This is a genomic window from Thermofilum adornatum, assembly GCF_000446015.1.
In the GTDB taxonomy this organism is placed as follows: domain Archaea; phylum Thermoproteota; class Thermoprotei; order Thermofilales; family Thermofilaceae; genus Thermofilum; species Thermofilum adornatum.
In genome coordinates this window covers 563,664-1,476,539 of the sequence record NC_022093.1, presented here as the reverse complement: position 1 = coordinate 1,476,539, position 912,876 = coordinate 563,664, and the positions used below count along the sequence as shown (strand labels likewise).

Genomic DNA, 912,876 nt, shown 5'->3' with positions numbered 1-912,876 from the left:
GACAACAATTAGCTTAGCTAGCCCGTTAGCGTTCTATATATTCGTGGGCGTCAATAAGTTGCCTTATATTGTGGGAGAAGCAGGCCTGAAGAGCTCAGTTGCTGTAAGGGCCTGTTCTCCCAGGCGCTGTTGTATCTGAGGAGAACTTGTCCATTTTCCAAAAGTTTAACTTGGACTATTTCTTTCTGTAGGCCAGCGTGTGCTATCATTGTCCTCTTCTTGACGGCAGAGAAATGCTGGTTTGGCTCAATGTATATTAGGTATAGGGGCGTCCAGTCTGCTTCTTTCAGGATTCTTTGTATTCGGAAGGTTTTCTTCTCTATTCTGGCGAGCTCGTCCTCTATAATGTATCTATATGCCTCGTTTACAGCCTCATATAGCGGTAGAACTTGAGCTAGTTGTCTTGTGTCGCTTGGGTAGCTTAGACCTTTCTCTTTGAGGCGCCTTGCCACTGCCACAGTTAGCATAAGCAAGTAAAGGGCGTCTGGGTTGATGGCTAGCCTCCTCTGGACAGTGTTGCCCGAGATCTCTACGCTGGTTTCCCATTCTCCATGTGCTTTCTCGAGCGCTTCCCAGGCTTTGGCTGCTGTTTCTTGGGAGACAGCGTGTACTAGCAACAGTGGGAGTGGATAGTAGAGGGAGCTCGCCACGAGGCCTGCATATTCGAAGTAAGTCTTGTTCAATTCTATGTAGGGCTGTGTTCCAGGCTCCATTGTCTCCAAAAGGTTTTCAGGTATAACTGGGGGTATCTGTATCGAGGAATGTGTCTCTTCGGCTATGAGGTTTAGGCTCATCTCTGGCTGTCCGGGGCTCGCTAGGGGCACCGGGTCAGCGTTGTAGATGTATATCTTGACTCCCCTTTGTTCTGCAAGCACGAGGTGTTCGTGTCTAGCTAATAAGAGGCTGGCAAGCCTATTGGCAAGCCTCGTGGTTAGGCTCGGCATAAAGTTTACGCCGTGCGTCGTGTCGACAACGATACTGCTAAAGGGCTTCTCCATTATCGTTTTTCCGAGATCGTAGAGTGCTATTGACTCGAAGTCTCTTGGGTTTCCCCTGAAAATCCACTTGCCGCCAGGCCGTCCCACGGCTGGACATATTACCGGGTGTATGACTGGCTTATATTGGTCTCCCAGCAAGCATTTGACATAGCTGGACAAGAAACCTGCAAGTTGATCCCTAAGTTCTTTGTAGCTCTTTGCTTGAGAAGCATATCGAAGATGCTCGATATTCTCTTCATAGCATTGCCAGCATTTGCTGGGAGACTGTGGCTTAGGGGCTTCCTCTACAAGGCTATCGAGGACTAAGACGAATACTTCTGACCTGGGGAACATTTTTAAGAGTAAAGGGAGAGTAGTGCAATGATCAAGTGATATCCCCTTAGTAGTATACCTTACCTGGCGCCAGCCCGCCGGGTGGCCCCACGGTACCACTATAAGTGTGTCGATCCCGCTTTGACCCATTGTTTTCCTGCCAAAATACGTCTAACACCCCTATATCTTTTCTCATACATAGAGAAAACTTTTTTCTCTACGAGCCTTTTACTCGCAAGCTAGTTCTGCATGCTTTTTATGTTTTCGCCTTGGACTTGAAAATATGGACATTCAAAGAAAAATATCTACTTTGTTTTAATCCAGCGATACAGTAGCCAAAGCGTAAAGATAGCGAAACCTGCAAACGAGGCAGCAAGGCCAACCTCCATTACTGGTAGAATTGCCTTTTTAAGGCTGAGAGAAGCCCCAGCTATATCAGTGGATCCCATTACAAACATTGGAGACAACTCATATACAAACGTTCCTGCCAAGGCGAGCGTCCCTCCGAATGCTAGGAGCCACCCAGAGACATCCTTCACTATGTTGGTGAACTCGTCGAGATAGAGGAAGAACATTGCAGAGGCAATCACAAAACTCAACATGTGCCAATGCGCCACGTTATATGCTATTTCGTCCCTCAAAGGCCAAACGGCTCTTATAGTCTTCAGGTTTGAAGCAACGATTGGACCCGTGGATGTAACGAACAGCGTCATCCAGATAGGGACAAGAAACAGCCCCACCTTTGCCGGGTCACGCCAGTCACCATTCCTAAGCATATCGGCGAGCCGTAACCATAAAATCAGGAGTGTAATGTTCAGAGGTGCTATACCTACAAAAATAATCTCGTGGGCTATAGATCTCCAAATGGGCACCACCGTTGTCCCAAAGAACATAACGGCTACCCCGAATATTTGGAAAATCAACGCCCACCTGTAGAGCCTGGGCTTCCACTCCGATAGCCGGGACCATTTAAGCCCTATAAACATTATAGCCGTCGACCATATTGCAACAGCCGCATGTGCGTGGGCTGTGACAAGCAACTGCAGAGAAGTCTGCGGAGACACAAGGCCACGGTACTCCCTGGTCGAATATTCTTCAATGATGTATATGTGCGCCTCCTTGGAAAAGCCTAGATGAGAAGCATACATGGCCCCCATAAGTACTCCCCCAAGCAAAGCAACTGCGGTTGTAAACGCGGCCACCTTCTCTAGAGTTTTTTCCTTCCAGCTTATCCTCACAGGTGACATTGCATAAGTAAAAAGCACAGCCCCCGTGAACATCAATGATAGCCCTAAGAGATAAACGCCGTGGACAAGCGGGCTTCTCCAGAAATATGCAAAGACAAGCGCAGAAAGAACCGTTATTATCCAGCCAGCGGTTACGAGGTTGAGAAGAGGCTTCCTCAGTTTCTCGTCGTGATCAACATATTTGACTGCAAGGTATAGTGTGCCAGCCATTACAATTGCGGCCGCAACATGGTAGACCATTATTACTCTTGCCGCGAAGTCCTCCTCGGTAGCCTTTACGGAAAAAATTTTAAAGAGAAAATCTTTGAAGCCCAACTCTGCAATAGGTCCTGAAAGGAGGCTTAGAAAAACTATTACAGGCAAGGACGCTATTAAGAGAAAATCCACGTACATTGGCCGTTTCATCTCGGTGTCGACCCCTCGAATATAGACCTAATGACAATGTCAATAAAAATTTTTGGTAAAGAAATCTCACACACGATTAGAATCACCCCTACGTAACAACATTAACATCTACACAGTCCACGGGGGTAAATTTAAAAAGCTTCTCTGCCTTGCTATCTGTTTGTGTGGAGCCTCGTTGTTGCAGGCATATCACTGGCCGTTATTGTATGGGGACTGCTGGCTAGGTCAAGGTTTCGGAGTTTGCCCTTCTGGGCAGTGATGGCGTTTGCCTCCTTCATTGTTGTTGCCGGCGGCCTCGTGCCAGTCGATGGTCTCGGGCAAGCTGTCGACATAGACGTCATTCTCTTCTTGATCGGCATGTTTAGCATTGTGAGCCTCGCAGAGTCTTCTGGACTCCTAGACGCAGTCGCATATTGGTTTCTAGCGAGGGTTGGGAGTGTATGGAGGTTATTTATAGTTCTCTCCATTGTATTTGGGCTACTTGCGGCCGTCACTGTTAACGACGCTGTCGCAGTCTTGGGCACAGTCATGGTTGGCAGTATTGCCCGTGTAGCGGGGCTCGGCCTGGAGCCCTTCCTGTTCATGCTCGCCTTCAGCGTGACGATCGGCTCTGTAGCTACGCCTATAGGCAACCCCCAGAATGTCTTAATTGCTGTTCAGAGCGGGATGAAGGCTCCTCTTTTAAGCTTTCTGAGGGTTCTGCTACTTCCGTCCCTGATTAACCTCCTCGTGGTCCCACTGGTTCTACTAAAGTGGTTCAAGATAAGCGACAAAAAGCTGGAGCTATTAGTTATTCCGGGCGAGGCGATAAGGAACAGGAGAGACGCTATGATTGCAGCAATAGGGCTGACCAGCGTCGTCGCGCTCCTATTGGCTAACGATGCCCTTTCAATAGCTGGCCTCCCACACGTAGAGAACATAGGCTTCATCCCATTCATTGTTGCCGCGGCAACTTACATCTTTGTGTCCGACCCCAGAGGTATACTCGAGAAGGTAAACTGGGGAACAATAGTCTTCTTCATCGCAATGTTCATAACGATGAAGGGCGTCTGGTCCAGTGGCCTTCTCCAGCCCCTAGTAGCCGTCCTAATGGACAAGAAGCTCTATGGCCTAGAAGGAATAGCCGCAATAAGCGTCGAGAGCCTGGCTCTAAGCCAGCTCCTTTCAAACGTCCCATTTACACAGTTCTTTATCCAGTACATGAAGACTATCGGCTATACCCCTAGCGACGTGTGGGCGTGGCTAGTGCTTGCCTGTAGCTCAACCATCGCTGGAAACCTCACACTCCTAGGCGCGGCTTCAAACATCATAATCATGGAGGTCGCAGAGGAAAGATACTCAAAGTCCCTTGGCTTCATAGAGTTTGCAAAGCTAGGAACAATTGTCACAGCCATAAACATGGCAATATATCTCCCATTCCTATACCTCGCAGTCTATCTTTGAGGATAAGTGAGGTCTATTCCCACCAAGCGCGAGCTAATCCTTTCCTTCAAGTCTTCGATTTTTGGACCTAAATTGTTATCAATAGCAGAGAGAAATATCCAAGTATGCACAGAATTCTAGTTGATTTTTCCTCTTACATTTTGTCCAAGCTAAAAGTAGAAGTACCTGACACCTACAGGGAAATCATTAGAAAAGTACGAGAGGAAGGTATAATAGATGAAAATCTCGAAAAAAGTTGCAGGAAATTGTTGGGCTAAGAAACATCATTGTTCACATGTACGCCGATATAGATGCAGAAATCATCTATGACAACTTGGAAGACATAATCCAGACACTAAGAGAGGCCGCCGCGAAACTTCTTGAGTCCAGCAAAGCGAAGAATATAGACCCATAACAATACACTAGCCCCTCTCTTCGCTAATTCTCGTATAATTTTATGTTCTTCAAGAAGCCTTTTTCTCTTCCTTGTAGAGGTTTGGCTATAAGCGAGAACAGGTCTTTAGGGTTACTTGTCTCAGGCAGAATCTTTATCGTTGTCCCGATATCGTCGCCTTTAGCCAGTGAATATACATAGGTTATGGCCGCGAGATCCTCTATAGCTATTCCCACAGAGTCAAATATTGTTACCTCCTGTGGGCTTGTCCTGCCGGGCTTGATTCCAGCTACTACTTCCCACAGCTCCGCGTAGACATGTTCTCTACCAACGTTTTGGGCCTCTCCCTCTACTAACGCCTGGTCTAGAAGCTCCACTACGAGTTTTGAGGAGCGTACAAGCTCTGGGTCAAGCTCTGTCTTTCCAGGGGCGTCTCCGCCTACAGCATTGATGTGGGTTCCAGGCTCGACCCAGGACTTCTCGATGACTCTGTTTCTCCCGGGCGAAGCTGTGGCTGTTACTATGATGTCTGAGTTCAAGGCTAATTCTCGTGGGCTGTCAACGCTTTCGACCGTGTAGCCTAGGTGGGACATGTTTCTCGTGAACTTTTCGGTGGCCTTCCTGTCGATGTCGAAGGCGAGTATCCTGTCGAGCTTGTTGGCGACACGTGTAATCGCGTAGGCCAGGAACTCTGACTGCGCCCCGTTGCCGATGACTCCCAGGGTCTCAGAGTCTTCCCTTGCAAGGTACTTGGTGGCGAGTGCCGAGGCTGCACCTGTACGGAGAGACGTTAGCAGGGTTGCATCCATAAACATCAGGGGGTAGCCGGTTTCAACGTCTACTAGCACTGCTACGGCTACGACTGTCTGGAGGCCCCTGGAGGGGTTTAGGGGGTGACCGTTTACTATTTTGACTGTGTACCATTTGTCGTCTGAGGCTGGCATTGCTTCTACGACGCCTTGCCTATAGTGGAAGCTTACCCTTGGGGTCACCTTTAGCTGTTTCCATTTCTTAAATGTGGTTTCTAGGCTTTCAATTAGACCATCCATGAACTTGTCTATTCCTACTTGGCGTACAAGCTCTGCAATGTCCCGAGCTGTGAGCACCCTTATCGACATAAGCATCCAAGGAATACTATTCTTTAAGAGAATTTCCGTCTATTCGAAGAAAACTTTACATTTCTTACAAATACTTTTGTATGAATCCAGAAATATTTACAGCTAGAATTTTTCACTTTTCCTTGAGTAGGCCGTCCTTTTCGGCGAGAAAGCGAGCCTTCTCAGAGTACTCCCTCTTGAGCTCCTCCCTTCTCTGCTCTTTGTTGAGAAGCGGGCTCCTGACCTTCTGTAAGTCCCTTATCTCCTTCTCGTATTCTGTGTGGACATGCCTGTAGTGGGCCACTATGACCCTTTCCTGTGCCCCTTTAAGCGAGAGCCTACCATTTATGAAGTGCTCCAGAAGCGAGCCGCTCTTCTCGAAAGGCTCGATTTTCTTCTGACACCTTGGACAATAAAAGCTTAGGAGGTTACTCATCATGGTGACAAGATAGCTCATAGGGGCCTCCCTGTACCGCTTGACGAAGTAAAACGTGACCAGGAGCCACACTAGGAAAGCAAGATTGTAGCCCAGCTGGTCGAGGCTTGCTGGAATCACGAAGAGCAAGACCAAGTAAAGAGCCAAGCCCGTAAAACTTGTAAGCAGAAGCCCGGAATCCTTTATCTCTTTTTTCTCTTTTATCTGCTGGTAGCTTGCCCCAGTGGATTTCTGGGGCGGTAGAACAACGGGCTGGCTCCTTTGCGGCACTAATATTAGTGTTGTTACTAGTTTTCTCCGAGCCCTAATCGATAAAAGCAAAAATGCAAGCGATATAATCACCATGTAAAAGTTAAACGGAGAAACATCGTAGAAGGTCTTCCCCGAAGCCCCCTTGACTATGGTGGGCTTAAGATCTGAGACCAGGAGTATCGCCGCCCAGCTCAACGTGAATGAGACCAGCGTCAACGCGACAGACATCATGTCGCATGCAAAAATATCGACTCCGCCCGGGCGCCTGCCACCTCCAACTGGCCACTCTCACACATATAAGTGTTCCATAGACTCATAAGGAAAATAGAGAAAGTAATAAGCACGAAGCCAAACATGAAGAGAAGCGCAAGCATGGAAGTATCCCAGCCAAGCAACTGCACAACCATTAAAGGCAAGGAGTACAGTGTGAGTCCTCCGCCCAGCATTGCTACGGCGAGGGAAACCTTCAGCCACGGGTCTTGCGGGCCCTTCTGGTATGAGCCGGAGGCCCTATATATAGAATAGAGTATGACGGCAACAGGAAGCAACCATGAAATATTTGAGCCGTCCAAGTAGACCCCCTATAACGATATATTGGTATATGAAAAACTATTTATTTTTTCCCTGTGACATACAAAAATATTTCGGTTGAGTTGTAGCCTATCTGATCGAACACAAAACTACAAATTTCTGCTATAAAATTTTGACTAGGAGCACGTGTTTCTTAGCGCGCGCTCTGAAAATGCTGAAAAAAGGGAACCCACTTATTATAGCCGCCTTGAGCGAGGGTATTGAGCTGTATATCACACCTGAATTCGAGCTCCTCAAGAACACTTACATGGACCTAGTTAAGAGGGCCTCAAGAGAACCAAAATCTCTGTCATCGTTCCAAGTGAAGAGTAACAATAAAAGGAAGCAACCCAGCCAGCAAGCTTAAAATTAACCATGTAAACCTTAACCAATCTTAGACGTGCATCTAGGATCCGTAAGGTAGGTGGGCCTTGTGCATGAGTGGGCGCTTGCAGAGGCAGTAGTTAAGACTGTTGAAGAGCTTGTAACTAGCAACAAAGACGTCAGGCACATAGAGGTTGTCCTCGGAGAGCTACAGGCCGTAGACGAGGGGGTCTTCGAGACGGCGCTACGAGAGCTTTTGGAAGAGCTCAGGACAGAGAAAGGCATCAACGTCCAAGATTTCAAGATTACACGTGAAGAGGCAGTCTTCAAGTGCATGGTGTGCGGCTACGAATGGAGCCTAAAAGACTGGAGCATTGGGGAAGAGTTCAGGGAGGCGATACACTTTGTCCCAGAAGTTGTTCACTCTTACTATTCCTGCCCGAAATGTGGTAGCCGGGACTTTGAGATAGTTAGAGGCAGAGGGGTAAAGGTAAGGGTGGACTAGATGGAGACGGATTTCCGAGTACCCCTCATAAGGGAGAGACTCCGAGGCTTCAAGCTAGTTGTCCCAGTTACTAGTCCCAAGGGGGGAGTAGGTAAAACTACAATTTCTGTGGGGCTGGCACTCGCTCTAGCTAGGAGCGGTGTCCAGGCAAGCCTCCTAGACACAGACTTCACGAACCCAACGACCCACATCTCTCTCGGCGTGGACGTTGAGGAATTGATGCCAGAAGAAGAAAAAGGAGTACTGCCAGTAAAAGTAGAGGAAAACCTAGAATTCATGAGCATAGCTTTTTACAGCAAGGACAGGGCTCTTCCCCTACGTGGAAGAGAAAGCGTTGACGCGTTCAGAGAGCTCCTAGCAGTAACAAGGTGGACCGGCAAGGTATTCGTTGTCGACACACCTCCAGGACTCTCTGACACACTCCTAGAGCTTCTCCGCCTGCACAGGAAGGTGAGGGTCCTAGTGGCCTCCACCTGTGACAAGATGAGCATAGTATCTACGAAGAGGATCCTCGAATTCCTAGACAGCGAGAAAGTTGAGTCATTGGGAGTAGTTGCAAACATGTGTAGCCAGCCAGAGAGAATCCGAGAAGCCCTAGGCATAGAGCCTATAGCTAGCATCCCATACCATGAAGAGATGCCCAGCATAGAGGGCGACCGCGACAGATTAGCCGAGAAGCTTCGACCATACCTAGAAAAAGTGGTAAAGCAGATAACGAGCCAACTGTAGACGCAAAAATTCTCTCTGGTGATTCTGCAATAGAAAAATATTTCTGAAGGTAGGACTACCACACATCGACAAACATGAGGATAGCGGTTCCAGTTGTTAAGTCCGGGGACAAAATCCTCCTAGTGCCACACTTCGGCAGGGCTCCCAGCTTTGCGATTATCGACCTAGACGGAAACAGCTACAGAATCGTCGAAATATTCCAGAACCCCTTCCTAACCCACTCACACGGCAGGGGAGTAGGAGTAGTCAACGAGCTAGTAAAGAAGGGGGTAAACACCCTCCTATCGCTCGGAGCAGGCTACGGGGCCTACTACAGGCTAAGAGAGCTCGGCATAAAAATCTACTACGTGACGCCCCCACAGGGCAAAAAGACAATGACCCTGCAAGAAGCAATGGAAATGTTCCTAGCCGGAAAAGCCGAAGAGGCAACTGGACCTAGAGAAGAAGATGAATCGCACTAGACTGCTGTTTTAATGTATTCTTTAAACGCTCAGCAAGTTTAAGAAGTTCTTCCAAAATGCTAGCCTATACTTCAAGCCATAATATGTAAATTCCTTTTTCCTAAAAACCTTGGCTAAGCCATTTGCAAACTGCACGTGGGCAAGAGCCACCAGAAAAGGTGTTTGCCTAGAAGGAGTTGACCCATGATACAAGTGATACGAGCCAAAAGTCCAATAAACCTCTTTAATCCCCATGAGGTAGGCAATTATCCCTAGGGGTGTCTCGTCATTTATAAAGTTTCTAAGCCAAGGATCAACTTCCCTGATTGCCCTTTCTATGCCCCTCAGGATCTCTTCGCTTGGATATTTTCTGAAAACCACTACTTGTTTAGGACCTATAAAGAATGGAGAACCTCCGCGGAATAAACTTGGTCCGGGACCTTCGTAAACCTTATAAAGCAGTAAGGGTCTAGTTTCTCCTCGTATAGTTATTTCTCCAATCTTCCTGCTACGCCTCAAATATGTGGCTCTTGTCTGGTCATTGCTCCATGCCTCTATGTTCATAAGTGTATACAAGGGGGCGTCCTTTAAAGCTGAATAGATTTCCTTGAATGAATCCTCTAACAAATTATCGCTGTCAACAACCACACATTCGTCGTCTGTAGCAGAAGCATGTCTAATAATTTCTAGCCATGTCTCCGTTCTATTCCTCCAGTTTCCCGTAGACAACAGGTAACTGTCTGGGAAAATTTTTCTCAAAAGCTCTTTCTGTTTCTCATGATAAACATTGTCAACAAACACCCAGCATTCCCTCGGCGAAATTATTTCACAATTCTTGGTAAAGTAGAGTAAAACCTCGTGTATCCGATAAAATGGGACATAAGTGACAAGTATCATGGAGATCCACCGTTAACACCAGGCTACTTCATTTAAATTTTATGAAGAGGATTATTGACATGCGGGGTTTTTCATGCCCTCACATATTTTGCAAAGCTAAACAGATATTTCGACGCCTAGAGACCTGTAAATTTCCAATACCCTTTTTGCTACCGTATTGGGCTCATGATGCTTCATTAAATAAGCATATTGCTTCCTCCATAAATCCTCATCTGCGTTCATGACTGCTTCAATAATCTCTTCTTCGTCCCGAACGTCTTTCAATGGGAAATCCCTATATTCCTCAAATTCAGAAGAAACATAGCATAAAACCGGTCTGCCAGCAGCGATAGCCTCCAAAGAAACCATCCCAAGAGAGCCAAGCTTAAACCTATCAATAACAACATCATGTTCCCAGAAATACTCAACCAGTTTCTCATGGGAAACCTTTGGAAGAACATTTAACTTTAAACCCAACTTTTGTGCAAGTAGAACAGTATTTTCAAAGTCCCTACCATATCTAATGATACTCACCTCGACTTTATCCTTTATTCTGCTTAAAGCTCTAATTGCTATATCAGTTCCCTTTACGCTCCAGTTGGAGTCAGAGGCTATAAGAACCTTTTTCTTCTCACGTCCAATGAGAGGTTTAGGGTAAAAAATTTTCGTATCTACAGGGTTAGGCAGATATTCAGCGTCTTCTCTAAACTTCCTAGCTATCCCAAGGATATCAGGAGTACTCACAAGCACCCTATCAGAAACTTTTAGGTTATACCTTACAATTCTGCCCCACACAGGATGAAACAAAGTTCTCCTTAAGTCACTTCCATGTGCATGCCCAACAAGCGGCTTCTTCCCAAGCTTGCCTGCTATATAACAGTCCTGCAGAAGATAATGAACATGATATAACTCGGCCTTCGTTCTCAGGATCTTTAAAGCTATACCAAATGTTTTACTCCATAGACCTCTACTCCTTTTTATATGTATAACAGGTAGCTCCCTCGGAAAGTACTTAACAAGCGTCTCACCAACATAGGCACAATCATTAAACATTGCAATCATAACGCTCCCACCTACATACCGACATCTGCCTGTTTAAAAGAGTTTAGCTGGAAAATATTCACAGTAGTTTTGCTGGAAACATTGCCCAAGGGGAACAATCCAACATCAAATTAAAACAAACTTCATACAACCAAGTTTATACTATTTTTTGGTGTCTTTGAAGAATAGAGATAATTCCTCATCTATCTTATGTGTAACCCTACGCCTTAGTCCAAGAAACTTTATCAAGTTCCAGGGCTCTATTTTCATAATAGGGGCCTTGTAGATGTCAAGCCTATAACCAACTAAAAAGGGCTTAAAACGTTTATAGTCTTTTATTGCATAAGCTATAACTTCATAGAATTTGTCCTTCGACCTAAAAGCTCTGGGAAAAGCGTCTCGGAACGCAAAAATTGGAATAACTGACTTGTATCGACTATTGGTGATCTCGTTCAACAACAAGGTGTTTCTCAGAGATAGGTATGCTCTTAGGGAGCTTGCCCTGCCGAAAGATAGGCTTGCTTTATGGATGCCCACTTTTACTGGGTAAACTCTGCATTTCCATCCATGATTCCACATTTGTAAACCAAGCACATTGTCATCAAAGTACCCAAAGCCAAAGTCAAAGAAAATCTTTTCCATACCATGCCATACATCGAGAAGAGAACTTACCCTATAAATAGAATAAGCTCCACTTGTATACGTTACAGCAAGCGGCCTATTAATCATTCCAGGAGATTTGTACCTGTAAAGTGGATGGGAAGCCAAAACCTCATCCATAATTACGCCGGCTGAATCTACCGTGTTGTCTGAGCTTAAAATTATTCCCTGAGCAGCTCCCACAGCTCTCTCGTTTTCGATAAACTCTACCAACTCCCGTAAACTATCCTTGTAAACTATCGCATCGTTATTTATCAGAACAACATATTTAGCTTCTTTATCCCGAGCCCTGAAGCCTACATTGTTCCCACCAGTAAACCCCAGGTTTCGCGCTAAACCTATGAATTTGAACCTATACTTCTCGGCAATCTCACGTACGTACTCACGGCTCGCATCGTTGGAACCATTATCAACCACTATAACCTCGTAGCTCGGATAATCTAGCTCTGTAAGTGCCAGAAGAGACTCCTTTGCAATCTCTAAAAACCTTCCAGAATTATAGTTCACCCATATTAAGGATACCCGCGGATACCCCATACATTCCCTGAATTACTGGAACGATCCTAAATATTTAAGCTTGGTTGATTTATTTTTATTAAAGATAGAAACAAAACATTGAGAAATTATCTCCAATAAAGCGAGGGCTTTGCAGTACCTTAAGGCTGGTAGACGTATACTGCAATGTCATGGAATGTTTTTATAAGCTTGTACTGTGGAGGTGGCGAGGACATATTATACCACGTTGTATTTGTCCACCATATGGTATAGACAGTGGTGTTTTGTTTTTCTGCCAAGGCTACTAGTAGTTGCGAGATGTTCTGCCTTATTGGAGAAGAAAGCTTCTGCTCGTTAATCCTGACGAGCCTCGTGTTTTTTGCATATATTTGGGCCCAGTTATGGAAGGCCTCGTGGAGCACGAGGGTCTTATTCCCGGGGAGAGAGTCTACCCATTTAATGGCCTCAATGGTTGGGGGTATGTCTCTCAGGGGGATACAAGACTGGAGCATGGATGTCTGCATGAACTGTTTATACATGTTCCAGTCTCCAAAATACTTGTTAAACTGTCCCTCGGGAGGCAGGACAAGGTAAGTAGCCGTAAACACGACATTCAGCACGAGGGTTGCAACTGCTAGCCTCCTAGCAGTCTCACGGCTCAAGGGAGCCTCACCCTTCACGAGCCTCTCGAAGCCCCCAGCCGCCAAAAATGCTACTGGGTAGACGAGGAGGATAGTCCACCTAAACCACAGAATGTCGAGGATTCCTATGCTAAGGAGGGGCAAGTAGGTCAACAGGAGGCAGACAATGGCAAAGTCCCTGAGCTGTGGCTTGCCCAACTCACCTATCCCGAAGACTATTAGGGGTGCGAGCGGAAGATAGAGGTACAAGACAAAGCCAGTTATGTATAGAAAGAGGTGAAGAGGGGTTGGCGAAGCTACCTGCAAAACTGGGACCTGCAGTGCGCCCGTGGAGGGGCTGTATATTTGGTACAGGAAAAGCAGGCCTGCCGGCACGGCTGTTAGGGCTTCCTCTATAATTTTGTATGGGTGCCTTTTTCCCAACGACTGTATAGCCTTGTGTGATAGAAGTATCACAGTTATGAATTCGTGGCTCCACGCCGTGAGGAACGACAAGACCGCCTGGCCAAGCCTGTTCGTCTTCGTCTGGGGCCTTGTCTCGAGGTAAAATATCAGGAAGAGGAAGATCGTTCCGAGCATCTGCCTATACATCTCCCAGGAAATCCTGAGCCCAACAAAATATGTGGTGGCAAGCAGGGAGGCGAGAAGAGATGTTCCCGGCTTATAGCCGGCGGCCCTACCATACAAATAAATAGTAAAACCCACGAGGCCAGTTAGCAATGGTCCCAATAACTTTGCAGGGAGAAGGGGGTCTTCCAGAGCCTTATATAGCAACGTGTAGATGATATAGAGCAAGCTTGTTGTCTTAAACACTTGTAGAACAGGCATCCTGACAAATGTTCCTCTAACCGCGTAGCCAGCATAGACAATGGTATCGAACCCAATTGGATAAGGCCAGGACAATACTTCTGGAATCGCTCTCACAAACATGGGAACGAAAAACGCGAGCACCCTTGCCTTATCTTCACCGAGACGCATAATTGTCACCACATGGCATTATGCCTCTATTTTTCCTATCTCGGGAACAACTATCTCTGGGTCGACCACGTCAACGTCTCCCCGCACAGTTATGCTCCAGCTACCTAGTTCTATTTTCCCGTCACTCGAGTAAGCCTTTACTGTTATGTTTCCTGGCGGAATGTTTTTGAGAACCGCTAGCCCGCTACTATTGGTTTTTGCATAGGACAAGAATTGGTCGTCAACAAAAGCCCTAAGAATGATGCCCTCAGCGGGTGTCCCCTTGGTAGTCTTGGCATCTATGAGAACCTTGTATAGTTTGAGCTTAAGTGTGAGCTCCGTGTCTGAGGAGATTGTTATAGTTGTTGGGTCGGCCACCTGTACTCTCCCTAGAAACGCATACAACATATAGGTGCCGTTGAGATGTCGAAATGTCAGTGTCCCGTCTCGGGCCGTGAGTCCCTTGAAGTCTCCTAGAACTATGGTTACGTTCGACGCGGGCTCTCCACAGGCATTGAGAGCTTTTATCTTCAATGTATATCCTGGAGGTTTCACGATAACAGTCAAAGTCCTGTTTACGGGCTTGGCAAGTGGGGAAGTGGCAAGGATGATTACTTGATAAGAGCCTGGCCTAATCATGTTGTAAACTGTAATTGTAAGATTTGTTTTTAGAGGGGTTTTCCCAGAAGAGTTTTGTAAGGATAATGTGAGACCTTCTATCCCAGACGAGACGTTTAGATGCACGGGTAGCGAGAGCGAATGGTTAACAAGGACAGGTAGAGTCACAGATTCGCCTGGAAAAGTCTCTAAGGTCTCCTGTACAACGAGTGAAGGCGGCTTAGCCTTTTGTAGTGCGTACCTGGCGGCGTTAATAATTAGGCTATTCGTTTTATCAGTCATAATGTAGATTATGTTACCGTTCTCGTCAACACCCTCATAGAAGCCATTTGGTGTCTTTGCTTTCATGACATAGTTTAAAAGTAGTGACGTATACTCATTTTCCCATATTGCATGCATGCCTATGGCCGCCTTGGTAAATACAACAGGAGTCAAGCTGGTGTGCCCCATAGAAGGACTCCATAAAGTAAAGGTTTTCCCAGTGTAAATGTCGACTATCCACTCGTATATGTAGTAGGGTGGTACTGCAAGGTTTCCTTCAGTAAACGCTGTCAGCTTCCCCGTTGCCTTGTACCTGTTAAATTGTGCCTGGAGTGTCAGGTTCGCCCAGTAAAAGAAATCCTCAGGCAAGCTTAGCTCAAAGATCGAGTAGAGTATTGGCTCCATCGTTATCTCTACAAAGGGAAGCTTTACCCCGTAAGCGTCAACCACCTGTTTAGACCTAAGTGTTGAAAGCACGTTCAGAGCATCGTTGACTTGCCTGGTTCTCGCACCCCACAAGTAGTAGCCGTAAGCATAGTAATAAGAGTAAAAACCGTTATTAGGAACCCCACCAGCAAACTTTAACATACCATTCCTCTCCACGACATAGTCGATATAGTTTGAAAACTCCGGTCTGTGTTGCTTCAGCCGGTAAAGAGCTATAAGAAGACGTCCCGCGTCGCTGGGGTTCGATGGGCTAGTTGTCCCTGGCTCACCCGTGTCTGCATCATAAACACCGTAGGGGACCCCGCTTGGGTGTAGGGGGCGAGTAGCAAGGAAATTCAGCACTTTCCTTATTCTAGCATCACTACCCATTGTTCCTTCTTTATCCACTAAGCCGAGAGCCTCGGCATCAACAATCGCAGAAATATAGCATCCAAGATCCCAGTCAGTCAAATAGTGCCACGATATAGAGGCATAATTTAAGCCTAGACTGCTAAGACCAACCCCGGGCTGAAAGTAGTTCCAAGCAGACCTAGCAAGCTCAAGCCAGTCCACCAGTGGCTCAGCCTTAACTTCCACGGCTACATGATGCGTCACAGTCGACGTCTGTGTGTAAACAACTAGCAACAAGACCAGCATTGCCGCAATCATCTTCTCAGTAGGGCCGCGTGCCATACACCAAGCCACATTTTCCAAAAACTATAACATTTATAACTTTACTTGGGAGTCCTCTCCCACTTGGCAGGCCTCCTGAACAATACCCCGAGAAAAGCCCAAAGAGCAACACTCATCATTGTCAACCAATACGCATACACAATGGGTATCCATGCGATGTTTGTCAAGCGGCGAGGCTTCTCGCCAAACGACAAGGCCGATCCCACTGTGAGAACAGTGAAGAAATTCAAAGAGGTAACAATATACGCTGATATATCACCGTTAAGTTTCGGGAGGCCGAGCGTCGTTATGAGAAGCCACCACATGATTGTTAAAAAGCTTAGAACGAGAAGAAGTGGTCCAGCCATAACTACTTCTGCGTCCAAGCGCCTCCTATCTGGCCCAATTATCCTCCAGTTCCTAAAAAACGACTCAAGGTAGCCCCTATACCACCTCCTACGCTGCACGACAAGCGCCCCAAGCGTTTTAGGCGTCTCCCACTTGCCCCTCACATCCTCGGCGTATACAACCCTGTAGCCCTTTTTCAATAGGCTCAGGGACAGGTCAAGGTCTTCCGCTAGGGTATTAGGAAAACCGCCAATCTCTTGAAGAGCCCTGCGCGAGACAAAATAACAGCTTCCGCTAAGCGGCGTAAAGAGGCCAAGCCGGGCCCTGCCGAGGAGAAGAACCCTGTTCCAGAGCTTCTCTTCCTTTGAAGCTATCCTCGTCCAGATAGACTCTTTCTCATTCAAGGGGTCGATGACCCCCTGTACTGCCCCTACTGTTGGGTCAGAGAAGTACTTTACAGCGTTCCTAAAGGCGTCTGGTTCAAGCACGTTGTCTGCGTCCAGCACAGCCACCAGCTCTCCTGAAACATGCCTTAATCCACGGTTGAGCGCTGAGGGCTTCCCGTTTGGCGTATCCTCCCTTATGTATTTGACGTCCAAAGGGAAGCCTTGAATGCTGGCTTTTATTTTTTCAGAGACGTCATCGCTGGAGCCATCTACGACGACAACCTCGATCTTGTCGCGTGGATAATCTTGAACAGCCACGGACCTTAGAGAACGCTCAGCAATACTCACATCGTTCTTGACGGGTATAATCACGCTGACCCTAGGCAAATAATTGTCTCCGGGCGGGTCGTCTTTGTCCCTCCTAGAAAACACCGCGGCAAGGACAATAGGAGTATGGTAAACAGTCCATAGAAGTATAAGGAAGAGTGTAAAGGTGCTCAGAGAAGACAATAGCACATACAGTAACCTGGCAATCCCTAGCAGGCAAGCGGTGTCGAGCATAGTGTTACCACCAGAGAAAAAACATTGAACATGTCTGACGTGTCACTGCATCCCTGCATCCCTACACGCCTCGCCCTAAATTACGCGAATAAACCTACGTAAACAAATATTTACTTTTCGCAAAATATTTTCCCTTACATACACCCAGCACTGTTACTTTTAAGACTAAGAGATTCATTGCCTGAGCTTCTTCTTTAAGCGAATGTAATAGGTTTCCTTAAGAGATTCTTCCTCGTCGAGAACCCTTATATAGTTTTCAGAGACCCACCTCTTAAACCTTTCATTGTCAGAAACATATATAGGAACATAGTCCCTAATAACCTTGTAGAGCAACTCGTTAGGGGCAACCTGCAGGTCAACAATGTCAACCCTGTCGGCTGGAACTCCTAGCAAGTCAGCCATCTCTAGGGCCATTTCTTCCAGCTCTCTCAGTTCCAGCGGTTTTTCCGCTAGGACAGCAATATCATAGTCGCTGTCAGGCCTATAGTCGCCCCGAGCCCTACTGCCAAAAAGCAGAACAGCAATTATCCCCGGATACTGCTTAAAAACTGCTATCATATCACTCGACGCATTCTCATGAGGCGGATCAACCCCAAGCCTCTCAGCTAGCTTGATTATTGTCTCCAGCAGCGCTGGAGCTGTCCCAAAGACCCGGTTTCCAATCTCTACGAGTTCCTCCCTGGGAACCCTCCGATAGGCATGCGCAAGCAGATTCCCAGTCCTTGCCATCCTCGCCACCTCACAAGCAAACCATTCAGATACTAAGCCCTTTTCAGCCAAAGGCTTCGCCAGCTCCGCGTAGGAACCCGGCTTCCTCAGCCCAGCCTCAGAAATCAGAGAAGCTAAAGCGTCAAGAACATTCTGATGCAGAGAATAAAGATACCATCTTAAAGCGGCCACCTCCAGATCACTGGAAACTCCAGAACCAACTAGCTCTTTCACCTTGTTAAGGCTCTCCCAGGCCTGCGACACCAAGCTCCTAATCTCCACACATAGCTCTTTGCGAATACAAGAAATAAAATTTGCCCAAAGCAACATATCCTCAATTTGTCAACATAAGAAAACAATACCCAACTCCAATCTCATCCAGCAAACAAGGCTGTTTAAGCTAGACAAAACAGCGTTAGAAGAGCCTATCCGCACTCCCTTAGCCTGTCCGACACAGCACTTGGCAGTTTCTCTGGTAGAGACCCCACAATGATGAGAAAGGTCCACTCCTTAAGCCTGAACCTGTATTCCTCTGGAACCTTGCCCTCCACAGCCTTATCCATGTAGCCGTGGAAAGCCTTATCGCTTGGGAGCTTTATCATACCCTTAAGTAATGCGTTAAATATAGTCAAGTAAAAGCCAAGCCAGAAACTCTCACTAAGAGTAAGCTCTGGAAGGCAATAAACCACAAAGACTTGCCACTTCCTCGAGTATACAAGTGGCGTGTGAACCCCCAAGGCAAAAGTCATCAAAGGTTTGTCCCTAACAACTGGCTCGGTCCAGAGGACAAGCCCTTTCCAATGGTAACGGGAACACAGAAAGCCGTCAAGCAAGGTGACAGGCTCATAGTCGAAGGGCTTGTATAGGTCAAGTCTCCAGTAAAAATAGTGTATCTCCCTATCGCCCGTTTTCTCGATGAAAACCTTCTCGGGCTCCTTATCTATTAGGACTATTTCCCTGCCTAAACGAGTAGACCGGCTTCCCATCGATATACCCTACAACCACCAGATCCTTGGGACGTATAATTTCTACCCCCCTCTCAGCAAGCGCGCCTAGATCCCGCAAAGCATTTGCGACACTCAGAGCCTCGGCCAGAACACTCCCAGCGTCGTCGCCAGCCGAAAACCTATAGACAGCCTCCTTGACGTATTCCCTGATCAAAAGCAAGCCGTCACTCTCCAAGCTTCCTTTAGCAGGGCCGCCAGACCCCAAAGCCTGCTGAGACCCCGTTTCAAGCATTCTCTCCAACCTACCCACGAGACCCAGGATTTCCAAGAGCTTGTCAGCATTAAGGCTACCCATACTGCTACACGTGTCCTCCAGCAACTTTATGAGCTCTTCGAGGCCCTCCCTCCAACTACCCAAGCCCGAAGACAACTTCTCCCCACTTTCTGAACGACTACGCGATATTTTTTCTAATTTTTTTCTCAGCGGCTTCTAACCTCACCGTGTCTGTTTCAAGAAGCTTTAAAAGCAGGGATGCCGAGTTTTTGGTTCTCTGCATCACTATCACAGCTTAATTTATTTTTCTATTTGGTTTAACATAAACGAGTAAATATATTTAAATATTTACTCAACGTTCTTTCAATCCTATTCTGGCAAAAATTGTTTTATTTTAATAAAGAATTTGTAAACCAATTTTTATGTTATCGTTCAAATATCACTCTTTTTACCTTAATTCTTTCTCTTATACTAAGAATAGATACACCGGCCTCTACGTACCCTTCAATTTCGAAAAAGACTGAATTTCACGACGGAACTATCAACGGGAAACTTACACCAAAAATTCCCCACATATTACTATGAACCTTTTCCTGCCATGACAGATTTTTCAAGCGATTTCTTCACCTTCTCTATCAGTGGCTCCGCAAGCGCCTCTACAATGTTCTCGGAGGCGTTCCAAATCTCTATACCCACAATGTTCCCCTCCTCATCGAGATCCACAAAGATATCATCGTTCAATGGCTGTGTCTCGCGTGCCTTCTTGCCCGGGGCGACATCGATATAAAGTATATCGTGTCTTTTGTCGTACCTCACCCTCATTGAATCTTTACCCAGAATCCTTTGCTAAGCTTGCTCCTAATAAGTTTAACTAACTTGGATGATTTAAATGCTGTAACCACTCTGAATTTTTCATTTGTCACCTCATAAACAACAATAAGTGCTAGGTCGTCTTTCTTAATAGCCACCATGCAACCTGAACGCCTATCCCAGAAGAGTTCATCTGGAGCTAGAATAGCATTAAGTATTGACTCTGCATCAAGCTCCCTTTTAACGATAGCTTCCCTTGCGTGTTTAGTGAAGACAAGCTTTTTCTTAATCATGCCAATATGATCCCCTAGGTATTTTCTCTAATTCAAATTTTCTCAAGTATGTCCCTAAGGTTGTTTTCGGGTCTTTCCCCATAGTATCCTCTTTTCCTCCTTAAGAACTCTTTCCCTAAGAAGTGGGTGCAGGGAACCATACGTAACAATGTCCACTCTCCTGCCGAGAACATCCTCTAGCTCAACCTTTAAGCCAGCCAAGTCCAGCAAGCTCCTACCCTCCTCAAATTCAACAATAATATCCAAGTCGCTATCCTCCCTAGCCTCCCCACGAGCAAAAGACCCAAAAACAGCCGCTCTCCTCACACCATAGCGCCGCAATACTGGGACAATAATCTTCTTTATGTCCTCCATGTTTCCAAAGAAGTTACATTTGGAGATCCATATATGTTTTCTGCTAAACCGAGCAACCCGCATCCCACCACTCGCCAAAACTTTATCTGAGAACCCTAAAAATCTCATCCTCCCGACTAGCTCATCTCCAGACTCTATAGCCTTCCTTTCATCTTCGAGAGGCTCCTCCTTTCGAACAAGGCTACCAAGAAAGTTCAAAGCATGTGTGTTGCACTCGACTCAAATGTCTACGGAGGCACGAGAACACGTCAAAGAACTTACAAAAGCTTCCTCAACTTTTCCACAAACTCCTTGAGACTCTCTACTCCCTCCTCAACAATTTCCCCGGGAAGCCAATTCTCGTAAAAATTCTGGTGAAGAGACACAGCAGAGAGCCAGAGCCTCGATATCTCCCTATCATCCATCTCACTGCTAAGCTTCGAGACATACCGATGCAACTCCCCATGACTCCTAAGCTCTCTCCCTTCCTTAGCGGCTAGCGCCTTAACAATCTGAGCTGCTGCACCCCAAGCCCTCTCAGATGCCTGCATATAGTCACCCCTAGCCAGGAATTCCTCTGCCTCCCTCAAATATTTCTCAGAGAGCTTCAAATGCAACTCACAACTTGTATCGGGATCAAGACTCTCCCCAAGAGCCTCTGACAAGAGCTTCACAACAAGCTCATCCTCTGACACACCCCTCTTCTCAGACTCCTTCCTTATCCTTTCTTCAAGCCTCCTAGGCAAATCAATGAAAAAAACCCATAGTATATGTTCCTGCTGAGCCCAATATAAGTGTTAAGCATCAAGTTAGCGCGAGCGCGCGCTAATAATTCAAAAGCTGTCTCAGCTTCTCGATAAACCTTTTTACGTCCCTAATGTTCCCTTCAACCATTTCTTGTGGAAGCCAGTTCTCGTAGAAGTTCTGGTGAAGCATCCCGGCGGACTGCCAAAGCCTTCTCAGCTCCTCGTCTCCCGTCTCCTTGACGATCCTCGCAACCTCCCGTTGCAGTTCACCGTGGCTCCTGATCGTTCTCCCCTCCCTTGCCGCCACGGCTTTAACCATTTGGGCCGCGGCTCCCCATGCCTTTTCGGACGCCTGTAAATAGTCTCCTTTCCTCAGAAGCTCCTCCGCCTCCATGAGCTCCTTTTCTGACAACCTCAAATGCATCTCGACTTCTGATGCTGGGTCGATATGCTCACCAAACCTCTCCGACAAAACCTCAACTAAAAGCTCCTCCTCTGACGCTCCCACCCTCTCGGACTCCCTTTTTCAGCCTTTCAGCAATACGTTTAGGCAAAAACAGCTCCAACGAAACTACATTTTCCACAGTTATAGAAATATCACTCTAACTTATAAAGCTTCAAACAAATAAATCCCTAGGTACCACGACTACCTCCTGACGAAAAACTTAACCTAGGAAAAACCCAAAAAAAGGGACCACTAGAATCAACTTTGTAAAGAGAAGGGAAACCCGAAGGAGTCCTACTTTTCGTCCCCAACTGAGCCACTTAATTCTGATCTAAAAACAGCGCTTGAACCCATTCCAGTAACTCGCATATCCAACTTAGGGTTAAAGCTATAAGTCAGCCCCAGCAACGAGTTGATGTAATATGGAAAAGGCAATAATCAAGGTACATAAAAGGGGTATCATTGTTATACCGAAGAGAATAAGAGAAATGCTTAGCATCGATGAAGGAACCCTCCTAGAACTAAGGGTCGAAAACGGCAAAATCCTGCTGGAGCCATTTGACCTCTGGGGAAGAGTATGGAAGTGCTGTCAGGGCAGTGCCGAAGAAGCAGAGGAAGAACTGGATAGAGAAGAGGAAAAGTTTTGGGCCAAGAGAGAGTAAAGTCATTCTCAATGAATACATAGCAATCAAAAAAACGCTTCGGGACTGGGTAAAGTCTATCTTAAAGTCATGTGGGAAGGACTGCTCGAAGAATATCTTCCAGCGGGAATAAACAGCGCTAGAATCTTACCAGCTTCTTGAGCTCCCAAACTAACTGCTTCACGTCCTCCGCGTACTCTCTTACAACGTCCCCACTCAGCCAATTCTCATAGAAATTCTGGTGCAACGTGCTAGCCACAGAGAAGAGCCTCCTGAGCTCGGGGCTCCCCAGCTCTTCGCCCAGCCTCCTAACATAGCTAAATAGCTCGCCATGAGAAGAGACCGAGACACTCCTACTAGCCGCAAGAGCCTTAACCATAAGCGCCGCCGAGCCCCAAAGCTTCTCAGAAGCCTGAACACAGTCCCCCTTAGCTAACAGCTCCTCTCCGTCCTTGAGATACTTCTCAGAGAGCCTTAAATATAGTTCTGCCCTCTCGGCAGGATCCATCCCTTCATTCATTCCCTTGAATGCATCCAAGGCGAGCCCCTCAATACTGATCTCCATCTTCACAGACACTTCCCCAAGCTTTTTCTTAATCTCCCTGGACAAAACAAGCTCCAGCTCCAATACCACCACCCTTTCGTTATAAAGCTTGTCGACCTAGTATTATCCAAGAGTTTCACAGTACTTACATGCTAGTGTGTCAAACACGTACAAAACCGCGCGCTATAATGAGAACCGTTCTGTGAACTATGGTTTGTTTTTTGTTGTTTCTTGGAGCAACCACTTCCATAGAGGAACTATTGTTACCCTGCGGTTCCCAACCTTTTCTTCTCCCTCTGCATCCCATGTAATTATCGTGGCCTCGTTGACCCCCAGCTCCCTCGCGGCTTCAGCAACCTTTCCGACATGTTTCTCCCAGTCCTCTAGAGCAACCTCGACAATCATTTTTTCCTTTTTCGTTACGAAGTCAACCTCCTTGCCGCTCCTCGTTACATAGTAGTACGGCTCGTATCCCCTCCTCACGAGCTCCAGGAAGACAAGGTTCTCAGCCCTCCTACCCTTGTCCATTGGCTTCTCTAGGAGCGTGGCTATGCCCGGATCCACGAGGTATATCTTTTTAGGCGCCGCCAAGGCCTCCCTATCAGAATACGTGAACCTCTTGACGAGAAAAACCAGGTAGGCCTGCCTCATGTACTCCACATAGCTCATAACAGTCTTCACATCAATATTGACCCCGGAAGACTTCAAAGCCCTGCGAATCGAGTGCCACGTCACAGGACACGAATAGCTAGAGATAACGAGACGTGCAACCTCCAAGAAAACAGCGGTATCCCTTACCCTATGCCTCTCCATCACATCCCTATAGAACATCGTCTCCAGCAGGGAGACAAGCTTCTCCCTACTCCTATAAATCCAAACCTCAGGAAAGCCTCCCCACGTCATGTAATCGTTGAGCAGTGCCCTAATAGCACCCCTCTCCCTAAAAGTTACAACGTCAACTTTCTCCTGTCGAGAAACCTCCCGAAACGAAAAAGGGAGAAGAAGAACAGAAACATAACGCCCCCTAAGCCTGCTCGGAATCTCAGAAGACTGAAGAACAGACGAAGACCCAGTAACATACAAAAAGAAATCCTTCACGTCATGTAGCCAGCGAAGCTTGCTGTCCCAGCCCTCCCACTCCTGAACCTCGTCAAGAAACAAGTAGACCTCGCCACTAGGATACTCCTCTCTAGCCATCTCGGCAAGCTTCCTAGCATCAATCCCTCGAAACTGAAACTCGTCAAACGAAACGTAGAGGGCCTGCTTCCCAGAGTCCAGCAAGTCCTTAGCATGCCTCAACATCAAAAACGTCTTTCCAGCCCTCCTCGGCCCAACAAGCGCAACAATATCCCTACCAACGGGAAGCTCCACGTCCCTCGGAACCTCCTTCACATACCTAAGCGCCCCCAGGTACTCCTCAGTTATCTCTCTAAGGAAACCCATGTGGAATATAAATCCACAAGCCCTTATAAAACTTGTGGAATCACAGTCAACAGCCCTAAGATAAAGATTAACAAAAACAGGCTTAAATCACATAACGCCGTCACAGCTACATAGACCCGAACCCAAATACACTGTCTTATTGTCCAAGCAGGCCACGCTCTCTCTCATCCCTCGTCTCCCTAACAAACAGGCTCACTGGACCCTTAGGCTCCACAGGATCAAAGCCTAGCTCGTAGCTATCTGAGCCGGCCAGCGCGCCAAGAGCCTCGTCAACATAGTCCCCGAGCTCCTCCCGTATCAGCTCCTCCAAAAGCCTACTAGCCCCCGCATCTCTCTCCTCAGCGTACTTCTTAAACCTCTCCCAAAGCTCCACATCAACATACACACTAATCTTCCTCCGCACACGCATAATTACTTGGAGAAAGCAAATAAATATCTCGGTAAACTCTTTTAAAATCCGAAACTCGCACCATGTGAGCCTATGTGTTCATCATGCAACACTACTACAGACAACCCTCAGATTATAAAGGCTAATTTCTCTTTACTAACAAACTCCACAAGGACTTGGCCTAAAGGGTACTTCTTCCTAATCCTCTTCATCAGAGAGCCAATATCCTTCTCATGGTCTACAACCCTTTGCTGGTATATGGCAACAAATTCTCCATCAAACCTTTCGGCAAGCTCTTCATAGTGCTCCATAAACCATGACCAGTTCTTATCATACTCATCAAACAATACCAGTATTTCAGACAAATTTTACTCCCCTTATTTAAAAACTTCTCAGCCTTTTAAAAAGTCTTACTAGCCGTACCTAGTGTCTTACTTACAGGCGGCGCGCGACGCTAACACATGCATGCATTCATTGATTTCAACAAGCAGAGCAATATTCCTATTGCCAAAATATAACTCAAAGGTTTTTATTAGAGGAAACATCAAAATTTGTAGAGCGTAAAAATGGCTGTCAATGGTAGAACGATTAAAGAACAAGAGAGTTTTACTCATCCTAGAGAAGCTGGAGATAACGCTAAGAAAAACATGGCGAGCAAGGAGAACAATACAACATCTCCGAAAACTGGAACCAGAAAATATCTAGAGCTCTTCGAAAAGTATCTCGTCGAAGCCGAGGAACTCTACAAGAAGGGCTACCTCCCACAGTCAGGAGAAAAATACTGGGGAGCCACAGCAGCCCTCCTCAACGCCATCGCCGAGAAGAGAAAATGGCCGCATTACAGCCACAGGGACTACGCAGACATTGTGGAGAAGCTCTCCGAACAGCTAAAAGAGCCCCTCGGGCCACTCTTCGCAAACACAGAACGCCTACACGCAAACTACTACCGCAACTTCCTATCCCCACTCAACTTCGAAGCACACAGACAGCAAACCCTCAAACTCATAGGAAAACTGAGAACACTACTCACACAGGAACAAGAAGCCCCACAATAACAATAGCGGGTCCCCAGCTATCCAGCCCTATGGGCAAGTATATCTTTCCTTTTCTAAGCTTCCCCGTAACCGGATCCACTTCGAAACTCAGGATCTCGAGGACCGTCAAACCTATCAACACAACATCTAGCACGTCATAAACAAGCACATGGGTATGAAACTGCCTACCTATAACCTCCACAACCCCCACATATTCATCAAGCTCCGCAGAACACCCGCGGTCAAAAAACAGCCTCTTCCCAATCACGGGAAGCACAAGTTCCTCCGACAACGCGACAAGGCCGGCTCCCTAAGCGCTCTAGTGAAGAACCCAGAAACGCCGATGACCAAGATCCGTACCAAGATGACAAAAAGTTAAAAAAGTAGCACTAAGAGCTATTCCCGCGGATGAGACCCAAGACCCACGTGAAGGTCACACGTAAGGGCCAAGTCACCATCCCCCTGCCAATCCGCAAAGCCCTAGGAATAAAAGAGGGCGACATCCTGGCAGTCTGGGAAGAAGACGACAAAGTAATTCTTGAGAAAATCGATCTCCCAGAACCCGGCCAGCCGGTCGGCCGAGAAGCCTACGAGGAGCTCACAAGGGAGCTGGATAAGGTACGGGAAGCTTGGCGCTAAGCACGTGCCGTTTGTAATCTATGAATTGACAACACTCATCGAGTTGGAACAAAAAACCTAATCCCTTAAAAGCCTCAGGAACTCCTCCTTTGTTAGGCCAGCTTGATATATGATAGCGAGAAGGGTGCCCCTCTTTAAGGCATCATGCCTAGGAACAGTGAGTTTATGCTTACCATCTGTTAAGTATAAGTGACTGCCCTTCTGATAGACTATTCGAAAACCAACCTTCTTTAATGCCTTAACAACCTCTCGCCAAGACAGTATTGGGAGTTTACTAGACAACTATCTCGACCAGCTCCTTCTCTTCTTTTAGTTTCTCTGCCTCCTCCGGGAAAGCCTCAAGATAGCCCCTGATAGCTTCCTTTATGTTTTCAAGTGCCTCCTCCCTAGTCTCACCCTCACTAATACATCCAGGCAACTCCAAACACTGAGCAGAATACCCGCCCTCCTCCTCCCTCCTCAAAATAATAGTAAACCTCAACTTTCTAGCCATACTAAAAATCATGAATGCAAATTGATTTAATAATTTTGTGATGAAGCTAATCAATAAAAGAGACACTGACGCTCCCCAGGTAGAAATTTTTCGGTCCCCAAATACTTCTCAGAGAGCTTCAAGTGAGACTCGCAACTTATATCCGGCTTGTGCTTCCCGAACGCGTATAGAAATGTGAAGCATGCAACGTTTCTTGTCGCACTTCTGTTCCATCGAGTCTTTACAAGAGTAGTGTACCCAGTCTTTGAATTTCTACGAGAAAACTTAAGTAAGCTAATAAACCAAGTTTCAAATCGTGAAAGAAGTTATAGTGACAAGCGACTTCAAAGTCGAGATACCAGAGGAAGTGAGAGAGAAACTAGGTATCAAGCCTGGAGACCGCTTCATGGTAAGAATAGAAAAAGGAGCAATAATCCTCCAGCCCATCAAATACAGAGAAGCGTTGGAAAGGCTCGAAAGCATAGCCGACCGCTACCTCGCTGGGCCGAGGCGTATAAACGCGGTGAGACTAGTCGAAGAGTCCCTTGACAGGGAAGCAGGTATACATTGACACAAACATCTTCATTTATGTTGCAACAAGACTCCCAGACTATTACGCGAAGTGTCACGATGTACTCGAAGCTCTCGTCTCAGGAGATTTCGAAGCTTACGGATCAAAACTAGTACTCTTCGAGTTATTTGGAGCTCTCTCCAAATATAGCGTTGATGCAGCATACGAAACTTCACTCGCATATCTTTCACTCCCCATAAAGCTAATAGAACCCTCCCTAGAAGCACTAGAGTTAGCACGAGAAATAGCTCGCACTGCGCGCGTCACATATGATTCCCTACACGCTGCCCTAGCCATATCTTCTGGAGCCGACACCATAGTCACTGAAGACCTAAAAGACTGGAAGAAAATAAAGAACAAATGGAGACAAATATCTGCGAGATACAGCCTAAAAGAACTACACGTATACTCGCCTACCCACGGCTACCTCTAGCCACGAAGAAACAGCAATCCTAACGCGATAACACGTACTGGAAAATTAATTTTATGCCTCAAATCCGTTAAGAATAGGCGGCACTCCTTCTCGTTAACTAATCTAAAAATCAAACCTCTTATGAGACACAGGGTCTTTTTTAATTGTTAGCCGTATCTCTTTGATCTTCGCTTTAACCGAAGGATTAAGCATCTCAATTTATTCCAGTACCCTCCTCTCAGCCTATAGCCGAAACATTATCCAAAAACCCTTAAAACTTCATCCTCCCCTACCACTTCATCACTAGACTCAATAGTCTCTTTCTCGTCCTCAAGAGGCTCCTCCTCTGGTACAAGTTTATCAACAAGACTTTTATATAGGAGCCTCAGCTCTTTAAGCTCATCCCTTATTTCCTGCAACAATCCCACAACCTCGGACATTATACTCCTAAAACCGTCCACCCAAAACAAATATATAAGGAACGCGCCCTTCCCCAACATAAGAAACATTAGTCAGTTATAGCGCGCTATTTCAAAGCCAGAGACGACCAATCGCCAAAACACTAGATCTAGCTTATGCGTTCGACCACAAAGATGGATTTAAATTTAAATTTACATATATTTAGGTATAAACCATCCCTATAAACAAGTTTAGTGCTCGCTAAAAGTGCGCAACCTCCTGCCCTTTGAACCCACTTTTGGTAATGCCTAGGATTCAAACACGTGCCGACGACATGAACTCTTCTTTCTATCGGCTTATATTTATCTAGGCCATTAACATGGTAGGACATGGGGGTACTAAGCTTGCCTGGAGCTGAGCACCACCTCGCCCTCGCATTGAGATACCTGGAAGAGGGGAAGACACTAATCGAGAAAGACCCTGTTCAGGCTTCGGAGAAGCTCTACAAGGCCGCCGAGGAAGCCGTCAAGATGCTCGCTATAAGCTTCAACATGGAAGACATCCTCAAAACTGTTGATGAGAGGGGCAGGTGGACAGTTACAGAACTCGAGAAGGCAGTCTCAAGAATATCCAAGAAGCTAGGCGACTGGTTCAGCGCGACATGGGACAGGGCAAACTACCTACACGTCTGGGGTTTCCACGAGGCCAAGCTAGACTCAGAAGCCGTAAAGGAGAGAATGCCAGACATAGAAAGGATGATCTCTGAAACAAGGAAAATCATTTATGGCAACAACGACTAAACACATAGCGCCCCTAAAAGCTTGTCATGGGGCACACCCTGCAAAACATGTCCACTTCTCAGTCGAAGCACACCCTCATTCCACTCTACTATTTTCGCCACGCGTCTCAAACAGTGGTTCTTGTGGGAAACACTAAAACAACAATTCACCCAAAACAAATTGCCCCTAGTCCAAAAGAGGGAAGAAGCACCTTCTATAAGCACAAACTGACCAACCCACCTAAAACCGCCATTACCCCTACAGGCGCGCTATCGCCCTAAGCTTCTCAACAAACACTTTAACATCCCTCACCGCGAGCTCAACCTCCCTAGGCGGCATCCAGCCCTCATAAAAGTTCTGGTGAAGAGCATTCGCGGTCCTCCAAAGATACCTCAACATCACGTCCCCCGCCCTCTCGGCCAGCTCATCCATATAACCCCACAGCTCAGCATGACTCCTGAGCTCCCTCCCCTCCTTTGCCGCCACAGCTTTAACAATCTGGGCCGCGGCGCCCCAGGCCTTCTCAGATGCCTGCACATAGTCACCCCTAGCCAGCAACTCCTCTGCATCCCTCAGATACTTCTCCGACAGCTTCAAGTGCACCTCAAACCTAGCCTCCGGGTCGAGCGGCTCATTTAACATCCTCGACAAAGCCTCAACCACCAATTCCTCCTCGGAAACGCCAGCCTTCTCTGATTCCCTCCTCAATTTCTCCGCAATCCTCTTAGGCAGAACAATCAAAGAAAACCCCTATTATATTCCCAGTGACACCTGTGCTATAAACCTTGCGGAGCACTACAACAAATATACGCACAAAGTACTATCCACGCTACTCCTACCCATAATCATGTCAGGCTAGACGGCAAAAAGGAAAAATTCCGGTACAAGCTCCTATACGACTCTTCCCAAATGGAAAACACATCATATATATCCACATCCGCGCTACCCCCTCAATAAATGAATTTACAAATGAAGTGCTACTAGCGTAGCCCACTTGATACAGAATATACAACGAACCTCGGAAGCTTCAAAGAGCCTGAACCGAGTCTCAAACATTGCACAAACACACAGAGATAAAGTCAAAGCTCTCTTGTTACTTGCTAGCGTCACCATAAAGAAGCATTCAATTCAAAGCGGCCCCCAAAGAGCACACAAACTCTCAGACATACTACCTTTAAATCTGTTTTAGAGCAGAAACGCCACGCTTTCCTTAAGCTTACCCGTAGTAGGGTCTACTTCGAGACGCAGCAACTCAAGCGTTGTAACACCTAAAAGTGCAAAATCCATCTCATCCGACACCAACATAGGCACTGCCCTCCTCTTACCCATAACCTCTAGAACCCCTATACACTCATCAAGCTCCATAGAGCCCCTAGCTGTCAACACAACGCTCTTCCCAGTCACAGGAAGTTCAAGCTCTCCAGCAATCTTCCTAGAGATAACAGTGTCCATAGCCCCCGCATCCACAAGAGCCCTAACAGGCGCGCCCCTACCCGTAAACGGGTTCCGAACAACAGCCTCAACCCCTACGTGCCCACTCCCCGCCCACCTCACACGCCACCATAATCAAAGAGCTCTCACACTCCTAAAACCTCTACCCGTCACCAACATTCAAACCCCCATCGACACTAAACACTAATACGTTTTCCCCATCTCCAGGAGACGCCCGAGGGATCGCTGAAGACACTTTGAACAAGCGACACTTGCTTACTCTTTTTGTACTGCCTTGGCAGAGAGCCTGTAGACCACCTCCTTTGCCTCCTCTAGGAGCTTAACAGCCTTATTCCAGAAATTAATGAAGGTATCTCTGTCCAGGTCCCCTTCATAGAAGTATCTATGCAACTCCCTGCCCGTCATCAGAAGATGATAGAAGAGTTCCCTATGCTCCTCCTCGACATTATGGGTAACGTAGTTGTAGAGCTTGCCGTGGTCCCACCACGCAAAAAATACCCTCTTCAGGGACGCGTGGAGCTTCACCAGAGCCGTCACAGCGCCCCAAAGCTTTTCAGCCGCCTGCCGAGCATCTCTATCAACCAGCTCCAAGGCTTCCCTATAGTACCTCTCAAACATCTCCCTATACCTATCAACCCTACCCAAAGGATCCCCCCACCCATTCCTCAAATCATCTACAACATCATCAACACTCCAGCCCGTAGCCCAAGCCAACTCCCTCAAATTAGCCTCATCAGCCTCGTCCAGAGGCTTCTCTTCAACGAGCTTCCAAACCAAGACCTATCAGCATCAAACAGCAACCAAAAGCCGGTGCGCTGTAGCGCTCTAGATCGGCGAGCCCCTTGAGCAACATTCTTTCAATTGCTAGGAAGGGCTTCGAGTTGTAATTGACGATCACTGCCAGCACCTCGAAATCGTAGCTTTTTGTCGAGTAGCTATTAGGTCGAGACGTGCACTTCAATGGCTTGTGCTGTACTCGTCTAGCCTCTTGGCTTTTTGTTTAGTGAAGATGCTGTAGCAGGCTTTTTAGATTGTTTTGGGGCTCTAGTAGCTGTAGTTATTGGAAGCATGCGCTAAGGCCTCTGCCCCCTAAAGGGCGGCGTCCCTAGGCAACTCAGCTTCTCGTCCTATGCCCCCAGACACCGGGTACTCGGCGCAAGCTGAGCACTGAGGGGCAAACAGAGTTGGGGAACGTCCTGTACACACACGCATTCATCGTGCCAAGAGACGCACCAACCTAAAATCAGAACCCTTACAAGAGTTAAACAGTAAGAGCAACACGAGGATAGCGTGGCTAGCGCGCTAGAGATAATATAAAAGCCGCGCACCATCATTCTGTACAAGTTTTCTCAGCCAACTCTACCAGCCGCTTTATCAGGGGAATCCTCGCCTTCACATCCTCCACTTCTAGCTTCGCTTCGTGGAACCCCCACACATGCAGGTGACTCGCCGCATCCCAGCCGAGCTGAACATCTACGCCCAACTCGTCGGCCAGCCTCCTCACAGCTCTCTCAAGCAGAGCAACCGTCCACCTCCCCTTCACCTCGGCTTCCTTCACCTCGGGGAGACCCAATCGCTCAGACAGCGCTTTAACGCACTCCTCAGCAACCTTGTAAAGCTTCTCAGAAGACTGGACGGCATCCCCCTTAGCCAGGTACTCCTCAGCCTCGAAAAGCAAACGACTAACCAGCTCAAACCTCCCAGCAGCAACCACACACCTAGCATGACAATGCCTTTTAAAAAACCTTCCCCACAGCATGCCACCCGCCTAGACCATTGCAATCTTCCAGCTTTGGAACAAAAACCCTGAAGCTACAGGCGAGCGCGCACAACCCAAGCTTTTCCACGGAAAGAGTCCTGCTGGAAGGTCTACACTTATAATCCTAGCCTCAGGACCCGCAACATTCGTAAATAGTAATAGCCTGCCCTCCAGCCGTGCCGATTTCCAAAACAACCTTTGGTTTAAGCTCTGCCACGACCAAAAGAAGCTTAGCTATCTCACACCCAACCTGAATAGGCTTAATAGACGCTCCAAGAGCTTAAAAAGAGAATGCTAAGTCCAAAGCACCATACATATCAGCAATATTGCAAACAGCACTTCTAAACTTCTTTAGCATGAAAAGGCTAAAAATATATCCTAAAGCGAGCAAACTCGCAAGCGGAACTCTAGACCCCAGTTCGTGCGCTCGCACGTTAACTTTAAATAAACTATTTGAGAAAACTTCGTTGTGTGGACTTCTTCAAATAGTACTCAAGTCATAAGCAGAGCGATAAAATTAATTGTAATGATAATATTAATTATGCTGGGGACAGCAATCATTACCATGGGAAACGATGGTTCACTTCAAAATATCGTCAGTGATCATCTCGAGAATCATGTCGAATGGTTTGGCAACCAGCTAAAAGCGATAGGTTTGATCAATAACGTAACAAGCTTTAAAAAAACGATTATAAAATACATAACTAATGTAGTTTCTTTTTTGGGCTTTGTTATGCTAATAGTTGGATGTTGCTATATTATAATATCATGTCTTCTTCAGGACAATGAATAGAGAAAATTTATTTTTAAGGAATCAAGAAAAATAAAAAAATACAAATATAACTAAATCAAGAAGAACATTCATCAAAATAAACACAAAGAGACCCTACAGAAAAACGAATAAAATTGTTAACATACATTTTTCATAAACACATTAAGCTAATCTAAAAGAAGAAGAAAGACCGAGATCCTCTATCAAAGAAAAGCCTAGCCTGTCTCTTTCCCGAGCCTCCTCCTCACAATATACTCGATAGACTCCCTCGGGCTAATCAGCCTCCCTAGCCCAAGGAAGCCCAGCGTCCCCGAAACATCCAACCTAAACCTATACTTATCCCCCGGCCCAAACAGCGAAGGCAAGCCCTGGTCAACAACCTCGATCCTAGGCTCCAAAGCGCCCCCAGTAACCTCCCTAATAACGTCACGAACCATCTCCGCTATCTCCAGCACAGTATACGGCTCAGGATAGAAGAGATTCAAAACCCTCCTAAGGCTACCACCCTCCTTCTCGACCCTCCCGTCGAGAACCCTCACCGCGTAAGCCCTAAAAGCCCGCGCGACATCCCTAACATCCACATACAGCATAGGCCTATACATACTATGCCTAAAAAGCGTCAAAGACCCGCCCCTAAGCCCCCTCTCAATAGAAACTGCAGCCGAACCCCTCGCCTCCAAAAAGAAAAACACACACCAGACCCCCACGGGCAGAACACCGAGCAAGGATCCCGAAGAGCCCGAGCCAAAGCCACAAAAAGCCCAAAAAATGATACACCCACCCCACGAGTAAAAACCCAGCCAACAAAACAAAATAAACACAAAAACCAAACATCCAAGGCAAAAAATGTACAAGGTCACAGTCCAAGTAAAAGAAGTAAGGGGAAACTGCGCCCTAGGCTACAAGCCAGGAGACACCTTCACCATCGAAAAATTCTACATAAAAGACACAGGCAAAGGAATCTGCCTACACGCCCTAGCATCCATGCTCACACTCCTAGCCCCCCTGCTCAAAGGCGTACCAGCCACAGCCCTCGGAATCGGCAAACAAGAAGACACCGGCTACACTCAGTGCCCAGACCCAGGAAAACCCTACACCTGCGGGGGAACCGTAATATTCGAATTGAAACGTGAGAAAATAGAAGAAAAATAAAGAACTAAATCTGCTAGATCCCGAGCAGAGACAAAACAGAGTCAACTATCCTAACAGCCGCCCTCCCATCACCAAAAGGAAAAACTCCAGGCAACTCAACGCCACTACCCAGAGCCTTCTTAAGCTCAGCACAAACTCTTTAAAGACTCGTGAATTGTGAGGAGGGACCTAATTATTCAAAACCTAGTGCCAAATACGACGCCAGAATCTCCGTTACACGCACAGCCCACGGTTTTTAAAGCTTTCATAGCATGCGCTTTAAAAATAAACAAGAAATTATTCTAAAAATTTCCACTCTCTAGATATCCCTTTAAGATTTCAGCAATTTTCTCAGGAGCATGCTCGTCCCCCAATAGACCTTCCACATAGCCAGATGGGCGCCAATCCAGAATCCTCTCCGGATCCAGGCCAGACTCCACATCAACCAGCAACGCAAGCCCAGACTCCACCAGCTCGACCCACTCCGTGACCCCACGCAAAACAACTACGGGCTTCCTTAAGAGGTATGCCTCCCTCTGAACACCACCAGAATCAGTAACCACAAGCCGACTATTACTCAGCAACTTTAGAAAGTCCAAATAGCCCAAAGGCTCCGACAAAACAATACCGCTACCGCTAAGACCCTCCCAGAGACCCAAATCGACAAGCCTCTTCCTGATCCTCGGATGAACAGGAAAAACCACACGCTCCCGCCTAGCAAGACCAACCAGCAGACCAACAATCTTGGAAAGGCGTGCTGGGTCATCGGTATTCTCAGCCCGGTGAAGAGTTACAACCACATAGCCAGGATCCAGCCCAAGCCTCTCCAACACATGAGACCTCTCCTCCGCTATAGGAAGCCACCTCTTCAAAGCACGAACATGAACATCACCCGTAACAAAGACCCTGCCAGGAACCCGCTCAGCCAACAAATTCCTATACGCACTCCCAGTAGGCGCAAAAAGCAAATGCGACACATGATCCACAACCCTCCTATTCACCTCCTCCGGCATCGACATATCAAAACTCCTCAACCCAGCCTCCACATGCCCAACCCTAAACCCCGCCTTCACAGCCGCAAGCGCGCCACCCAGAGTCGAGTTCGTATCTCCATAAACAACCACAAAGTCAGGTCGCTCCCTCTGCAAAACCTCCTCCACCCGTTTAACAATTTCCCCCACCTGGTACCCGTGAGAGCCGCTCCCTACACCTAGGAAGTAGTCCGGCTCTGGAACCTCCAGCTGCTCGAAAAACACCCTATTCATCTCATAATCATAATGCTGGCCAGTATCCACTACAACGTGCTCGAAAAACCTTGAGAAGACATCGTGTACCGCTACCAACTTAACGTAATTGGGCCTAGCCCCGACCACGGAAAGAATCTTCATACAGCCCACTCCTCATTTTTAAATATTAAGAACCCTAGAGCGCGCTAGTCCTCAAAAACCCCTTAGACACTGAGTCACACAAAAGAACGTCCAGCCCAGGCTCCCTCAAATAACACCTACCATCATTCACAGCCTCAACCTTCTTAGCGTCAACATCCACACCAACAACTTCATACCCCTTGCCAGCAAAAACAACAGCAGTAGGCAAACCAACATACCCCAGCCCAATTACACAGATACGATTTGGAGTTAACATTATCTCACTCAATAATGGGTTTTTCTCTAATTTTACATTCATTTAAAAATTTCTTATATTTGACCAAGATCCAATATCCTTTTTTTATAATTCCAAGGAAATTATTAATAATAAACCATAATGGAAATGGTAATCTATGAAAAATACCTAACATCGATATTAATTCTAGATTTGGAAAATGCGCTTTGGCTACAAGCACGTAGCTCGGAGGTAAGAGTTTGTTAACCTTCTCCTCGTCCATAGAATGTAAGTGGCCCCACAATGGAGTCAGCTTTCCACAGTGGATACAGCGGGTATAAATAATCTTTTCCTTGTAAGGCACCGTGACGACGAGAATCCCACCTTTTTTCAAAACTCTATCGATTTCCTCAATAACCATTTGTTGAGAAGCTCGGGGCAAGTGCTCCAAAACTTCAAGTATAGCCACCTTATCTATTGAGTTGGCTCTCAAAGGAATAAAGCGCGCATCAGCGCAAATAAACTGGACATTACCCTTAGGTACCTTACGTTTGGCAATCTCGAGTGAGTGATACGAAGGCTCCAAACCCACCACGAAGCCGGCCTTTAAGAAGAAGCTAGTCACAAAACCATCACCACAGCCAACATCCATGATAACATCTCGCTCTCCAGGTTTTAGGAACCAAGCTGTTACTTGCGCCCTGCGTTCCTGCTTATGCCTCTCTCTTCCGCTCAAATCCCAGACACTCAGCTCGACAGGCTCTTCGGTTTCGCGTATTTCAGTCATGGCCTCCTCCTCTTCAACAAACGTTGCAATCTTTTTGCAATAAAAACACAGATAATAACTATAATCCAATACGAGTACTTCAGCACCAACGGCACAGATTCCCACTCTGAGTAAATGTTAAGGGAGGGGTCAAACATAATCTTAGAATTGCTAGCATCTACAAAGAAATATAAAAAGGAGTCATCACCACGAACAAATCTAAACGTTGCGTTTCCAATTACAATTAAGTCGCGAGCTAAGTAGGGATAAAGCAAGGATTGCCCAAACACCCCCCTAATAACCGAGCGCTGAGCCGTGAAAATAGGCCTCCTAGCCAGCACCAAGAATTTACCCTCAAATAATAAGTCTCCTTTCAGCTCACTAATAACGCCATCATCAAAATACACGCTAACGTTCCCATTTGGAACATACATCCTATCAGCTTCAAGCTTGGCGTAGAAACCTATGCCACCTTTAACGTTTGCCTGCACGTAAAAAGCATTGAGAACCTTTTCAGAGGGACTTTCGATTATTAAATATCTAACTGATGTTAAATTCTGAATTTTGTTATGCTGATAAACCCGTAAAGAGTCAAGTGGGATCACTAATAGATTAGACGCTGTCAGACTTAGATTATAAAAAGTAATATTGCTAGCAACCAAATTAGCATAATTAATTTCACTATAGTATCTCTCCGGTATAAAAGTAGAATTTATATGTGTTTTGTTATCTAGAATTTGTTCCCCATAAATTGTCAGGTTTTCCCCATATCTAATTTCCCCTGTTTCATTGGTGACAGGCTTTCGCTGAAAAACTATAAGCGTGCGGTTCTCAGCTTTTAGCCTCTCTAAGTTCAGGTAGTTACGAATGCGTGTAGTGATAAACATCTCTTTTACCTTTACCGCCCAAAAGCGATCCACACGCACCCCGATGGATCCCCCGCTAAAGCTTATGTTAAAACAAGTTCGATTTAATGCGTCTAAAGTCGTACAGAGTTCTCTCTTCGAAAAATTAAAGGAAAGATTCAATAAATGATCTCCAGTTACTCTATCAATATTCCCTAAAAAAATACCCGGCCAAGCTGGTATGCAATAAGCTTTACCGTTTGTAACCAAGCAGTTAAGCATGTATACCTTATTTTGCTCCGTAAACATTACTCCCACGTACCGATAGTTCCCCTCATCCTTGAAATCATAAATGAAGTAAAAATAGTTTAGAACCTTTGGGTTGTACTCCCTCACCTCAAACCTCACGGTAACATTTATCGCCTCAGGGAATAGATAGAATGGGTTCCTCCACACCACAATGTTGCCTAGTCTCTCCTGGCGACCACCAAGCTCGACTGACTCAGAGTCGAGATTCACGGAACCGCTGGTAAATGCAATGGGGGTGCTGAGTAAATCAATGGTAACTGTCCTGTTCTCCTCTGATGTGTCATAAGGCAGGACAATAACCCTGTAGCTGTAGAGAGAGGGGTCAATCCCCAGCACACTTGTGAAGTTCACTCCCGCCAGCGAGAGGAGGAGGTAGGCCTCGTCGACTGACTCGTCCCAGACGGGCGGGATCGCGAGCGCCACGCTTCCGTTGGGGACCGGCGGCGCCAGCAGGGGCGCGTCGTACACGTCGATCGAGCCCACGCTGAACAGCTTAGGCAGGCGGGGCAGGAGGATCCTGCCGATCCAGCCAGAGCGGGCGGGCTGCGAGTTCGTCGCCCAGTTGATGTAGACGTAGGGCGGGTCTAAGTTCCTAGCCCTAAAGATCGCGAGCGAGAGCTCGGGAACCTGCCACCGCCAGCTGTAGGAGGGATCCGCGAAGACATAGTAGATCGGCGCCGCGAAGGCAGAGGCGTCCCTGCTCCGGAGCGTGGGCGAAAAAACCCACCGGTTCGGGTTGGCCCATAGCAGCTCGCCCAGCTTATCGAAGGCCGCCTTCTCGGTATCGCTTATCCTCCCGCGCTCACTCGTGATGCCCCAGTACGAGGCGCTTACCGCCGCGTTGACGGCCAAAAGGGCCAGCAGAAGGCTGAGGATAGCGACTCTCAGGGATCTGCCACGGGCGAGTCGCTCTAACGCGTAGGCGGCGGGTGGCGCTAGCGCGATGTAAACGAAAAGGACGAACCTCTTTTCGCCCCAGTAGCCCGTGTCGATCCCAGAGGCGTTGAAAAAACCTAGGGTTCTGCCCACAGCGACAGCGAGAGCCGCGAGCAGACCCAGCACAGCGACTGGAGCTTTCGAGCCTTCGCGAGCTAGCAGCTCGTAACCGTATAACCCTAGCGGCAAAGCTGCGCCCAATAAGATCGCGTAGATGAACCAGGGCACCAGACCTACAACCCATCCCGGATCCGCCCTGCTCGTAGCGAAGGTGTTGGAGGGGTCTAAGGCGACGGAAACCCCTAAAATAAGCAGGAAAGTGCCCAACGCCGACGCTACAGGGGCTCGCACGCGCAAGCGCTTGGCCAGTCTCGCGAACAAGGGCTCCAACCCTATACCGAAAGAGCTGAGGGCGAGCGCGGCTGCCGCTGCTAGTGCTGGCGCGAAGAAAGCCGCAACGCGCAGCAGCATAAGGTTCTCTAAGCGGGGCGCACCCTGAAGAGCGAGGTAAACCGTTGCCATATTGAGCGCTCCTCCCGCGAGCGCGCCTGCATGCGCTCCCAGACAGATGGGCTTCAGGGCGCTGGAAAGGCTTTTGCCCCAAAGGAGCGCCAACAGCGTGAGGAGCGCTGCCGCCATAATACCCTGCGGGGGGTGCGTGGACAGCATCGAGAACATCAGCAAGCCGGCTGCGACAGCAGATCCAGGAAGCGTGCCCTGCAGCTTAACCATCTTAAGAAGGAGGGACAGGAAGAGAAGAAAGGCGGCGACCGAGAAGGGCTGAGGTACGGGCCACATAAGCGGAAACGGTATGTACATTAAATTTCTGTACACTTTTTCGCTACCGCTCGCCAGAGCTGCGAAGTACGCCGCAGGGCTCGCCGGCCTGTTGAGGAGGAGGTAGAGCCAGCCCAAACCCGAGAAGACGAACGGGAGTATCAGCGCAATGTTTCTGGATGCGGGGTTCCCGGCGACATTAGCGGTAAGCTGGGCTAGCGCCAGCGTGCTCAGGAGAGCTACGGGCAGGAGAACGCTGTTGAGAAGCGGAGCGTCGTAGCAGTTCGCCAAAAGCATGAGCCCCCCTTCGAACGAGTGGAAAACCAGGTAATTATCGGGGCTGAGGCTTAGGAATTTCCAGGGGTTTCTTACGAGATTTACCGACCACATGTAATGTCGCAGCATGTCCTCGCCCGGAAGATACACATCGTTTGGATAGTATATCAGGTAGAAATTATAGATGAGCGTTAACCAAGAGCTTATGAACAAAAGACTATCACCTTTCATTTCAATTAATTGGCTTTTAGATTTTTTCGAGTAGATACCAACAACATGGATTGTATGCAAAGCCACAAGCACCAACACAGCGTAGCGGTTTCCCGGAAAGCCTAAGAAAAGGGAAGCACCCAACGCTATAACTCCGAAGAACGTTGAACCAATGATGAAGGAAAATAACGCGAAGCCTACTGCATCGTCAAAAATCCCTCTGAGCTTTAATGCCTCTGCCAACGAAACTCCGACTACAGGGGCAGCGTACATTAGCGCAAGGAACAACGCCAGCCAGGGAATCGGTATTATGCTTGCAACAACCAACGCGACAAAGCCTGCTACGAGTAAAAGTGCGACGGTTCTTCGCGGCAACCGTAGCAGTATACGAAGCTGCTTACCAGGCCTCCAAACGGCGATGAAAAAGGAAAACGCAATCAGCGAGGAGTGTATCACCAGTTTTTCGGGCCACGGGTAATAAACATAGATGGCAACGATGAAGGATAGCAAGGATGCAAGAAAAATTACCAGTGTCACTAGCAAGATCTCGCTTCTCATAACAGCGCGCCTTACAGAGCCAGCTACTCCTCCCTTGCTCACGGGTTAAGCATCCCTCTTGGGCTCCAGCAGTTCGCGGAGCAAGCTGTACAGCTTCTCCGCAGCTCGGCGCCTATCGATAAGGAGTCTTACGCGAAGGACATTAGCCCTGATGCTTTCCATAGTGCTTTCGTCAAAGATTTTTTCCAAAGCTCTCGTAATGCAATCAAGGTCGTGCTGCTCGCACGCAAAACCCACCCCCCACTTCTCGATCAGCCTCCAGAGCTCCGAGCCGCGCCTACTCAAAGCTATAACGGGGAGGCCGCAAGCTAAGTACTCATAAAACTTCACTGGTATTGCCGGGTCGTACAGCTCCGAGGTCACATGCGTGACGACCCCCGCGTTCGCGGCTGAAAGGACCTCCGCCAGCGTACGCGCATCTAGTATCGGTTGCAGAACCTTTATGTTGCTGGATAAATGCAGCTCCTTCGCTATTCGCACAAACTTACTCGCATATGATGCGTCTCCAAAACCTCCGACGAGCAACAATACCACTTTCTTCTTTAGCGCATTCGACAACCTAGCTATTCCATGAAGGAGGGGGATAGCGTCGTAGTAGCCGCCTAAGCGACCGCTGAAGACAAGCACTATGGCATCATCGTTTAGGCCAAGTTTTCTTCTAACTTCGCTACGAGGATAAGGCCGAAAAATTTGCGTATCAGCGCCATTCATTACAAGATGTGCAACTATGCCTTGTTGTGCGAGGAGCCTAATTAAGCCAGGAGTAACCGCTAGAACAAGGTCAGATTTACGCATAAGTATGTAATCAAGCAAAGTAAGAAAACCAAAAAATTTTCGAGTAAAACCTTTTGTCCAGCTTGGCCAGTATTCCAATGGATCACGTACATCTATAACTATTTTTGCATCTATTAACCTAGCTACTAAATATGCGGTGGGCAATGTTTCAATATAAGGTATAGAAATATAAACTATCTTAGGTTTTAACACGGGTAAAATTATTAATAAGGGGAAAGTTCCTATGAAATTAAAGATTTCAATTATTAGAGCAAATATTCCAATACGCCATTGCAAATTAAATACTCTGAACTTGTCGTATTTTATTCCCCTAATAGCTTTAATCATTTTAGAAGTTTCTCTGCCTAATTCAATTGCTCCTATGACAGTTACATCCATTTTGTATCTAGAGAGAAAGTTTGAAAAATATTCAATTCTTCTCCAAGGTGCTCCTGCTAGAGGAAAGGTGTAGTTACATACTATTACAAGTTTTGTATCTTTACTCATTTTGTTTCTATCTATCACAATTTATTAATTTTTTACGCTTTATTTTCGAGTTAATTGCAGAAAAGTGAAGTACCATCTAAGGGCATCTGTAGTTTTTCTTTTCGTCTTCCATAAATTTTTAAGCTCTATTCCTCTTTGTTTAGCTAGTATATCTATATAATACCTCATTTGAATATTTTTCCTGAGTTTCCTTAGTAGAGCTCTAAAACAAATAAGCAATTTTAACGGTTGTTTAGAAATGAAAACGGATGAAAATGCAATCGTTCCAATTGTTCCAAGAATCATGAAAATTGGTGCACGAAACTGTACAAAGATATTAACAGCATTATATAAAGTATACGGATCACGATGTATTTGTTTTAAGGAATCGTGATATACTATACAACTGGGTATAAGTAAGAGTTTATAGCCCAATACTTTTGTGAATATTGACAGAAACCAATCCTCATAGTAGGGTGCTACAAGATAGGTGGGTAAGTATGTTCCAAAAATTTTCTTTGATAGTTCGAGCACCTCTCGTCTGATGATGAGTGCTGCACCTCTTGCTAAGACTATCTCTCTTCTTTCATTGATTTCTGCTAAAACTTTAGTAAATCTTTCTCCAAAACAACCGATTATACCTGTTCCTAAGCTACTGAACTCATCCCCACATGAGTCTAAAATGTGGGGATGCCGATACTGGAGTAGGAGACATTGCGTAGCTCCAATTTTAGGGTCGCTATTAAAAATTTGGAAAACATTTTCTAGTGCTTCATCATGCAAATATGTATCTTGATTTAACATAAATATTAGTTTGCCTCTGGCAAACATAATGCCTACATTATTACCTCCCATAAAACCGAGATTTTTATTAAGACATTTAACGGTAACTCGACTATTTAAATTTAATCTTTCTATAATAGTTTTAATTATGTCTTGAGTTCCATCTGTACTTCCGTTATCTACTATTATTATTTCAATGTTTGGATGTCTATTAAGTATTCTCGATAAGGAATTAAAGAGAGTTCCAATATAGTGTTTGCCATTCCATGTAACAATGACAATGCTAATATAATTATAATTGTTATTTACGTTTACCATATTGCTACTTTTAATTTGAAACATTTGTTATGAGATGCGCGCTTATAGATTTTTCTTAATATCATGACAAGAAGGACCTAAAGGTATCCACTATAATGGCTAAGGGTGATTTCCACATTTTTAAACTTTTTAGAATTTTTTTCGTTTCAAAATATTGATGTAAAGTTATCCTGAATTGTGCTCTTCGTGCAACTAAATTCTTATTGAAATAATCTGAAGTTATAAATCTGTATACTTCAATTATGCTTCTAGAAAGATTTTTATCTTTTTTTACTAAAGAGAATGCGAAAATAAAGATAGAGAAAGAAAAAAGTAATAAATATGCAAAGATACGATCAACCCCTTGAATTAAAGTGGAGACATAAATATAATTGCCAGGCAAATAGGCCTTTATTTTATTGGTATCATTAAGCCCTTTCCTCTTAAAGGTAAAACTTTCACGATGAAAAAGCACTGCTGTTGGAACAAAAATAATTCTAAAACCTAAAAGATTTAATAATAATCCTAAATCAAACTCTTCAACGCCTGCAAAATACAATTTATAAAATCCTCCAATTTTCATGAATATACTTCTATCAATAAGAAGTGCTGCACCAGTTCCAAAACCAGTTAAAGAAAAAATCTTCTTTTTTTTCTTATTCACAGCTTGTTTCATGAAATTTCTGAAATCTGATTGCCCAAGACAACGCCCATAATATCTATAATGACCACCCACAATGGATAATAGTCCTCCTGCTGAATTGATACAAGTTACCTCAGGATAATAGAAATGTAAACCAACTGCGGCTACAACGTTTTTCATTCTACTTCTTACATACTCTAAAGTATCTAGTAATACTTCCAGGTAAAAGGGATGAAAAATTATATCATTGTTAGTAGCCAAGATGTATTTATATTGAGCATATTTGGCGCCAATGTTAATCGCATTGCCATAACCTAAGTTTCGTGAAAATTTTATACACCTAATTCTAGGAGATTTATACAATTTAGAATATGTTTCACATATCTGTGTGCTTTTATCGGTAGAATTATTATCAATTACAATTATTTCATAATTACCTTTTGAAAGTGTTTGATTAATTAAACTTCTCAAACAAAAAGGTAAAACTTTTTCACCATTGAGATTGGGTATAATTATACTTATCCCACTTTTCATATTATGAACACCCTGGAAAATGTTTTTCATTTAAAAAAAGATATATCAGCAAAGCAAGCAATAAAACAGTAAAAGCATAATAGGCGTATCTGGCCAATTCATTAGAAATCTCATATTTTCTCAAATATACATTATTAATAGAAACACTTAGCAGAAGTAAAACAACAATAAGAAAACCTGTAACAAAAACATTCAAAAATAACTTTAGCAACTTTTCTACAATCGCGCCACGCGTGCACCCCATTTTTAGGAACATTAACAACGACGTCATGTTATGTTTGTAGTTTTAAGCCTTTTTTGGTTCTTGCTATAAGTAGTAAAAGACTTAATGTTATTGAAGGTAAAATACTAAAGTTTTTGATAAACTCTTTCTTATTCTTCTTTAAAATTTTTACAGTCCTGTAAGCAAATATAAAATTCTTAACATAATTTGAAAGAAATATAATAGACAAAAATGCAGAGGTCATTCCCCAAAGAATTATTAAAAGATACCTAGCTTTTATATCAGTAACATATGATGGCGCAAGCTCTGCCAGTAGTACACCCTCGAACCATTGTGGACTTTTAAGTTTGACCTGGGGGGCGTAGCTTGCGCTCCCGAGATGGTAGGCGACTACAAGGGGAACGTGGAGTAGGTTGTAGCCTGTGCTCCATAGCCTCAAGCCGAGGTACTTGTCGTCAAAGTAGGCTTCTACCGCGTTGTGGAAGGGTTGGCCTAGCTTTTCTATCGCGTCGGCTCTGTATACGGAGAAGGCCCCGCTGAGGAAGCTTGGGTGGCATGTCTTCGCGCACTTGATCGTGTAGCCCCTGCATATGGGGTAGGTTAGCCCGAATGTGTCTATGGCGAAGCCCGCGTTGTCTATGAGGCGTGGGTTGTCTGCTTGCATTAGCGTGCCTTGGACGCCTGCTACGTTGTCTATCTCGAGGTACTTGAGTAGCTTTGCGACGTTGTTCGGCACGATTACGAGGTCGTTGTTTAGGAGCATGAAGTACTTGAACTTCCATCGCTTGAACGCATAGTGCCAGGCGATGTTGACAGCTCTTGCGAACCCATAGTTTTTGCTCAGCCTTACAGCCTCCGTGTCGACGCCGAGGCGCTTTGAATGCTCTTTTAGCTCCTCGAAGCTACCGTCGGTGCTGTAATTGTCGACGAGGAGAAGCTTGATCTTCGTGTAGCGTCCTAGATCGGCGAGCCCCTTGAGCAACATTCTTTCAATTGCTAGGAAGGGCTTCGAGTCGTAATTGACGATCACTGCAAGCACCTCGAAATTGTAGCTTTTTGTCGAGTAGCTATTAGGTTGAGACATGCCTATCAATGGGTTGTGCTGTACTCGTCTAGCCTCTTAGCTTTTTTAGTGCGGATGCTGTAGCAGGCTTTTAGATTATTTTTGAGTTCTGGTAGCTGTAGTTATTGGAAGAATATGCGATCCATGTTGTAGGAGTAGTGGTAGCCAGTGTGGAGAACGAAGAAATTCTAGGTTTCGTTGTTCAAGTTCTTTGACTATTGTTGCAAGATTTAAGATTTCTGGGCAGGCTCCGAGAACTTTTGCTAGTTTCGTTGTTCTGCCCGGATGAGATGTGCTGTTAGTGCTGTTGCCGCTGTTTGGGCGCCTAGGACGATAAGTGTTAGGGCTAAAGCGTTTTCTCCTCGTAGCGGTAGATATCTGTATCCTGATTGTATCCATATGGCGAATAGGTAGAGTGTGTAAAGTAGTCCCAGCGTGATGAGGGTGGCGGCTATTGCTAGGGTTTTTTCGACTGTGAGTTTTACGAGTATGTTGGTGATTCTGCTTGTGGGTTTTCCGGTTGTTTTGGCTAGGTGGAGGTCTGCTATTAGTCCGAGTCCTGTGAGGGTGTTTCCTAGTATTGTTAGCATGCTTCCTAGTATGGCTGAGTGTATTCCTGGGGAGTATCCGAGGTTGGCACGTAGGACTGAGGCTAGCATTAGTGCGATGCCTGTAATGAGCATGGCTGCGCCGGGGATGTAGTAGAGGAACTTGGGGGCTAGTATGAGTAGGTATTTTAGGTGGCGCCAGCCGTCACGGAAGCTGTTTAGCTTTGATTGTGTTCCTTCTCTGCGTGGGTAGTAGGTTATTGGGACTTCTGTTATGCGGAGTTTTAGGTAGGCGGCTTTTGCTAGGAGTTCTGAGGCGAACTCCATTCCTGGGGTGTTTAGGTTTAGTTTTTGTATTGCCTGTCTCTTGGCGGCCCTGAAGCCTGTGTGGGCGTCGGAGACGTTTGTTCCGTAGAACTTGTTGAGGATGAATGTTAGGAGGGGGTTTCCTATGTACCTGTGGAGCCATGGCATTGCGCCCGGCATTATTTTGCCTTTTAGGCGTGTTCCTAGGACTATGTCTGCCTCGTTTTGGAGGAGTGGCTGTAGGAGTTTTGGTGCTTCTTCTAGGTCGTATGTGCCGTCTGCGTCTGCCATGACTATGTATTTGCCCCTTGCGTGCCTGAGGGCGTATATGTAGGCGTAGCCGTAGCCGTGCTTGTCTGGTGTGACTACTTTTGCTCCGAGGCTTGTGGCTATTTGTGGGGTGGCGTCTGTGGAGTTGTCTGGGACTATGATTTCGTATGTTAGGCCGAGTTGCTGGGCGGCTTTTTGGGCTTTTTGTATGACTTCTGCGATTGTTTTTTCCTCGTTTTTTGAGGGAAAAATGAATGTTACGTCTGGCTCCTCGCTACTCATATTTTACCTAATAGACCATTTCACAAGTATTTTGCTGGTTGCCTTGAGGCCCCATGCTGGTATTTTTTATGATTGTTGTGTGGTTAGGATTTCTACTTCTAGGTCGAGGTCTTTTTCTAGGGTCTGCTTGATTGGCTCAAAGTCGGTTTTGTCCGCTGTGATGATGCATTTGACTCCGTGGGTTTTTAGGAGGTTGGCTATTGCTATGTGGAGTAGGTCTTTTGTCCTTATATTTATCCATGAGAGCTTTATGGCCTCGTGGAAGAGTTTGGCTATTTTTGTATTGTTGGTTGTTTCTATTTCGTAGAGGTATTCCTGTTCGATTACTTCGATGTGGAAGCCGTTTTTAATGTAGGAAATGATATAGTTGAGAAGGGCCTCGCAGCGTTGGTTTGGGTTGAGGTTTTGGAGGAGCCGTATGTATTGGGGCAGGGGCTCGGCGAATATGTATTTGCCTTGCTCGAGTTGACTTAATGTGTGTAGAGTGTTTCTTGTTACCTCGACGAGGGCATAAGTTGATGTTACAAGTCTTGTTCCCTGCATGTTGAGATGGTATACTCTTTCTAATGAGTTTTTGTGGTGGGCGTCTGTAGGGAAAAGCAGCGCGATTATTATGTTGGCGTCTAGGTAGCAGGCGGAGCTCATTCCTCGCTGAGTTCTTTTGTGAGGTCGACGGGGTGGGTTAGTGTGAAGAGGGATGTGTTCATCTTGGCGAGTATTTCTGCCAGTCTTTTTCCAAAGTCAGACGGGCTTAGATCCATTTCGCCTTTCCAGACAACGAATACTGGCACCCTTGTTTGAGGGTATAGTGTGTCTGCAAGGTTTTCCCATATCTTGAATGCTTCGCTGGCATTTAGGTCAAGCTCGATGAGTATGTAGGGACCGATGTTGGGAGAGCTGGATATTGTTATGCCTTGGATTTTCTGGGGATGAATGAGCCGAGGTAGAACTTGTTGCATAAGAGTTGTGAGCAATTGGGTAAAGTTGAATTTAGTGAAAAGTGAAAGAGCCATTTGGCTCCAGTCTTTTACAATGGGGAGGCTTCGTATTGAGATTTCTATTCTATTACTACTCATTTTTATCTTTGATCTCTTGCAGTTTTTGAACGAATTTCTCCCAGCTTGCTGCTATTTCTTCCAACTCAACAGCAATTTGTTTCTTTTCCTCTGGACTTAGTGAGCCAAAGTTTACGAGCTTGCTATAAAGCACTGAAAATCTCACCATGGATGCCATAAAGCTACCAAATACTTCGATAGGAAGCTCTTTTGAAAGTTTAGCCAGATTTTCGGGTTTAAAAAGCTCGTTGAGTGCATTGTCGAGACTTTGTCCTTCTGATTCTTCATACTCGGCAATTTGTCGAATTATTTTGCCAAGAATTTTCAGTAACTCAATTAAAGGAGCGAGTCCTTTCGTAATTCTTTCAGGATCAGTATTCATAAGTATGCACGCGCTACCACTGCTGATATTACTTTGCTACTGTCAATCAGAAGTTCCATTTTTGTTTTAATTCTCCCCAAATTTTTTCCTTTAGCTCTTCATCTATTCTGGCTATTTCGTTTTCATTCACGGCTCCGGCGATCTCTTCTGCTACAAAGTACTTTAGTAGGAGTTTTTTGAATTCTTCGACAGCAATACGCTCCATGGCCTTTCTAAGTAGCTCGTCTTTTGATATGAGAATCCAGATGTCCTCGGGGACACTAATGGAAACAGTCTTGCTCATGGCTTCGATATTGAACTTTGACTACTCTTATATTTTTATCGCTGACCCTTGATTCGCTTAAGTCTTTCTTTATGATCCCCTGGCAATCACACGTGCAAGGATCCTTTCTTGACGACTTTGTCCCCAGACTTAGCGCTTGGAGCCGAGGACGTGGAGGTAGTAGCCCCTATACATGGCTTCATCTTGCTACGGCTTCTGTTGCTCTCTTCTTCTTGCTTCTCAAGAGGTATGAGTGGCGTGTCTGGCTCTCGCACGTTCATCTCCTAGCCTCTGTAGAATAGTGGTGTGTTTATGTACTGTATTCCTAGTATCTTGATTGTGTCCAGGCTGGCTTTTTTGAGTGCCTCTGCTATGTGTGTTGCGCCTATTACTAGGGCTAGCTGTATCTTTTTGGCTAACAGTCTAAGGCCCTCTTCATAGGCCTTTATCATTGTTGCCTTGGAGGGCCAGACTTTCTCGAGGATCCTGAGTATTGCCTCGCGTAGGGCTGGGCTTTTAATAGCTTTAAGCCTCCTGGCGAGGAAAAGGAGCGCCCTCTCCTCTGGTCTGAGCCTCCAGTAGGCTCCGTAGCGTAGTGCGCGCTTGTAGGCGGCGGAAACGAGCTGTGGAGATATTTGTATCGCTGGAGGCGTTGGAGGCACAGGCGCAGAGGAAGAGGGCGACATACGTGTGGGTAATTGAGAAAAAATATATAAATTTTATGCCTTTTTTGGCCGGTTATTTATCTTTTTGTAGGCGCGCGTCGATGCATTTTCATTGCTGGAGATGTTTACTGCTGGTTGTTTTTCCTGTTCTCTATGGTGGGTGCTTCGGGCTTGTGAAAAATATTTTTGTTATAGGAGGATTTGTGGCTCTTTGGGTGTTTTTTATTTGTGTGGTGGGTGGAACCAGTCCCATGGTTTGCCTGTTCGTGGGTCGTCTTTTTTGCCGTTGATTGTGTTGGGGACTATTTGTGGGTCGTTCCATGGGCGTCTTTCTTCGTCTGGGTTTTGGTAGTCGTATAGCTTGTTTACGAAGTATATTAGGTAGACTGGTTCTTGGCCTATTGCCTTGAAGCCGTGCCAGTAGTGTCCGGGTATGCGTAGTATTTGTGGCTTGTCTCCGCTTAGGACTACTTCTAGCAGGGCTTGTGTGGTGTCGTCGTATGCGCATATCTTTGCGTATCCCCTGGCTACGAAGAAGTAGTCTACTTGGCCTCTTAGGTGGCGGTGCCAGGCCCTTACTATTCCTGGGAATGTTACTGAGAGATTTGCCTGTAGGAGCTTGTCGTCGCCTAGCAGCTGATCCCAGTCGGCGCGGATTAGCTCGTGGAAGAGACCTCGCTCGTCTACGAAGCGTTCTAGTTCTGCGAGTTTTGCTCCTGGGAGGGCTAGCTCCCTAACGTTTTTTAGTGCCATCAGGGACGCCTCTTTTCGAGGTACTCTTTTACGAAGTCTTGGAGGGCTTTATTATTTTCGTGTGTATATCCTAGTAGCCTGTTTGCCTTTGAGGTGTCTAGGCTGGAGTCTCTTGGCCTCCTGGCCAGCCAGTGCTTCATGTCCTGGGTTTTTGCTGGTTTGACTAGGTTTTTTGGGGCGCCGAGTATGTCGGCTATTGTTAGGGCGAATTCGTACCTGTTTGTCCTTTGTCCCGCCACGTGGATTGTGCCGAGGGGACGCGTGTCGAGTATCTTGAGTATCGCAGAAGCTAGGTACCTGTTGTATGTTGGGGATACGTATTGGTCTACGAGTGCTGGGACTTCTTCTCCCCTTGTGAGCTTGTCTGCGGCGTATTCTGCGAAGCTTTTCTTGCTACCGCCTAGGCCGTATATGGCGCTGGGCCTTACGATTGTGTATAGGACGTCGCTTGTCCTGACTATTTCTTCTGCTACGAGCTTTGTGAGTCCGTAGTAGTTGACTGGGGCTGGGAGGTCTTCTTCCCCGTAGTTTCCCTTTTCTCCGTCAAAGACGTAGTCTGTTGATATGTATATTATGTGGGCGTTTACGGCCCTGGCGGCCCTCACGGCGCTCCTGGTTGCTTCTACGTTTGTTTTCCATGCCTTTTCTTTTTCTATCTCGCACTTGTCTACGTCTGTCATGGCGGCGCTGTGTATTATTGCGTGGGGCTTCTCTTTCCATGCGAGGTCCTCGAGCAAATAGCCCCTAGAGATGTCTATCTTGACCCATTTTACGCCCTGTATTTGTCTAGGCTCGTGGGCATTATACGTGGCAATAACGCTGTGGCCGTTCTGTGCAAGCATTTCTACTAGGACTGAGCCTAGTAGCCCGCTTCCACCAGTAACGAGTACCCTCATCTTGTCCCACCCCAGGGAGTGTCTTTTGAGAAGAACTCGTCTCCTAGGAGGGGCCTCCACCACCACTCGTTTGCCTTGTACCATTCGATTGTTTTTCTGAGCCCGTCTAGCCAGGGTGTCTGGGGCTTCCAGCCTAGGCTGAGTACCTTGTCTCCCCTCATCGCGTATCTCTTGTCGTGTCCGGGCCTGTCTGGGACGAATGTTATGAGACTGTGGGGCTTGCCGAGGAGCGTGAGTATGTCTTGTATGACTTGGATGTTTGTTTTGGGGTTTAGTCCTGGGAGGTTGTATGCCTCGCCGTCTCTGCCTCTGAGTATTATTGTTTCCAGGCCCCTGGAGAAGTCTTCGACGTAGAGCCAGTCCCTCTCCTGGGAGCCGTCGCCATAGACTGGTATCGGCAAACCGTTCAGTGCGCGTAGGATTGTTTTGGGTATTAGTTTTTCTGGGAACTGTCTGGGCCCATAGTTGTTGGAGGGCCGGACTATCCTTACGGGTAGGCTGTATGTTCTCCAGTATGCTTGGCAGAGGAGGTCTCCGGACGCCTTGCTGGCGCTGTATGGGCTACTGGGCTTGAAGGGGGCTTCCTCTGTTACTGGTTCGCCTGATATGTCTCCGTATACCTCGTCTGTGGATATGTGTATGAGCTTGGGGCCGTCGTGTCTGCGTAGAGCCTCGAGTATAATGTATACGCCCTTGACGTTTACGTCTATGAATATGGAAGGGTCCTTTATGCTCCTGTCTACGTGGGTTTCGGCGGCAAAGTGTACAACGTAGTCTGGCTGGAAAGCTTTAAGGGTCTCAGTGAATTTTTCTTGGTCTAGGATGTCTCCCTTAACTATCTTGACCCTCGAGGTGTCCAGCTCTTTTAGGTTCTCTATTCTGCCGGCGTAGGTGAACTTGTCGTATACGAGGATCTCTGCGTCTGGGCGCGAGGCATAGATGTAGTGTACAAAGTTTGAGCCCATGAAGCCTGCCCCGCCGGTAACGAGTAGCCTCATATCTCGATCACTGATTTTTCTCCGACTATTAGTTTTAGGCCTTTGGGCTTTGAAGAATTGCTTCTGATTATTGCCTCTGCGCCTATAATGCTGTCTGTGATCCTTTCTGGTATGTCTTCTAGCTGGACCCCGTCCATGAATACGCTGTTCTCTGCCTCTACCCGTGTGAACTTGCAGTTTCTGCCTATGCTCGTGTAGGGACCAATGTAGGAGTCCTCGATGACTGTGCCCGAGCCTATGAATGCGGGTCCCCTTACCGTGCTGTTCCTAATGGCCGCGCCCTCCTCTATGTAGACCCTGCCCTCTACGCTTGAAGCCTGAACCTGGCCTTTGACCACTTTTTCCCTGTACTTCGCGTCTAGGAGAAGCCTGTTGGCCTCCAATATGTCTTGTGGAGTCCCCGTGTCTTTCCACCAGCCCCTGATCACGCCGTACTCGACCTTGAGTCCCCTATCGATGAGCCCCTGGAGCGCGTCTGTTATCTCTAGCTCGCCCCTCCAGCTCGGCCTTAGGGACTCGATGACCCCGAAGACCTTTGGGGACCTAAAGAAGTATATGCCGACGAGTGCTAGGGTGCTTGGCGGTATCTTTGGCTTCTCGATGAAGCCTACAAGCCTCCCGTCCTGGAACTTGGCTACGCCGAAGCGCTGGGGGTTCTCTACCTCTGTCAGGAGGACCATTGCCTCTGCATCGGTTTCCTCGAACTTTTTGGCGAAGTGTGTTATGCCCTCGAGTATCACGTTGTCCCCGAGGTAGACGACGAAAGGCTCGTCACCCACGAAGTCCCTTGCAAGGTATACTGCGTGTGCAAGGCCGTAGGGGTATCCCTGGTAGATGTAGGTGAGGTTCAAGCCTAGCCAGGAGCCGTCCCCATAGTACTCTACGACCCTCTCGGGAGCTAGGTTTCCAAGTATGATTGCGACGTCCCGTACTCCTGCTTCCCGTAGGTCTTCTAGGACCCACTGTGAGACAGGCTTTCCAGCAATACGGAGAAGCTGTTTGGGCCCTGTGTGCGTTAGGGGTCGGAGACGTGTGCCTAGGCCCCCGTGGAGAACGACGCCCTTCATAGGGGAAAATATCTAAGCCATAATAATAAATGTTTTGAGTTTTTCTATGATGCGAAGTTTTAATTCTTCGAATAGCCATACGATTATTGAATAGAAACTTTTATTGCTCTCTATAGTGCACCTTGTTCTTGCTCTGGGCAGAGCGTTGCATGCCTAGAGTTTTTTGTTATTTGGGGCTATTCACTGTTGGGAGGTCTGGGAAGGTTGCCTGGTTTCGTTGTTAGGCTTTACTGATGTGATTTGCAGGGATAAGTGTTAGCGGTGGTTAGGAGTGGAAGAGGATTCTCAGTATGAGTGGTACAAGTATTGTTGAGATTAGTGTAGCTATGATGGCGACCCGGGATGCCTTGACGACGACGTAGAGGTCGCTTATCCTCCTATTTACATCGTTGATCCTCGCGTCTACGTAGGATTTCAGCTCTTCTATGTCCTCCTTTGTGGCCATCTCTCTAGATAATGCTAGGAGCATTGCCTTTCTGAGGTCTCTGTGTCTTAGGACCTCGGGCAGGAGCTCCTCAGCCAAATTCCTCCTAAGTTCCTCGTCTCTCCTAAGCTCCTCTAAGAGCTGCCTGCCTATAGACATGCCCAACAAGATGTTACAGTAAGTCAATATATAAGTATGACTGAGGTGGATGACTCTTCACATCCCATGCTTTTAGCACGCAACTCGATAGCCTAAGAGCTCACGAAAAGGAGAAAAAACCTGCTGGCAACTCCTCCTAGCACTAGCCACGGCACTGTCCCTGGGAATAGTGCGCGCCTAGGCTCTAGGCACTGTGTGCACGGTTTCAGGTTTTTTACTCAGCATTCTCTAGCGCCTTTTTGACCGCTTCTCTGTGTATTGTTGTTTGCTGGGCTATGTGCTTGCCGATGCCGAGGTCTAGGTTCCTTTCGGGTGGTGGCTCGTCGACCCAGAGGCACGTTCTGCCTGATTTGTTGCATGTGGCTGAGTTTTCTTGGAAGGGATGTTATCATGTAAGCCTCTTCTGATGGTAATTATGGTCCTCTGAGGTGTATGTGTATTCATGGAGGTGTGAGGGGTCTCCGATTTGTTGGGGCTTTTTCTTTGTTTTCAGTATTGGATGTTTGAGGCGGTGTGATAGGCGAGTGGAACTTTCGGAAGGGTTTAAGGTTGCTATCAGTGGTGTGTTTTTGTATCTCTCGATCCTATTTTTTCGTGTGAACCTGAGGGGGGAGTTTCTAAGGCTTCTAGACGAGGATAGGGAGTTCAGGCTGATGGTAGCCGGGAAGCTTGGGTACGGCGATGTCCTGAGGAGGCTGGAGAGGCATGACAGGAAATTCAACAAGGTAGTCAACGAAATAAAGAAGTTTAGGGAAGACTTCAACACCGAGATGAGTAAGCTGAGAGGAGACTTTAACGCTGAGATGAAGAAGCTTAGGGAGGACTTCAACAAGTTAAGTATGAGGGTTGAGGTTACCATTGGGAGCATGGGAAGGGGGTGGGGGGAGGATCTTGAGAGGATGGTGCTTGAGATATTCAGGGAGGAGCTAGAAAAAAGGGGGATCGAGCCTGGCAAGGTGGAAAAGCTGAGGTTTACGGATAGGGATGGGAGCATTACTGGGGTGAGGGGGAGGATTGTTGACATAGATGTCTCTGTTAGGGATGGGAAGCTCTACTTGGTGGAGGTGAAGTCTAGGGCTGAGCTGGACCATGTCGAGGCTCTTTACGAGAAGGTGAGGGCTGTCGAGAAATACTTGGCGAAGAGCGTGAGCGGGGTGTTTTTGGTCGCCGTGAACGTTGATAAGGAGGCTTATGATAGGGCTAGACAGCTGGGTATAGAGGTTATATGCGGAAGCATAATAGAGTAGGCGACGTGTTTGTGTTATCAGCGTATTTTCGCATGGGAGGACTATTCTTGAAGCGCTTTCACGTGTGTTTTACGTAAGAGCGTGCGCTAATAAGGAAGGCTTAAGCGTGTGTTGACTCGCTGTACTGGAGGGCCGTTTTGTTTGCGTGTAGCTCTACGTCTCCCCGGTGTTGGCTCGTGGTTGTGGAGAGTGAGCGCTGTGCTTTGGCTGTTGGTTTTTTCGCTGGGATGAGTCTGTTTGCCTCTAGCTCTTTAATGCTCCGTGCTTCTAGACCTTTTTGGCGCGCGCTACTTCTTTTCGGCGATCCTCTGGGCTTCTGTAACCATTCTATCGATGCTCGGCAACCTCCTCCTGACATCTTCGGCGTCGAATTTTGCCTCGTGGAAGCCCCAGACGTGGAGCGCCCACGCAGTGTCCCATGAGGATCTGAACCAGTCGCCCACCTTGTCGGATATGCTTAGAACGGCCTTCTCGAGCTTCCCGAGGCTCCAGGTTCCACTCTTCTCTACATCTTCAAGGATATCCTTTAAGTTGAAGTGTGTTGTGAGCGCCTTGACGGCCTCCTCCGCGACCTTGTAGAGTTTTTCACTGGCCTGGACGGGGTCCGTGTCGATGAGATTCTTTCCCTCTTCTAGGTATCTCACAGCTAGTTCTAGGTGGGACTCTGCGGCTGCGTGGGGGTCGGGTTCCAGCATACTGACTAGAAAATCGACTACAAGGGGCTCTGGGTCCAGGTTTCTCCTCTTGGGATCCTCAGCTAGTCTTCTAGGAATCGTCAGGCTCATAATCCTTTATCACTATCTAGTGAATCATATATTTTGAATTAAAGGCTACCGACAATGCTTGATTCTTCAGCTTTCAGTATATTTGTTTATAGATTTTTGGTAGAAAGTAGACAGGGGCCTTCCAATTTAAAGATATTGGCCCCTTCCCTTAACGCGATTCGTTGTTTTCGGCAAGGACCTTTCCTAGTTAAGATTGCGGGTCGTCTCATTTACGATACTTTTGCTAGGGTATGGCCAAAATTTGCCTACAGCTTTGCGGGCCTCCTGTGTGAAATCCTTATAAGCCTTGGAGCCATAATTTAAGGGGGCGTGGCGTGGACGATGTAATCAACATGGCTGTTATCCTACTCTCGATAGCTTCTTCGTCAGCCAGCCTAGGATACTGGCTTGCAAAACAGTTTGGAAAAATTGACGCTAGGTTCAAAGAGGTAGAAGCGAGGCTGGATGCCCATGATACTAGGCTGGCGGGCCTCGAGACAACTGTGAAGAGCATGGATTCCAGGCTTAAAGGCGTGGAGACAAGGCTGGAAGCCCACGAAGCTAGGTTGGAAAACATGGAGAAGAGGCTTACAGATGTTGAGAATACTGTAAGGGAGATAAATACTAGATTAGGGAGCGTGGAAAACAAGCTTACAGGAGTTGAGACAACGGTGAAAAATATGGACGCCAGGTTAAGGAACGTGGAAAGCAGGCTGGCAGGTATCGAGGAGGATGTAAAGGATATATACGCTAGACTGGGGATTCTCGAGACCACAACAAAGAGCCTGCAAGCCAAGCTTGGTGAAGTCGACAGTAAAATTGATGGCGTAAGTACCAGGCTGGACAAGCTCGAGAAGGGAATCTTCGGCTTCAACGAGCTCCTATTGAAGGTCCTGGAGGAAAAAGGCGTAGTAAGCAGGACTGAGGCGTTAACGCTTCTAGTCGCTCTCAGGGGAATGATCCCCGGCTCAAGGTCGAAGTACTACACTAAAGAGGTAGAGAACAGGCTCAGAGAGCTACTAAACAAGGACCCAGACACATTCACCATGGACGACATAAGGGAGCTCGAGGACATAGCCGAAATAATGGAAAAAGAATACACAGTGTCCGGCAGAAAAGAGCTCCTCGACTACGCCGCCAAGCTAAGAATCGGGGCCCTAGTCTTCAAGATAGTCTTCGTCGAGCCAAAAATGAGAAAACTCCAGGAATGGCCACTAAGCCCCTAGAGCGTTTTCTCCGGACATACTCGAAGAAGCATGTGAAGGAATAATTCGTTTCGCGGGTTAGAATAGAGGGGCGAAGGGGATACTCTAGAAAGTCTCGTCTTTTGTGGACCAGTTATCTTTGGCTCGAGGCGAGGTATAATATTAGCGATAGTGCGGCTATGACCTCCTTGTCATCAAGCGTCTATGGGGGCGCTGTGCTATCCATTCTTTAACGCTTCTGCGAAGGCAATTCAGCCAAATCTTTCACGGGGTTCTCCAAAGCCTACCTGCCTATAGACATGCCCCTGCAACTATTGCACAAGCTCCTATGTAATTCAGCCATTGTCTACTGCCTCGTAGTTGCTTCAAGAGATTTTCTAATCTTTGCGGAGAACACTTTCACGATTGGTTCTAGGAGATTTTTCTAGGCATTCCATATCTCTATTCCAGCCACGTTTCCGTCCTCTGCAATCTCAATTAACACGTCGTCGTCCGCCTCTACAGTGTCCTTTATTGGACCCTCCCTGATTATTATGTATAGTATGTCTGCTTCTGGGTCGTAGTTTACCCTCATCTTGCCTCCACCTACCTACCTCTTTCCACGCGTTTACTTATAATCGCGCGTGCGCGCGCTTAAAGCCGCGGTTATGTCCTCCTTTTTGAGCTGGGGGTAGTTATCGAGGATTTCCTCGGTTGTCCAGCCGTTTGCGAGTAGGTCTAGGATGAGCTCTACAGGTATTCTTGTGCCCTTGATTATTGGTTTTCTGACCAGTATTTCAGGGTCTACCGTTATTCTACTCTTTCAGTCCTCCACTTGACCCCTATACTGTAAAGTATTACAACATTTTAAAAAACCTGTTGCATCTGATGATGCTATATGTCTAGTGTCCAGAGAATGACTCAGCTTTCTATGCAATGGGGTTTCCCTCTTGCATCAACTTTCATTTTCCGACTTCATGTCTATTTCCCCATTTAATTAGGGGTCAGCATGGCTATTTGGAAACATATCCTGTTTTCACCGTGCAAATTCTTCTAGTGCTTTTTTGACTGCTTCCCTGTGTAGGGGCGTCTGCCAGGCAATGTGTCTGCCTATGCCTAGCTGTGGGTCTTTCTCTGGTGGGGGCTGGTCGACCCAGAGTTGTGGGTCTCTAGATGCCAGGGTGTCTACGATGAGGTTGAGGTCAACAAGTTTGTCGAGGAGTGGTAGCTTTTCTCTTGTGAAGAGTTTGTCTGGGTCCTCTGTTGCCTCGGCTAGCCATTCCCGCTCTTGCGGGTTTAGCGAGAGTATAAAGGCTGTTAGCCGCTTTTTTGAGGCGAGCTCGCCTACAGTTGTGTTGGAGTCCCATTTTTTCTCGTAGAGGATTGAGAGTATCCTGGGGTTGCCGCCTGTCAGGCTCCATGCTTTCTCGTAGTCTGGCTTGGGGTGGGGTAGTTTCTCGTAGATTTCTTGGAAGCCGTTTTTAGGCATGTTCCAGATAGGCATTAGATTTGCCCAGAGATGCTTGGCTATCTCTCTCCTGGAAACGCCTTCGCTTGTCGCCACAATTGCTACGATGTTTTCGTAGTCATAGAGTGGGTGCTCTATCATGTTTAGTAGCCCCTTGACGTATGCCGCGGCGTTTTGAACCCCAATGACCTGGAAGACGTCGTCCGCCAGGACAGCGATCTTTCTCTTTTTTCTCTTGAGGGCTTCACGTATAAAGTCGAACACTGCCCAGGCTACCCTACCAAGGGAGTCTTCTGAGAGAGCTCTCTGGGCTAGGTCTAGGAAGGCTTTCCTTATGTCTGGCTCCTCGATGTCTGCCTCGAATATTCGGTCAAGTGGGTAGAGGTGGAAGACTGTGTAGCCGGCATCTTTAAGTACGTGGGAGGCCTGGCGTAGGAGCGCTGTTTTGCCGCATCCCTCGGGGCCAAAAATGACTATAGGCTGGATTGTGCCTCTTTCAGCCCACTCTTGGACTTGGGCTAGCGCTTTTTCTCTGTCTGTGAACTCGACGAGTAGACCAGCGAGTCGGAGCTTGACTCTTCGCATATATGGGAACCCGTTGGCATGCGACTTTTATGTATGTCTTGAGATGGCCTTTCTTAGGCCTTTCGCTATGTGTTTGCTTGCTGGGACGCGTCAGGGCTCTTTGATTGTTTTGTTTTGGCTGGGTTGTTTATGTGGTTTCTGTGTATAGTAGTTCTAGTGCGCGGCAGATGTGTGTAAAAGATCTGCATATTGTTTGTGGATCTGTTTTGTCTATTTTGTCTAGACACAGTGCTATGTCGTTGACTATTTGTTTGGCGTTTGTTGCTCCTTTTGGGACGGATAGTTCCATGAGGTTAATGCAGTGGTCTTCAAGAGTGTGCTTGGTTAAGCGTAGTCCTGGGTCGCCGTTTACGGCGATTATGAGTCTTATTTTTCTCCCGTTTACATGTATGTTGGACATGAAGACTTGGCTAGACGTGTTGTCTCTTTTGGTGCCTGATAGCTGGAGCTGGAGGTCTCCTTTGCGCGAGAGTATGCTGTCGACTAGGCTTCTTGTTCTTTTTTCAGCTGTGTCCTCGTCCGCGTCAATTATTACAACGATTGCCTTGAGTTTTCTCGAGAGTTTTGAGAGCAAGAGCAGGGCACTGGCTAGGAGTGGGATGTTTTCTTTTCCCTCCGCGTCTGTGAAGGCGATAACTGGCTGCTTGTCGGTTTTCGGTAGTTTTTTCTCTATTTTTCGGAGGATCTTTTTTGCTACTTCTGTGTCGCTTGCGCCCTCGCATAGGACGATTGCGTCTAGGCCTTTAATCTTGTCATGTATCACTTTGTAGAAGGATTCCTGGTGGGGCTTTAGCTGGAGTATATGCATAGCTTATAGTATGTGGAGCATTCTTGGGTCTAGTCCTATTTTCTGGAGGGTTTCAAGGTCCGGCTCCTCTATGGCTCGTACGTCTACGTAGCCGTCTTTGCCTCTCTCCATGTAATAGATTCTCAGGCCTAGGCCCAGCTCTTTTGAGATTTCTTTTGCGATGTTTAAGAGCTCGATACTATGTGTCGTGATGAACAGCTGTAGGCGTTGCTTTTTCGCCGTTTTGAATGCGAACCTCGTGAATGTAGCTAGGCCTCCGGGGTGCTGGTGTGCCTCGGGGTCTTCTATTAGGACGGCTGTGTCGCTTGCTAGGAGTAGGGGGGACGCGTATAGTATCGCCATTCTTGCGCCGTCTCCCAGAGAGTCTATTTCTACTGTTGTTTGTGGCAGGGCGAACGCGAGTACAAAGCCTTCACCACTTGGCTTATAGAGGATACTTTCAGCTGTGGGCTCGTATTCCTCTCGTATAAATTCTAGTATTTCTTTGTCAAGCCTCTTGTCGAATATCTTTCCCCACACCTTTTGCTCGAGCTGGCTCACCGTGAACCTGTTATCGAGTAGAACTGCGTTTTCAAGGTACGTTATCTCTTCCGCGGCAAATGAAAGAACTTTTTCCTTGAGGCTGGTTTTGTAGCTAGTTTTTGTTTTAGGGTTCCATGCATCGCCGGTGCTAGAGAGATATAGCTTTCGGGCGTGGTGGTATTCAGCAATTTCAGGGATTCTCTGCCGTGAAACTTCAATTAATACAGGAGAGTCAACTTTTGAAGGATTATACATGTATGGAAGCTTAAATATCAACTCGTTTGGTTTGTTTTGGGATTTGAAGTTGAAGTTTATCTCGATCTCTTCATCGGTTTTTTTGTTGAACCAGAGTGTATGTTTGTAAGTTGTCCATTTTCCTCTGCCACCTCTCCTTGATATGACATATTCGTGTTTTGGCATGTCTCTTATTTGGTCTTCTGGCTCTGCCCAGGACGAGGCGAGGTAGATTGCTTCTAGTATTGTGGATTTGCCTGCGCCGTTTTTACCTATAAAGATATTTATGTCTGTTAGGTTGTTTACTGTGCATTGCTTGATTCCTCTTAGGTTTTTGATTGTGATTGACTCTATCAATTTGGACACTTTGTGTTTAGTTTGTTTGGCTGGTTTTTAAGAATTCTGCGTTTGGACGTGCCAAAGCTGATTCTACTGGTGTCGATCTTGATGAAGACAGCGCGTAGAAATTGGGAATCCAAAGGGCGTTATGGTTCTTCAGATGTGATGGTCTCGTTCTAAGTTATTTCTACAATTTCTCTTTTTGGGGCTTTGATGATTTCCTCGAGAATATCTTTGAGTACCCCGATTGCTAAGGACTTTTAGTATTTTCTCCTTTGTAACTCCTAGGTTCTTTAATCGTTTGAGCTTTTCTTCGGCATGTGCAGTGAACTTTATCTCTTTACCCCCATGCTTAACCTCTGTAGAATAGGGGTGTGTTTTGATAGGAGTAACCTAGCGCCAGGACTATGCCATGGGTCGCCCTCCTAAGGGCTTCAGCTACTTGTACAGCTCCAATAGCGAGCGCCAGCTGGATCTTTTTGGCTAATAGTTTTAGGCCCTCCTCATAGGCCTTTATCATTGTTGCCTTGGAGGGCCAGACTTTCTCGAGGATCCTGAGTATTGCCTCGCGTAGGGCTGGGCTTTTAATAGCTTTAAGCCTCCTAGCCAAAAGGAGGATTGCCCTCTCCTCCGGCCTGAGCCTCCAGAAGGCTCCGAACCTCAGCGAACGCTTGTAGGCGGCGGAAACGAGGCTAGGCGTGATTTGGATCTGAGAAAGCGTTGGAGGCACAGGCGCAGAGGTAGAGGACGGCATACAAGCTGAAACTATTTAGGAAATTATAAATTTTTTCTAGGTGGCTTCATTCATAGGTTTAGTCTTACCCTGTTTTTTGTCCTCTGAGACATATATGTATCGATGGAGCGCGCGCACCCTGGAAGCTTTTGGAGAAGTGGCTAAGGTGTAGCTTATCCTTGGGTAAGTTGTGAGAGGCGAAGTGTGAATTCTTTTGTGAAAAGCCAAGCTTTAGGAGGAAAAGTGGAGAAAAGAACTATTTTGTAACTAAGTTTTCGATAGTTTTCATGTCTTCTTCGAGGTCTAGTAGCTGGATCATGACCCTGTGCTTTAACTCGAATAGTTGGGCAGGGCTTTCCACGATTATTGGCTTCCCGTCTAGAGCCTCTAAGGCGTGTTCTGGGGACAGGGAATCGAGGCAGACGATGTCTACCTTTTCTTCGGGGACTCCGAGTGCCTCGGCTATGTCTACGGCTAGCTCTCCGAGCTTGTAGAGATCGCATCGTGGCTCCATGAGGACTGCTATGTCGTAGTCTCCTTTTAGTATGTAGCCCTTTGTCCTGCCGCCGTAGAGGAGGGCAATGGCAACTCTGCCCTTCAACACTTGCCTCAGCTTTTCCACTAGCGAGTCCGTGTCTTCGCTTAGGGGGTCTATGGGCTTGGTTTCGAGGCGTCTCATTATTATGGAAGCTATTCTTGGAGCATCTGTTTTGAGCCTCTCTGCAAAGGTAGATACCTTTTCCCTGCCAACGTCTGCATAGGCACGTACAAGGATGTTTCTTAGACCAGCCATAGACCTCAGCTTGGAGGCGTCCTCTTCATCTAGGATCCCGAGATCCCTCAAAATGTAGCCTATCTCGGAATATGCTCTAGGCCTCTGGCGTCCCAGAGCAGAAATTACCATTAGACCAAGATCGAGAGGGGCCTGTATGGTTAGCTGGATTAGCCTCTCTAGTCCCCTATAACTGTTTTCTGTTTCCATCTCTTCTACGAGTTCCTCCACTAGGCTGAACTGCTTCTTGATTCTCTCGAAAACATCCACGGAATGAAACCTATGGTTCAAGTGGTTCGCACAGTTATTAAAATCTACCTAAAAGAACAAAACCCAAATTTGTGTATTTAGATTTTGAAAGTGTCTTTGTGTGGTCTTTTCGTGTGGTGGCATGTTGGAGTGCGCTATCTATGTGATTTAGTTATTTTAGACTCTTTACTGGTTTCTGCGCATTGGTTTCGTAGTTTGCTTGTCACCCTCGATTATTTTTTGTGCCTCCAGAACTATGCTCTCGATGTCAAGGAGTCTCATTCTTACGTCTTCTGTGTCAAGTTTTGCCTCGTGGAAGCCCCAGACGTGTAATGCCCATGCGGTGTCCCACCATGACCTGAACTGGGATCCTAGTTTCTGTGAGATTTTTACTACGGCTTTTTCGAGTCTAGCAATGCTCCATCTTCCATTTTTCTCGACGTCTTCGAGGATTTCTTTGAGGTTAAGGTATGTTGCAAGGGCTTTGACGGACTCTTCTGCCGCTTTGTAGAGTTTTTCGCTTGACTGGGCGGGATCTTTCTCTATGAGCCTTTTTCCCTCTTCTAGATATCTTAATGCTAGTTCGAGGTGGGACTGGGCCGTTGCTTCGGGGTCTAGTTGTAGTAGCCTTGCAAGATAGTCAATTATGAGTGACTCTGCGTCGATGCCTCTCTTCTGGAGCTCCTCAGCGATCCTCCTGGGGACCACAACTGCCATATTCTAACATTATAAATTGCTTTCAGACTTAAAAAGCTGGCTAGGGATTAGGCTTTTTGATTTTCCAAATTAAGGCTTTCTCTAAATGCCTTTTAAAGGTGATTGCATCTATATAGACGCTGACTTTTCTCGGGATGTATTAAATGATTATAAACATCCACTAGTTATTTTTCTCAATTGAATTTCTCTAGGTCTTACTTAACCTTAATCAAGGGTCGCAGTGGTTTTTACGAAAATTAGTTGCAGAGAGGTGTGAGATGGGTTTATGGGGAGAATAGTAGGATTAGGAGTAGTGCCAGGGGGACTGTGAGCTCGTCTAGTACAGAGGTTCTGGTAGAGGCTTCAATGGCTGTAGCTGTCAGTGACGCTAGGAGTGAGGTTGGGAGCTGTAGGCCAACTATGAGGCAGGAAGATATGCTTGTAGCTAGCATTGCTAGGGATCCGGAAAGTGTCTTTCTCTTGTTGAATGGCCATCTTGGTCCATCTATTGCTTTTCCTGTTATCGCGGCGGCCGCGTCTCCGAGGCTTGATATCATTATTGCCGCTACTGCGCGACGGGGTTCTAGGAGGATTATTGTGATGAGGGTTAGGAGCCAGAAGTAGATTGTGCCTGTGAAGTATCTGCCTTGTCTTTCTTCTGGGCGGGCCATTATCTTGTAGGTGTCGTATGCTATTGGGACTTTAATGTTGAGGCCTTTCCTTAGGGATATCTCGTTGAGGGTGTAGAGTAGGAGGAAGAATGCAGAGATGATGACCCCCGCTAGCCTGCCTATCCAGATGATTACTGGGTATGCTAGGAAGCCTGGTATTACATGTATGCTTTTCCTCTTGAGCTCTGCTGAGACTTCGCTTTTCATGGTTTCACCCGAGGAGGAATGCGAGTAGACCCATAAATAGGGGGATTTTCAGTATCCTGGTGGCTCTCCATGCATTGGCTACTGGGTTCCTCCATAGCAGTCGTAGTGAGTAGAGTATCGGCAGGTCTACGCCTAGAAGGGCGAGGGCGAGGTATCTCGTGCTGTAGCCGAGGAAGAGTGCCGGGAGGGGGCTTATTGCTACAAGGGCTAGAAGGACAGCTCCGCTCGCCTGTATGGCCGTCCTGGGACCATGTTGGACGGCTATTGTCTTTATGCCGGCCTCGGCGTCGCCCTTTATGTCTTCTAGGCTTTTCGCGAGTTCTCGTCCAAGAATAATCGTGAATGCGTAGATGCTTGGGAGAATTGATAGCTGTGGTTTTGGAGATGCAACTCCTCCATAAATGATGTTTAGGGCAGAAAGGAGAGATACTAGGATATTTCCTGGGAGACCACTACTCTTGGCTCTCCACGAGTAAATGAAAAGTAAGAGGAAACTAGCTACTGCTAGGGCCCCGCACACCAGTGACACGGATATGCTTGAGGCGATCCCAAGGGAGGCGAGAAGAAGCCCTAATGTTAGACCTTGCCGTGGAGTGATTATGCCTCTGGCCAACGGTCTCCAAGGCTTATTTACCTTGTCGACCTCCAAGTCGAAAAAGTCGTTTATAATGTTCCCCCAGGCTCCAAGCATGGCGGCGCCCAGAAACAGTAGAGACGCTTTTAAGGGGTCGCTTCCTCCTCCAATCGTGTAGCCCACTAGGGCGGCGAAACCGATTATTAGGCAGTTTCCAGGACGAAGAAGGTCGATCGCCCCAAGTATGGTACGAGTTGATCTGTCCATGAATCCCTTTTATTACTTCAGCATATAGTCAAAAAGCTTTCTTTCCATTGGATTAAGGGTAAGAATACAGTGGTTCTGTCAGCGAAAGAAGTTCATTAGGGGACTTAAAAGATAAAAGTTTTAGAGATTTTCTCAGGGCTTTTTAGATTTTGATATGTCGTCGTGTTGAGGGAGCTTAGGGCTTTTGGGGCTAGTCTATTATTCTTCCTATTATTAGTTCTATGTTTTTCTCTTTTGCTTTTCTCTGTATTTCTTGGGCTACGTCTCTTTTGGCTGTGAGGATTACTAGTATTTTTTTGGGCTCCTTTGCGTACCTTGTTTTTGCTAGTTCTGCTTTTTTGAGGAGCTTGTCGGCTTCCTGGGGTGTATCTGCGTGTGCTGTTACTTCGCCAACTATGAGGGGGTCTTCTAGGAAGATGTCTATTTCTTCGCTGTCTATGACTTTTCTTGTGAGCTCTAATCCCTGGGGTATCTGGCCTGACTTTTGGAGGCTTGCTGTTAGGAATTTTCTTACGAATTCTTCAAAGGTTATGCCTGCGAACTTGCTTAGCTCGGCGAAGCCTGCTATCATCGCGCTTGCCAATGAATCGACGCGTTCCTCTAAGGAGCCTACACGTTTATCTAAAGAGTCGACTTTTTTCTCTAAGGAGTTTACACTTTTCTCCAAAGAGTCTATCCGTTTCTCTAGAGAATCCACACGTTTATCTAAGGAGTTTACGCCTTTTTCTAGAGAGTCTACACGGTTGTCTAAAGAGTTAACGCGGTTTTCTAGCCTGCTTTGGGATTCCCGGATTTCTTTGAGCTGTGCCAGTATTTCTTTGAATTTCTCTTCGTGTCTTGCAAGTATCTCCTCGTGCCTATTAAGTATAGAGACTATTTCTTCAAACTTCTCGTCGTGTTTCTGGAGTCTTTTTAGTATCTCGTCGTAGCCAATCATGCCTGCTACTGCGTAGCGGAATTCTTCGTCTGTTTTGAGCAGGGCTAGTATCTTTGTTTTGAGCTCGCTTAGCTCCATCATTTGACCACTCTCTATTTTCTATAATCATCACTCTGATATATATTTAAGGTGGTCAGTTCCAGATCTATTCCTTGGGAGCTTGCCACATTTTTTCCCGAGAAGTAAAACAACATCATCTTTTGTATATCTTCTACTATTTAATAGCGTGTGCTAATTGTTTCTTTAGAGACCAACCTAAAGTGCTCTTTATAAGGCCGAGCGGGTGCTTGTTAATATTTTTCTCTCTCGTTGTTTAGGGTTTCTAGTGCTATTTTGTGGAGTTTTTGTTGGTCTATTGTTGTGGCTTGGCTTGACTGTCTCTTGAATGATTTTGCGACGAGTATGTATTCTTCTTTCCTTGTGTCTTTTTTCCAGCCGAATAGTGTTGTCTTCTTTTTGAGCTTGTCTAGCTCGGTTTCTGGGTCTACGTCGGAGCTGTATTTGAATTCTATGAAGTAGGCTTTGGCTGTTTCCTCGTCTATTGCTATGAGGTCTATCTCTGTGTCTCCCTTCCACCACCGGCCTGCCCTCGTGTGTTTGATTTTTTGGAGGACTAGTTCTCCTGCGACTTGTTCGAAGACTTGGCCTAGGTACGTGTTGAAGTTTTTCCGGAAATATGTTTCGGCGTGTGTCTTTAGTCCCGACTCTATCTCCTCGTAGAACGGGTATATGAACCTGAGCCAGAAGGCGAAATAAGGCTCCTTGACCCTGTATGTGCCGCGTTTGCCCTCGAGCAGGGGCTTTTCGTAGTAGACGTAGCCGAGGTCCCTGAGGACGCCTAGGTAGTATGGTAGCTTGTGTGGCTCTATGCCTGTAACGTGTGAGATCTCGCTTAGCCTTGTCCTGCCGCCTGCAATGGCCTCGAGTATCTGGAAATAGCGGTGCGGCTCGGGCAGTTCCTCCTCTATTATGAGCTTCGCGTCGCGGAAGGGCAATATGTCGGGGTTAAGCATTACTTTTTCGACTTCGTCTCCTGTACACTTCGAGAAGAATTCAAGGTAGCGTGGAACCCCGCCCGTGGCCCCGTAGACAGCTATTGCCCCGTCAAAGGTTGCGCCGGGGAACCATTCGAACAAGTGGTGGAAGCGGAGTGGCTGGATCTTTTTTACGAGGTCTAGGCGTCCATAGAGTGGGCTCCTGTATCCCAGGAGTTTAGACTCAATAGCTGAGATTGTTGAGCCAGTCAATACTAGTTTCTTTGTGTCAAGGATGATGTCCACGATGCGTTGGAACTGTGGAAGAGCCCCCGCCTTTACTAGGTACCCGAACTCGTCTATGACTACTATGTCTACGTCGCTTCTGCCCTCGATGAAGCGGAAAAGCTCCTCGAAGTCTCTGAACCTCAAGCCTGGAACGCTGAATCTCTCTGACAATTCCTCGGAAAACTTTGCAAGGTTGTATTCGAGGGTCGAATCCGCGGCTAGGAGATAGACAGCTCTCTTATTCTTTATGAACTCTAGGACGAGCCTGGTTTTTCCGACTCGCCTCCTTCCAAATATAAGGGCTACTCTTCCCTTGTTATACCACTCATCAAGGGCCTTAAGCTCTTCCCTCCTGTCAATTAGATGTTTCATAATATAGTTAAAACTATTATAGTCTAGACTATAAATTTTTTCATTTCATTTTGGATGTCCCATAACATGAGACCGATGGTTTTTGAGGGAATATACCTGGGTTAAATGTGAGCTCCGGGGAAAAAGGAAATATGGCAGGGTAGGCACCCAAAAAGTAAGGTTTTAGGTTAGTATTTTGTAGTATCTTGAAAACCTCGTGTGCTGACTCTGAGGAGAAAAAAGCTATGCCATTGCTAGCTCTTCTAGTAGGTCGCTTAATCCTACTATTTCGAGGGCGGTTATTTCGCCTGTTTTCTCTTCGATAAATATCGTTGCTATGGTCCTTGTTGGGAGGGGTTCGCCGGCCTCTATTCCTTGGGGCTCTTTGAACCTTACAAATAGCAGGTCATGGGTGTCGTCTAGGTAGACCTCTATAACCTTCTTTGGCAATTTAATGTTGTACTTCCTCTCAATGAGGTCTAGTATTTTTTTCAAATCAAGCTCTAAGAGAGAAGCTATTCCCATTTTCTATTCACCTCTCCACCCATCTATTTTTCCTATATTTATCATATTTTTCTTGGCTTATAAGGTATGCTGTTACAGCAATTTTTCCAACAACAACTACGCAAAGAAAGTATGAATCTAGCCTTTTAAGAAGATATGTGACGTCGTCTCTGATTTTATCTTTATAAATTTTGTCAGGGTTCTTAAGGACTTGCCTTATAAAATTAGTAATTTCCTCCCCTGTCTCTAGCCCTAACATTTCTATCCAATCCTTGTGTCTTTTTATAACATGGCTTACAAATCTCCTAGAAACTCTTAGATCATGCATATTCTCTCCTGGTTATATCTTCCCAATATATAACGAAACTAACTATTTAATCCTGTTAAATCCAAGGATTCATACCTTTGAAGCTGGTTTTATGTCGAGCTATCCTTGTATATCGATTTCTAGCCCTGCTCCCCCGTCGCCGTATTTGTCCTTGTAGCTGTTTGCGAGGTAGTTCCTGATTGTGTCGCCGCTACAGTGTATAGGGTAGATCTTCTCGGCCCCAATTTCCACTAGTCGTGAAGCGACTTCTTTAATATCCTGGAGAGGTGCCCCGAACATGTGGAATCCCCCGAGCACGAGGTATGGCTTCATGCCTAGGTCTCTAACTGCCTGGTTAACGAGGTTCACAACCCCGGGGTGGCTGCAGCCGACCAGTATGGCTAGTCCCTTGCTGGTCTTGACGGCGAGCGCCTCCTCGACGGGTGGTCCATAAAGGGGCTCGACGACGAATACCCCCTTCGCCACCTCGACAGTGCTGTTTACCTGTATGGGCTCTAGGCCGAGGCTTTGGACATAGTTTTTGAGGCTTCGGTCTGGCGGTATATATACTCGGAGCCCGGGCTTAATAGAAGAAAGGAGCTTCAGGCCCCCTGTATGGTCCCCGTGCGGGTGGCTGATAACTATGAAGTCTATCTTGCTTAGGTCTATTCCTAGCTTCTCGGCGTTTCTCTCGAGTACGCCGGGGTCCGGCCCCGTGTCGAAGAGCAGCTTGGTCTGACCGGTCTCGAGATAGACTGCGAGGCCCCACGCCGTCTCTAGGCCTTCCTTGTAGGGATTGTTATCTACGAGGACAACTAGGCGCACATACCCGGCATACTCCCGAGACTCGTTGCCAGCATGTTTTTCGGGAACATTGGAGGCTCTTCCCAGCATGTAGAGTAGGGCTCCAAAGACACCTATGCATACAATAAGAATTGCAATGGGAAAAATCCATTTATACACATAGTAAAGTAACTTTGTCATGTATAAATAGTTTTGGACGATGTCTCAAGAGATGTTGGCATGTATATTTTTATAGGTTTAGGTTTCCTAAAATAATTTGAGCAACTCTTCCCTTGTTAGACCTGCTTCTTTAATAATCCGAGTGAGTAAGCCTCTACCGATCTCCTCGCCTTTATGGACAAGTATTACGGTTACTCTTCCGTCCTCATGTTTAAGAATAATGTGGCCCCCTTTTTGCCTTACTGGTTTAAAGCCTACTTTCATAAGAACCTTTATGACCTTATCGGCTGGAACGGGTCTTAAGCTCACTAACACCGACCTCAATGAACTGTATGCTGACGAGTTCTCTTCCCATTTCCACAGATGACCCCTCAACTTCAAGATAAAGTTCGATGGCTTCCTTGACCCTTTCCAGGAGCTCGTCTAGGGTTTTAGCCTGCGTGTGACAGCCGGGTAGCTCTGGGACGTAGGCGACATAGTAACCATCCTCGTCTTTTTCAATAACTACGCTGAACCTCAAACTTCTCAATTACTTTTAACAAAAAGTAGTATTTTAAACTTAGCAAGGCGAATGGGCTACCTTTTCTCTGAGACGTGGAAACATATCAAAATAAAGCTTCTGGGGGATTTGCTCTGGAGATTTAAGTTAATACCGTGCATCTTCAGAAGTTGTCTCGAAGGGCATTTTTGGTATGTAAAGGGGTCTGGTTTTATTTTTCTCTCTCTTGTAGCTTAAAGATGGCTGTGTAGCCGCTGTGGATCCTGTGCAGCGATTGTTTCCATTGGTTGTGGAGGGCTATTTCTCCTCTGAGCCCTGTGCAGTGGCCTGCGTGGACTTCGGTGGTATTGAGCGAGGCGAGTTCCCTTGTTATTGTCTCTAGTTCTTGGTCTGTGGCTTGGCCCGTGTGCAGTCCGCCTATTATGGCTATTTGCTGTGCTCCTGTTAGTTGTTTTGCTTGTCGGGCTATGTTCGCTATTCCTGAGTGGCTGCATCCAGCTATTACTATTGCCGTGTCTTGGAGCTTTATGGCTATGCCCGTGTCGTCCAGTAGCTTGTCTGGGACTACTTCCCCGGCTTCCTGTGTATAGAACCCCCTGGTTGCGTAGGAGTTGTCGCTGGTCCTGGGTATTTCTCCTAGGAACCATATGTCTGGAGCTAGCTCGAGGGGCTTCCTGGTTAGGACTGGCTCTAGGCTGGTGATTATTTTTTCCCACTGGGTGCTAGTGAGGGCCAGGTTGAAGCGCATGAAGCCTTCTCGCGAGGAGTAGCTGGGCTTTACGACGTCTGGGTGTGCGACTAGAGGCTTGGCTTTGATCTTGTCTAGTATTTGGGGCAAGCCGCCGGCGTGGTCGTAGTGCCTATGAGAGAGGACAACTGCATCGATGTCTTCGAGCAGTATTTTTAGCCCCTGTGCATTCCTGAGCAATACTTCTCCTGTCTGGCCAGTGTCAAAGAGGAGCCTATATGTTTCCCCATTGTCGTAGACTGCTTTGACATGGATGCTTAGGCCGTGCTCTGCAAGTAGCCTTGTCATGCCGGAATAATCGTCCACGAGAACCGTCAGGTGGAGCTCGAGCAATCGTGGTCTAGGCACATAAACTCACTCATAAAGGTTCTATATATTTGTTGCACAGCAAGACAATTACTTTTAAACACTTCTATAGGCTGTGGGAAAACCTTCCCGGGACCTACTCGATTACTGCACCAGCGACTACGTCTATGCCTAGGGCTTGGGCCCTCTCATATGCGTCCTTGTCTATGTTTACAGCGACGATGATGAGCTTGTCTGCTTTTCTGCCGATGATCTTCTCCACTATTCCTGCCTTGTCGAGGAACCATTCGACGTCTTCTAGCTCCGCCCTCGATTTGACCTCTATGAGTATGGTTGTGTCGTTGTGCATATAGATGTCTACCTCTATTTTTGCGCCTCTCCGGTAATATTTGCCCTCGACGTCTTCATAGGTAAATTTGGCTACGTTTTCAGGCTTGATTCCCTTTGTCTCGAGTGCTTGCCTATAGATCTCTAGCACTGTGCGTTCTAGGTCTGAACCCCACCTTCTCCCCATGGAGCCTATAACAACTTTGAGCTCTGCTAGTGATTTACCTTGCTCTTGGATTTGCCGAGAGTGCTCCTCCAGCATTTTGCTGTGTTGCTGTAGAATCTTTGTGTGTTCCTCCAGGACTTTCCTATGCTCTTCTAAGAGCTTTCTTTGCTCTTCAAGTATTTTGCTATGTTGCTCTAGGATTTCGCTGTGTTGCTCTAGTATCTTGCTGTGTTCTTCGAGTTTTTTGAAAACTTGCTCCCATTTCTTGTCGTTCTCTTCCCATCTTTTATTGTTCTCCTCCCATCGTTTTCTGTTTTCTTCCCATCTTTTTTCTTCTAGTTCTAAGTGGGCTTGGAAGTCTTGCCGGAGCTTTTTCAGCTCTTCGAGTATAGTGTTTAAGCCGAGGAGCCCAGCTACCGCTAGTCTAAATTCTTCGTCTTCTCGCAGTGTGTTGAGAAATCTGAGTTTTTCTTCTTTTGACAGCATCTCACTCCTAATTTTTGTGGGTGAACTATCCTTTTAAAGTTGATGTAAGCATGTGTGTCCTATGTGCCAAGTTTTGCGGCTTTTGAACTGTAGATTTTTTGTTATAACAATGTTATTATTGATAATAAGTTTGTTATTCTTATATTTTAAAAAGAGATTTCATGTAATAACTTTGTTTTTATTAATGATAACATTGTTATTATTCCTACCCATATGTCTAGCTTATCTCTATCTCTTCTATAAATTCAGTGATTGGTGGAGGATTTTTCTTCTTGTTTCTTTTCCTTTCTCTATACAAGATAAATCCCGTGGCAAGAGCAATTATGGCAACCAGTGCTAAGGTTGCTATTCCGGGGATTATTGTTTCTGGCTGGTCCTGGACAGCGTAGAAGGTTGTCTGGGAGCCGTCAAGCGTTATTTCTGTTGCTTGTATTGGTATTGGGGTCAGTATTGGCCAGAAGGCTTCTGGGAGTATTAGGGTGGCTTTTCCCATTGTGAGCCTTGTTTGTCTCGTTGTTTCTCCTATTATGAGTGTGAGGGTCCCGTTGATTGGTTCTGGCGTGGTTAGTGTGAGGATGTATGGTATAATGTAGGGTTTACGTATAGATAATATCTTGCCGGCCTCTGTTGTTGTTTGTTTCACTGTTATTGTTCTGTTTCCCACCTTTAGTTGCATGCTTATCGTAGCTATCGGTGAGTCTTGTTTCTGGACTTTTAGTTGGGCTTGGACATTGATTGTCTGTGGTAGCCTGCCTGCGCCAGTTATTTTGAGGCAGTTGCCGTCTTGTGTCAGGGAAAAGTCCTTGCTTGCAGGATTAGTGGCTACAAGTATGTCTGCTCCTGTTATGCAGAGGGCTAGGGGGTTTTCTGTTGTAGCTCTGAGTATGAGAGAATTGTTTCCGGTTAGCGTGACATTTGTATAGATGTTTATTTGTGTTCCCTGGCCTTTGGCCACCGTCTTTAGAGACGCGTTTGTCCACAGGTTAATGGTGTTTGTTAGCTTGTAGCCGTCGAGTAGGAGTGTACATGTCATGTTGGCTGTTTTGCTTGTGAGTACTGATGCATCGACTTCGGGGATGTATGCTATCTTTATTTCGATTTGTTTTCTGGCTGGAACCGTTAGGTTTATCCCGCTAGCCATCAGGATGATGGTGTGATTTCTCTCTGAGAAAACAGCTGGGAGCACCAGTCGGGTGCCATTAATTCCCAGAATAAGGGAGATGTTTTCCACTTTGATGCCCTGCGGAGAAGAGAGGAGGACTGTGACGTTTTGGAGGCTCATTGGTTCAGTAGCTGTGCTCTCGAAGGTGAAGCTGAAGCTTGACATGTTTGCCTGGGTTTGTCTAAGCTTTAGCCACTGGGGGTAAACCGTGATGTTTAGTGCCTCAAGCCTTGGGATCTGTGACTCGGGCTTCTTGGCTTCTGAGAGACCTGCAAGGATTGTTAGGGATATAACAAGGATTGTAGCGATGGCTATCTTGACTGGCTTCTTCATTTGGCTCTCTGGGCTTGGTATAGGGGCTGTTATTAAAACTTAACATATCCAGTTGAGTCCAACTGCTCCAGGCAAGAATCTATAATTTTAGACAGCTCAGGAACACGCTTGTGGGGACTGCAAGTGGCTCGTCTGAGAATTCTTCTTTTGTGAGGTAGACTATGTTTTTGATTTTTCCTATGCTCTTGGGGTATAATTTTGTTTTTTCGGCCCATTTAATCTCGAATCCCAGTGAAAGGTCGGGGAGGATCACATCAATCTCTGTTCTGTTTCTCCAGTAGCCTACCCTGAACCTTCTGGCTAGATGTGTTGCTACCACGCTTTCCACTATTTTTGACTCGTCGGGCTTTTGGACGTGGCACCACTCCGAGAAGACCTCGTAGAGGAATGGGTCCGTGAGATGTACTTTTCTCTCCTTGTAGAATACCTCAACAGCCTTGTCGGGGTCCACGAAGTAGAGGTTCTTGGCGATGAATAGTTTCTCGAAGAGGTCTAAGTATTGGAAAACTGTTTTGTGTGACCTTATTTCGAACTCTTTTGCTATGCTGTTGAGACTCACCGGAGAGGGTAGCTTCTCGATTATGGCTTTTATGACTCTTTTGGCTATTGCCTCGTTTCTCCTTAGTTTTGCCAGGTCGTAGAGAAATGCTGAAAGATAAGTCTCCTTCACCTCTCTGCTTATGCTTCTATTCTCTAGGTAGGTCTTCACTGCCAGTGGGAAGCCTCCAGTTACTAGGTATGTTTCAAACAGTTTGTTTAGTTCTTCCCTCCAAGGGATGAGCTTCAAGCACTTCTCGCGTATTTCTTTCGGGCTAAAGTCTCTGATTTCCTCGAGTTTTCCGTATAGGTCTGGCCTTGAAACCTTTATGTATTCCCTGAAGCTTAACGGGTATAAAACGTAGTCCCTGCCTCGACCCCTCCTACCTGGGAATGTTTCTACTTCTCTTTTCGCATACATGCTTAGAGAGCCCGTGAGAACCACTATATCGTTTTGAAGATAGCCCCTGTCAACCATGTATTTGATTGCTCTATACCACTCCCTCGGGAAGGTAACCTCGTCTAGAAAAATAAACGAGACCCGGAGAACCTCGTTCCTTTTTATTTTCAAGTATTCCATGAGCACACTATTGAGTTCCTTGTAGTCGGCGAGCAAGTCACATCTGTAGTAGAAAATTGCCCTGGGATTATCAACTACTTGAAGAAGTTTTCCAATAAGAAGCTTCAAAAGTGTCGTCTTGCCGACTTGTCGTGGACCAAAAAGGAAATGAAGAGCAGGAGCCTCTAGCTCAATTTCTTCTAATAGCTGGGGCACCCATCTTACACTGCTTTGCCTCCACTTTTTGTAGTCCTCGTCTTCTTCGAAAGCCTCTTTGCCCTTCCACCATGGATTCAGTGATTCCATCTTGGTATTTAGAATCCCAAGAAATATTTAAAGTCTTGGTATTGAAAATCCCAAGCTTCCTTTTTATTTCTTCCCTAACGTAGCAAGGTTCGTGACTATTAACCGAGCACAATAGCTTTTCAGGAAGTTCCCATTAGCTGTAGGGCATTTTTAAATAGTATTTTTTCTTTTTCCTCTTGGCTTAGGGGGAGTCTATTGATAAGCTCGATCTGCTTTTTAGGCCCTAAATCTTCGGGGGTTAGGCCTGGAACCAAGTCGCTTCCAAACAGGATCTTCTCTGCTCCAAGCAACTTGATGTAATGAGCTAGCCTTTCGAGACCCACCTCACGAGCAATAGTGATAATGCTGTACGACGTATCTAGGTATACGTTCCTGTGCGTAGCAATGTTGAAGACTTCTTTAAAGTGGAGGAGGCCTCCCATGTGTGCGTAGATCAATCTTGTCTCAGGTGCAATGTAAGGTAGGAGGGCGTAGTCTTCTAGGGGGTTTTCCCAAGGCTTGTATGGACTCTTGAAGTAAAGGCTTGATTCATCCATCCATAGGGCGTGCAAGATTACCGGTATTCCTAGCTCGCCCGCTCTCCTCAGAACCTTCCAGACGTGCGTGCTCCTTAGGCAGAAGCCCTGCATGCCTGGATGAAGCTTAAGCCCCCTCAAGCCCAAGTCCGAGACAGCCCTCTCTAGCTCCTTCACCGCCTTATCCGCGGGGTTGGGAACAACCGATGCAAAGCCTACTAGCCTTCTCGGCTCCACTTCGACTATCTTGTATATGTAGTTGTTGGAAATCTATGGGGCTATTGGCAGTATGACTGCCTTCGAGACCCCACTCTTGTCCATTAAGTCAAGTAGCTCCTCAGCGATGCTCTTTGCACTGACGCCCTTATCTTCAGCATCAAGAGGTGGGTGAACATGAAAATCAATTACTCTTGAAAATTCCTGCATAATACATTAATTCATACATGCTTTTATGGTTTACTTTACTTTTCTAGTTTGACTTTTCTGTTTAACTTTTAGCGGTAATTTATGACTAGTTTTTGTCCCGAGTAATGGATTAAGGTTAAGTATATATTCTGGGGCAGAAGTTATGTTCTGGGGTAGAAGTTGCTGTTTGATGAGAGGCCGAAGGAGAGAAGAGAAGACCTATACGATAGGGAAAAAGAGATAGAAGAATTAAAGAGAAGTATAGGGAGACCCTTAATCTTGCTTACAGGTATAAGGCGTATAGGAAAGACTTCTGTGCTCAGAGTTGCACTCAGCGAGCTGGATATTCCCTATGTACTCATAGATGCGAGGTCGCTGAGGAGGAACTACAGCAGGAGCGATTTGTTTCGGCTTATAGCTCAAGGGCTCAGCGGCTCCCTTGACAAAATCAAAGACTTGCTCATGGGTATCCGTGGGTTAAGAGTTATGGGGGTCGAGGTCGAGGTTTCTTGGAGGGGGAGCGACTCTCTGAGCCTAGTAGAGCTGTTTGACCGGCTAAACAAGAAAAAGATTGTCATTGCTATTGATGAGGCACAGAGGCTGAGGGGACCGAGGTCATCAGAGCTTAAGGATGCTATTGCACACGCCTATGACTATGACAAGAATATTTCCTTTATTCTTACTGGCTCAGAAGTGGGGTTGCTATACGATTTTATTGGTATAGAGGACTCAAGGTCTCCGCTTTATGGAAGATACTATGTCGAGGTAAAGCTTGAGAGGCTCAGCAGGGAGCAGTCTATAGACTTTCTGAGAAAAGGTTTTGCCCAGCTAAACCTAAGGGTAAGTGAGGAAGTCCTCGAAGTGGCCTATGAACACTTCGACGGGATACCAGGCTGGCTAACATTCTTCGGCAACGCCTACGCGAGGGGCGAAGCAGACATCGAAAAGATAAAGTCCATTGCCGTAAGAACTGCGCTAGAAGAGCTGAGAAACATGACCCGGGACAACCCCAGAAGATATGGGCTAGTCCTCAGGGCAATAGCAGAGGGCAGAAAGACATGGAGCCAGGTTAAAGAATACCTAGAAGAAAAAGAGGGCACAACGATTTCAAGCAGCGTTTTAAGCAACATATTGAGAAGCCTCGAAGACATGAGCATAATAAAGAACTATGAATTCCTAGACCCAATCTACCGTGAAGCATGCAAGCTCCTACAATGAGGACATAATTAAAGACCGCCTAGCTATAAGACCCAAGAAAAAATATTTTATGCTGGGAGAATGTTTATTCTGGTTTCTTCTTCACTAAATATATGTAGCTTTGTTTTATCTACATATAGAGTTACCTCCTCCTTTGCTGGTTTATTCTTTGACAAAACTCTTAGGACAACATCTCCGATAGCAACGTGTAGAATAAATTCGCTACCTAGATTTTCTGCAACAACTAGTTTTCCCTTCACAGGTATGCTTTGTTCAATGGGAGAGATCGAGATATCATTGGGTCTTATACCTATTGTTACCTTTTTTCCAACAAGCCCTGGGGGTATATTTTTGAATGGTATAACTAGGAAACCCGCATTGATATAGCCTTCCTCTACTGTTCCAGCAAAGAAGTTTATAGGAGGCGTGCCTATAAAGTGTGCCACAAATCTATTCACTGGTCTATTGTAGATTTCGTCAGGCGTTCCTATCTGCATTATTCTGCCTTTATTCATTACTGCAACACGGTCTGCTAATACCATGGCTTCAGTTTGGTCGTGGGTAACATAGATAGTTGTTATCTTGAGCTCTTTCTGTAGTTTAACTAGTTCAGCCCTAGCCTGGACTCTCAATAATGCATCGAGGTTGCTTAAAGGCTCATCCATTAACAAAATATTTGGCTCGAAGGCCAAAGCTCTAGCTACAGCGACTCTCTGCTTCTCACCTCCAGAGAGCTGGAAGGGATACCTATCAAGTAAATGCGCAATATTAACCATTTGTGCGGCAGCCTTTACTCTTTTTTCTATTTCTTCTCTTGACAGTTTCTTTATCTGAAGCGGGAGAGCAATATTATCGTAGACCTTCATATGAGGCCAAACTGCATAGCTTTGAAAGACCATTCCAATGTTCCTGTTTTTAGCTGGCACATTGGTGACGTCTCTCCCGTCAAATAAGACTCTGCCGCTATCAGGAGTTTCGAGACCAGCTATTATTCTCAGCGTAGTTGTCTTGCCGCATCCAGATGGACCTAACAGGACAAAAAATTCACCGTGATCTACTTTAAAGGATACATTGTCTACAGCTGTAACATTTCTATACTTTTTGACAATATTCTGTAGTTCGACACTTACCATGTCTATCTCACCCCTGCAGAACCCCACATAGCTGTCAAATATTTCCTAATATATGCCATGAATAAAAATGCAGGGATTATCATAATGGTTGCCGCAGCAAACCTGTAGGGGTCTGGCAACTGACCTGCAGCACCCATACCCATAACGTAGGGAGCTAAAACAGCTGCTGGAAGAGTTCTGTTTAGATATGTAAGGATCGTTGAAGCTACAACCTCGTTCCAGGAAATGAGGAACGCAAACATTCCGGCAGCTGCTAGTCCGGGAGCAACTAATGGAAGAGTTATCTTTGTGAATATTTGTAAAGAACTAAGACCAAACACTGTGCCTGCTTCTTCTAGATCCCTGGGAACACCTGCAAAGATGCTTGAGGTTATGAGAACGACAAATGGAAGTGCAATTGCTGTATGTGCGAGCGTTACCCCAAATATTGTATCATACAACCCGATTTTCAAGAAAACCACTGCCAGGGGGACTGCCATTACAACAATTGGTAAAACTCTAAAGAAGAGGATAGTTAGCTGAATAGAGTTCCTTCCTCTAAATTTTAGTCTTCCTATAGCGTAGCCAGCTGGTATTCCTATGAGGAAGCTTAACAGAACCGTTAAGACACCTATCTCTATGCTTCTGACAAGCGCGTCGCCAACGCCAAGTCTCCAGTACTCTTCATAATACTTTAGCGTGTATTTCTGGGGAATCAAATGCTGGTAATAGTCTAATATATCAGCGAATGATGCCAAGACTGTGTAGATTATTGGGGTTAAAATCCAGAGAGAAATGAGAAACGCGATAAGATATACCAAAACTTTCCTCATATTATGCCCCCTCACCTGCCCTAAACATCCTTATATAGAGAATGCTAAGTACAAAAGTTACAACGCCAACGAGAACAGCCCATGCACTAGCGATGTATGGATCCATTCTTTGAGAATACCAGTACACGACCTCTGTAGCCATCACTCTTATATACTCTCCTCCAAGGATGAGAATAGGCCCCACAATTTGAAATGCAAAGAGCGTCCTGATGATAAGTGCTGTTTGAATTGATGGTTTGAGCAAAGGCACCGTTATGTATCTAAGTTTCTGCCAAAAGTTAAAGCCGAATACATCTGCTGCCTCAAAGTATTCCCTATTAATCATTTGTATGCCAGCATATATAATAGTAAAGACAATTGCTGTTGCCCTCCACACCTCTTCTAAAACTATAACTAAGAGTGTCCTGTCCCTAAATTCGTATCCAAAGAAGTATACTGGATTATGCATCACACCTAGCCATATTAAGAGTTTGTTTAGTAAACCGCTAGAGGAAAACATTGTATACCAGAAAAGCGCCCCAGCTACTTCGCTGATAGCCACAGGAAGAATAAAAAAGTAAAGCACGAGTTCCCTGCCCCTAAAACGGTTCAAGAAAAATATCGATGCAAATATTGCGATTATGAGTTGTAAGGGAATAACAGTAACTATAATCAGAATAGTGTAAAAAATTACTTCCTTGAATCTCTCAAAGTCTTGGAATAATTGGACTAAAGCGGGAGGATTGCCTGAAAATGCCATTCCAATAGCATAAGCTATGGGATATGCGCTAATGAAGACTTCATAGATAAGTGTTGGTAAAATTAGGAAATAAGGAAAAAAAATACGTATTTTTTGTTCCATGCTTTCAACCCTAGAGAGATTATAGTCTAGGGAGCTTGAATGTTTAGATCGCGGAAGATTGCCTGAAGTTGAGGATCAAGTTGTGAAAGTACAGTCGACGCATCCTCCCCTTTCAGCACTATTCTTTCAAATGCTGTGCGGTACATTGCCACAAAATCACCTGCTTTAGCTCCAAGACTAGGTATGGCTACGGGTATGCCGTCGGCTACAGACATCTGAGTACTGACACCTTCTGCTACTTTTTTCACTCCGGGATCCACTATTGTGGGAGTAGCTTCTTTAACTACTGGGAAGAAGCCAACATTTTCGGCTATCCTTGCTTGATTCTCTGGTCTAGTCAAGAATTCTATAACCTCCCATGCCGCTTCTGGATTTGGTGCACCTTTTGGTATAGCTAGTCCAGCCAACACAAGGATATAGCCTCTACCAGCGGGTCCCCTTGGAACGGGGACAACAGTAAAATCATCTGGCTTTGTTTTAATGGCAGAGATTATTCTTGCTGTATGATCCCATGCAATCCACACGTCGCCCTTTAAAAGTGGGTCTGCCATGGCAGACCATGTTGTGCTTTCTGGGTGACAGTAGTTCCAAAGTTCCTTTAACTTGTTCCACATAGCTACAGCTTCAGGTGAGTTAAATTTTCTGGCTTGATAACCTGTGTATGATACGTAAAGATATCCATGGATAAGCCTGTGTAACAAGCCGCCAGAACCAGCGGGTAATCCTACCCTTTTTTCACCTGTTTTCTCGTATATGTTTTTTGCCCAAGCTACTAACGCGTCCCACGTCCATTTATCGGTTCCCTTAATTACGTCTTCCTTAGTAAGCCCTGCAGGCAAGTAGTCAAAGGTCTTGTTGTTGACTACAATAACAAAGGTTGCTGTCATCCATGGTACAAATGTTTGTATGCCATACTGTTTCTTCTGTTGCTCTACAACGTTCATGACAGAACTGGTAAAGGTTCTTCCAGGCAAGGTTCCATATCTAGAAAGATCTTCCAGCCAGCCTTGGCTTGCAAAATAATCTATTTCTGTTGACAATCCTCCTATAAGGCTTACTGAAACAGAGCCTGATGAGACTTCTGCCTTTAATTTGGAAACCATGTCTGAATAACCAAGGGGTACAAATACAGCCTGTATGTTTTTCTCGTTAAGTAGTGCTGAGAGAAGACCTATTGTAAAGGACTGTTCTTGTGGTTGTGAAAGCTGTGTTGATGCGAAGATAATTTTTGTAAATGGACGTTTTTCCGGAACCGGCTGAGAAGCTGGAGGTCTAAGAAGATAGTATGCGAGTGCTCCAATAATGACAGCAACGAGAAGTATCGCTACAACCATTATCGCCGAATTGTTTTTCATAATTTCGTTCATGTATTTTTCGCCAAGTTAATCATTGAAAAAAGATATTTATATTTTTTTCGGGTTGACTTATATTGTCGATTCATCTATTTTCTTTAAACTGCATTATTTTAGAAATATTTCATAAAAAAATTTATAAATAATTTCAGAGCTAAAATATTTGAGCGGTTGCCATGACTGAAAGCATAGGGGAAATAAAATGTGAAGAAGAGGTTGCCGAAGTATTTTCGTTGCTAGGCATAAGTAAATTCGGATGTGAAGTCTACCTTAAGCTCTTGCAAGAAGGACCTCTCACACTAAGCGAACTGACAGAAAAAATGGAGGCAAAAACTTCACAGCTTTACTATTATATCAAGGAACTTGTCTCTAAAGGGCTTATAGAGGCAAGTAGTAGTCGACCTGTCGTCTATAGGGCGGTTTCGCCCAGTGTACTTGAAAAACTTTACATAGAAAAAACGGAGTCACTTCGGGCTAGAATACTTGAAAGACTTAAGGCCACAGCGCCAAGAAAACAAAAACTTGCATCCGAGGAACCAAATGTATATACTTTGAAAAATTGGAGAACATTCCTTGCAAGAGCTGAAGAAGCAGCACACAATGCAACAGTTGATCTTATTGTATGTGGTGACTTTGAATTTGTAAAGTATTTAAATGAGACTATTGAATTAAAGGAAAAAGAGGGCGTAAATACATATGTTCTGTTGTACGAGGTTCCCGGGATCAACATAGACTATTCAAAACTGCCGAAACTTAGAAAAATTAGGAAATATGTGTCTGGAGATTTAGTAGTTATTTCTGATTCACGTGTAGCTGTGCTGTCCCAGAGACGAAGAAGTCTCTTAGAAAAGCCTAACTATGGGCTTATCATAGAGGACCCTGTTATAATCGATTATCTGGAACAAGACTTCTTTTTTAGATGGATCAGAAGCGAAATAATCCGTGATGAAAATATAAAGCTACCGACGAGTTTTACAATATTTAGGCTTGCGCTTTACGAGGCGCAAAAACTTTTACAGAAGAAGTGTAGGTTGCGTGTCCTTGTTTATGGGAGATATGTGCGAACAGGTGAGGACTGCATGGTTGAGGGTGAGCTTGTGAATACGTTGTTTGAGGATAGTAGAGGAATTGCACAGCTCACGATAAAGGTAAATGGCAATACCGTAACAATAGGCGCTCAAGACGCAATAATTGAGGATATTGCCGCTAGCAGGGTTGAGGTAAGAGGTGCATGTTAATGGCTCGTATCCTACAATTCAATTTTGAAGACAAAGATCTCATTTATCTTGATAAAATTACCGGTTCTGATGTAGTGAATTTAGCAAGAGAGCTACACAGTGACACTATTGTTCTCTTTGCGAGGGATGCTTGGGGGAGAGCATATTTTGACAGTGACGTCCTGAGAAAAACATCAAAACTGGAAAAAAGAGATTTCTTGAGGGAGGTTATACAAGAAGCAAAAAAAGATGGAATCAAAGTTATTGTAATGATTGGTCACACAACAAATCCCGAGTTGTATAGTCAGAACCCTGAGTGGGTTCAGAGAAACCTTAAAGGGGAAGTTATTCACATGGATACCAACCCTAGCTTAGAGAAAAATCCTCCTCTAAGATGGCCCCTAATGTGCCTAAATAGCCCATTTCTCGACTATGTTGTAAGAGAGGCAGTGGAAGTTTTAAAGTACGATGTTGATGGAGTTTTTCTTGATTCATTTAGGTATATGCCTGACCTAGAGAAAGCATGTTTCTGCAACTATTGTCAGACAAAGTTTAAAGAAGAGATGGGTAGAGAACTTCCACAGAGAGATGACTGGGATAGCCTGGCTTACCGTGAAAGTTTCCTGTGGAGATACAAAGTCAATGTGGACGCCCTCAAAAAAATATGGGAAAACGTAAAGACGCATTATCCCGGAACTCTTCTTGCCTATAATAGTCATCCCGCTGGTTGGAAAGGCAGGGCTAACACTATTGTTGAGATGGCAAGGAATTATTTGGACGTCGTCTTCGCGGAGGCCTCCGAGGCAGACTATCAGCCTGTAGGGTTTCTGGATGAAATCGTAAAGCTTACCAAGGCCCTTAGCGGTGGGAAAAGAGTCTGGTCTACGCGTAATAGTTTTCATATGGCTTTAACGACGACTTCTACATCACCTGTGGTTCTTAGACAGGGAATCAGGGAGATTTTTGCCGCAGGCGGCGAGCCAATGGTTTTAGTTTTCAGCTCTACGTATATCCAATCACCATCTTTTAAGGAGCCTGTTAAAGAAACTTTTGGAGAAGTAGAGAAGCTGGAAGAATTTATGAAAGATGTAACGAGAGTTAAGTATGCTGGAGTGGTTTATTCTAACAGGAGTAGGGACTGGTGGGGACGTAATGATCCAAGGTATGTAACGGATGATGCTAGAGGATTTTACTATGCTTTACTTTATAATGGCTACCCTGTTGACTTCATAGCTGACAATCAGCTGGACACAGGCTCTTTCTCTGAATATAAAGTTCTTTTACTTGGGAGCGTCGCCTCCCTTTCTAAGGCGGGTTCAAAAAACCTTGTGAGCTACGTTAGAGAGGGGAATGGTCTTGTAGCAACGTACTCAACATCACTCATGGATGAGAAGGGTAGCCTACTGGAAGAGTTCCAGCTCAAAGATATTCTGGGAGTGTCATTTAAGGGGTTGCTAAAGTATCCCTGGAGCTATGTAATTCTAGAGCGCGAACATGCGATTACTACCGGGATAAATGAGAAAAACATTTTGTGGGGCGACTATGATAGAGTTTTCCAGACTAGAAGAACATCGCCCTTTAGTGGCTGGCATATTCTAGTAGAGCCAATTGACGACATCGTTATAGGCTATGTTGCAGAGCCTCAGAGTGAGTTTGGATATGAGTATGAGAATGGTAGATCTCCGCCTTTAATTGGAAACTTCACTAGAGCCCCGGCTATCGTTGCCAATCCGAGTCGGCGTGTTGTATATTATTCGGGACAGCTGGGCAGGCTTTACTGGAGACTTGGACTCCCAAGCTATGAAAAAATGATATTAAACTCGACTTTATGGAGTGGCGGCATGCCACCAATCAAGCTAAATTCTAGGGGGATTGTCCTTATGGAGCCATATCAGAGGAGTGGACAACTAATTGTACACCTGGTTAACCTGACATTTGATAAAAGGGTCATTGTGCGGGGTAACATAGATGACCCATTGATGTGGCACTCAACAGCTGAAAGTGTTTGGCCTCCCTCTTCAATAGTACCCCAAGAAGTTTCTATAGAGCTTAGAGGTTATGAAGTAGCAAAGGTTTGGAGCCCCCTTAGCGGAAAGAGCTATGAGATAAGAAGAGAGAATGATGCCTCAAAGATTTTAGTTAGCTTAGACGAGTACGAATTGCTTGTTCTGGACTTAAAATAAAAAGCTATATAACTTCGAATGTGTATACCTGTAAGGTTTTTCTTGAGCCGTCCAATGTTGCACGATTTTTCAGGCATTACATTTGTGTTTTCCCTAGACCTTGCTACGCGAGAAGGATTTCACGTTAAGTGTCGATTTTTATGGCTTCTTGTTTTAGCTGGTTTATCCAGGTGTTTTCGGTGGATTCCCATTCTTCGGCGTCGTAGATCCTGAGGTCTATGGAGGGTTCAAGTGTATCAGTGAAGAGCTGGAGCCTTTCGAGAAAATTAAGATTCTTTAGACCTTTAACGACAAGGATTATGTCTATGTCGCTGTCTCTGAGGTAGTCTCCTCTAGCCCTACTACCGACAAGGTAGGCCCCTAGAAGGGTCAGCCCCAAACAGGAAGCTCTGGCCTTTGCTTTTTCGACAAAGCTTTTTGCTCTTTCTAGGGCTTCGTGCTGGGAGGCTAGTGCAGATTTTGCTTTACCCATTCTACCACCTTTTTTGCCCTCTCAACTAGGTCTCTCGCTTTTTCCTCGTCATATAGCTCATATGGCAGGGCATTCGCAGCGTCCGGATATCTTGCTACCGTATAGTGTATAGTCAGCTCTCTGAGATCTTTGTCGATAACAGATGTGTCTATACCGACCTCGCTTCTAATTACATGCGCTATTTCGAGGAGCTCGTGTCCCCGGTACACTATGCCCGAGTTCATTAATAATGCCTTGAGAGCCTTCCCGGCAGACTGCTGGGACCAAAAAGCCGCAGAATCCCAGTCCTGTGTTTGTAAATCATTTATGGCTTTTCTCAGGTCTCTTTCGGCCTGTCTAAGCCATGCTTCAGCCCCTCTTCTAACCACATATAATCCACTAAAAAGAGTGACTGAAATTGTTTTCTGCAAAGAAATGCAAACAAGAAATTTTCTATTTGGCTCTTTCAAGTATGTATATCTTCGAACCTATCAGCATGTTGTTCGGTATAAGGGCAAGGCTGTTGTCGTCCTTCCTGATAACAGTGAATAGGGTGGAGATGTCCTCTACGATGCCTGCCTCCCCTGCGACGTTAACCTTGTCGCCTATCCTTATTGGCCTCACGAGTAGAACGAAGAGACCGGCTATGGCCTGGCCGAGCACTTGTTGTGTAGCGAATCCAATGACCATTCCTATGAAGCCTCCTAGTGCAACGCCAGCCGCACCGCCAGCTGTGCCTCCAGCTATGCCGGCCGCTAGTGCGCCTATGCCCAATATGGTGAAGAGGCTCCTGACGGCTGCGGCTGTTGAGTGTGGGTGCTTTACGCGGAGCATCCAGTAGACGAGATCCGAGAAGGCCTTAATTATCATGTAGCCGAAGAACAATGAGAGACCGATAGAGATGTAGGTCGCATAGGCGTCTATTACAGGCTTGACTTGGGGTATAAGTGACGGGATGGTTGTCAATATGAGGGCAGTTATAACGATGTAAAGGAGTATCCATAGTACTAGTCTTTGTATTGTTTTCCTAATGTTTAGGGGTATGTTTTCGCTGCTCATAGTAAAATGCTCGTTTAAAGACATTTTTAAATTTTTTAGTTCAATTAAGCCTGTGTATCAACCATTTGCGAAAACCTGAAGGTGACCGTGTTTTATTGTAGTTTTGAGCGCTGCGCCCTTCGATCTATACTCCAAGTTCTGGGAGCAAAAGGCTCGTATCAATTAGCACCTTAAACATACTTATCCTGCTCCTCAATGCTTGTAGCTTCAAGATCCTCTAATGTAACCTTTGCAACCTTTTTCCCGTAGAGCGAGAGCCAAACAGCGTCCCGGATAGGCTGTAACACCAATTTGTCTCCAACGACCGTGATTTTTATTTTGTCCCCTTCCTTTATGCCAGGTTTTTCTGCTACATTCCTGGGTATAACAAGAGTCAGCCTTTTACCGATCCGAACCTCAGTACTTACACTACCTATTTATCTGATTATTTATGAGAATCTGAAATAAATAAACATTCTGATAGACGAAAAACTGTGAACGGTGCTAGGCTTGAGAGCGTAGATGCTGTCGCAGACCTTTTTAATCCCAGTGTTAAATAATGTTCATGATGAGATATAAAGAAGTGTATGTATCGATCTCTATATTACTCATTCTCCTGCCAATTGTTAGTGCATCGTGTGTAACCCTGGAGGATCTTGCGGCTATAGAAATAGTGTTTAACAAGCCGGGCGCCGTCCTGGACTATTCGAGGCTCGTAGAGGCTGGATACGCGGTGAGGCTTTCCGGTCAGGAGGTTGCATATAGGAGTGGCTACGACGCGAGGATCGTTGTTATCCTTGGTGATACGTATCTGGGGGGCAAGTATGGCTATATGAGGATTCAGGTGCCCTTTGTAAATGGAAAAGCTCTATACAACGTTACGGAAGCGGAGGTTAGACGTGTTCTACAGAAAGAGGCTGAGAGGCTCCTCGAAATGGGTGTTCTGAGGGGCGTTAGCCGTGAAGACATTGAGGCTATTGTCTCGTGTGCCCGGCTTGGATACGCGGGCTGGGACACGCGTATTGTCTACGAGGACGGGTACTGGAAGCCGTTCAACCAGACCAGGCTCTATAGGCCGCTTTCGGCGTGCACTGTGCCGCTCACATTTAACCTTGAGGATGTCCCAGTGTTTCCGGCAGAGGGAGAGTCTTTTCCCAGCACGGTCTTAGTGGTTGCTGTGGCATTGGCGGGCTTGCTTCTGGCTGGTTTTCTTCTCTATAGGCAGAGACGCGCCTCAAAGACAGCCTAAACATTATTTAATAGACTTGTTTGGGCATAGTACGCTGAAGGGGCAGTACTTGCATTCCCACGGATAGCGGGGTGAAACAGGCTCTAGGAGCCGTTTCACTATTTCTTCTTGGCTCGCCTTCTCGATTACCTCGTACTGTGTAACCCTGTCGGGCGAGACATAGACCAGCAAAGTTTTCTCGAGCCCGAACATGTAGTTGTAGAATTTGACCTGGTCCACGTGGTGCTCGAGAGGTGTAGGCATGTCTCCCCTCATCGACTTTATTTCTACCCCTATTCTTGCTCCCTGTGGAGAAGTGAGAACAATGTCTGCCCTACCCTTCAAAACCACTTTGCCAGAAGGTAGCTCCAGCTCCATGCTCGTCTCTGGCTCTATTTCAACCTTGAACTGTTTTGTCTCGAAAATGTTCTTGAGAAGCTCCTCTAGGCCCCTATGGATGAGTGTCCCCACAATAGTAGGCGGGTTGAAGACGTCTGAGGCAACCAAATCCGGATACAGGGACGTGTACTTTGACTTTAGGCTACAGGACACGAGGTCTGTAACCCATACGGTTCCAGGCTCTTTCTGGTGCTTCTCCCTCTCCTCCCTGAGAAAATTATACAGCTCGTAGACGACGTCTACTCCTTCCATGATTAACAAAGACACAAAAACTGTGTAAAAAAGTTTCTAGCTGAGTATCTCATGAGAATTACAACTATTATTGCCAGAATTATTGAGGTAAAAAAGAAGATCACGGCATACGCAACTGAAAATCCAGAAATCACTTGTCATGACTTTCACTACCACTTTTATCGTAAATAGCGCGCTGAGAATTCTGTGATGAAAAAAGATTTACCTCATGCTTTTTTGATATGTAGAAGTAAGCGATTAGAACGATAAGTGCAATTATTGCCGCTGAATCTATTAGGGTCGAGTATTGTAGGATTAGGTGCCAGTTTTGGCCTAGAACTATTCCTATGTATGTGAGGGCCATGTTCCACGGTATGCTTCCTAGAATGGTGTAGATTGTGAATGTTTTGAAGTCCATCTTGGCTATGCCGGCTGGGAGACTTATGACGGTTCTCACTGCTGGGAGCATTCTTCCCGTGAAGACCGCTAGTTTGCCGTTTTTCTGGAAAAATTTCTCGGCCTCTTCTATGTGTTTCTTGGAAATGAAGATGTACTTTCCATATCTGAGGAGCATTGGGGCGCCATATTTCTTGCCTAGGAAATATAGGATAGCCGAGCCTGCATAGTTTCCCATGGTGCCTGCTAGAACTGCGTCTAGGAAGTTTATCTCTCCTTTGGATACGAGGAAGCCCGCGAAGACCATGATGGCTTCACTTGGTATTGGTATGAGTGCGGACTCTAGCGTCATTAGGAAGAATATTCCGGGCAGTCCTAGTTTCGAAATTATTGTTGTTGCTAGCTCTGCCAAGTATATCGTTAGTGACATATAGGATGACACCCAACTTACTCCTTGCTTGTTAACATCGATATAATCCTGTTTTTAAGCTTGCTGAGTGTTCTTTCTTTTATGAGTACCTCGGCGAATGGTGTTGCTTGGAAAAGATCCTTCATGTGTGCTTCGACAATGTAGCCTTTCTGCTCCAAGAAGAGTTTGAGAGAGAGAATTATTGGAGAAAGCTCCGCGATTGAAAGCTTATGTCTCAGTTTTTTCCTGAAGCTTCCGTCTATCGACAATCCGAAGCCTGCTATTTTTGACCACTCTACTAGTTCTTTTTGGAGCTTCGTAGCGGGTCTAGGCAGAACGATGAGATACTGCCTGTAAGGGTCGAAAGTAAAAAGTATCTTTTGGGTTTTTCTTCGACTGCCAGCTAGAAGGTTTTCCTCTATCAGGGCAAAAATTTGGAAAACGAGATAGGCTACTGCCAAGAGGACAAAGAGTGAGGCTGTGCTTAGTTCTTGAAGCTTCATCCTGTATACGAAAGATTAGCTATGATAAATAAAGTTTTTGAAGTTTAACTTGTTTAATAGAGTGATGAGCTATCGGAGGGTTCTACAGATAGGTGGAAGCTACTACGTATCCTTGCCGAAGGAATGGGTAAAAATAAATGAGCTTGAAAACTCTTATGTTAAACTGGACTTCCTCGAAAACGGGGCGCTTATAATTGAGCTCCCTACGAGAAGCCAGACAGGGATAAGCCACGCAAAAATAATTTGTAGCAGTGATAGGGAAGTCTTTAGACAGGTTTTGTCAGCTTATCTAAGGGGCTACGAAGTTATAGAGGTGGAGCTCGACGCTAAATGTGACAGAAAAACTGCACTGGAGAGAATAGAAGATGCTCGAAGAATTCTTCTTGGACTTGAACTAGTAGAAGAAAGCGATAGAAAGCTCTTGCTCCAGTGTTTTGTTAAGCCAGACTACAATTTGCACTCCATTATTGCGAGAATGGACTCTGTGACAAGGGAAATGCTTTCCATGGCTGTAGACATACTGCTAGGTAAGAGAGGCAATGCAGAAGAATTGTCACAGCTGGACGACAGGGTGGACCGCCTGTATTTTCTAAGTGTGAGGCTTATAAGGGGCAAACTCAGGGAGCCGACACTTATGCCAGAAGAAAGACTCTCACTTCTAGACATGAGGCTTGTCGCTAAGAACCTCGAAAACCTGGGCGACACGTATGAATCTCTAGGCATGCTCAAGGAGATCATCAAAAATCAAGGACTAAGCGAAATTGCCGAAAGGCTGGGTAGGTTGCAGGCTGGGGCTGTCAGGCTCTTTTTAGAGGGTAAAGCAAATCGAGACGAACTCCTAGATGATTTTGCACACACCCAGAAATACATACAGGAAATGGCCGAGTTGCCTGGGTATCTAAGAGAAAAACTATCATTTGCATTGCTCCTCGTTAAGGACATCATTGACCTTTCATGAATTACAGACATAGCTGAGAAAGAAACCCCAAAGCTACACAAGATAGAAACAAACAATTTTATAAAATAGACCTTTAGTAGCCTCTTCTCGGTTCTCCCCTCCGTACAAGCTGAAGTGTTACAGCCGATAGGACTAGGAAAGTAATAGAGTATGGTAAGAGGACAGAGTATCCAGAAAGATCGATGAAGAGACCCGCCACTGGTGGAGCTATTATTGAGGCCAGCTGAGACGCAAAATAGTAGAGACCTGTATATGTGCCCAGTTTTTCTCGTGTTGTCATGTCAACTACTGTTGGCAGGCTGTTAACATTGACTAGTGCCCAAGCCATCCCTATAACGAAGAAGACTGCTTCAAAGGCCAAGATTAGCTGGTTTCCCACTAGCTTAGATGGAAAACTCATAGCCACAAAAAGTAGAGCTACGATTACTAGAAGCCCCAGTGTCATTGTTCTCTTCCTCCCAAGTCTTGCGCCGATAAAGCCTGCTGGGAGTGAGAATATCAGGAAGCCCAGTGCAACGAAGCCAAGTATAAAGGATCCAGTAGCTTCGCCGATTCCGAGGTAGTACTTTGCATAGCTAGTGAAAAAGGTTTCAATAGCGTTGTATCCTACAAACCATAGGAAGATAGAGGTAAGCATAAAGAGGAGGCTTTTCTCCCTAGAAGTAAAGGCCTCGCGGAGGTTGCTTGCTAGCTCGCTGAAGCTTTCCCGGAAAGATTTTCGCAACAGCTCGCTGAAGCTTATTGTCTCTGTTTTGACCTTGAATTGTTCAGGCTCGTCTACGAGCAGAACTACGAGGATGCATGCCGCAAGCATCACTACAGCGCTGGCGATGAACGGATAAGAGGGATCCATCTTGTAGAGAATAGACCCTACAAAGAAAGCCAATAAGGAGCCGATTCCACCCATAAAGTTGATGATCCCGTTCGCCTGGCTACGCTTCTCGCTTGGGGTTATGTCTGGCATGAATGCTATCACTGGGGACCTAAAGAGGGCCATTGAGAAGTTCATGATTATTATTGTTACCATCATTAATGGGAGGTCTCCCCTAAACAAGGGTATAAGTGCAAATGTAAGGGCAGCTGGAGGCACTCCTAGAAGAATATAGGGCTTGCGTCTGCCAATCCTGGTCCTAGTAACGTCGCTCAGGGCCCCAAGGTAGGGGAGGAGAACAACTGCGAAAATGTTATCGATTGTCATTATGAAGCCTACTAGCCACGCGGCGAGCCCGAGGTCCTTTAAGAATATCGGGACGTAAGAGTTGTATATGGACCATATAATACTTATTCCGAAGAAACCGAAGCCCAGGAGGAATACCTTGCCGTAGCTAAATCTTTCTGTTATATTTTCTTGTGCCACAAAAAATATATTTGTTTTATCTTTTTAAATATTGCTTCAAAAACTTCTAAGAAATTTTCTAGATAAAATGGAAAGAATCCCAAAAGTAAACCCCCTTTCTAAGACAATTTAAGCAATCATTACGCTATGCATTAATTTAATGAATCCTACGCAAAAATTAAATATTTTACATGTATTAGTATCACTGTGGAGAAAATTAGGCCTGAATGTTTATACTTTCTAGAAAAGATTGCTTCAGAGTTTTACTTAGCCCTAGCGACCAAAATAAACGATAAAAGGATCGCGAAAAGCCTTGAAATAGTTGGTCGGGAAAGCAAAAATCACGCTGAAATAATTGAGACTTTCTTTGGTAGACCCGAGAACATGGATCAATGTTTAAAAATGTTTGGTAGGGAAGGTTCCCAGATGTTATTACAAATGAAGAAGACCGTTGAGGAAGTTTCTCGCCGCGAATATTTGTCGCTCGAGGAAATAGCTAGGCTCCTGGAAAAGTTTAACTCTCTAGAACTCGTGGCTGGTGAAGAGATTTATAGCAAGATTTACTCCTCTCTTCTCGAAATAGAGGCTAAGGATCTCTTGAAGGTGTTGTTGAAGAGTATTTCTTCCCAGGAGGACTTCCACTACAAGATTGTGTCCGAGGTATTGAGGGAGCTGAAGAAATAAATCAGTGTTTTTTGCTTCTTTTTTTGGGAATGAGGTGTGGTTTGGAGCACTGAGCTGTGATGTGTTTGCTGAGCACTGACCCGTTTCTGGGAGTGCTTGTCGGGAGAATGGAAAGCTTTATTAGTAAGATATTTCTATAGAGCGGACGAGGTATATGAATAAGAAGCTGATGTTCAAGGGCTATTTGAAGCTACTAGTCCTCTCAGTCCTCGAGAAGGGGCCTCAACACGCCTATGGAATAATAAAGGAGCTAGAAAAGAGCTCTGGGTTTAAGCCTAGCCCAGGTGCTCTCTATCCAATACTAAAGAAGCTCCTAAAGGAGGGCCTGATAGAGATTGAGCATCGCGAGGGCGAGCCTTCAAGCACAAGGATATATAAGCTTACTAACAAGGGGAGAGAATTCCTAGAACTGAGGAAGCCAGAACTTGATGAAGCATTGAGGGTCGCTAGGAGCTGGAAGAAGTTCCAGGAGATAAAGGGGTACAGGCTATTCCACGTTGTTGACGAGCTACTTGACTCTATTGAAACCCTCGACGAAGAAAAGCTTTCAGAGCTAAAGAAGCTGATCGCGGAGTTTGAGATCAATGTCTTAAGGATTATTGAGGGGTGATAGATATGGGGGAGGCTATAGTTGTTGAAAACCTTGTTAAGAAGTTTAAGGACGTGACAGCTGTCAATGGCATAAGCTTCACGGTCAAGGAGGGAGAAATATATGGTCTCCTGGGCCCCAACGGGGCAGGCAAGACAACGACTATACATATCTTGACGACTCTTCTCAAGCCGACCTCGGGCAAAGTCCAGGTTGCTGGCTTCGATGCCGTTAGGCAGGCGGCAGAGGTAAGGAAAAGGATAGGTATAGTTTTCCAGGATCCAAGCCTTGACAACCAGCTTACTGCCTGGGACAACATGTACATCCATGGGATGCTGTACGGGCTCAGCGGCTCAGAGCTCAAGAAGAAGATAGACGATCTCCTAGAGTTCGTAGAGCTGAAACAATACGCCAACAAGCTTGTAAGGTACTTTTCGGGCGGCATGAGGCGCCGCCTAGAAATAGCTAGGTCGCTACTTCACGAGCCAGATATTCTTTTCCTGGACGAGCCCACAATTGGCCTCGACCCCCAGACAAGGGTAAAGATCTGGGACTACATTATGGCAATAAAGAAGGAAAAGGGTATGACTATTGTCCTCACAACGCACTACATGGACGAGGCTGAACAGCTATGCGACAGGATAGCGATCATGGATCATGGAAAGATTATAGCTGAGGGTACCGCAGACCAGCTAAAGTCCCTCGTAGGCAACGAGGTTATCTACCTGAAGCTGGACGGCGTGCCCCCGAAGTGTCTCCAGGCCGACTTTATCGAGAACTGTCGTGTAGTGGCAGATAGCACGCTCGAGCTCTCAGTAAGGAATGCGTCTGCCGCTTTGCCAAAGGTTTTCGAGCTTGCCGAGGCTAATGGGCTTAAGATACGGGAGGTCACCTATAGGCGTCCAACCCTCAACGAGGTCTTTATACACTTGACTGGTAGGGAGCTTAGGGACTCGTTAGAGGAGGGCTTTAGGCCCCCTCATAGGAGGTGGTAGGTATGAAGGGTTTAATAACAATGGTATATAGACAGGTAAAGAGGTTCGTCAACGCGAGGTCAAGGCTAGTGATGTCGATTGTCCAGCCAATAATCTGGTTTGTCTTCTTCGGCATGGGCTGGAGCAGGGCCTTCAGCTTCCCCGGCGCGAGGCAGATGTTCGGGGGGCTAGACTACTTGTCGTACCTCGCCTCGGGCATGGTGGCAATGACCATTCTTACAGGTTCCTTCATGAGCGGCTTGTCAGTTATATGGGACAAGCAGTTCGGCTTCCTAAAAGAAACCCTAGTAGCGCCTGCAAGTAGGAAGGAAGTTATCATTGGCAGGGCTCTCGGAGACTCTCTGGTCGTGGTTTTCCAGAGCCTAGTCATATTGACGTTAATGTTTTTCCTGGCGCCGGGCCTAAACCCGTACGGGGTGGTTCCCGCGGTGCTATACGGTCTAATGCTGGCTCTAGGCTTTGCATCCATAGGTATAGCGCTTTCAACAAAGCTTTCAAGCATGGAGGGCTTCCAGATGATAGTCAACCTGATAACAATGCCCCTACTGTTCCTCAGCGGAATCTTCTACCCAATAAACACTATGCCAGACTGGATGAAGATACTCGCCTACCTTGACCCAGCCACATACGCGGTGGACGGGATGAGGTACTGGCTTACGGGAGTCTCATCCATAGACCCAGCACTAGACATCGGGCTCTTAACAGTCCTAACAGTGATATTCCTGGTCTTCGCAGCCAAAGTATTCGAAGAGGCAACAATCGAGGACTGATCAACGTCCCGCTCGGTACAAAGGAAAAATCATTCCACTAGTAGATTTTTCTCCTATGAAAAGGCTCTAAACAGCGGGGCGGAGAGCGCTTCACTGTGAAAACCTCTCCTCACATACCTTACCCCTTCTATCCCATTTTTTTCCTAACTTCCTTGAGCATCGAGAGAGCCTTCTCCATGAATTCTAGTTCCGCATATATCACCTTTCCATCTTCAAGGATCTCCATTAAGAAAAGGCTACCCGATGATTGTTGAAAGCAGGTGGGCTCCACTCTTGGGCGCGCGCAAAGTTTCTTCTTATGTGCCTGTGTCCCGCTTCTCCCATATTTCTCCGCATAGCTTCGTCATCCGTCAAGAGCTTAATCTTCTTAACGATTTCTTCTTGGACGTGTGCACTTCTTGTGAATACATCACCTAGTTAGAGGTTAATTATTCCGGGCAGAAGCTCATAGGAGCAAAGAATATGTAGTTGAAGACCTAGACTTGACTCGTGAAAATACTGCTTTCAGGCTTCGGCCCCTTTGGGGAGGAAGACACTAATCCGTCTGAAATCGTAGCTACGCGGGTGGCCGAAAAGCTACGTGAGGCTGGGCACGAGGCGCGGCACGTTGTTTTGCCTGTTGCCTATAGGCGGGCAAAAGCCATACTTGAGCAAGTGGTAGGCGAGCTTAGACCAGACATAGCCATCGCGCTCGGCCTATACGGTGGGATTACACATGTCAGGGTGGAGAGGGTCGCATTGAACATGATGGACTTTTCTATCCCAGACGTTGACGGCGAAAAACCGCAGGATTTGCCAATAGACCCCGAGGGCCCCACAGCATATCTAGCCTCCATACCTACACGCCGGGTCGTCGAGAGGCTGAAGGAGGAAGGTATACCTGCAAGCCTGTCGTATAGTGCAGGTACTTATCTCTGTAACTATGTTATGTATACGCTGCTTAGGCTTTCAGACAGGACTGGGTATCCTAGGAGGGCTGGATTTATCCACATCCCATATACGATAGATATTGCATCGAGAAAGAAGGGGTTGCCTGCAAGCCTTCCCCTCGATGTCCTAGTAAAAGGGGTACTAATAGCGGTAGAGGAGACGATAAAAGAAATAGAAAAAGAGAAATAAATTTCTTTATTGTTTTTCTTTTAGCTCCCTTATCCTCTTGTCTAGTTCTCTTATCTGCTCGTCGAGCCTCGCTCTAGCATCCTCTAGCCAATTCTTGTAGGCCTCCAAATCTGATGCAGTCAAGCCAGGATACGTATAGTAGGATACCCCAGGCGGAGGCGGTGGAACCCTCGCGCCATAAAGCCACCAGCATGCTCCTGGGCCGTAGACCCAGCCGGGCCTCTCCCATGGAGGCAGGTATGAAAATGGCCCGTTTCCTGGCCATGGTCCTCTTGCCCATCTACCTTTTCCCCACCATCCCCATGCCATGTTTTTCATCAAAAGTGAAATAGGTTTCATATATTTAAGCTTTACTCTGTCTTTTCCATGGATGCTTTCTCTGAGAAAACTATCTTTATAGGTCTCAGTTGCAGGATAGCTGTAACCATCTTTTTTCTGCCCGAGTCGAGCATCCTCCAGAAGGTCGCCTTGGACAAGCCTAGCCTCGCCGCTGCTTCGTCGACCTCTAGGTCTTCTGCATAGACAAGCTTTAGCGCCAATAGCTCCTCGGGGTATAGCTCGACAACTTCCTCTGGTCTAAATATGCTTGCCGGCGCACTAGTCGGTATAAAGAATATTTCCTCCAAGTTTCCAGAACTAGTGGTGGCTTCTTTTCTCCACACCGAGCGTCTCCACCGTCGCCGCCTGGGACAGCTCTCCATAGATACCTTGCCGATAAAAACATAAGCTCATAGATAAGTAATTCGATTAGGGTAACTAGTTTTCAATTAAAATATTAAGTGCAAGAGACATTTGAAAAATTTCCTTGCTAGCCAGACCAAGACATGAGGCACACAAAAGTGAATAGATTTTTCCCTAAAGTCCCCGAAAGCATTACTATTTAGCTTATTTTAAATAAGGTGAGATGGAATGCAAATTGAAACTGCTCTTGAGGGCAAGTTGCCTCACGCTTTACTACTGTTAGTTTACTCTCTGGGAATTAGTGTTGAAAACTAGAAGAGGAAAATTCTAGGAAACATCAAATTTTTTGGAATTTCAGTCTCAGAAAATTTGATATATTTACTATAACAACTATAGTAGATATGACAACAACAATATCTGTAACGGAAGATGTCAAAGAAGCTTTGTTAAGAATAGCTTCTGAGCTGCAGCTTAAGCTGGGAAGGAGGGTTGATTTGAACGAGGCTATTAGGTATTTGTTGATAAAGAAAAGAAGGCCTGAGCTTCTCGAAGAGGCTTGTAAACCTGTTGCTGGCTTTGAGGAGGCTTACCGAGAACTATTAGAGGAGAGGAAAAAAGATGAAGATATTTCTTGAGGACTTTATTTAGAGCAAATAATCTTACCTTGCGACTGTTAATTTTTCGAGGATTCGAGGAAATGATGGTCTTAAAAATTCCGCCCTAGAGATTCCTCAGCTTGTTCTTTAGTTCGTGTCTGGTGGCGTACTGGATTTTGTCTGTGAAATTTATCTTTGCTGGGTCAGCGATGGGGGTAATGTATTCTCGGATCAGCTTCCTTACTTGCTCAGCTTCGGCCCTGCCCTCAACGATGACTACAGGGGCTTCGAATTTCTGGGGGTCCGGCTTGCCTGCAACAAGTGCCCTCTTTACGCCGGGCAATGTTTCTATGGCTTTCTCGATCGCCCCGGGGCTTATCCTGTAGCCGTTTATCTTCATGACTGTGTCTCTCCTGCCGAGCACCTGAATGTAGCCGTCGATCGTGTAGGTGGCTAGGTCGCCTGTGTCGTAAAAGCCTTCTGACCATTTTTCATAGTATTCTTGAGGCGCCTCGACTGGCATGGCTGGCCACGGGTTCTTGACGACTAACCTGCCGTCGCTGAGTATGTCCAGGTGGAAGCCGGGTATCGGCGGACCATTAGTTCCTGGAACTATGTGTGGGAACGTGTAGCTTGGGAGGTTGCCTGTCGCAAAGGTTGCTATCTCGCTCTGTATGTATAGGTTTACGACTGGTATTGCTCCTGAGAGGACAGTGGGATCCGAGTCTATTATTGGGCTTCGAAGTGTTCCCAGATTCCTGTAGGCCCAGCTCCACGTATCTGTGTCCAGCGGCTCGGCTGTGACGAGTATGGCTTTCAGGGTGTCGTAGTCATGCTTCCTGTAGGTCTCTGGGCTCTGCTTTGAGAGAGCCCTAAGCGCGCCAGAAGTCGTCAGGAATATTGTAACAGCGTATCTTTCGAGTATCGTGAACCACCTGTCCCAGCTTCTCCAGTCTGGGGCCCCGTCGTAAAGGACAATTGTCGTGCCCGTCATTAGGGGTCCGAATAAGAGGTAGGTTACCCCCGTGATCCAGCCGGGCCAGACAGTGTTAAATAGTACTTCTAGTGGCTTGAGCCCCAGCCAGTAGGACGTGGCATATGCCTGTGTCAAGTATCCGCCAGCTGGGAAGCTTACGGGCTTGAAGTCGTCTTCGTAGCCTGGGTGAAGACCAAAAATAGGGTCGCTGGAATCGACTACCCTGCTATCTGCTGTGTGGTTCTCGCGGAGAGCGTCGTCTAGTGGATATGTCTCATGGAGTCGTGGAAGCCTCAACCCCAGCCTGTTGGATACGAGGATCTTCGTCTCCACGCCAGAGGCCTCTATAGCTTTTTCTGTGGTCTCGACTAGGCTTATTTCTTTTCCTCTACGCTTGTAGCCGTCCACGACGAAGACCACCTTAGGGGACCTGTTCCTCACACGTTTTGCGAGCTCGTACCAGCCGAACCCAGTGAATACGGGCTCGAAGGGTGCCCCTAGGCGTAAAGATGCAAGCATAAACGCTATGGCTTCGGGTGTTGGTGGAGCATATAGCAGGGTCCAGTCTCCCTTCGAAACGCCCTGTGACTCTAGCCAGCCCGCTATTCTGCCAGCCATGTCGTCTAGCCGCCTGTACGTCAATATTTCTACGTCGCCTTCTTCCGACTCGTAGATCGTCGCGGCCCTGCTCCATACAGGCGTGTCCCTGTGCTTTCCCATTACGTTCTGGTAGGGGTTTAGTCTCCCGCCTTCAAACCACCTTGACCTGGGGGGCTCACCTGTAATGGCGCTGGTCCAGGGCTTTTCCCACAAGAGTTTCTTGGATTGCCTTGCCCAGAAGTCTACTGGGTCCCTTATGCTCTCTTGGTAGACCTTCTTGTACTCTGCTAGTGTCATCACCTTGAAACGTGCGGCAGGTGGAACTATGCGCTGGGAACTCATGCTATCCACCTAAATAGACAAGACGACCTGTGTATATGGAGATGCTAAGTCTCTAAATTTATGCCCATCCTCGGGTACATGACATAGAGGTACCGCTAGCGCTGGTTTAAGTGTTTTCACGAGCTCGGACGCCTCCTCTGGGGACATGTTTTCGGGACCAATTTTTAGGATAAGGATGTCGATCTTCTCGCCCTGGAGACCCTCAAGGTTGCAGGGCATGTGTCTGCACCCGTGAAAATAAATTGAAAAGCCTTGGCTTTTTACGAGGTAACTCTGGGTCGCCTCCCCGCCTGTCTCACCATTCCCAATGCATGGCTTACATGGGAAAGCCCTAACACGGGTACCCCGTGTCTCAGCTCTCTCCTCTGGAGATAGCTGCATAACTTGACTTGTGTTCTCGATCGGTCTAGTGTAAATGTGTTGTTTGCACTCCGTGGATTTGAAAACATCTATGCAGATTTCTGAGTTGATGTTTACGCCTTCTTCCTCGATTGTGAGAACTATGTCTCCATACCTCAATTTCATAGGAAAAAGATTTCGCCCCAAATTAAAATCTTTACCCCGGTGTCTGGCGGAGGATAGATGAAGTATACTCCATGAGATATAACATCATAGTCCTTGCCGAATCACTAGCTTCTATTTGCCTTCATCTAGTCTTGGAATTTTTTGGGATGAGACCCCGATCTAACACTGAGTGTGTTAGAGAGGTTTGTCAGAGAATTAATTTATATTGCTGTAAGGATCTTGAGGACATCATACGCTTAAGGAACATTATTACGCATAGGTACTGGATGGTAAAGGACGACCAGATATATCGAGACATAAAAAATGATTTCGAATGTATTATTGAGTTTATAAGGAAAGTGGAAGAGCTGTCCTCGGTATGAGTATAAACTACTACGAAGTTGAATTGGAAAAAGTAAAGGAGGCTGTCAAAGAAGTCCTAGAAAAATATGACTACATATTGATAGCCGTCATATTTGGCTCTGTGCTCCGGAGAAGGATCGTTCGAGACGTAGACATTGGAATAATCACGTCTAGCCCCCCGCCTTCAGAGAGTTGACCGAAATAGCTTCACAGCTAGAGAAAAAACTCTCAGTCGAAATAGACATTGTCCCACTAGACGAGGCGCCCCACTCCTCAGATACAAGGCTCTAAGCGAAGGACTAACCGTGATAAACCGGGACACCAAAAAATACCACTACCTGCTATCAGAGGCCTTCATGGAGCTAAACGACTTCGAAATCGCTCTAAAAATGGCCAGCAAGAAGCCCAGTCTGCAGTAAAAGGCAAGGCACACACAAGTACAACTATAGAGGCACACAACGCCCTCAATTCTTTCTAGGTTGCATAAAAATATGGAAGAAATATTAGACGCATTCAGGAAAATAAACATCTAACTATTCTTTCTGCGCGCGCATGTAGGGGCTTGGAGAGAATTTTATGTTCTAGCAGATGCGTGGGACTATTACTCCTCTTGGTGGCTCGAGTATCCTGTGTCCGCCTATGTCTGTTTTTAGGAGGACATAGCCCTTGTACTTGGGGTGCTCGCGTATTTCTCCGATGATTGTGGCGTTTGGGAAGCCGTTGCTCCTTAGGTCTTCTACGAATTGTTCTGCGGCGTCCTGGGAGACAGATAGCACTGCGACGCCTTCGCTGGCGAGGTATAGGGGGTCTACTCCGAGCATTTCTGCGAACCTTTTCACGGATGGCCTGACTGGGACTTTGCTGTCTTCTATGACCGCAAGCAACCCGTTCTCCTTTGTCCACTCGTTTAGGATGGCTGAGAGCCCTCCACGTGTGGGATCCCGTGCCGCGTTTATTTTTCCGGGATATTTCTCGAGTACCTTTAGGAGGGGTGTCAATGGCTTTGTGTCGCTTTTTAGTTGGCCAGAGGCTATTTCCTCGGCGTTCTCCATTCCCATCTGGGTTAGGAGGATGACTGCGCCGTGGTCGCCCACGAAGTCTGTGACCACTATTTTGTCTCCGGGCCTAGGCTTGTCGACTATGGGGGTCCTAGTGATCCCCAGGCCGACTGTTGTTATTGTTATCTTGTCTAGCTGTCCCTTCGGCATGACCTTGAAGTCTCCACCAATAAGGGGTATTCCCTCGGCTCTGAGCACAGAGAGGAAAGAGTCGACTATTTCTTCGAGGCTTTTTAGGGGGAAGCCCTCCTCTACCACTATTGTGTCGAGCATCGCTATTGGCTTTCCACCCATCATCACTACGTCGTTTATTGAGCCGTGTGCCGCGAGGCTCCCAATGTTTCCACCTGGAAAGAATGGTGGGTTAACTGTGTAGGCGTCCGCTGTGGCGACGAGGTATGAACCGTCGGGAAGCGGTATTAGGGCGCCGTCGTCTGGGAAATCTATGCCGACGCCCCCCTCGACCTTCTTGAGTTTTTCTTCCACACGCTTGAAGAAGAGCTTTTCGAGGAGCCTCATTGTCTCGACTCCGCCCTGTCCGTCGGCCAGCTCTATGACCTTAGAGGTGTCCTCCTGCATACTCCTCAGCTACCAACTGGTTATGATAGGATATTATTAATGTTTCACGTTTTGGATGTTGCCCTACACCTAGGTGGCGAGAATAGGAGGTTAAGCGTTTCCGCTCTTTATTTTTTCGGCCAGTTCTATAACGTTTTGTCTGAGCTGGGCAAGCAGGTTCTCGCTTTCCCCAGCTTCTTGGAGTATGCCATTTATGAATTCTATTTCCTCGCGGAGGCCTTCCGGCGTCAGCTTGGAAATTATTACTCCTGCGTGTACCATTACGATGTCTCCTCTTGATAGTTTCTCCTCTGTTATCCCTACAAAGACTTCTCTGACGACCCCGTCGCCATAGTCAACCTTGGCTGTGGAGCCGTCTTGGCTTAGCTCGAGAACAACTGCTGGCGTCCCCCAACACATAAGGTAGAATGGTTCGAGGCTTCTATTTATGTGTTTATGTATTTGGTTAGATTTGCTCTAGCTCTGCGGCTATTTCTTGTGCCAGGCCTCCCCCGCCGAACCTAGCCCAGACGGCGCAGGTTCCTTCTATTGAGACCATGCAGGGGCCGTAGGGCTTCTCGGGGGTGCACTTTTTCATGAACATTGGGCAGTCTGTGGGCTTTGCCTTTCCCAGGGTGACTTCTGCACACCTGCATCCTGGGGGTGTGTCTTTTTTCCATTCTGCGGGTGTTAGTTCCCTTATTCCATATGCTTCGCGTGCATCGTTCTTGGAGTATTTTTCCCTTATTCTGAGTCCACTTAGGGGTATAAAGCCTATCCCTCTCCATGCATCGTCGGCTACCTCGAAGGCTCTATGTATCATTGCCTGGGTTTTTAGGTCTCCCTGCCATGTCACTGCCCTCGTGTACTCTATTTTTACGCTTGCCTCCCGGTTTACGAGTTGCCTCATGATTTCAGCAATAGACGACAAGACATCTATCGGCTCGAACCCTGAAACAACTACTGGTATACCGAAGTGCTCCGCCACCGGGACCCAGGCCTTGGCACCCGTAACTGTTGAGACGTGACCCGGGGCAATCACCCCCATTACGGGCGCGTCAGTTGGCTTGTCTCGCAGTATGTCCAGGGAATAGAACATCGCGGGGGGCGTCAGCTTGACCAGGCTTAGGAGCTTGAGGTTTGGGGGCAACATGTCTGCTACCAATGCTCTGGCATAGCCAGGAGCAACTGTCTCGAAGCCTATTCCCAGGAAGAGGGAATCTTTACCTGTAGCTTTTGCGTCTCTTATGGCATCCATAAGGGAGAGAGCAAGCTTTACCCGGCCTCCCCTGGCCCTGGCTTCTTCCAGTGAACTGACCCCGTCTACCGGATTAATTGCTGGCAACTTGAACGTGTCTCCATACGTGTAGATTGTTATGCCTTCCAGGGAGAGTCTAATGGCTTGCTCAATGTAATAGGAGGGAGTCACACAGACTGGGCAACCGGGCCCCGCGACCAGCTCTATTCCCTTTGGCATGAGGCTCCTCAAGCCGAAATGTACAATGGTCCATTCATGTGTCCCGCAGAAATCCATAATTTTGAGGCTGAAGTCGCTTCCCTCACGCTTCCTGAGCTCCTCTAGTTTTCTCGATATATAGTTCCTCAGTGTATTAGCGAGCTGAAGGTTTGCCCTGAAAACTTTTTCTAAAGAGTCCAGCCTTTGAAGCAACGTGTAAGTTAAGATTTCACCCATGCCTGCTTTTTACCCATTGCATCTTAAAAAGGTAACCCTTGGGGCTATAATCCTTTAAGCGATAGAAAGAGTTGTACGAGGATTGGGAGACGTGTGACGTCGGCTAGGAATCCTGCCTTGAACATGTTCTTTATGTTTACTTTTCCAGAGCCGTAGATTATCGCCATTGGCGGTGTCGTGGAGGGGATGGCCGAGGAAATAGAACATGCTAGGGCAGTCGTGATTACTGGAGCGACTGGGTTGACTCCTGCGGCTTTTGCGATCTTTGCAATTAGTGGAGCAGCTACTATTGCTGATGCAGTGTTTGATGCTGGGAAAGTAATTAGGAATCCTAGAACTCCGCCGATAATACTAAGTGTGTAGGTGTTGAGCTGTATACTGCTATTTGTTACGATGAGACCTATCCAGCTGGAAAAACCGCTAGAGTCTAGTGCTTTCCCCATGGCCAGGCCGCCTCCAAATAGGAAGACGACGTTCCAGTCTATTCCTTCCGATATCTCTTTGAATGTTAGGAGCGGTCTCCCTTGCACTTTTATTAGCCCGAGGAGGAGAATCGCTAGGACGGCTGGTACAGCTTCAGGGAGCAGGCTCGAGGCAGTCTTGGCTAGTGTTTGCAGGTTTGGGTCTAGGTTTGCGGCTATGTTGAGGAGCCCGGGTATAAGCCACAAGAAGAGAGCAAAGAGGAAGACTCCTAGAACTATTTTTTCGCGGATAGACATTGGGGGCAACTTTGCCCTTTCTTGGACTACTATTTCCTGCAGTTTTTCGAGCGAGTGTTCCTTTTTAACTCCTAGAACCGCGAAGACTATTATCCATACGATGAGTAGACCGATTACTGCCTGGACTGTCCCCACGATGAACCAGTCGAAAAAGGTGAGGGTTAGCCCTGGGACATTTGACTCGATCACTTGTTTCGCTATTAGGTTTGGCGGTGTGCTTATCAGGAAGAGCATGGCCCCAGCTGTGGCCGCTTCTCCTAAGAGAAGCAGAGTGGCTTCTGAGTACCTGTCGGAGGCTCTTGTAAGCGCCAGGAAAGAGAGGACTATTGGATATACTACGGAAGTTGAAGCAGTAATTGAGCCAGTCATTGTTAGAAAGAATACGGGCAAGCCTGCGACAAAGAGCGCGGCAATCATTGGGTTTTGGCCCTTGTAAAGGTTTGCGATCCATAGTGCTATTCTCCTGTCTAGCCCTGAGACCTGGAAAGCCTTGGCCAGGACAAAGCCACCCATAAAGACCCATATAATAGGGTCAGTGAAGCTCTTTAGGGAGTCCCCCCACGAGACAAAGCCCAGAAAGCTGAAGAGTGCTGCCGCGAGGAGACCCGTCAAGCCGAGAGGTGCAACCTCGAATATCCACCACGTTGCCACCCAGATTAGTCCCCCGAGGGCGACTTGTGGAGCATTTGTAAATGGTGCTTTGACTTGCTGGGAGGCTTGTGTAACAAATGGTAGAGGCGGCAAAACAGCTAGGAGGAAAAACAAGATAGGCCCAATTATAGCTTGCACTATTTTTTTATTCATTAATAGGAGAACAATAAAACAAAGATTAATTTGTTTCGCATTACTAGAACAATCTCTTCAACCATGTGCCTAACGATTTATCTTTCGTTTCTTCGCACAATCCCTTTGAGAATTTGTTTTTAATTCAGATTAGTAATGTTTTAATAACTCATAGGTCTATTTTTAGCGGACATTATGAAGCTTTGGGACGCCGAGAGGAGGCTCTTTGACTTATTATCGGCCTCTGTCCAGCGATTTATTCCCCTACAGATCTGGAGGCTGAACGGTAGAGAGGTTTTCTTGCCGATACACATACAGGCAGAACCGGACAGAATCTACCTCTTAGAGACGAGGGCAAGGGTTCCTCCAACCGATTACAAGTGGTTTTTCAAAGTTGTCCTGGGTGGGAATGCAACCCTAGAGGTAGATGACAAGCTTTATGGAGGCATAGATGACGCCCACACCTATTTTCCCATGGAGCCTGGAACGAGGAACATTAGGATGAGGGTCTCGATTCGGAGGATGTTCGGCTACCATGACTGGAGCCTCTGCCTTAGGAGAGCCTTTCTGGTAGAGGTTTATCCAAGGGCGTTCTACCTCTCCTTGAACCTATTATCACTTTTGGATTATGTAAGGAGTTTGCCTTCTGGAGACCAGCTACGCATGAAGCTAGAGGAGACCTTATTCAATGCCTTAAGGGACATATCTGTCACGCCCAGCATCCAACAGTTGACTGCTGCTCTAAGCCTTCTCTATGAGACGGTGGAGGGGGTTCCTAGGGGGGATATACCACGTAAATATGGTGACTATTCGTGGCTTTCTGGAGTATATGGCGCCGGCGTCTTGGCTGGAAAACTCAGGGACATTAGCGCAGTAGATATAAACGAGCTACGAGAGGCCATTGACAGGATAGAGGAAAGAATACTGCCGGTGCTTGACTCTCTATCCAAGGAGAACACTCTCAGCGGAGAGATTCTAGCCCTCGGACACAGCCATATAGATGCGGCGTGGCTCTGGCCATTTAGGGAGACCCGTGAAAAAGTCGCGAGGACTTTTTCAAACATGATTCAGCTTTTGAAAAACTACAATGAGGCAGTCTATGCACAGAGCTCTGCGCTTTACTATGAGTGGATAGAGGAAGACTACCCAGACGTATTTGAAGAGATAAAGAGGCTTGTCAAGGAGGGCAAATGGATACCTGTGGGTGGCATGTGGATAGAGAGCGACACGCAACTTGTGGGAGGTGAAAGCCTTGCGAGACAGTTTCTCTATGGGCAGAGACATTTCTATTCTAGGTTTGGCAGGACTTGCAGTATAGGATGGATACCTGACAGCTTTGGCTTTGCTTTTTCTCTTCCCCAGCTCCTGTTGAAAAGCGGCTTAAAGGTCTTCGTTACGCATAAGCCTCTCTGGAACGATACGAATACTTTTCCCTACCACTCCTTCCTCTGGAAAGGTGTAGACGGGTCAACTATTCCTGTACAGATACTTCTAAACAGCTATAACGAGATGCTTACACCTAACAGCATAAGGGACTACTGGACAAAGTACAAGGAGAAGGACTCGGCACCATTCATACCCTATGCTTACGGCTACGGTGACGGCGGGGGAGGCCCTACCATCGAGATGCTTGAACGGTTCCCATTCTTGTCAAAGGTCCCAGGACTTCCAAGGATAAAGCCCTTCTCTGAGAAGGATTACCTTGAGAAGATCGAGAAAGTGCGAGACGGGTTGCCCGTGTGGAACAATGAGCTCTATGTAGAGTATCACAGGGGCACGTATACAACGAATCTCCCGGTAAAGGAGCTGATGTGGAGAGCCGAAAAGAACCTATACATTGCAGAATTGGTCGCAACTGCTTCGTATCTCAAGACCCGTGAAGACTATGCTAGAAGGCTTGAAAGAATCTGGAAAACTGTGCTCCTCAACCAGTTCCACGACGTCTTGCCAGGGTCATCCATAATGGAGGTATACGACGAAGCAACCAGGGAGCTTACGAGGGCGATCCAAGAACTGGCCGATATCACGAAGGAGGGGCTACAATCCTTAACTAATGGTGGCTCCGGCAATGTGGGCTTCTTTAACCCTCTGCCATGGGGGCGGAAAGCAATCGTTTCCGTGCCGAGGCACCTGCAACCCAAAGGTGCTCGTTGCCAGGACAACGGAAAGGAGTTGCTGGTAGAGGTCGAGTTGCCTCCTGCCGGGTATAGGAGCATGGAGATAGGCGAGTCTAAGTGTGAACCGAGGGGCTCAATCATCGTTGAAGAAAAAGATGACGGGGTACTTGTCAACAACGGGGTCCTCGAGCTTTTTGTTGCTAGCAACGGAGAAATCAAGTATCTAAAGCTCGTGCCAAGCGGCAGGGAAATATTATCCTATCCTTCGAACTCCCTCAGGATACACGTGGACAAGCCTGGGGTGTTTGATGCGTGGGAACTTACAGATGACTTTCTGACGCAGTGGGAAGACACAGTCACAGTCTCAAAGCCAAGAATCGTCTCGAATGGACCCCTACAGGCATGTATCGAGTATGAGAAGAGCTATAAGAAGTCGAGGATCAAGCAAACAATATGCGTTTACGATTCGAGCCCAGTAGTCGAGGTCAAGACGAGGCTGGAGTGGTACGACAAGGGCTACCTGCTCAAGGCCTGGTTCAAGCCGTCATTTAAGCCTTTAAGGGCAGTCTTCGAGACGCCATACGGCGTAGTGGAGAGAAGCCCCTCGTGGAAGACGAGCTGGGACAAGGCTAAATTCGAGTCTCCGGCTCTCCGATGGGTCGACATATCCAATGGAGAAGTTGGATTTGCAGTTATCTCTCCGAGCAGGCACGGCTACTCTGTAAGCGAGGAAGCTGTCAGCCTTAGCCTCATAAAGTCGCCTCTCTTCCCCAACCCGTGGAGTGACTTGGGCGAGTTCGAGTTCACCTACTATATCTACCCCCATCTAGGCGGCTACGAGGAGGCAAGGGTTCCCTTCGTGTCCAGCGAGGTTCTCTACGACCCAGTAATATTTGATACCGGGTCCCCTGCAGGCATGGCTGAAAGCTTCATCGAGATTGAGCCCCCAGAGGTCCTATTGGGAGCATTCAAGAAGTCAGAAGACGGAGACGGTGTTGTCATTAGGCTTTATAACCCTCAAAGCAGGAATGTGAAGACAAGGGTAAAGCTCAACGCTGTCTTTAGGGAAGCCGTAGAGGTAGACATTCCGGAGCTTAACTCGCTGGGCAAAATTGAGACAAGGGATGGCGAGATTCTTGTGGAGATGGCTCCATACGAGGTAAAAACAATAAAGCTTTTGAAGTGAAAAGGATTCTTTTTATACCAGTCTTCTCCCGAAACCCTTGGGGCTTGCACTGTTGTCGTAGACCTCTTCTACGTGTATAATGTATACTGGTCTATCGCTTCTAGCCTGGGGAGGCGTATAGTGGAAAGAGTCGTGGACAAGGGTGACAAATTCGTGTAGCTGGTCGTCTAGGTGTATAGAGGCGTGGCCCTTGATTTCATAGCTAAGTGCTGGGGGTTGATAGTAGACAAGGCTTACGCGGGGGTTCTTCTGGATCAGGCTCCAGGTATGCTTAGAAGAGTGGGGGCTTTGCTTTGCCAGCTCGACTGTAGCAAGAACTTCGAAGTCGATTTCTCGGTCGGCTCTCTCTTTTTCGAGGTATATATGCTCCAGGAGGAGCTTAACCCCTCTTAGGAGGTGTTCTTCTTCTATTTTGTCGTAGCCGACTCCACTGTTATATTTCTCGTCTGACTCCTTGATGTGTTCCCTGAAGACCTTTATTTTTTCACTAAGGTAGTCCTTGCTTGCAACGTAGCCTGAGCCCACCACCTTCCCATTTACCTCGATTCGGCCGTCGACCTCTGCCGCCGTTACGAGGACAGGTGTATGCCTCATGAATTCTAAAGCCATTTCGCGGGTCATGCCTCCCGACAAGAGCTTTTCGAGAAGCCTCTTACGGCCATAGTAGTTCCACTCTAGGAACTGTTCTGGAAGCCTAGCCATACAGAAAAGGAATTCGCCATGTATTTATTGTTTAGCTAGCAGATAGAAAGCCACGCCTGTTAAACCAATACCCGCTAGAAAAACTATGACAGCTATCCTCCAGTCCAAAGAGTCGAGGAAAAGGATGCCTGCGGCAGAAACGGAAAGCATTAGACCGCCGTACAGGGAGCGAACAGCGCTAGCAGGATACCTTGTCACGCCGCGTTTTCTCCTTGTAAGGAAAGCTGTCAAGACGAGCCACGACCCAGTAACAAGCAGGAATACAAAGATGGAGTAAGAAGCGTGGTAAAAGAATGTTGAGGCAATAGCTATGATGAGCGCCGCGACCACTACGAGAAAGTTTACTATGGGGCTGGTTATCTCCATTTGCCTCGAAACTGTATTGTTGAATCTGCCTAATATCTTCTTCGCTGTCCAACGGTTTAGCCAGTGGAATTAGGCTTCCTCAAATATACCATTACAGAATTGAAGACCGGGCCGCCTCCTATCTTCTGGGTTGTCGTCGGGACAAGAGTGTTCTGGGGCCTACCGTTCAAGTCTATAAGCTGCCTAGGAGACCACAGGACACCTCTGGGGACTTTGTCGACTACTTGTGCTTTGACTCTTACCTCCCCGTTTTCGTTGTAGAGCACAACTTCTTCTCCGTCCCTTATCCCAAGTTCCATGGCGTCCTCTGGATTTATCTGGACAATTGCTGGTATGGGCCCGTAGACATCGCGGAACTGTGTATGGGTATATTTCGGGGTAGCAGAGTTGAGGAGAACGAAACCCTTGCCTGTCAGGTATTCCATCTCTGGCAAGGGGCTATAGCCTAGTTTAATGGCAGTTGTTGAGTATAGCTCTATCTTCCCGCTGGGCGTCTGGTACGCGTCTAGTGGACGCGTCTTGAGCCTCAGAACTTTCCCGCTCAATAGGTCTTCGAATGTGCCTTCTATGGCCCCCTCTAGTGCCTCCCTTAATACCTGGATTGGATCCATGCAGACCCATTCTGGGGCTCCAAGCCTCTTCGCTAGCTCGCATGTGAGCCACGTCTCGTCTCTGCTTTCGCCCTGCGGCTCAATGGCCCTTTGCGAGAAAGCGACATAGTTGTGTCCATAGGGCAGGACTACGTCTGACTTCTCGAGGTAGGTTGTGGCAGGCAGAGCGATGTCTGCATACATGGAAGTCTCGTTCCAATGCGTGTCGAACTGGACGACAAACACGTCTCCCCTCGCTAATCCTCTGCGGAGCTTCTCTTGTCCTGGAAGGGTCAAGGCAGGGTTCATGTTGTAGACAAAGATGAACTTGAACTCGCCCCTCTCGATGTGCTCGGCCAGAGCCACCTGGCTAACGATTCGCTTTGGCTTCGAGATTTCTTCCCCTGTGACCTTTGCAATGTTGGCTAGCCATCTCCTGCTGTTTGTATAGTAGAAGCCCCTATGGATGCCTAGCAGAGCAGGTATGAGAGAGATAGCCCTAACGGCCTGCGCCCCGTTTAGGCTCTTCTGGATACCGAGACCAATAAAGGTGACGCTTGGCTTTTTCTCGGAGTATAGCTCTGCAAGCCTCCTAATGGAAGAAACATCGACGCCTGTGACTTCGGAGACCCGGCTAGGTGGCCACTTTGACACCTCATTTTTTAGCTCCTTGAAGCCAATGGTGTACTTTTCTACAAAGTCTTTATCGTAGAGCTCCTCAGAAATCAGGATATTCATTACTCCGTAGGCTAGGGCCACGTCTGTGCCGGGCCTGGGATTAATGGAGAAATCGCTCCGTTCCACTGTCTCAGATTTTCTTGGGTCTATTGCTATTATCAGTGCGCCCTTGTTTCTTTCCCTCAGGGCCAGGGCCCAGAAATGCGGAGAGCTTACGGCGGCGTTGAATCCCCAGAATACGAATAGCTTTGAGCCCTTCATCTCTTCGGGCAACCTGCCGTAGCTTAAGCCGTAGTGGAGCGAAAGCGCGGCGTGCCCGCTCTTGCTACATATACTATAATCCGTCATCGTTGCCTGTAGCCAGTTCCACAGCCTCTGGGGATAGTACCAGGCCAGGAGACCCATGTTACCCGCATACTCCACGTGGAGCAATGCTTCGGGGCCATAGTCCCTTATAGTCTCCGTGATTTTCTCGGCCACGATATTAAGGGCCTCGCTCCAGCCTATCCTTTTGAACCCTAGACTGGGTTTTCCCTTGTTCCTCAAGTGTGGGTAAAGGATCCTCTCTTTGGAAAAAGCCCTTTTAAGGTCAGCAACGCCTCTTGCACAGAGAAAACCACTGGTGAACTCGTTTGACGGATCCGGCAAAACCTGAGTCAAGCCAGCCTTCTCTACAACTTGCAGGTGACAGGTGTCGTAGCAGTCCCTTGGGCAAACAGTTCTAACAAGTGGCACAGGAAAATAAAATCGAAAAACAAATATTTTTTATACAAGTGGCTCGTATTTTTCTTTTCTGTATTCTAGTTGGCAGTATGGGTCTCCCCTGGCTATGCATTTTGTCTCTGCTGGCTTAATGTGGTATCCGTCTGTCTTCCAGTAGCCGGATAAGATTCCTGCTAGTAGGCCTCTGAGCAAAGCATTTTCTGCGCCCTCTATCCCCTTGAGGCTCATGCACTCTATGTTGTCGTATACCCTGAAGACCGCCTTGTCTTCTGTTAGCTCTACGACTTCTAGTACACCCCAGCCAAGTAGCCTCGCCCTGGCCTCTAGTAGCTTTATGAAGTCTTCGCGGGTCCTGACTAGCTTTTCGTATAGCTCGTCGTAAATCTTCCGGCCAGCCTCGAAAAAGACCCTATACATGAGGCCGGCGAAGCCTGGGCCGATGCCGCCCCAGCCGAAAGCCAAGATCTCCTTCAGGTAGATCTCTGAGAGTACTAGCGCCCTGTCGCTGTGAAGCATCTGTGGGTGGCTCCAGGCGTCTACGCCTACTCCAGGCATTATTGGCTTTGCGTATTCTACCCTTGAAACATAGCGGATGCGTCTAAGCTTCTGGGCTATTCTTTCTGCCTGCTTCTCGTCCTTCAAGTCAGCAGAGACAATTATCCTAACATCCCCATCGACGCCGCTAGGCGGAACACTAGCCTTAAACAAGAGAATCGGGACATTCTCCTCCCGGAAGACCCTGGCAACCTCCTCTATTATGCCTAAAGCCCTAACAGCCTCCCGCGACAAGACAACGTTAAAGAAAAACGGATTGCCACCCTCAACAACTACGAGGCGACCCATATAATATGGCTCAAAATTTTCAGTACCCATACAAAATATAGTGTGAAAAACAATATTATATTTTTATTGCCCCCTGCGGTATTAGTTGTAAAACGTAAAGTTGAAAACTAGTTATTGGATTTTTGAGCGAGAAGAAAAATATTTTAGCTTTAGGTGAACTTTGGCTTGATGAAGACTGCGGTATTTATTGATGTTGACTGGACTCTGACGGACTTTAACCGCAAGATTGGAAGCAGGGTTGTTGGTGTGCTAGAGAGGCTGGTCGAGAAGGGTTTTCTCGTATCATTTGCAAGCGCCACTGCATATCCGATAGTCTACGGCTTGGCCAGATATCTTCCAAGCTCAGGTGTAGTCGTTGCCGAGAACGGTGGAGTAGTAGGCTTCGAAAATGCCTTGCATGTTTTGAGCAGTATTGACAAGGAGAGGGTTATCCGCGTGGCAATGGAAGAGCTTGGGTGTTGCCTGGAGGACAGCTGGCAGAACATGTATCGGCATGTCGACGTAGCCTTTGTTGTAAAGAGGGGCGTAGACCCGAGTGTCGCTGTGTCGAGGGCTAGAAGTGTTTTCGTGGGGCTGGGCTACGAGGTGATGTATAGTGGGGTTGCTTTGCATGTGCATCCACCAGGTATAAACAAGGGGTTCGGCGTTAGAAAGGTTTTAGAACTCCTGGGCGAGTCCCCTGAGAGGATAATAGCTATAGGGGACAGCGAGGTAGACCTAGGAATGTTTGAAGTGGCCGACTTTTCTGCTTGCCCCTCTCATGCACCCGAAGAGGTAAAGAAGAGAGCCGACTACGTGGCAAGCAAGCCTTATAGCGAAGGCTTCATAGAGATAGCTGAGAATTTCCTGTTATCCTAGCTTTTCGAGTAAAGGTGGCATGCCACAATATGATCCCTTCCTAAAGTTATAATTTCAGGTTCTTTTTCCCTACAAGCAGGCATGGCGAAGGGGCACCTTGGATGAAGCCTGCAACCACTAGGCGGGTTTACTGGGCTCGGGATCTCTCCCCTTAGTTTTGTTTTCCTAGCCAGGGGGAAGCCATTCAGTGAGGGGACCGCCGAGATTAAGGCTTGAGTATACGGGTGTAGAGGATTACTGAAAATCTCTGAAGTAGGTGCCATTTCCACGATTTTGCCAAGGTACATTACTGCTACCTGGTCTGAGATGGCCCATGCAGAGGAGAGGTCGTGTGTAATATATAGAATAGACAGGTGAAGCCTGTCTCTTAGCTGTTGCAACAAGTTTAGGATCTGGGCTCTAGCGGAGACGTCTATGTTTGAGATTGGCTCGTCTGCTATTAGGATCTCTGGTTCTAGGACTAGTGCCCTTGCAATGGCTACTCTCTGCTTCTGTCCACCGCTCAACTGGTGTGGATACCTGTTGTAGAAGTCTTCTGGCGGGGATAAACCTACATCCTTTAGGACTTTCATTGTCTTTTCTACTCTCTCCTCTTTTGTTCCTATTTTGTTAACGTCTAGGGGGTATTTGACTTGATCCCCTATCTTCATTCTCGGGTTTAGGCTTACGGCTGGATCCTGGAAAATCATCTGTACTTTTCTTCTGTATACCTTGAATTCCTCCCCCTTTAGGCTAAAGATATCTCGGTCCCTGAAATAGACGTGACCATCTGTGGGTTTGACGAGGCCGACGACAGTTCTGGCTATGGTTGTTTTTCCCGAGCCGCTTTCGCCTACAAGGGCCATTATTGCTCCTTCAGGTATATTGAAAGACACATTGTCAACTGCCTTGAGGAATCTCTGTCTCCTTGCCACTATGTCTTCGATTGTTCTTTTCAGCGGGAAATATACCTTTAGGTTTTCTACCCTAAGGATTTCATGCATAGTGGCATGCGACATATCTGTCACCTATGTTTCTGAGAACTGGGATTTCCCTCACGCATAGGTCTGTAGCGAGGGGGCACCTTGGGTGAAAACGGCATCCAGAGGGTGGCTTCCTCATGTCGGGAGGCTCCCCCGGTATAGGCTGAAGAGCTTTGGAGCCGCCTATTCTCGGCACAGCCGAGAGCAGTGCTTTTGTGTAGGGATGCAGTGGTTTCTCTATGACCTCTCTTGCCTTACCAACTTCAACTAGTTTCCCTGCATACATTATAGCTATGCGGTCTGCCAGCTGGGCAACGAGGCCCATGTTATGTGTGATAAACATTATGGAGGTCTTGTATTCCTTCTTTATTTCTTTGAGGAGCTCTACTATCTGTGCCTCTACGAGTGCGTCAAGCGCCGTAGTTATCTCGTCAGCTATGAGGAGCTTTGGATTTAGAGCTAGACCAAGAGCAATTGCTACTCTTTGTCTTTGTCCCCCACTTAGCTGGTGGGGGTAGTCGTATAATTTCTCTGGTGGCACACCCATTTTTTCTAGAAGCTGGGACGCTATTTTCTCTATTTCCTCTTTTTCGTAGGTGTAGCCATGCTCTACAAATAATTCAATGAAGTGGTCCACTATTTTTCTTACAGGGTTGAGGGAAGAGTACGGATCCTGGAAAACAATGGATACCTCTTTTCCACGCATCTCTCTCAGTGCTTCATCATCAAGCTTTAGGATATCTCTGCCGTCGAAGAATATTTTCCCCTGTTCTATCTGTGAGTATCGGGGCAGGAGTCTCATGATTGCCAGCCCCAGTGTACTCTTTCCCGAGCCGCTTTCGCCAACGACTCCCAAGACTTCTCCTTGCTCGACATCGAGCGAAACGCCGCTGAGTGCTTCAACTTTCCCTCGCCTCGTGTTGTAGCTAACTTTTAAGTTTCTAATCTCTAGCAGGGTCACGCCTCCCACCTCTTAGGATTCAGAACCTCGTTTAGCCCCTCGCCTAGTAGGAGGAATCCCAGCACAGTGATGACTATTGCTAGTCCCGGGAAGATTCCTATCCACCAGTACCCAGCCAAGAAAAATTGTCTGCCCTTGTTTAGGTCGAAGCCCCAGTCTGGTGTAGGTGGCTCTATGCCTAGCCCGAGGAAGGACAGGCCTGCCTCTGTTATAATTGCGTCTGCAAAAGTTATGGGGAGAAGAGAAGCTATTGACGGGAAGGTATTTGGCAGTATCTGGCGAAGAGCTATGCTAAGCGGGCTGGCCCCAGCAATCTTGGATGCCTCTATAAATGGCATTCCTTTTAGAGAGAGCACGTTGCCCCTCACCATGCGGAAATACGAGGGTATATAGGCTACGGCAATTGCGAGGGACATGTTGACTAGCCCAGTCCCCAGGAAGGCTGCAAGTGCTATTGCAACAATCAGGCCGGGTAGAGAGTAGAGGCTGTCCATTACTAGGGAAAGTGTCCTGTCGAAAAGACCGCCGATATATCCAGATATTAAACCAAGAAAGACTCCTATGACTGTTGATACGATCGTGCTTAGAAAGGCCACTGCCAACACAAATCTGGCACCAGCCAATAATCTGCTGAAGACGTCTCTCCCAAGCTGGTCGGTTCCCAAAATGAATGTTACAGTTCTCCCGTCTATATGAAGTCTTGAGAGAGGAGGCAGTAGCGGCGGAACCTCTACAGATCTGCCATCAATAATTATGTAACTCGAGATTGTGTTTCCTGGAGCAATTAGGTCTCCAATTAGAGCCAACATTAGAACGATCAATGTTAGAATCCCACCAGCCAATAAGCACCATTCGCCAAAAGTCTTCGGCTTCCGCATTAGTAACGCACCCTTGGATCTACAAAAGCATAGAGTACATCGACTAGGAGGCTAACAATAGCGACGAGGACGGCATATATCGTGACTGCTCCTTGGACAATCGCGTAGTCACGTTTTAAGATACCCTCGTATACAAGTAGACCTATGCCATCCCAGTTGAAAGTCGTTTCTGTAAGGACAGCTCCACCAAGTAGGGCCGCGACTTGGAGCCCGGCCATTGTGAGGATGGGTATTAAAGCGTTTCTTAGCCCATAGTTCTTGACGATTGTCCATTCCCTTATGCCTCTCCCCCTAGCTGCTTGTGTATAGTCTTGTGACATGGCGTCTTCCACCGACAGATAAGTTACGCGTGAAAACACTCCTGAAAGGTATATTCCAAGGGTCAAAGATGGAAGACTCAAATGGAGAAGATAGTCGAAAAGTATATCGGGTCTACCTGAAAACAAGGCATCAATAAAGACGAAGCCTGTTTTCACAGGAAGATTATCCGCAAGAACCATGTTTACTGGGCTAAGCCTTCCAGTAGTGGGCAGGCCTAGAGGCCTCGCGAAGTATGCTTGTAGCATTAGCCCTATGTAGAATACTGGGATAGAGTATACAATAGAGGAATATATCCTCGCGAAATAGGGAACTTTTCCGTATTGGTACCTTGCCGATAGGAGCCCTATAACTATTCCAATGGCTCCAGCAATTATCGTAGAGGATATTGCAAGTTCGATTGTTGCCGGGAGCCGTGTCATGATTAAATAGGAGACAGGTATCCTTTCGAGAGCAGTATAACCGAGGTCAAGCTTTACAAATATGGAATAAAGATAATTGAGGTATTGAACATAGAGTGGCTTGTCTAGGCCTAGTTCAGCTCTTCTCCTCGCGAGGACATCTTCGGGGATATTCTTGCCCTCAAGCATAGTGATGGGGTCTCCAGGGAGGACTCGAAGAAGTATAAACACAAAGGTTAGCAGTATGAATAACATCAGGGGGGTGAGGATCAACCTTGAAATAACGTATTCTTTTAGGCCCATCTAAAAACACCAGAAAAAGAGAAATATTTTATCCGGTTTCCGCGTATATAAGATAGTATCTGAATATCTGAGAGTAGTCTAGGACTATGCCTTTGACATTGGGCTGGGCAACCGCGAACTGTCCCTCCTGCCAGAGTGGAATAATCGGCGCGTCGTCTGCGACTATGTCTTGTATCTGTGCAAGCGTCTGGATTCTCTGGTCAGTCGGCTGTAAGACCTGTTTGTCTATGAGGTCGTCTACCGTCGGGTTCTTGTAGTTGACGTGTAGCCATCCATTAGCTCCAGAGTGGTAGAATGGCCTCACGTAGTTGTCTGGGTCTAGGAAGTCTGGGAACCAGCCGAGGAGCCACATGGCGATCTTTTCTTGCTTGAAGAGTGACCTATATGTTGCCCAGTCTGCACTCTTTAGATCCACCTTTATCATACCGCTCGCCTCGAGGTTTTGCTTAATGATGGCTGCTATGTCTGGCTCTGCTGGCGTATACCTGACTGGCGTGTACCATAGCTCTATCTTGAGCGGGTTTGACTCGCTGTATCCTGCCTGCTTCAAGAGTTGTTTAGCCGCCTCTACGTTTGGTCTTTCTCCATATTTTTCCTTGAAGCTGTCCTTGTGTCCAAGGAATCCTATTGGTACCATGCTGTAGAGGGGCTGGGCAAACTTGCCCATATAAACGGTGTTAACGATCTGGTTTCTGTCGATTAGGTAAGCGATGGCTTGCCGAACAATTTTGTTGTTGAATGGTTCCTTGTTTACGTTGAACACGAGGTACCTGATTGGCGCGATTCCGGGACCGCTTACGACTTGTAGTGTTCCCTTGGACATTATGTCTTTTATGTCTGCTGGTGACAGTGTTCTAAATGCAACATCTACTTCTCCGTTTTCTACTGCCAACCTGAGGGACTGTGCGTCCTTGTAGAACCGTATAATTATCCTTTGTGTCTTGGGCTTTTCGCCATAATAGTTGGGGTTCGCAACAAGCTCGATGTACTCGCCGGGCTTCCAGCTTGCAAGCTTGTAGGGCCCAATCATGTCTACTGTGTTTGGAGGCTTGACTACATCCATTGGAGTCGTCTTCGGGTTAACAGGGAAAGCTACCCAGGTTGCAAGGAGGGATTTTACATATGTTTCCTCGAAGGGCTGCTTCAAGTAGACCCTAACAGTATCGTCTGAAACGGCTTCCGCTTTCTCGATAAGGTCCCCAATCAAGAAGGCGGCGTCCTGGTTTAACTTGATAGTCCTCTCCCATGACCAGACAACTGCCTGAGCTGTCAGTGGCGTCCCGTCTTGGAACTTTGCGTCTGTCCTTATCTTGATGTCCCAAACCTTCCTGTCAGCACTAATGGTGTAGCTTACCGCCAACTTGTTAACTATCTTTGCGGTGCCTGGCTCGTAGCCGAAAAGCCCTTCACCCATGTTCTGAATAATGTTCACGCCTAGATAGTCGTAGGCTTCGCATGGGTCAAGAGTTGTTTGGACACTGTCAGTAGTGCCAATGACAATGGTGTCCTTATATTTCGGCTGTTTTGGACCGAGCAGGAAAAATGCGGCTACGGCTAGGACGATGAGTGCAGCTGCTACGCCGGCTAGCATAATTGTTCGATTAGACTTGGGTTTCGACATGTCCTGTGGTTGTTACTCTTTACTTATATAAGATCTCTTGGAAAAAATATGTAAAAAATTCATTGATACTAAGTTAAACATTGAACAAGGTAATGTTGGAAAAAGAAAAATTGATAAGCATTTCTAGTAAAAAATATAAATGATTTACTTAAACTTGATACTTTTTTTTCTACCGAGAAAAATTCTTTATGATACAAGAACTAATTCGTCAGCTCGTCGCGAGGTAGTCATCTTTCCTTTGCTACTGGGACGGCGTCATCATTCAGATAATCAAAAAGGATAGTAGTATTTATTTTTGGTGCTATACTTATTCTGCCGGCTCCACGTGAATCGTGATGTCTATGTTTTCTCCTAGTTTCTCCTTTGCCTTTTTCTCGATTTCGTCACATATTTTGTGTGCTTCTTCTACTGAGAGTTCTTTGGGAACGACGAGGTGGAGGTCTGCATATATCTTTCTCCCGGATTTACGGGAACGTAAGGCGTGGTACTGGATCTCTTGTCGGCTGTTCTTTATGGCTTCTTCTATTATTTGTGACAGCTCTATGTCTGGGGAAGTGTCTACTATTTGTTCCCTTAGGTCTTTCAGTGTCTCTAAAACAAAGTAAGTAACTATTACTAGGATCACTATTGCTGCAAAGAGGTCGTAGAGGCTTGAAAGATACGAGCCTAGGGTTACACCAGCGAGGGTTGTAGCTCCTTCTGCCACGTCTAGGGATATGTGTCTGGACTCAGTTGAGGCTAGGAGGCTTTCGCTTGAGAATCTTTTAAGTAGGGTGGAGACTGTCAGGTTGAGCACGAGCGAGAACAAGGCAAACACTATGCTTACTGGGTCTATTTTTTCCGGCATACCTTCGAGTAGCCGATGTATAGCCAGGAACCCGATCGCCGAGAAGGTTAGCACCATGAGTAGTAGTATGAGGAGAGAGCCGAAAACCTCGAACTTTTCGTGGCCATATGGGTGCCTCTGGTCTGGTGGTTTTTGGGATTTCTTGTAGAAATAGTAGGCTATGCTACTGCTAAATACGTTTAGTGAAGAGTCTGCGCCGTCTGCTAGAAGCGCAAGGCTACCGGAGAGGATTCCACCCAGCATCTTTGCAATAAATACTGCTAGGTTTCCAAGTATGGATAGTAAGAGCACCCTGGTAGGGGATGTTTCACTCTGCATGAATAGTCAATGTCTAGGAGGCTTTCGCTGGTTTAAAGGTTGTGTACTAGAAATTCATATAATTTGGTTCTGCTGGACAGCGCGCGCTATGAAGATAAGCCTCTTTCTCACAGTTTCCAAGCTGGCCCCTTCCCTCAAATATTTCCTCGATATTTCTGCTAGGACCAATGGAAGGCTTATACCCTCCTTTATCCAATAGCTTTTTTACTTGTGCTCCTCTACTTGTGCCTATAAAGTATTCTATCCAGATACTACTATAAGCGATCCTCCATTCTATCCCCAGGTGTGTAGGGCTTTATCTTTCCCTTGTCTACGCCAAACATCTCGGGCTCCACTCCAAGTTCCTTGAGAACTAGATCACGAACTACTTCGTCAAATGTCTTTGCCTTTTTTATTTCCTTTATCATCTGCAACATTCTGTAAGTTTCTTTTTTTAATTGTATAGTTTTCACACCAAATTTTATAAGTAACAGAAATTAAAGTTTAGCACGACATTCTTTGTTCTTTGAAAATTTCACTTCAAAAATCTGTGCGTACACGGATACTGTGCTTGATCGTGAGAAAAAGTTTCATGCTGTAGAGAGTATAAATGAGGTGACCTATAAGAGCAATAAACGGGAAGACCAGCTATGTATCCAAAAACATGATTATTCAATGCTTGTCTCATATAGTTGTTTGATTTGTTCGGTGTTTTGAGGCGTTTTTAGCCTTGTTATCGAGAAGACAGCTGCTGAAAGATTAATGATGCCCAGGACCTTAAATGCATAGCCTATGGACTCAGCTAAGAGTCCTCTGCTTACCTCTGCGTCTCCAGTCATTGTTTCGGCGCCGATTAGTAGCTGTGTTACCAAGCTGTAGGGTATTTTCGAGGCTATGAGGAGGACAGAGATATTGAGGCTTATCGTCATTCCCACGTTGAAGATTACGCTACGTATCGCTGATGCTATTCCCCTCCTATTTGGCGGCACAGAAGCCATTATTGAGCTTGTGTTTGGCGACATGAAGAGACCGTTTCCCATTGCCAGAATCATGGAGTAGAATAACACCACGTTTAATGGTGTTTCTTTTGTTATGCCTGCCAGAAGGAACTGTGCGAAGCTTCCTACAATAAGCCCAGCTAGGGCGAATCTAGTGTAGCCGTATTTGTCTGAGAGCCTTCCACTAATAAGACCGAAGACGAGGAATGACAGCTCGAATGGTAAAAGGTGTATCCCGGCTGTGAGGGGGTCCATGCCCAAAACGATTTCCAGGTAGAGAGTTAGTAGCAACATTACTGCTCCGAAAGCAACAGCGTTGAGTAGTTGTGCGATTATACCGCCTGTAAAGCTCCAAATCTTGAAGAGTGACAAGTCTAGGAGGGGATACCTTGACTTAAGCTCCACGACTACAAAGCCTAGGAATGAAAGCAGAGATATAACTGCTAGAAGCTCTGTTAGACTCTTATAGGCGAGTCCATAAGCATAGATCGTCAAGGCAAGAAGGAGGGACAGCAAGGAAAGGGTTATTAGAGAGAAACCAAGCCAGTCTATTATCGGCTTCTCGCTTGGCTTATATACTTCTTTTAGCCTCTTGAGCGTTAAATAGAAGCCAACCAAGCCTACGGGGACATTTACGTAGAAGATGCTTCTCCACCCGAAGAAGTAAATAAGAAGCCCGCTGGCCGTTAGGCCTAGAATTGAGCCTATCCGGAAAGCTAATGCGTTTATGCTTAAGGCGAAGGCTAGAGGCCCACCTGCAGCAACGTCTGTTATTATGGCGGCGCTGAGGGTTGTCAGGATCCCTGAGCCTATGCCCTGGAAAAACCTTGAAAGAATTAGATGTGTGGGGGTGAGGGATAGCCCCGAGAGGGCTGAGCCAATCGTGAATAATACGAACCCATAGGCGTATAGTTTTACCCTCCCATATAGGTCTGCGAGTTTCCCCGCTAGCAATAGCATTAATGTGCTTCCAAGCATGTATGCCTGTGTGAACCATAGACCCTGCTCTAGGTCGGCCTTTAGAGATGATATTATTACGTCGAGTCCGACAACTACTATTCTGGCGTCTAGGCCAGCCATGAAGGCGCCTAGAGTTGTTATCGATAGAGCACTCCATAGATATTTCTTGTATTGAGGATCCACGAAGACTTTGGGAGAACATAAAAGCTAATAAAGTTTACCTAATAATCAAAATTATCGAGGTGCTTGCTAATGGTTACAGACCTGGCTAATTTTTTCATAAAAGGGTTTCTTGTCTCGATACAGCTCTATGCCGTTCTTAACCCCTTAAGTGTTATACCTACCTTTGCAAGTCTCACAGAGGCCTGGAGCCAAGACCAGAAGAGACACGCTGTGAGGAAGGCTTCGCTAATCGTCTTATTGCTGATGACTATTTTCTGTTTCCTGGGAGATCCACTGCTTAAACTGCTAAATGTTAGCATAGCTTCCCTCAGGTTTGGTGGAGGAATCCTGCTCATGGTTATAGCAGTTGATATGCTCTCGGGAATGAGCAGGACAAAGAGCCTAGAAAGCATGGACGAGGCACTCATTGTCCCGATAGCTACACCCCTCCTCGTCGGTCCAGGAACAATTACCACCCTGATAGTCCTCAGCGTATCGGAGGGCTTTGCAACGACGATGCTGGGAGTAGTAATCGCCACTGTGCTAGTTTTCGTGACGCTTAGCTCGGGAGAGTTGCTCCTAGAAAAGGCCGGGAAAAACTTTGTTAGAAGCTTGGGTAGATTCATGGCTATAATTATAGCTGGGATAAGCGGCGAAATGATACATAAGGCTCTTTTAGAGTGGGGTATAGCGTCCAAATGAGCCAAGTAGCGGCTAGCACGTCATAAATATGAGATAGATTTTTATTTGGGAAGGTTAATTATTTTAATAGTAGCAAATGTGAATAAGGGTATTTCACCAATTATAGCTACCTTGCTATTAATTTTTATTGCCACAGTAGCTGTCGTGCTAATCTGGTTCTGGCTCCCAAGTCTGCGTACAGAAAGTAGAGGTAGTGTAAGTGTACTCTTAAAGATAGAGGCAGTATCAGTTTCATCTAACAGATTGACACTATATATAAGGAATATCGGCAACGAGGAGATAAAGATAGACAAAGTATCTCTAGATGACCCTGCAACGGGATTATCCAAATATATAGTTGACGTGGGTCCTTTGACCCTGAAGCCAGGCCAGCTAGAGACGGTAAATGTGTCCCTGCCCACAGGGATCCAGGCTGGGAAATACGCTTTACGCGTCTTATCCACTAGCGGCATATCCATAGCAACTTATGTATTAGACATATCCTCGGTATCTCAGCAACCGCTACAGTTTCCTCTTTTTTCAATCGTTTCATACAATTCTACCATTCTCGGTGCTCCTTCCTCTAGCGAGAGGCTTGTTGTTGGCCTTGTTAATGATGGTGGTGCTAGTGGTGTGGCTGTTGTAAGGGTCTTGGATTCTAGTGGTAATGTTGCTAGTTCGGCGTCGGTTAGTCTTTCTCCTGGGCAGAGGACAGATGTATCTCTGAGTGTTGTTTTGCCACCTGCTTCTGGCAACTACCAGTGGAGAATAGTAGCTATAAACAGTGCCACTGGGAACCAAGACGACGAGAAAACGGTTCAGGTTAGTGTCGTCACGTATCTACCGGTTTTCAGTATCGTGTCTTATAATAGTAGTATTGCTGGACCAGTGGGGTCTAAGCAGAGGCTTGTTGTAACAGTGCAGAATACTGGGAATGCCCGCGGGAGCGCCGTCCTAACAGTGATCGACCAATACGGCAACACTGTGAACAGCAGGACCCTATCAATACCAGCCGGCCAGACAGCCACAGCAACACTCACAGTAACTCTGCCTGCAAGCACTGGTACCTACACGTGGAAGATACAGGCACTAAACCTGAATACTACGCGGGTGGACGACGAGAAAACGTTCATGGTCTCAGTTTATGGTGAGCTTATCAAGAATGGGGACTTCTCCCAGGGCAGTGCATACTGGACTCTTCAAAGCCCGTGGAGGATAGACACAAGCCTACAGCTAGCCCGCATAAACCTCACTAACCCACGGGATATAAGTGCAAGCATCAGCCAAACCTTCACCGTGTCCAGCACGACAACACTCACCCAGCTACAACTCTACTACTACATGGATGCACACCCACCGGGACAAGCTAACTCACTGCAACTCGTCGTATCCATTGAGAGCGGCTCCACAATTCTCTGGAGCCAAACTATAAGCTGGCAGAAACGTAACGAGCCAAGTGAAGACACCTTCACCGCCCAGCTATCTATAAGACTAGCTCCAGGAACGTACACACTAAGAATTAAGGCTCTACTCAATGCAGGGGGTAATCTGAACCAGGTAGACATCAGGGTTGACAATGTCAGCTTACTGTATGCGCCGTAGCTCCCAGCCCCAGCCACAGAGCGCGCCTATCCAAATGAATAAATTGCTTGGAATGAATAGAAAGATTTATAAAGCTACTTGCTAAGGATGTTTTGAACGGTGGGTTTGATAGAATGACTTGACTACAAAGCTCCATAAGTAAAGACATTGAAGAGAGTGGTTCTTCTATATTGATTCGTTCGGCCACTCTCCGTGACCTGGAAGACATATTTAGGATACACTTGCTCAGCTTGGAGGGGCTCGACGAGGAGGACTATGATTGGTTCAAGGCGCTTTTGTCTGTGCGGTCGAAGCGTAGGTTTGTTCTTGTAGCTGAGCAAGGCGACAGGATTGTGGGGTTTGTTATTGCATACAAGTACCGGGAAAATGTGTACGTTGACAGCCTGGCTGTCCATCCAGAGTATAGGAGTCTAGGTATTGGTGGAAGGCTCCTCACGGCATTAGAGGAAATTATGGCGAACAAGGGGGTTGAAAGGATTTTGTTGAGTGTGAAGGACAACAATTTGAGGGCGTTAGACTTCTACCTGAGGAAGGGATACAATATCCGTGGCTTGATACTCTTCATGTCTGTTAAAATTAGTTCTCTACCTGAGAAGGCTCCAGAGGGGTACAGGGTTGTCTGGAGGAAGACGCCGCTTAGGAGCAACCCACACAAGTATAAGCCTACGACTATGTGGAGCGAGCTGACAGAGCCTGTCGACAGAATGATTTACAAGAAGTACCGAATGGGCGAACACACCCTTACTGTATACAAGTCTGGCCGCGTGAGGGGCGTCTCAGAGTTCTCCGTCGAGGACAAGAGACTTTTTGCAGAGTATGTGGCACTCTCATCATACAACTCTCTCGAGGCTTTGAAGGCCTTGCTTAAGGGCTTCAGAGACGTTGGATTGGAGCTAGGAGCCGAGGAGCTTGAGGTGCCTATTGATTCTTCAAAGCAGGTGATAATAGAGGAGCTTGCTTCAGCAGGCTTCAAGACCCAGAAGACAGAGTTTTTACTCGAGAAGGAGCTGGACACTTCTCAGTAAATTTTAGACTTTCTTTTTGCCTTTTTCTGATCTCTTTACTAGCCACATCGTGAAGAAGTATAGGACAATAAAGGGTAGACCCAGCACAATGTCGCTGATAAGGGTGGGGTCAGGAGTTATCATTGCAAGTACTGCAAAAATCGCGAAAATTACGTATCTCCAGTTATTGTGTAGCGTCTCATAGCTTATGATTCCGGCCTTATTCAAGGCCAAAATTCCTAGGGGAAACATGAAGAATACGCCTGTAGCTAGTGACCCTATGAGAATATTCTGGTAGAAGTCTTGTATGGAGAAGAATAGGCTGGCGCCACCAAGAGTGGCAAGCCAAACGGCAACGACGAACACTATTGGCATTACTACTGTGTAGCCATATATGACGCCAGAGACGAACAGGGCGAGTGCAAAAACCATATAGCGCTTGACTATCCTCTTCTCGTGGCTATACAGGCCGGGCTCAACAAACCTATAAACCTCCCAAGCAATCACAGGGCTAAGAACAGTAACCGCCAAAAGAACAGCAAGCAAAATAGCAGCAGTAAGAGAATCAAACCACCCATGACTAATAAGAACAACCCTAGAACCATTAACACCAAACATTGTGGCGAAATTCCTACTGAAAATGTTCTCGTTAAAGTTCAACATGTAGTGGTTGGTTAGGTTCATGCAGTAGAAGAGAAATGGGTAATATGTTTTTGGAAGGAGCCATGGTGTAGGCAGGAAGAGAAGGAGGATTAGGAAGGAAACTATGTAGATTAGTATTCTCCGTAACATTTCTAGGAAATCCATCACGTGGTCAAGCAATGGCTTCTCTGGCAACTCCTCAGACATAAGTGTTAGACACCTTGACTAGCAGATATTGGTAAGAAAATGTTTTTATAATCTTCCATGATATTCTTGTTTGCAAGGATGAGGAGGTTGGCTACCTCCCGATAGGTGAGGCCTCCCGGTCTTGCCGACAGCGGGCTTTACTTAGTTGCTCTTATGGTTCTTGAGAATTCTCTCTATTTCTTCCTTTGAGTAGCTTCTAAGCCAATATATTGCCTGCTCGTAGAGCTTTTCAAGTATCTCCACGTCTCTTTGGGAGTATCCCTGAGCCTTTAATGTAACTTTTCTCGTGGCCTCGAGGAAGCTTATTGCTTCTTCGCGTGAAATATTCCCTAGAACATAGTGGCTAAGAACGTCTTCAAGCAACCGGACAGCCTTCATGGGGTCTAGGTATAGCTTTCTGCCCTTAAGGCTCCCTGGAAACTCGTTGAACCTAAGCTTTATTTCCAAAGGGAGTCCTGAGGGGTTCTCGAAGACAGGGGGAGCTGTTACTGTTTCTGCTACTAGTTGTTGCTTTATGGATCTTTTCAAGTAGCCTCCTATTCTTTTCACAGCTTCCTCAGCTAAGGTGTCAGCTTCTCCCTCTACAAATATGCGCCAGTCGCGGTTGTGTACCGGGTTGTCTGGGTTGGTCCACTCCGGCCTGAACGAATCTAGGTCTCCTGGCTTCAGTGCTATGCATGCAACGTCTAGGCTCCTGTGCAGGCTTAGCGGTGCAGTAAAGACTCTCTGTGGATCCATGAGATTCTCTACCTTTATCTTGGAGCCATACATGGTGTTGATCTGTGCGACTTTTTCTTTAATGTTTTCTAGGACGAATTGGGCGAGAGACCAAGTTACATCCATGACTCCATGTTTTTCAAGAATGCTTTGCGAGACGGCATTTTCATGTATATGTACATGCATACCCCTCCCGCTCCACTTTAGCCAGACACTCTTCGAGACACCCCATTTTTCCAGGAAGTCTACAATTGTCCTTGCTGCTTCGACTGTGGCTCTCCAGTGTTCCGGCGTAGAGTCAATGTCCCATGTAACCGTCCTCTTTGTCACGTTTTCCTCGTAGTTGAGCGCGTCCTCCCTTGTTTCAAGCCTGGAGTATATATTGGCTGTCCCGTAGAAGGCTCTGGGCTGTAGAGGCCTCAGCCTGTCAATTAGTGCTAATAGTTCTGCTGGGCTAGATGCCTTGAGCGGTACCGTTTTCCAGTACCTGACGAGCAATGGTCTTCCGTCCTTCATTTTTCTCTTGCAATGTACGGCAATCCATCTACCAGCCAGAAAACTAGACATTTCTCTTAAGACTTCTTGCCTCGTTAGATATGAAAACTCGTTTATCATTGTGGATCCACAGCCTTATTGAACTGTCGACTCATAGAATTTCCTAGGTTTAGTGTTTTTGTTTCTTCTCCGACCTTTTTACTAGCCACATTGAGAGAAAGTATAGTCCGACAAAGGGTATGCCTAAAGCAAGATCGCTGAATGGTGTTGGGTCGGGAGTTACTAGGGCCAGAAAAACATAGCCAATAAAGACAATGTACCTCCAATTCTTGTTGAGCGTCTCATAGCTTACTATACCCATTTTGTTGAGGATTAATATTACCAATGGAAACATGAAGAAGACCCCAGTAGATAGGGAGCCTAGAAGTATGTTTTCGTAAAATTCCTGGATAGAGAAGAACAGGCTTGCACCACCTAGGGTAGCGAGCCATACAGCTACACTGAAAATTATTGGCATTACTACTGTGTAGCCATATATGACCCCCGAGACAAACAGGGCGAGTGCAAAAACCATATAGCGCTTGACTATCCTCTTCTCGTGGCTATACAGGCCGGGCTCAACAAACCTATAAACCTCCCAAGCAATCACAGGGCTAAGAACAGTAACCGCCAAAAGAACAGCAAGCAAAATAGCAGCAGTAAGAGAATCAAACCACCCATGACTAATAAGAACAACCCTAGAACCATTAACACCAAACAGGATTGCGAATGGCCTGCTAAAGATATTGTGCTGAAAGTCGAGCATATAGTGGTTAGTAATATTCATGAATGCAAAAATTAATGGATCATAGGAGTTCGGCAACATCCAGGGGGCGGGCAGAAAAACCAGCAAAATAAGAAACGCCACTATGTAGATTAGTATTCTCCTAACCATTTCTAGGAAATCCATCACGTGGTCAAGCAATGGCTTCTCTGGCAACTCCTCAGACATAGTTTTATCCATATGTTTGGCCTGTATTTATGTGTTCTTTGAGCATAGATATGAAAGGGTGAAGTGGCTACACCAGAACAGGCAATGAATTCTCGTTGTATATTCTTTCAAAGTTTTCCCTTAGCTCCTTCATCGCTCTCGGCAGGAAATTCATAATTGAAACAGCAGTTAAGCCGTCCATTCCGATGCTTTCGGCAGCTAGATCACCTGCTAAGCCGTGGACGAAGACGCCCATTCTTACTGCTTCCTCGAAGCCGTAGCCGATACCGTACATGCCGGCTATTGCGCCTACGAGGACGTCGCCGCTTCCAGCGGTGGCCATTCCGGGGTTTCCTGTTAGATTAATGTATGCCTTGCCCTCAGGCGTGGCAATGACTGTGTGTGCGCCTTTAAGGACAACGTAGGAGCCGAGTTTCTGGGCTACCTCTAGTGCTGTTTTTAGCCTAGACTTTTTGATTTCCTCTATTGGTTTTCCCGTTAGCCGAGACATTTCTCCAGGATGCGGAGTAATAACGGTGGGGTATTTACGTGTGGAGAGGATTGTTGTGTCTCTGGCTAGGATTGTCAAGCCGTCTCCGTCAATGATTAGGGGCTTATTGATCCTCGGAATGAGTTCGAGGACGAGCCTGGCTGTTTCATCGTCTAGCCCTATGCCTGGGCCTATCGCAACTATGTCTGAGGCTTCTGTGAGCTTTAGGATTTTTTCCAGATTCCTGTAAGATATTGTCCCCGAACTGGTCTCTTCAAGCTCTTCGTAGACTACTTCTGGGGCTCTGATTGCCAGGAAAGGAACTATGCTACTTACTGTTGCTAGTCTAGAGTAGCCGCCGCCAGCCTTGAGGAATGATCTGGACGCCAGCATTGGGGCGCCGTAGTACCTTTTGGAGCCGGCGATGAAAAGTGCCTTGCCATAGTCTCCCTTATGAGTGTCTGGCTGTCTAGGTGGGGGGTACAGTGGGTCGTTTGTCTCTACCTTTATTCTGTCGTCTTCGATTAGGCTCCTTGGATAAGAAATGTGTGAAACTAGGATTTCGCCTGCATATTCTGCGCCCGGGTAGAGCAGGAGACCTATCTTTGGAAGACCAAAGGTGACAGTAAAGTCTGCTTTTACCGCTGTCCCCATTACTTCCCCTGTATCCGAATTTATACCTGAAGGGATATCCACGCTAACAACTAGCGAGCCAGAATCGTTTATCGCTTCTACTGCCTCCTTGTAGACTCCTTCAAGTGGCCGTGTAAGGCCTGTACCAAAAAGGGCGTCGACTATAACGTCGTAGAATGGGAGAACATCTTGTAGTTCTTCCACGTTTTTCTCCGTAACTTTTTCTACTGGGATATTAGCCAGGGCTACCCGATCCAAGTTTTTCTTGACTAGCTCTGAGAGCCTTTCAGGGTCTGCAACTAGATAGACATGTACGTCCATCCCATGGCTTGCCAGGTGCCTTGCACATACCAGCCCGTCTCCTCCGTTGTTTCCGGGGCCAGCAATGACCGCGACTGTGTCTTCTTCTGAGGCTGTGTGTAGTATGAGGCGGGCCACTGCGGCCCCAGCGTTTTCCATAAGGATTTCGTGGGATATGCCGTATTTTTCGACTGCCTCTTTGTCTAGAAGCCTTATTTCATTAGATGATGCGACCTTCACGTGTGTTTTAAGTGTGCTCGAGCTATTATTTTTTATTATTTATCTATTCCTACAAAATGATTACCAGACGTGATTACAAATACTATTTGTATGTCTCAAGATGTAAATAAAATTGAAATAGTATGGGTTATGGGTATATAGGGAAAAAGGTTAGGCTTCAACGAATATTGAGGGATGGCAAAGCCGTTATATTTGCTTTTGACCACGGCGTGGAGCACGGTCCCGCAGACTTTCCTGGAGAAACCATCGACCCTAGGAAGATCCTCTCGAAAGTAGTTGACGTTGTTGACGCAATTATGCTTTTGCCGGGCATGGCTAACCTGACCCACGAAGTTTGGGCAGGTAAGGTCCCGCTAATCGTTAAGGTAACAAGCAAGACCAGTCTTAGACCCGAACAGGAAAAGCTTCTCCAAAGCCCGTTCGGCTTCGTGGAGGACGTTGTGGCTTTAGGAGCCGAAGCTGTCGCCGCCACTGTGTATTGGGGAAGCAATTTTGAGGACCAGATGCTGAAGATGTGGTTTGAGGTTAAGAGGGAGGCAGAGAGATACGGTTTGCCGGCTCTCCAGTTGTCTTATCCGCGTGGTCCAGCGATAAAGAACATGTATGACGTCGAGGTTGTCAGGTATGGCGTCAGGGCAGCCATTGAGAGTGGGGCCGACCTAATCAAGACCTATTATACTGGAAGCACAGAGTCCTTCAGGCGCGTAGTGGAGGTTGCGGCAGGCGTTCCAGTGCTGATGAGTGGAGGGGCAAAGGCAAAAACTCTCCTAGACTTTCTCTATGTCGTCAAAAGCGTGATGGATGCCGGTGCACAGGGAGTGGTCGTGGGGCGCAACATATTCCAGCACGAGAACCCGAGGGGCGCTGCAAAAGCAATTATGGCAGTTGTCCACGAGGGTTATTCACCTGAAGAAGCACTAAAGATGGCTGAGCAATAATGCAGGCAGAAAAATCTAGATTCGACGTAGTGACGCTTGGACACATTCTGCTTGACCTCAGGTTCTGTGTAGACGCGTTTGCTACTCCGGACAAGGAGGGCGCAATCAAGAGCCAGAGCCACGGAGTCGGCGGTAGCGCGGCTAATGTGGCTATAGGTATCAGGAGGCTTGGTGGAAAAAGCGCAGTTATAGGCAAGGTTGGCTTCGACGACTTTGGGAAAAACGCTTTGGAAGACCTCGTCCGGGAGGGCGTAGACATTTCCAATGTAAGGATAGACGCACTAAACGGGAAGACAGGATTTACCCTGGTAATCATAGACTCAAGCGGACAAATAATCATGTATGGCGACAAGGGCGTTGCAGAAACCTTGACTCCTGAAGAAGTGAATACAAAGGTTCTACGAGAGACCGAGCATCTCCACATCGCTAGTCTACGTGTCGATACGGCTTCCTCTATAGCAAAGATAGCGAAGGAGCTTGGCGTAAGGATTTCCTGGGACCCCGGCAGGAGGCAGGCCCGTCTAGGGCTAGAAGCCCTAAGACCAGTTATCAGGTATGCAGACATCGTTCTCCCCAACGAGATAGAGGCAAAAGCCATGACGGGGACAGAGTCTATCGAGGAAGCAGCAGAGACCCTCTTGAAAGAAGGAGTAGGAATGGTAATTATCAAGAGAGGCGCCAGAGGCGTATATGTGGCAACAAAGAGAGAAGTGTTCGAGGTCCCAGGCTACAGGCCTGAGACAGTTGTTGACACGACTGGAGCAGGCGACGCATTCGCCGCAGGCCTAATAATGGGCCTCAAGAAGTTTGAGCTCAGGGAGGCCGTGAGGTTTGCAACCATTGTTGCGGGACTCAAAGTTACGAGACTGGGCTCACATGAGATTCCAACCTGGAACGAGGCAATAGCTGTTTTCGAGAAGCAGAGAAAAGGTTAAAGCTTCCAAGTTTTATTATTAATTTTAAGACCTATATGCCGGACTTTCGTGCTTATGCTCGTGACGAACTCTTTGATTCTCTTCTTTATGGCGAGCTTTCCAAGCATGAAAAGAATCAAAGAAACAGAGAGATTCTCGAGGAGCTCTCGAAACAGGAATACATGCACTACGAGTTTTGGTCTAAGTTTGCCGGAAGAATTGAGCTCACTGGCTATGAAAAGGCAAGGCTCCGAATCTACCTCTTTATGTCGAGGCTCCTGGGAAAAACATTCATCATTAAGTTTCTGGAGAGACACGAATCTGACGTAGTTGAGGAGTACAAGAAGATTCTAAAGGAGCCCTCACTTTCTGACAACGACAAGAAGATTCTGGAAAAAATTATAGAGGAAGAAAAGTACCATGAGGGCGCCCTCGCAAGCCAGATAGACGAATTCGCTGTTAGACACCTGGGCTCGATAGCCCTGGGAATGAGCGACGCAATTATCGAGCTGTCAGGCGTTCATGCAGGCTTCCTGGGATATACAGCTTCGCCCATCTATACGGGCATCTCTGGACTCATCGTGGGCATAAGCGCCTCGATGTCTATGGCTGCAGCGGCTTATCTCCAGGCTAAACAGGAGAGGGGAAAGAGCCCCGGTAAATCTGCTACGGTTACCGGCTTGATGTACATGGCTACCGTTGTGCTCCTTACCTCTCCCTTCTTCATGGGCCTCTCTGTGCCAACGGCCCTCGCCCTCTCGATTCTCTTTGCTCTCCTAGTCTTGGCTGGATTCACCTTCTTCAGTACAACTATTCTAGGAGGATCCTTCAAGAAGGACTTTCTCGAAAACACTGGAATAATATTTCTCGTAGTAATAGTAGGCTACCTCTTCGGGACAGCCGTGGAACAGCTACTCGGATTTAGACCCTGAAAACCATGGAAACATGTCTATGACTATAGAGAAGCCAGAACTCAGAGTCGATTGCAAGATAAATGGGAAGCTTTGTGGAGCATGTTGCTATAAAGCAGTTGTTCCTCTCACACGGGAAGACATTAAGAAGATAGAGAACCTAGGGTTCAAAGCTCAAGAATTCATAGAGTTTCGGCTAGGTGTCCCCATACTTCGAAACATAGATGGACACTGCATGTTTCTCGACACAGCTACGAACACATGTAAAATTTATGAGATGAGGCCAGAGGCCTGCAGGCTGTATCCTCTCATCTATAGCCCCAAGCTATGGGTGCATGTAGACCCACGGTGTCCAAAGGCAAAAGACGTTCCACAGGAAGAAGTAGTCAAGCTTGCTTCGCACGTGTTGAGGTTTTATGAAAAAATTAAAGCAGACTGGCTCTCGGAAAATGCTCGTGACTATTCTCAAGACGCCTAGAAGCTGTCAATTTTGACTATCTCGCTTAGCTGTTTTCTTGGACGCGGCGGCGGGGATTCTGCTGGAAAGCCTACGGGGAAAATAGCTACTGGCATGAGGTGTTCTGGGGCATTGACGATATTTCTAATTTGTTCTGCCTGTTCCAATGTGTATATCCAAACAGTGGAGAGGCCAACACAGTGTAGGGCGAGCCATAGATACGTTGCTACAATAGAGCCGTCGACAAGGTGGGACCTAGGAGAAATCTTTGAGTCCGAGAAAACAATTATCGCTACCTGCGAGCCTAGGATAGGTTTCGACCACCTGTGTATCTCGGCTAGTTTTCGGAGTTTTTCCTTATCCTTGACGACTACGAAAACCCAGGGCTGATTATTGTGTGCACTTGGCGCAAAACGGGCGATGTCCAAAGCCTTCTCTATGAGTTCGTCTGGAACAGGATCCTCCCTGAAACGCCTTATACTTCTCCTCGAAAGCAAGAACTCTCTACAGCGGGACTCTTGTGTACACATACATTTGGTTAGTCTAAACATGGATATATCAAAGTATCGCCTAGCCAAGTATTATCGTCTCTTGTGAAGAAACATGTCAGTTCATGAATGGTCTATCATATCTCAATACTCGGCAAATTCATCATTCGCTATCATTATGTGGATGGTCTTTATATTTATTTTCGAGGAGAATACAATGAAGAAGAACTGATTAAGGGGCATCTGCGTTTTTGCTGGAAGCTTCATCTCGAACAAATTAACATCTTTTTATGTTTGTTGGAAAGATTTATTTACTATTTCAAGTAGTATTTAGTGTATGCTGGGGTTTGTATGGGACTTCGACGGAGTCATCGTCGAAACACCACATGAAAAAGCATGGAGAATAGCATGTGAAAGACTAGGCATAACTGGTTTTACCAGCAACTTCTACCATGAATATGTATCTGGCAAGCCTCGTCTCGAGGGTGCATGGAATATTTTGAGCAAACTAGCAAATAGATCACCAAGTCAAACTGAAGTGGAGACCCTTGCTTCACTTAAAACTAACATATACTTGGAACTAATAGAGAGAGGCGAGTATCAATTAAGAACAGACGTTATAAGGTTTATACAGCGAGCAAGGCAAGAAGGAATAATACAGGTTCTAGCTTCGGCATCGAGAAATGTCCATCGGCTTATAGAGGTAGAGCGCAAAAAAAGTGGTCTTGAGTTGGCGGTGCTCTTCGATATCGATGTGAGTGGTTCTGGAGCGACAAAGAAAGAAGTATTTAAAAATGCAATTGAAAAACTGAAAGAAATATTTCATGAAGATATGGAGTGTATTTTGTTCTTTGATGATGCTCCCTCAGGAATTTTAGCAGCTAAATCACTCAATCAAAAGGCTATAGGTTGTTTTCACCGGGAACTTTTAAACTATGGAGCTGATGCCGTTATTGAGGATTTCTCCAATATACCTCTTCAAGAGTTTCTTAATAAGGTGGGGTGCAAGATATGATAACATACGAGTTTTCTAGTAAAGAAAGAAGCTTAAAAGAAATAGCTACACTTGCCACCCTTTCAAATGGTTTTATCAGTGTACGTGGAGACCCAGAAGTATCAAAGTCAGAATTTGGAACCTTTGTTTCAGGGGTTTATTGCTATACACCTATCTTTTATAGGGAGCTAGTGAACCTTCCAAGAATAACTCCCATATATTTAACCATTGATGGTGAGCCCTTCAGACCTATAAGTGGTGAGACGATTATAAAACTAGATACATTGAACGGTATCGTCTATTACGAATCAATTCTAGAGTCTAGCATTGGAAAACTAAAATATGAAAGTTCAAGAATTGTGCATAAAACTTTCAAGGGAATCTTTGCTGAAGAGTTCCGTTTTAGACCAATTAACTTTGCTGGAAGGGTATGCATAAGACTCCCTATCGAGCTCTCGGTAAGCAATAAGTCGGTTCCCCCCCAAGTGCATGTTAAGCTGTTTAAAATTGTAGAGAGCGACAGTTTTAATGATTCATACCTTCATGTGCGTACAGAGGACGAAATATATGATGTTTACTTCAAAATGTTTGCTGAATCTAATGATTTACAGCTACGGCCATATAGCGACGAGAATGAAATAGGTTTCCTGGGATGCATAGATGTGGATCCTAACCAGGCGATTAAAGTTGCCAAAAAGGTAATTGTAGCAAAAGAAAAAAGTACCCTGAATAAATATTCTGAGATCGCGAAGAAAAAAACGTACCAAGAACTACTAGAAACCCATACCACTGCTTGGCAAAAAGAATGGAAACAAATAGGCTTAGTCATCGAGGGAGACATAGACTTTGCACGTTACCTCTATTTTAACACATTTCATCTTTTACAGATGTATGACGATGAATCAGATGTTTTTCTTTTGCCTGCCAGAGGCCTGCATGGATATGGTTATAGGGGGCATGTATTTTGGGACGCAGACATTTATTCCCTTCCTTTTTACCTCTTCTTTAAGCCCTCGGCTGCAAAAGCCATGCTAAAATACAGATGTAAGTGTCTTCAGGCAGCAAAAGAGTATGCTACTAAGAGCAATTTTAAAGGTGCGAGATTTCCATGGGAGAGTGCAGATGACGGCTATGAGGCTACACCCCGCATTGTTCCCTTAGATCTTACTGGTTCAAAGACTGTGCTGATAGAGACTGGCGAATTAGAACAACACATAACAGCGGATGTGGCTTATGCTGTAGATTTGTATTATACGTTTACAGGGGACGAGCAATTCATGGAGGAATGTGGACTTAAGATTATTTTTGAAACTGCTAGGTTTTGGAGCTCTCGAGTCAAATATGACCAAGAAAAAAATGCCTATGTAATAGAGGATGTCATTGGTCCAGATGAATACCATGTGCATGTCAACAATAATTTCTATACTAATTTGCTGGCTAAGCACAACCTAGAACTTGGAGTAAAATATTTTGAATTGTCGAGGCAGAAAAATAACTGGAGAAAAATTGCTGAGGGTCTTACTAGCGAAGAAGAAGTTCAAAATTGGCGTAGAATTTCTCAAAAAATCTACCTGCCATGTCTGACAAATGGCATATGTGAAGAGTTCGAGGGTTATCTTCAGCTACCCGATTTTAAGGTCCCCGAAGGTTGTATTGGAGAGAAATGTCTTCCAGAGAAAATAAGAGAAAACATTCCAAAAACTAGACTCATAAAACAGGCCGATGTTCTGGCTGGCATGTTCCTTCTCAAAGAGAAATTCAATAAGGAAATTATTGCACAGAATTTTGATTATTATTTTCCCCGAACAACCCACGCATCTTCCCTTTCACTTCCAATGTATGCTGCTGTCCTTGCATATCTCGGGAGAACAGAAGAGTCATTTAAGCTATTAAAATTAGCTGCATCTGCGGATCTAGGAAATCTTTACGGAAATGTGGAAGATGGTTTCCATGTAGGATCTGCTGCAGGAGTCTGGACAGCCATACTTTTTGGTCTAGCGGGAATACACATTAAAAACGAAAGGCCAACCTTGGATCCTAAAAAAATCTCAAATGTAAAAATGGCCTTCAACGTAACCATAAAGGGACAAAACGTTAGGGTTGAATTATAGTTCTAAGCATCCAAACACTTTTATATTACGTTAATTAAAAATTAATTTGCTATGTTGGCAAAAAACCCTATCGAGATTCCTTCTGGAAAGAAGCTATCTCGCGAAGAGCTGGTTCAAGCAGTAAGGCTATCGATTATTGCTGAGCTAGATGCTATAAACCTCTATCTCCAGCTTTCAAGCGCGACGGATGACCCCCTCGCTAAAAAGGTTTTTGAGGACATAGCTCGGGAGGAAAAAACACATGTTGGAGAATTCTTGACTCTCCTCGAGAAACTAGATCCTGAACAAGTAAAAGAACTAGAGAAGGGAAAGAAAGAAGTCAAAGAGCTCGAAGAATAATTTTAGAAACAATGATTAATTATTTAAATAGAGAAAGCTTTGTTTTTCTGAGATAAAGGTGGCTATAGAGGAACTTGTAAGACTAGCTGAAAAAATTGGTTTAACAAACTACGAGGCACGCGCCTATATAGCTTTGCTTATTCATGGCTCCCTCACTGCAACAGAATTAGCAAAGAAAGGTGAAATCCCACAGCCTAGAATTTATGATGTTACCAAATCACTGGAAGCTAAGGGACTGATAGTTACTAGCGAGGGTAGACCTAGAAGATTTACAATTGTTGATCCAGGAATAGCTCTCAGAAAATTAGTTGAAAAGAGATACCAAGAAGAACTTCTTTCTATTCAGGAAATTGTCGAACAAAGTTCCATGATAGGACGCACTTCTGAGGAACCTGGTGTTTGGACGGCTACTGGACCAGATGCCGTAGAAAACTTAGTTATATCAAGTTTGAAGAGTGCAAGAAACGAGATTCTGGTTTCTGGTTTTTCGGAGTTTGTAAAAAGATACGTTTCTGAGGCAAAGTTAGAGAATATAGCTTCTTGCCTCGTCCTATACGACGAGAACTACAATGGGCTCGTTGAGTTGTTTGACGAAGTAAGAGTTAGACCCACACGTGCTCCACAATTTGTGATAACAGATTTCTCGATGGTTACGGCCGTTGTTAATTGGGGAACTCAGGATCCTGTCGCATATAGGGTAACTGATATGAATTTAATGAAGATTTTTGCTGTTTACTATTTAAGTTATTTAAGAGCTGGGGCAAAAATTGTTTCCAGCAAATTTGATAAAGTGAGAAAGAGAACGTATCATCATTTGACTCGAGCCCTTGATCATCTTAAATTGCTTGAAGAGATGAATAGAAAAGCAATTGTTACAGTTAAGGGTAGGTGGATAAAGAGTGGAGAAAGTGCATATATAAGAGGAGTTCCACAGCAGGTTTATGAGAATAGTTTTAAAGGCATTGGAACACTTATTATCGTTACTGAGGATGGAAAAAAGGTTACCGTTGGAGGAATAGATGCGTATCTAGAGGATATTGAAGGATTTGAAATAACAATTGAAACTACATAAGTGTGTACTCTTTAATAACAGTTATGAGTTGTTCGGTAGCTTTGTCGAATAGATATATTGGTCCTACTGGTTTGACGAAAGCTTTTGACTCTGAGTGTAAAAGCTCTGGTAGGTATTTTCCCATGTGAACTGTTATTTCGCCATCAGGGAATACTCCGTGAACAATGTATTCTGCGCCCAGCTTCTCTACACCAACAATTTTAACTTCTATGCCTCTATCCCTGTTTATTTCTAGATCCTGTGGTCTGATACCGATTATTACCTCTTGGGATTTTATATCGGGAAGATTGACTCTAATCTTTAGGTTTCCTATTTCCAATGTTTGCTCTCTTATTTTTCCCGAAAGTAAATTCATTGGAGGTGTCCCTATGAAGCCTGCTACAAAAGTATTTGCTGGGTATTCGTAGAGCCGACTAGGAGAGTCTACTTGAAGGATTTCTCCTTTATTTATTACTGCAATCCTGTCTGCCATCGTCATTGCTTCCGTTTGATCATGAGTAACGTAAATGGTTGTTGTTTGAAGCTGGTCATGCAGAAGCTTTCTGAGCTCAAATCTTAGCCTAACTCTTAGCTTTGCGTCAAGATTGCTCAATGGCTCATCTAGTAAAAATACCTTTGGACGGCGTACAATGGCACGTGCTAGAGCAACCCTCTGCTGTTCTCCGCCAGACATTTGATAGGGATATTTTGATAGTAGGTGTGTAATTCCAAGCATATTTGCGACCTCTAGGACTGACGCATGAATTTGTTCTTTTGGTACTTTACGCATTCTTAGTGGAAAAGCTATATTATCGTATGCTGTCATATGAGGATAGAGGGCATAATTTTGGAATACAAAGGCTATGTCTCTTTGACTTGGATCTAATTCGTTCACACGGATGCCGTCAATTAGCACTTCTCCCTCGTCAGGATCGTCAAGTCCAGCGATAATCCGCAGGAGTGTAGACTTGCCTGATCCAGAAGGGCCAAGGAATACAAAAAACTCGCCCCTATTTATCTTCAAATTGGCATTCTTCACAGCTACTACATCTCCAAATTTTTTAGTGATATTTCTTAGTTCTACACTCATATTATCACCCCTTCTTAGCTGAGACAACAACCCCACGGATCATATACTTGTTAAGAGCAACATAAAGAATAATTGTTGGCAAACTCGCTATCAGGCTTCCAGCTATAATTGGAGTATATTCTGTCCACACGTTACGGCTAAAGGCAAAATTTAGTCCGACGGGCAATGTATAGTTCTCAGGGCTTCTTAGAAAGACAAGCGGTCCGAGGAAAGAATTCCAGGCACCCAAGAACTGGTAAATTGCGAGGGCGCCTAACGCTGGCTTTGAAAGAGGCAATGCTACATAGATGAATGCCTTTATAGGCCCCGCACCATCTATCCTAGCAGCCTCGAAAAGTTCTTTTCCTAGAGATAAGTAATACTGCCGCATTAAATATATTCCTGAAACACTTGCCGAACCAAGTAAAACAAGTCCCAGGAGATTATCAATGAGACCAAGCTTTACTACTAATATATAGTTAGGTATGAGTGTGATGAATGGTGGTACCATTAACAATGTGAGTAAGGCGCTAAATAGTAGGTTCTTTTTAGGAAACTTCAGGCATGCGAAAGCATATCCAGCTGTAGCCGAGGTAATAATATTAGCGGCAACAATTAGACCGCTTACAAGCGCTGTGTTAATTATCCATCGGGGGAAAAGAGTTAGCCTGAACAGTTTAAGGTAGTTTTCAAGTGTGAATGGATTTGGTATCCATTCAGGCGGGAATGCTGAGGCTTGCTTCCACGTCATAAAAGAGGCAAATATGGATCGTATGAATGGCATCAAGTAGATTAATGCTAGTAAAGTCATGACCGTATAAATTAGACCTGTAAGGAGCAATCTTTTAATTTCACTCCTCAGCATCCCTAACTCACCCTATAGTATTTCAATTTCTCTTGGACAAAATAATTTAGGGTAAAAACAATTAAGAAGAGAATCACAGCCTTTGCAGCAGCATAACCATAGCGTAGCTGTATAAATGCTGTATTGTAGATGTCTAGCGCGACAGTGTAGCCAGCTCCTCCGGCTCCACCACTTTGGCCAGCCATAACCCATGCAAGGTCAAACATTTGAAGGGCACCTATTGTTCCCAAAACTACAACGTATGTTACCAGGGGTTTTAATAGAGGAATAGTTATATGGATGAAACGGTTAAACCAGTTTGCACCGTCAATCCTGGCAGCTTCATAAACTTCCTTCGGGAGGGCTTGTAGTCCAGCGAGAAAAGTCACTGAAAAGTGTGCACTTGTACCCCATATAGCTACAATAGCTATTGCTGGCAAAAGATATGCGGGGTCGTTAAGCCAGTCAGGCCTATAGCCACCTGTCAATGCCGATACAAAGTAATTGATAAAGCCGTCCCTCATAAATAGCCAGATAAATATTAGAGACACAATAACTGGGCAAGTAGTTGCTGGCAAAAAGTATGCCACCCTGTAGAAGTGTGATCCCCGGAGTTTTTGGTTGGCTAAGACTGCAAGGACTAATGCTAGAACAGTCTGTGTAGGGACTACCAGTAAGGTGTAGAGTAGTATATTTTTGAGGCCGTTTGTGAATGGGGCCTGAAGATATAAAAGGTTGGTATTTGTAAGGAGAAGATTAATACCTTTATAAACCTCTTGGGCTAGCTTATAGTAGTTGAATACACCTACGAAACGCATAGGTGTCAGAATATCCCATTCAAAGAAGCTTAAAGCAAAAGCAAAGATCATGGAAAAGTAGCCGAAAACAAAGTTTAAGGTTAAGGGGTAGAGGGTTAGTAAGAGAAATGCGAGGTATTCCAATGAAGACTTATTTTTAACAAAAAAATTCATTTATTTTTGCACCCATTAAGGGTTTTTGGACTTCCTAGGATTTAAATGATTCTGCTACTTTTGTCTTCATGAGGTTTATAGCGTCGTTGATTGATATTTCTCCTTTGACCGCCGCCAGTATTAGCTGGTTTATGTCGCCTTCGTTTTGCCCAGTCTTCGGACCATAGAAGAATAAAGCTACACGTGTATACTGGTTAACCATTTTAAGTTCTTTTGCGTGAGAAGGCCACAAGTCTGGGTCATTTGCTAGTGTCTTAATGGAGGGAAGCGTTTGTCCCATTTTAACTACCAAGAGTTTTTGTCCTACAGGTCCTTCAACATATTGAATGAATTTAAGGGCGGCATCCAGGTTCTCCGTTTTAGCGTTTACTCCTAATGCAACAGTATAGGCCATACTTGCTCTTCCTGCAGAACCCTTAGGTAGAAGTGATATGTCCCAGTCAGTTCCATATTTGAAGTCCGGGAACTGGTCAGCTATATAAGGAATAGTCCAGCTTCCCTCAATAGTCATAGCTGCTAGTTGCTTGCCAAATGCTTCACCGTTCCAGCCAGCGTTCACGTCAGATGGCAAAACTATGTATCCTTCCTTTCTGCCCTGTTGGATCTTTTGGATAAGGGTTGTCAAAGCGTTTCTTACTTCTGGTTTGTCAAAGTAAGCTGCGTCTGTTGCAGAATTAAAGCTGGGTGGAGGTGCTCCATTTGAGACAAGATAGGGAACCCACCTGTTAAGCTCTGCCTGAATTACTAGTCCCGGCTTGCCTGTTTTCTGGTATATTGTTTTCGCGGCGTTGAATAAGTCATCCCACGTCCAGGAGTCTGTAGGTTCTGGAACGCCTGCTTGTGCAAATAGCTTCTTGTTGTAAAATAGAGAAAGTACAGACCAGTCTTTGGGTAGACCATAGATCTTTCCATCGGGTCCTTTAAATGGTTCTAGTAAGAATGGATAAAATTGGTCTATAAAGTCTTTGGGAAGTTTGTCTCCTATAGGATAAAGTGCTCCCTTACTTATAAAAGTAGGTGCCCACGTCGAGTCAACGTAGAAGATGTCTGGCGCTGCGCCTGCCGCATAGCTTGCTAGGATATTCTCTGAAAACATCTGGGTGATTACTTCATATTTTACGACGATATTTGGATTGGCTGCTTGGAAGTCTTGAATGATTTTTTGGTAGTTCTTCATTTCTGTTTCTCCAGCACTCCAGCCGGCAAACCTGATAACAGCTACTTGGGCTTGTTGTTGTGGTTGTTTGGGAATCAATATGTAGAGCCCAGCACCGATGAGAAGGATGAGGACAAGGGCTATTGCTATTATTGTGTTTCTAGTTTTGCCCTTTTGGGGGGTTGTCATGTTCGGTCAAGTATTTACTATTCTTAGTAGTATTTAAATTTTTCTCAAAAAGATTTATCACAAACAATATAAATGATGAAGTGTGCATCTGAAAAAGCTTACATGGAAAGATAAAGCTACAGAGATATTGCTTGAAAAGATAAGAGAAAGTATTAAGGCTCGTTGCGAAAGGATTGGCAAGGAAAAAGAAGTTTTTGAGAGGATCGTCTACATTTTTCCAACTAACATTGTTGTGAGAAATTATCCACGAAAACCTCTTGCCGTTTTCAATCCGGGAGCTGTTTTAAAAGGAAATATTATTGAAGTTTTTCCAAGAATGGTTTTTGATTACTATTGGTATTCGTCATCTATTGGGAAATTTAGTTTAAAGATTGAAGACCTTATCCAAGGAACTGTTCCTAAGGAAATTGAGACAGATATAATTATCTATCCCACAGAGCCTTGGGATCTGAGAGGTTGTGAAGACCCTAGACTTTATACTTTGCCAAGCGGTAAAGACCTGGTCCTTTATACAGGTGTTTCACCTTCTCAGGAGGGGGTAATGGCACGACAAGCACTTGCGTTACTAAATGAGGGAAACTTTCGTAAATTAGGATATTTAACTCTTAAACTTGAAGACGAGAGATATGAGACTTTCTGGAAGGACAGCGCAGTTGTAGACTGGGGATACCGAGACGCGTCTCTTCTGACAAGGCCTCTTGTTCCTATGCAAAACTCTGGGCTGGAGGTAGGGTGGTTTGGCTTTGTCGACAAATCGGATTTAAGCATGGACGTCAAAGAGATGAAACCTATATTGTTTCCAATGTCTTATGAGCAAAAGGTGGGTTGGTCTACCAACGCGTTAAAGCTCTCGAGCAACGAATATCTTGTCGGTTGGCATGGGGTTGGTCAAGACATGATTTATAGAAATGGGCTAGCACTGGTTAGTAGCGATGGAGAATTGTTAGGAATTACGGAGTATATTCTTTCACCTAGAAGAGATTTGTTCGAATTCTATGGTGACCGTCCTGGTGTGGTATTTGGTGATGGGCTAATTAAATATGCTGAGAAGCTTATCTGGATAGGTGGCATATCTGATTTTGCTGTAGGGGTATTCGCAGTAGACTATGAAATAGCTCTAGAACATATGAAAAACTGCAAGTAATACTCTCCAGTTGAACAAATATAATCTTTTCTTAAAGTATAGGTACAGAAGAAAATTTTTCTCTGCTACAGTATTTGGAAAATAAATTCGACCTATTCAAGGGTTATCACGTTGATTAATGGTAGTCTTCGGCTTTCTAGTATTCTTTTGACTGAATAGACGACGTCTGGCATTTCTATTGCTTTTTGTATTGGGACCCATTGGGCCTCGGCCACGTCTCCTCCTGGCTTTGGGTCGCCATGTATCGTTTCTTCTTTGAAGGCGAATGTGAGAATCACGTAGTGGTAACTGGCATGGTTGTTTGTCTTTGTTATTACTTCTGTGACGGCTATTATTCCCGTCGGCTCGGCTTCTACTCCGGTTTCCTCGTATAGTTCTCTTTTTACTGCCTCAACAAGCCTCTCTCCTTTTCTGACCCTGCCGCCTGGGAATGCCCATAGGTTTTTTCCTGGTTCTTTTCCCCTTTTTACTAGTAGAACGCTGTTTTCTTTCTTTACGAAGGCGCTGACAGCTACAATAGCGTATTCGTATGTTTCTTCCACGCTGAGAAACAGTGTGGAAAACCTTTTAAGGTTTAAGGTTATAAGATTTCTTTACAGGAAGAAATGCCTACCGTTTTATTGTCTCCTAAGCTGAGACTTGCAAGACTAAATTTAGCTGAAAAGCTCCTCGATCTAAGTGAAGAGTTTAGAGGCGTCTATCTACCTTATCCAAAAGAACTCGAGAAGAGCCTAAATGCATATGCCAGGGGAATTATTGACTGGCGCAGCATTGTTGAAGAGGTTAAGACCCTTATGCCTGGGTTTGCCAGGGGCTGGCTGTGGGTCGAGGAACCATTAATTAGGTCTCTGAGGCTTCTAGGCAAGGATGTGAGGTGTTACGGTGATTCATCTCTCGACTTGGTTTCGAGGAGCGGCAAGTATCTGTCTTTGCTTTTTCGTGCCCGTGTGTCCAAGCGGATAGACCTTGAGGAGTGGAGGCAACTTTTCAGGGGGGAGAAAGTGCCTCTCGACGAGAACTATGTTACTGTTGCAAGTAGAAGCGTAGAGGGTGCCAGAAATATTGACACGTGGGGTCTACCCTATCCGCCAACCGAGGATATGGACCAACCTACAATAGAGAAAATTTCTGCACTAATAGAATACGTGTTCAACTATATCTTGCCAAGCAAGAACCTAGACGACGCATATTTGAGGTGGCTCGAGGAGAAGAAGGGGGTTCGTAAGACCGAGCTACGGCGCTTGCTAGAGTTAGTTGAAAAAGAGGATTTATAAGCTAGGTTCTAAGCTTTCTGCTTGGATATTATGGGTTTACCTCTTCCGGGAAATTTAGAGGAGCTACAGAGAGCAAAGGCACCTGTCACATTTTCCCTCGTAATTATCAACACGCTTGTATATCTTGCTACAAGCTACGAGAACATGTTCCTAGAGGTTTCCGATAAATGGGTTGGAATGTTTGCATTTGTCCCAGCATACTTTGCGAAGCCCGAGCACCTCTACCGATTGTTCACATCGATGTTTCTCCATGCCAACCTTGCACACATTTTCTTCAACATGTTGTTCCTCTACACGTTTGGCAAGGGAGTCGAAGCAGTGCTGGGTAGCCGAAGATACCTAGTGCTATACCTGCTAAGTGGCATTTTGGCGAGCTTCTTTCATACTGCTTTTCTGCCGCTTGAGGGCGCCTCGTCCGCTTTTGTCCCAGCCTTGGGAGCCAGTGGTGCTATAAGCGGAGTGCTTGGAGCCTACTTGTTGCTCTTTCCGGGCACGAGGCTTTCAATGTGCTTTTTCTTTTTCATTATCCCTATATGCTTCACGACTCGCGCCTCCGCGTATCTTATCTTCTGGTTTGCCACCCAGATCCTGCAGGGACTACTGCCGGGGGCAAGCCTTGGCGTAGCTGTTTTTGCCCATGCGGGCGGATTCATTGGAGGCATAGCGTTATTGCCTCTGCTGGTTTCTAGCGAAAGACTTGGACTGCTGAGGTTTTACTCGTCCATGTATTCGTTTTTCAGGAATATCTTTTTCCCCGAGAGGGGGATCTCTAGAACGGGAAAATATATTGTGGCTTTCCTTATAGGCCTAGTCGCTGTTATAGCTGTCTATTCTGCAATTGCCGCTGAAACAATGGGGGGCATCAGCAAGGTTTTGACCTTTAACGTGACCCACGACAATACCAGTGAGAGCGAGAGCATAATTATGCAACTATCCCCTAGCGGAAAGCTGGATGTTACCCCTATAGCTAGTTCAGGGGTAAGGGTTGTTGTCAACAGGCTGAAGGCATTAAATGTTCTCTACAGATTAGAAGAAGCGGGAAAAACCGTGTCTATTCAAAAGAATGCAAGGAGGCCAGTTAACGGGGTACCAGTAGATATTAGTCTAAGGGCTAGTTTCTCCTATGACCAGTATGGCCTGCTCGACTCTGGAACGGGTTTTCTAACTACAGATGTCCTGGCATGCGACCCTTACGGCTACTGCAGTATCTCGGGCACAAACTCGTATCAATTCTCCGTATCAACAGAGGAGACAATAGTTGGCTTCAAAGGTATACCAATAGTCGAGCTTTCCATTGTCTCATTTGTTGCCAGCGTTTTTGCTGTTCAAAATGTGCTTAGGGCTGAGAGATACGCCATCATTGAGTGAAAAGTTTTTGCGAGTAAAATCGAAAATGTTTTAAGTTTCTCCAGTTACTCATTGTGAGGTGCTGTCCTTGGATCCAGAGACCATAATATCTGCCGCTTTGAGGGAGCCAACAGAGGAGCTTCTTACGCCAGACAACCTGAGAAAGCTTATCGAGACAGGTGTCCCACTAAATCACTACATTGGGTTCGAGATTTCTGGCTTTGTCCACCTGGGGACAGGCCTCATCTCGATGCAGAAGGTTGCAGACCTGCAGAGCGTGGGCGTCAAGACTAGAATTTTCCTGGCGGATTACCACAGCTGGATAAACAAAAAGCTGGGTGGTGACCTAAGCGTTATTAGGCGTGTTGCGGGGGGATACTTCAAGGAAGCTCTTAGGGTGTCTTTGAAGATTGCAGGCGGAGACCCCGACAAGACTGAGTTTATTTTGGGCTCGGAGCTTTATGAGAAGCTTGGCGTAGACTACTTTACTAACGTGTTGAGGGTTTCAATGGAGACTACACTTTCGAGGATAAGGAGGTCTGTAACTATTCTCGGCAGGAGCGAGTCCGAGGCACTCAGCTTCGCCCAGCTACTCTACGTGCCTATGCAGGTTGCAGACATATTCAGCATGAACGTTAATATTCCTCAGGGAGGCATGGACCAAAGAAAAGCCCACGTAATCGCGATAGAGGTTGGAGAGAAAGTCTTCGGCTACAAGCCCGTAGCGCTCCACCACAAGCTTTTACCGGGTCTCCAGATGACAAAGGAGGACTGGGAGAAGCTTTCAGCGGCAAAGTCCAACGCAGAGGAATTTAGAGACTTGCTTGCCAATATCAAGATGTCGAAGTCTAAGCCCGAGACAGCCATATTTATTCACGATTCCGAGGAGGAGATAAAGAGAAAAATTAGGAGCGCTTTCTGCCCACCTGGAGAGACAGAGTTTAACCCTGTCTTAGAACTGGCCCGGCTAATTATATTCCGGGATAGACGCGAGCCCCTAGAAATAGTGAACAAGAAGACCGGGGAGAAAAAGACTTTTGAGAACTATTCACAGCTAGAAGAAGCCTACAAGCGAAAAGAAGTACATCCTCTCGACCTAAAGGAGACAGTCGCAGAAGAACTTGCCAAACTCCTGAAGCCTGCACGTAAAACTTTCCTTGAGGGCCCAGGCCGTTCATTTCTAGAAGAGCTACGGGAACTAAAAATCACAAGGTAACGGCAACATATAGGGAATGTAAAAAATTCTATGTTGCTGGAGAAAATGTTTAAATCCTTAGGGGAGACCGGAGAAGAAAAGATGGTTGCAATGCTTGGCGTCGAGGACTTAAAAAAGTATCTGGATTCAATTGGGATAAGATACATGATTGTAGAGGTTCCCGAGGCCGCTACCTCTGGCCAGGCCTCTAGAAGCCTGGGTATAGGACTTGAGAGGATTGCAAAGACCGTGGTCTTTAAGAGTGATTCGGGCGAAACATTGCTGGTAGTGGTACGGGCTGACAAGAAGGTTGACCAGGGCAGGCTTGCCAAGATGCTGGGTTACAAGAAGCTCAGGCTGGCAACCTTTGAAGAGGTCGTCGAGGATACTGGGTATCCTCCGGGAGGAGTTCCTCCCGTTGGGCATAAGAAAAAGCTGACTGTGTATGTTGATTCAAAGCTTCTTGGGGGAGATTTTTATTTTGTTGGAGGCGGAGACGATAAACACCTTCTCGAAGTTTCCCTGAGAGAAATTGCTGAAAGAGGTTTTGCCTTGCCTTTAGATGTACCAGTTAAAAGCGAAAACAATGCTTGATGTTCGCTAATAGAGAGTACCTCTTTAAAAAGCAGAACGAATATCCGGCTAACTTGTTTCTTCTACGTCCATTTCTGCAATTATGTCTGCACCTGTCCCAACTACGTTCCTTAGGATAACGTCTCCCCTTCGAACAGGTGCCTTGACTGTTAGGCCTTTAAGCTGATTTATTACTTCCTTTATCTTTTCTTTGGGAACCGGCTCTGATGTCCTAACTGGCAACCTTGGATACCTGCCCCCAATTATCCTTACAGTGGAACATACTGTCCGCTTAGGGTTGGTTATTTCTTCTTTTGCATATTCTAATCCTAGGCGGCAACCATAGCCTTCAATGCTTTTAATTGTATCTTCCTCAATGAGGACACTTATCACACAGCTTCTTGGGCACCGTACACAAATGACCTTATTCAACATCTAGAACCACCTCACCATCTTTTTCTCCAATTCTATCCCTTGGTAGTACAATTCTTTCTAAAAGTGATGGGCGAACATATGGGCGTCTAGTATAGTAGACCTCCAGGTCTCCTAGCTTTAATGAGATTTTAGCGTTGGCCTCTTCTACAGATGGTCGGAAAAATAAAGTCAAGTCTCGTCCTTGGAGCCACTCTATGCGGTGTGGGATGTATAGCCTTACTTTTCGGCCTGGACGTATAGGGAGGGGTTTTTCCCTTTTAGGCTCATTGTTTAGAAACTTTGAGACACCTTCTGCTGCGATGAATGCTGTCTCAACAGCGTCATCTACATAATCAAAGGGTGTTAATAGGTTGCCTACTGCGAAGACTCCTTTTAACGTTGTCTCGAAATACTCGTTCACCACGGGTCCTCTAGTTCTTGGATCTATATCGGCTCCAAGCTCCTCCAGCTTTGAGGCGTTCGGTACAAGGCCTACCGAAAAGACTACCGAGTCGCATGGATAGAACTCTTCTGTACCTTTTATCGGTCGCCAGTTTTCGTCTACCTTTACAAGTATCGCGCCTTTTACTTTTTCTTTGCCTACTATCTCTTTCACTATGGTTCTCGGTCTAAATTGTATGCCAAAGTCCAAGATGCATTGTTGTACGTTTCTGGGAAGCCCTACAAACCATGGCTCGGGAAAGACGACTAGAAGATCCTCGACTCCTTCCAGGTAGAGGTGGCGGGCTACAATCATTCCTACATCTCCTCCTCCGACTATAAGGACTCTTTTTCCAGGCAATACACCATAGAGATTGACAAGCCGCTGAACCATTCCGGCTGTATATACGCCTGCAGGCCTTGTCCCGCCTAAAAGTATCTCGAAGGGGGTTCGCTCTCTGCATCCAGTGGCATAAACAATTGCCTTGCTGATGAATTTGATTACTTCCTTTGGGCTTACCGCTTCTAGGATCCAGTGCCCATCTCTTCTCTCTACACTTGTGACGTGTGTCTGGAGGAAGGTGTCTGTGCCTAGTCCTCTGACCTTCTCGATGAAGTTGCCGGCAAATTCTGGGCCTGAGAGTGCTTTTCCAAAGAGTTTTGTGCCGAACCCGTCATGGATGCACTGGATAAGGATGCCGCCGAGCTCGTCTCCGGACTCTACTAGAGCTACATCGTAGCCGAGTTCTGCAAGTTTAGCTGTTGCCGCTAGACCAGACGGCCCTCCACCTACGACTACGACGTCTTTTCTAATCTCCTTCATTCACTCTCACCTCTAACGTAGCCATTAAACAGCGGGGCCTCCTCCTTTAGAACCTGTGAAAGCGGGACGCCAAGCTCGCGAGAAATTATCATTGCTATCTTAATTGTACATCTCCCGCCCTGGCATTCTCCCATCCCTGCACGTGTCCTTCTCTTGACTGCGTCTAGTGTCCGTGCACCTCTCTTGACCGCTTCAACAATTTCTGCCTCTGTAACTAGCTCACATTCGCATACAACATGCCCCCATCTTGGATCCTTCTTTATCAATTCCTCTATGTCGCTAGGCTTCATGTCCCTCAATGAGGGTATCGGCTCCCTGTACGGGTCAAATTCGGGCTTTTCCTGTAGTTCTAGACCCATCTCTGCGAGCTTCTCTATAGCATATTCGGCTATTGCCGGCGCGGAGGCTAGTCCTGGGGACTGTATACCAGCTACATGAAGAAGATTGGGAACCCACTTGGCTGGTCTAATGACAAAGTCTTCGGTGAAGGTTGCGGCTCTTACTCCCGCGAAATACCTAATCAATTTTTGTTTGGGAAACTCGCTCAGAATGGTTGAGTACTTGGTGAGTATCAGTTGTACTTCTTCCGGGTCTACGGAGACATCTTCCTTGTCTGGAACCTCGACAGCCGTTGGTCCCCATATAACGTTCCCATTCGGGGTGGGGTTGATGCCTCCTCCCTTTGTTCTCGGGTGCTGTGGCAAAACTATCTCTGCGAGGCAGTGCCTTACGTAGGAGCCTGTAGTCTTGTGGAATAGTACTATTACTCCTCTTCTAGGGTGAATAGTGTACTCAGGGCTCCCAGCCATTTCGGCTATTTCGTCTGCGTATAGACCAGCAGCATTCACAACGTATCGACACAAAAATGTTCCACGGTTTGTAACTACGCCTGTTACCCTCTCTCCATCTTTTAGGAAGCCCACAACCTCAGTATTCGTGAAGATTTCTACACCATTCTTTGCGGCGTTCTCTGCTAGGGCTACGGCAACCTCATACGGCTCAACTATGCCTGTCCATGGAACATATACAGCCGCCAATGTGTCGCGAGCCGCGTAAGGTTCAAGCTCGAATATTTTTGAGCCTCTGACAACCTTGACTCCTGGAACCCCATTTAGCCATGCCTTTAGGACTACAACGTATGGGAGGACGTATTTCAGTATAAGTGTATAGAGTGGGCCAGGAAAATACTTCCTGTATTTTTCTAGGGTTCTCGGGGTTATAAGCCAGACGCTACCAACCATTTTGTACTTGAAGTTTAGTTCTCGTGCCCATTGTTCATACATTCTACAGCCTTTGACATTCAGCCTCCTCTTCAAAGTGTTGCGGGGAGCCTCTATGCCTGAATGAATCATCCCGTTGTTTGCCTTTGTTGTTCCCGTGGCGATGTCTGTAGATTTTTCTATAATAGCCACTTTAAGCTTGTACCTAGAAAGCTCGCGGGCAATTGCCGTCCCAGTCACGCCGCCACCTATAATCAATACATCATAGCTTCCCACAGTCTTGTCCTTGTTTTCTTCAAAGATCTTTCTCCGCCTCTCCTCTTTTTCCCTTATCTTCTCTTCTGGAAAACCTTTCCAGACAACCTTGTTTACTACCCCCTCTACTCCCTTTATCTTCCCCACTTCAAGCCCTATCTCTATCCACTCATCATATGTATCCACTTGTCCATAGAGAAAAACTACTCCATCCTTTATGGTGAATGAAAGATCTCTGCCACGATACTTCTCTAGCACTTTTTTGACCTTGCCCTCGAGACCCATAACAACCACCTTTCAGTGTGTACCCATAGAACTCAGAAGTAAATCATAGACAACCTTTCCTCCTCTATTTTTAGCCTCTGGACACAAGTAGAGGACATCTTTCTTCATAGAGAGCTTTACACATTCCTCATTGATTGATGTGAGCGCTACCCCAAGTTTCTCGAGGGCATCTAACAATTCGTCTTTGTACTTCCTTAAGAGACAGGGTATATGGACGGGCCCCGCGTAGCTGACTTTGACTCCTAGAGCTGGGAGTTTAAGGATTAATGGATTTATGTTCAGAGTGTGCGCAGTCTCTGGAGATACTGCCAGAGCTAGTTCTGCTTTTGCGAGTCTCTTTTTTATCTTTTTTACGCTTTTTTCATCTATTGGGCCCCCATGGGTATAACGGTTCTTAATTCCTCTTATGACTAGTAGACCTGTGCCAAGTTTATCCGAAAGAATACTCGCTAGCTCTGCGTCTATATCTTGTTCCGCTACAAGGATTATTCCTCCAGGCTTATAGCTTACCTCTTCGAGTACAACGGGCTCTTTGTTGAATGTGTCTGGAAGTGGGAATTCGACGGGACACTCGTATACACAGAGCCAGCACTTGAGGCATTTTTCTCGGGCGAGGTTCGGGAATCTTGCATAGCCGAGGGGGCTGAGAACCATGTTTCCCGTATTGACAAATGTTGGGCAGGACGCTAGGCATATTCCGGGACAATAAATGCAGGGGTTTTTCACCTTGTGTATGGGGAGCACTAGGAAACGTGCAACGAGGCCCGGAGTGAGTTTAATAGCCTTTAGGGTGGTAAGACTTACCAAAAAACTTCACCCAAGCCACTTGCCTGGGTTGCAGAGCTTTTTCGGGTCCCAGGCCTCCTTTATTTTCTTGAGATATGTCAGGCTTTCGCCGATTTCTTCACCCACCCACTTTGACCTAAGCAGGCCCACGCCGTGGTGGTGGCTAATTGTTGCTCCGTTTTCCAGGAGGACTTGTACTGCTCTTTCCCACATTTTCCAGTATACTTCTTCTCTTGCATCGTAGGTGAGTGTAAAGTATATGCATGCACCAGTAGTGTAGAAGTGTGATGCATGAGCTAGAACAGCGTAGACACCTGGAACGGCTTTTACTTCTTTCTTAAACTTCTCGTAGACTCTTGGTAAATTGCTCCAGAGGGCAGATGTCTCTATCGTCTCAAACCACAGGTCTAGTGGAACAACTAGTTTCTTTAGCTCTGATATCACGTCAAACCTATTTTTCAGCCATTTTTCGACGTATTCTTCTCCGACATCTATCCCTCCATGTCTTTCGACAACCTTTTGTGCAACTGTAACCTTGGCTTTCAATAGTTCGTCTACATTCTCCTCAAAAATTAAGAGAAGAATATCTCTGGCATCATGGAACCTTGCTGCAGAGTCGTCCCGATCATATATACGTGCAACAGCGGGAACCACTCCTTTAAGCATAAGTTCACGCATGGCTTCGAGGGCATGGAGAAACGAGGGAAAAGCGTAAGCCCTCTTCCACTGATACTCTGGTAGAGGATAAACCTTCAATGCTACCTTTGTAATTATTCCTAGTTGCCCCTCGCTGCCTATAAAGAGCCTCTTTAAGTCGGGTCCCGTCGCGGCTCTCGGGACGAAGTTCCTCCGGAACGGGATTATTTTGCCTTCAGGCGTCACTGCTTCTAGATCTAGAACCATTTCCTCTATGCCGCCGTACTTCGTGCTAAACTGTCCTGTACTCATAGTGGCAACTAGTCCCCCTATAGCGGCTTCTGGATAGCTCTGGGGAACATGCCTTAACGTATATTCCCGCTCGTTCAGGTATTCTTCGAGCCTTCTAAGCAACACGCCGGACTCGACTATGACAACCGCGTCTTTCTCAGAGAATGAAAGAATCTTGTTCATTCTCTTGACGTCTATCACTACACAGCCTTCACAGATGGTTCCACCAATTACGCCTGAGCCACCGGCATATGGAACAAATGGGACCCCATACTCATTAAGCAACCTTACTATCTCTGTAACTTCCTCTGTCGACTCGGGCCAGACTACAGCTAGGGGTCTAGGTAGCTCTTCTCCCTTCGTCTCCTTTAACAAGGCAAGTGGCCAGTAGTCCCTACTGTAAAGCATCAATACTTCTTCATTGGTTGCCACTTTTTCTCCAAGCTTTTCTTTCAACTTCTCTAAAACTTCCCTCCTAACAGTGGATTTTTCTCCCATTTTACCAACACCTCTAAAACCTCTCTAAAGCTTTCAAATATTCTTTCTCGAGAAACATCATCTATTTCAGGTTTAAAAACTCGAGAGGGAGATGGGCTATTTTTGAGCTCTTTAAGAGAAATTTTCCCCTCAGAATACAGGAGAAGTTTCAGGGCACCCATAATCGTGGCCTCTATGCTAACAGGCCTTGCAACCTCCATTCCTGTTGCATTAGCTAGGGTCTGTAAAAACACGTTAGACTGGGAATAACCACCACTCGTCCATAATGGCTGAACAGGCTTTCCACAAGTCTCCATGATCGTCCTCAGGAGATAGGCAATATATAGCGATACGCCCCATGCCAGTCCAAGCAATACGTCCGCCCTCGACACGCTCGGGTCAAGCCCTAACATGACTCCCCTTAGCTCAGGCGCCTCCGGCACACGTAGCCCGCCAAAGAATGGTAAGAGAATAGATTTTAGCTTACCATTAGAGGCAAGTTGCTCCATTTCTTCGTATGTAGAATAGAAGCCTGCGTTTCTCAGCCAGTCAACAGCGATTCCACTCGTCCTCAAAAATCCCTCAACACCGTAGTACCTTTTGCCCTCTATCCCGGCAATTATCACTGGAACTAATCCTTGCTTCGGCATAGTAAAGCCACTTGCAGACTGCTCTACAAAGCTCCCAGTGCCATGTACACTCCCCACTCTTCCAGGATCTAAGAGTCCATGGAAGACAGATGCCGACTGCTGATCAGCTATTGAGACTTTTATCTCCAAGCCTTCAAATGCTCCGAAATCCTCAACAGAATCTACTATTTCTGGATATGACTTTGGGAGCCCGAGGATGGAGGAAACAATGTCTACCGCCTCGAGGTTTTTCGGGTGAACGAGCCCCGTAAGTGTCGAGTTTGTAACATCGGAGACGTATCTGCCGGTCAGAGAGTATAACAGAAAGGAATCTAGGGTCCAGACATATGCTTCCCCAGAAAGAACTTTTTCCCTGAGACCCTCAACATTGTCATAGAGCCAACGCATTAGGATGGCAGGTGTATCAGGCCTAATTATTCGGCTCATAGAAGAACTTAGAGCGGAAAATGCCTTTAGCCATGAGGGGAGCCTGTCAATTACTTCTTTTCCTCGCCCATCTATCCACGTCAAAATATTTGAAATGGGAGACCCGTTCCTATTCCAAGCGACCACTGAAGCCCTATACGTTGTTAGGGCAAGTTTCCTTGCGCCTAGAGATTTTGCTTTTCTTGCATAGCCTTTAACAACTTCCGCCATTAACTGGCTGTCTTGTTCTATTCTCCCAGTCTGTAGGGTCTTGTATCCAATGCTTGTTTTTTCGAAATGTATCTTGTTTAAGCTTGCGTCGAAGACCGCTAGCTTTACACCAGTTGTTCCCACATCTATAACACTATACATCTAAGGCGCCTCTTATACAAAACAATAGGCATTGTTTGCATGAGGTAGATAACTAGGGTTAGGGTAGGAGGAGCCGAGAACATTAGCCTTCATAGCCTTTAAACTGCGGGAGATCAACATACCTGTCAACTAAATGATATATAAAGAATACTTATATTTTATGCTCAATCTTTTTAGTAAGCAATTGATGGTACACAATCCCTAGACCAGTACGGAGGTATCCAATGCAAAACATACTGCAAGTTTGGGATAAACCTACATATAAACCACAAGAGTAATATACTTCCCATGCAAAATATTACCGTGGTACAAGATGCGTAGAATTAGCCTTACTCTTCCCGATGAGGTTTATAATGCATTGGAGGAGCTGGCCGAAAAGATGAGAATAGATAACAGGTCGCGTCTCATAGCAGACATAATAATGGCCCATTCGGTGTCCGTGTTAGAGGAGGAGAAAAAATATGCGGGCTCTATCGTAATTCTCTACGACCATTCTAGGGGTGAGACTGTCTACGCGGTTACGGATCTCCAACATGATTTTCCCGAAGTTCATGCTTCTCTTCATATGCATCTAGGTGAAGACCTCTGCGTTGAGATTTTAGCTGTAAAGGGAGAGGGTAAAAGGTTAAGGAGTCTCCTTGCTAAACTGAGAGAGGTAAGTGGCGTCATCACAGTACAGTATACAGTGGTGCCGATCCAATAACGCTGTCTCGAGGAAAACATCATGAAAAGAAAAGTGGGCTTCTAGATTAGGCAGTGGGCTAGCCCAGCACTATAGATGCATTCGTTGCATCCAACCTCGTTTCCGTAGCAGTCGTACTCGTTTACGCGGATGTACCAGCAGTCTCTCGTAGCGAATTGGCAATCCCCACACCAGGGAACATTTTTTGAAAGGTTCTTCCTTGTCTCACGAAACCACTTGAAACTTGATGAGCTCCACACATCGCTCAGAGACTGTTTTTCCACGTTGCCAAAAACGAGCTTCTTGATGGTTTTAGGGTGGAGGTTTGTGTATAGTGGATGTGTATAGGCTAAATCCATGCATGGAACCACGTCTCCGTTCCAGAGTATCATTGCATAGTTTAGGTCTATGTAGGGGCATGACCTTTTGTTTGCATCTGCATAGACGTTTGGAAGCTTTACCTCTAGTCCATACTCTTTTGCTATGCTTGCGGCTTTCTCAATATACATCTCCACCTCGCTGAGTAACTCTTTTCTTTGAACCGCGTCCCTTGAAATATCTACGTTGAGAGAGTAGCCAGAACTCCCAAGCTTGTCGACGAGCTGGAGGTATAGCTGTTTTTTCCCACTCGAAGTAAGGGTATAGTGTTGGAGCATACTGTCGTAAATCGCTTCCTTTGCAAGCTCTTCAAGGTCGCCAGCGTGTTTCTCATAGAACTCGACTGCCTGCCTGCTTGCAGTTGTATAAACGGTTTCTTTCATCATTGCCTCGGTGTAGGGGACAAGATGGGAGACGGCGAGGAAGTCTAGGCCGAGCTCTTCAGCCTTCCTGGCGATTTCTGGAAGCAACTTATAGTTCCACTTCATCAGTACAACTGTTATGCCCAGCCTTACATCATAGTCATCCTTTATTTTAGCCGCACTAGAAAGGTTTCCAAGAACATCGTAGGTAGCTGTTCCTACACGTATCTTGGAAAGTAGTCCCAGCTCTGGGGCGTCGATAGAAAAGGCGACCTCATCTATCCCGGCACCGAAGACTTTTTCTGCCATTTCGCGGGTCATGAGAGTTCCGTTCGTAACTGTAAGTATGTAGGTAGAGTCTGAAGCTTCTCTGGCGTAGCGAACCATGTCTGGGAATCTTGGATGTGTTAGTGGCTCGCCGAAGCCGTAGAGTGCTAGGCGCCTTAGGCTACCCTGTGTCTCATCTATTATTTTTTGGTAGAGACCAAAATCCATTTGTCCGAATTTTTCTCCTCTCCAGGTATTCCTGACACACATTACACATGCAAGGTTGCACTTGTTGGTCGGCTCGATTTGGAGCCCTTCGGGAAGACTCATAAAGGTCTAAGGGCTTAAGCGGATGCAATATTTATGTTTTGCCACCGGAATATAATAGGAAAAAGCTATAGAAATATTAATTTAGGGAGACATGGTTGTGGGATTTAATGCTCCTCAAGGATGTGCTCAAGGATCTCGTAACTAAACTTGGAGAAGAAGAATCCTTAGACAAAGTACTTGTGGTTGCTACTGGTTCCCCTGAAGTGATACATTTCTTATTGGAAGCCCTCCCAGAAGACACATATGTTATCATTACGAGAGGACAAGGTCTCTCGATGCTCGGATATTCCTCGAGGGCTGAAAGGCTAATATATGGCTACCTTTTTCCCTTCCGTAACGAGGCATTTAATGTCATTATCTGTTTTGCTTGGGATACAAGCATCTCTGGAGACAGTTTTCCATTCAGCGATGTATGCAAGTTGGCTAGAAGAAATGGCTACATAATCTGTGGAACCTGGACTCCGGGCTCATTTATAGGTTCAAAGAACAGTGAACTATATGCTAAGCAATTAGAGGATATTAGGAAAAATTTGCCCGAGAGGTTCTCATGCGTAGATGTGAGGATTACACGTGAGTATATCCTCGTAACCTGTAAATGTATCCCTCCTTCATATTTATGTGTTTAAAGTTAAGAGAGATGCATGCATTAAGCAGGTCTACATTCTAGAGGAAAAAACTACGTTCAGTAACTTTGTTGTCAGGCATATAACGGCCTAAGTTAAAGCAAATAGAAAAGGAAAATCAGAGACATTCAATAGATAGCCTCTATCCGGTAGGTATATAATGATGTAATTCAATAACAACATGGTGATGTAGTTGAGCAGGTATGCATCAATTTCCGTGCTGAGGGAGGTAAAAGAGTTACTCGAGAGGGAAAAAGGCAACAAGGATTGGAGCAACTTCCTACTGGAGTTGTACATGGAGGCTAAATCAAGCAAGTCGCGGTCGGCTTTTGAGAAGCTACGACGATTACTCACTGAGGAGGATCTCAACAACATAGAGAAGTCTAGCAAGGAGTTTAGAGAGGGGTTTGAGCTGAGATGAAAAGGCTGATCGACACCAGTGTGCTCGTGGACAACTTGAAGACAGGAGTATTCGAGGAGGGAATGCTCTCAGTTATCACGCTTATCGAGGTTCTACGCGGGGTTCCTGAGGAGAAGAGGGAAAGCGTGAAGTCGCTACTTGAAGAGAGCTACGGAATGTTGAACCTCGACAACCGCACGATTCTAGCCTACTGCAAGCTATACTCCAAGCTGAGGAGGAAGGGCGAACTTGTGCCTGATGCTGACCTGCTACTAGCGGCTACAGCTATAGCCCATGATCTCGTGCTCGTAACGAAGGATCGCCACTTTGAACATTTAGAGAAGTATGGTTTACGCGTGGAACTACGAGAATGAAGCTTACACAGTAAAAACTGCATGCCTTGTCTCCATACTGAATTATCTTACCTCCCGTCTCAAATACTCCTCAGCGTCTAATAGCTGTTGCTCCTAGATTAAAACAACACTATTGCATATAACACGCCCCTTTTCTCATATCAAGATATACCTTCTAGATTTACGTGTGTGAATACCATTATTATAGTAAGGAGAGAGCATGTTCTAACGCTCACTCTTATCAAGTGTGCTAGTCGGCATCCAGCTCTAGCTCAGCGTCGTCGGGGCTATAGATGCCTTTAGCACTATCGAATAGTTTCTCCCAGAAGCTCTCCTTGCTCAGAATAATCTTATCCTCCTCCAGGCTCACTCTAAGAATATCGCCTTCCTCTATACCCAATGCTTCTCTAATATTCTTAGGTATTACAATAACCCCTCTTTTTCTAACGATGACTATCTCCGGCTTATTTTTCATTGGTGTTAGCTTAGCCATTGAATATTTATGATTTCAGTCGAACCGCTTCACTATTAGGAGCCCTAGATGTGTCGGGACAACGTGGTAGCTAAGTTGTTCCTGTTGTTCTAGAAATTTTCTCGTGTCGCTGTCGAGTCCTGGTATTAGCGCGTTGTGGAATATTCCTATGCCTATTTTGCTTAGCTTTCTAGGTAGGAAACTGAGAACCTGTTTGTATTGGTTTTTCTCGATGTCTACAAAGACCAGGTCGAGGGAGGGCTCGATCTTATCTAGGAATTCTACAGCATCTCCGTTTACTGTCCTGACTTCGATGAATGATTTTTCTGAGAGGATATTCTTCCTTATCTTTTCTATGTTGTCTTCCAAGACCTTGTATCTCGCCGGGTTCTTTTCGACTGCATAAATGTAGACCTTGTCATTGTCCTCGAAGTTGAACACGCCGTGAATTATCCATAGGGTAGAATAGCCTATTCCGGCCCCGCGTCTACAAATATTTTGCCTCCCAGGGTTCTAACGTAGTATGCCAACGCAGATAAGACAGCTCCGTCTTCCCGATTAATTAAGGGGATCCCGTATCGTTTTGAAAGTTTTTCTAAGAGAAGTAATTCCTCTGAGAGACTGTCAAAAGAACTCGGAAGGTCTTTTCCCTGCATGAAACATCTACCCCTATGGTTTATTGCTGGCTATAGGGTTTAATAGTTCTGCGTCTGCCTGAAACAGTTCCTTCTTCACGGGAGAGAATATCTTTATTAGTTTGTACTAGAGGTAAAACACTGTGACACTTGTATCTTTTGACGTGTGGGGGACACTGCTCTACATAGACCCTTATTACAGGGCGGCGGCCGAGGCTCTAGGCCAGCTTAGAGGCTTAAGCTTTGAGGAGGCTTATGGCTTTATAAAGCGTGGCTACGAGGAGGTAAAGAGGGCAAGGAAGCTTGGGCTTATAGACGACGAGAGCATCGTTGACAGCTCGATAGGGATAGCTCTTTCAGTAGGCTCGCTACAAGTTTCCAGGTACGACATATTTTCTGCCTTTGCTATTGCAGTGAACAAGGTTAGAGGAGAAGAACTACTGATCCCAGGCAGCGTGGAGACCCTTGAGAAGCTGGAGAGTGACGGCTTTACACTTGCAGTGACAAGCAATGTTATCTACTGGCCTGGCTACGTTACCAGGATACTAGTGGACAAGGCGGGACTGTCAAAGTTCTTCAAGGTACAAGTTTACGCGGACGAGGTCCGTTGCCTAAAGCCCGGCCAACGCATATTTAGGGAAGTTTTAACACTTACTGGGAGCAGGCCCTCTGAGGCATACCATGTCGGCGACAGCCCAGCCGAGGACCTTGCGGGTGCAGTTGCCAGCGGACTTGGAGGAATACTCATAGACAGCAACCAGCAAGACCCATACGTAAACAGGCCTCTCAGGATAGCTATCGTTAAAAGTATAGCAGATGTCCCTAAAGCCATAAGCATGCTTTCATAAACTACCTCTGCAGAGCTACGCTAGAAGCTCCACCTAGTTTTTTAAATTCCATGCTTCACTGAAATTGCTTACATGGAAAATGAGCATCGTCAAAGTTGATAGGAGGGGTAGAATAACCTTGCCAAAAAAGCTAAGAGAATCTTTAGGCATTGGAGAAAAAGTCCTTATAATGAATATGGGAGACCATCTTCAAATAATTCCACTCCCCTCGGATCCATTTGAAGCGCTTGAGGATACCCTTAGCATTAACAAGACATTTAAAGAGCTGAGAAAACAGGCTGAATTGGTTGCCGAAAAGGACGCAACCGATGAGTTGAGTTAAATGCCACGAATAGAAAACGATGCATGCGCCCAGATTACAATTCAAGAATAATCATTTCAAAATCGTCTCAAATTTCACTTTCCCCGAACTTTCTATTTTCCTTCTTTGATCCACTCTCTATACAGGTCGAGTCTAAGAAGTTTATCAATGGGTATTTTTTCCCTAGCCTGGCTTACTTCTGTTGGGTCTATGTCTACTAGGAGGCTTCTCTCTGCTTCGCCGAGGTCGACCAAGATGTGTCCCATCGGTGTTGCGACTAGGCTGTGACCGGCAAAGTGGTCCCCGGTCTGGTCTACGGCTACGAGGAAGCTTACGTTTTCATGCGCCCTAGCGGATGTGAGCGACTTCCACTGGTCCACCTTGTGGGGGCCTTTGTACCACGCTGATGGGACTATGAAGAGGTTTGCTCCTCTTAGCATCATTGCCCTGAAGAGCTCTGGGAACCTTAAGTCGAAGCAGACTGCTAGACCTATCGTGAAGCCTTTAAAATGTGCAGTGGCAACCTCGTTTCCCCTCGCGAAGACGTCTGATTCCCTGTAGCCGTATGCATCGAAGAGGTGGATTTTCCTGTAGACTGCACTGACTTTTCCGTTTACCGCTAGGACTGCTGCGTTGCTAACTCCGTTGGTGTCCTTTAGGTACATGCTGAAGACGACTCCTACCCCGTATTCTTCGCTTTTTGAGATAATCTTTGAGGCGAATTCCCCTCCAAGTGGTTCACCGAAGCTGTAGACAAGCTCCCTAGTCACGTTACCGTCCCTTGTACCCATTAGGTATTCTGGGAAAACATGGAGGTCCGCGTCAAACGAGTCTATCTTTTCCAGTACTTTTCTCAAGTTTTCCTCCTTGTTTCCAGAAACGACTAGTTGATGGAGTGCTACACGCATCATGAATAGATAATTCATTGGTTTCTGGATAAATTTTGCGATAAAGCCGAGACTTGCACCGGATACCCAATCTTAAGTCTATGTTTAGAAGCCAGAAAGAAGAGAACAAAAATATATTGATGCAAAGGTCTATATCCTTGTGCTGAGGAAGAGACGAGCTGATAAGTGATGAGGACTACCTGCTACTGAGCCCGCTACAGATTTATATCTTTGCACAGGTATTTTTCCTATGGATATCCGTGCAGAGCTTCCCGGAAAAATCGTCGTTAAGCCGGGGGCAAAGGACTCGCTTCCCGAGATCATAGAGTCTCTGGGATGCACGAACATCGTCGTGGTTACTGATAGGAATCTGTGGTCAATGCTCGGAAGAGAGCTTGAGAACATTTTTGGCGGGAGAGGAATAGCTTTTTCCACTGTTTTCGCTGAGTCTGCCGACGGTAACAGTGTTGAAGCCGCTAAGAGGACAATTGAGAGTAGTAATGCCTGCCTCGTTCTTGGCGTTGGTGGCGGGAGACCAATAGACGTGGCTAAGTATGCAGCGTTTCTCAGCAAGAGGTTCTTTATCAGTTTTCCGACTGCTATTAGCCATGACGGGTTTGCAAGCCCAATTGTCGCCCTGAAGGACCCGCAGGGGAATCCCCTATCCATATTTACACGTCCCCCCACGGCTGTAGTCGTTGACACAGACATAGTTGCCCAGGCTCCTAGGCGCCTCTTGGCGAGCGGCGTGGGAGACATCATTGGAAAAGTGACAAGCGTCGCTGATGCAAGGCTAGCCATGAGGCTTGCAGGCGAGGAGATACCAGAGATCTCACTTGTGATGGCGGAGTCTGCGGCACGCATTGTGCTAAGCGAGATAGACGAGCTAGCAAGGTGGAGCACGAGGGGCATAGAGCTCCTTGTTCAGGCGGGCCTGCTTGCAGGAATGGCTATGTCCATCGCTGGGAGTAGTAGGCCGTGCAGTGGGAGTGAGCATCTCTTCAGCCATGCCCTTGACAAGTTTGTCCCAGAAAGAAAGAGTCTACACGGCGAGCAGGTCGGGGTTGGAACCATTATTATGGCGTATCTGCATGGGCTAGAATGGAGGGAGATACGGGAGGCTCTACTAAAGGTCGGCGCCCCGACAAGTGCCAGCGAGCTTGGGGTGCCCCGAGAAAAGCTAGTTGAATGTGTTTTGAGGGCTGGAGAGCTCAGGAAAAGATTTACGATTCTTGACGCTGTTCGGCTGAACGAGGAGCTTGTCTTGAAGATATTAAGAGAGACAAAGATTGTTGATTGATTTCAGCAGTTTTTCCTTTGAGGATCTAGCATTAAATATTTATATTTTTCTTTCATCACAGTAGTTGATTTCCAGAAAAATCGAAATCTGGCGAGCAAAATGAATCGTGCAACTCTGGTTTTGAAGGGTCTCCACAATGCAGACCCTAAGACGGTATACAAATCATTGATGCGGTTTATTGCAAGCAATCACCCTGCAGACCTAGTTATCTACCTGTGTGATGAGGGGGGAATCGAAATGTTGGGAAAACTGGCCGAGTTTATAAGCAACAATATATCGATAGGTCTCGAAATATATTTGAGTTGCCCGGAATCGCTGGAGACAGGCTACGAGTTGTTAGAGTTGGGTAAAACATCTAGTCTCGAGGGGTGAATAAGGAATGTTCGAGGTGGTTTTAACAACGGACAGAACAATGATGAGCGACCATCACGGCAAAGAATTTATCGGTTTCATGGCTACCGGTCCAGCTATAGGAGTACCAGAGCAGTTGTGGCTATGGGCTTGTTGCCCCAAGCCGAAGGTTGACAAGCTGGGTAGGCCCTTAATTGCGCCGTATGGCCTTCGAAAAATAGAGGCCAAGCTACAGGACGCGGGCTACAACGCGGCCATAGTTGACCCCGACCACCTAGGCAAGCATCTAGACACAATGAAAGTATTGCTGTTAAGTCATCACGACTACTTTGCCTACGGCCCGCCGAGTAGCGAGTGGTGGCTTATAACAGGCCAGGAGCCTGTTAACAGGAGGAGCTTCATAAGACTTATGGAATCTCCCGTTGTTAGAGAAGCCAAGAAAAGGGGCGTAAAAATTATTGCCGGGGGTCCAGCGGCTTGGCAGTGGCTGTGGGAGCTTGGTTTGTGGGAGAAGTGGGGAGTAGACACAGTTGTGGATGGTGAGGGTGAAAGGGTTGTAGTCGAGCTTGTTGAAAAGGCTCTTAGGGGCGAAGAGCTACCAAGATATGTATATGTATCTCCACGAGAAGCCCCAAGAATCGAGGAGATACCCACAATTAAAGGTGCAAGTGTTAATGGGCTTGTCGAGATAATGCGTGGCTGTCCAAGGGGATGCAGGTTCTGTAGCGTGACACTCAGGCCGCTTAGATTTATTCCCATAGAAAAGATTCTCCAGGAAATAGAAGTTAACCTGAAGGCTGGCATTAAAAATGTGGTGCTTCACAGCGAGGACGTTTTGCTGTATGGGGCTGACGGGGTGAAACCACGCCCAGAGCCCTTAATCAAGCTGCATCAAGAGGTTTTAAAAAAGATTCCTGGGACGATTGCTTGGGCGCATGCGAGTCTTTCGGCCATAAAGTATTCTGAGGAAAACTATAAGCTAATCTCGACGCTCATGGAAATGATTTCAGAAAGACAGAAAATGTTAGGCGTAGAAGTGGGAATAGAGACTGGAAGCGTCAACCTTGCTAAAAAGATTATGCCTGCAAAGGCTTCACCTTACAAGGCCGAGGAGTGGCCCGAAATAGTAAAAGATGCCTTTGCAATCATGCATGACAACCATGTGATCCCCGCAGCTACGGTTATTCTTGGACTGCCGGAAGAAACTCCCGACGACGTCTTAAAGACAGCCGAGCTCATCGACGAATTGAAGAGCTATAGGAGCCTTATTGTTCCAATGTTTTTCGTGCCAATGGGCGCCTTGAAGAACATCGATAAGTTTAGGCGCGAATCGATTACCCGTGAGCACATCGAAGTTATGAAGGCCTGCCTGCAACATGACTTGTACTGGGCAAGGGATATCATGTCAAAGTTCTATTTCGAGGGGCTACGCTACGCACCTCTGAGGTTTTTCTTGAATTCGTTTATCTCATATGTCGAGCGTAAAACCGCCAACATAGATACGGTCATCGAAGAGTTCCTCAAGGAAAAGACAGAAAAAGAAACTGCCGCAATACCACTCCAAAAGGCGACGGGTGGTTAGTCCCTAAAAGTTAAATGTTATTCTGTATAATCTCTCCGAGACTTAGCGTCCTGTTTTTACTTGGGTTAGTTGGATTCTTGGCTAGCCTCTTCTCTAAATATTTCCAGCAAGACCTTATAGACATCGATTACTTTTAGTGTTGCTCCGCAATAGGGACACTTTACTGTGTCTCCCTCCTTTGGTAGCTCGATGCTTGCGCCGCAATAGGGGCACCGTACCTCTGCTACAACGATTCCTTTCGAGGCGAGAAGCTCAGCCAGCTGGGCGAAATCTGATATGTTCTTTGACTGGGACTTTAGCTGGGCAGAAGCGTCTTCTACAGCGAGCCTAAACGCCATAATAATCTTTTCGTATACCTCGGCCGCTATGCTACCCCTCATCACTGGTGGCTTGCCATGGTATCTGATCTGTACAACCAAGTCGCCATTTTTGTCCTCAAAGAGTGCTTCAACCGTAAAGGGACCCAAGTTCACGCTTCTTGCATAGGAGCCATATTGAGAATGCTCAATTACACTTGTTTCTAAATTCAGATTGATGGTAAGCTTGTTACCGGAAATGTTCCATGCAATATTTTGCAGGGTATATCTTTGAAAAAGCCTTGGAACATCCTCGGCTATTTTCCTCCACTCTCTGCCAGCATTCTTCACAGTTATTGTCTCTTGGTAAATCCAAGGCGACCTCTCCTTTCCTATCAGGATAACAAGACCAATTATTATGAACACGTATAAAAGAGCACCAATAAAGCCTAGAAAAACCACAGGTAAAACTAGGATAACCAGCAGTATCAACAAGAGACTGTTTTCATTCTCTGCCTTTCGAAGCCTCTCGAGGTAGAACTCTAGATTATCTTCTTGTGGAGCCTTCTCCTTTTGAGCTCCGCCCATAACAATTTTTTGGATACGTAAAATAAAAAGACTTCTAAGAGTTATAGGCGTATTCTTTGTGCCAATACTTGTATAGGATATTTTTACGCCTTTGTTAAATTGAAATTTAGCCAAGGGGAGCTAAGCGTTTCAAATGTTATACTGGAGACACAACATAAAAGAATAGCTTAAGTCCCCCCCATGGCACCAAGTTAGACAACGAGGAGGAAACTAGCACGAGGGGTTAGACAGGGACAACTGTGCCCCACTTTTCTAGGGCCCTTGCAAGCTCCCTGTGGGTCTTAGCGTATTCCTGTAGGGTTACACCAGTCATGTATGCTTCTATTGCCTGTCTTACAGCTGCTGCACCTGCACGTGGCCCGTCGGGGTGGCCCAATGTTCCGCCCCCGACCTGTATGACTATGTCCATGCCCATAGCCTTTATCACTGCTGGAAGCGTTCCGGGGTGTAGTCCACCGCTGGCCACTGGGAATGCTGGCTTGAACATTGTCAGGGGCTGGGCTAGATGGATGCTGTCTTCGACGTCTGGCCTGTATACGGGGTCTCGCAGTACTCTTGCGTTCCTAATGACGTCTATTGCTTTAGCCTCTAGCTTTCCAACTTCCGGTGTGCCTACGTGTAGCTGGTCTATTCCTATTACGCGATAGAGCTTTGCAAGGGTGAACATGGATATGCCGTGGTACGGGTTTCTCGTGAATGCCGCGTGGAATGCTCGGTGCCCGTGTATGGCCAGTTTGTGTTCTTCTGCAAGGTCCCTTATATAGGTTAAGGCAGACCACCCAGCTATGACGACGTCTACCATTATGTGGGGGTTACCTAGGTCTGCGATTAGCTTTAGCCTTTTCTCCATTTCCCGCACGTCTGCAGTTATGTTTGCGAGCCACGTCTTCTTTTCGCCTGTTTCCTTTTCCGCCATGTCGATTGCCTTCATTATGGCGTTTGCCCTCGCCTCGAACCTGCAGAAGCTCGGGCTCGCAAGGTTCTCGTCGTCCTTTATGAAGTCCATGCCTCCTACAAGTATCTCGTAGGCCAGTTTCCCCACTTCTTCTGCTGTGTAGCCTTCCTTTGGTTTTGGAACTGTGCCGACTATGGGCCTATCATAAATTTTTAGTCTTTCCCTTACACCTTGGATACCCTGATTCGGACCCTTAAAGTGCTTTAGGAATTGTTCAGGCATGTATATGTCCTCGACCCTTAGGGATTTCACCCTTCTCATTCCAAAGATGTTTCCAGCGACAGATGCGAGAAAAGCGGGCATGTTACCTTCCTCGAAGAGCTCTACCGGGTAAGCTACCCTTACAATGTAGGAGCCGTCTCCGAGGCTTTCAAAGAAGTATGCCTTGCCCTTCAGCTTTTCAAGCCTGTTTCTGTCGTACCATTCGTATAGCGTTGTCCACGTGCCTACACTACTCTCTGCAGCTATGCCGCCCGCGGCATCCTCTATCGTGAAGCCCTCCGCTGGAGTAACTCTAAAAGTGACAACGACTTCCTGTTTTAGGTCAGGAGAATAATTCTTAGCCACATATGTGTGATAGGGCTCAAACTCTTCTGGCATGTTTATCGAGATAAGTACTTTTTACTGCTATTTCAAGTTTATCCATAAAATCTTTGGAAGTGAAAGGGAAGTCTATATCTAAGCACATGATACAACGCACACCTGTGCCTATTCCAGTCAGCTAAGATTCTAAGTAGGTTGGAAAGAAGAAAAAAGAATCCCTTTTTTATTGGGTTTTTAAATGGGGTTTGATTCCAAGTAGTAAAACGAGTATGAGATCTGTATTTTCCTGCTTGCTTCATCTATTTGTTGCCAGTCTTCGTGGCTTAGTCTCCAGCCAACGCTTCCAGCTAGCTCTTGGACTTGTTCTGGGGACTTTGCCCCAGGTATTGGGACGACGACGGGGCTACTTGAGACCAGCCAGTTGAGAGCTACCTGGACTGGGGACTTTGAGTACTTAGCGGCAATCCTGTTTATTAGTTGGACTAGACCCCATACGTCTTTGAAGTTGTCTGGGTGGAAGACGGCTTCCCTTGACCTTACATCCGTAAACTTTGGCAGATTTTCGGGGGTGTATTTCCCTGTAAGTGCGCCCTTAGCTATTGGGCTCCATGCCTGCATGGTTATCGAGTGTTTTTCCGCGTAGGGGACTATCTCGACGTCTGCCCATCTCTCAGCTAGATTGTACCTGTACTGGAAAATTTCTATGTCGCTTCTCGCTAGAGATGACCTGAAGCTCTCTACAAGCTCTACGGGGTAATTGCTTAGACCCAGGTATCTCACGAGACCAGCGTTTACAAGCTTTTCGAGCTCCCTTGCATAAACTCTGGTTGGATAGTTGTGCCAGGCTGGAGGCCAGTGGACTAGTAGACCGTCAACATAGCTTGTTCCTAGGAGCTTTAGGGAATGCTCGATAGCCTTATGGATGTCTATTGGGTTCAGAAACTCTGCAGGTATCTTGGTCGTTATTATTACCTCGTCTCTCTTTATGCCAAGCTCTTTCATTGCTCTGCCCAGGAAGCTCTCGCTCCTGCCGTTCCCGTAAACCATCGCCGTGTCAAAAAAATTAATGCCCTGTCTAGATGCTTCGCCGATAACCGTCTTTGCTTTCTCGTAGTCTGTCAAGCCCCAGGCTTCGCTGAATTGCCAGCCGCCGAGACCAATCCTAGAAATCTTTTCTTTTGTTTTGCCGAGATATGTATACTCCATACGCTATCTAAAAATATGTCTACATTAAAAACATTATCGAAAGCCGTGGCACAAGAAAATTCTTAGCCTAAATATGGAGTATAAAGTATTTTTGCTTAGCTTGTGGTTGCGCCTTGCTGGGGCTGTTGTTGCTGTTGCTGTGCTTCTTGTTCAAGCTTCTTTAGTTCTTCCTCTATCTCTTTTTCAATTTCCTCTATCGGCTTCGGAGGAGGCGTCGTGGCTAATGTATAGCCGATCCATGCAAGTATGCCGAAGACACCGGCAATAGCTATGAATCCTGTTAGCTGTAGGAGAAAGAGTGACCATTGTGTGAAGAAGACGAGCCATCCATACAGGACTATGACTATTATGGAGGCGATTGCTAGAACCCAACCTATAAGTTGGTCTTTATTCATGTGATCAGCCAAGAAATATCCTTTAGTGGTTATATATAAATTATTTGTCCAGATAGAGTTCTATTTCTTTTCGAGCCTTTCTATCCTCTCGCTTAGCCTTCTCTCTTCCTCCTTGAGCTTGTCTATTTCTTCTCTGAGCTTCCTGTACTCCTCCCCCTTCTCAACGTGCTTGCGGACTTGTTCGAGCGCGTCCCTTGCGTTCCTTGCTACCCTTCCAGAAACGTCTTGCTGGAGTTTCTCGAGTATGGGCATCACTTTTGGAGACAGTATCCTAGTACAAGCTGAGACAACTGCTAGCTTTACGTGTGGGTGCCTGCTCCTCGAGGCCTCTTCGAGCAAAGAGATGACCCTCTGAGTGGGCGTCATGTAGCCGAGCGAGGCGATTGCTGCCCGTCTGAGTGGCATGGGTGTGTCTGGCGATAGGTATTTCTCGACTGTTGCGAGGGCTTCGTCTCCTAAGAGCAGGGCTATGCTATCGAGAGAAGTGGCCGCAATTACGTGGTTGTGGGACTTCGTTTCTAGTGCTCTGGCTAGGATGTCCACATATTCCTTTAACCCTATTTTGCCTAGACTTGCGGCTGCTTCTGCCCTTACATAGTAGCTCTCGTTTTCGTCGAGGAGGATCTTTGATAGGGTATCAGCGACGGGTTTCTCCTTGAAGTTGGCTAGTGCCCTGACTATGGCTCTCCTGACCCGTGGATGCTTTACGTGGCTTAAAGCGTTCAGAAGCGCGTCTCTTGCTTTTTGCCCGCCTATTGAGCCAATGGTCTGGGCTACCTCGCTTCTGAGCCCCCAGAACTCTTCTTCTGCGAGAAGTATTTTTGCCAATTCATCGATGTGGACAGGTGAGGCTTTCTTGGATAGCTCCCTAGCCGCTATAACTCTCGGGTAAAGGTATGGGCAGGAGCCTATTATGGCGAGGAGCTCTTCTGGTGGGAGGTCTAGTGAGAGGGCTTTGAGGATTTTGAATTCTGGGTCTATGCATACCGCTTTGGGTTTTGAAGGCAATTGAAGGTTTAACGTGTACTGTTTTTCGTCTATCAAAAATTTTCTCTCTTCTTTGTAGTCTTGCCCTAGGATGACAAGTTCGAGTGGAAGCCTGTATTTTGGCAAGGAGTCCTCTCCCTGTGTCTGTGTAATCTTTAGTTCCAGCATTTTCTGTTTGTCGTCCCATTTGTAGGATACCTTTAAGGAGGGGTGCCCTGCGTTGTAAACGTATTGCTCGAAGAACCAGTCCAGCTTGAGGCCTGAAGCTTCCTCCATGAATCTCCGGAACTCTTCTGTTTCAGCGTTTTGTTCACGCTTTGCCTCTAGGTACCTCTTTATACCTTTACGGAAGTTTTCCTCACCAATTATGCTAGCTAGGGACCAAAGGACTAGGGCGGCCTTGGGGTAGCTGTGCGAGTCAAACATCTCGTCGGGATACTTGTATACACGTGTAACTATGGGCCTGGCGTATCTCCCGTACTCAGCAAGATAAGAGTCCATCATGCCTATGAGGTCGTAGACAAACTCGTCTTTTCCGAGCTCGTGTCTCCGCCATATGGCTTCCATCAAAGTAGCGAAGCCCTCGTTCAGCCACAGGTGGCTCCAGTCTTTACATGTTACAAGGTCCCCGAACCACTGGTGTGCCAGCTCGTGTGATACTAGTGGCTCGCTCCTAAAGTCTATGTGTGCTTTCTCGTCGTGTAGCGTTGCACTTGTCAGAATCGTTATGGACGCGTTTTCCATTCCCCCTGCCACAAAGTCGTCAACACATACTTGGCTATACTTGGGGTAGGGGTATTTTACGCCCGTGTATTCTTCAAAGAGCCTTATCATGTCTTTTGTCTGCGAGAAGCTTCTCTCGATGTCTGCTTCCCTTCCCTTGGGCACAGCGTATTGGAGAAGGACGCCGTTGTACTCGTCCTCTTTTACATAGAAGTCCCCCACAGCGAATGCTATGAGATAGGTAGGTATCTTCGAGTCAAGCCTATAGACCCACTTCTCCTTTTCTCCCCCAATTGCATGCTCGATTAGCTTTCCATTGCTTAGCGCCTTTAGCCCCTTGGGAGCCCTGATAACCAACTCTACGACTGTCTTTCTGTTGGGGAAATCATATGTGGGAAGCCAGAACCTCGTGTCTTCTGGCTGTCCTTGGGTATATGCTAGGTAGGGCTTACCCTTATCTGTGGGGATAAACCAGACCCCAGCCCTGGGCTCGACTGTTTTGTAACTTATTTGTACCTCCAGTATGTCTCCACTTGTAGCCTTTTCGGGGTATATTTCTAGTTCTTTACCGGTATACGTGTAGGAAGCCTGTTTACCGTTGATTCTGACTTCCTCTATCTTCATGTCTACTGCGTGGAAGACGATCTTTTCACAGGCACCTGTACACTTTAAGACGTTCAGAGCTTTGCCCTCAATTGACCTAGATGCTAAGTCAACGTCTATTTCAGCCTTTACTCTGAGTAGCTCGTAGGGAGGCTCGGGCGGATAGAATGGTTCATATTCAGGGTAGGCGAAACCCCTGCCTGTTTTTACTGAGACCACAGTTATCCTTTATTGTTACTATTGCTTCTTTATTTATGTATCGGATTATGCTACGCTGACCTATACCCCACAAAATGATAAAAAGCTTCGTTCATTATTCTCGTATAGATGAAAAAGGCTAGGCTGTGGTCCCTTCTAGAGGACGGCAGGGTTCAATGCCTCGTGTGTGAGCGAAGGTGCCTCATACGGCCTGGTGCAAAAGGGGCGTGCGGTAACTATGTAAATGTTGGGGGCGAGCTTTTCCACTTGGGATATGGGAGGCTTAGTGCCCTTGAAAGTAGACCAATAGAGCTGAAGCCGTTGTTCCACTATTGGCCTAACTCTACGGCCCTGACTTTCTCGAGCTATGATTGTAATTTTCACTGTCCCTGGTGCCAGAACTACCACCTTAGCTTTCGGATGCCAGACATATCACAGCCCGTTTTCTCGCCAGAGAAACTTGTCGAGCTGGCTGTCCGGGAAGGGGATGAGGGGCTCTCTGCAAGCTTCAATGAGCCGGCTGTGAACTTCGACTTTCTTGTAGACGTGGCAGAGCATGCTTCTAAAAGAGGATTGTACTTCATGCTTGTGACTAATGGTTATTTTACTGAGAAGGCCCTCGACGCGTTGCTTAGAGCCGGCATAGATGGCTGGAGCATAAGCATAAAAGGCTGCAAGGGAATGCAGAAACCTCTTGGAAATATTGATTTCTATGTTCCATTTAGGAATGCCAAGACAATAAAGGAGAGAGGTGGATACGTAGAAATAGTCTATCTGGTAGTCACTAACACAAACGACTATGAGGATTGTTATAGGTGGATAATCGAAAAGCATGTCACCCTGCTTGGCGTGGACACACCTCTACACATTAATAGGTATTTCCCTGCTTATGCTTGGAGAAAGCCCCCGACGCCCATTTCAAAGCTCCTTGAAATAGCCGAAGAGGCAAAAAAGAGCGGACTAAGATACGTATATATTGGAAACCTACATAACCCACGCTACGAGACAACGTATTGTCCAAAATGTGGCAGACCCGTCATAGTGAGGAACAACTATAGGGTTGTAGACTGGAAGCTTGAGAAAAGGGACAATGAATGGAAGTGTAAATACTGTGGTTACCCTGTCCCCATAAAGGGAGAATATATCCCCGAAAAGAAGTGGTTAGGGTTAATGTAGGGAAATTACATTTTCGTTAGATTCCGCATGTAGAGAAGGGAGGCCAATAGCAATGTTATTGTTGTCCATGCTGTGAGTAGTAGAGCCTCGAACTGTATGTCTATGGATGTGTAGTAGTGGAAAGCCCACCTGTATATGTCTGATGCCAGCGATACGGGTGAAACCTTTATGAAGGCTAACAGGAAGGATGGGAAGCGTTGCTTTAGAACTTCTTCTGGGTAGAACACGTTAGAGAAGAAAAATAGGATATAGTACGTCAGCGACCTGAAAGTGGCCTGGAGATTAAAGTCGCGTGTCGAAGTTGATATTGCTATCGCTAGGCTAGACATAGAGGCAGAAAGCAGGGTTGATGTTGCAAGGACAAGTAAGAAGCCTTCGAGTGTTGGCATGCCTACTACTAGCATTGCCAGGATAATGAATGATGCTTGATAAATAAGCCCGCGAAGGGTTCCACTCATTATGCGTCCAAATACTAGGGCTGTCCTCGACAGTGGGAGGCTCAGCAAGTAGTGGGTGAATTCTCTTCTTATCTCTATGCCTACCTCTCTGCCGATCGAGAAGGCAGACGCGAAGGTAGATAGGGCTAGGATGCCCGTGGCCAGGAACTTTACGTAGTCCGGGATGTACTGTCTGTTTACGAGGTTGTTGAATATCACGGCAAAAATGACTATGTCTGCTAGGTTCATCGCTATTTGTGCGCCTAGCCAGAACTTGTATTTCCAGAATCTGTTGAGGTCCCTTAATGTGATGAGGAGTGCCTCCCTAACTTCTAGACTCTTCATTTCCAGCCACCCCCCTCTACTCTCCTCTCAACAATGTATATTGCCAGGCTTGCTACCCCAGCGGCGAATCCAAATAGGTACGCCATCATGAGGTAGGGGTCGGCTACTGCTATTGTCTTGAATTCTTCGAAGAAAAAGAGTGTTCTAAGCAGGTCGACGAAGTGAGATACGGGGTTGACTAGTGAAGCATAGTAGTATGGCGCTATCTTTGCAATGATAACTGCAGGGTAAAAAACAGTGCTAAGCCTTATGATTAGTGCATCCAAAACGCCGAAGAATATATCGGTGGTGTCGCTTGATTTTAGCGATAAGACTACAGATATAACGAAGCCAGTCACGCCCACAGAGAACACGAGCGCGGCAAGAATAGATATCAGCATGGCTAGTGGTTCAAAGCTCCCGAGCAACACGAATATCACGAGGAGCATTGGTACAGTGAATAGGAAAGCAGCTAGCCCTCCCCCAACTGACCGACCAAGAGCTAGAACCTTTCTCTTGATTGGTAGGCTGAGAAGATACTCTATCATACCCTCTTCGAACTCCTCTGCAACGTCGTATGCCTTCGAGACACTAATGCTGAAGAGCATAGAGGCATACACGCCAAACAGGTAGAAGTGATAATAGTCTATTCCCTGGGCGACCATGCCCCTGAACCTTACCATCGCGTTCATTGCCAGACCAAATATTGTCACTTGGAGTACGAACCACGAGATACGCATGACTACGAAGACTGTTCTCCGCTTCATTTGTGAGAGATCCCACAGGACAAGCATATAGAACGAGTTCAGGTCTTCACGCAGCCCCATGCTCCTCCCTCAGCCTGGCCCCAGTGAAGTAGAAGAACACATCGTCCAGCGTAGGCTCCTGTATCATTATCTTTCTCACCTTTATTCCTGAACTTGCAAGTGCTTGAACGATGCTTACGGCTTTTTCCTCGCCTTTGTTTAGGAACATTCTTGCCTTGTGGTCGGCTATGGTAAAGTGGCCGATTTCGGGGAAGGTGGAAATTATCTTTTTGACCTGCTCTTCTGGGCCATCGAAGGCTATCTCTATCACGTCGCCTTGGGGAACCATGTCTTTGAGCTCGGAAATAGTTCCAAGAGCCCTGAGCTTCCCCTTGTAGATTATCCCTATCCTTTCACAGATCCTCTCCGCCTCGAACATATCGTTAGTTGCTACAATTATTGTTGTGCCTTCAGCCTTCAGACCCCTAATAACGTCCCATAACTTGTGCTTCGTCAAGACGTCTACCTGTGCTGTTGGCTCGTCGAAGATTGCTACCTTTGGTCTTTGGATAAGCACCTTGGCTATTTCTAGCTTCTTCCTGGTCCCCCCGCTAAGCTGGTAGAACTGTTTTTTCCTGTGCTCCCAGAGGTCCAGCTGCTCCATAACGTCTCTAACCACTTGTTTTGCCTCAGACGAAGAATATCCAACAACCCTCGCGTGCCAGATAAGGAGCTCGTAGGGGTTGTCTATCCAGAGTGCTTTCGGCTCCTGGAAGGCTATGCCGACATACCTCCTAACTATGTCTCCCTGCCTAGAGACAGAATATCCGTGGACATAGATATCGCCAGAAGTAGGCTTGTATATAGTTGCCGTCGTTAAAAGTGTGGTAGTTTTCCCGGACCCGTTTGGCCCTAGGAGGCCGAAAATTTCGCCCTCGTATATTTCTAGGTTTAAGCCATCGACTGCAACGGTTTGACCAAAAGTTTTCACGAAATCTTTTATCTTCACGGCTACGTTTCCCATAATGATTTCATACAACATAATGCTCTATCAAAATATTAGGTTTTTGTTAATAAGATGTCTTCAGAAATTTCTAAAGAGCTAAAAAGGCATTTCATTATTTTTGGGAAGATATGGACTCCAACAGCTTCCTGGCGTCTTCGCTGAGCTTGTATCCGATAGACGGCTTTCCCTCGAATGTCAAAAGTACTGGGCTGAGAAGCTTTCTTGAATAGAGAGATTTCAGTGCCTCAACTATTTGCTGTTTTTCCTCTTTGAGCTCGGAAACCAAAACTAGGTGCGCCACTTCGCCGCCATGGCTAGCTATTAGGCTTAATATGCGTCGCTGTATAGGAGACAATTCCTCACGGGCCACCTGAAGTAGCCTTGGAGACCCACACACTCTGCACTTGTATGTGTTGGAGTGGTTTAATGCACCACAACTTGGACAAAGCCAGGCACCTCTTGCCGTGGCTCTTTTCTCTGTAGATGACTTTAAAGAGCTGGCTGTTTCGATAGTATAGCCCAGTTCCCGGAGAAGCTTCTCGTACTTGCTCCTCTCCTTCTCGAGCTTCTCAATAGAATTTTTCAGCGAATCTACAACACATCTAAGCCAGTCATGTCTCTTGATAAGGATTTCAACCCTCACCTTGTCTATGGATTCAACGTTTTCCGGGATAAATCCAAATGCTAGAGGCTCCACGGCTAAAGCCTCTTTACAAAGAGGAGTGGTTGCAACATCTATATTAATTGAAAGTTCTTTTGATGCGAAGGAGCTACCAGAAGTTATCAGCTTCAACAGCACTTTCTGGATAAGCGTGTAGATATTTGTGAAGAGCAGTGCAAGCATTATTGATGTTAGAATAAATATGATGTAGCCATAGAAGACCTGAATTGCTTGACCCAGGAAATAAAGGCTAAACAACAATGCAGAAAAAATCGCACTAACAAGTATTCCAACAGTTAATATAAACGAGAACACGTCTAAAAAGGGGTAAAGCCTCAAAACCTTCTCGGCACCTCTAACAAAGAGGTATCTTCCCTCTATGACCGTTAAGTCGTCTATAGAGACACTTGGAAGGCTTCTAATACCTCTTGATACGGCTTCCTCAATGCTTTCAAGCCCCTCTTCGCGTAGAATCGACGCATATGTTTGATATTGTCTTGGAGAAGCCACGTTGACATAGCAAATGCTAAGCCGTGGCCTCTTCTGGGGCTTCATCTTGAGCAATGCGAGAACGAAAGAAGAATGCATGGCCCACGGCAGAAAGTCTTTGGATAGGTAAAGTTTTACCTCCCGCAATGTAAATCACTAATTTTTATTATTAAGAACTTTTATTTTAATTTTTATCTAAATGGAGACCACTATATCTCCAAAGTTTCTATACACCAAAAACATTCCCCGTAAAATGCCAAAGAAACATCTCTTTTATCTCTACGTCCCTCACTAGCATCTAGCAATTCTACGAGAACGCACAACGTTATTAAAACACCCTTTTGATCCCCGCAATACCGTCAAAGTCCCTGTCGTTCGAGATTATCGTGTCTATGCCTAGCTCAAGCATTGTTGCTAAGTGTATCCTGTCCTCGTAATCCCTTGGTTTCTCAAGCTTCTCGGCTATGCTAAGGACACTTACCGTGAGTGGCACCAGCTCTACACCTACCTCGTCCAGAATTGATGCTATATTCTCGAGCCTCGTAAGAACGTAGAGTATCCATGCACTAAGCGATGAAGTTACCAGGTTACCGCTCCACCTCGCAATATAAGTCTTTGCACGTTCGCCAAAATCTGGGTGTGCTGTCAAGTAATAGTAGAGAACATTAATGTCAACGTATATCTTTTCGGAAGAGCTTCTCCGTCTCGGTCTTAGCTGCATCATCAATCTCCTCTGGACTCATGGACTTTGCAGGGGCAACTAACCCGTAGTACTTGTCCACGGCCGGCTTAACCGGAATCAAGACTATCCGATCTGCTTCTACCTCGATCTTAAAGCGTCTCCAGGGTACCCTTCGTCTTACATTGGCTGGGATATAGACACGGCCTGATCCGTCGATCTCTACGATTTCCATGAGGCTTTCTTATGGTAATATTATTTACCATAATATATGTTTTTTGGCTAGATAAAGGATGTTATACGAAAAGGATTCAGAGCTAAGTTACCAAAAGGGGTGAAAAATATTGTTTAAAAGAAAATATTTAAGCTTCAATTGGTCCTTGTTTCAGGGATTCTAGGAATGCTATCCTTTTCTCTATGGGTGGGTGGGTTGCTAGGAGCTCCTCTAGGCTTATGAAAGGCTCGGCCAGTGCATAGATGAAGAACATTTTTAGCTTGCTGTCGTCTATCCTTGCTTTGGCTACCCTGTACCTATTGTAGAAGGCGTCGAGCGAGGCAAGTGCAGATATCATTGCGTCTGGCGAGGTGACCTTTGCCCCGTGGGCGTCTGCGTAGTGTTCACGTAGCCTTGATAGCGCCAGTACAGCAAGCTGTATAATCACGCTGATTACTATTAGTGCTATGCCCGCTAGGAGGAATAGGATGCCGTTTCCCCTCCTGTCTCGGTCACCGTCGTAGCGATAGCTAGAAGAATATATTCCCGTATACATTAGGAATCTTCCAAGGAAGTATATGACTGAGGGTATCAAGCCAAAGATGAGCATAATGGTGTTGTCCTTGTGCTTGTGGTGTCCAAGCTCGTGTCCGATGACTGCTTCGAGCGCCTGCCCCCTAGCGATGCTGAGCATGCCCTCCGATACTGCAACATAGCTACCGAATAGTGGCGAGGAATATGCGAAGGCGTTAGGCTCCTTCATGCGTGTAGCTATAACTGCCTTTGGAGGCTTCATTCCGGCCCTAGCAGCAACATTGTTAACTATCCCCTGGAGTTCTGGGTCGGGCTTACACCCATAGATCAAGTTTATTAGGAGCGGAGAGAAGAGCCACGAGAAAAGGGAAGGAAGAAGCGCAAAGACAACTGCAAGCATGACCAGCTGAGACGTTACCTCCCAGCCAATAAGCTCCGAGAGGCCCATAACGACTAGCCCAAAGCCCCCGATAACTCCCGCCATCGTCGCGATCATGGACGACCTAAGTACACTTAGCCCGCTCGGCGTGGGGGACAAGTATTTACCAAAGAATACTGGAGCCGTGACTAGGACAGCCATGGAGAGCATGTAGCCAAAGAGGTCTAGAAGCCACCATGCACCCACGGGTGCATAGTAGGCTGGGAAAAGGCCGGGAGCGAACGCATAGATCAGCACTGCGAAGACTAGTGCAAGGGAGGCTAAGCTCAAAATTAGCAGTATTTTCTCCTTCATATGTACCGAATAAAATATTTTCCCTCATGATTTAAACTTTATGGACGTGGACTCCTCTCACCGCCACAAGCATAACAATTTTTAGCCCCACCAAACAAAGTCTACTCGTGACAAGAACTTTTGTGGGATGCTGCGGATTCCCGACTGGCAGGAAAAAGTACTACACCTTGTTCAACGTTGTCGAGCTTCAGGAAACATTCTACAACCCCCCCGACATAGAGAAGCTGGCAAAGCTAAGACAGGAGGCTCCAGAAGGGTTCATCTTCACGTTGAAGGCTTGGCAGGCAATAACCCATCCACCAGACAGCCCTACGTGGAAAAAATCAAAATTCAAGCCCCGGGAAGACCATAAAGACAAATACGGCTACCTAAAGCCCACAAAGGAAGTGTTCGAAGCCTGGGAACTAACCGCTGAGGCGGCGAAAACACTCAAAGCAAAAGTCGTCGTCCTGCAGATGCCGCCTAGCTTTAACGCCTCAGAAGAAAACATCAGGAATGCCGAAGACTTCTTCTCAGCTATCGAGACAAAGGACTTCGTCGTAGGCTGGGAAGTGAGGGGAGACTGGAGCCAGAACCCCCAAAAGCTAAGAAGATTACTAGAAAAATTCGAACACGTCGTCCACGTAGTAGACCCATTTAAGGCGCTACCCGTCATCGAGCGGGAAACAACCTATTTCAGGTTACACGGCATAGGCAAGGGCGAGGTAAACTACAGGTACAAATATACTGATGAAGACCTAGAAAAGCTCTGGAACATAGTCCAAAGATATGCAGAGAAAAGCGCAGTTTACGTCATGTTTAATAATGTATACATGCTCCAAGACGCACAGACATTCATGGAAAAATACCTTAAAAATAGTTAACATCCTTTGCGCGCGCTAAATTAAAAGAAAGCAAAATATTAATATTGAAGTTTCAAAAAACATTTACATATGAATGGAGAACCATACAAGAGCAAAAACATAGCCCTCATACTTATTTTCTCCGGCGTCCTCCTAATAATAACTGTCTTTGTCCTTGCAGTCCAATTCGCACTTGTATACCAGAGACCAACTGTCTCGGGAGACCTCTCGGCCACCATTGGCGTCCTGACTTCCGAGGCCCTGTACCTCTTAGCAAAGGCGGTCTTTCTCTCCGTTGGAATCGTTGCGGCCGCCCAGCTCCTCAAGTACGGGGTCGAACTAGCCAAGGGAAAACAGGATGAACAGTAGCGGGCTCCTATTGTCTCTGGCCTCTCTTTTGCTTGTCGTCCTTGCACTAACACCTTTCATCGAGTTCGCGGGAGATCTTTCCAACAGAAACATAGTGGACATTGCCTGGAAACCCCTAGAGACGGAAACCCAGGGCGTCAAGGTAGGCCTCACCTTGACGTATAAGGGAACGGTCCCCCTTACAGACGTAAACCTAAGAATAGAGACGTTCTGCGGTGGAAAAACGTGCCAGAGCCAGGAAGCCTCGACCAAAGCTCTAACGAGAGGCGAACGCCTAGACATACAATTTTTCGTACCCTTTAACGCCTCTAGCGTAAGGATAAGCTTCGAGTCAAAAATCGCGGGACTCTACACGCTTAAGGCAGTAACAGAGACAGGGGTGCCTGGCTACGGCTTTCCCGGTTAAAGACTACAGCTTGCCACGAGAAGTCCTACTAGCCCTCTGGGGCGCAGTGAAAACGGCCGTCTCCATGCTTTTATGGCTAGCCTTCCCAATAATTCTCCAGACGATTGCCCCCAGATACATATCCATGCCAAGCCTCTCCCTTGTCCTATTCTTTACATATGTATCTGCAGTTACAGGAGCTATAGCCTCGATCCTCAAGCCCACGGCATTCAAACCCCTAGTCTCAATGATCCCTAGGATCCTAGGCTTCCTCCTAATTGCCAGCACGGGAACAAACATATCTATAGACGTCCAAGGAACAAGCATCTATCTAGACTTGTCCCCGATATTCTACCTACTCTTGTTCCTATTCGTCCTATTGCCGACACTCCTCGAAGCAATATTGACGTTTACCTGGTGGCTGGAGAAAAGCTAGGCAAATATTTTTTAGCGACCAAGACAAAGCCAGAATTATGCAAGCCAAGAAAAAGATACTCGTAGCAGGCCTAGGAGAAGTAGGCTCGGCCGTCTACCAGGTCGCTAGGGAGTCCGGTAGGTTTGAAGTTTATGGATACGATATAGACCCCTCGAAGACAGTTAACCAGCTCGGCGAGGTGCCCGTCCCAATAGACTTTCTACACGTAGCCGTCCCCTACTCCCAGAGATTCATAGACATCGTTTCGTCATACGTCGAGAAGCTAAAGCCAAGGGCAGTCTTCATACACTCAACTGTCGCCCCGGGCACAACTAGACGTGTATACGAGAAGCTAGGCATACCCACAGTCTATACTCCCGTCAGGGGCAAGCACCCAAACCTAAAGCAACACCTCTACTTCTGGCCCAAGTGGGTCGCAAGCCTGCCAGAGTCCTTCGCCGAGGAGGCTGGAAGACACCTAGAAGAAATGGGCCTAAAAGTAAAGCGTGCAGACAAGCCCGAGTCCCTAGAGCTGGCCAAGCTATGGGAAACAGTATACAGGGCGATAATGATCGCCTCATGGCAGGAGCTACACAGAGCCTCAGCCAAGTTTGAGGCAAGCCTCCCAGTAATAGCAGAGTTCATAGCAGAGGTCCACGAGGTCCTAAAAGACAGGCCAGTATACTTCCCAGACTATATTGGGGGACACTGCCTCATACCCAACACCGTCATACTCAACTCTACGTTCCCCTCAAAGCTCTTCGAGTTCGTCCTAGAGTCAAACGAGCAACGCAGAAAAGAGCTACAAGACGAGAGGGTCAAAAGGGAAGTAGAAGAGCTCAAGAAAATCTTCCTAAAGCTGACAAAGCCAGACTACTACTCCGGGGGAATATAAAGGCAAAAATTCTTCAATAATTTCTGAGACACATCCCTTGATTTTCATTTTTAAACTTTTTTAAACGATAAATATTTAAGGGTAAGGAATTATATTTATATTACCGGTGAAAAACATGAAGAGAACCGGGGTCAGCCCCGTAATAGCCACACTCCTACTAATAGTTATAGCAGTAGCAGCGGCAGTCCTAGCATACATATGGATAATAGGATACCAAGGAACACTAACACAGCAAGCAAGCACAGCACAACTACAAGAAAGAATAAAAATAGAGGCAGTACAATACGACTCCGGAACGAACACTTTAACTGTTTACGTCAGAAACATCGGAGACGTAAATGTAGTAATTGACGCATTATATCTATACGATAAAACGGGAACTGCAATTGGACAAAGCACAGGTGTAGGCCTTACTCTCAACCCAGGAGAGGTAAAGAGCGGAACTGTTTCACTAACTGGAGGTCTCACCTCTGGACAAACCTACACTGTTAAGGCTGTAACACAAAAGGGTACTGAAGCTACCTATACTTTCACATACAGGACTTAAGGCAAATAGCTTCACATAAAGTATATTTTTCTTTTTTGTCTTCTTTTTCTCATGGTTAGGAATATTGTTGAATCTGTACGTGAAGAGTTTAACAGGATGCATGGCAGTGAGGCACAGGTCAAAGTTGTGGAGTGGCTTGGCGACGGGTTTGTCGCGGAGTTTGTTGGTAGCTTTTGTGTGACTTGTGGCTTCTATGACTACTTCGAGGACTTCGCGTTGATGCTGGCTAAGAGGGGTGTAAGGGTCGGGATTTTGCGTGTGGACGAGTTTGAGGGTGGTGCTCGTGTTGTTTACCGGTTCTTGAAAGAGGGTGAGGAGCAGAGGTTTGTTCCTGAGAGGGTCGTGTTGATATATGAGTGAGGGCGCCTGTTCAAGGGTTTTTGAAAAAGTTAGCAGGGCTGTCGCGGAGCTTGACTATGCGGGTGCGGAGGCTGGGGTTGCCGAGGCGCTGGGGCTGGGCTGTGATGTCTATAGGCTTGTGGAGGAGGGTCTGCGTAGGGGGATGGTCGAGGTTGGGGCTAGGTTTGAGCGTGGGGAGTACTTTTTGCCTGAGCTCGTGGAGGCAGGGGAGCTCTTTAACTCTTTGATGGAGAGGTATGTTTTGCCGAGGCTTTCGACGCATGCTGGTGGTAGGAGGGGGCTCGTTGTTATTGGGACTGTTCGTGGGGATATCCATGACATTGGGAAGAACCTTGTGGCTTTGATGCTCAGGGTGAACGGCTTCGAGGTTGTTGACTTGGGTGTGGACGTGTCTCCCGAGAGGTTTGTGGAGGCCGTGAAGAAGTATAGGCCGGACATTTTGGGTATGAGCGCGCTCTTGACTACTACTATGCTTGAGATGAGGAATGTGATAGATGCCTTGAAGTCTGCGGGCCTAAGGGACAAGGTGAAGGTCATTGTTGGTGGTGCGCCTGTAACGGAGGAGTTTGCCAGGGAGATCGGCGCGGACGCCTATGGCCGGGACGCTGTCGACGCCGTGGAGAAGTGTATAAGGCTCTTGGAGAAACATACATAATTTAAGTACATCGTGATATTTTGTTTTTTGTGGCTAGACAGCTCATAGCAGAGTTTAGGGCAAGGGCTGGGGAATACGTTGAGCAGAAGCGGTTTGACCTAGAGCATGTCTCTAGGAGGGTTGCAGAGCTAGAGAAAGAGTATGGCGTACATTTTGACCCTTCTAGCCCTCTGCCCGACGAGTCTCTCGGCAAGGCCGTCTTCGAGGCAGGCTTCACGCTTGCAGTTGAGGCCGGGCTCTACATAGTGGACGAGTCTCGTGTCGCAAAGTTCAGCGAGGAGGAGTTGCGGGAGGCCCTGAAGAGTGCAAGGAATAGGATTGTAGTCGGAAGGGGCCGCGACGCGAGGAAACTTGGCTATAGGGAGCCTGGTGACAGGGTATTCGTGTTTGGGGGCCTCGCTGGGACCCCTACCCCACTAGAGTTTTTTGTCGAGTCTGCCGCTTCATATGCTCTTGTCCTGAGGGTTGACGGTATCGACCATGGAAGTGTGCAGACCGTGATGGGTGAGATGGTTCGTAGTGGTGCGCCAAGCGAGGTGTTGGCTGGCTTGAGGGAGATGGAGTCGCTTAGGAGCGCGCTTAGGATGGCTGGGAGGCCGGGTATGCATGTACTCGGGGCTGAGAGCAGCGTAGGTTCTGTGGGTAGCCTGGGAGCCATGTCTTTGGGCTTGCTCCGCCGGGGCGACGCACAGCTCCTGCCGGTCTTGAACGAGTTGAAGACTGACTATCACCAGCTAGTGAAGGCATATGTAGGCAGTCTAAGAGGGGTGCTGGGCGCGGCGCTCGTGGATCCAGTTGTCGGCGGGTTTGCGAGGGGGCCGGCTGGCTCGGCAATTGTCTCCGTGGCAGAGATTCTGCTTGCAATGGTCGCCTATGATGCGAGCTATTTCCTTGTCCACCCCGTCCACATTGTCAAGAAGGCTACTTCTACGATTGAGTGTATGTGGGTCGAGTCGGTCGTGGGGCTGGCTAACAGGTATATGAGGCTCCCGCTCGTTGGGGATGTGTGGCCGGCCAATGGAGGGGGGACAAGGGAGTATCTCTATGAAGTAGCCGCGAACACGCTTGTAGCGGTTGTTTCCGGGTTAAACCTTCTGGGACCTGTCCCGGAAAACGGTACACAGCCTAATGGTGGCGGAGTTGATGCCATGTTTATGGCTGGCCTAGCTGACAGAATGGTCGAAGAAAATGTAGGCTTTAACAGGGCGTGGGGCTTCGCTGTGGAGCTCTACAAGAGATATGAAGCCAGGATCGTGAGCCCCGATCCAGGGAAGCCTTTCTGGGAGCTTTACGACGCCAAGAAAATAGCTCCGCGGAAAGAGTGGCTCGAAACAATAAATGAGACTATTAGAGAAATCGCTCAATACATCTAAAAATAAATACGTCAGAAAAAAAATAAATAATACTGACTCATAATATTTTCATGCCCCTACAGGCTCCCGTAGGCTACACTATTTCTTATGACAAGGATACAGGAAAACTCGTCCTTGAAATCTTCGATCTAGAGATGATAAAAGAAGAGAAAGAAGAGACAGTAATGGGCCGTTTAGCTGAGCTTCATTTTGAGGGAGAAACGGCTCCAAAGCATCTCAAAATTATGTTTCCAGACTATAAGAGCTTGGTAGCCTATCTCTTGTACAGCGTACTTTACAAGTAGAAAATAGGAAAAATTGTAGCTAGGAAGCTTGGTTTTAGGTAGCTATGACTGCGCCCCCTGTCCTTATTACTTCTATTACTTCTTCTGGTGTAACTTCCTCTTTTGGCGTGTCGAGTATTTTTCTCCCGTGGTCTAGCACAACTATCCTGTCTGAAACTTCGTAGACGTGGTAGATATTGTGAGAGATCAGTATGACGCTTACTCCCTGCTTCTTCACGTCTAGTACGTGGTCCAGGACTTTCCTTGTTTCGCGGACCGAGAGGGCGGCTGTAGGCTCGTCTAGTATAAGTAGTTTTGCTTTGAAGTGCATCGCTCTAGCTATGGCTACGCTTTGCCTCTCGCCTCCGCTTAACTTTGCGACCTTTTCTTGCGGTGACCTTATACGTTTGAGCCCTATCTCTTGGAGTATTCTGCCTGCTTCCTTCTCCATTTTCTCTTTGTCTAGAACCTTGAAGGGCCCAATCTTTTTTAGTGGCTCTCGTCCCAGGAATATGTTCCTATCTATGCCCAGGAGATCTATGAGTGCTAGGTGCTGGTAGACTATTTCTATTCCCCTAGCCCTGGCCTCGCTGGGGTGCCTGAAGACGACTGGTTCTCCCTCGAAGAACATTTGTCCAGCGTCGGGCTGGTATACCCCTGCAATTATCTTTACCAATGTGGATTTGCCGGCGCCGTTGTCGCCCACGAGTCCAACAATTTCAGCCTTTTCCACGTGGAAGTCGACTCCACGCAACGCCTCAACGTGCCCAAACCTTTTCACTATGCCCTTCATTTCGAGGAGCATGTTGCCCGCCATTTTTTCACCCGCTTGTCACGTATTTCTTGACTATGAAGAGGTTTATTACGGTCGCAATTATCAGTATGATTCCAATAAACGCGCTGTACCAGTAGGCGGGCGCCTGTGCCAGCACGAGTCCGACACGGGTCATCGCTATTAGGAAGGCTCCCAGAAAAGTTCCGGAGATGCTTCCATATCCTCCCGTGAGGAGACAGCCTCCGAGAACAGCAGAAGTAATGGTCTCTAACTCTAGTCCCTGGCCCAGAGTAGGGTCAACGACCCTGAAACGGCTGAGAGCCATTAGTCCGGCGAGGCCGGCTAGCAGAGATGATACGCCAAAATTCGTCAGCTTAACCTTGGAAACCGACACGCCTAATTCGCGTGCTGTGTTGCTACTTGCGCCAACTGCATATGTCCAGTTCCCGTAGGGTGTCCAGTCCAAGATAAAGGCGAATATGGCTGTTAGAACTAGTAGCCAGACGGCGCTTGTCCTTAGACCCAAATCTCCAATGGGCCCGTTCAGGACATATGTTAGCCAGTGGTCTCTTTCAAGCCTCACTGGGAAGCCTCCTGTTACGGCCAAGAGTATGCCCCTGAGAAACATCATCATGCCGAGTGAACTGATAAAGCTTGGGATCCCAGTTTTAATAGTGATATACCCAACGGTGACACCTATACCGTAAGCGACGAGAAGCATGATAATAGATGCGGCCAGCATGTCTACGCCCCACAGGTTTACCATGAGGACTACACCCATTGGTACCAATGCATAGACCGAGCTAATAGATAGGTTAAATTCACCTGTTATCATCAGAAAAGCTACACCTATGCTTGCCACTCCAAGTTCTCCTGCAAGCGTGAGTATGCTGTAAAGGGTGGGAACTGTGAGGAACTTGTCTGGAACCCTCACTATAAAGATCAGTGCTATTGAGAAAAAGCTGGCAAGGACACCTATTTCTGGATGTCTAGCAATGAATCCGTGGGGTTTAACATTTTTACCAATACTCATGGTTTACACCTAGAAAAAAATATTATTTTTTGATGAGTTTTACGCTCCACCAGTGGTAGCAATCTGTTTCCTGACAGTTTCTAGTCTAGCCTTGTCAATGACTGTAGGACCAGTCGGAACCTGTGGAGGCGGGATGATGCCGTACTTGACGTAGAGATACATGAAAACTACGGGTAGGAAGCCCTGAGCGTATGGCTGTTGGCTGACTGCAGCGTCAAGCTCGCCGGCATCGATTGCCTTCAGAATTGTGTCGTCAATGTCTACTGTTAGGAGGTGTACTTTTCCTGTCAGCTTCATTTCCCTTAAAACTTGTAGGGCTGGGTGTGCGCCAAGCGGCCCCAGCGTGAAAATTACGTCGGTGTCTGGGTGTGCTGTTAGATAGCTCTTGAAGGCCTCTGCAGCTTTGGTCGGGTCTGTTGTGATGTCTAGCTTTTCAACTGGTGTTCCTGGATATGCCTGTGTAATTGCATCAGTTATTCCTTTTGCTCTCGTCTCTAGACCTATGTGTCCAACCTCGTGTATGCCTATAACCACGCGTTTAGGCTTGTAGCCCTTGTCGACTAAATATTTTGCCAAGTAGTAGCCTGCGTCGTACTCGTTTTGTCCAACGTAGCTTAGGTAGGGTATCCTCTGGTTAACGGGTCTTGGATCAGGGACGTTTACAGCTATTATGGGTATGCCTTGTGATATTGCTGAGCGTGCAGGCTGGTCTAGGGCGTTGTAATCTGTGATGGTTAATATTATCCCGTTTGGTCTAGCGGCAATAGCGCTGTTTAGGAGGTCTACGAGTGCCTGTACGCTGAATTTTTCGGGGCCAGAGTAGACAACTTTAACGTTTAAGAGTTTGGCTGCGTCCTGGGACCCTTTTATGACTGGGGCCCACCATGGGTCTGCGGGTCCACCGTGTGAGACATAGTAGAATGTGTATTCAGGCGCAGATGGGGCTCCTCCGCCCGCCTGTTTTAGTTTTTCTTCTAGCTCGGCGTACTTGGAATACGGAACCATTGTTGTTGCTGCAAATCCGTAGCCGATTATGGCGCCGATTATTAGTGCGATGATGGCGAGAACGAGGGTCTTGGTCGTTGGGCTTGTTTTTTGTTGTGACATGTTTATCGTTTACATTTTTAAAATATAACCCTTTATTAAGGTAGCCAAAAAAATTTAAAAATATAAACTGTTATTTGTGAATGTTAATCTCTAGGCTTCCTAGAAGTAGTTCTAAATATTTTTGGACTGTTGGTTCTCTTTTTGCATCCTCTGGGAGCACTTTGTCGAGCTCGGCCATGAGGAGGAGTCTTTTTGCTTCTAGTTCTGTAAGGGCCCTGCTCTGGAGGTAGAAGAGCTTGGCGGGGTCTAGTGGGCTCTGTGATGCTGAGTGTTGTGCTTCTGCGGCGTCGTCTGACTCTATTTCTAGTGTAGGGGCCGCGTAAACTTTGGAATTGGGAGTTAGGGGTATGAGTCTAGATGATAGCTTGCCTCTGGCTTCCTGCGAGCCTCTGTGTATACGGATTGTCCCCTTGTGTGCTAGTTCGCCGTTGTGTGAGATTCCTGCGAGCCTTATCTCTGCCGCTGTGCGTGGTGCCTTTATGTAGGCGTTTGTCTGTATGCTTGCGGACCTGTTTTGTGGTGTTGCCACTGCATATGATGAGATGTACGTGGCGTTTTCTTGGTCGAGGAATGTTTCTGATTCGAGGTGGAGGGTTCTTCCTGGGACAAGTATGTGTGTCTCTTTTAGGGTCGAATTGGGTTCTAGTCTTGTAGCCTTGAAGAGTGCTGTTGCAGATTTTGGCGAGTCTATGACTATTATCGAGATTTTTGCTTCTGCCTCTTTTCTCGTTTGAATATTTAGTGATAGTGTTGAGAGGCCTTCTGAGTCCTCGGGGGAGAGTAGTAGCAGTGTTGCAGAGGCTTTTCCTTCGAGATAAATATTCAGGTGTGCGGAGTAGGTGTCTGACAGTGGTTTTTCTATTAGGAGGACTTTTTCTTCTCCTCTAATTTCAATAGTTGTTGACGTTGAAAGGTTCTGGAAGTGGAAGGCTGGCAGCCTCGTGTCTATGTTTAGGGGCCAATCTGCTTCCTGCTTGTGTGGGGCCATGTCTGTGGGTATTTTTAGGTGGGGTTTTACGAACAAGAGCTTCTCGTTTACACCGAGCCTAGCGGCTCTCCTAGGGTTTTGTAAGTATTCTTCGAAGATTTGCCACTTTGCATATGACTTTGTCGTTGGCGAGTCGGCTATGTACTGGTAGGGAAGAGTTAGGTATGACTGATTCATGCGTAGCCACCTATTTCCTCGAATTCTAGCTCTAGGACTTTTCTGAAGACCATCTGGTACTCGAATGGGAGCTTGCCGAGGATGTCGCCGACGTAGCCCAGGACTATTAGCCTCCTCGCTTCTTGTTCCTTGAAGCCCCTGGTCTCGAGGTAGTAGAGTATGTCTTCGCTTATCCTCCCGGTGGTTGCCTCGTGTACGACGTAGGCCTCTTCTTCTTCGACCTCGTTCTTGGGGTATGTGAATGCTTTTGACTCTTTGTCCATTATTAGGCTGTCGCACTTGATGCTCGCAGTAGAGTTTTTTGCCCCCCTGGCTACCTTTATTAGACCCCTATAGACAGAGACGCCTCCGTTTGAGCTTATGCTTTTGCTTATGACTTCGCTTTGTGTGTTAGGGGCTAGGTGGTAGACTTTTGCTCCACCATCCTTCCAGACGGGCCCCTTTGCAACTGTGATGTTGGCTATTGAGACTCTTGCGTTTCTGCCCTTGAGGATGGCTGATGGATAGACGTAGCTTATCTTGCTCCCGATGCTCCCCTCAGCCCACTCGACGACTGCACCTTCTTCGACGAGGGCCCTCTTGTTGTTGAAGTTAACTAGGTTCTTGCTCCAGTTTTGTACCGTCGTGAATTTGACGTGGCTGTTCCTGTGGGCGTATATCTCGACCATGCCGTTATGGAAGCTGTATCTCTTGAACAGGGGGGCAGAACAACCCTCGATGAAGTGGACAAAGCTTCCCTCGTCTGCAACGACTATTGTATGCTCCATTTGGCTTTCTAGCTCGCTTGCTATGAAGAAGAATGCCTCTATTGGGGCCTCTACCCTGACATTTGGCGGCACATAAAGGAATACGCCTCCGCTCCAGAGGGCTCCGTGTAGTGCTGCAAACTTGTGGTCGCTGGGTGGGAAAACCCGCATAAAATACTTTTGTACCAGGTCTGGATACTTTGCAACGGCTTCACTCATGTCCATTAGGATTACTCCTTGTTCCTCGAGGAACTTCTTGAAGGCCAGATAGATATTTTCGCTTTCGAGCTGTGCCGATAGTCCTGCCAGAGCCCTCTTCTCTATCTCTGGAAGCCCGAGCCTCTCGTAAACCTTCCTTATGTCTTCCGGCAACTCGTCCCAGCTTGAAGCCCTCTCGTAGCCGAGCTGTATATAGTGGGTGAGCTCTTCTAGGTCTAGCTCCTCTACGCCGACAAGCCAATTCGGTGTGGGAAGTTTCTCGAATAGCTCGAGACTTCGAAGCCTCAGCTTAAGCATCCATGGGGGCTCCTTTTTGGCTCTTGATAATTCTTCTACCAGACTTCTAGAGATCCTGCCCCTCAGAGAGAGCTTCGGCCTAACCTTTAGTGAGTCTAGGCTTATGTCTGTAAGGGTTAAAGACTCGAGGAGCTCTGTCTTGCTCATACCAACCCCTGGTATCCCTTCTCCTCAATAACATCTAGAATCTCCAGCCCGTCCACGGCTACAACGCCGCCGTTCATCATGACTACAACCCTGTTGGGTCTGAGAAGCCTGAGTGCCGCAATGTTATGAGAAATGTAGAGAACCCCTACTCCACTGCCTGCAAGCTCCCTTGTCTTGCCAGTTAGAAGCCTGACACCCTCTATGTCTAGGCCCGAATCAAGCTCGTCCAGTATGAGGATTTGTGGCTTGAAAAGCAAGGCCTGAGCAAACTCTAGGCGTTTCTTTTCGCCTCCTGAGAAGCCTTCATATAGGTTCCTGGAAAGGTAGTGGTCACTTAGCCCGACCTCTAGCAGAGCATTGTTTATATCATTGATGCTTGCCTCTATTCCTCTCTTTGTAGTCATTTCCTGCAGGAACATTCCAACAGGGAGACCGCCTATATCGGGCGGAGACTGGAAAACAAGGAAAATACCCTTATAGGCTCTTTCATGCGGCTTTAGGCTCGTTATGTCCTCTCCGTGTAGAAGAATCCTCCCATTCTCAACTTTGTAGTTTGGATGCCCCATCACGGTGAATGCCAGGGACGTTTTGCCGCTACCGTTTGGACCAATGAGTGCCACTACTTCTCCTTTGGATACATCGAGGGAAACATCTTTAAGGACTTTTCTTGATGCTACAGATACTGTTAATTTTTCTATTCTAAGTCCCGTGTTCTCCATGACATTGTCATAGAGTAACGTATACTAAACTTATTTAAGGATTTCTCGACTAAGAACAGAGAATGGGTTATCAGAATTATGACTGTACACGCATCTTAAGAACATTTTTTATCTCGGCACTTATGTAGAGGGCTATACCTCCAAGCAACATGAGGAGGCCGGCGACAGGTGCAGGGATAAGAAGTATCGAAGCAGTTATTAGCGCGAAAAGTCCGGCCATTCTATAGTTTCCTTCGTTTGAATAGTGCTCATTAAGGACTGAGCATAGCGCGGCTCCCGCAAAAGAGAGTATCGAGAAAAGAGATAATTCAAGGAATTGTCTACTGAAGAATGGTAAGCCGTGTAGGTATTCTGTGAATAATTTTAGTGCCCAGAAGATCCCGTAGACTATTCCTATAAGTATGCCTATCCTTACAGAGATTTCTCCGAGCCTCGCCATTGTTGTTGCAGCTTGTAGCCACGTCTGTGTCTCGCTAGACATAGCGTACCCTTAGATGTCTTTCTAGGGGAACACTTATATATCTTTCTATCATTACAGACCGGAGATCATGCCAAGTGGCAGTCGTTTTGCCGCCACAACGTATGGCAAGGCATCAGTCGTTATACTTCTTGGAATAGTTACAGCTCTCATAAGCAACCTGATAGGCCTGAACCTTCAACAATCCCTAGCACTAACAGTTTTCCTTGTAATGATCTATGCAACATTGTTGCTCTGGAGCCAAAGGTTGCCGTTCGCATTCCTCGGCATTTTTCTTCTATTCTTTTTAGGCCTCTTAGACACGGAATATTTCGTTGAACATTCTCACCTAGATGTAATAATGTTTCTGATAGCCATGATGACTGTTATAGGATACCTGGAGGAAGACAAGTTCTTTGAATTTGTCTCGAATGAAATTATAAGGCGGGTAGGGATCAGCTTCAAAATTGTTTTTATGGTGCTATTCTTTCTGTCGGGGTTCTTGGCCCCACTTGTCGACGAAGTGACAGCTATCCTTATAATGTCTTCGATAGCTTTTTCATTATCCGACAGGCTTGGGATAGACCCGTTTCCACTAATACTTTCTTCCGTATTTGCTATAGTGATTGGTGGAACAATGACTCCTTTGGGGAACCCTATCGGAGTCCTTATTGCTTTTGAGTCTGGCTACACCTTCATGGACTTTTTGAGGTGGTCTGCACCTCTTTCTCTTCTTTCCCTCCTAGTGACTTATGTTTTCCTTTCGAGAAAGTACAAAGCCTACATCGAAGAGGCAAATACCAAATTAAGAGAGAAAATTCTCACCAAAGAAGGATTAGGGCGAATCGATCTTCCAAGAAAAATACTTTTCAAAGATATAGTAATTCTCCTGACCACACTAGTCATGCTTGCGTTGCATCATACCCTTGAAGAAGTTATGGGTCTGGAAAAAAACACACTTCTTTTAGGAATCCCGTTCCTCTTAGCAGCAATGATACTGATTTTTGATCCGCAGAAAGGTTTCCACGCGTTTGAGCACAAGGTAGAATGGCCTACGCTAGTGTTTTTCCTATTATTGTTCTCAGCCGTTGGTGCTTTGAGCAAAGTTGGTTTAATAGATTTGGTCTCGAAAACTATCGCCTCTTATGCTTATCTAGGCTTAGAGGCATTAATTGTAGTCTTTGTAGTTACATCTGTGCCTATGACCGCCTTCATGGACAATGTTGTAGCAGCCTCTGTCTTGGCCCAAGTTGTTCACGGCTTGGAGGCTTCTGGGATAAATCCTGCGCCTTTTTGGTGGCTGGCGGTGATTTGCACGGATCGAGCTGGTACCCTGACTCCCATAGGGAGCACCGCCAATATTATAGCAATCGGAATACTTGAAAAAAGATATAAGAAATCTGTGAGTTTCCTAGAGTGGGTTAAATATGGTTTTCCTGTAGCGTTGTTAACAATATCTTTGAGTACGACCCTAATATACTTGCAGATACCACTAATGCAACCTTATCCTTAAAGGCTTTACTCTATTATTGTTTTGAATTCTTCTCCTATGTGGATCTTCTTGCCCCTTATGTAGTCTAGGACTATCCGCCTGATTGGCCTTGGAAGTAGTTCACCTGGGAGAACCCCTTTGAGTCTCTTGCCTTTTACTGCCCTTAGGACGGCGACCAGGCTTAGTGCTGTGGGATAGGTTATGTATGTGGCTCCGGGAAGCACCTTGTTTATTGTTCTCTGTCCGGGGAATAGTATGTATCGGGTTGATACTGCTTTTTCGCCCGAAATGTTCCCGATGGCTTTTACTTGTAGGGCGAACTGCGCGTCTTCTAGGTCTCCTTCTTGCATAACTTTCAAAACGTAGTCCGGCGAGATTGGTGTCTGGAGAACATAGTAGAGGAACTCGCGTGGAGAGACATAAGTTTTCCTTATTTTTATGGGTGTGTCTTCGAAGAATCCTAGCCTGTAGAGGGCGCGGAGCATCTCTATGTCGCTTCCGCCTGCGAGGTAAGCAAAGCTATTGATCTTTAGGAGGCTGGGTATCGTGTATGCCTCGTCGTTTGAGACACTATAACACCTAATGCTACCTATTGGTTCTGGGAAGTTGCATACACGTGCCTCTGCGAATGGCTCCCGGAAAAAGAACTGCTTGTTTTTGTATGCAAGGTCTATCGAAGCCACGTTTAGCATCTCTTCCCTTGACCATGGTATGACAAAAGTGCTTCCTTTTTGGTCCTCAAGAGTCATTATGCTGAGCTCGTCGACTTCTTCTAGGTCCTCGTAGGCTTCACGTGCAAGTATGTTTGCCAGACCCGGGGACACACCCATGTTTATGAGGGCGAGAAGGCCCTGGCTTAAGAACTGTTTCGCCATTGAGAGTTGTTCTGCTCTCTTCCTTTTTCCACCGTAGCATGCAAGGTCGACATAGTTTATGTTTGCTTTTAGAGCTACCGACATTAGCAATGGATTGAGTAGGATCTCTTTCTTGTCTTTCTTGATGAAGGTCGGCAGGGCATTTACGAGGTAATCGTAGTTTGAGAGGGTACCGGAGAATGCTTCTAGATTTAATGCGTCAGCCTCGACTATGGGTATGTCAAGGGGGTCTGGATAAGAAAGATATTTCTTTGCCCTGTCGGGATCCTTGTCGAAGCATGCGACTTCTTCAGCTATTTTTTCAGATGTGGCTAGGCGGGCTATAAGGCTTCCTACTAGGCCACAGCCTATAACTGCTATTTTCATATGGTTCTTGAACCCTGATAAAGTATAAATTGCCTTCGTGTTTTTATTTATTGATTTTAATGTCTCTCTACAAGCTAATCGTGTTTACGGGCCCGAAAGGTGCGGGGAAATCTTCGCTTATAAAGAGCCTTTTCCCCGAGCTAGATGTTCGTTTTGAAGAGCCCTCTTACTACCGTGACTACATGTTGACTGGAGGCCTCGCCGTTAGGGAGGTTGCTGGTCGAAGGGATGCAATAGAGGTAATTATGGCAGCTATAGCTAAGTGGAATATTAATGTTGGACTGCTGGTTGTAGATTCTTCTCGACCGCTTGAAGGTGTTGCCGAGCCACGTTTTCTTGCAGTCATAGAACGGGCAGAGAAAAAAGCGCTTGTAGCTAATAAGGTTGACGAGCAGGGAAGCCAAGTTGCAGAGCTCGAAAAGTTTGCGCTTGAAAAAGGTCTAGAATTTTTCGGGGTATCAACGAAGACAGGCGTGGGGATAGAGGAGCTAAAGAAGTGGATAATTACGGGAGAAAAGACTGTGAAAACGATGCCAAAACCTGTTTCCCTGCCTGTTCCGAAGCCGCCTCTACCTATAGACCTTGTCCCAGTCGTTGCCAAAAAGACTCCAGACAAAAGCAGGCTTACACAGGAAGAGCTCGAAGTTTTAGAGCTGTGTGACGGCAAGAGAAGCATAAGCGAGATTGCCTTTAAAACCGGAAAAAGCTATGGAGACGTTAAGAAGATAATCGACAGTTTAATGGTTAAAGGTTTTATAGAGACCTTAAAAACGAAAACAGTCTAAGCTTTATCTCTAAATTTAGGTGGAATTTTTATATTAGACCACTGATCAATTATTTTGATGGCAACTGAAATAGCTGGCATGTTTTTAAGGCTACAAAAAATGTTCCAGCCTACCGTCCACGTTTTGGTTCCACAAATGCTTTTCTCCTACATGGTTTCAACCGTCGTAAAGGAGCACCCCAGCCCTACGGAGGCAAACAGGGAATTATTCAGGCTTGGTCTCTGGGGAGGTTCAGTAGCTATGCTAAAATTTTCTAAAACGATTAACCCTAAGGATATCTGGCCCAAGAGCTTTGATGTGGGCAAGTTCACTAGCTACGTGAAACTTAATCATGGGGGTGCCTGGTATCTGTTTGCGGGCCACATGCCCGAGATAAATGTCGAGGCCAGAGGACAAAAGTTTATATGGGTCACACTAAGGGAGCTTCCAGGAAAGGAAACCTTCTATAAAATTGAGGCCCCTGAGGGTGTGGATGTTTGGTATTTCCTGGCCGGAAACTATGAAGGGGCAACTCTTACCTTGCTTCGGCTGGTAGGAGAAGAAGAAAAATACTTCACAATGTGGAGACCACTCCCAAGTAGAGACGGAATCGAGGGATTTTATGCTATAAGAGATTTGGGACCCGCCGAAGTAATCCGTACATGCAACGACTTGGACCCTGGATTCTTCAAACTTGTCTCCTGGGAGGATAGTGCAAAGTTTGCAGAAGAACTTTTCGGGATAAAAATCCCTCTCCTGGTGTAGCTATATTTATTCCTTATAAGTCTTTCTTATGCCTAGCTTTACTAAGTGAATGTTCTTGAAGGAAATATTGGCAAATTATCGGGAAAAACTTTTAAGCCTTCCCTTGGGATGACAAGACCTTTAATACTTCTCTCAAAACCCGGTTCCTAGCGTCTTCTAGTCGCTGTGGGTTTAGCAACCTGAACTTTATTCTTGCATGTATAATGTCGCCTCTTATTTCTCGTACTAGTATATCGGGTTCTTCTATGCCTTCCTCCTGTACATCGTCCTGAATAGCCTTAAGAATTTGCTGGAGGACTCTGTTTATGTTTTCGTTATACCTGATAGCGAAGTCGATGTTTACTTCTATGCCGTTGCTGGCCGTTATATTGATGATTTTTTCTTTTAGCATGGTTGAGTTCGGAATATATACGCGCTCGTGATTCAGCGTGAGAACACTTGTGTATAGGTCGTTTATGTCTATCACTCTTCCAACCTGATCACTAATCATTATCCAGTCGCCTATTTTGTAAGGCTTGTACGTCTCGATAAATTGTCTTGCAAAGAGGTTGGGTAGAAAATCTCTTAGCCCTATAACAACAAGTACTCCAATAAGAGCTAAGAAGACTAGAATTGCTTCTAGTCTCAGGTTCAGAAGCTCGAGTGCAAAGAGAAAACCTACAAGATAGATTGTCCAAGACCCGTACCTGCTGAGTATCTCGGAAAGTAGTGGGTTGACTTTGCCTAGGGATCTCCGGACGAGTACTGAAAAAATATAGCCAAATAAGATTGAGAATATTAAAGTAGTTAGGAAGAGGAGGATATTTAGAGGTATCCATTCCAGTAGTAGCGAACTCATACAGCTCCGAATATATGTTCTTTGAGTTTATTTATAGCTTGCTGGGTTCCCGTAACTAGGAGGATGTCGTCGGCCTCGATAACGATGTTCTCGGTCGGGGAAAAATACATATTTTCTCTGAACACTGCGATTGGTTTAACCTCTAACTCTTCGAGAACCTTTATGCTTTGACCAACAAGTGATGAGTCTGGTGGTATTTTTATCTCGGCAATAGAGAAACCGTTTCTGTCATAGATTATTCTGAATTCTGACTCTGTTATCGTCTTAATGAAAACGTCTGCAAACTCGTCTAAACAGATTACGTGGTCTGCTCCGGCTTGAAGAGCCTTTTCTCGATTCTCCGAGTGGTTAAGCCTAACTACAACGGTTGGGACACCGAATCTCTTTTTCGCGATTTCTGCAACTCTAATGTTTACTGTGTCGCTCCCAGAAACCGCGAAGACAACGTCTGCTTTATCCATCTCTGCGTCTTCAAGGAGGGCGATAGAGCGGGCATCTCCACAGTAAACGGTGACGTCTAGGTTCTTAGCTAAAAAGTCACATGTCTTTTTGTTTTTCTCGATAACTATAACCTTGTCTCCCCTGTTTGAAAAGTATTCTGCTATCGAGTACCCGATTCTGCCTCCGCCAACTACAAATATGTACATAGTTATCTCTACTCTAAAACAGGAGTAGGATTTCAAACATTATATTTTTATCGAATATTTGTAGTTATTATTCGGGTATCTTCGGGTTTCTCCTAGCATATGTTACGTATAGTAGAAGGCCAACAAAAAGCCACGTGAAGCCGACTATTCTTCCCTCGGCATGTGTAGCTACCACCATGAGCCACAGCGCTAGGTTGGAGAAGAAGCCAAGGATAGCGCCAACTGGTATGAGCACCCTTCTATTCTTTATCTTTAAAGGCAGGTTGCCGGGAACCATGTATGGCCTATAGCGGTAGGGATCCTTTATTCTCAGAGCTACTACGGACAAATTCACTACCATATAGGATAAGAGCGCGCCAAAGTTGTAAAGGTCGGCTGCCAGCCCCAAGTGACCTGCATATGCTAGAGCAATCTGGATAACGGCGAAAAGGAGAATAGCTTTGTACGGTGTGTGGAATTTTTTATGGAGATCTGTGAGGACACTTGGAAGCATTCTTTCTCGACCCATGGCATACGCCATTCTTGATACACCAACTATTCCCGTGTTTGTAGCCACATAGCAGACAGTCATACCAATTATTGATATCCATACGGCAAGGAGAGCTCCAAAGGGAAGATGCTCGACTACAACCGCGGCTGGGTCCTTTTCTGATGACGCCAATGTTTCCCAGCCGACTACACTTACTGCGAGGGATGAGAAAAGAACAGAGAAAGCTACGACTACTATGGTTACAAGCTTGACGGCCCTCGGAATATTGAGGCCAGCTCTTTTTGTCTCACCAGCTGTTTGCGAAACAACCTCTATACCCAGGTAAGACGCCATTGCAACTGTTGTGCCGTACATGAAGTTGTCCCATGTGGGTGCTGTTCCAAGCTTTATTTGGTCAAAGAAAGGTCTAAAGCTTGTAAGATAACCTATAGCAAGTATGATGGATAGCCCCGTTATATCTATTAGGACTAATACTGCGCTGAATGTTGCGGATTCCTTTATACCTATTACGTTTAGAATTACTAGTATGAGAACCAATATAGAGGCGGTTAATCCAAAGAACTCTCCCTGTTTGAGTACCGGAACTAGGTGTCCAAGATAACCCGTTGTCGACATTGCGAAGATTGACCCTGTAACAACATAGTCGAGGAGGAGTGCCCAGCCAGTAAGAAAGGCAACAAATCTTCCAAAAGCCTTTTCGGCGAAAATCATGCCGCCCCCAGCTTCAGGCATGGAAGAGCTGAGCTCTGCGTAGCTTAGTGCAGTCAGAATATATGAAACACTAGCCACTGCAAAAGCAAGAGGGGTGGCTGCCATTGCATGTGCCGCTACGAGTCCTAGTGTCATGTAGATGCCTGCGCCCACGTCTGCATAGCCAAAGCTGAAGACGCCGAGCAGGCCTATTCTTCTACGTAGTCTCTCTTGGGACTCCCCCATACCTATTACTTTTTATTTTTGCTTTTCAGACTATAAAAATTTTTAAAAAGAGAGTTCTATGGCTCCGTAAACAGGAAGCGTAGCTAAATATAAAGATTAGGTTACTTATTTGTTTTTTGACCATCTGTAGAGTAAATATCCGCCAATTATTAGTGAAACTGCGAGTATAAGCCGCGGAGCTAGAGATATAAATATGAAGCTCATCGATAAAGGCTGGAAACTGTTCGGCTGGGGTTGCTCGCTTCCAGTTAAGGATCGTGATGTATAGAAACTCAGTGATGCTGGGTTTGTTTGAAGTTTGTAGGGCCACACGAGGAGTGCTTGATTAGTATCTAGTTGTATATCGTAGCTTGTATAGTTTCCAAAGAAGCTTTGCATGAGGCCTTGTATTTCGCTAGTTTTTATTGGTTTCACCCGTAGGTCTGAGGGTGAGATATGTGTTTCTAGCTCCTGGGACTGTGTAGCATTTAGAATGCTCATTGCGGTGTAGAGGGGAACTGCGAGAATCTTGAAATAGGCGTTGTCTGACTGGATGCTTATCGAGGCTGACCTTATTGGACTATAAATCAAATATGCTTTTGTCGTGTCCTCTATCATTGTTGAAAAGCCAGTCGCAATGTTTACCGAGCTTACTGACCAGAAGGCTACAAGATATGGGAGTATTATTGACGCGAAAATAGTTAAGAGAAGGATTCCCGTGCCTACAGCTACTAGAATGAGGGCTATCACCTCTACCACAGTTTTGTTTAGTGATTTTGTCTCCTCGTTCATTTTTTCACCATGTATGTTAAGTGTTTCAGTTTCTTTTAGTGGTAGTGTAGTGGTAGGCTCTCGCAGGATCTCGTTTACGTCAATTTTTTCGAGGGGGCCTATGTAGTGCCAAGTTCTACCATGTTTGACATAGACGTATTCTTTGCCTCCAACCATTTTAATAACCACAGATCCCTCTCTTCCGCATTTTGGACACCTGCCTCTCCCTATGCTCCTAGCACTCACGTGAATAATAGTCTTCGAATATATTTAATGGTAGTGTGGTGGTAATTTTTTGCCTACTTGTTTTTTGTGCTATTTATATAGAGGAAGAAGTTAGGCCTCTTTCATTCTTTAAACAAACTTTGCTGTCTCTAATACATGGGACATGTGCCGTGTACTTTTCCTTTCGAAAGAAAGTCGTTTGTGGTTTTAAATTAGCTCGCTTAACAGTGTTGCATGCATTATTGTGAGTGGGATTACTCTGAGGGGCTCCGCATATTTAGCGTTTATTTTCGTGCCATAGACCGCCATGATTAGCCTTATACTGAGCTCCAAGAGTTGCCAGCTTTCCTCGAACTGGCTTCTGTGTTTTCTAAGGGCCTGGAGCTTCTTCTCAATGAGGTCGTCAGCCGGCTGGAAGTAGTTTGGCTTGGACGTATAGTAGAAGATCATTCTTTTGACTGCGTGTGGAGGAGTTCCCCTGCAGAAGTGTGGTAGAGAAGAAAACAGAGAGGCTTCTGAGGCGAGTAGTCCTCCTATTCTGTGGTCGGGGTGTGGCTCGTAGAGTAACCATGGATCTGGGGCAAATACTATGTCAGGCTTTTCTCGCCGTATAACCTCCATGACGCGGCACATCGCATCTCTGGTGTATGGTAGCTCTCCGTCTGGGTAGTCGAGCCAATATATCTTAGATACGCCGATAACCTGGCCTGCTTCTTCTTGTTCTTTCTTCCTTGTTAGCGCAAGCTCTCCTGGAGTGATTGATGGATTGGTTGTTCCCTTGGAGCCGTCTGTAAGTGTTAGATATGTGACTTTTATCCCTTTGTCTGCTAGATAGGCTAGTGTCGCTCCGCATCCGTATTCACAGTCGTCTGGATGGGGCTGTATGCATAGTACATTACTGGTTTCCTCGAAGGGGGAGCTTATTTCTGGGAAAATCTCGAGTGCTATTTTCCTGAGCGCGTTTTCTGACCCTTCTCTCTGGGCTAGAAGCCTTACCTCTTCTTCTAGGCTCATTGCTACTACCATCGTTTATCTTTGCTTTAAAACATATATACATCTTTCATATCTTTGTTAAAGAAGATAAATCCTTTTACATCTTTTTCGTTTTTGGATTCTTACAGCAAGTATATATTTGAGACAAAATAATTAAGCATCGTGTTGAAGGACGAAAGCTATGCTACTTATTACGATTTACTGTACTCTCACAGAAATATTCAAGCAGAAGTAGACTTCATTGAGAAAGTCCTCAGAGAGTGCTCACTAGTACCGGTGAAAAAGGTACTAGACGTTGGCTGTGGCACAGGTATCCATACACTTGAGCTTGCCAAGAGAGGCTACACAGCGGTAGGTGTCGATGTTTCGCCAGCAATGATCGAGGCTGCACGTAGGAAGGCTGTTGGCTTGCCAAACGTTGAATTCGTCTTGGCTGACGCAACCAATCTTAAATTTGACAGAGAGTTCGACGCGGCTATAGCCTTTTATGGTGTTGTAAGCTATTTTAGGGACGATGACTCGCTATTAAAGTTCTTCAACTCTGTCCGCAGGGCTTTGAAGAAGGGGGCTGTCTTCATATTTGACACGTGGAGCCTTGTAGGGGTTCAAGCAAAAAGGGTATACTATGAGACGCCCTTTTCTAGCTTCAGGAAAGCAGGCTCGATGCTTGCAATCAAGGAGGAGAACTGGAGAATCGATTTTTTAGAGGAAGTCGCATATGCAGAGATACAATGGTCTGTGATAGACCTGCCTAGGAACGAGATCAACGTGTTTAAACACGACTTGACGCTTAGACTCTTCACGCTGAGAGAGCTTACACACTTCCTCTACGAGTCCGGGTTCGAGCTATGCAAGACGTATGAAGACTATGCTGGGCGACCATTCACCGAGAATAGTAGCGAGATAGTTGTTGTTGCAAGGGCCATATAGCCAAGGTGGAAAAGTGACTGAGGAACTTTTCCTCAAGGATGCCTATCTCAAAGAATGCGAAGCCAAAATAACTGGAGTTGAGCTTCTCAAGGGCTCCAAGGCGTACATAGAGCTTGACAGGACAATTTTTCACCCCCTCAGTGGTGGACAGCCGTCAGACGAGGGTACAATTTCTTCAGAGAGCATGACATTTAGGGTAAAAAAGGCTATAAGGCAAAACAAGCAGATAAGGCATTGGGGCAAGATCGAAGAGGGAGAGCCACGCGTAGGCGACACCGTTAAATGTGTGCTAGACTGGGAAAAGAGATACCTAGTCATGAAGCTTCACACGGCCGGACATATCCTGGACTATGCAATGATGAAGATCTACGGAAAACTTGTAGAGACCGTGGACGCATATCATGGCCCGCCCGAAGCATACTTGGTCTACAAGGTTAGTCAGCCCCCAGAGACCTCACAGCTTGAAAGTATAGCGAACGAGGTTGTCGATGCAGGCATAAATGTCGTGGTAAAGTTTGTTCCTAGGGACATGCTTGAGAAGGTGACATATAATGCTCCGAATCTTTCTAGGCTTCCGTTGCTCGGGGAATACAGGATAGTAGAGATAGAAGGCATAAACTCTATGCCCTGTTCAGGGACACATGTGAAAAACACGAGAGAAATTGGCCGCATAAAGATTCTAGGCATCACGAATGAAATTGAGGGTGTAAAGGTCAAATATTCCGTGTATTAGCGTGATATTCTAAACGCTACCACTTTATCTTTGTAATTTCAAGGAATTTATCGATGAAGATGAATGAATGGCTGATTCTAGCAATCCTAGACGCGTTTTTCGCCGCGCTAGCAACAATATTCGCCAAGATTGGTCTACAGAATGTTGACTCGATGACTGCGACAGCCCTTAGGTCTATAGTTATGATGTTTTTCGCAGTGGGCATGATGCTGGCCTTTAGGGGGACAGGCTTCATTTCTTCTATTACTTCTCGAGAAGCAATCTACATCATCCTTAGCGGTATAGCTGGGGGCGCGTCCTGGATTCTCTACTTTTTGGCTCTGCAGAAGGGCGAGACAACCCCTGTTTCGCTCGTAGACAAGTCGAGCCTAGCCTTTGTTGTCCTCCTATCTGTCCTTGTTCTTCACGAAGAATTAACGCTTAAAAAGATAGTTGCCGTTGGGCTTGTCTTGGCGGCTATCTATATTCTCGCCATCTAAACTTTCACTCTTCTTTGGAAAAGCTTTATTTTTCTTCTCGGCGAACAAATTGTAGGATAAATGAGGACAGGTATTGCAGAGCTACCACTCCACGGGGGAAAGGTTCCAGCGTGGCTATTGTCTAGATTGGAGAAGCTTTCAAAGATCTTAGTCACTTTGATAGTTGAGGAATACGGGACGCTTGGCTTACTTGAGAGGATTTCTGACCCAGTGTATTTTCAGGCCATAAACAACATTATCGGGATGGACTGGGACAGCTCTGGCTCTACTACTGTTACCACGGCTATAATTAAACGTGTCTTGTCTAGAGAAGAGCTAGGCGTAAGGGCCTGCGGTGGAAAGGGTGTCCACAGCCGAGAAGCCCCAGACGAGATTAGAAAGGTCTCGGAAGAGTTTGGCCTCGACGCCTCTAGCTTTGTTAGGACTTCGCGTCTCGTGGCAAAGATAGATAACACGGCACTGCAGTCTGGCTACCAGCTTTACCACCACGTGTTTTTTGTAGATGAAGAGGGAAACTGGGCAGTAGTTCAGCAGGGGATGAATACTGTTGACAAGATGGCCAGAAGGTACCACTGGCTATCAACAAAGGTCTCAGATTTTACCCGGAATCCTCACAGCGGGATCCAGGGTAGGAGAGAGCCTTTTGCCCTCAACACCATAGCCGACGACTCTCAAGAGTTTAGAAAGCTGTCAGTGGAACTTATCAAAGATGAGCCGGAAAAGTTGCCAACGCTTTTCGCGGAGGCAAACAGGCTCCTCGAGGGCTATGTACCATTGACGAGCTATGTTCCTTATGACCCACACAAGGTAAGAGAACTCAGGGAGAAATTCCGGAGACTCGGCAAGCCATCTCTAAACAAGGATGTATGGCTTCAGTTAAGAGAGGTGAACATAGATAGCTTCTCTGACCTCCTCTTGTTAAAAAACGTTGGACCAGCAACGATACGTGGACTAGCTCTTGTAGCTGAGCTAGTATATGAAGTGCAACCGTCTTGGAGGGACCCCGTGACTCATCCACCTGTAGATCCATTCAAGTTTGCATATGCTGTCGGCGGCAAGGATGGCGTCCCCTTCCCAATAGACAGGAAGCAGTACGACGAGCTATTGTCTATCCTCAGCGAGCTTATGTCTCGAGTCAAGGGCGACGCGAAGATAATGAAAAGGCTTGCAGCGTTAACTCGTAGCTGGGCTCCCCCGCCGGAGGAAAAGATTCCCACGTAGGCTTTCCTTTGCGACAATTATTCTTTCTAAGATGTCCAGGAAAAGCTCTATTATCCTTCTCAAAAATTGCGGTACCCTCAAGGTAGATCTTACGAGCTCAATTTCCCTATGGGTTACTGCGCCGAGTAGTGATGAGAGTAGAACGTATAGTGAGAGATAGATGGCTCCAAGCAAGGTAACCCTGATAAGCGCATGCGTGGGAGGTAAATTTATGCACATAATTATTGGTATTGGAATAAGAGCTGAAAGAAGAATCTTGCCTTTCTTTGAAAAATCGATTTTGACGCCAACTTTTTTGCTTTCCCAAAGAAGCATGGCGTTAGAGGAAAGGGAGGCTAGCAGTACTGCGATTATGACGCCTTTTATGCTTTGGGTTGACGCCAGGTAAAAGGCTAATGGCACATAAATGGCCGAATATACCAATGTAGACATAAAGACGACTTTTGGCTTTCCGATTCCCTGGAAGAAGCTACCCCATACAATGGAGCCTATCAAGGAGTATAGATAGATGAGAATATACATTGAGAGATACTCTGAGCTCGCCATGTAGCTAGCGCCGTAGAATATCCTTACTATGTCTCTGGCTTCCACTACTGTAAATAGCGTCACTGGCGTGAGGAGAAGTGCCGTCATTGTTACTGCTACATCTACAGCGTTTGATGCTTCTCGGGGATCCCTGAACTTTGAGAATGCAGGAAAGAGAGAAGTAGATATGGGCAATGTAACGAGTGTAAGTAGAGATGCAAGGTTGCTTGCCGCTTGGAAGTTTCCAATTTCTAGGTAGGATGCATACCTAGACAGCAACGCGCTTTGATAGGTTGAGAGGAGGGTCGATACAAGGGTACTAGTGAAAATAGGGACGCTGAATACGAGGAGCTCCCGCAGATATGGTGCAATTCTTTCGTCTTCGGAACAATCTGTGCTATACCTTCTTGCTACAGATAAAAGTATTAAAAGACCAATCAGAGAAGCAAAAATGTAGCCTGAAACGTATCCCGCTACAGCGCCGAGAACCCCTAGCCCAATTAGGACTAGTAACGGGCTCAATATTGATCTAGACGACTGGAAAACTATGTTGAGCAGGCCTGCTCTACCAGACATTCCTATGCCAACAAAAATGGCCGTAAGTGAGGAAAGAACCGATGAGAACAAAATAATGAATGAGGTTACTTTTACAAGGGGGGCAATGTCGCTTCTCCCCAGGATAAGCTGTGTCAACAGTTCGGCTGAGAGAAACGAGAAAACTGTTAAGGGAAGCGCTGTAAGAATCTTGAAAAATAGTCCCGCCTTCATGTAGCCTCTAAGCCTGCAACCCGTGTTTATTGCCGTGTATCTCGTGATGCCTGAGTCTATGCCTAGACCTGCGAAGACGAGCAAAAGACTTGGAACAACTGTGCTTAGAGCATATTTTCCATATGCTTCAGGCCCCAAAAGCCTTGTCAAAATTATTGAACCTATTCCCGCTATGAGTGTTCCCAGAAACTGTCCTGTAAATAGCTTGAAAGCACTTTCCATAGTTGATGAGGCTAAGTCGTCAAGGGACATTGAATTCATCTTTTTAATCCTTTAAAAATAAAAATATCACGCTAGTGGAAAAATAAAGATGAAAAATCTATATCCGTCCCTCAGATATGTCCCGATGTATGGTTTGGGATGCACGTCTACCCGTTCCCATTGCCTCGATAACTGTTGCCTCTCCGAGTACAATGTCTCCGGCAGCGTAGACTCGTTTCATACTTGTCCTTAGCTCGCTGTCAGTAATGACGCGGCCCTCTTCGTCAACTTTTATCTCTGGAGTGGTTCTTGCAATTAATGGGTTTGGATGAGCTCCTATAGCGATTATCGCAGTGTCGGCCTCGAATATGAATTCGGAGCCTGGGACGGGTATAGGTTTTCTCCTGCCTGTTGCGTCTGGTTCGCCAAGTTGCATTCTAATGCATTCTATGCCTGTTAGGATGTCGTCTTTATTGCCAATGAATCTTATGGGCTGGGTTAGCAACTGGAACTTGACGCCTTCCTCTTTGGCGTTTATTACTTCCTCCCTCCTTGCAGGCATCTCTTCCTCTGTTCTCCTATAGAGAATGTATACTTCTTCTGCACCAAGCCTCACAGCTGTCCTAGCGGCATCCATAGCTACGTTTCCGCCACCGATAACAGCAACTCTTTTCCCGATCTTTATTGGCGTGTCGTATTGTGGGAAAAGGTATGCCTTCATTAGGTTTACTCTCGTTAGGAACTCGTTGGCAGAATATATGTTAACAAGTGTCTCGCCCGGGATGCCCGGGAACTTCGGGGTACCTGCACCTGTCCCAAGGAAGACAGCTTTGTATCCGTCTTCTAGGAGATCCTTTATAGTGTATGTTCTGCCTATAAGAACATTTGTCTCTATGTCAACTCCAAGTCTTCTCAAGTAGTCTATCTCATACTCGACTATTCTCTTTGGAAGCCTAAATTCTGGTATACCATACATTAGGACGCCTCCAGGCTTATGAAGGGCCTCAAACATTGTGACCTCGTAGCCCAGCTTTGCAAGGTCTGCAGCCACTGTTATGCCGGCTGGACCCGATCCAACTACAGCCACCTTGATGTTTCCGTTAGATGGGCGATTTGCTATCTCCTTCTCTGCTAGCTCTTTTGCAACACCCTCTTTCAGAGCCCAGTCAGCTACGAATCTTTCGAGTGCTCCAATTGCTGTAGGCTTCTTGAGTTTATTGAGTACACATACTCCTTCACATTGATGTTCCTGGGGACAGACCCTGCCAGTAATAGCTGGAATAGCGTTACGCTCCTTGATGATCTTATAGGCAGACAAAAAGTCGCCTTCCGCAATCTTCTTTATAAAGCGGGGGATCTCTATTCCTACAGGACAGCCTTGAACGCATGGCCTCGGTGGGCATTGGAGACAGCGCTTTGCCTCTTGTATCGCTTCTTCCTCTGTGTATCCCAGTGCAACTTCTTCAAAGCTACGTATCCTCTTCTCAACTGGAAGCTTTCTCATTTCAACCCTATCCTTTACTGGCATTATGCTTTCACCTCTAGAAATCTCTTCAATGCTAGTTGTTCCTCTGCCTTATAGGCGTTAAGCCTCTTGATTAGGACGTCAAAGTTTACCTGGTGTGCATCAAAGTCTGGACCATCTACACATACAAACCGTGTTTTCCCACCTACTTCCACCCTACATGCCCCGCACATCCCCATGCCGCAAAGCATGAGGGAGTTGAGGCTAACAATTGTCTTAACGTTAAATGGCCTGGTTACATCTGCACATGTCTTCATCATTATTGCTGGTCCGACAGCGATGACTCTGTCCACCTTTAAGCCGCTATTTAATAGGTCTCTTAACTCGTCCGAGACAAAACCTTTCCTGCCCTTAGAGCCGTCGTCAGTTGTAATCCTAAGCTCGTCGCTTACCCTTCTCATTTCCTCTTCATATATGAGTAGATCCTTGTTTCTCGCGCCAATTATGGAGATAACCCTGTTTCCTGCCTTTTTAAGCTCTTTTGCCATCGGGTATATTGCAGCAATACCGACGCCTCCACCCACACATACCACTGTGCCAAACTTCTCTATCTCCGAAGGGTTACCGAGGGGGCCAACCACATCGGTAATGACGTCTCCTACCCCTAACCTCCCCAATTTATAAGTAGAAACACCTACCTCCTGAAAAACGATAGTTATCAAACCCTTCTCTCGGTCCCAGTCAGCAATAGTCAATGGTATCCTCTCGCCTTCCTCTCCAACTTTAACAATTACAAACTGCCCTGCACGCGCCTTAGCGGCTATCCTTGGATTGTAGACCTTTATCTCCTTTATTCTGGGGGCAAGCTCTTTCTTCTCTACTATCTCGTTAAGTCTAAACAACTGCCTCACCACTTTTAATTCATAATAAAAACCTTAGCAAACATATTTAAATTTGGCTTTATAACATAGTTACTAAAAATGTTACAATTATTTCAAAAACTACATGTTTGTAAAGAATATTCCACTCACAAAGTAAGTAAACTTTTCAATGCAAAAAAGATAGTTAAAACCTGCAAGAAAACAGGTACTCTTTAAAAAATTAAATTGCCTCATGGATAAATATTTTCCAGCTCAACTGCAAAGTCCAATGAACGTATGCCAAGGAGGCAAGCAAGTGGGCTATGAAGGTAGTAGTCTTGTTCCTGGTTGTTCCACGTGACTTTAGTAGAGGGAATAATTCTGGGGCATCCGGTACTATAGAGGAATGTTGGTATCCCTGTTGGCAAATTTATTGTTAGGAGCATGACTGGCGCCTCGCTTGATTGATAGTGCTCTACAGCGTAGATTGATGGACATGATGTAAGCCTTCTAACTGGCAGAGATGTTTTGCTTATATTTTCTAAGTAAGCCACTATTCTGGATCCAAGCGTCTCGTTTGCTGGCGACAATATAGTGGAAGTGTTTCCAAGCCGGCTTACAATGATCTTGTTTTTGAGGTCGGCGATGACGGTATCGACTTTTTCAAGACGTAGTGTCTTTAAATCGTTGTCCAGTGTGGGCCATTCGCCTTTTTTAGCATATATAAAGCTTGCTTGGAGATTTTCCACCTCAAACATTGGAAAGAAGTTGCCTAGATATTTTCCATTTGGAAGATAGTAGCCTTTTCCTGGAACATATTGTAGGATTGCTTTACGTGTGGATATGCTTTGCGGAAGAAGAACCATAGAGTGGTTTTCCAGCAACACGGCTTCGTCAAATTTCAGCGTAAACTCAACGAGAAAAGTGGACCCATTTGTTTTTTCCACGTGTACAAGCAACTTTGAGCTATTGGCTGGGACCAGAACATCTCCAAATGGAGACTCTACTATTATCGCTATAGCGAATCTATACTTGAGAATAACAGATAGTTCGGGGAGCCTTTTCTGGAAGTCTATTCTACAATCATTTAGTATCATCTCGAGTAGAGAAATATACTTGTCGGCTTCATCTGTGTTTCCCACTTTGCTTGGGCTTGTTACCGTGTTTGTTGATTCAGGACTCTGTACTGCTTCTCGCGAGGGAGAGATATAGTGAAGGAAAATCAGGTAGAAGACAATCAAAGATAGGCAAAACAAGACAGCCAGGAGTTTCCCTCTAGAGAGTTTATTTACCATTTCTTCTAGAGTAATATTATTAGCCCAGCGAAATAAAGTTTTTGGGTAAATGCCAGACAAAACATTGTTCTACGCAAAGAAAAAATAGTAGTTTTACGATTTTTTATCTTTGAGTCCAGGAATGGCGAACGCGGGAGGTATCAATGGAGACAAAATCTCAGAGAGAGTTATCCTGCTAAAGAGGTTTTTGCCCCAGCTGGAGGGCCCTCCGCCGAATCCCTTTAAGGTCAAGGTTTTAAAGGAGACACTTGGACTAAGCGTTTTCGAGCAACCGAAAACAATCGAGGAGCTGGCTCGGGTCATTTCTGACGAAGACTTGAAGAAGCTTTTCTCTTATTCTCCTTACAGGTCCCTCTATGATTTCCGTGGGAGGTATTATACCGTTGAAGGAGGAGAGCTTTTACTGAAAGATTCCAGTAGTAGTGTGGAAGAGGCCGTTAAGGAGGCGATAAGGGTTCATGGATTTAAAGCGTATGCTGTCTTGAAGAGCCTTGTTGAGGCTGGGGAGGCTTCCTTTAGCTATATCTCGGCGCGTGCATCAGAGCTTTCTAACGAGAAGATATACCCTACCCACCTTTTGGCTGAGCTAAGGGATAAGTGGAGACTTGTCTGGGAAACTGAGGAGGACGGGGAAAAGCTTTGGAAAATGCCTGAAGAGATAAGGCCTATTGTTCAGAGCGTTCTCTCGAGCTATGAGTCGGCGGGGCTGAGGAGGTTTAGCACTAAGCAGGCTGAGGAGGAATTCCTCATGGTCTTGAGGATGGAGGAGGAGCTTAGGGCATACATAGAAAAGATGTTTTCCGATAGGCTTGACGCTGTGCTTGATTTTGCTGAGAAGTTTTCTGTCTCTTCTCTGAGAAACTACTTGGTAGATTTATTTGGACCTGTGGTATTCTTTGACGAGCTCTTAACCTTGACCCAGCAGTACTCTCTCGCAGACGTAGAGGTTGTAACAAAGGAGGGACACAGGGCTCTGACTACTGGCTTCAATTTGGCTCTTTTCGGGGAGCCTGGGACTGGCAAGACATTTGCCACGAAGGACTTTATTCTGGGCAACGATAAGCTGGGCGTCCCACCACACGGCATCCCTGGGATAAATCGGTACTGCGGCGGTATGACTCCTTCTATGTTTATCTCTATTGGAGAGGCGTATGAGGGGAGACGCTTCAACTTCATCATCACGGAGTTTAATGACTGGTTCAAATATAGGGGTATGGTCGAACCGCTGAAGCTTGCGATGGAGGGGGGAACCATTGTGTATGAGACAAAGACTTACCGGGTTGGTCCATACAGGTTTAGCTCGTTTTTTAGCGTGAACTATAATACACGTGTCTATGAACGTGGCTACGAGGTAACTGTCAATGATCCTAACTTCAACGCGATAGAGGACAGGATGCTCTGCCGTTTACACAGGCTTACGAAGGACAAGTACCGCGAGCTTGCCGAGAGCCAGAGGAGGCTCATGCTTGGGATTTCTGCTAGAAAAATGGCGGAAGTTGCACCATTCATACGGGACCACGTGACGCTGGTTTACGCCGTCTCTACGGGGATCAAAACTCGCGGGGGACTAGGGAAGAAAAAGGTTCTCCTGACAGAAAAGGAGCTAGACCAGCTAGAGCGGGCACGCGAAGCCATATTTGAACAACTAGGAGAAGTCCAAGTCCTTCCTTTCTCCATGAGGCTTGAGCGCAGAGCTCTACAGCTAGCCTCTGCCCTTAGCCTTGTCAACTTCTTTAGATCAGAAGAAGAAGTTATAGAAGTTGACCGGGACGCATTGAGGCTGGCTCTGAAGTTCTACGTGGAGGAGGCCTGGGTAAGATCCCAGGAGTCTTTCAGCTTGGCTGAGGTCTCAAAGAAGCTTGGAATAGACAGCGTCTAGAGACATGGGTCTCTAAAGATTTTTAAAGTTCGCAGTCATTGATTACCTATGGTTTTAGCCCTAAAAGATGTCTGGGATGCATTCATTATGCTTTTTATTGTTCTTGACTCTATTGGAAACATTCCAATATTTTACTCGTTGACCTCCGGGATGAAAGCTTCTGAACGCAATAAGGTCTTCTTAAAGTCCGTTCTCGTGGCGTCTGCTTTACTCGTATTTTTCACGTTATTTGGCTATCCGTTTTTTGCCTATTACAATGTATCTGTAGCGGATTTTAAGATTGCTGGAGGAATCATACTATTCATTATAGGGATCGAGGGCATTTTTGGAAAGATAGAGGCAGAAATGCTGAGAAGCGAGGACCTGGCTATTGTCCCCATGGCTACACCCCTGCTCGCTGGACCCGGTAGCATCTACATGGTCATGTACCTGAATAATACCTTTGGACTAGTTCCTACACTTTTAAGCATCCTACTCAACACCATTGCCGGCTACATAATACTTGCGAATAGTAGTATACTACTTGGGAAAGCTGGAAAGAACACTGTGCTAGTGGTCTCGAGAATCTTCTCACTATTTCTAGCTGTACTCGCCGTATCTTTTATTCGGAGCGGTATCGAGGAGGCACTGCGCTCCATGGGTGCATAGATTGGTTGACGAAGCCACAGTTGAACTGTTTACAGCCTTCCGATTCGCAAGAAGCCTGGAGTCGCTTAGCCGCTTGACTGGTATAAGAAGAGATAAAGCGAAGAAACTCCTCTATGGAGACACTGCCAAGTGGAGGCTCAGGTGGAGTATAAGTTTCCACAAGATAGGCTTAAAAGTAATAGGTGTTTTCACTGAGAAAGTCCCGGCCGAGCCTCCACCCTTTGTCCTTAAAATTTTTCCACTTGAGGGTTTGAGCAAACTATATCTTGTCGTCGGGCTTGCAAGCAATAATTTTCTCGAAGGATTCCTGAACACGCTAAAACCTCTCTATGTTGTTAAGGGTTTAGAGTTTTCTTTTTGGGTCCCAGACAAGCTACTTGTCAAGGCAGGATACGGTTTCAAACCACAGGACTACCCTGGCATTATGGATTTGATGGAGCTTCCAGAGGAGGAGCCCTTTTTACGTGTCCCCGACAAGGTTGACTGGGCGATTCTGACACATAAAATGAATTCTCCATTTAAAAGGTTCAAGACTGCCTATGAAGACGCGCGAAAAGAAGACCCCTCGCTTAAGCCTATTTCTCCACAGGCCTTGACGCTACATATCCAAAGACACATTTTGCCGCTGTGGACTGGCAACTACGGGTACCCCTACTTTCCTGATCCTGAGAGACCAATAGAAGTTTTTTACTTGGAGGGGTGGAGATCGCATGTAGCTTCGCGTCTAGCCGCGAGAATTCCCGGAACCCATTTCGTTATAATCGACAATAATCGTGCAATTATAGTTGGACAATACACTGGACCCAGAAAGGCTGCATTACTAGCAACAATCGGAGGCGTGAAGGCTAGCGTCCCCCTCTCTGAACTCGTGTGCCCTCCTGGAAAAGAAGAGACATACATGTGGCGCTTCTGGAGATTTGCCTCAAACAAAAAATATGTGCTACCAAGTGAAAAACCGACGAGAATAGAGGATACAATTATCTAATCCGTATCGATGGAGTGCCTCTCTTTCTTTCTTTTTATCCTTGAAGCTAGTTCCTCGACTCTGTACTGTAATGTCGATAGAGTTTCCAGCGAGAAGAATTTTCCTGTTACATAGATTAGTATAAGTGAGAAGAGCAAAGACGCTAAGAGGTAGACTGGTGTTTCGGGTGGTAGTTGTGAAGCTATCATGTCTCTGGCCATTATGGTTGGCTGGGTTATGGGAAGTATGTAGAGGAGGGCTCTAACGGCTGGCCCATAGAAGCTAGAGGGTGCAAAGACGATGAGGTAAGCCGGTACAATGAATATTATGCCTATGGGGCTCATGAGTGTATTTGCTATCCTCACGTCTCTGCTTAGGGCCCCGACTATTACTCCAATTGAGGCGTAGAAGAATAGTGATAGGATTAGGCTCAGTGCTAGAAGAGGTATACCACTTGCTGGCACCACCTCTGAGAGACTTGTCGGCATACTTACGAGGGTCTGTGCATTGGGCGTTGGAAGGCTGAAGGCGTAGGACAGTATGCCGAAATAGAGAACAAGGCCGATGACTTCGAAAACTGTGCCCACGAGCGAGACTATAAACATTCCTAGAAGCTTTGATACAAGTATCTGTGTGCTTGAAACTGGTAGGGTTAAAAGTGTCTCGAGTGTTCTTTCCTCGTTTTCAACGGCCATGGATGTTGCAGACATCTGCATTACTGTCATTGCTATGCCCATTACGATGAGCGGCACAAAGAGCGCTGAGAGGGAAAAACTAACCATGAAGGCTGGACCATAGGGGAATAGTAAGTTCTTTGAGGAAAGATAAGTCACTGATGTGACGTTCACAGGGTTTTTTACAAGTTCTAAGGTGAGGTTTGTTCCATTGATAAGGAGACTGAGAATGTAGTCATTTACAAGTTGCTGGATGGGGGTTATCTCGATGCCTGAAAACATCGACAGTTCTTCGATAATGCTGATGAGCTGTATTTTTGCCGGTTTTTTCTCGGCTATTTGTGCGCCAAAGCCTCTGTTGATTACTAGTAGAACACTAATTTTCTGTTTTGCGAGGCTGTTGGCTATTTCTTGTAGTTTTTGTTGAGGGTCTCCGGTAACTCCAATTACTTGTATTCCATTGTTTTCTAGGTATCTTATGAGTCCTTGGCTGTATGTCGTCTTGTCTAGGTCGAGAACCGCTACAGTCTTTGTGCCAGAGATTGCTTGCTGAACCGCTGACTGCATTGGTAACAAGATCACTAGGGCAATGACGGGCATAGCAACGGCCGAAAGGATAAAGGGTAGGAGAATTCTTGGATCCCTTAGGAGATCCTTTACCTCCTTGAGAACTAGCGCGCGGATCATGCGGCTTCACCTTGCTTCGTGACCATAAAGAATAGTTCTTCCAGGTTTTTAGCTCCTCTCTCTTCGAGGAGCTCTTTTACACTGCCTGTTAGAACAATGCTTCCCTTGTTTATCATTGCGATTTTCCCGCATAGATTCTCGACTTCGAGCATGTTGTGGCTCGAGACTAAGACTGTTGTGCCGAATTCGCGTGAGAAACTAAGTATGGTTTCCCTGATCTCTTTTGAATGTATCACGTCGAGTCCAGCCGTCGGCTCGTCAAGTATGGCTAGTCTAGGCTTAACCATAAGGGTTCTTGCTACCTGTATCCTGCGCTTCATACCCTTGCTATAGTTTTTCATTTTCTCGTGGATCTTGTCGCCGAGAGAAGCTATCTTTAAGCCGAGCTCCAAAGCCTCCTCTGCCTCGCGTGTCTTGCCGAAATATATCTCTGAGATCAGCTTTAGGAATTCGTAGCCAGTCAGGTTTCTATATGTTCCTGCGTCTTCTGGGAGATATGTGACTACTCTCTTTAGCCTTGGGGATCCAGGCTTCTCGCCCATGATTTCTACGTGCCCCGATGTGGGAGGAATTAGACCTGACAGGATTCGGAAAGTGGTTGTCTTGCCTGCACCGTTGGGGCCTATTAGTCCAAATATTTCTCCCTCTTCTACTTCGAAGGAGACATTTTTAAGTGCGTAGAACTCTCCAAACTTTTTAGATAGCTCTTTTACGATTACAACCTGCATTAGTCTCTCATAAGAAATTCTTTTTAACTTTATTAATTTTTTTCGCCCCTTGTCGAGAAATAAAAATAAAAGTTGGAACTACCAAGGAGTATGTATGGTGTCCCATTCAGCCATTGAAGAGACAGCTACAGTTTTTTCGGCTGGTCTTTTTGCAACGTTTCTTGGCCTGGTGTTGGCAGGCATAAGTCCATTTTTGTTGCCGGTTGTCCAGCTTTTAGCGGTGTATCCTTTCTATTTTAAAGCGATTAGAGGAGGCAAACTAAGATATGCCGCGTTACTCGTGTTCCTGTGGGCTATAGCCGTGTCATTGGCTATAATTTTTGCCACTATCTCTCAGAGAAGCCTAGTCTCTGGCCGCATTATAAATGGCGAGGCCTACGTTTCCGAGATGTTTGAATGGATAAGAACTGGGAGGGGACCCGAGGGTGACCCTTCCCTTTTTATGATACCAAAGATTAGAGAAATTGCTGTCTTTACGGCTTTATCCCTTGCAAGTGTAGGTTTGCTTGGACTTTTCCTTGGAGCCGTCCTGCTAAACTACATGAATTATTACGTGGGGGTCTTGATACTACATGCAAAGCCTGAACATCTTCTCTGCGTCGTCTTGCTCTCATGGCAGATTTATGCCTTGCTACGTGTTGTGGGCTATGTTCTTTTGGGAGTTGCCTTGTCGAGGCTCAGCCACATAATTATCTTTCAACACAGGTTTACCGTTGAGAAGGATGTTAAGAGGCTCCTCTTCTGGTCTCTTGTATTCATAGCCCTAGACTTTTTATTAAAGAGCACCGTTGCCAATACGTTCTATCAGCCACTGTTGCAAATGTTTACGAATATTTGATGTGAATCTTTCCATCAGAATTTTTAAAAGCATAGAAGTTTTTCTGTAGATGTGTCTGCGGAAAAAGAATGCAAGCCTGGACCATCTTGCCCCAACGGCGTATACGTGTATGATTTCGAGAAAAAAACTTGGAGGCTAGAAGAGAAACTGCCATTCAAGGAGAACGGATACTACGTGATATACTTCGACAATTCAAGTTGCCCCGCATGCAGGAAATTCGACCAAGAATGGTTCAGCTTCGTAGAATCCCTAGACCCACCTAGACCCACCCCAATCGTTGTTCTCTGCGACTGGTTCGCAAAGCTATGTACGTCTGAATACGCGAAAAAGCTTTTTGAAGTATTCGATGTCCACATCTCTCCAACGGTCTTCTTCATGATTAGGGAAAATGGAAAAATCACGAGGATGTTTAAGCATGAGGGCTTGCTTGACAAAGAGAAACTTGTTTTCCTTCATAGGGCTTTCAAGGAATTTGCAAATGAAGATGCTCCACAGCAACCAAGCAGGTAGGGCTTATTTAGTGCCTATTTCTCTTACAAGGCTCATTGCCGCTTTTCTCACGGCTTCCCTGCTGGAATACTTTGGACTCCAGCCCATTCTCAGTAGCTTCGCTATGTCTAGGTGCATGTACTTAACGTCTCCCACCCAGCCTCTCCCACCCATTACTCCGCCTGTAAACCTATAGCTCACGTCCCTGAGGCCCATAACCTCTACCACTATGTCTGCGACTTCTTTGACGGAAATTGCATCTATACTACCAACGTTGTAAGGTTCGAAGCCTTCGATGGTTCTCTCCCAAGCGAAAATAGTAGCATCGACTGCGTCGTCTATCCAGATATAGCTCTTTGTCTGTGTCCCGTCCCCAAGTATCTCGAGCTCCCTCGGGTTAGCCTTGAGCTTAAGGATAAAGTCTTTAATGACCCCTCTTGTGGCCCGGGGACCCACAACGTTTGCATAGCGGAGAGCCACGCCCTTGAACCCGTAAGTGTGTGCATAGGACGAAATTAGTGACTCGCATGCAAGCTTGGATGCGCCATAGACAGAGATAGGCTTTAAAGCGCTGTCCTCTGGCGTTGGTAGCTTTTGTGCATCGCCATAGACAGTGCTCGACGAGGCAAAAACAATATCTTTTACATTTTTCTTTCTCATGGTCTCTAGCAAGAGATAAGTTGCAAGGATGTTGTGTTCGAAGTGTTCTCCTGGGTCGCCAATCCTGACCTCTGGGTTAGCCGCAAAATGGAAGACTGCGTCTACTCCATTTATTGCCTTTTCTAGGTCTTGTGGACTCCTTATGTCTCCTCTGACTATTTCGACTTGGTCTTGAATGTGAGATAGGTTCTTTAAAGTACCAGTGGAAAAATTATCGAGAATCTTTACTTCGAAGCCTTTTTGTAGGAGCTTTTCGGCTAAGAAGCTACCAATGAATCCTGCTCCACCTGTTACTAGAACCTTCACACTTTTCGATGACCAGTAAAAGTATATAATTTTTCTCTTTTACAGGGAAATATTAATGCGAGAAGTCAGCTACGGCCGCACTCTTCATGCCTCCGCAAGCCTTCCGGTTGGTCGTCATCCCAACTTAATGGACATAAAAGACTTATTAAGGTTTTTTCCGACATTGGAAAAGTTAATAGTTGTTGTTCCTTGAAGCATACTTGAGGCTATTGCGGCTATCTCGGGGGAATCACTCTCTATGTAAGGGGACGGTTTGAGAAAAGGCTTTACCTCGTCGGGGAGACTTTTTAGGGCGCTAAGAGGTATGCTCTCATTGATGATTTTTATCTCCTGTAGCGCTACCAGCCTAAATTTCAAAGTAAAGGGGGTATTTGTTACTTTTATGTTTTGATAAACAGCGTACCTGTTTCCGTAGGGGTCTACTTCTATTTTGCTCGGTTTCGGCGAGATTATGGGGCCTACTGGTTGCTCTAGGTCTAAGATCCAGGGAAGAGCGATCTTGAGCTCTTTTACTTCTCCTTGCCCTGTCAGCTTGAGGGTCCAGTTGAGTTCGACTATGTTTTCTCGGTCGACATAGCCGTTATAAAAGAATGAGTCTTGAGTCTTTCTGCTGGTGCCCGCGGCTGATGCTTGGACGTAAACCTGGTAGTAGCCTCTTAGGGCTGTCTCTGGAAGACTATATGTAAAAATTGCTTCGAAGGCCTCAACGATTCCTGTCTGGGTAAGAGTTAAGTTCTTTGAGTCGTCAAAGATTACTATGCCGAGTGGATTTGCCAAGTAGACACTCAGGGTTATTACGTTGTTTGTCTGGCTAGGTGTTTTTGCTTTTAGAGTTATCCTCACTGAAATTTCTTCCCCTGGATAAAATGTCCGGTTTTTCCTCTGGAGAAAAACGCCGCTCTGTATAGTGCCAATGCTTGTTTTTAGCTCTAGGATTTCTATGGTGCTAGGCGTGGACTAGACGCTCAGGGCAAAGGTGTAGATTAAGGCTAAGAAGAGATACTGAGATATTTGGCTGGGAAAAATTTTGACATTTTCATGGACTCTTCTTGTGAAGTATGTGTCTTAGAGCGCACGGATTGTTTGTTATTACGCCCTCGATGCCCATGTCTAAGAGTTTCTGGGCTATGCTGGGGTCGTCTACCGTCCACGTGATAATCTTGTAGCCATTTGACTTTATCTTTGATACCAAGTCTTTGTCGAGAATCTCGTAGTAGGGGAGTATGGCTTCTGCCCCCAGGTTTCTCGCTATTTCTAGGTACTCGTCGTCCCATTCCTCCAGTAACACTCCAATACTCAGTCTTGGCTCGAGGTTTTTCACGCGTCTAATTGCCTCTGGGATGAAGGATGTAACGATTGCATCGTCGATCATCTCGAGTTCCCGTAGGGCGTCCACGACTTCTCTTTCTGCCCCTGTCACCTTCAGCTCTATGTCTATGCTGAGCCTTCCCTTTGCCAGTGCGAGAACTTCGCGTAGTGTCGGTATCTTTGCTTTGCCCTGTATGCTGAGGCGTAGAAGCTCTGGATATGTGGTCTCGCTGATTTTTTGGTTTGTGCCTAGTGTTCTTTCTAGCTCGTCGTCGTGGGAAATAACTGGTATACCGTCCTTAGTTATTCTAACGTCGAACTCAATCCCTGTGGCGCTACACTCGACGGCTTTCAGGAACGAGGGCAGAGTGTTTTCTGGCTCGAGGACTGGTGCCCCCCTGTGACCCGTTAGTAGAAAGTTTTTCCCAGGCATAATTATTGATTCATGGAAAAGTATAAATTTTTTAGTTTACAAATATTTTTGGTTACAATGGCCTATCTTCCGAAAGCCCTTTTGAGAAGGCTCTATGTCAAGGGAAGCATGAAAATCGAGGGAGGTGCACTCTCGTTTAAGCTTAGGAATAACCTTGCAACTGCCACGGTAAACGAGCCTTTGAGGCTAAAAATAGACGGGGTGGATATTGACCCGAGCCAGATAACAATAAAGGTCGGCGACAAGACGATTAAGTCTTCAGACGTGTCCGAGACAAACACTTTTGAGATTCCCGTTGGGACAGACGTCGAAATAATTGTGCCCGGCAACTTTTCGCCAGGCAAGCATAAAGTCGTAGTCGAGGTTACCGTTAAAGGCTACGGAAAAGGAAGCTTTGATTTCGAGGACGAGGCAAAATAGCTTTGCAAAAATAACAAGTTTCCTTTTTTATATTATTGCGTTTCCAGTTGCTTTGTCGAAGATGTGTATGTGCTGGTACTGGAAGCCTATGTAGATTTTTTCTCCGGGAGTAGCTTCGAAGTGGCCGGGATATTTAGCTTTCAATATTGAGTCTCCATGCTTGAAGTCAATTATTGTCTCTGAGCCCAGGGGCTCTGTTACGAAGACTTCTACTTGATAGCTGTCTTGGAACGGCTTTTTATCCACGATTATGTGTTCGGGGCGTATTCCGAATATGACTTCTGAGGGGGCGCCTGATTTTATCATTATTTCTGACAGATCCTTTGGAAGCTTAACCTTGAATACTCCAGTATCTAGGTATGCCTCGTCACCCTTTATTGAGAGCGATGCATTGATAAAGTTCATGGCTGGCGCGCCTATGAAGCCTGCGACAAAAGTGTTGGCTGGCTTAAAGTAGAGTTCGGCTGGCTCAGCTAGCTGCATAATTTTTCCCTCATTCATGACTGCCACTCTATCTGCCATTGTCATTGCTTCTGCCTGGTCGTGTGTCACATAGATAGTTGTTATGCCTAGTTCCCTCTGAAGTCTCTTGAGTTCTGCACGCATGTATACTCTAAGCTTTGCGTCGAGGTTGCTTAACGGCTCGTCCATCAAGAAGACCTGTGGCTGTCTCACGAGCGCCCTCCCCAGGGCGACTCTCTGCTGTTGGCCACCGCTGAGTTGCCTGGGATACCTGTCAAGCAGTTCTTCTATGCGGAGAAGTTTTGCAACTTCTCGTACCCTTTTATCTATTTCTTCTTTTGGCAGTTTCCTAATCCTAAGGGGGAAAGCAATGTTATCATAGACCTTCATGTGTGGGTAGAGAGCGTAGTTCTGGAAAACCATCGCAACGTCTCTGTCTTTCGGGGGAAGATCATTTACCAGCTTGTCGCCAATGTATATTTCGCCCTCGTCAGGTGTTTCAAGGCCTGCAACCATTCTGAGCGTGGTAGTTTTTCCACAGCCGCTTGGACCCAGCAGGACAAGGAACTCTCCGTCTCTCGCCTCAAACGATACCTTGTTGACAGCTACGACTTTTCCAAAAGTTTTCACGAGATCCTTGACTACAACTTTAGCCAAGACTTTGCACCTCTCGTAATATTTTGGCCTTTATCTCTATATAAAAATTTTCCCAAACATTATTTTATTAACAAAAACATTTATAAACCATCTAGGTATGTCAGCAGTGTAGGGACAATACAGCCTGGCTCTGGCTTAGTTCTTCTTTTCGAGAGTTACTGCCTTGATAAATTCTAGGTAAATCGGCGAAGGCCTGTTTGGCCTGCTCTTGAATTCTGGGTGGAACTGGACTCCAACTATCCAAGAGTCGCCTTTGACCTCTATCGAGTTGATAATGTTTCCCGAAAGGTCTGTCGAGGATATTACTAGGCCGTGGTTTTCAGCTATTTCACGGTACTTTGTATTGATATGGTAGCGGTGCCTGAACCTTTCGTAGATGACCTCCTGTTTATATGCCTCGTAGAGCCTTGTGCCAGGGATTACCTTTACAGGATGCGCTCCAAGCCTCATCGTCCCCCCGAACCACTGTAGGGACTTCTGTTCTGGCAGAAGGTCTACGACTGGGTGAGGAGTATTGGGGTCTATCTCGGTAGAGTTGGCCTCTCGCAAGCCTGCCTTGTATCTCATAAACGCAATGAATAGTAGCTGGGCTCCAAAGCATATTCCAAGGAATGGCTTTGAGTTTTCGATTGCGTAACGCGCTGCTTGGATCATTCCCTCTACTCCTCTTTTTCCAAAGCCTGGGGTTAGCAGTATACCGTCAGCGTTCTCGATGAGAGACTCGACTTTTTCGGGTTTTTCTTCTAGGTCTTCAGCCTCAATAAATATCCTCTTCACCTTTACTCCTAGATGTGCCCCTGCGTGGCTTAGGGCCTCGTTTATGCTGATATAGCTGTCCTGTATCATTGTGTATTTTCCAGGCATCGCTATGACGACTTCCCCTTTAGCTGAGACAAATTTTTCTACTATGCTTTGCCACTTGTCATATTCTTGTAGTTGAATGTTGTTCTCCAAGCCTAGTATCTTTGTGAGGTATGTTCCCAGTCCCTGCTTTTCAAGTATGATGGGTAACTTGTATACTGTTTCGAGGTCTGGATCCGAGAAAACAGCTTCCCACGGGATGTTTGAGTAGAGGGCTATTTTTTCTTTTACGTCCTCTGGGAGTTCTCTGTCTGCTCTCGCGATGACTATGTCTGGCTGGAGGCCCATGCTCTGTAGCTCCTTTATGCTGTGCTGTGTAGGCTTTGTCTTTAGTTGCCCAATACTGGATAGGTATGGAACCAGCGTGACGTGAACCAGGGCTGTATGTCCAGGGGGGTTCTCGAGCCTAAACTGCCTTATGGCTTCCAAGAAGGGCATTGCCTCTATGTCCCCTACGGTGCCTCCTATTTCTACTATCAGAACATCGGGCTTGCTCCTTTCTGCTACCTGCCTTATCCTGCGCTTGATTTCGCCTGTTATGTGTGGGATCACCTGTATGGTTTTCCCAAGATATTCCCCTATCCTCTCCTTTAGAATAACGCTTAGGTAAACCTGTCCACTCGTGATGTTGTTTGAGGGGTGCATATTTATGTCGAGGAAACGCTCATAGGTCCCGAAGTCCTGGTCGATCTCGGCTATCCTGAACTTGTAGCCGGGTGCGGGCTCGAACTCCCAGACGTCTTCGCATACAAATACTTCGCCGTGTTCGATTGGGTTAAGTGTGCCAGGGTCGACGTTCAGGTATGGGTCTATCTTTATCATGTCAACCTTGTATCCGCGGAACTGCATTATCTTGCCGATACTGGCCGCTACAGCTCCTTTGCCCAGGCCACTAACGACTCCACCAGTCACGAATACGAACTTGGTCGGCATAGCCTTGTTGTTGGAGACAAAGATATAAGCTATTTGGTTGGGGAAACGTCACGTGAATAGTGCCTATAGTGAGCTTAGGAGAGATGCGTCGCGGGATGTAATGCTTAAGAAAATACTGGACGAAGCCATGAAGCATTATAGGTCTTCGCACCACGATTTCTCCCACGTGGAAAGGGTCTACAACCTTGCCATGCGGATTGCCCGTGAGCTTCCGGGCAGTGTCGACCTAGAAGTTCTAAAGATAGCAACGATACTACACGACGTTGCTCGACACTTGGAGGACGAAGGACATATAGAGGATCACGCGTATGAGGGAGCGAAAATAGCGAGAGAGATTCTTGAAAAATTGAATTTTCCCAAAGAAAAAATAGATGAAGTTGCCTACTGTATAAGTGTACACAGGTTTAGGAAAGGTGAAAAGCCGCGAACCATAGAGGCACAGATACTGCAGGACGCAGATAGGCTTGACGCAATTGGAGCTATCGGCATAGCGAGGGCCTTCGCTAGGGGAGGCTGGATGAACACACCTTTCTGGGACCCGGAGAAGCCGCCGAAGCCCGAATATGACGGTTACTCTGAGACCGTTATAAATCATTTCTACGAGAAGCTTCTCAAGATAAAGGACACACTGAACACGGAGCCTGCGAAAAAGATCGCTGAAGAAAGGCACCGCTACATGTTGGAGTTTATAGATAGATTCCTCAAAGAATGGCAAGGCTTATTGTAGAGACTTTCCTAGTTCTCGTCACTTGTGGGCTAGACCCGTTATTTCGTTGATATCTCTGTAGCCATTCATAGCTAGGTATTCCTTTATTCCATCAAGAAGCTGGCCTATTGCATGGAAGCCTTTTTTGAGCACTGTGCCTATGCCAATTGCCTTTGCGCCTGCAAGTAAGAGCTCAACTGCGTCCTGCCACGTCTCGACGCCACCTGTGCCTATGATCGGCACGTCTGGGAATTCTCGGCGAAGCTCGTACACTATCCTCACTGCTATGGGATGGATTGCTTTGCCAGAAAGCCCCCCAACTTTTCCTCCAAGTACAGGCTTCTTGGCGTTTATGTCTATAGCCATAGCTTTTAGAGTATTTATCGCTGTAAATCCGTCTACGCCCGCGTCGTAGGCCTTTCTAGCTATATACAGGTAATCGCCGTGCGCACTCAGCTTAAGGAATATCTTGTAGCCCGACGCCTTGACCTCTGAGATAATGTCGTGAATTGCTTTAGGATCCGACATTAGGTCTGCTCCTAGACCCTTTACGTGTGGACAACTTGCATTGAGCTCGAGGGCGTCTGCGTGTTTAAGGTGTTCAGCTATCTTGAGCGCCTCTTCTGGAGTCGAGGCGCCAAAGCTCGCGATTATCGGGACGTTGATTATTCTCTTTGCCTCTTCGAGTATCTTGCCCATCTCCTCTGCGCCTGGGTTTGGGAGACCCATGGAGTTCAGCAAGCCGTATTCAAGCTCGTAGACTACGGGGTTCTCGTGTCCTTTCCGTGGTTCAAGCGTCGTTGTTTTAGAGGTTATTGCTGCCGCGCCTGCTTCTTCTGCCCTCTTCATTAGCCCGATGCTTACCCCGAGTACGCCTGAAGCAATAATTATGGGATTCCTCAATTTTAAGACGCCCAGGTCTACAGAGAGGCTTGGCTCGCTACTCATCATTTCACCTCTTCTATTGGGATTGGCTTACCTGTTGAGTCATGCCAAAACCTCCCGAAATCCACAGTTTTTAGCAGCGTTTCTCCATCGAAGACTGGCCCGTCTCTGCATACCCTAAGTCCCAATGGCTCTAAGACGCAGGAGCCACATATGCCTATGCCACATTTTATTAGTCTTTCAAGCGAGGCTTGAGTTTTTATGCCTCTGTTTAAGGCGAGCTCTACTAGTTTGTACATCATTTGTTCTTTTCCACAGGTGTATAGCGTGGCGTAGATGTTTCTATCTACTAGCTGTCTCGCCACGTCTACCGCTGTGCCCCTGACTCCGAGGCTTCCATCGTCTGTGGATACTACTAGTCTGTCAGCATATTCCTCAAATTCTGAAATCAATATTGCATGCTCCTTTGAACGGAAACCCAATACAACGTCGGACCTCACGTATCGTCTTGCTAGTTCTCGTGCCAGGAATAAGAGAGGTGCAACGCCATAGCCTCCGCCTACAATCAGTGCTTTTCCACCTTGTAGCTTGAAGCCATTGCCGTATGGACCCCTAAGATACAGTTTATCCCCTTCTTTTATATTCTCGTGGATATAGCTTGTTACTTTTCCCTTCCTAGCGATAACCAGACAAAAAGTTTCCCCATCTACAAGTGACAAGCTTATAGGTATCTCTCCAACTCCCGGAACCCAGACCATTACGTATTGTCCTGGGTCGCTATTGAAAGTCTCGTTGATGCTTAGGGTATACATCTTTATGTCTCTCGTAAGATTTCTAACTTCTTCTACTGTGGCTACCCGATATGGCAAGCTAATCACCTGTCCTGCAGTGTTTCGTAGCTTGTTGGAGCTTCTAGTGGGTAAAATTTGCCCCTGACATCCTCGTAGAACTCACCCTCTTCATAGACTGTTCTTCCCCTCAGGAAAACTGCATGCGTCTTTGTCCTTAAGACGGCCCCCTCAAAGGGAGAATATTTAGCCTTTGAGACAAACTCATCCGGCCTTATTTCCCAGCTCTCTTTTCTAAGCACTACGAGGTCTGCGTCACACCCAATGCTGATGCATCCCTTGTTTATCCCTAGAAGCGACGCAGGCCGAAAACTATAGAGGTCTAAGACTTGGATAGGCATTCTCCCTTCAAGAATTTCTCGGAGTAACAGGTGTAAAGCCACCTCGAGGCCAGGGAAGCCTGAAGGAGGATCTTCCCCGAGCTTTTCTTCGAGAAGGTGTGGCGCATGGTCGGTTACAATGGCGTCTACGAGCATTTTATTTACAGCGATGTAGAGTGTCTGCCTATCTTTTTCGCTTCTGAGTGGAGGATTTACTTTGGCGATGTTTTTTCTCGAGGTTGTATAAAGAGAATCGTTAAGCAGGAAGTAGTGTGGAGCTGTGTCGAGAGTCACTGGATGACCGGCGAGTTTTGCTTTTAGGATTTCGATTATTGAGTCGGCGAGAGAGATATGTGTAATATGTGTCCTAGCACCTGTCTGCAACGCTAATTCTAGTGTTTTCTTTACGGCGCTCTTCTCTGCCTCTGGCGGCCTTGCTATACTATGCAGGATTTTGGCGTCGGGTTTTAAAAGTATTGGGTCTTCTGCATGGACAACAAGTATTTTATTTTGAGAAGCGATGAGCCTGGCAAATTCCTCTACAATTGGGCTGTACAGGTCTTCTGGATAGATTTTTCCACCTATGTAGAGGTCCTTGCATTTCGAGAGTTCTTCGGGTCTAATGTTAAAACCCGCATAGAAGGCATAGTCTACAATTGATTTCCTTTTTGCCCTTTCAAGCTTCTCGCGTAAAATGTTACAGTTGTTTGCTGGAGGCTTGTTGTTTGGCATGTCGGCTACAAATGTTACGCCTCCCTTCACAGCGGCCATTGAGCCTGTTCTCCAGTCCTCTTTGTACTCGAGGCCTGGCTCCCGCATGTGGACATGGATATCCACCATTCCTGGCACCACGAGGAAGCCATCCCCGTATTCACGTCTACGCGCTGATGGCGGAATATTGCCAGGAGATGTGAGCGAAACTATTTTTTCGCCTGAAATGCCGATGGCGGCGTTTACAACTCTTCCCGTGATGTAGGCTTTTCCCAAAATAAAGAAGTCTGGTTCTTCATGCATGTTGTTCTTCGACCTTACTATTCTCTTACTAATTGCTGTATGACTTGTTCCTCTGTTACTATGTCTTCGCAGTAGTAGCATTTTAGCTTGAGCGGAGCAATGGATACGAGTTTGAACCTTGTCTCTATGGGCTCTCTCTTGGTATTTGTGACGCAGTTGGGGTTTGGACACCTAAGCAAACCTTTTATTTCCCCTGGAACTTGGACTCTCCTCTTTTCTAAAACCCTGAAGTCCTTCACTATGTTTATAGTCGCTGTGGGCGCTATAAGCGCGATCTCGTCTACTTCTTTTGGCTCGAGAAACTTGCCCTCAACCTTAACAATGTCTTTTCTTCCCAGCTTTTTGCTCGGGACGTTCATTACTATGGCTATAGTTGACCCCTCTTTGCCGCTGAGTCCAAGAATCTTTAGTACGTCCAGTGCCCTACCCGCAGGTATGTGGTCTATAACTGTTCCGTCCCTAATTTTCCTCACGAGTAACTCTTCACTCATTTATCTCACCCCTCGAGAACAAGCTTCAACAGAGCCATTCGAAGGGGTACCCCTAATCGGGCCTGCTCGAAGTATTTGGCATACCTGGTGCCGTCAACTTCCAGGGCTATTTCGTCTACCCTGGGCAATGGGTGGAGGACTATTAGGTCTTCCTTGGCATTTCTGAGAAGCTTTAAGTCCACGATATAGCTCCCCTTCACCTTTTCGTATTCAGAGGGGTCTGGAAAACGTTCACGCTGAATCCTCGTCACATACAGGACGTCTAGCTCTCCAATAACTTCGCTTGGGTTTTCAACTTCTTCAAAGCTTATACCCCTCTCCCTAAGGATGCTTGTAACGTCTTCACGGGCCCGTAAAAGCCCTGGAGAAATCAGATATATTTTCTTGGGGCTGAATATTGAGAGGGCAAGGATAAAGCTTGCCGCGGCCCTCCCATACTTTAGGTCTCCAAGTACTCCATATGTCAAGCCATCTATCCTGTTCTTCAGCCTTCTCACAGTGAACATGTCGAGCATTGCCTGGGTTGGATGATGCTTTCTGCCGTCGCCCGCGTTTATTACTGGGTTTTCTGCTATTTCTGCGGCGAATTTGGCGGCTCCCTCCAGCTTGTGTCTAATAACAATTATATCTGCATATGAGTCGAGCATCCTTATCGTGTCTGCAATGTTTTCTCCCTTGGCTATCGAGCTTTTTTCTAGTTCTCCTAGATCCAGGTAGCTTCCTCCAAGCCTCAGGATCGCAGACTGGAAGCTGAGGCGGGTCCTAGTGCTTGGCTCGAAGAATGCTGTCGCCAGTATTTTGCCCCTTAAAACGTCCCTATATTTTGTAGGGTCTCTGAGAATATTCTCTGCTTCTTGGAACAAATACTCGAGCTCTTCCTTTTTAAAATCGAGGATGGACAACACGTCTCTCCTATAGAATGGGTTGAAACCTACATGTGTATTTGGGCTTGGAACCAAATGCCCGCTCCAGAAAACTTTTCTTTGGTTTATAAGTTTTTCTCTTAGCTACTTTTTCGCTCTAAGTATGCTTTCAAGGGTGGTTAGACTGTCGAGAGAGACGCCTATGTTTTGGAGAGCTTCCCTTGCACCTTCTCCTCTATCGACAACTACTAGGGCTTTTATAACTTCTAGTCCCTCGCCCCGAAGTAGACCAATGATGTCTATTAGTGTCCCGCCCGTGGTCGCAACGTCGTCTATCAAGAGTATCTTTGAGCCTTTGACATAGTCTCCCTCGAGCTGTTTCATTGTTCCATGTGTCTTCTTTTCTCGCCTGGCGTAGATGAGAGGCTTAGACATTTCGTAGGCTATAGCTGTGGCTAGGGGAAGACCTCCCACAGCTATTCCACACACGTAGTCAAACGAATATTGTCTAGCTTTTTCCGTCATGAGTTGGACAACCCTCCGGAAAGCCTCGGGATACGATGGTAGCTTTCTCAGGTCAACGTATATGTTGCTAATCTTTCCAGAGGTAAGCCTGAATTCCCCTGTCTTGACAGCCCCTATCTGCCAGAGTATTTCCTCTATCACCTTAGCCACCTCCTCTGCTCCTCCACTATTTTTTCAGCGACATCGCGAGGATCCCTACTCATTGTCAGCATCCTCCCCACGATTTCAAAGTCGGCCCCATGTTTTAAGGCTGTTCCAGGCTCTGCGCCCTGCGCTCCGATTCCAGGCGAAATAATCGTGTATCTGGGGGGCAGATACTTGCGCGCCTTCTGTATAAGCTCTGGCTTAGTCGCAGGCAAAACTACGCCACTAAGACTCAGCCTTGTAGAATACTCCAAAAGATCCCCAAAATGTTGATCTAGCAACCTGGCCTCTGGGTGACTCATAGCTACCAAACCAAAGACGTCTAGGCTAATATTGTCTTTGTCATTTAAAACTTCTTCGAGCCCCAATGGGAAAAGGTGCAAAATCGCACCGTCAAAGCCGTTTCTCTCGATTAGACTTAGTTCTTTCTTAACTATGCTAGGTATATCTGCAAGCTTGAAGTCAGCCAAGAAGTAGAAGTCTCCCTTAAACCTACCTATAAGTTCAGCCACGTCCGAAATATCCATAGCGAGCACAAGGGGCAACCCAATCTTTATGCCCACAACGTACTTCGCTATTTCTTCTAGAAAGATATCAATACTCTGGGGAGACACTCCTCCAGGCAAATCATCGAGTGCAACAATTATTCTTGAAGATTTTGCTTCTCCTAGTTTCCTCAGCTTACCTATGTCCACATGCATCGAAAATATGAGGCCAAACTATGCTTTAAGAACTTTTAGATGTTTACAAATGCCGAGTTTTGTTTAAATTTTCGACATACATAATCTTACCTATATGGTCACAGACACAGTTGAGTTTGACAGGAAAGCTGGGAAAAGTCGCTGGCTAATAGTGATCTGCGGGATGCTGATAAACTTGGCTCTCGGGGCTGTGTTTGCATACAGCATTCTTATAGTGCACTTCAAAACCACCTTTGAAGAACTGTACGGCATAAGCCTCAGTGCTACAGAGTCACAACTGCCTTTCATAACAGCTTTATTTGTTTTCTCGTTAACTATGCCCCTCATGGGGAAATATATTGAAAAACATGGTCCAAGACTCATCGTTATAATTGGTGGAATACTTGTAGGTCTCGGCTGGTTCGCATCGTCCTATGCTAGAGATGTTTTAACCCTTGTTTTCTTTTATGGAGTGATTGTAGGAATTGGCCTGGGGATTGCATATAATGCCCCCATTGTGACTTCTGGAAAGTGGTTTCCAGAAAAGCGTGGACTAGCAGTAGGCTTAACGGTGTTAGGTTTCGGATTGTCCGCAGCCATTGTTGGACCACTCATTGATTTTCTCTCTTCATCGATTGGATTTCTCAATGCTTTGAGAGTCCTAGGAATTTTGTTTATAGCCTGGATCTGCATGTGTGCTATTCCTCTGAAGTTTCCGCCTCCAGGAAGAACCTCAAATACTGGATCTTATTCGGCAACGTCGCTTAAAGCAAATCAAGGCGCTCCCCGGGACTTTATGCGTCACGAGATGATAAGGACGAGAACCTTTGTTGGGCTTTGGCTTTGCTATACTATTGGAACCCTAGCGGGGCTTATGGCGATCGGCGTAGCTAAGCTTGTTGGCCTTGAGGTTGCACAGAGAGCTGGAATACCAGTCAGCGAGGCTTCTGCCATGCTTACATTGTTAGTTATACCGTTTGCAGTTTCTAATGGGCTGGGTAGACCTATATTTGGCTGGATGACTGACAAGATTGGTCCCAGGAATACTGCGATATTGTCGTTTGGACTAATATTCACGTCGTCGATACTTATGTCCATGTTTCCTTCTTCTTTGACGCTTTATGCCATTGTATTTATGATTTTATGGATGAACCTGGGAGGGTGGCTAGCTATTGCACCAGCGTCTACCGCAAGATTTTTCGGTATGAAGGATTATGCTCGAAATTATGGATTAGTCTTCACGGCTTATGGCGTGGGAGCAATCCTCGGAAATCTTCTTGCCGGGCAAGCAAAGGATATATTTGGCTCATACATAGCTGTATTCCCATACATAGCATTCCTAGCACTAATTGGAATCATAATTGCAACGACAATAAGACCCTTCTAGCTTTTCCTAGAACTGGTATTCTTGTTTCCTGTGCTTATTTTCTTCAACAGGTATCAAATATTTGAGAAAAATGCATTTAAGATCTTTTAGATAAAAACAATCTTTTCCAAGTATTTTTAAAAAACTTTTACATGTTTCTTTGTAAAGTTATGAAATTCTCTGCTATAGTCCCTAAGAGTGTTATAAAGCTTTATAAATAAATTCACGTATTCTGAATAAAATTCACTAGTGAAGGGGTCAGGGTTAGCTCCGTCCTGCAATACTTCTTTAAACCTGTAAAGAGCTTCTTTATAGCTAATAAGACCGTTAGCTAAAGCGAAGTGTAACCATCCTCCTATAAGTGTTGGTTCGTAGTCTTCTCTAACGACTAGAAGCGGTATGCCGAATATGTCCGAGAAGATTTGTCTCCATGTTTTCATGCGTAATCCGCCACCTCCTCCATGGATAATTGAAGCATTCAACCCGTTTTCTTGTAAGGCATTGTAAATCATTTTGAGAGTAAATGCTACTCCTTCCATTATGGCTCTTAAAACATCGTTTCTAGTGGTTGATAGGGATGCTCCGTAGAGAACTCCTCTAAAGTATGGATCACGAATTGGAAACCTTTCGCCGGTCAAGTAGGGTAAAAATATTAGCCCATTGGCGCCTGGAGGCGAAAGCTGTGCTTCTACGTCCAACAAAGAGAATTTGTCTATACGAGCCGTATCTGAAACTATTTCTTCGGCTGTAGCAAATGATTTTAGGAACCATTCAACTGCGATACCCGCATTGTTTATAGCTCCTCCAATTATCCATCTTGAGTTTCCTGCATAATAACTGAAAAATCTCATGTCGTATCTATCCACTTGCGGTTCAGGCTTTGTTAATCGAATCGCAGCACTTGTACCTACATTTAAAGCAAGTGTATTTTCTTCGATCGCTAATACTCCAAAGCTATGTGCTCCAGCGTCGGAAACGCCAGGATAGACGGGAGTGCCTTTTTTAAAACCTATAAGTGACGCGGCATCACTCGTCAGCTCAAGGTACTCTTTTTCACCAATAACAAGCTCCGGAAGATTTTCCTCTGAAAGTTGAGCCAAGCTCACCGCATGTTCACTCCACTTCAAAGAATGTATATCCACCATTTGAGCACCTGATGCTGTTGAAGCGTCAACAACCAAGTGACCTGTAAGTTTTAAAAGAGGAAATTCTTTGACTGAAACAGCGATTTTATGTTTTGTGTCTGGTTTAAGTATTTTCTTTAAGTAAATAATCTTTGGAAGTGGATAAATGATAAGTGGTGGACATCCCGTCTCGTGATAAAGATCATGATTCTTCAGACTAAGCTCGTCTAGATGCAGGGATAGACGTGTATCTAAGTAGGTAATTAGCCTTGATAACGGTTCTCCATTTTTATCTAGAAGCATAGCACTATGCATTTGCGACGTAAAGAAGATTGCTTCTGCTTCGCCACCTGTCACTCTGGAAGCGTGTCTTAAGGATGCTACCACCTTCGAGTATATATCGTAAGGGTCTTGCTCCGCCCTGCCCGTGGCATCAACCTCCAGGTTTACTCTTTCGTAATGTAGATCAAGCAGTTGACCGTCATCGTCAAAAATACCTGTCTTTATATTTGTCGTTCCAATATCAATAACAACGGTTGTCATAAATTTCACTATGCTTTTACTGCTCCTTTAACTAGCCCTACTACTACATATTTTTGAACCAGCATGTAAAGTACTGAGGGTACAATTCCAGCAAAAATTGCTGTAGCAGCTAGACCGCCTGGATCAACTATTTCGCCACCCCATAGGAAGAATGTAGTAGCTATTGGCAAGGTATATTTGTGACTAGAATTTAGTAAAATCAAGGCAAAGAGCAAATCATTCCAAGATAATGTGAATGAGAAAATAAATGCCGTTACAAAGCCTGGTATAGCTACAGGAATAACGACACGCCACAATGCTTCTAGCCTTGTGCATCCATCAATTAGTGCTGCTTCTTCCAGAACGCTTGGTATACCTGAGAAATAGCTTCTCATAATTAGAGTTGAGTATGGAAGGGTATACGCTAAGTGAACGATTGATAATCCTAGCAAAGTATTGTACAGGCCAAGATAACGCATCATGACTAAGATGGGTACCATTAAGATAAATACGGGAAAAACATACGCAAAAAGTACAAGCCACATTACTATCCTTTTGCCTCGATAGCTGAATCTAGCCAAATTGTAGCCGGCAAGCGACCCAAAAATAACACCTATAATAGATGCAGTTAGAGAAACAATTAAACTATTTGTCACGTATACGATCATTGGGTCTGGTAAGGCCGCACGGAGACCCATGCCACGAAGAATAGCCTCCAGGGAGGGATTGAATAGACTGAGGTAGTTGTCTAACGTGATTTTTGTTGGGATTGGTTTCCATGCTTCTTCTGGTACAGATATGCTTGTCTTGAATGCCCAGAATGTGGGGATAATTATCCAGAGTAACAAGAGGATGACGCCCACGGCAATAATGATTTTGTTCAAGATTTTTCCTGAATGACCGGCCATCTTTATTCACCCATTTGCTTTAAAGTGAAATATATTAGGAACAAGTAAATTGGTAGTACTAATATAGTATATGCAGCGGCAAGCGGGAAATTAATTTCCGTAAGAAAAGCTATTTTATATGTAGCCATTGGTATCGTCAAAGTTGCGTCAACTGGACCACCACCAGTAGTCATGTAAATTTGTGTAAATTCTCCCAGCGTCCACATCGTTGAGAGCAACATCACGGTCAAGAGAACTTGTTTTAATTGCGGAACAGTTATATGAATAAATTTCTGGTAAACATTGGCCCCGTCAATCTCAGCCGCCTCATACAGGTCTGTGGGGATAGCTTGTAGACCAGCTAGATAACCCATAAAGAAGAAGGGCCATCCATGCCATATATTTATAAGGATAACTGACCACATAGCATTCTCATAGCTCATCCAGTGTACAGGCTGTAAACCTAACATTTTGAATATCGTGTTGAATGTACCTCTGTAGTCATAGTTGAACCAGAACAAAACTGCTACAACGAAAGACGGGAAAGCCCATGGAAGAATTGAGAAACCTCTTAAGAAGCCTCTTCCCCAGAATTTCTTGTTAAGGAGTAGAGCTACTCCTAAGCCAATTAATGCCTTAGAAGTCACAGAAATAAAAGTATACAACAAAGAATTACCAACAGACTTATAAAACATAGAAGATGCTAGCAATCGTTGATAATTCTTGAGACCAGCAAAAACGGCTTCTCCACCTATAGTTTTTTCTTGAAAGCTCAGCCATATGTTATATGCTATCGGGATTATGAAGATGAAGATAATCAAGACTAGGGTAGGCAGAACATAGATCCAGTTATAAAGTGATCGAGTAGTTTTCGACATAGAAAAATCACCAAAAAAGAAAAATAATTTTTTATCCTCCATATACTCTTTTAACTTCTTCCCTCAGCTTTGCTGCATACTCGTCTATGACTTTGTCTGGATCCTCTCCTTTGATGACTACTCTCTGAATCATTTCGTTCCACGTGAACCCTTCTCTAAATGTCTCGCTAGGTGTTGTTCTCTCACCTAACGGGAAGGCCGCTGTTTCCATGAATTTGATTTTTTCGACCGCTTTTGCTGGGTCTTCACCGAGGGCAGGATACTTGCCTGCTTTCCAGTCTTTGGAGATTACCTGCATTTGGGACTTAAATATGGGGAGCGCATAGAGGCCTGAGGCTTCACAGAATCCTTTACGATAGTCTTCTTTGTCGGCATATAAGTAGTAAACCAGGTCTTTTGCAAGGTCTGGATATTTTGTTGTTTTGAATATGAAAACGCTTTCGTCGCCACAGTCTACTGAGACTGGCAACAAGAATAATTTGGTGTTTGCTGCTAGAGCAGGATTCTGTGTCATTACTGCATACCATATGCTTGCCGGATTCATTGTCATTGCAATTTTTCCTTGAAGGTAGGCATTGTTGTTGGATGCATCGACCCATTGATCACTATCTGGCGGAGTTAATTTCTCAAGCCATATCTTCCTTTCTATTTCAAAAGCTTTTTTGAGACCCGTTCGATATGGCTCTTTATCCATTATAACTCCAGCTACACTTCTATCTGTTAGCATTCCTCCCCCGTATCCTCCCCAGAAGTGTAGGAAGGTCCACCATGTATCGTAGCCGTTCAATCCTAAGGGTAGACCTACTCCATACACTCCAGGCTCTACTTGGTTTAAGACTTTTGCAGCAGTATAGAAGTCATCTAGTGTTTTTAATGGGAATAGGTTTTCTGCATTTGCTTTTTTGACTATGTCCCAGCGGACATGTAGCCAGGTGGCTTCAAACATTGTGGGAAGGCAATAGTAGTGACCGCTCCATTCGCATTCTTTGAGTTTTATTTCATATATGTCGCTTTTATTTAGTTTCTCGATAATGTCATCTATTTGTATCAATAATCCTTTCTCCGCGAAAATAGCAACCGGGTGACCATTTATCACTATGTCAGGCGGGTTTCCTGCTTCAACAGCTGCAATAAGCTTCTTTCCAATATCTGTTACCGATAACCATGTTATTTCAACATCCACGTTATTCTTTGCCGCCCACTCACGAACTTTCTTTTCAATCCAATACATCTGAGGTGGTGTAAATGTGCTTCTTCCCCAGATAACTAGTTTAGGCCTAGTTGTAGCGGTTTGTTGGGAGGGGGTTGTTGGTTGCTGTGGAGTTGTAGGCTGTGGCTGCTTAGGTTGCTGCATTAGAAAGAAGCCAATGCCTGCTATTATTAGGACGACTAAAACAGCAATGGCAATTATTTTTGTATTGTTTTTTTGGCTCATCAAGGTGTATTATTATACTTTACCATTAATATTTATAGCCAAACTTGTTTGGCTATCCATAATTTCGCTCATTTAGTAATTCCTCCAAGAGGGCTTTGACGTCATGTTTTAACTCTTCAGGAAGAGGGATGAAGGGTTTTCTGGGCAAACCGGCATCTACTCCCCGCAGTTTCATAAGTGTGTACACGAGAGGAATTGTGGAACCCAGTCTATGGAGTTCTTTTCGGAACTTGTTTATCATGAACTGAAGTTCTACAGCCTTCTCAAGATCATTTTCCTCGAGCAACTTAAATAGTTTATAAACTACTTCAGGGGCATAATTCGACATTCCAGGAATAAATGCACGTGCTCCTAAAACATAGCCAGGAACCATAAGAGCCTCTGTACCAACGACTACGTCGAAATCTTTTCCCACTGTTACCTTATATTCTATAAACTGTTGAATATCAAAGCTACTGTCTTTAATACCAACTACCCCTACATTTTTTAGCTTAAGTGCAAGTTGAGGGTTAATTTGATAGCCAACTCTTTGTGGATTGTTGTATGCGTAAACTGGTATCGTGACAGAGGCTACTATGTCTTTAAAATACTCCACAACATGAGAGTCCGGGTGCGCATAGTAGAAAGGAGGAACACTAGCAACAGCATCTGCACCGATATCTTCCGCGTGCCTAGCCAATTGGACTGCAGTCTCTGTGTCTGTTGAACCGACATGTATAACTACAGTCTTTGACCCTTTGACAAATTCCATTATTTTTTCAGCAACTATTTTTCTTTGATCTATTCTCATTATAGGTCCTAGACCATAAGTGCCACAAACATAGTAGCCATGGACATATGGATAAGTAAATTCAATAAGTCGACTAAGAGTGTCTGTCTTGACTTCTCCCTTCTCATCGAATGGAGTTATAAGTGGTGGTAAGATACCATACAGTTTTTTCTCATTCATCGAATCCAACGATAAAGTTACCCTTATTTAACTATGGAGCCAAACATATTTGCCTTTCCAGAAAAGTTTTAAATAGAAAGATTAATTCTATGAATGCAGGTTTACAATGCACAGACCTTATCTCATATATATGCGACCTTACCAGAGTACTTTAGCAGAACTCTCGAAAATACCAGGAGTAGAGATTTTGGTTCTAGGCATAACATACGACGATAGTAAATCAAAGACTTTGGTCTACTCGCTAATGCCACAGAAGAAGAAACATGTAGATGAATTTAGCAAGGTACTCAATAAAGAAGACACAGGAAAAGTGAAGATATTAATGAAGTCGAAATCCTCTCTGACTTTTGTAATAGAAAAAGACAGCTGTGATTTTTACGCGTATACTCTAGGTTCTGGGAATTTTGTCATTTTTCCCTACTTAATTAGGAACGGAGTTAGAAAGTTTTACCTTATATCTGAAGAGGATCCAAAAGTAATAACCGAAAAGTTGGCAAAGAGGGGTGATATTTTAAGATTTCAAACTTCATACATCTGTGAAGCTATAAATGATTCGTATAAACTAATTCTTCAAGCAGACATTTTTTCAAAATTAACTCCTTTGCAACGAGAAGTAATTTCTCGTGCAGTGATTCGGGGCTACTTCGACTGGCCCAGAAAGTTTTCCTTAACTGATTTAGCAAAGGAGCTTGGTGTGTCAAAGGCTACTCTGGCGGAGCATATTCGAAGATCTGAGGCAAAAATTTTAAGTTCTCTTGTAGGCTTAGAATGGAAGAACACTAGATATGAGAATACTAGCAGTTGATATAGGAACTAGCACAGTAAAATCAGGTTTAATTGATTTTGAAGGAGATGGAGTGAAGGGATTCAATACAATTGAAGTTCCCCTTTTAAGACCAGAGCCTGAAGCAGCAGAGCACAGCGCCGATTATTTATGGGGAATATTTAAAGAGACTGTCAAGGAGACAATTCGAAAAGCAAATATGGAGGAGATAGATGGAATAGTTGTTTCTGGATACCTGTTTGGTCTTATCGGGTTAGATTCACAAAACAGACCATTAACAAATATATTTACATGGCTTGACAGAAGACCAGCAAAGTATCTTCCTAGGCTTTATAAGACTTTAGATCCGTTTGAGGTTTACAGGAGGACTGGATGTCCTCCTTTATATATATATCAATTAGCGAAGTTGTTTTGGTTACTACAAGAGAAGAAGACGCTTCTCGAAAAGACAAAAACTATTCTGGATGCTAAGGGTTTTTTGTTTCTGCGTCTTATTGGAGAAAAAGTTATGGATAGAAGTTCAGCTTCTGGTTCGCAACTCCTCAATATGTATTCTCTCGATTGGGATTTCGACCTTATCGAATCGATTGGTATAGACCCTGGCATATTGCCAAGGTTGGTGGAGCCTAACACAATTATAGGAGACTTACCTGTAAGCATCGCTAACGAACTTGGGATAAAATCTGGGGCTCCCATTGTAGCAGGAGTTTTTGATGGAGCAGCGGTCTCTATTGGATTAGGCGGTTTGAATCAAGAGATAGCTACTTCTCATTTATCTACTAGCACGATGCTTAGAGTTGCAAGCCCGTATCCGGTCATTGATAAGTCTCCCTATATGCGATTCCAAACATACTATTCTTTAAAGAAAACTTGGCTCCCGGGTGGAGCAGTAAACAGCGGTGGCGTTGTCTTAAGGTGGTTCAGGGATTCTTTGGGAGGCTTAGAGAAAGTATTGGCCCAAGATCTAGGCATAAGTGTATATGAGATTCTGGACAGAGAGGCAATGCTTTCACCTCCAGGGGCAAACGGCATTATTTTCTTACCATACCTTAGTGGAGAGAGATTCCCTATTTTTGGTAACAACTCAAGTGCTGTAATTTTTGGACTAAGAGAGTGGCATACAAAAAGAGACATTTTGAGAGCATTCATGGAAGGAGTCGCTTATAATCTGAACCTTGTCAATGAGGCTCTGAGGGAGAACAACTTAAGATTTAAAGAAGTGAGAATTACAGGTGGCGGTGCTCAGTCCCAGCTATGGCTACAAATATTGGCGGACGTTTTAAATACGCCTATAAAGGCGTTTACTAGAGGAGATGCCGCTTTGTTTGGCTCAGCGCTAGTTGCTCTGGAAACGCTGGATCCATCTTTCGAATTAACTAAATTCGACCAATATCTTCGTTTCGACAGGATAGCCCTTCCTTCTGAAAACAGATTGGTTTATGAGAAGCAATATGAAAAATTTAAAAAAGTTTTAAATAGTTTGATTCCTTTGTTTAATGAGAACTAAGCTTTATTTTTGCTCTTGTTCCTTTTTCTAAAACTTCTTTGTTTACTATGTACTCGAAGGGTGGTTCCCCCCGTATGACCTGTAAGATTGCATTAGCATTTGATTCATCCATCCCTCTTAAAGCCTCTAAAGTATTTGCACCTATGTGAGGTGTTATAATGACATTCGGGAACTTAAGAAGAGGATGATCAGCTCCAATGGGTTCGCCTTCTATTACATCAAGCCCAACTCCTCCAATTTTTCCAGTCTCGAGTCCTTTAATCAAAGCATTTGTATCGATTAGTTCTCCTCTAGCTGCATTTACTATTATTACTCCTTTTTTCATTTTCTCTATTTCCTTCTCGCCGATGAGATGATAGTTCTCCCTAGTTAAAGCAGCATGTAGCAAGATGATATCTGAATTTTTTAAAAGCGTATCAAAATCTACCAGCTCAGCTCCACTTTTAAAGGCCTGCTCCTTGCTTACATAGGGATCATAGGCTATGACTCTAGCCTCGAATCCTCTAGAAAATATTTCTGCAACTCTACTGCCAATGTTTCCTAGGCCTACGATGCCGACTGTTTTGCCCTTAATGTTTATTCCAACAATTTTTCCTCTTTCCGACCATTTCCCTTCCCGAACATAGCCGGCGGATAAACAGACTTTTCTCGCAACATTAAGGCATAAAGCGACGGCTAATTCTGCTACTGCATCTCTTTCCTTGTATCCGGGGACACGTGTAACAATGACACCGTACTCTGTTGCCGCTGTAACATCTACATTGTCGTATCCTATGCCGTGTCTCGCTATTAGTAAAACATCTTTCTGGTGTTCGAAAAACTCTCGATCATAAAACGGTGTTACACTTGCAATTATAAAATGATAGCCCGAGAGTTTTTCAGCTAGCGGCTTACCTCGTAGGGTTTTATCTACGTCCAAGAAATCAACCTGTGCAACTCTTCTTAGGTTTTCTAGAACATCGGGTGCAACAACTCCATAAGACCTTGAATTCACTATTGCAACTTTGTACATACATTTGTTTATAGGCAGGGCATTTTAATTATTATCCCCATACATTGTTTGGTCTTTCCTCATGTTTTTCGCCGAATGTGTTTGGCATAAAAATTATTTAAAAGAAATGAACGTATTTCTTGACACAAATGTTTGGAAGACTGCCTAAACTTTTGGTTGAGAACAAGATCAGTCTGGGTGCTTGGTTAACGATTGCAAATCCCGAAGTTCCAGAAATGCTTTCTCTACTCGGTTTTGATTGGCTCTTGTTTGACGTTGAACATGCACCTTTAGACTTTCAAATGCTGGAATATATGTTAATGGCCGTAAGGGGGGACACTACTCCCATAGTAAGAGTACCCTTTAACGACCCTGTTTATGTAAAACGCGTCCTTGACCTAGGATTTGCCGGTATTCTCTTCCCATTAATCAACAAAGCTGAAGATGCTAAACAAGCTGTTGCATCAACGAGATATCCTCCAAAAGGCATTAGGGGTGTAGGTCCCCGTAGGGCCGCTAGTTATGGTTTAAAGACAAATGAGTATTTTGACAATGCCGACAAAGTGCTAGTAATCGTCCAGATCGAGACACAAGAAGCCGTCAAAAATATTGAGGATATACTCTCGGTTGAGGGAGTAAATGCATTCTTTATTGGACCAAATGACCTATCGTTTTCATATGGGTACAGGTCTTGGAAAGAAGAGATTGTAAGAAAAGCCATAGAAAAAGTTGCCGAAGTTTCAATGAGCCTCGGAGTTCCTGGAGGTATGTATTGTCCTGACGATGAATCCTTAGAATTCGCATTGAAAAATGGTTTCAAATTTATAGCCTTGGGAAGCGATTACAGGTTCTTGGTTGCAGGTGCTAGGAGTAGACTCGAAAAAGCAAAAAGTTTAGCCAATAGTTTCTCATAACTAATGCATCCTTTTTTCTATTGTTACGTATAAATAGACATTTTTATTTTGAAAACATCGTTGACAAGGTGTCTAATGGTGGGCATTAAGTATATCTCTCTAGACATGGACGGAACCATCGTCAGCAGGAAGTATGTGGACTATTTTTGGCTAGAGCTTGTTCCTAGGCTGTACGCCGAGAGACATAGCTTGGACATTGAGACGGCAAAGCGTGTCGTGTTTCAGTCTTACGACGAGGTCGGGCAGGGAGATTTAAGGTGGTATCTTCCTAGGTACTGGTTCCAGAGGTTCGGTTTGATGGACGAGCTTGAATATGCTTTGAGCGAGGCGGGGAAGCTCGTCGAAATTTACGAGGATGCCCTAGAATTTTTCGAGAACGTGCCAAACCATGTTAAACTGGTGCTTAGCACTAGCGCGGCGAGGGATTTTATCGGTCTCGTATTTTCGCGCTTCCCATTCCTAGAAAAGAGGTTTGTAAGGGTTTTTTCCTCATCCTCGGACTTCTCTCTCCCAGGCAAACCCCCAGAGTTCTTTAAGGCTATTCTGCGCGAGCTGGGGATAGGGCCACACGAAATACTACATGTTGGGGATGACCCAGAGAGCGACTACAAGAATCCATCATTGGCTGGTCTTCGCGCAGTACTTGTTTCACGAGACGGAAAATATGATGGAATTAAAAGTTTAAACGATGTCTTACATATGATTGATTTCTATTAACAACGCTGCACCGTAGAGCTTTATTAACTCTTAACTCTGAGGCAAAAATATAATGGATAAAGGATGGGTGGAGATTCTCAGGTTTGTGGTTCCCAAGTCGCTTATAGACAAGTTACGTAGATATGTAGCCAAAAGTGGGATGTGAGGTTAAGCTCTAATAGGAAAGCAATTCGGGACAGGAACATGGAAGAAATAAGCATATCCTCTCGCTTACCAAGCGAAAGAGTGGACTCAATCGTAGGACTAGGGCTAGAGTCAGATTTTGGGTGGCTGGGGCGAAGATTTAAGCGATGCCTTGAAGTATAGAGTTAACAAAAGTATTTCAGGCAAGCATGATCCTTGAGCTTTTACCTCAGAGAAGCATGGAACGCATATCAATGTTCTCCAAACAGCGCAACACACATGGTGGCAATTTCTGGGAGAAAGGCTGAAATATTTCACTTGGGATTTATTACATGGTTAGATGTGGAGGTTAGAAGACTTTCCACGGGAATTCCTGGCCTGGACGCCCTTTTGAGGGGCGGGATCCCAGAGGGTTTCTTTGTCGCCCTCGTGGGGATGCCTGGTACAGGTAAGACTATTACATGTCTGCATTTTGTATGGGCTGGTTTGAGGGCTGGGGAAAGCGCGATATATGTGACTACGGAGGAGAGCAGGGAGAGCATCCTGAGGCAGGCAGCGCAGTTTAAGATGGATTTCCAGAGCGCTTTGGAGTCTGGCAGGCTTGTTATTATTGATGCCCTTATGCGAGAAAAGGAGGACGAGTGGACCCTTCGCGAGCTCGCTGTAGAGGAAATGCTTAGCAGGATTATAGAGGCAAAGAAAAAGCTGGGGAGAAACGCCCGCAGGCTTGTTATTGACTCTATGAGTGCTTTCTGGCTTAGGGCTCCTGTCAAGGCTAGGGAGGACAGCTACACTGTCAAGAGGATACTAAACAAGTGGGGGTTCACAATTATGGCTACAAGCCAGTATGCTATTACGACTGGTAGCGCTTTTGGCTGGGGCCTTGAGCATATTGCCGACGGAATCATCCACTTTAAGCGTAGAATGATCAACGGTGTCCTCACGAGGTACATCATTATCGAGAAAATGAGGCAGACAGCCCACGACTTGAGGGCATGGGAGATAAAGATAGAGGACGGCGTCGGCGTTGTAGTGGTAAAGCCACTGGAGAGGAGGCTCGAAGACGAAAGCTTACCAGAAAAAGTACAGAAGAAGATCAAGACCCACTCGGAAGAGTTCTCACTAGAATAGCTGGCAACATATCTTTTTTATACATATCCAGCAAAGTAACAATTGTATGAGCCTACCTGAATATGTTGAAGTAGTAACCAGGCAACATACCAGGTTGCTGCACCCCAAACTCGTGGTCCTCGTTGTCTCAATTGGGAAAGATGGCAGAGCCAATGTTATGCCCGCGGCATGGGTCACACCTGTCTCTGTGAATCCGCCGCTGGTTGCCGTTGCGATTTCGCCAAAGAGATACACGTACAAACTGATAAAGGAGAGTGGAGAATTTACCTTGAACCCGGTAGAAGCCACAATGCTGGGGCTAGTCGAAGAGACTGGCTCGACAAGTGGTAGCGAAATAGACAAGTTCAAAGCATATGGGATAGAAAGTTTAACACCTCTCAGGGTAAAGGTTCCATGCATAAGGAATTCACTGGCGTGCATCGAGTGCAGAGTAGCGGCTGAGTATCCTTGTGGTGACCACTCTTTGTTTGTGGGAGAAGTATTAGCCGCGAGAGTCAGGCGAGATGCGTGGAAAAACTCTCTTTATGACTTGTCTAAGGTTCGACCCCTTCTCCATTTGGGTGGAGAAGAGTATACGAGTGCATGTAAATTTTGAGTCGTATAATGCCGCTAGAGTCACACACGATTGGGAAAACATATGTGGAGGATTTTTCTCTAAGTGATATAGCCGGGGTTTCCAAACTACAGTTAGTTAGACCTTATTAAATAATACTTAATGTTGACGAAAACTATACTTTTCTAATCATCTCGTGTATTTTGTTTTGTCCATTAATCTCTCGTTGTACTTAGAAATAAAGCAGAAGACAATGACGAAGGAACTGAAAAAAGATCAAGCAACCAAAAAGCTTCTTGGAAAAAATGTTTGTGAAAAAATAATTTGTTTTTTAAGGTGGCATAGGTATGTGGAAGGCTGCAAATGCTACGTGGTACCACACTATTAGCATTGTTGCTATGAATACTCCGGGCCACACTTTGCCTGTTTTCCTGTAGAAGTACGTTAAGATGCATATTGTAAGTATTGAAACAACTGGAACAACTATGTAGTAGATCATTGCAAGTGGGACTCCGCCATAAACGTATGTCCAGGAAAGCGTCTGTGGCATTCCGATGTAGAGTGGTACGTAGTAGTAAAGGAGGAATATTATTGAGCCTAAGGATACAATTAACGAGTTTATGAGCAGTTCCATTGTTAGGCTTGCTTTTCCTTCTTTGTACCTCATGAATCCTGCGAAGAGTACTCCTGTTACTAGGTAGTAGAAGAGGAATGGTAGGAAGTACGTAAATGCAAAGGTGAATCTAATTGTACTCATTGGTCTCAGGACGACTGGTTCAGGTAGACCTGCAAGCGTGAATGGGGTCCTGAACAAGGCGTAGCAGTAGGTGAGTGTTATGTAGAGTGGTAGGAGTGTCAAGGCCGCGAACAGGAAGCTCTTAGCCACCGTTTTGAGTGAGAGATCCAGTCCTGTGTGTTGTAGTGTGAAGCCTTTCTTCCTGAGGCTTGCATAGTAGAATGTCGCGAGCAACACTACAGTTACAAGCGCGACTGTGTCTTGCCAAGCCATATACCTGTTTGTCGGTGCTTGAGGCGTGAATATTGTTAGAAGCATGGGGTTCATTCCCCACTCGATGAATGTCGGCAAAAATAGTAGGGGTGGAAGTGCAGTTGTTATGAACGCTGCTATCCAGTAGCTGTAGCCTGTAAAGCCCTTGTATTCGGGCGGTGTTCCCTTTAGCTCCTTGAATGTTTCTGTTTCGAGCAGGTATCCTCCAAATGAGAATATGAAGAACATTGCTGAGAGGAATGCCAGGCTTGTAAAGAGCTGTTTAAGTGGGAATATCAGGTCATTTCTCGGGATTTTTTTGCCTCCTTGGAGCGTCATACTGAACCATTCTATCACGTTGCCAATGCTTGTCGGGTCATCGGTTGAGGCTGCGTGGTCTATGTATGGTTCGTATAGTATTCTTGCTGTTCCTTTGGATATATCTCCGTAGACTTTTCCTGGTATAATATCTTCAGTCACATTGAATATTTGCTTTAGTACAGGGGACTTTGGTATGTCTTTCCCAGTTGGAACCTGAAGCCAAAATGGTGTAAATTCATCTGCAAATGCCATCTGTATCGCTACATTCTTTAGCCTTGGAGCTAATGTTGGGGGCAAGACATAGGAATCCATGTAGAACATTGCTTTATAGCCATCTGGCACTGCGAGTGCCGCGCTCTGTATTGCCCAGCCACCCATAGACATGCCTACGAGTCCAATGTTGTTTTTGTCGACATATGCAAGGCTCCTAAGATAGTTGAGCCCAGCTACGGCTCCGTAGGAAAAAGCTCCCACATTTCCCTCTGAGAAGCCGTGTCCAGTCATGTCGATTGATAGTACGACGTATCCTCTTCTTGCTAGTTCGAGAGCAGTATTTGTCATATAGTCTTTCTGGTTATTGTATCCATGTATTGCTAGTATTCCTGGAGCTGGTTTTTGAGGTGTAGCGTCGGCTGGAACGTAAAGGTGAGCGCTAATCATTTCGCCGTTTGGCCCATAGAATCTGACGTCGTTTACTGTTACGTAGCCGAAATCGCTTATTACTAGGTATGCCAGAAAGCTGAAAAGGATTGCTAGTAGAAGGGAGGCGGCGGCATACATTCCAATTTTTGATTTTTGCATTTTTTGTCGTTATAAAAACTATCGAAAAACATATATATTTTTCTTTACATAGTTGTCCTCATAAAAGAAAAACAAAAATAATCAGTATTTTAGATGGAAAATAGAGTAAAAACTAGAGGCATGATATTACAATGTATTAAAATGGGTTTAAAGGTTTGAATTTGAAGGTAAAAAAAACGTAGATGCTGATTGGGGACTTCCCTTTTGACCATTAAGTAGTCATAGTTCACCAATTATCTTTATTCCGGTTTTTTGTATGTCTCTCGAGACTTTCTTTATTACTACCAATAGTATTGGTATCTGCAGTAGTGTTGTTAAAAAGAGCAAAAATAGTAAATGTGAATCCAGTGGTTGCTGGCCTGCAAGCTTCGTGGCTAGCTGGGGGCCTAGGAGTGGTACAAAAATTATTTGGGACAGGCGTTCTTCATTTATAGGCATGAGTGCGAGTCCTAGGAACGCTAGGCTGGCAATGTCGAACATGTATCCGGGGATACCTGTTTTTAGCGCTAGGGCCCCCAGCAGAAGCCCGTATACAGCGGACTGCACAACTAGTAGTATAAGGGTTAGCAAGACGTGAATGGGGTAGTGTATGGCTATCTCGGCTCCAGCTATTCGGAAAATTATTAGTGTTATAGTGGAAGTTATTCCTGAGGAGAGGAGAAGAGGAATGATTCTGCCTGTTAGTACTAGGAAGACGGATGTTCCTCTGGCTTCGTGTTCCTCTATGAGGCCTAGGACTCCTAGGTAGTCTACCCAGCCGCTTATCATCCATGCTGAGTTCGAGATTATTGTCCAGGCTATTAGTCCCAGGAGGTTTTCTGCGAGGAGCTGTGTTTTTCCTGAAAGGACGAAGCCTAGGAGTAGGGTAACTATCCACAGAGTGTCTGTAAGAGAGCTCGAAATCATGGAGAGTAGGTATCTTCTGGCTCTAATCGCATGGAGCCATATGACTGCACGGGTCCTCCCCATCTATATCCCCCTTACCAATAGTTTTTCTTCGGCCCGCTTTGCTAGGCTCGCTGAGACAATGTTGTATCCAATGGTTAGTATCATCATGGCGACTATGACGCTTGTAAAGAATCCTCCTGTTTCGAGATGTTGTGTCAACATGTCGGCGGCTTCAACGATGTATGTGGTTGGCAAGAGCCTAGAGATTGCTTGGAGCCATGGTGGAAGGACGCTTAAAGGATAAATCGCTCCCGAAGCCAGTAGGATTATGGGGGTTATCCAGTCTAGCCAGGGTGATTCTTCTTTGGCCATGAGTGTTAAGCCTGCAAGAAGCATGCTTAGCCCTATTAGGGGCAAGAGTCCAAGTATGAGTAGGAAAAAGACCCCGGCTACGTATTCGAGGGCGCTTAGTAAGTCGAGGTATATAACAAGTAAAGGTAGGAATACAAGTGTTTTCAGGAGGTTTTCTAAGAGATATTTTGGTAGGAAGGTTATGGTAAGTGATAAAAGCAAACCTTCTGGCACTACCGTGTAGTATGGGAGAATGCCGTGCATTCTTAGGATTATTCCTCTTCCTGCTATGTCCCAGAGGACATCTATCGATCCCGTAACAGTGAGGCTGAGTAGCACGAGGTCTTTTGGCGATATTTCTGCTTGTAGTTGCTGGTAGAGGAAGTAAAGCATAAGGAGGACGAGGTATGGCCTGGCAAGTAATGTGAATAATAAACCCTTGTTGTTCTTTAGCATCGAGACTTCGAAGAACAGACCCGCCCTTAACATGTTTAGGAATGAATGCTTCATAGCTTAAACACCTCTTTGGCCTGTGAGCTTTACAAATACGTCTTCTAGCGATGGTTCAAGAATGCTTATGCTCCGGACTTTTAGCCTTGAAGCCCTGAATTCGTGGAGTAATTTTTCCATTGTTTCTTCAGCCTGGGAGACTGGGACCGAGATTACTATTTTCTCTGCTATACCCTTCCTGTGGTAGATTTTTACCTCGTTGCTTGGAAAATCTTTGAGGATGTTTAGTGCCTGTAGTCCCGACATGCTTGGTAGTCGTACCTCTATGAAGACTGTGTCTGCAACCCTTTTCTTCAGTTCATCGATGGTGTCGATGGCGAGAATTCTTCCTTCTGATATTATCGCTACTCTGTCGCATATAAGCTCTGCCTCGAAGAGGTTATGAGTCGTTAAGAGTATAGATTTTCGTTTCTGGTGTGCGAGGTTTACCAAGAGGTGTCTTATACGCCTGGATGTCACAGGATCTAGGCCAAGTGTAGGCTCGTCCAGAATTAATACGGGAGGGTCAAGGAGCAGGGCTCTAGCTATGCTCAGTCTTGCCTTCATTCCTAGAGACATTTCCTCGTAGAACTTTTCCGCCTGGTTCTGGAGCCCTACGGCCTTTAGGGCTTCATTTACTCTTTCTTCAAGCTTTTTACCGCTGAGTCCGTAAAGCATTCCAAAATATTTTAGGTTTTCCCGGGCTGTCAACTTATAGAAGAAGCCTTTTTCAACACTTAGAGATATGCCTATATGTTTCCTTACCTTTCCTCTCTCTTTTACCACGTCATATCCAAGAATCTTTGCGGATCCTTCGTCTGGTAGGAGGAGCGTAGCTAGTATCTTGACAAGGGTAGATTTTCCGGCACCGTTTGGTCCGAGTATTCCGAGGATTTCGCCTTCGTTTACATTAAAGGACACGCCTTTGAGTGCCTCTATACGGCTCTCAACTGTTTTAAAGAGCCCTACACGCTTCCTAGTGATGTAGGTCTTCTTTAGTCCTTGAACCTCGACGGGATACATCCATTTCACCTCCAGAAAACTGGTCAAAAACCGGGTGACGCTTTGGAGTATATCCTCTAACAAGATATGCTTTGAGCCTATATAAAAAATTTTAGGACTCTTTTCTCCTAAGTGGCAAGCCAGCTAATAGAGCCATAACCGAGCTCATGAAGGCAGTAGTTGCGATGGGCTGGACACGCAATAAGCTACTGAAGCCCACACCGAGCATTGGTCCGAAGAAGTAGCCCACTCCAATAAATGACTCGAACAGGGATGTATATAGATGAACTTCTAGGCTCTGTCTTTTGAAAACTCTTTCTAAAGCAATGCCGTAGACTATTCCTTGCCCTATTCCTGATAGAAGTGCGGTAGATACGTGAATAAGCGAATCATTCGTATACACCACGAGGGCAGGAGTTAACATCAAGAGGGCGGCTAGGTCTAGTCTTCTCAATTTATTGGGAACCCTGTCGAATAGATAGAAAAGAAGCGTTCTAGAAAAAATCATGCCGAAAAGGGTCGCAGAGAGGAGAATTTGTGGAAGCTTCCTGGCTTCGACTAGGACAGGGTAAAACGTTATTAGTCCCGAAGAGTTTAGGGAGTATATTATACAGAGAAGCCATGCAATAGCGGCCTTCCTGAGAGATCCCAGAATGCCGGCAGGAGTGGCTGGCTCTATTCTCCTTTTGTGGCTAAAAATCGCGAAAGAAACTAGAAACACCGAGAATCCTGAGAAGAATAGAAAGGTAAATGCTGGCTCCACAAGCGACAATGGGTAGACAGATGCCATTGCAAGAAGGGAGCCAGAGCTCCAGGAAAATGAAAAGGAAGACACTTTTCCACCGACACTGGATACTGCATTTTCTATGGACGGCCAGAATATCCCAAAGCCTAGGAGTACAAGGCTTGCAGCGATAAAGATGACCACGATTGAATGTGAGAATAAAAATAAGAGGTATCCTGCTGTCAAGAGATTTAGAGAAAGAATTATTGTCTTCGAGTCCCCGAGCCTGCTAACTATGAATGAAGATAGTAATGCGCCTACAATATATAAAAGTGAAGAACTGCCTGTGATTATCCCTATCTCTGCCTCACTGTAGCCTAGCCTTAGCATATAGAGAACGATGACTGGGACAAGCAGTCCCTGCAGAAAAGATAAGGAAAATGATAAGGCGTAAAGTCTTTTCATGGGAACTCACCGGCCTCAAATGGGAAGCATTACAACTATTGATTCTAGAAGCGGCACGATAAATGTCAGAACGAATCCATGCATAATGCTTGGAACTGCGGCTTCCTCGCCGTAAGTATAGATAAAGACTGATAGTGTGTTGTCCATGGTCGTTGCTCCCCCGAGGCTTATTGTTGCCACCTTAAACCTTGATAGAAGTGGTGTAAGTATAAATGTTGCTTGTTCCCTTAGGATGTTTACCAGGAATGCTGTCAGCCCTGCCGATGGGCCAAAAAATTGTGCAACAAAGGGACCAGCGAAACTGTACCACCCAAGACCAAAGAGGATCGACAGAGAATACCTGAGAGGCACTCTGAGAAAAATCGAGGCTACAATGCCAGCTAAGAACGCAGAAACCAGGGTTACCGATAAGGCCTTGAGGAAAACGTCTCCACCGTTCCTTATTGCCTCAAGGTTAATTGTTGTATGCATTGCCAGACCAGTGGCAAAGATTACTGCGAGTACTAGGGGCCATATGACTTGGGACAGGTATGCTTGAAGCCAATTAGCGTATATACCCGTCAGCCACCCTGAGGCTATAGCTATAATTATCGGGTAATTCGGTCTGGCTTCTACATGAGCCGAAATTCTGCGAGACCGTTCTGTGTAGAAGCTACCTATACCAAAGACAAACAGGATAATTAGCGCCAGAAATATGACTGTGTGATATAGAGAGACCTTTAGCGCCTCTATTCCGCTAGCCGCGGCCCATGCACTTATGCTCCAGACTAGTACGAGAACTATTCCCTGGAAGACAAAGCCCGGAAGCTTGATGTTAAAAACCCTGCCGATGAGTAGGGAAGCGAGAAATACGATTATTACCTCAAGGGACCCTAGATCCAGCATAGGAAGGCTTCACTGCTCATGTCTCGTAAACATGTTTTAAATTTTCTTGAAAATTATTCATTGTTTTGGCGGTGTCTTGGCAATTATATCTAGGATTGTGCAGAGTGAGTCGACAACTGGTATTTCTTCTGGAAGACTATAATAGGGGTCAAAGAAGTTTGTCTTGACTACTATTGCTTTGAAGCCTGCATTGTAGACCTCGAGGGCAAATTTCGCTCTATCATCGACGTGTACAATTTCCTCTCTTGGCACGCCCAGCTCTTCTGCTACCTTTATGAGTCCATCTACACGTGAAGGCACATCTTCATATACAACGATTATCTTGTCGAAAAGCTGTGCTAGACCGCTCTCAGCTATCCTCTTGTACTTCATCCCGGGAACACCGTCGCCACCAGACACTGAAACGACTTTTCTGCCAGCCTTCTTGAGCTCGGCGAGGAGCTTAAATGCGCATTTATATGGCTGAGACCCCCTGATACGCGCCTCGAGCATAAGCTCTTTAAACTTCTCTACGTCGTACTTTACATTAATAGAGTATTTGCGGGCAAAATCTTCCAGGAAAACGTGGAACTTGCCGTAGTCCATGACACCTTGTTTTTCAAGCTCATACCACTTCATGTAGACCTCGTCTGTAAGCATTTCAAGCATGTTTGCTGGCACCCCTATGTATAGGAGGAGTATCTGGATGACGTCCCGCATATAGGTGTAGCTGTCTAGAAGTGTGCCATCGATGTCAAAAGAGAAAACCTTTGCATCCCTAACGATTTTTTCAAGTGTTGCCATGTCTATCGCTTGGCATAAAGAGGATTATACCCTTTAAATCTTTCTTAAAAAGAAAGAAAAAACACTTTAAGAAAGAAATTTTAATTTCAAGCCAAGGTTTTTGTATCTACCAGTGACCCCTGTGAATCAAAGAAGTAAATCCTGGACGGCAAGAATCTTATTGTATCGTCGACATTTACCTTTGTGGTGAGGTATAGCTTTACAGGCTTGTCAGAGCCGATATCTGCCAAGACTACCCACTTGTCTCCCCTATACTCGGAACCTATTACTCTGCCTTGATTCCTTGGTCGTCTAGACGCGTATGCTCTGCCCTAAAACCAATATATCCAATATTTTCAACACTAAGACTTTTCAGTTCGGCTATGCTTTCGATCTGAGGAATCAGAATGTTTGCAGGTAAGATATTCATTCCTCCAACAAAGTCTGCAACGTATGTGTTGACGGGTCTGTTGTATATCTCTTCTGGAGTCCCTGTTTGAATTATTTTGCCTTTGTGTAGTATCAATATTTTGTCTGCTAGAGACATGGCTTCTTCTTGGTCATGTGTAGCCATCACAGTCGTGATGCCTACCTGTTTAACGAGGGTCTTTATTTCCCAACGTACACTTGCCCTGAGAGCCGGGTCAATGTTGCTGAATGGTTCATCCATTAGTAAAAGTTTGGGTTGCTTAACTATTGCTCTAGCAACTGCGACTCTTTGTTGCTGTCCGCCTGATAGCTGAGATGGTTTATGGTCAAGAACATGGCTTATACGCAACATTTCTGCGACTTCTCTGACCCTTTTCTTTATCTCCTCCTCGGGCAATTTACGCATTTTAAGTGGGAATGCAATATTGTCAAAGGCTGACATGTGGGGATACAATGCATAGTTTTGGAAGACGTATCCGATGTCCCTTAACTCTGGCGGTACATATGTTTTATTGGAGTCGTCTACTACCCGCCCATCTATTACTACTTCGCCTTCATCAGGCCGTATAACGCCTGATATGATGTTCAAGATTGTGGATTTGCCTTCTCCGCTTGCCCCGAGTATTACGAGGAACTCTGATTTTTCGGCTGTCAATGAGACTTTGTCTAGGACTCTGTTTTTCCCATACGACTTCGAGATATTCCTAAGCTCTAAAAATGCCATTCTCCTCACCTTACCCCTTAATACCACCCGTAATTGCTCTCGAAATATTTTTCTGAACAAACGAGACAAATATCAATGCAGGAATTATGCTTAAAACATTTGCCGCGGCCATGACACCCCACTCTACAACGTATTCGCTACTTACCATTTGACCCAGGATAACTGCTGCTGTTTGGTACCTACTGCTTGAGACCATAACGCTTGAATACATGTATTCGTTCCAGAGATTCAGATAGTTCATTATTACTGCAGAGATAATGCCTGGTATACTTATGGGGAGAATCACATGGATTAGACGCGAAAAGCTTCCGGCTCCATCAAGTCTTGCCGCTACTTCTATTTCTCGTGGGAGATCCAAGAAGAAAGATGTGAGAAGCCAAATGGTGTAGGGCAACGTGTATACTTGATAGCTAATAGCGACGCCGAGAGGAGTATTTGTTAATTTTAGTCTCCACAGCCAGTCATAAATAGGTACTAGCAGGCTTCCCGGGGGAAGCGATTTGACTAGAATCACTAAACCAACTGTGATAACCCAAAGATGGTAGTTAATCGGTAAACGTGCAATCGCATAGGCTGTAGGAATTGAAATCACAAGCGATATTAAGACTGCTAGTGTGATAAAATAGAAAGTATTGAACATGTTTTGGTAGAACTTTAGCTTGTCAAGCACATAAACGTAATTATCCAACGTGTAGTGGACTGGCGGGAATGTTCTCTCTCCTGGAGGCATAAAGCTTATGAGGATAAGGGAGCCTAGCGGTATAATCACTGAGAGAACAATTATAACTAGTATTGCATCACTCAGCGACGCCATCCTCTTATCACCATTATCATGTATGGAATAATCACAACCATTGCTAGAAGGATAAATATCACGGACATAGCTGACCCAAACCCTATCTCGAGACCTCTAACACCCCGATTGTAGATTTGTAGTTCGAGCGTCTCTGTGGCTATTCCCGGGCCTCCTCTTGTTAATAGCTGGACCTTGGCGAATATTCTAAAAGCGTCGATCAAACGCAACAGAAGCACAGCCATAATGACGTTCTTGGTGAGCGGTAGAAGTATCTTTGTTGTCAATTGGAACTTGTTTGCGCCATCCAGCCTGGCCGCAGTAACTATTTCTCGGGGAACTGTGGATAGCCCTGCTAAAATGATAATCATTACGAATGGTGTCATTTGCCATGCATCCATCAATATTATTGTAGGCATAGCCCATGTAGGGTCGTTTAACGGATCAATAGGGCTAAGACCTATACTCTTTAAAAATATGTTGACTATACCGTAGTCAGGATGTAGAAGGAACCTCCATATAACAACTATGTTTACGGCAGGTAGAAGCATTGGAACTAGCATTAGTGGAAGGAAAAGGTATCTATATTTGCTCCAATACAGTAGAGAGGCAAGCAAAATGCCGTATAAAAGTTCAAGAGTAGTCGCTACGATGACGAAATAAATCGTGTTAAAGACTGCTGTGCGGAAGATCTCATCGTTGAACAGGCTTACAAAGTTTTGTAAGCCTATAAAGGTGGGTTCAGTAAAGCCAAGTTTGTACCTGAAAAACGACATGTAGATTGTGTAGATAAGGGCATAGAGGAATACTCCTAGTCCAACTAGGCCCGGTAAAAGAAAAATTTCTTTTTGGAGGAACTCTCTTAACTTCATATTGTAAATATCCTCTGAAGGTTATTTTAGGACTTTATGGCTGAAGTTACTTTAACCATCTCTTCATGTGCCTTATTGATTGCTTCCTCAGCGCTTATTTGTCCTAGCAATCCCATGTAGAGGTATGTACCCACGTTTTCAGCCATGTCTCCCCATAGCGGGTTTGTCCTAACTGGTTTAGCGTTTAATATTATTTCGCGGAATTTGTCTGCAAGCCTTCTTTTACTCTTGTAATCATCATCTGTAAAGACGTTAAGTCGTGTAGGTGGCAAGCCAGCCTCTAATGCGGCGCGTTTTTGTGCTTCAAATGACGTGCTTACCTTTACGAATTCAATTGCTGCATCTGGATTGGTGGTAAAAGCCGATGCGGCCATATACCACACTCCTGATTGGGCTCCAAAGAATGTTTTTTGCCTTGGATAAGGCTGAACCTCTATTTTTCCTACTACCTGAGACTTTTGTGGGTTGTCAATGTCAGCCAGCCATCCGTTCCATGCCACACCAACTGCAACCTCGCCCCGAAGTATAGCGTCGGAATACTCTGCAAGACTCTGGAACTCAGTCATGCGTGGATGACTGTAGTTCTTTAGTTCCTTGAAGAATTCCAGGGCATCTATAGCGGCTTGGCTTTTTAGCGCGGGAGTTACTCCGTCATCTGCGAAGTATCGTCCACCGAATGGATAAAGAATTGCTGGGAAGGTATCTTGAGCTATGGAGGTGCCTTTGACTGAATAAGCGCCGAAGCCATATAATTTGACTCCTACGTCTGTATACTTTGATTTTACTTTTTTAGCAATTCTTAAAACGTCGTCCCAGGTCTGGGGTGGCTGTTCCCCTATACTGTCCAGGATATCTTTCCTATAGAACAAGAAGTTTGCATTACCAGTTATCGCCTGGGCGTAGGTCTTACCGTTTACGGTTGGCCAGCTCTTCAAAGAGTCGGGATAGTTGGAAAGGTTTGGTTGATCAATTGGAAGCAACCAGCCGTTGTTTATCATCATGTGGATCCAGGGCTCGTCAATGTATAATACGTCGTAGTCTGTAGACTTGTTCCGCATGGAAAGAACTATGGTTTGATATTCGTCTGTGTATCCCTTTGGAACATAATCGAGGGAAACGTCGGGATACTTCTTGGAAAATGTGTCCATCAAGTTTCTGACAATGGTCTCGTGGTAACCTGAACGTCCAAGAATAGTTAGCTTGCCGCTGAGCGTTTTTGGTTTCTGTGGTTGCTGGCTTGGGGTGCGGGTCAAAAAGTAGACGCCTCCGCCTAGAACTGCAACTGCAACTGTTCCTCCTAGGATGTAGAGGAACTGCCTTCTGGTTACCATTTTTCCACCGGCGATTTAGTTAGTGTAATTGTAGTATATAAACATTTTTGCAAATTCTTTATAAAATGAGTAAATCGTTTACTTTAGGCCTAATATATTCTTTATAGTCTAAAAAGACCGTTAGACTTTTAGATTAAAGTAGTCGTTCGAGTACATTTTCTATCTGTCTGGAGAGCTGTGGCGAGTAGCCAATGAATCGTGTAAATTCTTTTCCACGGCTGAAAACAATGAGGGTTGGTATACTCATGACTTGGTATTCCGCCGCAAGGTCAGGGTTTTCGTCGATGTTTACCCTCAGGAAGGCAGCTTTCCCCCTGTATTTCTCTGCGAGGGACTCAAATATTGGCTCTATTAGTCTGCAGGGGGCACACCACTCTGCCCAGAAATCTGCTATTGCCAGTTTGCACTTTGCCAGGTTTTCGTGGAAAGTTATACTGTTGCCGTTGGCGTCGTAGGGGCATGTGGCTTCTCTCTTTGTGGCGCCCTCTTTGAGCAACATTTCTTTTAGCATTTTTCTCTTGATTATTTCAAGCTCGCTCTCCATTTTGCGTCGACCAAGAAAGTTAGTTTCTTGAAGATTTAAATAGATAAGTATGGTTTTTAACTTTTAAAAGTCTAGATATATAAATCTTTGGGCATTTTACAGGCAAGCAATAAAGAGAAATACTCTTGGCTCAGCCTCTTATCTATTATATAGCAAAAAATTCATTAGTTTCCTGGTTTTTTATAGGCTTTGTTATGAAGAAATATATACTTGTAATTGACCAAGGAACGACTGGAACCAGAGCAGGCATTTTCGGAGAAGACGGGAAACCTGTCCCAGGGGGATGGGCCTACCGCGAACATACCCAGATTTACCCTCGGCCAGGATGGGTTGAACATAACCCAGCAGAGATCTGGGAGAAAACCCTGCTTTGTATAAAGGATGCCGTTCAAAGGTCAAAGATTTCCCCTAGAGAAATAGTAGCTATTGGAGTAACGAACCAAAGGGAGACAGTAGTTGTTTGGGACCCCAGAACTGGGAACCCGCTTTACAACGCGATTGTCTGGCAGGACCGGAGAACAGCTACGATAACGGATAAACTCAAAGAGAATTATTCTGAGCTCATACACAAGAAGACCGGGCTTGTTCCTGATCCGTATTTCTCAGGTAGCAAGATCCAGTGGCTCCTAGAAAACGTGGATGGTCTCAGGGAAAAGGTAAAGAGGGGAGAGGCAGTTTTTGGAACTATCGATACGTGGATTATTTGGAACTTGACGCGTGGCTCCCGGGAAGTCTTGACGCCTGAAAAGGGCGGCGCACATGTGACAGACTATTCTAACGCAAGCAGAACCATGCTCTTCAACATTGAGAAGCTGAGCTGGGATCAAGAACTATTAGAGCTTATGGGTAAAATACCAGAAGAGTCCCTGCCACTTCCACGTCCATCAAGCGACAAGGAAGTATACGGGTACACTGGTCCAGCGCTAAACGGCATATTTAACGGGGCAAGCATACCTGTGACGGGCGACGCTGGAGACCAGCAGGCAGCACTTTTCGGTCAGGCAGGTTTCGAAGAGGGAGAAGTCAAGTGTACCTATGGTACGGGCAATTTCATCCTCTTGAATACTGGTTTAAGGGTCTTCTATTCGAGGAGAGGCTTGCTGTCGACGGTTTTCTATTCTCTCGAGCCTGGTAAAGCTTACTATGCACTAGAAGGAAGCATCTTTATCACTGGAGCTGCTATCCAGTGGATAAGAGATGGATTAAAGATCATCGAGGTTTCGCCTGAAATCAACCCCTTGGCAGAGTCCGCAGATGATACGGGTGGTCTTTATTTCGTCCCCGCATTTACAGGGCTAGGCGCACCCTACTGGGATCCTTATGCAAGGGGCCTCATCATTGGTATTACACGTGGAACAACGAGGAAACATATAGCTAGGGCGACCCTAGAGAGCATTGCCTATCTGACGCGTGACGTTGTTGACACTATGAAGACAGATGTAGGTAGGGATATAAAAGTCTTGAAGGCGGATGGCGGCGCGTCGCAGAGTGACTTCTTGTTGCAGTTCCAGGCAGATATTCTTGGAGTCGAAGTAGTTAGACCGCTTGTGCGTGAAACAACGTCTCTAGGTGCTGCTTACCTTGCGGGTCTAGCTGTTGGAGTGTGGGGTAGCTTAGAGGAGCTGAAGAGGCTGTGGGTAGAGGAGAAGAGGTTTATCCCGCAAATGGATCCCACGAAGCGTGAAAAGCTTTACGCTGGCTGGAAAGCGGCTGTCAAGCGTGCTCTTGGATGGGCAAAGGAGGTACCTTGGGCCTACGGCTACTCGGAGTAGCGATATGTATATAGCTATTTATATCTTTTAATTAAAAAACTTTTTATATTATTCATAGGAATAATCTATGAACCGGCTTGACAAAACATGTTGTCGTTATCGGTGGAGGCGTGACTGGTGCCGCAATAGCCTATGACCTTGCCCAGCGGGGAGCAAGAGTCACACTGCTGGAGCGTGGCTCGATAGGCAGTGGTACGAGTGGTAGGACGCATGGGCTTCTGCATAGTGGTTGCAGGTATGTCAAAGACGTGGATGTTGCCAGGGAGTGCTACCTTGAGAATGTTACTTTGAGGAGGATCGCTCCATTTCTTTTCGAGAAAAATGGAGGGCTATTTGTCGCGATAGACGAGTCTGATCTAAAATACAAGGACTTCTTTTTGAAAAAGTGCGAGGAGGCAGGTATACCGGTGAAGGAGCTAGACAGGAACGAGGCGTTGAGGCTCGAGCCAAACCTTAACCCTGAGCTAAAGGCGGCTGTCCTTGTTCCGGACGGCACATTTGACCCCTTGAAGGTATTACTGAGCTTTTTAGCGTCGGCAAAACTGCACGGCGCAGACATAAGACCATTCAGCGAGGTTGTAGGCTTCAGGATAGAGTCTGGAGCAATAAAGGCTGTCCGTGTCCTCGACAAGACGTCGGAACGCGAATACGAGCTCGAGGCTGACTATGTTGTCAACGCTACTGGTGCCTGGGCAAACAAGGTTGCCAGGCTCGCTGGTCTAAGCGTGCCGGTGAAGCCGAGCCCAGGCGTCATGGTAGCCCTCAACGCCAGGATTGGTCACAGGGTCTTCAATAGGCTGAATAAGCCCGGAGACGGCGACATCATTATTCACCAGAGGGGGACTTCGGTGATTGGTACGACTTCTTGGGTAGTGGAGGACCCGGACACGGTTACTATACCCAGAGAACACGTCGAACTAATGCTGAAGAGGGGCACAGAGCTCGCACCGATAGTTGCAAAGCTAAAGGTGAAAGCTACTTTTGTCTCTTCTAGGCCGCTTGTAGGGGCTGTCCAGGCATCTACTGGCAGGGAGGTTAGCAGGAGCTTCGCAATAATTGACCATGCAAGGGAAGGGGTCGAAAACTTTGCCAGCATTATTGGTGGGAAATTTACTACTGCCCGGCTGATGGCCGAGAAGATGGCGGACTTCGTAGCGGAGAGGATTGGAATAACTCAGCCTTGCAGAACCGCTGATACACCTCTTGCTCCTTACTGGAGCTATTTCACATGAGGTGAGGCAACTGTATGAAGTACCGCGTTATAATTAGAAAATATAAGACTGAATGGAGAGAACCAAAATACGTAAGCTACGAAGTTGAGGCCGACCCAGACACCTCCGTTCTCGATGTTGTTGAGAAAATTAGTCTAGAAAAAGACAGAACCCTAGCCTTTGAGCATGCATGCCATCACGGTGCGTGCGGCGCATGCGGAATGATTATAAACGGGGTAGAGAGGCTGGCCTGCATAACGAAAATAGGGGAAGTCGCGAGGAACGGGATAGTTGTCCTAGAGCCCCTGAGAGGATTCAAGGTGATAAGCGACCTGGCAGTCAACAAGTCTAGAATGTTTAAGCAGTATGCCCTCGTGAAGCCAGGGACCCATGAAAAAGTAGCGGGCACAGTAGAGGTAGAGAAGCTACTCGACTGTCTAGAGTGCGGCATATGCTATTCCGCGTGCCCAATCGCAAACACGTTTGAAGGATATGTTGGCCCCTCAGTTATAGCTATGTCCTACAAGTCTTCCAGCAACGGAAAAGTCCCCGCAATCATTGACAGCCGCAGGGGCGTGTGGGCGTGTCACGGGTCTTTCGAGTGTAGTGCAAGGTGTCCTGTTGACTTTAAGCCTGGCGAGACAATTATGAAGATTAGGAAAGAACTCTTGTTTGGAAAATTACAGGTGATATAAATGAATATAGGGTATGTTCTAAGGTCTTGGTTCAAGCTAAGGGGTAGAAGCCTGGAGCAAGTCTCATTTGCTGCTCGAAGACTAGCCGGGATAATTATGGCTCTATACTTCCTTGCACACATGATCGATATATCGACTGTTGTACTCGGAAAGGATGTCTACAATGCATTTCTAGGAGTATTCACATCTCCCCCAGCTATTTTGGTGGACCTGTTTTTGTGGGCCGCGCTAGTTATTCACGGAGTCCTAGGATTATACTCGTTAATAGTTGAGATGGGGATAATGGTAGAAAAGAGGAAAACTATTCTCGCCATTAGCTGGGTTACCATTGTTTTGTTATTCCTTATAGGTACATGGGTGATAATGAATGTCTTCTAGGAGTCGGTCTGGGAAAGCCTGGCTCCTCCAGGCAGTAACAGGGGCAATACTGACCCTGGCCGTCCTCGCACATATCTACAGGGTCCACTTGACGGGCTCCGCCCACGGTATTCCAACCTACGAGGAAGTGATATCTGCGTTGAAGAATCCACTCGTAATGGCGGGGGAAATTGTTTTAGCAGCGGCAGCAACCTATCATGCATTGTATGGCTTGCACATGGTGCTGGTTGAGGCACAGTTGCTACGTGAAGATGTCTCAAAGAAGATAATGCTGGTCATCGGAATAATAATCATGACTTGGCTGATAGGCTTCAATGTGATAATACTTTTAAAATAAAAACACAAAAACAAAATTATTTTTTGTTGTTTCCTCTGGCCTCTTCTTTTTTACCCTGATTTCCTTTGCCGTATCCCTCTTCTTCCTCTTTTACCTCTTTCTTAATAACGTTGATGTCTTTCTTTGCCTCTTGTATTTGTTTCTCAGCCTGTTTGAATAATTGTTTTATGTCTGCCTGCTTCTTGGCTTCCTTCTCTAGCTTGGACTCTGTCTTGTTGACTTCTTCCTCGAGTTCTTTTGTATCATTTATTGATGGTTTTCCTTTACCCTTTATCTTTGTGTGGTTGATTATTGGAGTCATGTTTAGAACCTGTGTAGCGTTGTTCTTGAGGATGCCTAGCTTCATTGCCCTGACTACTGTTACCTTGAGGGATGCTCTTTGAAGCTCTGCGTTGACAAGCCCAAGTATCTTCTTGACTGTTCCAAGGGTCTTTGCAAGCTCTGAGACAGTTATGTTGCCGGTCTGTAGCTTTGCCTCTGCATCGGAGAGTAGACTTTCTGCGTCGTCAAGCAGGTTCAGGGCGCCGGTTACATTGTAGATGGACTGGTTAACTTTGCCGAGGACGTTCTTAAGTTCAGCTATTCTTGCTTTTAGGACTTCTAGTTGGAGTACTAGGGCTGTCCTGTTTATAGCTGTGACATTTGCCGCGGTTATGTTGTATTCTTCTTGCTCTTTTCCTACCTTAAACTCTACATGTAGTGCGTCTGAGAGTTTCTCCTGTAGCTCGATAACTTCTCCGTAGGTGTTTATTGCCTTGATGGCATAGGTGGCAGCCCCTGTATAATTGCCATGGCTGTAAAGTTGCTTGCTCGTGTTTAGATAGGAGTCAGCTAGCTTCGTAAGGTTGAGTATAAGAGATAAATTGTATGCATACAGGCTTGTGTTTAGACCTGAAGTAGCGTTGACGAGTACACTGTTCCTGTAGTACACCTGTCTCTGCAACCTCTCAGCATTCGTTATGAGAGTTTCTGCGCTTTTGTCTGGGCCTGAAAAAACTGGTACAAGCATAGAGAGTATTAATACAGCCGCCAGCACTAATCCGATATTTCTTGTCCTCATGTTTTACCCCACAGAACATTACACATATCGGGTTAATTAGGAAAACTATGGAAAAAGCAGGAGAAAACGTTTTTCACCCAAGGAAAAACATCCATCTATGATTTTCATGGGAACAACTAGTGAGGACAAAACTTCAAGCGCGCGCTAGAGAACATTATTTAGAGGATAAAGCCCCTATATTCATGTACAACATGTAGAGAGCGACGAGAAAAATTATCACGGCATAGATCTTTTTCAATGTGCTCTGCGGAATCCTGGACATGAAATATGTGCCGGCCCACCCTCCAATGATTCCTCCTACCACATAGAGAAGTGTAAAAGTGATATCCACGTAGCCCTTGAGGAAGTATCTTATTGCTGTTAGAAAACCAAAAGAAGAAACAGCTATCTGGGAGGTTCCAATGGCCTGCACAATATCTATGGTAGAAAATGTGGTCAATGCGGGAACAATTAAAAAGCCTCCACCTATCCCGAAAAATCCTGAAAGAAAACCTACTCCTAAACCTGCACCTGCAAGCTTTAAAAATGAATTCTTTGCTACTTGGAACCCCTTGCTGGAATTTTCCTTTTTTGAGAGGATCATATTTATCGCAACTAGTATCATTAGCAGGCTGAAGAGGAAGAGAAGCCTCCTACCCTCCATCATTAGTCCAAGCTCAGAGCCTAAGTAAACACCTATAACGCCAGTAGAACTAAAAATTACTCCAAGCCTAAAGTTTACATGCCGCTTTAATGCATGGGGGACGATATTTAAGAGGGCATTTATACCAACAGCTAGGGCAGTTGTCCCTATTGCCCCATGGGGATCACTATAGCCTACGAGATAAATAAGCAAGGGAACCGCCAGAATGGAGCCGCCCCCGCCTATCAGCCCTAGAGAAAAGCCTACAATGCCGCCAGACAACAAAGCTAGAAACACTTGTATTAGGCTTATGCCACTCATAAAGCATGAGTATACCTTCTCTAGAACATAAACATTTATGTAAAAAAAGGAGCTATACACATGAAAACATCTATAGAGGAAGTAGAGGAAGTTTTTAACAGTGAATAATTTCCAAAGAAAAAATAATATTTTTTAAGGCTTTTTCCCTAGAGTGTTATTGGTATTGGTATTCCTGCCCAGAGGACAAGCATTCTGAGGGCCAAGGCTCCTATGAGCCCGCAAATCGCTGAAATCAGAGCAAGGTTTCTATCTTCCTTTTTAAGCAATACGAAGCCTAGACCCATAGGTACAAGTACTCCTATGATAATTACAAATAGCCAGAACGCCGGCGCCAGGGGGCCTAGGAAGAGTGCGTATGCGCTCTCTTGTGCGGCCTCGATACCCGAGTACAATGAGACGTTTATTAGAGCTACTAGGGAAACCAGTTCTCCTACTTCGAGTGTGAGTCCTGCCCGTGTAAGGAAGTGTATAATTGATTCGTTCTTTACGAGGATTTTGAGGATGGCCACTGCACATACTGAGGCTGAGAAGATCCATAGAACAGGGATAAGTGCGTTGTTCCAAGGGTATTCCTGGGGCATTTGCAATGAGGAATCCGCTGTATATCACGACCAGGAATCCTATAAGACCAGTCAGTACGAGGTACCATTTCTGATCCGTGAGCTTTTGTAGGCCTGGAACAAACGTATGCCTCAATAGCAACAGGAAAGAGAGCAACAGGAGAAGTGCAAGCACAGATATTCCGAAACTCATCCATGAGATGAATATCTTTACGATGAAGGTTCCCGATAGGAGAGACTGTAGGATTGCGAAGGGCATGTTTAAGGGCCGAGATAGGTCTGCTACAACGAAGACAAGCGCCAGCACAATGGAAACGAAGATTATCACTGATAATTCTTTTAGCTTCTCCTCGACCTTGGAGATCTTCATTAAGGCATAGGCCACACTGCCCATTCCAGCGATACCAGCGAACCAGAGGAAGAATCCCAGCACTACCGGGTTCCAAATTTCCTGGAATATCATCTTCCCACCACCACGAAGAATTTTGGTTTAGTACCCTTATACTCGAGCAACTTTATGACCCTGCCTGATTTAAGCCTCTTGTTGATTTCACTCTTGGGGTCGTCTAGGTCGCCGAAGGCCCTGGCTCCGGCTGGGCATACTGTTACACAGACGGGCTGTAGGCCCTGCTTAATCCTGGTCTGGCACTCTTCGCCCATGCATTTCTCCGGTAGCCCAAGAACGGGCTCAAGCCACCTCATGCCGTACGGGCACGCGGTCATGCAGTACTTGCATCCAATGCAGAGGCTCGGGTCGATCTTTACGAGACCATTCTTATCTATGTATGAAGCGCCCATCGGGCAAACGGTTAGCGCGCGCTACATGCGCTATATGTTATGTTTCATATACCTCAAATCTTCTTAGGAAGGGTCGCATGGTTCGAGGTGGGTAGTTATGTCTATTTTTGAGCTTGATAGATTCTTTATCTTCTTCTCAATTGTCTCCGAGATTTTGTGTGCTTCTTCTAGTGTATAGCTTGGGTCTAGGGCTAATGTGAGGTCCACGTGGTAGGTGTTTCCTGTCCACCTTGTACGGATTTTTCTTATTTCTTTTACTTCTTTTGTTTCCCTGAGAGCTTCCATTATTTTAAGTGTTAGGTCTGTTGGCGACTCGTCCATTAGTACGGAGGTTGTTTCGCGGAGGAGTCTGTAAACCTCGTAAGCCAAGAATGTGAAGAGTAGTGTTGCGATTGGGAGGTCTAGGCTGGGGATGGATATTGCTAGGAGTAGGCCTGAGCCTCTTACTGTGTCTCCTAGATAGTTTATTGTGTTTGCCCTAAGGGCGAGGCTCTTCTCGATTCTGTATCCAATATAGTTTATCGCTACAAGGAAGATATCTACAACTATTAGTCCAGCTGTCAAGTAGATTGCTTCTTGGTTGGCGTGAACCTGGTACCCGGTTGTTAAGCGTGTTAGTATTTCCCGAGCAATATAGAACATGGCAATTGTTGCGAAAATTCCAATTGTGTAGCCGGCTATTGCCTCTGCTTTACCGTGTCCGTAGTGGTGGTTTTCGTCTGGCGGCTTGTTTCCGAGCCTAACAGAGATGAACGTCAAAAGTGAGGTAGCTATGTCCGTCACCGAGTCTGCGAACTCGGTTAGTGCTGACATGCTTGAGGTGAGGAGATAGACTATGCCTTTCCCTATTGTTACACCTAGAACAGTCATGAAAGTTGCTATGGCTACTGCTTCTTTCTTGTCACCCATTAGTTCAGTCCTTGTCTGTACGAGAAAACTGTAGAATTAAATTTTTTGCTAGTAATCTGGTACGTTGCTTATGCTACGGGGGATAAATTTATTTCTTGGGACAACTTAGGCTTTGCGTCTAGATATGTTTGTGGAGGAGCTAAATGTCGGTGGACGCAGGGTTCCTCTTGTACACTTGGCAAAAGACGAAAACGCAATTGTTTTTTCCGATGTGCATTTCGGTTTAAGGTATGGTGGGAGGACACTTTCTCTCCACGAAGATCTCTCAAATTTTTTGGATCACCTCAACGATGAGGACAAGACTAGGCTACTGGTTCTCCTTGGCGACATTTTTGAGCTCTGGAGCGGGAGCCTGAGAGACGTTTTCCAGGACGCCTTGAATCCTTTGCGTCTTATTGCTCGCCTAAGTTCCTCGGTCATTTTTGTGCCAGGCAATCATGACAGGATATCTGCGAGGATGCGTTTCCCTGGTAGTAGGTGGGCTGGAGAAATATATGTTACTCCAGACATCCTCCTGCTCGACGTGGAGGGGAAGAAGGTCCTCCTTTTCCACGGCCACCAGCTGGACAACCTTTTCCTTCTTACAAAGGGTCTTTGGAGAGTCCAGTCCTATATCTATTTGTTCTCGGAGATGCTGTTTGCCTTGCCTGGGCCGCTCGAATGGTTTTTTGCAGCTTTGGCGACGCTTACCGTCCTTTTGTTGCTTTTCCTTTTCCATGCGACATCGCTACTCATGGAGGCTACAATTATCCTGGCAAGCATCATACTCTTTTCGCCCCTGATCATTCTTCTCTGGAGGGACCTCCAGGACAAGGTGTGGTACGGCTTTGTACAGAAAATTGGGCCGAGACTTTTCAAGAGTAGGCTACGTGGAAAGAGCATAGAGTCACTGGCAGTGAGCAAGCCTCTTAAAAAGCTAGTTTCATTTCTGGAGTCGTACCCAGAAATCGGCAGGGTGGATGTAGTGATTTTTGGACACACACATGTTCCCGGATTTTTGGTTAGCAATGGGAAAGTTTTTATCAACACTGGTAGCTGGGTAAAAAACAGTTATAATTCCGATAACGGCGTGGAGAATAAGACATACGTCAGGATAGAGGGGGGCAAGGTTAGGCTTTGCAAGTGGGACGGAAAGGAGGTTGTTCTCTTCGAAAAAGAGATTCAAGGCAAAAAACAAATATTCAATAATAATTTTTACGGCTTATGATATCTTCGGACACATACTATACTTGTGTAGCAAAAAACTTGTCTAGACTAGCCTCTGAGTCGGCTTCTCTAGAAAATGTTCCCGAAATATTTTACGATTGTGCCAGAAAATTTTTCGACGACGTGGAACCAGTCCTTTTCCATGCTTTTGCTGGAAAAGAAGAGCCAGAAAGGATAAAGGAAACTCTCAACAAACTGGTATCAGAAAAAATCTCTTGGGTAAACATCCTAGGAAAAGACAAGAGGCTTGCTGAAATATTTAGGGCACTAGTCGAGGCGTTTTTTGGAGGCGTAGATCTTTCTTTGTTAACCATAGAGAGTGTCAAGTGGCTAGTCAATGGCTTATCCTTTGTGGAGGAGACTACTGGGGCTAGCTTTCACAAGTGCAAGGAGATAGCAGACGAGATTATTGAGAGACTTTCATACAATATTAAGGTCGAACCAAAAAAGGGAGAGCTTTACGTTGTCTCTATTATGCGAGAGAATCTGCCCTGGATGATAGATTACCTCTGGCCCCTCCTTACAGAGATAATAGTAAGCGAAAGGATCGAAGCCTTGCTTGAGGACGCATTAAGGAACATAGATTCTGGAAGAGCAATTCTAATTAGCGGTGAAAACGGCTGGGGAAAACACAGCTTTGCATTCAAGTTGTCTGAAAAGCTACTAAGCGAAAATTATACTCTCTACTATGGCTCTCAAAACGTAGCGTTTAAGCTCTCAGGTAAAAAGGTTGTCTTTACACCTGGCAAAGACTTTTTATTCACGCCTGCCGGCTGGGACGGCGCGTCGCGGCAACTAGTAGAACTTGAAGGAGTAATAACACTCGAGGACGCTGAAAAAATTGCTTCTTCTAGACTAAAGTGGGACGGGGTTGATGACGAACGGCTTGCCCACGAAATCGCTAAGAAAAGTATGGGAAATCCCTCCTATGTAGATCTGGCCTCTACATATCTAGGCGTTTGCCAAGTGCTGGGGCAAAATTGTGAAGTTCCAGGCGATATTGGTCTACTAGCTGAGAAACTTAGAAAAATCGTTCCAGTGAAGGTTGCAGATGCACTTAGGTTGCCTTCAATGTTTAAGACCAGGAGCTTCCCGGTAGAGTTAATAGAGGAGATTGACGAGGAGTCTGAAGCTATACTACAGAGACTTTTGCTAAAGGTTCCGCACCTGGGACTGTACTCTTTCAGGAACAGCTATGTCCAGGGGATGTTTCGGGAAAAGATATTGGTTCCAAGCAATATAGCAGAAAAGGTTTATTCATCCGAGGCCCCCTTCATAGCTTCATGGTTCCTTGTTTCAGGCGTACCTGGTGCAGACAAGTATCTGGCTTTTCTCGCACTAAACAATCTGCACAGCGAAAACTCTGTCGATATATTGGAAGCTGTTTCTATCCTGAGCAGGGGGACTGTTTCCTCTCTTTTAAGCAATACCACTCTTTTCAGGCTACATGTCTTGGAGAGACATGCCTCAAGCAACTATGCTATGGCCCTTGCCGAAGAGCTACTCGAGCTCCAGCTAGAAATCCTGAAAAAACTTTATGCTATTAATCCCAGGTACTCTGAAAAAATCCTGGAAACGTCCTATAGGCTTGCAGAGGCTAGGCTTTCCCGTTTTCTCCCAGAGCTTGCACTAGAGGCAATCGGTGAAGTGGAAAAGATTGGGTTAGAGAAGAACATACAACTGGAGACTCTGATGGGTATCGCATTTATTCATTTAAAGGACTATGCAAATGCCAAGAAAATCCTGGGAGGGGTACTAGAAAAAATGGGTGGGGCCGAGAATGCCAGCTATTATTCAGTGAAGCTTGCGTATTTAGAGGCGAAGATAAGAGAAAAGCAGGATCTGGACACATTGAGGGAGCTCGAGGACTTTGTTAAGCTACTTAGCCGTGGGAAATGTGAGTATTCAAACATTCTACTTGAAGCCGCTTTGCTTCTTAAAGAATATACGCAGAAGAAAAACTATGCGGTATGCATGCAGCTTACCAGGTGCGGGTATCCAGAGCTTGCCGCCACTTATGGTTGCTTTGAATAAAGGTGTTGATTCTAGGAAAAATTATTCTTCAATCCGCGCTCCACTGTCAGGCCATACTTTCCACGCTTCCTTAGCGCCGGCGGAAAGTGCAGACTTTACTATTTCTTCTTCATTTTTCTCTACTAGTGCTATGAGGCTTCCTCCCATGCCTGCGCCGCTCAGCTTTACAGCTAGGGCTCCAGCCTTGAGCATCGCGTCCCTTATCTTTTCGAGCTGGGGGAGGCTTACATCGTATAGGTCTCTTAGCAGTTCGTGCTGGTAGTTGATTTCGGGTGCTATCTCTTTTAGGTTCCAGTTTTCTCTCCTCATTTTTTCTACTGCTCTCATTGTTGAGGCCTGCATTAGGATGGTAAAGAGGATTCTTTTCCTTTCCTTTTCGGCTAAGATGTCCAGGTATGGCTCTATCTCATCTAGGCTAATTTGTTCCCATTTTGGCTGGTCATATCTGTATCCTAGTTTTTCCCTAAGCTCATGAGGAACTTTTGGGTTCTCCATTAGCTTCCTAAGGGCGCTATTTATCTCCTCCTGCCTTGATGGATGTATATCTGCGACACTATGCCTTATCCCAGAGTCTACAACTATGAGTTGCACGTTTCCAGGCTTTAATTCTTCTATTTCCACGGGAGGTTTGGGTCTCAATAGAATTATTCCGCCGAAGGCCGAAGAGTACTGGTCTAGTCTACCACAGGGGATGCCTGCTATCCTGTTTTCCGCCTGGAAGGCTAGCTCGGCTAAGTCCTTTTTTGAGAGGCCAAGATTGCAGAAGTGGTCGATAGCCTTCAGGAAGGACACTTCTAGTGCGGCGCTACTTGATAATCCGCTTCCAACGGGAACCTTGCTCGTGATGGTTGCCTTGAAGCCTTTTCTTAGGGGCTCTCCCAGATGCTCCTCTACAGCTTTCACAACTGCTCTGAGATAGTTTCCCCACCATCTTCCTTCGAGTAGTGACGGATTCAAGGGAGAGAACTTGTCGATGCAGTCTTTGCCCTCTCTGCAGAGGTCTTCGCTCTTGATTTCAAAGTAGTTGCTCTCCTCTATCACTGTTACGTATGTCCTCAGGTTTATCGCTATGGGAACAACTGGTAAACCCTTATAGTCCTGGTGCGTGTTGAGGAAATCCACTCTACCTGGAGCTGACGCAGTGAACACATGTTTTAATTCAACAATGGTGGATTAAAATTTTTTCAAAAATATTTTCAGTAAAAGGAAAGGCTAGGAAAAATTTAAAAGCCTTTATCACTATACATTATATCGTGACAGTGGGAACAATAATTAACTTTATTCTAGGATGGATTGTATCAGCCATCGCAGTCTGGCTAGCGCTAAAAATCTTTCCAGGAAAACAGAAAGCAGAATCAATCACTGGAGCCTTCATAACGGCACTTATTGGAGCAATAATTTTCTGGGTCTTCAAAGTTGTAGAGATACCTTTTGGAACAGTGATAGCTATTCTTGTATGGCTATACGCCCTTAGAAAGATACAGGGCGTCGGATGGCTAGGCGCAGCAGTCATCGCGGTGCTCGTCTACATCATAAACGCCATTTTCGGCTTCTTTTTCCCAACCCTTCTTTAAAAAGACTTATTTTTCTTTTTTTATTGCTTAGCTTTGTGAGCAACAGTTATAACGAGTTAAGGTGGAACCCTCTTCTGGGATGCTGGGTCATAGTTTCAAGTCAACGTAGCAAGCGTCCCTGGAGACAAGTAGAAAGATGCCCCTTCTGTCCAGGGAGCGATGAGACTGGCTTTGGCTGGGATGTTCTCTTGCTGGATAATAAGTTCCCAGCATTGAAACGCGAAGCTAGAGTATCTCGGGAATCTCGGGATATTTACCTTGTACGTGAGGCTTATGGTTCTGCAAAGGTTGTAGTTGAGACGCCAGAACACGAGGGGGATCTAGACAGCATCCCATTTGAGAACCTAGTTAAATACATAGAGACGCTTAGGAGCGTAACAGAGAAGGAATGCATGGATGAAAAGATTCAGTATGTGCTCCCATTTAGGAACAAGGGAGAAGTGATTGGTGTCTCCCTGACACATCCGCATAGCCAAGTCTATGTATTACCATTTATTCCTCCTCGGGTAGCTAGGGAAATAGAGATGCAGAAAAAGTTCATAGAGGATCATGGAGAGTGCCTAATTTGCCACATCACCAAACTAGAGAGGGACGGAAAAGAGAGAGTCATATATGAAAACAGAGATTTTGTGGCTGTCTTGCCCTTCTACGCTATGTGGCCTTACGAGGTACACATTTATCCTTTGCGCCACTTTGGCAGTCTCAAAGAATTGAAAAAGGAGGAGGAAAAAACCCTGGCGGACGCTATTCGATTTGTCGTAGCTACTTATAACTCGCTTTTCGGCTTCAGCTTGCCTTACATGATGATTCTGCATCAAGCTCCGTGCCGCGGAGACGTGGATTTTCATTTTCACGTAGAGTTCTACCCCGTTCACAGGTCTCAAGACAAACTGAAGTACCCAGCCGGGATAGAGTGGGGAGGATGGGTTTTCACTTATGACGGCTTGCCGGAGGAAAGGGCAGGGGAACTCAAGGAGGCTGCCAGAAGGGCATACGAGAAACTTAAAGCGAGTGGGTCGCCACCCTTAAACTCTCCCGCATAGAGCTGTCAGATTTTATATGCTGTTTATTCTCATCACATTTAAATCTCACTTGTGTTTTCTCGATAATATGCGTAGAGTTGCCCCTGCGCTACTCGTGTTTTTGTTGGCTTTAGCTTATACTGTTACATGTTTGCCCGATGAATATGTCACGCTCACTGTTCTGGAAAGTGGCTTAGTCAGGGTAGACTATTCGTTAAAGGTCAATGCTACAAGTATATATGATGTTTCCCTTATAGGTACACCTATAACTGAGCTAGGCATCATAGTTACTGATCAATCCGGAAACCCATTAGCATACGACATCAACCAGACAAGTAACACTATTACCATTCTTGCCCTTAACTGCACGAGAATAAATATCAGCTATTATACCCAGACCATAACGACTTTTTCCAAAGGTATATGGAGTCTCCAGTATAATTCGCCCATAGAAAGCATTGTGAAGCTTCCAAAAGGATCCACTTTAATTTCTATGCAACCCGTACCCCTAGCCGTATCTACTTCTGACTCTAACCTCGTCCTCGAGTTTCCCAGTGGAAGCGTGTCTTTATCCTTTGCATACATACCGCAAAGTATCTCACAGGATAAAACCACGCCGCAAACAACTCCACAAGTAAACAAACAGCCAGCCTCTACACAGAACGGGTCATCTCTAGCCCCAGGCAAGCCAAGCCAAACATCCACTCAAATATTCAGCGCTGAAACAATAGGTATAGCATTGGCTATATTATTGTTTGCGGGAATAGCTATGTTCTATTTGCTTAAGAGGAGGAATGGTAACCTTTCGGAGGAAGATAGAGAAATAATAGAGCTTCTAAAGAAAATGGGCGGGGGCATGTTTCAGTCAGAAATTGGTCAATACGTGAAGATGCCGACAACAACGCTGTGGCGCCGTATAAAGAAGCTGCAGGAACTTGGATACGTGAAGGTAGAAAAAGTTGGCGGAAAAAATTATGTCAGGCTTCTTAGGTATTAGAGCCTAGTTTAAGCACTTGTTTTGCCGCTTTTACATACTCGTCTGGCACTGTGCCCTCTGCTATTATCTTTGAGAAGACGTCTGCGCTCGCCCTCTTTTGTCGTTTCTTTGTCTGTAGGTCTACGTAGATGAGGCCGAAGCGCATTCTGAAGCCGTCGGCCCACTCATAGTTGTCTGTGAGTGCCCAGTGTAGGTACCCGTTGAGCTGTATTTCTTTGTTCATTATTGCGTCTTCTAGGTATTTGAGGTGTATTGCCAGGTAGTGTGGTCTATACTTGTCGTCGCGGTCTGCGATTCCGTTTTCGGTGATCATGAGTGGGACATTGTAGTTTTTCATGAGTTTTACTGCTTCAACTATTCCTTCTGGGTAGATTTCCCAGCCAAAGTTTGTTGTGGGTCTGCCTGCTAGGCTTTGTGAGTCTGGTGTACATTCGAAGCCGTATCCCTTGACTAGGACTGGGTATGCGGGGAATGGGATTAATGGTTTTAGTATGTTGAATTTACCTTTGACGACTGCCCTTGAATAGTAATTGATGCCCATCCAGTCGAGTTTTCCCTTGTATTTCTCATAGATTTCTCCCGATTCTTGTTTGAGGTCGAAGTCTAGGTCGATCCATCCATTTACGATGGAGTTGGGAATCCATGCGTTGTGCAGATGGTGTACAACCCTTGATGCATCTATGTCTGACTTCTTTGTGGCGTTTAACGGGTAGGATGGGACAACGTTGTGTATGATCCCAACGCTTGCCGGAGCTTCGGAGCTAGGATAGGCCTTTACTTTGTCAAATTTTTTGATGACGTGGTATGCTAGGAAGTGTGCTTGGGCAATGTTGATCATTGCGTTTTTATATGCTTTGAAGTTGAATATCCCAGGTGGAAATTTTCCTTTTCTCGTTAGGAATCCCGACTCAGTTACAACGCTTGGCTCGTTGAATGTTGACCATGTGTCGACAAGGTCTCCAAAGTTTTTAGCGATGTAGGCGGCGAATTTTGCAAACTCTATGGGGAATCTGGGGTCAGCGTAGCCTAGAGGACCTTTTTTCGCATTTGTGGCTCTCGAGGTTATTGGGTCGTGGAGCCATATTGGAAGCGTGAAATGAACTAGGTTCAGGATGACGTAGAAGTTTCTCTGTCTGAGATCCATTATGATGTCGCGGTAGTGTCTTAGCGCTTCCTTGTTTGCGAGCTCGTCTAGCTTTTCAAGATCAGACTCGGATATGTCTATTTCTGTCTTTATGCCTTCCTCCTCCTCGATACCTACCTCTACGTTGAATGTTGGTTTAGGGAATATCCTGCTCCACTCAACGTTCAGCCTGTAGGCATTTAGACCTATGCTCTGTGCTAGGGCGTGATCCTCCCTGTAAAGGTGCCAATAATCTATGCCGTTTTCTGGCAAATCCCCACTAACTATTTTGTTTTCAATGTTGTATTTGTCGTGAACCCATACATACCAGTCAGTGTTTGGATCCAAGGCTTCGCCTGCTGGGTCTCCCATCTCAAACTGGAAACCTGCTAGTGATACACCCCACAGGAAATTCTTTGGGAACACTTTTAGCCACCTTTTAATTTCTCAGCTCTCTCCTTCATAAGGCTTCTTAGCCTGTCTACGTCCCTTGGTATAGTTATGGCCAACAAGGAGAAGAAGACAAAGCATAGGAGCCAAGTTGATACGCTTATCCATAGAATAGCTTCCCCCAGCCCAATGCTTTCAGCTAGCAAGCCGGACAGGAAAGGCGAAGCGGCGCTTCCAAGGTTTTCGAAAAATCTGAGATAACCTGTTGCACTTGACCTTAGCTCTGGCTCTGTAATGTCTGTTATAGCTGCTACAACGTTGGGTCCAGCCATTGGTATCTCGAACGCCGTCAAGATTGTGAAGAGCATGAATTCTTCGTTTGTTCTGGCACGGATAGCTAAGTAAATTAGTACAGCTGAGAAGAACACAACTATAGCACCAAATATGGCTCTGCCCCGCTTCGTCCTTTTGAACATCCAGTCGCCAATTACCCCAGCGACAAGGTTGCCGATAACCATGGCTATCAGCGAGATAGACATAACAACCATGACTATATCTGGGGCCATTCCTCTTTCTTTCTCCATGTAGGTTACGAACCAGAATGTGATGGCGTTCCAGGGAAAAACGCCCCAGAAGCCCTGGAGATAAAGCAATATTAGAGACCTGTTTTTCAATAAACGTGGGAGGTCCGAAAACTTCGCCTTGTAAATGTCTTCCTCGAGGAGGTTTTGAAGTTCTGGTTCAGAGCTTCCTCTAGGAATGTCCTTTATGACGAAAAATGTTAGGATTCCTATGATGACGCCTATGGGACCCGTTATGAAAAAGGCGTTCCTCCAGCTAAGACCCATCGATACAATTGACAGCGAAAGTATTGTTCCTATGATTGCGCCGAGGGGTCCCGTGGCATTTAATATACCGAGGGCTTTTCCACGGCTATAGGGCTCGAAATAGTCTGCTACCAAGCTATAGATTCCTGGTGGGGCGGCGTCATCTATGCCTGTAGCAAGCCTTGTGGCAAAGAATTCTCCGAATGTCCTTGAAAGTGCATTAAATATTGTTGTAAATCCCCATATTAGTGCAGCGAGTCCAGCAAGCATTTTGCGTGAATATCTGTCATATAGATATCCCCAGACCGGGTAAAGCAAAGCTGCTACGAGGACTGTTAGCGAGAATACTAAGCCAAGTTGACTATACGTCACTTTAAACTCGTCCATTACTTGTGGCGCCACCGCTGATATGATGAATCTATCTGCCTCGTGTATGGTCAAGAATATGAAGAAGAATATTACTATGAACCATTTATATTTTTTCGTCATAGCATTTATTAGTCACTCTCAAACTAAATAAATCTTGCGTTCATATGGTTTGTTTTTACTTGTTTCCCCTCTCAAAATTAAGGCAGACTTGAGAAGAGCCGCTAAGTTCTTATATTTCAACCCTTGATTTTGCCTTTTAGGGCGTATTGGCTCTCAAATTGAGGTGCAACATGCTTGGTAGAATCTAAACGTGCCAAAGAAGTAATCGACACGTTTGGAGTGAAGACTGACGTGTGTAGGAGGGTTGAAGAAGAATTTTTAGGTAAAGATGCAAGGCTCTTCAAGGTAGATATGGATGTTCCGGGGCAAGTCTACCTGCTTGATTCGCAGGAGGGCGTAGAAATTGCCTCGCAACCGGAGCTTGTTGGTTCAGATTTGTCTGCCAAGGCTCTAGCTTTGGCGGAGAAAGCCTCACGAATAATACTCCACATGATTAAGGATGATCAAACAGTCTTTCTCCATGTTTTGAGGGGTTCTCCTGGCTATATGTTGCATGAGGCCTTGAGGAGACATACCGCTAACATTAGAGAGATATACATTCGGATATCTAGTCATGCTGTCCCAGGCGAGAGTAGCGTAACCTATGGATCCCTTGGAGAGATACCTAGCAAGATCGAAAACGTGATTGTAGCCGATACAGTTGCGACTGGGCAGACTCTTGAATCAGCTTTCAAGTACCTGGTTAAGATAGGGGAGCTGAAGGGCCTAAGGTTTAAGCGTGTTTTTATTTATGGGTTCCTCTCCGAGCCTGGGGTTAAAAAAGTGGCAACTTTTCTTGATAGCTTGGATGTGGAGTCGGTTTTCATAGGGATCGAGGACTTGTCTGCCCTTGCTTCAAACAACTTCGATATGCCCCTATATGGTCTCGACCTTGATTTGCCAGGCAAGAATCCTCTCGGTGGCACTACAGATACCAGTATCCTGGAGAAAATGATTTATTCTTATTTTCCGGGGCTAGATCAGCCGGGTGACTGGAGCGAGAGACAGTGCATCCTTTTTACTGGCGAAAGCATGGAGCACGGCAGGATCCGTGAACACCTGGAAAAGACGTTGGCAAGGCTGGAGGCTTCAAAGAGCAAGCTTTCTGATTATGGATGGTACCCTGAATGGCTGGAAAGAGTATATGAAACGAGGAAAAGAAGGCTAGAAGAAGCTTTGACCCTGCAACATTGCCCAATGTAGCTTCTAAGATTTTTTGTCGCCATGCTTGCAGAGCTGTGCTATGAGGGGAGTTTTAAGCTTTGCATCCCTCGTTATAGCATCGTTAGTCAATACATCCACTGGGGATCCGTCTGCTATTATCCTTCCCCTTCTTAGGATGATTAATCGGTCAGCATACTTGGCTACAAGCTCTACACTGTGGGTAATGACTATGACGCTCTTATTTTTGTAGGACAATTCTCTTAATAGTTGGAAAAGTTGCTCTGAGAAGACTCTGTCCTGACCTGTTGTTGGCTCGTCAACTATAAGAATGTCGGGGTCTAGGGCATATACACTTGCCAATGCTAGGCGTCTTTTTTCGCCCTTGCTAAGGAAGAACGGGTGCTCGTCTCTTAGGTGACCAAGCCTAAATGTTTCTAGGGCAACTTCAACCTTCTCCTCAATTTCGTTAATAGGTAAACCTCGGAGCCTAAGTCCAAAAGCTACCTCTTCATAGACAGACTGGCAGAACAATTGGTGCTGTGGGTTCTGGTAAACATAGCCTACCTTTGATGCTAGCTCGAGCCTATTAAAGCTTCTCAAGTCTTTTCCATCTATCAATACCTTGCCTTCGGTTGGATCCAATAAGCCTGCGAGAATCTTGGCAAGGGTCGTCTTCCCGCTACCGTTTGGACCAAGAAAAGCCACAAGCTCGCCTGTCCCTATAGCTAGGTTAACGTTTTCAAGCGCTTTGACACCGCCTGGATAAACATGTGTGATGTTTACTGCTTGTAGCTTTGGTTTCCCCTCGCTTCTCGTCTCGTAGAATTTGCAGATGTCGTGGTTTAGGTTGCCACTTCGGGCCATTTCTAATAGCTTCTCATAGGAGGGGCTGTTTAGCCCCGCTTTGAAAGACAGCTCGTATAGCTCGGGAGGATATATTGAAAACCTCTTTAGGTGCTCTAGATTCTTGTAGAGTTCGCTTGGCTCGCCGTCGAAAACTATCTTCCCATAATTGAGAACCACGACTCTTTCAGCAAAACGTTGAATTATTTCTGGGTCCTGCTCTACAAGAATAATCGTTAGATCTGTCTCGCGCCTTAATTTTTCTACTGCCTGTATAACTTCCTCTTTGCCGAGTGGGTCTAGGTCTGAGGTTGGCTCGTCAAGGATAAGTATCTCTGGCTCTTTGGCTATGGCTGATGCTATGGCTACCCTCTGTTTCTCTCCGCCTGAGAGCTGTAACGGGTTGCGTGAAAGGAAAGACTCGTCAAGCCCTACCACTTTTAGGGCATGATTAACACGTCTATGAAGCTCGTCTTCGGATATGTCGAGTGGTTCAAGTGAAAGCGAGACTTCGTCCTCCACCGAACCCATTACGAATTGTATTTCGGGATCCTCAAACACTACGCCGACTTTCTGCATTAGTCTTGCCAGGTCTGCCGAAAGAGTGGACTCGCCGAGAACAGTGACTTCTCCTTTAAACTTCCCGGGGAGCCTCTGCGGGATAATGCCTGCAAGTGTAAGCATTAGTGTTGTCTTGCCGGCTCCACTTGGACCAGTAACCGCTAGGAATTCGCCCTTTTCCACACTGAGGGAGATGCCTTTCAGTGCATAGTCTGGCGAGGAGTAATATTGCCAGTAGAGATCCTGGACGTTGATTATCTCCACTTCAAATCACCCCGAAAATAAGTAGCTGTGCAAAGCCAAGGACAAATACTGCGAGATCCACCCTTCTAAAAGCGAGCTTTCTGTGGCGCTTCGACTTTGTCCACGGAGATATTCCTTTTGATTCAAGGGCAAGAGATACTTCATAGCTCCTGTTTATCATCAACGAGACAAGGGGTATCAATGCGTTCACGTAAAGCATGAATTTTTTTGAAAGGCTTGTTTTCTCGAAGTCTACTCCTCTAGACATCATTGCCTCTCTGATAACTTTGAAGTCTTCTAGGAATAGACTTATACCCCTAAAGAAGAGGGACACAGCTACTGAAAATCCCAAGGGTAAGTGGAGGTCTCGAAGCCCCCAAACAATGTCTCTGTCGCTTACCGTTGCAACGAATAGTGTCGCAGTGAAAATCATAGCGAGTATCCTAAAGATAAACATGCCTGCCTTGATAAGAGCGCTGTCAGTAATGCTTATCTTCCAGACAAGTGTGCCCTTCTCGGCGTTGACCTGGAGAAGGGTGTATTCAAATAACTTGTTTCCAGGGACGTTTGTGAACAGGATAAAACTCAAAACAATGAAGATGCTTATACTGGTTATAAGTATTAGGAAGCCCTTGAGTATTCTCAACGGGACACCAGCAAAGAGAAGAGTAGCAAAGACGAGGAAAACGAGAATGAGTGCCGAATGGATGTTCTTTATCAGTAGGACATCAAGAGAGAAAAAAAGAGGAACTAATATTTTGATTACAGGGTGCAACGACATATAGACATTATTCTTTGCTTCAAAGCCTGTTAGTTCTCCAAGTATTGTCGGCATTAGTTACGCCCACCATTTTTCAACGTAGAGCCCAGTTCGCTTGAAGACAGGCGTAAGTGCCACGAGGAGTGCAGTTGAAAGTACTGAGAGGACAATGAGGTCTCCTGCAACCCAGCCTACAAATACTGGCCAGAAGGCTTCGCTGGGGAGAGGCGGTGGAAAGTTAAAGATGGTTAGGGTGCCGGCTCCCCAAAGACCTGAAATAAATGAGGTCAGAATGACTCCGACAATGTATGTAGCCCAAGTCTTCTTGTCACCTACGAGTAGCCCTACAAGCAGGCCAAGTAGGGCGAGGGCTAGCCCTGTATAGACAGAGTAAACGTAAATGCTTGTGAAGGGTTCGCCAAGGCTTCCCCAGAGAACCTGTATTGTAATGCCGACCAATAGTATAATTGAGCCCAAAGAGATAAACAATGGAAAGAGCTTGGCAGCCCAGCCCCTTTTCACTGTGAAGTCTGGATCGATTTTGAGGACTCTAAAGAGGAATGCAGGTATAAAGGCCTCGATGAAGTCTGCGAAAGACCAAACAACGGATTGTAGTAAGGTGTAGCCCGAGGGATAGAGCCCCAGAAAAAGGCAACTAAAGTATCCTGCTAGGGCGCCCCACATGCCCATCCAAACACCTAGTGGAACGTAAATAGCTGCCGCGACGTACAGAGCGGATACGCCGGGCGCGCCGAGGACTGGGAAGATGAGGGACGAGACTACTGCTAGGACATATGCGACTGCCGTTGCAAATACGAAGGTGACTATGTGCATCCATGTTATTTTTCTTTTGATTTGTGCCTTCACGTGTTTTGCAACCACTTTTTATTTTTAAATTTTTCTCTCTGATTTAGCGTTAAACTTATATATTTCTTTCAAAAAAATGAAATCATGATAACCAGAAGTGAAGCAGCAATACCCCAGATCCTGGCTTGGAGAGCCCTGAAGACCCTAAGCAAACATTTTGAGCTCGGCTACTTGTACGAGATCTTGGCAGAGAACAAGATTAGGATATCACAGCCTGAACTTAAACGGTACATTGTTGGGACAGTTCTGCCTCCACAGTTAAAGGCAGTCCACATTATTCAGGCATTGAGGAGCGAGAACGTCTTCGCCCAAGTTGTTCAGAACAAGCTGAAAATCGATGAGAACGGCGTGGTCAACGTAGCAGAGCTGGCCTACGATGAAGACGTCTTGACAGTGGCAATGGCCGAGGCTTATTTATCGTTTTTTAGAAGCGTAGACGTCGTCTTGACGGCTGCAGTAAATGGTATCCCACTAGCATCTCTACTTGCTTGGGTTTTAGACGCCAAGCTGGCAGTGGCACGCAGGGAGCGGGAAAGCCAGTCGATAAAATACCTCTCTGCACAGATTTTTCAGACAGATCCACCCAGCATTGTCCACATATATCTCCCGGCGAACCACATACCAAAGAACTCTAGAGTGCTCATAGCTGATGACCTACTCCGTTCAGGAAGAACTCTGAAAGCACTATTGAATATTGTCCGCGACGCTGACGCGTACACTGTGGGCGTCTTTGCAATAGTATCTTTGAGCAATGCATGGCGGAGTCTTCTCAGCGAGGAAGTTAAGTCTCGGGTCTTGCTCAACATTCAGCAGTGAAAAACAATCTTTTTTTCTCTTGCATCAATAATTACGCATGGTAATTACTTCTATAATAGTTCCCTTAGTATTGACAGGGCTTCATAGGTATTTTTTGCTTCACGGAGGCTGTTCACTATTTGTTCTCCTTTATTTGCGAAGAGTTCAGCTAAAACTTGGAGAAATTTTAAATGTGATTTTTTGTCAGGAGAGGAAAAAGCCACTACTATGTAAACGGGGTCGTTATGAGAACCGAAGTTAACACCTTTACGCACTACTAGTATAGAGAAACACGTCTTTTGGGCACCTTCCTCTGGTCGTGCATGGGGAATAGCAAGTCCAGGAGCAATTGCAATATAGGGTCCCAATTCTTGACATGTCTTGATCATTCCTTCTATGTAGGATTCTTCTATGCAATTATCTCTCTGCAGAAGCTTACCTGCAAGGATTACTGCTTCTTTCCAGTCTGACACTACTTCCACAACTTTGATTCTTTCCTCAACCGCCTTCCATATCTCGTTATAGGAGCAGGCCACATTTCATTGCGTGGCTGAAAAACAATAAATACTTTCTTACAATTAAATTTTAAGGTAAGGTGAAAAACCGATGACTTATAGCTACATTTTAGGAAGAGAATTAAAAGTTCTCACTGTATGTGGTGTTGGGCAGGGAAGTTCCTTGATCATGAAAATGTTCGTAGATGATGTATTTAAGGAACTCGGTATTCCTGCAAAGGTTGAACCAACAGAAATATTGACTGCAAAAGCCGGAGGCGCCGATATTATCGTTTGCTCTATAATACATGAACCCGAATTAAAAGGCTCGGCAAAAATAATTGTAGGATTAAAGAGTCTCGTGGATAAAAAAGAGATGAGAGAAAAGATAACAAAAGCACTACTTGATGCTGGATGGATAGAGAAAAAATAAAAAAATTAATTTATTTCTTATTTGAAGAAAGGTCCTAAGATTGCCTTTAACAACCAGATAATTATGTACCAATCTGGGTCAGCTAGTGTTGCAAGTTCTGGAGCATAAGTCAATGCATTCAGGGTAACTGCCTGCCCAATAGCTAAGAAAGCACCATTTATAACACCTCCAAGTACTGCGCCTTTCCAGCCTCCAGTTCTATTTCCAAATACAGCTGCTGCTCCGCCTGGGAAGAATAACATTATCATTGGCGGAACAATTATTGCAAAACCTGTCGCTGCAAATAATCCCATGAATACTAGGAAGACAATTAAACCACTTACGAATCCGATAACTACTGCAGTTGGTGCCTGCGGAAAAACTACTGGGCAATCAAGTGCTGGTTTTGCTCCTGGAATAAGTTTCTGTGCTATACCTCTAAACGCTGGGACAATTTCTGCGATAAACATTCTTACTCCTGTTAAAAGAACAACGATGGCTACGGCGAAGTATATGCCTCTCAGAAAAGCCCAAATTATAGGATTGAGCTCTCCAGCTAATTTAACTACAGCAGTTGGGTTTATGGCATAACCTATTATGGCGGCTATGATCATTATTAAGCCCAGGATTACGGCTGTACTTACAGCGTAGTCTTTAAAGAAGCTTAATGCTTTGGGGAATTTTACTTGTTCTGTGCTCTCTTCTGGTTTACCTATATATTTACCTAGATAGAAAGCTAGAAAAGCAGCCGAAGATGATGTATGACCAAAAGCTATCTCATCTGTGCCCATAACTTCTTTCATTGCAGAGTGTATATACCATGGCTGTATGCTCCAGTAGAGTGCCATAACTATTGAACCGATTGCTATTATCTCGAGGGCTGACGCATTAGGTTTAATGGTGAGAAGAGTTGCAACAACAGTTAAAGATACCCACCACATCAAGTGTCCTGTTAAGTAAACGAATTTTATTTTGGTGAATCGGGCAATTATCAAGTGGATAATAAATGCAACAGTCATTATCATTGCTGCATAGCTACCAAACTTAGCAGTAAAGTCTCCTAGAGGGATATACCCGGGCGGGTATTTTGGCTGGAAGCCAACCGCAGTACCTACAATGTTTTGAAAGTTTACCAATTCATTAACAAAAAGAGTGGCGCCGGCAATCATCATTACGACTCCTATCATTACTTTGAAGGTGCTAGTTATAATCTCCTCAAATGACTTTCTCTGTATCAATAAGCCTATTAAGGCTACTAGGCCTAGAAGTATTGGTGGTTGTCCAAGAATATTTTGCCCGATCCAGTACAAAATTTCTAACGGGCTCATACGGTAGTAATACTTTTTTAAACTATTTATTTTTTACGCCATTGTAATAAATATTAGCATATAAACATTAAGAAGAAACTTAAACTAATCAGCAAAAATACAACCAATATGTGTAGCCTTTTATTTCATAATTCCTTCAGCTAGTCACGCAATTATATTGGATGCATGGGGTCTAAAGTAATAAGTTATCCTTTTATTCTTGAAAGGTTTCAGCACTAGGTGAAGAAATGTTGTTGATAGTTGTTGACTATGATGGAACTCTGGCTGAGGAGAATCATCCTGTTAGATACGAAGTGGCCCAGTCGGTCATGACTCTAAAACAAAAGCATGGTTTTAAGCTAATTCTAGCTACGGCCAGACCTTTAAGCGACATTGAGAGATTCGTTGAAGCGAGTTTGTTTGATGCCTTGGTTCTTGAGCTTGGCAGTGTTCTCTTCTTCCCGCCAAGTGATTTGATCTTATTTAGGCCTAAGTGGTGGAACACGTTTATCGAAGAGGTTTCTAGAGTTGTCCCCAGGGTTAACCTGGGAGAAGTTCTGTATTATTTTGACCAAGATAATATTTCCCTAGCGCAACATGTATTATTAAACAAACAGAGTGAATACTCTGTGGAAATGAAGAAGGTAGGTTCGCGGACTCATGTTTTTGCACCAAGGGGGCTTGATAAGGGTGTCGGGGTGTCTAGGCTTTTACAGGTAACTGGCTGGGATGCTAAGAATATGGTTGCTATTGGAGATAGCGCGTCTGATATACCAATGTTTCGGATTGCCCGCTTTAAGGTGGCTGTTGCTAATGCGGATCAAAAATTGAAAGAGATGGCAGACTATGTGACTAATAGGCCTTATGGTGAGGGGGTCGTAGAAGGCTTACAGAAGATTCTTGGAGAACCAAAGTGAAAAGAAAAAATATTTTTGTTTATCCCAGGACTCCTATTAAAGCAAGCACGAAGGCTGTGAGGAACAGGATAATGACAGCTTTACCGTAGCTGTAGCCTTTTGTCTTGATGAGCCAGTAGGCATATAGTGTAAATAGGAGTGGGAGCAGTGATGGCATGAGCTGGTCTAGAACTGGCTGCAGCTTGATGGCCTGGCCACCGTACTGGGCTAAGACTATTGGTGTTGTTGCTCTGACGTATGTGGCTGCTATGCCTCCAACCATTGCCATTGCAAATGCTGCAATTCCTTCCCTGAATATCTTGAGGACGTCTCCCTTTAGTACCTCAGCCAATGATAGACCATACTTGTATCCATAGACGAGGGAATAGTATTTGATTGCCCATGAGACGGGTATCCATATGAGGAGTGCAACTACTGGGCCAAGGATATTTCCATGTACTCCTAGGGAGGCGCCTATGAGGAATGCTATTGGGAGGATTGTGAACCATATTAATGAGTCTCCTAGTCCAGCGAATGGCCCCATTAGTGCTGTCTTTATGCCTCGTATAGTGTCTGGGTCTGCACCTTGTTCTTCTAATGATATCGTCATTCCGTATATTGCATTGTGAATGTGTGGCTCAGTATTGTAGAATTCGTTGTGTAGTCTCATCCAGGCTTTCAGTTCTTCTGGGTCTTTTCTTAGCTTCTTCTCTATGTCTAGCATTCCATGTGCAAATCCTGTGCCCATCATTCTTTCATAGTTCCAGGAGGACTGAATAAACCATGAAACGCCAAACCATCTGATAAAGTCTTTTGTTGTGGCTTTTCCAGCTGGAGGCGCTGTTGTAGTTGAAAGCTGTGTCTCGAGGGTTTCGCGGTGTATGAAATAGTAGATGGCAAATATTATCGAGCCAGCGATGAGTGCTATTGCTAGTAGGCTTAGCTTGAGGTAGGCGGCCAGTGCGAATCCAAGAATGAAGAACATGACGTTTCTTCTAGAAATCATAAGCTTCATTAAGATTGCGGCTCCGAGTGCTGGTAGAACTGCTCCAGCAACAGCCATCGCATCCCAGAATTTAATGACAAATGGCCCTATGTATACTACTTGTAATGCGTCTATGGCGGCTTTAACTGCTGGCGGGTTGATTGCTAGTGCACCTACAAAGAGCCATATAGGTATGGCTCTGGAAAGACCCCAGGGAACTGCACCCAATATGTTTATTATTGGTATCATTCCATAGTTTCCTCTCTCTATTTCACGGTCGGCCCAGTGAGTGAATACGGCGTCAAAAGACCTTACAACGATTTCTATGTTCATCGTTAGAACTGCAACTGGAATTGCTAGTGGTACAGCTGCCTCCGGCTTCAAACCGGTCACTACGGCTACGACGACTGATGCTATTGTTCCTGTTGCGGCCTCTGGCACTGTGCCTCCACCGATTGTAAAGAGACCTGCAAAGACGAATTCGAGTAGTGAACCTACTAGTAGACCCGTTAGTGGGTCTCCAAGGAGAATGCCTGTTATTGTGCCGGCTACTACGGGGCGCCAGATACCTAGCGGGGTTACCCAGATGTAGTCTAGTCCGAAGAAGAATGCTAGGAGTCCTAGAAGTCCCACTTCGAATGGTCCAATTGCTGTCATACAAATGTATTACGGATATTGCTTATTAATAAAATTTTTGGATTATAAATGTTTCTATCGAAAATATTTTTAATTCAAATATGCCTGTTTTACAGCTGTGGCTAAAAGAGTTTTGGAAATGACTGGTAAAGAGCTCTCAAAATGTTTAGCTAAAGATTTTAAGGCAGCTGTTCTAAGCTCTGAGGGGAGGACCATTGCAGCAGAAATCGTGGTTACTGCTCCTCCACTCATAGATGGGGTCTCCAATGTCGAGTTGGCGGCGTCATTTGGTGCGGATGTAATTCTTCTGAACATGATTGATGTATTTAATCCCAGGATTGAGGGTGTTCCTGAAAAGTATTATACTTCTTTTTCGATGCTTTCTGAATTTCTCGGCAGGTTTGTCGGCCATAACCTTGAGCCTGTGGATCCTGGATTGCTTCCTGCTGGAAGAACTCTTTCCGAGGAGAGTGTCAAGGCCAGCATTGATTTGGGATCTAAACTATTAGTTGTTACGGGGAATCCAGGTCTTGGCGTGACTTGGAGTAGGATATCTAAAGGTGTAGAATTGGCGAGAAAAATTGCTGGAGATAGAGTTTTGGTTTTTGGTGGAAAGATGCATAGTGGAGGCTTGAGAACAGAAGAGATGTACGACTTGAGACTTATTGAAGAGGTTTTAGCTAGGGGTGCCGATGGAATAGTGATACCTGCACCTTACACTGTTCCATGGTCACTGCCGGAAAATGTGAGTTCGGTTGCTAAGCTTGCTTATAGGTATGATGCTGTACTTATGTGTACAATTGGGACGTCTCAGGAGGGGGCCCAGAGAAGTGTAATCCGGAAAATCGGTTTAACCTCGAAGGCATGCGGCTGTGATATTCACCATATTGGGGATTCTGGGTATGGGATGAGGGTAGCTCTTCCAGAGAATATTTTGGAGCTTTCTTTAGCTGTGAGGGGTGTTAGACATACTTATAGACGTATCGCTATGTCTTATTTGAGGTGAGGGGTATGAGGATAGTGTTTGCCTCTCATGGAGGCCTTGGGTGCGCAATGCGTGAGGCTGTTTCAATGATCCTTGGCTTATCTGTCAAAGAGAAGACTGATTGTGTAGATCTTTTAGAGGGAGAGAGCCTCGAGAATTACTATGAGAAGCTTTCGGGTAAAGTGGATCCTGAAACAATAATATTGGCTGATCTGTTTGGTGGGACTCCTAGTAGGGCCGCATTAATGTTGCTCCAAGAGGGAAGGGCTAAGGCTGTCATTACAGGTTTTAACATGGCAATAGCTATAGAGATCCTCACGAATGAAGATCTCGGAAGTAATCTGCAAGAATTTATTTCTAGAGTAAAGGACGCGGGCTTGCAGGGAATAAGAGCCTTTGTGGGACCTCAGCTTGTTGAAATTTCAAAATAAAACTGGTCTTAATGATGCCTAGAAAAAGCTTAAAAGATAAAATGAAAACTTACATGAGTAAGAGTTTGGGTGTAATTGATGGAAAACAATCAGAATATTATCATTCGTATTGATGACCGTTTTATACATGGACAAGTAACAGCGGCATGGACAAAGAAATTTGGAGCAAATGCTATTTGGGTGGTAAACGATAAGATAGCTAGTAATCCTGCCTTGAAGCAGTTGCAGGTTATGCTTGCGCCCCCAGGCATTGCTGTTGAAGTGTTGAAGGTAGAGGAGGCTGCTATTAAAATCAAGAATGTAAATAATAATCTAAAGATATTAATGCTCTTTGAGAATCCAGTCGATGTTCTAGCTTTCATTGAGAAATCTGGAGTAAATGTTGAGTGGGTTCTCTTGGGACAGATGGGTTATAGAGCTGGGAGAGTCAAGGTGGAAAAAACATTCGATATTGGTCCCGAGGATCACAAGGCTTTGCTTAAGCTTCTCGACATGGGTATAAAGCTTTATTATCAGCAACTTCCAGATTTTCCACCGAAGCCGTTAGATATGGCTGAGAAGATAAGAAGTATAAAATTCTAAAAGATGATGCCTAGTGAAGATTAAGGCTGGACTTATAGGGGCGGGGTGGTCGGCTCAGGCACAAGGATGGACACTTTCTTCACTAAACAGAATAGTTAAAAAGAAAGATTTTCCCGAAATAGAGCTTGAAATTGTTTTGAGTAGAACAGCTACTCATGCAGAGGAAACTGCTAGGCAGTTTGGGTTCAAAAGGTGGACAACAAGCGAAGATGAGGTTTTCAATGTAGATTTAGATCTCGTTGCAATTGCTACACCAAATAATACGCATTATCCTTTAGCGTTGAAAGCTTTAGAAAGAGGGTTTAACGTTGTCTTGGAGAAGCCTGTAGCTCTAAGCCTCCATGAAGCCGGCGAAATAGAACGCTATGCTGTTAAAGCAGGCAGAAATGTGACTGTATGTTTAGTTTCGAGGTTTACCCCGGGAATCCAATACTTGCGTGGACTTCTTAGGAATGGGGAGCTAGGAGACTTTCTAGAGTTCCGGGGTGTAATAGCCCATGCAAAGCATGCTTACAGAGATACTCCTTTCGAGTGGAGAATGAGCAAGGCCATTGCAGGAGGTGGGGTTTTTGCAGATATCGGCGTGCATGTTCTTGACCTTGCTGAAAACGTCACAGGCAGACGCATTAAGAGGCTTTTCGGCAAGGCCTATACGCTAATAGGTGAGCGAATTGATCCCGCGACTGGTACAAGGCGTAAAGTTGACACAGAAGACGTTGGTTTTGCACTTCTCGAGTATGACGAGGGACAAGTAGGCAGTATTGAGGCTTCAAAAGTGTCTCCAGGCTTTGAAGAACAGATGAGAATAGAGATCTATGGCAGTGAGGGGAGTGCAAGATTCCTTCTGAATGAGCCTCACAATCTTTATGTTTTTAAGAGAAAGAGTAAAAGCATCGAGAAAATAGTAAAAGGTTACGAGGAGATTTATCCAGACCTAGTATGGCCAATTTCAAAGAGCTTTGAGGGATGGGTTTACTCCTATGTTATCTTGTACAAGCAGTTTATAGAGTACTTAGCAGGTCTACGGGAGGACTATCAGCCAACCTTAAAAGAGGGGCTTCGAAACCAGCAGTTGTTGGACTCGTTTTATCTTTCTAGCTCACAGGGAACCTGGATCGATGTCTAGCACATTACATATCGCAGAAAACACTTGTTGACGCGTTTTCTCATCTACAAACTGCATTATTTTTTCGTATCCTGGCTCGGCCTCCTTCATCAATAAGTAGCCAAAATATTCATTTGTATATCCTACAAGCGCAAGATATCGAGGCTCCACCAGTTTTTTTAAACTTAGAGAAATATCTGAATGCAGTTCGAACGGGACGAATACCATTTTGAGGTCGCCCAGATTTAGACCTATTATTTCAGCTTTCGCTGTGTATCTTTTCTTTGAAATAATTGGATAAAGTTTGTTTAAAGCTTCTATTCCTTCTCTCAGCGACTCGCTTCTACGTGTTCCGTCTTTCCATGTAGGCATCGATAGCTTGCGTATTTCCTCCTCGGTATATTCTTTGAAAGAAACAGTTATTTCTTTGGACACTATTCTAAGATTTTCCACATTGTGGAGCCTAAATTTCGATACCAAAACTTGGCGTGCAAATTCATTGCCGATTCTTTCAGCTTCACTGAATGTTTGTGCTCTCCTGGTAAACCTTGTTGAAATATTGCCTGCCGCACCATTTAGGAAGAGGCCTATATTTGTTTTAAGGACAGAATAAAGTCCTTTGAGAATATATTCAATGAGATCCTTAGTTATAAGTAAATTGTCGGGTCCTAATACTGTAGGGTGGACTGCGTAATTTACAAGGAAACCCTTAGTTTCCCCCTTCGAGGCAAAAGTTAGCAGAAGTGCCTCGTTGTCTATAGGGTTTCGTGGATCGTTTCTGTCTGTGGCTATATCTCTTATCTTTGTTTTATAGATATATGTCTCAGTTGGTTCGAGGTTATTAGCTATGTTTGAAAAAGTCTTCTCGGTTTGTTCCACAAAATAATCGAAGTAGTCCTTTCGGAAAACATTGTCTCCAAAAGTAAGCAAGAGGTTTGTAAACAGAGTCGCTGGGGCTGAGTGAGTATGTGTAGCAGTAACTATAACATTGACATTTCCAATTGTCTTTTCTGCTACTCTTTGAATTGTTTCCTTGATATGTGTGTCTACCCCTAAAAGGTCGAGATTAACAAGCAAGACCGCTGACTCGTCTTCAATAAGTAGTGCTCGGAGTTCTATATCGTCATGTACTCCCTGCGATTTTTCTCTCCTGGTTATGTAGCCAGCCAACTCGTGTCCTTGAGCCGGCTGAGGAGTTATAGTTGTCTTTGTGAAGGCTAACTCTAACAAGTTGTACCCCTTACTGTGTAACGGCTTTTACTAGGTGCCTAGGAGTATCTATGGGCCTGTTTAGTTTTTCGCCTAGTCTATAGGCGAGGAGCTGGAGAGGTACAGCCAGCGATATTGGGGCAAGGTGCCTCTCAGTCTCTACGGCTCGTATGGTAGTTACGCCGTCTTGTGAAAGCTCAAGCAACTTCTGATTGTTCTCAGAGCCTATCACTACTACGGTTGCACCTGTTTGTCTGGCCATCTCTATCGATGGAAAAGTTGCCTCTGCAGAAACCTTTTCGACAGGCATAATAAATATCGTGGCGAAACCTTGCTCTACAAGGACGAATGGACCGTGCTTGAATTCTCCTGCTTCGACACCCTCGGCGTGGAAATACGAGGCCTCTTTTAGTTTTAGTGCTCCTTCTAGTGCGAGGGGATATGTTAATCCTCTTGAAACTACATAGCCTGACCTGCAAAGAGATATTTTTTCTGCGGCTTTTGTTGCTTCACTATCTATGAATGCAAGCCTTTCATCAAGGCTTTGTGCAAGCTTCTTGATAGCTTCAAGCCTCGCTTTTTGCTCGGATTCCTCTATTTTGCCTTTTTGTCTTGATGAGCTTAGGGCTACTAGGTAGAGAACTTGAAGGGTTGAGGTGAATGTCTTTGTGGCTGGAACGGCTATTTCTGGTCCTGCGGCAATTGGTAAGTAGAGATTGGAGAGCCTAGCGAGCCTCGAGCCAACATAGTTGGTTATTCCAAGAATCGTGGCTCCTCTAAGTTTTGCCTCGTATAGAGATGATAATACGTCTCCAGTTTCTCCAGACTGGGAAATAGCAATGACGAGGGTTCCTGGCCCGACGTTTTCCAGGTAGTATAGTGGGAACTCGGCCGCACTTGTCACTATTGGGCTTATGCCGGCGAGCTCGGAGAAGTAGTAGGAGGCTATCATGCCTGCGTGTAGGCTTGTGCCGTTTGCTATGATGTAGATATTGTCGGCTCCTGTTACCAGTCTTCCCGCGAGGTTCAAATATCTCTTTTGCACAGAACTGAGCGTTCTTAGGAGAGCTTCTGGCACTTCGTTTATTTCCCTAAGCATGTGATGTTTATAGCCGCCTTTCTCGACGAGTATGGGGTCGAGTTGGAGCGGTAAAGACTGTACCTGTTTCGCTAAGCCTTCTGAGGTGTAAATGGTGGGCCCATCTTTTGAAAGGATTATTAGTTCTCCTGGAGAGAGCTCGCCGTATTGGTCTGCAAAGCCGTGCAGGGCGTATTGGCTACTGGAAAGGAGAACGTATTTGTCTGACAGCCCGTAGAAAAGTTTGGGCCCATTTGTTGTCGCGATTATTCTTTGTTTTTCTGCCTCCAGAACTGCAAATGAGAAGTATCCTTCCATTTTCGAGTAAATCTCCTTCAGGAACTCTGATGACTGATATTCTTTGTTGAGAAGAGACTCAAATATATGTGCAACTACCTCAAAGTCTGATCTCGAAGTAATCTTGTGGCCCTCCATCAGCAGTTTGTCTCTTAAATCTTCATAGTTTGAGAGTGAGCCGTCTCCGACGACAGCAATCCTTCTTTCACAGTCGGTGTGGGGATGAGCATTTTCAACAGTGGGTCGTCCATGGGTGGCGAAGCGCGTGTGTCCCAAGACTATTCTTGAGGATATGTTTTCTAGTCCGAGTTTCGCTGAAACTGCCTCTATTGATCCCGCTTCCTTGAAAATCTCTATGCGTCCGTCTAGAAGAACAGCTATTCCCGAGTTGTCTGCGCCCCTGTATTTAAGCCTTCTAAGGCCTTCTATTACTATGGGAACAGTGTTTTCAGAACTTTTTGAAATAGCAGCGAATATTCCTCCCATTTTTATCCCTCGTAGACGAGCTCTCCATTTATAATTGTCTTCTTTACATTTAATTTTTCATCTAGAATAATGAGGTCTGCCTTGTATCCGGGCTTTAAGTAGCCTATTTTTTCCCGTGTTAATGCCTCGATGCTCTTAGAGGGTGTATAGCTAGCCATTGTAAGTGCCTCTAGAAGGCCTGCTCCGGCCTTTATCACATTTTTGACTGCATTGTCCATTGTCAAGGTGCTTCCGGCCAGGGCCCCGCTTTCACTCAGCCTTGAAACGCCATTTTTAACGGTTATCTTGAGGCCTCCCAGTACATACTCGCCATCGGGCAAGCCAGACGCACTAACTGCATCTGTTATGAGGACTGTTCGTAGGGGTCCTGCCAGTTTGAATACGAGTTGAACAGTGGCTGGATGGAGATGTATGAAATCTACAATCATCTCGATAAATGTGTTAGGGTTTAGGAGTAGAGCAAATGGGAGGCCTGGTTCCCTGTGGTGAAATTGCCTCATCTGGTTGAAAATATGGTTGGCGACTGTAGCTCCCGCCTCTATTCCTCTAAGGGTCTCGTCGTATGTTGCCTGGGAATGCCCCAAACTGACCGTTATACCTCTGCTCTTTACGGATTTGATGAAATCTATGGCTCCCTCGAGCTCAGGCGCGACCGTTATTTTTCTGAGAAGTCCCTTCGAAGCAAGGTAGTAGTCTTCAAACTCTTTCAGGCTTGGCTTTCTCAGATATGCTTCATTCATGGCACCCTTCATGGAGGGATTTAGATAGGGGCCCTCTAGATGAGGTCCAAGAATTCTCGCACCTTTAGAGGGAGACCACGATTCAGCCGCCTTTGTAATGTTTCTACAGGCTTGGACAAGTTTCTCGTGGGGTGCGGCGACTGTTGAAGCCAAGAATGCCGTCACTCCACGTCCTGCAAGTTTTTGTGACATTTCTAGTATTTCTTCTGGCGAAGCCTCCGTAACATCTATGCCTGCATAGCCGTGTATATGGGTATCGATGTATCCTGGGGCGACATACTGTCTTTCAGCATCTATTATTTTGTCCGGTGTTCCTTGGACATTGAAACTCTCAATTACGCCATCCCTTATAGAGATATTAACCACGCCGATATCTTCTAGCGGAGTCAAAACATGCGCATTCCTAACTTGAATTCTCAAGTGTCAACCCTGAATACAGTTGTGTATTTAGGAATATAAACATTAGTTTTTCGCATTAGTTTTTAAAAACATTTTATATCCTTTTGATAATAGAAGATTGGGTTAAAGAATGAGTAGTTTACCGAGGAGCAGTGAGACGAGGTATAGAGGCCTAATCGTGTCTCCTGGGGTGGCTATTGGAAGGATTTTTGTCCTGAAGGAGAAAGATATATTAGAAAGCATTTCTGAATCGAAATCCAACGGTGTGGATAAAGAAACAAAGCTTCTAAACGAGGCAAGCCTAATAGTGAAAAAGAGACTTGAAGACTTAAAGAGAATTCTCCCGAAAGCAGAACAAGAAATTATTGATGCACAGTTACTTATGCTTGATTCCCTTGTGTCAGAGGCTGAAGAACTTATTCGGAACCTGTCTCTCAGCGCCGCTTCGGCTGTAAAGAGGGTTTACGAGAAATATTCAGAGTTGCTTAAGAGTGGTAGTGAGCTTTTTGCTCTTAGGTCTCAGGATCTGCATGACATTTCAGCCCGCCTGGTTTCAAGCATTATTGGAGCGGCTAAGACAGATGTTGATTGGAGAGATAGAATTCTTGTAGCAGAAGAAATTGATCCCATTAGGTTTTTGGAGGCTGTTGAGGGTGGGCTAGCGGGCCTAGTTACTCGGAGAGGTGGGTTGACGGCGCATGTGTCTATATTGGCTAGGTTGAAGGGTGTGCCTTATTTGATTTCTCAAGAGGTTGACTTAAACAGTTTGAGAAATGACGTTACCGCTGTGCTTGACTGTGTGAATGGCTATTTAGTTGTTGATATCTCCCCAAGATTAATTGATAATTACAAGTCTCTAGTCGCCGAGTATAAGGAAACAGTATCTCTGTATGCAAGAGAGGAAAAGCTCGAGCCCATAACAGTTGACGGGGTAAAAGTAGCTGTTATGTGTAATACTGGTAGCCTAGAGGAGGTCCGCGTAGCTCCGAGCTATGGTTGCGGGGGAGTTGGGTTGTTTAGGATTGAGTTTGCTTACATGGCTAGGGATGTAGCCCCTAGTGAGGAGGAATTATTTAATCTCTTTAAGAAGAGCTTAGAGTTCCTAGGAGGCGGTCCTCTAACTGTGCGTGCCCCAGACATTGGTGGAGACAAGCCTGTAAGGTTTTTAGAGATTCCGAGGGAGGCAAATCCCCAGTTGGGTTTTAGGGGGACGCGTCTTTTGTTAAAGTATCGTGACTCAATGCTTAGGCCTCTGGTTCGTGCGGCTTTGCGGGCGTCGGTATATGGTGACTTGAGAGTTATGTTTCCCATGATCTCCACAGTTGAGGAGGTTGAGGAGCTTAGGAGATTCATTGAAGAAGAAAAGGAAAAGCTAGAGAATGAGGGACAAAACGTTAAGATCCCTCTTTTGGGCGTCATGATAGAGGTGCCTTCTGCAGCTTTGCTAGTAAGAGAACTCGTAGATAAGGGCAGATTGAGCTTTGTTAGCTTTGGTACGAATGATTTAACCCAGTATGTTTTAGCGGCAGATAGAACAAGTACATATGTAAGCAATGTCTACGATGAACTTAATCCATCCGTTTTGAGGCTTATGTCGTACGCCCTTGACCATATTCGTGAGGGGGTAGAGACGGAAGTATGTGGCGAAATGGCTAGTAGAGGTGTTGCTATACCTGTTCTTGTCGGTCTAGGTATTAAGGGACTGAGTGTAGCTCCGGGCTTTGTAGGGAAAGTTAAATATGTTGTTAGGAGGATTAACTTTGCAGAGCTAGCTGAGGAAGTTAGAGAAATGATTGAGGAGGCTGATTCCTCTCGAGATATAAAGGAGTGGTCTCAGAATTATTTAAAGAAAAAGGATGTCAAGGTTTTCGAATGAATTTTATGAAATTATTGATCTATAGATGGGAGGTATTCAAGCAGAAGTTTGCTCAACTCGTTTATTGCTTGTTCTTCGTCGGGACCTTCAGCCTGGAGTTCTATTTCGTCTCCCATGTCTATGCCTAGGGATAATATTTGAAGAATGTTTTTTGAGTCCGCGGTTTTTTCGCCCTTTTTTACAATTATTTTTGACGTGAATTTTTTTGCTGTTTGGACAAAGACGGCTGCAGGTCTCGCATGTAGTCCGCTCTTGTTTTTAACTTTGAGGACGATGGTTTTCATGGTGTGTTTGAACATCTAAAAATATATTTATGTTGTGAAACATGAAGAATGATAAAAATGGTTTCCGATATTTATTCAGAGTTTTTGACTGGAATAGCCAGTCTCCAGGAGAGGATAGTGCGTGAAGAAAAATTGAACATGGAGAGAGCTATAGAACTCTTTGTCCAAGTTCTTAAGAATGATGGTTTCATCTATGTTTTTGGTACGGGGCACTCGATGATGATGGCTCTTGAGACTTTTTATCGGGCAGGCGGCTTGGTGCGTGTGTACCCAGTTTTTGATTTGAGTATTTCGGGTCTTAATGGTGCCTTTAAGAGTACTATGCTTGAGAGGCTTTCTGGTTATGCCAGGGTCTTGCTCGAGTCAATTAAGCCTGTCCCCAATTCTGTGCTTGTAATTGTGAGTAACTCTGGCAAGAACGCTGTTCCTGTTGAGATGGCGGCAGAGGCTAAAAGCAGGGGGTTGAAGGTTGTCGCTATTACTTCTGTTGAGTATAGCAAGAGGGTGCCCCCAAGCAATCCTTTGGGGAAGAAGCTTTTCGAGCTTGCAGATGTTGTTATCGATAATAAGGTTCCTGAGGGTGATGCTTACCTTAAACTCGAGGGCTTAGAGCAGAAGGTGGCGCCGGTCTCCACCATAATCAATTCGTTTATACTACAGCTTCTTGTCGCTAGAACCGTTCAGAAGTTGTTATCTATGGGGGTTAAACCTGAAGTGTGGATGAGTGCAAATGTACCCGGGGGCGACGAGGCAAATAAACAGTATCTCGAGAAGTATTTCAGTAAAATTAAGTTCTTATGATTTACCGTGTGCCTATGTCTCAACTTTTGGTTTCTTTGGAAAATTGTGAATAAGGAATAAATATCTACGCGAAGCAAGTACACATAATGAAGGCAACAGTTTTGGTTGAAGACTTGTTTGACGAGAGGGAGCTCATTTACCCACTTTATAGGCTCATGGAGCTTGGCTTTGAGGTAGACCTCGTAGGACCTGAGGCAAGAGAATACAAAGGAAAGAGCGGGCTAACCATAAGGGCGAACAAGGATGCAAGAAGTGCATTAGCTGAGGATTATGTTGTCTTATGGATACCTGGCGGCTATGCTCCTGATAGGCTGAGAAGAAGCAGGGAAATTCTTGAACTTGTTAAGAGAGTGGCCGAGAAAGGAGTGGTGGCGGCGGTTTGTCACGGTCCCTGGGTTCTTGTTTCTGCTGGCCTCGCTAAGGGTAGGAAGCTAACGGGATTTTTCTCGATACATGATGACCTCCGTAACGCTGGAGCAATAGTGCTTGACGAAAAGTTTGTCCGCGACGGGAACATCATTACTGGCACAGATCCAGAAGCTATGCCCGGCATGTTCAAGCTTCTTTTGGACGTTATTCGTGAAAAGGGATGGCTCATCTAGCCTTCGGTGACTCTTTAAAATGTGAAAATTCTTTACAGGAAAAAATATTCTTTTATTTCCCAGTCTGTAATCTCCTGAGGGTTTTGGTTTCCAGCTATTCTGGAGTATGTGTCCCATTCCTTTGTTTTCAGTTCTACCATTTTCTCTGTTAGTTTTTTTAGGTCTCTAGGAAGACTTGGGCTTTTTTGTGCAATGTTTATTGCTTCTCCCAGGCTTTGAGGGACTCTTGGTAGACCATTTTTTTCGAAAACATTTTCATTGCTTTCTGGTGGCGGGGTTAGATTTTCTTCTAGTCCTTTCACTGTTGAGTATAGGACAGAGAGTATCTTGAGATAAATGTTTCCAGCGGGGTCTGGTAGACGGTACTCGATTGTGCCCGAGAGCCCCTTTAGGCCCACGGGTAGCCGGATCATTGTAGTCCTGTTTCCTCTCCCCCAAGAAATATAGACTGGAGCCTCGAATCCAGGGGCCAGCCTCTTATAGGAGTTAACAGTGGGGTTGGTGAGTAGAGCGAATGTGGAAGAATAAGAGAGCAGACCCCCTACAACCCTCTTTCCTGTTTCAGTAATTTCGCCTTCTTCTATTGCAATATTTCTTTCTCCGTTATGAACGGAGACGTGAATGTGTAGACCGTTCCCCGGCAAGCCTTTAAAGGGTTTAGGCATAAAGGTTGCCTCCAAGCCTTTCTCGTAAGCTGTTTCCCATAGGAGCTTCTTTAGAAATACCACTTCATCTGCCAACTCGAGAGGTGTTCGTGCTTTTGGGAGAATCTCGTATTGGCTGGGTCCCACTTCGTGGTGTGTAGCAGAGATTGCTACGCCGGCTTCTTCTGCTCGGATGATTACCTCGGCCAAAAAGTCTGAATTGTTTGAGTAGGGGGAGAGATACATGTATGAGCCGTCGTCTATTGGTCTATGGTTTTTTGTCAGGTAGAATTCAAGCTCGGCTCCCATCAAGACCTTGTAGTTTTTCGAACGGGAAAACTCTCTGAGTAGAGTCCTCGGAGAAATGTCTAATGGTTTGCCGTCTTTGTAGAGATCTCCCATGAGGAAAGCTGTAAGACCCATTCTTGTCCTGTAGACTTTGAGTGTTGTAGGGTCGGGAACAAGCATCGCGTCTGAATCTTCTATAGGTAAGAAGCCTATGCTGTATGCATCTACGCGGTATCCCTTTAGGACGTCTTCAGGTTTTTCTGGCTTTAGTATGCGGCCACGTATGTGTCCATATAGGTCTTGCACAGCTACTTCGTAGAATTTTACGCCCTTGTTTCTCAACTCGTTGAATTGTTTTTCGAATTCCTCGATTGTTTCTTCTCTGTGCATATAGGGTTCCAAGGCTGTAGAATAAAATGTTTTTCTTTTCAAAAAGAGAAAAAAATTCAGAAATATCTAGGAATTTTTTGTATAAATTCTATTGTATCGGGAGGAAGATCGGTATAAAGCCTGCTAATAGTGAGATTATGGCTGAAATAATTACTGCTACTTTGAGTCCTCTATCTTTTGAGAGGTTTGGACTTCCTGGCTCGAAGTACATGGCTTTTATTATCCTAGCGTAGTAAGCGGCGGCGATTCCAGTGTTGATGAGGGCTATAGCGGTTAGCCATGTAGCTGGCCCCACGACAGAGAAGAATAGGAACAATTTGCCCCAGAAACCTACGAGTGGGGGCATACCCATTAGGCTTAGGACGAGTATTAATGAAGAAGCGGCTAGAGAACCATCTACCCTTGATAGGCCGTTTAGGTGTTCAAGTTTGAGCGGGGGACTTTCTTTTTGTCTAATTAGTTTTGCTAGCAGAAAGAGGCCGGTCTTGGCAAAGGAGTAGGTTACTAGTTGCATGAGTAGTCCTAGCATGGCGAGGTACCGTAGATGCGGATCCGGTAAGGAGAGCGCCGCGATACCTATTAGGATGTATCCTGCATGTGCTATGCTACTATAGGCAAGGATGCCCTGGAAGCCTTTCTGTAGGAGGGCAGTTATGTTTCCATAAGTCATTGTGAGGACGGAGAGTATTCCGAGGAGCGTTAGCCAATGGGACGAAACGATAGGGGCTATCAGAATTGCGAGTTTGTAGAATGCAAGTATAACTGCGGCTTTTGAGATTGCAGCCACCACTGCTACTGGGTATGGATCTGATATGCCATAGGTGTCTGGTAGCCAGCCATGGAAGGGGAATATTCCAGCTTTAAAGCCAAAAGCAGCTGCGGAAAAAGCTAGGGTAGCTACCGCCACTATTATGGGTGGAGAACTTAACGGAGTGATTGATAGTTTTGGGTCCTGTGTTGTTACGAAGGTTAGTGATAATAGGAGGAGCATTGAGGAGGCTAGGCTCATTAACCCGTATTTTGTTGCTCCAGATGCTGAGTACTTGTCTTTCATGAGTGCAATCATAGCGTAGCTTGTCACAGAGACAAGTATCCATGAGACGAGGAGCATGAGTATTGTTCCTGCATGGGAGAGGCCTATGAGGCCAGTTATGCCTAATAGTAGTGTCGCTATAAAGGATGGGCCCTCGGGGGACAGGTTGAGGGCTTGGAATGATGAGGCTATTACGACGAGGATGTCTGCGAGGACAATGGTTAGTATGAGGGAGGTAAACCAGTCGGTGACCATTTCTCCTGTGGCTATTGTGCCTGATAATGATTCCTCTAGGCTTACGAGTAAGGTGAAAGCTAGGGCGAGTGATGCTAAGACATAGAGTATCTTCGGCTGTTTCCTTAAATACGGGGCTATTATTGCGGTTAGTACTAGTAGAGCTATATCGAGGTATATGGCTTCCAACATCATGGGAACCACCCTAAAATGTACATGGATACCAGGATTAGGGACAATCCTAGCCAGAGATAGAGTAAGTAGCTTGACACCTTGTCAGTTTGCAGTTGCTTGAATATCCTCCATAAGCCTTTAAAGCCCTCTACGAGGTAGTGATGCAGGATACGGTCCCATGTGTGTTCTATGTATATTGAAGTCACATTGACTAGTTGCTGGAATAATTTAGGTATGGCTTTGTGGTAGAAGTTGTCGACTATAAGTGTATCTAAGTATTTGTAGAGGGCCTTGGACGTTTCCTTGAATCCATCAACTATAGTCCTATAGTACAGTGCATTGATATACCACCTGTCAAAGAGGAAACTGTGAAGCTTCATTAGAATGGGGCTCTTAGAGATGTAATAGTAGGGCTGTTTCTTTGCTATGCTGTAGATGTAGAATACTGAGAGAAATAGGAGGAGGACAAGGATAATTGTGGCTTCAAATGTTCCAGGTATGTGACCTTCAAGCATATGGACAGAGTTTTCACCTCCCAAGGTGTGTTCAAGCATTTTTTCAAAGCTGCCAGAAATCGAGGGCCATATTGCTCCGATTCCTATGCTTGCTAGACCCAAGACGAGGTACGGGGTAAACATTACTGGGCTGACTTCGTGTGCTTTGTGGTGGGAATGGCCAAAGAATACTCTTGAAATCATTCGGGCTGTATAAGACGCTGTTATCCAGGCAGTTATTACTGCTAAGAATGTGGGCACTATGAGGCCTGTCTCTGAAGACAGGTGTATTATCTCGTCCTTCGTCCAGAATCCTAGGAAGGGTGGTACACCAGCAAGGCTCAGGGAAGCTAGCACAAATGCTGTGGCTGTAATGGGCATCTCTTTGGCTAATCCGCCCATGTCGTCAATAAACCTAGAGTGGACAGCGTGAATCACTGCTCCGGCGCCCAGGAATAGGGCCGCCTTGAACACGGCATGACTCATTAGGTGTGACATACCTGCATAGAGACCCCCAACAGCGCCCCCGACCAGTGTTCCCACGGCAACGCCGAGGAACATGTAGCCAAGCTGGCTGGCTGTAGAGAAGGCTAGTACGAGTTTGAGCTCTCTGCTGACGATTGCCATTGTAGCCATCATGAAGGCTGTGAATGCGCCTATCACTGCAAGGCCAACGAGGAACTCTTCAATTATTGTGGAGCCGATGCCGCCCTGGAGTACGATGTATGCGGCTACAAGGAAGGGTGAAAACCTGAGCGCAAAGTATACACCCGCCTTTACCATTGTTGCAGCGTGTATCAGCGCGCTTACCGACGTTGGGCCAGTCATTGCTGTGACGAGCCATTCGTGGAACGGGAACTGTGCGCTTTTCGCTAGGGCTCCGAGGAAAAGTAGCCAGAGAAACACGGGTAACACGCCTTTGCTTAGTAGCTGTGTTGCCCATTGGGCGTCAAGGAGTCCGGACAATAGAGTGGTCCCGGCCAATGTGTGTAGGGTCGCTATTCCTATGACCATTCCAACGTCTCCTAGCCTTGTAAAAACTATTGCTCTGAGGCTTGAGTGGCTTGGTTCAGACCACATTGGGACGCCTAGTGCTCTTCTGCCGGGTTCGCCGACCCATCTTTCTTCTTCGTCTGTAAACCAGTGCCCGATGAGGGCGTAGCTTGCAAGCCCTGTTCCCTCCCAGCCTATAAACATGCTTATCATGTTGTCTGAGAGTACGAGTAGCATCATGCTTCCAACAAAGAATGTGAAGAAGAGCCAGTACCGTGTTTCGCCTACTTCTCCCTTCATGTATTCGTAGCTGTAGACAGCTATCAGGAAGCTTAGCCATGAAACCACTAGGGCCATAACTGTAGAGAGGCCGTCAAAGAATGCTCCCAGAGAAACGTTTAGGCTTTTCACCCAGGGATAACTTATGTGTATGGATTCTCCCTCAGTTAGGAATAGATAAGCGGCATAGCTAGATACGAGTGCAGAGACAAGGATGGATAGTATGCCTAGGAGTGATTTTATCTTCCAGGAGGCGCTCTTAAATAATAGTATGAGGAGGGTTCCAATGAATGGTGAAAGCCAAGCAAGCAGTAGCAGGCTCTCCATGTTTATGCACCTAGCGGGAACGTTTTCAGGAAGCTTAAGAGGGGATCTATGAGAAGAGAGGCAAATAGGAAGAAGAGTATGCCGAGGAGTGCGAAGACTAGTAATGGTCCCCAGAGCGACGCGCTGGCTTCTCTAGCTTCCTGGACTTTGAGTGGGCCATAGAAGATTCTTCTCATTGTTACAAATGCATATGCAGTTGATAGGCCTATTGCTATGAGGAGCCCTACTGCTAGAAGGATATACCATGTTGAGCCGTTTTGTAGTGCCTGTGCTACTGCTCCTCTAACTATTAGGTATTCGCTCCAGATGCCTAGGGTCGGCGGTATTCCGGTGATGTGCATGAAGCCTAGTAATGCAAGTGAAGCTGTATAGGGCATTTTTGCGGCTAGTCCACCCATCTTCGTTATGTCTCTTAGACCGTGGTATGTTGCTATAAGGATGCCTGCTACGGCGAAGAGGATTGCTTTTCCGTAAGCGTGGACCATGTAGTGGAGGAATGTTCCAGCTATGCCGTAGGCGTTTACAGAGGCTAGTCCAAGTAGGAGGTATCCCATTTGCGAGATACTGCTGTAGGCGAGCAACCTCTTAAAGTCTGTCTGGCTGAGCGCCATTAGTCCACCGTAAGTCATTGTTATGACTGCCCACGCTGTAAGTATTGGGGAGGCTGATGCAAACATTTGCGGGAATAGGGTGTATACGATCCTAAACATCATTGCTCCTCCTAGACCAATCAGGTTGGGGCTTAGAAGTGCAGATATCGGTGTAGGTGCTTCGGCGTGGGCGTATGGTAGCCACATGTGGACGCCGACGGCCGCAAGCTTAACTGAGAGACCTAGAATCATTAGCCAGAAGGCGTATTCTAGTCCCACAAGGTTGTTTGCGGCACCTATTCTAAAGCCTCCCTGTGTAATGAAGTCGAAGCCTATCTTTTGTCCAACGCTTAGTGCACCGATGAGGAATAGTAGGGCACCTACATGTGTCCATAAAAGATACATTATGGCTATTTTTAGTCTCTCTCCGTAGCCATAGAAGGCTATCAGTAGGAAGCTTGGTATAAGTGTGAGCTCTAGGAATATATAGAACTCGACTATGTTTGTTGACATCACGGTGCCCATCATTGCTAGGGCGAACAATGTGTAGAGGAAGTAGTAGGAGCCCCAGCCGGGCGCAGATACCCCCTCGTGGTGCAGTTCTTCAAACCTGTGATCCATGTATGGCAGGCTGTATAGAGCTATCACAGAAGTTGTAACCGCTATGCTGAATGCTACCAGGAAGACCGTGGGGTCAATTACGAGTGCAAATGTTCCGAGACCGCCTATGCTGAAACTGACTGGATCCATCCAGGTTGTGCCTTTGCTGGTATAGAGATAAAGAAGAACAATTGCGGAAAAACCTAGTGCCGCTGAATTTAGAATGGCAAGGCTCTTCTTTTCCTTGATGAATAGAGACAAAATGGATGCTAAAAGTGGAGCCAACAGTGTTGCCCATAATAATGGTATTTCACTCATTTTTACTCACCCAAACCAACTATTTCATAAACATCCAGACTTTTACTCCTCCTATACAGGAGGATAAATACAGAAATAAGGAGCCCCACCTCTACAGAGCTCAAAGCGATCGCATAGAGGGCCAGGATGCTTCCGCCCAGAGGATTAAAGTACTTAGAAAGAGTTAATAGCGCCAGTAGGACTCCGTTGAACATTATCTCTAAAGAAATCATCACTCTGACCGCACTTCTATGGATGACAGCACCTACCAGACCTATGCTGAAGAGCATTGAGGAGACTACTAGAAAAATCAAGTCATTCATTTGTCTCACCCCTAGCTATTGATATGCCAGCTAACAAGAGAGCAAGAAGCGAGAGAGACAAGTAGAAGAATGCAAGCAAATTCTCTGAGAAAACTTTCAATAGCCCTTCTAGACTGAGGGCAGTATTCACAGTAGTTACCTGCTGAGCAAGTGGCGAGACTAGTATCTGTAGCACCGAGAAAAATCCCAGGACAGCTACTAGGACAGCTGGAAGAATCATTTTCTTCTCCGAAACCATCCCTCTACCAATAAAAACGACACCCATAATCACAAACATGACAGTTGCCCCTACATATACCAGTGCCTGGAATATCCCGACATATGGGAAGCCTAAAAGCGCAATTAAAGATGCTATGGCTAGGCCCACGATTCCAAGCAGGATTGCTGAGTAGAAGTCTTCCCGTGCTTTTACAGATAGAATTGCCGCTATTACCGCTACCGTGCCGGCGGCTAGAACATACACAAGGCTGAATTCAGGCAGACTCATGCCTCAACCCCCTCTCTTCATCAAATACAGGTTTAACCTTTTTAGCCCCCATCTTTAGTGCTGGAGAAACAGGCTCAAGAGCCATTTTCTCTGGCGGGAAGACAAGATCCTCAAACCTTTCAAATGCAACGTCATGGATCTTTGTCATTTCGAGTGCGTCCTGTGGACAAATGTCAACGCAGAAGCCGCAGAATATGCATCTCTGATAGTTCACTCCTGGTCTTCCCTTCTTTTCTCCCTTCTTAACGTACATCTTCATTGCGCCTGCTGGGCAAACCATTGCGCATAGACCGCATTGTATACATTTGTCTGGATAGTACCTTATTAACCCCCTGTAGCCTTCTGGAGGCTCAACAAAGTATTCAGGATAGTATACAGTCATTCTGTTGGGCTTTACGAGGTACTTTAGCCCTGTCCATATAGCTTCGATATGCCTGGGGAAATTCTTAACTGGATTAGACATTTAGGATCACCCTTACCCCCAACGAAAGTATGAGGGAAACAATAGACATAACAAAGTATACACGCCAACCTATCTTCAAAGCTTGGTCAAGCCTATATCTCCCGTATACAGATCTTAGAAACACTATGAAGAGCATTAGGAGGAATGCCTTCACAAAGAGGAATATGCCTGCTATGCCTGGATAGATATCATAGAGTAGCTTGGGAAGAGGCTCCCAGCCTGACAAAAAGATTATTGTGTAGATCAATGACAGGGCGTAGAGCTTTAGGTATGCAAGACCCATCCCTATCCCAAAAATTATGCCCGTATACTCAACGTAGGGACCTGCTACGATCTCTTGTTCTCCCTCAACTATGTCGAAAGGCAGTTTGCCTGCACTCATAATCATGCTTACTAGAAAAGTAAAGGCCGCTATCGGGTTAAGAATAAGCCCCGGAATAAATTGCTTAGTCACCATTTCTTCTAGGCTCATTGTCCCATACAGAATAGACATAGAGATAGCGGAAATAAAGAGCGGGACCTCGTATCCTAGAGACATAAAAGCCTCTCTTACGGCTCCCTGTATAGAGAACTTGTTATTAGAAGCCCATCCCATTAGCAAAACAGAGATTGGTATCGCAGAGATGACAGCTAGAACCGCGGGCAATGTTAGGGGCGAAGATATAGGGGAGAACCCAGGAGCTGAGGGTATAAATGCAAATGGAAGTATCGCCAAGGTCAATGCTAGGATTGGCGCAACAATAAATGGTATCCTGTCCGCTGTTTCGGGTACAATGAATTCTTGGAACATGTACCTTGTTCCATCGGCAAGCATCTGGAGCACTCCTCCCAGGTGGCGTGTCACATATAAGGGCCCTACACGCATCTGTATCCTGGCAGCGATTTTCCTCTCGGCCCAGATTATTATCAGTAGGACAACGAGGGCTGTAAGGAGTCCTGGAAACACTATGGGCGCAAATACCTGGGGGGACAAAAACAACTTGACTATAAAACCAATTATATCCATAGTTCTCACCTATCTGCTTCTGGTGGGAAGTAATCCAGACTCCCATATATAGCTGGGAAATCCATAAACCTGTGCCCGGGCGGCAGGTAGCGGAAAAGTATCACGTTTCTAAACGATGGCGTAACAACCCTCAAGCGATAGGGCTTTGTAGAACCGTCGCTTACTATGTGGTAGAATATTTCTCCGTGGCCCATCTCTGCCCTGGCCACTGCTTCTCCAGCCGGCAATTTTAGGGATGCAAAAAGCCCTGGGAATTTAACGTGGCCGGTTTTGAGAACTTGTTCACGCGTCTTTGGCGGCAGGAGCTTCAAGTATTTCTCTGCAAATATGGGTCCACTTGGCATCTTTTCTAGAACCTGCCTGATAATGGATAGGCTCTGCTTGATCTCTTCTACTCTCACGAGCATCCTAGCCATACAGTCGCCTTCCTCCCTTACTGGCACCTCGAATTCTAGTTCCTTGTATGCCCCATAGTCATCTGCGAGCCTCGCGTCGTACTTGACACCGCTTGCCCTGAGGTTGGGGCCGACTATGCCAAGTCTTTGCGCCTCGCTCTTCTTTAGGATTCCGACTCCTTCGTACCTGGACGCGATCTGGGGGTTGAGGAGAAATATTTTCATGTATTCCTGCAACCTCTTCTCCATGTAGCGCGCCGCCTTTTCGAATTTCTCTTTGAAACCCTGTGGAAGATCTCTTCTTACTCCCCCCGGTATGCTATACGTATGCGTAAGCCTGGCGCCAGTCAGCTCTTCTGCCAGCTGTATCCAGACCTCACGATCCCCGAACGCCCACATGAACATTGTCGAGTGGTTTAGCATTATCCCTGCTATTCCCATTCCATAGAGGTGGCTTGCAATACGATTTATCTCTGAGAGGAGAGTTCTCAAGTAGAGAGCTCTGGGAGGTGGCTCTGCGTCGAGCAGTCTCTCGAGGGCAGTTACCAGGGCAACGGTGGCATTATGTGAGTCGATTATAGTGAGCCTTTCCAGTAGGGGTATAGCTTTGATTGCTTCCCGTCCCTCTGCTAGCTTTTCCATTGTCCTGTGGACATAGCCTATGTCGGGGTCTACCGAGACGATTATGTCCCCTTTAAGTCTCACAATGAACCTCATGTGTCCAGAGGATGGGTGCTGTGGACCAATGAAGAGCTCGTATGTGCTCTCGTCGCCCTCCTTGAAGAGTAGCCTTGAAGAGACAAACTCGCTACTCATACTCAACATATATACCCTCCTCTACTACCTTGTAGTCTTTTCTTAGAGGTGGGGGACCAGACCAGTCGGGAGGCAAGAGAAGCCTGCGGAGGTCTGGGTTCCCCTCAAATACAACTCCAAACATTTCCCATGTTTCACGCTCCAAGAGCAGAGCGTTTGGCCACAGGTCTATAAGTGAGGGGAGCTTAGGATTCTCCCGGCTTGTGGCAGTTTTTAACTCGATGAGGATGCCTCTTTTTTCTGGCTCGTAGCTCTCGGCAAAATAGATAACTTCAATGGTTCCCTTTGTGGGCCAATCAACGCCGCTTATTGATGCCAAATGATCATAGCCATATTGAATGAGTATCTTGGCGGCTTCCCGTAGAGATTCAGGGGAAACTTCCATTTTCAATACATTCTTGGCTTCCTCGAGCTTTATTCCTAGCTCTGAAAGCTTTGAAAACATTTCTATAAGCCAGCTAGGCTTTTCTCCATTCACCCTTCCTCACCTTTTCCTGTAACATTATTATTGCCTGTGCTACTGCTTCGGGTCTCGGTGGGCAACCAGGGATATAATATTCTACTGGGAGGATATCTTTAGGTCTCACTATATTGTAGCTGTTATAAAAGAGGCCCCCGTCAATTGCACATGCTCCCATAGCGATCACAAACTTGGGCCAGGGCATCTGGTCATATACGATCTTGGCCGCTTCACCCATTTTCTTTGTTAATGTTCCCTCGACTACCATAAGATTGGTTTGTCTAGGCGAGTTGAATGGCAAAAAGCCGAATCTCTCAGCGTCGTATCTTGGAGCCGAGGCGGCAGCAAATTCTGCACCGCAACAAGACGTAGTGAAGTGGACTGGCCATAAACTGAACGTTATTGCCCAGTCCCTTAGAGACCTTATAGGTGTTTTTTCGACAAGCCACTTGGTAGCTTTTCTTGCTGATTCTTCAAGCCTGCCAACCATTACAAAGCCAAAGGGACAGCTCATATTTCCCACCTATGGATTTCTTCAGCAGATTTGAGCCCCCAAGCTAAAACAGGGAGAAACATTGCGAGAATAATTATTAGCACAATAGCGGATCTAGTTAGTGTCTCCAATGGCATATATGAGTACAGAAATAGGAATGCCACGAGGGGCTCGAGCGACAGATAAAGCAGGAGATAACCATAGTACTGGAAGGGGAGCCTTGTTTTTGCTTCTCCCTTAGGGGGGTTTCCCGCCTCGTATCTTTTTCTTTTAAATGTTCCCTCTGGGCCTTTTTCTAAGAGAAACGCCAAGACTATAACTAGCGTCCCGGCTATAATTCCCAGGAGGAGGGTTAGAGCAATTGTTCCTGAATCCGAGAGCATAAGACCCTCTTAAAATCTGTTAAAGAATGCTTAAAAGATTTTGCATGATAAAATTATATCTGAGATTCTATATATATAAAAAGCCTATTTGTCTTATGACGAAATCTTGTTAGACTTTTTATGCAATAGTTATCCAAGAAAGCTTAACAAGTTCTGATAGAAAAAGAACAAAGCCACGCTAGACAGTACTAAGAGAATTATTGATAGTTTCGATAAGGGGAATTTTCTCTTAGAGGTTATACTTGTTTGTGTTTGAGGGGTCGATTTGATGCTTAGATTGTATATAAGTGCAAAGTAGTAGCCAAAGGATGTTATTATTGCCAATGCTAGGAGAATGGCTAGGATCCATGAGGCCTGTGATAGACCAACAATAAGGTATAGTTCGCTCCAGAACGTCAGCGTGGGCGGTGCGCCTGTTAAACCTAGAGCCGCGAGTATAAATATCGTTTTTAGGAGGGGTCTAGAACTAAGTGATCCTAGTAGTAAGTCAAGCCTTCTTGTTCCGCTCTCGGCTAGTAGGAGCCCTGAGAGAATAAACAGGCCAGCCTTAAGGAATCCATGGGCAGCTACGTGTAGAACGGCAAAGGATTGTGCCAGTTTGTTCATCGAGAAAAGCCCCAGCATTATGTAGCTTACATTTGCTATAGAGCTGTAGGCCAGTAACCTCTTCATGTCTACTTGTCTATAAGCACTGAAGTTTCCAACAAATGCGCCTACAACTGCTAGGGGTATGACTATGCCAGCAATGGTTGGATCTCTTCCTAGCAACCTGTATACAAGCAAGCATGCTGTTTCTATGGCGATTCCAGATAGAACAGCGCTTCCTGGAGCAGGTGCCGCCATGTGCGCATCGGGTAGCCAAAAGTGAAGTGGAAAGAGTGCTGCTTCTGCTCCAAAGCCGATCAGGATGAGGATTTTTGCTAGTAAACTGGCTTCTGCAACTTTCCCGGCGACAAGACTGCCTGTTTCAAAGTAGACTAGGCTTATACCGAGAAGGGCAATTAGAGACGCCACTCCGCAGAGCGTTAGATATTTGAGTGCAGCTTCAGAGCTTTCCTCGTCCCTGTGGAAGGCCGTGAGAAGAACGATAGAAATGCTTATTGTTTCCCAAGCAATAAACATCCTTACCAAGTCATCGCTCAGAAGCAGGATTGGAAGCAGGGATGCGATTGAAACAATTAATGCATCGTGTAGAGAGATGTTTTCCTCTACAAGCTCATGGGCGGAAAGTATGCTTGCTATCCCGATAGTTGATGAGACGAGTCCTACGATGCCAGCTATCCCCTTTGCTTCGATACTGATGATAGACACTACAAGTAAAGTACCTATGGATAGTAGTGTTGAAAGATAGCGGGATACTTTCCGAGGTGCAAAACCTGTGAGTAGTACTGCAAATACTCCGTAAAATGAGTACTGGATTAATTGTTCCTCCATTTTAAATCACCCCTAAGATAAATATGAGTAGGATAAGAAGCAGACTTATAAGCCAAAGAGTATTGACTGATGGGTTCCCTGTTTGTAGGCTTGTAGATAGCTCCGACAATATGTTCAGGGCTTTCTTTGCTATAAACGTGTATAGCCTATCTATATAGAATGCTTGGTCAGCTATTCTGCCAGAGGGCTTTAGGGAAACTCTTAGCATAGTGAATTTATTCGTGCACCACACGAGGTAGGCTATCAAGAGCCCTAAGAAGGTTCCAGTTAGCGCATAGAGGTTGACTTTGAGTTCTCCTATGTTTAGACCAATAATGCTAGAAATTGGGTAAATAAGGACTGTTGCCATCAGTGTCAATAGGATGAGGACGCTTACAGCTACAACCATAGTGTCTATGTTCTCATGTAGATGCCGAGTCGAATGCCCTACGAAAAGCCTGAAGAAAAGCCTGAATATGTAGAGCGATGAAAGGAGACATATAATGAATGATAACAAGTTTACTGTCTCCTCTGGGAACAAGTGTTCCATTGATTCTAGCACCATTTCTTTTGTGACGAATCCTGAAAGTGGAGGTATCCCTGCCAGGCTTAATGCCCCAACAAAGAACGCTATTCCCAAAATCTTGAGGCCGCTTGCCCACAGCCCAGAAACTTCGTCCAGGCTTCTGGTCCCAGTCTCATGTATAATTATGCCGGCAGTGAGGAATAGAAGAGCCTTAAAGAGTGAGTGAGAAAACAGATGGAATATTGCGGCGGTTAGCGAGCCTGCTCCGAGCGCGAGAAACATGAGTGCCAGATGATTGATCGTGCTATATGCTAGAACCTTTTTGATATCGAATGCTCCGAGAGCGGCTATAGCAGAGATAAATATTGTTATGAGAGCTATCGTTGAAATTGTGTGCTGGACTTCTGGGATTAGCTGGATTACTGGGTAGAATCTGGCTATGAGGTAGACGCCCGCCTTTACCATCGTGGCTGCGTGGATAAGTGCACTTACAGATGTTGGACCCTCCATTGCGTCAGGCAACCAGACAAACAGTGGAAACTGTGCAGACTTACCAATAGCGGCGACAAAGAGTAAGGTGCAGAAGAGTACGGAAAGATCTTGATTACTGGAGAGGGCAGTTATGAGCTGAGAAATGTCCGTAGTATTTAGCTGCCAAACAGCTAAGGCTATAGCCAGCAACAAACCGATATCCCCTATTCTCGTAACAGTAAAGGCTTTGAGGCCGGCTCTCCTGGCTTCAGGCTTTTCCCACCAAAAAGCAATGAGTAAAGCGCTACATACACCAACCATTTCCCAGAATATGTATAGCTGGACTAGGTCCCTGGTTAAGACAAGCCAAGACATGGAGCCTATGAAGAGAAGAATCAGGGTATAGTACCTCGTGTAGCCCGTATCATTAGCCATGTAGCCAACACTGTAAAGTGTTATAAGTGCGCCCAGAGAGTTGACTACTAGGAGCATTAAGCGAGAAATACCATCAGTATATATCGGCAGGAACGAGCCGTTTTCGATGGGACACAGGAAAAAGTAAATAGACAGAACAGCAGCTAAACCCGTGATGAGAACCGATACTGCCTCACATAGTTTTCTTGATAAACGACCCACTATCAGATTAAAGAGGCTCCCAGCGAAAAGCAACACTGGAACGTACAATGGATTCATTCATCTCACCCCTTTAACTTAGAGATTTTTTGAGGATCAATCGTTCTGTGTTTTTCTCTAGCCAAATAGAGTATTGAGAGCGAAACTGTCTCCGATGCAGCACATACAGAGGTCACTAGAAGAACTGGATCGACGTTTGGTTCTGGCAAACTGTTTAAAGCTACGGCAGTAATCAAGAGTGAGCCTAGGATGATGGCCTGCATGCCCATCGCTATTTTAATAAGGTTTCTTGTAGCGGCAACAATACAGAGTCCCGAGACGGCTAGTACTCCACCTAGCCCTATGAGGATTAATTGTTCATTCATGTTTATCACCTCTCAAAAGGTAAAGAGCGCCCGTAACAGAAACCAACATAGCTAGAAAAACAAGCTCAAGATCTGTTTCGGTCATGTTTCTTATGTAGAGGTATGGGTTTCTCGTTGGGTGATATTTGAAGGCTATGAATACCATTAGAGCAAACCAGAGCAAGACCATAAAGACCAAAGATAAAACATTGATTGGGTCTGCTCTAGTCGTTTCCTCTTCTGCTATTATTAGCCATAGCGCCATTAACGCTACCAATGCACCTGCAAAAACAGTTGACACAAGTAAGCCAGCCGTTGTATTGACTAGGAGACCGATAGCGAGAGCTACAAATGTTGTCCCAAGAGCCAAGAGCAGTAATGCTGGTGTTATCCTTTTACTGAGCAAGCCACCTATTATGAAAATTGTCCCGAAAAACGCGAATACTAGTTCCATCATTTTACAACCACCTCAAAAAATAGGAAATCAAGAGCTGAACAAGAAGCAAGGGATATAGCCTTTCCCAGAAAATGTCCGCCAATCCATAGACTCTTATTCTTCCGGTAGACGCGCTAATAACTGTGAGCAAGATAGTGAGACCAAGCGCTTTTATTGCAAACCAAGTAAATCCAGCAACGGGCATCAATGAATTAAAGCCGGGGCCAAGTGGACCGCCAAGAAAGACTATTACTAGTAGGGATATGCCCCAAACCATGCTCAAATCTGTATAGAGCCGAATAAATGCGAGACCTCTTCCGCTGAGCTCTGTTTCCCATCCTGCAACTATTTCTTGTTTTGCATGTGGCAGGTCGAAAGGCCTTTTCTCGAGTTTTGCAAGCAATGCAAGCAATGCACAGACAAAGCTTATTGGCTGATAAAGTATCAACGGCCCTTTTATAGATTGGTACCTAAGTAGACCTTCAAAGCTTATTGTCTGGGTCTGGATCATGGCAGAGATAAGTGATAAGAGAAAAATGCCCTCGTACATTGAGTACTGAACCAGGAGCCGACCGACACCCATAGAGGTGTATGGGCTGAGAACGGAGTATCCAGTTAAAGCAACGTTTAGGAGACTTAGAGCTAAAAGCAGGAAGACAAGCAGGAAGTCGGCTTGAAACGAAAGTGGTGTTTTCCATGAAATTATCGGTATGAAACACATTCCAAACACTGGTATTGTAACTGCGAGAACCGGAGCAATGCGGAAAGCGAAGATATCTGTTCCTTTGGGAACAATTTCTTCCTTAAAGAGCAACTTTACTACGTCTATGAAGGGCTGAAGAAGTCCCCTGGGCCCAGTAATCAGTGGTCCAACTCTTTTTTGGACGCGTGCAGTTATCTTGCGCTCTAGATATTCAAACCAGAAGGCCATAACTACTGAAAAGATGAAACCCGGGAAAACCAGGACAGTAAACACTTCATCAAGAAGGCTCGTCATTTTTCAACACCCCTGTGAAGTAGATTAAGAGTCAAAATGAGTAAATAGGCCAGGAATAATAAGGACAAGAAAAACGTGCTACTTAAAGAACTCTCCAGTATCAATATGAAGGAGGCAACCTCTAACATCGTAAATAGCACAATGAATATGTAGAGCTCGTCTATGTGGTATCTATATACTGGAAGTTTTGTAGCAACACCTCCTGTAAACGGTTCTTCTGCCTTGCTGGAATGTTTTCCTTTCGGTGCAATTTTTCCTGAAATCCAGTAGATAAGGAAATTCAAGAACAAGAGAGAGATAAACGCAAAAAGAACCTTAAGGGCTTCAATATCCGTAATAGGTATAGCCACAAGGGATAAAGAGATGATTTCTACTGGTTGCTTCTTGACCATTGTTATGGCTTTTCCCGGGCAAACATCAGCACATAACCCACAGTATATGCATTGATAATAATTGAAGCTTGGAATATTTCTTTGGACTTCTTTCCCAGCGATTACCTTCTTACCTCCAGGAACCATCGTTATGGCTCCGGGTGGACAAGACCTTGCACACAAACCGCATCCTAGGCATTTCTCGCTATCAAGCATGGGTATACCCCTCACTTGCTGATCCTGGAGGCTTGTAGCAAGGGGCTGGGTGATAGGTGTCGACAGAAGGTTCCTAATGGCAGATGTAATTATCTCAAGTCTTGCCCTCAACTTGTTCATTTAAATCACCTTCTCCTTTTTTCTTTCAATAGTTTTACTGGTAGAACGGTCTTTTCCCCTGTTGAACTGTTGATAACCGTTACCCTGTCCATACAACTGAAGCATGGGTCTATACTGGTCACGATTACGGGGAAGTCTGATATTGAGTATCCCTCGAGAATATTAGCCACGAGCTGTATATTTGCAAGTGTAGGTGTTCTAATCTTGACCCGGTAAGGATTATGTGTATTATTTGCCTTTACATAGTAGAATAGCTCGCCCCTTGGTGCCTCAATCCTACCATATGCTTCGCCCTCTGGAACTGTACCCATAAAGTATCGCGATGGCACAGGATTCCCAGAGGGCATTTTCTCGATCAATTGGTGGATTATGTTGATAGACTCAAGAACCTCCTTAACACGTATCTTGATCAAGCTGTATACATCTCCCTCTTCCTCGGTAGGCACCTCGAAGTCGACTTCGGTATAAGCACCGTACGGTTCAAGCTTCCTTACGTCAAATAATTCGCCAGCGGCTCTCCTCACGGGCCCCACTGTGCAGAACTTTCTCGCAACCTCTATGTCATATTTTCCTATACCCTTTGTCCTCTCTATAACTTCCTCCGAACTTACCAGTGTGTCCAAAAGATTTTCGAACTGTTTGCCAAATTCCTTTGTTCTCTCCTGTATCTTTCTCAATAGAGAATCGCTGACGTCACGCCTGACACCTCCAATAGTCACAAATGACTTATGGACACGATTCCCAGAAATCTCTTCCATTAGATTCATTATTTCTTCACGTATGCCCCAAACCCACATAAACATGGATTCGAAGCCTATCCAGTAGCCTACTAGACCTAGCCACAAGGAGTGAGAGTGTATTCTTTCTAGTTCTGCAACTATTGTCCTGAGATAGGTTGCCCTGCTAGGTGGCTCTACGCCGAGTAGTTTTTCAACGGCTTCGACAAAGCACCAAGAATGCGAGGCACTGCATATCCCGCATACCCTTTCTAGCAGGAAAATGTCCCTAAGATAGCTACGAGTCTCGGCTGCCTTCTCGATTCCCCTGTGGACAAAGCCTATCCTTAAAAATGCCTTGACTATTCTTTCTCCGTCTGTGACGAGGCTAAAGTATTCTGGCTCCTTAAAGGCGGGATGATATGGTCCAACCGGGACGACGACGCTTTCAGGCGATAATGGTGCATGCAAAGTTGTAGCTTTGAATTCGCAGGTCTCCTGTTTGGCTAAAGTATCTTTCACTTGATTTGAATCGACATTCTTTAACAATGGTGGGGGAGAACCGGGTGGGTAACATTCTGGTAAAATAAACCGACCAGTAGTAGTCTGCTTCCCATAAAATGATATGCCAAATAAGTCAGTTATTTCTCGTTCATAAAAGTCTGCCCCAGGAATAAGGGTCGTGACGGTTGCTATTTCGGGTTTATCCCTAGGAATCCTTGTTGACACGTGCTTTATGTTGCCCTTTAGGTCGCTTAGGTGGTATATTAGCTCGATACTTTCCTTTAGATCAACAGCTGTTACTGTAACAAGGTGGTTGAATCCATTGTCTACTTCCTTTTTTAGAATATCTAAAATTGTGCCTGGCTCTACAAACATTTTGCTTTGGATTTTCCCACTCATGTGCTAGTCACCCAAGGTCAATTTCTTTAGAAGTTCTACGAGGGCCTCAGGTTTTGGTGGACAACCCGGAACCTTGATATCTACGGGGACAACTTTGTCGGCGCCTCCGAGAATATTGTAACAATTGTTAAATACTCCTCCGCTACATGCACATGTTCCAAAGGCTATTACAATTTTTGGCTCGGGAATTTGGTCATAAATAGTCTTTAAGGCACCCTCGGAGTTTTTAGTAACTGGGCCAGTGACAACTAGTACGTCTGCGTGTCTGGGGCTTGGAACCAATTGGACTCCATATCTTTCTAGGTCAAATCTTGGTGTTAGTGAAGCGACAAATTCAATGTCGCATCCATTACATCCACCCGAGTTGAAATGGTATACCCAGAGACTTTTCTTTCTAAAACCTAGCTTTGAGTTTATGCTCGTCATGTATCTCTGAATATAGATATACAAAAAATCATATATACAATCCTTAATACCTTTTCTTAATACGGGAAATCATACATTCATTGTAGTTCTTTTATCAGTAAGTATTGAGGATTTGCGAAACTTCTAAATGTGGTAAGTTTATAGTATGTAAAGGGAAAAATTGTCCCAATAAAATTGATAGGTAGCCTTGGGTTCCACTCCCTTTTAGTTCTAGTAACATCGCTATTAAATGAATCTTCACCTCGTAAAAATACATATTCTAGTTTTGTATAAGAATAATTTGAACAGTTTTATCAGTCTATTGTAGGGCAAGGTATTGGTTCTCGCATTTATGTATGAAAAAATATAAATATAAATTTATAGAGTCTTTATTGAGTGAAATGGCAACAAATAAAATCGTTAGAAGGGTACAGCTGACAGGGGGCTCGACGTTCATAGTGTCTATACCCAAGGAGTGGGCAGAAAAAATGAACATAGATAAGGGAAGCCTCGTGGTTTTATCCCTTGAAAGCGATGGTTCAATAAGGCTTTTCCCCAGTACTAAGAGGCCTGAGCCACTAGCATCTACAGAGATACGGGTCAAAAAGGGAATGAGCCAGGGCTCTGTCCTGAGGGAGATTATGTCGAAGTACCTTACTGGCTATAAGACTATCAAGGTTGTGTTTCCCAGTGAGGACCTGGAGTTTAAGAAAGCGATTCGAGACATCATTACCAGGAAGCTTATAGGCGTAGAGATTCTTCATGAGGATTCCAGGGAAATGGTTCTACAGATCCTTGTCAACGTAGAGGATCTACCTATTTCTTCAATACTTATGAAAATGCTCGATGTTTCCCTCAGCATGTTGTCAGACGTGAGACTCGCCCTCGAGAACAATGAAAAAATCTTGCCTAGCGATATTTCTTCCCGAGACGACATTATTGACAAACTTTATCTATACGGGCTTCGGCAACTTCACACGGGGCTTAGAGGCATAATAAGCCTGGAAGAAATCGGGCTCCAGAGACCTCATGAGGTGTTGCACTATGCAATGGTTTTAAAGAACCTCGAAAGAATAGGGGACCGCGCAGTCTCTATAGCCTTAACAATAGAAGAACTAAAGGACAAGAAGGGGATAGCTAAAGACCTAGTAGCATTGTCCGACAAAACTGCACAGTTTGTGAAGGCGGCTCTCTCGGCATTCATGGGCCGTGATAAAGATACCGCAAACAAGCTACTAGACGTGGATGCTGTCGAGATAAAGAGTTTTGAAAATGAAATATTCAGGAAGCTGTCCCAGGAACACCCAGAAGAAGTGTCAACGATTAGAAGCATCATTGGAAGCTACAGGAGAATCCTCGAATATGGAACAGACATCTTGGAGACAACAATAGACATGCAAAACGAGTAAGAAGAAATATATAGAAAGAAAACAAGCCGGGAAGAAAGGATGGCCTCCATAGACGCACAGCCAATAAATAGCAAGGGTTTCAGACTCTCTCTAAAGATTGATGGCGAGGAAGTTGGGCACTGCTATGTCTACCTCATTAAAAACGATCTCCACGAGAGGCCCTATGCGCTTCTTGAAGACGTCTACGTGAAGGAGGATTTCAGAGGCAGGGGGATTGGAAAACAACTAGTCCTGGAAGCTATAGAGCTTGCAAAGAAACAGGGATGCTACAAAATGATAGCGACGAGTAGGTTTGGCCGTGAAGCGTTACACGAGTGGTATGAAAAGCTTGGCTTCCAAAAGTACGGTTTTGAATTCCGCATAAATTTTGAATAATTCCGCGTTTTCAGCTTTTTATACTCTCGATGCTATAGATGAGAGAGCAAATAGTCGTTTTACCGCCTAGGAATTCTAAATATATTGTCTTGACTCTTTCTTTTTCGATTCTTACTATTCCTATGTACTTCTCGGGCTGTATACCCTTGGAGGATGCTAGGCTTTCAAGAGTATTGAACAAGTCCTTGCAACTACTGGAACAGTTGTCCTCGAAGAATATATGGTTGGACGTGTCATAAGTTCTATACGTTTTACTGCTAGACTCTGTTGCAAGGGTAAACAATTTGTAAAGTATCGTCTGTTCTGGTGCCCATCCCTCACCTATTTTTATCCATCCCCCCTCAATATTTGCATATGTTCCAGTCCTATTTGCAAAAGTCAAGGTTAACGATGGAAAGCCGTTTTCAAGCTTCACCATGGTCGTGTTCAGGATGTTGTGCTCGAGATCAACGTTACCAGTAATTATGAGCCTTGTTGAGGTGAAGTTTATTTCTTCCCGGAAGGCCCAGCCCTTTGAAGAGAATATGGCTTTCTGCGCTGTTACAAGTTTCTCTGTTGGGTCTATGCTGCGAGTGTAACCTGTTAGGAAGAAATAAATTACTATGCTTATTATGACTGCTAAGATGCCGTAGATGAGATAGGTCTGCTTCATTTGACTCTATATTCTTGAGATTTTAGCTAGTAGAAATTGTTAACGACAAGCCCGCTAAAGCAGTAGCGCTAACAAAGATACTGGCAAGTAGGATAATTCTAGTGATTGTTTGCCTGAATACTGTTGCCTCTATCTGTTCTCTGCCCATTTTTGAGGCTACGACAGAATTTTTTGCCTGGTGCAATAGCGTTTTCAAGGGCCGCACGCTAAGCTTATTTTAATAAAAACTGTTACTCTTCTTTTCTCAGAACAAACTGATTTATATCTTACCTCTTCAAAGAAGTGATAGGATAAAGATGACATGTGTAAAAAACACTAGCCTTGTCTGTGCATCAAGCAAAACCTATCTTCTAGCTGTAGAAGAAGGCTGCATGGGTAAAATTGAGGAGTGGCTCAGAAAAAATGGAAAAATCACTGCGAGCTATGGACCGCTTGTAAAGGGCCTATATCAAGACGCTATAATAACTCTCTTGAAGCCCGACAAAGTCCAAGCCATCCTTCAATTTAGCAAGCTTACGATCGAGGAACTAGAGAAAACCTTGAATAGTCTCTAGTGTCCTTGCAGAAAAATATGTCCGAAAAAGCCTGCATCGTTGGCGCTGGCCCCTCTGGTGCATACCTGGCTCGGCTTTTAAGCGAAGAAGAAACAGATGTAACCGTCTTCGAGGTTAATGGGAGGCTGGCTAGTAAGCCGTGCGGATGGGGGATACCTTACTCTATTGATGATTTTATGAAGCTACCAGAGGAAACTATTCTCGAGAAAATTAGAGGATACGAGATATTCCTGGAGAACAGCCTTATACACGAGTATAAGGGGGATGTCCTAGGCTACATTGTGGATAAAGAACTGCTCCTCAAGCAGCTACTTGAGGGGGCAAATATTGTACATCGAGGTGTGGATCCCAGGAAGCTAATTGATTGCAGACTAGTGGTTGACGCGAGGGGGCACCCTGTATACAAGGGGAGAAAGGCGCTTGCATTACAGGCAGAGGCAAGGGCAAACATAGAGAGAGACCGAATCAAGATCTTTTTCTTTTTAGACCTAGTGGGCTATGGCTGGGTTTTCCCTGGAAGAGACGGACTCATCCATATTGGGGCAGGCGGCTTTGCAGATTATGATTTTCTCAGAGACAGGGTACTCTTCTTGGCGAGGCAGATTGGTGCAGAGATTGTTTCTTTGAAGGGGTCTCCTATTGCTGCTGGAGGCTTACGTTTGCCAGGCAATGGAGATTTTGCTGTAGGTGAAGCCATAGGGGCAGTGATGCCTCTTACTGGCGAGGGGATAAGGCCCGGATTTTTGTCGGCGAGGGCTCTGTATGATTCACTTAGAAATGGTAAGCCGTACAGAAAGTCTCTAGAAGAATATGGCTTAATATTTAATATTGACATTCAGTTGCGGATTATTAGGTATCTGGAGAACTCTTCACCTGCTGAGAGGAGAGAACTCTACTTGAGTGCCCCAATAGAAGTATTGAAGCGTGTTACAGCGGCAAACCTTACTAAGCTCGAAGTCGCTGGCCTTCTCGCTAGGTATCCGGGGTTCTTTAGGAAGCTAGTGTTAAAGGGGTAGGTAAAGGAGAAAAGCATAGTGTTGAGCTTTGCCCCTTATTTATGCTAGTTTTGTTCCGCAGTAGGGGCAGAAGAGGGCGTCTCCCGGCACGTCCCTGCCGCAGTTTGGACACTTCTTTGTTGGGGGCGGGAAACGGTAGCCACAGTAGGGGCAGAACATGGCATCGATGGGTACCTGGCGGCCGCAGTTTGGACATGTTTTTGTTTGGGGCTGTACTGGTTGCGGCTGCTGTTGTGGCTGCGGAGCTGGCGGCGGCTGTACGGGTGGGGGCTGCATTAGTGGGGGTATTATTGCTACTCCTGCGCCTACGGCTGCGCCGGGCGATTTTCCTAGTTCGCGGGCTACTTGTTTTGTTGTGTCCATTTGGAGGACGTAGCCTGCGGCTCCTGTTTGTTTTATCCAGAAGAGCCTGTCACGGTATTCTGGTGTGGTGTCTATTGCCTCGAATTTGAGGTCTATGAGTTCTAGCCCTATGCGTCTTAGTTCTTCGAGTAGGAAAGCCTTTGTCTTGAAGGATACTTGTTCGATGTTTGCGAATGCGTCTGCCAGTGTGTATGTTGAAAGGTGCTTGATTATTTTCTCGTTTATAAAGCCCCTAATGAACTCGTTGACCTCGCTGGAGGTGTATTTTCCTTGTCCGCCAACGACCTCTGTTACAAATATTCTTGGGTCGCCGACCTTGAACCAGTAGCCTCCCCTAAACATTAATGGTGCGAGCTCTGTGGTCTGGGTTCTTCCTCCGAAGAGCCCCTTGAATGTCTTTGTAGATACGAATATGACTGTAGCCTTGAACGGCGTTGTTGGGTAGCCGGCGAGTGTTGTTAAAACCTTTGTAATGAGAGGAAGATTTTGGGTGGTGAGTGTGTGTCTCCCCGGGCCGAGGACGTCGTATGCTTTTCCGTCCCTGAAGAAGACCGCGACCTCGTACTCGTGGACAATCAGCTGTGCACCCCATGTAATGTTTTCATCTGGATACCGCCAGACGATGTCCTCTGGCCCTGGGTTTACCCATTCGATTACTTGGGGCATTACTTCTCACCCACACCTTTTATAATGTTTTCTCTGTTAATTAACGTGTCTTCGAGGGAAAGTAGCTCGTTTTTCAAGTCGTCTAGGGCTTCCCTTAGCTTGCCTGGATCAGACTTAGCCACGTTGCGGGCTTTTTCTTGGATCCTCTCGGCCGTTGAAACTAGGTTCCAGTCAAACTCGATCATCTTGTCGAGCTGTTGCTCCTCCACTTTAACTAGGTCGAAGAACCCTGTATAGCCATAGCTCATTGTTTTGAGCTTAGAGATGACACGGTCAAAAATTGCCTGGACCTCATTGTATTCTGTTGCGAGTGTCTGATCGCCTGAGAGGGCAATAGCCTTCATAGCGTTTTTGAAGTCCCTGTAAGCTGGCTGTATCTTAGATATGAGGTAGTCCCGTATGAGGCGGTCAGTTTCCCGCCTGAGTTCCTTCTCCTTGTAGCCCCGGTACCCTGGAAGTATAAGTTCGAGTTTTTCGAGAAGACGTAAGTTACTTGTAGCCTTTTTATATATTTCAGCCATAATAGTTTGTTGTCTTTCATTCTTAAAAATCTTTGTAAACCAAGGAGGATATGCTCTAGGATTACTCGGCGAAGAATTTTCTAGTAACCACGGTGGAGGTTAGAGCTTTGCTGAAGGACACGCCGCCCACGACTAGGAAGCCAAGCAGGGATGTCAGTGCAAATACAGGGTGATTATTGGAGAAGAGAAGCATTGCTAATCCAAGTATTAGGGATGTGATTCCTCCAAGCATCGCCGCCACGCGGAATCTTAGTTCGACGGGTACCTCGGCGTAGAGAATCCTCGAGTCGGAGGCGTCAGCTATGAACTTGTAATTTTTACCGTTGTAGGTATAATTTACATGGAATATTGGCTGGTGCACGAGTTTTCTTTCGACTATTTCTGTTCCGTCTATCTTTAGTCGGGCCCTGCCCCCGAAGCGGTATGCTAGGGACTGCTGTGCAAGGGAGACTGCCAGCGTCAGAGCTTTTTGGTCTGCCGTGGACGGGTCGATGTCTGGGTTTAGGATTTTACCATTGTTGCTTAGTACATATTTGTGGCTGTAGTATACTTTGCCCGCCAGTGAAAGTCTCGCCTTCTCGATGGGCGAATTAGTTATTGACGTGGATGCTGGCAGGGCAACGTTATGTGTGATTTCTTCTGAGCCGCCTGGATAAGAAACTTTCACCCTTACAACGTAGATCCAGAAGGGATAAAATATTAGGTTATAGTCGTTAAAGGTGGCTTTTTCTGTGAAATCGTTGGGGGTCTCAGGCATCCTCAGAGCCCAAGCCTTGAAGGTCTGAAAGAGGTGCTGTATATCGTAATTGACCCTGCCCATAAGGTGTTCTCCGACCTCGACTCCCTGAAGCGTGAACGCCGTGCCACAGAAGGGACACGTAAGCACTACTTCCCCGGCCTGCCTCTCCACAGTTGCCCCACAGTATGGACAAATAGGCATTAAACCACCTCTGCCGCTTCAAAAGCTGAAGACGCCAGTTTATAGGCTCCTAGGAGGCCCAGTGGAATTACGAGAAAACCCCAGCCGACATCATATCGGAGGGCGAATTCTGTAAATGCGCCAGTAACCAGGACAGCTACCCATGCACTCATCATCTTTGCTACTCGCTCCGCGTTGGAGATGTACCTCTCAGCCCTGATAATTGTGGCTGTTGGGCCAACAAGGGACCCTGCATACAGGTTTCCCTTAACTTTATATGTGAAGAACCAATAAGGCACATATACTAGGTGTTTTTCCGGCGTGTTTACCTGGGTAGATAGGTACTCGATTTGAACCTCTGTAAGTGCCCCCTCTACCTGCCTAGCGGCAGACGTTTCTATCTCGCGGTAGATCTCTGTGTCTATCTCTTTTCTGAGAAGGCCAAGGGCCTCTTCATCACTTACCTCGGCAGAGAGAAAGTTCTCGGCATATTTTTTCAGCTCAGGTGGATCCATTTCCTTTGGTGGATTTGTCTGCCAGGAATGCTCTACCCAGCTCTTTAATTCTCCTGCCCCAAAGATTTCAGCGTAGAGACGGCCGAATGCGCCCTTGAGTGTTTCGAAACGTATTTTGCCGGCAACCTTCTTTGTCCTGGTCTCTGTCCTTACAACTGTTACCCACTCTGTCTCCCTGTTCCTCCTTACCGGCACGCGTTCAGTGCGTTGCACCGTGTAGACTGCTGTCCCCGTATACTCTCCCGTAACATTTACGCGGAAGACCCAGAAAGGGACATAGTACAACGTGGCATTGTCTAGTACTCCTCCAAGCCTTCTTGCGGCTTCTTCTACCGCTTCTCTTGGTGGAGCAGGCCAGACCTTAAAGGCTAGGCTGTGCCCATAGACGTCGCCCGTCCAGCCACAGTAGGGACATACATAGATGACGGTCTCGGGGGTAATGTTTATCGATGCCCCGCACATTGGGCAACGGTGGGAAACGTATATTTCTAGGCTTTCGACCTTGAAGCCCTGTGACTCGAGCATTTTTCTCGCTTCCAGGACGACCCTGTCCCCGTTTAGCTCGCTGTAGGAATGATTGGACAGCGACGCTAGAACACTGGATAAGGCCTCGTCTAGGCCTGGCTGGGGCGGCTTTGCTACTCCAGACAGGTATACTTGTCTTCCGTCACGCGTAGTTGTAGAAACTATCGCCTTTGAGTATTCTCCCATGTGTAAACATATATTGAGAAGTACTAAATAAATTCTTTGGGCTTAGCGGCTACTGTAAGCGTCACGCCGCAGTCGCTACAAGCTTCCTCATAGATCTCTGGAGGAGCAGGGGGAACAGTTAGTGGAGGATAAGCTAGGGACATTAAATGTTTCTGAACCTTGAAGCCCGATGTTGCTAGCAGTTCGTCTACCTCCCTAGCTGTGTAGAGTCTCGCCCTCGCAAGGATCGGGTCGATGCCTTTCCGGGCTATCTCCATGTAAAATTTTCCCCAAGAGCTTTCCCTCTCGATGAAGAGGACGGCAAGGACGCCTCCGGGCTTAAGTATTCTCCATGTTTCCTTTAGGGCCATGGCTGGATCATGGAGAAACTCTATAACGGTTACCATGTATGCAAATGAGAAGTAGCTACTCCTTAAGGGCGTGTCCTCAGCTACACCTGCAACTGCAAAAATGCATCTGCCCCGTGTATAGCCGTGGCGAAGCATTCTAAGGGATGGATCAAGGCACACTATGTCTCTCTCTTCTCGGAGAAGCCCAGAAAACCTGCAGGTCCCAGAACCTATCTCGACGCCGAGCCCCCTGGGCAATACACGTCTAAGCATCTCTGCCTCTGTCTCTAAGACAGCCCTGCCCGACTCGGCATCATACCACGAGTCATAGTTCTCGACGTTTGAATCAAATAGACCAATTATGTTTCTTGTAGCGTCCATTTCCAGGTCAGTAAAAATATTACGCCTAGTTTTATTTTAGTTGCACTCTAATGGCAACACGCAGTTATTTCTAGTGTGCTTTCCCGTGGCTTAACTTCACCTTCGTGACCATGAATCCCATAGGTAGGTCGCTTTTTCGATTCTGAGATCCTCTGTGCGAAGGTTACTTCTTGGCTTTTGGGCGTATGTAGCTTTCTATTCTTTTAGTGAATAGTAGATTCTTTTGCGTTTGGCTCCTTTGCTTTCAAGTTTCTTTAGTACAATTTCTCCAACTTCACACGTGTTTTTCACGTGGGGTCCGCCGTCTGCCTGTATGTCGATGCCTGGGATTTCTACTATTCTGAGTTTCTCTACGCTGGGTGGAAGACGGCCTGCAAGCTTGACTATGCCTGGTATTTTTAGTGCTTCTTCCCTGCTGAGCCAGTATACCTTTACCTCTATGCATTTTTTCAGCACGGTGTTTGTTTCGTCGACTGCCTGCTGGAACGCGGTTTTCCAGTCTTCGACGTTTGAGAGGTCAAAGTCGTCCTTTGCTTCGTCTGGCTGGATGTGCCCGCCAGTGACTAGGGCGCCGTATCTGTTATATAGTATTGATGCTAGGACGTGGGAGGCTGTGTGGAGCCTCATCATCTTGTGTCTTCTCTCCCAGTCTAGGATGCATTTCACTTTGTCTCCTGGCTTCAGCTCTACAGTCCTCGAGAGTACGTGTGCAACGTCGCCGGCTTCTTCTACTGCCTGGACGACTTCTACTTTGTCGCCGTTGGGCAAGACGAGCCAGCCCTTGTCTGTGTCTAGTCCGCCTGAGGGGCCCGGGTGGAAAATTGTTGAGTCGAGGAAGACCTTGTTTCCATCGATTTTTGTGACGGCTGCTTCTGCCTCTTTTAGGTAGCTGTCTTCCTGGAACAAGAGTCTAGCCATATTGGCTTTGTACTATTCTTTGGTATATTTTAATGTTTGCTGGTTGGGTTGGGAAAAAATTCAGCACGCGGTAATCCGGCTCACAGGTCACCGGGGGGCAAATGCGTCATCATCGCTTCAATTTTGGTTTAGGGGAGTATTTATTTTTAGGGCTGTAGGGGGTTTTCTACTAGGAGTTGCCTAATCATATTTGCAAGCTTTAGGGGGTCTTCCCCAAGTATGACCAGTGTCGGCTCTAGGTTTGGCTTGTCTTTGTAGAAGTAGGCCTGTGCCCTGTTGCCGGCTCTAATTGCTCCTATTACTGGGCAAGGCTCCTCATGGCTCGATGCGTCGTAGACTTGTATTCCTGCTTGTTCAAGTTTCTCGACGAGTTCTTTTTTGTAGCGCAGGTTGATGGCCGCTCTATAGGGCAATCCTGATCTTTTAGCTTCTATGAGTAGGTTTGCCAGGTATGTTGAGCCGCCTGGCGCTGGCTTCCCGCATATCTTTGGACCACTTTTTGTCTTGATTATTCTCCCGTCGAGGGCTAGCACTTCCCTGGGATTGTCCGTGTCTCGGGGCAGGTAGGCGATGTTTGTTCCCGTCTCTGATAGCAGGTTGTTTTGGTATAGTATTCGTGCTAGGGACTCTGCGGCTAGTTTTAGCATGGATTCGTCTTTCTCGAGTAGACTTGGCGAGTACAGGGTTTCAACTGGTAACGTTTGTCTTGGTTTCTGGGGCTTCCCGTCTATTAGCACCTGTGTGGTATCTCTAGCAACTACCTTGCCGATCTCTTTGCATTTGATGCCTTTTTCGCTGCAGTAGGAGAGGGGCCCAGGTGGACTATTTGCGATGGCGATTAGTGTTCCATAGCTTGGAGAAGTTAGAGGATCGAGGCCTGAGGGGAAGCCTGGGTATAATGGTATCTCATTACTCTTGATATCTATCGCCACAGAGTATGCCCGTGCAATGTCTTCTATAGCCCTGTAGACTCCTCCCTCGGAGACGTCGTGCAGAAGCTTGAGGCCCGGGGCACTGGCAAGCTGGAGTGCTGTTGGGAGCGGGGTGAGCGTCCTGGGGTCGATTTTTTCTCCCATGAGCCAGGCCGTCTCTAGGCCTACTTCTCCAATCAGGAGAACTGTGTCTCCTGGGCTAGGCCGCTCTCTTTCTCTGACCCTTTTCCCGATTATTGTTGTCGAAGCTATGGGCCACTCAATGCCACGGTATCTGGCTGTGTGTCCACCTATGAGTCTTGTTCCATATTTTTCGCACTCTCTTAGGAAGTCTTTCATTATTTTCTCAATAGTGTCGTCTGTGTAGCCTTCTGGGAAGTTTAGATCTAGCAAAGCGTAGTCTGGACGTGCGAAGCTGACAGCTATGTTTGTGGCAGCGTAGTGGTAGGCAAAGAAGCCTAGAAACTCGTCTGGCACGCCTATCGCAGGATTAACGGTGGCCAAGTAGTCTCCGAAAATCTCGTTGGAGTCTAGCTCGAGCTTCTTCGTGCCTATAGTCTTTAATATTTTATCGAGTGGAACTTTCCCCAGAATACTATCCATGTGTATCTAAAGAGGATGGCCCTATAAATTTCTGTTTAGACCCAATGAAAATATTTTTTACCAAGGAAAGGGATATCCTTGCTCGCGTAGCTTGTTGTATTCTTCTTCTAGACGCTTCTCTATTTCTCTGATTTTTGCCTCTGGAGGAGAGAAGAGCAGTGTTATGCCTATCCAGGCTACTACAAGGAAGAATGTTTCAACAACAAAGAGGGAAGTAATTTTCATTACTAGTAGCTGTGTCTCAACGCTTGCGAAGAGCAGAATGTATGCATAGATGGAGCCTAGAGTAAATGCGAATATGAGAATTATTAGACCTGCAAGCCTGTCCTTGTCGAGGGATTTTTTCATAGGAGACTCTGCGTCTTGGGGCTATAAATTTCTAGCTCCCGTTTCCTATTGACAAGACAAAGACGTAAACCTTACTGGAAACAAAGAAAATTATTCAAATTGTAACTTATGGGGCTGGTTATCTATTGTAACATTTACTCCGGCCTACTGTGTTCTTTATCCTTAGCTCGCGTTCTTTTTATGAAAGAATGAAAAATTAAATGTGTTCCATGTTTTGGCTGATGTCTATTTTCGTTGTTTTTGACTATTTTTAGTTGCCGCTGTATATCTGCATGAAGTACTTTGTCTCTTGTTTGGCTATGTTTTCATCGTATATTGCTACGCTTGCCTCATGGTTCCTCATGAACGCCGAGTAGCTCCAGTTGTGGGAACCTACGATAACTATGTAGCCGTCTATTATGATGAGTTTTGTATGTGTAGTCCTAGATCTTGTATCGTATCTTACTGGAACCCCGTTGTCTAGGAGACGTCTATACGTTAGCTCGTTCTCGTCTATCGTGTTTTCTAGGACGACTTTCACGTCTACTCCTTTCTTTGCTTTAGAGATTAGTAATTCGAGGACTTTTGCCACCTCGTCTGTGTCGCTTTTGAATTCAAACATTGAAATGTAAATGGATTTGTTAGCCTTGGAGAGTAAGTCTAAAAGTTTGGGGTAGTAGTCATCATCGTTGATTATTTCAAGCTTTATGCATTCCCCTTGCGGTACAGGTTGCTGTGGAGCTTGCGCAGTTATTTGTTGGGTCTGGGTTTGGCCCAGGCGGAACCCGGCGTAGAATGCTAGGCTTGCAATGATGACTATGACGAGAACTATGCTTGTTGCGCTTCCACGTCTCATATGATATACTATGTTTTGTTTGCTTTTAAATTTTGTAGGATTTCTTCAACTTTGTCTACGAGTTGCGTGTAGACTTCTTCTATTGTGCCTGACGCGTCTAGAACTATGAACTTGTCTTTTTCCTCCTCCGCCAGTTTTAGGTATTTTTCTCTTACCCTGTACATGTATGTTGGGTCCTCGAAGCGAGTGAGGGAAGACCTATTCCTGAGTCTCTCCATGGCCTTCTCTACTGGTATGTCTAAAAGGAAGACTATGTCGGGCGGCTTTACGAATTTGTTTACTCTACGTATAAAGTCTTGGTCTGCCCCTCTGGATGACTGGTATGCGAGGCTAGCATAAAGGGTTCTGTCAGAGATAACTATTTTTCCCTCGCTTAGCGCAGGTAAGACTATTTCTCGTTGAAGTATAATCCTGTCTGCCGCAAAAAGGTAGACTTCTGCCTCGACGTCCAGGTTATATTTGTAAAGAACTTCCTTTATTGCTTGTACCCATGGTTCCCTTACAACAATCACACTGTAGCCCTTGTTTGTGAGGTACTCGTATAGCAGGGATGCTTGTGTTGTTTTTCCAGAGCCATCTATTCCTTCGAGGGCTATGTAGAGGCCTCCGGGTATCTTGACTGGGTTTCCGCCGTAGTTTTTCTTTTTCTCAGTTTTTATTAGTCCATGTCTGGGGCAATAGTATTCTATTATTAATTCACCTGTTGGTGTGGCTGTTCTTTCGATTTTTGGGGTAATGTAGTCTCCGCAGTGGGGGCAGAATATTTTTTCTCCTACTGACTGGTTCATGTAGCTCGTTATGACGACTTCTATCTTATAGTTTTCTTGTATAACTATGTTATGCAGGATGATAACAAATTTATATTTGAAGATAATAAAGTTATATTGTGGATGAGTTTACACGTATTGTAGGCTGGCTTACGAGGATTGGCGAATCAGAAGTCCTGCTAAGCGAGATCTCTAGGAACAATAGGAAGGCAAGAGAGGTCGTTGATCTCTTGGGAAAGTATGGCTTGATAAACTACCAGAAGAAGGGGAGGTTTCAACTTGTTTCTCTTAGCCATAAAGGTTTAGAGGCATATCGTCACATTCTCGCCGCTAGGAGGGTTATCTATGGAGAGGAGATTACTCCAAGAGAGCCTCTTGCTTCCAGGCTACCTGAGAGATCGAGCGGGCCCGAAATGGGCATTGAAACAAGTAGCGAGCTTCCAAGTTATCTTCGTGATAATCCGTGGCTTGAGGTTTTAGCTAGTAGGAGCCGTGGGAGGGTGTTTGGATGAGTAGACAGGTTGTTGTTGGGAAAGAGGTTTTTTCCCTTAGCCATCTCAAGGTTTTTCGAAGAGAAGAAATTGAGAAGTTTATGGGAGACGTTGCTGGGGAGTTGACATTTCTGTCCGAGAACACTGTGGTTGTTTTTTCTCCAATCCGGCTAGAGGTTTCCTTTTGCGGGGAAAAACACGTCTTGTCTCCAGGCTTGACGCATGTTAGGGGGACACAGTTGGAGATAGCTGGTGGAGCATACTTGCCAGCTTTTCTTGACGAGGAGTACCTAGAGTACCTGCTTTTCGACCTGCCCCGTGAACTTGACAAGAAGCGTGTGCCCATCGTTGTCGAGGATAGCCACAAAAGGTTTACTAGGTGGGTTCATGAGGGGTTAATGTACTCCTATGACATATTGTCGCGTATAGCAAAGGTGTACAGGGTCCCGATAATAGTGTATGGGGACAGGGAGACCGAAAACATGTGGAGTTTCGTAAAGACATTTGCATGTGAGAAGATAGAGGGTAGGGGTAAGTGTTTCGTCGATGGGAAGCCGTGTGGTGAGGGCGATGCCGCTTCCTATTGAAGAGCTAGGAAAAGAAGAGGGCATAGGCAAGGTAACAATTTCTAGGCTCAAGAATGCTGGGATAGATACCGTTGAGGAGCTGTTGCTTTTCAACCCTGAGGAGCTTGAAGAAATAGCTGGCATAGAATTCGAGAGAGCGCTTAGGCTAGTTAGAACTGCTAGAAGGCTTGCCCGGTGGGAAGTAAGTGTCCAGAAGGGAGACGAATATGCTTCCCAGATTTCTGGGCGAGACACTCTCTCCACTGGTGTAAGTGGTATCGACGAGTTGCTTGGGGGTGGTCTTGTTGTTCAGGAAATCTACGAGTTTGCGGGTGAATATGGTTCCGGAAAGACACAACTCTGTCACCAGCTCTCCGTAACTGCACAGTTGCCGCCTGGGAAAGGTGGGCTGGGAGGAAAAACTATCTACATTGACACTGAGGGGACGTTTAGTCCCGAGAGGGTAACGAAGATTGCAGAAAGATTTGGCGTTAAAGATCCGCTCGAGAATGTATTCGTGGCTAGACCTATAAATGTAGATGAGCTGGAAGAGCTTGTTGTAAGAGGCTTGAAGCCGTATTTAAGACAGGGCGTAAAACTAGTCATTATAGACTCTGTTATAGCGCTTTATAGGGCACAATTTAGGGGGCGAGAATGGCTTGCGATGCGTCAGCAGAGGATAAACTATGTTTTGGACTGGCTCAAGAGGCTTAGCAGGCTTTACGACTTGTTGATAGTTATAACTAACCAGGTTGTCTCTGTGCCGAGTAGCTGGGGCGTGGCCGTTAAGTTGCCAGCAGGTGGAAACATTATAGCACACGCCTCTACGCATAGGTTTTTCTTGAAGAAAGCAGGCGACTCCTGGCTTATGGAAGTCCTTGACTCGCCTAGGTTGGCAAAAGGTGCGTCTGCACAGTTCACCATCAAGGATGATGGAGTCTGGGATGCCTGAAGAGGCTCTTGTATACGGATATAGGTTACTTAGGACTGCTATTAATAGGTTCGAGAAGGCCAAGGTGTCAAGAGACCCAAAAATTAGTGTTACAGAGATTTCTTTGAGGCTGGCTAGAGGCAAGGGCAAGGGCTATGAGGAAGGTCTCAGGGTACATTCAAGTATATTTGGCGATGTCGACTGGATACTAGAGTATAGAGACGTGTGTATTCCTTTTCCTCTGGCATGGCTTTTTAGGTTTGGCTGGGTTCATGGTGTGGCCGATACTATATGTTTCAGGTCTTTGGTGCCTTATAAGATTGTAGAGGTAAAAAGCTATGATGAGGTAAAGCTCTCTGAGGCAACACAGGCCAGCGTATATGGGCTCCTAGTTTTCCTAAACTTCGGAGTAAAGCCCGTCGTCTACGTTGAGACGCCACATCGCCTTGTCTTAGTGAGTGATTGGGAGGAGAAGGCTCTAGATGCATTGCTCTATGCTCCCAAGATTATTCGTAGAGAAAAGAATACGTAGGAATGCTACGCTAGAGCTCATATATGTCGTAGTTCGCTTTTCTGCGGTGTACATGTAGTGCTTCATATACTATTCCTATGTTGTATCTACCATTTGCAATAATGTCTCCAAAGGGAACTGTGTAGCGTTTGTTGGCTGTGACATAGCCAAACAGCGTAAAATCTAGTATAGCTGTACACGTATAGAGGGTTTCTGCTAGTTGCTTTTCTTCGTAGGGGTCTGGGAAGAGAAACGTATAGACTGTTCCTGTGCCGGTCAGGGCGTAAGTGTTTTGGACGTAGTGTAGGCTTGAGAGTGCCCATGCTATGTGTTCTTCGTGTCCCCGCGTTGTCTTTATTTGTAGTAGCCTTGTTGCATATCCGGGGGGTGGGTTAATTATTACCTCGTTTTCTAGTCTTATGGGCTTAACGTGGCTGGTATAGTGATAGTTTAGCGTCTGGTTTTTCATGTTTTTTCTTTGGGCTAGTTGTGATAGCTTTAGGAAGGGGTTCCTCGTAAACTCTGCTACTAGCTCGAGGTCTAGATTGTCTATTTTCTGTTGTTGCTTCGGTGGCGGCGTATGTACCAATTTTCTGGTTTCTAGGAGCTCTGTAAGCTGTAGAGTATTGGATGTTATTTTGCCGTGCATGTAGACTGTAAGCGGAGAAGAGTAGGGGTTCCAAGAGAAGCTTGTTATCCTCCACATTTGATTGGGGTCTGCTTGTAGTATGTCTGCAAAGTCTTTTTGTGCTCCATCTGGGATTAGTGCTCTCAGCATGAGTATTTTTTGCTTGGATTTTATTAGGGTAGTTTTCTGTATTATGTATGGTATGTTTTTTTCCATTATGTCTTGGGAGAAGGGTAAAAGCATGAGGTATTCTATTAGACCTATGGAGGCGTAGTCAAATTTGCCGTAGATCTTTATTCCTTTCCTTTCAAGACCCGTGATAAGTTTAGACACGTAGGACGGAGTTGTCTTTAGGCTTCTTGCAATGTCGATGTATTTCCTCGCTACAACTGCATACTTTAAAGCGTTGTATTCAAGTTCTCTTAGTTTCTGCAAAGCCGCACCACAAACTAGAAGGCGCGAAAAAAATTAATTTTTACTTGTCAAAAGTTGCTAAGTTTCCAAATGCAGGACGCCTTCTAGGAGTTTCTCGAGCGTGTAGCCTTCATCCAGCTTTATTCGAGGCAGGAGGACTGCTAGAAGCTTAAACTTTTCCTCTGAAGTCTTTTTAATTTCCAAGATCTTAGCCTTGATCTTTTCTAGATACTGCAAGTATTCTTCCCCCGTCCTATAGCTGTTTTGCCAATCATAGAGAGCATACAGTGTTGCCCCCAGGATTTTTCCTCTGTCAAGGTCTGGAAACAAAGAGTCTTCTCTGATAATCTCGGCTATCTCTATGATTCTATTAAGGGCTTCCTCGCCAACCCTTGTTAAATAGGTTTTTCGATTCCTTCTCTCGATGAGACCCCTGACAATAAAGCCGTAGGTAATTAAGTATGGATCTATCTGGTCAAACCCAATACCAGAGAGAACGCCGCTAGGTGTCGCCCTGTTGTTACGTTTGTTCCACTCTTCGGAAAGATAGCTCACTATAGTCTTTAGGGCTTCGTGGAGTTCGCCATATACCTGTTCTTGACGCATGATATGACTGTGGTATATCCATCTAATTAAGCTTTATTTCTTATCTGTGTTTACTTTCGGTCTACTTCAACGACAACGTTTTTATATTTATGGTGTAAGTTTTACTCGGAGTGTCTAGTAATGCCTAAGAAAGAAAAGGTAAAGGTTGAAGAAGAGGAAAAAACATTTGAAGAAGAGATTGATGCAGATAAGCTAGCAGAGGAGATTTTGGAAGAAGAACCACTTGAACCGTCTGAAGAGGAAGTTCCCGAGGGAGAAATAAGACTAGAGGACCTAGATGGCGTGGGGAGAATCACTGCTCAGAAGCTTAGGGCGGCTGGTTTCTACTCTGTGCGTGACCTTGCGTTTGCTTCTGCACATGAGCTAGCTGTTGTCCTTGGTTCTGAAGAGAGGGCCATAGCCATAATCCGGGCTGCACAGAAACTGGTTAATAGAGGAGAGGAATTCATCACTGCTAGGGTGCTTTTTGAAAAGAGGAAGAACCTTGAATACATCAGTACTGGTGTTCGTAGTTTGGATGATTTGTTGGAGGGTGGTGTTGAGGTTGGTAGTATTACTGAGCTGATTGGTGAGTTTGGTGCTGGTAAGACTCAGATTTGCCACCAGCTAGCGGTGATGGTCCAGCTACCGAAGGAGAAGGGAGGCCTCAACGCTAGGGCACTATACATAGACACAGAGGGCACCTTCAGGCCGGAGAGAATAATACAGATAGCAAGGGCAAAACAGCTAGACCCAGAAAAGGCACTAGAAAACATAATCTACGCAAGAGCATACAATAGCGATCACCAAATGCTCTTGGTAGATGAGGCTAAGAAATACATTGAAAGTCAGAATATTAGACTGATAATTGTCGACAGCCTCATTAATCACTTCAGAGCTGAATATCCAGGCCGCGAAAACCTGGCATCAAGACAACAAAAACTCAACAGGCATATTAGCCAGCTTCACCGGCTTGCTAGCCTATACAACCTGGCCGTTGTTGTTACTAACCAAGTTATGTCGTCACCGGACATCTTCTTCGGAAACCCCATGAAGCCAGCAGGCGGAAACATAATGGCTCATGGATGTACATACAGGATTTGGCTCAGGAAGGCAAAAGAGGGCAAACGTATAGCAAGAATCATAGACAGCCCCAAGCATGCTGAGAAAGAGGTCGCCTTCGCTATAACAGAGGACGGCGTCACCGACATTTAAAAACTGTTTAGATGCGAAAACTTTTTAGGCAAACTCTCCCATAGTATCAACCAGGTGTGAATCATGGGAGGTAAGAAGAGACCCACAGTCTCGGCCCTAGAAAAGAGAGCCACGAAAGAAGAAACAACAAAGAAGAAAGAAGAAAGCAAAAAACCCCAGATGAAGTTAGAAGCTTCAACAGGGAACTTGACAGAGGTTTCCCTCGAGCAAATAATAAAGGAACTCAAGGGCTTAAGGTACATTACGCCTTACGTTTTAGCTTCGAGATTTTCCATAAAACTTAGCAGGGCAAAGAAGACACTGAAAGAGCTTGAGCAGAGAGGCCTAGTTGTTGCTGTGGACAGGAACTCTAAAGTCCCAATATATGTTCCTGCCTCAAGGAAGAAGTAGCTGGAAACAAATTTGCAGTTTTTTACTAGGGAATTTAAGTCGAGAAGATGTCCGCAATGTTCTTTTCTTTAAGATAGCTTTTCGCGACTTCAATTAATTCCTTCTTTGCATTTACGACATCTAGCTCGGTGATCTCTATGAGGCCCTTCCTGGCCAGCTCATTTATGACTTTGATTGGGTCTTTGACTCCCATTCCCATTAAATCGTCTATGAGGCGTAGTCTCCCAACACTCCAATATTTCCCGAGGTAGCGTATAGCGGTTTCAAGGTCTGATGTTATCTCGAGATCTTGGAACATTACTGGTTCTGCTGCTCTAGTTTGTTGCGGGGGCTCTGGCTCTCGCCGGTTATCGAATGTAAATATTTGGGGTTCATTTTGCCGGCTGGGAGGGGGCTCTGTTAGTTGTTCAGGCTCGTGGAGAGGTTCTTCTTCGGGCTTTTCCATATCTTGATCATTTTCAGATTCCTTGGGTTCCTCTTGTTGTTCTAGAAAAGCTAGGAGGGACGGCCCCTTAGCTGGCTTTTTAACGGAAGTTTTCCGTTGTTTCTTTTTCTCTTCTCTTAAAGCTATTTGTTTGGGTTGGATAGGGGTTTTTTCTGCGGTCGCTTCTAGGTAGTATAGGCTAGTGGGAACCTCTATGTGGAAGATTTCGTCAATGATTATCTTGTCTGTTGTTGCTTGGAAGCTTCTATCCTTGAGTAGTTCTTGTACAACAATGTATAGGATAACCGAGCTTAAACCTTTGTTCTTGCTCCAACTTACCAGCTCTTCTGCAGATACCCTTTTTTTCTGTTTTATATATTCTGAAAGCTCTCTGGTCAGCTCTGTTATCTCCTCCATTTCCTACTTCAATAATTAGACATGTGGCTTTATTAAGATTAGCGTGTGTGAATCGTCTTTGGGAAAGAATTTATTTTGAGCCTTACTTTATGCGTTGAACATGGATATATATGGAGGGCGTTGAACTGCGTAGGCTCAGCAATTTACTCCAAGAGGAGCTTATAAAGGGACTGGAGAGGCTTGGCTACAAGACACTTAATTATATACAGGTGAAGTCTCTAGAGGCATCTAGACACTACCAAAATATCCTTATTGTTGCACCTACTGGAGCCGGAAAAACAGAGGCGGCTATTCTACCAGTTCTCCGCGACCTCATCAATGAGGGGGGCGAACCTATCTTTGCAATTTATATTTCTCCGCTACGTGCTCTCAATAGGGACATTTATGACCGAATGATTGAGCTTTTCCAAATGTTTGGATTCGAGGCAGAGATTCGACATGGAGATACGCCTCAAAAAACACGTAAAAAGATAGCCGAGAAACCACCCCACTTTCTGATTACAACTCCCGAGACAGCTCAGTTTCTGTTGGTTGATAAAAGGTATCGGGAAAAATTGCGTAACATCAGATGGGTCATAGTGGACGAGGTTCACGAGTTGCTGGACGACAAGAGGGGTGCACAGCTCTCGCTCGCCTTGGAACGCTTGAGACTAATTGCGCCTAACTTAAAAATAATAGGACTGTCGGCTACGCTCAAAGACCCCTACACTGCTCTTCGACTTCTTTCTGGTAGAAGAGGCGGAACCGTAATAGAATGGCAGGAAAGAAAAATTTACGAAATAAGCATTGAGGAGCTTGGGAACGAGGCAAATCTGGAAGAAAGAGTTGAAAAAGTTGCCTCGTATTGCCGAGACGGGGGTGTAATAGTTTTTACCAATACTAGGGATACTGCAGAGCTCATAGGAAGAATATTGACTCATGAATATGGGCTAAATGTTAGGGTACATCATGGTAGCCTTTCAAGAGCCGAAAGGGAGGAGGCTGAGAGACTCTTTAAGGAGGGAAGAATAGATGCCATTATTGCAACGTCCAGCCTCGAGCTAGGTGTGGACATCGGTTATGCAAGACTTGTAGTTCAGTTTGGGTCCCCAAAGCAAGCAATAAAGCTTGTACAAAGAGTTGGAAGAGCTGGTCACAGTTTATTGGAAAAATCGAGAGGTGTCATTGTACCATTATTTCTCGAGGATGCGGTGGAGTCGGCCGTCCTAGCTAGGAGGAGCGTCAATGGGGACCTAGAGGAGCAAGCACCACACGAGAAACCTCTAGACGTGTTGGCACACCAAATAGCAGGGCTCGTACTCGAGTATCGTGAAATAAGTCTTGAAAAACTCTACGACGTAGTGACTCGGTCACTTCCCTTTGAAAATTTATCTCTAAAAGAACTAATAGATCTCCTGGAGTTTATGCGTTCCATAGGAATAATCAGATTTTCAAATGGAAATATCACTATGGGAAGAAGAACAATTTCATATTACTACTCTTCAGCTTCCATGATTCCTGAATCCTTCTCGTTTGACGTTGTTGAGATGGCGTCAAGGAGAATAATTGGTTCCCTAGACTACTCCTTCGCTTCACTTATAGGCAAAGGCAAGATAATCATTCTAGGCGGAAAAGCGTGGAACGTAGAAGAAGTAGACATAGAGGCAAACAAGGTATACGTCACGGAAAACATACATGAATTCGGCGAACCACCCATATGGACAGGGATGACCCTACCTGTAGATAGAAAAGTTGCACGCGAGGTCGCTTCCCTCTATAGACGCATAGCTGAAAACATGTCATCAAGTGGAGAGCTGGAAAAACTTCGAAGAATGTATGGTTTACCGGAAGAAGCCTTCAAGAAAACTGTGGAGCTTGTAGGCAAGACTCTTGAAGCGTTGGGAACTGTTCCAAGCGAGAAAAATACCCTTGTAGAACTCGTGAGGAACAGGGATAAGACCCTCGTTCTGGTTCACTCCTATCTCGGTACGAAGGGGAATAACCTGCTTGCCTTTCTCCTAGCAGATGCTTATCGGGGATATACTGGATCCTCTGCTAAATATTTCTCCGACCCCTACAGGGTTCTGCTTGTTAGCGAGTCTTATGTGCCGCCGGGAAAGCTTAGAGAAATATTGGTGGAGGGGCTGAAATGGAAACTTCGTTTTCTCAGCGATGTTATACGGGAGAGCAATTCATATCTAATTGAGTTCACACACGTTGCTTCAAAGATGGGCATAATAGACATAAAGAAGTCGAGACCAGAGCCAGGAGTCTTGTCAAATATTAGGAGGAAACTTGTAGGGACGCCTGTCGATGCGGAAGCTATAAGGGCAACTATATTTGAGCACTTCGACCTTCGTTCAGTAGAAGAATTCCTACAAGACATAGAAAGAGGCAAAAGACCAATAATAATAAAAGAACTAAACGACTTGACACCTCTAGCGCAGTTAATATTTGAGAAGCCGACCGTGAAGGCGGGTGTAGTTGCATCAGATATACCCGCCTCTGGCATCATACAGGCAATTATAAAGAGGATCGAGAACTCGCACGTCCTACTCTACTGTATAAACTGTGGACAATGGTGGCAGACAATAAAGGTTGCTGATTACCATTTGTTTTCCAAGTGTCCGCGTTGTGGCTCAAGAGCCCTCGCAGTTCTAAGACCATACGAGGAAGAAAAGATAAAGATCCTCGAAAAATGGAGGAGAAAGGAAAACCTGTCAGCAGACGAGAAAAAATTTGTTGAGAAAGCTAGGCAATCCGCTTCTCTTGTCTTGTCGTATGGATATCCAGCAGTATTTGTCCTCGCAGGTCACGGTGTTGGGCCCACAACTGCTAAAAACATATTATCAAAAGGCGTCAGCATGGAGGCTCTAGCGAGGAATGTTCTCCAGGCAGAGGCAAACTATACGAGGACAAGAAAATACTGGGAAGAATGAAAAAAGCTTTCTTTTAAAGGGTTCTTCTAACGGAAATTGGTCTTTGTTCCTTGACACTCCTCCAGCATGCTTCAGCTATCTCGACGACCCTTAATCCGTCTACCCCCGTTATCGGTGGCTTCTCGTCCCGCAGTATCGAGTTGATGAAGGCAGCGTCCTCAAGGACATATGCGTCATAGAACCTTGACCAGAACCATTGAACCCCTCTGTATATCAACCCGTCCTTGGATCCCACGGCTAGATTGGGGTCAGTTTGTGACCCAACATATATAGTGCCGTCTGTTCCCATGATTTCTGTACGAAGGTCATAGCCGAAGACGCTTTTCCTGCTCCCGTGTATTAGACCGTATCCTCCTCCCTCGAACTCGAAATTGATTGTTACCACGTCTAAGTCGCCTTTCTGCTTAATTTCGTTGTAGAGGAGCGCGTCGCCCTTGACATAGACCTCCTTAACTTCTTTACCCATTAGGTACCGGGCCATGTCGAAGTCGTGGGAAAGCATGTCCAGAAATATGCCGCCGCTTAGTCTGGGATCCTGTGCCCATCCGGGCGGCGCCCCTGGGTCCCGAGCAATATTTATAAAGACTAGGGGATTTCCGATTGAGCCTTCAACAATTTTCTTCTTTGCTGTAGCGTAAGCATCGTCGAATCTTCGCATGTAGCCGACCATTAGCTTGACGTCGGCCTTTTCAGCGGCCTTGATTGCCTCGATGGCCTCACTGGATGTGACAGTTATAGGCTTCTCGGTAAACACGTGTTTGCCGGCTTCCGCGGCTTTAACTATCATTTCCTTGTGGAGATTAGTAGGAGTCGTTATGAAGACAGCATCTACCTCTGGGTCTTTGAGCAACGCGTCATAGTCTGTATAAGCCTTTACTTTGTATTTTTCTGCAACAGAGTTGGCCAACTCGGAAACTACATCCATGACTGCGACTAGGCGGGCGTTTTCTAGCCGAGTAAAAGTTATTTCTGCGTGAACCTTGCCAATTCGTCCCAGACCAGCTACTGCCACATTTACCTTTGGCATTCTTTATCGTGGAAAGATTCTTTTTAAAACTGCATTAAAACATATCTGGAAATGTTTAAATAAAAATGCCTTAAAGGAAAAGCAAGAGATATATCGCTAGTAAACTCATGAGAGAGCCCAGCACAATAAAGAAGAGCCACTGGCTTGTCTTCTCCTTTGCCTCTAGGTGTGGAGTCTGGTGTCTCTTCCATTCTTCGTACTCGAGCCTAGCAAAGGGGGATGCCCTTTCCTGGACTTCCTCTTCATCCATCATGCCTCAACACATTTTGTACCATAAAAATTTATGTTTCCAAGAAAACTCTGAGTAAATATCGACGGAGAGGCCCAATGAGCTACATTCGACCTTTTGACCCATGGCGAGGAAAAAGCCTGTGCACCTGTCCTTTCAAGTATACAGTAAACCCCTACACAGGTTGCCAGCACAGGTGCCTCTACTGCTATGCATCCAGCTACATAAAGAACTTTTTCAATCCTCGCCCCAAAGCCAACTTTTTAGAGACTGCCAGAAAAGATATTTCAAAGATACCTAGGGGATCAATAATCAACATAAGCAGTAGTAGCGACCCCTACCAGCCTCTGGAGTCAAAGTACCAATACACTAGGCGCCTCCTTGAGCTAGTTTCAGACAACTATGTCATTGAGATAGTCACTAAATCTGACCTAGTAACCCGTGATATAGACATACTTTCCAAGGCGAGAAGCGTCGTATCAATAACCATCACAACACTCGACGAGACCCTGGCGAGAAGGCTAGAGCCGGGCGCACCCTTCCCATCGAGGAGAATCTATGCGATAAAGAAGCTTACAGAAGCCGGCGTGCCAGTCGTCCTGAGATATGACCCGATAATCCCGGGCTTAAACGATTCAAAAGAATCTATCTCAGCCGTGCTAGAGGCCGCAGTAACGGCTGGAGCTAGGCACGTCGTGTCCTCCACATATAAAATCAAGCCCGACAACCTGGCCAGAATGCTTTCAGAATTCCCAGACCTAGAGGCAAAGTTCGAACACATTTATCGAGACAGGAAAAACAGGATACAGGGCTACCTATATGCAGACAAAGAATACCGCTACAGGACACTCTCAACGGTAAGAGACATAGCTCACAGCTTAGGCGTCACATTTGCAACATGCAGGGAAGGACTATACCAGCTAAATGATAAAGGAGTTACCTGTGATGGCACTTCGCTTGCAACCAGAAATTCCTAGACAACTGGCTTCTTTAGCTCGTAGGGTTTCCATCCTAGTTTCTGGCGGAAGTCGTTTATCATTTGGACGGATTTTTCCTTTTCTTCTTTGGGCATGTGCTTGCTCTTTAGTACTCCCATTAGCAAAGCATAGAGCCTCGCGTTAATTGTTGCCTTTGATACGCCGTATTTTAGGTCTTCTTCTAACTCGTGGAGGATCCCTTCTACTTCCTCTGAAGAGGACAGCCCTTTGGGGCCTATGTCTTTGACTTCTCTTCCGAGGTAGAGGTGGCCTTTTTCGACTACAATATATTTTCCGTCCTCGAAGGTGATTCTGCCCTTAGTTATCCTGTCGTAGAAGGTCCATGCTTCGTAGGCTTGTGGGGCTAGTTCTTTTAGTCTCGCGAGGACATATCTGCGTATCTCGCTCGTGGTCATTCCTTCTTGTAGTTTTGACTCTACTTCTTTGGCAATTTCTATGGCTATTTCTTCAGGTGCGCCAGCATCTACGATGGATTTGATCAATTTGTTTCTATCGAATTCCTCTAGTTTTCCTGTGCTTTTTACAATTTTCTTCGGCATAATGGTCAAAAATATTTATTCTTGCTAAGTATTTAAAGGTTGCCAAACTTGACACTTAATTGTATACTCTGTGGAAAAACAGAATTCTATCACCAAGTATGTTATTTGTCTTCCAGCTCTGCCTCCTCAATTAGAAGGGTGGCATCGTAGTCTTTTCCAACAATCCTTGACCTCAGTATCTTTATTCTCTTTTTGAAGAGCGGTGCATCAATGACAAATGTTTCGTATTCTCCACCTTCACCGCTTGGGTTCAAAATTTCCCTGAGAGACTCAAAGTAGCTGATGATTTCCTTGTTTATCGGCTTGCCGAGCAGATCCATTTTAAGTGGGTAGGCGCCTACACGTGTAATTATTGCCGTGATCCCTGTTTCGACGATTTCTCTAAGCAACTCTATTTCGTCTCTCATCCATAGAGGGCTAAATATTTCTAGGCCCAGTTTCCTGCAGACCTCGCTAAATCTGTCGGCTTGGTACTTGGACTTTATTGCCCCAGTGACGAGGCCCTCTATTCCGTACTCGTTTTTCGCCTGTTTTAAGGCTTCTTCTAGTGCCATTAGTCCTTCTTCTGCTGAGTTGCCAGTTCTTCGAACAATTATAGGTAGTCCTAGTGCCTTTGCCTGTAGTTCTACGAGCCTCGCGTTGGGATAATGGAATAGCATGCTTTCCTCGGATGCTGGCTGAAAGGTCAACAGGCATTCTACCTCGTGTGATTTGTATACCTTGTGCAGTGCTAGTGTACTATCTTTGCCTCCGGAGTATAGTATGGCGACTTTCAAGTAGACACCTCTCTAGCTTCTAGCCTCTACTGAAGGCATTATCAGGGCATTATTAAAAGGTTGGCGACATAGTTAAGGACGTTTTAATCCTTGATTTCTTTAAGGGCTTCCCTAAGTAACTCTGCAATTTTCCCGCCGGTTTCTTCGTCGAGAACGGCTCGGTTTTGTCTAGGAGTCCCAGAGGGTATCACATGTATATGTGCGTGGAATATTTCTTGTCCCGATGTCTTTCCATTGTTCATTACGATTTTTACCCCTGTGGCCCCGAGGGCTTTCTGCTGTGCTATTGCTATTCTCTTTGCTAACAGTATCATTTCAGAGAGGAGCGGCCCTGGAATATCAAAGATATTTTCGTAGTGGTGCTTGGAAACTACGAGCGTGTGTCCAAGGCTGACTGGATACTTGTCAAGAAAGGCTATGGTTTCTTGGGTCTCAGCGATTACGTGTGCCGGTTCTTTTCTCTCTATTATCCTGCAGAATATACACGAGGGGTTCAAAGGGTGGCTAGCCATGCTTTCCATAACGTAGTGGTGGTGTAAAACATATATGAGGCTTTCTTTCTTATAAGGACAGAGACGCAGGAGATGGAGAGCGATGTCGCTGGAGACCATCCAATCAATCATTGTTCCTCTGCTGGGGGACAACGTTTTAGGCATTATTGTCTTCGGCTCTGCTTCACGGCTAGAGGACTTCTCACCTCTCAGCGATGTAAACGTGGCGATTATTACTAGGGGCAAAGTCTCTCTGGAGGAAAGGGTTCTATTAGCTGAAGAGCTTGGACAAGACGTGTCAACTCTTATTTTGACTATTGATGACTTAAAGAAGCTTCTAGAGGACGGAGAGTTCCTTGCACATGAACTCTTAGGAGACAGTAAACTTATCTATGCAGACGAGACGCTTTATGAAGTAATAACCAAAAAGCCCCCGATAACCACGAGAACCCTAGAATACCTCGAAAAGAATGCCTTAGCATGCTTAAACCTTTCCCTCGAAAACTATTTTACCGGTAGATTCCACGACTCGTTAAACTATGCCTACAGGTCTCTCCGGAGCGCTGTAAGACTTCTTGGTACAAAGGAAAACAGGCTACTCTTCAAGGATAGAGAAATTTTAACCTTCTTGGACGAGAAAGGGTTAAGAGACGAGGCAAACATATACAGAAAGCTTAGAAATGGGAGGTTTAGAGGAATAGGAAAAGGTGATCTCTTCAAAACACTTATAGCGACCTACACGGCTGTCTTCAGCCTGCTAGGCTTTAAGGGCGTCGACCCCGAAAAACTAGTAGAATACGTAGAGAAAAACTACGCCTATATTTCACGTATAAAGATTGACCCTGTCGAGAATAGGCTCCACGTAACTATTAAAGGCTTAGACTTGGCCGGAAAAGAAACACACTCGGAATTATATCTTGGAGATAATGCATAGCTTCATGGAAATTTTAACATTGAAAAAGTTTCCCTTCCTTAAATTTCTTTTTCATCACTAATTTGCCGACACAACGACAGAGAAACTATTTTTATTTTTCAATATTTTTAGACACGAGGATGTAGCTTGAGGGAGAAAAAGCAGGAGATTAGAGAGAAAGTTTGGAGAAAATTGTTGGAGGAAAATGTTGCCCTTCCGCCTTTCCCTGTAGAGGGTAGGATACCAAACTTTAGGGGTGCACGGGAGGCGGCATTAAAGCTGAGAGCTTCAAGTATATATCAGAAGGCCCAAGTTGTTTTTTCGAATCCTGATTCTCCGCAGAGACATGTTAGAGAGCTTGCCTTGAGAGATGGGAAAATCCTCATTATGGCTTCTCCACGCCTGAGAAACGGTTTCATTGTTCTAGACCCCCGAAAGATACCCAGCAACAAGGTGGGCATAGCTTCCACGATAAAGGGTGCATTCATTTTTGGCGAAAAAGTTCTAGAAAGGGTTCCCTCGATAGACCTGAAGGTTGCTGGTAGCGTGGCCGTAGACATCTATGGCGGGAGAGTCGGGAAGGGGGGAGGCTTCAGTGACCTCGAGTATGCCATATTGAAGACTTTGGGGGCTATAAGCGAGGAAACGCCAATAGTCACGACTGTACATGAGCTACAGATAGTCGACTCGATACCGATGGATTCCCATGACGTCCCGATGGACTACTTGTTTACTCCCCAGCGGGTTGTAAAGACTCAGAGAAAGTATCCTAGGCCGGAAGGTATCTACTGGGACAAGCTCTCAAGCCGTGATATAGAAAGTATACCGGTTCTGAAATTGCTCTTGCAGAGGAGAGGCTAGCCTGCTAAGCGTTTGGGGAAAGACAAAAATAGTTTTGCCATGCATCTAGAAAACGTGTATAGCTCTATAAGTTTCACATACGAGTTACCGACAAGGATAGTTTTCTCGAGGGGGTCGCTGGGCAAGATTGGAGAGCTATCAAAGGGTCTAGGCAGAAAGGCCCTGATAGTTACTGGGAGAGGATTCGCTAAGAAGTATGGCTTCGACGCTAGGATCCGCGAAGAACTAGCTAGGGTAGGTATAGAGAGTGTTTTCTTCTCTGAGGTAGATCCTAACCCCTCAGTAGAGACAGCTGACAGGTGCGCCGAGGTAGCTAGGCGAGAGAAGATCGACTTCTTTGTCGCGTTTGGGGGCGGAAGCGTAATTGACACCGCCAAGGCGGCAAACGTTACCTACACGCTTGGAGGTAGCGCCAAGGATTATCTGTGGCCTAGAAGCGTGGACGAGGAGCTCTTGCCCCTCTTAGCTATACCTACGACTCATGGAACCGGGAGCGAGGTCACAAAGTACTCTGTCCTGGTTGACGAGAAACAGATGAAGGTTGCGATCTCTGGTAGAGGCGTCTACCCATCGCTGGCCCTTTTGGACGCCGAGGTGTTGAGGTATCTCCCTAGAGACCAGTCGGCAAGCACAGGTCTAGACGCGCTGAGCCACGCTGTTGAAGCATTCTTCAGCGGGAAAAGCACGCCTATGTCTGACATGTACGCGTTGGAGGCCGCCCGCATCATCTTCAGGAAGCTACCATGCGCCGTGGACGGCTTCCTCGAATGCAGAGAGTGGATGCTGTATGCCAGCATGCTTGCAGGAGTGGCAATCAACTTCACTGGCACAAATATTGGGCACGGCCTAGGATACCCCTTAACAACTAGGCTAAACCTCCCCCACGGGTTTGCCAGCGCACTCATACTCTTGGGCGCAGTCGAGCTCTACGAGTCCCGTCTCCCCCACAGGGCCGAACAGTTCAGGAGACACGTAGATATAGCCATGGTAGGTGGACTACGGGAGGCGTTAAGAGAGCTCTATCAGAGGATAGGCGCCCCGACAAGCCTCAGGGAGCTCGGTATAGACGAGAAACAGCTTGACCTATATGTTTCAGAGGGGCTAAAGTACAAGCGTAACTTGCAAAACGCGCCGTTCGAGGTAAATGAAGAAATCGTACGAGAGATACTGGCAAAGCTAATTTGACCCGTTACCTTCTACTTAGCACAAATATATTACTTGACTTAAACCGCACCAAGAAGAAGATTTGCAATATGATTTTACCCAGCTCTTTCAACTCATTCTAAGTTACATCCTCAGAATGGCTAAGGAGATGAATGACGTAATTTTCCTGTTCTTTCAATTCTTTCTGAGTTGCATCCAGACTTCATCGTACGAAAATCCTGTGACAAGATGAGCACTTTCAATTCTTTCTGACTTGCTTCCGAATTTTTCTACTCGAGGGGTTTATATGTTTAACGTTTGATTTTATCAAGAAGTCAGCAAAACTGCCCTAGCACTAAAATTTACACATTGGAAACTTCTGAAACTTTCCAGCAGGGAACTTTCCCGAAACACCCCGTTCGAGGTCGGGAATTTTTCCCGTAATCTCTTTTTAAAATAATCCTCTCGACGAGAAACTTCATAAATAACTTTTAGGCTACGGGTTGGGAAGTATTTTACAATGATTTACGATTAATTTGTGTTTGGACGTGTAGGAGTCGGCGATCTTGGGATGGGTGGCTCTTGGGTTTTTGTTCCAGTGATGGGCCAGGTGTTGCTTGTTTATGCCGTTTTCGTGATTAGTGTTGCGACTTCTTTTGCTATCATTGGTGGCATGTTTTCCCTGTTTGCGAATGTCAATGTGTATAGTTTGACGTCTTTTCTCTGCAGTATGGTTTTTCCTTCTTGGGAGTTTGGGGCTTTCTCGTGTATTGTTGCTATTACTGGTTTAGTGGAGTCTAGGGCGCTTAGTACGGCTGTGTAGAAGTTTTTGCTGTATAGCTCCATGGGCCCTATCTCGTCTATTATGATGACTTGGGCTTGTTGGATGGCGGTTTTTATGGCTTCTACGCCGATTGTCTCTAGGTCCTTTAGATTCACCGTGTATTTGCCGACTCGTGGCCCCTGGGTTAGGCCTGTCCTGGCTAGGACTCCTTCTCTCCCAGTGTATATGTCCCTGATGTTGAAACCGATTCTTTCTCCTTTTTCCCGTACCTCGTAGGTTACCATTCCCCCGACGGTGACGCCCCTGCTGGTCAAGATCTCGGCTATTCTTATTACGCAGGTTGTTTTTCCTATTCCGGGTCTACCGGTCACCAAGAAGTTTTTTACGTTGGATTTCTCCATCAAAGACCTTATCTCTTGTTAGGTCTTATTTAGCTTTGTTTTTTCGATTTTCGGGAAGAGATGCACGAGCTTAAGGGTTACCTCCATGCTGTCAATGTCCCATGAAGATTTTCGGATAGCGTGTCGGCTTGTAGAAAATTTGGGGTTTCTCTAGCTTTGCTTCTTTAGTTCCATCCTGATCTTGTTGACTAGGTTCTCTATTGAGACGGGGACAGACGAGAAGACGTTGGAGATGCTTAGTGGGGTTATGGCTATTTTTCCCTCTTCTAGGACCGCGTGGACGTCTGTGCCTTTTTCTGCCTCTATTGGCGAGCCGTATAGCCAGTAGTACGGCTTTCCTTGGGGGTCTTTTCTTTTGACTACAGAAGTCGAGAATCTTTTCACGGCTGGCTTTGTTATTACTACCTCGTTTGCGATTATGGGGGGAAAGTTCACGTTTAATGCATCGACTCCCTTCGGGAGGCCCTCCTCTATAGCGATACGTGTAACCAAACGGGTGACTCTGAGGATAAAGTTCCTGTATTCGCCTTCCTCTAGCTCCTCTGGGGAATCAACGGCAGCACTAAAGGCTATGCCTGGGACACCCTCTATTGCGGCCTGCAAGACTGCACCTATTGTGCCAGAGGTGAGTATGACCTGCACGCTGAGATTGTCGCCTATGTTTATCCCTGAAACTACTAGGTCGGGCTTCCCGGATATGACGTTCATAGCTATGTATATTACGTCGCTCGGCGTGCCTGAGACCAGATATATGAAGTCATCATTTGACGTTATCCTGTTGACTCTCAAAGGTTTGTGAAGGGTTAGGCCTAGGCCTGTCGCAGATTTCGGTGTCTCAGGGACAACAGTTATGGCTTCTCCCAGCCCCTTTACCGCTTCCCGTAGGATCGCTAAGCCGGGCGAAAATGGCCCATCGTCATTGGTTACCAGTATTTTCACATTTAACTCATATTCATTTTCTCCTAGAAAAATTTTGCCTGTCATACGTCTTGACGTAATTTCTGTTAGCTATTGGCTTTTCGAGTGTTTCCCTTAATAGTTTAGTTTGTTTTTCGAACAAAAAGATTAAAAAATCTTGTTATGACATTGTCATGGTGAAAAAATGTCTGGTAAAGCATCTCTACTTCCACTTTCAGAAGAGCTATATCTAAGAAGCCTAACGGGCAGGCTGGTAGGTGAGCACTTGTTTGATGGCTACAGGAAGGTAGCAGTGATAACATATCCCGACAGGATTTGTGCTGGAATGGCTACTGCGGCCCTAACCTCCTTTACTTACTACAGTGGCTATAGGGATGGAGTTGGAGTCGTCTATACCTATGATGAAAACATTGGCGAGACGGCGAAAAAGGTCTCTTCTAGCGACTTCGATGTTGTCTATATCTCGTATGGGGGTGAACAGAAACTCAGCACTGTAAACGAGGCAGCGATTAAGACTTTTAGGGCACTTATGGAGTCTGGATATAGAAAGGCTCTAGCTATACATGTAAGGGTCTGGATTGCGACGAAACAACTCTCAACTGTTTTATCGGACGACAAGATTAGAGGGTGGCTTGAAGGCTTGCCGGAAATCAGGGTCTTTACTGCGGATCTAAACGCGAGGAAGTTCTTCTTTAACAGAGTGAAGATAGTTGATGGAAAACCAGCGTTAGCGCCATATAGGGAGGTTCTTCTCACTGACGAGCACGTGGATCTGTTAAAGAGGTCTATACCGCCTCCTGAATAAGAGTTTTTTATTTTTATATTTCGAGACTTTTTATACACTCTTTTACTCTTTCAGGGTTTTCTGCTATGCAGTCTGGCTGGGTGTTTCCAGTGTAGGGATGGAAGCCTGTATAGGCGATGGTCTTGAAGCCTAGCTGTTTTGCTCCTCTTATGTCTACTTCCTCGTCTCCTAGGAAGAAGCTCTTCACGGGGACAATTCCAGTCACGCTTATTATGTGTGAGAAGAATTTTGGGTGGGGCTTTCGGAAGCCTATGCTGTCTGAGAATGCTAGGTAGTCGAATAGTTCGTATAGCCCGTGTGTCTTTAGTAGTTGGAGGCTGTGGGCCGTGCTCATAGTGTTTGAAGCTAGTATGAGCCTGAAACCTAGGGCTTTGATTGTTTCCAGTAGTTCTTTCACGTTTGGGGCAGGCTTTACCATCGAGACGTATGGGTGTATGAAGGCTTCCGATAACTTTCTTACTGTTTCTTCTCTGGGCTCTATTCCAAGCTTGTCTAGTAGGAGGATTACTTCCCCTTCTAGGGATAGCTCGAGCATTGTAAAGTTTCTAATTTTGTCTGCGAGGCTACGGGTCGCCCTGTAGGTTTCGTATATTTTTTGCTCCGTTGTATCTATGCCGAGCTCTAGCAACACTTGTAGGATTTTTCTGGCTCTTTCCCTTGTGTATTCTTCTAGGCTTGGCGCTGGGTAGAGGATTGTTCCCCAGAGGTCTATTAATGCTCCTTTTTCTGCTGGCTGAGATAGCATTTGTGTATCACTTCTATGTTTAATTCGGCTGCAACTATTGGTACGTTTAGGTTGAAGTTTGTTATGACTTGCGGGTGAACTTCTCCAATTAGGCCTGCTGGACCCTCAGGTGTCACTATTTGTGCTGTCCTGCCCTCTATGAAGCTTGGGTGCTTGTATTTCTCGAATTTGACAGGTACGCCGAACATGTTGAAGAGAGATTTTACAGCAGATAGGCCGTTCGTGAGTGTTGTTCCTTTGCCTGCTATGGCGAATGCTAGGTGTCTCTCTTCTCTTGTCCTGTTTTCGCTTTTATCGTCTGGCAAGACAACGTCTCCTGTCTCGAATATTCTCTGGGGGTAGCCGGCGTGTTTGCTACTAGAGAGAATGTTGAGAAGCTGTGGTATTATCCATGTTCTCAGAGCCGTATAGGCCTCGTGCCGGGGGTTTTCGACCTCGATTATTGGCTGCCTTGGGACGTTCATCTTATCATACATTAGGCCTGGGTTAGTAAACATGTAGTTGTTGACCTCGATGAAGCCTAAACCTATCATAGATTCGCGTACTGCGCGTGTGAAGACCTCTAGCGGGTGTTCGCGTCCCGGATGTAGGGGCGGCATTACTTCTGGCTCTATATTGTTGTATCCGTATGCCATTGCCACTTCTTCTGAGATGTCTACTGGGTGAAGGATATCTGTCCTGAAGTAGGGGTACCTTATTTCTAGCTCGTTGCTGTTTATGGGTGAGACATCCATCCTCATTTTTGCAAGGAATCTCATCGTCTCTTCTAGACCAATGTCAAGGCCCAGGAGCTTCTTATTGAGCTCTACGGGATACCTCATCATGTCTGGCTCAAGCCTGGGCGAGACCTCGTTTATCTTTCCGGAGAGCTGTAGTTGCTGTATTTCTCCTCCCCTCATGGAGACCGCGTAGGCAAAAAGCGTGATGGTTCTTCTTGCAGACTCTAGGTCTGTCGAGGTTACATCTATGAGGACATCGCGGGTTTCCTCTGTCACCCTGAAGTCTTCGCTATTGGTTATGGGTGGGAAGCTTACAACTTTCCCCTCGGCGTCGAGAATTATTGGATACTTGTCGTACTGGGACACCAGGTGCCCATACTCTATACCCTTGGGATGACTCTTGAGAACTTCTTTTAGGCTCATCTCGAAGCCAAAGCCCAGGGGCTTCATTTTTAGGTCTGGATCCGCAACTGTGTACTTTACTGGGAACTCTATGCCGCGGAGGTCGTAGAGTCCAACAGAGATTTTTCTCCTATTCCTGCCAAACGTCATGTGCACCTTTTCCTGTAGTTGCATCAGCTGTCTTATTGCCTCGTCGTCTAGGTTTACGTTTCTAACTACGGCGAAGAGAGCATAGGGCCTATAGTCTGGACCATTTATTTCTGCCTTTTCGGTCATCTCTACTACTTTGACCCTCGGCAAGCCTGTCTCTATTCCTAGGAGCCCCCTTACGTATAGAGAGAGAAGCTCGGCAGAATAGAGATCTGGTCTGTCATGCGTGGCCTCGTATGAAACAGTGTCATCTGTTATTTCTTCTACTTCGCATTTCAAGCTTGAAAGAATCTGCTCTAGCATGCTTCTTTCTAGTTTCTGCCCCACGAGCCTCTCGAGGTCCCAGATTTTAACCTCTATTACTGGCATGTGTTTATCACCTAAATGTTCCTGTCTGAACCGGACATGTTCTTGGTGCCCGGATACGTAATTAGGCTTTGGGGGATTGGACGCTTAGAGCCCTTTATGTACTCTAGGTCCTGGGCGAAGAGTAGCCGTATATCATCTATACCGAGAACAGTCATCGCTATTCTATCTATTCCTATCCCCCACGCCGCCACATTTACGTTCCTTAGTCCAAGCGCTGACAGCATCTCTGGCCTAAACATCCCGCCGGGGAAAACCTCTATCCATCCGAGGCTTGGATGCTTTATGAAGCCCTCTACGCTGGGCTCCGTGAAGGGGAAATAGGCTGGCTTGACTTTTACTTCGCCTAGCCCTAGCCTCCTGGCCATTTCCTGGAAGAAACCTAGCAGGTTTCTGAATGTGACTTGTGGACCCACAATTATTCCCTCCAGCTGGTAAAACTCCATGCTGTGCTTAGCGTCGAGGTTCTCGGGTCTGAAAACCCTGTCGAGAGAGAAGCACATGTATTTTCCTTCGCCTCGGGAATAGAGCGTGCGCGCAGAGACAGCGGTGGTCTGTGTCCTTAGGATCAGGCGTAGTGCCCTGCGGGGATCCCACTTGTAGCCCCAGCCCCTCGAGCCCGTGGTCCAGCCGTTCTCGTGAACGCTTGCTATCCTTTTGAGGAGCTCGCTGTCGGCCACGCTACCTAGGAGTCCTCCTTTAACAAAGTAGGTGTCGTGTATTTCCCGGGCTGGGTGGTCCTGTGCCTGGAAAAGGGCGTCAAAATTCCATAGTTCGAGCTCGACATGTGGGCCCTTCATTTCTTCGAAGCCCATAGAGACTAGTATTTCCCTGATCCAGTCTAGGAACTCTAGGTATGGGTGTTTCTTGCCGAATGGCTGTGCCGGTATCTCTACGCTGAGGTCGAATTCTTTGAAGACTGCGTTTTTCCACTTCCCGGATTCTATGATCTCGCTTGTGAGCTCTGTTATTACTTCTGCTTCCCTGATGAGGCCCATCTCATTTAACGAGAGAAGTTTCGCGGTCGGTGAGAGGTAGATTTTTGTCTGTTTCCTGGTTTCAACTAGTTTTCTTTTCTTTAGGTAGTCTATGTCGACGCTTCGAGTTTCTCCTTTTTCTATGCTTTGTAGCATTTTTCTTACTTTGGAGACGTGTTGTTCCGCGTTTTCAGGGCTTGAGAGCTGTAGTGCATCATTTATAAAGGTAACTGCCTTTGCTCTTGCAAGATGCGTAATTGCTGTCTGAACCTCGTCCTGCAGAAAAGGTATGCCTAGTCTTTTTGATGCCTCTAGGATTTCGCCTCTCTTTATTGTCCCAGTCTTCTGGAGAAGTCTTGCTAGCCTCTCCTCTGGCAGACCTGTCTCGAGGTATCTCTTTGCCTCCTCGGTCAAAACAGTTATTTCTCTTTCTTCCCGTTGAACCTCGATGAGTCCCCTAGCCTTTAGCTCTTCTATGTCACGCATTAGGTCTTCGCGTTTAGTACTAATCGTGCGTGCTATCTCGTCTAGGTCATTTTTGCCTTGGAGGAGTGCATCTAGAATCTTTTTTTGACGGGGTAGCAGGATTTCCGGCGCCTGTCCGTTTGCGTGGAAATGTGTTTCCTTCATTTAGATCCCTTGATAATAGGTTCTAAGTATTGACAGGCGAATCATATTTATTCATTTACGTTGCTGCTAGAGGAAAAATACGTATAATAAAAGATTTTAAGTATTCCTTTTCGGTATAGCATTGGGTGGAGATTTTGCTGAACGTTTCAGGCATTAGGAAAGATTTCCCGGTTCTAGAAAAGAAAATTCACGGAAAGCAGCTTGTGTATTTTGACAACGCCGCTACCACCCAGAAGCCGATACAGGTCTTAGAGGCAGTAGAACAGTTCTACAGAACCATCTATGCAAATGTTGGTCGAAGCGTCCACGAGCTAGGCTTGAGAGCGACAGAAGCCTACGAGGAGTCGCGGAAAATAGTTAGTGCATTTATAGGCGCTATGCCAGACGAGCTTGTCTTCACCAAGCAGACAACCGAGGCAATCAACCTGGCCGCCTACTCGCTACTGGCTTCCGGCATGATATCCAGAGGTGACCTAATCTTAACTACTAGGATGGAGCATCACAGCAACCTTTTGCCGTGGGTACGTGTGGCCAAGCTTGCGGGTGCACGACTGAGAATAGTCAACGTGGACGAGGAGGGCCGGCTGGACATGGGTGACTTTGATAAAGCCCTGGCCATGAGGCCAAGAGTTGTAGCAGTGACGCATGTGAGTAACGTCACGGGAGTAGTTAACCCTGTTAAGGAAATCTGTAGAGAGGCGCATAGCCATGGAGCCGTCTGCCTTGTAGACGGGGCCCAAAGTGCCCCCCATATGCCCATCGATGTAAAAGAGATAGACGCCGACTTCTTTGCCTTCTCTGGCCACAAAATGCTGGGACCAATGGGGATAGGCGGGCTCTACATAAGGAGAGAGCTGGCAGAAAAACTTGAGCCTCCATTTCCAGGGGGCGGCGCAATCTCCCTGGTTGAGTGCCAGGAGGACAATTGTAACGCTGAGTGGCTCCATGCGCCCCACAAGTTTGAGGCTGGGACCCCGAATGTGGCGGGGGCAGTTGGGCTTGCACGGGCGGTAGAGTATCTAAAGACATTGGGAATGGGGGAAGTAGAGGAACATGAAAAAATGTTAACTAAGCGCCTGCTAGAGGTGCTCGAAGACCTAGAGGTAAAGATCTATGGGCCGCTGGAAGTAAAGGATAGACTGGGAGTTGTTAGCTTCAATGTTGAAGGCCTGACTCCTCACGAGGTTGCCTCTATGCTGGACCTAGAGGGGATAGCTATCCGTAGCGGTCACCACTGTGCGCTTCCACTTGTAAAGAGGCTAGGTGCACCTATGGGTACGGCCAGGGCAAGCCTATACCTCTATAACACTGAGGAAGAAATCGAGTACTTTGCGAGGGTCCTTGAGAAGATCAAGAAGATAGCTAAAAGCTAGTTCGCCCTAGGCCTCCTCCTGTACATAGGGCTTGTTGTTTTTCAGGCATTGTTCAGCCCTGTAGACCTCCCTGGCCAAGTATGCGGCATGCTCAGGCATCAGCGCGTTAAGGTTGATTTTCCTTAGAACTTCTTGCGCAGACTTGCCGGAGACCCTTTTAGCTAGGAGACCCTCCTGTGTACGAAGCTCTACGACTATTTCTCCGTTTTCCACCCTTATGAGGAAGTTGCCCTTATTGTCCTCTACAAAGACAGACCTAGCCTTCTCAAAGTGGTTTTCGACGAGTCCACTCGCCCTAGCCCAGTCGTGTTCATATATATGTAGAGAAGAGCTGTAAACCGTTAATGTTCCCGGAAAGATTTTTCTTCCAGTTTCCCTTGACAGCTCGTCTGCAAAGTATTCCATAAGCCTCACAAGCCCATATGCGTTGATTGGCCAGGCAGAATAGGCGTCGTGGCTCCTAAAGAAAGCTACCAGATTGAACCGGTCTCCCGAAACGTCGCCATGAAGGAGGACGAGGCAGGGTGGATCCCTTGATGTAAAGTCCTTTGAAAAGTCCCAGGTTATAGCTATTGCCCTCCTCGTTGATGGCGAATGGGCAAGCTTGTCGATCATGCGCTTGATCTGGTCTCCGGCTTGGGGGTGTGCTCTCAGCCTTTCACCATAGGTATAGGCGACACTATCTTCCCCTTCAAATAGGGACTTTGCTTGGCGCTCTAGCTCTTCTCTTGAGAAATAGTTAAGGAGCCCATCATATATTTGCTCCGAGTAATTGAGAACCACGGAGGCGCCCAGCAGTTGTTTCTGTCTCTCATTATACTCAGTATCCTTAACAAAGCCCCACGTCATCACTGCATCGACGAGCTTTACCCATGCCCGGAAAATGTTCTTCTCCTGTATGTAGAGCCCAGCCGTCTGGATAGGCCATGAGGCAACCTGTGCCTCCCTAAGGGAAAGTATAGGCCTTTCTCTATAGACGTTAGGTCTATAATTCCCTATTATAGCTTCTACGAGGCTCTGCCAGTTGCCCTTTTTGAATTCTTCCCTGAGGTCGATGAGCCTAATGGTTGATAAGACTCCTGCAAGCTCCTCGAGACTCCACATTAGGCTCAGCCCCTTGTCAACCTCGCCCCTGAAGAGTTTGACTAGCGCCTCGCCGCTACCCATAATGTCTGCCCCAAACAGTATCAAGACGTCTAGTCGCGGGTTATGGGAAAAGGTGTGTAACAGATAGTTTATCCCGTACTTTGTGTAGAGGGTCCCTACTATGTTAACCATGTCGGCGACTCCTAGCTTCTTAAGCCTTTCAACAACTATTTCTTTTTTCGTCCATAAAGTAGCTATAGCTACGTTGGAGTTCGGGTTAATTATCTCGATCTCCTTGGACACCATTACACACTTCTAAACAAAACGTATTAGAAAAGTATTGGAGATAACGCTGAAAATAAAGACAATTTATCCGTAGGAGTAGGTGTCTCCTCCCACTACTTGGCTAAATGTTTTCTGTATTATCACGCTTCCGTACTGATCCTTAATTATTATTGAGCCATTGAGAATAACCGGCAACTTAAGCACACTGAGGGTAGCGGTTCCAGAGTTGCCCGCTACTGCGGAGGAGACCAGGTTACCACTTGAGTCCCTAAGCTCAGCAGTCCAGCCAGAACTCAAGCCATTAACTTGCACATACCGAGGATCACATGTACTAGCGACAACCAGATTATCGAAGTAGCCTGTTCCTTGATCGACGATAAGTCCAAAATAATTGACGCTGAATAAAGAATTGGTAGATGAAGTAGAGCCAAGGGCATTACCGCCCTGATCATATAACGTTGCACTGATAGAGTTTAAAGTCCCCGACTTGCTAAAACTCAAGAACAACACGTAGGTTGTGCCTGAGTAAGGAACATCAATGTTGCTAAGTTCTATCCAGGAGGCCCCAGTCCAGAGGTAAATATTCAACCTTACACTCTGTCCCCGAGCATACAGGGACACTTCATATAACCGAGAACTGCTACTTGCACTCTCCAACAGACCATAACCTACGTAAATTCTATCGTTGCTATTTACATTTGTAACCTGAACTAAGGCATAAAGATTAGCGTAACTAGAGACACTGCTCTGCCAATAGTAAACTGAGTCACCTCCAGGGCCAGCATCGTTGTCCACGCCCTTCAAAGCACTCGTACCGCCAACGCCGTAGCCGGGAGCTATAGACCATGACCCGCCGATGCTGGACCAGCCGCTGGGCAAGGATTCAAAGGGGGTATAGATCAATGCGCACCTGCTCTGTAAGTAGATGTCCTTTACGGTAACTAGTAGTGTTTTTGTGTCGTCTATTTTTCCTGTGGCCTGGTTTGTCACGTTTATTCTCCACGTGTAGGTGCCCCTGCTAGATGGTAGGGTTACTGTGAGTGTTGTTGTGGCTGTCTGGCCGGCTGGTATTGATAGGGTCGTGCTGTTCAGGGTGTTGCCGTTGTTGTCTATGATGTTGACTTGGACGGCCCCGGTGGCGTTTCCAGTGTTCGCTACCGCTACCACTATTTTCTGCTTCGAGCCTGCCGCGCCAGTTATGCTTGTGTTGTATGATTGGATGCTGAACTTCGGCTGGTAGACTACTGCCCTAACGGTTATGGGCTTCGAGTCGTGTATAGTGCCTGTAGCATTGTCTACAGCCTGCACTGTCCAGCTGTACGTGCCACTGCTAGATGGAAGAGTCAAGGCTAGGCTTGTGGCAACGCTGGCGCCAGGAGGGACAGCGAGCACCGTGCCGTTAACCGTGTTGCCGGCTTGATCCAGCACCCTCACCCTAACTGTGCCAGTCGCGTTGCCACTATTCGTGACGGTCACGTCGAAGAGCTGCCTAGACGACACAGCGCCAGTAATATTCCCCGTATAGGAAGCTATATAGAAGACAGGCGTATAAGTGACAACCTGTACTAGGACTGTCTTCGCGTCGTCCTGGTTCCCAGTGACATTGTTTATAGCTATTATTCTCCACTGGTAGTTGCCAGAAGCCGGTGGCAAAACAACACTCAGAGATACATCTGTCCTCTGCCCAGGAGAAAGACTAACCGACGCCGAACTAGCAACATTACCACTAGAATCCAAGACCCTTACAACAGCCACACCACTAGCACCACCATCATTAACAAGGCCAACAACAAGCCTCTCGCTAGAGGAAGGAGCACCAACAATACTACTATTATAAGAATAAATTGTAAAATGAGGATATGTAGCTCCTCCTGGTCCGGGAGCTCCAGTATAAGCTGGCGGCCTAATGTTTATTTCAAATATGTTTATTCTTGTAGTTGTAACAGCTCTTATCTCTGAGATACTACTAACTGGTAGATTAACCGAAAACGTCTGCGAGGCGCCTGGTTCAAGCCATGTCGAAGTGTTGATGCGTCTGGCATAGGTGCTATTGAGGAGCCATAGACCATAGAGCCTGGTGAGGCTGGGGCCGATGTTGGTTATTTTTGCGTAGAAGCCTGTCGAGTTATAGGCTTGGAAGGTATAATTGAGAAAGTCGATTGATATCCTGAAAGGAGAGGTAGACGAGAAGATAAGTGTATAGTTTACAAAGTGACTAGTTATAATGATTGGAGAATTTGCTGGAAGAGTGTAGGTACTCCTAGCAATGAGAATACCACCATTGTTTTCATATAGGGTTGCCTGCACAGTGACGCTGGATGAGAGATATAGGTTACTTGTGACATTATAGAAATAGCTGGGAGGATTTGTTGCTGAAAAATTTAGCGTCAATGTATGTGTTCCGCCTGAAAGTCGTGAATCAAAATTACACGTTATACCATCCAAACTTTGTATGCATGTGTATTGTGAATTGTTTATTTTTCCAAGCGAGGAAGTCAGGTATGTGTAGTTTAGGGTTAAGGAGAGCTGTCCTTCGCCGCTTCTCTGGTTCGCTGTTTCGGATGCGATTTTTTGGACTTCTGTTTGGACTTGGATTTGCCTTGCTATGAGTGCGGCTAGGAGGATTACGATTAGGGTTAGGAAAACTGCTCCTACTGCGGAGGCTTGGCCTCTACGGTACATAGTCTGTCACCTCGAAGCAGTTTGTGTAGCTACAGGCTTTGACCCTGTAGGTCGCCTTGGTTGTTTGGCTTGTGCATACCTCTGTCGAGGAGCCCGCTTTTAGGTCTATATAGCCGCTCCATGCGAGTGTGTTGTTTAGGTATAGTGAGACGAGCTCTGTTTGGACGTCGCCGGTGTTGGTTATCCATGCACAGATATGACCGTTCTTTAGGTATATTCTCTCGACGAGGATGTATTCCCTGAGGCCTTTTTCTGCCAGTAGTCTTTCTCGTTCGATTCGCTGGGATGCCTGCTGGTATGTTGGGTAGAATATGTTCCATGCTATCGCCCAGAGTGCTACCGCGATTACGAGTAATAGAACTGCCCCTATTACTTCTGCTTGCCCCTGCATTATGTTTCTATAAATGTTATTGGTCTACCAATACTTATTGTTTACCTTTAGGCTAAGACATTTAAGCGTGGTCTTGATCTACAGGGTTATGGCTGACCTAAAATATTTTAAGAAGATGGATAGGTGGCTCCCTGTCCTTGGGCAGGGGACATGGGGCGTGGGCGGCGGCTTCTGGAGCAAGGATACAAGTATGGATGAAAAGTGGATAGCGGCATTGAAGAGGGGAATCGAGCTCGGCATGACTCTCATTGATACTGCAGAGATGTACGGCGCTGGGCACAGCGAGGAGATAGTGGGAAGGGCTATTAGTGGTTTTGAGCGCGACAATTTGTTTATTGTTTCGAAGGTTTGGCCCACACATGCCCGGTACGATGACGTGGTGAAGGCTGCAGAGGCAAGTATGAGGAGGCTTGGGACATACATAGATCTTTACCTTATACACTGGCCTCCTACAGAGGTTCCTCTATGCGAGACGATGAGGGGTCTAGAGGCTGTGGTTTCTCGTGGGTATGCCAAGTTTATTGGTGTGAGTAATTTTGGGCTGGAGTTGATAGAGGAGGCGAGGAGCTGCTTAAGCAGGGAGGATATTGTGGCTGTCGAGAACAAATTTAGCCTGCTGGATAGGAGGGACGAGGACACTGTGATTCCGTATGCTGAGAAAGAGGGCATGCTTTATCTAGCTTATACCCCGCTTGAGAAGGGGCAACTCTCGAAGGATAGCTTCTTGGCAGATATTGGTAAGAAGTATGGTAAGACTGCTACACAGGTTGCTTTAAACTGGCTCATAGTGATCAATCCAGTGGTGCCGATACCAAAGGCTTCTAGCATTAAACATGTGGAGGAAAACGCGGGAGCAATGGGGTGGAGGCTTAGCCAGGAAGACTGGAGACTAATCTCTGAAAGGTTTAGGGAGCTCAAGGCTTGAAGGATTTGTGTGGGTAGTTAACCACGGGCTATTTCAATTGCTTGCAGGATAAAATGGGTGCCGAGGGGTGTGAGTTTTACGTCTAGTGTAGAGTTGCGTTCAAGGAAGCTTTCAAAAGACTTTTCTCTAAGCTATAGGTTTCTATCGAGAAACAGTAAAAAGGCAGTTGTTTTGATACATGGAAACCTTTCATCCTCTCTAATATGGGAAGACTTTATGCCAAAGATACCCAGCGAGTATGACGTTGTTGCTCCTGATCTTAGAGGTTTCGGCGAAAGTGGTAGAAAACCGGTTGATGCTACTCGTGGCTTGAAAGATTTTTCTGATGACATCTTGCAGTTGATGTTACAGCTCAAGTATGAAGGGTATATTGTTGTTGGTCATAGTCTAGGCGGAGCAGTGGCGCTTCAAACAGTGATAGATGCTCCTGCCCAGGTAAAAATCGAGAAAGTTGTAATAGTGGATCCAATGTCTCCCTACGGCTTTGGAGGTACAAAGGACGAGCATGGAACGCCGTGCTATGACGACTACGCGGGTTCTGGTGCTGGACTTGTCGCAAAGTATAACCCCGACTTTGTCCGTTTGTTGAAGGAAAAATATACGGGGGTCGATCATCCAGCCGCGCCTGCAAATGTGGCTAAGACCTTTTTTGCAGACGACTTTGTTGTTAGTGAAGAGCTGTTGAACAAGTTGTTGAAAATGCTGTTTAGTGCAGAGGTAAATGAGGATAATTATCCTGGCGACTATGTTGACAGCCCCAACTGGCCCTATGTTGCCCCCGGAACTAGGGGCGTATTAAATGCAATGAGTCCCAAGTATCTAAAGATGCGGGGACTCCTAGATGTTGCCCAGAAACCTCCTATCCTTTGGGTGCATGGAACAAAGGACGTTATTGTTTCGGATTCGTCGCTACTGGACGTAGGTACTCTGGGCCTTATGGGCTTTATTCCTGGCTATCCTGGTCAAGATAAGTTTCCGCCTCAACCTATGGTTAAACAGATAAGGAGTTTCTTAGAGAGTTATGTTGAGAGAGGAGGATACTACGAGAAATTTACTGTGGAGGGAGCTGGCCATACCCCCTTTATTGAAAAGCCAGAAGATTTCCTAAACAAGTTTGTAGACTTTGTAAGGTAGCTTTCTATCTTTTTCTTCATATTGTTAATGTAACAATGTTTTAATACCACGGGAAGTGTAGAAGAGCTAATATACCTGTGGCTGTATTTTAATACCTGAAGAAAGCTGTGGAAAGCCCAAATGCTACTGAAGACATCTTTACAAACATAGGGGAGTCGAGCCTTCTGGTTACTCGTCCCAAGCCATACATGTGTGCTAGGTGCAAGGGCTCACGTAGGCTGTGTGGCTTGCCTGCTTGTCATATTCTTCTGAGGCTTAAGGAGCAGGCAGGCATATTTGAGAAATTAAAGGAGGCAAGGGACATTGCGGCTCCTTCTCCACCATCTCTACTTGTCGGAGAGAAAGGTTACCCCTACGTCAGGGTCGGGGTGAATCTTGCAGAGGGGGATAATGCTCCTCTATTTGAAGACCCGGGCTCTTGGTGGGGGAGGCTGGGCCTACTGGACATAATTAAGCTTAGGGCGTCTATGATTTACAGCTACAGGGTCTTGAGGGTCAGGAGTGCCTCCAATAGAATTGCAGAAGCAGTACAGGAAGCGGCAATGTCTATTAGGCCTGTAGAGTCGGAGGTGTTTCTTAGTCGCCCACCAGTGTTCACTATGAGGTTTGACCCATTGGTGAAGCCTGTGGGGTTCTCGGCTGAAGTCAAAAAAATAAGTTTGACTAGTAACCCTGTTATTCCTAGGAGGGTCGACAGCCTTGTTACTGACAGGGTTAAAGCTAGGGAGGCCCTCATAGAGCTCTATAGTCGTGGTTTCGATGTGTACTATCTCCAGAGGCTGTTGTCTTCTGGGGCCCTCGGCGTCGACAAAAAATTTGTCCCAACAAGGTGGTCGATAACCGCCGTTGACAGGGCTATTGGAGACTATCTGCTGAGCAAGGTAAAGACTTTTCCGGAGATAAGTGGTGTGGAGGTCTATACTTCTAGCTACATTGGGAACAATTATGTACTCTTGTTTTTGCCGGGGCCATGGTTTATGGAGATGGTCGAGATATGGTTGCCGAACTCTGTGTGGGTGCCAGGCGCTGAGCCCTATACGACTCTCATACATGAGTACAGCGATGGCAGGCCTTCTGGCCAGGACGGTGGCTACGACGCGATTAGGCTTCCTGTCCTGGAGAATCTCTATAAGAGGGGGAGGCAAGCAAGGGTACTTGCAATAAGAGAAGTTACGCCTGAGTACTTTGCTCCTGTTGGCAACTGGCAGATCAGAGAAAGTGTTAGAGCCGCACTAGGCAGGCCGCCTGAAAGGTATGAGTCTCTCCGAGAGGCTCTAGAAGCAATAAAAACGAGGCTAAAGACGCCTCTCGAGGTAGCTCTTAGGAGGAGCACCTTTATCAATGTGGCTACTAGGCAGAAAACGCTTATGGAGTTTCTCGGCTAGGGGCGGAAAAGTCGAACATCCTTGTCATCGTCTTCAATATGTCAGTCCTAGTTATTATGCCGGCAGGAGACCCCTGTTCGTCTACCACAACTACTCTTCCCACGTTTCTATTGTCCATGAGCCTCATTATGTCCAAGATGTCCTCTTCTAGCGTGACTGTAGGGACATCTCTATCCATGTATTCAGAAACCGAAGCAGTGAACTCGCCCCTAAGAAAAGCCTTTGCAATGTGTTGCGCCGAAATTATCCCTACTAGCCTGCCCGAGCCGTCGACAACAGGTAGAGCCCTAATGTTTTTCTCCAAAATTATCTCTGCGACTTTCCGTAGAGACTCGCCCGGGGAGACACTTAACACGTTGCCAGTCATGAGTTCTCTTGCCTTTAGCCTGGGCACTGCAACCATTGACTCTACATTTACTAGGATTTCGCGCCTAGAAGAGTTCACCTCTACAACCTCGCCTCTCACAATTACGCGTGTAGCCTGTGTAGGGCCGACGACGACCCGCGAGCCCCTTGTTACCTGGTGCATGCTTCCCACAACTTTTAAAACAACCTTTGGCGAGAGTGGCCCGCCCAAGCCCATGAAGTCCAGCTCTAGTACGTACAGCTGTGTGGGCCTACCATTTATAATGAGCCTTATGGGCTCCCATAACTTATCAAACGCCACGTTGCCTCTAGCTATTTCAGCCCCTTTGACTGTTGGGACATAGCCGCCTCCGGGCCCAGTCTTTGCCTCGACGAGACCCATAGCCTTCAGGGCCGAGATCACGTTTCTAACTGTTCCGTCGCTTTTGCCCACGTATTCGGCGATCTCGACACTTGTGACAGGCCGCTTCTCGGAACTATATATATTTACTATGGCGAGGAGTATCTCGTAAAGGCTCTGCGGAATATCCATGCGATAACAATTAATTAACTCATCTTAATATTTAACGCTAACCTAAAAAACATTAGACAAAAGTCGAAAAAAGAAATAAAAACAAAAATCAGGAAGAAATAATGAGCACCCATGACGACCCCTAGACAAAAATTCATAGGAAAAGCCCTCGTAAACAAGTACGGACTCATCGGCAAAGTCGCGACCCGATACCTCTATGCTGGCCTCCACGTAGAAATAAATCACCCAACACGGCTGGGACCTGTCCCGATCATAGCCAAAGGAAACAAGCAAACATTTGCAATCGAAGTACTGAAACCTAACCAGAACATAGACCAGGCAATTGAATCGATAGCTAAGAAAGCCCAGCTCCTCAAGGCTAGACCAGTCCTAGCAGTCCCAAAGACACTAGTCAACAGGGAAAAACTTAAAACACTACTTGAAAAGGCCAAAGCAAACAATACAAAAATAAAGCTGGTATAAAGTCACGGGAGCTTTCTTCTTGGACTTACTGCTAGAAAACCTATTTTATCTTTAACACCATGATTCTTTCACTAGCTAGAGACCAACAAGTTCATTTATGTAGCGGATGTCGGAGAATTCATTCTCAGCATCTACCCGTCTCCCTAGTGTAGAATTGCTCTCCGTGACTCTAAAAATCACCTTCTCAAGACCTGGATTATTGTCCTTTAGGCCTAGAGCATGATTATAAGTGTTGACATAGATTGTAATGTTGGGGCCGCTGATTTCTATTTTTTCTTCTTCGTGGGCAGACTCGCTATACGTTTTGGAGCCACTGCCTATAGCTTTTACAAGCCGTAAAGACAATGTCTGGTTGAGAACAAGCCCAAGCCCTGAAAAATCAACATATGTTTTTTCTCCTTCCCTTACCACGAAAAAGGTCTCTATATCCCTTGACCTTCCCCACGAAATAAGTCTCCAAGCCTCATACCATGCATCCTCTAGAGTGCTAGACGGGCTCCTTTCATTCCTAAAGACAAGAGTAACCTCTACTACACTTTTTCCATTTATCTCATAGCTACAAAAATACACTTTCTCAAGAGAGTTGCCAGCCTCAACATCAGTCTTTGGCTGTACAACTACTAGATGAAAATCGCTAGGAAAATCACATCTCACAGTAGGAAAACTCTTGTTGACACGCCCATAAACCGACTTTCCATAGTTAAAATGCAGGGAGTCAATCTCAGATACACCCAGCTCCCTGAGAACAGAGTTAAAGAGTTTACGCGCCATCTCCTTGTCGAAAGGCGTGTCAGGATCCAGAACCATACGCCTAAGCTCATCAACTGATAGCCTAAAGTCTGGGTTAGAAGCGTAGAGTTGCCTAAATTTCTCTTCCAATGTAGAAGCACCATGCTTCAAAAGACGAGGATAATAGTAAAAAGTCAAAGAAACAATAACAAGCAAAGTACCCACTAAAGCCATGAAAACTAAAACTCGCTTCATCTTTTTCCCATTAAGGTTTCATACATGATATACATAAGTATTACTCACAAGCATCACTTCCCAGATAAAAGACAAGCAACAACTAAAACCCGTCAGCACCAGGTTTCGAACCGGGGGCCCTCCGGTGCCTGCCGGCTGCCGCGGCCTCATTCCAGCGTTTGACGCCTGTCGCCGCGGGCTATGGGCTACAGCCGGATGCTCTACCGCTGAGCTACGCGGGGCTGGTCCCCGCGCCCGGATTCACGCCGGTGCTGACGGGGCTGATTAGAATAAGTATTCGTGGAATTTATTAGTTTTTCGTTGAGATAACTGCAATACAGAGGGTTCAAGATTTATGCTGGTTACGATTTTTGTGTATTAATGGTTCAGGAAGGTTTTTGGCGTACCTATGAATTACAAATTTATAGTGGTTTAAGGAATGATTTATGAGCTGTGTGGGTTATAGCTTGTTGAGCATTAGACATATGGACAAGGGGTACTTGTTATGTCAAGTAAGTTACACGAGAATGTCAGGGTGAAAACAGTAGGTCTTCTCACCTGGCTTTTAAGAGATGCTATTAGAGCAAGGTACGAGATTGAGAAGAATCCCGACCTATTAATGCTGGATCAGCTTTTGTCTAGGGAACAGATAGACCTCTTAATGCCTCAAGAGGTCTACGTGTCCGAGACTGAGAAAAAAGCTGTTGACATGTTACTTGGAGGTCAAGTGGTTTTCGAATTCAAGTCATATGAGCAAGAGTTTGACGCAGCCGTTCAAGATGCGACCTCGAAGTATTGGCCCGTTGTTTCTAGAGCAAATTTTTACATTTTGACGAATTGGTCAAAGTGGAGAATTTATCGTGTAAGAGAAACTGGTCTTGAGCTTATAACAGAATGTGGCTTAGAAGAGGCAAAAGAATTTTTAAAGACTCAGGTTATCCCACAAATAAGGACATTTAAGATTCCTCCCATTTCCAGAAACATTGAAGCTCTTTATAAACTAAACATCAATGAGCTTCTGGAAAATCTTAGAAACATTTTCGGCATGTTAAAAAATGATCCGAGAATAAGTCCACTCTATGAAGCATATAAGGGAATAATGCGAATGTTATATGGTGAGGCTGGTGAAGAGTTTTTTGAGGACCTTTTTATCCGTCACACGTATATGCATATGGCTGTTTTGGCCTCTTTGTCGATTGCTCTCGAGAAAAGCGGCAATGCAGAGGACATTTGTAGTGGTTCGCTTTTGAATGTTGATGTTGCTTTGCCTTATCTGAACTGGTGGAGAGTTGCCTTACGTGCTAGTGAAACAAAGATAAACCTGACAAAAGTGTTAAATGAGATTATTAGAAGAGCCAGCTTAGTTGATTGGTCCCAGAATACTGCAGAAGACGTTTTTAGGACTTTGTATGAATTTCTCGTGGAGCCTCCTGTAAGGAGGAGACTAGGAGAATACTATACGCCTCCCTGGCTTGTAGAAATGATTGTTAATGAATTTGACATGAAAAATAAAATTGTTTTGGATCCGTTTTGTGGTTCAGGAACTTTTCTTGTAAGAACCTTTCATAGGAAGATAGAATTGAACGAGAAGCCTGACGAAGCTTTCGGCGAGGTTGTCGGTTTTGATGTTAATCCCCTGGCTGTTGCCGTTGCTAGGGCTGAAATGGTTATGGCTTACAAGCGTTCTACAGGCAAAGAACCCGACAACCCTCCTCATGTTTATCATATCGACACCTTCGCTACGCTCTTTGGAGAAGAAAGTATAGTGTTTCCCGGATTAGAGGATATTTTAGAGAAAGCATCTTCCTACCTAGAATATCTAATCAACATTAACGCGGTACAGTGGAAGAAGACTTCTGACATTTTAGCAAGTCTAAGAACATTGGAGAGAAGCATCGCCCTTGCAATTAGGTTTGCTTATCAGAGTTGTGGACTAGAACAAGAATGTGTGGAGAGAGAAATTAATGAGCAGATTTTTGAAGACTTGAAAAACAGCAATGATATCTTTATTCAAAGTTTCCTCGAACATTTTAGAAAGGATTCTGTAGCTTCTACGATAGCCAATCTAATTCATACGCATCAAGGTAACGATGTTTGGAGTACTGTTTTAATGTCTGTTTACACCTCGCTTGCATTAAAGAAATTTAAAGCAGATATTATAGTCACGAATCCTCCATGGATCCCTGTTACGGAGTATAATGCACCTTATTCGGAAAAAATCAGAGAAAATATGTCTGAAAAAATTAAGGAATGTATAGAGAAAAAAGACAAGAAGAAAGAAGAAAAGAAACAAATTGATGCGAGAAAAACAGGACAGCTAATTGCTGGAGCTGATATTGCATCAGCTGGCCTTGCAAGATCTCTAGAGCTTGCTAATGAGGGTGTGGCGTTTATAATGAATAGAGATCAGCTATTTAATCACAAGACACCGATACCTGCCGGAATAGTGGCTACATACTGTATTGTTAAAAGCTTTATGAAGAAGCAATGGGGCCATGTGAAGCTTTTTGATTTTGACTTTGACGTCTTTGAGCATGGTATTTATCCTGCAGTTATAGTTGTCAAGAAAACGCAGGAGGGTTCTCGCTTCACATCAGAGGCTAATGTAATCAAACTAGTTTTGCCAGAAGACAAAAGGTATAGCAAGCGTCTCAAGCTTGACGAGATAAAAGACTATCTGATGGTCAAGCCTTTCAATAAAAGCTATGACGAATACATTAAGCCTGGCTTGCTTTATTTCTCTGAGGATCTTGAACGGCTAGCCGAAGAACTTGGAGTTGAAAAAATTTATCCAAAGGGACTCTACATAATGGGTTTACTGGGTGGAGAAAGGAAGAAAAGTGAGGAGGAATATGCAGGCTTGGTTCTTGATGAATATAATTTTAGCGATGCTAGGTTTGTTTTTAGGCTTCATAATACGAACAAAGAGCTTGTTGTTCCTCGAAAGATGTTAGATGAATACGGGATTAATATCTATAAACTTGTCTATGTAGGCGAAATTAATCCTTTTAGGCTACGTAAGCAACTTGAGGTTCTTCTCTCGTCAAAAGGTGAAGAATCACTTAAGAATTTTCTACGTGATGCCTTGAGTCTAAATGAACGTTATGTTACAAGTGAAATCAGCAAGAAAATTGAGAGGTTAAGCGAAGAACTAAGGCAACCCAGTAAAATCATTACCTTGAATACAAACAAGTTTTATGTAGCATATAGATGCGACAGGATATTTTCGGCTTTCGCATTCAGGCCCGAAGAGAATACAATAGTTGATAGCCACGTAAGCTATATCGAGTGTAAAGATGAAATATGCGCCTATTACTATTCAGCTATACTTAACTATCTCGCCTTTAAGGTGATTAGCAAAGGGAGAGCTTTTATTAGACATCAGTTTGCTAGGCCACTTCTGGCGTTGTATCTTGCTGGCTTATCCATAAAAAACATGGATGATAAAATAAGTATGCTTATTTCAGAGCTTTCAAAGAAACTTCACGAAGGGGCGCCACATATTAGCTATGACAACCAGAGAATCGCTTTAATGAAGATAGCTGAATACTACGAGTTTAAGGAAATTGTTAAGATGATAAATTCAATTGTTGACGGAGAGAGCTTAGAGGAAGCCCTAGAACTTGTATCTAGTCAGGGATCTGAGGCAGACGAATAATTTTTAGTTTTTGATATATCTAAGTTATTTTTGATGATAACGTGGTTATTTTTGTTTTTCTCTGTTTAAAATAATTGAAATAACCTTGTTATCATGATGGTTAGTATAAGAGGTCTATTCCTGCTTGTAGGTTTTCGAGCCACTGTAGGGCTTTTTCTATGTGGGGTTTTGACTTGATTATTGCGCCGTGTTGCGGTATGATTGTTTCTATGTCTAGGTTTTTGACCTTGGCTACCCATGCCTTTAGCGCCTTGTTGGAGGCCATGTATCTTTTGTGGAAGGTCTCCATATATTGTATGTGCTGGTCTATGTCTGGTGCTGTGTCGTAGTCTGTGCCCGGTGGTAGGAGTGAAGCGAATATGTCGCCTGAGAAGAGCGTTTTTGAGCATGGGTCGTATAGTGAAAAGTTTCCGGGGGAGTGTAGAAAGTGGGCTGGTATGAGTTTTAGTGTGCAGTCTGAGAGCTGTATTTCTGTGCCGTTGTCCGGTATTGGCATGAGTCTTTCTGTTATGTTTGTGTCTGGGGGGAACAAGTGTGGTATGAATCTTGCCCATATTTCTGGTAGGAGTATCTTTGCGTTGGGTAATGCGGTGTACCAGCTTGCGGCGGCACCCATGACGTCTGGGTCCTGGTGCGTGTAGAAGATGTATTTTATCTTGGTTGCTGGTGCGATTACAGAGATTTCGGACATTAGTTTGCTGAAGACTACTCTTCCTCCTGGGTCTGCTAGTAGTGCTTCTTCGCCGTGGACTATTGTGAGCTGGTTTGTTTGGACGGCACCTTTGGGTGTTAGTTCCCTGAAAACTGCTACTTTATGTTTTCCATCGTTATAAATCATGAGCATGGGAATCAAAAACCATCTGTGTGTCCTGCTTTATAAGGCTTATGAGGGTGCTTCTCTTTTTTAGGGCTATTTGTTTGCAAGCTGTATAACGTTTAGGTCGGAGATTCTGTGTTGGGTTTTCTTGTCCTGTAGCATCTTTGTGTAGACGTCGTCTAGGTGGAATTCTACTATTCCGTTTGTTTCTGCAAGTGTCTTTAGCCAGCCTAGTTCTGGAAGTTTTGTAGCTGTTCTTGCAACTATTTGGTTTATTTTTTGTTCTAGAATTGTGAGGTATTCCTTGAGCTGGGGACAGTCCTGCTGGTCTGCGATTATTATTAGGTCTATGTCTCTGCCGAAATATGTCTGTCCCGTGATGTATTCTCCTGAGGCTATGTCTGCGTAGTAGACCTCCCTGATGCACGGGATTTGTATGAGTGCCTGGGCCAGCTTCTTTGCGAGGTGATATTTTAAGTAGTCGTAGTTTTTTGCATAAACATAGATGCCGCTTATCCTTGGATTTTCCACTTTAGAAGCCTCTTCGAGAACGATTCCTGGCAAATCTTTTTCGAGTTGTTCAAGTATTCTTTCTAGGGCTTCGTCCACATCGGTGTTTCTTTTTCTAGGTTTTTAAATGTGGCTGTCCCGCTTTTGTAGAGCAGTATTGCGTTGTGGGGTGTCCTGCCGTTTAGAGTGGCTTCAGAGGCGCATCTAGCATATATGTCGTCTATGTGTAGCTCTACAATGTTGTGCCCGTTACTGGGGCATAGCCCTAGTTCTTGTAGAACCGTGTTCAGTGTATCTTCTAGTTGTTGTTCGATTGATCTCGAGATGTTCGTCGAAGGTATGCTGGTCTTGATAAGGACATCCACGTCTCTTCCATCTATGTCTTCTCCCTCGACAAACTCGCCTAGGCTTATTTCTGAGTAATATATTTCTTGAATCCATGGATACTTCATTAGTGTCCATGATAAGGCCTTAGCTATTGCGTATTTTAGGGGGTAGCCTATGCTTAGCGCACGGGAAAGGTTTATTTGAAAGTCTTTTTTAATTTTGTCAACGTCTATTTCGACATACATTCTAAGCTGTTTTGACAAAAAGAAGCAATAAAAGTTTTTCGCATGAGTCGTTGTAAAGATTTTCCCTTGAGTTTACAGCTGTATCAGTATTTCCCTTTATTATAAAAAATTATTTATTTTCGTTTTGAATAAGGTTTAAATGTGAGGATTTCGGAACACCCTATCCTAACGTTTAAGCGAGGAAGAGAGTTAAGGTTCTATTTCAATGGGAAACCTATCGAGGGCTTTGAGGGTGAAAGCATAGCAGCCGCACTTTGGGCCAGTGGTGTGAGAAGTTTCAGGAATACTCCTGAGCCTCAGGGCCCCTTCTGTATGATTGGGTATTGTTCTGGGTGTATGGTACGGGTTAACGGCAAGAGCAAGGTTAGGGCTTGTATTGAGCCGGCTATGGATGGTATCATTGTCGAGAGCGATGTCGCTTCTTTGCCGAGCACGGGAGAGGAAGTGCCATCTGAAAGCGAAGAAATCCTAGCTGACGTTGTTATAGTTGGTTCTGGGCCTTCTGGGCTCTCTGCAGCTATTTCAGCTGCCAAGAGAGGACTCAAAGTGGTGGTTTTTGAGAGGCATTTTAGGCCTGGTGGGCAACTAGTCAAGCAGACGCACAAGTTTTTTGGCTCTGGCGAGCTTTTTGGTGGGCTGAGGGGTTTTCAGATAGCTGAGAAGCTAGTTAAGGAGGCCGAGGAGCTGGGCGTCAAGATTTACACGCGGTCTTCTGTCTTTGGGTGGTTTAGCGAGGGGGTCCTGGCTGTAAACAGCAATGGCCGGCTTTTAAGGGTTAAACCCAGGGCTGTAGTTGTGGGCACTGGTGCTGTGGAGCGTTTCCTCCCGTTTCCGGGAAATACTCTTCCAGGCGTAATGGGTGCAGGTGCAGCCCAGACGTTGATGAATGAGTATGGGGTTAAGCCTGGCGAGAGGGCAGTAGTTGTGGGTGCGGGCAATGTGGGGTTGATTGTTTCTTATCAATTGCTACAGGCGGGGGTCGATGTGGCGGCCATAGTTGAGGTTAGACCCGAGATTGGCGGCTGGTTTGTGCATGCGGCTAAGGTTCGCAGGCTGGGGGTTCCTATATTGACGGAGCATACAGTACTTAGAGCTGAGGGGTCTAGCCATGTTGAAAAGGTTGTCGTGGCTAGGGTTGGAAGAGACTATCAGCCCATAGAGGGTTCAGAGAAAGTGTTTGATGCTGATTTGCTGTTGCTTGCTGTTGGACTGACGCCGGAGGCCCGCTTGCTGGCAGAAATGGGGGCAAAAATGGTCTGGTCGAGTGAGCTCGGGGGCTATGTTCCTTACAGGAACAAGTATATGGAGACCAGTGTACCTGGAGTATATGTGGCTGGAGATGCTTCTGGCGTGGAGGAGGCCACTACGGCGCTTCTCACTGGCAGGATAGCTGGGCTCTCGGCTACAATAAGTATCCTTGGTCCACAGAAAGAGCTGGTTGAAGAGCGTGAGGAGACTCTCAGGCTCCTGGAAGAAGTGAGGGGGACCCAGTTTTCGGTCAAAATTCTAGAGGGGCAGAAAAAGGTGAGTCTAAATGTATAGGCGTAGCGGGATTATTGAAAAGGAGACATTGTTCTCGCTTGGACTAGTTCCACCCATTGAGAGACTGAAAAGGGGGACTGTGGCTGTAACGGAATGCGTAGAGGAGATACCATGTAATGTGTGTGAGGCTGTGTGCCCCGTTAAGGCTATAATGGTTGGCGGCTTGAGGGGGAGACCCAAGATAGACTGGGAAAAGTGTACTGGGTGCGGAGTATGTGTTGGGACGTGTCCTGGCCAAGCAATGTTCCTGGTGGATCTCAGCGGCCCCGCTAAGGTTACTGTACCCTATGAGTTTCTACCCAAGTTGAAGAAGGGGGATTTTGTAGAGTTGCTGGGCAGGGATGGCAGAGTCCTTGGTACAGGTGTGGTTTTGAGAGTTTTCGAGGTAAATAAGACTCAGGTTGTGACTGTTGAGGTTCCTGAAGAGTTGGTTATGGAGGTGAGGTCGGTACGAGCGAGAAGAAGTTGAATAGTTATGTGTGTATGTGCGAGCGGGTAACTGTCGAGGACGTGGAGAGAGCAATAGACATGGGCTTTCGCGATGTAGAGAGTTTAAAGCGCTACTTGCGGATTGGGATGGGGCCATGCCAGGGAAGATACTGTGTGCCAATAGTTCTTGGTATTCTTTCCCGCAAGCTTGGAGTTCCAGTAGAAAAGCTGAGCTATGTTGCTATTCGTCCACCTCTTGAACCTGTCCCTGTGAGGCTTTTCTTGAGGGTGAAGAAGGATGTATGATTTGATAATCGTTGGAGGCGGCATTATAGGTGTTAGCCTGGCTTTTAAGCTGGCAGAGCAGGGCTTTGGCAAGATCCTACTTGTTGAAAGGAACTATCTCGGCAGCGGCTCGACTTTCCGCTGTGCCGGCGGCATCAGGGCCAGCTTTACTAGTAGAGAGCACATAGTCTTGATGAAGAGGAGCATCGAGCTGTGGGGAGAGCTCAAGGAAAAGCTTGGCGTGAAGTACTCAAGGAGCGGGTACCTGTGGCTTACCCACAGGGAAGAAGACTTAGAGAAGATTAAGGGGTATATGCGTATCCACCATATGTTCGGCCTAGATACAAGGCTCGTGGGCGAGGACTTCGTCAAAGAAGTTGCTCCTTACGTGGATACTTCCAAGATGGTTGGGGCTCTCTTTGACCCTTTGGCGGGCAAAGCCAGCCCCTTCGACTCGTTGTATAAACAGTTCTTGGCCGCAAAGAGTCTTGGAGTAGAGTTTTTGGTTGGAAAAGAGGTTACACGCATAGATATAGAAAACGGGGCTGCCAAGGGCGTGCTGATAGATGGTGAAAAGATACCTGCTAGAAACGTTGCCGTCACTGCGGGGGCCTACTCTGTATATCTGCTCGAGAGAAACGGGATAAAGATACCCCTCACGCCGGTGCCACACCATGCAGCGTTAACCGAAGACTTTGGCAGGCTTTTTGACCCGTTGATAATAGACGTGGCTTCTGGGGCATACGCGGTGCAAACTTTCCACGGTAATGTATTGATGGGTGTGGACGTAGAAGAGAAGCCGTTCGGCGAGCTGAGTGTTAAGCTAGCCTTCCTCGAGAAGGTTGTCTCGGTTTGGAGCAAGTGGCTTCCGTGGCTCCCAAACGTGAACATCCTCAGGTACTGGCCCGGGTATTACGAGATGACTCCTGATCATCATCCAATAATCGGTCCAGTTACGCCTATCGAAAACCTCTACATTGCTACAGGTTTTAGTGGCCACGGATTTATGATGGCCCCCGTAGTAGCAGAGGAGGTGGCGAGCTGGATAACTTCGGGTAGACCGAGGAGCCAGGAGGCTGGCAACCTTGTCTTGTCTAGGTTTGAGGAGGGCAAGACAGTAAAGGAACTTGCTGTCATAGGATAAATTGGCTACCAAGATAACCTTTTATTTCTATGAGAATTTTTGAGGGGCGTGATGCATTAATGATGTCATATGTATCCATCTATAGGACTCTACAAATATTGACGGCACAGATAAAAAAGAAGCCGCTGGCATTGTCAGACGCAGGAGACGTGGACGGTATAGTCAGTGCAACCCTCTTCAAGATTTCAAAACCAGATGCAGAGATAGTTCTAGCACATCCACAAGACGTATTAAGAAGCCCCATACTGCGGCGCGTTTACTGGGACTTTGTTGCCGATCTGCCCTGTCCAGGAAAAGCTAGACTTAGGGCTGACCACCACGTAACAAATTCCCCATGTGCGGATGAGGAATTCTATGACCCATCAGCGCCAGCCTCAGCATTTCTTGCCATGAAAGCACTCTCGCTGGATAATAATCCGCTCGCCGTTACCCTCGTAAACTTGGCTGTCGAGACCGACACAGCTAATATAAGGTCTCAGGAAGCCTTGTTACTGGACGCGGCGGTAAAGGGGGCGGGATACCGTGGAAAGCTACGTCTCGTAGAACTTCTGGCTCGAGAAGGGCTTGAAGCCTTGAAGCGCGAGGAGGTAAGAGAGTGGATTTCTCGGCATGAGGAGATGAGAAAAAGAACGGAGAAAATTGCTGAAAAAATACCTGTCGAAAAAGTTACAATTGTAGCTTTCAAGAAAGATCTAGGCATTGCCTATAGATACTTGACGATCCTCCTAGAACGCAGGGGGGCAGAATTTACACTTGTAATTGTCCCGAGGGGGCTGTTCAAATTTAGGCTTTACGCGGGGGCGCAGCCGTCCTCCAGCTATGACGCCTCTGTCATCGCTAGTAGCCTTGGCGGCGGCGGACACAAGTATGCGGCTGGGGCTCTCTTCAAGGCGACGAGTCTCGAGAAGGCCTTAAAGAGAGTGTTAAGCATTGCAAGAACACACTATGTTATTGGTGATGACGCAATCTATGTTGCAAATGAAGAAGATATAAAGAAAGAAAAAATAATTTTTTAAAAGAAATAATTTAAGCTGACGTGATTCCTACAAAGAGGCCATTTGTCAACTGGGCTGTGAAGGCTGTTTTTACTGTCTGGCTTCCATTGCCCCATCCACCGTAGACTTCAGCAGATGTTGGGGCCTGGCCGGCTATGTCGTAAACATCGCTTGCATAGTCATTTTCGGAAATTGTTTTACCTGTGGAGGGATCTACAGCGTTGTTCTGACCCGGATCCCATACGCCTCCAAAACTATTGGCGAAAATGATGACAGTATATTTTATTTTGCCATTTGTCGGGAATCCTGGCAGGCTACTTAGAGGTATCTTGGCCTCGATTACGCCTTGTGTCTGGTTGACGGCCAGTTGACCTGTGAACTTGGGATTCCATGAAGAGTCGATTACGAAGGGCTGGGTTTCGCTTTTACCAAAATTTATACCTATTATCACGTCCCATTTCCAGGGGAGATTTGTGTCAGACCAGTCTGGTAGCCACTCGCTGACGCCATCAGAGGGGTTGTCTGGGGTGTAGTCTATTGGTATCATTATGTAGGGTGAATACTTGTTTTTCAGTGTAGAAAGCTTTACACGTATGTAGAGGTATTGTCCATCACTGTAGAGTCTTGTCTCGAGGACATCAAGGTCGCTGGTAATAGGCCAGTTCCAGTCTGGTCTGTAATACTTGTACTGGTCGTTTGCTGGGTCTGTTATTATTGCCTCGTTTGAAACAACTGTGCTACCAGGAGATGTAAGTGGGGGTGTTCCTGCCCAGTTTCTAAGCTGGCCCGGTAGAGGCGGATAGATTAGCTTCATTTTGGCGAGGGATCTTTCGTATGAAACTTTTCTCCCATAGTCCGCCACAGAGGTGAAAATGCCATTTGAAGTTGATACTGTGTAGTATACTGCTACTTCTTGAACCCCGTCCTTCCAGTTTCCATAGACCTCCATGTTGGTGGGTGCCTGCCCAGCAATATCATACACGTTACATGCGTAGAATGTTTCCTCGTTGATGACGATGCCTATCTCTGGGTCATAGTTCTTCTTCTTGCCTGGATCCCATATGCCGCCATAGTCATTTGCGAACACAACTATGACCATCCTGATTTTGCCATTTCTTGGGAAGTCGGGAAGAGCTGAAAGTGGAACCATGGCCTCAATTACAGCGTTGTCCTGGTCAACAGCTAGACTGCCAACAAACTGGGGGTTCCAACTCCTGTAGAAAACAAATGACTGGCTATCCTTCTTCCCCAGGTTGACACCGATAATAGCGTCCCATTTCCAGGGCAACTTTGTGTCTGACCAGTCTGGGAGCCAGTTGTCAAAGCCGTCCATATCGTTGTCGGGCGTGAAATCCATAACCAGCATCACGTATGGCGAATACTTACTCTTTAGTGTTTGGAACTTGTATCTGACATAGATGTTTTGTCCATCGCTGTAAACCCTTGCTTCTAGAATGTCGAGGTCGCTAGGTATTGGCCAGTTGTATTGAGGGCTGTAGTATTTGTACTGGTCGTTTGACAGGTCGGTAACTATGAGCTCGCCATTGCTTACAACTACTTGTAGAGGCATGTTTGGGGCTGTGCCTGTCCACTGCCTCAATGAGGGGGCAGCGAAGACCAGGGATGCTGTGAAGGCTAGAAGGGCTATGAAGGCTAACAGAAAGACTTTACTGTTGGTCATACGTTTTATAATCTTAATTCTTTTACTATATAAATCTAGCGCGGAATATTTAATAAAACAACTTAATAAAGAACATCGCTCTTTTAAAGAGCAACACTCGCAACCTTTTCAAAGACCTTTCTAGTTTCAGCAAGGTATACCGTTGCCAGTTGTCTTGTAAGATATCTTAATTCTTCCCAGGCATTCTTATCGACTAGAATCCTTAAATCATAGATCTTTGTTTCCCAGCCTGGAACTGTTTTGACTAGGGCTTTTAGCTTGGATTCACCTTTAGTATTATCCATTTGAGATTGTGTTAGGGACAGTAGGTCTTCTACAGCTTCAAGGAGGTAAGGATAAGACACAACAGGGTCTTCGAATACTTCTCCATACGTCCCAGCATAGATGGGCCTTGTTAGTTCCCTTCTTATATAGTGTGCCTGCTTCTCGTTTTCTATTTTTATCTTTTCTAGGAAATCTATGAGTTCTGAGGCTTCTTTTATGTCTTTAAGTTTCATGGCTTTTTCTTTGACTTTGTCTATGAGGACGGTGTAGTCAAGCATCTTCCATTTGTTTTTCATGTAGTGGGTAGCTATTATTTCGGCAAGTTGTACAGCCTCCTCTATTTTTTGCCAGTCCACGTTGCCTGGGACATCCTTATCAGTGTGATATATAGGGAGAGTGTCCTCGAAGGTATGGATTGTTAGGGCAGGATGGCCATGCATAGTGAAACTAAAACTGTCAAAGATTACTTGGTCTGGCGTGTAGCGGTATGAGTCGCCCAACATTTTTCTGAGACCCGAGAGAAGATCTACTCCAGAAGCTGACAGGGATATGTTTTGTCCGCCCAGCGTGTCAAAATTTATTATTAGACCTAGCTCGCTTAACCTATCTCTTTCGTCGAGTCTAGAAACGAAAGACCGTGAACCCCATATCCAGTACCACGGCGAGTAGCCTGGTGCCCCGTATTCCTCAGACCCGAATACTATGAGTCCTGCATTTTCCCTATATTTTTCTGCAAGTGCCAATACAATGCCTAGGCCGAGAACATTGTCTGTAAAGCCGCTGAGCCACTTATCAATGTGTGCCGTAAAGATAGGGCCCTCAAGGTCTCCAGCCACTACTACCCCCGTCGTTGCAGAGTTGTCTGCATCTGTCTCTATTTCTAGGATGATTTTTTCGCCCCTGTTTGCGGCTTGGACTAGCTTTAGACCATCCTCCAGGGAAACAGATGCTACCGGGACTGGTGGAGGGCTCCCAACAGAGAACGTATAGTCAACGCTTGGAACTATGACTATTCTCCTTCTTCTGTCTGGGTAGGGGTCAACAAATATAACTGCTTCTGCACCTCTCTCAACTGCTCTCAGGTATTGCCACGAGATTTCATCTATTTTTCTATACATCTTGACTACTGCTATCTTTCCAGAGAGATCAAGTCCCCGGAATTCTTCTCTAAGAATCCGCTCGCCAATGTATACGGCCTTTGCTTCGATACTTCCAGACGGAGAGTTAGGCATCGCTACAGCTTTTAATTCATGGTCATGAAGATGTAGCGAAACACGCTTTTCTCGCCAACTCGAACATTGAAAACTGTAAGTCTCTACCGGGAGCTGTAGCTCCTCAAATATTCCCCTTATTTTTTCGAGCGATTCTCTCTCTTCTCTGCTTCCAGCTACAATGTCTTGTTGTCCCAGCTCTAGGAAAAGCTTTTCAGCAATTTCTCGAATTTTCATGGTTACCAATAAAAACTTGTTATGTGTTAAATGTTTCTATGAGTAAGGAACTAAACGAAAAGATTGAGCGTGCCCTAAGTAGTGTAGATTTTGCCATCGATTTGCTTAGAGACGTTGCTGATGCAGACCAAGTCCTCGCGGAGTTCCTGGAAGATGTCCTGTATCATCTAGAGGAGGCGGCAGAGTCCCTAAGTGTACTTTTAGAGGAGAGGAAAAGAGGACTTGAAAAAAGTTAATTTACGTGGATATAGGTGGCTAACCAGTATTGTTTATGGAGGAGGCTATAAGGGTAGCTGAAAGGGAATACACCAAGGAGGAAGTACTCAAAATCCTAAATCCGCTTGTAGCCGAGTGGTTTGCATCAAAGTTTAGAGACCTTACTCCACCGCAACGCTATGCACTTATACCTATTCACAACGGCGAAAATGTCCTCGTATCTAGCCCCACGGGAACAGGCAAAACGCTGACGGCCTTTCTTATCGCTCTCAGCGAGCTCTTCAACATGGCTGAGAAGGGAGAACTCGACAACACAGTCTACGTGCTATACGTGTCTCCGCTTAGAGCACTCAACAATGATATTTATCGTAACCTAGAAGAGCCTCTCAGGGAAATCAGAGAAATAGCACAGAAGAGAGGCAAGGAGATACCAGAGATAAGACATGTCGTCAGGACGGGTGATACCCCTAGTTCCCAGAGACAAAACATGCTTAGAAAGACACCGCATATACTCATAACAACGCCCGAGACACTTGCAATCATTCTTGTTGCGCCAAAGTTCCGCGAGAAGCTTAGAACTGTAAAATGGGTGATTGTAGACGAGATACACAGCCTTGCTGAGAGCAAACGTGGAGCCCATCTGTCACTCTCTCTCGAGAGATTAAGGGAACTCACGGGCAGAGATTTTATTAGGATAGGACTCTCTGCAACGATTAATCCCCTGGACGAGATTGCAAAGTTCCTTGTTGGATACAACGAAGACGGTTCCCCAAGACCATGCCTCATTGTTGACGCTAGGTACTCAAAGCGAAAGAGCATACATGTCGTCTCCCCTGTAAGCGACCTTATTTATACTCCTGCACAGGAGGTGACGAGCAAGATGTATGAGACCTTATACGACATTGTAAAGAAACACAGGACAACGCTCATCTTTACAAACACACGAAGCGGTAGCGAAAGAGTAGTTTTCCACCTCAAGATGCTCGCAAAGAAAAAAGGAGACATCCCCGAGGATTCGATTGCTACACATCACAGCTCCCTAAGCCGTGGAGTAAGAATGGACGTAGAAGAGAAGCTGAAAAAGGGAGAACTCAAGGCAATTGTCAGCAGTACCAGTTTGGAGCTCGGCATAGACATTGGATACATAGACGTGGTTGTACAGGTAGGCTCCCCAAAATCGGTCACGAGATGCCTCCAACGGGTAGGCAGGAGCGGTCACAGGCTACACGAGACAAGCAAGGGTATAATGGTATGTGTGGACAGGGACGACCTAGTTGAGGTAGCGGTAATGATTAGGGAAGCTTATAGGCATCACTTAGACAAAGTCCATATTCCAAGGAACCCCCTAGATGTTCTAGCACAGCACATAGTGGGCATGGCTATCGAGAGAAAGATGAATGCTGAAGACGCTTTCAAAATAGTGAGAAGGAGTTATTCCTTCCATGACCTCTCCTGGGAGGATTTCGAGAACACTTTAAAGTTTCTTTCAGGTAGCTATGGAGAACTAGAGGAATACAAGGTCTATGGAAAGATATGGTATGACCCTTTCGAGAAGGTCTTCGGGAGAAGAGGCAAATATGCGAGAGTAATCTACACACTGAATATTGGTACAATACCAGACGAGGTAAGCGTAAAAGTCCTAACACTTGACAAGAAGTATGTTGGCAACATCGAGGAAGAGTTCCTAGAAAGACTCGTGCCAGGAGACAGGTTTGTATTGGGAGGAAAAGTTTACGAATTCGTGAAGAGCGACGGCATGACTGCTTATGTGAAGCCCGCATTTGACCAGAAGCCAACTATTCCCGCATGGTTTAGCGAGATGTTGCCTCTTAGCTATGATTTGGCTATACGTATCGGAGAATTCAGGGAGAAAATGTTCCAGTGGATTTCAAGTGGAAAGCCTAGGGAAGAAATAAAGAGATACCTGACTAGGGAGTGCAAAGTCAACAGTGCAGGCGCAGAGGCCATTGTTTCATACTTTGAGGAAGAGTATTTAGTCTTAAAGTCTCTTGGGTCGAAAAAATTCCCGAGCCACAGGGTCATTTTAACAGAAAAATACAGAGACGAAGCCGGGAGGATCCATCACGTGTTCCATACATTATATGGGAGAAGGACTAACGATGCCTTGTCTCACGCCCTAGCCTACCTAGCGTCGCGGAAGGCGAACTCAAATATAGGTCTCGCGATACATGACAATGGCTTCGCTTTGATTTATCCGCCTGGCATAAACATTGATGTCTCGCTGAGGGACATTAGGCCAGAGGAGCTTGAAGACTACCTGAAAAAGTCAATTTTTAACACAGAGCTAATGAAGAGAAGATTCAGGCACGTTGCTACACGTGGACTCATGATACTGAGAAACTATAAGGGCCACGAGATAAGTGTAGAAAAACAACAGCTTAACGCTAGCACCTTGCTACGCGTGATCAAGAAGTGGGAAGACTTCCCAATTCTAAAAGAGACTTACAGAGAGATCCTTGAAGACTACATGGATATTCAGCATGCAAGGGAAGTTCTCGAGAAAATTCATAAAGGCGAGATAGAGATAGTCGATGTTGGACTCCTAGATACGCCGACCCCCTTCGCGTACAACATAGTATTGGAGGGTCTCAGTGATATTGTCCTTATGGAAGATAAGAGGGCCCTTATAGCGAGATTCCACGAAGAATTGATGAAGAAAATAAGAAAAATGTCTCTCAAAGCCTCTACTACTTAGGAGGCAACTTGATACGTTTTTCAATTTCTCTGACAAGTAGCAATGATACGCCAATAGTTAAAGCTCCATGTATTGTGTTGAAGACTGCAGTATAGCCATAGAGAAGCTCTATTGAACCTGCAACTTTCAAGGCGTAGCTGAGAAAGTTCGGATAAAGGAAGTAAAAGTACACGTAGTTCATTATAGACACCGCTACAACCCTTAGAACTATTCCGGATACAGCTTTATGGATGGTTCTGGTAAAGAGAGAGTAGCCGACCATCATGCTGGCCACGGCGAGAAACTTCATGAAAGCATTCAGAAAGTTTGATCCTCGAGCGACGAGACCGATATAATGAATTGCTTCCGCTAATATACCGTATCCGAGACCACACGTAAAGTAGGCAAGCATTGATGGTATCTCTGCCAGGTCGAATTTTAGCCATGGCAACAATGGGAATGGAGCCTCAAGCCTTAGTATTGAAAACACTATTGCAAGCGACCCGAACAGAGCTGTGAGAGAGATTTTGACTGTCCTCCTCATAGCGGGCAGTCTTTATACTCTTCTTTAACAAAAATTTTTCTTGAATATTTGCAACTATAAAAAAAGGAAAAAAATAGTTATAAAATTATCTTTTTACAAACATGAAAATGCAAAGAACCGCTTCAGCTATCAATAAATAGAGAACAGCCTGTAACGTGAAATTAAGATAAAAGAGCTGTGAGACTATATTGTAGCCCACGTGAAATATTATTGAGTAGAATAGACCATGGTTCTCTGCGGTCTTCCCGAGAATAAGCCCTATGAGGAAGTAATGGGGGACGAGGAGCGATGTGTTTACCAAGTAGACAGGATTGGTTGTATTTAGGTGCGTAAGTGCGAAGAGATATGCTTGGATAGGATTCCCAGCTATTGGAAGTATTACCCCCCTGAAAAAATACTCCTCTGCTAATGCAGATATCATGCTGAAAATTATCGAGTTGAGTATTGGTGCTCTTATGCTATTTATGTAGGGGTATGGCTGTAGAAGGAGGGGTAACATGGCAAAAAAGGCGAGATGACCCAGGCTGACGTTTTTACCATTTAGTAGAGAAGTGTTTCGGCCTAGAAGTATCTCGCTGATAAGGAGTGCAGTGTATCCTGCTTCGGGGAAAATATTTACTAATATAAAGTAGGCAAAATATACAAGGATCCATGTGTTTAAGGAGAGTCTTCTCATTAAAGACCTAGACTTAACTATGCGCTGGACTTATAAGCTTGTATACTCCTTATACCTTGACAAAAATGGAGGAACTAGAAAAAATACTCAAAAGAAACGATGCGGAGTCTACTCTTATCCTTGACGTTCTAAGGGCTTTAACTGTTTTCGGGGGTAGCCTATGGCTAAGTGAGCTTGGAGACGCCATAAGCAGGGTCAGGCTTGGCGAAACTGGTTACGTGTTCGACGAAAAAGCTGTTCTAAAGGCTTTGAAGAAACTTTCTTCTCTTGGAGTTGTTTCTCTTGAAGAAAAAGTAAGAGCCAGCGACAAGGCTTCAGGCGAAAAAGACTTCCTCATTAGGCTAGTCTCAGAGGAAGCTAGGAGACTTCTCCTAGGAGACCCAGTAATAAATAACTATTATTCGAGCATTGCTAAGCAGGGATTCTAGTCTTTTAGGCTTTTCCTTCCTTTGAAAGCTTGTTTACTAACTCTTGTGCATATGCGAAGCTGATCTTGTTTTCGCTAACCATTATCTCTACTACTTTGTCTATCAGGTCGCCAGTGGCTCCTGCCATAATTGCGAGGTTTCTCGCGTGGAGCCTCATATGTCCCTTCTGGATACCCTCGGTAGCTAAAGCCCTGAGTGCCGCGAAGTTTTGTGCTAATCCGACTGCTCCCATTACTTCGGCTAGCTCTGTAGCGGTTTTGACGCCGAGAATTTTTAGTGCTACTTTGGCTATTGGATGAACCTTGGTGGCTCCGCCAATTATCCCTACTGCCATGGGCATCTCCAGGGTGCCTACAAGGTTTCCGTCCTGGTCCTTTTCCCAAGTGGAGAGTGGTACATATCTCCCAGTCCTAGCGGCATATGCGTGTGCGCCTGCCTCTATCGCCCTGTGATCCTGGGCCGTGGCTAGAGCTACTGCTATAACGCCATTCATTATTCCCTTGTTGTGGGTAGCTGCCCTGTATGGGTCCGCCGCCGCGAAGGCCCATGCATCTACTATGGCGTCTACTACTTCTTCGCCTCCAATGTCTTCCTTGTATACTTTTACCCAGGACCTTACGAGTCTGCGGTCGGCCAGGTTAGATATTATCCTGAGGAGAACCCTTCCGCCGGTAAGGCGCTCAATCATTGGTGCGACTTTTTCGGCCATTGTGTTCACGGCGTTTGCCCCCATCGCGTCTCTAACATCTACAAGTAGGTGGACAATTATCATTGGTCCCCTTGGGCCTTCTACTACGCGTGCCTCGACGTCCTTGGCTCCCCCGCCGAACTTGACGAGAACCGGGTCTACCTCGTTTGCCTTCTGGATAATCTCGTCCTTGTGCTCGAGTATGATCATCCTCTTGTGCCATGGGTCTTTCACGCCTAATACCTGTATCTGCCCAATCATTACGGGCTGAGTGGCTATCGACTTTATGCCTCCGTCTCTCCTCATAACCCTTGCCGCGTTGCTTGCGGCTGCAACTACGCTTGCCTCTTCGATGACCATTGGCACGAGGTAGTCTTTTCCGTTTATGAGGAAGTTGACTGCGACTGCGAATGGATAGCTCATGGCTCCGATGACGTTTTCAATCATTGAGTCTGCGATTTTTGGGTCTAGGTTTCCAAAGTTTTTGAGCAGGGCTACTTCTTCCTGTGTGAGGCCGGCATATTCGGCAACAATGTTTAGTCTTTCTTCAAGCGTCTTCTTGTAGAACTCGGGTATTCGGGATGTTTTTTGTTGACTCATAGGTGCTTTTTTATTTGCATGTTAAATAAGCTTTTCTAGCAGAAGCTCTATGGGAATGTAATTTTTATAACTCTGGACATTTGACTAAAGAGTAGAAGTGAGTGATGTAATGGAGGTTCCAAGGCTTAGGATCCGTCGAGGCTTTGAGATTATAGGGTACGGTTTATACCTTGAGGAAACAGACACCCTTATAATATCTGATATGCATATTGGCTACGAGGAGGCGCTCGCAGAGCAGGGAATATTTATCCCGCCGATACAGACAAGCGAGATGAGGAACTATATAGCAGAGATGATTAGAGAGAGCCATGCGTCAAGGCTCATTATCCTGGGAGACGTTAAACACGAGTTTGGAGATGTTACAAGGCAAGAGTGGCGGGAAACCACTATGCTCCTAGAATATCTAAAAAACGAGCTAGGCCTAAAGGTAGAGGTTGTAAGGGGAAATCATGACAACTACCTGATACCCATACTTAAGAGGCTCGAGATACCTTTCCACGACCCCTGCCTCATTGAGGGTGAATATTTGTTTTTCCATGGACACAAGCCACTGCCAGTCGAGGCATTCCGGGAAGACGTGAAATACATATTCATGGGCCACGAGCATCCAGCACTCGCGCTGAGAGACAGGCTAGGTGTAAAAATCAAGCTTAAGGTCCTTTTGGAGGGAGAGTTTCTTGGGAAAAAGGTATACGTTTTGCCAGCCTTTAGTCCACTCATGCCTGGAACAGAGATAAACATTGAGAGGGACTTACTCTCGCCTCTACTGAGAGAGGCCGACATAAACATGTTCAAGGCGTATGGGATAGACATAGAAGCAGGGATATTTGACTTCGGGGAAATAAAATACCTGAGGCTCCTAGAGGCTGAAACCTAGAGAATCAATGTCCCCGGATAGTCTTTTTTAGTACGATTACGAATCCCCTTACACCTACAATCTCCGCGGAGAGCCTCTGGGAAAGAACCACTGCCGCCTCTTCTGGCGAGAGCCCGTAAGCCTCCCGGAAATTCTTCAAGAGTTTGACTTTGACGATCCCCCTCGCCTTTAAGACATTCTTTATTTCCTCTAGGACAGCCTCGTCCAGCCCTTTTTTGCCGATGTTGACAACAGGTATGTCTTTCCTCTGGAAAACACTCGAAGACATTGTGTAGTAAAGACGCTTACCCGTTAATAAAGGTTGTTGGCTTCTTTCTGGCTTGCTTGTATTTCTTGCCTGCAGGGAAAGAAATAAAAATGTTCTCTTTCCTATGTGTTCCTAGAAATATATGAGTAATGGTGAACTTGTGTCAGTGCTTGTAGATATTTTCGGCAGAGAGGTCAGGGAGGTAAAAGTTCCAGCAAACACGAGGATAGCGGACCTTGTCAAGATGCTTGGTCTACGGGTAAGCGAGGTAGTTGTGAGTGTAGATGGCGAGGTAACGACGGAGGAGGAACTTGTTAGACCTGGTTCGAGAATAAAACTGCACTCAGTAGTGTCTGGTGGATAACAACGTCTCCCCAATGCATGGTGTGCGGGAAGAAGGCTTCTGTATACGTATCTTATCTAGGAGACTATCTTTGCGCTGAACACTTTGTTGAGTACTTTGAGAGGAGAGTTTACGATACGATCGTACACTTTCGGCTAGTGGAGGAGGGGGACAGAGTAGCAGTCGCGGTGAGCGGAGGCAAGGACAGCCTTACCACGCTGTATCTCCTCTCGAAATTTGCCGGAAGGCTCGGCATCAAAGTCTTCGGCGTGGCGGTTGACGAGGGTATAGCTGGTTATAGGGAGTACAAGCTAGAGGCTCTTAGGAACCTAGCGGCAAAGCTAGGGGTAGAGATATATGTAGGCTCCTTCAAGGACTACTTCGGCTTCACTTTGGATGAAGCAGTGAAGAAACTAAAAGAGAAGGGACTCGTGATTAAGCCATGCAGTGTGTGCGGTGTTTTTAGGCGCTACGTTATGAATGCTGTTGCACGTGAACATGATGCCTCGAAGCTGGCTACTGGCCACAATCTAGATGACGAGACGCAGGTCTTTGTTATGAATGCCTTGAAGAGCCACATCGACGGCATTCTTAGGGAAGGGATAATTTCCGATGAGACTAGTGCCACGCTTGTACCTAGGATTAAGCCTCTCTACCTTATACCTGAGAAAGAGGTATTGACCTACACCTTGATCATGAACATCTATACTCCCTTCGTAGAGTGCCCCTACATAGTCTATGCGATGAGACACCCGGTAAGGCACTGGGTAAACGAGGTCGAGGACGAAGACCCAGGATTCAAGTACCGATTACTTGCAAGCAAAGAGCTTGCCAGGAAAAAAATCAAGGCCCCCTATAAACAGCCAACATATTGCAGGGTATGCGGAGAGCCCTCTACGAACCCTATATGTAAAACGTGCCTTTATAGGGCCTACCTGGACGAAAAATACAAGAAGCTTGTTGAAGAAAAAATGGGAAAAATCAACTTTAAGCGGTACGGACTCGAATAGCCGATGTTTTTCCTGGTAAAAACAAATCTGTAAAGGGCGTTTTGACACGCTAAAATTAAATATTGTTGCGAGCTTGAAAAACACATGGCAAATAACTTCGGGATCAGAAACAGACGCCTCCCAGCACTGCTGTTAACTTTGCTCCTTGTATTCAGCTTCTCAGCCTATTTTATCCCTGCTACAGCACAGCCCGTAACAAAAGAATCACTCGTAAACATTGGACCCGTATGGATAAAGGTAACAGTTACCTTGCCAACAGAACTCGTGGCGACCAACGAGTATCAGGTGCCCGTAACGATACTTATAACAGAGGTTGAGGGCGCCGGCCTCAAGGTGTTCTACTTGAAGGGTCTCAGAATCACCATTGGAGATACAAGCACGCTTGAAGTTGTTCCCGACTCGCCTTACTCGCTTTCTCCCGGGAGACCAGTGAGCCTAACAGTAAAGCTTACGCCGAGGTTCTTCGCGTCACAGATGGTTCCAGGAGACATAAAGGACACTACAATCAAGATTGATCTATCATACTATTTCGAGATGAATGACGGCTCACCACCGAGCATGGGCTTCTATTCTGCCTTTACAAGTATACCTGTTCGCGTGATTGCCCCTAGGACATATGTATACGTAGAGCCGTACCTAAAGACGGACTACGACCCATTCTACATTGTCAGGTTCTACGTGGACATATGGGTGAAGGGGGAAGGATTTATAGAGAACGCCCAAGCAGAAATAAGCGGTGCACCAGTCCAATGCTACCTATTGACAACTGGCAAGATGAATGTAGAAGAAAAGCGAACCCTAGAATTCCTGATGAACGTGAGCAAGCTTGGCCCATTCGCTAGGAGCCAATACAGCGTAACAGTCAAAGTTACAGCCGTCACGCCCTGGGGCTACACTTATTCCTACAGCTTCCCGCTGAACCTAGTAATAAAACCAGTAAGGGAAACCAAGGTAAACCTTCCAAGCACAGTTGTCGCAAACACATATGTCCCCGTGAGCTTCACACTTAACCCCCCGCTCGACAAGGACGAGCAGGCAACAGTAAGCATCACATTTGAAAACCAGCCTGTATACTCTGGAGACTTTGCTCCTACTGTTTATGCCTCCTTCCCACAGGGCGAGGGCACTGTTACAGTAAAGATCGACTCTAACAAGTATTCCCCATCCATCGTGAAGCTACAGGTAAAGTCGACAACAGTCCAGCCAAGAGCAAACCTTCAGGTGACGGCAAACACCCTCGTGATACGTGTCTCGCCTCTCTACACAAGCTCAAACGTAGAGGTAAGGGTTACTGACCAAAGCGGAGCAACAGTACTAGCCACAACTTTGCCCGACACAGCCTTTACAAAGACACCCGTGACGATTGAGGGCGCCGCTACCTCCGAAGGTGTAGCGACATTGCCATTAAGCCTCAACCCAGGCAACTACAAGATAACAGTAACCTATAACACACCGGCAGGCCAGGCAACCGCGTCAACAAGCTACATGGTACAGGGGGCCGGGGGCGGAACAGCATCGCCTACACCCTCCCTGCCAATATTGCCGATACTAATAATACTTATCGTAGTGGCTCTAGCCCTTGTGCTGATAGTTATTATCCGCCGGAGAAGAGCGGAAACAGAATGACAAGAGCATATAAGCAAACCATGAAGAGAGGCATTTCACCAGTAATAGCGACAGTTATCCTGACAAGCATAATGCTAACAATAGTGACAATTGCACTCTTCTATTCTACCTCACTAATCGACCTCAACAGGCAAACAATGGAGTATGAATATGCAAAGGAACAGCTAACCTACGTTGCCACAGCACTGGAACAAGTGGCCTTTGGCGAGGGGGGATCTAGGTATGCCCGTTTCAGCCTGACCTCCACTGGGATCTCTCTTCTGCCTTCAAGCCAATCTATAACTGTTTATGCAAACAACGTTAAAGTTTACGAGTCGACGCCTCTCGTGCTACAAGTATGCGGTGGACCACTTGTAACAACGACGCCGAAACTACTTTACCCAGAGACAGGCGACCTCGCAACGGAGCTATCCAAAGTAGTAGCCAAGAGCGGCGAGCCAATAGTCATTGTCTACGAAAACTTTACTGGGAGAGCATGCGCATTCCTAGTTCCAAGACTCAGAGCTTTCTACAGCTCGCAGATAAATGTTACAGAGGGTAGCACCAAGAAGCGGTACAATTACTTCATCTTGCATATTGTTGAATTAACAAAGGGCACCCTTGGGGGATCTGGTACTATCCCCATAGTTTTAAGGAATACCGGGATAACGGTAGACGAGTACGTCTTTTATTATACTAGTAGTGTAACCCTTAGCATAACGGTTGGCCCGAAAACCCAGACGATATACTTAACCGGGCCAGACGCGGATGGATCAGTACTGATAGTAAAGATAGCTAGAATCAGTATTAGTAGCTCTTAAAGACACCAAGTGCCATCCCTGTTAACAATGGATAAATACTCTGCAAAGTTTTTATAGGTAAATAAGCCTACAAATCACTAAGAATGGTTAACCCAGTAATTTCACACATCATTGGAACTATCAGCATCCTCCAGGCAACAATCATTATCTTAGCGACCTTCAGCTTTATGGGGTTCATCTACCAGATGCAGAACCAGAACATCATGCTTGGAGAAGTAGCCGAGAGTGCTGCAAGAGAAATAGTTGAACTGATTTCTGTATATACGCTTGGCGGAGGCTCTACAAGCTACATGTACCTTACGCTCCCTGACACGCTTGGCGGACAGCCTTATCTGATACAATTGGGAGAGAGTGGCGACAATGTCTTAAACGTTACGGCCAAGTTACAGGTCTATCAACAAGTACGAGTTGTTGTTACCCCCAACTTTGGACAAAATCCGGTCCACGCTGTTAAAGGAACAGTTACCATAGGAGGATTCACTGTATCTGACACACTCTATATGCCTCTTCCCCCAGGGAGAAAACCTGTTGTGATAGCGTTTAGCATGGGCGGCTCAATATATGTAGGGTTCTCCTCGGTCACAATAAGTCCATAGTTCTTCGTATACCGAAAAGGTTTTATGAGAGGCGGCACTATATTTAGGTGTAGCTAGTTATGGAGGCAACACTAGAATATCTGGCCGTTGGGCTCCTGATAGTACTTTTAATTTTAGTTTCATATGGAATGGTAAATGCTACTACATCTACTGTCGCTACGACTTATGAAGAACAGCTCTACACAATCGCTGAAAGGGTGATGGACAAACTTATACTTACCCCTGGCTATCCCGTCGACTGGGGAACAAATATCCAGGTTACTCCAGATACTCTACAAGACTTTGGACTAGCACTCTACGGTGCCCGTTCGCCATACATTGTTGACCCAGACAAGGTTATGAGGCTGGCAAATCTGAGCACTCTTCCAAATCCACTCCTCTTAAACACTACTCGGCTTGCACAGCTCTTGAACCTAGAGGACTATGGCTTTAGGCTCAGAATAAGACCGATGCTGTTAATCAATATAACGCCTGCTGGATACTACTATTACCAAAGCTACACCTTCATTTCTGCATACGATTTCCTCGTCACCAACTATTATGGACTTGGCATCCCAAACGCAAACATTACAGCGATGTATGTCGTGGTCCGTGTACAGCCTGGAGCGGGCAATAACGAGGGCGACGTGGAGGCCAAGACAATCCTTACAAAAACTTGTCTAACAAATGCCGTTGGAAAATGCAGGATCGATTATACAAGCGACCTGGCAAGCTATTTTAGACAGCAGAGACCAGACAAGTGGTTTTATACTTTTCTTATCGCGAGAGCCGAGTGGCAGGGCTTCATAAGCGTTGCTGGCTATGCCTCTACTTCCCAGGGAGGCGTCCCGGCAGAGGGCTACATTATTGGAAACTATGTCTTTGTAAACAAGGATATTAACAGTCCTGTTATCAGGAGGGGAAATAGGAACGCTGGGGCTGTGCTAGTAAAGGATGACCTGCTTCAAGCTGTACCAGAGTATCAAGACCTTCTTAATTTTACTACCGTGACTTGGTGTAGGGACTCCTCTGGAAACTTTAGGAACGATGATCCCCTGTGTAACAACGCAGGCCGAGTTCTGCCCAGTGCGAAACAGTGGTACCTAGTAGGATATATCCAGTACGTTGAGCCCTTGTCAAGCCACATTTTCATATTTGCACAGTTTAGAGGGAACCCTGTAGCTATAGTTATTAGCAGGCTTCCAAACATTGATATAGCCTACGGCGGTAAAACTGCTCTCCCGGCTAATAGCGTTACTCTGAGAAGAGTATGCACAATATATAGCTATCCCTACGTCGTCGAGTTAACTATTTGGAGGAGGGTAGAAGGCTTCCCATGATGTTTACAAAGAGAAAAGGTCAGATAAGAGTAATAGAGGCCGTCCTCGCAACTTTCATGGTCGTGTCAATAATACTGCTTGTCATGGCGTTTACGAGACCCCTGAAAAGCGTCTATGTTAGGGAGACAAGCGATTTAAGACGACTCGCCTACGACCTGCTCAACAACATGGCAGAAAACAATGTATTCGAGAAAACAATAGCTAACCTTGGCTCTGAAAACATGCAGCAAACTGGAGAATGCACGTTTTATAACCTCGGCTTCCTGGCAAGTGCCAGTCTTCCGCCTGGGCTCCTCTTTAAGATCGACATCTACAGGGTCGACTTTGACCTTGCTAGTAAGAGCGTAAACCTCGTTTGGATTGGTTGTGCATCGAACTACGACTGGAAAAACATTAAACTCGTCGAGTCTGAGCCCGTTACATATACATATGTGTGTACTGGGGATCCAGACAGTGTTAGGGGTACGACTCTGCTTATACAGATGGTTATAGGTTTTTCTGGGTGAGAAATTTGAGGAGCAAGGCGAGGCGTTCAGCCCAGATGGTTGTCGCCGCTATACTAATTATCGGCTTGATGATAATGTCTGTCCTTGTCACTGTATACGAGACGCATAGCCTGTTTCTAAGGACGAGGAGCCCAGTTGTCAGGGAGGTTGTCGGGGCCATAACGGCTGACTTCAAGAGGGCGTTGGCCTCAATGCTGGCTGTGGCTACTAGGGCATACTTTAACTATTCCGAGTTTTCAGACCTCACCGACAGGTTTAGCTCATACGGAATGTCAATGAATAACAGGCACAACTTTACTGTGGCCAGGCAGGTCGCCAAGACGTATCTAGAGTACTGGAGACAGTCTATAACCAAGGCCTACGGCGAGTATGGAGTCCAAGTGTCCTACGAGATACTCCAGCTCGACCTCTCGAAGGAGCTTGGCAGGCAACGAACAGTCTACAACTTGATGAAGGGCTACTGGTACCTCCCCACCTCTGGGAGCTATGCATATGCAAAGCTCAGGCTAAACATCACAGCTATGGGGTTCTATAACTGGGAGAGCGACGTACTTGTGGGACTAACCTTGACTGTCTACAGGAAACCGATAAGCGTGACGGGCCAGAACGTGACAATCATGATCAATGTGAGGCAAGACGGATCCCTTGACTACTCAACAAGTCCGCCAAGCCTTGTTGGAACTCCTTATGGCCGCCTAATCACCAAGGGATGGGTCAGGATATACTATCCCCAAATGGATGCAAGTGGAAGATTCACCGGAAAGTGGCTCCAGGCCAAGATAAGGGACGTAACCTACGCGGGCATGGGCAACTACTCTGTAACGTTTGAGCCGTCGCTCCCCGTACTTACAGACCTAAAGGGAGACCAGTATGTACCAATAATGGTGGTGGTAAGTGACGAGAGAGGAATAGTGGTCGAAGCGTCTACCTACTACTACATCTACTTTGCCGTCCAGAGAAATACCCCTGATACCTTGATCTATTACGACTCATCTGGAAACAAGACAACGTTGACTAGACCAAGCGACATAAGTAACGAGGTCTACACCCTTGAGATGAGCTCGAACCTTTCCCTCTTCTGGCTTGGGCAAAAGCTCTCAGTAGACCCCGCCCTCAAGCTCCCACCCTTCCCATACATACCCATAAAACAGATAAGGGTAAACGTCACGCTCGACGGAACCACGGCAACACTTAAAGAGAGGCCTATACAGTACGAGAACTGGACAACCGTTGTATGGCACGGTGTTCCCGTGGACTACCCTGTAGGCCTGTCTGACCCCCAGATGGACTTTGTAAAGGGAGACAAATATAACACAAAGCTGGTCTTCCAGGTAAAGTTTCCCACCAACATACGTAAGCAATACGTCACACTGTGGTGGTACGACGACCTGGACACCGAGCCCGCAGTATATCAGACACAGATACAATTTATCCAGGACTCTACACACAAGGACGTCTGGCACCCGCTCTACGACGTGGAGTTCGTTGACCAGGAGCACCAGCGGTCAAGGGGGTACGTAAACTATTTTGGCGTCGCGGCTTTTGTTCTAAGAGACCCGTCTACTGACTCTGCGTTTGGCCCCTACAATCTTCATGCCTTTGGAAGGTATTGCTCAGGAACCTACTGCCACCTTGGACGTTTCAGACCTTATGGTACTTGGCAGGTTTACTATGAATACATGCGTTACTCTTGGATAAAGGCGCCTATTAGGATTTTCGCTGTACTTAACACAGAGTGGGTAGGCAGTGTCTATAGGGACTATGGGGATACAGCGCTTAGTGACCAGTATTATGCTACGTTAGCGATTGTGCAGATAGTTAATGGGACAAGGTATATACCTGTAATTACGTATATCTATTGGAAAAACATGCGATCTGACTACGGCTACTGGCTTATGACTGAGATGGGCGCGGGATTCGCAGACTACTTTGCTTATACGAAAAGCTCTTCTTACACGAACCAGACATTTGTCTATACTTACGACCAGGTTTATTCAGAAGGAGTTCTGATCAGAAGTAACCCCGGTATATTGCTTGCACACTGGAACAATGGGGGCACTGGGAGAGCAGTCATCTTGAACCAGGCCGCAGTGAATCTGCTCCAAAGCATTGGGAGTACATATGCGAGTTTCTCGAGCACGGCATCTGGGGGTCTTACTGGTCGTCAAGGGTCCATTGAGGCTGATTTCTGGCCATACAATACTTATAGATCTGTGTCTGCAGGCACATTTTTAAGATACTGGACAGTTGTGTTCAGTTATGGCGCTAGTGGTTCTGGTTTTCTTAATTTGGGAAGCAATATCCCCAACGTATGGCAGAACGCGTATATCTATGCTTCCATGTTCCAGGAGAAGTGGGCTCCTAGTATACTGAAGCCATAGTAGCTAGGTGTTCTGCTAGTTTCTTGGTTGCTTTTGCCCTGTGGGAGTAGAGGTTTTTTTCTTGAAGGCTCATTTCTGCGTAGGTTTTATGTGTGCCTTGTGGCTGGAATATGGGGTCGAAGCCGAAGCCGCCTGTGCCCCTCGGCTCTGTGGTTATTTTTCCCATGGTTTCGCCGGTGAAGATGTGTGTTTCGCCTGTGGGTGTTTTTAGGGCTATTGCCGACTGGAAGACTGCTGTCCTGTCTGTAACCTGCTGGAGAAGCTGTAGTATGCCTTTGCATCCAATTGTCTGGTAGACGTAGTGGCTGTATGGCCCTGGGAAGCCGTTTAGGGCTTTGATGAATAGACCGGCGTCCTCTATGATTACTGGCTTGTCTAGTGCTGGTATGTGGCGGGCGGCGTAGGCTACTATTTCTTGGAGTGTGTCTGACTGTATCTCTATTTTGGGGAGGTCTGCTGGCTGTAGCTTGTACCCGTATGTCTCGAGTATTGGGGCCATTTCTTGGACTTTGTGCCGGTTTTTTGTTGCGATTAGTATGGTTTTGTCCACGTGTTTGGGTCGGTGCGGTTTGATTTGTTTTTAGCGTTTCGGCTTTTTGGCTAGCGGTATATTTATGTATAATGATTTCAATATGTATTGTTGTTATGTCTGGCCAGAGGGGGTCTCCTAACAGGCAGGGTCCGTCGCTACGCGAGTGCTTGTGGTGTCTAGCTAATGGTCTCCCGTTGAGGTACGAGCTGGACGAGGCATGGCTGTCTAGGGTCCTTTTCCATGTCCAGGGGTGCCGTGACAGGCGATTTAGGACTGTCCCGTCGGCCGGTGCCACGTACCCGCTTGAGGTGTACGTATCCTCTTTGGGGAGGATTTTTCCGCTGAAGACCGGCCTCTATAAGTATGTGTCTTGCTCGGGCAACCTTGTCCAGTCAAGCGTCAACGCGGACTTTGAGGGTTTCTTGTTTTCGGTTTTGCCGGGCAGGACTGTGACGTATTATGGGGAGAGGGGCTACATGTATGTGAGGAACGAGGTTGGACATGCTCTGCAGAATCTTTTCTTGTCTCTTGTGAGTCATGGGCTGTGGGGCAGTGTCAGGCTTGTTGAGCTCGAGTTTGGCCCTGGGAAGCCACAGTACATAGCCGCTAGGGTTGATGTTGCACGTGTGGATAGCTATTGTAGGGGTTTTTCTCTTGAGAAAGGGGTACTGTTTGATACTGCTGTTGTTTTGCGGAGGAGTATAAGGAACTATAGTCGCGAAGCTATAAGCAGTGAAAGTCTATTGGACGTTTTGAAGTGGTCTATGGGGGAGATTGTTGCTGGTTCGCGTCCCTATCTAAAGTTCGGGGAGGAGTATGGTGTAAATGGCTCCGTAGCAGTATTTAATGTGAGGGGGCTTGATAAGGGAATCTATGAATTCGATGCGAAAGACATGGAGCTTGAACTTGTTAGGACTGGTGATTTCCGTGAAAAGCTTTGGAGGGCCAGCCTCATGCAGGAGTCTGTTCGGCGGGCAGCCGCCGTGATAGTTCTTTTTGGGGACGGCTTGCTAGGGGAGGTTGAGGCTGGCGCTGTTGGTCAGAACATCTACCTGAATGCTGTGGATGAGGGGCTGGGCACCGTGGCTATAGGCGCATTTCACGAAGAAGACTTTTTGGAGGTTTTCGGCGAACAGAGACCGCTGTATGTCTTTCCCTTGGGGAAGCCCGCGGAATAAGAATCCACAGAATGGTTAATATTCTTGAACGTCAACACATTATATAGGTGTAGTCTGGCTTGCCCAAGTCAGGGGAAACTAGGGTTCCCTGGAAGGTCCCACCACGCGTAAAAGTACTGGAGGCATTGGGCGCTGTTGGCGACGGCAGGATAATTTTTAAAGGTGAACGCGAAGCCCAAGTGACTGGCTCTGATGGTAGCAGGGTTTATAGGGTTGTGTGGGATGGGGGGCTAGGTATTTCCTCTAATGATAACGGTTCTGTGTACAAGGGGTATCTCGGTTACCCGTCAATCGCTTTTTTGATGCTTAAGGGGGTTCTCCCCTTTGATCAGAGGCTTGCGGATGGTCTCAAGGGCATCCCGTGGAGGGAGATCAACGAGAAGTTCAAGAACTATAGGGATACCGAGATGTATGTAAAGCAGGTTTTAGAGGAGAGGGGCTTTAACTGGGGCTACGTCAATGCTTTCGTTGAGAAGGTATTATCTGAGATAAAACGGCTTCGACCCTACAAGCTGGAATGATTTCCCGTCATATTGTGCAATAAGTTTTTAAGCTTGGATACAAGCCACACGCAGAAAAATGTCTAGGGGTGTAGAAGTTAGAATCCGGGACGTGTCGAAGACATACCTTGATCGCGGTAGAACTGATGCTCTCCGAGGCGTCTCGCTTACCATAAACCGTGGAGAACTTTTCACTATTCTTGGACCGTCCGGCTGCGGCAAAACAACCCTTCTGAGAATTATCGCCGGCCTGCTTCTCCCCGACAGGGGAAGAATATTTTTCGACGACGAAGATGTCACATATAAGCCTACCTATGAGCGAGATATAGGGATGGTCTTTCAGGACCTAGCGCTTTTCCCTCACTTGACTGTCTACAAGAACGTGGCGTTTGGGCTCGAGGTCACGGGGCGGCCGAAGGACTACATTGAACGCAAGGTTCGCGAGGTTCTCGAGCTTGTCCGTCTACCCTACGAAGTGTATGCCCACAGGAAGATCCAGCAGTTAAGTGGTGGGCAACAACAGAGAGTGGCGCTTGCCAGAGCGTTGGCAAGAGACCCGAAAGTCTTGCTTCTCGACGAGCCCTTCAGCCATCTAGACTACAAGGTCAGGCTTGAACTGATCAGGGAGCTTAAGAGGCTTCAGAGAGAGACAGGTGTCACCACGATATATGTTACACACGACCAGAATGAAGCGATGATGCTCTCTGACAGGCTTGCAGTTATACGTGACGGAGTTGTACAGCAGGTAGGCACACCTGACGAGGTGTATAGGAGACCTGCAAACATGTTTGTAGCGACTTTTCTAGGCGAGGCCAACGTGGTAAGGGCTAGGGCCGTAGATGGGGTTGTGGAGCTCAAGAATTCGAAGATAGACCTGTCCACAGTGTCAGAAAGGTTTAGGGGGTACACGGGAGACGTTTGGATCTTTGTGAGACCAGAGCATCTTACATTTTCTCCGTTCAGCAACGGGAAATATGCAAGTTTAAAGCTTAGTGTTGTCGACAAGGTCTTCCTTGGGCCACTCACAAAGGTTATCCTTGACGGCTACGGAGACCTATCGCTGGAAGCACTGGTTCCTAGCTATGAGGCCCAGAAGCTACAGGAGAAAAAAGAAGTTGAAGTCTTTATAAGTCTCGATGACTTAGTGCTTTTTAGTGAGGAGGCATAAGTGTCCTCAAAGAGTGCTTTTTCTGGCTTCAGGCTTATAGCCTCCTTGCCCATAGTTTACGTCGTTGTCACTTTTTACCTGCCGATTGTTCTCATGGCAATCGAGAGCCTGCGCAGTGGCGGAGTCGAGACATATAGACAGGTACTACTTAATCCCGACTATTTGTCGATTATTGGCTACTCAGGCTTCATAGCCCTTGTAGTAACTTTGACTACTCTTTCCTTGTCAATACCTGCGGCATATTATTTGGCTTTCTATGTTAAGGACGAGGCGCAAAAGAACAATTATCTCGTCGCCTTCACTGTGCCGATGCTTGTAAACTTCCTCTTGAAGGCATACGCATTGATGAATGTTTTTTCACTGATTGGCCTGGCAAACAGTTTTCTAGCAATAATCATAGGGATGACCTACGAGTACCTCCCCTTAATGCTCCTACCAGTCTACTCGACATTCGAGAGGGTAGAAGAGAGACTCCTCGAAGCTGCAGAGACTTTGGGTGCTAGGCCCCACCAGACGGTCTTCCGTGTTCTGCTCCCGGTCTCTTTGCCGGGCATCTTTTCCGGTGTAACACTTGTCTACTTGATGTCTTTTACGGAGTTTGTTGTCCCAGCTATGCTTGGAGGAGTTTATGGATACACTGTGGGCTTCTTGATCTGGGATCTTTTCTTGAAGTACAGGAACTGGGTGGCTGGAAGCATTCTCGCCCTACTTATTACGCTTGTCTCCATACTAGCTGTCTATGTGTATATGAAGTGGGGTGTCGAGCTTGAGGCTTAGAGGCGTCCTCAAGATATACGTCTTTGTATTGCTGGCTTTTCTCTACGTCCCCCTGTTATACATCATCGTTCAGTCATTTAATTCTGCCAAGTATCCAGGAGAATGGAAAGGCTTTACACTCAACTGGTACTTCGAGTTGCTGAGAGACCAAGAGATATTTAACGCAATGGTAAACGGCTTATCCGTAGCTATCCTATCCGCCATCATATCGACCGTTCTAGGGGGGCTCGCCGCATACTATTTTTCAAAGAGACAAGAAAAATTTGTTGATAGCTTCTTTTACGCACCAATTGTTATACCCGAGATAGTAGAGTCGGTCTCCCTGCTGATGCTATACTACTATGCCGGTGTAGAGCTCGGCTTCTGGACAGTGCTCATTGGGCACACAGCTTATAATGTTTCCTATGCATACGTAGCTTTAAAGCCGCAGTTCCAGGTAACTTCTAGGAGCATGGAGGAGGCTGCCTACACGCTTGGGGCAAAACCCTTCGATGTTTTTGTCAGGGTGTATTTCCCACTGGCGTTGCCAGGCATAATCGCCTCTCTCCTCATAACCTTCGCCATGTCTTTCGACGATTTTGTTAAAACCGCCTTCACGACAGGTCCAGGATTCAAAACATTGCCACTTGTTATTTGGTCACGTGCCGCCCGTGGCAGAGCTACCTCTGAGCTAAACGCGTTGGCTGCTATAATGATACTTGTATCTTTGGTTGCAAGCTATATCTACTCGAAGCAAACATTATCAAGCATAGAAAAATAGTTTTTAGACCTTCTTGACCGCCGTGCTTATTTGCTCAATTATGCTTAGAATTTCTTCGCTTATCGGCATCGTCTGTATAAGTTTGGCTGTTTCAGGCGGATAAATAGCGGGGTTGCTGAGAATCTGTTCATCTACTAGTCCCCTGAGGAGCTCCTTCCTTAGAGGCGAGGGATAATATATGTAGTTAACATTTTTTGCAGCAACCTCTGGGTCAAGCATATAGTTTATCCAGAGATGTGCCAGGTCGGGTGCCTTCGAATTTTTGGGTATAGTCATAAAGTCTATCCATATGTATGCCCCCTCTTTTGGTAGGACATACTTGACCTTCTGGTTCTCGCTTTGTGCCTGGACAACGTCTCCGCTCCAGGCCTGCGCGGCATGCAGGTCTCCTTTTGCTAAAGCTGGAATGTAGACACTTGCACCATAGTAGCCTGCTAGGAAGTCTCTCTGGCTCCTGAGGAGGTCTATTATCTTCTGGACAGACTGGTCAGACCAGTCGTCTAGAGGTATGCCTAGGTATAGCTTCGCCGCGTTGACTACTTCTAGGAATTCCTCAAGCATGGACACTTTGCCCTTGTGTTTCGGGAGGAAGCCTTTCGTGTCGAAGAGTTGCTCGTAGCCACTGACTTCTCCCTCTTCGACGTAGTCTGTATTTATGCCTATTCCTGTTGTGCCCCAGGCATAGGGGACAGAGTAGTTTAGCCCTGGGTCAAACCTGTTTTCCAGAAAGAGTGAGTCGATGTTTCTTAGGTTAGGTGTTTTTTCCTTGTTTAAGGGCTGAATCAAGCCCTTTTTTACTGCCTGTGGCACGTATTGGTCAGTTAGGACTATTAGGTCGTATCCTCCGCCCCCAAGCTGTAGCTTTGCGAACGCCTCGTCTGCGGACTCGTACTCGTCGTAAATTACTTTGACATTGTATTTTGCCTCAAAATCCTTGATTATGTCTGGATTGATGTATGAGCTATAGTTGTATATCTTGAGTATTCTCTTTTCGCTTCTTGTGGACAGCCAGTAATATCCACCAATAGCTGTTGCCACAGCGACGGCTCCTGCTAGGTATATAAAGTGGCGTCTTGTCAGTTTCACAGGAGCCTTGGATATTTACACAATTTTAAACTTTACTCAGAGATGACCACGAAAAATTAATATTTTTGGAGAGAAAAACCTTATGAGATCTATGTCCACACGTCTCCCCATGTTTTATCCGCGCGAAATCATCGAACTGTTCCTGTCGACCCTGGCCGTCTTCCTCGTTTTCGCAGGTGAATATTTTCCAAGAAGCATCTTAGAGGGGCTGGTAATATTTTTCCTTTCATTTATAATATACGTTCCCCACGAGCTGGCCCACAAGTTTGTAGCCCAGCATTTCGGTTATCCGGCAAGGTACTCGATAAACCCGGAAATGTTCTTCTTGACGCTTCTCTCAGCAATTCCATACATACCAATAAAGTTTATCGCTCCAGGAGCGGTTTACATATATGCAATCATGATTGACAAAGAAACTAATGGCATCATTTCTATCGCTGGACCAGCAACAAACATCTTCCTAGGATTCGTGGCACTGATTGGAGGTGGCCCACTAGGAGTATACATAGCTAGCCTAAACGGCTGGATAGCATTCTTCAATCTGCTCCCAATCGGGCCACTAGACGGGCTCAAAGTTATGCGGTGGAACATGCCTCTCTGGCTCATTTTCCTCGTGATATCCTTTTGGATGGGGTTCCTTGTCTAATATATCCTATAAGTCAAACATTTGTAATAACGCATAAATACTGCCGAGAAAGATGAAGAAGTATGAGTGCAGAAAAAGAGAGACAAATGAGGATAGAAGCCTTAAAAAAGATAAGAGAACAAGAGGAGGAGGCAAGGAAGCGATTAAGCCAGATAAAATACAAAATAGCGGTTTTGAGTGGAAAGGGCGGTGTAGGAAAATCCCTTGTAACTGCTAATCTGGCTGCTACCCTTGCAAAGAAGGGTTACGAGGTAGGCATACTCGACGCCGACGTTCATGGACCATCAATACCAAAAATGTTCGGTGTCCATGGGCAAGTTATCTACGCGGGCCCGGCAGGCCTAATGCCCCTTGTAGGAGTTGGGAACGTAAAAATAGTGTCCTCAGACCTGATGGTTCCAAGCGAGGAAACAGCCCTTGTGTGGCGGGGACCCCTAAAGACCTCATTCATAAGGGAGCTCTTATCCATGGTTGCTTGGGGCCCACTAGACTTCCTATTGGTCGACCTTCCGCCAGGCACCGGAGACGAGCCACTAACCATCGCCCAGCTCATAAAGGATCTCAGCGGAGCTATCGTCGTGACCACTCCCAGCGACTTGACAAGGATAGTCGTCAAGAAGGCAATATCTTTCTGCCAAGAAGTAAAAATGCCATTGCTAGGCGTTGTCACAAACATGGCCTATTTTGTTTGCCCCGTATGCGGGACAAAGCATTATATCTTTGGAAAGGGTGGTGCCGAGAAGCTTTCCGAAGAGATGAACGTAAAGATTCTGGCAGAGATACCCTTGGATCCACGGATAAATGAAGCCGTTGACGGGGGTGTCCCATTTGTAATTGCATACCCAGATGCAGAGGCTACCAAGGCGTTCGAAGTACTTGCCGACAGCGTTATCTCGATGCTGGAAAAAAAGAATGGCGAAAGCCAGGACACATCTAGTGCTGGGGAACAGTAGAACGGTAGAAGTTTTTTAGAGCTGTGTTTTTGCCCACTCTAGTAGTGTTCTAAGAGTGTCATAGGCCATAGATAGGTCGCTTCCCTCAACTATTAATATAATGTCCCTGTGGCACGAAACAATTTCTGTGAGGTTTACGCCTCGAACTGCTATAGACATTGAGACTAGCGAGACGATTCCGGGGGTCGTCAATATTTCTGGAGGTCCTGTGAGTACTATCGCCGCCTGGTTTCTGAGGTGTCTGAGTATTTCTTCCTTGGTGAGGATTGAAACTATTCTTTCAGCGGCTTCAGTGTCAGTTATTATCGTGACTGCTGTTTCGCCCTTTATCACGTGGAGAACACTTGTCTTGGACAATGAGCCGCTAGCAAACATTTTTTCAATTTTTGTGTGGAAAGTGCTGTTTGGTACCGAGAGAACACTTAAGTCATGGTAGACTCTTAGGGAGCTACTTGAGAGAACCCTAGAGAGCCTGAGGGTTGGAGGTATTGTCTCGAGCATTGACTTAGCTACCCTGAGGACAGCCATTTTTATCGAGGTTTTTGTGAAGCTCCGCCCAGCGATTTTTTCTACATCGCCGTGTATGAGCTTTGCAAGGGCTGAGTAGTTTATTATTCCTTGCTGGAGAGCTATCAACACGTATGGGCGCGAGAGTAGAGCCAAGCGGACATAGTAAGAGACGCCCTCACGTCTGGACATATCGCTTATTGAATGTCTTGGATTAATATGTTTTTCTGGAAATGTCCTAAATATTGAGGATTTTTATCTATTTGAAAAATCTTTAATGAATAAAAAAGTTTATAAAGCTAGATCACTAACAACTTTTCTGATAGCCATGAGCCAAAAAATAAAAAACTTTAAGAGCCTACCAAATATGCTTGCAATTTTTATAGTTGGTCTACTGGTAGGAGGCCTAGCAACATACGGGCTACTAGGATATAGTTCGAAACAGCAAGCACAGAACTATATTGACAAAATCAAAGCTCGTGGGAAGCTTATTGTAGGGACGAGTGCAGACTGGCCGCCATTCGAGTATGTAGATGCAAATCATAACTACGCAGGGATAGACATAGAGATAGCTAAGAGAATAGCCCAGGAGCTGGGCGTTTCACTCGAGATAAAGGACATGAAGTTTGCCGGGTTGATAGAGGCGCTGAAGAATGGTGACGTTGATATAGTTATCGCGGATATGACTCCCACGGCTGAAAGAGAGAAGGTTGTGGATTTCTCGATCCCATACTATACTAGTAAAGGCTATGCCGTGGTTACCCTACAGAACGCAAATATAAAGAGCGAGCAGGATCTATACGGGAAAAAGATAGGAGTCCAACTTGGGACGATACAGGAAGAGTGGGCAAATAATAACTTGAAGGGAAAAGCCGAGGTAAAGTCATATGACCATGTATATCCTGAGTTGGTTTGGGCCCTACAGAGAGGAGATATCGATGCAATGATTTTAGGCGATAAGATTGCCGACGCGCTGATAACAAAGGAGCCATCGCTGAAGATCGCTACCTATGTGAGTATACCAACAATTGGAGGAGCTGTTGCTGTCCCTCAGGGTGCTGAGGACTTGAAATATGTTGTGAACAGTGTGATAGAAAAACTAATTGACTCCGGCGAGATGCAACAAATCTTTAACAACGAGATTGCAAAGTGGCTTGGGTCAAGCTAAAATAAATATATGTTTTTATGTTTTTCTTTTTTATCTAGGAGATGTCTATGGATTTCCTCAGTTTTCTAGTGGAGTACGGCCCATACATTGCTGGAGGTATCGTAGTAACTCTGGAATTGTCTGTTTCGTCTTTTCTCCTCGGCCTTGTTCTCGGTGTTATCCTTCTTGGGCTCAGTACGACGCCTGGAAAGATTGTAGCGCGGCCATACATTGAGATTGTTAGGGGCACGCCTCTCTTGGTACAGATCCTATTGATTTATTTTGGTCTCCCGGCTCTTGGAATAAAGTTTGACGCTATGACCTCGATTTTTCTGGCGCTTGGGCTAAATAGTGCCGCTTACCAGGCAGAGATATTTAGGTCTGCTGTAAAGAGTATCCCTGAGGTCCAGATTCTCTCGGCCGAGTCCCTGGGTTTCTCTGGATACCAAGTTTACAGGTACGTGGTTTTGCCGCAGGCCTTAAGGATATCTATTCCCTCGCTTGTAAACGAGTTTGTGACCGTTATTAAGGAAAGTTCCCTCGCCTCAGTGATAGGCATCGTAGAGTTAACAAGGAGGGGAGAATACGTGGCCTCATACACGTATAGGGCCCTCGAGGCTTATCTCGTAGTCGCCCTTGTATACTTCATTGTGTGCTATGCTATTTCCCATTCGTCTCGTCGTATTGAGAAAGCTTTGAAGATCCCTGGATACACGGGTGCATAGGCATGGTAAGCGAGGAAGTATTGAGGCTTGAGGACGTCGAGGCTGGCTATGAGGGGGTAGAAGTTATTAGGGGTGTTTCCCTGACAGTTAAGAGGGGAGAAAAAGTAGTAATTATGGGTCCTAGTGGAAGCGGGAAGAGCACTCTCTTAAAGGTTGCGGTGCTCCTGGTGAAACCCTCCAGGGGCAAAGTATTCCTAGATGGCGAGGAATTGACTTCTGGCAGCGTTGATCTCAGGAAAGCTAGAGCAAAGACCGGCTTTGTTTTTCAGAGTTACAACTTGTTTCCACACATGAAAGTTGTAGACAATGTAGCGCTTCCACTTAGGATTGTGAAGGGCTACAGCAAGGAGGATGCAAGGAGGACAGCTTTAGAACTATTGCGCCAGGTGGGGCTAGCAGGGTTTGAAGAAAAGTATCCGCTCCAGCTTAGTGGTGGACAACAGCAGAGGGTTGCTATTGCTAGGGCTTTGGCCATGGATCCCGTGATCTTGTTTCTTGACGAGCCTACCTCTGCCCTTGACCCGGAACTAAAGGCAGAAGTCATAGATGTACTGCTTGACGTCGCAAAGAGGAACATTGCAATGCTCGCGGTGACCCACGAGCTGGACTTTGCGAGGGAGGTGGCTGACAGGATTGCCGTCATGGAACATGGAAAAATCATTGAGGAAGGGCCTGCGAGCAAAATACTGGATTCTCCCTCAACTGAAAGAGTTAAGGCTTTCCTAAAATTGATAAGGAAATAAGGAGGCTTCTGTAGAATTTGTAGAGGTCTGTTTTTCCTTTGAATCCGTATCTACGAAGTTGTAGGCTGTAAAAAGTCCATGAGTGTTCAACTAGGAGATCCATCTTTTTGTATAACTTGGGCCTTTTTTCCCTGAATTTAGCTTCTTCCTCTATCCAGCTTTGTGGATCGTCTTTTATTTTGATCCTGGTGTAGGCCTCTTGGATGTTAAGCTTGGCAAGATTCTTTGCAACTTCCTCTATGTTTAGAGAATAAAGCGAGGCAAGTGTCAACAATAATATTGTAAGGGGTCCGGGGCCGAATTTCTCATACAGGCCACAAAGAGATAGATATGAAAATAGATTATGGTCTGGGGCTTCCTTTATTAGAGAGACATCGTGGTTTACTACCTGTGTTTTAGGGTCCTGGAGAGCATTTTCTAGAAAAGCTGGAGTAGTCAAGAATACTGGAGACACTGTGTGTCGCATCAGCCAAACGGGGTTTACTGGGTCGAAGAAAAGAGTTAGTTTTGTCGCCTCTGTGCACATTGCTGGGACTGTTGCAATGATTAGTGGCCGTAGGTCTGGGGGCTTGTTTTCGTAGACTATTTCGCGAAGGTTTTTGTGTGGCAGTCTAGGTAGCGAGAGTATTTTTGCCGTGTTTATAGCGGATAAACCGCCTATAGCAATGATGCTCGGGCTACCCCGGCTATGTATTTCTTTGTGGATTTCTTCGAGGGCTTTTATGTCTGGCTTTTCGATTTTGTATTGGTTTTTGGCAGAGATTTTTCCGGCATAAGGTTCTCCTGAGTCATCTATGATGACGACTGCATTGTCTAGTTTTAGCTGGTCTAGGCGTAGCTCCTTGGAGACCTTTATAATGGCTTTGTCCATTGTAGGTTTCAAACGAATGGAAAAGGTAAAGTATTTTTGCATGTAGCTATAAGCATTCTTGTCTAACGGTGGTTCCTATTGTGTTGCGGGTCTATAACACATTGACAAGGACGCTGGAAGGCTTTGAGCCTTTTGAGCCTGGCAAGGTTTCCATGTATGTTTGTGGCCCAACGGTATACGATTTTTCCCATGTTGGTCATGCGAGGACATACGTTGCTTTCGACGTTGTTAAGCGGTATCTCAGGCTGAAGGGCCACGATGTTGTACATGTACAGAACATTACGGATATAGATGACAAGATAATAAACAGGGCGCGGGACGAGGGGAGGGACTGGCGGGAAATAGTCGATGAGTACACGTCTGACTATTTAGACGCACTCAACAAGCTACGAGTCTTTGTAGACATGCACCCACGCGTGACAGAGCATATCTCCGACATCATTGAATTTGTACAGAAGCTGATCGCCTCTGGACATGCCTATGTAGCTCCCAGCGGAAGCGTCTATTTTGACGTAGACACCTATGACGACTATGGCAGGCTGAGCGGGCGCCTAGACAAGAAAATGTGGACCCAGGAGGAGTTCGCCACCGAGAAAAAGAACCCCTACGACTTTGCACTTTGGAAGGCCAGAAAGCCGGGCGAGCCGTACTGGGACTCCCCTTGGGGCCCAGGAAGACCCGGCTGGCACATAGAGTGCAGCGTGATGTCTTCACGCTACCTTGGCCAGAGGTTCGAGATACATGGCGGCGGGAGCGACCTTATTTTCCCCCACCACGAGAACGAGAGGGCCCAGAGCGAGTCACTGTTTGGCGTGAGACCTTGGGTAAAATACTGGATGCATACGGGCATGCTCCAAGTCGGGGGAGAAAAGATGAGTAAGAGCTTGAAAAACATTGTACCGCTTCGCGACCTCTTCAGGGAGTACGACCCCCTAGTTGTTAGGCTGTGGCTCGCGTCTGCCCACTACAGAACAATCCTCCAGTTTTCGGACGAAGTTCTCAGGCAGGCCCAAAGCAATCTGCAGCGCTTGAAGTCCTCTGTGGCTCTTTTGAAGAAGCTTTCCCGCGAGGTCGAGATCCCTGGACGCGTCTCGGACTACGAGATCGAGGTTCTAAAGGAGATGTCAACGCTACGGAGAGACTTCTACGAAAACATGGACGATGATTTCAACGCGAGTGGGGCATTCGCCTCGGTCATGAAGCTTTCGGGGCTAGTTTTTTCCAAGATTTCCTCAAAGCCAAGCTACCTACTAGTGTACAGGGCGCTATCCCTGTTTGAGGAGTTCAACCGTGTACTCGGAGTTTTAGACGAAGACCTTGGTCTAGGCGCTGTGGAGATGCTCCCCTTCGACGAGGTTGTCGACCTAATTGTCGAGGTTAGGGCTAAGCTACGTGAAGAGAAGAACTACGAGCTTGCGGACTACATTAGGAATAGGCTCAGCTCCTTAGGAATACAGCTAATGGACTATGGGGACAAAACAAAGTGGCTACTTGCCAGTAAGTGACACGTGACAAAGTAAAATATATGTCTGGCTTTTTTGACATAATTATTGGTTCTCCTAAGAGGATGAAAGTTCCCACACAGATTAACCTAAATATTCTTTCTCCAACTATTTTAGTTATGAGGAAGATTAAAGAATTAAAAGTAGGGCGAAAGGGTCAAATAGTAATACCCAAAGAGTTAAGGGAAGAATTCAATATTAAGGAGGGAGGGATAATTTTAGTAAAAAAGGCGGATGGAAAAATCCTTCTTATCCCTAAACCAGAAGACCCAGTTGATTTTTTGCTCCAAATAGCCCAAAAAGTTAAACTTAGAGACCTAAGAAGGGAAATAAAGGAATTTAGAAGAGACACGAAACGTGATCTGTCTTGACAGCTAATAATATTTTAGATTTTTTCTGAAGAAAAGAGATAGAGTAAAGAAGGCTAAGAAATATTTGAGAAAGCAAAGAGGAAAAAGTGATGTTATCTCCACAGTTTTAAATGAATTAATTATCATGGTAAGAGAACTTCTCATCGCAATTAAGATAAGCTCATCCAAGCTGGAATTGCAAAAATGCTTACTTTGAAGAACTAAGAAAAGAAATAGGAGACTCTTGTGAACTATTATCTTATGAATCTCGAAAAGTTAATAATCCTTATTAGTCGAAATTTCAATTGCATGAAGTTTATTCATGCAAGAAAACCTGCGATTATATTGTTGTTTTATATAGTTCTTACTAGTTTTGGTGCTTCTCTTTTTAGGCCTTTCTTCTCCTTGTATTTTATAAGACTTGGCGGAACTCCCTTTATGCTTGGAATCCTTGGATCTCTTTCCTCTTTTATAATACTTTGCCTGAATTTCTTTGGAGGCTATTTTACAGATAAGTATGGGAACTGGCTGGTTCTAGGGGTTTTACTTATAGTAACTCACTTTTTTGTGGCGCTCTATGCTGTGGCGTGGGATTGGAGGGTTTTATTTTTGTTTGTTTTGCTTGCAACTGTTTTTAGTTTCTATGGCCCAGCTCGTGATTCTCTTATGGCTTCGGTTTTTAAGGAAAAAGAAAGAGCTATTGGTTATCAACTTATGGAGGTTGCTCGGAGGATCGTTAAGCTTGTTTCTCCGTTAATTGCTGGGGTACTTATAAGCATATTTGGTATTCTTGTTGGCGTAAGGATTGGAATGGTTATCGCAGGAACATTTGGGATAATATCGGGAGTTTTGATCCTGTTGTTTATGAGGGAAGAGCGGAAAGTTTCTCAAAATGCTAAGCTTGACAGGACAAGTGCTCAGTTTTTTGGAGCATACTTGAATTTAATTAGAAGTATTGATAGGAGAATTATTCTGCTTATCCTTTTGGGGAGCATAATAATTTTTGTCTTCGCAATGGCTAGTCCTTTCTTGGTCATATACTCTACAGAGATTGCAAAGGTTAGTGAGCTTGAGTATGGTCTTATTCTGACAGTATCCAACATATGTATCACCTTTTTCGTATTGCCTCTTTCCGGGTTCATCATTAGAATGCTTGGAGAGATCAATTGTATTATTATCTCTTCTTTTGTTATCACATTATCTATGATGCTTTTTCTTTTACAGCCAAATTTAATGGTTTTATTAGTTGCCTATGTTCTTCTAGAAACATCTGTAAACTTCTACGAACCCTCACTTTTTTCGTTTTGGACCCGCAGTATTAGAGACATAGATAGGGGAAAATTCTCATCAATTGTTTCACTGATTGAAGGGGCTACCATCATAGCGCCTCTTCTGGGTGGAGAATTGTATAGTATCAGCCCTGTTTTTCTATTTATCGCAGGAGCTATTCTTGGAGTTATAGCATTTGCATCTTTGTGTATTTTTAAATTTGCATGCCAAGTTAAATAAGAGAATAAAAACCAGGTATTTTTCTGTCGATAGATGTCATCTTAGTGGAACCTTTGGTTCTTTTCCTAGCCCTAGTGCTAGGGCTCCCATTATGCCTATTTTGTCTCCTAGGGGTGTTAGAATTATTTTTGGCACCGTGTTTACTGTGTAGTTTTCTACTTCTTTCTCTATGTTTGCGAGTAGTATGTCTGAGTTGTTTAGCGCGACTGAGCCGCCGATGGTTATTATTTCTGGGTCATACGCGTTGGTTATTGCAGCGAAGCCGTAAGCATTGTATCTTTTTACTCCTTGTATCACGAGCCTGGCAAAGCTATCGCTGTTTCTATACGCATCGAAGATGTCTTTGGCTGCTAGTGTTTCCTTGTCTCTGAGGATGCTTTGGTTCCATAGATCAGGATGTCTCTTTGAAAGTAGCTTTGCGTATTTTGGTATACCGGTGCCGGAGCAGTATGCTTCCCAGTGTCCCTTTTTTCCACAGCCACAGGTTATTTCTTCGTTTGAGTCTACTACTATGTGTCCTATTTCATGTGCGTTTCCCTGTTTGCCTAGCAATAGTGTGTCGTCGACGTATACTCCTCCCCCTATGCCCGTGCTTATCGTTACATAAACGAGGTTTCGGTGGCCTCTTCCAGCTCCGAAGAATTTTTCGCCCACAGCGGCTGTGACTGCGTCATTTGTAAATGCTATCTTTTTGCCGGTTAGGTTTTTGAGGACGCGGACTATTTCGAGCCTCTGGAAGGGTAGATTTACGCTTTTTATGACTTCTCCTTTTTCCATGTCTATGGGTCCCGGGGATCCTACGCCTATGCCTACTATGTCTACATTGTGTTTTTGTGTAAAGGTTTTTGCTAGTCTTGCTATGTGTTCTAGGTATTGGTCTGGGTTGGAAAAGCTTCTCGTTGGGAAGACTTCGATTTCCAATATTTCTCCTTCCTCGTTTCCGAGGGCGACGCGTGTCTGGGTGGCCCCTATATCTACTGCTACAGCATATTTCATTTTGCTCGATGTAGATGTCTATTGGAAGTTATTTTTGTCTTTTGTGTAACTTCAGGAATTACTTTTTGTTTTGTAATAATAGAGAAGAGATTAAAGAAAAATTCAATTACTCTGAACGGAAATACTATGCGTGGGATGATGATGGTTAAAAGAGGGCATTTACATGTGGCCGTGCCATCGCGCCTGACCCCTTACCTTGTAATTGTCGCTTTGCTGGGGGAGAGTAATGAATAGGGATAGTATCCACATGGTCTTAGTTTTTCTGAGCCTTGGCTTGGCACTGGTCTCTATTTTTCTGGCTGTTAGGGTTGTGCTCCTGCTTCAGGATACCTCTAGAACTCTGGATTACCTGGCTGGGCAAATAAAAAAGGTCGACGCTATGGATAACCTTAATTCATCAGCTATGTATAAGCCTATCCATGTGACTCTTTGTGTAAATGCTTCCGGTTTCTCATGTTTCAGGGAAGTTTATGTTGGGGGCGTGACTGTTTTATCGGTTATTTCCAGGCATTACCCAGTAGTTGTTAGGAGTAACGGATCGGCGGTAAAAATTATTGGAATAGTCGGCGAAGACTGTAGTGGAGAATGGCGCGTCTATAACGGTGAAGGTAAAGAGGTAGAAGACCTTCTAATACAGATTTACGATGACACTACTCTGTACGTTAAATGCTTGGGTAGATGCTAGCTACATAAATGTTTTAAATATTATTGAGCTTTTTTAGCCTGTGCACCGGCACCTCTGGTTGGGTATCGTCTTGATGTTCCTTTTACTTGGGGGTTTTGTATTGGCCAATGTAAATGTCCAAACTCATAAGGGCGACACCAATCTTCAAGGATATACACAACTCTGGGTGACTGTATCCCCGCAGAAGCTGAACTTGACAAGCAATGTTGGTGTTGTCTCTATTTTTGTAGCTAACCTTGGTCCAGGGGTTGCTGAGAACACCTATGTGAGCCTCTCAGCCACTGGTTGTTCACTTCTATCCACGGATGGAGAGAGATGGGGTAGGAATCTCACATTCTTTCTGGGCAACATGCCTGTTCGTTATACGAAAACTCTTTCAGTGATTGTTCGCTGTAACGGCACCATAGGTTCCATAATTGTGACAGCATTGTCGGACAACTGTGACCCAGTTATGGCAAGCATTGATGTTCAGCTCGCTACCAATAGCCCGAGCGTCAGTACACAGCTTCCAATAACGAACCTTATCGTGACAGCAACGATTGTCTTGGCCTTGATATTTCTAGGGGTTTACTTGGTTAGGAGAAGAAATGAAAAAAGGAAAAGAAAGAAAAAGACCAAATAATTTTTTAGATCCAGCCCCTGAGCTTCATTGCCGTTACTACTCTTTCTACTGCGATCGCATATGCCGCAATTCTCATTGGATACTCGTGGAATCTTTTCTGCCACTCGTTGTAGACGCTACCGAAGTTCTCGACCATTTTCTTTTCTAGCCTTGAAAGCGCCTCTTCCTCAGTGAGCCAGTTGCCCATCCTGTTGTTTGCCCACTCTATCCAGGACATGACTACGCCTCCAGCGTTTGCAAGGATATCTGGGATTACGATTGCGTCTTTCTTCCTTAGTATCTCGTCTGCCTCGGGGGTTGTTGGACCATTTGCGCCTTCGCTTATGATTTTGGCTTTTATTCTGGGTGCATTGTCCTTTGTTATGACGTTTTCGACGGCTGCTGGGACAAGTATGTCTACGTCCAGCTCGAGTATTTCTTCATTGGTAATCTTTTTCTTGTAGTCCTTGTAGTTTGTGACGCTACCTGTTTGCTCCTTGATCTTGATAAGTTCTTCAACGTTTATTCCGTTGGGGTTGTATATGCCACCCTTACTGTCTGTGACTGCTACAACCTTTGCTCCCCATTCACTGAGGTATTTTGCAGCATAGATTCCTACGTTTCCGAAACCTTGGACAGCTACAGTTTTGTTTTCTACGCCTCCCCAGACCTTTTTAGCCGCTTCTCTAGCAACGATTGCGACGCCTAGCCCTGTGCTTACGACTCTTGCGTATAGTCCACCGATTTCCTTTGGCTTGGCTGTCACCACTCCCCACGCATTGTAGCCGACTATCTTGCTGTACTCGTCCATGTACCATGCCATGGTTTGTGGATTCGTGTACACATCTGGTGCTGGTATATCCACGTCTTCTCCAACAATCCTCGACAAGGCCGCGAAATACTTTCGAGAAAGCTCTTCGAGTTCTCTTGGGGAAAGCTCCTTTGGATTAACCTTTACTCCTCCCTTGCCACCACCGTAAGGTATGCCTGCAAGAGAGTTCTTCCACGTCATCCACATTGACAACGCGACAACCTCGCCTTCTGTAACGTTCTCGTGGTACCTTATTCCACCTTTGTAGGGCCCTAAAGCACTGTTGTGCTGGCTTCTCCAGCCGTGGAATACAGCTATTTTACCGTTGTCTAGTTTTACTGGTATCTTTACGTGTAATAACCTTTCTGGGTGCCTAAGAACCTCGACAACATCGTCCGGTAGGTTGAGGATCTTGGCGCTTTGCTTCAGCTGTTGTACAGCCATTTGGTATACAGGGTCGTTTTCGTATGTCATTTTCTCGCCGTTAATAAATAGTGCAAAGTAATATTTAAGCATAAAGCTTTTATAGACCATTGTCCTTATTTGCATCTTTTTATAAGCTTTACTCAACAAGTGTAAAAAAATTCTTTACAGAAAGCTGTAGACTCATAGGAGTCTATTGGAGAAATGTAAAAACAGAAGCTGTGCTGTAAAAGGTATTACGGGGAGAAAAACGGTATAAATAATGCTTATTTAGCAAATTTGTTTTGAGCCTTTAGAATTCCTCCTCTTCTTCCTCCTCTTCTTCCCACTCTTCCTCCTCTTCGGGGAATTCTTCTTCCTCTTCCTCGAATTCCTCCCACTCTTCCTCCTCTTCTTCTTCCCATTCCTCCTCTTCTTCAGGGAATTCTTCCTCTTCTTCTAGCCAGGCTGTTTTTTTCATAGTCTTTCATTTTGGTCTGTAAAAAACATGTATTAAAACTTATCTTTGGGGATACAAATGAGAAACTTTATAGGGCTTTAAAACGATTACAGACAAGTGAGTGCCCCAGAAATTGTAGAGGAATTTGTAGTGGATGCCGACAGTCTCCGAGAAAAGCTGATGAAAATGGGTGTAAATAGTATTGTGATTGCAAAAAATGATGAAATAAAGTACAAGTATCCCCGGGACTTTAACGCCGAGGAACTGGTATACAAAGTGAAAACATTACTCTATCTTTTGGGCCAAGAGAACCAGAGCTTCTTTGTCAAGCCTTCTAACGAAGTAATCTTTGTTTTTAGAGCTGATGATGCATTAGTGATATTCGCCGGAGACTTAGACGAAAAATTCGAGGAAGAATATTCTTTTGTTGCAAGGCTCTTTCTAAGTGAAATAGCATAGGGAAGCTAGGCCCAATCGTTATGCAATAAATACATTAGAATTGGAAACCATACATCAAGTATTATCTGGCATAGATACATAAGAAGAAGACTGTGGACTTTCTTAAGGGGAAAACATCGGTGGATTTATAAGTTGTCTTTTGGTTTATGCAGAGGAGTGGGTATGAATAGGGCGTTGCTACTTCAATACTTGATTGGACTTGTATTGCTGGTTGTTTTTGCTTTTCTGAATGCTAATTTTCCCCAGTATACTTCATGGATCTTTTTGCTGTACTTCATTGCTTTGATGTCTATAATGTTTGTTTTGATGGGAAAGCAGACACAGACGCTTCTCAAAGACCTCGACGAGATTAAGAAGGGAGAGACGCTTTACAAATCTAACATGGAAGAAGTCGTGAAGCTTAGAGAGAGAGACCTCCAGAATACACAGCCGGAATTGATGGGACAGTTTAAAGCTACCCTTGTACCATTCTTTTCACTCCTTGTTTTTATATTTGTTTTCTATATTCCACAGGTAAGGGATTTCTTTTTCCAGGCAGGCAGAATGTTTGCGCCTGTAGACACGAAAATGGCTAGTTTCTTTGAATACCTCTTTCTGTATGGATTCTTCTATGTTATTTCTCTAATAAGTGGACTTTATACGAGACGGCTACAGGCGAAGACTGGGACACTTGTCATAGCTACAAACTATGTTGTTACATCAAAGGGTGTAATAGTTGATGAACGAATGCCTATAAAGTTTCCATTAAAAGGCAACATAGTTGTTGATTCCCGGAGAAAGTTCGTAGAACTTGAAACAGTCCAACAGGTTATGGGCTCTACAGTGAAGCAACGTATAAGGCTGTATGCCTCTGAACCAAGCAAGCTGGCTAACCTCTTAAAAACATATGGTGCAACTACAAAGTAGCAGAACTGCTTGAAAAACCATGGAAAGCTTTTTAAGACGCCTGTTTTCTTTTATTTTGGTCATTGTGGCGGCCGTAGTCTAGTCTGGTAGGATGGCGGCCTGCCACGCCGCAGAACCCGGGTTCAAATCCCGGCGGCCGCACCACTGTTTTGATTCTTAGGAAAAATTATTTATCGAGCCCCAAGTCTTAAACGTGTATCAAGGTGCATAAAATGCCGCCCAAAGTGCTAACGATTCGTGAGGCTCTTAAGCATCCACTGCGTAGAAAAATCATAGCATATCTGCTCGAAAATCCAGGATCCTCTGTTAGGCAACTTTCCAGGGGGCTAGGCATAAGTGTTGGCTCTTTGTCTGGCCACCTCGTCATTTTAGAGAGGGTAGGCCTGATATTGGAGCAACGAAGGTCGAAGAGGCTGGAACTGTTTGTAAACAGTGAAGTATTTCTGACTATAAAAGAGGAGTTTAAAGGAGCCGGAAACCTCGAAAGTAGTGTCGCGGAAGTATAAAGTATTCTGTTCACGATTATTTTGCTTCGAAAAGATTTAAGTGAAGGGTTGCCTCTATTTCACTTTGTGAATGGAAAGATGTCTGGATGGGATGAGAGATTTATTTATGCAACTTTTGACGAGGTTAGAAGCGGGCTAACTACCGACGTATATTTTTCAAGGACGAGAAAGGTTCTAGAAAAATATGGTCTACTTGATACAGTTGTCCACATGGAGGTGACTACTAGTAAGTTGCCTAATGACTATGAGTGGGGAGTTTATGCTGGGCTACGTGAAGTTCTAAAGCTACTGGAAGGTAGAAATGTCACGGTGAGGTCTCTCCCCGAGGGTACAATTTTCCACGCAAAGGATTTCTACGGCTACAAAGTTCCTGTATTGACAGTTGAGGGTCCCTATGGCGAATTCTTGGAGCTTGAAACGCCATTGCTGGGCTTTCTTGCCTCTGCTTCTGGCATAGCAACAAAGGCGGCTCGCGTTAAGAGGGCTGCCGGGGAAAAACTAGTATTGTCGTTTGGAGCTAGAAGACAGCATCCCGCGCTTGCACCCTTTATCGAATATTATGCATATGTTGGTGGTGCAGACGCTGTTTCAGCGATTCTTGGAGCAGAGGCTTTGGGAATAAGGGCTACGGGGACGATGCCGCATAGTCTCCTAATTATATTTCGCGGTGTTTATGGAGACCACACGCTTGCATGGAAAGCCTACGACGAGGTGATAGAGAAGGACGTCAACAGAGTAGCACTAGTAGACACTTTTTACGACGAAACAGAAGAAGCACTCGTGGCGGCTAAACTATTGGGTCCAAAACTTTGGGGGGTAAGGCTAGACACTCCGGGTAGCAGGAGGGGAAATTTCGAGGAAATAATTAGAGAGGTCCGATGGAAGCTTGACATAAATGGCTACAATCACGTAAAGATAGTTGTTTCAGGTGGTATAGATGAAGAAAATATCCCTGCGCTTGCCAGGGCTGGGGCAGACGCCTTTGGAGTTGGAGCCGCTATCTCTACCGCCCAGCCAGTAGATTTCGCTATGGATATCACGGCTATGAAGATTAAAGGTGAATGGAGACCTATAGCTAAGAGAGGGAAACTCTCGGGTCGAAAACAAGTATATCGCTGTGATGAATGCCTGGCTGATGTTGTTGCTCCAAGTGATACACAAGCTCCCAGGTGCCCCAAGTGTGGCAAACCCATGCGGCCGCTCCTTGAGACATATATTGAGGATGGAAAGCGCGTAAAAAAAGTCGAAGATCCACACAGCGTGAGAAAATACGTATTGGAACAGCTTAAGAAGGTAGAACTCTAGATAGAGACTGACATCACTACAGGTAAAAGTCCTGCCTCTTTAAAGCTAGTTATCGCTGTTTGTAAACATTTTTCCAATTCGCTGTTGCATCTTAGAAGATGTGAGAAGCATTTATATTTGCAATCTGAGGAGCCGAAACCTCTTGCTATGTGTGTAGCTCCAAGCCTCTCAAGAACAGGAACCAAAACGCACTCCGGCTTTTCCGTCTCAGCGTAAACTACATGTGTAACAATAGATGCTTGGTTGGTCAAGAGATAGTCTATGTGCCAGTGAAGCTTTTTCGCTCCTCTAAGGTGCCTGTTTATCCTTGCTCTTAGCCCTCCAGGACCTTTGGCTGACCCAACATAATAATATATTCCTCTGGGTATCATCCACTCCTTTCCAGTTTTTAAATAAATTTTTACGTCTTCCATGACATTTATCATTAACAAATATATGCCCCTACGATTCGGTATAGACATCTTGATTGTTATATTTGGAGAAAAATATTTATTATTTTGCAAGAAGTTTTTAGCTAGGACTTTACATAGTTAAAGCTGGGATTAGTGTGGAAACTTCAAAAAATTTAAGTGTCTTGATAGCGGGACCAGCTGGCGCAGGAATTTTCAGCTCGAGCGTAACCCTTGGAAAGATGTTTCTTCGTCACGGCTTGAATGTTTTCATTACAAATGAATACCCATCTTTGATCAGGGGTGGACACCAGTGGGCACAAGTTAGAGCCTCTCTTGAGGAAACAGTGTTTTCGCACCAGAAAAAAGTGGACATTGTTTTAGCTTTGGATAAGCCTTCTATTGAGAAACACACTGCTAGCCTTAAAACGAATGGAATCATTATTTGTGATGAAGAAGATGCCAGTAGCTTGGCGAAAAATAATGTACAAATAAGGGCCTTTCCCCTAAGGAAAATAATAAAGGAAATGAATGCGCCCAGCGTAGCTATAAACTCTATCGGGCTAGGAATAATTGTAGGGATTCTCAATGGAAATATAGAGATAGCAGAGAAGCTTTACGATGAGCAATTTAGAGGCAAAAAAGAGACTGCAGATCTCAACAAACAGCTTTTCAAAATGGGCTATGAGTACGGTAAAGAATTGAGCAACAGCTTTCAAGGCTACAAGCTACCTCAACAAGCGATATATTCAGGTAAAGAGAAAAGGCTCCTGATAGATGGCAATACTGCAGTTGCTCTCGGAGCGTTATCAGCTGGATTAACATTCTTCGCATCCTATCCCATGACCCCCGCCTCCCCTATCCTGCATTTCTTGGCAGAGATCCAGAAAGAGGTTGGAATAGTTGTTTTTCAGCCCGAAAGCGAGATTGCCGCTATCAATATGGCTATTGGTGCGGCTTATGCGGGTGCAAGGTCTATGGTTGCGACAAGCGGCGGAGGCTTCTCGTTGATGGTTGAAGCATTAGGACAGGCGGCAATGACAGAGACACCGATACTTATAGTCGAGGTGCAGAGACCGGGTCCCTCAACAGGACTCCCAACGCACACGGCGCAGGGAGACCTAAGATTTGTGATTCATGCATCCCAGGGAGAATTCCCGAGGGTAGTGCTAGCGCCTGGCGACCCATATCAAGCATACGTGTTAGCCAACAGGGGACTTAACATTGCTTGGAAATACCAGGTCCCCGTAATTCTATTGTCAGACAAGTATCTTGGAGAAAGCTACTGGACGGTACCAGACTTTCCAGAGTTGGGCATAGAGGAGCCGAAAATCTCCAGAGAAAATGTAGGGGGGTTCTTTCCAAGATATAAGATAACAGAGGACGGTGTTTCCCCCTTGGTTTTCCCAGGAACACCTGGATCCCTCGTCTATGCAAATACAAGTGAACACGACGAGTATGGATTTGGCACGATAGAGCCTTCAAAGGTAAAGGAGATGCAGGACAAAAGATTGAGAAAATATAGACTCCTCCGCGAGGAGGCAGAAAAACATGGCATTGAAACCATTGGGGATGGAGACATTGTTGTTGTGACTTGGGGATCCACAAAACAAGTTGTGCTCGAGGCTCTAAAGGGTGTAAGCGGGGTAAAACTTGTCCAAGTGATTTGGATGGAGCCCTTCCCAAAGAATAAATTACTCTCTGAAATTAAAGATAAAAGGCTTTTAGTTATCGAGAATAACTCTACTGGGCAACTTGCTTCTCTTATTAGGGAGAACCTATTCAGGGAGCCTGATGGCTTGCTCTTGAAATATGATGGGCGCCAGTTTTTCCCAGAAGACATCCAGCTCTGGATAAACTCTTATCTCGAGAGGTGAGAGCATGGATCCATCCATCTTTGATACAGGAAAAAGACCTGTCTGGTGTCCAGGATGTGGTAACTATTCTATCCTCTTAGCGCTTAGAAAGGCACTTGCAGAGCTAGAAATTAACCCTGAAAGAGTGATGATTGTCACAGGTATTGGTTGCCATGGACGCATGAGCGAATACATGAAAACTAACACTTTTCATACTATTCATGGACGTGTATTGCCTCTGGCTACGGGCATCAAGCTCGCCAACCCGGATCTCCTCGTGATAGGCCATAGCGGCGATGGAGACGCCTATGCAATCGGTATGGGGCATTTCCCCCACGCTGCTAGACGCAACATAGACATCAAGCTTATTGTGCACGACAACATGATATTCGGGCTTACTACGGGACAGGTTACCCCGACGACTCCTATAGGCGTTAAAACACGTTCTACGCCTTTTGGTAACTTTGAACAGCCATTAAACCCCATTTTGCTCGCGCTTGCAAGTGGCGCAACGTTTGTTGCACGAGGGTTTAGCGGAGAAGTCGAACACTTAAAGGAGTTATTTAAAGAGGCAATAAAGCATCGTGGATTCGCCTTTATCGATGTGTTACAGCCATGTGTAACCTTCTACAATACCTATACTATTCTCCGGCAAAAGGTCTACAAGCTTGAGGACACTGGACATGACCCTACAGACTTTGAAAGAGCCGTTAAGCTTGCCTCTGAAACCGAAAGGATACCTATAGGAATATTCTACCGCATAAATAGGCCGATTCTGGAGGACGCCTTCCTACACGCTATGAATCCTCCTCCTGCCCTTAGACAAAAGCCCGCAGATATAAGAAAGATTCTGGAAAGGTTCAGGTAGAGAGCTAGCCAGGGGGCTCAGCTAGCGGGATTATTTTTTCAACTATGTATGAAACAAACTCGCTCTGAGAGAGCTGTGTATAAGCAATGACTATTCCTGAGGCGCTTATCCCGAATACACCGACTTCGTCGCGGTATAGGATGTATTTTATCTTTATGCTTTTTTCTTTCTCGCCTCTAGGTAGAACTGATGCCAGGTTTCTGCCAAAATATACCGTGGTTTTTATTTCTTCCTCACTGCTTGTGCTCTCATAAACTATCTGTTTCACTTCAACGTTTTCTGACCTGTAGATTTTGCTTAGAGCCTGTGAGGGTATAACTAACCTGTATATCACGTCTGGTTTTTTAAACAATTCTTCAGACAATATGTCTGCCAGTTTTTCTGCTTCCTTTTTTCTAGAAAAAACTACTAGATAGAGATCGGCGCCGACTTGTATGAAGCTAAGCGGAGTTCTTCTCGTCACTGGTAGTTTTAATATATCTTCATTTATCTTGACTGCTGAAACGAAGGAGTCGGAAACAATTAATGAAAGAGAATTTTGGCTTTTTTCCATGTTTTCGATCTTTAGGCCTAGCTGAAACTTTTTTCCAAGAAATTCTATCTCCGACCTAAATAGAGAGAACTTGCTGAGCTGACTGGCCAGCTTCTCCAGGTCAGCATCTGTGTCTACGCCAAATAAAGTTGCTGGATATGCCACTGTCTGCCCTCTATTTTTTGTTTTTCTAAATAATTAAGCTAACTGGTAAAAAAGCTTGGAAGACTGCGTTTCTGTTTTAAGATTTTTCTAGCATGTTGGAGGCTTACTTCTCGGTATTCCAGCCCTTCTCTTTTTAGAGCCACTAGTGCAGACTGGGTAAATCTTGGAGCTACGAGAATTGCTCGGATTGATACGTTTGATCCTCCCTCCTTTCTTATTTTGTCTACGTATCTTTTAAGTTGATAAACAGCTGAAACATCTGCCGTCTTCTTCTTAACCTCTACTACTACTAGGTTTCCGTTTATGTCCCTGAAAACTATGTCCGCATATCCGGCCGAGCCCAGCGAGAACTCGGAGCCGACGAGTTGAAGCTCTTCTCCCAGCATTCCTGCGGGGTCAAGTATGATTGCTTGTTTCAAGTCTTCTTCGTCGCCCCACATTTGGAACTCGGCTTGGTCTTCTAGCCTAGAAGAGTAAAAATGTTTGAGTTCTTTTATTTCGATGACCATTTTCTCGTGGATTCTGGGCCTCAGTATATTTAGTTTAATAATTCCTCTATCATCTTCTATCGTGACAATACTTCCAGGGGGCTGATAGTTTACAGGCTCGTATCCAAATGGTCTATGAACTATGACTGCACCATCCTCTTTTATTATGATTATTCTTTCTCCTTCACTGAGCTTGGAGGATGCTCTCCCCTCATAGAAGATACTACACTTCGCAATAAGAATCACAGTTTCTTTTCTGTACAGAGCTTGCCGGAGCTTTTCGATCATTGCCATTTAATGAGACTCTTCTCTCTAGTAATATAAAAGCTTATAGCCGTGCTCCTCCATCGTAAAGTCTTCTACTTTGCTTTTCCAGTTCTCGTCGAGCCTAGAGACCTTCTGTTTCCATTCCTCAACCATCTTTAGATTTGTTTCCCATGCTTCTTCATCGCGAACAAGCATGACTACCCTGCTTTTATCATCTTTCACTTTAATCTTGTACCCAGTTATTTCCTGGATCTTCTCCGCAAATTTTTCTAGCTCGTCTAGAGTAGGCATAGCTGTTATAGGTAATCTCTTCTGGCTTTCTCCTACCCATGTATATCCCTTGAGTTCTACAAACATGGGATTAGCTTTTTTGATAAGAGACGCGTACCCCTCTGGTTCAACCATATTGAGGTCTCGAACCATCGTGAGTCTAATAACTGTCCTGCTCTTCTTAAATTGATCTAACAATTCGAGGCTGGTCAAAACGTTTTCCCATGCATTTGGAATCTTTGGGTCGGCTGTGGCCTGGAATACTTCCTTATTTGGACCGTATAGGCTAAGATAGAGGTTTGTTGGGTGGGCGTCTTTCTTCAACATTTCTTTGAGCCGCATTGGAATAGAGCCATTTGTTACGAGAAACGTTGTAAAGTTTCTTTCATTTATCCTCTTGATGAGGTCTGGAAGCTTTGGGTAGAGAAGTGGTTCTCCGTCGAGGCTTATCGTGAAATGTCTGGGGAACATTGCTTCAAGAAACCTCTCTTTGGTAACCTTTGGGTTGCCCTTGAAGCCTATCAATAGAAGCCTCTGTGCAATAATTGAGCCATTGATTATGTCTTCTGGTTCGTCCCACCTCCAGCCATTGGGGATCTTGAATCGCCCTGGAAGATGCATCCTCCAGCAGAACTTACATGCAAAATCGCAGAAATTAAGGACAGGGGTCATTTGGAGGCATCTATGGCTCTGTATACCGTACCAGCTTTTGTAGCAAAGTCTCTCCCCTCTAATTGCAGACCTAGTCCATCTGCAGATAGCTACGGCGCTGTGGTTTCCCACTAGCTTGTAGCCTGCCCTTAGATATCGTGCAACTTCCATTCTTTGTGTAGACTCCATTACTCTCTTTTACCTAGATGTTCTGCATTAATAAAACCTTTTTGTCGAAAAATGATTCTATAAGGATATCACTCTTTATAGAGAATATAGAAAAATAGATTTATATAGAAAAACATGAGAGTCAGATTAGGGGGCTAGGCCTTGAGCAAGGAAAACATTGCGATACTCATTGTGTTACTAACAGAAATACTTATAGGTACGGCGACTGGAGTACAAAGAACTATTCTCAGCGTTTCCTCTCAAAAATCACTTGGAGAGATAAGTTTCCTTTTTCCAATAATTTCCTTCGGTTTTTTTAAAGCTTCCTTTGATCTCATGGCTGGTTTCTATGCAAATAAGAGGGGCAGGAAGAGCTCCCTTACACTTGGAACAGTTATCTATCTATTCGGCTCCATACTAATAGCTGTACTACCACCTCCATTTAATTTCCTAGCTGGAAACATGTTTATCGGGGCAGGAGAAGGATTAGTTTTTGCAACGAGTGCTATAGCTATTAGAGACATCCTTGGACTTGAACGTTCATCTCTTAGTTTCGGGTACATTGAGAGTGCTTGTTATTTTGGATACTCTATAGGAGCATTTGCAGGTGGTCTAGTATTCAACTCTGGCGGACTAGGAGCAAGCCTACTTGTCATTGTTGTATCTGCAATTTTTGGTCTTCTGGCTGCGCTAAACTCGCATGAGACACAAAAATACACTGAAATCGAGAAGAAAAAATACTCAATGAACATAAGGACAGGAGAGACAATAAAAATGCTTCTAAGAAATCCTAGTACTCTTGCAGCACTTATCGCTGCACACATGACTAAAGTTGCTGACACAGTTGTGTGGGGAGTTGTCCCATTGTACATGGTCCGCAGAGGCATGGAAGTTTACCAGGCAGGATTTGCACAGTCTATTCTTCTCATTGTGTGGTCTGCAACTATGCCGTTCTGGAGTTCGCTCTCAGACAGAGTTGGTAGACGCGTAATAGCGACACTAGGCCTAATGCTTGACGCTTTTCTGCTTATAGCTTTGCCGAGTGCTCAAAGATTTCCAGAGATACTCCTGATAGTACTCGTTATGGGTTTAAGCTATGCAATGTTTTACCCAGTTCTTCCCTCTCCAATAGCAGATCTGACGCCACCGGCTGAGAGAGAAATAGCTATTGGCTTTTATAGAATGATTAGAGACTCTGGGTATGCGACTGGAGCTCTACTGGGAACATTGTTCTTGTCAATATCTCCCTCATCCCTCGAAGAAGTGTTTATTAACTTTGGAAGCATTCTAGCTATAACAGCTGCAGGCTTCTCAATAATATTCCGCGAAACTAGACCCACATGGCCTTTCCTGGACCTGACAATTAAACATGTTGAAGTAATACGTGGAATACTGGATTATCAGCATAAAATGGTTGAAGCGGCATTTAGAGGCGACCTTTCTGGAGTAACTGAGGGGATTGGAAAAATAAAAGAAATGGAGAGAGAGGCCGACAAGATTAAGAGAGAAATCATATGGAAGATCTACTCGGGGGTTTTCCCGCAGTCCAGCAGGATGGATTTTGAAAGACTTGTCGAAGAAATAGATAAAGTCGCTGGCGCGATAATTGAGTGCAACGAGCGATTCCTCTGGATAAAATTCACCGACAAAATACAGGTGCTTAAGCCTGTCTTGCTTGAAATGGTTGATAATACTCGTGAATTAGCGGATAAACTAATTGAAAACTTACGTATGCTTAGTCTATCTCCCCTCTACGCCGTGAGGGCCACCATGGATATAGATGTTGGCGAAAGGAAAGTTGACGAGTTAAGGATAAAAGCAATATACTTGATTAGAGAAATGCTTGATAAGGGAGAAATAGATCTACTGAGCGCCCTCAACATGATGGAGATAGTGAACCTTCTAGAGCTCACGAGCGACGACTTCCAAGACGCGGCAGACATTATCAGGATCATTTCCTATAAGCATGCCGCTATCCCACCTGAACGCATCACGATGCAGTAAGCAAAAAATTGAAAACAACTTATCGTATTCTTACGTTTCCGTCCTCAATGGTTCTATACCATATTTCTACGTTGTCCGGAAACACTTTTGCTACTCTCTCAGCGGTTTGCTTGACTAGTTCTCGTGGAGTCTTCTTTTTATTTCTATATTCATCCGGGACGCCCTCATAGGGTATGAACTGTTGAACCACATATGCTATTCTCGGAACCTTCAGGTCTAGATTTGCAAGTTCTCTCGAAATCGTTTCTATGTCGCTTGGAGAGAGGAGGTCTGGCACGAGTAGAGTACGAAGCTCCAAAAACTCGGTGTTTTGAGAAGTCAGCATGATACCTTCCCTAACCCTTTCTACAATTTTCTCGGCTATTTTTGTTTGCAGGCCTGCTACCCTAGCGTATAGTGCCGCGACGCTGAGCGGGGCCTTAACATCTATAGCAACGTGGTCGATTTTTACATGTGAAAATATGTATTGGAGAGCTTCTGGGAGAGACGCGTTGGTGTCCAAGCTTAGTTTGAGGCCCGTTTCCTCCTTTATTTTGAGGTAGAGAGTTACTAGGCTTCTGTACTGCAGGGTTGGCTCGCCCCCCGTGACGTGGAAATAGTCTACAAAGTTTCTTGCTTCCCGTACATGTGAGACTATTTCTCCTATGGGTACTACTTTTTTCTCGTATCCTCTAGCGAGCCTGCTATTGCTACACCATGGACACTTGAAATTACAGTAGGACAGCCACAGCGTAAAAGAGACACTCTCTAATACATCTACAAGGCTTGTTTCTTTCCATCCACCAATTATTAACTGCGAGCCAGAGGGTTGGATATGCATCATGGCATCAATAAGGTAAAAATTTTGAAAGCTATAAAAGCTGATACATAGGCCAAGAATAGCTCTGTCAGTATGAGTAAAACAGTGTACTTAGCGCTTTTTACCTGGGAATAGAAGGCGCTAAGAGTTGCAACGCAGGGAGTGTATAAGTTGATGAAAAGCATAAAGGAAACTATTTGGGGCAACGTAATGTTTAACGTAGCTAGAGCGACTTGCGGAGTATCCTTCCCAGTGGCAATCAACAGTGTCGAAGCTATGCTTTCCTTAGCTAGGAAGCCGCTTAGAAGAGAAAGAGCCACCTCCCATCTATCAAGCCCGATGGGCGTCAAGATAGGTGTGATAAGGTTGCTTATACTGTATGCATATGATCCCTCGACGCTTGAAACGATCCCGCTTGGTCCGAGCATTAGTAGAAGAGACATTAATGTTGAAATAGCAAAAATTATTATGCCCGCCTTTTTAAGAAAATGTAGCGTATTGTCCCAAGCATACCACCATATCACCCTTAGACTTGGAAGATGATACGGTGGCAACTCGATAATAAGCTGTGGTTCTTCTCGTGTCTTTTCCATGTACCGGCTTATAAGGTATCCTAGAATGCCGACAAGGATAAACGAATACAGATAGATGAAGAGAAGAAGCAGACCTGCTATAACCGGGTTGGGTATAAGAGATAATAGCATTAAGAGAACTACTAGTCTTGCCTGGCACGGAATGAGGGGGGCCAGAAAGGATGCCAAGAATTTTTCTCTGTCAGTACTAAGTATTTTTGTCCCCATCACTGCGGGGACGTTGCATCCAAATCCCAAGAGGAGAGGCATTAGAGCTTTTCCTGAGAGGCCAAACTTTACCATGGTTTCGTGGTAAACAGCGGCAAGCCTTGACATAATTCCTGTGTCCTCTAGAAAGCCGAAAGCGATAAACACCAAGAAAATTAACGGCAGAAAAGATAGTACCGCCCCCACGCCGGCAAAGGCTCCATCCACAATTATGGAGATAAGCCAGTCAGGTAGTTGTAGCGCTATTAGAAACGTTCTAAGTTGCTCGCTTAATACATTAAATGCAAATGCCACGATACCACTCAAACTATAGTTTTCCAAAAATTCTGCAACTGCGCTTAGTCCCAGCGCCTCTGCGATTTGTTTTATTGGAAAACCAGTATTTACGGTAAGTACAAGCCCTATAAGAAAAGCCAAAATAATGAAAAGTGTAAGCTGGCCTATCAGCGGTTTAAGAAGAATATTGTCTAGTTTCTCGGTTAGTGGCGGCGTGGCAAGCTTACCCTTGTAGATGACTTGGTCGATAACCTTTGAAATAAATTCATAGCGACTACTCGCTACAATAAGGTCTGGGCTTTTTCCAAATTGCTCCATTATTTGTTTTCTACTCTTTAGGGCCTCACTGTAGAGTTCTGGACACTTCTCCTGCATAATGGCGTCAATATGCTTGTCTCCCTCCACTAGCTTCAGAGCTAGCCATCTTCTAGGAAAAATGGAACTCGCCTCGCAGGATTCTAGTGTTTTCTCGAAGTGAGATATGTAATAGTCTATTATCCCATAAGATAGACTGGGACCTCTAACATGATAGGTGCCGCGAGCAACATTTATTATTGCTTCTATTGCCTCATGCAGACCAGAACGATGAAGAGCGGACACAGCGACTACGGGTACTCCGAGCAGGCTGGAAAGTTTTTCGATGTGGATATGTATACCCATTTTTTCTGCCACATCTATCTTGTTTACCAAGATAACTATGCGACTCGTTAGTTCAAGCGCTTGGACAGCCAGATACAGGGTTGTCTCCAGCGCGATAGCATTTACAACTACCACTACTACATCTGGTTTCTCGTGTATAATGTAGTCTCTAGCTATTTCCTCCTCCTCTGATTGAGCACTTAAACTATAGGTGCCTGGAAGATCAACGATCCTTATTTTTATCCCATGGTGTTCAAGCTCCCCCTCGTAGCGGTCGACAGTTTTTCCAGGCCAGTTCCCCACGAACCTATGTGCACCTACAAGAGTATTGAAAAGAGTGCTTTTCCCAACATTAGGGGCACCCAAGAGTGCAACCCTGACAACATTATTCATGGCTTAACACCTCGACTATAACCTTCATAGCTAGACCTTTACCTATGGCTATTCTTGTCCCATTTTTCTCTAAAACCGTTGGCCCAGCACTGTTAAAAACAACCTTTACCTCTGATCCTGGAACTATCCCCATCTCGTATAGACGCCTAATGCTGCCATAACCTCCACTTACATCTATGACTTTTACTATGCTACCAGGAGGAACATATGCCAGAGCAGTTCTTTTTGACATCGTCATTAGTAATACCAATAATCAAAAATTCCCAAGAATTTAAACATTTTTTATTCTAAAGAAGACAACAAAGAAGAAACTATGGATACGTTCTGGACACTGTTCTCGGGAAAGGCAAAGAATCAACTATATGTTCTAGCCCAGCTATCCAAGTGACTAGCCTATCCATCCCCAATCCAAACCCGGCGTGAGGAACAGAGCCGTATCTCCTCAGGTCAAGATACCACTCATAGTCCCGTGGATTAAGACCAAAAGATTTGATCTTCTCTACTAGTTCTTCTAGTTTTTCTATTCTTTCACCACCACCAATGATTTCCCCGTATCCTTCAGGTGCCAGAAGGTCTGCCGAGAGCGTTACTTCTGGACGCGATGGGTCGTTTTTGTGATAGAATGCCTTGGCTTGAACGGGAAAGCCGTAGAGGAAAAATGGCCTGTCAAACTCCTCGGTGAGTGCACGCTCTTCGTCTGCCCCCAAGTCGTCTCCCCAAGAAACTTTGAATCCTTTGCCTTGCAGTATCTCTATGGCCTTGTCATAGCTTAGCCTTGGAAATGGAGGCTCAACATTCCTGAGGATCTCGGTCTTTCTGCCCAGTAATTCTAGGTCTTCAGCGTTTTTCTCTAGGACCCTCCTGACTATGTGGGCTACGAGTTCTTCTTCCACTTTCATTATGCCTTCCAGGTTTGTCCAAGCTACTTCGGCTTCTGCGTGCCAAAACTCTGTTAGGTGTCTCCGGGTACGAGACTTCTCAGCCCTGAAGGATGGAGCCACTGTGTACACTTTTTCTAGGCTGAAGATAAGCGCCTCTAGATAGAACTGTGAAGACTGTGTCAAATACACTGTGCTTCCATCCACGTATTTGACGGGGAAGAGGGTTGCTCCACCTTCTACAGCAGCAGATACAAACATTGGTCCCTGAACCTCGTAGTACCCGTTGGCCCTGAACCATTCGTGGAGAGCTTCGAAAACAGTGTTCCTTATCTTTAGCACCGAGGTCATTTTCCTGCTTCTGACTGCAAGGTGCCTAACCTCTAGGAGAAATTCTCTAGAGGCATCCCGCCTTATGGGAAAGTTTTCAGCAAGGTGAACGATTTCGAGCTTTTTTCCCTGTATCTCTTTTCCTCCTGGAGCACGTGGGTCATCCTTTAATGTCCCCTCAACCACGAGTGAGGATTCCACGGTTACCTTTCTAGCGTCTGGGTGGCTCGGCGAATCTGGCGTAAAGACTGCCTGTATTATTCCCGTTGAGTCTCTCACAACGATAAATGCTTTGTCGCCTAGGTCTCGCCTCCGATAAGCCCATCCGCGAACCTTTACAGTTGAGCCCGCCGGAAGTTTTAATGCCTCCTTCACCGGAATAATATCTGTGGCCTGCATCGCGATTCCACCAGACACAGTTACTGGGAGACTAATGCTTACAGTTACAAAAACTTTGCTGAGATTTTATCTTGTACGCCACAAAAATTGGATATTTTTCAGGGGAAATAGGCTCTATGTTCCTTCAGGTTGCTTTACCCCCGCTGGTACGATTACTTCAGATCTTTTCTCAATGGTTTTGGCGAGGATACAAATGGAAGAGCCATGGGCAGAGATTGGGTGCGGATCTGGACAGCTCTCACTGCTCGTTGCAAAGAGGGGGATATATGTTGTGGGGTCAGACATAGATGAGAAATGCTTGAGGGCAATGAAGGTAAATTCCAGAGCTAACAAGGTGGACGGCTACATAGATGTTGTTCTTTGTGATGCTGCCTCGTGCCTGAGGAGAAACGCATTTAACCTTGTTTTCACGAACCCGCCCTATTTTCCCATGGAGGCGGAAAAACCTGTAGACGTTTCGATTTTGGCAGGTAGAGATTTACGGATATTGAAGAGGTTTCTCTTGGATTCATTAAGGATTTCCAAGAAGAGTGTTCCCGTGCTTTTTTCTGTTAGCAGCCTCACGGGCTTAAAAATAGGACAGCCTGTCTTATGTCGATGTCTACCTCTCGAGAGAATATGCATAAATATTGTGGCTAAACGATAGGTCTTCCAGTCCTCTGCACTGGTTTTCTCAAGATTTTTAGGGAGAGAACTTCTTTTAGAACAGATTCTGCCTTTCTCCTGCTGAGCATCTGGTTATTGTTTCCACAGTAGGGGGAGTAAATGCACCTTGGGCAACCATCTTCGCAATTACATTTAGAGACAATGTTGTATGCCCGTTTAAGGGCTTCTTCTAGCTTGTAGAACAGCTGTTTGGTGACTCCTGACCCTCCCGGGAATGAGTCGTAGATGTAGATTTGTCCTGTCGGGAAACTTATCCCGCCCATGTCTGTCTGTGATGCGCCAACAATCATCTGACCCGCAAAAATTAGTGCATGCTCTATTGCGTGGAATGCCTCGGCGTTTTGGATATCTGTCCATTCCTGCTTGGGTGGAAACTCTAAGAGTATCCCTTTGGTTTTAAAGGAATATGTAAGTTCGTCCTCCAAGAGTTTCTGTGAAACGACTTGTCCCTCGGGGAAAGTCTTGGTTACGTAGCCGTAGACGTGGTCTTCGATTGTTAGGTCGAGATACCTTACATGAATCCCCATGACCTCTCTTTCGAGGTATACTTTCCCGTCGTATGGATAGGTGTAGTATAAGGGAGAAGTGGTTACAGGAGGCATTTTTACGGGAAGAAGCTTTACGACTGCTTTCCCCTTCTTGATCCCCAGCGATATGTACGGCGTCCCGGCGTGGAGATATATGGCTCCTGGGAAAAGCTCTTTGATTGCCTGGGGATATTCCCTGTACCCGAGGACTTTCCCCGTCTCTGTGACTATTTTAATCTGTTCGCCTACTCCTCGAATATTTTCCCGAGAACGGAGAAATCTTAGACCCTTCAGCGTGGGTTGGTAATACCCGTTGATGTCCTTTTTGAGATAGCCTTCCTCTTCCATCCTTTTACAGACCACCCGTTCAAATGTTGTTAATTCTTCAAGTTTGAAGGGCGAATCCAGAGACATGGCTACCAAGTGTACACGTACCACTTCCTCGTTTGCTGGGTCAAGGAATACTGGGTCGGAGACCTGTGTATAGAATTCCTGGGGGTTCCTTTCATAGTAGCTACTTATTGGGTCGTCTCCAAGAATCAGGAAGACGTATCCGGTTTTCCCTCTTCTGCCCACTCTTCCAGCTCTCTGGAGGTACTTGCTATATGTTGGTGGAATATTATGCATGATGACGGCGTCTAGCTCACCTATGTCGATGCCTAGTTCTAGTGTTGGCGTTGCGACTACTGCGTCTATTTCTCCTTTTTTGAGTTTCTCTTCTACCCTCTTTCTGTGCTCTGGTAGAAGCCCTGCCCTGTGAACCTCTACCTTGACGCCTGCCTGCTTCGCAAGAAGCGATACGCTTTCAGCCACTTTATGGCTGTCCACGAAAAGAAGTGTTTTAAGTTTCCTCGAAGATAGTAACTGTAACAAGTAGATTGATTCTGCTAGCTTAGACCTCAACACGGGCCTCAGCATGACGTGGTAGATCGGAGCTCTCCTCGTAGCCCCTGCACTGACAATTGTATAGTTTTCTCCCAGAATTTTTTCTGCAAACTCCTCGGGGTTCCCTATAGTAGCAGATGACGCGACCAAAACTGGCTCGTTTTTAACGATTCTTTTGAGACGCCTCAAGATGTAGTATACATGCGCGCCGAAAACGCCGCTGTAAATGTGTGCATCGTCGAGGACAATGTATTTTGTTTCTTGGAGAAATTCCTGTAGGAAGCCTGCTTTCCTCAAGGAGATGTGGAGCATGTCTGGGTTAGTTATCAATATTTTGGGAGGATATGATTGCAGGTTTTCCCTTTCCCTATCTGGCGTGTCGCCGTCATAGACACCCACCCTGAATCCAAAAACTGCACTGGTGTAGTACTGGATTCTCTCTACTTGGTCCCGTGCTAGTGCCTTTGTTGGGTATACAAGTACTGCGCGTGTGTTTGGCTCCTTTAGTAGGTCTTCGATTATAGGAATGAGGAATGCCTCAGTTTTTCCCGTGCCTGTACCCGATATTATAAGCGTGTTTTTACCGTTGCGTATAGCATTTATGGCTTCCTCTTGGAATTTGTAAAGATTTTCTATGCCTCTTTTCTTTAGCGCCTCCAATAAGTAGCTGTCAGAAACTGTCTTCTCAACAGGGCCGCCGAGCGCGGGCTCTCGTGGAGGCTCAAAGTGAACATAGACTACCTTATGTCTATTCTCAATCGATATTTCTCTCAGCACTTCGTCCTGCATCTCCAAGGTTCAGATCCAAAATTTTATTGCCAGAGCTGAAAAATATTTTTACTAGCAGATAGATGGAGAGAAGGCATATAGATGAGTGAAAAGAATCCAGAGGTACCAAGAGAAGTCTCCCTTAAGGTCTTAGTAGACGATATCCCCTCTGTAGAGGGGGTAGTCCCAGCGCATGGCCTATCCATTCTGGTCGAAGCTTCCCTTGACAGAGAAAAGAAGAGGATACTTTTCGATACTGGCCCGTCAAAGAAAATTTTGGAGTATAACGTGGGGGTTCTAGGTGAACATACCCGCGTAGATATTATTGTAGGATCCATCCATTTATCTCATCACATTGGCTGTATAGATGAATATGCAGAGAGAACCATAATCTTGAGGCCTCCCCTACCGTTAAGGTATAAAGACGGAACAAGACTCGAAGAGATACGGTTTCTGCCGGGCTTCTATCTTGTGAAAACTTCTTCTCCGTGGGGTGAGCAGGGACTACTGATACCAACTGAGAAGGGATACATTCTCCTTGCTGGATGCAGTGTGCATGGATTCAAGGAGACTTTTGGATGGCTATTCTCGAGTAACCTGAGAATTTTTGGTGTTGTTGGGGGACTTGGAGTCAGCTCGAGGGACATGTATAATTTGGGCTTTTTGAAGAGACTCTCTAAGAAGGGGGTCGAGCTTATTTTTCCGCTCCACTCTGTGAGCCTCGAGGCAAGGAGAAAGTTGATGAAACTCAATAGGTTCCCGGTAGATTTTGAGGTACCTGGAGAGGGCTCTGAAATCTCGATTTAAGGCCTGAAAGGCAGCCAATATCCGGCGGAGTATAATATGTTTGCTACCAGGATGCCTGCGAGGTAGATGCTTAGCGCGAGAGATATATTCCTAGCAGTGTTTTTTGGCAAAACTTTCTCGAGGGCTGCCATCAGCATTCTACCGCCGTCGAGTGGAAAAATTGGCATCACGTTGATAATGGCTACACTTGAGGTTACCACGAGAAGCCACCAAGACGATTTATACATCCACTCATTGGTATAGGCTTGCTGTATCGTTACGCCTAGAAAACCTCTCGAGCTGTTGTAAGGACTTTTGTCTAGGGTCAAGGTAAGGTTAAGAGGTCTCCCGTTCCTAATTATTGTTAGATGAATTGTTTCGTTTGGCTTGAAGTTGCCAAGAATCCTTGAAAAATCATCCAAAGTATTAGTAGGTATATTGTTTATCGCTATTATTATGTCTCCCTGCGTCAAATGACCGTAGGCAGGATAGCTGGAATTTACATACACAATTTTTACGCCTGCCGGGTTTGGCGCTAATGGCGAAGCGAACAGCAAGGAAAATACCCCTAAAAACACGAGAAAAGTTAAAATGTTGGCGAAGCTTCCAGCGGCGAAAACTCTAAGCTGTGTCCCCAGAGGCTTCTTTGCAAGCTCCTCCTCGTCTATCTCGGCGAACCCGCCTGGAAGGATAAAGAAAAGGAATACGCCTGCAGACTTTACTTTTATGTCTTCGCTGGAGGCATGGAAGGCATGCGCCAATTCGTGTGGTATGAGTGTTATTGCTATGGCTAGGAGGAAATATGGAAGCTCGTCTAAGCCCACCGTGATTCCTGGCAGGATAGGGGCTACGGGGCTAGCAGTTGAGGGGGCAACTTTCCAGAGCTGTAGATTCATGTGGAAAAAGTATATGCCGTAAGCGGCCATCGGGATAGAAGACAATATTGCAATGTTTCCAAGAACCTTGAATAGTCTTGCATGTCTTTTTCCGAAGTTCTCGATAAACTCATTAAGTTTAGTCGTCTTGACTAGAATTGCGCCTCCTTCAACATCTATCTCTATGCTTTGGAAACGCTTCTTTTTAGCGAGCAAGAATGCAATGACGTAGAGTAAAGCGGTAAAAGACACGACAGCTATCAGGCTGTACAATATCTCCTCATTTATGCTCATATGCCACAGTGCACTCGCCATTTGTTACCCCGCCTTATCGCAGGGTTATGTGTTTATAGGTTTTGCTCCGGAGGGTGCGGGTAGGAAGCTGAGCAACTTGATTCGTCTTGGTGGCTCTGCCTTAATTCCTAGTACTAGCACATATAATTGAAAATTTAAAAATATTTACAAAAATATATACTTAACTTTAATATTAGACAAATTAATATTTACGAGGATGATTGCAAGTATAGATTAGATGTGGTTGCCCAGAAATAGAACACATGTTGTCCAGAGGTTGCAGTCTCAATGTAATCATTCTCATAAGAGCTGTAGGTATTCGCTTTCATTATTACTGCAAAGTCTGGGTAGCTCACAGCATCCATCCATGCTAAGCCTCCCATTTGATAAAATTGGTTTGAGCTGAAGCTTGTTAAGTCCCATTTCCATATAGCCTGCTTCGCCACGCTTACACCGTATTTGGCGCTGTAATAATAATTGATGTCTGTATCCCAAGCGCGCGCTCGACAGGTTAAAATCGAAAACCACTTCCTGGTCAGTCTGAGCGGTAGCTACCTTTATCCCAAGCAAATTGTAGACTTCCAAAATAGTGGCATGCTCAGTAGAATTTTGCGCACCCACCATTGATAGAAAAGAAATAATGACAGCAAAAGTCAACATTGCTACGATTTTTTGGAAATTTTTTGTAATGATTTATCCATGGTTGTTCAATTATATAATAAACGAAGGTGGTATATATATCGCCAATCATTTCCTTAGTGAAAATAATATATAAGACACACGCTCTGCCCCAGAAACACATAAAAATCCCGTATGTAAATCCTGGTAAAACAGAAACACTATAGAAAATTGTCCAGAACAACGGCTCTATATTCCTGAAAAACCTTAACCTTTACCCCATAGATCTTTTGCAAGTTGTCCTCCGTAGGAACCTCCTCCGACCTACCCATAGCATAGACCCGTCCACCCTTAAGCGCCACAACCTTGTCCGCGTACCTATAGACCTCTTATCCTGTCCGTTGCAGAATAGATGTGTCGGCTCTGAAGTAGAACACCTGTTCCCCAGAGCTTGCAATATCTGCAATACCTCTAGTGGCTAGATAAGCATTTGCCTTAATTATTACCTTGAAAAACAGGGGATTTACAGATTCCATCCATACCAGGCCTGCCATTGCATAGTATTGATTACTACTATAGCTCGTCAAGCCCCACTTCCATATAGCCTGCCACTTCACATATCCACCATATTTGGCACTATAATATGAATTGTAATTCGTTTCCCAAGTCACCTGCGGGTTAATATCCTGGGTAAAGCTGAGACCCGGCGGGTACGAGAAGGTAATAGTGACCTGCCCATCGTTTCCCTGTCCAGTTGGAGATATATAGGTGACTCTCTGGTCACTATATGTATCTGTCCGTGCATCCAGTATTGCGGCATTCGGCTCAATATTCCACAATCCAGCTATTTTTACTGGCGGGCTGTAACCATTTAAGCCGCGCTCCCCGTGGTAGTAGAGCATGATCTCCCACAAGTACGTGCCGTAGGACGGGTCATAGGTGTCCTGGCCCCATCCGGCCACGACCCCGAAGTCTGTTTCACCGGCGGTAACCCCATTCTTACCAGAAAAGGTGATCACATCGCTAAAATATGATCCTATGTACACCCATGTTGGTGATACGTAGAGCATAGGTCTCCATGTGCCTGCTCTGTTTTCTAGCCTTGTTTGCTGTTGTTGCTGTTTTTCTAGGGATTTTTTGACGAGTAGTGGGGCGATTTTTGGCAGGTCGCTTTTTGCTTTCAGTGTGGTGACGGTGTACTCCATGGCTAGTTTTCCTCCCTTTGTTGATATACCCCTCACGAGAACCATGTTGTGGCCGCAGCCTGGGTATAGGTAGCCGTTTTCCTCGACCATTGGTAGGAAGGCGAAGGGGTCGCTTGGCTCATCCTTTTCGCCGAGCCTTACTGGCTTGACTATGCCAGAGAAGAGTACTCTGAGGGCGTCGATGCCCGGCTCGGCCACGGCCAGAAGCCTGGAGCCATTGACCAGTGCTACGACGAGCCCCGGATCCCTGGACAGCTCGCCCAAAGCGTCCCATCCGACAACTACTAGGTCTTTTCCAACGGCCTCCCAGGCACGGGACACAGGCACAACACTAAAGTCCCTCGCCACAAAAGCAGACCTAACACCCTCCACAAAGCCAGAATCACTACTAATAACAGCAACCCTCAAGTCGACAATAAGAGGGGCCGTTTGCCCAAGTACACCTGTCTCTCCGCCACTGCCAGCACTGTTCTTAGAGAGAAGAAAGCTTGGGACAAGGGACAAGAATAGGAGTAAAACTATAGAGGCTATAATCACCTTTTTCCACTTCTGCATTTCTATCATGTCTATAATCTGAAAAACTTGTATATATATATATCTATCGCTATGTGTGGGACTCTATATGTCACATGCACATCTCTTTTGCATATAAAAGCTCCTCAGCAGAAAGAGCTGTGTCTCATGGTCAGAGCGACAGATTATCGGCACGTAGCATTGCTTACAGCGGCACATTAACTCATAATACGCCCGCCTTACAGTAGCACTTAGAATCATGGCATTGCCGCTTCGTGTCGACAATGCCGATACATTAAGAACATGGTTGATATGAATGCGAAATGCAGATATTCTTTTTTCAAATTTGAGAGAAACAAGCAGGGTATAGACATAGAAGTCGAGCTTGTGTTTGACCCGCCCCGGACGCTTGACAGGATAAAGCCCGAGCTCAGAAAACGGCCTAGGTATTTAGACTGATGCACACGCTAGGCTTAAATTTATGAGTGAAAATTATGAGAGGGTCGACATGACTGGCCGTGATGCTGGCGAAAACTTAAATGAAGAACACGTATACACGTTGGCGATCCTAGCTCCTGGAATCATTTCGTCTATATTTGTCTTCATCCCAATCGAGAACTATTTGTCAGCATATATCGTGCCGTCAACTTTTATCTGGTACAGGCTTTGGCGCGCGGCCCTCATCGCTCTCCTTCTTTGGATTGTTTCTGGATTTATTTACTCGGAAAAGCGTTACTCTTGGAAGATGTTTTTCCTCGGGAGCGCAGTAACGTTCATGGTGTTTCATTACTGGTTTTTGTGGAGCATCAATATGGTTATACCTGTTAGGCTCTATCCGTTGTTCTACTTTGTAGGGGATAACAGCCCCTATGTGTTGGATATGGGGCAAGTTGTAGGGCTTATTACACTCTACGCTTTTAGGGGAGAAATCCTTGGCTCTCTGAAAAATAGACGTTGAAAATAGCGGTGCTATTTAAGCATCTTTTCTTCAAGCTCTTGGAGATATTTTGCTGACTCCTTTGTACTTATAAACAGCTTTGAGGCTTGCTGTACTTCTTCAACCGTCACGGTTGTCTTGCCCTTCTGCTCTGCTAGTATCTTGCTTGGTGCTAATAACTGGGAAGCATAGCGCAGACTTCGCTCTGAGCCGAGCTTTACGAGTTCTTCTAGTGCTGTGTCCTCTAGCTCCACGCCTTCTTCTTTGGCTCTTATCTTTAGTATTTCTCTTATCTCGTCTGGGGTATACGGCTGTGTCTTTATAATGAGCAACCTGTCTAGCAGGTCTAGCGGCATGCCGTGGGGGCTCTCTATGTCTGTGCCCCTGATCCTCGTGTAGCCCCTGTTTGTTGCAAGGATGATTATTGGGCTTAGTTCGCTCTCCATTGCTCTCGAGAGGAAACTGAACGCCTCGATGTCCAGCATGTGTGCGTCGTCGATAAAGAGGATTCCGGGAATTAGTTCAGCTCTTCCATTTTCAACCCATTCCTTTACTGTTTTGTCTACCTTTGCCCTAACATCGGGGGGTATCTCCTTGTATTCTGGGGCTCCAAAGAACAGCGAAATTATGCTCTCGCTCCGGCTTTGCATCTCGTCGAGATCATGGAGAGTAAGGGTGTATACGAACTCTTTCTCCTTGTATATTGGGCCTTTAGGCATATCTACGAGTTCGCTCGCCCCTACATCGTATTCGCCGTAGCCTTTTACTCTACCAGCCCTGGTGACGCGGCCAGTTTCCTCGTCAATCCATATTACGTCTCCCTCGCTTACACCTCTTTGCAGGAGCTGATATACTATATTAGAGTCAACTTTCAAAGTGCGGGTCTCTTTGTCAGTCTTGAGTGTTATGATGCCTCCAACAGGTATCTGCTGGTAGGGGTTGAGGGGATGCCTGTCAAACTTATATTCGATTTTTTCCACGACGCCTTCGTAGACCCATCTTCTCTCACGTATTCTTACACCTATGGATTTCCTCATTGCTTGCATGAGCACCTCGGTCTTCTTGAGCTCAGCAGAGTATATTTCGCTCCCGGTGAGCGCCATTAAAGGCGTCTCGGGGCCGAGCTCGCGTGCGATGGCAACGGCAAGCGCGGTTTTTCCTGTTCCTGGAGGTCCCACAAAGAGGATTGCTCTTCCAGCCATTTTCCCTTTCTTGATCAACTGGACAACTAGCCATGCTGCACGTCTAGCCTCTATTTGTCCCACTAGCCCGTCGGCGACTGGCTGTGGCTCATTGTTCCTGATGCCGAGCCCCCGTATGTGGCTGTGAACCCCAACTCTTTCGGACGCCTTTATCATCAAAAGGTTTTTATAGAAGCGAAAATTTAAACCTTTTTAGACTTTACCTTTTATCTTCCCCGGATATTGGGAACCCAAGTGCTTTCCTCGTCACACGTGACAACGATGTCTTCCGATAGCAATGTGTCAACTTTTTTGAATACCCACTTGCTTTCGCTAGAGAACCACACGGCTAGGACGGCCTCCCTTCTAGAGTATTTTTTGAATGCTTCGAGGAAGCGGAAAAGCTTTGATATCTGATATGCTTTTACTTTTACTTTCGAGTTAGAGGTTGTCTTGACCTCGAATGCAACTATCCTGTCCTCTATGTTGTTCACAAGAAAAACATCTGGAAAATTTTCCCCCACACCACTAACTGGAACCCTAAAAACATGGTTCTCCTTGTTGGCTGACAACATCTTCACTAGCCTTCGTTCAACGTTGAATGCTCTGTGCCGCCTATTGACAACTTCTCTAGACATTTGTTAAAGTGAAGAAAACACATGAATTAAAAAGTTTGGTGTATGCGAGCTACTAAAGCCCTTGAGCCAATTAGGAAAGCCGGAAAACAATAGACATAAAAAGTATCGGGAAACGTAATGAAAGATGAAATAAATGCAGAACCTCACTGTTCTTGTCGATGATAGGGAACGTCGTTCACAGGTAATCAGCGAGCTTGCACGGCTTGGTGTCCGCTATCAACTGGCCCGTTTAGAGGTAGCAGACTATGATGTGGGCGGGAAATACGGTTTGGAGAGGAAGACGGCCGGAGACTTTATAAATTCTATTATTGATGGACGGCTTTTCGAGCAAGCCAAGTATCTTCGTGAAACATATGATACAGCCATCATCGTTATAGAGGGGAGCCTCAGCGACGAGGTAAAATACAGACAAGTTAAATTAAACCCGCTGTTTGGGGCATTTGCCGCGTTGGCCGAGAACGGTGTATCAGTTCTACAGGTGAATGATTATAGAGAGACTGCGTTGCTTATATATATCCTGTGGAAGAGGCTACAAAAGGAGGGAACCAACTTTTTCGTCAAGACAAAGAAAAAGGTTTTCAAGGAGTCGAGCAGTATTCCAGCTATACAGCTTAATCTGATCGCGACGTTGCCAGGGATTAGCAGGGAAACTGCAGAAAAAATTCTTAGAGAGTTTAAGACTCCAAGGAAATTCTTTTTAGCGTCTCCCGCGGAGTTAAGGAAAATTGATGGATTGGGACCAAAGAAGATACAGAAAATTCTTCAAGTACTTGATACAGACTATGAGAAGGCAAAGCTCTTAGAGAACGGGACCAGTGAAACGAATAATTTTTAAATAAGATTGTGTACGATATGACAGGGGGATATAATGGGAAACATTACGCAGGAACAAGTGCTACAAGCGCTTCAGGACGTATACGACCCAGAAATACCCTTTAACGTGGTTGACTTAGGTCTTATATACGGGATAGAGATAAACGATAAAAAGGTAAAAGTCAAAATGACCCTAACAGCAGTTGGATGCCCAATGTCGTACTTCCTCGTTGAACTTGTACGTGACACGATCAAGGAAAAGATCCCGGAGGTTGAAGATGTAGAAGTCGAGCTCGTATTTGATCCGCCCTGGACGCCCGACAGGATGAAGCCCGAGGTCAGAAAACTGCTGGGTCTCTAGCCTGATGCCATACCCCGTTTCGGAGGATACGGTTTTCCTTGCTAATTATCTGCGTGAAAAGAGTCAATGTTATGGAACTGTATTAGAGGTTGGCTGTGGCAATGGAGAGATAACCATTGAATGCGCGTATTGTGCAGAGTATGTTGTCGGCACAGACGTGTCCCAGGACGCGGTAGAGTATACACTTGACAGAGTGAAGAAAAAGGATCTCTATAAAAAGATAGATATTGTTTTAACGGATAAGGCGAGACCGTTCAGGAGAGATTCTTTTCATATTGTTGTTTCTAATCCTCCATACTTGCCCTGTAGATATGAAGAGGGAGAAGAGGTCTGTGGAGGACCCAGTGGAATAGAGTTCAGCGTTGAGCTGGCAAGAGATGCCCAAGGATTGCTAAAGGAGCATGGCAAGCTTATTGTTGTTGCCAGTAGTCTCGCAGATGTTTCCTCGCTTATTAGCGTGTTGTCTAATTTGTATTCTAAAGTGTCTGTAGCGGATACTCTTCCCCTTGGTCATTTTGAAAAACTTTTAATAGTTGTGGCTGAAAAACGCCTTGATTTGCAAAATGATCCTCCCAAAGAAGTACTTCGTGACTAAGGGGAAAGGAGTTAGCAGTGTCTCTCCATTAATGGCCTTCAATAATGCACTCCGTGAGGCAGGGATACATGGCCTAAATTTGGTGCCCGTATCATCTATCTTGCCTCCAAATATCGTCGAAGAAACGCCGAGAAGGCTACCTGAAGGTAGCATAGTTTTTCTCGTGATGAGTGAGAAGAGGGTCAAGGGACCTGCAAAGATTAGTGTTGGTATCTCGTGGGCTCGCGGTCATCCTCACGGCTACGTTATAGAGTTTCACGACGGGAATAGTTACAAAGATGCCAGGGACAGACTGGCCGAAATGTGGGAAGAGATAAGGGCTAAAGACAGGCTAAACATGGAGGAGCCTCGGTACCTTATTGAAGAACTAGACGTGCCTGACGGGATGTATGGAAGTGCCGTGGTAGCACTAGTTTTTAGCGAATATGATTTCTTAAAAGGCGTCCCATAGAACAACGAATTTTTTCTAATATTTCCCACGATTCGTTATAAAAAGCAAAAGTTGATAGTTATTGATGCCGATGTTTTTATCATACGTTATATTTATATTTTTAAACATGGTTGATATATAATTGAGCCTTTATGAGTACAAATCCAGACAAAATAACTGTGTTTCTGCTTGTCAATGTAGGAGTTGGCTATGAGGACGAAGTTCTCAAGACCATCAGAAAGATGGAATTTGTGGAAGAGGCCTACATCGTGTACGGCGAATACGACATTCTCGTTAAGATCACTTTGCCTGCCCTTGAACTTCTGGATAAAGTTGTGTCAAACATAAGGAAGCTTAGTGGAGTCACGAGGACGTCGACGCTTATAACGTCTTCCCGTTAGAAATCGTTAAGGAATTATTCAAGTAGCCTTGTTTTATATTTCTCCTATTCTCTCAAGGAAAAAACTAGTCAACCTTTTAATTTTGCGCGCACCAATGATATCTGGGGATGATTGCCGCGTTGATGTTCGATTGATGAGAGCCGGATGGGCGGACTGACCCCTGTTTGCTAAAAACCGATCAACAGACATATGACATATACTGCTAGGGACAGAAAGACCGGTATTGGTAAGGCTGGCATGTATTTTTTACGTGTCAACATTTTGAGGGTAAAGTAGAGCCCCAAGGCTATTGCAATAGTAGTTAATACCCAGCGTGCTACCGAGTTAAAGGGAAAGAGATAGTACGAGGAGCTAAGCATCGAGTACATCAATACGTCTCCCATGCCGAGGGCAATGTTGTCTACCACTATTACTGCTCCCCTTAGCGGCGATTTTAGTTTTGATTCTCTGGACTGCCCCTCTCCAACCGTGTTCTCTAGGATCCTTTTCAATGGTCCATAGAAAACAGAGTAAACGTCATAGACTGCGAGGATCACAGCAACAGCAAAGGGGGTCCAGCCTGGCAATGTAACTGCCAGCAGTGAGCCAGCCATTGTTCCGTAGATTATCAGGAGGATGTCGAGGAGTTTTGCGCTTACTGGCTTAATTATAAGCACGGCGGCCAAGACGGCAACTGAAATTGAGAGCAAGTCTGCATACTGCTGGAGGTAGTCGCTATATCGTTCTAGGGGTGCAAGGTTTGCCAGTGAATAGAAGTATATCTCGGCGATCCCCCAAAAAGAAAACGCTACAGCAAACGCCATAACAGCAGGTATAGTGTGTATTTTCCTGAACCTGATCAGGACCAAAAGAAGCCCTGTTCCTAGAAGTACGAGGAAAAGTATTATTAAGCTATTGATCAGAACCCCTTGGGGGCTTTCTTCCGGCACAAACGGGCTTCCCAGAAGGTCGGCTACACCGCTTTTGCTTAGAACTAGTGCCCAAGCCACAGACAAGGAACTTATCACTATAACAATGAGACCCATTAGCAGGCTTGTCTTGTACTCTATGCGTCTTCGACCACTCTCATATGTATCTTTCTCCATCTAGACCCAGTCTAGCAGTGCCAATGAGATTTAAAAGGATTTAGCACTGTATGCGTCAGATACCCCAGGATACGTTCATTCTTTTCACGTTTGCATGACTTTCATCATTCGCATTGAAAAATGCAAGCGCTGTTTTATACTTTTATTTTCGTGGTAAATAGTGTGAATTAAGTTTCGGTCTACTATGTTTTGAAAAAAATTATATTCCAATATATATGGAAAAATCGAAGCAAGCAATGATCCTAAGGAACCCTCAGGCACTCAGCAGTAAATATATCCCGAGAAGACTTCCGCACAGAGACGCCCAGCTTAGACAGCTTTCAATCTTCTTTCCAGGGGTAGAGAAGTCCTCAGCGTTCTTCAAGTCGGTTCAATTGATAGGCTCTGTGGGCACAGGGAAAACATCTACAGCTCTCTTGTTTGCGAAGAACCTCGAGAAAGGTTTTGAAACTGCCCGAATAATTTACGTAAACCTGAAGATGTTGGGCGACCCAAGCCCCTGGACAGTCTACACGTCTATACTTGGCCAGGTTTCTGGGAGGGCCTCGAGAAGCCTGTCTGCGGGCGAGGTTTTCGAGAAGATCCTAGACGAATTTGTGAAGAAAAAAACAACAAGCTTTTTGTTCATTGTTGACGAAGCTGATGAGCTCACATCTTCAAGAAGCCTGAGGGGAGGACGCGTAGTATACAACTTGACACGCTTGCCGGAATTCGGCGTAGAGAATGTTCTGGGCGTCGTATTTATTGCCAGGAACGAGGAGTGGAGCCGCGGCCTTGCCCCCGAGGAGCAGTCTACCCTTGGAAGCCTCATCGTCAGGTTTCCACGTTACACGTTGCCTCAACTAGTAGATATATTATTGTATAGGGCAAGTGAAGCTTTTTCGGATCAGAGTGCTCTTCCTGACACTGTAGCGGAGCACGTTGCCAAGATAACTATTGACTTGTTCGAGGGTGATGTGAGAAAAGCATTGGATATCCTTCTCTATGCCAGCTTGATTGCCGACAGTGAGCACAGTGAAAAGGTAACTTTTAGCCATGTTTCTAGAGCTCTGGCACAGATACTCGGGAGGAGCTCTCTTGACGCAGACATAGTTAAGACACTGAAACAGCTGGAAAGAGTAGTCCTGGCAGCAACACTGGAAATACTAAAGAATAGGGAGTCTTCTTATACAACAGAGAGAGAAGTTATAGAAAATGTGCAGGCACTATGCGAGAGGCTACAGTTACCTGAGCCTAGAATAGAAGAGATCGAAGCAGCCCTACAACGCTTACATGACCTAGGAATCCTAAGGATTAGTGGACCGTTGAGGATCTATGCGGAAGTAGTACCCATAGACGATGTGAGAAGCTTGATTTTGAAGTAGCCGTGTAGGGGTAACAAAAACCGTTTTATACCTTTGAAAACAGTTAATCAACCCATGAAGGGCAAAGTATTGATAGTCACGCTCCTCTCAATAATTGGCATCCTAATTTTTTGGCTTCCACTTCCCAGGGTAGGAGACTATATCATTGGAGGATATCCGTGGAATTCGCCTGAAAATGCCAGGACGCCAATGATTATCCTAGGAGTAATCGTTACTGGAGTATTTGTCTTCGCAATAGTCGCGATAAACATCCTTAGCAGGAAAATAGAAGAAGTTGGAGACGAAACAGTCTATCCCATGGACAATACACGAGACGAAGGAGAAGCTCAATCAACAGAAGAATGGTGAAGCGTCATAAATATGAAAAAAGTATGGGTTGAAGCTTTAACACCGAAGCAAATCCTCCTGTTTTCCTATCTCCAACAAGAACTCCCTAACACTGATTTCTACCTTACCTCTAGGGACTATGACCTCAACCGCGAGCTTGCAAAAGAACTGTGGAGAAAAGTCTACATTGTAGGCAAACATGGCGGCGCAACACCCTATAGCAAAGTTCGGGAGACTATTCGACGAGAAGAAAAACTCCTCACGATAGCCAGAGAGGAAGAGCCAGATCTCCACTTGACATTTGCATCGCCTGACTCTACACGTGTGGCTTTCGGCCTACAGCTACCCGTCGTGTCATGCAACGACACCCCGCACTCAACAATCGTAGCTAGACTCGTCATCCCGCTCTCAAGCGACTTTATTGCGCCTCAACCAGTTGTGCCGTTTTTCCAACACTATGAAGAGTTTACACGGATACATGTATTTAGAGGTGTCTTCGAGTATGCCTGGGTTTCACGTTTCAAGCCGAGTGAAGACATATTGAGAGACTATTCTGTTGAGCCCTTCAACTACGTGTTTATACGACCTGGTGAGCAAAAGGCTTACTACTATAGAGATACTATAGCTGCAACCATTCTACCCCTGAAGATCGCTAGACATTTGCTAAGGAGGTCTTCTCTTAAGCTTCTAATTTATCCAAGGTACAAGGAGCAATACATTCTCTACAAGCGGGAACTAAAAGACACAGGAGGCCGTGTCACCTTTATCGAGAAACCAGGAGTCTTCCTCAACCTAGAGTACTTTGCCAGGCTTGTCGTTACAGGAGGCGGCACAATAGCCACAGAGTCAGCCCTCCTTGGAGTCCCATCGCTAACAACTTTCCCAAGGGAGCTTGAGGTTCATACCTACCTGCGTGAAAAGGGTTTCCCGGTCTACCGCTACACGGGTCTCCATATAATCGAAAAGCTTCTATCGAAAAAAGAAGATATCTATGACCGTGAAGTATTCCTTCAGAAAGCTAGGAAGATGTTCGAAGATCCAGTAGCCAGGATCGCCGAAGTAATAAAGATGCACTTAGAGACTGATGCATCATCCTTGTATTCGAGGAACAAAAAATTTTTATAGCCACAGATATTTCGAAAAATGCATCGGTGGTCTGAATGGAATATGTTTACGCAAGTCTGTTGCTATACCATGCAGGAAAAGAAATAAACGAAGAATCAGTCAAGAAAATACTTGAAGCAGCCGGCATACAAGTCGACGACGTCCGTGTAAAAGCCCTGGTCGCGGCGCTGAAAGAGGTAAACATTGAAGAAGCAATTAAGACAGCCGCTTTGCCGGTGGCTGTTGGAGGGGCAGCTCCCGCCGCTGCTCCCGCACAAGCACCTGCAGAGCAAAAGAAAGAAGAGAAGAAAGAAGAAAAGAAAGAGGAAGTCAAGGAGGAAACAGTCGAGGAAGGACTTGCTGGCCTCTTTGGCTTCTAGGCGCAACAAATGTCTATATATTTCTACGACCTTGTCCCGGTTTACCGCAGAATTGTGCTTATTTCAGCCTTACTCTATGCAGGTTACCAAGACTACAAAACACGGGAAATAGACGATAAAACATGGGTATATCCCTCAATTATACTGGCCCCACTTACATTTTTTGAAGTATACAACCGGACACCCACATACCTACAGATTTATCTGTTTTCCCTTTTTCTCGGCCTGTTAATAGCAATCCTAACCCTAAAATTGAAGCTTACAGGCGAGGCCGACGCGATTGCATTTGCCTTTATAAGCTTATTTGAGCCACCTGGCTACCATATAATCACGTTGTTTCCCCTAGGCTCAGTGATTATTCTCTCACTTGTTCCAACCTTGCTGTATACCTGTTATAATCTCTACTGGAACCTTAAACATGGAAGCTTTGCAGGCTACGAAGCAGGATCTCTAGTCAAAGCCCTCGCAATGCTGACAATGAGATATATCAGTAGAAGGGAATACGAAGAAAAAAGCTACATGTATATTCCCTCTACCCAAAAACAAGGAGACAAACTAACAATAGAGCTAAGCCCCATGATTCCAGAAAAAGTAGAGAACCCAGGACTGGACGAATTCTGGGCAGTCACACTTGCTCCCTATGTTTTCTTCTTGTCCATAGGCTACCTTATCTACACTATACTCCTCCTAACATTTTAAAACCTAGAAACACAAGTATTTTGTATCGCTCAACAAAATTTCGGTCAAGCACTAAGCTCCTCGCACGGCGCCAAAACGATAAATCTAATAAAACAATCATCCCTATGGATAAGTGGCGATGATTGCAAATCCGGGTTACGACAAACATAGGATGACGTAAGGGCTAGTTCCTGAGCCTCTAAAAAAAGAAAAACTTATTTTAGAATTGGCCTTATAAGGTCTAAGATTGCTTTCTCCCAGTCCTTAGCTTTAACAACGCCAGAGGCAAGAAGAACACCTACAGTCCCGAGCCTCAGTGCCGCCGCTACATCGTCACCCGTAGTTATTCCTGCGCCACAGAGAACCTTTACATTCGGATTTATTTTTTTCACGAGGTCAACAGAGGAAGTCACAACTTCTGGTTTTGCTTTTGAGACTGGTATACCTGTCCCAATGAGCTCTGGGGGCTCTATAGCAACCATGTCTGGACCAAGAGCAGCCATTGCCGCAGTTACCTCTGGGGTGTTGGTGCAGACAACAGTCACTAGGTTCAGCTGCCTGGCTCTCTTCACAACCACGTCTATCTGGTCTGCACGTACCCGACGCTCACTGTGGTTAACCATTGTACCAATAGCGCCTGCGTCTTTCACAGCTTCAAGAGTTACGTGTCCTGTATGGCTTCCAGGAGACACATCATCAACATGCTGGGAGAAGACAGGAATATCGACTTGCTGTGCAATAAACATTAGGTCTGTTAGCTGCGGCGCGACAGCTATTGTTACGCCATACTCTTTGCTGAGCTTTTCGGCCACTTTAGCTAGCTGTAAACCTTTCTTGCCGCTTGCCTCGGCATATGCCTTAAAATTTATGAGAATCAAGGGATACTCAATTTTTGTTGCCGCCATATTTGATATTTTGTTTTGCCATCATATATTCTAAGATTAATAATTCAACGTAAAACAAGCAGGTAAGCTTAAAGCCCCCTACAACAAATCATACTTAAAGAAGGCAAACCATGTACTGGAACAGAGATGTAGAATTATCCTATCTGAGGCCGGACGCGCTAACCGTATGGCAAGAGGAAGAAGTAGTTAAGCGTCTAAGCCACTACAAGGCTGTTTTTGAAGAGAGAGCCCCAGCATTTTACAGGGTAGCAAAGAGAATCCCGGCAGAATTCAGACAGGACGCAGATGTGGAAGAGTTGCTAGACATACACCGTAACTATGCGAAAGATTTTCCCAAAATTTATAGAGAATTCACAGTTGATAATCTCGGCAACAAGATTCCAGGGGTTTCTTATCTCGACTTAAAGATACAAATCGCTAAGAAAATGCTTGAAAAATGTTTCTTCTGTGAGTGGAGATGCTCAGTAAACAGGGCGAGGGGCGAGAAGGGGGTATGCGGCCTTGACTCTAGGGTTCGTGTCGCTACAGCCTTCCTCCACATGGGAGAAGAAGCGCCACTAGTGCCCTCTGGAACCATATTTTTCACTGGATGTAGCTTTAAATGTGTCTACTGCCAGAACTGGGACATATCGACAAGAGTAGAGAATGGAGCAGAAGTCACCCCCCAGGAACTCGCAGATATAGCTGTAAAGCTTTACCTGAGGGGGGCCAAGAACATAAACTATGTCGGCGGAAACCCTGACCAGCAACTTCACGCTATCTTAGAGTCGCTAAGGTACATGGATGTAAATATACCTCTTCTCTGGAACACAAACATGTATATGTCCACAGAGGCTCTAGAGCTCCTCCTGGACATTGTAGACATATGGCTACCCGACTTCAAGTACGGTAACGACGCCTGTGCAAGGAGACTTTCCGGTGTCCAAAAATATTTCGAGGTAGTCTCACGGAACCATAAGATGGTCTGCGAGGCTGGTAGAGACATAATCATTAGACACTTGGTTCTGCCAGGCCACGTTGAATGCTGTACAAAGCCTGTCCTCGAATGGATTTCCAAAAATTGTCCGAGAGCGCTTGTAAACGTAATGGACCAGTATAGGCCAGAGCATCTTGTCGCTAGGTTTCCAGAAAGGTGGAGAGAGATAGCGAGGAGGCCGAAGCCGAGCGAGATACGTGAAGCATATAACTATGCAGACAAGTTGGGATTGGCATGGAGAGAAGTCTCGCTTTGAATGACTACGAGATAGAGTTTAGCAAAATATTAGAGTGGTTAAAGAAAAATAGTGCCAAGAAAATTCTTGTTCAGGCCCCGGACGGACTGAAAAAAATCTCAAGGCTTATATCTGAAAAGCTCGAAGAAGAAGGATACGAGGCTTACCTCTCAGGAAGCCATGCCTGGGGCGGATGCGACATAGCAGTTAACGAGGCAAGAACAATGGGCATCGACACAATACTTCATGTTGGTCATCATGGCTTCGTAGGAGCCAGAACAACAGAGGTTAGAGTATTGTTTGTACCAGTCCACTACCAGGGTGAATTCACTGACGCACTGGTCAATGCACTAGAAGACATCAAAAGAAATAGCTTCAAAAAAATTACGCTAGGAGTGACCGTAGAGCTACACCGTAGACTACACGAAATAGAAAACCTTGCATTAAAAAGTGGCTTTCATGTCGAAACAGGCTCGCTAGAAAACATTACAGGTCTGATCATAGGATGCAACTATGCCTCGCTTCGAGATGCAGAAGCTGTTCTCATAGTAGCTGGTGGAAGATTCCACGCGATCGGGGCCGCTCTCTGGATGGGTATACCTGTATGGAGAGTTGACCCCTACCTAAAAAGCTATGAAAAGGTAGATGTGAGACCCATTATATCGCGCCGTTTAAGGGATATCAGCTCCGCGATGGATGCTCACAGCTTCCTCGTCGTTGTGTCGACAAAAACTGGCCAGGCCAGACCAGTCTTAGCCCAAAGCATCAAGAAGAGGCTTCTCCGCGAAAACAGAAAAGCAGACATAGTGGTGATAGACGAGATCAGCAAAGACGTACTACTCAACTTCGGGCATTATGATGCCTATGTGAACACAGCTTGCCCACGTCTGACGATAGATGACCCAGACATCTTTCCTGGGCCTGTGATAAATCCCGGCGAACTCAAATATGTCCTCGGCAAGAAGCTTGAGGGCTACGATTCCCGGGATCTCTTTCGTTTTGACTTTTCTACCGGCGCATAGAATAATTCCTTCAGCAACAGGGCGTCTTGCTCCAAGTTCGGACTCTCAGAGATGACAACACCCTTAATGTTGAACTCTCTGAATGCTTTGACGAGAAGCTTATACTCCAGATCAGCCTCCGCCAAGTTTAGGTGGCGCTTTTCTCCTTTCTCGCCATACTCTATGCCCGATACGTGTATGTGCATGTTGTCGAGAGCGTATCTGCCAAGCCCTTTCTCGATTTTTTCAAGGATAGATGCAAAGTCCTGGTATCTCTTCAGCCCACCCACAGTCCTGGCATGCAGATGGGCGAAATCGACAACTGGGAGCACGCCTTCCAGCTCCTGACTTAACCTTATAACCTCTTCGAGGCTTCCGAACTCTGATGGCTTTCCAAGAACTTCGGGCCTGATCCAGATCTCTATACTATTTTCTCTGAGATGTTTTAGGACTGTCTGAACCCCTTCCTTTACCTTTCTGTATGTGGCTTCGGGGTCGCTATTTCCGTAGTATCCGGCGTGAAAACATACGCTCCATGCACCTGCTTTATAGCCTATCTCCGCGCTCCTGATTATCCTCTCTACACTTGCTTTTACCTTTGCCTCCTCTTGACTGTTAAGGTTAATATAGTATGGCGCGTGTACAGTAAGCACTATGCCAACCTGGTCTCGCAGTTTCTTGACCTCTACTGCAGATTTCTCGTTTAGAAAAATGCTCCTAACAAACTCTATCTCCATTGCGTCGAGCCCAAGCCTTTTAACCTCTAATATTCCCTCGGTTACACCTCCCTTTTTTAGAGTGGTCGGTATGCCTGCAGGCCCAAAATACAAGCGGTCTGGCTGCCACATCTAGCTCCACAATATTGATTCGATGCTTCAGGATTTTAGTCTTTCTAGCACACGTGTACATATAAAGAAATAAAAGACTTCAATAAGAAATACTGTAAACGGTGAAAATACATGTCGCTCAAATTTGAACCAGTAAACGAAAAACAAAAGATGCTTGTAGGCGCCCTTGAGAGCCCAGACATAGACATAGTTGGCGTATTTGGCCCAAGCGGCACAGGGAAAAGCTTCGTCGTTATTCTCCACGGCATTTCGAAGCTGAGAGAAGAAAAGTACAAAAGAATGATCATAATTAGGCCCCTTGTAAGCATCTCTAGGTCAAAACTCCTAGACTCTTCAACCCTAGGCGAAATGTACTATGAAACAGCGTCATCCTACCTCCTAGACGTTGCGGGAGACTATATCGACTTGCCGGAACTCAAAAACTTCTTGGATAGCAGAAAAATAGTCTTCGTAGACCCCGAATTCCTTACGGGGAGAACATTCGACAACAGCCTTATTTTCCTAGACGATGTCCAGTACTTAAACCCAGAGATTATTCCAGAAGCCATAATAAGGGTGGGAAGAAACTCTAAGCTTGTTATCGCGGGGGACCCTGTTCTACAAGCCCTAGAGGGAAAAACAAGGAACACGGCGGCAATAGCCCGCGAGCTGTTATTGGGAGAGGAGAGGTCACTTGTAATCAACATGGGTGTAAACGACATCGTGAGGCCGGGGTCTAAGAGGGGCTTCAAGCTTGCACTAGAGTCGAGGCTTAGGAGGCGTAGTCTATCAGAAGAAGAAAACAAAGTTAAGGCCGTGTTGCAGAGCCACGCGCCAGACGCAGACATAGTGACTGTTGTATGGCTCAAGGATCTCAAGGAAAAATATTCCTCGCAGAGCGCGCCCGATGTTCTAGCCATCGCAAAGGAAAATACACTTAGCCGGCTGATCGGTAAGAAGGGAGAAAGAATAAATAAGGCCCAAGAGGAGGCAGGTGTACACATTAGGGCCATCGAGCTAACCAACGATCTTGGAGAAATAGTCAAGGCTATACACCCTGTTGGATGGATTAGGAAACACATAGAGAGTGTAGAAATAGAGGGCGCAGAACTTGTTGTCTACGTCGACCCAGAAGAGTACGGCGCATTTGTGGGGAAGCAGGGCACATATATCAGGTTCCTAGACGAAGCACTCAAGAGAATACTTGGGCTAGGAGTTCGTGGGAGACACGCCGAGAAACCTGAAGATAAGAGGAAAAAGGCTAAATGATTTACGGCTACGTCATAGTTGCTGAGAAAAACTCTGTTGCACGTGCAATTGCAAGCTTTCTTGGAGGGACAAGCGTAAAGAGATTACAGATCGAGGGTGTTCCTGCATACGAGTTTAACTGGAATAATTCGAGGAGCCTTTCTATAGGAGTAAGCGGGCACATACTTAACTTTGACTTCCCAAAGGAATACAACAAGTGGAACAGTATTGACCCGAGACAGCTCTTCTTCATAAAGCCTATACTAGTGACACGGGAGGGAGCATACAAATACATAAAGGCTCTTAGACAGCTTGCACAAAAAACCTCGACAGTGATACTTGCCCTGGACGCTGACGTGGAAGGGGAAGCCATAGCATTCGAAGTCATGCGAATAATGTCCCAGGCCAACCCAAGCTTAGAGTTTAAACGTGCATGGTTCAGCGCAATAACGAGGACAGACATCCTAGAAGCCTTCAAAAACTTCAGGAAGCCAAACGAAAACCTAGCAAACAAGGCCTTCTCTAGGATGATCGTCGACCTCACGATTGGCGCCAGCTTTACGAGAATACTCACGCTGTCGGTAGAAAAGAGGAACGGATTCTTGCCGAAAGGCAAATTCCTGAGCTATGGTCCATGTCAGACTCCAGTCCTCTACTTGGTTGTAAAACGTGAACTAGAGAGAGAAAACTTCAAGAAGAAGAAATACTACGTGTTAAGAGTAAAATTCGAGTCGCCCGAGGGAGTATTTACTGGCCACGCGACGTTTGACGATGCCTCTAAGGCCAACGAAGCATTAAGCGTTGTGAAGAGCATTGGTAAGGGAATCGTAGCTTCCTCGGAATACGTGACAGTTAATATCCAGCCCCCTGTTCCACTAAACACAGTGTACCTTGAGAGCAGGGGTAGCCTTTTCCTTAACCTAAGGCCAAAAGAGACCCTCGCAATAGCTGAAACTCTTTACGCGAACGGCTACATTTCTTATCCACGCACCGAGACAACCAGGTATCCTCCAACTCTAAACCTGAAGAATATACTCTCGATGTTCAGCGAGTGGGAAAACACTGGCTGGTACGTAAAAAAACTGCTTTTAAAGGGCTTCAAACCGACGGAGGGACGTGAAGACGACAAAGCCCACCCACCAATCTACCCAACTAAGGCCGCCTCTAAGAACGAGATTGTTAGAAAGTTTGGGGAGAAAGCGTGGAGGGTATACGAATACGTGGCTAGACATTTCTTAGCCACATTAAGCGAGGACGCTATTATCGAGAAGCAAAAAATCATTGTCAACATAGACAAGTTACAGTTCCAGGCGGAGGGGCGCAAGGTCGTCTACCTTGGATTCTATCAGGTCTACCCCTACAGTGTACCGCAAGATGACCCCCTCCCATACCTGCTCAAAGGGGAAGAGGTGAGAGTCTTAGAAGCAAAGCTAGAGGAGAGAACCACTCAGCCTCCACAGTACCTCAGCGAGGCGGAGCTTCTAGCCCTAATGAAAAAGTACGGCATAGGTACAGACGCGACAATGCAGGAGCATATACACACAAACATTGAAAGAAAATACTTTATAGTGAAGAATAAGCGCCTTATACCGACACCTCTCGGGAGAACCCTTGCCGTCTCGCTGTATGAGACAGTCCCAGAACTCGTCTTGCCGGAGATAAGGGGGCGCATGGAGTCTAAGCTTGTAAAGATAGCTAATGGAGAAGTTTCTCCGGAGGAGCTTGTGCAGGAAATGCTCGAAGAGTTTCTAAGCTACTATGACAAGTTAGCACAAAACATAGACAAGGTTGCCGAAAAGCTCGTAGAGGGATTGAAAAAGGTATACCAAGAAGAAGACAGTGAAGCTTCCCATGCCTCGGCCAAGAAAAAATCCTCCATGAAGAGGAGGAAAACTACAAGGCAGAGGAAAAAGATTTAAAAACCATGTGGCTTCAAAACAGAGGAGGAAACCTATAAACATGGAGGGGGGCTCTAGGAAGATAATAAACAGGAAGCTGGGCAGAAAATTATCGTTCAAAGCAAAATACATTGACCAGCTCTTCAACGGGGAAAAAACGACAACTGTCCGAAGGGGGATCGTCACGCCCAGATATGACGTTGTTTATATTGAAAGCGACGGGAAAATCCATGGAACCGCCCGGGTAAAATATGTCCGATATACTAAGCTCGGAGAACTAACAAATGACGACGCTGTAAAGGACGGTTTTAGTTCTAAAGAAGAGCTAATCAACGCATTAAAAGAGATCTATCCAGACATTGGGAAAGACGAATGGGTCACAATCATCTCGCTAGATAATCTCAACAGGTTTAGAGAACCCCTACCGACGGAAATGATAACTAGAGATATTGACTCCGACAAGATATCTGAGGCTGCACAAATAGCCCTAGCCAACGGATTGGCAGAAAACGAAAAAGAGCGCAGAATCCTCGCCATGCTCGCCATAAATGGCGATATAAAAGCTACATCAAAGCATCTAGGAATAAAGGAGGACGAAGCCAAACTTGTCCTTGCAAAAATAATGAATAAACTCAAAGAGAAGGGAATACAACAGCAGTAATTATGCAGAAGGCCTAGTATCTATGTCTAAACCCACGATTTTTATCTCTCATGGGGACCTTGACGGAATGTCTGCTACAGCAGTCATAGCTGACACCATTAGAAAGAAGCATCCAGAAACAAGGCTGATATTTCTATTTTCCCAGCCCCACGAACTCGACAAGACGCTGCTGCAGGTTCCCGAAGAATTTGAAGAACTCTACCTCGTCGACATAGCGATCGATACAGAACTATGGCCAAAATTATCTCTTCTCTTATATGACATCTCAAAGAGGGGAAAAATAATATGGCTGGATCATCACCCGTCCACGCTAAGTTTCTCAGACAAATTGACAAAGATAGGAATCCAAACAATACTCGAAAACACAAGATCAGCGGCCTCAATAGCTAGAAAATTCCTTCAGAACACTTCTGACCCTTCCTTCTACGAAAGCATAATAAAGCTGGGAGAAGCATCCGATCTAGCAATAAAGCTCGAGAAAGATGACCCCCTGCACCATTCCCTAGAAACCCTTAGCATTGCCCTGGCATACAAGACTCGCGAGGAACAGCTCAGGAAAAAGATACTATCGTCTTGGCTAAACAAGAAAATAATAGTCCCAGATGAGGCAGCAGAGGCGGCCCAAGAGGGAGAAAAAATCTACAGGGAATTATACCAAGAGGCAAAGCAAAGCACAATCTTTGAGTCAGACAACCTGTTAATAGCTGACCTAAGAAACAGACGGGTATATGGATTCATTGGGAGAATAGCATCTGTCCTCGCAGGCGAAAAGGAAAAACCCGTTATCCTGCTGACAAGACTGGGAGAAACAGCTACACTCATCACGTATAGAGCACCGGCCAAAAACAGCTATGAAAAGATATCAAAGATCGTTGCAGACATAGCGAGAAGCTATGGTGGAGGGGGTGGACACTTGGCGGCGTTTAGCTACAAGGTTCCCAGCGCCTACATGGAAAATATCCTGAAAGAATTAATTGATGCTGCTAATTCACTTTAGCTTATTGACACACGCTTAATTGCCGGGTGCTGGAGAATCTTCTCAATGACCTCGCTGGGAACAGGCTGCGAGACGACGACGTAGAGCTTGGGCTCTTCATATATGTTCGGATCCTCCGCGACCACCTGTAGAATGTTTATATCCTTCTCGGCCAATGCGTTAGCGACCCAGGCAATTATGCCCGGTTTGTCTTCAAAGATCTCCACAACTAGGCACCTGTAACCCAGCAGACGTGAAACCGACACGAGTGAGGGGCCTGCTGGCCTGAGGTGTAAGAAAAATTCCCTGAGGAAGTCGTCGTTATTTATCTGTTTAAGAACCTCCATAACTACTCTCCTGTCTACGCCTGCTTCTTCCGCGAGTGAAGTTACCGTAACTTTTACTTTGTCGCCAATGTATACGTCTTCTCCTCTCACGCTTAGCCCGTATTTTAGTAGAGTTCTTGCTATCTGGATTCTTTTGCCCGACCCTAGAACTTCTTCTACATGTTTCCAAAACGACTTATCCATAATTCTTTATGGTGATAAACCTCCATTTATATTCATTCTTCTCTAAAATGTACATAAAAGAAAAATTTATATACATCAATGAACAAAATAGACAAGTTATGAACAAAAAGATACATCTAGATGAAGATGAGATGCCACGGGAATGGTACAACATCCTGCCAGACCTGCCAGAGCCTCTTCCGCCGCCACTTAACCCAGTCACTGGCCAGCCGGTCTCGCCCAAAGACCTTGAGCCCATATTTCCAAAAGAACTTATTAGACAGGAAATGTCACAGGAAAGATTCATACCCATACCAGAAGAAGTGCTCGATGTATACAGAATCTGGAGGCCAACCCCCCTCATCCGTGCATATCGTCTCGAAAAGGCACTTAGAACCCCCGCTAGGATATATTACAAGTACGAAGGCGTTAGTCCGCCGGGAAGCCATAAACCCAACACGGCGGTTGCCCAGGCATACTATAATGCAAGGGAAGGAGTAGAGAGACTAACTACAGAGACTGGTGCTGGGCAGTGGGGATCTGCACTCTCGTTCGCGACAATGCTTTTTGGCCTAAAGCTGACGATATACATGGTTAAGGTCAGCTACATGCAGAAGCCATACAGAGCCATACTGATGAGGACGTGGGGGGCAGAAGTAGTCCCAAGCCCGAGCAACAGGACAAAGTATGGAAGAAGCATACTGGAAAAGGACCCTGACAATCCCGGCTCCCTGGGAATAGCGATAAGCGAGGCCCTAGAAGACGCAATATCTCATGAGGATACAAAGTATAGCCTTGGAAGCGTGCTCAACCACGTCTTGTTGCATCAGACAGTTATAGGGCTAGAGGCAATAAAGCAACTCGAAGCGGAAGACGAGTTCCCAGACATTGTCATAGGCTGCGTGGGTGGAGGAAGCAACTTCGCCGGAATATCGTATCCATTCTACTATCTTGTCAGATCCGGAAAAGCGCCCAAGAGGACACGGTTCCTAGCCGTAGAGCCGGCGTCATGTCCATCCATGACTAAGGGCGAATACATGTACGACTACGGGGACACCGCGGGACTAACACCCCTACTAAAGATGTACACTCTTGGACACGACTTTATACCTCCACCCATCCACGCAGGAGGCCTAAGATACCATGGCGCCGCACCTACCCTGAGCCTCCTGAAGAAGGCTGGAATATATGAAAGCACAGCATATAACCAAGTAGAGGTCTTCGAGGCTGCGAGGCTCTTCGCACAGACCGAGGGAATAGTGCCAGCCCCAGAAAGCGCCCACGCTATAAAAGCAGTAATCGACGAGGCGATAAAAGCCAAACAAAAAGGCGAAGAAAAAGTAATATTGTTTAACCTCAGCGGGCACGGTTTACTCGACCTTGCCGCGTACCAGGACTTCCTCGATGGAAAGCTTCCAGCACACGAATACCCAGCAGAGGCTATACAGAGATCTATTGAAAAAATAAAAGCACTATTGCTGGAAAAAGGCATCAAGCCCTAGCAACGCTACAACGCTAAAAATATACCAATCTATCCACTCACTTTTTCTATGTCTAGGATTACCTCAAGCGCACCTGGAAAAGTTATCCTATTCGGTGAACACTTTGTCGTCGAGGGACAGCCAGCAATAGCTATAGCCGTTTCGCTAAGGGCATATGTAACTGTGGAGCCCACGCAGAGCGACGAAATCAAGGTGTACTCGAAAAACTTCGACCTCACTGAGACTTTCCCGCTTAACCAGAGGGACAGCTGGACGGGCAAAATGACCCCAGTCGCCGTTGCGGCATACACTGCGATGCTTGAGGCCGACAAAAAAACAGGCCTAAACATACACATAGACTCGCAGATACCTCCAGGTAGCGGAATGGGCTCGAGCGCGGCAGTCGCAGTCGCCACAGTCCACGCAACAAGCCTAGCCTTGGGCCTCCAGCTAGACCCCAGAAAAGTGTCAGACCTAGCCTACGAGGCAGAAAAAGTTGTCCATGGAAAACCCAGTGGAATAGACAACACCATAGCCACTTTTGGCGGGGCCATTGCATATAGGAAAGGAGAGGGATTCATCCAGCTAAAACCAATCTTTAGAGGGGTAAAGCTAGTATTGGCAGACACAGGCAACCCCAGAAACACGGGCGAAATGGTTCGCAGGGTGCTTGCACTTAAAAACACTTATCCAAGTATACTAGACCCAATCTACTATTCTGCTGGAAAGCTAGTCGTAGAGGCGGCCCAACTTTTGGAGAAAGGAGACTACGAAAACCTGGGAATACTTATGAATATAAATCATGGCCTTCTCTCAGCTGTAGGCGTCTCAACGAAGGAAATAGAGCTACTCGTACATACTGCCAGAGAAAACGGAGCCCTAGGCGCAAAGTTAACAGGCGCCGGAGGGGGAGGATACATCGTAGCCCTATGCAGAGAAAACGACGCCGAAAAAATAATCAGCGCACTAAAAAGCCACGCAACAAACGTTCTAACCGTCAACCTGGAAGAGGAAGGAGTAAGAAAGGAAAATATATAGTAACACTCCAGGAAAATGAGAGACACAACTATAGAAGAATTGCTCATCCCACAAAAAATTTAAACCCCACAAAGCTATTACTCAGTAAGACATCTGAAGTCGAGCCCCGGTAGCTCAGCTCGGTAGAGCGCCGCTCTGGTAAGAACTAGTCCTTCCGGATAGGCGGAGGTCCCGGGTTCAAACCCCGGCCGGGGCTCCATTTTTTTCCTAGTGCTCTGCGATTTGTCATGATTTATTTTGAATATTGCTTAATAATACAGTTGTCTAAAGGTTTTTTGGCGATTGACGATGGAACCGGGGAGCCTTCCATTTGGGGAGTATGTTACAAACGACAAGTTCGTGTTTCAGAGAATTGAGGACTACTGGAGAAGGCATGCCGAGACTTTGAAGAATTTCAATGAGTTTTGGGATGGTGTCGCTAGTGAGCTTGAGTGGTTTGAAAAGTGGAAGAACTTGTTGGACGACTCTAATCCTCCTTTCTATAAGTGGTTTGTCGGCGGAAAGATAAACCTGTCTTACCTCGCGCTGGACCTAAATGTCAAGAAGGGTAGAGGAAACAAGGTTGCCCTGATTTGGGAGGGCGAACCCGTAGACGGAAATGGTATGCCTCTCGAGGTCATGAGATACACGTATGGGGAACTTCTCCGAGAGGTCAACAAGGCGGCCTATGTATTGAAGAGGCTCGGTGTAGGTAAGGGAGACAGAATATCCATCTATTTGCCAATGATCCCCGAAACGATTATTTTCATGTTGGCTGCGTGGAGGATTGGAGCTATTACAAGTGTAGTTTTCTCCGGCTTCTCGGCTGAGGCCCTTGCTGACAGGATAAACGATGCTGGTGCCAAGCTACTCATAACTGCTGACGGGTTCTGGAGGAGGGGGAAGATCGTCCCACTAAAAGAGACAGCCGACAAGGCCGTGGAGAGGGCCCGTTCTGTTGAGAAGGTCGTTGTAGTGAAGAGGATAGGTCTAAATAACGTGCCGATGAGGGAGGGCAGAGACTACTGGCTACATGATTTGCTTAGAGAAGTCCCAAGCGATGTTTTTGTAGAGCCTGAGAGGCTTGAAAGCGAGCATCCATCCTTTATCCTGTACACCTCTGGAACTACTGGGAAGCCTAAGGGTATAGTCCACGATACTGGTGGCTGGGCCGTTCACGTATATGCAACAATGAAGTGGGTCTTCGATATACGTGAACACGATGTCTACTGGTGTACAGCAGACGTTGGCTGGGTCACTGGCCACTCTTATGTGGTTCTTGGGCCAATGCTCGTCGGCGCAACCCAGGTTGTCTACGAGGGTGCTCCAGACTATCCACAGCCGGATCGCTGGTGGAGCATCATCGAGCGTTACAAGGTCTCCGTTTTTTATACTAGCCCTACAGCTATACGAATGTTTATGAAGTTTGGCGAGGATTGGCCGAGAAGGCACGACTTGTCTTCGCTAAGGATTATCCACTCTGTTGGAGAACCGATTAATCCAGAGGCATGGAGATGGACCTATAGGGTTCTAGGCAACGAGAAGGTAGTGCTGGGATCAACGTGGTGGATGACCGAGACCGGCGGAATAATGATTTCTCATACGCCTGGGTTCTTCCTTGTACCCATGAAGCCCGGGACAAATGGTCCCCCATTGCCAGGCATAGAGGCAGACATTGTAGATGCAAAGGGCGAAAGCGTGCCGCCAGGCGTCAAGGGCTACCTTGTGATTAAGAGACCTTGGCCTGGAATGCTTCACGGTATATGGGGCGACCCAGAGAGGTATAAGGCTACGTACTGGGCTAGGTTCCCAGGCTACTTTTATGCGGGGGACTTTGCTGTAAAGGACCAGGACGGCTTTATCTGGGTGCTTGGAAGAGCCGACGAAGTACTAAAGGTCGCGGGCCACAGGCTCGGCACATATGAAATTGAGTCTGCCCTTGTCGGCCACCCGGCTGTTGCAGAGGCGGCAGTTGTCGGTGTCCCCGACCCCATAAAGGCTGAGACACCCGTAGCCTTTGTGGTTTTGAAGCAAGGGTTCAAAGCTGGGCCGGAGCTTCGTGAAGAACTTAGGAGACATGTAAGGAATGCTATTGGCCCCATTGCTGAGCCTTCAACTGTGTTTTTCGTGTCAAAGGTTCCAAAGACGAGGTCTGGAAAAATTATGCGTCGACTACTCAGGTCTATAGCGCTCAACGCACCTCTTGGAGACGTTTCTACCCTAGAGGACGAGACATCTGTGGACGAAGCTAGAAAGCTGTTCGAAGAGTTGAAGAGCGAGGTCTGGAAGAGCATCGAGCAATTTGTGCGTAAGCCGTTAGTCGTACCCCCGTCGATGCCCATAAAGGAGCTTGCACACAAACTTCTCGAGGAAAAGTTTGCAGTTGTCAGCAGTGACGGGAAAAAAGTCGAGGGGGTTGTCTCCGAGAGAGACATTGTTAGGGGCATAGCCATAAATGCCGGCTTCAAGACACCCGTAGGTGACGTTATGAGGCGAGACGTGGTGGCTGTGGATGCTTCTACCCCCTATCATGAGGCACTTAAACTGCTTTCCCAGAAGAAGATAAGGCATCTCGTTGTGACAAAGAACAATGAGCTATTTGGTGTCGTGAGCGCGCGGGACCTATTGGGCGAACACTTGCTCGTGATAGACGAGGCCTTGAAAAACACATTGTCTAGACTTAAGGTGGGAGACTGGATGAAGAAGACAATTGTTTCAGCTAGCCCGAGAGACGCAATTAGAACTGTTGCAAAACTAATGAGTGAAAAGGATGTAGGCCTAGTGGTGCTTCTCGATGGTGGAAGGCTTTACGGCGTTGTATCAGAGTACGACCTTGTAAACGCCCTAAAGAACGAGCTGGACTTTGACAAAACCGTAGCAAGTATAGCATCCACAAATGTAGTGACAGTTCCCGTGGACGCGTCACTGCAGACAGCTGTAGCACTCATGTCAGAAAACGGGATAAGACACTTGGTGGTAACAAGGGGTTCTGAGCCTGTAGGAGTTATATCGATCAGAGACGTCATAGGTGCGCTCAGGGAATAAGCCTTCTATGTTTTTGTTTTTGACCAACTATTTCTAAAAAATATCTTTGGTTTATCTTAACTTTCACTTTCTCGCTTAAAGTTTATTCATGCAACTTGAATAAGAGGTGTATTAGTCGGTCTATGTCCCAGGGGGGAGGAGTAGGAGTAAGCTCGCTTATAGATGAAATTTCCCTGTAAAGTGGCTCCAGCTGCGTGTATAACTTGTCGTATATGGCATAATAAGCGTCGTAAATGGAGGCTTCCTTGGGGTCTGGGCGTATCCTAGCCCTTTCTTTGAAAAATCCCTTGGCGGCTTCCCGGTGTGACTCAAAGAGTCCTAGAGCTGTACTCGTTATTAACGCGTCGCCAGCTAGCGCTGCGTCTAGGAGTTCTGGCAGGACTACTTCTAGCTTTGTGACGTTTGCCTTTATCCTTGCCCAGGTCGGCGACTTTGCTCCTCCACCCATGAGTATAAGCTCGCTCGGCCTTATTCCTAGCTCGCCGAAAACCTCGAGTATTTTTCTTATCTCGTAGGCTATTCCCTCCATCATGGCTCTGAAAATGTGTGACCTAGTGTGGTATACAGTTAGCCCAAATATGACACCTCTAGCATAGGGGTTCCACCTTGGAGACCTGGCTCCAGAAAAGAACGGCAAAACAATTAGCCCGTTTGAGCCTGGAGGTATGTATTCGGCTTCCATGTCTAGGTATTCGTAGGCCCTCCTCCTAGTAGAGCTTGCCAGCTGTTGTACGCTTTCAGCGACCTGGTCTCTGAACCACCTAAGTATGGCGCCTGCAGTACTCATACCTGCCTCAATTACCCAAGTATTCCTTATGGGTGAAGCCCCAACCGAAAACCTCATTTTTTCGTCGAGTAGCGGCCTGTCAACCATTGTTGCAGTCGTAGAGCCTGTACCTGTTGATTCTTCTACTCTTGAAGACTCAAATATCCCCGCTCCTAGAACTTCTGCTTGCCTGTCCCCCATCCCAGCAAGTACCTCTATGTCTGTGGGAAGGCCCAGGATCCTAGCCGCCTCTTCGCTTAGGGTCCCAACAATCTCGTCGCTGTTTAGAGACTCAGGGAACAGGTCGATGTATTCTGACAGCTTCAGCATGTCGAATAGTTCCTGGTCCCATTGCAACTTTACTATGTTGAACAGCATTGTCCTAGATGCAACAGTATGGTCGGTAATTGGCCTGCCGGTAAGCTTGTATATAACATAGTCTTTGGGCTGTAGCCCCTTCTTTGCCCTTTTAAGTACTTCGGGTTCATTCTCCTTGTACCACAACAGCTTTGTAGCTGTAAACGTGGCGTCGACAACCAGGCCTGTCCTCCGGTAGATCTCCCTAACATCATTCTCCTTCTTTATCCTCTCAGCCTGGGGAGCGCTACGCCTATCCATCCATATTGGGACTCTTCCTAAACTCTTTCCGTTTGAGTCTATTAAAGCTAGAGTCTCTCTCTGGCTACTAACATTGATACCTGCTATTCTTGAGGGGTCAATGTGGGACTTCCTGATAACAGTCCTTGTAACCTCTACTACAGTTTCCCACCAGTCTTCCGGGTCTTGTTCAGCCCATCCCGGTTTAGGATAGTACGTTGGGTATTCCTTACCATCTACAGCTAAAAGGTTTCCAACCGAGTCAAAAAGAGCAACCTTTACAGTTGTCGTGCCTATGTCTATTGATAGTAAAATATCTTTATCCACAATTATATTTTTTACATTTTTGGAAAATTAAACTTGAGTATTAACATACTGTAAAGATAACCGAGTTAATCTTTGCTATCCTTTGCCCTGGCGACTCTGCTGTAGAGCTCTCTCGATATAGAAACTTCCCTACCACAGTGCAGACACTTTAAAAGCACACTGTTTTCGGTCTCCCGTATAACCTCCTTGAGCGGCCTACCACAGTAACAGACAAAACCCACAAGTCTCGCCGGATTGCCCATGACGAGCCCGTGGTCTGGAACATCCTTTGTTACCACGCTACCCGCCGCCACCATCGCGTACCTTCCAATGGTAACTCCACACACAATGGTAGCGTTCGCCCCTATGGATGCCCCCTCCTTTATCGTTGTCTTTACTACTTCCCAGTCAGTCGAAAATGCCCTCGGATACTTGTCATTTGTAAAGACTGCGTAGGGGCCAACAAACACATTGTCCTCAATTATTACGCCCCGATACACGGATACACCGTTCTGTATCTTGACATTGTTGCCTACTACTGCTCCTTGGTCAATATATACATCCTTCCCTATGTTACAGTTCCTGCCTACCTTTGCTCCACTCCTTATATGTGCAAAGTGCCAGATACGTGTGCCTTCTCCTATTTCTGCGCCGTCCTCAATGATTGCAGTTGGATGAGCAAAGTACTTTTTGGATAGTTCGACCATGTTGTCGATATGAAAATACTTCCTTAATTGTTTTTCTGGTTTATAGCCATAACTGTATTGAGACGGCTACTTACCTAGGAGTTTTTTCCACGAGTCCCACTCTTTTCTTGCGATGGGTGGCGGCTCGGGGTTTTTCTTTAGCCATTCAACAGCAAATCTTTTTGTCTTAGGGTCGCTTGGATAGCCTGAGCCAAAGTCTCCATATGTCTTCTTTAGCTCCTCGATTATGCTGTCCCTCTCAACCTTTGCAACTATAGATGCGGCGCCGACGATTATGTATTTTTCGTCGGCATGGTTTTCAACCACGAGCCGGACAGGTATCTTTAGAAGGGATTTTACAGCTTCGGCGTATCTATCTGGGACGGGGTCTGGGCTATCTATGTAAACAGTTTCAAGGGGAATGCTTTGTGCCACTTTGTTTATGAGCCCAGCTGCCATAGCTGCCTCTAGGTAGTTTAGGTTCTGGTAGCATTCGCCCTTGACGGCGCAGTCTATTAGGTGTGGTTCAACTATGACCTTCTCGACGCCGCACCCGATACTTGGGAGGATTTTTGCCAGCCTTCTCCTGGTAGATGGTGCAACCTTCTTTGAGTCCTTGAATCCGAGGCTTGCGAGTAGCTTTAGCTTTTCTCCTGGACAGTAGACCATAGCTATAACCATGGGCCCAATCATTGGGCCGCGTCCAGCCTCGTCTATGCCTGCAATGAAAGACACAGAACCCAGTACAACTCTAATTATAAAAACTGTAATGGTTTGGGAACTGTATCAGCCTTGAACAAGAACCTTGACCGAGATTAGTCCTTTTGTTGCTAAGCTGTAAAGTGTCCTGAGAACTTCCTGCGTCGGCATATTTGTCTTGCGGGAAACATGTTCAAGTAGCTCGGTCAGGGGGATAGGTTTCCTACCCAAGATGTTTGTGTATCTAAGTGTTTCCTCGTAGACCTTTATTTCCAGCTCTGACAGGGCAGTGTTTAGGAGGCTCTGTGCTTCGTTCTTTATTTTCGCCAGCTCTTTGTAGATGGCATTTGGATCTATTGGCTGGGGGTCCTGTTTTGCCTTTGAGAGGTATTCTTCTATCTGTTTCAGCCGGGCCTTGGATTGTTCTATCTTTGCCCTGTCTTGGAGTGATGCGACGACTTCTGCTTTTGCCAGTACTTCTTGTGTTGTTGCGACCTCTCCTTGCAGGATCGATACTGTTTTGTTGTATTCTGTCTTAGTCTTAACATACATCTGGTATAGTTGCTGTTTTATTTCTTCGACGCGCTTATATAAGTCGTTGAAATCGTTGTAGTCTTCTTGTTGGATCTTCTCGGCTTTGCGGAGCAATCTGACCGCGTCGGAGTAAAGCGACGGGTTGAGATTCTGGATTACGTCTGTCCACTTTTCCAGTTCATGCCTGTTCTTCTCTATTTCATTCATGGAGCTTTCGATGTGGTCGATTTTTCTGAGAGCATCCTCGATAGTTGTAATTAGTGTATGAAGCCTGGTAGAGTATTCTTCAAGAGAGCGTGCTGTACGCTCAACCTCTTGGAGGGCTGGCGGCTCAGGAATATTTAGGAGAGTAAACGACTTGTTTAAGATTCTTTCTAGAAGTGGGTTTCTTGAGGCTCTTTCCTTCAGAGACTTGTACAGTGCTTCTAGACGCTCTATCTTTTCGGCCGTACTGGAAGAAGTTTTAGATAAATAGTATAGCAAGTCGTTTTTCTTTTTAGTTGTTAGAGCAACCGCTTCTTGACTCATATGAACATAGATAGGCGTATTTTGAAAAAATTATCATTGAAAATAACTTTTAGGGGCCAACTTTAGATTAACCCCTTTTCTTTTGCCTTTTCTATGACCTCTTTTACTAGGTCTTCCTTGGTCTTTCCCTCTGTCTGCACACCTAGTTTTTCTGCGAGCTTCTTTAGATCCTCATCTGAAATTGCAGTAGTTGTTTCCTGTTTCTTTGATGCTTCTTCTACTGAGGAAGTGACCTTTTGTGTTTCTTCTCGGAAGACTCTGACTGCTTCGCCTGCTGCCTTCGCAAGCTCCGGAAGCTTCTTGGGGCCGAAGAGTATAAGGGCGAGGATTATGAGTAGGATTATCTCAGTTGGTCCAATCTGGAACTGTAGTGTAACGACTTGCGGTGGGTATACGGGAAGCATCTTTTCGCCCAAAAAGATTGTTAACGCATATTAAAAAACTTTTTCAGACCAAAGAAATATCGAGAAGCAAAAGAAATTTTAATAGAGCATTATATTCATGGGTGTGAAACACAAGCCTATAATTGCTGTTCATGGTGGCGCCGGCAGAGCGCGAAGAATGAGCGATGAGGAAAGAAAAGAGATAGAAAATGCATTGATGGATGCTCTTAAATCTGGCCTAGATGTCTTGCGGAGTGGCACGGCTCTTGACGCTGTGGAAGAAGCTGTCAAAACAATGGAGGCTTCTGGACTATTTAACGCTGGGAAAGGCGCCGTGGTCAACCTCAAAGGGGAAATAGAGCTAGACGCTGGCATAATGTGGGGAAAAACATTGTCGGCAGGCGCCGTGGCCGCGCAAAAGTATACTTGGAATGCTATTTCCCTAGCAAGAATAGTCATGGAGAAGACGGACCACGTTCTCATCGTAGGTGAGGGCGCAGACTTCCTTGCAAAGAAATTTAATCTAGAGCCGCACCCGGGTCCTACAAGAAGAGTGCTGGAGAGATACAATGAGTACAAGACGCAGGTAAACGAGAAGAGATTCGAGCTCTGGAAAAATAATTACGAAGTTAAAGACCTCTATGCAGGGGACACTGTTGGGGCAGTTGCTTTTGATTCTGAAGGAAACCTTGCCGCCGCAACAAGCACGGGAGGCTTGTTCTTGAAGCTACCTGGCAGGGTGGGAGACTCCCCTATACCTGGGGCCGGCGTGTACGCTGAGAACGGCGTCGTAGCTGTGTCTGCCACGGGTGTTGGCGAGGTCATGATGAAGCTGTCCCTTGCGAGTAGAATAGCGTCCCTTGTTAGGAGCGGCTTGGCCCTGGAAAAGTCTTTAGATGAGGTTGTTTCGCTTGCAAGTAAGCTCTTTGGCGCAAACACTGTGGGCATCATCGCTATAGATGCTCAAGGTAACTATGCTGAAAACACAAATGCCGAGGTTTTCTTTCGTGGCTGGGCGTCTCCAAGCGAAGGCTTGCTGAGGTCGCCTTCGAAGTAGCTCATCTTCCTTTATACAAACAGTAGAGCGATTGGCAAAAACACGAATGTAGATATGAGTGTCGATACAAAGACTATTCCCGACGTGGTTTTCGGGTCTAGTCCAAGTTCACGTGCAATAACAACACATGAAACGGCGCTGGGCATAACTGACTCTATTATTGCTACTTTAGAGTCTATCCCGCCGATCAGCCCAAGCCAAATTAAGAGCCAAGTTATAGAGATGGCTACCACGAGCCTCAGGAAGTATGTTTTTATTCCGTCTAATAGTGAGAAGTCTAGATGCGAGCCAACCTCTACACCTAACTGTACAAGTGCGACTGTCGAGGCAACATTCCCAAGAGTGGAGATGGGTTCCAGAACTATTTCAGGTATTTGTAGCCTAAGAGACGCAAACAAAACAGCTAACAGTATTGCATAGGTGAGAGGGTACTTTAGCAACCTCTCTAAGGGGCTCTCTTTTCTATCATTCGCCAAATAAATTGGGGAAAGAATGTTCGAAGTGATATTGTTTCCCAATATATAGAAGCCAACACTTGCAACACCGGTATTTCCCCAGAGATTTTGCGCTATACCAAGAGGAATATATCCAGCGTTTGCATACATCGAGGTAAGTATGAGCTCTTTTCTCTTGAAGAGCTTTCTCCCTATAGCAAAGGTCACCAATACGAGAATAGAGCTCAACAAGCTTAGATTGACAACTGATAAGTCGTGTTTTCCGCTTAGCCTGGAATACGTAGAGGTGAATAAAAGAGGCGTAAGAAAAACATAGAGCACGATCTTTGCAAACAGTCCTACCTCGTTCTCTTTTGGCTTATAGAAATAGCTGAACAATAGTCCGGAAAACAGCGGGAGATATATGTCTAGCAATTCTTGAAGCATCGCTTGATAATAAGCAACTTTTTAATTTAAGCAGTGCTAATAAAAACTGATAAAAATGTTTGCAGTTTATTTTGCAAAGGGAAAGACAGCTTTTACAGCACACTTTCCCTGGAGGGTAAGCATAGTGGCCTTCATGGCTAATCCCCCTGTCCTTAAAGAGGATGTTCCAGCCCTTAAGGAGACATTCTCGGCTCTGACTAGTGACGGTTTCTTCGACATGATCGAGGTTCAAGCCTTAAGCCAGGAAGCCTGGCAAGCCGTCAGCCCAATCTTGTCCTCGAGCACCGTTGAAGTTGCGTTTGGCGTGCAACCACTCGTATTGATGCAGGGCTATAATCCTTCTTCACTCAAAGAAGAGGAAAGGAAAAGGGCTGTAGCAAAACTAGTCGAAGTAGTTAGGACTGCGGCTAGCAGGGGCGTAACAAAGGTTGCGTTTTCAAGTGGTCCTGACCCTGGGCCGGAAAACCGGGAGGCCGCAAGGGACTCTCTAGTTAAGAGCCTTAAAGAAATAACGGCAGAAGCGAAAAAACTAGGAGTCACAATTATTCTTGAGACGTTTGACAGGGACTGGGACAAAAAACAGCTTATAGGACCGATACGTGAAGCGGTAGAGGTAGCGAAAGAGGTCAAAGCTGACTTTGACAATTTTGGTTTATTGTGGGACCTAAGCCACGGACCCATGCTCAACGAGAAGCCAGGAGACATCAAGGTCGCGAAGGACTACCTTGCACATATACACATCGGCTGCACAAAGAAGTTGCCAGACGGCAGGCTGGTAGACTGGCATCCAGGCTTCTATAGGCCGGGAGCCATAAACGGGGTCAACGATGTTGCAGACCTGCTCAAAGTTCTCCTCGAGATCAACTATGGTGGAGCCATAGGCTTCGAAGTCAAGCCTGAAGAGGGCCAACACTGGCTTGAAACTGTGCAAGCCGCAAAAGGCGTCCTGTACTCTGCGTACCACAAGGTCTTGGGTGAAATGATCCATGGCTAAGCTTAGGATAATTTTTCCACAAAGCATAGGCGTAGTAGAAGTAGAGCTTACAGGCAAAAACCCGAAGACACTCCAAGCACTTAAATCAGCCGCACCGTTCGAGAGCAGGGTAAACCTCTGGGGAGAAGAGATTTATTTTTCGACGCCGGCACGTGTAGCCCAGGAAGTGGCACAAGATGTTGTTGACGTTGGAGATGTTGCCTACTGGCCACCCGGAAGGGCGCTCTGCATCTTCTTTGGGCCAACACCTGTAAGCAGGGGTAGCGAGATTAGACCAGCGAGTCCAGTCAACGTTATAGGAAAAGTGATTGGCGACACAGAGAGACTTAAAAAAGTAAAAGACGGGGAAGTCGTCAAGGTGGAGTTTGTAGAATGAGTGGAAAAAAGCTTAGATTAAAGAGGCTTTTTAGAAATGGAAGAGCCCTTATAGTTGCACTCGACCACGGAAGAAGACACGGACCCATCCCAGGTGTTGAAAACCTTGGAGAAACAATTTCCCGAGTCATGCAGGCAGAACCAGACGCCGTCATGGTTACGCCCTCAATGATTGAGCACTACTATGAACTTCTTTCTGGAACCTTTGTAGTTGCAAGGATAGATGGTACTGGGACTGTTAAAAGCCTAGACGAGACTGACGACAGACTTATCTCGACGGTTAATAGAGCTGTGAAAGCTGGGGCCGACGCTGTAAGCGTAATGGTTTATCCAGGTAGCAGGAACGAGAACTATCTCTGGGAGAAACTGGCAAGCGTAGTTGAAGAGGCAGATAGCCTAGGCATACCAGTAATGGCAGAGGTCGTGCCAAAGCCTCCACAATTCACCGAGTATGGTGCAGACGTCGTCGCCTATGGCGCAAGGATAGCCGCTGAGCTGGGAGCAGACATAGTTAAGACTGTGTACCGCGAAGACTTTAAACTTGTAACGAGGAGCGTCCCTGTTCCAGTAGTTGTCCTAGGCGGCCCAAAGTCCTCCTTTAAAGACACATTGCTTATGGTTCAACAGGCAATTAAGAGCGGTGCTTCTGGTGCGGCTATTGGCAGGAACATTTTCCAGCACAGCGACCCGGCAAAGGCGACAAAAGCATTCATGATGGCAGTCCATACAAATAAAACGATAACTGAAATCCTAGAGGAGCTGGCCATCCCAGAATAGTGACACAACTGCTGGGTTATCCTTTTTTCCCAACATGCTTTAAGGCTTTATGCTGAACAGGGTATTTACCAAGCATTTTCCTACATGACTCAATGTTTTCGCTTTGAGTTGAGGAAGTATTATGTAAAATAAACTTTATATATCAGTTCTGGATTAATAATTTGATGGTGAATGGCAAATGTTGAAGATGCAGAAAAACTGTCAGAGGTGTTGCAGGTGCTAGCGAACCCTATAAGGCTTAAGATGCTTGCCCTTATCGCTGTAAGGCCACGCTATGCCTACGAGCTCTCCAAGTACCTGAAGCTGTCTTACCCATTGACCCACTTGCATCTGAATCTTCTCGAGAAGGCAGGCTTTATATCCGGGAGCTATGTTGAGGGGCCTAGAACAAAGAAAGTGTATCGTCTAAACGACTTCCAGCTTGTTATCTCTGGAGAGATTTTAAGGAAAATAGGTGAGAAGCTTGAGAGTCCCTAACTATGCAGTTGTAGTCGGTATTATTATATCATTAATTCTGCTCGTTTGGATACCTTACAACGTTATCCAGGCTGTATCCAACAAGACACTTGACACGCTGTTCGGCGCGATTATAGTTTTAGTCAGCATGGGGGCCGGCGGGACCCTAGCATTTTTCTCGATTGCTTTCGGTTTCACAGAACCGTTTGTCTCCACTGGAGATGTTGACAGAAAGAGACGCGAATTAAGAGAAATTGAAGAGAAAATGAGAATCTATAGGGCTCGTCAGAGGGCTATGCTGGAAGAGCTTGACGAGATAAAGAGGCTTCTAGAGGAAATAAGAGACCTGCTAAAGGAGGGTATGGCTGTATGAGTTCAGAGAAAGAATTGAAGTATAAAGACTTGTCAGACGAGGAAGTTGAGGAGCTTATCCAGAAGAGGCTTAGAGAGATAAAGAATGTGCTCACGGAAATCAAGGAAATTCTGCAAGAGGCAGGTGTCAAGTGATGGCAGAGCTATTCGACAAGTATGAGAGGACTCTTCGCGGACAATCCACGGCTTCTAGCAAGGTTGACAGTGTTCATATTGCCGGTAGCGGTGTGGTTGCTGGCGGCAAATACAATAGGATATCCATCTCTGGCTCGGGAAAGGTGACAGGAAATGTAGAAGCGGAGGAAATAAAGGTTTCCGGGTCTGCACGCTTCATGGGAGACGTAACGGCACAATTTTTCAAGTGTGCTGGTTCGTGCAAGATAGAGGGCAATGTTAAAAGTGACCTTTTCAAGTCTGCCGGGTCTATTTCTATAAGCGGCTCCATCGAGGGAAACGAGGTAAAGATTGCTGGCGCACTGAAGTCCTATGGGATAAAGGCTAGAATATTACATGTCTCTGGGAGCTTTAAGGCAGAGAGCGTTGAGGCCGAGGAGGCATTCTTTGAAATATCAGAGGAAGCTGTTGCTGAAAAAATAGTTGCAAAAAGGATTACAGTTAGGCCTTCCCGAGGCGAAAATATGCTGTCTCTTGGAAAGATACTTAAATATGCTTTGAGACGCCATGCTCTACCAATATTGGAGGCTAGAGAGATCTCAGCGGACAGCGTTACCGTGGAAGACGTAATCATAAAGGGAAACATTGTAGCTAAGGAAATTGTCTTGAGGGGTAAAGCAGATATTGTTGGAAGCATTCAGGGAGAAGTAAAGAAAGAAAAATAATTTTTATTCTTTTGTAGTCCTTTTCTCTATCATTTCTTCGAAAGGCTTTAGGAACTTGAAGAGTTCTAGGGGTAGTACAAATTTGGTTGAAGGCGAGGAAGCAATATCCTTGAGGGTTGTGAAGTACTGGAGCATCAGGGTTTTCTCGTCTATGAGTTTTGCCTGGTCATCTAGATACTTCAGTGCCAGCGCTGCTCCCTCAGCCCTAAGAATCGCTGCCTGTTTCTCTCCTTCAGCCTTAAGTATCATTGCTTCTTTTTCTCCCTGTGCCACCTTTATTGCGGCTTCCCGTTTTCCTTCCGCCTCTGTAACCATTGCTCTCCTGTTCCTCTCTGCGGACATCTGCTTGATCATTGCGTCTTGGACTTCTCTTGGCGGGAGTATTTCCCGTATTTCCACCGCAGTTACCTTCACGCCCCACCGGGCGGTCACTTCGTCTAGTTTTTCGCGTAGAACCTCGTTTATGTATTCTCTCTTGGCAAGTACTTGATCCAGCTCTATATCCCCAACGACGGCCCTGAGGGTAGTAGTAGCTATTCCTACTGCTGCACCGCGGAAGTCAGAAACCTCTACGACGCTCCTCTTTGGATCTATTACTTTAAAATAGATGAGGAAATCTATGTCTACTGGAGCATTGTCCCTTGTAATACATGTCTGCTTTGTTACTTCTATATATTGTTCCCTAAGGTCGACCGTTATGCCCTGCTCTATAAATGGGACGAGGAATACTAGTCCTGGCCCCGCTATCCTGACTACGCGTCCAAGCCTTAGTACGACGAGGCGCTGGTACTCTGGAACTATTCTTATATAGCTTGCAATTATCCATACAAAGACGAAGAGCAAAACGAAGAGGAGTATTAGTGTTACTGGGTCCATGGTTTTTCGTTTTTTAATCTAGCCACTTTAATATATCTTTTATTCTTTAGTGGGTTCTTTTCCTTGCCCGCCTAAGGGCTCTACTTTGAGTATGAGGTTTTCTATGCCTCTCACAATAACTCTGCTTCCCTGGGGGATGTCGGTATCCGATTCGGCTGTCCAGTCTTCTCCCTCGACATAAACTATTCCTCTTCCTCCCCTGGGAATAGCTGTTTTGGCATAGCCAACTTTTCCCATGAGTTTGTCTTGAAGCGTAGGCGTCTTCATTTTTAGTGTTTCGAGCGCTTTTGCGATTACGAATGCTAGCAGGATAACTATGAGTAAGAGACCGATAGAGACAATTGTTATGCTGGGGGAAAACATTGGGTAAGGTCTCGACAAGTATTCAAAAATTAGTGCAATGATTATTAGGGCTATTCCTGATACGCCCGCAAGCTGAATGCCCGGCTTCTTGAACTCGAGAAATACTAGGGCTATCCCCAGTATGCTGAGGACAAATGTGGTAATATTTATTCCCGTGACGTTGAAGGTATAAAGTGCAATGATTATGAAGGCTGCTCCAAGTATGCCCCAGCCCTGGAAGCCTGTCACCTTTAGCTCAAGGAAAATAAGTAAAACTCCTAGTAGCAGGAGCAGGATCGCGACTGCCGGATCCAGAATTATGGATAGAAAGTCGCTTACAACGTCTCCTGAAACATAGACTTTTTCTGCTGTCTGCAGGTTTTCCTTTGACAAAAGCTCCTCAATACTGTTAGCATTACCTTGGGTTATCCCTAGTGCAGAGGCCTCACTCTCTGTAAAGCTTTCTGCTCCCTTTACCAGTCGTTCAGCTATACCCCTTGAATCATTTACGCCCTTCTTGGACAGAAGACTTGAAACCCTGGCCACCATGTATTCAACAGTTTTTGGATCGTCTGGGTAAGGCTTTATGGAGCCGATAACTGAGCCTTTACCCATGTAGAGTTTGTCTGTAGCCATCGCTATTACTGCGGCTGCGGATGCGGCTTTCCCTCCTGGTGGAATCCAGGAGATTGTTTTTATATCCGATGAAACTAACAGGTTGATGATTTTATCCATTGAGTCCAGGTAGCCTCCATAGCTATCGATTACAAGGATAAGTATGCCTCCTTTTGCCGACTCAACGCCTCTCTTTACAAGGTAGTAGGTCCCCTCGTCTATCCTGCTTTTTAACTCAACTATAACGACTGTTTGCGGGTTTTCCCGGGAAAGAGTTATAAAAACTAGAATAAATGTAATTAGAATAAAGAGGAACAGCCGAAAACTTTTCTTCCTCATCTTGCCCAAATTAATTTATGCCTGTGTATAATTAAACTTTTACCTTGAGTGCTTGTAAAAAGCTAGAGGAGCTCTAATGCTATGGCCACTATGCTTACTACAGATGTCGCGATGATGTTTGTAACCTCGTTCGTGATATAGGTGTATCCAGATACATGAATTGTTTCGCTTCCGCACCCGTGGATCCTCTTATCTGTCAATGTGTTGCACTTTGGACAATAGTATTTTACCTGAAGTGTCGCACCAACTAGTGAATCGACGACTTCTCCCAGCCACCCCAATATGAATATCACGGAAAATATCTCGATCTTTGCTAGCGTTGGATGCTCAACCATACTTATAACCATGGCTACAGCGGCAGTCAGAAATGACCCCAAAAGAGAGCCAAAGGTGCCCAGCAACGTCACACCGCCGGACGTGCCCGCCTCTACGACCTGTGAAGGCCTCGTGATTAGTCTCGGCTTTGATTTGGAGAGGGAACCTATTTCTGCCGCCCATGTGTCTGCATTTGAGGAAGCTATAGCTACGTAGACTCCGACAAGTAACGCGTTACCTATGTTATGAGGGGAGAATACGTAGAGAACAGAGAACAGAGCTGCAACTCCACCTGCACCAATTACTTGTGCCAGGCTTCTGCCGCTTTCCTTCTCAGAGGCGCCTATGCTTCTCTTATATTCGAAGTTGAGCCTGGTTAGCATAGATGAAGAGAAAAAGAAGAAGAGCGAGGTAATAAAGACACCAACACCCGCCAAGAGGTAGACACCAGAAAAAAGTATGCTTAAAACTGCCGCCTTCTTCTCGAGGTAGGACTTCTTGTATGCATAGGCCCCGAGGGGTATGCCGATCAGTATACCGATCAGGAAACGTGAGACTTCTTCAATTATCACAAACCTTGATGAAGATTTGCTGGGTATAAATAGGTGTGTTAGTTACTAGTCTTTACACAGTCAACAATATCTCTACATATCAAGAGATTCTACTCAAGAACTAAAGAGATTTTTATAGCGACTCGAGAAGAACAAGGCTCTTGACAGCATGGAATGTATAGTCTAGTGCCGATGCTCCAAGCTCTCTTGAGCGTCTAAACCCGCCGTTAGCGTTCTGAAGACTTGTTACGTATTCGAGATGGCTTGAGACGTACTTGGGCCTAGACCCAAGTATTTCTAAGGAACGCAACGCGTAGTAGAGGTTTTCAATAAATGCGGTCTTCGAGCCCGGTGTAGAGCTAAATCCTCCATCTATATTTTCACATGCATAGATCCACTTAACGAGATTACTTGTCTCTGGTAAATGATCAACAGTCGAGAGAGCCTCAAGTGCCCAGTAGGCCACCTCTAAGGAGACCGGCGTACCTAAGCCACCATTGCTCAATGCATCTTTTAATAATGGGTATGCTTTTTCTTCCGCTTCTCCATCGAGGCCTCCCAGCTTGTGAAGTGCGAGAACAATCATCGACGTCCTAATTGGGACAGGTGTCAAGTCTGCTGAAGTCAAAGTAAAAGTTGCATCTTTAGATTTGAGAACGCCTGACTCATCTATCAGCTGTTCTGCCTCGAAACTTGGGAGAATATAATCCCCATTCATGTTTGAGGCTAACGCCTTCATTAGATACTCTGATGCGCCCCTAGGGTCTCTCGGAGAAGCACCAAGCAAAGATAAAGCCATTATCGAATAAAATGCAACTTCGACACTACTATAAGTCCCATCCTCGTGCTGTAGGTGCCTCAAAAATTCTACCGCCCTATCTCTACGGGGAGGCTCTACGCCCAAAGTCTCTAAGATCGAAAGAGCGTAGTAGGTATCCTCAGCCGAGGACTCAAACATGTCTAGGTACTGGAAGGACAGGTAGCCCCCATCACTGCCCTGCTTTGATAAAACGTATTTTATAACAGCGTCCAGGTTAATTCTGGTCAACGACTTAGTCAGCATATATAGCCACCTCCAACGACTTCTAAAGCCGCCGACTTAAAATAAGGCTCACTTAATATGCTTTGTTAAATCTCTCTTTTTGTGCTTTCTTCCCGCCAGAACAAGATTATTGGCGGAAGACCATGTAACATGAACATAGCCTCTGATAATATTGGAACTTCAAATAATCATTGCTTTGAGTGTTTTCCTTTAGGCTTGAGCTGGAACAGTGCTGACCAGCCGGATCCAACCAGTGCCTCGATGGCTTTCGTCCACGACTTTGCCTCGTTCTCGGTAATTGTTCCAATGTATCTGTAGTCGTGCTTTTCTATGTAGGAACGAAGCTCGCCCAAAAGACTGTTTAGTTTCTTTAGCTGTATTTCTTTCAGTTTCTGAGCGGTTGCTTCGGGGAGCCTTGAATATATCTCCATAAAGTGTTTGTAGCAGAGTATCGATTCTGGGTTACTTTCGTAACGGCTAAGCAAGTTTGTCGTATCTAGCTTAGAGACAAAAGAGGCAATGTAAGACTCCTCAGTTTTCTCGAGCTCAGAGCATATGTAACATTTCGTTGAAAGTGGAGTATCCGTATTTATGCTTTCTACAAATCTGCTTAACAAGTCTTCCACTATGATTGCGGGTCCCAAGCCTCCTATTAGGGGGTCTTGCTTAGCCATCTCTATGACTTTTTTATAGTGATACCCGCAAAGACCGTTTCCTTTGTTTATTTTTTCCCTTACGTATGGGTCATTTACGTGCTCGTATAGGATTATCCATATGAGGTTGTTTTCAGATTTTTCTAGCGTTCTGCAGATGGGGCATCCGCCCTTTGATATTGAGTCGACAAGTGCCAAGTAGATTACGTCTTTTTCGCTCGTCCTAGGCTTTTTGAGAAGCATTTTGTCACCTTTCACTTGTGTTATTTTGCTCTCTTCCCAGAATACTCTTGTATTTTTGAAGAGTCTCTTCGATGGACTGTATTACTTCTGCATCATTTATTTCGGGGGAGTTTTCCTCTTTCCTAGAGGCAAGAACATATTGATCCAGATAATATTTGACAGTTGCATGCATCTTGTCCAAATAATTATCCATGTTTTGATCCTTAATACCGTACCGTTGGAGTAAATGTTCAAGGGTACTTACGACGCTAGAAAGAGTCATAGCTAGTGACTTCATTTCCTCGTAGATGTCTCTAAGTTTAAGCCTGTAATAGATGTATGCCGATTCGACTTTGAGAAAATAGTATCTTCTGTCCCATACTTCCCTGTCATGTATGTATTTGTCATATTTTTTCTCCAGTTCCGAGTATTCGTAGCCTTTTTTTAGTAGTTCTATAACAGCTTCTTCAAAGCCGATGTTGTTGCTTATTGAATAATTCGTCACTAGCTGATGAATATCTTCGGGGATCTTCAAGCTGACCTTCTTCTCTTTCTGGTTCATTTTCTCGACTGCCCTATCTTTGGGTTCATAAAAAATGTTGTGCGTTCTTCGTTAATTTGCGACTGAGAGCATTAAAAGCTCTTGGTATTTGTTCTGATTGTTTCGTGAAACTGGCCACATAGATTATTGAAGATGGAGGCTATGGGCAATAAAACCAGGGAAAAGGTTTGAGTGGTGGTGGGCTAGAGCTCGAACTCTATTTTTTCGTAGCCGTAGACCTTTTCTCCCTCGTTGAGTCTAAGTATCAGAATGTTTGAGCCTATTATTTCTACGGTTCCGCTCATTTGGACGTCTGTTATTCTGCTTTTCAATGGAAAGTACCAGTATGCTGTTATCGGGTAGTCAGCGACAGTATTTTCATAGATATTTTCATAGTAGTTTTTTCCTTTGAGGGGTTTTCCCTTGAAGAAAATAAAATAGGTGATGAACGGTTCTTCTGGGACAGATTTGAACCCTATATCTACTCCAACGACTCTGGGGCGTACCCTTTCGCCGTTAAGTATGACTTCTTCCTCGTCCAGGAAGCCCTGCATGTTGGAAGCCAAGAGTTTAAGTTCTTTTTCGAGCTTTTCTTCGTCTTCTACGAGCTCGTGGTAGACGCCCTCGCTGTCAAAATAGTCAAAAACGATTGTTTGGTAGACTTCTAGCCTTCTCGTCACAACGAATATGCCTGTAGCGCTCATTGGCTCTAGTTCTCCCACATACACCTACGATGAAAAGGCTCTTTAAAGACCTTTCTGTCTAGGCATCTTTTTTCCTTGGGTCCTCTATTTGTTTAAAAAATTTTAGAAGAGATAAAAATATCTAATTTTTGTTTCAAGACTAATATTAGTAGTAAAAAATGATCAAAACTGCTGTCATGCTTGCTGGGGGTAAGGGGACACGCCTAAGACCATTAACCTATACGACTCCCAAGCCTCTTCTTCCCGTGGGAAACTTGCCCATTATGGATCACATATTGACCCTTCTCCATCTACATGGATTCAAGAAAGTAGTGATCGCGGTAAACTACCTTGCAGAAAAGATAATCAACCACCTAGTAGCTAAGTGGGTCGATACAGACCTAGAAATCGTTGCGCCACTTATTCATCCTGCAGACACGGCCGACGCAGTCAGGAAACTCTCAAACTACATAGACGAAGACTTCATTGTAACCATGGGGGACGTCATCACAAACATAAATCTCAGATCGTTCGCTGACCATCACGAGAAAAATGGTACACTCGCAAGTATCGCTCTGATAGAGGTCCCCTCTCTGAGAGACTTTGGCGCAGTCCTCGTCGACCAGAACGGCTACATTTATCATTTCCTCGAGAAGCCCGATCTTCAAGAAATGTATGTGACCTCTATTGCTTTCGCAATGCTGAGCACTAGGCGTGTAAATCTCTTTGCGAACCTTGCCAATAGCGGTTTCTACGCATTCAAACACGAAATACTAGAGATACTGGAAGAAAACCCGCATCTTATGGACTTCGGAAAACATGTGTTTCCCTGGCTACTGGAAAATGGATACAGGATATCGGGATGGTATGCCTCTGATGTCTACTGGGTTGACGTTGGGCGCCCCGCAACGTTCTTGAGGGCAAACTTTGACCTCTTGGATGGATACGCTGAGCCGCTGAAGCCCTATGGTAAGGCTGTTGATGGAAACTTCTTTGGAGAAAACGTTGAGCTCCGGCATGGGGCAACGATAATTCCGCCCGTCGCTTTGGGGGACAATGTAGAAATAGATGGGGGCGCAGTTATTGGTCCCTATGCTGTTGTAGGTAGCGACACATTTATAGGAAAGAAGACAAAAATCAGGAACTCCGTGATAATTGGTAAGACGACGATCCTTGAAAACGTCTTAGTTGAAAATAGTATTTTGGCAAAAAATATTTTAGTCGAAAATGATACTGTTATAAAGGAAAATAGCGTGATTGGAGATGGTGTCGTCATTAGGAGAGGTAGTGTTTTGGGCCCTGGAGCTACTGTCTACATCTCGCAGAGGTGAATATACATGAGAACTGGTCCATTCCCAATATATAACAATAGGATCTATGGCATAGCTAATTCCCAGCTTACACCGGAAAACATGGCCGAACTTGGAGCTGTTCTAGGAACAATCCTTGGAGAGGGGGCTCTCGTAGTCGCTGCCCGAGACCTTTATCCGCCCTCGAGAATGCTTAAGAGAGCCTTCACATCTGGACTAATGTCTACAGGAAACTCTGTAATTGATTTCCACTCTGCGACTCTTCCAGAGCTGGCTTTCGCAGTAAAGCGTTTTGGTGCAAAAGCAGGTGTCCACTTCTCTGTGGCCCCGCACATGGACTCGGCTATCCAGGTGAAAATAATTGATGCTGGAGGCGTTGAGCTGTCCTATGAGAAGCTTAGCGACCTTATTGAGATGTATGAAACAAGGCACATTGTTCGAAGCATCCCGAACAGGATTGGGTGGGTAAGTTATGCCGAGTACATTCACGACATATATGTTTCTTCGGCTAGCAGTTTTGTGGACTCTTCCCCAATTGTAGCCAAAGAGCCACTCGTTGTCACCGACCTAAACCACGGGCCGGCATCTGACGTGTTGCCCAGCTTCCTTGGCAGTATAGGTGCCAGGTTAGTCGCGATAAAGGCTGGGAGACCACCCTCTGCCCTCAAGCCTCGACAGCTCCCACCTGTCCGAGACATATTCATGCTACAGGATATAGTTAATGCTTCTCAGCCGGCCTTCGGAGCGGCTTTAAGCACTGACGCTTCACAGGTATTCATCATAGATGATAAGGGAAGATACGTAGATCCAGACAAGCTCGTCGCCGCAATTGCCTTAATGCTTCCCGAGGCTCACGCCTAGTAGTCACAGACTCTACAAACAGGCTTGTCGATCTAGCCGCTGAGAAAAATAGACTGTATCTTTTGAGGATAAAGGGGCAGGCAAGCGACGTTTCAAGGGGAATACGTAAAGTTAAGGCGAGCCTTGCGGCTACTGATTCAGGCGAGTTTATATTCTCACAGTTCTCGTTGTCCCCCGACGGAATGCTCTTTATAGGAAAACTTCTCGAAATACTCTCGACTGAGGAGGTAAAGCTTTCAAGCATACTAGATACCCTGCCAGAGATCCAAGAATACAGGCTTGATATAGACGTAGACGAAAATCAGGGCAGAAAGATAATCGACCATGTAGCCTCACTCTACACCGAGATAGTTGTCACACCTTTGTCGATAAAGTACCGCTCAAATGGTGTATGGGTAAAGCTAGAATACGACCCACAGAAATCCAGGCTAACAGTGTGCGGCGACGCAACGAATAAGGCGGCCATTGAGATAGTCAAGAAAGAGTACGAGAAGATAAACCAGCTTATTCAAAGCCTGAGCTAAAATGATATTTTTTGACTCTAAGAGAGTTGAGGAACTAGCCAGACTGCTCAGCCAGTCTGGCAATGATTTTTACGAATTCTTTATAGAGAGAGACCCACAATACACTGCCGTCAGAGAAATATTATCAAAAATGGGCTTCTCGGAGGGCGCCTTCTACATAGTTGGTGTAGCCATTGTAAGCTATATGCTTGCCACGAGGGGGGAAGATCACTGGATGACGGCCGCGAGCTATGCTTCAGGCGACCCAGACCAATCCTTGTTAAGCTTTGTAGAGTGCTCGGCCTCGCTTAGAAAATTTAGAACTGCAAGGATTAAACGTATCCAGAAATATATCCAAAACAAAGAGGAAATCATTGAAGCCTTTAAAGGTGAAGAAATAGACCTCGGAGAGTTCAGCTATAAACTTGCCGAGATTTTGGATGCAGATGTAAATGACAAAACGATTCTCTTTGCCTCTAAAATGCTTCTTTATACATGTCGGGCGGCAAATAAAGGCTTTAAAAACTTTGAAAAACTTCTAATCCCAGTCGACTATAGAGTTTCCCTTGTAACGCTTACTTCTGGCATAGCCAAGGGGTGGAGGTGCAACGAAAATCTAAGGAGCTTAGCTGGAGACCTAAGAAGTAGATATAAAAAAGAAGTCCAGGAGGCATGGAGACGGGTTGGAGAAGCTTCAGGAATACCTCCAATCCTATTAGACGCACCAATATGGCTTGTGGGAGGCTGTATTGATAAAGCAGAGTTTAACCCGCAGGAGATTTTGAGGTGTGTCCGAGAAAACTTGGCACCGAGTCCAAGCGTGTTAGAAGCCTTGAAGGAATTTTGGCGTGAACTTGACAATTGTAGAAACAATACGCGTCAATCCTTACTTTTCTTCGAGTAGATCGTAGTCTTCGGGCTCTAGGTAGAAATTATTTTTCCCCGTCTGCCAGTCCCGTATAATTATCCTTGCGGCTTCTTCAATTATTGGTTCGCCTCCCTTCTTTAAAAGCCCCCTTTTCTTTGCAAATTCCTCCAAGAACTGGTAGGGGTTATCCGACTCTATTCCGTACAGATCCTTTAAAAATGACGGCTTCTTTTTATAGATGAACTCGATAAGCTTCACTGCGGCTGGTACAGGGTCTTCTAGGGCCTCTGGCCTAAGTGCGCCCCGGAGGGCGAGCTCCTCCGCGGAAAGCCGTGGGACTATGCCGGGTGTATCGTAGACCCGTAACCATTTTGAGACCCTTAGCCTTGTCGTAGTCTTGGTGTAACCTGGGATTGGCGATGTACCCACGCTGTGAGACCCCTTGAGATAATTTATTAAGGTGGACTTCCCGACGTTTGGAATCCCTACCACGGCTACGAGTACTGGTTTGTTCTTGCTTTTCTTGGGGGCATGATTTCGTAGGATTTTCCACAGGTTTCTTGTTCCCAGCCTTTTGGCTACTGAAATAAATATAACTGGATGTCTTTTTCCTAGAACTTTTTTCCATTTGGCGAGAACTTCCTTTGGGACGAGATCGCTTTTATTTATAACGAGTATAATCGGCTTTCCAAGCTTCTCTGCGTATCTCTCTACTTCTATGCTTCTAGTCCCCCATGGGTCGCGTGCATCTACAACCTCTAGGACTAGGTCTACCTTCTTTATGAGCCGCTTAACCTGAGATAAGCTCATGTGAAGAAAAGAAAAAACATTGATTTATGGATTTTCCCTTTATATCATTTTGACTTTTTCTAGTGGTCTAATCTTTAAGACTTCCTTGTTTACTAGGGCTGGGGGCATTTCACCTTTTAGAACTGCAATGAGGTTTCTAGCCGCAAGTTCTGCCATTCTTTGTCTAGCCTCGATGGTTGCGCTTGCAATGTGTGGAGCAAGAACAACATTGTCAAATTTTGTCAAAGGATGAGTTGGAGGCAGAGGCTCCTGCTCAAACACGTCTAGTGCGGCTCCAGCGATCCATCCTTCCCTTAATGCTTTTACGAGGGCTTCTGTATCTACTACGGGTCCTCTAGCTGTATTTATAAGGTAGGCTGTCTTCTTCATTTTCTTCAATTTCTCTTCATTTATCAAGTGGTATGTATCCTTTGTCAGTGGAACATGTATTGACACGATGTCGGACTCGCTGAGAACTGTGTCTATGTCTGCGAACTGCATGTTTGGAAGTACTGTTTCTACGTCCCAGCGTCTCTCAAGGTCATAATACAGTATTTTCACCTCGAAACTAGAGAGTCTCTTAGCAGTGGCTACGCCTATCCTTCCGAGCCCTATGAGTCCAATTGTTTTTCCTTTAAGCTCTGGACCTGTCAGGAAATATGGGTTCCAGGGCTTGTCCCATTGTCCGCTCCTAATTATTTTGTCTGCCTCTACTATTCTCCTTGTAACAGCCAGGATTAGCCCTACTGTGAATTCTGCAACAGCATCAGTGAGGACGCCTGGAGTGTGCGTCACGTAGATCCCTCTCTTGGTGGCTTCTGGAATATCTATGTGGTCGAAGCCGACGGAATACGTGCTTATGACTTTAAGATTGGGGGCGGCATCCATTACTTCTGCGTCTATTTTGTCTGTCAAGAGGCATAAGAGGGCATCCTTGTCGCGAATCTTTTTGATAAGCTCTTCGCGGGACGGTGGATATTCTTTTGACTCGTGGAGCTCAATTTCACAGCATTCTCGAAGCATTGAGAGGCCTGGCTCTGGTATAATTCTTGTTACGTATACTTTTGGTTTTGGCACGAAATAATAATTATCTGGGAAAAGTATAATTGTTTTGCTATAAGTTAAAAATAAGAAAGATAATTTATAAACGAGTTATCTTTAGTACTTAAAGTCTCCAGGGTTAGGCCAGACCTGTGGAACTACTCCTGGAGGATAAGTTTTGTGTAGCCACTCGATGAACTCCGTTATTCTCTGGATCGCTGTTTCTACAACGACCTCTCCCTTTTCTCTGCTAGCCTTACTTGGGAAACCAACGCTTCCCTTCGGGTAATAGTGGATCTCCATGTAGGCGCTTATATCGTACCAGCCGAAGGGTCTTCCATAGACGTTTCCAGCCTTGTCTGCCCATTTGTCAGGGATTACTCCTACCATTTTTTCTGCGTCGCTTTCCTTTAGCTTTGCTGGGTCGACTAGTTTGGGTGCAACGTACCAGAGAACACTTGCCTCGAGTTCGTCGGCGTGTATGAATGGTGTCTCTAGGACAAGTCCTGGTTTGAGTTCTGTTCCCTGCCTTAGTATGTCTCTTACCCAGGCCCACCAGCTTGTAACTAAGATGAGGGCTTTTACTCCTTCCTCAATTATTGCCTTGTCCTTGACTATTGGTAAAACATATTCCTGACCGTGGCTGTTAAAGAGAATGATTTTTTTGAATCCTGCGTTGCTTAGCCATTTAACTACGCTTGTGACGTAATCGATATAAGCTTCTTTCTTAACGGGGATAGTTCCTGGCATGCCGTAGTGGTGCGATGGGTGCGAGCCATAGAATATCGGAGGGGCTACAGTTATCCCAGTCTCAAATGCTATACGTTCAGCAATGTAGGAACCGATGATTGTGTCCTCTCCGGTGGCTTGACCTAAACCATGTGATTCTGTTGATCCACATGGGACAAGTATAATGTCGTTCTTTTTTACTCTCTCAAGCAATTCAGCCATAGTCATTTGGTCTAGGTAGATTTTTTCGCCAAACTTGTTGTAATAGGGCTTTGAGAAACGTGCTTCGTATTCAACCATCCTTATCACCTATTTTATGCCATTGTCATATTTATTTGTTACGGCTTTATCGTTATCTTTCCATCTATCCTCTGGTGTGCACGTTCAAAAGCCTTGTAGACGTCGTCTAGGCTGAATCGAGAAGTAATTATCTGTGTCATATCTATCCTGCCAGCGGCCATAAGCCTTATCACGTTGCCGAAGTTCCCGAAGCCGCTGTGCCCCTGGCTACCAAATATTTGACCGCGTCTCACCTGGAAAACTTCGAGGTAAATTGGCACTTCTTGCGGGGCACGGCCAATCTGGATAATTTTGCCATTTATTGCCAGGCTTTTCTGCATGTGGGGAACTGTACGGTGTGGTGCACCCGCGGCCTCTATGTGGACGTCTGCTCCTTGCCCGTCAGTTATCTCCATGATTTTCTCCCATGGCTCTGTGCCATTCTTAGAGAGGTCAACTGGGTTAAACACGTAGTCGGCTCCAACTTTCTTTGCAAGTTCACGTCTTTCTGGGCTGACCTCGAAGGCTATAATTTTCCCGGCTCCCCCGGCCTTGGAAAGAGCAATAGCTGCTAGGCCTATTGGCCCAGCTCCCCAGACAACAACGTATGCTCCTGGTTTGAAGCCGCCGGCTCTCGTGAATATAGCGTGATAGGCGACGCTTGTTGGCTCTACCAGGCTTCCGGCTTCGAAGGCTTTTTCTTCGCTACCATACCTGTCTACTAAAGAATCTATTTTCCATGCATACTTTGCTTTTACAACAACAAAGTCAGCCATTGCGCCGTCGTGGGTGAAGCCGAGTTCACCAAATTCTAGGTCTGCCGGGTCATTTAGCCGTATGCAGTGGTTAAAGTCGACGCTTCTGCACGCGTCGCATTCACCGCACCAGAACATTTCTTCGCTTGTCACCATGTCTCCTGGCTTGTAGTTTTTCACGTTTGTCCCGACCTTTTCTACTACGCCGCTGAATTCATGTCCTATGACTACCGGGAATCTTGTGAGACCTGGGTAAATAATGTAGCCATCGTTGTCTGTCTCGAGGAAGTGGATATCACTCCCACATATGCCTACAGCTTTTACTCTTATAAGTATCTCGTCTGGCTTTGGCTCTGGGACTGGGTAGTCAGTCCTCAGTACGAGTTTTGGATTTTTCCATACTTTTGCACCTTCCCTTACCTTTCTCGTCCGAATTTCATCCTGTGATATTTTGTAGCCTGGGCGTGGAGCAAATTCTGCTGTTACTAAAGCAGCTCTCATTGTTGTCATTTTCTTTCGCCGTCTATGTCTGTCTAATAACTCTTAATATTTGATTCGGAAAATGTTTAAAAAAGGGAACTATAAAGGATATAATAACTCAATAATAACAATCCTTATTAAGATAGGTAACCACCTTAGAACATCATGCCGTCTAAACCAAAATTATCCATGGTTATTGCATACGCTAGGGCACGTTTCGAAGCAGTCGCCAAGGTGGATCCTGAGCCTGCTGTACGTCTTTTGAGCGAGCTGGGATATGATGGGGTAGAAATTTCTGTCCTTGAGCCAGAGGAAGTAGGAGAACTATCAAAAATAGTTAAAGATCATGGGCTAGAAATTCCCGCAGTTGGGACGGGGCTTAACTACCTACATTTTGGGCTTAGTCTCACTTCACCTGACGAAAGCCTTAGGACGAGAGCCAGAGAAAAAATAGGAAAAATAATCGACGCCGCTTCACGTAGCGATATCAAGGGCGTAATCATAGGGCTAATCAGGGGAAAAGGCGAAGAGTGGGAACAAATCGACCAACCAATTAACCTCCTGCTAGAAGAAATGAAAAAAATTGCCGAAGAAGCCTCCAAAAAGAATGTACTCGTGTACCTCGAGCCACTCAACAGGTATGAATCAAAGCTTATCAACCGAGTAGAGGAAGGATTAAGGTTCCTAGAAGAGCTGGGAGCAGACAACGTCTACTTGTTGCTAGACACCTTCCACATGAATATAGAGGAAAGAAGCATAGAAGAAGCAATAAGGCTTGCCGGGGAAAAAATTGGGCACTTTCATGTAGCTGACAGCAACAGGCTTGCGCCCGGAATGGGCCACCTAGACTTTGTTAGAATCCTGGGGGCATTGAGAGACACTGGTTACATGGGATACGTATCAGCCGAAATACAGACAAAGCCAGATTTTGAGGCTGCCGCGAAGATCACTATATCGACTCTGAGAAGAGCATTAGAGGTGCTAGAGTAATCTTAATTAAACATTCTTTATTCTTATGAATGATTATAGATGGTTGAAATAGTCTTTTTGGGAACCGCTGGAAGCACTTTTTTCGGGGACAATTTTACTCCCTCGATCCTTGTAGACAACATTCTGCTTGACTGTCCCTCACCCTGCCCATACACTCTTTCCAGGCTAGGCTGGCTGGATAAAATCCAGTTAATTTTGCTGACACATGTACACCCGGATCATTCTCTCGGTGTTTTAGAGCTTTTGTGGCACTTATGGATAGAGGGTAAAGGAAGACGCATCCAGGTAATTGGTCCTACAGGAACCCATAAATTCTTTGAAAATCTTCTAAGAGAAATTCATCCATCCAAGTATCAAGACATACTTTCACACGGTGTTTTCTTCGAGGCGGAGCCCTCCACAAAAATTGGTAATATCAGCTTTTACCGTGCAAAACACACAGTTAAAGCCCTAGCCGCTAGACTGGACTTCCGAGACGCTTCAGTATGTTACACGGGGGACACCTCTCCCACTCGTGAACTCGAAGAGGGCTTCCGGGACTGCGACCTCCTAATACATGAGGCAACTTACCCTCCAGGCATGGAGGAAGAAGCAGAAAAAGACGGCCACTCAACACCTATACAAGCGGCGAATACTGCTAGAAAAGTCAACGCAAAGTATCTGGCGCTGATACATTTGCCGTATGCTAGGCTTGGTCCTCAAATCGAAGAAACATACCTTTCTTCGGCAAAGAAGATTTTTAGCAACACGTTTATCCCTAAACCCATGGATAAATTTATCCTGGAAGGTGGAAATCTTGGATATAAAAGTTAGAAAAATCGAGCCAGGAGACCTTTTCTACATCGCTGAGATCGAGGAAAAAGTATTCGGCCTAGACGCGTTCCCATTCTACTACCTGTTTGAACTCTACGAGAAGTGCCGAGACTTTTTTCTGGTGGCAGACTACAAGGGACTAACGATCGGATATATCGTCTCCTGCATCGAGAACCAGAGCCTACATATACACAGCGTGGCAGTTATTGAGGGATTCAGAGGAAAGGGTATCGGAAGAATGCTTCTCGAAGAAACTATAAAACTAGCCAAAAGCATGGGAATCGAAAAGATCCTTTTAGAGGTCAGCACCCAGAACACTGTAGCTATAGCGCTCTATGAAAAATTCGGCTTCAAGAGGGTAGGTATGAGAACAAACTACTATGCAGATGGTTCCGACGCGTACATCTACATGCTTGACTTAAAGGAAAACAATTCACAACACGTGCGCTAATACGCCTTGGCCACATATACTATTTGTCTTGCAGGTGCTCCGCACCAGGCACACTTGCCGTAGTCTCCCTCCTTGAAATCTATCTCGGTCCCCCTTATCTTTCCACCGTCTGTGGCCTCCTTCAGGTCGTTTGCACATTCCTCCCGTCCACAGAACGGCATCTTAACTATTTTTCCGCTTCTTAGGGCTTCCTTCACCTCTTGCCTGCTTGTAGCATTTACGATTCTGCTTTCAAAGAAGTTCTTTGCCCTATTTTTGAGTTCTTCTAAGATGGCTCCCTCGAGGTATTTAATATGTTCTAGGAGTTTTTCGTCTGGGACTTTCTCCTTTCGCAACAGGTCGCGCCTAAAAACAGTCACGGTGTTTGTTTCAACCTCTTTGACCCCTACTTCGAGACGTATTGGTACTCCTTTAAGTTCCCATTCGTTGAACTTGTATCCTGGCGTGTACTCTTCGCGCGCGTCTACTTGAACCCTGTAGCCGGCTCCTTTTAAGAGTTCTTCTAGACGTCTGCATTTCCCCAAGACTTTTTCTTTGTCTGCATCTTTGTAATATATCGGGATGATTATTACCTGAACTGGTGCAACTTCTACTGGCAGAACAAGTCCCTTGTCGTCTCCATGGATACTAATGAGGGCTGCAGCTATTCTCCATACTCCTGGACCATAACAGGTCTGCCAAACATATTTTCTCTGGCCATCTTTGTCAAGGAAAGTGACATTAAAGGGTTTTGCAAATCTCTGACCCAGGTCATGCGTTGAACTAATCTGGAGAACTCTTCCATCCGGCATAATGGTGTCCGCGGCGTAGGTGTCCTCTGCGCCGCCAAACTTGTCCCAAGGCGGACGTCTAAGGAACAAGAACGGTATACCAAGCTTCTCCCAGATCACCTTCCTGGAATTCTCCATGTCCTCCCGTATCTGTTGCAAAGCCTCTTCGTGCGTCGCGAAGGCGTCATGGGCTTCGATCCAGAGAAACTCGCGTCCACGCATTAGTGGACGTGTATTCTTCTCGTACCTGTACACGCTTACACTTTGATAGAGTTTTAGAGGTAGGTCTCTCCAGCTCTGAATCCAATAGGAATACATGTAGTAAAAGGCCGTCTCACTTGTAGGTCTTAGAGCGAGTTTGCGGTCAAGCTTCTCGCTTCCATCCCCCACCTCAGTTATCCAGAAAACCTCGGCCCTAAAGCCCTCTACATGCTCCTTTTCTTTTTCGAAGTTCTCCTCTGGTATAACGAGTGGGAAGAGAACCGGCTCATGACCAGTCTTCTCTAGCTCCTCCTCGAACATACGGTAAATCGCCCTGATTATCCTCATGAGCCACGGCCTGTGAACAATGAAGCCTTGCACGTTGTAACGCAGGTCTACTAGGCCGGCCTTTATAAGTACCTGGGAGTACCACTCTGAAAAGTTCTCACTCTTTTTAACGGTTATTCCCTGCTCACTCATATGGTTTCATTCATGAAAGTACCCAAAAATAAATTTCGCGCATCGGAGCCCACATTAGAACAATTTATCCACTCAACCGGCACAAGAGCACGAAAACTATTTAAAATCTCTAGTATTCTAAACATAAAACGGGGGCCGGTCGTCTAGTGGGAGGATGTCCGCTTGGCATGCGGGTGGTCCCGGGTTCGAATCCCGGCCGGTCCACCATTCTGGTTCCACTGTATGCCTTACGTAAACGTTTTATTTTACACGTTTCCATGTATCATGTATGGCTAAAACTTCATTCATATTTGTGTTGCATTTCCACCAGCCCATTGGGCAGTATAGGTTTGTTCTTGAACGTGTCCAGCGTAACAGCTACGAGTTGCTTCTTCGGATTTTAAAGGAATATCGGGACCTACATTTGACCCTTCATTTTAGCGGCCCTCTTTTGATGTATTGGGAAAAGTATTTTCCTGAATATTTGAGCGAAATGCGCGAATTAATCAAGAACAGCAACTTCGAGGTGTTGGGGGGGACTTTTTCTGAGAGCATACTGGCTATCCTCCCATGGGAGGACAGGGCCCGACAGCTTAGGGAAGGAGTTAAGCTAGTCGAAAAAAGCCTAGGTGTCACTCCTAGGGGTCTCTGGCTACCCGAGAGGGTTTGGGACCCTACGCTTCCTCCTTTCCTGAGAGACGCAGGCTATAGATACGTGATTGTTGACGATGAGGTTGGCTATAGGTCTGGGCTTTGGAGAGATGATGCCCACCGGGCAGTGCTCACAGAGTACGGCGGCAAATCCATCGGTGTGTTTTTTATCGATGGGCCTATAAGGTATATTCTCCCCTGGAAGCCACACGGAGAAGTCTACAACTATCTTCGTAACTATGCCACGGACAATGGGTCCCTGTATGTGTTGTGGGGTAGCGACGCTGAAAAGTTCGGCGAGTGGTGGGACCCCTATGCCGCGGAGCAGTGGCTGAGGATCTTTTTCTCGTCACTGCGAAGCGACCCGAGTGTGGAGCTAATTACCCCAAGCGAGTATATCAAGAGACATGGCTTTAGCGGTCTCGCCTATCTGGCTCCGGGTAGCTATGACAAGATGATGGAATGGAGTGGGGGGTATTTTCCAAACTTCCTTAGAAAGTACAGGGAAGTCAACAACATGCACAAGAAGATGCTGTATGTCAGAGAGAAACTAGCCTCGCTGGGCGCATCTGAATCAGCTTGGAGGGAATACATGCTTGGACAGTGCAACGACGCCTATTGGCACGGGCTATTTGGCGGAGTCTATATCCCACTACTAAGGCAAGAGGTTTACAGCCACCTTATCCGTGCAGAGCGCATAGCAGAGGAAGAGTCCAGCTATTATTTCGGAACATCCTCTATAATAAAGAGCTTTGACTTTGACATGGATGGGAAAGACGAGATAATCATCGAGTCTAAAGAAACAAACGTATACATCAAGCCGAGTGATGGCGGCTCCGTATTTGAGCTAGACGTTAAGACGCCTGGCGCCGAGCACAATCTGGTATCAACCATGTCGCGTTACCCGGAGCCATATCTACAAGGAGAAAAAAGCCTAACCCCTGACTGGTATAGACGTGTATCCTTCAGGGAACACATATGGCGCAGGGATGCAAATGTCTATGACTGGATAAATAATAGGCCCTTCATCGACACGAGTGACTTTGCATTGGGGGAGTACGTTGTCGAAGGTGTGGGGGACGGCAAAATTGTTCTCTCTTATACTGGTCGGGACTGGAGCGATAGACGGAGCCCAGCTAGGATCCACTTGGTAAAGGTCTATGAGCTTGTAAATGAGGGTAAAGGCCTCAGGGTTGCATATAGATGGAGAAATCTTGAAAAAAGATTTATCGAGCTAAAACTCTCAGTGGAACTCCACCTGTTGCCTAGGCTTTCACCCGATAGCCAGGAAGAGCCCCTGTTCGTAGTTGATGACAACTACAGCCAGAAGGCCACTGAATATTTCTCTTCTCCATGGTCTAGGAAAGTAGACTTTAAGACCTCCGCGGGACATCTAAGTGTAGCCTCGACCAAACACGCAGAAGTATGGGTGGCACCAATACTTACATGGTTCAGGACAGAGAAGGGTCTGAAGAGCGAGTTCCAGGGCGCAGGGATAAGCTTTAACTATACTGTCGCGCTGAATCCAGGCGAAATCTTTGAGACCGAGGTGCTACTGGCTTGGCAGTGAACGGAAAATCCGTACTAATGGTTACGTTCGAGGCTACTCCCTTCGTAAAGGTAGGCGGCTTGGCAGAGGTTCCAAGCAACCTTGCAAGGTATCTCTCAAGTCTAGGGTGGAGAAGCCTTGTTGCTCTGCCCTCACATGCGCCGACTGGTTCCCGTGGCGAAAAAATAATTGATTCGTTTACTACTCCAATGGGAGAAGTCTTCGTCGGAATAGGGACATGGTACAATGTCACATTTCTACTTTTCTCCGGCTCTGTCTTGAGCAACTCGGCAGTGTATTCAGAAGACGTCATGGAGAGCAAGGTTAAGCTTTTCGCCACTTCTCTATCCATTTTCTTGTCGAGGGCAGATGAGTTGCTAGGCGGATTCCCAAATATTATTCACTTCCACGACTGGCACAGCGTCTATTCGCTCATAAAGTTGAAGCATGATTTTCCCTCCGGGAAATGGTACTCTGCTTTCCATATACATCTACTTGTGAAGAGAAGAATCAAGCCCGAGATTTTTCCAGAGCTTGGAGTCCCACTAGACTGGGTACACGAAATACGTATAGATGGAAGAAAAGAGACATATACCCTTGAAGAAGCCCTCGCGCGCTCAAACTTTATCGCCGAGAAGGTGGGGGCCTACGAGGCTGACAGATTAATCACAGTGAGCAAGGCATACCTACATGACGAGGTTTTACCTTTTCTGGGACACGGCTTCTCTGAAAAATCACGCGTTATCTATAACGCGACCGACTGGACGTTTGAAAATGCAAAAGCAGAAGTCCTTCGGGAACATGGAAATAATATTATCGATTTTTCTGGAGAGACAAATCTCAACAGGCGGCTGGATCTTAGAAAATACTTTCTACTGAGGGGGATAGCATCGCTTAGAAGTGAAGAGCCAGTGATTCCAGACGAGAGGATAAAAAAGATTATTCAAGACATTTCGCTGCCTCCTCTCCGTGAAAATGGAAAGCCGGAGCCATTTCTCTTTGACGGTCCCTTGGCGATAACAACAGGTAGACTGGCTAGACAGAAGGGCTTTGACTTGATGGTTGAGGCTGTCCCGCGTGTGCTTAGAGAGCTCGGAAACGCAAAGTTCGTGTTTCTAGTTTTGCCTGTGTGGGGAGGAGAAGATTATATTTATCAGCTAGCTGATCTCCAGAGGAGCTATCCAGAAAATGTACGCGTGATATATGGAGTTGCGCCTTCAATCTACAAGCTGGCGCACCTAGCGTCAGACGTGTTTTTCGCCCCCTCGAGGTGGGAACCCTTTGGGATAATGGCGCTCGAAGCCATGGCTACTGGTAACCCACTTGTAGCGTCTCGCACTGGTGGCCTAAAAGAAATTGTCCTAGACGTAAATGATCATGGAGACAAAGGCACAGGGCTACTTGTTCCTCCGGGCGACCCATATGAGTTAGGCGAGGCCTTGAGAGACATGCTGGCGTTCATGGAGGCTTCAAATACCGGTAACTTGGGGTGGTATTTAAAGAAGATTGGCAACGAGAAGCTTGTTAGGTTGCTAGAGGAATACCCGGACGCTGGCGAGATTTTGAGGAAGAACTGTATAGAAAGGGTAGAAAAATACTTTAGTTGGAGCGCGTCTGCAGCGACAGCGTCAGCTATATACGGTGAGCTTCTAAAGGGTTGAAAGTAAGCTTTGGAGGGCTTGCTTCACGTTTTCTATTTTCTTTTTGAGTTCCTCGTTTTCACGTCTCAGTTTTTCGATTTCTTCGCCTCCCGGTATCAGGAACTCTAGCTTGCCGCCTTTTTTAACGAGTAATTCGTATGTTTCTTTGACTATTTTGCCTGCCTCAGTTTTCCCAGTCAGGTGGTTTCTGATTGTTGCCTCGGTTCTGCCGAGCTCCTCTGCTATCTTTGTGACTGGCATGCCGGCTCTCTCCCTAGCTAGCGCCCCGGAGGCTATGATCAAAGAATCTAGCCAGGTTATCTTGTCCTCTGCGTTCCTTATTTTCTCTAATACGTCTTGCCTCATTAACGTGCCAAAAATGAGTGCAAGTTCTAGTTTCCTGGTGTCTTCTTTACCTAAGGGCTTCAGGGGTACCTCCATTTTACTCACCACTATACATTGTTCCTCTCAGCTTTATTACCCTATCGCTATAGACAACTATGCCCTTGTCCGTTATGTCGAAGGGCCGCCTCTTCATGTCGTGCTTTGTCCCCCTCATCTTCCAGACAATTAGAGACCTCACTAGTTCGCCGTTTACCTCGTCGAGATCTAGCCTTACTATTCCGTCGGCCGCGTGTTCTACGCCTGGCCCGCCGAAGCCTCTCTCAGTGACGCTGACCTGAGACACTAGAATTGATGTTGCCCCCAGACCCGAGAGAACCCTTTTAAGTTGCATCATTACTGACCTGGCCACAGCTGGCTTACTCATGTAGAGCGTCGAAACAGAGTCTATGACCACTCTTTCCGCCTTCACGTCTTTGATCGCCGTTTTAACTACATCTATCAATTCTCCAACATCGTCTATGCTCGTCACCACGTATTTTTCTCTTTTGGCAGCTTCCCCAATACCACCAGTAAAGGCATCAACTATTGCAAATTGCCCGCTGTCCTCGTACTTCTTTATGTCCCAGCCGAAGTGAGCCATGTTTCGTCTTACTTGGACAGGGTGTTCTTCAAGTGCTACTAGTACGCCGGGCTCCCCCTGCTGCAAGCCGTAGTACAGGTATTGCTGACCAAATATGGACTTGCCTGTGCCGGGGCCTCCTGAGAGTAAAACAATGTTTCTCTTTGGGATACCTCCAAAAAGAAGATCATCAAACCCTGGAATTCCAGTTTTAACTTTTTCAATTACACTCATGTTTATGCACCAAATAAAATAGGCTTTTTGGCTATAAATTATTTTCCATTGATGATAGACAAAAGCGTTGATATGGCTACGGCGACGTTTTGTATCCGGTATTTCTTCTCGTAGTATGCCTCGTAAAGTGCTCTCTCGACCATCCATGGGAAAACAAGTTCTAATGCTTCGGCCGGTGAAGTCGTAGGGGTAAGTCTCTTAGACAGCGTTCTTAGATACTCTTCCACTATCTTTTCAAGGACCTCTTGTGCCCACTCGTTTAGTTGTTTTGCTGGCCTTTCTCTTTCTTGAAATACTTTGACTGTATCTTCTAGAGATAACCCATAATAGTCCTTAACAGCATAGAAAGAGATGTAAGAAGCTCCCCTAGCGATGCTGGCAATGTCGCGTAGGGCTGGCTCTAGGACTGTGTTGTATTCAGGTGGCCTGCCTGGCTCGCCCTCAAAATCTACGATGTAGATTTTTCCTGTTGGCTTGTATATCATCTGTGAGAAATGCAAGTCCTGGTGTATCCTTATCTTATATGTATCCAAAAACGTTTCAAATCTCTTGGAATATTTTTGCAGAGAAAGGTTAAGTATTTCAAGCCAAGTGGAAGGTATGACCCCCGCAATTTCGTTCAAGTAATGCTTCATCCTCGCTCTCCAAACGCTAATGTCTTGTGTATCAATATATGACGGCTTGCACCATTCTTCCATGCATTCCAACATGGCGTTATGAAAAATGGAGACGGCTTTTCCTATGCTTTTCAAAATGTTCCAGTCTAAACCCGTAATTGATTGTGCTGCGAGAGTTTCTTTTGCAGAGCTGTAGAGGGGTGCTCCAGGGTCAATACCCCCCTCGATATATTCAACTAATATGCCTAGTGGGACACCACCAGCGCTGTAGCTTGCAACCAGCCTCGGAGCGACGTTGTAGTGGCTGAGGTATCTCAAGAAGAGGACTTCTGGATTGTCTCGCCTGTAGAGCCTATACCCCTTAAGCAATAGCTTCCCATTTTTTGCACTGTATAAAACGTGGGGATTCGTTGCGTCTTCAGCGACGGAACCCTCAAATACGAGGCTTTCTGGATCAAGTTCCTCATAATTGATTAGCTCTAGGGATGTTTTTCCAGATAACACTTCTCTGAGAAAAACTGGAATGTATTCGGCCTCGCAGAAGGTAGACCCGTCAATTTTTACCATCTGTTTTTCGCGGCAACCGAAACTCGTTATGGGCAAAATGTACTGGGTTTCCCCGTCAGTAGCGATTACAACCCCGATGGTGTCGCAGACTTTTTTCCACAATAAAATATCGAGGCTTGTTGTATTCCCGCCACGTACCCATCTTTTTGGAGACACAAGTACAAGTTTGCCTAGTGTTTCTCCTTCGTCAATTTGTCGCGTAATTTGTTAATCACCTCTTCTAGTGTGCCCCCTTCAATAGATGACACGTTTTCAGGCATCTTTGCCACCTGCGTGGGGGTTTTTACCCCGAGGATAAGGTGATTGAAAGCTCCGTCCAGTGCCGCTCCCAAAGCATTGAGGACTTCTCTCCTGGCCTCTTCAACGTTTCCCTCCCTTGGGAAAATGTTATAGACTAGCATTTTTTCGCCTTTTCTTTCAGCCAAGAGTGTAGCATTTTTCGGGATGCCGCTCACTCCTTTGATTTCGGATGCCGGGGTAACGGTCCACCCATATGCCGCGAGAACCTCGCCTACTCTCTTACTGAATGTTTGTGCATAGAGGTCTGAAGCTATCTTCTTGTCAACCTTGTACCTGTAAACCTGCCTATAGACTAATGTGTTTTCATCCGCCTTTGCCCCGCATGCCACACATTCCAATAGAGGCTTTGGATATGCGAATGTAGTTCCACAGTCTCTGCATCTCCAGTTTACGCCTATCTTTACCCAGTCTTGCCCCTCCTTAAGCAATTCTTGTTTACACTTTGGGCAAAAAATTCTGCCCTTAGAATCCCTAGGGGCTTCCTCGAGCACGCCTATGTAGCCACATGTAACATGGCTGAAGAGAGTGTTCCTGGTAACGTTTAGGGATCCACAGTTTGGACACTTTAGACGTAGCCGGAAAGTTGAAGAGCCACATTTCGGACAGAAAACAAGCATGTCAACTGGGTAAGGCTTGAGCAGTCCTCTCTTTACGCTTTCATCTATGAGGACGTCCAGCGCTATTCCATGCTTCTCTGCGATGGCCCTTACAGGGTTTTGGCTACCATTTTTTGGGTTAATTTCTACCTCATCTAGATTGTTTTCAACTAGGTAGGTTACCAAAGAGCGAAGCGCCTGGGCTATGTTACGTAGACTTTCAAGGCTAGCTGTGTCCCTGCTTTGCACATTGCCCGCCCTTTATATCACTTCTAATAAAAAATGTGTAACAATTTGTATTAAATTTAACTGATACTATAGATGTGAATGTTCACACAATGAGCTTCTCTGTATGTAATCATGATATGTAGTGCTTGTTTACATTATATTCGAGCTTGGATAATCCTGTCACGATTTTGATTTGCTTTCAATCTTTAACCAGGATAACTTTGTTTCTTCCCTTCCCAGCGATTCTACAGTTATCTTTACAGGAACCTCGCCTGCAACTTTAGGGCGGATTGGAACCTCGATGACCGCCTCACCAGACACATCTATAGCGCCCGGATCCAGCCATTCGACGTCTCCCTCAATTAAAACATGTACCACGCCTCTACCCCTAATCTTTACAATTAATTTGCCCCACGCTTCCTCTTTTAGGCCGGAACTTTTTACCTCGACAATGCTAATTTCGGAGTGCCTGGTAACGGCTCCTCTCTCAACGAGCTTTCTAACAATCTCAATGCAGTTCTTCTCGCGTGCTAGATCTATAGGTGTTTTCCCATCTTTATTAGTGATGTGTAGAGATGCACCACCTTCTAACAGTAGCCAGACCATATCAAGATAACAGTTGCTGGATGCCCAGTGTAGAGGCGTACACCCGTTATCTTCTCTTATATTTGGGTCTGCACCATTATCTATCAAAACTTTGGCTACAGCTATACAGTTATTATGGGCAGAGTAGTGTAGAGGCGTCATGCCATAATTATTGGTTATGTTGACATTTGCACCACCACTGACAAGTAGCTCTGCGATCTCAGCAAGACAAAGTCTTGCAGAATAATGTAAGGGTGTTTCCCCCAGCAGATTTTTTGTATTAACATTTGCCCCATGCTTTATTAATATCTCAGCAATATCCTTTCTGTTGTAAATAACGGCATAGTGTAGTGGCGTGAAGCCCTCCTTGTCCCTTAAATCAGTCTTGATGCCTTTGGATAAAAACTCCTTGACTTTTTCGGCGTCGCCTTTCTTTACGGCTTCAAATAATTCCTCATCTAGATTCATTACTTAATTCAAGGTTTTCACATATAGAAACAGAAAAACATTTCTGTAAAAAGTTAGAAAAATCACCTTTTTTCTATAGATTTATTTGTAAAAAACCTATTCAAGAGGATTTTATCAAATGAGATATTTACGACATCTTATACATTAGATATTTTTACAGAGTTAAAGTACACTTGCATATCTAGGCGCCAGTAATAAATATTAGGATAGTCATAAGGTTTATTCTAGATGTCTGTGCAACATGCAGGAGAAATACCCATAGTTTCTGGCGTTAAAGATAAAGAGATTGTCCTAGAGTTCTACCCCATTCAGCCCCCCTATGCCTATGCTTTGATTGTTAAGAGCGCAGAGGGCGCAGTCGAGTATAGGCTTGTTGAGCCGCCTCTAACTAGAAACGACCTAGAAACATTGAATGCTCTAAGGACAAGGATGCTTGAGAGGGTTCCTGCAAGGATCGACGAAGCTGTCAGGATGCTGGCTACTTCTCCAGAGGTTTTCCTAGAGAAAGAGGTACAGGACGTCATAAAGAAATACAAGATAAAAGTTCCGCCTGAGAGCCTAGACAAGTATCTCTACTATATTAAACGCGATACGATAGGCTATGGCCGTATAGATGCCCTGCTAAAGGACCCCAACATTGAGGATATTTCCTGTGACGGCCTAAATGTTCCAGTATATGTTTGGCATAGGAGGTACGAGTCGATACCAACAAATATAGTGTTCCGGGATCCCGAAGAACTTTCCAGCTTGATACTCAAGCTGAGTTTTAGGGCTGGTAGGCACATTTCTGTGGCCCAGCCTATTGCTGAAGGCTCATTGCCTATGGGGTTTAGGTTGCATGCAACACTAGAGGAGGTATCGAGGAAAGGCGGGACGTTTACCATTAGGAAGTTTAGAGAGGTACCCTATACCATAATTGATTTGATACAAAATGGCACGCTTAACGAGGAGGTTGCAGCATACCTTTGGTACCTTGTAGAAAACTATCGAAGCATACTGATAATTGGCGCAACCGCTGGCGGAAAGACAACTACCCTCAACGCAGTGACCACATTCATAAGGCCAGAGGCAAAAATTGTGACAATAGAGGATACGCCCGAGCTTAGACTCCCACACGAAAACTGGACCCCTCTGGTTACACGTCCAAGCTACGAGGAATGGGTGAGAAACGTGGACCTATTTGATCTACTCAAGAGCGCTATGAGGATGCGGCCAGACTACCTCATTGTGGGAGAAATTAGGGGCGAAGAGGCTTTCACATTGTTCCAGGCGATAGCTACAGGTCACTCGGGCATGAGTACTCTACATGCTGAGAACATCGATTATGCCGTGAAGAGGCTTATCTCGCCGCCCATGAATATACCGCTATTCCTTGTCCCCCTGATGAACGTCTTCATGTTGATTAAGAGGATAAAGATAGGAGAGCAGATAGTGCGAAGAATCGTAACTGTTGCCGAGGCTGTTGGGATAGACGAGGATAAGAAGCAGGTTAAGCTTAACGTGGTTTTCAGCTATAATCCCGTAACTATGAAGATAGAGAAGGTTGGCGAGAGCGAGCTAATAAAGGCTATTGCCCAGGAGAGATATATTCCACAGAAGAACCTAGAGGAAGAGCTCCAGAGAAGAAAAGCCATCCTAGAGCTACTAGCTAAGAACAATGTTAACAAGTTCGAGGATGTCAGCCACGTTATTAGGGAGTATTATCTGCGTCCAGAGCAGACATACTTCCTGCTCGCAAGCGGCTCTTATCCGTTTCCAAGCCTTACCAGGAGCACTAGCACTACTTAGTGAGCAGCACGTCTACTGCTACCTTGTAGATTCTTGGCGCATATGGGGACACTTTCCTAGCCCCCCTAAGCTCCGCAGTAAAGCCCCTTTTACGAGCAGCTTCACTCACTAGCCTAAATGCTTCTGTGAATAGGTCTTCTTCTCGGGACCAGTGGTAAAAGTGGATCCAGCCGCCAGTCTCCTTTAGGCAGTTTACGGCTTCGTCGAGGAAGAGGTAGGCCCCTTTTGGAAGCGGCATAACGACCCTGTCACACTGGTTGAAGAATCTTGGAGCCTCTATCTTCACGTCCCCAAGTACGGGATACACTAGGTGTTCTACCTTGTTTATCTTTATGTTTTCGACCATGTACCTATATGCGTCCGGGTTTATCTCGATAGCAATGATCCTGCCTACTGCTGGCTGTTTCTTCGCTATGGCGATTGCAAAGGGTCCAACCCCTGCAAACATTACCATCACTGTTTCGCCGGGTTTAACTTGGCTAGCTATTCTCTGTCTTTCTGTGGCTTCTCTAGGAGAAAAATATACCTTTGTCACGTCAAGCTTTATCTTGTATCCATGCTCCATATGAATAACCTCGGTGACGTTTTCACCCTTGATAAGCTCAAGCTCCCTCACTCTGTACTCGCCCTTCCTTTCACTCGCCTTCCTGTAAACTGCCCGCACATTTTTGTGAACCTCGAAAATTGCATCTGCGACAAGCTCCTTGTAAGGCAAGAGCGCGTCATCCAGCTCGACAATCGCAACGGCCTTTTCACGTGAACCAATTATGTCGAAGCTCGAAGGAACTAGACGAAGCAAATCTTCTGGAATCTTGCCTCTTAACACGTCTCGGATATGCATAGGTACTACAAGGACAAACAATAACAGACAAAATATATTCTTTGGTTCTATGCCCGAAAAGTATTTAGGAGCAAACATTACATGTAAAATAGCTGGTCAAGGGGCCGGTCGTCTAGTGGGAGGATACAGACCTAGAAGCCTCAAGCCACCTTCGCAAGGAAAACATAGAGGTACCGAGAACGGTGGTGGTCCCGGGTTCGAATCCCGGCCGGTCCACCATTTTTGTTGTTTTCATACATTATAGACGGGTTCTAGCTAAAGTTTAATTACAGTGTTGTAGAGGTGTGTGTTGGTGGAGAGTCTTGGAGATTGACGTCAGAAAGGTTGCCCTCAAGCATGCACTTGCAAATGCAGTTAAGTTTGGGGGAAAAGCTAGGCTCGACGCTGTCACAAGCAAAATTTTCGCCGAGATCCCCGAGCTCAGGAGAAATGCAAAAGAAGTCTTAGATATTGTTAGACAAGTTGTAGACGAAGTCAATAGTATGGATAAAGACCAACAGGCCAGGCTTCTCGCGGAAATCTGGCCAGAGGCGCTTACAGCCGAGAAACGTGTAGAGGTGAAACGTCTTCCTCCCTTGCCCGGAGCTGATGAACTTGGAGGCAGAGTGGTAACGAGGTTTGCGCCGAACCCAGACTTTGTGCTACACCTTGGCAGTGCCCGTCCAGCAATTCTCAACTATTACTATGCTAAGAAGATGTACAGTGGGAAATTTATCTTGAGATTTGAGGATACAGACCCAAAGACAAAGCGCCCCCTCAAGGAAGCCTACGACCTTATTAGAGAGGATCTAAAGTGGCTTAACGTCCTATGGGACGAGGAATACATTCAGAGCCAGCGCATGGAGATCTACTACGGAGTCGCAGAGGAGCTAATTAGGAGGGGAAAAGCCTACGTGTGTACCCATAGCCAGGAAGAAATAAAGCAATTTAGGGATCAAGGCATCCCAGACCCCTGCTCACAGCTACCCGTCGAGGAGCACGTGGAACGCTGGGAGAAAATGCTCTCAGGAGAATACCCAGAGGGCGCTGCCGTTCTACGTATCAAGACAGACCCCGCGCATCCTAACCCGTCTGTACGGGACTGGATAGCTTTCCGTGTCCTCGACACTGAGAAGTCACCTCATCCACTTGTGGGTAGCAAGTATATCGTGTGGCCTACATACAACTTTGCCTGCGCGGTTGACGACCACATGCTTGGCGTAACACATGTTTTGAGAGGAGAGGAGCACGCCGTCAACACCTTGAAGCAGAACTATATATATGAGCATATGGGGTGGAAGCCACCTATAAGTATACATTTTGGAAGGATGAACCTCGAAGGAATGATACTCAGCAAGTCGGTAATTAAAAGAGGACTCGACAAGAAACTCTACGCATCGTACGACGATATAAGGCTGGGAACTTTGGCCGCTTTAAGGAGGAGAGGCATCCTTCCAGAAGCAATTTGGGACATTGTCTTAGAGGTGGGCATAAAGTCGTCCACAGCCAAGATAAGCATAGAAAAGCTACATGCATTCAACAGGAAATACTTAGAGCCGCGGGCAAACAGGTACATGTTTGTTCCAGAGCCCGTTAGAAAAGTTGAGCTAGTTGGGCTTCAGCCACCAATAACTGCTGAGGTCATCGTTCATCCATCTTTCCCAGAACGTGGAAAGAGAAAAATAACTCTTAGCCAGCCATTCATTTATGTTAGCGAAAAAGACCTAGAAGACAAAGCCCTGAGACTGATGGGTCTTGGGAACTTTGAGGTGGTAGATGGCTCGAGTCTTAGGTTCCTTAACAACGATATTGTATTTGCCAAGGAAAAGAAGCTACAGATCATACAGTGGGCGCCTGTGGAAACCGCCGTTAAAGCTACAATTCTAAAGGCTGAGGGAAACACTATACAAAGGATTGATGGCCTTGCTGAACCTTCTACCAGCGACCTTAAAATAGGAGAACAGATACAGTTTGTAAGGATAGGCTACGTGAAAAAAGACCAAGAGAATACCTATATCTATACGCATGACTAGCTATTTTTCAGAAAGGTTGAAAGGTTTTCCCTGCAACCAGATTTTTTCTGGAATCCTGTCTTTGATCTGCATTAGGAATTTCAAGTCTTCGTCCTTTTTTCGCAGATCGTCAGGTAACAAGACAGGTATCTCGTCTTTTATCGGGTACCATCTCTGACAAGTCGGGCAGTAGAGCACGCCAGTCTTCACCTCGTATTTTATGCATTCGTCACAGCCAGGATCCTTGCCGCCGAATTCCTTGACCTCCTTCCCCCTGAAGGCACAGTAAAGCTCACATGCTGGCTTCGACCTGAAAGACACATTCCTCTCCTCGTACTTGTTGACCTCTACAACGTAAAGCTCTAGGGGGAAGTGTTTATCGTATGGACATGCAAGCAGGTCCATCAACCTATACTTAATAGGAGGTCACCTAGAGTTTTTAGGATTTGAAAAACTTATAAAGATAGTGCAAATTGCTATGAGAGTAATATGCCCAGCATGAGGATCGCAGCCATAGTATTTAGAGACCTCGAAGATGCCTTAAAGGCCGGAGGAGCTGATATTGTTATTGCAGTTGAGAACCCATCCGAGGCAATTACACACATAGAAAACATTATTAGAGAGAAGAAGGCCGACCTTATCCTGGTAGACGACAAAATAGTTGCGAGAATAGGCAAAGGGAAACTAAAGGAAATAAAGTACAAGTACCCTGTCCCAGCTATAGTAGAGCTTGAGACACAAAACAGGAAATAGTTCCTAGACTTAATGTAGAACTATTTTTTCGAGAGTTGTTCCATAATCTTGGGAAGGACTGATTCTCTTACCTCCTTGATCTTTGCTTCAAGAGTTGCATTGTAGATTTCTCTACCATCACTCGAAGTGATAACTGCGCCTTCCCTACACTCTATAGGCGTTGAAACCTCAATCCTCAGGTTTGGCTTCAAAGAAAGTAGCTTCTGTTTGACTTCCTCTAGCACGTCAGGTATAATGTCTTTTGAACCGTAACACGGGTTTATAACTAGGTCGCTGGAAGCCATAGAAGCTACCGCATCGCTTAGTACTTTAACTAAGAAAGCTTTTCTAGTATCGCTTGACCCTGTTATCTCGTTCACCACTTCCATAATCAACTCGTCAACTTGGTTCTCTACTAGTCTATACTTCTCCTGTATGTATTTTCTCTTTAGCTCGAGTCTCATCGGCGCAATCTCGCTGAGTAGCTTCTGCCTATACTCGAAGACTAGTTGGTTAAGTTTTTCCTTTCTCAGCGACTCTGCCTTGGCTCGTGCGTCCTCGAGGATCTTTTGGGCCTCTGCCTCGGCCTCTTTAAGTATTTTTTGTGCCTCTTCCTCGGCGGCAGACCTCATCTCCTTGATAATTACTTCCAAGAGACTCTTGTGTTCTCCCATATTTATCTCCCCAGGAACATTTCGACTATAATTTTTTTGAACTGTTCCCTGTTGCTTGTAAGTTTTTCCTTGATCCTCTTCAAGTCCTCGTCTAGCTGTCTCTCGTATTGGGAAAGAGAGTCCTTTATCTTTCTTTCCTCCTCCTCAAGCATCTTTTTGGCCTCTGGATCCATTTCGACTTGCTGTGCCTTGCCTAGGATTTCTCTTGCAGCCGACCTGGCCTCTTCAAGTATGGCTTCTGCCTTTTTCTTCGCCTCCTGCACTATTTCCTCTGCTTTTTTCTGCTCCTCGAGGATGACGGTAATATCTAGCTCTTCGCTTAGAGCCATAGGGTCTATTCTTCTTTCTTCACCCATTTGAGCCTCACCCCAACTGCCATAGATAATTTACCATACAATTCTTCTAGCCTGTGTGTAGAGGCTTTTTCTGAGGATGGTATGACTACCAGGAGAGGGGGCTCCTTTAAGTAGGACAATGTGCGACCCAGACGTTCCGAGAGGTTTGCATAGATTTCTCCCTCTATTAGGGCCACTTTGCTTTCTAGAATTTTTGACACTATTTCGTCTTCCTCTGTTTTGCCAATTTTCTCGGGTACCTTGAAAATCTCGAACCCCAGTAGACGTAACGCGTCGATGGTTGGCGATGCCCCAATTGCTACCACGCTCAAGCATTTCACCCTGTTACGAAATTGTTATTACATTTTATTGCTATTTATTTCTTAGCCTGGCTACTTCCCAGGCTTTTCATGGCTTGTTCTATGTCTTTCCTAACCATTTTCTCGATTCTGTCAAGCCCCTCGGTATTGTTTGACTCTATTGTTACGCGTATAGCAGGCTCAGTGTTGCTTGCTCTTACAAGGAACCATCCGTCCTCCAGGTCTACACGTACACCATCTATCGTTGACACTTTCTCGTATTTGGATAGATAGGTGTTCTTGAGCCAATCCACAACTCTGAATTTTACTTCGTCGCTAATCTCGATCTTTATTTTTCTCAGCAAGGGCATTGGTACAAGCAGACTTGAGAGAGGAGCGTCTAGTGTTCCCAAGGCTTCAATTAACTGGAGTACAGCGAGAATTCCGTCGTCGAGGTTTACACCGCCGTAGGGAATATAGTGTCCACTACTCTCGACCCCAAGGACGATATTCGACTTCATGGCCTGAAAGATCATGTGAATCCGTCCTACAGGTACTTTGACTACTTTCCCGCCCCTATCTTGGACAAACCTCTCGACCACACTGCTACACTCGACGTTTGCTACCACGTCTCCCGGCGGGGCCGCCTTCAGCATAACTAGTGCCGCTTGCTCTGGGGTCACGGTGTTGCCTTTTTCGTCGAAAAAGAGTGCCCTGTCCCCGTCACCGTCAAAGCTGACCCCCAAGTCTGCGTTAAAGTCTCTTATGAGCTTGCCCATGAAGCTTGTTGTTTCAGGTGTGGGCTCCGAGCCCCTAACCCGGAAAAGCGGATCCACATCACAGTTAATCCCAATGACATCGTGGCCGAGGTCGCGTAGAAGCCTAGGGACAACAAGCGAGGCAGCGCCGTTACCACAGTCAACAACTATTTTGAGCTTGCGGCTAGTTTTCTTGGGAACCTTAAGTAGAAAGTCATAGTATTCGCTTAGAACATCCCTCGAAACATATTTTCCTTCTTCCCCGGCCTTTACCCAAAATTCCTCCCTCTCGACTGTCTCAGCGAGTTTTTCAAGGTCTTCTTCACAGATAGGGAGACCATTAGGCTTGAAGAGTTTTATGCCGTTCCACTCTGGGGGGAGATGGGACGCAGTTACATAGGCAACATGGTATCCAAGGTGTTTCGTTGCATAGATAGCCATTCCTATTGGACCGAAGCCGGCGTCGACTACGTTTTGCCCGCTACCTAGCAGTCCAGAGGATAAAGCCATTTTTAGCGCCTGCGAGCTGGACCTAAGGTCACTACATACACAGTATACGCCTGGAAAATGCTTGGACAGGGCGCCACCAATCTTGACTGCCACTATGGGTGTCAGGTCCTCGCCGAAAATACCCCTGATATCGTAGGCCCTGAATATGTGCCTATATTTATCCATACATTGCTATTGTCAGAGAATCCAAATATATATGTTAGCACGCGCAAGACGAGACATGCTTGTAGAAAACTTAAAAAATAGAGAGGATATTCATATGAAAGGTAGGCCTAAATTCCGCGTGCCAAGAGCGCGCGCGAACTCGGCCCCGGTAGCTCAGCCGGTGGAGCGTCGGCCTCGTAAGAGGCATGGAGAGGTTCGAGATAGCCGAAGGTCCCGGGTTCAAACCCCGGCCGGGGCTCCATTTTTGTGTTGTCCGGGCAGTTTTTTGCATGGATCAAGCATAGAGTTTTTATGGTTTTAAATGTGGGAAATAAGTAGGTGTATACGTTTGCCGTTTATTGAGATGAGTCTTCAGAGAAAAGTTCTCCTTGTCGCCATAGGGGCACTGTTGTCAGCGATTCCATTTGTTTATCTTGTTTTTTTCCTTCGAGGCGAATTACTGGAAAGTATCCGAAACGTTGGGGGCGTCTATGTTGTTACCTCTGTAAAGGTCAACGTTCTCTGGACCATCTCGCTGGTGCTCGCCATGCTACCTTACGCTGTAGTTGACTATTTTATAGATCTTTTTATCGATAGGGTACACAGGGAGCTACCGGAGATATTTAAGGGCCTAGCAGAGGCTTTGAGATCAGGGCTTACAATTGCCGAGAGCCTGCGCCATGTTGCCGAGACCTATGGTGGAGAAATAGGCAAGATTCTTAAGAACGCCGTTGTGCTTATAGAGCTGGGTCTTCCACTCCCGCAGGCCCTTGAGAAAAGTGTTTCTAGGTTCCGGCTACCTGCTCTCGAGAGAGCGGCGTCCATAATCTCTACTGCATATGAGAGCAGTGGTAGGCTCATAGACGTTCTAGAGTCTTCTTCACAGATATTTGGCGCTCTGAGGGCTTATGAGGACGAGAGGCTTACTGCTCTTAGACCACACATGATGACAATATATGTTTCGACAATCCTATACGTGGTGCTGGCGCTAACAATCCTATACGTGTTTGTTATCCCTCTAAGCAAGTTGCAGGGAATACCTGGGGCGATGGGGAAAATAGACCCCGGAGTATATACAGCCATAATGTATTTCGCGGGAATAATCGTTGCCTTCTTCGGGGGGATGCTGGTTGGCAAGATGCGGTATGGAAAAGCCTCTGCGGGCCTAATACACTCGGCCGCCCAAATGTCCATTGTGGCATTTAGCTTTTACATGGCCGAAATGTTCCTCAGATAAAAATAAAATATTTTGACTTTTCAGTTCTCAGTTCTTATACTAGTGGCTCGTATTTTTCTCTTCTGTATTCTAGCTGGCAGTATGGGTCTCCCCTGGCTATGCATTTTGTCTCTTCTGGCCTAATGTGGTATACGTCTGTGTTCCAGTAGCCAGAGAGAAATCCAGCCAATAGACCTCTGAGCATTGCGTTTTCTGCCCCCTCTACTCCCTTGAGGCTCATGCACTCAACATTGTCGTATACCCTGAAAACAGCCCTGTCATCGGTTAACTCGACGACCTCTAACACACCGTAACCCATAAGCCTAGTCATGACTTCGACAAGCTTTACAAGGTCCTCCCTGCCCCTGGCCAGCCTAGAATAAAACCTGTCGTAGGCCTCGCGACCGGCCTCAAAAAAAGCCCTATACAGGATCCCGCCAAACCCCGCACCTATTTTTTCCCATCCCCATCTAAGGAAACGACCCATAATGAAAGCCCTGAATATGATTGCTTGGTCGTTCCAAATCATAATGGGATAGCTCCACTTGTCGACGCCTACCCCTTTAAAGAGCGGTGGCGCAAAATCTACCTTTGTAACGAATTTAGATCGCTTCAGCTTTGAGACTATCTTTTCGGCTTGTTTAGAATCTTTAAGGTCTGCTGAGACAATAATTCTTATTTCGCCACTTGTCTCGGTCGGAGGGACAGATGCCTTGAAGAAAAGTACAGGGACGTTTTCTTCTAGAAAGACCCTTGTTATCTCGTTTATGACTCCGACTGCCTTTATTGCTTCTGGGGTCAAAACTATGTTGAAAAAGTATGGATTTCCATCCTGCTTAACAACGATTGCCCCCAAGAAATATGGCATAAGGTTAAGTTTTTCCATAGTATTTTTTTGCTTGGACTCTTATTTAAAGTTTTTCTTTTTTCCAAAAAAAAGATTAATTTTTAAAAACTTTTTCCAATAGAAAATATGTATTGCAGAGGTATTTTTTGTTTTTGAGAAGACTTGTTCCCTATGGAGAAAGTATAATCCACAAGGCTAAAATTATTAAGGCTAAACCGAGGAGCAGGGAAGTATATTTTCTTAGCTGATTTATTTTGATAGATGCCATGTCCAATGTTGCTAGGAGTTTTCCGCCGAGGATTATTGCGGCCGAGATTAGGATTAGTGGCAATACAAATATCATATTATAGATAAGGAGACATGCAAGCGTAATGTTAAAGGGCAGTTTTGACACCATGAGAGCGGCTACTAGGTAGGGCCCGCTACTGCATGGGAGAAGTGTGAAGCTTACCAGTGTTCCGGCTAGGAAGCTTAATATCATGCTTCCTTTCTGGGCCCGAGCGAGTAAGGTGGCTTGCAGTGTATTGAGCTTTGCTTGTATGTTTGAGAAGGTTTTTGGCAACTTTAGGGTTTGTGCTAGGCCTTTCATCTTGGGGAACTGTGTGGCGTTGGATATTTCGTATATTCCGGCGATGAGTACGAGGAGGGCTAGGACGTATCTGAGCTGGGTAAACATAGCGACAAATCTTATTAGTCCTATTCCTAGGAGGAGGTAAGACAGGTAGACTGCTCCGATAAAGGAGACCGAGGTATAGATGGCTTTTCTTGTGCCAGAGAAAGATGCTACTGCTAAGACTAGTGCAGAGAAGACCATGAAGGTGCATGGGTTGATCGAGTCTGCAAGGGCAAGTGTAGCTATTACTGGTAAGACATGATAAATATCTTGTGGGGTTGGTGTTGGCGTCATTGTGCCTGTATTGTTTTTGGGGGGCTGTGGTAATGCGTTGCCAGTAGTGTTGAGTAGAGAGATCCCTCTAGTTGCCAATGTGTAAAATACAGATGAGTCTAGTGTGACTTCTTGTTTTTGGTCCCCGAGATATAGCCACGTAGAGTTGACGTTCATCTCGTTTAGTATTTCTTTAAGTGATTGGCTGCTTGGCAAGCCGATTATTATGGCCTGGAGGTGTTTTCCCCTGAAAAGTAGTGTGAAGGGTATTTGATAGATTGTTTTTGTTGGTAGCATGTCGTAGAGTGTTTGGTATTCTTGTAGGTATGTCTTGTTTGAGATGTCTTTAAAGGTGAAATTTATTCCAAGGAGTTTCAGCTGGTTTTTTAGTGCTCTGCACTCGGCACAGGTGTCTGAGCCATAGACGATCACTATTGTGTTGTTTTCGTTGATGGCTGTTTGGTTTTGGGTGTTACCGTGGAGGTTTGGTGGGAAAATGGGACGTTCTTCAATGTTTAGGATTATGTATACTTCTGTGTCGTTTCGGACCTTTACTGGGGCTTGGTACGTGTTGTTGAGGAGCATCGCTAGGACAGTATAGTTTCCGGGCAATACTTTGGCCTCGGCGTAGCCTATCCCTCTGCATAGGGCCCTTGTTCCGTCGAGAATGTAGATTTCTGGCTGCCCAGCGTTGGAGGACGCATGTACCCTTAGAGTGTACCTCGTCTTTTGTAGTATGATTCTACGTGTCTCGTTGGACGTGAGCTTTGTGGTGAATATGTATTGCTGGTATCCTGGCTTGGATATGATTATTTTGTATGTGCCTTCTTTTAGGGTTAGTGTGATAGTATTTGTTTTGCTTGTGTATTTTGTCCCATTTATCTCAACAGTGAAGTTTGCTATTGATGCGCCTGTTTCGTCAGCTACTTCGAGTGTCAACTCGTAGTTTTGTACTTCTCGGGCTGTCTTCTTGTAGAGTTCTATAGTCCTGTAGTCGTAAACTACGAGGGTGTCCCGGCCTCTGGAAATACCCACAATCGTAGAGGTAGTTGTGTTCAGCAGGTAGGGTGGATCCCTCGACGTGAAGTTGCCGAGGGCTATTTGGTTTTGGTTCTTGTTTGCTACTAGGTATAAGCCGTCGTCGTAAACATAAGTGGCTAGACTGTCTCCTTTTGTGTTCGTCACGGGAACCATGACTTCATATAGTGTATCGTGGGGGACGTCAAATATTGTAAGCTTAGTGGGGGTTCCTGTGCTTGTGGAATAAAGGAACTTGTAGTCTGGCAGAGATACAGCAGAATAGTTTACTGCTAAGTTGTGTATGGCAGATGTTCTGTTTAGTCCAGTGTTTATCTCGTAGATGCCTATTGTTCCATTATCAAAGAGAACACCTAGGTAGGGATCCAGGTTAACTATTGCAAGCACGTGGTAGTACTCGAAGGATTGATATGTAAATGGGGTCCACTGGTATATGCGTATGACCTTTTCATTAAGGGATAAGCATATGTGGCAAAACGTTTCTATCGTTAGGAACACTATGCCCCTAGACGTCTCCACCATTTGGAGGCCCTGGTTTATAGGTGTGTCTGGAACAGCCGTGTAGGTTGCTGCCTTTATGTCGATCCAGAAGATGTATTTTTGTGTTAGTAACAAAAGATAGTTGCCTGTGACGAGGGCTTTCCTTATTTCATTTATTGTGGTGCCTGGCAAGTCTACTTTGAGTATTGTCTTGTCTATCTGGGGATTGTAGATGGCTATCTCTGTGTGAGGAATAGTACCGTAGAGATTTTTAGCTAGTATAAGAAGGCCGTCGCTTAGGAAATAGGCATCGCCTGAAAAGGTGTTTTCGAGCGTTACTTGTTTTACAGGTTTGAGGCTTGAATTGTAGATAGCAAGTTTGTTAATGCCGTTTTCCTGGTAGATAGCGGCTATAAAATTGCCGCTTGGAGAAGAGACCACCTTTGTAATTGACCACGTGTTAGAAGTTATTCTGTTTACTAGTCTCCATTCTTCGTTCGGACTAGCTTCCACCAAGATAGTCAGTATAGTTGCAAATATGAGGACAGAGAGCAAGAGGATTCTCTTCTTCAACTAGACCACTTTTTTAGATATCAAGACTTAGACTTATTATGCTTATTGTTGCCCCGTAACGAAAAGCTTTTCACAATGGTTGGATAAGAATAGCTAGACACATGTATCTCGATAAAATCGAAGAGAAAATGCTTGACGGTGAGTTTGGAGAGGCAGTTTCCCTAGCCATGAGAACAGTTGTGAAGATGGGCGAAGTGTTTTCGGCAGAGAGACTTGTAAAGATAAAGCATGCACATGTCTCCGGCATCTCCTATGAAAACATAGGGGACGAGGGGCTTAGCTTTCTAGAAGAGATAGCTTCTCTAGGGGGAAGGTTCTCAGTCCCCACAACTGTTAACCCGGGCGCTATGGACACTGAAAAATGGCGAGAGATGGGGATAACTCCTGAGGTTTTCGAGAAACAGGGCAGGATTTTGAGGGCGTTTATGAGGATGGGTGCAAAAATAACCCTTACGTGTACACCCCACCTCTATGAACAAATCGGTTTCGGGGACCACTTAGCCTGGTCTGAGAGCAACGCCGTGCTCTACGCGAACAGCATTATTGGGGCTAGGACCAACCGTGATGGTGGTCCCCTAGCCCTTATGGAGGCCATTGTTGGCCGCGCACCTCTTTCTGGGCTACACCTGGACGAAAATAGGAGACCCACGTTGACTATCGACTTCAGTATAAGTGAGCAGTTTATCTTTGACAACTACCTTTTCTCGGTTGCTGGGCTTATCGCTGGAAGGATTGCAGGTAACAGAGTCCCGTATGTGATAGGCTTGAGCAGGCTCAACGGAGACGTTGAGAACCTGAAGCTTTTCCTCGCTGCCGTCGGTGCCTCTGGTGGAACAGGTCTAGTGTTGATTGAAGGCGTTTCGCCAGAGAAAGTAGATGATATCCCAAGTGAACGTGTAGAGGTAGATGCTGGAATGTTAAAAGAAGAGATGGAAAAATTCAATGAAGATGGGGAGGGCATCATAGTTCTGGGCTGTCCCCACCTAGGCCTGGATGAGGTTCAAGAAATTGTCGAGTGGATTGGCAAGAGGGGTCGGGCTAAAAGGAAAATATATCTCTATACAAGCAGAGATGTTGCCCGCATGTACGAGGACAAGAGGAAAAAGCTTGAGGAGCTAAATATATACATGTTTGCAGATACATGTATGGTTGTCTCAAACTTGTTTGCGTATGGTTCAAGAAGCGTTATCACGGATTCGGGTAAGGCGGCCTTCTACCTTTCCTCTAAGGGGTATAATGTTTCCCTTGTTCCCAGAAAAATCATATTGGAAAGAATCGCTGTTAGTGATTGAAAATGAGGATAAATGGTAAGCCGGTAGTTGAGGGTAAAGCTTCCGGAGAGATCTTGTTCTCACCTGAGCCGATAACCTTTTTTGGCGGCGTGGATCCCTCTTCCGGGAAAATTGTGGAGAGAGGTCATCCTCTATATTCTCAAATAATTGCCGGGAAGATTCTAGTCTTTCCTCATAGCAAGGGTAGCACAGTTGGATCCTATATACTTTTGAGGCTGGCTAGGAAAGGTCTAGCCCCTGCAGGAATCGTGAGTTTGCGCCCAGACGAAGTGACTATCGTGGGGGCAATAATTGGAAAAATACCCATGATGACTTATGTCGACATAAATAGGGATTCTCTCCCGTTGAATGGTAAGAGAGGATTTCTCGAGGTCTCGTCTTCAGGAGCGTATCTAGATGTCTTTTGAGGGTGGTTAAACGGTGTTCTTGAAGAGACGGGCTGACTGTGAGAAGGTGATAGAGGAGCTTTCTAGGATAAGTGAAGAAATAAAGACATGTAAGAAGTGTCCTTTGGCCTCATCTCGGACTAACACTGTTCCGGGGGACGGGGATCCATGTAACGGTATAGTGTTTATTGGAGAGGCTCCTGGACGCAACGAAGACATTCAGGGTAAACCATTCGTTGGCGCGGCTGGAGCTTTTCTCACGGAGCTTATTTCTATGGCTGGGCTTAGAAGAGAAGAAGTGTATATAACGAATGTTGTTAAGTGTAGACCCCCAAACAATAGGGATCCACGTGAAGAAGAAATTTCTGCATGTTTACCTTTCCTCATAAGACAGCTCTCCGTGATTCAGCCGGTGTTAATAGTAACTCTTGGAAGGCATAGCACAAGGACAATTTTCAGGCTTCAAGGTGTAAACGTGGAGTCAATTACAAGTGTTAGAGGAAAAATTTACAACTTTAGGTTTTCTTGGGGTGAATGCAAGGTATTCCCAACTCTTCACCCCGCAGCCGCACTATATAATCCTCAGATGAGGAAAGTGCTTGAAGAAGACTTCACAAATCTTGGGAAAATTCTTTCAGGAAAGAGTACACAGAGCACACTCGACAGCTTCTTTTAATAGAATTTGTACTTGGACAGCAAGATTTTCATACATGAATGTATCCTTACCATGGAGATTTATGTCCGAGTCTCCACGTGAAAAGGCACGTAGAAGAGCAAAACAGCTAAAGAGGCTCGTTGAAGACCTGGACGCCGTTAGGGCTATGAGACTCTTCAATGTTACCGATACTCTGAGACTTATTAGAGTCCTTGGCTTAGAGGACGAGGTGTGGCAAAAAGTTTCTGAAGCATTGACAAACATCTCGACAATATTGATTAAGCATCCGAGGTTTCCCAGGATCAAAAAGGTCGACAGCTTCTCTACTTATCTTTTCGTATTCTCATTTATTGCGTCACTTGTCTCGCTTGTCTTGCTCCTCTTAAATATTGAACTTTTCCTTGCATACATCGTTCTCCTCATATCTCTAGTCATATTGAATATCTCTTATCTAACTAAGCTATATGTGAGTGTCTCCGTCCATAGAGTATACCTTGAGAACAGCAAAGAAATTGAAAAATACAGTGAACTATTCAAGAAGGCTGTTGAAAACGGCCTGGCGAAGCTGAGAGGCGAGCTAAGAAAGGCAGGCATAGATCCTACAGGTATAGAGTTTAAGCTTTATTACAATGACTATTCGCCGCTTGTAGAAGTAAAATCGAGGGGCCGGATCCACGTGTTAAAGTTTAGGTAGTCGTGTTCCAGTAGGAAGTTTTTGCAGGCATTCTCTGCATACCAGAGCCGCGCCTTCCTCTACTGAGCACTTGTAGCATACGAGTCTCCCACAGTACTTACAGTTACCAATCGCCAAGTTTTCACCGCATAGCTGGCAGAGCGTCTCTTCGCATGCCGTGCATATCCCTTTGGAGGCAATATAGTGTTCTTCGCATACTTCTCTACCGCATTTGGAACATTTGTAGCGGGCAGGACGGGAAAGACATATTTCACACTTTGTTTTCTCCATCTCTCCAATTTGCTTCTTCCCAAGTATATTAGCTTTAGCATTGGAACTTCGAGATAGAAAAATTTTAAATTAAGTAAAACTAGGGTCTCTAGGTGATATTTTGTCTAGCAGATCCTTAGAGGCACGTCAAAAAAAGTTGCTATACCTAGTCCAGGTCTATGGAAAGCCTATTTCTAGAAAAGGCATACATAGGCTCGTAAAGCTACTCCAGGAGGAGCACGGTGTCGATTTTGGTTTTAGTTTTCCTGAAGGTGTCCAGTTCAGCCGCGAGCTAGACGACGAGATAAATGCTTTAACAGAAAAGGGCTACCTAAAGGTTCTCTATGCTGCAGGGGGCAGATTCCTCCACCTGTATCGTCCCTTCTATGTTTTGACTGACAAGGGTAAGAGCGCGATTTCAAAGAAAGATTTTTCGAAGACAGATGCCGAGAAGATAGAAGAGGTTGTTTCAAAACTTGTTAAGACAAAGGAAAAGAGAGAAGAAAGTGCTGTTTAGGAGCCTTGGGGAGCTTGTTCACTGGCTTCTTTTGTACGTCCTTCTTTAAGCATCTTCTCTATGCTTCCCAATCTTAGTGATAATTCTTGTAATTGGATCGAGAAATCGTGAAGCGTTGTTAGCTGTGTTTCCTCAAGCCTAGAAACTTTTTGGGATAATTCATTGAGGGCAAGCTCTATGTTCGTGATTCGTGCACCAAGACTTTTTACTTCTCCTTTAACGGTCATAGATGTGTCTGTAGAGATTACCTCAACCTCGTTAAGTTTTGACACGATCATATTGACGTCTTGGTTTACTGTCGTGATGAGATCTTGCATTGCCTGAAGCTGGTTAGAGAGCTTCTCTACAAATAAGTCTAGTTGCAGACGCAGGTTGCTGAGAAGCTCTTGATTTTCCTTTTTAATGTTTTCTTCGTGTTTCTGTAGGCTTTCCGTAAACTTCTTGCTCTCTTGGTTGAAAAACTCTTCATGTGTCTTTAAAGCTTCCTCCATTTCTTTGACCCTGTCGGGCAGTGTGGATATTCTGCTCGTCAAAAAGTCTAGTGTGACTTTTAAAGCGTAGACGCCGTTGTTGAGTCTTTTGAGGGCGGCAAGGAGGACGGCTATGTCTCCTTCTCCAATTTCAACAACTTCTATGTCGTCGCTTATGGATTTATCACTTTCACCCATAAGTCATCTTAGTTTTTTGTGTGATATATTGTTAATGCTTGCATTTTTCCACGTATGGTGAAAAATCAAAAATCTTGTGACCTTTTTCCCAACTATTTAAGCGTTTAAAATTAATACCCGTAAACTACACTATTTATTTCGGGTGGAATAGTTGTCGTTTTTCAGGGGCAAGAAGGAGGAAAAAGGAACAACAATCGATGAACTCACAGAAGAAATCAGAACGTCTCTTTCAACTCTTGACCGAAAGATTTCGACACTTCCAGAAGTCTTACAGGAACCAATAAGGACAAACATAAGAAGCTCCCTTACCCAGCTGATAGCTTCAATCGACGAACTTCGTGCAACACTTGCAGATGTGCTCGAGTTGGCACAGCGCGCCGCTACACAGAGCCAAGTCGAAGAGCTTGGAAAAACTCTAAACGCGACCCAGAGCCAAGTCGAGGAACTTGGGAAAAATCTAAGCAGCTCAATAGAGCAACTAAAGAAGTGGCTTAGCAGTCTCGAAGAGGCAAAGACAACACTAAGCAAGATTCTTGAACTTGTACAGCAGACCGCTACACAGAGCCAAGTCGAAGAGCTTGGAAAAACTCTAAACGCGACCCAGAGCCAAGTCGAGGAACTTGGGAAATCGATAATCGAGCAATTAGATGAGACAAGAAAATTGATAACTAGCATCGATATAGAAAGGCTAAAGGGTATATTTGATAACCTGGGAGAAGTTGCCGAGACTCACAACCTTCTGCGTGAATCACTAGACAATATTGCAAAGCTTATTGAGGGTCTTAGCACTAACATTTCAAATGTAGAAAACATTACTAAAACTTTGCAGGAACAAGCCGAGAAATATGCCAAGATGGTTGAAGAGTATTCACAGTTGTCAGCCAAGGCAGAAACCCTGACTCGCCAGATAAAGGAATTAGAAGAAAGAAAAATAATGCTGGAAGAACAAGCCAAAAAGCTACAGGAACAAGAGAGAACCTTGCTAGAAAGAGAGAAAACGATTACTGGTCTCTTGGAGAATATTAACAAGGCTGTTTCAAGGATACCTGAGGTGGGCGACTTAGTAAAGTATATTGAGTATTTAAAGCAACGAGAACAAGAACTAAGTACCAAGTTTATAGAGCTTGAGCGAAGAGAGGCAGAACTTAAAACATTCGCCAGCAGGGTTGCCACAGAATCTGAAGAGCTCAGAAAGTTAAAGCTTTCCTTGCAGGAAATGGAGCAAAAGTTGAAGGCTTGGGAAAGCGAGCTTTCAACAAAAGAAAAAGAGCTTTTGAAGAAGTTGCAGGCATTGACTGAGAGAGAGAAAGAAGTTGCACAAAGAGAGGCTAAAACTGAGAAACTCGAGCTCTTGATTAAAGAAATAAATGAGAAAGAAGCATATCTACAGAAGCTAAAAGCCGAAATTGATGAAAAAGAAAGAATGTTGAAAGAAGAGCTGGAGCCTGTACGAGAAAGACTATTGAAGGAGAGAGAAGAACTAGCAAGCTGGGAAAAGAGGCTACTAGAGAAAGAAAGGGAACTCGTGGGCTATCAGAGAATGCTGGCCACTAAGGAAAGCGCGCTTGTCGAGCTTAGGGAAAGGTTGGAGGCTCGAGAAGCCCAGCTAAACGAGCGTGAAAAACAGCTTGAAGAGAAGCTGAAGAGGCTAGAAGAGCTCCAGAACAGGGTTGCAGCACTGGAGAGGGAGAATGTGAGCCTCAAGGAACAACTCAAGAGATGTGAAGATAGATTAAAGATTTAAAATTCGAAGAAAGATCTCCTTAAGCCACGCGTAGCAAGTATACAAAGACGAGCATGAGAGCAAAGACTATTGAGAGAAGTACCCACAGAAGGTTTAAAGCTTGTATTATTTTGAATTGAAGCTTGCTCCCCCATTCTGGCTCTTCGTCTTTAGCCATCGTGTATCCGATAAATGCGACGAATGTCGCTATGACGAGCATAACGAAGGATCCTATGAGGTATATGAATGGAGAGGTGAGGTGTGGATGTACATTGAATCCGTCGGTCACTATAAATACAAGGACGTTTAGGATTATGGGTATGAAGGTAACTATGAGAAGAGTTTTGCTGGGTTTTGTTTTTTCACCCATATAGTCAGCCATCCTGTTCACCTTTAGCCGAGTTTGTAACTTCTGCTAGGCGTTGAATTACGAAGTCTTTATTAAGCATTGCTAGGTATGGGGCCAGGCGTGGCCCATATTCCTTGCCGAAGAACGCTAGGTATAGAGCCTTGAAGAACTGTTTCTCTTGTTGGGGCGTTTTTTTGATGTTCATCATTGTTTTCTTTATTTCTTCTTCGTTCCACTCCTGTAGTCTGTAGAGTTGTTCTCTTAGTTCGATTAAAAGCTCTCGTACCCCGTCACCGAGGAGTTTTGAGATCTCTTTGACTGGTGGTGTTTCTACTATTGTTATCCTGTACTGGGCTGGGGCATAAAGCTGTAGCCATTTCTTTGCCAACGTTATTCTTGTTTTGATCCTGTGTATATCGTAGTCGGTTAGATCTTGTTTTAGTTGCTTTGTTTCTCTGAGCCTCGCTATAACCTCGTTGAGGTCTTCGCCCTTGCTAGGCAAGACTTGGGAAAGTATCATGGCATTAATGTAGCGGAGCTGGAAGGGCATTTTTTCTGGTAGAGGCTTTAATGCAGAGAGAGTGTAGCTCTTTGCAAGTAATGGGTCTCCCTCTTCGACGCCGTAGTAAACCCTTTCGGCTTTGTCGTATTCGTCATAATAGCTGGGAACCTCTTCAAGGCTCAAGACGACCCGTCTCATAGGGGGCGCAGATAGGTAGATAAGTCTTAGAACTTCTCCTTCTGCGACTTCTAGCCATTGTTTCGGCGAGAAACCGATAAAGTCACTCGAACCCATGTCTCCTAGGTCCTTGCCCTGCCTTCTGTATCCAACCCACTCATAGGCAAGCCCTTCTGGTGGCTTGAATCCATAGACTTTTTCTGCTAGCTCGTTGCAACTGTCCCGCGAGCCGCCAGGGGTTGCATGGTCCTTGCCGTAGGGCTCGAAGTCCACGTTTAGGGCGTACCAAACCCCAACCCATTCAACTCTCCAGTTAAGTTTGCCCTTTGTTAGGCTCTGCCACCCCTCGTGTCCACAGTTTTTGCATACATATTTTACGCGGTAATTGACTGGGTCAACCTCGATTGCCTCAGTTGCGTCTACGCGTCCGCATTTTTCACATATGGGCTGGAAAGGAATATAGTCTTTGTGGAGCTTCTTTTCACCCCTATACTTGTTTATCGTTGAAACAACTTTTTCACGTAGCTCTGTGACAGATAGCAGTACAAAGCGTTTCATTCTCTCGTCTTTTTCATATAGATCCTTCGTAGTGACAACCTCGACTTTCTCTGAAAACTGGTCAAGATAGTTTCCAAAGTCAGCCCAGTAATGCTCTACCCAGTTAGAGTGGCACCCGTAGGGGTCAGGAACCATATAGAGAGGCCATCCTTTGTAGGTTTTTGCCTCTTCTGGATCTCTGAACTGGCTGAGCTGTGTGTCCTTGCCCTTCCAGGCATCGACGGTGTAGAGTGTGAGCTTGTGGTGTGCATTTATGCCTCTTTTCCTTAGTAGCCTAACAACGGTGTCAACTATTGTTATTTCTCCCCTTAGACGCCCCACATGTTGTAGGCCAGAGACGGACAAGCCACCATTAGCTACGAAGAATTCTTTGCCCTCTGCCCTTGGGGCCAGTTTTTCTACGATTTCTTCTATCCAATGCGTCATGAATGTGTCTATGATTCTATGATATACCTGTTCTTATAGGTTTTCTTGACTGCACGATAAACATTATTTTCTTATCCATGTTTGTAAATTTTGACAATTGGTGGACTCGTTGTCTAGCTATCGGAGGATATATCTCGTGCTTGGCCTCGTGATTTGTCTAGCATTGTTGAGGAGTATTTACTCCCTGCCTATTGCGGAAAACTTCTACGCTGAGATCTTGGAGTATTCAAATGGAAACTGGACAAGCAGGTATCTGCTGGTTAACGACTATACACTGAGCTTTAATACAGTTGCCAATGTAATTGTGGTAAGAACCGACCCATCCTCAGGGCTCCAGCCCATGACCGTTTTTATAGATGGTGTTCCCTACAGACCCTCTATTAAAACGGGTACTCTGTGGTTTTCCTATATAGTTCAGCTAGATGGCAAGCCACATACAATAACTGTATCTTTCCAGAGAAGAACGCAGCTAACAAGCATGAATGGGATAATTGGATTAAAGTCGGCTTCTCCCTTGTCCGCAGGCACAAACCTGACGATACCCATTGTACCTGGATTCGTGCCCGCGGGATACCGCGTTGAGCTACTCCTAAGCTCTAGCAACGATTTAGCGACACTTTTCAACAAGCCTTTCTTTGTTCTGAATGCTTCTATTATAGACATTCTTAGCCAGAGGCTTGTGGCTGTAGATATACTGATACCTTTTACAAACGTCACGATTGGACAAAACTTTATCAGTGGAACGCTCTGGTACCTCTATTTTCTACCCAGCAAAGAGGGAAGTGTGACTTTTCCACCATATGATTTTAGAGCTATATATGTAAATTATCCAAGCTATAAAAGTAAAGGAGGAAACTTTATTCTTGCTAATCCTCCCCATGTCGCTCTATATTTTCCTCCGGGACTTTCAGCTTCTGAGAGCTTGGGTCGATACTCCGTCAATGTGGCTGTTGCTCTACCCGACACACTCTGCAACATCAAGGACTATACATTCAAAATTATACCTCCTCAAGACGGCTACGTGAATGAGAACACGGTATATCTAGGTGAAAACACCACCCTGACCGTTAGGTTCTTTTCAGGAGGAATCTCTATAGGCGACCTAATAATTTATTCGCCTCCCCCAAGCTTACTTGTGCAACCACCAATCTACTCGCTGGAAATAAGATTCCTGGACCTTATGGGGTATCCCGTGAATAATACATCTTTCATAATATACTCACGCGGAATACCAGTTTACAGGGGGTTTACGCCTAGTGGCAAGGCAGTGGTCTGTCCTCTGCCAAAGGGAAGCTATGATATAGTTGCTTATTTGAGCTCTGTAGCTATAGGTAAAGGCAAAGTAGATGTTTTTTCTGACCAGAGCATGGATGTGCGGACAAATACTTCCACGGTGAGGTTCCAATTTGTTAGGCAGGGAACGGGCGAGATCCTCAAAGACTATACAGCTATCCTGAGGGGATACGTAACTATGAGAACAAACAGTAGCATGGACGGTATTGTTGTTTACCATGGGGTGCCGCCGGGAAACTATAAGTTGGATGTTCTCTGGAATGGTACTTTGCTGGCAACATATGATGTGTCTATAGACCTTTCTTCGGCAGACAAGGTTCTATCCATTCAAGCCTACAAGCTACAAGTTCTCGTGAGAAATTTACTCGACCAGCCGGTTAAAAATATTCAGGTACTTCTTGAGGGAAGAGACTTTTCAAAATCGAGGTTGACTGATGAAATGGGCAGAGTAGATTTCGGTTTTGTTCCAGCGGGAAACTATACATTGATTGTTGAACAAGCCCTTCCACAGAAACTAGAGGTCAGCCAAGACACTTTCAAAGTAGTACAAATCGACGAAGTAGCCAAGATATATGGATTCACGATTACTGGAAAAATTCTTTCACTGGCTGTGGGACTTATCTTCGTCTTTACTATGATTTGGCTGATAGCTAAAATAGTTAAAAGATTTATACATCGCGGTAAAGGTATAGAAGAAGTGTAACTCATATGGCAATTGATTCGGAGCCAGCAACAGGAGGGCATACATGGAAAAAAGGGGTGCTTGAGAATTTCAGGCTTGGAAAGGTCTACGAGCCAAGGCTTGAAGACTATATACTTTTGTTGCTCTATCTTGACGGCAGAACACCGATCTATGGTGAGGAAGTCGTACATTTCATATTGACCATTTATCCTTATGCCGAAGTAGAACTTTCGCCATCCTTCTTTCTCCCCTACTCAGCCATAATTGAAAACAAGCTAGGAGAACTTATAGAAAAGAAGCTCGCTTATAGACTCAAACAGAACTATAGGGGAACCGAGAAAAACATTATCAAAATAACTGAGGGCGGGAGCGACGAGGCAAGAAGATTATTCAAGCTGTTCTCAGAGAGCTGGCTCCTTGTCCACAACATTGTACTGCGCCAGGGTTCGGAGGTTCTAAACGAACTGGAGGCCCTCAAGAAAACATATAACGGGAAAAGCGTGACCGAATTGATAGGATTGCTGGCTTCTAAGCTCGATGCAGAGGGCACATTCTTTATACAGCATCTTTCGGCAAACAGTCCAGGCTGGATGAACTACGTATATTACCTGGCAAGGCAGATCTCCAAGGAAAAACACAGCATCAACCCATTTTGACATTTTATAGGCGCCTACAATGAGTAATATGCAGAGAGACATTCACATCCTTGGTGCTGGACCAGCAGGATTACAAGTGGCTAGATTTCTCCTTAAAGGTCATAGTGGCGATGTCTATGTCTACGAGGAGCATGAAAAAATTGGGCGACCCATCCATTGTACCGGTCTCGTTAGCCTTGAAGGCTTGAGAAAAGATATCGGCATTATAGACGAAAACTTAATTATTAATACTTTTAGGGGGGCTATTTTCTTTTCTCCTTCGGGGAAAAAGCTGATTGTAGGGAGGCCAGAAACTGTCGCTGTGGTTGTTGACAGGGAGAGGCTTGAAGAAAGGCTTTACGAAGAAGTTTTATCGCTAGGTGCTCACGTCAAGCTTGGTAGTCATGTAAACATTGCTGATTTTTCTAAACTTGTTAGAAGTAAAAATAACTTTGGCATTGTCGCTGGAGGAACAAAGTACTTAGACGAAGATAAGAAAAAACATCTTTTGCCTGCACTCCAATATGATATAAAGGTAAAAGACAGCATAGGCATAACAACTCATGTTCTTATATTCATGGGAGAGAAATTTTCCAACGGACTCTTTGCATGGGCTATCCCGCTTGGAGACGAAACATACAAGGTGGGTGTCGCAACCAAGGGGAAAACACTAGTTAGAATGAAGTATGTCCTAAAGACGCTTGAAAGAATAGGGATAACTCCTCTACATGTCATTAAGACCTATGGCGGCACAGTGTATACGGGTGGATTAGTAAAACACCTTTTACGCGGCGATTTGCTCTATATAGGTGACTCGGCAGGTCAAACCAAACCCACGACTGGGGGAGGACTTGTCTACCTCTCTATTGCTGCCAGACTACTTGCGAGTGCTCTCATAAGAAATGATCCAACCTTATATGAGAAAAATGTCAGGGCAACACTAGGCCATGAGACAACTCTACAATTTGCCCTGAGGAAAGTCCTAAATAATTTAAGCGACCCCGAGCTCGACGAGATTTTCAGGACAGTAAAAGAGATGCATGGAGAAGAATTAATTAGTAGGATAGGCTCCATGGATAGACAGGCATTCTTAATAAGAGAAATTGGTTTTAAATATTTATTTGAAAAGCCAAGCCTAGTGTTTAAACTTTTATCTAAAGTCCTCCTTGACTAGTGACGTATTCGTATCCCATCCTCAATGCATTCATATTGATCTCCAAGGTTTTGCCCTTGAAGCGCTCACTGAGAACATTTGAAACATCTTCAAGTGTAAGATCTACCTTCCCGGATCCTACAAGGGCCCCCACCATCACTATGTTCGAAGCTATCTGGGAGCCTGCTTTGAGTGCCAGCTCGTTTGCATTAATGAAAACAGTCTTTGTTCCAATGCTTTTCAAGGCATCTTCAACATCCTTTCTGCTAAGTGGCTTACTAGCAGGTGGTGGCAGGAAAAACTCGTTAACTATTAGTAGCCCATCCCGAGATACAAGGGGAACCCTTCGCAGGCTCTCAATCATCTCTAGCCCTATCAAGGCGTCCGCCTCACCGGCTGTGACGATGGATGATGGAACCCCTTTCCCGTATTTAACAAAGACTACAACTGAGCCGCCTCTCTGGCTCAAACCATGTACCTCGCCTACTCTTACGTTGTAGCCCTTTCTGAGGAGGGCTTGCCCAAGAATCGTCCCTATTGTTATCTGCCCCTGCCCACCAATCCCCGTAACAACAATAGACCTTATACCCATAGCTTTTCACCCTTTAATACCCTTTACGGGCTTTATCGCCTTTGCTGGACAGATTTGTGCGCACACCCCGCATCCCACACATAGTTCAGGGATAATAACGATCCTGTCTCCTTCTCGAACAATGGCTGGACAAGAGAACTTGTCCACACATATTCCACACTTTATACATTTTTCTTGGTCTATGTAGTAGGGAACTATTTCCTCGTTTTGAACCCTCTTTCTCCTGAGCTCCATTAATGCACACGGTCTACGGGAAACAATTACTGCAGGCTTCTTTTTCTCCTTTATAAATTTCAAGGCTTTCTCAGTAGTGCTTCTCACGGCTTCTACGTCGTATGCATCCACTACTTCTACAAATTCTACGCCTACTGCTTTAGCAATGTCCTCGATTCTTATTACTGGCCTTGTCTCGCCAGTTGGGCCATAGCCAGAGCCAGGATGGGGCTGATGCCCAGTCATAGCCGTGATGCCGTTGTCCATAACTATTACTAGAAGAGGTATACCGTTGTAGACTGCATTTATCAGGCCGGGAATACCAGCATGGTAAAAAGTAGAGTCTCCTATGAATGCTATCACAGGCTCCTCGCTGAACTTTGCTATTCCCATGCCTATACCTATAGCAGATCCCATGCTCCAAGTGAAGTCTGCCATGTTGAAGGGCGGATAGAAGCCCAGCGTGTAGCATCCAATATCGTTTGCATAGACAGGTTTTACGCGTGCCCGCATAGCAGCCAGCTTTACCGCGTAATAGGTTGACCTGTGTCCACAGCCCGCACATAGAACTGGGGGCCTGGAGGGGAGCTCTAAATTAACCTTTGGAGCATTTGGTGGAGAATAAGATATACCTGCCAGCTTGCTTATTGCGGAGGCAACAATAGAAGTGTTAAGCTCGCCAACGCGCGGTATCAGGTTCTTTCCAAATATCTGTGTTTTTAGCCCCTCTTCATAAGCGATGACCTTGAGCTGGTTTTCAACTATAGGTTCTAGCTCTTCTACAACAAGAACCTTCCCATATTTCAAAGCCTCTAAGGCAAACTTTCTAGGCACAGGAAAAGTGCTCGACAGTTTAAAGATAGTCGGTTTGACTCCTAGTTTCTCAACTGCTTCCTTTACGTATGCATAGCTAACACCGCTAGCGATCACTGCGAAGTCGCTTGACCCTTCTTCTACCCAGTTATACTTGAAGCCAGCAAGGTCTGCTTCTAGTCTCTCAAGCTTGCCTAGGATCTCCCGGTGCTTAGCCAAGTTATAGGGAGGAAGTAGGGCCCACCTCTCAGGATCCCTATGGAAAACTGGTTTCCTTCCAAGATTTTGAACCTCGCCCAGCTTTACTTCTCCCCTGCTATGGGAAAGCCTAGTAGTTGACCTCAGGAATACGGCGATGGCATATTTCTCAGACAAGTCGAAGAGGTCTTTTGTCATGTCCTTTGCTTCTTGCGGCGAATATGGCTCAAAGACTGGTATATAAGAGTGGATCCCATAAATCCTATTGTCCTGCTCGTTTTGGCTTGAATGTGCATTTGGGTCATCAGCGGTTACGATTACTAGCCCACCGACGACACCTGTGTACCCTAGGCTCATCAAGGGGTCTGAAGCTACGTTCACGCCTACGTGCTTCATTGCCGTCAGTGCTCTGAGGCCCATCATAGAGGCTCCAATAGCCATTTCGAGTGCAACTTTTTCGTTTGTGCTCCACTCAACGTATACGCCGTATTTGTTCCCCACTTCTGCCAATGTTTCAATGATCTCTGTTGACGGTGTCCCCGGATAAGCAGTAGCTATCGACACGCCAGCCTCCAAGGCGCCACGGGCAATGGCTTCGTTACCCATTAGAAGCTTTACTTCGCCCGGCGTACCTTCAATAATATTTTTTGCCACAATATTTTAATCTCTCAACATATTAAAATTGTTGTGAAGATCTCGCTTACCTATACATATATCCATGCAGAAAAACTTTCAGAGCAAGCTGAGGCACAGCTAAACGTTAATATCCAGGTTACCTTCCCCGTCTCAACGAGTATAAGTGGCGATGAATTAGTAGCAGAGTTTCTTGCAAATGTATCAAGCCTGCCCGCATTCTTCACAGTCTCGCTTAAAGGCAAGGTTTCTATATCTGCTCCTCCAAGAGAGCTACAGGATCTCCATGAAAAACTTAAAACCGGTAAAACAGACCCACAGCTCCTACAGATGCTTACCTCAAATATCTTCTTCGAAACCATGTTGCTCCTAAGAGAACTAGGCATCCCGCCATCAATACCTGTTCCCCAACCACCCCAGACAAAGCCAGAAGACACAACCAAGTATCACGTATAACTCGGGTTACCAACTGCGAGGTATCGAGAGTGCAAAACCCCGAAACAAGGATAGAAATACACTACGGAGAATCTCACTGCGAACAAGATGCCTTTAGGATCACTAGGACATGCGACTCGAGGCCAAGCATATTTTCGCCAGAATATCTCCTAGCCCAGGCACTCTACAAGGATCGATACCTATCTTCCCCCCACGAGCTTACTTTGCTTTTAAAGACCTCTGAGGGGCCTAACAACCCGGTAAAGGCCGCTGGCGTGTCTCCCACAAACTGGGAGGGAATTTTGTACCTAGCTACATTCACAGACGAGACTCCTCTAAAAAGTAACTGTGCCTGTCTCTTGCCTTTCGCGCCAAACGTCTCAGCCCTCGCCGCCCTGGGAAAAGAAAAAGTATGCATAGAGGCAGAGAGCTTAGACCCCGAATTCCTATCCAGCCTAATCCACACGCTGATAGCCACGGGGACACGTGAAATTATACTACTCAATCCACCATACATTGATCAGTGGAACAAACTACAGCTCAAAGGCCTCAAGGGCTACAAGATAGCCACGGCCGAAAAATTCCCTAAAGCAATTAGGGCTCCTATACTCACAACCATAGATGCAAACCTAGAACACGAAGAAGTTTATCAAACAGACATGTATAATTATAGGCTCCCCGAGCCTCGAAAACCGCCAAACATGCTTAGCACGGTGTTCCCGGGAAACGATAACGTTGTAAGCGAAATCTTGCAAGAGCTCGAGTCCACGGGACACGTGATGAGCTACAGAAGCTTTCTCGACATAGCACGCGAAATGCTTCCCCAAAAAGCGCTGGACACCACGAGAAGACTCATCCTTTACGGCTACATACAGATACGACAAGGCCAAGTAGAACTAACACGCAAAGGTCTATATGTTTTGTCCACCTGAGCATGCGGTTATATTTGGCACCTACATTCGGCTGAAAACATTAAAATAAAGGGAGAGTAGTTAGATTTCCTAATGGAAATAGCCATTGTAAATGCCAATATCCCGTGGCAGATTGACGCCGATGCCTTGTTGTTCTCCTTTGAAAAAGGAATAATAGAAACTGGTAGCTCAAACAGAATCTTAAGCAGAAAACCTGCCAAACTGATTGACGCCGAAGGAAGAATCGTTATCCCAGGGCTCGTCGATGCACATATGCATCTCTATTCCACCGCACTAAGCTTCGGTAGGCTGGATCTGAGAGAAGTAGAGTCGATAGAGGAACTTAAGGAGAAAGTAAAAGAGGCTACATCGAAAGTGCCGCCAGGAGCCTGGGTCATTGGAAGGGGATGGGACCAAGAAAAATTTAGGGAAAAAAGGTATCCAACACGTTTTGACCTAGACGAGGCTTCGCCAGAGAATCCAGTAGTACTAGTCCGGATATGTGGACATGTAGCCGTTCTGAATACAAGGGCTATGGAAAAGCTAGGGTATCTCTCGCATGCAAACGAGCTCCCCAGCAACTTGTTTCAAAAAGAGGACGGCAGGCCCACAGGTTTGATCTTTGAGGAAGCTGTAGAGTCAACAATGTCGAGGCTTCCCCCACCTCCAACTGGACTCGTAAAGGAGTGGATAAAGGACGTTCTCAAGGAATATTTTTCGCTAGGTGTAACCGGGCTCTACTCTATGTCGGTCGAACTTGAAGAACTCAAGCTGATAAAAGAAGTACTATGGCAACCTGACACACCGCCAATAGACTATTTTGCCTATGTCGATTCATCCCTTATGGAAGCCGATTTGGGAAGTTTCAGAGATCTAGTCAAAGGAGTAAAAATCTTCGCCGATGGAAGCTTTGGAGGAAGAACAGCTGCTCTGCGAGAAGACTACAACGACTCTCCCTCAAGGGGGATACTCAGGCTAAACAGCGAAGAAATATACAGAGTAGCCGTGAAAGCCTACGAAAAGGGCTGGCAGACCGCTATACATGCAATTGGGGACCGAGCTGTTCTAGAGGTGCTTAAAACAGTAGAAAGGCTACCCAAGGGCGCCGTGAGAATCGAGCACGGCTCATTGGTTCCGCCAGACCTGTTAGACTATGTATCGAAATTGAAGCCAGAAATCGCTGTACAGCCACACTTTATCCTCAGCGACACGTGGATAGAGGAAAGACTCGGAGAGAGAACCAAGTGGGTTTACCCCTTCAAGACCCTCATAGAGAGAGGCGCGACCCTTATGGGCTCATCAGATTCCCCGGTAGAACCAATTAACCCATGGCTTGGAATTTACGCGGCTGTCAACCGTGGATGCCCAGAGAAACTAGCTATATGCAAACATACTATACACGAAAAGCTTAGCTTCGAGCAAGCACTAGAGCTATATTATCGACCAGCAAAGAAACATCCATCCCTCGTAATCCTAAATATCACGAGGCCCCCAGAAACAAAGAAAGAATTCGCAGAGATAAAAGCGACAAAAATTATAAGCAGAGGAAGAATCCACGAACCCGCACCGTGAAAAGAGAAAATAAAGCATAAAAGTCCCAAAAAGACACTATTCTTAGTGCCTCAGTGATGAACAATAAGACAAGACCCCTAGAAAGCTACCTAAAGCCACTTATAGACGCTTTAGAGTCCTACTATTTCAAGTCGGGCTTGTCGACACCTTTCCCTCTTTACATGAAATACCTGAAAATTACTCTCTCCGTGGTAGCTACGCTGTCTTTTTTCTTAAGTTTCTTTCTCCACACCGTTGTGCTGAGGTACTCAATACCTATCTCAATAATTGCATCCATTATCTTGTCCCTTATATTTACACTTGTAGTGCTATTTCTCTTATTATATTACCCGGTTTACAGGGGATACTCTCGACGAGTGGAAATAGAAAGAGACCTTCCCTTCACTGTGTCATACATGGGCGCCCTTTCATCCTCGGGAATGAGCCTCGAACGTCTTCTGGAAAGAGAAGGCCTCTACGAGACCAACACGCAGATAAAGAGAGAAATCCTTCTCATACTCAGAGACATAAAAGTCTATGGCCTTGACACATTAACTGCACTATCGAGAGCAGCTCTGCGATCGCCCAGCAGGATGCTTACCACCCTGTGGCTCGGGTTACGAGAAACCTATATCACCAGTGGAAACCTCAAAAGCTATCTTTCCCACTACTCCTCTGTTCTCTTATCCGACAAGACACAGAAACTGCGAAACATAACTAACTCTATATCCATGATCGCCGAAGTATATACCACTCTAATGGTGGCGGGACCCCTGATGTTTGTCACTATGCTGATGATTATGGATCTGTTAGGCGGAACTGTTTTTGGGCTTTCTCCCGGCCTCCTTGTACTGATTCTAACGTTTATAGTTATACCTTTCTCGGCGATAGGGGTATACATAGCCGTCGACGGTATACTCTCAAAAGCTTGAACTCCATATTTCGACGCCTGTGAAAAATTTATATAGCAATTGACGAAAATATTTACGTGATAAAAATGGCTGAAGAAAATTTGATGTCTGATCCAGCTATCAGAGAAATATTTTCAAAAATAGCCGGAGAAATCATAATGTCTGATAATCCCGGCGCCGAGATGAAAAAATGGAGGGAAAAATTCAACCTTACCCAAGTTGAGCTAGCACAGATCATGGGGGTCTCCGCCTCTGTAATCAGTGACTATGAGTCAGGGAGGAGAAAGTCTCCCGGAGCTAGGTTCATTAGAAAATTTGTTAAAAGCCTAGTACTCAAAGACATGGAAAGAGGAGGAATAGTCCTAAGTGGCCTTAGACGTATACTTCTCGGCTCAGATCTTCTGCGCGAAGCTGTTCTCGACATGAGAGAATTCAGCATCCCCATCTCTATCGCAAGGTTTTGCGAAGCCATAGAAGCTGATCTAATCGTTGGCCATGCATTCTCTGCGACACCTTTGCTTGGATACACCGTGGTAGACAGTGTAAAGCTTGTGTTAGACGTGCCTAGCTATGACTACATCAAGCTTTACGGGGCAACCACTCAGAGAGCCGCTATTTTCACAAGGGTGGCTTATGGCCGGAGCCCGCTTGTGGCAGTCAAGTCGATGCAGGCGGGTATGGGAGGACTCAGACCTGCCTTAGTTGTTCTTCATGGTGTCAAGAAGGTTGACGAGCTGGGGCTAGAGATAGCTAAGAGAGAAAATATACCTTTAGCCGTCTCAAGGATCGAAGGTATAGACGCCCTAATCGAGAAGCTGAGGAACATTAAATAGACTTATTCTACGTTGACCTTTACTCGGCGTATTTTGAGCGGTATTTCTACTTCTAGGATGCCTTTCTTGAAGGATGCTTTTATGTTGTCTGTGTCTGCATTGTCTGGTATGGGTACTTCCAGCCTGTATTTTGTTATTGGTTCACGTAGTAGTGTAAAGCCTTCGAAGCTTATTGGTCTGTGTAGTATTGCCTCTATTTTGAGCGTGCCGCCTTCCACTGTGACGTTTATGTCTTCCTTGCGTTTAACCCCTGCGAGGTCAGCACAGACCACTAGCTTGTCTGAGTACCTCTTGACCTCGTAGAGTGGGACTTGGAGCTTTTCTTCTATGGGGGTAGGCTTGAAGAACTCTTGTTCCAGTTTTGCCATTTCTTCGCGCATTTTTCTTATTTCTTTAAAGAATTGTTCGATTTCGTTCCTGATCCATTCCTCCATTTAGGTCACCCCTACACATAGAGAGCTGGAATGGTGTACTCGTATTCTTTTCCGGCTTTCTGCATTGTCTCCATTGTTCTTTTCATCATTTCGCGCATTTTTACCCTTATTTCTTCCTCTTGTTCGAGAAGAGCTTTTACGTCCACGTCGTGACCAGTAAGCTTTGATAGGGCTTGTAGGGCCGAGGCAGATGCTCCTGGGTCTGGGTAGTTTAGGAAGCACTCAGCAAGCAGGGCTATTACGCTGTAGTTTTTCTTTAGGCCCTCTTTTAGGAGCTGGGCGTATATGCCGGCGATGAAGCCCTCTTTTAGGGCCTCTATGCCTGCATTCTTTGCGGCGCTAAGAGACTCTGAGTCTATTGTTGCGGCGTAGGTTTTCGGGGTGTCTATGTTTAGCCTGTTTGGAACGGCGATTCCTCCAAGCAAGATTACTTTGCTTGCCATGTTTGTTTTCGCCGTGTCGATTAGCGTGGTTGCCAGGCTACTTATAGCCTCGGGTGGTATAGCTATGTCTGAGTGTAGAACCACAATGTAGTCGTTTTTCTTGTAACCGCCGTAAAGCCTGACTGGCAATAGTGGTTTTTCTTCGTGGTATAGTATGACGGGCGCAATCATTTCGGAGTCTAGGTAGCCTATTTCGTGTAAGTCCCACTGCTTGACGAGGTGGGACGTAGATATTGGACCTACGAGACCAACGTCTGGAAGCCCGACAATGAAAATGGAGCCTTTTGGTATCGGCTCTTTTGTGGAGAAGACCCATTCCTGTCTATTCATGATTTCTCGAAAAATAATAGAAAAAAGGTTGATTTTAAGGTTTGTGCATTTATTTCGAGTATTGCTTTAGGACTTCGATCACGGGTAGTGTTCCCTTTATGAGGTACTCGATAAGGGCTCCGCCACCAGTACTCACGTGTGAAATCTTGTCCAAGTATCCGAGCTTTGATGCACTTGCAATTGTGTGACCACCACCAATGAGTGTAAAGGCTTTTGACGCCGCCATGGCCTCGAAAACCAGTTTTGTTCCAAGGCTAAACTTTTCATCCTCGAAGATTCCCATCGGCCCGTTCATTACGACTGTCCTAGACTCCTTTATGATCTTAGAATATTCCTGTGCTGTCTTCACTCCTATGTCTTTTATTGGTAGATTGGGAACATTGTCAACTGGAACGTCAACCCTCTTCCCGTCGGACTCGACTGCGAGATCTATTGGTAATACTATTCTTCCGGGGTACTGTTTGAGAAGCTTCTGTAGCTCGGGCTCCAGCTCTAAGAAGCCTTTCTCTTCTAGTATCTTGACGTTTAGTTCTCCAATGTTTTTGCCGGCCGCGTGGAGCAACAGGTTTGCTGCTAGTCCGCCTGTCAGGATCTTGTCGGCAATATTGTTTCCGAGAACATTTGAAATTATTTCTGCCGTGTCTTCTGCCTTCGCGCCTCCTATAACGTATATGCATGGTCTTTCAGGGTTGTTCCTTACCTTGTAGAGTGCCCTCAGTTCTCTTTCCATGACCCTTCCGGCAACGAAGTGTTTTACGACGGGCGCGAATCCGACTAGGGAGGCGTGTGGCCTGTGTGCAGCTGAAAAAGCGTCTACAACGTAGACGTCAAATAGTGGGGCCAGGCTCTGTACCAGCGGTGTTTTTGCATGATCCTCGGGAGAGGCGCTCTTCGTTTCTCCGTCCCACATTCTTACATTTTCGAGGACGAGGACTTCTCCTGGCTTTAGACCCTTAATCTCGTTTATTGCTTTCTCGTCGAATATTGAGTCTACGAATTTTACCTTTGCCGGTAAGAACTTGGCAAGTATGCTGGCATGTTCGCTTAGGCTCGCAAAGTCTGGGTCACCTTTTCTTCCCTGGTGAGATATAACCACCACTTTTGCTTTTTTCTCGACTAGCTCCTTTAGTGTTGTTTCCGCGTGTGCACGTATCCTTGTGTCGTCAAGGATCTTTTTCGTAGCTGGATCAATTGGCGAGTTGAAGTCTACACGTACGCCGACAGTTTTGTTAGAAACATTCACATCGTCCAGTGTCTTGATGTTTAATCCTTCAATCATTTTTATTCAGGGTAATTAATACGGTTTCACTATTTTAAATTTTATAATTAATCCAGTGTATTTCTTGAGGCCTTCAAGAAAACATAAACCGCGTGCCATGAAAGACCTAAATTAGCGTGGCGACAATAGAGGCTACTAGGAAGATTAGTGATGCCTGGAGAAGTAGTATTGAAATTGTTTCGCTATAGTTAATTTTTTTCTTCCTAGCGTAAATATAGGAAAGCAATAATCCCTCAGCTGTGGCAAGTATTAACGTGAACGACTCGATATAATTAACGTAGGATGGGATATCTACCTGGAAGCTAGAAACATTTCCCGAAATCATATATGCTTTGTCCAGCGTTCCAGAAGCATAGGCAAGGTAAATGGAGAGAGCAGGCCCTAGGAAGGGCGTATTACATGCCAGGACAACTGAGTATTCGTCTAAAAAGATGCGAAGCACTTTAGAGTCCAGGCTAGGGAGACTCTTAAGGGTTGAAAGGTAGGACGTGTTGTCTTGTATTAGACTGTTGGCTTCTGACGGCGAAAGATTCGCGTTGAATCCGACTTGGTACGATACAATGAAAATGACAAGTGAAGCAACTATAAGTAGACCTCTGAGTTTCCAATACGACACAGGTTCTTGGGTTTTTAGGCTGTTGGTATTTGTCGACATCAGTTTTCAGCTTATACCTGTAGAAAAACCCTTTATATGTGTAGCCTATGAAAGACGAGGTTTAAGGTATGGGGGAGAGAGAAACACCTAGTAACGAGGATGATAGAGAAGAAGACATAAAAATAGAGGTGTCACAGAAGAGGGGCATCCTGGTTTGTCCCTTCTGCGGTAGTGCAGACCTGGTTTTGCTGGGAGTCGCGGGGCTAACACCGCCGCTTTATCTCTGCAGGAAATGTGGCCGCACAACGTACACACCCCTAGAAATTTTCCCAGAAAACGATACTAAAGAATCCGGTACTTAGTAAACAATTCCTGCGTGTTGCTCTAAGGCTATTTGTTTTTCTTCGTTTTTATGCGTGGATTAGATCTGTATTCTTTCATAGGTGTTTTTTATAAATTCTTTTAGAGCGAGAACTTCTTTTAGAAGGGTTGGGGTATCGACAAGGTCTGGGTTGTATTGGACTGTTATCGAGCCGTCGAATCCTTTCTCTAGAAGTGTCCTTATTAGAAGTGGATTGTTGTAGCGTTTTGGTGTCAGGAGGGATGCTGGTGCATTCTGTTCATCGTAATTCGTTATGGTGATATTGTGTGTTAGTCCGAGGAATCTTAGGGCTGATTCCAGCATTTCCTCAGTGGTGGCATAGTGTTCCTCTACGTGTGAGAAACCGAGGGCGCCGCCGATGAGCCTCTTGATATAACTGTATTGTCTCATGGCCTGTCTTTTTGATTGTGGCTCTAACAGTGCTCTGACCTTATAAGTGATACACATGTCAACGATTCTTTTTAGATCTTGGTAGGTGTGGTTGAGGGGTTCGCGAAAGATCACAGTTTTTCCTGCAGACTCTTCGGCAATCATCACAAGTTTTTCTAACGTAAAGGAGTCTATAGAGCCGTTCATTGGAACGTTTACCGACATTACTTCTATGCCCTCGTCGAGGAGTGGGTCTAATATGTCTCCCACGCCAAGAGATTCAATTATGGGCCAGTCTGTGTGTAGCTGAACAGCTATACTGTTTTTAGCTAACTCCCGGAGGAGTTGCACTTTGCTCTCAGAGTAGTTTTCATCAGTGACTCTGAGGACAACTGCGACAGATGGCTCAGACATCCATTGCTCTAGTTAAATGTTGCAGACCAGGTATTTATTAACCTTCGTGCTCTATCTTACACTACACGAAACATAATTATATCACAGGTCATGGTTATCACCAAGCATATTATGAGCAATGAGGAAGCTTCACAGAACATTGGCCAAGAAGTAGTATTCGAGATACTTAGCAACCCAGTTAAAAGGTCAATACTCAGGATTCTAGGTGAAAGGGGCGAGGTATCTTTTACCGAGCTAAAGACAGAGCTAAAAACCAGCACTGGCAACCTTTATTACAACCTGGACGGCATGGCGGGCTTCGTTACTAAAAACGAGAAACGCAAATACATGTTGACTGAGAAGGGGCTAAAACTGTACAGGTTTATGATCGACGAGGATGCACGTGTCCGCTCAATGCTAATGGAAAAGAAGGGTTTCCTTGCCTACATTGAGAAATATGTTTTACCCGTTCTCGTTCCCGAAAACATAGTTGCCGTTCTCTATAATGAAAAAACCCTAAGCCTCATAGTGCTGGTTGCGGCTTTTCTGGGAGGCCTCGTTTCGTCTGTGGCAACATATCGTGCAATATTCATGCTCGACCAGCTTTTTCTACCAGCTTCGATGCAACTGCTAGGCATAGCCATATATCTCATCGGAGTCGCCATGCTTGTCGGGGTAATCGAGCTTGCCCAACGCATCCTTGGTGGACACACCAAGTGGAGTCTAGAATACATAGCGGCAGTTTTTGTAGCCACACTGCCCCTGTCCCTCTTTAACCTGCTGGAATCATTGTTGCCATTGGACGTTTTTATTCTGAACATACTCTTCAGGATTATACAAATTTCTGCTATGGGCTTGCTAACAGCCACCCTTTCAGTCTTCAGGGGACTACCAAAGGACAGAGCATTCATATGCGTATTTGGCGCTTACTATAGTAGCTTCATGCTTTCGCTCGGACTGCAGAGGATGCTACCTTAGCCATGTCCAAGAAAGAAGATAGAGAAGAGATTATCGAGGGTTTGAGCCCTAGAACTTTCCGTGCAAGTGCACTTGTACTCGAGAAAATATCGAGGTGGAGGGCATCTCTAGAACATGTTTTCAACGAGGTACGTGAAGAATTTAATTTGTCTTCACAGGAGTCCAGGACAGTTTTTTATCTGTCCAGAATAGCATTGCTGGATGTCGGGCTATCCATCTATGTCTTAGAGAGAATAGGCAAACATACTCTTCCTCTCCGCCGCAAAAGCTCTTTCATGGTTGCCGTCTCCCTTGTTAATCGCTACCCCCACTTCGAGAAGAGAATAGAGGCATTGAGAGGTGGACTTCTCAGCAATACACTCCTCAGGTATATTTCTTATGATTTCCTTGAGAAAAAGAAAGAGGAAATGATAAGTCTTCCTTGCGTCGAAAAAGTATCGTATAAATACTCTATTCCCCCACTGTTGTCTAGACGCCTTGTTGAATACTTTGGCTGTAGCCGGGCTGAAAATGTTGCTGTCTCATTTATGCGTAGACATGTTTGGCTACGTGCAACCGGCCCCGAGAAAATTGAGAAGGTCGTAGAATTCTTGTCTTCAAGAGGCATAAAGTATAGAAGGGATCAAGATTTCGACTTTCTATTTGAACTCTTGTTGCCGGAATACGAGCCTCTGCCCAGCATAGACAGCTCGATAGGAGTATACCAGGATAAAGCCAGCATAGCCACTGTGGCCGAGCTTACAGGCGAACTCTCCGACATGGAGCTGTTTATTGATGCCGCCGCTGCTCCCTTCATGAAGACCTCGCTTCTATGTGGTTCCCCGACGGGTCCAAAAGAAATAATAGCTATTGATGTTTCCCCGGGCCGTATAAGGGACTCAATGCACAACCTTAGACAATGTATGTCCCCTACACATGTTGTGTGCGCAGACGCCAGAATTTTTTCCATACGTATAGGAAAGAGTTTCGATGGGGCCCTCGTTGACGCTCCGTGTACAAATAGTGGTGCACTGGGAGCAGACCCTGGTCTGCGTCTTTCTCTCTGGAACCTCAACACAGAAGAGGTTATAAAGTATTCTGCAAGGCAATCATCTATCCTGTTAAATGTTTTAGCAATGCTTAAACGCGGGAAGAAACTTGTGTATTCTACTTGTTCTCTTTTGCCCGAAGAAGGCGAAGAGGTTGTTGCAAGGATCCTGTCCGAGAAAAAGGCGGAACTTCTACGTCCAAAGCTGTTTTTCGAGCCCGGGTATCCAAAGTACGATTTCGCCAAGAATGTCACGAGGCTTTTTCCCGAGAAACAGAGGTCAGAGGCCTTCTTTATTTCTGTGATGAAGAAAGCCTAAGCTTTTTCTGTTAGTAAGAATATTGGTGGACTAATTCTTTCACTTCTACAAACCGGACACTTACTAGGCAATCTCGCTTTTTCCATATCCTTAAACACGTAGCCGCAGTTTTTGCAGATGGGTGGTTGCATTAGAAGCACGAGCCTTCCATTGGTCTTCCTGTAAATAGTTTTAGCCACATGGTTTATATCGTCCAGCACACGTTTGTAGTCTGATGGTTTTAGACCCAAGTGAGTAGTAAGCTCGTATAGACTAATTTCTCTATCTTTGTTTTCGAGGAAAAAAGTCAATATTTTTTCTCGTGTGGTGGATTCTTCTCCCAATTTTTTCATCCTATTTTACAGGTCTAAACTTTATTCCGTATTCTATGATGCCGTTTGGGCCCTGCTCCCTATATTTCCTGAATACAGCCTCGACCTCCATTCCCTCGTAGACCTCGTTTGGTTCTACGTCTGTTATTTGGGCAAGAACTTTTGTGCCGTCTTCTAGCTTCACTATGGCTAAGACGTATGGGGCATACTCCTTGAACTCTGTAGGAGGAGTTCTGACAATTGTAAAGTATTCAATTACGCCTTTTTCCGGAAGCTTTACCTGTTCAACGTTTGTTGATCCGCATACTGGACAGATCTGCCTGTAGGGATAGAAACTCTTGCCACAGTCTTTGCATTTTCCTCCTAACAGTTGGTACTTTATTTTTCTTTCCCTCCATGCTCTGGGGACACTTCTCATGTATGCCATCTATCTCACCCTCTTCAAAATGTTAACTGCAACCGTACCACCGACACCACCTACATTTTGGGTCAGTCCAACCTCCGCGCCATCTACTTGGTTCTTGCCGGCCTCCCCCCTAAGCTGTGTAACAACGTCGTATACTTGGTATACACCTGTCGCTCCGACTGGGTGACCCCTCGCCTTTAGCCCACCCATCGTGTTTGTAGGAATCTTTCCGTCTTTTTCTAGTTGTCCCTCCTTTAGAAGCTTCCATCCAGACCCTCTTTCGGCGAAACCTAGGTCTTCCAGGTGGATGACTCCTAGAACAGTGAAGGCATCGTGAACCTCTACCACATTTACGTTTTTAGGCTCAACGCCCGCCATCTGGAAAGCCTTCCTAGAAGCCTTAACTGTCGCACCGATACTTGTTAGGTCTGTCCTGTCATGTACGCTAAAGATCTCCGTGGACAGACTGCTACCAGCAAGCTCGACCAATACATCCCCGTTTTGCAGTTCTTTTAGTTTTTTCTCGGAGCATAAGACAAGTGCCGCGCTACCGTCGCCGAGCGGGGCGCTTTCAAGCAGCCTTACAGGGTCTGCAACCATTGGGGACTTCAGCACCTCTTCAAGTGTAATTGGCTTTGGATACTGGGCCAGCGGATTGTTGGCGGCATATTTATGGTCGTGTACCGCGAAAAGTGCGATGTCTTCCTGTTTTGCTTGGTACTTCTTCATGTAAGCCTTGTATACAAACGCATTGAGCGCGACAAAAGATGCACCCGTAAAGGCCACGTATTCCTGGTCCTCTGCCATGATCAACGCGTCAGTTGCATCGCTCGTAATGGCATCTGTCAGCTTTTCCACACCTACCACAAGGACGCAGTCATAGACCCCGGACTTTACAGCGAGGAAGGCATTGTGCACAGCCGCGCCGCCGCTTGCACACGCAGCTTCGACCTTGTTTGCGGCGACCCCAGGTATGCCCAGCCATGTTGCAAGTAGTGAGCCCAGATGTTCTTGTCCCTGCAGATAACCCGAAGACATGTTTCCAACAAAAATTGCCTCTATCTCTTTCTTTTCTATTCCTGCATCTTTAATAGCGTTAAGAGCCGCTTCAACCATTAAGTCTCTTATTCCTTTTTCCCAGTGTTCATCTATTTTTGTGGCCCCTATACCTGCAACATATACCTTACTCATAATTTTCACCTCAAAATGAACCCCTTATATTTCAGGTACACAGCGTAGTCTACCAATTTGTACCTATTGAGATAATAACTCGTTGGCCTTGCAAGCCCCTTCCGTTCCTCGATTCCATCCTCTACGACAATACTGAGAGCATCGCTTCCCGCGCCGCTTCCAAAAGATACTACGAGAATCCTTTCACCGGGCTTGGCATTGTCGAGTACATTTGTTAGACCCATAGGCGAGGCAGCGGCATAAGTGTTCCCTATCTCGTTGCTGAGTAGCCCAAGCTTCATTTGTTCAGGCTTGAACCCCAGCATTGCGCCCATTCTCTGTGGAAACTTTACGTTTGGCTGGTGAAATACAACATGGTTAAAATCTGATGGCTTTAGACCAGTCTCCTCCATCAATAGCTTTGCCGCATTCTCTATGTGGTGGAAGTATGCGGGCTCCCCAGTAAACCTAAACGTGTGCATAGGGAACTTTTCTCCTTCACGCCTCCAAAAATCTGGCGTGTCAGTCACATATGACACTGCATGCTCTATCGTGGCTGCCGCATCTTTACGTGTTTTTGATATGAGGAAGGCTGCTGCTCCTGCCGCTGCTGTGTATTCAAGCTCATCTCCCGGCCTTCCCTGGGCAGTGTCAGTACCGATAGCCATTCCATAGCTGATGATTCCTGAGTTGACGAGACCTACAACGCTTATCATTGCTGTAGTGCCTGCTTTGCATGCGAACTCCATGTCGATGCCGAACAGCTTCCTGCTAAAGCCTAGGGCCTCCGCTATAATTGTTGCAGAGGGCTTCACGGCGTAGGGTGGGCTTTCTGAGCCAATGTAGAGTGCTTCTACAAGCTTTGGATCGATCTTTGCCCTCTTGAGGGCGTTCTTTGCAGCTTCATACGCAATTGTGAGCGAGTCCTCGTCGGGTCCCGGTACGCTTTTACGCTGTACTGGGGCTTTTTCTCCTCCCTTTGTATGTATACGTGCTATCTCAGCGGTCTCTATTCTGTAGATGGGTATGTATGCTCCCCATCCTAGGATTGAAGCGAGGCCACTCATTTTTGTCAAAAGTTTTTCAATGGGTGTGGTAAATAAAGCTTTCACTAATTGTTTATCCTTTATTCGACATTAAACGAAGCCTCCAAATCCTTTACTATCTTGATACTGCTCGACGTGCCTATCCTGTCTACTCCCAGCAGGTAGAATAGCAACGCCTGCAGTCCTGTCCGTATTCCTCCGGCAGCTTTTACTTTGGTGGCTGTTCCTTGGACTGCCTTCTTAAGTATGAGTACGTCTTCGGGTGTTGCGCCTCGAGGACCAAAACCTGTACTTGTCTTTACGTAGTGTACGCCTATGTTTGAGAGTTCTCTTGCGATCCTGTATATCTCTGCTTCAGAGAAATAGCCTGTTTCTATGATTACTTTTAATACGCCGCCGTAGCTTTTCGATATATCAAGGATACGCTCCACCTCTTCTATTGCTTGAGAATATAGCCCAGACTTGAAGAGGGATATGTTTGCCACGACGTCGACCTCATCTGCCCCGTTGACGTATGCTGTTTCAACCTCTTTGACCTTGACTGTGGAAGCCATGTTGCCATGCGGGAAGCCAGCTACCGTCGCAATCTTTACTTGGCCCGCGAACTGTTTAGCGATATTCTCGACGTAAAAGTTCGGGATGCAACACGCATAGAAGCCATGTTCGACTGCCTCACGACAAGTAGATTCTAGGTCTTTTAGCGTAGCCTCGGGCTTGAGATTTGTATGGTCAATGATAGATGAAATTTCCTTTATTAGCTGATGGGGATCGGAGGGAAGCTCTCTCTTGAACATATTTTTTAAAGACATGATTTTATCATTTCATAGACGCGTAAAAACTTAGTGGCATGATACCATGTGGCGCAGAGTTGCAGAGATGCTTGGAGTCTATAAGGTTTACGAGTGGCTGCTTGATCGGGAAGTACGGAAAGGCTCTATCCCGAAGCATGTAGCATTCATTCTTGACGGTAATAGGCGATGGGCAAGACGCCGCGGGTTTCCCCCGTGGCTTGGCCACAGGTTTGGCGCAGACAGGGTGGAAGACGTCCTCGAGTGGTGCTATGATCTCGGCATAAACACTGTCACTCTCTATGTCTTGTCTACGGAGAATTTAAAGAACAGGTCAAAGGAGGAGCTAGAACACATATTTGACCTACTGGATCAGAAGCTAGATGAAGTAGAGTCTTCTGAGAAGATTAAGAAAAGAGAGGTCAGGATAAAAGTAATAGGCGACACTAGTCTTTTGCCTGAGAGGCTTAGAGAGAAAATTGCAAGAATTGAAAAGAATACTATCCACTATAATAAAAGGTTCCTAAACATTGCGCTTGCTTATGGCGGACGGAAGGAAATAGTAGATGCAGTAAAGAGAATTTCCAGCGAGGTATGCTCGGGGAAACTCTCAATAGATGATATCGACGAGAACTTGTTTTCCAGGTACCTGTATACGGGCGATATACCATATCCTGAGCCTGACTTGGTTATACGTACATCAGGAGAAGTTAGGATAAGCAATTTTCTGCTTTACCAGATAGCCTATTCTGAACTAGTGTTTCTCGACGTGTACTGGCCCGAGTTTCGCAAGATAGATCTGCTTCGAGCAGTGAGAACTTACCAGTCTAGGAAGAGGCGTTGGGGAGGATAGCCGTCGCGAAACTGCAAAATATATTTGTATTATTTTTATTACAATTTGTAATGTTCCACTGCTACTTTTTAGCTAAGTTTTTTAAATAGAAAAACAAATAGCTATTCAGGTGTGATAAGTGTCCTATAGCCTGTACCAGTTTAATAGTTTCGACGATCTTTTAAGGTACATTGACGCACAAATAGCTAATCTACAGAAGGTTATAAGCCAGCTGGAGCAGAGGTATGAAGCCGTAAAGGCTAGGGCTGAAAAAATGCGGATGATCGAGAAAGTTCTAGAAGACCTCATGGGTGAAAAGCTTACCACTCTAAACGAGATAGACTACATGGGGTTGAAGGTTGTTGTTAATGCCAGAGCAATTGACGAGCTAAACGTACTAGAAGAGACTCTAGAGTCACAGAAAGATACGCTGGAATCTCTGACAAGTGTTAGGGAGGCTATATACAAGCTCAGTAGTGCGCTGTCGTCTAGCTCTGAAACCGAGGGCTTACCTATTATTGTCCAGATGCTTAATGGTATTCCGGTAAGGATTCTCTTGAAGGAGACAGAATAAATATGCGGAAGGTCGTAGGCCTCGTAGCATTTCTGCTTATGTTAGTTTTGACGCTGAGCCCAGCGTATGCTCAGCCCAGCTATAATTTCATTCAAAAAGCCTTCTCAAAGAGAATAACTTCTATGGCGGCGCTTCCGGACAACAAGGCTGTTCTATGCTTCGGCGATGGGACGTGTAGCCTCATGGACAGTAGCGGAAACACCTTAGCAAATCGACTCATCAACCCAGACAAGGAAATTTTTTACATCAAATATGTGCCTCCCTCCCGTATTTTAGTCGGAGTTGACAGATCTGGAAACATCTATTTGCTGAATTCCTCGACACTAAACATAATAGATGCCTTTCTAGCAAGGAAAAACGATGAAGAATCTTTTCTCATGGCTTCGCTAAGTAGTGATGGCAGATACCTGGCTGTTAGTTCCAGGTATTATGTAACTGTAAGTGGTAAGCGTTATCCCGAGACAAGGCTTGTTGTTTTCGACACCCAGTCGAAGAGCAGGATATTTGAGCGAGACTTGGATACCAGCAATGATATCTTGGTTGATGTTTTTTCGCTTGATTTTTGGGGCTCTTATCTCATTGCCGAAACTATTGATACTAAGTGTGAACTATGTCAGCTGACGGATAACAAGATAGAAGTTTACAGAATTGATGGTCAGAATGTTAAGAAGGTTGCGTCTTTCCAGAGTGGTTTAACCTTGAAGAGTGTCGTTGGCAATTTTTTGGTTGCTCAACGCGTTCAGCAGAATTCCACTGGCAACTATTTGACCTATGTATTTAATTTGCCAGACCTAAACATCAAGGTAAAAAGAATGTTGGACAAGATCCAGAGTTTTATTCCTTTTACCAATGATACATTCCTCGCAATTTTCTCGGACGGAACACTGAGAAGGTGTAATTTAAATCTGGAATGCAACAACCTTGTTTCTGTCCCCCTGGGAAGAGTAGCTGTTGCAAGCGATGGCTCCTCTATTGCCATCTTTAAAATCGATGAAGTAGAGATATATTCTTATAATGGCGGACTTTCCAGGACTGCTTACTACCAGGTTTCCTGGGATATCGCACCAAGTCCGCCTAAAACAGCCGTCGCTTCTCGAGGAGGATTTTACAGTATATATGGCGACAATATGCTTGTCTCTGCCCTACAACTAACCACGATAAAACTAAGGTTGATTGTTGTAGATGACCAGGGACGGCCCGTCCCCGGCGCCGTAGTAGAAATAATTTCATCAGGAGGGACAAGCCAGTCTCTTATTACTAACAACAATGGTCCAATAATATTTGAAGTGCCGCCGGGAACATATAACATCAATGTTAAAAAGGAAGCTTTTCGCCTAAATCTCTTACGCAGAGCTTCACAAGCGACACCCAGATCATGTTAAAACTTGACCGTAAAAAGGAAGAGAGGCGAGATATCCAAATAAACGTGCTTAGTCAAGATGACCAACCCTTGCCAGGGGCCAGGATAACAATTACTGGAAGAGAAAACATTACAACACTAACAAATGTGAATGGCAAGGTCTCCGTTAACCTACCACTCGGCAACTACACGATTCTCATAAGTGCCCCCAAGTATAAACAATTGCAGAGCACATTCGAGGTAAAAACAAACACAACCGAGGTGTACTTTAAGCTGGAGCCAGAAAAGGTCAACATAATTGTTGAAACATTAAACTTTACACCTGTAGGAATCAATGTTTCCTTGGCATCCATCACCACCAACAACACCCTTACCGTAAAACCAGGCGAAAATGTGTCCCTGCCTGTTGATGCCTACCAGGTACTCGTCAACGCGCCAAAGAACTACGAGTGCTCAGCTTCACCCCCAATAGTCAACGCACTAAATGGAACTACAAACGTCAACGTCAAAATCACATGCAAGCTAATAGTAACACGTGCGACCTCTATTTCAGACGTCATAGGCTTCCTAGAGAAAAAGATGATCCAGAATGTCAAGATGAACATGAGCGTTGATAAAACCTTGGGGAAGCTCCCCTCCATCAACATGTTAAACTCGTCAAAACTAGACCTCGATTTCCAGCAGAGAAACAAGATACTCGTCATTGAATTTTTCTATACTCAGTGTACCGGTTGCAAGTATCTTGTACCTGCCCTTAGAAATCTTTCAAGGCTTCCTGGAGTCACAGTTGTTTCCCTAACAGTGTCCCCAGTTGATACCCAGGCTGTTCTAGAGAGATATGTGAAAGAAAACAACATTACATGGATCGTTGCACGTGATGAAGAAAATCTCTTCTACAAACTTAACGTAACAGTGTTCCCAACCGTTGTTGTCATCAGTGATGGAAAAATTTTGTATAAGGGGGCTGGCGCTAGAGAAGAACTTGAACAAATGAACAATACACTACCTAGCATAGGTGGACTTCCCTCATTACAGAACGTTCCGTTGGGGTCATTACTCAGACCAGAAACACTAATATTTTTAGGCATGTTTCTAATCATGACTTGGCTAATGATTGGTGAGAAGAATGAAAAAAGCGACTCTGAAGAGGATAGCATCTATAATAATACTGTTACTTTTCCTGATTTCGGCAGTAGCCTACATAGCCCTGACTTTCAGACCATAGAAGAATAATGCTAAGTTTTTTTCTAAACATTGTGCTATTTGAATTTCAAAGAGGGGGTTTAAGGGGCATTCCTACAAAAAGGGCCGCTAGTGTTGTCACAAAGGGAACAGTTAGGTTATCTTCTGGAGAAATGTACTCAGTTATACAGGCAATAATTGATAGTAAGAAAGAGCTAAGAAGAGGGGAACCAACCAACACCAAGATAAAAAAGTATACTATAAGTGCGAGGAAAGAACCCCTGAGTGATTTCTGCCTATTGTTAAAAAAGAGGTCATGAAGTGCAGAAACAGTATCAACAGTTGCAAGCGCCAGTAAACCATACACAGTTGTCTCGGGAGAGACAAGTATACTTAGCGTGGCCCCAATCATCCCGTAAAGCAAACCGACATAGCCCTCCCGCTTCTCATAGTCTCTTTCAAGCATGGAAATTTGGGTGGAAATTATCTCCTGAAGCTTTGAGACGGCCTGCTCAACAAGGAATAATGGTTGTTTTAATTCTTTGTTTGTCTTCTCGATAATCCCTTCGATGTTTTCTCTGAATTTTTTAAGTTCGCCTAAAACTTTGCCTCTACGTGCAACAAGGCTGTTTATAAATGCCGCTAAGAAAAGCCCCGTTGCATAATAATTGTTCAGTGTAAGCGGCCAGGGTAAATGGATTAAGTATGGTAGAAGCAGGATAATAGTGAGTAGAATGTGTACCGATTTCCGGTAGAGTTCTTTTCCTATTAGATTCATTTTATTGTTGGACATGCTGGACAGGCTCTAGGCTATATGTTAAAACCTTGAATCCAGACTCGGCTAGCTGGCTTACTAAGAAGTTTAACGCTTGTGCAGGCTCGTTCTTAAAGAGTATGTATTGTTCAAGGGTTCTTTTACCTGTCTCTGAATCCTCTTTTATTTTCCATAGCACATGTGCCCTCTTATCTGCGGAAAACACACGCATAACTAGGCATAACTGCTTTCCACTAACTTTATCATTGCATGCGAAGAGATATTCGCTGAAGGGAGTCATTCTTTTATTGTTTACTTGGTTATAGAATTCAAGGACCTTATCTTTGGGAACCTCGACTACTCTCGAATTATCGCTTGAAAGCATGTTTCTCGCCTCTCTGAGCACCAATGCATCGAGGAACTCCTCGTACGTCGAGTAGTCCTTAAGCGTGTGGAAAGGTATTTTTACCTGTGGGGATGCAACTTGTAGACCACTTGTCAGGTCTCTGAATATAAGCTTTGCAACGTATGGTACCCCAGTGATCCTGGCGAACTTTAGTTCTGTGCGGTGTGCACATTTGCGGCATAGAGACCATTTGTCTGGTATGTGAACTATTCGGCCACAGCTTGTACATTTTTTCCAGGCGCCATTGATAAATCTCCATTCGACTTTTACTTCTCCCGTATCAGAAACATCTATTATTGCATAGTTTCCAATAGACTCTCCATTCTTCAGCAATCTGTCAAGCCTGGCCACATTTACATAGACGACCCCATTGTGTTCGACATCAAGCCCTCCGAAGCTGTGGCTGTGCCCAAAAATGTGTACCCGTGGCTTGTAGTAGTCAATGAGATAGTTAATATCAATGACTCCCGCATGGAGAGACCTATGATTGCTGTCTATCACTTTCCCCCTGTCAAGGATGCTGAAAGGAGGATAATGAGTGACTAGGACTGATACCCTAACTGTGCTTGGTATCTCGTAGGGCTCAGCTATTCTTCCGTGGCCAATGAGTGCAATGTTGCCAAAAATCAGCGGACCAGTATCGTCTAGATCCAAAACACTCTTGTCTCCACATGTCCCTTCAATGTCCCAATTACCCTTAACATAGTAGACGTTCTTCTTAAGTGTTAAAGAAATCTTTCGTAGAATTCTGCACATGCTTCCAGCGCGCTGCGGGTTCCCAATATCACCGGCTGCCACTATGAAGTCATATGCCAAGTTTTCTTTCTGCACCCACTCTAGGAACTTGTCCACCAGATCCTCTTTGCCGTGGACATCCGATATAGCCAGGAAACGTATCCTTGCCACTTCCCAATTCACCTGCTCGCCAAGCGTAGACAAGGACTTAACAGGCCTGAAATTATAAAACCTTTGCTTGAACAAAAGAAAACCTTTTTCAGAGAAAAAAGGCTTCCCAGCCCTGAGACAAGCTAAAAAATGCACAGTCTTCCTTCCTTTATTCCACCCAATGAAAAGTTTTTAAATCTAGATTCATTTTACATTTTGCACCTTTCCATCAAAGCCGTTAGCGCGCGCTAAGCCCCGGTCGTCTAGCCCGGTCAACCTGCACGAGCTGGAAGATGCAAGGCCGCAAGGATATCGGCCTCTCGAGCCGAAGATCCCGGGTTCAAATCCCGGCCGGGGCACCATATTTTGTTGCATAGGGGAGTCTTCGGGAATTAAGCCTAAAGAATTAAGGCTTTTATAGCCCTGAGTTTCGCAGAAGCTCGTGATAAATGATAATTAAATATTACGTGGCTAGAACCATGAAGTTTATATTTGTGGGCATGACTAGGTTTTTTGTAATGATGACGCTCGGAAGGACAGATATGTGAAGAGCTCGTGCAGGTCTGATACGTGAAGCTTCACTTCTTCCCAGAGAACAATTTAACAGGGTTTTGTAATATTGGGCTTTTTTAATCGGAATTTATATGTATAGGCAACATTATTAATAGTGACCAGTATGACCATAAAGGTTGGACTAAATGGTTTTGGAAGAATTGGCAGGAACTTTTTACGGGCAGCTCTGAAAAACGAAAAATTCTTCGACAAATTTGAGGTTGTAGCAATTAACGACCTAGGCTCTCCCCAGATGCTGGCCTACCTATTTAAATACGACTCTGTCTTTGGACGTCTCCCGTACAAAGTAGAAGTCAAGGACAACAAGCTCATAGTAGAAGGACACGAGATGCTCATTCTGAATGAAGCTAGCCCCGACAAGTTACCCTGGAAAGATCTAGGAGTAGACATAGCAATGGAGGCTACTGGCAGATTCACCGATAGAGACAAGGCCGCTCTTCACCTCAAAGCCGGTGCCAAGAAGGTTGTCGTAACCGCCCCCTCGAAAGGCGCAGACGTCACAATCGTGATGGGAGTAAACCACCACATGTACGACCCAACGAAACACCAAGTCATCTCAAATGCATCATGCACTACTAACTGTCTAGCGCCAGTTGTATATGTTCTCCTCAAAAACTTTGGTCTCGAATGGGGATTCATGACCACGGTCCACGCTTATACCAATGACCAGAGGATCCTAGACTTAATACATCCAGAAGACTTTAGGAGGACGCGTGCAGCTGCACTAAATATTATACCTACAACGACTGGAGCAGCTAGGGCATTGCACCTAGTGATTCCTGAGGTGAAGGGTAAGCTGGACGGAATGGCTATGCGTGTACCTGTGGCTGACGGCTCTGTTGTTGATCTGGTTGCTCAGCTAGGCAGAGAGGTTACAAAGGAGGAGCTAGATGCGGCTTTTAAAGAGGCTTCTGAGACCTACTTGAAGGGAATACTTGAATACGTGGATGACCCGATAGTCTCCTCGGACATCGTGGGGGACCCGCACTCCTCGATATATGACGCGCAGGCAAGCATGGTGCTTGGTGGGAAGAGCAACAAGGTAAAAGTCGTAGCTTGGTACGACAACGAGTGGGGCTTCAGCAACCGTCTCGTGGATCTTTTGCTCTACATGGCCGAGAAGGGTATCTAAACAAAATATTTTTCTTCTTTTTTGTTAAATACTGTTTTTCCCGAGTATGTTATCTCGAGTATCCTGTGGTAGGGAATATATTTTTCTGTACCGCTTTCTGTGAGTATAATTACTCCGTCGCGTGAGACCCGGACAACTTGTTCTCCAGTAAACATGTCTGTTTGCGTAGATGTTCCTCTAGACACGAATTTTACTTTGACCTGTTTCTTGTCTACTGTCTTGTCCCAGAGGAGTTTATTGAAGTATTCACGCATTGGGTTCTTCAAGCCGCTTTCACAGTTTCTATGTGTACGTGGAACTAAAAAGGTTTGGTTAGGAGACACAGTTTATGTACAAGTTTTGATAATAAAGATATAAGGGGCTCATTGGTCTCCTTTACGATGGGCAAATTAAAAGACTTCATGGAGGTTTTTAAGGTAAAGCAGACACTGCTATTGTTAATAACTGGGATTTGTTCATACCTGGAGGGACTTAGGATAGCTGGTAAACCTTTTGACGCGCTGAGTTTTCTAGCTGTCTCGTTGTCTATGTTTCTAACAATTTCTGGGACGACAGGAGTCAACATGGTTCTGGATGCAGACATAGATTCACTAATGTTTAGGACCAAGAATAGGCCAATCCCAATGAACAGGCTGACCAAGCGTGAAACGCTGGTGACCAGCATGCTATTGATTGTGACGGGTCTAGTATGTGGGCTCCTTGTAAATGTTTACGTTGCAACCTCGGGACTTCTAGGATTCCTCATAGACATAGGAGTGTATACATGGCTCCTCAAGAGGAAGAGCCCATGGAGTGTTGTCTTCGGCGGTTTCGCCGGCGGGATGCCTGCGCTGGGTGGATGGGCAGGAGCAACAGGCAGTTTTGGGCTGGGGGGAGTAATGCTTATGCTTCTCGTCGCGGTGTGGAGCTCGCTCCACATATGGACCCTGGCAACGTACTATGTTGACGATTATCGCAAAGCTAACGTCCCCATGTTGCCAGTGGTGTATGGCGAAAAAAGAGGTGTGCAGGGATCTTTCTTGGTAGCCCTCATTGTCCTCTTTATCTCTTCGGCAATTTACTACCTAGGCCTCATCTCTATTTGGGGCTACGTAATTTCAGTAATTCCTCTGCTCTTGGCAATTGTTTTCCTAGCTATGTCGTTACGCAGGGGCAACTATCGTGATGCATCGTTTAGAGCCTTTAAAATGGTCAACATGTTTATGGGCTTGTTCTTCTTGCTACTGGCACTCTCTTAGCAAAAACGTTACTGGTAGACATCTAATTTGTAGCTCAACATTTTTGAGTAATCTTTCTTAAACCAGAACCTTCCATAGATAGTTTTTCCAGCAAGCACGTGGGGTAGCCATATCTTGTCGTCTTCCCACATCAGGTCGAATGGTAGCTTATCAATTTTGAACCATTGTGGGATTGCTTCTTCAGAGGGCTTAGGGTCTCCCCTAAACCTTGTAGAAGTAAATACGTGGACAATTATGTCTGGGACATCCTCTTCGGCGTAAAATTCTAGTACTCCTTTATAGGTGACCTGGAGAAGCTCTAGTCCAACCTCTTCTTTGACCTCTCTCTTTACACCAGTCCACATGTCCTCGTTTGGCTCTATTTTGCCTCCAACCCCATTGTATTTGCCTGCGCCAAATCCTCTCCGCTTGTAGATAAGCAGTACTTCGCTACCTCTCATTGGGTAGCAAAGAGTTGCCGTCCACATGTGGAAGACCAATTGTCTCTGCTTAAAAAACTGGGCCTTGTTGGATGACTGCTCCAATCAATATGCCAACGACGTATAGTATTCCAAAGTTCTGTACAAGTGCGGCAGTCATTGGATCAGCTGTCTCCGGAACTTTTGTCTTGAACGTCTTGTACAGCTTATAGGCCTGAGGCAATGTTAGGTAGGCAACTAGTGACGCGATGGGGACAATGTTTAATAGTGCCAGTAGAGCTAGGGAGACATAGGCTAGTATGATTTCTCCAAAATAGAAGTAGAGCCCCCTCCCCCTGCCAAGAATCGCGACAAGTGTCTTGGCGCCTCTGCTTAAATCGAACTCTATGTCACGTAGATTGTTTGCAGTAAGGACAGCTGCAACAAGTAAACCAATCGGGGTTCCGGCTAGGGCTGGCAGGAGTGAAAGTTGACCCGTAAGCACATAGAAGGTTCCAATCCACATAAATACGCCCCAGCTTAGGAAAACACCTATTTCTCCCATGGCCTTGTATTTTAGCCCCGGGGGACCGGAATAAGTGAATAATAGAACAACTCCCACAAGAGCAAGTACAATAACCAATATCTGCCTAATTGCTATTAAAACAAAAGCACAAGCCAGTCCTGAAACCAGTAATACCAATCCAAAGTTCCTGACCTGCTTTGGAGTCATTATGCCAGCTATGACTGGATGCGGCCTGTAGAGGGTTGTGGGTGCTCCTGGAACATCTACTCCTCTGATTGTATCATAGTAGTCATTTAACACGTTTGCAGCCGCATGCAGTAGCGTCACGCCCAGCAGGGTCACAATGAAGAGGAGGAGATCAAAGGTATGCAGAGCCAGGTATGTATATGCCGCTGCACCAGTAATGGATATAATGGTCATAACAAACGACCATGGCCTTGTCACAATAAACAGTTCCTTGAGCTTCATACGTGGTTTTTCTGAGGCTGGCAATTAAAAGGTTTTTTTTAATACAAGATGATTGAAATATATTACTAGGCGAAATGCTTAAATAAAAAAGCCAATAATCTATTACTGTGCACATCCCAGACGGTTACCTGGATCCATACATTTGCATAGCAACGTACCTAGTCGCAGTAATTGTTGTAATTCTTTCCTTTAGGAAAATCAAAGATCTAAGCGACGAGAAGAAGACCTTAATTCCCGTCTTGGCGGCCGCGATATTTGTTGCACAAATGCTGAATTGGCCTATTCCGGGAGGCACCTCTTTACACCTCGTTGGGGGCGCGCTGGCAGCAATACTTGTGGGCCCCTGGGGAGGAAATATCGTCCTAACCCTTGTACTGCTGGTCCAGGCACTTGTGTTCCACGACGGGGGGATTACAACCCTAGGTGCAAACATACTCAATATGGGGATTGTGGCTGTCTGGACTGGCTGGCTAATCTATAAATATCTCCCGAACAAAAGACTCGCTACTTTTCTTGCTGGATGGCTAAGCATAACTTTTGCGGGTATCGTTGCAGGATTAGAGCTTGGATTATCCAAGCAGTTTCTCTATGGGCTTTCTATAACTATCCCGGTAATGGGCGGCTGGCATGCAGTACTCGGTATCATTGAGGGAATAATAACTATGGGTGTTTACATGTATCTGGCTAATAAATATCCAGGCCTGGTGAGCGGGTGATATAATGAAAGAAATTGTTCTTAGGTATAAAAAAGCCTTCATCTTAATACTTTTTCTCATAGTTATTAGTCCAATCTTCGGAGTAATACTAGCAAACCTCCTTGGTTACCACGAGCCCCTAGATATAGCGGCTGAGCTTCTAGGTCTCAACGAGACGACAGAAGAAACCAATTGGACGCCATTCCTAGATTACTCTGTGCCTGGACTTCCACCTGAAGTGGGATACATTGTTTCGGGTCTGCTTGGAGCCTTAGTGGTCCTCCTCCTTGGCTACATCATTATCAAGCTGAGGAAATGAAATGATGAAAAGCTTGGACAATATTTTAAATGATTATTTTTTTGAGCTGGGCGATGTTCTAGGTAAGCTTCTTGACTCTTCCCAGCCTAGGTTCACTCCCAGCATTGGCATTGTCCTATCCATGCTTGTAACGGGTATTGTTTCTTTTTCTCATACACTTCATACATTTATATTGGCGTTAATTTTCGCGTCCATCATTGCTTTTGCCACAAAGAAGACCAGGGAGTGGTTATATGTTACTTTTATCTCTATATTCTTTGCTCTTGTTGTTGCTCTACCTGTAATTTTGCTTGGGGAAACTAGAGAGCCAGTAGTGTTCATATTGAGAGTGGCGGCTTCCGCTTCATTGTTTACTTCTATGCTTGGCGGATTGGGCTGGTTGGGTGTAGTAAAGGGTCTAAATGCTCTCGGTTTTGTTGAATTGTCAAAACAGCTTGGCGTTTTGATCAGATATATTCCCGAGTTTATTAGGAAAGCCCAGACAAGCACCCTTGCCAGAGAGGCCAGAACATTTACTGTGTCAAGAAAGAATAGATGGATTATTGGTATGTCGTTGGTGGGGGACTTGATATATGAAGGCTTTAGAACCTCTTACTGGCTATCATTATCCACAAAGTCAAGATATTTTGGAGAGGCTACAACAAAGGGGAATAATGTCCTGCACTGGAGACCTACCCCCTTAGATTTGTTCGTACTATTTTCAACAATCTTATTAGCCTACACTGTGTATGCAGGCTAGGAGAGCACTATGCTGGAAGGTAGAAATCTTACATTTTCTTACCTTAAAGATGACTTGGTGCTTGAGAATGTATCTATCCAAGTAAAGACTGGAAGAATCCAAACTGTCTTGGGACCAAATGGTTCTGGCAAAACCACACTGTTACTGCTTGTTTCTGGTCTTCTGAGGCCGCTTTCTGGCGAGGTTCTACTTGATGGCAAAAATCTGTTTGAAATGTTGCCAGGCGCTAGGAGGTATATTGGTGTAATGTTCCAGAACCCAGATGACCATTTATTCAGCCCAACGGTCCGAGATGAGCTTCTCTTTACGTTAAGCCAGTTAGAATTGACACGCGGAGAAGTAGAGGCAAAGATCCAACTTGTAGCTAACATGCTCCATCTAGAACATTTGTTGAATAAACCTGTCCATGCGCTAAGCTTCGGTGAAAAAAGGAGAGTGGCGCTAGCAAGCATAATTATATACGACCCAACATATCTCCTCCTAGATGAGCCGTTTGCTAACCTTGATCCCAAGACCACTGCCCTCTTCCTCAAACTTTTATGCGACCTCAGAAAATCGAGGGGAATACTGCTGGCTAGCCAAGATGTAGCCCTGGCTGAGAAAATAAGTGACTATGTCTACATTCTTAGCAATAAGAAGATTATTTGGGAGGGAGAACCTCCCATCCCTAGGAACATTCTTGACGAGGCTGGTCTACAGACTGAGATAGCTCCATGCAGCTTCGGGCAGAGTACGCGTTAAGAATCCTAAAAAAGATTTAATTGTGTCCTGCTTTTTGCATCATTGTGGCTAAGTGGCTTGCAAAGGTAAAAGACTCCTTTACGAAAATCCCGAAAAACATACGGGTACTGGCATTCGGCTGGCTAGTTTGGTCACCTGTCCAGGCAATGGCCGGACCATATACACAGCTATATGTTAGCAAGCTAGGCGCTTCCCCAGAGGACATCTCGCTTGTGCAATCAGCCACACAGATCGCTAACTCTTTTTCAAGGCTTCTCGGCGGATTTCTCTCCGATAAGTATGGCAGAAAGAAGATTCTCTGGATTGGAACACTCTTAGTAGCTGGGACATACCTATTAATGGCGATAGCTCCAGACTGGCAAACATATGCTATCTCAAACGTCCTGAATGGCATCTCACTTTTTTACCAGCCGGCCCTTGAGGGGATACAGGCAGACTCTGTACCAATATCATTGAGGGGCAGGATGAACGCGATTCTCAGTCTAGTGCCTGGACTTGCCTCGTCGCTTTCACCGCTTGGCGGTGCCTACCTTGTGAATATATTTGGAATAGTTGAGGGCGTGAGGATAATCTTTTTCCTATCTTTTCTAACAGGCATCATCACGGCCCTTTCGCGTCTTTTCTGGATAGAAGAAACCATAACCACAAAAGACACAATAAACGCCAGTGGAAACTTTTTGTTCTCCTACATTGATGCCCTTAGAAAAATCAGCCATGAAACATACCTTTTGATGACTACCGATATTTTGCTCAATCTTGTAGGTGCAATGACTTTTCTTGGGAACTATTATATGTATTATTATCTAGAGGTTGACAAGAATGGTCTAGCTATCCTAGCTACAGTTGGAAGCGTTGTGAATCTATTGCTTCTTCTACCCGTTGGGAAGATTGTTGATACGCGTGGAAGAAACTTTTCTATAACACTAGGCTTTCTTCTAGGAACATTAAGCCAAGTAATCTTCGTTTTGGCTCCACCGTCTTCCTGGCTCACTCTTCCTCTATTGCTCCTGTCCACCACTATAGGCTCAGTTGCAGGCGTATTTTATGGCCTGGCTTATTCTTCTTTGAGGGCAGACCTTGTCCCAAAGGAGTATAGGGGGAGAGTCTATGCCCTCTGGGGGCTATTCCCGTCGTTTACGTGGAGTCTAGGAGCTCTGATAGGTGGCTGGATGTATAATAACCTGGGACCTACATCTCCTTTCGTTTCAAGCCTTCTTTTGAGGCTTCTTCTATCCCCTCTCCTTCTTTTTTGGTACCGCCAGCTAACCTATAAAGTGGACGAGGTAATTAGGAGCTTTGAGGGTAGCTAGAGCGAGAAGGCTTTCATCGAAAACGCAGAACTTTCTTTTAATGTCTGCTGACCCTGATTATTTTGGGTGGATTCCGTTTATGTTCACTCCTCTTGTAAAGCTCCATGACGCGATCTACGTATTTTTTCTCTATGTGAAGGTTTTCGGGGACTTTCTCAGGAGCTATACCCATCTCAAAGATACTGTAAAGGATCAGGTCAGCTATTTCATAGCTTAGCCCAAGTTCGCCCTCGGCGGTTTGTCCTGGCCACAGCCTGGGGCTACTAGGCTTAAACGCTATTCGTTCTGGAAGCCCTAAGAAAACTCCAAGTTTTCTGACCTGTGTCTTGTATAGATCTCCTATTGGCAATATATCTACTCCACCGTCACCATACTTTGTAAAGTATCCGAGAAGAAGCTCACTTTTATCCCCTGTCCCTATGACCAAGGCGTTTTTCCTATATGCTCTTTGGTGCAGAATGCACATTCTGACACGGGCTGCAAGGTTTCCTCTCTCCTCTTTGGTTAAATCTCCCAGGTTTTTCTCAAAGCTCTCCAAGATTGGTTCAATATTGATAACCTCTATGTTTTCCTTGGGGACCCTTGCCAATTCTAAGACAGAAAAAGCATCTTCAAGATCTTCTTTGGGTGTAGTCTTTGAAGGTAGAATCAATGCATGTACGTTTTGTGCTCCAATAGCCCGCACAGTTAATAGCAGTGTCACAGCGCTGTCGACCCCTCCGCTAACTCCAATTACTCCCCCGCTTTTACCTGCCTCTCGGACAATGTAATTCCGCAGTTCTCGAGCTATGTGTTCAGTTACAGCTTCCCAATTCATGTCTGGTATGGTTTGCATGATGGACCCCTTAAGTCTCGTTATTTTGATGGCTTTAAGTCTTAGCGTATTAGTCGTGTGTAAAAATTTAGAGCCATAAATTGGTCAGATTAAGGATATTTTTGAGAACCCTCCTAAAAAACAAAAACATGGATCGCCTTAAGAAAAAATATGTAAAACTTTTACTGATAAAAATGAAAGATTTATCTTTGTCTTTTTTACTAAACCCATGTGATAAGAGTTAGTATTGACAAGTTGAGGATGTTTACTTCGAAGGCGGGGCTTTACAGTTGGGACGAGTCAGGAGAGAAAGTTATTGTTGCTTTTTCTTCCTTGTCTCTCGAAGAAGTCCTGGGAGAAAATGCAGAGATAAGGATTATTGGGTCGAAGGAGGGAAGCGATCTTGTTGTTGAGAAGGTTATATTGAGTAGGGGAGGTGTCCGTGAAGAAGTTGACCCAAAGACTCTCGAGGGATGGTTTAAATATATCGAACAAAGCGAAGTAGCGAAAAAGTAATGAGCAATATATAGCAACGTTTTTATCACAAGATCCCTATACTTGACATGTGAAGCTGATTTATCTTGTACTAGATGGTGTTGCAGACAAGCCTGAAGATGGTCCTACATCTCTAGAGCTAGCAAACAAACCGTTTCTCGATAAGGTTGCTTCGCTCTCTAGATGCGGTTTAATGTATACTGTTGGAAAAGGCATTGCTCCCGAAAGCGACGCAGCTGTAATGTCAATCCTCGGATACGACCCACATAAAGAATATACTGGCCGTGGACCCGTTGAGGCTGTGGGTGCAGGGTTAGAGCTGAGAGAAGGTTACGAGGTTGCATTTAGGGCCAATTTTGCTACCATAGACCCAAAGACGAGAAAAATCCTTGATAGGAGATGCGGAAGAAACCTTTCTAGCGAAGAGGCCCACGAGCTTGCCAAGGCAGTAGACGGTTTGGAGCTAGGAGTCTACGATGGGTATGCACGTGTAGTTGCGACTGTTGGACATAGGGCTGTAGTGATTATCGGAAGCAAGACTCACAGGGTGTCAGACAATGTCAGCAATACAGATCCTGCTTATGAGAAGCATGGTTATGTCTCGATTGCAAAATCTTCATTTGAGCCCTACGTAGCAGAGGCAAAACCACTGGACGGAACAGAGGAGGCAAGAATCATGGCTACTCTCGTCAACAAGTTTACCGAGAAGATAATCCAGATACTTAAAGACCACCCAATCAACCAGGAAAGAATAAAGAACGGTAAGATGCCTGCAAACGTAATTTTACTGAGGGATTCTGGGGGAAGACTTCCAAGGCTAGAAGAAATAAACAAGAAATTTGGCTTAAGGTTTGGCGCTGTAGCCGAGATGCCTGTGGAAATAGGAATCGCGAGAATATTGAAAATGGACATGGAAAGTGTGCCGCCTCCTACAGAGGACAAAGCCGTGGATTACAAGATTAGGCTTGAAGCCACCATGAAGTTGTTGGAGCGAAACGATGTCGTCTATGTTCATCTAAAGGGGCCCGATGAGCCTGGACACGATGGAGACGTGAAAAGAAAAGTAGAATCTATAGAGCTAATTGATAGATACTATGTTGGTCCTCTCCTAGAACAAATTAGCGGCAAAGAAATTGCTTTGCTGGTTACAGCTGACCACGCCACTCCTTATACTCGTAAATCTCACACAGATGACCCAGTACCCGTAGTTTTAATGCTACCTAGAAACAAGCAGGACGGATTAAAAAGGCTTACAGAAAAGGAGTGCAGTCGAGGTTCGCTTGGAGTATTCCAGCACGGCTATGAACTCCTTCCAAGGATCCTTGAAATGATTAAAAGTCCTTAGAGTGTCTTGATTATTATTAGTATTTTTTCCGTGGCTACCTGTTAATTTTTGCGTTCATGCTTCTCATATTTTTCAGTGTATCTAATAGGAAAGTCTCCTGAAGCTTCTCGATAGCTTGGTTACATTCATCCATCAAAGACTGGATTTTTTCACGCTCTTTGGGGAGCTTTTCAAGTTCCCTTGCAAGAGGCTTCAGGTCTTTCTCAATCATTTTGCGGGCTATCTCTCCCAATAACTCGTCGATGCCCTTATCTGAAAAGTATAACTTTTTCCTTCCACTTTTAACAAAGGATACTAAGCCAACGCTGACAAGCAAGGAAAGTGCGGAGCTTACTTGGCTTAAACTGTATCCAGTCAGGTGGACAATTTCTGTCTGGGAAAGTGGAAACTCGGATAGAATAAGTGTTGCAAGAACCTTTGAGGCCGCTTCTCCTAGCTCAAGCCTTGATACAAGCCTAGACACCAAGTTGATAAGCGTCTGGGGAGGCGTTGAATGCATTGTGTGTCTATAATATATAAAAAACTATGCTTATATTCCTTATGTTGTTTTTGCTTTCACGATTCTAAGGAAATAGATTGATGCCGTCAAAGCGCTGGCTTCAATGAATAATGCCCCGGCGAGCTCCAGAACTGCAACGGAGGGCCACCCTATGGTTAATTGTATTAAGTAGCCGAGAGGTACTGGGAGAATACCCAAGAGAAACAATATTGAACCAAAAAGTTTCTCCTTCTTTGCGAGAAGCGCTAGACCGAGAAATGCTGAAGTCAGGAAGGACTGAAGGTAGAACCACGTGGATACAAATGTGTGGGGTTTTGTTCCGCTGGGATAATATCCTATTAGGAACAGAAATATGCCTGAGACAAAAAGGAGGCCGGAGGCGAAGCCTTCAAGCTTTGTTTCGACAGACCAAAGGATGCCTAGGGAATATAAGGCAATAATTGTTCCCATAGTCATAAGGCCAATATTAAATATCCATGGATTCGTGGCCCTAGGCGAGCCTAGGTCGCTAAATGCACCTTTAAAGAAATTCCACCACGGGTTACAAGAGGCTGCGAAATAGACTGTAACAAGGAAGACTAGGAAGCTGAGGGGACCAAGGACCAGTAACAGTGTTCTGAGTATCTTCAAAGCTTTCATTTTGATCATTTATAGGACGCAACAACACTCTTAAAATTTTAGTCTTAGTATACAGTCATAAAGTGAGAAAAATTATCTATCTTTTTTCCTGTAATGCTTCAATTATCATTCTCTCTTCCAGTGTTAGTTTTTGTATTAGGTCGTAGTAGGGGACAGCGAACAAGCTGTCGATAAAGTTTTCTTTTACTATTTTTCCTTTGAAGATAATTGCTCCTCTATTTGCGACTCTCTTGGCTTGTTCCGGGTCATGGGTAACAATTATTATTGTTGTTTCACGTGAAAGCTTTCGTATGAGTTCTTCTATTTTTGATTCATTAACGGGGTCTAAATTGGCTGTGGGCTCATCCATTAGTAGAACCGGCGGACGCAAGGCAAGCGCCCTTGCAATGCACAAGCGTTGTTGTTGTCCGCCACTAAGAGAAGTTGCCGGCTTTTTCAGTTTGTTTTTAACTTCTTCCCACAATCCTGCCTGTTCAAGGGCTTCTCTTACTATTTCATCTAGTTTTCTGCCTTTAGCTACTCCGTGTAGCCTTGGTCCCAGCGCGACGTTGTCATATATCGAGAGGTGAGGCAACGGGTTTGGCATTTGGAAAACCATTCCAGCTAGCCGTGCCACTTGTTCGCGGGGGAGCTCCCTGTAAACATCTATGCCCATTATCTCGACTTTTCCTTCAACTCTGGCCTCTGGTCTAAGCTCTATTAATCGATTTATCGTCCTTAGCAGGGTAGATTTTCCACATCCAGAGGGGCCCAATATGGCGTATACGCTGTTTCTTGGAACACTGAGGTTGATGTTAAAAAGAACTTGTTCATTTCCATAGTAAACATTTAAGTTTTGGATTCGGACAGCTGGATTTTCCATTAGAATCTCACCTCTTTTGTAGCTTTCCTAATAATGAGAGATAAGGAGATGCTAACAAGTGCAAGTATAGAGCTCGCGCCCCATGCCAGTTTTTGCCAGTTTTCATATGGTGTCTTTGCGAAGTTCCATACGAGGAGAGGCAATGTGCTTGAGGGGCCGTCTAATCCATAGAAGCCATAAAATGCTGCTCCAGCAGTGAAGAGCACAGGTGCTGTCTCGCTGAATGCCCTGAGAAAAGCTGAGAGAAGCCCGACAAGTATACCCCTCAAATTCATTGGAACAAGTACAAAGAAGACAGTCTTCCACCTAGGTAATCCTAAACTGTGTGCGGCCTCCCTATAAATGAAGGGGATAACTCTCAGAGATTCCCTCACCTGAACCACTGTATATGGAAGTATTGCCAAGGAAAGACTCAACGCACCGGCAATTAGCGATGTGTTCTTAGTCGCAAGAACGTATGTTGCATAAATAAATATGCCGAGGATTACACTCGGAACTTCGCTTAGGAAGTGTGATGCACTTTCTGCCAGTATTGCAAGTCTGGTCTGTGGATATTCATTTATGTATACACCTGTCAAGAAACCTATAGGAAAAGCGATGGCTACTGCTAGTGATATCATTACGAAACTACCTATGAGCGTATAATAGATTCCTCCGGGAGACCCTTCACCTGGAGCGGCAGGTGCCGTAGTAAAGAATGCTGGTCCTGCTTCGATTATCACTTTGAATCCAAGGATTAGGGGTACAATTATTAGGGAAAAAATCGCCAGTAGAATAAATCCAACAGATAAAACGATCAATAAGAAACCAATTTCATTTTTTATGGAGCGAAGATTCACTATTGCTCACCTCTAACAATTCTGACACTTCTGTTGGCCAGCCTTAATCCAATATAGGAAAAAAATGCGCTGGTAATCAAGAGAACGAGGGCTGCAAACATTAATGCACTATATTCGTACTTGTAATAGGTAGCCATTCCAAAATTATTAGCAATTAGGCTTGTAACAGTTGAAGCAGGTAAAAATGGATCCAAGGGCAACCTGTAGGCATTTCCTATTACTAAGGTAACTGCAGTGGTCTCTCCAACAGCTCTGCCAAAACCAAGGAGAAGAGATGATACTATGGCGGGAAAAATCATCTTTAAAACGATGATGGCCCGCTCGATCTTTGTAGCACCTAAACTAGCTATTGCCTCTATGTATGATAAAGGTACAGATGCATATACGGATTTAATTATCGCCGTGGAGTATGGAGCAATCATGATAGACAACACTAGTCCAGCCGTTACAATGCTCGCTCCTGTGACATTGACATATCCAAGCTTTACAGCTAGCTGTCTCACCAGTGGCACAATAAGTGTAAGACCCCACAAGCCGTAAAGAACTGTTGGAAAAGTAGACGCGACATTAATTAGTTCTTCAATTGCAAAACGCGCCCTGTACGGAAAAATTTCCTGGATAAAAATAGTTAGAGAAATCGAGAAAAATGCTGCAAACATGATCGCAAGAATAGCCACATACAGAGACCCAACTAGGGGAGGAATTATTCCATAAACTTCTTTTGCTGGATCTTCTGCTGCATTCCATTGAAATTCCGTGAATATGCGAAGTCCCTCGTAAGTGAGGACTGGGATAGATTCCTTGAAGAGAACAAGAATCAAAAGAATATCTATGCTCAATAGTAGAACTCCTGGTATAGATAGCATGATCCTTAACATGTCTCTATTCATAACTTACACTCACTAAGTATTTCGTAGCCAAGTATATATAGTTTATGTTTATGATAAACATGAAAAACAAAAATATATAGAAAGAAAATATTTTATTTATTTACCAAAAAGTTGAGATAGCTGAAGTATTTTCTGTGAAATACTTTGTGGTATTGGCGCATAACCTTCTGCAATATTTTCTGGCTTCTGACCGTCTGTAGCTATAAACTGTAACCATCTTGCAAGTGCCTTTCTCGTGTTTAGGTCGTAGTTGTCAGGAGACTTGAGAAACATGTAAGTTGGGGAAGAGATTGGATAGGCATCTGGATCTGTTGTTCCAAAGATCTTCGATAGAAGGTCTAAACTGTATATATCACTAGTAAAATCGACATCCAAGCTTTTAACGGCTAAACTGACCCTTTCAGGAGAAGGTTGTACGAATTTACCTGCATTGTTTCTTAAAGCTACCACACCCATTCCCTTCATATATGCCAGTTCGACATATCCCATGGAGTACGGTGTTTGCTGAACCATGCTTGCAACACCTGTATTTCCTTGTGCACCTTGTCCTCTTCCCATCGAGTCAAGAGGCCATTGAACCGTTTTCCCAGTTCCAACTTTTGTTTTCCATTCGCTCGAGACAAAGCTCAGGTAAGACGTGAAGACAGCTGTTGTTCCACTGCCGTCACTTCTATGAATAAAGTATATCTCTTTGTGCGGTAAGAGATTCGCGACTTCAGGGTTTAGTTCCTTTATCTTTGGGTCATCCCAATAATTTATTTTTCCGAGGAGGATGTCTACGAGAACTTCTGGTGTAAGCTTGAGTGGTTGTTTGTCTTTTAGCTCCGGTACATTGTACACTACCGCTATTCCTCCGAGAAGGTAGGGAACTTGATAAACAATCCCATATTTGTTTTTAGCCTGGTTCAGCTGTTCAATTGTCAGTGGAACATCCGAGCAACCAAAGGTCGTAAGACCATTAATGAAGTCGCTTACTCCTTGGCCACTACCTACAGCGCTGTATTCAATCTTTATATCTGTATTTGTAGAAGTAAAGACTTGTATCCATTTTCTGAGCTGGGCCTCGGGAAAAGTTGCACCACTTCCCTTTAGGAGCACTGGCTGAGAAGCTTGTTGTGATGATTGCTGGGATGGTTGCTGTTGAGAGGCTTGTTGTTGAGCAGGCTTGTTTGCAGAGAAGATGAATAGTCCAGCCAGTACTACTACTATCGCTATGGCGATTACTATTATTTTTTTATAGTTTTGTCTTTGACTCATACATGGTTACATAGAATTGGCTATCTTATGTACTTTTTGCTTATAACTATGTAATGAAATCGTAAAAACTATAATTCTATATATGATTTAATTAGTGCCTTCGTGTTTGATTGGTCCTTGTTCCTTTACAACTCTATTATTGTTCCAGTTTTCGTGTCCAAAGAATATCCTGCGGGTAGCGTCGCTTTGTCTAGGTTCCTGATTTTTTCTATTATTTGGCTCACTAATTTATTTGTATAGGCTTCTCTTCTTATCACGATGTCATATCTCTCGCTTGTGATAGGTTTAAACTCTAGACCATATCTCTCAGCAATATATTTTACACCTATTCCTACGTCAACTATTCCCCTGCTAATGAGGTAAGCTACTGCCTCGTGGGTTTTAACCTCAAAGGTATAGCCAGTAAGCCTTTTCTTCATCTCTTCAGGCGATATTCCTAGTTGACGTGATTCCTCTTCTAACATGTGATCAATGAGTACACGTGTACCGCTTCCGGGATTCCTGTTGACGAAGCGTAGATGTTTATCGACTATATCTTTAAATGAAGAAACTAGTTCTGTGTTTTTCCTATATATGAAGCCCTGTTCTCGCTTATAGCCTATGAGAACTAGTGCTTGTTTAATGTCGAGCTGTCTTATAATTGGTAAATTGTATTCTCCCGTAGCTGGGTCAAGTAGGTGTGTTCCAGCCATGTCTGCTACTCCGCTTTTTAGTGCTTGGAGCCCTGAGAGCGAGCCGACGTTGACCATGCGTACTTTGTCGTAGCCTGGCAGATTTGCAACTATGGATTGTAACAGTGGGTCATGGGAACCAATAATGTTTAGTTCATAGTTTTTCTGGAATGGGTTTAATAGCACGTCGACTTCTGTCCCTTCTGGAAGGTGTTCTGTGTCCTCTGGAACAATTATATAGCCGTCTAATAGTGACATTGCCGACACACGTCCGCTGTGACCCGTTAGGGGGTAAGCCTTCATTTCTCCGTTGTGCTTCAGGATTGCGGGCACAAATACCCTTATACCTGGTTCTCCACGGATAGGTGTCTCTATGCGTGCCTTTATTGTTGGGACCTCACTTTTAGGCGTGCCTTGAAGCTTTAGTATTACGGGAAGAAGGTAGAGGTTGACTGTTAGCAGACATGAAAGTGGGAAGCCGGGCAACGCGAAGACTATCTTGTCTCCGTGGACGGCTACAGCGAGGGGTCTGCCGGGCTTTTCTCTTACACCATGGAGTATGATTCCTGGTTCGAGCCTGCTTAGAACCCTGTAGGTTTTATCCTCTAGGCCGGCAGAGGTTCCGCCAATCGTTGCTACTATATCGTTTTCATTTAATGCCTTGTGTAGAGCTTCTTCTATTTCTTCAACTACATCGTGTACGCGGGGATATATCTTGGGCTCTGCTCCTATGGACTTTGCATAGGCATAGATCATTGTTGAGTTGGAGTCATAGATTTGTCCGTATTCGAGCTTTTCTCCTGGAGTTTTCAGTTCGTTGCCTGTGGGAATTATTCCTAGGCGAACCGGCCTATATACCCATACCTTGTCTATCCCTACAGCTGCTAATACTGAAACTAGAAGTGGGGTGACTATAGTCCCTTTCCACGCGACAACTTCTCCTTCAGCAATATCGGAACCAGCAATGTCAATGTTTTCACCTCTGGCTACCGAGCGGTAAAACTCTACTTCGCCATTCCTCGCGTGCGTATGCTCAATTAACACGACGGCATCTGCAGGATAGGGAACAACTGCGCCAGTAGAGACTTCTACACATTGTCCTCTTTCTAGTCTAAGCAACTTGGTCTCTCCGGTAGCCACTTTCCCGACAAGCTTCAAGGTTTTTGGCCTATCCTCGTATACTCCCGCTAGGTCTTCACTTATTACAGCGTAGCCGTCTACTGTTGCCCTAGTGTATGGAGGATAATTGGAGGGTGAAAAAATGTTTCTGCTTAAGACCCGCCCTATTGCCTCCTTCAAGGAGACTTCTACTTCTCCTAGTGGATTAAGCGGCCTGTAAGACTCTATAAGTGGGATTACTTCGTCGACGCTTACCATTTTTCTAAATATTTTTCTCTCCAATATTTTCCACCTCTCGGTACAAATTAACCTCTACAGTTTCGCCTTCATCGTACCCCTCAACCCCTTCAGGCACTATGACGTAGCCGTTGCCCCTGAGGAGACTTGCCAAAGCACCAGACCCCCCTAGCATTACTGGTTCAGCATAGTACTCTTCGTTTTCCCGGTAAACACGCACCCTGGCAAAGCCTATAACACCCATTTTCACCGAGATGCGCCTTGTAAGTTTAGCCCTTATCGTGGGTAATAGCGGAACCTGCATCCCTAGCTTCCTAGCAAGAGGCCTAAAGAAAACCTCAAGAGTTGATAACGCAGCAACAGGAAGCCCACTAATAGCCAATATGAGCCTGCCGTCCTTCACAGCCACGCACGCAGTTTTCCCCGGCTGAAGGGCCAAGCCGTGAACAATGTATTCCGGCTCTAGCTTGTTTATAGCTTGCACTGTCAAGTCGTGTCCACCCATCGATGTCCCACCTATAAGTACGGTTAGCCACTCCTTCCTTTTCTTTAACCAGCTAACTATATGTTCCACAGAGTCCGGCGAGAAGTCTATTGAACTAACGTTCACGCCCAGGGTTTTTAGCCATGAGGCTACAAATATGTGCGTGTATGGTCTGAAGAATGTTTGGGAGATTATCTCGTCGCCTATGTTAAGTATACTGGCGCTGAAATCATAAACATTTACGGTTTCTTTTCCTTCCAACATGAGGCCTGCAACGCTGTGTGGCTGTATTCTTTCGCCCTGTCCCACTATCCTTATATCAGTATCGTATTCTTCGCCAGGCAAGGAGACATTTTCCCATTGGGCCAAACGTTTGTAGATATATACTCGATCCTCTTTTTCTACTACATCTTCAATAGGCACCACGGCGTCTGCGCCCTCTGGTAGAAGAGCTCCAGTTTCTATCTTGGCGGCGTAGCCTTCAGGCAGAACCATTTCCTCCTTAGAACTTGGCCTTATAACGCCCTCGATTTTCCTGAGCACTACTGGAGTGCTAGGTCCGGCGGCCTCTACATCGCGAGACCTAACCGCGTAACCGTCGACAACGGTTTTAGGTCTTGGGGGAAGCTTAAAGGATGAATAGACATCCTCGGCTGAGTATAGCCCAAGAGAGTCTGTTACGGGCACCTTGATAACGCTGGGTAACCTAAGGAACTTTAATGATTCTTCTATAACCCTGCCTACACTGTGAAGCTTCCTCAAAACTTATCACCAACGAATATAAAAGTCCCTAAACTCTCCCCTATAATCCTCCCACTTTACCTCAACATTTTCTACTCTTGCCATTGGGGGTCCACGCCAAGCCCATTCTATAAGTTTTTTTACGGCTTCCTCGTCTCCCTCGGCAACGGCTTCTACTCTCCCATCTGGTAGGTTACGTACCCAGCCAGTTACTCCCAGACTCCTTGCAACCTCCTGCATGGTTGCCCTATAGAAAACTCCCTGGACAAGGCCAGATACAATAATGTGAGCTCTTACAAGTCTAGTCATGTGGTAGATATGCACTAGAGGACTAAAAATGTTTACTGCCTAGACGAGTCTTGCGGGTTCCCAGCTTATCTCCGAAACAATAGTTTTTGCTTTGAGGTTATTTAAGACCTCTACTGCCTTATCTACTTGCTCGTCGTGCACTACGGTGAATACAGCGTCCCCTATCTGTGTCTGCCCTGCGTATGGTATTCCTGCCTCTTCTAGGGCATTGAAGGCTCTCTTAACGTTCTCAGTCGCTAGCCCTGTTTCCAGAGAAAATCTCTTGGAAACCTCAAGTAGTTTTTCTAACGATCTTTCACGAATAAGCTCGTCTATCAACCTCTTTCCAACGGCGTCTATTAAAGGTAAGCTAGCTGAAGACAAGATCTCCGGCTTGCTTCGGCTTCCAAAAAAGCCTATAATCGCTTTCATGTCCTTGTCAAAGAGGAGCCTATCTACTAGATCGTTTCCAGGCGCTCCTGGTCTAACAACAATAACAACGCCACCTGCAACAAGCCCCGAAACCGTTCCTAGTCCTGTCTTGCATTCCACCTCTGCAACATGTGCAATTTTTGCTAGATCTAGGTAGCTTAGCCTTAATCCTAGTAGCCGTCCCAGAGCGAGAGCCGTGGCTAGAGCACTTGCACCACTTGTGCCTAGTCCGCCACCAATTGGAACAGATACATCAACATAGATTTCGACTCCAAGCTGTCCAGGGAACATAGACAACAGCTTCTTCGCGACGGTACTGACTGTTGGGATTATCTTGCCGCCGTCACTAATACTGATTTTGACTCCTTGTTGCTCGCTTTCACAAGCTGTAACTGTGACACCCTTTTTCAGCGCTAATCCTGCACCTCTGGCCCCCGTTAACAATGGATCCTCGACTATGTGTGTCTCAAATATTCCGCTAAGGCCAGCCGGGCTCCAAGCAGAGGCACATCTCATTTTTCCTCGCCAAAAGTTATGCCTGAGCTTTTTAGAACCTTTACGACTGGGGGTGTTAGAATCGCGATAAAGGGTATCTCTGTCAGATATGTCCACAAGAACCAGACGAGGGCAGCCCAGCCTGGCAGATATGCTTGTCCACTGGGTAATGTAAAGAACTGGCTGAAAACCCAGACACCTATACCTATGTAGGCTGACCCAAGCATGAGTCCAGTAGATCCTGAAACCACTATTCTCCTATCTTCGCCCTTCAGTAGAATCGCTGGCAGGGCCGTTGCAATTATGGCTATAATTGCCGCGAATAGGAAAGAGTAATCTAGGAGATTGAAGTAGAGCAATGCAACAAGGATTAGAGTAGTTAGGAGGAGTTCTGAGAAAATAAGCATTATAATCTTTTTTTCGTCTCTCAGCTTCCTATAAAGGTAGCCTATTGTATAGAAGCCCAAGAAATTTGCTGGGACGCCTACGGTTAGACTCAACAGAGGATTCCCGTGAACAACCATGTCACTGATAAAAATTCCTATGGCTGCGCCAACCCCACCTATCATAGGCGAGAAAGCGATCGAGAATATTGCTGGCACAAATACGGAAGGCCAAAAGCGAACAGTGCTAAGGATAGGGGTAAATAGACCTAGGTAGGTAGCTATGCCGAGGGCCGCATAGAGCGCTGCGCATATTGCAATCAGTGTTATTTCTAGAGACCTTTGTATCTTCACGGGCTGTTCGAATTAGGGAAAATTTAAAATTTTTTAGTTTAACTAATTTAACAACTACATGAGTCAACATTCTTGACAAGACAATAAGGAGAAAACTGATTCATTTGGGATGAAAAAGCTGTCCCCTATTCGAATTCGATTGTAGCTGGCGGCTTATTAGTAATGTCGTAGAGAACTCTATTCACTCCTTCAACCTCATTTGTAATCCTGTGCGATATTCTGTCGAGAAGTTCCCATGGTAGCTTAACAAAGTTTGCAGTCATAGCGTCTTCGCTTTCAACGACTCTTAAAGCCACCACGTATTCATAGCTTCTGACGTCGCCCTTGACACCTACAGTCTTCAACGAAAGTAGAACAGGGAATGCCTGCCACACTTTACGGTACCATCCACTTTTCAGGAACTCTTCTTCAACGATTTTTGTCGCTTTCCTTAAAATGGAAAGTTTATCCTCGGTCACCTCGCCAATTATTCTTACTGCTAAACCAGGCCCAGGAAACGGGTGCTGGTACACTATCTCTTCCGGTATTCCTAGTTTAAGAGCAATTTTTCTGACCTCATCTTTATAGAAGTCTGCTAGGGGCTCTAGGATCTCTATGCCTGGGAGCTGGCCCATTACTACATTGTGGTGGCTCTTTATTTTCGCTGTTGCTCGGCTTGTTTTTCCACTTTCTACTCTGTCTGGATAAATTGTTCCTTGGGCCAGATAATTTATCTGGCCATATTTTTTCTCGACTTCCATGACTGTTGAAACAAAGATTTCACGAAATGTTTCCGCAATAATTTTTCTTTTCTCTTCTGGGTCCGTTACACCTTTTAGCCTTGAGAGAAACAATTTTTTGGCGTCAACAAAGTGGATGTGCTCAAAGCCAAGAGATTTTAGGGTTTTAAGTACCCTTTCAGGCTCACCTTCACGGAGTAAACCCGTATCTACGAAAACTATGTGAACACTGTTTGAACCAAAAACTCTTAACATTATTGTTGCCGTAGTTATTGAGTCTACTCCACCACTAACAGCGACTAGTACGTTTCCACGAGTTTTTTTCTTTAGCTCCTTTATTTTTTCTTCGACGACGTCTTCTACAAACCAGTTTGGCTGTGCCCCCGTTATTCTTGCTAAGAAGTTTCTCAGAATCGTCATTCCATGCTCGGTGTGCTTGACCTCTGGATGAAACTGGACACCGTATATAGGCTTAGCTATGTGTCTAAATGCCGCTACGTAGGAATAGTTTGTTTCAGCTAGTCTAATAGTGTCGGGCGGTAACCTTACAACGGCGTCCCTATGGGACATCCAAACGGTTTGCTCTTTTGGGGTCCCGCGGAAGAGTTCGTCGTCCTGCAACACATTCATTTTGCTTAAGCCATATTCCGCTTCATCTCGCCTTTGAACCTCTCCACCAAGCATGTCTGCCAACAGCTGGTGGCCGTAACATATCCCTAGAACTGGTACCTCTCCACTTAGGAGCCAATGCGAAACCTCTTTGCTTGGCTTTGGCGCGTTGGCCTCGTATATGCTTGCGGGTCCACCTGACAATATGACGGCGACGGGATTTAAACGCTGTATCTCTTCTAGGCTGGCATCGTACGGCAAAAGCAATGAGTGATAGTTTAGTTCACGGATTCTCCTGGCTATTAAGTGTGCATATTGCCCTCCAAAGTCTAGGACAACTACGCTATAATCCGTATTTTTCGAATGCATAATTGACCCTTTCCCTAACAATTCTCTCTACGTCTGTCCTGGATAAACCATACGGATCAATTATCTCGTCTTTTACTATAGGCTTGCTCTTTACGAAAACGTATACAGGTCTAGATTCGCCCCTTAGCACTTTCTCAATAGGATCATCGAAGGTCACTAGGTCGCCTTCTGGCTTGATGTTGTATATTTCGTATCCTCCAAGAGTTGCCTTTGCAAGGAGATCCATAGTAGCGCCGTGCAACTTGACTGCATCCTGAAAAGTCCTAAAAAGGTTACCCGTTACTAGAGGCCAGTCACTACCAAGCGAGTCAAAATGTTCTATGCTTCCAAGAGTCCTGTTGTAAAGATATATGTTTGAAGTTGGACAATGTACAACTTTTAACCCCGCTTTACGACATTTCTCAGGAGAAGCTATACAGTGGACAGCTATTACCCTGTCTAGTTCTTTTCCAAGAGCCTCGACAAGTGCATCTACTTCGTCAATACCTTCAGAGAGATGCAACGCGAAGGGTAGGTGAAGTTTTCGGGAGATATTATAAGAGGCCCTGAGCATCGAAATATCTGCCTTTTTGATAGAGTGAACAAAAAATCCTAGAGAGAAATATCCATCCCACAGGAAACTATTTTCCACATACTTGACAAATATGTTTTCTGGGAGGCTCCAACCATCAAGATTCATTACGGTTGGCAAAAGTACGACCCTGGGAGTTGCTTTAAGTTTTTTAACAGCTTCGATATTACCCTCGAGGCTCCCGGTCAGTGAAAGCATTGTTACACCATCAATTATGGAGGAGAGGATTGTTGCCTCTGCAAGTAACGCTGAGAGCTCCTTGTCTTTTCTTATGGCTGCCTCGTTTACCCTCAGCTTTCTATTCTCAAGCCATTCATATGAGTCTCTCCAGTGTCCACCTTCCCCCACATCCACAACTTGTGGATGTGCGTGGGCGTCGCTGAAGCCAGGAGAAACAGCAGACTCGAAATACATATCTTCGGACGTTGATACCTCTAATCTAGCGTTCTCAATTAGCTTGCCATGTAAGACTAACTGTCCTATCTCTACTGTCCCCATTAGTATTTCACCTCGAAGAGGCCTCTAGCCTGGCTCTCGTGCAAGCCTGCATTAGTCAATCTAACAAACCTGGACTTTTTCTTCAATTCTTCTAGGTTTACGGCTCCAACGTAGCCCATCCCCTGCTTTAATCCATTAACTAGGAATTCGACTACACCTTCTACTGGTCCCCTACATGGTACTAGTCCCTCTACACCTTCCGGAGCCTTCTTGAATTCTCCATAACGTTGCGATCCACTTTGGAGTGCCCCCCTGCTTCCCATGCCTCGGTAAACCTTGAAGCATTTGTCATCCCTCTTTACAATTTCTCCCGGTGCCTCGTCTGTTCCTGCAAGTAAGTATCCGAGCATTACTGCATCTGCACCTGCGGCTAGTGCCTTTACTATGTCTGCAGGCTTCTCGATTCCGCCGTCTGCAACCACCGTGACTCCATATTCTCTTGCCACATCTGCCACCTGTGCAATGGCAGAGAGCTGTGGATATCCCACTCCTGCAACTTCTCTGGTTACACATGCATGTCCCGGTCCGACCCCAACCCTAAGGGACGAGGCGCCTGCATGTATCAAGTCTAGGGCAGCTACTCCTGTAACTATGTTTCCAGCCATGACCTCTGCTCCGATGCTTGAATACCTTTTTGTTGCCTCGACAACGTTTTTGCTGTGCCCATGGGCAGTATCTATGACTATCAAACTCGCGCCTTTATCTAGAACCTTTGATACTCTCTCGTCGTCGAAGGGCCCAACAGCTACACCTATATTTATTCCTTCATCGGCAAGAGTCTTAACATACTGTAACAAGTTTTCTTCAGGGAGATTTCTGGGAAAAACGCCCAGTCCCCCCAACTGTCCAAGTTTTCGCGCCATCTCGATGCCTGTCACAGTGTCCATTGGACTCGAAACGATGGGTATTTTTAGTAAAAGTTTTCTAGTGAGCCTTGTAGAAACATCGATATCGCTGAGCTTTACGTCCGAATAGGCTGGAACGATTAAGACATCATCGAAGCTCAGTCCTATTTCTGTGTTTTTAATTTTCTCGACGTATATACCCATACAATGTCAAACAGTATCTAAAAATAAAACATTTTGTATAGACAGTTAATATTTTATACCAAGTGTATATACATTTAAAACATGCCTTTGGCAAGGAAACTAATAAGACTTGGAAAAGCAAGCCTAGCAGTCACGCTTCCATCAAAGTGGCTGAAGAAACATGACTTAAAGGAGGGCCAAGATGTTTACATTGAAGACAGAGACGACTACTTAGAGATATGGCCGAAACCCCGTGAGGCAGAAGAAATAAAGCAAGAAGCACAGGTAGAAATTGAGCCAGGCGAGGAAAAATCGACCGAAAGAATAATTATCTCCTATTACTCAGCTGGATACACGAGCATTCGCATATCTTATCCTAAGAAGACAAACAAGACACTTCTAAAAGAAAATATTAGAAGAAGCTTACTCCGTCTAGTTGGACTAGAGGCATTTGAAGAAGAAGAAAACTACTTTTTGCTACAAATGATTGCAGACACTTCCACTATTAGCATTGAAAAGATTATATCCAGAATGGAGCTATTGTTGAAGAATAATCTTAGAGACCTAGAAGAATATGCACGCACAGGCCACATGCAGTACTTGAAAAGCATCATTGAGAGAGATGAGGAACTAGACAAATTCTATTTCCTGCTAAGCAGGCAGGTAGCATTATCACTAAAAAGCAGTAGCTATGCAGAAAAAGTAGGAATACCCCAGAGACCACTATTACTTCCATATTTCAATTATGCCAAAACTCTTGAGAGATTGGGCGACGTATTTGTGAGCCTTGCAAGAATTCTTCAAAGAGGTCAAACAGTCACAGAAGAACAAGTTGAAATTATAAAGAAAGCTGTGACCTGTGGGATAAATGCGTTTCAGAGAGGAGATAAAGTTAGCAAAAAGGAGCTGGGAAAGCTGTATTCCAGCTTTTTTACTCAAGGAAAAGAGTTGACCCTTATAACATATCTTATTGGAAATGTTCTTTCACTTTCGTTGGATCTCTTGGAGGCACGAGTAGACTTTGAGGCTCTGACACCTGTTCAAAAATAGTCAAAAAAGAAGATAAATTTATATTTATGAAATGTTTTGTTCATATATGCATAAATTTGTGACAAGGATAGCTATTGTTAATATTGGAGATATAAGACCTCATGAAGAAACTGATATGATGCATACATATGAACTGGTACGTGACATTTTAGCCAGGGGCGTCCTTGTAAAACCAATTGTGGTTGATGAAGCAAGCATGGTAATTCTTGATGGACACCATAGGTTCGAGGCACTGAAGATGATGGGTTTTAAAAGCATTCCTGTAGCTATGGTTGACTACTTTTCAGATGCAATCGTTGTTGAGTCTTGGAGAAACAATATTAGACCTACAAAGGCAGAAGTAATCGATCATGCCCGCAGTGGCATTCTATATCCATACAAGACGACTAGACACATGGTTATTCTCGATGGAAAGAGATATCATATTTCTGAAGTAGTTCCCGAAGTAAACTACAAGGTTGTTGCAAATGCCTCGAAGCCTGGTTCTGAAGTCGTAGAAAAACTGGTGAGAATAATTTAGGCAGAACTGGAACTTGTAATGCCTGGTTGCTTTATCAAATTTATAAGGGAAAGGGTATCGTACCAGGAACATCCACTTGTCCTCTCGATGTCAAAATTTCCCCTAATCTCTATCGAGATTTCCTCGTCCCGCAGTGGGAGGTTAAGTTTTACCTCTCTGTATGTATCTGAGGGTACCAGAACTATAGAGTACCATAAGCCGCCGAATGTTTTTACTCCTTCGAGCCCGCTTGGACCGTATTTTGCATGGATAACTAGGGTCCTTGTAAATTCTACTTCTCCGTCTCCCCCGTAGTCTCCTCTCGAGTTTTTGTCAACGAGGTTGCGTATCATTCGTCCATCGGAAATGATTACAAAGTATGCCCTGTATACGTTTCTACCTATCCTTTTCTTAGCAAACAATGTTCCGCTGATTTTGACCCGAGCCAAGCCTGTTCAGTGCATTCAGAAAAGACCTCGCTAATAAAACTTTCTTTCCATGGGAAAATCCAAAAGCTCATGCTGTTTATGTCAGCGTCTAAAGACGACCCTTCTACGGAAGCCTATTTCAAGCAAGTATCTTTGATGATCCTTAAGCCTGTCCTTCACACCATAAATAAAAATGTACTTGTCTTCTACCTCTATTTTTAGGTTTTTCATGTTAAGGAATTTCTCTACATATTCTTTTACCTCTCCTTCATCGACCTCTGTTTTCAACGCGGGACAATTCACTGGACAAACCGTACAGAAGTCTCCTTTGATGTAGTCGAGCCCTGGACAGGGTACCCTCTCTCCACTATAGAGGTAAGCCACATAGTTGCTGGCACAACAGGCAGACAAAAACGGTATGAGACCATTCTGTCTCGAGATTTGGATTGCCTGTTCCTTGTATTCTCTCATTGGAACAGAAACCTGCTTACCAGGCTGAAGAGACTTGTCCCTTATTCTGTCTTTTATTTCTCTCGTGTTTACTCCGAATTTCTCAAGACGTGTGAGTATTAGTGGGGTTACTCTTAGACTTCCTATGACGACTCCTTCGGCTCCATGGTTTTTTGCCTCCTTAATTATATCCTCTAGCTCTTCTGTCGTTGTGCCCGGAATTATTGGTCTTAGGAACAGCATGGGATGTAATCCGTGTTTCCTCATTTTTTTCATCGTGTCAAGCCTATCGTATGGGTCTGGGGCCTGTGTTTCCAGGATCTTTGCATGCTTCAGAGTCACTATCGTGATTAGTGGATTTATTGGTATTTTTCTTTTCGAGAGCCAGTTTATAACCTCCTCTGGAACTATGGCTTTTGTCGAAAACTGTATTGGGTTGCCGAGGTATCTCTCAAAGGAGGAGACGTACTCCATTGTTCTTTGGGCGCCCTGTGGGTCAACAAAGGGTTTGCCGACGCTCCCTATTGCGATAAGCGAGCCTTTCCGTGTAGGTAGAAAATACTTGTTTCTAAGGAGGGCATATGTGATTTCTTCCCCGTTTAATCCATAGATCTGTGGGACGGTTGTGCTGATACCCATGTCTGGGAGGTAGCAATAGGTACAGGCAAATCTACATCCAATAACAGTGTGGACGGTGAATCCGCATGGTCGTGGTGGCTTTTTTGCATGATAATCCGATGACGCCTTCGACTTGCTCTCTTGTCCGAGTTGCTGTTCGAGCTGATTCAATAAGAGGTACTTTTGGAAAAGAAGTTCTCTTAGAGACAATTTCATTTCTATGCACTATACCTGGGGCGCCTGCTTACATACCTCGGTAGGGACGTATATATCCGTGGGTATCCCTTAGTTTCCTCAAGGATCCTAGAGACAAGTTCATCAACCGTAAGCTCTACTTGACCTTTACCCCTTATTCTTACACTAAGCTTGCCTGACTCGACCTCTTTTTTGCCAAGAACAACAATGTAAGGTATCCATTTAACTTCCGCCTCGCGTATCCTCTTTGCTAGGCTCTCTTCTCGGTCGTCTATGTCCACTCTAATCAAGTTTTCTTCTAGTACCTGTGCTATTTCATCTGCCCTTTTGAGAAATTCTGCTGAGAAAGGTATTATTCTGACTTGGACAGGAGAGAGCCAAACTGGCAGGGAGGGTGTTTCTCCCTGTTTTGCCTTCTGGACAACGGTATCGAACACAGCGAAAATATAGCGCTCTAGAGAGCCGATGAGTGCTGTATGAATAATAACTGGGTACTTGCGTGTATTGTTCTCGTCAACATAGGTTATTCCGAATCTTTCAGCATTTCCTATATCTATCTGGAAGGTTCCTATTTCTCTCGGCCTCCCCAGCTCGTCAATTATGTTGTACTCTATGTTGAGAACCCAATAATATTTGCCTTCCGGAACAAAATGCAGTAGGACTGGTTTTTGTTCCTTCTCAAGGAGCTTCATAAGGTAATCTTTGTTCTTTTCTAGGAAAGACCGGGTCAAGTTGTATATGCTTACATAGCTTCTGCCCAGCTTCCCCATTTCCTCGTAGATCTTCTGGTGAACCTTGAAGGATATCTCCATTGCCTCCTGTAAGTCACGGCAGAAGATGTGTAGATCCGGCATGTGGAATTTTCTAAGTCTGAAACAGAGTAGTAGCTCTCCTGGCTGTTCAAGCCGATAGCTGTCTGCAACCTCGAAAGCTCCGAATGGAAGATCTCTGTAGCTTATGTCCCAGTCCCTGACCATTGCAAACTGCTGGTGACAGGCCGCATATCTGAGTATAAGCTTCTTCTCGTCTACTTCGAGCTGGTATAAACGGTCTCCAAAGAGTTCTGCGTGTTGCTGTACAGGCTTAAATGACAAATTGAAGGTATTTGTCCCCCTAACCTTGTAGACAGGTATCCCTAGGCTTTTGGCACAGAGCCAGGCATATTCAGCTACAGCCTCCAGCATCACTGTTGCTTCGGGGCCATAACGCATGTGTCCAAGGTCGCTCATGGGCTCCCATTCAAACCCAAACTTCTTGCAGTACTCTAGGTACTTCGGTTCTCCCCCCTCACGCTTCGCCTTAAAAACTTCCGCCTCAAGGAGTGCTACAAAGTCCCTTGGCAACTCTTTTTCGTCGAGTTCCTCGATGCTCACTATCCTGCCATCTGGGAACATTACGGCGAAATCAGCGTAGCCCCGTTTAGGCTCTACTCCTGGCAAAATAGACCTAGATAACTCGGACAATGGGTGACCATAGCAATCAATTACAAACCTTTTGTACCATCCGAATGGCGCCCTTGAAACCTGAACCCCTTTCTCTGAGATTTTTTCTGCAACCTGGACGAGAACCCTTTTAGCTTCCTCCGGCGGGGCGAGGTTACTAGATAAATGTGCATATGGATACACTACAATGCCGGATGCGCCTACTTTGCCATAGACATCCAAGATGTCTGAGACAGCTTTCTCTACAACATCCGGTGAAGAGCCGTCGCCTTTTTCTACCGTGAGAAAGACAACGAGCACGTTTTGAAACTTTCCTGCTTTGTTTTCGCCGAGTTCCTCTGCAGCTTCTAAGGCTTTTTCTTTAGCTTCATATTCAAATGTTTTTGCATGGATCAGTAATATTCTCAAATAGACCCCCCTCGGTTTACATATTGTGACTCATAAATCAATCCATCGCTTTCTTATTCAATGTCATCAATCCTGGCTCCAAGCTTTTTAAGTTTGTCCTTGATCTTGCCATAGACCTGTTTTTCATAGACTTTTGCCTCTTCCTCTATGGAAAATTCCTCTTCCTCCTCCTTCTTGCCTGAAATCTTTTCGAGCTTAAACTTACATGTGCCATCTGGCAGAAGAGCATGCTTGGAGCACCCTGCAAACTGGCATTTCCAGCCTATACATGGCTCGCCTGTCCACGTGCAGAAGGCCTCGAGTCCACGTTTAGTCTTCCTGTAAATCAGCGCGTTCTTGTAGCAAGTGAAGGCGTGGAACGGACAAATAGGGGTACAGAACACGTCTTTTTGCATTTAATCCCCCAACGCGACAATCCATTCCGTCAAGCATTCAGTATTGTGAAACTAGTGGAATATATGTTTTTCTCTGGTTTAAGGTTTAAAAAGCCTTGCTAGATCTTCTCTTCCATTTTTTTCGAGGAATTCTGCGAGTTCGCTAGCAGTGGGAGACGAGTGCGCACCAAACCTTGTAACCTTTATTGCTCCGGCAGCATTGGCTATAACAAGGGATTCTTTTAGACCTATTTTCCTTTTCCAAGCAACGAGAAAAGCCGCGTCAAAAGCATCGCCTGCACCAGTAGCGTCTAAGGCTTTAACTCTGAATGCTTCAGCCTTTATCTTATACTGGGGCGCCTCAGAGCCTTCACTTCCTTTCTTGATAATAATCAAGGGCTTCTCAATGCTTGCCGGGTCGATTTTAAGGGCTTCATTCTCGCGTTCATTCAAAAACAGGACGTCCACGTATTGCAGAACATTCTTGATGCTTTTGAACCCCCTCAGACAGATGGTCATGCCTGGATCCCAGCTTGTCGAAATGCCCATCTTCTTCGCCTCCCTGAAAAACCAATATGAGTATTCCGGGCTCGTGCTACTTAGATGCAGGTGGTCAATGCCTCTGAGGGTTTCTTCTGGGTTAAAGGCTCCTGGTCTAAGCTCGCTGTTGGCGCCTCTATGTGCGATCATTGCTCTTCTACCTTCTTTGTCGAGGAGGACAATTACGCGTCCAGTCTGTTTGCTCGAAGACTTTACGTAGGCTACGTCTATTCCTCGTTGTTTAAGCTCGGATAAAACTTCTGTGGCCTCTGGGTCGCTTCCCACAAATCCAATAAATCTCGCGTAGTGACCAAGTTTAGATATGCCTGTAGCAATGTTTGTTGCCGCTCCTCCTAGGGATGTCCTGATCTCCAGTGCTTCCACTGCTTCGTCTGGCTGTGGTATTTTTTCGACAAAGTAGTATATGTCTATGTTTGCATTGCCTGAAACAGCGAATTTTAGAGTCATATGTGTTAGATGATTATCTACGCTAAATAAATATGTAGGCGCTTCTTTCCTTTTATTAGTGGTAGGTTGTGGCAAATAGTACGAAGGAGCTGGCTGAGCTTAAAGCTTATTTGGAAAAGAAGCTAGAGGAATTGCGTCAAGAAGAAAAAATACTTGAAACAATGATAAAGCTTGTTAACGAGGCACTGGGATCCTCGAGCTTTGTCAAAGCTTCTGAGCTTGTACAAAGACATACCGAAAAAATGGAGCAGGAGAAGCCCGCTCCAAGCACTAGAGAAGAAAAACCAATCGAGGAATCACTAATAACGGCTATGCAGTCAGCTGAAAAGCTTGCCAGAGTCATTGTTTATCCGAAAAGAATAGAAATAGTTTTCTTGAAGGACTTTAACATAAATACTCCTCCTTTCCAGAACTTTTTCGTAAGGAGACTACTGGAGGGCTTTAAAAGACAGGACGAAGACCTAATAGCCAGAGGTGAGAAAAGCCCGGACGAGATAATTACCTATAATATTGAGGAAGAGGGGGGAACACTTAAACGGATTATTATTGAAAACTATGGCGACAAAGGCAGGATCCGAGAGATAAAAGGCTCCCTCAGATGGACCCTGAATAGGATGCTTGAAAGGACATAGAAACTGCATTTTTTAGTATGGGCACGGCGTAAGTAGTCTAGGACTGCTGGATTATTGTTTTTCTCTGGGACTTATACATCTCGATTAGCTCGGCCTCGGTTGTAGCTTGTTCTGGCTTCTTGTCAAACCTGTATCTACCAGTGAAGCGTGGAAACCTTATGGCTAGACCTACGCCTTCTTCTATTTTGTTTAATGCACAAGTATGTAATGGGCTTAGAGTTATTTCCGCGCCAATTATTTCAAGGACAACGGCTGGAACAAACCAGACGTCTGCCTCCATTTTGGAAAATACTCTTGGATGCCTATGCGGCAAGATGTATGGTTCAAGCATTTTAGGCAGGTTTGCTAGATCCTCATCTGTAAAGCCTGAACCAACCTTGCATACAGTCTTGAAGGTGTCTGTTTCAGGATCGTATGCTGCCATGAGCAACGCACCATAAGTCCCCGCTCTTTTGCCTCTTCCCTTGAAGGCGCCGACAACGACCAGGTCTACAGTGTCGGTCATCTCAAGCCTATAGTCCCGTTTGAATTTTATCCATAGCCAGCCTCTTGCACCCATCTGGTAGACGCTGTCCGGACCAATGGATTTACACATTATACCCTCGCATCCATCACTTATAGCCTGTTCAAAGAAGTGCAAAAGATCCTTGGAGTTGTCAATGATTTTAGCGCTACTTAACAAGAGGTTTTCCTGGCCTTCTGGAACTATTTTTTCAAGATTCTGTCTCCTGTCGGGAAGAGGTTCATCAATGAGTTCTCGTCCAGACAAGTAGACGATATCAAAGAGATAGACCCTTACAGGATACTCTTTCATGGCTTTGTCTACGTCGTATTTTCGTCTCCTGTGCATGAGTTCCTGGAAAGGTAGCATTTCGCCTGTGTCAGGGTTGTAGGCTACTATTTCTCCTTCAACTATCGCTTCGTCCGCTTTAAGTTGCTTCATATATTCTACGACGTCCGGATAGTGATGTGTAATGTTTTCTAGGCGTCTGCTGAACAGCCAGACCTTTTCGCCTTTTTTGTGGGCTTGGACTCTTTCCCCGTCATACTTGTACTCTGCAAGACATTTGCCGCCAAGCTTTTGCAGTATTTCGTCTGGGTCGCTTAGTCTCTCTGCCAGCATTGGTAGTATTGGGACACCTACTTCTATCTTGAGCGATGCCACCGCATCTATTCCCTGTGAGGCTAGCAACTTTGCTATGTAGCCGAGGTCGGGATGCTTAGTGTATGCCTTCTCGACTATGTCCCTGGTATTTTTAGACCCTGTAAAGGCTATTGCCAGTGCGTCAAGTATCGTCATGTCAGCTATGCCTAGCCTTAGTCTTCCCAGGACTGTTCGAAGAATATATCTTGCTTCTTTTGGCTTAGCATCCTTAAGCAAAGATACAAGCGTATTTATTTTTGTTTCCTGGGCTCCTTCACCGGTTGCCTGCGCAATTCTTAGGAGCGCGTTGTAGACTTGTGAAACTGTTAGCTCTTTTTTGGGCTCCATGGTTCCAATGAAGTCTAGTAGTCCACCGGTGCGGGAAGTAGACATGAGTTTTTCGGCGAGAAGCCCTATGTCCCCAGTTTGCTTATACATATCTTCTACGTCTTTCACATGTCTACCGGTGGCTCTTGCCAAAGCTCTTAGAGCCAGTTTCTCGGCTACTCCTAGCTCTACGCCCTCATAGTCTGGACGGAGCTGTCCCTGAGTCAGGTATATGACCTTGTCAATTATGCTGGGGGGTGTTTTCTTGAAAAGTGCAACAAGGTAATCTGTCATGGCAATCCTGCTGGTTATAGACTCGATTTTTTCGTAGAAGTCTGCTAGAACCGAATATGGTAAATCTTCTCCGGTTTGACTCATAAAATCCCCTGATCTATATGTTGTATAACGATGCTTATAAGCACTATTTTTCCTGCTACTATTTGGGTCTTCTCCTTCCGCAAGGTGGATTGTAGGGGTCTTGAACAGCGATGTGCAGGAGTTTGCATTTTGACTTATCCTTGTCATAGAAGAGACAGGTAAAGCATGTTCCCTTGAGGTCTTCTTGAACCGTTTGGGGTTTAGCTTGTTGCTGAACGGGAGGCTTAGGTAATGCTTCTTGTGGAGTTTTTGTTACGAGTGCTGGGGGCTTCTCGATAGGTTGAGGCAGTGTTGGAGGCGGAGGTAGAGTTGGAGCTACCTGTGGCTTTGGTTTCGCCTCTTGGGCAGCTTTTGGCGTAGGCCTAGCAGTGATTGGCGCTTCTTCTTGTGGCTGTTCTTCTTGGAGGGGCTCCTCTAGTTCTATTGGCGTGGAGATTTCTTCTGGTTGTCTTCTTTTGGACGTAGCTGGCTCTCCAAGAAGTGGAACTTCGGGTTGCTTGGTCACAACTGGAGATTGGACCGGATGTTGCCGTGCAGGCTTTTCTGGAGTAACAGTTATTGGTTTGGGTGTTTCTGGTTCCTCGAGTTCTATTGGGAGGGTTATGGGTTCGGGCTCTTTTTTGGGCTGTGGTTTTGGCTGTGACGTTATTGGTGCTACTTGGGGTAGTTCTTCTTCTAGTGATACAGGGGGTGTTGGCCCTGCTTCTATTTTTACGGGTAATCCTAGGAGGTCTCTTATCTCCTCCTTGCTGAGATACTTGCCCTCAGATACTTTTTCGCCGTCGACGACAATAGCTGGCAATTTTTCGATGTTTAGCTTTTTAAATTCCAGTGTGTATACGCCCCCGTAGAGCTCTTCTAGTTGCTGGAGGAAGCTTGGAAAGTCTCTTGGGTCATTTATTTTTACTAGTTTTACCTTTAGCTTGGGCCTGTCAGGCTTTGGCAACAGATTCAACTCGCTTTGAAAATCTTGGAGCATCTTTTTTGACTGTTCGTCCCTGCATAGGTATAGCACGATTTCTTTGGGCAAAAGCCCCACCGTCTCTAATAATGGATTGATAAGCCACGTAATTAATTTATTGTTTTGGAGATGCTTGTTGAAGCTTTATAGGTAAAGCTGTTTAGACAGCTTCAAGAAGCCTCTCTACGACTTCGCCTTCTGGCGTTGCTTCAACAAATATCTGGGACTGGAATACGTAGACTTTTACGCGTCCTTTTCGCCACTCATCTTCTCGTAGACCTGCCTTGAGACATGCATAGCTTAGGAACTCTTCTGGCCCCCATTTCTCGTCCACAGCCACCTGTGGTAAAAGTAGGCCTCTAGCTATTCCCTGCTCTATTATTAGTCCATCCCTGCCAATCTTTATCTTTTCAGGGAGTTCTTCTGGTGACGTGTACTTAAGCTCTTGTGGCTTTGTTAGGATGCTTACCTCGAATACTACTCTGTCTAGCTCTTTAGGCGTCATCGGTGGGAATCGTGGATCCTCAGTGGCCGCCGCGATGGCGGATCTAATCGTGGCTTCAACCATTGGGAAAAATGGCTCTGGATACCCTATACAGCCCCTCAGCTCTCGCCTAGCCCTCCTTAATATAGGGTCTACAAATATTTCTTCTATTGTCACGAATACGCCTGCTTTTTCGAAGAGTTTCTCAGGTGTATCTGGGGGCGGCTGTATTATGCGTGCATTTTCTAGATATTCTTTGACGGCTTTCCTTGCTAGTTTAACCAGAAAGGTTCCCTCTTCAACACTCAACTTTACCATACATTATCAGCCTCACTTTTTCAATTGTTTTTTCTATTTCATAAAAATGTGTTCCACGCCAATAAACTTGTCCACAATTCATACATTTGTAGAACTCTTCGTATCTATCTAAGACACCCCTAGGAACCTCCTTTACCACTTCCTCTCGCGATACTCTCACAAGTTTTGACCCGCATAGGGGACACAAGGTGCGAGACATGTCTAATACGGGTTCGATGTCAAGCCTTTTGAGGACGAATGACAGTTGGTCCTCTATGGGGGCCTCCGGGACAAACAGGGCTGAATAGCCCATACTTATTGCATGTCTGTAAAGTTCTCTGTCCCGCGTTAACAAAACAGTCTGGGAGTGTTTCTCTAGTTCTCTCTCTATTTCATTGTCTGTGAGAGTTCCTGCATAGAGTGTTTTTATGCCCAAGATGCGGAGCCACTTGGATAATTTTCCAAGCATGCCATCTACGAGTATTATTGGTGTCATAGCATGTTTCCTGATATTCTTGCTATAAGGTACTTCCTAAGAGAAGATTCATCAATGAGGAATTCTTCGTTTCCTTGGATTAGTGCCGCACCATAACGTTTCAGAGCATCTGTGATGTTTGACGCTAGGTCTCTCGTATCTCTGATGACTATGGGTCTAACCCTAGAAACAGGCGTGTCGTCGAGTAAAATTTCACGGTTACAGTAGCCTTTTTCGAGGGAATAGTTGAGGAAATCAACTATTGTTAGAACCTTGGAAATTTTTCCTCTAACCCTTATGCCCACAGCTATTGAGTTGTTTTCATGCATCAACATGATAGTCTTTTTCACAGAGGTATTAGGAGCGACAACAACCGCCGGGAACCTTGCTAGCCTGTGCAAGGAAAAGGAAAAACGTATTCGACCAGTTGTGTTGAAATATAGAAGGATACTCCTATAGGTTACAGCCTTCATTTCTCTCTTGACGACGATATATCTGTCCTTTAGGAGCTCCTTTAGGGCTCTGTTGAGTCCCGGTCTAGAGGCTAAGAGGACTACCCGACGCCCCTTCCTGGTGAAACTAAATAATGAGTCGAGCGTGTAGAAATTGTCTCCAAGTGCATATACAAGCCCTATGCTTGGCTGATCAATTGTTGCCTTGACAATATCTTCTAGGCTGTCAACGTGGATTACTTCCTCTAGGTACTCGGAATCCATGGTCTCCACCTCTCAATGTGGAATCCTCCGTCCGGTAGCAGTTTGACTACATCTTCCTCTCTGGCCTTAAAGTTACATTCTCGTTTTAGGAATTCTATTATCTTCCTTGTTGCTAGGTCTTTTCTATAGGGACCGGGCGTAATCTTTAAGAAACAACCATCTGACGGGTTGCGTTCAGCAGGCAAAGCCAACAGTTCACCTTTCTCGCTAACACCTATCAGTAATTCGAGTTTAACGCCCCTAACATAGTTCTTTTTCCCATAAATCATGAAGCTTCCCTTTGCCAGGTATTCTCCGCTTGGGGCTTTAAGAGACACCTGGCTGGCTGGAACCCAGTAAACGTCTATCGTGTAGAGTCCCCCCCTCCAAGCAGACGAGTAGCATGCGGCGAACTGCGCCGCCTCTAATATGTCTTTTTCAGGGACATCTTTGCCGCCTGTCTTTACTACGACGGCAGCTGCCCCATGTATATCGGCGTGTAGAAAAATATCTTTGTCTTCCAGGTATCTCCGGACAAGAAGCTGGTTCTGTCCAGCCGATTTACCCGCAACCACTAGAAAGCCATTTGTAGTCCAGAAATAGCGGAACTGCGTGTACCAAGGCCCGGACGCGGCGATTTTCTGCTTGACTTGTTTCGGCTTTGCTTGTTCCTCTTTTGTCTTTGCTTCGCTTAGCCTTTTCCTGATAGACTTGATCTTGTCATAGTGTAGTTCTATGTTTGCATAAGCGTTCTTGCTTGGATCTATTTCTATTTCTATACCTTCGAGTTCGACTACGATGAGCGGGCTCGATGGGTCAACTTTTTTTATTGACTGGTATTTTTCTCTCAGCGTGGACTCTATAAGGCTCCAAGGCTTTTTGTCCTCCACCAGTGCCCTGTAATCATAGATTATCTGCTCTATCTGGGAAATGTTCTCTTCTAAAAGTTTCACTTTTCGCAAATAGTCTTCCAATGTTTTTTCAAGTACAGATGAAACTGTTTGCTCCCTTGGCGTAATATCAGCGATTATGCGCCTTAGTAATTCTTCTGGAAATGCTTTCTGGAATTCAACCTCAACAAAATCTGTAGTTACATGTGTCGGTTTAAACGAATAGACCCAGCCTCCGGCATGGTAACCCCTAGAAGGGTCCTTTAGGGACTCTAAAAAAATTTCGATTCCTTTCGTAGCTACTGATCTAAAATGGCTAAATAATAGAGAGCCGGCCTTCGCGTCGAGGCTTATTCCCTCCCTATACATGGCCTCAGCAACAAGATCTGGGGGTAGCGAGGTCACCAAGGAAAAGGCGACTATTGCTCCTCGTTTAGGCATGGACCTGAAAGACTCGTAAAGCTTCTCAATGTCTTCAGAAAATATATCTCCAAGCCTAGGTGGAGGCCTATACGTTTCACCTGGCTTCAGTGTCCTGTCACGCATCTCCTTGGGCTCCAATGCATATACGATTTTTGATTCGCCGTCGAGTAGGACCAAGTTTCCCTCCCGAACCCACTCAAGGACAACTTTTTCTTTCTCAAAGTCTAGACATACAACCCTGTCCCCCGCTATCTGGGCAACGCTCTCAAGCCTCTTGCCTTCTATCCTAGAAGACCACCTGGTTTTTCCAAACTCGACTGGAAAAACTGAGTCGCTTTCTGCGGGCACAAGCCCCCGCCTAGGTGAAAAAACAATTCCACCCTCGCGGAACCTGAAATAGAAGACGTTGCCGCGCTCCGACACCTTTTGAAGCCTGGTGCCCTCGAACTCTCTTATAAGAGGCCAGATCTTAGCAAGATCAAGGATGCTCATAGACTTGTCGTTGACGGCGCTAAAAACGGACATATGTTAACTCCTCCTCGAACGGATATATTAGTTTAGCCCTGACTCCCTCACTGTCTTCCTCGAGTGTAACCCTGTGAGTAAAATAGCTGGCAAAAATGTTTTCTCCAAAGCTTCGACCCCTCGAAGCATAATTTATCGCTATTAAGCCTCCCCCCTCTCTCGCAAACCTGAGACCCAAAGCGAGCAACGAGGCAACTATGCCCCACTTTTCCCTATATGTTTTCCCAAACCTCATAAAGAACCTTGGGATACTATCCAAAACAACGAAGTCGTGCTTCCCAGCTAAAAGTTGAAAAGCATCATCAACCGCTGTAGGCATGGTAAAAACAACTTTGTCCAAGAAAGATTCTTTGCGAGATAACTTGGAGGCCCTCCAAAAGGTCGACGCGTAGTCCATGTATACAGTATTGCTACCTTCTTTCACCAGCTTCGACAGGAGACTGAAAACATATACTCGTCTACCTGTCCCAGTCCTGCCAGAAACTTCTAAAGCAAACCCCCCGCGAAGCAAATCTACAAGGTCAGACATCTACGACCCCCTCCTCAGAGATCCTGTAATATGCAGTTCTACGGCTCCATGGACTACTTAGAGCCCTCGATTGCCAAACGTCGCCCTTCTTAGACAGGAACAACGATAGATGTGCAAAACCGTCGAAAACAACAGCCGAGGCTGGAATAATCCCATCGCTGTAAACAACTTGGCGAGTATAGACAACCGATATGCTGGACCTGGAAAACTCTTCGAGAAATGAGAGAAGCCTCGAGTATGCGGAAATCCTTTCTCCTGTCCTTAGGAACTCTGTCCTGAAGAGACGTGTAGCCTCATCAAGGATAATGAGGCCTATATCTCTCTTTACAGCTTCTAGCTTAGATCTCTCGAGAACCCTAAAAACATCTTCCACGCTGTATGCCCTTGCGTAGATTATGTTTTCTAGTGCCTTTTCTGGGTCTAGTTGTTTTGCTCTTGCTATTTGTATTATTCTCTCTGGCCTGAAGGTGCCCTCTGTGTCTATGTATAGTGCCCTAGCGTTGAGGCCTCCCTTCTCCTTCGGTAGCTGGACCATGACAGCTAGCTGGTGGCAAATCTGAGTCTTACCAGCACCAAACTCACCAATCAGCTCAGTAATACTACCAACCTCGACACCACCCTCCAACAAATCATCCAAACTATGAACACCAGTACTAAACCTTGTTACAGAAGACATACCAAGGGAGGGAACTATACCGGGACTTATTTCATAGAAGCCCAAGACTCCTAAGAGATATTCTAGACTCAGCATCTGGCTTCAAAAAGGAAATATAGAAAGAGAAATATAAAGATGTGTAAAGAGAAGAAGCACAAAAAAAGAAAAAAATATTATTTTTTGGCTTTTAGGCTTAATGTTCTCTGTTTATTTTACCTGTGTTCCTTCAGCTGGAGCAATGACTTTTGCGAGGCGGCGGCGTCTGTAGACAGCGTATTCGTGTGCAATTATGAAGAGGACGAGGACGAGTAGGACGAGGAGCAGTATGAGTCCGAGGAACTCGTTGCTACTCATCTCCCAGCCTGCGAGTGTCAGGAAGATGTCAAGCTTTAGCTCTGTCACGGTTTCTTTGCCGTCTGTTACAGTTGCAGTAGCGCTGGCAGTTCTTCCGCCCTTGCTTGCAGTTACGCCGTAGCTTCCGCTTGGGAGCTCGAGGCTTACAACGCCGCTAGCGTCAGTAGTGAATGTGCCGACCTTTTCGACTGCAACGGTTGCGCCGTCAATGCCTTGTCCTCTTGCGCCAAGCACTTTAACAGTGAGTTTGCCTATCTTCGTGACTGTTACTCCGATTTCGCCTGCACGTGCAACGCTACCGCTGAACTGGACTGGTAGACCGTTCCATTCCGCTACAGTGTACTGCAGGTTGCCTGGTGGTACTTCTTTTACAACTATGCTACCACTTGCGTCGAGAGTGTCAGAGACAGTGGTCCCGTCTGGCTTGGTTATTGTGACTTTTGCGTTGGCGAGAGGTGTGCCGAATGGAGACACGAAGGTCAGTTTGACATCGAAGATGTCGAGCCTTACTTCGAATATCTGTGTGCTTGTCTCGAACCTGCCCTTCTCGATCTTAATCGTCTGCTGTGCAAGTGTGCCTACTCCAGCAAGGTTGACTGTTACCTTGTAGGCGCCTAGTGGTGCCTGGCTTATGTCTCTTGGGTCTGTGTCTGGGCTCCTGTTTGCGCTTGCGTCGAGTGGCCATGACTTGGCGGTGTTCTTGTTGAGTATTATTGGTACTCTACCGTCGTTTTCTGGCTTGTGGGTTGTTACTACCTGGTCTGGCCACTGTATCTCTACAGTTATCTTGTTAAGTATGTCTGGTGAAAGGGCCTGTCCCTGGGCATTCTTGAGCATAACTATGCCTACGTAAACGAAGGTCTCAAGTGTTGTACCGCTTCCAGGCTTGTAAGTTCTTGGCGTGTCGTAGTCAGTTACAGTGTCAAAGATCACGATTTCTCTCGGAATCTTGCCGGCAAGCCTGAGCAAGTAGCTGTCACGCCAGTAGACGAGGAGCTGGTACTTGTTCTCCTCGCTTGGTGGTACGTAGAGTATGACGCTTCCGTTTTCAGCTGTGAAGCCTGCTACGCTTGGTATTGCCTTTGCTCTTGGCTCCCTGAGTATAGCTGCGACCATCATATTCTTTAGTGGCTTGCCGCTCCAGTCGAAGACTGTTACCTTTATTGCATCCCACTCTAGGGTTACGCATGTGCCGCCTGGCATGTTGTTGTCAAGTGTGAATGATATCTCCTGTTCTAGGGTATCTGGGTCGAAGGCCTTGCCTGTGTCTAAGCCATAGTTCTTTAGGCCGAGCGCGGCGTCGAGGTTAAGTGTTGTTGAGCCTTCATAACTGAGGCCTGAGATTCCTAGGAAGACGAGTTTGCCTGTGAAGACTGTCTTGCTTCCGACTGGTGTGGCTACGGTTGAGCCCTTGTCTGGGTATACTGGGAATGTGCCGTCATTTCCAGTGCTGCCAGAGGCCACGGTGGCTGTGGCACCTGTACTGCCATATACTGTGAGGGTTACTGGCTGGTTTGCAAGTGGTATCATGTTGTCTCTGAAGTCTGGCCCGACTACCTGGAGGCATACGCCCTCCATGGCAGTGGTGTAGACTACTTTGGCTGCTCCGCTCCACAGTGTCATGTTCCAGTTGGCTCCGATCCACGCCTTTGGTCCGCGGAATGGTCCTACCCAGCTTCCGCCGTACTGCTTGTACCAGTCTGGGCTCTGGCTGACGTCGTTATAGATTGCGTCGAGAGTCATGTTGTATGGCCCGACGTTGTAGCCATATAGCGTGCCTATGCCAGTAATTGTCGTGTATGATGGTGTGTCTGGGACGCTTGGTGTACCGTACTTCTTGCCTGCAAGCACGTAGACGTTTGTGATGCTTGCTCCGAACTTTATGCCGCTAGGCCTGACGCTTGCCTTGGGCACCCATATTGCTATTGGTAGGCTTGCTTTGCCGTCCTGGCCAGTAACTGCGCTCCACGCGTAGCTCATACTGGCAGACTTGGTGTATTCAGTTGGCACTGTGATGTTGGCGTAGAGGTCGCCCTTTAGCTGTGTCTTCCAGTTTACTGCGTCGTTCCTGATTAGTGTGACGTTGAGTCCTGGGACTAGTCCTCCGCCTGCCTTCGTCAAGGTGTAGATGTCGAGGTTGACTACCCAGGTTACGAGCTGGAGCTTGTTGCTGTATTGGCCGCTGTATGCTGGTGCCGCGTAGAAGCGGACGATTGGGTGCTCGATTCTTCCGCCACTAGCGAGTAGCCATGTATAGGCAAGGCTGTCGGTCTTCTGTAGGGTCATCTTGCCGCTTGTCTCGTTGTAGAGTATAACCTGTGCAGTTATGACTTTACTGTAGTCGAGCATCTCGCTTGGCCTTGGTAGTGTGAAGTTGTAGTTGTAGACCATTACTCCTCCGTACCACACGACGAAGCTGTAGTTGGCTCCAGCAATGAATAGGTGTGGATAGTTGCTGTTTGCCCACTGTGTACCGGTGACCTTGAACCTGGCCTCGGACAGGCCGTTGTTCCATGGCCCTGCTGGGCCGGACTTAGTGGTGTTGAATATCTTGTAGTTTACGTTTATGAGTGGCCAGCAGAGGCAGCCGGGTCCACCCTGGCATACCTGTGTCACGTTGTACTCGTTCTTTGTGTAGGTGTCGTTTATGGCGACGATTACTGGTGCTGCGCCGTTGCTTGTTGGGAGCTCTTTGAGTATGTTGCCGTTGTGGTCTACTGCTTCAAGTGTGAAGCTGAAGACCCAGGTCGGCACGTCGATTGGCCCGACTGTGCATCCTGGACTGATTCCCTTCAGTAGGCCTGTAAGGTTCCATTTACCAATTAGTAGGCCATCGTCCTTCGGGTGGCGTATGTAGGGGGTGTATGGAGTTGTCTTTATGGTCACAGTTACGAGGTTGTTGGGTCCAACTACGAAGGGCACCTTTGTAAAGGTTACTTTGCCTTCACAGTCTGTGAGCTTTGGTCCCTCGTAGTATGTTCTAGCGCCGGCTTTAAAGTATTCGAGGAGCACTGAAACGTTAACGAGGGGTTCCTTGACGTCCCATGGGGTTATCCTCAAGATGAGGTCGCCGACAGGGAATGTGTAGGTGGCTTTGCTAATGTTTCCGATGTTCCCGCTAACGACTAGTGGGTTGGGTCCACTTACGGGATCCATTCTGACTCCTTTGAAGAAGAGGCTTACAGTAAATGTTCCTCCTGGGACGAAGGCCATGAATGTTGTTCCGTTGGGTCCGAGTCCTGCTGGGAAGTTAATGGTTGTCCCGTCGGTGGACTTGTAGGTTAGGATGAATGTGGCGTTGGGGTCGTCTGCGCTGGTGAGTGGGCGGCCGCATAGGTCGACTGCTTTAAAGTTGACAGCGTAAACCTTTGCGGATAGGTTGAAAGACTGTACTGAGCACTGTACAATGGCTTTGGTTAGGTTTAGTGGTATTGTGTTCTGGTCTGGAGTTACATCTACGAAGTTTTCTGTTCCTGGTAGTGCCCATAACACGTTAATAGTGTAGGTGTATAGTTTGCCTGTTGACCATAAACCATATGGGACTGGCAGGTAGCCTGGGGATGTGCCCTTCCTTGTGATTATTGGCGTGCCAGAGGTTGTTGTTCCGCCGCCAACTATCTGGAATGGCATTAGTGCTACTTGTCCGTTAGCGTCAGTATAGGTGTTGGGGTCGAAGACTCTTGGGCTTATCTGGACAATTGCTCCCTGGAGTGGCTGGACGGCTACGAGTCCACTGGTCTTGATGGTGATCTGGGTCTTGACTATGCTTGCCTTTATTGTTAATGTTACTATTCCATTGCTAGTTGATACTGTGAGCGGCTGGAAGGTGAATGGTTTATTGTATGTTACGCTTTGTGGTTTTGTTGTGTTGAAGGCTTCTGCAAATACCTGTATACCTCCTATTTCGGCAGCGATGCCCATTTTTTCATTGTAGAATAGGGATATGTTTGGTAACCAGAAGTAGTAGTGACCACTTAACTGGTATCCTTCTTCTGGAGCTGTCCCGTTCGGGAAGGCTTTTCCTACTCTGAGCTTACCATATGTTGGAGAAGTGAATTCGATACCTATTGGTGGGTATTCCCAGTTGGAGATCGGGTTGCCGCATGGGTCTGTGACAACTACTTGTGCTAGGAAGGTGTGTGCAACGTCGTTCAGTGGTTTTTTGCCCCAGTCGTTTACTATGTCGAAGGTCTGTGGAGATGTTGTGCCATCTGCCAGGTCTTTAACATTTGCAGTGAGGGTTGTTCCAGAAAGTGAGAATGTTACGTTCTCTTTGCCTACCATTATTTTCAGTTTTTGTCCTCCGCCCTGGTCGAGGAGCCAGTATACCTCCTTGTAGAGAGCCACGTTCTTTTGGCTTTCAATGTGGTAACAGTTAGGTGTAAGTGTCGGCTTTATGTTGACCTCAACTAGTGGAACTACAACACTTCCCTTTGAAATAGCATTGTTGTCTCCTTCTACTGCCAGGAGTTGTGGCCCGTTCTTGTTGTATAAGTATACCTGGAAGTAGGCAATGTCTTTCCTGCCAGAAACCTCTGGGTCAGCAAAGTATAGCGGAACCTGCTGACCGCCAATCGTTGTTAGAGCCTGGAAGGTGAAGTTCATCATGTTTGTAAGCTGAATGGTGGAGTTGAGTAGGTTGAGGGCGTTGGTGCGTGTTGAGTATACTAGGAATGTTTTGCCGTAGACTTGCCAGAATACTGACATGTTGTAGCTTGTGCCAGTGTTTGGAGTATTTATTACTCCTCCGGGCTGGGCAATTGTTAGGGTTATGTTTCCTGCAGAATTTGTTGTTCCAACAGCGTATGCGAGTAGACAGTTGCCTGTCTCGTTAAAGTAGACAATGATAACGTTTTGGTTCTTGAATGGCTGACCATTTGGATACTGTAGCACGTTCCATGCCCTGTGGGCTGGGAACGTAGGTGCAGCGTATGCTTGCAGTGTCAGTGCGAGTATTGCTACTAGGGCTATTATTCCTAATAGGTATTTTCTACTCATATGTTTGTTTCCCCCCTTTTCGGGGTCGGGGTTTGTGTTGGTGGCGGGGTATTTATCTGCGTTTTTTTCTGTTAATTAGAATTCGTTTTTGAACGGGTAATACGTCGACTTTTAGCTAATTTTTCCATTGATGTCGAATCTTGAGGCAGGTATATATTCTCACTTGTGAGGATAAAAAATGTGTCTATCGACTACGACACTATTGCAGAGAGGTATGACGAGCTTTATGGACTGGAGCAGTCAGGCAAGAACCTTGCGGCCTCGGCTTTCCTCTATGGGAAGGAAACTGTGCTTGACGCTGGCTGTGGCACTGGCTTGCTGTCGGTCTTCTTGAAGGGCTCTTACTACATTTGTCTTGACTTGAGCATTGGGATGCTAGAGGTTTTCAGGTCTAGGCGTAGGTGTCTGTGTGACGCTGTTATGGGTGACATAAATATGCTTCCCTTCCGCGACGAATGTGTGGACGGCTTGGCCTGTATAACCGTTATCCACGAGGCTCCCGGCTCGATCAGCGGCCTTGCCCGCGTCTTAAAGCTGGGCGGCGCAATGGTTTTAGGTGTGAAGGAGCGCCTGCTTAGAGAGCCCTTAAAGTTTCCCATGGAATTGCTTGTAGAAAAGATTTTAGAAAGCTCAGGAGATACCCTATACGTTTTGAGGAGGGTTGGGTAAGTGTCTACTGGGTCTCCCAGGGTTGTGGCTTTTGGCGATGTGCATGCACCCCTCTACGTGAATTATTTGTCGAGCTCTCTAGCTAAGCTACAGCCTGACGCCAAGCTTGTACTTGTAGCTGGCGACGTTGTGGCTAGGGGCGAGTGGAGGATGTGTAGGCAGGTCTCGGAACTGAGTGAGAAGTTTCTCCCAGAAGCGACAGTTGTAGGAGTTTTTGGAAACGAGGACTACGAGGAGGCTAGGGGAAGGATGAGGGAGGAGTGTAGCGGTTTCATGTGGCTTGAGGACGATGCTGTAGAGGTAGAGGTTTACGGCTTGAGGGTTAGGGTTGTAGGCTCGACTGGCGTCTTGGATGAGCCTACTCCTTGGCAGAAGCGTAATGTCCCGGGGATAGTGGAGACGTATAGGAGGAGGCTTGAAAGGCTGGGAGAGCTTTTGGATAAGAAGAGTGGGGATTTGACTATACTGCTTACGCATTATCCCCCCAGGTGCCGTACATTGATGGGGGAGGACGAGAGGTTTTGGAGGCAGATGTCTTCTGAGGGGCTGGCAGAATTAGTAAAGAAGAAGGGCGTCGACGTGGTTGTTCATGGCCACCTGCACAGGAGCACTGTTCACAGAGACTATATTGGTAGTACTCCTGTCTACAATGTTGCTCTACCTGCAACTAAAAGTGTAACAGTAATCGAGCTCAGGAGACAAGGGTTGTTGCAGTTCCTGTAGAATAATCAGCATTCGAGTCGCATCTTCACATTTCAAATGCGAGCTGCCTCATCATCCTTATATGTAATACAGTGCTTCCTTATATTTTTGGTTTTCATATTTATGATGAGATTTCGAGAGAGAATGTGGATAAAAAATGGTTTTTAAACAATAATTTTTATGATTTCGAGGAAAACAGACCAGTCCGCGAGATTGTTATTGAAGCTTTACTCGAGTATTTTTCTAAGCCTCGCAAAAGCGACAGGAATAGACTTATCCAACTTCTCACTACACCAATCGAGGGAGCCTCTGCGGAAGATTATAAGGAATACGAGTATGATGACATATAACCTTTCGGGGTCTTGTTCTTGAAGGCTATGATTGATACAGAGATAAGGTCTATAGCGAAGAAGAAGCCTTCAGTTAGCAGTTTTAGTTCGCAGGAGGATTATCTAAAAGCTTTAAGAATGCATGAGGAAGCGCTGAAATTCTTTCGTGAAAAATTCCCAGAGTTAGAAGTTTATATTTCTACCCATCAAATTGGAGAAATATATCACGTTTTAGCCTTTAGAGGTACTAAGGTACCAAAGGAAGAAGCCAAGAAAATCGTTTGGGCTATACTAGAAGATGATAAAATAATTAAGGTTCCACTGTTGCCTGGGCATCTAAAAGATGCACTCGAAGAAAGTGCAAAGACCGGTATACATATATGGGATTACCTCTGTTTTCTTCCAGTGAAAGATTACATTGACGTGGTCTTTTCATGTGACATTCATTTCCAAAAGATTGGAGTAGAATTAAATGTAGAGGTGATAAATCCTCTTGGAGGCTGATATTTCTTGTGATCTGTTTTGAAAGGTTTATTTTTGCTGGTTTTCTTTCCTGAATAGGTGTTGTTGTGAGCGCGCGGTTTGCTGTTGATGCCTTGAAGCAACTGGGGGAGGATGATTACAGGTTGTTGGTGGCTGTGGAGAGGGGGATGATTAATCATGAATATGTGGATGTAAAATTGGTTGCCAGTATTAGTGGCTTGGAGGAGGACTTTGTTAATGCTAGGTTGAAGAAGCTGAACAAGCTTGGGCTGGTTCAGAGGTTTAAGGGCGGGTTTGTAGGATTTGTCCTGACTACTAGGGGGTATGACTGCTTGGCGCTCTATGTTTTGGTGAAGAGGGGGACTTTGTCTCAGCTTTCTCTTACTCCGTATGGCGAGGGGAAGGAGAGCGAAGTATATCTCGGGAAGACTGAGGGGGACAGGATTGTGGTTGTCAAGTTTCACCGTGTTGGGAGGACGAGTTTTAGAAAGGTTAAGCTTGTAAGGGAATATGTAGCCGACAAGAGGCACTATTCCTGGCTGTATGCTGGGAGGCTTGCCGCCATGAGGGAGTTTGAGGCCCTGAAGATCTTGTGGAAGAGTGGTGTCGCGGTGCCAGAGCCCATTGACTGGAATAGGCACGTTATTGTTACTGGATACGTGGAGGGCGACGAGTTATACCTTCTCCCAGTGCTGACAGACCCAAAGGCTTTCTTTGAAAGTGTGTTGCAGGAAGTCGAGAAGAGTTTTAAGGCTGGCGTTGTTCACGGGGATCTCAGTGAGTATAACGTGTTGGTCGCTAGGGGCGAGAAGCCTGTCCTAATTGATTGGCCTCAGTGGGTTTCCAGCAGTCACCCTATGGCCTCGTTTTACCTGAAGAGGGACATAGTAAACATTGCTGGGTTTTTTGCCAAGAAGTATGGGGTAGACGTTGACCCAGAGCAGTTGGGGGAAGATTTTTTAAGCCGACTATCTGTTAATGGTTAGGACACGTGTTGCTAAGGAGAATACTTGGCCTTGACGTGTTGCCCGGAAGCTCGCCTCAGGGGGCTAGCCTCCTATTCGCGGCTGTCCTTGTAGTCGACGGGAAAGTTGTTGAAAAGTGGAGAGAAGTCAATTTGGATAAAATAGTTGAGATTGTCTCTGACAGAAACGTCGACGCTCTGGCTCTCGACAATGTATACGAGCTAGCAGCGAACATAGACGAGTTAAGCAGGTTTCTAAAGCGGTTCCCGAGGAGCCCCCGCATAATACAAGTAACATTCATAGATGGTGAAACAGTAAGTATCGAGGCACTCTGCGCCTTGACAGGGATTTGCAGCGGGAAGCTAGACCCCCTCCAAACAGCAGAGGTCTGCGCATTGCTTGCTTATAATGGCGTGGGTGCAGAGGCACTTGTATTTGAGGAAGAAACACTGATCCGTGTTGGCCGGGGAAGGGTTCCTGGCCAGGGTGGAATGAGCCGCGAGAGATTCAAGAGGAACATAGAGTTGCAGGTGAAGAGAAAGGTTCGAGAAATATCCGAAGCCCTGAGGAAAAATTCTCTCGACTATGACCTCTTCATCAGGAAGAGCGGCGAGGGGCTTACAGGTGCGACATTCATAGTTTATGCTCCACGAGAGAAGCTAAACGGTCTAGTAAAGAACGAGGATGGGCACGAGTTATTTGTTAGGATTGAGCCTGTCGGCCGCGAAAAAATAGAGTTTCAGCCCCTGGGGGCGAAGGTTTCCTATAAACCTTTGACAGAGAAATATCTAATCGTCGGCATTGATCCTGGGATGAGCACTGGCTACGCAGTTCTAGACTTGAATGGAAGGGTTCTTTCACTAGAGACTGGTAGGCTTCTGGGGAGGGGGGACCTTATGCGCAGGCTCTATTCGATCGGGAAGCCAGTAGTTATAGCTACGGACGTTAACCCTCCCCCAGCCTATGTTAGGAAAATAGCTGCAACGTTGGGGTGCCAGTTGTTTGTTCCTAGTAGGTCTTTAAGTATCGATGAGAAAAGGAGGCTGGCTTTAGAGGCTGCCGAGGCGAGGGGATTAAAGGTTAAAACTTCGCATGAAAGAGATTCCCTTGCGGCTGCATACAAGGCTTTCCTGTATTATAGACCCCTATTCGAAGAAGTCGAGAAAGAGGGTGAAAAGTATGATTTGCCTGTTCCAATAGATGAGGCAAAGCTTTTGGTGATTAGGGGTAAGCCTGTCTCAATTGCCATCCAAGAGGCAATGAGGAAGCATGTCGGGCTTAGGTTGCCTTTGGAACGGTTTGATAAGTTTTCGTCAGGCACAGAGATAGAAAAGATGCAGGGAGAATTAGAGTTCCTGAAAAGGGTTGTCGAGGAACTTGTCCATGAGAATACCCTGCTTAGGCATGAACTTAGGAAGGCAGAGGAAAGGGCTCAAAGAAGCGAGGAGACTCTAAAAAGGCTTCTGCAGTTAAGGGAACTTGGGAAAAGGCTGAATCCTGAATTCTCGAAGATGGAGGCTAGAATTGAGATGCTTCAGTCCGAGATTAATTCTTTGAAGAGCGTTCTCGAGAATACTATTCTAGAGGAGAAAAGGCTCAAGGAGACCATGTACTCAGTTGTTCTTGGTGAAAAAATCGCAGTTCTGAAGCTTTCGCGTTTACTAGACAAGTCTGGGTTAAGAGCCCAGTACTTATTTGTGGACAAGGAGCTACCTGAGGACTATTTGTTTAGGGTTCTAGGAGAAATTAAGCCTCCCAGCGCTAATCTATACGTGTTTTTCAGAAACCAACATGAGCTACAGAGGGTTAAAGGTAAACTGCCCATTGGGACTATTCCACTTTCGATTGACTGGGTCAATGGGGTTGAAGATATAGGCGACTTTGTTGTTTTGCCTATAGAGGAAATTGAGAAAGCTGTAAACAGGCAGAGCGAGGATGTGGAGAAGGAGAAGCTTAGAAGGCTCCTTGTGGATTATCGAGAAGAAAGGAGACGTAGCATGGGAAGAATTTGAGTTGTTATATGGTATGAATTTTAAGAATTTATTGAGAAAAATATCGCTTAGGCTAGAATATTGTGACTTCTCCTTTGAGGAACTTCTCCCAGAGAGTATTTATCTTGTCTAGGTGATTGGAGAGTATTTCTTCCGCTTGATGCTTTACGCGTGTAGCTACATCTTCTGGAGCATTTATAGCAATGTATGCCAGTAGAGGCTCATTGATGGGTTTTCCTATTTGGCTTATCAGTTTGATGTAGACTTCTCCGACGTGGTCCAGGGTGCATATTTCGTTTGCGGCTTGGAAGGCGACTACATTGTATAGTTTTCCTATGTGGCTTATAGGGTTTTTTCCTGCTGTGGCTTCTAGTGACATTGGTCTAAATGGTGTTATGAGTCCGTTGGTTCTGTTTCCTCTTCCTGTTGCGCCGTCGTCTCCATGTTCTGCCGAGGTTCCCGTAACTGTGAGATAGACTCCTCCTCTGTCTGCCCTGGATGGGTCGTCGCCTGTATTGACGTATATTTCTAGGTCTAGGTCTGCCAGGCTAGACGCATGTTCTCTTACTAGTTTCTTGACGTTTTCCTTGACGTCTAGGTATTCCTGAACATTGTGGACGAACCTTGATACGGCCGCCATTGCAATGGTAAGGGTTAGCTTGTTTCCCTTTCTTACACCCATAACTTTTATGTCTTCTCCTACTGCCGGTAGCTCGTTTTTCACCTTTGGAGAGTTTAGTAGTCTTTCTGTTTCGAATACTATTCTCTCTGTGGGGGAGAGAGGGGCATACCCTATACCCATGGACGTGTCGTTTGCACCTGGGTATTTGCTTTCTCTGGTATAGATATCTACTAGGTCAGCTGAGCCTTTCCCTATCCGGTAGTCGATGATTACATGTGTGTCTGGGTCCAGGAACCTCATGTTTTTCTTGATCCAGTCCCGGGTGGCTTTCAGGATAATTGGTCCTATCGGTATGTTTTCTTTGCCGCCCTGCGTCGTAACTTCTGTTGTGGCTCTCCCAGAAACAAGGATATATATTGGCTGAACCACCTCTCCGCCGCCGAATTTGGGGCTTGACTGTCCGCCTACAACTAGGACTTTGTCTAGGTTGTGGTGAAGTATGGCTCCATATCTTTCTAGGTAGTATTTTGATAATTCTCGGCTTGAGGCTTCCGAAATTGAGTCTGCAATGTAGTCTGGATGCCCTGTACCTTTACGCTCAACTATTTCTACTGGGAGCTGTGCAGGCGGTATATAGTTCGATTTTTCTATTATAATGTTCTTTCGAGCCATCAGGTAGAAGCTTTGGTCATATTGATTTATAATGTTTACTGAAAATTACTGCTAGTAATAATTTTACTCGTCATCATTTAGGTCTTTTGATTCTTCCTGCGGCTGAGTCTGTTGCTGCTGATTCTGCTCAAAGAACGTAACCTTTTCAGGCTCGATGGAGACAAACAATAGGTTGCTCCCCCTAATAAAGACCGTTCCTAGCTGTGCCACTAGCTTGTTGAGTTCTGTAACCATTTTGGTCTCGTCCATCACTAGGTTCATCGCGTTGTCTGTTAGGCGTAGTTTCCCTGAATACTCCGTTCCATCCTTGAGCTTTACGAAGACGTTCTTGCCAGTATAGTTTTTAAGGTAGTCTAGGGGCTGCATGTACCTTATTCCCTTCATAGTTTTGGGTTGTGTTGTCATCACTGCGTGTGCTTGCAGAAGCATATTTATGGTTTTCCATTGTTTATACCATTAGAAAAATAAAATATGGCCTCGAAAAAAGATGCAACAGGCACTACAGCGTCTAACACGGATTATGGTGAAAAGCCAAAGTGCAGTATATGTGGGAGTACAGATGTTGTGGCAAAGATCGAGGGCAAATACTATTGCTTTAGATGTGGCTCAAAAATTGTTCTAGAGCATTCGACCAAGATTGTTAGGGAATATGTCGAGAAATATATAACTGAATAGGGAGGTCTATTAGTCTCCTCCCTTGTGCCTTGTAGCTTCGTGTCTTCTTTTATGTATTCTTTCAAGCTGTTTTTTCTTCCATTTTCTGTGGTGAGTATGTCTATATTTTATGGCCAATAGGCCACGCATTTTTCTGCCGGACATGGTTTTTCCCTTGAAGACCCTGCCAGGGTCTGGCTTTGCCTGGAGGGTTAACGCGAATGCCGGCTTCGGCGGGGCTCCTCCAGCCTCCAGGTGCTCTTTTAGTTTTGCCAGCCAGGCTCGGAGCAAGTTTATGTTTTCTTCGTGTGTGGTTTTCCTGCGTGTGTCGACACGTATGCCAAGGAGTCTAGCCTCTTTCACTGTGAGCCCTAAAGCGTTTATCTCGCCAATGCTGAATCCTTTTCCAATCTTAGTTTCACGCGGTGGAACGCCTCCATATATTCTTAGCTTTACTGTGTTTACTGTGGGTGTAGGTGTCTGTAGAGGTTCTTGTCCGGACATAATTGCACCTATTCCTGGAGACTTGTTTTTTAGATAAATTTTTCGCAACGAGAATCATAATGCTGTTTTCAATGACTCGGTTGCCTTCTTGACTAGGATGCCGACGGCTATCAGGCCCCCTATCAGGCCTACTATTGTTGCTATGGGTGAAACACTGAGGGCAGAGGAGATAGAGTAGTCGTCTAGGGCTCTCCTCATGTAATATACCAGGATCAGCGAGGCGATAGATGTTAACAATAACAGCAGAGCTATGTATGTGTCGAGTCCAATGTGCTTTGAGAAAAAAATGTAGAGAGGCCAAATGAAAACAACGAGTGAATTTATTATTATGGCTTTAGCTAGGTAGCTCTGCGCAGCTCTAATGGCATCTTCACGTTTTACGAACATAGTTTTGCCCTAACCCAACATTGCTTCTAGATATAATTGTTTTGTTGACGAGAATGCTGAGAATTCTTAACCTACCAAGAGAATCTTAGAAATGATGCCTATCGCATAACCAAACAGGAAAAACCTAGCAATCTCACTATACATTTGACTGTGCCTTGATAGGACGAGGCGCGTTACAGACAGAAGCAATGCTAGAAGTAAAAGTGGGAGGGCTTCATTTCTGGGAACAAGGATCGATACAGCTAAGCCGAGCGGATGTAGAGAAAATAGTAGTGTTGGCTCTATTCTGCGCGGGATTCTGCCTTTCATTGACACTTGTTGTACTGTGGAATATATAAGTGCTAGTACAGGTATAAGGTAACTTATGAGAGAATAGCTAGTAGATATCGTAAGGGATGGAGGTGTTATTGTTATGTTTCCATAGAGTAATGCCGCCAAAACGAGGGGAACAAGCAAAAGAAGAGACTCGAAAAGTAGGGTTCCACATTCTTCATCTATGTGTCTGAGGGATATATCCAAGTATAGAGCTGAAACTATAAGCGGCGACGCCGACAGGATAAGAGGAAGGAGAGCATCGGTATAAATTGGTATTGAGCCATTTGTGAAAATTTGAGAAACAAAGAGAAGAAGATAGGGGGAAAGCGCTATACCTTTAGCCTCAAGTTCAGTTATTGCATAGCTCACTATGAGAATTAAGAAAGTTGCAGTAACAAGGTACATGGTAAATTGTGCACCGAAGAGAGTAAAGAATATAAGCAGAGAGACAAGGATGTAAACTCCTGTCCCAATTATGAGAGACGCTGGTCTGTAGGTACCAATTTTCCATAGTTTTCTCCAAATCTCGGCGTAGAGAATGAGAGAGATCGCTACAGCCATAGGGTTGAGACTTATGCCTATGATGGATAAAAGTAGTCCCATTAGTGTCGATGTCTGTAGTGGTAATGGAGCTAGCATTATAAAAGGGAGGACTGCTATTGTAGATGCAGATGCATTGTATAGGTAGGGGGATAGGATCCCTAGAGGTATCGCTAGGTAGGATACTTTGTATTGTGGCGGCTGGATGTATTCTTCGGCGAGAGTCTTGCCGCCTTCAAGAGTTAAGGCTTTTACTCCTGGAAGTACTAATGCCTTCACAAGGAGGTATGATGCTAAAGAGAATACTCCCGCTATTAAGAGTCCTACCGTTATAAAGCCGTTACCCGTTTTGTCCAATAGCTCTGCGATGAATGGTGAAGAATATTTTCCCTCTTTAGCGTAACTCTGGATGAGGCTTGCTGATATTACAAGTAGGGGTGTAGAGAGGAAAAAAGGGGCTACCAAAGAAATTGTAAGGTGTGGATTGGTATGTTTTCTAAGGAGAGTTAAGAGTGTAAGGGGAAATATTATTATGGTGGAGATTACAGCTGGTGGAAGAAAAAAAGTATTTTGCCTGCTATATAAGATAAGGGATAAACCCGTTGCAAGGAAGATTTCCCCAAATGCGAGGAGATAGTCAGCCTTCTTTAAGCAGACCATTTGCACCTACCTTGAGGAAGCCGTTCTTCTGGGAGGATATTTTAAGCGAGATACTTGCTAGGATAGGGCATCCTGCCCCTCCTTGTCTGCAGAATTGCAGATACTTCTCCGACATAATTCGCCACTCCTTTACTCCTATGAAGATGCATCTTTGACCTCTAGATGTAGGTCTAAAGTAGCGGCATGCCATTTCTTTGCTAGACATGCAAACCCTATGTTGGGGAATTCAGGGTCTTGATTAAAGTTTTTTATGTTGTCGATTGTTGCCTTTTTCTCGATGAGGTATGTTTAGTAAAGCATACATATAAATTCGAGCTAGTAAGTATTTTCCATAGGTAAGGTATGTCGCGTGCAACTGTGTGTCCAGGCTTATACAAGGACGAGAAGGGCAAGTTTTACTGTAGGTTTGCAGACAACGCCGAGATTGACCCGGCTTTTATGCCGTGCCTGTTAGAATACTGGGAATGCCCGTTCTATATTAGGCACAAGCAGGCCGAAAAGGCTTTAGAAGTCGAGAAAGAAGAGATTAAACAGCAGGAAGCACCTCCAGCAACTGTCCCTACTGTTGAAATGCCAACCCTCATTGTTTCTCCGACAGAAGTCTCCGCGGAGCGCTTCACAGACGAGGTGGACAGGCTGATCGATAGGGCTAGCGAGCTCGCAAGGCTATGGGAAAGTTATGAAAGTGAAGCTAGGAGAGTCGTAGAGGAATGGGAAGAGCTTAGGGACAAGATAAAGCGGGAACTGGCAGGTCTAGAGGCCGTTATCAATGCATATATAAGTGAGAAGGGACGTCTAGAAAAATTACTCGATGAAGGAAAGATCAGCGAGGAAGAGTATATTGACTTAATCTCGAGATTAGAGAAAAAGCTGGCGGAAAAAAATAGCGAAAAGGAGGCCTTGACGAAGAAACTCGCGGATCTTGATAGAGTTGTTTTGCCGCATTATAAGCGTGTTAAGGTTGCAGAGGCGAAGCCAGAGTTGGCCAAACTGAGGCTTGCCTTGTCAAAACTAGAGGAAAGATTCAAGAGTGGGAGCATCTCTGAAGAAGTCTACATGAGGCTCAGGGCCGAGCTTGAGGATAAGATTCAACGTTTAGAGAAAATAAAGGAAGAGGTGGAGTGACATGGAACACTTACGTGAACAGTTGGAAAGATTTAGAGAGAGTTTTCTCAAAGCGGAGGAGCTCTGGAATAACTACTATACCTTTGTAAAGACTACTGTGCGTGAATGGGAGGCTTTCAGGATAGATTTACTGGATAGGCTTAGCGAGGTCAGGGTCAAACTAGAGACAGATCTGAGGACTACAGAGGAGCTAAGTCTCAAGCTTGATCTCGGCCTTTTAAGTGAAGAAAAAGTGAAAAAGAAGCTTGACGAACTACAGGAGGAGATAGCTAGACTCAAAGAAGAATATCAAACACTGTGGCTGGCCTACGAAGAAATAACCCTCATGTATATTACTCACTGCGTGAAATCTGGACTGCCAGTTAGTCTTTCAGCCGGGGACATAGAAGAGAAAAAGGAAGAACTAAAGAGTGCCGTAAATAAAAAGATGGTTAGCGAGGAAGTGGCCCAACAGCTAGAGAAGATACTCTCAGACGAGGCTTCAATGCTCCTACATCTACACGAAAAAGGGTAGAATCATCTCTACTTTTTTGTTTTCTTCGAGCTTTTTGAGCGGGCTTTTCTCCCTTTCTTGCTCTTTCCCTTTTTCTTGGTACCTTTTTCTTCCTCTTCTTTCTTCTTTTTGCTACGTGTCTTCCTGATTAATAGTTTTACTTTTCCATCTTCCATCTTTACAAGCTTTATCCTGGAAGGATATGCCGCCCCGCTTCTCTCTGCAACACGTGAAAGACGGCTGATAAGTCCCTTGAAATGCGTCCTGCAGAGCACTAGTTGCTGACCCTTCAGTTCTATGATTATGTCTGCCGCCGAGTTGCAACCCTGTATCATGCATTGCGTGGTCTCAGACATAGCAACCTTCCACTTTGTATCTAACCCCATTTATTAGTCTTTACATATAAGAAAAGTATAACCGGTTGCCACAGCAAATGTTAGCTTGGATGGGAAGCTTTGTATTTTTGTATCGCTTTATCTAACGAGTGTAGATCATCCGTCTCTATGTTTGTATAGTATCTATCTAGTGTGGGTTTCAGTTTTCGAAAACGATCGTCAGCTAGTATGATCAAAGGGTTGTTTTCAGGATGCCTTAAGGTGCGCCCAATATTCTGTATCGTCGTGATTGTTGCCACATCATCATGAGTTAAACCAAGTTTCTCTACGTGTATAAAAGGTGGAAGATATGGGGCTCCTGCTACGACAACAACTTCTGATTCTATATTTACTCCTTCACCTTTTTTACCACGGGAAAAAAGTAGAAATACACCTTTCCAATCACTGGGGGCTTCTTCCACGTAGTCCGCCCTTAGGCTACGAGCTACTCTTTTAGTAGCAAATACAACTATTCTTTGGAAATGTTTTCTGAGGAGAAAAATCAAATCATTATATTCCTTAGCCATCTTATAGTCCCATTCATGAAATCTAGTCGTCATCCACGTTGCAATGAGTGCTTCTGGTTTTCTCTGAACAGGTATTTCTAAAACAGGTATATTGTATATTTTTTGTAAAGGTTCTAGTGTTGCACTTACGAAAATCGTTCTTTTCCTTGGTCGAATAAATTTCAGAATGTGTATCTCTCCCTCCTCTCGCCAAATAAAGGTTCCCCTGGCAAGCATTGCTATTACTCTTCCCGCAATGAGTGGCATTTTTCCCTGTTCGAGTAGCTCTACGATCTTCATCTGGGCAGTCTCAATGAATGCTTGCTGGATTAGGTCTCCTGTGGGTTCGTAGTGAATATCCAATTCAGCTAAGGCTTCTCTAAGTTTTGCCTCAGGAATACTATAAACATCAAGTACCATATTATGTGCCTCATCAATTACCTCTAAGTTGACGTCGAATGACAAACCTAGACTATAGGGAATAATGTAGACGTGAGCTTGCTGATAGAGCTGAGCATAGTAAGGACAAATCTCTGTGCCCTTTAGCTTTCTTAACAACTGGTCATAGTCGACACTAAAAATGTTTTCTGGTTTGATACTTGACAAACCTTTAAAGAATGGACACTTAAATTTTAGAAACCTGCAAAAATAGTAGGTGTTTGATTTATATTCTTCTTTTAGAGGACAGAGTTTTTCGCGTCCAGCAGCTATATAGAATGGAAGTCCTAAGAGCGCGCAGTCATCAGAGACCCGTTTCGCTATGTCGAATGTTCGGACTCTCCAAGTTACTGGAAACGCGTCTGCAAGTGATATCGCGGCTAGAACTGTAATTGTTTTTCCGAAACCGGTGGGAGCCTGGAAGCCTACTGAACCTGTGTCGATCATTTCGGCGAGCTGTTTGGCTGCTTCTAGCTGTAGTGGTCTTGGTTTTAGTCCTGCTTTTCTGAAGAACTCTTCCGGGTTCAAGGTGCTATGTGACCTTTGCTTGGACTCTGTTGTCTACGTGGGTTTTTACGAGGTGCCTGAGGAGGGTTTCTTCTACTTGTTTTGTGTCGCCTATGTAGAGTTTGTCTGGGAGTGCTTTTTCGAGTAGTTTGTCGTCGACTGGTTGGCCGTCGAGGTATATTGGTAGTATTCTCTGTCCGTCTGAGATGTATATCGCGTTTACGAATCTTTTTACACCGTCAATGGTCACAAGTTTTTTTGTGTTTACTATTATGTCGAGGTATGTGTAGACGTTTGGAGAGCCCTTGAGATGTACCTGTAGCGCGTCGCTGAGAGTTCTTACGGCTTTTTCGACCGAGGGAGCATGGAAGGTAGTTAGTGTCGGGATGCCTGCTCTCGATGGCTCGAGGAGGCTCCAGAAGTCCTCGGCCATTATTTCTCCGACGACTAGTAGGTCTGGGCGGAGGTACCGCATTGAGTACCTGACTCCTTCGGCTATATCTTCGCTTACAACGTGTGAAAACCATCCTCCTTGAAAGTCGAGTTCCCTGTATTTTTCGACTATGGCTATGTGGAGCCAGGGGAATAGCTGACCTAGAGTCCCCACTATGCTACTTAGTAATGTTGTCTTTCCGCTTCCTGGGGGCCCACTAATAATAACTGTGCTAGGCCTTAAGATCAACAAGAGGAGTTTTACACTTATCTCTGGGGGAAGGATCTCCGTGATTGGCGGCACCTTTTTTATCTTTGTAGCTACAACGTGTAGTTGTCCGCCGGAGTGGAGCTGTATAGCTATCCTCCAGTTACCGTACTCGGCGACGCCGCGCGGGTTTCTAAAGGAAACATTTACACCTGTATGAGCAATTAGACGAGAAATTATGTCCTCGACCCGTATGTCGAGATTGTCTAGCGAGAGCTGTATTCGACCAAGATTACTGAGCGTCGCAATTATTTTGTCTTTGAATATCCAGGCTTCCTCAACCTTGTCGGATGCGAAGAGAGCTCCCAATGGGCCCCAAACGTCGTCATCCTTGAATGGAATCACAGACAGTGTGGAGTCCCGTATAAACAGGGCGCCCAAGGGATTTTTGTCTATAAGTATCGAGTCTCTTGGAATAGAGTCCTCTACTGGGATAAGTTCTTTTTCTTTTTTATCTTTGAATCTAAACTTTATCTTCATGTTTTTCAGCTTCTTATTTCTGAAAACATTTTGAGGAGTCTGGTCAGTTTCTCTTTGTCTGCTAGGAGCTTGTTTCTTTCCCTTTCTAGTGAATCTATTTTCTCGTTTATTTTCCTGATTTCCTCATCTATTGCAAAGTATTTTTCTTCTAGCTTTGAGGCTAGCGAAGAATCAAGCCCCAGAGACTGTAGAACCGCCTTGAAACCCTCTAGACCTTTTTGGACGAAGTCTCCACTTGTATTGCCGCCACTTCTGTCTGTCCTTGTTTGTAGAATTGCAGGTCTAGGCGTTGATAACTGTGGCTTGCTGGAGGTTTCTTCTCGAGGCTTCTCTTCTAGTTGACCTTCATTGACTAGGGGTCTTTTGTGGCTCATTATCCAGTCACCTTTAGGAGGGGCTTGTTTATTCTCTGTACAAGTAGCATGACCTCTTCCCTGGTTCTTTTACTTATTAGGCTGTAGGCTTCCTTTATTGTCTCTGTAAAAGTAAATGTCAAAGCCGGGTCAAAGCTTATGGGAAATACTACACCGTACTCCTCTCGCATCTTGTCCAGCCATTTGTGCAAGAGAGAGTGGTATTTGTTCAAAACAGGAATTTTTAAGATATTGTTTTTGGCAAAGGGACGCGTAGATATCCAGTTTTTTACAGCAAGTATAGAGAGCCTATCTGGGTTGGTTACAAGTACAATTATGTCTGCTAGCAACACTATGGGGTCAAGAAGTGTCCCTGGATAAGACGGCAGGTCGAGTATTACGTAGTCCACATATTTACTAGCGTTGTCCAGTAGGTATTCTAGGCTTTCCGCGTCTATTGGTCCTTGTTCCTTGGAGCTTGGAGCTATCCAGAGGTTGGACGAATAACTGCTTTCAACTATGACGTCTCTCCACGTGGCTTTTCCCCAAAAGAAATCTGACAAGTATGGGGGTCCGGGATCTTCCTCTAGGCAAAGGTTTGTGCTACTACCGTACTCGCCCAAGTCGACTAGCAGAACCTTTCTCCCATTCACAGCAAGCGTATATCCAACCAAACTCGATAGTACACTTTTTCCTGTTCCACCTTTATAGCCACTTCCAAAGGCAACAATATCGCTCATGATTTTTTACCCCTCAACCTTTACCTGAGGGAATATATAGCGATGCCAGAGGAGACTTCCAATTTGTGCCAACTTATATTGTTCCAGCAAAATCTTGCCAGAGAGTTATGAGTCGGCTAAAACTGATTCTTATCAGGGTGCTCTATGAGTATAATTTGAGGAGAATTGCTAAATTTGATAGAAAAAATTTTTCCGACAAGGAAACTTTCAGGAAAATAAAACTCGCTATAGAAGAGGCCTTGCATGACAACAAAAAGCGTCTAAAATCGTTGCTCCTGCTATTTTTCATTCAAATCGTTACTGTAGACACAAGAATAATTCTTGCACAGCCCTCAGACCTCATAACAAATATTTTTAAGCCATTTCGAGACGCTGTTGCACTTCTCTTTGCCATAGCTTTTGGCATTGGCTTGCTCGGCTTCTTCTTCATAGTTTTTGACGCAGTTGTTTCCTGGGTCACAGGTGGCAGTTTTGGGAGAAGTCTTGCCGTAAGCAAATTTTTAAGAGCAGTCGAAACACTCGCCATTATTCCCTTGCTTTTCCTACTCGTGAACATCATGAAAAATATTGGAATAAACGAAATATCTTCAATTGCCGAGATTTTTAATACTCTGCTGAACGAGGGCTGGAAAATTATTATTTCAGTATTCACGGGGTAGCTCCCAATGGATATATTCATAATTGCCTCCGGCATTGCAGCTTATCTGGCCCTTGGTTCTATTTACTGGAGCCTTGGACAGAGGCAGACAGCTTTGAAATATTTCGAAGATGCCACTGTATCCCTCGCCTTAATCTTTATCGTGCAACTGATTTTTTCTATAACCTCTGAATTAGCCAGCATGGCCGGGTTAAATATTAATCTCTGGAACAGTTTGGAAGTCAGCAATATATGCTCGACTGCCTCAGGAATTTTCTGGGATGCAAGCAGAAAAGCTGTAGACATGCTCTTTTTTGTAGAGACCGAAAAAGCTATTCTCGCTAGTACACCACTAACGGCTCCTCTTGTCAGCGTATTGTCTGGAGCTACTGGCTGGAGCCTCTCAGAGCTAAGTCTAGTAGCAATATTCTACATGCATTTCTCGTTCGTTGCACAGGTATTTTCCATGGTCTCTTCTTACTTGTTTGCTCTTGGCACTACCTTGACACCTATACCAAGGCTTAGAAAAATTGGAATATCCCTGGTATCCCTCTATCTTTCTACCTCGCTTGCAATAGCTTTTTCCTCTCAGGTAACAGCCGAGGCACTCTCGAAGATAAGGGTACCTCAAGCCATCAATCCTACGGACTGGATAAATATTGCTGGAATCATTGGCGACGCCGCTGTTGAGCTTGGGCGTTCACTGACTCTTAGCATTTTTGCGTCTACTCTAGCAACGATTGGCGGGATAGGCTTGGCCTCGATATTTGACACGGTAATGATTAGCGTCTTGAGAACATGAACGAGGAACTTGTTTGGTTCGGGTTGGCTTTTTCTCTGGTCGTTGCCGAGGCTCTCTTCTACTGGTTTACTCAGAGACGGAAACAATCGCTAAACGTATTGTCGCAAAGAGTTGTAGAACTGATCCTCTATGCAGGAGTCGTTGTGATACTGCTAAGACTTTACTCACAATATGCAATGGTAAGCATAGATTGTTCTATTAAGAAACTTAAAGAGCTTGAGGGAAATTTGTACAAAGCCTATACTGGAGCTTTGCAACTACTCTTTGGCAGCGCAGTTGTTGATTCAATTATAAGCTTGGCCGCAACACTAGGTGCACCCGAGGCAACAATCGCCCTCGAGTATTTTGACCTGTTCCGACATACGGTTCTTGCACAGCTTGAATACCTCTCAGTTCAGACAGGCGCAGCCTGGCTCATTACAAGCATTACAGGGTTCCTAATAGATTCTTTAAGAAATCTAAGAAACGTAACTAGAACCATAATTCTTCTAAGCCTGGTACCGAAAATTAGGAAGTTTGCTTTACCAACTTCTGTGATACTGTTGGCTTTTTCTTTAGCTCTCCCATACACTATTTCTGAGACAGAGTCTATACCTACATCAATGCCTCCATTCGGAGCCATGCCTAGTCCTACTGGAACCCTTAGACTTAAAGTAAAAGACTTTTCTGATACCCCTACACTTGACACAATACTTATAGGTCTCCGAGATGCCAACTCGACGCTCTTTGTTGTAAAGGGTAAAAATGGTGACCAGCTAGTTCTACCTGCGGGGAACTATACAGTCCTCTGGATAATTAACTATTGGACAAATTTCACTTTACATCCATGTTGCTATGAAAAATCTCCCTATTCATACTGCAGCTGCTACGCCTACCCAGCAAAGTTCTCTCTCAAGCCAAATCAAACGCTAGAACTCAACGTGTGGCTACCCATATTCCTCATTACGTCTGAAAAAGGAACTATGGGCCACGTTGTGGCATATGAAGGCGTTGTGCCCTTACGCCCTTCGAGAAACGAGAATGGCACTGTCGAGTTTGCCTTGGAGCCCAGCACATCTGTTAGAGAGTTTTTTATCCGGGGGGGAGACTTCCAGCTTGTCTACTTGAATGAATCCCTTATAAGTAAGAACGGGACTTGCTGGACTCTATACTACAGGGTAACAAACGAAATGCCTCCAGGAGTTATAGCAGACCTCGGAGCATTAGACAGTTGGAAAAAGAGCTACGATGACTGGGTTGAACGTATCCGCAACGCGATTCCAGGATTCTTATCAGACAAGTTGGTTCTTAAAGATGAAGTACCAAACTTTAGAGAGTATGGCATAAAGATATGGTTCGGCAAGAAGAACTGCTCCGGAGTCTTTTCCGGGAACGTTTCCTCCCCGAAAATCATAATACACGGGATAGGGTATTGGAATCACAGCTCTGCACCAACATACCTTTCATTGTGGCAAAAGGTGTCACACATAGATGGGTGGCTTAAGGAAAATTTTAACAGTTTTATCTACCCTCTCTTAGCACTCTACAAGAGTTTTCTCTTGGTCTTCATAATGTTTAGCGGGATCTTGTTAACGGTTGGGTATTATTCAGTGGCTATTTTTTCACCGATAAGCATTCATTTCAGTTCTCTTAAACACTCAACGCATTTCAGTTTTGTGTCTCTGGCTAAAAAGCTTAAAAGAATTTGGTCTCTAAACAGTAACGTTATAAAAATTGATTGGCGACCTAGTACCCTCTATAAGGAGCTAGTTTTAAGTAGAGAAGTAGAGAAGGATCATCCCGTAGTCACCATCGGCAGACTCTCTAAGAGAATAATACGGGAATCTCCAAAATATCTATCCCATAAACCACTTCCAGCGATATTAAGATTCACAAGCGCCACACTAATGAATCTCGGAGATTTTGCGAGGCAACACTACAAAGAAAGCAAAGCAAGAAAACTGTATATGTTTGCTTCAAAGGTAGAGAAAGCAAGTAGGTTTGCAGATCAAAGCCTTCCCGTAGCAAGTGTAAATGCAATTCGATACCTGCATAGAGAAAGCGGGTACCTTGCCAAAAGATTGCAGAGCCGCCTAGAGGATAGCTACTCCAATCTAAGGCTATACCTTATGGGCTACGACCCTAGGCTCAAAAGGATGCGTGACGATAATGACCAGGTTCTCCAGGTATATTTTCCAGGAATTTACAGAGACTTTCTTGAACGCTATAAGGAGCAGGCAACCACACATCTAGAGGAAGTTAGGAAGAGCTTGGAGAAGTCTGGAGAGAATACTCAGATAATAGACAAGGTCATAGACAAGGTAAGAAAGGCTTCGAGCCTGCGGGAAGTAGACGAGGCCCTTTCAAGTCTCTCTCTAGACCCAAAAAGTTTCGAGATTCTTGCCAGGAAGCTTAGAGTCCCTCTGAGCTTCTTTGCAGACAGAGATGTAAAGAGAATGCTTAGACTTAAGGCACTTGATATACTTGAAAGAGAGGAAAGAATCGAAGTTGAGGGGCTTAGAAGGTTTTATCTCGGAGAAGGCAGGTTTGATTCTTTAGAAGGGCTTTGGAAGAGAATTAGGAGAAAATTTGGTGAATGATGTGAAGACAAGGTATCTTTTTGTTCTTCTGCTTTTTGCTCTGGGAATATTTCTCATGAGTAGACCAGAGGAGAAGCTAGTAGGACAAGCCATAATTAGTTTATCTCTTCTACTCTTCTTCCCAGAGATATACGTCTGGTCGCTTATTTTCGCTTTGGGAGGTTATCCGCTTAGAGAAATCTCGATTGATGAGGATTTTTGCATGGAAGCTAGGAAGCATGAGACATGCATCTACATAGGGTTTGAGCTCTTTGATGTACGCCACAACGTTAACGACTTGAGCGAAAAGAGATTCTGGTTTTATACCCAGAGTTTTATAAATACAACTTTTACAGGAAATAATACCTATTTTATAGTAGTTGACAGGGGAAGATATTTCATCGTCACTAGGATGTGCACAAACAGATTCGAAGCTTTACCTGAAAAAATAAAGAGCGAAGTTTATAGACTTAAACGTTCATTTGAGAGACACGGTTTAAGTTTCAGACCTATGAGTGGTTCAGAAGTCTATAGAATTCTGCGTCCAGATTTCATAGAAAAAGCGAAAAGAAACAAATTGAGAAAATTTTTCCTAGCAATCCTTGGTTCAATCCTTTTCTTTAAGACACCTGTTTTGTTTCCCGTCTCCTCAGCACTCCTCTTAGCAAGTTTTCCAGGAAATCTTCACGGATACAGGAGGAAGAACTCTACTGAGCTCTATACGCTAGACTCTATTCAAAGTTTCTATTCGTATCCCTCAATCTTCGATATCTTTTCCCGAGCCCAATTGATCTACAGCATTTCAGACAAAATATTCTTACTACTACGGCTAACGCCGGGCCCATTACACGTAGAACACGAAATAGATTCGAAAGCCTATAGAGATTACGAGCTTGGTACCGCGCTCGACAAGCTTTCCGTCATCCACAGCAGTGCAAAGTTTTTTGCAGCAAGCAGACGAAGATGGGAGAGAAGAGAAAGCTTATACCTCGTATCAGGCCTCTTAGCTGCTACACAAAACGAGGTAAAAATCCTGAAAACTGTGGGTTTCATATTTAAAAAATCCCTGCTTCCTCTAGGTGTCCTAGAATGAGCGAAACCCTTTATCATTACATGAGAAAAGCCTTTTCACGCGAGGCTTTCGGTCTATCAGGCGACCTAGCAATATTCACCCCTTTCAGTATACTGTCTCCCCCAGAAGAAACTCATGGGTTTATACTAGGCCGAGACGATAGAGGAAGAGAAGTCAGGGTTAACCCCTCCAAATTGCCTAACATGCATGGAGTAATCGTAGGATCCACTGGTTCAGGAAAATCAACACTTGCTAGACATATCCTCTTGCAGGCCCAGAAAATGGGCATAAAGGAGTGGGTAATAGACCCACACAGCGAAAAATCCTATACAAGCATAATGGACACGAGACTAGAGCTCACCGTGGAAAAAATATACTTCATGGAACACCCTGGCTGGAGCCCCGAAGAGCTTGCCAGCGAGCTTTCCTATTACCTCGAGAAAATATATGCATTTCCCGGGTATAGGAGCATTCTAAGAGAAATCCTAGCTAAATGCTTTGAAGAGAAAAGTCTGTATCCGTTCGAAAGAGTAAAAAATGAGGATCCCAACCTCAAACGTATATATGATGATCTGCGAAAACTCTATTCCGAGGACGGCTTCAAAATAAGAGAGCTCGCTGAAAAGAACCTCCACATTACGTTTCCGACCTTAGTCTCGCGAGAGCTTCATGCCACTGCTTCACAGATTTTACTTCTCCTACTAGAAGGATATATGAGGAGTCTTGGTTCTAGAAATAGGGTGGACCTAATAGTTGTCCTAGAAGAGGCACATCTGCTAAAAGACTACTTCCTAAGACTATTCAAGGAGATACGAAAGTTCGGCCTGAGCATACTTGCCGTCACACAGCTCCCCCGAGAATTTGACCCAAGGATCTTCCAGCTAGCAGGATACGTGGTGGCGCTCTCTGGACCCGAGAGCTACATTGCTGACATAGCTTCCCTATTTTCGCTTGGCAGAGAAGAATTTGACCACATAGCTTTTGGAACCAGGGGGAACGCTCTTCTTTTTAGGTCTGGAGACCCAAGGCCTAGGAGAATAGTTCTTGAAATAGATCCTTTTGTTCTATAGCGAGTTATGGAGACTAGAAGATTTATGCATCTTCGATATGTAGTAGATAAGGGGGATGGCAAGGAGCGCCGCAGACCTCCCCTTCTCTGTCAATACATAGAGAGTCTTTCCTTGCCTCTCCCTGTCGACCGTCTCTATATATCTAGTTATCATTGCTTCACGTTGAAGCTGTTTCAGCCGAAAAGAGAGCGTTCTGCGATTTACCTTTGAGGATTCTAGAAGCTCTGTAAACGTGCATGGTCCCAGAAGCAACAATGTGTATAGAATCTGCAGAACACCTTTTCTAGCAAGCAGGGAAAAACTTGGAGCAAGAGAATCCAAGATTTCCTGTGCCTCCTCAACTGTTAACTTCTTGTTTTCAAGCATGACCTTGAGTGTCTCTTCTACCCCATCGATGACCTTTTTCACTCTTTTCTCGACGTCTTCCCAGAACATGTCCACATCCATGTACATTTCCCTTGAAGTATAATTTTTATACCGCCCCTTTAAATATTACCCTGCAAGGGGGACTAACATGTACGACGCATTAGTGGTTGGAGCTGGACCAGCCGGTCTCATGTATTCCCGTGTACTGGCCGCCAAGGGTTTTAAGGTTGCCGTCGTGGAGAAAAATGAACAGCTAGCCGTCAAGCCTTGCGGCGAGGGCATAAGCGCACGTGTCCTCAAAACTGCCGAGATAGAAAAATCTGACTATAACCGATTCATTTCTCATGTAATTAAGGGGGCAGTGATTGTTGCTCCGAATGGAAAAGAGGTCATTGTAAAAGAAGAGGGGGAAATGGGCTACGTAATCGATAAAAAGAATTTTCTCAGAGTGATGGGCGAATACTCAGCCTCTACGGGAGCAGAAATATACATGAAAGAGCCTGTCAAAGAACTCACATTCCAAAAAGACCACTGGCTAGTCAAGACGCGTACAATGGAGCTCGAAGCAAAGCTTTTGGTGGGCGCAGACGGCTATTTATCCTTCGTCTCGCGGACCTTGGGCCTGGAGAAGCCGGGCGAGAGAAAAGTCATCCCAGCCATTCAGTACGTGATGCCTAATGTTGATGTCCACGACCCAGACATGACCTATTTCTTCCTTGGCAACGATGTGGCACCAAAGGGCTACGTGTGGATCTTTCCAAAGGACGGACGCCTAGCAAACGTTGGCATAGGCGTCCAGGGGGCAGCGCCCAAGGCGTATCTAGACAAGTTCATCAAAATGCATCCAGAGATCTTCAAGAAAGTCGACATACTGGAGTTCAGGGGCGCAGCCGTGACAATAGGTGGGATGCTAAGCGAAATCGTGACAGACCACGCGATACTAATAGGTGAGGCCGCGGGACAAGTCATTCCTTTAACCGGTGGAGGCATTCATACCTCTATCGCTGGAGGAAAAATAGCCGCCGAAGTCACAGCGAAGGCCCTTGAAGAAGGCAACCTGTCCAAACAAAGGCTGTCAGAGTACAAGGACAAGTATAATGAATACTGGGGTAAGCGAATAAAGGACAGCCTTAAAGGCCTGCACGCGATTGAGAAGCTTTCAGACGACGAGCTCAACCAGCTAGCAGAAATATTGTCACCGGAGGACGTGGTAAACCTAGCAAATGGGGAAAACGTTGCCTCGGTAGCTGTGAAACTACTTAAGCATCCACTATTCAGTATAAAGCTGGCCCGAGCCTTGCTTAGCTAAATCATTAAAATTTATTCAACATTATTTTTCAATTAACATTTTTAAAATCCATGTTGTTTTTACTGAAACAAGGCAAAGAAAAAATTTATATTTGCCTTTATTCGATACTTTTTAACGCCGCGTACGCTCATAGTGCCGAGGCAACACCGGATCCCATCAGAACTCCGAAGTTAAGCTCGGCACGCGCGTCCAAGTAGTGGGGTCTGCGGCCCCGCGAACGGCGCGTGGCGTACGCGGCTTCTGCCCATCTATTTAGGTCTTCGCTTTATAAGAACAAGGATAGGTTTATTTTGTTCTTTCTTCTTAGAGGCTGGAAGACCCATGAGCCTAAGTGTTGGAGTTATCGGTGTTGGGAGATGGGGGCGCAACCACGTGCGTGTGCTTTCTTCTCTAAAGGATCTCGTAGACAGGCTCGTCATAGTTGATGCCGACGCTGAGCGTGCTAAAAACACAGCTAACATGTTTAAGGCAGACACATACTATGTTTCCCTAGAAGATTTCCTTAAAAATGAAAAGGAACTTGACGCGGCAGTAGTAGCTGTCCCTACTGTTTACCACTTCAAAGTTGCATCTAGAATCCTGGAATACACGAATGTGATAGTAGAGAAACCATTGGCGGCAACACTTGAGGAGGGGTATAGTCTACTTGAAAAAGCAGAGAAACAAGGTAGAAAGCTGGCAGTCGGACATATCGAGAGATTCAACCCCATCGTGGAGGCAACATACAGTCTCGTCAAGGGAAAAGATATACTAAGCATAGATGCAAAAAGGCTTGGTCCCGGACCTGCGACAAACTATACGTTAAATCTAGGGGTCGCCCACGACCTATTAGTCCATGACATAGATGTCTCAAATATGTTTATGGAGAATCTCCCCACAGGTGTTTTTTCATACAAGTTTCACAAGGAGGACTTCCCCTACGAGGTCGAGATAGCGGCTTTCTACAGCTATCCAGACGGAAAATTTGCCTCCCTTATTGCAAGCTGGAGAACAGCGCCAAGCTACAAGCACAGAAGCCTCACAATCAGAACAGAAGACAAAGTGCTTAGGGTAGACTACATCTTGAGGAGGATTATCGTCGACAAGGGTGTTGAGCAGATTCCACGGGATGGGCTTGAAACCTCTGTTTTTTCTGAGAACAGCTACATTGAGATTTCATATTTGCAGGAGGAGCCTCTAAAGGCAGAGCTAAGAAACTTTCTGGAAGCTGTAAAGAATAACAAAAAGCCAAAGGTGGACGGCTTAATAGGCTATGTCGCACTCAAGTGCATAGTGAAGGCTCTAGAGGCATCAGAGAAAGGACAAATAGTCAAAATAGATTGGAACGATATACAGCGATTCCTATAGTGCTAGCCCCAGCACAGCTTGAACCAGGAGGCAACTAGAGCCCTCAGCAATTTGTTTTCTTTGAAAAGCTCTGACTCTGTAACAGCTATCTCCGGCATCATCTTGCAAGGCTCACTTTTCTCTACGAAGCTGGAGTAAATATCTCCTAGAAGAGAGGGTTCCCGGGCATCTATGCTACAGAATATGCCTGCTATCCTCTTGGTTCTTTTTGAAAGCAGTAGCCGGCAGTAGCTGTCCCGCGTCAAGGAAACTTTTACAGAGGACTCGGTGCGTGGAGACCCCTTATAGAGGAATATTCTTTCTCCAGGGTCCTCAATTACCCAAAGACTTTCCGGTCTACCAATGTTTTCTCTCATACCTACGACAAGAAGGGAAAAATAGGCTGCCCACTGAGTTATGTTTTCGTCGAAGTAGGGATAAATTTTTGCCTCAGTCTTCCAACCATAGGGAGCTTCAAAAATTACATGTCCAGGCTTACATATGTCTTCCTGTCCAACGCTGACAGGCTCATCTGCGATAAGTTTTTTCTCGTTGAGAACCAGGTTGACTTGTTCAAGAAATTCCTTCGGGGCCTCCTCGTTTAATGACCCACTTATCTTTAGGTCTAGGCCAATCTCGTTGCCATAAAGAGCTAGCTGTGCAGTGTGGATACACGCTGGAAGAACGACTCTCCCGCTTTTTTGTATTAATTCCAATAATTTTTGGCATGAAGAAAGGTGTACTCTTTCGAGACTTGGTTCTTTTATCCTGATCCGGAAACACTCTTCGTTTGGCTCTTCAATGTTCATCCTCGGGTAGTAGAGCCTGCTAAAGACCTCTTGTGACATAGCTGGGATGCTCTTTTTACCCATGTATCTAAGCATTCGAGGGCTCGTTATTTCTTTCCCTATCTCGTCTTGGATTACAATGTCAATTCTGGGGGAAAGGTTTCTCAACCAAAAAGAGAAGACCGAGGCAAAATAGCTAGACCCTGAAATAGCTATGCAGGGCCACATAAAGCCACAAGATATTTGTGTCACTTTCTTTTTAAAAAATTGTGATTCAAGTTGGCATAGTAGGGAAGCCCAACACTGGTAAGTCAACATTTTTCGCGGCAGCTACACTGATAGACGTAAAGAGAGCACCCTATCCCTTCACTACCATAAATCCAAACATTGGCATTGGCTATGTAAAAACCCAATGCGTCTGCCGGGAACTAGGAGTCAAAGACAACCCCCGCAACTCTATATGCATCGACGGGTGGAGATTCGTCCCAGTCGAACTCATCGACGTGGCCGGCCTTGTTCCTGGAGCATGGCAGGGAAGAGGCCTAGGTAACATGTTTCTAGACCACCTTAGACGCGCACCCGTACTCATCCACGTGGTCGATGCAAGTGGGTCCACCAACGAGGAGGGACAGCCCGTCCCGCCCGGCACACATGACCCCTTGAAGGACGTTGCTTTCCTTGAAAAAGAGCTCGAAATGTGGGTCTACCAGATTCTCAGCAAGGACTGGGAGAAAATATCTAAACTCATAGATTTCCAGAAAAACTATGAGGAGCTGTATGCAAAGTTTACAGGCCTCGGGATAAGCGCAAGCATTGTTGACCAAGCAATAGACGAGCTTGGGCTGAGAGGTAAAAAGGCAACTAGCTGGTCGCAGGAAAACTTGCTAGACCTTGTAAGGTTTCTGCTTAAAAAAGCAAAACCCATCGTCATAGCTGCGAACAAGGCGGATATTGATGTTTCCATTGACAATATAAAAAGGATGCAACAGGAGCTAGGAGACAGATACATTGTGGTGCCTACATCTGCAGAAGCAGAACTAGCTCTGAGAAAAGCGGACAAGGCTGGACTAATCCGATACTTGCCTGGAGACGGCGACTTTGAGATAACTGGCGACCCAACAAGCGATCAAAGGAAAGCACTCGAGTATATACGTGAAAAAGTCCTCAAGCGTTGGGGGTCCACGGGTGTCCAGGAAGCAATAAACAAGGCCGTCTTTGAGAAGCTCGGAATGATAGTTGTCTTCCCAGTTGAGAATGAAAAAACCTTTTCTGACTCTAAGGGAAATGTGCTACCCGACGCTTTTCTCGTAAAGGGAGACGCTACCCCGAGGGATCTCGCCTTCGAAATCCATACAGAGATAGGAAAACGCTTTGCCTTTGCCATTGACGCTAGGACAGGCAGAAGGCTTTCAAGCAACGATAAACTGACGCACAGAATGGTAATAAAAATTGTAACCTCCCATTAATAAAAAGTAGAACGTGATATGAGAGAAAAGCTCGTCTATCTAAGGGACGTAAGCTACCGCTACCCAGACTCAGAGACTCAAACCCTGAAAAACATCAACTTCGATGGATACAGAGATGAAATCATACTATTAATTGGCCCGAGCGGTTGTGGCAAAAGTACACTTGCTAGAATATTTAACGGGCTTATTCCAAACTTCTATGGGGGCCAGCTTCAAGGCGAAATAGATATAGCAGGCTATGACCCGAGAAAAACCCCTACAGCTAAATTCGCGAAAACCGTTGGCTTTGTCTTTCAGAACCCAGAAAACCAGCTATTCTTCAACACAGTGGAGCGTGAACTAGCTTTTGGGCTTGAAAACCTCGGTGTGCCGCCAGCCGAGATAAGAAAAAAGATAGACCAGGTTCTGAGGGAGTATGGAATCGAAGATCTACGTCAAAGGTCGCCATTTGAGCTTAGCAGTGGGCAACAACAGAAAGTTGCATTGGCCTCGGTAATGATTATGGAGCCACAGATACTTATTCTAGACGAGCCTACAGCAAACCTTGATCCCTTATCCGCGCTAAAGATGCTTGGACTTATAGCAAAAAAGACAAGGGAACACAGGATGCTCACGATACTTATCGAGCACAGGCTCGAAATAGCACTACAGTTCGCAACCCGGGTCGTCGTGATGAACGAGGGACAAATAATAGCTGACGGTCCGCCTCTTGAAACAGTACTCAAGACTGACTACATCGTGGGGGTGCCGCCCATGGTTCAACTGTCCAAGAAGTTGCAAAGTAGCGGTTTCCCCGTAAATATTGATAAACTTGTTCCAGAAGCTATGGCTCTAGAAATTATCCGTAAATTGTCTAAAGGTGGCTTGGATGAGCGAAAGCGAAGAGAAGATAATAGAGATAGATAACGTTTACTACGAGTATCCAGAAGGCATACAGGCGCTCAGAGGCGTAACAAACTATGTGCTAAGGGGAGAAATTGTAGCAATCATGGGTGAAAACGGTGCAGGAAAAACAACATTAATCAAGCATTTCAACGGACTGCTTAAGCCTACGCGTGGTAGAATAAAGGTAAAAGATAAAGACACACGGGAGACAAGCGTCGCTGAATTGTCTAGAATAGTGGGGATTGTTTTCCAGAATCCTGACCATCAACTCTTCGCCGAGACTGTTTTCGACGAGGTTGCCTTTCCTTTAAGAAACTTTGGATTCCCAGAGGACGCAATCGAGAACAGAGTAAAATGGGCACTGAACATTCTAGAGCTCTACCAGTACCGTGATAATAGCCCGTTCATGTTGAGCGTTGGAGAGAGGAAGAGACTGGCGATAGCCTCTGTATTAGCTTATGATCCAGAAGTCATCGTGCTAGATGAGCCCACAGCTGGACAAGACTATCTACAAAAAGAGAAGATTTCCGAGATAATTAAGCTACTAAAGCTAATGGGCAAGACCATTGTTCTCGTAACGCATGACGTCGAGTTCGTGACGATGTACGTTCAGAGAATAATTGTTATGTCGCAGGGAAAAATAATTGCCGAAGGCCCCCCGCATCGAGTCCTGACAGACTACAACGTTATTAGGAGAGGTAATCTTCTCCCACCTCAATTAGTGAGGATATCGAGAGCTCTTTATGGGAAATCACTGCTGGATAGATATGATTATTTGTCGGTGGAAGACTTGTCTCGGGAAATCATCTCAAAAATGAGGGAGACAAATGGAGGCACTTCGAGCATTTAAAACGATAAAAAAGGACTCTCCATACGACAGGCTTGACCCTAGGACAAGGTTCTTCCTGAGCACTGTTCTCGCCTTCCTAGCCATATACTCTTCTAGGCTGGACACACAGTTAATAGTGCTAACGTGTGTACTTATCTTGTCCTTTATGGCTAAACGTGTACGAGTCATACTTAGAGGCCTTTATGGCTCCCTTTTCTTACTTGTCCTAATCTTCACGCTGAACTTTGTTTTCACGCCTAATCTTCAGGGAGCAATCTATGCCCTCGTAATGACTCTTCGCTTCACAACGCTCATAACCTCGTTTGCACTTTTCTTCAATTCTACTTCGCCAGAAGAGATTGGAATAGCTCTCGAGGGGGTTGGTGTTCCAAGAGATTTTTCCCTTCTCATAAACATGTCTTTCAGGTTTGTCCCCACACTAGCAAATGACATACAAATAGTCTCGGATGCCTTGAGAAGTCGGGGTCTCGAACTAGAAAAAGGCAGGCTCTATAACAGGATAAAAAACTATGTTTACCTACTTGTTCCCTTAATAATCTTCGAGGTAAGGAGAAGCATGATGATTGCCGAGGCCCTCGAGGCAAGGGGATACGGGCTAGACGTGAAGCCCACGAGGCTTGTTTCTCTAAAGTTCACGTGGAAAGACTACTTGGCTATAGGGCTAGCACTACTGGGGACATTTCTATTATATTCTTTCGGATTCCTTTAAAAACACGATTCGAGAATGGAATCTTTAGGGAACTCTTGGGCGGGACAGTATATCGATCCAAGGATTTCCCTGAACAAAACTTGGTAGCGAGGTTTCAACTGTGTATGTTTCCTGGCTCCATGCGCTAGAATTGCCACTGGATTGTCTAGGAACGTCTAATTTATCTATCTTCTGGTTGAGTTTCTCAATGTTTGCATTTAGTTTTTCAAGGGTCTCTGATAGTCTTAGGAAAACATATTCTAGCTGGCTTTCCTGCAAAGCCATGTTCTTTGGTTCATCTTTTCTCAGTGATAGGGACGCTTTTTGTTCCGAGAGAATCTCTTCGAGAACGCCCCTAAGCGATTTTTGAATACTCTCCTCAATTATCCTGGTGATCTCTGCTAGTAATTGTTCTTTCATCTCTTCTATGACGTCTGGCGATATTGACTGTTTTTGTGGGGCACTTGAGACAACGGTTTTCCTCAAATAGAAGTTTGATGGATCAATTCCCATTTCGAGAGCGGCTTTCCTGTACTTGTAGAGGGCCTTATATACTGTTCTCTCTGAAACATTAAGCATGCTAGCGATCTCTTTTGCTGATCCACCCTTCTGGATGTATGTCTCAATTATCCTTTTCTCCGTATCTGTTAGGTTGGAAATTATCTCCTTAAGGTCATAACCAGCCATACGTATTACAGATGTAATACGGTGTTAAATTATCTACGCAATGGCCCGAAAGTAAAATCAACATCTATTGTTGGATAAATTATCTTGTCACCCGGAAAAATTAGCTTCCACTACTAGCTATTGGCTCGTAGTTCTTCAATGCCTGAATGGCTTCTCTGATCTTTCTTATCCTCTTCGAATTATCGTATGGCTCCAGGACTTCTCCACAGTTGGGACACGTGTAGCCATAGTCCTCGGCCTCCACTACAGAGTAGCGCGCCCCACAGCTCGGGCAAACATAGATTTCTGCCTGTTCCTCGAGGCTGAGAAGCTTTTCTAGAATAGTGAGAGTAAGCCTTTTCCTATCATTGAGTAGTACTTCTAGGGGTTCATCTGTTATTCGCCAGTAATACTTGTACCATCCAATGTTTTCGTCCCTTGCACGCCTGTATTTTACGAGTCTTGCCTCGAATAGGTCGTTTAAAATTTTCCTGAGCTCTGCCTGATCCATGTCGAGTTCTTTGGCTATTTCGTCGTCCGATATTTCGACGTGGTTTGAGAGAAGTATCATTATCTTTTTTGCTTTTTCTCCAAATATTTTTTCTGCGAGTTCGGCTAAGACCTCGTTTTGGCTCATTCTTTTTTCACCACTTTTTTGCCTCTCTTCTGGGGGATAACAACTAGTTTTGCGTCGTGGAACTCTCTTGTAAGCTCTTTTCCCTTGAAAAGCCTGTCCAGAAAGATCGCTAGGGCTGCAACTTCGCTGTGAGGCTGATTGCCTATTGCAATGTTATAGTCGGATTCGTAGTAGAGCCATGACGGCACTTTCTCGCCCCCCACAACCACTAATATATCTTTGTTTTGGAACAATATAAGGTTTAGCAATTCATCAGAAATGTTTTCACCATACATTGTCAGGTGTACAACAATTCCGCCGTTTCTTTTCCACTCTCTCACTGTATGTCTAGGATTCACCGTTTTCACTATCTCGAAGGGTCCGCCCCAGGTCTCTACAACTTTTTCGAGGGACTTTATTATGCTCTCCTCGACGTGTCTCTCTAAAAATATGCCGTCTGCCCCGAAAGCCCTTGCAACTAGCCCAACGTGGGTTGTTACTCTGTGGTCTCTTACAGGTCTATGGCCTATCCTAAGCACGTAGACTTTTCTGTTTAAGGACGGGCACCACATCGTCTTATCTATATCTAATTCGTTTTACACATTATTATTTTTATAAGGCGCGAGCACTTAAGGCGTCCTGAGGGTTGTTGCTCCTCGCCTTTATTTTTGAGATTATGGGGCGCCTTCCTTCTATCTCTAGTAAAAGTCTTCTATCTGCTAGTCCCGTGAAACTAATTACCTTACATTTTTCAAGTATTTCTTCAAGTAGGTCTCGTGATTGATCTTCACTGATTATGATTTTTTCGCGGAGCTTGTCTGGAAGCATCTCCACAACTTTTTCCACAAGACTGTGTATCCCTATCCTTTTTGTCGCAGAGACAAGCACGTATTCAAGCCCTGTATTTTGTAGCAGTTTTTCCTTTTCCCGGAGTTCTTCTCCTGTAGCCTTGTCTATCTTGTTTCCCACGACTAAAACCTTAGAAATGTTGATGCCGAGGCTAAGCAACGTATCTATACTTGTAGAAAGCTTTCGCCTGATTTCCGGAATAGGATCCGTTAAGTCGACGACAAGTAATATTACGTCGGAAATAATTGTCTCTCTGAGAGTCGTATAAAAAGCGTCGAGGAGGCTTTCCGGCAGACTGTCAATAAAGCCTATTGTGTCCGTGATTATGACTGGATAGCCTTGTAGCTTCACCTTTCTAGAAAGAGTAGATAGTGTAGCGAATGGTTTTCCATCTACATAGCCTTTCTCGTTTGTGAGAGTATTAAAGAGAGTTGTTTTGCCTGCCCCCGTATACCCCGCTAGAGATACAGTGTAAAGACCCACTTCGACTCTCTTGTTATATCTCATGTTCTTTATTTTCCTAATCTTGTCTAGCTCTTCCTCTATCTTTGTAATCCTCGAAGAAATATAGGTGTAGTACGAGTCGACTGCGTATTTTCCGCCTCCTAGGAAGCCGTGTAGTTCTCCTCTTTTAGACAAATTGATATATTCCTTTGCGAAGCTAAGTTCCCTCTTTAGTTTTGCTAGCTCGATCTGGAGTAATGATTCCTTGCTGCCTGCTCTTTTAGCGAAGATTTCAAGAATAAGTTCATATCTGTCTATTACCTCTATGCCAAGCTCTTTGGCTAAATTGTATGCCTGGCTGGGCTTTAGATTGTTCAGAAAAATTATCTTGAGGGGTTTCTTGTCTTCCACGAGCTTCTTTAGTTCAGATATTTTTCCCCTGCCAATGTTGTATTTTGGGTCCTCACGTTTTCTCTTCTGGATAATTTCACCGACAATAATGTAGCCGGCCGCATTTGCTAGTTCCCTTAGTTCTCTAAAAAGTGCTAAATCGCCTGGCGAATTTATTCTTCCAGCGATAACTACTGAATTTTTGTCAGAAGCTTTTCTATCAGACATTTCTAGTCCTTAAACTCCGCTATGTCCCCGAGAGTAATATCGTAGTTTTTCAGGTCTCCACTCTCCATTTCGTAGTCGATTATTTCCTCTACAAGCTTGATTTTCAGCACCTTCTCGAGTTTCCTTGCAAGTTCAATTGTTGGCTCAAGTTGCCCCGCCTCTATCCTTCTTATAATTGACTCTTTTTCACCAACCATGGCCGCTAGCATGTCACGTGTGAGACCCATTTTTTCACGAGCATTCCTAATGATGTCACCATAGTTTTCTACTATTGTTTGTTCAACCTCTACAGGTTTCTTAGGCTTAGGTGCAGTTTTAATTTGTCTTGGTGGCTGCGTCCTTGAAAAATTAATAGTACCTACAATTGTTTTTCCTCTCGCACATGCAGGACATACGATTAGCTCTGCCCCTTCGAGACGGATCCTATATGCTAAACCTTGCAGCTCCCTTCCGCATAGCTCACACTTAGCCATCCTGCCTTAACAATGCTACCTTGTTTAAAAGCATTTCTATTTTATGAGAGACAAAGTTAAAAAGCCTATGTCACGCTAGGAAAAATATGAAGTCTGAGACAAGGGAAAAACCAAACGGGTGGGATATAAAGGTAATAAAGACACTCCTAAGCTATCTCTATGGTTACATATTTGAAGAAGACTCTTTGCGTTCCAGGGTTATGGTTTCTAGATCACGGAAGACTGGGAGGCTGAAAGAAATCTACCTTGATAATGTTCTTTTCGCCACTATCAGGCTGTCCGATGGTTTTCTTGTGCCTACGTTACATGGATGGGAACTCTTAGTGAGTCAAGGAAAAAAGTACTTTGTAGAGGTTCCGGAAGATGTGGCATCGTTTATTGCTGAGGGAAAAACGGTTTTTTCTAAGCATGTAACAGGCGTATACGAGGAGACTCTTCCAGGCGATGAAGTCGTCATAACATCCAAGTCAAATTCTGGGATCAAAGTTTACGGGAGCGGTAAAGCAGTTCTGCCGGCTTCTTCTATGGGAAAAATAAAGAGAGGAAAAGCTGTAAAGACAAGACATGGGAAAAAACAATAAATTACCTAACAGGAGTTGACAGCCTTTTCACGCGCTTTATCTCCTAGAAACTTGTTGCTTATTGAACACTACGTACCTAAACTGTCGTCTATTCTCTATCTTTGCGTTGAACCTGTTTCTCAATAACATCTCGATTTCCCGATAGTAGTATTGATTTGTCAGCCACGCGGGAGGCCTAACACGTGGGACAAGCCCCCGTATCACATTGATGTCGGAGGTCTTTTTAACATATGAGACATACGCGTATCTGAGAAGTGTCCGCAACTTTATGGATATCTGAGCTGATTTAGTGTTTTTCAAGAGTTCTTCGACAACAGACACAAGATGATCTAAAAGTTTTTGTTTTTCCTCATGTATATGGGACATATGGGTCATCTCACCTTTATCATGGTTTAAATACTTAATGATAAGTACGTGGAAAAGTTTTTATGTTTTTCTATGATAAAGATTTTTTACTCGACAATTGTCTAACAGGCATTGCAAAAAGGTAGAAACCCCAAAAGGATGATCCTCTTGCTAAGCTAACTCTCTAGCAAGAGTTACAAGCTGTTTATATTCTATTCCCAGTTTACTCGACAAGTTTTTAATGATGGATTCCATCTTCTCGGACTTTGAAAAGTGGTCGCTATACAGCAGGCTAACCCTCCCATTGGAAACTTCGAGGGCAATAAACCTTAGGATTATTTTCCCATTTTTCTTGTCTATGATTCTGTAGACTTTAAGCGCTTTCTTACATTCGGGTGAAATGTTGAAAGATAATTTCTTCGCGTAACCTGTACCATGAAGAATCTCGTTATACGTTAAACCAACAATTGTGCCCATCTCGTTGTCGAAACTTGTAATGTCTTCAAAGCTTTCAGGAGACACCTCTTTTTCTTCGACAGGCATTAGTTTGGAAAGTTTTCCCTGAGACAAGCAAAAGAGATACGAATCTACCTTGACACTTACAGGCTTTGGGTCACTAGCTTCTAGCTCGAGCGCAAAGGTCTCCATGAAGAGACCCCCTGCTATTCCTCTATAACGGGGATTCCGAAGCGCTGGCTTGCCAGGACGTGTTGCTCGTATGGAATAGAGTCTATGTCTATCAGTTTGGAGTAGTGTCTCTTATAGGGCTCGCCTGATATAAGTTTCTTTATATTTCTCTTGTAGTGGTCTGCAATTAGCTTCTTTCCTGTGATCTTCTCCCACTCTTCAAATGAATATGAGAATGCTTTCTGGGCTCTGTCTCTATAGAGGTCCGGGATAACGTTGAATGAGCAGAAGGGTACCTGTCTCCCGTCCGGCATAATATAGTGTATGTCGCACCTCATTACTCTAGCTACATCGTGGTTGTACAGGTCCTGGAAATGCATCATTCCAAGGAACAGTGCATTGTAGTGGAACTCTCCTAGACTGCTATAGTCGTGTCTTGCGAATATCTTGTAGAACATCTTGACTAGCTTGTTCCCTTCGCGTAGGCGCCGAGGAGCCTTAGACATGTCGACAAACTTTCTAAGGTTTACAAGCAAGTCGAGCATGACAATGTATTTGTTCTTTCCTTTCTCAAGCTCTTCAGCCTTCTTGTCTAAATAGTCGAAGAATTCATCAACATGCACGAACCGGGTTATGGGTATTATTTCGCCGTCGTCTTGGAAAACATATGTAGCAGCTCCGCATGCAAAGTGAGTTGTGAGAGTTAACTGTGGTTTACCAGTTAGAGCTTCTACAAATCTTGAGATTGGAGCAACGCTTGGAACTGGGTACCAGTCCTCCTCCCTTATCTGCCCGTTTGTCTGCTCCTCTATCTTTTTAATAACATCAGGGATGGTTACTCTTTCTTTGTCTCTTTCCTTGCGGGGCATCCTGCCAACGATAGATACTGGCTGGAAATTCACGCCGCGGACAATGTCGTTGTTTTGTAGTCCGAACTCTATTATTTTACCTACCTCCGACAAGTTGTAGTGCTTGATAACTGTTGGGACAAGTACAACGCCCAGCTTCGCCTTGCGAAGATTGTCCAATGCATAGGGAACCTCCCAGTGGTTCTTCGGGTTTGTAAAGGGGGACACTCCGTCAAAACTCATATAAACAGTGTTTACTCCAGCCTGTCTGACTTTAACAGCTAGATCTGGGTCAAAGGCAAGCCTAATCCCGTTCGTGTTTAGCTGTATATGTGTAAATCCCTCTTCCTTGGCTATCCTAATTATGTCTAGGAGATCCTCTCTCAGGGTAGGTTCTCCTCCTGTTAGCTGGATAGCCGGGGGCTTGACTGGTTCGGTTAGCCTGGCCTGCCTGAACATGTAGCGTAAGTGTTCAAGGGACGGCTCATAAACATAGCCCGACTTTTTGGCATAGAAGAAACAGTAGAAACAGCTTAGGTCGCACCTATTAGTTAGTACAACGTTGATTAGCGCTGCGTGTGAACGGTGACGCGTACAAACTCCACAGTTATAGGGGCATGGCGCTGTAACAGGTAAATGGGCAATAATGTTTCCCCTGCCGTCTACCTGATACTTCCTGTATCGTTCATACATCTCTACGCTTCCAAAATAGAGCTCCTCGAATTCTCCATGCTCGGGGCAAACCTTTCTGATCCAGACCTTTCCATCTCTCTTGAAAACAGCCGCTGTAAGCAACGAGTTGCATTCTGGACAGGCTGACTGAGTATAGGTGATTAGTTCTTCGCCTTCCCTTAGCGGTGGCCTCTTAGACAAGTAAATCTTGTAGTCTACTCCTGGCTTCGGGAACAGTTTGGCTCGGGCCTCCTCTGCGATTTTGGATATTTCTTCTATACCCAGGTTAGCTATTCGAGAATAATTAATATGGAATTCCTCTTCAACAGAGACATTTTTCTGTGCCATAACGCATCACTAATGATTTTACGATAATTCTGAAAACATGAAAAAACTTATATTTCTTACGATATTCCACCGTCATAAAAATAAGGAAACAGAAAACAAAAGCCTATTCTTCTATGCGGGCACGCCCAAAGTGTTGCCAACCCCAAGCACTATAATCGTTGAATTCTCAGGGTATTGTCTAATAAGATCGGTAACTATGTCAACTGCCTGCAAGGTTCCCCTGTAAACCTTCTCTGTCATTGTTGAAAGAGCTTCTGCTTCAGACATCTTTATCAGGACAGCATAGGTGGGTATACCATGCTTCGCCGCCAACTCTTCAATCTCAAACCTCTCCACACCAACGCCGCCCATAGCTATACCAAAGCCGTGGGCAACTAAGCCGGACTCCTCGCCCTCATACTTCAACGCGGCGTCAATAGAGATCATTAAGGAGGCTTTTTCCCGCGACAGAACCCAGGCAACTGCTTCTTCAAGTCTGCCAGTGGTGCCTCCTGGACCCTTAGCCCTCACCACGTAGACATTCCTGTTCTCTACATTAATCTTTGACACATATGTGTCCTTAACGGGCTCGATATATGTCCCCTTGTACCGCCTAACAAGAAGCGACGCCACAAAGGGGCCAGCAGAGTCGCCTATAGGCAAACCCTTCGAAAAGGACTCCAAGGCGCCCTCTACAGCCTTCACCTCCTCGAGCACAAAGGGCATCTGTGCATTCAGCTGGAGAATAAGCCATAGACTCTTAAACTTCCTAGCTATCAGGTAATAGTGATTAACAAGCTTGTAAATTATGTTCAACTCCCTAGCAACCTCCACGAGATTAGCCAGGTTCTGAACATCCGCCGGAGACGCATTCCTGGCTAAAGCAGCAACCTCCTTCTCGATCCTCTCCTCGCCAGTCCTCAATACATGCTTTATCTTCTTCACGATACCAAACGGATCCAGGTCTACCGGAAAAATAATATAGGTCTCTATAAGCGAGGACAGCCTCCTCTCAAGTTGCGCCTCAAACTCCTTCGAGCCATCACCACTATACCTCTTAAACTGCGAAACAAGGACATTCACAGCCTTATCCCTAGTACTCTTAAAAAACGCTATGTAGGTCTCAATCTCACTTATAGCTCTAAGAATCTGCATCTCCTGCGACAAGTAAGAAAACAAAGTCAATATTATCAGCCAAAGCACCAAGTCAAACGAGCTACCATCCATCACCCATCAACCCAAATCACCTAAAACCACACCTTATATAATTTTAGCACACATCCACCACACAACCCACCCGAAAAACACAGGACGCCATAAAACTCGTAGCTCTAAAAATTATGGAAATGTACAAAGACCAAACTAAGAATCTTTTTCTCGCCACAAGGTAGTCCAACCAATGACATACACCCTACGCAAGGCAACTAACATATTATCTTATTTTCTTCTTAGTAGTAAAACATTGAATGATAGTTTAAAGAATGCCCAGAATCACGCAGAAACCTTAAAAATTGATACAAAAACATCACAGCCCAAAAAACAAAACATAAGCCAAAATCAGGAGCCCAACATGTTCCTTGTGATAACCATTGCCCTTCTCTTAGCCTTAGCTCTCCTAGGCTACACATTCTATGAGAGGAGTATCGATACATCTCGTAACGCTAACTTTTTGTGCTCGCCAGAAAGCCGTTTTATACATGCAGTGGAAAATCCTTCTAGCTACACTAGTAATCGTTGGAGCTCTGGCATCGGCGCTCTTTTTCTTTGTGCTCCAGCCCAAGTTGCCGGGCCTGGCACAGCTAGCACAGAACTTTTCACAGCCAAAGCCCTCGCTGTTTACGGCAAGGATTGAGGCGGGCCAGGGTGGAAGAGTCATAGTAAACGGCACAGAGACTGCTACATGGAGCTCCACTGGGCCGTTCACGCTCAAGCTAGAAGCCAAGCCTGGAGAGTGCCACGTCTTTGACCACTGGCTCGTGAACGGCACGAGGCTCGAGGGTGAAATGCTGAGCCTAACCATAAAAGGCAACACCACTATCAAAGCGGTATACAAGCGGTTCAGCTACAGGCTTTCTGTTGTGTCCAACGCTAGCTGGGGCCTCCTAGCAGTGAACGGTAGCGTCGCAAAGCTACCCTTCGAGGCAGAGGTTCCCTGTGGCACAACAGTCAGGCTGGCACTGCTCCCCGGGTCGAATGAGACCCACAGCTTCACGCCGTCCGGATTCATTATTAATGATAGCCCCATGCCAGGGACGGAGACGAAGCTCCGCGTCCAGGGCAACCTAAGCGTCGTCGCGGTATACAAGGTCGAGACCCACGTCCTCCTCATCGAGACGAACGCGCCCGGCGTCAAGGTCCTCGTGGACGGCCAAGAAGTCACGCTGCCAGCCAAGATCCAGAGGGCTAGGCCCTTCACTGTGACCATCCAGGCGCCCCCATTCATCAAGGTCAACGACACGTTCGCGTGGGGGAGCCCAGAGTTCCAGGCACAGGACTATATAAGGGGCGTGCTCACCTGGGTCACCTTCGCCACGGATCATACACCAATACACGTCGAGGAGGCAGAGAAGACCATCAGGGTCTACTACCACCCCTACTACAGCCTCGGAAAAGACACATATGTCACCCCGCTCTACGGCAAGGCCTACGTGGAGGGCAACACGATAGTCGCCGAGCCCGACAAATACTATGTCTACACCGTCAACATCATCCTGCCACCAAACTGGATCAAGGCAAGGGTCAGGGTAGAGGCCAGCTTTAGTCTAGGCGCTGTAATAATGTTCCCATACAACAAAGACGGCAATATATACGACGGGGTTTATGCAAGTGTCGGCGCCCAGCGCGGGGCATGCACCAAACTCACCGCGGAGTTCGAGGTAGTCAGGAACCCGCCCTCTGCCCGCGTCCTCTCCTACTACTGCGACGCTAAGATTGCGCCCAGCCAAGACTACTCACAGGGCCCATGGAACTATGGCCAGGGAAACCAGCAGTACCTGGGCCGCCTCATCGTAGTGAGCGGTGACGGCTCCATTGTCCGTATCCAGGTGGAGGTCGAAGGCTAGGCGAGATAATTATTTATGGCCCCGCTCCCAACCATCACCGATGAAGCAAACCAGGCTCCTAGCAGTCCTCCTACTCCTACTCCTCTTTCTGGTTGCTCAGCGAGCAGTCGTGGCCTGGCCGTTTACAGCAGAACAATACCAACCTGTTTACTCCTCACAAAATGGCTGGTATTTTTCCATTAGCGCCAGCAAAAGCGACGGCGGCGAGCTCGACGGCGGCTACGGCGCCGTCATCGAGGCCAAGGTCGCGCCTGCAACCGGCGCCCCGGCTTGGAAAGCGAACGGCTCTATCTCAGTGTATATAGATAACGTGGACTACACCATCACGGTCAAGGTGCTCTACATCAACCCCTCCACCGGCCTCGGCGCCTGGCGAGTACTCGACACCGTGACGGGTAGCACTTATTCAGAGGCCCCCTCTAATTTCCAGGTCTATGTGCCAACCAAAGATGTCGAGTATCGCAAATATTACAGTTGGACGTTGCCCAGTAGCGGCGACTACCCGGCCAAGGTACGCGTAGAGTTCAGCATATCGGCCAGCGGCTCGGCCAATCCAGCCCTCACCAGTGGCTATGCTACAGTGGGGGGCGGCTGCTAGGCGAGTTAATTATCTATGGATCCCCTCCTAACCATGGTTAATGAAGCAAACTAGGCGCGCACCCATAAGACTTCCGCAACACCCATATACAGGTACACTAGCCCCCACAGCTCAACATCGCGTACGTCATGCTAACAGTTGTGCTGTGAAAAAAAGCAGTAGAAGGGGTCACCTAGTTCTCCATGAAACGTGACTTAACTAGCCTTAACTATTGGCATGCCCATAAAGGGTTCTCCCATCTACAAGGCTTCGCTGTTTTCAGACTAAGTTTCGTTTATACAATTCAACGAAAAAATTTGATGACTTTACGTTTCAAAGATAAACGACATTTATGTATTTTCCGCTAGCATAGTAATGTTTTTTAACGACCCCATTACATTATACTATGATGAACTCCGTGACCGATCGATGACGATGAGCCCAGACATAGGTCACGGAGGGAGGGTGAGGAAGGGTGGGACCCGCAGAGGGCCGAGTAGCCTATAGACTGCGTGCCCGTCTGCCAGAAAAACAAGTCTTTTTTTCGTTCCCTTTCTCCCGCTCTTTCCCGAATCCATCCCCCACCCTAGACGGGTGGCGCCCCCTAAGAGGGGGTGGTGCGAGGCCCTAGGGCTTTGCAGAGCTGTGAGGCAGGTCTTTGGGCGATGAGGGTCGCGGCTTGGGCTGGAAATGTGAAGGCCTGGGCCGCGGCTAGGGGGAGCGGGAAAAGGGGCCAGCCAACAACAGCCACTGATGACCATGAACCACACAACCATACATCACTTAACAAAGGATCCACGACACATGTGAATCCACGGATTCTACGCTTATACACAACTCTTCACTGCCTCCCCCAATGCCCAAAGGATAGCCTGTACCGCCGGCCCCTGGGACCTAGCCGTCTCCATGCCTCCGCGCCCTAACAGGGCGCCCCCGGAACCAAGGATCCGGGGTGAGAGGCTATGGACATGGGGACGGCTAGCCCCGAGGGCTGGCGGACGGGCCCCACCGACCTACTAGCAGAACTATACACCAGAGCACAGCTGGCAAACAGGGAACTACCTAGCCTAGTAGACGGGCAGAAAAAGTACTTCTACGTGTCGACAGAGGCTATAATTGACGTATTAGACCTCCCACTAGACAAGGCAGACACATTGCGAGACTTTGCTGAGAAAGCCGTCAACCTGCTGGACAAGGCATACCAGCAAACAGAAACAAAGCTACAGAAACTATTGACAGCCCTAGAAAGCAATAACGTCAAAGTCGAGCTGGGACCACGTGCCAAAAAGACACTACACATCACGCCGGAAGGGGAAAAATGGTACGTCAGTGCACATTTCCGAGAAACATGGCTAATAAGCCTACCAATCTACAGGGTAAGCGCCGACGCCGAGTTCCCAGACATACTCAACGTGTCCGACCAAGACCTCTACTATCTACAGGCAGGATGGAGGGCTAGCGATGAAAGTTGCGACCAGAACAAACCCCGGATGGGGACGACACAGCCATGGCAAGCACTTGCATGGGCAGCCGTGCGCTACGGCTATCTACGGATATATCTCAGTGCATTAAACCTAAACATGACTGAGCCAACCTTCGCTTGGACCATAACAAGCAAAAGCTGGAATCAACAATGGCCCAAGCGTGAGGGCAAAAAACTGGCACAAAAGATAGCAGAGCAACATCCCTTAGGCATGTTGACGTGGTATTTAGGAGACGGCGAGAAACATCCTGAAGTACTTAGATTTGCGATTCAAAACGATGAAAAATACGAGCCGAAACACCTAGCACAGCAAATCCTGCAAGTCGCATACCAGACAAACTATGGTATATTGCTAGACTTGCTAGACAGCGAAAAGTGGCAAATACTAAAGAAACTTCAACCAACAAGAGACCCTGTCTATGCAACCCTTCTAGGCCACACCTTCTGGCTAAGTTACTCCGCAAGAGCACAGCAACTATTGGCGCGCACAGTGCTAAAAAGCTTGGAAGAAGCACAAAGACTAATACAAGCATTACTACAACAAGGTGTCCAAGCAAAAACATACACTTGGTACGACCCAAAAACGGGGAAAAATTATTACGTCGTACAGCTCAACGGAACAAACATAGCTAGAGCCGCCCAACTCTATCCAGAGCTACGACCAGCACTCAAAGAGCTGGCACAAAAACACAACATACAGCCAAAGACCCCACTCCTACGCAGGCTACTCGAGCTCGCGGAAAACCCACCCCTCCCCACAAAAAATTTAATATCTTGACAGGTTTCATTCTTTTCGGGGCCGTTGCGCAATCAAGAGGCGCAAAGGCCTTTGGAGCAGGGGTACCGAAAACCCTGTAAAGATGGCCGTAGTCTAGCTTGGAAGGATGCCAGCCTGGGGGTGTACCCCGTAAACGGCACTGGAGCGCTGGTTCACGGGCTTGTGCCCGTGCGGCAAGGTCCCGGGTTCAAATCCCGGCGGCCCCACCATTTTGTGTTTTGTTTAGCTGTTGCACACTTTTCCGAGGTTCACGGTTGCCGCAACATTCCTGGAGCGGTATTGTTGCTGTGCTTATGATCCAGCTAAGCCATCTGCAGACATTCATGTTTAGAAACATTTTTGGAAGATTAAATGATCTCACAGCCTCTATCTCTTCTAGACTCCGCTTAGAAATTTAATATTCCAGGAAGATTTATCTTCTATTTTGTTGAGCCAGCAGATTTAGAAAAAGTCTCATTTACTGTGTATTTCTTCTTTAGCCTCTTTAGGGACCTACCGTCGCACGTACATAGCTTGCAGGTATATAGTAGTAGTTGTTATTCCACTCGTACTTGACAGGCGTCTTGTAGTAGTAGCCGTTTAGCGTAGTGCTACCATCGGTATATTGGTACTTCAGTTGTAATAAAACATCAGTCATCGTAAAAGAGCTTGTCTGAGTGGAGAGGCCTACTGAGGCTGAAATACTGGTTGAAACAGGGGCTTGTACTAATAATGGTATGGATGCCGAGAGAAGGTCTATGCCCCCTGTCTCACGCACTATGTCGTAGGAGTCAAAATCTAGATAAGACGTACTTGTCCTATAGCCGGTGGGAGTCCAACTATTGGCTACCACGTTAAAGACTGGGTCTAAGCCGAATCCGTCATATGGGTATGTATCTGTATAGCTCCAGCTAAGCATCTTATTGTTGCTTAGCACTGGAACAGCAAGCGCCATTGTGGCATTATTGCCTGTAGGATAGCATTGAGCGAAAAATAAGTAATAAATACAGTAGTATTCCTTGTACCTGCTTATACTATAGTTGCCCCAGAAACCAATAGCAGTTATAAATGGTAAATTGCTAAACTGCTCAGGATAAATAAGATTAGAATAGTCTAGATATACATTATTGCCCCCAAGGGTGAAGGTATAGACGTCGCTACTAAAGACGTGTGAAATTGTCGCGCCACTTTTTACTTCTAGCTCTGCGCCAGCAGCAAAGTTCACATATAAGCCAATGCTGGTTTGGGCAACAACTTTCTCCTTTAAGAAAACACTTCCCAGCTTTGCGAGGTTTCCTGTAACGTATGCCATTGCGAGGGGTATCCCTCTGTTTGTCGAAGAATATATAACCTTGTCTAGTCTCCACTCGAAACATCCCCTGCTTCCATCAGAAAAACTCCAACAGTAATCAGTAATACCGCCTGGAGGCCATTGCTGTGTAGCTACGGTAGAACCCTGCTCGCTCGCTGTATTTTGCTTTGCCTGCGTTACTATTTGCTGTATCTGTGTTTTGGATATTTTCGGCATGTTCCTCGTGTTTAGCTTTATCTCTGTGGTGACTGTGTAGCCCCTCTGTACTAGGCCCGTGTCTACGGGTATGCCTTTTATGAATGGGTATGCGGCCTCCGAGTCGAGGGCTGTGCCCAGCAGTATAAGGCCTGGCTCAACGTTGTCCGGGTTGTTGCCCCTGGCCGCCAGCGCGCGCCGCCACAACGAGGCATAGCTCTTAACGGAGCCATAGTCCAGGCTTACACCGCCCCTGCCACAAGTATAGCCGAGAAAACCCACGCTGCCGTTAGGCATCAATCCATAAACATTGACACAGACGTCCAGCCCGCGTCCAGACTCATTCACGAAGCCTACAAACATATATGGAGAGGTAAACGGGAGACTAGGCCTATAATAGACAACAAGCCCCCGAGATATTTCCTCCCTAACAGTCGACACACTTATATATGCAACAGAAGCCACAGCCACACAAAGCAAAGCCAAAAACAAGACCACAGCCAACCGTACCCAATTCCCCCTCTCCATACAAATATATAATCAGCAAACCCATATATATATATATCGGTAAAAGTACACACTAAGATTCTTAGAAAAACTGCCCAGAATGTCACAGGGCAGTCGAAAAAGCAACACAAAAATGCAATAAACAGCTTTAAGGCTACTTGACCCCGCGGAAGACCCACCCCAAAAAATTTAAACACAGGCAAAGTTCTTTTGATTCGTTGGGCCCGTGGCGTAGCTAGGAAGCGTGGCGGCCTGCGGAGCCGTTGGTCCCGGGTTCAAGTCCCGGCGGGCCCGCCATGCTAGGTTTCTATTTGTGTAGCTTGTGTTTTGTTTGTGAATATTTTTTCTAGTTCTTTTAGGTGTATTGTGGGGAATGTTAGTGTTAATGCGTCGATGATTTCGTAGATTTTTGTTTCTTCTTCTTTGTCTAGGAAGTTGTCTTGCTCGATGAGGTGGTTTAGTGTTTCTAGGAGTGTGGTTGCTTCTATACGTAGCTGGAGTCTTTTTCTTTCTATGTTGCCCCGCTTTGACTGGTATTCTTCTGGCGTGATTTCGCTGGAGATGTATTTTTCGTCGAGGAGGAGGAGTGTGTCTCGCAGGTTCCTGAGTTCGGCTACTATTTCTGATAGCCTGTCTATTATGGCGCGTGCCGCTTCGTGTGTCTGGTCTAGTAGATATATTTTTCCCTTTTCGATCCTGATCCTCTCGGGGGACGTTGTTATTTTTTGGTTTCCATGCGTCTTTATGACAACTTTGAGTGGGTGCTTGTCTTTTTTGGAGATGTAGATTTTCCAAATTATGCCTATGTTTTCCCCTTTCCTGTTGTAGAGTTGTTTTCCTACTACTTTTTCGAGGATTTTCTTGTCGTTTATTTCGCTTAGAAGTAGCCCTCTCATATACTTCGTTTATTTTTGCTTTGTGGGTTTTTATCAAGGGTATGTTTGTTTATGTTGGGGTTTGTCGAATGAAAAGTCTTTGTATTATTTTTGTCATACGGAAAATTCTGTATCGAGGAGGGAAAATAAGCGTTTAAAAGTAGTAAATAGAGTGTAAATATGGGGATGATTGTTCAGAGTTGCTCTGAGGGGTGAGGAGAAGGCATTTGTATGACCCATAAAAACCGGGAAACTTTATTCTTGTAGTCTGGTTACGTTTAGGACGTCTAGTTGGCTTACCCCTGGCACTGACTGTATTATTGTTTCGAGTTCCTCTGTGCCTCCCTCGGTTTCTTCTGGCATGAAGATTACCATGCGTAGTGCCTCGAGGCCGAATGCTATGGGTTCGGCCTGGTATTGGGCTATTTGGTATTTTTGCGGTAGCTTTTCGGCTATTCTGTTTTTTAGCTCTTCGGGTTTCAGTTCTGCGTCTTCTGGTAGCACTCTTATTAATACTGCTACTCGGGCCATATTGACCGTGATGTGGTGAGATTGGTGGGTAATAATATTTTCGCTTGGAGAGTTTTTTCTCTAAACATCTAACGTAGAAAAAATATTCGTGGAGAATGGTTTATGGTCCTTCAAAGCCACATTTTGGACAAACGTATCTGTTGCCCTGTTTTCTGCATTTTTCGCATCTCCATATTACGGCCTCTCCACAGTTAGGGCAACGGAAGCTTGTGGCCCTCATGGATGGTGCTATTGGCCTCCCGCAAGATGTACATTTGGGTAGAGCTATCGTGGTAGCCATATTGACGCCTTTTGCTTTTCGTTTATCTTTTTTAATAAACTTTTCGCGCGCGGTGAGCATAGAAAAACTAATTAGGTGAACCCCTGCAAGTGGAGTGGGGATACACACGTCTAGCGTTGATGAGACAATAGTTAATCTGAAAAAGAAATGGCTACCAATCTACGTGGTTGCCCTTGTTGCTTCTATAGTTATTCTCGTAGCCCTACTATACCTCTATTTCTCGACAAACTACGACCAGTATATGTCTGGCGCCTTGCTAGTAGCCATGCTCGTAGCGTATATTTCTTGGTCTCTTGGAAGACTATTAAAGATCAGGCCCGCCTCGACACAGCTCATCACTCTCCTAAAATGCGACACCTGTGGCTATGAGGAAGAGAGAAACTATGCTGAGGGCGATGCTTTATTCCAAGAAAAGGGAGTCTGCCCAAAATGTAACAGTGGGAAAATGGTGGTCATGGGGATCTTTGTTCGAAAGATTGAGGGGCAAAAGTCTAAAGGATACTCCCTTTTCAAAATGTAGCTAGTCACATAGCAGGTTTTGTTTGATATTATTGAAGAAGAACCTTAGAAGAATACGTTCCCTTATGGCTTTTTCACTAGTGGCTTCCCGCACACTGCACATTTTCCCTGGAGCTTTCTAGTGCAGTCCGGGCAGTAGCTTATTCCGCAGTTCTGGCAGTAGTAATACTCGTCTCCTTTGTAGATCTTCTTGCCGCACCTGACACATCTCCCTAGCACCATTGTTTTGGGTATGTATGCCAAATGGATTCACCTCAAGGCCTTTTGTCTTTGTGAAATACGATGTTTATAAACATTTTCCCACGCATAAAACACCTCCCATGAGAAATAATGACGGGGTTAAGGCTTCAGCTATCCCCTAGCTTTGTCCGCGCGTCTTCAACGTATATTCAGCGACCGGGCACTTGAGATTACAAAGATAACACTGTTTACATGCATCACTATTTATCTTTACCCCGCCATTCTTTTCATCGATACTGATGGCTCCAACTGGGCAGTTCGATGCACATTCTAGGCAACCAGCACAGTAATAGGCCCTCATGAAGACCCTTTCTAGCGTCTCCATGTCCCTAGGAGTAAGCACACGCTCTGGCTCAATGACCAGCTTGTTGTCTTCGACTTGGACTTTCTTTAGCTTTATTGTGGGGCTCGAGATGGACAAGTTGAGAAGTTTTTCTGGGACGAGTTTCGTTGTAGGTCTAGCTAGGAGTATAAATTCTAACTTGTCTTCTTTCTTGCTTACTTGGTACTGTGCACCGCGCTGATCCTTGTAGCTGGCTGGACATTCTTTCAATATGTCTTTTGGCGGCTGTATCCACCTCCAGAGACCACAATCGACCCATTCGCTTGGTAGACCATGTTTTTCTGCATAGGACTTGAGATAGTTTTCCCATTTCCTGTAAAGCTCTGGCTTGGCCTTTTTTGCTATTTCTATTTCTCCAAGCTCTGTTGCGGGGCACAGCCAACAGCCTAGCCTGTCAAAGCCCACGTAGTAAAGCTTGTTTACGGGAAGCTTTTCGAGAAAAATGTAAAGCCAGATGTCTAGAGCAGTCCAGTCCTGTATCGGGCTTGCGGCAATTATGCTGGGAAGCCATTCATTTCTCCATATCCGCGGCGACATGGCCCTGGCACTTGACTCATATTTTCTCTGCCCAACCAAGCTTATTGCTCCCCCTGGAAAGGCTGACTTGAGCGTCCTGGCTAGAACCGAGAACTTTGTTACCTTACAGCACCACCGGTAGTCGCGGGCCGGTGGACCCATTATTTCTAGCCCTCTCCAGAAATTGTCGCCCGCATCGACCTCGATGAAATCGACGCCATAGTGCTCGGCAACTTTTCTTGCAAATTCGACTGTTTCATCGAATTCTAGACCCGTATTGTTGAAGATAGCTGTCACGTTCTCTTGGCCGAGGGCTTTAACTGTAAGGTGCAACGTGACTAGGCTGTCTTTCCCGCCTGAAAGGGACACAAAGACTGGAAGGTTGTACTTCTCCTTTAGGCTCCTGATAAACCTTATTGCTTCTTCTTCTTTCTCTCTAAGAGCCGCTTCATTGAATTTGACTACCTCAAGCATAGATGGGTCTTTGTCGAGCCAAGAAGACGGCTTTGCAAGCCAGCTTTTCAGGGTGTAGATCCTGTTGGATCTCACCCTCACGCCTATGCCATAGTATCTCCCGTTCGCTGTACCAAGCATTATGTACTCGTCCCTGTCTGATGCCGGAAGATTAGATGAAAGAATAGAATCTTCCTTGATGGTGAAGCCTCGCGAGAGCCTTGGGAGGTCGACAACCGCATAGTAGCCGTGTCTGTTCTTGACCGATTCTTCAACGAGAAAATAGAGAGGCTTAAACCTGAACCTCCTTTGCTTCAGGTCATAGAAAATGTGACCCACAACTTGTCCGTCAAGTATCACTTCTTCTGCGTAGTCTGGGTAGGGGACCTTGTTAAGAAGTATAGTTTTCCTTTTGGGTAGCGGAGGCTTTGACGGGTAAAAGTACCCCTCTATTATTTCCCATACAAACTTGTAGTAGTAGCCTACAAGAGGCCTAGCGTCTCCAGGCGGGGTTAGTCTTACCTCAGTAAACATGCCGCTTGAGGGCTTGGAGATAAAGGGGGAATTGTTCTCAAGGCTCCACCAAAGCCTAGCGCTATGAGTCTTTAGGACTTCAAACTTGCTTCTGCCAGTCAATTCGGCTTCTAGCCAGTAATTGCCCCTTGTATTTTAAAGGTTTGTTTTAAAAGGAAATATGATAAAAGTATTACGCCCGTAATATGATCGTGGAGGGTATTGTTGCCCTATCGGCAACAGCATCTATATACGTGTTTAACAAGAGGCGGCAAAGCAAAAAGAAAGTCAAGTACCGTGTCTACCCTGCTAGAATAATTCTGTAGCACATTGGAGCGGCTTTAAACACAAAAAATAGATATTATTTAAAGAATCCTGGTAGATGTTTGTAAAATGATTTACTTTTTGTTTTAAACCTAAAAAAATTAGAACTTAGATTTATTTGTTTATTTTATTTTGTTAAATGGTTAAATATGGCAATGCAGGCTACAAGTATCCTCATATACGTCCCCGCATGTAAAGGAGGGGTGGCTATATATGAGCGAAAAATATAGAGGACTCTCCCCGGCAGAATTTTTCCACAGAAACAAGGAGATAGCCGGCTTTTCTAATCCCTCTAGGGCTCTCTACCAAACCGTCCGAGAGCTAGTCGAGAACTCGCTAGATGCAACCGAGACCCACGGCATCTTGCCATATATAGATGTTGAGGTTCGGCTTCACGAAGACAGACCAGAATGGGTAACACTTAGGGTCGCCGACAACGGTATCGGCATTCCAGCGCACGAGATACCGAATGTCTTTGGTAGGGTCTTTTATGGATCCAAGTACGTTGTCAGACAGACGCGTGGCGTGTTTGGGCTAGGCGTGAAAATGGCTGTACTCTATGCACAGATGACTACGGGCAAACCAATATATGTCAAAAGCTCGACGAGGGACTCGGACGTTGTTGGAGAATACTTGCTATACATAGATATCAGCAGGAATATTCCACATGTCCAGAAGATGAGAATAAAGAAGAAAAACAAGAACTGGCACGGGACCATAGTTAGGCTGACCCTCGAGGGGGCATGGCTACAGTCAAAGAAAAGAATAGAGGACTATATTAGGCGTACAGCCCTCATCTCTCCATACGCCACTATACGGTACCGCTCTCCAGACGGTGAACTTCTCTTCGAGAGAGTCTCTAAAGAGCTGCCCGAGCCGCCACAAATAGGCAAATACCACCCGAAAGGAGTCGACATCGAGATACTAAAAGACCTGATTAGACGGTCAAACAACAATGACATGACGCTGGCGGGATTCCTGGAAAAATACTTTGAGGGAGTTGGCGAAAAAATAGCCCAAGAATTCCTCACATGGGCTGGATTCCAGCCTGACACAAAGGTCAAGGAGCTAAAACTTGCAGATCTCGAGAAACTGGCAACAGCCATGAAAAACTTCCCCAAGTGGCGCAGGCCGAGACCACTTACCCTTTCGCCCCTGGGACCCGAACTCCTCAAAAAGGGAGTAAAAAGCATACTGAAGCCCGAATTCGCAACAGCAGTGATTAGGCCTCCATCTTCATATGGTGGACACGCGTTTATCGTTGAGGCAGCGATAGCGTATGGCGGCGAGATACCGCCCCAAGACAACGTGCTCCTGCTTAGATTCGCCAATAAGATGCCCCTCCTATACGACGAAGGCGTAGACGTATCGCGAAAAATCGTCGACTCAATAGACTGGAGCATCTATAAGATAAAATTCCCAGCCCCAGTGGCAGTCGTCACACATGTCTGCTCCACGAAGATACCATTTAAGGGAGTCGGCAAGGAGGCCATCGCAGACGTGCCCGAGCTTGAACACGAACTAGAAATAGCTATTAGAGACGTTGCGAGGAGGCTACGCATATACCTATCAAAGCTGGAAAAAATGTACGAGGTCAAGAGGAAAGAGGTAACGATCAGGAAATACATGGGGGAGGTTTCGTCATCCCTTGCCTATGTCCTAAACATGGACCCAAACAGTATTTCCTCGCTTCTAGAGGAACTACTTAAGAAAGAGCTCGAGAAAAAAGAGGTGACGGTGAATGCCTAAGAATACTCAACAAGCCGGCAAACCCATCTCTCCCAGTTCAGAGGAAGTCCTAGCAAGGCTGGAACAGCTCGCCAAGTCCATCTACGACCAGATACAGTCCGGCAAGCCGCCCTACCTTGACATACCCGTCAGAACCCTCGCTAATACAATTTGGGACAAGAAGAGGAAACTCCTCGTCCTCGGACCAAAGACTGCAAAAAGAGAGTTCTTCGACATTGGGGAGTCTAAACGCTTCATGCAGACGATCCTCATGCTCTCCCTCATTGTCAGGGCTCGCAGAGAAAACGACTACCCAACAATCAGAGATCTATATTACACTGGCAAGCACACAATCTACTATGTAAATGAATACGGAAAGAAGGTCAGCGAGGAAACGTGGGACGACCAACGGGAATCCAACGCCGTAATCCAGGACATAGAGGTCGCAACGGGACTTCTAAGGGAACATATGGGAATCATGCATGACGCAAAGGGACGTATAGTCGGAAACATGATCATAAGGAGTAAGGGGACAGAGATCGACCTCTCAAGAATGGGTAGCGGTGCCTGGGGAATACCCAGCAACGTTGACCAGCTAGAAATTACAAAGGTAGAAGCTGACTATGTCCTAGTTGTGGAAAAGGGCGCTATATTCGAGAGATTGAACGAGGAAGAATTCTGGAAGAAGAACAAATGTATACTGGTGACGGGTAAGGGCCAGCCTGACCGCAGCACTAGGAGAATGGTTCGTCGACTTTGGGAGGAGTTTGACTTGCCGGTGTATATATTGACGGACGCTGACAGCTATGGGTACTATATTTACAGCGTTTATAGGAGCGGGTCTATCTCTTTGAGCTACGAGAGTGAGAGGCTTGCTACGCCTGAGGCTAGGTTTCTAGGCGTCTCTACGTCTGACATTGAGCGCTACAAGATACCGAAGAACTATATTATCAAGGCGACTGAGCGCGACATAAAGCGTGCAAAGGAGCTGATGAACTACCCGTGGTTCAAGGAGTCAAAACGCTGGATGGAGGAGCTTCAGCTCTTCATAGAGCGCGGCGAAAAGATAGAGATAGAGGCTCTTTCGGGCCACGGCTTCAAGTTCCTCAGCAACGTCTATATACCCGAGAAAATAGCGAACAAGGAGTGGATAATCTAGTTAGGCTACTCGTGTGAGACAAGGGTAACTGTCTGCTCTACTTCTTTTAGACTCCTTATCATTGATATGACTTTGTCTAGCTCGGAGAGTGTAGGTGGCTGGACACGTATAACTATGTCCCATAGGCCATATGTGACGTCAACGTCGTTCACGAATGGAAACTTCTTGACTTGCTCGGCAACATCGTATTCTTTTCCGGGCTTGGTTGTGACTAAGATGTAGCCCTTTACCATTCTTCCCGCAGTGTAGAAAAAATCGTGGATATATATTTCTTTCTCGGTTTATTTTGTAAAAGATATACCCATTTTATAGCTAGCTATCCTTTAGCGATTACGAGGTGACAGGTAGAATTAATGTAGATGGTTGGTGCTTCACGGGTGACAGTTGTCTCAATGAATAGTAATAGTAGGACAAGTAGAGCTAGGATAACTATGAAGCCGTATAGTGTTTTATCCACTGGTTACCACCCGAGAAGCTTTTTCCCGGAGATGAGACCTGCAAGTGTCGTGAGTATGCTTAGCGGCAACCAGAGGGGGTAGAAGGATGGTGAGCCTAGGGATAGTAGGGCTAGGCCAAGTGTATATACGATAGAGGCATATATGAGGTAGAGCTCTATCCAGGTGTATAGTTGGGCAGGGTCTATTATTATTCCTAGTGATGCCAGCATGTCTCTTGAGGCAAGCGTTGAGAGTAGCTGTGTTATTAGGCTTGAGCTGAAGCCGAGGAGGAAAAGAGAGACCAGGTTGCTTAGTGCGCTAATTGTTCCACGGGCACGTATTGCTTTTAGTGTTTTGAGTATTTCTTCGTAGATGTTTTTGAGTTCTGCTAGACCCGTCCTTTCCGAGCCCCAGAGTCCAAGAAGGTATACAGCTATTCTGACAGTTTTTGAAAGCTCAGTCTTCGTGTCCTTCTTGAGTAGACTGAGGTCTAAATGAGAGAAGACGTGGAAGGGGCTTGATGAGGCCTTTACGAGGATTTCTAGGTTTTCTTGGAGTTCCTTTGTTATTTGTCTCGTTTCCCGATATATTAGTATGCTTGCAGGGAAAGAAGTTGCCAGAAAGATTAGCAAGAGTTTTTCGAGCGGTATGTCTAGAAAAAGAATTTTTGTTAATGGCGTTACGAGTGCTGGGTAGAGTATAATTGGTAACATTTTTCTCGGCAACTTCATGACGCGGAGTTCTCTTGGGTATAAATTACTATAAAGCACGAGGATCAACATGTTAAGAGCCATGAGTACAATTGTAATTTGTGGGAGGAGCCACGGCTGAAATATCCCCAAAGAGTAGAGCATTATGGGTGCCGTTAAAAGGGTAAGTGTGAAAATCTCCGTTAGCGTCTCAGATTTCTTGCTGAAAATTTCTAGGTTCAGCCGGAGTTGCTGGATTTTCTCGTAGAGAAGTGTTTTGAGGGCTTCTCTCGAGCCATTCATCTCGTCCTGCTTTGCCAACTCTATCAGTCTGCTCGTAGCTTTATAGGTGTAGCCATTGTTTGATAGCCACGAGAATATAAAGGAGGGCTGTGCTTCAGAAAAAACAAGGAGTAGTAAAAGTTCCAGGTCGTCAAGCAAAAAAATCTACCCTTGTTTTGTTCTTAAGCCCTTAGGAGTGTGATCTTTAATGCGCCATACTTTGTCTCTATGATTGCTGTTTTCGCCGTGGTTATAGTGGACGTAGTGCTGAGTGATGCTGTGCACTTCGTTATTTCGCCGCTTTTTAATGTTGGTGGATTACAGGTCAGTGATGTGTTGGCTCCAATGTCTGGAACATTTAGATTTATTCCAGTCAAGTCAACAGTGGAGGTCCCGATGTTCTGGAGGTATATTGTTACAGTGTAGGTGGGTGGATTTCCAGATATAAGTGCGTCTCCGGCCTGGACAAGTACGGGTCTGTTTGTGGCTGAAGAAGCCACACTGTACATGAAGAAACCAATTAGTGCTACAACGCTCAGTGTGATTATCAGCATAAGGCTTCTTCCAACTTCTTCCGACGTTTTTGCTCACCATTCACATTTCTCATTATGCTTATAAGGTGGTTCTGGGAAGATTTTCCCTCTTGAGCGTTTTATTTAGAGTGTCTAAAAAGGGATGATATGTCTCGAATCTTTCTGGCTATAGGACTACTGGTAATGCTGGTAGCATCTCCAACCATTTTGGATGCATATGTAGCCTCCTCTAGAACCATCTGTAGTTGTATCGTAACGGTGCAAGGCTTCTCCGTGGCTAAGGTGGAAGTGTCCCAGGTTGGAAAAACTTGCCCACCGATAGTATCAGTAAGAGCCATAGGTACGAATGGTACAGTGAAAGAGATGCTCTATATTTGTCGAGGCAACTTGCAGGTCAACGTCTCTTCTATTCTTACAGGTGGATTAGATGGCTAGCAGACTTGCCATTCTCATAGTTCTCTTGTTGCCGGCTTTTTTATCGACTCTTGCCTACGCCGAACAAAACGTGACCTTGGCGTTGTCCGTGGACCTCTCTGTGCCAGGAAATCAAAACTATCCGTTATGGTGGAGTGGGCCGCCTCCAAACGTATATTTCCTCGTTCCAACCAGGTCTACATATGATAGTGTCGTTTTTAATGGTAGCGTAGTATTCGACGGAGCAATAAAAGTCAACGGAAAAATTTTTGCTACCGCAAACTTCTCTGTAGTGCTTGAAAACTCTTCAAACACTATACAACTTCGACTTAGAGGCTCTCCACCTGCTACGGCTACCCTGTCAGTAAGAGAAGGCTCAATGCTAAGACTAATTGCACCAAACATTGTCTATACGAGGTACTACTTCAATTATAGCGACATAAGTCTTATTGGAACGGTTCTGGAGGGCAAGAAATTCACGCTTTTCAGCGTTAGACCTCTCTCAGGCATATACAATTTTTCGGCCTTGGACGAAACAAGCACTAAAGGCGAGCCGGGAAAAGTCTATGTGTATGCGTGTTCAAGCCCGTATGATCTATCGACATGTAGAACCATTTACCAGAACTTGTCTCTTGCCCCCGCCGGCCCCTACTCGCTTTATTCTCTTCGGCTAAAGAATATAGTACTGAATAATGAACATCTCGTGTATATCGCTGAATTTTCAAACGCTATTGGAACACACAAGGTAACCCTTTCAAGCTACATAGATTTTCCGCTGTACTTTTCTTATTGGAGACTTTCCAACGGAACAATAATAAGGTCAAACATCCTGGAGCTAAAGACCAACAGTAACCTGCAGGCTACGGCCGTGTTCCAGTTTCTCTATAGCTATCTAGCAGTGTCCACTAATCTAGACTGCCCGGTACCAATAAGTGGAATTCTCTTTGGAAACTATTCTCTGTTGCCTGGTGGCATATCTTCTGTACCAAGCAACGAACAGCTTGGTCCAAACATCTATAACCGTCCCAAAATGTCCCAGAGCTCTATACTTTACCCTGCGACCAGCCCCTATATTCACCAGTTTGGTAACACACTTATACGTTTCGGCGGAGGGAGCGAATACGTTAATTATCGTGAGGGGGCCTTCTTTACTGTTTCACCCTTCAGCTATGACCTCAAAGTGGCAGAAATGGTGAGAAAATACTCTAATTGGACAGCATTGAGCTACCAAGCCTACTTTGACTGGTACTACAATTTTGGCAACTACTACAGCACTAATCAGCCCATAATTCTCGGAAGCATAGTAAATGTGCCCCAACTCTTCAACCTCTCGCTTTCCGGCCTAGTTCTCGACATACCTAGGAATGCTTGGGGTCTAAGGATCCTCCCAGAGTCCTCAATAACATTTTACCTATCAAAAGAATCAAACAGCTTCAAAAACCTTGTATACAATGGGAGCACAAACAACTTCTACAAAATTCTTGGGACGCTTAACTCGAGCGATATACTTGAAGTCTATACTCAGAAAAATCTGTCTTCACCCATTGTTATTGCAAACCCTGGCCTGGTCTACTATGTTCTCCGCACACAGAACCCAAATAGCATAATTGTCTACAGGCTGAACTTTTCCAATGCTAGACTTATCTCCTCTATACGTCTTATTGACGTCGTAAGCCCAAGCTGGCTCTCAGCTAGACAAAACAAACCACTAACCCTACTCAACGCGTCCAGCCTTTCTGGAGAGAAGCTCTACACGATCCTATACTTGAAGCTACAACCCAACGACCAAGTATATGCTCTCAGAGTTTCATATACTATACAACTAGAAAACTTTACTGACTATTTCTTTGAGGGCTGGGACGTCTACGAGGCAACTTTTACGAGAGACTCTTGGACCATCCCACACAATGTTTACTTCGAGCCGGTGAGCTTAATTACCTCTGTTTCATCCAGCTCTGTTAGGGGCTTTGTTTCTTCTGGCAAAGCCATTCTTCTCGTTGCCAAGTACTCGAAACTATCCAGAGACAACAAGGGGACATACATTCTTAAAGGGCCCCCAGGAATCTCGCTCCTACCTTTCAACACAACACATTTCTTAGCGTTGCCGCCTGGCGTCTATTACCTGTGGACAAACGCTACCCTGTGGCTACTGGACAAGTATGGAAAAATCATGATGTTTAACAATGTTTCTGGTAAACTCTACGTTAACACTACTTTTGGCAGGACTATAAAGACTGGGTCATACTGGACATTATTCCAGAAAGAAACTTTTGGAGCAACCCTCTCAAGATCTTTACCGAGTGATGTCACAAGCATGCCTATTGTTACGCTTGGAGACGGCACCAGGTATATGTTATTAGCCATTCAAGCCCCAAAAAACGTTGGAACAACTGTTCTAAAGCTCAACGAGAGCACCTTTATCTATGAATCCGTACCGGTCAACCTAACCCTGACGAAAATATCCTACAACGAGACACACATAACAATACACTACTTGGTTCAACCCCTCTGGGAAGCACTGAGCGTTGTTGCCGTCTTCCAGGGTCAAACGCTCGGGTGGGCCCCGGCAAACAGCTCCTCGATAGAGATACCCTACTCGAGCTTCCCAGACGAGCTGGACGTAGGCAACTTGTCTATCTATGCGACATGGGGCGGAACTCTTCTAGCTAGCCAAGGCAGTGTTTCTATCCCGGTTGTCTACGCAGTACCGGTAGTTGCATTTAACATGGCAAATGGAAGCTGGAGAGTCTCCTGGAATAGAACAATATTGATCCCCAATGCATTAACTAGTAACATATCTGGGAAACTGCTTCTAGAAATTAGAAATAAGACTTACATCTATTGGAGGGGCTTCGTTGAGCCAGGAAAAGACACCTCTATACCTTTTTACGATCTAAACAGATACTCCCTTTATTTAACATTTGTCCCCGAGGAGACAAAAGACATTGTGGTAGTACCCTGGGTCGAGAAACTATAGGCAGAGGTGAAGAGTCATTAGCATCGCTTCTTTTTCTATCTTTTTGATTCTATCAATTGCATCCATCCTACTAGTATTCCAGGTTTTCCATGTGCCCATTAGCCAAGGACAAGCGAAAATATCGACTGAAAGCTTGTATGTCCTCCTTTCAGGTATCTACGAGGGAAGTAGCTACATCGAGCTCCCGGTCGATGTTGCTATACATGTAAATAGTTCATCCATAAGAATCAATGGAAAAGAAGTAGTAAGATACAACCAGACAATGATCGAGGTTTCAAAGTGTTATGGAGCTGAGGTAGCGACAGACACTTTCACTATAAAAAGATTGGGAGATACATGCAGAATTATGTTTACACCGTTGCTAAATCTGTCCTCTGGCGAACTCGTAGTTGTAAGCGCTGTAAACAATGGGTCGTTTAGAAGACTCTACTTTTCAACGAAAAACATGATTTTTAAGAGCTACATTGATACTCTCAATGTCGGAGCTTATACGTTCTACCTGCATTCCCCTTTAATACTTAAAGTAAAAATAGTTGAGGTGGCAGGAGGATGACGGTTGACGAGGCTTTGTTCACGTTTCTAGAGTTTCTCCTGCTTGCAGGGGTAGTGTCATATATCTATGCGTCTCAGCATATAGAAAAAGACTCCCTATCAGCGACAATCTCTCAGCTACCTAACGGCTCATGCATCGTAGTAATGTCTGACAAAACAATCACAGTCACGCAGGCAAACGTATCTGGCAAGCTTCTCTACATATGTAAAAACAACAACAATATCCTCGCCTGGGAGAAAACATGAGGGGAGTGATAGCAACCCTTGTAGCCTTCATAGTTCTCTACACTCTCGCCTATACCTATCCGTCCCTGAAGACAAACACCTTTGCCACCCTCAAAGAGGAAAGAAACCTTGAAACAATCGCGGCCTGGATAATGTTCAGGGCCTCCTGCAACGATGTTGACTCCTACCTAGAAGCTGTGAATGCATCCACGCCTCTACCCAATGCCCCAACTGGAGCCATTCTTCTCTGGTGCAACGATACTCCAGTAGTTAGGGGGTTCTCGTGGGGCCCATAAAGAAGAGAAAAGGCGTAATAGCACTGTTAGCAGTTGTACTGCTTAGTCTAGCTGTTATGCAACGCTATAGGAGTACTGCAGAGCTACGCGTTCTGTATGCAGGGGAAAACGTTTATGCGATGTTTCTTGTTACTGCGAGGTATAGCTGTGCAAGAAAAACGGATTTCCAAGATTCAGTAAAAAAGGTTGAAAACTTTACTTTTCCCCTCTCTATAAACCATTCTCTTATCGATGACTATGAGGCCTTCGGATTTACCGAAGGAAAAAAATACTGTAGCTACGTTATCTTTACCAACATCGGGACCTCTGCCTCCTTCGAGCTAAACTATACCTATCGCCTCATAGGCTTCAGGAATGATATTGGAACTGGGAGAGTAACGAGGATATATTTCGTCGAGGCACAACAAAAATTCAAGCTACCACAGTATGACTATGTAATTGTCCTAGACGTAAATCTCACGCCAAACTGCGAAAACATACTCAATGGAGATGGCACAATAGAGATTCCATTGGGGACACCTTGTGTCCTTAGAGACAAGTGGGGGGCAGAGATACTGATACCCGGTGGTGGGTAAATGGAAATTTCAGAGGCACTATTCAGCATTCTTCTAATTGCAACCGCATTGATTGTTTTTTCTTTCTGGGTCTCGTATGTAGCTTGGTCTCCGAGTTCCAATGATGAATTCGCCAGAGACCTATGTTACATCTGGCTTTCTCCACCAGGAACAGTAATCACAAACGTCTACAGTCTGGACGTTTGCTTTGTGAATGGGAAAATAGTTTCTGAGACGCCCATTTTTCCGTATTGTTTTTCGCAAAGCAACACTACAAGTATTGACGCTCGCATTGTTCTTGAGGGCTTTGAAGGTAAAAACATATGTTTTCGGGGAAAAATAATATTCCGCATAGAGAGGGGTAGCGATAAAATAATCATAGGACGAGGATGATGATATTATGCAACAATCTCAATTATGTCTCCGTCCTCCAATTGGAAATCTCTACCTACCTTCTGTGGGCTGAAGACCAGTCTCGGGCTCCATATCCTTGCATACTTGAAGTTCTTGTATAGGTCTGAGTGGATTTTCCTAGCAACGTCAATCACTTTCGCTCCCCTTTTTATCACTATAGGTCTTTTTTCTACTTCTCCTGTCTTTGGGTTACGCGTATAGACTTTTATTAGGTCTAGTTCCTTGAATATGTAGGATGCTATCTCCTCGACTCTGAGCGAGCTACATTGTGTGCTTGTAAAGAGGTGTACTGGCAAGCTAGTGGACTCCATCAGCTTTTCGGCCATGCTTTTCAACGTGTTTCCGTCCAGGAGGTCTACCTTTGTCAGCATTACGACTGCTGGCTTGTAAGCATACGAGCCAAAGATTGCCTCTTCTATGTCGTCTAGTGTTGCCTTGCCCTGTATCCGTACAATGGCGTGATATATGTTGTATTCTCTGAGGAGTGAAATCACGTCCTGCGTGGTGGCGTTTATCAAGTCCCCAATTATTGTTACGCCGCCCGTTGCCCTCTTCTCGATCTCAACTATCGCCTTGGGCTTCTCGACCGTTATCCTGTTGTCGTCCAGTAGCTTCAAGAGAGAGTCTAGCTGGAGGTAGACATCCATCGTTGAATCAATAGTCAGAATCAACGCGTCAGCGTTACGCGCCAGGGCCATCAGCTTTCCGGAGCTAGACTCGCTCAGGATGGGCGGAGTGTCTACCACCTGGAAATAGACACCGTTCCAGGCAAGGATTCCTGGAGCAGGCTTCCTAGAAGCCCCTGGTGGTTCCTCTTTTCCAGTTAAGCATCTAAACAGGGACGTTTTCCCAGAGCCAGGGAAGCCAAGGATGACCAGCTGGACATCTCCTTCCTTCTCAACAAAGAACTGCTCACCGCCTCCTACTTTTTTCTTTTTCCTCTCCTCCAGCTCTTTCTTGAGGGCTGCCATTTGCCGCGTAACCTGCATCCTGAGCCTCTCGGTACCTTTATGCTTGGGCACAGCCGAGAGAAATTCTTGTAGCGCCTGGAGTTTTTCCTCTGGAGTCCTAGCTTCCATAACTTTTTTCCACTTGCTCTTCGCTTCCGCAGGTAAATTTGTCGGCATAGTCCACACAGACAAGCATTGTTTCTAGCTTCAATTCCTGATTCAAAGGATACGGCAAATATTTTTATAATTTTAGTGCATGATAGTTGACCGGTGGAAATTTATGAGTTCTGAGGAAAAAGAAGTTGTTCTACGAGTAGCAGAGGCGCGTTCACGCGACGTCGGAAGAGGCATCGTTAGAATAGACCGGGCCGCAATGAGCAAGCTAGGAATAGAGCCTGGAGACGTTGTCGAGATCGAGGGAAAAAGAAGCACCGTCGCAATTGTATGGCCACAGGCAATAGAGGACGAAGGCGCAGGGATCATCAGGATGGATGGACTCATACGTAAAAACGCCGGTGTAAGCATTGGAGACACCGTCAAGGTTCGAAAAATAAAAATCTCTCCGGCCAAGAGGGTCGTGCTTGCACCTTCCTATAGGATAGGGCTCGAAGTGACCCCTGACCTAGTCGAGTACGTGAAGAGCAAGCTAATAGGACGTCCAGTCATAAGGGGCGACGTCGTAGAGATTCCCATATTTAGTACGGCTTTACAGCTAACAGTAATAACTACGATGCCTGCACAGGCCGTACAGATAACAGACGAGACAGAGATAGTTATCAGACCGGAGCCTGCCACTGGAGAAGTGGCCCTGCCTCGGGTCACCTATGAAGACATCGGAGACCTAGAGGAGGCCAAGCAGAAGATACGTGAAATGGTCGAGCTGCCCCTCAGGCACCCCGAGCTCTTCAAGCATCTAGGCATCGAGCCGCCAAAAGGAGTACTGTTCTATGGCCCGCCAGGCACAGGAAAGACTCTGCTGGCCAAGGCTGTCGCAAATGAGACTGGGGCCTATTTTACCGCAATCAACGGTCCAGAAATAATGAGTAAGTTTTATGGCGAAAGCGAGCAGAGGCTGAGAGAAATATTCGAGGAAGCAACAAAGAACGCGCCAGCAATAATATTCATAGACGAGATCGACGCCATAGCCCCAAAGAGGGAGGAAGTAACAGGAGAAGTAGAAAAGAGAGTAGTAGCACAGCTACTAGCACTAATGGACGGACTAAAGGAAAGAGGACAAGTCATCGTCATAGCTGCAACCAACAGACCCGACGACATAGACCCGGCCCTTAGGAGGCCTGGCAGGTTCGACAGGGAAATAGCTTTCCCCGTGCCAGACAAGAGGGCCAGAAGAGAAATACTTCAAGTACATACGAGAAACATGCCGCTGGCCGACGACGTGAACCTAGATGAACTCGCAGAGATAACACATGGGTATACTGGTGCAGACTTAGCAGCACTCTGCCGCGAAGCAGCCATGCATGCCCTAAGAAGATTCCTGCCGAAGATAGACATCGAGAGCGAAAAGATACCAACAGAGATACTAAAGGAGCTTAAAGTCACACGTGAAGACTTTATGCAGGCCTTAAAGGACGTGCAGCCCAGCGCACTCAGAGAAGTCTACATAGAGGTTCCAGAAGTGCACTGGACCGACATTGGTGGACTAGAAGAAGTAAAACAGCAGCTCCGCGAGGCAGTAGAATGGCCGCTAAAGCATCCCGAGTACTTCAAGGAGATGGGGATTGACCCGCCTAAGGGTATCCTGCTGTATGGTCCACCTGGAACGGGTAAGACTCTTTTGGCAAAGGCCGTAGCCACCGAGAGCGAGGCAAACTTCATAGGCGTCAAGGGTCCAGAAGTGCTCAGCAAGTGGGTAGGAGAAAGCGAGAAAGCAATCCGGGAAATATTCAGGAAAGCCAGGCAAGCTGCCCCCTGCATAATTTTCTTCGACGAGATAGACTCGATAGTCCCCCGCCGAGGCGGCAGATTCGATTCGGGCGTCACGGACAGAATCGTCAACCAGCTACTCACCGAGATGGACGGCCTGGAGAGACTTGAGGGCGTGGTCGTGATTGCCGCCACGAATAGGCCCGACATTATTGACCCGGCTTTGCTTAGGCCTGGAAGGTTTGACCGCTTGATATATGTCCCGCCGCCAGACGAGAAAGCCAGGCTAGAAATACTCAAGGTACACACGAGGAGAATGCCCCTGGCAGAAGACGTAGACCTCCTAGAAATAGCCAAAAAGACAGAAGGCTACACAGGAGCAGACCTGGCCGCCGTCTGCAAAGAAGCTGCGCTTGCCGCTCTACGTGAAGCCGGTAAACCAACAAAGGTCACAAAGAAACACTTCGAGCAAGCACTCCAGATAGTAAAGCCGAGCGTCACCAAGGAAGACATAGAAAAATACAAGAGAATGGCTGAAGAATTCAAGAGAATGCTGAGCTAGACAAAAATATTTTTTAATTTTTCAGCCGAGAATTCTCCAATCATTGCATATGCTCATCTTTGATACCCAACATCATCTATTTTCCTTTATGGACAACGTAAAATATATTTTTGGCTGTGTAGCGAGTGCTCGAGACTAAAAGATATAAGTAAAACTTAGAAATATTAAACCTGTAGATAGCGGGACAGCTATACCCGCATATAAGAGAAGAGAACATGCTGTTCGCAGGGCTAAATCTACATGGCAAATGGGGGATAAGTAGCGAAGACGTAATCATAGTTAAGAAGCTTTTAATCTTCGGCAACGAACAACAGGAGCCTCCCCCAATCATATTTCTCCCAACAGTTGCCCATGACACGAGAGAAAACCCCTCTCTAACAAGAATTTATATTGCCAAGTACTCTTCGGCTTTGGACTACTTAGCAGTGTCACGTCCATTCTCGTTCAGCCTAGAAGAAGTCCTCGCAATGGCTAAACGTCTACGTGAAAAATTTCCAGAGACAAAGATAGTTGCCTCGATGGCTCCTTCAAAGCTCTCAGAGCTAAAAGCACTCTCATCGAACTTTTCAAATCTTGTAGATGCATACGAAGTTGACCTCGGCCTCATGGGCCTGCTACACCAGTACCCAAGAAGCTTTCAGGCCTACGCAGTTGACATGCTGGAAGAATTCGTATCTATTGCCCCTAAAACCGTCCTGGCGAAGGTCACACCCAATATCCCCTTTTCAAGAGACCTGCTCGAATTACTAGTAGAGACAGGAATAAACGGAGTTATTTTCTCGCCGCACCCAATCTATACGATAGGCAGAGACCTCTTCAGACTGCACAGCCCATTACTCTCAATAGTGTACGCCTCCCTTTGGGCAGGGCTCATAGCGGGGTTGGAAGTCTCGACAGCATTCATAAGTGATAGGGCCCCTACTTTGCTCACGGAACATGACATAGAAAACGCCTACGACCTACTACTATACGATACAGCACTCGTCTTTAAGACCGAGATTGTTCCCAGTAATAAAATCGGCCCATTGCCATTAAAATGGACAAACATTGCACCGGGAATGGTGCCCGCAGTAGACATCGAGAAAGAACCCTTCTGTCAGCACGTTTGCCCCCTACAAGCCTTCAAACAAGAAAACAGCACCATGCTACACACATCAATCGTTACGGCAAACAAAAACTGCGACAACTGTGGGCTATGTCTGTCTCTATGTGAAACAGCTAGGCTTATTCGGGAACTATCTCCAGAAGAATAGTTCGCGCTCATGGTTCAATCTTGTCAACGTGGAGATAGAAGTATTTTTCAGCCTCTGTGGGGCTTCCTATCCCCAAATAGTGTCTGGAGAATGTCTGGGCAGTCTCTTTTAGAAGGCTTGTCGCTTCGGTCAACGTCATGTTTAACTCATCGCATGTGAGCCGCCAGCTTTTGGCCTGGAGGATCTTGGATACGAGGAGAAGCTTTTGTTTCTCTGTGAGCGTTGGACGACTCGAGGAAAGGAAATAGTGCTTAGTCACCATGTTGAAGACGTCCATGCAGTTTTCGACGGTCATGTCGCTCCACGCATAGGTCAGAAACCTTGCCAACTGGAGCTTAGACAAAGCCAGCTTTGGATTCGGGTCTGGCAGTGCTTCGAGTAGGAGTAGGGCTACCTCTGGTTCGAGGTCAAAGTACGGCGAAGCTAAAGAGCCTAGCAATTTCTGCTTGAATTCCTTGGCTATGACGTCGACTATTTTCTTGGCCTCTTCGCTAAGCGGCTTCACAACTATTATGCTGTACTCGCCGCTTACTGGGTTTCTCTCTGGGCTCATGTGGACAGGCACGAAGCCATTTTTCAGCCAGAACCTCAACAGCTCGTAGGTAACCCCGAAGCCGGCCCCAACCCAGTCAAAACCCTTCTCTTTTGCCTCTTCTTCTAGCTTTGCCAGAGCAAAACTGCCGAGTCCCTTGTTCATTGCCGATATGTGTGTAGCTATTCTCACTACTCGTATTCCCTTCAGTTTCCCGAAGTCTAGTATCTTGTAGTGCTTGATTACCCTGTCTGGAATGATGTTCCCCATGAGCCATGCCCCCCTTGCCGACTCTCTGCAAAGGTCTTCGTCCATGTTTCCCTCTACTGCCAGCTCCATGGAGACTACGATTTTCCCGTTTTCGAGCCTAGCCATTCTGACAAAGTGGTGTGGAGCGTCCATCATGATTCCTAGGTCGTTTGGATTGTTCCTGTAGTGGGCCATGACATATATTCCGAAGAACTGCCGTAACTCATCCTCGTTTTTCAGGAACAGCTCTTCTTCGTCTGGAGCCACGTAAACAACTTGCTGAGACTCTATCAAGGAGAAGTCTTCCTGGGACAGTTCCTTAGGCTCGGCGTCAAGGAGTAGGGTGTCGAATGTCCATCTCTCTACTGGGTCGTCCCTTGCATAGCGTATAGGCTCTTCCATCTCGTATTCGTAGAGCTTGACCCCTTTCTCGTTTCTGATCCTGTGCAGGAATCTAATAGTGAAGCCTCTGCCTGAGCCCTCGTAGCCGTGAACGGTAGAGGAGTATATTACCTTGTTGTACCTTTCAAGCAATTTGAAGAGCAGGGGAACTGGTATGCTTGCTGCCTCGTCTACGACGAGCAGGTCTCCCCGAGTCCTTAAAGCTTCAAACGGAGTAACATATTCTATTTCTATACCTTTAGCGGTAACCTTGTGTATGAAGCCTTCTTCGTCCTCATGAGAGTCAACTTCATGTTTAAAGAGCTCGAGAACTTTTCTTGAAAATCTGAAGACTTCTTGGACGTTGGAGGGGGAAGGAGAAGTTACAATAATGTTGCATCTACCCTTAGCCCGGCGCAACCTATGAGCAAGCCAGCCTACACCTATCCCTATAGCAGAAGACTTGCCCCTGCCACGGTCAGCTGTCAGAACAAATATCATCTTTTCTTTTTCGGCCTTCGAGTAGAAGTTTTCAATTATCTTTAGGACTTCTACCTGGTCCTGTGTAACTGCGAGTCTAAAAACCTTGAGGGGTATCTTGCTTTTTTCTGGAAAAACGAGTTTGGGCTCCTCGTAGAGCCTAGAGGCTACTTGCCCAAACTTTTTGACCCAGTACCTATTGTCAGCGTCGTATATAGCGATGCCTTGGTGCTCCATCAGCTTGTTGAGGAGGCGCTTCTCGAAGTATCTTTTAAGATCTTTGTCCGTATAGCCTGGGACGATGAGGTTGCTCTGAAACCTTGTTACAGTGCTCATGAGCCTGTTGGGCGTGGGCATGAGGAAAATATAGATGCCGCCACCTCTAACAACGCCCATTATTTTGCCTAGGTCGTTTGGCTCGAGGTTGTTGATGAAGTCAGCGATGCATGCCCCATAGGTTCTTCCTAGAACGGTGTCCAGCTTATGGTAAGAAACGTATTCTATTGTTATATCCTTGGGGGCGCCTTTCTCGAAGAACTCTCGCCTCATAGACCCGTCAGAGTAGAATGAGTGATAAGTGTAGAGAACCTTTTCGGAAGCAATGAGGTCCTTTACCTCGTAGAGGAAGTCTAACAGTGTAGCCATAAGCCTCGAGTCGTCATCGCCCATAATTACAAGTAGCCTCCGATGCTTGCTTTTCGAAGCCTTGACGAGTTCCTCCCGTACTTCGTCGAGATGTTCCAAAGGTACAAGCGGCATAGCTAAAACCCCTGTTTAGCTGGGTCAGAAGGCTTAATAAACTCTCTGAGCAAGACCGTGGCGTACATCCCCTTGTAAAGCCTAAACTTTATCTCGTAACCGTTGCCGAAAACTTGGTGCTCTAGACCTATTGGTTTGAGAGCAGCCATCCTGTAGGTTCCAGCTGAAGAGGCTTCTGGGATAGATTTCAGCCTGAAAAGTGAAATGTCTATTTCTTCTTCTCGTAGAAGCTCCTTTTCGATATCGCCTACTCGTCCCAGCGAGAGCTGGCTTCTGTACCCAAAGACCGGTAAAACCAGCGCCGCTTGTCCCCTGTCGATCCATTCCCTTACTTTGGACAGATTTGTCTCGTTCACCCTCAGGAGCCCCGTGATTACTGGCTGAGAAGTGCTTCTAAAGATGCCAACAGAGTCTCCAGGGGATGGATAAATATACGACAAGCCATACTCCATACGCTTGCTCAGCAACCTGTTGAAGAGGTATGCCTGGTAGGCCCCTATAAACAGTTTTTTGATATAGCTACTTATTGATCTCAAGGCGCCGACATAGTCGCCTGGATGCTTGGCGAGATACCTTATAATTGTTCTTTCACTCCTCAACGTCTTGGGAAAAATTTCCAGGGCCTGCTGGTAGTCCCCTGTTTCCTTGAGGAAGCTCCTAGCTTTCTGGGAATTTTCAGATTCTCCCGGAAAAATTCTCAGCAAAAGCTCGTCTATTGCCTCTTTATACTCGCCTTTCAAAATTTTTTTGCCAACTATGTGTGTCACGGGCCGTATAGACCCAAACCTCTGGTATCCGTAGTAGTTTGGAACCATCTTTTTCTCTGAAAGCTCCTCAACTAAGTCTTCTAGGCAGTTGAGACAGTCTACTTCCCGCACTTTGATCGTAAAATAGTTTCCATAAAGCAAGCCGGGACGCAGTGAAAAAGGCCTCTTCATGGGACAATGCAACTTGATGTAAGAGTGTTTAGAGTTAAATTCCTCAATCATTTCCTTTGTAACGTCGGCCTGCAGGGAGATAAACTGGTAAGTAACAGCATTCGTGTCTTTGAGCCCCGCTATGCCTACGTCTTTCAGCCTGAGACCAAAATGCTTGGCGACTATCTTAACAGCAGCGACCGTATCTATCTTTCTCTTCTCTAGAACAAGCCAAGTGTATTGTCCCCCACCCTCCACATACGAACATTTAGGCGAAGCCACTTCGCCATCTATTGAGACCTCCTGCACGAGGAAATCTTCCAGACTCTCTTTCAGCCTACCCCCTGTACCAGGGGACGCCAAGGCATAGAATTCTAGACCCAGATATTTGTCAAGATCCGAGCTTGTCCGCGTATACGAAGCCATAGGCTATGGCTCGACGTCCATCTATAAAAGCTTGAGTTTTCCCGTTATCTTGTCGAGGACTTCTGCAGGTGCAGGTCCCAGTCCGAGAGCTGTAACAGTGTTTGGGGGTAGCTGGGTTAGTCCCTTGTCTACAACTAGGACAGCAGTAATTCCAAGCTCCTGTGCCCTGCGATATAGATCCAGGAGCTCTTCCTCGCTATCGACCCGCAACACTATCTTTTTCTGTCCCTGCTCGAGCCATCTCTCTACCAATTGTTTGTCTCTTTTCATAGTTTCCAGAACCGCCTCTACAGCCGCGTGACATCCCTGTGCAACCATTTTTCCTTTGCCCATTTCCAGGTCTCTCCTCAGCACAATGACCTGCTTTAATTCCTGCTTCTCCAAGCTGAAGCACCGCTCGGTACAAAGAAAAATAAAGTTTATAAAAAGTTCTATCCTCTCTTGTAGCCTATTCGGCGGAGAAACTCTATCCTCTTCTTCTTGTCTTCCTCTTTCTCGACGCCGACCACTGTGTAACCGTCGACAACGCCGAGGACGCCTCTCCCCTGTGATGTCTCTATAACTACGACCTGTACTGGGTTCGCCGTGGCGCAGAAAACGTGTGCGACTTCTTGGACATTTTTGATCTGATTCAGTATGTTTATGGGCCATGCGTCCCTCAGGTATAGAACAAAAACGTGTCCAGCCCCTATACGTTTAGCCGATTCGATTGCTAGCTGGACAAGTTCTGGGTCGTTTCCGTCGAACCGTACGAGTCTATCGCCTGACGCTTCGTTGAAGGCTAGGCCAAACTTGGCGTTGGGTACACTTGTAGCTACGACTTCTGCGATGTCCTCTACACTCTTGATGAAGTGTGTTTGCCCAATTATGACGTTTGTTTTTTCTGGTACAGGAACATCTATAATTAGAATCTTATACTCGGTGCTCATCAGTTAAGAATAGCAGGATCCCCAATAAATTTTACGCTAGCTAGCTATTCGACAAGGTACTGGAAGTTCTCTGTGACCTTGACAATTGGAGTGGCTCCGCTATCCGTGATAATAAAGGTGTCTTCAAACTGTGCAACCATTCCTTTCTGAATCTCGACCAGCCTCGGGTAGTGGTACAGACGTTTATGTTTCACTAACATGTCCAGGTCTTTCTGTGAAAAACCCTTCTCGATTGCCCAGCGCGCAGCAAATGGTAGGCTCTTGAATTCGCGCCAGAGTTCCTCTAAAGCATCGTTGAGTTTTGCCTCACCTGGAACCCTCTTGACAGACACGACACGGTAGATATTGCTCCATCCCTTGTCTTCTACTATTCCTCTCCCATTGGTCGCGAAGGGCTCGACTGCAAATACTTCTCCCTTGTCCACGAGACTGAGGCGATATTCAAACATTGGAACATTTGGTATGCTTTTCCCGGCATGGAGGTTGTATCGCTCAACCTTGTGTCCCGTGAGGTTTTCTATTGGTCTATATTGATGCCTCGCTATGGCTTCACTTATCGCCTTGGAAACGTCATAGATGCTCCTCTTTGGTCTCAGCGTTTCGCCAGCTGACTTTAAGGCATCGAAGGCTGCTCTTGATAGTTTTTTCCATGCAGGGTCAAACGCGATCGTTATCGCTGTGTCTGCTATGTAGCCGTCCACGTGAACGCCTATGTCGATCTTTAATACGCTTCCCTTTGGAACAGCTAGGCCATCGCTTGGGAGAGGTGTATAGTGTGCGGCAACCTCATTTATCGATATGTTTACGGGGAATGCTGGGAAAGCCCCCCTAGAGATTATGAATTTCTCTATTTTTTCTGCTATGTCTAGAAGGGGGGTCCCCTCGTTCGCTACATTGACAGCCAGCTTGTGGGCCTCTAATGCTATTTGACCTGCTTTCCTGTATTTTTCAAGTATAGATGCTTCCATAGACATAGCCAACAGAAACAATATTACTCTTCGATGTAATAAATTGTTATGCAAAACTTTGCACAGAAGATAAAGCTAGAACTCTCTGGAGTAAACCAGGTACTCGAGAGGCTAGACATGGAAAGGGAAAAAATGCTACAACTTACACGTGAAATGTCTCGGAGATGCCGCGAGGCAATGTTTGCACTACATAGGGAAGACTTTGTACACGCCGAGGATGAACTCTCAAAGGCAAGGGAGATACTTGAGGAGATAAATAAGCTTAAGACCGAGAGCCCCCAGATATACTACTCCGGCGCTGTGTCAAGCGCACAGACAGAATATGTTGAAGCTAGCCTTCTCTATTCTATCCTACGCCGACGGGAGCCACCTGGGCTAGGAGAATTGAATGTCGACCCCCAAGCATACCTAGCTGGTGTTGGAGACTTCATTGGGGAACTGAGGCGGTATATACTGAACCTGCTACGAAAGGGAGAACTCAAGGAGGCATGGAATGCGTTCGCTATAATGGAGGAGCTATATGTTGAGCTAAGCAAGTTTAGTTTTCCAGAAGCCTTGACGCCTGGACTAAGACACAAGGTAGACGTTGCAAGGGCATTGCTAGAAAACACGAGGAATGACATAATGTTTTTTGAGCGGAGCCAGGAACTCATAGAAAAAATCGAGAAGGCTGGAAAATGGGCTGGGAAAGAGTAAGGCACTCCGAGATTCCTAAAGGCTTCTTGGTTGAGAGAGCTCGTTACGCCCAGCGTAGGATAGCCGAACTTGTTATTGAAGAGGACTTTGTTGGAACCCATGTTCGCAGAGCCGCGGGTGTAGATGTCTCTTTTAGAGAAAACTATGCTATAGGTGTTGCAGTTGTAGTTGATAGAGATACGTTTTCTGTTATAGATGTCTCGATAGCTAAGACCGAGGTAAGGTTTCCATACATTCCTACACTTCTCGGTTTCCGGGAGACGTATCCAGCATACAAAGCCTTGAAGGGTCTCCGGGAGGAGTACGACGTTTTATTCGTTGATGGAAACGGTAGACTGCACCCCTACAGGGCTGGATTCGCCTGTCAGCTGGGCTTGGTAATCGACAAGCCGACTATAGGTGTGGCCAAGTCCCTCTTGATAGGGGAAATAGGCAACTGGAACAATGATGTTGCCCCAGTGATTTATCAAGGCGAGACGATTGGCGTCGCTCTGAAGACTTCTCCACGTGCCAAGCCTATCTATGTAAGTGTTGGCCACAAAATTTCTCTCTGGAAAGCGGTCCAAGTTACACGTGATTTCACAAGGACTGGACTAAGGGAGCCTGAGCCGCTACGTCAGGCGCACAATTACTCGGTAAAGGCGCGTAGAGAAATATGCTAGCTGTTTTTAATTGACTGTTTAATCCTCGTGGAAGAATAGTTTTCCAGCCTCTTGTCTAGTTGCTTGATTTCTGCACTGATGCCTGCTTCTTTTAGGGACTTCTCGATTAGGGGTACAAGGTAAGACTGGTCGGGGCCTAGAAAAACTATGTCCGGCTTTACTTCTTCTAGAATTTTCTTGAAGTCTGGGGGATAAGTTCCTATAATAACTTCTGTTACTGTTTTTAGTTCCCTCAGGATCTCGGCCCTCTCGTTTTCAGAGAGAACGGGTGGCCTGCCCTTGGATTCTAGGACTGTTTGGTCCTTGGCGAGAACGACATAGACTCTGCCTAGTTCTCTCGCCTTTCTTAGAAAATAGATGTGTCCTGGATGCAGGATGTCAAAGACACCACCAACAAGCACACGCTTTGCGTGGTGGCCTTGCTGGGGCCAACTAAAGTCGACCTTTCCTAGGAGCCTTAGGGCGTCTAGGAGACCCTCGGCATAGGATGAGCATGCTATAGATGTTAAGCAGTCGTTTTGTGAAAGATAATAACGTGCGTCGCTAAGGTAATCATTTACGAGACGTATTATTTGTTCAACGGTTTTGTCCTCTTCTTGTATCTGCAATGTTTTGGTGGCTTCTTCTAGGTTTGCTATGTATTTCTCTGCATTATTCTTGCACTTAGCTTCTTGTTCCAATCCTTGAACACCCCTATCGCTGTTCCCGTTTTATAGTATAAAAACTCTATTTCCGAGTCGTGTAAAAGCCCAGGGATAACAAGTGTGTGCGGTGGCTCCCCGAGATCCCTGGCTGCAAGTTCCGAAAGTTTACCGACATAGACCTGTTCATTGTCAGCCGTAGCCCTAGCGACAGCTATGGCAAGTGTGTCGTCGTCTAGCACGTTTTCTTTAAACTTTTCTTCTATCTTTAAGAGGAGCGAGGCGGCTTCGGGTGCGAGTAGATATCTTCTCTCCTCTTGTCTAATATCTAGGAGAAATATGGTGTGAAGACCTCTAGATAAATTGTCGCATAGCGTCTGGTAAGGCGTGTAGGGATAGTTTTTCAGCTCTTTGTCTTCTGGGAATACAAGCGTTACTATTTTTCCAAGTTTGTACGCGTGGAGACCAGTAGAGACTATTAGACCGTCTATAACTGAAGCCGCTGGGATAACTTTGACTGTTATGCCTAGCCTATATGCATCTATAATTATGGATGCATGTGTAGTGGCTAGGAGCGGGTTTCCAACGACAAGCAGGATAACTTTCTCGTTTTTAGCTTTCTCGAGAATAATTTTTGCGCCCTTGTCTTCTATTTCTGCCCGGACAAGCTGGATAATTTGTCTGTTAAGGAGCCTGGATAACTTATCCACCGAGAAGCCTGGAAGCACGCTGGTGTAAGTTTCGATAAACACTGCAGAAGCATCCTTCACTTCTTCCAGCAATCCAAGGGGAATGTCCCGAAGATCGAAGAGCCCAATGCCAGCTATGACGAGCATAAGCTACAGAAAACCTTTTTTCCTAATTTGTTTTATGCGTAAAGTTACTTTTTCGTTATGGGAAGCTTTATGTCGAGCCTTTTGACAAGCTCCTTGTATCTGTTCCTAACGGTGACCTCGGTGACCTTCGCTGCTCTGGCGACCTCTTTCTGTGTCCTCATCTCCCCGTTTTGTATTGCTGCTATGTAGATAGCTGCTGCAGCAAGCCCTGCTGGATCTTTTCCAGCAGTTAGACCAGCATTTCTCGCCTGGTCAATTATCTCCATTGCTCTTTTTATGGTAGCTCCAGACAGGCGTAGCAGGGAACCGATCCTAGGGACAAAGTCGGCAGCATTTGGAAGGGGAACCTTTATGGATGCTTCTCTCAACAACAGCCTATAGCACCTTGCCACGTCTTTTCTGCCTGCCCTCGTGTAGAGAGCAATCTCGTCTAGGGTTCTAGGTAGACGCATTTCTCTGCAGGCTGCATATACCGCGGCTGCCATAACTGATTCAATAGACCTGCCCCTGACAAGATTGCTGTTTAGAGCGCTTCTATAGATCTCAAGCGCCCTGTCAAGAACCGCTTTGGGCAGGCCCAGCTGGGCTCCCAACCTTTCAAGCTCAATTACTGCCTGTGCCAGGTTTCTCTCCATAGAGTTTTGTGCTCTGGCTCTTACCTGCCATTTTCTCAGTCGGAGCATTTCTAGGCGTTTCCTCAGGCTTATCTCTCTACCAGCAGCGTCTTTACCAACCCAGTCGATGTCTGTGACCGGGCTTTCGAATCCATACCTGGATATTGGTGCACCTACTCTACTTCTCTTTTCGCGTTCCTCGGGAGTAAAAGCCCGCCACTCTGCGCCTTGGTCAACTTCTCTCTCACTCATTACGTAGCCACAATTTGCACAGATAATTTCGCCTCTTGTCGAGTCGTATATCAGCCTTGTGCTACCGCACTGTGGACAACGTAGTTCTCCCTCTTCCTTTTCGCCTGCTGTATTTAAATCCTCCCTTTTAACGTTATCTTTAAACATTTTTCCACGCCCGAAATCCATTTAAATCTTTCCAATATTTTCTTCTTTTATTAGTATTTAAGCTTTTTGGTTTCCCTTGTAACTGGGAGTTTTATATTTTTAATGTTATCTATGTTAGCTTCTTGCTGGACTTTCGTAAAAATAGAACATCTATGCCTCTCTTAGCCGCCTTATTCTTTAAAATTTTGTCTGCCGTAAGTAGAATGTATTTCCCGGAGGCGGCGACTTCTATCAATAGATCGTCCGTAGGAAGTTTTAATGGGTAGTGTCTAAGCGTAAACAAGGCTGGGTGGAGGCTTATTTTTTCCCTTAGCACGTCGAGGGCAACTCTAGCTTTTCGTGACTTGTCTCCCCTAGCGGTGGTAGCCATGTATTTTAATTCTTCTAGGACATGTGTAGTGATTATTAGTTGGCAGATTTCATCTTGTAGGAAGAGTTCTAAAAGGTCTATATTTTGTTCAACAAAATAAATTAGTATACTCGTGTCGACTAGAGCTTTCTTGCAAGGGCTTGAAGGCACGTCGTTGTTTATGCTCCGTTATATAAATACTCGACTCTGCTGGCAGATAGACCGAAGAAAACAAAGTAAAAATACGAAATGTAGTGAATTCAAAATTAAATATTGTTCATCTTTTTTCTTAGTGTTTGTCTAATTATGTTTTGACAAAGTTATCGTAGAGTTCTTCAACATTATTTATGAAAATTAATTTATCCAGCTTTTAAACAATTTTTATCGACTCTAATGACGCAGACTACACGTGAGAGAGTTATTATCATGGGTGCGGCTGGACGCGATTTTCACAATTTTAATGTTCTCTTCCGTGACAACCCAAAGTTCGAAGTTGTCGCATTTACAGCTACACAGATCCCATTTATAGATAATAGGAGGTATCCCCCTGAGTTGGCTGGTTCTCTCTATCCTGAGGGTATACCTATCTATCCAGAATCCATGCTTGAGGAACTGATAAAGAAATACAACGTAGAAAAAGCTATGCTTTCCTACAGCGACTTGACCGCAGAAGAAGTTGTAGACAAGGCCAGCAGGGTGATAGCGGCTGGCGCGGAATTTGTGTTACCAGGAGTCTTTGAGACAATGATAAAGTCAAACAAACCTGTGATCGCTGTAACCGCTTCGAGGACTGGCGCGGGTAAAAGCACTGTGAGCAGGAGAGTTGCAAGCATTCTAAAGGGTCTGGGTGTTAGATTTGCAGTCATTAGGCATCCGATGCCGTATGGAGACTTAAGGAGAATGGTCGTCCAGAGATTTGCCACGTTTGAAGACCTGGAGAGGCATAATTGCACTATCGAGGAAAGGGAAGAATATGAGCAACACATAGAAGAGGGCAACATTGTTTATGCAGGTGTTGACTATGAGGCGATAATCCGTGAAGCTGAGAAAGAATCCCAAGTTGTGATATGGGACGGCGGGAACAATGACTGGCCTTTCTATGTTCCAGACCTCTGGATCACAGTAGTTGACCCAACTAGACCCAGAGACGTTTTGTCGTCTTATCCTGGCTTCGTAAATGTGAAGCTCGCTAACGTGATAGTTATCAACAAGGTAAATGTTGTGGATCAGAGCAACGTTGAAAATGTTGAGAAGGCAGTCAGGAAGGTTAACAGCAAAGCCGTCATAGTTAAGGCACACTCTGAAGCCACAGCAAGCACTCCAGAACTTATTAAGGGTAAAAGGGTTCTAGTGATCGAGGACGGGCCAACTGTTACACATGGCGGACTAGGCACGGCCGCCGGATACTACGCGGCAAGGAAATACGGAGCCGCAGAGATAATTGATCCGAGGCCATATGCCGTTGGAACAATTAAAGAGGCATACGAGAAGTATCCACATATCGGTCCGGTTTTGCCAGCTCTTGGATACAGCCCACAGCAACTCAAAGACCTCGAAATCACTATTAATAATGTCCCAGCAGAATCTATTGTACTTGGAACCCCAAGCAACATAGCGAGATATCTCAGGGTCAACAAGCCGGTGACAAGGATAAAGTTCGAGCTGAGAGAGATTTCAAAGCCTGACCTCCGAGACATTATTACTGAGTTTCTAAAACATAACATGGTAATCTAATAGACTTTTTCTTTTTCAATGGAAAGAAACTGTAATAAATGAGCAAGTAGCATAAAAAACAAGGAGATGATTGTGGAACACCCGTCTAACACCTCAATACTGGTCCTATGTGTAGACCGCGACAACGACGTAGGAACAGTTTTGAACATAAAGACCCCCCTTATAGGAGAAAACGAGCTACTCAGGGCGGCAACCGAATACATACTTGTCCGCCCAGAAGACTCAGATTCAAATGCAATGTTTGCCGCGATACAGACGTTGAGAGAACTAAGAAAACAGTATGGGAGCAACGTCGAAGTGGCTCTTATCGCTGGCCTCGAGTCAGAAGACGTGGAGGCAGATATGAAGATCCTTAAAGAGCTCGACCAAGTGCTAAGCCAGAAAAAATTCGACGGAGTAGTATTGGTATCAGACGGCCCCACAGATGAACTGGTTGCCCCCCTGATACAGTCAAGGCTACCTATATTCTCTATTCGAAGAGTAATTGTCCAGCAATCAAGAGGGGTCGAGGAAACATTCGTCCTCCTAATAAACTATATAAAGAAGGCGCTGACTGAGGAAAAATATAAACGCTATTCCCTAGGTCTAACAGGCTTATTCCTGGTTTTCTATAGCGTCCTCTCAGCCTTTGCACCCCAATTTGTTTGGCCGATAATCATTATTTCCCTTGGAAGCTTCATGTTCATTAAGGGGTATAATGTTGAAGAATACTTCTCGAAAATCTATAGGTCAAGACCAGTCACTTTCGCAACATACTTGTTGGCAATTACTATATCTTTCCTCGCATTTACGCAAGGCATATACGCTCTGCTGAGAACAAATGTTCCAGACATTCTCTGGGCACTAGGATACTTCCTTTTGGCGCCAGTAGGAGCACAACTCCTCGTCCTAGATCTATTTATACTTGCACTTTTGTTACCGATCCTCGGCACGTTAATAGATAACGCTATAATCGGCAAGCCAAGCTCTTACAGCGATGTACTAATTATTGGGACAACCCTGCTATCACGGCAACTCGTCTTCGAGGTAGGCAGATTCATAAGTGGGAGTGGAGACATACGTAACGTTCTCACCTGGGCCTTCATAGTTCTGGGTAGCGTGATAGTCTCTATTATTGTAAGAACAATCGAGAAAAGAGAAAAACATGAATAGAAATGACCCCCTCTATGCAATCTACGTGAGGTTTTGCCTCTCAAAGTGCAATCTCTACGAAGTTTTACGGAAGATCGAGAACCTATTTACGAGTAAACCGACCATTTATTTTGATCGATTAATACTCTTCACGGCAAGCGATCTGGGTCTTCTCATTGAAAGACTCTACTCATCTTCGTGCACCGAAGACCTCTACTGGGTTATTGCTAGCGAAAGGCTAGACTCTCTCTTGTCGGATAGAGAGACGCAAAAAAGAATTGCAGAGATTCTTGTCGAGAACATAAAGTTGAAAAAATCATACAATGTCGATTTCTTGGACATAGGGAGACTAGTTCCCCCCAGTATAAAAAATGACCTTAGATCCAAGCTAATATTGGACGTAAGTGAAAAGCTGTCTCCCGGTAAACCGTATGTTTCAAGGAGCAATCCAAGCATCGACTTCAGGTTTATTTTTCTCGACGACAACCATGTCTTGGTAGCAATTTTACTGAAGAAATACAGGAAAGACAGGTTCCAGTACAGATGGACAGAAAAGAGACCCTATTCACAGCCCAGCGCACTTACCCCATACCACTCACTTGTTTTGTTCAACTTGGCCTCAGCTAAGCCATGTGGCAATGATTCATGCATTGATTTCAGCGAACCTTTCCTTGACCCTTTTGCCGGAACCGGAAGCGTCCTAATCGAGTCGGCTCTTCAAGGTGTCTACAGCATTGGTATTGACTTGAACTATAAACAGATAAGAGGCTCGAGGAGAAATATAATCCAGCTCGGCCTACATGCAGTAGTTGACCTCGTTATATCTGACTCTGTATACATGCCTCTACGTGGAGACTCCTTCAGAGCAATAGCGTTTGATCCCCCATATGGTCGATTGGCCTCTACGCATAGGCGTGATCCTAGTCTTCTTTTAGAAGCTACACTTGAAACTGTTAGAAAAATCTTGAAAAGAAATGGCAGAGCAGTCTTCCTATCTATTGACAAAAATAAAATAAGTGCCAATGAAACCAACAGGATTTGTGAAATACTGGAACACAGTTCTCTAATAAGGCACCTCTACGTGATGAAAAATGTCTGAAATCTCAATGATCAGAATACTGCTTTGGGGCGCGGGGGGCTCTGTTGCTCAGGGACGCCTAGAACAGCCATGTAACGCACTACAACTTAACGAAAAAATCATTTTGCTCGACGCAGGCGAACACTGCCAAAAAATGTTTGAAGTATTTAGACTGGGAAGCAACTCTCCTCTATATATCTTCATATCACATCTACACAGTGACCACTACAACGGTCTTAACCCCCTACTAGAAAGCTTCTCGCTACTTGGCAGAAGAAGACCTGTATACATCTATGGACCCTTTGGTCTCAGAAGAATTGTGATGCACAACTTAGAAAAACTAAATTTTCCAGTACATGTCACAGAGTTCCTCTCTGAAGAAGGTACATTTCATCTAATAGAAAACATCCTATCTATCAGGTACGTCTCTGCCCCACATTCTCTCAACGCACTTTCATACATATTCGAGACAAAAGAGAAAATCCGGCTAGACGAAGAAAAACTCAACACTGCGAAACTTTCTCCTATACAACGTAAAAAGCTCACACAGGATGGACTGGTAATAAAAGACGGTATCCCTTACGAGCTGAAGGATTTTGTCAAACAGGTTGTGCCCGGGATAAAAGTTGCCTACAGCGGCGACACACTGCCAAACTTTAGATTTGCCGCAAAGGCTTTAGACTCCGACGTCCTGATTCACGAAGCAACCCTACTAAAAAGCGACTGGTACGAAAAACCTTACATGGCACATACAAGCCTAGAAGACGCTCTAAATCTAGCCAGAAAAATAAGGGCTAAACTAGTTGTACTCACTCATTTCAGCTCTCGTTACCGAGACAACGACAAACTAGAAATAGCGGCAAGAACCCTTTTCCCAAGGGTAATTTTCGCAGAAAAAGGACTAATCATAAACATCTTATTCAAATATCCTAGGATCTTCCACGTTGAACGAATAAGCCTCCTCAACAATTAAGCTCTGCAACCTCGTTAACTGGCTTTCCATCAACCGTTCTTGGAGCAAGCCAATCCAAAACTTGTTCGGGACCACAATTCTCAAACTCTATGCTGACAACAACTGCTCCCAATGGGCTTTCGCCTGTTTCATAGGTGCAGAAACTAACCTTACCCATAAAGGCGGCCTGCTTATTCAGGTAAAACACAGTTCGGGTATCTTCCATCCCACGCTCAATATAGGATCTGGCGGCATCTAGAATGCGCTGTTGCCGCAGCAAGTTTCTAAGCTTGTAGAGTGGGCTACCGGACTTAGCAACACATATAATATATTCCTTTTCGCCGCCGGATGCTCTTTCACATTCAGCTTCTTTGAAATCAAAAAGGTTGAGTATAGATTTTAAGACTTTTTCGGGGGATTCTGTTGGGTTTAGAGACGCTCTAACTCTGACGATCATGTTGATAAACCTTGGCTTTTTGCCAACAGTTTTCTCAGAATAACTCTACATTCATCCATAAATGTTTCTATGGTTTTGCCGTCATTTATAAGTATAATATCTGACAGGGCGATGACTGTTCCCAACCCCAGATTCAACTCTCTCTGGTCGCGTGTGAGGAAATCCTCCCATCGCGAAGGATCGTCGCTTCGCCCTCTTTCCCTGAGCCTTGCATATCGGGTATTGGGTGAGGCATGGATCGCAACCAAGACAGTGTTTTGCGCCTTTTCCCTAAAGAAAAAGAACTCCTCGACGTTTCTCAGCCCTTCCACCACAACTATGTCTGCATTAGTACCCATAATTTTCTCAAAGGTTCTTTCCGCTATGACCGCCCTCCCGTACCTCTCGCGTAACTCCAAAGACAGTCTCCCAAGCGTCTCGTCTGTGGTGTCTAGACCCTTCTCAACAGCATATTCTCTGAGAACATCACCCATCCTGAAAACGAGGATCCCCATTGTCTCGGCAACCTTTGAGAAAACAGTTTTCCCACTGCCAGGAAGCCCAGTAACCATTATGATTGTTTTGGCAACACTTCTACTCATAAACTACCAAGAAGATTGCAGAAAAATAACCAAATAAATTAAACGTTACCTAGTGAAAAAGACTCTTAGTCAAATTCGGAGGACTTTTCTTCCTCTTCTCCTTTCTTCTCTTTCTCGCCTTTCTTCTCCTCTAGCTTTGACGCAGAGATTATGTCGTCGATCCTAAGTATCATTGATGCAGCCTCTGTCGCCACCTTGATGGCGTGATCCTTCACTGCTAGTGGCTCGAATACGCCTAGAGATATCATGTCGGCAACGCCACCATTGACAACGTCGACGCCGTAGCCCCACTTCGAGGAGTCTTCGTGGGCCGCCCTGAGGTCAGCAATTATGTCGATGGGGTCTAGACCCGCGTTTTCCGCAAGTGTCCTTGGAATGCTCTCAAGGGCATTTGCGAATGCCTCGACGGCCAGTTGTTCTTTTCCTCCTACTTCTGGAGCGTATTTCCTAAGCTCCCTGGCAAGCTCGGCCTCGATGGCTCCTCCTCCCGGCAATATGTAGGGGTTCCTGAGTACGTCTGCTACGGCATAGAGAGCATCCTTGATCGCTCTTTCTGCCTCGTCGACTGCCCTCTCGAATCCGCCCCTTACTAGTATTGTGACGCTCTTGGGGTTGGGGCATCCCTCTACGAAGACCATCTTCTCGTCTGCGACCTTCCTCTCCTCGACGAGCTCAGCTGTTCCGAGGGTCTCGGGCGAGATGTCCTCTACACGTGTAAGTATCTTCGCTCCAGTAGCACGGGCAAGCTTCTCCATATCACTCTTCTTAACACGCCTAACAGCCATAATACCGGCCTTAGCAAGATAATACTGAGCAACATCATCAATACCCTTCTGACAGAAAACAACATTAGCACCACTCTCCTTAATCTTCTCTACCATGTCCCTTAGTATCTTTTCTTCCTCCTCTAGGAACTGGTGCATCTGTTCTGGAGACGAAATCCTGATCTCGGCGTCGATCTCTGTCTTTTCAACCTCGAGCGGGGCGTCCAGCAAAGCGATCTTAGCATTGACAACTCTCTTGGGCATCGCAGGGTGAACAACTTCCTTGTCAACTACAACGCCGTATATCAGCTGTGTGTCTAGGAAAGCTCCACCCTTCTTCTTGATTATCTGGATGTTGTCCACGTCTACCCTTATTTGTCCATTTACCTGCTCAGCTACCTGTGTAACCGCCTTGACTGCAATCTCTGCGAAATAGTCTCTAAGCGTCGCTATAGCCTTGCTACGCATGGAGGTTGCAGCGACCTTCTTGAGAGTATCCATGTCTTTCAGGTCAACCTTGATTGCCTTGCTCTTGAGTATCTCCCTTGCCTTTTCAGAAGCCTTCTTGTATCCAGAAACAATGACTGTTGGGTGAATGTTCTTCTCGAGAAGCTTCTCGGCCTCCTTCAAAAGCTCGCCAGTTAGAACGACGGCAGTGGTTGTTCCGTCGCCTACCTCCTTGTCCTGGGCCTTTGCCACCTCAACCATCAGTTTCGCGATCGGGTGCTGAACGTCCATCTCGTCTAGAATAGTCGCTCCATCATTGGAAATAGTAATGTCTCCAAGAGTGTCGATGAGCATCTTGTCCATTCCCTTTGGACCAAGAGTAGTCTTGATTGTTTCAGAGATAGCTTTGGCAATCATTATGTTTAGGTGAAGCGCCTCTCTACCTGCCTGCCTAGACGTTCCTTCCTTAAGTATCAAAACCGGTACACCACCAACCTGCGCCACCGACGCCATACTACCACCTTCTAACGTTGCCATTTTTATGCGCCTTCGGACAAGAATAAATTATCGCTTCTATAAAAACTTTACTCACGAGAATGCTCCCATCTACTATTTAAAAAATGAATGAGAGTTCATATAACTAAGGCTGAGAACAAAAACACATAAACCCTGAAAGATTTATGACAACTTTCAATTCATTTTATTTCTGCCGAAAAGAGTACTACTAGAGCGACTACATGCATGGTATAGCACTTGTCCGCGCGCGGAGCAAAAACAGAGGGGGTAACCTCCACTCTGATGCAGTGGTCACCGCTGGTGCCACATATTTACCCCCTGCGTTAGACTCTAACTTTTAATTTATTCGTTCCCGGTACAGATAACATTTCAACAGAGATATCCACGGGAACTCATTCCTCACCGTCCTATATCACGATAAAATTCTCTGTTTTTACTTTTGCAAAGATTTCTGGCTTCAGGTGCGAGGAAATGTTCTTCAGATTTCACGACATGTTTATGGGTATTGTAAAGAAAAGGCTTCACGTTGCACAGATATATAACAATGTAACAGAGACATGAAGAGACACAAAGAAATATCTATTCTTTCCTTAGTTGAATTACGATGAGGAATTTTCCCATAACCGCTTTTAATGACCATCCCGAAGAGAGTATATAAATAACTCTTGTACCACACACTGAGAAGATGTTAACAAATAGGCAAAAACTGTTACTATGCGAGTTCGCGGAAAACCGCCCTCCCCACAAAAAATTTAAACCTCGACAGATATTTTTCCTTCTTGGACGTATGCAAATCATGGGGCCGTAGTCCAGCCTGGAAGGATGCCTGGCACGGTTAACGCAGGACTTGGGATCTCGAGACGAGAGCCCAGGTGGTCCGGGGTTCAAATCCCCGCGGCCCCACCACTTTTTCCTGAAAAATAGAGGCTTCTTGCTATTATCGTCAAAGAATAGGGGTTGGTGCGGGGGCCGGGATTCGAACCCGGGCAGGCCTACGCCAGCGGAGCCTAAGTCCGCCCCCTTTGTCCTAGCTCGGGCACCCCCGCCAAGCTTGTGACCAGAAATAATCTTAGTAGATAACCTTTAAGGTTTTCGCTTTGTCATGGATGTGTTATGGTCTTTCTTGGGGAAACAGTTCCTTTTCGACGTCGATGTGTTTTTCTAGGTGTTTCTTCAGCTTGGTGATTGTGTCGACTGGTGTTGGGTCTGTTTTTAGCTTGAGGGCGGTTGCGACTGAGATGAGGTCCAGCCTGAATACTAAGTCGAGCAGTTCGCATATTTTCTTGCCGCTGTACCGTGGTTCGGGTAAGAAGTTTATCGTGGGTATGTTGTTGGCCTCTAGGTGTTTTATGAGGAACTCTATTCTCGTTGTCATATAGTATTGTTCCTGGCTGCCCCTGATTATTGTCGCAAAGAACTTGTCTGAAGCTTCTTGTCTCCAGCCCATTATCTCGTTGTGGTTTGCTTCTGGGAGGTCCAGGTAGAATGCGTGGATTTTTGCGTTTTCGTTTAGCTGTGTTTTGAACCTGTAGCCTACAGAGATGTAGGGTCTATAGGAGTATATGAGGGGTGTTAGTCCTTTTTCTATGTTGCTGAAAAAGTCTTTAGCATCCTCGATTGTCTTCATGAGGGCTTCGTCTCTGGTGGCTTTCATGTTTTCTGCGCATTCTGAGAGCTGTTTGAGGAGCCCGACATCTCCGGTTATGGTTTCTGTGATTGATAAGAGGGCTGCCGCCATGTATGGGAAAGCCGCCCTTGGCTGGAAGCCTTGTGGCAGGGAGACCACTGGGACAGAGTTCTTTTCCGAATATTTCTGAAGAAGGCCTCCCGATGTTACAGAGATTATGGGGATTTTCCTTTGGAGGGCTTCTCCGAAAACCCTGAGTGTTTCTTCTGTGTTTCCAGAGTAGCTTACAGCTATCAGGAGGTAGCTACTATCTACGAACTGTGGAAGGATGGAGTCGCGGACTAGGAATATAGGAAGATTGGAGGTATCATAGAGGACGTCTTGTAAAAATAGGCCGCCGATGAATGACCCACCCATTCCACTTATCACGATGCCTTTGATGTCTCGGGGGATTTTCTCTAAGAGTTTAGGCACACGGAAATAGGCGCCCAGCGCGTGGAGCAATGAGTCGGGGAAGGTCGCAACGTTTACCAGCATGCGGGACTTGTCGACGTTGCCTGAGCCTGGAGATATCTTCTCATATAGCTCGTTGTAAATCTTAGACATGTGGATGATTGCAAGGAACATGTATAAAAAGATAAAGATTTACGTTCGGGAATTAATTATCATTTCGAGGGCCTTTTCTTCTTGAAGCTTGTGTTCAACCCATTCCTTCATATCCCTAATGGTGAGTGTACCGCTGGAGAGCTCTTTCTCGCCAATAATGATGACGAAGCGGGACCCCTTTTTCGAGGCATATTCTAGTGCCTTTGCCAGGCTCCTATCTGTGCCTTCTACTATGACTTTTAACCCTTCCCTTCTGAGCTTTTTAGCTATCTCGACGGCTTTTGCTACTGTTTCCTGTTTTTTGGCTAGGGGTATGATATACACGTCGACTTCGTTGTATGTTATCGTGGGTTTCCCTTGGAGCTTTAGAACCTCGAGAAGCCTGTCGACACCTATAGCCATGCCTGTTGCCGGCAGCTTGGGGCCGCCCAGCGTGCTTACAAGATCATCGTATCTTCCTCCACCCGCTATGCTACCAACGTCGCTAGATGTTTTTGGCTTTACCTCGAAAACGAAGCCCGTGTAGTATCCTAGCCCTCTTACAATCGAGTAATCAACTTTTACGTTGACGCCGTAGACACTTTTCAGGAGATCGACAACCCTACTTAGGTGGTCTAGCCCTTGTTTGCCTTCAGGGGTACTGAGCTCTATGTCGAGTCTCGACTCTTTTAGCTTGATGAGCATTTGGCTTGACTTTTCCCTGGCGACACCTATCTTTTCGAACTCATCTATGATGTAGGACTCTCCAAATTTGTCTAGCTTGTCCAGTATCCTGAGCGCGTCGGGTAGTCTTTCTTGTGCTACACTATTTGACAATAAAATGTCTTCGACAACCCTACGATCATTGACGCTTATCTCAAACTCTTGGACACCGCTCTCCGTCAGGGCGTCGTACGTCACTGCAACAACTTCGGCGTCACCTTCCGGCCCAGCCACCCCGAAAAGCTCTATCCCAGCTTGCCAAAACTCTCTTAGTCTGCCCCTCTGTGGCTCCTCATAGCGCCAGACAGGCTGAATATAGTAGAAACGTATAGGCTTCGCCAGGTCTGGCTTTGATGCAACTATCCTCGCTATAGGCGTAGTCATCTCGAATCTTAGTCCCAGCTCTCTGCCAGCCTTATCCTTGAAATAGTAGATTTGATTTACTACTTCCTCCCCCGCCTTCGCCTTTAAGAGTTCTAGGTACTCAAATGCCGGCGTAATTATCTCGCCATAGCCATAGCTCTCAAAAACCTTCCTTATCTTTTCTGACACCAGCCTTTTTACGTAAGCCTCCTCTGGAAGCCAGTCCCTGGTACCCCTCGGCGACTGAAGTAACATACCCCCCACTTAAACAGCTACAAAACAATTCTTCCTACATATATATTATCCTTGTTTCGCAGGATCCTGACCTTGACCTTTCTTCCTATAGGCGGCTCGCCCAGTACACCAACAATGCTTACAACCCTATCACGGGCAACCCCGAGCCACTGCCCCCTAAGCCATCCCCAATAAACAACTTCGACACTTGTCCTTTCGCCTACCTGGAAAGCTATTGGAAACTGTTTGGCCTTCCTAATGCCGAAGTCCCTCGGCGATAACTTTAGGCGAACCCCGAACTGTTCTTCCCACTTAGATAGCTCCCTATAGAACTCGCTCCAACTCAAAGGCTTGACCCCGGGCGGGCGCCTACCATACTTGTGGGCTTCATATTTTTGTACCCCAAGCGGCGGAACTCTCTTCCCCGCGCCAATCCTTAGTGCCCATTCAATTATCTTTGGTATTTCATGGTCATTTATGCCTGGCACCCATACGGGGGCAACTAGCAGATCGATCTTCGTAGATGAAGCAATATATTCTGCAACATCCACTATTCTCTTCACATCGAGCCATGGTGTATCAGAGAGCCGTTTTGCGAGTTCTGGGTCTAGCGAATCTACAGAGAGATTGATTCTGTCGAGGCCAGCCTCGTCAAGCTGGTCAACCAGTCGCCTGTTTAGAAGGGCACCATGGGTCTCAATTGCGATTGTCTCTGCTAAACCCGACTCTCTCAAAAGTCTTACAAGCTTAACGATGTCCCTGTACGTCAATGGATCCCCTACCGCATCGATATATGCGTGTGCTTTTTCAAGCTCCTTTACCCTTGTAACATGTTTAAACCACTCTACTAGGTACTCTGCGTCCACCACGAACTCTGTTTGCCTATTAGTTGATTTTGGACCTGCATTTACGCTACAAAAAATACAGGAAAGTGGACAAAAAGAAGAGGGTCTGACTTGCAGAAGATTTGTTCCTCTGTCGACTATTCCAAAAGCTATGTGTCCGATAAGAGGGATCCCAGAAGATATTTCATGGAAGTATCTGGCCATATAGTTTCCCGCCTTGACTACTCATCCAAATAAGTCGAACTCTTCTCTTTCTTCTTCCTCTTTTTCTTTCTTCTTCTTAAACATCTCTTTGAATTTCTGGAGTAGCCCCTCTTCTTCTCCCTCTTCTTCAAAATACTCTGCCTCTTCAAACATAGATTTGAGGGTCTTGATATGAGACAAACGCCTAAACACGAAGAACCCTATAGCCAGGGACAAAGCCAAAAAAACTGCGATGGAGACTGTTTGGTAGAGACCCAGCCTTAAGAATCCAATATCGAGAAAAACGTCGAGAAAAATGTCTATATTGGGTTCTCCCTCGTATACATTTTTCTTGAAGACAAGCCCCCCATAGCTAACAATTATAGTTATGTTGCTTCCGAGGGGGATAGGTATATTTCTGAGTACACCTGTCCCAGCAGCATCAGTAACAGTTGAACTTACAAACGAGTTTCTACCAGAAACAACCGTTATTGTAACGTTTGCCCCAGGCAAAGCCTTGTCGAACCACCCGTGAACCTTTACTGTGAAGGTTTTAACCCTGGCTGTGACATTTATAGAGCCTTCTTCAACTTGTCTGGGGAGAAGCTGTATCGATGCTACCTCTAGCCCTTGACACTTTATCTTTAGCTGGGCGCTGTCCTGTGGTATGTATCTGAACAGTGCCTGTCCACTACTAATCTGTTGGACATAAGAGAGATGCCCTACAGTCAGGTTTGCCACGCAACCATATAGAGGCTTCCCGTCAAGGTCTTGGGCATTAAGCTGGACATCAAAGACTGGAACAAGGAGGTTCATTTTTCCTTGAACTATGCCATCAAAATTATATGTCCATTTGTATCCAGAGTATTCCACTGTAGCTGTGAAAATGCCATTTGATGGCAAGAACCCAAGAAGCTCATTAACTGTCGGGGCTGGGCTAGAGGTTTTCAGATATTTTATAACGACGGGACCGCCACCCCCCTGGTAGAGCACAGTTATAGACATGTTTGCAGGAAGCATAGAGGCGCCTTTGGGCGCCACATACAGGTAGGAATTCCTAAAATTTGTCTGGATGTCTACTTGCTGAGAGTTGATCGCGAATTCATAGCTGAAGACATCGTTCAAAATGCTACTTTTTATCTTTAAGATGTAGCGGCCGAAATCCTGCCTAAAACCATAGTTGATGATAAAAGTGCCTTCCCGTGATGGAGCAACTTGGATAACCTCGTTGAATGGGGTTACAAGTGTAAAGGAGAGATCCTGTGAATATAGGGGCTCATAGTCGATACTTGTTACCTTTACGACTACGTTCGCATATATAGGGAGAACCACCTCCACGTTTCTCTGTTGCGCATCCACCTTGACGTCCTGCTCCAAAATTTTCCTACTCCCATATTTCGCTTCCAGTTTCAAAGTGTCTAGCGGGGGCTGATTTATCACCAGTTTATCTGATCTAAGGAGTGAAAGATTACCTAGAATCTTGCCCTTGTAAAGCACATTAACAGTTGCATTGAGCCCAATGGGCGACAGGCCATTCAATGTCTTGAATAGAAGCGTTACCTGGCTTATTACTGGTAAAACCTTCTCTAGCCTAGAAGATGAAGGGGTTACCGAGAATTTGTCATTTATCTCTACTTTTGTCGTTAGCCCAGTAAAAATAAGATAGTAGTCAAACGTTCCAAAGGGTAGATATACAGTGGGCTTATCCCAGCTGAACGAGACCTTACAGTTTCCCACAGTAAAGTAGCCACTATAATTGGTCAATGGAAGTGGGGGACTGTCACTAGTATATACCCCGACAGTGATGCTTGTAATATTTACTCGGAGAATAAGCTCGCCGCTAGTCACGTTTGTAGGACGGTTATACACCAAGACATCACAATACTTCACGGAGACATTGTATACGCCGTAGCCCGTCAGGTTCGCGACAAAGTCTATGCCTCTCTTCGATATGCTTACATTCCCATAGCTAAAAGTGGTAACTATAAGCTGTGGATTCAGTATGTCAAGCCGAAACTTGTTGCCATTAAAATCCAAGACGTGAACCGTTATGTTGACATATGTTATGTTTCCTGCCAGCTTGTCTGGAAAATTTCCCCTAGGAACATATACACGTGCAGATATAGAATACATGCTGAGCAATACAAAAACGACGAGACAGACTTTTGGCATCAGTGAAACTTTTGTTTTCACAGCAAGATGTAGAAGTCCATTTCTAGGTATAAATTAATAGCGTGAGGTAACAGGCGCTTTCAGCGCACCCGCTAGGACAAGGATAGAACATCGACTTTTGCAAAGACTTTTATATACATGGTTTACATGGGTTTTAGAGAATACAGGCACGGTGAATACATATGGCTGTTGACCAATCTGCTTTGGCAAAATACCAGCAAACCCTAGATGAACTAAGAGGAGTCTCCCTCACACTCCAACAGTACAAGGCTAGACTCCTCGAGATCGAGAAGACCCTCAAAACCCTTGAACAATCGCAGTCACAATTTGTATACAAGGCTATGGGAAGCCTGCTTATCCAGACCCCTAAAGATGAAGTAGTAAAGGAGCTGAGTTCCGAGAAAGAGTTGCTCCAACTTAGGATAGACGAGTTTTCCAAGCGTGAAAAACTTCTCCGAGAAAGGCTTGCCTCTCTTGAGAAGCAGCTAAGATCGCCTGCAACGGCTGGAGGAGCAGGATAATGGCTAGTCGTGAAACAAAGGCCCAAGTAAAAGATCCAAAGCTCTCTGAGTTGGAGGAAATATCTCTAAAAATGTTGGAGAGTATTTTGACAGAGATCTACGGCATGTTTCCCGAAGACGAAAGCCTCGAAGTCACACTTAAGGTAGAGATAGACGAGGACTGGCCTTACCAGTTTGTAGTAAACGGAGAGGTCAGTTCAAGAATTTTGGACAAGAAGACGCTGGAAAGTACGCTCAACAAGGTAATAGACAAATACGTTAGCCTTGCAGAAGAAGAACTACGCAAAAAGGGAGTAAAAAGCATATAAAAATGGATAAGAATGTCTCTGAAAGACCAGCTGGCAAAGCTTGAAAAGATTCTCGTAAATGTCAACGGAGAAGTCACTGTAACCTCTCATACTAACTGTGACCCAGACGGGGCCGCATGTAGCTTTCTAGTAGCCGAGCTAATTAGGAAAATAGGTGTCCCCGCAAAAGTCTGTTTTCCAGAGGGGGTAAGCAAAGTCACAAAAAGAACGCTGGATAAAGTTGGAATCAACTGGGAGAAAGAGTGCCCCGTAGAGTCTAACATGTTCGTTCTCTGCGACTTCTCTAACCCCCTCCTCTTACAGCATCTCCAGAACAGGCTCCTTCAACCAGAATCCCAGCTGATAATCATCGACCACCACTTTCCCCCTGGGCTACTTGTGGAAAAAGCTGTTTTGACATTCCTTGAAAATGAGCCTGCAAGTACTATTATAGCTACAAAGCTATTGATGGAGCGCAAAGCCAAGATATCTGGTCCGTTGGCGTCCCTGGCAATAGCTGGGATCCTCTTCGACACGAAGAGACTCCAGTATGCCACGATTGGAACCTTCCAGGCGCTTTCATGGCTCCTCAGCATGAACGGCGACTACAAGCTAGCCTACGATTCCATCTCTGAAGAAGTCGTCGATAGGTCAGAAAAAATTGCTCGACTAAAGGGGCTTCTCAGAAGCTCTGTTATCGATGTCTGTGGATACATTGTGGCGTATACTGAAGTCAGCGCAAATGAGGCAAGCGTCTCCAGGCTACTGATCAGTGCAGGCGCAGACATTGCTATTGCTGTGGGCGGAAAAAAAGAGCTCAGGGCAAGCATGAGGGTATCTGATGAGCTTCAAAGGATTGGAGTCGACGCTGGAGAAATTGCAAGAATCATAGCTGAAAAAATCGGCGGAGAGGGAGGCGGCCATAAAGGCGCTGCAGGCATAAACAAGGCTACAATAGAAAAAGGCGAAAAACGGCTAATACTCAGCGAAACATTGAACTATGTTTCTAGAAAACTATGCAGTAAAACCTAGGAAAACTACGCAACTATCTTTTCTGGAGCAGCTATTGGTATCTCATAGGTTGGCGTTAAGACCTTCAGCTTGTAGACCTCCACCTTCTTTATTGGATAAATCTTCTTGGCCTGCATCTGTATATCCGTGGCTATTGTTCCCAGGACAACCTGCTGAACAAACGTTGCAAAGTCAAGCTGAGAGGCTCTTTCCTCAATAATCTGGAACATTATTTTGCGTATAGCCTTCTTCTGTGAGGTCTTTATCCTTGAAAGCGTAACAGCCATAGTCATCACGCGTAGTTTGATCCCGTCCTTCGTCTGGACATCCATAATGGCGTCTACCCTGCTCGTGCCCCTGCGTACAAGGCTCCTAATGTAGTCCCTCGTGATTTCCATCTGCTTGAGCTGTGTTAATGCGATTCCATCGTCTACCTTGACGATTTGGAACTTTAGCTTTATGTGGAGCTGGGAAACGTCCTTAGTTATATCATAGAAGCTGACCTCGATTGTCCTCCCGAGAGCCTTTTCTGGCTCATCCGCTGGTATAAGTCCTAGATTAGCAAACCCGAAGTACTTTGGCGCTAGGACTCTGATCCATTTCTTCATTGACCATTTGTCCTTTGTCCTTGGCTTCGCGCTACTCATAACACTATCCTTTCGAAGACAACTAACACATCTTTATTAGTTTTTTGCTAATGCACGCTTTGTAATCTAGTTCAGAAAGAGTCTAGGTGATACTGGTAACTCGGCTTAATCTTGTCTTCTCTCCCCTCCTTAACCGCCCTAACTATTTCCTCAAGGTTCCTGGTACGGTACAGCTCGAGAACCCAGGATCTACGCCTATATGCTGACTTTTCCCGTGGATTTGTCACGTCTATGATCTCGTAGATTTTTGCGGTTTTCCCGGGAAGATAGCCCAGAACCCTCCCTATACGTTGAATCATCTGCCTGCCTTCACCTGTCCCCTCGTATATAACGGCTACGTCCGCGTCTGGAACAGTTATTCCCTCGTCAAGGACAGTAGTAGTTACGATTATGTTTGATCTTCCATCGACAAAATTCCTGAAGGAATTTTCCCTCTTTGCTTCCGGAGTCTCGCCTGTTATAAGTTCAGCCTTGTAGCCTTTTTGTCTCAGCACTTCGAAAAGTTCGTTCGCTGTCTGGAGATACTGTGTAAAGATGATGATTTTCCCATTTTTGTGTCTCTCCAGCAAATCTAAAAGCTTTTTTATTTTCTCCTTTGGCCCCTCTACAAAAAATGCGTCCATAACCTCGATTGGCGCCACTACCTTTAAAGATACAAGATCCTCATAGGTGAGCTTGTACAGCAGTTCTCCGCAAAGCTCGAAGAGAAGAGCCTCGTTTCTGTCCCTACGCTCAGGAGTCGCGGACAGTGCAAGCCTATACAGCGCATCTATTTGTAGGGCGACCTGTTTAAACGTCGATGCTGGAACGTGGTGTGCCTCGTCAAATATGGCTAGCTCAAAACGTGACCTTAACGAATCAATATACTTAGTAGCACTTGCATATGTCGCCACAGTTATATCCCGGATCTTTTGCTCGCCAGCACCAAGCACGCCAATAAAGCTACGCGGAATACCCAGATACTTTTCAAAATAGGTTATCCACGTCTCCAACAGCTCTTTCGTAGTAACAAAGACAATAGTTGGGAGACGCAGATCATGGATTGCCTGTAGAGCAATGAAAGACTTTCCACCCCTTGTAAAAATGGCTACAGTGCCTCTACGCTTCCTAGACCAAAGCCTGTAGACCTCTTCCTGATGCGGCAAGAGAGAGAAATTACGTTGCATAGTGATCGAGATAGGGGACCTTTCCTCGAAAACCCTTGTCACCGAAAAGCCAATATCATGGAAAAACTTCTCAAATTTGTCGAGAAGAGCAACAGGGGTAAAGAACTCTTTCTTGTGCCAGTCTACCCGGACAACCCTTATTCTCCTCTCTACAAGCTCTGTGCCCTCAAACTCGCCCTCACCGCTTAAAACAGCTTTCTCAATGTAATATTTAAGCGTGCCAAGCTCGGAAACCTTGGAAAAAAGCAACTTGTCCAAATAGCTAAGCTTCCAGACAAGTTCACCATTTTCCCTTCTAACCTCCACCTTTAAAAGACCCCTGTCAAAATCCACCTCTAAGCCGTACTTCTCACGGAGAAGCTCCACCACCTTTTGGACAAACATCACAGACTTCAGCCTTAGACTCCCGCCATCAAATACCACGGCCTCTCCTAGCTCACTGTCACCCGCTAGCTTGTCTAACAGGCTTCCAGGAATACCCAGAAGCCTCAAGTCAGGACCAATCCTAGCCTTCTGTTTAAAGTCATCCAACATGGACAATACAAGGGACACTTCCCTATCCCCAAGAGTAGATAGTCTTTTAAGCCTAGCCAGAATTCTTGCCACTTCCCCCTTATCCTTTCTCTCCAGTTTTTCAGGAGAAATAGACCAGCTTTTTTCCTCTGGGTTATAATTGGCAATCTCCCTTGCCAGCCTCAAAAATTCCTGGAACTCCTCCTCGGACAACCCCCTCCTCTTAAAAAAGGAAATATTGGGCGCAGTCAGCCCCCCATAGTTAGTCGTCATTTTTGTCTGAGATCACCTCCCTCATCATCTAACTTCTCCATAGACATTTAACGTTAAAAAGCCTTCGCAACTCCTCATAAAAATTTATCCGAAATTTTTCTCCGCAGAAGCGAATTTTTCTCTGCAAGCTCCCGCACAGCCTTCTCTACCGGATAACTTGGGTCAAATTTTCCATGCACAATAAAGCCGCTTTTACCCTCCCTCAACCTTTTTAGACGGAAATGCTTCCTCTCAAGCACCGTCGCAAGAGAAACGCCAAGCCTCCTGGCAACCTCTTCTTCCCGTCCAACAATATACCACTCGATGTGGCCCTCCCTCGTCGGCTGGATAAATTGAAGAAACTTGTTAACCCCGGGAACCCTCTGACCCCTCCGTATATCTGCTAGAAACACCCTACCAGCATATAGAGGAAACTCTTTCTCGGCTGGCGTTAAAGGGCTCAAAGGAACTGTAATCTTTACATTGAATTCTAGCTGGAAAACAAGCTTCACAGCCGTAGATGGACTCGCCCAAATAACCTCGTACCATAACAGCTCCAGTCTACAAATGTCCATCCTAGTCAATACAATGGAGGGGGCCACTTCTTCCTCAAAGAATATATCTATGTCGCTATCCTTGTGAACATCGCCCCTAGCCACACTTCCAACCACACATGGCTCCGGTCGCAGAGCCTCAAGACATGTCAAGACCTCCACTGCTCTCCTACGCAACGCATTGAGGATTTCCCAATGCTCCTCGCTATAAATCACATATCTCTCGCTATTTCCCCTTCTCTGCCACACCCTTCTCAGCTCCCCTAATCTGACGTGAAAGCTGTATAACCTGCAACAATGTTATTAGGGCCCGACCAATCTCCGTCAGCTCTTCAAAGGTCTCAGAAGTCGACAATGGCATGATCAGAGAATTAATCTTCTGTACTGCGGCCTGCTCTAGGCTTGACAGCACCATGTCAGCCTTGACCCGGCTCTCCTCTTCGTCGCTAGACACGATAACAAATCTTTGTCCACACTTGGGACAAACAACTTCCCCAGACTTCAGCTTGAAAAGTGGAACCTTGCAAGTAGGACACATCATATCCAGCATTGTTGCTCCAGACTTTAACAGAGAAGCCATCTTCGATAGTAACTCTTTTTCATCCTTCGCCATGACCATGCGCCAAGATATTTAGGCAACAAGGCTATAAAATAAGTGGTGATGAAATGGAGGACATAACAATCTATGGAAAAATCATAGATGAGTACGAAACAGAGTGCCCCATATGTATTGTGGGCAGAATGCACGTAAGAGAAGTTGAATACGAGCTACCTCACATCGGAAAAGCATTGATAATCTCGAAAAAATGTACACGCTGTGGCTACAAGAAAAACGACATAATACCACTCAACATAAAGAAACACCAGCGGATATACATAAGGATAGAGAAAACCCAAGACCTCTACACAAAGATCCTAAGATCCCCAACAGCAACAATTTACATACCAGAACTAGGCCTCGAACTCAGGCCAGGAATAGATGCCGAAATGTTCATAACAAACATAGAAGGCATTTTACATCTCTTTATCGATGCACTCAAAAGAATAGAAATACTCGCACAGACCGACACCTCCCAGGCACAAGAAAAAATAGCACAAGCACTAGACCCAGGCACGTCCTACACAGTAATCATAGACGATCCACAAGGAACAAGCACAGTCCTAGACAGGCCAAACAGCGCCACACAGATAACCATTGAATATGTAGAATAACCCGCCGAATGGCGGGCCCGCCGGGAATCGAACCCGGGACCTGCGGCTTAGGAGGCCGCCGCGCTTCCTGACTGCGCTACGGGCCCATTGATTATCTTTCTACAAGTCTTAGAGATACTATTAATTTTTTTCGCAGTACATTGACGTTGACTGATTATGGGATTCGGGGAAAATATCTCCGGAACGACTAGAGAATTTTGTGTTAGATTCGCTGGCTAAATTACCTCTATTTCTACCCTGACAGATGGAGGAACACGGGTTCTCAGCAGAAGCCTCGTAGCCCTCTCGTCCGCATCCAAGTCTATCAGTCGCTTGTGGATACGCATCTCGAACCTGTCAAAGGTTTCATAGCCCTGCCCCGAGGGTGCGCGACGCGTAACCACCTTAAGCTTTTGGACGGGTAGCGGTATTGGTCCCCTCATCTTTACACCAGTCCTCTGCGCTATCTGCCGTATCTCTTCGCATACGGCGTTCAAGTCTTCTATGTTTGTGCTACTGAGACGGATACGAACCTTGCTCGGCATACAGATCGCCCAAAAAAGTGAAAAACATGTATTTATTTACTTTTCGCTAAAAAGAAACAGCCTGGATGTTTAGTATCCTTCAGCCTTCTTGACGTCGATGACTACTCCAGCAGCGATTGTCCTGCCAGAGTCTCGCACTGCGAAGCGGCCTAGCGGTGGGAACTCGCTGTATTTCTCAATCACGACGGGTTTTCTTGGCTTGAAGCGTACAATGGCAGAGTCGCCCTGTTTTATGTACTGTGGCTTCTCCTCTGCAACGCTACCGGTGCGTGGGTCTAGCTTTTGGAGTAGCTCTTCAAAGGTAACTGGGACTGTTGCTGTGTGGACGTGGAGCACTGGCGTGTACCCCGCGGCTATAGCTGTCGGGTGGAATAGAACAAATATACGTCCAGTGAACTCCTCGACCACGGTTGGTGGGTTAGTTGTGTGACCAACTACGTCTCCACGCCTTATCTGAGCCTTCTCAACGCCTTTAACGTTAAATCCAATGTTGTCTCCAGGTATGGCTTCCTGTAGCGGTGTGTGGTGTGTCTCGATAGACTTTACTTCGCCAACTACCTTGGGCGGGTTAATGATAACCTTGTCGTTGACGCGGAGGACACCTGTCTCTACACGTCCAACTGGGACTGTTCCTACACCTTTAATGCTGTAGACGTCCTGTATTGGAATCCTGAGCGGCTTGTCGATGGGCCTCTGGGGCTCTTTGAACATGTCAAACGCTTCGAGTAGGCATGGACCATTGTACCAAGGCGTCTTCTCAGGAGTCCTCTTAGTTATGTTTACTCCCTCCCAGGCAGATGTTGGCACGAAGGGTATCTCGTCAACTTTGTATCCGACCATCCTCAGGAGCTTTACAAGCTGATTCTTAATCTCCTCATACCTCTGTTGGCTGTAGTTAACAGTGTCCATCTTGTTTATTGCAACAACCAGCTGGTCTACTCCCATCGTCTTGGCGAGGAACACGTGTTCACGTGTCTGACCAGCAGGGCTGATGCCTGCTTCAAACTCTCCCTCCTTTGCAGACACGACAAGCATTGCGACGTCTGCCTGACTTGCGCCAGTGATCATGTTCTTTACGAAGTCCCTGTGTCCGGGAGCGTCAATCAGTGTAAAGAAGTACTTCTTGGTCTCAAATTTGTAGAAACCAAGGTCAATAGTGATACCCTTTTCACGCTCCTCCTTCAGCCTGTCAAGGACCCATGCATATTTCCAGGTCTCTCTGCCGAGCTTTTTGGCCTCTTCTTCGTACTGCTGTAGCAACCTAGGGTCTACTGCTCCCATTTCGTATAGGAATCTACCCATCAGTGTACTCTTACCATGGTCTATGTGTCCAATCACTACTAGGTTTAAGTGGGGCTTCTTTTCCGACATATCTTGCACCCGTTGCAAAAACTGTGTTGTAACTGAAATATATAAGTTTCTCGCCCATGGTGGCGGCTTAACCGTCATGTCACAATAAAAACGTTTTTAAACTATTATGGCTTGAAACTGTTTGAGGCTGGTCGGATGAAAGTTCCCAACGTTATACGTACATACTGTCCTAAGTGCAAGACCCACACGGAGCACGAAGTAATGCTGTATAAGGCTGGGAAAAGGAGGACTCTTGCTGAGGGACAGAGGCGATATTTGAGGAAGCAGAAGGGGTATGGATCTAAGCGTAAGCCTGAGCAGAAGAGGACAGCGAAGGTAACCAAGAAAATGGTGCTGAAGCTGAGATGCAAGGTTTGCGGGTACACTTATCACAAGGAAGGTATACGCCTTAAGAAGCTCGAGATAATTGAGAAGGTGAAGTAGCATGGAGAAATACTCCAACCTGATACCTCAGCCCCAGACAAGATTTGTAAAGATACGATGCCCCGACTGTGGCACAACGATGGTTACGTATAGCCATGCATCAATTGCGGTTAAGTGTCCTAAGTGTGGGAAAGTCCTTGTGGAGCCTACTGGGGGCAAAGCGCTGATAGTGGCAGAAATTGTGGAAGTTCTTCGTTGAATCAGGGTATCTGTCCTTCTTTAGAGGAGAACCTCAGAAATATTCTAACTCTTTGAGGATAAAAGTCGCACAACTGTAAGCACTGCTACGAAGTACATATATACTCTTTTACAGCCCATTGTAGAGGTGGTTGATGTGGTTCGGAGACGTGAGCCAGTACCAGACGTAAATGAGCTAGTTGTTGGGACGGTTACTGAGATTCAGGACCACGGTGCATTCGTGTCGCTTGACGAATATGGAGGTTTGAAGGCATACATACCGCTGGGTGAGGTTAGCCATTCCTGGTTTAAGAATATCCGTGACGTCTTGAAAGTTGGACGGAAGTATGTCCTTAAGGTCATTAGGGTGGACAAGAACAGGAAGCTAGTGGATGTTTCTTTGAGGAGGGTCTCTGACAAAGAGCGCAGGGAGAAGCTAATTGAGTGGAAGAGGGCTCAGCGTGCGGAAAAGATGCTTGAGATTGCGGCGCAGAAGCTGAAGAAGAGCCTTGACGATGCCTACCAAGAAGCTGGCTGGAAGTTAGAGGACCACTATGGCGAGATTTTTAGGGGGTTTGAGGAGGCGGCTGGAAGAGGAGAGGAGGCGCTTGTGGAGGCTGGGGTGCCTAGACAGTGGGCGAGAGTACTGGCTGAGTTGGCAAAGCAGACAATTAAGCCGAAGACTGTAAGGATAGCGGTGGAGATTAAGCTTCAATGTGTGTCTGGCGGTATAAATGCAATAAAGGACGTGTTGACTGGATGGCAAGAAGAGATATCTGTGCCGAACAATGCCACAATTAAGGTTTACACTCTTGGTGCCCCGAGGTATAGGCTCGACGTGGAGGCGTCGAGCTACAAGGAAGCGGAGAAGCTCCTTTCAGAAATACTTTCCCTTATAGAGAAAAAGGCTCAGAAACAGGCTTGTACTATTGCCCACAAACGGGTGACAGCAGACTAGGGGACGGGCATGACGAGGAGGGGTGTGTTACGTTACTGTCCGAGGTGTCAGCTTTACACGTTGCAACAGGACAAGTGTCCTAGGTGTGGGGGCCCGGTTAGGGTACCGCACCCGGCAAAGTTTTCCCCCGAGGACCGGTATGGAGAATACAGAAGGAGGGCAAAGCTAGAGCTTCTTAGGGGCCAGTCTCAAAACAGGCCTGCCGGCTAAGAAAGTAGTGTAGTAACTAGGCATTATCTTTTGTTGTGTGTTTCCATATTTTCGTATGCCTGATTATCTATTGGCCAAAGATAAAAGAGGATCTATTGGGAGAAAAGGTGTTGTTAAGGCACTATAGACGTCTGTGCCAGCGTTATTGTTCTAGAGTGTTCTGTCCCTACTCGTGTCTAGGTTTGTAGAACTTAGCAGAGAAAAACAACAAAACCGGGCTGTGCTAGCCCTTTACTTTGAATATTTTAACCCACCCGTTGGGTTCGGAGACGTAGACCAGTTCGAAGTGTTCTAGTTGTGGGATGTTGTATGTTGGTCCGTGGTAGCCTTGTAGTCCTCCACCAAACATTTGTAGGAAGGAGTCGAAGATGAAGACTTGCTGTTTAATGTTCCTGGCATATATCATCTTGTAGAGTGTAGCGTTTAGGGCTTGTGGCGTGTTGGCGGGGAGTATCATGTAGATGGTGTAGCTACCCTGCTGTATGTATGCGAATGTGCCGTTGTTGTAGCCGTAGATGTAGTCTTTAGGATCGCGGCCTATCCATTTCAGCATCTGCGGTGATTTCGCCATGTCTCCGCCCAGTGCGGGATGCATCATTGTGAACCATACTTGGATGCCATTGGAGAGTTGTAAGCTCTGGAGAGGCTCGAATATGACTACATAAGTGACGTTGAGCTCCCTGAATATTTGTAGCGCTGTGGCTTCATCGCTCATGAATGCTGTGGCAATTTTTTGGATCTGTTTGGTGTCTATGGTTGCATTGTCGCATGTGGTTTTCCTGCCTGTGTTGACTGAGATCCAGTAACCGTAGTCCCACCATGTAGCGATAGTGGCGTCTCTAGGGACATTCTCGGAGATCCAGTTGAGTGCCGACATCCAGTCCATATATTCATAGTTGTATCTGACCACGGGGACTGAGGAGGTGAGTATGAGGGGTGGCTGGTGGCTGTTGAGCGGAATTTTTGAAGCAAGAATTGACGGTGAGAATACAAGGACAAGGATTATTGCCACTAGAAGTATTACTAGTCTATAGTTTGTCTGAACCCCCCTTATGCGTCTCCGTTCAAGAGTTGTGCCGGCGTCAGCTAGCCTGTCTAGAATTTCCATTAGACCAAGCGAGGCTGTGACTGCTACGGCTGGGCTGAGTAGTAGTAAAAGCCTGACAATTGAGGCTGAGAAGTATGCCGCCGTGAATATAAATAATGAAGTGAATGCGCTAGAGAAGTCTTCACGAGATCTTGTGAAGTAGATGTAACCAGCGAACAGTGCAAAAAGGATCGATGTTTGAAAGTCGTCGAAGACCTGGTTCCATGTGGGGACCTGGTGTTCTGCTACGGTTGTTACTCCTGCTTCTCTTGCTAGTGGTATGACTACTGCCAGTATTCTTCCCGCGATTCCCCTAAAGATTCCTATGTAAGTTCCAGCGATAAAGAGTGCTAAAAGTGCAACAATGAAAAGTGCCATGATTTTCTTGTTTTGTCTTAGGTGTAACTGTGATGGTACGCGAAGACCGGTCAAGAGTAGTATGGCTATGAGTGTTGTAGCTAGTGGCAGGAAGCCGGTGAGCGACAGGAATGCTGTTGTAGGTCCGAATCTCGGCGTGGTTGCCACAAAGACTGTAATTATAATGTTTGTTACAAGGTATGTTTTTTCTAGTGCAGTGTCTCCTGGGTGGAAAAAGAGCCAGTAAAGTGTTACTAGTGCGAGTAGGTTCCATGGGTAGAGGTACGCGCCCCAGGAGAGCACGACTATGCCTAACGAGAGCCCTGCGAGCACTGAGAGCAATAGAGAGTTTTTCTTGTATGCCTTCAGGAAGAGGTAGAAGCCGAGCAACATGAATGGTATTGCTATGGCTTCGTGTTTTGCTCCTAGGTTTGTCCTATACATGTATGCCCAGCTGAGGGCTATGAGCACGGCGGAGAGGACGCCTGTACGGTTATCTTTTAGCTCTTTTCCTAGGAGATAGGCCGTGAAGACGGCAAATGAGGCCGCTATTGGAACGAAGAAAGCATGGACATCGTATAGCGATACTTGGAAGCCTAGAGCGTTGAGGAGGCTGTAGATTCCTGCGCCAAAGAACGCTGGTCCAGGCTGGCTGGAGCCTCTTAGGTCTCTTCCCTCGGGGTACCAGAAAAGTGTGTCACGTGGCTTGGGGTTTTCGAGCCACCAGTGGTACCACCAGGCGACGCCTGAAAAATAGTTTCCGTTGCCGTGCTGGAGGAGTTGCTCGGAGAGGTAGTACTCGTAGTATGGATCGAACTCGTTTAAGTATACGCCCCAATGCATTGGTGTGAGCCTTGCAAGTAGGGTTATAGTGAAGGCTGTAAGAAGTATCACGGCTGTGACGATTCTAGCGTCTCCGAAGAATTCTAGGGCTTTAATTGTGTAGGTTGCGGCTTTCTGGAGGAGTTCTGCGGCTCTTGACGTAGACATATGAAAAAGGGTTTTATGGGGCAGTAAATATCTATTTCGCTTTGGGTGGCGTTAGGTTTATTTCAAGCCTGTCGCCATGTTTCTTTCAGGAATTTATGTACATCGTAAAGTGCTCTAAGTGTGGATACGTATTTTATCGTGGAGAAAAGATACCGAACTTGTTTAGGATCTATTCTTCTGTTGGCGGCAAGTGTCCCAGGTGTGGAGCCGAGATCGACTGGGTGCCAAAAGGTGTGACCGTGTCTAGGAAGGATAAATGTAGCACCTAGCGTGGAGCAAAGTTTTTATTCTGTATGGTTTTTAGGGTTTGTATGTCTCGGGTACGCGGGATTAGCTTCGAGTATTTGGCATGGGCTGCCGTCTTCGTGATTTTGCTTATTGCCAGCGGGATCTTCTATGTTCTTGTCGAGCACCCACCGTTTTCGCTTGGTGTCCAGCTTGTTTATCCCTCTGCAAGTGGCCAGACTGTTTCTGAGACCTTGATCGTCTTCTTCTTGTATGTTTTTGCCCTCGTGGGTCTGTACATGATATATAATTCTGCAAAGTACAGGCACCGCTCTTCAGTTTTCTACTCTAGCCTGCTTAGCGGCGTTCTAGTGGTGATGGTTGCTCTGCTCTTGCTGATGTTTATCTATAACAATATGAAGTAGTGAGTGGGGCTTTGAGTAACAGTGACCCATTTAGGTCGTTATTGAGGACGGTTTCTAGACCTGGTGTTTATGTTTTTTACGGGAGACCCGGTTCCTTTAAGACTTTGAGTGGTCTTGTTCTGGCTTCTATGTGGCGTTCTGGGGCTTTTTATGTTGGTCTGGGGAAGCATGCTTTCTATGATTCTGGGAGACTTTCCCGGCTTGGCTTAAAATTTTATGGTGTTTTGAGTTTTCGCGAGGAGCTTGAGACATTGCTTGAGCTTGGGATTTTGGTCAATGAGGGGGACTTGATTGTTTATGACGGGTTTGGTTCTCTTATTTTTCCCTTATATGCATATCCCAGGGGCCACGTAATTTATAGTGCTGGCACGCTTGTTGTAAGTCTTCTTAGTAAGTTGTCAATAGACAAAAGAACGACGGTTATTATTGTTTCTGGGGAGGGGGCAGAGGGGAGACCCCTCCTGTTTAGCGTGTTAAGGGCATATGTTCGTAGATATTTCTGGTTTGTTAGGGAGGGGGAACTGGTTAGAATAATTGTAAAGGATGCCGAACTTTCCCAGGTAGGGACGCTTAGGCTGGATGCCGGAGAGGTATTGGAGGAGGCTCAGAGTAGAGGTATTACAAAAGGGTTATAAGCTGGCTGGAGTTGATGTTTTTAGATGGATGGATTCCTAGGTGTGATGCCTTCGCGTGAGTGCCCTGAGAAGAGGGGGCTCCTCGCAAGGTTGCTGTCTGAAAATAGTTCTAGGCTGGGAGACCTCTATTTTGAGGGGATCCTGGAGGTTCCATGCGAGCTTATCAGGGAGGACGTTGGGGACATTGTGTTGCCTGTCTATATCTATTCGCGTGTAAAGGGTATTTCAGGAGAACTTGTGATGGGCGTTGACCCCGGCGAGAGGCACGTCGGTGTGGTTGTCTTTGTAGGCGGGGAGAGGATAATTGGTGAAACGGTTTCTCCCGAAGTTTTGCCAATTATTATCGACTTGTTTAGCAGATTTTTCAAAGGAATTACCATTTATACTGGAGACTACCCGTGTAAGAGGCTAGAAGAGCTAGGCATCACTATTGGCCGGAATGTGGTTGTTAGAAAGATTCGCGAAAGGGATGTAAAAAAGATTTTGCGGGTTGTTGGTGAGGGTGGGGAGAGGCTGGGCAGACACGTCCGCGATGCTTATTTTCTCTTGCTTTCGGGTGTGTCTGAGACGTTTAGGAGCCGGCTTTATGGCGACACTAAGGCAGGGTAAAGGCTATTATTGCGTTTAGCATTGCTGGTAGCGTGAGTTTTCTGGCTTTTTCGGCCGTCTGGGTCGACGGGTTATGGATGAGCTTTACGGCTACGTACGTAAATATGGCGTCAGTTACAAGTATTAGAACCAGGTAGACTGGTTTCGTTTTAACGTAGTTTGCCCCGTAAAAGCTTAGAGCCACTGCCATCAACATAAATATTCCAGCAAGTTTTCCAGCATTGTTTGTGCCTATTTCGCATGGGAGGGTACAGATGCCTACTCTTGTGTCTCCCTCTAGGTCACGTATGCCCTTAGCAATCTCTCTTCCTAGGTTTGCGAGGAAGGCTATCATGAAAAATAGGAGGGATTTTTCTGTTAGGGTTCCTGCGATCGATATGGCTCCATAAGGAAAAGTGAACGATGTCAATCCTGATACAATGATGTTTCCGAAGAATGCGTGCCTTTTGAAATAGGAATTGTAGAGATTACCAACGACGAGTGCGACAATAATTACTACGAGACAGGCTGTGTTCACCATTGCTGAGGTTAGTACTGCTATGAGGCCTGAGATAAATGTAAATGCTACTGCTTCTCTTGTTGATAATTCTCCGGCAACTATAGGTCTTGTCGGGTTGTTTATTTTGTCTTCTTTGATATTAAATATGTCGTTTGATGCGAATAGCGACATTTCCACGAAGAGTACAGATGTGACTGCGAGTAAGAGTGAGGAGTTAGATATACTCTTCAAAGTGTTTTCTACAGAAAAGGCTCCAGCTACTACTGCCAGGCTTGCCATGACGCCGTGGTCGATTCGTGACAACTTTGCATAGCTGGACAACTTTCGAATGAGGTCATCCATATGTATCGATACATGTAGCATTACGAGTAATTATTATATTTTGACACGACACACAACAACAATTTTATATTGATCCCGCTCAGCATGTTTGTGAGGAACTATGTCTAGCAAGGCGAAGAAAGGTTCTAAGAAGGAAAAATCTAGCGAACGAAAGCCCGCAACAATGCCAGCAGCTGGTCTATTGACGTTTTACGAGGAAGACATAGGCGGGATAAAGATTAGGCCAGAAATAGTTGTTGTTGGAACTTTCCTCTTCGTTATGTTAGTTATACTTGCGCATGCGGGGGTCTTTGGGCCATAGGTTAGGCGGTCTGCTGGTTTCTGTTTCTCGCTCCTTCCTCAATTGCTTTTACTATCTGGGCGATAGCATCTTGAATGTCTTGGGTCTTTTCGACTAGGGTCCCTGTAACTATTATGTCTGCACCGGCCTGTGAAATTTTTCTTGCTGTCTCAGGTCTCCTTATGCCTCCACCAACTACTAGGGGCACAGAAACAGTGCCTCTCACCATCCTTACTATTTTTGGCGGGACGGGTTTAGCTCCTGAGCCGCCTTCAAGGTAGATAAACTGGAAACCCATGTATTCTGCCGCCAACGCATAGGCGGCGGCGACATCTGGTTTTCCGAAGGGTAGAGGCCTAGTGTAGCTTACTATTGATACAGTGCCGCCCTCTCCAACTATTATGTATCCGAGGGATAGCGCCTCTAGTCCATACTTCTTGACTATGGGGGCTCCCTGCATCTGTGCACCTGTTATAAAGTAGGGATTGGCGCTGTTTAGAACCGAGATAAACCACACAGCGTCAGCATACCTGCTTAGAGCGGACGGCGTTCCCGGAAATAGTATCACAGGTATGTCAGTTACTTGTTTTATTGCGAGAACTATGTCGTCAGTCATTCTTTCACTTACACCTGTGCTTCCACCGATCATTATTGCCGCGCTCCCCGCCTTTGATACTTCGCGGGCTATCTTTGCGGCTTGGTCTGGGGTGGTTTTGTCTGGATCTATCAGTGTCATGTGTATTGCTCCGCGTTCCCTAATTTTCTCCATTATGTAGTTCTTCACTTTCCCCATTTTCCCCACCTATATTTTCCTCTTGTGAGGAAATCTTCCCTTCACCATAATCATCTAGGAACCTGCTGAAATAATCTACTGGCTCGAGGTACTCCTTATAGTCGTAACGCATGCTTAGACCACAATTCGAACAACGAACCAAGACATATTTTTCTTCTTTTGTTTTCTTAACCGTCACGCTTACTGCCTGAGCTCCGCATCGTGGACACTGAAAAACTGTTGGTAGCTTGCGCTTGACTACGGCTACTGGACGTGTACGTCTCCTCTTCCTCCTGCCCATCAACTGTCACCGAATACTCTTTCAAGTTCTAAATAAACCTTATTTATACGGTTGGTGATATCTCTACCAGAAAGCTTACCCGTTGCCGACGGCTTATGTATCCCCTTATTGTCGCCTCCTCTCCCCCAAGCTCATCTTGCCTATAAGCTATAATTTCCTCGATAACATCATTTGTATAGTCGCATAGTTCTTCCTGTGACATGGAAAAGACTTCATGAAGGATCTTGGAGGAGTTTGAAAGAAACTTTATTGTAGATGTGCCGTCATCTAGTGTCACATAGATCGAGAAAAGGTTGTATGCACCTCGGCATTTACGGTTAAGATCTATGCTTACTATGTTTGCACGGGTCTCTATGAAGCCTTCTACCTCTAAAAACCTCTTGTTTCTTTCAAATGCTGGAAATATCTGTTCGCCGCCCTCAAGCTTCGTATAGGCGATTTCACGTAACGCATCATCAATCTTCCTGTAGCCCCAAACAAGTGTTCCTCTAAGTATAAGGTTGGAGGCCTCTGCCAGTAACTCGTCTCGGAAAAAAACAATACTTTTGACCCCCGTGTTCGTCAAGAGGTAGATCTTTCCACCTTCCCTCGAGAAAACTTCATAACCCAATAGAATTCCGCTGATAAATAGCTCCTCCATGTCTCTTTCAAAGCAAGTTTGTTTTTTATCTAGTTTCTGGAGGTAGGAGGAGGGGCGACATGTCACCTGAGAATAGTTGTCGAACGTGTTTATAGTACAGTTGGATAGAAGCAGTGTATCACCTTCACTTATCTTTAAACGTGGATCTTTGGACAAGACCCGCACAGCTGAGGGTCTACATTCATTGTTGTAGCCGTATAGAGTTATACCCGTATCGTCACTAAAACTTTTTACAACCTCTACAAGCGTCAGCGGGAATCCCAGTTTTCTAGATAATTCCATGATTGTTGAGGTGTCTATGTTCTCGAGCATCCTAATCGTAGAATTCTTGTCTAAGACGATTTCCTTTTTGTCTCTGTATTTCCTGACTGATGCTCTCGACAGGAGTATTTTCTGGCCTATTTTTAGTTGTGGATCGAGCTCTAGGGCTTTTTCACCCCACGCTATTACCCAGATGGCATCATTTTCATCTGCAAGAGCAAAGCGTAAATACTCTTTACCGGCGGAGCTCTTCAACAATGGTTGCCGACTGATAACTATACCTTCAACGTCTATTCCCCTAAATCCAACAGCCAAGTCTTTGATTCTCAACGCGGATAACTGCTGTGAGAAGTTTTCTCTCGGAATTGGGATGCCAAGCTCCTTTGCTAGGACTATAAGGGCAGCCTCTCTCTTGATTATGCCCCCGAATTCCTCTATTTTTTCCTGTATCTTTCTTTCTAACTCCTCTTTAGAGATGTTTGTGTGCTTCAAAATTTCATTTTCGATGATGTCTTCGGTTTTGCTCATTTGCGCCTCCCCTTGGATCCTCCAGGAGCTTTGCCTAGCAAAGTGTTTACTATCCTGCTTAGAAATGTATCCTTATCCATTTCTATCTCTTCGTATTTTCCTTCTTTCAGCGCTATGTCTACAGCCATCATGTGGTAGCATTTTTCTTTTCGCTTCCGGAACCTTACACTGAAGAGAAAGTCTGGACACGAACAATAGAGGCCAGGTATAACTAGATAGAATTTCTCCTTCTGAGACCCCTCAACAATAAAGAAATATGTTTCCCCAGAACCTGTCTTGACCTTTACCTTTTTTACCCTCTTTTCAAGCACTGCTTTTATAGCCCTGTTTTCCCTCGGATCCCGTGTCTGCATGGGTATCGGCTTTATTCTAGGGGACTAGACGGAACCTGTCGCGCGGGAACAAGACTGCTTCACGTATGTTCTGCAGTCCCAGCAGAACCATGACTAGCCTGTCTAGACCTAGTCCAAAACCTCCGTGTGGTGGCATTCCATATTTGAATGCGTCTAGGTAGAACTTGAAGTCATTTGGGTCTAGGCCTTTGTCGACGAGGTTCCTGTAGAGTTCACTGTAGCGATGCTCCCTTTGTCCTCCAGAGGCTATCTCTATTCCCCGAATGTCCAGGTCAAATGCATAACTTTTTTGTGGCCCATTCCGCATAATGTAGAAAGGCTTTGAATCCCATGGGTACTCTGTTATGAAGTATGCTGGTGTGCCTTGTTGCTGGAAATACTCTCCTAGGAATTTCTCTGCCTTAGGGTCAAAGTCTTCTCCCCATTTTAGATCGAAGCCGTTCGAGTTGAGGATCTTTAGCGCCTCGTCGTAAGTGACCCTTGGAAATTGCTTCATGTCCTCAATAATATTGAAACCGAGGCTTTTGAGTTGGTCTCCCATAGATTCTACTAGCCTCTTGTTGACGTGCGTAACTAGTTCTTCAAGAAGAGAAAGTACATCGTTTACATCGTTTATGAAACCCATCTCCACGTCTAGCCCCCAACCCTCGTTTAGATGCCGAGTGGTGCTGAATTTTTCCGCGCGGAAAAATGGCCCAACCTCAAAGACCCTTGGAACTCCACACATTAGCATCTGTTTGTATAGTTGTGGGCTCTGTGCGAGGAATGCTTTCTCGCCGAAATAGTCTACTGAGAATAATGTAGCTCCGCCCTCTGCCCCTGCCTTAACTATTTTTGGTGTGTTCACCTCGAGGAAGCCCCTGCTTGTTAGGAAGTTCCTAACCTCTTGGAAAATTATGCTTCTAGCAACGAACACTGCACGGATCTTGGGCAACCTCAATGCAAGGTACCTGTAGTTGATGTAATCGTCGAAGCTTGCTGGTGTCTTGCCGGTTACGTCTATCGGTAGTAGATCTTGTGGCTCAGCTAGTATTTGTACTTCTTCTGCGTGTAGTTCTCGTCCCTTTTTACTTACTACTTGTTGGGGCTCTTTTCCCTCGATTTTTAGGGCTGAGCCTAATTTTACCTTGCTGACTAGTTCCCACAGTTCGCTGTTAGTTTCCTTCTTTACAACAATAGTTATTGGTGTCAGGCTTAGGTCATCTATAACCTCTATGAAAGCGATTTTACCAAGAATCTTTACATTGGAAACCCATCCTGTAACTTGTCTCGGCTCACTCATATCTAGCTAACACCACTTAGATACTTTCATTAATGCCATCCTTTTTCAATAAAAAGTTTGGTGTTTCTCATCACATCGATATTGCGGTCGTTCGCCGGGCATTATTGAAAAATTTATAAACCTCCTATAAGTTTCAGTGTAAGGCTCTGGGTGCGAGGTTATGCCTAGACCAGCTTTAAGATCCAGAACAAAGAAACGCAAATTAGTTAGAACGCCTGGAGGACGACTATCCCTACACATAATCGACAAGAAACACGACTATCCAAGATGCGCCATATGTGGCAGACCTCTTCATGGTATACCTAAGCTTACTGCACGCGAAGAAAGGCGTGGAGTCAGAATGCCTTCTAGACCATATGGCGGATACCTGTGTCACGAATGCCTACAGAAAGCCCTAAAGATATCAATATACAAGGCAATCTAAAGCATCATATTGGTTCTTGCTTTATTCTTTTGTCCAAAGTTCTTCGGGCCCAAAAACTTTTAGAAGCGAGAGAACTATAAAAACCATGGGCAACCTCACAATTGCAGTTAGCGGTACACCTGGCAGCGGAAAAACGACATACGCCAGATTCCTTGCAGAGAGATACGGGTTACGTTTCGTATCCAATGGAATGCTTTTCCGCGAACTCGCAAAAGAGATGGGGGTGGACCTCTTAGAGCTGCATAGGCTAGCCGAGCAACGAGAGGACATTGATAGAGAGATAGACGAGAGAGCGTTGCAAGAGGCAAAAAGAGGAAACGTGGTAATAGAGGGACACCTAGCTGTGTGGATCCTAAGGGACATAGCCGACATAAAAATAATAGTAGACGCACCGCTTAGGATAAGAGCCGAAAGAATAGCACAAAGAGAATCCATCTCAATAGAAGAGGCTCTCTCGCAGATACAGCTTCGCGAAAAAAGCAATGCTGAGAGAGCCATGAGATACTATAAGGTTGATATCCGGGACTATTCAGTTGCAGACCTTATGGTAAAGACATATCCTCTCGATGTTAACTCTGTAAAACACGTCATTGCAAGCTTTGTAGACGCATATCTCCATGTCAGAAAACCTTTTAAAGACGTTAAAGCATAGACTGAACTCTAGGTGACTGCAGTGGAGTTTTGTCCGAAGTGCGGAGGAATAATGGTTCCAACAGTACTAAATGGGAAAAAAGTGCTCAAATGTACACATTGTGGATATATAGCTGAGGGAAACAATCCAAACACTTATAAGCTCTCCCAGAAGATCGAGAGAAATCCAAAAGACACAGTTACACTTGTAGACGTTGATGTATCAACTCTACCAGTTGTAGAATTCAAGTGTGAAAACTGTGGGAACGATAAGGCATACGTCTATGAACTTCAGACCCGTGCTGGAGACGAGCCCGCGACAAGGTTCTATATTTGTACACGTTGCCGCAAGGTCTACAGGGAATACGCCTAGAATTTTTAGACACCAATCCGTTTTGTATACTTCACAGTATATTACGCAATATCCTTTTAATTTCGAAGTTAATAATTATCCTGGATGAAATATGAAATTCGTGTTCCCAGATGCAAGAGAATGGAAGTATATTATCGAGAGCATAGCCACAATCGTAGATGAGGCCAACTTTGTGGCCTCTCCAGACGGCTTGAAGCTTAGAGCCCTAGACCCTGGCAGGGTAGCGATGGTCGACCTTTATATCCCCGCAAACTTGTTTGAAGAATATAATGTAGAGCAGGACACAAAAATCGGCGTGGTTCTTGACGACATAAACGATGTCCTCAAGCGTGCAAAGTCAGATGATAAGATTTCCTTTGAAGTTTCTGGTGGACGCCTTATCATTACACTTGCTGGTAGAGCTGAAAGAAGGTTCAGGTTCCCCCTTTTAGATATTTCTGGGCAGGAGCTTCCCAGCCCAAAGCTTAACTTCACCGTTGCGGCTAAAATGCTGAGTGACACATTTAGGGATGCCCTAAAAGACGCTGAACTTGTATCTGAAACTGTAAAAATGAGGGCTGAGAATGAGAATCTCTGGCTCATCGCAAAGAGCGATAAAGGCGAAGTCGAGAGCAGGTTCTCAATCGAGACCGGAAGCCTCGTAGAGATAGACGTTAAGGAGACTGCAGAGGCAAACTACGGAATAGATTTCCTAAACAAAATCGTTTCAAAGGCATACAGAGTAAGCGACATACTTGGTCTACGCTTCGCAACAAACATGCCTCTCGAATTGACCTTTGACATAGCCGGTGGAGGCACCCTGAAATACCTGCTTGCGCCCAGAATGGAATAATAAAAGGAATTTTATGGAGACTAGAACACTCAAGGTTGTTTTAGACTACGAGGACTACAAAAAGTATCCTTTTCTACGCGAAGCTATCAACGACATAAGGCTTTTCGGATTAACCTTGGAAGATATTGGGAACACCCCTCTTGGATCCGAGCTCCTGAGAAATGCTCGCGAAAAGATACTCACAGTCATAGAGAAGGGTCAGTACCCTATACATGGAGACGACTATCGAACAGAAGTCGCGTCATTTTTGACTACCCTGATACTACTCTCTGAAATCGGCGATGATGCCCTAAATGAAAAATTCGCGATCGCTTTCTCTAAACGTATAGGCGCCGAGCTAAGCAAAGAGCCCATAGAAAAAGTCCTCCACATAGCGATCAACACGTTGGGCTGGAACATTTCCCTAGACAGCAATGGGGACAGCCTTGTATACTACAAACACTATCTCCAAGGAGTACCCGAGTATACCGAAGAATGGAAACTAGTCAATAGACTTTTGAGTAAAGGCTTCGTCAGAGTCCCACGAGAAAAATTTACTAGGCTAGTAGAAACTGGCATTAAGAAATATGTCTTGAACCTCATCGAGAAGACACGCATAGAGGAAAGCAAGATACCCGAAAGTCTTTACAAAACCGTCGAAGACATCGCCGCTACCTGGACGAATCTAAGGAGAGAATTAGTTGCATATGCTCGGAGCGCGTATAGTGGCAAAAAAGAGGACTTATTCCCTCCCTGTATACGCTCATTATTAAGTGAACTTTCTAGTGGTAAAAACCTACCGCATAGCGCTAGATTTGCATTAGCAAGCTTTTTGCTCAGCATAGGCTTCAGCGTGGATGAAGTCCTAGAAGTCTTTAAAGTTACACCAGATTTCAGGGAAGATATAGCTAGGTATCAGATTGAACACATTGCTGGGCTCAGAGGATCAAGGACAAAGTATCTCCCCTACAAGTGTGAAAATATGCGTTCATACGGACTTTGCAGATGGAAATGTGAAAACATAAGACATCCTTTACAGTTCTTCTTTAGAGCAGCTCGGGGTAGACCTCCTCGTGTCGCAGAAATACAGTAGCGAAGAGTATCGAATCCGGATAGCGAGAAGACTCTTTGCCTCGTATTATTCGAGAAACAGTATAGATCCACCTACTAGTCTTCCACAGCGAGAGTTCGCATTTTCTAAGTTTGACTCCTCAACTATGATTAGACATATATCGTTTAATAACAAAGAAGACCTAAATGAGTATATCAAGGCTAACGTCCCTCAGCACATCTATTATTCCTCAGCATATTATCAGAGGCCATCTGCTGAAAATATGGACGAGAAAGGATGGCTAGGAGCCGACCTAATTTTTGACATTGACGTAGACCACATACCAACAAAATGCAAAGAGCTACATGATTACTGGAAATGTCTCAACTGTGGGGCAAGCGGGTGGGGCTATACGGAAAAGTGCCCTTCATGTGGCAGTGATAAACTAGAATGGGAAAAATGGGTATGCGACATTTGTATAAATTATGCACGCGAGGAAATTATCAAGCTCATAGATATACTTGAGAACGACTTTGGATACAGCAGGTCAGATATGTTTGTAACGTTTTCGGGACACAGAGGCTTTCACCTCCACTTAGAGAACGAAGACGTACGGGATCTAGATCAAGATGCACGCAGGGAGATATCTGACTATGTTAGAGGCGTAGGGCTAGAGACTAAACTGTTTTTGACAAGGGACGGGAAAAACTACCGCTACAGGTATAATGTGGTAGCGCCGGGCTGGGCTGGAAGAATAGCGAAATACCTTTTGTTGAACAATGAGACAGATGGAGGCGTAGACCTTGAACAATTAAGCAAGCCCTTTGAATGGTGGCATCAGAACATAAAAGCCGCCATTAACGAGTTAGCAGTAAAAATAGATGAGAAGGTCACTATTGATATAAAGAGGCTTATAAGATTGCCTGGAAGCCTACATGGGAAAACCGGTCTAAAGGTATTCACTATAAGCCCCAACGAAGTAGAAAACCTCGATTCCGAGACTATTCTTAAAAGAGCCATTGTTTTCTCAGAGGAAAGAGTCAAGGTGAGGTTGTCACCTCTCCCCAGAAAAATTCTATATTACTATTTTAACAGTGGTGAAAACGGGATCATAGAGGTTCCAATGTACTTAGCAGTTTACATGATGCTCAACGGCAATGCCGAACCAGTTAGCAAAATTGGTTAGTACACCTTCAGATCCTAGTTTTATCTGCATAAGATATCTCTATCCCCAACTCCCTAGAAACCGCGTCGGCCAGCTCTTTCCGGAAACCACAGAATGGAATGACTAGGCTGGCGTTGCTTTCTTTTATGTATCTAAATATCTGGTCGTAGTCGGCATGGCTACTTAGGGGGAATGCAAGCTTTCCCTTTACCCATCCTGTACATATGCATTTGGGGATTTTCCCTCCGGATCTTGAATTAAGGCCAGCAATAATGGGTAGGGGCATGTCTGGGGGCTGTCCATTCCAGTATGCATACATGCCCAACCATTCGCCATGCATCTCATATACCGAGTTGTGCCTAGCTACGACTTCTTCCACCAGGGGCAAGACATCTACCGATGCATTCATTAATGCAACTAGTTCCTGTGCAGTCCCAATTCTTCTCCCCTTAAAAATTATTGGCGACCCCTCCTCGAAAAACCTCTTTGCTACAGCTACTATCTCTCTGTATAGGTCACTACGTTTGGGAAAAACATATCTAGGAGAACCATACGTAGCATCGACTATCAGAACATCGCCCTTTAGTATCTGGGCAGGCTTGAGAATTAGTCTTTTCTCGAGGTTAAAATCTCCCGTAAAAACGAAATCTTTCCCGTCGAAATTGAAGGAAAACTGAAGACTACCTATTATGTGCCCAGCATTGTACGCGCTGAACTCGATTCCTGCAACTTCTATCGTCTCGCCGTGTTCTACATATACTATGTTTCTGAGCTTCTTATTTGGGTCTATTATCTCATGTGTCGCCCTACTCATTATCTTTGGAACATCTGGATAGGCCTTCAAAACCTTTAAAGAGAAATGATCGCTATGGCCATGAGAGACTACTATAACGCTTGGAGACCTCTTTGGCATGCGAGTAGGATCTAGCAAAATTACTTTCCCATCTTTCTGTAGTGTCACACCGTGGTCCACAGTAATTTCAAGCATAAAGCCTATCCTCGGTGAAGCAGAGTGCTTTGAAAAGAAATACAAGAAGCCCTATTTAATTTTGACCCAGTCTCCTACAAGTTCTATAACTCCTTTCCCTGCAAGCTTCCTGAAGGCCAGACTATAATAGTGTTCCCCAACGTCTATCCCATAGATGTCCCTAAACCTCTGAAGTATCTCTCCTCTAGGAACTTCATTTTTGCCCTCTTTTTTGAGCTCAGAAATTATTTTCTCAAAAAAGTTTGTAGTGTCTTCTAGCCTTGTCCAGGGATACTGGTACCATACCCACTCCTTTACTTCTTCTACATAGTAGTCTGGCTTTATCTTGGCCACCGGAGATATCCACTGCATGGTAGCAATCTTTAGCATGCTGGGTCTCCACTTTGAAAGTATATAGTCCCTCGCGACGATGACAGAGTCACCCGTATCAACAATATCGTCTACAAGGAGAACCTTTTTTCCTTGAAGGTTTACCTCGTATGGATATTTTACGTGGGCAACCGCGGTTATTTCTGCGGCCTTCCCCCAATGGAGTATCTGTATACTCAGCAAGTCATGTATGTCGAGGAAGTCGCATAGAAGCCTTGCAGGTACATAGCCACCCCGCGCAATTGCTATGACCAGATCCGGGATGTAGCCAGAAGACTCGATTTTTTCGGCGAGTAGACGGCTCCACTGGACAACTTCTTCCCATTGGACTAATTTTGTGTTAACCTTATTCACATATGTAATTGCTGTGAAAACAAAAAAATTTTTCGTTGTCCCATTTTATCTTTAACAACTATAACTTTAAAAAAGTAGGCATCCCCTAGAGAAGGGGTGTCTAAGATGGAATGCATTAAGGCCAACGCTGTCCTCCTAGGCAACAGGGTCGTTGTACTTGATGTTAAAGAGGGACACGACCTATACTTTAGGGGCGGATTCTATGGTAGATTCTTTACTGTGCCCAAGCCCAAGCTTCCCGACGTCGAAAAGGAACTTGAAATTTCACTTTTTGATGCAATGTACCTCTTAGAGCAGGGGTGCCTAAACCTAACAAACGAGAGGGGAGAACCAATAAAGCCTTCAGAGTTTTTTTCGATAGCTTCAAAGCTTTATGACAACTTTTACGACGCATATACCGTATACAAGGATCTAAGAAACAGGGGCTATGTCGTAAAATCAGGAATGAAGTTTGGATCAACCTTCGCTGTATATCAGTTTGGACCGGGAATAGACCACTCAATATTTCTAGTAGAAGTTCTGAAGTACGGAGATAAACTTGACCCAATACAAATAATCAGGGCAGGACGTCTATCACACTCCGTAAGGAAAAGATTCATATTAGCCTACAGAGACCCAGCAACGAATAGGATACAGTATTTCTCGTTCAAATGGCTCATGTAGAACCGGCCTTAACAGACGTATAGCTTGCTTTGATTTCTGGAAAAAAGGTTAAATTACTTGACGAAAATATTTCATACGTTATGAAAAAGATAAGAATCGGAATAATTGGTGGAAGCGGACTTTACTCTCCGGACTTTCTCAAGAATACACGAGAAGAAAAAATCTATACTCCATTCGGTGCCCCCTCCTCAAACATTATTATTGGAGAAATCGCAGGAGTAGAAGTAGCATTTCTGCCTAGACATGGAAAGAAACACGAATACCCACCACACAAAGTAAACTACAGGGCAAACATATGGGCATTAAAGGAACTTGGCGTCGAGAGACTAATATCTGTCTCAGCCGTTGGAAGCTTACGTGAAGACTACAAGCCCGGAGACTTTGTCTGCACAAACCAGTTCATAGACATGACCAAGAAAAGAGAATACACTTTTTATGATGGCCCTGTCGTTGCACATGTATCCATGGCCGACCCCTTCTGTCCCGAGTTGCGAGAAATATGCCTCAATACAGCCAAGGAGCTCGGCATAACGACACATGAAAAAGGAACATATGTGTGCATAGAGGGGCCCAGATTTTCTACTAGAGCCGAGTCAAAGCTTTGGAGACAGTTCGGCGCTGACATTGTTGGCATGACGCTTGTACCAGAGGTAAACCTGGCACGAGAGGCTAGAATGTGCTTCCTAAACATTGCAATGGTCACAGACTATGATGTATGGGCAGAGAAGCCTGTCACGGCCCACGAGGTTGCAAGGGTTATGGCTGAGAACACAGAAAAGGTAAAGAAGCTCTTAACAAGCCTTATCCCAAGGATACCTGTAGAGAGAAAATGTCAATGCGCTAGATACCTTGACGAGGCCCTGATCTAACCTTATCCCAAATTCTTTTTTGGTCTCTGCCACAAAGTTATTTAGCGAATCAAATATCTAACAGGTGACCAAGAATGGAGTATAAAGTTAAGGATATTTCCCTTGCGCCAAAGGGCAAGCTAATGGTCGAATGGGCTGAACAACACATGCCAGTCCTTAGACACATCAGACAGAAATATTCAGAGGAAAAACCCCTAAAAGGCATAAAAATCGCGGCATGCATGCATGTCACTAAAGAAACAGCAGTCCTCATGCTGACACTTCGTGACGCAGGTGCAGAAGTCGCGCTCTCAGCCTCAAACCCGCTCTCAACACAGGACCCGGTGGCCGCTTACTTAGCAACGGAGGGGATCAGCATATTTGCATGGAGAGGAATGAAAGAGGACGAATACTTCGAGGCTATTGCTAGGGCCGCATCCATAGGTCCAAATATCACGATGGACGACGGTGGAGACCTCACAGTCATGATTCATAAGCTGGCACACGGTATAACAGAGGGCATAGACTACAGGATCGGCAAGGAATTCCTTTCCAGCGATATAGCTAAAGGGATATATGGTGGCACAGAGGAGACGACGACTGGCGTTATACGGCTAAAGGCTCTTGAAAAAGACGGCAAACTGCTTTACCCGGTAATAGCCGTCAACGACTCAAAAACGAAATACATGTTCGATAATAGGTATGGGACAGGCCAGTCCTCACTTGACGGCATTCTCAGAGCAACAAACATTCTTTTCGCGGGCAAGAACGTAGTCGTTGCAGGCTACGGCTGGGTGGGCAGAGGAATAGCTTGGCGCGCGAAAGGGCTCGGTGCAAGAGTATTAGTTGTAGAGCCAGACCCCATAAAAGCCCTCGAAGCCTATTATGACGGCTTCTATGTCTCAGATATGTCAACGGCGGCGGAATTGGGAGACGTATTCATAACAGCAACAGGCAACAGGGACGTTATTCGGACAGAACACTTTTTGAAAATGAAAAGCGGAGCCATACTTGCAAATGCAGGACACTTCAATGTTGAAATCTCTGTGGCTGATCTAGAAAAAATCGCCGTCTCGAAGAGAAAAATAAACGAGAATGTAGAAGAATATTTATTACCAAATAATAGGAGGCTTTACCTCATAGCCGAGGGTAGACTTGTCAATCTAGCCGCCGCCGAGGGACACCCAAGCGAGGTTATGGATCTCTCCTTTGGCAACCAGGCCCTTGCTGTAAAGACCCTCCTCAAAAAACACGTGTCGCTAAGACCCAAAGTTTACAGACTTCCAGGCTCCATTGACAGGAAAATAGCTTATATTAAGCTCAAAGCTCTAGGGGTAAAAATCGAGAAACTGACACCCGAACAGAAAAAATACCTTGAGTCTTGGTCTAGCTGATGTCCCCGGAAACAGGAAAAAAAGTTTATATCGAGACTTTTGGATGTTGGCTGAACAAAGGAGAATCCAACATCATAGCTACTCTCCTTACCAAAAGGGGCTATGAAATCGTACAAGACATTGAAAAAGCAGACATAATAATTGTAAATACTTGTGCGGTCAGGGGCGATACTGAGAACAAGATATTTAGGAGGCTACATGAAATAAGTAAGACCACACAGGCCAAACACACAAAGCTCATTGTGTCCGGTTGCCTTGTCAACGTACGCCCAAGAAGCATCCTGGAAATTGTTCCTCAAGCCTCCCTCGTGGAACCAGACGCCACAGAGAAAATCCCAGAAATCATAGAATCAGAGAGCCCCATATACATTCTAAGACAATACCAAAATTTAAGAACAGTCCTTCCAGAATTCAAGGGTGGATCATTCCACATCGTCCCCATCCAGAGTGGATGCCTAGGCAACTGTGCCTTCTGTATAGAGTGGGTAACCAGGGGCAGAGGAGTGAAGAGCTACGAGCCTCAAAGCATCGTCGAGAATATTAGAGAAGCTGTTAGAAAGGGGGCACGAGAAATTCTTCTTACTGGTCAAGACGTGGCCGCCTATGGCTACGACCTTAAAATCACGCTTTATGACCTTTTAAAGGAAATACTTGACAAAGTTGACGGAACTTATCGAATAAGGCTCGGCATGATGGAGCCGATGCTTTTAAGCAGATTTATAAGAGACCTCTTGCCGCTTTTCAGAGATGAACGACTCTATAGGTACTTCCATATACCTGTACAGTCCGGAGACGACAAGGTCTTGAGACTCATGCGTCGGAAATACACGGTTCAAGACTACAAAGAAATCGTTTCACACATTAGGCAACAACCCTGGAAATCTAGCATTGTTACAGATTTGATAGTGGGCTTCCCAGGCGAAGACGAGGAGTCGTTCAGAAGAACCCTGGCTTTCCTTGAAGAAGTAAGATTCGACAAGGTACACGTGGCCAGGTATACCTTAAGACCCTTTACTGAGGGCTACCTCCTGCATGGAATCCCAGAACCAGAAAAGAAAAAGCGAAGCAGGCTAGCTACAGACGTGATACTGAGAATAGCCTACGAGATTAATAAGACATACATAGGCGAGGTAAAGGAAGCACTTGTAGAAAACATATCTTTTAAGGGAGACCTTACAGCGCGTACCATTGAATATAAGCCCGTAATCATCAAGAATCAATCAGCCAAGATAGGTGAGTTTGTAAAGGTGAAAATTGTCGACGCATCACCACTTCATTTAGTAGGAGAAATCATTGACTAGACTGCTTTTGGGACCTTAACTCCTCTATTTTCTCTGTGGCTTTCTTTATGTCTTCATCTGTGAGCTTCCTAAAGATAGGCTTTGGCTCAGGAATTGTTTGTCCAACTGGAACTGGCTCCTTTATTTCTTCCCATCTATGAGCCGAGATATCGTCACTGTATCCGAGCTGGTTCCAGATCTTCTGCGAACTTGAAGGTATGTATGGGTAGAGCATAATGGCCAAGGCTTTTATCAGGTGGAGCGCCACATATATTGCAGTGGCAGCCTCCTTGCTTTCGAGCTCCCAGGGCTTACGGCTATTAAGATACGAGTTACCGCTACTCGAGAGCTGAAGGATCTTGCCGAGCGCCTCTCTCATCCTAAAGTTCATCATAGATTCAGCTATTTCTCCGCTGTATTGCACAATCATATTTTCTAGGCTTTTATCTTCCTCTGTATATTCTCCGGGCTCTGGCACTTTGCCTGAGAACTTTTTGTATGTGATAACCAGTACTCTATGGATAAAGTTCCCAATATTGTCGTTTAGATCGTTATTGATTATCCTGATGAAATCTTCCCATGAAAAGTTCATATCGCGAAGCTCAGGTCTGAGACTGAGAAGCACGAACCGCCAATAGTCCACTGGGAATACTTCCAATGCCTCATCGATCCATATCCCTATCCTCTTGCTCTTTGAGAACTTTAGACCCTTAAACAAGAGATATTCAGTCGACGAGACTGTCCACGGCAACACGTAGCCCTGTTTGCTGGCCAAAAGTAGTGCAGGAAAAATTATAGTATGAAATGGAATATTGTCTTTACCAATGAAGTAGACACTCCTTGTATCCTTATCAAGCCAGAACTCTTTCCATTTCTCTGGTTCCCCCTTGTTTTCAAAGTATTCTATTGTAGCTGATATATAGCCCAACACGGCTTCCATCCATACGTAGATTGTTTTTCCCTCCGCGCCTGGGAAAGGGGCAGGGATACCCCACTTATTGTCTCTTGTCAATGCTCTAGGCTTCAAGCCGTCTCTCAAAATCTGCAGGCTCATATTACGCGCGTTAGGAGGCAAGTTATCGTTCTCCTCGATGTATTTTTCTAGCTCCTGTGATAAACGCGGCAAGTCAAAGAACCAGTGCTCCGTAGTCCTAAGCTCAGGAGTAGAGCCACATATGGCGCACCGTGGATTGATAAGCAAAGTGGGTTCCAAGAGACGACCACAATTTTCGCACTGATCTCCATATGCCTTATCATAGCCACAGTAGGGACAAGTGCCAACTATGTATCTGTCCGGCAAGAAGATTTTGTCTTTTGGGCAATAATACATTTGTACCTTGTCTGAAAATACGTATCCATTTTCGTAGACTTTCTTGTAGAAGTCCTGCACAAACTTTACGTGGACGGGACTCTCCGTTTTCGAATAGTTGTCAAAACTGATGTTCCATTTTTCAAAAAGCTCCTTTATGATTTTGTGGTTTCTCTCAGCAAGGTCTTTAGGGTTTTCTCCCCTTTTTATAGCCTCCACTTCTATGGGTGTGCCGTGCATGTCGCTACCGCTCACGAAGACAACCTCGTCTCCAATCAACCTTAAGAAACGCGCGGCCACATCGGCTGAGAGTATAGAGCCTATCAAGTTTCCAAGGTGGGGAACACCATAGACATAGGGCCAGGCTGCACAGATGAGCCATCTGTGTTTGGAAGAGTTAACCTTCTGCATAGTTCTCACACGGATGTGAAAAAACTAGGAATATAACGTTTACCCTTTATTACCCTTATTCATAAAAATGTCCAGAGAAAAATCTCAAGCAAGATACTTTGAGGTCAAACGGGAAAGCCTTCTTGATATCTCGAGGAGTCTTTCTTCTAAGTCGTCAACCATCTTGTTATAATCGTTCAACGTTATCCTGCCAGTTCTAAATCCTCTCTCTATTTTCTCGATGTCCCTCAAGGTGCTTGCAATCACGTTGGAGATCTCGTCGAGCTCCTTGACCAGGCCTGTCCAGTCGCCCTCGAGACTGCTAAGTATCTCTTTTGTACGCCTCTCGTACTCCCTATCCCTCTGCTCGAAGGCCCTGAGGGTAGATGTAATCTTCGTTATGCCTGCTTTTCTCTCACGTAGACCCCTTAACTGGTCCAATAAGCTTGAGATACCTTCCTCTCTCCTTGTCAGTATCTCTGCTAGCTCTCCGAGTCGTTCATCTTGTTTCAGGGTTCTGGTAAGCGCCTCTGTCTTTACTGTTGACACACGCTGCCTGTTAACATAGTATACCGCTCCAATCACTGCTAAGACAGCTAGCGCTATTAGTAGGTAGACTCCTACGGGGATCGACTGAGCAACCTTAGAGAAAGACGGATTCACTATTACTGTTGGATAAGTATCATATAAGAAAAGCGGTCCCTTTGCTACAAACTTGTAGCAGTGCATGTCGTTCTGGACCGTTGTTGAAACTACTTCTGGAACCGTCTGGATAATCCCTGGTAAGCAAAGCTCAATGGTATAGTTTTTAACTATAAAACCGAGACCCATGTATGCTGGCACTGCATTTGTAGCATTAAAAGAGTAAACAAGCGAGAAAGTAACCCTCTGGTTCCTTTTCTGGAGAGAAGACAACATACTGTACAAAATCAGTTTCGACTGGTTTGTGGTATAAATGTTGATGTATGGGCTTGGAACCTTGCCATAGCTCCAGTAGATACCCACTAAACTCGCGTTTCTAGGCAGATTGAAGCTTAGTTGCTCGACCCATGCATCAGCTAGTGAAACAACTGTCAAAGTGTCATTGAACACGATTTTGTCGCCAGTCAGGGTTATCTTTCTTGTTAGCTCGTCCACCCTATAGAGAGGATAGCCATATGAAGAAACATTTGCACTAATAACGTCCAAGCTCCCAGGGATATACGACTGGTTATACTTAACCGTGGCTCCAGTAGCATTTCCCAAGACAGACTTCAAATTGATCGGCTGCGGAAGAGTAATCTGCCCAGTAACATTCGTGATTATTCCGGTGGGCGAGAGAGGTACAGGAAAAACCACTTTCACAGCGTCTGTGCCGGGCTCGAGAGAATCAAAAACAAAGGTAAAATTGATACTGGTAGAGGGGGCGGGAAGCTCAAAGGTCAAAAGTCCATTGCTAGCTCTACCAATAACTGTGAATTTTCCATTGGTTGCCGTTGCCAGTACAAGTCTCTTCTCGAAAGAAGAAATATTGAACGTTACCCTAGTCGTAGCCTCAGGAAGTTTAAGGTTGTTAAACACTAGGATGTAACCATACTCGATTCTCCCTGAGACACGGGCAGAGGCAGGATAAGAAACTGCTCCTTCAGCCTTCGAAAGAGGCACAAATTGTGCAGTAGCCAGAATAAGCAGGAGTAAACCCAGAGTAGCTATGCATATCGCTACTTTATAGCTCAAAGACTTCACCAGAACTAAGGCAATAAAAACCAGTATTTAAGCCTCTCTCTAGCAAAAATAAAGAAAACAAAAATCAAGAAAGCTCTCTATGGTCCCACAAAGTCCTCTATTGTTGGAAGCTTCTTTGGCAGGCCCTTCCTTTCCCTGATTGCAAGAGCTACCTGCTCAAGCTGGGAAGACGGCACAGGTGCCCACTTGTAAAACTCGTATGCAAAGAAAGCTCTTCCCTGAGTAGCCTCCCTAAGTTCGTCTGCAATGTTAAAGCTCTCCGACACTGGCAACTCTGCGAGAACCCTCATAACCATCCCCTTCTCCTCCATGGATATTATCTTGCCTCTGTGCCTATTTAGCACCGTAAGCACACCGCTGACTTGTTGAGAAGGTACCTTTACGTCCACCTTTAATATTGGTTCAAGCAGTGTAGGTTTGCCAGAAAGTAGAGTAGCCATAATACTGTTCTTAGTAGCTGGCATTATCTGTGCTGGGCCGCGGTGCGCCGGATCTTCATGCAAAACCGCGTCTACCAAAACCACTTTCACGCCTCTCACAGGCTCCTGTGCTAATGGCCCTGCCTCCATAGTCCATCTAAAGCCTTGGATAATGGTGTCTTTTACTTCTCTCAAGTACTGCAGACCACTGGTCTTGTTCACGATTATGTTAAAGTTCTCGTCGATGTCCCATATGTTCCTAGCCTCGTCTGTGTCCCAGCCTGCATACTCTCTAAGGATTTGGGCTCTTTCACGCCAGTCCTGGTCTGCAAAGATCTTGCCCTCCTGCATCAGCTTTATTGTTTCCTCGTTTAGTGGCTCTGCATAGAAGTATAGCTTATTGTGCTTGTTAGGAGACTTACCCTCGAAGACCTGACCCTTCTCGCGTATTGTTTCACGGTACCTCACGATTGGTGGGGAGGTAACTATATCTATTCCTGTCCTCTGCTTGAGATCCCACAGCGTGATTTCTAGGTGGAGTGTTCCAACGCCGCTCAGCAGGTATTCGCCTGTCTCCTGGTTGATATATACCTTCAGAGTTGGATCTTCTATGGCAAGCTTCCTCAATGCGTCGACCAGCTTCGGTAGATCGCCGCTTTTCTTTGGCTCTATAGCTACCGTAACTACGGGCTCGGCAACGTAGGCCAAGTGCTCGAAAGGCATCATGACGTCTTTGTATTTCGAGTCTACGACTGTTTCGCCTGCCCTTGCCTTGTCGAGTCCAAGCATGGCAACAATGTTTCCCGCCGACACCTCTTCGATCTTTTCCCTGTAGGGACCCATGTAGATGCCGACCTGTAGAACTCTCGCAGTGTCCTTGGCGTTTAAAAGGTATACTTCTTCGCCTTCCCGCACAGTCCCACTAAAGACCCTTCCAGTAGCGACATGTCCCGCATGCGGATCAATGTTTATCTTGCTCACAGCAACAACGGTTGGACCGTCTGGATCACACTCAAGCATCGCCTTGCCAATCTCACTGTTAAGGTCTCCCTTCCAGAGCTTCGGCACCCTGTATTTCTGGGCTTCCCTGGGATTAGGTATGTGCTCGACAACCATGTCCAAGAGTGCAATATAAAGCGGGAAGTCCTGAGCCAGCTTGTCTTTCTCATCGTGCAGGTAAGCGTCGACTATGTAGTCGAATTTTACGCCTTTCTTCATAGCTATTGGAACTGTTAGACCCCACTTGTGCAGGGCGCTTCCAAACGCCACCTGTCCCTTCGCAAAGTCTACCTTCCACTTATCCCTGAACTCTTTGTCTGCATAAAGGTCTATAAGTGCATTGAATTCTTTAACTATCTCAATGAACCTTTGCTGTATCTCTCTGGGCTCAAGCCTTAACTCCTTTATCAGTCTGTCTACCTTATTAATGTACAAAAGGGGCCTAACGTATTCTGCAAGTGCCTGTCTCACCACCGTCTCCGTCTGGGTCATTACTCCCTCTACTGCGTCGACTACTACTATTCCTCCATCCATCATTCTTAGACTTCTCGTTACATGCGAGGTGAAATCTATGTGTCCCGGGGTGTCCACGAGGTTTATCACGTATGGTTTACCCTCCCACTCGTGGTAAAGCGACACATTTGCCGCTTTCACGGTCATCTGTCTCAATTGCTCGATCTCGACGTAGTCTAGGGCTAAGGCTTGGCCGGCGACCTTAGGGCTTAGAATTCCAGCACCCATTAACAGTGAATCAGAGGTAGTTGTCTTGCCATGGTCGACGTGTGCAAGAGTGCCGATATTTCTAACTTGTTCGACGTTTTTCATTATTTTTGCGATATCGCTCACTTGCTTGTATCTCACCATACACTTCTCCCATCTATCTAGTTCAATGAACGAAACAAAATGCCAATTTATAATGATTTCGGGCTACGGGAGGATGCGTAATATTTAATTTGACAATAGCTAAATTTGGGTGGGGATGTAGCGTGGACATTTATCTGCTTGGCCACCTAACAATCGATATTGTGGTTGAGGGAGAAAAGGTAAGGAGAAGCCTGGGCGGAACAGTTACCTTCGGCTCTCTAGCGGCGCTCAAGCATGGCGTTAGACCCCACATAGTGTCGAAGGTTGGGAAGGATTTTCCCGACGAGTACATGATGTTTCTGGGCAAGCATAATATTGATCTCAGTGGGGTAGGTATCTCGAGGTATCTGCCGACAACCAAGTTTAAGCTTGTTTACCGCAGTAGCGGCGATAGAGACCTCTATCTCTTGGCTAGGTGCGAAGATATTCTTTCTGGAGACGTGCCGCTGGGAAAGATAAAGGGCAACATTGCAGTAATTGGGCCGCTGGTTGGCGAGATTCCTCCGAGCGTTGTCCAGGAGGTTTCAGAGGTTGCCTCACTGGTAGTAACTGATCTCCAGGGATACGTGCGGAAACAGCTAGGAGACAAAAGGATAGTTTTGTCTTCTTCTCCAGAGGCTAGACTCGTGGTTTCCCTTTCGGACATTGTTCATGCAGAGGTGGCAGAGGCGAGGGCAATATACGGGAACCTCGAGCCACTGGAGCTTGCAAAGAAGCTCGTGGAGGATGGCGCCGGGATTTCCCTCGTAACTCTGGGGGCTGATGGCGCTTACGTAGCCACGAGGCAGAGGGCTTTCTTTGTGCCCAGCATACCTACCCGGGTTGTTGACAGAACTGGTGCTGGGGACGTGTTTACTACTGTGTTCGCGGTCGAGTATCAGCGTAGCGGCGATATAAGGGAGGCCTCTGCATATGCCACTGCAGCCGTATCTTTCCTCATAGAGAAGCCTGGGGTTGATGGGTTAAAGGACCGCTGGGAGGTTAGAAAGCGGGCGGAAAAACTCATTGAGAACATAAAGGAACTTGCATAAAAGTCATTATTTATATATTTTTTCTCTATTGCTTTTATTGTGGAAACAAGCAAATTGCTAGATGAATTGAACATTAAGATTAGGGACGCCCGGGAAGTACTGAAAAATATTGTTCATCATACCCCTCTACAACACTCTAGAACCTTGTCTGACCTAACTAAGGGGGAGATCTATCTAAAGCTTGAGAACCTCCAGAAGACGGGGGCCTTCAAGGTTAGGGGCGCGTACTACAAGATGCAGAAGCTCGCACGTTCAGGTGTAAAAAGCGTGGTCGCGGCTAGTTCCGGTAATCATGCCCAGGGAGTGGCTTTCTCCGCGGCGAGCCTAAACATGAAGGCGACGATTGTTATGCCTAGACACACGCCCTTCTACAAGGTGAATGCCACGAAAAGCTATGGCGCAGAGGTTGTGTTACATGGTGATACTTATGATGATGCCTACCAGAAGGCGTTGGAGATAGCCCAGCAGACCAACTCGGAGTTTGTACACCCGTTTAACGACCTCGACATAATGGCTGGACAGGGGACAATAGGTGTAGAGATTTTTGAAGACCTTAGCGATGTTGAGGTCGTGTTGGTACCTGTTGGTGGTGGCGGACTGATCTCTGGAATAGCTACTGCCCTGAAAAAACTTAAGCCTGACGCGAAGGTGATCGGTGTCCAGCCCAAGGGAGCACCTGCAACTTATCTGTCTTTCCACGAGAAAAGAGTCGTGGAGACGCATGAGGTTAGTAGCATTGCTGATGGAGTCATTGTTAAGAAGCCGGGTGACCTAACGTTGAAAATAATGGAGGAAGTCGTGGACGACATGGTTCTTGTAGACGACCGGGAGATAGCTAGGGCAATGTTTCTCCTCCTGGAAAGAGTAAAAACAGTCGCGGAGCCTGCTGGAGCGCTGGGAGTGGCTGCGGTCATCTCTGGCACAGTTGATGTGAGTGGAAAGAAAACTGTTCCCGTGGTTAGTGGTGGCAATGTTGACCCTACGTTGCTTATCAGGGTCCTTGGACAGGTTCTTTATGTGGAGGGACGGCAAGTGAGAATCCAAGGTATATTGCCTGACAGGCCTGGCCAACTAAAGAAGGTTATCGATGCAGTTGCTGAGCTCGGCCTAAATATTGTCGAAATACAGCACGAGAGATTAAATCCACTTTTGACGCCTGGAATGGCACTGGTCACTCTGGGGCTTGAGGTGCCAAGCAAAGAATATGCTGATATATTAGTTCTGAAACTCAAACAGATGGGGCTAGACTTTAGGGTGGTATAGGATGCCGGAAGCCGTGTTCACCGAGAAGGCGCCTAAACCAATAGGTCCCTACTCCCAGGCAATCAAGTCTAATGGCTTCATTTTTGTATCTGGTCAAATCCCCCTTGATCCGTCTACGGGTGAGATTGTAGGAGACGACATAAAAACACAGACCCGGAGGGTTCTTGAAAATATAAAGGCGGTTCTGGAGGCTGCAGGTTCGTCTCTTGAGAAAGTTGTATATTCAGTCGTCTTTCTAAAGGATTTGTCCCACTTCCAAGCGTTCAACGAGGTGTACTCAGAATACTTCACAAAGAACAAGCCGGCGCGTGTAACGATCCAGGCTGCAAATATCCCTAGAGGAGCACTGATCGAAATCTCAGTCATAGCTGAAGCCTAGCAACCCGCGAAAATCTTATAGGTTTCTGGGTTGTTTAGTTTTTTACTGGCGGGGGTGCCCGAGCTAGGACAAAGGGGGCGGACTCAGGATCAGTTAAAAGATGGGATCTCCGCTGGCGTAGGCCTGCCCGGGTTCGAATCCCGGCCCCCGCACCACTTTCTATCCAATGGTATACGTGTCAGAAAAAATTTAAAAACATGGTTAGTGAATAAGGGAAAAGGTAGGTGAGTCTCGTTGAGGGTGCTCTATACTTCCGCTACTGTCCCAGTACCTGAAGGCGTCAAGGTGAATATTTCAGGAAAAAAGGTCACAGTTGAGGGACCATTAGGAAAGGTAGAGAAAGACTTTTCCCATGCCAAGAGAATCACCATAAGGCTTGAGGGCAACAACGTCGTAGTAGAGACGCATGGCGCCACGAAAAAAGACTATGCACTAGTAAACACTATAGCATCCCACATCAACAACATGATTATTGGCGTCACAAGGGGTTACCGCTATAAGCTGAAGGTTGTCTACGCCCACTTCCCGATGAACTTCAAAATCGAAAACGACAAGATAAGGATTGAGAACTTCCTTGGAGAACGTGGTCCACGATATGCAAGAATAATGCCCGGCGCAAAAGTAAAGATCGAAAAGGAAGATATAATAGTTGAGGGCATAGACAAGGACGCAGTCGCACAGACAGCGGCAAACATCCACTTGGCCACTCATCTGCGTGGTGAGAGAGCTCTAAGCCCGCATGGGCGTGAAGGTACTGGCCCCGGTATACTTGACGGAATCTACCTCTACGCAGTCGAACATTTAAAGTAATCTACATGTCTCTAGTTGAGGTCCACGTCGGCCTAGACGATGCAGATTCACCCCTTGGGTTTTGTACAACGTTTCTTGGACTGCTACTCGTTAACGAGCTGAAAAAAATTGGCGCCGTTTTTCTTGACCTGCCGTACCTTGTCAGGCTTGATCCTAATATCCCCGCCAAAACCCGTGGAAATGGGGCTGTTTCTTTGCATTTCAGGCTGGAACAGGACAAGATTACTCATGCCGAGAATATTATAAGGAATACAGTAGAAAGGTTTGCAGAGAAGCATGGAAAAACTGACCCAGCAGTAGTTATTTCGACTGGAAACGTTCCCGAAGAACTAAAGGAAATATTCCAGCGGGCACTTTCAGAATATGTGCCCGTCAGTCATGTTCACAGCATGTTTAGAAAACTCTCCGCAGAAGAAAAGATTAGGCTGGTCTATGCATACAGAGATAGACCGAGGGGACTTATAGGCGCTGTCTCCGCGGTAGCTGCTTATCCTCTGGCTCAGTACACCTACGAGTTGCTTGTTTACAGAGACCCCAGAGACAAAACAGCCGAAAGAAATATTGATACAAACATGTTTCTTGATATTGACAAGACGTATCGTCCATATATTTTTTCTACTTTTGATTACAACTCGGGTAGACTGCTGGCAACTCCTCATGGTCCAGACCCTGTCCTTTTTGGCTTGAGAAGCCTAGATCCCGATACCTTGCTCAAAGCACTTGGTACTATAAGTGGCAGTGTAAGCTTTCGCGGATACATGGTCTTTAAGACAAACCAAGCGACAAACATGCATTTAAAGGTAAAAAAGAAAATTGCTTCTCTCAGGCCCTATGATTCAGTAGTCGTTTATGGGCGAGTCGATTCCAAACCCAGGATAATTCCGGGTGGACACGTATTTGCCGAGGTATGTGACGATACGGGGTGCATCACTGTAGCTTTCTACAAGGAAACCGGCAGTCTCAATAGAGTTTCGAGACTCTTGAGGAAAGGAGACAAGATCGAGGTTGGAGGCGGGGTAATCCCCAGAGAAAAAAATACGCTCAATGCAGAGATTCTAAGGGTTGTTGAGCCTGCTCCATTGATGCTAGAGGAGAACCCTAGATGTCCGAAGTGTGGAGCCAGGATGACATCTGCTGGCCGAAACAAGGGATACAAGTGTCCAAAATGTGGATTTAGATCCACGACTCTTGGGAAAAACATAAAGAAGTTTCCAAGAATACTGGAGCCCGGCCTATACATACAGTCGCCCATTGCCTTCAGGCACTTGACAAAACCCAGGGAAATATACGGCTTACAGCCTGTGACAATAACAAGTGACTGGCTTATCTCGGAAAAATGGTTTTATCTTGAGCAGCAGTAGGACAAGTAGCATCAGCAAGCCTTGCGTCTTCATAGCAGAGGCTCGGTCGACTCTCTTTTCCTCATCAACTTCTCCCTATAAAACCCCCTATTTATTGTTTCATTTGTTTCTAGGCCGACACCTATAAATTGGGCTAAACATAGCTATAACTGTGCAATCTGTACTCGAAGTTTTAGGAGAACTGGGCAAAGCCGTCGACCCAATAATGATAGAGTTTCTACTGAAAGACGCTAGCCCAGAGTTCCAAGAGGCAGTTCTATACCAAATAAAAATGGGCGGCAAACGCATACGTCCAGCCCTCACGGTTGCAAGTTGCCTAGCGGCAGGAGGCAATATTCAGGACTCACTACACGCTGCTGCAGCCGTAGAGCTTGCTCACAATTATTCCCTTATTCTCGACGACATAATCGACCACAGCGAGCTGAGGAGAGGTCTACCCACTGTATGGAAGAAATATGGAATCAGCACCGCTATACTCGTAGCTGTGCACTACCGCGAGACCATCTCACAAGTTTTAAATCATACTCGTGATCCAAAACTTTTCAACGAGATTCTGGCCGAAACAATTAAGCTACTTACTGACGGGGAGAGACTAGACATTCTATTCGAGCAAGCAGGCAGAAGCGACGAGCCCTACATACTGGAGAATCGCTATAGAAAGGTCACACTGGAAGATTATCTAAAAATGATCGAGAGGAAAACAGCCAAGCTTATTGAGACATCCTGTGTCTTCGGGGCACTATCTGCGCACGCCGACAAAAACATAGTTGATGCATTGAAACAGTACGGCTATAATCTAGGCATGGCTTTCCAGATAGGTGACGACATTATCGACATTTTTGGTGTAGAAGAGAAGACTGGGAAAAAAGTCGGCGGAGACATCAAGGAACATAAACTAGGAAACATTGTTGTTCTGTTGGCTGTAGAGGAGCTTGAATCAAGCGAGAAGGAGCAAGTACTCTCGGTTCTACGCAAGGATGATGTCTCATGGGAGGAAGTCTCACATGTAATTAAGCTCATCTCCAAAACAAGTGCTAGGCAAAAAGCCGAGAAACTGAAAAAGGAGTATGTAGACAAAGCAGTAAATGCACTAGAGGTCCTGCCAAGGGGCAAATACAGAGACATATTACTTGAGCTTGCATCATTTATCGAGAAAAGAGACTTCTAAAGACAGACTTTAATTATAAACATCACATTTTTCTATGTGGGTAAAATGCTTGCAGTCGTCAAGCTAGGGGGTTCAGCTATTACAAATAAGGCTAAACCCTACACCGTTCGCCGCGAAAACATAGTTAAGGCATCGAAGACGATAAGCAAACTATATAGTGAAGGTTGGGACTTTGTCCTAATACATGGAGGAGGCTCATTTGGACATCCAACAGCCGCAAAGTACAGGCTCCAAGAGGGTGGACTAGAACCAGAAAAGCTGAGAGGCTATGCGGAGACCAGGTACTGGATGACAAAACTAAACACATACGTAGTTAAGACCCTACTGGTATACGGTGTCCCAGCTGTCTCAATCCAGACATCTGCAGTTGCATATAACGCTAATGGTAAGATGGCTCGTTTCGACTACGAAATAATTCGAGAAATGCTGTCAAGGAGACTTGTACCTGTTCTTTATGGTGACGCTGTCTTGGACACTATCAGAGGTTTTTCAATACTTTCTGGCGACACTATCGCCTCAAGAGTAGCCATCCACCTAGGAGCAGAGGTCCTCGTATATGTCATGGGTTCTGGCGGAGTTTATTCTAGACCCCCTGAGAACCCCGATGCGACCCTTCTTAGAGAAATCTCGCGAAAGTCGTTTTTGACTGTTGGAGAAGCATCAGGCATAGATGTGACTGGCGGGCTACGTGAAAAACTAGAGGAAGCTTTCGCGGCAGCCGAAAAAGGCATAAAGGTAAATATTGGTGGAATAAGCTTCCTCGAAGAAATGATTCTCGGAGTCGAAGCACCATACACAAGAGTATTACCCTAGAAACAGTTTTATTTATCTCCGGGCTTGCCAAATATGGACTATTTATGGAAAAACCTAGCAATGGCTTCAGGGTGTTCGTCAAGGAAATTTATCTCTCTACCAAAGAGAGAATAGAGCTAGTAGACATCACTAACAAAGTGGAAGAAGCTGTCCAAGAAAGCAAAATTAGAAACGGAATATGTCTTGTCTATGCTCCACATGCAACCGCAGCGATAATATTGAATGAACATGAAAAAGGGCTACTGAGCGACATTGTCAAAAAGATTCTGGAAATCGCGCCGCCTGGGGCAAACTACCTACATAACAGAATAGACAACAATGCACATGCACACGTAGCATCAAGCATTATTGGCTCCTCGGCAACATTGCCCGTGGTAAATGGAGAACTGGTGCGTGGAACCTGGCAGAACATCTTCCTTGTAGAGCTCGATGGCCCACGTGCCTCTAGAAGAATAATTGTAGAGGTTTTAGGAGAATAAAGCCGGGAAAACATTATTGTTCTTTGTTTTTGGGCTGTGAAAGCGTGACTTTCACGTCTACAGCGAGTGCACCCTTGCCTTTTTCGTAGACAAAGAAGGGGTTGATGTCTATGTCTTCTATTTCCTCGATGTCTAGAGCGAGCTTCGAGAGCCTCAATAACACGTCTACAACTTTTTCGTAGTCTGCTGGGGGCTCGCCCCTATATCCCTTGAGAACCTTGTATATTTTTGTCTCCTCTAGCATCTCGTAGGCATCATCGATAGATAGAGGGGCAACCCTGAAACTTACATCCTTGTATAGCTCGACGAGGATACCTCCGGAGCCAACCATAACAAGGGGACCGAATATTGGATCCCTATGTATTCCTATAGCCACCTCTTTTCCTTTTTCGGCCATTTTCCTGACGATGATTCCATTAATACGTGCGTTTGGAACCTTCTTTGTAACATTGTCCATTATTTTGTTGAAGGCCTCGGCGACCTCCACATCAGAGTTCAGCCCTATAATTATGCCTCCAACGTCGCTTTTATGGAGTATGTCTGGCGACTCGACCTCTAGGACAACTGGGTAGCCAAGCTCCTTGGCAATTTTTACTGCCTCCTCCGGGGTTCGGGCAATCTTCTTCAGCAAGACAGGTATACCGTAGTGGCTTACAAGCAGAGATGCTTCCGATGGTGTTAACGCGGTTCTCCCTTCTTTGAGTGCATTCTTGACTATCTGCCTAGCCAGCTCAACATTGACAGATAGAGACACCTCTGTCCTCCTCTCTAGCTTTTCTAGCGCCTGGATGTACCTATACATTGCGCCTAGGCTTGAGGCAACTTTTTCTGGAGACTCATAGCATGGCACACCGTTCTCTGTAAGCTTGCTACATGCAACGCTTACCTCGTCTCCGCCGATAAACGATGCTAGGACAGTTTTCTTGGAGCCTGTCTCCTTTATTGCTTTCAGCAGTGCGTCAGCAATCTCGCCTGGATTAGTAATCGCCGTGTGACAATATAGTACAATGACTGTATTCACTCTGTCGTCGAGGAGGAGATCCTTTAGTGCCCCATAATACTGCTCCGCGTCAGCCATTCCAGTCAAATCAATCGGGTTCAGAACGCTACCAAACGGTGGCATATGTCTCCTTAGCTTTTCGGCGAGATCCTGTGGAATACTCATGAGCTTAATGTTGTTGTCTTCAAGAGCGTCAGTAGCCATGATGCCTGCACCGCCGCCATTAGTGAGGACAACAACGTTCTCACCGCTTGGAAGCGGGGCCTTAGCAAAAGCAGTTGCCCAGTCAAACAATTCAATGAAACTTTTGGCCAGCAACACGCCGGACTGTTTAAATGCAGCCTCATATGCGGCGAAGCTTCCTGCAAGAGAACCAGTATGCGACTTTATAGCCGCTATTGTTCTGGTACCTCTTCCGGCTTTCAGGATTATTATTGGTTTTCTCCTTGCCACCCGCCTTGCAACTTCTAGAAACCTTGCACCATTGTTTATTCCCTCTAGGTAAGCTGTTATAACCTTTGTATGCGGGTCTTCGCCGAAGAACTCTATTAGGTCGTTTTCATCTACATCGGCCTTGTTCCCGAGACTAACAAGGTCCGACAAGCCTATACCTTTAAGCTTTGTCCAGCCAACAAGCGCTATTCCCAAAGCTCCGCTCTGGGTGATAAAAGCTATTTCTCCAGCCTTGGGTAATCCCTGACAAAAGCTAGCATTTACACCTTTAACAGTGTCACATACGCCGACAATGTTTGGGCCGAGCAGGCGTAAACCATACTTCCTAGCAGTTTCCACAAGCTTTAACTCTAGGTCAACGTTACCAATCTCCTTGAAACCGCTAGAAATCACTGCAACTGCTTTAACCCCCTTCATTCCGGCTTCCTCTAGTACCTTTGGTACAGCCGGGGCAGGAACCACTATCACTGCCAAGTCAATAGATGCCGGGACATCAAGTATCGATTTATAGCATTTCAGCCCAAGAATTTCGTCGGCAGATGGATTTACTGGAAAAATTTTTTCACGCGGAAAACCAGCATCAAGTAGATTTTTGACAACTTGATAGCCGATTTTATCTGGGCTCCGAGACGCCCCAATAACTGCGACGCTCTCCGGCCTCAACAATTTAATTATTTTTTCGTCAAACATCGAAATCACGTATAAGAACAATGTAATAGATTAATGTTTTTTGATTAACATGTTTCATTATTTCCACTTAACTCGCATGTATACAGCGACCACTATAATTTTACGTGGTGTCGGTAGCTATTGGACTTCGGCTGGGTTTGTCCCTATGGAACAGCATACATATTTTGTTTAAGCTTATTGTCTGTTCCATGTCTCTTCTACTCGTCTTTGCCGCAGTAAACTCCTTAACTCTCTGGGCAATGTAAGCGTCGGCTTCTCTGGAACTATGCCGCCCGGGTGCCTGTCGACAACAATTATCAGTACTACGCCGAGTACTATGTATGATAGATAGTTTGGATCAAATGGAAGTATTAGCCTCTGCTTAGTAAACTGTATCAACCTGTCAAAAGCTAGGTACACTGCTGGCCCTACAAGCGGGCCATACGGATTACCACTGCCACCAATTATAACCATTAACGTTATCAGGAATGTTTTCGATGTAGTGAAATCGTCGGGATTCACCGTCCCGACATAGTATGCATAGAGCACACCTGCTACACTCGCCATAGCAGACCCAATCATCATAGCCATCATTCTTAGTTTCACAATGTTTCTTCCAAGACTCTCGGTTGCCAGCTCATTGTCCCTCATGGCGCGGAGTGTCCTCCCAAAAGGAGAAGTAGAAAGCCTATAATATACAAGCCAAATAATCGCCGCGACGACAACAGACAAGAATAGCAATAATATTTCTCTAAGTGGCGAGCCGGCCCACGCTAAAAAGTCTACCACGCCAGCCCCGAACGTTCCACCAACCAGCGGGTCATAGTTCCTAGCAACTATTCTTATCGTCTCGCTAAAAGCTATCAGTAGCATTCCAAGATAGTCCTCACGCAACCGCAGAGCCGGATAAGATGCAAGAACCCCGAGGACAGAGCCTACAAGCACGGCTACTATGAGGGTCGCTATAAATATGCCAAGACCTAAGAACGGGTTCCTAGCTACGGATTGGCTAACCGACATGGCCCACCTTAAACTATTCAGCTTGAAGTCCCCCTCTAAAGCCATGTCCAGAAAAACTGCCCCTAGCCTGACTGAGAGAGCCCCCACACTGAATGCACCAATAGCAAAGAAAGCGGCTTTCGCAAAGTTTGGAAGCCCAGCTTCCCCATATTCTAGGTTTAGGGAAGAAGCCAGAATAACGTAGACCGAATACAGGACAGCTAAGTCCAAAACGAAAAACACAACATCCACCACAATCACCTTTTACTCCATAGACCGGCTAAACCCCTAGGATACAGCAAAAGTACAAGGGCCAAAGTTATAAACGAGATCGCGGGCCGATAAGCAGTGCTCAAGCCGATCTGGGAAAGATAATATACGCCAACAGTCTCACTGAAGGCAATGATATAGGCTCCTACAATGCTTCCCAGAAGGCTTTCGAGACCCCCAAGGGTCACCGCGGCGAATATCGAGAGAAGTATGGAGAAGCCTGTATCAGGGTTAACCGTTATCCTGAAGGGCAGAAAAACACCGGCAACACTTGCGAAAGATGCAGAAAGCATCCAGCTAAGAGCATATACCCTTTTAACGTTTATCCCCAAAGCCTCAGACAGGGAGGGGTTCTCAATAACAGCACGCATAGCTATACCAACCTTTGTCTTGTAAAGGAAGAGATACAGTAGAAGCAAAAACAGCCAGGCAACCGCCGAGGAAATCACAAGTAAACCGGGAAGCGTAGAGCCTAAAAAGTTGACATTCACATCCTTGAAGACTATCCCACGTGTATAGACCCCTAGGGAACGCTGAAGCACGTCTGCATATATCTGCACAGAGTATCTGAGGATAAAGTCCAAAGCCATAGAAACAATCATCAAAGTAACTAGCGACGCTTTACCACGCAACGGCTCAAACACGACTCTATACACAAGAAAACCAAGCAACAAACCGCCGACAAAAGAGAATGGCAAAAATAAATAGGGATTGGCACCAAATAAAACACTCATCGTGTAAGCAACATATATACCAACAGTTGCAAAGTCACCATGTGCAAAATTAGACACCCTTGTAGTAAGCAGGGTCAAGGATAGACCAATAGACAACAGTGACAAAAGGTTACCATACACCACTGCATCAACCAACAAATCCATAGCCATGCCGACCACCTACAGCCCTAGATACAGGGATAATAGATCCCTATGGTTCAGAAGCTCATCTGCGGATCCAAAAAACTTTACACTTCCTGACACTAGTAACAAGGCCCTCTCGGCAAGCTCCAAAGCCCTCCTCGTATTCTGTTCAACCAAGAGAACAGTTAAACCATACTCCCTGTTTAGCTTGACAATTCTCCCAAAAACCTCCTCTGCTATCTTAGGTGCAAGGGCAGCGGTAGGCTCGTCAAACATAAGCATAATCGGGTTCTTCAGCAAAACCATTGCAAGTGCAACCATCTGTCTCTCGCCGCCACTAAGAGTTAAAGCCTTCCTATCCATCAGTCTCTTCACATCCGGGAGAAACTCCTGAACTGACTCAAGCCTTTCATCAAGTTCACCATTGCTGTACTCGTAGCCTGCGAGCAAAAGATTCTCCCTAACTGTTAGCCCCTCAAAAACATTGCCTGTCTGGGGCAGGTATCCTAAGCCGTTCTTCACCCTTTCGTGTGGAGGAAAATTAGTGATCTCTTTTCCATTAAAAAATATGTATCCAGAGAAAGTTCTGGCAAGGCCGAAAAGTGCCTTCAACAATGTGCTCTTTCCACTGCCATTGGGACCAATAACCGAAAATATTTCTCCCTTCTCAACGCTAAAAGAAACTTCATGAATTATAGTCATGTTTCCATAGCCTGCACTAAGGCTCTCAACCCTCAACAACTCCACTATGAACACCGTCTACCTAGAACTTCCAATATAGGCTTCCAGCACTAGGGGATCCTTTAAAACGACGTCAGGCGTCCCCCTTGAAATCACGCTACCTCTGTGCATCGCATAGACATAGTCAGCATACGAAGACGCCAAGTCAAGCCTGTGTTCAACAATGAGAAACGTTACGCCAAGCTCGTCTCTTATTTCTCTGAGACGCTTCATAATCTCCCTCGCAAGTGCAGGGTTTACACCAGCAAGAGGCTCGTCTAGCAGAACTACCCGTGGCTCACTCATCAATATCCTCCCGAGCTCAAGTAGCTTCATCTGTCCCCCACTCAACGAAGATGCAGGAGCATCCCACAGGTGATCAAGCCTCAGTAGAGACAAAATTTCTAGTGCCCTCTGAACCTGCTCCCTGTCCTTCGTCACCCATCTGTTTGACAACACAATGTCAAGGACGTTTTCTTCCAGAAAATACTTGGACGGAATCAATACGTTCTCAAGAACACTTAGAGACCTAAATAATTGAGGGGTCTGAAAAGTTCTCACAATGCCTAGACGGAACCTCTCAGCTGGAGACATATAGGTAATGTCTTTGTCCTCATAGTAAATAGCACCAGTATCTGGCTTAAGGACACCACCAACAACATTAATAAGCGTAGTTTTCCCACTACCATTAGGACCAATAAGTAAGGTAATGGTCGAACGTCCAACCTCTAGAGATACATTATCCAAGGCGACTAGCCCGCCAAACCTCTTTGAGACACTGCTGACATGTAGGACGGTTCCTTCCATATATCTTCAGGAAAACACAGCCAAAGCTTCAAGGTTTAAAAGATTATGATTTGAAAGATAATTTGACAGCAAATCATTTACATTCAGCTATTTAAGCATGATTAACTATATTTATAAATTAAAGTGAGAGCTTCCTCAGATCCGATATTTTCAGACAAAAATAAAGCATTTAAAGGCGTAAAGCGTGTAATATAAGATAACTGTGTTATTTGATAGATACGGCAGACCCCTAGACAACCTTAGAATCACAGTTACTACAGCATGTAACTACAATTGTGTATTCTGTCATAGGGAAGGAGAAGAAACAAATAACACCCAGCTTACGCCCGACCAGATAACCGACGTAGCAACGGCAGCCTACAGCCTAGACATTAGGAAATTCAAAATAACGGGTGGTGAGCCCCTCCTACGGGAAGACCTCCCAGAAATAATTCATAGTCTCAAATCCATCGGCAAAGGTATAGAAGTGTCACTCACAACAAACGGTTACCTCCTCGAAGACAAACTCAACAGGCTTGTCGATAAGGGCCTTGACCGCGTAAATGTTAGTCTTCACGCTGTTTCGCCACAGACATACGTGGCCGTCACACAAGTAAAGGGCCAGGACAAGGTGCTACGTGGACTAAGTCTAGCTAAGGACTACTCTCTGCCCGTAAAACTAAACTATGTACTGACAAAAGCAAACGTTGGCGAACTAGAGAAGGTGCTAGACTACGCGTCTAAAATGGGCTTCAATGTAAACCTAATTGAGCTTATACCGCAGGGGAAAGGAAAAGAAATTTTCGATAAACTTTACGTCCCCGCAGAAGAAGTCCTACCATTGCTGGAATCCAAGTCTTCTAGAGTAGAAGTCAGACCCCTACATTCCAGACCTATCTTCAAGCTGGAGACAGGCATCCAAGTCGAAGTCATAGCGAACTACTGCAATCCATTCTTCTGCGCCGGTTGCACAAGGATACGTTTAACCCACGACGGAAAACTTAAAACATGCCTAAACAGAGATGACAACCTTGTAGACATTAGAAATACACTTATGGATCGAAGCCACGAAAAGCTATATAAACTCAGAGAAAGCATCATAAAGGCAAACTTTCTGCGGGAGCCATTTTTCAAAATGAACGGCTATGGGGCGACAACTTATGATGGAAAAATAACATGCCCACTTAGAAAAATAGCCCAGCTGTCCCTTAGTCATGAGGAGAAAAAGAAAAAATAATTTTGGAACCTATTCTAGGTTTTCTGCAACAACTTCAGCCAGAGTCTTTAATGTCACGTTGACTCCATGAGCCTTAGTAGTAAAGCCTAGAGTATGGAAGCATCCGACACAAGCTGTGCTAACAACTGTGGCGCCGGACTCCTTTATCTCCTGCACCTTTTCCCTGCCAGCAATCAACATGTCGCGGTAGAGTTTGTCCAAGAAGCTTTTCTCAGTCGGCGTAATCTCCAGCTTCATGCCCATCAATTTCTCCATCATTTCCTGGGTTGGGGGCACGATACATGCGATAGAGTTACCTCCGCCACAGCATTTACTGAACAATCCGTGGCTCTTCAGCTTGACGAAGTTTGTTGAAACTTTTGACAATACTTCAGCAGGTTCCTCAATGAGACCGCCAAACCTACCCATTTTGCATGGGCTGTGCCAAGTGATGCGCTCGTTTGTCTGTTTAACTTTGAGCTTGCCCTGATTAATGGCGTCTACAAGAATCTCAACTAGATGCAGTACCTTGAAGCTTGGCTTCTCACCGACGACTCCTGGGAGCTCGAACCTGAAGAATGTATAGGGATACCCTCCGTCACTAAAGACAAGGTACTCTGGATTAATGTTCTTTATGTAGTCGTATATCTTCTTCGCGATTATCATGGTAGACTCGTGGTCGCCTGCAAGCTTGCCGATGGGTGCTCTAATAGAGAGAGGCTTACTAGGCATCGTCCAGTCAATACCAAGTTTTGACAATATCTTTGCAGTTGAGACTACTGCGCCGGGTGTAATCATTGCTTCAGCAAGAGATGGTAGATAGAGATATTTTGCTCCTTTCTTGTCTAGCTCTACGTTTGCAACGTTGCGAACCTGTGACATGACATTGTCCCAGACCTGTTTGAAGCCCGGATTCTCGAGGAACATGCCGCTGGTCTCAGCGTCTACCATTGGCTTGAGCAGTGATGGAACTCTCCCTGTCTGAGCCAAGAAACCCCTTAACTGAGCAATCATTTCGCCGCTGTGGATGCTGAATGGACATGTAATATAGCAGAGACCACAGTTTGTGCAGTGATAGGCGAGGTCAACCCACTTGTCTAATTCTTCTTTGCTCTTGGGAAGCTTCCCGTCAAACAGCCAGGGGAACAGCTTAGGCAAGAGATTTATCTCTTGCCGCAAAACGTGTCTAAGTGGCTCTGCCTTGCTTACAGGCCCATATTCCTCCCCGACAGGCGTAAATGGACAGTTAACTTCGCATAGTGCACATCCTACACAGTTCTCAAGGAAGTGCAGTGAAACCGGGGTAAGATGGGATGCAGTTTTTTTCGCCGCTACTTTTACCGTTTCCTTTTTGAACTGTTCCCAGCTCATAAAGACCCCCTGTTAAACTTGATGTCATACCATTCATGGAGCTTGCCATACCAGTAACCAAACACGAAGTGCCAGAACTTCGAAAACGGCAGGTAAGCTACAAGTGTCTCCGCTAGGAGTATATGTGTCCCGAGGACTAGCCTATACGTAGCAATGTCGGGGCTCGGCAAGTGGTGGGTAGCAAGGAATCCTGAAACGAGGATGGCTAGGAGTAGGAACAAGTCTATAAAGTCGCCTAGACGCAGGTGCGGCAACTTGTGCAAGGCTCGTACAATCTTGTCGCCAAACTTGTATGACACACCGATAATTGCCAGTATGGCTAACAGATCCCCGTTGAGGATAATTGTCAATGGACCCCAAATGGTGTTCACGAAAGTCCACGACATGCTACTGGCAGGAAGAACATTTGTAAAGAAGCTCTGAGAACCAGTAGTAATGCTTGTGGGTATGGCGAACGGCTTCAGGAGAGAGTAGAAAGGTAGCCAGTAGCTAAACATAGCAACGTGCTGGCCAAGCAGGAAAATCAGGGGAATCACGCCAACAATGTGGAGAGCAATAAGTCCACCTATAAAGTCCCCCTTCCTTTTCTGCGCCGCGATAATCAGTGGATCCAGAAACGTCTTGACAAGCCCGACCAGCAAAGAAGCAAACGACTTCTGACGCCTTGGCGCACTGGGCTTGCGCTTCCAGAGGAAGACATACCTAGACAGCCTGTAGGCTACGCCGAACAAGAAGACCGCAACTACATAGGGAGGCAAGACATATATTGCTAGGTCAAGCAGATCCATTACGTCCCTTCACCTCACTATCATCTTCTTGATTATCTTGTTCTCGCCAACCTGCAGGTGAACAGCACATGCAATACAGGGGTCGAAGCTCCTAATAGCGCGGACAAAGTCCACGCCTTCCCATTGATCTGGCGAGACCTCCTCGGTAACTATTGTGTTGGCGACGCTCTGCTCAAAGGGAGACATACCCCACTTGTCCTTCGGAGACACGTTGCCCGTAGTCGGCGCGTGGATCTGGTAGTTCACAATCTTTCCTCCTTCCTGAACTACCCAGTGCCTTACAGTGCCCCTGGGCGCCTCAGTGAAGCCGACACCAAAGGTTCTTCGAGATGGGGCAGTCCATGGCCTGGAAGTCTTCACCCTACCATTCCTGACTAGCTCTACAGCCTTCACTACGTTATCCCAAGCAGACGCAACGTCGACCACAACGTTGAACGCCCTTGCCAACACTCTCTGAAGCGTGGTCGAGTAGGGCGGCGCGCGCCATTCAAGATCCATCTCGTCGACAACCGACGCAGGCAGGTCGTCTGCACCACCGCTCCTAGGCAAGGTTACCTTGAGTACACCGTTTCCGCTTCCATAGTTGTTCGGCTGGTAGGCTGTCACAGTTAGCCTAGCTATTGGGCCAACCTCGAAAGGCGTTATTGTGCCGTCCTTCCACACAAACCTGACATGGGCAGCCCAGTTGTACTTGCCGTTCCAGTCGCGGGCAGTAGGCTTAGGTATAGTGGTCTTGTTCCACGGGTGATAGGCAACGTCGTACTTGCCCCATAGGAGCGGGTTGCCCTCAGGATCCTTTTCTGTGTATATCGGCATGGCTCCTTTCCAGTCCTCGTAGAACGCTCTCTCAACATGCTCCATTATGCTCAGGTTTATCTCCTTGTAGCTCTTGGTTACAAGCTCGCCGTTCACGAAGGCTCCAGGCTTAATCCCACGCTTGCTTGCGGCCTGGTCAACATTCTTGTAGAAGTCTTCGGGAGATCCGTCCAGAGAAGAGTAGGCTTCTGGGTCGTCAAAGAGACCACCGCTTACCATGTTGTGTTTCTTATAGGTTAGACCCTGGTCTCTGTAGCCGTGTCTCTCCTCGTAGAACCATACAAGATCCTGCCACACAGCGTATAGGAACTTGGCCCAAGCAGTAAGCTTTGTAAGCCTATACGTATAGCCAACAAGCAGGTACTCTGCATTAGTCAAATCTGTCGTTATGCCTCCTGGGACAACTGTTGAGGGGTGGCTGTGGCGACCATAGATCAGGACGCCGGCTTCCCTCGCAATCCTCGAATACTTCATTGTCAGTTGCCATATCTTGCCAGAAACCGGATTGAGTGCACTCATTATGTCTGATATCTTGGCGAAGCCGTGAATGTCCCTATGCGGCGCGTCCGTCTTCTGTGCATCATCCCACACGCTGGGGGTAAGCTTCTTCACTATCAGCTCGCTGTAGTCGGGGCCGCCAAGCATATTCAAGATAAGTGGATGGTCATACAGAGCATCGGTCATTGCAAAAGCCATGTTTCTCAGTACTACGCCTAGGGGCTCGGGTGCAACACCATAAGCCATGTCCACTGCGTGCATAGACGCGTTTGTATGGCTTGCTCCACACACACCACAAATCCTAGACGTAATATGGATAGCGTCCTCTGGAGGCCTCCCCCTCAAGAACACCTCAAAACCCCTAAACATCGTCGCAAATACCCAGACGTCGCTAGGCTTCCTGGTAGCTGTGTCCACTAGAGCCCTGAGAGCAAGGTGTCCCTCAATCCTCGTAATTGGATCTATAAATATTTCTTTCTGACTCATTTACCCCTCACCCCTTAACCTCTTTAGTAACTTCTTCCTTTTTCTTCTCAATATTCTTACTAGTCCAATAAGCCAGCCCAACACCAGCTAGCAAAGCCGCAACAGCCGCAGCACCCTCTAGACCGCTTGGAACCCTTGGCGCCTGCAGAGGCTTATAGAACGGCTCATACGCATCGGTAAACCCTGGCATGGTGCACCCGATACACACACCACCAGTCCTCGTTGGTCCACCTACGCCGTTAACCCAGCCAAGCTTGTTCCACGGACAGTTAGAAATCGGCCCTTTGCATCCAACTGCATATAGACACTTGTAGCTGTTTTCCCCCGGATAAGCCCTGAAGTCGCCAGCCGCATAAGAACCTGCACGTGGACACTGCTCGTGGACAGTTGCCCCATATATAAACTTTGGACGCCAGTACACGTCCAGTTCAGGCAGGGGTAGGAGACCCTTAGCCCAAAGCACAAGCGCCGCTAGGGTCCTCAATTGGCCGTTCCCGTTAGCCGGGCACCCCGGCACAGCAACAGCTGGCCTGCAGTCAGCCCTAATCTCTCCTGGCTTCAGGCTACACTGCCCACTAATAAACTTCCTGAAAGGCTCAGCTTCAGGCAACTGACTCACTAGACCCTTGATACCCCTAATAGGATCATCAAAGAAACCAACGGCGCCAGTCGGGCTATCAGACCACTTCGACTGTGGCAGACCCTGCACCCTCTCAATAACCTTGTTAGCCACCAGTCCACCATAGCTGGCACAGTTCCCAACAGCCACAACCGCGACCGCACGTGGCAACAAGCGCCTCATCCACTCAACACAGGAAATAGGCTTGCCATTCTCGTCCCCGATATAGCAGTAATAATCGCTCCCAGGAGGACCGCCAGCCTTCTCGTCCTGCGGGAAACTCCCTTCCAAAACCAGCACAAATGGGTCAAGCTTGCCTGTGACCGCTGCACGCAGGATATCTAGGGCACCCTCGCCCCACTCAGGCATCACGGTCTCGTGGAAAGCAAGCTTCACATTCCCGGGTCCAACCAAGTGGAAAGATCCCCCAAGAACATCGATGAGGTCTGGCTCGGTAGCCTGAATAAGTGCAGTTGTATTGCCTGCGCAGTCCTGGGCCTCAAACCACACAATATTGATAGAGCCACTCTGGGCCTGGGCTACAGCGAGCCTAACAAGCTCGTCCCAGTTAAGCGAAGCCAGAAACGCTGTACTCCCTGCTAGCTTTACAAAGTCTCTTCTTGAAATATTTGGCAGGTTTGTCATAACAAGAAATTAGTTGTAATAACTATTATTAAAAATTTATTTTTATAAAAATCTAAAAAAAGAAAAAAATATGATAATTAATTCATAACAATTATACTTTTAACTATAAAACAAAGATAAGTATGATCTTTGTCAATTCATGGAAGTATATATCTTTATCTATATGTGTTAATTAAAAACACTCCTGAACAACAACAATTAAAACATGATGAAAAACCTCAATATAATATGGTCAATAGAGAGGAAACCTACATGCGCATAATCAAACTCGCCGCGAGAGCATACGCCTCCTGGAACAAGTTCATCGAATCACTTTTTCCTGAACCTCCAAACCCGCTTGAACAAAAAATATACACCTTAAACCCTCCGAAAGAGCCCGACCTAGCCACCATGATACAGGAACTCAAGAACACTGGTCACCAAGACCTAGTTGAAAAAATTCTAAGCAGGCCCCCCAAGGTCTTAGTGGGGTTCCTCTACGACCTAAGCGAGCCCGGAGAACTCATATACGACACATATGGATACACATTCCAAAAAGCCCAAGAATGCCCTAACATCACAGTCGAAGATTTCTCGACGGACGCACTCACGGTAAATGACATAATCGCCAGAGAAAAACCAGACAAGATAATCATCGTAACGGCCAAGAGGCGCCAGCGCCCACCCGGAATCTACACGGCGCAGACCACACTTCAAGCGACACAGGAAAACCCAGCCGAAATGCTACGAGCATCGTTGGAGGGCTCGCTAGACATAGACGCTTTGCTGGATGCACTACGTGTACTAGCACCCGGACGAATAATATCAATCATAGAATACGAGCCCCCGGAAGACGCCACGCAGGGTCTCAAGGAGCAACTCATACAAGTCATAAATAGAATCTTACAAGAAGAGTGCCAAAAATGAAGACTATAATAATAGGAATAGGAAACACTATGCTCGCAGACGACGCCATAGGACCACTAACGGCACAGGCACTTAAAAACTGTGGAGCACCAGCAATAAGCCTTGAACTAGATGCGTTCACAGCCGCCACCTACCTCGAAAACGTAGATCTCGCCATTTTCATAGACACGCTGGAGCCAGTTTATGGACGGCCAGGACAGATAATACAGCTACAGCTAGACCCAACACGCCTCTCACCAGAAGAAATGGCAAAAGCATTCTCGCGAGAACTATCCTCACATCACCCAACGCCAGCAGACGTTGTCCTGCTGGCCTATTCCTCAGGAATATTCAAAGGAAAAGCAATACTAATAGGAATTGTACCAGAAACGCTTGAATTTGCACATCCGCCATCAACTACAACAATTTCAAAGATTAAAGAAATATGCGGAAAAGTCGCAGAAACAGCAAACCTGCAGATCGACTGTAACTGTGTAGAAGCAAACTTCAAAGAAATACTGGAAACTTTAAAAATGTAAAACAAGAATATAGAAATTGTTATAGGTCCTCGTCTACCCTTCTAGCCCAGATGTTCTTTAGCCCCTTCCTAGTCCTCCTCATTGGCCAGCCAAGGTCCTCATCGTACCTCTCTATACCGAGGTTCTTCTCCAGCAACACCCTGTGCTCGATCGAGGCAACAAGCTCGCGTGTCTTAGCCACGACGTCTGGGTTCACACTGATGCTGTCAATGCCCTGCCTCACTAGGAACTCGGTAAACTCTGGATACACGCTGGGCGCTTGTCCACAAATGGACACAGTCCTGTAGCCATAGGGAGACTTGTGAGCCTTCTCGATCAGCATTGCAATAGCTGTCCTCACGGCTGGGTCTCTTTCGTCGAAATACCTTGGATCAATCTTCGGCAAGATAGCGCTGTCCCTGTCTGTGCCGAGAGTCAGTTGTGTCAAGTCGTTCGATCCAATGCTGAACCCGTCGAAGTACCTTGAAAACTCTTCGGCCAGGAACACGATGCTAGGCACCTCTGCCATTGCCCAGACCTTGAAGTCGCGGCTACTCTCCAGGCCTTCTTCGGCCAACAGCTTAATGAACTTCTCGGCCTCCCATAGGGTCCTCACGAATGGAGCCATTACCCACACATTGCCGAGACCCATCTCGTCCCTAACCTTCTTTATAGCCCTGACCTCCAGCCTGAAGGCCTTCTCATACTGCGGGCTAATGTATCTGCTAACACCGCGCCAGCCGAGCATCGGGTTGTCCTCCTGTGGTTCATACTTTTCTCCGCCCTTCAGCTGCCGGTACTCATTGGTCTTAAAGTCGCTGAACCTAACAACGACAGGCCTCGGGTAAATCTCCCTAGCAACCATCGCTATACCTTCAGCCATCTTGTTTACTAAGACGTCTCCCCTGCCAGTCTCAAGTAGATAGAGTGGGTGCTCGCCCACGTAGCTGGCCATGATAAATTCTACACGCATTAGCCCTATGCCGTCAAAGGGTAGGTCCTTATAGTCCTTAATTTTCTCGGGGACACCTAGATTCATGTAGATCTTTGTGCCAGTGATAGGTTTGTACACAATTTCGATGGGTGCCGCGGCCGCCACGGCAGCCTTCTCCTCCTTCTTGCCGCCAAGAAGCTCCTCAACTCTCCCCTCATACACTATACCAGCACGAGCATCAACTGTATAATCTTTCCCGTCGACGAGAACCTTGGTAGCCTCACGTGTACCAACAATGACAGGAATGCCTAGCTCCCTACCAACAATGGCGGCGTGAGCCGTCATTCCTCCCTCGTCTGTCACAATTGCCGAGGCCATCTTCATGTATGGGACCCAGTCAGGATCCGTCATTGTCGTAACTAGGATGTCGCCTGGCTGCATCTTTGTCTTTGCGTCCTCGAGGGACAGGCAGATCTTTGCTTTTCCGTAGGCTACTCCTGGGCTTGCCGGGAGTCCTTTTAAGACTGCCTTGGCTTCTGCGAGGCTTTTAGCCGCGGTTTCTTGCGGCTTTGCCTCCTTGGTGCTCCAGACTGTTTCAGGTCTTGCTTGGACTATGAATATGCTTTCTGGGAACTTCATGTCCCTGTCAACGGCCCACTCTATGTCCATTGGCCTGCCATAGTGTTTCTCGATTTTGACTGCAAGCTCGGCTAGCCTGAGAACTTCTTCATCTGTTAGTGACGGGGCTTTGCGGCGGGCCTCCTCTATCTCTCTCTCGATTGTGCGACCAGTCTGGGGGTCTCTGACTAGCTCCTTAAATTTCTCTACTATTCTGCGCTCCACGATGGTCATAGTGTTTTTGTCTACTACCCATTCGTCCGGCGTTACTTTTCCACTGACTACGGCTTCTCCTAGTCCCCAGTGTCCCTCAATGACGATTTTGCTCCGATCCCCTGTGACTGGGTGAAGGGTGAACATTACGCCTGCCGTGCGAGAGTTAACCATTTTCTGAACCGCGACACTGATCAGCACCTTTTCGTGTTTGAAGCCTTTGCTTTCCCTGTAGAAAATAGCCCTTGGGGTGAAAAGGGAAGACCAGCATTTCCTAACCTTGTCTATTACGTCGTCTTCTCCCTTCACATTTAGATAGGTTTCTTGTTGCCCAGCGAAGCTTGCGTCTGGCAGGTCTTCTGCTGTAGCAGAGCTTCTGACTGCTACGAATTCTTCTTTTTTGCCAACCCTCTGACTTAGCTGTCTATAGGCTTTTCTGATTTCCTCCTCAATGTCTTTGGGCATCTTTACGCTTTCGATTAGTTTTCTGATTTCGTTGCTTGCCTCAACATAGTCTTCGGGCTTTGCAGAGCCTGCCGGGACTTTTTCTCTAAGGATCTCGTATACTTTGTCTTTTATACCTGTTTCCTCGATAAAGCGTTTGTAGGCATAGGCTGTTACTGCGAAGCCTGGGGGCACAGGTATACCTGCATTTATCAGTTCTCCGAGGTTTGCGTTTTTGCCTCCAACGATGGGTACGTCTTCTTTTCTAAGCTCTTCAAACCACAAAATTATTTTGGTTGATTTGTCGCTCATTTTGCTCGTGGATGTATTTTCGATATGATTTAAAAAGGTTGTGAGATAAATGTTATTATTTTCTTTTTCTTTGAGACATGTTTTTTCTTTGCTAGGCTAATTTTAATAACTTAGAGAGAAACCTATACCGAACTATTGAACTATGATTTTTCCTTGATGCTTTCTTTCGTAAAAGTAAAAACCATGTTTTTACCATTACTCATTTTCTTGGTGATGGATTAAATATTCTTGAAGAGAAACAAGAGAAGAAGCAATTTTGCGCAGAACCTTCTGGTAAATGCTGATTTTTCACATTAGAATTTTTGACAGAGATTTACATGGGAAATAATCCTCTCCATTCTGTCTACAGGATGTAGAATTTTCTGCTCTATTCTTTTCTATTTTACCAGCTCTTCATCTTTGGGGTTGCTGTAGCGATGAGTTTTTATGTCATTTTTGAATCTTTTTGCTTGCGCCCTATGAGCGGATGTGCCCCGAAAGGGGCTTGTGCGAGGGCGCTTGTATTGAGCCAGATTGGACGCGTAATTCTTAAATTTTTCTTGCTCGTTGTGGTGGTGGTTTTCATGGAGAGTGGATATAGTGTTACTCCCTGGGAAGCTCGTGGAAAGATAGACTACGACAAATTAATTGAAGAATTTGGAGTCGAGAAGCTGGGACCCGAGCTCGTTGAGCGCATTGGTAGGCTTGCTGGTGGCCTCCACTGGCTTCTGCGAAGGGGGTTCTTTTTTGCACATAGGGATCTGGGGCTTGTATTGGACGACTATGAAGCTGGAAGGGGATTCTTCCTGTATACGGGACGTGCCCCGAGCAACTCGCCTATGCATATTGCCCACATTGTACCATTTGTAGCTACCAGGTGGCTCCAAGAGAAGTTCAATGTGAATGTTTATATAGAGATCCCAGACGAGGAAAAATTCCTTGCAAAGAAGGTCGAAAGCCTAGATGAAGTTGAGCCATACGTGAGACAGGACATATTGAACATAGCGGCCCTAGGCTTCGACCCAGACAGAACATTCATCTTTAGGGATACAGAGTACATCTCGCGAATGTACAGGGCCGCCGTAAGGGTTGCAAGACTCATAAATTTTTCAACGGCTAAGGCTGTCTTCGGCTTCGACGGAGAAACGAGCATAGGGCTGATATTTTATCCTGCACTTCAGATCGTGCCCACCCTTTTCGAGAACAAGAGACCCCTGATACCGTGCGGGATCGACCAGGACCCCTACTTTAGGCTACAGAGGGATATTGCGCCGAGGCTAGGAAGGTATAAGACCGCTGAAATACTGTCCAAACTAGTTTGGGGCCTCACTGGTCCAGAGACGAAGATGTCTGCCTCTCAGCCTGAAACTGCCATACTGCTGAATGATCCACCCGACGTTGTCAAGAAGAAGATAATGAATGCCTATACTGGCGGCAGAGCGACAATAGAGGAACAGAGGAAATTAGGAGGAGTCCCAGAAGTCTGCACAGTCTTCCACTGGTACAGCGTACTTTTTGAAGAGGACGACAAGAAGCTCGAGGAAAGATATTGGGCCTGCAAGACGGGCAAACTCATGTGCGGCGAGTGCAAGCTAGAGCTCGTCCAGAGGATAAACAGGTTCCTCGAGCAACACAGAGCAAATGTAAAGCGAGCAGAGGAAAAACTACACCTCTACATGTACGACGGGAAGCTTGCCCAAGAAATGTGGAACTGGGAATTCAGGTAAACGGCGGCGTCTCTTCACCTCCTTTTCTTCACTTTGTCGGCAGTCAACGCTCACGTCATCCGCCGCCAATAAAAAACCGCACAAACTAGTTAAAAACTTAAACAAATATATCTAATAGGAAATCTCTGTTAAGAACCTCCTTTAAACTTTTCGAAATATTTTGTTGACCGGGAGACCTCATAAATCTCTTTTAATATATGGTGGGACTATAACTCATTCTTCTAGTATTATTGCTGGCCTTGCGGGCAGGGATGTGGTTGCCTTGGGATTATTTTGTAGTTGTTCTTCTGTAGCTATGACAATCTCTGTACCAAGTGTTTGTTGTATGAGGGGGAGTGCGTCTGTCAGTGCTTGTGCTTCTAGTTGCTGGTTTGTTGCAAGGTCGAGGATTTCTGGGTTTTTGTGTATAATTGGTATTATTTTTCCTATTTTTGTTCTCTGTTCAGGGGTTAGTGTTTTTGTTGCTTGCTGTATGGCTTCTGATAGCTTTCCTGTTGTCCTGTATGCCTGGTTCACTTTATCTAGGAACTCGTATTTCCATGGAGCTGGGAGAACTATCGTTACTCTTTTTGGCTTGTTCTTTTTAAGTCTGATTACTTCTTCAAGGTCTTCCAGGAGCTTTACTACTACTGCCTCTGCTTTCTGAACATGCTTGTCTATGTCTTGGTCTGTTACTTTTGGCCACTGGGCCTTGGATATGGATGTCTGTTTGCCTATTGCCTGCCAAATCTCCTCCGCTATGTGTGGGGTTATCGGAGCTAGGATAAGTGTCTGGGTCTCGATGAATCTCTTGAGTAGGCTCCTGTTGGGGGCGCCCCTGCGCCTAATGTACCACTTGTAGCTGTTTTGGAGGTTAAAGAAGCCCTCGACGAGGACATTTTTTGTGTTTATTTGTTCGTATTCCCTTGCAACCTTGAGGACTGTCTCGTTTATGACACTTTCAAACCACTTGTCTATGAACCTGTAATCATTGTCTCCCTTGCCGTAGTTCTCGGTTGCGAATTTGTACCACTCATAGAGGAGATCCACAGCCTTGCTCGCCATCTCTGGCTCGAAATTTGCGTCGTCAAGACCGGAGTTCCCGGCGTATGCTTCAGCGAACCTTGTAGCGTCCGCACCCCAGTAGTCTATTGCTTCCCTTATGAGTATATAGTTTCCAAGAGACTTGGACATCTTTTTGCCCGCTACGAGAACCCAGCCGTTTATCCCTATGCCTCTCGGCCACTTGTCCCTTGGAAATACTGCAACGTGATGCATAATGAAGAAGACAAGGTGGTTGCCCAGGAGGTCTTTGCCCGAAACCCTCATGTCGACGGGGTACCAATAGAGGAACTCCTGCCTGATTTTTTCTAGGAGCTCCCTAGAGATGCCTGTCTCCGCGCTTACCTTTTCCGGATCACCTTTGCCAAGAAAAACGTAGTCAAAGAAACTGTTACCGAGCCTATCCCAGTCTATGCCATACGTTTCAGGGTGCTGAAGGTACTTGGCTATTGTATAGTAGGCCATGTATATTGTCGAGTCGCTAAGGGACTCGAGAACCCACCTCTCATCCCAGGGCAACGGCGTGCCGAGCTCCCTCTCATGTGTACACGCCCAGTCCTCGTACCAGTCAACAAGCCTGTGAAACTCCTGCCTGATCTCCTCGGGGACAAAACGCATCTGATCTATACACTCGTGGGCCTTCTGCTTCCACTCTTTGTCACTGTACCGAAGGAACCACTGATCCTTCACAAGTTTTACATGCGTCTTGGCCCCGCACCTACAATAGACAGGACTACTCAGGGTGTAGTGTCTAAAAGCTACGCCCTTCTCTGACAGGTAGTTTATTATCTCTTCCTTTACCTCATAGACTTTTCTGCCTCCCCACTTCGCGCCATAAATCTCCGGCTTAAGGACGCCCTTGTAGAACTCCTTGCTATAAACGTCCTTTGTCGCCTTCTCCAATGCCTCTATGTCTCTCTGGGTCTTCGCGTTGAAGGCTTGGACTGCTTCCTGTGCCGGCAGACCCTTATAGTCTTCTACTTCTATCAGCTTCACTGGCTGTACAGCGTCAATTATGGAGGGGTCGAGGTTATACTTTTCGAGGAGGTATGGATCCCCCTTGAGGTCTTCCAGCCCGACATAGTCGTAGGGCGCGTGGGCCGGCACAGACATTACGACGCCAGTACCAAAGTCGGCGTCAACAAAGAACGCGGGGAGAACTGGAACCCTCCACCCCGTGACTGGATTCACCGCAAAGTGACCTACGAGCTGGGCGCCCTTTATCCTTCCGACAACATTTACTTTATGGTCTTGGTCGGCAAGCTCCCTTGCACCATATTCGCCCACAATCCACTTCTCGCCATCGACTTCTGCGATTAGGTATTCCGCGTCTGGGTTAACCCAGATGTTAACTGCACCAAAAACCGTTTCAGGCCTGTAGGTGAGACACGGATATACGTAGCCGTCTTCCCCTCTGAACTTTATCACCACGACTTCCGTTGGCCCTATGCCTGCATACTCATCGGGCCTGTCGTGGTCTCCTACAACTTTCTGCTCCTTGGGACACCACACAACGGGATGTTTACCCTTAGCTATGAGCCCCTTCTCCCTGAGAACTGTGTACTGCCACTGTATGAACTTGTTGTAGGGCGGGTTCAGCCTCGTCGTGAAGAACTCGCGTCTCCAGTCAATGCTGAGGCCTAGTCTCTGGAAGTCTCTCCGGAACTCCTTCTTGAAGAAGTAGACCCAATACTCTGGATCCCTAAACTTGGGTATCTCCTCTTCAGGGATGCCTAGAGACCTCAAAATGTTTATCTGTTTTGGGTCTCCCTCCCTGACCCTCAGCGCTGCCGCTACTATTGGGCCACCCGTCGCGTGCCAGCCCTGAGGGAACAACACGTTGTAGCCCTGCAACCTCTTGAACCTGGCAAGTATGTCTACCCTAAGGACTGTGTAGCCCGTGCCTAGATGGGGATAAGCGTTTATGTATGGGTATGGGAATGTCACGAAGAACTTTTGCCTTGAGGGATCTGGGTCAGCCTCAAAGACGCGGTTTTGCTCCCAGAATTTCTGCCATTTCTCCTCTATCGACTTCAGAAAATCCCTTCTCTCCTTGTTTACCTCTGGAAACTCCATTCTCTTGCTAGCAATAATTGACACCAGTGCAGAGACATTTATAAAGAATTATTAAGTTTTCGGGCTCCCTACTCTCTCTGACCCAGGTCCTGAACTACCCCAAATACATCAACTGCCTGCCCGTTCCTTACGAGCTTCTCATAGAGTTGCCAGATCCTCTTCGTGGTTACCAGGCCCGTGTAAAAGCCCTCTTCTTCGAGTTGCTTTTTTACTGCCTCTGGAAACTCGTCCGGCGTCATCGTGTATGCCTTGCTTAGAACCTTCAGGATCGCATTTACTAGGTCGTCGTTTTGAGGGTAAGGTTTTTTAGACATAGATACCATTCATAATACACCCAGAAAAATATAAGCCTATAGGTGTCCCTCCCCACAGGAAAAACCAATCGTAGTACGCTTGTTTAACGCTAATCTTAAGCCCCATTTGTAAGTGGAAGTGGTATAGATACTTGCCTGCAACAATTATTCGTGATACGTGTACCCTTGTATAGAAACTATAACGAGTTTAGCGTTACAGTGGTTCAGACAATACTAGACATGATCAAAAAGTCTCGGGGTAGCCTAGTGACATTTAATGCCAAGAAAATAGCCGTCCTCGCCAACATCGAAACACAGCCCGTTGTACTCACCCTTGTAAAGGACGTCTTAGAAAAGCTAAGAGAGAAAGGCTACCTAGAGGTTCTCGGGAAGACAAAGCATGGCGTTAAGTACGCCGTCAGGAGGGACACACCCCTCTGGGTACTCGCAAAAAACTATGACAAGGTCGTACTCAGGAGCCTTGACGACTTGAACCTTATACTTGAAAAAATGGCTGTCGCCACATAGACACGCTTAATTTATAATATAGTGGATTTTTCTCTTATTAGACACGGCCTAATGACAAACATAGAAAAGGTACTCTCTAGGGCCCTGAGACAAGCCGAGCAGATCTCTTTGAGGGAGGGACTCGAGTCCCCGAGAATACACGCCGTAGTAGTGATCGGGAATGACGAACTCGCCAGAGAAAAGCTTAGAGTCGATGACGGAATATATGTAGACATTGTCTCAGACTCTATCTTTATTGCCCCTGGCACACTGGACAACATTGTCTACCGTTTACTCGCCGGCTACTTTGCGCTCGCTTTGTTAAACACCTTCAATAAACTGGACAGAGAGAGAGCGCTCCTTCTTGCAAGGAGATACTTCTTCAAGGTCTTTGTGGACGCGGTGAAAGAGGCTTGAAAATACTTGTAACAACAGTTCCAGGCATAGAGAACATAGCAGTACAGGAAATCGGGGAGCTATGCCCAGAAGCCCATTCATATGTAGCCTCCTCTTCGGGCAGAGTAACAGCTGAGCTACCCGAGAACTGCCTGGCACAGATAATTACTAGGATACACTCTGCAGAGAACGTGTACCTTCTCCTAGGCGAAGCTGATAGACTCGAGGAGGTAGGCGAGGAACTGGCCTTGCACGCCAAAGAGCTCATTGCATGGCACAGGTACTTCTCAGTTCGCGCCGAGAGAATAACCAAGGACATTGAAACAACTTCGCTAGAGATAGCCTCCAAGATTGGGAGAATCATACAGGAAAAAACAGGGCTAGAGGTGTCACTGGACTTCCCAGACATAATCCTCTACGTTGAATACGAGGCCGGCAGGTACAGGTACGGCGTATACCTGACACACGCTGGTAACCTGAGAGACAGGCCCTACCGTAGATATATACACCGCTCGGCACTGAACCCGGTACTCGCATATGCAATGTGTAGGATCGCCTCGCCAAGGGAGAAATTATGGGACCCCTTCTGTGGCTCCGGCACAATACCACTCGAATGCCTCTCAGTAGACCCAGGTCTAAAGGCTCTGTGTAGCGACGTTAACAGTGATTTTATTCGGGGAGCTTTAGAGAACTCGAGAAGCATTAACAAGACTCTCCTACTTTTCACCTGTGACATCGGACATGCACCTGTTAGAAACTTCACGGTCGACGCTATAGTAACAAATCCCCCCTTCGGTATAAGGGAAAAGGCTGTCGGCGGGTTAAAGAGGAGCTATGAGGCATTGTTCCGACTTGCTAGACATAACCTGGAGGAGGATGGGAAACTTGTCGTCTTGACGACACATAGGAGGCTTGTAGAGGAAATAAGCAGAAACATGGGCTTCGACACTACTGGGACATGGAGGATATACGAGGGCGGTCTCACAAGCTTCATCTACAAGCTCCAGCCCAAATAACATGGTATAATTGTCTCAAACGTTGTGGATGAGTGTTAGGTTGTTGGAGCATAGTAGAGTTTTGCAATTATTCCACCGAGGCTTTTGAGTTTTTTACCGGCTTCGCTTTCTTCTGGTATAATTATTACTTTTCCGTTGCGGGTAAATATCTTGTCTAACATTTCGATTAGTTGGTCGCGTGTCTCACCGAAGAGCAGCTCGTCGTTTACAATTACTTTTTCTACGAGTCCCCATTCTGCAGCGCTAGCTACCTGAGCTAAACCCGTGGCGACTTTCTCGCTTCCCGTGAACAGTTCCTCTAGTAGCTTTTCAAGCTCTGTTATTTCTGCAGTTACTCGTATGCTTCTAAACATTTCTCTTAGATCGCTTCTCCTGAGGATCTCATGTATGCCTGACTCTCCTCCCTCGGCTACCTTAACTATTTTAGCTTTGACTCCTAGCTCGTCAAGTATTTTCTGCGTTACTGCCGAAAGCTTCTCGTTAACCGCTACAACTATTTCATCTATTTTTTCCGTCTTCGCAACCGAAACTACTCTGGCAAGTATCTGTTTAATTGGATCCTTGTAGCGTGCCTCTATGCTTGATTCTTTCCCCTCTCCCTTGGGCGTGTAAGGAATAGTGGATTTTATCTCGATTCCCACTGGAGACAAAAGACCTACTGCTATCTCTTCATCTCCCACTGCAACGAGCAATACCCGCATGATACTTGACGTGGATCTTTCCAGCACGTTTCTGGTAAAGCTATCTATGCCGTTCTTCTTTATTATTCTCAGCTTGTCGCCGATTCCTACCTGTATCGTGTGGTAGCTACCCTTCGCGTGAAAATCCTCCGGAGCCTCTACGACCTTGCCTGTTACACGTAGCTTCTCGGAGAACTTTGCATAGGAAATTTTCTCGACCTCTATACCCATGTACACTGGAACCCTGTCGCCCTTCTCTTCGCCTCCACCCCTCGAGACCTTCATCTGCCTAGTGGTCCAGCCATAGACTGTGTCTCCCCTCTGGAGGAGCATGTGGAGAAAATATAGGTCCTCTAGTACCTCAACAACTACCTCTATTTCCCCCCTTTCCTCGTCTATGTTTAAGACCCTCAACTATGGCACCCCAAGCTCGTCTGTGACTAGTGCTAGGACATGCGACAAAACACTCCAAGCTGGTAGGGGCTCATCAAAAATAGAGTATACCTCAGCTTCGACGCTTTCCACCTCTTCGCTAAAGTCTCCATGCTGGAATGCACCAATTATTAATGCCGGGTACTTCTCCTCTACGATCATCTTTGCCAGACTTCTGGGCTTAACTGCTACGGCTTTGTCGTCAAGTCTAAAGGTCTTGGAGACCCCTTTCTCCTTGATGAGGTCGCGCAGAGCTTTCCCATGGATATAAGCTAAAGGCTTTTCAGTATCAGGAGGCACTCTTCCAACTAGGAGCAATTGTTCGGCTAGCCCCACGAACCTTATATAGTTTCTCGGCACAACCATTTCTGGAGAAATCTCTATGACTTTTCCCTGATATGTATGTATATACGTTTCCAGCCGGCCGAGCTTATTCAGCAAGGAGTCTTGTGCTATAAGCAGGGACACGTGGACAATGTCGGGTCTTCCTCTTTTCCACCTGTCCTTGAGCGCCTTCATCGCTGTATAGTGTAGCGAGACATCTAGGAGTACTTCCTTTGGCTTCTTACCCCTCCTCTTCGCATTATTGACTACAGCTGGATGTCTGCTGATCTCAGGAGGAACAAGTTCTAGCCCAGCGTCGGCTAATATTAATAACAGTCTGTCCATATATCTCACTCCGTAATGTATAGAAAGAGGCACGAAATAAAGGATTTGGCACGTCAAAGAATCGAACGGCTACTCAGATTTGCAGAAATGGTCTACCCGACCGAGCCCGAGCTGGCACACCGCTATGGAAAAATAGCAATGGCCATATGCAAGAAGGCACAGATACCATACCCAGACACATTGAAAGCCCAAGTTTGCCGTAAATGCGGGAGCTTCCTTGTCCCCGGAGAAACAATGCGGGTTAGAGTTAAAAACCGCGGAAAAATGAAATACATTGCCGTTACATGCCTGAGGTGCGGCTACGTGAGGAGATACCCCCTCAAATGGAAAGACGTGCTTCCCAAGCCGTGGCACATCTTTTATGGTGACAGAGGTGACTAATAGTTGATAAGAGTTAGAGGTATTTATGCTACTGCAGTTACAGGTCTGCTCGACGAGGCTGGCTACAGATTTGCAGATGTAAGTATAGATATACAGGAGAGGTTTCCGGCGCTAAAGAAACATAGCGAGGTACTATTGACGATCAAGGACCAGGACGACAGGTCTGGGCTCATAATCCTGGGCGACCCGGAGCTTTTGGCGAAGGTTGTATTCCTGTTGAGAAGTATAATCCCTGACCTTATTGTTGGCTATGTGCCTGTGGGTCCATACTCCATGTATGTCGTCAGACTAGTTGAGAGGGTAGACGGGGACATCTGGCTTGCAGAGTACATGCCTGGCAGGTTCTGTACAGTAAAACTTCGCAACAGCCACTCTGAGGGGGATCTCCTATTAGCACACGTGACCAGGGCTTCGCCGGAAGCACCTCTACTCAAGGAGGGCGCGGCGTTGACTGGCCGATACGTGAGACTCATACAATTTGAGAGACACAACACAAGCGAGCACATAAGGGATGCAGAGCTTAGATTACAGCTACTGACCCTAGCCATGAACGAGGTTCCACAGGGCTGGGGTGTACATTTTAGGAGCGCCGCCAAGAACGCGAATATACTGGATGTTGGGAGGGAAATCAAAGAACTCCTGAAAAAGGCCACAGAATTTCTCAACGTGTTCAAGCCCCAAAGCATCGGACCTGTAATGGTTGGAGAATCCCTAGCACTCGTCGAGATACCTCCAGACACCGCTTTAAAGTTTGACACCATTCGTGAACGTTACTTCACTACTATTCCTTTCCACCACTTGTTGAAGAGCCTAGGCATAGAGGAGTTGAGCCATAAGATAGACTTCGCTGAGAAGAATGTCCTGAGCGGCCGCTGTTTTTCCCGCGAAAAAGTCCTAGAGGCTATTATGGAAGAATTCGCTAAGCTCCACGGCTCTAGGGTAAGCATCTTCCATAAAAAACTGACAGGGCAGGGACACGTGTGGAGCGCGGTTGCAGAGATTCGGAGCCCTGGATATGTCCAGTTGAGACGCCAGAGCTCTTCCCAGGGGACTTATGACGGGTTCAAGAATATCCGCCGCGAGGAGGGAGACCAGATAGTATCCTATACCTGGCTCTTTGCTCGCACTATTATCCACTTCTATTATTCCCCCACGGGGGAGCTAAAGGGAATATATGTGAACCTCAACACTCCTGTTTTCTTTGCATTCCAGCCCCCAGGCCTGAAATACGTTGACCTAGCAATGGACGTTACGTATTCGCCTATGGAAGGCGTACAAGTCACTGATCAAGAAGAATTCCAAGAGCTTGTCGAATATGAAATTCTTCCACGTAGCCTAGCCGAGAAGTATAAATTGTTTGCAGAAAAGGTGGCCGGCATACTGGGGGAGAAAAACAGTGAGGAAATAGTGGCTGAGGCTAGGAGACTCCAGTCATCCATCTTTGGGACAGAAGTAGACAAGATGCTCTAAAATTTTTATAGATTGTCTACCCAAGTAATACGTATGGACACGCTATTTGCTCCCTGGCGCATGGCGTACATTGAATACGCGAAAGTCGGCAAGGAACAAGGATGCTTCATATGTAACGCTACAAAATCCGATAACCTCGAGGAAAACCTCGTCCTATATAAAGGCAAACATGTAATCATCCTGATGAACAAGTTCCCCTACAACACGGGCCATCTCTTAATAGCCCCAAACAGACACGTCGCCGACTTTGCACAGCTAAGCGACGAGGAACTTCTAGCACTCTCAAAAGCCCTAGTACAGTCGATCGAGGTTATTAAGAGAGCCTTCTCGCCAGACGGTTTCAACATTGGGGTAAACCTTGGCAGGGTAGCTGGCGCCGGTCTAGAAAGCCACCTACACATACATGTCGTGCCACGCTGGAACGGCGACACGAACTTTATGCCTGTAATTGCAGATACAAAAGTCATTCCAGAGGCACTGAAAGACACATATAGGAAGCTCATAAAACACGTAGAGATATTCAAAACATTTGAAACAATGCATTAAAGCTCTAAGCTCAATAGTGTATACTTTCAGCCGGAAGCGCATAGAGCTAATCTTTTTATGTGTACCAAGTATGTTTTGCTGGGAGATAGATTTGCCGGAGGCAATCATACATAACCCCTATGAATGGCTTGTTACAAGTGTCAGGGAGACTCTCATAGGTTTCTTTAAGACTAACGGGCTGAACATTCCTCCTGACGCCGTAGAGCTACAAGCGACACGAAGAGAGTACGGAGACTTAGCCGTGCCTGTTTCGAAGCTTGCTAGGACTTCCGGTGTGAAGTTTGAGGAACTTGTATCTGTTTTGTCGGGCTATAAGCCTTCGGGGCTTGTCAAGAGTAGCAGTGTTGTTAATGGTTTCCTTAACATTGTCATTGACGAGAAGAGGTACGCGGAGATAGTTTTCAACTCTGTTACTAGGCTTGGAGACTCCTATGGCAGTGTACCTTCTACTGAGACCCGGAAAATTATCGTAGAACATGTAAGTGCTAACCCTATCCACCCACTGCATATCGGCCATCTGAGAAACGGTGTACTGGGCGACACTATTGCAAGGCTTCTCAAGAGTAGGGGGCACAATGTCAAGACACACTTCTACATTGATGACGTAGGGTTACAGGTTGCCTACGCCGCTATGGCTTACAGGGTCGCCGAAACCGCGAAGTCTTCAATGAAGAGGGACCATTATGTTGGCTCACTCTATACAATGATTAACCTCTTGATCGAGATAAAGAAACTCAAGAAAGAGCTCGAGAAGGCAGACGAAAACACCGCGCCAGAAATAAACAGGAAAATCTCCGACTACATGTGGAGGCTGAAGGAATATGCAGAAAGGCTACCAGATGCCTTCGAAAAACTCTCGTCCTGGGTGAATAATGTAGAGGATCCTGAAGAGGAGATAAGGAGGCTGAACAGGGGGTACGAGAAAGGCGATAGAGAAGCAATAAGACTTGTACGCGGAATGATCAGCTACTGTATGGATGGTATCCGTGAAACACTGAACAGGCTCGGCATATTTTTTGACAGCTGGGACTGGGAAAGCGAGATAACTGTTTGGAGCGGTCTTACGGAGGACGTCTTGGAAAAACTTAGAGACAGCGGTTACGTCGAGCGAAAAGATGGCGCTCTCGTATTTAGGGCTGACCTGGTAGCAGAGTCTGAGGAAGCTAGAAGCCGTGCTGGGATACCTAAAGGCCTTGACATTACACCAATGACACTTATAAGGTCTGACGGAACAACACTGTATACTACGCGTGACATTGCTTACTCAATCTGGAAGCTTTCCAAGGCAGACAGAGTCATAAATGTGATTGCCGTCCAACAGACCCTTGCACAGGCACAGCTCAGGCTAGCCCTATATGTTCTTGGCTACAGAGACATTGGCGAGAGGCTTATACATTATTCCTATGAGATGGTCAACTTGCCTGGTACAAGAATGACGAGCAGGAAAGGCGTATATGTTGCAGCAGACGATGTGCTTGAAGAGGCTGTCTCCAGGGCAAAGGCAGAGATAAAGAAGAGGGGGATAGGCAGAGAAGAAGACGCCGAGAAAGTTGGGCTTGGCGCTTTGAAGTTTTTCTTCCTTAGCACCTCCCCGAACAAGGTTCTCACATTTGACTGGGATAGAATACTCAACTTTGAGCAGAACAGTGGACCCTTTGTTCAGTATAGCTATGTCCGTGCAAACAGCATTCTTGAGAAAGCTAGAGAAGAGGGGATATCACTTGACAGCCTCAGCGTCTCCGAGGTGGGTGAGGAGGAGCATGCCTTAATATTTCTCCTTGGACAGTTCCCAGAAGCTGTTAAGCAGGCCGCTGACAACTTGAGGCCAGACATATTAACCAATTACCTCAACACGCTTGCATCGGAGTTCAACTACTATTACGATCACTACCCAGTGCTTAAAGCCCCTACGCCCGAGAAGAAAAACTCAAGGCTGGCAGTCGTATACATGGTGCGTACGGTGGTCAGGAACGGCTTGAACATGCTGGGGATAGAGCCACCATCAAAAATGTGACTAATTACTTCTCGGGAAAACAGGGAGAAAGCAACCCCTAAATAACCCCTCAGCAATTATCTTCTCTGTGTCATTGTCTGGCGCAGAATCAATTGCCGGGGTACTTAAGGCTCTTTCAAACGAGGTTAGGTTACGCATACTTTTTGTCCTGCGGGACCAGAAACATATGCGTTTTAGCGACCTAGCAGAAAAACTAGACATAACACCTGAGAAACTAGCTTTTCACCTTAAACAATTGTCGAAAGCTGGCCTCATACACTCGTCAAACGAGTATTACTGTCTCACTCATCTCGGGGAAAAAGTCCTAGCAAACCTAGATGAACTCCTAGTCAAATCTAAGGAGCCGGAATACAGGTCGGTGCTCCTAGAAAACGGGATAGTAATCCCCCTCGAAACTTATATGGAGACCCTGCTAGAAAATGTTTGCAGACCTGGGATAAAGCGCGACACAAAGAGAAAAGTACTCCTCGATACATATTCACTTGTCGACGAAAAGCTCGGCTCGACACTTGTACCCGAGAACATTGTTAAACTCTTCCTCCTCGAGAAATGTATGACGAGTAACTGTCTACGTGAAAACATCGACATCCACATATCGATCGGGAACGAGGAATCCTTCCCGGGAAACAGTATTGACACCAATCTTTTGGCAGAAGTCGGGCTCCTAGAACCCCTAGCAAGCGGTATAGCCCTTTTCGATGTGAACTGGGTAACAGGAATACAGGCCATATATCTCCCGATATCATCCACCGAATCCCTCAGAAAACTTGTAAAGTTGAGTAAAAAGGTTCGAGGCGTAATTGTCAGGCTTGACGACAATGTGAACAGTGACTCCATTAGGATACTAGAGGTTTTGGCAAGCATCACTAAGCTGACCTTGTCCATAACTCTTAGCGGAGAGCCAAGCAGAGTCCTAATAGAACTATTAAGGCTAGGACAACTCCCGCCCAACAATTTCCTAGTGTCTGTTTATGTCAACAAACCTGACTCAGTTTGCCAGGAAGACCTAAAGAACATTACCAGACTTATTAACCTTGGCGTACCTTTGGTCTTCACATTTGAAGACAAAGTATTGGCAGGGGACTTCTTTCTTGTCCCAAACATAGATAGACCCCTAGCACTGGCTGGAAGCATAAGCATCCTGTTACCTACATTGTACAGATCTAAGGACACCAATATAGACCCACTAGACATCCTGCTCGATGTTTATAGGAGCTCTGCTCGGCTGTTTGAGAATCTTCAGAGACGGGGCGCGGGAGTCGTAAGGCTAATAGGCGAAGTCTTAAAGGATACTCCAAGCTATGCCTTCCAGTTTTCATACCCCGGGTACGAACCAACCCTTCTCCAGAGCCAGCCAGCCTACATAGAGTCTTGGGGAACACCGTCCTATTTAGAGAGACTTCTCGTCTCAGCAAGAGGATTCATAGAAGAAGTGACAAAGCTGAGCAAGGAATACAGTCAAGACACTTTAAACGTCTACTTCAGTCCAAACAGAAATATACATATAGTAGCCAGGGCCTGGAGAACAATGTATCCAGAATACGTGAATAATTTTTCCCCGTTTATCTACAGTGACAATCTAAAAAGAAGCATCGCAAACAATCTTAGACTTGAGGGAGAACTCCACGCATCCAGAGGACTCGTCAGCGTTCCAGAAATAGTCGTGAAAAGCATTACTCCAGCAGACCTCTCCCTGGCATTAAAGCAACTATACAGGGTAGGTCTGCGAGGATTCACAGTGACCAGGGCAAATCTTTACATGTGTCTCAACTGTGGCGAAGTCTCCCAAGTAAAGACATCACAATGTCCCCGATGCTACTCGAACAATATGGAAGAGCTGAAACGACTAGTCCTCTACTACGATCCACAGAAAACACTAGATGAAGTATCTATAAATGCCCTCGCCTCTAGACCCTCCCCAAGGAAGATAGAGGAAATATTCGCCGAGGCTGGATTTACCTCAAGCTAAGCTCGATCCATAAGCTCATTGAGAAAAGCTATACAGTGGCTAGTAAGGTAAGGCTTCTTTCCTAGGCTAACCGCGCCGTCCAGCATGTTCTCAATAGAGGATATTATCCAAGCAGGAATCCCAATGTGATCCCCAAGAATAAAAGCGTTCTTCCCTGTAAATGTAAAATGGGAAAAATGCATGCCAGACTCGTCTAGGAGGTATACCCTGTGTGTTTTCCTCACGGTCTCAAGGATATCTGTGATTCTGGCGCCGTTCTCCACCTCTATGCCGTCCAGCCTCTCGCCCGAGAGAGCCCTACGTATAGCTTCGCCAACCTCAAGCTCTGACCTGTTTTGCAAGGACAATCTCCACGCATAGAGAGCTACTGGAGGCCTCGGTGATCCATTTAGAAGTCCTATGAAGAGCGTGTCTCCGCGTTGCTCTATTTGGTCATATAATGCATAGAGAATGGACCTGGCTACGACGTCCATCCTCCCTCCGGCTGTAGCCATGGATTCAGGCGTAAAAACTGGAGCGGTGACAGCAGTGTTTGAGTAGACTATGTATATCCTGTTAAAAGAAAAAACAGAAAATATTCGTGATAACTTTTCGAGAAACATCTATGCCTAGAATGGTAGCTTAAGCTTCTGCTGTTTCCTCTCTTCCTCTGGCCTAATCTTTATTATTCCGCGGTAAATCGCGCAGCGCAGACACAGATACTTGGTCACCGTGTATTGTGGGAGGATGGCTCCCTTGTCTCTCAGCTCTTTCGCAAGTGACGGGTCTACAGGCATGACAGGCTTGGTTATCTTTACTGCCTTAGATCTTGGAACAAGTGCTCCACACTCGTCGCACTGTACGAGGTCTTCCTTGCCCTTTCCACCCTTATGACGACCACGGCTCTTACGTTTCTTCGGCATAAACTTGCCCCTACACCACTTATTAAAGCAATTCTCTTTAACAGCTACCGTATAAAAACCTTACGTATCTGGCACAGGCTAGGCCATCCGCAGAACCCCGTTTGCCCTGTGCTCGGGAACCCTGAACGTAGAGACAACTATGTCTCGTATAAAGTCGTCGGGGGGAGCCGACTTGTCGGCGTTCAGCTTTACGCACATCGCATGCTTGTATGCCTCCTTTTCGATTCTGTTCCTGATCTTGCCGGAGGCAATCATTTCAGCCATCCTAAATGCAATATAGAACCTCTTGAAGCTTGCAAAGTTTTCACGTAGCTCTGGGAAGGCCTTCTCGAACTCGGCCAGTATCTTGATGAATGACTCCTCATCCATAAAGCCCAGAACTACGGAGGTCATTGCCAGCCGTAGAACCCTGAAGACATGATCCTCATCTTCGGAGCCAAAATGCTCGCGGAGAGTTGTCCTTGGATCCCTGCCCTCAAGCACGGCACTGATAGTTCTGTCAGCTTTAACCTCTATGTCGAATAAGTTCTGGAAACTGTAGAGCTCCTCCTCAAGCGCCAAGCCATACTTTCCAACGACGTACAGGGTCGCAAGCTCCTTGTCCCAGATATTTATCTTTGTCTTGCCCCTTATCGGCTCAAGTCTATTTGTCCTGTAGACCTCCTCTAGGTATGAGACAAGTTCCTCGCGGGAAGAAAAAGAACCGTTAAGTATCTCGCCCCATATATTTACAGCTACTTCTATACGCTTCTTATGTAGCTCTGACAACCCCAGCAACCCCACACAGGAAACAATTAACAGTTAAAGTAAAACCAGTCATCTATCTCTAGGCACCGCCTACAGTCTCGACAATTATCCTGCTCGGCAGGGGAATCTTGGATGCGGCGCGGCGTAAAGCCTCCTTTGCCTTGTCAACGTTCTTTGCATCAACCTTGACAAACATGATGACCTGCATGCTGTCCACCCTGGCAGCCCTCCCGACTGGAGTGCCAAAGGAAAGCCTCATACCGTCCTGAAGCCTGTCTGCGCCAGCCATTGCCATCATCTTGTTCTCACGCAGAATATGGTGCGGATACACTGTCAACCGCAGGAAGAAGTTTGAGTCGCCAACTTTCGCAGACAAGTACTTGTTTGCATGTTGCCTGGCGGCCTCCAGAGCGTTTGCCCTGATCTGGCCAGGCTTTAATACCACAAGCTTTACAATAGTATTAAAGTTACCCTTAGGGTTGCCAAGGTCAAACTTTGGAACTAGCACTGGTGGATTACTCTTGATATACTCTAGCCTAGTATAGGGCGGAGTCCCAAAGTGTCTATAGCACTTACCAGGCCTCAGCGGCATACACTACACCCCTCCAAAGACCCGCACATGACCATTAAAACAACCATATATATTTATTGCCATGCAAGAAAAGCGCGTAGACGCCCTACTTACGTATGGGCTGAAGTGAAATCTGCCCGAACCCAATGCTTCTAGATTTCCCTATGCCGAACCTTAGCGCAAATGCCAGGAGTTTTTCTAGTTCTTGTTTTAGGGGGGATGCTTCGTCGAGTAACTCGTATAGCACAAAGCCCGTGAAACCTCTCTCTGTTGACGGTTTTCCGTCTCTGACAGTATACAGAACTGTTTCGGGCTTGACGTGGTAGTCTAGCTCTGCTAGGGCCCTGTAGGCCCATTTATATATCTGGAAGGGCGTTGCCTTTATGAGGTCTATTTTTTTCAGTTTTAAGTCATAAGTGAGAAGGCGTAGCGCCAAGGGGAGATCTGGCAGAAGCTTGTATCTCCTCTTTACCCCTTTTTCTTTTAGTAATTCTCCTCTTCCAGGGACAGGTAAAAGCGTGGGTGTGAGGAACTTTAGCGAGAATTTTTTCGGCAAATCAATCCGCAGGTTTTCTAGTGTTGTAACTTCTATCCCTGTGACTCTTGTGTTGAATTCTGTCCCGCTGAACATGAAGGTTGAATAATCCTCAGGCACTGGAGGACTCTCACCTGTCAGGAACGATACTCTTGCCTCTAGCCTTTCCCCAGCCCTTGCAACTAAAAGCTCACTTGTGTCTAGTCGCTTGTAGAGGGGTTTGCCGTCCCTGTAAAGCACGCTAAAAGAGCCCAGACGTCCCAGCAGGGGCTCTTCTCCCCAAAGAGAGGCGAAAGCAGTCCGGGTCACCTTGCTTGTAAATGGTGGCAGAATTGTATCGCGGATGGGGTAGACTTCTATCGAGGCGGATACAACAAGCATCGTATTTAACTATGTATCACCAGGATATATTTGTTTATAACGAAATGGAGTATATGATAAGAATTCACTTATATGCGCTTAACACAACACGGCCCCAACTTGTAAGCTTCAGGCCACCTTCTTTGCCTAAGGAGACAACTAGCCCCATCTTTTTCAGATCTACTAAATGATTCCTTATGGTTTTCGGGGCACGGCCTACCTTCTGAGCTATTAAATCGACGGTGCAATGCTTGTTTCTCGAAATGACTACCAGTATCTGGCGCTTCTCCTTGCTGAGAGCTAACATAGCCTTTGTTATGCCAGGCGGTATCCACAGCTCTTCCCCCAACGGGGCCTCCGAGGAAATAAAGACCTCGAAGAGTTTTCCAGAGAGAAGTAGACCCATGAATACAGCCAGAGAGACCGACTTCTTCCCATCTGTCAGGTCTGTAATAATCGGCTCAGTTAGACCCTTCACTTCATGTTTAACTCTGATTACAGCTTCTGTAGAGTCGGGAATCGGCAACTCTACAAGTCTCGGCCTCTTCAGACCCACCTCTGAACAGTAGTCTCTCAGCCGGTTATAAGCCATGATTGTCTCCTGGGCAATAGGGCTACCCGTAAACAACACTATTTTTTCGTTTCCACGTATAGCAAGACTCCCAAGCCGCCTAAGAACAAGATCTTCACGAAAACCGAAACTAAACACGAATGATCTAGGCTTCACATGGTTAATCTAGCCTTGTAGATATTTCAATCTATTCCCATATATTGCAGAATGGCGCCGGGGCCGGGATTCGAACCCGGGAGGCGAAATCGCCAGCGGATTAGCAATCCGCCGCCTTTTGTGGCACTTTTTGGTGTGACCGCTCGGCCACCCCGGCTTCGAGGGGGTGCAAGCTGTCCTTTTATTATTTCTCGTATCACTAATAAATTTTTTGTATAGGGACAACATTCCCCATCCTTCTCCTGTCCACGTTAAATCTCTAGCGCATTTTTCTAATGAGCAAAGGCATGCCCAAGGAGAAATACAAAGGCTCTTTTACGGTGGTTTCTATCCCCGTGCTTAGGCTGACTCTTGGCAACAAGGTTTTCTTTCTCGTCGCTGGGTTACGCGAAGCCGCAACCCTTGCAGATGTATATGACCCCAAGATTCCAGCTAGAGCCCTCCGGATTCTGGCATGGGCAAGGGACAAGTATAGAAGTATACACCTAGTTCCATTTATGTTCTTAGAGCAAGCGGCGCGAGAAGCATTCCCCATGAAAATGAGCATGCATATGTTGGGATATGCTTTTCCGGAAACATATTTCAACAGGAAGGTTCCAGTAGGTTTTTTGGTTGTTCTCGTCGGCTACCCCTCTGGGTACCGTAGAACAATCGAGGCTTCTGGCTACCTGGAAAGCCGAATAATGAAGGGCTACGTGCATGCCAAACCCGTTGACGATGGGCTCCTATACCTCGAGGAGTTAAAGATAGGACTGAGAAAATTTACCCGTCTATGGCGCCCCGAAAATCAACACGCCCCTTTTATTGAAAGCGGATCCCGCCTCATCAAGGAGCTTCGCGGAGCTTCCCGTAAAACCTATTCGCATGGAGCTAGCCATACGGAAAGACGCGACCTAGATATTTCCAGTTTCCTGTACTAGAAAAGAATATTTTAGAGCCTAGCCCCTTATGCATACTTGGTTAGGAGGGCCCGTAGCGCAGTCAGGAAGCGCGGCGGCCTTCGGAGCCGTAGGTCCCGGGTTCAAGTCCCGGCGGGCCCGCCATCAGCTTGTTTAAGACGTTTCCCGACGGCTTCAAGCATTTTTGCCAGACGGAGCAACTCGTTGGATATTGACCTCGCGAGGGAAAATTTATCCGGCGTAGATTCAACGACATAAATAAGCCTGCCGTCCACGTGGCTGGACGTTATCTCCACCCCCTTACCCTTGAAGTCGTCTACACGGAGGCTAAGAAAAGCCTCGGAGTCTAGGGGAAACTCTAGCATAACCCTGATCCTTGACCACTTACCTCCACTCCAAGTTGTCTTTGCCTCTTCCAAACCTATCACCTTGATATATTCCCAGGAGATTTAAAAGCATGCCGAGCCCTCAAAAAATAAGACGATAGACCAAAGCAATCTGGATGATAACAGAGCGAAAACCAGCGCGCTAGAGGTAGAATGGCGCCGGGGCCGGGATTTGAACCCGGGCACCCTTTTGGGGTAGTGGATCTCCATTGTGGCCTCTCGGGTGTCCACCGCCTTGGACCGCTCGGCCACCCCGGCTAAGAAATAAAGAGGAGAGGCTGAATTAAAAGTTTTCGCGTTTTGGACATGTTTTTATTCATGGTTCTCGTTATATATCTCATGGTAAAAAAGAACATTGTGGTGGTTCTTGGTCCCGCTGGTTGCGGGAAGACTTCGCTTGTGGCCAGCCTTGGTAAGTGGATTGAGAAGAACCAGTTCATGAAGCCGGGCTATGTCAACCTGGACCCCGGCGCGGTTTTTACGCCCTACGTTGCAGACGTGGATATTAGGAGTTATGTCAGGGCTGAGGAGGTCATGACACGTGAGAGGCTGGGCCCAAATGGCGCACTAATCAGGAGCATAGAGATAGCCATGGGCAACCTCGACGATATTGTGGCGAAGATTGCATCTCTCAAGAACCCATATATTCTGGTCGATACGCCGGGACAGATGGAGCTCTTCCTATTTCGGGACTTTGGAGTTGAGTTTGTCGAGAAGATGAAGAAATACGACTACGTGATGGGTATTGTTATATTTGACCCGACTCTTGCCTCCAGGCCCCAGGACATTTTATCCTTAAAGCTACTGGCCACTATTGCCCAGCTACGACTGGGGATAGATACTATACCCGTGGTGAACAAGGGGGATCTCGGCCGGGAAAAACTAGAGATAATGCAGAAGCTCCTCACAAGTCCCGAGCAGCTCGCAGACGAAGTAAAGAGGGTCGAGGGCCTCCTTGGAGAAATCTCCGAAAAAATGATACAGATACTTGAGGAGTACAGGTTCGCCACGAGGATACCCATTGTTTCCTCTCTCACATGGGAGGGCCTCGAAAAACTCTACGACATGATCCACGAAATATTCTGTACCTGCGGAGACCTGACATAACCAAGAATAAAATATCTTAGAGAGATCAAAAGACAAGAGAGCTGTAAGTAGCTATGTCTCTTCTTTATCTCTAATTCTAGGGACTAGGCTTCTTCTATGGCCGCCTTTAGGAGTATGTCTGAGGACAGCCCTTCCTCCACGTTTTTTAGAGGTACACCTATCTCTATGACTTTAGTCCTCCCGTAGCGTCCAAGGCTGATTACACGTGCATTGATTATCCCGGACATGTCAAGCTCATTCAGTATGTCTGTTATTCTCCTGCTTGTGACAGGTTCTATACCTATCTTTGCGGCTAGCTCCTTGTACTTGTCATAGACAAGTCCAGTTGTTATCGTTTTTGTAGACCCGTCCCTTGAGAGAAGATACACAGCCGCCAAGACCATTTTGACATGCAACGGCATAGTCTTGATCGTGTCCACCGTGAGATTTTTCTCAATTTCGTTGCGTGCTTTCTCTACATGTGCCTCTGTGACCTGGCTCGCCCGCTCTCTCTCTGCTATGTCGGCAGCCTTTAAAAGTATGTCCAGGGCGAGCCTGCAGTCCCCGTTCTGCCGTGCAGCTATTGCCGCGACCTTCTTTATCACGATGTCGCTTATAGCCCCCTCGTTAAATGCCTCTTTTGCCCTCTGCCTCAAGATATCTTCAAGCTGTACCGCGTTGTAGGGCGGAAAAACTAGCTCCTCCTCGCCCAGGCTACTCTTGACTCTAGCATCCAAGAACTCGGTGAACTTGAGGTCGTTTGTTATACCTATAACGCTTACCTTAGCGTTTGAGAGCTGCTCATTTATACGGGTCAAGAAGTATAGGACATCGTCGCCGTTCCTCTTTACCAGGTTGTCTACCTCGTCCAGCACCACTATGAGTATCCTAGACTTCCTTTCTAGTCCATGAATAATCCTCTTCATTACTTCTCCCAGAGCCAGACCAGTAAAGGGAATCTTTATACCGAGAAACTTTCCGAGCTCGGCGAGCACCCGGTAACTGGTGTTGTTTTGCCTGCAGTTTACATATACATATTCTATCCTGCCGTTACCCTTCTCCATCAGCTTCCTGAGGACGTACTTTGTCACAGCGGTTTTGCCGGTTCCAGTCAAGCCATATATAAAGACGTTAGAAGGCCTGCTACCGCTAAGAGCAGGCGCAAGAGTAACTGCTAGTTGCCTTATCTGTTCGTCCCTGTGCGGGAGCTCCCCGGGCACGTAGTCAGGCAACAGTTTCTCGCGGTCCCGATAAATCTTTGACCCCAGGTACTGTTCAAATATTTCCTCCACAGACATCGTATACTCCAATAGATCCAGTAGAAGCAGACCATACATTATAGAAAAACTTACACAAAAACTTGGGCACGTTCATTGTACATTTAAAATACAGTAGTTATACGTTGTTCCCGTCACCCCTAGAAGACCTGTAGAGACAAGTTCTTGTCATAGGCCAAATGAAAAGTTTTTAAATCTTAGGTTCATTTTATTTTTTGCCTCTCCTACTTGAAGCCCCGGTCGTCTAGCCCGGTCAGCCTGCACGGCCGACAGGATATTGGCCTTTCGAGCCAAGGATCCCGGGTTCAAATCCCGGCCGGGGCACCAGGATTTTCTTTGATTTTCAAGGACCCTTTCTAGTTTTATTTGCTTGGCGTGTTTTTCTCCTGTTTCTCACTTTTTTCGATGGCGTTGAGGCTGTCCCTGACTATGCCGAAGAGCGCACGTAGATCCCTTTTTGTAAATCTCGTCTCGTTTATTAATCGCTTGATTGTTAAGGCGAGTCTTTCTCTCTCTGTTTCCTGGTACCCCAAGGTCTCTGCAAGCCTGTCTAGGTACCTGAAGAAGGCTTCCACCTCGGTTCTCGGGGGCCTCTCTATCCTCGGCTCGTACAAGTGGTACTTGTTGTATATCTCGTAGAACAGAATGATTGCTGCATGCGATGCGTTTAGGGACGGATAAGCCGGGTTCGCCTCTATGTGGACTATCAGGTCGCATAGTGATAGCTCTTGCCTACTGAGCCCCCAGTCCTCCCTGCCGATAACTACAAGCTTCGACCCTGTTGACTCTGCTAGTATGGCCGCCATCTCTGCCGGTGAAACGTGTCTGCGTAGGGGTTCTTCGCCCTTGACTCCTGTCGAGCAAGCCACTATGTCGTGTTTCCCGACTAGCTCCTCGAATTTTTCAACTATTACCGCATTCTCAACTATGTCTGCAGCGTGCATAGCGTATTTTCTGCTCTCGAGCCCAAGCGTGCACCTGGGGCTTACGAGGTAGAGCTTCTCTAGGCAGAAGTTCTTCATCGCCCTCGCCATATAGCCGATGTTCTGCTCGTAGAGAGGCTGTACAAATGCAACAGAAACTTCTCTAGATATCCGTTCACACGGCGGGACACGCTTCTGGTTGCTCGCATTTTCCACGTGGCTGTAGCGATACGTTGACTAAAATATTTTAACCTCTATCTTTGTTCGGGAATTATGTCCACTGACAATTATGAGGGCTTCAGGAGTAGCTACAGGTGGCTCATCAGGCTTCCAAAAACACTCCACCTAGTAGTCTTTGCAGTTATTATGGCGACTTTTTCCCTCGCTTTATCATGGATCATGCACATATCCACGCTCGAGCTTACAAAATCCCTTGTCTACGCATTGTTCCCTCCAGCGTTCCTCTATCTCGTGAACAGGAGGGTCTTTAATTTTAGGAGGAGCCTCGGCGTGTTCCTCATATATCTCGTTTTCCTGCCGATAGTAATCCTTCTCGGAAAGAGCCCGGTATATGGAGCGGTCTTCGAGGTTCTCCTAGGGCTACTACTAGCGGTAGCAGTTTACAGCGTCCATCTTGGGGCCCTATACTCAGCCCTCAACTTGGTACTCATATGCTTCTTAGGCTTCGACACCAAGCTACTCTATGCCACGCTTATTTTCTATGTCTTCTCACTCATAATCTTCACTATTATCGACAGCAGGATAAGGAGAATCGCTGGTGTGAGTAGCCTCGGCTTCCTCGAAGCCTTTCTCAGATACATCCTTTCAGGCGACCACATAGACGTAGAAAAGTACCTCGAAAAAATATCAACAGAGAGGACACTACCCATACACATCTACTCCTTCCACAGCCGTGGCCAGGAAATTGGCAGACTCGTCGTTTCAAACGTGCATCCTGGACCATTGAGGACACTTGGAAGTAGCACCCTACCCCAGCTTGTAAAACAGTGCTCAAAAGTTCCTGTATTATTCCTCAAGGCACCAGTTGCGCACTCCGAGAACCTAGCTACGGTTGAAGCTACAAGTCGGGTGGCCAGCGCAATATGCGGAGCACAGGTACAGCCACGTGCTAGCTCCGGGTGGGCTGGGGAATATACAACGAGCCTCCTTAGGATAACGGTCTTAGGATTCGGAGACATACCAAGACTAGCATTTTTAGACCCCATAGTTATAATGGAGGACCTCCCATACAGGGTCTCAGAGCTTTCGCTAGAAGAGCTAGGCACAGTCACAGTCGACAATCACAACATGATCGCAGACGGCTTCCTAAAGATTGAAAACGAACAAGAAGACGAGATAGCAAAAATAATAGCCGCCGTGAGGACCGCTACCGAGAACAAGATAACTGAGGGAAAGATACAGGCAGGCTTCTCGAGCATAGACTATACAGACAATATAACCATTGGACCCGCAGGCATAGCTTGCGCCGCAATAAGCATAGGAGGGAAAAGGTTCCTAGTGGCGTCCTTCGACGGTAACAATATGGAGCCCGACTTCAAGGCAAGGCTTGTGTCGAGGCTGGGCAACATGGCAGACACAGTCATAGTTACAACGACCGACACACACATCTATACTGGGCTCTACCAGGGCAGAGACTATTACCCCGTGGGATCCGTTAACCCAGAGCAAGTCCTAGAAAAAGCAGTGAAATGCGCCCAGGACGCGTTGGCCAGCCTCCAGGAGGCAGAGGTCGGCTACACTGTCCTGTCAGTAAGGGACAAGTTCATGGACGGCGAAAAACTAGACAAGATATCAGTTGCTACAAGGAAAAACACAAGGGACGGCTTGCTACTTGTCTTCCTGGCCCTAGCTATATCGGTTCTACTCTTGCTCTTTTAACAGCTTGGCGATAGACTCCCACTGTGCATCTACGAGCCTCTGGATCTCCTCTATGTCCTCCTCTCTCAGGTGTGCAAACCTTCCCTGAAGCTTTAGATATTCTTTAACAGGTTTCCTCTTGTCTTTGTCTAATAGGTTCTTGCTGGGTCCCGTAAGCCTGAACTTTCCATGGTCAACCTCGTAGAGAACCCATATGCCCGTCTCAACGGCTAGACGTGCGATCTTTACCGTCAGGCTCGAGTCGTATCTCCAGCCCGGCGGGCATGGCGAGAAGGCATGTATATATTTTAGACCATCCTTTATGCCCTGCGCCTTTCTGAGCTTCTCGTAGATATCGTTTGGGTATGCGGGGTTAATCGTCGCTACAATGGGAACCCTGTGGGAAACCATTATCGACGGGACATCCTTCTTAAAGCTTACATTACCCGTTGGGGTCGTAGTGGTCCAGGCCTTGTACGGCGTAGAGCCGGACTTCTGTATACCCGTGTTCATGTATGCCTCGTTATCATAACATATGTATATTATGTTGTGGCCCCTCTCAGCCGCTCCACTCAGAGCCTGGATGCCTATATCAACAGTGCCTCCATCTCCCGCCCAAACCACGACGTTCGCTGGCTTCCCAAGCTTGTCGAGTGCCTCAATCATGCCTGAGGCAGCAGCCGCGCTGGCCGCGAAGGCTATGTGGAGAACCGGAACCTTAAACGCCGACCTTGGATGGGGGCCAGCAATCACGCTCGTACAGCAGGCAGGTATAACGAGGTAAGTGTTTGGCCCTAGAGCCTTCAAGACATGTCTAAGTAGCAACGTGGCTCCACAGCCTGGACAGGCAGCGTGCCCTTTGAGTATGTATTCCTCTTTCGGGAACATCCTGTGCGACATCTATCTCACCCACCAAACATTCCTACCAGTATTCTTGTGAGCATCCTTAACCATTCCAACAAAGTCCTCTGCATAAACATCCATCCCGCCAACGCCAGCCACATAGTCAGCTATCTTTGCGTCTAGACCCCTAGACGCTATCAGGGACGCAAAGTCCAGTCCGATCGGAGACATGCTCCCAAACACAGAAGACCTAGACACAGTGACTATTGTATCCACGTTTTGGACAGCCTTGTAGAGCTCCTCATATGGGAACGGCCTATACACCCAAAGCTTCAGAGCACCAACCTTCATGTCCTCGTCACGTAAATTGTCAACAGCCCTGTAAGCTTCGCCCATAATGGACCCCATGCCAACGATTATTGTATCTGCGTCCTCACACCTGTAACACTCATACATCCCCGAGTAGTCGCGGCCCGTAAGCTTCGCATACCTTACCGCCGCCTCCCTAAATACCCCGAGAACCTTGTCAGACGCCTGGCGCATGGTATGCCTAATGTCCAGGTACTCGGGCGGGTAGGCGAGGTTTCCAAGAGACCCGGGCTCCTCGCTACTCAAAGACGGCTTAAACGACCCCTTCGGCGGCAGGAATCTCGAAGCTTCCTCTCTTCCTAGAACGGAAACAGGCTCATACGTGTGACTAACCTCGAACGCATCCCAACCCACACAGGAGGGCAGGATCACTTCCTGGTTCTCGGACACCCCATAGGAAATCAAGAGCAGGTCGTATACCTCCTGGGCGTTTGAGGCGAAGAACAGGTTCCACCCGCTATCCCTCATAGTATAGAAATCTGCATGTTCGCTCCATATGCTCCAGGGCGGTCCAAGAGCACGTGTAACCAGCCCCATGACTATGGGCAACCTGGCGCCCGACGCCCACCACACCACCTCATACATGTATAATAGGCCATGGGCGCTCGTAGCTGTAAAGGTCCTTGCCCCCACGCTGGATGCGCCTATGAGGGCAGCCATAGCGCTGTGTTCGGACTCAACACGTACAAACTTTGCGTTTAGCTCTCCCGAGGCAATAAAGTCGGCGATCTTTTCTATGACAGTCGTCTGGGGAGTTATGGGGTAAGCCGAGACCACGTCTACGTCTGCGTCCCGTGCGGCGTATGCGGCGGCATAGTTTCCAGTCAAAAGGAGTCTTTCCTTGCCAGCCACAGTCTTCACCCCTCCCTCACCATGGATATAGCCTTGAACGGGCACTCCTGTGCACAGATACCACAACCCTTACAGTAGTCGTAGTCTATCTTGAGCATCTTCTTTTCGTCGTCTATCTCTATTACGCCGTCAGGGCAGTATAGCCAGCAAACGCCGCAAAGCTTACACTTAGACATGTCGACGACCGGTCTCTCGGTTCGCCAGGACCCCGCAGATACAGCCCCAACTGTAGGCCTCGCCAAGAGCTTAACTGCACTTCCCGACATTCTCCCAACCCCTCTTCACAGCCTCAACATTCTTTTCGACCTGGGACCTAATAAGGTCTTTCACGGCTTCTTCGAGATGCATAAACTCTACCCCGCCATACATCCTTGCAGTTGCACCAAGCATAGGCATGTTTACAAGCACTATGCCCGCGAGCCTAAGCCCAAGAGACTCGGCAACCGAGACAGCGTCAAGACAGTAAGACTCTACCCCGCTAGGCAATTTAAGTCTTCTCCCCCCACTATTCACCACTATTTTCCCTCCAGGCTTCAAAAAGCCTTCAAGCCTAAAAGTCTCCAGAAGAGTAGGGTCAAGCACAGCCACGAGATCTGCCCGGGTCACACGGGCCCTGCTAAGAATCTTGCCGTCAGAAATCCTGTTATATGCAAAGACCGGGGCTCCTCTTCTCTCGGCACCGAAGAAGGGTATAGAGAGTGCATACTTGCCGCTCCTAATGGACGCCTCTGCCAGCAGGTTTGCCGCCGTAACAACGCCTTGGCCACCCCGCCCAAGCCATATAATGTCAAATGTTACATCCATAACACTTCGTGTAGAAATCTTCGCATAGAAATATATATATTTACCGTTAATAGTTTATAAATCGATGAAGCCAAACATCGTGGTTCCCCCTCCGGGACCCAAATCAATGGAAATAGTCAAAAAAGACTCCGAGCTACTCATGCAGAGCTTTGCCAGGTGGTACCCCCTCGTCGTTAAACGTGCCTACGGCGTATGGGTAGAGGACGTTGATGGAAATGTTTACCTAGACTTCAACTCGGGCATAGCCGTAACAAATGTAGGCCATGCACACCCCAAAGTCGTCCAGGCAATAAAGGAGCAGGCAGAAAAGTATCTCCACTACTCGCTTACAGACTTCCTATACGAGGAGCCAGTAAAGCTTGCCGAAAAGTTGTCAAAGATAACGCCAGGAGCCTTCCCAAAGAAAGTCTTCTACACCAACAGCGGGACCGAGTCTATTGAAGCCGCAATAAAGACAGCTAGGGGACACTTCCGCGGGACACGGCCATACATCATAGCATTCGCTGGCTCCTTCCACGGGCGGACATACGGGTCACTCTCGCTGACCAGTAGCAAGCCTGTCCAGAGGAGGCACCTAGGACCCCTACTCCCAGGAGTATATCACGCCCCCTACCCCTACTGCTACCGTTGCCCCTTCAAACAGAGATACCCAGAATGCAACATGTGGTGCGTAGATTTCATCGAGGAATGGATGCTCAAGAAATACGTCCCGCCAGAAGAAGTAGCCGCAGTCGTCATAGAGCCAATTGCAGGCGAGGGAGGATACATTGTGCCCCCACCAGAATTCTTCAAGAGGCTCCGAGAGTTAGCAGACAAGTACGGCTTCCTACTCATAGTGGACGAGGTACAGAGCGGCATGGGTAGAACAGGTAAGTGGTTCGCGATAGAACACTTCGGCGTAACACCAGACATAATAGCAGTCGCCAAGGGAATAGCCAGCGGGCTACCCCTAGGAGCAATCATAGGAAAAGCAGAAGTAATGGACCTCCCGCCCGGCTCACACGCCTCAACGTTCGGCGGAAACCCAGTAAGCTGTGCAGCTGCACTGGCAACCATACAGGTAATTGAAGAAGAAAAACTACTCGAAAATGCCACACGGGTCGGAGAATACGCGATGAAGAGGCTTAGAGAAATGCAGACAGAGATACCCGCCATAGGAGACGTAAGAGGCAAAGGACTAATGATAGGCGCAGAACTCGTAACAGAGAAAGGAGAACCACACATAAAACTCCTACAGCTAACCCTCGACACGGCATTCAAAAAGGGACTGCTCGTCATAGGTGCAGGCCAAAGCACAATCAGAATAGCGCCACCACTCACAATCACACAAGAACAAATGGAGACAGGATTATCCATACTAGAAGAATCCATAAAAGAAGCACAAAGAAAACTCTAAGAAAAACTTTTTCCCTAAACACCGAGACAGAGCTGGCAGGGTATTTTATCTCTCTGGGGCTATTTGCTGGGACAGCTTTGCTTCTAGTTTGTCTATTTTTTTCTTTGAGTTCTTCCATTGCCACTATAACAAAAAGAGCTATTCCCATCCCAAAGATAAACATGCCCATTGATACCCACTTCATGCCATCATATAGCCTCTGAAACTGGGAATATAGAAAAAGCGATAAGTCTTCAGAAGAGGGATAATAGCCTAAGTCATATAACCATCAAGCATTCGCATTTAGCCATGCTACGAAAGCAATGCTAATCCACTATCACATACATCCATTTCATTTAATAGTGATCCTAATAGATATCCTATTAAAAACGAGATCACAGTACCAGCTATCGTCCCAAAACACCTCCTATATGCCTCCTACAAGTTCTCTGATTAGTGCGTAAATGCCCAGCAAAGAAAAATTTATTACCAAAAAATACCTCTAACTAATGACCTTAGGGCCCGTAGCTCAGCCAGGTGGAGCACCCGGCTCATAAGCGCGCGCCGCGCGCTGGAACACCGGGGGGTCCCGGGTTCGAATCCCGGCGGGCCCACCATATGTTGGGAAGTTTCTATTTGCTTCGGAGCTTTAATAGGGTCTCAATGACTTTGTCTTCCCTGGATGTTTTTGTATGGTTTTTGGGAAAAGTTGTTTTCTGTTAGAACAACTTTAATAAAATGTTGTTTTCTGTTAAAACAGTATGCGTGAAGAAGATTTCCGTTGGGTTCTAGCCGATTGGAAGACCCGGAAACTTCCAAGTGTCGTCGAACGAGAGATCAAGTTGCCCCTGGATCCGACATATATAGTCACTGTTACGGGTCCAAGGCAGGCGGGAAAGACGTATAGGCTTTTCCAGCTGGTAGGCGAGCTTATGGCTCTGGGTGTCCCGAGGAGCAACATTCTCTATGTTAACTTTGAGCATGAGAGGCTACGTAGGCTTGACGCTAATGATCTCGAGGACATGGTTAAGGTCTACTATGAGACGTTTGAGCCCGACGTGAGCCGACCTATATACTTGCTCCTCGACGAGGTACAGCTCGTGAACGACTGGGACAAGTGGGTCCGCAGGATCCACGACTCGGAAAAGTACAAAATATACATAACGGGGTCTACCTCAAAGCTTACAAGCAAAGAGATAGCAGACGCCCTCAGGGGCAGAAGCGTAGACTATACAGTCTTCCCATTTAGCTTCCGGGAATTTATCAAGGCGAAAAGGGCCGAGATACGGGACCCAGAGACCCTTTCATACCTAGAAGAGAGAGGCACAGTTCTACGCCTACTAAGAGAGTACCTTGTCTATGGGGGCTTCCCAAGAGTAGTCTTAGCGGAGACCCCAGAGGAAAAAAGAGCATTCCTCAAGTCCCATTACAACGCTATATTCTACAGGGACCTAGTTGAAAGATGCAGGCTGGACCCAGACATCCTCGACCTTGTACTCTCCGCCCTCGTCACGGGCGCGACAGGTCTATTCAGCGTTTCAAAGCTCTACAACTTTGCAAAGTCCCTGGGATACAGGACAAGCAAAGCCAAACTCATTGAATACGTCGAGTGCGCCAGGCAGGCCTACCTAGTACTCCTCTCCGAGATATACTCCCCAACAATCAGGAACAGGAAACAGTACCCCAAAAAAGCCTACATAATAGATAACGGCATCATCACTACCTTAAGCACGGAATCTACAGAAAACCTCGGCAAACTAATGGAAAACATCGTCGCAGTCGAGCTAGCCCGAAACGGCTACACACTAAACTACTGGAGAGAATACGGCAAAAGGGAAGGCCCAGAAGTAGACTTCGTAATTACAAAGGGACAAAGACCAAGACAACTCATACAAGTCACCTACGCATCGAGCAAGACAGAAATAAAGCCTAGAGAAAAAGCCGCACTCATAAAGGCATCCCAAGAACTCCAAACAACCCATGCACTAGTAATAACCTGGGATCTCAAAGCCCAGGAACAACAAGGCAACCTAAAAATAACATACATCCCACTATGGCAATGGCTACTACAGCCACAAAAATACCTCCAACCAGTCTAGCAAGCTGTACAAGGGCTATCTATTATCCAGCTTATTCACCACCGCATCAAAGCCCGCTAGGAACCACACCAAGTTAACCAAAAGCATCAAGGCAAAAGTGCCAGCATCAAGTACACCCGATATAATAGCCCTCCTCACAAGCTCTACAGCCAGAGAAGGAGGGTTAAGCATAACTGCAACCCTTAAGTGCCCAGGCAAAACCTCTAGAGGAAAATATAGGGGGCTCAGATACGATAGAACCGCGCTTGAAAGCGTTGCAACAATCGAGAGCCTCTGAATATTCTTCACTTTGTAGCCGACCAGAGACACCAGCCCAAAAATGCCAAGCGAGGCCACATACGATGCAATGACAACCGATAGTAAGGATGCCAGAGAAAAGCCCAAGTATGGGAGCGCAAGTAACCAGACAAACAAAGAGACAAACAGCCCAGCTGTGGCCGACACGAGAAGCCTATACAGAAGAACGACCCACCTCGGCAAGGGAACCTGCATCAATTTATCGACAGACTCCAAGCTTATTTCAACCAAAAAGTAGAATGGAGCTATCGCTGCCCCACTTATTGTTCCCTGAATAATCATGCCCGTAACAACGACCTTCTCCAACCCTATAGAAGACCCATAAAGTTTGAGCCCAAGAGGGGTAATCAACATGGCTATAGCCCATGAAAGCATAGGCGACAACAAAAACTCCACCCTCCTCTTGAAGAGCCCCCTAAACTCGTAGGACACCAACACCCACGATACCTCAAGGTAGTCACGCAACCCCATCCCACTTCACCCAGCGACCCTAGTAATCCTCAAGTCCTCAACCTCGCCCTTATCCATCAAGTCCTCTATGAGCTTAGAAACAGTAGCCCTGTCAACAGCAACTAGCTCCAGGTTCAAGGGTACCATGAGGCCCTCGGGAGCCTTAAAAACGGTTCCAGCAGGCATCTCCGAAGAATCAACATCCATCCAGACCACAGATACGCTAGGGTTTTCCCCGAAGTCGCCCAAGTCTATCCCCATGCTCCGAAGCAATGCCGTTGCGTCGACCTCCAACCTTCGGATCTCCACCTTGGAGCCGTACTTCTTCAGGAAATCCCTTGGATTCCCGGCCTTTGGCTTCCAGGAAACCTTAGCGACTAACAGGTAGCCTCCTTGCAACTTGTCCGATAACTTTACATACTGTTCATAGCTGTAAATGTTCTCAACGACCCCGTCCTTCACAACTATTACATCTGCCTCCAACTCATCCACCGTGTCAAGCTCGTGGGTAGCCAATAGAACAAGCGAGCTTCCAGAAAGCCTCTTAATGAGTTCTATGGCTTTTCGCCTCCCATCACTGTCTAGGTTAGCCGTAGGCTCGTCAACAAATATATATGTGGCTTTCCTCAGGAGCAACTTTGACAACTCAAGCCTCTTCCTCTGACCTGCACTCAGTTTAAACACTGGTTGCCCTAGCATCCCCTCAACCCCAAAGTACGAAACTGCCTCTTTCAAATCCCCCTTCATGTCCCTCGGCGTTGTCTGAAGATAAAAACTCAAGTAGCTCCCACATGTCTCAAATGTGTCTGCCAACACAGTATTGGACACATACGTTATTCTGCCCTTAGCAAAGTGATCCCTGTAAGGATCCCTCCCGCCTACAAGTACTATTCCCTTCTCAGGCTTCAAGACACCAGCGGCAAGCCTCAAAATAGTTGTTTTTCCGCTTCCATTGGGGCCCAAGAGAACGTATGCACCTTTCTCATCAGTTTCAAAGGTGGCGCCGTGCACCACGTATTTATACACATCCCTAAATGTCACTCCCTTATCCAAGCCCCGCACCCTAAACCCCAGACCCACTCAGCTCTAAAACCTTCGCAGAACACCCATCACCAAAAGACGCTAGAAGCTTTAACGCCTCTCCAGCCCCAACGCTGGACCCCAACGACTCCAACGCCTTCCTAACCACCATGTACGATACAGCCCTAAAACTAGCGACTGAACCGTCATCCCTCTCAGACTCAGTCGAGTAAAATACCTGAAAGACTCTGTAAGCTTTCTCTTGAAGAATGTTTGATTTTGATAGAGCTTTCAGAACTGGGTGCTCCTTGTATCTCCACGACCCCAATGCATCAACATCCACGCCAGACTTCTTAGACTCCTCCATGAAACGTTTCTCAACTGTAAGTGCAGATTCAGCATCCACCTCAGCATAGGCCTTCAACGCGTAGTACAGCGAGAAACCCTCAATCACCCAGCGGGGACAGCCCTGAAGAATCCCCGATGAATAAAGATATGATGATAAGATGGCACTAAGAGTCGAGACGAGTTCGAACGGCTTCTCCCTATCTACTAAGAATACCCCAAAAGCATCGATTGTAGCAAAATCAAAAGCATGTAACTGAAGCATTGTTTGATCACTAGGTTTCTTCACAAATAAAATTACTTTTTTCAAGCACAACCCACGGTTACAAAGTCTCTGAAACAACTCAGAAAAATCTCTCTTCAAAGATTCACACGTGTCTTGGTTAACCGTACAAACAACCTCCACAGAAAAGCCCCTAGGCACACCTGTATCTTTAGATCCCCAAGCATCCCCGGCCATCTCACCGTTAATCATATTCATCACCTATTCCTCACCTAATACCAACGAAAGACAAAAAGGTATTTTTATTTTTTTAGCCACAATTAATGTTTTTTATTTAGTCCAAGCAAATAGTTATTCCAAAGATTATTATTATGATGCAGGTCATAGTTACCACATTCTATCTGTTTGAGGGCTTTTTTCTTGCAATTTATTGCAATTCTTGCATGGCATTCATAGCTTACCAGGAAAACCATTCCACCTTTTATGGTCCTCACATGGACTCACGTAGGCGCACGCTAGATGCATAGTCTCCCTCTCCGCTAACTCCACGTTCTCCTCAAGCTCCCTAATACTATAACTATGTTTCTGGGTCCCGAAGCTTGTTATCGACCTTCATAGTATAGTATCTCGATCCACTATTCAGAATCAGCGCGCGCTAACAGCTACTGCTGCGGCTTCGAATGCAAGAGAAGCTTCGCAATGTCACTCTTAGTAATAATCCCCACAATCTTCATCTCGTCCTCCACCAGCACAGCCGGCAAGCCCCTACCAAGCATCCTCGCAACACTCCTAACCTTCGTAGAGCAAGACACAATCGGCAACGGGTCCGACATCACGTCCGCAGCGGTAAGCATAGACGCCCGGGCATTCTCACGAATAAACGCCCTCAAAACATCACCATCAAAAACCGTCCCCAAGTTCTCGGACCCCTCCTCGTCCAGCACAGGCAACTGGCTAAACCCCTTCTCCCACATAAGCCTGGCAACCTCCAACAGAGACGCAGAAGGCAAAACATACACAACAGGACTACTCATAACCTCACACGCCGTCAACTCCTCCTCCATAAACTCCTCAAGCGCCTGATAAATCCTAACAAGAGTCGACACCCTAGGATTAACCTTCCCAGACTCAATCCTAGCAATCAAGCTCTGACTCACACCAGCCCTCTCAGCCAGCTCCGCCTGGGTAAGACCAGCACGAATCCTCAACAGCCGAAGCTCCTCCGGCGACGGAATAGGCATACCAAAAAACAATTAACCACAAGCATTTTTAACATTTACGAAAGCGTATACCTTCCCATACGCCAACAACACGGATAACCGAAACGAAATCAAGAGGATACGTAACTGTAGCCACGCCGGCTATTCAGCACGGTCGAGAACAAAGACCACAGCCGTCTTGACGTTATTTTTCTAGAGCATGGGATTCAATGTTGTAATAGACTACAGCCACGTGTCGAAATACATGGACAGCCTGACAATAAGGGGCTACGGGACGAAATCGTATTCCACGTGAACTTTACTGAGAACCACAAGCAGGTAAAGAAGAGGATTGACACACTTAGAAAACTGTTCTACGTCGTCACATTCACAATCTAAGTCGTGGGAAAATATTTTCGCACTTCTCTTACAGAAAAATTTTAACCGAGGTGCAGTGCAATTTTATGAGTGGAGATGACTACGTAGGTGTCTTCCCAATCTGTGCACTTCACGGAGAAAGTGTTAGAGACGCTTAGGAGCCAGCTCGTGGATGTGAGTGGGAACGGGGCGACCTACAAGGGCGTGATAACCGCCCAACAGCTGGTAGAGGTGGCAAGGCTTATCCCAAAAGAAGAGCTGGAGGAGATGGTCAACGACATCCCACCCATCAAGGACTTCGTCGAGCTAGCCAAAAGGGAGCCAAGCACCCTCTTCCTCGTTAATGTATTAATGGATGAATGTGTGATTGTAGAGGCTGTGCTCATCCCGATCGACAGGGCAAAGGAGCTCGTGAGACCCCTCGTCAAAAAACTCGAAAAACAACTCTTACAACCTGACGAGATTCTCCCCGTTGTCGAGGTGGAAAGAGAGGGGAAGAAGATGTTTGTCCAGCCCCCGTTCATCGGAAAAATGTTCTCATGGCCTACAATGGCAGAGAACGCGGGGAACGAGGAAGAATATGAATACGAGGAGGAAATACTCGACAAGGTTGAATATGGATGCGACGAGCTTCCCGTGGTCTGGGACGACATATTGACATTGGAAAAAGAAGTGAGACTCACATGCGAAGAGTACGAATCGCTAGTAGCAAAGGGAAAAGCGTACATCATGCTCTGGTGGGACTAGCCCTTAAAAAATAAAAAATAGAAATTCTTTGCCAAACGAGGGGGGTAAAAATTGCTGGTATAATGGTCTACTTGGCGAATCTGGCTGGGCGTCATCGCTTAGGACCAAGTTACGTATGTAGTGCCAGGGTAAAGCGTATATGGTTAAGGACTGCGCCAGAGCCAGGGCAAGAATGAGCGCGCGCTAGCGCCTAGCCCGTAACCACTTAGACAAGACCCCCGCTCATGGTTGAATCACACGTAATCTTTATTTGGTGTTCTCTACAACGTTTGATGGGTATATAGGCAGTGATGACTCCTAGCCGGATGAAAAGTGATTTAGAGCCTAAAAACTGAGCCACTCACAACAGAAACTTCAGTCACATTTATCAGCCACCACAAGCAGGGAACAGTCCCATTCAAAATACTCATCCATCAAACTGGGACCCATTACAACAACGGGGAAACAGATTTAGCTCCTCCTCTCAATAATCGTGAATACGCCCCCTCGAAGCTTGTACCAGAGGAGAACCCAGAGAGCCGAAGACATCAATGTGAGAAGAGCAATAGAGGACACAGCTGGAAAGCCTTCCTGAAGCCCAGAGCCACTCCTCAAAACCACCACAATATGCGTAAGCGGGTTAAGAAGCAACAGCGCCCTGTAAGGCTCCGAGACGTAAAGAAGCCTGTAGAACACCGGCGACGCTATAATCAACACAAACGCTGAAAACGATAGGATAGAGCCCAGCGTCATCGCCCTCTTCACGGTCACAGCTAATAGAACAGCCAGCGGCACAAAGAACGCATACATCAAGACTATCCCTGCCAGATATACGGGAACATCCACGATGCCCACAGTCCACGCCAATACCAGTGAGCACAGCGCCACCGGGGGCATACTTATCAAGAACACTGTCACAGCAATGAAGGACGCAAGTATCTCCGGGAAAGACAGGGGCATCAAGTAGTAAGTCTCAAACACCTGCGGCTCAAACATGTTCGAAATGAAGGATGCCGACGTTTGGAGCAAATACTGATAACCAACCATCACAACGAAGCCAGTTAAACCCGTAGCCAGGGCCTCGAGACTCCCCTGGGCCATCACGAAAACCACAACTAGGTAAGTCAGCGGTACCAAATACAGCATTAAAAAGTATAGCCAGTTCTCCATGTAGGTCCTCAAAAAGAAGCCCATCATAAGAAAAAGTGCTCGAAGCCTCATCAACGCCCCCTCCCACCACCTAGAAACTCGACAATAGACTCCGTAGAGGGGTACTCGAGAAAAACCCTCGCCTCCCTACTTACAGGGCTCAAAGCAAACTCCTGCAAATCCCCAACAGCGTCAGCCAGCTGGGCATACCTCGCCACCAGCGACTCCTCCGAAACCTTTACCTCCCCCCTCCTAAAGAAATCAGCTATATCCCCCGGCCTCCCATAATACACCCTTACCTCGACCCCCCTGCTGAGCTCCGACGGCGACGCTATACTTGCAACCAGCCGGCCGCCAAACATGATGTAGATCCTGTCACAAATCCTCCTAACCTCCTCGACATCATGGCTAACAACAATCATGGTTTTACCCTCCCTCCTCTCCCCAAGCAACATTTCCCACGACGTCCTCTTCTTCAGGACATCCATAAAAGCCGTAGGCTCGTCCAGCACATAGAGGTCGCCTCCCTTAATAAGGGCAAGCGCGAGCAGTAACAGCTTCCTCTCTCCCGGCGAAAGCCCCTCCCCCTTCCTATCCCTAATACCCCACAGATCGAGGGCCTCTAAGACCTCTTTAACGCGGCCAAGAGGAACACCATACAGTTTAGCAAAAAACTCGCTAATCCCAACAACAGTCTCGTGCGGATAGTAAACAGGAAGCTGCGGAACATAGGCAATCCTCCTCTTAACAACACCCTGATGAACCACAGGATCCAACCCAAAAACCCTCACACTACCCCTCGTAGGCCTCAAAATCCCCATAACCTGCCTGATAAGCGTCGTCTTCCCGGCACCATTAGGACCCAAAACACAAGCAATCTCCCCGCTGCAGATCCTCAAAGAAACATCCACATTAGCCTCCACACCATTAGGATAAACCTTAGTAACACGATCAACTATCACCACGTCTTGCACGCTCCACCACCCCACGATACCTTGATATCAGCGCGCATGTCAACATCGCGGTTCGGCGTCGCTATGGAGCCTTTCTCAAGCACTATTGCTATCATGTTGTTTTCACAATCCTATAATATAATAATTCTCATATATATATCACTTATATATCACTGATGTTTTTCTTTGGAAAGTTGCCTTCATAGCAGAGTCAGAAAACATAAACAATAGGACTATCACTCCGCGAAGGCTCAACCTCTGAACCGCATGCATTACCATTTATCAAACACATAGCCATACATAGGACTAATTCTATAAGAACGTTCCCCCTTTCTAAATGATTCTTAAGCTTTAGGGGTACATGGCGTAGGAGAGTATGAGTGCATAGCCGGAGGTTACCACTAGGGGTATGTGGAGGATACCGTTCCACCAGAGGATAGCTGGGCACATTAGAAAGTTCACCACCACGTTCCAGAAGCCGATTAGCGCTCCGACCAGCCCTGTAACCCTCATAGTCGCAATGTTTACCCTGGGATGCATGAGTATAAGAATGCTGAGGTACAGCGGAGTCATCAGGCAGAATGCCAGCCCCCAGGTCCCGCAACGAGATAGAGGGGGTTGAAGTCGGGCATGGGAGTTCTCGGGTTCAGGGGGTACCAGAAGGCAAGCACGGCCAGCGGAACCACCCAGAGCCTTGTCCTCCTCGCACCACGCAAATAGTAGTCGCCCTTCATGACAACAGCCTCCCACAGCCACGTAAAGGCTACCAGCAACATAATGATGACGTTGCCCGTAACGATTTCTACACAATACCTATCCGTTATAGCCACGCTCTGCAAAAAGGCAAACAGGATATAATTTAATCCTGCATACAATGCAAAGACCCTGGCAACCCTGTTCCCCCATACGCACAGGGACACAAGGAGAACCAGGGCCACAATGTTGAACAAGGGGTAAAACGGCGCGAGGGAATGGACAAGTGAATGACTAAGAACATACAGCACCACCTCTCCCGTCTGGGACGGGTCAAAAGACCTCGTAGCTATCGGCGGAATAAAAGTCCCCACAAAGACAACTAGGACCACAAACCAGCTACTTCCCCGTAAATCGCTTGAGCTTCTTCTGAAAATTACATCTACGCACCTCGCATTCCATTAGATGACACCATTGTTTAATCCGGCTGCCAGTATAATAAAATAAAGAGATCCTCTTATCCTAAGAGTTTGTCACTTGTGTTTACCCCTTCCTCTAGCAACGATGATCGCGCGCTCATAGATACCCCTAAACGTAACGTTTCATGAATTAAAAGTACCCATATTTGGGCACTTCATAGAGAAATAATACACAGAACCCCTAAAACACGGTCTACATAGGTAAAATACACTGACAAAACAACCAGTATATGCAGTACTATTAAGCCGAATAATTTCGATAGGGTAAAATTGTCCAATACATTTAACAGGCAACAGAGATCAAAGATCAAAAGATCAACAAATTAGAAATGCTCCTATATTTTCAGTTCCTGCTTCCTCGAAAACGCATAAACATACATGGCAAAAACTAAAACATCTACGAGGACAAGTAGAAGCGCCCCCTGCGTCCAAGAAAGCGCCATCCTGAATCCATACAGATAAGAGGCAACATAGCTCAAAGGTGCGTTAAACAAGTAGAGAACAGCAGATGTAAACACATCTAGGCTAGACACCCTATATATCGTCAGCGACCCTACAAGTATCAGGACAGATGTAGGCAACAAAAACGTCAACATTGAGGAACCCACCACGGCCACAACCCTGCTACCTCCAAGCGACAAGACAACAGCTATCCCTCCATAAAAAAGCAGAGACAGCCCAAGAAGAAGCCCAACCTCCAGGCCCACATCCCCCACACCTCGAACAAAGAACCACAAAGCAACAACCTGGAACAACATGTACGGCGCCAAGTAGACCAACAGAGCCGCCAGCCTAGCCATGGCGACGCAGACCCAACAACCAAGCATAGACACTTCGAACACCGTCATATCCCGGGTTCTAGCTACGTGCGCCACTTCCGACGCAAGAAAAAGAGGGTTAAGAAACACCGAGGCAAGGACAACAACTAAATACACAACCCTAAATTTTTCCCCTGAGTCCCCAAGCCCCAACGAGTACCCATAAAGGAGGCCATAGAACAACAGCATCAATAGGAACATTGGAACAAGAACACTCGGCAAAAACAAGCCCCTAAAATACCACTTCACGGCTACCCTAAGCCCTCCCAGCATAGTAAACCCTCACCCCAGCCCTCCTAAACCCCCTAATCACGCCCCGGCTGTTAAGCTCAAAAAGCACATCCTCAGACGCCCTAACAAGAGCCACATAGCCCAGAGAGGCAACAACCTCGAGTCCCTCCGGGACATGCCCCCTCACATAAACCTCGTAGATATTCTCCCTCGCAAGGTCTTCAAGCGTCCCACGCCACGCGACACGCCCATCCCTCAAAACAATAAAGTACTCTCCCAGCCACTCTGCCTCCTCTGGGACATGGATAGACAAGACAACGTCCGCCTTAAGCTCCCTCGCAATATAGCTACCCACAGCGTCGACATTTACCGGGTCAAGATGAGAAAAGGCCTCATCCAAAACCTTTATCTTCGACACCCTACAAAGCCCCTGCATCAACTGGACCAGTTGCTTCTGTCCCGAAGAAAGATTGGGGAGAAGCTTGGATCCCAGCCCCTTAACGCCCACAACATCCCAGAAAAACTCTAAGCAATCCCCATGGTAAACATCAGAATCGTGTAGACTTTTAAGCCCCGGATAATACGCAACATAGTAAATTATCGTTGGCAAAAAGCCCAGAAGAACGCCAAGGAAACTCATCAACAAAGAAATGTAATTTAATAGACCCCCTTTTCTCATCGATATACCCCCTCACTTCCTATAGTTCGGCTAGTTAGCGCGCTATATATATCGCTAAATCATTTTCTTAAGGGAAGATGATACATAGGGCATGCACTCTACCCTGAAACACATATAAATCCATGCGTAAATCCTTGTTTAAAACAGAAAATGCTATAGAGAATTGTCTAGAATAATGGCCCTGTGCTCTGGAAAAACTTTAACCTTCACCCCGTAGATCCTTTGCAGGTTGTCCTCCGTGAGAACCTCCTCCGGCCTGCCCATAGCATAGATCTGTCCACCCTTAAGCGCCACGACCTTGTCCGCGTACCTATAGGCCTGGGTAAGGTCATGCATGCTGGAAACAACAGTTATTCTGTCCCCCGTGAGCCCCCTAAGCATATCCATTATCTCCAACTGGAACCTCGGATCCAAGTTGCTCGTAGGCTCGTCCAGTACGAGTACCTCGGGCTCGCCTGCAAGAGCCCTCGCAATCACCACCCTCTGAAACTCTCCACCGCTAAGTGTATCTAGCGTCCTCGCCGCCAAGTGCTCGGCATTTACCCTGCGGAGGGCCTCCATAGCTTTCTCGTAGTCGACCCGCGCATAGTCGAAGGAAATATACGGCCTCCTCCCAGTCAACACGAACTCGAGAACCGTGAGAAACTTCTGTCGCTCTAAACCTTGAGGAACATATCCCAGCCTTCTTGCCAGCTCCAGCCTGCTGTACTCCTGCAACTCCTTCCCATCAATGTATACAGCCCCCACCCTGGGCCTAAGCACGCCGACGATTGTCCTAAGCAGAGTAGTCTTCCCACTCCCGTTAGGCCCTATAACGGCGAGAAACTCCCCCTCTCCAACCTCAAGCTCCACACTCCTAAGCGTCTGGAACCCTCCAAAGTAAACCGAGACCCCTCTAACCCTTATAGCCGCCAACCCCGCCACCCCTAGTCAATAGATATATCAGTAAAGGTGCACCCGTCAACGACAAGGTTATCCCCACGGGCAAAACGACGGGCGACAAAACAGTCCGCGACACGGCGTCAGCCCACACAAGGATCAAGGCGCCTATAAGCATGGACCCAGAAACCAGGTACTTATGCCTACCACCAATCAAAAGCCTTGCAACATGTGGAGACAGCAGGCACAGAAAGGCCAGTATCCCCACAAAGCTAGTTGCCAGCGCGGCGCCCAGAGCGGCCACCATCACGGCGATAAGCCTAGCCCGCCTCGGATTTATGCCAGACGTCTCGGCTACGTCGTCGCCCAAGACAAGCAAGTCCAAATCCCTGTGCAGAACCAGGTAAGCCAGGGCGAAGACAGGGGTTCCAAAAAGAAGGACGCCCAGCTCCTGCCAGCCTGCTCTCCCAAGATCCCCAAAAGTCCAGAAGACAACCGTGGCAAGCTGAACCTCGTTAAGCACGAGGTACTGCACTAGGTACAAGACAGCCTGATACATGAAGTTCAGAGAAATAGACGCCAAGACGAGTGCCCGTGGATCTAGCCCCGCCCTCCAAGCTAGGAGAAGCACAAGCAGAGTCTGAACAATAGAAAAAGCAAACGCAAACAATGCAAGAACGAACGGAGAGGAAAAGGACACAAACCAGCTACTTCCCCTACCGCCAACCCCCAGCACCAATGCAACGGCAACGCCGAGCGCAGACGCACTTGAAATACCAAGCGTGAAAGGCGACGCAAGCTGATTCCTGAAAGACGCCTGCGTAAGCACCCCGGCACCACCCAGGAGAGCGCCGACGAGTAACGCAACCAGGGCCCTCCTAAACCTTAAAACTAGTGCCTGGAAAACGTCGCTAGACCCCAGAAGGACGCCGGCCAACACCTCCCATGGCTTATACACAGTTCCAAACGCGACAGTGACAGGGACAGATACAACAGCCAGTAAAGCGAGGACAACTATGAGGAAAACCTTCCTCTCAAATATAATGTAGACGCCACGCTCCATCCACTAGCCCCTAGCACTTGAAGAGGTCGCTTAGGGGTCCAAAGCCTCTGCCGAAGCCCCTCACGAACTCCTCGTAGAGCGGCTTCCCCAGAAACACCCTGTAGATCTCGTCCGCCTTCTTGGCTGGGTCTACGTCCTTGAACTGCTCTGGGTAGAGCACCTTCCCCATGAAGTAGGCGTCCACGAGGGCTGTAGCCACGTTCGTGTGGTAATAGTTGAAGGGTAGCAATGCATATACCCTGCCCTCCTTGAACGCCCCTAGAGCACAGTACTTCGCTGAATCCTTTTTATAGTCATCCAGAACCGTCTGCAGATTATTAAGGTCTATAAAGATATATTCTGGATTCTTCTTCAGTATGTATTCAAAGTCTACGTTCACGAAGCCCTTCTTGCCCAGCTCGTCGACTATGCTCCTCGTCTTCAAGAGCTGTAGAGGCGGAAACATGCCCTGCGTGCCTGTAAACGGCTGAGCACCTTTGTACGACACTGCCCCAACATACACCGAGGGGGCTACCTTAGCAACTCTGACCCTCTGAGCAAGATCGTCGACGACACCGTCAATGTATTTGGCCAACTCTTGCGCTCTAGCCTCCCTACCCAGAATCCTCCCGAGCAGAGTTATCGCGCGCTTAAACTCCGTGACATTCAGGTAACCAGCCACGCCGTAGTCGATCACCACGACTGGGGCTCCAACCTCCTGCGACAGCCTGTCAGGGTCGTAGACGTCTACGTACACCCGAGACATCAGCACAATATCCGGCTTCACGCTCCTAAGCAACTCTGGGTTAGGAGGATTCCTAGGCCCGCCTGGACCTATCACCTGCAGGTTCTTAAATACATCACCATACGCCATCGCGTAATCCCTACCTAGCGGCGACCAGCTCTTCTCGGCATCCTCAACACCAACAATCTTGTCGAGCGCTCCAAGGTAGGCAACTAGCCGCAACACCCCTGGACCAATGGCGACGACCCTAGAAGCATTAACGGGCACCTCTACCGTCCTATTAGAAAAGTCAACCACAGTTATGACACGGGGCGCTTGAGGCTTCGTCTCCTGCGACCCAGGAGCCCGGAAGACCATTACTGCAACAACACCTAGCAACACTACCGTTACAACGAGAACAATGACCAATGCAATGGTCCTCCTCTCCACCCTAGCTCACCTCCCTAAAGGGAACCTTCACGGTGGAAATACCCCTGCCAACCACGGCCTGTACAGGCACACCCGCGCACGACGCGCAGAACCACTTCCCGTCCTTAAGGACAGCCCTAGGCTTCATCACCAGCTCCCCACAGGACTCACACCTAACACTCTCAAAGATCGGCGCCCTCTCAAGCTCCTCTACAACCTCCACCTCGCTGATCTTAAAGAAGTCCTCCGACAGGTTAAGCATCCCACGTCCAAGCTTCTCGAACGCTTCGTGCAACCTCTCAGCATCCTCCCTAGACCCCCTCCTCTCAGCAACAACCCTACGCCAAAGCTCACCCACCTCCGGCTGGAGGAGCTCTCTAACCCTCTCAGACAGAACATAGACCCTCACCCCTCTTTTCTCGCCTCTCCTAAACACAGTCAAAGCAGTCTTTCCTGTATCCAGATAAACAAGGGAATTGTTGCCAAACGTGCAACGAGTAAACACCTGGACACCGTCTGCGAAGCAGTTGTTAGCCTCAACTATCGCAACAACATCCTCTCTCATAGTCTCGGCCACCCCCACACGCGTGATTCCCAGCCTCTCAAAAGCTATCTCAGAAGCCCTCAAGCCCAAAACAAGGTAGGGGCATACATGTCCATGAAGATTCCTCGCCTGCTCCAGGAGGCTCTCTGAAACCATTGTTACCAAACGCAATTAATACAATAAAATATTTAAGTGTTACGATATTAGACATGGCTCATAGATGCGAAATATACCACATGCAAACCCTCCTCGTGTATAAACTTCTCTCGCATGGCATTGAAAGGTTCTAAGAAAAAGCTTCCGTTTGCTATTAGCCGAATATATATTTATGATGTCGACAGCAAGTATAGCCGAGACGTTGTCGCCCGGAAGTAGAATTCATGCCACCCAGAAGACGCAACGTCCCTGAGCCCGTTCGCATAAAAGAAGGTATTCGCCTTGATAGTTACCTTGAAGTATAGGACCCCAACGGCGTTCATCCACACTTGGCTCTTCATTGCATAATAAAGTTTGGAGCTATAGCCCGTTAAGCCCCACTTCCACGTAGCCCCCTTTACAACATTCTCGCCGTAAAAGGGACTATAACAAAAATCGGTAACCGTATCCCAGGTCACCCTTGGGTAACCCCCTATAGTCAACACGAAGCGGTTACCGGGCGACCCTAAAGGTTCCCAATCCTTAATCCTCTGGTCACCATACCTATCTGTAAGCGCATCCACTACAACACTATTCGGCTCAACAGCCCAGAGACCAAGCAGATTCTTTACAGGCGGGCTATAACCATTTAGGCCTTCCATCCCGTGATAATGTACATCGATCTCCCACGTATACGTCCCACGACTATTGTCAGTCAAAAACTGTCCCCAGCCAGCCAGAACTTCAAAGTCCGTTGCTCCGGCATCTCCAAAAACACCAGAAAAAACAAACACCGGACTAGTGTACTTTCCTATGTATACCCATGCCGGCGACTTATCGAACAAGAACCCGGACGTGCCCGCCCCACTTTCCAGCCTTGTCTGTTGCGACCGCTGCTCCACAAACGACTCTTTAACCAGTAGCGACGCTACCCCTGCAAGCTCGCTTTTCGTCCTTAGCGGCGCCGCAGAATACTCAACGGCCAGCTTTCCTCCCCCTATGGGTAAAGCCCTCACGAGAACCATGTTCTGGCCGCAGCCTGGGTATAGGTAGCCGTTTTCCTCGACCATTGGTACGAAAGCGAAGGGGTCGCTTGGCTCATCCTTTTCGCCGAGCCTTACTGGCTTGACGATGCCAGAGAAGAGCACCCTGAGGGCATCAACGCCCGGCTCGGCTACAGCCAGAAGCCTCGAGCCATTGACCAGTGCTATGACGAGCCCCGGGTATCTTGACAGCTCGCCCAACGCGTCCCAGCCGACAACTACTAGGTCTTTTCCAACAGCCTCCCAGGCACGGGACACAGGAACAACCCTAAAGTCCCTCGCCACAAAAGCAGACCTAACACCCTCCACAAAGCCAGAATCACTACTAATAACAGCAACCCTCAAGTCGACACTAAGAGGACCCGTCCTCTCAAGTGCATTAGACGCACCACAACTACCATTACCACTTGCACTGAAGAGAACGCTTGATACAAGAGACAAAGACAAAAATAATAGGACAAAGGCTACAAGTGGCTTCGCCAAGCTCTTCATCTCTACCTACATATTATTCGAAAAAGACAATATATACAGTTATCGCTCTGACCCCAAGCTCTATATCCAAAGCATGCAACTATATAACCATAAAACTGCCACCAAAAGGCAACAAGACCCCCTCATAAGGCGCAACGGGAACCCTATACAACGCTAAACCGGGACCACTCCTATGGATAAGCCGCCTCCCGCCTAACCGACTGGACCCTGTAACGCGTGTTCGGCTTCGACCCCCTCTTAACAAGCCTCCCCTCGCCGACAAGGCGGGAAACATACGTAGACACAGCCGTAACCTTCAGGTCCGGCATCTCCCGGGAAGCAACATTATACAGGTCCCGAATACTAAACCACGTCCCATCACCAAAATTCTCCACAATAACCCTCCAAATCCTCTCCTTCATACTCTCCCCCTCCTCAACCACGCCCCCGCCAGAAGACTTGAGAAGTCGAAGCATCTGCAAAACCTGCACCACCCTTTTCTCGCTAATCTCCGCCCCCTCAATAGTCAACGTGATCTTCTCCCCAGACCCCGTCGTATCCTCAATTTTGATCTTAGGCGCCATCAACAACTCTAACAATAATACAACTACGGGGTAATATAACCCCAACTCTTAATTTAACACACCCACTCAAGAAGCAACCAAAAACGAAAAACAGCCAAATCACACAATATTGACTACCCAGATTACATACACCTCCAGCACACCAATATCACTCTTAACAGAAAACGCGCGCCCCTCCATCACTTATGTGCTCATGCTTGGATACACAGCGACGCCAGAGCATGGGCTACCCCGATACCCATCCAAAAATCTGGAGGATACATATAGAAAACGTTTATCTTTATAGCGTTTGGCCAGGGAGCACACTCCGGAAACTGAAAACTATATAAGATACTTAAGAGGCTCTATAAGGTGAAGGGGATGCAGTCGATTACTGCCGAGGATGTTGTCAGGCTTTTTGAGGCCGATGCTAGGGCTAGGAAGAGGCTGGCAGAGCTCCTCGTAGGCGAGCCCGACGTCAGGCTGGCAATGATAAACGCCGTCCTGAGGGACGTGGCCACGAAGAGCGACATAGAGGCCCTAGAAAGGGCGACAAGGCAAGATATCGAAGCCCTGAGAAAGGAGACTAGGGAAAGCATCGAGGCCTTGAGGAGCGAGGTCCTAGCCAGGATATCAGTGCTAGAAGACAGGGTCACAGGCCTCTCAGAGAGGGTCTCGAGGCTCGAGGGCGCATTCACACAGCTCGTAGAGAGAATAGGCGACCTAGACAAGAGAATAGACTCGCTGGACAGGAGGATCGACGGTCTAGATAAAAGGATTGACGCACTAGACAAAAGAATAGATGCGCTGGACAAGCGAATAGACCACGCAACAAAGGTCACATGGGCACTCACAGCAACAATCATAGCAACACTAATAGTCCAACTAACTCTAGCACTCCTAAACGCACTCGGAAAAATATAACAACCACCCACATAGAGATTTTAACCCATACCGTGCCACAGCCCCATAACCGAAAACAGGCAACAGCGCCACAAAGAACCCATCAACCTGGACCCCATCCTTACCGCAACAAACAGACCTACAACAAACCCCAGACAAGCCACATATCCAACCAAAACCCTTTACCCTAAACAGCAACATGGGAGCAAACACAACTCCTCCAACCCCCTTCGGACCCTCATGCACGCCTTTAACAGGCCACCCCTACCAACATCACCACAAGCCCGCGCCAACAAATGGCTACCACGCATCCACCCACACGCTCAATATTCATAAGGCTCTATACACACATCCTCATAATAAAGGAGAACCGGGACCCCATACTCAGTTTTACCATCCTCATCTGTCCTTAGCGCGCGCTATCTCACATTGCTTGATCTCAATTTTCACTCAGCCTGTGTACAATGTGTTTAATCCCTCAGCTTCAGCCACTCTTGCCAGCTCCCTGTCACCAGTGACAAACGTGCAGTTACCAATACTTTTGGCTGATACCAGCTGGAGGGCATCCGCAACATATATGTGATGCTTTAGCACCAGCTTTAAGGAAGCCCGCAGGATTAAGGGACTAACACTGACAACTACAAGCCTGCGCAGCCTAGAGAGAGTCGAAGACTCACTAAGCAGGTTCCTCAGCAGCTTTCTGGCATCAAGCCCAAGCTTCCTCTCATACTTGTCCAAAACAACTGCAACCTCAGCAATGTTCCAGTAGGAAAAAGCCAGCTTTCCAACACCCTTGTACGCATCCCTATAGATCTCATCAATGATTTTGCTGCCCGGCTCCTCCACATATCTCTTCACCAGTGCACTTGTGTCCAAGTAATACACCTTCTCAGTTTTAGCTCCCCGCAATATCCTTCACCCTCCCCTCCCTCAATTCCCTAACAACAGCGGCCGCGTCAAGCCCTCTAGGCCTGCCCCCCGAGATCTCTGATTCCGTTGTGGGCTCGAGATCGCCAAGACCCAGCTCCTCGCTAAGAGCTTCAGCCCACCTCTCGAAAACCAGGTATTCTAGATATTCCTCAACGATACTGCTCAAGCTCCTCCCCCTGACGGCAACAATCCCCTTAACCTCATCTAGCAAGTCACCCTCAACACTCAAAGTAAGCTTCCTCTTAGCCATCCAGACACCCGTATATACGTATATACGGACATACATAAAACCTTTTCTAATACTCAGCGTGAAAAATATACACAAGAGACCTAAGCGCGCGCTAGCGTCAACACAGTGCGTTTCATATATAGCCAATACAACATCGACAACAAATACTAAAACTAGGCACCCCAACCATCCACCCGTAATACCCAAGAGCAGGACACCGCCAAGCCCAAGAATCAAGCCAGCAAAGAGAAAAAGCTAAGACACTAGAGAAACAGCGAGCGCCGAATACTACTACAAAAAATAATTTAGTTTTTATAACCTTTCGAGTTTTACCTTGCTCATTATGAAAGACTTGATACCCTCGAGTATAAGCTCGACCGTGCGTTCGAAACCATTCTCCCTCACACTATTGGTCGTTGTTATCACCGGTTCGGCTAGCCAGCCAAGACTAGGCACCATGTCGTAGTCCTGGATCTTCATAGAGAGCGACGCAGCGGTCTCAGGCTGGTCGATGTCCACCTCCAAGACATACTCGGCGTATTTCCTTTGATTATCCTCTTTATCCTGCTTCAATCTCCTCAGCAAAGACAAGGCAAGTGTCCTCACGCCGTTCTTGGCCACCATAATCCGCAGAGAGTCTTCGCTTCCCGGTTCCTCGCCCTTCGTGATTGTCGGGCTGAGTTCCTTCATGTATTTTCGGAACATTGTTACCTGCTTCCATTCATATGATACGGGTTGTTATTGCTCGGTCATTGTATGGTATAGTATACATCGGTTCTAAAAAGCATAGTGCAGTTTCAAGCGCGCTAGAAAAAATCCATCTACAATGCGCAGCTATTTGATCTCACGTTTCTCTCATTAGAGGTATAGGATTATGTTACGGTTCCGAAATCAGAGATGCAACAGCAATTGTTGAAACTGTATAATCATGGAAAATTCTCTGTTTTTTTAACAGATATTTTTCTGCTAAACTAAAGATAAAAAGATAATGAAGACTGTGAATAACACCATAAAGAGCCCGAACTTGTCCGTTTCCAAAACTCCAGTGGAAATAGAGGGGTTATTTAAACCCCTTTTCCCATCCCCATTATACAGTTATACGGTTGAAAAATCCCCGTAGCATGTATAATCTTCTCAGACCCCTCTATTTCAAGTGGAAACTATATTAAAGAAAAACTTGTGAGTAGAGTAAAAGAGAATATATTATGCCTTGCTTTTTTATTCTACTCCAGTAGAAATCCAGGGGTCAATCACATTTCTAGTAGGCTTAGCTCTTTGGTATGAAGCGGTATGTTATGCCCAAGAAAGCAGAGGAACTCTTTGCAACTATGTAATCATTTATAAATATTACAATAAGGTTTGTGGCGAGTACTTGTCATGTGTCACAAGCTAGATTTCTTTATGCTTGGCTATGACCATTATGACTGTGTGTCCAGCGAGCCGCGCACCGCGCAGTTGTTGTTCTTGTGCGGTTGTGGGGCTAGGATAATGGTCTGTGTCAATACTAGTATTGCTAGGAGTGCTGTGGAGACTTTTCTCAGGGCTTGTTTTTGGGTTAGGGGAAGGTTTTAATTTTAGCATGGTGTTATTGATGGTGGTGTTTATACGGGTGGGTATGTTTTTGGACCTGTTTTTTCGAGGCGTCTTGGCCGTAGTTTGGGGGTTAATAATATTCCTTATAAGACTTGTACGTATAGCTGTGTGTATTGTCAGCTTGGGCGGACGGCTAGGTTGAGTGTTGAGAGGAAGTGTTTCTATGACTGGAGGGACGTGGCTGGAGAGGTTGTGGACTTCGTGTCGAGGAATAGGGATAGTGTTGACTATGTGACTTTTGTTCCGGATGGTGAGCCGACCCTGGACGCTTGTATGGGCAGGATTATAGAGTTTGTTAAGGGGGAGACTGGTGTCAGGGTGGCTGTCTTGACCAATGCTTCCTTGTTGTGGATGGAGGATGTGTGTAGGGACTTGGAGCAGGCCGACGTTGTCTCGGTGAAGGTTGACAGCGTGTCGGAAAGGGTTTGGAGGAGGATAAATAGGCCGCACCCGTCGCTGGTGCTGGAGAGGGTCCTAGATGGGATAAGGGAGTTTTCGTCATCCTACAAGGGGACGCTGATCTCTGAGACAATGTTTGTTAGGGGCGTGAACACGGATAAGGGGGTGTATAGGGACATAGCCACTTTTCTCAGGGGGCTGAGGCTGTCTAAAGCATATATCTCTGTACCTATAAGGACGCCTGCGGAGTCCTTTGTCGAGCCGCCCACGGAGAGGGAGCTTGTGGAGGCCTACGAGGAGTTTCAGGGGGTCCTGGGCTCCGGTAGGGTGGAGCTCTTGAATATGCCGGAGCCTCCCCCGAGGCTGGTCAGTGGGGACCCTGTTGCGTGGCTTTTGAATACGTGTGCTGTTCATCCTTTGAGGTATGGGGAGGCCGTGGAGGCACTGGTAGGCAGGGTTGAGGACCCCGTGGGGCTTATTGAGGGGCTGGTGAGGGAGAACTTGTTGTTGAAGACGGAGTATGGGGGACAATGTTCCTCGTTAGGAACTTTAGGCGTAGGCAGTGAATGTGGGTAGCGTATGGGGCTGGGTCTTTGGGATAAGTTGTTTGCAGGTTCTTTGAGGGGTCCCTGCCCATATAGACGCCCACTGTTTTTCCATAGTTGACGCTTATGTGTATTCATCCTTACCATGTTTTGGCTAAAGCGGAGATGGTGGCTAGTATGGAGTCGAAGCTGGAGAGGGCCTGCTTGTATTCGAGGTGCTTGCTTTCTGTCTTGTCTATTCAATGTTGATAACGGATTGCTTCCTGTAAATTTACCGTTACGGAACGGTATGTAACGGTATTTCTAAGGGAGTGTTGCGTTCTGAAGTTTCTATGCACCGAGGCTGTGGGCTGTTTTTATAGGGCTAGGTTGTATTGGGCGCGCTGGCCTGCCTGTATGGGTTTATTCGACTAGTGTCTTTACCCGTACTAGGTCGATGGAGTACCTGTATAGAGATACTCCTAGGGGGAACAGGATTAAGGCGGAGAGTGTTAAGGCTGCGAAGTCTTGCCAGAGGCTGCTGAGCCCGAGGCCTTGTAGGAGCGCCAGCCTCGCTATTCTCATCGCATATGTCTGTGGGAGTAGTCGGGAGACTGCTTGGAGTTGTTCTGGTAGGGCCTCGACGGGGAAGTAGTGCGCGCTCCGCAGGGCATGTTCCGTACAAAAAACAAAGAAATATTATTTTGTCTCTATCTGGGATGAGATAGCCCTAAGGACGTCGTATAGTTTCTCGTACTCTTGCCTACCCTTTTCGGTTAGGTAGGCAACTGTCTCCAGTACTTTTTTCTCGCCTGGCTCTTTCCAGAGCTCTACGTAGCCTTGTTCAACTAGTTTCTTTATGTGGGTGTCTAGGTCTCCCCATGACAGGTCGAGTATTTTCCTTAGCTCTGAGAGCTTCATTTTTCCAAATATGTAGAGTAGCGAAACTATCATGAAGCGTTTCGAGTTGAAGAGTTCGCTGTTTAAGTTTCTGAGCAGGTAAGCCACGTCATTGGTCTTATGCACCTTGGAGCCACCTGTAGGCTTTACGTATAGAGATAAAGGCGGCAATCCCGTAGCCGAGAAGCGTTAGCCCGACGGCCAAGATGTTTCCCGCGCCAATATATAGGTGTCCAAAATAGTAGACTGCCGGAGATGTTGCCAGCATAAAGACTCCTGCGATCAGGAAGGGTTTTGCTAGAATTTGTCCTTTATTATATGCTTGCTTCTCCCAGACAAAGTGGTTTAAAAGCAGGTCTAGTGTGACGGCCAGGTACCACCCAGCGCCACCCATGTTGAGGGTTTTTCCCATATCGGTTAATAGAGGATCTTTGGAAAGGATTAATGAAATGCTAGCTGTGTATAGTATGATAAATGGCAGAACCCAGGCGGAAAGCTTTTTCACAATAGAGGCTGTTTTTATAGGTGAAGGATAGGGAACGAGCCGCATAGAGAAGGGTATAAGGACCCACATTAAGATTAGAGCCCCAAGCCAAAAGGTTAGCGACTCGAAGAGGTTGAAGACAGTAGCTGTAGCAAAGATTATCATCCAGTACGATGCTATCACAGTACCTATAGAGAGGAAGATGTGGGCGCCATAAACCGTGTCAAAGTATTTGCGTAGCTTTATGGCTAGCTCGGCAACTTTTATGCCTTCTAGGGGTGGTATATTTTCACTCATATTTTTTCAACATTAATGTTTCTGGCCTGCTTATATTCCCAGTAGAAACTCTTAAATCAAGAGTTTAGGGTGATGCGAGAAATACCTCTTGGTAGCATATGCGAGGCTTTTCTCCCATCACGTTCATTAAAAATATTTGAGTTTTAGTCCCCCATTGTCGAGGTTTTTAAGTGGAAGCCTTGGGAGAAAACAATATTCCTTCCCTGGTTGCTGCTGGGGCGTGGGCTCAGGCGAAGTTGACGGTGAAGTAGAATCTGCGCGCGCGGTCGCATACTGGAGCACCTTGAAAAATTGTCTTCTGGCTCTGAGAAGCCTTCTGGAGGAGTCGGGGGAGGCGAGAGTGGAGGGTCTCAGAGACAAGGGGAGCAGGCTCGGTAGGATTGAGAAGTTTTAGGGAGTCTTAGAAGGGTCGAGGTTTTCTCGTTAGCTGAGGAGGGTTTCCAAGGAGAAGGCTTAAAGGGAGGCGCTATCTCAAAAATGTTTTGCTTAGGGGTTGGGAGGGGGTTTGTGTTAGATTTCGTCTAGTGTTTTGACTAGTTGTCTAAGTTGGGGCGTGAGTTTGTTTTTTAGTTTTTTGTCTGCGGTGTAAAGTGTTGTGTTTTTGATTATGGCTAGTGCAATGTATGAGGCGTCGTAGATTGTTATGTTGTTTTCGTGTGCTGTTTGGATTGTTGTGTCACGGAGTTTCCCGACTAGTGGATATAGGTCTATGGAATAGGCCTCGAGGGCTTCGCCTATTGTTTTTAGCTCGTCTATTGTGAAGAGGTGTTTGTAGCGCAGGACGTTTAGTACTTCATATGGGAATAGTTGGGGGGCTATAAGTTTTAGTTCTCCATCTATGTAGCGGTCTCTTAGTTCTAGTGCTTTTTGTGTGCCGTGTTCTTCTACGAACCACTTGACTGCTACGCTTGCGTCAATTACCACTGTCTCCATAGCGGCTTTCCCTGAATGTTCGTATGATCTCTTCGGCGGGTGGTTCGCCCTTGGATTTTTTTCTGAGTTTCTCGTTTAGTAGGACTGCTTTGGCTATGTTTTTTCTTTTTTCTTCTTCTATTCTTTTCTCTATGGCGGATCTGATGTATTCGCTCCAGTTTATGTCTATTTCGCGCATTTTCTTTTTTAGTTCTTCGGGGATCCTTACGGTAATGATTGCCATACATGTATTTTTTGTAACACATGCATATATGTTTTTCTAGAGCTTGCTTCAATGTTTAGCTGGCATTTCAGGCGAGTTGCTGTAGTTTGACGCTGGGATTTATAAATAGGTTTATAAAGTCGAAGTTTTAGTTATATAGTGATATGGTATGCTGATTTATCAGGGTGTGTCCAAAAGGTTTGGGGGCAATGTTGTTTTGGACGGTGTTTCCGTGGAGTTTAGGCCGGGTGTTGTCCACGCGTTGCTGGGTCCTAATGGGTCGGGTAAGAGTACGCTTATGAAGATGGCTCTCGGCCTCGTGAGACCTGATTCTGGGCGTGTTGTGGTTGGTGGCGTTGACCCTGTGCGGGATCCGGTTTCTGCTAGGCGGATCGTTGGGTATTGTCCGGAGGAGGTTGTTCTTTATGAGAGTTTGACTCCTGGTGAGCTGTTCTCGTTTGTTAGCTCGATATATGGGATTCCCAACGGGTTTTTGAGGGAGAGGATTGAGCGTCTTGTGAGGCTTTTTAAGCTTGGGGACCAGGTGGGGAAGCTTTGTGGGGAGCTGAGCTTGGGGAACAAGAGGAAGCTTTCGCTGATTTTGGCCCTTCTCCACGAGCCTGCGGTGCTCATTTTGGATGAGCCTTTTAATGGTCTCGACCCGGAGTCTGGGAGGATTCTCAAGGAGCTTTTGAGGAAGCTTGCAAGTGAGGGGAGGACCGTCGTGTTTTCTACTCATATTCTCGAGATTGCCGAGGCTGTAGCTGACAATGTTGTTATTTTGAGTAGGGGGAGGGTTGTGGGAGCGGGGTCCCCGAAGGAGCTAAAGGAGAGGCTTTCGGCGCCCGACCTGGAGTCAGTTTTTCTTAGGGCTACTGGCCTCAGCGACGAGGTTAAGGAGATGATTAGGTTGCTGTGGGGGTTCTGATGGGCTGGAGGGAGCTGTCCAGGGTTCTTGTTAGGGAGACTGCTTACCGTGCATCTAGGAAGTTTGGGTCTGGGGTATCTGGGAGAAAGTATTTTCTTGGAGGGTTTTTCTCTGGGTCTATGGCCGTGGGCATCCTGTTTATGAGTTTTTTGTCTGTAGTGTCTTCTGTAATGTTTTTGTCTGATATAGGTGCGCTCCCCTTGCTTATGGGGGCTCTCGGCCTTCTCGGGCTCTTTTTTGGCGCCTTCGCCGTGACTGCGGCTACAAATACTATTCTTAGCGAAGACCTTTTGAAGCCCATTTCTTTTATGCCGGTGGACGAGTGGGACCTTAGGATTGCCCTTCTCCTGGTGGGGGTGTATCTTGGCGGCGCCTCGGTGCCGTTTCTGGTGATTCCGGGGGTCATAGTGGTCTCGCTGTATTTCAAGATGTGGGGCCTGATTTTCTGGGGCCTGGTGGAGGCTTTCTCGGTTCTCTTGTTGGCTTTTGGCATTGGCTATATTGCGGGGTCCCTTGGGGGGAAGTATACGAGGAGCTTGTTTTTGAGAGGGGTCCAGACGGCTGTGTGGTTTGTCTTTTTGAGCTTGGCCGGTATCCTGCAGATTGTACCCCAGCTTTTTCCAGGGGCTAGTTTGCCCAGGGAGGTTTTGGACGTGTTGCCCCGTTTTCCTTTGGGGGAGCTGTATTGGGCTTGGGTCCTGCTATCCTTTCCTCAGTCATTTTCGTCGTTGCCGGGGCAACGGTTTTTTGGTATGGGGCGTCTCGGCTTTGGCGGTTGGCTGGCTCGGGGCTTTCTTCTATGCATGTGCCTCAGGCTGGCGGGAGACTGCATCTGCGGTCGGGTTTTTTTGAGCCTTTGTTGAAGGATTTGAAGCTTCTGGCTAGGAATCCCAGGATGCTCGCATATATAGTATACTACATGAACGTGGTCCCGTTAATGATTATATTCTCTTTCATGAGGGGATCCAAGACTGCACTGATAATCCCGTCACTTAGCCTGTTTATGGCGGGGTTCGCCGGTGCGGGTGCGGGCTACTTCTATGTGGCTGAGGGGGAGGGCTCGCTTCTACTATATGTTCTACCTGTGACTAGGGGCTGGCTGGCTAGGCGGAAGGCGGCGACATGTCTTGTTTTTTCACTTCCAACAATGGCTATTATAGCGACTCTTGGATATGTTTTTGGGGAACCGAGTATAGCGGTTACAGGAATTATCATCTTTTTATTGGGGGCTATCGGGTCTAGCGTGGCTTTCTCTTTTCTCGCCGCTAGGGGTCTTCCTAGAAGTCCAGCCGTGTGGACCAATGAGACTCTCCGGGAGGGCTATGCAGGGGCACAGATTATTGGTCTCCTGTTTGTCATCGGGCTATTCCTGGTGTCTGCTTTTCCCGTTTTTGTAAGCGAAGCACAGGGTTTTCACTCGTCCTTGCTTATGGCTCTCTCGGCTTCTATAGCCTTTTTCCTCGTGGGTCTAGCAACTATCAAGGTCAAAGATGAGCCACTATAGGTATTATGTAAAAGGTTATAGCACGGCTAAGTATTTACCACGAGGATTCGTTGTTTTGCGGGGATCAAGCAAGTTTGAGACGCAATATTAATATATTGATGTAGTGCTATATTGTTGTGCGCAGGAAGGTTAGGACTGTAGCTGTGTCTGAGGAAACATATGTTTTGTTGAGTGAGTTTAAGCAGAGGACAAACTGTTCCACTTTTGAGGATGCTATACGCATGGCTGTAGAGCTGGCTAATCGTGCCATGGCCATGGAGGTGCTTGAATACGTGAAGAATAAGGATTTGTCCGAGGAGGAGAAGCGCGTACTAGCAGAGGTTAGGGGGAGGCTGAGGGAGGAGAGCGCTTGGCTGAGAAGATAGTTGTGGATACGAGTATTCTCATAGATGTGTTAGAGAATGGAGACGAAGAGCTATTTATGAAGCTTTCAAGCAGAATAGCTTTAGTTCCGTTTGTAGCACTATACGAGTACTTATATGGCTATGCGTATCTAGGCAAGAGTGTTGAAAGGGAGAAAAATGTTATCGAGAAGCTCTTTAGTGTTGTCTTTCTTGATCAAAACATACTAATGAAGGCTCTTGAGCTTGATGTAGCGTTATCTAAGGAGGGCTATAAGGTTCCCCAGGCTGATGTGGTTATTGCTGCAACTGCTATATCTCTGGGTCTGCCATTGTTGACGCGTGACCTTCGACACTACCCTAGATTTCAGAAGCATGGTTTGAAGCTGTTGACAGAGCTATAGGTAGACGTTAGTTAGGCTCTGGGTTCAAAGTATTTTTGCTACAAGTTATATCGTTACTTATTGTTCTGCAACTTTCTGAGGGAAGATTTTCAGATCGAGAGAAAAAGGTTGGGAAGCTCGCTACGAAAGAGGTCTAGAATTGCGGCAAAAATGAAAAAGGCTGTTAACATGTTTTAGTTATTTGTTTTCCTGTCTTTTTACGAAGACTGTGTATGAGAGGGCTAGGAATATTATGATGTATCCTGTTAGAACCAGTAAGGAGACCCATGCGTTTGTAAGTATTTCGGGGACATAGATTTCTTGGGATTCTTGTCGTCCATATATGGCTGAAGCAAGCGTCGAGAAGTGCTGATCCGGAACAATGGAGAGAATGGTGCCAACGATGATTGTGAATTTTTGGTAATAGTCTTTTGCCTGTGGAGGGATTTGTGGGACTCCGCTTGTCTGTGTTGGTAGGGCTGGTGGTGGTCCTAGTATCATTACGGCGGCCAAGCAGGCTAGTAGGGGCATAATGATGTGGAAGAGTATCCAGGCTATGATTGAGAGGACAAGCGAGGTTCCCGACCTGTTGGAGACTGTCGAGAAGAAGAGAGATATCGAGAGATACACGAGGGCTATAAGCTCTGCTGGGACTACTAGGAGAAGTAGCTTTGCGACATCAGTCGTGGTCAGGTTCACGCCTCTAAGCAGGATGGCTGAGGGTATGATCAAGGAATAGGAGACAAAGAGTGCCAATAATATTAGTAGTGCCCCTGCGATAAGCTTTCCGTTGAGTAAGTCGTCTCTGTATATTGGCCTAGCAAGTAAGAGTCTTATTGTGCCCCTCTCTCTTTCCCCGGATATCGAGCTAAAGCCAAGGGATATTCCAATTATTGGTAGTATGAAGGAGAGGGAACCGACAAAGCTACTCCAGAAACTTGTGAAGAGTCTTTCCTGTCTCTCTCCAATCGTGATTGATACAGTTAGATAGGTGGAGAGGGCTATGCCAAAAAGTACTAGGATGGCTACAAGCGCCCAATATCTCTTGCTCTTTATGTTGTCTTTTATCTCTTTCTTTGCAACTATCCACGCCTTACTCATTCCAGCCACCTTCCTAATAGAACACGTAGACCTGGTTCCATACTGGTTTGATCTGGCTGATTGAGGCTAGCCATGTAAGCGCGCTTTGAGTACGCATATGATAGCTTGTAAAAAGGGGATTTAATATTTTTGTAATATATTCAGAAAGAGGTTTATCATTATCCAATATGTGGAGTGACTAGGTTTTTTTGAACCTTGTTAGGTTAGTCTTTTGGAGTTGTAGAGAATTATGTCATATGATGTCATATTTTAGGGCTTCGATGAATTGTTAGCTTCGGAAAATTCCCACGCAATATATGTTATTCTCTGTGTTCATAATGTTTAAAAGGGGTTGTTGTTTGTTGTTGGCAGGGTATAGAGTGATGTCTGAAGGGAAGATATACGTCCCCGACACGTCTGCGATACTTAGCGGCGTGTTTCGAGAGTACATACTAGATGGGAAGGTGTCTGGCAAAGTCGTTGTTCCAGCGTACTTGCTGAACTACTTTGAAGAGCAGGCCCGTAAGGGTAGCAGTATTGGGTATAGTGGGGTCCGTGAGCTTAGCTTGTTAAGGGAGGCAGTCGAGACTATGCCAGAGGTTGTCGAGCTGGAGTATGTCTACGAGTTGCCGGGCTCTGTTAGGGGCCAGCGGGACCTGAGTCCAGACGTCGTGTCGAGGCTTGTGGCCCTGGAGGTCGACGGGGTTCTTGTGACGTGTGACGAGCTGTCCGCAACCGTTGCCAGGTCTATGGGTATAGATGTTTGGGTGTTGCCCCCTAGGGGGGAGAAGGAGTTCTTCTTGGAGAAGTTTTTTGGGCCCGACGTTATGAGTATACATTTGAAGGAGGGGGCCAAGCCGTACGCGAAGAGGGGGGTGCCTGGCCAGTGGAGCTTTGTCAGTCTGCGTGAGGAGCCGTTAACGAGAGAGGAGCTGGAGGACTACGTGAGGCAGATCTTTGAGATGGTTAGGACTAACACTAGCACGTCGTTTATCGAGTATGAGGGTGTAGGCGTCGTCATTGCACAGCTTGATCTTTATCGTGTGGTTATAACTAAGCCGCCCTTCTCAGACGGCATAGAGATAACTGTTACAAGGCCGGTCGCCAGGTTGCGGCTGGAAGACTACAATCTGCCTAAGAAGCTTTTGGAGAGGTTAGAGAAGCAAGCCGAGGGTATACTTATTGCGGGCGCGCCGGGCATGGGTAAGACCACTTTTGCCCAGGCCTTGGCGGAGTACTACTACAGGAAGGGCAAAGTTGTCAAGACGATTGAGTCTCCGAGGGACATGCACCTGCCAGCCGACATTACGCAGTATTCCAGGAACTACGCCACATCCGAGGAGATACACGACGTCCTGTTGCTGAGCAGGCCCGACTACACGTTTTTCGACGAGATGCGTGACACGAAGGACTTTGAGCTCTACGCGGATCTGAGGCTTGCAGGCGTGGGTATGGTTGGGGTTGTACATGCTACTTCGCCTATAGACGCTGTCCAGAGGTTTATCGGGAGGGTGGAGCTAGGAATGATTCCGTCGATTATTGACACTGTTATCTATGTTAAGCATGGACGTGTCGAGAAGGTCTACTCGCTTGAGACAACGGTCAAGATTCCTTACGGCTTGAAGGAGGAGGATTTGGCAAGGCCGGTGGTCGTCGTTAGGGACTTCTTGTCGGGGGACCCAGAGTACGAGCTATACGTGTTTGGTGAGAGAACCTTTGTGGTCCCGATCAAGCGCCACTCCGAAAAGATAAGCGTCGAGAACTACAAGATGAAGAATGCCTTGGAGAGGGCGCTCTTCAAGATTATTGGAGACAGTGGCTACGAGATAACCATCAACGATGCTGATGCAGTTGTAACAATCAGGGTGCCGGTCGACGAGTTTAATTATCTCGCCGGGAAGCCCAGGAGAAAGCTTGAAAGAATCGTGCGTAGATACGGCTACGACTTGGACTTGAAGCCGTCGCTGGGCTAGTTTTCCCATGCGATACCTTTATTAATGATACGTCGTTAAACACGTTGCCGAAAAGGTGAACAAAATGTCCGTGACAGAAGGAAGCGTACTAGTAGGAAACAAGAGCGTAATGAACTACGTCCTAGCAGCCGTCATACAGTTCAACCAGGGCGCCAAGAAGGTTCTCATAAAGGCAAGGGGAAGAGCAATCAGCAGGGCTGTCGACGTTGCAGAGATCGTCAGGAGCAGGTTCCTCAAGGGCGAAGTCGACGTTAGTAGCATAAAGATTGGCAGCGAGACTGTCGGCGAAGGAGACAAGAAGAGGACCATCAGCACCATCGAGATACTGCTCGAGAAAAAACAGTAAAGAGATTATAGCGTCGTCTTTTGCTGTTTTTCTTTTATAGTATCTCTGGCTTCTTCGAGAAGTTTACTATTGGTATCGTAATGTAGCCGGGCTTAGTGCCCTTGGCTACCTCTAGTTGTTCGCCCGAGTCGTCCATCTTGAATAGGATGTAGTTCCCGTTTAGGGGCTTTTCGGTCTCATAGTAGTAGAACATGGGGAGGCCATACATCTTGTAGTAGTCCCGAAAAACAATGAATACCCCGTAGTAGTGTTTAGAGTTTTCCTCGTAGTGTATGATGTAGACCATGTGTCCAAGCGTGGTTGCGCTACTTGCTAGTCTCGCCAAGTCACCGAGTGTCTCCACTTTGACTTTTATTGCTCTCTCTATTTTTGCCTCGTTTTCACCGCTAGACACGGTCTATAGTGTGCGGCTTGGCTTTTAAACAGTTTGCTCTTCTTCGGCTATGATTCTGGCCTTGAGCGTGACTATGGATCCGTCTTCCAGTTTTAGGAGGTTTTCCAGCCCGTCCTTTACTGTCCCAGCCTTGTATACCTCTAGGGGTAACGAGTCCTTGTCCTGTGTGACTATTGCCAGTGACTTAGAAGAGGGAACCGTGAGTACTTCGCCTGTCTTGTAGCCCGAGGCAATTGAGCCCTCGGGGCTCATTGGTAACTGGATGTTTATGAGGAGGAGTGGTCCGGCCTTTTTTACCACGGTTACGAGCCTGGTTAGTTGGGATAGATTGCTAAAGGAAAGGGGTATCTGTGCCTCTTTTAGTTCGAGTACTGCTAGCTGTTTCCCGAACTTCTCAATCGTTATCTCTATTTTTCTTGGCATGTGTTGTGTAGGGATATTCAGTATCTAAAAGGTTTTCGACTCTTCTCGTTGGCGCCGTTAAAAGCATAGTGTTTATTTATGTTGATTGGTCTTGTTTTGTGGGTGTAGGTCTTGTCGATAAGCGAGTACAAGAAGAAGTACGTGTATGGAGAGGACTACGGGACAAGCCAGTTCAAGTTTGGTCCCATAGCCGAGAAGCCTCTAGTCATAGATAACAGGGGCTTGTTTCTTATCGGCGAGTCGAAGCTCCTGCTGGATATCTTCGGCGTGAGGAAGGATGTTGTTGTTGGTCCAGAGCTCTCTAGGTACCTGGGTAGCATCGATGATGTTGGACGTTACCTGGTTTATCCCATGCGTGACGGTATAGTTGACAAGGACGACGAGAGAGCTTGGAGGGTCCTTCTAGAGATTACGAGGTATGGCTTCGAGGCTACTCGTCCAAAGAGCAAGGACTTTGAGGGCTTCTATGTGACGGCGGCCTTGTCAGCAATTGCCCCAGACTACATGTATGAGAGGATATTCGATATTCATGCAAAGATCGACGCCGAGGAAAAGCTGGTCAAGGCAGTCACAATTATTCCCCAGCCTCTTGCGGTAGCCATTGCAGAGAAAACTGTCACATGTGTTGTTATAGAGTCTGGACATGGGAACACACAGATAACGCCTATCTCGATGTATCCCATAAGGAATGCAATCGTCGCGCTTAACAGGGGAGGAGCCGAAGCGGACGCAATTGCCGCCGAGATACTTAGGGATCTTGGCTACGAGGATAGGGCTCACGAGGAAAAATTTGTGAGACAGTTTAAAGAGGCTGTGGGCCTAATCCCCAGGGATCTCAGCCAGGCAGTGGAGAAGGCCAGGAAAGAGCCCGAAAGGTTTAGAACTGTCTTCAGTGTTCCGGGGACCACTATACAGGTGGATCTCGGGAACATGGGCTGGGCGAGGTTCCTCATAGGGGAGGCTATCTTCAATCCGGAGCACGAGATGTTTGAGAGCTACTATAAGCGTGGAATGCCCAGGCCCCGTGACACTGTTATTGGAGGCGAGAGGATAAGGGGAACAATGCCGCTATCGCAGGCCATTGTGCACTCTGTGTCTAGGACAAGCATAGAGCTACAGCCCGAGCTTTACAGGGACATTATTCTCAGCGGTGGCAACTTTGCCTGGAGGGTTCCGAAGGGGCTTGAGGATGTGGCTGTCGATAGCGCCCAGAAGGTTGCCTATGAGTTGAAGAAGCTGGGCATTGAGAGCAATGTTAGGCTTGTGTCAGACCCGCTTTACTCGGTGTGGAAAGGGACCATTGTGTACGGTATAGCTGTTCCAGACGAGGTAGAATGGAACTGGAAGACCCGTGAGGGATGGTACAAGAGAGGGGTTCACTACTAGGACGCGGCACCTGTTGTGTGTTTATATATTAGTTATGTGTCTCTTTTTTAGGAAAAATGTATAGTGGAGGGCTCCAAAAGCGGAAAATACTAGGTCTGCTATCAGGCTATCTTGTTGAAGAGCAAGGATTAAAGATAGTGGAGGAGCCGGCCGGCGACTTTGACCTCGTCGCCGAGGACTCGTCTGGCCTAAGGTATGGCTTTATTGTTGTAGAGGGAGCCGGCAAGGTCGAAGACAAGATACTTGCGGCTGGCCGTGTCTGTTACAAGGCACCCTACGACAGGGTCTATATAGTGATTGACCGCAGGGCGTGGCTTAAGCTTACGGGTCTAAGAGAGCTGAAGAACCATTTTAAAGAGGTTTATCAGGCTGGCCTCCTAGTGGTTAGCGAGGAAGGCGTTCTAGAGATTTTTTCTGCGCCCAGGCGTGGCCCGAAGCAACCCGTGGAAGCACGGGAAGGTCCCGTTAGGGAGGAGTTACCTGCACGTCCAGTAAAGGTTCCCGAGGAGCGGCGGGTCGAGAAAAGGACTGTAGAGGCTCCACACGTAGAGGAGGAAACATACAGCATAGAGGCGAAAAGAGTAGAAGAGGAGGTCCCCGAGTCCCCGAAGACAGAAGATTTGTCTGGTCTTCCAAGCTTTATACAGGATAATCCTTGGCTTAGGATTCTCTCCAGGGAGAGGAAGAGGTGAGCGCTACGTCTGAAGAGAAACACATTGGGAAAAGCATAGAAAACATGTTGCGGGAGATTTTCGAGAAAGAGCTGAGCGGGGATCCCGAAGCAAGGGACCTAGCCCTGAAGATACTTGAGGAATATAAGTCGAGGGGTAGAAAAGGTGTAAAAGAGCTGCTTGAATCCCTGGTGGAACAGTATGACGCTTCTCTTGAGGGAGCTTGAAGTTGAAGGATTCAGAGTCTTTAGGGATCCCTTCAAGATCAAGATAAATGAAGGCTTAACGGTTATCTCTGGACCAGTCGGATCCGGAAAGAGTAGCATCATCTCCGCCATCGAGTATGCCCTCTACGGGACAGACGCCAACATCGACAAGAAGCTTTACACCAGGCGGGATCTAGTAAATGATTCATCGGAAACGGCAAGGGTTTCACTGCTGGTCGAGGCTGAAGGGGAAGGTCTCTATAAGTTTGAACGTATAATAACGAAGAGTGGAAAAGAAAAAGCCACACTTGTGTTGCCAAGCGGTGAAACAATCCAGGGAGCCGAAGCGATAAAGGGTCTTGTCGAGGAACTCACCGGACTAGACTTCTTCGAGTTCTCTAGGAGCGTCGCTGTGAGCTATGTCTCGCTTTTCCTGCTCGCCTATGGTGGCCCGTCAGCTAGGAGCAATGTCATAGATCGATTGCTGGGGATAGAGTCTGTCAAGGAGCTTGCAAGTTCCCTCTCAATAAAACTCTTCGAAAACAAGCTCAACGAGATAGATTCACAGATAGAGAGCATTCGGGAACTATTCGGCGGAGAGACCTACGAGACAAGTGGCCAAGAAGAGTATACAGTTGTAAAGAAGGAGCTCGAGGGTCTTAAGGCAGAAAAGGAAAAGCTTGAAAACGAGAAAAAGAAGCTCGAACCCTACGCAGAGAAGTATCAACAAATAGAACAACAGATTAAGGGTGGAGAAGGGGCTTTAAAGGTTCTAGAAGAACAGCTAAAGAAAGGAGTTCTAAGCATGGAAGAAATAACAGAGGCTCTAATACAGGTTCAGGAAAAATTACTAAGTACAGCTGAAAAGCTCCAGGTACCCGATTCCACGAGAAAAAAAATAGAGAACATAGAGATAGGAGGCAAAAACCTGGAAAATGTTTTTGGAGAACTCGAGGCCGCTTATTCGGAGCTTACAAACATATACTACGAGAAATATGAAGCACTAAAGGAGCAAGAGGCCCACCTTAAGGAGCTCCATGGCAGGCTTAGAGCCATAGAGGAAAACCTTGTCAACTTTGAGAGGGACGTGGATAACTACGAGAAAGCCGAAAGAATAGTTGAAGAGCTAAAAAACAAGTATGGAGACGAAAAGGAGCTTCACCAGAAAATACAGGAGCTTTCTAGGGAACTCGATGAACTTCAGAGGGCAAGCCAGATGGAACGCTATGCACTTGTCTTGAAGAGACACGTTGCCGAGAAGGTTGCAAAGAACGGCGAGGCAGACTGTCCAGTATGCGGCTCCAAGGTAACGTCGGAGTTCCTTGAAAAGGCCAAGCTAGACGTGTCCCAAGGCTCAAAGAAGATGCGGGACATAGAGGAAAAAATAAGACAGCTGGAAGAAAGAATAAAAGAACTTAAATCCGCCCTCGAGGACCTCAGGACATACAACTTGGTTATTATTTCTCTACAGGACAGATATGACACCTATCATGAAATGTTAGACCAGAAACAGCAAATCGAGGAAGAGCTGGAGACAGAGAACATGGAGTTCCAGAAGGCTAAGGCAGCTCTCGAAGATATAGAGGTAGAGCTTAAACAGGCCAGGAACGAGCTTTCAAGGCTTCGAAAAGAATATGCAAAGATACCCCTCGTAAACCAGGCATACGAGATAAAGTCAAATTTATCCAAGCTTCAAGCCAATTTATCCGAGCTCAAACCATACTGGGAAAAATACAGAGAGCTCGAGGAAAAAATCAGGGAACTGGATAGCCGGATAAATGAGAAAACGCAAAGGCTAAGTTTTCTCGAAGAGAAGTCAGAGGAAATAAAAAGAACAATGGATAAATTGGAAGAACTCAGACTAGAACGTGAACGCATAGCCCGCATGGCACAAAACATCTCAAGGATAAAGGGTATCCTAATAAACGTCCACTCGGAGCTCAGAAAAAACAAGATCCATGAACTCAACAACACAATGAACAAGCTTGTGAAAACCATGTATCCATACACTGACATAGAAGAAGTTAGAGTACGCATCAGGACGCCCCCAAAAGCAGAGGACAGGCAACCCCAGAAAAAGTACAGCACCTACGTTATAGAGGCAAAAACCTCTGGAAACTGGCTCCCGTTCACCTCCCGTATGAGCGACGGACAAAAAACAATAATTTTCCTGGCTCTGGCACTCGGAATAAGCATGCTCACAAACAAGAAAGTCGGCTTCGTCATACTAGACGAGCCACTACCCAACGTAGACACACAGATCAAGATATCCTTCCTGAAAAACATTCTCCCCAGCCTAGGACTCAGACAAGCAATCATAACTACCCAAGCAGAAGACATAGCCGAAAAACTCGAAGGAGTCACACTCGTAAAACTAAAAAGGTAAGGGGCCTACACTAGGCCTGCACAGCCTCGGGAGCCTCCACGCCTAGAACAACATGGGGAGTATTCTCCTGGCACCTTGGACAATACAGATAAACCTTCTTAAACTCATAAAGATTAAAACCAAGGTCCAGTACCCTTTCAGACGAGCACTTCTCACACCTCAGCCTCCACTTCGACATATCACAACCACGCAAACAATCCATCACACACATATAAATAAATCTACAGCAGTCAGTGGCTGCTCACACGCTCACAACTCGCACCACTAAGAGTCATCATCCCAGGAACAAATGCCGAGAAACAAGTATTTTTACGTTACGCCCCAGTAAAATTAATATCTACTTGCAACCATTATTTCTTAGCCGGGGTGGCCGAGCGGACCAAGGCGGTGGACACCCCAAAAGCCACACTCGAGATCCACTACCCCAAAAGGGTGCCCGGGTTCAAATCCCGGCCCCGGCGCCATTCTACCTCTCATACACGCAAGAGAGTTCCAACAATAAAATAGGCGCTACAACTCCAGAAATGAAAACAATCAGAAAAATAGCTAGATTAGATGATTGATTCCCAAGGACATTTAATATAGAAGCAGAAGGGCCTCGGCCGGGATTCGAACCCGGGACCACCGGCTCCACAGGCCGGCGTGCTTCCAAAGGCTACACCACCGAGGCCTATAATCAAAAATAAGAAAGTTTTGAGGGATATTAAATTTTTCGTGTAGAGGGGTGGGTTTTCCGCGAGCCTAGGTAGCCTTTAGAGCTGTTTTCTGTATTTTTGTGCTATCTGATTGAGTGCATAGCGCCATTCTTGATTGTTTTCGGCTAGTCTTAGGACGGATGTTTGATCTAATTCGACAAAATAGTACGGACCACGTCCCTGATACTGCCACGTGCGCACTTTTGCCTGTAGGCCTACGTCTGCCAGGACTTTTGTCAGCTTTTCTGCTTCGCCGAGGTCTTTGAATAGTGTTCTTGCACTCAATTCTTTGTAAAAATATACAAGCCAGAAAGTGTGTCCTAGGAGTGTTGCGTATATTGGTTGCTTTCTAGGTTTAATCTTTTTCAGTGTTATCCATTTTTCGCTTTCTAGGAGGTCTAGCAGTTTTCCGTAGCCTGTATAGTACGCAGCTTGGAGTATTTCTGGGATAAGGTTTTTAGGCTTATATTCCTCGTCGTCTCCAACTGCATATAAGAGGTCGTGTTTGTGTCTCCTACCGTCGCCGAGGTACCAAGCCAGCAAGCCTAGTGGATGCCGTTTTGCTACTTGCTGTGCCTGTTTCTTTCCTTCACGCGTGGGCCACTGCTGGTTCCAGCTCTTTGCAGTTAACACCCAATGAATTGTCGGTCCACTCTTGTTAAAGTTCAGGTTTTTTAAATAAACCCTTAAGTAGCCGTATCTCACTGCTGTCCACGCGAATACTTGCCATTGCTGTGTTGTCCCCATCTTAGGTTTGTCTCCTTCATAGGATTCGTCGCTTGCCCGCCATCCTGCCTGTAGGTAGTAGAGGTCTTGGTCGGATACGTTGAGTATGTCTGGGAACTCGGCGTCGGCGCTTACCCTGTAGATTGGTAGGCTTATTAGCCATCTCTTATCCTCTACCATATGAGCACTGACATACCATTTTTCCCCTTCTGGCGTGACGTGAAGCGTCTTCTTAGCACATGGTCCTAGCTCGACTTTGACGTTGTTGCTTTCTAGGGCTTTCAATAGTTTCTGTAGCTTTGCCTCTGCTTGTGGGTATGCCTTGTCCAGCAGGTTGACGGCTTTCTCAGCAAAGTCTCGCAATGTGTCTGCCTTGTCTAGTGGGAGGTCGAATATGTCAACTATGGCTTCTGATGTCTTGTAGAAGTATTTTTTCTGCCCGCTGAACAGGTTGCCTAGCTGGCTTTGCGCTAGCTGTGTTCTACTGTATAGTTCTGCTAGTAGGTCGGTGGGGCCCGTCCGCCTTCCCTCGGGGCCTGTAGCCATATCCATGCCTGCTCACCCCGGAGCCTGGGATCCGGGGGCGCCCTGTGAGGGCGCGGAGGCATGGATCCGGCTAGGCCCCAGGGGCCGGCGGGACGGGCACATGTGTGGGTCTATGAGTGTTTTTGGACTGCCGTGTATAGTGAAGGCAAGGCATTCAGTAGCTGGCCCCTTTCCCCCTTCCCCTAGCCGCGCCTGTCAGGGTCTCCCGTGGCGAGGCGCGACCCTCATTGCCCAGAGCCGTGCAGGGTCCCCCATACACGGTTCGGGCGTCGAAGCCGCCCCCTGTTTTGGGGGCGCCACCCATATGAGGGTGGGGGCGGATCGGGGAAAAGGGGAAAGAAGAAAAAATGGAAAGGGGCCAGAAAAAAGACTCGTTTTTTGGCGGACGGGCTGCATGCTTTAGGCTACCCGGCCCTCTGCGGGCCCACCCCTAGCCATCTGCGTCCCCCCTACCCACGCCGAGCATACTCTAGCTGGGGGTCATCCCACGTGCTCGGCGTGTACACGCGGCCCCGAGGGGATGCATGTTGCCCAAGGGGCCCTAGACGATTGCCGCTGGTCACACGCCCACACAGTTGCGGGCTCGAGCGGCCAAACTCAAGAGAAAGTTACCGAATACATAAAACCCGGAAAAAGGGAACCCATTCGCCTAGACCACCTTTTATCTCAGATGTTTGGTGCTTCAATTGAGACAAGAATTAGTTTTGTCTACATTGACAGCTAAAGAGTTGCTGACATAAACCAATAAGTCTTCATTAGCATTCAGCTCATACTCTGAAAAATTCTCTTTAAAAATACAATCAATATAGTTTTAGAAAAATGTTTTATGAAAGGGAATGAGGTTGGATGATTCTTGTGGAGAGGGGTAGCCTCATTGTGGTTCCATGTATTATGAGGTTTTTCTTTTTGTTCGCGTTAACGTTTTTTATAGGTGGTTCTGATTGTTGTTTATAAAATGATGGTCTGGGGCTCTTGTGGCGCGTGGTATGCTTAGGGAGTATGTGTATGGATTGGCGGGTCTTGTTGGGGTGAGGAAGCGTCTTGGCCAGCATTTTTTGGTTGATGATTTGGTCGCTGAGAGGGTTGCGTCTCTGGTAGAGGACAGGGTTGTCTTTGAGGTTGGGAGTGGCTTGGGCAGTTTGACTCTCTATATGGCCAGAAAAGCGGAGTATATCTATGGCTGTGAAGTTGACAGGGTTTTTCTGGGGCTTTTGAAGCGTGAGCTGGAGAGGCGGGGTGTCGGCAATGTGGATCTTATGCTTTGTGATGCTACGTGTTTTGAGAATAGTTTGTCGAGGCATGTTGCAGTGTCGAACACTCCGTTTAACCTGTCGTCTGTTCTGATTGTTAGGCTGTGTTATGACCTTGGTCTGGAAGAGGCTTTTCTGGGGGTTCAGAAGGAGGTTGCTGACCGTGTTCTCGCTAGTGAGGGGTCGAGGAACTATGGCAGGCTCAGTGTTATAGCACGGCTGTGTTATGATGCCGAGAGGCTGTTTGATGTTTCCCCCTACTCTTTCTATCCTAGGCCCAAGGTTTACACGTCTTTTTTGAGGCTTGTGCCTAGGCGGGACAGGGACCTCAAAGAGGTGAGGGTTGTTGAGGAGTTTACTAAGAGGGTTTTTCCCTACATAAACAGGAAGATAGCCAGGGCGCTTGAATTTGGCCTGCAAGTGGACAGGAGAGCGACGAGGGAGCTTCTCGAAAATTGTAATATTTCAGAAGAGAAAAGGGTTAGGGAGCTGTCCCCGAGAGAAGTGGCCTGTCTAGCGAAAAAGTCGCTAGAGTCCCATTTGTTTTAGTTCTTCTGGTGTGAATGTTTTTCCAGCTTCTGTCTTTGGCAGCCAGGCCCCGCCAGCGAATTTGTAGCCGCATTTTTCGCAGTACCAGATGCCGACGCTGAGTCGCCTAACCGTGCCGACTGCTTGGCACCTTGGGCACCTGTGTTTGCCCTTCATTTTTCTCTCTATTGCTGCGACTTTTTTACGGAGTGTGGCTCCGTACCTTGCGCCAAAGCGTCCAGCTGGCCCGACGACTTTCGTGTGTTTACCCATAATTTACACCTTGGGGAGAGAAGGTCATCATTAATATAAATTTAGCGGTAGTGCTACGCTTGCTGAGCTTGCTTAGGCGTGTCTGCGAGGCCTACAGTTTTCTTGACGGCTTCAAAAAGTTGCTTCGAGGCATTTATCGCTAGGTCTCTTGCCTTGAGGACTTCTTCTGGCTTGAAGGATCCCTCGCCGCTCTTCTGTATTGCGCATATTTCTCCTTTCTCCGTTACTCCGAAGGTGATTTTTGCGTCGGCTGCAAGTTCTTCTTCGAGTGTAGGGTCGAGGATAAGGTATTCGTCTATCTTTGCGACGGTTACATAGATTACAAGATTGGTTACGGGTAGCGGGTCTTTTTCTTCTAAGACAGTTATCTTTCCATTGTCTACTGTGGTTTTTGGGACCTTTGTGTCTAGGAGTGCAAGGAGGGCAGCGAGGCCCGCCGCATCTATGATGTTTCCGTCGTGGTCTAAGGGGTATATGTCAATGTAGAGAGTCCAGACCTTCGTGCCCGGTATTATTACAAGTTTGGAGAGGTCTACGGTGCGGGCGCTTCGAAGGCCTCTGTCTATGACTCTTGCAAGCTCGATATCTTCTTCGCCTGGGGGCCCCCACTCGAAGAGCGGGGACGCTAGGGGTGATAGCTCGGCGTTTACTATTTGGACTCCTTCATTTGGCGTGTCAGGGAAGGGGTTGCCTATAGATAGTTTTACACCGGCGATAACCTGTGTGGATCCTATGTATACCCTGGCGGAGCCCTCGGCTTTGCCCACTATGCCTTTTTCCAGCCTTATTTCGCGGTACTGGTCGAATTTTCTCCCGTCTAGTCTCTCGCCCTTTGCTAGTGAGGCAAGTATAACGTCCCGCTTTATGGAGGGTAGATATATCCTTTCCTCAGACATTTTACTCACTCTCTTTTATCGCTTCATACTTTGATTTTAATGCTCGCACCTGCTCGGCATATATCTTTTGGATTGCCTTTTGTGCGAGCTTGATTGCTTCCTCTATTTGTTGGGGCGTATATACTCCGTCTGCTTGGAGAAGTGTTATTTCTCCCCTGCTCGGCATCATGGCTATCGGCATGTCTCCGTCTCCGAACTGGTCTTCTATGCCGTTTATGTCTAGGACTAGTATATCTCCTATTTTCCCGACGGCTATGGCGGCTACGAGGTCTCTCATCGAGATGCCTGCGTCTGCAAGTGCCACCGCCCCAGCTATTATGCTTGCTGTTCTTGTTCCGCCGTCTGCCTGAATAATGTTTATGTAGACCTCGATTGCTGTTCTCGGGTACTCCTGGAGGAAAATCGCCGGAGCAAGGGCCTCTCTAATAACTTTTGAAAGCTCCACTTCGCGTCTAGACGGCTGAGGACTCTTCCTTTCGTCCACCGAGAACGGCAACATAGTATATCTGCATCTGAAAACCGCGCGGTCAGGCAGTGCCTCGTGCCTTGGCACGACTTCTCTTGGGCCATATGCCGCGGCTATGACCTTGTTGTTGCCTAGCTCTACGTATGCCGAGCCGTCTGCGTTCTTGAGCACCCCGGCCTCTATGCGTAGCGGCCGCATCTCGTCTGGGAGTCGCCCATCGATTCTTCTTCCATTTTCATCTATTAGTCTTTCTGGTGGAGTCTTCTTCATGTTCTCAACCTCTCTTCTATAAACTTCTTAATACGATCTGTTAATCCAGTGGTATGAGCCTCTGACTCGATTTTTCTGATTGTTAACACGGCTAGTTCAACCTTGTATGGGTCTTCTCCAACTATAACTATTCTACCGTTCTGACCAACTATGAGCTCGACGCCGAGCATTTCTTTTATCATTGAGATCATTGAGCCTTTTTTCCCGATTATTCTCGGTATTTTCTGTGGAGGTATCTCGACGAGGACGCCACGTGGTATCTTGCCAAGCTTAGACTCCTTAATTGTGAGCACAGGGTCCTTGTTTAAATCAAACGAGACTATTTTCGCCAGTATCAGGTCTCCAACGTCAAGTATCTTGGAGAGGTCTGTCCTAGAGATTGTTACAGGCTTGCTTGTAACCTCGGAAACAGGCAAGACAGCTGTGTATGGAGAATTTATGTCAACGTCCCAGCTAGTGAAGCCAACGTCAATGATTTTTCCTATAACTGTGTGACCCTCGACAGGGAAATATTTTCCCTTCAGGGGTATTACTCTAAGAACCTTTGCGTCCTCGTTTATTGTTACGACTCCTAGCACCTTTGAATAGTATTTTTTCCCAATCCTGAAGACGTGTCCCTCTATCTTTATTTTTCCCTGTTCACCAATTGCTTCTCCTGGCACCACTATTTGTCTATCCTTAACATATATCGGCATAGTGACACCTATACGCTTTCTGTTTTAAGTAGTTTTACTTCGCCGTTTCCTTTTGTCAGAGAGGCGACTCTCTCTATTAGAGTTGTCTGCATCCCTGCGGGTATCTCTATTTCCAGCTGTAGCGAGCCGTCGCTAAGATAGTTCTCACGTAGAACCTTGCCCATTTTGCCAATGGTGCTGTAGGTTTTACCCACGTAGGCTGCTGGAATATGAACAGCCATTATGGCGCGCATCATCTTCATTGGTAGTATCATTCTTAGGGCCTTAACGACGTCGGGGAGCTGTTGCTCGACGGGTTTGAATGGATCTATATTTACCCGTGCCTCCTCAAGTGCTAGCTCTATCCTTTTGACGGGGATAGGTGCGTTTGTCCTAGGGTCGACAGCGTTACGGGAAATAGCCTCGATGATCTGTCTCTTTTTCTGCTCAATTAGTTCCCGTCTCTGCTCAGTTGTAAGAAGCAGTTCACCGTTCTTTAGGATAGTCTCGGCAATAGCATATATGTCCTCTGTTCCAAAGATTTTCTTCAGCTCTGCCTCTGAAGCTTTAAGGCCCCTATTTGCATCGTAATAGATGAATTCTCCCTCTATTATTTCTTTAATATTGATATGTTCACCGTTCTTGTATTTCCAGGCTTTTTCAACATCCACAAATATCTCGTACCGCTTTCCTCCCTTCTCAAGCCTTGCTATACTAAGCTTCTTCTTGCTCGACATGTTTCACGCCTGAAAGAATAATTCAAAAACCAATATTTAAAAAAACCGTAGATGAATAGCGCGCTACTCAAAATTTAGAGCTTTTTCATTAGCTCGGCGACTTCGTTAACGCTGAGTATTTTGAATTCCTTGCTGTATACATCTATCTTGGCAAGCTCTATGTTTTCTGGAGAAAATCCCTCCTCCATAGAGTCTCTTAGGGCCTTTAGAGCCAGTATAAGTGCCTCGTCGACCTTGATGTCTTCGCGGTACTCCTTCATAAATAGGTCTGTTGCTTTCTGGGCACCTATACCGATTGCCCTCGCCTTGCACCTCAGGTAAGTGCCTCCAGGGTCCGTCTGTACGAGGTGTGGTCCAGCCCTATCGACGCCTGCGAATAGGAATGCTACACCGAACGGTCTAACTCCGCCGTGCTGGGTGTAGACCTGCTTTATGTCGCATATCCTCTTTACGAGTAGCTCGATGGGTATTGGCTCCCCATAAACGAGCCTGTGAGACTGTGCGTATACCCTAGCCTGGTCGATCAAGACGCGTGCATCACCAAAGAGTCCTGCAAATGCTACTCCTACATGAGTGTCTATTTTCTTGATTTTCTCGGTACCCTCGATCAATGGGGAGGAGCTTCTCTTCTCGACTGCTAGAACGACGCCGTCTACGGCTTTTACTCCAAGCGCAGTCATTCCCCTCTTGACGGCTTCAAATGCATACTCAACTTGGTAGAGTCTGCCTTCAGGGCTGAAAATTGTTATAGCTCTATCGTATCCAGCCATAGGTGCAGCTGGGAACATTTATTTCACCTGTCTCTAAGAACGTCAAGCCACTTATTTAAGCTTTTTAGCATGTATTTGGCATGAGGTGTGTCACTTTTTTACTAAGATGCTTATGAAGAATCCAGGTGTATCGTGGAGATGGGGATCAAACTGGAGACCAGGGATGCCTAGGAGCGGTGTCTTGATGTTTGGAAAAGAGATTGGGACGGGCTTGAGCCTGAAATCGCTGAAAGCATGGACGACGTTGAGCTCGTTCTCCAGTGGAGAAAAAGTACAAGTGGTATAGAGTAGTTTTCCGCCTCTACGTAGAACATTGACTGCTTCTCTTATAAACTGTCTCTGGTAGTTTGCAAGCTTGACTATGTCCTGGTAGGAACGGTCATAGTAGAGTTTAGGTCTCACGCCAAGAGCACTACAAGGAGGGTCAAGTATCACGGCATCTACGCTCTCCTTCCCAAGAACCTCCGAGATATATCTGCTGTCATATACTACGCCCTTGATAATGTTTATCCCAAGCCTCTTCGCATTCTCCAGGACTATATCTACCTTTGACTTCGAGCGGTCGACGGCAATTATTTCTCCAGTGTTTTCCATTAATTGGGCTGCATGGGTGGACTTTCCCCCCGGGCTACTGCACATGTCCAGAATTGTTTCTCCGGGCTTAGGGTCAAGTAGCCTCACGGCGACCATGCTGGGCAGCGACTGGTGATAGATATGTCCAGAGAGGAAATATGAAGTATCTCGGAGCGACTGGGCCTTGTATACAGACCTTGTCACTCGTACGGCTAGCCCTCTTCTCTTCGAAAAAATCTCGTCGGGCTCCATCTCGAGTATTCCCTCTGCTACAAGTATACCGTTAGGAGAAATGACCGATACGTAGTCCCCCTTTTCGGCATTCTCTACCTTGTAGACCCCTGGAGCAAAAACGTTGGCGCCCACGTAAACGCTTTCGGCAGTGTGTTTATCCACATATACAACCTTGTCTAGTCTTCTTATCTCGAAAGGGCCCTCCACGGGCACAAAGAGCGCTTCTGGAACATGTGCATGCTGATAAACATTTACGCCCTGACTACGTAGCTCATGCAACAAGTCTTCTGGCTTAGTCTTCAGTGTGTTGACCCTGAAAAAATAGCGGGTGCCAGGCGTAGTTACACTTTCAAGTAGCTTCTCAGCATATTTTCTGCCAAGATACCTGGCAAGATATGCTATGATATCTTCTCTGAAGACCGTGGACGACACTGTGCAAATATAGAATCAAAAAATATTTAAGCTGGTTAATTGACAACACGGTGAATGAGCGAGGAGTGAGCGATATGTCGAAAAAACCGTTTTATGTAAAGTTTGAAGTGCCCCCAGAGCTTGCCGAAAAAGCCTACCAAGCACTCCAAGTGGCAAGGGAAAAAGGAAAAATAAAGAAAGGAACAAATGAAACAACAAAAGCGGTCGAGAGGGGACAAGCACAGCTCGTCCTAATAGCTACTGACGTTGACCCGCCAGAGGTTGTTGCCCACCTGCCCCTACTGTGCGAGGAGAAAAAGGTTCCCTACATCTATGTCCCAAGCAAGGAAAGGCTAGGAAAGGCAGCCGGAATAAACGTTGCCGCCGCCGCTGCGGCCATAATTGAGCCAGGAGAAGCAGCAAGTCTAGTAAACGAGATCATAAAGGAGCTATCAACACTAAAGATAAAACAGTAGATCTTAGGAAAAGAATACTTTCAATCAAAAACTTTTTATTTTGTTGTTTATTGGTGAATTCATATGAGTACGCATGGCTCTCAACCGGCGGATAAATTTAGCGACGCCTTCCCAGCGGAAGTAGTCCAGATTATAGGCAGGACTGGGATCACTGGAGAAGTCACACAGGTAAGGGTCCGAGTATTAGAGGGCAGAGACAAGGGCAGGATACTAACAAGAAACGTCAGGGGCCCAGTCAGGATTGGCGACATTGTGTTGCTTAGGGAGACCGAGAGAGAAGCAAGAAAGATTAGTACGCGTTAGAATGTCTTTTGTCTTATCTTTGTATTACGTTTTTACTTTCACTGTTATCTAGTAGAAAACCTCAAAGAAACACAATTGCCTAATACTAAATGATGATAGATAAACTGGCGGGCACCCTGCTCTACTACGATGCAGAGGTAGATGTCGAAGTAGTACAAAACGACGTAGTTGTGCTTCCAGGCGGACTACAGATACAGCTCCAAAAGGGGACAAAAGTCAAATTACCGTTCATCATTGCTAAGGAGCTCGAGGCAAAGGGCAGTGTAAAATATGACGAGGGGAAGCTACTCGACCTCTCAGCAGTGCGTAAGCAGACCTGGATCGAGGAAAAGTCTGAGGGCCTCTCTTCTCTAGACGACAATTTTTACCTGAAGCTTAAAATCTACTTTTATCTGCTAAAAAGAAAGGCGGCTTCGGGAGACGCGGCCGCCCAAGGCATGCTGGAAAAGACACGCATCGCGTTTCTTGATCTCTTGAGGTTACGGCTCACAAAAATAGTTAGACTTGCTGCTTCGCATCCAGAGATAAGCAGAGAGTTTATGGAGTCCATGACGAAAGAGGAGCAGATACTCTACACGTCTCTATGCAAGTCTATAAATGAGTGGACCCAGTCGATGAAAATGTTCGTAATGGAGGATCAACATGTCTAGCCAAGTAGTTGTCCAAAGTCTTCCACTCGTTGAGAGGATAACAGAGTTCCTTAAGGGTTTCACGGTTAATGGCAGGGAAAAGTACAGGGAAGCTATCCGCAGGATGAGTATAGAGCGTAGTATTTCACTTGTTATTGATTTTGAGGATCTATTGTCGTTTGATAAGGAATTAGCTGATTATCTATTAGAAAAGCCCCACGAGTTTATTGAGGCCGCCTCAAAAGCTGTCCGCGAGGTTCTAGAAATAGAGGTTCCAGAGTACGCGAAAGAGGTAGAGACAGTCCACGCGAGGCTCTCAAAGCTTCCTGAGAATGTTCACGTCAAGATACGGGACGTGAGGGCGCGGCACCTAGGCAAGCTAATAGCTATTGAGGGGATAGTAACAAAGATTTCTCCTGTAAAACAGGAACTTATCGAGGGGGTTTTTAAATGTAAAACATGTGGAACCGAGATACGTGTTCCACAGGAGGGGGAGGGCCTCGTCAAACCAACTGTTTGCCCAGTATGCTCTGAGAATGGACAAAAGTCTGCGGGCTTTGTTCTTTTACCGGAGAAGAGCAAGTTCATTGATTTGCAGAAATTTGTGCTGCAGGAGAAGCCCGAGGAACTACCTCCGGGACAGCTCCCCCGTTCTATAGAGGTTCTAGTAAAGGAAGACCTAGTGGACCTAGTGAGGCCGGGCGACAGGGCGACTGTTATTGGCTTCCTAAAGATGGAGGAGGACAAGAAGCTAGTGAGAAATGCCCCGCCAATTTTCCACATGTATCTCGAGGCCAATTATATAGATATACGTGCAAAGGAGAACCTAGACGTAGAGATAACGCCTGAAGATGAAAAAGCAATTCTAGAGCTTAGCAGGAGAAGCGACCTGGAGGACGTCATTGTCAATTCTATTGCACCATCTATATATGGCTATAGGGAGATAAAGACTGCAATAGCGCTTCTCCTGTTTGGAGGAGTCCCGAAGGTTCATCCCGACGGGATAAGGGTCAGAGGCGACATACATATACTCTTGATTGGTGACCCGGGCACCGCCAAAAGCCAGTTGTTGAGGTATGTTTCGACGATAGCCCCTAGGGGGCTCTACACCTCTGGAAAGGGCGCATCCGCGGCTGGTTTGACGGCTGCGGTTGTCAAAGAGAAGAGTAGCGGCGAGTTCTACCTTGAGGCTGGAGCCCTTGTCTTGGCAGATGGCGGTATCGCGTGTATAGACGAGTTCGACAAGATGGAGACCAAGGACAGGGTGAGCATACATGAAGCAATGGAGCAACAAACGGTGAGCATAGCTAAAGCTGGAATAGTCGCTACGCTAAATGCACGTACATCTATACTTGCTGCTGCGAACCCTGTGTTTGGTAGATATATTGCAGGTAGAAACATTTCAGAGAACATTGATCTACCAGTAACTATACTCTCGAGGTTTGACCTTATATTTGTCATACGTGATATTCCTAACGCCGACCGAGACAAGGAACTGGCCCAATACGTAGTGGATTTCCACGGAGAAACATATCCAGCAACGCTGGAAAATGTTCTCAATGCACAGCTTCTGAAGAAGTATATAGCCTATGCAAGGAAACATGTAAGACCAAAGCTCTCCCCTGAAGCAAAGAACAAGATTGTCGAGTACTATGTGAACATGAGGTCTAAAAGTGAGGACCCAAATTCTCCAATCGCTATCACGCCGCGCCAGCTAGAGGCACTTATCAGGCTGTCCGAGGCACATGCCAGGATGCATTTAAGGGAGGTTGTTACTGCAAAGGATGCTGAGGTAGCCATTAGTCTCATGGAATACTTTTTGAGAAACGTGGGCATCGATACTCAGACAAAGACAATAGACATCGACACAATTATGACTGGACAGCCAAAGTCCCAGCGCGAAAAGATGCTTGCAATAATAGATATAATTAAGAGCCTTGTCAGAGAAAACAATGGTGAACCCGTGAGTATTGAAGACGTTATTGCAGCCGCTAGTGAGAAGGGCATAGAGGAGAGTTTTGTGAGGAAGACAGTAGACAAGTTGCTAGAAAACGGAGAGATAATGATGCCTAAACAGGGCTATATAACTGTCGTGTCTCTCTAGCGGATCTGTGGTATTCATGGAGTACACGCCTGCACGTCAGGTTTTGTCGAAATATTTTTCCCAAGAGATTATTAGTAAGCTGGAAGAGGAGGGCGTAAAGTCCCTCTACCCTACACAGCTACTAGCGATAAAAAATGGTGTTCTAGACGGCGAAAATATCGTTCTAAGCGCGCCGACGGCCTCTGGCAAAACACTCGTGGCTGGGCTGGCTGCATTGAAGCACCTAGAGGAAGGAGGAAAGGTTCTATACCTGGTTCCCCTGAGGGCTTTGGCGTCCGAAAAATACAAAGAATTCAAAAAGTTTTTTGGAGCCTTCGGGTACAAGACCGTTCTCAGCACGGGGGATTATGACTCTGCCGATCCAGCACTGGGCAAGTACGACGTTATCGTTACCACTAACGAAAAAGCCGACAGCCTCATGCGTCACAGTGCTCCATGGTTTCCCAGCCTAACGCTTATAGTTGCCGACGAGATACACCTATTGGGAACAGAGAAGCGTGGAGCAACGCTAGAAGTGTTGCTGACACGTATACTCATGTCTGAAGATACCCCGCAACTTCTGGGGCTTAGCGCGACAATTGGAAACCTAGAAGACGTAGCTAGATGGCTCCATGCCAAACCTGTGAAAGTAGACTGGCGGCCTGTTGTTCTGAGAGAAGGTGTATACTACGACGAAAACATTTTCTTCGCTGACGGCTCTACGCGGAGGATAGACAGCCTGGGAAACAGTGTTCTCAGTCTCACATATGACACATTGAGAGAGTCTGGACAAGTCTTGATTTTTTCTCCGACAAGGAGGGCGGCAGTTGCAGAGGCGAAAAAAGTTGCAAATATATCGAGAAAATTTGTAGCGGAAGGATCTAAAAGGGTTCTTCAAGAAGCGTCAAGAAAGCTAGTGTCGCTACATGCCGATAAACTTACACATGAGCTCGCAGAGTTGTTGCTCAGGGGTGTCGCTTTCCACCACGCGGGTTTATCGGGTGACGCGCGTGAAATAGTTGAGGATCTCTTTAGGGCTGGCCACATAAAGGCAGTTGTTGCAACTCCCACCCTTGCGGCAGGCGTGAATCTACCGGCGAGAAGGGTTGTCATCACCGATTACAGGAGATACAATGTTGAGCTGGGCTACCAAGAGAGTATCCCAGTTATGGAGTATAAGCAGATGGCTGGTAGGGCTGGTAGACCAAAGTTCGACAAAGAGGGTGAAGCCATACTTATAGCGAGGAGCTTCGAGGAGGTAGAATACTTGTTCAAGAAGTATATCTATGCTGAGCCAGAGAATCTACAGTCACAGCTGGGTTCCGAGCCTGTCTTAAGGTCTCAGCTACTAGCGGTTATCTCCACTGATGAGAAAATAAGAAGCATGGATATGCTAGAGAAATTTCTAGGCAGAACATTTTTCGCACAGAGATACGGAACATTTGGTATCCTCCCGCTTGCAAGGAAAAACCTAGAGAAACTTATCGCCGGTGGACTTATAGAGGAAAAGAACGGAGTCCTTAATCCTACTTTTCTAGGGAAAAGGATTGCCGAGCTATACATTGATCCGGATACAGCCCTCGAAGGTATAAGACTCTTCAAAGAGCATGAAAGCCTGGAGGTGTTGGGCTACCTCTTCCTTGTATCTAAAACTCCGGACATGACGACTATAGGTGTAAGGCGAGGTGACTATGAGTATCTAGAAGAAGTCCTTGAGGATAGAGGAAGAGAGATTCCATACCAGGTTCCTCAGGACGAGATAGAGTATGAGTTCTTCCTTTCATACCTCAAGACAGCCCTCTTGCTCGAGGACTGGATAAATGAGGTTCCAGAAGACAGCATCGTAGAGAAGTATGACGTGGGCCCAGGAGACATATACTCATTGACGCAGACAGCCGAATGGATATCTTTTTCTCTTTCCCAGATAGCGGAGATTCTAGGCTTCCATGAGCACTCGGTGAAACTAAGCATTTTAAGCAAGAGAATAGCGCATGGGGTAAAAGAAGAACTACTTGAACTCGTGGCGCTGAAGGGCATAGGCAGGGTAAGGGCCAGGAAGCTGTACGAGCATGGCTATAGGTCGATATATGACCTAGCGGTTGCAGACGAGAAGGAGCTGTTGCGTATACCGGGCTTTGGGCCGGCACTCGTAAAGGCAATAAAACAGCAACTGAAGAGCCCAGTAGAGAGCCAGGAAGAGGTGGAGGGGGAAAGACTAGAAGAAGCTGAACAGATAAACCTCGAGGAATATTTCGGTGTTTGAGAAAAATTTTTACTCAGGGGTACTCCTGCTCCTCATTTAGTGTCGGAAGGCGTTTTTTCATCATCGCCCTTGGAACGTTAGGGGTACTCTATTGAGCTACTAAGCCCCATTTTAAATCTTAACAGTTTCTTTAAATAGTTTCTCTCGTTTTCTGTAAGATACTTGTCATATTTTTCCAACAGGGTGTTTATCTGATCCAGAGGTATATCCGAGTAGAGATAGTCTCCCTCGTTGACTTGTCTCCCAACCATCGCTTTGCTTCTGATCGAGATGGCTACCTCTGCCCCCTCAGAGGCGTATTCTAGCACGTTTTCATGTTCACGGATCTGCATTATCTCTCCTATCTCCTTACCTGTTTTAGTTATAAGAGGGACGCCGCTACGGATACGCCCAGTAATTACTTTAACCCCTACTATTATGGGGTCTCTTCTCCTAAAAACGTAGCCCGGCAGTATCTGTACAACAGCTGGAGGCGTTAGTTTCTGGAACGCGGCTTTTATGGCTTGTTCTCTCTGGGCCTGGTGCCATGCCTGGAAATCTTCTACCAGTCTATACATTATGTTTCCCCAAAAGATTGGTATACCGTTCATTGCGGCCTCTTCTTTGGCTTCGGGAAGAATCTTCACGTTGAAGGCGAGAATTGCGGCATAGAGCGGGTCTTTTTCCTTGACCATTAATGCGTGCACCAAGTCGCGACGAGCGACGGGGCCAATGTCTGCTACACGTATAGGTATATTGTTCTTCTTCAAGAATCCAATTAGTGCCTCCAGGGTCCCCAGCGTGTCAGCTTTTACAACAACGCCTACAACGTCTTTTTCGAACTTTACTCCTTTTATTTCTTCTTCTACGAGCTTGCTGAATTTCTCGATCTCAGACTCGTTTGTGACAACGTAGAGAGGTGCGCCTGCTATCGCTTCTTCAAGCCCCTCGGCTACAAGTTTGACACCGGCGGCGGCTACAACCTCTTTTACTTCTTGGAACTTGTCTTCTGGCGACCGCATTTCGTCCAGTGGCTTAGGCATTAAAAGGGATCTCACCCTTGTAACTATTGGACCATTTAGACCGCCAGTTACAACTAGGTCTCCGCGCTTTATAACTCCATCATATAGAATCAGCGTTGCAGTGGTGCCTAGCCCGACTTCTTCCTTTAGCTCGAGCAGTACGCCCCTGCCAGAACTAATCTTTGTCTCGAGTCTCTTTTTCAAGTATCTCTGGGCGAGCCCAGCTAAGACAAGCATCAAGTCAGGGACGCCTTCCCCAGTCAGGGCGCTGAGAGGCACTAGTGCGAGAACCTTTGTAAAGTCGCGGACACGGTCATATCTGTCTGCGCGGAAGCCAAGGGAATTAAACTGCTGTATAATGTAGCTTAGAAATTCCTCCAGCCTAAACTGTACAGAAGGCTCCTGTTTTTGGAAAGACTCTATGAAGGGTTTATCCGGAAAACTTTTCCAGCCAGGGATCCTGTCAATCTTGTTGACTGCTACAACGAATGGGACTTTCCGTTCGCGCAGAATATCTATTGCTTCGAATGTCTGTTGCTCTAGGCCACGTTGCACGTCAACAACCAGAATCGCTATGTCCGCAATGCTGCCCCCGCGTTTCCTAAGGTTCGAGAATGCCTCGTGCCCAGGCGTATCTATCACTAAGAAGCCAGGAATAATGATCTCTGCTTTGATCCTGTTTAGCAGGTCTCCACAAATACTTTCCAGCGCCTTCCATGGCAGAAAAGATGCTCCAATATGCTGTGTCATTGTTCCGGGCTCACGCTTTGCCACAGCTGTCCCCCTTATCTTGTCTAAAAGAGTAGTTTTCCCGGCGTCAACGTGTCCTAGGACAACTACAATTGGCGACCGAATAAAGGTTTGAGACTGTTGTTCGGATTTTGCCTCTGAATTTTGGATGCCAGCCTCGCTAGACATAACTTTCCCTGTGCGAGTTTCGGTGCAGACGTTTATAACTATTATTGTGCCACGGGTCTACGACTGGCACAAGGTGAAAACTAGGTATAGAAACAGAGACGTGTAACAAAATTATATCTATTGGAGCTACAAGATGAAAGTTCTATGCCTGTGCCTTTGCTTTTCGTACCCAGGCTAGGCGTCTAGGGTTCCTATGGTACTTGACCGCGCTCTTGAAGCACTTGGAGGAACAGTAGCGCTCAACTGTGCCGTCTAGCCTTACGTACATTATTCCTTGGCCCGGCTTTATTGGCTGTCCGCAAAATGTGCACGTGACTACCCTAGGCATAGACACACCTCAGAAACTTACAATTTGAACCCTTTATAAACTTGGCGCCTATATGTTGCTCAGTGGAGGTGCGATGTCTTCACAGCATCCGATCAGGCCAGTGTCTTCATTGCTGAGATCTATTTGTAGCCACTGTCTTTAATTTTTTGTCACTGCTGTGCCTGGGCGCTTGGCTGGTTTTCTTGATGCACTGCGTCTTGGTTTTCCGTGTTTGAATTAGCGTTTTCTTGCTGGACAGGTGTCTCAGGCGAGCTTTCCGGCTTGACGGTCGAGAAAGTGGCGAGAACTGTGTTGTCCGGCTTCCTGATGATTTCCCCTATACGTACACCAATGAGTGTCTTCACTCCCTTTGTGTACGCGATGTCTACCAAGCGTTGAGTTATGATCCCGTCCAGCACTACGTGTGCAGCTTTATCTACCTCTTTTAGCTTGTTAACAAGATCCCTCACAGGAACCCTCTCAAGCATCTGCCAGTTGTCGTCATAGATTATGGCTTCCAGGGTTCCCTTTAATTCGTCCATCTTCTGGTAAACCTCGAGGGGGACAACTACTTCTTGAGCCATATCGGGATTTTTCTTGATGGATTTAATAAGCTTCGTGGGTGGGACAATAACCTCGGCTTTTGTCTCCCTCTCTTTCTGCAGTTTCTTTTCTTTCTCAAGCTCTTCAAGGAAATCTTTAACTGGTACAGCATTCTGTAGGGACCTTGCAATTTCTTTTGCGGTGAGCTCCTCGACTTCTCTGCCCTGCGGAGCCCTGGCTATATAGTCGACCTTTAGAGAATTCACTACGTTCCTCGCTATCAGCTCGCCGCCCCTATCCCCGTCGACGAACAAGATAACTTTCTTGTTTGAAAGGAGTTCCCTTAAACTTGGGGGAATAGTGGCGCCTCCCAGTGCTAACACGTTCTTGTAGCCGTACCTCAGCAAGTTTAAGACGTCCGCCCTTCCCTCCACAAGTATAATGGTATCCGAGGTCTTTACGTCGGGTCCGCCTGGAAGTTTTTCCTCCCCGTATTCTACAAGTTCAGCAGACCGAACCCTGCGGAGAACTTCTTCGACTAATTCCTTAGACTCAGGTATACTTTCCTGCAACTTTTTGTATAGCTCAACAGCTCTCTCTATAATTTTCTGCCTTTTTTCGGCCCTGGCGTCTTCTATAGATACTACCTCGCTCCTGGCAGGATAAGGACCCACCTTATCAATGGTCTCGATAGTCGCCGCTATTATCGCTGTCTCAGCCATGTCAAGGTTCGTCGGTATCTCCACCTCAGCCACAACGTTGCCGTCCTGTTGCTTCATCTCAACCTCAATCCTGCCAATCCTCCCAAGCTTCTGGAGCTCTCTCAAGTCAAGCTCGTTTCCAATCAAGCCCTCAGCCTGTCCAAAAATCGCCCCTATTATATCGTGCTTCTCGACGTTACCCTTAACATCTATTCTAGCCCTTATAACATATTTAGGTGAAACAGGTAAACCACCCATATATACCACACCACTAAACTAGCAACAATATTCAGGTATTTTAATTTTACAACTAAAGGGTGGTCGTCCTCGGTGCGCTGTAGCCGCCAGGCAACACGCCTTTTCACAGCTACCGGCGGTACACCGCCTTTAGCTTGAAGCGCTCTCTACTGGCGGCTATGCCGCGCGCACCGCTCGGTTGAAAAATTCTTATTTGATATTTAAATACTTTCCTAAGAGAAAAATCACGTCGTTTCGGCGGAGGCTTTTTCCTAGTCTATGTATTTTTGACAATTATAGCAGTACCAGCGCTGATACTGGGGTATCCATGTGGCTGGTTTTCCACAGTAGGGACAAATCTTCTGTTCGCTTTTCTTAAAGATTCCAAAGCGGGGTTGCTGGGCAGGTTGTGCTTGTGTAGTCTGTGGAGTTGCAACAGGCATGGCTGGTTGTACGAGGAGGTCTTCTGGAACCTGGAAGTCTGGTTTCAGCAAAACTATGTCTTTGGCTGCCGCTACACTGCTCCAGGGTATCTCGAGGGGTTTTCCGGAGGGAGTTCTCACCACGAAGAAGGGCGTGGTTTCGCCTATCTTGAAGCCGAAGTCAATTATTTCTCCGATTCGACGCGCGTCCTGGGTGTAAACGTTTTTGCCTTTAAGTTCTGAAAGTGTTATTCCCATAAATTTGATTCGCGAGTTGACATATAAAAGCTTATCTATACTCAAGTGAAAAATCAAAAAATTCAAGGAAAATGAGGAAGTTCTTCAAGGTTCCTTAATTAAAAATCAATTGTAATTTTCTCATGGGAACCGGTGAACTGAAAAAAGTAGCCAGGGAATCAGGTTTTATCCGAGAGGGCTAAGAGAAGGGTGGCAGTCCTACTCTACGCGACCTAGACAACTGTTTTACCATTTTCTTCATGTTTTTGTAGGCATCTAGAAGTTGTCTTACATCCCTGGGTGTAACTCCTGAGCCTCTTGCTATTCTTCTAATCCTCGAGGAGTCAATAATGTCTGGGTTCAGCAACTCTTCCATGGTCATGGAGTTCATGATGTTTATCCAGCGATCTACACTCATTTCCTCCTCGCCTGTAACCTTTACCTGTAGACCCATCATTTCAGCTATCTTGGACAGAGGCCCAAGCTTCTTTATGCTCTCCAGCTGTTCTTTAAGGTCTAGCAGAGTTATTTTTCCAGCGGCTATAGCTTTTGCTCTCTCTTTCTCATATTTACTGAATTCGGCAAATCTCTGAAGAATCGCGTCGAGGTCTGGCATCCCAAGTAGTCTAGCTACAAACTTTCTCGGGACGAAGGGCTCCAGGTCATCGATTTTTTCCCCGACACCTATAAAGAGGACTCTAGCATTCGAAGCGGCTACGGCTGAGAGCGCGCCACCACCCTTGGCAGAGCCATCCATCTTGGACACAACGACATAGCCATAGGGTACAGCCTCGCGGAAAGCACGCGCTTGCCGGGCGACTGCACTGCCCTGAGTCGCGTCGACAACCAGAAAAACAGAGTTTGGCTTTAGTTCCCTGTAGAGTACCTTTACCTCCTCCATCAATGAGTTCTCGTCTTTGTGGCGGCCAGCCGTGTCGATAATTATGATTTGGGCGCCGGCTTTCTCGAGTGTCTCTATGCCTTTCTTAGCTAGGGAGACAGCGTCCCGTTCCTGGGGGTCACCATAAAACATTACGCCTACAGATTCGGCGAGCATTTTTAACTGGTCATAGGCGCCGGGCCTATATGTGTCTGCAGCTACGAGTCCAACCCTGTAGCCCTTCTTCTTGAAATAGTTGGCTATTTTGCCAGCGGTGGTAGTTTTTCCTGACCCCTCGATTCCTACGAGCATTATCTTGTAGGGAATCGGCTTAATTGCGAGTTCCTCTGTCGTCTCGCCTCCCAAGAGATTAACCAGCTCGTCATAGAGGATCTTTATCAACACGTCTTTCTTTGAGAAGCCTGGCGGATGCTCCTCCTCTAGAAACCTCTTTTTTATGCGTTCTGAAATCTCGAGTACAAGCTTTACCTCTACGTCTGCCTTCAGCAGGGCCCTTTGCAGTTCACGGATTATAGAGTCGAGTTCTTTTGTGTCCAGCAGGACTGAAGACTTAATCTTTGAAACTACTTGAAGTATGCCCTCCTTAAAGCTCTCCACATAAATCACAACTAGCTATCCGAATAAAAACATGATGACGATTTACGAGGTCAGCTTTTCAATGGCCTGCCTGATTTTCTCTACGTGTTCCCGGCGTACCTGCCCAGTTGCTTCGACATTTTCGATACGTGTAAAACCTTTGTTCTTTAATTCTTCTAATACCATTTTTCCCGCAACGGGTCCCCAGCCATAGCTCGTCAACACAAGAACTGGTAGATTGCCAGCCCTATAGCCTAGTTTGGACGCTATGAGGTGTAGAATGTAGCCTAGCAATGGCTGGACACCAGCCTCATACGTGCCCCCACCGATGACCATTAGACCAGCGTCGGAAAGGTCTCCAAGCAGGTCTGAAACATTATCCCTATGGTTGTCGGTAAACCTGTAAATCTTCACATTGAAGCCTTTCTCCCTCAGTAGTGAAACGGCTGCGTCGATCATTTGTTCAACAAAGCCATACATGGACACGTAGGCGACTACCGCCTTGTTCTCTTTTGGAACTCCCTGTGCAATTTCAATATACTTGTCCAGTATGTGTGCAGGCTTGTCTCTAAAGATCGCTCCATGGGAGGGTGCAATTATGGAAGGGGACACTTGGAGGCTTTTAAGCTTCTCTAAAGCCTTTAATACGTTTTGTGAATATTTTCCAATAACGTTTACATAGTATTTCCTAATTGCAACATCCAGCTGGTTCCAGTCTTCAACTTCGCTGTCAAAAACTGGGGGCAAAGAATATGAGCCGAAAGCGTCACATGTCAAAAGAACGTTTAGGTTCACTATATGGGTGAAGATTGTTTCCGGCCAGTGAAGCCATGGAGCATGGATAAATCTCAAGCTGTGTTCGCCTATCTTCAATTCTTCGCCGTCACTGACCGGCTTAAACTTGTATGCACCATAAAAGTTTGAAATCATCTTTCCAGCCAACGGGTGTCCAAGCAGAACGGCGTTGGTCGCACGTGCCATCAAGGCCGGAATACTGCCGCTGTGATCAGGCTCCATGTGGTGAACAACGACATACTTTATATCGCGAAGGTCTACAAGTTTCTCTATCTCCTCGACTAACAGATCAGCATATGTCTTTTTCCATCCATCGAAGAGAACGGCTCCCTCACCAGTCTTCAAGAGGTATGCGTTGTAGGAGATGCCCTCTGGTATCTCCCATAAGCCCTCAAAGAACTTTGTCTCGTGGTCATCTATTCGTAGAACATAGAGGTCTCTAACAACTTCCCTAATAATTGGCCTGCTGGCATGCATACCTTTTTACCTATTGATTTATTCTACTTTTACTTCGACCTCTCTTTCGGCACCACTCTTGGGAACAACTACTATTAGAACCCCGTCTTCAAACCTAGCCTTAGCCAGCTCCGGTCTAACTTTTGTCGGAAGAGTAATCTTTTTGTAAATTTGCTTGTAAAGCCTTTGGCGATGGAGATATTTCCTTGATTCTTCCTCCTTTACTCTTTCCTCGTTCTTTTGAGCAATAACCTCCACTGCGTCCTCCGTGACCCTAATCTTTATCTCGTTTTTTCTGAACCCAGGCACGTCGACATAGACAGCTATCGAGTCTCCTCTATCCTCAATGTCGTAGAGGGGATCCATCATTCTCAGCTTCTCTGGATAGAGAGAAGAGTGTCTAGCCCAAATTTCGCGCAGAGTATCGTTCAGTTCTTTTTGTATTTTTGCGATAACCTCGGCAAGCTCAGAGGCAACACTATTTGCATCAATACTCATGTAAATTCACCAATTATTTTTAAATTTAAGATAAAAAAAGTTTTCTTTTTAATATTCGGGAAACAGGTCCCTACTCTACAATTATGTTGCTCTCTGGAAAACCATTGGCCACAAGGAACTCTTTAACCTTGTAGCGATGCTCTCCCTGAAGCTCCACGTGGTCGTCCTTTATTGTCCCGCCGCACGCAAACTTTGCCTTCATTTCGGACACAAGCTTCTTGAGGTTGGGGTCTTTGAGGTCTAAGCCCTGAATAATGGTAACTTCTCTGTGACCTTTTCTTTTCTCTACACGTATCTTGATAACTTGTTGCTCTTTGAAGACGCCCTTTAATATATTATCTAGCAACTCCGCGCTCATTTTCTCCCGTACGCTAAGAAACACATGAACATGCCGCAATATAAACTTTACTCATTGTTTCTCTCCTAGAATGGCAGGTCTCGCTAAACAGCCTTCACGCGCTTAGGAATAGGCAACCTAACCTTTTCAAAAATCCTAAACCCGCACTGGGGACACCTTATCCCAGGAAGCCTCTCCTGGTCCTCCAAGCTAAAAACATTACCACACCTAAGACACCTGTACATCTTGATCTCTCGTGCCTCACCAAAACCCTCCATAAATAATCAGCCAAGAATCCCCAGCTTGTCGTTAAAAACTTTACTATCCCAAATATGGGAGCAGGCCCACCAAGGCATACATCAATAGTTTAGCCGCCAGCCTAGAAGTCACATCATTGACGTCAACAAGCGGGTTAACCTCGACGATGTCCAGGCCCCTTATCTTCTGGGAATACCTCGGGAATGTCTCCTCTATTATCTTCCGTACAGTATCAGGATGCAATCCAAATGGCTCAGGTGTCCCCGTCCCGGGGGCAAACGAGGGGTCTACAGCATCTATATCAATTGTCACATATACATTCTCGGCCCTCCTAAACCAGTCATCCACCTCTGCCTCGTCCCCGAGGACCTGAACCCTTTTAGTCTCCTTAGCGTAGAGATACTCCTCCTTGCTCCAGCCCCTAGGCCTAAAATACGCAACCTCGATGTTTGAGTTCTCCTCCAGTAGCCTCCTGAACACGGTCGCATGGCTGTACCTGCAGTCGAACGGGTACTCGTCACGCAGATCCATGTGAGCATCAAACACAAGCACACCTAGCCTGCCGGTCTTCCTCGCCACAGTGGAGATGACAGGGTACGACACAAAGTGATCCCCGCCAAGAGAAATAATTCTCTTCCCGGAGTCATAAACCTCCTCGACAACTCTGCCCACAACCCTAACCAGTGAATCCACACAGGTAACCAGCGGCAAGTCGCCCGCGTCAAACACGTTGGCAAACTCGACGTCGAGGCCTGTTGCAGGGTGAAAAGTCTCAAGCTCCACTGAGACCTCCCTAATCCTCCTAGGGGCATAACGTGCACCAGGCACACCTGTTGCGGCGGAGTCAAAGGGAATACCCATCACTACAATCCTTGCAGAATCATAGTCGCCATTCACGCCGAAAAGAGTCGGCGACACATGATGCATGTAAAGTTCCCTGAAAGACATACACAGCAAACCACCAAAACATCTTTTAAACTTTTACAATATTGCTAGACGCCAGGCGTCCTTAGAACTACCAGCGCCATCAGAAACCTGCTTATACAAAAGAAAAACTATGCAAAGAAAAATTTATTACCACACAAGGCCCCTCTAAATACCGACCTCCAGGGCCCGTAGTCTAGTGGTTAGGATGCCGCCCTTACAAGGCACAATTTCCTAGGAGCGGCGGTGGTCCCGGGTTCGAATCCCGGCGGGCCCACTATTTATTAACATAGCCTATATGTTTCACTCTGGGAAGCGCCAACCATGCAGGAATACACGTTTAAACCCGTCCAAGGCATCCTTCTGAGCCCCTACACAGCCACTAGGCTTTTAGGGCTAAAAGGGAAAGGAGAGGTCCCGGTAAACGTAGGGCTCGACTCTGCCGTTGCGGAAAAAACCGGCGAAGGATACGTTATCAGCCTTGAGAACAACTCTTATACAATTGAGGAGAACATTTTAAGACGCATCGTCGACAGCGACAGGTTCCTGTATCTTGGCCCGGAAGGCGTCTACCTAGTTGAGCTCAGGGATAGTAACTACTACAAGCTGAAGTACCTAGGCGAGAAGACAGCCCCAACACTAGAGATAAACGGGGTACACATGCACAACATCTCTGGGACAACCCCTCTAGACGATGCACGCCTAAAAGTAAAGCTCTTGGGGGTCCAAAGAGGCGACACTGTATTGGACATCTGTACGGGCCTTGGCTACACGGCCATACAATCCCACAGCCGTGGCGCAGAAGTAACAACAATAGAGAAAGACATAAACGTCCTAAAAATAGCGGAACACAACCCGTACTCGAAAGCCCTAACCAACATAAAGATCCTACTAGGCGACGCGGCCCAAATAATCAAGCAACTGCCGGACGAGGCCTTTACAAAGATACTGCACGACCCACCAGTATTTGCATTCGCAGGACAACTCTACAGCGAAGAATTCTACAGGGAGATATACAGGGTTCTAGAGAGAGGGGGAACACTTTTCCACTACACAGGGGCCCCAGGCAAACACAGGGGAGTCAGCTTCCAGAAAGGAGTAGCAGAAAGACTCAGACGCGCAGGCTTCCAAGTCAAGAAAATAATAAGGGAATACGGGATACTCGCAGAAAAGCCATGAGGCTCAGCGAGGTTCGACTCCTCACAAATTCAGACCTCGCAAGGCTCACCATCGCCCATTAACAATACAAAAACCTGTTTATTGAGTTTTCGAGCCCCAGCGTTCCAAAGCTAAACATTCTATCCTCTGCATCTTTGCTATTCAGCCAAGTTAGAACTGCGAAACCCATTTAAAACTATGGCTTTACTATTATCTTCAAGGATAAACATTAAGGGAGGATAAATTGTCAACAAAAGTTAAAGAGAAAGAAAAAAACGTGAAAAAAGGATCAAAAGAGAAAAAGAAGGCAGCAGAAGCTTCAAAAGAAGAAGAGAAAGTAGTTCTACTCCCAGTACAGGACACATATAGGGTCATAGACGAATACTGGGTAGTAGAGCCCTTTGCAAAGGTAAAAATAGTCGAGATACCCGAGGCCGGAAACCAGCGCGCATACTTCGTAGAAGAAGTACAGCTCACAAAGACAGAGCAAAAAGCCCTCGAAAAACTCATAGACATACTAAGCGTCGAGCTCGAGCCCCCGGTATCCTTCGACCTAGAACTCAGACAACACATAATCTCCGAGGCCAGGCGCCTCGCAGAGAAGTACAGGAGCGTCGCCAGGGGCCTCTCAAAAGAAAGCTGGCAAAAAGTAATCTACTACATCGAGAGGGACCTCGTAGGCTACGGCCCAATAGAAGTACTCATACGCGACTACAAGCTGGAAGACATCAGCTGTGACGGCGTAGACCGAGCAATCCACGTGTGGCACCGCGACTACGAAAGCATACCCACAAACATAATCTTCAGGAGCAGGGACTACCTGAGAGAATTCATCGTCAAGCTGGCACACATGTCTGGAAAACACATCTCGGCCGCGTTCCCGATAGTAGACGCAATGCTCCCAGGCAGGCACAGGCTGGCGGCAACCTACGGAGAAGAAGTCTCGCCACGCGGAAGCACATTCACCATCAGAAAGTTCAGAGAAAAGCCAATGTCGATAGTCGAGATGGTCAACTCTGGAAACCTCGACTCCTGGAGCGCCGCATACCTCTGGCTAATGGTCGAGAACAGGATGACCGCAATGGTCATAGGGGCAACAGCCGCAGGAAAAACCACCCTCCTAAACGCAATCGCCAACTTCTTCAAGCCAGGCTTCAAAATAGTAACAATAGAGGAAACACCAGAGCTAAACCTCCCACACGAGAACTGGGTCCAGCTCGTAAGCAGGGAAAGCTACGGACTAGGCGAATCCAAGGTCGGAGAAATCTCACTCTACGACCTAGTCAGGGTCTCACTCAGGTACAGGCCAGACTACATCATCGTCGGCGAGGTCAGGGGAGAAGAAGCCTTCGTACTATTCCAAGCAATGTCGACCGGCCACGGAGGCATGTCTACAATGCACGCCGACTCCCTCGACAGGGCAGTAAAAAGGCTCACAAGCCCCCCAATGAACGTCTCCCCAACCTACATACCCTCGCTTAACATCGCCCTCCTCAGCGAGAGAACCCTCCTCCCAGACGGCAAGTTCGCAAGAAGAGTCAAACACATATGGGAAGTCGAAGACTACGAGAAATACAGGGAAATAGTCAGATGGGACCCAGTCAGAGACAAACACGTCATAATGTCTGAAAGCTACCACATACGCTTCCTCGCCGAGAAGACCGGAAAGAAAATAGAAGAACTATACGCCGAGATAGAGCGCAGGCGAGCCGTCCTAGAATGGCTAAGACTCAAAAAAGTCTTCGAAGTCAAAGACGTATTCACCGTGATCAACAGGTACTACATCTACCCAGAACAAGTCTACGAACAAGCAGAAAAAGAACTCACAGAAATGGGCGCAATGCCACAGCCCGTCAAAATAAAGCCCACAATAACAGTAGAAGTAGCCAAGCCCCCAGAAATCGCCAGGCCAATCGCGAGACTACCAGAACCCCGGCCAACGACAGACACAACCATAAACCCGGCGCCAAGAATAGCCACACCGCCCCCAGCCCAGCCAGCCCCACAGCCACCAACACCACCACAGCTCACAGTCGGAATAAGCCCAGAAGGAATAACCATACTCAGAGCAATCGCAACAATGGGCGGCGAAACAGACCACGAATCCCTCTTCAACTTCGTCAACCTACCCAAAGAACTATTCAGCAGAGCAATAAGCGAACTCAGCGGGAAAAGACTAATAGTCCCATCCCTCCTCTACGAAGGCGGAAAACCACTCATAGGCTACAAACTCACAGGCGACGGAGAAAAAATCCTAAAAACACTACAAACCTAACCCATCCACCAGCAAACCCCTTCAACATACATAAAAAGCTACAAACAAAAAAGATTAGTATCACTTAGCCGCGCGCTAAACAATAAATAATTTATATACATAAGCAGGAAGACCAAAACTTATTTATGAAGCTTCTCGATAGGAAGATTATTTTTAAATTTAGGCCACGGTAAACTCCCGGCAAATGATCACGATGCAGCTCAGAAGGAATTGAAGCTTGCTACTCTAAAAACCACTGCTTTCCAAGTTCTCTCGAATAGACACAGCTAAGAAAAGGCCTCGATAATTTACGTTAACAAGCCTCCCCACTACCACGAGGAAACTTGAAACACGGATCCGAAGACAACTGAAAGAGCTAAATTTTTATTCCGAGCCACGTGAATCCCCACGTGAATAGTCGAGACCTAGTAGCATTCGTAACAGGCATAAGCGGAAGCGGCAGATACGACCTACTAAAACAGCTCACAACCACAGCCCCCGACCTAAACATAATAGACGTAGGCACAAACATGTACCAGAAATCCCGCGAACTAGGAGTAGAAATCCCAGACGGAAAAATCCTCGACATGGACCCACTAGCACTCGAATACCTCCGCGCCGCCACATTCGAAGACATACTAAAAGAAGTCGAAAAAACCAGACAAAAAGGACAAGTAGCCGCAATAAGCACACACGTATGCTTCCGCTGGAAAAAACACCTACTCCACGCCTTCAACTTCCACTACGTAAACATGCTCTCCCCAGACGTCTACATAAACATAATCGACAACGCCCACTACATCTACGCCGCACTCGCCTCCTCAAACGCCTGGCGGGGAAAACTAACACTCAAAGAAATACTCGTATGGCGCGACGAAGAAGCCTTCATAACAAGACTACTAGCAGAATACCAGAGAAAACCATACTACGTATTCCCCAGACACGAAGACCCACAAATGCTCCAAAAAATACTCTACGACGTCGAACGAGCAAAGAAAACAGGCCAAAAACCAGCCCCAAAAGCCTACCTAAGCTACCCAATCACACACGTAAAAGGAGACCCCGAATTCATGAAACAAAAAGACGAAGTCAAACAACGCCTAAAACAAGCAGGAATAGTAGTATTCGACCCAATCTCGATAGAAGACTCCATACTAGTAGACATGGCATACGAGGCCGAAAAAAACGGCAAAGACACAGTAGAAATACCCACAGCCACCCAGACAGTACAGCTACCAATCAAGCAAATCTACGAGGCACTAGACGACATAAAAGACCAAATAGTCGCCAGAGACTACCAGCTCATAAACCAGTCAGACTTCATAGTCGTATACTACCCAACAACAGTCCTCTCCCCAGGAGTACTAAGCGAAATAAAATACGGCTACACCCACAACAAACACGTATACGCAATCTTCCCACACCAGTCCGCAAGCCCATTCTTCGAATACTACACAACCAAGATATTCAAAGACCTCGACACACTCATACAGCACCTCCAAGAAACACACACCACAGGCGAAAACAATGACTAGCCACAAAATAAGAGCCCTAACAATACACATCGACCAAGACCAGCCACCACAAACAATAGAAACCCTCCTCGCCCGCTTCGCCGAACAAGCAGAACAACTAGCCAAAAACACACAACTAGAAATATGGACCAAGCGCCTAACAACAAAACCAACAACACCAGACAAATTCGACAAAACAGCACAAACAATACACGAACTAGCAGAAAAATACCAAATAAACTACACAGCAGTCCCACAACTCAAACCACTACACCCCAAACAACTAGCAGACACAATGGCCACACTCCCAAGACTATACACAACAACACTATACACACCACAAAACACACAACTACTAGCCCAAACAATCCGCACACTCTCAGAACAATCCCCACTCACAGCCACCAGATACGCAGTAACCTACGGACAATTCGTCCAGACACCATACTTCCCAGCAACAGCAACACTCACACCAGGAACATCAATAAGCCTACTATACCCATCCCTCTACACCACACAAACACCACAACAACTACAAAAAACACTCACAGCCCTAGCACAAACAGCAAAACAAACACTCGACAACTTCCTAGGAATAGACATCTCCCTAAGCCCATGGCAAGACCAAAGCGTAGCCACAATAATCGAAAAACACTCAGGACAAACCCTAGCAGCACCAGGCACCATAACAGCAATCAAACAAATAAACAACCAACTAACACAACTAGCAAAACACCTCCCCACAATAGGCTACAACGAAACAATGCTACCACTAGCAGAAGACAACAGACTCAAAGAACTAGCAAGACTACAACAACTAAAACTCAGCCACCTAACCGCATACACAACATACTGCGTCCCAGGACTAGACATGGCCCCAATACCAGACACAACACAAGACAACATAATACACAACATACTCACAGACCTACACCACACACAAACAACCAAAAACAAACCACTAGGACTAAGACTCATCCTAGCCCCAGCAGACGAAGGACAAGACATCCACCTAGGACCATTCGGACCCACACCAGTACTCTCACCACTCCAATAACAAAAAACTTATAAAAAACCCCACAATAATACTAATAACAGGGGCGTCACCCCGCCCTGAAAGTCCACCCCGCGCGACCAAGGTATTCAGCTTCCCTCTCGAGCGCGCGGTGGGGAAGCCAGGTATCCCGCGGGGCACCCGCGCCCTGTGGCGTGGGCCCGAGTCATAACCCCGAGGACGGTGGTTCAAATGGGTGTATAATGGGTGACGCCCCCTCCTAATTACGTTTCTGGCTGGGGTGGGTTTTCCGCGAGCTCGAGTAGCCTGCGTAGCATTGGTGTTTTTGGCTGTAGGCCGTGTTTTTCTGCCAGTTGCTTTAATGCCATGCGCCATTCTGGGCTGTTTTCCGCCAGTTTTAGTATGTTTTGTCCCGTTATTTGTAGTATGTGGTAGCCGGTTTTCCACGTGTTTATCCGTGCCTGTATGCCGTTTTCTGCTAGGGCTTTTGCCAGTCTGTGTGCCTGGGCTGGGTCTTTGAATAGGGCTCGTGCCTGTAGGACTTGTTTGTCGTCGTAGTAGTTTAGCCAGAAGATGTGGCCTTGTAGGGTTGCGTATACTGGGTGCTGTTTTGGCTGTAGTCGTTTTATTGCTGTCCATTTTTCGCTTTCTAGGAGGTCTAGCAGTTTTCCGTAGCCTGTCTGGTACGCGGCTTGCAGGATTTGCTGTGCCAGGTCTTTTGGCTCGTATTTTTCTTCGTTTCCAATTTTGTACCTTAGGTCGTATTTGTGTCTCCTGCCGTCGCCGAGGTACCATGCCAGCATGCCGAGCGGGTGTTGGCTAGCTACTTGCTGTGCCTGTTTTTTGCCTTCACGGGTGGGCCACTGTTGTTCCCAGCTTTTGCTTGTTATGGTCCAAGCGAATGTTGGCTCAGTCATGTTTAGGTTTAAAGAACTGAGGTATATCCGAAGATAGCCGTAGCGCGCGACTGCCCATGCAAGTACTTGCCATGGCTGTGTCGTCCCCATTCGGGGTTCGTTCTGATCGCAACTTTCATCGCTAGCTCGCCATCCTGCCTGTAAGTAGTATAAGTCCTGGCTGGAGAGGTTTAGTATTTCTGGGAACTCGGCGTCGGCGCTCACCCTGTAGATTGGCAGTTTGAATAGCCATGTTTTTCTGCGTAGCTGTGCACTGACATACCACCTTTCCCCTTCTGGCATGACGTGTAGCGTCTTTTTGGCACGTGGTCCCAGCTCTACCTTGACGTTGCTGTTTTCTAGGGCTTTCAATAGTTTCTGTAGCTTTGTCTCTGCTTGCGGGTATGCCATGTCTAGTAGGCTGGCTAGTGTTTCTGTGAAGCCTCGCAATGTGTCTGCCTTGTCTGCTGGGAGACCTAGCCCGTGTATGAGGGTCTCAGTCGACTCGTAGAAGTATTTTTTCTGTCCGTTTACTAGGCTGTGTAGTTCCCTGTTTGCTAGCTGGGCTCTGGTGTATAGTTCTGCTAGGAGGTCGGTGGGGTCCGTCCGCCAGCCCTCGGGGCTAGCCGTCCCCATGTCCATAGCCTCTCACCCCGGATCCCTGGCTCCGGGGGCGCCCTGCTAGGGCGCGGAGGCATGGATCACGCTAGGCCCCAGGGAACCGGCGGGACGGGCACTTCTTTGCGTGTTAGGAGAGGTAGCGAATAATGGTGGATAAGAGGAAGTGTGGGTTTCGTGGGTTCATGTATGTCATAGATTCTTTGTTAAGCGATGTATGGTTGTGTGGTTTATGGCTGTTAGTGGTTGTCGTTGGCTGGCCCCTTTCCCCCTTCCCCTAGCCGCGCCTGCCAGGGTCTCCCGTGGCGAGGCGCGACCCTCATCGCCCAAGCCGTGCAGGGTCCCCCATACACGGCCAGGCATCGAAGCCGCCCCCTATCGTGGGGGCGCCACCCATATGAGGGTGGGGGCGGATCGGGGAAAGGGGGGAAGAAAAAGTGGAAAGGGGCCAGAAAAAAAGACTTGTTTTTTGGCGGACGGGCTTGCATACTGTAGGCTACTCGGCCCTCTGCGGGTCCCACCCCTAGCCATAGGCGTCCCCCCTACCCACGCCGAGCATACTACTCTTGGGGGTCATCCCTCGTGCTCGGCGTGTACACTTGGCCCCGAGGGGTGCATGTTGCCCAGGGGGCCCGAGACGAGTGCCGCTGGTCACACGCCCACGTGTGCGGGCTCGAGCGGCCAGACTCGAGAGAAAGTTACCGAATACATAAAACATGGAAAAAGGGAAAATCTTCACTGCGACCACCTTTTATGGCAAACGCACGCCGCTTTTTGTCAATGTTTTCCTTAAAGGAAGACTAAAAGGTGTTTATGAAGTTTCTCGACGGGAAGGTTATTTTGAAAAGAGATTACGGGAAAACTTCCCGACCCAAAACGGGGTATTTCGAGAAGCTTCCCAATTGGGAAGTTTCAGAAGCCTCCAATGTGTAAATTTGAGTGCTAGGGCAGTTTTGCTGGCTTCTTGCAGGAAAAAGCGTTAAACATATAAACCCCTCCTCGGTAAAACAACTCGGATGCAACTAAGAAAGAATTGAAAGAGCAACGAGCTGCGGGGTGCTCCCGAGCAACTGGACTGTGATGCAACTAAGAAAGAATTGAAAGGCTACTAGCACCGCGTCGGCGGGTAGGTCAACGCCCTCTGACCAGGATGCGGCTCAGAAAGAATTGAAGGATCAGGGTAACCTTCTCGGCTCGGCCCAGACCGCTCAGCTTAGATGCAACTCAGAAAGAATTGAAGGTTTGAGTATCCCTCGTTTTCTAGGTCGATGCCTATTGCGCGGGATGCAACTCAGAAAGAATTGAAGGTTCTTCGCTAACCTCAGCGTCAAGGCGTCAGCGATATCGGATGCAACTCAGAAAGAATTGAAGGGTCGAAGATAACCCAGACCATAGAGACCAAGGCGCTTAGGGATGCAACTCAGAAAGAATTGAAGGAGGGCCAGGCCCTCGGCCACCCCGAGCCAGAAGCCTTTTAGATGCAACTCAGAAAGAATTGAAGGCCTCTAGAAACAGCCTTGTCCATCTCTCTAATTGTTGCCAGATGCAACTCAGAAAGAATTGAAGGAAAGGTGTATCCATTAAATGTTGCATGAATCGGAAATTGTTGATGCAACTCAGAAAGAATTGAAAGTGCGTAAGGTGACCTGAGGAACCTATAGCTGTATCCATGCCTGTTTATCCTGGTTCAACTTAGAAAGAATTGTTGCTTCTTTGTTTTGTTCTGGATGAGCTTCGATGAGTGTCAGGTATGTGTGTTCCGTGTTTGGTGCGCGGTGCAGTCAGTTGTGTTAGGCGTTTTGAACATGTGCTAGGGATGGCACAAATGTAATACTTTTATCTTACAAATATTATCCCTGTGGTTATCTTTTTAGGATCATCCTTTAAACTAATACTGTTGAAAGGTAATGGTTGGTAAAGCTTTTTGCAAGGGTGTCTCTGCAAGGATAGCAAAAATCGGTAAGAGGAGCATGGAGCTTGTCCGGTGGCAACATGTTAGCTTAAGTGTCTTTGTTCTTGGGGCAATTATACAGTTTTATCTTTTCCTTAAAGAGGCGGGCCCGCTCGCTGTTCTTAGTTTCATGCTTGCACTTCTAATTTTAATTATAGAGATAGCTGGTAGAGTAATCATCAAGGAAAAAATAGAATTCAAGATTCCAGGTTCAATCATGAAATTGGCTGGTAAAATAATCCAAGGGTTACGAGTTTTACATGATTTTTTATTATTGATATCTGAGGGTCTCTTTCTCGGTGTCGTTTTGTTTGCTTTGTACGTGGTCTACGCGAATTTTGTGTATGTGTCGTTTGAGGTGCTTCACAGTCCCTATTTTGTGTCTGTTGATAAGGGGGGCGTGCTAGTCCTGGTCTTCACTGTAAATTATCTAGTTCCAGTTATCATTGCTGGCATCTTTGCGGGTCTCGCTAGACGCTATATAAGGGATTTACCTACCTTTGTCACTGTTTTACTGTTATCCATATTGTTGGTGTCCTACACGGGAGTGGTGATTCTTGGGCAGTGGCTTTATCCAGTCAAAGTAAAAGAGATGAAGAGCATTTACGGGACACGATGCACCTTGGAGAACGCGTGGAGCATTGCGAAAGCAACGCGGGCAAGTTTCACGTTCACATATAGGGTTAATGTTCCAAAGCCTAGACAGCTAATGATACCAGGTGACGACATTATAGCCATTGCCGATACTGGCACATGCGAGGACTTCGCGATTGAGCTGACTACCCTGCTAAGAGATGTCCTAGGTTGCGAGGCTAGAGTAGTTGCATTCATAGACTACGATCATGCCCTGCCAGAGGTCAAGATAGACGGCGTGTGGTACGTGCTAGATATAAGCTACACTACGCCGGCTGGACCAGTTAGGGCTGAAAACTACTGGAGGTACTTAGAGAACAACACCAGATACTCTCAAATAGTTGCCGAGGCGAAAGGCCTAGTAGACAGAGAGACAGGCAAAGACGTAAGCTCAGAGCATGGTTTTATGCTTAGAGGGTAATACTAAGTATGCCAAGGATTTTGACGTCACAGAAATTATTGGAACTACATACTCAATGCATTTAGCTTCTATATGTCGTGTTATACGGTGATTTTGGTAGCATTATGAGATTTGTGTTAAGGCTCCCTATGGTTAGCACGAGCAAGGATAATTACCGATACTTTTGATTAATGTCTAATTATATCCTGTTGTTTACTTTTGGCATTGCTGGTGAAATCTTTATAAGCCACTGAGTTTAATGTGTCTTGGATGTGTTTTATGAAGCACACTGAAGAGAGAAAAAGCGTTAAAAGGATTCAAGTAACATTTACAGAGCGCCAATGGAGTCTTATTGAGCGTTTGCGCGGCTTTATGGGTAATGAGGACGCCGAGATTGTGAGGAATATTGTCCTGGCTTGGCTTTCTGAAAAGTCTATTCTTTCTTCAACAGTAAAGGAAAAGGATTTACTGAGTGGGAATGACCGTGAACATTAAATGTATGTACACTTTTATGCCTCCTTTTAAAGATCAATGAATTTATGAGGTGAGGGTTGCGAAAATGAGGTACTATACCTTGGTGGACCTCTTTTGCGGTGCTGGCGGGTTGACTTTGGGATTCAAGCAAGCTGAGTACCAGGGCTATGGGTTTAAGGTCTTAGCTGCTGTAGACATTTGGAAAAGGGCATGCGAAACCTATAAGGCAAATCACCCCGAAGTTGAGGTTATCTGCGGCGATATTAGAGATAGGTCTGTTAAGGAGAAACTTTACAGCTTGACTGGAGGACGTGTAGACGTTATTATTGGTGGTCCGCCGTGTGAGGCGTTCAGCTTAGCTGGCAAGCGCGATCCAAGTGATCCCAGAGCTAAGCTTTTCTATGACTATGTGGAAGTGGTGGCAAGGCTTCAGCCTTACGTTTTTGTAATGGAGAACGTTAAAGGAATATTGACCATGCTTACCATTCGAGAAGACATAGACGAGGATGAAAAAAGAAGAGTTCTTGAAGCTTTAAATAAGTTGCTTGATCTTCAAAGTGTAGGTAGGAAAAGGCGGGCAGCCCCCCAGTATATAATTAGAGAAAATAATATTTTGGATCCTTATCAAAAAAAACTCGTCGAGTATGTGAAAAATTACTTGGTAACGGCTGTGGAAGCCATAAAGCAAGCTTTTGACAGGATCGGTTATGATGTTGAGTGGAAAATATTAAATGCCTTGGATTACGGTGTTCCTCAAGAAAGAGAAAGGGTAATTTTCATTGGCGCTAAAAGAAGTTTAGGGATAACTATAAGATTCCCAGAACCTACCCATGCTCCAAAGCCATTCATGAGTGCAGGTGGAAAGGTTATTGAGAAATATAGGACTTTGAGAGATGCAATTGGAGATTTACCTCCATTTGAGAAGAGAGTAGGAGATGAGGTTTATGAGGGCAACTTTTCGCCTATCTACATGTCCAGGAATAGGTACAAATCGTGGGATGAGCCTAGCTATATTATACTTGCAAGCGCTAGGCACATACCACTGCATCCAGACTCGCCTAGAATGATTCATGTAGGGAAAGATAAATGGGAGTTTGAAAACAACTCAGATAAGAAGCCGAGAAGATTAAGTGTATGGGAATGTGCCAGGATACAAACTTTCCCGGATGGATATAAATTCATTGGAAATGTTGTCGATAAATATGCTCTAATAGGAGACGCAGTGCCACCCTTGCTAGCAAAAAGGGTGGCTGAAGCTGTGCTAAAGTCTCTTGTAGAAGCAAGGATTCCACCTAGCCAATAATTGTGTAAGAATAATAGGCGCAATTTTCCCTGAGAGGACATATATCACACTTAGGTTTTTTTGTGCAGACAAGCGCGGAAAAGTCTATCATTCCCCAGTTGAAAAGTTTACATTCTCTTGGACTTTTTGGTGTTGCAATCTCTAATACCTTGGCTACTTCTTTTTCAGTCACCTGAGTGGGATAGAAGATAAATCTCTGAACGATTTTCTTGGTATTAACATCGATTAGGTAAGTAGGAATCTCGCAAGCAAACACTAAGGTGGCTCTTGCAATGTAGTCTCCTACGCCGGGAAGTGATAGTAGCTCCTTGTAGCTGCATGGAATTTGTCCTCCAAATTTTGCCACCAGAGTACCCGCAATGGCATTAAGTTGTTTCGCTCTCTGTCTCCATAAGCCGAGGGGTCTAAGTATTTCGGCTATTTCTTCTTCTTTTGCTTGTGCTAGAGCGTTAACAGTAGGAAATTTCTCAAAAAACTTATACCACACTTTTTTTACATGACCATAGTCTGTTTGCTGAAGAAGTTTCTCAGTTACAAGAACTACGTAGGGATCATTTGTTCTTCTCCAAGGAAAATCTCGCATGTGTTTATATACCCATTTTAAGATTTCTGATCTAAGGATTTTTGATTTTTCTTGCGCTAGCTTCCAATTCGAAGTGTTCATATACATTTTACCGATGAACTTCAGCAATTCTATCCATTTTTTTCTTTTATTTCGCTTCGAAGAGTATTGTATATTGCCTGATTGCTTCCGACCTCGTATCTCTCTCTATTCATAGGAGGAATATTCTTGTAAACTTTAAACGATACTTCTGTTGTCATGTGTAATTTCCCCGGCGAAGTTAACATATGATATCGTTTCATTTAAAATTAATCATTGGGAAGTCGTAATAAAGTAAATGGGCATACTTTTATAGAGAACTTTGAAAACGATAAATTTTTGTGGAACATGCTGTCATAGAAAAATCAAATATATTATGAGTCAGAAAATTTATATGCAAGTATATAAAAATTAACTGTGATGAATGTTTTTGAAAGTATAGCCGAGCAACTAGTAGTATACCTAAAAGATCGAAAGCATCCTGAAAAACCGCATATAGCTGTTTTAGGTCCTCTTCCATTTGCTCTTTATGAGAAGTTTTTGGAAGACTATAAGCTCCTTGACGATTCTAATAAAGTTGTTTCAGTTGATGAAGAGGAAGCAGAAGAAACTGAAGAAGAAGACGAAGGTCTTTCTAAATCTTTTCATGCATGGTACCTAACAGGATTTGAGTTTTCTAAAATAAGTCCTCTTACGTCTCATAAAGAGAGAAAAGTAAACTTAGGCTACAGTTTTGCCATTAGACTTGCCCCGCCCTGTCCAGATGACACTGAGGAAAACTTTGCTGATGTGAAGATTGAGTTTACGTTAATTAATGAAAATATAATCGATGTCACAGTGAAAATTAATAGAAAAGATATAAATTCGGTGTTCCAAAAGAATTTACGCAGGCAAATTTCTTGGAATAACAATAATAGAGTAGATATTGCGGTGGGACTACCTCTTGGCTCAAAGATCTATGCTAGACTTGAGCACTCACAGGGCAATCATTTATTCATTGATTTAAAAGACAGCTTTCCCGATATTGAAAAATATTTGGGCTCTAGGCAGGATAAAGATTTTAAGTTTTCTATAAATAAAACGGCTGCAAAGAATGGACAGGTTTCATCAAGAGATACAAAATACATCACGCTGCCGTGATCGGGATAAGTATTACGAGAGAGAAAAACTATGGAGAAACATATTTTCTAAAGAGCTTACTCATATGCCTCGGTGGCTATTTCGACAAGAAACAATACAATAACAAAATTGTAGAAAGAAAAAAACCGACAGTATACGTCTATGATAGCAATGGCTATAAATGGTCAATGGGACACCTATTTGAAGTAGAGGGTGAAGTTGCCTTCGAAGGATACAATGTTGAATGGAAATGGGACAAGTTTGGTCTCCAGGGAATTAATCCAATAAATTGTCTCCTCGCTGAAGACGACCAAGGAAACAGGTTTAAGTTTAGAGACTGGAATATAGCTAAAGAGCCTGTTTTTTCAATTGAAGCCTCTGAAGACGAAGTAAAAGAATCTCTAAGGAATCTAATTTATGAAGCCAAACAATTTATACGGTCGGGAGTTAAGCACGACGACATTGAAATAGTGGGTAGCGCTCTTCAATATTCCCTTGAGCAGTTAGGTATAAAAAAGTTATATAAGTACCAGGAAGCTGCCTTGAAGAAAATATCTCTAACACTTCTGGGTTTGAATACTGAAAAAAGACATTTTGCAATAGTTGCGAGGACCTCTGGCGGAAAAACCTATGCTTTTCTGCTTCCCTTAATTTTTGCCTCAGCTATTTATAAAGCCAAAGGTCACAAGGGCTGTAAAGCTATTCTATTTTATCCAACAAAGGCACTTGCAAATGATCAGGCCGACGAATTGGCTCATCTGCTCTGGTACTTTAATGATTATTTACGCAGGCAAAAACGGGAGGACCTTACAATTACAATGGGAATATTGCATGGAAATATAAAAAGCAGGTTTGCCAGCGGAGAAGATAAACCAGAAGTTACAATGATTAAATGTCCCATTCATGAACGCCCGCTCACACTTTACTTTGAAAGACAAGAAGAAAAATTTTCCTTGGAAAAATTGTCGTGCGACTATGAGGATTGCCCTGTGAATAGAGATAGTGATTGGGTGAATAAATGGATAAAACTAACAAGAGAGGCAATTTACTCCGAACCGCCTGATATTTTGTTAACAGATCAAGACATGATCAATGCTGTCTTGATGCGCAATCCCTCCGAATTAACCATTATAGGATACTCTAGTGTTAAAGTATGCAAAAAATGCGGGTCAACATATCCTGTTCAAAAAAGAAAATGCAGATGTGGGTCTACAGAGCTAATACCTATGCAGAAGCTAGGTCATCCGATCGCTATTGTTCTAGATGAAGCACATATGCTAAGGGGGAGTTTTGGGATACAAACATATTATTTATTGAAGAGACTTGAGCAGGCTATTAGAACTTATCACAACGAACTGCCAGATTGGAGACCTACCTATATTATCTCTAGCGCAACAATTCATAGTCCTAAAATGTTTGCAGCTAGTTTACTTGGAGAAGATGCTAAGTCAATAGAAGTATTCGAAGCTAATTACGATAAAGGTGTGAATGTTAAATCACAAAGAATATTTCTTTTCCTAATGCCCAAGACCTATGAGATGCAGGCTACATGTATAAGAGCTATAGGTAAACTTTATGATTTAGCAAAGGAGAAAAAACCACAAACAATTGTTTTCGTCAATTCACTAGCGGAAAGTAATGAACTATGGCGCGGGCTAAATGATGAGATTGCAAACATACAGGGTATAAGGGTAGGCGGTCATACAACTGATTACGAACAAGACAGAATAAGGATAGAGCAAGATTTCAGCAAAAAAGTGTACCAGGTGCTGGTAGCGACAAAGACTCTTGAAGTAGGCGTAGATTATGGCTCACTTGATGTAGCTGTTATTCATGGGATGCCGTTTTATATTTCAGATTTCACGCAGCGTATTGGGCGGGCGGGTCGGAACAGGGATGCGTTAATTATTGTTATATTTGACCCACAAACACCCATAGATTACTATTACTATCAAAACTATAGACTTCTATGCGACCCGGCTTTAAGAAGCGATGCAATGTCCTTGGAAAGTTATACAATAAAGTCCAACAATCAAGAAGCTATACGCAGAACAATAACAAGGGCAATCTTTGATTATTTGTCGGTAGCCTCAGAGAAGATTAACATAGGAAAACTATATGATGAAGAGTCGGCAGTAGACGATCAAGTCTTAACACGTCTTAAAGCTGTTCTATTTGACGAAAGAGACTCGCTACATTTAAAGATGATAAACCATATTCAAGGAGTTATAGGGTCATTAGACAATAATCTTTTTGAAGATGCTTTGCGCGAGGCTATAGATCGCATTAGCCAGTCAATAGGTCCTTTCGAAAAATCTACTAAAATCGAAAGTATTTTGAAAAAAATCGACAACATCTATCAAATTTACAACCTCAGGCATGCCGAAAAAGCCGTTTTATTCAAATTTAGTCCCTCATTTGGCTCGGCATCTGACACGAGACCGAGAGAATTGTCCACGGCAATCAGGCGAGCAAGTAGGGGGCAAGTCATTTCTTTTAGGGGTATATTCTACGTTGTGAAAATGATTGAAGGAAATACCGTAAATATAAAGTCTTTTCTAGAAGATGGGTGAGGGTCTTGTCACAAGATATCAATTATAGTCTTCTTGATGAGCTCGCAAGAGAACTTGACAGACTTAAAAGCGAGATGTACCAGTTGAGCACAGTATTTGACCTTTTAGCTCGCCAAGTGAGGGGAAAAAAGGTAAAAGTAATAATGCCTGAAAACGTTTTAGCTGAATTAGAAAATAACCTAATTTCTTTAAGGTATTTTTGGTGCTCTAAATGTGGCAAAATATATAGAGATGATGAGGTACCCAAAAACTTCAAGTGTGATTGTGGGGGTAAAATTATTCAGGCCTATATTGCCGCCCCTAAGTTCCTAACCCCTCCAAATAGATATTTTCAAGTTTCTAACTTCTCTACTTATTATAGGAGAAGTGAAGAGTATTTATTTATTCCTGTTGCAAAATTTGTTAACGCATACTGCGACGTTGACAGAAAAAACAAAGTATTGAAACGCATTGTTCGAATTAGTACTGAGAGACCTGTTAGCTCGCTAATTTATGCATGTCCAGACGTGAATCGAAGTTCAAAATGTCCATGGAAACTACAGCTACCGCTTGGTTCAACTCAGATAAATGTATGTGGCAAGGGGAGAGGTAATTCTTCTACTAGCGTTCCATATGCAATTGTCCGTCCTCCCAGGAGAGAAAACACGATTTATAGAATTGTCCCACCAAGCGAGTCCCTTACTAAGCCTTTTTCGATCAACCTGTTTAAGACACTTGATAATGATAAAATTGAAATAAATTTTCCTAAGGAAAGCATGCCAGGAATAATAGATATAGCTTTTACCAAGGCAAAAGTATACCAGTTAACTCTTTTCCTGTTGGCAGGTACTCCTTACGCCGGAAAAAGGGAGCGCATTCCTATAGTCTCTATTGGGAATGATAATGCCATTGAAGTTATTGGGAGAAAAATTGAAACAGAAGGATTACTTATAAATTTGGATCCATCAAAAGTAAAGGAAACTCAAGAAAGTCTTCAGAAAATGGGTTTTTCATCGCGTGACGCAACCCCTACCGTAATAACCCATACATTGGCGCATCTATTCCTCATAACAGCTCCACTTATTGCTGGTTTAAGTGAGCATGAATTTGGCGAAGCTATTAAAGTAGATCAAGAAAGGGACATATACCAAGTTCTAATCTACGACAATTCTCCAGGCGGCATAGGTGGTGTAAGAAGTTTAATTGAGAAGGATAATACTCTAAAAATAGATTATATAGCCTTGGTTGGCAAGAGAACTGAATGTCCTCGTTCATGCAATCTGGCATGCAAGGCGTGCCTGTTCTCCGCAAACTGTATGTGGCTAAACTATGTTCTCAATCGTTTCTCATTGAATTTTATAATTGACAAGAAAAGGTTGGCACATTATGTCGTTTAAAAATAATTGCGCCCCAGAAATGAAAGAAAAAATTCTTTCAATCTTAAGGGAGAGTCCCAAGAGTGTTCCGGAGATAAAGAAGCAATTCCCAGATGAAGTTAGCATATCCCAGATAATTAAATGTCTATTAGAGCTGCGAAGGATAGGACTTGTAAAGGCAGTAAAAGATGAGTTTTTTGATGAGACACGACCTTTGACAACCACCCTTTGGGCAGTTAATGAGGATAAAGACCTAATGCAAAAGTTTATTTCGAGTCCTGATGTATCCATTATCTTGTCGGGAGCTTTAAAAGAAGACTTAGGAAAATCTTTTGAAAGTTTTCCATCCTTTTTTGACGCCATAGGAGAAATAATATTAAGCGCTGAAAGAGAATTAAATATTGCTGTGCCTTATATCGATTCAACCTTCACAGGTCTTCTCTCAAACTATAAAGCATTTATACGGAATATCCCTAATCTAAGGATATTAACGGAATTCAAAAAAGAGAACATAGGTAGTTTGCAACGCTTAAAGAATTCTCTTTTTCCTAATCTTGAGTATAAAGTGATTGGTCAATATGGTTTAATAAAATATGGTCAAAAAACAATTTATACAAAAATTCGAGGCATTCATTTAAAAATGATTATAACAGAAAACATGGCTATGATAGGAAGCTTCAATATGACAGAAGTCCATTTCTTGTCAAATTATGATATAGCGGTTCTTTTCAAAGGTGAAATAGTTAATCAGTTATTGCGACTTTTCCAACAAATATGGAATCTGGCTAAACAACCCTCTGTGAGCATACATGCTGGATGAGTATTTCTACCCAATACCGTTTGCAATTGCTTTGTCAGACCTCTATAATATCATTATTCACGTAAGAGAGTATTCGAGGTATAGTAGAGAATTTCTCTCTTTTCTTGACTCTTTCGAAAGTTACGAGAACCAAGATGTATGGAAGAAGACTCGCAGATTAAAAAAATTACTAAGCAGTCATCCACTTATGGGAAGAATACTGGAAGATATGTATAATCAATGCGCCGAAGATGTAAGATTTCAAAAGAGAATCAGCGATGAAATAAGAAAAGACCCACTAAAATTACTTGAATACTCTCAAGGACGCGAAAAATCAGGTATTGCAGAAATTATACCCCCATGCGGTAAAAAAATTAATGAAATGGAATTTAAAGGGATATACGCATACTTTGAAGGTAATAGAGCGCACTTAATTTTGTACAGCATGGCTCTACAGAAACCTGTATACATACGTGTCCCTTCATCTTATTTTCAGGAATATTTGAACTCTACATCTGGAAATCTAATAATCGGAGCACAGCTCACCTTAAAACAGATAATCCTCTATGAACCTTTTCTAAGAATAAGACCGTCTAGAAAGATTAAAATCAATATCAGCCGTGTCCCTAAAGATTGGCTATCAATCAAATCAGCCCTGGATGAAATGGAAGGGCTTTATGCAACTCCTAACTTTGTATCAAAACTGTTACTAGGCAAAATTAGCATGGATCCAAAATATTTAATTCCAATCCCAAGATATAACTATCAATACGTTTTTCCCGGCGACTTTGTTGTTCCGGTAATCACTCATGTGAAGATTGCAGAAAAGGTGTTTATCTCTCAAATAAAATTAAGAATTGGAGATTCCGAAGTAATTGGAGGCTGTCCACATGACGCTAAGATATTTTTTGGTAATTCTAACAGCTATGAAGCTCTTCTCCTTGTGAGACCTTTTTCAAAAAGAATTTCAATCATTGCAATGGCACCTGCGGACATACTTAATTATAAAGAAAGCTTAGACCAAAAATGGAACAATATTCTTCCAAGATTTGAGGATATTAAAATGGAGTCACTAAATAGCATGTCCCTAACAGTCGATAATATCGATGAGGCTTTAAAAATTGTAAACCAATACAGAAGATATATGCTTGAGACTCTTAAAAACGTATACACTCAAACTCAAATGAAAAAAATTAAAAAAACTTTACGTGATATGCTTCTGAGAATGATATTTGTCTATAACGAAGTATCTACTTTCAAAACCTATGAGGAATATCGAAAAGCTCTTGAAAGCGATAAAAATGTTCTTCAAGACATTATCAGCGGCAAGGGATACATTTATGCGGCACTGTCGTATATATTAAGTAGAAAAAAATCTATTAAATTATTGAAACCTAAGTATCTTCGTTTTATCTTGTAGGTAACACGGGTTATAATAAAATGCTAGTCTTAGTAAAATCAAACAGTTTGTTTTGTCTAAAAGGTTCTTTTGTTTCCACCTTTTATTTTTGTTGCTTGTGTTTTTGGTATGGCGGTGTGGTTTGGTGTTGATGCTGTTGCTGGGGAGATGTGGCTTGGGCCTGTTTTTGCTTCTGGGGTTAGGAGGCTTGGTGTGGCTAATTTTGGTAGGGGCTTGCTGATAGGGGTGGGGGAGAGGGATGCGGGGGTCTTTGAGGAGGTTGCTGTCGGCGCTGGGTGGAGGGTTTGGCGTGTTGAGCCCGTGTTTCCCGAGGCTCGTTTTTTGAGGATTCGTGTGCCTGTTGCTGTGCCTCTTAGGGGCCACGTGGGCCTCGTGCTGTATAGGCGTGACGCTACTAAGTTCTATGAGGGGCTTCAGAGGGCGTATAGGTACGGGTTGCCGAGCGCATTTGAGCCGTATGTTTCGAGCGCCCTGCTGTATGGCTCTGTGTATAGGGGCTACGCGGTGGTCTTTGGGAAGGGTAGCAGGGGGCTGGCCGAGAAGTTTTCGAGGCTGAAGGCGCCCCTGCTTGCCAGGGTTTCGTGGCTTGACCCGCTGTACGTGTTTACGCCGCTGGACGTGGATATTGCTACGCGTGGCCTGGTTTCTGGCGGCTATACTGGCGAGGCTGTCGGGGCAGTGGAGATCCCTGTTTTTCACGGCTACAGCCTGAGGCTTCGGGAGGGCTCGGACAACAGCCTCACGATTATCGGGGCTCCAGGGACTGGGAAGAGTAGCTTCCTGGACTACCTGCTGAGCAGGCTCGAGGGCTGGAACGTGCTCGTCTTGGACGTCACGGGCGAGCACAGGCTCCTCGAGAGGCACGGCTACAGGGTCCTCGAGGCAGGGGTAGACCTCTTCATCAACCCCCTCGCTATGGGCGTAGACGTCGCCTACTCTGTCATATTGGGCGTCATAGAGGCAACGTGGAAGGAAAAGGCTTCGCCAATAGTCGCCTACACGCTCTACACGGCTCTCCAGAAGAGCGGGACACTCTTGGACGCCTACAGCCACGTCGAGAAGCTGCTGTCCTCTTCCAGGCAGGAGGACGAGCGGGCGGCCGCGGGCGCCCTCATCAGGAGGCTTAGGCCCATGATCCACCCAGCCCTCCTCGGCCACGGCGACCTGCCCAGGGGGAGGACAGTGGTCGACCTCAGCCCGCTGCCAGAGGAGGCGAAGAACATCTTCAGCCTATCGGCGCTCTACCTGGCATACTTCTCCGCCGTGAGGGGAGGCTGGAGCGGGATAATCGTCCTAGACGAGGCAGACAGGCTGGGAGACACAGAGGTCGCAAACAGGATAGCAGACGAGCTCAGAAAGTACAACGTCTCGATATGGGCCGTTGGCCACAGCCTCGCCAGAGTAGCCAGGAAGCTCGCGGACGCAGGCACACTCATGGTCTTCGCGACAAACGACCCAGACAACCTCGAGACACTGGCCACAGTCACGGGCTGGAGGGACGCCGGCCTCCTCGGAAAGCTCGCCTACGGCCAGGCACTAGTAGTCAGGAGGGGGCTCCAGCCCGTCATAGCGAGCCTCTACATACCCGCAGAGTTCAGGAGCCGCAGCGCAAACGTTAACCCGTGCCTCAGGTTCGAGGACACTGCTAGGCGCCACGGCGCCGACCCCCTAGAGCTCATGAAGCTATACGTCGAGCTCTTCCCACATAGACACGTCGTCCCCAGGATCCTCGAGGGCGGAGCCGTGCCACGCCAAGAATTCGAAGCATTCAGGCAAAAAGCAGGCAAAACACCCAGACAAACACTAGAAGCATTGGCAGAGATCTACACATGCCTAGAAAACAGAGAAAAACAGACAAGCACGCCCTAGCTACCCCTAATTGTCCTTGTAGCGACACTGTCACCTTGCCAAGTTAACATGGATAAGTTTTTGTCAACTATTTCCCTATGTGCAAACTAAAAGTTGTTTATGAAGTTTCTCATTGGGAAGCTTATTTTAAATTTAGGTTTACGGGAAAACGTCCCGACCCAAAACGGGGTGTTTCGGGAAGCTTCCCTATAGGGAAGTTTCAGAAGTTTCCAATGTGTAAATTTGTGTGCTAGGGCAGTTTTGCAGACTTCTTGAAGGAAAAAGCATTAAACATATAAACCATGCCCGAGTAAAACATTTCGGATGCAACTCAGAAAGAATTGAAGGACAGCTGTGTGAAGCTTCGCTTGCACCTCGGAGCCAGTAAGATGCAACTCAGAAAGAATTGAAGGAAATGGGCAGATTAAGTATGCTAGGGCTGACATTGAGATGCAACTCAGAAAGAATTGAAGGAGAAATAAATGGATACAAGATAATTTTCAACACCTTGGATGCAACTCAGAAAGAATTGAAGGTTATCCATTCATAAATAAAGCTGCGCAGCTGTGTTAGAGATGCAACTCAGAAAGAATTGAAGGTCCCCTTCGTCTCTGCGACCGCGAGGATGCTGGAGAGGGATGCAACTCAGAAAGAATTGAAGGACCATAAAGTGCCATTGAAACCTGGTCGGCAACGTAGAAGATGCAACTCAGAAAGAATTGAAGGAGGTGTGGAAGGGGCCGTGATAGTCTCTTCCATCATACAGTGATGCAACTCAGAAAGAATTGAAGGATAATGTATATTTGGGGCTGGTCCTCCCCTGCCCCGGCTGATGCAACTCAGAAAGAATTGAAGGACTAAAAGCAATTACGGCAGAAATAGAGGACATCAAGCAAGCCGATGCAACTCAGAAAGAATTGAAGGCAATGCTTCCATATGTGAAAAGTTGGCTTACGGTATAATATGATGCAACTCAGAAAGAATTGAAGGGCGTATTGTAGAGCCTTGTCTAAGTCCTCTTGCGTGATATACCAAGATGCAACTCAGAAAGAATTGAAGGAACTTTTTCCTGATCGCCCTTGTCCTCGGCCTCATAATCGAGGATGCAACTCAGAAAGAATTGAAGGCGATGCAGAAATCACTGCGGGACAGGGACATCGAAGAACTCGCGATGCAACTAAGAAAGAATTGAAGGATTTGTAGTTCAGAAGAAAGTACTCGAATTTTCTAGGATTTCCGGATGCAACTTAGAAAGAATTGAAGGATTGAATTTGTTGAGGTAACAATAACATCGATTGACACCCTAGATGCAACTAAGAAAAAATTGAAGGATTGTTATCATGATGGCGATTGCGGCCTGTATTAGCTGTAGATGCAACTTAGAAAGAATTGAAGGCTCTACCGCTGCCCTTTGAAAACATTTGCTCAATGTATTGGGATGCAACTGAGAAAGAATTGAAATTAAAGTCTTGGTTTTTGTGTAAGTTTTGGGGTGGTTTTATTTGGTTTTTTGTTTGTGTTTGTTCTTTCGGTTTTTTGTTGCTGTTTGTCCGTCGCATTTGTTTAGTATTCCTGTGGTTGCCTCGATTAGTATGTTCTCTGTTTTGTATGTTCCTATGCGGAGAAGGTTGTTTCTTAGGTTTGGTAGTACTCCTAAGTCTATTGGGTTCTTGTTTAGGGTTTTTGCCGTGGTGTCTAGGATTTTTGATGCGATGGGGGTTTTGATGAATTGTTTTGCGTTGTTTGCAAGTGTGTTGATTTGTTTTAGGCATTCGTCTCCGATTGATATTGTTGGGCGGATTGGTTTGAGGACGCTGTATTCGCTTGTGATCTGTGAGTAGTGGTGTAGTAGTACTGGTAGGACAACTAGTGCCAGGAAGATATGTCTCGCCTCGAGCTGCGTATTTTTTCCAGCTAGGAGTTGGTTGAGGGTGTCCTCTATGTTGTCTGGGCTTAGGTCGAGGTCGATGGTGTTGTACCCGATCCTGAGGGCTATCATCGCGGAGGTTACATAGTGATGTGGGAAATCTGTGCACTCTGTCTTGCATTTTTCCTGTGTTTCTTTTTCTGCTTTTCCTAGGTCGTGGAGGAGGCCTGCTATGAGAACTAGGTCTCCGGCTGTTTCCTCGTCGATACCGTAGAGCCTCCATATTTTTCTTTTTAGGCCGATGAATTCCCAGGAGTTTTTAATGCATTGGGCAACCTCGAGTGAGTGTTTGTGGAGAGTTTCTTCTATTGGTGGTTTTCTATATGCGTAGCACATCTTCTTTTACCCCTAGGTTTTTCTCGTAACAGTTAGTTTTAAGCAGGAAGACTGTTCCAACAAAGTTGTATTTTGTTTCTGGGTCGGCTAGTGTTTTTTGGAGGTTATGGAAGTATTTGTCGAGGCTGATTTCTTCTCTTTGCCGGTATAGCTCTTCTATTGGAGATATCTTCCTAAGTGTAGCTTTTTCCCGTGTCCCCAGCGCCACATACAGACCGTCTATGCAGCCCCTAGAAGCTAGAAGCCTGAGCTTGTTTAGAGAGGTTACAAAGCTATCCTTGTTTAGATTTACTCTTCTGCCAGCTCCGTTGAGAAGCTCTGGATCCGCAACAACGACTTCTGCAAGAAATGTCCGCACCAGCCCGTATCCATGGTTTCTCACAATTTCTCCGATGGATCTGCTGGAGATGAGGAGAGGAGAGGCTAGGGTCTCCAGGCTCCTTTTCAGCTTCGTGTTTATTTCTGGGATACCTGTTTCCCGTAGGAGCGGCCCGTAGCCCAGATAACTGTCTGTGTCGTAGGGCAGTCTCCAGCATATCTGTTTTTGCTGGTTTTCTGCATTTTCAAGGAGCCCTTTGATCCTTGAATCGAGGTGCTTGTTTTCGAGGATAAAGACATGTGCTTTGTTTTCCTTGCATCTTTCAATTTTTCTGCATACTCGGCCTGTTCTCTGGATTACAGAGGAGGCTCTGCTGGCATCTGTAATTAATGCATTGAAACTTATGTCTACGCCTGCCTCCACGATGCTTGTAGCTACGAGTATCCTCGTCTTTTCGTCTCGGATGCTTTCTAGGGCTCTGCTTCTATCTTCCCTGGTCATGAGGCTATGTAAAAGTACTATTTCATCATCATTTAGCTCAAGCGATTCTTTTAGTTCTTTGAAGGTTTTTATTGCTTCTCTTATTGTATCCCGTGCTATAAAAACAGTCATTCCTGTATCGATGAGTTCCTTGACTTTTTCTTTTAGGTTATCCTCTCGGAGAAGACTAGAGAACCATTGGATAGATGTAACGTTTTCTTCGAATTCTTTGTCGTGGACAAGAGTCAGGTGCCCGTCGCTTTTATCGGTCTTGTCAAGCTTTACAATTTTTGCTTCTTGTAGGGTTTCTAGAAGGTGTCGCTCCGAGTTTTCACTGAGTGTGGCGCTTGCAACAATAATTGGTGTTTGGGCTGCTACCAGCATCCTGAGAAGCTCGTTAAATGTTGTGAATAGGTTGCTTTCTTCGTCTTCCTTCTCCTCGTAGATCATGTGTGCCTCGTCGAAATATGTTGCACTTACGAAAATCCTAGTTCTGGGGATAGCATAGTGTTTCCTGTAGCTAAAAATCTCTGTAACTGGGACACGGAAGGCGTTATATGCAAGAGAGTCGAGTGTAGTTATGACGTATCTAGCATCGAATAGTGGTTCTTTTTTCAGGACGTCTTTCACTTCTACGAGTTCATCGCTTTCCTGGTTTGAAAGCAGGTGTTCACCCATTTGGTAAGCTATGTCTTTGATGCCGATATTGACGGCTGAAAGCGACTCTTTAACTTCTCTGAGAACAGTTCCACTTTTCCTACAATAGTTTCTCAGGGCTTCACTCGACGAGAAAGCGTTTATCATGAGACAGAGATAAACGTCTTCTACTATGGCTCTAAGCGGTAAAGAATGTATAAAACTGTGGCACCAGCCACTCTCAATGAGGATCCTAGCCATCAGTGGTGCTGCGGTGCTTTTGCCATAAGCGGTTGGCGCCTCAATAATTATTCTCGGCGGTTTAGAGGTGTTAGCATCATTTTTTAAGATCTCAGCTGCTTTTTCGATTAGGGGTCTCAACTGTTGCGCCTCCTAGACCCTTACCTGTAACAATTTGTCAAAAATGTCTCTCCATGTGTCGCCATAGTTCCTGTGGAGGTCATTTCGAATGTTCTCTGACGTGAGGCTTCTGAGAGCTTTGTAAATCTCTTCTGTCGTCTTTAGTGAGTTGTATACGATTATCGCCCTGGCTAGGTCTTCAACGAAGTTTCTTGCGGGTCCACTGTTTTTTGGATATTTGGAAAACATTGAGTAGAGGGGTGAGGCTAATCCCATTCGTGAAATATCTAAAGCTATACCGCTGGGACTAAGGATTTCAAAAGCCTTGACCATTGCCTTTTTGCCTCCATTACGCATTGAAAGCCTGAGAAACTCTAGATTTATTGGTGAGCGTTGCACGTTTTCATATAGATTTCTCCCGTATATCAGCACAAGGACGGAGGCTACTCCCACTAGCACACTTGCCCTACTACCCTCATTATTAAGAACAGATCTAACGACGGTTTTTATCATTCCACTTAATTTCCTATAATCAATAGCGCCTGGGTTAGGTACTTCGATAAATGTGTATCCCCATTCCTGTTCGACACCCCTCCTAACAGTATAGGTATGAGTGATGTCGGCTCCAATCACTGCTAGGCCATGTAGTCGGTCCTCGATCTTTATAACCTCTCTTTTTAGGAACTTCTGGGTTATTTGAGGATTGAAGGTTTTTATGTATTCGATGAATTCTAGCGAGAGTGCTGGTTTAAGGCTCATGGATGAAGGATTTTCGTTGCATATGAGGTCTGGACATTTACATACGTCATAAAGGCTTTTTGTTTTTATGTCATTACCTGTCAAGGGCAGGGGAATTCTGCTACATGCTCTCTCTTTGTCGGCCTCTTTTAGACTTTCAACATAATTTTTGGCTTGTGCACAAAGGTCGCTAAGAGATTCTTTTATGTCGCGGTCAAGTCTCTGGTTGATTAGATAGGTTGTAGCTGCGTCAGCAAACCATGTTACAATAAAGCCTCGGTATGCATCGATGTTTTCAAGGCTTATTACTACTTGTCCAGAAGTTTTCTTTGGTGGCATTATGTTTTTCCCTCGAGTAACATTCTAGGTATGGGTATCTCGAAGTCTTCTATCTTTATCAGGGCTCCGTTCGTTTTGAGTTCGCCAATAATCGGTTCAAACCCGTTATTTACAATATAATCTTCCATTACGGGTGAAACAGTTGTACCAAAGTTTTCTTTGACAAGTTTAGGCATAGATATAACTTGTCCCCTCTGTACAACTGCTATGTCTTTTGGGAAGTAAAAGAAGGTTTCAAAAGTTCCCATTTCCTTGTACTTAACGGTTTTCTCTAGTTCCTCGTAGCATACATCTTCGACGCTTACAATTCCCTCTTTTTTTCCAATTCTCACAATACCGTAAGCGTAATCTATCAAGCTCTTTTCGGTGACAATGTACAAGACGTAAAGTTTGTCATCAGCGAAACGGCTTAAGCCTCGTGCCCCTACGCTATACGCAAGCGACATGTCGTTCCATCTAATCTTTTTCTGATACATCAATTGGAAAATTCGCTCAACTTCGCGGGTTCGGACCCACCCATCTGTTCCAGCGGAAGCGTACGGAACCATGTCTAAGATCTTTACTGCCGGCGAAAACGAGCCCTCAACGGTCTCTTTTGCTTCTCGGAGTCTAAGGAATGGGTATGCAAGGGCGCCCACAAGCGTTGTAGGGGGTGGAAGAGGATAATGTGGTGATGGTACAGGTGCAAGTGGATAGTTGACTGTGATGCCTCCAGGAGCTCTTAGCTTAACGAGCACTGCATATTTCATTTGTAGTGCCCTAATCTCTTTTTTGCTTTGGCAGAAGGTTCTTTGTTTTCTGGAGGGCCTTTTCTAGCATCTCAGTCATGGTATCTGCTTTTTCGACGTTTTGTTTGCTCGATGTGCATGAGTCTAGCCGTTCTTTGTCCATGTACACGATATGGATTTCCTCTTTTAATTGATTCAAAGCGTCTAAATATTTCTCCGCCCTGGCTATAGTATCGCAGATGTAATTTGTTCCTCCGGGATAGACACGCGGCGGACTAACAGAGAATGGGATCGGGTTTGATATAGCCGCTATGCCCCCGACCACTTCTTCTATTGGTAGGTATCTCGCCTTCTTTGCCCCGAAACCGGAGCTTTCGAGAAGGACAGAAATCCCCTTAAATGCCACCTCTAAACGCGTCTCTCTGTCTTCTGTAAATTCACCATTCTCGAGCTTGCCTATCCTTGACGCATCGATGCCTATCATCAGCATGTATATGGCTGTTCCGCTCTCTATACTGAAGGGCTGGTGTTGCTGGGTCGAGAAGTCGTATCTTACGTGGAACTGGGACTCTACCATGGCTTTAGCACTCTCTACATCGGGCACCATGTAACTGAACATCACCGGCGAAGTTCTCCGGATACCAAGGTCTGGAACCATAAAGCCAGTAATGTCCTCCACGATACAGCTTTCCACTATTTTGTCATGTGTTAAGTCTTTGTCCTTGCTTGTTCCGTGTTTAGTGAAGCCTCCCCGCGTCTCGTATGCTTTACATTCCTCACATACCTTCAATTTATAAAAATTACCCAACTCGACTAGTGCCCTCATATATCCGTTGGCGATAGACTGTCCAGAGATTGCGGGAGCAGTAAGAATCTTGTAACGTATGCTACCGTCCTTATTTACTTTTTTGAGAATGGAAACTGTTCTATGACGTGTATAGGCGCCTAGAGCCTCAACCATGTTAAGAGCTTCTACTTCGACTCTAAGCCTTAAACCAATAGATACGAATACCATTACTTTTCACCCCCAGATGAACTTACTTCCATTTGCAGGCCCCTTGTCAAGGCTTTAATTGCTATTTCTCGTGCTAGCCCGATTCTCTTTTCCACAGCCCTCAAAAAGTCCTGAACCTCACCCTCGCTGGGAACGTATATCTTCACTCCTCGTTTAAGCTCTGTAGACGCATACCTCAACGCCTCATATACCGCAAGTCTAACCGTATCAAGGTCTGTAGCTCTCGCCATTCTGTCGACGGGACCATATACTCTTTCCTTGACAAGATAGGCGAAAATATTAACGAGCCCCTCGTATCTCTGGTCTAGTTGACTATAATCTGCTTTTTGCATCAAAACATGGTTAGATAAAGAATTATTTATCTTTTCCTATAGGTATATATACAAACATCCCATCGTGAAAAAGGATTTTCCTAGAAAGATCCAATCATGTTGTAAGCATAATGCTAGAGAAAAAGGAGTTTTTCCCTGTTTTTCTTGGGAAAACTAGTGTTAAAATGCGCTAGAGGTTATAATATAATTCCATTTCGACTTATTGGTTTTGAAAAATGTGAAGTTTTAAATTATTCCCTTTTATAAACGGGATAAGTTAAAATAGCTGATATGCGAATGGAAAGTGTGGAGCGTAGGTCGTTTGTGTTTAGTCTTGGTTTTCACGAGGACTTTGTTATTAGGAGGCTTAGTCGTCTAGCCGCGAGGGGCGGCGAGGACATTGTCTTGTTTACTGGTAGCCCAGTTGTTGCGGGGACTAGGAGGGCTCATGCGAGCCTGATTGAGTACTGTACAAGGGTAGGCTTGAATACGCCTCGACTAGTAGAGTTGCCTCTCTCCGATTCTTCGCTGGCTGTTTCCAGGGCTAGGAGCGTTATTAACGGTCTCTATGAGCCAATCATTGCCGACCTGGGCGGAGGGATGAGGGCTGTCATTGTGGCTGTGCTTATCGCTCTCTTTACATCTGGCAAGGTTTTCGAGCTATACGTGTCGTCTGAGAGCGGGGAGGCCGAAGAGCTCCATATTCCTTCTGGAATTGCCAGGGCTTTTTCGTCCCTGAGCAAAGAGAAAAGGGATATATTGGAATTTATTGCAAAGAACGAGTACTCCAACGCGGATACTATTGCTTATAGGCTCGGCAAGTCCTCTAAGACTGTGAGGAACCACTTGGCTGATCTCAAGAAGATGGGTCTGGTAGTGTCTCATGGGAGGAAGGGCGGGCTGAAGCTGACTAGCTGGGGAAAAGCAATTCTGGGCCTCAACGAGTAAAATGTCCCTGCTATAATTAGGAATTTGTATTCTAGAGCCGTAAGAACCAATATTAGATTACAGTTGTTCCTCTATCCATGGGGAAACAACATGAGTGTGGGCTACTTTTCTAAGAGAGACCTGTATGCGAGTTTGAGAAGGTTTCACAGGGCAAGGAGCCAGGACCCTGTAGAAGAGGAGTATAGGGGGTGGAACTGGGACAAGCCTCCTCTTCGCCCCAGGGCGTATCTCGGGCTAGGCGTGAGCGAGGTCGCGTACAGGTATTGTCCAACAATGAGGGATGTCTACCTGAGGAGGATGGGTGTCGAGGGCGAGAAAAACCAGTGGCTGGCTAACGGCGAGCTTGTTCACAGGGTCTTCCAGATGGTTTCCGAAGAGGTCAGGAGGGAGCTTGCCCTTGGCCGGAGCGGATAGGAGGCCTATGAGAATGTTTCAAGGACGGTTTACAGGAAACTGAAGGAGATGGGTGTGGACTTGGCGAAGCAGAGGTGGGTCGTAGACCTCTATAAGAAGCTTCTCCTCAGGTTCTCCGCGGACGAGTGGGTCTACTATTTCTCGGAGTAGAGGGTTGACGGATCCATGCTTGGCTTGTCTAGGAATCTCCGTGTAGACGCCCTTGTCGAGACAGGCGTTGTAATAGAGGTGAAGCTCGGGAAGCCCCATGAAAACTATAAAAGGGCCCTCGCAGGCTATGCATTGGCCCTAGAGGCAAACTACGAGGTTCCAGTAGACTATGGCATTCTCCTCTATGTGTCCATAGCTAACGGCGGGAAGGTCGGTTTCAGTTGGGAGCCTGTCTACATATCGACGAGCCTGAGGAGCGAGTTCATAGATGCTAGGGACGAGGTCATAGACATGCTTGTATCGGGTAAGGAGCCGCCCAGAGCAGAGGTATGCCCCGAGTCTTGTCCCTTTAGGGGCGTGTGTGGATGAAGACCCTGATTCTTAAAGGATACGGAACCACGCTTAGGACAAGAAAAGGCCTCCTAGTCGTGGAGAATAAGGATAGAAGGCAGGAGCTTTCCCCAGGCGACATAGATCAAGTCCTGATTCTGAGTGGAGGAGTCTCCGTGACGTCTAGGGCAGTTAGGTTGCTTGTTTCCCACGGAGTCGACATTGTTTTTCTCGACCAGAGAGGCTACCCTGTCGGGCGCATATATCCACCCTTCATTAACAAGACTGTCCAGACTAGGCGTGCACAATACGAGGCATATAATAGTCAGAAGAGATGGGACATTGTTTACTCATTTCTATACGCGAAGATAAAGAACCAAGCCGGGCTACTGCGCTACTTCGCCAAGAGCAGGGAAGAGCCCCGGTTGAGAGAGGGCGCCCTGGAAATAGAGATGCAACTAGACAAGCTCCCGTTAGCTCTGGGCGACCCGCAGAGAGTCATAAACTTTGAGGCCCAGTTGGCTAGGATATACTGGGGGTTCGTTGTGGAGCTTGTGCCAAGCGACGTCCATTTTGACGGTAGGGATCCCGAGGCGCTTGACCCGTTTAACGTATCATTGAATTATTTGTATGCTGTGCTTTACTCTGACTGCTGGAAAGGCCTCGTCCTAGCCGGGCTAGACCCCTACGCAGGCTTCCTCCACGCTGATAGGAGCGGGAAAGAGAGCCTCGTCTACGACTACAGCGAGATGTTTAAGCAGGTGGCCGTAGACAGGCTACTAATCAAGATGTTTTTCTCGGGCTGGAGGCCCGACATCGACAATGGGCTCCTGTCTAGAAGCTCAAGGAGCGCGCTACTGCAAGGCTACAAGGACAGCATGCAGGCCAGGGCGAGGACGAGTGATGGGGAGGCCGCTACTCTGGAACAGTTCGTCAAGACATATGCCGTCAAGCTTGCGTCATTTGTAAGGGGAGAGGTTCCAGGCTACAGGGGGTTTATAGCTCAATGGTGAGAGTCGTCGTTGTATACGATATCCACGACGACGAAAAGAGGCTTAGACTTGCAGCGAAGCTAAAGAGCATCGGGCTATCAAGGATACAGAGAAGCGCCTTCACTGGCAAGCTTGACTCTCAGAGGCTAAAAGACCTCTACAGGATATGTGAGTACTTTGCCAGCGACGACCGCGACATTATACACGTGTTTACGCTGTGTGGATACGACTGGTCCAGAAGAAGGGCATTTGGGACCTACAGGGAGGTCGAGCAAAATGTGGTCATCTTCTGACTATATTACTCCCCTCGACATAAAACAGTACGTCTACTGTCCAATGATTCCATGGCTGATCCACAATTTCCACGTCAGGGAACCTGAAACCTACAGCATGGAGAATGCAAGACAAGTAAGGGTCCTTAGGCTCCAGAGCATCCAAACCCTAGTACTAGAGCCACCAGTCCGGGTAGAGTTTCCCATGAGAAGCCCAGAACTCAGGCTTAGAGGCACAGCAGACATAGTCAGCGGCTCGAAGCAAGTAACAGTCGTAGAGGTAAAGGCCTACAAGAGACACGAGTTCAACCACTTCAAGTGGCAACTATTCGCGTACACGTTGCTGTCAGAGAAAACTGTAGGCCCGACTAAAAAAGCAATCCTAGTCCTGGGCGAAAAGACACACACATACGAAGTGACCCTGGAAACACTAGACGCGACTAGAAGACTCGTAGACAAGACATTAAAAGTCATTGAGTCCGAGAAGCCTCCACAGACAAGCCCCTCTGCCAAGTGCTCCTCCTGCTGGTACAAGAGATATTGCCCACTATTCTGACAACAGTCAACCTAAACATAGACAATCTATTTTTTTCTTTTTACTTTTTTACTATTGGATTATTCTATGATCCTTTACACCGAAAACCATCTAGGCAACCAGCTCTACAAGTCTTCTCACAAAAACACTACAAATTCCACAATAAATCTTTAGAATAACATCTCCTATTGCACAGCTTAGGCTCATAGCATGCTGAACCTCACAACCAAGGAACACACCCATATATGTTCAACTACATTGAAAGCAAAGTAAGTCAATGTTTTCTTTAAGGAAAACTAAAAGTTGTTTATGAAGTTTCTTGACGAGAGGATTATTTTAAATTTAGGTTTACGGGAAAACTTCCCGTCTTAAAACGGGGCGTTCCGGGAAGCTTCCCTACTGGGAAGTTTCAGAAGTTTCCAACGAGTAATTCTGAGTGCTAGGGCAGTTTTGCAGACTTCTTGCAGGAAAAAGCATTAAACATATAAACCACACCCGAGTAAAACATTTCGGATGCAACTAAGAAAGAATTGAAGGGCAGCGGCACTGATTTTGGGGACATCGTCACGGGTAAATGACTGATGCAACTAAGAAAGAATTGAAGGGCGATTATCTGTGTGGCGTCCCCGGCCTCACCCTGTCGATGCAACTAAGAAAGAATTGAAGGAATTGCTATTTATCTCTGGAAACTTCAAAAGCCAGAAATAGATGCAACTAAGAAAGAATTGAAGGCGATTTATCGAGAAATATTACTGGTTTCATAGCTGTGGATGCAACTAAGAAAGAATTGAAGGATTGACTGCAGTGTTTCCCTATATTCCTCAACCCTTGCGTTGATGCAACTAAGAAAGAATTGAAGGTCACATACGCGTATACCTTGGTCATCCCCATTAGCCAACGATGCAACTAAGAAAGAATTGAAGGACTTGATAATCCTATAGGTGATGCTTATAAGTCCTAGCGCCGATGCAACTAAGAAAGAATTGAAGGATGCTTTCCCCATCTGCTTTCTTCAAGAGGCCAATCCTGATGCAACTAAGAAAGAATTGAAGGTAGATTGAATCTAGTTTGAGGTGTTGAACCATTTTCCCACAGATGCAACTAAGAAAGAATTGAAGGCGAAGCTGGTAAGGGATAGGTCGAGCTTTGAAAATTCTAGCGATGCAACTAAGAAAGAATTGAAGGTTGCTTTAACAGCTTTCCTAGCTTTCTTTGCCTATTCATTGATGCAACTAAGAAAGAATTGAAGGACACCATGCCATACTCGTATTCCTTCCCGTCACGCCTCCTGATGCAACTAAGAAAGAATTGAAGGCTTTGAAAAAGCAAAGGCAAGTGACCCAGACTCGCTTGAGATGCAACTAAGAAAGAATTGAAGGGGAGCCTCTCCATCCTCAACTGGAACTCCTTAAGCTGTCTGGATGCAACTAAGAAAGAATTGAAGGAAGAGGATGTAGGCAATCAATTGCTGTGTGCTTTGCCTCGTTACGATGCAACTAAGAAAGAATTGAAGGGCGTATAAGCGGATACAATTCCTCCCCTGCCACTTCTGATGCAACTAAGAAAGAATTGAAGGTACTTGAAATTACACCTGCTAGAAAAGCAAACATGGTAGATGCAACTAAGAAAGAATTGAAGGTGAACGAAGTGGCTACATAGATTCCACGCCCCAGATTAGATGCAACTAAGAAAGAATTGAAGGTAGGGTCCTGTGTGGGTTCGGCGGGCGTCGAAAACGATATCGAGATGCAACTAAGAAAGAATTGAAGGGTTGTTCTTCGTGACGCTCGGAATAATCCATGCGCTCGACGATGCAACTAAGAAAGAATTGAAGGTTGAAAAAAGAGGTGCAGAAAAATGTGGTGGATATACGTGCTGATGCAACTAAGAAAGAATTGAAGGAATTCTATTGTACACTATTCTGCCTGTGCTGTCTGTCTGTACGATGCAACTAAGAAAGAATTGAAGGGGTGCTAGCACTGGCTGGAGCTCGTGCGGTGTGAAGAATATGTGTGATGCAACTAAGAAAGAATTGAAGGCACACGAGTGTCTGCGGGGGACTCGAGGGCGCGGAGCCACCTGATGCAACTAAGAAAGAATTGAAGGATGAATAAGGACATAAACCAGAAAATAAGTGTTTCCGATGATGCAACTAAGAAAGAATTGAAGGCGAAGCCGAAGCCGAAAATAGCGAAGCCGAAAATCAAGAGCAGATGCAACTAAGAAAGAATTGAAAGGTGAAGACGCAGGGCTGTTTTTGAGTACTGTGAATTGGCTTGTAATAATTTTGTTATGTTTGTGTATAACTTTGTTATTTTTGTTTTTCTCTGTTTAAAATACATGTAATAACATTGTTATCATAAATAATAACGATATTATGCTATGTGATAACTTTGTTTTTATGGCTTTTCTGCTTTTTGGTTCTTGGATTATGTAGTTTTGTTCTTGAGTCGCTTTTCTGGGTCTAGTTTGTTTGGGCAATGTGTAGCGGGATAAAAGACGAATAAGTGGTGTGGCGAAGTATGTTTTAGGGGATGGTTCCAGGAGAGGATGGGTTGAAAATTGTGTGGGTGGCTGGTGGGTATGCGGATTAATGGCACTGTTGGGGCTGTTTTTTAGTGAGTTTTGTAACGCGTTTATCAAAGGGTCATGGTTTGGTGGTTCTCTAATATCAACGTGAATTTTCGATCATTACGAGTCCACTGAGCTACAATGGAAGATAATGTCGTGGGTGTCTCGAAGCATGTCCTTTAGTGAATGCTTTGGCTGTGCGACTCGTGAAGGTGGGGGTCCATCTTTAGAGGGTTTCTTAAGGCTTCCCTGAGGATCTTGGGGTCTCCCCGCCCAATCATGAACATGTAACCAATAGGCGTTAAGTTTATGATGGCTAGAGCTTTGGAAACATGGTTCTCGCATTTATCGCTTAGCGCTGTGTCGAGCACGTGCAACAGGTAGACCTTGTCATAGCCATGAAGAAGGAGCGCAAGCGCTTCATCCAGTCCCAAGTAGAATTTAGGTGCGTCTTTGAAGTATTTTACTTCGATGGCTATCTTCTCATTGTTTTTCTCTAGCTCAATGTCCGCATCTGGGGATTGTTTTCCCTTCCCGCTCATTATTCTTTTTACTTTGTAGCCTTTTTCGCTCAAGACGTGGGATACGTATTTGTAGGCCTCCTCTTCACTGGCGAAGTCCTGCAGTTTTTTCACCCTTTTGCCTTGTCTCTTACCACGTAGTCGTAGAATTCGTCGAAGAAGCTTTGGAACTCTTCCTCTGCTTTTTTGTCTCCAATTTTGTACAGGGGTTTGTGTTCTTCTAGTGATTTGACGTATGCTATTCTGTCGTAGAGCTTAGTCTTGTAGACTGGTATGGAGTATTTGTCGTAGAGCTTCTTGCCGCATATCTCGTCGGCTATCTCGTCTGCTATTTTGGCATGGGTGCTTGTCTTTATCTTGTTGAAGACTATGCCTCCGCATAGTGGTCGGTCTTGTCGTCCAGCGAGTGCGATCTCGTAGAATGCTTGGTTGAAGAAGTCCTTTGTGAACATGCCCACTGTGACGCGGCCGAAGTCGTCTGGAATGAGTGGAATAAGGAAGTAGTTGCTTGCGCCTAGCGCCATTCTTGAAAGGGCGCCAAGAGTTGCCGGCGGGTCTATGAATATGAAGCTATAGTTGAGCTGTGAAAGCTTCGTCAATAACTGGTACAGTATGAGGCTCCACCCGAACCCTTTTGCGGCAGATCGAGAAATGATTTCTCTTTCAAGGTCTATTATCCTTGAGTCCCCAACTATAATGTCGAGCCTTGGACTCCAACCGCTGGATGGGTTTGTTTTATACGGGTTTATTATATATTTAGAGATGTTGGGGTCCTGGTTGTTTATTGTCTTGTCTAGTAATTCGTGGATTGTTTGGTTTTGTTTTTCAAGGGCTTGTTGTTGATCGTACCCTAATAGATATACGGATGCCCCAGCCTGGGCGTCTAGATCTATTATGAGTACTTTGTCTGATCCCCCTATTTTTGTCGCCAGCTCGTTAGCTGTATTGACTGTCAGAGTTGTCTTGCCTACGCCGCCCTTCACGCTAAGAAAAGTTACAACCTTCACAAGTGTAAATTTGAATTATATATAGTTAAATTTTATGTAGATCTGGAAACTGGTCTAGAGAAAATTTGACTATGAAAAATTTTTGGAATAAACCGCAGAGAACACTTTTTGAATTTCTGATGCCTTGAGGCTTCAATATTGTTGTTTGGGTCTTGTATGGGGTTCTGGTTGTGTGTCTTGTGTTTATTGTGTTTTATAATGTTTTGATGGCGGGCCCGCCGGGATTTGAACCCGGGACCTGCGGCTTTCTTCGTGTTTTGTGTTGTTCGCGGTTTTTCGGCCTAGAAGGCCGCCGCGCTTCCTAACTGCGCTACGGGCCCAAGGGGTTTCTTGTTTTTTGTTGGTTGTTGTTATTTATATTTTTCTCGGGGCTGGATTTGTCGGGGTAAAGGTATTTAGTTTGTTGTGTCTTGTTTTACTGGATGGCGTGGCGGGTAGTGGTGTCTACTTGTAGGCATGATACTGTGCATGTGAGGAGGCTTGCGCGTGAGCTTGCCATGTGTCTTCCGGGGGCGAGGAGGGTTAATAGGGGTGGTAGGAGCCTTGGGGAGATGCTGGCTTTGGCTAGGTATATGGGTGCTAGGAGGCTTGTGGTCGTGTATAGGGGGCTTGGGGGCAACCCTGGGAGGATTGCGGCCTGGGATGTTGGGGGAGAAGTGGCTAGGAGGATCCCGGCTATTCTGTATCTCCGCGGGGTCGTGTTTTCGGGGGATAAGCGTGTCCCGAGGGCTTCGTCGGATGTGTATGTGTACTCGCTTGGGGAGGAGTCTGAGTATGGGCTGGACGTTGCCTCTATGTTTGACTTGACGTATGTGGGGGTTGTGGGGGTGGACGAGCTTGGAGGCCTGTCGGGCAGGGCTCTCCTGGTGGAGCCCGTGAAGGGGAGGGACTTCTTGTTCGTGTTGAAGTTCTACGAGAACGGTGCCTATATTGGTCCAAGGATGCTGGTCAAGTCTGTCCGCTATTACCGGGCTAGGGACACAGGGGATAACGCATAAAAGCTTTTCTGCCAGTAAAGGCAATGCTCTAATATGCGTGTGGACGACGCTAATGGTCGTTTCAGGGCTGTCTTAGAGGTCGAGGGCGACCCTGACCGCGTGGAGTGGATTTACCGTGCATTTTTGCCCGAGACTGGGGCGGCTCCGAGGTACAGGTCAAGGGCTGTGGCTAGGCTTGCTGGGGAGGGAAAGATGCTTGTAGAGATAACTTCTGGGGACGTTTCTAGCCTGCGGGCCGCTTTTAACACTTTTGCCAGGCTTCTAGAGGCAGTGTTGTCGGCTGAGAGGGTTGAGGATGTCTGATTTTTTCTCTTGGCGTTGAAAAGATACATATTTAAGCAACAATTTCTAAAATTCAGAAATAGTGGTCGAATTGGCGGACATGGGTAAACCTGCTAGGTCTTCGTGTATTGGGTGTCCATTATACATAAAGTCTAGACAGTACTGCCTCAAGCTTAAGACGCAAGTCCCCGATCCATATAATCCGCTGTGCAGGGTGCCCACGCAGGTCCAGGCCGTGCAGCCGGCCGCATCTACACAGGTTGTTTCACAGCCCGTCCCAGTCCAGGAGAGCTACGATACTCAGGTCGCAGAGGCTATACCAGAGGAGGTGCCTCCAGCCCCCGCTGTACCCAGTGTCCCTGCTGTCCCCCAGGCAGTCGACGAGTTGCCATACCAGGACGACCCGTACACCTATAATTACCAGCAGGCACTGATAACCCGTAAGGCACTGTTTGCACCGACGGGTGTCCCAGGGCTCGACGAGATTCTTGCGGGAGGCTTCCTGAGGGGGAAGACATACCTGGTCGCTGGAGAGGCTGGCTGTGGAAAAACAATCCTCTCTATCCAGTTCCTGTTGCATGGCGCACTTAACGGCGAGCCGGGGCTATACATAGCTATAGACGAGCCGACGAACCAGTTGCTCCGCGGCCTCCAGATATTTGGGTGGAATCTGAGGGATCTAATATCCTCTAGGAAGCTGATGTTTGTGGACATGAGGACCCACTTCAGCAAGATCTACATGAGGGACGAGAGGAAAAACATCGAGCCCAGGTACATCATCGAGCAGATACTTGCAGCGGCAAAGAAGATAAACGCGAAGAGGCTTGTCATAGACCCCATCGCGCCCCTTGTCTACGGCGGGAAAGAAGAGGACGTTCTCTATGCAAGAGAGTTCCTGAGAGAAATGGTCTTCGCAATAGAGAAGACCGGGGAGCTGACAACCATCATGACCAGCGAGATACCTACTGGTAGCACGAAGCTGAGCAGGTTCGGCGTAGAGGAGTTCCTGGCTTCTGGGATCATAGTGCTGGGCATCGAGGAGATATACGGAAACGTCGAGAGGGTCATGTACATCAGGAAGGCTAGGTGGGCGCCAGTAAAGCCCAGCAAATACATCTTTGACATTGTCTCTGGCAAAGGCATAGTAATAAGGGAGCCCCTAAGCGAGTACCTCAAGAGGATGCGGCGAGGATAAAAGCTGACAGCAAGGCACATCTAAAATTTTTAATATCGAGTGTTAATAAGTTCTAGGAGCTTATAGATGTCTATACGTAGTGTTTGGCTGAAGGCCAGGGCAGGCGACCCGGTGGCGGCCGGCTGGGCAAAGAAGATATACGATTTCCTCGCGGCGAGGGGTGTCGAGGTATACGTTGACCCGGTCCTGGGCCACGAGATACCTGTGGAACAGCTAAGCGAGAACGAGGCCACAAAAGCCGACCTCGGGATACTTGTCGGCGGGGACGGGACGTTTCTCAGGATTGTCCAGAAGAGTGGCGGTATCCTGCCGCCTATCCTGGGCTTCGCGGCTGACAGCCTTGGCTACCTGCTTCCACACAGTATACGCGACGCGGAAAAGGTGCTGGAAAATGTTCTCGAGGGGAATTACTCCACCAGGAATGTTGCCCTGGGGGAGTACGCCTATGGAGACGAGAAGGGGGTCTTTCTCAACGAGCTGTGTATCTGGGCTCTCCCGGGCAAGCTGATAGAGTTCGAGTTCTCGCTGGATGGCTTGGGCCTTTACCACGGCAGGTCGGATGGGATAATTGTGGCTACGCCCAGCGGTAGCACTGGGCACGCTCTGTCCTATGGCGGGCCGGTGATCCTCGATGTCGGCCAGAAGCTTTTAGAGGTGCTTTTTCCAGGCGCGTTGTCGCCCGCTCTCCGCCCGCTAGTGATCCACGGCGGAACCATAGGCGTAAGGATACTGGCACACCCGGCAAATATGATTCTCGACGGCCAGAAGACCGTGTCTTTAGGCTACTCAGCTGAAGTGAGGATCTCAAATTCTGAGCGTATGCTCAGGATACTGTTTGTGAAAGAATTCGAGGTAAAGATAAACGAGAAGCTAAAGAAAAGGGTCTCTGACAGGAACTTTTCATACATCATGTAGACTGTTTTACTAGTTCTCTCAGCTTTTCAAGGCTCCGCTCATAGTCCATGGAAAGGCTCAGTGTACCGTCTTCTTCCCTCAAAAGGTTTCTGGAGAGCAGTAAGCTAACCGTTTCTTCGGGATTTTTTCCAAGCGTCAGGGAGGCGACAACTAGGAGCCGCCTAGCAGAGGATGTTAGTGGCATATGTATCGCTGAGTGGTAAGCTGATGAGACTTGTTCTGCGAGTTTTACAAGCTCGTTGAGCTCAAGGCTTGTCTCTATCGTTTCCCCAGCTAGCCTCGCGTGTTTGCCCTGTAGCTTGATAATGTCTACGAGGACGGGTACCGGTATGGCTGTTTCGAGCTTTGCCAGTGAGAGGACTGTTTGAATCTTAAATCTCTTTTTCTGGAAGGCGTTTTTTGCGCCGTGCAGTTCCCTGTATAGGGTTTTTACTTCGTTTACGACTTCTTCGGTTCTCTGGCTCTCTGGGATGAATAGCTTCAATTTTTTGCCCTTTATCTCACCGTAAAGCCCGGAGTATTTTATCCTGGATGTTATTAGCTTCAAAAAGGAAATGGCCTCCTCGGGAGTGTCAAAGTTCAGAGTGAGGGTAATGCCTCGCATCGCTAGGCGCCCTGCTACTTTAAGAGATAGTACAGGCTTATCTTCTTGTTCTTTGTCTTGTAGCCGCACTGGGGGCAGTAAAGCACTATGCCGCGTTTCCTCATGGACGACATACACTTAGGGCACTTTGCCACGATTACTCCGAATTGTCGCCCCCTGGTCGACAGGTAGAACGGTGGGCCGCCCTCCTCTACAACGTATGCCCTCACTATGTCTCCATAGCCGAAGACGTCTGAAAGGTATCGTACCCTCGAGTTGCTAGCATTTGCTACATGCAGGATGCCAGTCACGGATGGGACTATTGGGGTCTTTTTGCTTTCTGAATATATGATCCTCAAGACGGCGATTGGGTCCTCGAACCGCTCCACCACAGCGTATACAACCTCGTTTTTCGTAAGTACATTTTTGTGGGTCTTCATGCTCTCGACTTCTGCAACGTGGGTCTTTACGTCGAGCCGTAGCCTTCCGACTTTTTTCGACTTTATCAGCCCGTCGCCGGTGTCTTGGAACACGTTTTTTCCCGGAGAATACTCCTCGATCGTCGCTATTTCCTCGCCAGGTATGACTATCTGCTTCTTGTCTGGGGTCTCCATATACACCACTTTGAAAAGTGAATTTGCACCCATATATATTATTATGAGCCTGCTACTGTCTAGGCCTGTATACACGGATAAGGGAGACCTTGAAGCAGTGTCTCCTTTTCCTGTGGAACATGTATTCGGGGGGTATGCATATTTCTTCTTCGAGGAGCACATCGATGACGAGGGAAGGGTGGTGTTTCCTGAGGAAGCTCCTAATGTAGCTGATAGTGTTTGCCTTGTGAAGGCTGTAAATTGTCTCTGTTAGGGCCAGGGCCTTCTCTAGGAAGGCAATGTCGCTCCCCTTCCTGTGGACCCCAAAGGGCGGGTTCTGGATCACAGTGTCGAATACAATGTTCTCCCTGAATGGGAGATGCAAAACGTCTGTTGCAACAAGGTCCACCCTATCGTAGATTCCTAGCTGTACAGCTTGACTACGTGCAACCTGCAACGCCTCGTAGTCTATGTCTAGAAGAAGTGTCTGTCCACCTAGGACAGCGGCGCCCAGCCCAAGCCTCCCAGTGCCACTCCCGAGGTCGACAACCCTTTTGCCGGATATGTCGTGGTAGTGCTCCTCGGCTATCCAGAGCATTGTAGCCGCTAGGGTTGCAGGAGTAGAGTACTGTTCAAAATGTATCTTTGGAGAAGGATGCCTGGGGACAAGATTTAGGATCCGCTCGAGCTCTTTCTTTTTCATTTTCTTACTTCTGTAGCTTGTATCTCAGTATGGCAGCTATGCCCCCAAATGTCTTGTAGAATTCTTTCCCCTCTGCCGACTCCGTCGAGACCAGTACAACTTCTGCGCCACTGTTCTCTGCCAGCTCGGCCAGCTCTTCAATTATCATCTTGTTCTCTAGTACCTCGACCTCGCCGCCGCACTTGGGGCATGTCAGCTTGTTTGCCTCTTCCTCACTGTTGAGCGTCGCCTGGAACTCGTGCTTGCATGTCTTGCATACAGCGTGGACCCTTACCTTGTTTACTGCCTCTGATACGAGGAGCGTGTCGACAGCGTTCAGCTGTAGGGCCTGTCGAACCTCTTCTTCTCCGTATATTGCTAGCCCTGTGTCTCGGGCCAAGTGGTACAGGAACTTGTTTACTGTTTCTCTTTCCTTCATGTACTGTACGTCCCTTATTAGGTCCCGCGCCTTGTCGAGTAGCTCGTAGAGGCCCGAGACCCCGCCGTACCCAACGTCAAATACTCCGATTACTTTTTGGCGTAGCTCGTAGTGGAGGTAGTCGCCTTCTACGAATTCTTTTTTCGAGAAGCCGGGGCCGCCAACGATTATGCCTTTTAGCTCGTCCTTTATCGGTAGAAATATCTTGTTGGCGTGTTCGCCTAGCCTCTTATAGAACTCGTGTACAAGTTGCTCAATTACTCTTTCATACCTCCTGGCCGACTGTCCACCGCTCCTGTGCTTTCCCGGGATGCCAGCCGTAAGCTCGTCAACCACCTCTAGCGATTTGCCCCTGAGAATCGCTATTGCTGCCTCGTCTCGCTCCACGAGGATGAGCCCGTAGGCCTCTTTCACTCTTATCATGTCTTCGAGTATCTCTGTGTAGAATCTAGAGTCGCACCTGTAGAGCCAGACGTTCAGCTTCTGCGGCGGCTCTATGAGGTGAATCTCCATTTTTTCTCGGCCGGGCACGTCTCCAGCGACGTAGCCAGCGAAGACTATCAAGCCGTTTGGCGGCGTCTCCTTGAACATCTTTAGGCGGCTAATTATGGATGCCAATGCGTCTAGTACGTGGTGCCTTGTGACCCGGTCCTTTATGTTTGAGGCCGTGGCGTACTCGTAGGTGAGCGTGTTTACGACTTCGCTGATAGGTCTGCCGGCTGGTATGTATAGTGATACGAGCTCTGTCCCTCTTCCCTCCTTCTTTTTTAGCTCCTCGACTAGCTTTTCCAGCTTGAATCTCTCTACATCCTCTCTCATTGTCTCCGCTCACCTAAAGTGTCTACTCTTTAAGCATGTAAATGGTTTTTAAAGGTATGTTTGCCATGTATGTTTCCCCTATACCACTTCCATGGGAGACACAAGAAATATTCTTAAGAGTGTGTGGTGCTCGTCGTAGATGGAGAGCAATATGCGTCCAGCAGTTATAAAGCTTGGCGGGTCTCTATTGTTCACTGAGGGGGGAGAGCTCCGCGAAGAATACGTAAAGAGCTTTCTCGCATCGCTGAAGAAGTACAGCGAGGCATCGGACAGAAAAATCGTTGTGGTGGTCGGTGGGGGCAAGGTTGCAAGGAGATACATTGAGGTCGGCAGGAGGCTTGCCGTCAACGAGAGTCTGCTTGACGAGATAGGTATACAAGTAAGCAGGCTCAACGCTTCACTCATGCATACGGCTTTCTATGGAACATTTCCGCTGATTCCAGACACGTTGAGAAGGCTACACGAGCTGGTTAATCTCGGGATGAAGATTATCTTTATGGGTGGGCTCCAGCCCGGCCAGTCGACTACTACTACTGCCGCCCTGGCGGCCGAGTCGCTGGGCGCGGAGCTCATTATAGCTACGGACGTTGACGGTATATACACGGAGGACCCCAAAAAGCATCCGGAGGCAAGTTTTCTCGAGGAGATATCTGTTGGGGAGTTAAAGAGAAAATTTGTGTCGGGGCAACATGCGGGCGAGTACCGTCTAATAGACCTTTATGCGCTAAACATCATTGAGAGGGGCAGGATAGCCACATATGTTCTCAACGGTAATCCTCCAGATAGGATCTTCAGGGTTCTAAGCGGAGAAAGAGAGAAGTATACAAGGATAACCTTCGGCTAATGTGTCCTCTGCATGGCTTCTCTGACCAGCTGTACTATTTCGCCGAGGCTGCCGGCAACCTTTACGCCGCTCCTTGACAGGGCCTCCACCTTGCTTGGATAGCTTCCCTCGGAGCCAAACACTATTGCCCCAGCGTGGCCCATCTTTTTGCCGGGCGGCGCTGTTTTGCCTGCTATGTAAGCTACCACGGGCTTCTTGCTAGTATCAGTTGCATAGTATTGTGCGAATTTTTCCTCTTTGCCACCGCCTATCTCGCCCACGATTACAACGGCGTCTGTCTCTGGATCGCCCTTGAACATTTTGTAGACGTCTTCGAAAGATAGCCCCGTAACAGGGTCTCCGCCAATCCCCACCGCTGTCGAGACTCCTAAGCCGGCCTTTAGAAGCTTCAAGGAGATCTCGTAGGTTAACGTGCCGCTCCTAGAGATCAGGCCTATCCTTCCAGGTTTAAAATAGTCTCCAGGCATTATCCCAACCTTTGACTTCCCTGGAGAGATTGCCCCAGGAGTGTTTGGACCGATTACTGTAGCTCCCTTGGTTGCTGCATATCTAACGAAGCGTATTGTCTCGTGGACAGGTATATGTTCCGTTATGACCACGATTGTCTTGATTCCCGAGTCGACAGCCTCATAGACGGCGTCTGGCGCGAAGCGTGCCGGGACAAATATAATGGATGTATTGATGTCTGGGTGTTTTTCGAGGGCTTCTTCCACGGAATTGTATACTGGGACCCCCTCAACGACTGTGCCCCCCTTTCCAGGAGAGACGCCTGCAACGATGCGGGTCCCATACTTTAACATCTGCGATGTGTGAAGCATTCCCTGCTTCCCAGTGATTCCCTGCACGAGCACTCTTGTATTTTCATCTACAAGTATAGCCATTACTTCACCACCTCTACGACTGCATCTTCGAGACTATCATAGGGCTTGATCCCCGCGTCCAACAGGATTCTTCTGCCCTCTTCCTCCATGAAGCCTGAGAGCCTCACAACGATTTTCACGTTTCTGTTGCCTGTCTCACGTAGTGCCTCTACGACTCCCCGGGCTACCTCGTCGCATCTGGTTATTCCTCCCAAGATATTTATGAGGACCCTGTCTATGTGACTCTGTCCTAAGACAAGTTTTACAGCCTCTTTTACTCTCTCCATCTCTGCGCCTCCGCCTAGATCCAGGAAGAATCCTGGCTTCCCACCAGCATCGTTTACAGCATCTAGCGTGGCCATTGTCAGTCCAGCGCCGTTCCCTATAACGGCGATGTTTCCATCCAGCTTGACGGCCGCGAACCCTCTCTCTACAGCTGTGCGTCCAAGGGCATCGAGCTCTGAATAGTACCTCTGGGCTATGCCTGCGAGCTTTTTGTCGCCTAACGAGTCGTCATCAATTATTCCTTTCCTGTCCAAGGCCAGGATCCCCTGGTCAGTCAATGCTAATGGGTTTATCTCAAGCAACGTGAAGTTGTAGTCTCTGAATACTTTCCAGAGCGAGTAGATCATGTCTGCAACATGATTGTAGGGTAGCTCCAGATAGCTGGCTACTCTCCTCACCATGTAGTCCCTTAGGTCCTCAAAGGGGTCAATAAAGATCCTGAGGAGGCCTCCTGGCTTTCTGGCGAGGTCCTCTACGTCTACGCCCCCGTACTTGGAGGCAAGCAGGAGATAGCCAGGGGGTAGCGAGGAAACCATGAATGATAGATACATTTCTCTCTGTACTGCCTTCTTCTCTGAAACCATAACGTATCGTATCTTTTCTCCGCGGAAATCCCTCGATAAAAATTCCCGCGAAATCTTCAAGGCTTCATCTATGCTGTTCGCAGTCTTTACTAGTCCAGCCTTGCCCCTGCCCCATCCTCGTACCTGTGCTTTAACAATAAAGGGCGGCGACAAGTCTTCTAGACATCGTTCTGTCCCCTCGATGGGGTAGTTTAGAAGGCATGATTTTTCTACCGGTAAACCAATGCTCTCTAGTATCTCTTTTATCTCGAATTCGTATAGTATCATCGATAATTTGTGGTTGAAAAACATTTAATATTTGTCTTGCATGTCTCCCCATGCAAAACCGAAACTCTTTTAAACAGTTTTTGTTAATAGAGTTGGGATTACAATGAGGAAGAGTAAAGAGAAGGGCCGGTCTGGCTCCCTTAGACCCGCACGCCTCGAAAAACCAGAATGGATAAAAATGAGGCCAGAAGAGGTAGAGGAGCTAGTCGTCTCCCTCCACAGGAAGGGTTATCCACCATCAATGATCGGCACTATCCTCCGCGACCAATACGGCATTCCCCTTGTAAAAGCTGTTACCGGTAAAAGCGTCCTGCAGATACTTAGGGAAAGGGGACTCGCGCCAGAAATCCCTGAAGATCTCCTCAACCTCATGAAAAGAGCCGTAAGGGTAAGGAAGCACCTCGACGAGCATCCAAAAGACTATCACTCAAAGAGGGGGTTACAGCTAATAGAAAGCAAGATACACAGACTTGCAAAGTACTATAAGAGGGAGGGCATACTCCCCCCAGACTGGAAATACGACCCGTCCAAGGTAGCGCTCTACACCTAAACCTAAAAAATTCCGCGTTATTTTGTAACGGGGTTATTGTTGAGTGTGCAAGCATCGCTTGAAAGCCTGAAGAGTCGTTTCCGTTCATTCGTTGAAGAGGTAAGACGCGAGAAAGACCAAGTACTCATCATTTCACATTACGACGCGGACGGGCTAAGCTCTTTTTCACTAATGGCATATTTTTTGAAGAAAAATGATGTACCTTTCCACGCGACATTTGTTGAACAGGTCTATCCAGAGACGCTTGCTCAGCTACCGTTTGAGAACTATTCCTACGTTGTTTTTCTCGACCTTGGTAGCGGATACAAGAACCTAATCAGGGAAAGAATCGGGGACAAACACAAGGTATTCGTCATAGACCACCATATACCTTCCGCCCCTGAGGACACCGACAAAATAGTCGAGATAAATCCCTATCTAGCCGGCATAAACGGGTCAGAGGAAACCAGCTCATCTACCCTTACCTATTATTTTCTCAGAGACTACAAGGAGGTAAAAAGCCTAGTTCACCTTGCCATTGTGGGGGCTCTCGGCGATAGGCTAGACAACGGTGAAAAACGCTCTTTCAAGGGCATAAATAGAGAGGTCTTGGACGAGGCTGTTAAAGAGGGAAAAATCGAAGCTCGAATAGGCCTAAGACTCTTCGGCGGGTCAAGTCGACCACTTGTACAGGCACTTGCAAGCACGATGGATCCCTTTATCCCGGGTCTAACAGGAAACGAGACCGCTTGCTACAATTTCTTGCGTAACATCGGTATAGAGCCGAAAAACGGTGACAACCTTAGAACTGTGGGCTCATTGAGTGGCGAAGAGGTATCAATACTTGTAACAGGGCTTGTCAAATACTTGGTGTGGGATCATGATGTTTCGCCAAAAGAGGCACAGGAGATTGTGGAGAGGATCCGTGGCTACAACTACTACCTTTTGACCGAGAAGCCTGAAAGCCCGCTGCGGGATCTACGCGAGTATTCTTCGTTGCTAAATGCACTCGGAAGGCTCGACGCGTATGGCACAGCCCTAGCCATAAACCTGGGAGACAGGGGGACCCACTTGATAAGGGCCATAGACATAGCGAAGAATTATAGGAAAGAGCTAGCAAAGCTTCTCTCGCTTGCCCACGAGAAGTTCGACGAGATATCTCTACAAGGAAGGGACACTGTGCTCGTGGTGCTTGAAGAGGCTACGCCAAAGTATTCTGGCCCCCTGGCAAGTATTCTTTCCTATGCTGTGTCGCAGAGAGTAAAATCAAAGAAGATGCTCGGCGTGGCAGTCCCATTCTCGGAGGACAAGTACAAGGTTTCATTCCGCAGGTTAACGGAAGACATCGATGTGGGAAGGACGCTCCAGGAGCTTTCTAGGAAAATTGGCTTCGAGGGCGGCGGGCACCCGGCGGCTGGCGGCGCCCTAATAAGCAGGGACAAAATTAAACACTTGCTGGAAATCATTTAATACGTATAGCCAGGTAGTTATAGAAGTCTTCTGGGGAGCCTGTCTCTACGCCAAGCTCTTCTCTAAAAAACCTGTAGACATTTCTTATGTCGTTGAGGAGAAATTCACGTGCATTTGGATGCGACGTAAGTACAGCCGACCCCCAATCTATGATGACTAGTTCATCGTTTTCTTTGACAAGTATATTGTATTCGCTCAGGTCAGCGTGTATAATTTCAGCCTCTAGAACCATTTTTTCTATTATCCCTTTAAGTTCGCGGAAGCTTTTCTCGGGGTCCCGCAGTGTTGTATCCTTCAAGAGTGGCGCGGGAACCCCGTCCTCGCCTATAAACTCCATGACAAGAATATTTTCATGTACGGCTATTGGCTTTGGAGAAGGGATGCCGAAGCTCACTGCCCTCTTTAGGTTTCTATACTCCTTCCTAGCCCATTGATAAATAAGTTCCCTACCCCTGAGGCTTGCACCCTGGAACCTAGGGTCTCCAACTATGTATTTCAGTCTACCACGCCTAAATTCAGCAGTCACAATCAGGTATATCTTGACAGCGAGGTCTTCACCGTTTCTGCCCTTCCCCCAGTAGACCCTGGCCTCTTTACCTGTTGAGACGGTGCCGTAGAGCTTGGAGAGAATTCCCTTATTCATTAGATAAACAACAGCCAGAACTGTTTTCTGATCAAAAACGTCTTCTAGGACTTCCCTAACGGACGAGTCTTTAAAACTCAAGTCACATCCCTTGTATACGTTCCCAAAGCTCCATCCTCCTCCTCTTAAGTTCAAAGCTGTATCGCTCCAAAAACTTCATCACTGCTTGATGGCTCTGGCCAGCAATTAGCCTGGTCAAAGCATCCTTGATGAGCTTGTTTTGCTCAAAGTCACCAATTATTCCGATCTGCTTCTCGCCTACAGCGATCTTTGCGCCAGTCATGTCCTCTAGGGCCTTCTTGAAGCGTCCCCCGGTACCTATCACCCGGGCTTTTATGCGCAACAAGTCTTCTCGGTTTTTTGCCACTTCTCCTAGGTCTATGATTTCTAGGTCATAGACGTCGTCCTTCAAGAGCAACACGTCGTCAATACTGAAGCCTATGGAAAGAGCCTTTAAGGCCTTTTCTGCCACGTAGACGTTGTATAGTGTTGCGCCTTCACGTGGCTCCACGTAGACTATGCCCTCTTCTGGCTTAACCTCAATTTTGACATTGAATGCTTCCTCTAGCCTCGCCTTGTTTGTCCCGTCCTTGCCTATAAGGAGGCCTATCTTGGACTGGTCAAACGGGACTGGAAGCCTGCCAGACACATTTTTCTCAGACATATCTTACCCATTATCTAACAACACAGCTATAATATTACCTTTTGCCCAAAACTGTGGGCATGCGAAAATCTTATAGGTTTCTGGGTTGTTTAGTTTTTTACTGGCGGGGGTGCCCGAGCTAGGACAAAGGGGGCGGACTGAGGCTCCGCTGGCGTTGGCCTGCCCGGGTTCGAATCCCGGCCCCCGCACCACCATCTTCTGGCTTTTCTCCCACTATCTAAACAGAACTCGTAGATGTATCGTTTTTCGGATAGAATATAGAAAGAGGCTGGTAGCCCGGCGGGGATTCGAACCCCGGATCTGCGGGGCCAGAGCCCGCCATGCTTGGCCGCTACACCACCGGGCTTAAGGCTAAAAGAAAATTATCTTGAGGGGTTTAAATTTTTTGTTTTATTGCGCGATTTTTTCTTGCCCTGGATATACGCTAAAATATAAAGACCACGCTAGAAGAATTGCAGTGGTGGATTATGAGCAATCTCAGCCATTTGTATGATGTCCTAGCGAGGAAGGCCCAAACTTTCAGGGAGTACTGGGACTGGCTTGGAGAAAAAGCCTTGGTTTTCGAGTATGGAGACAGAGACAAGCCAGTGATCTTTCTTGTTGGCGGAGTTGACTGGCAATGTTTGTCAACGACCACTATAATTAGTGATGCCCTTGTCAGGTTTGACGGGGACACGCATATACTGCTTGTTCCATCTGGGGTTCCCAGCAATGTGCTAGGGGCTGAACACGTGATAGCCAAGGTTCTAGGTGAGGATTTTTCTTCACTTGCCGAGGGCATTGAGAAGTTGCGGGAAAGAAGCCAAAAGATATATTCAGCCGGCCAGAAAGAGGTCTACCTCTATGGTAATCTCCTAGTTGTGTTTTCGAATGTTGAGCTGTCTAAAGGGGATCTAGAGGATCTGCTTAGAAACCTTTCCACAAGTTTTCCACTTTATAACCAGGTAGTCATGACAGTCTCTGGCGAAAATGTGGATGTTTTTCTTTACAGCGAGGACGGCATTAAAGACCCGCTTTGTTTCCCATTTTTACAGGAACTCTTCCAGGAAATATCCACGCTCAACCCAGTGGTTACAGTTGTTCTCCGATGCTGTGAGAATTGGGGAATAAAGCTTCTAGGAGATGCCGCACAGGAGCACAGAACCCTGGCGGAGCTACTTCTTCAACAACTAGGAGTATCCGGTGTGGGATTAGGGAATGAGCCAAGCGAAGCGGAGTGTTTGACAGGAAGTCAGCCAGTGATCGAGATTTGTGTGCCTGGGCGTATTTCAGAAGAAGAATCAGAAAAAGTTGTTCATATTTTACACTCGCTCTTCAATGCGGCATACTTATTGGTGCGTTGAGGGGCTCAAGGAGTCTTCGCCAGCACTTTTTGCTCTGGTTGCGGTGTCCAGTAGCCTGCATATTGCTCTATGCCGACCCCTCTGTCAATTGAAAGTATAGTCATTTTTTTCGCTTTTAGCCTTTCTTTGAGTATCTCTAGTCCCTTCCATGGGTCTGTGTGCTCGCCGCAAGTAAAAACGTCGACCGCGGCGTATCCATATTCTGGCCACGTATGGATAGAGATATGGGATTCTGCTACGAGCACGTAGCCGCTTACACCGTGTGGCTTAAACCTGTAGAAGTCGAATCCAACGACGGTGCTGTTTGAGGCTACTGCTGCGTCGAGAAGAGCAGTTTTGACTACTTCGATACTGTCAAGTAGCTTGCCATCGCACTCGAACATCTCTACGATGAGGTGGCGACCTACGCCGCCTCTTCCCACCCCTCTATTTTTCCCCGCCATCTCTATGCATAATCTGTGGGGGTGATTACTATTTAAAATTGACCCCTATTGTTGTTCAAGAAGAAAATAATATTTTTGCAACCAATTCACGTTTCCAGGTTTAAATTCTTCACCATTACCTTGGAGAATACTATATATTATTTGAACAATTTCAGAAACATCTTTACCCGTAGTATTGATCTCGAAAACTTTTTCTGTCCCAAAAAGCTTGACAGAATCTATAAGTATACTGTCCAATATCTCGGCCTCAACGTTTAGCCTTATCTTGGAAGCCCTATATCCACGTTGCTCTAGTCGCTTCATCAGCTGGACTGGGTCCAGCCTCAGGACAAAGACATGTGTTACTTTTTCCTGTGGCACAGCCTCGACGACATGTGTGTCGATTACCTCGTTGCATGTCAACAGATTTCGGAGGTATTTCTTTAGCTTCGCCGTGTCAACTATTAGTGAGTCAGTTGCATCATCGTAGCCCTTGTAAAATTTTTCCCTCTTTACGATCTCAGCTATATCCACGTAGTTTTTGCCTGTCTTCCTTGCAAGCTCCAGCGAGACGGTAGTCTTCCCGACACCAGGTGTTCCAGTGACGAGTATAGCCACAAAAACACCCCATTTACAGCTTCGGCATCATTCCTGCTGTTATCTGTGGCGCAATCATCATCGCGACCAGGTTTGCCAAGAGAAGCAGGAATGCATGCTTAAATCCTGCGCCTACACGTTCAGCGCTGATCTTTCCGGCGACTAGGCCCATGAGGTAGCTGTTTATGATTACTGGCGGGAGGAACATTCCAATGAGCTGTGGTGTCGAGATAGCTGTACCGGCAAACTTGAGCATTGAGCCCATGAACTCTACGAGTATGAGGACAACCACTGTGATTATGAGTGCACCTACGTACGGCATAAGCATTAGGGGACGCAGGGTAGCTCTCTTCTCTTTTTCTACCTGTTCAAGAGTCTCGGCATAGCTTGCAAGTGCCTCAAGGGTCTGCGGTGTACCTCCGCCCACCTCTATGCTTTCGACAAGCAAGAACATGGAAATAAGTGCAAACCAGTTCTTCATGCCCCTTGAGAACCTCTCAAATATTTTGTGTAATGACACTCCCCAGCCCACCTGTTTAGCCATTTCCTGGAGATATGGTGTAAATTTACCATAGTCTCTGTCCTTCAAGTTTATGATGCATCTTTCTGGAGCCATACCGGTCTTCCTTACTTCTACTAGGTCTCTGAGAAACCTTGTCATTCCGTACTGTATTCCGCCGAACTTTATTGAGGATCGCGACTCTACAATCATTGCTGGCAGGAGTCCCAGGGAAAGTGCCAAAGTCATGCCTACTCCGCTCTCGTATCCCTTGCTGAGTCCAAGGGCCTTCGAGATTCCCAGGACGATAGCCACGAATGGTGAGAAAATGTTTCCAAGCATTGTGGAGAGAGGTGGTGATACTGCGAAGGGTAGAACCATGGCTACGAATAGGAAGCCGGTGATAGGAAGGCCGACCGCAAAGTAGACTAGATAGGGGGTCGTGTCGTAGATGGGATATTTGGGTTGCATGAGGTCGGCTAGATAAAGGAAAACTCCCGAGAGCATAGGCATCAATATATAAGAAAACATTATGAACTGCATTTCTCCGCCGGCTAGTCCCATCCCAGCCTGTGCAAGTGCCATGTTTACAACGTAGAGAACATACATTGTCATCGAGGTTAGCAGTACAATAGCCATGTAGGACTCCATTAATGCGCCAATCCTTTCGCCAACTGCTTTCATCTGCGAGACACGCTCTCTAAGCATGACCTCGGTTTGGCGCTGAAGATAGTGGACAACGTCTCCACCAGACCTGAGTGTCGCGGCATAGCCTAGCATCAGCTGTTTGTAGCCGTTGTGTGGGACATTTTTCGCGCTTTCCTCTATCGCTGTCAAAGGGTCTAGACCCATGCCCTTGACTTTGAGGAAGAAGTTCATTGCCTCTTTCTTTATTTCTGCAAAGAGGACTTGAGGCGCCTTTGCGAGCCTCTCAAAGCTCGTGTATGGAGAGATTCCACCCGTAGCCATGACGGTGATGTAGACAGACAGGTATGGAACCTCTAGGTCAAACCTGCTGGTTCTATTGGACAGCTTTATTTTGGGATAGATAAGTCCGAGTCCGAAAACGCTTCCAGCCAGAAGCAGGGGAATAGAAATGCTCGTTGCAACGAGGCCTCCTAGATTCACGCCAGCCCTCGAAAGAATGAGGGCTATTGGGACGTCGAAGACGAACCCTATGACTAGTGCTAGTAGCGAGAAGAGTACAACTTTAGCCGCATATGCTTGTGGATATATTTTCATGTCAGCGGTAGCTATGTCTGTTTTCAGGTTGGGGAACATTTTTACTATTGTTTCGCCAGCCCATCCGAACAGGCTATAGGCAATGCTATCAAACGAAGCCATATTTGGTATCATTGAAAATGTAGCAAAAAATGTTTTGCTCCGCGTGTTTCTTGGCATAAAGTTAAACATAAAAATAAAGATTAGTGGCTGAAAGTCTAGGGCTAAAAAATGGCTGATGTAAATTTGAAGTTCCTCGGTGGGGCCAGAGAAGTTGGTAGGTCAGCTATACTTCTAGGAATAGAAGAAAAACAGTTGTTGCTTGATTACGGGGTAAGCATAGAGGGAGAAGAACCCCAGTTCCCGCTACCAGTCCCGCCAAAAAGGCTAGACGCTGTAGCAGTTTCACATGCACATCTGGATCACAGTGGCGCCGTGCCGCTCCTATATGTATCAAGAAGCATTCCATTCATCTCTACGCCTCTCACGGCAACATTGTCCGACCTCCTCATACGGGACTTTATGAAGTTGTCTAAATACTACATTCCATACGAGATAGTTGAGGTCGAAAAAATGCTTGATAATCTCGTTTCTCTAAACTATGGAGAATACTTCGAGGTAAATGATATAAGTATCAAGATGATTGATGCTGGACATATTCCTGGAAGCTCAATGATACAGATAGAGTCCCCGTCGCTGAATATTCTCTATACAGGTGATTACTCGTTACATGACACGTGTCTCCTTAGAGGCGCCAATCCGAACGACATATCCAAAGCAGACCTAATAATCATGGAGTCTACGTATGCAGAGTATAACCATCCTCCGAGGGAAGAGGCTGAAAAGGCATTCATCAATACGGTGCTTGAGGTTGTAGGTAACGGCGGCATCGCATTTGTACCGGTTTTCGCTATTGGGCGTGCACAGGAGATACTCTGTGTCCTAGCAAAATACGACATAGATGTGCCCATATATGTAGACGGCATGGCACGTGCAGCAAACGACTTAATAATGGAAAACCTCGACCTCTTAAGGGAGCCGAAGCTATTCCAGAAAGCCGTCGAGAAATCCATCAAAGTTAGGGACTGGGATCACCGCAAAAAGATTCTCTCCGGGCCTGGCATCGTCATCTCGCCAGCTGGAATGTTGCAGGGGGGTCCCAGTGAATTCTACATGGAGAAGATAATGGAAAACAGTCGGAATGCGGTCATATTCGTAAGTTACGTAATACCCGAGACACCTGCCCGCCAAGTTATCGAGACTGGGATATATGCGTCTCCAACCAAGCGGGGCCCCGTGAAGGCTAGAATAGAGTGGTTTGACTTTAGTGCTCACTGTGGGCACGACGAGTTAGTTAAAACTCTGAGCTTGGCGAAGAAAGACGCCAAAGTGGTGCTTGTACACGGCGAAGAAGAGTCAGCGTTGAAACTTGCAGAACTCAGTAGGAAGCTTGGAAAAGAAACATATGTTCCAAAAATCGGGGAAGAGCTGAAAATAGCTCTGTAGCTACTCGACCTTTATCTTTACTCCTTTTTCTTTCTTGGTTTTCTCTTTCTTTTCGATCGTGATTGTTAGGACTCCGTTCCTGTACTGTGCCTTTGCCGTGTCGGGGTTCACAGGTTCAGCAAACGATACTTCCTTGTAGTATTTCCGGTCATTGCTCGCAGTTATGGTGAGGGACCGCTCGGTGGCCTCGATGTTTATTTTGTCCTTTTCAACTCCGGGCACATCTACAATTATCCTATAGTGGTCTCCCTCGTCGAACACATCTGTGAATGGCTCAATAGTGTCTCTGATTACTGGCCTCACGTGTCCGGGTCTAATGTTTCCCCATTCTCTTACCTTTGGGACGCCGTCAGGCCCTATCTCTACGCTGAAGCCGTAGTAGTAGGGTCCAATGACTTTTCCGCTTTTTCCCTCTCCGCTGAAGTACATCGGCTCGCGTAGCATTTCTTCGAACATTTTGTCAAATTCTTCCATCATTTTCCTTATTCTCTTGAACCAGTCGTCAAACTCGTAACTCATTATGGTGTCACCAAAAATATTATTCAGCACTCCGATAAATAGATTGCTAGGCAATGACACGACGGGTTCCACCTCTAACATTCGAGAAGGAGATATACGACGAGGTTCACGGCTTTATAGACGTTACACCGATAGAGCTACTCGCTATTAGTGACTGTATTTTTCAGAGACTGAGAAGAATAAAACAACTTGGTCCCGCCGATCTAGTTTTTCCCGGAGCAACACACACGAGGTTTTCTCATTCAATCGGCACCATGCATGTGGCGTCCCTTATGGCGCTCAACACAGGTGTAGTAGACGAGGCTGATCTTCAGGCACTGAGGCTGGCTGCGTTGCTACATGACATTGGACATATGCCGTTTTCTCATACTTTGTCAGTTAACCACGAGGAGGTCACAGTTTTTCTTATCGAGAATTTTTTGAAAGAGAAACTTGGGGATTTCGCCGATAGAGTTGTAGAAATTTTGAGGGGAAAGGACAAGTTAAGCCCCCTTGTTTGTTCAGAGGTTGACTCGGACAGGATCGACTACATGTTGCGTGACGCGTTACATACAGGTGTAGCTTATGGGAAAATAGACGTGGGGCGTGTTATCCGCTCGGTCAGGCTTGTTAAGAGTGGGGCAAAGTGGATAGTGGCATTTGCTAGGGGTTCCGAGACGGCACTGGAAAGTCTGCTGATTTCAAGGTTCCAGTTATTTAAAACAGTTTATTATCATAAGACTGTAAGTGGATTTGAGGCTCTCCTACAGAGAATCTACAAGGTAATGCTAGAAGAAGGTCTAGTTGACCCACCGAAGGAAATACTGAGAGATAAATTATCCTGGTGCCTATTTGACGATGTTTCTTTGCTTTCGATGCTTAAAGATTCTATGAGGAGCAACAATGAGAAAGTAGGATATTTGTCTAGGCAGTTTATTGAGAGAATTCCTCCAAAGCTTATATTGGAGTATCTACCTGGAAACGATGAGCAGTCCAGTGAAATATTTGAGCATCTAGTGAAACATGACTTAGAAGAATATTTATCCAGCAAGTGTGGCGTCCCAGAGCAATACATACTTGTTTACGAGGGAAAAGTTTCTCCACTCAAAGACCCCAGTCAACTATACATTATTGACAATGGGAACCTGATCCCCCTCATTTCGAGCCGTAAAACTTTACTTAGAAGCATAGTATCTGAAGGCTATGCACCTACCCGTGTATACGTTATCCGCGAGTACTGGAAAAGAATTTCAGACTGCGTGGCAAATTTGGGAACTCAATAAAACTCCATGGGGGATCCTTGTAAACTGGCTCCAAGTATCGGTTTACATCGAGCCTTGTCAGCCTCACAGCTTTTCTCCATCCGCCGAGCCCTCCACCATTGAGAGCCCACTCGATAAGTGTTCTTGAAAGGTCTAGGTCTCCGCGAGAAATGATTGTCTGTATTTGAGCTAGTCTCGGGTCATAAGTCCTTATATCTGCAAGTCCTCCAAGTTTTTTCCTAAGTAGATTTATTCTTCTTCTTGCCTCTTGTATGCCAATAAATGGTGCATATTGCAGGAATGTGTGGGGCTTGGGGACAAAGGGGCTAATAGTTATTTTTAGTTGTCTTTCGCCCTTGAATCCCGTGGTTTCCGCAAGTTTCTGGATGTATTGTGCTGTCTGGTCTATGTCGTCCTCGGTTTCGCCAGGGAGGCCTATCATTAAGTAGACTTTGAGGCCCGTGAAACCGAGCTTTTTGGCTGTAAGCGAGATGTCTGTTGCGTGTTCAATGCTTAGCCTTTTCCTTATTAGTGCTGAGAGCTTGAGCGACCCTGTCTCGGGGGCTATGGTTAATGTTTTTTGTCCCCCCTGTTTGATGTATTCTAGCCTCTTCTCGTTGAGTGTCTCTGCTCGAATAGATGGAATGGAGAAGCTGTAGCCATGAGAAATCAGCCATTCGAGAATAGAGTCTGCCCCTTTGTGGTCAAAGAATGAGAGGCTTACAAGTTTAACGTGCCTCGAGTGGTTATATGCGTGCCCCTCCGTGACGATGTCTCTTATTTGGTCTAGCGGGCGTTCCCGCACGCCATAGAAAATGTGTCCCTCAAGGCAAAAAGCGCATAGCCTGAAACACCCCCTCGAAGCTTCGACGGCTGTCCTGTTTTTCCACTTTGCACGTGTATCTGAGAGTTGAAGCTGTATTGAGGGGTGGAATTCTCTGGGCAAGCTGTGTGCATAGTTAAGAACTACTTTCTCTCCTGTATAAAAAGAGGGTACAAAGAAGCCCTTTGAAGGCTCTAGAGATTCTAGAAGTCTCTCCTTTTCTGTTCCATAGGTGTATAGCTGGCTGATAAGCGTTGGAAGCGTTGATTCTATTTCTCCGACTACCAAAACGTCTATGAAGGGGGAAATAGGGAGTGGGTTAGCTATTATGGGGGGGCCTCCCGCTATTATCATTGGTTTTTCCCGCTTTGAACTGTAAGGCTCGACTCCCGCATCTAAGAGAATGCGCAGGATATTGACAAGGTCTAGCTCGTAGTGTACGGTAACAACTATATAGTCCAGCTTTTTTAGAGATGTCCCAGTTTCTAGTGTTTGGGGGATAGGATTTCCATCAAAATCAAGCATTACTTGTTCGGCGTAGATTTCATCGTGAGAGTTTAGCCAGTAGTAAAGCATTTGGAACGAAAGCGCGTCTAATGCAACTTGGGGAAAGGATGGGTACAAAACGCCAATCCTTAGAGTGTTTTTTCTGGGGACTTTATGTACAACATTTTCCTCTCCAGGTATTCTATCCATAGTACTATGAACCTGTATTAGCTTATAGATTTTAGTTGTTATCGTGTGGGCGCCTCAAAGAATGTGGCTAAAAAGGATTCCTACGCGCTAGACTTTTTAGAGTGTACGTTCCATAGAGCTGGGGTAGCTATGAGTAGCGTCAAGAAAAATCCTAGGGCCAAGTTGCCTTCGCCAGTTCCAGAGGAGATTCCGGTCCCCGAAGAGGTAGGCCAAGAAATCCCACAGGTGAAGACGCGGGAATACGAAACAAGGAAGTGGGGATACCAGCTTGCCAAGCTAGGCATCGAGGGCTTAGACGAACGGATAAAGGGTATTCTGCGTGGAAGATCATACTTGGTTACAGGCGAGACAGGAACCGGCAAGACGCTTTTCAGTTTGACTTTTCTAATGGAGGGTCTCCGGTCTAACGAGCCAGGCATTTATGTCCTCGTAGACGAGGACTATGACGACTTCATGAACGGTGTCTACGATTTTGGATGGGACTTTGAGCAATTCATCAAGGCTAGGAAGCTGAGAATACTTACATTGATGCCTGACTTTGTGGAGAAGATGAGGAACAAGCCGGTCGATACAGTCGTTATGTCTATCGTTGACGGCATACTTAGAGAGGCTAGGTTGATAGGCGCGCAGCGACTAGTTATAGACCCCGTCGCACCCCTAATTGTCAATGAGGGCGACGTAGCATGGACCCGTGAATACATCAAGAGCCTTATCATCAACCTGGAGAAACGTATCGGTGCTACGACGCTTATAGTGTCTGAGATACCTACTGGTAGCACCGCTCTTAGTAGGTATGGTGTAGAAGAGTTCCTTGCTACGGGAGTCTTTGTGCTTGGTATTGAGAGGATTAAGAACGCATTTTACAGGACACTGTATGTTCGAAAAATGAGGTGGAGACCGGTGCCGCCCCAGTTATTTGTCTTTGACATCGTTAGAGGCAAGGGGGTTGTTGTCCGCGGCGAGCTGAACACTATCCTTAGAGAATAGACAAAAGCTGTCAGTCTTGATGTCACAGTTCATTGCTTTAGGCTCCTAAATACCAACCTTCATCATTCATCTTTTGTATGAAGCGTGAGGTTTAAGTGTTTTGTTTGCGTAGAAAGACTACAGGAATAAAAAGTGGAGCCACTGGGGAAGGAACGCGTAAAGGTCTACTATAAGCTTCATTCGAGTGGAGGATACAGGATGCTTGCTATTTGCGACGTTGAGCTTCTGGGGAAAGAGTTCCGTCACGGCAAGGTGAAGTTCAAAGTTACTGAGGAATTTTTCGGGGGCAGTCTTATTGATGCTGACAGCCCGTTGCTGAAAAAATACATCTCGGAGGCAGACTCGGTAACCGTTATAGGTGAGGTAAGTTTAAAAATTGTTGAGGAAATATTTCCACTAGCGAGACAAGCAGCAATGTTTGTTGCCGGTATTCCCTATGTGCAGGTCTTTAAGTCGGAGATACTGTGAGGGATGAGGGGGAAATGTCAGAGCGTGTCTTTGTGTGTCCTATATGTGGCAGGAGGACTGAGAGGCTTATTGACGGTCTTTGCCCAGACTGCTACGTCAAGCATCACCCGATGGTGGAGCAAAAAAAGGCTGAGTTGACTCTAAAGATTTGCAAGAAGTGTGGCAGGCTAGGTTATAAAGGTTCATGGAGTGATACAGAGGAAGAACTACTAGACCAAATAAGGAAGGATCTGAAACACATCGTGAAGCTTAGGGGTGAAATAAGAGACATTGACATAAAGATTTACCCGAGACAAGGCTCTATGCAGCTCACAGTCACTGGCAAAGTGCACCCAGAGATACAGCAATTCTACCAAGAGGAATACGAAATTCCTGTAAAAATGGAATACACTATTTGTGATGCATGTCTGGGAAGAGTCTCAAAAGCCAAGAGGGCGATAGTCCAAGTTAGAGCAAGCAACAGGGAATTAACACAGAGAGAAAAAAACATACTATTGGGTCTTCTCGAGCAAACAGCGTCGATGAAAGGTAAAGGGGCTGATTTGTCTCCGTGGCAAGTTAAGGAAGAGTCTGGCGGGTTTGACCTTTATTTTTCTACTATAAGTGCAGCTAAAGAGTTTGTAAATAACTTATCGCATAAGATGTACTTTGATACGTTGGAGACTGGGAAAAAGGTAGGCGTTGATTCTAGTGGGCAAGAAAAGTTCCAGGTCACCTTTAGACTGTTGCTTCCCGGCTTTACCAAGGGCGACGTTATAAAGTATAGGGATCGTTACTACCTGGTAAAGGATATCGACTCAAAGAGAGTCTTCCTGTTAGACCTTGACAGTTATGTTGTGGAGAGTGTAGTGCTTTTAAAGAGTTTCATTTCGCAGACGTCTACAGTTGCAAGAGCCTCAGAGATTCAGAGGGGCATTATTGTTGCGGTTGAAAATGAAAAAGTATACGTAATGGATAAGGACTACAAGGTATACGAGGTAGATGTCAAAAAGAGTGAAGGGATATTTAGGATCGAGGACAAGGTTGGGATATTATTTCACGAAGGAAAAATTATCCTGGTTCCGCTTCAGGACAAATAGCTGTCTTTGGCTGTTACTCGACGACAGGCATTGTTAAGGTGCGCTTTACTCCTGGTATTCTCCTTATTTTTGTAAGTATCATTTCTCTGATTTCTGTGTTATTTTTGCCCGTTGCCTTAACTATGATGTCGTAGACGCCGTAGAGTAGGTGTGCCTCTATAACGCCAGGTATTTTCTTTAACTCTTCTAGAACTTCCTTCTCCTTACCTATGTCACAATTTATCAGAACATAGGCTACTGCGGCAGAGTGTTCCGCGCTCATAATATATTTTTCGCCACAAACACTAAAAAATCTTTCTACATTTATAGCTTAGCAATGACTTGGAACACCAGTCTGAAGATTGATTTAAATGATGAAGCGTGGAAGGCATGAGCACTGGAAAGATTTTTTAATTTGTCCCATTTATCATAGAGTTGAGGCGGCCGTAGTCTAGTCTGGTAGGATGGCGGCCTCCCAAGCCGCAGAACCCGGGTTCAAATCCCGGCGGCCGCACCATTTTTGTTACCCCCTACCCCCTCCCCCCAGCCATTGATGTCTACAGTATTCTTAAGGCATTTAACAACCAAGCTTCATATGAGATGCCCGATATGCAATGGAATCGTGGTCTTGAACCCGCTGACAGGAGAATATGTTTGTTCAGAGTGTGGCTACGTTGTTGAAAGCATAGCTATCGAAGAGAAGCAAGGAATCAATATAAAGCATGTAAAAAAGTTTCCTTATCGTAGCTTTTACACTAGAGAGGAATCATTGTTTATCAGAGCTCGAAGAAAGCTTGCCAGTGTTTCTTTGATACTAAACATCAATGAACAGCTGCGGAACGATATACTTAGAGAATTTGTCTTCTTGTCTAAGCGTATAAAAAGGGACAGAATCGCTCTTTTAGTAGTTCTCGTGTACCTCAAACTACGTGAATATGATAGGTCCATCTCTTTGTTGAAAGTGGTGAAGGCATTTAGAGAAGCTAATTCACGTGTAACTGTTGGGCGGGCTCTCAAGATTCTAAGTGAGATGCACAGGTCAAATTACAGAACTGAGACGTGGGGAAGCGTTATTGAAGACATTAGCAGTAGATTGGCTCGTGTTTATGGTGTGGGCGAGTTGAAGACCAGGCTCTTGTTGGAGAAATACGTCAATATGCTTCGCCTACAGTTTCTTGGACGGTCGAGACGCAATGTAGTATCCGCGCTTGCCTACTTGTTGCTTAAGCAACAAATAGGAAACATAACGATCGAGGAGTTTGCCAGGGCCGTGGGAGTGTATTCATCGACTCTGAGAAAAAACGTTGAATATGTTAGTTTAGCGCTTCTCGAAGCACCCCTCGATGAGCCTCTTAGCGACATTCTTAAAATATGGAGTACAGGGGATAGCGCAGATAAAGCCCTTAAAGTGTCCGTAAATAATCCATGATGCTCCCGCAGGACATAAGTATAGTGCTACAAGTGAAAGTAGGTCTTCTTCGCCATCAACCTGAACGAAAATGGGGGTCTTTTTCTCTTCTAACAGCTTGAAAGCAGTCTTGAAAACTTCAAAACATTCCCTAGAAATAGTTCCGGCCGGATTCTTACACTTCAAAAATGTTCCATACGCGTCTTCCTGGCGTATAGAAATGTTTCTCCTAGTCTTAGAATCCACGACGAATATGTCGCCCCATCCCCTCCTAAAAAAGTTGACAGAAACGACGTCTCCTACCAAGATAATATTCTTGCCAAAACGTGAATCATTAATCGCCTCGATGGCCCTATCTACAGACAGAGGGGGATCCTCGTAAAACAAGTATCCCCATGAATAGGAGAGCATGTTCCTACACTCACTTGTAGACTTCATTCTTAACAAGCTCCAATCAGTCTCCTCCATACGTCAACAACATTTTCTTAGACATGGAAAGAAAAAAATTTATTACCACTGTTGATACTATGGAATGCTAGCTTGATAGGGCCGGTAGCTCAGCTAGGTAGAGCGGCGGTCGATAAAAATGGTCGAGGCTCTTAACCCGTAGGCCCCGGGTTCGAATCCCGGCCGGCCCGCCATTTTTTCTCCTCATAATAGGCCTGGAGGCTCTATCCTTAGAGGTTTGCATCCAATGTCGACGAGTGCCAGGTAGCTAGCATTATCGAGGATGTTTTTGAATTCTCGGAGGCCGACAATCAGTACTCCTTCTTCAATTATTGCTCCAGTATCGTAGAGGTTGGTCACCAGCGGAAAAATATATGTTGGGTTGGCGAGTCTCCACGGGAAGGGCGTTCCAGAGGACAGGATTTTTGCTAGTGAAGAGGTGCGGGCGAGTTGTGCCTGTGCAGCCCTTTTAAGGGCAGATCTGGGCGCTCTTTTCCATAGCTTACAGTCTATAGCTAGTAGCATGTTTTCTCTGTATGCGAGAACATCTATCTCGTGTCTCTTACCCCCAAGTGAGAAACGGTAGTTCCTATGTACCTGGAAGCCATTCAGCTCGGCTATACGTGAACATAGTTCCTCGAAAGTGCTCCATCCAGAACTCAGGGCGAGGGAAGCTATATCATAGTTCGACATCCAGGACTTGATTATAAGCCATGGTAGCTCCTCTGTGACAATGTTGTTCTCAGTCCTTACACCTAGACCTTCCAAGGTTGTCTTTATGAATTCCACAGATAGACCTGTGGTTCTAGCAAGGTCTTCTAGAGAAACATTCTTGTCTAGAAATAGTTTTCTTGCCAGCTCCTTTAGTAAAAATTCGACTTTGACTTCGAGCAAAAAGGGGCGCCTAGCTAGACAATTATCGAGGCCATTGCGCTGAGTTTTGGCCAGCGCTCGGCGGCCTCCTTGGCGAGGGGTCCACGGATTTCTGTTCCTTTGGGTTCTCCCTCGGGAGTAATAATTACGACGGCGTTGTCTTCGAAGGCGACCCAGGTTCCGTCGGGCCTCCTGTATGGTCTTCTCTGGCGTATAACGATTGCCCTCATAACCTGTTTTCTCAGCTCTGGTTTACCGGCCCTGATCGACACGACAATTATGTCGCCGACCGCAGCTCCCGGAATCCTGCGCCAAACGGCCTTGTAGTGTGGGACACCAATCACCTTTGCGAGCGTAGCTCCAGAGTTGTCTGCAACCTTGACGAGGCTTTCCATGAATACTCCAGGTGTAAGTCCGAGCCTATACGAGACACCGACAGCTTTCGGTCCTCTTTTCGCCACCTATACCACCTCTAAGCTTTACCAATCACGACAAATGAAACCGATTTTGCTAGGGGCCTGGTCTCGGCGACTATTACTTCGTCTCCAGGCTTAACGGAGATGCAGGGCGGCACACGTACATGTTTCTTTTTCCTTCTAACCTCATACCTCTTATACTTCTCGTTGTAGTGCAGGTATTCGTGAACAGCTACAGCTACATTCTGCATTCTCATCTTCTCGACTCTTAGCCTGAGAACCTGTCCCCTCACTGGAAGCTGGCCATGCCATGGACACAGTGGGTCATCGCACTTGTTTTGAGGAGGCTGGACTCCAGGGATTCCAACGCCCTTCTTCTTTGCCATCAGGATATCACCAGACGCGGAGATAAAAGGATGACCAGCTATATAAAAACGTTTTTATAGAGAACACATCACCACTCATATAGCTTCTTCTTTAATCTTTCCTCTGGCCGCCCCAACAAGTATCTACCATCTATCTTCACGACTTGCCCATCTGGAAGCCAGACACGCAACTTAACTTGGCTCTTGAAAACTCGGCGCTTTCGCCTACCTGGATAGCCGATAACAAGTGTCTTGTAGGTCTCATCTAGTATAAATCCTCTGATCCCAATCTGGAAAGGATTAGTAGAATCAACAACTTCTGCTTCGAGACCAATCAATTCATGTCTCAAAATGTTTCTAGGAGTTATTTTCATTGCTTCTCGGCGGTAGCGGCTACCTGGCTCTTACTTATCCCCAGCTTTTCCTCGTTCATCACAGTCAATATGCGTGCAATCTCGCGTTTAATCTTCCTTATGGATGAAGGATTCTCAAGAGAACCTCTATGGGCCTGCGCCTTTAGACGTGCAAGCTCAGCTCTAAGCTCCTGCAGTCTTTTCTCGCGTTCTTCCCTTGTCATTTTACGGATATCCTCTATACTACTCATGCCTCACCACCCTGAGGTACCTGTGAACGTACAAGTATCATGTCAGGCATCCTTGCAGGCTTCATGATCCTGACTTTTACACCATACATTCCAAGCTTCAAGAGGACGTGGACCACAGCTTCATCTACGAGTTCCTCGCCAGGCTCTCCGCTCTTTGGAACATATCCCCTAGTGAATCTTTCCGTGCGGTGTCGCTCGCTGGTAAGCTTCCCGCTGATAATTATTTCGGCGCCCCTTGCACCCGCCGCCATTATCCTGTTTAGGGCTATCATCGCCGCTCTACGGAACCTGACTCCTCTTACAAGTGCACGTGCAACGCGGTATGCCATTATTTTCGCATTGAGATCCTGATTGGGAACCTCGACGACGTCTATCTGTGGGTTCTCCAGTCCATATTCTTTTTCTAGAACGTCAGAGAGTGCCTTTATGTTGGCTCCTTTTCTTCCGATAACGAGTCCAGGAATACCAGCATATACAATGACTTTGGTGCCTATCGGGGTCTTAAAGAACTGTGCATGCACATAGTTTGCACGTGCAAGCTGACGTTGCAGGTACTCGTTAAGCATCATGTATTGGAGGCCTTGATTTACATATTTACGTGCAAGGCTGGACATTTGACCACCTAGCTTACTTCTTCACCTATAACTTCTACATGAACAAGCTGATCATAATAAGGCGTTGCACGCCCAAAAGCCCTTGGGAGATAATTCCGTATCTTCATTCCCTTATGTGCAGCCGCATGAACAATGCGTACATTTTCAACATTTAGCCCCTTAAACTCCGCATTGTTTTCCAAGTTATCCAGCAACTTCAACAGGTTCTTAGCAACTTTCACTGGATAGCGCCCGGGACCAGAAACAGTCGACTTATGGCCTACCTTCTTTTTATAGCGCCTAAGCGGAACAGCCCTCTTCATGTTGATTATTTCCTCTAGGATCTTTTTTGCTTCTCCAATACTTTTCCCCTTAATCAAGCGAAGAGTCTCCACAGTGAATTTATAGGACATGCTCACGTCTCGCAAAGACGCCTTAACAGTTTTCTCGGGGTCAAGCTCCACTGAGTATCGCCAAGTTGGCATCAAGACACCTAGATGCTCCTTATTGCCCCAAATAAAAATCTTTCTTTCTCTCAGGTTTTTTGGAAAATAAGTTGGTGGGGCCGCGGGGATTTGAACCCCGGACCACCTGGGCTCTCGTCTCGAGATCCCGATTCCTGCATCCATTGGTGCCAGGCATCCTTCCAGGCTGGACTACGGCCCCCAGAGGTTAGATAAACTCAAAAACTTAAAAAGATTGTTTTAATCGTCTCCAGATTTCCGGCGAAGGCTGTCTAATCTACTTGGACTCTCGGGTCTTCCTTTATAACTCTTAAAACATACATTGTCTTGGTGCTTTCGACTCCATCGATCTTGCCAATGTCGTCCAGGATGCGTGCCAGGTCTTCCTTGCTTTTTGCCCTGACCTTGAGAAGCGTAGAGTATTCTCCGGCGACATCGTATATCTCGACGATTTCTGGCATTTTTTCGAGTTCTTTTAAGACTTGAGAGTACTTCTGTGGAGACGCCACCACGCCTATGATGGCCGTAACCTTTCTGCCAACTTTTTCTGGGTCAACAATGGCTTGGAACCTCTTGATTACGCCTATAGATGAAAGCTTCTTTATGCGGAGGTGTACCGTTGCCTCGCTTATTCCTAGCTGGCTAGCAATCTGTGCATAGGGAGTTTTCGCGTTGTCCTGTAATATTTCTAGTATCTTTCTGTCAATGTGGTCTAACTTGATTTCACCACTCTTTTCGGACATATTCAACACCATGATGTAATCAAGTGTTCTGGTTTAAAAAATTTTTTATTGAACCACGGGAGAAAACCTTAAACATGGCGCTGGTGTCAGCGTATTTTATCAGCCCACGCTTACAACAAATAAATATTTTTGTTTAGTGTCCTATTGATAATCAATGGGCCCGTAGCGCAGTCAGGAAGCGCGGCGGCCTCCGGAGTCGCAGGTCCCGGGTTCAAATCCCGGCGGGCCCGCCACTGAGCATCATTTTTTTGCAAGTAGCTACAGGGGATTAACGCATTCAAGTATTACAGAAACATTATTATTGTTGTGGTAGCCTATTGAAACGTGTCAGAAGACGTAGTAAAGGCCATGGTTAGTATAGCGTCGTATGTCGAGAAAGTTTCAAACGAGATAGACAAAGAGTCCGTGACAAGGTTTCTGAAAATCCTTACATCAGCGCTTGCAAATAAACGTAAAATCCTCGTGGTGGGTGCAGGTAGAAGCGGCCTTGTAGGCAAGGCATTCGCGATGAGGCTTATGCATCTAGGCTTCAATGTCTACGTCGTCGGCGAGACAATCACGCCGTCAATCTCTGAGGGAGACGTCCTAGTAGCTGTGAGCGGATCCGGTAGCACACAGATCGTTCTATCTGTGGCCTCTGCCGCCAAAAGAGCAAAGGCACAAGTTGTAGCTGTAACATCTTTTGCCGAGTCGCCCCTAGGCAAAATAAGCGACCACGTGGTCGTTATTCCCGGAAGAACAAAGGTCGCGACGGAGACAGACTACTTCGCTAGGCAGGTTCTAGGAATGTACGAGCCCCTGGCGCCACTGGGAACACTCTTCGAAGACAGCGTGATGATATTCTTCGACGGTGTAATCTATGCATTGATGAATATCCTTGGCGTCGGAGAAGAAGACATGAAGAAGAGGCACGCAAACGTAGAGTTTGTATAGCTACAGTGGGAGCTTTCCCATTTTAACCATAAAGTCAAAGCTTGATAGGTATGCTTCTCCCTCTCCCTTCATGCGTTCATCCAAAACGTAGACCTTGACTCTGTCTTTCTCGCTCCTTATTCCTCTACCAATGCTCTGGACAACCTGCATATATGCTGGATAAAGGTACACATATTTCCACGCCAGGTCTCTGCTTCCAAGCTTTTCCGAAAGCAGTTCATACATTTTTTCATTTTCAAGTGTTGGCTCGGGTACGGGTAGACCAGCTATAATTATTGTGTCGATAAGGGATTTTCCGCGGACGGTGTATTCGACTCCTTCGACAAACTTTCCCCTTGCAACTACGCAGACTAGGATCTTCTCGTTTTCAAGCACCTTTTCGATCATGGATTTTAGGGAAGTGTCCCGGCGCTCGAAGACGAGGGGCCTGGACTGGATATAGGGGACAATATTCAGCATGAAAGAATATGAGGGAAAGACAGCAACCGTTTTTTTGACGCCTGGATAGCTAAAAATCAGATCGATGGCCTTCGCATACCTCCTGTATAGTTCCTCGGTTCTAGCTGTGTATCTAGACGTGAGTCCTTCCACAATGACTACCTCGACATTGCTCCCCCAAATGTTTGGGTAGCTGGTCTCTAGTATACGGTCGCTAGGTATGTCGAGCATTACCTGGAGATATTCACGTGGGGGCAGTGTACCTGACATCAGTACTGCGCTTCTCACTGAAGAGAAGACCTGAGAACCAACCCTACGCGGGTTTACAAGAGTCAACCTCAAAGAGACACCTTCATCGCCAGCTGTAACAGAAGCTATGTATTCATGTGAAGCGCCTCTCAGGGCCTGCAGGAAGGTGTAGACACGCCAAATAAATGTTGAGGTCTCAGCCGGTTGGTCGGAGCCAAAAAGGTATCTTGAGAGGGACTCTGGGGAAGGCATATTTTGCAAGACTTCGTCTATTGAAATGCTAAAAGTTGGTCCCACCTTGTGCCTGTACCGTCTCAAATAATTCAGAGCATGGGCAAGCTCACTAATTATTTCTGCTGACGCTTTAGAGTTTCGAACAAGCGAGAGAGTCCTCTTCAGATCATTCTCCGAGAGGTGATAGCTCTCGGCATCAACTATAAAGCCTGGAAGATTATGGGCCTCGTCAATTATCAGTATAGAGTTTCCGAGGCTACCCCCGAGAGCCTCCTCTAAACGCTTCCTCAGATCACTGCTGAAAATATACGGATAGGAAGCAACAATGAGTCTAGCGTTTTTCAAATTACTCCAAGTAACCTCGAAGGGGCAAACACCGGATCCAAGTCCCAGCTCGCGGGAAGTCTTAGGAGTCAAAATTTCCGGCAACTCCATCTTTGTTTTTATGTCTGTAGAATAGGGGCATGCCCCCGTCTTCCTCTTATACCAGCAGAAATGGAGAAACTCTTGATAAGCCAGCCTAGAAGCACCCTTCAAGAGACAGTACTTCTGTTTATTCATTAATACCACTGTGGGAACATTGATGCCTACAGCTTCCAGCCTTTTAACTTCTCGAACCGGGGCCTGAAACTGTGACCTGGACCGGGCGAGGTAGATTATCTTGGGAGCACCTGCCGCCAGCGCGCCAGCAATCACAGAGACTGTTTTACCGATTCCAGTCGGATACCTGGCTAAGAGAATTTTTTTGTCTTCGAAGGTCTCTTTTACTGCTAATGCTAGCTGGATTTGTCCACTGCGTGTTCTCTTGTATGGAATATAGTTCTTTACCTCAAGTATCTCTGCTTCTCTTTTCTGATGGTCTCTATACATTTTTAGTGTTTCACTAGAAACAATCTGATAAAGCTTAATAACTTGTCTGGTTGCTTCGATGTGGAGATGCCCAATGAGCAGGCAAGAAAAATATTCCGTGCCCAAGGCTCTGCTTGGCCTACTCACAATAATAGCGATTATCGTGGTCTCTTACTTTTCATATAAAACCCTTGCATACATACTTAACTGGGAGCAACCGCCTGGAGACGGATTAACAGCCTATCAAACATATATGATGTGGCTGATCTACACCCTTTTCCTTTTGACAGTTGCTTTTATCCTGTACGAGACCTTTAAGAAATGGGAAAAACAGCAATGAATGTTTTACGCGAGGATATCATCATAGACTGGGTTACAAGTCAACTGGGGATCCAAAAGAACGATGCCGCCTTTTTTGAGCACAACGAGACAAAAATAGTTATAAACGTGGATTCTTTTGAGAGCACTATTCACCTTTACCCCTTTGTGCCTCTACGGATAGCTGGTAGACGCGCTGCTACTGGGTCTCTAAGCGATGTTTTGGTGAAAGGAGCTGTTCCCAGAGGGATCCTCACAGCTATTAGGGCTCCAGCCACAATGTCTATTGAGTCCTACAAGGAATTCTACAGTGGAATAATCGACGTGGCTAAGAGGTATGATTTACGTATCCTTGGAGGAGACACAGACATAGCTGAGACTGGAAGCCTCAGAGCCGATATAGTAGTCTTTGGCTTTGCCAAGGGAAAAATTGCTAACAGGTGGGGTGCAAAGCCGGGTGACTTGCTGGCAGTTTCGGGCAGGGTGGGGCTCTCATCAATACTATACTATTACTACAGACAAAACAGTGTTAATTGTAGCATCACAAGGGAAATGCTAGAGGAATACGGTTGGGGACAATTGCCTAAACCGGCAGAGTGGCTAGCCCTAAAAGAAAATGTGCATGCCGCCATAGATAACAGTGACGGCTTGGCTTTGTCGCTACACTACCTGTCCGAAGCCTCAGGCGTCAAACTGATAATTGATCATATACCTCTACACCCGCTCGCCGAGGAATGCATCCCAAAGGAGAGAATACTGGACGAGGTTCTCTACAATTCAGGCGAAGAATACAACTTCATTTTTACCATACCCGCCGAAGAAGAGTCAACTGTCGCCAAGCTTGGATTTACTGTTATTGGGAAAGTAGAAGAAGGTCGCGGGGTTTATTTCAGAGATGGGATAGAAATTAAAAGGATTGGCTGGGTTGGAGGGGCAGGCTACAATAAAAGAAGATAACTTCGACGGGAGATGAATGACTAAAGTTGTGCTTCTCGACGGCTATAACGATGAGCCTGCGGGGCTGGGTGTACCACCATATATAGATATATATCCTCGCTACATCGCTGGTGCAATCTGGAGCGTCGAGAAAACTGCGACAATCCACTATTTTACTATTGACGAGGCCCGACGCCTGAAGGAAAAATTCTTCAGCACAGTAGAGAAGAGCGACCTGCTAGTCGTCTTCGGCGGCATCACTGTGCCTGGAAAATACCTAGGTGGCACCCCTATAACATTAGAGGAAATTCTCCGTATACCACGACAGGTAACAAGACCCAAAAAGATACTTCTTGGACCGCTTGTCCGTTTTGGTTTCGGCAAGTCTGGGGGAGAAAGGGCTGTCCCACGTGAAGAGTTCCTCGACGCATATGACCTTGTAGCCCCCGGAGACCCCTGGCTAGTCATATATGACTACATGAGGGAAAAAAGCCTAGAAAAGGTAGACAAGTACGCTATTTCTAGGGACTATACCCTAGTGAACCAGTTCGCGGTGAGGGGGGCGAGAATCGTTCTACAGCACCCGAACCTGGGATACAATCTTACAGCAGAGATTGAGACATATAGGTCTTGTCCGCGATGGGTAACGGGTGGATGTAGCTTTTGTATTGAGCCGAGGTTCGGCAGGGTCGTGTTCCGAGAGCCGCGCGATATAGCGCTAGAAGTCAGGGCCCTGTATGAGCTCGGCGTGAAGGGTTTCAGGCTGGGCCGGCAAGCAGATTTCCTTGCATACAAGGGCCGAGGAGTAAACGAAGTTGAGTTTCCTGAGCCAGACCCCGAGAAGATAGAAGAGCTCATGAGACATGTAAGGCTTGCCGCGCCTGACGCAGAGATGCTTCACATAGACAATGTTAATCCTGCAACAATATACCTGCACAAGGAAAAGGCCAAGGAAGCCCTAAGAAAAATCGTAAAGTATCATACCCCAGGGGATGTCGCTGCTTTTGGCCTAGAGAGTGCAGATCCAGACGTAGCAAAGGCAAACAACCTTGGCAACGATGCCGAGGGGGTAATCGAGGCAGTAAGACTTGTAAATGAGGTCGGGAAGAATAGGGGATGGAACGGGTCACCAGAACTATTGCCAGGCATAAACTTTGTCCTGGGGCTTCCAGGCGAGACCGCAAAAACATTTAGGCTAAACAAGGAATTTCTCCTCAGAATCCTAGAAGAAAACCTCCTCGTTAGAAGAGTAAACATAAGAGAAGTGTTGCCTTTACCTGGTACCCCAATGTGGAGTATAGGAACAAGGATAGCTGAGAAAAACAAGAAATACATAAAGGCATTCAAAAAGTGGGTTCGCGAACACTTTGACCAAGAAATGATCCGACGGGTCTACCCAAGCAAAACCATAATTAGAAACTGTTATGTCGAAAGGGTTGGAAACCCATCTGTAGCAAGGCCCCTTGGGAGCTATCCGATAACAGTCTTCCTAGAGGGCTCATCATTGAAACAATGGGAAAAGGTAGACTGTCTAGTCATAGGCGCTAAGGCCCGCTCCCTTGTAGGTGTCCCCCTACCTATAAACCCAAGAGAACTGTCGCTGGGAACAATGAAAAAGATTTTTGGAAACAAATTAGCTGTGTCGATTAAGGCTGGAAAACTAGAAGAAGCCGAAAAAGACCCGTTCTATAAGTATGTACTCCGAAAAAGAGAACAATTTTAGGCGAAGAGGATCCTCTGCAGTTGCATCAGTTCGTGTCCAGTAGTGTCTTCACCCACCAGTGCGCCTTTTACGTTTGCTACTAGACCGGTTTTCAGAAACATCTTTCCCCTATTTATCGTCAATATGCCGGCCTTTACCTTTAGAACATTCTCAATAGTAGATATTTCTTCATCTGTAGCCAGGGGCGGAACAGCAACAGCCCGATTAGTAGCAACAGCCAGGCTTCCCACAAAGGGCACATCCCCAATATTCATCTGTATGCATTCTACTCCTAGCACATCCTGTATGGTTCCTAGTGCCTGTTTGGGGAGAACCTTGCTCACGACACACCCATTGTTGTTGGCCAAGACAAGGTTTCCAATACCAGTCTCCCTGACGTCCTCCAGGACAGCTAGATTAAGGTCCACGTTCTTCCTTAGCGACTCAAGTTCGGTATCCGTAATGATCCTTGGCAAGAGAATCCCATTGTTGTTTCCCGCTACGAGTATTCCGAGGAGCCTGGTTCCAGCAATAGTTAGCCTGTAGACGTCTACTTGCAGGTTTTCGCGAATCTTGTGGTCAAGCTTCTCGGGCGCGTCCGATGGTATCAGGGCAAAATTATCATTGACGAAAATATATACACCTATATTTGGAGTGCCAAAAAGAGAAAGAGCCTCTACATTAACCATTCATTATTCGGCCTCTTTTTCTCCAATTCCCTGTGGTAGAACGGTGACCTCCGAGATTTCCCCATCTTCAACAGTAAACTTTACATCTAGTTTGACTTTTCTAGGCGGCTTCTCGATGCTCCTAGACCATAGGAGCTCGTTAAGCCTAGGGTCAATTTTTATGGCTCCAGAGTATCTAAGGTGCCTGGCAACGAACTCCCTAATCTTCCTTATCGCGACCTTACTTCTCTTTTTCCTGGGAGCGCTGTAAACACTTCTAAGATTTATCACATAGCTACGTGTATGCTCCCCCTCAGGCAACTTGCTGGACATGAGCTACCACCCCTATAGTTGCATCCTGCTTCTACGCCAGTTTCTTCTAGGCTTTCTGCGAACCTTCCCTAGAGTCTTGCCAATGATCCATATGGGTATCTGCTGGTTGCTACGCGTCGCGGCCGCTAGGCGGAGCTTTTTACCTAGAGGTTTAAAGTGTGCCATTTCCACCACTTACTGCCAACATTTAGGAAAATGGATTTATAAATTTTAGGTGTAGCTAAAAGCTGAATTTTACCCGGATATCCCTCCTAGTGCTTGAAAGCTGTGCAAGTATCTCTTTCAGCGTCTCGTCATCTATGGGAAGCTTTACCCTGCCCGTCTGCGCCAATTGTATAAGTTGAACCTCAAGTGTCTCGACAAGTTCAGGCTTTACAAGCTTAAGGTTTGTCAGCCTGGCCCTGGCCTCAGGCGTCAATATTCTGCGTAAAAGTTCCTGCCTCAAGGCTTCTTCTTCGGCCTTCCTGGCAGCCGCCTCCTTTTCAGCCTCAAGGCGGCGCTGGTACTCTGCCAGTTTCCTTCTCTTAATCTCCTCTAACTCGTCAACATTATCTTCATAACTATCTTCATAACTCATGCCTAACACCATGTAACATTTGGGACAAGGTATACTTTAAAGTTTCTGAAAAGCCTAGCTTACCTACTGCGATTGAGGAGCAGGGCTCGCCTGCGGCTTCGCCAAGTACTTTTCGAGCTCAGGCCTCTCCTGAACCAGTTTTTTAAATGTCTCTAGAGCGATCTTGTCCAGCAGAGACTTACCCTTTGGGGTGACCACGCGGCCTTTCGGCGTCTTCGCTATCAATCCAGCGCTTTCAAGTTGCTGCAAAGCCTTCCTTATCGAGGAGCCTCCACTCTTCTTGAAATGTTTCCTCTTGACAGTGTTTTTTGTCCTCCCGCCATACGCCGTTCGAAGCCTTTCAAGGCCAACTGGACCATTGAGGTAGACTTTCCTCAGAAGAGCAGCACACCTCTTATACCACCAATCTGGATCCTCAGGGGGCCTCTCGCGGGTAGGCCCGGTCTTTGCGTAGAGGCTCCACTCTGGGGGCTTAATCTCGCTGACGTTTTCTTTTAGGTATTTGGCCACCTCTTCTATTAATAGCCTAGCTGGTACGAGCCGTGCATCTACCATATGTATCCTAACACAACCCTAACTCTATTTATTTAAAGATTGCGTGGAAAGAAACGTCCCCAGAAAAGAAAAAATAAAAGGGCAGAAACCGGGAACAAGACTGTGTCCAGCATCGTTAAGCAGGGAGACTGGATAATACTCTACCACAGCGATAAACATAGATACGTCGTCAAGGTGGAAGAGGGAAAAATGTTCCACACGACATACGGCAGCATTAACCTCTCCAGCCTTATAGGCCTCAAATACGGCGACGAAGTAGAAACAAACGTCGGAGAAAAATTAACAATCTCAAGAGCAAACTTCGTCGACAGGCTCGAAACAATCCACAAGCACACCCAGGTCATCTATCCAAAGGACGCCGCCTACATCCTCATAGCCACAGGAATAGGCCCAGGCTCCCGAGTCGTAGAAGCAGGCACCGGGACAGGATACATGACAGCTATACTCGCATGGTACGTAAAACCCAGCGGAAGAGTCTACACGTACGAGATCAGGAAAGACTTCTACGAGAAGGCCCTTAAAAACCTAGAGAACCTCGGGGTGCTCCAGCACGTAGAAGCAAAAAACAAAGACATAAGAAACGGCATAGACGAGGAAGAAGTCGACGCAGTCATCCTAGACATGCCCGACCCCTGGACCGTGACAGAACATGCAAAAAACGCGTTGACACACGGAGGAACAATAGCAGTCTTCATACCCACCATGCCACAGCTCGAAAAAACAGTAGTATCCCTGAGAAAAACAGGCTTCAAACAAATAGAACCCACAGAAATACAGCTCAGAAAATACAAGCCAATACCAGAAGAGCTACGCCCAGAAACACTAGGCGTCGTACACACAGGCTACGTGGTCCTAGCACGCAAACTCTAGCAAAACATAGAGACGAAAATCTTATAGCCCACGGACTATCTAAGTTTCTAGAGGCGGGGGTGCCCGAGCCAGGTTAAAGGGGGCGGACTCAAGATCCGCTGGCGTTGGCCTGCCCGGGTTCGAATCCCGGCCCCCGCACCACACATTGTCAGGCAAAATTATCTCATAAACAATGAAGCAACAAGAAAACACGCGTTCTCCAAAGATTCGCCCTCACGTTGTCAAGGAAAGATGCCGAGCAGGCTTCATGTCCAACAAGAACTTCCTCCTCCAGCCCGCCCTCTCAAGCAAACCGTCCAAGGTCTTCAGGACGCCTGGCTTCAAGGGCGCCAACACGACTTTGTACACTTTGCCCCTACGCATAGAATAAAACATCAAAACGATAGTCTTACCCTCACCCTCTCCACGCGAATATACAAACACAGCTTCCTCTAAAGCCTCGTCGGGATCTACGAGATTATACTCTGACAGCCACCTCTTCAAGGTAAGAAAATAGCCCTTGTATTTCTCAGGGTGCCTCAACTTCTGCAAACCGGCAACATCTACATCTAGCCAGAAAACCTCTGGGTCCTTGTTGACAATGTAAAGCCCCAGACTCCTAAGAATCCTCGCCCTCAACATATTACCCAGCTTCTCCTTCAAGAATGAGGTATTTATACCTTAGTCTCCACCTGTCCCCAGCGGCCTATTTGTGGATTTATGTAAAAAATTGATATATATGAGTATATTTATGCTATATGTGAAAAATTATGTGTGAAATAGACGAGAAACTCGTTGAAGCACAGGCAGAACTCTGCAAATCCCTAGCACACCCCCTCAGACTCAAAATACTCAGTATCCTCTCAACCGGTCCCAAAAACGTCACAGACATCGTGAACACGCTAGGCGAGCCCCAGCCCCTCGTCTCGAGACACCTACTCTTCCTCAAAGAAAAAGGAGTAGTAAAAGCAGAGAGAAAAGGAACAAACATCTACTACTCCCTGGCATACCCAGAACTCCAAGAAGCATGCAAAATAATACAACAAGTACTCAGAAAAATCCTCGCCGAAAAAGCAAGCATAGCTACACGGTAAAACATGCATTCTCGGCTAGAATCCAATCCTCTACTAGATCGTATAACCTTTGGAAACACCTTTACAAGAATGGTGCCGGGGCCGGGACTTGAACCCGGGACCCTCCGGTGTCTACGCACGCTTGCGAGGTTCTTCAGCCGGATGCTCTCCCAGGCTGAGCTACCCCGGCGACCCGAGGTTTAAGTCTCTAATGCTCGCTTCATTATGTTTTGTTCTGGGTTTTATATTTTTTGTGCGAGGGCAAAGTGTCTACAAGTCCTAATATGCTTACCAGCCTGTTTTGAAAAAAGTGGCGCGCGCTTTTCTGCTAGTTTTAGTACGCCGCGTGTATAGAAGCCGAGGTAGAAGTATTCTTTCCACCTATTTTTGACGCGTGCTATGTTGCCCTGTGCCATCTACTATGACACGCCGGTAGCCGGTGCAACCTTGGCCTCGATGACGGCGCCGTAACCACCATCAAGATCCACGCCACCGCTTCCGCTTTTACTCAGTGGAACGGGCAGAGTATTATACGAGGGGTAAACATTTTCATAGTCGATGGCCTCAGCGGGCCAGGCCACGACTACACGCTGGGCTACCAGAAAGAGGAGTAGGAGTAGGAGGACTGCTAGGAGCCTGGTTTGCTTCATCGGTGATGGTTGGGAGCGGGGCCATAAATAATTATCTCGCCTAGCCATTGACCTCCACCTGGATACGGACAATGGAGCCGTCGCCGGTCACTACGAGGAGGCGGCCCAGGTACTGCTTGTTGCCCTCGCCGAAGTTCCAGAAGCCCTGCGCGTAAAACTCGCGAGGGTTGACCTCGCAACCGTTACAGTAGTAGGACAGGACGTGAGCCGATGCTGGGTTCCTGACGACCTCGAACACCACAGTGAGGGAGCTACATACCCTGCCCTGAGCGTCAACCTTCGCAGAGGCAACGTTGTATACATAAGAAGTCTCTTGGCTGTAGGGGTATAGTAGCCCAGCGCTCAATGCATTGCTGGCCTCGACGGTGACCCTTGCCTTGGTCCAGTTGGGTGGCAGGATGATGTTGACGGCGTAGTATATGGAGGACCCCGTCACTATTGTGTTGCCCTGAACAGACACCTTGCCATAGAGTGGGGTGACGTAGACCCCGCCGCCGGTGCTGTAGAGTGGGTGGTAGTAGACCCTGATAGTCTTCTCTGCCTCCTCTACGTGTATTGGCGTTTGGCCCGTGGCGAAGGTGATCCAGGAGAGCACGCCCCTTATATAGTCCTGTGCCTGGAACTCTGAGCTTCCCCACGCGAACGTGTCGTTGACCTTGATGAATGGGGGCGCCTGGATGGTCACGGTGAAGGGCCTAGCCCTCTGGATCCTGGCTGGCAACGTGACTTCTTGGCCGTCCACGAGTACCTTGACGCCTGGCGCGTTGGTCTCGATGAGGAGGACGTGTGTCTCGACCTTATACACCGCTTCAATGCTCATGTTGCCCTGTACGTGGATCTCTGTCTCCGTCCCCGCAGGGGTCCCGTTGAAGAGGAAGCCAATAGGCGTGAAGCTGTGGGTCTCATTGGATCCGGGGAGCAGTGCCAGCCTGACTGTTGCGCCACAGGGAACCTCTGCCTCGAAGGGCAGCTGCACGGTGCTAACGTTAAATGCTAGGAGGCCCCAGCTAGCGTTGGACAAAACAGAAAGCTTGTAGCTGAGCCGCCTGTACACTGCACTAACCGTCGTGTTGCCGGCGATTGTTAGGCTCAGCATTTCACCCTCGAGCCTCGTGCCGTTCACGAGCCAGTGGTCAAAGACGTGGCACTCTCCAGGCTTGGCTTCTAGCACGAGGGTGAATGGCCTAGTGGAGTTCCATGCGGCAGTCTCTGTGCCGTTTGCTAGGACTCTTCCTCCCTGGCTCGCCTCTATCCTCGCCACAATCATTGATCGCTTCAACTGTGCTAGCTGTGCCAGGCCTGGCAACTTGGGCTTGAACACGAAGAAAAAGAGCGCCGATGCCAGAACAACAACGAACACTAATGCAACTAGAAGGATTTTCCACTGCATGTATAGAATGGCTTTCTGGCGAGCACAAAAAGTTAGCGTTACGAGATGTATCGATACTCCTCTCATAGAATGTGTAGCCTAGGAGAGCTAAGGCTATGAGGATTGCGAAGGGTATCGCCAGGAGCAGGCCGGGGTCTTGGCTTGTGTTTTGTTCTGGGTGCTGGGCGCGCGCTAAAAGGCTATGTGTTCTTTTTGGGTTTTGGATGTTTTTCTATGGGTGTTTCTTCGAGGATCAGTGACGGCATTGAGGGTGCCTTTTCGATAATTCTTCCTTTTTTAACATAGTCTACAAGGAGTGGGTGTAGCTTGTTGTCTGGGTAAAGTTCTCGTGGCGTGTTTTGGCTCTCTACGAGTTCCTCGTATATTATTTCGAGTGTTGTCCCCGAGTCTGTGACCATTTGGTGGGGGGCCGCCGTTATGTTGGCTGTTCTATAGAATCTTAGACCTGTCTGGTAGTGGTCTTTGACTATTACTGGGCAATAGTGGATGGTCACGTTTGACGCTTTTTTCTCGGCGTGGTCTATTAGTTCCAGTGCTGTTTCCTTGCTGCCCTCTGCTCCGCGGTAGTCTTTTGCAAGCTTGTAGCCGTGTAACTGTAGCGCGAGAGAGTTTGTCTCGGTGAATTCTAGCTGGTTTAGGTTGATGAACTCTAGCTCGTATTTTTCTGCTAGTTCTAGGAGTTTGAGGAGGGTTTCTATGCTTCCTGGTAGGGATGGGTATTCTAGCCCAATGGCCAGCTTGTCTCTGTATTTGTGGGCTAGCTTCAATATGTTTTCTAGCTTTTCCAGTGGTGAATGTATCCTTAGCTCGTCGAGGCCAGCGTCTACCAGTTCTCGGAGTTTATCGTCTCCTAGCAGGAGGCCAGTCGTATACACGTGTACGTGGAAATTTTTTCCGAAGTTTTCCTTTAGGTACCTGATCGTCTCGACGGAGAGCCTGTGTTTTACTAGCGGGTCTCCCCCAGTCAGGCTTGCCCCTCTAGAGCCAGACTTTAGGACTTCGCCTACGAGTTTCCTGAAATATTCTTCTGGAAAAGATACTTCCGTCTCGTTGATTATTGTGACGTCCCTCTGTTTCCGGTACTCGCTCAGTGGGCAGTAAAAGCAGTTGTATGGGCAGAGGCCCGTCAGAAATATAACGGTTTTTAAGCCCTGCTGGCAGAGCCTGCATCCGCGGGGGAGTTTTCCGTAGACTATGCTTCCTGTAGGTAGACGCTTTATACGCATTTAACTGCACGTTAGTCCTTTACTTGTTCTAGGAGAGAGACGATTTGCCAGATCTTTGTCCTAGCAAATAGGGGTGTGTTGGGATCCATTGATATCTCGTCGAGCTTGGATATGACCGTGGCTGCTTTTAGACCAGGGGTCATCTCGGGGTTCATCAGGACCTCTATCGACTCTGTAGCTACGCGCCTAATGTTTCTGGGAACCCCCCTGTCGTCCGCTATTTGTTTTAAAAGTTCAATTGCGTTCTTAATCTGGGGCACAACTTCGCCCATAAATTTTCACCAAGTTTCAGCTTTTTCTATCCACCAATATATCTATTTTGTTTTCACGTGTCCAGGCATGGCTGGGAAGAAGCCTACACAAAATTTTTAATATATACCCCTTGTTTCATGCTTTGGTTATCACTATGAAGCTCTACGATGTTGGAAGAATATGCGTGAAGACAAGCGGCAGAGAGGCCGGCTCAAAATGCGTGATAGTCGACATTATTGACGACAACTACGTCTTGGTGACTGGCCCCAAGAGCCTTACAGGAGTAAAGAGGAGAAGAGCCAACATCAAGCACCTAGAACCCCTAGACAAAAAGATAAGCATCAACAAGGGTGCAAGCGACGAGGAGGTATTGGCAGCCATAGAGAAAGCCGGGCTCACAGACTTCATGAAGGAGAAAGTGAAGCCAGAGCTTACAGCAACCTTCATCTAGGTTCCGGTGCCCCTACATTGCCGTCAAAATACCTAGCGACGCCGCCTAGACGAGAAGTACTAATTAGGTCAGAAGAGGAGACAGATTTCTCTTATGGGTGGCTACCCGAAGAGCGCCCGCCAGAAGTCCTGCTCAAATATTCTGTCATAAATCTAGACAAGCCCATTGGGCCCTCCAGCCACGAAGTCGTTGCCTGGCTCCAGAAACAGCTCGGCATAGAGAAAATAGCCCATGCCGGCACGCTTGACCCCAAGGTCTCTGGAATACTGCCCATAACGATAGGCAATGCTATCAGGGTGTTGCCGGTTCTGCTAAAGGAAGACAAGGAATACGTATGCGTGATGCGTCTCCACGGAGACGTCGAGCAGGAAAGACTCGAGGAAGTTGTTAACCTTTTCAAGGGAAAGATTTACCAGCGTCCACCACTGCGTAGCGCTGTAAAGAGGGCCCTTAGGATTCGACAAATATACGACATCAAAATCCTAGAGGTCTCGGGCCGCACAGTCCTCCTCCAAGTTTGGTGCGAGGCTGGAACCTACATGCGGAAGCTCTGCCACGACATGGGAGAAGTCCTGGGAGTAGGAGCACACATGCAGGAGCTCAGGAGGATAAGGTCGGGCTCACTCACCGAGGAGGATCACCTATCTACACTGCATGACGTGGTAGATGCATACTTCATCTGGAAGCAGGAAGGAATAGATAAATTCCTCCGCGAAACCTTTCTCCCAGTAGAGCGAGCGGTACAGCACTTGCCAAAAGTGTGGATAAGGGACTCTGCGGTCGACGCGATATGTCATGGAGCACCCTTGGCCGTACCCGGCATAGTAAAGCTTGAAAGCGGCATAAAGGTGGGGTCAGAAGTCGCAATATTAACGCTCAAAAACGAGCTAGTAGCAGTGGGAAGCGCACAGATGACCTCAGAGAAAATGTTGTCAGCACACAGCGGCGAAGCTGTAAAGCCAAAGTACGTAGTCATGGATCCCGGTACATATCCAAAAATGTGGAAGTCAAAACAGAGCGAGGCAAAAACCACTTAGGCATAGTTATCTATCCAGATATTTGCAAGGGCAATCAAAACATCCACAGGCTTCTTGCCGCGGGAAATCCTCACACTTTCAAGTCCCTGCAGGTCCCCTTTTTCCGAAAAAACAAGGGTAATATCCTCTATTCCGCTTCTCAGCACCTCCAAAATGTCCCTTCCCCGTGTCGAGACCAGGTATCCCTGAAGGTCCCTAGCATCACCTTTCGCTTTTTCCACGGTGAAACCCCAGTGTGGAAACTTCTTCTGTCCGCTCGCCTTAACTTCTTCGACTGCAGATAGGATCCTCCTGTGTATACCCATGTACGAGGCCTCGTCAACGTGGACATGCTTAGCCTTCTCGCCTAAAACTGTAACCTTCACATCTATGTCATGCAGGAGGAAAACGAGAACAACGTCCCTACGGATATCGTGAGACGTAAACAGCGCGGAAACAACTATCCTCTTAACTAGAGAAACGTCACTTCTAAACACATCAAACGGTATCAAGACCACAAACCTACGCTTCAAACCATCCACCACCTATAGGGAACACATAGCATTCCATTTAAAACAATTATACAAAGACATCGGGCCCATGAGAATCTAGAGCCGGGGCCGGGATTCGAACCCGGGATAAATCGGGTGTCTAAGGCTAGTTGACCACTGCAGCCCGACGCCTTAGGCCACTCGGCCACCCCGGCTATGAATAAGTTTTCTTTGGAGACTTATTAAGTTTATCGCGCGCCTCTGCGTGGTCTTTTTGAGAGAGCGTGTGCGTGACTAGGAGTGCTGCACATTTTTCAAGAAAAACTTAAATTTATGTTGGGGATTCAGGGTAAAAGGTGCCTCGGATGAGTGTTGGCTCCATAAAGCTTGTACATGAACGGGTCAACAGGGTGATTGGGCGACGCGAGCTACTCTTCACCATCATGCATGAAACCACAGGGACCCCCTCGAAGAAGGACATTGTCTCGCAGCTACAAAGCGTCCTCGGCACGCAGGGAGTTATAATAGTGAGAAAGGTCTCTACAAGGTATGGTCAGAGAGTTTCAGATGTCCTCGTACACGTGTATGACAACGAAATTGTGGCCAAGGCCTTCGAGCCCAGATACATCCTCAAGCGCAACGGGCTAATACAGGAGGAGGCGAAGAAAGAGGGATAAGTAAATGTCGAAGGTTCACGAGTTATACGAGTACGACTATAAGGCCGGCACAATCAAGCTAAAAAACAAGAAGTGCCCAAGGTGCGGCTCCGTAATGGCTCACCACATGAAGCCAGTCGAGAGATGGCATTGTGGTAAGTGTGGCTACACCGAGTTTGTATAGTGCACGATAATGGCGATCGTTCTAGGCATCGAGTCTACCGCCCATACTTTTGGTGTCGGGATAGCTTCTCATACTGGAAACATATTGAGCAACGTAAACCACACTTATGTGCCCAAATCTGGCGGCATAAAGCCAACAGAAGCAGCCGAGCACCACAGCAAGGTTGCCCCGGAAATCCTGGCCGAAGCCCTAAAGAGAGCCGGTCTAAGAATGAGAGACGTCGACGCAGTCGCAGTCGCCCTTGGTCCAGGGATGGGGCCATGCCTCAGGGTCGGAGCCACCCTGGCAAGGTATCTCGCACTAAAATACGGGAAACCCCTAGTCCCCGTCAACCACTCAGTTGCACACTTGGAGATTGCGAGGCTCACAACTGGGCTTTCGGACCCCGTGTTTGTCTATGTGGCTGGGGGAAACACGATCATCACTACTTTTAATGAGGGACGCTACAGGGTTTTTGGAGAGACACTAGACATACCGCTGGGCAACTGCCTAGACACGTTTGCCCGAGAGGTCGGCCTAGGGTTTCCAGGCGTGCCAAAGGTCGAGGAGCTGGCATCTAGGGGGAAGAGGTACATAGCACTGCCATACACTGTCAAGGGCCAGGATGTCTCGTACTCCGGCATCTTGACGCAGGCCCTCCAGCTTTACAGGAGCGGCAAACACAGCCTAGAGGATATATGCTACAGCCTCGTAGAGACGGCCTACTCCATGCTCGTGGAGGTCGCCGAGAGGGCTCTCGCCCACACAGGCAAGTCCCAGCTAGTCCTGACGGGCGGAGTAGCAAGGAGCAAGATACTCGTAGAAAAGCTAAGACGGATGATCGAGGACAGGGGCGGGGTTTTTAGCTTCGTCCCCGCAGAGTATGCAGGGGACAACGGGGCCATGATCGCGTATACCGGGGCCCTGGCGTTTGTCCACGGCGTGACGATACCAGTAGAGAAAAGCCACATCCAGCCCTACTGGAGGATGGACGAGGTCGAAATACCGTGGAGACAAAAATAGCAAGGCTCGCGGGCCTCATCGAGGACAGGCTGGGCCTTTCCATTGAAAGTGTCCTAGGCATCGGTGCCGAAGCAGTACTTCTCAAGGGCTCCCTTTCTGGACAGGAAGTCGTAGTGAAGTACCGCCTAAAGAAGAATTACCGAAACGAGGACCTCGACCGCATTCTCAGATACGAGAGAACAGTACTCGAGGCAAAGCTACTCAGCAAAGCCGCCCTCACTGGAGTAAGCGTCCCCAGCGTCGTGCTTGTCTACCCCGAGGAGGGAATCCTCGTAACGAGCTTCATCAGGGGAGAAAGACTCAAAGAATACATGGGAACCGCCCAGCCTGAAAACCTGAAAAAAATTTTCCAAACAATCGGCCGGGAAGTAGGGGCTCTCCACGAGGCAAACATAGTACACGGAGACCTCACCACGAGCAACGTCATACTCACCCAGGCCGGCGAGCCAGTCATCATAGACTTCGGCCTAGGCTTCTTCTCCAACCGAGACGAAGACGCAGGAGTAGACATACACCTGTTCAGAAGAGCAATAGAAAGCACACACCCATCCCTCCTAGACACCGCGTTCATCTCGTTTGTAAAAGGCTACCGTGAAGCCAGAGGAAAAGAAAAAACCACACAAATACTACGGAAAGTAAAAGAAATACGTATGCGCGGCAGATACGTACGTGAAAGAAAACGTTCAACATCTCCAGACAAACCCCAATAGCCCTCTATTTTCCAAAGAGACATAAAATAAAAAATCATGAAAAAGAAAAACAGAGATTTTTCCATCGTGATACGGGGTGGGAGGAAAGGGTTCCCCTAAAAATCTCTGTAGAAATGTTTTCCACGGGAAGCTTTAACGCTTTACGGGAAGAAGCCTTTTTGTAAAATACATTCTTCCCTAGACCCTCTTCCCGATCCATATCATTTACATGCAACAACGAGGAAAAATAAAACAAAATTAATGTACTTAACGAGAAACACTTACACAAAAACACTTTCACACAACACCAAAACAAATAAATAACACCCAACAAAATAAACCACTGGGAAACAGTATCAGAAACGAATGAATTGAAAGAAACAGCTGCTTATATAGATCTATACGTTCTACCATAGGTCTGTATCAGAAACGAATGAATTGAAAGGTTATTTGAAGATTGGGCGAGTGCCGAGCGGAAGATAGGTATCAGAAACGAATGAATTGAAAGTTTTCTGTATTTTTGTTGTATGGACTCGAGGAAAAAGGCGGTATCAGAAACGAATGAATTGAAAGTTCTTCAGCGTGCCGCCTTTTTCCGCGGGCACAGTGAACAAGTATCAGAAACGAATGAATTGAAAGGTGTTCATCGTGACCGCAATTATTATTGCCTGCCTGGGAATGTATCAGAAACGAATGAATTGAAAGCCTCATTATAGATACGGATCTTCACATATATGCCCCTTATGTGTATCAGAAACGAATGAATTGAAAGCCGCCAGTGTATGTGAAATTCTTAAGTCATACGTATATACGTATCAGAAACGAATGAATTGAAAGAAATAAATTGATGTCTCTTACCGTCTCCCAAGTACCATGACGTATCAGAAACGAATGAATTGAAAGGACAGAGAGTTGGGCATAGTAAGGGCACCCATTTTGCATGTATCAGAAACGAATGAATTGAAAGAAGCTGTAGCCATTCCCATCGAACAATATAATGCTTTGCCATTGATTGTTGTATCAGAAACGAATGAATTGGGTGGGATTGGTGCGGGGATTGTTTTACATGTGCAGAACAACAAAGAAATTTATTTTGGAGCCCCAATAAGGTGAACCATGAGTTGTAGGCGTGCCTTGTTCCTTGGGCGCTTCCAGCCCTTCCATAACGGTCATCTGGAGGCGTTAAAGTGGATTCTTGAGAGAGAGCCCGAGGTGGTTCTGGCTATTGGTAGTGCCCAGTATTCGCATAGTTTCAGGAACCCGTTTACGGTTGGGGAGAGGCTGGAAATGATTCAGGCAGTCCTGAGAGCTGAAAATCTTGCTGACAGGGTTATGGTCAGCGTGGTCCCCGACACTGACAACGAGCATTCTCTCTGGGTGAGGCTTGTGGTTAGCTGGTCTCCCTGCTTCGACAAGGTGTACACGAATGATCCCTTGTCGCAGTTGCTTTTTAGGGAAGAGGGTTTCCAGGTTGAGGGGATACCGTTTCACGAAAGGGAGGTGCTCGAGGGTACACGTATCAGGAAGCTGATGGCCGAGGGTGGAGACTGGGAGAAATATGTGCATCCACGGGTTGCAGAGATAATTAAGAGGATTAGGGGTGACGCTAGGATAGCGGAGTTATACAGGTTGTCCCCAGCCTAACATGTTAATGTGGGGGACATGCTTCCTGGACTTTCGAGCATATCTTCTCGTGTACCTCGTTGTAGAACTCGTTTAGGACATCTATGTAGTCGGCGTCGCCGTTTTCTACGAGGTCCATTTTTGCCAGGACTTCTGCGGTCTTCTTCTCGCTTATAACGTCGCCGAACATCTCTGAGAGGTACTGGTAGACCTGCCTGCCCAGGCTACTTGGAACCAGCTTTCCGCCCTTGACCACGAACACGTAGTTTCTGTCGAGGAGGGTCTTGACGATTTTAGAATACGTGGATGGTCTGCCAATGTTTCTCTCCTTCATAAGCCTGATGATGTCTGCCTGGGTATAGAGAGGCACTGTTGCAACTTTCTTGTAGGCGACGTCCTCGATAATGTATTCTCCCTCTTGACTTGTAATCCCAGTTCTTAGGGGCAAGACTTTGGTGAACCCCTCTTCTAGGACTTCCTTGATGAATGCCAGGTCTTTCTCGAAGTATGGGCCAGACGCCTTTACCGTTACTTCTAGGACTTTTGCTGGAGGCATCTGGCTCGCTATAAACCTTCTAAAAATCAGGTCGTAGAGACGGATGTGGTCACGGGTCAAGGTTATCTGTAGCTGTAGGACGCCTTGGCGTAGTATCTGCATAAGTCCGTCGACGTCTAGGGGACGGGTGGGACGTATGCATTCATGGGCGCCCCCCTCGCCCCACCTCCTCGGGACAAAGCTTGAAGGAGAAATCTTCTCAGAGATGTAGCTCTTGGCGACTGCTAGGCCCACGTCGGATACTCTCGTGCTGTCGGTTCTGTGATAGGTGATGAGACCGCTTTCGAAGAGGTCCTGTGCCAGCCTCATTGTTTTGTCTACGTCGAGTCTTAGGACTGTGTTTGCCTCGCGGAGCAATGTGTCTGTTGTAAATGGAGGTGGGGGATTGACTGTTTTCTCTGAGCGTTGTACTTCCTTGAGAACCACTTTTGCGCCTTGCATTTCGCTTGCGACTGTGCGTGGGGTTTTGCCGTCGAGGCGTACTGTGTCAACGAGTAGCTGGAGCTTGCCTGTATTGTCGATGCTCTTCAATGTGAGCCAGAAGACATACTTTTTGCTTTTTAGTGATTCTTCATAGTTTGAGATGACCCATCCGAGCACCGGGGTCTGTACGCGGCCCGCAGAAAGCCATGCTAACCCGTACTGTTTTTGAAGCGCCTTGCTTAGGGCGAATCCTAGCCATCTGTCTTCTATCCTCCGTACATACTGTGCATGAACAAGGTTCTGGTCTATTTCTCTCGGATTGTTCAAGGCCTCTTCGAACGCTTTGCGGGTAACCTCGTGGAACTCTATGCGTTTCACTTTGCGCACATAGGGGGCAAGTGATAGGTAGACGTCCCAGCCGATTTTTTCTCCCTCGGTGTCGGGGTCTGTGGCTATAAGGACCTCTTCTACCTCCATTGCCAGCTCACGTAGCGCCCTGATGACCTCTGCTTTGTCAAAGATCTTGTCACTGCCACATTTCGGGCAGACCACTATACCAGGCTTTACCGGGGTGTTTGGCACAGAGCCGTGGAGGGAGATTTTCTGGAGAGGCGGATCGGTGAACTGTTCCCCACACCTCAAGCACCTCTTGATCGTGGTAAAGACGGGTGCAAACCTTAGTTTCGAGTCTCGTCTTATTACGAGGACGCCGTAGAAATCCCTGGCAGAGTCGTAGCTGTACAGTTGGGTGGTTAGGTCAAATATGTGGCCCTGTGTGGCCACGATGTTCATTATGTATCCAGAATAGGACACCTCGTAGGCTATGAGGGGTCCAAGCCTTCTTCGGCTGGGCTTGCCAAAGAAGTTAGCTATGGTTTTTGCCTTTGTCGGCGACTCTACAATTATTAGGGCAGATTTTACTAGGTCTGTTTTTAGCTCTGCAGGGATCTTTCCCTCCATTATTTCCCTAATAACCTGTCTTTCGTGGGATATTTCCCTCATTAATTGTTCCAGGTTGATTTCTTCTAGAGGCTTCCACTCAATCTCATAGAAACTGGTGAATTTTTTGAATTTTTCAAAGAACATTTCGTCGTTGCATATGACTATTGAGAGTCCCTTTGAAACACCCCTGGCGTAGAGACGTGAAGCTCTGCCAGAAGCCTGTATATATGTCATGACGTCTGGCAACAGAAGCTTTAATGTTTCTCCGTCTTTCACTATCATGAGGGAAGTCTCTTTCGAGAGCCTGTCCAGGTATTCAAGGGAGGAAAGATACTTCCCGACTATTCTTTTCAACAAGTCGATTCTCTCCGCGACCCTTGCCAGTTTTCCGGTACAGGAATTATCCTTTATACAATTAGTGAAAGCCATGTATTCTCCAGGCTCCATGTTTTGTAGGGCCTCTCGCAGGTATAGGATTAGTCGGTCCAGGGAGGCTTGATCTTCTTTTGTAGCTATATTTCTGACATTAGAAGCGATCTGGACAAGGCGCAGCGGGGTGATATCGCCTAGATCCAATGAAAACTTGAAGTGTGGCACGCCCACGAAGAGCACATACTTCACGACATGTGGAAGGTCAAGGCCCCTTACAAGCGTCCCGTAGTAGCTAGCGGTCCCAATCAAGACGTCAACGTTTCCCGCCTCAAACTCTTTTATGGCGTTTTTGTCTTTGTGCTTGCCATACAGCACTTTGGCTCTTATGCCAGACTTTTCAAACTCTCCAGCGAGACGAAGGACAAAGTCTTCCTGGGTCCCTATAGGAACAAAGACGAGACCCCCTCCCCCAAGTTCTGACACTAGTTCTACAGCTTTTTCGACAATGTCTTTGTTAGCAACAATGGTATAAGTGTCAACAATGTTTCTTAGGAACTCTCCTCGAGCACCAATTTCAAATCCTAAAAGTTCCCTGAAGAGCCTAATCCTTGTCCCACGGGGTCTCCCGGTCGCCGTTGACACGACTAAAACCCCGTGTTCACTCTTAGACAGGTTTTCCCTTAGTTTTTCACGCAACTTTTCGACCTGCAACCTGTCCTCGTCAGATACATTACCATTCCGCAGTAGGCGAGTTAGTCTCGAGGTTTCTCTTATAGTCCTTAAAGCAAGGTCAATGTCTTCCCGGGAAAAACCGAGCAGAACGAGTAGCTTGTCAATGTTTTTTGAAGACTTTATTATGCTGTCCACGTCGTCGACAAATACAAAGTCAAATTTTTGACCCTCCAGCTTGTCAAAATTCCTGGCCAAAAACTGGGACGTTGTGATGAGGACGGAGTATCCTCCGCTTCGAATCTTCTCAATGACTTCTTCTTTATGGTTCTTCGAGAGACTACCATGATATATAACGATGCTCTCCGGGTCCAGGCCGAGTTTTGACGCGAAGGCTCTAGCCTTCTCGTATACTTGAGACGCCAAAGCAGAGGTAGGCAAAATAAGGTAAGATTTTCTTTTTTCCTTTGAGAGAAACAAGGCGGTGAGAATGCCGAAAACAGTCTTACCAACACCCGTAGGTGCAAGAATCACGAAGCTTTTTCCGAGGAAAACCCTCCTAGCCCAAGTCCTCTGGGCACTCCAGGGTCTGCTACCTAGTGCCTGGGAGAAAAACTCTCCAAACTCCAGCAACTTCTTTTCCACATTGTAAAACTTTTCCAGTTCTTTCTTTGTCCCCTGAGCCTCAAGTAGCCGGATTACCTGTTCTAGATGTGCAAGGAAGTCGTCGACATTTTTTCCTCTATGTTTCTTCCCAGTTGCTGTATTTTTTAGCTCGGATAGCTTGTCTTCTGGTAAACATACCCTACAGGGGGTCTTGCTGGCTAAACGGTGGTCGCTGATGTCTCCGCCACAGTTAGGGCACATCGACTTGTAGACTGCGCCCAGCTCGTAATCATGCATGTAAACTTCAGAAATGAATTGCCACTCTAAATAAAAAAAGATAATGTTTATCGGGTAGTTTACAGGTGTAGCCTGGGGAAGCCCTACTTCTGTTCTGCGAGCTTTAGGAGCCTGTTCCAGTTCTCCTCTATGTCCCGCTTAATCTCGTCTAGCAACCACTTGTTCTCGGGTTCAAGCAGGTGCCTAAACCTACCTTGAAGCTTAAAGTAGTCTTCCACTGGCTTAGGATCCTTCACGGGCACGGTTATCCTGATCTTGCCGTCTTCATACTCGTAGAGTGGCCAGATGCGGGTCTGCACTGCCAGTCTAGCGATCTCAATGCTTCTCGACGGGTCAAAGTACCATCCAGTTGGACAAGGAGTAAAGTAGTGTAGCACGGTTGGACCAGGGGTATTTGCGGCTTTTACAATCTTGTTGTACATGTCTATCGGGAAGGCCGGGTTCATAGTGGCCGCATACTTAATTCCATGCGCAATGGCTATTTCTATCAGGTTTTTCTTTCTCTCCATTTTTCCGGGAACAGCCTTGCCGGCTGGACTCGTGGTGGTGCTTGCACCTTTCGGCGTGGCTCCGCTCCGCTGGATACCAGTGTTCATGTATGCCTCGTTGTCATAGCAGATATAGATCAAGTCGTGTCCCCTCTCTAGTGCACCGCTAAGAGCCTGGAAACCGATATCAAATGTTCCTCCGTCGCCACCAAATACGATGATCTTCGGCTTCTTTGTTCCGTACTTCTTGGAGAGAACCCTGAAGGCAGCCTCAATCCCGCTTGCAACTGCGGCGGCGTTTTCAAATGCTACGTGCACCCAGGGCACGCCCCAGCTAGTGTATGGGAAAATAGTTGTTGCAACCTCTAGGCATCCAGTGGCGTTGACGACTACCTTGGGGTCTGGGACAGCCTTTAATGCAAACCTGACTACTTGCGGTATTCCGCAACCCGCGCATAGACGGTGTCCGGGCGCAAACTGTTCTGTGCGTGGCAGTTCTTTCAGGCTTTTAATTGGTGTTGCCTTTACGCTCACATACATCACCTCATGCCTCCCTTAATCCTACCCAAACAGGCTCTTCGGGAGCTTCACCCCTCTTTTGTACCTCCTCCATTAACTGGTACACCTGCTCCACGTGGCGTGGAGTAAAGTCTCTGCCGCCGAGACCATAGACGACGTTAACTAGAAGAGGCTTCTTTTTCGCGTTGTACAGGGATGTGGCGACATCCATGAAGAGCTGGTTTCCAGGGCTTCCAAAACTTAGGCTCCTGTCGAGGACCGCTACCACGTCGAATTTTTCAAGTATGGTTCTTAGCTCTTTTCTTGGGAATGGCCTGTACTGCGTCAGACTTATAACGGCCATGTTTTGTCCTTTTTCTTTTAGTTTCCTAGCCGCATACCTTGCGGTGCCTGCGGACGAGCCTAGAATAACTATGGCTTTGTCGGCGTCCTCGGCGTTGAAGGTCTTTATCTGGACATATCTTCTCCCGGTGAGTTTCTCATATTCGGCGAAGGCCTCCTTAATTACCTGTGGTACATTTGGATACGTGTCGTACCAGATTTTTCTGTGCTCCATGTACCAGTCGGTAAAGTCGAGTGGCCCATAGGTCTTTGGGTTATCTGGGTCTATTGGGTTTACTGGCTTCCGCGGCGGAAGGAAGCTGTCAACATCTTTGTCGTCTAGGACGTAGAGCCCCTCTGCGGCGTGCGTAAGTATGAATCCGTCTAGGTTGACTATTGTGGGTAGTAGGACGCGGTGGTCCTCGGCAATTTTGAAAGCCAACAGTGTTAGGTCGTATGCTTCCTGGACGTTTTCAGCGAATAATTGAAGCCATCCCGTGTCGCGTGCAGCATAGGCGTCGTCGTGGCTACAGTGGATATTAATGTTGGGCGAGAGCGCGCGGTTGCCCATTGCCATGACTATCGGCGCTCTTAGACCAGCGGCTATCCAGAGGATTTCCCACATTAGTGCAAGTCCCTGGCTACTCGTTGCCGTGAATACTCTTGCCCCAGCCAGTGAGGCACCGATAGCAGCCGATAGAGCACTGTGCTCACTCTCCACTGGGAT

971 protein-coding genes, 30 tRNA genes, 1 rRNA gene, 3 pseudogenes and 4 CRISPR repeat arrays (2 of these 1009 running past the window's edge) are annotated in these 912,876 nt (G+C 46.0%); of the genes and pseudogenes, 428 read left to right on the top strand and 577 right to left on the bottom strand.

The window, feature by feature from the left end; all coding sequences use genetic code 11:
* On the top strand, positions 1-12 hold the 3' portion of the coding sequence (locus N186_RS08000) for an MFS transporter (RefSeq protein WP_020963299.1). Its footprint begins 1,155 nt before the window's first position; 12 of the gene's 1,167 nt are visible here — the last part of the coding sequence; its start codon lies beyond the left edge, outside the window; its stop codon occupies positions 10-12.
* A gap of 38 nt (positions 13-50) precedes the next feature.
* Here the strand turns inward: N186_RS08000 and csx1 are convergent, their stop codons facing one another.
* Together csx1 and N186_RS07990 are read right to left on the bottom strand one after the other, a co-directional pair.
* Positions 51-1,460: a CRISPR-associated CARF protein Csx1 gene (gene csx1, locus N186_RS07995; protein WP_148682164.1), complete on the bottom strand. Its 1,410-nt coding sequence runs from the start codon at positions 1,458-1,460 to the stop codon at positions 51-53.
* Positions 1,461-1,615: 155 nt separating this feature from the next.
* The gene (locus tag N186_RS07990; protein WP_052885573.1) at positions 1,616-2,962 is read right to left on the bottom strand and encodes a hypothetical protein; all 1,347 of its coding nucleotides are present in this window, start codon (positions 2,960-2,962) and stop codon (positions 1,616-1,618) included.
* A 162-nt stretch (positions 2,963-3,124) separates the two neighbouring features.
* Here N186_RS07990 and N186_RS07985 point away from each other — a divergent pair, with 162 nt between their 5' ends.
* Together N186_RS07985 and N186_RS09565 are read left to right on the top strand one after the other, a co-directional pair.
* The gene (locus N186_RS07985; protein WP_020963296.1) at positions 3,125-4,405 is read left to right on the top strand and encodes an SLC13 family permease; all 1,281 of its coding nucleotides are present in this window, start codon (positions 3,125-3,127) and stop codon (positions 4,403-4,405) included.
* 235 nt (positions 4,406-4,640) lie between these two features.
* Entirely contained in the window at positions 4,641-4,799 is a 159-nt protein-coding gene (locus N186_RS09565) for a HepT-like ribonuclease domain-containing protein (protein ID WP_148682163.1), read from the top strand.
* 23 nt (positions 4,800-4,822) lie between these two features.
* Here N186_RS09565 and N186_RS07980 read toward each other — a convergent pair whose 3' ends face one another.
* The 3 genes from N186_RS07980 to N186_RS07970 form a co-directional block, all read right to left on the bottom strand.
* Entirely contained in the window at positions 4,823-5,896 is a 1,074-nt protein-coding gene (locus tag N186_RS07980) for an ornithine cyclodeaminase (RefSeq protein WP_052885572.1), read from the bottom strand.
* Between the two features lie 112 nt (positions 5,897-6,008).
* Positions 6,009-6,794 carry a hypothetical protein gene (locus N186_RS07975; RefSeq protein ID WP_148682162.1) on the bottom strand — a complete coding sequence of 262 codons (786 nt, stop codon included), beginning with the start codon at positions 6,792-6,794 and terminating at the stop codon, positions 6,009-6,011.
* A complete protein-coding gene (locus N186_RS07970; protein WP_020963291.1) occupies positions 6,791-7,135 on the bottom strand; it encodes a hypothetical protein in 345 nt (114 codons plus the stop codon). Before N186_RS07970 ends, N186_RS07975 begins: the two co-directional genes overlap by 4 nt.
* A 170-nt stretch (positions 7,136-7,305) precedes the next feature.
* On the opposite strand from N186_RS07970, the gene N186_RS07965 reads away from it, so the two are divergent.
* From N186_RS07965 to N186_RS07950, 4 genes are all read left to right on the top strand, one after another.
* Complete coding sequence (locus N186_RS07965; RefSeq protein ID WP_020963290.1) at positions 7,306-7,500, top strand: hypothetical protein; 195 nt, start codon at positions 7,306-7,308, stop codon at positions 7,498-7,500.
* A gap of 66 nt (positions 7,501-7,566) precedes the next feature.
* Positions 7,567-7,962 carry a hydrogenase nickel incorporation protein HypA gene (gene hypA / locus N186_RS07960; protein WP_052885703.1) on the top strand — a complete coding sequence of 132 codons (396 nt, stop codon included), beginning with the start codon at positions 7,567-7,569 and terminating at the stop codon, positions 7,960-7,962.
* Positions 7,963-8,691 (top strand): P-loop NTPase, encoded by a 729-nt coding sequence (locus N186_RS07955; protein WP_020963288.1) that lies wholly within the window; start codon positions 7,963-7,965, stop codon positions 8,689-8,691.
* 74 nt (positions 8,692-8,765) lie between these two features.
* Positions 8,766-9,152, top strand: coding sequence for a NifB/NifX family molybdenum-iron cluster-binding protein (locus tag N186_RS07950; protein ID WP_020963287.1), 387 nt, complete (start codon positions 8,766-8,768; stop codon positions 9,150-9,152).
* Between the two features lie 21 nt (positions 9,153-9,173).
* Here N186_RS07950 and N186_RS07945 read toward each other — a convergent pair whose 3' ends face one another.
* The 14 genes from N186_RS07945 to N186_RS07880 form a co-directional block, all read right to left on the bottom strand.
* Complete coding sequence (locus tag N186_RS07945; protein WP_020963286.1) at positions 9,174-10,028, bottom strand: hypothetical protein; 855 nt, start codon at positions 10,026-10,028, stop codon at positions 9,174-9,176.
* 96 nt (positions 10,029-10,124) lie between these two features.
* Positions 10,125-11,069: a glycosyltransferase gene (locus tag N186_RS07940; protein WP_020963285.1), complete on the bottom strand. Its 945-nt coding sequence runs from the start codon at positions 11,067-11,069 to the stop codon at positions 10,125-10,127.
* A gap of 141 nt (positions 11,070-11,210) precedes the next feature.
* Positions 11,211-12,245 carry a glycosyltransferase family 2 protein gene (locus tag N186_RS07935; RefSeq protein WP_020963284.1) on the bottom strand — a complete coding sequence of 345 codons (1,035 nt, stop codon included), beginning with the start codon at positions 12,243-12,245 and terminating at the stop codon, positions 11,211-11,213.
* A 119-nt stretch (positions 12,246-12,364) separates the two neighbouring features.
* Positions 12,365-13,822, bottom strand: coding sequence for a hypothetical protein (locus N186_RS07930; protein WP_148682161.1), 1,458 nt, complete (start codon positions 13,820-13,822; stop codon positions 12,365-12,367).
* 18 nt (positions 13,823-13,840) lie between these two features.
* Positions 13,841-15,799 carry a DUF3131 domain-containing protein gene (locus N186_RS07925; protein ID WP_020963282.1) on the bottom strand — a complete coding sequence of 653 codons (1,959 nt, stop codon included), beginning with the start codon at positions 15,797-15,799 and terminating at the stop codon, positions 13,841-13,843.
* A gap of 41 nt (positions 15,800-15,840) precedes the next feature.
* Entirely contained in the window at positions 15,841-17,073 is a 1,233-nt protein-coding gene (locus N186_RS07920; RefSeq protein WP_020963281.1) for a glycosyltransferase family 2 protein, read from the bottom strand.
* Positions 17,074-17,247: 174 nt separating this feature from the next.
* Positions 17,248-18,063: a type VII toxin-antitoxin system MntA family adenylyltransferase antitoxin gene (gene mntA / locus N186_RS07915; protein ID WP_020963280.1), complete on the bottom strand. Its 816-nt coding sequence runs from the start codon at positions 18,061-18,063 to the stop codon at positions 17,248-17,250.
* A gap of 143 nt (positions 18,064-18,206) precedes the next feature.
* Complete coding sequence (locus N186_RS07910) at positions 18,207-18,767, bottom strand: hypothetical protein (protein WP_020963279.1); 561 nt, start codon at positions 18,765-18,767, stop codon at positions 18,207-18,209.
* A complete protein-coding gene (locus tag N186_RS07905; RefSeq protein WP_052885569.1) occupies positions 18,718-19,146 on the bottom strand; it encodes a hypothetical protein in 429 nt (142 codons plus the stop codon). Before N186_RS07905 ends, N186_RS07910 begins: the two co-directional genes overlap by 50 nt.
* Before the next feature lie 435 nt (positions 19,147-19,581).
* Positions 19,582-19,824 (bottom strand): DUF2283 domain-containing protein, encoded by a 243-nt coding sequence (locus tag N186_RS07900; RefSeq protein ID WP_020963276.1) that lies wholly within the window; start codon positions 19,822-19,824, stop codon positions 19,582-19,584.
* Positions 19,821-20,105 (bottom strand): DUF4258 domain-containing protein, encoded by a 285-nt coding sequence (locus N186_RS07895; protein ID WP_020963275.1) that lies wholly within the window; start codon positions 20,103-20,105, stop codon positions 19,821-19,823. Before N186_RS07895 ends, N186_RS07900 begins: the two co-directional genes overlap by 4 nt.
* A 54-nt stretch (positions 20,106-20,159) precedes the next feature.
* Positions 20,160-20,657, bottom strand: coding sequence for a nucleotidyltransferase family protein (locus N186_RS09835; RefSeq protein WP_020963274.1), 498 nt, complete (start codon positions 20,655-20,657; stop codon positions 20,160-20,162).
* 59 nt (positions 20,658-20,716) lie between these two features.
* Positions 20,717-21,184, bottom strand: a complete 468-nt coding sequence (locus tag N186_RS07885) for a PaREP1 family protein (RefSeq protein WP_020963273.1) — start codon at positions 21,182-21,184, stop codon at positions 20,717-20,719.
* A gap of 79 nt (positions 21,185-21,263) precedes the next feature.
* Positions 21,264-21,692 (bottom strand): PaREP1 family protein, encoded by a 429-nt coding sequence (locus N186_RS07880; protein WP_020963272.1) that lies wholly within the window; start codon positions 21,690-21,692, stop codon positions 21,264-21,266.
* A 359-nt stretch (positions 21,693-22,051) separates the two neighbouring features.
* On the opposite strand from N186_RS07880, the gene N186_RS07875 reads away from it, so the two are divergent.
* The gene (locus N186_RS07875) at positions 22,052-22,291 is read left to right on the top strand and encodes an AbrB/MazE/SpoVT family DNA-binding domain-containing protein (protein ID WP_020963271.1); all 240 of its coding nucleotides are present in this window, start codon (positions 22,052-22,054) and stop codon (positions 22,289-22,291) included.
* Positions 22,292-22,409: 118 nt separating this feature from the next.
* On the opposite strand, the gene N186_RS07870 is transcribed toward N186_RS07875, so the two are convergent.
* The 4 genes from N186_RS07870 to N186_RS07855 all read right to left on the bottom strand — a co-directional run bounded on the left by N186_RS07870 (position 22,410) and on the right by N186_RS07855 (position 25,010).
* Complete coding sequence (locus N186_RS07870; RefSeq protein WP_148682159.1) at positions 22,410-22,898, bottom strand: PaREP1 family protein; 489 nt, start codon at positions 22,896-22,898, stop codon at positions 22,410-22,412.
* Positions 22,899-23,021: 123 nt separating this feature from the next.
* The gene (locus N186_RS07865; protein ID WP_020963269.1) at positions 23,022-24,257 is read right to left on the bottom strand and encodes an ATP-binding protein; all 1,236 of its coding nucleotides are present in this window, start codon (positions 24,255-24,257) and stop codon (positions 23,022-23,024) included.
* A 136-nt stretch (positions 24,258-24,393) separates the two neighbouring features.
* Entirely contained in the window at positions 24,394-24,666 is a 273-nt protein-coding gene (locus tag N186_RS07860) for a hypothetical protein (RefSeq protein ID WP_148682158.1), read from the bottom strand.
* A 107-nt stretch (positions 24,667-24,773) separates the two neighbouring features.
* Positions 24,774-25,010, bottom strand: coding sequence for a DUF5678 domain-containing protein (locus N186_RS07855; RefSeq protein ID WP_020963267.1), 237 nt, complete (start codon positions 25,008-25,010; stop codon positions 24,774-24,776).
* A 201-nt stretch (positions 25,011-25,211) separates the two neighbouring features.
* Between N186_RS07855 and N186_RS07850 the strand changes: the two genes are divergently transcribed.
* Entirely contained in the window at positions 25,212-25,700 is a 489-nt protein-coding gene (locus N186_RS07850; protein WP_020963266.1) for a PaREP1 family protein, read from the top strand.
* Here N186_RS07850 and N186_RS07845 read toward each other — a convergent pair.
* Entirely contained in the window at positions 25,672-25,971 is a 300-nt protein-coding gene (locus N186_RS07845; protein WP_020963265.1) for a hypothetical protein, read from the bottom strand. The two genes, N186_RS07850 and N186_RS07845, sit on opposite strands and share 29 nt — an antisense overlap.
* A 116-nt stretch (positions 25,972-26,087) precedes the next feature.
* On the opposite strand from N186_RS07845, the gene N186_RS07840 reads away from it, so the two are divergent.
* A complete protein-coding gene (locus N186_RS07840; RefSeq protein WP_052886702.1) occupies positions 26,088-26,318 on the top strand; it encodes an AbrB/MazE/SpoVT family DNA-binding domain-containing protein in 231 nt (76 codons plus the stop codon).
* Positions 26,319-26,375: 57 nt separating this feature from the next.
* Here the strand turns inward: N186_RS07840 and N186_RS09560 are convergent, their stop codons facing one another.
* Both N186_RS09560 and N186_RS07835 read right to left on the bottom strand, forming a co-directional pair.
* The gene (locus N186_RS09560; protein ID WP_148682157.1) at positions 26,376-26,600 is read right to left on the bottom strand and encodes a type II toxin-antitoxin system HicA family toxin; all 225 of its coding nucleotides are present in this window, start codon (positions 26,598-26,600) and stop codon (positions 26,376-26,378) included.
* The gene (locus N186_RS07835) at positions 26,593-26,811 is read right to left on the bottom strand and encodes a type II toxin-antitoxin system HicB family antitoxin (protein WP_020963263.1); all 219 of its coding nucleotides are present in this window, start codon (positions 26,809-26,811) and stop codon (positions 26,593-26,595) included. The genes N186_RS09560 and N186_RS07835 overlap by 8 nt, the downstream gene beginning before the upstream one ends.
* Before the next feature lie 295 nt (positions 26,812-27,106).
* On the opposite strand from N186_RS07835, the gene N186_RS07830 reads away from it, so the two are divergent.
* Positions 27,107-27,361, top strand: coding sequence for an AbrB/MazE/SpoVT family DNA-binding domain-containing protein (locus tag N186_RS07830; RefSeq protein ID WP_020963262.1), 255 nt, complete (start codon positions 27,107-27,109; stop codon positions 27,359-27,361).
* A complete protein-coding gene (locus N186_RS07825) occupies positions 27,336-27,794 on the top strand; it encodes a type II toxin-antitoxin system VapC family toxin (protein ID WP_020963261.1) in 459 nt (152 codons plus the stop codon). The genes N186_RS07830 and N186_RS07825 overlap by 26 nt, the downstream gene beginning before the upstream one ends.
* Before the next feature lie 236 nt (positions 27,795-28,030).
* Here N186_RS07825 and N186_RS07820 read toward each other — a convergent pair whose 3' ends face one another.
* On the bottom strand, positions 28,031-28,213 hold the full coding sequence (locus tag N186_RS07820; RefSeq protein ID WP_148682156.1) for a hypothetical protein: 183 nt from the start codon (positions 28,211-28,213) through the stop codon (positions 28,031-28,033).
* 348 nt (positions 28,214-28,561) lie between these two features.
* Here N186_RS07820 and N186_RS07815 point away from each other — a divergent pair, with 348 nt between their 5' ends.
* Entirely contained in the window at positions 28,562-28,972 is a 411-nt protein-coding gene (locus N186_RS07815; RefSeq protein ID WP_020963259.1) for a PaREP1 family protein, read from the top strand.
* Between the two features lie 237 nt (positions 28,973-29,209).
* On the opposite strand, the gene N186_RS07810 is transcribed toward N186_RS07815, so the two are convergent.
* The 5 genes from N186_RS07810 to N186_RS07785 all read right to left on the bottom strand — a co-directional run bounded on the left by N186_RS07810 (position 29,210) and on the right by N186_RS07785 (position 33,626).
* On the bottom strand, positions 29,210-29,692 hold the full coding sequence (locus tag N186_RS07810) for a PaREP1 family protein (RefSeq protein WP_020963258.1): 483 nt from the start codon (positions 29,690-29,692) through the stop codon (positions 29,210-29,212).
* A gap of 444 nt (positions 29,693-30,136) precedes the next feature.
* Positions 30,137-30,505: an aspartyl protease family protein gene (locus tag N186_RS07805; protein ID WP_020963257.1), complete on the bottom strand. Its 369-nt coding sequence runs from the start codon at positions 30,503-30,505 to the stop codon at positions 30,137-30,139.
* Positions 30,506-30,658: 153 nt separating this feature from the next.
* Positions 30,659-31,180 carry a PaREP1 family protein gene (locus tag N186_RS07800; protein ID WP_020963256.1) on the bottom strand — a complete coding sequence of 174 codons (522 nt, stop codon included), beginning with the start codon at positions 31,178-31,180 and terminating at the stop codon, positions 30,659-30,661.
* Between the two features lie 553 nt (positions 31,181-31,733).
* The gene (locus N186_RS07795) at positions 31,734-32,117 is read right to left on the bottom strand and encodes a PaREP1 family protein (RefSeq protein WP_020963255.1); all 384 of its coding nucleotides are present in this window, start codon (positions 32,115-32,117) and stop codon (positions 31,734-31,736) included.
* A gap of 1,032 nt (positions 32,118-33,149) precedes the next feature.
* The gene (locus N186_RS07785; RefSeq protein WP_148682154.1) at positions 33,150-33,626 is read right to left on the bottom strand and encodes an NAD-dependent epimerase/dehydratase family protein; all 477 of its coding nucleotides are present in this window, start codon (positions 33,624-33,626) and stop codon (positions 33,150-33,152) included.
* 154 nt (positions 33,627-33,780) lie between these two features.
* Here N186_RS07785 and N186_RS07780 point away from each other — a divergent pair, with 154 nt between their 5' ends.
* Complete coding sequence (locus tag N186_RS07780) at positions 33,781-34,086, top strand: TIGR04076 family protein (protein ID WP_020963252.1); 306 nt, start codon at positions 33,781-33,783, stop codon at positions 34,084-34,086.
* Positions 34,087-34,367: 281 nt separating this feature from the next.
* On the opposite strand, the gene wecB is transcribed toward N186_RS07780, so the two are convergent.
* The 21 genes and pseudogenes from wecB to N186_RS09925 all read right to left on the bottom strand — a co-directional run.
* Positions 34,368-35,453 (bottom strand): non-hydrolyzing UDP-N-acetylglucosamine 2-epimerase, encoded by a 1,086-nt coding sequence (gene wecB, locus N186_RS07775; protein WP_020963251.1) that lies wholly within the window; start codon positions 35,451-35,453, stop codon positions 34,368-34,370.
* A gap of 34 nt (positions 35,454-35,487) precedes the next feature.
* Positions 35,488-35,661, bottom strand: a complete 174-nt coding sequence (locus tag N186_RS07770) for a hypothetical protein (protein WP_420804541.1) — start codon at positions 35,659-35,661, stop codon at positions 35,488-35,490.
* A gap of 52 nt (positions 35,662-35,713) precedes the next feature.
* On the bottom strand, positions 35,714-36,454 hold the full coding sequence (locus N186_RS07765) for a class I SAM-dependent methyltransferase (RefSeq protein WP_020963249.1): 741 nt from the start codon (positions 36,452-36,454) through the stop codon (positions 35,714-35,716).
* Positions 36,451-40,386: a hypothetical protein gene (locus N186_RS07760; protein WP_148682152.1), complete on the bottom strand. Its 3,936-nt coding sequence runs from the start codon at positions 40,384-40,386 to the stop codon at positions 36,451-36,453. The genes N186_RS07765 and N186_RS07760 overlap by 4 nt, the downstream gene beginning before the upstream one ends.
* Before the next feature lie 3 nt (positions 40,387-40,389).
* Complete coding sequence (locus N186_RS07755) at positions 40,390-41,625, bottom strand: glycosyltransferase (protein ID WP_148682151.1); 1,236 nt, start codon at positions 41,623-41,625, stop codon at positions 40,390-40,392.
* A gap of 39 nt (positions 41,626-41,664) precedes the next feature.
* A complete protein-coding gene (locus tag N186_RS07750; protein WP_187147013.1) occupies positions 41,665-42,705 on the bottom strand; it encodes a glycosyltransferase in 1,041 nt (346 codons plus the stop codon).
* Between the two features lie 61 nt (positions 42,706-42,766).
* Positions 42,767-43,861, bottom strand: coding sequence for a glycosyltransferase (locus N186_RS07745; RefSeq protein ID WP_052885565.1), 1,095 nt, complete (start codon positions 43,859-43,861; stop codon positions 42,767-42,769).
* A 272-nt stretch (positions 43,862-44,133) separates the two neighbouring features.
* The gene (locus N186_RS07735) at positions 44,134-45,168 is read right to left on the bottom strand and encodes a glycosyltransferase (RefSeq protein ID WP_020963243.1); all 1,035 of its coding nucleotides are present in this window, start codon (positions 45,166-45,168) and stop codon (positions 44,134-44,136) included.
* Positions 45,169-45,410: 242 nt separating this feature from the next.
* Positions 45,411-46,553: a glycosyltransferase family 2 protein gene (locus N186_RS07730; protein WP_020963242.1), complete on the bottom strand. Its 1,143-nt coding sequence runs from the start codon at positions 46,551-46,553 to the stop codon at positions 45,411-45,413.
* A gap of 66 nt (positions 46,554-46,619) precedes the next feature.
* Complete coding sequence (locus N186_RS07725; protein WP_338065612.1) at positions 46,620-47,096, bottom strand: hypothetical protein; 477 nt, start codon at positions 47,094-47,096, stop codon at positions 46,620-46,622.
* Between the two features lie 98 nt (positions 47,097-47,194).
* Positions 47,195-47,629: a hypothetical protein gene (locus N186_RS07720; protein WP_020963240.1), complete on the bottom strand. Its 435-nt coding sequence runs from the start codon at positions 47,627-47,629 to the stop codon at positions 47,195-47,197.
* Entirely contained in the window at positions 47,622-47,990 is a 369-nt protein-coding gene (locus tag N186_RS07715; protein WP_020963239.1) for a hypothetical protein, read from the bottom strand. The genes N186_RS07720 and N186_RS07715 overlap by 8 nt, the downstream gene beginning before the upstream one ends.
* Positions 47,991-48,036: 46 nt before the next feature.
* Positions 48,037-48,273: a hypothetical protein gene (locus N186_RS07710; protein WP_020963238.1), complete on the bottom strand. Its 237-nt coding sequence runs from the start codon at positions 48,271-48,273 to the stop codon at positions 48,037-48,039.
* Between the two features lie 86 nt (positions 48,274-48,359).
* The gene (locus tag N186_RS09755; RefSeq protein ID WP_020963237.1) at positions 48,360-48,533 is read right to left on the bottom strand and encodes a hypothetical protein; all 174 of its coding nucleotides are present in this window, start codon (positions 48,531-48,533) and stop codon (positions 48,360-48,362) included.
* Between the two features lie 3 nt (positions 48,534-48,536).
* Positions 48,537-48,938, bottom strand: coding sequence for a hypothetical protein (locus tag N186_RS07705; protein WP_020963236.1), 402 nt, complete (start codon positions 48,936-48,938; stop codon positions 48,537-48,539).
* Between the two features lie 201 nt (positions 48,939-49,139).
* Complete coding sequence (locus tag N186_RS07700; RefSeq protein WP_020963235.1) at positions 49,140-49,670, bottom strand: polysaccharide biosynthesis C-terminal domain-containing protein; 531 nt, start codon at positions 49,668-49,670, stop codon at positions 49,140-49,142.
* Entirely contained in the window at positions 49,670-50,566 is an 897-nt protein-coding gene (gene rfbD / locus N186_RS07695; RefSeq protein WP_020963234.1) for a dTDP-4-dehydrorhamnose reductase, read from the bottom strand. The genes N186_RS07700 and rfbD overlap by 1 nt, the downstream gene beginning before the upstream one ends.
* Positions 50,563-51,564: a dTDP-glucose 4,6-dehydratase gene (gene rfbB / locus N186_RS07690; protein ID WP_020963233.1), complete on the bottom strand. Its 1,002-nt coding sequence runs from the start codon at positions 51,562-51,564 to the stop codon at positions 50,563-50,565. Before rfbB ends, rfbD begins: the two co-directional genes overlap by 4 nt.
* On the bottom strand, positions 51,561-52,631 hold the full coding sequence (locus N186_RS07685) for a glucose-1-phosphate thymidylyltransferase (RefSeq protein ID WP_020963232.1): 1,071 nt from the start codon (positions 52,629-52,631) through the stop codon (positions 51,561-51,563). Before N186_RS07685 ends, rfbB begins: the two co-directional genes overlap by 4 nt.
* A gap of 265 nt (positions 52,632-52,896) precedes the next feature.
* Positions 52,897-53,214, bottom strand: coding sequence for a hypothetical protein (locus N186_RS07680; protein WP_020963231.1), 318 nt, complete (start codon positions 53,212-53,214; stop codon positions 52,897-52,899).
* Positions 53,215-53,428: 214 nt separating this feature from the next.
* Positions 53,429-53,548 (bottom strand): annotated as a pseudogene (locus N186_RS09925) (ATP-binding protein); the annotation flags it as partial.
* A gap of 262 nt (positions 53,549-53,810) precedes the next feature.
* On the opposite strand from N186_RS09925, the gene N186_RS07675 reads away from it, so the two are divergent.
* A complete protein-coding gene (locus N186_RS07675) occupies positions 53,811-54,461 on the top strand; it encodes a PD-(D/E)XK nuclease family protein (protein ID WP_020963230.1) in 651 nt (216 codons plus the stop codon).
* A gap of 287 nt (positions 54,462-54,748) precedes the next feature.
* Here the strand turns inward: N186_RS07675 and N186_RS07670 are convergent, their stop codons facing one another.
* Positions 54,749-55,246: a PaREP1 family protein gene (locus N186_RS07670; RefSeq protein WP_020963229.1), complete on the bottom strand. Its 498-nt coding sequence runs from the start codon at positions 55,244-55,246 to the stop codon at positions 54,749-54,751.
* Between the two features lie 314 nt (positions 55,247-55,560).
* Between N186_RS07670 and N186_RS07660 the strand changes: the two genes are divergently transcribed.
* Positions 55,561-56,451 carry a coiled-coil domain-containing protein gene (locus tag N186_RS07660; RefSeq protein WP_052885563.1) on the top strand — a complete coding sequence of 297 codons (891 nt, stop codon included), beginning with the start codon at positions 55,561-55,563 and terminating at the stop codon, positions 56,449-56,451.
* A 403-nt stretch (positions 56,452-56,854) separates the two neighbouring features.
* Here the strand turns inward: N186_RS07660 and N186_RS09550 are convergent, their stop codons facing one another.
* From N186_RS09550 to N186_RS09750, 23 genes are all read right to left on the bottom strand, one after another.
* Positions 56,855-57,004, bottom strand: a complete 150-nt coding sequence (locus N186_RS09550; RefSeq protein WP_020963226.1) for a DUF2283 domain-containing protein — start codon at positions 57,002-57,004, stop codon at positions 56,855-56,857.
* 33 nt (positions 57,005-57,037) lie between these two features.
* Entirely contained in the window at positions 57,038-57,169 is a 132-nt protein-coding gene (locus tag N186_RS09920; protein ID WP_420804549.1) for a DUF433 domain-containing protein, read from the bottom strand.
* A gap of 276 nt (positions 57,170-57,445) precedes the next feature.
* The gene (locus tag N186_RS07655; protein ID WP_020963225.1) at positions 57,446-58,462 is read right to left on the bottom strand and encodes an ATP-binding protein; all 1,017 of its coding nucleotides are present in this window, start codon (positions 58,460-58,462) and stop codon (positions 57,446-57,448) included.
* Positions 58,463-58,589: 127 nt separating this feature from the next.
* On the bottom strand, positions 58,590-59,270 hold the full coding sequence (locus tag N186_RS07650; protein WP_020963224.1) for a DUF3226 domain-containing protein: 681 nt from the start codon (positions 59,268-59,270) through the stop codon (positions 58,590-58,592).
* 3 nt (positions 59,271-59,273) lie between these two features.
* Positions 59,274-60,392 (bottom strand): AAA family ATPase, encoded by a 1,119-nt coding sequence (locus N186_RS07645; RefSeq protein ID WP_020963223.1) that lies wholly within the window; start codon positions 60,390-60,392, stop codon positions 59,274-59,276.
* 325 nt (positions 60,393-60,717) lie between these two features.
* Positions 60,718-61,119: a hypothetical protein gene (locus N186_RS07640; protein ID WP_020963222.1), complete on the bottom strand. Its 402-nt coding sequence runs from the start codon at positions 61,117-61,119 to the stop codon at positions 60,718-60,720.
* Positions 61,120-61,354: 235 nt separating this feature from the next.
* Positions 61,355-62,140, bottom strand: a complete 786-nt coding sequence (gene hepT, locus N186_RS07635) for a type VII toxin-antitoxin system HepT family RNase toxin (RefSeq protein WP_020963221.1) — start codon at positions 62,138-62,140, stop codon at positions 61,355-61,357.
* 165 nt (positions 62,141-62,305) lie between these two features.
* Positions 62,306-62,836 (bottom strand): PaREP1 family protein, encoded by a 531-nt coding sequence (locus tag N186_RS07630; protein WP_020963220.1) that lies wholly within the window; start codon positions 62,834-62,836, stop codon positions 62,306-62,308.
* Positions 62,837-63,099: 263 nt separating this feature from the next.
* Positions 63,100-63,693 carry a diacylglycerol/polyprenol kinase family protein gene (locus tag N186_RS07625; RefSeq protein ID WP_020963219.1) on the bottom strand — a complete coding sequence of 198 codons (594 nt, stop codon included), beginning with the start codon at positions 63,691-63,693 and terminating at the stop codon, positions 63,100-63,102.
* Between the two features lie 4 nt (positions 63,694-63,697).
* Complete coding sequence (locus N186_RS07620; protein WP_020963218.1) at positions 63,698-64,534, bottom strand: geranylgeranylglycerol-phosphate geranylgeranyltransferase; 837 nt, start codon at positions 64,532-64,534, stop codon at positions 63,698-63,700.
* Positions 64,535-64,724: 190 nt separating this feature from the next.
* A complete protein-coding gene (locus tag N186_RS07615) occupies positions 64,725-65,552 on the bottom strand; it encodes a hypothetical protein (protein ID WP_020963217.1) in 828 nt (275 codons plus the stop codon).
* A gap of 209 nt (positions 65,553-65,761) precedes the next feature.
* Complete coding sequence (locus tag N186_RS07610; RefSeq protein ID WP_020963216.1) at positions 65,762-67,105, bottom strand: ATP-binding protein; 1,344 nt, start codon at positions 67,103-67,105, stop codon at positions 65,762-65,764.
* Between the two features lie 222 nt (positions 67,106-67,327).
* Complete coding sequence (locus N186_RS07605) at positions 67,328-67,609, bottom strand: hypothetical protein (protein WP_020963215.1); 282 nt, start codon at positions 67,607-67,609, stop codon at positions 67,328-67,330.
* 7 nt (positions 67,610-67,616) lie between these two features.
* On the bottom strand, positions 67,617-67,916 hold the full coding sequence (locus N186_RS07600) for a hypothetical protein (RefSeq protein WP_020963214.1): 300 nt from the start codon (positions 67,914-67,916) through the stop codon (positions 67,617-67,619).
* Positions 67,917-68,015: 99 nt separating this feature from the next.
* Positions 68,016-68,858, bottom strand: coding sequence for an MBL fold metallo-hydrolase (locus tag N186_RS07595; RefSeq protein ID WP_240366733.1), 843 nt, complete (start codon positions 68,856-68,858; stop codon positions 68,016-68,018).
* Positions 68,859-68,945: 87 nt separating this feature from the next.
* A complete protein-coding gene (locus N186_RS09540; RefSeq protein WP_020963212.1) occupies positions 68,946-69,167 on the bottom strand; it encodes a type II toxin-antitoxin system HicA family toxin in 222 nt (73 codons plus the stop codon).
* Positions 69,139-69,378 (bottom strand): type II toxin-antitoxin system HicB family antitoxin, encoded by a 240-nt coding sequence (locus tag N186_RS07590; RefSeq protein WP_020963211.1) that lies wholly within the window; start codon positions 69,376-69,378, stop codon positions 69,139-69,141. Before N186_RS07590 ends, N186_RS09540 begins: the two co-directional genes overlap by 29 nt.
* A 190-nt stretch (positions 69,379-69,568) precedes the next feature.
* Positions 69,569-70,453, bottom strand: coding sequence for an MBL fold metallo-hydrolase (locus N186_RS07585; RefSeq protein WP_052885562.1), 885 nt, complete (start codon positions 70,451-70,453; stop codon positions 69,569-69,571).
* 94 nt (positions 70,454-70,547) lie between these two features.
* Positions 70,548-71,390, bottom strand: a complete 843-nt coding sequence (locus tag N186_RS07580; RefSeq protein ID WP_020963209.1) for a PD-(D/E)XK nuclease family protein — start codon at positions 71,388-71,390, stop codon at positions 70,548-70,550.
* A 217-nt stretch (positions 71,391-71,607) separates the two neighbouring features.
* Positions 71,608-72,885: a hypothetical protein gene (locus N186_RS07575; protein WP_020963208.1), complete on the bottom strand. Its 1,278-nt coding sequence runs from the start codon at positions 72,883-72,885 to the stop codon at positions 71,608-71,610.
* 79 nt (positions 72,886-72,964) lie between these two features.
* Entirely contained in the window at positions 72,965-74,287 is a 1,323-nt protein-coding gene (locus tag N186_RS07570; protein WP_020963207.1) for an ATP-binding protein, read from the bottom strand.
* A 119-nt stretch (positions 74,288-74,406) separates the two neighbouring features.
* Positions 74,407-75,039 carry an amidohydrolase family protein gene (locus N186_RS07565; protein WP_020963206.1) on the bottom strand — a complete coding sequence of 211 codons (633 nt, stop codon included), beginning with the start codon at positions 75,037-75,039 and terminating at the stop codon, positions 74,407-74,409.
* Positions 75,040-75,072: 33 nt separating this feature from the next.
* Positions 75,073-75,228, bottom strand: coding sequence for a hypothetical protein (locus N186_RS09750; protein WP_020963205.1), 156 nt, complete (start codon positions 75,226-75,228; stop codon positions 75,073-75,075).
* Positions 75,229-75,387: 159 nt separating this feature from the next.
* Between N186_RS09750 and N186_RS07560 the strand changes: the two genes are divergently transcribed.
* Complete coding sequence (locus tag N186_RS07560) at positions 75,388-76,425, top strand: AAA family ATPase (protein ID WP_020963204.1); 1,038 nt, start codon at positions 75,388-75,390, stop codon at positions 76,423-76,425.
* Between the two features lie 47 nt (positions 76,426-76,472).
* Here the strand turns inward: N186_RS07560 and N186_RS07555 are convergent, their stop codons facing one another.
* From N186_RS07555 to N186_RS07540, 4 genes are read right to left on the bottom strand one after another with little or no spacing between them, the layout of a single operon-like run.
* The gene (locus tag N186_RS07555) at positions 76,473-77,537 is read right to left on the bottom strand and encodes an ABC transporter ATP-binding protein (RefSeq protein WP_052885697.1); all 1,065 of its coding nucleotides are present in this window, start codon (positions 77,535-77,537) and stop codon (positions 76,473-76,475) included.
* Positions 77,538-77,539: 2 nt separating this feature from the next.
* Positions 77,540-78,349 (bottom strand): carbohydrate ABC transporter permease, encoded by an 810-nt coding sequence (locus N186_RS07550; RefSeq protein ID WP_020963202.1) that lies wholly within the window; start codon positions 78,347-78,349, stop codon positions 77,540-77,542.
* A gap of 1 nt (position 78,350) precedes the next feature.
* The gene (locus N186_RS07545; protein WP_020963201.1) at positions 78,351-79,190 is read right to left on the bottom strand and encodes a carbohydrate ABC transporter permease; all 840 of its coding nucleotides are present in this window, start codon (positions 79,188-79,190) and stop codon (positions 78,351-78,353) included.
* 26 nt (positions 79,191-79,216) lie between these two features.
* Positions 79,217-80,557 (bottom strand): ABC transporter substrate-binding protein, encoded by a 1,341-nt coding sequence (locus N186_RS07540; RefSeq protein WP_020963200.1) that lies wholly within the window; start codon positions 80,555-80,557, stop codon positions 79,217-79,219.
* A gap of 161 nt (positions 80,558-80,718) precedes the next feature.
* Here N186_RS07540 and N186_RS07535 point away from each other — a divergent pair, with 161 nt between their 5' ends.
* Together N186_RS07535 and N186_RS07530 are read left to right on the top strand one after the other, a co-directional pair.
* Entirely contained in the window at positions 80,719-81,780 is a 1,062-nt protein-coding gene (locus tag N186_RS07535; RefSeq protein ID WP_020963199.1) for a TrmB family transcriptional regulator sugar-binding domain-containing protein, read from the top strand.
* Positions 81,780-83,942, top strand: coding sequence for an alpha-amylase family protein (locus N186_RS07530; RefSeq protein ID WP_187147012.1), 2,163 nt, complete (start codon positions 81,780-81,782; stop codon positions 83,940-83,942). The genes N186_RS07535 and N186_RS07530 overlap by 1 nt, the downstream gene beginning before the upstream one ends.
* 124 nt (positions 83,943-84,066) lie before the next feature.
* Here the strand turns inward: N186_RS07530 and N186_RS07525 are convergent, their stop codons facing one another.
* The 3 genes from N186_RS07525 to N186_RS07515 all read right to left on the bottom strand — a co-directional run bounded on the left by N186_RS07525 (position 84,067) and on the right by N186_RS07515 (position 85,452).
* Entirely contained in the window at positions 84,067-84,414 is a 348-nt protein-coding gene (locus N186_RS07525; protein WP_020963197.1) for a nucleotidyltransferase domain-containing protein, read from the bottom strand.
* Entirely contained in the window at positions 84,390-84,782 is a 393-nt protein-coding gene (locus tag N186_RS07520; RefSeq protein ID WP_020963196.1) for a HEPN domain-containing protein, read from the bottom strand. The genes N186_RS07525 and N186_RS07520 overlap by 25 nt, the downstream gene beginning before the upstream one ends.
* A gap of 64 nt (positions 84,783-84,846) precedes the next feature.
* Entirely contained in the window at positions 84,847-85,452 is a 606-nt protein-coding gene (locus N186_RS07515) for a mechanosensitive ion channel domain-containing protein (RefSeq protein ID WP_020963195.1), read from the bottom strand.
* Between the two features lie 544 nt (positions 85,453-85,996).
* Here N186_RS07515 and N186_RS07510 point away from each other — a divergent pair.
* Positions 85,997-86,680, top strand: coding sequence for a hypothetical protein (locus N186_RS07510; RefSeq protein ID WP_020963194.1), 684 nt, complete (start codon positions 85,997-85,999; stop codon positions 86,678-86,680).
* 3 nt (positions 86,681-86,683) lie between these two features.
* Here N186_RS07510 and N186_RS07505 read toward each other — a convergent pair whose 3' ends face one another.
* The 3 genes from N186_RS07505 to N186_RS07495 form a co-directional block, all read right to left on the bottom strand.
* Positions 86,684-87,310, bottom strand: a complete 627-nt coding sequence (locus N186_RS07505) for a PD-(D/E)XK nuclease family protein (RefSeq protein WP_020963193.1) — start codon at positions 87,308-87,310, stop codon at positions 86,684-86,686.
* 130 nt (positions 87,311-87,440) lie between these two features.
* The gene (locus N186_RS07500; protein ID WP_148682147.1) at positions 87,441-88,115 is read right to left on the bottom strand and encodes a DedA family protein; all 675 of its coding nucleotides are present in this window, start codon (positions 88,113-88,115) and stop codon (positions 87,441-87,443) included.
* Between the two features lie 17 nt (positions 88,116-88,132).
* Positions 88,133-88,597 carry a hypothetical protein gene (locus N186_RS07495; protein WP_020963191.1) on the bottom strand — a complete coding sequence of 155 codons (465 nt, stop codon included), beginning with the start codon at positions 88,595-88,597 and terminating at the stop codon, positions 88,133-88,135.
* A gap of 64 nt (positions 88,598-88,661) precedes the next feature.
* Between N186_RS07495 and N186_RS07490 the strand changes: the two genes are divergently transcribed.
* Complete coding sequence (locus N186_RS07490; protein WP_020963190.1) at positions 88,662-89,555, top strand: PhoU domain-containing protein; 894 nt, start codon at positions 88,662-88,664, stop codon at positions 89,553-89,555.
* Positions 89,556-89,628: 73 nt separating this feature from the next.
* Here N186_RS07490 and N186_RS07485 read toward each other — a convergent pair whose 3' ends face one another.
* Positions 89,629-90,912 (bottom strand): SLC45 family MFS transporter, encoded by a 1,284-nt coding sequence (locus tag N186_RS07485; RefSeq protein ID WP_020963189.1) that lies wholly within the window; start codon positions 90,910-90,912, stop codon positions 89,629-89,631.
* A 186-nt stretch (positions 90,913-91,098) separates the two neighbouring features.
* Here N186_RS07485 and N186_RS07480 point away from each other — a divergent pair, with 186 nt between their 5' ends.
* The 5 genes from N186_RS07480 to pcp all read left to right on the top strand — a co-directional run bounded on the left by N186_RS07480 (position 91,099) and on the right by pcp (position 95,048).
* Positions 91,099-91,575, top strand: a complete 477-nt coding sequence (locus N186_RS07480; RefSeq protein WP_020963188.1) for a hypothetical protein — start codon at positions 91,099-91,101, stop codon at positions 91,573-91,575.
* A gap of 154 nt (positions 91,576-91,729) precedes the next feature.
* The gene (locus N186_RS07475) at positions 91,730-92,185 is read left to right on the top strand and encodes a PadR family transcriptional regulator (RefSeq protein WP_020963187.1); all 456 of its coding nucleotides are present in this window, start codon (positions 91,730-91,732) and stop codon (positions 92,183-92,185) included.
* 5 nt (positions 92,186-92,190) lie between these two features.
* Positions 92,191-93,159, top strand: a complete 969-nt coding sequence (locus N186_RS07470; protein WP_052885561.1) for an ATP-binding cassette domain-containing protein — start codon at positions 92,191-92,193, stop codon at positions 93,157-93,159.
* Between the two features lie 2 nt (positions 93,160-93,161).
* Positions 93,162-93,929, top strand: coding sequence for an ABC transporter permease (locus N186_RS07465; protein WP_020963185.1), 768 nt, complete (start codon positions 93,162-93,164; stop codon positions 93,927-93,929).
* A gap of 489 nt (positions 93,930-94,418) precedes the next feature.
* Positions 94,419-95,048: a pyroglutamyl-peptidase I gene (pcp, locus tag N186_RS07460; RefSeq protein ID WP_020963183.1), complete on the top strand. Its 630-nt coding sequence runs from the start codon at positions 94,419-94,421 to the stop codon at positions 95,046-95,048.
* Positions 95,049-95,054: 6 nt separating this feature from the next.
* Here the strand turns inward: pcp and N186_RS07455 are convergent, their stop codons facing one another.
* Together N186_RS07455 and N186_RS07450 are read right to left on the bottom strand one after the other, a co-directional pair.
* Entirely contained in the window at positions 95,055-95,366 is a 312-nt protein-coding gene (locus N186_RS07455; RefSeq protein WP_020963182.1) for a hypothetical protein, read from the bottom strand.
* Positions 95,367-95,398: 32 nt separating this feature from the next.
* Complete coding sequence (locus N186_RS07450) at positions 95,399-95,710, bottom strand: DUF134 domain-containing protein (protein ID WP_187147011.1); 312 nt, start codon at positions 95,708-95,710, stop codon at positions 95,399-95,401.
* Between the two features lie 420 nt (positions 95,711-96,130).
* Here N186_RS07450 and N186_RS07445 point away from each other — a divergent pair, with 420 nt between their 5' ends.
* Positions 96,131-96,364 carry a hypothetical protein gene (locus tag N186_RS07445; protein ID WP_020963180.1) on the top strand — a complete coding sequence of 78 codons (234 nt, stop codon included), beginning with the start codon at positions 96,131-96,133 and terminating at the stop codon, positions 96,362-96,364.
* 85 nt (positions 96,365-96,449) lie between these two features.
* Here the strand turns inward: N186_RS07445 and N186_RS07440 are convergent, their stop codons facing one another.
* On the bottom strand, positions 96,450-98,243 hold the full coding sequence (locus N186_RS07440; protein ID WP_148682146.1) for an AMP-binding protein: 1,794 nt from the start codon (positions 98,241-98,243) through the stop codon (positions 96,450-96,452).
* Positions 98,244-98,252: 9 nt separating this feature from the next.
* Positions 98,253-98,768, bottom strand: a complete 516-nt coding sequence (locus N186_RS07435) for an MBL fold metallo-hydrolase (protein WP_020963178.1) — start codon at positions 98,766-98,768, stop codon at positions 98,253-98,255.
* Positions 98,769-98,839: 71 nt separating this feature from the next.
* Here N186_RS07435 and N186_RS09915 point away from each other — a divergent pair, with 71 nt between their 5' ends.
* Positions 98,840-99,130, top strand: a complete 291-nt coding sequence (locus N186_RS09915; protein ID WP_052885560.1) for a HepT-like ribonuclease domain-containing protein — start codon at positions 98,840-98,842, stop codon at positions 99,128-99,130.
* Complete coding sequence (locus N186_RS07425; RefSeq protein WP_020963176.1) at positions 99,127-99,306, top strand: hypothetical protein; 180 nt, start codon at positions 99,127-99,129, stop codon at positions 99,304-99,306. The genes N186_RS09915 and N186_RS07425 overlap by 4 nt, the downstream gene beginning before the upstream one ends.
* Positions 99,307-99,691: 385 nt before the next feature.
* Here the strand turns inward: N186_RS07425 and hypE are convergent, their stop codons facing one another.
* The 4 genes from hypE to N186_RS07405 all read right to left on the bottom strand — a co-directional run bounded on the left by hypE (position 99,692) and on the right by N186_RS07405 (position 103,942).
* Positions 99,692-100,747: a hydrogenase expression/formation protein HypE gene (gene hypE / locus N186_RS07420; protein ID WP_020963174.1), complete on the bottom strand. Its 1,056-nt coding sequence runs from the start codon at positions 100,745-100,747 to the stop codon at positions 99,692-99,694.
* 90 nt (positions 100,748-100,837) lie between these two features.
* Entirely contained in the window at positions 100,838-101,146 is a 309-nt protein-coding gene (locus N186_RS07415) for a HypC/HybG/HupF family hydrogenase formation chaperone (RefSeq protein ID WP_020963173.1), read from the bottom strand.
* 46 nt (positions 101,147-101,192) lie between these two features.
* Positions 101,193-102,419 (bottom strand): hydrogenase formation protein HypD, encoded by a 1,227-nt coding sequence (gene hypD, locus N186_RS07410; protein ID WP_020963172.1) that lies wholly within the window; start codon positions 102,417-102,419, stop codon positions 101,193-101,195.
* A gap of 44 nt (positions 102,420-102,463) precedes the next feature.
* Positions 102,464-103,942, bottom strand: coding sequence for an SLC13 family permease (locus N186_RS07405; RefSeq protein ID WP_020963171.1), 1,479 nt, complete (start codon positions 103,940-103,942; stop codon positions 102,464-102,466).
* A gap of 174 nt (positions 103,943-104,116) precedes the next feature.
* Here N186_RS07405 and N186_RS07400 point away from each other — a divergent pair, with 174 nt between their 5' ends.
* The gene (locus tag N186_RS07400; protein ID WP_020963170.1) at positions 104,117-107,224 is read left to right on the top strand and encodes an alpha-mannosidase; all 3,108 of its coding nucleotides are present in this window, start codon (positions 104,117-104,119) and stop codon (positions 107,222-107,224) included.
* A 12-nt stretch (positions 107,225-107,236) separates the two neighbouring features.
* Here the strand turns inward: N186_RS07400 and N186_RS07395 are convergent, their stop codons facing one another.
* From N186_RS07395 to N186_RS07380, 4 genes are read right to left on the bottom strand one after another with little or no spacing between them, the layout of a single operon-like run.
* Positions 107,237-107,926: a hypothetical protein gene (locus tag N186_RS07395; RefSeq protein ID WP_020963169.1), complete on the bottom strand. Its 690-nt coding sequence runs from the start codon at positions 107,924-107,926 to the stop codon at positions 107,237-107,239.
* A 24-nt stretch (positions 107,927-107,950) separates the two neighbouring features.
* Positions 107,951-108,292 (bottom strand): hypothetical protein, encoded by a 342-nt coding sequence (locus tag N186_RS07390; RefSeq protein WP_020963168.1) that lies wholly within the window; start codon positions 108,290-108,292, stop codon positions 107,951-107,953.
* 56 nt (positions 108,293-108,348) lie between these two features.
* The gene (locus N186_RS07385) at positions 108,349-110,295 is read right to left on the bottom strand and encodes a molybdopterin-dependent oxidoreductase (protein ID WP_020963167.1); all 1,947 of its coding nucleotides are present in this window, start codon (positions 110,293-110,295) and stop codon (positions 108,349-108,351) included.
* A 30-nt stretch (positions 110,296-110,325) separates the two neighbouring features.
* Positions 110,326-111,156: a 4-vinyl reductase gene (locus N186_RS07380; protein WP_020963166.1), complete on the bottom strand. Its 831-nt coding sequence runs from the start codon at positions 111,154-111,156 to the stop codon at positions 110,326-110,328.
* Between the two features lie 138 nt (positions 111,157-111,294).
* Between N186_RS07380 and N186_RS07375 the strand changes: the two genes are divergently transcribed.
* The gene (locus tag N186_RS07375; protein WP_020963165.1) at positions 111,295-111,984 is read left to right on the top strand and encodes a phosphoglycolate phosphatase; all 690 of its coding nucleotides are present in this window, start codon (positions 111,295-111,297) and stop codon (positions 111,982-111,984) included.
* Here the strand turns inward: N186_RS07375 and N186_RS07370 are convergent.
* The 8 genes from N186_RS07370 to N186_RS07335 all read right to left on the bottom strand — a co-directional run bounded on the left by N186_RS07370 (position 111,981) and on the right by N186_RS07335 (position 120,713).
* Positions 111,981-112,982, bottom strand: coding sequence for an ABC transporter ATP-binding protein (locus N186_RS07370; RefSeq protein ID WP_148682145.1), 1,002 nt, complete (start codon positions 112,980-112,982; stop codon positions 111,981-111,983). The genes N186_RS07375 and N186_RS07370 overlap by 4 nt on opposite strands.
* Positions 112,960-113,907 (bottom strand): ABC transporter ATP-binding protein, encoded by a 948-nt coding sequence (locus N186_RS07365; protein ID WP_020963163.1) that lies wholly within the window; start codon positions 113,905-113,907, stop codon positions 112,960-112,962. The genes N186_RS07370 and N186_RS07365 overlap by 23 nt, the downstream gene beginning before the upstream one ends.
* Positions 113,904-114,785, bottom strand: a complete 882-nt coding sequence (locus tag N186_RS07360) for an ABC transporter permease (RefSeq protein ID WP_020963162.1) — start codon at positions 114,783-114,785, stop codon at positions 113,904-113,906. The genes N186_RS07365 and N186_RS07360 overlap by 4 nt, the downstream gene beginning before the upstream one ends.
* Complete coding sequence (locus N186_RS07355) at positions 114,785-115,807, bottom strand: ABC transporter permease (protein ID WP_020963161.1); 1,023 nt, start codon at positions 115,805-115,807, stop codon at positions 114,785-114,787. Before N186_RS07355 ends, N186_RS07360 begins: the two co-directional genes overlap by 1 nt.
* Positions 115,808-115,835: 28 nt before the next feature.
* A complete protein-coding gene (locus N186_RS07350; RefSeq protein WP_020963160.1) occupies positions 115,836-117,428 on the bottom strand; it encodes an ABC transporter substrate-binding protein in 1,593 nt (530 codons plus the stop codon).
* Between the two features lie 307 nt (positions 117,429-117,735).
* Complete coding sequence (locus tag N186_RS07345; RefSeq protein ID WP_020963159.1) at positions 117,736-118,593, bottom strand: cation diffusion facilitator family transporter; 858 nt, start codon at positions 118,591-118,593, stop codon at positions 117,736-117,738.
* A 254-nt stretch (positions 118,594-118,847) separates the two neighbouring features.
* Positions 118,848-119,045 (bottom strand): hypothetical protein, encoded by a 198-nt coding sequence (locus tag N186_RS07340; protein WP_020963157.1) that lies wholly within the window; start codon positions 119,043-119,045, stop codon positions 118,848-118,850.
* A 195-nt stretch (positions 119,046-119,240) separates the two neighbouring features.
* Complete coding sequence (locus tag N186_RS07335) at positions 119,241-120,713, bottom strand: MFS transporter (protein WP_020963156.1); 1,473 nt, start codon at positions 120,711-120,713, stop codon at positions 119,241-119,243.
* Positions 120,714-120,782: 69 nt separating this feature from the next.
* On the opposite strand from N186_RS07335, the gene N186_RS07330 reads away from it, so the two are divergent.
* The 3 genes from N186_RS07330 to N186_RS07320 all read left to right on the top strand — a co-directional run bounded on the left by N186_RS07330 (position 120,783) and on the right by N186_RS07320 (position 124,000).
* On the top strand, positions 120,783-121,394 hold the full coding sequence (locus N186_RS07330) for a MarC family protein (RefSeq protein WP_020963155.1): 612 nt from the start codon (positions 120,783-120,785) through the stop codon (positions 121,392-121,394).
* Positions 121,395-121,472: 78 nt separating this feature from the next.
* A complete protein-coding gene (locus N186_RS07325) occupies positions 121,473-122,975 on the top strand; it encodes a COG1470 family protein (protein WP_020963154.1) in 1,503 nt (500 codons plus the stop codon).
* Positions 122,976-123,145: 170 nt separating this feature from the next.
* On the top strand, positions 123,146-124,000 hold the full coding sequence (locus tag N186_RS07320) for a GNAT family N-acetyltransferase (protein WP_187147010.1): 855 nt from the start codon (positions 123,146-123,148) through the stop codon (positions 123,998-124,000).
* Positions 124,001-124,003: 3 nt separating this feature from the next.
* Here N186_RS07320 and tatC (N186_RS07315) read toward each other — a convergent pair whose 3' ends face one another.
* From tatC (N186_RS07315) to N186_RS07300, 4 genes are all read right to left on the bottom strand, one after another.
* The gene (gene tatC, locus N186_RS07315; RefSeq protein ID WP_020963152.1) at positions 124,004-124,828 is read right to left on the bottom strand and encodes a twin-arginine translocase subunit TatC; all 825 of its coding nucleotides are present in this window, start codon (positions 124,826-124,828) and stop codon (positions 124,004-124,006) included.
* A gap of 141 nt (positions 124,829-124,969) precedes the next feature.
* Entirely contained in the window at positions 124,970-126,160 is a 1,191-nt protein-coding gene (locus N186_RS07310; protein WP_020963151.1) for a bifunctional DNA primase/polymerase, read from the bottom strand.
* A 49-nt stretch (positions 126,161-126,209) separates the two neighbouring features.
* Positions 126,210-127,031 (bottom strand): twin-arginine translocase subunit TatC, encoded by an 822-nt coding sequence (gene tatC, locus N186_RS07305; protein ID WP_187147009.1) that lies wholly within the window; start codon positions 127,029-127,031, stop codon positions 126,210-126,212.
* A 67-nt stretch (positions 127,032-127,098) separates the two neighbouring features.
* The gene (locus tag N186_RS07300) at positions 127,099-128,673 is read right to left on the bottom strand and encodes an NAD(P)H-hydrate dehydratase (RefSeq protein WP_020963149.1); all 1,575 of its coding nucleotides are present in this window, start codon (positions 128,671-128,673) and stop codon (positions 127,099-127,101) included.
* Positions 128,674-128,795: 122 nt separating this feature from the next.
* On the opposite strand from N186_RS07300, the gene fba reads away from it, so the two are divergent.
* Genes fba through N186_RS07280 form a run of 4 tightly spaced genes read left to right on the top strand, consistent with a single transcriptional unit; the run spans position 128,796 to position 131,914 of the window.
* Positions 128,796-129,611, top strand: coding sequence for a class I fructose-bisphosphate aldolase (fba, locus tag N186_RS07295; protein ID WP_020963148.1), 816 nt, complete (start codon positions 128,796-128,798; stop codon positions 129,609-129,611).
* Complete coding sequence (locus N186_RS07290; RefSeq protein WP_020963147.1) at positions 129,611-130,546, top strand: carbohydrate kinase family protein; 936 nt, start codon at positions 129,611-129,613, stop codon at positions 130,544-130,546. Before fba ends, N186_RS07290 begins: the two co-directional genes overlap by 1 nt.
* A gap of 35 nt (positions 130,547-130,581) precedes the next feature.
* Positions 130,582-131,457, top strand: coding sequence for a VIT1/CCC1 transporter family protein (locus tag N186_RS07285; protein WP_020963146.1), 876 nt, complete (start codon positions 130,582-130,584; stop codon positions 131,455-131,457).
* Positions 131,458-131,476: 19 nt separating this feature from the next.
* Positions 131,477-131,914, top strand: a complete 438-nt coding sequence (locus N186_RS07280; protein WP_020963145.1) for a YkgJ family cysteine cluster protein — start codon at positions 131,477-131,479, stop codon at positions 131,912-131,914.
* Here the strand turns inward: N186_RS07280 and N186_RS07275 are convergent.
* A complete protein-coding gene (locus N186_RS07275) occupies positions 131,911-132,423 on the bottom strand; it encodes a nitroreductase family protein (protein WP_020963144.1) in 513 nt (170 codons plus the stop codon). The genes N186_RS07280 and N186_RS07275 overlap by 4 nt on opposite strands.
* Before the next feature lie 295 nt (positions 132,424-132,718).
* On the opposite strand from N186_RS07275, the gene N186_RS07270 reads away from it, so the two are divergent.
* The 4 genes from N186_RS07270 to N186_RS07255 are packed head-to-tail and all read left to right on the top strand — an operon-like array spanning position 132,719 to position 136,897.
* Positions 132,719-133,396 carry an HAD family hydrolase gene (locus N186_RS07270; protein ID WP_020963142.1) on the top strand — a complete coding sequence of 226 codons (678 nt, stop codon included), beginning with the start codon at positions 132,719-132,721 and terminating at the stop codon, positions 133,394-133,396.
* Positions 133,393-135,486, top strand: coding sequence for a glycoside hydrolase family 65 protein (locus N186_RS07265; protein ID WP_020963141.1), 2,094 nt, complete (start codon positions 133,393-133,395; stop codon positions 135,484-135,486). Before N186_RS07270 ends, N186_RS07265 begins: the two co-directional genes overlap by 4 nt.
* A gap of 51 nt (positions 135,487-135,537) precedes the next feature.
* Positions 135,538-135,825 carry a ferritin family protein gene (locus tag N186_RS07260; protein ID WP_020963140.1) on the top strand — a complete coding sequence of 96 codons (288 nt, stop codon included), beginning with the start codon at positions 135,538-135,540 and terminating at the stop codon, positions 135,823-135,825.
* Between the two features lie 58 nt (positions 135,826-135,883).
* Positions 135,884-136,897, top strand: a complete 1,014-nt coding sequence (locus N186_RS07255) for a TrmB family transcriptional regulator (RefSeq protein ID WP_020963139.1) — start codon at positions 135,884-135,886, stop codon at positions 136,895-136,897.
* Here the strand turns inward: N186_RS07255 and N186_RS07250 are convergent.
* From N186_RS07250 to N186_RS07235, 4 genes are read right to left on the bottom strand one after another with little or no spacing between them, the layout of a single operon-like run.
* Entirely contained in the window at positions 136,890-137,966 is a 1,077-nt protein-coding gene (locus N186_RS07250; RefSeq protein WP_020963138.1) for an ABC transporter ATP-binding protein, read from the bottom strand. The genes N186_RS07255 and N186_RS07250 overlap by 8 nt on opposite strands.
* A 4-nt stretch (positions 137,967-137,970) precedes the next feature.
* The gene (locus tag N186_RS07245; protein WP_052885558.1) at positions 137,971-138,810 is read right to left on the bottom strand and encodes a carbohydrate ABC transporter permease; all 840 of its coding nucleotides are present in this window, start codon (positions 138,808-138,810) and stop codon (positions 137,971-137,973) included.
* A gap of 2 nt (positions 138,811-138,812) precedes the next feature.
* Entirely contained in the window at positions 138,813-139,760 is a 948-nt protein-coding gene (locus tag N186_RS07240) for a carbohydrate ABC transporter permease (RefSeq protein WP_052885557.1), read from the bottom strand.
* A 34-nt stretch (positions 139,761-139,794) separates the two neighbouring features.
* A complete protein-coding gene (locus N186_RS07235; RefSeq protein ID WP_020963135.1) occupies positions 139,795-141,105 on the bottom strand; it encodes an extracellular solute-binding protein in 1,311 nt (436 codons plus the stop codon).
* 82 nt (positions 141,106-141,187) lie between these two features.
* Here N186_RS07235 and N186_RS07230 point away from each other — a divergent pair, with 82 nt between their 5' ends.
* Positions 141,188-142,249, top strand: coding sequence for a glycoside hydrolase family 130 protein (locus N186_RS07230; RefSeq protein WP_020963134.1), 1,062 nt, complete (start codon positions 141,188-141,190; stop codon positions 142,247-142,249).
* Positions 142,250-142,341: 92 nt separating this feature from the next.
* On the opposite strand, the gene N186_RS07225 is transcribed toward N186_RS07230, so the two are convergent.
* Entirely contained in the window at positions 142,342-142,791 is a 450-nt protein-coding gene (locus N186_RS07225) for an NUDIX hydrolase (RefSeq protein ID WP_020963133.1), read from the bottom strand.
* Between the two features lie 63 nt (positions 142,792-142,854).
* Between N186_RS07225 and N186_RS07220 the strand changes: the two genes are divergently transcribed.
* From N186_RS07220 to N186_RS07205, 4 genes are all read left to right on the top strand, one after another.
* Complete coding sequence (locus tag N186_RS07220; RefSeq protein WP_052885556.1) at positions 142,855-143,523, top strand: hypothetical protein; 669 nt, start codon at positions 142,855-142,857, stop codon at positions 143,521-143,523.
* Between the two features lie 30 nt (positions 143,524-143,553).
* Entirely contained in the window at positions 143,554-144,891 is a 1,338-nt protein-coding gene (locus tag N186_RS07215) for a rhomboid family intramembrane serine protease (protein WP_020963131.1), read from the top strand.
* Between the two features lie 67 nt (positions 144,892-144,958).
* Entirely contained in the window at positions 144,959-146,086 is a 1,128-nt protein-coding gene (locus N186_RS07210; RefSeq protein ID WP_052885692.1) for a tyrosine--tRNA ligase, read from the top strand.
* An 81-nt stretch (positions 146,087-146,167) separates the two neighbouring features.
* Positions 146,168-146,659, top strand: a complete 492-nt coding sequence (locus tag N186_RS07205) for an aminoacyl-tRNA deacylase (RefSeq protein ID WP_240366731.1) — start codon at positions 146,168-146,170, stop codon at positions 146,657-146,659.
* Positions 146,660-146,707: 48 nt separating this feature from the next.
* On the opposite strand, the gene N186_RS07200 is transcribed toward N186_RS07205, so the two are convergent.
* Genes N186_RS07200 through N186_RS07175 form a run of 6 tightly spaced genes read right to left on the bottom strand, consistent with a single transcriptional unit; the run spans position 146,708 to position 153,693 of the window.
* Positions 146,708-147,073, bottom strand: coding sequence for a DUF1667 domain-containing protein (locus tag N186_RS07200; protein ID WP_052885555.1), 366 nt, complete (start codon positions 147,071-147,073; stop codon positions 146,708-146,710).
* Positions 147,063-148,316 carry an NAD(P)/FAD-dependent oxidoreductase gene (locus N186_RS07195; RefSeq protein ID WP_020963127.1) on the bottom strand — a complete coding sequence of 418 codons (1,254 nt, stop codon included), beginning with the start codon at positions 148,314-148,316 and terminating at the stop codon, positions 147,063-147,065. Before N186_RS07195 ends, N186_RS07200 begins: the two co-directional genes overlap by 11 nt.
* Entirely contained in the window at positions 148,313-150,076 is a 1,764-nt protein-coding gene (locus N186_RS07190; RefSeq protein WP_052885554.1) for an FAD-dependent oxidoreductase, read from the bottom strand. The genes N186_RS07195 and N186_RS07190 overlap by 4 nt, the downstream gene beginning before the upstream one ends.
* 12 nt (positions 150,077-150,088) lie before the next feature.
* On the bottom strand, positions 150,089-150,883 hold the full coding sequence (locus N186_RS07185; RefSeq protein ID WP_148682140.1) for a hypothetical protein: 795 nt from the start codon (positions 150,881-150,883) through the stop codon (positions 150,089-150,091).
* Between the two features lie 6 nt (positions 150,884-150,889).
* Positions 150,890-152,287 (bottom strand): FAD-binding oxidoreductase, encoded by a 1,398-nt coding sequence (locus N186_RS07180; protein WP_020963124.1) that lies wholly within the window; start codon positions 152,285-152,287, stop codon positions 150,890-150,892.
* Positions 152,251-153,693, bottom strand: coding sequence for an FGGY family carbohydrate kinase (locus N186_RS07175; RefSeq protein WP_020963123.1), 1,443 nt, complete (start codon positions 153,691-153,693; stop codon positions 152,251-152,253). Before N186_RS07175 ends, N186_RS07180 begins: the two co-directional genes overlap by 37 nt.
* A 313-nt stretch (positions 153,694-154,006) precedes the next feature.
* On the opposite strand from N186_RS07175, the gene N186_RS07170 reads away from it, so the two are divergent.
* On the top strand, positions 154,007-154,396 hold the full coding sequence (locus tag N186_RS07170; RefSeq protein WP_020963122.1) for a CopG family ribbon-helix-helix protein: 390 nt from the start codon (positions 154,007-154,009) through the stop codon (positions 154,394-154,396).
* Positions 154,397-154,437: 41 nt separating this feature from the next.
* Here N186_RS07170 and N186_RS07165 read toward each other — a convergent pair whose 3' ends face one another.
* Positions 154,438-155,712, bottom strand: a complete 1,275-nt coding sequence (locus N186_RS07165) for a radical SAM protein (protein ID WP_020963121.1) — start codon at positions 155,710-155,712, stop codon at positions 154,438-154,440.
* 95 nt (positions 155,713-155,807) lie between these two features.
* On the opposite strand from N186_RS07165, the gene N186_RS07160 reads away from it, so the two are divergent.
* The 3 genes from N186_RS07160 to N186_RS07150 all read left to right on the top strand — a co-directional run bounded on the left by N186_RS07160 (position 155,808) and on the right by N186_RS07150 (position 157,109).
* A complete protein-coding gene (locus N186_RS07160; protein WP_148682139.1) occupies positions 155,808-156,338 on the top strand; it encodes a hypothetical protein in 531 nt (176 codons plus the stop codon).
* 190 nt (positions 156,339-156,528) lie between these two features.
* Entirely contained in the window at positions 156,529-156,756 is a 228-nt protein-coding gene (locus tag N186_RS07155) for an antitoxin VapB family protein (protein ID WP_020963119.1), read from the top strand.
* On the top strand, positions 156,753-157,109 hold the full coding sequence (locus tag N186_RS07150) for a type II toxin-antitoxin system VapC family toxin (protein ID WP_020963118.1): 357 nt from the start codon (positions 156,753-156,755) through the stop codon (positions 157,107-157,109). The genes N186_RS07155 and N186_RS07150 overlap by 4 nt, the downstream gene beginning before the upstream one ends.
* Before the next feature lie 229 nt (positions 157,110-157,338).
* Here N186_RS07150 and N186_RS07145 read toward each other — a convergent pair whose 3' ends face one another.
* The 3 genes from N186_RS07145 to N186_RS07135 are packed head-to-tail and all read right to left on the bottom strand — an operon-like array spanning position 157,339 to position 158,216.
* Positions 157,339-157,581, bottom strand: a complete 243-nt coding sequence (locus N186_RS07145) for an AbrB/MazE/SpoVT family DNA-binding domain-containing protein (RefSeq protein ID WP_020963117.1) — start codon at positions 157,579-157,581, stop codon at positions 157,339-157,341.
* Positions 157,582-157,596: 15 nt separating this feature from the next.
* Positions 157,597-158,001 carry an O-methyltransferase gene (locus tag N186_RS07140; RefSeq protein WP_020963116.1) on the bottom strand — a complete coding sequence of 135 codons (405 nt, stop codon included), beginning with the start codon at positions 157,999-158,001 and terminating at the stop codon, positions 157,597-157,599.
* Positions 158,002-158,030: 29 nt separating this feature from the next.
* Positions 158,031-158,216, bottom strand: coding sequence for a hypothetical protein (locus N186_RS07135; protein ID WP_020963115.1), 186 nt, complete (start codon positions 158,214-158,216; stop codon positions 158,031-158,033).
* 122 nt (positions 158,217-158,338) lie between these two features.
* Between N186_RS07135 and N186_RS07130 the strand changes: the two genes are divergently transcribed.
* Together N186_RS07130 and N186_RS07125 are read left to right on the top strand one after the other, a co-directional pair.
* Positions 158,339-159,043, top strand: coding sequence for an HAD family hydrolase (locus N186_RS07130; protein WP_020963114.1), 705 nt, complete (start codon positions 158,339-158,341; stop codon positions 159,041-159,043).
* A 79-nt stretch (positions 159,044-159,122) separates the two neighbouring features.
* Entirely contained in the window at positions 159,123-159,365 is a 243-nt protein-coding gene (locus N186_RS07125) for an MraZ C-terminal domain-containing protein (protein WP_148682137.1), read from the top strand.
* A gap of 92 nt (positions 159,366-159,457) precedes the next feature.
* Here N186_RS07125 and N186_RS07120 read toward each other — a convergent pair whose 3' ends face one another.
* Positions 159,458-160,255, bottom strand: coding sequence for a carbon-nitrogen hydrolase family protein (locus tag N186_RS07120; protein ID WP_020963112.1), 798 nt, complete (start codon positions 160,253-160,255; stop codon positions 159,458-159,460).
* 226 nt (positions 160,256-160,481) lie between these two features.
* Here N186_RS07120 and N186_RS07115 point away from each other — a divergent pair, with 226 nt between their 5' ends.
* The 3 genes from N186_RS07115 to N186_RS07105 all read left to right on the top strand — a co-directional run bounded on the left by N186_RS07115 (position 160,482) and on the right by N186_RS07105 (position 163,464).
* Positions 160,482-161,531, top strand: coding sequence for an iron-containing alcohol dehydrogenase (locus N186_RS07115; protein WP_020963111.1), 1,050 nt, complete (start codon positions 160,482-160,484; stop codon positions 161,529-161,531).
* Positions 161,532-161,630: 99 nt separating this feature from the next.
* Positions 161,631-161,903, top strand: coding sequence for a hypothetical protein (locus N186_RS07110; RefSeq protein WP_020963110.1), 273 nt, complete (start codon positions 161,631-161,633; stop codon positions 161,901-161,903).
* Between the two features lie 7 nt (positions 161,904-161,910).
* Entirely contained in the window at positions 161,911-163,464 is a 1,554-nt protein-coding gene (locus N186_RS07105) for a B12-binding domain-containing radical SAM protein (protein ID WP_052885553.1), read from the top strand.
* A gap of 65 nt (positions 163,465-163,529) precedes the next feature.
* Here N186_RS07105 and N186_RS07100 read toward each other — a convergent pair whose 3' ends face one another.
* The 5 genes from N186_RS07100 to N186_RS07080 all read right to left on the bottom strand — a co-directional run bounded on the left by N186_RS07100 (position 163,530) and on the right by N186_RS07080 (position 169,979).
* Complete coding sequence (locus tag N186_RS07100) at positions 163,530-164,348, bottom strand: TFIIB-type zinc ribbon-containing protein (RefSeq protein WP_020963108.1); 819 nt, start codon at positions 164,346-164,348, stop codon at positions 163,530-163,532.
* Between the two features lie 223 nt (positions 164,349-164,571).
* On the bottom strand, positions 164,572-165,903 hold the full coding sequence (gene rbcL / locus N186_RS07095) for a type III ribulose-bisphosphate carboxylase (RefSeq protein WP_020963107.1): 1,332 nt from the start codon (positions 165,901-165,903) through the stop codon (positions 164,572-164,574).
* 177 nt (positions 165,904-166,080) lie between these two features.
* On the bottom strand, positions 166,081-167,052 hold the full coding sequence (locus N186_RS07090) for an aldo/keto reductase (protein ID WP_020963106.1): 972 nt from the start codon (positions 167,050-167,052) through the stop codon (positions 166,081-166,083).
* A gap of 95 nt (positions 167,053-167,147) precedes the next feature.
* A complete protein-coding gene (locus N186_RS07085; protein WP_020963105.1) occupies positions 167,148-167,447 on the bottom strand; it encodes a transcriptional regulator in 300 nt (99 codons plus the stop codon).
* Positions 167,448-167,507: 60 nt separating this feature from the next.
* The gene (locus N186_RS07080; protein ID WP_020963104.1) at positions 167,508-169,979 is read right to left on the bottom strand and encodes a M1 family metallopeptidase; all 2,472 of its coding nucleotides are present in this window, start codon (positions 169,977-169,979) and stop codon (positions 167,508-167,510) included.
* Between the two features lie 108 nt (positions 169,980-170,087).
* Between N186_RS07080 and N186_RS07075 the strand changes: the two genes are divergently transcribed.
* A complete protein-coding gene (locus tag N186_RS07075; RefSeq protein WP_020963103.1) occupies positions 170,088-171,134 on the top strand; it encodes a radical SAM protein in 1,047 nt (348 codons plus the stop codon).
* Between the two features lie 5 nt (positions 171,135-171,139).
* On the opposite strand, the gene N186_RS07070 is transcribed toward N186_RS07075, so the two are convergent.
* The 7 genes from N186_RS07070 to N186_RS07040 form a co-directional block, all read right to left on the bottom strand.
* A complete protein-coding gene (locus tag N186_RS07070; RefSeq protein ID WP_020963102.1) occupies positions 171,140-171,916 on the bottom strand; it encodes an ABC transporter permease in 777 nt (258 codons plus the stop codon).
* The gene (locus N186_RS07065) at positions 171,913-172,722 is read right to left on the bottom strand and encodes an ABC transporter permease (RefSeq protein ID WP_020963101.1); all 810 of its coding nucleotides are present in this window, start codon (positions 172,720-172,722) and stop codon (positions 171,913-171,915) included. The genes N186_RS07070 and N186_RS07065 overlap by 4 nt, the downstream gene beginning before the upstream one ends.
* Entirely contained in the window at positions 172,709-173,683 is a 975-nt protein-coding gene (locus N186_RS07060) for an ABC transporter ATP-binding protein (protein WP_020963100.1), read from the bottom strand. The genes N186_RS07065 and N186_RS07060 overlap by 14 nt, the downstream gene beginning before the upstream one ends.
* 76 nt (positions 173,684-173,759) lie before the next feature.
* Positions 173,760-174,896: a zinc finger Ran-binding domain-containing protein gene (locus N186_RS07055; protein ID WP_148682134.1), complete on the bottom strand. Its 1,137-nt coding sequence runs from the start codon at positions 174,894-174,896 to the stop codon at positions 173,760-173,762.
* 229 nt (positions 174,897-175,125) lie between these two features.
* The gene (locus N186_RS07050; RefSeq protein WP_240366730.1) at positions 175,126-175,521 is read right to left on the bottom strand and encodes a type II toxin-antitoxin system VapC family toxin; all 396 of its coding nucleotides are present in this window, start codon (positions 175,519-175,521) and stop codon (positions 175,126-175,128) included.
* Entirely contained in the window at positions 175,469-175,711 is a 243-nt protein-coding gene (locus N186_RS07045) for an AbrB/MazE/SpoVT family DNA-binding domain-containing protein (RefSeq protein ID WP_020963096.1), read from the bottom strand. The genes N186_RS07050 and N186_RS07045 overlap by 53 nt, the downstream gene beginning before the upstream one ends.
* Before the next feature lie 127 nt (positions 175,712-175,838).
* Positions 175,839-176,957, bottom strand: coding sequence for a zinc metalloprotease HtpX (locus N186_RS07040; RefSeq protein WP_020963095.1), 1,119 nt, complete (start codon positions 176,955-176,957; stop codon positions 175,839-175,841).
* Positions 176,958-177,064: 107 nt separating this feature from the next.
* On the opposite strand from N186_RS07040, the gene N186_RS07035 reads away from it, so the two are divergent.
* The 10 genes from N186_RS07035 (at position 177,065) to N186_RS06990 (ending at position 183,082) form a co-directional block, all read left to right on the top strand.
* On the top strand, positions 177,065-177,820 hold the full coding sequence (locus N186_RS07035; RefSeq protein ID WP_020963094.1) for a DUF72 domain-containing protein: 756 nt from the start codon (positions 177,065-177,067) through the stop codon (positions 177,818-177,820).
* Positions 177,821-177,889: 69 nt separating this feature from the next.
* Positions 177,890-178,168: a hypothetical protein gene (locus tag N186_RS07030; protein ID WP_020963093.1), complete on the top strand. Its 279-nt coding sequence runs from the start codon at positions 177,890-177,892 to the stop codon at positions 178,166-178,168.
* Positions 178,158-178,574 carry a hypothetical protein gene (locus tag N186_RS07025; RefSeq protein WP_020963092.1) on the top strand — a complete coding sequence of 139 codons (417 nt, stop codon included), beginning with the start codon at positions 178,158-178,160 and terminating at the stop codon, positions 178,572-178,574. Before N186_RS07030 ends, N186_RS07025 begins: the two co-directional genes overlap by 11 nt.
* Before the next feature lie 10 nt (positions 178,575-178,584).
* Entirely contained in the window at positions 178,585-178,989 is a 405-nt protein-coding gene (locus N186_RS07020) for a hypothetical protein (protein ID WP_020963091.1), read from the top strand.
* Positions 178,990-179,026: 37 nt separating this feature from the next.
* Positions 179,027-179,863 (top strand): Rossmann-fold NAD(P)-binding domain-containing protein, encoded by an 837-nt coding sequence (locus tag N186_RS07015; RefSeq protein WP_020963090.1) that lies wholly within the window; start codon positions 179,027-179,029, stop codon positions 179,861-179,863.
* 115 nt (positions 179,864-179,978) lie between these two features.
* Positions 179,979-180,410, top strand: a complete 432-nt coding sequence (locus N186_RS07010; protein ID WP_148682133.1) for an archaellin/type IV pilin N-terminal domain-containing protein — start codon at positions 179,979-179,981, stop codon at positions 180,408-180,410.
* A 51-nt stretch (positions 180,411-180,461) separates the two neighbouring features.
* Positions 180,462-180,770, top strand: coding sequence for a hypothetical protein (locus tag N186_RS07005; RefSeq protein WP_020963088.1), 309 nt, complete (start codon positions 180,462-180,464; stop codon positions 180,768-180,770).
* Positions 180,763-181,425 carry a cobalamin B12-binding domain-containing protein gene (locus tag N186_RS07000; RefSeq protein ID WP_020963087.1) on the top strand — a complete coding sequence of 221 codons (663 nt, stop codon included), beginning with the start codon at positions 180,763-180,765 and terminating at the stop codon, positions 181,423-181,425. Before N186_RS07005 ends, N186_RS07000 begins: the two co-directional genes overlap by 8 nt.
* A 29-nt stretch (positions 181,426-181,454) precedes the next feature.
* A complete protein-coding gene (locus N186_RS06995; RefSeq protein WP_020963086.1) occupies positions 181,455-182,798 on the top strand; it encodes a monomethylamine:corrinoid methyltransferase in 1,344 nt (447 codons plus the stop codon).
* 50 nt (positions 182,799-182,848) lie between these two features.
* Complete coding sequence (locus tag N186_RS06990) at positions 182,849-183,082, top strand: hypothetical protein (RefSeq protein WP_020963085.1); 234 nt, start codon at positions 182,849-182,851, stop codon at positions 183,080-183,082.
* Positions 183,083-183,116: 34 nt separating this feature from the next.
* Here N186_RS06990 and N186_RS06985 read toward each other — a convergent pair whose 3' ends face one another.
* The 7 genes from N186_RS06985 to N186_RS06955 all read right to left on the bottom strand — a co-directional run bounded on the left by N186_RS06985 (position 183,117) and on the right by N186_RS06955 (position 189,750).
* Positions 183,117-183,878, bottom strand: coding sequence for an ATP-binding cassette domain-containing protein (locus N186_RS06985; protein WP_020963084.1), 762 nt, complete (start codon positions 183,876-183,878; stop codon positions 183,117-183,119).
* Between the two features lie 4 nt (positions 183,879-183,882).
* The gene (locus N186_RS06980) at positions 183,883-184,869 is read right to left on the bottom strand and encodes an ABC transporter permease (protein WP_020963083.1); all 987 of its coding nucleotides are present in this window, start codon (positions 184,867-184,869) and stop codon (positions 183,883-183,885) included.
* A 39-nt stretch (positions 184,870-184,908) separates the two neighbouring features.
* Positions 184,909-185,976 (bottom strand): sugar ABC transporter substrate-binding protein, encoded by a 1,068-nt coding sequence (locus tag N186_RS06975; RefSeq protein ID WP_020963082.1) that lies wholly within the window; start codon positions 185,974-185,976, stop codon positions 184,909-184,911.
* Positions 185,977-186,046: 70 nt separating this feature from the next.
* Positions 186,047-187,141, bottom strand: a complete 1,095-nt coding sequence (locus N186_RS06970) for a SufB/SufD family protein (RefSeq protein ID WP_020963081.1) — start codon at positions 187,139-187,141, stop codon at positions 186,047-186,049.
* The gene (gene sufB, locus N186_RS06965; protein WP_020963080.1) at positions 187,138-188,550 is read right to left on the bottom strand and encodes a Fe-S cluster assembly protein SufB; all 1,413 of its coding nucleotides are present in this window, start codon (positions 188,548-188,550) and stop codon (positions 187,138-187,140) included. The genes N186_RS06970 and sufB overlap by 4 nt, the downstream gene beginning before the upstream one ends.
* Complete coding sequence (gene sufC / locus N186_RS06960; protein WP_020963079.1) at positions 188,547-189,269, bottom strand: Fe-S cluster assembly ATPase SufC; 723 nt, start codon at positions 189,267-189,269, stop codon at positions 188,547-188,549. The genes sufB and sufC overlap by 4 nt, the downstream gene beginning before the upstream one ends.
* Positions 189,270-189,345: 76 nt before the next feature.
* On the bottom strand, positions 189,346-189,750 hold the full coding sequence (locus N186_RS06955; protein WP_020963078.1) for a hypothetical protein: 405 nt from the start codon (positions 189,748-189,750) through the stop codon (positions 189,346-189,348).
* 67 nt (positions 189,751-189,817) lie between these two features.
* Here N186_RS06955 and N186_RS06950 point away from each other — a divergent pair, with 67 nt between their 5' ends.
* Positions 189,818-191,239: an ArsB/NhaD family transporter gene (locus N186_RS06950; protein ID WP_020963077.1), complete on the top strand. Its 1,422-nt coding sequence runs from the start codon at positions 189,818-189,820 to the stop codon at positions 191,237-191,239.
* A 5-nt stretch (positions 191,240-191,244) separates the two neighbouring features.
* On the opposite strand, the gene N186_RS06945 is transcribed toward N186_RS06950, so the two are convergent.
* Complete coding sequence (locus N186_RS06945; RefSeq protein WP_020963076.1) at positions 191,245-192,459, bottom strand: saccharopine dehydrogenase family protein; 1,215 nt, start codon at positions 192,457-192,459, stop codon at positions 191,245-191,247.
* 59 nt (positions 192,460-192,518) lie between these two features.
* Between N186_RS06945 and N186_RS06940 the strand changes: the two genes are divergently transcribed.
* Both N186_RS06940 and N186_RS06935 read left to right on the top strand, forming a co-directional pair.
* Positions 192,519-193,244 carry a DUF742 domain-containing protein gene (locus N186_RS06940; RefSeq protein WP_020963075.1) on the top strand — a complete coding sequence of 242 codons (726 nt, stop codon included), beginning with the start codon at positions 192,519-192,521 and terminating at the stop codon, positions 193,242-193,244.
* A gap of 57 nt (positions 193,245-193,301) precedes the next feature.
* Entirely contained in the window at positions 193,302-193,988 is a 687-nt protein-coding gene (locus tag N186_RS06935) for a hypothetical protein (protein ID WP_020963074.1), read from the top strand.
* Between the two features lie 91 nt (positions 193,989-194,079).
* Here N186_RS06935 and N186_RS06930 read toward each other — a convergent pair whose 3' ends face one another.
* The 5 genes from N186_RS06930 to N186_RS06910 all read right to left on the bottom strand — a co-directional run bounded on the left by N186_RS06930 (position 194,080) and on the right by N186_RS06910 (position 198,900).
* A complete protein-coding gene (locus N186_RS06930) occupies positions 194,080-194,826 on the bottom strand; it encodes a mechanosensitive ion channel family protein (protein WP_020963073.1) in 747 nt (248 codons plus the stop codon).
* Complete coding sequence (locus N186_RS06925) at positions 194,823-195,473, bottom strand: potassium channel family protein (protein ID WP_020963072.1); 651 nt, start codon at positions 195,471-195,473, stop codon at positions 194,823-194,825. Before N186_RS06925 ends, N186_RS06930 begins: the two co-directional genes overlap by 4 nt.
* 67 nt (positions 195,474-195,540) lie before the next feature.
* Complete coding sequence (locus tag N186_RS06920) at positions 195,541-196,899, bottom strand: APC family permease (RefSeq protein WP_020963071.1); 1,359 nt, start codon at positions 196,897-196,899, stop codon at positions 195,541-195,543.
* A 105-nt stretch (positions 196,900-197,004) separates the two neighbouring features.
* Entirely contained in the window at positions 197,005-197,895 is an 891-nt protein-coding gene (locus N186_RS06915) for a hypothetical protein (RefSeq protein ID WP_020963070.1), read from the bottom strand.
* A gap of 186 nt (positions 197,896-198,081) precedes the next feature.
* A complete protein-coding gene (locus tag N186_RS06910; protein ID WP_020963069.1) occupies positions 198,082-198,900 on the bottom strand; it encodes a PIG-L deacetylase family protein in 819 nt (272 codons plus the stop codon).
* A 129-nt stretch (positions 198,901-199,029) separates the two neighbouring features.
* On the opposite strand from N186_RS06910, the gene N186_RS06905 reads away from it, so the two are divergent.
* The 4 genes from N186_RS06905 to N186_RS06890 are packed head-to-tail and all read left to right on the top strand — an operon-like array spanning position 199,030 to position 202,230.
* Entirely contained in the window at positions 199,030-199,797 is a 768-nt protein-coding gene (locus tag N186_RS06905; protein ID WP_020963068.1) for a class I SAM-dependent methyltransferase, read from the top strand.
* A gap of 13 nt (positions 199,798-199,810) precedes the next feature.
* Positions 199,811-200,530: an alanyl-tRNA editing protein gene (locus N186_RS06900; protein ID WP_020963067.1), complete on the top strand. Its 720-nt coding sequence runs from the start codon at positions 199,811-199,813 to the stop codon at positions 200,528-200,530.
* Positions 200,531-200,583: 53 nt separating this feature from the next.
* Entirely contained in the window at positions 200,584-201,009 is a 426-nt protein-coding gene (locus N186_RS06895; protein WP_020963066.1) for an EamA family transporter, read from the top strand.
* Positions 201,010-201,069: 60 nt separating this feature from the next.
* Positions 201,070-202,230, top strand: a complete 1,161-nt coding sequence (locus tag N186_RS06890) for a DUF763 domain-containing protein (RefSeq protein ID WP_020963065.1) — start codon at positions 201,070-201,072, stop codon at positions 202,228-202,230.
* Here N186_RS06890 and N186_RS06885 read toward each other — a convergent pair.
* From N186_RS06885 to N186_RS06870, 4 genes are all read right to left on the bottom strand, one after another.
* Positions 202,183-203,775 carry an oligosaccharide flippase family protein gene (locus N186_RS06885; protein WP_020963064.1) on the bottom strand — a complete coding sequence of 531 codons (1,593 nt, stop codon included), beginning with the start codon at positions 203,773-203,775 and terminating at the stop codon, positions 202,183-202,185. The genes N186_RS06890 and N186_RS06885 overlap by 48 nt on opposite strands.
* A gap of 67 nt (positions 203,776-203,842) precedes the next feature.
* Positions 203,843-205,252, bottom strand: coding sequence for an NADPH-dependent glutamate synthase (gltA, locus tag N186_RS06880; RefSeq protein WP_020963063.1), 1,410 nt, complete (start codon positions 205,250-205,252; stop codon positions 203,843-203,845).
* On the bottom strand, positions 205,252-206,100 hold the full coding sequence (locus N186_RS06875) for a sulfide/dihydroorotate dehydrogenase-like FAD/NAD-binding protein (RefSeq protein ID WP_240366729.1): 849 nt from the start codon (positions 206,098-206,100) through the stop codon (positions 205,252-205,254). The genes gltA and N186_RS06875 overlap by 1 nt, the downstream gene beginning before the upstream one ends.
* A 200-nt stretch (positions 206,101-206,300) precedes the next feature.
* The gene (locus N186_RS06870) at positions 206,301-207,344 is read right to left on the bottom strand and encodes a hypothetical protein (RefSeq protein WP_020963061.1); all 1,044 of its coding nucleotides are present in this window, start codon (positions 207,342-207,344) and stop codon (positions 206,301-206,303) included.
* Positions 207,345-207,465: 121 nt separating this feature from the next.
* Between N186_RS06870 and N186_RS06865 the strand changes: the two genes are divergently transcribed.
* Genes N186_RS06865 through N186_RS06855 form a run of 3 tightly spaced genes read left to right on the top strand, consistent with a single transcriptional unit; the run spans position 207,466 to position 210,856 of the window.
* Positions 207,466-209,223, top strand: a complete 1,758-nt coding sequence (locus N186_RS06865) for a hypothetical protein (protein WP_020963060.1) — start codon at positions 207,466-207,468, stop codon at positions 209,221-209,223.
* A gap of 48 nt (positions 209,224-209,271) precedes the next feature.
* Positions 209,272-209,871 (top strand): MarC family protein, encoded by a 600-nt coding sequence (locus tag N186_RS06860; protein ID WP_020963059.1) that lies wholly within the window; start codon positions 209,272-209,274, stop codon positions 209,869-209,871.
* A 1-nt stretch (position 209,872) separates the two neighbouring features.
* Positions 209,873-210,856: a hypothetical protein gene (locus N186_RS06855; RefSeq protein ID WP_148682129.1), complete on the top strand. Its 984-nt coding sequence runs from the start codon at positions 209,873-209,875 to the stop codon at positions 210,854-210,856.
* Here the strand turns inward: N186_RS06855 and N186_RS06850 are convergent.
* On the bottom strand, positions 210,853-212,196 hold the full coding sequence (locus N186_RS06850) for an ABC transporter permease (RefSeq protein ID WP_020963057.1): 1,344 nt from the start codon (positions 212,194-212,196) through the stop codon (positions 210,853-210,855). The genes N186_RS06855 and N186_RS06850 overlap by 4 nt on opposite strands.
* Positions 212,193-212,924, bottom strand: a complete 732-nt coding sequence (locus N186_RS06845) for an ABC transporter ATP-binding protein (RefSeq protein ID WP_020963056.1) — start codon at positions 212,922-212,924, stop codon at positions 212,193-212,195. Before N186_RS06845 ends, N186_RS06850 begins: the two co-directional genes overlap by 4 nt.
* A gap of 94 nt (positions 212,925-213,018) precedes the next feature.
* Between N186_RS06845 and N186_RS06840 the strand changes: the two genes are divergently transcribed.
* Both N186_RS06840 and N186_RS06835 read left to right on the top strand, forming a co-directional pair.
* Positions 213,019-213,762: a hypothetical protein gene (locus tag N186_RS06840; protein ID WP_020963055.1), complete on the top strand. Its 744-nt coding sequence runs from the start codon at positions 213,019-213,021 to the stop codon at positions 213,760-213,762.
* A 51-nt stretch (positions 213,763-213,813) separates the two neighbouring features.
* Positions 213,814-214,272, top strand: coding sequence for a hypothetical protein (locus tag N186_RS06835; protein WP_020963054.1), 459 nt, complete (start codon positions 213,814-213,816; stop codon positions 214,270-214,272).
* 3 nt (positions 214,273-214,275) lie between these two features.
* Here N186_RS06835 and N186_RS06830 read toward each other — a convergent pair whose 3' ends face one another.
* From N186_RS06830 to N186_RS06820, 3 genes are all read right to left on the bottom strand, one after another.
* Positions 214,276-215,217: an NAD-dependent epimerase/dehydratase family protein gene (locus N186_RS06830; RefSeq protein ID WP_020963053.1), complete on the bottom strand. Its 942-nt coding sequence runs from the start codon at positions 215,215-215,217 to the stop codon at positions 214,276-214,278.
* A gap of 114 nt (positions 215,218-215,331) precedes the next feature.
* The gene (locus N186_RS06825) at positions 215,332-216,060 is read right to left on the bottom strand and encodes a hypothetical protein (RefSeq protein ID WP_020963052.1); all 729 of its coding nucleotides are present in this window, start codon (positions 216,058-216,060) and stop codon (positions 215,332-215,334) included.
* A gap of 193 nt (positions 216,061-216,253) precedes the next feature.
* Complete coding sequence (locus N186_RS06820) at positions 216,254-216,958, bottom strand: glycerophosphodiester phosphodiesterase (RefSeq protein WP_020963051.1); 705 nt, start codon at positions 216,956-216,958, stop codon at positions 216,254-216,256.
* A gap of 57 nt (positions 216,959-217,015) precedes the next feature.
* Here N186_RS06820 and N186_RS06815 point away from each other — a divergent pair, with 57 nt between their 5' ends.
* Complete coding sequence (locus tag N186_RS06815) at positions 217,016-217,378, top strand: DUF6379 domain-containing protein (RefSeq protein ID WP_020963050.1); 363 nt, start codon at positions 217,016-217,018, stop codon at positions 217,376-217,378.
* A 27-nt stretch (positions 217,379-217,405) separates the two neighbouring features.
* On the opposite strand, the gene N186_RS06810 is transcribed toward N186_RS06815, so the two are convergent.
* A complete protein-coding gene (locus N186_RS06810) occupies positions 217,406-218,497 on the bottom strand; it encodes an ABC transporter ATP-binding protein (protein ID WP_020963049.1) in 1,092 nt (363 codons plus the stop codon).
* Positions 218,498-218,632: 135 nt separating this feature from the next.
* Positions 218,633-220,291 carry a CTP synthase gene (locus N186_RS06805; RefSeq protein WP_020963048.1) on the bottom strand — a complete coding sequence of 553 codons (1,659 nt, stop codon included), beginning with the start codon at positions 220,289-220,291 and terminating at the stop codon, positions 218,633-218,635.
* Positions 220,292-220,343: 52 nt separating this feature from the next.
* On the opposite strand from N186_RS06805, the gene N186_RS06800 reads away from it, so the two are divergent.
* Complete coding sequence (locus N186_RS06800; RefSeq protein ID WP_020963047.1) at positions 220,344-221,018, top strand: HD domain-containing protein; 675 nt, start codon at positions 220,344-220,346, stop codon at positions 221,016-221,018.
* A gap of 18 nt (positions 221,019-221,036) precedes the next feature.
* Here N186_RS06800 and N186_RS06795 read toward each other — a convergent pair whose 3' ends face one another.
* From N186_RS06795 to N186_RS06765, 7 genes are read right to left on the bottom strand one after another with little or no spacing between them, the layout of a single operon-like run.
* A complete protein-coding gene (locus N186_RS06795) occupies positions 221,037-221,945 on the bottom strand; it encodes a dihydroorotate dehydrogenase (protein WP_020963046.1) in 909 nt (302 codons plus the stop codon).
* Positions 221,945-222,751, bottom strand: coding sequence for a dihydroorotate dehydrogenase electron transfer subunit (locus N186_RS06790; RefSeq protein WP_148682127.1), 807 nt, complete (start codon positions 222,749-222,751; stop codon positions 221,945-221,947). Before N186_RS06790 ends, N186_RS06795 begins: the two co-directional genes overlap by 1 nt.
* A 5-nt stretch (positions 222,752-222,756) precedes the next feature.
* On the bottom strand, positions 222,757-224,064 hold the full coding sequence (locus N186_RS06785) for a dihydroorotase (protein WP_020963044.1): 1,308 nt from the start codon (positions 224,062-224,064) through the stop codon (positions 222,757-222,759).
* Positions 224,065-224,081: 17 nt separating this feature from the next.
* Positions 224,082-224,555 carry an aspartate carbamoyltransferase regulatory subunit gene (gene pyrI, locus N186_RS06780; RefSeq protein ID WP_020963043.1) on the bottom strand — a complete coding sequence of 158 codons (474 nt, stop codon included), beginning with the start codon at positions 224,553-224,555 and terminating at the stop codon, positions 224,082-224,084.
* A gap of 5 nt (positions 224,556-224,560) precedes the next feature.
* Positions 224,561-225,514 (bottom strand): aspartate carbamoyltransferase, encoded by a 954-nt coding sequence (gene pyrB / locus N186_RS06775; RefSeq protein ID WP_020963042.1) that lies wholly within the window; start codon positions 225,512-225,514, stop codon positions 224,561-224,563.
* A 48-nt stretch (positions 225,515-225,562) separates the two neighbouring features.
* Positions 225,563-226,093: an orotate phosphoribosyltransferase gene (gene pyrE / locus N186_RS06770; protein WP_148682125.1), complete on the bottom strand. Its 531-nt coding sequence runs from the start codon at positions 226,091-226,093 to the stop codon at positions 225,563-225,565.
* The gene (locus N186_RS06765) at positions 226,081-226,788 is read right to left on the bottom strand and encodes an orotidine 5'-phosphate decarboxylase / HUMPS family protein (RefSeq protein WP_020963040.1); all 708 of its coding nucleotides are present in this window, start codon (positions 226,786-226,788) and stop codon (positions 226,081-226,083) included. Before N186_RS06765 ends, pyrE begins: the two co-directional genes overlap by 13 nt.
* Before the next feature lie 94 nt (positions 226,789-226,882).
* Between N186_RS06765 and N186_RS06760 the strand changes: the two genes are divergently transcribed.
* Positions 226,883-228,154 (top strand): L-lactate MFS transporter, encoded by a 1,272-nt coding sequence (locus N186_RS06760; protein WP_020963039.1) that lies wholly within the window; start codon positions 226,883-226,885, stop codon positions 228,152-228,154.
* Between the two features lie 116 nt (positions 228,155-228,270).
* Here the strand turns inward: N186_RS06760 and N186_RS06755 are convergent, their stop codons facing one another.
* The 5 genes from N186_RS06755 to N186_RS06735 are packed head-to-tail and all read right to left on the bottom strand — an operon-like array spanning position 228,271 to position 233,928.
* Complete coding sequence (locus N186_RS06755) at positions 228,271-229,800, bottom strand: gluconokinase (protein ID WP_148682124.1); 1,530 nt, start codon at positions 229,798-229,800, stop codon at positions 228,271-228,273.
* 8 nt (positions 229,801-229,808) lie between these two features.
* Positions 229,809-230,687, bottom strand: coding sequence for a carbohydrate ABC transporter permease (locus N186_RS06750; protein ID WP_020963037.1), 879 nt, complete (start codon positions 230,685-230,687; stop codon positions 229,809-229,811).
* A gap of 2 nt (positions 230,688-230,689) precedes the next feature.
* Positions 230,690-231,544 carry a carbohydrate ABC transporter permease gene (locus N186_RS06745; RefSeq protein WP_052885550.1) on the bottom strand — a complete coding sequence of 285 codons (855 nt, stop codon included), beginning with the start codon at positions 231,542-231,544 and terminating at the stop codon, positions 230,690-230,692.
* Between the two features lie 31 nt (positions 231,545-231,575).
* On the bottom strand, positions 231,576-232,979 hold the full coding sequence (locus N186_RS06740; protein ID WP_020963035.1) for an ABC transporter substrate-binding protein: 1,404 nt from the start codon (positions 232,977-232,979) through the stop codon (positions 231,576-231,578).
* 52 nt (positions 232,980-233,031) lie between these two features.
* Positions 233,032-233,928, bottom strand: a complete 897-nt coding sequence (locus N186_RS06735; protein WP_020963034.1) for a dihydrodipicolinate synthase family protein — start codon at positions 233,926-233,928, stop codon at positions 233,032-233,034.
* Positions 233,929-234,115: 187 nt separating this feature from the next.
* On the opposite strand from N186_RS06735, the gene N186_RS06730 reads away from it, so the two are divergent.
* Positions 234,116-234,733: a helix-turn-helix domain-containing protein gene (locus N186_RS06730; protein WP_187147007.1), complete on the top strand. Its 618-nt coding sequence runs from the start codon at positions 234,116-234,118 to the stop codon at positions 234,731-234,733.
* Positions 234,714-236,219 (top strand): gluconokinase, encoded by a 1,506-nt coding sequence (locus N186_RS06725; RefSeq protein ID WP_020963032.1) that lies wholly within the window; start codon positions 234,714-234,716, stop codon positions 236,217-236,219. The genes N186_RS06730 and N186_RS06725 overlap by 20 nt, the downstream gene beginning before the upstream one ends.
* Here N186_RS06725 and N186_RS06720 read toward each other — a convergent pair.
* Positions 236,206-237,231 (bottom strand): D-isomer specific 2-hydroxyacid dehydrogenase family protein, encoded by a 1,026-nt coding sequence (locus tag N186_RS06720; protein WP_020963031.1) that lies wholly within the window; start codon positions 237,229-237,231, stop codon positions 236,206-236,208. The genes N186_RS06725 and N186_RS06720 overlap by 14 nt on opposite strands.
* A gap of 128 nt (positions 237,232-237,359) precedes the next feature.
* Here N186_RS06720 and N186_RS06715 point away from each other — a divergent pair, with 128 nt between their 5' ends.
* The 4 genes from N186_RS06715 (at position 237,360) to N186_RS06700 (ending at position 240,690) form a co-directional block, all read left to right on the top strand.
* A complete protein-coding gene (locus tag N186_RS06715; RefSeq protein ID WP_020963030.1) occupies positions 237,360-238,124 on the top strand; it encodes an HpcH/HpaI aldolase family protein in 765 nt (254 codons plus the stop codon).
* Between the two features lie 75 nt (positions 238,125-238,199).
* Complete coding sequence (locus tag N186_RS06710; RefSeq protein WP_020963029.1) at positions 238,200-238,841, top strand: HAD family hydrolase; 642 nt, start codon at positions 238,200-238,202, stop codon at positions 238,839-238,841.
* 465 nt (positions 238,842-239,306) lie between these two features.
* Positions 239,307-240,095 carry a KaiC domain-containing protein gene (locus N186_RS06705; protein WP_052885683.1) on the top strand — a complete coding sequence of 263 codons (789 nt, stop codon included), beginning with the start codon at positions 239,307-239,309 and terminating at the stop codon, positions 240,093-240,095.
* 46 nt (positions 240,096-240,141) lie between these two features.
* Positions 240,142-240,690, top strand: coding sequence for a flavin reductase family protein (locus N186_RS06700; protein WP_020963027.1), 549 nt, complete (start codon positions 240,142-240,144; stop codon positions 240,688-240,690).
* Between the two features lie 289 nt (positions 240,691-240,979).
* Here the strand turns inward: N186_RS06700 and N186_RS06695 are convergent, their stop codons facing one another.
* From N186_RS06695 to trxA, 13 genes are all read right to left on the bottom strand, one after another.
* The gene (locus N186_RS06695; protein ID WP_020963026.1) at positions 240,980-242,758 is read right to left on the bottom strand and encodes an alpha/beta hydrolase family protein; all 1,779 of its coding nucleotides are present in this window, start codon (positions 242,756-242,758) and stop codon (positions 240,980-240,982) included.
* A 219-nt stretch (positions 242,759-242,977) separates the two neighbouring features.
* A complete protein-coding gene (locus N186_RS06690) occupies positions 242,978-243,727 on the bottom strand; it encodes a hypothetical protein (RefSeq protein WP_020963025.1) in 750 nt (249 codons plus the stop codon).
* On the bottom strand, positions 243,728-244,507 hold the full coding sequence (locus N186_RS06685; protein ID WP_020963024.1) for a hypothetical protein: 780 nt from the start codon (positions 244,505-244,507) through the stop codon (positions 243,728-243,730).
* A gap of 3 nt (positions 244,508-244,510) precedes the next feature.
* Positions 244,511-245,509 carry an ABC transporter ATP-binding protein gene (locus N186_RS06680; protein ID WP_020963023.1) on the bottom strand — a complete coding sequence of 333 codons (999 nt, stop codon included), beginning with the start codon at positions 245,507-245,509 and terminating at the stop codon, positions 244,511-244,513.
* Positions 245,510-245,600: 91 nt separating this feature from the next.
* On the bottom strand, positions 245,601-246,677 hold the full coding sequence (locus N186_RS06675) for an MFS transporter (protein ID WP_148682122.1): 1,077 nt from the start codon (positions 246,675-246,677) through the stop codon (positions 245,601-245,603).
* Between the two features lie 15 nt (positions 246,678-246,692).
* A complete protein-coding gene (locus N186_RS06670; protein WP_020963021.1) occupies positions 246,693-247,562 on the bottom strand; it encodes a LysO family transporter in 870 nt (289 codons plus the stop codon).
* 57 nt (positions 247,563-247,619) lie between these two features.
* Positions 247,620-248,345 (bottom strand): HAD family hydrolase, encoded by a 726-nt coding sequence (locus N186_RS06665; RefSeq protein ID WP_020963020.1) that lies wholly within the window; start codon positions 248,343-248,345, stop codon positions 247,620-247,622.
* Positions 248,346-248,431: 86 nt separating this feature from the next.
* Positions 248,432-248,575 carry a hypothetical protein gene (locus N186_RS09745; RefSeq protein ID WP_187147006.1) on the bottom strand — a complete coding sequence of 48 codons (144 nt, stop codon included), beginning with the start codon at positions 248,573-248,575 and terminating at the stop codon, positions 248,432-248,434.
* A 35-nt stretch (positions 248,576-248,610) separates the two neighbouring features.
* On the bottom strand, positions 248,611-249,477 hold the full coding sequence (locus N186_RS06660) for an ABC transporter ATP-binding protein (RefSeq protein WP_148682121.1): 867 nt from the start codon (positions 249,475-249,477) through the stop codon (positions 248,611-248,613).
* 10 nt (positions 249,478-249,487) lie between these two features.
* Complete coding sequence (locus N186_RS06655) at positions 249,488-250,291, bottom strand: carbohydrate ABC transporter permease (RefSeq protein WP_020963018.1); 804 nt, start codon at positions 250,289-250,291, stop codon at positions 249,488-249,490.
* A complete protein-coding gene (locus N186_RS06650; RefSeq protein WP_020963017.1) occupies positions 250,279-251,142 on the bottom strand; it encodes a carbohydrate ABC transporter permease in 864 nt (287 codons plus the stop codon). Before N186_RS06650 ends, N186_RS06655 begins: the two co-directional genes overlap by 13 nt.
* A 26-nt stretch (positions 251,143-251,168) precedes the next feature.
* Complete coding sequence (locus N186_RS06645) at positions 251,169-252,473, bottom strand: extracellular solute-binding protein (protein WP_020963016.1); 1,305 nt, start codon at positions 252,471-252,473, stop codon at positions 251,169-251,171.
* Between the two features lie 133 nt (positions 252,474-252,606).
* A complete protein-coding gene (gene trxA / locus N186_RS06640; RefSeq protein ID WP_020963015.1) occupies positions 252,607-253,017 on the bottom strand; it encodes a thioredoxin in 411 nt (136 codons plus the stop codon).
* A gap of 194 nt (positions 253,018-253,211) precedes the next feature.
* Between trxA and glpK the strand changes: the two genes are divergently transcribed.
* The 5 genes from glpK to N186_RS06615 all read left to right on the top strand — a co-directional run bounded on the left by glpK (position 253,212) and on the right by N186_RS06615 (position 257,410).
* The gene (gene glpK, locus N186_RS06635) at positions 253,212-254,789 is read left to right on the top strand and encodes a glycerol kinase GlpK (RefSeq protein ID WP_020963014.1); all 1,578 of its coding nucleotides are present in this window, start codon (positions 253,212-253,214) and stop codon (positions 254,787-254,789) included.
* Between the two features lie 77 nt (positions 254,790-254,866).
* A complete protein-coding gene (locus N186_RS06630; RefSeq protein WP_020963013.1) occupies positions 254,867-256,021 on the top strand; it encodes an FAD-dependent oxidoreductase in 1,155 nt (384 codons plus the stop codon).
* A 14-nt stretch (positions 256,022-256,035) separates the two neighbouring features.
* Entirely contained in the window at positions 256,036-256,695 is a 660-nt protein-coding gene (locus N186_RS06625) for a succinate dehydrogenase/fumarate reductase iron-sulfur subunit (RefSeq protein ID WP_020963012.1), read from the top strand.
* Positions 256,696-257,073 (top strand): succinate dehydrogenase/fumarate reductase transmembrane subunit, encoded by a 378-nt coding sequence (locus N186_RS06620; RefSeq protein ID WP_020963011.1) that lies wholly within the window; start codon positions 256,696-256,698, stop codon positions 257,071-257,073.
* Positions 257,063-257,410, top strand: a complete 348-nt coding sequence (locus N186_RS06615) for a succinate dehydrogenase/fumarate reductase transmembrane subunit (protein WP_020963010.1) — start codon at positions 257,063-257,065, stop codon at positions 257,408-257,410. The genes N186_RS06620 and N186_RS06615 overlap by 11 nt, the downstream gene beginning before the upstream one ends.
* A gap of 16 nt (positions 257,411-257,426) precedes the next feature.
* Here N186_RS06615 and N186_RS06610 read toward each other — a convergent pair whose 3' ends face one another.
* The 3 genes from N186_RS06610 to nrfD all read right to left on the bottom strand — a co-directional run bounded on the left by N186_RS06610 (position 257,427) and on the right by nrfD (position 259,994).
* Positions 257,427-258,470, bottom strand: a complete 1,044-nt coding sequence (locus N186_RS06610) for a hypothetical protein (protein WP_052885549.1) — start codon at positions 258,468-258,470, stop codon at positions 257,427-257,429.
* Between the two features lie 154 nt (positions 258,471-258,624).
* On the bottom strand, positions 258,625-259,413 hold the full coding sequence (locus N186_RS06605) for a sulfite exporter TauE/SafE family protein (protein WP_052885682.1): 789 nt from the start codon (positions 259,411-259,413) through the stop codon (positions 258,625-258,627).
* A gap of 146 nt (positions 259,414-259,559) precedes the next feature.
* On the bottom strand, positions 259,560-259,994 hold the full coding sequence (gene nrfD, locus N186_RS09830) for an NrfD/PsrC family molybdoenzyme membrane anchor subunit (RefSeq protein ID WP_020963007.1): 435 nt from the start codon (positions 259,992-259,994) through the stop codon (positions 259,560-259,562).
* A gap of 77 nt (positions 259,995-260,071) precedes the next feature.
* Here nrfD and N186_RS09825 point away from each other — a divergent pair, with 77 nt between their 5' ends.
* Complete coding sequence (locus N186_RS09825) at positions 260,072-260,353, top strand: hypothetical protein (protein ID WP_020963006.1); 282 nt, start codon at positions 260,072-260,074, stop codon at positions 260,351-260,353.
* 79 nt (positions 260,354-260,432) lie between these two features.
* Here the strand turns inward: N186_RS09825 and N186_RS06595 are convergent, their stop codons facing one another.
* Both N186_RS06595 and N186_RS06590 read right to left on the bottom strand, forming a co-directional pair.
* Positions 260,433-260,771, bottom strand: coding sequence for a 4Fe-4S dicluster domain-containing protein (locus tag N186_RS06595; protein ID WP_020963005.1), 339 nt, complete (start codon positions 260,769-260,771; stop codon positions 260,433-260,435).
* A gap of 63 nt (positions 260,772-260,834) precedes the next feature.
* Positions 260,835-261,680, bottom strand: coding sequence for a cation diffusion facilitator family transporter (locus tag N186_RS06590; RefSeq protein WP_020963004.1), 846 nt, complete (start codon positions 261,678-261,680; stop codon positions 260,835-260,837).
* 124 nt (positions 261,681-261,804) lie between these two features.
* On the opposite strand from N186_RS06590, the gene N186_RS06585 reads away from it, so the two are divergent.
* Positions 261,805-262,887 (top strand): metallophosphoesterase, encoded by a 1,083-nt coding sequence (locus tag N186_RS06585; protein ID WP_020963003.1) that lies wholly within the window; start codon positions 261,805-261,807, stop codon positions 262,885-262,887.
* Positions 262,884-264,920 (top strand): hypothetical protein, encoded by a 2,037-nt coding sequence (locus N186_RS06580; protein ID WP_020963002.1) that lies wholly within the window; start codon positions 262,884-262,886, stop codon positions 264,918-264,920. The genes N186_RS06585 and N186_RS06580 overlap by 4 nt, the downstream gene beginning before the upstream one ends.
* Before the next feature lie 21 nt (positions 264,921-264,941).
* Here N186_RS06580 and N186_RS06575 read toward each other — a convergent pair whose 3' ends face one another.
* Positions 264,942-266,069 carry a galactokinase gene (locus N186_RS06575; RefSeq protein ID WP_020963001.1) on the bottom strand — a complete coding sequence of 376 codons (1,128 nt, stop codon included), beginning with the start codon at positions 266,067-266,069 and terminating at the stop codon, positions 264,942-264,944.
* A 101-nt stretch (positions 266,070-266,170) separates the two neighbouring features.
* Between N186_RS06575 and N186_RS06570 the strand changes: the two genes are divergently transcribed.
* The 3 genes from N186_RS06570 to N186_RS06560 all read left to right on the top strand — a co-directional run bounded on the left by N186_RS06570 (position 266,171) and on the right by N186_RS06560 (position 268,513).
* Positions 266,171-266,494, top strand: a complete 324-nt coding sequence (locus tag N186_RS06570; protein ID WP_052885548.1) for a hypothetical protein — start codon at positions 266,171-266,173, stop codon at positions 266,492-266,494.
* 35 nt (positions 266,495-266,529) lie between these two features.
* Positions 266,530-267,537 carry a galactose-1-phosphate uridylyltransferase gene (gene galT, locus N186_RS06565; protein WP_020962999.1) on the top strand — a complete coding sequence of 336 codons (1,008 nt, stop codon included), beginning with the start codon at positions 266,530-266,532 and terminating at the stop codon, positions 267,535-267,537.
* A gap of 67 nt (positions 267,538-267,604) precedes the next feature.
* The gene (locus N186_RS06560; RefSeq protein WP_187147004.1) at positions 267,605-268,513 is read left to right on the top strand and encodes a helix-turn-helix transcriptional regulator; all 909 of its coding nucleotides are present in this window, start codon (positions 267,605-267,607) and stop codon (positions 268,511-268,513) included.
* Here the strand turns inward: N186_RS06560 and bgaS are convergent.
* Together bgaS and N186_RS06550 are read right to left on the bottom strand one after the other, a co-directional pair.
* The gene (bgaS, locus tag N186_RS06555; protein ID WP_052885547.1) at positions 268,503-270,062 is read right to left on the bottom strand and encodes a beta-galactosidase BgaS; all 1,560 of its coding nucleotides are present in this window, start codon (positions 270,060-270,062) and stop codon (positions 268,503-268,505) included. The genes N186_RS06560 and bgaS overlap by 11 nt on opposite strands.
* Positions 270,063-270,064: 2 nt before the next feature.
* Positions 270,065-271,342: a spinster family MFS transporter gene (locus N186_RS06550; RefSeq protein ID WP_020962996.1), complete on the bottom strand. Its 1,278-nt coding sequence runs from the start codon at positions 271,340-271,342 to the stop codon at positions 270,065-270,067.
* Between the two features lie 174 nt (positions 271,343-271,516).
* On the opposite strand from N186_RS06550, the gene N186_RS06545 reads away from it, so the two are divergent.
* Positions 271,517-272,524, top strand: a complete 1,008-nt coding sequence (locus tag N186_RS06545; RefSeq protein WP_020962995.1) for a phosphoribosyltransferase — start codon at positions 271,517-271,519, stop codon at positions 272,522-272,524.
* A gap of 3 nt (positions 272,525-272,527) precedes the next feature.
* Here N186_RS06545 and N186_RS06540 read toward each other — a convergent pair whose 3' ends face one another.
* From N186_RS06540 to N186_RS06530, 3 genes are read right to left on the bottom strand one after another with little or no spacing between them, the layout of a single operon-like run.
* On the bottom strand, positions 272,528-274,153 hold the full coding sequence (locus N186_RS06540) for an ABC transporter ATP-binding protein (RefSeq protein ID WP_020962994.1): 1,626 nt from the start codon (positions 274,151-274,153) through the stop codon (positions 272,528-272,530).
* A gap of 1 nt (position 274,154) precedes the next feature.
* Positions 274,155-274,967: an energy-coupling factor transporter transmembrane component T family protein gene (locus tag N186_RS06535; RefSeq protein ID WP_020962993.1), complete on the bottom strand. Its 813-nt coding sequence runs from the start codon at positions 274,965-274,967 to the stop codon at positions 274,155-274,157.
* Between the two features lie 3 nt (positions 274,968-274,970).
* Positions 274,971-275,759 (bottom strand): hypothetical protein, encoded by a 789-nt coding sequence (locus N186_RS06530; RefSeq protein WP_148682119.1) that lies wholly within the window; start codon positions 275,757-275,759, stop codon positions 274,971-274,973.
* A gap of 84 nt (positions 275,760-275,843) precedes the next feature.
* Between N186_RS06530 and N186_RS06525 the strand changes: the two genes are divergently transcribed.
* Positions 275,844-276,575 (top strand): phosphoribosyltransferase family protein, encoded by a 732-nt coding sequence (locus N186_RS06525; protein ID WP_020962991.1) that lies wholly within the window; start codon positions 275,844-275,846, stop codon positions 276,573-276,575.
* Positions 276,576-276,625: 50 nt separating this feature from the next.
* Here the strand turns inward: N186_RS06525 and N186_RS06520 are convergent, their stop codons facing one another.
* On the bottom strand, positions 276,626-277,090 hold the full coding sequence (locus tag N186_RS06520; RefSeq protein ID WP_020962990.1) for a PTS sugar transporter subunit IIA: 465 nt from the start codon (positions 277,088-277,090) through the stop codon (positions 276,626-276,628).
* A gap of 70 nt (positions 277,091-277,160) precedes the next feature.
* Between N186_RS06520 and N186_RS06515 the strand changes: the two genes are divergently transcribed.
* Entirely contained in the window at positions 277,161-277,481 is a 321-nt protein-coding gene (locus N186_RS06515; RefSeq protein WP_020962989.1) for a PTS sugar transporter subunit IIB, read from the top strand.
* Between the two features lie 17 nt (positions 277,482-277,498).
* Here N186_RS06515 and N186_RS06510 read toward each other — a convergent pair whose 3' ends face one another.
* Complete coding sequence (locus tag N186_RS06510; protein WP_020962988.1) at positions 277,499-278,788, bottom strand: PTS ascorbate transporter subunit IIC; 1,290 nt, start codon at positions 278,786-278,788, stop codon at positions 277,499-277,501.
* A 233-nt stretch (positions 278,789-279,021) separates the two neighbouring features.
* Here N186_RS06510 and N186_RS06505 point away from each other — a divergent pair, with 233 nt between their 5' ends.
* On the top strand, positions 279,022-279,684 hold the full coding sequence (locus N186_RS06505; protein WP_187148173.1) for a phosphoglycolate phosphatase: 663 nt from the start codon (positions 279,022-279,024) through the stop codon (positions 279,682-279,684).
* A gap of 19 nt (positions 279,685-279,703) precedes the next feature.
* Here the strand turns inward: N186_RS06505 and N186_RS06500 are convergent, their stop codons facing one another.
* Positions 279,704-281,305 carry a PTS system mannose/fructose/sorbose family transporter subunit IID gene (locus N186_RS06500; RefSeq protein ID WP_020962986.1) on the bottom strand — a complete coding sequence of 534 codons (1,602 nt, stop codon included), beginning with the start codon at positions 281,303-281,305 and terminating at the stop codon, positions 279,704-279,706.
* Between the two features lie 97 nt (positions 281,306-281,402).
* Here N186_RS06500 and N186_RS06495 point away from each other — a divergent pair, with 97 nt between their 5' ends.
* The 4 genes from N186_RS06495 (at position 281,403) to N186_RS06480 (ending at position 284,408) form a co-directional block, all read left to right on the top strand.
* Positions 281,403-282,290 carry a DUF7916 family protein gene (locus N186_RS06495; protein ID WP_020962985.1) on the top strand — a complete coding sequence of 296 codons (888 nt, stop codon included), beginning with the start codon at positions 281,403-281,405 and terminating at the stop codon, positions 282,288-282,290.
* Positions 282,291-282,295: 5 nt separating this feature from the next.
* Positions 282,296-282,700, top strand: coding sequence for a PTS sugar transporter subunit IIA (locus N186_RS06490; RefSeq protein WP_148682118.1), 405 nt, complete (start codon positions 282,296-282,298; stop codon positions 282,698-282,700).
* A 78-nt stretch (positions 282,701-282,778) separates the two neighbouring features.
* Positions 282,779-283,282, top strand: a complete 504-nt coding sequence (locus N186_RS06485) for a PTS sugar transporter subunit IIB (protein ID WP_020962983.1) — start codon at positions 282,779-282,781, stop codon at positions 283,280-283,282.
* Between the two features lie 13 nt (positions 283,283-283,295).
* Positions 283,296-284,408, top strand: a complete 1,113-nt coding sequence (locus N186_RS06480) for a Gfo/Idh/MocA family protein (RefSeq protein WP_020962982.1) — start codon at positions 283,296-283,298, stop codon at positions 284,406-284,408.
* On the opposite strand, the gene N186_RS06475 is transcribed toward N186_RS06480, so the two are convergent.
* The 3 genes from N186_RS06475 to nagA are packed head-to-tail and all read right to left on the bottom strand — an operon-like array spanning position 284,382 to position 288,617.
* A complete protein-coding gene (locus N186_RS06475; protein ID WP_052885546.1) occupies positions 284,382-285,617 on the bottom strand; it encodes a neutral/alkaline non-lysosomal ceramidase N-terminal domain-containing protein in 1,236 nt (411 codons plus the stop codon). The two genes, N186_RS06480 and N186_RS06475, sit on opposite strands and share 27 nt — an antisense overlap.
* A 10-nt stretch (positions 285,618-285,627) precedes the next feature.
* Entirely contained in the window at positions 285,628-287,457 is a 1,830-nt protein-coding gene (gene glmS, locus N186_RS06470) for a glutamine--fructose-6-phosphate transaminase (isomerizing) (protein ID WP_020962980.1), read from the bottom strand.
* Between the two features lie 2 nt (positions 287,458-287,459).
* A complete protein-coding gene (nagA, locus tag N186_RS06465) occupies positions 287,460-288,617 on the bottom strand; it encodes an N-acetylglucosamine-6-phosphate deacetylase (RefSeq protein WP_020962979.1) in 1,158 nt (385 codons plus the stop codon).
* A gap of 109 nt (positions 288,618-288,726) precedes the next feature.
* Between nagA and ptsP the strand changes: the two genes are divergently transcribed.
* Positions 288,727-290,472: a phosphoenolpyruvate--protein phosphotransferase gene (gene ptsP / locus N186_RS06460; RefSeq protein ID WP_020962978.1), complete on the top strand. Its 1,746-nt coding sequence runs from the start codon at positions 288,727-288,729 to the stop codon at positions 290,470-290,472.
* An 11-nt stretch (positions 290,473-290,483) separates the two neighbouring features.
* Here ptsP and N186_RS06455 read toward each other — a convergent pair whose 3' ends face one another.
* Positions 290,484-290,756 (bottom strand): HPr family phosphocarrier protein, encoded by a 273-nt coding sequence (locus N186_RS06455; protein WP_020962977.1) that lies wholly within the window; start codon positions 290,754-290,756, stop codon positions 290,484-290,486.
* Between the two features lie 48 nt (positions 290,757-290,804).
* On the opposite strand from N186_RS06455, the gene N186_RS06450 reads away from it, so the two are divergent.
* Positions 290,805-291,557, top strand: coding sequence for a sugar isomerase domain-containing protein (locus tag N186_RS06450; RefSeq protein ID WP_020962976.1), 753 nt, complete (start codon positions 290,805-290,807; stop codon positions 291,555-291,557).
* 86 nt (positions 291,558-291,643) lie between these two features.
* On the top strand, positions 291,644-292,159 hold the full coding sequence (locus tag N186_RS06445) for a type 1 glutamine amidotransferase domain-containing protein (RefSeq protein ID WP_020962975.1): 516 nt from the start codon (positions 291,644-291,646) through the stop codon (positions 292,157-292,159).
* A 32-nt stretch (positions 292,160-292,191) separates the two neighbouring features.
* On the opposite strand, the gene N186_RS06440 is transcribed toward N186_RS06445, so the two are convergent.
* From N186_RS06440 to N186_RS06345, 20 genes are all read right to left on the bottom strand, one after another.
* The gene (locus N186_RS06440) at positions 292,192-293,481 is read right to left on the bottom strand and encodes a glutamine synthetase family protein (protein ID WP_020962974.1); all 1,290 of its coding nucleotides are present in this window, start codon (positions 293,479-293,481) and stop codon (positions 292,192-292,194) included.
* 88 nt (positions 293,482-293,569) lie between these two features.
* Positions 293,570-294,943 (bottom strand): NADH-quinone oxidoreductase subunit N, encoded by a 1,374-nt coding sequence (locus tag N186_RS06435; protein WP_020962973.1) that lies wholly within the window; start codon positions 294,941-294,943, stop codon positions 293,570-293,572.
* Complete coding sequence (locus N186_RS06430; protein WP_020962972.1) at positions 294,940-297,015, bottom strand: NADH-quinone oxidoreductase subunit 5 family protein; 2,076 nt, start codon at positions 297,013-297,015, stop codon at positions 294,940-294,942. The genes N186_RS06435 and N186_RS06430 overlap by 4 nt, the downstream gene beginning before the upstream one ends.
* Positions 297,016-297,017: 2 nt before the next feature.
* A complete protein-coding gene (locus N186_RS06425; RefSeq protein ID WP_020962971.1) occupies positions 297,018-298,523 on the bottom strand; it encodes a complex I subunit 4 family protein in 1,506 nt (501 codons plus the stop codon).
* Positions 298,524-298,525: 2 nt separating this feature from the next.
* Positions 298,526-298,825, bottom strand: a complete 300-nt coding sequence (gene nuoK, locus N186_RS06420) for an NADH-quinone oxidoreductase subunit NuoK (protein ID WP_020962970.1) — start codon at positions 298,823-298,825, stop codon at positions 298,526-298,528.
* Positions 298,818-299,312, bottom strand: coding sequence for an NADH-quinone oxidoreductase subunit J family protein (locus tag N186_RS06415; RefSeq protein ID WP_020962969.1), 495 nt, complete (start codon positions 299,310-299,312; stop codon positions 298,818-298,820). The genes nuoK and N186_RS06415 overlap by 8 nt, the downstream gene beginning before the upstream one ends.
* Positions 299,299-299,775, bottom strand: a complete 477-nt coding sequence (locus N186_RS06410) for a NuoI/complex I 23 kDa subunit family protein (protein ID WP_020962968.1) — start codon at positions 299,773-299,775, stop codon at positions 299,299-299,301. Before N186_RS06410 ends, N186_RS06415 begins: the two co-directional genes overlap by 14 nt.
* A complete protein-coding gene (gene nuoH / locus N186_RS06405; RefSeq protein WP_052885680.1) occupies positions 299,768-300,781 on the bottom strand; it encodes an NADH-quinone oxidoreductase subunit NuoH in 1,014 nt (337 codons plus the stop codon). The genes N186_RS06410 and nuoH overlap by 8 nt, the downstream gene beginning before the upstream one ends.
* 5 nt (positions 300,782-300,786) lie before the next feature.
* Positions 300,787-301,992 carry an NADH-quinone oxidoreductase subunit D gene (locus N186_RS06400; RefSeq protein ID WP_020962966.1) on the bottom strand — a complete coding sequence of 402 codons (1,206 nt, stop codon included), beginning with the start codon at positions 301,990-301,992 and terminating at the stop codon, positions 300,787-300,789.
* A complete protein-coding gene (locus N186_RS06395; RefSeq protein WP_020962965.1) occupies positions 301,985-302,470 on the bottom strand; it encodes an NADH-quinone oxidoreductase subunit C in 486 nt (161 codons plus the stop codon). Before N186_RS06395 ends, N186_RS06400 begins: the two co-directional genes overlap by 8 nt.
* Complete coding sequence (locus N186_RS06390) at positions 302,451-302,966, bottom strand: NADH-quinone oxidoreductase subunit B (RefSeq protein ID WP_052885679.1); 516 nt, start codon at positions 302,964-302,966, stop codon at positions 302,451-302,453. The genes N186_RS06395 and N186_RS06390 overlap by 20 nt, the downstream gene beginning before the upstream one ends.
* Complete coding sequence (ndhC, locus tag N186_RS06385) at positions 302,963-303,328, bottom strand: NADH-quinone oxidoreductase subunit A (protein ID WP_020962963.1); 366 nt, start codon at positions 303,326-303,328, stop codon at positions 302,963-302,965. The genes N186_RS06390 and ndhC overlap by 4 nt, the downstream gene beginning before the upstream one ends.
* Before the next feature lie 129 nt (positions 303,329-303,457).
* Positions 303,458-304,762, bottom strand: coding sequence for a complex I subunit 5 family protein (locus N186_RS06380; RefSeq protein ID WP_020962962.1), 1,305 nt, complete (start codon positions 304,760-304,762; stop codon positions 303,458-303,460).
* Between the two features lies 1 nt (position 304,763).
* The gene (locus tag N186_RS06375; RefSeq protein ID WP_148682117.1) at positions 304,764-306,431 is read right to left on the bottom strand and encodes an NADH-quinone oxidoreductase subunit 5 family protein; all 1,668 of its coding nucleotides are present in this window, start codon (positions 306,429-306,431) and stop codon (positions 304,764-304,766) included.
* Positions 306,432-306,436: 5 nt separating this feature from the next.
* Positions 306,437-306,736, bottom strand: a complete 300-nt coding sequence (locus N186_RS06370) for an NADH-quinone oxidoreductase subunit K (protein WP_052885541.1) — start codon at positions 306,734-306,736, stop codon at positions 306,437-306,439.
* Positions 306,729-307,172 carry a hypothetical protein gene (locus N186_RS06365; RefSeq protein WP_052885540.1) on the bottom strand — a complete coding sequence of 148 codons (444 nt, stop codon included), beginning with the start codon at positions 307,170-307,172 and terminating at the stop codon, positions 306,729-306,731. Before N186_RS06365 ends, N186_RS06370 begins: the two co-directional genes overlap by 8 nt.
* Position 307,173: 1 nt before the next feature.
* Positions 307,174-308,148, bottom strand: coding sequence for a complex I subunit 1/NuoH family protein (locus tag N186_RS06360; protein WP_020962958.1), 975 nt, complete (start codon positions 308,146-308,148; stop codon positions 307,174-307,176).
* Positions 308,145-308,855, bottom strand: coding sequence for an ATP-binding protein (locus tag N186_RS09530; RefSeq protein WP_020962957.1), 711 nt, complete (start codon positions 308,853-308,855; stop codon positions 308,145-308,147). The genes N186_RS06360 and N186_RS09530 overlap by 4 nt, the downstream gene beginning before the upstream one ends.
* Before the next feature lie 5 nt (positions 308,856-308,860).
* Entirely contained in the window at positions 308,861-310,474 is a 1,614-nt protein-coding gene (locus N186_RS06350; protein WP_020962956.1) for an NADH-quinone oxidoreductase subunit D-related protein, read from the bottom strand.
* Between the two features lie 3 nt (positions 310,475-310,477).
* Positions 310,478-310,900: an NADH-quinone oxidoreductase subunit B family protein gene (locus N186_RS06345; RefSeq protein WP_020962955.1), complete on the bottom strand. Its 423-nt coding sequence runs from the start codon at positions 310,898-310,900 to the stop codon at positions 310,478-310,480.
* Between the two features lie 380 nt (positions 310,901-311,280).
* Here N186_RS06345 and N186_RS06340 point away from each other — a divergent pair, with 380 nt between their 5' ends.
* Together N186_RS06340 and N186_RS06335 are read left to right on the top strand one after the other, a co-directional pair.
* Positions 311,281-312,288 (top strand): phosphate uptake regulator PhoU, encoded by a 1,008-nt coding sequence (locus tag N186_RS06340; RefSeq protein WP_020962954.1) that lies wholly within the window; start codon positions 311,281-311,283, stop codon positions 312,286-312,288.
* A gap of 39 nt (positions 312,289-312,327) precedes the next feature.
* Positions 312,328-312,663: a GNAT family N-acetyltransferase gene (locus N186_RS06335; protein ID WP_020962953.1), complete on the top strand. Its 336-nt coding sequence runs from the start codon at positions 312,328-312,330 to the stop codon at positions 312,661-312,663.
* A 10-nt stretch (positions 312,664-312,673) separates the two neighbouring features.
* Here N186_RS06335 and N186_RS06330 read toward each other — a convergent pair whose 3' ends face one another.
* Together N186_RS06330 and N186_RS09740 are read right to left on the bottom strand one after the other, a co-directional pair.
* The gene (locus tag N186_RS06330) at positions 312,674-313,315 is read right to left on the bottom strand and encodes a hypothetical protein (RefSeq protein WP_020962952.1); all 642 of its coding nucleotides are present in this window, start codon (positions 313,313-313,315) and stop codon (positions 312,674-312,676) included.
* Positions 313,316-313,337: 22 nt separating this feature from the next.
* Positions 313,338-313,511 (bottom strand): hypothetical protein, encoded by a 174-nt coding sequence (locus tag N186_RS09740; protein ID WP_020962951.1) that lies wholly within the window; start codon positions 313,509-313,511, stop codon positions 313,338-313,340.
* A 100-nt stretch (positions 313,512-313,611) separates the two neighbouring features.
* Between N186_RS09740 and N186_RS06325 the strand changes: the two genes are divergently transcribed.
* Together N186_RS06325 and N186_RS06320 are read left to right on the top strand one after the other, a co-directional pair.
* Positions 313,612-313,869, top strand: coding sequence for a hypothetical protein (locus N186_RS06325; protein WP_020962950.1), 258 nt, complete (start codon positions 313,612-313,614; stop codon positions 313,867-313,869).
* A 17-nt stretch (positions 313,870-313,886) separates the two neighbouring features.
* On the top strand, positions 313,887-314,885 hold the full coding sequence (locus N186_RS06320; RefSeq protein ID WP_020962949.1) for an NAD(P)/FAD-dependent oxidoreductase: 999 nt from the start codon (positions 313,887-313,889) through the stop codon (positions 314,883-314,885).
* Positions 314,886-314,924: 39 nt separating this feature from the next.
* Here N186_RS06320 and N186_RS06315 read toward each other — a convergent pair whose 3' ends face one another.
* From N186_RS06315 to tmk, 10 genes are all read right to left on the bottom strand, one after another.
* Entirely contained in the window at positions 314,925-315,914 is a 990-nt protein-coding gene (locus tag N186_RS06315) for an SPFH domain-containing protein (protein WP_020962948.1), read from the bottom strand.
* Positions 315,914-316,435 carry a hypothetical protein gene (locus N186_RS06310; RefSeq protein WP_020962947.1) on the bottom strand — a complete coding sequence of 174 codons (522 nt, stop codon included), beginning with the start codon at positions 316,433-316,435 and terminating at the stop codon, positions 315,914-315,916. Before N186_RS06310 ends, N186_RS06315 begins: the two co-directional genes overlap by 1 nt.
* Before the next feature lie 61 nt (positions 316,436-316,496).
* Entirely contained in the window at positions 316,497-317,375 is an 879-nt protein-coding gene (locus N186_RS06305; protein ID WP_148682115.1) for a hypothetical protein, read from the bottom strand.
* Positions 317,375-318,580, bottom strand: a complete 1,206-nt coding sequence (locus tag N186_RS06300; protein WP_020962945.1) for a TFIIB-type zinc ribbon-containing protein — start codon at positions 318,578-318,580, stop codon at positions 317,375-317,377. Before N186_RS06300 ends, N186_RS06305 begins: the two co-directional genes overlap by 1 nt.
* A 23-nt stretch (positions 318,581-318,603) precedes the next feature.
* Positions 318,604-319,290 (bottom strand): class I SAM-dependent methyltransferase, encoded by a 687-nt coding sequence (locus tag N186_RS06295; RefSeq protein WP_020962944.1) that lies wholly within the window; start codon positions 319,288-319,290, stop codon positions 318,604-318,606.
* Between the two features lie 195 nt (positions 319,291-319,485).
* Positions 319,486-320,208, bottom strand: a complete 723-nt coding sequence (alaXM, locus tag N186_RS06290; RefSeq protein WP_020962943.1) for an alanyl-tRNA editing protein AlaXM — start codon at positions 320,206-320,208, stop codon at positions 319,486-319,488.
* A 146-nt stretch (positions 320,209-320,354) separates the two neighbouring features.
* A complete protein-coding gene (locus N186_RS06285; RefSeq protein WP_020962942.1) occupies positions 320,355-321,743 on the bottom strand; it encodes a thiamine-phosphate synthase family protein in 1,389 nt (462 codons plus the stop codon).
* Positions 321,744-321,800: 57 nt separating this feature from the next.
* Positions 321,801-322,091, bottom strand: coding sequence for a hypothetical protein (locus N186_RS06280; protein WP_020962941.1), 291 nt, complete (start codon positions 322,089-322,091; stop codon positions 321,801-321,803).
* A gap of 250 nt (positions 322,092-322,341) precedes the next feature.
* Positions 322,342-322,926, bottom strand: coding sequence for a phospholipase D-like domain-containing protein (locus N186_RS06275; RefSeq protein ID WP_020962940.1), 585 nt, complete (start codon positions 322,924-322,926; stop codon positions 322,342-322,344).
* Between the two features lie 8 nt (positions 322,927-322,934).
* Positions 322,935-323,714, bottom strand: a complete 780-nt coding sequence (gene tmk / locus N186_RS06270; RefSeq protein ID WP_020962939.1) for a dTMP kinase — start codon at positions 323,712-323,714, stop codon at positions 322,935-322,937.
* A gap of 98 nt (positions 323,715-323,812) precedes the next feature.
* On the opposite strand from tmk, the gene N186_RS06265 reads away from it, so the two are divergent.
* The 4 genes from N186_RS06265 to N186_RS06250 are packed head-to-tail and all read left to right on the top strand — an operon-like array spanning position 323,813 to position 326,213.
* Entirely contained in the window at positions 323,813-324,205 is a 393-nt protein-coding gene (locus tag N186_RS06265) for a hypothetical protein (protein WP_020962938.1), read from the top strand.
* On the top strand, positions 324,202-324,771 hold the full coding sequence (locus tag N186_RS06260) for a hypothetical protein (RefSeq protein ID WP_020962937.1): 570 nt from the start codon (positions 324,202-324,204) through the stop codon (positions 324,769-324,771). Before N186_RS06265 ends, N186_RS06260 begins: the two co-directional genes overlap by 4 nt.
* Positions 324,755-325,702, top strand: a complete 948-nt coding sequence (gene radA / locus N186_RS06255) for a DNA repair and recombination protein RadA (RefSeq protein ID WP_020962936.1) — start codon at positions 324,755-324,757, stop codon at positions 325,700-325,702. The genes N186_RS06260 and radA (N186_RS06255) overlap by 17 nt, the downstream gene beginning before the upstream one ends.
* Complete coding sequence (locus N186_RS06250) at positions 325,695-326,213, top strand: hypothetical protein (protein WP_020962935.1); 519 nt, start codon at positions 325,695-325,697, stop codon at positions 326,211-326,213. The genes radA (N186_RS06255) and N186_RS06250 overlap by 8 nt, the downstream gene beginning before the upstream one ends.
* Positions 326,214-326,223: 10 nt before the next feature.
* Here N186_RS06250 and N186_RS06245 read toward each other — a convergent pair whose 3' ends face one another.
* Both N186_RS06245 and N186_RS06240 read right to left on the bottom strand, forming a co-directional pair.
* Entirely contained in the window at positions 326,224-327,255 is a 1,032-nt protein-coding gene (locus tag N186_RS06245) for a hypothetical protein (RefSeq protein WP_020962934.1), read from the bottom strand.
* Between the two features lie 57 nt (positions 327,256-327,312).
* Positions 327,313-327,840: a hypothetical protein gene (locus tag N186_RS06240; protein WP_020962933.1), complete on the bottom strand. Its 528-nt coding sequence runs from the start codon at positions 327,838-327,840 to the stop codon at positions 327,313-327,315.
* A gap of 120 nt (positions 327,841-327,960) precedes the next feature.
* Here N186_RS06240 and radA (N186_RS06235) point away from each other — a divergent pair, with 120 nt between their 5' ends.
* Both radA (N186_RS06235) and N186_RS06230 read left to right on the top strand, forming a co-directional pair.
* On the top strand, positions 327,961-329,034 hold the full coding sequence (gene radA, locus N186_RS06235; protein WP_020962932.1) for a DNA repair and recombination protein RadA: 1,074 nt from the start codon (positions 327,961-327,963) through the stop codon (positions 329,032-329,034).
* A gap of 63 nt (positions 329,035-329,097) precedes the next feature.
* Positions 329,098-329,424 (top strand): 30S ribosomal protein S25e, encoded by a 327-nt coding sequence (locus N186_RS06230; RefSeq protein WP_020962931.1) that lies wholly within the window; start codon positions 329,098-329,100, stop codon positions 329,422-329,424.
* Between the two features lie 34 nt (positions 329,425-329,458).
* On the opposite strand, the gene N186_RS06225 is transcribed toward N186_RS06230, so the two are convergent.
* The gene (locus tag N186_RS06225; protein ID WP_020962930.1) at positions 329,459-330,265 is read right to left on the bottom strand and encodes a PolB1-binding protein PBP2 family protein; all 807 of its coding nucleotides are present in this window, start codon (positions 330,263-330,265) and stop codon (positions 329,459-329,461) included.
* A 110-nt stretch (positions 330,266-330,375) separates the two neighbouring features.
* Between N186_RS06225 and N186_RS06220 the strand changes: the two genes are divergently transcribed.
* The gene (locus N186_RS06220; RefSeq protein ID WP_020962929.1) at positions 330,376-333,183 is read left to right on the top strand and encodes a DEAD/DEAH box helicase; all 2,808 of its coding nucleotides are present in this window, start codon (positions 330,376-330,378) and stop codon (positions 333,181-333,183) included.
* Positions 333,184-333,196: 13 nt separating this feature from the next.
* Here N186_RS06220 and N186_RS06215 read toward each other — a convergent pair whose 3' ends face one another.
* The gene (locus tag N186_RS06215; RefSeq protein ID WP_020962928.1) at positions 333,197-334,210 is read right to left on the bottom strand and encodes a Gfo/Idh/MocA family oxidoreductase; all 1,014 of its coding nucleotides are present in this window, start codon (positions 334,208-334,210) and stop codon (positions 333,197-333,199) included.
* A 70-nt stretch (positions 334,211-334,280) separates the two neighbouring features.
* Complete coding sequence (locus tag N186_RS06210) at positions 334,281-334,463, bottom strand: hypothetical protein (RefSeq protein ID WP_148682114.1); 183 nt, start codon at positions 334,461-334,463, stop codon at positions 334,281-334,283.
* Between the two features lie 74 nt (positions 334,464-334,537).
* Between N186_RS06210 and N186_RS06205 the strand changes: the two genes are divergently transcribed.
* Positions 334,538-335,416, top strand: a complete 879-nt coding sequence (locus N186_RS06205) for an SPL family radical SAM protein (protein WP_020962926.1) — start codon at positions 334,538-334,540, stop codon at positions 335,414-335,416.
* On the opposite strand, the gene N186_RS06200 is transcribed toward N186_RS06205, so the two are convergent.
* The 3 genes from N186_RS06200 to N186_RS06190 form a co-directional block, all read right to left on the bottom strand.
* Positions 335,413-335,976, bottom strand: coding sequence for an ATP cone domain-containing protein (locus N186_RS06200; RefSeq protein WP_020962925.1), 564 nt, complete (start codon positions 335,974-335,976; stop codon positions 335,413-335,415). The two genes, N186_RS06205 and N186_RS06200, sit on opposite strands and share 4 nt — an antisense overlap.
* Before the next feature lie 101 nt (positions 335,977-336,077).
* Positions 336,078-336,752 (bottom strand): diphthine--ammonia ligase, encoded by a 675-nt coding sequence (locus tag N186_RS06195; protein ID WP_020962924.1) that lies wholly within the window; start codon positions 336,750-336,752, stop codon positions 336,078-336,080.
* 83 nt (positions 336,753-336,835) lie between these two features.
* Positions 336,836-337,264 (bottom strand): HIT family protein, encoded by a 429-nt coding sequence (locus N186_RS06190; RefSeq protein ID WP_052885677.1) that lies wholly within the window; start codon positions 337,262-337,264, stop codon positions 336,836-336,838.
* 82 nt (positions 337,265-337,346) lie between these two features.
* On the opposite strand from N186_RS06190, the gene N186_RS06185 reads away from it, so the two are divergent.
* The 3 genes from N186_RS06185 (at position 337,347) to N186_RS06175 (ending at position 340,202) form a co-directional block, all read left to right on the top strand.
* Positions 337,347-338,177, top strand: a complete 831-nt coding sequence (locus N186_RS06185) for a nucleotidyltransferase domain-containing protein (protein WP_020962922.1) — start codon at positions 337,347-337,349, stop codon at positions 338,175-338,177.
* 126 nt (positions 338,178-338,303) lie between these two features.
* On the top strand, positions 338,304-339,017 hold the full coding sequence (locus tag N186_RS06180) for a 5-formyltetrahydrofolate cyclo-ligase (protein ID WP_020962921.1): 714 nt from the start codon (positions 338,304-338,306) through the stop codon (positions 339,015-339,017).
* Positions 339,018-339,071: 54 nt separating this feature from the next.
* Positions 339,072-340,202, top strand: a complete 1,131-nt coding sequence (locus N186_RS06175) for an iron-containing alcohol dehydrogenase (RefSeq protein WP_240366728.1) — start codon at positions 339,072-339,074, stop codon at positions 340,200-340,202.
* A gap of 579 nt (positions 340,203-340,781) precedes the next feature.
* On the opposite strand, the gene N186_RS06170 is transcribed toward N186_RS06175, so the two are convergent.
* A complete protein-coding gene (locus tag N186_RS06170; protein ID WP_020962919.1) occupies positions 340,782-341,345 on the bottom strand; it encodes an NTPase in 564 nt (187 codons plus the stop codon).
* Between the two features lie 150 nt (positions 341,346-341,495).
* On the bottom strand, positions 341,496-342,329 hold the full coding sequence (surE, locus tag N186_RS06165) for a 5'/3'-nucleotidase SurE (protein WP_240366727.1): 834 nt from the start codon (positions 342,327-342,329) through the stop codon (positions 341,496-341,498).
* Positions 342,330-342,447: 118 nt separating this feature from the next.
* On the opposite strand from surE, the gene N186_RS06160 reads away from it, so the two are divergent.
* Positions 342,448-343,068: a hypothetical protein gene (locus N186_RS06160; RefSeq protein ID WP_020962916.1), complete on the top strand. Its 621-nt coding sequence runs from the start codon at positions 342,448-342,450 to the stop codon at positions 343,066-343,068.
* A gap of 13 nt (positions 343,069-343,081) precedes the next feature.
* On the opposite strand, the gene N186_RS06155 is transcribed toward N186_RS06160, so the two are convergent.
* Genes N186_RS06155 through pheS form a run of 3 tightly spaced genes read right to left on the bottom strand, consistent with a single transcriptional unit; the run spans position 343,082 to position 347,057 of the window.
* Positions 343,082-343,813, bottom strand: coding sequence for an HAD family hydrolase (locus tag N186_RS06155; RefSeq protein ID WP_020962915.1), 732 nt, complete (start codon positions 343,811-343,813; stop codon positions 343,082-343,084).
* The gene (pheT, locus tag N186_RS06150; protein ID WP_020962914.1) at positions 343,780-345,453 is read right to left on the bottom strand and encodes a phenylalanine--tRNA ligase subunit beta; all 1,674 of its coding nucleotides are present in this window, start codon (positions 345,451-345,453) and stop codon (positions 343,780-343,782) included. Before pheT ends, N186_RS06155 begins: the two co-directional genes overlap by 34 nt.
* Positions 345,454-345,464: 11 nt before the next feature.
* Positions 345,465-347,057 carry a phenylalanine--tRNA ligase subunit alpha gene (gene pheS, locus N186_RS06145; protein WP_020962913.1) on the bottom strand — a complete coding sequence of 531 codons (1,593 nt, stop codon included), beginning with the start codon at positions 347,055-347,057 and terminating at the stop codon, positions 345,465-345,467.
* A gap of 134 nt (positions 347,058-347,191) precedes the next feature.
* On the opposite strand from pheS, the gene N186_RS06140 reads away from it, so the two are divergent.
* A complete protein-coding gene (locus N186_RS06140) occupies positions 347,192-348,430 on the top strand; it encodes an aminotransferase class V-fold PLP-dependent enzyme (RefSeq protein WP_052885676.1) in 1,239 nt (412 codons plus the stop codon).
* Between the two features lie 6 nt (positions 348,431-348,436).
* Here N186_RS06140 and N186_RS06135 read toward each other — a convergent pair whose 3' ends face one another.
* The 3 genes from N186_RS06135 to N186_RS06125 all read right to left on the bottom strand — a co-directional run bounded on the left by N186_RS06135 (position 348,437) and on the right by N186_RS06125 (position 352,874).
* Positions 348,437-349,819, bottom strand: a complete 1,383-nt coding sequence (locus tag N186_RS06135; protein WP_240366726.1) for a thymidylate synthase — start codon at positions 349,817-349,819, stop codon at positions 348,437-348,439.
* 66 nt (positions 349,820-349,885) lie between these two features.
* The gene (locus N186_RS06130; protein ID WP_020962910.1) at positions 349,886-352,483 is read right to left on the bottom strand and encodes a hypothetical protein; all 2,598 of its coding nucleotides are present in this window, start codon (positions 352,481-352,483) and stop codon (positions 349,886-349,888) included.
* Positions 352,473-352,874, bottom strand: coding sequence for a hypothetical protein (locus N186_RS06125; protein WP_020962909.1), 402 nt, complete (start codon positions 352,872-352,874; stop codon positions 352,473-352,475). The genes N186_RS06130 and N186_RS06125 overlap by 11 nt, the downstream gene beginning before the upstream one ends.
* Positions 352,875-352,962: 88 nt before the next feature.
* Here N186_RS06125 and N186_RS06120 point away from each other — a divergent pair, with 88 nt between their 5' ends.
* The 3 genes from N186_RS06120 (at position 352,963) to N186_RS06110 (ending at position 356,318) form a co-directional block, all read left to right on the top strand.
* Complete coding sequence (locus tag N186_RS06120) at positions 352,963-353,799, top strand: aldo/keto reductase (RefSeq protein ID WP_052885675.1); 837 nt, start codon at positions 352,963-352,965, stop codon at positions 353,797-353,799.
* Between the two features lie 69 nt (positions 353,800-353,868).
* Positions 353,869-354,933: an alpha/beta hydrolase gene (locus N186_RS06115; RefSeq protein ID WP_187147003.1), complete on the top strand. Its 1,065-nt coding sequence runs from the start codon at positions 353,869-353,871 to the stop codon at positions 354,931-354,933.
* A gap of 107 nt (positions 354,934-355,040) precedes the next feature.
* A complete protein-coding gene (locus N186_RS06110) occupies positions 355,041-356,318 on the top strand; it encodes an Nre family DNA repair protein (protein WP_020962906.1) in 1,278 nt (425 codons plus the stop codon).
* Here the strand turns inward: N186_RS06110 and N186_RS06105 are convergent.
* Entirely contained in the window at positions 356,299-357,216 is a 918-nt protein-coding gene (locus tag N186_RS06105; protein WP_020962905.1) for a CBS domain-containing protein, read from the bottom strand. The genes N186_RS06110 and N186_RS06105 overlap by 20 nt on opposite strands.
* Positions 357,217-357,327: 111 nt before the next feature.
* On the opposite strand from N186_RS06105, the gene N186_RS06100 reads away from it, so the two are divergent.
* Positions 357,328-357,678: a hypothetical protein gene (locus N186_RS06100; protein ID WP_020962904.1), complete on the top strand. Its 351-nt coding sequence runs from the start codon at positions 357,328-357,330 to the stop codon at positions 357,676-357,678.
* 75 nt (positions 357,679-357,753) lie between these two features.
* Here N186_RS06100 and N186_RS06095 read toward each other — a convergent pair whose 3' ends face one another.
* A complete protein-coding gene (locus tag N186_RS06095) occupies positions 357,754-358,557 on the bottom strand; it encodes a hypothetical protein (RefSeq protein ID WP_148682110.1) in 804 nt (267 codons plus the stop codon).
* A gap of 589 nt (positions 358,558-359,146) precedes the next feature.
* Here N186_RS06095 and N186_RS06085 point away from each other — a divergent pair.
* On the top strand, positions 359,147-362,299 hold the full coding sequence (locus tag N186_RS06085; RefSeq protein ID WP_148682109.1) for an N-6 DNA methylase: 3,153 nt from the start codon (positions 359,147-359,149) through the stop codon (positions 362,297-362,299).
* Positions 362,300-362,399: 100 nt separating this feature from the next.
* Here the strand turns inward: N186_RS06085 and N186_RS06080 are convergent, their stop codons facing one another.
* The 3 genes from N186_RS06080 to N186_RS06070 form a co-directional block, all read right to left on the bottom strand.
* On the bottom strand, positions 362,400-363,143 hold the full coding sequence (locus tag N186_RS06080; RefSeq protein ID WP_020962901.1) for an oxygen-binding di-iron domain-containing protein: 744 nt from the start codon (positions 363,141-363,143) through the stop codon (positions 362,400-362,402).
* Between the two features lie 66 nt (positions 363,144-363,209).
* Positions 363,210-363,725: a hypothetical protein gene (locus N186_RS06075; protein ID WP_020962900.1), complete on the bottom strand. Its 516-nt coding sequence runs from the start codon at positions 363,723-363,725 to the stop codon at positions 363,210-363,212.
* The gene (locus N186_RS06070) at positions 363,710-364,198 is read right to left on the bottom strand and encodes a hypothetical protein (RefSeq protein ID WP_020962899.1); all 489 of its coding nucleotides are present in this window, start codon (positions 364,196-364,198) and stop codon (positions 363,710-363,712) included. Before N186_RS06070 ends, N186_RS06075 begins: the two co-directional genes overlap by 16 nt.
* Positions 364,199-364,339: 141 nt before the next feature.
* Between N186_RS06070 and N186_RS06065 the strand changes: the two genes are divergently transcribed.
* The 5 genes from N186_RS06065 to N186_RS06045 are packed head-to-tail and all read left to right on the top strand — an operon-like array spanning position 364,340 to position 368,614.
* Positions 364,340-365,740, top strand: a complete 1,401-nt coding sequence (locus N186_RS06065) for an FAD-dependent oxidoreductase (protein WP_020962898.1) — start codon at positions 364,340-364,342, stop codon at positions 365,738-365,740.
* Positions 365,733-366,209, top strand: a complete 477-nt coding sequence (locus N186_RS06060; protein WP_020962897.1) for a 4Fe-4S binding protein — start codon at positions 365,733-365,735, stop codon at positions 366,207-366,209. The genes N186_RS06065 and N186_RS06060 overlap by 8 nt, the downstream gene beginning before the upstream one ends.
* Before the next feature lie 14 nt (positions 366,210-366,223).
* Positions 366,224-366,475, top strand: coding sequence for a (2Fe-2S)-binding protein (locus N186_RS06055; RefSeq protein WP_052885537.1), 252 nt, complete (start codon positions 366,224-366,226; stop codon positions 366,473-366,475).
* Positions 366,468-367,598, top strand: coding sequence for an NAD(P)/FAD-dependent oxidoreductase (locus tag N186_RS06050; RefSeq protein WP_020962895.1), 1,131 nt, complete (start codon positions 366,468-366,470; stop codon positions 367,596-367,598). The genes N186_RS06055 and N186_RS06050 overlap by 8 nt, the downstream gene beginning before the upstream one ends.
* A 59-nt stretch (positions 367,599-367,657) precedes the next feature.
* On the top strand, positions 367,658-368,614 hold the full coding sequence (locus N186_RS06045; protein WP_020962894.1) for a DHH family phosphoesterase: 957 nt from the start codon (positions 367,658-367,660) through the stop codon (positions 368,612-368,614).
* Positions 368,615-368,624: 10 nt separating this feature from the next.
* Here N186_RS06045 and N186_RS06040 read toward each other — a convergent pair whose 3' ends face one another.
* Positions 368,625-370,274: a hypothetical protein gene (locus tag N186_RS06040; RefSeq protein ID WP_020962893.1), complete on the bottom strand. Its 1,650-nt coding sequence runs from the start codon at positions 370,272-370,274 to the stop codon at positions 368,625-368,627.
* Positions 370,275-370,357: 83 nt separating this feature from the next.
* Positions 370,358-371,986 (bottom strand): M28 family peptidase, encoded by a 1,629-nt coding sequence (locus tag N186_RS06035; protein ID WP_020962892.1) that lies wholly within the window; start codon positions 371,984-371,986, stop codon positions 370,358-370,360.
* A gap of 38 nt (positions 371,987-372,024) precedes the next feature.
* Between N186_RS06035 and N186_RS06030 the strand changes: the two genes are divergently transcribed.
* On the top strand, positions 372,025-372,222 hold the full coding sequence (locus N186_RS06030; RefSeq protein ID WP_020962891.1) for a hypothetical protein: 198 nt from the start codon (positions 372,025-372,027) through the stop codon (positions 372,220-372,222).
* 35 nt (positions 372,223-372,257) lie between these two features.
* Positions 372,258-374,918 carry an ATP-dependent helicase gene (locus N186_RS06025; RefSeq protein WP_020962890.1) on the top strand — a complete coding sequence of 887 codons (2,661 nt, stop codon included), beginning with the start codon at positions 372,258-372,260 and terminating at the stop codon, positions 374,916-374,918.
* On the opposite strand, the gene N186_RS06020 is transcribed toward N186_RS06025, so the two are convergent.
* Both N186_RS06020 and N186_RS06015 read right to left on the bottom strand, forming a co-directional pair.
* Positions 374,911-375,441 (bottom strand): ECF transporter S component, encoded by a 531-nt coding sequence (locus N186_RS06020; protein WP_020962889.1) that lies wholly within the window; start codon positions 375,439-375,441, stop codon positions 374,911-374,913. The genes N186_RS06025 and N186_RS06020 overlap by 8 nt on opposite strands.
* An 85-nt stretch (positions 375,442-375,526) precedes the next feature.
* Complete coding sequence (locus N186_RS06015) at positions 375,527-376,117, bottom strand: CPBP family intramembrane glutamic endopeptidase (RefSeq protein ID WP_020962888.1); 591 nt, start codon at positions 376,115-376,117, stop codon at positions 375,527-375,529.
* Between the two features lie 65 nt (positions 376,118-376,182).
* Between N186_RS06015 and N186_RS06010 the strand changes: the two genes are divergently transcribed.
* On the top strand, positions 376,183-376,545 hold the full coding sequence (locus N186_RS06010) for a hypothetical protein (RefSeq protein ID WP_020962887.1): 363 nt from the start codon (positions 376,183-376,185) through the stop codon (positions 376,543-376,545).
* 4 nt (positions 376,546-376,549) lie between these two features.
* Here the strand turns inward: N186_RS06010 and N186_RS06005 are convergent, their stop codons facing one another.
* Positions 376,550-377,833, bottom strand: a complete 1,284-nt coding sequence (locus tag N186_RS06005) for a hydroxymethylglutaryl-CoA reductase, degradative (RefSeq protein WP_020962886.1) — start codon at positions 377,831-377,833, stop codon at positions 376,550-376,552.
* Positions 377,834-377,930: 97 nt separating this feature from the next.
* On the opposite strand from N186_RS06005, the gene N186_RS06000 reads away from it, so the two are divergent.
* Positions 377,931-378,710 carry a metallophosphoesterase gene (locus N186_RS06000; protein WP_020962885.1) on the top strand — a complete coding sequence of 260 codons (780 nt, stop codon included), beginning with the start codon at positions 377,931-377,933 and terminating at the stop codon, positions 378,708-378,710.
* Between the two features lie 4 nt (positions 378,711-378,714).
* Here the strand turns inward: N186_RS06000 and N186_RS05995 are convergent, their stop codons facing one another.
* The gene (locus N186_RS05995; RefSeq protein WP_020962884.1) at positions 378,715-378,978 is read right to left on the bottom strand and encodes a YhbY family RNA-binding protein; all 264 of its coding nucleotides are present in this window, start codon (positions 378,976-378,978) and stop codon (positions 378,715-378,717) included.
* Between the two features lie 121 nt (positions 378,979-379,099).
* On the opposite strand from N186_RS05995, the gene N186_RS05990 reads away from it, so the two are divergent.
* The 8 genes from N186_RS05990 to N186_RS05955 all read left to right on the top strand — a co-directional run bounded on the left by N186_RS05990 (position 379,100) and on the right by N186_RS05955 (position 387,538).
* Complete coding sequence (locus N186_RS05990; RefSeq protein ID WP_148682108.1) at positions 379,100-379,321, top strand: MoaD/ThiS family protein; 222 nt, start codon at positions 379,100-379,102, stop codon at positions 379,319-379,321.
* A 17-nt stretch (positions 379,322-379,338) separates the two neighbouring features.
* The gene (locus N186_RS05985; protein ID WP_020962882.1) at positions 379,339-380,310 is read left to right on the top strand and encodes a TIGR00269 family protein; all 972 of its coding nucleotides are present in this window, start codon (positions 379,339-379,341) and stop codon (positions 380,308-380,310) included.
* An 84-nt stretch (positions 380,311-380,394) separates the two neighbouring features.
* On the top strand, positions 380,395-381,936 hold the full coding sequence (locus N186_RS05980; RefSeq protein WP_020962881.1) for a hypothetical protein: 1,542 nt from the start codon (positions 380,395-380,397) through the stop codon (positions 381,934-381,936).
* Positions 381,933-382,736 (top strand): hypothetical protein, encoded by an 804-nt coding sequence (locus tag N186_RS05975; RefSeq protein WP_020962880.1) that lies wholly within the window; start codon positions 381,933-381,935, stop codon positions 382,734-382,736. Before N186_RS05980 ends, N186_RS05975 begins: the two co-directional genes overlap by 4 nt.
* Before the next feature lie 83 nt (positions 382,737-382,819).
* Positions 382,820-383,332: a hypothetical protein gene (locus N186_RS05970; protein ID WP_020962879.1), complete on the top strand. Its 513-nt coding sequence runs from the start codon at positions 382,820-382,822 to the stop codon at positions 383,330-383,332.
* 59 nt (positions 383,333-383,391) lie between these two features.
* The gene (locus tag N186_RS05965) at positions 383,392-384,651 is read left to right on the top strand and encodes a hypothetical protein (RefSeq protein ID WP_020962878.1); all 1,260 of its coding nucleotides are present in this window, start codon (positions 383,392-383,394) and stop codon (positions 384,649-384,651) included.
* Positions 384,624-385,157: a hypothetical protein gene (locus N186_RS05960; RefSeq protein ID WP_148682107.1), complete on the top strand. Its 534-nt coding sequence runs from the start codon at positions 384,624-384,626 to the stop codon at positions 385,155-385,157. Before N186_RS05965 ends, N186_RS05960 begins: the two co-directional genes overlap by 28 nt.
* 5 nt (positions 385,158-385,162) lie before the next feature.
* Positions 385,163-387,538, top strand: coding sequence for a hypothetical protein (locus N186_RS05955; RefSeq protein ID WP_148682106.1), 2,376 nt, complete (start codon positions 385,163-385,165; stop codon positions 387,536-387,538).
* Here the strand turns inward: N186_RS05955 and N186_RS05950 are convergent.
* Positions 387,519-388,088, bottom strand: a complete 570-nt coding sequence (locus tag N186_RS05950) for an XTP/dITP diphosphatase (RefSeq protein ID WP_020962875.1) — start codon at positions 388,086-388,088, stop codon at positions 387,519-387,521. The two genes, N186_RS05955 and N186_RS05950, sit on opposite strands and share 20 nt — an antisense overlap.
* Before the next feature lie 95 nt (positions 388,089-388,183).
* Between N186_RS05950 and N186_RS05945 the strand changes: the two genes are divergently transcribed.
* Genes N186_RS05945 through N186_RS05925 form a run of 5 tightly spaced genes read left to right on the top strand, consistent with a single transcriptional unit; the run spans position 388,184 to position 392,453 of the window.
* Positions 388,184-389,248, top strand: coding sequence for a SagB/ThcOx family dehydrogenase (locus N186_RS05945; RefSeq protein ID WP_020962874.1), 1,065 nt, complete (start codon positions 388,184-388,186; stop codon positions 389,246-389,248).
* Positions 389,249-389,307: 59 nt separating this feature from the next.
* On the top strand, positions 389,308-389,769 hold the full coding sequence (locus tag N186_RS05940; protein ID WP_020962873.1) for a hypothetical protein: 462 nt from the start codon (positions 389,308-389,310) through the stop codon (positions 389,767-389,769).
* A 58-nt stretch (positions 389,770-389,827) separates the two neighbouring features.
* Complete coding sequence (locus N186_RS05935) at positions 389,828-390,916, top strand: ABC transporter ATP-binding protein (RefSeq protein ID WP_020962872.1); 1,089 nt, start codon at positions 389,828-389,830, stop codon at positions 390,914-390,916.
* Complete coding sequence (locus N186_RS05930; RefSeq protein ID WP_020962871.1) at positions 390,917-391,693, top strand: ABC transporter permease; 777 nt, start codon at positions 390,917-390,919, stop codon at positions 391,691-391,693.
* A complete protein-coding gene (locus N186_RS05925) occupies positions 391,683-392,453 on the top strand; it encodes an ABC transporter permease (protein WP_020962870.1) in 771 nt (256 codons plus the stop codon). Before N186_RS05930 ends, N186_RS05925 begins: the two co-directional genes overlap by 11 nt.
* Before the next feature lie 3 nt (positions 392,454-392,456).
* Here the strand turns inward: N186_RS05925 and N186_RS05920 are convergent, their stop codons facing one another.
* Positions 392,457-393,539 (bottom strand): ABC transporter substrate-binding protein, encoded by a 1,083-nt coding sequence (locus N186_RS05920; protein ID WP_020962869.1) that lies wholly within the window; start codon positions 393,537-393,539, stop codon positions 392,457-392,459.
* Positions 393,540-393,630: 91 nt separating this feature from the next.
* On the opposite strand from N186_RS05920, the gene N186_RS05915 reads away from it, so the two are divergent.
* Together N186_RS05915 and N186_RS05910 are read left to right on the top strand one after the other, a co-directional pair.
* The gene (locus N186_RS05915) at positions 393,631-394,185 is read left to right on the top strand and encodes a zinc metalloprotease (RefSeq protein ID WP_020962868.1); all 555 of its coding nucleotides are present in this window, start codon (positions 393,631-393,633) and stop codon (positions 394,183-394,185) included.
* A 62-nt stretch (positions 394,186-394,247) separates the two neighbouring features.
* The gene (locus N186_RS05910) at positions 394,248-395,138 is read left to right on the top strand and encodes a P-loop NTPase (protein WP_020962867.1); all 891 of its coding nucleotides are present in this window, start codon (positions 394,248-394,250) and stop codon (positions 395,136-395,138) included.
* 15 nt (positions 395,139-395,153) lie between these two features.
* Here N186_RS05910 and N186_RS05905 read toward each other — a convergent pair whose 3' ends face one another.
* The gene (locus tag N186_RS05905) at positions 395,154-395,837 is read right to left on the bottom strand and encodes a hypothetical protein (protein WP_020962866.1); all 684 of its coding nucleotides are present in this window, start codon (positions 395,835-395,837) and stop codon (positions 395,154-395,156) included.
* Between the two features lie 136 nt (positions 395,838-395,973).
* On the opposite strand from N186_RS05905, the gene N186_RS05900 reads away from it, so the two are divergent.
* Genes N186_RS05900 through N186_RS05890 form a run of 3 tightly spaced genes read left to right on the top strand, consistent with a single transcriptional unit; the run spans position 395,974 to position 398,260 of the window.
* Positions 395,974-396,813: an ABC transporter substrate-binding protein gene (locus tag N186_RS05900; RefSeq protein WP_052885671.1), complete on the top strand. Its 840-nt coding sequence runs from the start codon at positions 395,974-395,976 to the stop codon at positions 396,811-396,813.
* Positions 396,814-396,854: 41 nt separating this feature from the next.
* Positions 396,855-397,517, top strand: a complete 663-nt coding sequence (locus N186_RS05895) for an amino acid ABC transporter permease (RefSeq protein ID WP_240366725.1) — start codon at positions 396,855-396,857, stop codon at positions 397,515-397,517.
* A gap of 2 nt (positions 397,518-397,519) precedes the next feature.
* Positions 397,520-398,260: an amino acid ABC transporter ATP-binding protein gene (locus N186_RS05890; RefSeq protein WP_020962863.1), complete on the top strand. Its 741-nt coding sequence runs from the start codon at positions 397,520-397,522 to the stop codon at positions 398,258-398,260.
* On the opposite strand, the gene N186_RS05885 is transcribed toward N186_RS05890, so the two are convergent.
* Complete coding sequence (locus tag N186_RS05885; RefSeq protein ID WP_020962862.1) at positions 398,229-399,131, bottom strand: dehydroquinate synthase/iron-containing alcohol dehydrogenase family protein; 903 nt, start codon at positions 399,129-399,131, stop codon at positions 398,229-398,231. The genes N186_RS05890 and N186_RS05885 overlap by 32 nt on opposite strands.
* An 80-nt stretch (positions 399,132-399,211) precedes the next feature.
* Between N186_RS05885 and cysS the strand changes: the two genes are divergently transcribed.
* The 3 genes from cysS to N186_RS05870 all read left to right on the top strand — a co-directional run bounded on the left by cysS (position 399,212) and on the right by N186_RS05870 (position 402,492).
* Complete coding sequence (cysS, locus tag N186_RS05880; protein WP_052885670.1) at positions 399,212-400,636, top strand: cysteine--tRNA ligase; 1,425 nt, start codon at positions 399,212-399,214, stop codon at positions 400,634-400,636.
* 20 nt (positions 400,637-400,656) lie between these two features.
* On the top strand, positions 400,657-401,004 hold the full coding sequence (locus N186_RS05875) for an AbrB/MazE/SpoVT family DNA-binding domain-containing protein (protein WP_240366724.1): 348 nt from the start codon (positions 400,657-400,659) through the stop codon (positions 401,002-401,004).
* 288 nt (positions 401,005-401,292) lie between these two features.
* Positions 401,293-402,492 (top strand): MFS transporter, encoded by a 1,200-nt coding sequence (locus N186_RS05870; protein WP_187147002.1) that lies wholly within the window; start codon positions 401,293-401,295, stop codon positions 402,490-402,492.
* A 36-nt stretch (positions 402,493-402,528) separates the two neighbouring features.
* Here the strand turns inward: N186_RS05870 and N186_RS05865 are convergent, their stop codons facing one another.
* Complete coding sequence (locus tag N186_RS05865) at positions 402,529-403,488, bottom strand: ROK family protein (protein WP_020962858.1); 960 nt, start codon at positions 403,486-403,488, stop codon at positions 402,529-402,531.
* 226 nt (positions 403,489-403,714) lie between these two features.
* Between N186_RS05865 and N186_RS05860 the strand changes: the two genes are divergently transcribed.
* Both N186_RS05860 and N186_RS05855 read left to right on the top strand, forming a co-directional pair.
* Positions 403,715-404,173: a hypothetical protein gene (locus N186_RS05860; protein WP_020962857.1), complete on the top strand. Its 459-nt coding sequence runs from the start codon at positions 403,715-403,717 to the stop codon at positions 404,171-404,173.
* A gap of 100 nt (positions 404,174-404,273) precedes the next feature.
* Positions 404,274-404,795 carry a hypothetical protein gene (locus N186_RS05855; protein WP_148682104.1) on the top strand — a complete coding sequence of 174 codons (522 nt, stop codon included), beginning with the start codon at positions 404,274-404,276 and terminating at the stop codon, positions 404,793-404,795.
* A gap of 4 nt (positions 404,796-404,799) precedes the next feature.
* Here the strand turns inward: N186_RS05855 and N186_RS05850 are convergent, their stop codons facing one another.
* Complete coding sequence (locus N186_RS05850) at positions 404,800-406,059, bottom strand: Glu/Leu/Phe/Val dehydrogenase dimerization domain-containing protein (RefSeq protein WP_052885669.1); 1,260 nt, start codon at positions 406,057-406,059, stop codon at positions 404,800-404,802.
* A gap of 241 nt (positions 406,060-406,300) precedes the next feature.
* Positions 406,301-406,468, bottom strand: a complete 168-nt coding sequence (locus N186_RS09735; protein ID WP_020962854.1) for a hypothetical protein — start codon at positions 406,466-406,468, stop codon at positions 406,301-406,303.
* 96 nt (positions 406,469-406,564) lie between these two features.
* On the opposite strand from N186_RS09735, the gene N186_RS05845 reads away from it, so the two are divergent.
* The 5 genes from N186_RS05845 (at position 406,565) to N186_RS05825 (ending at position 409,623) form a co-directional block, all read left to right on the top strand.
* Positions 406,565-406,906, top strand: a complete 342-nt coding sequence (locus N186_RS05845) for a hypothetical protein (RefSeq protein WP_020962853.1) — start codon at positions 406,565-406,567, stop codon at positions 406,904-406,906.
* A 162-nt stretch (positions 406,907-407,068) separates the two neighbouring features.
* The gene (locus tag N186_RS05840; protein WP_020962852.1) at positions 407,069-407,812 is read left to right on the top strand and encodes a DUF2208 domain-containing protein; all 744 of its coding nucleotides are present in this window, start codon (positions 407,069-407,071) and stop codon (positions 407,810-407,812) included.
* Positions 407,813-407,879: 67 nt separating this feature from the next.
* Positions 407,880-407,956: transfer RNA gene (locus N186_RS05835), tRNA-Gly, on the top strand.
* Positions 407,957-408,024: 68 nt separating this feature from the next.
* Positions 408,025-408,318: a winged helix-turn-helix domain-containing protein gene (locus N186_RS05830; RefSeq protein WP_148682103.1), complete on the top strand. Its 294-nt coding sequence runs from the start codon at positions 408,025-408,027 to the stop codon at positions 408,316-408,318.
* 78 nt (positions 408,319-408,396) lie between these two features.
* Positions 408,397-409,623, top strand: a complete 1,227-nt coding sequence (locus N186_RS05825; protein WP_020962850.1) for a nicotinate phosphoribosyltransferase — start codon at positions 408,397-408,399, stop codon at positions 409,621-409,623.
* Here the strand turns inward: N186_RS05825 and N186_RS05820 are convergent.
* Complete coding sequence (locus tag N186_RS05820; protein WP_148682102.1) at positions 409,620-410,084, bottom strand: GIY-YIG nuclease family protein; 465 nt, start codon at positions 410,082-410,084, stop codon at positions 409,620-409,622. The genes N186_RS05825 and N186_RS05820 overlap by 4 nt on opposite strands.
* Positions 410,085-410,170: 86 nt before the next feature.
* Between N186_RS05820 and N186_RS05815 the strand changes: the two genes are divergently transcribed.
* Entirely contained in the window at positions 410,171-411,889 is a 1,719-nt protein-coding gene (locus tag N186_RS05815) for a 2-oxoacid:acceptor oxidoreductase subunit alpha (RefSeq protein WP_020962848.1), read from the top strand.
* A gap of 4 nt (positions 411,890-411,893) precedes the next feature.
* A complete protein-coding gene (locus tag N186_RS05810; RefSeq protein WP_020962847.1) occupies positions 411,894-412,736 on the top strand; it encodes a thiamine pyrophosphate-dependent enzyme in 843 nt (280 codons plus the stop codon).
* 4 nt (positions 412,737-412,740) lie between these two features.
* Here N186_RS05810 and N186_RS05805 read toward each other — a convergent pair whose 3' ends face one another.
* From N186_RS05805 to twy1, 3 genes are read right to left on the bottom strand one after another with little or no spacing between them, the layout of a single operon-like run.
* The gene (locus tag N186_RS05805; protein WP_020962846.1) at positions 412,741-413,433 is read right to left on the bottom strand and encodes a hypothetical protein; all 693 of its coding nucleotides are present in this window, start codon (positions 413,431-413,433) and stop codon (positions 412,741-412,743) included.
* Positions 413,434-413,471: 38 nt separating this feature from the next.
* A complete protein-coding gene (locus tag N186_RS05800; RefSeq protein WP_020962845.1) occupies positions 413,472-414,215 on the bottom strand; it encodes an endonuclease NucS domain-containing protein in 744 nt (247 codons plus the stop codon).
* A gap of 18 nt (positions 414,216-414,233) precedes the next feature.
* Positions 414,234-415,298 (bottom strand): 4-demethylwyosine synthase TYW1, encoded by a 1,065-nt coding sequence (gene twy1 / locus N186_RS05795; RefSeq protein WP_020962844.1) that lies wholly within the window; start codon positions 415,296-415,298, stop codon positions 414,234-414,236.
* Positions 415,299-415,439: 141 nt separating this feature from the next.
* Here twy1 and N186_RS05790 point away from each other — a divergent pair, with 141 nt between their 5' ends.
* Complete coding sequence (locus tag N186_RS05790; protein WP_020962843.1) at positions 415,440-417,281, top strand: MFS transporter; 1,842 nt, start codon at positions 415,440-415,442, stop codon at positions 417,279-417,281.
* A 19-nt stretch (positions 417,282-417,300) separates the two neighbouring features.
* Here the strand turns inward: N186_RS05790 and N186_RS05785 are convergent, their stop codons facing one another.
* The 4 genes from N186_RS05785 to asnS all read right to left on the bottom strand — a co-directional run bounded on the left by N186_RS05785 (position 417,301) and on the right by asnS (position 421,795).
* Entirely contained in the window at positions 417,301-418,101 is an 801-nt protein-coding gene (locus N186_RS05785; RefSeq protein WP_020962842.1) for an anaerobic ribonucleoside-triphosphate reductase activating protein, read from the bottom strand.
* A complete protein-coding gene (feoB, locus tag N186_RS05780) occupies positions 418,101-420,188 on the bottom strand; it encodes a ferrous iron transport protein B (protein WP_020962841.1) in 2,088 nt (695 codons plus the stop codon). Before feoB ends, N186_RS05785 begins: the two co-directional genes overlap by 1 nt.
* Positions 420,181-420,426, bottom strand: coding sequence for a FeoA family protein (locus N186_RS05775; RefSeq protein ID WP_240366722.1), 246 nt, complete (start codon positions 420,424-420,426; stop codon positions 420,181-420,183). The genes feoB and N186_RS05775 overlap by 8 nt, the downstream gene beginning before the upstream one ends.
* 73 nt (positions 420,427-420,499) lie before the next feature.
* A complete protein-coding gene (asnS, locus tag N186_RS05770) occupies positions 420,500-421,795 on the bottom strand; it encodes an asparagine--tRNA ligase (RefSeq protein WP_052885668.1) in 1,296 nt (431 codons plus the stop codon).
* On the opposite strand from asnS, the gene N186_RS05765 reads away from it, so the two are divergent.
* Entirely contained in the window at positions 421,785-422,441 is a 657-nt protein-coding gene (locus tag N186_RS05765; protein ID WP_052885533.1) for a methyltransferase, read from the top strand. The genes asnS and N186_RS05765 overlap by 11 nt on opposite strands.
* Here N186_RS05765 and N186_RS05760 read toward each other — a convergent pair.
* Positions 422,431-424,662, bottom strand: a complete 2,232-nt coding sequence (locus tag N186_RS05760) for a DEAD/DEAH box helicase (protein ID WP_148682099.1) — start codon at positions 424,660-424,662, stop codon at positions 422,431-422,433. The genes N186_RS05765 and N186_RS05760 overlap by 11 nt on opposite strands.
* An 81-nt stretch (positions 424,663-424,743) precedes the next feature.
* Between N186_RS05760 and N186_RS05755 the strand changes: the two genes are divergently transcribed.
* Positions 424,744-425,448 (top strand): MBL fold metallo-hydrolase, encoded by a 705-nt coding sequence (locus N186_RS05755; RefSeq protein WP_020962836.1) that lies wholly within the window; start codon positions 424,744-424,746, stop codon positions 425,446-425,448.
* Here the strand turns inward: N186_RS05755 and N186_RS05750 are convergent.
* Both N186_RS05750 and N186_RS05740 read right to left on the bottom strand, forming a co-directional pair.
* Positions 425,445-426,617 carry a site-2 protease family protein gene (locus tag N186_RS05750; RefSeq protein WP_020962835.1) on the bottom strand — a complete coding sequence of 391 codons (1,173 nt, stop codon included), beginning with the start codon at positions 426,615-426,617 and terminating at the stop codon, positions 425,445-425,447. The two genes, N186_RS05755 and N186_RS05750, sit on opposite strands and share 4 nt — an antisense overlap.
* A 986-nt stretch (positions 426,618-427,603) precedes the next feature.
* Positions 427,604-428,974 (bottom strand): hypothetical protein, encoded by a 1,371-nt coding sequence (locus N186_RS05740; RefSeq protein ID WP_148682098.1) that lies wholly within the window; start codon positions 428,972-428,974, stop codon positions 427,604-427,606.
* A gap of 270 nt (positions 428,975-429,244) precedes the next feature.
* On the opposite strand from N186_RS05740, the gene N186_RS09730 reads away from it, so the two are divergent.
* Positions 429,245-429,391 carry a hypothetical protein gene (locus N186_RS09730; protein WP_020962830.1) on the top strand — a complete coding sequence of 49 codons (147 nt, stop codon included), beginning with the start codon at positions 429,245-429,247 and terminating at the stop codon, positions 429,389-429,391.
* 22 nt (positions 429,392-429,413) lie between these two features.
* Positions 429,414-429,890, top strand: coding sequence for a hypothetical protein (locus tag N186_RS05735; RefSeq protein WP_020962829.1), 477 nt, complete (start codon positions 429,414-429,416; stop codon positions 429,888-429,890).
* A gap of 11 nt (positions 429,891-429,901) precedes the next feature.
* Here the strand turns inward: N186_RS05735 and N186_RS05730 are convergent, their stop codons facing one another.
* Together N186_RS05730 and N186_RS05725 are read right to left on the bottom strand one after the other, a co-directional pair.
* Positions 429,902-431,227 (bottom strand): RuvB-like helicase, encoded by a 1,326-nt coding sequence (locus tag N186_RS05730; protein ID WP_020962828.1) that lies wholly within the window; start codon positions 431,225-431,227, stop codon positions 429,902-429,904.
* Between the two features lie 50 nt (positions 431,228-431,277).
* The gene (locus tag N186_RS05725; RefSeq protein ID WP_020962827.1) at positions 431,278-431,688 is read right to left on the bottom strand and encodes a hypothetical protein; all 411 of its coding nucleotides are present in this window, start codon (positions 431,686-431,688) and stop codon (positions 431,278-431,280) included.
* A gap of 133 nt (positions 431,689-431,821) precedes the next feature.
* On the opposite strand from N186_RS05725, the gene N186_RS05720 reads away from it, so the two are divergent.
* From N186_RS05720 to N186_RS05700, 5 genes are all read left to right on the top strand, one after another.
* Positions 431,822-432,523, top strand: a complete 702-nt coding sequence (locus N186_RS05720) for an ERCC4 domain-containing protein (protein ID WP_020962826.1) — start codon at positions 431,822-431,824, stop codon at positions 432,521-432,523.
* Positions 432,524-432,556: 33 nt separating this feature from the next.
* Complete coding sequence (locus N186_RS05715) at positions 432,557-432,862, top strand: metal-sulfur cluster assembly factor (protein WP_020962825.1); 306 nt, start codon at positions 432,557-432,559, stop codon at positions 432,860-432,862.
* A gap of 4 nt (positions 432,863-432,866) precedes the next feature.
* On the top strand, positions 432,867-433,457 hold the full coding sequence (locus N186_RS05710) for a methyltransferase (RefSeq protein WP_020962824.1): 591 nt from the start codon (positions 432,867-432,869) through the stop codon (positions 433,455-433,457).
* Entirely contained in the window at positions 433,426-433,908 is a 483-nt protein-coding gene (locus tag N186_RS05705; protein ID WP_020962823.1) for a pyruvoyl-dependent arginine decarboxylase, read from the top strand. The genes N186_RS05710 and N186_RS05705 overlap by 32 nt, the downstream gene beginning before the upstream one ends.
* 131 nt (positions 433,909-434,039) lie before the next feature.
* The gene (locus N186_RS05700; protein ID WP_020962822.1) at positions 434,040-434,288 is read left to right on the top strand and encodes an Lrp/AsnC family transcriptional regulator; all 249 of its coding nucleotides are present in this window, start codon (positions 434,040-434,042) and stop codon (positions 434,286-434,288) included.
* Between the two features lie 167 nt (positions 434,289-434,455).
* Here the strand turns inward: N186_RS05700 and N186_RS05695 are convergent, their stop codons facing one another.
* Complete coding sequence (locus tag N186_RS05695) at positions 434,456-435,373, bottom strand: A22B family peptidase (protein ID WP_020962821.1); 918 nt, start codon at positions 435,371-435,373, stop codon at positions 434,456-434,458.
* A 215-nt stretch (positions 435,374-435,588) separates the two neighbouring features.
* Here N186_RS05695 and N186_RS05690 point away from each other — a divergent pair, with 215 nt between their 5' ends.
* From N186_RS05690 to N186_RS05670, 5 genes are read left to right on the top strand one after another with little or no spacing between them, the layout of a single operon-like run.
* A complete protein-coding gene (locus tag N186_RS05690; protein ID WP_020962820.1) occupies positions 435,589-436,737 on the top strand; it encodes a Cdc6/Cdc18 family protein in 1,149 nt (382 codons plus the stop codon).
* Between the two features lie 54 nt (positions 436,738-436,791).
* Positions 436,792-437,085 (top strand): hypothetical protein, encoded by a 294-nt coding sequence (locus N186_RS05685; protein ID WP_020962819.1) that lies wholly within the window; start codon positions 436,792-436,794, stop codon positions 437,083-437,085.
* A gap of 12 nt (positions 437,086-437,097) precedes the next feature.
* Positions 437,098-438,189 (top strand): DUF354 domain-containing protein, encoded by a 1,092-nt coding sequence (locus N186_RS05680; RefSeq protein ID WP_020962818.1) that lies wholly within the window; start codon positions 437,098-437,100, stop codon positions 438,187-438,189.
* A 35-nt stretch (positions 438,190-438,224) separates the two neighbouring features.
* Positions 438,225-438,548, top strand: a complete 324-nt coding sequence (rpl12p, locus tag N186_RS05675) for a 50S ribosomal protein P1 (RefSeq protein WP_020962817.1) — start codon at positions 438,225-438,227, stop codon at positions 438,546-438,548.
* Between the two features lie 9 nt (positions 438,549-438,557).
* A complete protein-coding gene (locus tag N186_RS05670; RefSeq protein WP_052885532.1) occupies positions 438,558-439,247 on the top strand; it encodes a prepilin peptidase in 690 nt (229 codons plus the stop codon).
* Positions 439,248-439,441: 194 nt separating this feature from the next.
* Here the strand turns inward: N186_RS05670 and tpiA are convergent, their stop codons facing one another.
* On the bottom strand, positions 439,442-440,131 hold the full coding sequence (gene tpiA, locus N186_RS05665; RefSeq protein WP_020962815.1) for a triose-phosphate isomerase: 690 nt from the start codon (positions 440,129-440,131) through the stop codon (positions 439,442-439,444).
* A 110-nt stretch (positions 440,132-440,241) separates the two neighbouring features.
* Between tpiA and N186_RS05660 the strand changes: the two genes are divergently transcribed.
* Both N186_RS05660 and dph2 read left to right on the top strand, forming a co-directional pair.
* Complete coding sequence (locus N186_RS05660) at positions 440,242-441,363, top strand: radical SAM protein (RefSeq protein WP_020962814.1); 1,122 nt, start codon at positions 440,242-440,244, stop codon at positions 441,361-441,363.
* Positions 441,342-442,364 (top strand): diphthamide biosynthesis enzyme Dph2, encoded by a 1,023-nt coding sequence (gene dph2, locus N186_RS05655; protein ID WP_020962813.1) that lies wholly within the window; start codon positions 441,342-441,344, stop codon positions 442,362-442,364. The genes N186_RS05660 and dph2 overlap by 22 nt, the downstream gene beginning before the upstream one ends.
* On the opposite strand, the gene N186_RS05650 is transcribed toward dph2, so the two are convergent.
* A complete protein-coding gene (locus tag N186_RS05650) occupies positions 442,316-443,191 on the bottom strand; it encodes a TIM barrel protein (RefSeq protein ID WP_020962812.1) in 876 nt (291 codons plus the stop codon). The two genes, dph2 and N186_RS05650, sit on opposite strands and share 49 nt — an antisense overlap.
* Positions 443,192-443,302: 111 nt before the next feature.
* On the opposite strand from N186_RS05650, the gene N186_RS05645 reads away from it, so the two are divergent.
* From N186_RS05645 to N186_RS05630, 4 genes are all read left to right on the top strand, one after another.
* On the top strand, positions 443,303-444,439 hold the full coding sequence (locus tag N186_RS05645) for a PhoH family protein (protein WP_020962811.1): 1,137 nt from the start codon (positions 443,303-443,305) through the stop codon (positions 444,437-444,439).
* Positions 444,436-446,337: a DNA topoisomerase gene (locus N186_RS05640; RefSeq protein WP_020962810.1), complete on the top strand. Its 1,902-nt coding sequence runs from the start codon at positions 444,436-444,438 to the stop codon at positions 446,335-446,337. Before N186_RS05645 ends, N186_RS05640 begins: the two co-directional genes overlap by 4 nt.
* 7 nt (positions 446,338-446,344) lie before the next feature.
* Complete coding sequence (locus N186_RS05635) at positions 446,345-446,977, top strand: ASCH domain-containing protein (protein WP_020962809.1); 633 nt, start codon at positions 446,345-446,347, stop codon at positions 446,975-446,977.
* Between the two features lie 67 nt (positions 446,978-447,044).
* On the top strand, positions 447,045-447,974 hold the full coding sequence (locus tag N186_RS05630) for a hypothetical protein (protein ID WP_020962808.1): 930 nt from the start codon (positions 447,045-447,047) through the stop codon (positions 447,972-447,974).
* Here N186_RS05630 and N186_RS05625 read toward each other — a convergent pair.
* Entirely contained in the window at positions 447,971-448,483 is a 513-nt protein-coding gene (locus N186_RS05625) for a hypothetical protein (RefSeq protein WP_020962807.1), read from the bottom strand. The genes N186_RS05630 and N186_RS05625 overlap by 4 nt on opposite strands.
* A 98-nt stretch (positions 448,484-448,581) precedes the next feature.
* Here N186_RS05625 and N186_RS05620 point away from each other — a divergent pair, with 98 nt between their 5' ends.
* The 5 genes and pseudogenes from N186_RS05620 to N186_RS09910 all read left to right on the top strand — a co-directional run bounded on the left by N186_RS05620 (position 448,582) and on the right by N186_RS09910 (position 454,005).
* Positions 448,582-449,964: a TrpB-like pyridoxal phosphate-dependent enzyme gene (locus tag N186_RS05620; protein ID WP_052885667.1), complete on the top strand. Its 1,383-nt coding sequence runs from the start codon at positions 448,582-448,584 to the stop codon at positions 449,962-449,964.
* 48 nt (positions 449,965-450,012) lie between these two features.
* Positions 450,013-450,981: a mevalonate kinase gene (gene mvk, locus N186_RS05615; protein ID WP_020962805.1), complete on the top strand. Its 969-nt coding sequence runs from the start codon at positions 450,013-450,015 to the stop codon at positions 450,979-450,981.
* Positions 450,982-451,084: 103 nt separating this feature from the next.
* Positions 451,085-451,180: transfer RNA gene (locus N186_RS05610), tRNA-Thr, on the top strand.
* An 89-nt stretch (positions 451,181-451,269) separates the two neighbouring features.
* Positions 451,270-453,243 (top strand): annotated as a pseudogene (gene acs, locus N186_RS05605) (acetate--CoA ligase); the annotation flags it as partial.
* Positions 453,244-453,294: 51 nt separating this feature from the next.
* Positions 453,295-454,005: a CBS domain-containing protein gene (locus N186_RS09910; protein ID WP_420804548.1), complete on the top strand. Its 711-nt coding sequence runs from the start codon at positions 453,295-453,297 to the stop codon at positions 454,003-454,005.
* A gap of 82 nt (positions 454,006-454,087) precedes the next feature.
* Here N186_RS09910 and N186_RS05600 read toward each other — a convergent pair whose 3' ends face one another.
* The 5 genes from N186_RS05600 to N186_RS05580 form a co-directional block, all read right to left on the bottom strand.
* The gene (locus tag N186_RS05600; protein WP_020962803.1) at positions 454,088-455,695 is read right to left on the bottom strand and encodes a xylulokinase; all 1,608 of its coding nucleotides are present in this window, start codon (positions 455,693-455,695) and stop codon (positions 454,088-454,090) included.
* Between the two features lie 65 nt (positions 455,696-455,760).
* On the bottom strand, positions 455,761-456,381 hold the full coding sequence (locus tag N186_RS09870) for an acyltransferase (RefSeq protein WP_020962802.1): 621 nt from the start codon (positions 456,379-456,381) through the stop codon (positions 455,761-455,763).
* A gap of 66 nt (positions 456,382-456,447) precedes the next feature.
* Positions 456,448-457,095, bottom strand: coding sequence for a ribonuclease HII (gene rnhB / locus N186_RS05590; protein WP_020962801.1), 648 nt, complete (start codon positions 457,093-457,095; stop codon positions 456,448-456,450).
* Positions 457,096-457,146: 51 nt separating this feature from the next.
* Complete coding sequence (locus N186_RS05585) at positions 457,147-458,121, bottom strand: V-type ATP synthase subunit I domain-containing protein (RefSeq protein WP_020962800.1); 975 nt, start codon at positions 458,119-458,121, stop codon at positions 457,147-457,149.
* Positions 458,122-458,183: 62 nt separating this feature from the next.
* Positions 458,184-458,525, bottom strand: a complete 342-nt coding sequence (locus N186_RS05580; protein WP_020962799.1) for a Sec-independent protein translocase subunit TatA/TatB — start codon at positions 458,523-458,525, stop codon at positions 458,184-458,186.
* Between the two features lie 97 nt (positions 458,526-458,622).
* Between N186_RS05580 and N186_RS05575 the strand changes: the two genes are divergently transcribed.
* On the top strand, positions 458,623-459,561 hold the full coding sequence (locus N186_RS05575; protein WP_020962798.1) for an isoaspartyl peptidase/L-asparaginase: 939 nt from the start codon (positions 458,623-458,625) through the stop codon (positions 459,559-459,561).
* 11 nt (positions 459,562-459,572) lie between these two features.
* Here N186_RS05575 and N186_RS05570 read toward each other — a convergent pair whose 3' ends face one another.
* Positions 459,573-460,442: an AEC family transporter gene (locus N186_RS05570; protein ID WP_020962797.1), complete on the bottom strand. Its 870-nt coding sequence runs from the start codon at positions 460,440-460,442 to the stop codon at positions 459,573-459,575.
* 55 nt (positions 460,443-460,497) lie between these two features.
* Between N186_RS05570 and N186_RS05565 the strand changes: the two genes are divergently transcribed.
* The 7 genes from N186_RS05565 (at position 460,498) to N186_RS05540 (ending at position 464,255) form a co-directional block, all read left to right on the top strand.
* Positions 460,498-461,436, top strand: a complete 939-nt coding sequence (locus tag N186_RS05565) for a sugar phosphate isomerase/epimerase family protein (RefSeq protein WP_020962796.1) — start codon at positions 460,498-460,500, stop codon at positions 461,434-461,436.
* Positions 461,429-461,812, top strand: coding sequence for a cyclophilin-like family protein (locus N186_RS05560; protein ID WP_020962795.1), 384 nt, complete (start codon positions 461,429-461,431; stop codon positions 461,810-461,812). Before N186_RS05565 ends, N186_RS05560 begins: the two co-directional genes overlap by 8 nt.
* Complete coding sequence (locus N186_RS05555; RefSeq protein WP_020962794.1) at positions 461,809-462,588, top strand: class I fructose-bisphosphate aldolase; 780 nt, start codon at positions 461,809-461,811, stop codon at positions 462,586-462,588. The genes N186_RS05560 and N186_RS05555 overlap by 4 nt, the downstream gene beginning before the upstream one ends.
* A 171-nt stretch (positions 462,589-462,759) precedes the next feature.
* Positions 462,760-463,065: an ArsR/SmtB family transcription factor gene (locus N186_RS05550; RefSeq protein ID WP_020962793.1), complete on the top strand. Its 306-nt coding sequence runs from the start codon at positions 462,760-462,762 to the stop codon at positions 463,063-463,065.
* Complete coding sequence (locus N186_RS05545) at positions 463,052-463,417, top strand: hypothetical protein (RefSeq protein WP_052885531.1); 366 nt, start codon at positions 463,052-463,054, stop codon at positions 463,415-463,417. The genes N186_RS05550 and N186_RS05545 overlap by 14 nt, the downstream gene beginning before the upstream one ends.
* Complete coding sequence (locus N186_RS09725; RefSeq protein ID WP_020962791.1) at positions 463,414-463,551, top strand: hypothetical protein; 138 nt, start codon at positions 463,414-463,416, stop codon at positions 463,549-463,551. The genes N186_RS05545 and N186_RS09725 overlap by 4 nt, the downstream gene beginning before the upstream one ends.
* A complete protein-coding gene (locus N186_RS05540) occupies positions 463,551-464,255 on the top strand; it encodes a polymer-forming cytoskeletal protein (RefSeq protein WP_020962790.1) in 705 nt (234 codons plus the stop codon). Before N186_RS09725 ends, N186_RS05540 begins: the two co-directional genes overlap by 1 nt.
* A 3-nt stretch (positions 464,256-464,258) precedes the next feature.
* Here the strand turns inward: N186_RS05540 and N186_RS05535 are convergent, their stop codons facing one another.
* From N186_RS05535 to N186_RS05505, 7 genes are all read right to left on the bottom strand, one after another.
* Positions 464,259-465,131: an SPFH domain-containing protein gene (locus N186_RS05535; protein ID WP_020962789.1), complete on the bottom strand. Its 873-nt coding sequence runs from the start codon at positions 465,129-465,131 to the stop codon at positions 464,259-464,261.
* 39 nt (positions 465,132-465,170) lie between these two features.
* Entirely contained in the window at positions 465,171-466,427 is a 1,257-nt protein-coding gene (locus tag N186_RS05530; protein ID WP_020962788.1) for an NfeD family protein, read from the bottom strand.
* A 62-nt stretch (positions 466,428-466,489) separates the two neighbouring features.
* Positions 466,490-467,314, bottom strand: coding sequence for a DUF92 domain-containing protein (locus N186_RS05525; protein ID WP_020962787.1), 825 nt, complete (start codon positions 467,312-467,314; stop codon positions 466,490-466,492).
* 112 nt (positions 467,315-467,426) lie between these two features.
* Positions 467,427-468,356 (bottom strand): prenyltransferase/squalene oxidase repeat-containing protein, encoded by a 930-nt coding sequence (locus N186_RS05520; RefSeq protein WP_148682095.1) that lies wholly within the window; start codon positions 468,354-468,356, stop codon positions 467,427-467,429.
* A 167-nt stretch (positions 468,357-468,523) separates the two neighbouring features.
* Positions 468,524-469,231 (bottom strand): DUF6062 family protein, encoded by a 708-nt coding sequence (locus tag N186_RS05515; RefSeq protein WP_148682094.1) that lies wholly within the window; start codon positions 469,229-469,231, stop codon positions 468,524-468,526.
* A 4-nt stretch (positions 469,232-469,235) separates the two neighbouring features.
* A complete protein-coding gene (locus N186_RS05510) occupies positions 469,236-469,772 on the bottom strand; it encodes a hypothetical protein (protein WP_020962784.1) in 537 nt (178 codons plus the stop codon).
* Positions 469,773-469,954: 182 nt separating this feature from the next.
* Positions 469,955-470,473, bottom strand: coding sequence for a hypothetical protein (locus N186_RS05505; protein ID WP_020962783.1), 519 nt, complete (start codon positions 470,471-470,473; stop codon positions 469,955-469,957).
* A gap of 140 nt (positions 470,474-470,613) precedes the next feature.
* On the opposite strand from N186_RS05505, the gene N186_RS05500 reads away from it, so the two are divergent.
* Genes N186_RS05500 through N186_RS05485 form a run of 4 tightly spaced genes read left to right on the top strand, consistent with a single transcriptional unit; the run spans position 470,614 to position 474,012 of the window.
* Positions 470,614-471,765 carry a nucleotidyltransferase family protein gene (locus N186_RS05500; protein WP_020962782.1) on the top strand — a complete coding sequence of 384 codons (1,152 nt, stop codon included), beginning with the start codon at positions 470,614-470,616 and terminating at the stop codon, positions 471,763-471,765.
* Between the two features lie 6 nt (positions 471,766-471,771).
* The gene (locus N186_RS05495) at positions 471,772-472,605 is read left to right on the top strand and encodes a phosphohexomutase domain-containing protein (RefSeq protein WP_020962781.1); all 834 of its coding nucleotides are present in this window, start codon (positions 471,772-471,774) and stop codon (positions 472,603-472,605) included.
* Complete coding sequence (locus N186_RS05490; RefSeq protein ID WP_148682093.1) at positions 472,542-473,129, top strand: phosphohexomutase domain-containing protein; 588 nt, start codon at positions 472,542-472,544, stop codon at positions 473,127-473,129. Before N186_RS05495 ends, N186_RS05490 begins: the two co-directional genes overlap by 64 nt.
* Position 473,130: 1 nt before the next feature.
* Positions 473,131-474,012: an N-glycosylase/DNA lyase gene (locus N186_RS05485; protein WP_020962779.1), complete on the top strand. Its 882-nt coding sequence runs from the start codon at positions 473,131-473,133 to the stop codon at positions 474,010-474,012.
* Here the strand turns inward: N186_RS05485 and N186_RS05480 are convergent.
* The 4 genes from N186_RS05480 to iolM all read right to left on the bottom strand — a co-directional run bounded on the left by N186_RS05480 (position 473,995) and on the right by iolM (position 478,079).
* Positions 473,995-474,786 carry a GTPase gene (locus tag N186_RS05480; protein ID WP_020962778.1) on the bottom strand — a complete coding sequence of 264 codons (792 nt, stop codon included), beginning with the start codon at positions 474,784-474,786 and terminating at the stop codon, positions 473,995-473,997. The two genes, N186_RS05485 and N186_RS05480, sit on opposite strands and share 18 nt — an antisense overlap.
* 39 nt (positions 474,787-474,825) lie before the next feature.
* Complete coding sequence (gene gyaR, locus N186_RS05475) at positions 474,826-475,788, bottom strand: glyoxylate reductase (protein WP_420804547.1); 963 nt, start codon at positions 475,786-475,788, stop codon at positions 474,826-474,828.
* Positions 475,789-475,923: 135 nt separating this feature from the next.
* Positions 475,924-476,835 carry a 3-dehydro-scyllo-inosose hydrolase gene (iolN, locus tag N186_RS05470; protein WP_020962776.1) on the bottom strand — a complete coding sequence of 304 codons (912 nt, stop codon included), beginning with the start codon at positions 476,833-476,835 and terminating at the stop codon, positions 475,924-475,926.
* Positions 476,836-476,873: 38 nt separating this feature from the next.
* Positions 476,874-478,079: a scyllo-inosose 3-dehydrogenase gene (iolM, locus tag N186_RS05465; protein WP_020962775.1), complete on the bottom strand. Its 1,206-nt coding sequence runs from the start codon at positions 478,077-478,079 to the stop codon at positions 476,874-476,876.
* Between the two features lie 135 nt (positions 478,080-478,214).
* Between iolM and N186_RS05460 the strand changes: the two genes are divergently transcribed.
* The 3 genes from N186_RS05460 to rimI are packed head-to-tail and all read left to right on the top strand — an operon-like array spanning position 478,215 to position 480,303.
* On the top strand, positions 478,215-479,039 hold the full coding sequence (locus N186_RS05460; RefSeq protein ID WP_052885530.1) for a sugar phosphate isomerase/epimerase family protein: 825 nt from the start codon (positions 478,215-478,217) through the stop codon (positions 479,037-479,039).
* A gap of 39 nt (positions 479,040-479,078) precedes the next feature.
* The gene (locus N186_RS05455) at positions 479,079-479,852 is read left to right on the top strand and encodes an MBL fold metallo-hydrolase (protein WP_020962773.1); all 774 of its coding nucleotides are present in this window, start codon (positions 479,079-479,081) and stop codon (positions 479,850-479,852) included.
* Positions 479,836-480,303, top strand: a complete 468-nt coding sequence (rimI, locus tag N186_RS05450) for a ribosomal protein S18-alanine N-acetyltransferase (RefSeq protein ID WP_187147001.1) — start codon at positions 479,836-479,838, stop codon at positions 480,301-480,303. Before N186_RS05455 ends, rimI begins: the two co-directional genes overlap by 17 nt.
* Here rimI and proS read toward each other — a convergent pair.
* Positions 480,300-481,754, bottom strand: coding sequence for a proline--tRNA ligase (gene proS / locus N186_RS05445; RefSeq protein ID WP_020962771.1), 1,455 nt, complete (start codon positions 481,752-481,754; stop codon positions 480,300-480,302). The genes rimI and proS overlap by 4 nt on opposite strands.
* Positions 481,755-481,886: 132 nt before the next feature.
* Between proS and N186_RS05440 the strand changes: the two genes are divergently transcribed.
* The 3 genes from N186_RS05440 to N186_RS05430 all read left to right on the top strand — a co-directional run bounded on the left by N186_RS05440 (position 481,887) and on the right by N186_RS05430 (position 485,594).
* A tRNA-Ala gene (locus tag N186_RS05440) sits at positions 481,887-481,961 on the top strand.
* A 61-nt stretch (positions 481,962-482,022) separates the two neighbouring features.
* Entirely contained in the window at positions 482,023-483,954 is a 1,932-nt protein-coding gene (locus tag N186_RS05435) for an alpha-amylase/4-alpha-glucanotransferase domain-containing protein (protein ID WP_020962770.1), read from the top strand.
* Positions 483,951-485,594 (top strand): glycogen synthase, encoded by a 1,644-nt coding sequence (locus tag N186_RS05430; RefSeq protein WP_020962769.1) that lies wholly within the window; start codon positions 483,951-483,953, stop codon positions 485,592-485,594. The genes N186_RS05435 and N186_RS05430 overlap by 4 nt, the downstream gene beginning before the upstream one ends.
* Here N186_RS05430 and N186_RS05425 read toward each other — a convergent pair.
* The 5 genes from N186_RS05425 to N186_RS05405 form a co-directional block, all read right to left on the bottom strand.
* Positions 485,583-486,014, bottom strand: a complete 432-nt coding sequence (locus tag N186_RS05425; protein ID WP_020962768.1) for a transcriptional regulator — start codon at positions 486,012-486,014, stop codon at positions 485,583-485,585. The two genes, N186_RS05430 and N186_RS05425, sit on opposite strands and share 12 nt — an antisense overlap.
* A gap of 1 nt (position 486,015) precedes the next feature.
* On the bottom strand, positions 486,016-486,771 hold the full coding sequence (locus N186_RS05420; RefSeq protein WP_020962767.1) for a KaiC domain-containing protein: 756 nt from the start codon (positions 486,769-486,771) through the stop codon (positions 486,016-486,018).
* 38 nt (positions 486,772-486,809) lie between these two features.
* Entirely contained in the window at positions 486,810-488,111 is a 1,302-nt protein-coding gene (locus N186_RS05415; protein ID WP_148682090.1) for a hypothetical protein, read from the bottom strand.
* A gap of 14 nt (positions 488,112-488,125) precedes the next feature.
* The gene (locus N186_RS05410; RefSeq protein WP_020962765.1) at positions 488,126-489,100 is read right to left on the bottom strand and encodes a TackOD1 domain-containing metal-binding protein; all 975 of its coding nucleotides are present in this window, start codon (positions 489,098-489,100) and stop codon (positions 488,126-488,128) included.
* A gap of 159 nt (positions 489,101-489,259) precedes the next feature.
* Positions 489,260-490,132: an ankyrin repeat domain-containing protein gene (locus N186_RS05405; RefSeq protein ID WP_020962764.1), complete on the bottom strand. Its 873-nt coding sequence runs from the start codon at positions 490,130-490,132 to the stop codon at positions 489,260-489,262.
* Positions 490,133-490,360: 228 nt separating this feature from the next.
* Between N186_RS05405 and N186_RS05400 the strand changes: the two genes are divergently transcribed.
* Entirely contained in the window at positions 490,361-491,920 is a 1,560-nt protein-coding gene (locus N186_RS05400; protein ID WP_020962763.1) for a type II/IV secretion system ATPase subunit, read from the top strand.
* On the opposite strand, the gene N186_RS05395 is transcribed toward N186_RS05400, so the two are convergent.
* Positions 491,913-492,761: a class I SAM-dependent methyltransferase gene (locus N186_RS05395; protein ID WP_148682089.1), complete on the bottom strand. Its 849-nt coding sequence runs from the start codon at positions 492,759-492,761 to the stop codon at positions 491,913-491,915. The two genes, N186_RS05400 and N186_RS05395, sit on opposite strands and share 8 nt — an antisense overlap.
* Positions 492,762-492,862: 101 nt before the next feature.
* Between N186_RS05395 and N186_RS09525 the strand changes: the two genes are divergently transcribed.
* Positions 492,863-492,980: transfer RNA gene (locus N186_RS09525), tRNA-Ala, on the top strand.
* An 89-nt stretch (positions 492,981-493,069) separates the two neighbouring features.
* Complete coding sequence (locus tag N186_RS05385; protein ID WP_052885664.1) at positions 493,070-494,773, top strand: glutamate--tRNA ligase; 1,704 nt, start codon at positions 493,070-493,072, stop codon at positions 494,771-494,773.
* Here N186_RS05385 and N186_RS05380 read toward each other — a convergent pair whose 3' ends face one another.
* Positions 494,774-495,157 (bottom strand): Trm112 family protein, encoded by a 384-nt coding sequence (locus N186_RS05380; RefSeq protein WP_020962760.1) that lies wholly within the window; start codon positions 495,155-495,157, stop codon positions 494,774-494,776.
* An 84-nt stretch (positions 495,158-495,241) separates the two neighbouring features.
* Here N186_RS05380 and N186_RS05375 point away from each other — a divergent pair, with 84 nt between their 5' ends.
* Positions 495,242-495,505 carry a hypothetical protein gene (locus tag N186_RS05375; RefSeq protein WP_020962759.1) on the top strand — a complete coding sequence of 88 codons (264 nt, stop codon included), beginning with the start codon at positions 495,242-495,244 and terminating at the stop codon, positions 495,503-495,505.
* 20 nt (positions 495,506-495,525) lie between these two features.
* On the opposite strand, the gene N186_RS05370 is transcribed toward N186_RS05375, so the two are convergent.
* The 4 genes from N186_RS05370 to N186_RS05355 are packed head-to-tail and all read right to left on the bottom strand — an operon-like array spanning position 495,526 to position 498,225.
* A complete protein-coding gene (locus N186_RS05370; RefSeq protein ID WP_020962758.1) occupies positions 495,526-496,158 on the bottom strand; it encodes a V-type ATP synthase subunit E in 633 nt (210 codons plus the stop codon).
* Between the two features lie 2 nt (positions 496,159-496,160).
* Positions 496,161-496,514, bottom strand: a complete 354-nt coding sequence (locus tag N186_RS05365) for a hypothetical protein (RefSeq protein ID WP_020962757.1) — start codon at positions 496,512-496,514, stop codon at positions 496,161-496,163.
* A complete protein-coding gene (locus N186_RS05360) occupies positions 496,493-496,825 on the bottom strand; it encodes a hypothetical protein (protein ID WP_148682088.1) in 333 nt (110 codons plus the stop codon). Before N186_RS05360 ends, N186_RS05365 begins: the two co-directional genes overlap by 22 nt.
* Positions 496,826-496,869: 44 nt before the next feature.
* Positions 496,870-498,225: a phosphomannomutase/phosphoglucomutase gene (locus tag N186_RS05355; RefSeq protein ID WP_020962755.1), complete on the bottom strand. Its 1,356-nt coding sequence runs from the start codon at positions 498,223-498,225 to the stop codon at positions 496,870-496,872.
* A 142-nt stretch (positions 498,226-498,367) separates the two neighbouring features.
* Between N186_RS05355 and N186_RS05350 the strand changes: the two genes are divergently transcribed.
* Positions 498,368-498,466, top strand: a tRNA-Thr gene (locus N186_RS05350).
* Positions 498,467-498,553: 87 nt separating this feature from the next.
* Positions 498,554-499,441, top strand: a complete 888-nt coding sequence (locus N186_RS05345) for a type II secretion system F family protein (RefSeq protein ID WP_187147000.1) — start codon at positions 498,554-498,556, stop codon at positions 499,439-499,441.
* A 34-nt stretch (positions 499,442-499,475) separates the two neighbouring features.
* Here the strand turns inward: N186_RS05345 and N186_RS05340 are convergent, their stop codons facing one another.
* Entirely contained in the window at positions 499,476-500,306 is an 831-nt protein-coding gene (locus N186_RS05340) for a V4R domain-containing protein (RefSeq protein ID WP_020962753.1), read from the bottom strand.
* 130 nt (positions 500,307-500,436) lie between these two features.
* Entirely contained in the window at positions 500,437-503,244 is a 2,808-nt protein-coding gene (locus N186_RS05335) for a PEGA domain-containing protein (protein WP_020962752.1), read from the bottom strand.
* Positions 503,245-503,345: 101 nt separating this feature from the next.
* Between N186_RS05335 and N186_RS05330 the strand changes: the two genes are divergently transcribed.
* The 4 genes from N186_RS05330 (at position 503,346) to N186_RS05315 (ending at position 506,271) form a co-directional block, all read left to right on the top strand.
* Positions 503,346-504,536, top strand: a complete 1,191-nt coding sequence (locus N186_RS05330; RefSeq protein WP_020962751.1) for an aconitase X — start codon at positions 503,346-503,348, stop codon at positions 504,534-504,536.
* A 2-nt stretch (positions 504,537-504,538) separates the two neighbouring features.
* Positions 504,539-504,943 (top strand): aconitase X swivel domain-containing protein, encoded by a 405-nt coding sequence (locus N186_RS05325; RefSeq protein ID WP_052885528.1) that lies wholly within the window; start codon positions 504,539-504,541, stop codon positions 504,941-504,943.
* Between the two features lie 49 nt (positions 504,944-504,992).
* Positions 504,993-505,598, top strand: coding sequence for a type-4 uracil-DNA glycosylase (udg, locus tag N186_RS05320; protein ID WP_052885663.1), 606 nt, complete (start codon positions 504,993-504,995; stop codon positions 505,596-505,598).
* Between the two features lie 61 nt (positions 505,599-505,659).
* Positions 505,660-506,271 carry a hypothetical protein gene (locus N186_RS05315; RefSeq protein WP_020962748.1) on the top strand — a complete coding sequence of 204 codons (612 nt, stop codon included), beginning with the start codon at positions 505,660-505,662 and terminating at the stop codon, positions 506,269-506,271.
* Positions 506,272-506,330: 59 nt separating this feature from the next.
* Here N186_RS05315 and N186_RS05310 read toward each other — a convergent pair whose 3' ends face one another.
* The gene (locus tag N186_RS05310) at positions 506,331-506,582 is read right to left on the bottom strand and encodes a hypothetical protein (protein ID WP_020962747.1); all 252 of its coding nucleotides are present in this window, start codon (positions 506,580-506,582) and stop codon (positions 506,331-506,333) included.
* Positions 506,583-506,641: 59 nt separating this feature from the next.
* Between N186_RS05310 and N186_RS05305 the strand changes: the two genes are divergently transcribed.
* A complete protein-coding gene (locus N186_RS05305; protein WP_052885527.1) occupies positions 506,642-507,037 on the top strand; it encodes a hypothetical protein in 396 nt (131 codons plus the stop codon).
* Here the strand turns inward: N186_RS05305 and N186_RS05300 are convergent.
* Positions 507,034-507,705 (bottom strand): hypothetical protein, encoded by a 672-nt coding sequence (locus N186_RS05300; protein WP_020962745.1) that lies wholly within the window; start codon positions 507,703-507,705, stop codon positions 507,034-507,036. The two genes, N186_RS05305 and N186_RS05300, sit on opposite strands and share 4 nt — an antisense overlap.
* Positions 507,706-507,856: 151 nt before the next feature.
* Here N186_RS05300 and N186_RS05295 point away from each other — a divergent pair, with 151 nt between their 5' ends.
* Positions 507,857-509,449: a hypothetical protein gene (locus tag N186_RS05295; RefSeq protein ID WP_020962744.1), complete on the top strand. Its 1,593-nt coding sequence runs from the start codon at positions 507,857-507,859 to the stop codon at positions 509,447-509,449.
* Positions 509,450-509,468: 19 nt separating this feature from the next.
* Here the strand turns inward: N186_RS05295 and N186_RS05290 are convergent, their stop codons facing one another.
* Both N186_RS05290 and lysS read right to left on the bottom strand, forming a co-directional pair.
* The gene (locus N186_RS05290; RefSeq protein ID WP_020962743.1) at positions 509,469-509,810 is read right to left on the bottom strand and encodes a hypothetical protein; all 342 of its coding nucleotides are present in this window, start codon (positions 509,808-509,810) and stop codon (positions 509,469-509,471) included.
* On the bottom strand, positions 509,803-511,440 hold the full coding sequence (lysS, locus tag N186_RS05285) for a lysine--tRNA ligase (protein WP_020962742.1): 1,638 nt from the start codon (positions 511,438-511,440) through the stop codon (positions 509,803-509,805). The genes N186_RS05290 and lysS overlap by 8 nt, the downstream gene beginning before the upstream one ends.
* A 109-nt stretch (positions 511,441-511,549) precedes the next feature.
* Between lysS and N186_RS05280 the strand changes: the two genes are divergently transcribed.
* The 3 genes from N186_RS05280 to N186_RS05270 are packed head-to-tail and all read left to right on the top strand — an operon-like array spanning position 511,550 to position 515,224.
* On the top strand, positions 511,550-513,436 hold the full coding sequence (locus tag N186_RS05280) for a hypothetical protein (RefSeq protein ID WP_148682085.1): 1,887 nt from the start codon (positions 511,550-511,552) through the stop codon (positions 513,434-513,436).
* Positions 513,437-513,441: 5 nt separating this feature from the next.
* On the top strand, positions 513,442-514,071 hold the full coding sequence (locus tag N186_RS05275; protein ID WP_020962740.1) for a hypothetical protein: 630 nt from the start codon (positions 513,442-513,444) through the stop codon (positions 514,069-514,071).
* Positions 514,072-514,099: 28 nt separating this feature from the next.
* Positions 514,100-515,224: a geranylgeranyl reductase family protein gene (locus N186_RS05270; RefSeq protein ID WP_020962739.1), complete on the top strand. Its 1,125-nt coding sequence runs from the start codon at positions 514,100-514,102 to the stop codon at positions 515,222-515,224.
* Here N186_RS05270 and N186_RS05265 read toward each other — a convergent pair.
* Positions 515,205-515,795: an indolepyruvate oxidoreductase subunit beta gene (locus N186_RS05265; protein ID WP_020962738.1), complete on the bottom strand. Its 591-nt coding sequence runs from the start codon at positions 515,793-515,795 to the stop codon at positions 515,205-515,207. The genes N186_RS05270 and N186_RS05265 overlap by 20 nt on opposite strands.
* Positions 515,796-515,801: 6 nt before the next feature.
* Positions 515,802-517,673 (bottom strand): indolepyruvate ferredoxin oxidoreductase subunit alpha, encoded by a 1,872-nt coding sequence (iorA, locus tag N186_RS05260; RefSeq protein WP_020962737.1) that lies wholly within the window; start codon positions 517,671-517,673, stop codon positions 515,802-515,804.
* Between the two features lie 33 nt (positions 517,674-517,706).
* Here iorA and N186_RS05255 point away from each other — a divergent pair, with 33 nt between their 5' ends.
* The 5 genes from N186_RS05255 (at position 517,707) to N186_RS05235 (ending at position 522,293) form a co-directional block, all read left to right on the top strand.
* Positions 517,707-518,108, top strand: coding sequence for a hypothetical protein (locus tag N186_RS05255; RefSeq protein ID WP_020962736.1), 402 nt, complete (start codon positions 517,707-517,709; stop codon positions 518,106-518,108).
* A gap of 29 nt (positions 518,109-518,137) precedes the next feature.
* On the top strand, positions 518,138-519,019 hold the full coding sequence (locus N186_RS05250; RefSeq protein ID WP_020962735.1) for a hypothetical protein: 882 nt from the start codon (positions 518,138-518,140) through the stop codon (positions 519,017-519,019).
* Between the two features lie 72 nt (positions 519,020-519,091).
* Positions 519,092-520,570, top strand: a complete 1,479-nt coding sequence (locus tag N186_RS05245) for an amidohydrolase (RefSeq protein WP_020962734.1) — start codon at positions 519,092-519,094, stop codon at positions 520,568-520,570.
* A 56-nt stretch (positions 520,571-520,626) separates the two neighbouring features.
* Complete coding sequence (locus N186_RS05240) at positions 520,627-521,481, top strand: type II secretion system F family protein (RefSeq protein ID WP_020962733.1); 855 nt, start codon at positions 520,627-520,629, stop codon at positions 521,479-521,481.
* Positions 521,482-521,546: 65 nt separating this feature from the next.
* Entirely contained in the window at positions 521,547-522,293 is a 747-nt protein-coding gene (locus N186_RS05235) for a helix-turn-helix domain-containing protein (protein ID WP_240366719.1), read from the top strand.
* Between the two features lie 2 nt (positions 522,294-522,295).
* On the opposite strand, the gene N186_RS05230 is transcribed toward N186_RS05235, so the two are convergent.
* The 4 genes from N186_RS05230 to N186_RS05215 all read right to left on the bottom strand — a co-directional run bounded on the left by N186_RS05230 (position 522,296) and on the right by N186_RS05215 (position 525,434).
* On the bottom strand, positions 522,296-522,727 hold the full coding sequence (locus N186_RS05230; RefSeq protein ID WP_020962731.1) for an Hsp20/alpha crystallin family protein: 432 nt from the start codon (positions 522,725-522,727) through the stop codon (positions 522,296-522,298).
* An 11-nt stretch (positions 522,728-522,738) separates the two neighbouring features.
* Complete coding sequence (locus N186_RS05225; protein ID WP_020962730.1) at positions 522,739-523,500, bottom strand: proteasome assembly chaperone family protein; 762 nt, start codon at positions 523,498-523,500, stop codon at positions 522,739-522,741.
* 49 nt (positions 523,501-523,549) lie between these two features.
* The gene (locus N186_RS05220; RefSeq protein WP_020962729.1) at positions 523,550-524,779 is read right to left on the bottom strand and encodes a phosphoglycerate kinase; all 1,230 of its coding nucleotides are present in this window, start codon (positions 524,777-524,779) and stop codon (positions 523,550-523,552) included.
* A 106-nt stretch (positions 524,780-524,885) separates the two neighbouring features.
* Entirely contained in the window at positions 524,886-525,434 is a 549-nt protein-coding gene (locus tag N186_RS05215) for a hypothetical protein (RefSeq protein WP_020962728.1), read from the bottom strand.
* 68 nt (positions 525,435-525,502) lie between these two features.
* Between N186_RS05215 and N186_RS05210 the strand changes: the two genes are divergently transcribed.
* Positions 525,503-525,736, top strand: coding sequence for a hypothetical protein (locus tag N186_RS05210; protein WP_020962727.1), 234 nt, complete (start codon positions 525,503-525,505; stop codon positions 525,734-525,736).
* A 59-nt stretch (positions 525,737-525,795) separates the two neighbouring features.
* Here N186_RS05210 and N186_RS05205 read toward each other — a convergent pair whose 3' ends face one another.
* Positions 525,796-526,539, bottom strand: coding sequence for a hypothetical protein (locus N186_RS05205; protein ID WP_020962726.1), 744 nt, complete (start codon positions 526,537-526,539; stop codon positions 525,796-525,798).
* 111 nt (positions 526,540-526,650) lie between these two features.
* Here N186_RS05205 and N186_RS05200 point away from each other — a divergent pair, with 111 nt between their 5' ends.
* The gene (locus tag N186_RS05200) at positions 526,651-527,496 is read left to right on the top strand and encodes a DUF7347 domain-containing protein (RefSeq protein ID WP_020962725.1); all 846 of its coding nucleotides are present in this window, start codon (positions 526,651-526,653) and stop codon (positions 527,494-527,496) included.
* 2 nt (positions 527,497-527,498) lie between these two features.
* Positions 527,499-528,842: an RsmB/NOP family class I SAM-dependent RNA methyltransferase gene (locus N186_RS05195; protein ID WP_020962724.1), complete on the top strand. Its 1,344-nt coding sequence runs from the start codon at positions 527,499-527,501 to the stop codon at positions 528,840-528,842.
* On the opposite strand, the gene N186_RS05190 is transcribed toward N186_RS05195, so the two are convergent.
* Genes N186_RS05190 through deoC form a run of 5 tightly spaced genes read right to left on the bottom strand, consistent with a single transcriptional unit; the run spans position 528,839 to position 532,584 of the window.
* Complete coding sequence (locus N186_RS05190; protein WP_240366718.1) at positions 528,839-529,165, bottom strand: transcriptional regulator; 327 nt, start codon at positions 529,163-529,165, stop codon at positions 528,839-528,841. The genes N186_RS05195 and N186_RS05190 overlap by 4 nt on opposite strands.
* A 10-nt stretch (positions 529,166-529,175) precedes the next feature.
* Positions 529,176-529,580: a Zn-ribbon domain-containing OB-fold protein gene (locus N186_RS05185; RefSeq protein ID WP_020962722.1), complete on the bottom strand. Its 405-nt coding sequence runs from the start codon at positions 529,578-529,580 to the stop codon at positions 529,176-529,178.
* Positions 529,581-530,750, bottom strand: a complete 1,170-nt coding sequence (locus N186_RS05180) for a thiolase domain-containing protein (protein ID WP_020962721.1) — start codon at positions 530,748-530,750, stop codon at positions 529,581-529,583.
* A 5-nt stretch (positions 530,751-530,755) separates the two neighbouring features.
* Positions 530,756-531,817, bottom strand: coding sequence for a hydroxymethylglutaryl-CoA synthase (locus N186_RS05175; protein WP_052885660.1), 1,062 nt, complete (start codon positions 531,815-531,817; stop codon positions 530,756-530,758).
* 38 nt (positions 531,818-531,855) lie between these two features.
* Entirely contained in the window at positions 531,856-532,584 is a 729-nt protein-coding gene (gene deoC / locus N186_RS05170; RefSeq protein ID WP_020962719.1) for a deoxyribose-phosphate aldolase, read from the bottom strand.
* Between the two features lie 46 nt (positions 532,585-532,630).
* Here deoC and uppS point away from each other — a divergent pair, with 46 nt between their 5' ends.
* The 4 genes from uppS to N186_RS05150 all read left to right on the top strand — a co-directional run bounded on the left by uppS (position 532,631) and on the right by N186_RS05150 (position 536,562).
* Positions 532,631-533,416 (top strand): polyprenyl diphosphate synthase, encoded by a 786-nt coding sequence (uppS, locus tag N186_RS05165; protein WP_020962718.1) that lies wholly within the window; start codon positions 532,631-532,633, stop codon positions 533,414-533,416.
* Positions 533,417-533,534: 118 nt separating this feature from the next.
* Positions 533,535-533,969 (top strand): hypothetical protein, encoded by a 435-nt coding sequence (locus N186_RS05160; RefSeq protein ID WP_020962717.1) that lies wholly within the window; start codon positions 533,535-533,537, stop codon positions 533,967-533,969.
* Between the two features lie 2 nt (positions 533,970-533,971).
* Entirely contained in the window at positions 533,972-535,351 is a 1,380-nt protein-coding gene (locus N186_RS05155) for a carboxypeptidase-like regulatory domain-containing protein (RefSeq protein WP_020962716.1), read from the top strand.
* Complete coding sequence (locus N186_RS05150; protein ID WP_020962715.1) at positions 535,345-536,562, top strand: carboxypeptidase regulatory-like domain-containing protein; 1,218 nt, start codon at positions 535,345-535,347, stop codon at positions 536,560-536,562. Before N186_RS05155 ends, N186_RS05150 begins: the two co-directional genes overlap by 7 nt.
* Positions 536,563-536,599: 37 nt before the next feature.
* Here the strand turns inward: N186_RS05150 and N186_RS05145 are convergent, their stop codons facing one another.
* Positions 536,600-537,304: a diacylglycerol/polyprenol kinase family protein gene (locus N186_RS05145; RefSeq protein WP_020962714.1), complete on the bottom strand. Its 705-nt coding sequence runs from the start codon at positions 537,302-537,304 to the stop codon at positions 536,600-536,602.
* Positions 537,291-538,577, bottom strand: a complete 1,287-nt coding sequence (locus N186_RS05140) for a metallophosphoesterase family protein (RefSeq protein ID WP_187146997.1) — start codon at positions 538,575-538,577, stop codon at positions 537,291-537,293. The genes N186_RS05145 and N186_RS05140 overlap by 14 nt, the downstream gene beginning before the upstream one ends.
* Before the next feature lie 231 nt (positions 538,578-538,808).
* Here N186_RS05140 and N186_RS09520 point away from each other — a divergent pair.
* Positions 538,809-538,918: transfer RNA gene (locus N186_RS09520), tRNA-Glu, on the top strand.
* 314 nt (positions 538,919-539,232) lie between these two features.
* Positions 539,233-540,261: a type I glyceraldehyde-3-phosphate dehydrogenase gene (gene gap, locus N186_RS05135; RefSeq protein WP_020962711.1), complete on the top strand. Its 1,029-nt coding sequence runs from the start codon at positions 539,233-539,235 to the stop codon at positions 540,259-540,261.
* Here gap and N186_RS05130 read toward each other — a convergent pair.
* Complete coding sequence (locus tag N186_RS05130) at positions 540,258-540,527, bottom strand: DUF504 domain-containing protein (RefSeq protein WP_020962710.1); 270 nt, start codon at positions 540,525-540,527, stop codon at positions 540,258-540,260. The two genes, gap and N186_RS05130, sit on opposite strands and share 4 nt — an antisense overlap.
* A gap of 114 nt (positions 540,528-540,641) precedes the next feature.
* Between N186_RS05130 and cyoE the strand changes: the two genes are divergently transcribed.
* A complete protein-coding gene (gene cyoE / locus N186_RS05125; protein ID WP_052885526.1) occupies positions 540,642-541,499 on the top strand; it encodes a heme o synthase in 858 nt (285 codons plus the stop codon).
* A gap of 8 nt (positions 541,500-541,507) precedes the next feature.
* On the opposite strand, the gene N186_RS05120 is transcribed toward cyoE, so the two are convergent.
* The gene (locus N186_RS05120; RefSeq protein ID WP_020962708.1) at positions 541,508-541,966 is read right to left on the bottom strand and encodes an 8-oxo-dGTP diphosphatase; all 459 of its coding nucleotides are present in this window, start codon (positions 541,964-541,966) and stop codon (positions 541,508-541,510) included.
* A 22-nt stretch (positions 541,967-541,988) separates the two neighbouring features.
* Positions 541,989-542,891 (bottom strand): UbiA family prenyltransferase, encoded by a 903-nt coding sequence (locus N186_RS05115; RefSeq protein WP_020962707.1) that lies wholly within the window; start codon positions 542,889-542,891, stop codon positions 541,989-541,991.
* A gap of 107 nt (positions 542,892-542,998) precedes the next feature.
* Between N186_RS05115 and N186_RS05110 the strand changes: the two genes are divergently transcribed.
* Genes N186_RS05110 through N186_RS05090 form a run of 5 tightly spaced genes read left to right on the top strand, consistent with a single transcriptional unit; the run spans position 542,999 to position 546,695 of the window.
* The gene (locus N186_RS05110; RefSeq protein WP_020962706.1) at positions 542,999-543,607 is read left to right on the top strand and encodes an energy-coupling factor ABC transporter permease; all 609 of its coding nucleotides are present in this window, start codon (positions 542,999-543,001) and stop codon (positions 543,605-543,607) included.
* A gap of 4 nt (positions 543,608-543,611) precedes the next feature.
* On the top strand, positions 543,612-543,905 hold the full coding sequence (locus tag N186_RS05105) for a PDGLE domain-containing protein (protein ID WP_020962705.1): 294 nt from the start codon (positions 543,612-543,614) through the stop codon (positions 543,903-543,905).
* 1 nt (position 543,906) lies between these two features.
* On the top strand, positions 543,907-544,644 hold the full coding sequence (locus N186_RS05100; protein ID WP_052885525.1) for an energy-coupling factor transporter transmembrane component T family protein: 738 nt from the start codon (positions 543,907-543,909) through the stop codon (positions 544,642-544,644).
* Positions 544,645-544,653: 9 nt separating this feature from the next.
* The gene (locus N186_RS05095; RefSeq protein ID WP_020962703.1) at positions 544,654-545,385 is read left to right on the top strand and encodes an energy-coupling factor ABC transporter ATP-binding protein; all 732 of its coding nucleotides are present in this window, start codon (positions 544,654-544,656) and stop codon (positions 545,383-545,385) included.
* Positions 545,386-545,429: 44 nt separating this feature from the next.
* Positions 545,430-546,695, top strand: a complete 1,266-nt coding sequence (locus N186_RS05090) for an MFS transporter (protein ID WP_020962702.1) — start codon at positions 545,430-545,432, stop codon at positions 546,693-546,695.
* Between the two features lie 37 nt (positions 546,696-546,732).
* On the opposite strand, the gene N186_RS05085 is transcribed toward N186_RS05090, so the two are convergent.
* A complete protein-coding gene (locus N186_RS05085; RefSeq protein WP_020962701.1) occupies positions 546,733-547,530 on the bottom strand; it encodes an NAD+ synthase in 798 nt (265 codons plus the stop codon).
* 210 nt (positions 547,531-547,740) lie between these two features.
* Between N186_RS05085 and N186_RS05080 the strand changes: the two genes are divergently transcribed.
* Positions 547,741-548,025 carry a hypothetical protein gene (locus tag N186_RS05080; RefSeq protein ID WP_020962700.1) on the top strand — a complete coding sequence of 95 codons (285 nt, stop codon included), beginning with the start codon at positions 547,741-547,743 and terminating at the stop codon, positions 548,023-548,025.
* Between the two features lie 49 nt (positions 548,026-548,074).
* Positions 548,075-549,349: a BPG-independent phosphoglycerate mutase family protein gene (locus N186_RS05075; protein WP_020962699.1), complete on the top strand. Its 1,275-nt coding sequence runs from the start codon at positions 548,075-548,077 to the stop codon at positions 549,347-549,349.
* A 34-nt stretch (positions 549,350-549,383) separates the two neighbouring features.
* Here the strand turns inward: N186_RS05075 and N186_RS05070 are convergent, their stop codons facing one another.
* The 14 genes from N186_RS05070 to guaB form a co-directional block, all read right to left on the bottom strand.
* The gene (locus tag N186_RS05070; protein ID WP_020962698.1) at positions 549,384-549,848 is read right to left on the bottom strand and encodes a GbsR/MarR family transcriptional regulator; all 465 of its coding nucleotides are present in this window, start codon (positions 549,846-549,848) and stop codon (positions 549,384-549,386) included.
* A gap of 39 nt (positions 549,849-549,887) precedes the next feature.
* Positions 549,888-550,496, bottom strand: coding sequence for a DUF998 domain-containing protein (locus N186_RS05065; RefSeq protein ID WP_020962697.1), 609 nt, complete (start codon positions 550,494-550,496; stop codon positions 549,888-549,890).
* 67 nt (positions 550,497-550,563) lie between these two features.
* Positions 550,564-551,349, bottom strand: coding sequence for a phosphate ABC transporter ATP-binding protein (locus N186_RS05060; protein ID WP_020962696.1), 786 nt, complete (start codon positions 551,347-551,349; stop codon positions 550,564-550,566).
* Positions 551,349-552,188 carry a PstA family ABC transporter permease gene (locus N186_RS05055; RefSeq protein ID WP_020962695.1) on the bottom strand — a complete coding sequence of 280 codons (840 nt, stop codon included), beginning with the start codon at positions 552,186-552,188 and terminating at the stop codon, positions 551,349-551,351. The genes N186_RS05060 and N186_RS05055 overlap by 1 nt, the downstream gene beginning before the upstream one ends.
* The gene (gene pstC, locus N186_RS05050) at positions 552,188-553,078 is read right to left on the bottom strand and encodes a phosphate ABC transporter permease subunit PstC (protein ID WP_020962694.1); all 891 of its coding nucleotides are present in this window, start codon (positions 553,076-553,078) and stop codon (positions 552,188-552,190) included. The genes N186_RS05055 and pstC overlap by 1 nt, the downstream gene beginning before the upstream one ends.
* Positions 553,079-553,174: 96 nt before the next feature.
* Positions 553,175-554,335 carry a phosphate ABC transporter substrate-binding protein PstS gene (gene pstS, locus N186_RS05045; RefSeq protein WP_020962693.1) on the bottom strand — a complete coding sequence of 387 codons (1,161 nt, stop codon included), beginning with the start codon at positions 554,333-554,335 and terminating at the stop codon, positions 553,175-553,177.
* 125 nt (positions 554,336-554,460) lie between these two features.
* Entirely contained in the window at positions 554,461-556,407 is a 1,947-nt protein-coding gene (locus N186_RS05040; RefSeq protein ID WP_052885524.1) for a molybdopterin biosynthesis protein, read from the bottom strand.
* Entirely contained in the window at positions 556,388-557,608 is a 1,221-nt protein-coding gene (locus N186_RS05035; protein WP_020962691.1) for a molybdopterin molybdotransferase MoeA, read from the bottom strand. Before N186_RS05035 ends, N186_RS05040 begins: the two co-directional genes overlap by 20 nt.
* 6 nt (positions 557,609-557,614) lie before the next feature.
* Positions 557,615-557,896, bottom strand: coding sequence for an acylphosphatase (locus tag N186_RS05030; RefSeq protein ID WP_020962690.1), 282 nt, complete (start codon positions 557,894-557,896; stop codon positions 557,615-557,617).
* 39 nt (positions 557,897-557,935) lie between these two features.
* A complete protein-coding gene (locus tag N186_RS05025; RefSeq protein WP_020962689.1) occupies positions 557,936-558,823 on the bottom strand; it encodes a pantoate kinase in 888 nt (295 codons plus the stop codon).
* Entirely contained in the window at positions 558,820-559,539 is a 720-nt protein-coding gene (locus tag N186_RS05020) for a hypothetical protein (protein ID WP_020962688.1), read from the bottom strand. The genes N186_RS05025 and N186_RS05020 overlap by 4 nt, the downstream gene beginning before the upstream one ends.
* A 125-nt stretch (positions 559,540-559,664) precedes the next feature.
* Positions 559,665-561,236 carry a glutamine-hydrolyzing GMP synthase gene (guaA, locus tag N186_RS05015; RefSeq protein ID WP_020962687.1) on the bottom strand — a complete coding sequence of 524 codons (1,572 nt, stop codon included), beginning with the start codon at positions 561,234-561,236 and terminating at the stop codon, positions 559,665-559,667.
* A complete protein-coding gene (locus tag N186_RS05010) occupies positions 561,211-562,305 on the bottom strand; it encodes an amidohydrolase family protein (protein WP_020962686.1) in 1,095 nt (364 codons plus the stop codon). Before N186_RS05010 ends, guaA begins: the two co-directional genes overlap by 26 nt.
* Positions 562,305-563,354: an IMP dehydrogenase gene (guaB, locus tag N186_RS05005; RefSeq protein WP_020962685.1), complete on the bottom strand. Its 1,050-nt coding sequence runs from the start codon at positions 563,352-563,354 to the stop codon at positions 562,305-562,307. Before guaB ends, N186_RS05010 begins: the two co-directional genes overlap by 1 nt.
* 81 nt (positions 563,355-563,435) lie before the next feature.
* On the opposite strand from guaB, the gene N186_RS05000 reads away from it, so the two are divergent.
* The gene (locus N186_RS05000) at positions 563,436-564,383 is read left to right on the top strand and encodes a phosphate signaling complex PhoU family protein (RefSeq protein WP_020962684.1); all 948 of its coding nucleotides are present in this window, start codon (positions 563,436-563,438) and stop codon (positions 564,381-564,383) included.
* Between the two features lie 115 nt (positions 564,384-564,498).
* A complete protein-coding gene (locus tag N186_RS04995) occupies positions 564,499-564,903 on the top strand; it encodes a ParB N-terminal domain-containing protein (RefSeq protein WP_187146995.1) in 405 nt (134 codons plus the stop codon).
* On the opposite strand, the gene N186_RS04990 is transcribed toward N186_RS04995, so the two are convergent.
* The 5 genes from N186_RS04990 to N186_RS04970 all read right to left on the bottom strand — a co-directional run bounded on the left by N186_RS04990 (position 564,900) and on the right by N186_RS04970 (position 569,805).
* Positions 564,900-565,331: a hypothetical protein gene (locus tag N186_RS04990; protein ID WP_020962682.1), complete on the bottom strand. Its 432-nt coding sequence runs from the start codon at positions 565,329-565,331 to the stop codon at positions 564,900-564,902. The two genes, N186_RS04995 and N186_RS04990, sit on opposite strands and share 4 nt — an antisense overlap.
* Before the next feature lie 81 nt (positions 565,332-565,412).
* The gene (locus N186_RS04985) at positions 565,413-566,549 is read right to left on the bottom strand and encodes a radical SAM protein (protein ID WP_187146994.1); all 1,137 of its coding nucleotides are present in this window, start codon (positions 566,547-566,549) and stop codon (positions 565,413-565,415) included.
* Positions 566,550-566,596: 47 nt separating this feature from the next.
* The gene (locus tag N186_RS04980; protein WP_020962680.1) at positions 566,597-568,423 is read right to left on the bottom strand and encodes a threonine--tRNA ligase; all 1,827 of its coding nucleotides are present in this window, start codon (positions 568,421-568,423) and stop codon (positions 566,597-566,599) included.
* 53 nt (positions 568,424-568,476) lie between these two features.
* A complete protein-coding gene (locus tag N186_RS04975; protein ID WP_020962679.1) occupies positions 568,477-568,818 on the bottom strand; it encodes a hypothetical protein in 342 nt (113 codons plus the stop codon).
* A 78-nt stretch (positions 568,819-568,896) separates the two neighbouring features.
* Positions 568,897-569,805 (bottom strand): carbohydrate kinase family protein, encoded by a 909-nt coding sequence (locus N186_RS04970; RefSeq protein ID WP_020962678.1) that lies wholly within the window; start codon positions 569,803-569,805, stop codon positions 568,897-568,899.
* Between the two features lie 68 nt (positions 569,806-569,873).
* Here N186_RS04970 and N186_RS04965 point away from each other — a divergent pair, with 68 nt between their 5' ends.
* The gene (locus N186_RS04965) at positions 569,874-570,437 is read left to right on the top strand and encodes a hypothetical protein (RefSeq protein ID WP_020962677.1); all 564 of its coding nucleotides are present in this window, start codon (positions 569,874-569,876) and stop codon (positions 570,435-570,437) included.
* Positions 570,438-570,474: 37 nt separating this feature from the next.
* On the opposite strand, the gene N186_RS04960 is transcribed toward N186_RS04965, so the two are convergent.
* The 9 genes and pseudogenes from N186_RS04960 to N186_RS04920 all read right to left on the bottom strand — a co-directional run bounded on the left by N186_RS04960 (position 570,475) and on the right by N186_RS04920 (position 583,572).
* Positions 570,475-572,286 (bottom strand): ATP-dependent DNA ligase, encoded by a 1,812-nt coding sequence (locus tag N186_RS04960; RefSeq protein ID WP_020962676.1) that lies wholly within the window; start codon positions 572,284-572,286, stop codon positions 570,475-570,477.
* 58 nt (positions 572,287-572,344) lie between these two features.
* On the bottom strand, positions 572,345-573,316 hold the full coding sequence (locus N186_RS04955; RefSeq protein ID WP_148682081.1) for a thioredoxin domain-containing protein: 972 nt from the start codon (positions 573,314-573,316) through the stop codon (positions 572,345-572,347).
* 91 nt (positions 573,317-573,407) lie between these two features.
* The gene (locus tag N186_RS04950) at positions 573,408-574,049 is read right to left on the bottom strand and encodes a TIGR00296 family protein (protein ID WP_020962674.1); all 642 of its coding nucleotides are present in this window, start codon (positions 574,047-574,049) and stop codon (positions 573,408-573,410) included.
* Positions 574,030-574,524 (bottom strand): Mut7-C RNAse domain-containing protein, encoded by a 495-nt coding sequence (locus N186_RS04945; RefSeq protein WP_020962673.1) that lies wholly within the window; start codon positions 574,522-574,524, stop codon positions 574,030-574,032. Before N186_RS04945 ends, N186_RS04950 begins: the two co-directional genes overlap by 20 nt.
* Entirely contained in the window at positions 574,521-575,219 is a 699-nt protein-coding gene (locus N186_RS04940) for a hypothetical protein (RefSeq protein WP_020962672.1), read from the bottom strand. The genes N186_RS04945 and N186_RS04940 overlap by 4 nt, the downstream gene beginning before the upstream one ends.
* Positions 575,201-577,036, bottom strand: coding sequence for a ribosome rescue protein RqcH (gene rqcH, locus N186_RS04935; protein WP_020962671.1), 1,836 nt, complete (start codon positions 577,034-577,036; stop codon positions 575,201-575,203). The genes N186_RS04940 and rqcH overlap by 19 nt, the downstream gene beginning before the upstream one ends.
* Entirely contained in the window at positions 577,023-577,565 is a 543-nt protein-coding gene (locus N186_RS04930) for a hypothetical protein (protein ID WP_020962670.1), read from the bottom strand. The genes rqcH and N186_RS04930 overlap by 14 nt, the downstream gene beginning before the upstream one ends.
* Positions 577,558-578,226, bottom strand: a pseudogene (locus N186_RS04925) (AAA family ATPase); the annotation flags it as partial. The gene N186_RS04930 and the pseudogene N186_RS04925, both read right to left, overlap by 8 nt.
* A gap of 201 nt (positions 578,227-578,427) precedes the next feature.
* Positions 578,428-583,572, bottom strand: a complete 5,145-nt coding sequence (locus N186_RS04920; RefSeq protein WP_020962668.1) for an MSCRAMM family protein — start codon at positions 583,570-583,572, stop codon at positions 578,428-578,430.
* A gap of 180 nt (positions 583,573-583,752) precedes the next feature.
* Between N186_RS04920 and N186_RS04915 the strand changes: the two genes are divergently transcribed.
* From N186_RS04915 to N186_RS04890, 6 genes are all read left to right on the top strand, one after another.
* Positions 583,753-584,241 (top strand): class I SAM-dependent methyltransferase, encoded by a 489-nt coding sequence (locus N186_RS04915; RefSeq protein ID WP_187146993.1) that lies wholly within the window; start codon positions 583,753-583,755, stop codon positions 584,239-584,241.
* Complete coding sequence (locus tag N186_RS04910; protein WP_020962666.1) at positions 584,242-584,964, top strand: metallophosphoesterase family protein; 723 nt, start codon at positions 584,242-584,244, stop codon at positions 584,962-584,964.
* Between the two features lie 125 nt (positions 584,965-585,089).
* Positions 585,090-585,293 (top strand): hypothetical protein, encoded by a 204-nt coding sequence (locus N186_RS04905; RefSeq protein ID WP_020962665.1) that lies wholly within the window; start codon positions 585,090-585,092, stop codon positions 585,291-585,293.
* 27 nt (positions 585,294-585,320) lie between these two features.
* The gene (locus N186_RS04900; protein ID WP_020962664.1) at positions 585,321-585,776 is read left to right on the top strand and encodes a type II toxin-antitoxin system VapC family toxin; all 456 of its coding nucleotides are present in this window, start codon (positions 585,321-585,323) and stop codon (positions 585,774-585,776) included.
* Positions 585,777-585,841: 65 nt separating this feature from the next.
* Complete coding sequence (locus N186_RS04895; protein WP_020962663.1) at positions 585,842-586,741, top strand: RIO1 family regulatory kinase/ATPase domain-containing protein; 900 nt, start codon at positions 585,842-585,844, stop codon at positions 586,739-586,741.
* A 5-nt stretch (positions 586,742-586,746) separates the two neighbouring features.
* Positions 586,747-588,732: a DUF460 domain-containing protein gene (locus N186_RS04890; protein WP_020962662.1), complete on the top strand. Its 1,986-nt coding sequence runs from the start codon at positions 586,747-586,749 to the stop codon at positions 588,730-588,732.
* Positions 588,733-588,784: 52 nt separating this feature from the next.
* On the opposite strand, the gene N186_RS04885 is transcribed toward N186_RS04890, so the two are convergent.
* Both N186_RS04885 and N186_RS04880 read right to left on the bottom strand, forming a co-directional pair.
* Positions 588,785-590,005 (bottom strand): methionine adenosyltransferase, encoded by a 1,221-nt coding sequence (locus tag N186_RS04885; RefSeq protein WP_020962661.1) that lies wholly within the window; start codon positions 590,003-590,005, stop codon positions 588,785-588,787.
* Between the two features lie 63 nt (positions 590,006-590,068).
* Entirely contained in the window at positions 590,069-590,410 is a 342-nt protein-coding gene (locus N186_RS04880; RefSeq protein WP_240366717.1) for an LSM domain-containing protein, read from the bottom strand.
* A gap of 66 nt (positions 590,411-590,476) precedes the next feature.
* On the opposite strand from N186_RS04880, the gene N186_RS04875 reads away from it, so the two are divergent.
* The gene (locus tag N186_RS04875) at positions 590,477-590,680 is read left to right on the top strand and encodes a TFIIB-type zinc finger domain-containing protein (RefSeq protein WP_020962659.1); all 204 of its coding nucleotides are present in this window, start codon (positions 590,477-590,479) and stop codon (positions 590,678-590,680) included.
* Positions 590,681-590,689: 9 nt separating this feature from the next.
* On the opposite strand, the gene N186_RS04870 is transcribed toward N186_RS04875, so the two are convergent.
* From N186_RS04870 to N186_RS04860, 3 genes are all read right to left on the bottom strand, one after another.
* Positions 590,690-591,163: a ribosomal protein L13e gene (locus N186_RS04870; RefSeq protein WP_020962658.1), complete on the bottom strand. Its 474-nt coding sequence runs from the start codon at positions 591,161-591,163 to the stop codon at positions 590,690-590,692.
* A gap of 54 nt (positions 591,164-591,217) precedes the next feature.
* Positions 591,218-591,550: a hypothetical protein gene (locus N186_RS04865; protein WP_020962657.1), complete on the bottom strand. Its 333-nt coding sequence runs from the start codon at positions 591,548-591,550 to the stop codon at positions 591,218-591,220.
* Positions 591,551-591,616: 66 nt separating this feature from the next.
* Positions 591,617-592,684 carry a hypothetical protein gene (locus tag N186_RS04860; RefSeq protein ID WP_148682079.1) on the bottom strand — a complete coding sequence of 356 codons (1,068 nt, stop codon included), beginning with the start codon at positions 592,682-592,684 and terminating at the stop codon, positions 591,617-591,619.
* Between the two features lie 130 nt (positions 592,685-592,814).
* Between N186_RS04860 and N186_RS09515 the strand changes: the two genes are divergently transcribed.
* Positions 592,815-593,042 (top strand): hypothetical protein, encoded by a 228-nt coding sequence (locus N186_RS09515; RefSeq protein WP_148682078.1) that lies wholly within the window; start codon positions 592,815-592,817, stop codon positions 593,040-593,042.
* On the opposite strand, the gene N186_RS09510 is transcribed toward N186_RS09515, so the two are convergent.
* A complete protein-coding gene (locus N186_RS09510; protein WP_148682077.1) occupies positions 593,043-593,270 on the bottom strand; it encodes a hypothetical protein in 228 nt (75 codons plus the stop codon). It lies immediately after the preceding gene.
* A gap of 137 nt (positions 593,271-593,407) precedes the next feature.
* Here N186_RS09510 and N186_RS04855 point away from each other — a divergent pair, with 137 nt between their 5' ends.
* Together N186_RS04855 and N186_RS04850 are read left to right on the top strand one after the other, a co-directional pair.
* Positions 593,408-594,190, top strand: coding sequence for a hypothetical protein (locus N186_RS04855; protein WP_148682076.1), 783 nt, complete (start codon positions 593,408-593,410; stop codon positions 594,188-594,190).
* Between the two features lies 1 nt (position 594,191).
* A complete protein-coding gene (locus N186_RS04850; protein WP_020962654.1) occupies positions 594,192-594,704 on the top strand; it encodes a hypothetical protein in 513 nt (170 codons plus the stop codon).
* Between the two features lie 8 nt (positions 594,705-594,712).
* Here N186_RS04850 and N186_RS04845 read toward each other — a convergent pair whose 3' ends face one another.
* The 5 genes from N186_RS04845 to N186_RS04825 form a co-directional block, all read right to left on the bottom strand.
* A complete protein-coding gene (locus N186_RS04845; protein ID WP_148682075.1) occupies positions 594,713-595,039 on the bottom strand; it encodes a hypothetical protein in 327 nt (108 codons plus the stop codon).
* 80 nt (positions 595,040-595,119) lie between these two features.
* Positions 595,120-596,529, bottom strand: a complete 1,410-nt coding sequence (locus N186_RS04840) for a DEAD/DEAH box helicase (protein WP_020962652.1) — start codon at positions 596,527-596,529, stop codon at positions 595,120-595,122.
* Between the two features lie 4 nt (positions 596,530-596,533).
* Positions 596,534-597,688: an ATPase, T2SS/T4P/T4SS family gene (locus tag N186_RS04835; protein ID WP_020962651.1), complete on the bottom strand. Its 1,155-nt coding sequence runs from the start codon at positions 597,686-597,688 to the stop codon at positions 596,534-596,536.
* 5 nt (positions 597,689-597,693) lie between these two features.
* The gene (locus N186_RS04830; protein WP_020962650.1) at positions 597,694-598,062 is read right to left on the bottom strand and encodes a hypothetical protein; all 369 of its coding nucleotides are present in this window, start codon (positions 598,060-598,062) and stop codon (positions 597,694-597,696) included.
* Positions 598,062-598,781: a ParA family protein gene (locus N186_RS04825; RefSeq protein WP_020962649.1), complete on the bottom strand. Its 720-nt coding sequence runs from the start codon at positions 598,779-598,781 to the stop codon at positions 598,062-598,064. The genes N186_RS04830 and N186_RS04825 overlap by 1 nt, the downstream gene beginning before the upstream one ends.
* A gap of 107 nt (positions 598,782-598,888) precedes the next feature.
* Between N186_RS04825 and N186_RS04820 the strand changes: the two genes are divergently transcribed.
* The 5 genes from N186_RS04820 to N186_RS04800 are packed head-to-tail and all read left to right on the top strand — an operon-like array spanning position 598,889 to position 604,920.
* Entirely contained in the window at positions 598,889-599,440 is a 552-nt protein-coding gene (locus N186_RS04820) for a hypothetical protein (protein ID WP_020962648.1), read from the top strand.
* Positions 599,441-599,446: 6 nt separating this feature from the next.
* Positions 599,447-600,220: a tetratricopeptide repeat protein gene (locus N186_RS04815; protein WP_020962647.1), complete on the top strand. Its 774-nt coding sequence runs from the start codon at positions 599,447-599,449 to the stop codon at positions 600,218-600,220.
* Positions 600,217-602,799, top strand: coding sequence for a hypothetical protein (locus tag N186_RS04810; RefSeq protein ID WP_020962646.1), 2,583 nt, complete (start codon positions 600,217-600,219; stop codon positions 602,797-602,799). Before N186_RS04815 ends, N186_RS04810 begins: the two co-directional genes overlap by 4 nt.
* A 55-nt stretch (positions 602,800-602,854) precedes the next feature.
* Positions 602,855-603,871, top strand: coding sequence for a hypothetical protein (locus N186_RS04805; RefSeq protein WP_148682074.1), 1,017 nt, complete (start codon positions 602,855-602,857; stop codon positions 603,869-603,871).
* Positions 603,868-604,920 (top strand): ATP-binding protein, encoded by a 1,053-nt coding sequence (locus tag N186_RS04800; protein WP_020962644.1) that lies wholly within the window; start codon positions 603,868-603,870, stop codon positions 604,918-604,920. Before N186_RS04805 ends, N186_RS04800 begins: the two co-directional genes overlap by 4 nt.
* On the opposite strand, the gene N186_RS04795 is transcribed toward N186_RS04800, so the two are convergent.
* Positions 604,915-605,373, bottom strand: a complete 459-nt coding sequence (locus tag N186_RS04795; protein WP_020962643.1) for a winged helix-turn-helix transcriptional regulator — start codon at positions 605,371-605,373, stop codon at positions 604,915-604,917. The two genes, N186_RS04800 and N186_RS04795, sit on opposite strands and share 6 nt — an antisense overlap.
* A 61-nt stretch (positions 605,374-605,434) precedes the next feature.
* On the opposite strand from N186_RS04795, the gene N186_RS04790 reads away from it, so the two are divergent.
* The 3 genes from N186_RS04790 to N186_RS04780 all read left to right on the top strand — a co-directional run bounded on the left by N186_RS04790 (position 605,435) and on the right by N186_RS04780 (position 607,942).
* A complete protein-coding gene (locus N186_RS04790; protein ID WP_020962642.1) occupies positions 605,435-606,595 on the top strand; it encodes a geranylgeranyl reductase family protein in 1,161 nt (386 codons plus the stop codon).
* A gap of 119 nt (positions 606,596-606,714) precedes the next feature.
* Positions 606,715-606,831: ribosomal RNA gene (rrf, locus tag N186_RS04785) — 5S ribosomal RNA — on the top strand.
* An 85-nt stretch (positions 606,832-606,916) separates the two neighbouring features.
* The gene (locus N186_RS04780) at positions 606,917-607,942 is read left to right on the top strand and encodes a Gfo/Idh/MocA family protein (RefSeq protein ID WP_020962641.1); all 1,026 of its coding nucleotides are present in this window, start codon (positions 606,917-606,919) and stop codon (positions 607,940-607,942) included.
* Between the two features lie 2 nt (positions 607,943-607,944).
* On the opposite strand, the gene N186_RS04775 is transcribed toward N186_RS04780, so the two are convergent.
* A complete protein-coding gene (locus N186_RS04775) occupies positions 607,945-608,877 on the bottom strand; it encodes a hypothetical protein (RefSeq protein WP_148682073.1) in 933 nt (310 codons plus the stop codon).
* Positions 608,878-608,975: 98 nt separating this feature from the next.
* On the opposite strand from N186_RS04775, the gene N186_RS04770 reads away from it, so the two are divergent.
* The 4 genes from N186_RS04770 to N186_RS04755 are packed head-to-tail and all read left to right on the top strand — an operon-like array spanning position 608,976 to position 612,619.
* On the top strand, positions 608,976-610,175 hold the full coding sequence (locus N186_RS04770; RefSeq protein ID WP_052885521.1) for a YchF-related putative GTPase: 1,200 nt from the start codon (positions 608,976-608,978) through the stop codon (positions 610,173-610,175).
* An 18-nt stretch (positions 610,176-610,193) separates the two neighbouring features.
* A complete protein-coding gene (locus N186_RS04765; RefSeq protein WP_020962638.1) occupies positions 610,194-611,081 on the top strand; it encodes an energy-coupling factor ABC transporter ATP-binding protein in 888 nt (295 codons plus the stop codon).
* Entirely contained in the window at positions 611,044-611,910 is an 867-nt protein-coding gene (locus N186_RS04760) for an energy-coupling factor ABC transporter ATP-binding protein (protein ID WP_020962637.1), read from the top strand. Before N186_RS04765 ends, N186_RS04760 begins: the two co-directional genes overlap by 38 nt.
* Positions 611,888-612,619: an energy-coupling factor transporter transmembrane component T family protein gene (locus tag N186_RS04755; protein ID WP_020962636.1), complete on the top strand. Its 732-nt coding sequence runs from the start codon at positions 611,888-611,890 to the stop codon at positions 612,617-612,619. Before N186_RS04760 ends, N186_RS04755 begins: the two co-directional genes overlap by 23 nt.
* A 24-nt stretch (positions 612,620-612,643) precedes the next feature.
* Here N186_RS04755 and N186_RS04750 read toward each other — a convergent pair whose 3' ends face one another.
* From N186_RS04750 to N186_RS04730, 5 genes are all read right to left on the bottom strand, one after another.
* Positions 612,644-613,285 carry a sigma factor-like helix-turn-helix DNA-binding protein gene (locus N186_RS04750; RefSeq protein ID WP_020962635.1) on the bottom strand — a complete coding sequence of 214 codons (642 nt, stop codon included), beginning with the start codon at positions 613,283-613,285 and terminating at the stop codon, positions 612,644-612,646.
* 100 nt (positions 613,286-613,385) lie between these two features.
* Positions 613,386-613,901: a TFIIB-type zinc ribbon-containing protein gene (locus N186_RS04745; protein WP_020962634.1), complete on the bottom strand. Its 516-nt coding sequence runs from the start codon at positions 613,899-613,901 to the stop codon at positions 613,386-613,388.
* Entirely contained in the window at positions 613,898-614,452 is a 555-nt protein-coding gene (locus N186_RS04740) for a tRNA (cytidine(56)-2'-O)-methyltransferase (RefSeq protein ID WP_020962633.1), read from the bottom strand. The genes N186_RS04745 and N186_RS04740 overlap by 4 nt, the downstream gene beginning before the upstream one ends.
* 40 nt (positions 614,453-614,492) lie before the next feature.
* The gene (gene hflX, locus N186_RS04735; protein ID WP_020962632.1) at positions 614,493-615,791 is read right to left on the bottom strand and encodes a GTPase HflX; all 1,299 of its coding nucleotides are present in this window, start codon (positions 615,789-615,791) and stop codon (positions 614,493-614,495) included.
* Positions 615,792-615,793: 2 nt separating this feature from the next.
* The gene (locus N186_RS04730) at positions 615,794-616,264 is read right to left on the bottom strand and encodes a multiprotein bridging factor aMBF1 (protein ID WP_020962631.1); all 471 of its coding nucleotides are present in this window, start codon (positions 616,262-616,264) and stop codon (positions 615,794-615,796) included.
* Between the two features lie 86 nt (positions 616,265-616,350).
* Here N186_RS04730 and N186_RS04725 point away from each other — a divergent pair, with 86 nt between their 5' ends.
* Positions 616,351-616,845: a PUA domain-containing protein gene (locus tag N186_RS04725; protein ID WP_020962630.1), complete on the top strand. Its 495-nt coding sequence runs from the start codon at positions 616,351-616,353 to the stop codon at positions 616,843-616,845.
* Positions 616,846-616,881: 36 nt separating this feature from the next.
* Here the strand turns inward: N186_RS04725 and N186_RS04720 are convergent, their stop codons facing one another.
* The 4 genes from N186_RS04720 to N186_RS04705 form a co-directional block, all read right to left on the bottom strand.
* The gene (locus tag N186_RS04720) at positions 616,882-617,211 is read right to left on the bottom strand and encodes a hypothetical protein (RefSeq protein WP_020962629.1); all 330 of its coding nucleotides are present in this window, start codon (positions 617,209-617,211) and stop codon (positions 616,882-616,884) included.
* A 150-nt stretch (positions 617,212-617,361) separates the two neighbouring features.
* A complete protein-coding gene (locus N186_RS04715; protein WP_020962628.1) occupies positions 617,362-617,838 on the bottom strand; it encodes a hypothetical protein in 477 nt (158 codons plus the stop codon).
* A gap of 14 nt (positions 617,839-617,852) precedes the next feature.
* A complete protein-coding gene (tes, locus tag N186_RS04710; RefSeq protein ID WP_020962627.1) occupies positions 617,853-619,685 on the bottom strand; it encodes a tetraether lipid synthase Tes in 1,833 nt (610 codons plus the stop codon).
* 111 nt (positions 619,686-619,796) lie between these two features.
* Positions 619,797-620,891 carry a DUF1512 domain-containing protein gene (locus N186_RS04705; protein ID WP_020962626.1) on the bottom strand — a complete coding sequence of 365 codons (1,095 nt, stop codon included), beginning with the start codon at positions 620,889-620,891 and terminating at the stop codon, positions 619,797-619,799.
* A 470-nt stretch (positions 620,892-621,361) separates the two neighbouring features.
* Between N186_RS04705 and N186_RS04700 the strand changes: the two genes are divergently transcribed.
* From N186_RS04700 to N186_RS09720, 5 genes are all read left to right on the top strand, one after another.
* The gene (locus N186_RS04700; protein WP_020962625.1) at positions 621,362-622,726 is read left to right on the top strand and encodes a hypothetical protein; all 1,365 of its coding nucleotides are present in this window, start codon (positions 621,362-621,364) and stop codon (positions 622,724-622,726) included.
* On the top strand, positions 622,695-623,324 hold the full coding sequence (locus tag N186_RS04695) for a hypothetical protein (RefSeq protein WP_148682070.1): 630 nt from the start codon (positions 622,695-622,697) through the stop codon (positions 623,322-623,324). The genes N186_RS04700 and N186_RS04695 overlap by 32 nt, the downstream gene beginning before the upstream one ends.
* A 596-nt stretch (positions 623,325-623,920) precedes the next feature.
* Positions 623,921-624,226 carry a hypothetical protein gene (locus tag N186_RS09505; RefSeq protein ID WP_148682069.1) on the top strand — a complete coding sequence of 102 codons (306 nt, stop codon included), beginning with the start codon at positions 623,921-623,923 and terminating at the stop codon, positions 624,224-624,226.
* A 39-nt stretch (positions 624,227-624,265) separates the two neighbouring features.
* A complete protein-coding gene (locus N186_RS04690; RefSeq protein WP_020962622.1) occupies positions 624,266-625,564 on the top strand; it encodes a hypothetical protein in 1,299 nt (432 codons plus the stop codon).
* A gap of 53 nt (positions 625,565-625,617) precedes the next feature.
* Positions 625,618-625,773 (top strand) — tRNA-Pro (locus N186_RS09720).
* Between the two features lie 275 nt (positions 625,774-626,048).
* Here the strand turns inward: N186_RS09720 and N186_RS04685 are convergent.
* Positions 626,049-627,578: a hypothetical protein gene (locus N186_RS04685; protein WP_020962621.1), complete on the bottom strand. Its 1,530-nt coding sequence runs from the start codon at positions 627,576-627,578 to the stop codon at positions 626,049-626,051.
* Positions 627,579-627,777: 199 nt separating this feature from the next.
* Here N186_RS04685 and N186_RS04680 point away from each other — a divergent pair.
* Positions 627,778-627,854, top strand: a tRNA-Arg gene (locus N186_RS04680).
* Positions 627,855-627,856: 2 nt separating this feature from the next.
* Here the strand turns inward: N186_RS04680 and N186_RS04675 are convergent.
* From N186_RS04675 to N186_RS09495, 3 genes are all read right to left on the bottom strand, one after another.
* Entirely contained in the window at positions 627,857-628,453 is a 597-nt protein-coding gene (locus N186_RS04675) for a PRC-barrel domain-containing protein (protein ID WP_020962620.1), read from the bottom strand.
* 234 nt (positions 628,454-628,687) lie between these two features.
* Positions 628,688-628,963 (bottom strand): elongation factor 1-beta, encoded by a 276-nt coding sequence (locus N186_RS04670; RefSeq protein ID WP_020962619.1) that lies wholly within the window; start codon positions 628,961-628,963, stop codon positions 628,688-628,690.
* 100 nt (positions 628,964-629,063) lie between these two features.
* Positions 629,064-629,183, bottom strand: a complete 120-nt coding sequence (locus tag N186_RS09495; protein WP_240366759.1) for a zinc finger domain-containing protein — start codon at positions 629,181-629,183, stop codon at positions 629,064-629,066.
* 154 nt (positions 629,184-629,337) lie between these two features.
* On the opposite strand from N186_RS09495, the gene N186_RS04665 reads away from it, so the two are divergent.
* Positions 629,338-629,763, top strand: a complete 426-nt coding sequence (locus N186_RS04665) for a hypothetical protein (RefSeq protein ID WP_020962618.1) — start codon at positions 629,338-629,340, stop codon at positions 629,761-629,763.
* A gap of 62 nt (positions 629,764-629,825) precedes the next feature.
* Here N186_RS04665 and N186_RS04660 read toward each other — a convergent pair whose 3' ends face one another.
* Both N186_RS04660 and N186_RS04655 read right to left on the bottom strand, forming a co-directional pair.
* On the bottom strand, positions 629,826-630,005 hold the full coding sequence (locus tag N186_RS04660) for a hypothetical protein (RefSeq protein WP_020962617.1): 180 nt from the start codon (positions 630,003-630,005) through the stop codon (positions 629,826-629,828).
* A gap of 115 nt (positions 630,006-630,120) precedes the next feature.
* A complete protein-coding gene (locus N186_RS04655; RefSeq protein ID WP_020962616.1) occupies positions 630,121-631,950 on the bottom strand; it encodes a phosphoadenosine phosphosulfate reductase domain-containing protein in 1,830 nt (609 codons plus the stop codon).
* 414 nt (positions 631,951-632,364) lie between these two features.
* On the opposite strand from N186_RS04655, the gene N186_RS04650 reads away from it, so the two are divergent.
* On the top strand, positions 632,365-633,900 hold the full coding sequence (locus N186_RS04650; protein WP_020962614.1) for a DNA topoisomerase VI subunit B: 1,536 nt from the start codon (positions 632,365-632,367) through the stop codon (positions 633,898-633,900).
* The gene (locus tag N186_RS04645; protein WP_020962613.1) at positions 633,893-635,038 is read left to right on the top strand and encodes a DNA topoisomerase IV subunit A; all 1,146 of its coding nucleotides are present in this window, start codon (positions 633,893-633,895) and stop codon (positions 635,036-635,038) included. Before N186_RS04650 ends, N186_RS04645 begins: the two co-directional genes overlap by 8 nt.
* 5 nt (positions 635,039-635,043) lie before the next feature.
* On the opposite strand, the gene N186_RS04640 is transcribed toward N186_RS04645, so the two are convergent.
* The 4 genes from N186_RS04640 to N186_RS04630 all read right to left on the bottom strand — a co-directional run bounded on the left by N186_RS04640 (position 635,044) and on the right by N186_RS04630 (position 637,000).
* On the bottom strand, positions 635,044-635,271 hold the full coding sequence (locus N186_RS04640) for an Lrp/AsnC ligand binding domain-containing protein (protein WP_020962612.1): 228 nt from the start codon (positions 635,269-635,271) through the stop codon (positions 635,044-635,046).
* Between the two features lie 83 nt (positions 635,272-635,354).
* On the bottom strand, positions 635,355-635,495 hold the full coding sequence (locus N186_RS09715; RefSeq protein ID WP_187147071.1) for a hypothetical protein: 141 nt from the start codon (positions 635,493-635,495) through the stop codon (positions 635,355-635,357).
* A gap of 3 nt (positions 635,496-635,498) precedes the next feature.
* Positions 635,499-636,605 (bottom strand): hypothetical protein, encoded by a 1,107-nt coding sequence (locus tag N186_RS04635; protein WP_020962611.1) that lies wholly within the window; start codon positions 636,603-636,605, stop codon positions 635,499-635,501.
* A gap of 23 nt (positions 636,606-636,628) precedes the next feature.
* Positions 636,629-637,000 carry a hypothetical protein gene (locus tag N186_RS04630; protein ID WP_148682067.1) on the bottom strand — a complete coding sequence of 124 codons (372 nt, stop codon included), beginning with the start codon at positions 636,998-637,000 and terminating at the stop codon, positions 636,629-636,631.
* A 126-nt stretch (positions 637,001-637,126) separates the two neighbouring features.
* Here N186_RS04630 and N186_RS04625 point away from each other — a divergent pair, with 126 nt between their 5' ends.
* The 7 genes from N186_RS04625 (at position 637,127) to N186_RS04595 (ending at position 642,390) form a co-directional block, all read left to right on the top strand.
* A complete protein-coding gene (locus tag N186_RS04625) occupies positions 637,127-637,414 on the top strand; it encodes a hypothetical protein (protein ID WP_020962609.1) in 288 nt (95 codons plus the stop codon).
* Entirely contained in the window at positions 637,407-640,370 is a 2,964-nt protein-coding gene (locus N186_RS04620) for a hypothetical protein (RefSeq protein WP_020962608.1), read from the top strand. Before N186_RS04625 ends, N186_RS04620 begins: the two co-directional genes overlap by 8 nt.
* 91 nt (positions 640,371-640,461) lie before the next feature.
* Positions 640,462-640,923: a hypothetical protein gene (locus N186_RS04615; RefSeq protein ID WP_148682066.1), complete on the top strand. Its 462-nt coding sequence runs from the start codon at positions 640,462-640,464 to the stop codon at positions 640,921-640,923.
* Complete coding sequence (locus tag N186_RS04610; RefSeq protein ID WP_020962606.1) at positions 640,920-641,168, top strand: hypothetical protein; 249 nt, start codon at positions 640,920-640,922, stop codon at positions 641,166-641,168. Before N186_RS04615 ends, N186_RS04610 begins: the two co-directional genes overlap by 4 nt.
* A complete protein-coding gene (locus tag N186_RS04605) occupies positions 641,165-641,443 on the top strand; it encodes a hypothetical protein (protein ID WP_020962605.1) in 279 nt (92 codons plus the stop codon). The genes N186_RS04610 and N186_RS04605 overlap by 4 nt, the downstream gene beginning before the upstream one ends.
* The gene (locus N186_RS04600) at positions 641,431-642,018 is read left to right on the top strand and encodes a hypothetical protein (RefSeq protein WP_020962604.1); all 588 of its coding nucleotides are present in this window, start codon (positions 641,431-641,433) and stop codon (positions 642,016-642,018) included. The genes N186_RS04605 and N186_RS04600 overlap by 13 nt, the downstream gene beginning before the upstream one ends.
* Positions 642,019-642,390, top strand: a complete 372-nt coding sequence (locus tag N186_RS04595) for a hypothetical protein (protein WP_020962603.1) — start codon at positions 642,019-642,021, stop codon at positions 642,388-642,390. It abuts the gene before it with no gap.
* Between the two features lie 5 nt (positions 642,391-642,395).
* On the opposite strand, the gene N186_RS04590 is transcribed toward N186_RS04595, so the two are convergent.
* Positions 642,396-643,490, bottom strand: coding sequence for a TGS domain-containing protein (locus N186_RS04590; protein WP_020962602.1), 1,095 nt, complete (start codon positions 643,488-643,490; stop codon positions 642,396-642,398).
* 151 nt (positions 643,491-643,641) lie between these two features.
* Here N186_RS04590 and N186_RS04585 point away from each other — a divergent pair, with 151 nt between their 5' ends.
* Positions 643,642-645,807: a CDC48 family AAA ATPase gene (locus tag N186_RS04585; RefSeq protein ID WP_020962601.1), complete on the top strand. Its 2,166-nt coding sequence runs from the start codon at positions 643,642-643,644 to the stop codon at positions 645,805-645,807.
* A gap of 215 nt (positions 645,808-646,022) precedes the next feature.
* A complete protein-coding gene (locus N186_RS04580; protein WP_020962600.1) occupies positions 646,023-647,060 on the top strand; it encodes a hypothetical protein in 1,038 nt (345 codons plus the stop codon).
* A gap of 7 nt (positions 647,061-647,067) precedes the next feature.
* Here N186_RS04580 and N186_RS04575 read toward each other — a convergent pair whose 3' ends face one another.
* The 5 genes from N186_RS04575 to map form a co-directional block, all read right to left on the bottom strand.
* Positions 647,068-649,461, bottom strand: a complete 2,394-nt coding sequence (locus tag N186_RS04575) for a tRNA(Met) cytidine acetyltransferase TmcA (RefSeq protein ID WP_020962599.1) — start codon at positions 649,459-649,461, stop codon at positions 647,068-647,070.
* Between the two features lie 2 nt (positions 649,462-649,463).
* Positions 649,464-650,804, bottom strand: coding sequence for a tRNA pseudouridine(13) synthase TruD (gene truD / locus N186_RS04570; protein ID WP_020962598.1), 1,341 nt, complete (start codon positions 650,802-650,804; stop codon positions 649,464-649,466).
* Positions 650,805-650,825: 21 nt separating this feature from the next.
* Positions 650,826-651,137: a peptidyl-tRNA hydrolase Pth2 gene (gene pth2, locus N186_RS04565; protein WP_052885656.1), complete on the bottom strand. Its 312-nt coding sequence runs from the start codon at positions 651,135-651,137 to the stop codon at positions 650,826-650,828.
* 98 nt (positions 651,138-651,235) lie between these two features.
* Positions 651,236-651,733: an adenosine-specific kinase gene (locus tag N186_RS04560; RefSeq protein WP_020962596.1), complete on the bottom strand. Its 498-nt coding sequence runs from the start codon at positions 651,731-651,733 to the stop codon at positions 651,236-651,238.
* Positions 651,734-651,777: 44 nt separating this feature from the next.
* Positions 651,778-652,707, bottom strand: a complete 930-nt coding sequence (map, locus tag N186_RS04555) for a type II methionyl aminopeptidase (RefSeq protein WP_020962595.1) — start codon at positions 652,705-652,707, stop codon at positions 651,778-651,780.
* 42 nt (positions 652,708-652,749) lie between these two features.
* Between map and N186_RS04550 the strand changes: the two genes are divergently transcribed.
* Both N186_RS04550 and N186_RS04545 read left to right on the top strand, forming a co-directional pair.
* Positions 652,750-653,397: a translin family protein gene (locus N186_RS04550; protein WP_020962594.1), complete on the top strand. Its 648-nt coding sequence runs from the start codon at positions 652,750-652,752 to the stop codon at positions 653,395-653,397.
* Positions 653,379-654,059 carry an endonuclease V gene (locus N186_RS04545; protein ID WP_020962593.1) on the top strand — a complete coding sequence of 227 codons (681 nt, stop codon included), beginning with the start codon at positions 653,379-653,381 and terminating at the stop codon, positions 654,057-654,059. The genes N186_RS04550 and N186_RS04545 overlap by 19 nt, the downstream gene beginning before the upstream one ends.
* Here the strand turns inward: N186_RS04545 and N186_RS04540 are convergent.
* The 4 genes from N186_RS04540 to N186_RS04525 all read right to left on the bottom strand — a co-directional run bounded on the left by N186_RS04540 (position 654,056) and on the right by N186_RS04525 (position 657,069).
* Complete coding sequence (locus N186_RS04540; protein ID WP_020962592.1) at positions 654,056-654,739, bottom strand: DUF357 domain-containing protein; 684 nt, start codon at positions 654,737-654,739, stop codon at positions 654,056-654,058. The two genes, N186_RS04545 and N186_RS04540, sit on opposite strands and share 4 nt — an antisense overlap.
* Entirely contained in the window at positions 654,694-655,536 is an 843-nt protein-coding gene (dph5, locus tag N186_RS04535) for a diphthine synthase (RefSeq protein WP_020962591.1), read from the bottom strand. The genes N186_RS04540 and dph5 overlap by 46 nt, the downstream gene beginning before the upstream one ends.
* A 44-nt stretch (positions 655,537-655,580) precedes the next feature.
* Positions 655,581-656,549, bottom strand: coding sequence for a transcription initiation factor IIB (locus tag N186_RS04530; protein WP_020962590.1), 969 nt, complete (start codon positions 656,547-656,549; stop codon positions 655,581-655,583).
* 109 nt (positions 656,550-656,658) lie between these two features.
* The gene (locus N186_RS04525) at positions 656,659-657,069 is read right to left on the bottom strand and encodes a PIN domain-containing protein (protein WP_020962589.1); all 411 of its coding nucleotides are present in this window, start codon (positions 657,067-657,069) and stop codon (positions 656,659-656,661) included.
* Positions 657,070-657,291: 222 nt separating this feature from the next.
* On the opposite strand from N186_RS04525, the gene N186_RS04520 reads away from it, so the two are divergent.
* The 4 genes from N186_RS04520 (at position 657,292) to N186_RS04505 (ending at position 661,814) form a co-directional block, all read left to right on the top strand.
* A complete protein-coding gene (locus tag N186_RS04520) occupies positions 657,292-658,632 on the top strand; it encodes a cyclic 2,3-diphosphoglycerate synthase (protein WP_020962588.1) in 1,341 nt (446 codons plus the stop codon).
* Between the two features lie 72 nt (positions 658,633-658,704).
* Positions 658,705-659,784, top strand: a complete 1,080-nt coding sequence (locus N186_RS04515) for a DUF373 family protein (RefSeq protein ID WP_187147070.1) — start codon at positions 658,705-658,707, stop codon at positions 659,782-659,784.
* Positions 659,777-660,862, top strand: coding sequence for a TRM11 family SAM-dependent methyltransferase (locus N186_RS04510; protein ID WP_020962586.1), 1,086 nt, complete (start codon positions 659,777-659,779; stop codon positions 660,860-660,862). Before N186_RS04515 ends, N186_RS04510 begins: the two co-directional genes overlap by 8 nt.
* Positions 660,855-661,814: an MBL fold metallo-hydrolase gene (locus N186_RS04505; RefSeq protein ID WP_020962585.1), complete on the top strand. Its 960-nt coding sequence runs from the start codon at positions 660,855-660,857 to the stop codon at positions 661,812-661,814. Before N186_RS04510 ends, N186_RS04505 begins: the two co-directional genes overlap by 8 nt.
* Here N186_RS04505 and N186_RS04500 read toward each other — a convergent pair.
* The 3 genes from N186_RS04500 to thsB form a co-directional block, all read right to left on the bottom strand.
* Complete coding sequence (locus N186_RS04500) at positions 661,804-662,250, bottom strand: RNA-binding domain-containing protein (protein WP_020962584.1); 447 nt, start codon at positions 662,248-662,250, stop codon at positions 661,804-661,806. The genes N186_RS04505 and N186_RS04500 overlap by 11 nt on opposite strands.
* Positions 662,247-662,831, bottom strand: coding sequence for an AAA family ATPase (locus N186_RS04495; RefSeq protein ID WP_020962583.1), 585 nt, complete (start codon positions 662,829-662,831; stop codon positions 662,247-662,249). Before N186_RS04495 ends, N186_RS04500 begins: the two co-directional genes overlap by 4 nt.
* Before the next feature lie 65 nt (positions 662,832-662,896).
* The gene (gene thsB / locus N186_RS04490) at positions 662,897-664,555 is read right to left on the bottom strand and encodes a thermosome subunit beta (protein ID WP_148682064.1); all 1,659 of its coding nucleotides are present in this window, start codon (positions 664,553-664,555) and stop codon (positions 662,897-662,899) included.
* A gap of 801 nt (positions 664,556-665,356) precedes the next feature.
* Here thsB and N186_RS04485 point away from each other — a divergent pair.
* A tRNA-Pro gene (locus tag N186_RS04485) sits at positions 665,357-665,464 on the top strand.
* Between the two features lie 52 nt (positions 665,465-665,516).
* On the opposite strand, the gene N186_RS04480 is transcribed toward N186_RS04485, so the two are convergent.
* The 5 genes from N186_RS04480 to N186_RS04460 form a co-directional block, all read right to left on the bottom strand.
* Positions 665,517-665,604: transfer RNA gene (locus tag N186_RS04480), tRNA-Leu, on the bottom strand.
* Between the two features lie 65 nt (positions 665,605-665,669).
* Positions 665,670-666,791 (bottom strand): bifunctional phosphoglucose/phosphomannose isomerase, encoded by a 1,122-nt coding sequence (locus N186_RS04475; RefSeq protein WP_187147069.1) that lies wholly within the window; start codon positions 666,789-666,791, stop codon positions 665,670-665,672.
* Positions 666,792-666,830: 39 nt separating this feature from the next.
* Positions 666,831-668,111: a histidine--tRNA ligase gene (hisS, locus tag N186_RS04470; protein WP_052885519.1), complete on the bottom strand. Its 1,281-nt coding sequence runs from the start codon at positions 668,109-668,111 to the stop codon at positions 666,831-666,833.
* Between the two features lie 17 nt (positions 668,112-668,128).
* Entirely contained in the window at positions 668,129-669,139 is a 1,011-nt protein-coding gene (locus tag N186_RS04465; protein ID WP_020962579.1) for a radical SAM protein, read from the bottom strand.
* Between the two features lie 21 nt (positions 669,140-669,160).
* A complete protein-coding gene (locus N186_RS04460) occupies positions 669,161-671,311 on the bottom strand; it encodes a hypothetical protein (protein WP_020962578.1) in 2,151 nt (716 codons plus the stop codon).
* Positions 671,312-671,472: 161 nt separating this feature from the next.
* On the opposite strand from N186_RS04460, the gene N186_RS04455 reads away from it, so the two are divergent.
* The 3 genes from N186_RS04455 to N186_RS04445 are packed head-to-tail and all read left to right on the top strand — an operon-like array spanning position 671,473 to position 673,130.
* The gene (locus N186_RS04455) at positions 671,473-671,811 is read left to right on the top strand and encodes a prefoldin subunit (RefSeq protein WP_020962577.1); all 339 of its coding nucleotides are present in this window, start codon (positions 671,473-671,475) and stop codon (positions 671,809-671,811) included.
* The gene (locus tag N186_RS04450) at positions 671,811-672,119 is read left to right on the top strand and encodes a hypothetical protein (protein WP_020962576.1); all 309 of its coding nucleotides are present in this window, start codon (positions 671,811-671,813) and stop codon (positions 672,117-672,119) included. Before N186_RS04455 ends, N186_RS04450 begins: the two co-directional genes overlap by 1 nt.
* 12 nt (positions 672,120-672,131) lie before the next feature.
* Positions 672,132-673,130, top strand: coding sequence for a DHH family phosphoesterase (locus N186_RS04445; RefSeq protein WP_020962575.1), 999 nt, complete (start codon positions 672,132-672,134; stop codon positions 673,128-673,130).
* 5 nt (positions 673,131-673,135) lie between these two features.
* Here the strand turns inward: N186_RS04445 and N186_RS04440 are convergent, their stop codons facing one another.
* The 4 genes from N186_RS04440 to N186_RS04425 all read right to left on the bottom strand — a co-directional run bounded on the left by N186_RS04440 (position 673,136) and on the right by N186_RS04425 (position 676,854).
* Positions 673,136-673,756, bottom strand: a complete 621-nt coding sequence (locus N186_RS04440) for a 30S ribosomal protein S3ae (RefSeq protein ID WP_020962574.1) — start codon at positions 673,754-673,756, stop codon at positions 673,136-673,138.
* Between the two features lie 71 nt (positions 673,757-673,827).
* Entirely contained in the window at positions 673,828-675,708 is a 1,881-nt protein-coding gene (locus N186_RS04435) for a DEAD/DEAH box helicase (protein ID WP_148682063.1), read from the bottom strand.
* 74 nt (positions 675,709-675,782) lie between these two features.
* Entirely contained in the window at positions 675,783-676,490 is a 708-nt protein-coding gene (locus N186_RS04430; protein ID WP_020962572.1) for a nucleotidyltransferase domain-containing protein, read from the bottom strand.
* Positions 676,468-676,854, bottom strand: a complete 387-nt coding sequence (locus N186_RS04425; RefSeq protein WP_187147068.1) for an Sjogren's syndrome/scleroderma autoantigen 1 family protein — start codon at positions 676,852-676,854, stop codon at positions 676,468-676,470. Before N186_RS04425 ends, N186_RS04430 begins: the two co-directional genes overlap by 23 nt.
* Before the next feature lie 53 nt (positions 676,855-676,907).
* Between N186_RS04425 and N186_RS04420 the strand changes: the two genes are divergently transcribed.
* Complete coding sequence (locus tag N186_RS04420) at positions 676,908-677,453, top strand: ZPR1 zinc finger domain-containing protein (protein ID WP_020962570.1); 546 nt, start codon at positions 676,908-676,910, stop codon at positions 677,451-677,453.
* A 9-nt stretch (positions 677,454-677,462) separates the two neighbouring features.
* On the opposite strand, the gene N186_RS04415 is transcribed toward N186_RS04420, so the two are convergent.
* The 3 genes from N186_RS04415 to tuf form a co-directional block, all read right to left on the bottom strand.
* Positions 677,463-677,539: transfer RNA gene (locus tag N186_RS04415), tRNA-Arg, on the bottom strand.
* 129 nt (positions 677,540-677,668) lie between these two features.
* Positions 677,669-677,977 (bottom strand): 30S ribosomal protein S10, encoded by a 309-nt coding sequence (gene rpsJ / locus N186_RS04410; RefSeq protein WP_020962569.1) that lies wholly within the window; start codon positions 677,975-677,977, stop codon positions 677,669-677,671.
* Between the two features lie 69 nt (positions 677,978-678,046).
* Positions 678,047-679,348: a translation elongation factor EF-1 subunit alpha gene (gene tuf, locus N186_RS04405; protein WP_020962568.1), complete on the bottom strand. Its 1,302-nt coding sequence runs from the start codon at positions 679,346-679,348 to the stop codon at positions 678,047-678,049.
* 135 nt (positions 679,349-679,483) lie between these two features.
* Between tuf and N186_RS04400 the strand changes: the two genes are divergently transcribed.
* From N186_RS04400 to N186_RS09485, 4 genes are all read left to right on the top strand, one after another.
* Complete coding sequence (locus N186_RS04400) at positions 679,484-679,771, top strand: 50S ribosomal protein L44e (protein ID WP_052885654.1); 288 nt, start codon at positions 679,484-679,486, stop codon at positions 679,769-679,771.
* 1 nt (position 679,772) lies between these two features.
* Positions 679,773-679,970 carry a 30S ribosomal protein S27e gene (locus N186_RS09490; RefSeq protein ID WP_148682061.1) on the top strand — a complete coding sequence of 66 codons (198 nt, stop codon included), beginning with the start codon at positions 679,773-679,775 and terminating at the stop codon, positions 679,968-679,970.
* A gap of 135 nt (positions 679,971-680,105) precedes the next feature.
* Entirely contained in the window at positions 680,106-680,906 is an 801-nt protein-coding gene (locus tag N186_RS04395) for a translation initiation factor IF-2 subunit alpha (protein WP_052885653.1), read from the top strand.
* A 9-nt stretch (positions 680,907-680,915) separates the two neighbouring features.
* A complete protein-coding gene (locus N186_RS09485; protein WP_148682060.1) occupies positions 680,916-681,116 on the top strand; it encodes an RNA-protein complex protein Nop10 in 201 nt (66 codons plus the stop codon).
* A 223-nt stretch (positions 681,117-681,339) separates the two neighbouring features.
* On the opposite strand, the gene N186_RS04390 is transcribed toward N186_RS09485, so the two are convergent.
* On the bottom strand, positions 681,340-683,550 hold the full coding sequence (locus N186_RS04390; protein ID WP_020962565.1) for an STT3 domain-containing protein: 2,211 nt from the start codon (positions 683,548-683,550) through the stop codon (positions 681,340-681,342).
* A 95-nt stretch (positions 683,551-683,645) separates the two neighbouring features.
* Here N186_RS04390 and N186_RS09710 point away from each other — a divergent pair, with 95 nt between their 5' ends.
* The 4 genes from N186_RS09710 to N186_RS04375 all read left to right on the top strand — a co-directional run bounded on the left by N186_RS09710 (position 683,646) and on the right by N186_RS04375 (position 685,444).
* On the top strand, positions 683,646-683,819 hold the full coding sequence (locus tag N186_RS09710) for a hypothetical protein (RefSeq protein ID WP_187147067.1): 174 nt from the start codon (positions 683,646-683,648) through the stop codon (positions 683,817-683,819).
* 42 nt (positions 683,820-683,861) lie between these two features.
* Positions 683,862-684,200, top strand: a complete 339-nt coding sequence (locus tag N186_RS04385; protein ID WP_020962564.1) for a hypothetical protein — start codon at positions 683,862-683,864, stop codon at positions 684,198-684,200.
* A 104-nt stretch (positions 684,201-684,304) separates the two neighbouring features.
* Positions 684,305-684,835 (top strand): hypothetical protein, encoded by a 531-nt coding sequence (locus N186_RS04380; protein ID WP_020962563.1) that lies wholly within the window; start codon positions 684,305-684,307, stop codon positions 684,833-684,835.
* Positions 684,836-684,880: 45 nt separating this feature from the next.
* On the top strand, positions 684,881-685,444 hold the full coding sequence (locus N186_RS04375; RefSeq protein ID WP_148682059.1) for a hypothetical protein: 564 nt from the start codon (positions 684,881-684,883) through the stop codon (positions 685,442-685,444).
* Here the strand turns inward: N186_RS04375 and N186_RS04370 are convergent.
* Positions 685,431-686,285: a UbiA family prenyltransferase gene (locus N186_RS04370; protein ID WP_020962561.1), complete on the bottom strand. Its 855-nt coding sequence runs from the start codon at positions 686,283-686,285 to the stop codon at positions 685,431-685,433. The genes N186_RS04375 and N186_RS04370 overlap by 14 nt on opposite strands.
* Positions 686,286-686,385: 100 nt before the next feature.
* Here N186_RS04370 and N186_RS04365 point away from each other — a divergent pair, with 100 nt between their 5' ends.
* Positions 686,386-686,586 (top strand): preprotein translocase subunit Sec61beta, encoded by a 201-nt coding sequence (locus N186_RS04365; protein ID WP_020962560.1) that lies wholly within the window; start codon positions 686,386-686,388, stop codon positions 686,584-686,586.
* A 1-nt stretch (position 686,587) separates the two neighbouring features.
* On the opposite strand, the gene N186_RS04360 is transcribed toward N186_RS04365, so the two are convergent.
* From N186_RS04360 to aspS, 5 genes are read right to left on the bottom strand one after another with little or no spacing between them, the layout of a single operon-like run.
* Positions 686,588-687,358 carry a phosphoglycerol geranylgeranyltransferase gene (locus tag N186_RS04360; protein ID WP_052885518.1) on the bottom strand — a complete coding sequence of 257 codons (771 nt, stop codon included), beginning with the start codon at positions 687,356-687,358 and terminating at the stop codon, positions 686,588-686,590.
* On the bottom strand, positions 687,321-687,638 hold the full coding sequence (locus N186_RS04355) for a hypothetical protein (protein WP_020962558.1): 318 nt from the start codon (positions 687,636-687,638) through the stop codon (positions 687,321-687,323). Before N186_RS04355 ends, N186_RS04360 begins: the two co-directional genes overlap by 38 nt.
* Before the next feature lie 43 nt (positions 687,639-687,681).
* The gene (locus tag N186_RS04350; RefSeq protein WP_020962557.1) at positions 687,682-689,067 is read right to left on the bottom strand and encodes a DUF2240 family protein; all 1,386 of its coding nucleotides are present in this window, start codon (positions 689,065-689,067) and stop codon (positions 687,682-687,684) included.
* A complete protein-coding gene (locus N186_RS04345; RefSeq protein ID WP_020962556.1) occupies positions 689,064-689,420 on the bottom strand; it encodes an SWIM zinc finger family protein in 357 nt (118 codons plus the stop codon). Before N186_RS04345 ends, N186_RS04350 begins: the two co-directional genes overlap by 4 nt.
* A 16-nt stretch (positions 689,421-689,436) precedes the next feature.
* Positions 689,437-690,702, bottom strand: coding sequence for an aspartate--tRNA(Asn) ligase (gene aspS, locus N186_RS04340; RefSeq protein WP_020962555.1), 1,266 nt, complete (start codon positions 690,700-690,702; stop codon positions 689,437-689,439).
* A 160-nt stretch (positions 690,703-690,862) separates the two neighbouring features.
* Between aspS and N186_RS09480 the strand changes: the two genes are divergently transcribed.
* The 6 genes from N186_RS09480 to N186_RS04315 all read left to right on the top strand — a co-directional run bounded on the left by N186_RS09480 (position 690,863) and on the right by N186_RS04315 (position 695,177).
* Positions 690,863-691,126 carry an eL34 family ribosomal protein gene (locus tag N186_RS09480; RefSeq protein WP_148682057.1) on the top strand — a complete coding sequence of 88 codons (264 nt, stop codon included), beginning with the start codon at positions 690,863-690,865 and terminating at the stop codon, positions 691,124-691,126.
* Positions 691,127-691,211: 85 nt separating this feature from the next.
* Entirely contained in the window at positions 691,212-691,778 is a 567-nt protein-coding gene (cmk, locus tag N186_RS04335; protein ID WP_052885517.1) for a (d)CMP kinase, read from the top strand.
* A gap of 21 nt (positions 691,779-691,799) precedes the next feature.
* A complete protein-coding gene (locus N186_RS04330; RefSeq protein WP_148682227.1) occupies positions 691,800-692,129 on the top strand; it encodes a transcription factor S in 330 nt (109 codons plus the stop codon).
* A 91-nt stretch (positions 692,130-692,220) separates the two neighbouring features.
* A complete protein-coding gene (pcn, locus tag N186_RS04325; protein WP_020962552.1) occupies positions 692,221-692,961 on the top strand; it encodes a proliferating cell nuclear antigen (pcna) in 741 nt (246 codons plus the stop codon).
* A 13-nt stretch (positions 692,962-692,974) separates the two neighbouring features.
* Complete coding sequence (locus N186_RS04320) at positions 692,975-694,033, top strand: hypothetical protein (RefSeq protein WP_020962551.1); 1,059 nt, start codon at positions 692,975-692,977, stop codon at positions 694,031-694,033.
* Positions 694,014-695,177 (top strand): DNA primase small subunit domain-containing protein, encoded by a 1,164-nt coding sequence (locus tag N186_RS04315; protein ID WP_148682056.1) that lies wholly within the window; start codon positions 694,014-694,016, stop codon positions 695,175-695,177. Before N186_RS04320 ends, N186_RS04315 begins: the two co-directional genes overlap by 20 nt.
* A 7-nt stretch (positions 695,178-695,184) precedes the next feature.
* Here the strand turns inward: N186_RS04315 and N186_RS04310 are convergent, their stop codons facing one another.
* Positions 695,185-696,144: an MBL fold metallo-hydrolase gene (locus N186_RS04310; RefSeq protein WP_020962549.1), complete on the bottom strand. Its 960-nt coding sequence runs from the start codon at positions 696,142-696,144 to the stop codon at positions 695,185-695,187.
* Positions 696,145-696,195: 51 nt separating this feature from the next.
* The gene (locus N186_RS04305; RefSeq protein ID WP_020962548.1) at positions 696,196-696,867 is read right to left on the bottom strand and encodes a phosphoribosyltransferase; all 672 of its coding nucleotides are present in this window, start codon (positions 696,865-696,867) and stop codon (positions 696,196-696,198) included.
* 105 nt (positions 696,868-696,972) lie between these two features.
* On the opposite strand from N186_RS04305, the gene endA reads away from it, so the two are divergent.
* From endA to N186_RS04285, 4 genes are all read left to right on the top strand, one after another.
* Positions 696,973-697,530 (top strand): tRNA-intron lyase, encoded by a 558-nt coding sequence (gene endA / locus N186_RS04300; RefSeq protein ID WP_020962547.1) that lies wholly within the window; start codon positions 696,973-696,975, stop codon positions 697,528-697,530.
* Between the two features lie 80 nt (positions 697,531-697,610).
* Complete coding sequence (locus N186_RS04295) at positions 697,611-698,399, top strand: S-methyl-5'-thioadenosine phosphorylase (RefSeq protein ID WP_020962546.1); 789 nt, start codon at positions 697,611-697,613, stop codon at positions 698,397-698,399.
* A 74-nt stretch (positions 698,400-698,473) separates the two neighbouring features.
* Entirely contained in the window at positions 698,474-699,772 is a 1,299-nt protein-coding gene (locus tag N186_RS04290) for an adenosylhomocysteinase (RefSeq protein WP_020962545.1), read from the top strand.
* Positions 699,772-701,073 (top strand): tRNA (N(6)-L-threonylcarbamoyladenosine(37)-C(2))-methylthiotransferase, encoded by a 1,302-nt coding sequence (locus tag N186_RS04285; RefSeq protein ID WP_020962544.1) that lies wholly within the window; start codon positions 699,772-699,774, stop codon positions 701,071-701,073. The genes N186_RS04290 and N186_RS04285 overlap by 1 nt, the downstream gene beginning before the upstream one ends.
* Here the strand turns inward: N186_RS04285 and metG are convergent.
* The 3 genes from metG to N186_RS04270 all read right to left on the bottom strand — a co-directional run bounded on the left by metG (position 701,063) and on the right by N186_RS04270 (position 706,758).
* A complete protein-coding gene (metG, locus tag N186_RS04280; protein ID WP_020962543.1) occupies positions 701,063-702,772 on the bottom strand; it encodes a methionine--tRNA ligase in 1,710 nt (569 codons plus the stop codon). The two genes, N186_RS04285 and metG, sit on opposite strands and share 11 nt — an antisense overlap.
* A gap of 84 nt (positions 702,773-702,856) precedes the next feature.
* Entirely contained in the window at positions 702,857-704,467 is a 1,611-nt protein-coding gene (locus N186_RS04275) for a hypothetical protein (RefSeq protein ID WP_148682055.1), read from the bottom strand.
* 86 nt (positions 704,468-704,553) lie between these two features.
* Positions 704,554-706,758: an elongation factor EF-2 gene (locus N186_RS04270; protein ID WP_020962541.1), complete on the bottom strand. Its 2,205-nt coding sequence runs from the start codon at positions 706,756-706,758 to the stop codon at positions 704,554-704,556.
* A 122-nt stretch (positions 706,759-706,880) separates the two neighbouring features.
* Between N186_RS04270 and N186_RS04265 the strand changes: the two genes are divergently transcribed.
* The 9 genes from N186_RS04265 to N186_RS04225 all read left to right on the top strand — a co-directional run bounded on the left by N186_RS04265 (position 706,881) and on the right by N186_RS04225 (position 714,062).
* A complete protein-coding gene (locus N186_RS04265) occupies positions 706,881-707,789 on the top strand; it encodes a PfkB family carbohydrate kinase (protein ID WP_020962540.1) in 909 nt (302 codons plus the stop codon).
* 39 nt (positions 707,790-707,828) lie between these two features.
* Positions 707,829-709,052, top strand: coding sequence for a threonine ammonia-lyase (ilvA, locus tag N186_RS04260; protein ID WP_020962539.1), 1,224 nt, complete (start codon positions 707,829-707,831; stop codon positions 709,050-709,052).
* Between the two features lies 1 nt (position 709,053).
* Positions 709,054-709,431, top strand: coding sequence for a RidA family protein (locus N186_RS04255; protein ID WP_020962538.1), 378 nt, complete (start codon positions 709,054-709,056; stop codon positions 709,429-709,431).
* A 48-nt stretch (positions 709,432-709,479) separates the two neighbouring features.
* Positions 709,480-709,586 (top strand) — tRNA-Leu (locus tag N186_RS04250).
* 79 nt (positions 709,587-709,665) lie between these two features.
* A complete protein-coding gene (locus tag N186_RS04245) occupies positions 709,666-710,241 on the top strand; it encodes a 50S ribosomal protein L6 (protein WP_020962537.1) in 576 nt (191 codons plus the stop codon).
* A 5-nt stretch (positions 710,242-710,246) separates the two neighbouring features.
* Positions 710,247-711,602, top strand: coding sequence for a tRNA(Ile)(2)-agmatinylcytidine synthase (locus tag N186_RS04240; RefSeq protein WP_020962536.1), 1,356 nt, complete (start codon positions 710,247-710,249; stop codon positions 711,600-711,602).
* A gap of 151 nt (positions 711,603-711,753) precedes the next feature.
* Complete coding sequence (locus N186_RS04235; protein WP_020962535.1) at positions 711,754-712,770, top strand: polyprenyl synthetase family protein; 1,017 nt, start codon at positions 711,754-711,756, stop codon at positions 712,768-712,770.
* A gap of 45 nt (positions 712,771-712,815) precedes the next feature.
* A complete protein-coding gene (locus N186_RS04230) occupies positions 712,816-713,583 on the top strand; it encodes an isopentenyl phosphate kinase (protein ID WP_020962534.1) in 768 nt (255 codons plus the stop codon).
* Positions 713,584-713,627: 44 nt separating this feature from the next.
* On the top strand, positions 713,628-714,062 hold the full coding sequence (locus N186_RS04225; protein WP_020962533.1) for a secondary thiamine-phosphate synthase enzyme YjbQ: 435 nt from the start codon (positions 713,628-713,630) through the stop codon (positions 714,060-714,062).
* Positions 714,063-714,075: 13 nt separating this feature from the next.
* Here N186_RS04225 and N186_RS04220 read toward each other — a convergent pair whose 3' ends face one another.
* From N186_RS04220 to N186_RS04200, 5 genes are all read right to left on the bottom strand, one after another.
* Complete coding sequence (locus N186_RS04220) at positions 714,076-716,205, bottom strand: acetate--CoA ligase family protein (RefSeq protein WP_020962532.1); 2,130 nt, start codon at positions 716,203-716,205, stop codon at positions 714,076-714,078.
* A 174-nt stretch (positions 716,206-716,379) separates the two neighbouring features.
* Entirely contained in the window at positions 716,380-717,435 is a 1,056-nt protein-coding gene (locus N186_RS04215) for a branched-chain amino acid ABC transporter permease (RefSeq protein ID WP_187147066.1), read from the bottom strand.
* A 5-nt stretch (positions 717,436-717,440) separates the two neighbouring features.
* Entirely contained in the window at positions 717,441-718,337 is an 897-nt protein-coding gene (locus N186_RS04210; RefSeq protein ID WP_148682052.1) for a branched-chain amino acid ABC transporter permease, read from the bottom strand.
* Between the two features lie 9 nt (positions 718,338-718,346).
* Positions 718,347-719,057: an ABC transporter ATP-binding protein gene (locus N186_RS04205; protein WP_240366756.1), complete on the bottom strand. Its 711-nt coding sequence runs from the start codon at positions 719,055-719,057 to the stop codon at positions 718,347-718,349.
* A 12-nt stretch (positions 719,058-719,069) separates the two neighbouring features.
* Positions 719,070-719,837: an ABC transporter ATP-binding protein gene (locus N186_RS04200; protein ID WP_020962528.1), complete on the bottom strand. Its 768-nt coding sequence runs from the start codon at positions 719,835-719,837 to the stop codon at positions 719,070-719,072.
* Between the two features lie 202 nt (positions 719,838-720,039).
* Between N186_RS04200 and moaA the strand changes: the two genes are divergently transcribed.
* Entirely contained in the window at positions 720,040-721,053 is a 1,014-nt protein-coding gene (moaA, locus tag N186_RS04195) for a GTP 3',8-cyclase MoaA (RefSeq protein ID WP_020962527.1), read from the top strand.
* A 9-nt stretch (positions 721,054-721,062) separates the two neighbouring features.
* Here the strand turns inward: moaA and N186_RS04190 are convergent, their stop codons facing one another.
* Genes N186_RS04190 through N186_RS04175 form a run of 4 tightly spaced genes read right to left on the bottom strand, consistent with a single transcriptional unit; the run spans position 721,063 to position 726,255 of the window.
* Complete coding sequence (locus N186_RS04190) at positions 721,063-722,403, bottom strand: (Fe-S)-binding protein (protein ID WP_020962526.1); 1,341 nt, start codon at positions 722,401-722,403, stop codon at positions 721,063-721,065.
* On the bottom strand, positions 722,400-723,191 hold the full coding sequence (locus N186_RS04185) for a hypothetical protein (RefSeq protein ID WP_020962525.1): 792 nt from the start codon (positions 723,189-723,191) through the stop codon (positions 722,400-722,402). Before N186_RS04185 ends, N186_RS04190 begins: the two co-directional genes overlap by 4 nt.
* 9 nt (positions 723,192-723,200) lie before the next feature.
* The gene (locus N186_RS04180) at positions 723,201-724,991 is read right to left on the bottom strand and encodes a nickel-dependent hydrogenase large subunit (RefSeq protein ID WP_020962524.1); all 1,791 of its coding nucleotides are present in this window, start codon (positions 724,989-724,991) and stop codon (positions 723,201-723,203) included.
* A gap of 7 nt (positions 724,992-724,998) precedes the next feature.
* Positions 724,999-726,255: an NADH-quinone oxidoreductase subunit B family protein gene (locus N186_RS04175; RefSeq protein WP_020962523.1), complete on the bottom strand. Its 1,257-nt coding sequence runs from the start codon at positions 726,253-726,255 to the stop codon at positions 724,999-725,001.
* Positions 726,256-726,483: 228 nt separating this feature from the next.
* Between N186_RS04175 and N186_RS04170 the strand changes: the two genes are divergently transcribed.
* Together N186_RS04170 and N186_RS04165 are read left to right on the top strand one after the other, a co-directional pair.
* A complete protein-coding gene (locus tag N186_RS04170; protein ID WP_020962522.1) occupies positions 726,484-727,161 on the top strand; it encodes a hypothetical protein in 678 nt (225 codons plus the stop codon).
* Positions 727,158-727,679 (top strand): hydrogenase maturation protease, encoded by a 522-nt coding sequence (locus tag N186_RS04165; RefSeq protein ID WP_020962521.1) that lies wholly within the window; start codon positions 727,158-727,160, stop codon positions 727,677-727,679. Before N186_RS04170 ends, N186_RS04165 begins: the two co-directional genes overlap by 4 nt.
* 19 nt (positions 727,680-727,698) lie before the next feature.
* Here N186_RS04165 and ppsA read toward each other — a convergent pair whose 3' ends face one another.
* Positions 727,699-730,179 (bottom strand): phosphoenolpyruvate synthase, encoded by a 2,481-nt coding sequence (gene ppsA / locus N186_RS04160; RefSeq protein ID WP_020962520.1) that lies wholly within the window; start codon positions 730,177-730,179, stop codon positions 727,699-727,701.
* Between the two features lie 563 nt (positions 730,180-730,742).
* On the opposite strand from ppsA, the gene N186_RS04155 reads away from it, so the two are divergent.
* The gene (locus N186_RS04155; protein ID WP_052885650.1) at positions 730,743-731,885 is read left to right on the top strand and encodes a tryptophan--tRNA ligase; all 1,143 of its coding nucleotides are present in this window, start codon (positions 730,743-730,745) and stop codon (positions 731,883-731,885) included.
* Positions 731,886-732,098: 213 nt separating this feature from the next.
* Here the strand turns inward: N186_RS04155 and leuS are convergent, their stop codons facing one another.
* Both leuS and N186_RS04145 read right to left on the bottom strand, forming a co-directional pair.
* Entirely contained in the window at positions 732,099-735,026 is a 2,928-nt protein-coding gene (gene leuS / locus N186_RS04150) for a leucine--tRNA ligase (protein ID WP_020962518.1), read from the bottom strand.
* Positions 735,027-735,070: 44 nt separating this feature from the next.
* A complete protein-coding gene (locus N186_RS04145) occupies positions 735,071-735,316 on the bottom strand; it encodes a hypothetical protein (RefSeq protein WP_020962517.1) in 246 nt (81 codons plus the stop codon).
* 150 nt (positions 735,317-735,466) lie between these two features.
* On the opposite strand from N186_RS04145, the gene N186_RS04140 reads away from it, so the two are divergent.
* The 3 genes from N186_RS04140 to N186_RS04130 are packed head-to-tail and all read left to right on the top strand — an operon-like array spanning position 735,467 to position 737,214.
* Positions 735,467-735,823, top strand: coding sequence for a hypothetical protein (locus tag N186_RS04140; RefSeq protein WP_052885514.1), 357 nt, complete (start codon positions 735,467-735,469; stop codon positions 735,821-735,823).
* 51 nt (positions 735,824-735,874) lie between these two features.
* Complete coding sequence (locus N186_RS04135) at positions 735,875-736,219, top strand: hypothetical protein (RefSeq protein ID WP_020962515.1); 345 nt, start codon at positions 735,875-735,877, stop codon at positions 736,217-736,219.
* Positions 736,216-737,214, top strand: a complete 999-nt coding sequence (locus N186_RS04130) for a methyltransferase (protein ID WP_020962514.1) — start codon at positions 736,216-736,218, stop codon at positions 737,212-737,214. Before N186_RS04135 ends, N186_RS04130 begins: the two co-directional genes overlap by 4 nt.
* Before the next feature lie 35 nt (positions 737,215-737,249).
* On the opposite strand, the gene N186_RS04125 is transcribed toward N186_RS04130, so the two are convergent.
* Together N186_RS04125 and N186_RS04120 are read right to left on the bottom strand one after the other, a co-directional pair.
* Entirely contained in the window at positions 737,250-738,308 is a 1,059-nt protein-coding gene (locus N186_RS04125; RefSeq protein WP_020962513.1) for a pelota family protein, read from the bottom strand.
* Entirely contained in the window at positions 738,309-738,995 is a 687-nt protein-coding gene (locus tag N186_RS04120) for a hypothetical protein (protein ID WP_020962512.1), read from the bottom strand.
* Positions 738,996-739,010: 15 nt separating this feature from the next.
* On the opposite strand from N186_RS04120, the gene N186_RS04115 reads away from it, so the two are divergent.
* From N186_RS04115 to N186_RS04095, 5 genes are all read left to right on the top strand, one after another.
* On the top strand, positions 739,011-739,376 hold the full coding sequence (locus tag N186_RS04115; RefSeq protein ID WP_020962511.1) for a ribonuclease P protein component 4: 366 nt from the start codon (positions 739,011-739,013) through the stop codon (positions 739,374-739,376).
* 3 nt (positions 739,377-739,379) lie between these two features.
* Complete coding sequence (locus N186_RS04110) at positions 739,380-740,846, top strand: ribonuclease FAU-1 family protein (RefSeq protein WP_020962510.1); 1,467 nt, start codon at positions 739,380-739,382, stop codon at positions 740,844-740,846.
* Positions 740,847-740,879: 33 nt separating this feature from the next.
* Positions 740,880-741,392, top strand: coding sequence for an HIT family protein (locus tag N186_RS04105; RefSeq protein ID WP_020962509.1), 513 nt, complete (start codon positions 740,880-740,882; stop codon positions 741,390-741,392).
* A gap of 91 nt (positions 741,393-741,483) precedes the next feature.
* Positions 741,484-743,406 carry an arginine--tRNA ligase gene (locus N186_RS04100; protein WP_187147065.1) on the top strand — a complete coding sequence of 641 codons (1,923 nt, stop codon included), beginning with the start codon at positions 741,484-741,486 and terminating at the stop codon, positions 743,404-743,406.
* A gap of 67 nt (positions 743,407-743,473) precedes the next feature.
* On the top strand, positions 743,474-745,375 hold the full coding sequence (locus N186_RS04095; protein ID WP_187147064.1) for an ArsR family transcriptional regulator: 1,902 nt from the start codon (positions 743,474-743,476) through the stop codon (positions 745,373-745,375).
* Here N186_RS04095 and N186_RS04090 read toward each other — a convergent pair.
* From N186_RS04090 to N186_RS04060, 7 genes are all read right to left on the bottom strand, one after another.
* Positions 745,372-745,869, bottom strand: a complete 498-nt coding sequence (locus N186_RS04090; RefSeq protein WP_052885513.1) for an RNA methyltransferase — start codon at positions 745,867-745,869, stop codon at positions 745,372-745,374. The two genes, N186_RS04095 and N186_RS04090, sit on opposite strands and share 4 nt — an antisense overlap.
* Before the next feature lie 114 nt (positions 745,870-745,983).
* On the bottom strand, positions 745,984-746,277 hold the full coding sequence (locus tag N186_RS04085) for a 30S ribosomal protein S26e (protein ID WP_020962505.1): 294 nt from the start codon (positions 746,275-746,277) through the stop codon (positions 745,984-745,986).
* A 78-nt stretch (positions 746,278-746,355) separates the two neighbouring features.
* On the bottom strand, positions 746,356-747,045 hold the full coding sequence (locus N186_RS04080; RefSeq protein ID WP_187147063.1) for a DUF2192 domain-containing protein: 690 nt from the start codon (positions 747,043-747,045) through the stop codon (positions 746,356-746,358).
* Between the two features lie 58 nt (positions 747,046-747,103).
* Positions 747,104-747,616 carry a 50S ribosomal protein L16 gene (locus tag N186_RS04075; RefSeq protein ID WP_020962503.1) on the bottom strand — a complete coding sequence of 171 codons (513 nt, stop codon included), beginning with the start codon at positions 747,614-747,616 and terminating at the stop codon, positions 747,104-747,106.
* Between the two features lie 85 nt (positions 747,617-747,701).
* Positions 747,702-748,511, bottom strand: a complete 810-nt coding sequence (cas6, locus tag N186_RS04070; protein ID WP_020962502.1) for a CRISPR system precrRNA processing endoribonuclease RAMP protein Cas6 — start codon at positions 748,509-748,511, stop codon at positions 747,702-747,704.
* Between the two features lie 64 nt (positions 748,512-748,575).
* Positions 748,576-749,217, bottom strand: a complete 642-nt coding sequence (csa3, locus tag N186_RS04065; protein WP_020962501.1) for a CRISPR-associated CARF protein Csa3 — start codon at positions 749,215-749,217, stop codon at positions 748,576-748,578.
* A 52-nt stretch (positions 749,218-749,269) separates the two neighbouring features.
* Positions 749,270-749,374 (bottom strand) — tRNA-Ser (locus N186_RS04060).
* Between the two features lie 130 nt (positions 749,375-749,504).
* On the opposite strand from N186_RS04060, the gene N186_RS04055 reads away from it, so the two are divergent.
* Positions 749,505-750,137 (top strand): hypothetical protein, encoded by a 633-nt coding sequence (locus N186_RS04055; protein ID WP_148682046.1) that lies wholly within the window; start codon positions 749,505-749,507, stop codon positions 750,135-750,137.
* 46 nt (positions 750,138-750,183) lie between these two features.
* Positions 750,184-750,260, top strand: a tRNA-Arg gene (locus N186_RS04050).
* Here the strand turns inward: N186_RS04050 and N186_RS09475 are convergent.
* Both N186_RS09475 and N186_RS04045 read right to left on the bottom strand, forming a co-directional pair.
* On the bottom strand, positions 750,239-750,535 hold the full coding sequence (locus N186_RS09475; protein ID WP_148682045.1) for a hypothetical protein: 297 nt from the start codon (positions 750,533-750,535) through the stop codon (positions 750,239-750,241). The genes N186_RS04050 and N186_RS09475 overlap by 22 nt on opposite strands.
* A gap of 121 nt (positions 750,536-750,656) precedes the next feature.
* A tRNA-Ser gene (locus N186_RS04045) sits at positions 750,657-750,760 on the bottom strand.
* An 81-nt stretch (positions 750,761-750,841) separates the two neighbouring features.
* On the opposite strand from N186_RS04045, the gene N186_RS04040 reads away from it, so the two are divergent.
* Positions 750,842-751,609 carry an ATP/GTP-binding protein gene (locus tag N186_RS04040; RefSeq protein WP_052887249.1) on the top strand — a complete coding sequence of 256 codons (768 nt, stop codon included), beginning with the start codon at positions 750,842-750,844 and terminating at the stop codon, positions 751,607-751,609.
* 83 nt (positions 751,610-751,692) lie between these two features.
* Here the strand turns inward: N186_RS04040 and N186_RS04035 are convergent, their stop codons facing one another.
* Entirely contained in the window at positions 751,693-752,886 is a 1,194-nt protein-coding gene (locus N186_RS04035) for a Cdc6/Cdc18 family protein (RefSeq protein WP_052885648.1), read from the bottom strand.
* A 212-nt stretch (positions 752,887-753,098) separates the two neighbouring features.
* Here N186_RS04035 and N186_RS04030 point away from each other — a divergent pair.
* Positions 753,099-753,192: transfer RNA gene (locus N186_RS04030), tRNA-Glu, on the top strand.
* A gap of 35 nt (positions 753,193-753,227) precedes the next feature.
* Here the strand turns inward: N186_RS04030 and N186_RS04025 are convergent.
* Positions 753,228-754,004 (bottom strand): RNA methyltransferase, encoded by a 777-nt coding sequence (locus N186_RS04025; RefSeq protein WP_020962497.1) that lies wholly within the window; start codon positions 754,002-754,004, stop codon positions 753,228-753,230.
* 57 nt (positions 754,005-754,061) lie between these two features.
* Between N186_RS04025 and N186_RS04020 the strand changes: the two genes are divergently transcribed.
* Positions 754,062-755,687, top strand: a complete 1,626-nt coding sequence (locus N186_RS04020; protein ID WP_020962496.1) for a DUF2070 family protein — start codon at positions 754,062-754,064, stop codon at positions 755,685-755,687.
* On the opposite strand, the gene N186_RS04015 is transcribed toward N186_RS04020, so the two are convergent.
* From N186_RS04015 to N186_RS04000, 4 genes are read right to left on the bottom strand one after another with little or no spacing between them, the layout of a single operon-like run.
* Positions 755,670-756,566 (bottom strand): 3-methyl-2-oxobutanoate dehydrogenase subunit beta, encoded by an 897-nt coding sequence (locus N186_RS04015; protein WP_020962495.1) that lies wholly within the window; start codon positions 756,564-756,566, stop codon positions 755,670-755,672. The genes N186_RS04020 and N186_RS04015 overlap by 18 nt on opposite strands.
* Complete coding sequence (locus N186_RS04010) at positions 756,567-757,730, bottom strand: transketolase C-terminal domain-containing protein (protein WP_187147062.1); 1,164 nt, start codon at positions 757,728-757,730, stop codon at positions 756,567-756,569.
* 5 nt (positions 757,731-757,735) lie between these two features.
* Positions 757,736-757,996 (bottom strand): 4Fe-4S binding protein, encoded by a 261-nt coding sequence (locus tag N186_RS04005; RefSeq protein ID WP_020962493.1) that lies wholly within the window; start codon positions 757,994-757,996, stop codon positions 757,736-757,738.
* Positions 757,977-758,534, bottom strand: coding sequence for a 2-oxoacid:acceptor oxidoreductase family protein (locus N186_RS04000; protein ID WP_020962492.1), 558 nt, complete (start codon positions 758,532-758,534; stop codon positions 757,977-757,979). Before N186_RS04000 ends, N186_RS04005 begins: the two co-directional genes overlap by 20 nt.
* Before the next feature lie 64 nt (positions 758,535-758,598).
* Between N186_RS04000 and N186_RS03995 the strand changes: the two genes are divergently transcribed.
* From N186_RS03995 to N186_RS03980, 3 genes are all read left to right on the top strand, one after another.
* Positions 758,599-759,930, top strand: a complete 1,332-nt coding sequence (locus tag N186_RS03995; protein ID WP_020962491.1) for an acetyl ornithine aminotransferase family protein — start codon at positions 758,599-758,601, stop codon at positions 759,928-759,930.
* Between the two features lie 497 nt (positions 759,931-760,427).
* Positions 760,428-760,526, top strand: a tRNA-Ile gene (locus N186_RS03985).
* A 144-nt stretch (positions 760,527-760,670) separates the two neighbouring features.
* Positions 760,671-762,008: an ATP-binding protein gene (locus N186_RS03980; protein ID WP_020962490.1), complete on the top strand. Its 1,338-nt coding sequence runs from the start codon at positions 760,671-760,673 to the stop codon at positions 762,006-762,008.
* A 15-nt stretch (positions 762,009-762,023) separates the two neighbouring features.
* Here N186_RS03980 and N186_RS03975 read toward each other — a convergent pair whose 3' ends face one another.
* The 5 genes from N186_RS03975 to N186_RS03960 form a co-directional block, all read right to left on the bottom strand.
* On the bottom strand, positions 762,024-762,776 hold the full coding sequence (locus tag N186_RS03975) for an ABC transporter permease (protein ID WP_052885511.1): 753 nt from the start codon (positions 762,774-762,776) through the stop codon (positions 762,024-762,026).
* Positions 762,777-762,782: 6 nt separating this feature from the next.
* Positions 762,783-763,808: an ATP-binding cassette domain-containing protein gene (locus tag N186_RS03970; RefSeq protein WP_187147061.1), complete on the bottom strand. Its 1,026-nt coding sequence runs from the start codon at positions 763,806-763,808 to the stop codon at positions 762,783-762,785.
* A gap of 10 nt (positions 763,809-763,818) precedes the next feature.
* A complete protein-coding gene (locus tag N186_RS03965; protein WP_187147060.1) occupies positions 763,819-764,385 on the bottom strand; it encodes a hypothetical protein in 567 nt (188 codons plus the stop codon).
* A 278-nt stretch (positions 764,386-764,663) separates the two neighbouring features.
* Complete coding sequence (locus N186_RS09705) at positions 764,664-764,837, bottom strand: hypothetical protein (protein ID WP_187147059.1); 174 nt, start codon at positions 764,835-764,837, stop codon at positions 764,664-764,666.
* Between the two features lie 168 nt (positions 764,838-765,005).
* Positions 765,006-765,551, bottom strand: a complete 546-nt coding sequence (locus N186_RS03960) for a CBS domain-containing protein (protein WP_187147058.1) — start codon at positions 765,549-765,551, stop codon at positions 765,006-765,008.
* Between the two features lie 477 nt (positions 765,552-766,028).
* On the opposite strand from N186_RS03960, the gene N186_RS03955 reads away from it, so the two are divergent.
* On the top strand, positions 766,029-766,667 hold the full coding sequence (locus N186_RS03955; protein WP_148682040.1) for a hypothetical protein: 639 nt from the start codon (positions 766,029-766,031) through the stop codon (positions 766,665-766,667).
* Between the two features lie 450 nt (positions 766,668-767,117).
* On the opposite strand, the gene N186_RS03950 is transcribed toward N186_RS03955, so the two are convergent.
* The 12 genes from N186_RS03950 to N186_RS03895 all read right to left on the bottom strand — a co-directional run bounded on the left by N186_RS03950 (position 767,118) and on the right by N186_RS03895 (position 777,544).
* A complete protein-coding gene (locus N186_RS03950) occupies positions 767,118-767,867 on the bottom strand; it encodes a hypothetical protein (RefSeq protein WP_020962484.1) in 750 nt (249 codons plus the stop codon).
* On the bottom strand, positions 767,867-768,706 hold the full coding sequence (locus N186_RS03945) for an ABC transporter ATP-binding protein (protein WP_240366758.1): 840 nt from the start codon (positions 768,704-768,706) through the stop codon (positions 767,867-767,869). Before N186_RS03945 ends, N186_RS03950 begins: the two co-directional genes overlap by 1 nt.
* 393 nt (positions 768,707-769,099) lie before the next feature.
* Positions 769,100-769,321: a hypothetical protein gene (locus N186_RS03940; RefSeq protein WP_020962481.1), complete on the bottom strand. Its 222-nt coding sequence runs from the start codon at positions 769,319-769,321 to the stop codon at positions 769,100-769,102.
* The gene (locus N186_RS03935) at positions 769,321-769,833 is read right to left on the bottom strand and encodes a hypothetical protein (protein WP_020962480.1); all 513 of its coding nucleotides are present in this window, start codon (positions 769,831-769,833) and stop codon (positions 769,321-769,323) included. Before N186_RS03935 ends, N186_RS03940 begins: the two co-directional genes overlap by 1 nt.
* Positions 769,834-770,255: 422 nt before the next feature.
* Complete coding sequence (locus tag N186_RS03930) at positions 770,256-771,011, bottom strand: hypothetical protein (protein WP_020962479.1); 756 nt, start codon at positions 771,009-771,011, stop codon at positions 770,256-770,258.
* Complete coding sequence (locus N186_RS03925) at positions 770,995-771,609, bottom strand: ATP-binding cassette domain-containing protein (RefSeq protein ID WP_020962478.1); 615 nt, start codon at positions 771,607-771,609, stop codon at positions 770,995-770,997. The genes N186_RS03930 and N186_RS03925 overlap by 17 nt, the downstream gene beginning before the upstream one ends.
* A gap of 192 nt (positions 771,610-771,801) precedes the next feature.
* Complete coding sequence (locus N186_RS03920; protein WP_240366755.1) at positions 771,802-772,572, bottom strand: ABC transporter ATP-binding protein; 771 nt, start codon at positions 772,570-772,572, stop codon at positions 771,802-771,804.
* Complete coding sequence (locus N186_RS03915) at positions 772,544-773,590, bottom strand: FecCD family ABC transporter permease (protein WP_020962476.1); 1,047 nt, start codon at positions 773,588-773,590, stop codon at positions 772,544-772,546. Before N186_RS03915 ends, N186_RS03920 begins: the two co-directional genes overlap by 29 nt.
* Positions 773,591-773,600: 10 nt before the next feature.
* A complete protein-coding gene (locus N186_RS03910; RefSeq protein WP_020962475.1) occupies positions 773,601-774,743 on the bottom strand; it encodes an ABC transporter substrate-binding protein in 1,143 nt (380 codons plus the stop codon).
* A gap of 1 nt (position 774,744) precedes the next feature.
* Positions 774,745-775,422: an FmdE family protein gene (locus N186_RS03905; protein ID WP_020962474.1), complete on the bottom strand. Its 678-nt coding sequence runs from the start codon at positions 775,420-775,422 to the stop codon at positions 774,745-774,747.
* Positions 775,423-775,592: 170 nt separating this feature from the next.
* Entirely contained in the window at positions 775,593-776,936 is a 1,344-nt protein-coding gene (locus N186_RS03900) for a hypothetical protein (RefSeq protein ID WP_020962473.1), read from the bottom strand.
* Positions 776,937-777,106: 170 nt separating this feature from the next.
* The gene (locus tag N186_RS03895) at positions 777,107-777,544 is read right to left on the bottom strand and encodes a hypothetical protein (RefSeq protein WP_148682038.1); all 438 of its coding nucleotides are present in this window, start codon (positions 777,542-777,544) and stop codon (positions 777,107-777,109) included.
* Positions 777,545-777,859: 315 nt separating this feature from the next.
* Here N186_RS03895 and N186_RS03890 point away from each other — a divergent pair, with 315 nt between their 5' ends.
* Positions 777,860-778,402 (top strand): hypothetical protein, encoded by a 543-nt coding sequence (locus N186_RS03890; protein ID WP_020962471.1) that lies wholly within the window; start codon positions 777,860-777,862, stop codon positions 778,400-778,402.
* A 429-nt stretch (positions 778,403-778,831) separates the two neighbouring features.
* Here the strand turns inward: N186_RS03890 and N186_RS03885 are convergent, their stop codons facing one another.
* The 3 genes from N186_RS03885 to N186_RS03875 form a co-directional block, all read right to left on the bottom strand.
* Positions 778,832-779,290 (bottom strand): type II toxin-antitoxin system VapC family toxin, encoded by a 459-nt coding sequence (locus N186_RS03885; protein ID WP_052885509.1) that lies wholly within the window; start codon positions 779,288-779,290, stop codon positions 778,832-778,834.
* Positions 779,277-779,597, bottom strand: coding sequence for a DUF6364 family protein (locus N186_RS03880; protein WP_020962469.1), 321 nt, complete (start codon positions 779,595-779,597; stop codon positions 779,277-779,279). Before N186_RS03880 ends, N186_RS03885 begins: the two co-directional genes overlap by 14 nt.
* A gap of 255 nt (positions 779,598-779,852) precedes the next feature.
* Entirely contained in the window at positions 779,853-780,230 is a 378-nt protein-coding gene (locus N186_RS03875; RefSeq protein WP_148682036.1) for a hypothetical protein, read from the bottom strand.
* Positions 780,231-781,271: 1,041 nt separating this feature from the next.
* Here N186_RS03875 and N186_RS03870 point away from each other — a divergent pair.
* Positions 781,272-782,108, top strand: coding sequence for a radical SAM protein (locus N186_RS03870; protein WP_020962466.1), 837 nt, complete (start codon positions 781,272-781,274; stop codon positions 782,106-782,108).
* A 371-nt stretch (positions 782,109-782,479) separates the two neighbouring features.
* On the opposite strand, the gene N186_RS09700 is transcribed toward N186_RS03870, so the two are convergent.
* From N186_RS09700 to N186_RS03860, 3 genes are all read right to left on the bottom strand, one after another.
* Positions 782,480-782,641, bottom strand: a complete 162-nt coding sequence (locus N186_RS09700) for a hypothetical protein (protein ID WP_020962465.1) — start codon at positions 782,639-782,641, stop codon at positions 782,480-782,482.
* Positions 782,642-782,755: 114 nt separating this feature from the next.
* Entirely contained in the window at positions 782,756-783,082 is a 327-nt protein-coding gene (locus N186_RS03865; protein WP_020962464.1) for a MarR family winged helix-turn-helix transcriptional regulator, read from the bottom strand.
* Positions 783,075-783,737 (bottom strand): hypothetical protein, encoded by a 663-nt coding sequence (locus tag N186_RS03860; RefSeq protein ID WP_020962463.1) that lies wholly within the window; start codon positions 783,735-783,737, stop codon positions 783,075-783,077. Before N186_RS03860 ends, N186_RS03865 begins: the two co-directional genes overlap by 8 nt.
* 220 nt (positions 783,738-783,957) lie before the next feature.
* Between N186_RS03860 and N186_RS09695 the strand changes: the two genes are divergently transcribed.
* Positions 783,958-784,131 (top strand): hypothetical protein, encoded by a 174-nt coding sequence (locus tag N186_RS09695; protein WP_020962462.1) that lies wholly within the window; start codon positions 783,958-783,960, stop codon positions 784,129-784,131.
* A 116-nt stretch (positions 784,132-784,247) separates the two neighbouring features.
* On the opposite strand, the gene N186_RS03855 is transcribed toward N186_RS09695, so the two are convergent.
* The gene (locus tag N186_RS03855; protein ID WP_020962461.1) at positions 784,248-784,670 is read right to left on the bottom strand and encodes a type II toxin-antitoxin system VapC family toxin; all 423 of its coding nucleotides are present in this window, start codon (positions 784,668-784,670) and stop codon (positions 784,248-784,250) included.
* Entirely contained in the window at positions 784,651-784,893 is a 243-nt protein-coding gene (locus tag N186_RS09470) for a pseudouridine-5'-phosphate glycosidase (protein WP_148682035.1), read from the bottom strand. The genes N186_RS03855 and N186_RS09470 overlap by 20 nt, the downstream gene beginning before the upstream one ends.
* A gap of 148 nt (positions 784,894-785,041) precedes the next feature.
* On the opposite strand from N186_RS09470, the gene N186_RS03850 reads away from it, so the two are divergent.
* On the top strand, positions 785,042-785,800 hold the full coding sequence (locus tag N186_RS03850) for an ABC transporter ATP-binding protein (RefSeq protein ID WP_020962460.1): 759 nt from the start codon (positions 785,042-785,044) through the stop codon (positions 785,798-785,800).
* A 43-nt stretch (positions 785,801-785,843) separates the two neighbouring features.
* Here N186_RS03850 and N186_RS03845 read toward each other — a convergent pair whose 3' ends face one another.
* Positions 785,844-786,293 carry a hypothetical protein gene (locus N186_RS03845; RefSeq protein WP_020962459.1) on the bottom strand — a complete coding sequence of 150 codons (450 nt, stop codon included), beginning with the start codon at positions 786,291-786,293 and terminating at the stop codon, positions 785,844-785,846.
* A 198-nt stretch (positions 786,294-786,491) separates the two neighbouring features.
* On the opposite strand from N186_RS03845, the gene N186_RS03835 reads away from it, so the two are divergent.
* The 3 genes from N186_RS03835 (at position 786,492) to N186_RS03825 (ending at position 788,049) form a co-directional block, all read left to right on the top strand.
* Complete coding sequence (locus N186_RS03835; protein WP_187147056.1) at positions 786,492-787,304, top strand: hypothetical protein; 813 nt, start codon at positions 786,492-786,494, stop codon at positions 787,302-787,304.
* 116 nt (positions 787,305-787,420) lie between these two features.
* Positions 787,421-787,669: a hypothetical protein gene (locus tag N186_RS03830; RefSeq protein WP_020962456.1), complete on the top strand. Its 249-nt coding sequence runs from the start codon at positions 787,421-787,423 to the stop codon at positions 787,667-787,669.
* On the top strand, positions 787,654-788,049 hold the full coding sequence (locus tag N186_RS03825) for a type II toxin-antitoxin system VapC family toxin (RefSeq protein WP_020962455.1): 396 nt from the start codon (positions 787,654-787,656) through the stop codon (positions 788,047-788,049). Before N186_RS03830 ends, N186_RS03825 begins: the two co-directional genes overlap by 16 nt.
* Before the next feature lie 177 nt (positions 788,050-788,226).
* Here the strand turns inward: N186_RS03825 and N186_RS03820 are convergent, their stop codons facing one another.
* Positions 788,227-789,129 carry an ABC transporter permease gene (locus N186_RS03820; protein WP_020962453.1) on the bottom strand — a complete coding sequence of 301 codons (903 nt, stop codon included), beginning with the start codon at positions 789,127-789,129 and terminating at the stop codon, positions 788,227-788,229.
* 362 nt (positions 789,130-789,491) lie between these two features.
* Here N186_RS03820 and N186_RS03815 point away from each other — a divergent pair, with 362 nt between their 5' ends.
* Both N186_RS03815 and albA read left to right on the top strand, forming a co-directional pair.
* Positions 789,492-791,081 carry a PINc/VapC family ATPase gene (locus N186_RS03815; RefSeq protein WP_020962452.1) on the top strand — a complete coding sequence of 530 codons (1,590 nt, stop codon included), beginning with the start codon at positions 789,492-789,494 and terminating at the stop codon, positions 791,079-791,081.
* 64 nt (positions 791,082-791,145) lie between these two features.
* Complete coding sequence (gene albA, locus N186_RS03810) at positions 791,146-791,427, top strand: DNA-binding protein Alba (protein WP_052885645.1); 282 nt, start codon at positions 791,146-791,148, stop codon at positions 791,425-791,427.
* A gap of 34 nt (positions 791,428-791,461) precedes the next feature.
* On the opposite strand, the gene N186_RS03805 is transcribed toward albA, so the two are convergent.
* Together N186_RS03805 and N186_RS03800 are read right to left on the bottom strand one after the other, a co-directional pair.
* Positions 791,462-791,821 carry a hypothetical protein gene (locus N186_RS03805; protein WP_020962450.1) on the bottom strand — a complete coding sequence of 120 codons (360 nt, stop codon included), beginning with the start codon at positions 791,819-791,821 and terminating at the stop codon, positions 791,462-791,464.
* A gap of 24 nt (positions 791,822-791,845) precedes the next feature.
* Positions 791,846-792,244 carry a hypothetical protein gene (locus tag N186_RS03800; protein ID WP_020962449.1) on the bottom strand — a complete coding sequence of 133 codons (399 nt, stop codon included), beginning with the start codon at positions 792,242-792,244 and terminating at the stop codon, positions 791,846-791,848.
* A gap of 111 nt (positions 792,245-792,355) precedes the next feature.
* Between N186_RS03800 and N186_RS03795 the strand changes: the two genes are divergently transcribed.
* Genes N186_RS03795 through N186_RS03780 form a run of 4 tightly spaced genes read left to right on the top strand, consistent with a single transcriptional unit; the run spans position 792,356 to position 796,893 of the window.
* Positions 792,356-793,630, top strand: coding sequence for a crenactin (locus N186_RS03795; protein WP_020962448.1), 1,275 nt, complete (start codon positions 792,356-792,358; stop codon positions 793,628-793,630).
* A gap of 56 nt (positions 793,631-793,686) precedes the next feature.
* Positions 793,687-794,322, top strand: coding sequence for a hypothetical protein (locus N186_RS03790; RefSeq protein WP_020962447.1), 636 nt, complete (start codon positions 793,687-793,689; stop codon positions 794,320-794,322).
* Positions 794,319-794,528, top strand: a complete 210-nt coding sequence (locus N186_RS03785; RefSeq protein ID WP_020962446.1) for a hypothetical protein — start codon at positions 794,319-794,321, stop codon at positions 794,526-794,528. Before N186_RS03790 ends, N186_RS03785 begins: the two co-directional genes overlap by 4 nt.
* On the top strand, positions 794,503-796,893 hold the full coding sequence (locus N186_RS03780; protein WP_020962445.1) for an AAA family ATPase: 2,391 nt from the start codon (positions 794,503-794,505) through the stop codon (positions 796,891-796,893). Before N186_RS03785 ends, N186_RS03780 begins: the two co-directional genes overlap by 26 nt.
* Before the next feature lie 10 nt (positions 796,894-796,903).
* Here the strand turns inward: N186_RS03780 and N186_RS09690 are convergent, their stop codons facing one another.
* Positions 796,904-797,071, bottom strand: coding sequence for a hypothetical protein (locus N186_RS09690; RefSeq protein ID WP_020962444.1), 168 nt, complete (start codon positions 797,069-797,071; stop codon positions 796,904-796,906).
* A gap of 182 nt (positions 797,072-797,253) precedes the next feature.
* Between N186_RS09690 and N186_RS03775 the strand changes: the two genes are divergently transcribed.
* Positions 797,254-797,357, top strand: a tRNA-Ser gene (locus N186_RS03775).
* A 130-nt stretch (positions 797,358-797,487) separates the two neighbouring features.
* Here N186_RS03775 and N186_RS03770 read toward each other — a convergent pair.
* The 3 genes from N186_RS03770 to N186_RS09685 all read right to left on the bottom strand — a co-directional run bounded on the left by N186_RS03770 (position 797,488) and on the right by N186_RS09685 (position 799,164).
* Positions 797,488-797,563, bottom strand: a tRNA-His gene (locus N186_RS03770).
* Positions 797,564-797,645: 82 nt separating this feature from the next.
* Positions 797,646-798,866 carry a hypothetical protein gene (locus N186_RS03765; protein ID WP_148682032.1) on the bottom strand — a complete coding sequence of 407 codons (1,221 nt, stop codon included), beginning with the start codon at positions 798,864-798,866 and terminating at the stop codon, positions 797,646-797,648.
* A gap of 148 nt (positions 798,867-799,014) precedes the next feature.
* Positions 799,015-799,164, bottom strand: a complete 150-nt coding sequence (locus tag N186_RS09685) for a hypothetical protein (RefSeq protein WP_187147055.1) — start codon at positions 799,162-799,164, stop codon at positions 799,015-799,017.
* A 682-nt stretch (positions 799,165-799,846) separates the two neighbouring features.
* Here N186_RS09685 and rsmA point away from each other — a divergent pair.
* Positions 799,847-800,659 carry a 16S rRNA (adenine(1518)-N(6)/adenine(1519)-N(6))-dimethyltransferase RsmA gene (gene rsmA / locus N186_RS03755; RefSeq protein ID WP_020962442.1) on the top strand — a complete coding sequence of 271 codons (813 nt, stop codon included), beginning with the start codon at positions 799,847-799,849 and terminating at the stop codon, positions 800,657-800,659.
* Here rsmA and N186_RS03750 read toward each other — a convergent pair.
* From N186_RS03750 to N186_RS03720, 7 genes are all read right to left on the bottom strand, one after another.
* Positions 800,639-800,911 (bottom strand): 50S ribosomal protein L37ae, encoded by a 273-nt coding sequence (locus N186_RS03750; protein WP_020962441.1) that lies wholly within the window; start codon positions 800,909-800,911, stop codon positions 800,639-800,641. The genes rsmA and N186_RS03750 overlap by 21 nt on opposite strands.
* A gap of 53 nt (positions 800,912-800,964) precedes the next feature.
* Positions 800,965-801,807, bottom strand: a complete 843-nt coding sequence (gene rrp42 / locus N186_RS03745; protein ID WP_020962440.1) for an exosome complex protein Rrp42 — start codon at positions 801,805-801,807, stop codon at positions 800,965-800,967.
* Between the two features lies 1 nt (position 801,808).
* The gene (gene rrp41 / locus N186_RS03740) at positions 801,809-802,543 is read right to left on the bottom strand and encodes an exosome complex exonuclease Rrp41 (RefSeq protein WP_020962439.1); all 735 of its coding nucleotides are present in this window, start codon (positions 802,541-802,543) and stop codon (positions 801,809-801,811) included.
* The gene (rrp4, locus tag N186_RS03735; protein WP_020962438.1) at positions 802,540-803,238 is read right to left on the bottom strand and encodes an exosome complex RNA-binding protein Rrp4; all 699 of its coding nucleotides are present in this window, start codon (positions 803,236-803,238) and stop codon (positions 802,540-802,542) included. Before rrp4 ends, rrp41 begins: the two co-directional genes overlap by 4 nt.
* Before the next feature lie 8 nt (positions 803,239-803,246).
* Positions 803,247-803,954 (bottom strand): ribosome assembly factor SBDS, encoded by a 708-nt coding sequence (locus N186_RS03730; protein ID WP_020962437.1) that lies wholly within the window; start codon positions 803,952-803,954, stop codon positions 803,247-803,249.
* A gap of 74 nt (positions 803,955-804,028) precedes the next feature.
* Positions 804,029-804,742 (bottom strand): archaeal proteasome endopeptidase complex subunit alpha, encoded by a 714-nt coding sequence (gene psmA, locus N186_RS03725; protein WP_020962436.1) that lies wholly within the window; start codon positions 804,740-804,742, stop codon positions 804,029-804,031.
* A 72-nt stretch (positions 804,743-804,814) separates the two neighbouring features.
* Positions 804,815-805,963, bottom strand: a complete 1,149-nt coding sequence (locus N186_RS03720) for an RsmB/NOP family class I SAM-dependent RNA methyltransferase (protein ID WP_020962435.1) — start codon at positions 805,961-805,963, stop codon at positions 804,815-804,817.
* A gap of 74 nt (positions 805,964-806,037) precedes the next feature.
* Between N186_RS03720 and rpl7ae the strand changes: the two genes are divergently transcribed.
* The 5 genes from rpl7ae to N186_RS03695 all read left to right on the top strand — a co-directional run bounded on the left by rpl7ae (position 806,038) and on the right by N186_RS03695 (position 811,696).
* Positions 806,038-806,418, top strand: a complete 381-nt coding sequence (rpl7ae, locus tag N186_RS03715; RefSeq protein ID WP_052885644.1) for a 50S ribosomal protein L7Ae — start codon at positions 806,038-806,040, stop codon at positions 806,416-806,418.
* Positions 806,419-806,481: 63 nt separating this feature from the next.
* Positions 806,482-806,721, top strand: a complete 240-nt coding sequence (locus N186_RS03710) for a 30S ribosomal protein S28e (RefSeq protein WP_020962433.1) — start codon at positions 806,482-806,484, stop codon at positions 806,719-806,721.
* 89 nt (positions 806,722-806,810) lie between these two features.
* Positions 806,811-807,371 (top strand): DNA replication complex GINS family protein, encoded by a 561-nt coding sequence (locus tag N186_RS03705; protein WP_148682030.1) that lies wholly within the window; start codon positions 806,811-806,813, stop codon positions 807,369-807,371.
* Positions 807,364-809,454, top strand: coding sequence for a minichromosome maintenance protein MCM (mcm, locus tag N186_RS03700; RefSeq protein ID WP_020962431.1), 2,091 nt, complete (start codon positions 807,364-807,366; stop codon positions 809,452-809,454). Before N186_RS03705 ends, mcm begins: the two co-directional genes overlap by 8 nt.
* Positions 809,455-809,470: 16 nt before the next feature.
* Entirely contained in the window at positions 809,471-811,696 is a 2,226-nt protein-coding gene (locus tag N186_RS03695; protein ID WP_020962430.1) for a DEAD/DEAH box helicase, read from the top strand.
* A 77-nt stretch (positions 811,697-811,773) separates the two neighbouring features.
* Here N186_RS03695 and infB read toward each other — a convergent pair whose 3' ends face one another.
* The 10 genes from infB to speB all read right to left on the bottom strand — a co-directional run bounded on the left by infB (position 811,774) and on the right by speB (position 820,831).
* A complete protein-coding gene (gene infB / locus N186_RS03690) occupies positions 811,774-813,615 on the bottom strand; it encodes a translation initiation factor IF-2 (RefSeq protein ID WP_020962429.1) in 1,842 nt (613 codons plus the stop codon).
* 142 nt (positions 813,616-813,757) lie between these two features.
* Entirely contained in the window at positions 813,758-813,943 is a 186-nt protein-coding gene (locus N186_RS03685) for a 50S ribosomal protein L24e (RefSeq protein ID WP_020962428.1), read from the bottom strand.
* A gap of 149 nt (positions 813,944-814,092) precedes the next feature.
* Entirely contained in the window at positions 814,093-815,424 is a 1,332-nt protein-coding gene (gene dnaG / locus N186_RS03680) for a DNA primase DnaG (RefSeq protein ID WP_020962427.1), read from the bottom strand.
* 251 nt (positions 815,425-815,675) lie between these two features.
* Positions 815,676-816,083: a PRC-barrel domain-containing protein gene (locus tag N186_RS03675; protein WP_020962426.1), complete on the bottom strand. Its 408-nt coding sequence runs from the start codon at positions 816,081-816,083 to the stop codon at positions 815,676-815,678.
* Positions 816,084-816,261: 178 nt separating this feature from the next.
* Complete coding sequence (locus N186_RS03670) at positions 816,262-817,560, bottom strand: signal recognition particle receptor subunit alpha (RefSeq protein WP_020962425.1); 1,299 nt, start codon at positions 817,558-817,560, stop codon at positions 816,262-816,264.
* Between the two features lie 42 nt (positions 817,561-817,602).
* Positions 817,603-818,811: an FprA family A-type flavoprotein gene (locus N186_RS03665; RefSeq protein WP_020962424.1), complete on the bottom strand. Its 1,209-nt coding sequence runs from the start codon at positions 818,809-818,811 to the stop codon at positions 817,603-817,605.
* A gap of 18 nt (positions 818,812-818,829) precedes the next feature.
* A complete protein-coding gene (locus tag N186_RS03660; protein ID WP_020962423.1) occupies positions 818,830-819,288 on the bottom strand; it encodes an Hsp20/alpha crystallin family protein in 459 nt (152 codons plus the stop codon).
* Between the two features lie 70 nt (positions 819,289-819,358).
* Entirely contained in the window at positions 819,359-819,646 is a 288-nt protein-coding gene (yciH, locus tag N186_RS03655) for a stress response translation initiation inhibitor YciH (protein ID WP_052885643.1), read from the bottom strand.
* Between the two features lie 83 nt (positions 819,647-819,729).
* Positions 819,730-819,903 carry a TFIIB-type zinc ribbon-containing protein gene (locus N186_RS03650; RefSeq protein ID WP_020962421.1) on the bottom strand — a complete coding sequence of 58 codons (174 nt, stop codon included), beginning with the start codon at positions 819,901-819,903 and terminating at the stop codon, positions 819,730-819,732.
* 43 nt (positions 819,904-819,946) lie between these two features.
* A complete protein-coding gene (gene speB, locus N186_RS03645; RefSeq protein ID WP_020962420.1) occupies positions 819,947-820,831 on the bottom strand; it encodes an agmatinase in 885 nt (294 codons plus the stop codon).
* Between the two features lie 161 nt (positions 820,832-820,992).
* On the opposite strand from speB, the gene N186_RS03640 reads away from it, so the two are divergent.
* The 5 genes from N186_RS03640 to N186_RS03620 all read left to right on the top strand — a co-directional run bounded on the left by N186_RS03640 (position 820,993) and on the right by N186_RS03620 (position 826,790).
* Positions 820,993-821,084 (top strand) — tRNA-Val (locus tag N186_RS03640).
* Between the two features lie 47 nt (positions 821,085-821,131).
* On the top strand, positions 821,132-821,986 hold the full coding sequence (locus N186_RS03635; protein ID WP_020962419.1) for a class I SAM-dependent methyltransferase: 855 nt from the start codon (positions 821,132-821,134) through the stop codon (positions 821,984-821,986).
* 223 nt (positions 821,987-822,209) lie between these two features.
* On the top strand, positions 822,210-824,240 hold the full coding sequence (locus N186_RS03630; protein ID WP_020962418.1) for a type II/IV secretion system ATPase subunit: 2,031 nt from the start codon (positions 822,210-822,212) through the stop codon (positions 824,238-824,240).
* A 389-nt stretch (positions 824,241-824,629) separates the two neighbouring features.
* Positions 824,630-825,754, top strand: coding sequence for a hypothetical protein (locus tag N186_RS03625; RefSeq protein ID WP_020962417.1), 1,125 nt, complete (start codon positions 824,630-824,632; stop codon positions 825,752-825,754).
* Positions 825,747-826,790, top strand: coding sequence for a DUF711 family protein (locus N186_RS03620; RefSeq protein ID WP_020962416.1), 1,044 nt, complete (start codon positions 825,747-825,749; stop codon positions 826,788-826,790). Before N186_RS03625 ends, N186_RS03620 begins: the two co-directional genes overlap by 8 nt.
* 221 nt (positions 826,791-827,011) lie before the next feature.
* Here N186_RS03620 and N186_RS03615 read toward each other — a convergent pair whose 3' ends face one another.
* On the bottom strand, positions 827,012-828,286 hold the full coding sequence (locus N186_RS03615) for a hypothetical protein (RefSeq protein ID WP_148682028.1): 1,275 nt from the start codon (positions 828,284-828,286) through the stop codon (positions 827,012-827,014).
* A 168-nt stretch (positions 828,287-828,454) separates the two neighbouring features.
* On the bottom strand, positions 828,455-828,625 hold the full coding sequence (locus N186_RS09680) for a hypothetical protein (RefSeq protein WP_187147054.1): 171 nt from the start codon (positions 828,623-828,625) through the stop codon (positions 828,455-828,457).
* 652 nt (positions 828,626-829,277) lie between these two features.
* A CRISPR array of direct repeats spans positions 829,278-829,895; the repeat unit is 25 nt; unit sequence GATGCAACTAAGAAAGAATTGAAAG.
* Positions 829,896-830,169: 274 nt separating this feature from the next.
* Between N186_RS09680 and N186_RS03610 the strand changes: the two genes are divergently transcribed.
* The 3 genes from N186_RS03610 to N186_RS03600 all read left to right on the top strand — a co-directional run bounded on the left by N186_RS03610 (position 830,170) and on the right by N186_RS03600 (position 833,023).
* The gene (locus N186_RS03610; protein ID WP_020962413.1) at positions 830,170-831,267 is read left to right on the top strand and encodes a transglutaminase-like domain-containing protein; all 1,098 of its coding nucleotides are present in this window, start codon (positions 830,170-830,172) and stop codon (positions 831,265-831,267) included.
* A 258-nt stretch (positions 831,268-831,525) separates the two neighbouring features.
* The gene (locus tag N186_RS03605) at positions 831,526-831,741 is read left to right on the top strand and encodes a hypothetical protein (RefSeq protein ID WP_020962412.1); all 216 of its coding nucleotides are present in this window, start codon (positions 831,526-831,528) and stop codon (positions 831,739-831,741) included.
* Between the two features lie 49 nt (positions 831,742-831,790).
* Positions 831,791-833,023 (top strand): DNA cytosine methyltransferase, encoded by a 1,233-nt coding sequence (locus N186_RS03600; RefSeq protein WP_020962411.1) that lies wholly within the window; start codon positions 831,791-831,793, stop codon positions 833,021-833,023.
* Here the strand turns inward: N186_RS03600 and N186_RS03595 are convergent.
* Both N186_RS03595 and N186_RS09865 read right to left on the bottom strand, forming a co-directional pair.
* The gene (locus tag N186_RS03595) at positions 833,013-833,687 is read right to left on the bottom strand and encodes an HhH-GPD family protein (protein WP_187147053.1); all 675 of its coding nucleotides are present in this window, start codon (positions 833,685-833,687) and stop codon (positions 833,013-833,015) included. The genes N186_RS03600 and N186_RS03595 overlap by 11 nt on opposite strands.
* 29 nt (positions 833,688-833,716) lie before the next feature.
* Positions 833,717-833,845: a hypothetical protein gene (locus N186_RS09865; RefSeq protein WP_276114334.1), complete on the bottom strand. Its 129-nt coding sequence runs from the start codon at positions 833,843-833,845 to the stop codon at positions 833,717-833,719.
* A 199-nt stretch (positions 833,846-834,044) separates the two neighbouring features.
* On the opposite strand from N186_RS09865, the gene N186_RS03590 reads away from it, so the two are divergent.
* From N186_RS03590 to N186_RS03565, 6 genes are all read left to right on the top strand, one after another.
* Positions 834,045-834,764, top strand: a complete 720-nt coding sequence (locus N186_RS03590) for a hypothetical protein (RefSeq protein ID WP_020962408.1) — start codon at positions 834,045-834,047, stop codon at positions 834,762-834,764.
* Positions 834,761-837,316, top strand: coding sequence for a helicase-related protein (locus N186_RS03585; protein WP_020962407.1), 2,556 nt, complete (start codon positions 834,761-834,763; stop codon positions 837,314-837,316). Before N186_RS03590 ends, N186_RS03585 begins: the two co-directional genes overlap by 4 nt.
* Positions 837,317-837,321: 5 nt before the next feature.
* Complete coding sequence (locus N186_RS03580) at positions 837,322-838,692, top strand: DUF1998 domain-containing protein (protein WP_148682027.1); 1,371 nt, start codon at positions 837,322-837,324, stop codon at positions 838,690-838,692.
* Positions 838,682-839,491 (top strand): phospholipase D-like domain-containing protein, encoded by an 810-nt coding sequence (locus N186_RS03575; protein WP_020962405.1) that lies wholly within the window; start codon positions 838,682-838,684, stop codon positions 839,489-839,491. Before N186_RS03580 ends, N186_RS03575 begins: the two co-directional genes overlap by 11 nt.
* The gene (locus tag N186_RS03570) at positions 839,481-840,890 is read left to right on the top strand and encodes a hypothetical protein (RefSeq protein WP_020962404.1); all 1,410 of its coding nucleotides are present in this window, start codon (positions 839,481-839,483) and stop codon (positions 840,888-840,890) included. The genes N186_RS03575 and N186_RS03570 overlap by 11 nt, the downstream gene beginning before the upstream one ends.
* Before the next feature lie 108 nt (positions 840,891-840,998).
* Positions 840,999-842,759 (top strand): helicase HerA domain-containing protein, encoded by a 1,761-nt coding sequence (locus tag N186_RS03565; RefSeq protein ID WP_020962403.1) that lies wholly within the window; start codon positions 840,999-841,001, stop codon positions 842,757-842,759.
* Positions 842,760-843,061: 302 nt separating this feature from the next.
* Positions 843,062-844,200: a CRISPR direct-repeat array (repeat unit 25 nt; unit sequence GATGCAACTCAGAAAGAATTGAAGG).
* A gap of 36 nt (positions 844,201-844,236) precedes the next feature.
* Here the strand turns inward: N186_RS03565 and N186_RS03560 are convergent.
* The 6 genes from N186_RS03560 to N186_RS03535 are packed head-to-tail and all read right to left on the bottom strand — an operon-like array spanning position 844,237 to position 849,948.
* Positions 844,237-845,001, bottom strand: coding sequence for an HD domain-containing protein (locus tag N186_RS03560; RefSeq protein ID WP_020962402.1), 765 nt, complete (start codon positions 844,999-845,001; stop codon positions 844,237-844,239).
* Positions 844,985-846,817 carry a CRISPR-associated helicase Cas3' gene (gene cas3 / locus N186_RS03555; protein WP_020962401.1) on the bottom strand — a complete coding sequence of 611 codons (1,833 nt, stop codon included), beginning with the start codon at positions 846,815-846,817 and terminating at the stop codon, positions 844,985-844,987. Before cas3 ends, N186_RS03560 begins: the two co-directional genes overlap by 17 nt.
* A gap of 12 nt (positions 846,818-846,829) precedes the next feature.
* The gene (locus N186_RS03550) at positions 846,830-847,873 is read right to left on the bottom strand and encodes a hypothetical protein (protein ID WP_020962400.1); all 1,044 of its coding nucleotides are present in this window, start codon (positions 847,871-847,873) and stop codon (positions 846,830-846,832) included.
* Positions 847,873-848,622, bottom strand: a complete 750-nt coding sequence (gene cas5a, locus N186_RS03545) for a type I-A CRISPR-associated protein Cas5a (protein WP_020962399.1) — start codon at positions 848,620-848,622, stop codon at positions 847,873-847,875. The genes N186_RS03550 and cas5a overlap by 1 nt, the downstream gene beginning before the upstream one ends.
* Positions 848,623-848,632: 10 nt before the next feature.
* Positions 848,633-849,616 (bottom strand): DevR family CRISPR-associated autoregulator, encoded by a 984-nt coding sequence (locus N186_RS03540; RefSeq protein WP_020962398.1) that lies wholly within the window; start codon positions 849,614-849,616, stop codon positions 848,633-848,635.
* Entirely contained in the window at positions 849,616-849,948 is a 333-nt protein-coding gene (locus N186_RS03535) for a hypothetical protein (protein WP_020962397.1), read from the bottom strand. The genes N186_RS03540 and N186_RS03535 overlap by 1 nt, the downstream gene beginning before the upstream one ends.
* A gap of 276 nt (positions 849,949-850,224) precedes the next feature.
* Between N186_RS03535 and csa3 (N186_RS03530) the strand changes: the two genes are divergently transcribed.
* The 6 genes from csa3 (N186_RS03530) to cas4 (N186_RS03505) all read left to right on the top strand — a co-directional run bounded on the left by csa3 (N186_RS03530) (position 850,225) and on the right by cas4 (N186_RS03505) (position 853,589).
* Entirely contained in the window at positions 850,225-850,875 is a 651-nt protein-coding gene (csa3, locus tag N186_RS03530) for a CRISPR-associated CARF protein Csa3 (RefSeq protein ID WP_020962396.1), read from the top strand.
* Between the two features lie 90 nt (positions 850,876-850,965).
* A complete protein-coding gene (gene cas4, locus N186_RS03525) occupies positions 850,966-851,289 on the top strand; it encodes a CRISPR-associated protein Cas4 (RefSeq protein WP_148682025.1) in 324 nt (107 codons plus the stop codon).
* 165 nt (positions 851,290-851,454) lie between these two features.
* Positions 851,455-851,808, top strand: a complete 354-nt coding sequence (cas4a, locus tag N186_RS03520) for a type I-A CRISPR-associated protein Cas4/Csa1 (RefSeq protein WP_020962393.1) — start codon at positions 851,455-851,457, stop codon at positions 851,806-851,808.
* On the top strand, positions 851,805-852,782 hold the full coding sequence (gene cas1, locus N186_RS03515) for a CRISPR-associated endonuclease Cas1 (protein WP_020962392.1): 978 nt from the start codon (positions 851,805-851,807) through the stop codon (positions 852,780-852,782). Before cas4a ends, cas1 begins: the two co-directional genes overlap by 4 nt.
* Positions 852,776-853,054: a CRISPR-associated endonuclease Cas2 gene (gene cas2 / locus N186_RS03510; RefSeq protein ID WP_020962391.1), complete on the top strand. Its 279-nt coding sequence runs from the start codon at positions 852,776-852,778 to the stop codon at positions 853,052-853,054. The genes cas1 and cas2 overlap by 7 nt, the downstream gene beginning before the upstream one ends.
* The gene (cas4, locus tag N186_RS03505) at positions 853,038-853,589 is read left to right on the top strand and encodes a CRISPR-associated protein Cas4 (protein ID WP_148682024.1); all 552 of its coding nucleotides are present in this window, start codon (positions 853,038-853,040) and stop codon (positions 853,587-853,589) included. The genes cas2 and cas4 (N186_RS03505) overlap by 17 nt, the downstream gene beginning before the upstream one ends.
* 491 nt (positions 853,590-854,080) lie before the next feature.
* Positions 854,081-855,805: direct repeats of the CRISPR family, unit length 25 nt; unit sequence GATGCAACTAAGAAAGAATTGAAGG.
* 513 nt (positions 855,806-856,318) lie between these two features.
* Here the strand turns inward: cas4 (N186_RS03505) and N186_RS03500 are convergent.
* From N186_RS03500 to N186_RS03490, 3 genes are all read right to left on the bottom strand, one after another.
* Positions 856,319-856,774, bottom strand: coding sequence for a PDDEXK family nuclease (locus N186_RS03500; protein WP_020962389.1), 456 nt, complete (start codon positions 856,772-856,774; stop codon positions 856,319-856,321).
* The gene (locus tag N186_RS03495) at positions 856,771-857,667 is read right to left on the bottom strand and encodes a ParA family protein (RefSeq protein ID WP_020962388.1); all 897 of its coding nucleotides are present in this window, start codon (positions 857,665-857,667) and stop codon (positions 856,771-856,773) included. Before N186_RS03495 ends, N186_RS03500 begins: the two co-directional genes overlap by 4 nt.
* Before the next feature lie 207 nt (positions 857,668-857,874).
* Positions 857,875-857,987 (bottom strand) — tRNA-Arg (locus N186_RS03490).
* Between the two features lie 102 nt (positions 857,988-858,089).
* On the opposite strand from N186_RS03490, the gene N186_RS03485 reads away from it, so the two are divergent.
* From N186_RS03485 to N186_RS03470, 4 genes are all read left to right on the top strand, one after another.
* A complete protein-coding gene (locus N186_RS03485; RefSeq protein ID WP_148682023.1) occupies positions 858,090-858,665 on the top strand; it encodes a hypothetical protein in 576 nt (191 codons plus the stop codon).
* Positions 858,666-858,698: 33 nt separating this feature from the next.
* Positions 858,699-858,968 carry a KEOPS complex subunit Pcc1 gene (locus tag N186_RS03480; RefSeq protein WP_020962386.1) on the top strand — a complete coding sequence of 90 codons (270 nt, stop codon included), beginning with the start codon at positions 858,699-858,701 and terminating at the stop codon, positions 858,966-858,968.
* Between the two features lie 61 nt (positions 858,969-859,029).
* Positions 859,030-860,142, top strand: coding sequence for an ATPase domain-containing protein (locus N186_RS03475; RefSeq protein WP_020962385.1), 1,113 nt, complete (start codon positions 859,030-859,032; stop codon positions 860,140-860,142).
* A 66-nt stretch (positions 860,143-860,208) separates the two neighbouring features.
* A complete protein-coding gene (locus tag N186_RS03470; protein WP_020962384.1) occupies positions 860,209-861,057 on the top strand; it encodes an NAD(+)/NADH kinase in 849 nt (282 codons plus the stop codon).
* Here the strand turns inward: N186_RS03470 and N186_RS03465 are convergent.
* From N186_RS03465 to prf1, 4 genes are read right to left on the bottom strand one after another with little or no spacing between them, the layout of a single operon-like run.
* On the bottom strand, positions 861,050-861,661 hold the full coding sequence (locus N186_RS03465; protein WP_020962383.1) for a DUF2067 family protein: 612 nt from the start codon (positions 861,659-861,661) through the stop codon (positions 861,050-861,052). The two genes, N186_RS03470 and N186_RS03465, sit on opposite strands and share 8 nt — an antisense overlap.
* Positions 861,662-861,675: 14 nt before the next feature.
* Positions 861,676-862,254 (bottom strand): exosome complex RNA-binding protein Csl4, encoded by a 579-nt coding sequence (locus tag N186_RS03460; RefSeq protein WP_020962382.1) that lies wholly within the window; start codon positions 862,252-862,254, stop codon positions 861,676-861,678.
* 52 nt (positions 862,255-862,306) lie between these two features.
* Complete coding sequence (locus N186_RS03455; protein ID WP_020962381.1) at positions 862,307-862,936, bottom strand: METTL5 family protein; 630 nt, start codon at positions 862,934-862,936, stop codon at positions 862,307-862,309.
* Between the two features lie 4 nt (positions 862,937-862,940).
* A complete protein-coding gene (gene prf1, locus N186_RS03450; RefSeq protein WP_020962380.1) occupies positions 862,941-864,173 on the bottom strand; it encodes a peptide chain release factor aRF-1 in 1,233 nt (410 codons plus the stop codon).
* 139 nt (positions 864,174-864,312) lie between these two features.
* On the opposite strand from prf1, the gene pyrH reads away from it, so the two are divergent.
* The gene (gene pyrH, locus N186_RS03445; protein WP_020962379.1) at positions 864,313-865,017 is read left to right on the top strand and encodes a UMP kinase; all 705 of its coding nucleotides are present in this window, start codon (positions 864,313-864,315) and stop codon (positions 865,015-865,017) included.
* Here pyrH and sucD read toward each other — a convergent pair.
* Positions 865,014-865,898 (bottom strand): succinate--CoA ligase subunit alpha, encoded by an 885-nt coding sequence (sucD, locus tag N186_RS03440; RefSeq protein WP_020962378.1) that lies wholly within the window; start codon positions 865,896-865,898, stop codon positions 865,014-865,016. The two genes, pyrH and sucD, sit on opposite strands and share 4 nt — an antisense overlap.
* Positions 865,898-867,013 carry a succinate--CoA ligase subunit beta gene (locus tag N186_RS03435; protein WP_020962377.1) on the bottom strand — a complete coding sequence of 372 codons (1,116 nt, stop codon included), beginning with the start codon at positions 867,011-867,013 and terminating at the stop codon, positions 865,898-865,900. The genes sucD and N186_RS03435 overlap by 1 nt, the downstream gene beginning before the upstream one ends.
* A gap of 103 nt (positions 867,014-867,116) precedes the next feature.
* On the opposite strand from N186_RS03435, the gene N186_RS03430 reads away from it, so the two are divergent.
* Both N186_RS03430 and N186_RS03425 read left to right on the top strand, forming a co-directional pair.
* On the top strand, positions 867,117-867,563 hold the full coding sequence (locus tag N186_RS03430) for a 30S ribosomal protein S15 (RefSeq protein WP_020962376.1): 447 nt from the start codon (positions 867,117-867,119) through the stop codon (positions 867,561-867,563).
* A gap of 45 nt (positions 867,564-867,608) precedes the next feature.
* Positions 867,609-869,012 (top strand): single-stranded-DNA-specific exonuclease RecJ, encoded by a 1,404-nt coding sequence (locus N186_RS03425; RefSeq protein WP_020962375.1) that lies wholly within the window; start codon positions 867,609-867,611, stop codon positions 869,010-869,012.
* Here the strand turns inward: N186_RS03425 and N186_RS03420 are convergent.
* Together N186_RS03420 and N186_RS03415 are read right to left on the bottom strand one after the other, a co-directional pair.
* Entirely contained in the window at positions 869,005-869,736 is a 732-nt protein-coding gene (locus N186_RS03420) for a serine protein kinase RIO (RefSeq protein ID WP_020962374.1), read from the bottom strand. The genes N186_RS03425 and N186_RS03420 overlap by 8 nt on opposite strands.
* A 1-nt stretch (position 869,737) precedes the next feature.
* On the bottom strand, positions 869,738-870,319 hold the full coding sequence (locus N186_RS03415) for a KH domain-containing protein (protein ID WP_020962373.1): 582 nt from the start codon (positions 870,317-870,319) through the stop codon (positions 869,738-869,740).
* 103 nt (positions 870,320-870,422) lie between these two features.
* Between N186_RS03415 and N186_RS03410 the strand changes: the two genes are divergently transcribed.
* Positions 870,423-870,510: transfer RNA gene (locus N186_RS03410), tRNA-Leu, on the top strand.
* A gap of 78 nt (positions 870,511-870,588) precedes the next feature.
* On the opposite strand, the gene N186_RS03405 is transcribed toward N186_RS03410, so the two are convergent.
* Positions 870,589-870,665: transfer RNA gene (locus tag N186_RS03405), tRNA-Gln, on the bottom strand.
* Between the two features lie 121 nt (positions 870,666-870,786).
* Between N186_RS03405 and N186_RS03400 the strand changes: the two genes are divergently transcribed.
* Positions 870,787-871,662, top strand: a complete 876-nt coding sequence (locus N186_RS03400; RefSeq protein ID WP_020962372.1) for a hypothetical protein — start codon at positions 870,787-870,789, stop codon at positions 871,660-871,662.
* A 5-nt stretch (positions 871,663-871,667) separates the two neighbouring features.
* Here N186_RS03400 and speD read toward each other — a convergent pair whose 3' ends face one another.
* The 3 genes from speD to N186_RS03385 are packed head-to-tail and all read right to left on the bottom strand — an operon-like array spanning position 871,668 to position 874,524.
* Positions 871,668-872,105: an adenosylmethionine decarboxylase gene (gene speD, locus N186_RS03395; protein WP_020962371.1), complete on the bottom strand. Its 438-nt coding sequence runs from the start codon at positions 872,103-872,105 to the stop codon at positions 871,668-871,670.
* 45 nt (positions 872,106-872,150) lie between these two features.
* Positions 872,151-872,702, bottom strand: coding sequence for an adenylate kinase family protein (locus N186_RS03390; protein ID WP_020962370.1), 552 nt, complete (start codon positions 872,700-872,702; stop codon positions 872,151-872,153).
* Between the two features lie 13 nt (positions 872,703-872,715).
* Positions 872,716-874,524 (bottom strand): type II secretion system F family protein, encoded by a 1,809-nt coding sequence (locus N186_RS03385; RefSeq protein WP_020962369.1) that lies wholly within the window; start codon positions 874,522-874,524, stop codon positions 872,716-872,718.
* A gap of 108 nt (positions 874,525-874,632) precedes the next feature.
* On the opposite strand from N186_RS03385, the gene N186_RS03380 reads away from it, so the two are divergent.
* Positions 874,633-875,907, top strand: a complete 1,275-nt coding sequence (locus N186_RS03380; RefSeq protein ID WP_020962367.1) for an MBL fold metallo-hydrolase — start codon at positions 874,633-874,635, stop codon at positions 875,905-875,907.
* Here the strand turns inward: N186_RS03380 and hsp20 are convergent, their stop codons facing one another.
* A complete protein-coding gene (hsp20, locus tag N186_RS03375) occupies positions 875,908-876,426 on the bottom strand; it encodes an archaeal heat shock protein Hsp20 (protein ID WP_020962366.1) in 519 nt (172 codons plus the stop codon).
* A 53-nt stretch (positions 876,427-876,479) separates the two neighbouring features.
* Here hsp20 and N186_RS03370 point away from each other — a divergent pair, with 53 nt between their 5' ends.
* On the top strand, positions 876,480-877,688 hold the full coding sequence (locus tag N186_RS03370) for an HD domain-containing protein (protein WP_020962365.1): 1,209 nt from the start codon (positions 876,480-876,482) through the stop codon (positions 877,686-877,688).
* Here N186_RS03370 and N186_RS03365 read toward each other — a convergent pair.
* Positions 877,630-879,186, bottom strand: coding sequence for a B12-binding domain-containing radical SAM protein (locus tag N186_RS03365; protein WP_020962364.1), 1,557 nt, complete (start codon positions 879,184-879,186; stop codon positions 877,630-877,632). The two genes, N186_RS03370 and N186_RS03365, sit on opposite strands and share 59 nt — an antisense overlap.
* Positions 879,187-879,315: 129 nt before the next feature.
* Here N186_RS03365 and N186_RS03360 point away from each other — a divergent pair, with 129 nt between their 5' ends.
* The 3 genes from N186_RS03360 to N186_RS03350 all read left to right on the top strand — a co-directional run bounded on the left by N186_RS03360 (position 879,316) and on the right by N186_RS03350 (position 881,720).
* Positions 879,316-880,173 (top strand): ATPase domain-containing protein, encoded by an 858-nt coding sequence (locus tag N186_RS03360; RefSeq protein WP_148682019.1) that lies wholly within the window; start codon positions 879,316-879,318, stop codon positions 880,171-880,173.
* A 132-nt stretch (positions 880,174-880,305) separates the two neighbouring features.
* Positions 880,306-880,641 (top strand): DUF424 domain-containing protein, encoded by a 336-nt coding sequence (locus tag N186_RS03355; protein WP_020962362.1) that lies wholly within the window; start codon positions 880,306-880,308, stop codon positions 880,639-880,641.
* 14 nt (positions 880,642-880,655) lie between these two features.
* On the top strand, positions 880,656-881,720 hold the full coding sequence (locus N186_RS03350) for a 60S ribosomal export protein NMD3 (protein ID WP_148682018.1): 1,065 nt from the start codon (positions 880,656-880,658) through the stop codon (positions 881,718-881,720).
* A gap of 13 nt (positions 881,721-881,733) precedes the next feature.
* Here the strand turns inward: N186_RS03350 and N186_RS03345 are convergent, their stop codons facing one another.
* Positions 881,734-881,982, bottom strand: coding sequence for an Lrp/AsnC family transcriptional regulator (locus N186_RS03345; RefSeq protein ID WP_020962360.1), 249 nt, complete (start codon positions 881,980-881,982; stop codon positions 881,734-881,736).
* A 157-nt stretch (positions 881,983-882,139) separates the two neighbouring features.
* Here N186_RS03345 and N186_RS03340 point away from each other — a divergent pair.
* Together N186_RS03340 and N186_RS03335 are read left to right on the top strand one after the other, a co-directional pair.
* Positions 882,140-882,216 (top strand) — tRNA-Gly (locus tag N186_RS03340).
* 36 nt (positions 882,217-882,252) lie between these two features.
* Positions 882,253-883,128, top strand: a complete 876-nt coding sequence (locus N186_RS03335; RefSeq protein ID WP_148682017.1) for a TFIIB-type zinc ribbon-containing protein — start codon at positions 882,253-882,255, stop codon at positions 883,126-883,128.
* Here N186_RS03335 and N186_RS09465 read toward each other — a convergent pair.
* The gene (locus N186_RS09465; protein WP_148682016.1) at positions 883,018-883,575 is read right to left on the bottom strand and encodes a DUF359 domain-containing protein; all 558 of its coding nucleotides are present in this window, start codon (positions 883,573-883,575) and stop codon (positions 883,018-883,020) included. The genes N186_RS03335 and N186_RS09465 overlap by 111 nt on opposite strands.
* Before the next feature lie 78 nt (positions 883,576-883,653).
* Between N186_RS09465 and N186_RS03325 the strand changes: the two genes are divergently transcribed.
* A tRNA-Lys gene (locus N186_RS03325) sits at positions 883,654-883,748 on the top strand.
* A 10-nt stretch (positions 883,749-883,758) separates the two neighbouring features.
* Here the strand turns inward: N186_RS03325 and N186_RS03320 are convergent.
* The 9 genes from N186_RS03320 to N186_RS03280 all read right to left on the bottom strand — a co-directional run bounded on the left by N186_RS03320 (position 883,759) and on the right by N186_RS03280 (position 887,612).
* Positions 883,759-884,448, bottom strand: a complete 690-nt coding sequence (locus N186_RS03320; protein ID WP_020962357.1) for a PDDEXK family nuclease — start codon at positions 884,446-884,448, stop codon at positions 883,759-883,761.
* A 14-nt stretch (positions 884,449-884,462) separates the two neighbouring features.
* Positions 884,463-884,888 (bottom strand): 50S ribosomal protein L14, encoded by a 426-nt coding sequence (gene rpl14p, locus N186_RS03315; RefSeq protein ID WP_020962356.1) that lies wholly within the window; start codon positions 884,886-884,888, stop codon positions 884,463-884,465.
* An 11-nt stretch (positions 884,889-884,899) separates the two neighbouring features.
* The gene (locus tag N186_RS03310) at positions 884,900-885,229 is read right to left on the bottom strand and encodes a 30S ribosomal protein S17 (protein ID WP_020962355.1); all 330 of its coding nucleotides are present in this window, start codon (positions 885,227-885,229) and stop codon (positions 884,900-884,902) included.
* Between the two features lie 68 nt (positions 885,230-885,297).
* A complete protein-coding gene (locus N186_RS03305) occupies positions 885,298-885,582 on the bottom strand; it encodes a ribonuclease P protein component 1 (RefSeq protein WP_020962354.1) in 285 nt (94 codons plus the stop codon).
* Positions 885,579-885,812, bottom strand: a complete 234-nt coding sequence (gene rpmC / locus N186_RS03300; RefSeq protein ID WP_020962353.1) for a 50S ribosomal protein L29 — start codon at positions 885,810-885,812, stop codon at positions 885,579-885,581. Before rpmC ends, N186_RS03305 begins: the two co-directional genes overlap by 4 nt.
* Positions 885,809-886,426 carry a 30S ribosomal protein S3 gene (locus N186_RS03295; protein WP_052885505.1) on the bottom strand — a complete coding sequence of 206 codons (618 nt, stop codon included), beginning with the start codon at positions 886,424-886,426 and terminating at the stop codon, positions 885,809-885,811. Before N186_RS03295 ends, rpmC begins: the two co-directional genes overlap by 4 nt.
* 8 nt (positions 886,427-886,434) lie before the next feature.
* On the bottom strand, positions 886,435-886,890 hold the full coding sequence (locus N186_RS03290; protein ID WP_020962351.1) for a 50S ribosomal protein L22: 456 nt from the start codon (positions 886,888-886,890) through the stop codon (positions 886,435-886,437).
* 72 nt (positions 886,891-886,962) lie between these two features.
* Positions 886,963-887,071, bottom strand: a tRNA-Pro gene (locus N186_RS03285).
* Positions 887,072-887,141: 70 nt separating this feature from the next.
* Entirely contained in the window at positions 887,142-887,612 is a 471-nt protein-coding gene (locus tag N186_RS03280) for an Lrp/AsnC family transcriptional regulator (RefSeq protein ID WP_020962350.1), read from the bottom strand.
* A gap of 156 nt (positions 887,613-887,768) precedes the next feature.
* Between N186_RS03280 and N186_RS03275 the strand changes: the two genes are divergently transcribed.
* Positions 887,769-887,845: transfer RNA gene (locus N186_RS03275), tRNA-Arg, on the top strand.
* Between the two features lie 91 nt (positions 887,846-887,936).
* Entirely contained in the window at positions 887,937-888,545 is a 609-nt protein-coding gene (hxlB, locus tag N186_RS03270; protein ID WP_020962349.1) for a 6-phospho-3-hexuloisomerase, read from the top strand.
* On the opposite strand, the gene N186_RS03265 is transcribed toward hxlB, so the two are convergent.
* A complete protein-coding gene (locus N186_RS03265; protein WP_020962348.1) occupies positions 888,546-890,336 on the bottom strand; it encodes an ATP-dependent DNA helicase in 1,791 nt (596 codons plus the stop codon). It lies immediately after the preceding gene.
* Positions 890,337-890,409: 73 nt separating this feature from the next.
* On the opposite strand from N186_RS03265, the gene N186_RS03260 reads away from it, so the two are divergent.
* Genes N186_RS03260 through N186_RS03250 form a run of 3 tightly spaced genes read left to right on the top strand, consistent with a single transcriptional unit; the run spans position 890,410 to position 893,292 of the window.
* Positions 890,410-890,655, top strand: coding sequence for a hypothetical protein (locus N186_RS03260; protein ID WP_020962347.1), 246 nt, complete (start codon positions 890,410-890,412; stop codon positions 890,653-890,655).
* Positions 890,637-891,590 carry a thiamine-phosphate kinase gene (locus N186_RS03255; RefSeq protein ID WP_020962346.1) on the top strand — a complete coding sequence of 318 codons (954 nt, stop codon included), beginning with the start codon at positions 890,637-890,639 and terminating at the stop codon, positions 891,588-891,590. The genes N186_RS03260 and N186_RS03255 overlap by 19 nt, the downstream gene beginning before the upstream one ends.
* A 16-nt stretch (positions 891,591-891,606) precedes the next feature.
* On the top strand, positions 891,607-893,292 hold the full coding sequence (locus N186_RS03250) for a radical SAM protein (protein WP_020962345.1): 1,686 nt from the start codon (positions 891,607-891,609) through the stop codon (positions 893,290-893,292).
* On the opposite strand, the gene N186_RS03245 is transcribed toward N186_RS03250, so the two are convergent.
* From N186_RS03245 to N186_RS03225, 5 genes are all read right to left on the bottom strand, one after another.
* On the bottom strand, positions 893,289-893,960 hold the full coding sequence (locus N186_RS03245) for a translation initiation factor IF-6 (protein WP_020962344.1): 672 nt from the start codon (positions 893,958-893,960) through the stop codon (positions 893,289-893,291). The genes N186_RS03250 and N186_RS03245 overlap by 4 nt on opposite strands.
* 3 nt (positions 893,961-893,963) lie before the next feature.
* Complete coding sequence (locus N186_RS03240; RefSeq protein WP_020962343.1) at positions 893,964-894,272, bottom strand: 50S ribosomal protein L31e; 309 nt, start codon at positions 894,270-894,272, stop codon at positions 893,964-893,966.
* 12 nt (positions 894,273-894,284) lie between these two features.
* On the bottom strand, positions 894,285-894,437 hold the full coding sequence (locus N186_RS03235) for a 50S ribosomal protein L39e (protein WP_052885636.1): 153 nt from the start codon (positions 894,435-894,437) through the stop codon (positions 894,285-894,287).
* Positions 894,438-894,492: 55 nt separating this feature from the next.
* Complete coding sequence (locus N186_RS03230; protein WP_052885635.1) at positions 894,493-894,849, bottom strand: DNA-binding protein; 357 nt, start codon at positions 894,847-894,849, stop codon at positions 894,493-894,495.
* Positions 894,850-894,912: 63 nt separating this feature from the next.
* Positions 894,913-895,404 (bottom strand): 30S ribosomal protein S19e, encoded by a 492-nt coding sequence (locus N186_RS03225; protein WP_020962340.1) that lies wholly within the window; start codon positions 895,402-895,404, stop codon positions 894,913-894,915.
* A gap of 102 nt (positions 895,405-895,506) precedes the next feature.
* On the opposite strand from N186_RS03225, the gene N186_RS03220 reads away from it, so the two are divergent.
* Complete coding sequence (locus N186_RS03220) at positions 895,507-896,274, top strand: tRNA (adenine-N1)-methyltransferase (protein ID WP_148682015.1); 768 nt, start codon at positions 895,507-895,509, stop codon at positions 896,272-896,274.
* Between the two features lie 53 nt (positions 896,275-896,327).
* Positions 896,328-896,415, top strand: a tRNA-Leu gene (locus N186_RS03215).
* Positions 896,416-896,487: 72 nt separating this feature from the next.
* Here the strand turns inward: N186_RS03215 and N186_RS03210 are convergent.
* Positions 896,488-896,895, bottom strand: coding sequence for a hypothetical protein (locus N186_RS03210; protein ID WP_020962338.1), 408 nt, complete (start codon positions 896,893-896,895; stop codon positions 896,488-896,490).
* 128 nt (positions 896,896-897,023) lie between these two features.
* Here N186_RS03210 and N186_RS03205 point away from each other — a divergent pair, with 128 nt between their 5' ends.
* Positions 897,024-897,347: an ArsR/SmtB family transcription factor gene (locus N186_RS03205; protein ID WP_020962337.1), complete on the top strand. Its 324-nt coding sequence runs from the start codon at positions 897,024-897,026 to the stop codon at positions 897,345-897,347.
* Between the two features lie 70 nt (positions 897,348-897,417).
* Here the strand turns inward: N186_RS03205 and N186_RS03200 are convergent.
* From N186_RS03200 to N186_RS03180, 6 genes are all read right to left on the bottom strand, one after another.
* Positions 897,418-897,516: transfer RNA gene (locus tag N186_RS03200), tRNA-Phe, on the bottom strand.
* A gap of 52 nt (positions 897,517-897,568) precedes the next feature.
* Positions 897,569-897,742: a hypothetical protein gene (locus N186_RS09675; protein WP_020962336.1), complete on the bottom strand. Its 174-nt coding sequence runs from the start codon at positions 897,740-897,742 to the stop codon at positions 897,569-897,571.
* Positions 897,743-897,745: 3 nt separating this feature from the next.
* Positions 897,746-897,976, bottom strand: coding sequence for a hypothetical protein (locus tag N186_RS03195; protein WP_020962335.1), 231 nt, complete (start codon positions 897,974-897,976; stop codon positions 897,746-897,748).
* Positions 897,977-898,016: 40 nt separating this feature from the next.
* The gene (locus tag N186_RS03190) at positions 898,017-899,366 is read right to left on the bottom strand and encodes a hypothetical protein (RefSeq protein ID WP_020962334.1); all 1,350 of its coding nucleotides are present in this window, start codon (positions 899,364-899,366) and stop codon (positions 898,017-898,019) included.
* 179 nt (positions 899,367-899,545) lie between these two features.
* On the bottom strand, positions 899,546-900,592 hold the full coding sequence (locus tag N186_RS03185; protein ID WP_020962333.1) for a radical SAM protein: 1,047 nt from the start codon (positions 900,590-900,592) through the stop codon (positions 899,546-899,548).
* 11 nt (positions 900,593-900,603) lie between these two features.
* The gene (locus N186_RS03180; protein WP_020962332.1) at positions 900,604-900,864 is read right to left on the bottom strand and encodes a stationary phase-response protein; all 261 of its coding nucleotides are present in this window, start codon (positions 900,862-900,864) and stop codon (positions 900,604-900,606) included.
* Positions 900,865-900,998: 134 nt separating this feature from the next.
* Between N186_RS03180 and N186_RS03175 the strand changes: the two genes are divergently transcribed.
* Both N186_RS03175 and N186_RS03170 read left to right on the top strand, forming a co-directional pair.
* A complete protein-coding gene (locus tag N186_RS03175) occupies positions 900,999-901,295 on the top strand; it encodes a 50S ribosomal protein L14e (protein WP_020962331.1) in 297 nt (98 codons plus the stop codon).
* 17 nt (positions 901,296-901,312) lie between these two features.
* Complete coding sequence (locus N186_RS03170) at positions 901,313-902,332, top strand: RNA-guided pseudouridylation complex pseudouridine synthase subunit Cbf5 (RefSeq protein ID WP_020962330.1); 1,020 nt, start codon at positions 901,313-901,315, stop codon at positions 902,330-902,332.
* Here N186_RS03170 and N186_RS03165 read toward each other — a convergent pair.
* Positions 902,329-902,844 carry an RNA methyltransferase gene (locus tag N186_RS03165; RefSeq protein WP_187147052.1) on the bottom strand — a complete coding sequence of 172 codons (516 nt, stop codon included), beginning with the start codon at positions 902,842-902,844 and terminating at the stop codon, positions 902,329-902,331. The two genes, N186_RS03170 and N186_RS03165, sit on opposite strands and share 4 nt — an antisense overlap.
* A 79-nt stretch (positions 902,845-902,923) precedes the next feature.
* Positions 902,924-903,017: transfer RNA gene (locus N186_RS03160), tRNA-Cys, on the bottom strand.
* 150 nt (positions 903,018-903,167) lie between these two features.
* Between N186_RS03160 and N186_RS03155 the strand changes: the two genes are divergently transcribed.
* From N186_RS03155 to N186_RS03140, 5 genes are all read left to right on the top strand, one after another.
* Positions 903,168-903,479: a 30S ribosomal protein S24e gene (locus N186_RS03155; protein WP_020962328.1), complete on the top strand. Its 312-nt coding sequence runs from the start codon at positions 903,168-903,170 to the stop codon at positions 903,477-903,479.
* 4 nt (positions 903,480-903,483) lie between these two features.
* Positions 903,484-903,642 carry a 30S ribosomal protein S27ae gene (locus tag N186_RS09460; protein ID WP_148682014.1) on the top strand — a complete coding sequence of 53 codons (159 nt, stop codon included), beginning with the start codon at positions 903,484-903,486 and terminating at the stop codon, positions 903,640-903,642.
* Between the two features lie 9 nt (positions 903,643-903,651).
* A complete protein-coding gene (gene kae1, locus N186_RS03150; protein WP_020962327.1) occupies positions 903,652-904,644 on the top strand; it encodes a KEOPS complex N(6)-L-threonylcarbamoyladenine synthase Kae1 in 993 nt (330 codons plus the stop codon).
* Positions 904,629-905,354 (top strand): Kae1-associated kinase Bud32, encoded by a 726-nt coding sequence (locus N186_RS03145; protein ID WP_020962326.1) that lies wholly within the window; start codon positions 904,629-904,631, stop codon positions 905,352-905,354. The genes kae1 and N186_RS03145 overlap by 16 nt, the downstream gene beginning before the upstream one ends.
* Before the next feature lie 332 nt (positions 905,355-905,686).
* Positions 905,687-906,375: direct repeats of the CRISPR family, unit length 25 nt; unit sequence GTATCAGAAACGAATGAATTGAAAG.
* 74 nt (positions 906,376-906,449) lie between these two features.
* A complete protein-coding gene (locus N186_RS03140) occupies positions 906,450-906,977 on the top strand; it encodes a nicotinamide-nucleotide adenylyltransferase (RefSeq protein WP_020962325.1) in 528 nt (175 codons plus the stop codon).
* A 4-nt stretch (positions 906,978-906,981) separates the two neighbouring features.
* Here N186_RS03140 and rgy read toward each other — a convergent pair whose 3' ends face one another.
* The 3 genes from rgy to N186_RS03125 all read right to left on the bottom strand — a co-directional run.
* Complete coding sequence (gene rgy / locus N186_RS03135; protein ID WP_020962324.1) at positions 906,982-910,821, bottom strand: reverse gyrase; 3,840 nt, start codon at positions 910,819-910,821, stop codon at positions 906,982-906,984.
* Positions 910,822-910,904: 83 nt separating this feature from the next.
* Positions 910,905-911,849 carry a thiamine pyrophosphate-dependent enzyme gene (locus N186_RS03130; RefSeq protein ID WP_020962323.1) on the bottom strand — a complete coding sequence of 315 codons (945 nt, stop codon included), beginning with the start codon at positions 911,847-911,849 and terminating at the stop codon, positions 910,905-910,907.
* Positions 911,850-911,853: 4 nt separating this feature from the next.
* Positions 911,854-912,876, bottom strand: the 3' portion of a protein-coding gene (locus N186_RS03125; RefSeq protein WP_020962322.1) for a transketolase C-terminal domain-containing protein. It continues 162 nt past the right edge of the window; the window shows 1,023 of its 1,185 coding nt (coding positions 163-1,185); its start codon lies off the right edge, out of view; the stop codon is at positions 911,854-911,856.

Bases quoted from the DNA above. Each gene is read 5' to 3' on its own strand.
- csx1 (WP_148682164.1), bottom strand. From the start codon at position 1,460: ATGGGTCAAAGCGGGATCGACACACTTATAGTGGTACCGTGGGGCCAC.
- N186_RS07990 (WP_052885573.1), bottom strand. From the start codon at position 2,962: ATGAAACGGCCAATGTACGTGGATTTTCTCTTAATAGCGTCCTTGCCT.
- N186_RS07980 (WP_052885572.1), bottom strand. From the start codon at position 5,896: ATGTCGATAAGGGTGCTCACAGCTCGGGACATTGCAGAGCTTGTACGC.
- N186_RS07975 (WP_148682162.1), bottom strand. From the start codon at position 6,794: ATGATGTCTGTCGCGTTGACGCTGGTCTCATTCACGTTGAGCTGGGCG.
- N186_RS07965 (WP_020963290.1), top strand. From the start codon at position 7,306: ATGCTGAAAAAAGGGAACCCACTTATTATAGCCGCCTTGAGCGAGGGT.
- N186_RS07955 (WP_020963288.1), top strand. From the start codon at position 7,963: ATGGAGACGGATTTCCGAGTACCCCTCATAAGGGAGAGACTCCGAGGC.
- N186_RS07950 (WP_020963287.1), top strand. From the start codon at position 8,766: ATGAGGATAGCGGTTCCAGTTGTTAAGTCCGGGGACAAAATCCTCCTA.
- N186_RS07945 (WP_020963286.1), bottom strand. From the start codon at position 10,028: ATGATACTTGTCACTTATGTCCCATTTTATCGGATACACGAGGTTTTA.
- N186_RS07940 (WP_020963285.1), bottom strand. From the start codon at position 11,069: ATGATTGCAATGTTTAATGATTGTGCCTATGTTGGTGAGACGCTTGTT.
- N186_RS07935 (WP_020963284.1), bottom strand. From the start codon at position 12,245: ATGGGGTATCCGCGGGTATCCTTAATATGGGTGAACTATAATTCTGGA.
- N186_RS07930 (WP_148682161.1), bottom strand. From the start codon at position 13,822: ATGCGTCTCGGTGAAGATAAGGCAAGGGTGCTCGCGTTTTTCGTTCCC.
- N186_RS07925 (WP_020963282.1), bottom strand. From the start codon at position 15,799: ATGGCACGCGGCCCTACTGAGAAGATGATTGCGGCAATGCTGGTCTTG.
- N186_RS07920 (WP_020963281.1), bottom strand. From the start codon at position 17,073: ATGCTCGACACCGCTTGCCTGCTAGGGATTGCCAGGTTACTGTATGTG.
- N186_RS07910 (WP_020963279.1), bottom strand. From the start codon at position 18,767: ATGGGAAGCCGGTCTACTCGTTTAGGCAGGGAAATAGTCCTAATAGAT.
- N186_RS07900 (WP_020963276.1), bottom strand. From the start codon at position 19,824: ATGAGGGTGAGGTACGACAAAAGACACGATATACTTTATATCGATGTC.
- N186_RS07895 (WP_020963275.1), bottom strand. From the start codon at position 20,105: ATGATTAAGAAAAAGCTTGTCTTCACTAAACACGCAAGGGAAGCTATC.
- N186_RS07875 (WP_020963271.1), top strand. From the start codon at position 22,052: ATGGAAAAGGCAATAATCAAGGTACATAAAAGGGGTATCATTGTTATA.
- N186_RS07865 (WP_020963269.1), bottom strand. From the start codon at position 24,257: ATGGGTTTCCTTAGAGAGATAACTGAGGAGTACCTGGGGGCGCTTAGG.
- N186_RS07860 (WP_148682158.1), bottom strand. From the start codon at position 24,666: ATGCGTGTGCGGAGGAAGATTAGTGTGTATGTTGATGTGGAGCTTTGG.
- N186_RS07850 (WP_020963266.1), top strand. From the start codon at position 25,212: ATGGCTGTCAATGGTAGAACGATTAAAGAACAAGAGAGTTTTACTCAT.
- N186_RS07840 (WP_052886702.1), top strand. From the start codon at position 26,088: ATGAGACCCAAGACCCACGTGAAGGTCACACGTAAGGGCCAAGTCACC.
- N186_RS07835 (WP_020963263.1), bottom strand. From the start codon at position 26,811: ATGGCTAGAAAGTTGAGGTTTACTATTATTTTGAGGAGGGAGGAGGAG.
- N186_RS07820 (WP_148682156.1), bottom strand. From the start codon at position 28,213: ATGTCCGAGGTTGTGGGATTGTTGCAGGAAATAAGGGATGAGCTTAAA.
- N186_RS07815 (WP_020963259.1), top strand. From the start codon at position 28,562: ATGGGGGTACTAAGCTTGCCTGGAGCTGAGCACCACCTCGCCCTCGCA.
- N186_RS07780 (WP_020963252.1), top strand. From the start codon at position 33,781: ATGTACAAGGTCACAGTCCAAGTAAAAGAAGTAAGGGGAAACTGCGCC.
- wecB (WP_020963251.1), bottom strand. From the start codon at position 35,453: ATGAAGATTCTTTCCGTGGTCGGGGCTAGGCCCAATTACGTTAAGTTG.
- N186_RS07765 (WP_020963249.1), bottom strand. From the start codon at position 36,454: ATGACTGAAATACGCGAAACCGAAGAGCCTGTCGAGCTGAGTGTCTGG.
- N186_RS07755 (WP_148682151.1), bottom strand. From the start codon at position 41,625: ATGAGTAAAGATACAAAACTTGTAATAGTATGTAACTACACCTTTCCT.
- N186_RS07750 (WP_187147013.1), bottom strand. From the start codon at position 42,705: ATGGTAAACGTAAATAACAATTATAATTATATTAGCATTGTCATTGTT.
- N186_RS07745 (WP_052885565.1), bottom strand. From the start codon at position 43,861: ATGAAAAGTGGGATAAGTATAATTATACCCAATCTCAATGGTGAAAAA.
- N186_RS07735 (WP_020963243.1), bottom strand. From the start codon at position 45,168: ATGTCTCAACCTAATAGCTACTCGACAAAAAGCTACAATTTCGAGGTG.
- N186_RS07730 (WP_020963242.1), bottom strand. From the start codon at position 46,553: ATGAGTAGCGAGGAGCCAGACGTAACATTCATTTTTCCCTCAAAAAAC.
- N186_RS07725 (WP_338065612.1), bottom strand. From the start codon at position 47,096: ATGCAGGGAACAAGACTTGTAACATCAACTTATGCCCTCGTCGAGGTA.
- N186_RS07720 (WP_020963240.1), bottom strand. From the start codon at position 47,629: ATGAGTAGTAATAGAATAGAAATCTCAATACGAAGCCTCCCCATTGTA.
- N186_RS07715 (WP_020963239.1), bottom strand. From the start codon at position 47,990: ATGAATACTGATCCTGAAAGAATTACGAAAGGACTCGCTCCTTTAATT.
- N186_RS07710 (WP_020963238.1), bottom strand. From the start codon at position 48,273: ATGAGCAAGACTGTTTCCATTAGTGTCCCCGAGGACATCTGGATTCTC.
- N186_RS09755 (WP_020963237.1), bottom strand. From the start codon at position 48,533: ATGAACGTGCGAGAGCCAGACACGCCACTCATACCTCTTGAGAAGCAA.
- N186_RS07705 (WP_020963236.1), bottom strand. From the start codon at position 48,938: ATGTCGCCCTCTTCCTCTGCGCCTGTGCCTCCAACGCCTCCAGCGATA.
- N186_RS07700 (WP_020963235.1), bottom strand. From the start codon at position 49,670: ATGGCACTAAAAAACGTTAGGGAGCTAGCCCTCCCAGGAGCAAAACTC.
- rfbD (WP_020963234.1), bottom strand. From the start codon at position 50,566: ATGAGGGTACTCGTTACTGGTGGAAGCGGGCTACTAGGCTCAGTCCTA.
- rfbB (WP_020963233.1), bottom strand. From the start codon at position 51,564: ATGAGGCTACTCGTTACCGGCGGGGCAGGCTTCATGGGCTCAAACTTT.
- N186_RS07685 (WP_020963232.1), bottom strand. From the start codon at position 52,631: ATGAAGGGCGTCGTTCTCCACGGGGGCCTAGGCACACGTCTCCGACCC.
- N186_RS07680 (WP_020963231.1), bottom strand. From the start codon at position 53,214: ATGTCTATAGGCAGGCAGCTCTTAGAGGAGCTTAGGAGAGACGAGGAA.
- N186_RS07670 (WP_020963229.1), bottom strand. From the start codon at position 55,246: ATGAGCCTGACGATTCCTAGAAGACTAGCTGAGGATCCCAAGAGGAGA.
- N186_RS09550 (WP_020963226.1), bottom strand. From the start codon at position 57,004: ATGAGGGTAAACTACGACCCAGAAGCAGACATACTATACATAATAATC.
- N186_RS07655 (WP_020963225.1), bottom strand. From the start codon at position 58,462: ATGCGAAGAGTCAAGCTCCGACTCGCTGGTCTACTCGTCGAGTTCACA.
- N186_RS07650 (WP_020963224.1), bottom strand. From the start codon at position 59,270: ATGCATATACTCCAGCTAAAGCCCCACCAGGAATCCTTCTACAAAGTG.
- N186_RS07640 (WP_020963222.1), bottom strand. From the start codon at position 61,119: ATGCCGTCCTCTACCTCTGCGCCTGTGCCTCCAACGCTTTCTCAGATC.
- N186_RS07630 (WP_020963220.1), bottom strand. From the start codon at position 62,836: ATGGCAGTTGTGGTCCCCAGGAGGATCGCTGAGGAGCTCCAGAAGAGA.
- N186_RS07625 (WP_020963219.1), bottom strand. From the start codon at position 63,693: ATGAAAAGCGAAGTCTCAGCAGAGCTCAAGAGGAAAAGCATACATGTA.
- N186_RS07620 (WP_020963218.1), bottom strand. From the start codon at position 64,534: ATGGACAGATCAACTCGTACCATACTTGGGGCGATCGACCTTCTTCGT.
- N186_RS07615 (WP_020963217.1), bottom strand. From the start codon at position 65,552: ATGATGGAGCTAAGCGAGCTCAAAACAAAGATACTAGCCCTGCTCAAA.
- N186_RS07610 (WP_020963216.1), bottom strand. From the start codon at position 67,105: ATGAAACATCTAATTGACAGGAGGGAAGAGCTTAAGGCCCTTGATGAG.
- N186_RS07605 (WP_020963215.1), bottom strand. From the start codon at position 67,609: ATGGGAATAGCTTCTCTCTTAGAGCTTGATTTGAAAAAAATACTAGAC.
- N186_RS07600 (WP_020963214.1), bottom strand. From the start codon at position 67,916: ATGCATGATCTAAGAGTTTCTAGGAGATTTGTAAGCCATGTTATAAAA.
- N186_RS07580 (WP_020963209.1), bottom strand. From the start codon at position 71,390: ATGCTGTCAAAAGAAGAAAAACTCAGATTTCTCAACACACTGCGAGAA.
- N186_RS07575 (WP_020963208.1), bottom strand. From the start codon at position 72,885: ATGAAGAAGCCAGTCAAGATAGCCATCGCTACAATCCTTGTTATATCC.
- N186_RS07570 (WP_020963207.1), bottom strand. From the start codon at position 74,287: ATGGAATCACTGAATCCATGGTGGAAGGGCAAAGAGGCTTTCGAAGAA.
- N186_RS09750 (WP_020963205.1), bottom strand. From the start codon at position 75,228: ATGCAGGAATTTTCAAGAGTAATTGATTTTCATGTTCACCCACCTCTT.
- N186_RS07555 (WP_052885697.1), bottom strand. From the start codon at position 77,537: ATGGTAAGTGTCGAACTACAGAATATTGTCAAAAAGTATAGAAATGTT.
- N186_RS07550 (WP_020963202.1), bottom strand. From the start codon at position 78,349: ATGAGGAAAGTTTTGGTATATCTTATCGCGTTTCTCATTTCTCTCTGG.
- N186_RS07545 (WP_020963201.1), bottom strand. From the start codon at position 79,190: ATGGAACAAAAAATACGTATTTTTTTTCCTTATTTCCTAATTTTACCA.
- N186_RS07540 (WP_020963200.1), bottom strand. From the start codon at position 80,557: ATGAACGAAATTATGAAAAACAATTCGGCGATAATGGTTGTAGCGATA.
- N186_RS07535 (WP_020963199.1), top strand. From the start codon at position 80,719: ATGACTGAAAGCATAGGGGAAATAAAATGTGAAGAAGAGGTTGCCGAA.
- N186_RS07530 (WP_187147012.1), top strand. From the start codon at position 81,780: ATGGCTCGTATCCTACAATTCAATTTTGAAGACAAAGATCTCATTTAT.
- N186_RS07525 (WP_020963197.1), bottom strand. From the start codon at position 84,414: ATGGGTAAAGCAAAATCTGCACTAGCCTCCCAGCACGAAGCCCTAGAA.
- N186_RS07515 (WP_020963195.1), bottom strand. From the start codon at position 85,452: ATGAGCAGCGAAAACATACCCCTAAACATTAGGAAAACAATACAAAGA.
- N186_RS07510 (WP_020963194.1), top strand. From the start codon at position 85,997: ATGATGAGATATAAAGAAGTGTATGTATCGATCTCTATATTACTCATT.
- N186_RS07505 (WP_020963193.1), bottom strand. From the start codon at position 87,310: ATGGAAGGAGTAGACGTCGTCTACGAGCTGTATAATTTTCTCAGGGAG.
- N186_RS07500 (WP_148682147.1), bottom strand. From the start codon at position 88,115: ATGTCACTAACGATATACTTGGCAGAGCTAGCAACAACAATAATTTCG.
- N186_RS07495 (WP_020963191.1), bottom strand. From the start codon at position 88,597: ATGAAGCTTCAAGAACTAAGCACAGCCTCACTCTTTGTCCTCTTGGCA.
- N186_RS07490 (WP_020963190.1), top strand. From the start codon at position 88,662: ATGAGCTATCGGAGGGTTCTACAGATAGGTGGAAGCTACTACGTATCC.
- N186_RS07475 (WP_020963187.1), top strand. From the start codon at position 91,730: ATGAATAAGAAGCTGATGTTCAAGGGCTATTTGAAGCTACTAGTCCTC.
- N186_RS07470 (WP_052885561.1), top strand. From the start codon at position 92,191: ATGGGGGAGGCTATAGTTGTTGAAAACCTTGTTAAGAAGTTTAAGGAC.
- N186_RS07465 (WP_020963185.1), top strand. From the start codon at position 93,162: ATGAAGGGTTTAATAACAATGGTATATAGACAGGTAAAGAGGTTCGTC.
- N186_RS07455 (WP_020963182.1), bottom strand. From the start codon at position 95,366: ATGAAAAACATGGCATGGGGATGGTGGGGAAAAGGTAGATGGGCAAGA.
- N186_RS07445 (WP_020963180.1), top strand. From the start codon at position 96,131: ATGACAACAACAATATCTGTAACGGAAGATGTCAAAGAAGCTTTGTTA.
- N186_RS07440 (WP_148682146.1), bottom strand. From the start codon at position 98,243: ATGAGTTCCCAGCGCATAGTTCCACCTGCCGCACGTTTCAAGGTGATG.
- N186_RS07435 (WP_020963178.1), bottom strand. From the start codon at position 98,768: ATGAAATTGAGGTATGGAGACATAGTTCTCACAATCGAGGAAGAAGGC.
- N186_RS09915 (WP_052885560.1), top strand. From the start codon at position 98,840: ATGAGATATAACATCATAGTCCTTGCCGAATCACTAGCTTCTATTTGC.
- N186_RS07425 (WP_020963176.1), top strand. From the start codon at position 99,127: ATGAGTATAAACTACTACGAAGTTGAATTGGAAAAAGTAAAGGAGGCT.
- hypE (WP_020963174.1), bottom strand. From the start codon at position 100,747: ATGCAGGAGGACACCTCTAAGGTCATAGAGCTGGCCGACGGACAGGGC.
- N186_RS07415 (WP_020963173.1), bottom strand. From the start codon at position 101,146: ATGTGTTGGGGGACGCCAGCAGTTGTTCTCGAGCTAAGCCAAGACGGC.
- hypD (WP_020963172.1), bottom strand. From the start codon at position 102,419: ATGGGTGAAATCTTAACTTACACGTTGCTTCAAAGGCTGGACTCTTTA.
- N186_RS07405 (WP_020963171.1), bottom strand. From the start codon at position 103,942: ATGAATAAAAAAATAGTGCAAGCTATAATTGGGCCTATCTTGTTTTTC.
- N186_RS07400 (WP_020963170.1), top strand. From the start codon at position 104,117: ATGAAGCTTTGGGACGCCGAGAGGAGGCTCTTTGACTTATTATCGGCC.
- N186_RS07395 (WP_020963169.1), bottom strand. From the start codon at position 107,926: ATGGCTAGGCTTCCAGAACAGTTCCTAGAGTGGAACTACTATGGCCGT.
- N186_RS07390 (WP_020963168.1), bottom strand. From the start codon at position 108,292: ATGGAGATAACCAGCCCCATAGTAAACTTTCTCGTAGTGGTCGCGGCG.
- N186_RS07380 (WP_020963166.1), bottom strand. From the start codon at position 111,156: ATGGGTACTGAAAATTTTGAGCCATATTATATGGGTCGCCTCGTAGTT.
- N186_RS07375 (WP_020963165.1), top strand. From the start codon at position 111,295: ATGAAGACTGCGGTATTTATTGATGTTGACTGGACTCTGACGGACTTT.
- N186_RS07370 (WP_148682145.1), bottom strand. From the start codon at position 112,982: ATGTCGCATGCCACTATGCATGAAATCCTTAGGGTAGAAAACCTAAAG.
- N186_RS07360 (WP_020963162.1), bottom strand. From the start codon at position 114,785: ATGCGGAAGCCGAAGACTTTTGGCGAATGGTGCTTATTGGCTGGTGGG.
- N186_RS07355 (WP_020963161.1), bottom strand. From the start codon at position 115,807: ATGGGCCTAAAAGAATACGTTATTTCAAGGTTGATCCTCACCCCCCTG.
- N186_RS07350 (WP_020963160.1), bottom strand. From the start codon at position 117,428: ATGTCGAAACCCAAGTCTAATCGAACAATTATGCTAGCCGGCGTAGCA.
- N186_RS07345 (WP_020963159.1), bottom strand. From the start codon at position 118,593: ATGCAGAGTGAAACATCCCCTACCAGGGTGCTCTTACTATCCATACTT.
- N186_RS07330 (WP_020963155.1), top strand. From the start codon at position 120,783: ATGGTTACAGACCTGGCTAATTTTTTCATAAAAGGGTTTCTTGTCTCG.
- tatC (WP_020963152.1), bottom strand. From the start codon at position 124,828: ATGTCTGAGGAGTTGCCAGAGAAGCCATTGCTTGACCACGTGATGGAT.
- N186_RS07310 (WP_020963151.1), bottom strand. From the start codon at position 126,160: ATGATAAACGAGTTTTCATATCTAACGAGGCAAGAAGTCTTAAGAGAA.
- tatC (WP_187147009.1), bottom strand. From the start codon at position 127,031: ATGTCTGAGGAGTTGCCAGAGAAGCCATTGCTTGACCACGTGATGGAT.
- fba (WP_020963148.1), top strand. From the start codon at position 128,796: ATGGGTTATGGGTATATAGGGAAAAAGGTTAGGCTTCAACGAATATTG.
- N186_RS07290 (WP_020963147.1), top strand. From the start codon at position 129,611: ATGCAGGCAGAAAAATCTAGATTCGACGTAGTGACGCTTGGACACATT.
- N186_RS07285 (WP_020963146.1), top strand. From the start codon at position 130,582: ATGCCGGACTTTCGTGCTTATGCTCGTGACGAACTCTTTGATTCTCTT.
- N186_RS07280 (WP_020963145.1), top strand. From the start codon at position 131,477: ATGACTATAGAGAAGCCAGAACTCAGAGTCGATTGCAAGATAAATGGG.
- N186_RS07275 (WP_020963144.1), bottom strand. From the start codon at position 132,423: ATGTGTACACAAGAGTCCCGCTGTAGAGAGTTCTTGCTTTCGAGGAGA.
- N186_RS07270 (WP_020963142.1), top strand. From the start codon at position 132,719: ATGCTGGGGTTTGTATGGGACTTCGACGGAGTCATCGTCGAAACACCA.
- N186_RS07265 (WP_020963141.1), top strand. From the start codon at position 133,393: ATGATAACATACGAGTTTTCTAGTAAAGAAAGAAGCTTAAAAGAAATA.
- N186_RS07260 (WP_020963140.1), top strand. From the start codon at position 135,538: ATGTTGGCAAAAAACCCTATCGAGATTCCTTCTGGAAAGAAGCTATCT.
- N186_RS07250 (WP_020963138.1), bottom strand. From the start codon at position 137,966: ATGAGTGTAGAACTAAGAAATATCACTAAAAAATTTGGAGATGTAGTA.
- N186_RS07245 (WP_052885558.1), bottom strand. From the start codon at position 138,810: ATGCTGAGGAGTGAAATTAAAAGATTGCTCCTTACAGGTCTAATTTAT.
- N186_RS07240 (WP_052885557.1), bottom strand. From the start codon at position 139,760: ATGAATTTTTTTGTTAAAAATAAGTCTTCATTGGAATACCTCGCATTT.
- N186_RS07235 (WP_020963135.1), bottom strand. From the start codon at position 141,105: ATGACAACCCCCCAAAAGGGCAAAACTAGAAACACAATAATAGCAATA.
- N186_RS07220 (WP_052885556.1), top strand. From the start codon at position 142,855: ATGCCTACCGTTTTATTGTCTCCTAAGCTGAGACTTGCAAGACTAAAT.
- N186_RS07215 (WP_020963131.1), top strand. From the start codon at position 143,554: ATGGGTTTACCTCTTCCGGGAAATTTAGAGGAGCTACAGAGAGCAAAG.
- N186_RS07205 (WP_240366731.1), top strand. From the start codon at position 146,168: ATGGTTGCAATGCTTGGCGTCGAGGACTTAAAAAAGTATCTGGATTCA.
- N186_RS07200 (WP_052885555.1), bottom strand. From the start codon at position 147,073: ATGTTGAATAAGGTCATTTGTGTACGGTGCCCAAGAAGCTGTGTGATA.
- N186_RS07195 (WP_020963127.1), bottom strand. From the start codon at position 148,316: ATGAAGGAGATTAGAAAAGACGTCGTAGTCGTAGGTGGAGGGCCGTCT.
- N186_RS07190 (WP_052885554.1), bottom strand. From the start codon at position 150,076: ATGGGTCTCGAGGGCAAGGTCAAAAAAGTGCTAGAGAAGTATCGTGGC.
- N186_RS07180 (WP_020963124.1), bottom strand. From the start codon at position 152,287: ATGGGAGAAAAATCCACTGTTAGGAGGGAAGTTTTAGAGAAGTTGAAA.
- N186_RS07175 (WP_020963123.1), bottom strand. From the start codon at position 153,693: ATGTATAGTGTTATAGATGTGGGAACAACTGGTGTAAAGCTAGCGGTC.
- N186_RS07170 (WP_020963122.1), top strand. From the start codon at position 154,007: ATGCGTAGAATTAGCCTTACTCTTCCCGATGAGGTTTATAATGCATTG.
- N186_RS07165 (WP_020963121.1), bottom strand. From the start codon at position 155,712: ATGAGTCTTCCCGAAGGGCTCCAAATCGAGCCGACCAACAAGTGCAAC.
- N186_RS07150 (WP_020963118.1), top strand. From the start codon at position 156,753: ATGAAAAGGCTGATCGACACCAGTGTGCTCGTGGACAACTTGAAGACA.
- N186_RS07145 (WP_020963117.1), bottom strand. From the start codon at position 157,581: ATGGCTAAGCTAACACCAATGAAAAATAAGCCGGAGATAGTCATCGTT.
- N186_RS07135 (WP_020963115.1), bottom strand. From the start codon at position 158,216: ATGCAGGGAAAAGACCTTCCGAGTTCTTTTGACAGTCTCTCAGAGGAA.
- N186_RS07125 (WP_148682137.1), top strand. From the start codon at position 159,123: ATGAGCATCGTCAAAGTTGATAGGAGGGGTAGAATAACCTTGCCAAAA.
- N186_RS07120 (WP_020963112.1), bottom strand. From the start codon at position 160,255: ATGATGCGTGTAGCACTCCATCAACTAGTCGTTTCTGGAAACAAGGAG.
- N186_RS07115 (WP_020963111.1), top strand. From the start codon at position 160,482: ATGGATATCCGTGCAGAGCTTCCCGGAAAAATCGTCGTTAAGCCGGGG.
- N186_RS07110 (WP_020963110.1), top strand. From the start codon at position 161,631: ATGAATCGTGCAACTCTGGTTTTGAAGGGTCTCCACAATGCAGACCCT.
- N186_RS07105 (WP_052885553.1), top strand. From the start codon at position 161,911: ATGTTCGAGGTGGTTTTAACAACGGACAGAACAATGATGAGCGACCAT.
- N186_RS07100 (WP_020963108.1), bottom strand. From the start codon at position 164,348: ATGGGCGGAGCTCAAAAGGAGAAGGCTCCACAAGAAGATAATCTAGAG.
- rbcL (WP_020963107.1), bottom strand. From the start codon at position 165,903: ATGCCAGAAGAGTTTGAGCCCTATCACACATATGTGGCTAAGAATTAT.
- N186_RS07090 (WP_020963106.1), bottom strand. From the start codon at position 167,052: ATGGAGTATACATATCTCGGCAAAACAAAAGAAAAGATTTCTAGGATT.
- N186_RS07085 (WP_020963105.1), bottom strand. From the start codon at position 167,447: ATGAATAAAGACCAACTTATAGGTTGGGTTCTAGCAATCGCCTCCATA.
- N186_RS07075 (WP_020963103.1), top strand. From the start codon at position 170,088: ATGAAAAAGGCTAGGCTGTGGTCCCTTCTAGAGGACGGCAGGGTTCAA.
- N186_RS07070 (WP_020963102.1), bottom strand. From the start codon at position 171,916: ATGAAGAGTCTAGAAGTTAGGGAGGCACTCCTCATCACATTAAGGGAC.
- N186_RS07065 (WP_020963101.1), bottom strand. From the start codon at position 172,722: ATGGGGCTGCGTGAAGACCTGAACTCGTTCTATATGCTTGTCCTGTGG.
- N186_RS07060 (WP_020963100.1), bottom strand. From the start codon at position 173,683: ATGTTGTATGAAATCATTATGGGAAACGTAGCCGTGAAGATAAAAGAT.
- N186_RS07055 (WP_148682134.1), bottom strand. From the start codon at position 174,896: ATGCATTCTTCTTTCGTTCTCGCATTGCTCAAGATGAAGCCCCAGAAG.
- N186_RS07050 (WP_240366730.1), bottom strand. From the start codon at position 175,521: ATGATGCAGCTAAGACCGAGACGGAGAAGCTCTTCCGAAAAGATATAC.
- N186_RS07045 (WP_020963096.1), bottom strand. From the start codon at position 175,711: ATGGAAATCGTAGAGATCGACGGATCAGGCCGTGTCTATATCCCAGCC.
- N186_RS07040 (WP_020963095.1), bottom strand. From the start codon at position 176,957: ATGAAGGAGAAAATACTGCTAATTTTGAGCTTAGCCTCCCTTGCACTA.
- N186_RS07030 (WP_020963093.1), top strand. From the start codon at position 177,890: ATGAATGGAGAACCATACAAGAGCAAAAACATAGCCCTCATACTTATT.
- N186_RS07025 (WP_020963092.1), top strand. From the start codon at position 178,158: ATGAACAGTAGCGGGCTCCTATTGTCTCTGGCCTCTCTTTTGCTTGTC.
- N186_RS07015 (WP_020963090.1), top strand. From the start codon at position 179,027: ATGCAAGCCAAGAAAAAGATACTCGTAGCAGGCCTAGGAGAAGTAGGC.
- N186_RS07010 (WP_148682133.1), top strand. From the start codon at position 179,979: ATGAAGAGAACCGGGGTCAGCCCCGTAATAGCCACACTCCTACTAATA.
- N186_RS07005 (WP_020963088.1), top strand. From the start codon at position 180,462: ATGGTTAGGAATATTGTTGAATCTGTACGTGAAGAGTTTAACAGGATG.
- N186_RS07000 (WP_020963087.1), top strand. From the start codon at position 180,763: ATGAGTGAGGGCGCCTGTTCAAGGGTTTTTGAAAAAGTTAGCAGGGCT.
- N186_RS06990 (WP_020963085.1), top strand. From the start codon at position 182,849: ATGCCCCTACAGGCTCCCGTAGGCTACACTATTTCTTATGACAAGGAT.
- N186_RS06985 (WP_020963084.1), bottom strand. From the start codon at position 183,878: ATGGCGGGCAACATGCTCCTCGAAATGAAGGGCATAGTGAAAAGGTTT.
- N186_RS06980 (WP_020963083.1), bottom strand. From the start codon at position 184,869: ATGAGTATTGGTAAAAATGTTAAACCCCACGGATTCATTGCTAGACAT.
- N186_RS06975 (WP_020963082.1), bottom strand. From the start codon at position 185,976: ATGTCACAACAAAAAACAAGCCCAACGACCAAGACCCTCGTTCTCGCC.
- N186_RS06970 (WP_020963081.1), bottom strand. From the start codon at position 187,141: ATGAATCAGTCATACCTAACTCTTCCCTACCAGTACATAGCCGACTCG.
- sufB (WP_020963080.1), bottom strand. From the start codon at position 188,550: ATGAGCAAGACAGAGCTCCTCGAGTCTTTAACCCTTACAGACATAAGC.
- sufC (WP_020963079.1), bottom strand. From the start codon at position 189,269: ATGGAGAACACGGGACTTAGAATAGAAAAATTAACAGTATCTGTAGCA.
- N186_RS06955 (WP_020963078.1), bottom strand. From the start codon at position 189,750: ATGTCTAGCGAGACACAGACGTGGCTACAAGCTGCAACAACAATGGCG.
- N186_RS06950 (WP_020963077.1), top strand. From the start codon at position 189,818: ATGCCAAGTGGCAGTCGTTTTGCCGCCACAACGTATGGCAAGGCATCA.
- N186_RS06945 (WP_020963076.1), bottom strand. From the start codon at position 192,459: ATGAAAATAGCAGTTATAGGCTGTGGCCTAGTAGGAAGCCTTATAGCC.
- N186_RS06940 (WP_020963075.1), top strand. From the start codon at position 192,519: ATGTCTCTCTACAAGCTAATCGTGTTTACGGGCCCGAAAGGTGCGGGG.
- N186_RS06935 (WP_020963074.1), top strand. From the start codon at position 193,302: ATGGCAACTGAAATAGCTGGCATGTTTTTAAGGCTACAAAAAATGTTC.
- N186_RS06930 (WP_020963073.1), bottom strand. From the start codon at position 194,826: ATGAGTTCGCTACTACTGGAATGGATACCTCTAAATATCCTCCTCTTC.
- N186_RS06925 (WP_020963072.1), bottom strand. From the start codon at position 195,473: ATGTACATATTTGTAGTTGGCGGAGGCAGAATCGGGTACTCGATAGCA.
- N186_RS06920 (WP_020963071.1), bottom strand. From the start codon at position 196,899: ATGGGGGAGTCCCAAGAGAGACTACGTAGAAGAATAGGCCTGCTCGGC.
- N186_RS06910 (WP_020963069.1), bottom strand. From the start codon at position 198,900: ATGGTAGTAGCAATGAGCCTAGAAGAAGAGGTAAGGCTTCTAGCCCAG.
- N186_RS06895 (WP_020963066.1), top strand. From the start codon at position 200,584: ATGAAGATGAATGAATGGCTGATTCTAGCAATCCTAGACGCGTTTTTC.
- N186_RS06890 (WP_020963065.1), top strand. From the start codon at position 201,070: ATGAGGACAGGTATTGCAGAGCTACCACTCCACGGGGGAAAGGTTCCA.
- N186_RS06885 (WP_020963064.1), bottom strand. From the start codon at position 203,775: ATGTCCCTTGACGACTTAGCCTCATCAACTATGGAAAGTGCTTTCAAG.
- gltA (WP_020963063.1), bottom strand. From the start codon at position 205,252: ATGCCAGTAAAGGATAGGGTTGAAATGAGAAAGCTTCCAGTTGAGAAG.
- N186_RS06870 (WP_020963061.1), bottom strand. From the start codon at position 207,344: ATGGTAAATAAACTCTCTAGAGGGAAACTCCTGGCTGTCTTGTTTTGC.
- N186_RS06865 (WP_020963060.1), top strand. From the start codon at position 207,466: ATGGCGAACGCGGGAGGTATCAATGGAGACAAAATCTCAGAGAGAGTT.
- N186_RS06860 (WP_020963059.1), top strand. From the start codon at position 209,272: ATGGTTTTAGCCCTAAAAGATGTCTGGGATGCATTCATTATGCTTTTT.
- N186_RS06850 (WP_020963057.1), bottom strand. From the start codon at position 212,196: ATGATCCGCGCGCTAGTTCTCAAGGAGGTAAAGGATCTCCTAAGGGAT.
- N186_RS06845 (WP_020963056.1), bottom strand. From the start codon at position 212,924: ATGCAGGTTGTAATCGTAAAAGAGCTATCTAAAAAGTTTGGAGAGTTC.
- N186_RS06840 (WP_020963055.1), top strand. From the start codon at position 213,019: ATGGTGTCCCATTCAGCCATTGAAGAGACAGCTACAGTTTTTTCGGCT.
- N186_RS06820 (WP_020963051.1), bottom strand. From the start codon at position 216,958: ATGCCTGGGAAAAACTTTCTACTAACGGGTCACAGGGGGGCACCAGTC.
- N186_RS06815 (WP_020963050.1), top strand. From the start codon at position 217,016: ATGGCCTATCTTCCGAAAGCCCTTTTGAGAAGGCTCTATGTCAAGGGA.
- N186_RS06805 (WP_020963048.1), bottom strand. From the start codon at position 220,291: ATGCCGACCAAGTTCGTATTCGTGACTGGTGGAGTCGTTAGTGGCCTG.
- N186_RS06795 (WP_020963046.1), bottom strand. From the start codon at position 221,945: ATGAGTAGCGAGCCAAGCCTCTCTGTAGACCTGGGCGTCTTAAAATTG.
- N186_RS06785 (WP_020963044.1), bottom strand. From the start codon at position 224,064: ATGCATGAAGAACCAGACTTCTTTATTTTGGGAAAAGCCTACATCACG.
- pyrI (WP_020963043.1), bottom strand. From the start codon at position 224,555: ATGAGTGAAGAGTTACTCGTGAGGAAAATTAGGGACGGAACAGTTATA.
- N186_RS06765 (WP_020963040.1), bottom strand. From the start codon at position 226,788: ATGCATGTGGACATAGGTAAGCTGAGGAAACTAGGAGAAGCAAAATCT.
- N186_RS06760 (WP_020963039.1), top strand. From the start codon at position 226,883: ATGGTCACAGACACAGTTGAGTTTGACAGGAAAGCTGGGAAAAGTCGC.
- N186_RS06755 (WP_148682124.1), bottom strand. From the start codon at position 229,800: ATGACAACCGTTGTTATTGATATTGGAACGACAAATATAAAGACAGGT.
- N186_RS06750 (WP_020963037.1), bottom strand. From the start codon at position 230,687: ATGGCCGGTCATTCAGGAAAAATCTTGAACAAAATCATTATTGCCGTG.
- N186_RS06745 (WP_052885550.1), bottom strand. From the start codon at position 231,544: ATGTCGAAAACTACTCGATCACTTTATAACTGGATCTATGTTCTGCCT.
- N186_RS06740 (WP_020963035.1), bottom strand. From the start codon at position 232,979: ATGAGCCAAAAAAACAATACAAAAATAATTGCCATTGCTGTTTTAGTC.
- N186_RS06735 (WP_020963034.1), bottom strand. From the start codon at position 233,928: ATGAATGAGAAAAAACTGTATGGTATCTTACCACCACTTATAACTCCA.
- N186_RS06725 (WP_020963032.1), top strand. From the start codon at position 234,714: ATGAGAATACTAGCAGTTGATATAGGAACTAGCACAGTAAAATCAGGT.
- N186_RS06720 (WP_020963031.1), bottom strand. From the start codon at position 237,231: ATGTACAAAGTTGCAATAGTGAATTCAAGGTCTTATGGAGTTGTTGCA.
- N186_RS06715 (WP_020963030.1), top strand. From the start codon at position 237,360: ATGTTTGGAAGACTGCCTAAACTTTTGGTTGAGAACAAGATCAGTCTG.
- N186_RS06710 (WP_020963029.1), top strand. From the start codon at position 238,200: ATGGTGGGCATTAAGTATATCTCTCTAGACATGGACGGAACCATCGTC.
- N186_RS06700 (WP_020963027.1), top strand. From the start codon at position 240,142: ATGAGCCTACCTGAATATGTTGAAGTAGTAACCAGGCAACATACCAGG.
- N186_RS06695 (WP_020963026.1), bottom strand. From the start codon at position 242,758: ATGCAAAAATCAAAAATTGGAATGTATGCCGCCGCCTCCCTTCTACTA.
- N186_RS06690 (WP_020963025.1), bottom strand. From the start codon at position 243,727: ATGGGGAGGACCCGTGCAGTCATATGGCTCCATGCGATTAGAGCCAGA.
- N186_RS06685 (WP_020963024.1), bottom strand. From the start codon at position 244,507: ATGAAGCATTCATTCCTAAACATGTTAAGGGCGGGTCTGTTCTTCGAA.
- N186_RS06680 (WP_020963023.1), bottom strand. From the start codon at position 245,509: ATGTATCCCGTCGAGGTTCAAGGACTAAAGAAGACCTACATCACTAGG.
- N186_RS06675 (WP_148682122.1), bottom strand. From the start codon at position 246,677: ATGAAAAGACTTTACGCCTTATCATTTTCCTTATCTTTTCTGCAGGGA.
- N186_RS06670 (WP_020963021.1), bottom strand. From the start codon at position 247,562: ATGCTGGATCTAGGGTCCCTTGAGGTAATAATCGTATTTCTCGCTTCC.
- N186_RS06665 (WP_020963020.1), bottom strand. From the start codon at position 248,345: ATGGCAACACTTGAAAAAATCGTTAGGGATGCAAAGGTTTTCTCTTTT.
- N186_RS06660 (WP_148682121.1), bottom strand. From the start codon at position 249,477: ATGGCATTTTTAGAGCTTAGGAATATCTCGAAGTCGTATGGGAAAAAC.
- N186_RS06655 (WP_020963018.1), bottom strand. From the start codon at position 250,291: ATGGCGTCGCTGAGTGATGCAATACTAGTTATAATTGTTCTCTCAGTG.
- N186_RS06650 (WP_020963017.1), bottom strand. From the start codon at position 251,142: ATGAAGTTAAGAGAGTTCCTCCAAAAAGAAATTTTTCTTTTACCGGGC.
- N186_RS06645 (WP_020963016.1), bottom strand. From the start codon at position 252,473: ATGGTAACCAGAAGGCAGTTCCTCTACATCCTAGGAGGAACAGTTGCA.
- trxA (WP_020963015.1), bottom strand. From the start codon at position 253,017: ATGGAGAGCGAGCTTGAAATAATCAAGAGAAAAATGCTAAAAGAAATG.
- glpK (WP_020963014.1), top strand. From the start codon at position 253,212: ATGAAGAAATATATACTTGTAATTGACCAAGGAACGACTGGAACCAGA.
- N186_RS06625 (WP_020963012.1), top strand. From the start codon at position 256,036: ATGAAGTACCGCGTTATAATTAGAAAATATAAGACTGAATGGAGAGAA.
- N186_RS06620 (WP_020963011.1), top strand. From the start codon at position 256,696: ATGAATATAGGGTATGTTCTAAGGTCTTGGTTCAAGCTAAGGGGTAGA.
- N186_RS06615 (WP_020963010.1), top strand. From the start codon at position 257,063: ATGTCTTCTAGGAGTCGGTCTGGGAAAGCCTGGCTCCTCCAGGCAGTA.
- N186_RS06610 (WP_052885549.1), bottom strand. From the start codon at position 258,470: ATGAGGACAAGAAATATCGGATTAGTGCTGGCGGCTGTATTAATACTC.
- N186_RS06605 (WP_052885682.1), bottom strand. From the start codon at position 259,413: ATGAGTGGCATAAGCCTAATACAAGTGTTTCTAGCTTTGTTGTCTGGC.
- nrfD (WP_020963007.1), bottom strand. From the start codon at position 259,994: ATGCCCCAGGAATACCCTTGGAACAACGCACTTATCCCTGTTCTATGG.
- N186_RS06595 (WP_020963005.1), bottom strand. From the start codon at position 260,771: ATGGGCGCTTCATACATAGATAAGAATGGTCTCGTAAAGATCGACCCG.
- N186_RS06590 (WP_020963004.1), bottom strand. From the start codon at position 261,680: ATGGGTGACAAGAAAGAAGCAGTAGCCATAGCAACTTTCATGACTGTT.
- N186_RS06585 (WP_020963003.1), top strand. From the start codon at position 261,805: ATGTTTGTGGAGGAGCTAAATGTCGGTGGACGCAGGGTTCCTCTTGTA.
- N186_RS06580 (WP_020963002.1), top strand. From the start codon at position 262,884: ATGATATCTTCGGACACATACTATACTTGTGTAGCAAAAAACTTGTCT.
- N186_RS06560 (WP_187147004.1), top strand. From the start codon at position 267,605: ATGCGTAGAGTTGCCCCTGCGCTACTCGTGTTTTTGTTGGCTTTAGCT.
- N186_RS06550 (WP_020962996.1), bottom strand. From the start codon at position 271,342: ATGACGAAAAAATATAAATGGTTCATAGTAATATTCTTCTTCATATTC.
- N186_RS06535 (WP_020962993.1), bottom strand. From the start codon at position 274,967: ATGCCGACAATACTTGGAGAACTAACAGGCTTTGAAGCAAAGAATAAT.
- N186_RS06525 (WP_020962991.1), top strand. From the start codon at position 275,844: ATGATAACCAGAAGTGAAGCAGCAATACCCCAGATCCTGGCTTGGAGA.
- N186_RS06515 (WP_020962989.1), top strand. From the start codon at position 277,161: ATGACTTATAGCTACATTTTAGGAAGAGAATTAAAAGTTCTCACTGTA.
- N186_RS06510 (WP_020962988.1), bottom strand. From the start codon at position 278,788: ATGAGCCCGTTAGAAATTTTGTACTGGATCGGGCAAAATATTCTTGGA.
- N186_RS06500 (WP_020962986.1), bottom strand. From the start codon at position 281,305: ATGACAGCAATTGGACCATTCGAAGTGGGACTTCTAGGACTCCTAGCA.
- N186_RS06490 (WP_148682118.1), top strand. From the start codon at position 282,296: ATGAGGATAGTGTTTGCCTCTCATGGAGGCCTTGGGTGCGCAATGCGT.
- N186_RS06485 (WP_020962983.1), top strand. From the start codon at position 282,779: ATGGAAAACAATCAGAATATTATCATTCGTATTGATGACCGTTTTATA.
- glmS (WP_020962980.1), bottom strand. From the start codon at position 287,457: ATGGGAGGAATATTCGCTGCTATTTCAAAAAGTTCTGAAAACACTGTT.
- ptsP (WP_020962978.1), top strand. From the start codon at position 288,727: ATGAGTAGTTTACCGAGGAGCAGTGAGACGAGGTATAGAGGCCTAATC.
- N186_RS06455 (WP_020962977.1), bottom strand. From the start codon at position 290,756: ATGAAAACCATCGTCCTCAAAGTTAAAAACAAGAGCGGACTACATGCG.
- N186_RS06450 (WP_020962976.1), top strand. From the start codon at position 290,805: ATGATAAAAATGGTTTCCGATATTTATTCAGAGTTTTTGACTGGAATA.
- N186_RS06445 (WP_020962975.1), top strand. From the start codon at position 291,644: ATGAAGGCAACAGTTTTGGTTGAAGACTTGTTTGACGAGAGGGAGCTC.
- N186_RS06440 (WP_020962974.1), bottom strand. From the start codon at position 293,481: ATGCACAGAGAAGAAACAATCGAGGAATTCGAAAAACAATTCAACGAG.
- N186_RS06435 (WP_020962973.1), bottom strand. From the start codon at position 294,943: ATGATGTTGGAAGCCATATACCTCGATATAGCTCTACTAGTACTAACC.
- N186_RS06430 (WP_020962972.1), bottom strand. From the start codon at position 297,015: ATGGAGAGCCTGCTACTGCTTGCTTGGCTTTCACCATTCATTGGAACC.
- N186_RS06425 (WP_020962971.1), bottom strand. From the start codon at position 298,523: ATGAGTGAAATACCATTATTATGGGCAACACTGTTGGCTCCACTTTTA.
- nuoK (WP_020962970.1), bottom strand. From the start codon at position 298,825: ATGAATGACTTGATTTTTCTAGTAGTCTCCTCAATGCTCTTCAGCATA.
- N186_RS06415 (WP_020962969.1), bottom strand. From the start codon at position 299,312: ATGAGTCTGCCTGAATTCAGCCTTGTGTATGTTCTAGCCGCCGGCACG.
- N186_RS06410 (WP_020962968.1), bottom strand. From the start codon at position 299,775: ATGTCTAATCCAGTTAAGAATTTCCCCAGGCATATCGAAGCTATATGG.
- nuoH (WP_052885680.1), bottom strand. From the start codon at position 300,781: ATGGATATAATTGGTTTTATAGTCAAGTTGTTTTTGTCCCCCCAGGTA.
- N186_RS06400 (WP_020962966.1), bottom strand. From the start codon at position 301,992: ATGAGTAGCGAGTTTGTCTCTTCAAGGCTACTCTTCAAGGAGGGCGAC.
- N186_RS06390 (WP_052885679.1), bottom strand. From the start codon at position 302,966: ATGAGCTGTCCCTTTGGCTTTGTAATGGTTGGCAGGCTTGAAGAATCA.
- ndhC (WP_020962963.1), bottom strand. From the start codon at position 303,328: ATGCTCTCGGATTCAGGAACAATTGCTCTAACCCTCCTCCTGGGAATT.
- N186_RS06380 (WP_020962962.1), bottom strand. From the start codon at position 304,762: ATGGAGGAACAATTAATCCAGTACTCATTTTACGGAGTATTTGCAGTA.
- N186_RS06375 (WP_148682117.1), bottom strand. From the start codon at position 306,431: ATGAATCCATTGTACGTTCCAGTGTTGCTTTTCGCTGGGAGCCTCTTT.
- N186_RS06370 (WP_052885541.1), bottom strand. From the start codon at position 306,736: ATGAATGAACAATTAATCCTCATAGGGCTAGGTGGAGTACTAGCCGTC.
- N186_RS06365 (WP_052885540.1), bottom strand. From the start codon at position 307,172: ATGATGGAACTAGTATTCGCGTTTTTCGGGACAATTTTCATAATAGGT.
- N186_RS06360 (WP_020962958.1), bottom strand. From the start codon at position 308,148: ATGACGAGCCTTCTTGATGAAGTGTTTACTGTCCTGGTTTTCCCGGGT.
- N186_RS09530 (WP_020962957.1), bottom strand. From the start codon at position 308,855: ATGAACAAGTTGAGGGCAAGACTTGAGATAATTACATCTGCCATTAGG.
- N186_RS06350 (WP_020962956.1), bottom strand. From the start codon at position 310,474: ATGAGTGGGAAAATCCAAAGCAAAATGTTTGTAGAGCCAGGCACAATT.
- N186_RS06345 (WP_020962955.1), bottom strand. From the start codon at position 310,900: ATGACGAGCATAAACTCAAAGCTAGGTTTTAGAAAGAAAAGTCTCTGG.
- N186_RS06340 (WP_020962954.1), top strand. From the start codon at position 311,281: ATGGCAACAAATAAAATCGTTAGAAGGGTACAGCTGACAGGGGGCTCG.
- N186_RS06335 (WP_020962953.1), top strand. From the start codon at position 312,328: ATGGCCTCCATAGACGCACAGCCAATAAATAGCAAGGGTTTCAGACTC.
- N186_RS06330 (WP_020962952.1), bottom strand. From the start codon at position 313,315: ATGAAGCAGACCTATCTCATCTACGGCATCTTAGCAGTCATAATAAGC.
- N186_RS06325 (WP_020962950.1), top strand. From the start codon at position 313,612: ATGACATGTGTAAAAAACACTAGCCTTGTCTGTGCATCAAGCAAAACC.
- N186_RS06320 (WP_020962949.1), top strand. From the start codon at position 313,887: ATGTCCGAAAAAGCCTGCATCGTTGGCGCTGGCCCCTCTGGTGCATAC.
- N186_RS06315 (WP_020962948.1), bottom strand. From the start codon at position 315,914: ATGCCCCAAGTAATCGAATGGGTAAACCCAGGGCCAGAGGACATCGTC.
- N186_RS06310 (WP_020962947.1), bottom strand. From the start codon at position 316,435: ATGGCTGAAATATATAAAAAGGCTACAAGTAACTTACGTCTTCTCGAA.
- N186_RS06305 (WP_148682115.1), bottom strand. From the start codon at position 317,375: ATGCCTATTTGTCCATACTGTGGGGCAACTGTGGAGAGGCAGGCCGGG.
- N186_RS06300 (WP_020962945.1), bottom strand. From the start codon at position 318,580: ATGGGAGAATACTCAAAGGCGATAGTTTCTACAACTACGCGTGACGGA.
- N186_RS06295 (WP_020962944.1), bottom strand. From the start codon at position 319,290: ATGGACGCTACAAGAAACATAATTGGTCTATTTGATTCAAACGTCGAG.
- alaXM (WP_020962943.1), bottom strand. From the start codon at position 320,208: ATGGCTAGACTCTTGTTCCAGGAAGACAGCTACCTAAAAGAGGCAGAA.
- N186_RS06285 (WP_020962942.1), bottom strand. From the start codon at position 321,743: ATGGATAGTATTCTGGGGAAAGTTCCACTCGATAAAATATTAAAGACT.
- N186_RS06280 (WP_020962941.1), bottom strand. From the start codon at position 322,091: ATGAAAAAATCCCTCGACAAGGACAGGCTTGCAGGTCTAATAATTCTC.
- N186_RS06275 (WP_020962940.1), bottom strand. From the start codon at position 322,926: ATGAGACGTGGAAGCGCAACAAGCATAGTTCTCGTCATAGTCATCATT.
- tmk (WP_020962939.1), bottom strand. From the start codon at position 323,714: ATGAACCAGTCAGTAGGAGAAAAAATATTCTGCCCCCACTGCGGAGAC.
- N186_RS06260 (WP_020962937.1), top strand. From the start codon at position 324,202: ATGAGTAGACAGGTTGTTGTTGGGAAAGAGGTTTTTTCCCTTAGCCAT.
- radA (WP_020962936.1), top strand. From the start codon at position 324,755: ATGCCGCTTCCTATTGAAGAGCTAGGAAAAGAAGAGGGCATAGGCAAG.
- N186_RS06250 (WP_020962935.1), top strand. From the start codon at position 325,695: ATGCCTGAAGAGGCTCTTGTATACGGATATAGGTTACTTAGGACTGCT.
- N186_RS06240 (WP_020962933.1), bottom strand. From the start codon at position 327,840: ATGCGTCAAGAACAGGTATATGGCGAACTCCACGAAGCCCTAAAGACT.
- radA (WP_020962932.1), top strand. From the start codon at position 327,961: ATGCCTAAGAAAGAAAAGGTAAAGGTTGAAGAAGAGGAAAAAACATTT.
- N186_RS06230 (WP_020962931.1), top strand. From the start codon at position 329,098: ATGGGAGGTAAGAAGAGACCCACAGTCTCGGCCCTAGAAAAGAGAGCC.
- N186_RS06225 (WP_020962930.1), bottom strand. From the start codon at position 330,265: ATGGAGGAGATAACAGAGCTGACCAGAGAGCTTTCAGAATATATAAAA.
- N186_RS06220 (WP_020962929.1), top strand. From the start codon at position 330,376: ATGGAGGGCGTTGAACTGCGTAGGCTCAGCAATTTACTCCAAGAGGAG.
- N186_RS06215 (WP_020962928.1), bottom strand. From the start codon at position 334,210: ATGCCAAAGGTAAATGTGGCAGTAGCTGGTCTGGGACGAATTGGCAAG.
- N186_RS06210 (WP_148682114.1), bottom strand. From the start codon at position 334,463: ATGATGGATGAAGAGGAAGTCCAGGAAAGGGCATCCCCCTTTGCTAGG.
- N186_RS06205 (WP_020962926.1), top strand. From the start codon at position 334,538: ATGAGCTACATTCGACCTTTTGACCCATGGCGAGGAAAAAGCCTGTGC.
- N186_RS06200 (WP_020962925.1), bottom strand. From the start codon at position 335,976: ATGCCGAAGAAAATTGTAAAAAGCACAGGAAAACTAGAGGAATTCGAT.
- N186_RS06190 (WP_052885677.1), bottom strand. From the start codon at position 337,264: ATGGCTAGCCACCCTTTGAACCCCTCGTGTATATTCTGCAGGATAATA.
- N186_RS06185 (WP_020962922.1), top strand. From the start codon at position 337,347: ATGTCGCTGGAGACCATCCAATCAATCATTGTTCCTCTGCTGGGGGAC.
- N186_RS06170 (WP_020962919.1), bottom strand. From the start codon at position 341,345: ATGGAGAAATCCAACGTAAAAAACTTCTTGGTGACCGGTAGACCCGGA.
- surE (WP_240366727.1), bottom strand. From the start codon at position 342,329: ATGACAGGCAAAATTTTTCTAGGAGAAAATGAATATGAGTTAAATGTG.
- N186_RS06160 (WP_020962916.1), top strand. From the start codon at position 342,448: ATGTCTGGTAAAGCATCTCTACTTCCACTTTCAGAAGAGCTATATCTA.
- N186_RS06155 (WP_020962915.1), bottom strand. From the start codon at position 343,813: ATGCTATCTCAGCCAGCAGAAAAAGGAGCATTAATAGACCTCTGGGGA.
- pheT (WP_020962914.1), bottom strand. From the start codon at position 345,453: ATGCCAGTAATAGAGGTTAAAATCTGGGACCTCGAGAGGCTCGTGGGG.
- pheS (WP_020962913.1), bottom strand. From the start codon at position 347,057: ATGAAGGAAACACATTTCCACGCAAACGGACAGGCGCCGGAAATCCTG.
- N186_RS06130 (WP_020962910.1), bottom strand. From the start codon at position 352,483: ATGTACCGTAGAGGCCAAGCCTCCGCAGTAGGAGCAGTTTTCCTAACC.
- N186_RS06125 (WP_020962909.1), bottom strand. From the start codon at position 352,874: ATGCAGGGGCAAGCAGAAGTAATAGGGGCAGTTCTATTACTCGTAATC.
- N186_RS06120 (WP_052885675.1), top strand. From the start codon at position 352,963: ATGGCTGACCTAAAATATTTTAAGAAGATGGATAGGTGGCTCCCTGTC.
- N186_RS06105 (WP_020962905.1), bottom strand. From the start codon at position 357,216: ATGGATATTCCGCAGAGCCTTTACGAGATACTCCTCGCCATAGTAAAT.
- N186_RS06100 (WP_020962904.1), top strand. From the start codon at position 357,328: ATGACGACCCCTAGACAAAAATTCATAGGAAAAGCCCTCGTAAACAAG.
- N186_RS06085 (WP_148682109.1), top strand. From the start codon at position 359,147: ATGTCAAGTAAGTTACACGAGAATGTCAGGGTGAAAACAGTAGGTCTT.
- N186_RS06080 (WP_020962901.1), bottom strand. From the start codon at position 363,143: ATGCTCATGATTTATAACGATGGAAAACATAAAGTAGCAGTTTTCAGG.
- N186_RS06070 (WP_020962899.1), bottom strand. From the start codon at position 364,198: ATGTATGTCGAAATAGACGTTGACAAAATTAAAAAAGACTTTCAAATA.
- N186_RS06060 (WP_020962897.1), top strand. From the start codon at position 365,733: ATGTATAGGCGTAGCGGGATTATTGAAAAGGAGACATTGTTCTCGCTT.
- N186_RS06055 (WP_052885537.1), top strand. From the start codon at position 366,224: ATGTGCGAGCGGGTAACTGTCGAGGACGTGGAGAGAGCAATAGACATG.
- N186_RS06050 (WP_020962895.1), top strand. From the start codon at position 366,468: ATGTATGATTTGATAATCGTTGGAGGCGGCATTATAGGTGTTAGCCTG.
- N186_RS06045 (WP_020962894.1), top strand. From the start codon at position 367,658: ATGATGTCATATGTATCCATCTATAGGACTCTACAAATATTGACGGCA.
- N186_RS06040 (WP_020962893.1), bottom strand. From the start codon at position 370,274: ATGACCAACAGTAAAGTCTTTCTGTTAGCCTTCATAGCCCTTCTAGCC.
- N186_RS06035 (WP_020962892.1), bottom strand. From the start codon at position 371,986: ATGAAAATTCGAGAAATTGCTGAAAAGCTTTTCCTAGAGCTGGGACAA.
- N186_RS06030 (WP_020962891.1), top strand. From the start codon at position 372,025: ATGAGTAAGGAACTAAACGAAAAGATTGAGCGTGCCCTAAGTAGTGTA.
- N186_RS06025 (WP_020962890.1), top strand. From the start codon at position 372,258: ATGGAGGAGGCTATAAGGGTAGCTGAAAGGGAATACACCAAGGAGGAA.
- N186_RS06020 (WP_020962889.1), bottom strand. From the start codon at position 375,441: ATGAGGAGGACAGTCAAAATCTCTCTCACAGCTCTGTTCGGGTCGCTT.
- N186_RS06015 (WP_020962888.1), bottom strand. From the start codon at position 376,117: ATGAGAAGACTCTCCTTAAACACATGGATCCTTGTATATTTTGCCTAC.
- N186_RS06010 (WP_020962887.1), top strand. From the start codon at position 376,183: ATGGAGGAACTAGAAAAAATACTCAAAAGAAACGATGCGGAGTCTACT.
- N186_RS06005 (WP_020962886.1), bottom strand. From the start codon at position 377,833: ATGAGTCAACAAAAAACATCCCGAATACCCGAGTTCTACAAGAAGACG.
- N186_RS05995 (WP_020962884.1), bottom strand. From the start codon at position 378,978: ATGTCTTCGAGTGTTTTCCAGAGGAAAGACATACCTGTTGTCAACATC.
- N186_RS05990 (WP_148682108.1), top strand. From the start codon at position 379,100: ATGAGTAATGGTGAACTTGTGTCAGTGCTTGTAGATATTTTCGGCAGA.
- N186_RS05985 (WP_020962882.1), top strand. From the start codon at position 379,339: ATGGTGTGCGGGAAGAAGGCTTCTGTATACGTATCTTATCTAGGAGAC.
- N186_RS05980 (WP_020962881.1), top strand. From the start codon at position 380,395: ATGGCAAATAACTTCGGGATCAGAAACAGACGCCTCCCAGCACTGCTG.
- N186_RS05975 (WP_020962880.1), top strand. From the start codon at position 381,933: ATGACAAGAGCATATAAGCAAACCATGAAGAGAGGCATTTCACCAGTA.
- N186_RS05970 (WP_020962879.1), top strand. From the start codon at position 382,820: ATGGTTAACCCAGTAATTTCACACATCATTGGAACTATCAGCATCCTC.
- N186_RS05965 (WP_020962878.1), top strand. From the start codon at position 383,392: ATGGAGGCAACACTAGAATATCTGGCCGTTGGGCTCCTGATAGTACTT.
- N186_RS05945 (WP_020962874.1), top strand. From the start codon at position 388,184: ATGTCTGGCCAGAGGGGGTCTCCTAACAGGCAGGGTCCGTCGCTACGC.
- N186_RS05935 (WP_020962872.1), top strand. From the start codon at position 389,828: ATGTCTAGGGGTGTAGAAGTTAGAATCCGGGACGTGTCGAAGACATAC.
- N186_RS05915 (WP_020962868.1), top strand. From the start codon at position 393,631: ATGTCCACACGTCTCCCCATGTTTTATCCGCGCGAAATCATCGAACTG.
- N186_RS05910 (WP_020962867.1), top strand. From the start codon at position 394,248: ATGAGTGCAGAAAAAGAGAGACAAATGAGGATAGAAGCCTTAAAAAAG.
- N186_RS05905 (WP_020962866.1), bottom strand. From the start codon at position 395,837: ATGTCCAGACGTGAGGGCGTCTCTTACTATGTCCGCTTGGCTCTACTC.
- N186_RS05900 (WP_052885671.1), top strand. From the start codon at position 395,974: ATGAGCCAAAAAATAAAAAACTTTAAGAGCCTACCAAATATGCTTGCA.
- N186_RS05895 (WP_240366725.1), top strand. From the start codon at position 396,855: ATGTCTATGGATTTCCTCAGTTTTCTAGTGGAGTACGGCCCATACATT.
- N186_RS05890 (WP_020962863.1), top strand. From the start codon at position 397,520: ATGGTAAGCGAGGAAGTATTGAGGCTTGAGGACGTCGAGGCTGGCTAT.
- N186_RS05885 (WP_020962862.1), bottom strand. From the start codon at position 399,131: ATGGACAAAGCCATTATAAAGGTCTCCAAGGAGCTACGCCTAGACCAG.
- N186_RS05875 (WP_240366724.1), top strand. From the start codon at position 400,657: ATGTCTGGCTTTTTTGACATAATTATTGGTTCTCCTAAGAGGATGAAA.
- N186_RS05870 (WP_187147002.1), top strand. From the start codon at position 401,293: ATGAAGTTTATTCATGCAAGAAAACCTGCGATTATATTGTTGTTTTAT.
- N186_RS05865 (WP_020962858.1), bottom strand. From the start codon at position 403,488: ATGAAATATGCTGTAGCAGTAGATATAGGGGCCACCCAGACACGCGTC.
- N186_RS05860 (WP_020962857.1), top strand. From the start codon at position 403,715: ATGAATAGGGATAGTATCCACATGGTCTTAGTTTTTCTGAGCCTTGGC.
- N186_RS05850 (WP_052885669.1), bottom strand. From the start codon at position 406,059: ATGACATACGAAAACGACCCTGTATACCAAATGGCTGTACAACAGCTG.
- N186_RS09735 (WP_020962854.1), bottom strand. From the start codon at position 406,468: ATGAAAAAAACAGCCTGGCTAGAAGAAGAGGAAGAATTCCCTGAAGAA.
- N186_RS05840 (WP_020962852.1), top strand. From the start codon at position 407,069: ATGAATAGGGCGTTGCTACTTCAATACTTGATTGGACTTGTATTGCTG.
- N186_RS05830 (WP_148682103.1), top strand. From the start codon at position 408,025: ATGCCGCCCAAAGTGCTAACGATTCGTGAGGCTCTTAAGCATCCACTG.
- N186_RS05825 (WP_020962850.1), top strand. From the start codon at position 408,397: ATGTCTGGATGGGATGAGAGATTTATTTATGCAACTTTTGACGAGGTT.
- N186_RS05820 (WP_148682102.1), bottom strand. From the start codon at position 410,084: ATGTCTATACCGAATCGTAGGGGCATATATTTGTTAATGATAAATGTC.
- N186_RS05810 (WP_020962847.1), top strand. From the start codon at position 411,894: ATGGATCCATCCATCTTTGATACAGGAAAAAGACCTGTCTGGTGTCCA.
- N186_RS05800 (WP_020962845.1), bottom strand. From the start codon at position 414,215: ATGGCAATGATCGAAAAGCTCCGGCAAGCTCTGTACAGAAAAGAAACT.
- twy1 (WP_020962844.1), bottom strand. From the start codon at position 415,298: ATGGAGTCTACACAAAGAATGGAAGTTGCACGATATCTAAGGGCAGGC.
- N186_RS05785 (WP_020962842.1), bottom strand. From the start codon at position 418,101: ATGCATATCCAACCCTCTGGCTCGCAGTTAATAATTGGTGGATGGAAA.
- feoB (WP_020962841.1), bottom strand. From the start codon at position 420,188: ATGAATAATGTTGTCAGGGTTGCACTCTTGGGTGCCCCTAATGTTGGG.
- N186_RS05775 (WP_240366722.1), bottom strand. From the start codon at position 420,426: ATGACGATGTCAAAAAGAACTGCTCTGGCATATGTTCCTCCTGGTAGC.
- asnS (WP_052885668.1), bottom strand. From the start codon at position 421,795: ATGCAGGCCACAGATATTATTCCGGTGAAGGAGGCATTAAAACTTCCG.
- N186_RS05760 (WP_148682099.1), bottom strand. From the start codon at position 424,662: ATGCAGGACGAAGTGCTGAGAGAAATATCGATTGAGAATAGACATAAG.
- N186_RS05755 (WP_020962836.1), top strand. From the start codon at position 424,744: ATGAGTGAAAAGAATCCAGAGGTACCAAGAGAAGTCTCCCTTAAGGTC.
- N186_RS05750 (WP_020962835.1), bottom strand. From the start codon at position 426,617: ATGGCGAGTGCACTGTGGCATATGAGCATAAATGAGGAGATATTGTAC.
- N186_RS05740 (WP_148682098.1), bottom strand. From the start codon at position 428,974: ATGCAGAAGTGGAAAAAGGTGATTATAGCCTCTATAGTTTTACTCCTA.
- N186_RS09730 (WP_020962830.1), top strand. From the start codon at position 429,245: ATGAATGCGAAATGCAGATATTCTTTTTTCAAATTTGAGAGAAACAAG.
- N186_RS05735 (WP_020962829.1), top strand. From the start codon at position 429,414: ATGAGTGAAAATTATGAGAGGGTCGACATGACTGGCCGTGATGCTGGC.
- N186_RS05730 (WP_020962828.1), bottom strand. From the start codon at position 431,227: ATGATAAAGGCGTCCGAAAGAGTTGGGGTTCACAGCCACATACGGGGG.
- N186_RS05725 (WP_020962827.1), bottom strand. From the start codon at position 431,688: ATGTCTAGAGAAGTTGTCAATAGGCGGCACAGAGCATTCAACGTTGAA.
- N186_RS05720 (WP_020962826.1), top strand. From the start codon at position 431,822: ATGCAGAACCTCACTGTTCTTGTCGATGATAGGGAACGTCGTTCACAG.
- N186_RS05715 (WP_020962825.1), top strand. From the start codon at position 432,557: ATGGGAAACATTACGCAGGAACAAGTGCTACAAGCGCTTCAGGACGTA.
- N186_RS05710 (WP_020962824.1), top strand. From the start codon at position 432,867: ATGCCATACCCCGTTTCGGAGGATACGGTTTTCCTTGCTAATTATCTG.
- N186_RS05705 (WP_020962823.1), top strand. From the start codon at position 433,426: ATGATCCTCCCAAAGAAGTACTTCGTGACTAAGGGGAAAGGAGTTAGC.
- N186_RS05700 (WP_020962822.1), top strand. From the start codon at position 434,040: ATGAGTACAAATCCAGACAAAATAACTGTGTTTCTGCTTGTCAATGTA.
- N186_RS05695 (WP_020962821.1), bottom strand. From the start codon at position 435,373: ATGGAGAAAGATACATATGAGAGTGGTCGAAGACGCATAGAGTACAAG.
- N186_RS05690 (WP_020962820.1), top strand. From the start codon at position 435,589: ATGGAAAAATCGAAGCAAGCAATGATCCTAAGGAACCCTCAGGCACTC.
- N186_RS05685 (WP_020962819.1), top strand. From the start codon at position 436,792: ATGAAGGGCAAAGTATTGATAGTCACGCTCCTCTCAATAATTGGCATC.
- N186_RS05680 (WP_020962818.1), top strand. From the start codon at position 437,098: ATGAAAAAAGTATGGGTTGAAGCTTTAACACCGAAGCAAATCCTCCTG.
- rpl12p (WP_020962817.1), top strand. From the start codon at position 438,225: ATGGAATATGTTTACGCAAGTCTGTTGCTATACCATGCAGGAAAAGAA.
- N186_RS05670 (WP_052885532.1), top strand. From the start codon at position 438,558: ATGTCTATATATTTCTACGACCTTGTCCCGGTTTACCGCAGAATTGTG.
- tpiA (WP_020962815.1), bottom strand. From the start codon at position 440,131: ATGGCGGCAACAAAAATTGAGTATCCCTTGATTCTCATAAATTTTAAG.
- N186_RS05660 (WP_020962814.1), top strand. From the start codon at position 440,242: ATGTACTGGAACAGAGATGTAGAATTATCCTATCTGAGGCCGGACGCG.
- dph2 (WP_020962813.1), top strand. From the start codon at position 441,342: ATGGAGAGAAGTCTCGCTTTGAATGACTACGAGATAGAGTTTAGCAAA.
- N186_RS05650 (WP_020962812.1), bottom strand. From the start codon at position 443,191: ATGTGGCAGCCAGACCGCTTGTATTTTGGGCCTGCAGGCATACCGACC.
- N186_RS05645 (WP_020962811.1), top strand. From the start codon at position 443,303: ATGTCGCTCAAATTTGAACCAGTAAACGAAAAACAAAAGATGCTTGTA.
- N186_RS05640 (WP_020962810.1), top strand. From the start codon at position 444,436: ATGATTTACGGCTACGTCATAGTTGCTGAGAAAAACTCTGTTGCACGT.
- N186_RS05630 (WP_020962808.1), top strand. From the start codon at position 447,045: ATGTCTGCTACAGCAGTCATAGCTGACACCATTAGAAAGAAGCATCCA.
- N186_RS05625 (WP_020962807.1), bottom strand. From the start codon at position 448,483: ATGGATAAGTCGTTTTGGAAACATGTAGAAGAAGTTCTAGGGTCGGGC.
- N186_RS05620 (WP_052885667.1), top strand. From the start codon at position 448,582: ATGAACAAAAAGATACATCTAGATGAAGATGAGATGCCACGGGAATGG.
- mvk (WP_020962805.1), top strand. From the start codon at position 450,013: ATGTCTAGGATTACCTCAAGCGCACCTGGAAAAGTTATCCTATTCGGT.
- N186_RS09910 (WP_420804548.1), top strand. From the start codon at position 453,295: ATGCCCATAAAGGAGCTTGCACACAAACTTCTCGAGGAAAAGTTTGCA.
- N186_RS09870 (WP_020962802.1), bottom strand. From the start codon at position 456,381: ATGGTCGAACTATCCAAAAAGTACTTTGCTCATCCAACTGCAATCATT.
- N186_RS05585 (WP_020962800.1), bottom strand. From the start codon at position 458,121: ATGAGTCAAGAAGCGGTTGCTCTAACAACTAAAAAGAAAAACGACTTG.
- N186_RS05580 (WP_020962799.1), bottom strand. From the start codon at position 458,525: ATGCTTCCCGTATACCCACCGCAAGTCGTTACACTACAGTTCCAGATT.
- N186_RS05575 (WP_020962798.1), top strand. From the start codon at position 458,623: ATGGGTGTGAAACACAAGCCTATAATTGCTGTTCATGGTGGCGCCGGC.
- N186_RS05570 (WP_020962797.1), bottom strand. From the start codon at position 460,442: ATGCTTCAAGAATTGCTAGACATATATCTCCCGCTGTTTTCCGGACTA.
- N186_RS05565 (WP_020962796.1), top strand. From the start codon at position 460,498: ATGTTTGCAGTTTATTTTGCAAAGGGAAAGACAGCTTTTACAGCACAC.
- N186_RS05560 (WP_020962795.1), top strand. From the start codon at position 461,429: ATGGCTAAGCTTAGGATAATTTTTCCACAAAGCATAGGCGTAGTAGAA.
- N186_RS05555 (WP_020962794.1), top strand. From the start codon at position 461,809: ATGAGTGGAAAAAAGCTTAGATTAAAGAGGCTTTTTAGAAATGGAAGA.
- N186_RS05550 (WP_020962793.1), top strand. From the start codon at position 462,760: ATGGCAAATGTTGAAGATGCAGAAAAACTGTCAGAGGTGTTGCAGGTG.
- N186_RS09725 (WP_020962791.1), top strand. From the start codon at position 463,414: ATGAGTTCAGAGAAAGAATTGAAGTATAAAGACTTGTCAGACGAGGAA.
- N186_RS05540 (WP_020962790.1), top strand. From the start codon at position 463,551: ATGGCAGAGCTATTCGACAAGTATGAGAGGACTCTTCGCGGACAATCC.
- N186_RS05535 (WP_020962789.1), bottom strand. From the start codon at position 465,131: ATGGACCCAGTAACACTAATACTCCTCTTCGTTTTGCTCTTCGTCTTT.
- N186_RS05530 (WP_020962788.1), bottom strand. From the start codon at position 466,427: ATGAGGAAGAAAAGTTTTCGGCTGTTCCTCTTTATTCTAATTACATTT.
- N186_RS05520 (WP_148682095.1), bottom strand. From the start codon at position 468,356: ATGCTGACTAAGTCGTTGACCAGAATTAACCTGGACGCTGTTATAAAA.
- N186_RS05515 (WP_148682094.1), bottom strand. From the start codon at position 469,231: ATGCTTCTCAAAAAGCCTAGGACGAGCGAAAAAGACGTAATCTACTTG.
- N186_RS05510 (WP_020962784.1), bottom strand. From the start codon at position 469,772: ATGAACCAGAAAGAGAAGAAGGTCAGCTTGAAGATCCCCGAAGATATT.
- N186_RS05500 (WP_020962782.1), top strand. From the start codon at position 470,614: ATGATCAAAACTGCTGTCATGCTTGCTGGGGGTAAGGGGACACGCCTA.
- N186_RS05495 (WP_020962781.1), top strand. From the start codon at position 471,772: ATGAGAACTGGTCCATTCCCAATATATAACAATAGGATCTATGGCATA.
- N186_RS05485 (WP_020962779.1), top strand. From the start codon at position 473,131: ATGATATTTTTTGACTCTAAGAGAGTTGAGGAACTAGCCAGACTGCTC.
- N186_RS05480 (WP_020962778.1), bottom strand. From the start codon at position 474,786: ATGAGCTTATCTCAGGTTAAGCGGCTCATAAAGAAGGTAGACCTAGTC.
- gyaR (WP_420804547.1), bottom strand. From the start codon at position 475,788: ATGCTTCGAGAATGCTGTGAAATTGAGCTCCACGAGTCAAAAGAATAT.
- iolN (WP_020962776.1), bottom strand. From the start codon at position 476,835: ATGGTTGAATACGAAGCACGTTTCTCAAAGCCCTATTACAACAAGTTT.
- iolM (WP_020962775.1), bottom strand. From the start codon at position 478,079: ATGACAACAATGAGAGCTGCTTTAGTAACAGCAGAATTTGCTCCACGC.
- N186_RS05460 (WP_052885530.1), top strand. From the start codon at position 478,215: ATGCCGTCTAAACCAAAATTATCCATGGTTATTGCATACGCTAGGGCA.
- N186_RS05455 (WP_020962773.1), top strand. From the start codon at position 479,079: ATGGTTGAAATAGTCTTTTTGGGAACCGCTGGAAGCACTTTTTTCGGG.
- proS (WP_020962771.1), bottom strand. From the start codon at position 481,754: ATGAGTGAGCAGGGAATAACCGTTAAAAAGAGTGAGAACTTTTCAGAG.
- N186_RS05435 (WP_020962770.1), top strand. From the start codon at position 482,023: ATGGCTAAAACTTCATTCATATTTGTGTTGCATTTCCACCAGCCCATT.
- N186_RS05425 (WP_020962768.1), bottom strand. From the start codon at position 486,014: ATGGAGGTACCCCTGAAGCCCTTAGGTAAAGAAGACACCAGGAAACTA.
- N186_RS05420 (WP_020962767.1), bottom strand. From the start codon at position 486,771: ATGAGTGTAATTGAAAAAGTTAAAACTGGAATTCCAGGGTTTGATGAT.
- N186_RS05405 (WP_020962764.1), bottom strand. From the start codon at position 490,132: ATGAATCTAGATGAGGAATTATTTGAAGCCGTAAAGAAAGGCGACGCC.
- N186_RS05400 (WP_020962763.1), top strand. From the start codon at position 490,361: ATGTCTGTGCAACATGCAGGAGAAATACCCATAGTTTCTGGCGTTAAA.
- N186_RS05395 (WP_148682089.1), bottom strand. From the start codon at position 492,761: ATGCATATCCGAGACGTGTTAAGAGGCAAGATTCCAGAAGATTTGCTT.
- N186_RS05380 (WP_020962760.1), bottom strand. From the start codon at position 495,157: ATGGACCTGCTTGCATGTCCATACGATAAACACTTCCCCCTAGAGCTT.
- N186_RS05375 (WP_020962759.1), top strand. From the start codon at position 495,242: ATGCCCAGCATGAGGATCGCAGCCATAGTATTTAGAGACCTCGAAGAT.
- N186_RS05370 (WP_020962758.1), bottom strand. From the start codon at position 496,158: ATGGGAGAACACAAGAGTCTCTTGGAAGTAATTATCAAGGAGATGAGG.
- N186_RS05365 (WP_020962757.1), bottom strand. From the start codon at position 496,514: ATGGGTGAAGAAAGAAGAATAGACCCTATGGCTCTAAGCGAAGAGCTA.
- N186_RS05355 (WP_020962755.1), bottom strand. From the start codon at position 498,225: ATGGATAAATATAGGCACATATTCAGGGCCTACGATATCAGGGGTATT.
- N186_RS05340 (WP_020962753.1), bottom strand. From the start codon at position 500,306: ATGGAAAAACTTAACCTTATGCCATATTTCTTGGGGGCAATCGTTGTT.
- N186_RS05330 (WP_020962751.1), top strand. From the start codon at position 503,346: ATGTATCTCGATAAAATCGAAGAGAAAATGCTTGACGGTGAGTTTGGA.
- N186_RS05325 (WP_052885528.1), top strand. From the start codon at position 504,539: ATGAGGATAAATGGTAAGCCGGTAGTTGAGGGTAAAGCTTCCGGAGAG.
- N186_RS05315 (WP_020962748.1), top strand. From the start codon at position 505,660: ATGTCCGAGTCTCCACGTGAAAAGGCACGTAGAAGAGCAAAACAGCTA.
- N186_RS05310 (WP_020962747.1), bottom strand. From the start codon at position 506,582: ATGCTAAAGCTAATATACTTGGGAAGAAGCAAATTGGAGAGATGGAGA.
- N186_RS05300 (WP_020962745.1), bottom strand. From the start codon at position 507,705: ATGGGTGAAAGTGATAAATCCATAAGCGACGACATAGAAGTTGTTGAA.
- N186_RS05290 (WP_020962743.1), bottom strand. From the start codon at position 509,810: ATGGCTGACTATATGGGTGAAAAAACAAAACCCAGCAAAACTCTTCTC.
- lysS (WP_020962742.1), bottom strand. From the start codon at position 511,440: ATGACGCATTGGATAGAAGAAATCGTAGAAAAACTGGCCCCAAGGGCA.
- N186_RS05275 (WP_020962740.1), top strand. From the start codon at position 513,442: ATGGCAATTGATTCGGAGCCAGCAACAGGAGGGCATACATGGAAAAAA.
- N186_RS05270 (WP_020962739.1), top strand. From the start codon at position 514,100: ATGCAGAGAGACATTCACATCCTTGGTGCTGGACCAGCAGGATTACAA.
- N186_RS05265 (WP_020962738.1), bottom strand. From the start codon at position 515,795: ATGGGTATAAGGTCTATTGTTGTTACGGGGATTGGTGGGCAGGGGCAG.
- N186_RS05245 (WP_020962734.1), top strand. From the start codon at position 519,092: ATGGAAATAGCCATTGTAAATGCCAATATCCCGTGGCAGATTGACGCC.
- N186_RS05240 (WP_020962733.1), top strand. From the start codon at position 520,627: ATGAACAATAAGACAAGACCCCTAGAAAGCTACCTAAAGCCACTTATA.
- N186_RS05235 (WP_240366719.1), top strand. From the start codon at position 521,547: ATGGCTGAAGAAAATTTGATGTCTGATCCAGCTATCAGAGAAATATTT.
- N186_RS05230 (WP_020962731.1), bottom strand. From the start codon at position 522,727: ATGGAGGAATGGATCAGGAACGAAATCGAACAATTCTTTAAAGAAATA.
- N186_RS05225 (WP_020962730.1), bottom strand. From the start codon at position 523,500: ATGAATAGACAGGAATGGGTCTTCTCCACAAAAGAGCCGATACCAAAA.
- N186_RS05220 (WP_020962729.1), bottom strand. From the start codon at position 524,779: ATGATTGAAGGATTAAACATCAAGACACTGGACGATGTGAATGTTTCT.
- N186_RS05215 (WP_020962728.1), bottom strand. From the start codon at position 525,434: ATGTCGACAAATACCAACAGCCTAAAAACCCAAGAACCTGTGTCGTAT.
- N186_RS05210 (WP_020962727.1), top strand. From the start codon at position 525,503: ATGGGGGAGAGAGAAACACCTAGTAACGAGGATGATAGAGAAGAAGAC.
- N186_RS05205 (WP_020962726.1), bottom strand. From the start codon at position 526,539: ATGTCTGAGCCATCTGTCGCAGTTGTCCTCAGAGTCACTGATGAAAAC.
- N186_RS05200 (WP_020962725.1), top strand. From the start codon at position 526,651: ATGAGCAATGAGGAAGCTTCACAGAACATTGGCCAAGAAGTAGTATTC.
- N186_RS05195 (WP_020962724.1), top strand. From the start codon at position 527,499: ATGTCCAAGAAAGAAGATAGAGAAGAGATTATCGAGGGTTTGAGCCCT.
- N186_RS05185 (WP_020962722.1), bottom strand. From the start codon at position 529,580: ATGGCATACATGAGAAGTGTCCCCAGAGCATGGAGGGAAAGAAAAATA.
- N186_RS05180 (WP_020962721.1), bottom strand. From the start codon at position 530,750: ATGAGTAAGGTATATGTTGCAGGTATAGGGGCCACAAAAATAGATGAA.
- deoC (WP_020962719.1), bottom strand. From the start codon at position 532,584: ATGTCTTTAAAAAATATGTTCAAGAGAGAGCTTCCCTCCGATCCCCAT.
- uppS (WP_020962718.1), top strand. From the start codon at position 532,631: ATGTGGCGCAGAGTTGCAGAGATGCTTGGAGTCTATAAGGTTTACGAG.
- N186_RS05155 (WP_020962716.1), top strand. From the start codon at position 533,972: ATGCGGAAGGTCGTAGGCCTCGTAGCATTTCTGCTTATGTTAGTTTTG.
- N186_RS05150 (WP_020962715.1), top strand. From the start codon at position 535,345: ATGTTAAAACTTGACCGTAAAAAGGAAGAGAGGCGAGATATCCAAATA.
- N186_RS05145 (WP_020962714.1), bottom strand. From the start codon at position 537,304: ATGTCCAACAATAAAATGAATCTAATAGGAAAAGAACTCTACCGGAAA.
- gap (WP_020962711.1), top strand. From the start codon at position 539,233: ATGACCATAAAGGTTGGACTAAATGGTTTTGGAAGAATTGGCAGGAAC.
- cyoE (WP_052885526.1), top strand. From the start codon at position 540,642: ATGGGCAAATTAAAAGACTTCATGGAGGTTTTTAAGGTAAAGCAGACA.
- N186_RS05120 (WP_020962708.1), bottom strand. From the start codon at position 541,966: ATGTGGACGGCAACTCTTTGCTACCCAATGAGAGGTAGCGAAGTACTG.
- N186_RS05115 (WP_020962707.1), bottom strand. From the start codon at position 542,891: ATGAAGCTCAAGGAACTGTTTATTGTGACAAGGCCATGGTCGTTTGTT.
- N186_RS05105 (WP_020962705.1), top strand. From the start codon at position 543,612: ATGAAAGAAATTGTTCTTAGGTATAAAAAAGCCTTCATCTTAATACTT.
- N186_RS05100 (WP_052885525.1), top strand. From the start codon at position 543,907: ATGATGAAAAGCTTGGACAATATTTTAAATGATTATTTTTTTGAGCTG.
- N186_RS05095 (WP_020962703.1), top strand. From the start codon at position 544,654: ATGCTGGAAGGTAGAAATCTTACATTTTCTTACCTTAAAGATGACTTG.
- N186_RS05085 (WP_020962701.1), bottom strand. From the start codon at position 547,530: ATGCAAACCATACCAGACATGAATTGGGAAGCTGTAACTGAACACATA.
- N186_RS05070 (WP_020962698.1), bottom strand. From the start codon at position 549,848: ATGCATTCAACGCCTCCCCAGACGCTTATCAACTTGGTGTCTAGGCTT.
- N186_RS05065 (WP_020962697.1), bottom strand. From the start codon at position 550,496: ATGATCAAAATGAAAGCTTTGAAGATACTCAGAACACTGTTACTGGTC.
- N186_RS05060 (WP_020962696.1), bottom strand. From the start codon at position 551,349: ATGGAAAATCCAGCTGTCCGAATCCAAAACTTAAATGTTTACTATGGA.
- pstC (WP_020962694.1), bottom strand. From the start codon at position 553,078: ATGAATAGAGACATGTTAAGGATCATGCTATCTATACCAGGAGTTCTA.
- pstS (WP_020962693.1), bottom strand. From the start codon at position 554,335: ATGAGTCAAAGACAAAACTATAAAAAAATAATAGTAATCGCCATAGCG.
- N186_RS05030 (WP_020962690.1), bottom strand. From the start codon at position 557,896: ATGACTAGACTTGTAAGAGCTCACATTATTGTATCTGGCCTTGTCCAG.
- N186_RS05025 (WP_020962689.1), bottom strand. From the start codon at position 558,823: ATGAGATGTGCCTCTGCTTGGAGCCCGGCTGGCCTTAGCGGAATATTT.
- guaA (WP_020962687.1), bottom strand. From the start codon at position 561,236: ATGCATTCGAAAAATACGGATTATAGCGTAGTTGTCCTAGACTTTGGA.
- N186_RS05010 (WP_020962686.1), bottom strand. From the start codon at position 562,305: ATGGGGACAGTAGAGATAGGACAGTTAGTCTTACATGGCAAGCTAATT.
- guaB (WP_020962685.1), bottom strand. From the start codon at position 563,354: ATGGGTATATACGTCGAGAAAATTAAAAACACAGAAATAGGACTGAGC.
- N186_RS05000 (WP_020962684.1), top strand. From the start codon at position 563,436: ATGCCTTTGGCAAGGAAACTAATAAGACTTGGAAAAGCAAGCCTAGCA.
- N186_RS04995 (WP_187146995.1), top strand. From the start codon at position 564,499: ATGATGCATACATATGAACTGGTACGTGACATTTTAGCCAGGGGCGTC.
- N186_RS04975 (WP_020962679.1), bottom strand. From the start codon at position 568,818: ATGCAAAAAGACGTGTTCTGTACCCCTATTTGTCCGTTCCACGCCTTC.
- N186_RS04970 (WP_020962678.1), bottom strand. From the start codon at position 569,805: ATGACTCTAAAATTCGCTGTTTCAGGCAATGCAAACATAGACATATAC.
- N186_RS04960 (WP_020962676.1), bottom strand. From the start codon at position 572,286: ATGAGTCAAACCGGAGAAGATTTACCATATTCGGTTCTAGCAGACTTC.
- N186_RS04950 (WP_020962674.1), bottom strand. From the start codon at position 574,049: ATGGTAAAGTTGAGTGTTGAAGAGGGAACCTTTCTGGTTAAACTAGCA.
- N186_RS04945 (WP_020962673.1), bottom strand. From the start codon at position 574,524: ATGACACCAATAATACTCGTAGATGGCATGCTTGGAAAATTATCCAAG.
- N186_RS04940 (WP_020962672.1), bottom strand. From the start codon at position 575,219: ATGGATTCCGAGTACCTAGAGGAAGTAATCCACGTTGACAGCCTAGAA.
- rqcH (WP_020962671.1), bottom strand. From the start codon at position 577,036: ATGTCCGTTTTTAGCGCCGTCAACGACAAGTCTATGAGCATCCTTGAT.
- N186_RS04930 (WP_020962670.1), bottom strand. From the start codon at position 577,565: ATGTCTGACCTTGTAGATTTGCTTCGCGGGGGGTTTGCTTTAGAAGTT.
- N186_RS04920 (WP_020962668.1), bottom strand. From the start codon at position 583,572: ATGAGTAGAAAATACCTATTAGGAATAATAGCCCTAGTAGCAATACTC.
- N186_RS04900 (WP_020962664.1), top strand. From the start codon at position 585,321: ATGATTGATACAGAGATAAGGTCTATAGCGAAGAAGAAGCCTTCAGTT.
- N186_RS04885 (WP_020962661.1), bottom strand. From the start codon at position 590,005: ATGGCTCGAAAGAACATTATAATAGAAAAATCGAACTATATACCGCCT.
- N186_RS04880 (WP_240366717.1), bottom strand. From the start codon at position 590,410: ATGACAACACAACCCAAAACTATGAAGGGAATAAGGTACATGCAGCCC.
- N186_RS04875 (WP_020962659.1), top strand. From the start codon at position 590,477: ATGGCCTCGAAAAAAGATGCAACAGGCACTACAGCGTCTAACACGGAT.
- N186_RS04870 (WP_020962658.1), bottom strand. From the start codon at position 591,163: ATGTCCGGACAAGAACCTCTACAGACACCTACACCCACAGTAAACACA.
- N186_RS04865 (WP_020962657.1), bottom strand. From the start codon at position 591,550: ATGTTCGTAAAACGTGAAGATGCCATTAGAGCTGCGCAGAGCTACCTA.
- N186_RS09515 (WP_148682078.1), top strand. From the start codon at position 592,815: ATGAGGCTTGCTGATATTACAAGTAGGGGTGTAGAGAGGAAAAAAGGG.
- N186_RS09510 (WP_148682077.1), bottom strand. From the start codon at position 593,270: ATGTCTAGCAAAGAAATGGCATGCCGCTACTTTAGACCTACATCTAGA.
- N186_RS04855 (WP_148682076.1), top strand. From the start codon at position 593,408: ATGTCGCGTGCAACTGTGTGTCCAGGCTTATACAAGGACGAGAAGGGC.
- N186_RS04850 (WP_020962654.1), top strand. From the start codon at position 594,192: ATGGAACACTTACGTGAACAGTTGGAAAGATTTAGAGAGAGTTTTCTC.
- N186_RS04845 (WP_148682075.1), bottom strand. From the start codon at position 595,039: ATGTCTGAGACCACGCAATGCATGATACAGGGTTGCAACTCGGCGGCA.
- N186_RS04835 (WP_020962651.1), bottom strand. From the start codon at position 597,688: ATGAAGATAAAGTTTAGATTCAAAGATAAAAAAGAAAAAGAACTTATC.
- N186_RS04830 (WP_020962650.1), bottom strand. From the start codon at position 598,062: ATGAGCCACAAAAGACCCCTAGTCAATGAAGGTCAACTAGAAGAGAAG.
- N186_RS04825 (WP_020962649.1), bottom strand. From the start codon at position 598,781: ATGAGCGATATTGTTGCCTTTGGAAGTGGCTATAAAGGTGGAACAGGA.
- N186_RS04820 (WP_020962648.1), top strand. From the start codon at position 598,889: ATGAGTCGGCTAAAACTGATTCTTATCAGGGTGCTCTATGAGTATAAT.
- N186_RS04815 (WP_020962647.1), top strand. From the start codon at position 599,447: ATGGATATATTCATAATTGCCTCCGGCATTGCAGCTTATCTGGCCCTT.
- N186_RS04810 (WP_020962646.1), top strand. From the start codon at position 600,217: ATGAACGAGGAACTTGTTTGGTTCGGGTTGGCTTTTTCTCTGGTCGTT.
- N186_RS04805 (WP_148682074.1), top strand. From the start codon at position 602,855: ATGAGTAGACCAGAGGAGAAGCTAGTAGGACAAGCCATAATTAGTTTA.
- N186_RS04800 (WP_020962644.1), top strand. From the start codon at position 603,868: ATGAGCGAAACCCTTTATCATTACATGAGAAAAGCCTTTTCACGCGAG.
- N186_RS04795 (WP_020962643.1), bottom strand. From the start codon at position 605,373: ATGTACATGGATGTGGACATGTTCTGGGAAGACGTCGAGAAAAGAGTG.
- N186_RS04790 (WP_020962642.1), top strand. From the start codon at position 605,435: ATGTACGACGCATTAGTGGTTGGAGCTGGACCAGCCGGTCTCATGTAT.
- N186_RS04780 (WP_020962641.1), top strand. From the start codon at position 606,917: ATGAGCCTAAGTGTTGGAGTTATCGGTGTTGGGAGATGGGGGCGCAAC.
- N186_RS04765 (WP_020962638.1), top strand. From the start codon at position 610,194: ATGAGAGAAAAGCTCGTCTATCTAAGGGACGTAAGCTACCGCTACCCA.
- N186_RS04760 (WP_020962637.1), top strand. From the start codon at position 611,044: ATGAGCGAAAGCGAAGAGAAGATAATAGAGATAGATAACGTTTACTAC.
- N186_RS04755 (WP_020962636.1), top strand. From the start codon at position 611,888: ATGGAGGCACTTCGAGCATTTAAAACGATAAAAAAGGACTCTCCATAC.
- N186_RS04750 (WP_020962635.1), bottom strand. From the start codon at position 613,285: ATGGCTGGTTATGACCTTAAGGAGATAATTTCCAACCTAACAGATACG.
- N186_RS04745 (WP_020962634.1), bottom strand. From the start codon at position 613,901: ATGAGCCAAAACGAGGTCTTAGCCGAACTCGCAGAAAAAATATTTGGA.
- N186_RS04740 (WP_020962633.1), bottom strand. From the start codon at position 614,452: ATGTGGTGCCCGTCCTTAAACAGAAAAGTCTACGTGCTTAGGATAGGC.
- hflX (WP_020962632.1), bottom strand. From the start codon at position 615,791: ATGTCTGATAGAAAAGCTTCTGACAAAAATTCAGTAGTTATCGCTGGA.
- N186_RS04730 (WP_020962631.1), bottom strand. From the start codon at position 616,264: ATGGCTAAGTGTGAGCTATGCGGAAGGGAGCTGCAAGGTTTAGCATAT.
- N186_RS04725 (WP_020962630.1), top strand. From the start codon at position 616,351: ATGAAGTCTGAGACAAGGGAAAAACCAAACGGGTGGGATATAAAGGTA.
- N186_RS04720 (WP_020962629.1), bottom strand. From the start codon at position 617,211: ATGTCCCATATACATGAGGAAAAACAAAAACTTTTAGATCATCTTGTG.
- N186_RS04715 (WP_020962628.1), bottom strand. From the start codon at position 617,838: ATGGAGACCTTTGCGCTCGAGCTAGAAGCTAGTGACCCAAAGCCTGTA.
- tes (WP_020962627.1), bottom strand. From the start codon at position 619,685: ATGGCACAGAAAAATGTCTCTGTTGAAGAGGAATTCCATATTAATTAT.
- N186_RS04705 (WP_020962626.1), bottom strand. From the start codon at position 620,891: ATGGATGGTAGCTCGTTTGACTTGGTGCTTTGGCTGATAATATTGACT.
- N186_RS04700 (WP_020962625.1), top strand. From the start codon at position 621,362: ATGCAGTGGAAAATCCTTCTAGCTACACTAGTAATCGTTGGAGCTCTG.
- N186_RS04690 (WP_020962622.1), top strand. From the start codon at position 624,266: ATGGACATGGGGACGGCTAGCCCCGAGGGCTGGCGGACGGGCCCCACC.
- N186_RS04685 (WP_020962621.1), bottom strand. From the start codon at position 627,578: ATGGAGAGGGGGAATTGGGTACGGTTGGCTGTGGTCTTGTTTTTGGCT.
- N186_RS04675 (WP_020962620.1), bottom strand. From the start codon at position 628,453: ATGAGAGGGCTACTTCTAAGCGAAATAAACGACAAGAAAATCCTCGAA.
- N186_RS04670 (WP_020962619.1), bottom strand. From the start codon at position 628,963: ATGGCCCGAGTAGCAGTATTAATAAGAGTGCTACCAGAAGACGCAGAA.
- N186_RS09495 (WP_240366759.1), bottom strand. From the start codon at position 629,183: ATGAGGGCCACAAGCTTCCGTTGCCCTAACTGTGGAGAGGCCGTAATA.
- N186_RS04650 (WP_020962614.1), top strand. From the start codon at position 632,365: ATGAGCGAAAAATATAGAGGACTCTCCCCGGCAGAATTTTTCCACAGA.
- N186_RS04645 (WP_020962613.1), top strand. From the start codon at position 633,893: ATGCCTAAGAATACTCAACAAGCCGGCAAACCCATCTCTCCCAGTTCA.
- N186_RS04640 (WP_020962612.1), bottom strand. From the start codon at position 635,271: ATGGTAAAGGGCTACATCTTAGTCACAACCAAGCCCGGAAAAGAATAC.
- N186_RS04630 (WP_148682067.1), bottom strand. From the start codon at position 637,000: ATGCTGATAATCACACTGAGCGTTGTAGCACTAATTGGTTTCTTCATG.
- N186_RS04625 (WP_020962609.1), top strand. From the start codon at position 637,127: ATGTCTCGAATCTTTCTGGCTATAGGACTACTGGTAATGCTGGTAGCA.
- N186_RS04620 (WP_020962608.1), top strand. From the start codon at position 637,407: ATGGCTAGCAGACTTGCCATTCTCATAGTTCTCTTGTTGCCGGCTTTT.
- N186_RS04610 (WP_020962606.1), top strand. From the start codon at position 640,920: ATGACGGTTGACGAGGCTTTGTTCACGTTTCTAGAGTTTCTCCTGCTT.
- N186_RS04605 (WP_020962605.1), top strand. From the start codon at position 641,165: ATGAGGGGAGTGATAGCAACCCTTGTAGCCTTCATAGTTCTCTACACT.
- N186_RS04595 (WP_020962603.1), top strand. From the start codon at position 642,019: ATGGAAATTTCAGAGGCACTATTCAGCATTCTTCTAATTGCAACCGCA.
- N186_RS04590 (WP_020962602.1), bottom strand. From the start codon at position 643,490: ATGGAAGCTAGGACTCCAGAGGAAAAACTCCAGGCGCTACAAGAATTT.
- N186_RS04585 (WP_020962601.1), top strand. From the start codon at position 643,642: ATGAGTTCTGAGGAAAAAGAAGTTGTTCTACGAGTAGCAGAGGCGCGT.
- N186_RS04580 (WP_020962600.1), top strand. From the start codon at position 646,023: ATGCTGTTCGCAGGGCTAAATCTACATGGCAAATGGGGGATAAGTAGC.
- N186_RS04575 (WP_020962599.1), bottom strand. From the start codon at position 649,461: ATGCCGCTTGTACCTTTGGAACATCTCGACGAAGTACGGGAGGAACTC.
- truD (WP_020962598.1), bottom strand. From the start codon at position 650,804: ATGGCTTCGTATACGCGGACAAGCTCGGATCTTGACAAATATCTGGGT.
- pth2 (WP_052885656.1), bottom strand. From the start codon at position 651,137: ATGGGCAAAGGAAAAATGGTTGCACAGGGATGTCACGCGGCTGTAGAG.
- N186_RS04560 (WP_020962596.1), bottom strand. From the start codon at position 651,733: ATGAGCACCGAGTATAAGATTCTAATTATAGATGTTCCTGTACCAGAA.
- map (WP_020962595.1), bottom strand. From the start codon at position 652,707: ATGTCTATGGAAGCATCTATACTTGAAAAATACAGGAAAGCAGGTCAA.
- N186_RS04550 (WP_020962594.1), top strand. From the start codon at position 652,750: ATGCAAAACTTTGCACAGAAGATAAAGCTAGAACTCTCTGGAGTAAAC.
- N186_RS04545 (WP_020962593.1), top strand. From the start codon at position 653,379: ATGGGCTGGGAAAGAGTAAGGCACTCCGAGATTCCTAAAGGCTTCTTG.
- dph5 (WP_020962591.1), bottom strand. From the start codon at position 655,536: ATGCTCGTCATAGCTGGCATTGGGCTCTTCGATCTTCGGGACATTCCC.
- N186_RS04530 (WP_020962590.1), bottom strand. From the start codon at position 656,549: ATGTTTAAAGATAACGTTAAAAGGGAGGATTTAAATACAGCAGGCGAA.
- N186_RS04520 (WP_020962588.1), top strand. From the start codon at position 657,292: ATGACGCAGACTACACGTGAGAGAGTTATTATCATGGGTGCGGCTGGA.
- N186_RS04510 (WP_020962586.1), top strand. From the start codon at position 659,777: ATGAATAGAAATGACCCCCTCTATGCAATCTACGTGAGGTTTTGCCTC.
- N186_RS04505 (WP_020962585.1), top strand. From the start codon at position 660,855: ATGTCTGAAATCTCAATGATCAGAATACTGCTTTGGGGCGCGGGGGGC.
- N186_RS04500 (WP_020962584.1), bottom strand. From the start codon at position 662,250: ATGATCGTCAGAGTTAGAGCGTCTCTAAACCCAACAGAATCCCCCGAA.
- N186_RS04495 (WP_020962583.1), bottom strand. From the start codon at position 662,831: ATGAGTAGAAGTGTTGCCAAAACAATCATAATGGTTACTGGGCTTCCT.
- thsB (WP_148682064.1), bottom strand. From the start codon at position 664,555: ATGGCGTCGGTGGCGCAGGTTGGTGGTGTACCGGTTTTGATACTTAAG.
- N186_RS04475 (WP_187147069.1), bottom strand. From the start codon at position 666,791: ATGTCTAAGATTTACAACGAGCTATATGAGAAGATATCTCCAGGCTCA.
- hisS (WP_052885519.1), bottom strand. From the start codon at position 668,111: ATGTTACTTCAGTCGCCGAGGGGTACCAGGGACTGGCTTCCAGAGGAG.
- N186_RS04465 (WP_020962579.1), bottom strand. From the start codon at position 669,139: ATGGCCAGATACTTCCATGAAATATCTTCTGGGATCCCTCTTATCGGA.
- N186_RS04455 (WP_020962577.1), top strand. From the start codon at position 671,473: ATGGCTGTTGACCAATCTGCTTTGGCAAAATACCAGCAAACCCTAGAT.
- N186_RS04450 (WP_020962576.1), top strand. From the start codon at position 671,811: ATGGCTAGTCGTGAAACAAAGGCCCAAGTAAAAGATCCAAAGCTCTCT.
- N186_RS04445 (WP_020962575.1), top strand. From the start codon at position 672,132: ATGTCTCTGAAAGACCAGCTGGCAAAGCTTGAAAAGATTCTCGTAAAT.
- N186_RS04440 (WP_020962574.1), bottom strand. From the start codon at position 673,756: ATGAGTAGCGCGAAGCCAAGGACAAAGGACAAATGGTCAATGAAGAAA.
- N186_RS04435 (WP_148682063.1), bottom strand. From the start codon at position 675,708: ATGACGACTAACTATGGGGGGCTGACTGCGCCCAATATTTCCTTTTTT.
- N186_RS04425 (WP_187147068.1), bottom strand. From the start codon at position 676,854: ATGGCGAAGGATGAAAAAGAGTTACTATCGAAGATGGCTTCTCTGTTA.
- N186_RS04420 (WP_020962570.1), top strand. From the start codon at position 676,908: ATGGAGGACATAACAATCTATGGAAAAATCATAGATGAGTACGAAACA.
- rpsJ (WP_020962569.1), bottom strand. From the start codon at position 677,977: ATGCCGAGCAAGGTTCGTATCCGTCTCAGTAGCACAAACATAGAAGAC.
- tuf (WP_020962568.1), bottom strand. From the start codon at position 679,348: ATGTCGGAAAAGAAGCCCCACTTAAACCTAGTAGTGATTGGACACATA.
- N186_RS04400 (WP_052885654.1), top strand. From the start codon at position 679,484: ATGAAAGTTCCCAACGTTATACGTACATACTGTCCTAAGTGCAAGACC.
- N186_RS09490 (WP_148682061.1), top strand. From the start codon at position 679,773: ATGGAGAAATACTCCAACCTGATACCTCAGCCCCAGACAAGATTTGTA.
- N186_RS09485 (WP_148682060.1), top strand. From the start codon at position 680,916: ATGACGAGGAGGGGTGTGTTACGTTACTGTCCGAGGTGTCAGCTTTAC.
- N186_RS04390 (WP_020962565.1), bottom strand. From the start codon at position 683,550: ATGTCTACGTCAAGAGCCGCAGAACTCCTCCAGAAAGCCGCAACCTAC.
- N186_RS09710 (WP_187147067.1), top strand. From the start codon at position 683,646: ATGTACATCGTAAAGTGCTCTAAGTGTGGATACGTATTTTATCGTGGA.
- N186_RS04385 (WP_020962564.1), top strand. From the start codon at position 683,862: ATGTCTCGGGTACGCGGGATTAGCTTCGAGTATTTGGCATGGGCTGCC.
- N186_RS04375 (WP_148682059.1), top strand. From the start codon at position 684,881: ATGCCTTCGCGTGAGTGCCCTGAGAAGAGGGGGCTCCTCGCAAGGTTG.
- N186_RS04370 (WP_020962561.1), bottom strand. From the start codon at position 686,285: ATGGATGACCTCATTCGAAAGTTGTCCAGCTATGCAAAGTTGTCACGA.
- N186_RS04365 (WP_020962560.1), top strand. From the start codon at position 686,386: ATGTCTAGCAAGGCGAAGAAAGGTTCTAAGAAGGAAAAATCTAGCGAA.
- N186_RS04360 (WP_052885518.1), bottom strand. From the start codon at position 687,358: ATGGGGAAAGTGAAGAACTACATAATGGAGAAAATTAGGGAACGCGGA.
- N186_RS04355 (WP_020962558.1), bottom strand. From the start codon at position 687,638: ATGGGCAGGAGGAAGAGGAGACGTACACGTCCAGTAGCCGTAGTCAAG.
- N186_RS04350 (WP_020962557.1), bottom strand. From the start codon at position 689,067: ATGAGCAAAACCGAAGACATCATCGAAAATGAAATTTTGAAGCACACA.
- N186_RS04345 (WP_020962556.1), bottom strand. From the start codon at position 689,420: ATGCAGACACGGGATCCGAGGGAAAACAGGGCTATAAAAGCAGTGCTT.
- aspS (WP_020962555.1), bottom strand. From the start codon at position 690,702: ATGAGTGAGCCGAGACAAGTTACAGGATGGGTTTCCAATGTAAAGATT.
- N186_RS09480 (WP_148682057.1), top strand. From the start codon at position 690,863: ATGCCTAGACCAGCTTTAAGATCCAGAACAAAGAAACGCAAATTAGTT.
- cmk (WP_052885517.1), top strand. From the start codon at position 691,212: ATGGGCAACCTCACAATTGCAGTTAGCGGTACACCTGGCAGCGGAAAA.
- pcn (WP_020962552.1), top strand. From the start codon at position 692,221: ATGAAATTCGTGTTCCCAGATGCAAGAGAATGGAAGTATATTATCGAG.
- N186_RS04320 (WP_020962551.1), top strand. From the start codon at position 692,975: ATGGAGACTAGAACACTCAAGGTTGTTTTAGACTACGAGGACTACAAA.
- N186_RS04310 (WP_020962549.1), bottom strand. From the start codon at position 696,144: ATGCTTGAAATTACTGTGGACCACGGTGTGACACTACAGAAAGATGGG.
- endA (WP_020962547.1), top strand. From the start codon at position 696,973: ATGGAATGCATTAAGGCCAACGCTGTCCTCCTAGGCAACAGGGTCGTT.
- N186_RS04295 (WP_020962546.1), top strand. From the start codon at position 697,611: ATGAAAAAGATAAGAATCGGAATAATTGGTGGAAGCGGACTTTACTCT.
- N186_RS04290 (WP_020962545.1), top strand. From the start codon at position 698,474: ATGGAGTATAAAGTTAAGGATATTTCCCTTGCGCCAAAGGGCAAGCTA.
- N186_RS04285 (WP_020962544.1), top strand. From the start codon at position 699,772: ATGTCCCCGGAAACAGGAAAAAAAGTTTATATCGAGACTTTTGGATGT.
- metG (WP_020962543.1), bottom strand. From the start codon at position 702,772: ATGCAGAAGGTTAACTCTTCCAAACACAGATGGCTCATCTGTGCAGCC.
- N186_RS04270 (WP_020962541.1), bottom strand. From the start codon at position 706,758: ATGGTGAGATACAAGCAAGTGAGCGATATCGCAAAAATAATGAAAAAC.
- N186_RS04255 (WP_020962538.1), top strand. From the start codon at position 709,054: ATGCCGGAAGCCGTGTTCACCGAGAAGGCGCCTAAACCAATAGGTCCC.
- N186_RS04240 (WP_020962536.1), top strand. From the start codon at position 710,247: ATGTCTCTAGTTGAGGTCCACGTCGGCCTAGACGATGCAGATTCACCC.
- N186_RS04230 (WP_020962534.1), top strand. From the start codon at position 712,816: ATGCTTGCAGTCGTCAAGCTAGGGGGTTCAGCTATTACAAATAAGGCT.
- N186_RS04225 (WP_020962533.1), top strand. From the start codon at position 713,628: ATGGAAAAACCTAGCAATGGCTTCAGGGTGTTCGTCAAGGAAATTTAT.
- N186_RS04220 (WP_020962532.1), bottom strand. From the start codon at position 716,205: ATGTTTGACGAAAAAATAATTAAATTGTTGAGGCCGGAGAGCGTCGCA.
- N186_RS04210 (WP_148682052.1), bottom strand. From the start codon at position 718,337: ATGGCTATGGATTTGTTGGTTGATGCAGTGGTGTATGGTAACCTTTTG.
- N186_RS04200 (WP_020962528.1), bottom strand. From the start codon at position 719,837: ATGGAAGGAACCGTCCTACATGTCAGCAGTGTCTCAAAGAGGTTTGGC.
- N186_RS04190 (WP_020962526.1), bottom strand. From the start codon at position 722,403: ATGAGCTGGGAACAGTTCAAAAAGGAAACGGTAAAAGTAGCGGCGAAA.
- N186_RS04185 (WP_020962525.1), bottom strand. From the start codon at position 723,191: ATGGATCTGCTTGACCTAGCAATATATGTCTTGCCTCCCTATGTAGTT.
- N186_RS04180 (WP_020962524.1), bottom strand. From the start codon at position 724,991: ATGAGTCAGAAAGAAATATTTATAGATCCAATTACGAGGATTGAGGGA.
- N186_RS04175 (WP_020962523.1), bottom strand. From the start codon at position 726,255: ATGACAAACCTGCCAAATATTTCAAGAAGAGACTTTGTAAAGCTAGCA.
- N186_RS04170 (WP_020962522.1), top strand. From the start codon at position 726,484: ATGGTCAATAGAGAGGAAACCTACATGCGCATAATCAAACTCGCCGCG.
- N186_RS04165 (WP_020962521.1), top strand. From the start codon at position 727,158: ATGAAGACTATAATAATAGGAATAGGAAACACTATGCTCGCAGACGAC.
- ppsA (WP_020962520.1), bottom strand. From the start codon at position 730,179: ATGAGCGACAAATCAACCAAAATAATTTTGTGGTTTGAAGAGCTTAGA.
- N186_RS04155 (WP_052885650.1), top strand. From the start codon at position 730,743: ATGGAGAGTGGATATAGTGTTACTCCCTGGGAAGCTCGTGGAAAGATA.
- N186_RS04145 (WP_020962517.1), bottom strand. From the start codon at position 735,316: ATGTCTAAAAAACCTTACCCTCAAAACGACGACCTAGTAAATGCGATC.
- N186_RS04135 (WP_020962515.1), top strand. From the start codon at position 735,875: ATGACAAACATAGAAAAGGTACTCTCTAGGGCCCTGAGACAAGCCGAG.
- N186_RS04120 (WP_020962512.1), bottom strand. From the start codon at position 738,995: ATGGACAGACTGTTATTAATATTAGCCGACGCTGGGCTAGAACTTGTT.
- N186_RS04115 (WP_020962511.1), top strand. From the start codon at position 739,011: ATGTATAGAAAGAGGCACGAAATAAAGGATTTGGCACGTCAAAGAATC.
- N186_RS04105 (WP_020962509.1), top strand. From the start codon at position 740,880: ATGGACACGCTATTTGCTCCCTGGCGCATGGCGTACATTGAATACGCG.
- N186_RS04090 (WP_052885513.1), bottom strand. From the start codon at position 745,869: ATGGCTACAGCCGGAGGGAGGATGGACGTCGTAGCCAGGTCCATTCTC.
- N186_RS04085 (WP_020962505.1), bottom strand. From the start codon at position 746,277: ATGCCGAAGAAACGTAAGAGCCGTGGTCGTCATAAGGGTGGAAAGGGC.
- N186_RS04075 (WP_020962503.1), bottom strand. From the start codon at position 747,616: ATGCCGCTGAGGCCTGGTAAGTGCTATAGACACTTTGGGACTCCGCCC.
- cas6 (WP_020962502.1), bottom strand. From the start codon at position 748,511: ATGCTTGTTGTATCCGCCTCGATAGAAGTCTACCCCATCCGCGATACA.
- N186_RS04055 (WP_148682046.1), top strand. From the start codon at position 749,505: ATGCCCAAGGAGAAATACAAAGGCTCTTTTACGGTGGTTTCTATCCCC.
- N186_RS04040 (WP_052887249.1), top strand. From the start codon at position 750,842: ATGGTAAAAAAGAACATTGTGGTGGTTCTTGGTCCCGCTGGTTGCGGG.
- N186_RS04035 (WP_052885648.1), bottom strand. From the start codon at position 752,886: ATGTCTGTGGAGGAAATATTTGAACAGTACCTGGGGTCAAAGATTTAT.
- N186_RS04020 (WP_020962496.1), top strand. From the start codon at position 754,062: ATGTCCACTGACAATTATGAGGGCTTCAGGAGTAGCTACAGGTGGCTC.
- N186_RS04015 (WP_020962495.1), bottom strand. From the start codon at position 756,566: ATGTCGCACAGGATGTTCCCGAAAGAGGAATACATACTCAAAGGGCAC.
- N186_RS04005 (WP_020962493.1), bottom strand. From the start codon at position 757,996: ATGTCGGGAAGTGCAGTTAAGCTCTTGGCGAGGCCTACAGTTGGGGCT.
- N186_RS04000 (WP_020962492.1), bottom strand. From the start codon at position 758,534: ATGGATGTAACATTTGACATTATATGGCTTGGGCGGGGTGGCCAAGGC.
- N186_RS03995 (WP_020962491.1), top strand. From the start codon at position 758,599: ATGAAGCCAAACATCGTGGTTCCCCCTCCGGGACCCAAATCAATGGAA.
- N186_RS03980 (WP_020962490.1), top strand. From the start codon at position 760,671: ATGCGTGAAGAAGATTTCCGTTGGGTTCTAGCCGATTGGAAGACCCGG.
- N186_RS03975 (WP_052885511.1), bottom strand. From the start codon at position 762,776: ATGGGGTTGCGTGACTACCTTGAGGTATCGTGGGTGTTGGTGTCCTAC.
- N186_RS03965 (WP_187147060.1), bottom strand. From the start codon at position 764,385: ATGCTTCAGTTACATGCTTTTGATTTTGCTACAATCGATGCTTTTGGG.
- N186_RS03950 (WP_020962484.1), bottom strand. From the start codon at position 767,867: ATGAGGCTTCGAGCACTTTTTCTTATGATGGGCTTCTTTTTGAGGACC.
- N186_RS03940 (WP_020962481.1), bottom strand. From the start codon at position 769,321: ATGACTCCGCTGTACCTCAGCATTCTTATACTCATGCATCCCAGGGTA.
- N186_RS03930 (WP_020962479.1), bottom strand. From the start codon at position 771,011: ATGCTGGGAGGGCTTAGGGTAGCCGTGAAGTGGTATTTTAGGGGCTTG.
- N186_RS03925 (WP_020962478.1), bottom strand. From the start codon at position 771,609: ATGAGTTTCCTTGGCGTTCTTCTGGGCTTTTTGCCAACGATAATTTAC.
- N186_RS03915 (WP_020962476.1), bottom strand. From the start codon at position 773,590: ATGGAGCGTGGCGTCTACATTATATTTGAGAGGAAGGTTTTCCTCATA.
- N186_RS03905 (WP_020962474.1), bottom strand. From the start codon at position 775,422: ATGGTTTCAGAGAGCCTCCTGGAGCAGGCGAGGAATCTTCATGGACAT.
- N186_RS03900 (WP_020962473.1), bottom strand. From the start codon at position 776,936: ATGAAGAGCTTGGCGAAGCCACTTGTAGCCTTTGTCCTATTATTTTTG.
- N186_RS03890 (WP_020962471.1), top strand. From the start codon at position 777,860: ATGCAGTCGATTACTGCCGAGGATGTTGTCAGGCTTTTTGAGGCCGAT.
- N186_RS03880 (WP_020962469.1), bottom strand. From the start codon at position 779,597: ATGTATGTCCGTATATACGTATATACGGGTGTCTGGATGGCTAAGAGG.
- N186_RS03875 (WP_148682036.1), bottom strand. From the start codon at position 780,230: ATGAAGGAACTCAGCCCGACAATCACGAAGGGCGAGGAACCGGGAAGC.
- N186_RS09700 (WP_020962465.1), bottom strand. From the start codon at position 782,641: ATGAGAATAGCGAGGCTGGCGCTCCTACAAGGCCTCGGGCTCAGCAGC.
- N186_RS03860 (WP_020962463.1), bottom strand. From the start codon at position 783,737: ATGAGTGAAAATATACCACCCCTAGAAGGCATAAAAGTTGCCGAGCTA.
- N186_RS03855 (WP_020962461.1), bottom strand. From the start codon at position 784,670: ATGGAGACAGTGGTAATTGACGCAAGCGTAGCAGTCAAGTGGTTCGTA.
- N186_RS09470 (WP_148682035.1), bottom strand. From the start codon at position 784,893: ATGGCAATCATTACCGTAAGGATCCCCGAAGAACTAAAAAAGAAAATG.
- N186_RS03850 (WP_020962460.1), top strand. From the start codon at position 785,042: ATGCTGATTTATCAGGGTGTGTCCAAAAGGTTTGGGGGCAATGTTGTT.
- N186_RS03845 (WP_020962459.1), bottom strand. From the start codon at position 786,293: ATGCCAAAAGCCAACAAGAGAACCGAGAAAGCCTCCACCAGGCCCCAG.
- N186_RS03820 (WP_020962453.1), bottom strand. From the start codon at position 789,129: ATGAGTAAGGCGTGGATAGTTGCAAAGAAAGAGATAAAAGACAACATA.
- N186_RS03815 (WP_020962452.1), top strand. From the start codon at position 789,492: ATGTCTGAAGGGAAGATATACGTCCCCGACACGTCTGCGATACTTAGC.
- albA (WP_052885645.1), top strand. From the start codon at position 791,146: ATGTCCGTGACAGAAGGAAGCGTACTAGTAGGAAACAAGAGCGTAATG.
- N186_RS03800 (WP_020962449.1), bottom strand. From the start codon at position 792,244: ATGCCAAGAAAAATAGAGATAACGATTGAGAAGTTCGGGAAACAGCTA.
- N186_RS03790 (WP_020962447.1), top strand. From the start codon at position 793,687: ATGTATAGTGGAGGGCTCCAAAAGCGGAAAATACTAGGTCTGCTATCA.
- N186_RS03780 (WP_020962445.1), top strand. From the start codon at position 794,503: ATGACGCTTCTCTTGAGGGAGCTTGAAGTTGAAGGATTCAGAGTCTTT.
- N186_RS09690 (WP_020962444.1), bottom strand. From the start codon at position 797,071: ATGTCGAAGTGGAGGCTGAGGTGTGAGAAGTGCTCGTCTGAAAGGGTA.
- N186_RS03765 (WP_148682032.1), bottom strand. From the start codon at position 798,866: ATGGATATGGCTACAGGCCCCGAGGGAAGGCGGACGGGCCCCACCGAC.
- N186_RS09685 (WP_187147055.1), bottom strand. From the start codon at position 799,164: ATGGGTGGCGCCCCCAAAACAGGGGGCGGCTTCGACGCCCGAACCGTG.
- rsmA (WP_020962442.1), top strand. From the start codon at position 799,847: ATGCTTAGGGAGTATGTGTATGGATTGGCGGGTCTTGTTGGGGTGAGG.
- N186_RS03750 (WP_020962441.1), bottom strand. From the start codon at position 800,911: ATGGGTAAACACACGAAAGTCGTCGGGCCAGCTGGACGCTTTGGCGCA.
- rrp42 (WP_020962440.1), bottom strand. From the start codon at position 801,807: ATGTCTGAGGAAAGGATATATCTACCCTCCATAAAGCGGGACGTTATA.
- rrp41 (WP_020962439.1), bottom strand. From the start codon at position 802,543: ATGAAGAAGACTCCACCAGAAAGACTAATAGATGAAAATGGAAGAAGA.
- rrp4 (WP_020962438.1), bottom strand. From the start codon at position 803,238: ATGCCGATATATGTTAAGGATAGACAAATAGTGGTGCCAGGAGAAGCA.
- N186_RS03730 (WP_020962437.1), bottom strand. From the start codon at position 803,954: ATGTCGAGCAAGAAGAAGCTTAGTATAGCAAGGCTTGAGAAGGGAGGA.
- psmA (WP_020962436.1), bottom strand. From the start codon at position 804,742: ATGTTCCCAGCTGCACCTATGGCTGGATACGATAGAGCTATAACAATT.
- rpl7ae (WP_052885644.1), top strand. From the start codon at position 806,038: ATGTCGAAAAAACCGTTTTATGTAAAGTTTGAAGTGCCCCCAGAGCTT.
- N186_RS03710 (WP_020962433.1), top strand. From the start codon at position 806,482: ATGAGTACGCATGGCTCTCAACCGGCGGATAAATTTAGCGACGCCTTC.
- N186_RS03705 (WP_148682030.1), top strand. From the start codon at position 806,811: ATGATGATAGATAAACTGGCGGGCACCCTGCTCTACTACGATGCAGAG.
- mcm (WP_020962431.1), top strand. From the start codon at position 807,364: ATGTCTAGCCAAGTAGTTGTCCAAAGTCTTCCACTCGTTGAGAGGATA.
- N186_RS03695 (WP_020962430.1), top strand. From the start codon at position 809,471: ATGGAGTACACGCCTGCACGTCAGGTTTTGTCGAAATATTTTTCCCAA.
- infB (WP_020962429.1), bottom strand. From the start codon at position 813,615: ATGTCTAGCGAGGCTGGCATCCAAAATTCAGAGGCAAAATCCGAACAA.
- N186_RS03685 (WP_020962428.1), bottom strand. From the start codon at position 813,943: ATGCCTAGGGTAGTCACGTGCACATTTTGCGGACAGCCAATAAAGCCG.
- dnaG (WP_020962427.1), bottom strand. From the start codon at position 815,424: ATGGGTGGTTTACCTGTTTCACCTAAATATGTTATAAGGGCTAGAATA.
- N186_RS03675 (WP_020962426.1), bottom strand. From the start codon at position 816,083: ATGGGAATAACACTTTCAGAACTTAAAGGCAAAAACGTTTACACCCAG.
- N186_RS03665 (WP_020962424.1), bottom strand. From the start codon at position 818,811: ATGCATGCCAGCAGGCCAATTATTAGGGAAGTTGTTAGAGACCTCTAT.
- N186_RS03660 (WP_020962423.1), bottom strand. From the start codon at position 819,288: ATGAGTATTGATGCAAATAGTGTTGCCTCTGAGCTTGCCGAGGTTATC.
- yciH (WP_052885643.1), bottom strand. From the start codon at position 819,646: ATGAGCGCGGAGTTGCTAGATAATATATTAAAGGGCGTCTTCAAAGAG.
- N186_RS03650 (WP_020962421.1), bottom strand. From the start codon at position 819,903: ATGGAGGGTTTTGGTGAGGCACGAGAGATCAAGATGTACAGGTGTCTT.
- speB (WP_020962420.1), bottom strand. From the start codon at position 820,831: ATGTCTTTCAGGGAACTTTACATGCATCATGTGTCGCCGACTCTTTTC.
- N186_RS03635 (WP_020962419.1), top strand. From the start codon at position 821,132: ATGCAGGAATACACGTTTAAACCCGTCCAAGGCATCCTTCTGAGCCCC.
- N186_RS03620 (WP_020962416.1), top strand. From the start codon at position 825,747: ATGACTAGCCACAAAATAAGAGCCCTAACAATACACATCGACCAAGAC.
- N186_RS03615 (WP_148682028.1), bottom strand. From the start codon at position 828,286: ATGGACATGGGGACGGCTAGCCCCGAGGGCTGGCGGACGGACCCCACC.
- N186_RS09680 (WP_187147054.1), bottom strand. From the start codon at position 828,625: ATGCCTGGCCGTGTATGGGGGACCCTGCACGGCTTGGGCGATGAGGGT.
- N186_RS03610 (WP_020962413.1), top strand. From the start codon at position 830,170: ATGGTTGGTAAAGCTTTTTGCAAGGGTGTCTCTGCAAGGATAGCAAAA.
- N186_RS03605 (WP_020962412.1), top strand. From the start codon at position 831,526: ATGAAGCACACTGAAGAGAGAAAAAGCGTTAAAAGGATTCAAGTAACA.
- N186_RS03595 (WP_187147053.1), bottom strand. From the start codon at position 833,687: ATGAACACTTCGAATTGGAAGCTAGCGCAAGAAAAATCAAAAATCCTT.
- N186_RS09865 (WP_276114334.1), bottom strand. From the start codon at position 833,845: ATGACAACAGAAGTATCGTTTAAAGTTTACAAGAATATTCCTCCTATG.
- N186_RS03590 (WP_020962408.1), top strand. From the start codon at position 834,045: ATGAATGTTTTTGAAAGTATAGCCGAGCAACTAGTAGTATACCTAAAA.
- N186_RS03575 (WP_020962405.1), top strand. From the start codon at position 838,682: ATGTCGTTTAAAAATAATTGCGCCCCAGAAATGAAAGAAAAAATTCTT.
- N186_RS03570 (WP_020962404.1), top strand. From the start codon at position 839,481: ATGCTGGATGAGTATTTCTACCCAATACCGTTTGCAATTGCTTTGTCA.
- N186_RS03565 (WP_020962403.1), top strand. From the start codon at position 840,999: ATGGCGGTGTGGTTTGGTGTTGATGCTGTTGCTGGGGAGATGTGGCTT.
- N186_RS03560 (WP_020962402.1), bottom strand. From the start codon at position 845,001: ATGTGCTACGCATATAGAAAACCACCAATAGAAGAAACTCTCCACAAA.
- N186_RS03550 (WP_020962400.1), bottom strand. From the start codon at position 847,873: ATGCCACCAAAGAAAACTTCTGGACAAGTAGTAATAAGCCTTGAAAAC.
- cas5a (WP_020962399.1), bottom strand. From the start codon at position 848,622: ATGAAATATGCAGTGCTCGTTAAGCTAAGAGCTCCTGGAGGCATCACA.
- N186_RS03540 (WP_020962398.1), bottom strand. From the start codon at position 849,616: ATGGTATTCGTATCTATTGGTTTAAGGCTTAGAGTCGAAGTAGAAGCT.
- N186_RS03535 (WP_020962397.1), bottom strand. From the start codon at position 849,948: ATGCAAAAAGCAGATTATAGTCAACTAGACCAGAGATACGAGGGGCTC.
- csa3 (WP_020962396.1), top strand. From the start codon at position 850,225: ATGGAAAGTGTGGAGCGTAGGTCGTTTGTGTTTAGTCTTGGTTTTCAC.
- cas4 (WP_148682025.1), top strand. From the start codon at position 850,966: ATGAGTGTGGGCTACTTTTCTAAGAGAGACCTGTATGCGAGTTTGAGA.
- cas4a (WP_020962393.1), top strand. From the start codon at position 851,455: ATGCTTGGCTTGTCTAGGAATCTCCGTGTAGACGCCCTTGTCGAGACA.
- cas1 (WP_020962392.1), top strand. From the start codon at position 851,805: ATGAAGACCCTGATTCTTAAAGGATACGGAACCACGCTTAGGACAAGA.
- cas2 (WP_020962391.1), top strand. From the start codon at position 852,776: ATGGTGAGAGTCGTCGTTGTATACGATATCCACGACGACGAAAAGAGG.
- cas4 (WP_148682024.1), top strand. From the start codon at position 853,038: ATGTGGTCATCTTCTGACTATATTACTCCCCTCGACATAAAACAGTAC.
- N186_RS03485 (WP_148682023.1), top strand. From the start codon at position 858,090: ATGGCGTGGCGGGTAGTGGTGTCTACTTGTAGGCATGATACTGTGCAT.
- N186_RS03480 (WP_020962386.1), top strand. From the start codon at position 858,699: ATGCGTGTGGACGACGCTAATGGTCGTTTCAGGGCTGTCTTAGAGGTC.
- N186_RS03470 (WP_020962384.1), top strand. From the start codon at position 860,209: ATGTCTATACGTAGTGTTTGGCTGAAGGCCAGGGCAGGCGACCCGGTG.
- N186_RS03465 (WP_020962383.1), bottom strand. From the start codon at position 861,661: ATGCGAGGCATTACCCTCACTCTGAACTTTGACACTCCCGAGGAGGCC.
- N186_RS03460 (WP_020962382.1), bottom strand. From the start codon at position 862,254: ATGGAGACCCCAGACAAGAAGCAGATAGTCATACCTGGCGAGGAAATA.
- N186_RS03455 (WP_020962381.1), bottom strand. From the start codon at position 862,936: ATGAAAAAGAAAGAGCTCGAGCGGATCCTAAATCTTGTCCCCAGGCAT.
- prf1 (WP_020962380.1), bottom strand. From the start codon at position 864,173: ATGAGAGAGGATGTAGAGAGATTCAAGCTGGAAAAGCTAGTCGAGGAG.
- pyrH (WP_020962379.1), top strand. From the start codon at position 864,313: ATGGAGAGCAATATGCGTCCAGCAGTTATAAAGCTTGGCGGGTCTCTA.
- sucD (WP_020962378.1), bottom strand. From the start codon at position 865,898: ATGGCTATACTTGTAGATGAAAATACAAGAGTGCTCGTGCAGGGAATC.
- N186_RS03435 (WP_020962377.1), bottom strand. From the start codon at position 867,013: ATGATACTATACGAATTCGAGATAAAAGAGATACTAGAGAGCATTGGT.
- N186_RS03430 (WP_020962376.1), top strand. From the start codon at position 867,117: ATGAGGAAGAGTAAAGAGAAGGGCCGGTCTGGCTCCCTTAGACCCGCA.
- N186_RS03415 (WP_020962373.1), bottom strand. From the start codon at position 870,319: ATGTCTGAGAAAAATGTGTCTGGCAGGCTTCCAGTCCCGTTTGACCAG.
- N186_RS03400 (WP_020962372.1), top strand. From the start codon at position 870,787: ATGAGCAATCTCAGCCATTTGTATGATGTCCTAGCGAGGAAGGCCCAA.
- speD (WP_020962371.1), bottom strand. From the start codon at position 872,105: ATGGCGGGGAAAAATAGAGGGGTGGGAAGAGGCGGCGTAGGTCGCCAC.
- N186_RS03385 (WP_020962369.1), bottom strand. From the start codon at position 874,524: ATGGCTTCGTTTGATAGCATTGCCTATAGCCTGTTCGGATGGGCTGGC.
- N186_RS03380 (WP_020962367.1), top strand. From the start codon at position 874,633: ATGGCTGATGTAAATTTGAAGTTCCTCGGTGGGGCCAGAGAAGTTGGT.
- hsp20 (WP_020962366.1), bottom strand. From the start codon at position 876,426: ATGAGTTACGAGTTTGACGACTGGTTCAAGAGAATAAGGAAAATGATG.
- N186_RS03370 (WP_020962365.1), top strand. From the start codon at position 876,480: ATGACACGACGGGTTCCACCTCTAACATTCGAGAAGGAGATATACGAC.
- N186_RS03365 (WP_020962364.1), bottom strand. From the start codon at position 879,186: ATGGATAGAATACCTGGAGAGGAAAATGTTGTACATAAAGTCCCCAGA.
- N186_RS03360 (WP_148682019.1), top strand. From the start codon at position 879,316: ATGAGTAGCGTCAAGAAAAATCCTAGGGCCAAGTTGCCTTCGCCAGTT.
- N186_RS03350 (WP_148682018.1), top strand. From the start codon at position 880,656: ATGTCAGAGCGTGTCTTTGTGTGTCCTATATGTGGCAGGAGGACTGAG.
- N186_RS03345 (WP_020962360.1), bottom strand. From the start codon at position 881,982: ATGAGCGCGGAACACTCTGCCGCAGTAGCCTATGTTCTGATAAATTGT.
- N186_RS03335 (WP_148682017.1), top strand. From the start codon at position 882,253: ATGTCTACAGTATTCTTAAGGCATTTAACAACCAAGCTTCATATGAGA.
- N186_RS09465 (WP_148682016.1), bottom strand. From the start codon at position 883,575: ATGGAGGAGACTGATTGGAGCTTGTTAAGAATGAAGTCTACAAGTGAG.
- N186_RS03310 (WP_020962355.1), bottom strand. From the start codon at position 885,229: ATGGCAAAGAAGAAGGGCGTTGGAATCCCTGGAGTCCAGCCTCCTCAA.
- N186_RS03305 (WP_020962354.1), bottom strand. From the start codon at position 885,582: ATGAAAATAACTCCTAGAAACATTTTGAGACATGAATTGATTGGTCTC.
- rpmC (WP_020962353.1), bottom strand. From the start codon at position 885,812: ATGAGTAGTATAGAGGATATCCGTAAAATGACAAGGGAAGAACGCGAG.
- N186_RS03295 (WP_052885505.1), bottom strand. From the start codon at position 886,426: ATGTCCAGCCTTGCACGTAAATATGTAAATCAAGGCCTCCAATACATG.
- N186_RS03290 (WP_020962351.1), bottom strand. From the start codon at position 886,890: ATGCCAACTTGGCGATACTCAGTGGAGCTTGACCCCGAGAAAACTGTT.
- N186_RS03280 (WP_020962350.1), bottom strand. From the start codon at position 887,612: ATGTCCGAAAAGAGTGGTGAAATCAAGTTAGACCACATTGACAGAAAG.
- N186_RS03265 (WP_020962348.1), bottom strand. From the start codon at position 890,336: ATGTATAGAGACCATCAGAAAAGAGAAGCAGAGATACTTGAGGTAAAG.
- N186_RS03260 (WP_020962347.1), top strand. From the start codon at position 890,410: ATGAGCAGGCAAGAAAAATATTCCGTGCCCAAGGCTCTGCTTGGCCTA.
- N186_RS03255 (WP_020962346.1), top strand. From the start codon at position 890,637: ATGGGAAAAACAGCAATGAATGTTTTACGCGAGGATATCATCATAGAC.
- N186_RS03250 (WP_020962345.1), top strand. From the start codon at position 891,607: ATGACTAAAGTTGTGCTTCTCGACGGCTATAACGATGAGCCTGCGGGG.
- N186_RS03245 (WP_020962344.1), bottom strand. From the start codon at position 893,960: ATGGTTAATGTAGAGGCTCTTTCTCTTTTTGGCACTCCAAATATAGGT.
- N186_RS03240 (WP_020962343.1), bottom strand. From the start codon at position 894,272: ATGTCCAGCAAGTTGCCTGAGGGGGAGCATACACGTAGCTATGTGATA.
- N186_RS03235 (WP_052885636.1), bottom strand. From the start codon at position 894,437: ATGGCACACTTTAAACCTCTAGGTAAAAAGCTCCGCCTAGCGGCCGCG.
- N186_RS03230 (WP_052885635.1), bottom strand. From the start codon at position 894,849: ATGAGTTATGAAGATAGTTATGAAGATAATGTTGACGAGTTAGAGGAG.
- N186_RS03225 (WP_020962340.1), bottom strand. From the start codon at position 895,404: ATGGTAGATGCACGGCTCGTACCAGCTAGGCTATTAATAGAAGAGGTG.
- N186_RS03210 (WP_020962338.1), bottom strand. From the start codon at position 896,895: ATGTTGAGGGCGAGGATTCTTAGGAGTCTGGGGCTTTACATTGTCAAC.
- N186_RS03205 (WP_020962337.1), top strand. From the start codon at position 897,024: ATGTGTGAAATAGACGAGAAACTCGTTGAAGCACAGGCAGAACTCTGC.
- N186_RS09675 (WP_020962336.1), bottom strand. From the start codon at position 897,742: ATGGCACAGGGCAACATAGCACGCGTCAAAAATAGGTGGAAAGAATAC.
- N186_RS03195 (WP_020962335.1), bottom strand. From the start codon at position 897,976: ATGAAGCAAACCAGGCTCCTAGCAGTCCTCCTACTCCTACTCCTCTTT.
- N186_RS03190 (WP_020962334.1), bottom strand. From the start codon at position 899,366: ATGCAGTGGAAAATCCTTCTAGTTGCATTAGTGTTCGTTGTTGTTCTG.
- N186_RS03185 (WP_020962333.1), bottom strand. From the start codon at position 900,592: ATGCGTATAAAGCGTCTACCTACAGGAAGCATAGTCTACGGAAAACTC.
- N186_RS03180 (WP_020962332.1), bottom strand. From the start codon at position 900,864: ATGGGCGAAGTTGTGCCCCAGATTAAGAACGCAATTGAACTTTTAAAA.
- N186_RS03175 (WP_020962331.1), top strand. From the start codon at position 900,999: ATGAAGCTCTACGATGTTGGAAGAATATGCGTGAAGACAAGCGGCAGA.
- N186_RS03155 (WP_020962328.1), top strand. From the start codon at position 903,168: ATGAGTGTTGGCTCCATAAAGCTTGTACATGAACGGGTCAACAGGGTG.
- N186_RS09460 (WP_148682014.1), top strand. From the start codon at position 903,484: ATGTCGAAGGTTCACGAGTTATACGAGTACGACTATAAGGCCGGCACA.
- kae1 (WP_020962327.1), top strand. From the start codon at position 903,652: ATGGCGATCGTTCTAGGCATCGAGTCTACCGCCCATACTTTTGGTGTC.
- N186_RS03140 (WP_020962325.1), top strand. From the start codon at position 906,450: ATGAGTTGTAGGCGTGCCTTGTTCCTTGGGCGCTTCCAGCCCTTCCAT.
- rgy (WP_020962324.1), bottom strand. From the start codon at position 910,821: ATGCATGATTACGAGCTGGGCGCAGTCTACAAGTCGATGTGCCCTAAC.
- N186_RS03130 (WP_020962323.1), bottom strand. From the start codon at position 911,849: ATGTATGTGAGCGTAAAGGCAACACCAATTAAAAGCCTGAAAGAACTG.